Origin of the sequence: Yersinia sp. 2545 StPb PI (assembly GCF_052217125.1) — a bacterium.
GTDB lineage: Bacteria > Pseudomonadota > Gammaproteobacteria > Enterobacterales > Enterobacteriaceae > Yersinia > Yersinia enterocolitica_E.
In genome coordinates this window covers 1787819-2710564 of sequence record NZ_JAZGPY010000001.1, presented here as the reverse complement: position 1 = coordinate 2710564, position 922746 = coordinate 1787819, and the positions used below count along the sequence as shown (strand labels likewise).

The window sequence follows — 922746 nt, the reverse complement described above, 5'->3', positions numbered from 1 at the left end:
GGCGCAAGCTTAACGCGGGTATGGCGACCAAAAAACCACGTTGACCGGTACGGTCCGATAAATAAGCAACATTGAGCAATGTTAATCCACTTATAAAAATAAACAGGGCCGTTATGTCCCCAATCAGGAGGTCTCCCGATGAGCAAATTTCTTGACCGATTTCGTTATTTTAAACAACTTGCCGAGCCTTTTGCACAAGGCCATGGCCAGACACTGGACACCAATCGTGATTGGGAAGATGGCTATCGTAGCCGCTGGCAGCATGACAAAGTGGTACGTTCAACTCATGGTGTGAATTGTACGGGTTCATGTAGCTGGAAGATTTATGTCAAAAATGGGTTGGTCACTTGGGAAACCCAGCAAACTGACTACCCGCGTACCCGCCCGGATTTACCTAATCATGAACCCCGTGGTTGCCCTCGTGGGGCCAGCTATTCCTGGTATTTGTACAGTGCTAATCGGCTGAAGTACCCGATGATGCGCAAGCATCTGTTGCAATTGTGGCGTGCTGCCAAAGTGCTGCACAGTGATCCGGTGGAGGCATGGGCTTCAATTGTTGGCGATAGCGTACAATCAAAGGATTATAAACAGGCTCGTGGCCGGGGGGGCTTTGTCCGTTCGACCTGGCAGGAAGTGAATGAACTGATTGCCGCCGCTAACGTCTATACCGCCAAACAGTATGGGCCGGATCGGATTATCGGTTTTTCACCGATTCCAGCGATGTCGATGGTTTCCTACGCGGCGGGCGCGCGCTATCTATCACTGATAGGCGGCGTTTGCCTCAGTTTCTATGACTGGTATTGCGATTTGCCTCCGGCATCACCGATGACCTGGGGTGAGCAAACTGACGTGCCAGAATCCGCTGACTGGTACAACTCATCCTACATTATTGCCTGGGGTTCAAATGTTCCGCAGACCCGTACACCCGACGCCCACTTCTTTACCGAAGTCCGTTACAAAGGGACCAAAACTGTAGCGGTGACGCCGGATTATGCAGAGGTCGCTAAACTGTGTGACCAATGGCTGAATCCGAAACAAGGAACAGACAGTGCCATGGCTATGGCAATGGGGCATGTGATCCTCAATGAATTCCATCTACAACGACAAAGCAGCTACTTTGTTGAATACATGCGTCAGTACACCGACATGCCGATGCTGGTATTACTTGAACCTCGTCATAGCGGCGATTATGCCGCCGGGCGGTTACTGCGCGCCGCCGATCTGGTGGATAATCTGGGAGAGGAGAATAACCCAGAATGGAAGACCATTGCCATTGACGCTAACAGCGGGCAGTTGGTAGCGCCGCAAGGGTCTATCGGTTATCGCTGGTGTGAAAAGGGTAAATGGAACCTTGAGCAGCGCGAGGGCAAAACGCAGCAGGAAGTCTCATTACAACTCAGTTTATTGGGTCAACATGATGCTATTGTTAATGTCGGATTTCCCTACTTTGGTGGCGAAATCAGTGAGAATTTTCAAAGTGTTGCGCTAGAGGAAATACTGCAACACAAGTTGCCAGTAAAACGGTTGCCATTAGCCGATGGCAGTGAAGCACTGGTGACCAGTGTTTATGACCTGATGATGGCAAACTATGGCCTGGATCGTGGTTTGGCTGATGACAACTGCGCCAGCAGTTATGACGATATAAAAGCTTACACTCCTGCCTGGGCTGAAAAAATTACTGGCGTTGCACGTCAGGATATTATCCGCATTGCGCGTGAATTTGCAGATAACGCCGAGAAAACCCATGGCCGTTCGATGATTATCGTCGGGGCCGGTATTAATCACTGGTATCACATGGATATGACCTACCGTGCACTGATTAATATGCTGATTTTCTGCGGCTGTGTCGGGCAAAGTGGCGGCGGTTGGGCGCACTATGTGGGGCAGGAAAAACTGCGACCACAAACCGGCTGGTTACCTTTGGCATTTGGCCTCGATTGGCAACGTCCACCGCGCCATATGAACAGTACGTCATTTTTCTATAATCACTCCAGTCAGTGGCGTTATGAGACCGTCAGCACCACCCAATTACTCTCTCCCTTGGCCGACAGTTCGCGCTTTAGCCCAAGTCTGATTGATCTTAATGTGCGCGCTGAACGTATGGGGTGGCTGCCTTCGGCCCCGCAACTGAATTGCAATCCATTGACCCTTGCCGCCAGCGCACAACAAGCCGGTCAAACACCGGTAGAATATACCGTCGATAGCCTTAAAAACGGGTCACTGAGATTTGCCGCTGAACAGCCAGATGATCCACAAAACTTCCCGCGAAACTTGTTTGTCTGGCGTTCCAACCTACTGGGTTCTTCCGGCAAAGGGCATGAATATATGCTCAAGTATTTGTTGGGTACGGAAAATGGTATTCAGGGTAAAGATTTGGGCCAGCAAGGTGGGGTGATGCCGGAAGAGGTTGAATGGCAGGAACAGGGAGGCGAAGGCAAGCTGGATTTAGTCGTGACATTGGATTTCCGCATGTCTAGTACGTGTCTCTATTCAGACATCATTTTACCCACCGCAACCTGGTACGAAAAAGACGACATGAATACCTCGGATATGCATCCGTTTATTCACCCGCTGTCTGCGGCGGTAGATCCTGCCTGGGAGTCTAAAAGCGACTGGGATATCTACAAAGATATTGCCGAAACCTTCTCTCGAGTTTGCGTCGGCCATTTAGGTCAGGAAACCGATGTAGTGACCTTACCCATCCAACATGATTCGCCAGCCGAACTGGCACAGCCATATGGTGTAAAGGACTGGAAAAAAGGTGAATGTGAACTGATACCGGGCCAAACCGCGCCGCACATTGTGGTGGTCGAGCGCGATTACCCAGCAACCTATGCTCGCTTTACTGCCTTGGGTCCCCTATTGGATAAATTAGGTAATGGCGGCAAAGGGATTAACTGGAATACCCAGACTGAAATTGATTTCCTCAAAAAACTTAACCATACCCAGCCTGACGGCCCTGCCGCCGGACGACCAAGAATTGATACTGCTATTGATGCCGCAGAGGTGATTTTATCCTTGGCCCCTGAAACCAACGGTCAGGTGGCGGTAAAAGCCTGGCAGGCTTTGGAACAACTTACCGGTCGCCAACATGCTCACTTAGCTCTGAATAAAGAAGATGAAAAAATTCGTTTTCGCGATATTCAGGCGCAACCACGCAAAATCATTTCCAGTCCAATCTGGTCCGGCTTGGAAGATGAGCATGTTTCCTATAATGCTTGTTACACCAACGTTCATGAGTTGATCCCGTGGCGCACCCTTTCAGGCCGGCAACAACTTTATCAGGATCATGAATGGATGCGTGCTTTTGGTGAGAGTTTGTTGTGCTATCGCCCGCCAATAGATACTCGTGCCGCCCAACCTTTGCTTAATAAGAAGCCGAACGGTAACCCAGAGAAAGCACTTAACTTCCTGACACCCCATCAGAAGTGGGGCATTCACTCAACCTACAGTGACAACCTGTTGATGCTGACACTGTCGAGAGGGGGGCCTATCGTTTGGTTGAGTGAAGATGATGCCAAAGATCTGCTGATAGAAGATAACGACTGGATTGAGGCGTTTAACAGTAATGGCGCATTAACTGCTCGTGCCGTCGTCAGCCAGCGAATTCCGTCAGGCATGACCATGATGTACCACGCACAGGAGCGCATTATTAATATCCCCGGTTCTGAAATTACCGGCCAACGTGGCGGTATTCATAACTCAGTCACCCGTATCAGTCCAAAACCAACCCATATGATTGGCGGATATGCGCAATTAGCCTACGGCTTTAACTACTACGGCACGGTAGGGTCCAATCGCGATGAGTTCGTGGTGGTGCGCAAGATGAATAAGATTGATTGGCTGGATGACGAACAGCAAAACCAGAGCAAAACCGGGGGCAAACTATGAAAATCCGTTCACAAGTCGGCATGGTTCTGAATCTGGACAAATGTATTGGCTGTCATACCTGCTCAGTAACCTGCAAAAATGTTTGGACCAGCCGCGAGGGTATGGAATATGCCTGGTTTAACAACGTGGAAAGCAAACCGGGGCTGGGTTATCCGCACGATTGGGAGAATCAGGATAAATGGAAGGGGGGCTGGATCCGCAAGATTAATGGCAAATTGACCCCCCGTATGGGGAGCCGAGTCGGGGTCCTCGCCAAGATATTTGCTAACCCTGATGTACCAGCATTAGATGATTATTACGAACCCTTCGATTTTGATTACCAGCACTTGCACAACGCACCGGCTGGAAAACATCAGCCGGTAGCTCGCCCACGTTCGCTGATTACCGGTCAACGAATGGAGAAAATCGAGAACGGCCCTAACTGGGAAGAGATTCTGGGCGGTGAGTTTTCTAAGCGATCTAAAGACCAGAACTTCGCCCATATTCAGAAAGAGATGTATGGGCAATTTGAACATACCTTCATGATGTATTTGCCACGTTTATGTGAACACTGCCTTAACCCCGCCTGTGTCGCAACTTGCCCCAGTGGGGCAATTTATAAACGGGCTGAAGACGGTATTGTGCTGATTGATCAGGATAAATGCCGGGGCTGGCGTATGTGTCTGACCGGTTGCCCGTATAAAAAAATCTATTTCAACTGGAAAAGCGGCAAGTCGGAGAAGTGTATTTTCTGCTATCCACGCATTGAGTCCGGTGAACCGACCGTTTGTTCAGAAACCTGTGTGGGGCGCATTCGTTATCTGGGGGTACTACTGTATGACGCGGATGGCATTGAACAAGCCGCGGCTACTACTGATGAGAAAAACCTCTACCAACGGCAAATGGATATTTTCCTCGATCCCCATGATCCGCTGGTGATTGCCGAAGCGCAGAAACAGGGGATTCCCTTAAGTGTCATTGAGGCCGCCCAACGCTCCCCGGTTTACAAAATGGCAGTGGAATGGAAATTGGCACTGCCGTTGCACCCCGAATACCGGACCTTGCCGATGGTATGGTATGTCCCGCCGTTGTCACCGATTCAGTCTGCGGCAGACTCTGGCGCGCTGCCCCACAGCGGGGTGCTACCGGATGTGGAAAGCCTGCGTATCCCGGTTCAGTATTTAGCCAACTTACTGACTGCTGGTGATACTCAACCGGTATTAATGGCACTGAAACGGATGCTGGCAATGCGCCACTATAAACGGGCTGAAACCGTTGAGGGTAAAACTGATCTCAGTGCACTGGAGGCCGTGGGGCTAACAGAGGCGCAAGCGCAAGAGATGTACCGCTATCTGGCGATTGCTAATTATGAAGATCGCTTTGTCATTCCATCCAGCCACCGTGAAATAGCCCGTGACGCTTTCCCGGAAAGTAAGGGGTGCGGCTTCAGTTTCGGCGATGGTTGCCATGGCAGTGACAGTCGTTTCAATTTGTTCAATAGCCGCCGCATTGATGCCGTTGATGTCACACGTAAGACTGACCAGGGGGCCATTCATGATTAGTTTGAGAATCATTTCACGTTTGCTGGAATACCCAGATATTGATCTGTGGCAAAACCGGCAAGAAGTTGTTGAGGCGCTCGACAGCGCCGACGAACTCACGACGGAACAGGTTCATCGGCTCAGGCAATTTATCAATACATTATGTCAGAGCGAATTGCTTGAGTGTCAGGCTAGCTATTGTGGCTTATTTGACCGGGGGCGAGCCACCTCACTGTTGCTATTTGAACATGTGCATGGTGAGTCGCGCGATCGTGGTCAGGCCATGGTGGACCTCATGGCACAGTATCAACGTGCGGGGTTAGTGCTTGACTGTAAAGAGTTGCCTGATTTCCTGCCACTTTATCTTGAGTATCTGGCTAACCAGCCAGTGCAGGATATCACCTTGGGTTTGCAGGATATTGCACCCATTTTGGCGCTGCTGGGGGCACGTTTACATCAGCGGGATAGCGACTATGCCCAGTTGTTTGATCTGCTGTTAGTGCTGTCTGGCAGTGCTATTCGCAGTGAAAATCTTGGCGATAAAGTGGCGGGTGAAAGCCGGGATGACACCGCCAAAGCACTGGATGCGGTATGGGAAGAGGAGCAAGTGAAATTCCTCGGCACGCAGGGGTGTGCATCAGCTCAGCAGGGGATGCCCCCCAAACACCTTGCCGATGCCGTACTACCACAATATCTCAGTATTCAGTCTGCCTCAGAGGGCAAAAAAGTCGTTCAGTCCCATGTGGTGACGGACCGTAAAGGAGCCATCTTATGAGCTTTTTGAATAAATTCTTTTTTGATATTTATCCTTACATGGCAATGGTGATTTTCTTTGTGGGCAGTTGGTTGCGTTACGACTATGGGCAATATAGCTGGCGAGCAGGTTCCAGTCAGATGTTAGATAAGAAAGGTGTATGGCTGGCATCTAATTTATTCCACATCGGTATTCTGGGGATATTCTTCGGCCATGTGCTGGGTATGCTGACGCCACATTGGATGTATGAATCGTTCTTACCGATAGAGATAAAACAAAAAATGGCGATGATTGCTGGCGGTGCCTGCGGTCTGATGATGTTAGTCGGTGGTGTCATGCTGCTACACCGCCGCTTGACTAATTCGAGGATCAGAGCAACCAGTACCCGGGTAGATATCCTGATTCTGATATTGCTGGTGGTACAAGTTAGCTTGGGGCTAGTGAGTATTCCGTTTTCTGCTCAACATATGGATGGTAGCGAGATGATGAAATTGGTCGGTTGGGCGCAGTCAATTGCGACTTTCCGCACCGGAGCATCGGCCTATCTGATAGATGTAGCCTTGATTTTCAAGTTGCATATTGTCTTGGGATTGACCCTTTTTGTTTTATTCCCGTTCTCACGCTTGGTACATATCTGGAGCGTACCCATCGAATATTTAACGCGCCGTTATCAACTGGTGCGTAACCGCCACTAAGCGTGTCGATTCAGCCCGTAGGTCTCTCTATCAACCGACGGGCTAACGATGGGCTTTAACCGGTGGAGTTTTGTTCGCGTAACTTAGCCAGAGCCACTTCTGAAGCGTTTATATCTTCCCGCGGGCGCTGTTTGGGCATTGTATCTACCGGTGCGGCAGCTACCTCAGTGGCGCGCTTACGTAAACTAAACCAACCGGCAACCAATAACATGGCCACTACCGGCAATGTGGCGATAGTCCAGGTTCCATTCGGATAGTCGAAAGCCATCATCACTAAAACACCTGCCAGGAAAAACAGCGTCAGCCAGGATGTGACCGGCGCACCGGGCATTTTAAAGGATACGGGTTTTGCTGTTCCCTGCTTTATTGCCTGACGTAATTTCATCTGACAGATAATGATGAATGCCCATGAGCTGATAATACCCAAAGAGGCAATATTAAGAACGATTTCAAATACCTGTGATGGTACCAGATAGTTAAGTAGCACGCCGAAGACATAAATACCCACGGTAACCAATATGCCGGCGTAGGGAACAGATTGTGGGCTCATTTTGGACATGAATTTAGGTGCTGAGCCACCCATGGATAATGAGCGCAGAATACGACCTGTCGAGTAAAGGCCAGAGTTCAAACTGGAAAGTGCGGCAGAAAGTACCACGATATTCATGATGGTCCCGATATAGGGGACGCCTAAGTTACTAAAGAAGGTGACAAAAGGGCTTTGGCCGGCCTGATAGGCATTCCATGGCAGCAGACACACCAGTAGCACCACAGAACCGACGTAGAATAGGCCAATCCGCCAAATCACACTATTAATTGCCTTTGGCAGCATCTTTTCCGGGTCTTTACATTCACCGGCCGCCGTACCAATTAATTCAATACCGGCAAAGGCGAATATCACCCCTTGAACCAATATCAACGCGGGTAACAACCCGTGGGGGAACAATCCGCCATTATCGGTTATCAGGTGTATACCGGTGGGATGCCCGGCAACACTTTGCCCTGTGCCGAGAAAGATCACACCCACGACCAGAAAGATAGCAATGGCTGCGACTTTGATCAGTGCAAACCAAAATTCCATTTCAGCAAACCATTTAACGCCAATCATATTCATGGTGGCAACAATTGAGAGCGCACCCAGTGCAAATAACCACTGCGGAACATCAGAGAACGTCCCCCAATAGTGCATATAAAGGGCCACCGCAGTGATATCGACAATCCCGGTCATGGCCCAATTAAGGAAATACATCCATCCGGCAACATAGGATGCTTTCTCACCGAGGAATTCGCGGGCATAAGAAACAAAGCTGCCACTGGTTGGGCGGTGCATAACTAATTCACCGAGCGCTCTAAGAATAAAAAACGAGAAAATCCCACACACCAGATACACCAAGGCCAGTGCGGGGCCAGCCATTTGCAAGCGGGCGCCGGTGCCTAAAAATAACCCCGTACCAATAGAGCCACCGATAGCGATCATCTGGATATGACGTCGGCCCATACTTTTGTGGTAGCCAGTATCATGAGAGTCTAGCCAGCGTTTTTTGGCGGCGTGATGGGTCTTTGCAGTGTGTTTTCCTGACATCATAGCTTTCCCTATTTTCCTGTCTGTCGTGCAATCATCGTGAATGTATTACAGCAACTGATTGCTAAAGGTTAATGCATAAATAGCGTCTTAGCGCCTTCGATTATTATGGTTTCTATTGCTGCCACTGGATTCTGGGAGGGCATGCTATCGTTTCTATCGTGATGAGGCAAAAAAAATATTCACTTATAAATTATTTTTTTGTTCTATTACCGGAATCAGTAATTGCAAATGAAAGGTTAAATTATATACAGGAAAAATGTTTTTATGGTAATGTATTACTTATGCTTATAGGGCGAAATATCAGTATTTCTTAACTCATTGTTACATTTATGAAAGTAGAATTTTTTTGGATCGGAGTTATAGATTGGCTGTATATTATTCAACGATAAACCCTTCTTAGATTGAGTGTATTTATTAAGATTATTGCTTCACATAAAATTGCAATTTATCTTATTATAGATAAAAATAATATATTGTTTTTCTAAGTGTTAATTTTAAAATTTATAATTTATTTTTGTGTAGCGCAGTTAATATTTACGATGATATTTATCAAGCAATTAGATTGTTGTATTAACGTGACTTAATCTAATAGGTAAGTTGCAGAAACTCTTATTCGAATAGCCTCGACTTAGTGCTGTGCATAAAGCGTACTGCGTAAGATGCAATATGAGATCTAACACACAGTTTTCCGAGAATGATATTGCATTTTCTCACCTTCAATGATGATACTAATAACGCAATAGTTATATTTATTGCCATAATTTTATTGAGGCGTGTTACTGGTAAAGCAGGCAAGACCAAAATAAAAGTGTCCCCCGTCCGCGGGTGCATTTTTGTTTTGGTCTTTTTTTTTGTTTTTTTTAAGTGATAAATTCAGGGGAATAGCGATGGATTACCAGCAGTTAGGATTGAAGATCTTAGCGTTGATCGGGGGGAAGCGTAATGTCAGTAAGTTAACACATTGCGCCACCCGCTTGCGTTTTGAGTTTAACGATGACACTAAAGTTGATGCTAAACAGATTGAAAAACTGGAGGGTGTGATCAGTGTGGTCGAGCGAGGAGGCCAGTTTCAAATAGTTGTCGGCAACAACGTGCAGCAAACCTATCGGACGATATTGAAAGAGATTGGCAGTGTGCCAACAGCAGAGAAGCAGGGCAATAAAAATAAAACCAAAAATGGTATTTTCAGCCAGATAATCAGTGTGATTTCTACCACCTTTACTCCTGTCATTCCGGCTATTACCGGAGCCGGGATGATTAAGGCGTTGCTGGCAATTTTGAAACTCACCGGTGTGATTACAGCTAGCAGTACCACTTATCAGTTGCTCGATACCATTGCGGATGCGGCATTCTTTTTCCTGCCGGTTCTGCTGGCATATGGTGCCGCGATTAAGTTTGAATGTAATCCTATTTTGGCAATGACGATTGCCGGGGCACTGTTACACCCTAATTTGGCACAAATGTTGGTAAAAGGTGACGCGGTTAGTTTTATCGGTATTCAGGTTAGATTGGCTGATTATGCCGGTTCGGTATTACCGATTATCTTTACCGTTTGGTTGATGTCTTATGTCGAGCGCTTTGCCGAGCGAATTTCGCCCTCGATGATTAAATTTTTTACCAAGCCAATGATTATATTATTGATTACTGCTCCTTTGGCATTAGTCGTGATCGGGCCATTTGGTATCTTTCTTAATGATATGGTGGGCAGTGGTGCTGCCATTATAAACACGAAAGCCAGTTGGCTTATTCCCATGTTAATGGGGGCGCTGCAACCCTTCTTGGTTATTACGGGCACGGCGTGGGCCATGACCCCGATTGCAACCATGCAATTGACTAAGCAAGGCTATGAGATGATCAATGGCCCCGGTATGTTGGCATCCAATATTGCTCAGGGGGCGGCGACACTCTGTGTCGCCTTCAAAACAAAGAATAAGAACTTGAAACAACTGGCATCTTCAGCAGGCTTCACTGCACTTTTGGGGATAACCGAGCCGTCATTATATGGTGTGACCCTGAAGCTGAAACGCCCGCTGGTGGCGGCAATGATCGGCGGGGGCTGCGCTGGTGTTTATGCGGGGTTAAGTGGTGTGGTGCGTTACGCCTTTGTATCACCAGGGCTTGCTGCATTACCGGCGTTTATTGGCGAAAACCCAATGAACATTGTGCACGCATTAATAACCTGCGTTATTGCTATTGTGGTCACTTTCGCCCTGACCTGGGTATTGGGCTTTGAAGACCCGGTAGATGAACAATCGCAAGTTGATGAAAGTGATAACGTTCCCTTGTCTGCCTCTGTGGCGAGAACTACGGGGACAGCGGCTCAGGCAGCAGTCATAAGTAGTCCATTAAGCGGAAAATTAATCCCATTAGGCCAGGTTAACGATGATGTGTTTTCTCTGGGATTGTTGGGGCAGGGGGTGGCTATTATCCCTGATGTGGGTGAAATGCGCGCCCCAGTAACAGGTGAAATTATGACGTTCTTACCCAGTAAACATGCCGTCGGAATTAAATCAGACGACGGGGCTGAGGTTTTGATTCATATCGGTATTGATACCGTCAACTTAAATGGTCAGCACTTCAGTTCGACGCTGCAAGTGGGGGATCGTGTCATGGTGGGCGACCTACTGGTGAGTTTTGATATCACCGCCATTACTCAGGCAGGCTACGATATCGTCACACCGGTATTGATTGTAAACAGTGATGCGTATTCGCAGGTTAGCAGTGTAGCTTGCGGGCCAACTCAGTTTGGTGAGCCGATTATTACTCTGGGTGCACGTGGTTAGGGGGCGGTTATGATTTATCAACAATTACAGAACTTCCCAGCAGGATTTCTCTGGGGCGGTTCCACCTCTGCCTATCAGGTTGAAGGTGCTTGGGATGAAGACGGTAAAAGTCCATCGATCATTGATATGTGCCAGCATCCAGCAGGGACGGCAGATTTTAAAATCGCCAGTGACCACTACCATCACTATAAAGAAGACGTTAAGTTATTTGCCGAATTAGGCTTAAAGGCATACCGATTTTCTGTCGCCTGGACCCGCATTATCCCTGATGGTTCGGGGGCGGTTAATCCTGCGGGGATCGCGTTTTATCAGAATTTGATTGATGAACTTAATCATTACGGCATAGAGCCAGTTGTCACACTTTACCATTTTGATTTGCCCTATTGTCTGGAGCAGCAGGGTGGTTGGGGGCATCGCGCCACGATTGATGCCTTTGTTGAATACGCCAAAGTGCTCTTTAGCCATTTTGGTAGCAAAGTAAAATATTGGCTGACGATTAATGAGCAGAACACCATGATCCTCCATCCTGGGGCAATTGGTACTCCGCCCAATGGTCAATTACCGGATAAAAAATCCTTATATCAGCAGAGTCACCATATGATGTTGGCACAGGCGCAGGTGATGGCGTTGTGTCATCAAATGTGCCCGGAAGGTAAAATTGGTCCGGCGATAAATACCACATCGATGTATCAGGAAACCTGTGCACCACAAGATGCTATCGCAGCCCATAACTGGGAAACATTACGCTGCTGGAGTTTTCTCGATGTGGCGGTGTATGGTCGTTACAATGCGTTGGCGTGGCGTTATTTGCAGGATCGTGGATTAGCGCCCACGGTGGAAAGTGGCGACAGTGAAATCCTGTCACAAGGGCGGCCAGATTTTGTCGCGATTAACTATTATTCGACGGCGACTATTGCTGCCAGCCGGGGCGATGCCTCAGATATCACGGCCCGTGCCGGAGATCAGCAGATCATGTTGGGTGAACCGGGAGTGTATCGCGCAGCAGAAAATCCGTTTGTGGATAAAACCCGCTATGGCTGGGTGGTCGACCCCATTGGTTTACGTCTCACGTTACGTAAGACGTATGAGCGCTACCATCTGCCCATCCTGATTAGCGAAAATGGTATTGGCGCACCGGATTCGCTGCAAAGCGACGATCAGGTTAACGATGACTATCGTATTGATTTTCTGCGTAAACATATAGAGCAAATGCAGTTGGCTATCAGTGATGGCGTAGAGCTAATGGGATACTGCCCGTGGTCTGTTATTGATGTTGTCAGCACGCATCAGGGCTATGGTAAGCGCTATGGCTTTATTTATGTCAATCGGACTGAACATGATTTACTCGACCTAAGGCGTATAAAAAAAGCCAGTTTTACCTGGTATCAACAAGTCATTGCCTCAAATGGTCAGTATCTTTGACCGTAGTTTGATATTCTGGGCGGTAGAGAACCGCCCATGGCACATGAACAGTTGGCATACTAGACAGCCCGGTAGACCGGGCTAATCATGATATAAAGTCATTGCGGCGCAAAGACAGGGGTGGCTAGAAAAATGGATGTCATTAAAGTATTGAATAACAGCCTGGTCTTATCTGTCGATGCCAACAATAATGAAGTTATTGTTATGGGGAAAGGTATTGGATTTAATAGCAAAATTGGTGATGCGATTGATGCTGGGAAAATAGAAAAAGTCTATGTGGTACAAAACACTCAAACCAGTAGAGAATATGTTAGGTTGATCGAAAATACGCCAGAAGAGTATATATCTTTGGTGCAGAATATTATGAGTGACGCCAATGCCAGCCTGAAGGGAAAGCTTAGTGAACAGCTATTTTTTACTCTAACGGACCATATTACCTTTGCCATCGAACGTTTTCACAAAGGGATTTCAATCCAAAATAGATTGTTATACGAAGTAAAAAGATTTTATCCGCATGAATTTTCCATTGCGCAACAAGCAGTTAAATATTTAAATGAGAAACTCAATATTCAGTTACCTGAAGAGGAAGCGGGAAATATAGCTTTCCACTTGGTTAATGGTCAAACTGATATTCAGAGTATGGAAAGTACACTGCTCTCAGTTAAGATGTTGAAAGACATATTTAATATTATCAAATACCATTTTAATGTCGTAATTGATCAAGACTCGCTAAATTACCAACGCTTTTTGACGCATATGCAATTTTTTATCCAGCGAATGATTGAACGTAACCAGATAGAAACCAAAGATGACTTTATTTTTGAACAAATGATCCGCGAGTACCCTGGTGAGTACCGTTGCAGTATGTTAATCGGTGAATACATCAAAAATCTGCTCAGTATTACTCTCTCAAATGACGAAATGTTGTACTTAATCATTCATTTAGTTCGTATTGCAGGCTCGTCAATAGATGAAGAGTAGCACCAAATAACAACAGGTGGTATTTCAGTATAGGTTTGTCTGTCAGCGACAAAAAAGTATAACAGACAAATCTCACATCCTTCAGATTATTTAATTACAAAACACCAAGTTAAGTTAATTAAAATAAACTTGACGATAGCCTCGCAATTACAATACATCGTTGCACCTTAACTGTTCTTTTATTTTAAATAGAGTGGTAGTTTGCCATTCTATATTCACATTTGAATTTTTTTGTGTTGTTTTTAACATCAATAATAATTTTTAAGTGCCAGGTTGGTCGATGCCTCATTGAGATACATCAGTCAAAAAAATATCAAATCACTATAACCGGCTAAAGCATTAGATCCGTTACCTCCCGTTCCTTAGGTGCTACCCAATAGTAGGTCTAAAATGAAAAAAATAAATCAGGATGTCGTGCTTACCCCCGTCGAACAGATTGACATGTCGGGGAAATCTGCAATCAAGAGAGTTATTGCACACTTAAATCAGATGAACATAAATACTATGCCAATGGCATTATTTATGACTATTTCAGCTATTGTATTCATTTCGGCTTATGCCAGTTATTTACCCAAAAATATGATTGGCGGGCTGGCTGTAATCATGACGATGGGTTTTGTTTTATCACATATCGGCCGCCACATACCGGTGTTGAAAGATATCGGTGGGCCAGCAATTTTGTGTTTAATGGTACCCTCGGTTTTGGTTTATTTTGGTATTTTCCAAACCAACACCTTGGATACTGTCCACTTGCTGATGAAAGAGGCGAACTTACTCTATTTTGTTATCGCCAGTCTGGTGGTCGGCAGTATTCTTGGGATGAACCGCGTGGTGCTTATTCAGGGAATGACCCGGATGTTTGTCCCGTTAGTGGTGGGAACCATTACGGCGGTGGTTACGGGGTTGCTGGTGGGTAAATTATTTGGTTTTACTCTTTATCACACCTTCTTCTTTATTATTGTACCTATCATCGGTGGCGGTATTGGTGAGGGCATCTTGCCATTGTCGTTGGCTTACTCGGCTATCCTTGGTCAGGCTCCTGATGTGTATGTGGCCCAACTGGCACCGGCTGCGGTGGTGGGGAATATTTTCGCTATTATTTGTGCCGGGGTGCTGGCTCGTATTGGTCTGCGTCGCAAGGATCTCAATGGCGAGGGGATGTTAATTCGCTCGGCACAAGATAATGCGGTATTTACCGCCCAGGAAGGGCCAAAGCAAGCCGATTTCCAACTGATGGGCGGTGGGTTATTAATGACCTGTGCTTTCTTTATTGTCGGGGGCTTATTTGAAAAGATTGTCCACATTCCCGGCCCGGTGCTAATGATTTTGATTGCGGTGATGTGTAAATATGCGCAGGTTATTCCGTCGAAAATGGAACAAGGTGCGCACAGTTGGTATAAATTCGTCTCCACCACACTGGTATGTCCGCTGATGATTGGATTGGGGATGCTGTATGTTCCACTGGAAAGTGTCGTCGCCGTATTCTCTGTCGGTTATGTGGTGGTGTGTGGTGCGGTGGTGTTGTCGATGGCCGCGGTCAGTTTTATTATCGCACCCTATCTGAATATGTATCCGGTTGAAGCGTCGATCGTCACCAGTTGCCACAGCGGGCTAGGTGGCACCGGTGATGTTGCTATTCTCTCTGCCTCGAACCGAATGTCACTGATGCCATTTGCCCAGATAGCAACCCGTATCGGCGGTGCGTCCACCGTCATTGGGGCTACGTTACTGTTGGGTTGGATTATGTAAATAACTGCCCGATAAGACTGAGGTCATCAGCGGCATCCCTGAGCGGATGCTGCTGGTTTTTTATCAGGACAGTTTTTGTGCGTGCTGGTTGATAAAAACAGCTTCGAGGCAGTGCGGCTCATTACTGGCAATACTGCTTTAAGACTTCTTGCTGGCTGGGTAGCAACTTGTAGAGATAAACTGGCCGACCGGTCGCACCGTAAAGTACCTTAGTGCTTAAAACGTCGGTATCAGAAAGGTAAATCAAATATTTGCGACAAGAAACCCGTGAAATACCAATGGCGTTCGCCATTTGTTCGGTTGAAAATTCCCCATCCTGCATTTCCTGAATCCATTCACACACCGTGCGCAGTGTTTGTGCTGTCAGCCCCTTGGGTAGCTTCTTGCGCTCAGTTGGCGTCGCATTGCTACGCCGCAGTAATGAGTCGACATCTTCCTGAGCACAATATTCACGTTGCCCCAGCAAACTCTGTTTTTCCCGGTAAGTGGAGAGTGCCTCTTCGAAACGCGAAAACTGGAAGGGTTTAATTAAATAGTCCACTACACCGTATTGCAGCGCTTTCTTAATGGTATTCACATCGGTGGCAGATGAAATAACAATCACGTCAGTATGTTCGCTGAATTCACGCAACACTGGCAGCAAATCCAAGCCATTGTCTTGGCGCATAAAAACATCTAATAACACCAGGTCAATGGGGTGTTCTGTTGTCATCAAATGCTCTCTGGCTTGCTGTAAACTGGACACTGTACCGCAGCAGTTAAAGCCTGCCACTTGGCTCAGATAGCACTTGTTCAGCTCAGCTACCATTGCATCATCATCTACTATCAATACATTAATCATGATTTACCGCGCTGATGTTGTTTGAAGGAATGTCATTCGGTGTGATGTCGTAAGGAAGGCTGATAAAGAACTGGGTAAAAACGCCCGCTTCAGAATCAAATTCTATATTGCCACCAATACTCTCTAAACTCTGACGCACCAGGCTCAAACCGATACCGTGCTCATTTCCTTTAGTGGAAAAACCATTATCAAAAATACGGCTTTGCAATTCTGATGCGATACCCGGCCCATCATCGCTGACAACACAATGTAGCCGGCCATTTTGATAGTGGAAGCTGACATTGATCTCCCGTTGACTCAGGCTACCAATGGCGTCCATGGCATTCTCGATTAGATTACCCAACACCGTAATCAAAGTGGTGGTCACTTGCTCATTATCGGTATCGGGGAGCAGGCTTTCGTCACTGATGGATAGGGTTATCCCCAAATCGCGCGCACGGTTAATTTTCCCCAACAGGAAACCGGCTATCACCGGCGATTTTACTTTACGCAACAGCGATCCAATTTCTGCCTGATAATTATTGGAGGTTTTAACGATGTAATCTTCAAGTTGCTGATAATACTTCATATGCAACAGACCCAAAATGACATGAAGTTTATTCATAAATTCATGTGACTGCGCCCGTAACGCGTCGGCATAGTGCACCATACCGGTCAAGCGTTGCATCAGTTGGCTCACTTCAGTTTTATCGCGGAAGGTGGCAATAGCACCGATAATATCGCCTTTTACTATTACCGGCACGGTGTTGGTCAGTAATATGCTGCCATTAAAGTTTATCTCTTCATCACGGCGAGCGATGCCCGTTTCCAATACTTGCTGTAAGTACAAGCGCACCGGCCAATATTTGCTGGCATTACTTAATAATAAGTTCTCCATCGGCCCACTTTGTTTAAATAAGCGCTTTGCTTCATGGTTAACGACGGTAATGCGTGAGTTGGCATCAACCGCAATGACGCCTTCCTTAATGGATTGCAACATGGCGTTACGCTGTTCGAATAAATTAGATATTTCATACGGCTCGAAACCTAGCATAATTCGTTTAAGCGCTTTGACTAAAAACCAGGTGCCCAAGGAGCCAATCAAAGCTCCGAATAATATGGTCCAGGGAATGGTCCAGCGAGTTTCGCTCACTACCGAATCGATACTGGTCAGTGAGATACCAATGGCGACCACCCCTAACTGTTTGCCGTGCGGCTCATAGACCGGAATAAAAATACGTAATGCTTGCTCAAGGACGCCACGGTTTATCGCACTGTTCTCTTTCCCCTCAAGCGCAGGTTGCAGATCATTACCGATAAAGTGTTGACCGATCATTTCAGGATTAGGGTGTGAATAACGGATGCCTTTCATATCGGTAACCACGATGAACAACAGACCATTGGCTTTCTGAACTTCACTGGCATAAGCCTGAATCTGCCGTCCGGCAGCCGGGTCACTCAATCCGTTAATAATCGTGGGCGAGAACGATAATGTACGTGCTACGGCAACGGCCTTGTCTTGCAAACTATCCTGTGCCATTTGACTGAGCTGAATAAAGAACAGAGTGTGAACCACCAACAGCACCGAGACAATGACCCCAGAAACCATCAAGGTAATCGTGGTGCTGAGCCGTAACGGCACTTTTTGCTTTGCTGCCGTTGTTGCGTTGTTCATGTCATGCTCCAGAGACACTGACCAGTGTGATGCATCGACCGCTAGATTGAGGTAATAGGGGTGGGTGAATCAGCGGTAAGCTAAATAAACGGGTAAACTCAATTACCCTATAGTTTACGCCGTTTATTTATTAGGATGCTAAGACTTAGAATTACTTTAACTACATAACGATTTATATAATTATTCAAACTGAATGCTGTCAGGCGGTTGTCCCATTTGCCGCGCAAGGAACCGCTACAAGCGGTTTTATCATCAATTTGCCAAGCGCGGGACGGAGGCGATGATCAATTCAATCTCTTTATCGGCCAACTCGTCATGGGCCGCTGCCGATAAACTGCTATCAGTGATAACCACATCAAAATCAGTTAATGGTAATGCCAGATAGGTGGCTATTTTGCCGTATTTTGACGCATCAGCCAGTAGCACGCGCTTACTGCTGACTTCACAGACTGCCCGTTTGACCACCACCTTATCTTCGTCTGGCGTAGAGATACCCCGCAATCCCCAGCAGGACGCGGAAATAAAAGCGATATCAATGGACAAGTTTCGTAGGGCGCGGGCTGCTGCCTCACCGACACATGAGCGGTTTTCACGACACAGTGTGCCGCCGGAGTGAATCATTCTGCATTGGCAGGATTCAATCAGAAAGTTGGCGATCACAAAGTCATTAGTCACCACCAATAAATCATCTCTGGCTTCCAATTGGCGCGCCAATGCCAGTGTCGTTGTTCCCGCATCAAGATAAATACAGCTATTACGTGGAATATGCAGTGCGGCTGACATGCCAATGGCATTTTTCTGGCTGCTATACATCAGTGTCTTATCCAGATGCGAGGGTTCTGCGGCCAGCCGCTCGGTGGAACGCACCCCACCTGACACTGATAGCACTGTGCCTTGCTCTTCCAGCTTCTGCACGTCACGGCGAATAGTCATGTGTGATACGCCTAAACGATCAGTCAGTTCAGCAATGCTAACCACTCCACGTTCGGCAACCAGTGCCAGTATCTGTTGGTGACGTTCAACCGGTATCACGTTAACTCCTCGCCAAATTCACCCACTTGCGGGCTATAGGATGGTAATTAATGTGATTATACGTCAAGAGTGAAAATTTCTTTCTCATTTTTTAACGTAAATGTTACGCACCGCGGTGAAATGGGTGATGTTACGGGTAAAAAAAGGCGGTAAAAATAGCTAATCGATTAATTTTGCTGCTGAATGCAGGGGTGAGCTACTGAATGGGTAAATGTGAAATGATGTGATTTAATGATTTTTGGTGTTAATTATTGTGATTTCACTCACGATAACAGCCCTTACCTCCGGCTATGCTTAACATAAGAAATCAAATTATCACCAAAATTAACACGGAGAGAATATGACTCACGCAGAAACACTATCAGTATGCGTTATCGGGCTAGGCTCTATGGGAATGGGGGCCGCACAGTCTTGTATTAAAGCCGGGCTACAGACCTACGGCGTTGATCTTAATCCGCTGGCACTGGAAACCTTACGAAAAAATGGCGCGATAAGTGCCCAAGTCAGCGCGGATGATTTTGCCAAAAAATTGGATGCCGTTGTGGTGCTGGTGGTGAATGCTGCCCAAGTAAAACAGATTCTATTGGGCGAGCAGGGGTTGGCGGCCAAATTAAGGCCCGGCACTGCCGTTATGGTGTCGTCAACTATCTCAGCCCAGGATGCCAAATTGATCGAGCAAGGGCTGTTGGCACATAACCTCATTATGTTGGATGCGCCAGTATCGGGCGGCGCAGTTAAAGCTGCTGCGGGTGAAATGACGGTAATGGCCTCCGGTAGTCGTGCTGCTTTCGAAAAGTTACAGCCAGTATTAGACGCGGTAGCCGGGCAGGTTTATCGCATCGGTGATGAAATTGGCCTGGGCGCAACCGTGAAAATTATCCACCAGTTGTTAGCCGGGGTCCATATTGCTGCCGGTGCCGAAGCGATGGCTCTGGCCGCGCGCGCGGGGATCCCGTTGGATACGATGTATGAAGTTGTCACCCATGCTGCGGGTAACTCGTGGATGTTTGAAAACCGTATGCGCCATGTCGTAGATGGTGATTATTCGCCCAAATCGGCGGTAGATATTTTTGTAAAAGATTTAGGGCTGGTGACCGATACCGCCAAAGCGCTGCACTTTCCTCTGCCATTGGCATCAACTGCCTTCAACATGTTTACTTCAGCCAGTAACGCCGGTTTTGGTCAGCAGGATGACAGCGCGGTAATCAAGATTTTCAGTGGTATTACCTTGCCGGAAAAACAGGAGAATATCTGATGCGACTCGGTGTAATTGCGGATGATTTTACTGGTGCGACCGATATCGCCAGTTTTCTGGTGGAAAATGGCATGTCGACGGTGCAAATCAATGGTGTGCCTGATGCCGATTATCATGTGAATGCCGATGCGGCAGTGGTCAGCCTGAAATCACGATCTTGCCCAACGGCAACTGCGGTGGCGGACTCACTGGCGGCCCTGGCATGGTTACAAGCGCAGGGCTGCCAACAATTCTACTTCAAATACTGCTCAACCTTCGACAGCACCGCGCAAGGCAATATTGGCCCGGTCACTGATGCATTACTGGATGCACTGGGTCAGCAACAAACCATCATCTCTCCGGCGCTACCGGTGAATGGAAGGACGGTATATCAGGGCTACCTGTTTGTGATGGGGCAACTGCTGGCGGAGTCGGGAATGCGTAATCACCCAGTGACGCCGATGACAGACAGCAATCTCTTGCGGCTGATGGACGCACAAGCGCGCGGTCGCAGTGGATTAATCAACAGTACAGTGATGGACCAAGGGGTTCAGGCGGTGAGATCACAGCTCGCTCACCTAAAGGAAGAGGGCATACGTTATGTGGTGCTGGATAGTTTAAACGAGAGTCACTTGCTCACGCAGGGTGAAGCAGTACGCGACATGGTACTGGTGACCGGGGGATCCGGCTTGGCCATCGGTCTGGCACGGCAATGGGCTGGTGATGAGTCCCATCAGCCGCAAGCCACATCTGCTGGTGCACCACAAGGCAAACTGTGTGTGGTGCTGTCGGGGTCATGCTCGGCGATGACCAACCGTCAAGTGGCTCGTTATGCACAACAAGCGCCTAGCCAATCGGTAGATATCGCCCGTTGCCTAAATGAACCTGAATCTTATGCTGAAGAGTTATGCGCGTGGGTAATGGAAAATGCGGGCGGTCCGTTGGCACCGTTACTGTATGCCACCGCTGAACCCGAGGTGTTACAAAAAATTCAGCAGCAGTGGGGAGCGGCTGCCAGTAGTGAGGCGGTAGAGCGGCTGTTCGGTACCATTGCACACCGTTTACAACAACTTGGCTTCCAGCGTTTTATCGTGGCTGGTGGCGAAACCTCAGGGATTGTTGCGCAGTCACTGGGTATTCAAGCTTTCCATATCGGCCCGGCAATCTCACCGGGAGTACCTTGGGTAAAATCCACAGATCATCCGGTTTCACTGGCGTTGAAGTCAGGTAATTTTGGTGACGAAAACTTTTTTGCCAGAGCACAAACGGAGTTCGCAGTATGAATGAGCAGCAAGCGCGGGAAGAGATGGTTAAGTTAGGCGCGTCCTTTTTCCAACGGGGCTACGCCACTGGCTCTGCGGGAAATCTGTCAATGAAACTGGCTGATGGCACATTATTGGCCACACCAACAGGTTCCTGTCTGGGTGAACTGCATGCGGAACGGTTATCAAAAGTCAGTTTGGAAGGTGAATGGATCTCAGGTGATAAACCGTCAAAAGAGGTCAGTTTTCATCGCGCAATCTATCTTAATAACCCTGCGTGTGAAGCGGTTGTTCACCTCCATTGCCTCTATCTGACAGCGCTTTCCTGCTTACAAGGGCTGGATAGCCGTAATGCCATCAAGCCCTTTACACCTTATGTGGTGATGCGGGTCGGCGATGTCCCGGTGGTGCCATATTATCGTCCAGGTGACACACGGTTGGGTGAAGAGTTGGCAAAGCTGGCACCCCATTATCGTGCTTTCCTGCTGGCAAATCATGGCCCGGTTGTGGTGGGTAAAAGCCTACGGGAAGCCGCTGATAATATGGAGGAGCTAGAGGAAACCGCTCGTCTGATATTTACGCTGGGTGACCGACCTATTCGCTATTTGACTGATGACGAAATTGCAGAGTTAAGGAGTTAAAGATGCCTAAGTTTGCGGCTAATTTATCAATGATGTTTACCGAGGTTCCTTTCCTGGATCGCTTTAAGGCGGCCAAAGATGCCGGTTTCAGTGCGGTGGAATTTCTATTCCCTTACGACTATCCGGCGGCACTTCTTGCACAGACACTGGCAGAAAACAGTTTGCAGCAAGTGCTGTTTAATACCGCACCTGGAAATACCAGTAGCGGTGAATGGGGGCTGACGGCACTACCTGGCCGGGAGCAAGAGGCGCGCCGCGATATAGATTTGGCGTTGGAATATGCATTAGTGCTGGGGTGCCCGTCAGTCCATGTGATGGCCGGTGTGGTGCCGGTGGGGGCTGATCGTGCAGTTTATCAGCAGACATTTGTTGAAAATATTCGCTATGCGGCTGACCGCTTTGCCGAACATAATATTAAGGTAATGATTGAGGCGTTAAACCCGAAAATAAAACCTAATTATCTTTTTTCCAGTCAGTATCAAACCTTGGAACTGGCTAATGTTATTGACCGCCCTAATGTATTTACCCAATTGGATCTCTTCCATGCGCAAATAGTGGATGGCAACCTCAGTCAGTTAATTACCTCTTTAGCTGGGCGCTATGGCCATATTCAAATTGCCTCGGTACCGAATCGTCATGAGCCAGATGAAGGGGAGATTAACTACCCGTACTTATTCGATCTACTCGATAGTATTAACTATAGCGGCTGGATTGGTTGCGAGTATCAACCACGGGCTAATACGATGGCAGGCTTAGGCTGGATAAAAACTTACCAATCATAGCTGCTGTCATCGAACACTTCACCGGGTTGTTTGAATCACAGAAATAATAATTACAGAGTCGAGAAAACATCGTGATGTCGTTTGGCGGCCGCGCGCTATTTCTTCGTTACTCGCATTAGGCGGGTGTGGCTCAGAATAAGATTAATAGAAAAGTGCCAATAAGCACATAACAAACAACCTATGTAATATTTTTTGTTATCGAGGTTTAAATAATGTCTACCTCCCTACTGCTGACTATTGCTGTTGCCAGCGTTTTACTTTTATTAATATTAGTCATTAAAGCCAAGGTCCATCCCTTTGTTGCGTTATTGGTTGTCAGTCTGTTGGTTGCAATAGCAACAGGTATTCCGGTCAGTAATATCATGAAAGTGATTATGTCCGGTATGGGCGGATTGCTTGGTTCGATAACCATAATTATTGTGCTTGGGTCAATGCTGGGAGGGCTGATTGAAGCCTCCGGTGGTGCGGAATCTCTGGCTCAACGATTTACTGGCTCATTGGGGATCAAGCGCACGGTCATGGCATTAACCCTGACTGCCTTTATTTTGGGGATCCCGGTATTTTTTGAAGTTGGCTTTATCATTGTTATCCCGCTTATTTATGGTTTCGCTAAAGTTGCTAAAGTATCACCCATTAAATTTGGCCTACCTATGGCCGGGGTCATGCTAACAGTACATGTGGCCTTGCCAACTCATCCGGGAGCAGCGGCGGCGGCTGGGCTATTGGGTGCGGATATGGGGCGGCTAATGATGATTGGCATCCTTATCTCTATTCCAGTCGGGCTGATAGGGTATTGGGTCGCGAAGAGTATGAATCGGCGTAACTATGCGCTTTCAATTGACGTTTTGGAGCAGTTGCAGTTGGCAAAACCTGAAACCGGGATTGCTGCTGAACCGGCGAAGGATATTCGTGACCAAATCCCGGGGGCGGGTTTAATTGCTTCACTTATCATTATTCCCATCGCCTTGATCATGCTAGGTTCGTTGGCTGCTACCGAGTTGCCTGAAGAGAGCTTGCTGCGGGAGGTTATTGTGCTTATCGGTACGCCCGCCATTGCATTGTTAATTGCTCTGGGGTTAGCAACCTATCTGTTGGGTATTCGCCGTGGCTGGGGCAAGGACAAAATAGAACAGATTATGGGGGATGCTATTCCAACGTCGGCGGCGGTCATTATGGTTGCTGGCGCTGGTGGCGCTTTTGGTAAGGTTCTGGTTGAGTCTGGTGTTGGCAAAGCATTGGCGGTTTCACTGGAAGCTATCCACTTGCCTTTAATTCCCGCGGCTTTTCTGCTCTCGCTGGCATTACGTGCTTCTCAAGGCTCGGCTACCGTGGCAATCCTGACTACCAGTGGTTTGCTGACCCAAGCGGTTACCGGGCTTGATAGCATGCAGTTAGTATTGGTGACCCTTTCGGCGTGTTTTGGTGGCTTGGGGTTATCCCATGTTAATGATGCTGGATTTTGGGTGGTAACACGTTATCTGGGGCTTTCCGTCGCTGATGGATTAAAAACCTGGACAGTATTGACGACGCTGATGGGGCTAACCGGATTTGCTTTGGTATGGTTGGCATGGGTCTTGGTATAAAGAACAGCAGTCGATAGGAATAAACTAATAATAAGAGTCCGCAGGCCAGGCGGATTCTTATTACATTCACTTTCCCTGTGGCGATTATTCCCCAACACTTTGCCAGTAATCACTCACTATTATGCTAATTTAATGTCAGCTTACCTACTAATCTACTACCGCTAATTAAATCATTCCTACGTCGTTACGCCTATCACATATCGCTAATGTCATGATACTGCAATAGTATCGTTGTTCTCTCGTCTGACCAAAAATAATCAATCTTATTGAAAACAACTGATATACAGCTTTCTAAACCTAAGCTATCTTAGCTTAAGAATTTCATGATTAATTGATAAAACCAAAGGTGAAAGAAGCCAAGATTCATTATTACCATTTTATATAAATTAAAATGTGAAAGTATTACTGTCGCCTAAAATAAGTGGTAGAGGCAAAAAAAAGACAGAAAAATAAACAAAAGGTAAACGGGAGATAGCGAATATGCCTACAGATGATAGCAAGAATGGAATTATCGACTACGTATCCACCGGGCATCTACCTGACCCAGACACTGTGGTTAAATTGGTGCAAGAAGCTCATAAACGTTTTGGTGCAGATACCGAAGGTGTAGTTTCTAGCGTTTATCCTGCATTGGAACGCGTTTCGCCGAATCTGTTTGGCGTCTGCATGGTTGGCACCAACGGTAAAGTGCATTCTGCCGGTGATGTAGATGTTGAGTTTACCATCATGAGTGTCTCCAAACCCTTTGTGTTTGCGCTGGTTTGTCAGGCTATCGGAGCCAAAGTTGCACGTGAAAAACTGGGCGTGAACAGCACCGGTATGGCATTTAACTCCGTTACTGCGATTGAACGCACGCCAGATGGCCGCACTAACCCGATGGTGAACTCCGGTGCGATTGCCACCACCAGTCTGGTACCTGGATCAACCAGTGATGAGCAGTGGAAATTTATCTATGACGGATTGTGCCGTTTTGCCGGACGCAAGCTGACACTAAACGAAGAAGTGTATCAATCTGCTTGTGAAACCAACTTCCGCAACCGTGGTATCGCTAATGTGCTGCATGGTTATGGCCGTCTGGGGTGCGATCCTCTTATTGCTACCGACTTATATACCCGCCAATGTTCGCTGAATGTCAGCGCCAAAGATCTTGCGGTGATGGGCGCGACACTGGCTGATGGTGGGGTTAACCCACTGACTCGCGAGCGGGTGGTGGACAACGATGTATGCCATTACGCATTAGCGGTAATGGTAACAGCAGGGTTGTACGAAACGTCTGGTGACTGGCTTTATGACATTGGTCTGCCGGGCAAAAGCGGTATTGGTGGTGGAATTGTGACGGTGTCACCTGGAAAGGGGGGGTTAGGGACGTTTGCACCGCTACTCGACAGTGCGGGTAACAGCGTTAAAGGGCAACTGGCTGCCCGGTTCTTATCACGTAGTCTTGGGATGGACATGTTTGTTTCTGAGCCTTACACCGAAAAGAGTTGAGTTACACGATCTGAGCATTGCGCTGACAGTCATATTGTTTCGTGTGCAAGGTTGATTTAAGAACGAGAGTACTTGGTAGACGAAATTATCTCGCAAGCCAAAGGGCTCGAAAACAAGAATACATGTCAAAAGGACAGAGAATTTATGGCGAATCAATCAACTCACCGCGCTGGCGCGGAAGTTAAAGAATCCTGGGTGCCGATGATAACCATCGCATTAGCCCAGATTCTGATGTCATTCAACGTTGCTTCCCTACCGGTCGCATTGGGTGGGATGGTAAAAAGTTTTAATGTGCCACCCACCACGATCGCCACCGCGATTGTTATGTACTCATTATCTGTTGCGGGCTTCGTGATGTTGGGCGCCAAACTCAACCAACGTTTTGGGCCGCTGGTGGTATTTCGCAGCACAGTACTGCTGTTTGGTATCGCGCAGGTCATGATGACATTCAGCCCGAATGTTACTGTAATGATCAGTGCGCAAGCATTAAGTGGCTTGGCGGGGGCGGCTTTGGTGCCAGCTCTGGTCGCTTTGATTGCTGAAAACTACCGTGGTACACAACAGGCGACGGCGCTCGGTGCTTTAGGCTCAGCTCGAGCCGGTGCGGGTGTCGCGGCGTTTCTGATTGGTGGTGTCCTGGGTACCTATATCGGCTGGCGTCCAGCGTTCGGTATTTTGATTGTGTTATCGGCCGTGATCTTTGTGCTGAGTTTCCGATTGAAATCTGATAACGGTCGTCCTGAAGTGGGCATCGATGTGTTTGGGGTGGTACTGGCGGCATCGGCGATTATTCTGCTGTCGTTTGGTTTTAATAACCTGAACCGCTGGGGCTTCGGTCTGGTGCGTGATGGTGCGCCCTTTGATTTGTTAGGCTTCTCACCCGCGCCCTTCATGATTGTATTGGGTATTGTGCTGGGTCAGGCGTTTGTGGTTTGGACCCGTCGCCGTCAGGAACAAGGTAAAACACCGTTACTGGCACTGGAAGTGATTACCTCATCTACGGAAAAAGCGGCAGTATTCGCTATGTTTGCTGTGGTCGCACTGGAAGCGATGTTGAACTTCTCAGTGCCGTTGTATATCCAGATAGTGCAGGGCAGTACCCCGATGGCCACAGCGATTGCCATGATGCCATTTAACTTGTCAGTGTTCTTCTCCGCGATGCTGATAGTTCGTTTCTACAAGAAATTGACACCACGCAAAATTGGCCGTTATGGTTTTATCACCTGTACCATCGCCCTGTTGTGGTTGGCATTCGTGGTGCGCAATAACTGGAGTGAGTTCGCGGTACTGTTCGGTCTGGTGGTATTCGGTCTGGCACAGGGCGCATTGGTGACCTTACTGTTTAACGTATTAGTCAGTGCATCACCGAAAGAGTTGGCAGGCGATGTTGGTTCGTTGCGTGGTACGACTAACAACCTGGCAAATGCTATCGGTACTGCGGTTGCCGGTGCTTTGTTGGTCGGTTTGCTCAGTGCTAACGTGCTGCGTGGTGTGGCTGAAACGCCAATTCTGACGCCAGAAATTCAGGCTCAGATCAATATGGACAGCATCAACTTCGTCAGCAATGACCGCCTACAAGGTGTGTTAGCTCAGACGACGGCGACACCGGAACAAGTTGCCGAAGCGGTGCGAGTCAATGAAGAGGCGCGTTTACGAGCGCTGAAATTTGGCTTACTGATTATGGCGTTGCTATCACTGCTGGCTATCTTCCCAGCAGGCCGCTTGCCTGATTACTTACCGGGTGAATTGCCTGCGGATAATCTGGATCCTAAAGCCCGCAAATAACATGCTGTATTGATAGAAGAAAACGCTAAAAAGAACCTGGCAGTGTGCTGCGAAAACAGCCACTGTCAGTGTTCAACCCGCTTTAAATCCCATCAGCTATAATCTCATCGACAGTGCGCCTTGTGGCGGCGCTGATGACTGATGCTCGTTTTACAACTTCAATATCGTAATCGCCGCGAACTGCAAGTGATGCATAAACTCACGCAGGATCAGCAGGCGTGCGGCAAACACATTATCTGCCGGTATCCCTTCAGAGGCTGCGGGTCTACCCATCATTACCGCCGCCAGCCTGTCAAACACCCGCTCTACCGCCTCAAGTGATAAGTGCATTTCGCTCTGTAAAGGCAAACCCGCGAGCAGAGCTATCTCGGCTATCTCGCTATCGGTGGTGACTAATTGCGAGGTTTTATTCAGCGCAGGGCTAATACGGATAACTTCATCTTCAACCACCATAATGGCGGTTTCCATCTCATCAGCCGTTGGCGGATTGTGGCGGAAATAGCGCTGAGCTGTATGGGTATCACCCACGGTAAGTGGCCATTGAGCACCAGTCGGATCAATAATTACCGTGCTTGCATCACGACCAATATGCAGCAGGGTGATGACCTGCGCGCTATTACTGAGAGATGCGCGGATAGTTTCATATTCGGTCTGAATGCTATGCATTATCTACCACCTAAAGGGCTAGCGTTACTCAATTAATCCATGTGGAACAACCAAATTACCCCGGAAAACCTGCGGATTTACATGTTTACCCGCGCGGGCATCAATTAAGTCGACCACCTTTCTCGCCAATGTTTCTAATGAATACTCGATTGCTGGCACTGCTGGGATACCGGGTAATTGCACTGAACCATCCAGGCTGAAAACCATCACTTTATCAGGAACGGTATGCTTGAAGACATGCAATAGCGAGATGGCCTTTTGCGCTTCGATTTCATCCATTACCAACAGCGCATTAAATTGTGCACCGTTATTCAATAGTGTCTGCAACGCCTCTGAAGAGGAGTGAACGTTACCCATCACTAAACTGCGGTTATAGGGAATCAGGTAATTCTCCAACGCCCGTTGATAACCCAGTAGCGTCTGTTCCGCCACCGTGCCAGAGGCATGATTTAACAGCGCAATATGTCGGCGGCCCTGACTGACCAAATAGTGACAGGCAGTTTCTGCTGCGAATGAGTGGTCGAATAAAATACTGTTAGGGGTAGAGGACTCAAGACAATCAATCATGATGATATTTTCATCATGAGATGGCAGCGCAAAGCGTGCGCCGATGATGATAATGGCATCACACAAACCATTGGCGAGCTCAGCGACAGCATTTGCTACCCCGATGCTATTGTCGGCAAAACGCAGTAATAAATGCTTTTGATGCTGGCTAAACTGTTTTTCCAAGGCAAACAGATAACTGGTTGTTTGCTGAATGTGTTCAGTAGCGCAAATCACACCGACACACCCGGTTGACTGTGCAGTCAGAAACTGGGCGATGACATTCGGTTTATAATTCAGAGTCTCAACGGCCTTCATCACCGCCAGACGGCTCTCTTCCTTGACGCCGCGTGTACCGCTTAACACCCGGGACACTGTAGCTTTAGATACGTTGGCTAACCGCGATACATCATTAATAGTCGACATAACTTCACTCCACTTTATCTGATCAATGGCCAGAGGGCCTGGTCAGTTCCCTATTTCCTTGGTTCCAGTCTTACTGCATCTATTCTATACCGCGATCATCATAACGGAAACCGTTGTTACCAAGGAGTATCCAATAAAACAGCTCCCAGTGCTTAGCTTTTTGTGACGTCTTTCACAACTGCATATCTTTCAGTGGTTAAATATTTGAGCGCGCTCTCATATCTATTCTGTTTGCATGGAAACCGGTTTCCATTTTGTTTCCAATGAGGCTCAATATGACAAAATTACTCTGAGGCGATACGTAATGAAAAAGATAATGTTGTGCTGCTCCGCCGGGATGTCTACCAGCATGTTAGTGAAAAAAATGTTGGCTGAGGCAGCAACGCGCGGACTTGAGGTTCAGATTGATGCTTTCGGTGCCAGTGAATTCAATGAACAGTTCAGCCGCTATCAGGTTGTGCTATTGGGACCACAGGTGAAATATATGCAACGTGATTTGGCGGCAATCGCTGAGCCTTTAGGGATCCCGGTGATGACTATCGACATGATGGATTACGGTATGCAACGCGGTGATAAGGTGCTCGACTTCGCCTTATCTCTTATTAATGCAGTGAAATAAAAGGTATCTGCCATGAGTTCTCTTTACCAAGCAATGGTTGGAATGATAGAGCAAACCATTACGCCACTGGCTGGGCGGCTGGGGCAACAAAAGTACATAATCGCCATTCGTGACGGGTTTACCTCGGCACTGCCGTTTATGATTATTGGTTCATTTATGCTGGTGTTCATTTTTCCGCCGTTTTCTGCGGACACCACATGGGGTTTTGCCCGTGGTTGGTTAAACTTCTCAAGTACCTATCGCGAGCAATTGATGCTGCCTTTCAATCTCAGCATGGGGGTGATGACCTTCTTTATCTCGGTGGGGATTGGTGCCAGCCTTGGGCGGCAATATAAGTTGGACCCAATCATGACCGGTCTGCTGGCATTGATGTCCTTTTTGCTGGTAGCAGCACCTTATGCTGATGGGCACATTTCAACCCAATATTTCTCAGGACAAGGGATTTTCACCGCCATCGTGACCGCGGTGTATTCCACGGAGTTGTATGCATTCCTCAAACGCCACAATATTACTATCCGCCTGCCGAAAGAAGTGCCGACCGGGGTTGCACGATCTTTTGAAATTCTGATCCCCGTAGTGGCAGTGGTTGCGACATTGCATCCACTGAATTTATTTATCGAATCCTCCACAGGAATGATTATTCCAGAAGCGATTATGCACCTGTTGGCACCTTTAGTTTCTGCCTCAGATTCGCTACCTGCCATTTTGTTGTCGGTTCTGTTATGCCAAATTTTGTGGTTTGCCGGTATCCATGGCGCATTGATTGTGACCGGTATCATGAACCCGTTCTGGATGACCAATTTGGCGCTAAATCAAGCGGCTTTAGCTGCCGGAGCGCCGTTACCTCATATCTATTTGCAAGGTTTCTGGGATCACTACCTATTGATCGGTGGTGTGGGTTCGACTTTACCGCTGGCCTTCCTGCTATTACGCAGCAAAGCCATTCATCTGCGTACTATTGGCAAAATGGGGATAGTCCCAAGCTTCTTTAATATTAATGAACCGATTCTGTTTGGTGCCCCCATCATCATGAACCCGGTGTTCTTCCTGCCTTTTATCTTCGTTCCGATGATCAACGCTACATTGGCCTATATCGCGACCAAATTGGGGTGGATTGCGCAAGTTGTGTCATTAACCCCGTGGACGACGCCTGCGCCAATTGGTGCTTCCTGGGCTGCCAATTGGGCGTTTAGTCCAGTAGTTATGTGTCTGTTATGTATGGTGTTCTCGGCGGTGATGTACTACCCATTCCTCAAAGCTTATGAGCGCAGCCTGCTGAAAGCCGACCAGGAAAAAGAGCAACAACTGAGTTTTGCTGAGTCAGCCGAAACCCGCTAAGTCGTGATTAGATTAATCTTTATGGAGAGTATGATGAAGTATCAATTTCCACATGATTTTTGGTGGGGCAGTGCCAGTTCAGCCCCGCAAACCGAAGGTGAAAGCTTGAGTGGTGGTAAAAGTGCCACTGTCTGGGACACTTGGTTTGACAAGCAACCGGGGCGTTTTCATCAGCAGATTGGGCCGCAACAGACATCAACGTTTTATCAACATTGGCAGCAAGATATTGCTTTATTGAAACAGTTAAATCACAACAGTTTCCGTACCTCCATCTCATGGGCGCGACTGATCCCCAACGGACGAGGTGAAGTGAATCCGCAGGCAGTGGATTTTTACAATGGTGTCATTGACGAACTGCTGGCACAGGGGATAACCCCATTTATCAATCTGTTTCATTTTGATATGCCAACAGTCATGCAGGAGTTGGGGGGGTGGGAAAGCCGCTATGTAGTGGACGCCTATGCTGAATATGCCGATACCTGTTTTCGTTTATTTGGTGACCGGGTACAACATTGGTTTACCTTCAACGAACCAATCGTGCCAGTCGAAGGTGGCTATCTCTACGATTTCCATTATCCGAATGTAGTGGATTTCAAACGGGCGGCCACGGTGGCTTATCACACCGTGCTGGCTCATGCTTTGGCGGTGAAAAAATATCGCCAACGTGAGTTAGGTGGTGAGATTGGCATTATTTTAAATCTCACGCCGTCGTATCCGCGTTCTGAAAATCCTGCGGATGTAAAAGCGGCTAATATCGCCGACTTACTTTTTAATCGCAGTTTCCTCGATCCAGTATTACGCGGCGAGTATCCGGCTGAGCTGACGGCATTACTGAAAGATTATGATCAGCTGCCTGCCTGCCAACCTGGAGACAGTGAATTAATTGTTGAGGGTAAAGTAGATTTACTCGGTATCAATTATTATCAGCCACGTAGAATTAAATGCCGCGATAGCCGGGTTAATCCAGAAGCCCCCTTCATGCCAGAATGGCTGTTCGATTATTATCAGATGCCAGGTTGCAAAATGAACCCGCACCGGGGTTGGGAAATTTATGAACCCGGTATTTACGATATCCTAACCAACTTACGAAAAAACTACGGCAATCCGCGCTGTTTTATTTCAGAAAATGGTATGGGTGTCGAAAATGAACAGCGATTCAGCCACAACGGTCAGATAGATGATAGTTATCGTATTGAGTTTGTTTCCGAGCATTTAAAATGGGTTCACCGTGCTTTGGCGCAAGGGAGCCATTGCCTTGGTTATCATATGTGGACGTTTATTGATAACTGGTCATGGTGTAATGCCTATAAGAATCGTTATGGCTTTGTTCAGTTAGATTTGAAAACGCAGCAACGTATCGTGAAAAAAAGTGGCGAATGGTTTGCGGCAACGGCAAATAATCAAGGTTTTGATGAGGTAGAGCGAAATGATTGATTTGGAAGAGGCCGTAATGGAGATTATCGTCAATGCCGGTCAGGCCAGAAGTCTTTGTTTTGAGGCATTGCGAGCCGCCCGTGAAGGTGATTTTGTTCAAGCGCATGCACTGTTATCAGAATCGGATGGCTTTACCAAGGCCGCACATCGGATGCAAACCAAGCTTATCGAACAAGATGCCGGGGAAGCCAAAACACCGATGACACTGATTATGGTCCATGCTCAAGATCATTTAATGACATCGTTATTAGCCCGTGAATTAACCAATGAATTAGTATTATTATATCAGCGAGGATAAATCGCCTTGGGTAAATGAAATTCATTGTGTAAGTCAAAGAAATATTTAAATTAACTATTGCACTGAGGTCAAATATGAATATTTAACCATGGCTGGTTATTTGCCAAAAAGATACTTCTGGGTATAAAAATAAATAAATCATTAACTCTTTAAAAATGGGTGAGCTGAGTATCGCCTTTATTTTGAGAGCCTAATACTTTACTTCACATTATCCTAAATAGAGATGGTTATTATGAATAAGTTTATACTGGTTGGACTTACCAGTCTTTTATCATTGCCTGTATTCGCTGAAGTGTCCTGGGAGACCCCACAAGGGAATCTGAAATTATACGGTGATGTTGAGATTAATATGGATGCTGCCAGTAAAAGTGGGCAGCTCACTTCTCTACGCACCAGTGCAAATAAAGACTGGAAAGCGGGGAGTAGAGAGCAATGGGATATTAATGGCAGAATACTGATCGGTCTGGATGGTTATCGGCGTATGAATAATGGCAATTTCGCAGGTTTCACTGTACAGCCACTGGCTGATATTGGTGGTCATATGAACCTCGATGATGCAGCCTTCTTCTTTGGTCATGAGAAAGATTGGAAGGTGAAAGTCGGTCGCTTTGAAGCCTATGATATGTTCCCACTGAATCAGGATACGTTTGTCCAACACTCAGGTAATACTGCGAATGATCTTTACAGTGATGGCTATGGTTACATCTATATGATGAAAGAAGGCCGTGGGCGCAGCAACAATGGGGGTAACTTCCTGGTCAGTAAAACTCTGGGTAACTGGTATTTTGAAGTTAACACCATTCTAAAAGACGGAACCACGTTATTTGCCAATAATACTTATCATGGTAATACGCTGGAAAATGAAAAAAATGTGGCGTATGTTCGTCCGGTGATTTCGTGGAAACAAGATAGCCTTTCTGCGGCTATAGCAATGGAAAGTAACGTTATCAGTAATGCCTATGGTTATCGTGATGATCAGGGCCAGTTTCAGGACCAATCGAAACGTAATGGCTATGGGGCAACATTCACTTGGAATAATCAGGATAAAGATCCTGACAATGGTATTGTCGCTAATCTGAGCTCAGCTTATATGGATGCAACCAATGAGAAGAACTTCAGTGCCGGGGCTAATATCTTATGGCGAAACTTTGAAATTGGTTATATTTACGCACACAATGATATCGAATATTTCAACAGTGCAAATGCAGGGATAGTTACCTCGGGGATATTAACCTCGCCTGATAAATATGATGTTCACACGATCCACACCTCCTATAAAATTGCCAATATCATGGATATGAATAACTTTAATTTATATATTGGTGCTTACTGGTCTAAATTGGAAGTGTCACCTGACAATAAAGTGGTTAATGCTGAAAGCGATGACCGCTACGGTGTACGTGCCAGATTTAAATATTTCTTCTAATAGATTACTGGCGACCACATGAATTAAATTAGTTATTTAATATTTTACTCAGATTAAATTTCACTTAAATAAATGCCTGTCTGCGGAATTAGGTTATGCACGCCTGTGGTATTTCCGCAGCAGGCCAGGTTGTTTTCTACTCTTGTCCCTCTCAGAACCAGCGAATAAAAAACCTTCTATTTGAATTATTTTTGCACTTTCCTAAGAAGAAATTGCGTAGTGCGCCGCATTTTTAAACAAAAATTCAAGAAACTAAATATTTTTTGATGCGGATCAAGACACATTTCCTTTGTTTAGTGTTAATGTTAATAAATCTCATTATCAACTTCATGTGCGTTACTCATATTATGCGAACTTGGCACAAACTCTTTCTGCTTTGCTGCTGTTGGTGGCTATCAGCCTCATTAGCCTGGGCTGCGACGGATTACCCGCAGTTGGTTAATGATATCCAATCCCGTCTCGATAAAACGTCTCAGTTGTACCAACAACAGAACAATGATGAAGCCCGTACTACGGTGCAGATGGCGTACTTTGAAGTTTTCGAAAACCTCGAAGGCCCGATTCGTATCAATATCTCTGCCCAGAAGAGTTATCAGATGGAAGCCGCTTTTGGTGAAATCCGGCGCATGATTGGGGAGGGCAAGCCGCAAGCAGAAGTTGATAATAAAATTAATTGGCTTAAAAGTGAACTCACTGCGGTACTGCCTATACTGACCGATGGGCATAAACTTAATGCAGAACAGCAACATGCAGCTTATGAAAACAGTGAAATTGCACTGTACTGGCAGCAGAGTTTCAAGATCATTGATGACTTACTGGCACAAGCCATAAGCGAATATCAAGAAGGGAAGTTCGCCGCGGCCAGCGAAAGCGTGCAACAGGCTCATTATCAGGGTTTTAAAAACTCTGAAATGGAAATGTCAGTGCGGGGCAATCGTTCCGCACAAGCAGCAGCGGCAATTAACCAACAATTTACCGCATTAATCGATCTCACTCGCAAGCCAGACCAAATAACGGAAGTTGCCTATCGTGTCACCGGTTTACTACAAACTATCGAAGACACCCTTCCAGGCTTACCCACAACGCGTGAACAGCAACCCGTCACCGCAGATCAAGCCAACGTTGGGCAATCTTCGGCATCGGCTGCTAGTTCTGACGGACAAGCTAATGCCGATTGGGCGGCTGTTTCCAGTAAGATAAATCAGGCCATCAGCGATGCTATTAGTCAGTACCAAAAGGGGCAGACTACACCGGCAATGATGGCTGTGCAGGATACCTACTTTGATTTGTTCGAAGCCAGTGGCATGGAGAATAAAGTTGGTTCACGTGATGCTGCATTTAAATCAACGTTAGAGGGGCATTTCACTCGTTTAGTCAGCCTGATGAAAGCCGGTCAGCCAGTCGAACAGTTACAAGCCGAAGCCGTCGCGTTGCAAAAGGATTTGGCCAGTGCTGTAGAGATGCTCGGTGGGGGGGATGAAACCAACTGGAGTCTGTTCATCTACAGCCTGCTGATTATTGTGCGTGAAGGGCTGGAAGCTTTACTGATTGTTGCCGCGATAGTGGCTTATCTGGTGAAAAACAACCATCAGGATAAATTACCGCTCATTCGTCAATCCGTTGTAGTGGCCTTAATCGCCAGCGTGCTAACCGCTTTCGTCTTCCAGTGGTTATTTGCTAATTCAGGGCAAAGTCGTGAGTTATTAGAAGGTTTCACCATGATGATTGCCGTGGTGATGCTGTTCTCAATGAGTTACTGGTTATTGTCGAAGACTGAAGCACGGCAATGGAAAGCTTATCTCGAAGGGAAATTTTCTAAATCACTCAGTAGTGGATCGATGGTCGGGTTATGGCTGACAAGCTTCCTGGCGGTGTATCGCGAAGGTGCTGAAACTGTACTGTTCTATCTGGCCCTGATGGGCGATGCCAGTACCACTAGCGGCCACTTGTCGATTCTGGCAGGTTTTGGCGTTGGCTGTGTATTCTTGCTGGCAGCTTATCTGGTCATGCGCTTTACCGTAGTCAAATTGCCACTCAAACCCTTCTTTATGTTTACCGGTGGCTTTATGTACCTAATGGCGTTTGTATTTGCCGGTAAGAGTGTTCTTGAACTAATTGAAGGTAAATTGTTTGAGCCGACATTGCTACCGGGCGTACCTGAAATCAGTTGGTTGGGGATCTATCCATATCTGGAAACATTGATTCCTCAAGGGATATTACTGATTGCTGCGCTGGTTGCTCTTTGGGTAATGCAACGGCGTGGTCGTACTGTCTCAGCGTAATGGTCCGGCATGATGCCGGTGTGAATAACGACAATGTAATTATCATTTGATACCAGAGGGTGTGCTACATGACCATGAAGAAAACGATTATTGCCAGCAGCATTATCGCCAGCATTTTTGCAGCGCCTGCTGCTTTCGCCTTTAAAGAGTATCCGGCTGGCGAGCCTATCAAGATCAACGATATGGAAATTGCTGCAGTTTACTTGCAGCCAATCGATATGGAACCGCGTGGCATGGGTTTGCCTGCCGCGAAAGCTGACATTCATCTGGAGGCAGATATCCATGCCACCGAAGGCAATAAGAATGGATTTGGTGCCGGTGAGTGGATGCCGTACCTGACTATCGCTTATACCTTGGTGAATACGGATACTGGTACCAAACAAGAAGGCACATTCATGCCGATGGTTGCCAGTGACGGTCCACACTACGGTGCCAATATTAAAATGATGGGTGTAGGTAACTATAAAGTTACTTACCATATCAGTGAGCCATCTAAAGCCGGATTACATCGCCATACTGATAGCGAAACGGGTGTTGGCCGCTGGTGGAAACCGTTTGATGTGAGCTATGACTTTAAATATACCGGTTTGAATTGATAACAATGGCCGCGATGACTAAAACAGTTATCGCGGCTTTTTCTTAATGCTGGATGGTCAGCGCGTTTTTATCCGCGCGATGTAAAAGCTGATCAGTGATAACTGGCAGGTGTTGTGATTATCTTGCCCAAGGTGTGTGCTAATGAGTTATTTTTTTGTTTCCGTGCTACAAGCCTTTTTACCGGTAGCGTTGTTATTGGGGTTAAGTTGGGCATTCAGGCCAGCTCCTGCATTGAACCGGGTGGTATGGATAACGATACTCATGGCTATCTTGGGTATTTGGGCCGGTACCCATTACCCAAAATCGCAGCAATTGCAGTTAGTTCTGGCGGGGGGGCAACTTCTCGCACTGCTGTTATTCTTGTTGAGTCAATTTACGCTCCGCCGATCGTTAGGTTATGTCTGGCAAGCCCTGTTGGTATTGGGCGCGGCATTCAATTGGGGTAATAACCCGAATCTCGGTGCCTTTACCAATACCCATGTCATCAACACCGATTTACTGCTTAATTTGGCGGCTATTGTCGTGGCATTTGGCTGGGTGATTTTCAGTGCCGTATTATTGCTGATGATGGTCAGGCAATTGCCTCGTTGTCGTTGGCCACTATTGATACTGATAACGGTATTACTGATTTTGCCACTCAGTGGCGACGGCATTCTGTTATTAATGAAGTTACAGGTTGTGCCACTGACCAAATCACTACTCAGTTATGTCGCTTTAGTTACCAATGGGCATGCCTGGTTGAGTTACATTTGTGCGCTGCTTCTGGCATTTACGACGCTGTGTTACTTGATACCGTTACGGAATTCCCGCCGGATCGTCGGTGAAAATTCAGACCCGATTGCTCACCGTAAAGCATTAGCTGATTACCGTAATGTACGCCGAATCTTTGTTTTTTCCTTGCTGGCATGGGTAATAGCCGCAGGTGCTCAACTCTACTGGGATAAAGTCGCTTCTCAACCGCCCCAGTTGTCCGAGGCTTTACCCGTGACACTCTCGGCTGATGGTTTAGTCCGTATTCCAGTAGAGCAGGTACGTGATGGTAAGTTGCATCGTTTTGTCTGGGTCGCCGATGATGGTAAAGCAGTACGTTTCTTTATTATTAACCGTTATCCCGATCGTCTGCGCCTGAGTGTGGTTTTCGATGCCTGCTTGTTGTGTGGTGATCAAGGGTATGTCATGGAAGGCAATCAGGTCATTTGCGTTGCCTGCGCCGTGCATATTTTCATTCCGTCGATCGGTAAAGCAGGGGGCTGTAACCCGATACCGTTGGAGGGGTGGAAAAGTGACGATAAAGAGTTAGTCATTCCCAAAGCCTCTTTGGAGGCGGGTGTCAATTACTTCACCACGGTAGTAACGCTTGATGTAATTGATCCGGTTGATAAAACTCGCCTCACCAATCAAAAGGCCGAATATAAGTACAGTTATGGCGAGAAGACCTATTTCTTCTCATCTGAGGCGAATTACAACCGTTTCCGTGAACACCCGGAGCAGTTTGTGACGCCGGTTGCCAGCAGTGAAGACAGTGACACGCAGGAGAATCCATAATTATGTTATGGCGCATGCTCAAGCAGTCTTGGTTCAGGAATGTCCGGCGTAAATCCCTGGCGGTATTTACGGTCTTCCTTGCTGCCGGACTCATCTCGTCATTGTTGGCGGTATCGATAGATATTGGCGATAAAATGTCACGTGAGTTGAAGTCTTATGGTGCCAATATTTTGATTGAACCTGCTGGGCAGGTGGCACTGCCGTCATTATTCGGCGAGCAGAGTAACCCACTTACCGGGCAGGATTTCCTCGATCAAGCTGAGTTACCCAATATCAAAGATATTTTTTGGCGTAACAATATTGTCGGTTTTGCGCCATTACTGAGCGGCGAAACTGATGTTAAGGGGCAAATTATTCCGCTGCTGGGGACCTATTTTAATCAGCCGGTTGATGTACCCGATGAAGAGGACTATCACACTGGTCAGCAAATTATCAGCCCGTATTGGCAGGTTAGTGGTAACTGGCCGCAGGAGCCAGTTAAAGCCGATGCGACAACGGCTGAGGCATTGTTAGGTAAACAACTGGCACAGCAAACTGGTTGGAAAGTCGGTGATGAGTTGCACCTCAACGGTGCCTCTGGCCCACTAACGGTGAAGATAAGTGGGGTGCTGAGTAGTGGTGGTGAAGAAGAGAGCCGCCTGGTATTACCCCTAAGCGCAGTGCAATCACTCCTCGGCTTGCCAGGAAAAATCCAGGCAGTGCGGGTTTCAGCATTGACTGTGCCAGAAAATGAGTTGTCGCGTAAAGCGCGCGAAAACCTTGAAGCCCTTAATGCCGAAGAATATGACCTGTGGTATTGCACTGCTTATGTTTCTTCAATTGCACACCAATTGGAAGAGGCTATTTCTGGCTCCGTAGTGCGGCCAATTTGGCAAGTTGCTGCATCTGAAGGGGTGGTGATTGAAAAGATACAACTGCTGTTGGCGGTGGTTACGCTGGCGGCGTTGATTGCTGCGGCAATGGGGATTGCATCGCTGATGACCAGCACGATTATGGAACGCGCGAAAGAGATTGGTTTGATGAAAGCATTGGGGGCGCGTCAGTGGCAAATTTTGATGCTGTTTTATCTTGAAGCAGCAATCAGTGGCTTGATTGGTGGTCTGGCAGGCTGTTTGGCTGGCTGGGGCTTGGCAAAAACCATTGGCCTGATGTTGTTTGGCGCTCCACTCAGTTTTGCCTGGATGGTGGTGCCCTGTGTGCTGGTGATATCCGTGTTGATTGCCGTCATAGGTACCTGGTTCCCTGCCCGGCGTATTGCCAGTCTCTATCCGGTGGAGGTGCTTTATGGCCGTTAATCATCGGGCAATTCAGCATAAAGGCAGTAATAGTATGTTCTGGCGATTAGTATTACGTGCACTGCGCCTGCGGATGCAACGGGTCAGTGTGGTATTTGCCGCACTCACTGTTGGTGCAGCGATTGTCACCGCAATGTCAGCAGTTTATTTCGATATTAATGCCAAAATGAGTCAGGAGTTACGAACCTTTGGTGCCAATTTCTATATCGGCCCAGGGCATGGTAACTCTTTTGAACAACAGCGATTTCAGCCAATTATAGATGCGGCACCCAAAGGGCTTATCAATGCTTCCAGCCCCTATATTTATGGTATGGCCCGCACCGAATTGGAAAAAGTGGTGCTGATGGGGGTATGGTTTGAATCCCTACAACAGCTCGTTCCCTACTGGCAAGTCACCGGCAACTGGATCGGCGTCAGTTTTGATGATCGCAATGCCATGATTGGTGTCAAACTTGCCGAACGCTTGCACGTCAAAGTAGGCGATACCATTACATTGGTGAATGGAGCGACTCGCCAGCGTCTTCAGGTCAAAGGTATTGTTGAAGCGGGTGACGCCACGGATAACATGTTAATCGTCAATCTTGAACTGGCACAAAAATGGCTCAATCAACCGGGGCATATCAGCAATGCGCTCCTTAGTGTCAGTAATGATGTGGGGCAGGTTGAAACATTTGCCAGCCGCCTGCGTGAGCAATATCCCGATCTTGAAATTCGGCCAATCCGTAAGGTTTCGGCTTCTGAAGGACAAGTGCTTGATAAAATAAAAGGGCTGATGGGGCTGGTCTCGGTGGTGATCCTCATTTTGTCATCACTGTGCGTTAACACCACCTTAATGGCGATAGTGGGTGAGCGTTCAAAAGAGTTCGCCTTGCAAAAAGCATTGGGTGCCAGTGGTGCCGATATTATTCGTCAGATGCTGACTGAAACACTGATTATATCGCTGGCTGCCGCAGTCTGTGGTGCTTTGCTTGGGTATGTGTTGGCGCAAGTATTGGGCCAGACGGTGTTCAGTGCGGCAATCGCTTTGCGAGCACCAGTACTGCCATTGACCCTGATATTGTCATTGTTAGTCGCCGCCGTGGCGGCCATTGTTCCCACCCGTCGGGCTATTCATATCGAACCCGCTAAAGTCCTGAAAGGAGAGTAGCAAATGACATCGCCATTAACACGGGTGAAACCTGAATACACCGCGGATGCCGTCATTGAAACCCGACATTTATATAAGCGTTTTGGTCAAGTTACAGCGCTGGAAGACATTAATATTCGCATTAATCGTGGTGAGTTTGTCGCGATTATGGGGGCGTCCGGCTCAGGTAAAACAACATTAATGAATATCCTGACCTGTCTGGATACCGTTAGCGAAGGACAGGTGTTACTTGACGGTATTGATGCCGCAGGCTTAGACGAAGAAGGCCGCAGGCAGTTTCGGGCTGACAAGATAGGGCTGGTTTTTCAACAATTTCACCTGATTCCTTACCTGACTGCGTTAGAGAACATTATGTTAGCGCAGCATTATCACAGTGTGGTTGATGAAGACGCCGCGCGGCAGGTTTTAGAACAGGTCGGGATGACACCACGTATGGGGCATCTGCCTAGCCAACTCTCTGGTGGTGAGCAACAGCGAGTGTGTATTGCACGTGCGCTTGTTAATCAGCCCCCTATCATTTTTGCTGATGAACCGACCGGCAACCTTGATGAAGAGAATGAACAGCGGGTGCTGGATCTGCTAAACCATATTCATCGTCAGGGTAGAACCATTGTCATGGTTACCCACAATCCAGATTTAGGGTGTGTTGCTGATCGGATAATCCGGCTCCAGCACGGTAAATATCTTAATGAAGAGAGCCGTCATCATGTGGCGTAATCGGTTAAAAGTTATCGGCATGTGTGGTGTGTTATTGCTACTTAGCGCGTGCAAACAAGAAGAGTTGGTGGTGGGTGAAGCGGCCCCGCAATTGGCAGCTTATGACCTAAAAGGCAAGCCGGTGGCACTTGATCAATGGAAAGGTAAGCAGGTGTACCTCAATTTCTGGTCAGCTAGCTGTGGCGGTTGTCTGGCTGAAATGGCGGCACTGGATAAACTGAGTCAGGAATATCGGGATGATATCGTGGTTGTGGCGATTAACACCGATCCTGAACAGGTGGATATCAATCCGGTGTTGGCACAGCGGAATATTAGTTATCCGGTTATTCGTGATCAATTAGGTATCACACAAGAACGCTACCAGGTTATTGGCACCCCGACTTCTTTTCTGATTGACCGCAGTGGTAAAGTGACGCAATTGCATCAGGGCGCGCGTAATGAGCAGGCGCTGGTTACGTTGTTCCAACAATGGGCGGCGGGTGCATAATGAAAGCAGTGCTGTTGTTAAGCGTGGGTGCCCTGCTGCTCAGTGTCACGGCTCAGGCAGCCACTGACGGTGAGCATATTTATAAACAAACCTGTTCAAGTTGCCATGGGCGTTCGGCTGATCGCAAAGGCTTGGATAAGGCACCGCCACTGATATCGTTATCGCGTGATGAAATTGTTGATGGTCTAACTGCTCGCCGCGATGGCAAGATTGTTGGCCGGGGCAATAAGGCCAAAGCACATCTGACGGATGACGATATTCAAAAACTGGCCGACCATATCGAAAACTTAAAAACGATTAAACACACAATGCCTTGATGTAATATTGTCTTTTATTTCAATTTTTTGATTGATTTAAATAAACCAAATCTCGTGCCGAATTTGTTTGTTCCGACGGCTTCATTTGATAATGTTAATGCTGTATTATATGTTGCATATTAAATACATCTTTAAGTTATCTGAGGAATATCAGTATGGGAAATGCATCAGCACTGCTGTGTTATAAAGAGTTACCTGTCTGGAATAGTACCGCTGTACCGGCGATGTTCCGGGAAAAACACAATACCAAGGCAGGTACTTGGGCCAAACTGACCATTCTAAACGGGGAGATGGATTTTCTGATCCTCGATGAAGCGGGGAATACTTTGGCGAGGCATAGCTTCTCTTGTGAGCAGCAGCCGCCCTTTATAGAACCCCAAGTCTGGCACCGTATTGCCGCATGTTCAGATGACCTGCAATGCCAACTCAGTTTCTATTGCACGGCAGAAGATTTTTATCATAAAAAATACAATTTAACCCCGACGCACTCTGAAGTCATTGAAGCCGTGAAAATGGTTAAACCGGGTAAAGCATTAGATTTAGGTTGTGGTTCTGGTCGTAATTCTTTGTATTTGAATTTATTGGGTTTTGATGTCACGGCGGTAGACAAAAATAGCGATAGTATCCATAATTTACAGCAGATTATAGTACAGGAAAATCTGCAAAATATTACCGCCAGCACTTACAATATTAATGAAGCCAGTGTGGACAACCGCTATGATTTTATTTTATCGACTGTGGTCCTGATGTTCCTACAACCGGAAAGAATTCCCTCTATTATTAATAATATGCAGGAGTGTACCTTGTCCGGTGGTTATAATTTGATTATCTCTGCCATGTCTACGGATGACTTCCCTTGTACTGTGCTGTTCTCCTTTACATTAAAGTCGGGTGAGTTAAGCCATTACTATAAAGATTGGGATATTATTAAGTACAACGAAGATGTTGGGCAATTACATAAGACCGACGCCGAAGGTAATCGGATAAAACTGCGCTTTGCGACACTATTGGCGAAAAAACGGTAATTGCACCGTAGGTACCTAACCTGCGACTTAGTTGGGTTTAATACAGCATATTAAATCGCGGGTAATTTAACCGCCGCGGGGGGTAAGTTGGGTTCTTTACGCAAACAACTGACAATATAATCAATAAATACGCGCAGCTTGGGGGGTAAATAGCGGGTTGGCGGGTAGAGTAACCATAAGCCACCGCTGTACGAACTGATAAAGCGCCATTCTGGTAATACCGGTACTATCAGTCCCTGTTGCAATGCTGTTCTGGCCGTAAAATAAGGTAGGCTGCCGATACCTATATGCTGCAAGACAGCATCTAGCCTGACACCGGTATGGTTAGCTGCGTAGCGGCCCCGTACCGCGACAGTTACCGCTTTGCTACCTTGACGGAATTTCCAGCGGGCGTCTCCCGGCGTCTCTCCGAGATAAATACAGCTATGGTGCGCTAAATCATGAGGATGCAGGGGAACCTCATGGGCGGCGAGATATTCGGGTGTGGCGCACAACAAATGTTCGATAGTCATCAATTGCCGGCCAATCATTCCAGCAGGGGGTTGGTCAGTAATACGAATTGCCAAATCGATATTTTCATCAATTAAATCAACGTAGCGGTCATCTAAGATCAGTTGTACATCTATTTTACTGTGGCGGCGCAAGAATTCAGGGATATGCGGGTGAACGACAAAACGGCCAACCGCTTTTGGTACACTGATACGAATAAGCCCTTCCGGTTCCAGATTGTACTGGCCACTGACTTCCATCACTGAATTGGCTGCACTAAGCATCGCATGACAGCGTTTAAAAACCTCTTCGCCACTTTCGCTCAATCGCAATTTACGCGTAGTTCGTTGCAATAAGCGCGTAGCCAGCGCTTTTTCGAGTCGGCTGACGCTACGGCTGATTGCTGAAGGTGAAACGCCTAACTGGCGTGCAACTGCCGAGAAACTGCCGGTTTCTACCACTTTAACGAAAATAGCCATTTCGCTTAGCAGAGTCAGAGGCGTATTTATGCTCACAGCGCAACAGTCCTTTGAGGTTATGACGGATTATCACGATAGACTGACATTAATATAATCATAATGGAAATGATAAAAGGATAATGATTGTGACTACTCGTCTATTTTTTGATAACGATACGCTGGCTACGGATGTAAATGTCCTGAGTTGTACTCCTGATGGTGAGCGATTTGCTTTAATATTGCAGGCTACTATTTTCCATCCGCAAGGCGGTGGACAACCTTGCGATACCGGTACGATTGGCGGCAGCCCGGTATTACATGTGGTGCAGCAGCAACATCAATTAGTTCATTATGTGGCGCTGCCCGTTGCATTAGGGATACAACCTGCGTGTATCGACAGTGACCGGCGTTTTCTGAATGCACGCATGCATTCCGCTGGGCATATCATTGGCAATATTGGCGAAAGTTATGGCTGGTTGCCAATAAAGGCACATCACTGGCCGGGCGAGGGTCGAGTCTCATTTAAACGAACTGAAAATCCGCATCCAATTGATATTAATACTGTTCAGATAGCTTTAGAGCAGTTTATTCATCAGGATTTAGCCCGACAGACGTTGATCCAGGGTGATTTTCGCGAAATCGGATTTGGTGAATTGCCCGCGTATGCCTGTGGCGGAACACATGTTAGTTCGCTGCGCGATGTGGGAAAGGTTGTTGTTCAGTCCATTTCGGAGAAAAAAGGAGTGATGTCGGTGAATTACACGATTGATTAGTCGGTAATAAATTGTCCTGGCTCTGCACCTGCAACTTCAATGACTTTAGGTATATTATTCAGATCACAGATAAAATAAGCCTTGAAGGAAAGTTTGGTGAATAAAGAAAAGATTGCGCATTTAGACGCGGTAAGCCGCAAAGCCCGTACGGTAATGGAGCGAGAAGGGCTTGATGCTCTGGTGGTCACCGTCTGTGATAATTTCTACTATCTCACTGGGTTCGCCAGCTTCTTTATGTATACCTTCCGCCACACTGGTGCGGCGGTGGCGATTATGTTCCGTGATGCAGCAATTCCTTCGCAAATCATCATGAATGAGTTTGAGGCAGCCAGTGCCCACTTTGATATGCCGAATATGGTGCTAAAAACCTTTCCGGTGTGGGTCGATGTCGACTCTCCACGCAATCCCCTTAATCATCAGACCAAGCGTGAGCGGCCGATTGGCCCGCCAGTTGAAGCTGTTTTTAGTTTAGTCAAAGCAGCGCTTGAGGACGCCGGGGTGCTGGGTAAGACCATTGCCATTGAATTACATGCCATGTCTAACGGGGGAAAAGGTGTTCTGGACAAAGTAGCGCCAGGGCTGAAATTGGTTGATTCAACGCCGTTATTTAATGAAATCAGGATGATCAAAAGCCCGTGGGAGATTGAACATCTGCGCAAAAGTGCTGAGATAACCGAGTTTGGTATTGCCCGTGCAGCGAAAGAAATTCGCGTCGGTTGTACTGCGGCACAATTGACGGCGGCATACAAAGCCGCAGTAATGACGTTCCCGGAAACGAACTTCTCCCGTTTCAATCTTATTTCGGTTGGCGATAACTTCTCGCCTAAAATGCTGGCGGATGACACCCCAGCTAAGCCGGGAGACTTAATTAAGTTTGACTGCGGTGTGGATGTTGCAGGTTATGGTGCCGATCTGGCGCGAACTTTTGTTCTGGGGGAGCCGGACCCACTAGCAAAGCAGATATATGACACCATTAGAATCGGTCATGAACATATGCTCTCAAGGGTGGCACCGGGGGTTAAATTAAAAGATGTTTTTGATTCCACCATGGACGTCATTAAAAAATCGGGCTTGCCACATTATAATCGTGGTCATCTAGGGCACGGTGATGGTGTATTTTTGGGATTAGAAGAAGCACCTTTCATCAGTACATTAGCGACTGAAACGTTCCAGCCTGGGATGGTGTTAAGCCTTGAAACACCCTATTACGGTATTGGGATCGGTTCGATTATGTTAGAGGATATGATTCTCATTACTGATAATGGTTATGAGTTTTTAACTAAACTCGATCGCGGCTTACAACGTTGTGACTAATCTGCGCTGAACATCTCACTTTATGTGAATTAAATTCATCTTGGAAAATAGACTCTAGCTATTTTAGCTGAGCCTATTTTTCTTAGGTCAAAATCGTATATGACAAACATTCAAATAGTTATAAAAATTATTCATATAAAATAATGAGTTAAATTGTAGAAGTGTTTTAATAGTTTGGTTACGGGCATTTTGGCAGTAAGACCTGATTTTCAATCAGTTCATTCTTAATGATAACGGTAGTGATAATATACTATTGCTAATAATAGCGGACTTATTTTCTAGTTATAAGATAAATAATATTTTAGATATTAAAATTAAAAGTAGTAAAAAAAAACAGGCTAAAACAGCCCGAAAATCAAATCGTGCTACCCTTTTGCAGACGACTGTATCGCAGGATTCCCTTAGTGAAAATATTTCGTCGCTAAATTTTGCCTTTTTAAAGAATTTTCTTCTAAGATTAATCTTAATTTCATTAAAACTAACCGCTATAACACATTTTCACCTCTATTAATCGCTGGAATAACAATATTCTATAATAATTCGACAACAGTATTTTCTTTCAACTATCCTATTTAACATGCTGTAATACATTCTAAGGACTTCATTTCATCATAATTCCATAATGAAAAATGGATGTTCGTGAAGTAGCTTTCCTTGATCATCAAACAAGTTGCTGGCTTAAGGGTTATATAATGTATAACGCATTTACAACACTACTGCGCCCGTTGCACCGGCACAGAATAACTTTATTAGCGCTATTAATTTCCGGCCTTTCAGTTAATCCAGTTTTGGCAGATACACAGTATGATTCGTTAATCATCCAAGCCAGATCAGGAGATACCGCGCCGGTCCTTGACTACTTACAAAAAGAATCCAAATCTGGCCCTCTCAATAGTGGGCAGGTAGACGACTGGCTACAAATAGCCGGTTGGGCAGGGCGTGATCAAGAGGTCATTGACGTTTACGAAAGATACCACTCTTCAATGAATCTCTCTTCGCGGGGCTTAGCGTCAGCAGCGCGTGCATATCGCAATGAAAAACGTTGGGATCAGGCGTTGGCATTGTGGCAAAGCAGTTTAAAGAAAGACCCAACCAACCCAGATCTTATCACTGGCATGATAATGACTCAGGCGGATTCCGGGCGCGGTGGTGAAGCTTTACAGCAAGCGAAAGACCTGGCTGCGCGTGACCCTTCTGCAAAAAACTATATGACCCTCTCTTATCTTAATCGGGCAACCAACCGCAATTACGATGCTTTACAGGCCTCGAGTGAGGCGGTACGACTGGCACCGGAATCTGAGGAAGTATTAAAAAATCACCTCGAGATTCTGCAAAGAAACCGTATTGCCGATCCTGCGTTGCAGCTTGCCAAAGAGAATCCAAAATTAGTGACCGCAGAGCAATATCGGCAACTTGAGCGAGATGCTGCAGCGGAACAAGTCCGTATGGCGGTACTACCAACACGCAGCGAGACGGAGCGATTTTATATTGCTGATCAAGCGTTGGCTGATTATCAGGATTTGTTAGCCCGCTGGAGCAAAGATCCCGAAGCGCAGGCCGATTATCAACGTGCTCGTATCGATAGATTAGGCGCGTTATTGGTTCGCCGTAATACCGAACAACTCATTAAAGAATATGAAGGCATGGAAGCCGAAGGCTACAAGATGCCGGATTATGCACGTCGCTGGGCGGCATCTGCTTATATCGATCGCCGGATGCCAGAAAAAGCAGCGCCCATCTTGACCAGTTTGTATTACGCCGATGGCAAAACATTCCGTAATAGCGATGATTTACTTGATGCAGATGATCTCTATTATTCGTTGAATGAAAGTGAACAATTGGATAAAGCACATCAATTCGCTAAAAACTATAGCGAGCAAACGCCGTATCAGGTTGGCGTTTATGGTCTGCCAGGTAAAGAGCCGAATGATGACTGGATGGAAGGGCAGACTCTGCTGGTTCAATCCCTGGTAGCACTCAATGATCTGCCTGCGGCGCAGAAAAAACTGGAAACGCTATCCAGTACTGCTCCTGCTAACCAGAATTTACGTATTGCTCTGGCCGGTATCTATTTGGCAAAAGATTTACCACGTAAATCTGAACAAGAATTGAAAGCAGTAGAGTCATTGGCGCCACGCAGTCTTATTCTGGAACGTGCACAAGCTGAAACTGCGATGGATTTGCAGGAATGGCATCAGATGGAGTTACTCACTGATGATGTGATTACCCGTTCTCCTGAAGATGTTCCCTCTCAGGAGCTCGATCGTCAGCGCAAAGTGCATAACATGTATGAATTGCGTGTAACCGGGAATCGAACTATTTCTTCCAACAGCCCAATCAGTGGTAACAAGGATTTTGGCGTTGAAACCTTGCTGTATAGCCCCCCGATAGCTGAAAACTGGCGGGTATTCGGTGGTGGCAGCTACGACAATGCGCAATTTGAAGAAGGAAAAGGCATTAATCGTGCGACACGGCTAGGGGGCGAGTGGACATCCCGTGACCATTGGGTTGAGGCTGAAGTGAATAATCAGAATTACGGTTTTGGTAACAAAACCGGTGCTCGGTTATCGACTTGGTACGATTTTAATGATCACTGGCGCGTTGGCGGGCAGGTTGAGAGACTGGCCAAAGATACCCCATTGCGGGCATTAAAAAATAATATATCCGCTAACAGTGCGTCAGCATATGTGTTCTGGAAAGCAGATGATCGGCGTGATGCTGAAATTAGCGTGACACCGTCACGTTTCTCTGACGGCAACAACCGTTGGGAATACGAGTTCAACGGACGCCAGCGTGTCTGGACGGGCCCTTACCTGACGGCAGATCTTAGCTTAGGGTTAGCGTCGAGCCATAACACCAAAGAGGATGTGATTTACTATAACCCGAAAAGTGATTTCACTTACGTCCCTGCCATTACCCTAAACCACATTATGTATCGCCACTATAAAACCGTCTGGAGCCAACAAATTCAGCTCGGTGTTGGCGGTTATTGGGAGAAAAACTTCGGTAATGGTCTGGTAACCACGGCAGGTTATGGGCAACGCATTCAATGGAATGATGTCGTGGATACTGGGATAGCAGTGACCTACGATAAGCGCCCCTATGATGGTGTCCGTGAGCACGATCTCTCGCTCGCTTTCGATTTGAATTACCGTTTCTAAGGGATCAGCGCCATGGCGAAGATACTATTTTTTATACGAATACTTGTAGTAGGAATGATAACGGTGCTGGCCTCGGTGTGTTATGCAGAGAAACCGGTATTCGTTCCACCCGCTGAGCGGGCATTGCCGCTAAGTGAAAGGCCGTGGCAAAAAAATACCTTTGTGGTTATTGCTTATCACGACGTTGAAGATGAATCCGCAGACCAACGCTATCTGTCAGTAAGAAGCAGCGCATTAAGTGAACAATTGGCCTGGCTAAAGGATAATCGTTACAACGTGGTGTCTGTTGATCAGATTTTAGCGGCCCGTAATGGTGGCGCACCGCTGCCTAATAAAGCCATTTTACTGACCTTTGACGATGGGTACAGTAGTTTTTATAACCGTGTTTACCCATTGTTAGAAGCCAATAATTTGAGTGCAGTACTGGCTCCAGTGGGGACTTGGATCGATACGCCACCGAATAAGAAGGTGGATTTCGGTGGTTTAAGTACTGATCGCGATCGTTTTCTTACCTGGAAACAGATCAGCGAAATGGCTAAATCAAAACTGATTGAAATCGGTGCACATACTTACGCTTCCCATTACGGCGTGATAGCAAACCCGCAGGGGAATACCGAACCGGCAGCAGCCAACTTGATTTATGACCCTAAAACGAAAAAATATGAAACTGAAGCGGCTTTCAAGCAGCGGATGGAAAAAGACGTTACCTTGATAACTCAGCGTCTTATTCAGGCAACGGGCAAGCAACCGAGAGTCTGGGTTTGGCCATACGGTGCAGCCAATGGAACCGTGTTAAATATCTTACGCCAACACGGTTACCAGATGGCTATGACACTGGAGCCCGGTATTGGTAACGTCAATGATCTGATGAATATACCGCGTATCTTGATCAGTAATAATCCGTCGTTGAAAGACTTTGCCCAGTTGGTTACCTCTGTGCAGGAAAAAGACATCATGCGGGTGGCGCATGTTGACTTGGATTATCTCTACGATCCAGACCCGGTACAGGAAAAGGAAAATCTCGACAAACTGGTACAACGGATTTCTGATTTACGCGTCACCACGGTGTTCCTGCAAGCATTTTCTGATCCGAAAGGGGATGGCAATATTCGTCAGGTATACTTCCCTAACCGTTGGATACCAATGCGCCAGGACTTGTTTAACCGCGTTGCCTGGCAACTAGCATCACGCCCTGATGTGGATGTTTATGCCTGGATGCCGGTGTTGGCATTTGAGATGGACCCGTCGTTACCACGGATTAAGCGTATTGACCCAAAAACAGGGAAAACCAGTATCGATCCGGATCAATATCGTCGCCTATCGCCATTTAACCCGGAAGTCAGACAGCGCATCATCGATATTTATCGCGATATGGCCTATAGCGCACCGATTGACGGGATTCTCTATCATGACGACGCGGTAATGTCTGATTTTGAAGATGCATCGCCGGATGCTATCCGTGCATATGAGAAAGCCGGTTTCCCAGGTTCGATTGCTACCATACGCCAAGACCCGGAAACCATGGCCCGCTGGACGCGATATAAGAGTAAATATCTGGTTGATTTTACTAATGAGTTAACACGTCAGGTGCGTGATATCCGTGGTCCACAAGTAAAATCTGCCCGTAATATATTTGCTATGCCGATCTTAGAACCGGAAAGTGAAGCATGGTTTGCGCAGAATCTTGATGATTTCCTGGCTAACTATGATTGGGTTGCCCCGATGGCAATGCCGCTAATGGAGAAGGTGCCGTTATCAGAGTCTAATGAGTGGCTATCGCAATTAGTTAATAAAGTTGCAGAGCGCCCTGGGGCCCTGAATAAAACCGTATTTGAACTGCAATCGAAGGACTGGACCAAGCCTGAGGGCAGCAATGCCATCAGCGGCCCGATACTGGCGGGATGGATGCGCCAGTTGCAGTTAAATGGCGCGCAAAATTTTGGTTACTATCCGGATAACTTTATCACTGGCGAACCACCGCTAAAAGATGTCCGCCCTGTGCTATCTTCTGCCTGGTACCCTTTATATGATCGATAGAATTATTGCGTTACTCATCCTATGCCTAGTACTGAGTATACCTGCGGGTATGATCCTGCTCTTTACTGGTGATGTGTTGCTGAATTTTGTTTTCTTCTATCCGCTCTTTATGTCCGGTATTTGGATAACCGGTGGTGTCTATTTTTGGCTACGCCGAGAAAGACACTGGCCGTGGGGCGATGATGTGCCCGCACCGGAGCTAAAAGGTAATCCGTTAGTGTCTATTTTAATCCCTTGTTTTAATGAGGGAGAGAATGCGCGGGAAACCATTCACGCGGCATTGGCACAGACTTACACCAATATTGAAGTGATCGCCATTAACGATGGCTCCAGTGATGATACTGCACAAGTGCTGGATGGCCTGTTGGCTGAGGACTCGCGGTTGCGTGTTATTCATCTGGCTCATAATCAGGGTAAAGCTATTGCTCTGCGTATGGGAGCAGCAGCGGCACGTAGTGAATATCTGGTATGTATTGATGGTGATGCCCTACTGGACAGCAAAGCGGTGCCTTATTTGGTCGCGCCGCTGATTGCGAATCCACGCACGGGTGCTGTTACCGGTAACCCGCGAATCCGTACGCGCTCAACGTTGGTTGGCCGTGTGCAGGTTGGTGAGTTCTCTTCTATCATCGGGCTGATTAAACGGACACAACGTGTCTATGGTCAAGTTTTCACCGTCTCTGGTGTGGTTGCTGCGTTCCGTCGCCGAGCACTGGCGGATGTGGGCTACTGGAGCCCGGACATGATCACGGAAGACATCGATATCAGTTGGAAATTACAAATTAGGCACTGGTCAGTATTCTTTGAGCCTCGTGGTTTGTGCTGGATTTTGATGCCGGAAACCTTACGTGGTTTATGGAAGCAACGTTTGCGTTGGGCGCAGGGCGGGGCTGAAGTTTTCCTGAAAAATATGTTTAAGCTGTGGCGCTGGCGTAATCGCCGTATGTGGTTACTGTTTCTTGAATATTCACTGTCGATAACCTGGGCGTTCACTTACCTGTTCAGTATTATCCTGTTCCTACTGGGATTGGTTATTACTTTACCGCCAGGTATCCATGTACAAACAGTCTTCCCACCGGCCTTTACCGGGATGGTACTGGCGTTGACTTGCTTGATGCAGTTTGCGATAAGCTTGGTCATTGAACGGCGCTATGAGCCTAAACTGGGTAGTTCACTGTTTTGGATTATCTGGTATCCCATGGTCTACTGGATGCTGAGCTTGTTCACCACAGTGGTTTCGTTCCCCAAAGTCATGCTCAATACCAAGCGTAAACGTGCGCGTTGGGTTAGCCCTGACCGTGGGATCGGGAGGGTTAAACCATGAGTGCACCTCTTATTCACACTGAACAGCGGCTGATACCGCGCTGGATCGACATTATTATCACGGCATTGGCCTGGATAGGTTTTATCTTTCTGTTCGTGAAAGGTTTTCTCGACATGATTGGTAGAGCGCCGAATATGGGGCCGATTCCGTTCAGAATGTATATTATTAGCGGCCTGACAACCTTGGCATTGTATGCGGCGATTGCGGCATTCAATGCCGTGGTAATCATCGTCTGGGCTAAATACAATCAGGTGCGTTTTCAGGTAGAACGTCGTGGGCATCGACCACATCTGAATGATGATGAGTTGGCTAGCAGTATGGAACTTTCAGCGGAGGTGGTGGCTCAGCTTCAAGCGGGTTCCTGTCTCACGTTATATAATGATGAACATGGGCAATTACTGGACGTCAAAGAAGGACTACAGCTTCCCACCGTTGCACCGGTAGTTAATCTACGCCGGGGGTGATGGGCCATCATCTCTGAATACCTGATAGTAAGTTATTCTGTACTTATATCGGGTATTCAGACCCTGCTTGCTATTATTTCAGCTATTTCCCGCCAAAAAACGTCACTTTGTTTTGCCATTCTTGCCTTATATATTGCTATGATTTGGCAGGAATTACCGCGCGTGAAATCATTGAGTATCGTAATAATTGATATTCCTCTGCCAGTTGTGTTTAAAAGGAGCATACAGTGAAGCAAAACCATTTTGGGCAAACTATCGGCACTGAATTACCGCATTGGCAATCAGCGCAGCAACCTCAGCGTGAGATTTTACCCGGCCATTTTTGCTATCTCGCGCCAGTGAATGCAGACAAGCATGAAGCGTCGTTATATCAGGCGTATCACATGGCGAAAGAGGCCGATGACTGGACTTATTTTTATTGTGAACGACCTGAAAATGAAGCTGATTTTCATCTCTATCTGCAAACCCTGATCAATGCACCGGGGGCTGTCCACTATACGGTTATTGATGCACAGACGGGCCTTGCATTGGGGACGGTAGGCTTACAGCGAATTGATGAGAATAATGGTGTTATCGAGATAGGTTCAGTGAATTGGTCGCCACGTTTAAAACGTAACTCGGCAGGGACAGAGGCAATATATTTACTATTACATTATGTCTTCGATAAATTAGGCTATCGGCGCTGTGAGTGGAAATGCGATTCATTGAATGAACCCTCAAACTCTGCTGCGTCTCGTTTTGGTTTTCAGTATGAGGGCCAATTTCGTCAGGCGATTGTGACTAAAGGGCGCAATAGAGACACCAATTGGTATTCCATAACTGATCGTGAATGGCCATTAATTAAGCAGGCATTTAGTGATTGGCTGGCTCTGGAGAACTTTGATAGTGAAGGCCGACAAATAGCACGTTTACAGGATTTAAGAATCAGCCGTTAGAGAGGATCTGGTTAATTACATTTGAGTTTATTCTATTGTATTAATGATGTTTTTTTATTTTCGTCTTTACTTATAACCCAAATAAAAAAGGTAAAGGCGAAATTACAAAGCTCGTTTGATGCAGGGAGTAAAACAGGGCTTAATAGTATAGCGCGATGCAAAAAATAATCAGAGCAAAAAATGAGCAAATAAAAAAATTATATTTTTTTACATTTTGAGATCGCGAAACTTAAGAGTGTCATTATACTGTAATCATCTGGCGGTATTTTTCACACGGTGCATAGCTTAGGCTGTTGTTTATCACTGCGGGGATCGCTAATGCTAGAGTCCATGATTGGGCTGTTAAGACAAGACCACTGTTTTACCCAAGCAACTCGTTGTTACGAGGGCTCCCCCTCCGACTCTCATTTTCCAGCAGTACTGTCATTATCTATCCCTGATATATTTTTGTCTCCAGCGTTATTGTTTCAAGTATTCATGTCACGTAATAACTCCCTTGCGATATCGTTCTCACCCCAGACCTGTTTTTACCCAAGTCATTTTGGGGCCTGGGTGTTGACGCTACTCGCATTTTTCATTGGCTATTATTGGCTGCGAAGGAAGCCAAAAACCTCATCCGTATGTGAAACATATACCCAAAGTAATTCGAGTTGCAGGAAGTCAACACACATGCAGCTTGAAGTATGACGGATATAATCGCGCAGGCAACCGCTGCTGCGGTAGGTGAAACAAACTGTAAGGTGCCACTATGGGAAGACAGAAAGCAGTGATCAAAGCTCGTCGTGAAGCGAAACGCGTAATTAGACGTGATTCACGTAGCCATAGTCAACGTGAGGAAGAAAACGTGACATCGTTAGTGCAAATGGGCGGTGTTGAATCAATAGGTATGGCACGGGATAGCCGTGATACCTCCGTTATTCAGGCGCGTACGGAAGCTCAAGGTCATTACTTATCAGCCATAGACAATAAACTGCTCATCTTTGCGACCGGCGAAGCTGGGTGTGGTAAAACCTTTATCAGCGCGGCTAAGGCCGCAGAAGCACTGATTCACAAAGAAGTTGATCGGATAATTGTGACGCGACCTGTACTACAGGCTGATGAGGATCTGGGGTTCTTACCTGGTGATATCTCTGAGAAGTTCGCGCCTTACTTCCGCCCGGTGTATGACATTCTGCTGCGCCGGCTCGGCTCGTCTTTCATGCAATACTGCCTGCGCCCAGAAATCGGCAAAGTGGAAATTGCGCCTTTCGCCTATATGCGCGGGCGTACCTTTGAGAATGCGGTAGTGATCCTCGATGAGGCACAAAATGTAACCGCCAGCCAAATGAAGATGTTCCTAACCCGTCTCGGTGAAAATGTTACGGTCATCGTTAATGGCGATATCACCCAATGCGACCTTCCGCGTGGTGTGAAATCAGGTCTCAGTGACGCGCTGGAGCGTTTTGCTGAGGATGAAATGATTGGTATCATCCGCTTTGATAAACAGGACTGTGTCCGCTCTGCACTCTGCCAACACACTCTAAATGCCTATTCATAACTCAGTGTTATGAATGGATGACCCGATAAAAAAGGGCAAGCGCGATAAACGCTTGCCCTTTGCTTATCCCTTGGCGGGCATGAAGTTACAGCATGATAGTCATCATATAAGCGGCAAATAGCGCCAGATGGGCGGTACCATTAAGTACGTTGGTTCTGCCGGTGGAAAATGATATTTGCGACAAAATCAACACGCTGACCATCACCACGATATGTGGCGCTTCCAGACCAAAGTTCAACTCTTGCCCGGTGATTACCGCAATCAAGGTAACCGCAGGAACGGTCAGTGAAATGGTTGCCAGCACTGAGCCGAAGAACAGGTTCATCGCACGCTGTACCTGATTAGCCAGCACCGCTTTTAACGCCCCTAATCCTTCAGGGGAGAGGATTAGCAGAGCAATCAGGAAACCGGTAAATTTAGCCGGTGCATTTAACTCAGTAAGCAGTGCTTCTAATGGATTGGCATCAAATTTGGTAACGGCTATTACTGCTATTAAATGAATTAACAACCAAAATGTGTGCCACAAGCTACTGTGTGAGGATGGCTTACCATGGTGAGGGTCACTCGGGTCGTCACCTTCATCCTCATGTTCATACACAAATAGACTTTGGTGCGTTTTGGTTTGAATCAGCAGAAAAACACCGTACATCGCGGCTGAAATTGCTGCAACAACCAGTGATTGAGCCACGCTAAAGTTGCCGCCGGGCAGGGTACTCGGTAGCACCAACACAATGATAGCCAGCGGGAATATAGCCATCAGATACTGTTTAATGCCTACCAGATTGACATGCTGGGTAGCAAATTTTCGACCGCCGAGCAGCAAGGAAACACCGACCAATCCACCAATCACAATCATGATGATTGAATAGAGCGTATCGCGCATCAGGGCGGGTGCGGCATCACCTGTTGCCATCATGGCTGAGATCAAACTGACCTCAAGCACAACAACCGACAGACTGAGGATTAAAGAGCCATAGGGTTCTCCCAGGCGGTGTGCTAATACGTCGGCATGGCGCACTACGCTAAAAGCACTGCTCAGGATACCCACAAGTGCGATCAGGTTGATAACAATAACAGCAGCAAAATTGCTGGTATCACCCCAGATATTAAGAATGACCAATGCAATGATCGGCAGGATGAGGGAGTATTCGTGATGGCGAGATTTAGATCGGCCAGGATCATTTTGCGACTTCATTTCGAGAGCGCTCCTAATAACTTTACTGCATTAAACGGGCATTAGAGCCATTTAATGATAATTAAGTGCCATATTGTAGGCTAAGTAGCTTTAAGACTAACAAATAACAGGGAATTGTCGCAGAAAATTTACAAGGTTTTAACTGGAAAGGGTAAAAAAATAGCTATGAAAACGGACACTACAGGGTAATGTCCATTGATTTTACAGATATTAATTAATCTTACTCGTCAATATTGTCCATAACTTCATGGCGCTTATGGTGATAATCTTCTTCATTCAGGCCTTCGCGCCAGTAGGGTACAGCATAAAGTTGCTGCCGCTCACACCCTTTTTCTCGGCGCAGATAACGGCGCAATTGCACCACCATGCTATCTTCTCCCGCCAGCCAGAATGTTGACTCTTCCATCAGCAGATTCAGCGCACAGAATTGGGTTATCACATCACCTGTTTTTTCCGTACCCCCAATGACCCAACTCAGTTCCAACCCGGCAGGTTTAATCAGATTCAATACATCTTGCGGGCTATCTACACGGATGATGGCATGGCCTTCGGCATTTGCAGGCAGGGTTTCCAGTAAGGCGGCAATAGCGGGCAGTGAGGCGGGGTCACCCACTAGATAGCTGTATGCCGCTGCTGGCAACATAGTTTCCGGTCCACCAGGATTGGTAATCCCTAACCAATCACCGACTTTGGCATTGCGGGCAAAATCGACCGCCGGACCACGGTGATCATGAATAGCAAACTCAATATCCAGCTCACTCAGTTCTGGGCGAGAAGCACGAACAGAATAGGTTCGAACAATCGGACGGACCTCGGCGGCAGGCCAGATTGGACCTTTTTCACCAAGTACTGGCAGTTCCGGCTGAGTTTGGCTCGCCAAAGGTAGGAAGATTTTCAAATGAGCGCCCGCGCAATCAGACGGGTAATTCTGCAATGTCGGGCTATGGAAGGTGATTCGACGTAAATGCGGTGAGGTATCCACTATCTTTTTCACCTGAACCAGACGCGGTGGAACTGGGCGATGTGTGGGTTTTGCTGCGGTTGATCCTGTGGTCACAGTTTATCCTTCTTATCCTATGATGTTTTATTCTTGGTCATCAGCCAGCAGAGGTTGTGGCTTATAAAGGGATAAACTATAACATCAACCAATGTTAATGATAATTATTTGCATAAAAAGAGTGCGATAGGCTGCAACGGCGCATTTGCCCCACAGATATGTAGGGCAAGATGAATTGATTGCTTAATTGATGGGTTTTACAATTGCCGTTCGACGGAAATGCAATCTTAAACGCAACATAGTGACCAGTGCGATAACCATCACGACCATTGCAGCCAGCGGAAGTTGCTGTAATTGCAGACCAAAAGCCAGCAAGGTGCCACCGAACCAGGCGCCCAATGCATTACCTAAATTGAACGCGCTTTGGTTAAAGGTTGATGCCAGATTAGGGGCGTCACGGGCCTGATCCACTACTAATAGTTGTAACATTGGGCACAAGGCAAAAGCCACAATACTCCAGATAAACAATGTCAGTAGTGCCGGTAAATAGAAACCAATGGTGTAATGCAGCGCCAGCAGGATAGCTATCAGTATGGCGATTAGTCGGGTCATGGATCCCACCAGGTTTTTGTCGCCTAAACGACCTCCCATCACGCTGCCGATGGACAACCCAACCCCAAGAATCAATAACACCACAGTAACGCCATGTTCAGAAACTCGCGTCACCTCACGCAATAATGGTGCAATATAAGTGAAAACAGTAAACAGGCTGGCATTGGTTAATACTGATAGCAGTAAGGCGGTTTGCACTTTTTTCTGCATCAGGGTTTTGAATTCCAGCTTAGGACTGATTCTCTTCATCGGAATATTATTCGGTAACCAGGCGATTACCGCGATGATAGCTACAATACCAATAGCACTGACACCCCAGAAAGCGGCTCGCCAACCAAAAGCTTGTCCAACTGCTGTACCTAATGGCACACCAAGTACATTTGCCAGTGTGACACCCATAAAGACTAATGCTATTGCCCGCGCCCGGCGGTTAGGTTGGACCAAATCAGTGGCGACCACCGATGCCAAACCAAAGAAAGTGCCATGGCAGAGCGCTGCAATAATACGGGCAGCCATCAATAAGTTATAGGTTTGTGCCAATGCACACAGGACATTGCCAATAATAAACAGGACAATTAAACCCAAAAGTGTGGATTTACGCGGGATTCGCGCCGTTGCAATAGCCAATAAAGGTGCGCCGATTACCACACCCATGGCATAAACAGAAACCAACATCCCGGTTTTAGGGATACTGACCCCCAAGTCATGGGCAACTTCCGGCAATAACCCCATAATTACAAACTCGCTGGTACCAATGCCAAAGGTAGCAATGGTGAGTGCGATAATAGCCAATGGCATGAGTAACTCCTGAACAGCCTTACATACATAAAAGGCTGAATAACATCAATGTCAACTCACTCCCTGGCATGAATATGAAGGAGATAAAGTCTTGGCAGATGAATTTTATTAAGCGATTTTAGCACCGAGCCAAAAGGGCGTCTAACGGCAAAGTACGATCCTCTGGGTAACTGACGCATCAGTAGGGGAGTCGGCGCTCTACCGGCAATACCAATAGCTCTGGGTATATTAAAAAGTAATTAAATATAGCTGATTTTAATTTCTCCCCCAAAATTAGAAGCCCCTCTATTTCCCCTATCTTTTTGATAATTTGGGTTATTTCAATTTTTACCACCATAGTATAGTGATTTACGTATGCCATAAGCTTTACTTAGCACAAAAAAACATAAGCAACGGTTTTTTTGTATTTGTTGGTGGCCATTTTCCCCCGTAAATCTATCTACCAAATAGAGTGAAATCAAAAGGGGCTAAATGTGAATTTCCAGCAGCTTAAAATTATTCGGGAATCAGCCCGTTGCAACTATAACCTGACCGAAGTGGCTAATACTTTATTTACCTCACAATCGGGTGTTAGCCGGCATATTCGCGAACTAGAAGAAGAATTGGGTATTGAGATCTTCGTTCGACGAGGAAAACGGTTGCTCGGGATGACTGAACCGGGCAAGGAGTTGCTGACAGTAGCCGAACGCATGCTGAATGATGCTAATCAAATCCGCCGTCTGGCTGATGTATTCAGCAATAATGATAGTGGACAGTTGCATATTGCTACCACACACACTCAAGCTCGCTACAGTTTGCCTCGGGTGATTAAAGAATTCCGCCTGTTATACCCGCAAGTTAAGTTAGTTATTAGCCAGGGGAACCCGCAAGAGATTGCAGCCATGCTGCATTCCGGTGAAGCGGATATTGGTATTGCTACTGAACTATTAATGAGTGACGAGTCTGTCGCCACGTTTCCTTATTATCGCTGGCACCACGCTATTGTCGTGCCGGATAATCACCCGCTAACACAAGACCCTAATATCACCCTTGAAACGCTGAGTACGTTGCCATTGATTACCTATCGTCAGGGGATTACTGGCCGCTCACGTTTGGACAATGCCTTCAAAAATGCTGGACTGACACCCGATATTGCACTCAGTGCACAAGATTCTGATGTAATTAAGACCTATGTTGAACTCGGCATGGGAGTCGGCATTCTGGCGGATATGTCCTACGAGGCACATCGTGATAAAGGGTTAGTACGACTAAATGCCGAACACTTGTTTGATGCTAATACTGTTTGGCTAGGGCTAAAACGAGGTCAGTTACAACGTAACTTCATTTGGTTCTTTATACAGCTCTGTAATCCAACACTTTCTTTGCATGATATTAAAGAGAAAGTGTTGGCAGAGGCAGCAGATGAGGTGGTGATTGATTACCAAATCTAGCCACGAAGCGGTAGAGATAGGCCATCTGGACAGAAAGCATCAGTCAAGAGAGTCATTATCTGGAGCAAATCGCACCTGAACTTCTGTTCCGCCACCGTCCCGTTGGCGGATGTTACAGTCACCATTCAGGCTATTTGCCCGATCCTGCATAATGATCAAACCGTAATGATTAGGCCGCTCGCTGGCCTGTCCAATCCCACAGCCGTTATCGCGGATGGACATGATGACATCACATTGCTCAACAGTAACCCTGACTGTGGCCATACTGGCGTGAGCATGCTTATAAATGTTGTTCAGTGCTTCACGGGCAATGTTAACCATATGAATGGCTTGATGGTCGGGGACACAGTCTGACGGCAAGTTAAACTCGAGGGTAATGGGTAAACTGGCTCGTTCGCTGAATTCATTTACCAAAGTCTGAAGTGCCGCTTGTAATGTTGCCTCATTTAGCTTCAGGCGGAAGGTCGTCAGTAATTCACGTAGCTGGCGGTAGGCGATGTTAAGTTCATCGCGCATTTGCTGTACTAAAAGTTTACTGGGTTCCGGCATGTCGGGCGCTTGCATCTGCAAACAACTGATTTGAATTTTGAGGCAGGAAAGCGACTGGGCGATGGAGTCATGCAGTTCCCGGGCAATGGCTGAACGCTCTTCCATCAATAATAATTGCTGCTGATGCCGGGCTTGGCTTTCCAGTGCCAATGTACTGCTCAGTTGTTCCACCAGCATATTGATCAGTTGCTGCTGATCTGAATTGAGTGATTTATCAGTGGGTAGTTTTGCCAGTAGCAACCCATATTGGCCAAGCTTATCACTCAGACTCCAACTCAAAGATTCCCGCAAAACAGCACTACTCACTCCGCCAGATGAGCTGCTAATAGTGAGTTGTGCTGGGCTGTTTTGGGGCGGCAGATATTCGCCATCGGCGTTATCAGCGAGATGATCGCGATAAAGATGATTTTCATATAAACAGATCTGCACATTTTCCAATGGTGTCAGTGTTTGTAGCTGCTCGATAATTGGAACTAAGCGCTCGCTTAATGGTTGGTGGGTATGTAATTGACGGCTACTATGATATAGAAAGGCTAATACTTGATTTTTTTGTTGTAAATCAGCGGTTTTTTGAGTAACTCGTTGCTCCAAGTCACTGTATATCAAAGAAAGTTCCTGCGACATTCGATTCAATGCGGTACCCAGCATTCCCATTTCATCTCGTTGATAAGACAGCGTATAGCGTTTGCTGAAATCACCGCGACCAATCGCATTCGCCATGGAGATTAATTGCAGCCATGGACGCAGTATGCGGCGGCGCAAATAATAGATAGTGGCCAATAGTAAACTCATTGTCAGAACAATGAACACCAGTTGAATCATGGTAACCAATAACAAGCGTTGTTCAGTTTTATGGTCAATGGCTAATACCAGAGCATCTAGCTGGTGGACAAAGTCTGCCACGTTGACGGCAACGTCATCGGGATGTTTAGCTTGTAGCAACTGTGGTTTTAGCGTGGTTTGCCAGTAACGCTCTATTTGTTGATATTGGCTGGTTAACCCTTCTCGCTGTAACGCATGTTGTAAGTCGCTACTGGTTTTATCCTGCTCGAGTGCAACCAGGTAGGGCAAATCACCATTATTTAACGGTACCATTGAAAGCAGCCGGTAGCTTTGCATGCGTAGCGAGCCTGCTTTGTTGATGGCATGCGCGTTACCCTGAATACTTTGCGCCATCCATGACGAGATAGTCATACCGGCAAGGCCCAGTAAACCCAGTAGCATCATCAGTAAAGCTATCTGATTAACCAAGGGGATGAGGTAACGTTTCATAACATAATATTCCTTTGACCAATAAACGTGGCAACCTTACCGTATGTTCATCGTGTCATGTAAGCGTTAATGGGACTTCATGCCGGCCGCAGTCATCATCATACGAAACAACATAGAAACTGCGAATAAAGTCAGTACGCTACCGCACCAAATAAGTAACATCCAGCCGATCTTCTTCCACCAAGGCGATTTTAGCTGTTCAGTTGGCTGAAGGGCTGTTTGTGATTTTATCGTTTTATTTTCAGACATATAAGTCTCATGCATACAAATTCTAATATTCACTATAAGAACATATCAGGGCCAGCGAACTAGCCCATGATTGTCATTATCCACTTGGTACTTAGTGGTAACCTTGATCGTGATGGATTTTCCCTCGGAATACGTAGTAGCTCCAGAAGGTGTAAACCAAAATAATAGGAATAATAAAGAGTGCGCCGACCAGCATAAAACCCAGACTTTGCGGCGGAGCTGCCGCTTGCCACAAAGTAATGGATGGCGGAATAAGATAAGGCCAAATGCTAATACCCAAACCGCTATAGCCAAGGAACACCAGTAATAACGTCAATAGGAAGGGGGCATAATGCCCACCCCGTTTAACTGAGCGCAGTAATACCCAACTAGCCAGGACTACCAATAATGGCACCGGTAAGAACAAAAAAAGATTGGGTAGCGTAAACCAGCGTGCCGCAATTTGTGGATGTGCAAGCGGTGTCCACAGGCTAATGATGGCAATAACGAGCAGCATTACACATGTCAGTGGTGTGGCTAGCTTATGCATGACCTGTTGCACATGTCCTTCGGTTTTCATAATGAGCCAGGTACAGCCGAGTAGTGCATAGGCTATAACCAGACCGAAGCCACAAAACAGAGCAAAAGGTGTCAACCAGTCAAATGGGCCGCCACTATAACTCCGCCCCGTTACCGGGAAGCCGTGAATAAAAGCACCGACCACTATGCCCTGAGTAAAGGTGGCAATCAATGACCCACCGATAAAGGCTTTATCCCAGATATGCTGTTTTTCAGCGCTGGCTTTAAAGCGAAATTCGAAGGCTACGCCACGGAAGATCAAACCCAATAACATTAGGGTAAGAGGAATTGCCAGTGCATCCAGAATAACTGCATATGCCAACGGGAAAGCACCTAATAAGGCCGCCCCTCCAAGAACCAGCCAGGTTTCGTTACCATCCCACACGGGGGCGACGCTGTTCATCATCAAGTCCCGATCACGGCTGTGTTTTACCAGTGGAAACAGGATCCCGATACCCAAATCAAAACCATCCATCACTACATACATCATGGTACTGAAAACGATAATGACAAACCAAATCAGTGGAAGATCGATACCCATAATTAGCTCCTGCTTTGGTGGTTGTCAGAACTAAATGACTCACTTACTGCCGACAGTGGCCGTGATGGCGTATTCGGCTGACCGGGTCCGCCGGGTTGTTGCTGGGTACCTTCATGCGCTTTTGGCCCTTTACGGATAAGCCGCATCATGTAAGCGTAACCAACCCCAAATACCGAACCATAAACCACAATAAAGACCAGCAGGCTGATACTCATATGCATTTCGCCATGAGATGAAACCGCATCACTGGTGCGTTGCAAACCATAGACTATCCACGGTTGGCGGCCGACTTCGGTGGTGAACCAACCGGCCAGAATAGCAATTAAACCCGACGGTCCCATCCACAGCACAAAATAGAGGAAAGGGCGCGATTGGTATAAGCTGCCACGCCAGCGTAGCCATAAACTCCAGATACCGGCCAAGATCATCAACATGCCTAATCCGACCATAATACGGAAGGACCAGAAGACAATGGTTGAGTTCGGACGATCTTCCACTGGGAAAGATTTCAATGCTGGGATCTGTTTTTCTAAGCTGTGAGTGAGGATCAAGCTGCCTAAATAAGGAATTTCCAGCGCAAAATGGGTTTTCTCCTGCTTCATGTCTGGCCAACCAAAAAGAATGAGTGGCGTGGGTTCTCCGGGCTTGTTTTCCCAGTGCCCTTCAATCGCCGCAATCTTAGCCGGTTGATATTCCAGTGTATTCAAGCCATGGGCATCGCCAATAACCGCCTGTAGTGGGGCAACGATCAACGCCATCCACATTGCCATTGACAGCATTTTCCGCATCGCGGGTGTATCCCGTTTACGCAGTAAATGCCAGGCGGCAGAGGCGCCGACAAAGAATGCCGATGCAAGGAAAGCAGCCGTGGACATATGCAGTAACCGATAGGGGAAGGATGGATTGAATATCACTTTCAACCAATCGACAGGCACCACTTGCCCATTAATAACTTCAAAGCCTTGGGGGGTTTGCATCCAGCTATTGGAGGCGAGTATCCAGAAGGTAGACATCAACGTGCCTAATGCCACCATGCAGGTTGCAAAGAAATGCAAACCCGGCCCAACGCGGTTCCAACCAAAAAGCATCACCCCAAGGAAACCGGCTTCAAGGAAGAACGCGGTCAGTACTTCATATGTCAGCAACGGGCCGGTGATACTGCCGGCAAATTCTGAAAAAAAGCTCCAGTTAGTGCCGAATTGATAGGCCATGACCAAACCAGATACCACACCCATACCAAAGTTAACGGCAAATATTTTTGACCAGAAATGATAGAGGTCGCGGTAATCTTCATTTTTGGTTTTTAACCATAAACCTTCTAACACCGCAAGAAAACTGGCCAACCCAATAGTGATGGCTGGAAAGATGATATGGAATGAGATGGTAAAAGCGAATTGGATTCTGGCCAACTCTAGAGCGGTTAAGCCAAACATAGTGACCTCGCTGCAAACATGGTGCTGCCTCATTAATCTATAAAATGAATCACGCCGGTATTAGTTATCCCGATAACAGGTAGTGACAACAGGCGATTATTTGGCGGAGTAAACTTGGCAGTTAGTTAACCATAAGTTAAAGTGGCTATAATAGTGACAATTAATTCAATCTTACCTATAACAGTTGGCTTATGACTCGATATGAACAGTTAGCTCAGCAAATCCGGGCACAAATACAATCCAAGGTCTGGCAGGCGGGTGACAAGCTGCCTTCGTTGCGGGAAAGTTGTAAACAATCAGGATTAAGTCTGATGACTGTAGTGCAGTCCTATCAGCTATTAGAAAGCCAAGGTTGGATCGTGGCCCGGCCGCAGTCGGGATATTATGTTGCTTCACGGCCGACACAATTACCCCAGCCACAGCGAGGGAAAAAACTGCATCTGGATGAACAGGTAGACATTAATGCCTTTATTTTTGATGTACTACAGGCAGGGAAAGACCCAGCAATAATGCCATTTGGCTCGGCATTTCCCGATCCGAGTTTATTGTTACAACCCCGATTATCACGGGCGCTGGCCAGCGTCGCACGTAAGATATCACCACAAAGCTCTGTGACTAACTTACCACCGGGTAACGAAAGTTTGCGGCGCAATATAGCTCAGCGTTATGCCGCCAGTGGAATGAATGTCTCCCCTGAAGAAATTGTTATCACTGCGGGTGCGATGGAATCTCTAAGTCTGAGCTTACAAGCGGTTACGCAGCCCGGAGATTGGGTAGTGATTGAGTCACCCGCATTTTATGGTGCATTACAGGCGATCGAGCGTTTGCGGCTAAAAGCGATTGCCATTACAACCCACCCACAACAGGGTATGGACCTCGATGCGCTCGAACAGGTGATCAACCAATACCCGATCAAAGCTTGTTGGCTGATGACACATTTTCAAAATCCATTGGGTTGCACGATGTCCTGGCCGCAGAAAGAACGGCTCGTAGCCCTGCTACAGCAGAATAATATCTCGTTGATTGAAGATGATGTTTATGGTGAGTTGTACTTTGGTGCGGAGCGGCCGTTGCCAGCCAAAGCACTCGATCAGCATCGGCAAATTCTGCATTGCTCATCGTTTTCTAAATGCCTGGCGCCGGGATTCCGTGTCGGTTGGGTCGCAGCAGGGGAACATGCGCAGCGAATTCAGCACTTACAACTGATGAGTACGGTTTCGGCCAGTGTGCCGACTCAGTTAGCGATTGCAGATTATCTCAGTCAGGGGGGATATGACATTCATCTGCGCCGCCTGCGCCGCTTAATGGAACAGCGGCTCAATACGCTGCATCAGGCGGTTATTGAGCATTTTCCTAAAAATGTCAAAATCAGCCATCCTGCGGGGGGATATTTCCTTTGGCTGGAGTTGGAACCGCCGTTTAATGCCAGTGAGTTATATCGGCGGGCGTTGGCGCAGGGGGTTAGCATCGCGCCGGGGAGAATGTTTACCACGGGCAGTCAGTTTGATCACTGTTTTCGCCTGAATGCTTCGTTTGCCTGGTCGGAACAGAGCGAACAAGCCATCCGCATACTGGCGCAACTGATTAATCAACTCACCAGCGTCATAGATAATAGCCGCTCGCGTCGATAACCATCTAATTTCCGCTATGAGTATATTTACCTGGCTCCAGAAAATGGAGCTATAACAGCATTATCTTCTGCCGCTATTTCTGCAATATCCCTCATTCCATTATGCATAAACGGAGTAAATCCTTTCGTATCACCGGCCTTGTCAGCAGGAGAAATGCACTTAATTGATGCATTCACTGCCCATTTATAGGGCGTTGGAAAGCTTAATTGTTATTTTTGTGTTGCTGTAATGTGATCTGACAGAGCAAAAATCAAAATTGATGTCAAATGCATATAATTTCTACTCAAACCCACGAAAATGGCTTTTCTCTTCGCTAAAGTTCAGTATGAATGCGAGTGTTTTGCATAACTATGCAATTTAAATTATTGTTTTAATGGAATTTGTACATTTTATTCACATTGTGACTGGTGTGGCATGAAAGCTGCTGTACACTTTATATCAGGTGAATATATTTCATTCTTTATTGTTAACAGAATAAGAGATTTTTGTTGGGGTATGGTGACCTCAAACGATGAGTCTCTCAACCCCATATTTACGCTGATCAAAGAGGCCACTATGGAACACCCAATCCCCGTTACCCGACAGTCTTTTGATGAATGGATCGTGCCAACCTATGCACCAGCAGATTTTATTATCGTGCGAGGGGAAGGCGCGACACTGTGGGATCAGCAGGGCAAATCTTATATCGATTTTGCTGGTGGTATCGCCGTAAATGCCTTGGGACATGGGCATCCGGCAGTAAAAGCAGCACTGATTGAGCAGGCAGAAAAAGTATGGCACTTGGGTAACGGCTATACCAATGAACCGGTACTGCGCCTGGCAAAACAATTGATTGATGCCACTTTCGCCGAGAAAGTTTTCTTTTGTAACTCTGGGGCTGAAGCCAATGAAGCGGCACTGAAACTGGCCCGTAAATATGCGTTGAATAATTTCGGTAATAAGCCAGGGCTTGCCGGCGAAAAGAACCAGATTGTGGCATTCAGGAATGCATTTCATGGCCGGACGCTGTTTACCGTTTCTGCGGGCGGGCAGCCGAAATATTCGCAAGACTTTGCTCCGCTACCGGGGGGGATCAGCCACGGTATTTTCAATGATATCGCCTCAGCGGAGGAACTGATTAATGACCGAACCTGTGCTGTCATTGTGGAACCGATTCAGGGGGAAGGTGGTGTGCTACCCGCTGATAGCGAGTTCTTACATGGCTTGCGAGCTTTGTGTGATCGTCATAACGCATTACTTATTTTTGATGAAGTACAAACCGGGGTTGGCCGTACCGGAGAACTTTATGCCTACATGCATTACGGTGTAACGCCTGATGTGCTGACCAGTGCCAAAGCACTTGGGGGCGGCTTCCCGATTGCGGCAATGTTAACGACGACCAAATATGCCAGCGCACTTAATGTCGGCAGTCATGGTACTACCTACGGCGGTAATCCACTGGCTTGTGCCGTGGCGGGTACTGTTTTGTCTCTTATCAACACACCAGAACTCCTCGCAGGCGTAAAAGAGAGGCATCAGTGGTTCTTGGCTGGATTGGCTGAAATAAACGCCCGCCACAAAGTCTTTTCTGAAATCCGTGGGCGCGGGTTGCTGATTGGCTGTGTGCTTCACAAGGATTATGACGAGAAGGCCAAAGAGATTGTTCAGGCTGCCGCACAGTACGGGCTTATTGCTTTGATTGCGGGTCCGAATGTGGTGCGTTTTGCTCCGTCCCTGATTATTTCTCAACAGGATATTAAAGAGGGCTTAGCCCGGCTTGCCATGGGTATTGAACAGGTTTGTCGACAGGTTAAGTCATAACATTGATGCAGTAAGCAAGGGACCTTGACTATGATGATAGTTCGCCCGGTAGAACGCCGTGATCTGGCCGATATCCTTGAATTGGCAGGTAAAACTGGCGTTGGCATGACTTCACTGCCACAAAATGAAGAACACCTCGCCGCTCGAATTGAGCGCGCGTTAAATACCTGGCAAGGTTCTTTGGCTGCGGGTGAACAGGGCTATCTGTTTGTTCTGGAAGACAGTGAGCGAGAAAAAGTGGTGGGCGTTAGTGCTATTGAGGTGGCTGTTGGTTTGCATGACCCTTGGTATAACTTCCGTGTCGGCACGTTGGTTCATGCATCCAAAACACTCAATGTGTACAAATCGGTACCGACCCTGTTTTTAAGCAATGATCACACTGGGTATAGCGAACTCTGTACCTTGTTTCTCGATCCTGAATACCGTAAAGATAAAAATGGCCCCTTCTTATCAAAAGTACGTTTTCTCTTCATTGCCGCATTCCGCCAGTATTTCTCCCGCAAAGTGATTGCGGAAATGCGTGGCTATACCGATGAACAGGGGCGTTCGCCATTTTGGGAAAATGTGGGGCGGCACTTCTTTGCCATTGAATTTGCTAAAGCTGATTATCTCAGTGGTACTGGGCAGAAAGCGTTTATTGCTGAATTAATGCCAAAACACCCGTTATATGTGGATTTTCTGGCAGAAGAGGCGCGGGCCGTCATCGGGCAGGTCCATCCACATACGGCTCCCGCACGTGCAGTGCTGGAAACCGAAGGCCTGCAATATCAGGGATATGTGGATATCTTTGATGGCGGTCCAACACTGGAGGCCAACACAGATGAAGTGCGGGCGGTGCGCGACAGCAGTAAGCGAATCGTGGTTATTGATGACATCGATATTGACCCGAGTGGCTCTGCCTATTTAGTGGCTAATGACAGCTATCAATATTTTCGCTCAATATTGATTACTACTCATCTTTCAGACGAGCTACTGCATTTAACGACTAAAAATGCGGCAGCGCTGGGTGTCGTAGCCGGTGATACGGTTCGGATAGTCAGCCTTTTTGCCCCGGAGATTAAAAAATGACTCACCCAGCACTGTTTATTCAAGGGGAATGGCGCACCGGTAACGGCGCGCATTTCGACAAACTTGACCCCATAGATAGGCAATTATTGTGGCAGGCGCGTGCCGCAGACAGCCATGATGTCGCAATGGCTTGTCGTGCGGCACGGCAGGCTTTCCCTGCTTGGGCGCGTACATCGCTGGAACAGCGGGTCGTGGTGATACAGCGTTTTGCTGCATTACTTGAGCAGTATAAACAGCAACTGGCCTGCACTATCAGTTTGGAAACCAGTAAGCCACTCTGGGAAACACTGACAGAGGTGCAAGCAATGATTGGCAAAGTGGCTATCTCGTTGCAAGCCTATCAAAGCCGAACCGGGAGTAGCCAAACACCGATGGCTGATGGTATGTCCGTGTTACGACACCGTCCCCATGGTGTATTAGCAGTATTTGGCCCTTACAACTTCCCAGGGCATCTCCCTAATGGGCATATCGTTCCTGCATTGCTGGCCGGTAACACGGTGGTATTTAAACCCAGTGAGCTAACACCAAAGACGGCAGAAGAAACCGTCAAATTGTGGCAGCAGGCAGGTATGCCTGACGGGGTATTAAACTTAGTACAAGGTGGGCGTGAAACAGGCGAAGCCCTTGCTGCGCAACATGATATTGATGGTTTGTTGTTTACCGGCAGCGCCCATACCGGTTATCACTTGCATCGCCAACTGGCCGGCCAACCGGAAAAAATCCTGGCACTGGAAATGGGTGGCAATAATGCATTGATTGTTGAGCAGATAGCAGACTGTGATGCGGCAGTAAATCTTGCTATTCAGTCGGCTTTTATCTCAGCCGGTCAACGCTGCACTTGTTCGCGCCGTCTACTGGTTAAATCTGGCGCTGAAGGCGATGCATTTTTACAGCGTTTTGTCGCTATTGCCAAAGCCCTGCGTATCGGGCGCTGGGATATGCAGCCAGCACCCTTTATGGGAGCGGTGATTTCATCACAAGCAGCAGAAAAAATGCTGGCAGCGCAACAACATTTGCTGGATTTAGGTGGCAAGCCATTATTAGCCATGACCCGCCCAGATAGCCAAAGTGCAGTGCTGACGCCGGGGATCATTGATATTACTGGTATCAATGTCCCTGACGAAGAGTATTTCGGCCCACTGGTCAGCGTTATTCGCTATGGCGATTTTACGCAAGCATTACACATTGCTAATCAAACCAGGTTCGGTTTGGCGATAGGTCTAGTTTCTGAGGACCGGCAACAATTTGAACAACTGTTATTGGAAGCCCGAGCCGGTATTGTTAACTGGAACAAACCGTTGACCGGCGCATCAAGTGCTGCACCCTTTGGCGGGGTTGGGGCATCAGGTAATCATCGACCAAGTGCCTTCTATGCTGCCGACTATTGTGCCTGGCCAATGGCATCACTCGAAAGCGAAAGTTTGACGCTACCAGCAACATTGTCACCGGGTATCTCTTTCGATTTGCCCGATAGCCATTGAGCCATGAATGGAGAATACGATGACAGGATATGAGGTTAATTTTGATGGATTGGTTGGGCTGACACATCACTATGCTGGATTGTCATTTGGTAATGAAGCCTCTACTGCGCATCAAAACAGTATTTCCAACCCTCGCCTGGCTGCGCGGCAGGGGTTGCTGAAAATGAAAGCATTAGCCGATTTAGGTTATAAACAAGGTATTTTGCCACCACAGGAGCGACCAGCCATAGGCGTTTTGCGTCAGTTGGGCTTTAGTGGTTCAGATGAACAAGTATTGAGTGAAGTGGCACGTAAATCTCCACGTCTATTATCTGCGGTAAGTTCCGCATCATCAATGTGGACGGCGAATTCGGCGACGGTCTCACCTTCTGCGGATAGCGCGGATGGGCGAGTGCATTTTACTGTGGCCAATTTAAATAACAAATTTCACCGTGCAATTGAGGCCGAAACCACGTCGGCTTTACTCAAAGGCGTTTTTAATAACCATCGTCACTTTGTTCATCACGATGCACTACCTGCTGTGGAATTGTTTGGTGATGAAGGTGCGGCTAATCATAATCGTCTGGGGGGAGAATATGGCTTGCCAGCGGTTCAGGTCTTTGTTTATGGCCGCAACGCACTGGAAAACGGAGTAAATCCTAGCCGATACCCTGCTCGCCAAACGCGAGAGGCCAGCGAAGCAGTGGCTCGACTGCATCAACTGGCACCAGACCGAACTGTTTTTGTGCAACAGAACCCCGCAGTGATCGACCAAGGGGTTTTTCACAATGATGTCATCGCTGTCAGCAATCAGAATGTGTTATTCCATCATCAGCATGCATTCATTCCTGGCATTCAAGCTATGGATGAGATTCGCCGTAAAATGGGTAGCATTGAACAACAGTTGATCAGTATAGAGGTCCCTGACGCGCAGGTGTCGGTTGCTGATGCAGTATCAAGCTATCTGTTTAACAGCCAGTTATTGAGTAAACCGGATGGTAAAATGTTGTTGGTTATTCCGCAGGAGGCACAAGAAAACCCGTTCGTGTGGCGATATCTGTCGGAATTAATCAATAGCGGTGGTCCGATTGACAGTGTCAAAGTATTCGATTTACGCGAGAGCATGCGTAATGGGGGGGGGCCTGCTTGCTTACGCTTGCGTGTTGGCTTGACCGATACAGAGTTACAAGCTGTTAATAGTCGAGTAATGATGACACCGGCGCTGTTTGTGACGCTGAATAATTGGGTCGACCAACATTATCGTGATCATTTGCAATTTAAAGACTTGGCTGATCCGCAGTTATTACAAGAAGGGCGGCAGGCATTGGATGAATTGACACGGATACTTAATATTGGCTCGGTATATCCGTTCCAGCAGAATTAGAAGGAACGATGATGCTAGATTTCCTGGCGATAACACTCTCGGGCCATCCGCCAGAACAGACCCGTGGCGCGACGCTGAGTATCGAGTGGCAATGGCTCGATGACGGGATACTGATGTTGACACCTTCTGGCAATTACACCCAGTCAGTGGTGTTATCTGCCGGTATCCACGGAAATGAAACGGCCCCGATTGAGATTTTGAATCAATTGGTGTCAGATTTGTTAGCAGGTGAATTAACGCTGGCCGTCCGTTTGTTAGTCATATTTGGCAATCCAGCGGCGATAAGCGCCGGCAAACGTTTCCTCTCAGCAGATATCAACCGTATGTTTGGCGGGCGGCACCGGCGTTATCCTTCCAGTAATGAAACCCGACGGGTTGAAATTATTGAGCAAGCTGTGTCGGCGTTTTTCCGAGCAGAGAGTCAACTGACGCGCCAGCATTACGATTTACACACGGCAATTCGTGAATCTCATCATACTCGATTTGGATTGTTGCCTTATCAAACAACACCCTATAGCGCAGTAATGCTACGGTGGTTACAAGATATTCAACTGGATGCATTAGTGATGCATACCTCGGCAGGGGGGACCTTTGCTCATTTTAGTAGTGAGCACTGCCAGGCCGCAAGTTGTACGCTTGAGTTGGGAAAAGCGCTACCATTTGGCGAAAATCAGTTGGCTGAATTTACGCATATAGTCGGGGGATTACGTTCATTAGTTAGTGGGGAACCATTGCCTGTACAACCCTCAGGAGGAATGGTGTTTTATCGCGTGGTGAAATCACTGCTAAAACAACATCCTGATTTTAAACTGTGGGTTGACAATGATACGGTTAATTTTACTCGTTTTAAGCAAGGTACACTGCTGGCGGAGCAATCCGGTGAGTATTACCGTGTTAAACATGAAGATGAGTGGATCTTGTTTCCAAACCCTCAGGTAGCCCTTGGATTACGTGCAGGGATTATGTTGGTACGAATGGATAAGAGTGAGATACCAACGGTATAAATAAGGCCGTGTTACCAATACTGCCATAGATAGTTACTTGAGGTAATATCACCACCAGAACTACAACTTAAGCCAAATTTTAAGTGGTATATTGTTTCTAACCTATAGGAAATGAGCTTTTAGCTATGGAAGTTCATTTTTTATGCATTAAATTAAAGTTTTTCTTATTGCGATTTTTATAAAAAATACACTTCCAATGAAAATACCGATAATTAATAACCAAACAAAGTCATACTTTCTATAACCCTATTAACGTCCCTAATGTTTAATTTTTATGTTATTGCACCAAAGGTGACATGACATTACTCTCTATTTGTACTTTAAATAGTCATCTAATTACTTTAGATATATAAAAAATCGCATTGGAACTGTGATATTCGATCCATTTCACAAATATGATATCCGAATAGAACAAAAAAGAAACAAACTGAAATGTTTTCGCACCATTTTGGTGCTTATGCACTATTTTGGTTATATCTAATTACCTAAAAATAAATATAATCAATCAGTTACGGAAAGTTCCATTAAACACATTTTGTTACAATTGATTACCTGTTTATACCTATGTTTCTACAAGTTTACCGTTTTAACTTTTTGTGCTTAATGCTAATGTCTCTTCGCTTTACAAGACAGGTAACTATAAAAAATTAAAAACTAACTTTTATGAGGCTGAAAATTTAATTCAGCCCGATGGGTTTGTTTTATTAAAATTTAAAGGAAAATTAATGATGAAGCGCAGTTTACTGGCCTTGGCGGTCACCTTGAGTATCGTTCCTACTCTTTCAAATGCAGCAGAGATTTATAATAAAGACGGCAATAAGCTGGATCTTTATGGCCGCGTAGCCGCTAAATATCTTTTCTCAAACCATAATAACGCTGACGATACCTATGTGCGTTTCGGTTTTAAGGGTGAGACACAGATTAATAGCCAATTGACCGGTTTCGGCCAGTGGGAATATAACGTAGCCGCTAAAAATGCAGAATCACAGGGCGACAAAGGCAATAAAACCCGCTTGGGTTTTGCTGGTCTAAAATTTGCTGAGTTTGGCTCTTTCGATTACGGCCGTAACTATGGTGTAGTTTATGATGCGCTGGCCTATACCGATATGCTGCCAGAGTTCGGTGGCGACTCAATCGCTTATACCGACAACTACATGACAGGTCGTTCTACTGGTTTGGCAACTTACCGTAACTCTGACTTCTTCGGCCTGGTTAAAGGTTTGAATGTTGCAGCTCAGTATCAAGGTCGTAATGACGATGGAGATACCACTAAGAATGAGCGCGCAATCCAGAAGGCTAATGGCGACGGTTTTGGTTTGTCTGTTGATTACCAAGACATCGAAGGCAGCGGTATCGGCTTTGCGGGTGCATACTCTTCTTCCAATCGGACCTTAGGCCAAAAAACATTGGCTGACAGTGCGACAGGGGATAAAGCTCAGGCTTGGGCTACTGCACTGAAATATGATGCAAACCAAGTTTACATCGCAGCAATGTACGGCGAAACGCTGAACATGACGCCATACAAAGCACTGATTGCGAATAAAACCCAGAACGTTGAATTGGTCGCTCAATACCAGTTCGAAAATGGCATTCGCCCGTCCATCGCTTATGTCCAGTCTAAAGGTAAAGAACTGGCAGTTGTTGGCGATGCAGATTTGCTGAAATATGCTGAAATCGGTGTGACTTACTATATTAACAAAAACATGTTTGCCTATGTTGACTACCAGATTAACTTACTGGATGAAGACAACAATCCACTGGGCCTGGGCACTGATGATACTGTTGCAGTTAACTTGACTTACCGTTTCTAAGTTAACTTAGCAGTAATTATTACCCTTTTCTGTGTCGGAAATAGGTGAATTAAAAAGGCGGGATTAACCCCGCCTTTTTTGCATTTATTACCGACTGAAAACTCAGTGAGTGGAATGTTACGTTTCAGCGTTGATAGTGCTGTTCACCCCATGACAACATGATATGAATTAACTGTTCGAGTAACTGCTGCAAATGCGTGGCTCGCTCAGGTCGGTAGTGATAAGGCTCAGTTTCAGACATATAGTTTAACTGGGATAATTCCAGTTGCACGGCGTGTTGCTGATTCTGGGGCAGACCATATGCCCGAGTTATATGACCACCTTTAAAGCGCCCATTCAATATATGGCTGAAGGTGGATTGATGTTGACAACATTCAATTAATTGCTTGCTTAATGATGGGTCACAACTGACACCACTATTGGTACCAAAATTCAAATCGGGTAATTGTCCTTCAAATAATCTCGGAATAACTGATGCAATTGAATGTGCATCTAACAGCAATGCATAGCCAAACTGTGCTTTAAGCCGGTCCAATTCGGATTGAAGTTGCTGATGATAAGGACGCCAGATATGTAACAGGTAAGATTGACGCTCCTGCGGCGACGGTGTTTTGTCTGAGATAAAACAAGGTCGCCCATCGAACAACGTTTCGGGGAATAAGCCAGTTGTTGCTGTGGTATACAGTGGTTGATCGTCCTCTGGGCGATTAAGGTCAACGACTAAGCGAGAGTAATTACCTATTAGTAAGCTGGCCCCCATATTTCGGGCAAAATCATAGAGACGAGGAATATGCCAATCAGTATCTGATAAAGGGCGTGCGGCAGCTGTTAGGCCAGCCTCCACCACGGGGGTTAGTCGGGTGCCGGCATGAGGAATGCTGATTAATAAAGGCAGTTTACCGGAGTGAAAACTTAACGGGTCAGTTAGATTCATGGGCGAACCTCTCCTTGGAAAACGACAGTCGCAGATAATTGGCCACCTAGCCAGTAAGCTAATTCGGCCGGGCGGGATAGTGGCCAATGGACCCAATTTGCCAGTTTGCCAATTTCCAATGTGCCTTGAGTCTCTTGCAGACCAAGTGCCTGAGCGGCATAGCATGTGACACCCGCCAACGCTTCTTCCGGTGTCATACGGAATAAGGTGCAAGCCATATTGAGCATCAAACGCAAAGAGAGTGCAGGGGAGGTTCCTGGGTTGGCATCGCTGGCCAAGGCCATTGGCACACCATACTGGCGAAACAGTTCAATGGGGGGGCATTGTGTTTCACGTAGCAAGTAATAAGCACCTGGTAGCAATACCGCCACAGTACCCGCATGGCACATGGCTTGAACATCTGACTTCGTGGCATATTCAAGATGATCGGCCGACAATGCATTAAATTTTGCTGCAAGAGTACTGCCACCAAGTGCCGACAGTTGCTCGGCATGCAGTTTGACCGGCAAACCGACTTTCTGGGCGGCCAAGAATATGCGCTCGACCTGTGCCGGTGAAAATGCCAAGTGTTCACAAAATGCGTCAACGGCATCGGCCAACCCCTCTTCAGCTACCCGAGGAATGACGGTATTACAAACGAAATCAATGTAGTCGTCTGCTCTGCCGGCAAACTCAGGTGGTAAAGCATGTGCTGCCAAACAGGTTGTTTTAACTGTAATGGGGAGTAATTCACCCAAACGGCGGGCAACCCGCAGCATTTTTATTTCACTTTCAAGACTAAGGCCATAACCGGATTTTATCTCTATGCAAGTCACGCCCTCGGCAAGAAGAGGTTTCAGCCGAAATAAAGCTTGTTCGAGCAATTGTTCTTCACTGGTATTCCGTGTTGCCCTAACCGTCGAGATAATCCCACCACCATTAGCGGCAATCTCTGCATAGCTGACCCCATTAAGGCGTTGCTCAAATTCAGCACTGCGATCACCGCCAAAGACGAGATGTGTATGGCAATCAATTAAACCAGGGGTAATCAGGCCACCTTGAAAGACGATCTCACGTGAGGCATGGAGTGCTGGTAACTCTTTATGTGGCCCAATCCAGACTATTTTACCGCCTGTGACCGCTATTGCTCCTTGCGGTATCAGATGATATTCCCCTCCACACATGGTCACGATATCGGCACCGTACCACAAACTGTCACAGTGAATTACTGACACCATCTCACTCCTTCAAGCTATACCCTTTATACCCGACGCCACAGCGCTATTCACTGATTGAATCACTGGCGTAAGTCAGTGCTCCGAAATTGATTTGTTGCTATAGCGTTAATGATGGCGAGTACACAGCGAAATTAAGTTGTATATACAATCATGGACAACCTAGCGCATAAAGTCACTATCAGCAAGATAGAGATTTAAACAATTGCGTAACACTTCGCAGTTCTCACAGAGAAATAAAATTGATCAGGACGTCACGGTGCCTTGTGGGGTAAAACGACCATAGAGTTGATAGCGTGAGCCTGGATACAGTAATTGCGCCGCAGTGACGACGACTTTTCCATACCAGGTTCTTCGGCGAATCAACAGACAAGGCTCATGCTCATCCAATTGCAGCAGTTGTCGCTCAGTCTGGCTCGGGATCACGGCTTCAACAATATGTTCACCTTCAGTCAGAGGCGCGGCTTGTGTGAGATAGCTGTAAGGAGTTATGTGATTGAAATCCTGCTTCATATAGTCGGGGGCCGTGCTTGGGTTAACACAGCGATTTTCGACTTGAACAGGGAAGTCATTCTCATAATGCACAATTTGCGAGTAGAACAACTGTTGACCGGGCAGGATCCCCAACGCTACCGCTTCTTCAGGGGTTGCCGGGCGAGCTTCTAGTTGCAGAATTTTACTGCTGTGGCGATGACCTCGAGCGGTTATCTCGTCAGCAATGTTATGAACTTCAAGTAAGGCACTGTGCGCTTTTGCTTCAGCAACAAAAGTTCCCACGCCTTGCATACGAATAAGGAAACCTTCATTGGTTAATTCACGTAACGCACGATTGATGGTCATACGGCTGACCCCCAGCTCAGCAACGAGCTCGCTTTCTGAGGGAACGCGTTGATGGGGCTGCCAGACCTCGCTTCTGATCTGGTGGATAATGGCCAACTTAACCCGTTGATAAATTGGCGCAGGAGTATCGTCCATTGCGGCACTTAATTGTAAGACTTTTTGTTGTTCCGCCACGGCGTTAACCTCGTCAAATAAAAAGTTTATATGCTAAGTCTACGGTTGAATTTAGCGTATGTATATGTATATACAAGTGAGTGGTTTAATTAATTGACGCCGCTGCTGCTTAGCGCGTTTGACTCTGAACAAAATATTGGGATATCGCTATGCCAGTTTATTTTACCGAGCGTGCTTTCTTACCGAGTGGATGGGCAGATAACGTACAAATTACTGTTGACGAACTGGGGTATATTCAGCGCATTGTGACCGGCAGCAGTGGTACTGGTTGTCAGGTTTTATCCGGCCCAATAGTACCAGGCATGCCGAATCTTCACTCCCATGCCTTTCAGCGCATGATGTCTGGATTAGCCGAAATCGCCGGTAACCCACAGGATAGCTTCTGGACTTGGCGAGATCTGATGTATCGACTGGTACAGCAATTAACACCGGAAGATGTTGGTGTGATTGCCCGTCAACTGTATATCGAGATGCTGAAAGGTGGCTATACGCAAGTCGCAGAGTTTCATTATTTACACCACGATCCCGACGGTAATCCATACAATTGCCCAGGTGAAATGACCGCTCAACTGAGTCAGGCCGCGCAAGAGGCGGGTATCGGGATGACATTGTTACCCGTATTGTACAGCTACGCGGGGTTTGGTGCTCAGCCTGCTCAGCAGGGGCAGCGCCGTTTTATTCAGAGCACCGATAGCTATCTCAAACAGCAGCAGGTTATTAGTAAACAATTGGTTAATCAGCCATTACAAAACCAAGGTTTATGTTTTCATTCTTTGCGCGCCGTAGAACTCAGCCAAATGCAGGAGATCCTACAAGCTTCGGATAATCAATTACCGGTACATATTCATATTGCTGAGCAGCAAAAGGAGGTCAACGACTGTCTGGATTGGAGTGGGCAGCGCCCCGTTGCATGGTTGTATAACCATTTGTCAGTCGACAGCCGCTGGTGTCTGATTCATGCGACACATCTGGATAAATCCGAGCTTGTTCGTTTGGCAGAAAGTCAGGCTGTGGCAGGATTATGCCCGACTACCGAGGCTAACCTTGGTGATGGTATTTTCCCTGGGGTCGATTATCTGCATTATCAGGGGCGCTGGGGTATCGGCTCAGATAGCCATGTTTCATTGGATGTAGTGGAAGAATTACGTTGGTTAGAATATGGTCAGCGCCTGCGTGATCAACGCCGCAATCGTCTGACGAGTGAGCAATATCCTGCCGTGGCTGATTTGCTTTATAGCCAAGCTTTAGCGGGAGGACGACAGGCTTGTGCCAGCAAAATTAGTCAGTTAACCGAAGGCTACCGCGCTGACTGGTTAGTATTGGATGGCGATGATCCTTATATTGCTGGTACAAAATCGGCATCTTTGTTGAATCGGTGGTTATTTGCGGGGGGCAAATCGCAAATTCGCGATGTTTATGTGGCAGGCAAAGCGGTAATAGTGGATAGATATCATCCAATGCAACAGCAATCTGCACAGGATTTTCTGACGGTATTGAAAGCCTGTCAACAGGAGGTCTGATGAGCTTTACCCTTTTTGATTTTGCCAGCTTACCCGTTAGCCGTTGGCGAAATGGCGGCGGCGAAACCCGTGAAATAGCATGTTGGCCCGTTGGTGGAGATGATTTTGCCTGGCGTGCCAGCATTGCTACAATCGAACAGGATGGCCCGTTTTCAATGTTTTCGGATATCGATCGGTCAATTACGCTGCTATCAGGTGAAGGGGTTGAACTATCCAGCCCAGGCTGGGAGGCACATACTCTTTCCAAGCCGTTGCAGCCGTTTGCTTTCCCCGGTGATATCCCTATTCATGCGCGTTTATTAGGGGGGAGTAGTCAAGACTTTAATATTATGACGCGGCGCGGTTGCTGGCAGGCATCGGTATCGTCGGTGAGTTCGGCACAAAAACTCCCTGTTTCCCATAGTGGATTGATCTACGTTGTGAAGGGAAACTGGCTTGTTTGCCATACCGAAACACACCAACTTACTGCTTCGCAAGGCTGTTGGTGGTTGCCTGCAATTAAGGGAGGGCAATTACAGCCTCTTACTGCGGATAGCCATTTGCTATGGGTTGATTTATTTCCTTGGCGGTAAAAGGGAATGTTTTTTGTAATTTTCATTACAAACCAAAGTGATGCAATTCTTTGGGGTTACTTTTTCACATGCAAGACTGCTATAACTGATGCTCACATAGATACTGTGGGCATCACCGCTATACCTGTTACAATTTCCCTCTGCCACACAAACTGCAACTAAGAAGATTTCCTCATTGCCAAGGCATGCGCTTGGTTACTCGATAGTGTTCAAATTACCAGCATTTGTTAGATCCATGTCATAGTTTTGTTATTTGCTCTGCGCAAAACACACATTTCGGTTGTTTGGTGTTAAAAATTTCAATAATCTTAATTATGAAATAAATATTTAAAAAAAGAGGTGATAGATGGAAGAATAGATAATAAAAAACTAACCAATTGTTTTATATTGATTATTTGTGAATTTCAAGCCGGGAATGGGGCGTTTGCATTCACGGAAGTGCATTGAAGTGCCTAAAATAACTATTTTTATCTTCTGCGAGTCATGCAGTTATAAAAAAATATTTTCAATAAGCAGGCGCTGAGATGTTAATGCATTCCACTTTTGAAGGGTATAGTTCATGAAGCTGAAAAAAATCATTATCGCCTCACTCGCTATTTGTCTGTTGCCATTGGGTGCTTATGCTAAAGATCTTAAAATTGGCGTTTCCATGGCTTACTTCGATGATAACTTCCTAACAATATTACGTCAGGCTATGCAAAACAAAATGAAAGAAGAAGGGAATGTCACTGGGCAATTCGAGGATGCAAAAGGGGATATTGCCCAACAAATTCAGCAGGTAGAGAATTTTGTCAGTCAAGGGGTCGATGCCATTATTCTGAATCCGGTAGATACTCAAGGTGTAAAGCCAATGATCAAATTAGCTGAACAGGCGAAGATACCATTGGTTTTTGTGAATCGCCGTCCTGAAATAACGTTACCAGCTGGTATGGCCTATGTGGGATCAGATTCTGAGCTTGCAGGTCGTCTACAGATGGAGGAATTAGCGAAGCTGATGGGGGGGAAAGGTAACGTAATGATCCTGATGGGGGAACTCTCGAGTGAGGCTACTCGTGATAGAACTCGGGGAGTAGAGAAAGTTGCAGCTCAGTATCCAGATATTCATATCATTGATAAGCAAACTGCAAAATTTTTCCGCAAAGAAGCGGTAGACGTTACCACTGATTGGGTTTTGTCTGGGCAACAAATAGATGCCATTGCATCAAATAATGATGAAATGGCCATTGGGGCTATTTTAGCCTTAAAACAAGCGAAGAAAAATGGCGTAGTAATTGGTGGCATTGATGGCACACCCGATGCGCTTGAGTTTATTAAGAAAGGCGATTTGAATGTCAGTATTTTCCAAGATGCTAAAGGTCAAGGAGAAGGCGCTGTAGAAACTGCGATTAAATTAGCCTCCGGCCAGAAAGTTGAAAGCAGTGTTATGATTCCTTATCAACTCATCACTAAAGATAATTACCAAGACTTTGCTAATAAAAATAAAAAGTGAAAACAACCTTTTCCCCTGGCTAATAGTTAATTATAAAAACACAGAAATAAGTTAACTTTTCAAGTCAAATTTTTATACATGAAAAATCAAATATTCATTAAATATATTTTAATGGATAGGTGGTGCCGTATTTATTGTTATCACTTTTTTGATAAGTACGGCGCTTACCCACTGAGCGTATTATGATGACCAAGGAGATGATGATATGTATCCTTACATTCTCGAGGCTGAAGGCATCAGTAAGCAATTCCCTGGTGTCAAGGCATTGAATAAAGTGGGCATTAAAATAAAAGCAGGAAGTGTCCATGCATTAATGGGAGAGAATGGCGCAGGAAAATCGACCCTGATGAAATGTTTGATAGGAATATATCATCCTGATGAAGGCTCAATAAAAGTAAAGGGCGAAACGGTTAGCTTCAGTGATACATTAGATGCACTCCATGCTGGTATTGCAATGATTCATCAAGAGCTAAATTTAGTCCCGCATATGACGGTGGCAGAAAATATTTGGTTGGGGCGAGAGCCCGTTCATTATGGTTTTGTTAACCACGATTTGCTCAATAGCAAAACCAAGGATTTATTAAAGCATTTAAATATAAAATTGAAACCAGATATGCTGGTTGGTGAATTGAATATTGCTAGCCAACAAATGGTAGAGATTGCTAAGGCTGTTTCTTATGATGCAGATGTTTTAATAATGGATGAACCGACATCAGCGCTGACCGAAGGTGAGGTTTTTCATCTGTTTGCGATTATTACTGAGTTAAAAGAACAAGGGAAAGGCATTATCTATATCAGCCATAAAATGGATGAAATATTCGAAATTACTGATGAGGTAAGTGTTTTCCGCGATGGCATGTTTGTTGCCACAGATAAAACGGAAAACCTGACAAAACAATCATTAATCACCATGATGGTCGGTCGTGAACTTACTCATATGTTCCCAAAATTTAATAATAATATTGGTGAAGAAGTTTTGCGAGTTAATGAGTTACGGCGAGATGGGTTATTTCGCAATATCTCATTTTCCGTAAAACGAGGCGAGATATTGGGTGTTGCTGGTTTGGTTGGCGCAGGTCGTAGTGAGGTTATGGAAAGCTTATTTGGTATGCATCCTGCGGACAGTGGTGAAATTTTTATCGATGGTCTGCCAGTCAATATCGACTCCCCATCAAAGGCTATTGAACAAGGATTGGCTTTTCTTACCGAAGACCGAAAGAAGTCAGGGTTATTCTTAGTCTTGTCTGTGGTTGAGAATATGAGCATCGTAAATCTTTCTGAGTACATTAATACAAAAGGTTTTGTCAGTCATGGACAAATGGCTCAAGACTGCATGGAGCAGATTAAAAAATTAAACATCAAAACACCTACGATGGATCAAATAATTAATAATTTAAGTGGCGGTAATCAACAAAAGGTGCTCATAGCACGCTGGTTATTAGCTCAACCCAAAATACTTATTCTGGATGAACCCACTCGAGGTATTGATGTTGGGGCAAAATCAGAAATTTATCGTTTAATTAGTGAACTGGCGAACCGTGGTGTAGCCATTATTTTAGTTTCCTCTGAGCTACCTGAAATTCTTGGTATGAGTGATAGAGTTATGGTCATGCACAGCGGACACATCACTGGAATATTAGACAAACAAGATGCTAGTCAAGAAAAGATAATGGCCCTGGCCTCAGAATAATTACTGGAAGGTAACGATAATGAGTAATGTTAAATTTGCTAAATCATTAACGGTTGAGTCAACAAAAACACATTCATTCATGTCTGGATTTAAAGGGAAATTACCTAAAGATACCGGTATTTTTATTGTCATGATCGGTATTGCATTGATTTTTGAGTTCCTTGGCTGGTTTATTCGCGACCAATCATTTTTATTGAATCCTAATCGGCTATTATTGATCGTTCTGCAAGTGGCTATTATAGGTATCATTGCCGTCGGAGTGACACAAGTTATTATCACTACCGGCATTGATCTCTCATCCGGCTCTTTAATTGCATTAACGGCTGTTGTCGCGGCGAGTCTGGCACAGACATCAGAAAGTATTTCACCTATGTATCCGCACTTATTGGATTTACCCGCGGCTATCCCTATTATTGCAGGCATAGGGGTCGGGATACTGTGTGGATTTATTAATGGTTTCTTGATAACCCGTACAGGTATTCCTCCCTTTATCGCTACATTAGGAATGATGGTTTCTGCCAGAGGACTTGCCCAATATTACACTAAAGGCAATCCGGTAAGTTTTCTCTCCGATGATTTTACCGCGGTTGGGCAAGGTGCTATGCCCGTTATCATTTTTTTGGTTATTGCGGTGATATTCCATATTGCACTGAAACACACCCGTTATGGTAAATACGTCTATGCCATCGGCGGGAATATGATTTCAGCAAAAGTATCAGGCATTAACGTTAATAAATATCTGGTAACGGTTTATACCATTGCCGGGGGATTAGCTGGCTTGGCGGGCGTGGTTTTGGCCGCCCGGGTGAGTAGCGGGCAATCAAGCATGGGCCAATCTTATGAATTGGATGCGATTGCGGCTGCCGTTATTGGTGGTAGCAGCTTGATGGGTGGGGTCGGTCGTATCACCGGTACAGTAATTGGCGCCGTAATCTTAGGACTGATTAAGAGTGGTTTTACTTTTATTGGTGTGGACTCCTACATTCAGGACATTATCAAAGGCATCATTATTGTCAGTGCCGTCGCCATAGATATGCATCGTAACCGCAAGAAGCGCTAACCGCAGTCGGCGCGATTAAACCAGTAGCACTAACAGCCTATCATTCTGCTGTTGAGTGCTACTGGGGTTTGAGGCCAAATCACGCAGAAAACACACTAATATCGGAGTTATTTTTTATTTCAGATAATTTTTTATAGGATGATGTATCAGTTTTTACTAATGCATTGGCTTACAGATAGTCACCGTTTAGCGAAAATAATCCAATAAATCAATTAACTCTGTTCTAGAGTATTACAATTCCATTTGTCACTCACGGTGTTGCTTTACTGTCATAAATACGCCTCCACACCCAGCTTAGCATCTTGGCGGTATCACCCGACTCAGGCAATTGGGTAATTTCTGGTGCTGCTGCCCAGTGGCCACTTTCATCTATGCCAGCAATGTCATAGCGGAAAAAATAATCGGGCTCTAACCCCATTCGCAGATCTGCAAGGGTCAGCCGAAGCTCGCCATCCTCACGTCGCTGAGCGTGAGCGGCGATAAACCCATGTGTGAACCACAATAGACGTTTCAACTGCGGTACGGATGTCAACTGCGCCAACGCCTGGTTGTCGCTTTCGTGAAAAGTAAATTGCATCGCTCCCCGATCCGCGACAAGGGATCGGTCACCGAGCCAGTAGCCATCCGGTACCATCACAATCACCCGCCAAGCCAGCGTGTTGAACGGAAGCGGTGTAGAAAAACGCGGGGCATTCTGCAAGTTCAGAACAGCCAGGCTTTGCGAGGCTACCCGGTCAACCAGAGATTTGGCGGCAACACTCCAAGCCAGGTAGGCCGAGCTGACGAGCAAGCCTGCTACCAACCAATTGCGTGCCGCCCTGTCTCGGCCTGAGCCACTCGTTTGCTGCGTAGTTTTATATGGTGAAAGCTGCCAGGCAGCCATAACCCCTATCAACAACGGCACTGTATACAACGGATCAATGACGAAGATTGTCGCCCACATGACGGGTGGGGTCTTCATGGGCCATAGCACCTGCGTACCGTAGGCGGTAAAGGCATCCAGCAACGGATGTGTTATCAGGGCTAGCCAGATCGCCAACAGCCACCGCAATGGGGCACCTCGAACCAGCGAACTGCGAGACTTGAGCAAGAGCCAAAGCAGCAATCCCAACAACGTTAGCATCAAGAGTGAATGCGATGGACCACGGTGCCAGGTCACTTCTGTAACCACATCACTGCTGAATACTTTGAACCAGAGCACGTCCAGATCGGGCAAAGTACCGAGTACTCCACCCGCCAGTATTGCCTGGCGTCGATGATGTTGGGGGACAACAAGTGCGGCGACACTGCTGCCAAGAACAATCTGAGTTAATGAGTCCATGGCAGATTCCAACGGCTTGGTTTACTGATCTGTTGGGCATCTTGTGCTTTTATCCATCGGTCATGCAGCCATTGTTCCGTTTTGCGGCGAGCGAGCAGGGTTGCCCATTCCAGATCGCGCTCGAACAGCATCGGTTTCTCATCGCTACCGATGATGACCCAGAACCAACGCCCATCAGCCAGATTGCGTGCCTTGAATTTTAAACCGGTGAGTTGGACAGTCTCGTTACGGCCTGGGTGTGATAAGCGAATAGGTTCATCATGGAGAGTAACAGACGCTCTCCCTAGGCTGGTCAGCAAGTCGGGCGCAGCCTTACGCAAGAACTCTGCCGCAATCTGCTCAGCGCGCTCACGAGACGGTAACGGTTTTCCTACTAGGTCGAGCGAGATGTTGGCAAAACCCTTGAGTGTGCCATCGGCGGCGATCACCGTACTAAAGTGTTCTCCCTCCAGGAAGGCATTGCGCTCATCGCGCCTCTCGTAACGGCTGAGTGCGGCGGGTTGACCATCCAGAGTGACCGAACGCTGACTGGTTTGATGATGAGTATCTGGGATGCTGATCGGGTTATCTCCAACCGCACCGGAGGCTGTTTGCAACGCGAAAGCAGACAGAGCAGCGGTAAGCCCTAGACTGATGCGGAACACCAGGATCCAACGGCAGGAAGTCAGAATTGAAGAGAGCGAAGAACGGATAGAATTCATGATTTCCTCGTGGATGAAGCAAGCGATGCACTGCCCGCAACGCAGACAGTGGCCAGTAAAAGTGCCACCGCAAGCCCCACCAATAGCGGGACGAAACCGGGCACCCAGGACACGATAAATGGACCGATGCTGGCTCCGATAAACAGGACAAAACCATTGAGGGCCATGCCCGCTGCGCGGTTAGGTACCGCCAGATCACCAAACTGGGTGATCATTGCCGGAATAGCGAGAGCGACGCCGACCACGAAGACCAGACTCCCAATGGCAATACCGGTCAGCGATTGCGCTAACACAGCCTCTAGGGCCAAGCCCACGGCCGCAACCAGATAACCTGCACCCGCAACGCCCGGCATCCCGATCCGAGCAGCAAGCGGCCCGACCAGCAAGGCGATGAACATCCCTGGCAATCCAACCAAGCGCAGTGCAATGACTGTGGCAGGAGAAAGGTTCAAGCCCGCCAGATGCGGCCCCAACGCCGTATACATCGCAACGAAAGACAGGAGAAGTGTGATGTGTGCAAATGACAGCAGCAGAATGGCAGGCCGCACGGCAATTTTGCCCAATGCTACGAAACGATGGCCCAGATGACCCTCAACGATAGTGCGTGCCGGTTCCTTTATCATCAACGCAATTAATGGAAGCATGACCACAAGACCGCCTCCCGTGGTCAGAAATACCCAGAACCAATCCCATCGTAACGCCACCCAGGCCGCGAATACTTGCCCAAGGATGCCGGCCACGAGGAAAGACGTAGACATGGCCCCGATGGCGGTTGCTCGGTGACGTATCCGCACCGCTTCAGCAAGATAGGCCAGTGCTACCGGGGCAAAACTGGACGCTGCCAGCCCCTGTAACATCCGAAGTCCCGCCAACCATGGCAACGAAGGCACGAAGGCGCAGGCAAGTGTGGCAATCGACAGGGCGCTCAGCCCCATCAGCATCACTGGCCGACGACCATACTGATCCGATAACGGCCCCCAGAGCAGGAACCCGCCAGCATAGGCCAGGCTGAAACAAGTGGCCAGCGCGAACGAGACGGCCCCCGGTGTTGCCGGGCTGAAAGAGTGACCGACGTACGTCAGCAAAGGGATTGCCAGGTAAAGCTGGGTCAGCACCAACAGGGCGACCGCGACCAGTAGCGTGACACCTGGCCCACTCGCGTAATGAGCTGGTCTGAGGTGAGGGGGCTTGCTGAAGGTCTCATCAGCCAAGCCTGAGAATTGCGTATTTTCAGCCATGGAACTCTGCTTCCGATATCGGTACAGCACCCCCAACGATGACGGAATGTACCTGACGTGCAGTATGCAGTTCCCAGAATTGGTCAGCGATGTCCATTGGTGCGACGGTATCACTTTTACCCACACCGCCCGGTGTTCCCTCAACGAAGCCGTTGACGATCACCTCACCGACATGAATGTCATGTGACGCGAGGGTATGCGCCAGAATATGGGTAGTTTTACGTTGAGCTGCAACGCTGATGGCAATCGCAGCATAATCGATGGCGAACGCATTGATTTGTGGGTCATCGAGCGCCATGACGCCGCTGGTAACCAGTACGGTACCTTTTGATGCCGCAAGGTCGTTCCTGCTCTCTTGTACGGCGGTGATGTAGCCAACAACGCGAAGATCGAAACTCTTGCTCAGATCTGCGGGCTGAGTGGACAGCAGGTCACCTTCGATATCGAGAAAAACGTTCCAGTGCAGGATACCTATAGGCCCCATTATCTCATGTACGTCCGTGACGGCATGTCGAATCGCTTTAACATCGCTAAGGTCGGCTGGGAAAGCGCGAGCCTGGATGCCTTCGGCGGTCAATTCCGTTACCGCATCAGCGAGACGCTGAGCATTGCGCGCAATCAAGGCTACGGGATGACCCGCCTTACCAAAACGGCGAGCGACTGCATGGGAAATACCCGGGCCATATCCACAGATGAGGATGGTGTTTTTCATAGTTCAGACTCCGATTATAAAGTAAAATTACAACTCCAACGTTTTAGTTGGAAATAACTATAGTATGATTACGTGACAGCAACAACCCATAAATGAGAGAGAAGAAAAATGGCTTGGGATACTGAAGGGACGAAACGCAAAATTCTGGATGCGGCGATGACCGAATTCGCCCGACTCGGACCCGATGGCACTACCCTTGAGCGGGTTGCCAAGTTGGCCGGGGTAAACAAGGAGCGTGTTTATAATTACTTTGGCGATAAGCGAGCGCTGTTCTCAGCCGTATTACGTAGTGAGTTGGCCAAGGTGGCATCGGCGTTGCCCATTACATCCTTTGCGGTTGAAGATATTAGCGATTACGCTGGCCGTGCCTACGATTATCACCTCGACAATCCTGAACTGAGTCGGCTCATGCGCTGGGAAGGGTTGATATTCAGTGATGAGGTGCCGGACGAAGAACAGCGACGCGAATACTATGGATACAAGATTCAGGCCGTGAGCGATGGGCAGCGCGAGGGAATTGTTACCCAAGCCATTGGAGCAGATCATCTGGCTTTTTTGGTGTTAGCTTTGGCCGGATGGTGGTCTGCCGTTCCACAGGTCGCGCGCATGTTAACGGGACCAGATAGCGCAGAAGAATATGCCAGACGGAGATCCTCTGTCATAGAAGCTGCCCGACGTCTGGCGTCTGCCCCATAAAGTTATTCGAACGCTAGCTTTTGCGTACTGTGGACGAACTCAGAAAGAACTAGAGGCAATGTAAGCCTAAATAGCGGCCTTAACTTTCCTCTCTAAACGGAAATCAGGGGTTCTCGACATCCCGGTTTTGCCATAACCCGCTTTTTTGTTAATAAGAATACTAGCCATGTCTGATTTCATTCGTGGTTTTCGCCCTGACTTAATTTTGGTAGCCATTGCGGCGGCACAACGGCCATTTGCTCTCTCCAGGATACGTCGATGCTCGGCCTCAGCGACGGCAGCTAATATCTGGTGGCCTACTGTACAAGCGCCTATTGATTAGCATATATGTAATAGTATAACATTACATTCGTGCTATCCAACAAGGAGCTATAGATGTCTAAAAAATATAACTGCCTATCCATAATTGCATTGAGTGTTTGTGTTTCATTGATCAGTTTTAAATCATTTGCGCATGGTAAACATAGCCACTCACATGAGCACCATCAATCGGATGCTGCACGCACAGCAAGTGAAGGCATCTTTGTAGACAAAGATGTTAAGGATAGGGGGCTGAGTGATTGGGATGGGGTCTGGCAATCGGTTAATCCCTATCTGTTAAAAGGGGATCTGGATTCGGTACTCGTTAATAAAGCGAAAAAAAATAAAGATAGAACGGTTACAGAATACCGAGAGTATTACCGCCGGGGCTATCATACTGATATCATTATGATTGGCATAGAGAATAACACTATTGATTTTCACACCTCAGATGCCGTTAATTCATGTAAGTATAGCTACTCTGGCTTTAAAATAATGCACTATGACTCAGGGAAGAAGGGAGTACGCTATTTATTCGAATGTAAAGATGCTAACTCAAAAGCACCAAAATTTGTCCAATTCAGTGACCATATAATAGAACCACAAAAATCCCATCATTTTCATATTTACACGAGCAATGAGTCGCATGAAGCATTGTTTAAAGAAATGGATAACTGGCCAACGTTTTATCCAATCACATTAGGCAAAGATGAAATAGTTCACGAGATGTTGCATCACTAAAGTTAGTGTTGTCGATTATTTCCAGTAAGAGAAGACCATGTATCCACATGGTCTTTTTGTATGTTATTCAAGCGAGCATTTGGGTCGATAGGCCAAACATTGACCGATTTGATTTTATATTCGTCGCAGATGAGTGACGCACACAGCCACATACACCCGCTATTCTCATGGTTATCCGGTAGGATGCATGGCGACTAAATCTCAAAATGTGACATTTATAAAACATCTTTTCATTAAAATTGAAATTTTGTTTTTAGAGTGCTATGTTCTGCACAGTCAAGTCTAACTATCACACCCAATGGGCCACAGCTCATTGGCGCAAAGGAGAGAACATAATGAAAATTGCACTGATGATGGAAAACAGTCAGGCAACTAAAAACGCCATCATTCTGAAAGAGCTGAATGCTGTAGCCTCGGAAAAAGCGTACCCGGTATACAACGTGGGCATGAGTGATGAAAACGACCATCACCTGACTTATATTCATCTGGGGATCATGGCCAGCATTCTGCTCAATTCTAAAGCAGTGGATTTTGTGGTTACTGGCTGTGGTACAGGCCAAGGCGCAATGATGTCGTTAAACATCCATCCAGGTGTTGTATGTGGATATTGCATCGATCCTGCTGACGCTTTCCTGTTTGCTCAGATCAATAACGGTAATGCATTGTCACTGCCATTCGCCAAAGGTTTTGGCTGGGGTGCTGAATTAAATGTGCGTTATATCTTTGAAAAAGCGTTTACTGGCGTGAAGGGGGAAGGTTACCCGCTGGATCGTAAAGAGCCGCAGGTACGTAATGCGGGTATTTTGAACCAAGTGAAAGCTGCGGTAGTGAAAGAAAACTATCTCGATACACTGCGCTCTATTGACCGTGAATTAGTGAAAACCGCAGTAAGCGGTGCACGTTTCCAGCAGTGCTTCTTTGATAACTGCCAAGTTGAAGAGATTAAAGCTTTCGTGAAAGAAGTACTGGCGTAACGATAGCCTCGAGTGTTGAAGAATAAAACAAGGCTCCTGAACAGGAGCCTTTTGCTTATTTGATTCCGCTAAAACACTTAACGACTACTTACACCGCGGTCTGCTAACACTTAGGCGCTGCCCCTTGTGGTGGCAGATAGCGTAGTGGATCAAGTGCGGTTGCTCGGTAACGGATTTGGAAATGCAACATTATCGTGTCTGTTCCGGTGCTGCCCATCGTGGCTATTTTTTGTCCCGCTTTCACATCTTGAGCATTGTTCACTAGCATGGTGTCGTTATGGGCATAAGCGGTGATGAAATCCTCACCGTGTTTAATCATTATCAGGTTGCCATAACCACGTAACTGATTCCCGACATACACGACTCGCCCTTTGGCCGACGCGTAGATTGGCTGCCCACGTTTAGCCGTAATATCAATGCCTTTATTACCACCGTCGGCGTTGGAGTAGCGCGATATTATTTGGCCACTGGTCGGCCAGCGCCAGCATCGATTAGCACCCGGTGGTGGTGTCGATGCAGCGAGTACAGTATTTGAGGATTTACGCTTCGTTGATGCCAGTCGCCCGGACGCCGCAGAACTGCTGAGCTGAAGTTTTTGCCCAACCTCAAGTCTATAGGGGGGGCGGAGCCTGTTGATGCGGGCAAGGTCACTCACTTCGCTATCACTGATCCATGCAATAAAATAAAGTGTGTCACCTGACTTAACGGTATACGATTTATCGTTATAACTGCCTTTTGGCAGTTTGGTGTAGTCACGATTGGATTTGTTTGAGCACCCAGCCAATAGCAAGACAACCATTGCGTATACCGCCAACCATGGCCACAACTGCATTCTACTTTTAGTGTTCAAAACTTTTCCTTTATCGCCGTGATATCAAACTCCCTCAGCCAACTATATTAACATTTGAACTATAAGGTTCAAAAGCCTGTGTAAGATTATCGTTTAGGATTGGTGGTAATTGGCAGGCTAAAATGGCTCACAATTTCTTGTGAGACGGGGGAAACCCATAGAATTGTGTAGATTAGTGGTTTCTTACGTATTACCGCTTTCCAATGGAGTGCAGCACTCTGGCAGAGAGTCGCCTTTGCTGCTTACGGTTTACTAGCCATGATAATGATGGGCTGAAAGGCATGTAATATTTATAACTATTAATATACCTAAGCCTACTTATGTCTTTGCTATGAATTATCTGTTTGTTATTAAATTAACTTTATTCAATAAGTATTAATATATCTATAAATCAAAGTGTTTTTTAATTGGCTTTTATTAAACTACATTTTTTAAATGTTGACGATCAATGCGAGAAATATACTGACTTTCTGTGTTGCTTGTCTGGCATGTTTATTCTAGATTTAAACTGAAAACAATATAAGACATGGTGGTTGATTTATATTTAATTATTAGCTGACTTGTTTTTATTCTTTGTGAAAACTATGGTGCTAAATTTAAACTAAATAAATAGGGTGTTTATTATGTCAGATAATATGGATTGTTTGTTTTTAGATTCTCGTTTTGGAACATTACAAGTGAGTTACTCAATTGATAAAAAACAAATTCCGCTTCAATCACATCTAATAGATTGTTTTTAATTATCTTTTAATAATCTAATTATGAGGTGAGTTTATGCAGAACAATAACGTATCAACCAAACGCAGCCCGTCAATAAAAAAACTGGGCATTATGACACTAGTGGTAATGAATATTGTGGCAGTGGTCAGTCTAAGAGGGTTACCTACCGAAGCGGAGTATGGATTAAGTTCTATTTTTTACTATCTGTTTGCTGCTGTATTCTTCTTGATCCCGGTCTGTTTGGTGGCGGCTGAATTGGCAACCGGTTGGCCGGAAAAAGGCGGAGTATTTCGCTGGGTAGGCGAGGCTTTTGGCCCGCGCTGGGCATTTTTAGCCATGTTTATGCTGTGGACTGAGGTGACGGTATGGTTCCCTACTGTCCTGACGTTTGGTGCGGTTTCATTAGCTTTTATTGGCCCCGACCAGACATGGGATCAAGCACTCGCGGCCAATAAATTCTTTGTGCTCGGGATTGTGTTGTGTATTTATTGGTTTGCGACCTTTATTGCCTTTAAGGGGGTGGAAACCTTTGCCAAGGTCTCTAAATGGGGGGGATTGATAGGCACCATCATTCCGGTAATTATCCTGATCATATTAGGTTTTTCATATTTGATTGGTGGAGGTACCTCGCAAATAGAGTTGTCATGGGATAACGTTGTTCCTGACTTTTCTAATTTCGATAATGTGGTTTTAGCCGCCAGTATCTTCCTGTTTTATGCTGGGATGGAGATGAATGCCATCCATGTCAAAGATGTAGAGAACCCGCAGAGAAACTATCCCATCGCTATTATGTTGGCTGCTTTAGGGACTGTACTTATTTTTGTCTTGGGCACGTTAGCCATAGCTTTTGTGATCCCCGAGTCTGATATCTATCTGACGCAAAGTTTGTTAGTGACTTATTACGACCTGTTCAAGTGGGCTGGTATCGAATGGCTAGGGCCGATAGTGGCATGCTGTCTGGCTGTGGGGGTATTAGCAGGTGTAGTGACATGGGTTGCCGGGCCTTCATCCGGGTTATTGGAAGTGGCTAAGGCCGGATACTTACCGCGCTGGTGGCAGAGTATCAATAAAAATGGCATGGCGACGCATATCCTATGTGTTCAAGCACTTATTGTTACCTTGCTATCTATCTTGTTCGTGGTACTTCCCTCAGTTCAATCGGCCTACCAGATATTGAGCCAATTGACCGTCATCCTGTATCTCATTATGTACATGTTGATGTTCAGTGCGGCTATCTACCTGCGCTTTAGTCAACCAAACCGACCACGGCCTTATTGTATACCTGGCGGTAATGCAGGGATGTGGATTATTGGTGGTACAGGGCTACTGAGTTCGTGTATTGCTTTCATCTTTAGCTTCATTCCACCTAGCCAAATTGTGGTGGGTAGCCCCAAGGAGTATGTCGCTATTTTGATCGCATTAGCCTTGTTCTTCTGCATGGTACCTTTGGTGATTTATGCACTGCGCAAACCTCATTGGCGTGATGAAAACTGTGATTTTGCCCCTTTTACCTGGGAGCGAGACCGTGGGCATCCCGGAATCCCGACCACCAGTGCAATTCATACCAGCGATGCAGTAGCAAACAGGTAATACCCATAAATTGGCTATCGGCATTATCAATCAAAATCATAGATCCGTCATATGTCAGTGAGCTTTTCAAAAAAAACATTATGACTGCAATGCCTAACAGGCTAACGTCTTCTATTTATATCAACACCCGCTTTTGGCTGTGAATTCACTGGATGGATGCAACACATTGGTTAAATCGCTTTGCGTTTTCCATGAATTGGCTGAGCATAAAATCTTAATGAAAAGCCCTGAGGGGCTTTTCATACATAAGCATCTGCAAACTGTTAATTACCACATCAAATCATCGGGCACTTTGAAATCGGCATACGGATCTTCTCCATCTTGCTCTTCCTGACTAAGCGCACTATTTAATACAATACTGTTCGCATCTCGCTGCGCAATTTTATCGGCTACGCTCGCGGGGATAATAGCGTATTCACTCTCGCCACTGTTCTCAACAACCAGACGAGCAATGGCGAGACGACCACTAATCAGCTGAGCTTGAGTGAGCTTATCCACAACTATTTTTTTAATTAAATTATTATCTGTGAAGTTAAAACCAATATTGCCTTTTGAAATATCGATTCTGTTCATTTCAATGAGCTGTTTCACCTGAGCTTTATACTCTTTAGATAAAGCCGCTTGTTTTTGTTGTTCGCTTAGTTGTTTATCACGCTCAAGTTGTTCTTTTTTATTTTCATCCACAGCCTCTCTTGCCTCACGAGCCTGAGCTCGTGATTTCTTAGCTGTTCTTTGAACTTTGGCCATTTTTTTGCTGGTCACTAATCCAGCTTTTAGCATCTGCTCTTGTAAGGTGAGTTTTGTCATCTTCGTTCCTAAACCAGTTGAATAATTTGTGGGATTATACCTGTAATTTTTGAGTCTGTTCCAGATTGCAGGACCTGATCACGGTATTACTTGAGTTTGGAGGGGGTTATCAGAGGCTGGTGGGACCTGCTCTCAGGATTCGCCAGTCGGTTTAAAATTCGGTATCATCCGCTCCCACTCTTCATCCGGGTAGCCTGATGTCTAAGATAATCGATACCTTTATTGCCCCGCCGTGTCATGACAAGATAGAGACTCTCTATCAGGACGATCACCTGGTTCTTATCAATAAACCTGCTGGGCTGCTTAGCCTCTCGGGGAAAAATCCGCAAAATCTGGATTCGGTGCATCATCGGTTAGTACAGATATTCCCCGGCTGTACCCTGGTTCATCGCCTGGATTTTGGCACTTCCGGGCTGATGGTGATTGCCCGCAATAAGGCTATAAATGCCGCCCTCTGTCGACAGTTCAGCCAGCGCACCGTGACCAAAGTGTACAGCGCACTGCTCTGCGGACATCTGGATGACAACGAAGGGATGATAGACGCAGCGATTGCCAAAGACCCGGCACTGTTCCCGCTGATGTCGATTTGCCCAATCCACGGCAAGCCGGCTCGCTCCTACTATCGGGTCGTGGAGCGCTTTTATCATGAGTTGGAAGATGGGACGTTACTGCCATTAACGCGGGTACAGCTAACCCCGGAAACCGGGCGTACTCATCAACTCCGCATCCACTGTCAGCAGTTGGGCCATCCCATTTTGGGCTGTGACCTGTATGGCGGTCGCCTGCTGCCAGGTACCGAACGGACTCCACGGCTGATGCTGCACGCCAGTGAGTTGCATTTTGTTCATCCCATCAGTGAAGAGTGGGTCAAAGCCCATAATTCCAGCCCGTTCTGAAAGCGAAAGTTTCTATTACGATGCCACCCGGAGTATCTCCCCCATCTTATTTAAACGGGTATTACCTGTTGTTCTGGTCACATGTGTGCTGAAAGTACCGCTCCAGCCGAGGCTTTTGCGTCGTTGACGCAACGAGTGCAATGTCATTGGGCCGCATGGATTATCACGACCCGGAAATAGGTGCAGCCGATATCCTGTCAAACTATGGCGCGTTCTGAGCATTTTGACGGTTTGAAAGGGAAGGGGAATAGCATGTTATCTGCGGATTGTTATCCACATACTTATTTTAAACTGCGCTTTCACGAGACAAGATGAGACATTATGAAATGAAAAATCCACGCAAATGCGTGGATTTAATGGTATTTGTTATTTTTCATGAGACTCAGTGAATCCTCATGAAACAACAAAAATGATTTAGACGTTGAACAAGAAGTTCATCACGTCGCCATCTTTTACGATGTAATCTTTACCTTCTGAACGCATTTTGCCGGCTTCTTTCGCGCCTTGCTCACCCTTGTAGGTGATAAAGTCCTCGAAAGCGATAGTTTGTGCGCGGATAAAGCCTTTCTCGAAGTCGGTGTGAATTTTACCGGCAGCTTGTGGTGCAGTTGCACCTATCGGGATGGTCCAGGCACGCACTTCTTTTACACCGGCAGTAAAATAGGTTTGCAGGTTCAGCAATTCATAACCGGCACGGATCACACGGTTCAGACCGGGTTCTTCAATACCTAACTCAGCCATAAATTCAGCGCGGTCTGCATCTTCCAACTCAGCAATATCAGACTCAACTGCGGCACAAACGGCAACTACCACAGAACCTTCCGCCGCAGCGATGGCACGCACCTGATCCAAATATGGATTGTTTTCAAATCCATCTTCATTGACGTTAGCAATGTACATGGTTGGCTTCAGGGTGAGGAAGCTCAGATAACGGATGGCGGCTTTATCTTCAGCACTCAGGTTCAACGCACGCAGCATGCCAGCATTTTCTAAATGTGGCAGACATTTTTCCAGCGCTTCCAGTTCCGCTTTAGCGTCTTTATCACCGCCTTTAGCTTTCTTCTGAACACGATGCATTGCGCGTTCACAGGTTTCCAGATCGGAAAGTGCCAGTTCAGTGTTGATGGTATCAATGTCATCAACGGGATCAACTTTACCGGCAACATGGATGATGTTGTCATTTTCAAAACAACGTACCACATGACCAATTGCTTCAGTTTCACGGATATTGGTCAGGAACTGGTTACCCAGGCCTTCGCCTTTGGATGCACCCTTAACCAGGCCCGCGATATCGACGAATTCCATCGTCGTTGGCAAAATACGCTGAGGTTTAACAATCTCGGCCAGTTGGTCCAGACGCGGGTCCGGCATTGGCACCACACCCGTGTTGGGTTCAATGGTGCAGAACGGGAAATTAGCTGCTTCGATACCCGCTTGTGTCAACGCGTTGAACAGGGTGGATTTACCAACGTTAGGCAGGCCCACAATACCGCATTTGAATCCCATGTTTTATATCACCTTAAATAACTTAAAAATCAACTCGTTAGGGTTAACGTGCTGATGTAATCAAAATTTATGTCGCCATTATACACATTCTGACGATTTATCTCGATCATGCTGTTTCGTCGCCGCAATGGAACATGCTGTGAGAGCGAGTAGGTGATTGATTTTTCTAACTCTGTGTCCGAGATCACGCTTATGCCATCTTAAGTTTCCTGATAAATGTCCGATAACTAGTTATTACAGTCCGCATACTGAATTTGGGTAATTCCAATGGAAATGAGTATCTATAAATGGCTGATCGTCATCTTGTTCGGGGGGATGGCGGGTATTGTGGGAATGCGTTTTCTTACCGCAGATGTTGAGCCTGCCGCCCCCTCCTTTGCCGAGTTGGTTGATCAATATGGGGTGGAAATTGAAAGTCACTCGGGCAAGAGCGTTAGATATGTGGGGTACAAAAAAAATACCCTTTATGAAGATTTCGACAGCATCCAGTTGAAATTTACCGCAGTAACCGACAAGTTTGAACGCAGCCACGACTTATCGCGCAACAAAGGAAAGGCATCAGATTGGGATTCGCTTTTTTGTAGCGATAAATTGAGTGATATTGCGGGCGAATATGATGGTAAAAGCAACAATTTTCTCGGGCGGGTGAGGGTGATATTTTCAGGTGTGGTATTGACCGGTGAGGGACAACAGGGGATTAATGCGCTGTGCAACAAAAATGAATAACAACTAATACAGGCACCCCGGCTTATGTTCGTTAGCCGGGGAACCGGGCCAGTATTATACGCCGGCCTTAAAGGAATGCAGGCGATTCATTGCCTTAGTGATGTCTTCTTTTAGCAGTATTTCAGTACAGCGGATAGATTCATCAATGGCCTCGTCAATTAAGGTTTGTTCACTGATTGGTGGCTTACCCAAAACAAAACCGGTGACTTTACTTTTATCACCCGGATGGCCGATGCCGATGCGCAAACGATAGAAGTTAGGGTTATTCCCCAACCTGCTCTGAATATCTTTCAGGCCGTTATGGCCACCGTTACCGCCACCTAGCTTTAATTTAGCCACGCCCGGCGGGATATCCAACTCATCGTGTGCGACTAAAATCTCTTCCGGCAGAATACGGTAAAACCCAGCCATTGCGGCTACGGCCTTGCCACTGAGATTCATAAAGGTAGAGGGTACCAACAAGCGAACGTCTTGGCCTGCCAGATTTAGCCTTGCAGTGTAGCCGAAGAATTTACCCTCTTCTTTCAGTGGTTGATTATGGCGCTGCGCCAATAAATCCACATACCAAGCACCTGCATTGTGGCGAGTTTGGGCATATTCAGCGCCCGGATTTGCCAGCCCAACGATTAATTTAATACTGCTCACGTCGCCATTCGCTATAACTAAAGGAATTAAAGTGCCATAGTTTACCTGTCATAGCGCGTAATAACAAAACTGCTAGCATGAATTTATTTAGAGTGAATAGTTCAAGATGTGAATAGTTGCCTGTATGTATAATTCAAATTCAGTGCCAAATGTCTGGATTATGTAAAGATTTGTTGGAATATATTTGCCAGTTGTGATCACAAGCGCAATACCTTCCTCGCAAGCCTGACTATACTTAGTTATTAAGTGGACATGAATAATCGCATTAAGCAAGCAGTTTTAGCGCTCGGCTCAGTGGTTATTTATTGGCAACCTAGGTGGAGGTGGCATATGAAACGTAAAAGCGCAGCAAGGGTCGGTAATGTGCTGATGGGATTAGGTTTGGTTACCATGGTCGTAGGGGTAGGTTACTCAATCCTGACAGAGGTATCCCAACTGGGTCTACCGCAATTCTTTGCCCATGGTGCCGTGATGAGTATTTTTGTCGGCGCACTGTTGTGGTTAGTTGGCGCGCGTATCGGTGGGCGTGAGGAAGTTGCGGATCGTTATTGGTGGATTAAGCACTTTGACAAGCGTTGTAATCGCAACCAGCGTCACTCCTAGCGAGCAAGGCATCATTAGCGACTAATTACAGCGAAGCGGCAAACATAGACCTGTTTTCTTGGCTTTTTAATTGAGCTGATGTGCAGGAGGGGTAAATGACGGCTCAACGAGCGATAAGACAAACACCTATTGATCAAGAACTCAGCGATCGAGAGTAGAAAACCCGTTGTCGCATCTGCTTCAACGGGTTTTTCTTTATCTGCTTCAATTTATGCATTGCATAGTATCAATTCGTTATGAACCCCATTCGTGATGCCCACCAAGTGACCTATCGCGAAAATAGCTTAATGGCTAACTGCGGCCAGATAGCACCGCAGGGATATCCACAACCTAATACTGATTAATGCTCAAACATCGCAGAGATGGACTCTTCATTGCTGATACGGCGGATGGCTTCAGCCAACATGCCTGACAGGGTCAGAGTACGCACATTTTTTAATGCCTTGATTTCAGCTGACAACGGAATCGTGTCACAAACAATCACTTCATCGATAACAGAATGTTTGATGTTTTCAACCGCATTACCAGAGAAGATCGGATGAGTCGCGTAAGCAAATACACGCTTGGCACCACGTTCTTTCAGGGCTTCCGCTGCTTTACACAATGTGCCACCGGTATCGATCATATCGTCAACTAACACGCAGTCACGGCCAGCAACGTCACCGATGATGTGCATCACCTGAGAAACGTTAGCACGTGGGCGGCGTTTGTCGATAATCGCCATATCAGTATCGTTCAGCAGTTTTGCAATGGCTCTGGCGCGAACAACGCCGCCGATGTCTGGAGAGACAACAATTGGGTTTTCCAGATTCTGCTGCAACATATCTTCCAGCAGGATTGGGCTACCAAATACGTTATCAACCGGAACATCAAAAAAGCCTTGGATCTGTTCAGCATGTAGATCCACTGTCAATACGCGGTCAACCCCAACACTTGAGAGAAAATCGGCAACAACTTTGGCAGTGATCGGTACACGGGCAGAACGCACACGGCGATCCTGACGAGCGTAACCGAAGTAAGGAATAACAGCAGTAATACGTCCTGCGGAGGCGCGACGCAGGGCATCAACCATGACAACCAGTTCCATCAGGTTATCGTTCGTGGGTGCGCAGGTGGACTGGATGATGAAAATATCACCACCGCGTACATTTTCGTTGATTTGCACGCTCACTTCGCCGTCGCTAAAACGACCTACAGCGGCGTCACCAAGACTGGTGTACAAACGGTTGGCAATACGTTGTGCTAGTTCCGGGGTGGCGTTACCAGCAAAAAGCTTCATATCAGGCACGAGAAGAACCTCAGGCATGCGTCCAGAGAAGATATTGTCATATCAGTAATCAGGGGCGATTATTCATACTGATTGCAATATACATACGGGTATTTAAAGCCAAAACACGGTGAATAACCGTCATCATTCAAATTACAGGTGTGTCGACTGTTCTCGTTCACCCGCATCACTTACTCATGTAAGGTTATCGGGATTCGCTCGTTTGCCGCTTTCCTGCATCTTGAAATCTATTGGGTACAAAACAGCATTATGAACCGGCTTTCAATCAAATGAGACAGGTATTTTCAGAACCCAAGGTTAGTAGAGCCATTACATCGACCTTACATAACGCTGTAAATCGTTATCTGCACTCACAACTTTCAATTTTCCCAGAGCGCGCACGATGCAGTGGCGAAACATTTACACCACGAGCAACAAAACCATGCAACCACTCCGGGGCAATACTTAACACCTGTCGGGCCGATGCCTCAGTGTCGAATTCTGCAAACACACAAGCACCGGTTCCGGTAAGGCGTGACGGAGCGTATTCTAACAGCCATGAAAGAGCCTGTTCAACCTCGCGAAAACGTTTTCTTGCGATCGGTTCGCAATCATTTGCGTACGGAGTGCTTAAAAGCGCCGCCAGTGGGCGAACTGGCGTATTTCTTTTTAATTCAGGATCAGAAAAAATAATTGGTGTTGGGATGCTTACACCGGGGTGTACCACCAAATACCACTTCTCTAAAGGCTCCGCAGGTTGCAATTTTTCGCCAATTCCCTCAGCAAAGGCAGCATGTCCACGAACGAACACCGGCACATCGGCACCTAATGTTAGGCCAAGAGTGGCCAATTTCTCATCAGAGAAACCACATTGCCACAGTAAATTGAGTGCAACCAGTACCGTGGCGGCATTAGATGAACCACCACCCAGTCCTCCCCCCATTGGTAGGCGTTTATCAATACTGATATCTGCCCCACGAGGTACTTTTACCGTGCCGGGCTGTTGTTGTGGCAATTGTTGTTGTAGAAATTGTTGTTGTAGCAATCGCGCCGCGCGAATTATCAAGTTCTGTTCGTTTTCTACGCCTGCAACTGGCGTTAATAAGCGAATCTGATTGTCATCTCGCGGCACAATAGTTAGCTGGTCGCCATAATCGAGAAACTGAAACAGGGTTTGTAAGTCATGATAACCATCGGCCCGTTGCCCGGTGATATAAAGAAACAGGTTTAATTTGGCCGGTGAGGGCCAGACATGTTGCTGCGTGCTAACCATGTTATTTGACAGTCCAATTATCCATTTTTAGCTTAATTCGCTGCCCGCCCTGGCTCAGTTCCATGCGGCTCGGCAATGCTGGCGTCACTTGAGTGTTGTATTCCTGATAATCAACCACCCACGTCATACCATTTTGTTTATAAGTCACTTGCTTCAAACGGTACTTATCATCAAGGATGAAATCAGTGGTATCACCGGGTAACCCTAAAATCCACTGACGTAAGCTTTCCAATGGAATGGACATCCCCGTCAACTTTTGAATCATTTCCTGTGGGTCATCACTGACATAGCGTTTGCCTTGATTATCGGTCAACTGGGTAACGCCTGGTTGTACCACCAATTCCAGTTCTGTGCTGCCCAATGGGTTGGTCAGCAGTAGGCGATAGCGCTCAGGTGTAGTTTGTTGCCAGAAAAAGCGCGCATAGACTTTTTGTTTTTCAGAAATATACGCAAAGGCACCCCGGGTCTGGAATTGGCTCAATTGCTGTAATTGTTGCTCATGTTGACGCCACTGTGGCGATGTCGGACTGGTCGCCGGACCGGTCGGTGGCGTGGTGCTACAGGCTGCTAGCAACAGCGTTGCTAAAGGGAGCAGGCGATAAAAACTGATTTTATACATCGACATATGGCTATAAATCCTATCGGTCGCACGGATATCATTGGCGACGCGTCTTTGATGAGGTCATGTTACCGATAAATAATAATTTTTGATAAAACAAATTATTTGATACCTAGCTAATTGGTATCTGAGGTGCTCACGCTAACGGGCTGAAGGCTGAGCGTCAATATCTTGTTCTATTTTGTACAGGGTTTACGCAATATTGTTGTACAGCAGATAACCAATTTCTGATCATAATTTATGATAATACTTAGGATATTGCACTGTGACTTTTATTGAACCCGCGCATCAAGTAGAATGCGGTTCAGACGAGAATCCATACTAACATCAGTATTACTCGAAGCCGTTCTCATGACTCTGCTTGCATTAGGCATTAATCACAAAACTGCGCCTGTATCTTTACGTGAACGAGTGAACTTTTCACCGGAATCTATCGACCAGGCGCTTGTCAGCTTGCTCCAACAGCCGTTGGTGCAGGGCGGTGTCGTATTGTCTACGTGTAACCGAACTGAGTTGTATCTCAGCGTAGAGCAGCAAGATAATCTGCATGAACAACTTATTGCCTGGCTTTGTACCTATCACAAACTCAGCCCGGACGAAGTGAAAAAAAGCCTGTATTGGCATCATGGTAATGATGCCGTCAGTCATTTGATGCGTGTTGCCAGCGGGTTAGACTCACTGGTATTAGGCGAACCCCAAATTTTGGGGCAGGTGAAAAAGGCCTTTGCTGAATCTCAGCGTGGTCAATCGCTGTCTGGCGAGTTGGAGCGGTTGTTCCAGAAATCTTTCTCGGTTGCCAAACGGGTTCGGACAGAAACAGATATTGGAGCCAGTGCCGTTTCGGTTGCTTTTGCTGCCTGTACTCTGGCACGTCAGATATTTGAGTCGCTTTCTGAACTGAATGTGCTGTTGGTGGGGGCTGGGGAAACCATTGAGCTGGTGGCTCGTCATCTGCGTGAGCATCAAGTCAAGCATATGATTATCGCTAACCGTACCCGTGAGCGAGCTCAAGTGCTGGCGACAGAAGTGGGGGCCGAAGTGATTACTTTGCCGGAAATTGATGCTCGATTGGCCGATGCCGATATTATTATCAGTTCAACGGCCAGCCCATTGCCTATTATTGGTAAGGGAATGGTCGAACGTGCTCTGAAAAGCCGCCGCAATCAGCCAATGCTGTTTGTCGATATCGCCGTACCACGGGATATTGAGCCAGAAGTGGGTAAACTGTCTAATGCCTATTTATACAGTGTTGATGATCTGCACGCGATTATTCAGCACAATATGGCACAGCGTCAGGCCGCTGCGGTGCAGGCCGAATCAATAGTACAGCAGGAAAGCATGAATTTTATGGCCTGGCTACGTGCGCAGGGGGCGGTTGAAACCATTCGTGATTATCGTTCTCAGGCCGAACAGGTTCGTAGTGAGATGACCGCTAAAGCATTGGCCGCCATTGAGCAGGGTGCCAATGTAGAACAAGTGTTGAATGAGTTGGCCCATAAGCTCACTAACCGCCTGATTCATGCTCCTACCAAATCCCTCCAGCAAGCCGCCAGCGATGGCGATATGGAGCGGTTGCAATTATTACGCGACAGCCTTGGGCTGGATCAGCATTAGTTTCCTCTAATTACAGGGTTTAAAACCACGGATGAAGTCTTCTATTGTTGCCAAACTGGAAGCGTTACAAGAGCGTCACGAAGAAGTGCTGGCGTATCTTGGCGATGCCAGCGTTATTGCCGATCAAGACCGTTTCCGCGCGTTGTCACGTGAATATGCGCAATTAACGGATGTCACCCGCTGTTTTAAAGAATGGCGCAGCGTGCAAGATGATCTCGAAGCCGCAGAAATGATGCTGGAAGATCTTGAAATGCGCGAAATGGCTCAGGAAGAACTGAAAGAAGCAAAAGCGCGCAGTGAAGAGCTGGAACAGCAGTTGCAAGTGTTGTTGCTCCCTAAAGACCCTGATGATGAGCGTGATTGTTTTCTCGAGATTCGTGCCGGGACCGGTGGTGATGAAGCGGCTATTTTTGCTGGTGACATGTTCCGTATGTACAGCCGTTATGCCGAAGCACGCCGCTGGAAAGTTGAAATCATGAGCGCCAGTGAGGGCGAGCATGGTGGCTATAAAGAAGTGATTGCCAAGGTCTCTGGTGATGGGGTGTTTGGTCAGTTAAAATTCGAGTCAGGTGGTCACCGTGTGCAACGTGTACCCGAAACCGAATCACAAGGCCGTATTCATACCTCTGCCTGTACCGTCGCGGTAATGCCTGCCATTCCTGAAGCTGAGATGCCGGAAATCAATGCCGGTGATTTGCGTATTGATACTTTCCGCTCGTCTGGTGCCGGTGGTCAGCACGTTAACACCACCGATTCGGCAATCCGTATCACCCATATTCCAACGGGCTTGGTGGTGGAGTGTCAGGATGAGCGCTCACAACATAAGAACAAAGCCAAGGCGATGTCGGTGTTGGGTGCACGTATCCGTGCCGCAGAAATGCAAAAGCGCCAATTGGCAGAAGCTTCCGAGCGCCGTAATCTGCTTGGTTCAGGTGATCGCTCTGATCGTAATCGTACCTATAACTTCCCACAGGGCCGAGTGACCGATCATCGCATTAACCTGACCCTCTATCGCCTAGATGAAGTGATGGAAGGCAAACTGGATATGCTGATTCAGCCGATTGTGCAGGAATATCAAGCCGACCAGCTCTCTGCGTTGTCAGAGCAAGATTAATGGACTATCAGCAGTGGCTGTCGTTAACGGCAGCCCGTTTCAGTCAGAGTGACAGTCCAAAGCGCGATGCCGAGATTCTATTGAGTTTTGTCACTGCAAAGGCGCGTACCTATGTGTTGGCTTTCGGTGAAACTAAGCTGACAGCCGATCAGTTACAGCGATTGGAACAACTGGCAACCCGGCGTGAGCAGGGGGAACCTATTGCTTATCTGGTTGGGGAGCGCGAATTCTGGTCATTGCCACTCAGTGTTTCCTCCGCCACTCTTATTCCACGCCCTGACACCGAATGTTTGGTTGAACAGGCGTTGGCACATCTGCCAGCCACTCCTTGCCATATTTTGGATTTGGGTACCGGTACCGGTGCTATTGCTTTGGCGTTAGCCAGTGAGCGGCCAGATTGTGCTGTGGTGGGTGTGGACATCCAAGCCGACGCTGTTGCACTGGCTCGCCATAATGCAGAAAAGCTGGCCATAGATAATGTACATTTCCTGCAAAGTAGCTGGTTTGACGCGGTCGACGGACAATTTACGCTGATTGTTAGCAATCCTCCTTATATTGATGCCGATGACCCGCATCTGAACGAAGGTGATGTCCGCTTTGAGCCTCACAGTGCGCTTGTCGCACCTGCCGAAGGGATGGCTTCACTGGACGAGATTATCCGTCGTGCGCCGGCTTATTTAGAGGCGGGAGGCTGGTTAATGTTGGAGCATGGCTGGCAGCAAGCCGATGCAGTACAGAAATTACTTAAAAACGCCGGATTTAGTGCTGTAATGACGTATAAAGATTATGGTAATAATGATCGTGTTACTTTGGGGCAATGGATCGGCTAATCAAGAAAAATCTGATTTTGTGCGGCATTTATTCGGCAACAAATAAAAAAAACGATAAATATTTAACATAGATAAGGAAGCGAGAGTCATGTGGGTTGATTATATCGCCATGAAGTATTTACATTTACTCACAGTAGTTATCAGTATTACGCTGTTTGTATTACGTTTCTTTTGGAAATGTCGCGGTTCGGCTATGATGGATAAGCGCTGGGTAAAAATAACGCCACATATCAATGATACGTTGCTATTTGTCAGCGGTATTGTACTGATTTTTATCACCGGATTTTACCCTTTCAGTCCGCAAGGAACATGGCTGACTGAAAAGCTGTTTGGCGTTATTATCTATATCCTGCTTGGCTATGTCGCATTAGGTAAGCGAACCCGCAGCCAGAATCGTCGCTGGCTTGCTTTCATACTCGCATTGGGTTGCCTGTATTTGATTGTCAAACTGGCAACAACTAAATTACCACTGCTGATGGGATATCTATGAGTAGCATTGCTGATTTCGAATTTAACAACGCGTCCCTGTGTGATGGGGTGTTATTGGTTACCCAGGAGATTCGACAGAATTTTCCACTGGTTGATGTACGCAACCAATTACAACAGCTCGTTGATGATGCCCGGGCTGCGATGCCCGCCAATCTCAATCAGGATCAGCAATTAGAAGTGCTTATTGATCTGTTTTACCGTAAATGGAAATTTGGCGGTGCTGGTGGCGTTTATCGCCTGTCAGACGCTATCTGGCTTGATAAAGTGTTGGATAAACGTCAAGGGACGCCAGTATCGCTGGGCGTCATTTTCCTGCACATCGCCCATCAACTGGATCTACCTTTGATGCCAGTTATCTTTCCAACTCAATTAATTCTTCGGGCTGATTGGTTAGATGAAGAAATGTGGCTGATTAATCCGTTAAACGGTGAAACGCTTAATGAACATATGCTAGAAGTGTGGATTAAGGGCAACCTGGGTTTGAGCGCCGAACTGGAAGATGAAGATCTGGAAGAAGCGGAAAACACCCTGATTGTTCGTAAAATGCTTGATACATTGAAAGCGGCATTAATGGAAGAGAAGCAGATGGAGTTGGCATTGCGCGCCAGTGAAGCGGTATTGGCTTTTGACCCCGATGACCCCTATGAAATCCGCGACCGTGGCTTGATTTATGCCCAACTGGATTGCAACCATATTGCTATCTCTGATTTAAGCTATTTTGTTGAACAGTGCCCGGAAGACCCGATTGCTGAAATGATAAAAATGCAGATCCACTCCATTGAGCAACAGCGGGTGACATTGCACTGATCTCTTTTATACCGCGGTTGTATGGTAGCCATGTCTTGCGGCATAACCGTGGTAATTAATCTCGATTTACCCTTTATAAAGGTATTAGTATGAAACAGAAAGTGGTTAGCATTGGCGATATCAACGTAGCGAACGACCTACCTTTCGTGCTGTTCGGCGGCATGAATGTGCTTGAGTCGCGCGACCTGGCAATGCGCATTTGTGAACATTATGTCACGGTGACCCAAAAGTTGGGCATTCCTTATGTGTTTAAAGCCTCGTTCGACAAAGCCAACCGTTCTTCAATTCATTCTTACCGTGGTCCCGGTTTGGAAGAGGGGATGAAAATCTTCCAAGAGCTGAAACAGCAGTTTGGTGTCAAAATCATTACCGATGTGCATGAAGCCAGCCAGGCAAAACCAGTGTCCGAAGTGGTTGATGTTATTCAATTACCGGCATTTTTGGCGCGTCAAACTGATTTGGTTGAAGCTATGGCCCGCACTGGCGCGGTTATCAACGTGAAAAAACCGCAGTTTGTCAGTCCTGGGCAGATGGGCAATATTGTCGATAAATTTAAAGAAGCCGGTAATGATCAAGTGATCTTGTGTGATCGCGGCAGTAACTTCGGTTATGACAATCTGGTGGTTGATATGTTAGGTATCAACGTTATGGTCCAGGCGACTGGCGGTCATCCAGTTATTTTCGATGTGACTCACGCATTACAATGCCGTGACCCGTTTGGCGCAGCCTCCGGTGGCCGTCGTGCTCAAGTAGCTGAACTGGCGCGTGCTGGCATGGCCGTTGGTTTGGCAGGGTTGTTTATCGAAGCGCACCCAGAGCCGAACAGCGCCAAGTGTGATGGTCCGTCAGCTTTGCCATTAGACAAACTAGAACCGTTCCTGGTGCAGATGAAAGCTATCGATGATTTAGTGAAGAGTTTCCCGGTGCTGGATACCAGCAAGTAAAAAGTGTTCGCCGGTGATATTTGAATAAAGAAAAGGCAGTGTAGGTAACTACACTGCCTTTTTTGAAAACCGTAATACTCATTCAAAGGGACTAACCTCTTACGCGTAAAGCCTCCAGCGCTTCTGGCAGTGACCCATAAAAACTCAACTTGCCTTCAATGGGCTGCACTCTGGCTCTTGCCAGCGTCTTCAGCGGCTGGAAAGGAATATCCGTGATAACGAGCTGTTGTTGCTCGCCCAGCGCCTCTGTGAAGCGTAGGAACGCATTTAGGCCACCGGCATCCAGAACCGGTACTGCATCCCACTGCAAAATAATGGTTTGATAATTCTCACAACGGCTGAGTAACTCATTAAATATCCGCTCTGCGGCAGCGAAAAACAGTGGCCCGTTCACTCGCAATACCAGCGTATGCTCATCAACAGCCGCGGGTATCTCACTCAGGCGCGTCATGCGCGCAATACGCCGCATAAACAGCAGTGAGGCCAACACAATACCCACTGTGATTGCAATCACCATGTCAAATAATACCGTTAGGCTCATGCACAACAACATCACAATAATGTCATCTTTAGGCGCTCGGCGCAGGAGGTCAACGACTTTATGTGCCTCACTCATGTTCCAGGCCACAATCAGTAGCAGAGACGCCATCGCAGCTAAAGGCAGATAAGACAACATCGGTGCCAGTACCAGTAACGCCAGTAAGACCAACAGTGCGTGGATGATGGCTGACACTGGTGAGGTTGCACCTGCGCGAACATTAGCCGCAGAACGAGCAATGGCGGCAGTCGCAGTGATCCCGCCAAAGAATGGCGCAATGATATTCCCCAGTCCCTGACCGACTAACTCACTGTTGGAGTGATGCTTTTGTCCTGTCATACCATCAAGTACGACGGCGCAGAGCAATGACTCAATTGCGCCCAGCATTGCCATAGAAAAGGCTGCGGGCAGTAATGCAGAGAAGGTTGCCCAGTTCAATACAAATGGCTGACTATTGGCGGCAGGTAAATTCCACGGCAAGACAAATTGCGGCAGGATGGGGGGAATACCGTGGCCTTGGGTGCCATCGGCCAGTAAATAGCCAAAGCGCGAGCCGATAGTCGCCACTTGATGATCAAATAGCGATAACACCGCCATGACGGCAGTACCCGCAACCAATGCCGGTAAGTGACCCGGTAACTTTAATTTTAACCGTGGCCAGAGTATTAATACCAGCAGAGTGACGGTTGCAATTAGCGTATCACTGAGGTTGATGGTTGGCATTGCTTGAGCCAACGCGGCAACTTTACCAGCATAATTTTCCGGCACTTCTGTCAGGTGCAGGCCAAAGAAATCTTTCACCTGCATGGTGGCAATGGTGATACCAATACCTGAGGTAAAACCGAGGGTGACGGACAGCGGGATATATTCAATCAATCGGCCAAGTCGCCCTAGGCCCATAAATAATAAAAATATACCGGAGATCAGTGTAGCCAGCAGCAAACCCGCTAAACCAAACTGCTGTGATACCGGATAGAGAATAACCACAAAAGCGGCAGTGGGGCCGGATACGCTATAGCGGGAGCCGCCGGTGACCGCAATAACAATACCGGCAATAGCGGAGGTATATAAGCCGTATTGTGGTGGGACACCACTGGCAATAGCCAGTGCCATCGCCAGTGGGATAGCAATGATACCGACAGTGACACCGGCAATTATATCTTTGAGAAGTCTTTGAAGTGTATAGGTTTCTCGCCAGCAAGCGTCAATAAGCGCGCTGAACGGCCTAATGCCGTTAATTCCGTGCGTTTTCATCTAAGGTGCAAACCAAATAAAGAAAAGACAAAATAAATGGCGGGCCAGTAAGGGTCCGTCTCGAGTAGCAGAACACAACGATACGCCAATTAGGTGACTAAGATCTAGATGTATATCAATCTCAGTCGGAAAATTAGATAACTGCCGGTTTTATAAAGAGGGTTAAATGAACGGATTCATGGTGGACCAGTGCATTCCTCCCCTGAATAAATGAAAAGTGGTTATTATCCCCACTAGCGCCTTCTTTTAGACCCAAGTATCGGAAATTGAAAAATAAGCATCCAAACTAGGGCTGCATCCTGTGTGCGAAATCGAAAGGGGGGTGATTAGGCGACATCTTGTTACATGAATTGAGGGATTGGTCCCATAGTGAAATTATTCAGGAATAAAACCTGTCTCACAGCTAAGATTTGAGTTAGAAACTATGGCTATTAACCATGCTTAATGTTTAGGATTTCCAATGAATATATTCGACGTAAAACGTTACTTAATGTTAGTTGGCAATAAGACAAACCAATGTCAGCCAAAATCCTCGCTGAGAATTCAAAGGATTAATGCTACGCCATGAGCGAATTAGAATCTCTATCGACACTATACCGAGATGCTTGTGTCACCTATGCGACGCTCTCAATCAGTTATTTTGCCTTAAGTAAGAACAGTGCTTTTTCTTACAATGGGGACGTCTGGAAACGTATTCTATTTGGTGTCGCATCGGGACTGGTTTCACTTTATCTGAATCAGGACCAGTGGGTGATTTCAGGTGCGTTTTTCTATAGTTTCGAGTTGATTCCGATTATTTTGGTCACTTTCTATGGTGGTTGGTTAAGTAGCTTGACGGCATTGCTGATTAATTTTGCTTTCACAGGCTGGTTTACCCTCGACAATATTCTTATAACAATAATATTTATTCCGCTCATACTGTCACGAGTCTGGGAGCGAAAAAGCAATCGTATTTTTTATACCGCAATCCTCGCTATTGCGATTTATCGTATGGTCGTTGCTGTATTAGTTGCCCCGCATATTTTGACCTGGGCCCAGGTGATAGTATATCAACTGATTTCCGCGCTCTGTTTGGCTATTTGCTACCATGCACTGAATTTTAAAGAGCGTCATATCTCCGCCTATTTTTCGATGAAAAACCGGGCGAATATTGACAAATTAACCCAGCTAAATAACCGGGCAAGTATTGATTATCGATTAACGGCAATTCACAACAGCCGTCAGGCGTGTGGTTTAATGATTCTGGATCTGGACCATTTTAAGTCGGTGAATGACAGCTATGGTCATGACGGTGGTGATTTACTTCTAACAGAAGTGGGGAAGCTGCTGACGTCAATCATTCGCGATGAGGACTTTGTTGGCCGTTATGGCGGTGAAGAGTTTATTGTTATAACCCGCCGCCACGAACCACAAACGATTAAAGCGGTTGCCGAGCGAATTCTCCAACAAGTTGAGAATCTCGCGGTGGTTTTACCTGACGGACGTAAAATAAAGGCCACCATCTCGATTGGTGCGTCTCTTTATTTGCCTGGAATGTCGATGCTAAAAGCATTAAAAATGACGGATGAAGCACTTTATCAGGCGAAGAAACAAGGGCGCAATCAAGTGGTTTACAGCCGATTAATGCCATTTTCCCCATTGGGAGACCGCATAGATAAAGAGGGGCGCCGCCGTAAGTTGTAGAAACACCTTGGTGGGAATCACGAAAAAGGCTCTGACTTTCGTCAGAGCCTTTTGCTCGAATATGGCGGTGAGAGAGGGGTTCGAACCCTCGATACACTTACGCGTATACACACTTTCCAGGCGTGCTCCTTCAGCCACTCAGACACCTCACCGTTTGTTACCGCGCTAAGCACGGCAACGGGGCGGTACTATAGGGACCAGCAGGCAGATGGTCAAGCAGTATTTACCCGTTGCCATTCATCTGGTTATTCTGCATGCATATAGCGTAAATCACCGGCAAATTATAAGCAATCAACGCCAATTTTTCGCCTGCAGTGGTGAATCAACCATCACATAATCGGCACCGAGATCTTTAGCTAGCTGATAATCTTTTGCAGAGTTTATGCCAATCAGCAAAATTTTTGCATCTTCGCTCTGCTTGAAACAGTCCATTGCCTGTTGATTCCAAACCAATTGGGTCCGGGTTGTTCCTTTACCCAGGGTGAATTTCTCGACGACCTTTACCTCACGTCTTAATTCAAAGGCATAATGTCTATTCTGGTTGCTAATGAATGAATTACCCTTGTTTTTGGCTATTATACATTCATCTGCCATCACCGCAGTAGCTAAAATTTTACGGGTTTTATTACGTGTCTCGAATTTACTTATATAATCAGGTAGCGCATCAAGATATTTTTTCTCAGTAGAATAGAAAACAATGCGGTCAGGTGAGAGAATGCTTTCTCTCATTTCTATTATGGCATTCGCTATTATTTTTGGATCTGCATCAGGAGACTTAATATCTATAGTGAATCTTGCTTTTGGGAACGATAATAAAATATGATGTAATGAGGGGATCTTTACCCCCCATCCGCGGAATGTATACTGATCGTCACTTTTAAAGTGATAGGCCGCATCTAATAACTGTAATTCTTGCCAAGAGTGGTCAGAGACCAGGCCGCTGCCGTTAGTCAATTCGCTCAAATCTTTGGGCCGATATAGTACTAAAACACCATCTTTACTAAGTTGAACCGAGACCCAAATAATATCAGCATTATTTGATAACGCTTTACTGATGGCATGTCGAGTGTTCTCTGGGAAATCGGCTGTTCCTGCACGATGAGCAACGATTAACGGCGAGGCTGATAGGGGGTTAACACACAGGGTGAATAATAAAGAAATAAAATAAAATCGCTTATTTTTCATTTGATACCTCGATATGGGTTATTTCGGATTTATAATATTCCTTATCTTGTAACATGTAATATTGAACTGGAAATAAACCAATTAGTAATAGAGGCATTTAATAAAGTGATTATGTTTATACCCGTCATACTTCAAGCTGCATGTGCGTTGGCTACGCTCAATAATCTGAATCACTTACAAATGTAAGCCCATCGGGATTAATGAGCCTCATCCTTGAGGCTCACCCTACGGGCTAGCATAAATACTGTTCAAATCGGTTTCCGACCGATTTGTATTTCGTTTGCCGTCTTCCTGCAACTCGAATTATTTTGGGTATATATGTCTGAAACGATATTTGGCAGGAAATAAAGCTATCTAAAGGCGAAAAAAAACTGCAATCGGGTTAACAGGTTCAGGTATGAAACCAGACATGTTATCGATTGCCGCTTCGTTTGTCGTAGAAACCAAGGTTCATCTACAGACTAAATATGGCGGTGAGGGAGGGGTTCGAACCCTCGATACGCTTACACGTATACACACTTTCCAGGCGTGCTCCTTCAGCCACTCAGACACCTCACCGTGTTACAGCTATCAACTACGCTAAACGCTGTCGACCGGCGTAATGTAGGCAAAAGTGTGCCCAGCGTCAACCCTCTTATATTGGCTTTGTTACTGTTTAGCTAAAGTTACAGCAGTTTGCTGATTTCATCGTCATTTCTTGCGGGTAACACTTGCATCTGACCGTTAATCGCGGAAATCTATCAGGTACTTTCGCAAGGAGTTGGCAAATAATGAATATTATTTTTTATCACCCGTTTTTTGAAGCAAAACAGTGGTTGTCAGGCATACAATCTCGCTTGCCCACGGCGAAAATCAGGCAGTGGCGACGTGGTGATACACAACCAGCGGATTATGCTCTCGTCTGGCAGCCACCACAGGAAATGCTCGCCAGACGTGTTGAACTGAAAGGCATTTTTGCTTTAGGGGCGGGGGTCGATGCTATTTTGGATCAAGAGCGCCGCTCTCCGGGCACATTGCCAACCGGAGTGCCGCTGGTACGATTAGAAGACTCTGGTATGTCATTGCAAATGCAGGAGTATGTGGTAGCCGGTGTATTGCGATATTTCCGCCGAATGGATGAGTATCAACTGCAACAACAGCAGAAAGTGTGGCAACCGCTGGAGCCGCATCAGCATGATAAATTTACCATAGGTATTCTCGGGGCGGGGGTATTAGGTAAAAGCGTGGCCCACAAATTGGCTGAGTTTGGTTTTACCGTGCGTTGTTGGAGCCGTACACCAAAACAGATTGAGGGTATAACCAGTTTTGCCGGCAAAGAGAAACTATCGATTTTCCTGCAAGGGACACAATTATTGATTAATTTGCTGCCCAATACGCCCGAAACTGTCGGTATCTTGAACCAATCACTGTTTTCACAATTGAATGCTAACGCTTATGTGATCAATATTGCGCGTGGTGCACATTTATTGGAGCGTGATCTATTAACTGCAATGAGTGTTGGGAGCGTTGCAGCGGCGACATTGGATGTATTTGCTGAGGAACCCTTACCGTCAATGCATCCTTTCTGGAGTCACCCACGCATCACTATTACACCGCATATTGCAGCGATAACCCTGCCGGAGATAGCGATGGATCAGGTAGTTGCCAATATTCAAGCCATCGAAGCGGGGAGAGTGCCAGCGGGCCTGGTCGATGTGGTACGAGGTTACTGATTTACATACTGACTCGGTTCGATGAGATATAGCGATAGCCCTGCAAGTAAGGGCTTTTAGCGCTGTTGATGAGAAGAATTCCTGCTATCATTAGCAGTCTATGCTTTACCTGCAAAAAAGCCATCCTGCCTTAAAAGACTTTGTGGAGTAGTCATGTATCCTGTTGATTTACATATGCATACCATCGCCAGCACCCATGCTTACAGCACCCTGCACGATTACATTGCCGAAGCTAAGTTAAAAAATATTAAGCTGTTTGCCATTACTGACCATGGCCCGGATATGGCTGATGCCCCGCATTACTGGCACTTTATGAACATGCGTGTCTGGCCACGGTTGGTAGATGGTGTGGGTATTTTGCGCGGTATTGAGGCTAATATTAAGAATTTGGACGGTGATATCGATTGTACCGGCCCGATGCTTGATGCCATCGACCTGCTAATTGCCGGCTTCCATGAGCCTGTATTCCCGCCTCAAGACAAAGCTGCCAATACTCAGGCAATGATTGCGGCCATGGCACAGGGGAATGTGCACATCATCAGTCATCCCGGTAATCCTAAATATCCTGTTGATATTCCAGCTATTGCTGAGGCAGCGGCAAAATACAATGTGGCGTTGGAGTTGAATAACTCGTCCTTTACGCATTCACGCAAGGGCAGCGAAGCGAACTGCCGGGCGATTGCTGAAGCGGTCCGTGATGCCGGTGGCTGGTTGGCATTAGGTTCTGACTCCCATATTGCCTATTCATTGGGGACTTTCGAACATTGTGAGCGGATTATTGCTGAGGTGAATTTCCCGCCAGACCGTATTTTGAATGTTAGCCCGCGCCGCTTACTGAATTACCTTGAGCAGCGTGGCCGCCCGGTAATCCCTGAGTTGGCTGATTTATAATATAAAGTATGTGACATTGTCACTTGTGGTTTAAATATTCATAAGAAACAGGAAGATGTAAATGAATGATTTCTCTCTGGTGTGCCGGGTTCTTGGGTCACTATTTTATCGCCAACCACAAGATCCGCTACTGGCCCCCCTTTTTGCGCTGATAAGTCAGGGCAAATTAGAGCAGCACTGGCCACTGGAACAAGGTGAGCTGCTGGCGCGTTTGCAACAAGAGTATCAGCCACCGGCGGTGGTCGCTGATTATAACGCGTTGTTCGTCGGCGATGATCGTAGCGTGTCACCTTATGGCAGCGATTATGAGGATGCTTGCCCAGAAGCTGAGGTCAGAGCGTTTTTGCAACAACGAGGGATGCCGCTGGGCGATGGCCCAACTGATCATTTTGGTGGGTTATTATTGGCAGCCTCTTGGTTGGAAGACCAAGCCGCAGAGGATGAGATTGCGGCTCAAACCGCACTGTTTAACGACTATTTACTGCCCTGGTGTGGTCGCTTTCTCGGCAAAGTAGAGGCCCACGCTAACACCGGCTTTTATCGGACGTTGGCTCAGTTGAGCCGCGAAGCGTTACAGGCGATGTGGGATGAGTTGTCTGAAGATACTTTGCCGAATTAAGTAACCCTCTTTGGATTAATGAGCCTCATTCTTTGAGGCTCACCCTGCGAGCCAGCATAAATACGGTTCAAACCGGTTCCCGACCGATTTGTCATTCGTTTACTGCAACGGCAATGACATTTGGTATCAGTGACGATGCAGCAAACGATAGCCTGTAAACCTCGCAGTGCAGCTAGTCAGTCAGTGGGATGACTAACTGGCCTGGTTTCACTTCTAAACCTTTTGCCAGCTTTTTCGCCATCCCTTCAGCTTTACTCTTTTCACTGTCCAACACATAGACCGGTTGCTGATTAAAGTAGGATTTCAACGACTGATTCAGATAAGGGGTCAGTGCTTTCATCACTGAATCCATTTTTTCTGGCTTAACGGTATAATCAGTCAATTCCATATCTTTTAGGAAGATAGCGCCTTTCTCACGATCGAATGTCGGTTGCGCTTTTAGTGTCAGCGTCATATCCGCACTTTGTGGGCCAAGGATCGAGGTAATGTCTACTTTGGCATTACCGGTTAAGGTCACTTTACCAGGCTCAGTACGGCCAATTTGGCTTTGCAATTGCGTCAAGATAATGTGGGCGTCAACCAGACCGGGTATGCCAATCTGCTTTTCATAGTTATTGTGTTTTTGCAGATATTCATTGATTTCCTGTTCGCTCAATGTGTATTGAGTTAATTGGTTACAGCCGACCAGTGTCGTGGTCACAATCAGCGCAGCAGCGCCCCACATTAATGTCTTCATCAAAACCTCATAGCAATATTTACTAAACAAACAAGATGGCGCGTCACATCAAACCAGACAAACAGGCCAATAGTAACCGGTTAATCCACTGTTTTGTATTATTAACCATATTTGTTCAACCAAGGTTCAGTATTGCGGACAATAATGCGGCGGTGGGGGGCATCTGCCAATCGGATAACCCCGAATCAACGTTGGTTTGAAAAGAGAATAAAAAGATGCCAGAGAGGCTTGGCGACTCTGGCGCTAGTGCTAACGACAGAATAGTGCTAACTGCCGCTTAGCATGGCAGACTCGATACGGCGCTGATTAAACTGCCAGTAAAGCCCGGCCAGCGTAATTACCCCAATAACGCCCAGCAGGAACCAGGGTAACTCCGGCATTTCCAGCGTTCGGCCAGTATCGTACATCCAGCCGCCACCGGTATAGCCTAATGCTCCTCCCAACGCCAGCCCCAGACGGCTAAAGCCCATATAGCTGCCACGTGCGCGCGAGTCGGCCAGCGAAGCCCCCAGGGTTTCACGTGCGGGTTCAGCGATAATTGAACCTGTATAGAAGAAGCAAATGAACATAAACAGTGTTTGCAGGTGGGAAATCAAACCGATCGGAAACAGGCTTAATGTCATGATTAATAGCCCAAACATGAGGCGCTGTTCGAGGCGAAAACGTTTCTCGCTCCAGCGAGCAAGTGGGTAAAGCAATGTCAAAGAAAGCGCGGCCTCAATGGCGTACATCCATTTAACGGCAGCAGGAGACCCCGCAATCTCATTTACCACGATCGGCAGCATGAGCATCACCTGTACCGACAGCATGTAATAGCCTGTTAGCGTCAGGACATAAGTCACAAAGCGGCGATCACGTAGCACCCGCATTAAACCTTCTTTCATTGGCGCACGCACGGTGGAAATGCGATAGGCGGGCAGCAACCAAAGGTTCCAGCCTGCCGCCAAAATGAAGATTACCGCGCCAGTCCAACAGACAAAATGGAAGTCGTATTGCAGCAACCAACTGCCGATTAATGCGCCGATCACCGCACCTGCACTGTCTTGCATCATCAGCAGGGAGTAAAAACGGCCACGTTCATGGGGGCGGGTTAATTTGATAACCAAAGCGGTACGCGGCGGATCAAATAGGGTGCCACCTAAGCCAGATAGCGCACAAGCCAGCAGGAGTATCCAAGGTTCATCGGCCATTGCCATAAATGCAAAGCCAGCAGCCCGCATTAGCATGCCGGTAACAATCATTGGCTTGGCACCAAAACGGTCGGCAATGGCACCACCAAAGATGCCTAACCCTTGTTGGACAAGTTGCCTTAGCCCCAAGGCCAGGCCAACGAGCACCGCAGCCCAACCCAGTTGATCGACAAATCGGATAGAGATGAGTGGGAAGACAACGAAAAAACCCAACACAACTAATAAGTTATCAAGCAATAAAAAATACTTACCCAAGCTCCGAGCTTGCGATACCAAGGCCATGCTTCACCGTCAGAAATTAAATAAGGAGGGAATAAAAAACACGCTTATAGTTTGTACCCAAATTGCTAGAAACGATAGAGGGTAGATTGATAATATTTTTTTATCGTCAATACGTTACCTCATCGATTATTCATAATAAAATGCTTATTCACCGCTTTAACTACGTGATTTCATTGTGTCCTCGTGTGCAAAGTTTGCAAGGGCGGTTTTACGCAGGGTATGGGCAACAGGTATATTGAAGTAAAAGATTGTCGCTAAATTAAGTATAGAGTGCAGCCCAAGGGGAGCAGATGTTCGGCTATCATTCAGCAACACCTAAAATACGCCTGACGACGGACCGCATGTCATTGCGGTTGGTTCATGAACGTGATGCCTACCGCATGGCTGAGTATTATGCTGAAAATCAGGTATTTCTCAAACCATGGGAACCCGTGCGCGATCAAAGTCATTGCATGCCTTCCGGTTGGCAGGCGCGGCTGGGTATGATCATGGAGCTACAAAAGCAGGGGAGCGCCTACTACTTTATTCTGCTGGACCCCGAAGAGAAAGAAGTGCGCGGAGTGGCTAACTTTAGCAATGTACTGCGAGGTTCGTTCCATGCCTGTTTTCTGGGTTATTCATTAGGTGAGCGCTGGCAGGGTCAGGGTTTAATGTTTGAAGCGTTGCAGCCGCTGATTCGCTATATGCAGCGGCAGGAACGGATGCACCGTATCATGGCTAATTATATGCCGCACAATCATCGCAGTGGCAACTTACTGGCACGCCTTGGATTTGAGCGTGAAGGTTACGCCAAGGATTATTTACTGATTGATGGTCAGTGGCGCGACCATGTGCTGACTGCTTTGACTAATAAAGAATGGACGCCAACTCGCTGAGGTCAGGATGAAACACAGTTTAAATGCACAGGAAGCCAGAGTTATTGGCTGTTTGCTAGAAAAACAAGTGACAACACCGGAGCAATATCCGATGTCGCTCAATGGCGTGACCGTCGCCTGTAACCAGAAAACCAACCGTGAACCGGTGATGGAGTTATCCGATTCGGAAGTCCAGCAGACACTGGATTTCTTGCTGAAAAAACACCTTATTCGCACCCAGAGCGGTAACCGAGTAATGAAGTACGAGCACCGTTTTTGCAACTCGGAATTTGGCAACCTAAAGTTCTCACCTGCTGAGTTGGCGGTGATTACCACGCTATTATTGCGTGGTGCACAAACACCAGGAGAGCTGCGTACTCGCACTAACCGGATGTATGAGTTTGCCGATGTTACTGAAACAGAAGAGGTATTGAACCAACTGGCAATCCGCGAAGATGGGCCATTTGTGGTGCGTTTAGCCCGTGAACCGGGTAAACGTGAAAGCCGCTTTATGCATCTTTTTAGTGGTGAGGTGGCCCCGGCCTTGGCAATAGCAGAGAGTGCTGAAGGAGAAAGCAGCGCCCTTGAGGAGAGAGTTGCCCAACTTGAACGGCAAGTGGTCGCACTGACACGTCGGTTGGATGAAGTATTGATTCAGTTGGATGATTAATAAGGATCCTATGAAAAAGCTACGTATTGGTATTGTCGGTTTGGGCGGTATTGCACAAAAGGCCTATTTACCTATTTTGACTCAAGCACGGGACTGGCAACTGGTTGGTGCGTTCTCCCCCAATCAAATCAAAGCACAACCTGTGTGTGACAGCTATCGGATGCGCTATTTTTCTCGATTAGATACGTTAGCTGCTGAATGCGATGCTATTTTTGTTCACAGCAGTACTGCCAGCCATTTTAAGGTGGTCAGTGAACTGTTGCAGGCAGGGATTCATGTTTATGTCGATAAGCCGCTGGCCGAAACACTGGAGCAATCCGAACAATTGATAGCACTGGCCGCGAAACGGCACTTGGCACTGATGGTCGGGTTTAACCGACGTTTTGCTCCGCTATACCAACAACTGAAACAACAAGTCATTCACCCGGCATCGCTGCGGATGGAGAAACATCGCCAGAACAGTGTGGGGCCGAATGATCTGCGCTTTACCTTGCTTGATGATTATCTGCATGTGGTGGATACCGCTCTGTGGCTTGGTGGCGAAGCGGCAAAGCTGCTGAGTGGAACGCTTCAGACAAATGCGTTGGGACAGATGCTGTATGCAGAACACCATTTTCAAGCGGGCAATGGTCTGATAACTACCAGTATGCACCGCCACGCAGGGACCCAGCGGGAAAGCGTGCAAGCCGTCAGTACGGCTGCCTGTTATCAGGTTAGTAATATGAGCCACTGGCAGCAGGAGTCGGATGGGCAGGTGATAAGTTTGCCGGTAGCCAGTTGGCAAACCACCTTAGACCTGCGAGGCTTTACCGGTGCAGTGCATCATTTTATTGATGCAGTAAGCAACCAAACGGCACCACAAGTTTCGGGTGATGAAGCTATTTATGCGCAGCGAATGATAGAGCAAATTTTACAGCAGGATACTGTTCAATAAGTCGATAATGCAAAGCAAAATGGCGCAAAAAGCGGGCTAAGTCAGTAATTTGTTACACCTTGCGATGGATATTCATCGCCGGATACGTAGACTGGCGGCTGTGTTCAAACCGTTTCAGGGGCACCTTAATTTTGGCACCTCAACAATTGGGTAGAAGCAACGCCTGCTAATGCAGGCGTTGATATTTACGACGTATTAAAAAATAGATCGGAAAACAGATCAGAACCCCATATCAGACAACCTATGAATCTACTGAAATCACTGGCAGCCGTCAGTTCCATGACCATGTTTTCCCGCGTATTAGGCTTTGCCCGTGATGCGATAGTGGCGCGGGTTTTTGGTGCCGGGATGGCAACGGATGCCTTCTTTGTGGCATTTAAATTGCCTAATCTATTGCGGCGAATATTCGCGGAAGGGGCATTCTCACAGGCTTTTGTCCCCATACTGGCCGAATATAAAAGTCAACAGGGCGAGGAGGCAACACGCACTTTCATTGCTTACGTCTCTGGTCTGTTAACCCTGATACTGGCAGTAGTGACTGTTTTGGGGATGTTGGCCGCGCCTTGGGTGATTTTTATTACGGCTCCCGGCTTTACTGATACACCTGATAAGTTTGCGTTAACCTCCGCGCTGCTGCGAGTGACTTTCCCTTATATTCTGCTAATTTCGCTGGCCTCCTTAGTGGGGGCGATCCTTAATACCTGGAATCGTTTTTCTATTCCTGCTTTTGCGCCCACTTTCCTTAATATCAGCATGATAGGTTTTGCGCTGTTTGCCGCACCCTATTTCAATCCACCAGTCATGGCGCTGGCCTGGGCGGTGGTGGTTGGCGGGGTGCTGCAATTAGGCTATCAACTCCCTCATCTGAAGAAGATTGGCATGTTGGTGCTGCCACGGTTATCACTGCGAGATGCTGGCGTCTGGCGAGTTATGCGCCAAATGGGGCCGGCGATCCTTGGTGTGTCAGTCAGCCAAATCTCTTTGATTATTAATACCATTTTTGCTTCATTCTTGGTGTCAGGTTCCGTTTCCTGGATGTATTACGCTGACCGTTTGATGGAGTTTCCGTCGGGGGTGCTGGGCGTGGCGCTTGGCACGATTTTATTGCCCTCACTGGCAAAAAGTTTCTCCAGTGGCAATCATGATGAATATTCCCGACTAATGGATTGGGGACTAAGGTTATGTTTCCTATTGGCGTTGCCAAGTGCTGTTGCATTAGGGATTTTAGCTAAACCGTTGGTGGTGTCATTATTCCAATACGGTAAATTCAGTGCTTTTGATGCGGCAATGACGCAACGGGCGTTAGTGGCCTATTCCATTGGTTTAATGGGGCTGATTGTAGTGAAAGTGTTGGCACCCGGTTTTTACTCGCGTCAGAATATTAAAACGCCGGTGAAAATTGCCATTATCACACTGATATTGACCCAAGTAATGAACCTGATATTCATCGGGCCGCTCAAGCATGCTGGGTTATCACTCTCTATTGGGTTGGGGGCCTGCCTTAATGCCAGCTTGCTATATTGGCAACTGCGTAAACAGAAAATATTCCAGCCACAACCGGGTTGGGCCGTATTTCTAACCAAGCTGGTTATCGGTGTTGTGGTGATGTCGGCCGTGTTACTGGGGCTGCTCTGGGTGATGCCTGCGTGGGATGTGGGGGGGATGGCCTATCGCTTGTTACGGTTGTCTGCTGTCGTTGCCGCAGGGGTGATTGCCTATTTTGCCGCGCTGGCATTACTCGGATTTAAAATTCGGGATTTTGCCCGCAGAACATCCTGAGTCAATCAATCCAAATATAATTATAGATTAAATAAATAATCTAACCAAAGCCCCGATATTTCTCGGGGCTTTTTTTATCTTTTAACGACGCTGTTTTATTGGTTTACATAATAAAAATTTTATTTCTATTAAATAAATGCATCTAAATCGACTAATTATATTACTAATCATTAAAAAGCATCTCATTAGCTTATCATGTACTTTATTGGGCTTGGGTATTATGTATTTTGAATGGGTGTTGATATGCACATCAATTTAAATAAATTCGTTCATATTGACCTTTCACAGTATGTGATTCAATTCGTCTTTATGTTTATGAAATATTTAAAATGTACACTCAAGGTATTTGATAAATGCTTATTATACGGCTATCTATTTTAATCGATTTTTTCATTTGTAATATTGCCCAGGCAGATAAGACTGACTTGATCGAAAATGATAAAAGAAAACAGTGCCTGGCAATGTCAGGAATTTTTGTTCAAGGGAATACACTTATTTCATTAAAGGATATAGAACGACTCATTAATATCGAAAATGACTGTATTACAAATAATGATATTAACACTCTGGCTAAAGACATTACCAAAGAGTATATAAAAAAAGGCTATATTGCTGCTCGCGTCAAATTTATACCTATAAATGCGCAGGGACAGCTTGGGCTGCGTGTGACTGAAGGTATTGTTGAAAGAATTGCCGGTGGGGATAAACGAACAGATCACTAAATGCTATTTCCTGGCGTGGTGGGTAAACCACTCCAGGTAGCACAGCTTGATCAAGCCATCGATCAGGCCAATAAATTGCAATCTAACCAAGTCACTCTGGATATATTACCGGGCAGTAACGAAAATGGCTCAATTATTCTGATAAAAAACAAACCGTCTACGTCATGGCACTTATCAGGTTCAGTCGATAATTATGGTTATAAAAATATTGACGAGTGGAAGAAAAAAATATCTTTTACCCTGGATAGCCCACTCGGACTGTCAGATATGATCAGCATTAGCCTGAATAGAACATTAGACAGCCAAAGAGTGCGTTATAAAAATGAAACTACACTATTTTATTCAATCCCTTATGGTGCTTTTACATTTAGTGCTTTTATCAACCAAATGCAGTATAGGCGCTATGAAACACTGACTTACAATAGGGTTAAACTTCATGGGGATGTAAGAGACATTAATTTTCGCTCTGAATATACATTTGATCGCAGTAAAAACAAGATAAACACACTCAGTGTGCAGTTAAAAAACAAGAGAATAAATACCCGTTTTAATGATAAGAAAATCGAGGTAAGTAGTTACCAATTGACTACGCTGCAACTTGGTTTAAATCAATTATTCATTATGCCCACAAGTGCAATTAATATTAATTCTTATATAGAAAGAGGTGTGCCATGGTTCGCTAATGATAAAGTTCGTGGTCATAAAAAGGTGTTTAAAATAGATAATAGACTCACAAAAGGAGGTGTCAGTTTTAATTTAAATTACGGCTTTCTGGTCCTTAATTCACGGTATCAACTAAACAGTATTTTATCCGGACAATATAGTCATGGTCAATTGCCTGGCTCGGAGGAATTCAACATAACAGAACGTAATGCTATTCGCGGATTTAGCCGGGGAGCGAGTAAAGGGCAATTAGGTTGGTATACAAAAAATACACTTTCACGACATGTATCGAGGGCCAATTTAACCTTTATACCTCGCGTGGGTATAGATGTTGGGCGGGTATTGCAACGTGATAATAAACAAGGCTGGCAAAGCAACGCCGGTTTGAGTGCCGGAGTCACGCTTTACTACAAGAAGGTAAATCTTGATGTCGAGGTAAGTCGTGGTTGGCTGTTATCAGATAGTTCCGGCCGTAAAGAACCTGTCCAGATATTAGGTCGGCTAAGCTACGCATTTTAATATTAATACAATATTGATTAAAAAATTAATAAGGGTAATAACTCATGAGAAAAAAAGAATTTAAACTTTCACCAGCAGGAAAATTAACCGTTCTATTGGCGATGATGCTAACGCCAATATCTGTTATTCACGCAGCGGAGTCGAGTCTGGCAGCGACAGCAGGGGCGCATGGCCCTGATATCCATGTTGCTACCAATGGGGTGCCAGTGATTAATATCGCCCCACCTTCGGCATCGGGAATGTCTCACAATCAGTATGAGGCGTTCAATGTAGGCCGTGAAGGAGTGGTATTTAATAATTCCTTGGAAAGTGTTAATTCAAATGCGGGGCAACTCGGTGCCAACCCCAATCTGCAAGGCAACGCAGCCAGTTTGATTCTAAATGAAGTGGTTGGTCGTAATGCCTCGCTGTTATTGGGGCGGCAGCAAGTTGTTGGTATGGCCGCTGACTACGTTCTGGCAAATCCGAATGGTATTAGCTGTGATGGGTGTAGCTTTGATCCTAATTTCAATCAGGTAACCCTGGTGGTGGGTCAGTCGGTGGTAAATAACGGGGCATTACAGCAATTTGATGCTGCAAACAACACACAAAGAATGACAATAAAGAACACCGCTGCTACCGATCTGGCTAATGTATTGACGTTAATTACCCCGACTATCGATGCTGACAGTGCTATTCGGGCGGCTAAGGATGTTAATGTTATTGTTGGGCAAAACAGGGTTTCTAGCCAAAATGAAGTACTCCAGTCTGATACTACAGAAGCCCACGAGACTATGATTGACGGATATTTCCTTGGCAGCATTGCGGCAAATCGTATTCAACTCATCGATACCCGTAAAGAGAGTGGTTTGACATTCGTGGGGGATATCACTGCCCAAGAGGAACTAAATATCAATGCAGCGGGCACCATCTGGCTACAAAGCGATGTTGTAAAGGGAGAATCTATTGATCTACAAGCCAAGAATATAATCATGGCTAAAGACCCTGTATCCACAAAAGGATCGAATAAAACAGACGAACTTATTTTTGTGGACAGCAGTAATATTAACATTACCGCAAGCGAAAATAACCAATTAACCGGTGTTACATTTAGGGCACATGATGTATTAGTCAAAGGCTCTACCGTAATCATTGAGGGTTTGGCGCGTGAAAAGAAAACCATTATAGATTCAGATAAACAGGGTGATGGCATTGGTGATAAAATTACCGAATATACTCAAAGTGTGAAGAAATTCGACGAGAGTTTAATACTCGGTATCGATAGTTTAAATATTGAGGCTACTGATGGAGATTTGGTTATAAAAGGCACGAATCTAAAAAGTGGCGGTGACACAAAATTGGATGCAAGTCGTGATTTGCTTCTCAGCGGGCATATTGGCAAGGAAACGACTGATAAATTAGTTGTAATGAACGATCTGGGGGGGGATCTAAAAAATGGCAATACAAGAGAATTAATTACATTTGAGACGTTAGGTAAAACAAATATATATGCTAATGGAAATGCTGAGTTGAAGGCTGGGCGGAACATCAATATTGCTGGCGTGAAAGTTAATGTAGATGGCTATCTTAAATTAAATAGTGGTAATAATATTAGCGTAAATCCACAAAAAATTGAAAATTCCAAAGTGAGTTATACGGGCTTTACTCAATGGGACGCGTTAGGAGGCAGTGAAAGAGATTCAGATAAAAAATATACTTATATCAATGAACCGTCAGAGTTATCTAGCAACAAGGTTTATATCAACGCCAATGAAAATATTTCTATTATTGCTAGTAAAGTTAATGCGTTAAATGATACATCGATTAAAGCGTCAGGCGATCTGATTTTGGCAGGGGTACTTAATAAAACAAGCGAACGCTCTAGCAAAGAAACAGGTGTTGCATTTAATATTATCATAGATTCTAACAACAAGAAGAACAGCAATGAGCGTTTTATTGATACTGAGATAACATCAGGGAACGGCGTTGCTTTAGATTCAAATAATGTCTTTATTGATGGTGCATTGGTTAATACTCGCGGTAAATTAGACATCGATGCCAAGGGTAACTTCGTTGTCACGGCAGCTCGCCAACAACAACAAAGTGATGAACAAGACAGTCGTCTTAGTTGGGAATGGTTCGCTAAGAAACAGAAAGATAAGCAATACCGGGCAGGGTTTGAAATTAAACATGTTAATAACAAAGAAAAAAACAGTAAAACAAAGAGTCATTTTGCCACATTAATGGGAAAGACAATCAATATTAATGCGGATAAAGACATTAGGTTTTACGGTACTGCGATAAAAACAAATCAGGGGGACTTGGCGTTATCGGCTAAAGAAGGGATCCAGTTCCTGGCTGCAATTGATTCCAATATGACGGATAAAGAGCGTACCATTTACTCCGGTGGTGCACATTATGATGGCGGAATAGATAAATTTGGTAGTGGTGTTGAAGGTAAATATAGTAATAATAAGAGCCATGAGCTAACTAATACCAGTATTGGCGCAAAGACTGATATAAATGGAAATATGACGATTACTGCTGGAGAGGATATCACTCATCAGGGCGCTCAGCATCAGGTTAGTGGGAAATATTATGAAAGAGCGAAAAATATCTATCATATGGCCAGCAATGATAAAACTATCAGTAACAGCACTGAAAAAGAAATTAAAGCAGGGCTAGGTTTTAATATTAATTACAGTAAATATACCCGGCAAATAGAAAAAGTCATAAAGGACCCTGCGAATGTACTTCATCATTTAGGCGGCACAGGGAGTATCAAAGGAATTTCAGATCCTAACGTTGGTGTGGATATCTATGCCAGTGGTGGTAAGACGACTAAATCAGGTCTCAGCTCATTGGCTTCAGTAACAGAAATAGCCGCCGCAGATATTACTTTGCTTGCCAGAGAAAATATCATTGATGATGGCACACAGTATCACGCCAAGGGTATTAATAAGCAAGGCGGACTGTTTAGTTTGGACGCAGGCCATCATTTCAGTCATGCAGCAATAAACTCCAGTCAAAATAATATTGAAAATGAGAAGGGGGAAGGTGCGATTCGGGTCTCAACCATGACAGGTAAAGACATAAAAGTAGCATTATCAGCCGCAGGCGAGACGTCTGAAAAAGATAGCGCGAGCAGCGTGTTGTTACCCTCATCTATTAAGGCGGGTAGTAATGTGCTGATTAACACAATTGGCAATGCCTATTATCAAGCGACGGAAATCTCTTCTGAGCAAGGGGGGATTCATATTAAATCTGGTGGGGATATACATTTTGATCAGGTCATTGATAACCGCAGTAATAACGCCACAGGCACTCATGGGAAAGGTAAATTAGCCGTAGGCGGTGGTGTGGGGTCTAAAGAGTTGCGCCTTGAATTGGGAGGAGGTTACCAAAAGAGTCATGGACATGAGTCAAATGCTAAAGTGGGTCAAATAAAGGCACGGCATGCTGTCACTTTAGATGCGAGTAACATTACTCTCATTGGGACTAAAATAGGTAATGAAAAAGCCAAGGTTGGCAATGTTCAGATGATGGCAGGTCAAAAATTAATATTAGGAGCCTCGCGGTCAGACAGCGCTAATAATGGTCTTAAAGCCGGTGGGAATATCAGAGTCGGAGGTAAGGTCGCCGCTTCTGAGACTGATAGCAGCAAAATGGGTTTCATTGGCGGTGATGGCAATGCAGATAAAGTCAATGAATCCAAAGTGGTCCGTAAAGGAATGAATATATACAGTGCCGGGGTGGTTTCATTGCAGGCGCACAGTGATGATAATCAGGCGATTTATACTCAAGGGCTACAGGTTGATGCAAAAAAAATGGATATCAATACCAATCAAGGGGGCATATTGATGGAGTCTGCGCTAACTGTGTTGCCAAAAGATAATTGGAACTTTGATATTAATGCCGACTTAGTGCTAACCGGTAAGTTTAATAAAGACAGCAATGGTCTTGTTGATAAAAATAGTAGCAGTAAAAGTCATTATACTGGTGCAGGAATAAAAGTGGCTGTCGATAAGCAAGATGTCGTTGAGCACCAAAACACCCATATAAAGACGGGCACTTTCACACTCAAAAGTCATAAAGATACCCGCATGTTGGGTGCTGATGTCTCGGCAGATATCGCACTCGTTGATGTCGGTGGTGATCTCAATATAGAAAGCCGGAAAGATAAACAAGATATCACGGAGGTATTGGTCAATTTTGCCCTGAGTCATACAAATGATAAAAATAGCAGTGTGATCAGCAATCTATCGAAAATTGGCACCAAGCGCTTTGAGGGGGAAATTAAGAATGTGTTAACCAAGGGTATTAATAAAATGGGTACCGCATACAATAAAAAATTTCCGGCCAAAGATACCATGGGAGGTGTTAGTTTTAGCAAAGATAAGCAAACTGTAGCATTGCCGCCACTATCAAACAAAACTCACTCACGAAACCTCGCAGATAAGACGGCCCGTTTTCTTGGCGATAAATTTAAAACAGGATTAACCGGTCCTGCTGGATTCGCAGGCCATGCTAATTTAGATGTCAATATAGTTAAAAATGATACCGTCGATCATCTGTCAGGTATTTTTGCGCAAAAAATAGCTGATATTAAGGTGTTAGGAAAAACGACATTGATCGCCGCTCAAATAAATAACGCGGAGAGTAAAGTTATTGCTAATATCAAAGAACTGCACGTGGGGAATATAAGTAATAGCTATCATCAGGGTGGTGGTGGTTTTAATCTTGCATCTACTATCCTGGGTGTCGCCCGTGGCACCCTCGCTGATGCAGATTCAGGGAAAAAGTTACTGATACGCGCACCCTATAATACTAACAAGAATAACAATATTCAGGGCGGAATTTTTAATTATTCAAGCGGAGAGTTTATTATGCCTGACGTCCCTGAGAGTAATTAGCGGTCGGTGATTTAATCTGCTGGCTCGTATTATAACAAAGGCACCTAAAGGTGCCTTTTCACTGATATACCCGCCGCCCTGTATTTTGCCGGGCGACGAGAATCGAGAATATAGATGTAGCTACCAATTACATCCGTTCTACCGTCTGAATACCTAAAGTATCCAGACCTTGCTTCAGTGTTTTTGCTGTCAGCATCGCCAGTTTTAGGCGGCTTTGGCGGATCTCTTCACTTTCTGCATTCAGGATCTGGCAGTGTTCGTAGAAGCTGGAGAACAAGCCTGCTAAATCATACAGGTATGAACACATCACATGTGGTGTGCCTTCACGGGCCACCGTGGTGATGACCTCTTCAAACTGCAACAGGCGGGTAGCCAGTGCTGCTTCACGGTCTTCAGTGATAACCAATGGCAATGTCAGGTTGCTTTCATCAATACCGGCACGTTTAAATACTGAAACCACGCGGGTATAGGCATATTGCATATAAGGCGCCGTGTTACCGTCCAGTGCCAGCATGTTATCCCAGTCGAAGATATAGTCAGTGGTGCGGCTCTTAGACAAGTCGGCATATTTCACCGCACCAATACCAACGGCGTCCACCACCTGCTTCAGTTCATCTGCGGGCATATCGGGATTTTTCTCGGCAATCAATTTGCCGGCACGCTCGATAGCTTCATCCAATAAATCGGCAAGCTTCACTGTACCGCCGGAGCGCGTCTTAAACGGTTTACCGTCTTTACCCAGCATCATGCCAAACATATGGTGCTCAAGGGGTACTGACTCAGGAACATAACCGGCTTTACGAACGATAGTCCAGGCCTGCATCAGATGCTGGTGCTGACGGGTATCGATGTAATACAGCACGCGGTCTGCGCCCAAGGTTTCATAGCGATATTTGGCACAAGCGATATCAGTAGTGGTGTAGAGGTAACCGCCATCCTTTTTCTGAATGATGACGCCCATTGGCTCACCATCTTTATTTTTATACTCATCCAGATACACCACGGTTGCGCCTTCGCTTTCCACCGCCAGCCCTTTGGCTTTCAGATCAGCAACAATACCCGGCAACATGGCGTTATACAGGCTTTCACCCATTACATCATCTTTGGTCAGTGTGACATTTAACCGATCGTAGGCAATCTGGTTTTGCGCCATGGTGATATCCACCAACTTGCGCCACATCTGACGGCAATACTCGTCACCGCCTTGCAGTTTCACTACATAAGCGCGGGCGCGTTGGGCAAACGCTTCATCTTCGTCATAGGTTTTCTTGGCTTGCTGATAGAAAAGCTCCAGATCCGATAAGCCCATATCACTGGCATTTTCGTTCTGCATCTTTTCCAAATAGGCAATCAACATGCCGAACTGGGTTCCCCAGTCACCCACGTGGTTAGCGCGAATAACATTGTGGCCCAGAAACTCTAAAGTGCGCACCGCTGCATCGCCGATGATGGTTGAACGCAGGTGGCCGACATGCATCTGTTTAGCCACGTTGGGTGCCGAGTAGTCAACCACGATAGTTTGCGGTTCTACCGGTGCAACACCGAGTTTCGGTGCCGTCAGCGCATGTTCTACTTTTTCTGCAACCCATTGGCGGTCCAGAAAAATATTGATAAAACCGGGGCCGGCAATCTCAACTTTGCTGGCAATGCCTGAAAGATCAAGCAGCTCGATGACTTTTTCTGCCAGTTGCCTTGGTTGCATGCCAAGTTTTTTGGCAACGGCCATTACACCATTAGCTTGATAATCGCCAAATTGAGCTTTAGCAGATTGGCGAACCTGAGCTTCGCTATCTGCTGGAGCACCTGCTGCAATCAGCGCCTGGCTGACTTTATCTGAGAGAAGAGCCTGAATATTCACCGGGTTACCTTAATTACGCACAAAAGACAGATTAATGATGCACAAGAAAATCTCTGTGCCAGTTAATTCAAACAAGGCCAAAGCCTTTCACCACAAAAATGATGGGCGGCAGAGCCGTCTGGCAGAGGGTTAGTCACAAGATGGCAGGATTTATACCATATTTGACCCTCGGCGTCAGCATCAGGCCAGTGGTTGTCGCTAATCTCATGGCTAAATAGATTAACCGGTTATTTTATTAGCAATGGCGAATGCGAAAGAACAAAACGATTAGATTAAATATGGCTGATTAGCGGTAATAACGGTAGATTATGGCCGCGTTACTGCCCGCAATAACAATTCAAAAGGAGAGCCGGATGCGTAGCCTGAAAGATATTGCCGAATTACAGGACTTATTTACTGACTTACCATGCTTTGAGCAAAAACTGGCTCGCTTCGCCACGCGATTGAATTTGGATTTAATGCAATTTAGCGCTGATCATATTTCGTTACGTTGCCACCAAGTCGAAACCGCGCAACGTTGGCGCAGTGGGTTAGCGCAGTGCGGTGATTTGATGTCCGAGACACTGATTAATGGTCGGGTGATTTACCTGTTCGACTTGGCTCAACCTCTGGTGGTCGGGCCATGGCTGATCGATTGCGTGGAATTACCCTATCCGGGGAAAACGCATTACCCCCATCAGGGATGGGAGCATATCGAGCTAGTCTTGCCAGGGGACCCGCATACCTTGAGGTCACGTGCTCGTGCTTTATTGCCAGCCACATTACCGGAGGGTATCAGCGAGAAATTCAGTTCTCCACAAGGGGAACATGAGCGCTTAGCCAACCCGACACTGGCGGTGAGTGATGGTGAGATAACCATTAAGTTCCATCCCTATACTTTGCGGCAAATTATAGCCAGTGAGCGCAATATTTAACGTTAATGGGTTATTTATTTTGATAGCGACTTTCACTTATGGTTATCACTGTGACTGACATCTACTCATAGATTTAAAATGAGTGCCATAGTAAACGCTTAAGTATGTTTTATTAGTTTCTGTTTTTACTTGAGAGCGATCTTCGCTATTTATTCAACAGGTAAATTATTTAGTTCTTATTTATATGCCCGTAAGTAAGCGGGTATAAATACTGTCGCAGTGGCGTTCGTCAAACGGGAGAGAGAATGACTATATTGGAAATTTGTTGCTATAGCGTTGATTGCGCGCAGATAGCAGAAAAGGCAGGAGCCGACCGGATTGAATTGTGCTGCGGTCAGTCCGAAGGGGGCTTAACACCCAGCGTTGGTACATTAATGCAAGCCAATGAAACTGTTACTATTCCGGTGCATCCTATCGTAAGGCCTCGAGGTGGTGATTTTTGTTATAGCAATAATGATTTTGCAATCATCAAAAATGATATCGCGCGAATCCGTGATATGGGATTTGCGGGCGTAGTGGTTGGTGTACTGGATACCGACGGCCACATTGATATGCCACGGATGCGGGAGATAATGTCCATCAGTGGCCCATTGGCGGTCACTTTCCACCGGGCATTTGATATGTGCCAGAACCCAATGATTGCCTTACAGCAATTAACTGACCTGAATGTGGCGCGGATTTTAACCTCGGGCCAGCAGCCAAATGCTGAGCTGGGGTTGGCGTTATTAAAAGATTTGCTTGCTGCAACTCAGGATAAAGGGCCGGTTATCATGGCGGGCGCTGGGGTTCGTTTGACGAATATGCAAAAGTTTATTGATGCCGGTATCCGTGAGCTGCACAGCTCTGCCGGGCGGGCGGTCCCATCGACGATGAAATATCGCAAAGCGGGCGTCACTATGTGTGCTGACAGTGATGTTGATGAGTTTGCCCATTATTGTGTTGATGGTGATGTCGTTGAGGCAATGAAGAGTTTATTAGTGATGGGCCGCCCTCTTTCACAAAGTGCCTAGCTCTTTCAAGCGTGCTGCCAACCGTTGTACACTGCCCCGGCCAATTACGCCGGGGCTGCCTTATTATGGCTTACGCGCGATTAATACCGCTCGGAGGGGAGCAGGGTAGCCTTCTACCGTTTTACTCGGGTCATGTGGGTCAAGAAACTCGGCTAACGATTCGCTGGTCATCCAGTCAGTACGGCGTTGTTCATCGGTGGTGGTCAGCGCCATATCAGCGATCCTGACATCGACAAACCCACACTTTTCCAACCAGGCTTTCAATGCCGGTGCCGATGGAATGAAATATACGTTGCGCATCTGAGCGTAACGGTCACCCGGGACTAACACCTGTTGGCTATCGCCTGCAACGACTAAGGTTTCAAGTACCAGTTCACCGTCGCTGACCAACTGATTTTTGAGCTGATAAAGGTGGTCCAAAGGTGAGCGACGATGATACAGCACCCCCATCGAGAATACGGTATCAAAGGCTGCAAGTTCCGGCAGCTGTTCGATACCCAGTGGCAACACATGCGCTCGCTGATCCCCCCCTAGCAGTTTACGAATAGCTTCAAATTGGCATAAAAACAGCTGCATTGGGTCGATACCGACGGCCAGATGGGCACCTTCGCCAATCATGCGCCACAAATGATATCCACTACCACAACCGACATCCAAAATGCTACGGCCAGCCAGTGGGCTAATATGCGGTAACACCCGTTGCCATTTCCAGTCAGAACGCCATTCAGTATCAATATCCAGCCCATATAGCGAGAATGGGCCTTTGCGCCACGGCATCAGCGCACGCAACATATTCTCCATCCCTTCCCGCTGACCGGCAGAGATCGGGGGGGACATTTCGGCCCGTACACCGTCACGCAAATCCAAGGTGGTCGGTGTAAGTAACGGCAAATGCTCTACCGCATTAAACCAGGTTTTAAACTTGCCGTGTAACGACTCACGCTGCCAGGCACTGAGCTGAGCGGGCAGGGTATCTAACCATGGGCTTAACGGGCCTTTGGCAATCAGCCGGTAAAAATCGCCAAATTCAATCATTGCGCCTCTCCTGCTTTCAGGGCGATCAGAGAACCAAAGTTAAAGCATTGAAACCAGACTTCTGCGTGTTCAAAACCCGCCTGATGCAAGCGTTGTTTATGGGTTTCAACCGAGTCGGTTAACATGACGTTCTCCAGCATGCTGCGTTTCTGACTGATTTCCAGTTCGCTATAGCCATTAGCGCGCTTAAAATCGAGGTGCATATTGAACAGTAATTCGCCAATATCGTTATCTTCAAAATTGAATTTTTCGGATAACACCAGAGCACCTCCCGGGCGTAACCCTTGGTACACTTGGTTAAGTAGCCGCTGGCGATCTGCCGGTTCAAGGAATTGTAGGGTGAAGTTAAGCACCACCATGGAGGCATTTTCCAGCCGAATATCCAGAATATCGGACTCGACAACCTCCACCGGCGTTTCCGCCCGGAAAGCATCAAGATGGCGGCGACAACGTTCGACCATTGCCGGCGAGTTATCCACGGCAATAATTTTGCAACCTTCAGCCTTAATATTACGGCGCATTGACAGGGTGGCCGCACCCAGCGAGCAGCCGAGATCATAAATCTGGCTGTGAGGCTGCACAAAACGTTCCGCCAACATGCCTATCATCGAAATAATATTGGAGTAACCAGGGACCGATCGCTGGATCATATCGGGGAACACTTCAGCAACTTTTTCGTCGAAGGTCCAGTCACCTAACTTGGCAATAGGGGCAGCAAATAGGCTGTCACGCAGTGGCTCGATAGCCCCAGCCGGATGGCGTTGTGCGTCGTTTTGAGATTGAGTGTCGCGATTTGGCATGACTGTCATTGGCATTAACAAGAAATTTAAGGCGCATATTATAACAGAAAACCAAACGCATTAGCGTGATAATGCGTGAGAAGAGGGCTGATAGACACAGATGAGCGTGAAGGCGGTAGTCAGCCGCCCAAACTAATAGAACTCCGGCGATGGGGACCTCGCAACGGAACAAGCGATAAGCCTATCAGGTCAGACTGAAAATCTGATCCCAAGGCAAGTAGTAAATATTAGCTATAACCATTAATACCAAAGAAACATAGGTGGCACTCATCCCGGAGCGACGCCAGCGAATTTCGCGATGGCGTAAACCATAATAATGTAGCAGGCGGCCAACTATCAGCATTAATCCACAGATATGGATCATCCACGTTTCAGCACCGTTCATCTCCATCATAATGAGCAAAATGACAGCAATAGGGATATATTCTACGGCGTTCCCATGTACCCGGATAGCGGTTTGTAATTCATAAAAACCGCCGTCGCCATAAGCTACCCGGTACTGGTTTCTCAATTTAACCACATCAAATGAAAGCTTTATCAATAACAGTGCGCCCAACACGACATAAAGCGAGCTAACCATTTTCAACTCCATTGCCCAACCATAGACTGGCGGAATAATGATAACCGCCTGTTGGGTCACTGTCGCTAGAAAAATCGATGGATTGTCATTTCTTGAGGTTCAGTTTAGTGTTTGGAAAGATGAGCTTAAAACAACGTCACTTGTTCAGGCCAGTCAGGTGCGGTTGCTAGCGTCGGTATGCGTGCTGCCAACTGTTGCCATAGCTTTTGTGCTTGCTGCGGCGAGTCACTGTTATCTGGTGTGTGAATGAATAAATAAGGTTGATATTGCTGTTCCCACTGTGGCAGCCTTTGTAACCATGGCGAAAATAGAGCCAAATTATCATCTATTTGGTCGCCACCAATAAATCGCACCAAGGGGTGACTGCCAGTGACGACGGCATGAACAGGGAGGCGGGGTTTCTTGCTTTGTGCATCCCGTACGGCCGCAGTTGCCGGTTTGGCGGCATGAATAGCGCGGCTATCTAATATTACCCGATTGATTGACCGTTGGTGCAAACCTTGATTGAGCGCCAACTCAGCAGCACCTTTGGCAAAAAACTCAGGATGACGCACTTCGACCCCATAATTGAAGCCTGCGGGCAATTTATCGAGAAATTGCCACAAATGGTTCAACGCATTAGGCCCAAATGCTGCGGGCAACTGTAACCACAACTGGCCAATGCGTTCATGCAGTGGAGCCAAACAGTGATAAAAAGCCTGTAGATCTTGCTCACATTCGCGCAAAGCCGCCTGATGGCTAATCGTCGAGGGGAATTTAAAGCAAAAGCGGAAACTGTTCGGCGTCATATCACGCCAGCGCTGTACTATTTCCAGCCGTGGCAATGCATAAAACGTGGTATTCCCTTCAACACAATTAAAGTAGCGGCTATAGTCAGCTAAATCCTTGATACCCAGCCGGTTCCAGGTTGGATGTTGCCATTGCGGCAGTCCGATATACATATTTTACCCTTCTTACTTGGCGCTACAGCGTTGTTAGCTGCACTCATTCACCCGAATCACTGACTAATGTCAGCTCATCGGGATTAATGAGCCTCATACTGAGGCTCACCCTGCGGGCTAGCATAAATGCTGTTCAAATCGATTCCCGACCGATTTGTCATTCATTTGCTGCCTAGCTGTAACACCAATTAATTTGGGTAAACTTTTATCACTTGGCGCTACAGCGTTGTTAGCTGCGCTGACGTTATAGCGTTACGCGTTAAGGGCCGCAAGAATTTCGCTACTGCTGCGCACGCGGGATATCCGCGGGAAAATATGGGTAAATGCGAACTGCTGCATCTCGCTGCTCGCCGTACTGCAACCATCTTCGGCAATCACCAACTCATAACCGTGCTCCCAAGCGGCACGAGCTGTTGATTCCACACCAATATTGGTGGCAATCCCCGCCAATACGATGGTCTTTATGCCGCGTCGGCGTAATTGTAAATCCAAATCTGTGCCGTAAAATGCGCCCCACTGGTGTTTAGTAATTTTGATATCTTGATCAGCCACCGCGAGTTGTTCTGGGAACGTCCACCATGAGTCTGGCAACCCACCCTCGGGGGCAGGGCTTGGCTGATCTACGGGCTGTTTTAGTGCCTCGGCGAAGGAGTCAGACCAACCCACTCGCACTAAAACCACCGGAGCACCTAGCAGGCGAAACTGCTTTGCCAATTGTGCGTTGGTGGCGATGACCTGTTCAGCCGTATAGGGGCCTTTGGCAAAAGGTAAGATCCCTTGTTGTAGGTCAATCAGTACCAGTGCGGTGGTTTTTGCATCAAGTTTCATTCTGTTACGCCTCAATATCATTATGCGAAAGTCTGGATGAGCGGTTCCACCTGCTGACCCGTTGTTGCTAGCATATGTTATCGGGCGGTCCTTGTGAGGGGATAAATTTGTTAAATGATGTGTTAAAACATCGCTGAAAGGGATTTTGTCATGCCTGAGCTGTGCGTTCGCTCTTATCTATACCATGAAATTCCTTTATAATGGCCCCCATTTTTCAAGACTCTTTAATCCAAAACACCTAAGAAAACAGTCGCACGGACAGTGCATAACGCGTGTGGCATCGGCTGAGTAAAAGGATATTGTATGCGTACTGAGTATTGCGGGCAGTTGAATCTGTCCCATGTGGGCCAAAGCGTTACACTTTGTGGTTGGGTTAACCGTCGTCGTGACCTCGGTGGTCTGATTTTTATTGATATGCGTGATCGCGAAGGCATCGTTCAGGTATTTTTCGATCCAGACCATAAAGCCGCTTTTGAACAGGCTTCAGAGTTGCGTAATGAGTTCTGTATCCAGATTACCGGCACCGTGCGTGCGCGCCCAGATAGCCAAATCAATAAAGATATGTCGACGGGGGAAGTGGAAATCTTTGCCAATGCGCTGAATATCATCAACCGTTCTGAGCCGTTGCCACTGGACTCTAATCAGACCAACACTGAAGAACAGCGTCTGAAGTATCGCTATTTGGATTTGCGTCGCCCGGAAATGGCCGACCGCCTGAAAACCCGTGCAAAAATCACCAGCTTTGTCCGTCGCTTTATGGACAGCCATGGTTTCCTTGATATTGAAACCCCAATGCTGACCAAGGCAACGCCAGAAGGTGCGCGTGACTATCTGGTGCCAAGCCGGGTACACAAAGGCAAGTTCTATGCATTGCCACAATCACCACAACTGTTTAAACAGTTGCTGATGATGTCTGGCTTTGACCGTTATTATCAGATCGTAAAATGCTTCCGTGATGAAGATTTGCGTGCTGACCGCCAGCCTGAATTCACCCAAATCGATGTTGAAACCTCTTTCATGACCGCCGATCAAGTGCGCGAAGTGATGGAGAAACTAGTGCGTGAATTGTGGCAGGAAACCAACGGTGTCGAGCTGGGTGATTTCCCGGTGATGACTTTTGCTGAAGCTATGCGTCGTTTCGGTTCTGATAAACCAGACCTGCGTAACCCAATGGAATTGGTGGATGTTGCGGATCTGGTTAAAGAGGTTGAGTTTAAAGTCTTCTCTGGCCCGGCAAATGATGTCAAAGGTCGTGTCGCTGCACTGCGTGTTCCCGGTGGCGCACAGGTTACCCGTAAGCAAATTGATGAGTACGGCCAGTTTGTCAACATCTATGGCGCGAAAGGCTTGGCATGGTTGAAAGTCAATGACCGTGCAGCCGGCGTTGAGGGTGTACAAAGCCCCATTGCGAAATTCCTCACTGCAGAGGTGCTGGAAGCCATTCTGGCTCGCACTCAGGCTGAAAGCGGCGATATCCTGTTCTTTGGTGCCGATAGCAACAAAATCGTCACTGACGCGATGGGTGCATTGCGTCTGAAAGTAGGTCGTGATCTGGAACTGACCAAACTGGGAACATGGGCGCCGCTGTGGGTGGTTGACTTCCCGATGTTTGAAGATGATAGCGAAGGCGGCCTAACGGCGATGCATCATCCGTTTACTGCACCAAAAGAGATGAGCCCAGAGCAATTGGCTGCGGCACCGACTACGGCTATCGCCAATGCGTACGATATGGTGATTAACGGTTATGAAGTAGGTGGCGGTTCCGTGCGTATTCACCGTACCGAAATGCAGCAACAGGTGTTTGGTATTCTGGGTATCAATGAACACGAGCAGCGTGAGAAATTTGGCTTCCTGCTGGACGCATTGAAATATGGCACACCACCACACGCAGGTCTGGCTTTCGGTCTGGATCGTCTGGTGATGCTGCTGACCGGTACTGATAACATTCGTGATGTCATTGCTTTCCCGAAAACCACTGCTGCGGCTTGTCTGATGACCGATGCGCCAAGCTTTGCTAATCCTGCTTCTCTGCAAGAGCTGTCAATCAGCGTAGTGGCGAAGAAAGGGGCAACAGACGTAGCGGAAGAAGAGAAGAAGTAATGAATTATATATACCCAATAGATTTCAAGATGCAGGAAGGCGGCAAGCAAGAGAATCCCGGTGAGCTTACACCGGTAAGTGATTCGGATGATTGAGCGAAGCCAACACACTTGCAGTTTGAAAGATGACGGGTATAAGCGCCCAGAATCAATACTGGCGGTGATCTACGCCAGATCCAGTGGTCGGGTGTTGATGTTGCAACGGCGTGATGATCCTGATTTTTGGCAGTCGGTGACCGGCAGTCTGGAAGAGGGGGAAGCGCCGCGGCAAACCGCACAGCGCGAAGTAAAGGAAGAAGTCGGCATTGATATACTGGGTGAAAACCTTGATCTACTCGACTGCCTGCGTTGTGTGGAATTTGAACTCTTTGTGCATTTGCGCCGTCGCTATGCGCCGGGTGTTACGCGGAATAAAGAACATTGGTTCTGTCTGGCGTTACCCGAAGAGCGGGATGTGGTTATCACCGAACATCTTGCCTACCAGTGGTTAGATGCTGCAGATGCCGCAGCATTAACTAAATCCTGGAGTAATCAGCAAGCGATTGAAGAGTATGTTCTTTATTCAAGCTAGTATTTTTGGAGATACTTATTTATGGCAGGTCATAGTAAATGGGCCAACACAAAACACCGCAAAGCGGCACAGGATGCTAAGCGCGGTAAGATTTTCACTAAAATTATCCGTGAGCTGGTGACTGCGGCACGTCTGGGTGGTGGTGATCCCGGTGCAAACCCACGTTTACGTGCGGCCATCGATAAAGCGTTATCGAATAATATGACGCGTGACACCCTGAACCGCGCAATTGCCCGTGGTGTTGGTGGTGACGAAGATAACAATATGGAAACCATTATTTACGAAGGCTACGGACCTGGCGGCACTGCCGTGATGGTTGAATGTCTGAGTGATAACCGTAACCGTACCGTATCTGAAGTCCGCCATGCATTCACTAAGACCGGCGGTAATTTGGGAACCGATGGTTCTGTTTCCTATCTGTTTACCAAAAAAGGCGTCATTTCTTACGCACCAGGTCTGGCTGAAGATACCGTGATGGATGCGGCATTGGAAGCGGGTGCCGATGATATCGTGGTATATGATGACGGTGCTATTGATGTGTTCACTGCTTGGGAGTCATTGGGCGCGGTGAAAGATGCTTTGGATGCAGCGGGTCTGGTGGCTGAAGGTGCTGAAGTTGCGTTGATTCCATCAACCAAAGCGGATTTGGATGCAGAAACCGCACCAAAACTGCTGCGTTTGATCGATATGCTGGAAGACTCTGATGATGTGCAAGAGGTTTACCATAATGGTGAAATCTCTGATGAAGTGGCGGCAACATTGTAAAACAGCGTCATCTCATCCGGTTGTTCAATGAGTTATGTCATTCTCACTGGCCGCATTCTGTGGCCAGTGTTTTTAGAGGCACCCCCGGTATTGCACAGGTACGGTGCCTTTGCTCATTAATGTTACTCAACATAATATTAATGAGAAGCAATGCAGCGAATAAGGTAAAAAACTGGTATGGCGATCGTATTAGGCATCGATCCCGGTTCTCGTGTCACCGGTTATGGCGTTATTCGCCAGCAAGGCCGTCAGCTCACTTATCTGGGCAGCGGTTGTATCCGCACTGTTGTTGACGATATGCCTACTCGTCTGAAGCTAATTTATGCTGGTGTGACTGAAATTATCACTCAGTTCCAACCTGATTTTTTTGCTATTGAACAAGTGTTTATGGCGAAAAACCCGGATTCGGCATTAAAGCTGGGGCAAGCACGCGGCGCTGCAATTGTTGCTGCGGTAAACCTGAATTTACCGGTTTCTGAATATGCCGCCCGCCAGGTAAAGCAAACTGTGGTGGGAACCGGGGCGGCAGAAAAAAGTCAGGTTCAACATATGGTGCGTTCACTGTTAAAACTGCCAGCGAATCCCCAGGCCGATGCGGCTGATGCATTAGCTATTGCGATAACCCATTGCCATCTTAGTCAAAATACCTTGCGATTGGGGAATGACCAAATGACATTGGCGCGTGGCAGAATTCGCTAACCCATTACCAGACGCGAACAGGTTAACAGTTATTGTTGGCTGGATATCCATCCAGCCTTTTTTGTGCTATAAACAGCCATTATGTTTATACCCGACCGCGGGTAAACGAGGAGAGAGTCAACGTGATAGGGCGCCTCAGAGGTATCATTCTGGAAAAACAGCCACCGTTGGTGCTGTTGGAAACAAACGGTGTTGGCTATGAAGTCCAATTACCAATGACCTGCTTTTATGAGCTGCCGGACTTGGGGCAGGAAGCCATTATCTTTACCCAATTTATCGTGCGTGAAGATGCTCAGCTTTTGTATGGCTTTAATGATAAGCAGGAGCGGGCGCTGTTTCGCGAACTGATTAAAGTTAACGGTGTTGGTCCTAAACTGGCGCTGGCCATTCTCTCCGGCATGTCTGCGCAGCAATTTGTGGCCGCGGTTGAACGGGAAGACATTACCACTTTGGTTAAATTACCCGGTGTCGGCAAGAAGACGGCCGAACGGCTGGTGGTGGAAATGAAAGACCGCTTTAAAGGTCTGAATGGCGATCTGTTCAATAATACCGGCGATATTCAGTTGCCCGCCAGTTCATCGCAAACATCGGATGCCGATATTGAGGCGGAAGCTGCTTCGGCACTGGTTGCTTTGGGCTATAAACCACAGGAAGCCAGCCGTTTGGTGAGCAAAATTGCTAAACCGGGTGCTGACTGTGAAACCCTGATCCGCGACGCTCTGCGTTCCGCATTATAGAGTGAGTCATACAGGATGATTGAAGCAGACCGCCTGATATCGGCAGGTATTATCAGTGATGAAGAGAGCATTGATCGGGCTATCCGACCAAAGCTATTGGCAGAATATGTCGGGCAGCCCCACGTCCGCGAGCAAATGGAAATCTTCATTCAGGCGGCAAAACAGCGTGGCGACGCGCTTGATCATGTCCTGATTTTCGGCCCGCCAGGGCTGGGTAAAACCACATTGGCAAATATTGTTGCTAATGAGATGGGGGTGAACCTGCGAACTACCTCCGGCCCGGTCTTGGAAAAGGCCGGTGACTTAGCGGCGATGCTGACCAATCTTGAACCACACGATGTCCTGTTTATTGATGAAATCCATCGATTATCGCCGGTTGTAGAGGAGATCCTCTATCCGGCAATGGAAGATTATCAATTGGATATCATGATTGGTGAAGGCCCCGCCGCCCGTTCAATCAAACTTGATCTGCCGCCATTTACCCTGATTGGTGCCACCACTCGCGCCGGTTCATTGACCTCTCCACTGCGTGACAGGTTTGGTATTGTGCAACGCCTGGAATTTTATCAGGTGGCAGATTTAGAACATATTGTCGCGCGCAGTGCCAAGTGTATGGGGTTGGAACTGACGCCAGAAGGGGCTCATCAACTGGCGCGTCGTTCAAGAGGGACGCCACGTATCACTAACCGTCTGCTGCGCCGGGTGCGAGATTTTGCTGAGGTCAGAGCCGATGGCGCGATTAACGGCGATGTGGCGATGAAAGCGCTAGATATGCTTAATGTCGATGCCGAAGGGTTTGACTTTATGGACCGTAAGCTGTTGCTCGCCGTGATTGACAAGTTTATGGGCGGTCCGGTAGGGCTGGATAACTTGGCCGCCGCGATTGGCGAAGAGCGGGAAACGATTGAAGACGTACTGGAACCTTATTTGATCCAACAAGGTTTTATTCAACGCACACCACGTGGGCGAATTGCCACCAATCATGCTTACAAACATTTTGGGATTACCCGCGAAGAGTAAATTTTTTGATGCAGGGCTGAGCCAATGCCAGCCCTGATGGAGTGATAGTCAGGCGGTTGCTTGTTCGCCGACAGGTATGTTAATCATTCGATTAAGCCATGGAATGAGTAGCGCCATAACCAGTGCAATGGCCAGTGTGGCGATGCCAATTTTGCCAAAAACATCGGTATAGATAGGCAGTGTTTCGAGTGGGTCTGTTATCCCTTCTGGTGTCGCGGTAAAGGTGGCAACATAACCGCCAATCAGGAACGATGCGGCTTGCGTCAGGAACCACATCCCCAGAATAAAGCCCATCAGATATTGCGGTACCAGTGCCGCCACCATCGCTAAACCTAAAGCACTGATCATCAATTCCCCCAGGCTCTGGAATAAGTAAACCAGAACGATAAACCAAGGTGATGTCAGACCTTGTGCATCAGCAAACCACATCCCCGCGGCGGCCGCTGTCAGAAAACCCAGTGAACATAAAAACATACCTAAAGTAAATTTGGCCGGCATCGATAAATCACGGTTTTTACTGCCCAGGCGGGTATAAATTGAGGCTAAAATCGGGCTGGCCACCACTACCCAGAATGGATTTAGTGCCTGGAAACTCACCGGATTGATAGTGAAACCAAGAATTTCATGATGAACATTATTGATGGCGAAGAAGTTGAGTGACGTCGGCATCTGTGCATACAGCACGTAGAAGACGATAGCTTCAATCATCAGAATAAAAGCGACATACATTTTATTGCGGCCTAATTTATCCTGCTTAAATGCTTCTTTGAAAAAGATAAATACCACAATCAACGATAAAACGATTAGCACCAGATTGGCAATCACCACATGGTTCATTAACCAAGCACAGAGACATATCATCACTGCACTGCCAGCCAGTACCAGTAGCAAGTTTCGCCAATTTAACGGTTTAGCATCAGGCTCGGAACCGATATAACTCACCATATGGCGGCAGCAGAAATAGACCAACAAAGCAAAAATCAAACCAATACCGCACAAATAATAGGTCACGGTATAACCGAAGCGTTCGGCAATAACCGGAGCCAATGACAGTGAAATTAGGGAGCCGATATTGATCGACATGTAAAACAAGGTGAAGGCCCCATCAAGGCGTGGATCTTTGGGGAGATAGCATTTTGACAATAGGCTAGCCGGATTAGCTTTAAACAAACCATTACCGACAGCAATGGTCCCCAAAGCAAAGAAGATTAGATTTGGGTTATATAGTGATAAACCGGTAGCAAAGTATCCGAGAGCCAGCACGATAGCGCCTAATACCATGGTGCGTTTAGTGCCTAATAAATGGTCGCCGACATATCCACCAATCGAAATCAGGCCATAAACCAAAGCGGCAAAAGCCCCAAAAGTGACAAACGCTTGTTCCTGTGAAAACCCTAACTGCTTTACGAAGAAAACAGCAAGAATACCTTGAACACCGTAATAACCGAACCTCTCCCATAGTTCGACAAAGAAAATCATGAAGAATGGTTTGGGTTGCTGAAGTAAACCAGTGGGTGTGGATCTATCCATGAGAACCGCCTCTGCGGAATAATCATTCTGCGTAAATTGGGAGCATACAAGCCCATGCAGAAATGAAAGAGGTATCTGCATAACCATTATATTGCTCATTGATTTGAGTGATAGGCAGGGTATTACACTGCAATTTTATTGTATTTGTGGTTGATCACACTAATTAAAATATAAAATACAGAATTGATGATTGTTGGAATATTTAGCAATAGACGCTAATCGTGAACGAGGTTATTGCTATTAGTGGCGGGAGTTAATGGTTTGAGAACATTAATGGTAAGGGTGGATAGGGGGTTTATTACTCTAACCCCCCCCCTTTAATCGAGCAATTATCCACGCGCCTTTTGTGACAGGCTGAGTACAAACATGACCGCCGCACAAAGTACCACTGAAGGCCCAGCGGGGGTGTCATAGAAAGCAGAGAATGTCAGACCACCGGTCACGGCAACAATACCGATACCGATGGCAATTCCAGCCATCTGTTCGGGGGTTCGGGCAAAACGACGAGCTGCCGCAGCAGGAATGATTAGCAGTGAGGTGATAATCAGCGCGCCAACAAACTTCATCGACAGCCCGATAGTCAGTGCGGTGACCAGCATTAGCAACATCCGTACCCGTTCTAGGTTGACCCCATCAACATGAGCCAGCTCCGGGCTAACCGTCATTGACAGCAGTGCCCGCCATTGCCAGCACAGCACCGCTAACACCACAATAACACCTACGGCAATCAACCAGATATCACTCAGTGTTACGGAAAGTAGATCACCAAACAGATAGGCCATTAAATCGACCCGGACATTATGCATCAGACTCACGACCACCAGGCCCAGTGATAATGCGCTGTGAGCCATGATCCCCAGTAGCGTATCGACTGCTAACTGTGGGCGGCGTTCTAACCACACCAAAATCACGGCTAATACCATGGTCATTACAATCACGGCATAAAACGGATTCACATTTAGCAGTAAACCAAAAGCAACACCCAGTAAGGAGGCATGGGCCAGAGTATCACCAAAATAGGACATTCGACGCCAAACGACGAACGACCCCAGCGGGCCGGCCGCTGTTGCCAATAATACTCCTGCTAACCAGCCAGGTAGCAATAATTCAATCATGCCTCACGACTCCCGCTGTTCTTCAAAATAATCTTTCCGTGCAAATCGTGTCGATGATTATGGTGGTGGCGATAAACCGCTAGCTGCTCAGCGCCACGATTGCCAAACATGGCAATAAATTCAGGATGAGTGGAAACAACCTCTGGTGCACCAGAACAGCAGATATGTTGGTTAAGGCATAATACTTCATCAGTTTTGGCCATCACTAAATGCAAGTCATGGGAAACCATCATAACAGCACAGCCTAACTCTTTACGCAGTTGCTCGATTAAGTCGTATAGCGCTAATTGCCCATTAACATCAACACCTTGCGTTGGCTCATCCAGTACCAGTAACTGCGGTTTGTTCAGTAATGCACGGGCTAACAGCACGCGTTGGTTCTCACCGCCAGACAGTCTTTGCATGGGTTGGTCTAATAAATGTGCTGCATGCACACGCTTGAGTGCCGGCAGGATATCCGCCTTTTTGACACCCGGTTTCAAACGCATAAAACGGCTTACAGTGAGCGGTAATGTGGCATCCAAATGAAGTTTTTGCGGAACATAACCGATGCGTAAGCCCGGCTGACGGACAAGCGTGCCGCTGGTGGGAGGAATCAGCCCCAGAACCACGCGAACCAGCGTCGATTTACCGGCACCATTTGGCCCAAGCAGGGTGAGAATTCTTCCCGGTCGCAGTGAAAGGGAGATATCGTTCAGTACCCGCCGGCTACCAAAAGTGACGGATATATTATGTAGAGTTACCAATGTGGACATTATGATTACGTTTGCAGAACCGAGTGAATGTTATAATATTACGCTTTACCCAACAAAACGTCGAGAATTCGTATTATGTTACATAAAAAAAAATGGCTAAAGCGGGCAATGCTAGCCAGCGCAATTTTAATTGCCAACCCATTTAATATTGCCTCAGCGGCGGTCGTTACATCAGTACGGCCATTAGGTTTTATTGCCTCTGCCATTGCCGATGGGGTGTTACCAACGGAAGTATTATTGCCCGATGGTGCATCGCCACACGATTATGCGCTTCGTCCGTCGGATGTCCAGCGGTTACGCAGTGCCGAGCTGGTTATTTGGGTCGGACCAGAAATGGAAGCATTTTTAACAAAACCATTGACACAAGTTGCTGATAATAAAAAGATTGCACTGGCTGAGTTACCTTCAGTTACACCTTTATTGATCAAAGGTGACGAACATGATGAACATGAAGGTGAAACCGCAGGGCATGACCATGATCATGCTGAAGATAATCACAGTGACGAGCACCATCATGGCGAGAACAACATGCATATTTGGTTGTCGCCAACGATTGCGAAACAATCTGCAATCGCTATTCACGACAGATTATTGGAACTTATGCCACAAAATAAGGACAAATTAGATGCAAACCTGCGCCGATTCGAGGATCAACTAGCGCAAAACGAAAAAAATATTGCTACTATGTTGAAGCCTGCCCAAGGTAAGGGATATTTCGTCTTTCATGATGCCTATGGCTACTTTGAAAAACACTTTGGCTTGAGCCCGTTAGGGTATTTTACAGTCAATCCCGAAATACAGCCTGGTGCGCAGCGTTTACATCAAATTCGAACACAGTTGGTTGAGCATAAAGCGGTATGCGTTTTTGCTGAGCCACAATTCAGGCCGGCCGTCATTAATGCCGTTGCTAAAGGAACAAATGTGCGTTCAGGCACCTTGGATCCCTTGGGCAGCGGTATCGTATTAGGCAAGGACAGCTATGTGAACTTTTTGTCTCAGTTGTCGAACCAATACGTGAGCTGCCTGAAGTAAGATTAAAAGGATACTCATAAGTGCAGCAGATAGTCCGAACTATCACCTTGGCGTATAACAATCTCCCTCGACCCCACCGTATTATGCTGGGGTCGTTGACTGTAATGACACTGGCCGTAGCTGTTTGGCGGCCTTTTGTTTATCACCCCGAGCATGAACCTGTCGCTAAGAGCGTGGTATTAGATACCAGCCAAACCCGCATTTTATTACCTGAAGCCAGCGAACCCATCGATCAGCCCACGCCTGATGATGAAATTCCACAAGATGAGCTAGATGCCAAAGATGTTAGTGAAACCGGTGTTCATGAGTATGTGGTTTCAACTGGGGATACCCTGAGCAGCATTCTTACCCAGTACGGCATTGATATCTCTGATGTGTCGCTGTTGGCGACGCAAAACCGTGATCTGCGTAATCTGAAGATCGGGCAGCAAATCTCTTGGACCGTCAATGATACCGGTGATTTACAGAGCTTGACTTGGGAAGTTTCTCGTCGTGAAACGCGGACTTATGACCGTGTTGGCAATAATTTCAAAGAGACCAAAGAGCTACAAAAAGGTGAGTGGAGCAACAAGGTTCTGACGGGTCGCCTTGATGGCAGCTTTGTCACCAGCGCCAGGAAGGCAGGCTTGACGGCTTCCGAGATTCGCGCGGTCACTAAAGCATTACAGTGGCAGCTTGACTTCGCCAAACTGCGTAAAGGTGATCAATTCTCGGTTTTGATGTCACGTGAAATTCTTGATGGCCGCAGTGAGCAAAGCCAACTGGTCGGGGTGCGAATGCGTTCCGGTGGTAAGGATTACTACGCTATCCGTGCCGATGACGGTAAATTTTATGACCGGCTTGGTTCTGGCCTGGCCCGTGGTTTCATGCGTTTCCCTACCATGAAGCAATTCCGGGTGTCGTCAAACTTTAACCCACGCCGCCTAAACCCGGTAACCGGGCGTATTGCCCCGCATAAAGGTGTGGATTTCTCTATGCCTGTCGGGACGCCAGTGCTCGCCGTCGGTGATGGTGAAGTCGTGATCGCAAAACGCAGTGGGGCGGCGGGTAACTATGTTGCTATCCGCCATGGTCGCCAATACACCACCCGTTATATGCATCTGAAAAAGTTGTTGGTCAAGCCAGGTCAAAAAGTAAAACGTGGTGATCGTATCGCATTGTCAGGTAATACTGGCCGCTCTACTGGTCCTCATTTGCACTATGAATTCTGGATGAATCAGCAAGCCGTTAATCCATTAACCGCTAAATTACCGCGCTCAGAAGGCTTGAGTGGTAAAGACCGCAGTGAATATCTGGCTATCGCCAAGCAGGTCATTCCGCAGTTACAACTGGATTAACCGCTATCCAGTAACCACTATCTACCGGAGTGTTATACCCAGACAGTGGAGTTGCAGGGGGCAGCAAACCTACGAATCCCAATGAACTTAGGTTAAGTGATTCGGGTGAGTGGGAGTAGCTAGCAACCCTGCGGCTTCAAGGATGAAGGGTATACTATTATTAGCCCACAGAATTCCAAGAGTTCCCCCATGCATAAAGATAAACATGACGCCGCTGGCTTTATTCCGGTATTTAAGAAATCTTTCCTCCACCCACGGTTTTGGGGGGTATGGTTGGGGGCCGGTTCTATGGCCGCGATGGCTTATGTGCCACCGAAATTCCGCGATCCTTTGTTAGCAGGGATTGGCCGTCTGGCGGGCAAGTTTGCCAAGAGCGCCCGTCGTCGCGCGCGGATTAATCTTCTTTATTGTATGCCAGAGCTGCCGGAAGCTGAGCGCGAACATATCATTGACCAGATGTTTGCCACTGCGGCGCAACCGTTGATGATGATGGCAGAACTGTGCTTTCGTGAACCGAAGAAAGTACTCTCTCGGGTTCATTGGCACGGTTTGGAGATTCTTGACGAGTTGCAGCAGCAGCAGCGTAATGTCATTTTGTTGGTGCCACATGCCTGGTCGATCGATATACCGGCAATGCTGCTCGCAGAACAGGGCAAACCAGTTGCTGGTATGTTCCATCATCAGCGCAATCCGCTAGTTGATTATTTATGGAATAGTGCCCGTTTGCGGTTTGGTGGGCGAATTCATGCGCGTGAAAGTGGCATCAAGCCATTTATCAGTTCAGTGCGCCAGGGGTTCTGGGGCTACTATTTGCCGGATGAAGATTATGGCCCTGAGCAAAGTGAATTTGTTGATTTCTTTGCCACCTATAAGGCGACCTTGCCAGCAGTAGGGCGTTTGATGAAAGTATGTCGTGCGGCAATCGTACCGATGTTCCCAGTCTATAATTATCGCGAACACCGCCTTGATATCTATATTCGTCCACCGATGGATGATTTGGCTGATGCTGATGACGCCTATATTGCCCGCCGTATGAATGAAGAAGTTGAGTTGTTGGTCAAACCCAACCCGGAGCAATATACCTGGATTCTTAAGTTGTTGAAAACCCGTAAAGAGGGTGAGATAGAGCCTTATGTTCGTAAGGATATTTAACAGTCGCTATCGTGATTAAACATAAAAAAGCCCGCACATTTTAGTCGCGGGCTTTTGCATTTATTGGCTACAGCAAACTACTCAACACGTAGGATGCGGCTGGTATTGGTCGTACCAATAGTCCCCATCACATCGCCCTGCGTTACAATAACCAGATCACCTGAGACTAGGAAACCTTTATCTTTCAGTCGGCTGACAGCTTCACTGGCCGCCAGAACACCATCAGTATGGGTATCACAATAAACTGGCGTGACACCACGGTAGATTGCCGTCAGATTTAAAGTATGGTCATGACGCGACATCGCAAAGATAGGCAAACCGGAGCTGATACGGGACATCATCAGTGCCGTACGGCCAGATTCGGTCATGGCGATAATGGCCGTGATACCTTTCAGGTGGTTTGCTGCATACATGGTCGACATCGCGATAGCTTCTTCGACATTGTCGAATTGCACATCAAGGCGGTGTTTAGACACATTGATACTTGGGATCTTCTCCGCACCCAGACAAACTCGTGCCATAGCAGCAACAGTTTCTGCTGGATACTGACCGGCAGCGGTTTCTGCTGACAACATAACAGCGTCAGTACCATCTAGCACGGCGTTAGCTACGTCCATAACTTCCGCACGGGTTGGCATCGGGTTGGTTATCATTGACTCCATCATTTGAGTCGCGGTGATAACCGCACGGTTAAGCTGACGAGCACGGCGGATCAGTTTCTTCTGAATTCCCACCAGCTCTGGGTCACCAATTTCTACCCCCAAATCACCACGGGCAACCATCACTACATCAGAGGCCAGGATGATATCATCCATAGCTTCATCGGTTGCAACCGCTTCAGCACGCTCAACTTTTGCCACGATTTGTGCATTACAGCCAGCATCACGCGCCAAACGGCGGGCATAATGCAAATCTTCGCCAGTCCGTGGGAACGAAACAGCCAGGAAGTCCACCCCGATTTTAGCGGCGGTAATAATATCGGCTTTGTCTTTTTCTGTCAGCGCTTCTGCCGACAGACCGCCACCGAGCTTATTAATGCCCTTATTATTGGAGAGTGGGCCACCGACAGTAACTTCGGTGAACACTTTCATGCCCTGGACTTCAATGACTTTTAATTGTACCCGGCCATCATCCAGCAGCAAAATATCACCAGGAACCACATCAGCGGGTAGGCCTTTGTAATCGATACCGACTTTGTCTTTATCACCTTCGCCTTTTGCCATATTGGCATCGAGCAAGAATTTATCATGTACGTTAAGGAATACTTTGCCTTCCTTAAAAGTAGATACCCGGATTTTAGGACCTTGCAAATCGCCAAGAATAGCAACATGGCGCCCTAATCTTGCAGCGATCTCACGGACTTTATTGGCCCGCAACTCATGATCTTCGGCGCTACCATGGGAAAAATTCAGGCGGACTACGTTAGCACCAGCAGCAATAATCTTTTCCAGATTATTGTCGCGGTCGGTAGCCGGCCCCAGTGTAGTAACAATCTTGGTCCTTCTGAGCCGTCTGGACATCTCTTACTCCGTTGACTGATGAAGCATAGTGTTGTTAAAACAGCGGATAATGAATCCGATAGTAAAATGTAATTAAGATCAAATTTTACGACGACATGCGATACGATAACCCTGTTTTACCACACAGCGCCATGCATGTTATCCGCTTGCGGATGTAAAACGATTGATGCATAAATGGCCCCATCCGAGCACCACCAATACATCAATGACAACATTACAAAAGCGAGCTATTTACCCCTTATCGGTTTTGGTAACGTTTACCGCCGCCATACAAGGACTATTTTCCAATAATACGTCAAATTATTACTCCAGAAGATGCGCTAACACAAAACAAAGCGACTTCTGCCCTTGACGTTATTCACCGCTGTTGACGCGCGGCGAACCTTTATCAAAGCGCGATTCTTTCAAGGCGTCTTTCACACGTTTCAGGTTATCCCTGAATTTTGCTCCACGCCGTAGGGTAAACCCGGTTGCCAGCACATCAATTAATGTCAATTGAGCAATGCGGGAGACCATCGGCATGTACATATCAGTATCTTCCGGCACATCCAGCAGCAGTGATAGTGTTGCTTCATTTGCCAGCGGTGTATCACGCGAGGTGATAGCAATCACTGTGGCATCGTTTTCACGGGCTAAGTGGGCCAACTCGACCAGGTTTTTCGTCCGGCCAGTGTGAGAGATCAATACCACTACATCACCCTCACTGGAATTCATACAACTCATACGTTGCATAACGATGTCATCGAAATAAATTACCGGAATATTGAAACGGAAAAATTTATTCATCGCATCGTGAGCAACCGCGGCAGAGGCGCCAAGGCCAAAGAACGAAATTTTCTTCGCCTGAGTCAGTAAATCTACTGCCCGATTAATGGCCGCAATATCTAAATTGTTTTTCGCCATATCCAAGCTGGCCATGGTCGATTCGAAAATTTTTGTCGTGTAAGCAGCTACACTATCATCTTCTTCGACATTGCGGTTCACATAAGGTGTGCCATTTGCCAGACTTTGCGCCAAATGCAGTTTAAAATCAGGGAAACCTTTGGTGTCCAGTCGGCGGCAAAAACGGTTAACCGTCGGTTCGCTAACGTTCGCCATTTTGGCTAGTGTCGCGATACTTGAATGGATGGCAGTTTGTGGAGAGGCGAGGATCACCTCGGCGACTTTCCTTTCTGATTTGCTCAGGAGGTCCAGACTATTTTGGATATTTTCCAGCGTATTCATATATCGAGAGTCACCCATGGGTTTTACCGATTTCATTTAAAGGAGAAATCTATGCCGGTTTAATGAAAATATACTACGAGCTGGGACCCGTTGGCAGTGGCATAGGGTGGGAAGTAAGGTTTTTTCACCAGAATATGACCTGTGTCTAATTTTCATAATGGTAAATAGTTGTCAAAAACGTCATAAAATTACATTTTAAAGTTGCACGGCCTGATTTGGCGCGGCTTGGCACCCTGATGGATGTTTTTTAACCTTTTTTGCTCTGCTTTTATCTGGGTTTACTGGCTATAGTCAAAGAGAGTACATTAGTAATGTAAGAAAATTACAAATATCCTGCAACGAGGAGAATAACATGGCGGTAACTAATACAGCCCAGGCAGCCCAGGCGTGTGATCTGGTGATTTTCGGCGCTAAGGGAGACTTGGCTCGCCGGAAACTGCTGCCTTCCCTTTACCAATTAGAGAAAGCGGGTCACATCCACCCAGATACTCGCATCATCGGCGTAGGCCGTGCCGAGTGGGACAAAGACGCGTACACAGCCGTGGTAAAGGAAGCCCTCGATACCTTTATGAAAGAGAAGATGGATGATGAATTGTGGCAAAAGCTCAGTTCTCGTCTCGACTTCTGTAATTTGGATGTCAATGACAGCAAACACTTTGCCAAATTGGGCAAGATGCTGGATCAAAAAAATCGTACCACCATTAACTACTTTGCCATGCCGCCCGATACGTTTGGTGCAATTTGTAAAGGATTGGGCGAAGCAGGGCTGAATAAAGAGCCTGCTCGTGTGGTAATGGAAAAACCGTTAGGGAAGGATTTGGTCTCTTCTCGGGTGATTAACGATCAAGTGGCAGAATATTTCAACGAGTGTCAGGTTTACCGTATCGACCACTATTTAGGTAAAGAGACAGTACTGAACCTGTTGGCTCTGCGTTTTGCTAACTCACTGTTTGCTTCTAACTGGGATAATCGCACTATTGACCATGTGCAGATCACGGTTGCCGAAGAGGTCGGGATTGAAGGGCGCTGGGGCTATTTTGATCAGGCCGGCCAGATGCGTGACATGATCCAGAACCATCTACTGCAAATCCTGACCATGATTGCCATGTCACCGCCAGCAGATCTCAGTACTGACCGAATTCGTGATGAAAAAGTGAAAGTACTGCGATCATTGCGCCGTATCGACCACACCAATGTGCGGGAAACCACAGTACGTGGTCAGTATACCGCCGGTTTTGTCCAGGGTAATAAAGTACCCGGCTATCTGGAAGAGGAAGGGGCGAATAAGAACAGCAACACTGAAACGTTTGTTTCTATCCGTGTCGATATTGATGACTGGCGTTGGGCTGGGGTGCCGTTCTATTTGAGAACCGGCAAACGCCTGCCAACAAAATGTTCTGAAGTGGTGGTTTACTTTAAAAATCCGGCACTGAATCTGTTCCGCGAGTCTTATCAGCAATTGCCTCAAAACAAGCTGACGATCCGCTTGCAACCGGATGAAGGTATCGAGATTGAAGTGCTGAATAAAGTGCCAGGTCTGGAGCATAAACACCGTCTGCAAACCACCAAGCTGGACCTCAGCTTCTCCAAAACCTTTAACGAGCAGCATATTGCTGATGCCTACGAACGTCTGTTGCTGGAGACCATGCGTGGTATTCAGGCACTGTTTGTGCGCCGTGATGAGGTTGAGGAAGCGTGGAAATGGGTCGATTCCATTATGGATGCATGGGCGGCTGATAATGACGCACCTAAGCCATATCAATCTGGAACCTGGGGGCCGGTGGCATCCGTTGCCATGATTACCCGCGACGGTCGTTCATGGAATGAGTTCGAATAAATATTTAGGTTATGACTATACCCTAAATAATTCGAGTTGCAGGAAGGCGGCAAGCGAGAGACAAATCGGTCGGGAAGCGATTTGAACAGTATTTATGCTAGCCCGTAGGATGAGGCTCATTAACCCCGATGAGCTTACATCAGTAAGTGATTCGGGTTATTGAGCGTAGCCAACGTACATGCAGCTTGAAGTATGACGGGTATATTCCCGATAACAGCGCCTCACCTAGGCGCAATAATAAAGAGTCGTTAGCTGGCTCGCATTGTGATTCTTTATGGCAGACAGAAGCAGGAATACATGTGCTGCCTGCCATATTTCAACTGGCACCCTCGGGTGAGTACATGCCAATCGGCATAAGTGGAGATAACAACTGATGAAAAGCTGGAAAACGAGCGCAGAACAGATCATGACCGCAGGCCCCGTGGTCCCGGTGATTGTGATTAATAAGCTCGAGCAGGCGGTACCGTTGGCAAAAGCCCTGGTGGCTGGCGGTGTTCGGGTGCTGGAAGTGACGTTGCGCACCCCTTGTGCTGTTGAGGCTATCCGTGCTATCGCAAAAGAAGTTCCTGAGGCGATTGTCGGCGCAGGTACTGTGCTCAATCCACAGCAGTTGGCTGATGTGGTTGAGGCTGGCGCGCAATTTGCTATCAGCCCAGGGCTGACTGATGAATTACTTAAGGCAGCCACTGCAGGCTCAATCCCATTAATTCCTGGGATCAGCACCGTTTCAGAACTGATGCTGGGTATGAGTTATGGCCTGCGTGAGTTTAAATTCTTCCCGGCAGAAGCTAACGGTGGTGTTAAAGCATTGCAAGCCATCGGCGGCCCATTCTCGCAAGTGCGTTTCTGCCCAACCGGCGGCATTACCCCGAATAACTACCGTGATTACCTGGCGCTGAAAAGCGTATTGTGTATTGGCGGTTCATGGTTGGTTCCGGCAGATGCGCTGGAAAAAGGGGACTACGCTCGTATTACTGAATTAGCCAAACAAGCCGTGGCGGGTGCAACAGCATAAGCTGTTCTAACCTCCTGAACTGACGAGATAATTCGCATAATCTCGTCAAACTATAAACCTCTGCCATGCAGGGGTTTTGTTTTTTTAGAACCACTAACTTATTATTTTATAATCTCTTTTTTTAAACTATTTATAAAATTGATGGTTTGCTTTATAAAATTGGCTGTGGTAAAAATACAGCAGTGAATTATTCCATTTTGATGAGGGTTTTAGGCGTATCACACTAGGTTTGGCAAACAAGTATGTAGCTAAAGCATGTGTGGCTAAAAAAAAGAGATATATTATGATTAAAACTAATGGAATTACTTTCAAACCTTCTACCTGTCAACTTTTCCTGTCAGCCATTCTGGCCAGTGAGCATCACTGGTGTAGCGAGCTGTAGCGTCTTTATTCTTCCATCTTAAATACCCGTCATACTTCATGCTGCATGTGCGTTGGCTGCGTTCAATCACCCGAATCACTTACTGATGTAAGCTCATCGGGGGTCTCTTGCTTAGCGCCTTCCGGCAATTCGAATTATTTAGGGTATAAAAAAGTTTATACGCCAAGTGAGTTTCTATTTCTTACGGCCTGCGCATGTCTATTCCTTGTGAATAGGGCATCAAATTAGGATAACCGTAACAAATAGACCTTAGCGTGCGTTTTACCCGTTACTTTTCAAATAGCAGGGATGTTGGCCACTTATTACTCGGCCGTCCATGGGCCTCGCCTCTTTGAGGTCGCTGCTTGCACTTTGAAATCGATAGGGTAGCTGTGTTAGGAGAAGAATGATGATTTATTGGATATTTTTAGGTTTAGCGATTGTCGCAGAAATTATCGGCACGTTATCAATGAAATATGCCAGTGTCAGTGGTGAAATGACCGGGCATATCGTGATGTATTTTATGATAACCGGTTCATACATTTTACTGGCTCTGGCAGTGAAGAAAGTCGCGCTAGGCGTGGCCTATGCCCTGTGGGAAGGGATTGGCATCCTGATTATTACTGTGTTTAGCGTGCTGTGGTTTGATGAAAGCTTATCACCACTGAAAATTGCCGGTTTAGTGACCTTGATCGGCGGCATAATGTTAGTGAAGTCAGGGACGCGTAAGCCGAAGAAACCAAGCAGTCCGCACAACAATTCAGGTGAGCAGCATGCAACAGCTTGAGTTTTACCATATTGCGTTTCTGATTTTGGCGGTCATCCTGGAAATCATTGCCAATATCTTGCTGAAAATGTCAGATGGTTTTCGCCGAGTATGGTTAGGCATATTATCACTGCTGTCAGTGTTAGGGGCATTCAGTGCTTTGGCACAAGCAGTGAAAGGCATTGAATTATCAGTGGCTTATGCCTTGTGGGGCGGATTCGGTATTGCCGCCACCGTGGCCGCAGGTTGGATTTTGTTTAATCAGCGACTGAACTATAAAGGCTGGATCGGCCTGATTTTGCTACTGGCCGGCATGGTGATGATTAAGCTATCCTGATATCCCCTTTGTACTTGAAGCTGCAGGGGTGTTGGCTGCGCGCGCAAACCCGAATCACTTACCGGTGTAAGCTCATCGGGATTTGTTTGCTGGCAGCCTACCTGCAACTCCAATTACTTTGGGTATATCGAGTGACAGTTTTTAATCGAAGCTGATAAGCGGGGAAATGTACTGAATGGGTCCTTATTTGTTTAAAATACAAGGGGCGCGAGCCGTCAGAGTGCCCATCAGTGCAGTCGCCCCGCAGATCGCAAAATCAAATAGCCGCAATAATTTTGATTTCAACTTTGTACTTCGGATTCATCAATTTGGCTTCGACGGTACAACGCACTGGCGCATTGCCATCAACCACCCAGGCATCCCACGCCGCATTCATCGCCGCGAAGTCCGCACTGTCTGCCAGAAAAATGGTGGCATCCAAAATACGGCTTTTATCTGAACCGAGCTGATTCAACATCATATCTATTGCTGCCAGTGTGTTGGCAGTTTGCGCCGTGGCGTCTGCATCCAGATTTTCCGGTACGCTGGTGTAATAGATAGTGTTGTTAAATACCACAGCATCTGACCAACGTTTTTCTGGATTAATTCGTTCAATACTCATTTTCACTCCCTTGTGTGAATGTCAATGTCAGTTATCAGTAGTAGGGTAGCATAGCTTATGATGAGAATGTGTGGTCGCGGGGCGATAGGCTTGGCATAATCACCGCTGATTTCGCCCGGAAGAGAACGCGTGACAGACGATTTTGCAACAGACGGCGCATTAGCGCAGGCCATTACAGGTTTTAACCCCCGAGAGTCTCAGCGCCGAATGGCGGCGGCCATCAGTGAATCTATTGATGCCAAACAACAATTGGTGGTAGAGGCAGGTACCGGTACTGGTAAAACATTTGCCTATTTGGCGCCCGCACTGCGTGCTGATTGCAAAGTGATTATCTCCACAGGTTCGAAAGCGTTACAAGATCAGCTCTATTCGCGTGACTTACCCACGGTAGCGACTGCTCTCAAATACAAAGGGAAGCTGGCCTTATTAAAGGGGCGCTCAAACTATCTTTGTCTGGAACGACTTGAACAGCAATCATTGGCCGGGGGTGAATTAGCCAGTGAGACATTGGTTGATTTGGTTCGTTTGCGTGGCTGGTCAGCCGAAACCATCGATGGTGATATCAGTACCTGTGGCCAGGTGGCTGAGGATAGCTTTGTCTGGCCGTTGGTCACCAGTACCAATGATAACTGTCTGGGTAGTGATTGCCCGCTGTATAAAGATTGTTTTGTGGTCAAAGCCCGCCGTAAGGCGATGGATGCAGATATAGTGGTGGTGAACCACCATCTGTTCTTGGCGGATATGGTGGTGAAAGAGAGCGGTTTTGCCGAACTGATCCCCACCGCAGATGTGATGATTTTCGATGAAGCCCACCAGATCCCCGATATTGCCAGCCAATACTTTGGTCAGCAACTGACCAGTAGACAACTAATGGATTTGGCAAAAGATATTATTATTGCCTATCGCACCGAAGTGCGTGACTCCGCTCAATTGCAAAAAAGCGCCGACCGTCTGACGCAAAGCACGCAAGATTTCCGTCTGGTGCTCGGCGACCCGGGATATCGCGGCAATTTACGTGATGTACTGGAACAACCGGCGATTCAGCGGGCGTTGCTGTTGCTCGATGATGCGCTGGAGTTGTGTTATGACGTGATGAAGCTTTCCCTTGGCCGTTCAGCCATGCTGGATGCTGCTTTTGAACGTGCAACGGTGTATCGCAACCGCCTTAAGCGTTTAAAAGATGTCACTACACCCGGCTACAGCTATTGGTATGAGTGTAATTCACGCCATTTCGTACTGGCGTTGACACCGTTGTCGGTTTCTGATCGTTTTCGTGAGCTGATAGAAGAAAAACCGGGAAGCTGGATTTTTACCTCTGCCACACTGTCGGTTAATGATCAGTTATCACATTTCACCTCAAGGTTGGGGCTAACGAACGCCAAAACGCTACTCCTGCCCAGTCCGTTTGATTACGCCAATCAGGCATTACTCTGTGTGCCACGCAATTTGCCTTCGGCAAATGAACCTGGGGCTGCCCGTAAACTGGCGGTGATGCTAAAGCCACTGATTGATGCCAATAAAGGGCGTTGCTTCTTTTTGTGTACCTCACACCAGATGATGCGTGGTTTAGCCGAAGAGTTCCGCGCCAGCATGACGCTACCTGTTTTGGTGCAAGGCGAAACCAGCAAGGGGCAGTTGCTGGCACAGTTTGTAGCAGCAGGCAATGCACTGCTGGTGGCGACCAGCAGTTTCTGGGAAGGGGTGGATGTGCGGGGCGACGCGTTATCTTGTGTCATCATCGACAAATTGCCGTTTACCTCACCGGATGACCCTTTGTTGAAAGCCCGCATCGAAGATTGCCGTCTACGTGGTGGTGACCCGTTCAATGATGTGCAATTGCCTGATGCCGTTATTACCTTGAAACAAGGTGTGGGGCGTTTGATTCGTGACATCGACGATCGCGGCGTGCTGGTTATCTGTGATAATCGCCTGGTGATGCGCCCTTATGGCGCGATGTTCCTTAATAGTCTCCCGCCAGCACCCCGCACCCGTGATTTGGCGAAAGCCATCGCTTTTCTCAAGCAACGCGATTAAGGGAAAAGCGAGGAGGGGTGTGCTATCATGCGCGCCCTGTATTGAATTCATACTCTTTTCCTGCCGAGGTTGGCATGTCCACGCGAATTTTAGCGATCGATACCGCAACAGAAGCATGTTCTGTTGCATTGTGGAATAACGGCGAAGTTCAGGCGTTGTTTGAGCTTTGTCCACGGGAACACACCCAACGAATATTACCGATGGTGCAGCAAGTACTGGCTGAATCAGGTTTATCACTGACGCAACTCGATGCATTGGCCTTTGGCCGTGGCCCTGGTAGCTTTACCGGTGTCCGTATTGGTATCGGTATTGGTCAGGGATTGGCTCTGGGCGCAGACTTACCAATGATAGGTATTTCCACCTTACAGACCATGGCTCAGGGGGCATTCCGTCTGACAGGCGCGTCTCGCGTATTGGCTGCGATTGATGCCCGCATGGGGGAAGTCTATTGGGGTGAGTTTGAGCGTGACGCACAAGGCGATTGGCTTGGTGAACAGACTGAGGCAGTAATGACGCCGGCACAAGTCTTGGCACACGCGCCATCACTGAGCGGCCATTGGGCCACAGTAGGCACTGGCTGGCAGACGTATCCTGATCTGGTTAGCAGCGATAACGTGGTGCTGGCTGACGGGCAGATGCTACTGCCGCAGGCAGAGGATATGTTGCCACTGGCATTATCATCATGGGCGAACGGGCGGATGGTGAGTGTGGAAAATGCCGAGCCAGTGTATCTGAGAAATGAAGTGACCTGGAAAAAACTGCCAGGCCGTTAGAACTGAACTGCGCCACGGAAATGTGAAAAATTAACGATATAGCAACTTGTCATCCTGTTTAGAGTCTAAAATATTCAGATAGCTATAGATATGATAAGGAGCAGCACACTATGGCGATAAATACGTCAGCAACTCAATCTATAAAGAATAGAAGCCGTAAATGGACGTGTGGCTGGCTAGGATTGGGCGTTTTGCTTCTGTCCGGCTGTGTTACTGTCCCGCCTGCTATTCAGGGTACCACTGCGACGCCGCAGCAAAATCTTAATTTGGTTCGAACCGATCCGAAGGTCTTTATAGGCCAGGAGGCGCGTTTTGGTGGGACCGTCATCAATGTGGCCAACGAAGCGCATCGCACCCGGCTCGAAATTGCCAGCGTACCCTTAGACTCGGGTGCCAGACCTATTTTGGGGGAGCCGTCACAAGGGCGAGTGATAGCCTATGTTAATGGTTTCCTTGAGCCAGTTGATTTTCGTGGTCACCTGGTGACCGTGGTTGGGCCGATTACCGGTGTTGAAGCCGGTAAAATTGGGATGACGCCGTATGACTTTGTGGTGATAAATGCCACAGGTTACAAACGTTGGAATCTTGCACAACAAGTGATGATGCCACCGGCAATGGGCCCGTGGGGTTACCACAACCCTGGGATGTGGGGGCCGGGATGGGGTGGTTGGTACAACCCGGGACCAGCACAGATTCAAACTATTGTTACGGAGTAGGTAGTCTGACCGGTTTCAATTGCTGCCAGATGTTAGGGTGTAATGGCATGAAGGGCGCTGAATTCAGCGCCTTTTTTACGTCGATAAAATATAAAAGATTATATAATCAAAGAGTTATGGTTTTAAATGCTAAAAATCGCCTGTAATATTTTGATTTTATTGAATTTTAATGGGCGGCATTGGCTGCCTTAGTTATTTTTGAGATCTCGGCGCCAGAAAATAGTGACGTATATCCCAACCTCAAAATTGTTTGAAAGCAAACTGGTAAGCTGAGTTAAAATATTGTTAAAGTTCTGGTGTGAATTTGCGTCTTACTCTGGCGATCAATAATAATTTCAGGAGTGCTACCTTGGAAAAAGTATGGCTAAAGCGTTATCCGGCAGATGTCCCCGCAGAGATTGACCCGGATCGCTATTCTTCTTTGGTGGAAATGTTTGAGAACGCCGCACTGCGTTATGCGGACCAACCTGCGTTCATCAATATGGGGGAGGTGATGACCTTCCGTAAGTTGGAAGAGCGTAGCCGTGCTTTCGCCGCCTATCTACAGCAAGGTTTAGGGTTACAAAAAGGTGACCGTGTCGCCTTGATGATGCCCAACTTGCTGCAATATCCCATAGCTTTGTTTGGTATTTTGCGTGCGGGTATGGTGGTGGTGAATGTTAACCCGCTGTATACCCCGCGAGAGTTAGAGCATCAACTGAATGACAGCGGAGCTGTGGCAATCGTTATTGTCTCCAACTTCGCTCACACGCTGGAAAAGATCGTTTTTAAAACCCAAGTCAAACATGTCATCTTAACTCGCATGGGTGATCAGTTGTCGACGGCCAAAGGGACGCTGGTTAATTTCGTGGTGAAATACATCAAGCGACTGGTACCGAAATATTATCTACCCGATGCTATTTCGTTTCGCACTGCGCTACAAAAAGGTCGCCGTCTGCAATATGTTAAACCGGATATTATCAATACTGACCTGGCATTTTTGCAATATACCGGAGGTACGACGGGGGTGGCGAAAGGCGCAATGCTGACACACCGCAATATGCAGTCGAACCTGGAGCAGGCGAAAGCGGCTTATGCACCTTTGCTGCAACCCGGCCACGAGCTGGTGGTCACGGCACTCCCCCTCTATCACATATTTGCTTTAACCATGAACTGCCTGCTGTTTATTGAGTTAGGTGGGCGCAGTTTATTGATAACCAATCCGCGTGATATTTCGGGAATGGTAAAAGAGCTAAGTCGTTATCCATTCACCGCCATGACGGGTGTAAATACGTTATTTAATGCTTTGTTGAATAATGAAGAGTTCACCAAGTTAGATTTCTCCACACTGCGCCTTTCTGTGGGTGGCGGCATGCCAGTGCAGAAAGCGGTTGCTGAACGATGGGAAAAACTGACTGGGAAACATCTGCTGGAAGGTTATGGTTTGACCGAGTGCTCGCCGTTAGTGACGGGTAATCCTTATGATTTGAAACACTACAGTGGCAGTATTGGTCTGCCTGTCCCTTCTACCGATGTTCGGCTGGTGGATGATGAGGGTAACGAAGTTGGATTGGGCGAACCGGGTGAACTATGGGTGCGTGGTCCGCAAGTTATGTTAGGCTATTGGCAGCGGCCAGAAGCGACGGATGAAGTGCTGAAAGACGGTTGGCTGGCAACTGGCGATATCGCAACCCTTGATGAACAAGGTTTTTTACGTATCGTTGATCGTAAAAAAGATATGATTCTGGTCTCTGGTTTCAACGTCTACCCCAATGAGATTGAAGATGTGGTAGCGTTACATCCGAAAGTGCTGGAATCTGCTGCGGTTGGCGTGCCTAATGAGGTCTCTGGCGAGACGGTAAAACTGTTTGTCGTGAAAAAAGATGCCTCACTGACACCTGAAGAGCTGCTAACCCATTGCCGCCGCTACCTTACAGGGTATAAAGTACCGAAAATAGTAGAGTTCCGCGACGAGTTGCCGAAATCGAATGTCGGCAAAATTTTACGTAGGGAACTGCGTGACGAACAAGTTAAGGCTAAAGGTAGCAACCAAGACGCAGCCTAACTTAACAGCGTCACTCAATCATCATCAACAACGCCGGTCATCGCCGGCGTTGTTGTGTTTGTCATAGACTAACGACCAAGAGAATCACGTTTTGAATTATCAGTTGATCACGACCAATAGTGCGTTGCAGCAGGTCTGCGAACAAGCCCGGACACATGCTCATGTCGCGCTGGATACGGAATTTGTCAGAACGCGCACCTACTATCCTCAGTTGGGCCTGATTCAACTGTATGACGGTGAACAACTTTCACTCATAGACCCCTTGCCCATCACTGAATGGCAACCTTTCAGTGAGCTACTGCAAGATTTGAATGTGGTGAAATATCTGCATGCTGGTAGCGAAGATCTCGAGGTGTTCTTAAATGCCTTTAGCCGGATGCCAACGCCGATGATTGATACTCAGGTATTGGCGGCATTTTCTGGCCGAACCCTGTCTTGCGGTTTTGCCATGCTGGTAAATGAGTTTGAAGGTGTTGAGCTAGATAAAAGTGAATCACGTACCGACTGGATTGCCCGTCCACTCAGTGAAAAACAGTGTGATTATGCCGCCGCTGATGTTTTCTATCTGTTACCTTTGGCAGCTAAATTAGTGGAAGCCACCGAAGCTGCTGGGCGAATGGATGCAGCGATAGATGAATGCCAACTACTGTGTCGCCGTCGCAGTGAAACACTTGACCCTGAGCTGGCCTACCGTGAGATAACCAATGCCTGGCAGTTACGTGGCCATCAGTTGGCATGTTTGCAGAAGCTGGCGGCATGGCGCTTGCGTCAGGCGCGTGAGCGTGATCTGGCGGTTAACTTTGTCGTGCGTGAAGAGAATCTGTGGCAAGTCGCCCGTTATCAGCCAACCTCGCTGGGTGAGTTAGATTCCCTTGGCCTGAGTGGGCAGGAGATTCGCTATCATGGGCGTACCTTGTTGGCGCTGGTGGCTGAGGGGAATGCTGTAACGGAAGAGCAGCTGCCGCAACCGGTAGCTAACCTGATCGACCAACCCGGCTACAAGAAAGTCTTTAAAGATATTAAAGCGTTGATCCAGTCAGTCAGTGAACGTAGTGGACTGAGTAGTGAGTTACTGGCGTCACGTCGTCAAATAAACCAATTACTCAGTTGGCATTGGAAACTAAAATCAACTGACACTCAGCCTGAATTATTAAGTGGCTGGCGGGGCGATTTGTTGTCTACGGAATTGGCTGAGATTTTGAAACAGTATTAATCGATATTCAGAGTGGGGTGGGCTTCACTCTGGGTGTTTCAATTTTAATTCATAAGTACTTTATGACTAATTGAAATAGAGATTAAGATTTTTCTTGTTTCAGTGACAGATATATTGAATAGCACAGTGGGCTGGATATATATACAGTTAACTAAATGAAAGTACCCCCTGTAAATAAATACAGGGGGTAGTTATTGCGAAGAAATCATTTAGGCGTTTCTTCCGTTTCCGGTAATGTCACGTTAAGTTCAAGTACCGAAATATCATCCCCTTTCTGCTCGAATTGCACATGCAGCATCTCAGGATCGATCTGTATATATTTACAAATAACCGCCAAAATATCGCGTTTCAAGTCAGGCAAATAATGGGGCTCACTGTCCCCACGACGACGCTCAGCGACGATAATTTGCAGCCGTTCCTTGGCTATATTGGCTGTCGGTTTTTTGCGGGACAGAAAAAAGTCTAACAAAGCCATGGTTTATCCCCCAAAAAGGCGTTTCAGGAAGCCCTTCTTCTCTTCTTCGATGAAGCGGAAGGGGCGTTCTTCTCCTAGCAAACGGTCAACGGTATCGTCATAAGCTTTACCGGCATCTGACTCTTTGTCCAGAATCACTGGCTCGCCTTGGTTCGAGGCGCGCAATACAGATTGATCTTCTGGAATAACGCCAACCAGTGGGATCCTCAGAATATCGAGGACATCTTCCATGCTAAGCATATCGCCGCGATTAACACGCCCAGGATTGTAGCGGGTCAACAGCAGATGTTCTTTAATTGGATCCTGGCCATTCTCTGCGCGGCGCGACTTGGAGGACAGTATCCCGAGGATGCGGTCAGAGTCACGAACCGAGGAGACTTCAGGGTTAGTGGTAATAACGGCTTCGTCAGCAAAATAGAGCGCCATCAAAGCGCCGCTTTCGATACCCGCAGGGGAGTCGCATACCACAAACTCGAAATTCATATCGCCAAGATCGTTTAAAATCTTTTCAACACCCTCTTTGGTCAGGGCGTCTTTATCGCGCGTCTGAGAAGCCGGTAAAATGTACAGATTATCTGTACGCTTATCTTTTATTAATGCTTGGTTCAAAGTGGCATCACCTTGAATCACATTAACAAAATCATAAACTACCCGGCGTTCACATCCCATGATCAAGTCTAGATTCCGTAGGCCGATATCGAAATCGATAACGACGGTTTTTTTACCTTTTTGGGCCAAGCCGGTTGCGATAGCCGCGCTTGATGTGGTCTTGCCAACGCCCCCTTTACCCGATGTAACAACAATAATGCGTGCCATGAAATGGATTCCTTGTCAAAAGGGCTTAATTTAAAGGTTGTATAGTTAATGCGTTATCCAGCAGATGCAGACGTGCGGCCTGACCAAAATACTCACGCGGGATCTGGTCACTTAACCAGTACTGCCCCGCGATAGAGACGAGCTCAGCGCCTAAATGTGTGCAAAAAATCTGGCATTGGGCATCCCCGGATGCACCTGCTAGCGCACGGCCTCGCATCATTCCATAGATATGAATATTGCCATCGGCAATTAATTCAGCACCGGCACTGACACTGCTGATAACAATCAAATCGCAATTACGGGCATAAATCTGTTGGCCGGAACGGACAGGTGTGTTGATGATACGTGTCTTGGTCGGCGCGTTTTCCGGCGGGCTGATAACGGTCTCGGGTGCCATTTTCTGGCCTTTACCCTCACTCAATAACGGCAAACCTGCACGTGCTATCGCCCGTTTTTGACGCTCATCCTGACAACCACTGATGCCAACAATACGCAGACCTGCTGAAGTGACAGCCTGTTGGAGATCTTTCCAGTTAGCACCGTTTGGTAACGTTGCAACGTTAATCACAACAGGGGCGTTTTTCAGGAAAGCGGGGGCTTGATCCACCTTTTCCTGCAATGCCTGACGGATTACCTCCGGTCGTGAATCGTGTAAATGAACGACCGATAGGGTAAAACTACTGCCTTTTAACTCAATTGGCGATTGTGACATCTATCCTGACTCAGTTTCAGCTACGTTTAATCCCCAAAATACCACTCGGGGTACAATATTCTGATGTTCCCAAGCATGTTATAGGTAATATAAAGATAAATCTATCCGTATCAATATATTGAAATATTAAGGTCATAATGACTTCAATCTGACAAGAAATTACAGCATAACTTCCGCTTATTCGCTAGCCCTGACCTGCCTATATTTGGCGGTTATCACTCCCACCGTTAAATTGTGTATTTTTTCAACAAGCAAACATGCTGATGGCGGGTTTGACGTCGCCCATAAAAGTGACCATTTTTAATCAGAGATGAGTCATTTTTTTATCAGATGAAGTTGTTTTTTATAAAATAGAGTAATGACTCACCATTATTATCACTTTCAAGATGATGAAATAGAGATATTGAGTGTGGTTATTATCGACTTAGTGAAATACCTCACACTATTATTTCAGAGAAATCTCACCCAGTAATCTGTGTATCACCACATTGCCGCTGGCATGGGTAATTAAAGCTGAGTGATAAATGGCACTAATCAGTGCTATTTTTAATGATTCTATATTGAGAATGATAATCATTTTGTGATATTTTGCGGTTTCTGCATCAATCTATCTGAGGAACATCAACGATGAAAAGGAATTTCATCCCACTATCATTTATCTGTGTTATGGCTTTACCTGTTGCATTTACTGCATGGGCTGACTTTGGCTACCACGCCGAAATCCCAAAAGACAGTAAGGTTCCCACCGATTATCTTGAAAAACGTAAGGCGCTTGGATCGGTGGCGCCAAGTGCTGAGTCATGGCAAAAGCAATTGGATGAGGAGAAAGCGCGGATAGATGCCGAAGCGGCAAAACGGGAAAACGAAAAGCAGGCTAAATGCCAACAGCAAGAACATTACCCAGCTCGGCGCGCCGAAAATGATAAACGTCAATATGCTGTATCTGATCCCTGTGCTAGCAGTATAGGCATCAATATCTATTGATATCCCAGGCATCTGAGCCAGGCTAGCGTGTTATAATACTATGCTAACTATACCCGTAATACTTCAAGCTGCATGTGCGTTGGCCGCCTTCTTGTAACTCGAATGATTTAGGGTATATACAGTCTCATTATTGAATTCATCAAATAGAGTCCAAACATGCTGTGTGCTATCTATAGAAGCCCGAAACGGGATCAAACCTACCTATATATTGAAAAGAAAGATGATTTTTCCAGGGTGCCGGCTGAATTACTTACCAGTTTTGGCAAGCCGCAATTTGCGATGCTGCTTTCATTAAATGAACGCAAAACGTTGGCGACAGCGGATGTCGAGAAGGTAAAAAGTGCACTCATTGAGCAGGGTTTTTATCTGCAAGTCCCACCGCCACTCGAAAGTTTGTTGAAAATGCACTTGGGCGATACTACCGTATAACGTTGATTTTCATCAAAATTACCTACCGTGATGGCATCCATCACAACCCTAAGGTGGATGTCCATGTATCAGCCCCGGTTGATTTTATATTTCCAGCTTCCTCTCTGGTTGTTGTTTTACACAGGAATGCGTCGATGAAATTGTCAATGATTGCAGTTGCTCTGGTGACGCTCATCTCAGTGGGATGTGCCAATAAAAATGCTGCGGCCCCGATTGCGGCACCAACACCAGCAACCGCGCCACCAACCATGCTGGATTCACCACCGGCTGCGGCCAAGAACAGTACTAAAATGACATTATCCCAGCAAGGGCGTGATCCGGCGCAGTTTCCTGCTTATGTCGAACAATTAAAGGCCCAAGCTCGTGCAAAGGGGATCAGCGAGGCTACGCTTGATAAAGCGTTTGCCAATATTCATTTTGTTGACCGAGTCATTCAGTCAGACCGCAATCAGTTAGAAAAGAAAGTCACACTGGATGATTACCTGACCAGAGTTCTGACAGAGGCGAAAGTCGCGCAAGGTAAAGAGATTTATCAGCGCTATCAGCCTCAGTTATCACAAGTTACTGCGCGCTATGGTGTGCCTGAGCGTTACATCGTGGCGCTGTGGGGCATGGAAAGTGGGTTTGGCAAGTTTCAAGGTAAAGAGGATGTCATCTCTGCCTTATCCACCATGGCATTTGAAGGGCGGCGTGAGGCATTCTTCACTAAAGAGCTGATAGCTGCATTGCAAATCATTCAGCAAGGCAAAGTTGATGACCCCGAGTTGAAAGGATCATGGGCTGGTGCGATGGGGCAGAGTCAATTTATGCCTAGCTCTTTCCTGACCTATGGCGCTGACGGGGATGGCGATGGGAAAATTGATATTTGGAATAATATCGATGATGTCTTTGCTTCGACAGCTAACTATCTGTCTACTGAAGGTTGGAAACCGGGTGTTGATTGGGGCCAGGAAGCGACGCTGCCCGAAGGATTTGATATTAAGCTGGCGGGCTTAAAAGACAGCCAAGCCAAAAGCGTCGCCCAATGGCAGCAACTCGGGGTAATGGCGATACCCGGCGGTAACTTTGCCAACTCAGATCTCCGGGCTTGGGTCATCGTACCTGATGATGTGCAAGGGCGGGCGTTTCTGGTTTATGATAATTTTCGTACCATTATGCACTGGAACCGTTCTTACTATTTCGCTATTAGTATTGGTATGATGGCAGATAGCGTAAGTCAATAATGTCTGCGAACACCTAATCGTGGTATGACTTGGTTGTGTCGCTGCGGCAAGAGCCAATCAAGATGTAAATTCAGACAGGATGTTAATTCAGGAGAGGCAGTATGTATCAACATAGAGACTGGCAAGGGGCTTTGCTGGATTTTCCAGTGAGTAAAGTGGTTTGCGTTGGCAGTAACTATGCCGAACATATTAAAGAGATGGGGAGTACTGTGTCAGTTGAACCGGTGCTGTTTATTAAACCTGAAACAGCGCTATGTGATATTCGCCAGCCGGTATCGATCCCGAAAGAGTTCGGTGAGGTTCATCATGAAGTAGAATTAGCCGTTTTGATCGGTACTCCGTTAAAACAAGCCAGTGAAGACCGAGTGGCACGCGCAATCGCCGGTTACGGTGTCGCATTGGATTTGACACTGCGTGAGCTGCAATCTGGCTTGAAAAAGGCTGGTCAGCCGTGGGAGAAATCGAAAGCATTTGACGGTTCTTGCCCGATTTCCGGTTTTATACCGGTGGCGGAGTTTGGTGATGCGCAACAGGCTGACTTATCGCTTATCATTAACGATGAGGTCCGTCAGCAAGGCAACACGCGTGATATGATCACCCCCATCATTCCGCTAATCAGTTACATCAGCCGTTTCTTTACTTTGCGTGCTGGCGATATCATTCTGACGGGCACTCCACAGGGCGTCGGGCCGATGAAATCAGGCGATATGCTGAAAGTTATGCTAAATGGTAAAACGTTGAGTACCCGCATAATCTAAGAGCATCGCTGCCGCTTATGCCATCAGGCTGGGCGGCAACACTTGCATCTGACCGCCAAAGCGTCTATAACGACCCGCTCATTTATTCACACCGGATACCGATATGTCACAACTTCCTTTTTGGCAACAAAAAACACTCGCTGAAATGTCAGATAGTGAATGGGAATCACTGTGCGACGGATGCGGCCAATGTTGCTTGAATAAACTGATTGATGAGGACACGGATGAAATCTATTTCACCAATGTGGCCTGTGATCAGCTCAATCTCAAAACCTGCCAGTGCCGTAATTATGAGCGCCGCTTTGAATTAGAAGAAGACTGCATCAAGTTAACCCGAGAGAATTTGGTAACGTTTGAGTGGTTGCCACCCACCTGTGCTTATCGGATGGTGGGCGAGGGGCGTGGCCTGGCGAGTTGGCATCCACTGTTAGCCGGTTCAAAATCTGCGATGCACGGTGAGCGGATCTCGGTACGCCATATTGCCGTACGTGAGAGCGAGGTTATCGACTGGCAAGACCACATTTTGAATAAACCGCAGTGGGCCAGATAACCATTGATATATATGTAATTTATATTGAAGCCTCTCAGACAACAGATGCCTATTCAGACGCCAGATATGGCATACTAACGCCGAAATTTAACCAAGAAACTTAATAAAATGAAATATTCAACGTTGGCCGCTGTTATCATCGGCATATCTGCTACTTTAGGTAGCATTTCGCACCAGGTTCAGGCCGCTGGGGCCTCATTGATAAATCTTGATTGTAAATTGAAAGAGGGAGGCAGCCTGACCGCAGTGTTAGACGGCCCGAATCAGCAATTGACCATTGATAAATCAGTGTTCCAGTTTGTAAAAGTTAATCCAGAAGGTCAGGGCGAGGCGTTAATATTCCAAAATGCCAACAGCCAGGAGCAAGTTATTGCTTCTCTCAATATTTCGGCGCTGCCAATCCGTTTGGCGGTGGTTGATGGTGAGCAGGCTAATCAGTACATTTGTACCCATACCACAGCTTAACTAGTTTATAATCGAATTAAAATGAGGCTGCCTTATGGTGGCCTTTTTTCGTTGTATGACCATTTATGGCTGTAAATTTGATTAAACCACTGGATGGATTAGTCCTTAGTCGACGCTGAAGTTACCCACAAAGTAGTAATGTGAGTCCTCCATCTGGAGAGTTAAATAGCTTGATTGATAACACCGCGATAGTTTCTGCTTCTGCAATTATTGAGAAGGGTGCGGTGATTGGTGCGAATGTACAGATTGGTCACTTTTGTTACATTGGTTCTCAAGTCACTATTGGTTCCGGCACGGTGCTTAAATCGCATATTGTAATTAATGGTATTACCGAGCTTGGATGTGACAATAATATTGGACAATTCTCCTCTATTGGAGAGGTTAATCAGGATCTTAAGTACCAGGGGGAGCCTACCCAGGTTATCATTGGCGACCGCAATTTGATTCAGCAAAATGTCACGATACACCGTGGCACGGTTCAAGGACACGGTATAACACGTATCGGTAATGACAATAGTCTGATGAATCATGTGCATATTGGCCATGACTGCATTATCGGTAACCACTGCTTATTGGCGTCGAATGTAGGATTAGCCGGACATGTAGAGGTCGATAATTTCGCCATTATCTGCGCGGCCAGTGCTGTGCACCAGTTTTGTGTTATTGGCACCCATGCCTTGGTCAATGAAAGCGCCTGCGTGGTGCAGGATATCCCCCCTTATGTGATTGCGGGGGGTAATCGTGCCGTGCCGGTGGGTATCCGAGCAGCAGGAATGGGGGACGACTGGTTGAACAGTGATGATTGCCAAGCGGTTCAAAACGCCTATCAGCTTATTTACCATACCGGTAAGTTGGTGGCGGATGTCAGTCAGGACATTGAGGTTTTGGCCAGAGAATGGCAAATACTTCAGTCTTATAAATCTTTTTTCTCTCGCTCAGCGCGCGGGATCATCCGTTAATGCACTGTCATCCAAAAGAAATGGCACCCTGAGGTGCCATTGTCAGATAAAGATATGTTTGAAATTATCGACTAAACAGGTCACGTCTTTTCGGTTTAACGAATTGGCTGATCAGCACCAATACGCCAATCAATAAGTATGCAGCAAAGATACCGACCAACCATTGCGGCATTTCTAATGACATAAATGCCCATTGTTTTACCGAGCAATCACCACTGGCAACAAAAATAGCGGGCAGCCATTTGTCTAGTGGCAGCCATGACGGGAAGCTGACAAAGAAATCACAGGTCGTGAACGGTGAAGGATGGAGTTGCAGCATAGTGTGTACCCAGGCTAGCTGAACACCGCGCCATGCGCTGTAGATCCAGATAAAGATTGCCAGGTAGCGCAAGGGCGATTTAGGTGCAATGGCACCCAACAACGATGCACCGAGAATACCGAATAACGCAGCACGTTCGTAAATACACATTACACAAGGCTGTAACAACATCACGTGTTGAAAATAGAGTGCGACCAATTCTAGTGCAAGTGCAGTCAGGGCCATTAAAAGCCAAGCACCGCGCCCTTTAGAGCAGCGGTTAAGGAATTGCAACATATCTTTATTTTCCATGCAGTAAGCAATTGTACCGGCAGTGTAAACCAATTCATCTTTGCTGCCAGCCACCCAAAGGTAAAATTAGGCAAAAATCAGCTCTTTCTCGCGCGTGACAAGTTATCACAAGCCTGAATTTTACTTTGGGTGAGATATTTGGTTTGTTTTGCCAGCCCATAATCCCTCGAAGCTAATAACAGCCCCCGCGGCGACCAAAAGTGTAGGGCTGGCAGATACTATAATGCAAGCGATCAATGTGTGATGCTAGCTCCGGCTGCCAGATGAGGCAAACTTATCCAGCCACTTTGCATCATCCATTCGGTTATTGGCACTAATAAGTACTCCACGCCTAACAGACCGACGAGGGTCATCACAATAGTATAGGGGAGTGCCATATATACCATGCGCCCATAAGAAAGACGAATTAAAGGGGCCAGCGCGGAGGTTAGCAGGAACAGAAAAGCGGCTTGACCGTTCGGTGTGGCAACTGAGGGGAGGTTAGTCCCGGTATTGATGGCAACAGCCAATAACTCAAATTGCTGAAGCGAAATAATACCGTGCTCAAATGCAGTGCGCGCCTCATTGATATAAACCGTACCGACAAATACATTGTCGGATACCGAAGAGAGTAAGCCATTAAACAGATAAAACAGTGATAACTGTGCTGATGGTGAAGATTGTAAAACAAACTGAATAATCGGTGAGAAGAGGCTCTGCTCAATAATGACGGCAACCACGGCAAAAAACACCGTGAGTAGGGCAGTAAAAGGCAATGCCTCCTGAAATGCCTTACCCAGTGCATGTTCATTGGTAATTCCGCAGAGGGAGGTGGCGAGTATAATCACCGATAATCCGACCAAGCCTACCTCGGCTAAATGCAGGGCCAATGCGAGCACCAACCAAACACCGATCAAGGCCTGAATCAGAAGCTTCACTTTCTCTTGCTTGCTCCGTTTCGCACTGGCTTGTTGATCATAGTCAGTCAAAACCTGACGAACGCGCTCGGGAAGCTGTGCACCATAACCAAACAGTTTAAAACGTTCTACCAGCAGACAAACCAATAATCCGCAACACAGGACGGGTAACGTCACGGGCAGCATGCGAATAAAGAAGTCGGTAAAGTTCCAACCGGCACTCTTAGCGATAATCAGGTTCTGCGGCTCGCCAACCATGGTCATTACGCCACCCAGCGCAGTACCCACACCCGCATGCATCATCAGGCTACGCAAGAAAGCGCGGAATTGCTCCAACGTTTTACGGTTTTCCTGATTATCGATCCAACTGTCGTCGGTGATATCTTTATCGGTATGGTTTGATGCAACATGATGATAGATAGTATAAAAACCAACAGAAACACTGATAACCACGGCGATTACAGTTAAGGCATCAAGGAATGCCGAAAGGAAGGCAGAGGCGACACAGAAGGCTAATGAAAGAACGATTTTTGAGCGAATGTTCAGCAGCAGTTTGGTAAATACAAACAGTAATAACTGCTTCATGAAATAGATACCTGCCACCATAAACACCAACAACAGCAGCACTTCCAGATTATTAGCAATTTCTTCTGCCACCTGATGTGGGCTGGTCATACCGATGGCAACGGCTTGAATGGCCAATAAACCCCCCGGTTGCAGTGGGTAACATTTTAGCGCCATAGCCAGTGTAAAGATAAATTCGACCACCAACATCCAGCCAGCAATAAATGGGCTGACAAAAAAGAATACCAGTGGGTTAATAATGAGAAACCCGATAATTGCCAGCTTGTACCAATCAGGTGAATTCCCCAGAAAATTCTTGAGTACAGCTTGTCTAATGGTCATATCCATTGTGAGTTACAGTCTCCTTATTAAAATTATTATGGTGCAATTACTGCCTAAAGTTACATTTTACCTTACGTCATTGCTCTAAAAGCAATACGTATAATCTGTACATCATTCCATCTGCGCAATTTTTGCAACTTTATGACTACTTTCACCATTTGTTCGGTCCTGATGCTATGTCACGATAGCGTCGTCTGGTATGATGAGCGCACTAAATTGCTGATATGTATCGCTACGGAACGTCAAAAATATGGTTATAAAGGCGCAAAGTCCTGCCGGTTTCGCGGAAGAGTATATTATTGAAAGTATTTGGAATAATCGCTTCCCTCCAGGCACTATTTTGCCCGCGGAGCGTGAACTTTCAGAGCTGATTGGAGTGACTCGCACTACATTGCGTGAAGTGTTACAACGCTTAGCCCGCGATGGCTGGCTCACTATTCAGCATGGTAAACCGACGAAAGTAAACAATTTTTGGGAAACGTCTGGTCTTAATATTCTGGAAACACTGGCGCGGCTTGACCACGACAGCGTGCCACAATTGATAGACAACTTACTGGCAGTCAGAACAAATATCGCTACCATCTTCGTTCGCACGGCAATCCGTAATCATCCAGAGAAAGCACAGGAAATCCTGGCACAAGCTCAAACAGTTGATGATCACGCCGAGGCTTTCACCGCACTGGATTACGGTATTTTCCGTGGTTTGGCTTTTGCTTCGGGTAACCCTATTTATGGGTTGATCCTAAATGGCATGAAAGGGCTTTATACCCGGGTTGGGCGTTACTATTTCTCGAATCCTGAAGCCCGTAAGCTGGCACTGACTTTCTACAGCAAACTGTCAACGCTGTGTGATGAAAAAGCCCATGATCAGGTGTCAGAGTGCCTGAGAGCATACGGTAAAGAGAGTGGTGCTATTTGGCACAGCATGCAGGGCACGATGCCAAGTGATTTGGCCGAAGCACGCCGTTAGGCGAATATCGCGTAAAATTGCAACGCAAAAGGGGCATTAAATGCCCCTTTTTCATGGCAAGATGTAGCGCAATAGCTCGCGCGGTTATCCACCTCGTCTGCCCTGTGCTAGAGCTTATTGGCTCTTGGCGGCACGCTGTCGAGTAGCTCAATCGAGCCATCGTCATTCAGTTGTTCCATATGAATATCAAACCCCCATAGCCGGTGAATATGTTTCATCACTTGCTGACGGCTCTTATCCAGTGGTGCCCGATCATGAGGAATATAGCGCAGGGTCAGGGAGCGGTCTCCGCGCAGATCAACGTTCCATACCTGAATGTTTGGTTCGTGATTACTCAAGTTATATTGAGCAGACAATTCATTACGTATAGCCCGATAACCTTCTTCATTATGAATGGCTGAAATCTCCAGATAGTTATGCTTATCATCATCCAGCACGGTGAATAGCCGGAAGTCACGCATTACTTTCGGTGATAAGAACTGGCTGATGAAGCTTTCATCCTTAAAGTCGCGCATGGCAAAATGCAACGTATCCAACCAATCTTTACCGGCGATATCCGGGAACCAATAATAGTCCTCCTCCGTCGGTGATTGGCAAATACGCTTGATATCTTGGAACATGGCAAAGCCAAGGGCATACGGGTTAATACCGTTGTAATAAGGGCTGTTATACGGCGGTTGATACACAACGTTGGTGTGGCTGTGCAAGAACTCCATCATAAAGCGGTCAGTGACCTTACCCTCATCGTACAGATGGTTAAGAATGGTGTAATGCCAGAAGGTGGCCCAACCTTCATTCATCACTTGTGTCTGTTTTTGTGGATAAAAATATTGGCTGACTTTGCGGACTATTCGCAGCACTTCGCGTTGCCATGACTCCAACAGCGGAGCATTTTTCTCCATGAAATAGAGCAGGTTCTCCTGCGGTTCACTGGGATAGCGTTGAGCCTGGGCTTGGACTTCCCCTCGATCCTTGCGCGGTAGGGTTTTCCACAACGAGTTGACCTGACTTTGCAGATACTCCTCGCGGCTTTTCTGCCGGGCGGTTTCCTCCACTAAAGAGATCTTTTGCGGACGTTTATAGCGGTCCACCCCATAATTCATCAGGGCATGACAGGAGTCGAGTAGCCGCTCTACTTCTTCCACCCCATAACGTTCCTCGCATTCACTGATGTAATGACGAGCAAACAACAAATAATCCACTATCGAACTGGCATCGGTCCAGGCTCGAAATAAGTAATTATTCTTAAAGAAAGAGTTATGTCCATAGCAGGCGTGAGCCATGACTAAGGCTTGCATGGTAATAGTATTTTCTTCCATTAAATAAGCGATGCAAGGATTGGAGTTAATCACAATCTCGTACGCTAATCCTTGCTGACCGTGCTTATATTTTTGCTCTGTTTCGATAAATTTCTTACCAAAAGACCAATGGGTATAGTTGATAGGCATACCGATACTTGAATAGGCATCCATCATCTGTTCGGAGGTAATAACCTCTATCTGGTGGGGGTAAGTATCTAGCCGGTAATGTTTTGCCACCCGGTCTATTTGGTCCAGATAGACCTGCAACAATTCAAATGTCCAGTCTGGGCCGTCAGTCAGGCGCTTATCTTGCGCGGTTTGTTTCGGTGTTGAAGTTGTCATAGCGCATCCTCACGGTTTTATAACCCTGCAAAATACTGGTCACTTCAATAATCCTAGCTCAAGATTAACAAGTTGAGGCATGGCAAGACCTTATGTCAATGAATATCCGCCATCTTTCAAACAACAGGTAGGTTGACTGCCGGTTCGTACCAGAATCATTGCTGTCGTATCAGTCTGTACGATTAATTGTATTTTATAGATTATTATTCTGATTTATTGGTCTAATTGTGGAATATAAAACTAGTAAAAGAGTCTTGCGCAACATGCCAATTATTCATGCTGCTAATTGTGGGTATTATGGCGCTTTCTCTCCTTTTAGACGTTTAATTGGGCAAAAATAGCATCTTATCGCTATTTTCCTAACGCTATTGAACTGAAAAGTAATTGCATTGTAAATTAATTGTGAATTAAGTCACGACCTGGCATTAATATGTTGGCTAGATTTTTCTGCTGAGTTAATTTTCTGTCAACAGAATATTATGCTTTAGGTGTTGTTTGGGGGGAGGAAGGTATGCGCATTGTCATTTTAGGAAGCGGTGTGGTGGGGGTAGCCAGTGCCTGGTACTTAGCCAAAGACGGGCATGATGTTACGGTGATTGACCGTCAGCAGGGGCCCGCGCAGGAAACCAGTGCCGGTAACGCAGGTCAGATATCGCCGGGATATGCGGCACCTTGGGCTGCGCCTGGGGTTCCTCTGAAAGCCATTAAATGGATGTTCCAACGCCATGCGCCGTTGGCAATCCACCTTGACGGCAGCAGCTTCCAGCTACGCTGGATGTGGCAGATGCTGAGAAACTGCGACACTTCCCACTACATGCTCAACAAAAGCCGTATGGTGCGTCTGGCAGAATACAGTCGCGACTGTTTAAAAGAGCTGCGTGAAGACACCGGTATTCAGTATGAAGGCCGTCAGGGGGGAACACTGCAACTGTTCCGTACCGAACAGCAATTTGATAACGCCGCCAAGGATATTGCGGTGTTAGATGATGCGGGGGTGCCATATTCACTGCTAACGGCTGATCAACTGGCAACAGTGGAACCGGCATTGGCGAAAGTAGCACATAAACTGACCGGTGGTTTACGTTTACCTAATGATGAAACCGGCGACTGCAAACTGTTTACTGAACGCTTAGCCCAAATGGCCGAGCGGGCTGGGGTTAAGTTTGTGTTCAATCGCTCGGTGGATAAATTGCTGGTGGACGGTGACCAAATCGCCGGTGTGCTGTGTGGCGACGATATTATTAACGCTGATGCCTATGTAGTGGCCTTCGGCGCTTACTCTACGGAGCTGTTAGCCGGGCTGGTCTCGATTCCTGTTTATCCACTAAAAGGTTATTCACTCACTATTCCTATTACAGATCCGGCCTCGGCACCTTTCTCCACCGTGCTGGATGAGACCTACAAGATTGCCATTACGCGCTTTGATGACAGGATTCGGGTTGGGGGGATGGCGGAAATCGTTGGATTTAATACTCAATTGGCACCAGCACGTCGTGAGACGCTGGAAATGGTGGTGGGTGATTTGTACCCTCATGGGGGCAATATCAGTCAGGCCACGTTCTGGACCGGGCTGCGCCCGATGACACCTGATGGTACGCCCATTGTCGGGCGAACCTCGCTTAAGAATCTCTATCTGAATACCGGCCATGGCACCTTGGGCTGGACCATGGCCTGTGGGTCGGGTCAATTATTGGCTGATATTATGTATGGGCGTCGCCCAGCGATTCTGGCGGATGATTTATCTGTCGCGCGTTATAGCGCGGGCTTTCGGCCACTGAATATCACGCCTTTACACGACATTCACCCTGTGCGCTAAAAGGCGCCGATTGATCATTACAGCCCACTGGCGGGCTGTAAATAATTGAATACCGCCCAAGAAGGAAAAAGCATGCCTCGCCCGATATCCGCTACGCTTCATTTATCTGCCTTACGCCATAACCTCAGTATTGTTCGCCGTCTTGCCGGGGCCGCTAAAATTTGGTCAGTGGTAAAAGCCAATGCCTACGGCCATGGTCTGGCCCGCATTTGGCAAGGGCTGGATGCAACCGATGGTTTTGCGTTATTGGATTTAAATGAAGCGATAATGTTGCGTGAACAGGGCTGGCAAGGGCCAATTTTGCTGCTTGAGGGGTTCTTTCGTGCGCAAGATATAGTCCTGATCGACCACTACCGGTTAACCACCGTGGTACACAGTGACTGGCAGCTTGACGCCATCAAAGCGGCGCGGCTGAGCACACCACTCGATATTTATTTAAAACTTAATAGCGGCATGAATCGCTTAGGTTTTCCCATCGGGCAGGCAGAGGCCATCTGGCAATGGGCTAACAGTATAAATAACATCGGCAAGGTGACGCTAATGAGCCACTTTGCCAATGCAGATAACCATATTGGTGCCAGCGAGCAATTCACGCAGATTCAGCAGGCCAGTGGGCATCTGGTGGCTGCGCGCAGCTTTGCCAACTCGGCGGCAATATTGCGCAATCCTGAAACCCACTTTGATTGGGTGCGGCCAGGTATTATCCTCTATGGCGCGTCACCCAGTGGTGATGTAAGCGATATCGCTGGCATTGGATTGCGCCCGGTAATGGAGCTGCACAGCGAAATTATCGCCATACAGACGCTCTCAGCAGGGCACAGTGTTGGCTATGGCAGCCGCTACAGTGCCACAGGCACACAGCGCATCGGTGTCGTCGCCTGCGGTTATGCTGATGGTTATCCACGGCTGGCTCCCAGCGGCACGCCCATCAGGGTGGATGGCATACTGACTCATACGGTGGGGTCGATTTCAATGGATATGCTAACCGTAGATTTGACACCCTGTCCGCAGGCGCAAATGGGGAGTAAAGTTGAGATCTGGGGGGATAATCTTCCTATCGATGATGTGGCGGCGGCGGCAGGCACCGTGGGGTATGAGTTGATGTGTGCACTGGCGAGTCGCGTTAGCGTCATCACCGAGCGCACTTAGGTTGTTTTTAGTTTATTTTCTGCAAGTTACCACGGACATGCTTACTGGCACGGCGTGCCTGCCAAGCCAGTAGACACCCTGCCAGCATTACGATGGCGAGTGATAATTTAGGCTCAATTGGTAAGGACATTGCCAGCAAGCCTAATCCAGCTCCCCCGGCCATTTGCACAAAACCCACCAGCGCGGAGGCGACACCGGCTTCATTGGCATAGGGCTCCAATGCATAACTGGTGGCTGGCCCCATCATAAAGGCTAAACCGGCACAGGCACTGGCAACGGGTAACATATACACCAGCCAGTGTTGCTGTATTTCTGCCGACAGTTGCGTCAGACCAAATAATAACCCTAGACACCCCAGCGCCATCAACAGGCTGCCGGTCATCAGGCAGGTAGGGCGGCCGATTTTTTGGATAATACGGTTAGCAATAAAACTGACCGCCATGATCCAAAAGCCATTGGCACCGAACACCAGTGAGAACTGTAATGGACTGAGTCCTGCGCCCACCATCAATACGTTGGGTGCCAGCGAGACATAAGTTAAGGCCATGCCCATAGCGCCCGCGTTCACCAGTGCGAAAATCAGAAAACGGTCATCACGTAAGATGCGCAGATAGTTCTTTATCGGCAAGCCCTTAACGGCTTGGGTACCCGCTGGCCGTGTTTCTGGCAGGAAGATAATTATCAGAATTAATACCAGCAAGCCATATAACGCCAGGAACCAGAATGGGGCGCGCCAGCCAAAGGCTTCCGCCAATAAACCACCGAGCAAGGGGGCCAATGCGGGTACGATATTTAACGTCCCATTAAGGAAACCAAAAGCGCGCGCGGCCTCATTACCGTTGAGGCGGTCACGCACCCCACTGAATGCCACCACCGCAGTACAGCAAACAGCGACACCTTGTAACAGGCGAGAACTGACAAACATCAGCGGGCTGACTGCCAGTGCAGCCATCGCGGCCCCCAGCATGTAGAGAATAATACCGATGATGGCTATGGGTTTACGCCCATACTTATCGACTAATGGCCCAGCAATCAGCTGACCAATACCCAGTACCAGAATAAACAAGGCAATAGTGGATTGAATCAGCGACTCGCTACTGTTTAGCCCCTTGGCTATCGCGGGAATCGTGGGTAAGTAGAGGTCGATGCCCAATGGGCCGAGCAGAATCAGGCTTAACAGCAGAAAAAGAAATTTTTGCATAACAAAAAAACAACATCCAGATTGCAAAGGCGACAAGAATAAAGAATTTATCGACGAATGAAAAGGTTAGCCATAGCCAACCAAACGATAGTGACAATGTCACCTATTGGTGTTCTAAATCGACTAATAGGGTACTACAACTAATAATTAATCTCTTGTTATTGATTAGCTACTGCTACTAGTCGTGCGATGCTCTAACCACTGTTCTAGTTTCACGGCAGGTAATGCCTCGGAAAAAAGAAAACCTTGGCCTATTTGATAACCTTGGCGGCTCAATAATGTACGTTGCGCCTCGTTTTCTACCCCTTCGACAATCACTGATAGTTGCAAACTTTCACCAATACGGATCACCGCCTCACTTAACGTTCGGCTGGTTTCGTCATGCTCAAGATCATGGACAAAACTTTTATCCAGTTTGATTTCATCAAGATCCAAATGGCGCAGATAACTCAGACTGGAATAGCCGGTACCAAAGTCATCCATTGATAAACGCACGCCCAGTCGATGAATTTTTTCTATAGTGGCAAAAATCGCCGGATTATTTGCAATTAATATGTCTTCGGTGATTTCCAGCGTGAGATCCTGCGGCGGCAAGTGGTAATGCTGCAAGATATGTAAAATCATGTCCGGCAAGCCTGGATTATGGAAATTGGTCGGCGATAAGTTCACTGAAACCGAGGGCACATCAATACTCCGTAAACGCCAGTCCGCCAACTGTTGACAAGCCGTCTCAATCGCCCACAGAGCCAGTTCGTTGATCAGCCCGCACTCTTCAGCAATAGGAATAAAACGCTGTGGAGGAATGTTCCCCAGTATGGGGTGAACCCAGCGACTAAGGGCTTCCACACCATATAGGTGCCCATCTTTTAACATCACTTGTGGTTGATAAAATAACTCAAGAGACCCGATATGAAATGCATGACGCAGAGCATCTTCCATATCCTGACGCTGTTGATTGAGATTATTCATCTCTGCACTGAAGAAATTGAAATGACCATGTCCCATATTCTTGGCTTTATGCATGGCAATGTCGGCGTGATTCATCAGCGCATCCATTTCTAAACCATTCTCAGGATACAAACTGATCCCGACACTGGCCGAAGGAATAATATTGACGTTGGCTATCTGACAGGGCTGAGACAGCAGACTGAGCATTTTCTCAACTTTCACGGTAGCCTGCTGCATGGTGCAGGGGGCTAAAATGATAATAAACTCGTCGCCCGATAAGCGGCCGATAATGTCACTTTTTGGCATGTCGTTGCGCAACCGTTGGGCAATCAAGGCAAGTAATTCATCACCGGCGGCCAGGCCGAGTGAATCATTAACTTGTTTAAAACGGTCCAGATTAATGATTAATACTGCCAGTGTGTAATCCATTTCAGCGGCAAGGGCGATAGCTTGTTTGGCATAAACCAGAAACTGAGTGCGGTTAGGCAAGCCAGTCAGGGAATCATAAAAAGCCAAATGCTGAATTTGCTGACGTGATTGCTCCCGTTCCATCGCCAATGAGCACAAATTTGCGATTAATTTGACCAACTGATGGTGGAACTCGCTGGGGCCTTGCACTTCTTTGTAGTAAAAGGCAAATGTGCCCAGAACATCCCCCTGGCTTGACAGAATAGGCGTCGACCAACAAGCTAACAAACCATGGGGTAGAATTAGGTGCCGATAGTTCTCCCATAATGGGTCAGTGGCAATATCATGGACTTCAACCGGTTCTTTACGAAATGCGGCGGTGCCACATGAGCCAGATACCGGGCCAATAGGCACACAGGCCAGCGCCGCAGTATAAATCAGGGGTAGGTTGGGTGCTGCGAGATGGCTGAGGTAGTTGTGCCCGCTGGCTTGCAAAATACTGGCGGTCACCTCGGGGGCAATCCGCTCAACTTCGCGGCACAGCAAAGACATCACTTCTTCCAGTGGCAGCTCTTTAACCAGTGCTTCCAGCACCTTATATTGCAACACTTCATACATTTTGGTCAGCGTGATATCAGTCAACACACCAATGCTATAACTCGGTTTACCCTGCTCATCAACTAGCGAGTTGATAATGGCGGAACACCAATGCGGCTGTTTGTCTTTGCTGTAGAATAACTCTTTGGGTAGTAATTGCTGATGTGAATTTGGCGAAGTGGAATCAATTAACCCCAGTTGTTCAGGATGTGCACTCTGGAGTAAATCGACCATGCTCTGGCCCAGAGCCTGTTCGGGTGTATAACCGAATAACTTAGTAAAACCTTGATTAATATAAACTGCTTGTTGCCCGTGATCACTATTAGCGGCAATAAACATTGCGCTGTCGCTGCGATCAGTTAATTGGGTTAAAAGTTCTACCCACTCTTGAGTGGCTTTTTGTTGCTCAATTAAAAAAGTAATGTCCTTAGCAATTTTCACCATCCGGGTAACGCTACCCCCTGGGCCTGGTACCGGTTGATAGATGGCGGCCAGCCAGACCGTGGATCCGTCTTTGTGCAATCGTTCAAAACGGCCCTCAACGGACTTCCCCGCCAGTAAAGATTTCTTCAGTGTCTGATACTCGTCGCTACTGGCATATTGTGGATGGCAAAACATAAGATGATGTTGACCAATGACTTCATCACGTTGATAGCCAAAATAATCAAGGTAGTTTTGATTAACCGCAATTATGCGACTGTTGAGATCAAACTCAATGATGGCTAATGAGCGGTCCAATGCACTTAATAACGCACTACTTTCGTCGTATTCAGACTGCGTGGCATCCTGCGATGCTGCTGTTTTTTTGGGCTTCATGATGAATTCCTATGTAAAAGAAGCGCTTGGCAGTCGTATTACGTAAATGAATTACCACTGTAACCATTGGATAGCACTATTTTTAAATAAATAAAATAGGATAAATGACAAATATTCCAATACGAATTAATAGCATCAAGATTAAAAAAATACGGCCGTCTTATTTAAGCTGGTGGTATTTCAATACATCGCTCTGTGTCCACACCATGAACATCATTGTGTTAATCAGCCAGTGATAAATAGAGGAATAAGTAATATTAAGTTTAGTCGATATCCAGATAGCTAAATGTGGGATTGATTGCTGGCACGTGACAGCAATCAATCTATTTCCGACTAAGGTCTATTTTTAAACGGTGGGATGCTTTGCTGGAAGGTAACCGGCCATTACCTGACAAAAACCTCGTCAGGCAATGGCGGATAGATAAAGGGTTATGAGTGGGTATCCATTGAGCCAAAACGACCACCGTTAAAATCAGCGATGGCCTCGATTATCTGCTGCTGAGTGTTCATCACAAATGGCCCGTGACCGATAATAGGTTCATCAATCGGCTCACCACTCAGTAGCAACAGCACTGCATCATTATTGGCCTCAATAGTTACATTGCTGCCAGCCGCATCCAGTAATACCATTTCGGCATCGCGGGCAACGGCATCGCCATTGACCAATACGGTACCACGCAACACAATTAATGCCGTGTTCCAGCCAATAGGCAGTGAAAATTCCGTACTTTTACCCTGATTCAGCCGTATATCCCAGACGTTTAGTGGTGAGAATGTCTGAGCAGGGCCATTTTTACCTGCATACTCACCGGCTATCACCCGCAGGCTGCCAGCATCTTCAGCTAGCACTACCTGAGGAATAGTTTCACTGCGAATGGCCTGATAACCAGGATCTGCCATTTTGTTTTTTGCGGGCAGATTGACCCACAATTGCACCATTTCAAAGGCACCGCCACGTTGTGCGAACATATCTGAATGAAACTCTTCATGCAGAATCCCGCCACCTGCCGTCATCCACTGCACGTCACCAGGGCCAATAACGCCGCCTTTGCCGGTGGAGTCCCGATGTTCAACTTCGCCGTGATAAACGATGGTGACAGTTTCAAAACCACGATGCGGGTGTTGCCCGACCCCCCGGCGATGTTTGGTCGGGGTAAAATCCATCGGCCCGGCATAGTCCAGCAGCAGGAACGGGCTGAGCTGTTTACCATGGCTTTGATATGAAAACAGTGAGCGAACCGGAAAACCATCTCCCACCCAATGCTGGCGAGGTGCGCGATAAATACCTTGAACTTTTTTCATCGTAAACTCCTTACAAACATCATCAATGAGGTATTGCAGCCCGGCATAACCTCTGGCCGGGCTTCATGTTGGATAAAGTATATAATTAGGATAATTTAAGCAGTAGATAGCAAAATTAGTTATCACTGTTCTATTATCAGAACAATGATGACGTTATCTTTGGCAAGTAATACAGAGGCAGGTTATGCAAGATCTTAATGATCTCTACTATTACGCAGAAGTGGTGGAACACGGTGGATTCAGTGCTGCCGCGCGGGTATTGGGTTTGCCAAAATCAAAACTGAGCCGACGGCTGGCATTGTTGGAAGAGCGATTGGGCGTGCGTTTAATTCAGCGTTCAACCCGCCGTTTTGCGGTTACCGAGGTGGGGCGTACCTACTACGAACACTGTAAAGCGATGCTGGAAGAGGCCAACGCCGCTCAGGAATCAATTGACTTAACACGGGCAGAACCCCGTGGTGTGGTGCGCATCACCTGCCCAGTGGCGCTATTACAGGCCACAGTTAGCACCATGCTGGCGGATTTCATGGTCAGTTGTCCTTTGGTGACGATTTATCTTGAATCGACCAATCGACAAGTGGACCCGATTGCTGAAGCCATTGATATTGCCATTCGGGTTCGGCCACCGCCGTTGCAAGACAGTGATTTGGTGTTGAAGGTGTTGGGTAACCGTTGTCAGTGTCTGGTGGCCAGCCCGGATTTGGTGGCACGACAAGGTATCGTCAATGTTCCGGCAGATCTGACTAGCTGGCCAAGTCTTGGCTTGGGCCGCGCGCCCCAAGAATTTATCTGGCATTTAGCCGGACCAGAGGGCGCGCATGCCGCGATTTATCACCAGCCCAGATTGGTGACGGCCGACATGACAACGCTTCGTAGCGCAGCACTGAGTGGTGTCGGGGCAGTACAGCTCCCGGTTATGATGGTGGCAGATCAACTGATGGCCGGAACGCTGATTCGCTTATTACCGGATTGGGTATTACGCCATGAGATTATTCATGCGGTATATCCATCACGGCGGGGATTACTGCCGTCTGTTCGCAGTGTGCTTGATCATCTGGCGTTGCGGTTTAGCCAACTCGAAGACCAATAGCCAAGCCTTTGCATAGCTGAGCCGCGGGTAACGCGGCAAGTTATACCGACTCAATGCTTGTGGCGGTGATGTGAATCCGGGTAATGCGGGTGAGAGTGTGCCAGTGGCTGATGTTGATGGCGATGCTTATGCACCACACCGACTGTCACAGGGAAATCATGTGCATGTTGATGATGTGCGTCATGGTGATGTTCATGTTCATGCAGCAATTCATCATGGATATGCTGATGGGCATGCTGTTCAGTGAGATGCAATGCGATCCCTACAGCCATCAGGAGACCCGCCACGACGAGTGGTATAGTGACAGTGTCACCCATAATAACGGCCAATACAGCCCCTAAAAATGGGGCAATAGAGAAATAAGCACCAGTGCGAGCAGTACCAAGATGGCGCAGGCCGATAACAAAGAGTGCCAAACTCACGCCATAGGCAAAAAATCCCAGCAGAAGGGCACCGGCCAGATTTGTCAGTGGTGGCAATGTTGCGCCGAGGACAAAAGCCAGCCCGAGATTGACGATACCGGCAACCAGTCCTTTGACTGACGCAATCCAGGTGGCATCCGTCAATGAAACCTTACGGGTCAGATTGTTATCAATCCCCCAGGCAAAGCAAGCACCCAGAATTGCCAGTGTTGGCCACCATCCGGCAAAACGCGCTTCACCCGGCCAACTTAAAATAGCTGCACCGGCCACAATCACTATCATGCCAAGGGCGATGCGACGGTCAAAATTCTCTTTAAACGCGAACCAGGCCAGTAGGGCGGTAAATACCCCTTCGGCATTAAGCAATAATGATGCGCCAGATGCAGGCATACCCGTTAGCCCTATCATCAGCAGAACCGGGGCAACAATCCCTCCAGCCGTAATGGCACCAATAAACCACCGCCGTTCGTTGCGAGGTAGGCTCACGGCTGCTGCTTGGGTGAGCAGACGATAGAGCGCCAGACCGGCACCTGAGCCAAAATAGAGCAGGCCCGCCAGTAGCCATGGACTGACCGTATTGAGTAACTGTTTTGCCAGCGGGGTTCCAGCACCAAACAGCACCGCAGCACTTAATGCGGCTAATACACCGGGCTGTCGTAATCCATCATGCCATTTCATCGATTCAACTCTGAAAATAAGGTCGTAGTGGCAATTTTAGCCCATGAAAAAGCCGGGAAACCATTCCTGTCATGGAAAAAGTTGACCGGCTAATTTTAGTATTAATTATCAACGGTTTGTTTGTGGAACAACTCACGGAATACCGGGTAGATATCTTCAGGTTCTCGGATGTGTTGCATGGCAAAGTTGTCAAATTTTGCCTGTAAGTCTTCATATTCCCGCCACAGAGTCTGGTGTGCGCGCCGGGTTATCTCGATGTAGCTATAGTAACGCACCATTGGCAGGAGCTTTTGGGCCAGTAACTCATGACACAGTGGTGAATCATCGGCCCAGTTATCGCCGTCTGAGGCTTGGGCTGCATAGATATTCCACTGCGTTGGGTCGTAACGTTCCTGAACCACTTCTTCCATCAATTTCAGGGCACTGGAGACAATTGTTCCGCCGGTTTCCTGCGAATAGAAGAATTCTTGCTCATCAACTTCTTTCGCTTGAGTATGGTGACGGATATACACGACATCAACGTTTTTATAGGTACGGCTCAGGAACAGATAAAGCAGGATGTAGAAGCGCTTTGCCATGTCCTTGGTGGCCTGATCCATCGAACCTGACACATCCATCAGGCAGAACATCACCGCCTGGCTGGATGGCTCAGGACGCCGTTCATAGTTCTTATAACGTAAATCGAAGGTATCGATAAACGGAACCCGCGCGATTTTTTGCTTTAATTCAGCAATGGCTTTACGTACACGTTCTTCTTCCAGCAATTGTGCTGGTTCCGTGTTTTCCAGTACGTTCAGCGTTTCTTCCAATTCGCGTAACTCACGGCGCTTACTGGCTGTCATGGCGGTACGACGCGCCAGTGAGTTTTGCAGTGAGCGCACCACGCTGATATTGGCGGGCACGCCATTCGAGGTATAACCCGCACGATGGGTTTTGAATTCGGTCAACTGCTTATACTGATTTTTCTTCAGATTGGGCAGCGCAAGGTCTTCAAACAGTAAGTCGAGGTATTCATCTTTGGAAATCTGAAAGACAAACTCATCCTCGCCTTCACCGTCCTGACCGGCATTACCCTGACCACTGCCGCCGCCTCCACCGCCACCTTGAGGGCGCTCCACTCGGTCATTGGTGACAAAATGGTCATTGCCAGGATGTACCCGGTGGCGTAACCCACCACGGCCCTGATGGAACATCGGCTCATTGATATCATCAATAGGTATCGAAACTGACTCGCCGCTCTCAATATCAGTAACTGATCTTTTATTGATGGCATCGGCAATCGACTGTTTAATTTGCGACTTATAGCGGCGCAAAAAGCGCTGGCGATTGACCATGCTCTTATTCTTGCCGTTAAGTCGTCTGTCAATAAAGTAGCCCATATATCCCCCAAACGACTTTGTCACTGTCCCTGCATCTTTCACGCGGTAGCTGTGTTGGCTGCCATCACTCACCCCAGTCACTTAGTAGACTAAGCTCCTGGGGCTTCGTTCAGTTGCCGCCTTGCTACAACGTGAAATCTATTGGGTCTATACCTACGATTCCGTAGTGAATCGGTAAATGGGTTATGACGATTTTCTCACCCGCAGATACCATTCACACAGCAAACGAACTTGCTTACGGGTATAGCCTTTCTCCATCATCCGATCGACAAAATCATCATGTTTTTTCTGCTCATCCGTTGAGGTCTTGGCATTAAAGGAGATAACCGGCAGTAACTCTTCGGTGTTAGAGAACATTTTCTTCTCGATAACCGTGCGCAGCTTCTCGTAACTGGTCCAGTTTGGATTACGGCCATTGTTATTGGCTCTGGCACGCAACACAAAATTGACGATTTCATTACGGAAATCTTTCGGGTTGCTGATACCCGCTGGCTTTTCAATTTTCTCCAGTTCAGCATTCAGTGATTCACGGTCAAACAGTTGCCCGGTGTCAGGATCACGGTACTCTTGATCCTGAATCCAGAAATCGGCGTAGATAACATAACGGTCAAAAATATTCTGACCATACTCAGAGTAAGACTCCAGATAGGCGGTTTGAATCTCTTTACCAATAAATTCAGCATATTTCGGGATTAAATAGCCTTTCAGGTGTTCGAGATATTTCTCCGCAACATCTTGTTGGAATTGTTCGCGTTCGATCTGCTGTTCCAGTACGTAGAACAGGTGCACCGGGTTAGCAGCCACCTCAGCGTGGTCGAAGTTAAATACTCTGGAGAGGATTTTAAAGGCAAAACGAGTAGAAAGGCCGTTCATACCTTCATCAACCCCAGCGTAGTCGCGATATTCCTGATAAGACTTGGCTTTAGGATCGGTATCTTTCAGGCTCTCACCGTCATACACCCGCATCTTAGAGTAAATACTGGAGTTTTCTGGCTCTTTCATCCTTGAGAGAATCGAGAAGCGTGCCAGTGTTTCCAGCGTGCCAGGTGCACAAGGCGCATGGGTCAACTCACTGTGATTTAACAGTTTGTCGTAAATCTTGATCTCTTCTGATACCCGCAGGCAATAAGGCACTTTGACAATATAAACACGGTCAAGGAATGCCTCATTATTCTTGTTATTACGGAATGTTACCCACTCGGATTCGTTAGAGTGCGCGAGAATTATACCGCTGAATGGCAGGGCGGATATCCCCTCGGTTCCGTTATAGTTCCCTTCTTGTGTCGCGGTCAGTAGTGGGTGCAGCACCTTAATTGGGGCTTTGAACATCTCGACGAATTCCATGATCCCCTGGTTAGCACGGCATAAAGCACCGGAATAACCATAAGCATCGGGATCGTTTTGGGCGTGATTTTCAAGTTTACGGATATCAACTTTACCGACCAGTGCCGAGATATCCTGGTTGTTTTCATCACCGGGTTCGGTTTTCGCTATCGCAATTTGTTCAAGGATAGAAGGCCAGACCTTGATAACTTTGAACTTGGTAATATCACCGCCAAAATCGTGCAGGCGTTTTGCCGCCCATGGCGACATAATCGTACCGAGATAGCGGCTTGGGATACTGTATTCTTTGGCCAGAATCGCCGCATCTTCCTGCGGATTGAACAGACATAACGGGTGGTCATTGACCGGGCTACGTTCACCGTTAGCACTTAAAATATAGATAGGCACCCGTTGCATCAGGGCTTTCAGTCGTTCAGCCAATGATGACTTACCACCACCCACGGGACCCAGCAAATACAGGATCTGTTTCTTCTCTTCCAGCCCTTGGGCGGCGTGTTTGAGATAGGAAACGATCTGCTCTATGGCTTCCTCCATGCCATAAAACTCTTCAAAAGCAGGGTAGCGAGCGATAACCCGATTAGAGAACAGTCGAGACATGCGGGACTCAAGCGCGGTATCGACCATGACTGGCTCACCAATAGCCATCAGCAGACGCTCAGCCGCATTAGCATACGCGCTGCGATCTTGCTGGCAGATTGTGAGGAACTCCTGGAGTGTGAACTCTTCGTCCTTGGCCGCCTCATAGCGCTGGCGATAGTGATCAAATATGTTCATAGCGATGCCCGTCCTGTTTGAATGGTTGGGAACATAAAATAGTAGTAGCGCTTTATTGGGTTAAAATTTTGAAACTACTACCTTATTGTTATGGCCGTGTCTCCTCCAAAGGTCAAGTTAAGCCAGACCACAGATTTGCCACCCCTCAAACAATAAATAACCATTATTTGGTAATTAAATCTATTTATTATTAGATTGGTAGTGTTTTGTATATGATTGCTTGAACTTATCTATTTGAATATCTCGATATTTTATTGTAATCAAATCTACGTAAATTTTTAGGTTGTCAGCCTCTTGGTTATCGGCGATAAGTTATACAAGCAATATCGATATCTGGCTGACATGTGTAAAGATTTCGCCACGGGCAACCAATTGATTTACACTAAGTTAACTAATTATTTTGTTACCAATGGGATTTAATCCGTGAAAAAACATTCTTTAAAAGCCAAGCAAATAAAAACACTGGCTGCTTTAGCAGTCGCTACGGCCGTTTGCATGCCGACGGCAATGGCAGGGACCTGGTCTTTGGGGGCTTCTGCGTTAGTCAGCCCAGACCCTTATCGGGGTAAGAATGACCGTGTCTATCCGGTACCTATCATTTCTTATGAAAGCGATAATTTCTACTTCCGTACCTTAGCTGCGGGTTATTACCTGTGGAAAGATGACAATAATCGCTTATCAATCGATGCTTATTACTTACCGCTGCACTTTACGCCAGGTGACAGTGATGATCAGCAGATGAAGCAGTTGGATAAACGCCGCAGTACCATGATGGCGGGGATGTCATATTCTCATATTGAGGATTGGGGGACGTTGCGCGCTATGTTCTCTGGCGATGTGCTGGATAATAGTGGTGGTTTTATCGGCGATTTGGCTTACCTTTACCGCTTTAACGTCGATAGCTGGACGCTGACGCCGGGGGTAGGTTTTAACTGGAACAGTGGTGATCAAAACAGTTATTACTATGGCGTGAGCGGTGCTGAATCTGCCCGTAGTGGCTTGGCGCAATACAACCCAAGTGATAGCTGGTCGCCATATCTTGAGTTGTCGGTGAACTACAACATCAATCCGAATTGGAATGCGTTCTTTACCGGCCGCTATGTGCGCCTGGCCAGTGAAGTGAAAAATAGCCCAATGGTTGATGCATCTTACAGCGGCGTGTTGTGGACCGGCGTGACCTATACTTTCCGCTAATTAATGACGCGGTAATGTTGAGCCATAAAAAATGGGGCATAGCGCCCCATTTTTGTGCCTAACGACATCTGGAACGTTAGCTATTTTTACGGCTACGGATGGTCATGGCAAGACGCGCCGGGGCGTCAAGTGTTGCCACCAACGGCTTATTCACTCGCGCTGTTTCCACGCAAACCATGGTTTTAAAACCCTCGTTTGGCATATCAACCATGCTACTAGACAACTCTGCACCTGGATTCCATGCCACTACATCACTTTGGTGATGATGATGTACTTCAATGGTGCGTTTGAGCGCCGCATCTTTGATCAAGCTATAGGCTTCGGGTTGTGTGTAGATACGGTCAGTCTGGCCGTTGAACACTAAATCGCCTTGTTGTGTGGCATCGGCAATTTTTAGCACTTTATCGAAGTATTTCTCACCCAGGCCACTGACTTTAATCTGGTCGATGTCGCCAATCTGGAAGTAAGTATGTAGCGCGGCTACTGCCTGATAATCACCGTGTGATTCCAGCTCCATTTCGCACTCATCACCTAGCTTGAAGCGGGCAATCAATGTGAAGGCATGCGGCCAGTATTTACGGGATTCATCACTGTCTTCCAGTGTGAAGGTCAGGATAACTCCATTCTCGTTTTCATCATGGGCACTGAGAGTCCATGGTAGTAGACGGGCAAAACCATGAGAAGGTTGTGCTGATGGACCAAACCAAGGCCAACAGATTGGCACGCCACCACGAATAGCGACGCCATCTTTAAACGGCGTGTTATTGCTCAGCCAAATGATAGGTTGCTCACCGCTAGGTTGATAGGCCAGCAAATGAGCGCCTTGTAGGCTTACTGCGGCACGCACCTTCGGATGAGAAACCACCACTACCGGCAATTCATCCAGTTGGCGTTGGCTGATGTAAGACGAAATTTGTTCAACAACAGGTAGGGTGAATACTTTCTCGTTCATTCGTTTGGCCTTATGGGAAAGGGAGCAGGGATCCTTTGAATTTCAGACTCTCGATAATATCACAGGCTGTAAATCTTGTAGCAAATGGACGACACCGTAGTGGTGAATCATTGATATTGCGCAATTTATTATAGCTACAAATAAAAAAGCCACCCGAAGGTGGCTTTTGGCAGAAATCTACATCAATCCATTATTACTTGGAGATGTGAGAGATCAGGTCCAGAACTTTGTTTGAGTAGCCAGTTTCGTTATCGTACCAAGAAACCAGTTTCACAAAGTTGTCGTTCAGCGCGATACCGGCTTTAGCATCGAATACTGAAGTCAGTTTTTCGCCGTTGAAATCGGTAGAAACAACGTCGTCTTCGGTGTAGCCCAGAACGCCTTTCAGCTCGCCTTCTGAAGCCGCTTTGATAGCAGCACAGATTTCTTTGTAAGAAGCTGGTTTTTCCAGACGTGCAGTCAGGTCAACAACTGAAACGTTAGGAGTAGGAACGCGGAACGCCATACCTGTCAGTTTGCCGTTCAGTGCTGGGATAACTTTACCAACTGCTTTAGCGGCACCAGTAGAAGAAGGGATGATGTTCTGGGATGCGCCACGACCGCCGCGCCAGTCTTTATGAGACGGGCCATCAACAGTTTTCTGCGTTGCAGTAGTTGCATGCACAGTGGTCATCAACGCTTCAACGATACCGAACTTGTCGTTGATAACTTTAGCCAGTGGAGCCAGGCAGTTAGTGGTGCAAGAAGCGTTAGAAACGATTTCCTGACCCGCGTATTCTTTGTGGTTGACGCCCATAACAAACATAGGGGTGTCATCTTTAGAAGGACCAGTCAGAACCACTTTCTTAGCACCGGCAGCGATGTGCTTACGTGCTGTTTCGTCGGTCAGGAACAGGCCAGTTGCTTCAGCAACAACGTCAACGTTAACTTCGTTCCACTTCAGGTTAGCCGGATCTCTCTCTGCGGTAACACGGATGGTTTTACCGTTAACAACCAAGTGGCCGTCTTTTACTTCTACAGTACCGTCGAAACGACCGTGGGTAGAGTCGTATTTCAGCATGTACGCCATGTATTCAGCGTCCAACAGGTCGTTGATTGCAACGATTTCGATGTCAGAACGTTCCTGAGCAGCACGGAAAACAATGCGACCGATACGGCCAAAACCGTTGATACCTACTTTGATAGTCATATATTCCACCAGCTATTTGTTAGTGAATAAAAGGTTGGTTGTAAAATTACAAAAACCTTGCCGAGCGTCAAGCGGAATCGTGTCAATTATTGCTACAAATCAAACCAACGACGTTAGATCGAACATTAATCACGCGTTTCCAGATACGATTAGCCTCATTTTTATATTGGGGCGAATTATTCAGTTTAAAGTGAGAATCGGTAATATTTGCGATTTTTATCGCATTTATACCCAAAATGATTGGCGTTGCAGGTAGGCAGCTAGCGAACGAATCCCGATGAGCTTACATTAGTAAGTGATTCGGGTGAATGAGCGTAGCTAACAACCCTGCCGCGTCAAGTATAAAGGGTATATGCGGTTGTCACTTTGATGGCATACAGTTTAGGACAATTTTAACTGCTTTGTTGTTAATTTTTTGTTATTATTAAACGTTGTTTTCGTTGACTTTATTCCCTGCCAGAGAACCGCACAAATGGCTAAAGAACTGAACTCTACACCCGATATTGAGAAACTGTCCGATATTCAGCGTCATGTCACCCAGCAGCGCGGGACAGAAGCCCCGTTTAGTGGCAAATTGCTGCATAACAAACGCGATGGCATCTATGAGTGTCTGTGTTGTCATCAACCTTTGTTTATCTCAGAGTCGAAATTTGACTCTGGCTGTGGTTGGCCGAGTTTTTACCAACCTATCAAAGATGACTCTATCCGCTATATTGATGATAATTCACACAATATGATTCGAGTTGAAATTCGTTGTGGTAATTGTGATGCTCACTTAGGCCATGTTTTCCCCGATGGGCCGCAGCCTACGGGCGAGCGCTATTGCGTGAACTCGGCGTCATTGAATTTTGTTGATGACCAGAATGGCGAGCAGATTGCCGGTTGATACTCAACGATTATGCATGTTGAAAAATCGATTCAGCTTATTATTCGTTTTGCTAAGGATACTTTGATGGAGCTTGAAGACCTGATTTCAGTGATGACACCTGAAATTTATCAACGTTTGATGCAAGCGGTTGAGTTGGGTAAATGGCCGGATGGTGTGGCACTGACACCTGAGCAGAAAGAGAATAGCCTGCAAATGGTAATGCTATGGCAAGCCCGTCACAATGAGGATGCTCAGCATATGAGTATTGGCACTGATGGCCAAATTGTGATGAAAACCAAGCAAGAATTGAAACAGCAATTCAGCCAGCCAACATTGGTAAAACTGAAGCCAGAATAGGGCTGTTACCCACAAGATTTATCAAAATCAGCGGAGCCGAGTGAGGCTCCGTTGGTGCTATTTTTATTGCCAGTTATTTGCTTGCTGAATCCATTTCAGCTAGCCACTGTGCCAGTGTTTGTAAGCTTGCCCCTGCTTTATGCATCGTATTTAGGGCGTGTTGACTGTCATGCGGTTGTAGGTTGACCCCGCGACAACCGTCACTGATGACCGTTGTTTGATAACCCAGAGCTAATGCATCCAAGACGCTATATTTCACACAATAATCAGTTGCCAGCCCCATAATGAACAAACGATCTATCCCTTGCTGCCGTAACCACTCATCCAAAGGGGTTTTTGCTCGCCGACCATTGTCAAAAAAAGCGCTGTAGCTATCAATATCAGGATCTTGGCCTTTGCGGAACGTGGCATCAATTGCGTGTTGTTTCAATTGCAGATGTAAGGCGGCCCCTGGCTCATTTTGCACACAATGCACTGGCCACCAAACTTGTGGTAACCCATCCAGCTCACCTACGGTACCCGATTCCGCATTTGAATTGACGGCAAAGCTGCGGTGCCCGGCAGGGTGCCAATCCTGGCTGGCAATAATAGGTATCTTTTTGCTAAGGCAGGCATCAATAGCTTGATTGGCAATGGCAATAACCTGATCACCCTCAGTAACAGCCAGCGCCCCTCCCGGACAAAAGTCATTTTGTAAATCAATTAAAAGCAGTGCCGCATTCATTGATATTCCACCGGATCAGTTAGTGTCAGTGAGTTCACCACGCAGGTTTTGTTGCATTAACCGGCGAATGTCTTCAGGGGTTAAAGATTGACTCAATAAATAATGTAGTTTTGTCAGTGCGGCCTCGACCGTCATATCAAAGCCACTGATAACACCGGCGTGGGCCAATGCATTACCGGTTGCATAGCCTTCCATATTGACTCTACCGGAAATACATTGTGTCAAATTGACTACCACAATACCTCGCTCGCTGGCATTTTTTAACTCATCCAGTAACTCGGCTTTTTGTGGTGCGTTTCCCACACCATAAGAACGTAAAATCAGGGCTTTAACGGGCTGCAACAGGAAGTTGCGCACCACCGCGCCGGATATCCCAGGATAAATAGTCACCACACCGATCGGTTGAGGGGTGATGTTATGGACAATCAATGGCCCATTATTGGCTGGTGACTCGACCGACACCATACGCCGAATATGAATACCAGCCTCAAGCAGTACTGACAGATTCGGGGAGGCAAAAGCATCAAAACCATCAGCATGGGCTTTAGTGGTGCGATTGCCACGGAATAATTTGTTGTTAAAGAACAGACTGACTTCATTCACTGGGTGGTTCGCGGCCAGATAGAGGGCGTTAAGCAAGTTGGTTTGCCCATCAGAGCGTAACTCTGCCAACGGGATCTGAGAGCCGGTAACAATCACTGGCTTGGCCAGATTTTCTAACATGAATGACAGGGCCGAGGCTGTAAATGCCATGGTGTCTGTGCCATGTAAAATAACAAAGCCGTCGTATAAGTCGTAGTTTTGCTCAATATCGTTGGCAATATGCTGCCAGTCCTCGGGTGTCATATCTGAGGAGTCAATTAATGGCGCATATTCATGGATAGTGAAATCAGGCATTTCGGGACGATGGAACTCAGGCATCAGCGCAAGTTGGCGTTGCAGATGGCCGGATACGGGGATGTATCCATGTTCCGAGCGCTGCATACCGATGGTACCGCCAGTATAGGCAACATAAATAGATTTCTTCTGCATAAGCATGAGGGCCTGAAAAGTAGTACTGAATAAGATGAGTGAATTATAGGGAGACTGACGAGGAAAAAAAGCCCGGCGGGTGCCGGGCGGAGTATTTTGATTAATTTTCTAGCGGACATCACCACAGGTTAGGCATAACGCATAGCGATTCTGCGGGTCATTCAATGTACTGAGTAAACTTGGCTGCTCTTTCACGGCTTGCGCCATAGCAGATAGCGGGGCAGGTATCCAAGCCTGAATGGCGGCGGGTAACATGGCCTGTACCGATGCGCTCATTTGGCCGAAAATCAAGTCACTAAGACTCGGCTCATCAACAAACCAATTCAACTGCCAGGTTTTCAGTTGTGCCAGCTCCGCGACCTTCTTCACCGCGTCATCAAAGTCACCTAACTGATCCACCAGACCGTTACTTTTAGCATCAATCCCAAGCCACACATGGCCCTGTGCGATTTGATCCACTTGTTCAGGGGTTTTATGACGTGAAGTTGCGACCAGGTCAATAAAGGTCTTGTAGCCATTTTCGATATTAATTTGCATCATCTGCGAAAACTCAGGCGGCAAGTTTTTAGTAATCGAAATATCGGCTAATGGCGACGTGGCTACGCCGTCAGTATGAACACCAATACTTTCCAGTGAATTTTGGAAGGTATTAATCACGCCGAAAATACCAATCGAGCCGGTAAGGGTGCTCGGGCTGGCAACGATATAGTTAGCGGGTGTGGAGATCCAATACCCACCCGATGCCGCCATTCCCCCCATCGATACCACCAAGGGTTTATTGGCTGCGCGTAACGCCGCTAATTCTGAACGAATCAACTCAGAGGCGCTGACACTGCCCCCAGGGCTATTTACTCGCAGAATTACGGCTTTAATTTTTGGATCTAAACGCGCCTGGCGAATCTGTGCTGCCAGCGAGTCGCCACCCACGTTGCCCGGAGTTTGCGGACCATCAATGATGGCGCCGTTAGCAAAAATAACCGCTATCTGCTCGCCCTGCTGTGGTGTAGGTACCGGTTGATAGTCATAAATACTGACGTAATTAAAGTCGTTATTCTTTTTATCCCAACCAAAGGTTTTAACCAACTCGGTTTCTACCTCAGGGCGTGACGCTAATGTATCCACCAGTTTATTGTCCAGCGCATATTTTGCCGGAGAACCGCCAGCGGCTTGCAACCCACTGATAATACCCGCGGCACCTGGGAACAGTTGCTCTGGCGTTAACTGCCGGTTGGCAGCAACAGCAGTAAGATAATTTTGCCATAACCCACCAATCCAGCGGCTGTCTGCTTCACGTGCAGCCGGTGACATATCATCACGAATCATCGGTTCAACCGCGGACTTGTAGGTGCCAACCCGGAAGATATTAGTGGTGACTTTAAGTTTTTCCAGCAACGATTTGTAATAGAGGTTATTACTGGCGAAACCATGCAGATCGACCGCCCCTTGTGGCGATAGATAGATTTTATTAGCAAAGCTGGCTAAATAGTATTGGGTTTGATTATAGCTATCGCCAATTGCATAGATTGGCTTACCGCTGTCACGGAATTCCCGCAGCGCTTTACCTATATATTGCAATGAAGGTTGGTCGGCACCGGTAAAATCACTCAGTGACAGCACCAAACCGGTAATATTTTTATCGGTTTTTGCCAGACGAATAGTTTCGACAATATCAAACAGCGAGTTTTCCTGTAGGCGATTACTGGATGCCCCTAAGAACTCACGCCCCAATTGACGTAATTTATTGTTTACCGCGGGCTGATCAACCACCACGCCACTTAAATTTACCAGCAGCGCGCCTTTAACCGGTTCTGCTGGTTTACTTTGGAACTGAAGGTAAATACCCACACCGACTAAAATTAACAGTATTAAGAACAGATTAAGAATAAATTCCCTGACGAAATTAAGCAGACGCCAGGTCCACTTGAAAAAGCCAGCAATAATTCGCCACAAAGTGCGCATGTTATCTCCAACAAAACCGGGCAAGTACGGTTATCCTAATGACCTGACGAACAAATGTCAGCTTTAAATCACTGTTAAGCCTAGCCGAAAGGTCAACACTGGCAACAAAACGACAACTTATGCTACCGTGCTGAAAATGAAAATCGTTATCAGGAGAGAATGATGGATGCGTTAGAACTGTTACTTAACCGCCGTTCGGCGTCCCGTTTGACCACCCCAGCCCCAACGGGTGAGGCATTGGATCATATTATCCATGCGGGCATGCGGGCACCTGACCATGGCACATTGCAGCCATGGCGCTTTATTTTGATTGAAAATGAGGGGCTAGAACGTTTTAGTCAATTGTTACAACAAGCAGTGCAACATGATGGTGCTGATGACGCCGTATTGGAAAAAGCAAAACAAGCGCCGTTTCGTGCGCCGCTGATTATTACCGTTATTGCTCATGTCACTGAAAACCCCAAAGTGCCCAATTGGGAACAAGTGGTTTCCGCCGGTTGTGCGGTACAAGCGATGCAAATGGCCTCACTGGCTCAAGGCTTTAATGGTATCTGGCGTACCGGCTCCTGGACCCATCATCACGTGGTTCGTCAGGGGTTTGCCTGCCGTGAACAAGATGAAATAGTCGGCTTCCTTTATCTCGGCACACCACAACTGAAATCAGCGACGAAAGTGACCCCACTGGATTACACCACTTTTGTGAGCTATTTCTGATAGTTATATGGTCTATAATCAATAGGTTTCAAGGCGCCAGCGAAGCAACAAATCGCTTGGGGCCGTCTTGAACATCACAGATTATGCACTTTTATAGGAACTAAGCTGTGTTTTCGTCTGCTTTGTGACCAACCTATCTGCCCGACAGCGGCCTCTACTTACCAAGCCACGCCATAGGCGCTACCATAGGCAGTCTGGATACTAGGCCTACGAGCATAATTCCTCAATAAACTGCTTATTACTGACCATCACACGGGAGAGTGTTATGACACCGCCAGCGATACGTCTTACCCAATACAGCCACGGAGCGGGGTGCGGTTGCAAAATTTCGCCCAAAGTTTTGGATAAGATATTGCATACCGATCAGCAGAAGTTTCTTGACCCCCGGCTGTTGGTGGGGAATGAAACGCGTGATGATGCAGCAGTTTATGATATTGGCGGCGGTGTTGGCATCATCAGCACTACCGACTTTTTTATGCCGATCGTTGACGATCCCTTTGATTTTGGCCGAATTGCAGCCACCAATGCTATCAGTGATATCTATGCGATGGGGGGTAAACCCATTATGGCGATTGCCATCCTGGGCTGGCCGATAGATAAACTGACACCTGAAGTTGCCCAACAGGTTATCGAGGGCGGGCGCTATGTTTGCCAGCAGGCCGGTATTTCTCTGGCAGGGGGGCATTCCATTGATGCGCCTGAGCCGATTTTCGGTCTGGCGGTCACCGGAATTGTCAGCACTGAGCAGGTTAAGAAAAACAGTGCCGCACAGGCTGGTTGTAAGCTATTTCTGACCAAACCGCTGGGTATTGGTATTCTGACGACGGCAGAAAAGAAAAGTAAGTTGCGACCTGAACATCAAGGGGTAGCAACAGAAACCATGTGTCAGTTGAATAAATCAGGGGCGGGCTTTGCCAGTATTGCCGGTGTCACTGCCATGACCGATGTTACCGGGTTCGGCCTGTTAGGGCATTTAAGCGAGATTTGTCAAGGGTCTGGTGTTCAGGCCAAATTACATTTCTCGGCTATACCGCGATTACCGGCGGTTGAAGAGTATATTGCTGTGGGTTGTGTGCCGGGGGGAACTGGGCGTAATTTTGACAGTTATGGCCATCTGATCGGCGAGATGACCGAGTTACAGAAAACGTTATTGTGTGACCCACAGACTTCCGGTGGTTTGTTGTTAGCCGTATTGCCTGAAGCGGAGGCTCAGGTGCAGGCTATTGCGGCTCAGCACGGTATGACGCTCAGTTCTATTGGCGAGTTGAGCTCTGTGGATAACTGCCGGGCGTTGATTGAGATTACAGAATGACCTTTTCTTTGATGCATTTTTGCGGTGAATGATGCGACTTTTTATTGCTGAAAAACCCAGTTTGGCGCGGGCGATTGCCGATATTTTGCCAAAGCCGCATCGTCGAGGCGATGGATTTATTGCCTGTGGCAGTGATCAAATGGTGACTTGGTGTGTGGGTCACTTGCTGGAACAGGCCCAACCTGATGCTTATGACAGCCGCTATGCACGTTGGTCGTTAGCTGATTTACCTATTATTCCTGAAAAATGGCAACTACAGCCTCGGCCCTCGGTCAGTAAGCAATTGAATGTTATCAAACAACTTTTGCAACAGGCCGACGAAGTGGTGCATGCCGGTGACCCAGACCGCGAAGGGCAACTGTTGGTTGATGAAGTATTGGATTACCTCGATTTGGTGGCAGAGAAGCGGCAAAATGTCCGCCGTTGCCTGATTAACGATCTCAACCCGCAGGCAGTGGAGCGTGCGGTGGAGCGTTTGCGTTATAACCGCGAGTTTATCCCGTTATGTGTTTCGGCATTGGCCCGCGCCAGAGCCGATTGGCTATATGGCATCAATATGACCCGTGCCTATACTATTCTTGGGCGTAATGCAGGTTATGATGGTGTTTTGTCAGTAGGGCGGGTACAAACGCCGGTATTAGGCTTGGTTGTCCGCCGTGACGAAGAAATTGAAGATTTTATTCCCAAAGACTTTTTCGAAGTTAAAGCCCATATTGTCACGCCTGCGGATGAGCGTTTTATTGCCCTATGGCAGCCGAGTGATTCTTGCGAGTCATATCAGGATGAAGAAGGGCGCTTGTTGCATCGGCCACTGGCTGAACATGTGGTTAATCGCATCACGGGTCAGCCTGCATTTGTAACTTCCTATAATGATAAACGGGAATCAGAAACCGCACCGTTACCCTTTTCCCTTTCGACATTGCAGATTGAAGCTGCTAAACGCTTCGGTTTGAGCGCTCAACAAGTTCTGGATATTTGTCAGCGTTTATATGAAACGCACAAATTGATTACGTATCCGCGTTCAGATTGCCGATACCTACCAGAAGAGCATTTCGCTGGGCGTCATTCGGTATTGAATGCCATCAGCATTCATCAGGCTGACTTATTGCCGTTGGAGGTAATGGACAGTGATCGGCGTAATCGCTGCTGGGATGACAAAAAAGTCGATGCCCACCACGCCATTATCCCAACAGCACGGGCCAGTAAGGTGAATCTAACCACTGATGAAGGCAAAGTTTACCGATTGGTAGCACAGCAGTATCTGATGCAATTTTGTCCAGATGCACAATTTCGTAAATGTGTCATTGAGCTCGATATTGCTGGCGGCAAGTTTGTCGCTAAGGCCCGTTTTCTGGCGGAGGCGGGGTGGCGTACCTTGCTTGGTAGCAAAGAGCGCGATGAAGAAAATGAAGGCTCGCCGTTGCCGGTGGTGGAGAAAGGTGCTGAATTATTGTGTGAGCGGGGTGAGGTTGTTGAACGGCAAACTCAGCCGCCACGACCATTTACCGATGCCAGTTTATTATCAGCGATGACCGGAATCGCGCGGTTTGTGCAGGATAAAGAGCTGAAAAAAGTGTTACGTGCAACGGATGGGTTGGGGACTGAGGCAACACGAGCTGGGATTATTGAGCTACTTTTCAAACGTACTTTTTTATTCAAAAAAGGGCGTTATATTCATGCAAGCCCTGCGGGAAGAGCATTGATTCACGCGCTGCCTGATATTGCTGCACGGCCCGATATGACGGCCCATTGGGAATCGACACTGACACAAATCAGTGAGAAAAATTGTCGTTATCAGGATTTCATGCAGCCACTGGTGGCAACATTGCAAGATTTAATCAGTCAGGCAAAACAAAATCGTTCACCTCAGGTTTTTCGCGGGTTGCCAGCAGCACCGTCTGGGGCGATAAAGAAACGTAAAAAAGCACCGTCCAAAACCAAGGATAATAAGTCATGAGAATATTGTTATTGCTAGGTTGTATTGGTTTTGCCTCGCTTATTTCTGCAGCGGCGATGGCCAATCGTAACAATGTCGATGTTGTTGTTCCTTTGCCACCTGAAATATGGAATAACTCATCAAATCGCAACACGAATAATAATCCGTGCACTCGCTGTTGTGTCTATCAAAATCAGAATTATTCTGAAGGTGCTGTATTGCGAGTTGAAGGTGAAGTGTTGCAGTGTGTGCGTGATAGCAGTGTGATCGGTACCAATCCATTGATTTGGAAGCGGTTGACCAGATAACAGGCTAACGTTTCTGGGCAATAAAAGCATCTAAAAGCGGAACATCGGCGGGTGCCAGAGGGTAACGGTAAGCCTCCTCTGGTGCCAACCAGACCACTGCGGAGTGACAATGCAATGCTAGCTTGCCGCTGAAACTCTCAACGAGCCAGGCATGCAATCTGATGGTCTGTTTATCTGAATCCCATTGATTGGTGGCGATATATCGGGTCACTGATGCCTCAATATTTAACTCTTCGGCCAGTTCACGTATCAGAGCCTGAGGTTGGTTCTCTCCCGCCTCAACTTTCCCTCCAGGAAACTCCCACAAACCGGCCTGATCACGGCATGAGTCCCGCTGAGCCAGCAGAATCTTACCATTTTGTTCAATAATGGCGGCGACAACATCAATCATTTTTTGTTTACCCAGCTTTGGTCGCGTATTGGTAAGTGGTAGGCCCATTTTGATAGGGCCTCCACTTATGTCATCAGAGCGCGAATTCAGACCATACTGGCGCGTGGTCTGAGGGTTTTTCCATGCCGCGAATTGCATAATCAATTCCTGTCGCAACGCAGCGGGTAGCCAGTGGCTGACTTGCCAACAATAAATCTATACGCAGGCCTCTATTCTCATCAAAACCACGGGAGCGATAATCAAACCACGAAAATTGATTGTTACACTCAGGATTAGCTGCACGGAATGTATCAACCAGCCCCCAGTTTTGTAAACGCTCCAGCCAGGCACGCTCTTCAGGCAGAAATGAACACTTACCTGTGCGCAGCCAACGTTTACGGCTCTCTTCGCCAATACCAATATCCAGGTCAGTTGGACTAATATTTAAATCCCCCATAATCAGTACCTGAGCATCTGCTGAAAGTTGTTGTTCCAGATATTGTTGTAAGTCAGCATAAAAACGCTCTTTTGCTGGAAATTTTATGGGGTGATCACGGCTTTCTCCTTGGGGGAAATAGCCATTAATAACAGTGAGAGGACCATTTGGCGTTGCAATATCAGCCATTATAATACGACGTTGAGCATCTTCTTCATCAGTAGGGAAGCCACGACGAACAGCCAATGGTTCATTTTTGGTTAACAGCGCCACACCATAATGACCTTTTTGCCCATGATAAAAAACGTGGTAACCATGCTGACTGACATCCTCAAGGGGAAACATATCATCATGTACTTTCGTTTCCTGAAGGCCGATAACCTCTGGTTGATGTTGCTCGATTATCGCCGCTAGTTGATGTGGTCGAGCACGTAGGCCATTGATATTAAAAGAGACAAACTTCATGGTTAGCACCGTTTATTCGATAAAAATGATTTCAGATATTAGCAGATACTGAATAAAAATGTAACGCACAGGTAAAGAATAAAGAAATTGGATAATACCGATTGATAACGAAAGTGAAATAAAATAATACCAATGAATTTAGTTGGTAAGTCTATTTGCCATTTATAGCTATTAAAATTTAAGTCGCCATTCAGATATCTATTTATGCTTTAAATTAATTATCTGGAAGTGACCACTATTAAAATAAAACGTGAACGGTGGTTTTGTATTTGTAAATATCAATTGTAAATTCAAATTATATATTTTTTGTGAATGTAGTGCAGGGTTATTAGCGGTGTAACCACCTTGAAAGTTAAAGGGTGAAAATATCGTTTTTTTATTCTTTGCAATGGAGTTATTCATTTTAACTACCAGAGCTATCCGATTCCAGCTACGTATGTTAACTGATTTTGTAACGGGGTGGATAAAAAATAGTTATTAAATATCATAGAACTACGAATGGTTGTCTGTTAGAACTATGTGTAATGTTGAGATGCTAATAGACAGAGTCTTACAGTTTTTTCGTAAAAAACGACATCAAAGTATTAATTTCTACGCAGTAATAAATTTTTATAATTTACCTTTCAATTATTTTAAATGCAATTTATATAATAAACTTATTTAATGTTGAATGTTATCTACAGCTAGCCTTGTGCATGTTGACATGCCTGTCATTTTTTCTGATAAATTTTTACGCAAAGGATTAGTGAATTATGTTTCTATCTCGAAAGCTAGAGGCTTTTATGGCCGTAGTCGAAAATGGCTCGCTGAGTAAGGCCGCAAGGGTGATGAACAGGACTACACCTCCGGTAGCAAAGTCGATCAAAGACTTTGAAAATATAATAGGAAAAAAACTTTTTAAAAGAGAGAAATTTGGTATGAGTTTAACAAGGGATGGTGAGATTTTATATAATGATCTAAAAGATTTATATCAGCAAGAAAAAGAAATCACAAAAAAACACCTTACTGGGCACGTATCGAATGTCATCAATATTTACTACGATTGGGGTAAAAGTGAGAACTTGACAAAACTCTATCGGGAGGCAGAAAAGAATAACATTCAAGCTAATATAATTAAATTTTACTATGAAAATATTGATGAAATTGGAGACTATGATGGAAATTCACTTATCCTGTCATCAGAAAAAATCTCTAGCGAAAGATTTACGTTGTTAAACGAAGTGCCAGACAGTGGTTTCGGTATCTATGGACGCAAAGATATAATAAATGAAAGTCAAGATATTATAAATATTCTCCACAAGAATGTTTGGTTGTGCAACCCGACACTATATAGAAGTGACTTTGTTAAGAATCTTGAAGAATCAGTTAAAAAACAACATGATAAAGTTAGTGTTAGGCAGGTGGATAACCTGGCTTGCTGCCTAAACTTTATTTACTCTGGTCGCTATATATGTATTACAGATTCAATAATGGATGATTTCAATGGTGATTCTAAACTGGATTTTATAAATTTAGCCAGTTTTGAAAGTGAGAATAAGTTATATTTTTATAAATCACGCTCACATTCAAGTGTATTAAATAGACTTATTGAGTACATTCATACGATGGTATAAAACTATCTAGACTATTAGCCGGTTGTATCGCTACCCTCGGCGACCTTCCCTGATGGCAATATCTTTGATTTTTATTGTTTTTATTGGATTGGAATAACTCTAGGAGATGGTGGTGGGGGAAGGATTATTCGTCACTGCGTTCCTCACCCTTCGGGCCGCCGCTGCGCGTCGTTGTCTCGCTACGCTCGGTGCGAACCTTGTCGAAGGTTCTTACCTTCCCTGATGGTAATATCTTTGATTTTTATTGTTTTTATTGGGTTGGAATAACTCTAGGAGATGGTGGTGGGGGAAGGATTCGAACCTTCGAAGTCGATGACGGCAGATTTACAGTCTGCTCCCTTTGGCCGCTCGGGAACCCCACCACTGAATTTGTGGTTTTTATTACTAAGATACTTGGCCGTATCTGTGATGCTACCTTGTCGAAGGTTCTTACCTTCCCCTTAAATGCTCATCTCGATTTATTAATTTGCGGATAAGTTTAAAGTTCAAGGTAAAAATGGTGGTGGGGGAAGGATTCGAACCTTCGAAGTCGATGACGGCAGATTTACAGTCTGCTCCCTTTGGCCGCTCGGGAACCCCACCACTGGCCTAACTGCTTATCAATACTGTCTTGGTAAGCGGGGCGCATCATATCAAATGAAGCGCCCCTGTAAAGACTTGAAATGAAAAAAATAAGTTGTTCGGTGCTTTTTTGTTCTTGAAGATGTTTATCTGGGCAAAAAACATCTGTTTATTGCGCGCTTACAGGATAACGGTGCGGTTACCGTAAACAAAAACACGTTGTGCTAAAACACGATACAGAGCACGACTCAGAACGTTTTTTTCCACATCTCGCCCGGCTCGCATCATATCTTCAGCCGTGTACGAATGATCGACGTGAATAACATCTTGCATGATGATTGGGCCTTCATCCAGGCTATCGTTTACATAGTGAGCCGTGGCACCAATAATTTTCACCCCCCGCTCATAAGCCTGGTGATAAGGGCGAGCACCGATAAATGCAGGCAAGAATGAGTGGTGGATATTAATAATCTGGTAAGGGAAGCGTTGAACAAAGGCTGGTGTTAGCACCCGCATATATTTGGCCAGAACCACGTAGTCTGGTTGGTATTGTTCAATTTGCTCAATCAGACGTTGGTCATGTTGATCACGAGTCAAACCTTCGTGGCTGATGAGATGGAAAGGGATATCAAAGCGCTCCACTAAATTCTGTAGTGCATCATGATTGCCAATCACCGCCGCAATTTCAACATCCAGACCACCATAGGCACTCTTCATTAATAAGTCGCCGAGGCAATGTGCTTCTTTGGTGACCATAATGACAATACGGCGACGCCCTGCGGTATGTAATTCGCGGTTGGTGCCTTCGGGTAAAGCATCATCTAAGTCTGCCAGCAGGGTAGTATCGTTAAAAATACCTTCAAGCTCTGTACGCATGAAAAAGCGGCCAGTCAGATGATCAACAAATTCATTATTCTGCACGATATTCAACTGGTGCTTGTAACAAATATTGGTAATTTTTGCGATTAAGCCTTTAGCGTCAGGGCATATAGTGCGTAACACTTTCTTTTGTACATTCTGGTGTGGCATAAGGTGGTAAATCCTGTCTTAACAGTACTTGATGTTATGTAAATGTTTGATGCTACGGTCCGTAATGAAACGATTTTACTGTTAATGCCCGCAGCATTTCTTATATTTTTTCCCTGAACCGCAAGGACAGATATCATTTCTACCCACCGACGGCCGGACTCCGTCGATATAGTACCAGTGTTCTTTTATTCGAAGGAAGCGGGAACGTTCATGCATTGTGCTTATCTGCATATTATTTGGATCAGTAAAGCGGGCAATGAACTCAACAAAGGCTTCGTCATCATGACTGCCAGTAGTTTCTGCAATAACTGTTAATCCGTGCCATACAGTATTGGTGAAGCTTTGAATTATTCCATCTCGCCATTCTTGTGCCTTGCAGTCTGGATGCCAGGTTTTAATCAGATAGTCCGCATCCTTTTTTACATAGGCGCTATAGCGTGAGCGCATCAGTATTACAGGTTTGGCCGCAACTTGCGTGTTAAGGATATAAGGCGCACAGCATCGTTGATATTCAAAGCTGCTGCCACATGGGCACTGTTCTGACAAAATTTCTCCGAAAAACCAATAATGCCATCTTATCTGCGAATGAATGGTCAGCAACAGAAGAAGGCGGGCAATCAAATAGGGGCAAATAGGGCCTTATCTTACCTAATCACGGGATGAGGTTCAAAGTTGATAATTTTGCGCGGGATATGGGGTGAACTTAAGTTTTGTGATGTTGCTCACAAAAATAGTTGACCGGCGTTTCATTATGGAGTAACTTAATAACTGTGATGTGTATCACATAAAAATAATGATATTTACAGGAGCAACCCATGAAACTGATCAATAAAGTTATCGCTATGTTCGAAAAAATGACTGTCTCATTTGGTACTATTAACGGTTAATTATTTCCTAAATAATCCGTAAGAATTCATAATATTCTGAGAAAGGTCGAGTTATAGTTAATAACACTATAGCCCACGAGAGCTAACGGTGAAATGACAGCATGTAACGCGATTATCTATTTATTGAATCTTATATTACTAGATAATATTAAATCTTTTAATTTGTCTTAACTCCGAATATTTACTCTGAATAGCCACTACTATAGTGGCTATTTTGCTGTGTTATGTCGAGTGTCAAAGCAATAAAGTCAAAAATAGCAACGGTTACTGAATGAACTGAGTGCTACCTCTCTGTTTTATCTTTTACTTAGTGACAACTAGCCACTGTTTTTACCATATAGAAACTAAGTGGGTCGTATTGATAACAACCAAATTCAGACGTAAATTCAAAGCCTAATCGCTGGTACAGTTTTACCGCTTCAGGTTGATGAATCCCTGTCTCCAAATAAACATATTTTAAATTCAAAGAGATAGATTTTTCGAGCAGTGCTGTAACTAGCATTGACGCAATGCCATGACCTCGGCAGTCAGGGATGACAAAAACGCGCTTAATCTCAGGATATGTACTTTCGGGTTGGAAAAGAATGGCGCATCCCACAGCGCGACCTTGTCGTGTTGCAATATAAACGAATGTTTTTTTCTGAGCCATACTCTCAATCGACTCTGTATGATTACTTTCAGCCGGATAGAGTGCTTCTTGATACGCATCTAATTGAGCAATTAATGCAATAAGATCTGGATTAAATAGATCGGTTTGGCATATTTCAATATTCACAGTATATCCTTCCACTTACAGCCTATATCTTAGTAATGAAATGTAAACTATTTGTATCAATTTACCAGAAGGATAAATGTTAACTATAGTTCAATCAGTAGGGTTATAGCACTGGCGAGTAAATATGGATTTTTCCTCTGAGTGAGCGCTAAGTTGTTGCGTGCTAGCGTTAAGAGCCAAGCGGCAGTGTCGATAACAAAATCAGAGTCTGATTTATTTAGTTGAGCGGTAAAGTGCCAAATTGATCGAAAATGGACGAAATAAAAATGAGAAAAATTAAGATTGGACTGGCACTTGGCGCGGGTGCCGCGAAGGGATGGGCACATATCGGGGTCATTAACGCGCTAGGAAGAATGGGCGTCAAAGTTGATGTTGTTGCCGGTTGTTCGGTTGGTGCCTTGGTTGGTGCAGCGTATGCCAGTGATCACCTGAATGTGATGGAACGCTGGGTTCGTTCGTTTAAATATTGGGATGTTATTCGATTGATGGATTTCTCCTGGCGTCGTGGCGGATTACTGCGGGGTGAGCGGGTTTTTAATGCTGTAAACCAAATAATTGAAGTGCAGGACATTACTGAATGTAAATTGCCCTTTGGGTCTGTTGTAACCAACTTAACGACGGGCCGTGAGTTATGGCTTACTGAGGGGGATATTAAACAGGCAATTAGGGCTTCATGCAGCATGCCTGGATTGCTTTCTCCTGTCCGCTTCGGTAGCTATTGGTTGGTTGATGGTGCAGTAGTCAATCCTGTTCCTATTTCTTTGGCAAGAGCAATGGGCGCTGACATTGTGATTGCCGTTGATTTGCAACATGATGCACATCTGATTCGGCAAGATCTGTTTTCCTCACAATCATCTCCTGAAGGTAAACCCCCGGAGATGCCAGCAAGTTGGCATCTGCGCTTAAAAGCACGAATAACCAATATGTCAGGTAATCCAACGATGGCCGTTCCCAGCGCCATGGAGATAATGTCTACCTCAATACAGGTATTGGAGAACAGATTAAAACGTAACCGTATGGCAGGAGATCCTCCCGATGTGTTGATCCAGCCCTACTGCCCACAAATATCAATGCTGGATTTCCATCGGGCGGATGAAGCCATTGCCGCTGGACAATTGGCTGTGGAGAAAAATATAGAGCAGTTACGTCCTTTGGTAGGGGGCTGATGAGTAACAAATGTGTGTGAGTAAAGCAGTACGTAACAATTTCAGACAAGCACAAACAGCCATTTTGGGCCACTATTACGTTTAAGGTTAGCAAGAGAAGCAGTACATGGAAAAACCATTAGCAGGTAAAAATATTTTAGTCGTCGAGGACGAAACGGTCTTCCGTACTGTAATCACTGAGTTTCTAAGGGCACTCGGTGCGGCAGTCCAGCAGGCAGAAAATGGCCTGGAGGCGTTAGAGCAGATTAAGGTCCAATCACCTGACCTGATACTCTGCGATCTCGCTATGCCTAAGATGGGAGGGATCGAGTTTGTTGAGCGTTTACTCATGCAAGGAGTAAAGATCCCTATTTTAGTTATATCGGCTACTGATAAGATGACTGACATTGCTAAAGTCATGCGTATGGGCGTGAAAGACGTACTGTTGAAACCGATCGTGGATTTAAATCGGTTACGTGAAGCGGTGCTGGCATGCCTTTATCCCATACTGTTTACCTCTCATGCAATTGAAGAGACAGAACTTATCCAGGATTGGGATGCATTACGTAAGAATCCTCATGATGCAGCGCAGTTACTTAAGCAATTGCAACCACCGGCACAGCAAACCATTGCACACTGTCGGGTAAATTACCGGCAGTTAACGATGGTCGAGAAACCGGGATTAGTCCTTGATATCGCTGCATTATCAGATAAGGACCTGGCATTTTATTGTCTGGATGTCACCCGCGCCGGGGATAACGGAATTTTAGCCGCACTATTATTACGCGTGTTATTTAACGGGATTCTTCAAGAGCATTTGGCACATCAACAACAGCGTTTACCGCAGATGTCAACGTTACTTAAACAAGTTAACCAGTTACTAAGACGTACTCATTTGGATGGGCAGTTTCCTTTGCTCGTTGGTTATTATCATGTGGAATATAAAAATTTAATTCTGGTTTCGGCTGGTCTTCACGCGAATGTTAGTGCGGGTAAAAATCAGATTCAACTTAGTAATGGTGTGCCTTTAGGTACGTTAAAAACAGCACATTTAAATCAAATTAGTCAGCGTTGTGAAGCATGGCAATGCCAGGTATGGGGAGGAGGGAGTCGATTGAGGTTGATGCTTTCAGCCGATGAATAGTTTATATTTTGAAAGTATTACTCAATAAATAGTTCACGTAATTTATGTATCTTGCTCACTTATTCACTGCTATGACCCTCCAAGTCTCAATGGTTCTATAACGAATCTACGAAATAAACCTCATTTGTTTCAATCAATGAGTATGCCCGAGATGTAAGAAATATCGGTTGATATACTTTCCTCCTTACTTGTGGCTGAAAATTTTCAGTTAACTTTTATTATTCGCTGGCAATAAGGTTGGCTACCTCAGGCTAAATTAAGGTTAGGTCTTGATAATGGTCGGCGGTGTGTCTCTTATCGAATTCCAACTTGAGGATTGATTGCATGAAAGTGACGGTTTTTGGTATCGGTTATGTAGGACTGGTTCAGGCAGCAGTACTTGCCGAAGTTGGTCATGATGTCCTGTGTATCGATATCGATGCAAACAAAGTTTCCGACCTACAAAAAGGCCGTGTCGCTATTTTTGAACCAGGATTAGCGCCATTGGTAAAAGAAAACTACGACGAGGGCCGGCTTCGATTTTCAACAGATGCCGAAGCCGGTGTTGCTCATAGCACGATTCAGTTTATTGCGGTTGGTACTCCTCCTGATGAGGATGGTGCGGCTGACCTTAAATATGTGTTAGACGTTGCCAGCACTATTGCGAAATATATGGATGCGCCTAAAGTTATTATCGATAAATCAACTGTGCCAGTGGGTACCGCGGAACAAGTGCAGCAAAGGATTAAAGCGATTTTACAGCAACGTGGACAAGATATAGCTTTCAATGTGGTATCGAACCCTGAATTCTTAAAAGAAGGCGCTGCTGTTGCTGACTGTAAGCGGCCTGAGCGTATCGTTATCGGAATTGATACTGATGATAATGGTGTGATTGATTTAATTAGCGAACTATACGAGCCATTCAACAGAAATCATGACCGCATGTTAATTATGGATGTCCGCAGTGCAGAACTGACCAAATATGCAGCAAACGGTATGTTGGCGACAAAAATCAGTTTCATGAATGAGATCGCTAATATCGCAGAGCGGCTCGGTGCAGATATCGAAAAAGTACGCCAAGGTATTGGCTCAGATTCTCGCATTGGCTACCATTTTATTTATTCTGGTTGTGGTTATGGTGGTTCCTGTTTTCCAAAAGATATCCAAGCATTAATTCGTACTGCAGAAAATTGTGGCTATCAGCCGCAACTGTTGCGTGCAGTGGAGAGAATCAATAACGAACAAAAGTGTAAGTTAACTGAATTTATTCAATACCATTTTGATTCGCAGCTTGCAGGGAAAACATTTGCACTCTGGGGATTAGCATTCAAACCCAATACAGATGATATGCGAGAGGCCCCCAGTCGGATTTTGATGGAGGCTTTATGGCGCGCTGGCGCTATTATTCAAGCTTATGATCCAGAGGCAATGGATGAAGCTCAGCGTATTTATGGTGCAAGGGATGACCTAAAGTTAATGGGGACAAAAGAATCAGCGCTACAAGGGGCGGATGCTCTGATTATTTGTACTGAGTGGCAGAATTTTAGAGCACCTGATTTTGATATGATCAAGCTCCGATTAAAACAGCCGGTTATCTTTGATGGGCGTAATTTGTACGATCCAGAACGGTTAAATAGCCGAGGTTTTACCTATTATGGGATTGGTCGGGGTACATCGATTAATCGAGCGTAATAAGTTCTAAAGATGATTTTATGTGTTGGGTACAAAACTTAATTAGTTTCTGTTTTGTGCTCAATCTTCATGCCGTAGGGCGGGGGTGACACAACTCTTTCACTCCAAGATTCTCATATATCACAATATTATGGGAAATTTAGTCAGTTATATCGATTATTGTATTGTTATAAATTAGCAGAGCATTCTTATAGATTTACAAGCACAGTGATAACTAAGGGGTATTTATCGAATGCGATATGTTTAGGTTAGGTGCTCCTTGGCAATTGTATGTTAATTCAACAGCCGTATTGATAAGGATTTCAACTATGATTGCAGGGCAAGAGGGAGGTAAAAAAATACCCCCCGTATAATAGGAGGGTACTTTTATCATAATAGTAAATTAACTAATACTATTACAGCAGGAAATCATCCAGTGATTTACCTTCGTCTTCAATGGCTTTCTTAATCACTGCTGGAGTACGGCCTTGGCCTGTCCAGGTTTTAGTTTCGCCATTCTCGTCTACATACTTATATTTAGCTGGGCGTGCAGCACGCTTAGCTTTAGTTGTAGCTTTAGTTGCACTCATAGTTTGCAGCAGTTCATTTGGATCAATACCGTCTGCAATAAGCATTTCACGGTATTGGCTCAATTTACGTGTGCGTTCTTCAATTTCAGCTTGTACTTGAGAATCTTCTTCGCGGCGTTCGTTAACGACCACTTCAAGCTTCTCCAGCATTTCTTCTAAAGTTTCAAGAGTGCATTCACGCGCTTGTGCACGCAGAGTACGGATGTTGTTAAGAATCTTTAACGCTTCGCTCATTGTCCTGGTCTCAAATTATAATTGGTGGGGGGGCGTCTGGATAATAATAGAGTGCTATTTTAATTTCTGCAATAGACAATTTGATTAGCATCCTCGAATTTACGTATTTTATTAGCGAAAAGTTGCTGCTTGCTACTAATAAGCGATGGCGGTTTGTTATTCTCCGTAGTGTTTTTAACGTAAAAGTTCATTTTGCTCGCTAATGACCCTACGCGAAAACATGATTTTCTCACTAAGTTATAAGTTTGCTTTATATCAATAAAGCAAAAATAGACGACTTATCGTGCTAGCGTGTGCAATAACTGATCATGCAAAAAGTGCGATATTGATATAGCTATGATGAAAGATTGAGTAAGGGAAAAAGCATGCTGTATTGGTTTTGTCAGGTTCTGACAATATTTGTTATCACTATTTTACCAATTAACCATGGTAATACATTACTTGTATCATTAATGAACCAATCGCGGTACATCCTATCCGACCCTATTGCTATCCCACTCACCTAATCTGGTTAATGTTCAAGCAGCATACGTTCGCTGTATCAATATTGTGAGATTGGTCATGTAATGTACCTAATAATAGCAAGGTGCTTCAAATGAAAGTCTCGGCAGCTACATTAACGCTACCATTACTTAATATAGAAAACAGTAATATAGAGAAGTAGTCTGCTCCTCGTTAAGTCTGAATTTATGATAAACTTGATACTCGTTGTCATTGTGACCATTTATTATACCACTGGAGTTACGGGCCCATGGCTCAACTTTATTTTTATTACTCTGCGATGAATGCAGGGAAATCCACCGCGCTGTTGCAGTCTTCTTATAACTACCAAGAGCGGGGCATGCGTACCTTGGTGTTTACAGCAGAGATAGATAATCGCTTTGGTGTCGGGACTGTCAGTTCGCGTATTGGCCTGTCCTCACAGGCGCTGCTTTATAATAGTGGAACTTCACTATTATCCATTATTGCCACTGAGCATCAGGAAAAGCCTGTTCATTGTATCTTGCTAGATGAATGCCAATTTTTGACCAAAGAGCAAGTTCAGCAATTGTGTCAGGTGGTGGATGAACTGCATATCCCGGTATTGTGTTACGGTTTGCGTACCGATTTTCTCGGCGAACTATTTCCCGGTAGCAAATATTTGTTGTCGTGGGCTGACAAATTGGTTGAACTGAAAACAATTTGTCATTGTGGCCGCAAAGCAAACATGGTGCTGCGGTTAGACGAACAAGGCAGAGCTGTGCATGACGGCGAACAAGTCGTTATTGGTGGTAACGAAAGCTACGTTTCTGTTTGTCGCCGCCATTATAAAGAGGCGATTAAAGCGGCTTCTCTCCAAAATCCTTCCTAGATACTCATTGTCCACCAAGGATGCCTCACGGGATTTCTTATTGAAGCTGTGGGGTAACCAACCTTTTGCTGAGTTTACGCCATATGAAGCCATACAGCTTTATCCCTCGTATTTATGCGGGGTGAAAAGCCTTGGTTTAACGTTATATCCTGGACTGGGTCATTATTTTGGCTTTATCGCCACATTTTCTACAATCTTACAAAATTAATAAAAGACACGGTGTTGATCCTAATATCTCCTTAATCAATAGCCGATTCGGGGGATGACGTTATAACGCATTAGCTTGGGTATAGCAGGGGTTGGTGGCGATGTGGCAAGCCGTATTGAGATTAGTCAGGGGATTAGATGCGTGGTCCGTAGGAACGGACTATGGTGATTTGAGCGGTTATATACCAAATGTTTTTAAGTGTGCTTATAAAAAGAAACCCCCAACAGCAATGGCAATTGGGGGCTATATCTTCTGTTGTGTAACCCCCAGCTATAAATGGGGGTTACACATTAAGATTACTATTATTTCTTGGCTTTCTTTTCAGCTTTTGGTGCAGGAGCTGCTGTAACAGCAACTTCTTCACGGTCAAGTTCTTCGCTAAATTCGCGGCCGTAATAAGTATCCATCAAAATCTGTTTCAACTCAGAGATCAGCGGGTAACGTGGGTTAGCACCGGTACACTGGTCATCAAATGCATCTTCAGACAGTTTGTCTACTTTAGCTAAGAAATCAGCTTCTTGAACGCCAGCTTCACGAATTGATGCTGGGATACCCAACTCTGCTTTGATTTCATCTAACCAAGTCAGCAGTTTCTGAATTTTCTGTGCAGTACGGTCGCCCGGAGCACTCAGACCCAGATGATCTGCAACTTCAGCATAACGACGGCGCGCTTGTGGGCGGTCATATTGGCTGAAAGCAGTCTGCTTAGTTGGGTTGTCATTCGCGTTATAGCGAATAACGTTAGAAATCAACATGGCGTTGGCTAAGCCATGCGGGATATGGAACTCAGAACCCAGTTTATGGGCCATTGAGTGGCAGACACCCAAGAAGGCGTTAGCAAAAGCGATACCCGCGATGGTTGCGGCATTATGTACACGCTCACGAGCCACTGGGTTTTTAGCACCTTCATTGTAGCTGGCTGGCAGGAATTCTTTCAGCAGTTTCAGCGCTTGCAGAGCCTGGCCGTCAGAATATTCATTCGCCAATACAGAAACATAAGCTTCCAGAGCATGAGTTACTGCGTCCAGACCACCGAAGGCACATAAAGACTTAGGCATATTCATGACTAGGTTGGCATCAACGATTGCCATGTCTGGAGTCAATGCGTAGTCAGCTAATGGGTATTTCTGGCCTGTTGCATCGTCGGTAACTACCGCAAATGGTGTCACTTCTGAACCGGTACCTGATGTGGTGGTTACCGCGATCATTTTCGCTTTCACACCCATTTTCGGGAACTTGTAAATACGTTTACGGATATCCATAAAGCGTAATGCCAATTCTTCGAAGTGGGTTTCAGGGTGTTCGTACATGACCCACATGATTTTGGCTGCATCCATCGGTGAACCACCACCCAGCGCAATGATCACGTCTGGTTTGAAGGAGTTCATCTGCTCGGCACCTTTGCGCACGATGCTCAGGGTAGGGTCCGCTTCTACTTCGAAGAAGACTTCAGTCTCGATACCGTGAGATTTCAGCACGCTGGTGATTTGATCGGCATAACCGTTGTTGAACAGATAGCGGTCAGTCACGATGAAGGCACGTTTTGCACCGTCAGTTGCCACTTCTTCCAACGCGATAGGCAGAGAGCCACGACGGAAGTAAATAGATTTCGGTAGTTTATGCCACAACATGTTTTCTGCTCGCTTAGCCACAGTTTTCTTGTTGATCAAGTGTTTCGGCCCAACGTTTTCAGAGATGGAGTTACCACCCCATGAACCACAACCTAGCGTCAGAGATGGCGCCACTTTGAAGTTGTACAGGTCACCGATACCACCATGAGAGGCAGGGGTGTTGATTAGAATTCGGGCGGTTTTCATTTTATCGCCGAAATACTTAACGCGTGCAGGTTGGTTATCCTGGTCGGTATACAGGCAAGATGTATGGCCGATACCCCCCATTTCTACCAGTTTTTCCGCTTTATCAACTGCGTCTTCAAAATTCTTCGCACGATACATCGCTAAAGTAGGCGACAGTTTTTCGTGAGCAAATGGTTCTGACTCGTCAACAACCTTAACTTCACCGATAAGAATTTTGGTGTTGCTAGGAACTTTAATGCCAGCCATTTCAGCAATTTTAGTTGCTGGCTGACCAACGATAGCGGCGTTTAAACCACCATTTTTCAGAATGATATCCTGAACTGCTTTCAGCTCTTTACCTTGTAACAGGTAGCCACCATGGGAAGAGAAGCGCTCGCGAACTGCGTCGTAAGCTGAATCAACCACGATGATAGATTGTTCAGAGGCACAAATCACACCATTATCAAAGGTTTTTGACATCAAGATAGATGCAACAACACGTTTAATATCAGCGGTTTCGTCAACCACAACAGGAGTGTTACCTGCACCAACACCGATAGCCGGTTTACCTGAGCTATAAGCTGCTTTAACCATGCCTGGGCCACCGGTTGCCAGAATCAGGTTAATGTCAGGGTGGTGCATCAGTTGGTTAGACAACTCAACTGTTGGCGCATCAATCCAACCAATAATATCTGCTGGCGCACCTGCGGCAATAGCGGCTTGAAGCACGATATCTGCAGCTTTATTGGTTGCGTCTTTAGCACGTGGATGTGGAGAGAATACGATACCGTTACGCGTTTTAAGGCTAATTAATGCCTTGAAAATAGCGGTAGAAGTCGGGTTAGTTGTTGGCACGATACCGCAGATTAAACCAATAGGTTCAGCGATAGTAATTGTACCGAAGGTTTTATCTTCTTCTAAAATGCCACAAGTTTTTTCATCTTTGTAGGCATTGTAGATGTATTCAGAAGCAAAGTGATTCTTGATCACTTTATCTTCAACAATACCCATACCTGATTCCTCTACCGCCAGCTTGGCCAGGGGAATACGGGCATCCGCTGCAGCTAGAGCTGCGGCACGGAAGATTTTATCAACCTGCTCTTGAGTAAAGTTGGCATACTCGCGCTGGGCTTTCTTGACGCGTGCTACTAGCTCGTTAAGTTCAGCGACATTCGTTACAGCCATAATGCTCTCCTGATAATGTTAAACTCTTTTAGTAAATGAGCTGTTGAAGCAACTAGTATAGTCAGGCTCTAGTATGCCGTAAGGTCAAATAGAGCTAGTTTTATAGCTTACTTTCCCATTTTTTACCGCTGATTTACTGAAAGAGCTTTTGTTCCACTAAGAATAAGATGAGGGGGAAAATATCATTTTCAACCTTTATACTCTGTTTCTCAGTGAACTTACTCTCTACCACTGCTCAGAGCTTAACTATTCTTAGGTATGTTTTTCGTGATTTAAATCACAAAATCGTCAAGCTGACACCATTCAGCAATTATTTGTTGAGAGTAATTATCATTAACATGAATAAATTGATAATTCATGACGTTAAAGCTTCATTAACACCACAGGACATTAACAAGAGTTATCATTTTAAACGGTAAAAATTTACCTTGTATAAATGCTGTTTTATTACATAGATTCCTATGACTAATTCCATTACATTAGCGCGCACATCTGTAGAAGAGCGCCCTAAGGGTGATTTTTAGTGAAAAGAACTGTGGTCAGAGGCTTGAATAATGCAGGTGCCATTCTGCATGGTTGCGACATTATTTTTGTCGCGAATTTTCCAGGCACGGGCTATAAGGTGTGTTGTCTTGGGGCATTAAATTATAATGGCCTGTTATCTGTGACGTTTTTATCAGCTATTGCGCGGAGTGATGTGTGAGTCAATCATTGTTGGACCTTTCAGGTTACATCAAGTTTTTTGTTGGCTTATTTGCACTGGTAAACCCGGTAGGTATATTGCCGGTATTTATCAGTATGACCAGCTATCAGGCAGCGGCTGGGCGGGATAAAACTAACCTGACAGCTAACCTGTCAGTGGCGATTATCTTGTGGATATCCTTGTTCTTGGGGGATGCCATTCTGAAAATTTTTGGTATTTCCATCGACTCATTCCGTATTGCCGGTGGGATTCTGGTCGTCAGCATTGCGATGTCGATGATCAGCGGCAAACTCGGTGAGGATAAGCAGAACAAGCAGGAAAAAACCGAAACGGCGGTCCGTGAAAGTATCGGTGTTGTGCCACTCGCATTGCCCCTGATGGCAGGGCCAGGTGCCATCAGTTCAACAATTGTTTGGAGTTCCCGCTATCACAGCTGGCAGAATTTGTTAGGCTTGACGGTGGCTGTGGCCTTGTTTGCGTTCTGTTGCTGGTTGCTATTCCGGGCGGCTCCGCTGCTGGTTCGGCTGTTAGGGCAAACCGGTATTAACGTTATAACGCGTATTATGGGGTTGTTGCTGATGGCATTAGGCATCGAGTTTATTGTCACCGGTATCAAAGCGATTTTCCCCGGATTACTTTAATCTATCCCCATATCCCACGGTATGTAGGTCACCGGTATTATTACGGGTGACCTTTGCTGTTTTTCAGCCTGGTATTTAAATATCTAAGCATTATTTTAGTGCAGAATATGTATGTAATTTAATCTATTGCACTTAAATGCTGCAATAATGCTATCTCTATAAAGATAATTTGGCTTAAGGCTTATTTACTCATCTTTAATAAATCATTCAGTGACCCTCAGAGTAAACTAAATACGCTATTTGTTGTTAAAATGCTCACATCATTCTGTAGGGCTTGTGCGGAATTTATCTAGGTGTTATTAGTGATTACTCTGTAATCAGTAGGTGTTTATTCTGGTATTAGTGCTAATGTTAACTTTATGTTTCTAGAACGGCTTTTTTGACATTTTTTTTGCTGTGAATTTAAATTTTAAATGATTTTTTTTGAGCTAAATCATATAGATGATTATTTCTTAGGCGACTAATTAAGATAGGTAATATCGTTAGTTACTCTGTAGAAAAGAGAATTGCTTAACATTTCTGTAAAATTTATTGGCGTCAGATTTCGGGTTCTGTTAGTTTTCGGACAACTTCCCGACAAGAGATTTCTTGTTTTTTAATGAAACTAAACCGAATTTTGATTTTTGGAATAGTTATTGCTAGTCGTTGTGGGCAGCAGATTGACGTAAACCTTGAGAAAAACATCACGAAATCTCGTAAAAGGGCGGTTTGAAATGCAAATAAAGTTTAAGCAACCACCACTGGCAATAATTGGCGCTATTCTGGGTTTGTCATTTTCGGCTGTATCAATGGCGGCGGCAGTTCCGGCCAGTGTGGCATTAGTGATAGATCAGAGTATTACCATTAATAATGGTTCCGAGGTTGCCTCATTAGACCCGCATAAGGTTGAAGGCATTCCTGAAACCAATATTATTCTGAATTTATTAGAAGGTCTGGTGAGCAATGATGCTAATGGGCATATAATTCCGGCAGTTGCCATACGCTGGGATAATGACGGTTATAAAGTCTGGACCTTCCATTTGCGAGATAACGCCGTGTGGAGTGATGGAACTCCGGTCACTGCTCAGGATTTTGTCTATAGTTGGCAGCGTTTGGCTAGCCCTAAAGTGGGTTCACCTTATGCCAGTTATTTGCAGTATGCCCAAATTGAGAATGTTGACGAGGTATTGAAAGGGACCAAAAAACCGGATGAATTAGGTGTTAAGGCATTAGATAGCAAAACCTTGCAAGTGACGCTAACGGAACCGGTTCCTTATTTTATCAGCATGTTATCTCACACCTCGATGAAGCCGGTTAAGCGTGAGGCTGTTGAAAAGTATGGTGATAAATGGACTCTACCACAAAATTTTATCGGTAATGGCGCTTTTCAGTTAAAAGAATGGGTGGTTAATGAGCGGATTGTGCTGGAGCGTAGCCCGACTTACTGGAATAACAACGAAACGGTCATCAATAAGGTGACTTTTTTACCGACAACGTCAGAAGTCAGTGATATTAATCGCTATCGCAGCGGCGAAATCGATATGACTAACAGTGCCATTCCCCCGAATTTATTTGCCAAAATGAAAAAGGATCTGCCATCGCAGGTTCATATCAGCCCATACCTCTGTACTTTCTATTACGAAATTAATAATAAAAAAGCACCATTCACTGACGTCAGAGTGAGAACGGCAATTAAATTAACGCTGGATCGCGACATTATTGCGACTAAAATTATGGGGCAAGGGCAGATCCCTGCCTATGGCTTTACCCCGACATTTACCGCAGGGGGTAATTTCGCATTGCCAGAATGGGCCAACTGGACTCAAGAACAACGCAATGCAGAGGCGAAAAGAGTGCTTGCCGAGGCCGGTTTCAATGCCCAAAATCCATTAAAGTTTACGTTGCTTTATAACACCTCAGATCAAAATAAGCAGCAGGCGATTGCCGCTGCCTCTATGTGGCAGAAAAACTTGGGTGCTACCGTTACCTTGCAGAATCAAGAATGGAAAACCTCTCTAGAAAGCCGCCATCAAGGGCAATTTGATGTTGCCAGAGCAACATGGTGTGGTGACTACAATGAGCCGACCGCTTTTCTGAATATGCTGCTATCGGATAGCAGCAATAATACTTTCTTCTATAAAAATCCAGCATTCGATGCGCTGTTAGCTAAAACGCTGACGACTTCGAGTGTCGAGGCGCGCGCTGCTTTATATCAACAGGCAGAGAACTTATTGGATAAAGATTCTGCAATGGTGCCGGTCTATTATCGAGTCAGTGTTCGACTTATTCGGCCAACTGTCGGCGGATTTACCGGTAAAGACCCACAAGATTTAGTGGATTTAAAAAATCTTTATATGCGTAAGTTGCAGTAAATATTAAGTTATAAAAGTTTATCGCAGCAAAACAGACTTATATGTCAATTGTTCACAAGCGAAAATCGCGGTGGCATGACAGCAAATAAGAGACAGACAAGGTAATAGGGATGTATAGCACAGTACCGATTTTAGTCTGATGCTAATACATATAGGGCATTACATGGCCGGGTTCGTTCCCCGCGCAATGTGATTTAAAGATACCTTTTAAAGGTGAAGCTTGCTCAGTCTCTGAGCGACGCAATAATAAAATCTGGAGTAGATATCAGCATGACCAACATCACAAAGAAAACTTTCCTGGCCGCAGGTATCGCTGCTGCTATGGGTATGATGGCTGTGGGAACTGCCTTTGCCGCCAATGTGCCGGCAGGTGTACAACTGGCCGAGAAACAGGTTTTAGTTCGCAATAATGGTTCCGAACCTCAGTCACTGGATCCGCATAAAATTGAAGGTGTGCCTGAATCCAATATTTCGCGCGATTTATTGGAAGGGTTGGTTATTAACGATCCAAACGGCAAGATTCTGCCTGGTGTCGCTGAAAGTTGGGATAACAAAGACTTTAAAGTTTGGACTTTCCATCTGCGTAAAGATGCTAAATGGTCAAATGGTGACCCTGTAACAGCACATGATTTCGTTTATAGCTGGCAACGTCTGGCGGACCCTAAAACAGTTTCTCCGTATGCGAGTTATGTACAATATGCCCATATCGCGAATATCGACGATATTATTACCGGCAAAAAATCACCTGATACCTTGGGTGTAAAAGCGTTAGATGACCATACTTTGGAAGTCACGTTGACCGAACCTGTTCCTTATTTAGATAAACTGTTAGCTCATCCATCCATGTCTCCAGTTAATAAAACTGTGGTTGAGAAGTTTGGTGAGAAGTGGACTCAGCCACAGAATTTTGTCGGTAATGGTGCCTATAAGTTAAAAGATTGGACCGTTAACGAACGTATTGTGTTAGAACGCAGCCCAACCTATTGGGATAATGCGAAAACAGTTATCAATCAGGTTACTTACCTGCCAATCTCTTCTGAAGTGACTGATGTTAACCGCTACCGCAGCGGCGAGATCGACATGACCTATAACAACATGCCGATTGAATTATTCCAGAAACTTAAAAAAGAGATCCCACAAGAAGTTCATGTTGACCCGTATCTGTGCACCTATTATTACGAAATCAATAACCAAAAAGCGCCATTCACCGATGCACGCGTTCGTGAAGCACTGAAACTGGGTATGGATCGCGATATCATCGTGAACAAAGTGAAAAACCAAGGTGATTTACCTGCCTATGGCTTTACGCCTCCGTACACCAGCGGTGCAGAATTGACCCCACCAGAATGGTTTGGCTGGACCCAGGAAAAACGTAATGAAGTGGCTAAGAAGTTGCTGGCTGAAGCTGGCTACACACAAGATAAACCACTGAAATTTAACCTGTTGTATAACACATCTGATCTACACAAAAAATTGGCTATTGCGGCAGCATCTATTTGGAAGAAAAATCTGGGTGTTGACGTTAAGCTGGAAAATCAGGAATGGAAAACCTTCCTTGATACCCGCCATCAAGGCACTTTCGATGTAGCGCGTGCTGGCTGGTGTGCTGACTATAACGAACCGTCGTCATTCCTGAACATGATGCTATCTGACAGCAGCAATAACACGGTGCATTATAAGAGCCCAGCCTTTGATAAGTTGATCCAAGATACGCTGAAAGTAAAATCTGAAAAAGAGCGTGCCGGTTTGTATCAACAAGCTGAGGTATTGCTGGATAAAGATTCTGCTATTGTGCCGTTGTTCTACTATGTGAATGCCCGCTTAGTGAAACCTTATGTCGGTGGATATACCGGTAAAGACCCACTGGATAATATGCACGTAAAAGATCTTTATATTATCAAGCACTAATATATTAAGGGCAGCAGCTGAATTAGCGTGCTGCCCTTATTGCGTTGATAATATAAAGTCGCAGTAAGAGGCTAAAGGTACAGGCAATGTTAAAATTTATTCTACGCCGCTGTCTGGAAGCGATTCCGACACTTTTTATTTTGATAACCATTTCATTTTTTATGATGCGTCTCGCCCCAGGAAGTCCGTTTACTGGCGAGCGTAATCTTCCTCCTGAAGTTATGGCCAATATTGAGGCAAAATATCACCTCAACGACCCGGTTTATAAACAGTATTTCAACTACTTGGGTCAACTTGCGCATGGCGATCTTGGGCCTTCGTTTAAATATAAAGATTACACTGTGAACGATCTGGTGTCTGCATCGTTTCCCGTCTCTGCGAAGCTTGGTTTTGCAGCATTTTTACTCGCAGTAGTATTAGGAGTTAGTGCTGGGGTCATTGCGGCACTGAATCAAAATACCAAATGGGATTATACGGTAATGGGCTTTGCCATGACTGGGGTGGTCATCCCGAGTTTTGTGGTCGCCCCCTTATTAGTGTTGGTTTTTGCCATTATATTGAAATGGTTACCGGGTGGTGGTTGGAATGGCGGAGCGCCGAAGTTTATCATTTTGCCGATGGTCGCGCTGTCGTTGGCTTATATCGCCAGCATTGCACGTATTACCCGTGGCTCAATGATTGAGGTTCTTCACTCTAACTTTATCCGTACGGCGCGAGCGAAGGGATTACCACTGCGGACCATCGTATTACGCCATGCATTAAAACCGGCGTTGTTGCCTGTTTTATCCTATATGGGACCTGCGTTTGTAGGGATTATCACCGGTTCGATGGTTATTGAGACCATCTTTGGTTTGCCGGGCATTGGTCAGTTGTTTGTCAACGGAGCGTTAAACCGCGATTACTCTTTGGTGCTGAGTTTGACCATTTTAGTCGGCGCTTTGACTATTTTATTCAATGCGATTGTTGACGTGCTGTATGCCGTTATCGATCCTAAAATCCGTTACTAGCACTGGAGCACGCCAATTATGTTGAGCAATAAAAATAGCGAAGCTCTGGAAGTTTTCAGTGAAAAACTGGAAGTTGAAGGGCGCAGCCTTTGGCAGGATGCCCGCCGTCGTTTTGTTCATAACCGCGCGGCGATCACCAGTTTGGTGATCCTAATGTTAATTACCCTATTTGTTATTTTGGCGCCGATGTTAGCGCAGTTTACTTATTCAGACACGGACTGGGGCATGATGTCAGCCGCCCCGAATATTGAGTCTGGGCACTACTTCGGTACTGACTCTTCTGGTCGGGATCTGTTGGTTCGTGTTGCTATTGGTGGTCGGATCTCATTGATGGTGGGGGTGGCTGCGGCGTTGGTTGCTGTGGTTGTCGGCACCTTGTATGGCTCTTTATCGGGCTATCTCGGCGGGAAAGTCGATTCACTGATGATGCGCCTGTTGGAGATTCTTAACTCATTCCCCTTCATGTTCTTCGTTATTCTGTTAGTGACCTTCTTTGGCCAGAATATTCTATTGATATTTGTGGCGATCGGTATGGTGTCCTGGCTGGATATGGCGCGTATTGTTCGTGGACAAACATTAAGTTTGAAACGGAAAGAGTTTATTGAGGCCGCATTGGTGGGCGGTGTTTCCACACGTAATATCGTATTGCGTCATATTGTTCCGAACGTGTTGGGTGTGGTGGTGGTGTACGCTTCTTTACTGGTTCCCAGTATGATTTTGTTTGAATCTTTCCTGAGTTTCCTCGGCTTAGGCACCCAAGAACCCTTGAGTAGTTGGGGCGCATTGCTAAGTGATGGCGCCAACTCCATGGAAGTGTCGCCATGGTTGCTGATGTTCCCTGCCGGTTTTCTGGTAGTGACCTTGTTCTGTTTCAACTTTATCGGCGATGGCTTGCGTGATGCCCTCGATCCGAAAGATCGCTGAGAAGTAGCACTATGACGACTATTGATAATCGGTCTGCTGTTCAGCAATCGGCATTGTTGGAACAAAATAGACAGTTGGAACAAAATATCCTGCTGGATGTAAAAGATTTAACCGTGACTTTTGGTACGCCAGATGGTGATGTAACGGCAGTTAACGCCCTTAATTTTGATCTGCGTGCGGGTGAAACATTAGGCATTGTAGGTGAGTCAGGCTCAGGGAAATCGCAAACAGCTTTTGCTTTGATGGGGTTGCTGGCCAGTAATGGCCGGATAGGGGGGTCTGCAAAGTTTAATGGCCGCGAAATCTTAAATCTGCCGGAAAAACAGTTAAACCGTTTGCGGGCTGAGGAAATCTCGATGATATTCCAAGACCCAATGACCTCGTTGAATCCTTATATGCGTGTTGGTGAGCAGCTAATGGAAGTGCTGCAACTGCATAAAAAGATGAGTAAAAGCGAAGCATTTGAAGAGTCAATTCGTATGCTTGATGCGGTAAAAATGCCAGAAGCACGTAAGCGCATGCGCATGTATCCCCATGAGTTCTCTGGTGGTATGCGTCAGCGGGTAATGATTGCAATGGCGCTGTTGTGCCGCCCTAAATTATTGATTGCCGATGAGCCAACAACGGCACTTGATGTCACCGTTCAAGCACAAATCATGACGTTGCTGAATGAGCTAAAGCATGAATTCAATACCGCGATTATCATGATCACCCATGACCTTGGCGTCGTTGCCGGAATCTGCAATAAAGTTCTGGTGATGTATGCAGGGCGAACGATGGAGTATGGTCAGGCCCGCGATGTGTTTTATCACCCAAGTCACCCTTATTCTATTGGTCTACTGAATGCGGTTCCTCGTCTTGATGCTGAAGGCGAATCTCTTATGACGATACCGGGTAATCCGCCGAATTTATTGCGCTTGCCGAAAGGTTGCCCATTCCAACCGCGTTGCCAATATGCCATGGATCGCTGTGGCGTGGCCCCGCCATTGGAGCATTTTGGTGATGGCCGTTTACGTGCCTGTTATAAGCCAGTAGGGGAACTAGTATGAATGCCATGACTGAGAAGAAAGTATTGCTAGAAGTGGCTGATCTAAAAGTCCATTTTGATATTCAGGATGGCAAACAATGGTTCTGGCAGCCATCAAAAACACTAAAAGCTGTTGATGGTGTAACATTGCGCTTGTATGAAGGCGAAACCTTAGGTGTGGTTGGCGAATCTGGCTGTGGCAAATCAACATTCGCCCGTGCCATTATTGGTTTGGTGAAAGCGACCAGTGGCAGTGTTTCATGGTTAGGTAAAGATTTGCTTAGCCTGAGTGATGCACAATGGCGCGCGACCCGTAGTGATATTCAGATGATATTCCAGGATCCACTGGCTTCACTAAACCCGCGTATGACCATCGGTGAAATCATCGCTGAGCCGCTGCGAACTTATCATCCCAAAATGTCGCGTCAAGAAATTAAAGATAAAGTTAAAGCAATGATGCTTAAGGTCGGCTTGTTGCCTAACTTGATCAACCGATATCCCCATGAATTTTCGGGGGGGCAGTGTCAACGTATTGGTATTGCTCGTGCATTGATTCTTGAACCGAAGCTGGTTATCTGTGATGAACCGGTCTCCGCGCTTGATGTGTCAATTCAGGCGCAAGTGGTGAACCTGTTACAGCAATTACAGCGCGAAATGGGCTTGTCACTAATATTCATCGCCCATGATTTAGCGGTGGTGAAGCATATTTCTGATCGGGTTCTGGTGATGTATTTAGGCCACGCAGTGGAGCTGGGGACCTACGATGAGGTTTATCATAATCCACAGCATCCCTATACCAAGGCGCTCATGTCGGCGGTACCTATCCCTGATCCTGACAAAGAAAGGGCGAAAGTGATTCAGCTACTGGAGGGGGAACTGCCTTCACCGATTAATCCGCCATCAGGCTGTGTATTTCGCACTCGTTGTCCGATTGCCGGGCCTGAGTGTGCGAAAACCCGCCCACTGTTAGAGGGTAGCTTCCGCCACGCGGTATCTTGTCTGAAAGTCGATCCGCTATAACATTCTGATAGTGATTGTCCAAAAGCAAAACCCTCGTCAGAGAAATGACGGGGGTTGTTATGATTACGGTATTAGCAGCCATGGGGGAAGGGACGTGTAACGATCACTCTTTCCACAAAATATGGCAAAGTTTATGGTCTTTTTCGCGGCACAGAAGAACTCGCGCAAATACATCATTAATCTCTTCACCATCACTATCAGCAAGGCCGATAACAACTTCGGCGAAAAAATCAGGGTTTAAATCAAAATCGACATGTTCTTGCCAATCTTCGGCTGGATCAAATAACTCCGCACCGCCACGCTCTTCAAACTGAAGGTTAAACAATAAAATATCTGCCGGATCGAGATTGTCCCCCGCCAGCTCCAGAAAGATATCGTAAGCCTGTTCCAGTGTTTCATCTTCAGTCAGGCGGTTATTGAGATCCATTAAGCTTGGCTCTTGTCTATTCTGGTCCATTTGCCGATTCCCATTTGTTATTTGCAGATTGCGCTCATTAAAACATTCTCTATGCCGCTTTTACAATTATTATGCTATCTGAAGTCAATAACTCAGAGAATCTACAATAGGCATACCACCAGCCGCCTCAGTTATTACAGTAACGGGCTGAAAAAGTAGAATAATCGTTCAGTAACGCGATGCCAGAGAGGGCGTTTATTCCACAATTCACCGTCTAACAGTACCGAGCGGGCAATGTAGTCGTCCTGAACTTGCGCCAAATCTGCACCAAAACCATCATCATCAATGACCAGCGTGATTTCAAAGTTCAACCATAAGCTGCGCATATCCAGATTGACCGTACCAACCAAACTTAGTTGACCGTCGACCAGCACACTTTTGCTGTGCAATAGGCCACCTTCAAACTGATAAACTTTAACGCCCGCTTCCAACAATTCTGAGAAGAATGCCCGGCTAGCCCAACGGACCATCATCGAGTCGTTGTCTCGAGGAACAATAATGCTGACATCAACACCACGTTGTGCTGCGGTACAGATGGCATGCAGCAGGTCATCGCTAGGTACGAAATATGGCGTCGTCATGATTAACTGCTCACGGGCTGCATACACCGCCATTAATAATGCCTGATGAATCATTTCCTCAGGGAATCCAGGGCCAGAGGCAATAACCTGAATGGTATGACCGCTCTCTTCTTCAAACGGCATGATATTAGTATCAGGCGGCGGGGGTAGAATACGTTTGCCGGTTTCAATCTCCCAGTCGCAGGCATATACGATACCTATGGTGGTGGCTACCGGGCCTTCCATCCGTGCCATCATATCGATCCATTGACCTACGCCGGCATCTTGCTTGAAAAACCGAGGATCAACCATATTCATGCTACCGGTGTAAGCAACATAATTATCAATCAACACAATTTTACGGTGTTGACGCAAATCCATTCGGCGCAGAAAGACCCGGAACACATTGACTTTGAGTGCTTCGACCACCTCAATCCCAGCATTGCGCATCATCGCCGGATAGGGGGTGCGAAAGAATTGTTGGCTACCGGCGGAGTCCAGCATCAATCGGCAATGAACACCTCGGCGCGCTGCCGCCATTAACGATTCGGCAACTTGATCAACCAAGCCACCAGGCTGCCAGATATAGAACACCATCTCGATATTGTGACGGGCCAGTTCAATGTCACGTACCAGTGCTTTTAATGTGTCATCGGTGGTGGTCAATAACTGTAATTGATTACCTTTAACGCCGCTGATGCCTTGGCGGCGTTCACATAATTGGAATAATGGGGTAGCGACTTCGCTATTTGAAGTGGCAAAAATGTGTTGGCAGTCTTTCAGTTCACTTAACCAGCGAGCAGTGGATGGCCACATCGCTTTTGCTCGCTCAGCACGGCGCTTGCCGAGATGAAGTTCACCAAATGAGAGATACGCAATTATCCCAACTAACGGCAGAATATAAATAACCAGCAGCCATGCCATAGCCGAAGGAACGGCTCTGCGTTTCATCAGAATACGCAATGTTACCCCGGCAATAAGCAACCAATAGCCAAAAATCGAGAGCCAACTGATTACGGTATAAAATGTTGTCATAAGGGCGGAAGTCCTGTTCACAAACGGTCACTAAAGAGTGTACGCACAGTATTGCAAAGGCGAAACCTTTAATCAGATATATTACTGGATAAAATCTTTTAAGCTAAAGGACTTGCAACGGGTAATTAAATATTTAACGGGATTTTTTTAATCTTCCCACGCTGAGCTAAATAAGCTATTTGGACTAAACCCACGATTTCGCCGTGCAGCGGCTTGGCTCACAAGATGAAAGGTTTATAATAGCCCAGTTCTCAGCTTTGGAAGAATTGTTTCATGAGACGAAGTAAGAATGAGGTGGGCCGTTGGCGTATGCTGCGGCAAAATCAGCGCCGAAGAAATCGCTGGCTTGAAGGTCAATCACGGCGCTATCGCCATATCTATTGTGTCAGGCAGCTCCACGAGCATCAGCATCGTCGGGCGCTATTGTTCACTGTAGCTTATGAATGGTAGTCCGCTGTGGTAGTAATAAAAACAGTCTCTTTATGAGGCTGTTTTTGTTTTAATCAGAGTAAACACTGAGCTTTTATTAACTTCCCACCACAAAATATCTCATATTATACTTGCCGGAACTGAGCTGTTGCAGATGAACTTGTCAATAGTTTGTTGCTGGCGTTAAATTCTGGAATGATATTTTCTACTTTAAATAGTGTTTTTCTTCGCAGAAAAATCACTCCTATCCTAAATTATCAAAATGCGATAATTCTGATGTTACTACTAATAATAAAAGGTGCAGAATAGTCATTTATAAGTTTATTTCACATCAGAATGACATCGCGCTACCATATATATTAGGTCGCTTCGTTCTAATCATTCAGTTTCAGGGGTGTTACTGTTTGGTTGTTCGAAGCGACCATTCTCCTATGAAATAAATGATTATGAAATAATAACATTGATAATCATCATGATTAAATAATACTTTCTTATCTATCAATGGGTTGATCAGAGTGGTTGCTACTTTTGGGAATCTCTTATATCGTTTTTAGTGATAAATAATAAAAAATTGATCAATTTTATCAATTGATCAATACTGCTGTTCTAATCAAATGAAAGGGTTTTACTGTGGATAGCAGGCTAAACATTGCAGTTGATTGCACTTTTATCTGTGAACCAGTTTACTGGCAGAATGGTAAGTTATTTGCTGTGGAGTTATTGAGTCGGTTCACAACGGCCTCTTTTAAATCGCCTATTTATACTGAGCGCTTCCTTCATCAACTTAATGCTCAAATGAAGGCTAAGCTGCTGTTTGACCAATTATGTGCGGTAAAATCACAGCAGAAATGGTTTATTGACCAACAAATAATACTCTCAATTAATATAGATTTTGATATGGCTCAGACGGTGCTGTATGACGAAGATGTCATATCATTATTAGCTATGATGCCCTTTATCCGGCTAGAAATAATGGAGAGTTTTCCCAATCTCAGCGATGGGCCGAAGAACACACTATTAAGTAAGCTGGCTGAACGATATTCATTATGGTTGGACGATTTTGGTAGCGGTAATGCTCACCTGGCGGCCGTTGCCAGTGGGTTCTTTGAATGTGTCAAAATTGATAAGCACTTTTACTGGCAATGGGGGGGAAGTGCCACGTTCGATAACCTGCTGACACGACTTCGTGAGCACTGCCAGTGCGTGATAGTTGAGGGGGTAGAAACTCATCAACAGCTTACTCAGTTATCTGATCTCGGGGTGGATGCCATGCAAGGTTATCTATTTAGTTCATTTCCGTTGATTGAGGTGGAGAAGTTGTCGCTCGAATAAAGCTAAATTTTTCCGATAGGACATCAACTTAGGGTACTTTTTGTAGTGGATATCACAGTTATATCTGGCTGATGAGTGGATGATAGAGTCCCTATTTCGGTAAAGGCTATAGTTCATGTCTCAATATAAATTAGCTAAAACAGTATTCTTCGGGGATTTAAAAGTTAGCACCGCACTTTATAAGTACGAGATTTATTGTGAAGAATCTGAGCTGGTATACCATGCTGCTATTTATTCTGAGCAAGTCATTGCTGCTGGCAAACACACTTATCCGGTTTGGGTAAGAAAAGACCATATGATTTTAAAAGCACCGGCGCATATGCTGGATAAAGCAGTTGAGGCATGCGAAGAGCATTGGCTGAAGCACTACAAAGCTTAAGGCGGCGTTAACGTCTTTGTTCTGGCTGGTAGTATAAAATCAAATACGCCTGTATTCAGGCGTATGATCAAGTTGACTATTGTTTACCACCACAGCGCAAAACAATCTGTGTGGTTAATCAAATAACTCTGAGAGGAAACTTTTCTTTTTGTAGTGTTTAGGCTTTGCATATCCGTGATTATCGCGTTCACGTTCTCTGGTGTCAGAGTATGGCGCTGATGTTGATGTCGGTGTACTTTCAGCCGATTTTTCAATGATTTTATCCAGTTCTCCGCGATCCAGCCATACACCACGGCAGTTAGGGCAATAATCGATCTCAATGCTCTTACGTTCAGACATCACCAGTTGGGTATCTTTGCATACTGGACACTGCATAGTCTTCATCTCCGCATTTAACAAAATGACTCAACGTCACGATAGAAAAATCGATATCTGATTAGACAATGATTCTCAGTAATTATAAGTAAAGATAATTAAATACATGTAATCGCCTGACGAGATGGCTAAATGCAACCGACTTTGCCTATGGCCGGATAGATGTCAGACATCTGTAGTGATTCAGAATACCCGTTTATAGGGTTTTACAATAACCGACTGATACACACCAGCCGCGCTATAAGGGTCTTGTTCCGCCCAGTATTCAGCCTCTTGTTGCGAGGCAAATTCGGCGATAACAGTCGATCCAGCAGCACCGGGGTCTGCGCTATCAATGGCTGGGTTCGGGCCTGCTGTCAGTAGGCGACCTTGATCCTGCAATACTTGCAGGCGGGCCAGATGTGCAGGGCGAACGGATAAGCGCTTATCAAGTGAATCAGGGACATCCGTTGCAAAGATTATATAAAGCATGTTTCACCTTTAAAATTATCATACCCGTCATACCCGTCATACTGCAAGCTGCATTGGCTGCCTTCCTGCAACTCGAATTATTTAGGGTATATACCTCAATATGATGATTTGTATTCGTTGCGCCATAACACCATGTTCTATCCATAAATTCAATAAGGTGCAGAAAGGGCGGCATCTAAAATTCTCAGATGAATACACCGGTAGTTAATAATGAAATAAAATGATAACTAAGCGTAACGAGAAAGTATTATTTGGTTGATATTGCCGTTTAAAGCATCATTTAAGGCTGTTGAGGAAGATTGTTTGCGGTTGCTTATTGAATATGATTGCTATTTGCATTTACACTTAGCTGCATTAGAGGACATTGAATTATTATGCAGCTAAATAAATTTTTCCTGGGTCGACGGCTTACATGGCCAATCGTATTTTCAGTTGGTTTACATGGCAGCGTAGTTGCGGCATTACTGTACGTTTCTGTCGAGCAAATGAAGGTACAACCTGAAATAGAGGATGCACCGCTGGCCGTTACGATGGTCAATATAGCGACCTTTGCCGCACCACAACCAGCGGCGGCGGAGCCACAGGCCGAACCGGAACCCGTTGAAGAAACACCGCCAGAGCCTGAGGTGTTGCCAGAACCTGTTCCTGTACCGATTCCTGAACCGGTGAAGCCGAAACCAAAGCCCAAGCCTAAACCGGTGAAAAAAGAAGTTAAAAAGCCGGTAGTGAAAAAGACCGAAGCACCACCGGATGACAAGCCGTTTAAATCTGATGAGCCAGCACTGGTTGCCAATAATGCGCCGGTAAAAGCCGCGCCGAAAGCGTCAGTCCCGGGGGCATCAACCACGGCTGGGCCAAGAGCCTTGAGTAAGGCGAAGCCAACTTATCCGGCAAGGGCACTGGCTTTGGGGGTCGAAGGGCAGGTTAAGGTCCAATACGATATTGACGAAAATGGTCGTGTCACTAATGTGCGCGTTTTGGAAGCGACGCCGCGTAATACCTTTGAGCGTGAGGTGAAGCAAGTGATGCGTAAATGGCGATTTGAAGCGGTTGCGGCTAAAGATTATGTCACCACCATTGTGTTCAAGATCGGCGGCAATATGGAAATGAACTAAGGTTATTATGATATTACTCAGTCTGCTATTGAGTAATCAGCAAATATCATAATAAGAAAAGGGTCGCTGTTATACAGGGCGACCCTTTTTTTGCGTCAGGACAAACTTGGCCAACGGTTATTGCGTTGCGCCAACCTCGAAATTCCCTCTGCCGTTAGGTAGCGCACGGGCTTTACCGGCATCATCCACCGCTACATAGGTAAATACCGCTTCAGTGGCACGATAGCGCTGCCCGATTGGCTCAGAAGAGACCTTTTTCACCCAGACTTCAATATTGATGGTAATTGAGCTACGGCCGGTTTTAATACAGCGGGCATAGCAACAAACCACATCGCCCACAGCGACTGGCTTGAGGAAGGTCATCCCATCCACCCGAACAGTGACAACTCGCCCTTGAGCTATCTCTTTGGCCTGAATGGCTCCGCCAATATCCATTTGTGACATTAACCAACCGCCAAATATATCACCATTAGCATTAGTGTCTGCGGGCATTGCAAGGGTACGAAGTACCAATTCACCATTAGGTAATGATTGCTCACCGCGAGGTGATAATTGTTCCTGAGTCATCTCTGCCTACTTCTAAAAGTAAATCTATTCACCTGGAATGGCTCACTGAAATTTCAATAAGCGCAAATATACCAACGTCATTGAGGCCGCAGGGCGATGCCTGTCTGCAGTCTCAATGACGTTGGGAGCTATTATTTAAGATTATGACTTTTTCTGTTCTTCCGGCATATGCCGGTAAATATAAACGCCACTGATCAATGTGAATATCAGGGTGAGTGCGGTTAAACCAAAGACTTTAAAGTTTACCCAAATATCTTGCGGTAACCAGAACGCGACATAAATGTTCAGCAGGCCACAAGCTAAGAAGAACAGCGCCCATGACATATTCAGTGTTGACCATACCGCATCTGGTAGCGTTAGCTCTTTACCCAGCATGCGCTGAATCAATGGTTTTTTCATAACCCATTGGCTTATTAACAAAGCAACAGCAAACAGTGCATATAACACCGTCACTTTCCATTTAATGAATAAGTCGCTGTGGAATGTGAGCGTCAAGGTCCCGAATACCAGCACCATAACAGCGGTAACTAATGTCATCTTTTCTACTTTACGGTACTTAACCCAGGTAAAGGCTAACGCGAGTAGTGTCGCGACAATCAGCGCCCCTGAGGCGACAAAAATGTCATACATCTTGTAGAAAACGAAAAATACGACCAGCGGGAGAAAATCTAAAAGTTGCTTCATGAATCAATCCATCATTTGTACACAGCCCGACTATACCGGATTCAGTGGTGTGAGGGTACCAGCGGTAAAATACTATTATCCTTAATTATCCGTCGGAATGCGCGCTCTGCCAGTGGAATTTGCAGAAACTTACGATAAACAAGTAACAGATTTTGTCAGCATATTGCCAGTAGTGCGTTAACCCAGCATGATGAGTAATAATTATTGGGTTAGGTGTTGTGGAGTAAATATGCAGAGAAGATCACTTCGGTACTGGATGCCGGGTTTGACCCAATTGATGGCGTATGAACGTGAATGGCTCAAACCCGATGTCAGGGCGGGTCTATCCGTGGCCGCAGTCGCATTACCTATTGCTATTGCTTATGCTGAATTGACGGGGGTTAGTGCCGCTGTTGGTTTGTACTCCTGTATTTTGCCGATGATTGCCTACGCTTTCTTTGGTTCATCGCGACAATTAATCGTCGGACCTGATGCGGCAACTTGTGCGGTGATTGCCGCTGTGGTCGCGCCACTGGCTGCGGGGAGCAGTGAGGTGCATTGGCAGCTCACCATCATGATGACATTGATGATGGGCACATGGTGTCTGGTGGCCAGTCGTTTCAAACTGGGGGCTTTGGCTGATCTATTATCCCGGCCAATATTGACCGGGTTACTTAATGGGGTGGCAATTACCATTATTGTCGATCAGCTCGGTAAGGTTTTTGGTTTTATGACCCGCCCCCCACAACTGATTGAGCGGGTACTGGCATTACCCCATAATTTAATTAATAGCCATTTGCCCACCGTCGCCATTTCACTACTGACTTTTGTGGTGCTGTATGGTGTTAAGTGGTTACGACCAAACTGGCCTGCACCGCTGTTGGCGATCGTCATGGCGACCTTTGTTTCCTGGGCTGCCAATATGCAGCAATTTGGTGTGGCGGTGGTCGGCGGGTTCGATGGTGGCTTGCCAATGGTGCATTGGCCTGATTTCCAACCCGGCCTGCTGCGCGATATGGTTATCCCGGCACTTAACCTGGCCGTGGTCAGTTTTGTTAGCATGATGCTGACCGCGCGTAGTTTTGCCGCCAAAAATGGTTATGAGGTGGATGCCGATGTAGAACTGCGCGCCTTGGGTATTACCAACATTGTTTCAGCGCTATCACAAGGTTTTGCTATCAGTGGGGCCAGTACCCGTACAGCCGTAAATGACGCCAATAATGGCAAAAGCCAGTTGGTTTCTATTATTGCTGCGTTGATGATTGCGATGGTGTTGCTGTTTTTAACCCGACCGTTGCAATTTATCCCGATCGCAGCGCTGGGCGTGGTGCTGATTTATGCTGCCTGGTCACTGCTGGGATTCAGGAGTTTATGGCAATTACGTAAACGTAATACTCAGGCTTTCTATTTAGCGATATTTACTTTTGTCAGCGTAGTATTGGTCGGCGTGATTAGTGGTATTGGATTGGCGGTACTATTGGGGCTATTGCAGTTCCTGCGCACGGTATTCCGCCCAACAGAACAGTTATTAGGGGTTAATGCTGATGGTATGATCCATTCAATGCGTAGCGGCAATGGGATCAAACCTGTACCCGGCGTGATGATTTATCGTTTTAATTCACCTCTGACCTATTTTAACGTGGCGTACTTTAAGCGGCGGATTTTGAATTTGGTTGACAGCACCCCCCATCAGGCAGATTGGGTGGTTATTGATGCGGTTGCCAGTTTTACCTATGCCGATATCAGTGTTCTATCGGCGATTGATGAGCTTAAACGTGACCTGAAGCAACGCAATATTAAGTTGATACTGGCGGGAAGACGTACCGAACTAACACGCTGGTTTAGAGTTAATAAATTGAAAAGTCAGGATAATGACCTAATTCTGGTACCGGATCTCTATCTGGCACTAAAACTGATTCAAAGTAAGCAGCGGGTGGCAGAGAAACAAGAACCAGAGATAGGTGCCGAGCCTGAAGTTAGTGCATAGGTATCAATCATTGATGAACAAAAAGGGCCGTAATGGCCCTTTTTGCTTTTACTTGGCGGGGTACTTACTCCGCTGGAGTGGCAGGGCGCAACAACATATATAAACGGAACAAATACACCAGCAATAATGCAGAAACCAGATTGCTAAGCGCACTTAAAATAATAGTCGCAATCGGTGTTGGCAAAATAGTCAGGTGGCTTACCAGATACAACAGAATCAATTTGGCCGCTATCCACAGCATCATCGCAGGGATGATTAACCGCACATTGGCAAATGCCAATTTAATACTGACTCTTATGGCCGAGAAAACACCTACTTTCTCTGTGGTCACGATGATCGGTGAGAGTGATAACGCGACAGCAATGACCACACCAGGCACGATAAATATTGTTAATCCTAACTGAATCAACAAAGTACCGATAAACATCAGCAGCAGTAAGCGAGGCAAGATCGGTACTGAAATACCAATAGCTTGCAATGCACTGACCCGACGGCCCATCGATACCATAGAAATCAGGGTTAGCATTCCACCGACTAATAACACGTTACCGACTAAGGCAGAAAAGGTGGCCGCCGCAGAGACTTTAAGCAGCACCATCTGCTGCTCCGGTGTCATCTGCGATACTATCTCACTGATACTGACACTTGCTGATGACGCAATATCACTGTCCGCAGCACTTAAAATACCCAGTTGTTCAGCATCAGGGATAAATGCCTGATTCAGCATGACGGTAATGAACGCAGTCAGTAAAGCCAGCAGCAGGATTGCCGGCAGTTGATTACGTAAAAAGTTAAAACTGTCACGGTATAAACTGTTAGCCGTGATAGGCATGAAAGCTCCTTGGGATCGAAAAAATAGCGCTAGCCGATGATTATACCTTGTTATGAGGCGCTGTGGGATCCTGTCATTAATCTAGCAGTGATTTCTTCTAATCTGATTACCTCGACGTTATCAATAGCTAACGGTGGTAACCCATAGTGCGCACGGGCGCGGTCACAGTGCGGATTATGAATTCCGGCATCCCCTGAGCGTTCAAATTCATAACAGGGTGGTGGGCGGTCGCCATAAATTGTACAGGAAACAGTGTGACCGACTTCACCTTGAAGTGCACTGCAACGGGGGGATTTACAGTTAGTACCGGACATACAGCTTATAAAGGGTGTGACTTGTTCGGTCATGGCGTTGGGCACTGTACCGCCTCCCTCTTTGGCTTCAGCCCAATAGAACGACACTCTAAAATAGGCGCAACACGCACCACAGTTCTGACACGGATTAATTTCAGCGTTCATCTTGAATCTACTGCTCCTTACAAAGTAAACAGCCAACCGATCGCGATTTCACACATACAATATCCAAGCATAGCAGCATGACAACAGTTCCATTTTTCATCAATGACTGTCAGCACAATTTGCGGCCAAATGGTTTTTATGATCCAGATCAATTTCAATATTATTAAGGAATTAAATAACCTTACATAAAATAGGATTTATTTAATTTGTTACCAAAGATGTGATCTCGATTGGATCATGAATACTCATTTATGGGTATATTTTGCTCGCGAATATACCTACAAATGGAATGGATAATGAAAAAAGTCACTTTGGCATTGTTAGCTGTAGCAGCTCTGGCTCCCATTGCGGCAAGCGCGCATCAAGCAGGCGATTATATTTTCCGGGCAGGGACAGCAACAGTCAGACCAAATGCCGGGTCTGATGATGTATTAGGTTACGGTTCCTTCAAAGCGGATAACAATACTCAGTTAGGGCTGACCTTCAGCTATCTGATTACTGATAACATCGGTGTAGAATTGCTGGCTGCTACGCCGTTCCGCCATAAAATTGGTCTGGAGGCAACCGGTACCATTGCTGAAGTTAAGCAATTGCCGCCAACCTTAATGGCGCAATACTATTTCCGCGATAAACAAGACAAACTGCGCCCGTATCTGGGTATCGGCCTGAACTACACCACCTTCTTTGATGAGAAATTTAATAACACAGGGCAAGGTGCCGGTTTGACGGATTTAAGTGTTAAAGATTCGTGGGGTATTGCTGGGCAAGCGGGTATGGACTACATGGTCAGTGAAAACTGGATGCTGAATATGTCGGTCTGGTGGATGAATATCGAAACTGACGTGAAATTCAAAGCCGGGGGTGAAGAGCAAAGTATTCATACCCGTCTTGATCCATGGGTGTTTATGTTTGGCGCGGGCTATCGTTTCTAATTACCCTTCGCTCTTGCCGCTGCAGGGGGGTTAGCTGCACTCACTTACCCGAATCTCTGACCTTAGTCAGTTCATCGGGATGCGTTTGCTGGCCGCCTACCTGCAACGGCAATAACTTTGGGTAATAGCCTTCGCTCTTGCCGCTGCAGGGGGGGGCGCTGCACTCACTTACCCGAATCACTGACCTGAGTCAGCTCATCGGGATGCGTTTGCTGGCCGCCTACCTGCAACGGCAATAACTTTGAGGAATCTCTGATGTGATTGCGGGGGCCTACAAAGGAGGCGCGAAGAGCGCCTCCGAACAGGGGATTATTTGATTTGCATTCTATCACTAACAGATTTCACCCCAGGTACGGTACGGGTGATCTGTACTGCACGGTTTGCATCCTGACGCGAACTAACAAAGCCGCTTAACTGGACCCGTCCTTTAAAGGTCTCAACACTGATTTCAGTAGATTTAAGATTCTTCTCACCCAGTAACGCCGATTTTACCTTGGTGGTCACCACAGTATCATCCAGATATCCACCTGTGCCTTCAGATTTAGGTGTTGGTGCACAGGCTGCTACTGCCATTGCCATGATTACTACAATACATAAGGCTGAAAGGGTCTTAAAAAGCTTCATAAATTACTCTCCATGTTTGCCAATAATTTAACAGGACATTACGAAAAAAATAACTTGTTGAAAGCGTTATTAACACATATTGACGTCGTGCTACTGATCACTCATCGCATCCAAAATGTAAAGAAATGCTTAGGGCGTTACATAATTATTGGTTATGAATAGTGTTAATTCAAATTTGCAGCAGATATATAGCGTGGCAGGCGAGAAGTTCGAGCGAATATAGCGCCTGATCGGAACCGACAATCAGGCGCTGGTGGTGAGATTAACCGCGAGTTGCCGCTTTCATTTCAGTCACAAAACGCGACAACTGGGCTAACATCTCAGCGGGCTGTGAGACATTATTTTCAATGATTTTTACAATCGCGGAGCCTGAAATCGCACCGGCCGCACCGGCTGCCAGACTGGTCTTCACTTGTGCTGGCTCTGAAATACCAAAACCTTGTAGTGCTGGGGCGGCATTATATTCACGCAGTTTATCAATCAGATGATTCAGCGCAAGCTGACCGTGATTCTCAGCACCGGTGACACCCGCACGTGACAATAGATAGGTGTAACCACGGCCATGAGAAGCTATCTCGCGCAGTAAATCATCGTCCGCATTGGGTGGGCAGATAAAGATAGGCGCAATCCCATGGCGCAGTGCCGCTGCGCGGAACGGGGCTGACTCTTCAAAAGGGACGTCAGCAATGAGCACTGAATCGACACCGACAGCAGCACAACGCTGGTAGAAACTATCAATTCCATTGTGGAATACCAGATTTGCATACATCAGTAGGCCAATGGGAATAGCGGGGTGTTTTTTACGGATTTCCGCCAGCATTTCAAAGCAGATACCGGGTGTCACGCCAGCGGCAAAAGCCCGCAATGCTGCATTTTGAATGGTTGGGCCATCTGCAAGTGGATCAGAGAATGGTATACCCAGCTCCAACGCATCGGCACCTGCGGCAATTAATGTATCAATAATCTCTAAAGATAGAGCCGGTGTTGGATCCCCTAGCTGTACGAAAGGAACAAATGCCCCTTCTTTTTTGGCTGCCAACTGATTGAAAAGTTGCTGATAACGCTCCATTAAATCTCTCCCCGTGCTTTCAGAATATCGTGAACGGTGAAAATGTCTTTATCACCACGCCCGGACAGATTCACTACCAATATCTGTTCTTTTTCCGGCGACGCTTTAATCATTTTTAAGGCATGGGCCAAGGCATGGGAGGATTCCAGTGCTGGAATAATCCCCTCTTTGCATGACAGCGCTTTAAAGGCATCGAGTGCTTCGTCATCGGTAACGGAAACATAATCAGCACGACCAATGCTATTTAAATAAGCATGCTGTGGCCCTACGGATGGGAAGTCTAACCCCGCAGAAATTGAGTAAGATTCTTCGATTTGGCCGTCACTGGTCTGCATCATCGGCGATTTCATACCGAAATAGATGCCTACTTTACCGTGTTTGAGTGGTGCACCGTGCTGGCCGGTTTCAATACCCAGCCCTGCCGGCTCAACACCAATCAGAGCAACACCTGGCTCATCGATAAAATCAGCAAACATACCAATCGCATTCGAGCCGCCACCGACGCATGCCAGCACCACATCCGGCAGACGGCCTTCCCGGGCTAACATCTGCGCTTTGGTTTCTTCGCCAATCATCCGTTGGAATTCACGCACGATAGTCGGGTAAGGGTGTGGGCCTGCTGCGGTTCCCAACATATAGTGGGCGGTTTCGTAGCTGCCAGACCAATCGCGCAGTGCTTCATTACAGGCATCTTTCAAGGTGGAAGAACCGCTGTGCACTGGGATCACTTCAGCCCCCATCAGGCGCATACGGAACACGTTGGGTGACTGGCGCTCAATATCTTTGGCACCCATGTAAATACGGCATTTCAGGCCGAGCAGGGCGCAAGCCAGTGCTGACGCTACCCCATGTTGACCTGCGCCGGTTTCCGCAATGATTTCGGTTTTACCCATGCGTTTGGCCAATAAGGCCTGACCCAAAACCTGATTGGTTTTGTGCGCGCCGCCGTGCAGCAGGTCTTCACGTTTCAGGTATAACTTGGTTTTTGTCCCAGCGGTCAAATTCTGACACAGGGTTAGCGCGGTCGGGCGACCAGCATAGTTCTTTAACAGATCCTGAAATGCTGCCTGGAACTCAGGGTCCAGTTGAGCACTGACAAAAGCCTCTTCCAGTTGCTTCAATGCTGGCATCAAAATCTGCGGCACATACATGCCACCGAACTCGCCAAAATAAGGATTAAGTGTGGTCATTTTTCTGTCCTATGGGGTTACTAAAGTGTGTCCATGAATCATGAATAAAGTTAGCCAGCAAAATTATCCATCAGTAAGCGCGTAACGTCTGGAATACAGCGGCGATCAGTTGTGGATCTTTGATGCCGGGGGCACTTTCTACACCGGAATTGAAATCAAGACCGGCACAACCCAGTTGGGCTGCTGCACAACAGTTGTCAGCGCTTAGCCCACCCGCCAGCAGCACATTATCCAGCGGTTGACCGGCCAGTAATGACCAGTCAAAGCGTTGACCGGTGCCACCGTTGCCGTGGTCCAGAACATAACGCTCGACATGCTGTGAGTTGCGTTGCGGTACACTATCGTCAACACGCAACGCCTGCCAAATTTGGCAACTGGCAGGCAGTATCGCCCGCAGTTGATTGATATAGCTCTGATCTTCTTGCCCGTGCAACTGCACTGCCACCAGCGACAGGCGCTCGGCTGTTTGCTGCACAGTTTCAATTTTGGCATCACGGAATACGCCAACATACTTCAATGGTGCGCCGCTAATCACAGTCCGTGCTTTGGCGATATCCACATAACGCGGTGAACTGCCAACAAAGATTAAACCACCATAGACGGCACCTGCTTGATAAGCTGCAGCGGCATCTTGAGCGCGGGTCAGGCCGCAGACTTTATTTTCACCGAGTAACACACGGCGCACCGCAGCATTGAGATCGGGTTCAGACATCAACGCGCTGCCAATCAGGAACCCGTTGGCAAAGTGACTCAGTTCGCGCACCTGTTGGTAATTATTAATACCTGACTCGCTAATAACCGTGACACCTTTTGGCAGCCGTGGGGCCAGTTCGCGGGTGCGATCAAGGCTTATCGACAAGTCACGCAGATCCCGGTTATTAATACCGACCACTTTGGCACCCAATGCTATTGCCCGATCCAGTTCTTCAGCATTACTGGCCTCGGTCAACACCCCCATATTTAGGCTGTGTGCTACGGCGGCCAGTTGGCGATAGCTGTCATCATCGAGCACCGATAGCATCAGTAAAATGGCGTCAGCCTGATAAAAACGCGCCAATTGAATCTGATAGGCGTCGATAATAAAGTCTTTACACAGCACCGGCTGAGTGACGGCAGCACTGACGAGTGGTAAGAAATCAAAGTTGCCCTGGAAGTACTTTTCATCGGTTAATACCGAGATGGCCGATGCATAATTTTTATAAACTGCTGCAATGTCTGCCGGATTAAAGTTCTCGCGGATAACCCCCTTAGACGGGGATGCCTTCTTACATTCCAGAATAAAAACGGTCTTACTGCCTTGCAGCGCGTGATAAAAGTCGCGCTGGCTCAGGGTAATATCGTTTTGAAAGCTAGCCAGAGGCTGTTGCAATTTCCGAGCGGCAACCCAGATTTCCTTATCGTGCACAATGTGGTGGAGCACGGTTTTATTAAGCCCAGTTTCCTGCATGATTTATCCTCTCGCCGCCAGAGCGGTAACACGATCAAAAGCCTGACCGCTGTGAATCATTTCCAATGCCTGCTGTGCGTTATGGCGCAGGTTTTCCTGACCGTGCAACTTCAGCAATAACGCCACGTTAGCCGCAACGGCTGCGGCGTGTGCCGGTTCACCTTTACCTTGTAACAACCGTGCTAAAATGTCACGGTTTTCTTCCGGTGCGCCGCCTTGTAACGCGCCCAGTGAATAACGGTTCAGACCAAAATCTTCCGGTGCTAATTCATAGCTTTCGATGCTGCCGTTATTCAGCTCAGCAACCTGAGTCGGTGCATGAATCGCCACTTCATCCATTCCCCCACCATGTACCACCGCAGCACGCTGGTAACCCAACACTTGTAGGGTTTGCGCGATGGGTAATACCAACTCAGGGCTGTAAACACCAATCAGCGCCAACGGCGGGCGAGCCGGATTGATTAATGGCCCCAACACATTAAACAGGGTGCGGGTCTTCAACTGCTGGCGAACCGGCATCGCGTGGCGAAAGCCAGTGTGATACTGCGGCGCAAACAGGAAACAAACCCCTAACTCATCCAAGGCTAATCTGGATTGTTCCGCGCTCATGTCCAGGCGAATACCAAATGCGGCCAGCAAGTCTGATGAACCGGAACGGCTGGAAACACTGCGATTGCCATGTTTGGCCACTTTTACGCCACAACTGGCGGCAACAAAGGCGCTGGCGGTAGATATATTGATACTGTTAGTGCCGTCACCCCCGGTACCAACGATATCGGCGAACAGGTAATCCGGGCGCGGGAAGGGCTGTGCATCCGCCAATAAGGCTTGCGCGGCACCCGCTATTTCGGCAGGTGTTTCACCGCGTACTTTCATACTGATTAACGCCGCCGCCAATTGGCTCGCTTCCAGTTCACCTCGCACGATAGAGCTAAACAGGATTTGGCTTTCCGCTTGGGTCAGGAATTTAGCCTGAAACAGTTTTTCCAATAATAATTCTTTTGATAATAATAAGTTTTGCATCTTATAGTCCTTAATTACACCCTACCCAAAGAACATGGTGTTACAGGTGACAGCATGCGAGTAACGAATGTAGCTAACACCGCTACAGCTTCATGTGTGGAGGGCATAATGCCCAGTCCAGCGTCTGCTCAAGCAAACGGGCACCATGGGTGGTTAAAATAGATTCCGGGTGGAATTGGTAGCCACACACCCGATGTGCGTCATGGCGCACCGCCATGACCATCTCACCAAAACGGGCGTTAACGGTTAATTCTGTTGGGATATTGCTGCCCACTAATGAGTGGTAGCGGGCTACTGGCAGCGGATTCGGCATGCCTGCAAACATAGCTTGTCCATCGTGTTCAATGGCCGAGGCTTTGCCGTGCAGTATCTCTCCGGCCTGTCCTACATGGCCGCCATAAGCTTCGACAATGGCCTGGTGGCCAAGGCAAATACCGATAATCGGTAACTGGCCGCGTAGACGTTGCAATAATTCGGGCATACACCCCGCCTGTGCCGGTGTGCCAGGGCCGGGTGAGAGCATCAGCACCGGTTGTTCGAGTTGTTGCAAGCGGGCGATAATGGTATCGGCGGCGATTTGGTTACGGTAAATCACCACCCGATGGCCACTGGAGCGTAATTGGTCCACCAGGTTGTAAGTAAAGGAGTCAATATTATCGAGCAGCAAGATATCAGCCATTAGAAGATCTCCCTGGCATGGTGTGCGCTAGCAATTGCCCGTAGAACCGCACGTGCTTTATTGCGAGTTTCATCGGCTTCGGCCTGTGGAATGGAGTCAATCACCACACCGGCCCCCGCTTGAACCGTGGCGACACCGTCTTCGACATAAGCTGAGCGGATAACAATGCAGGTATCCAAATCGCCGTGTGCGGTAAAGTAACCCACCGCGCCACCGTAACTGCCCCGACGTGCGCCCTCACTGCCAGCAATCAATTGCATAGCGCGGACTTTCGGTGCGCCGCTCAGGGTGCCCATATTCATACAGGCTTGATAAGCATGCAGTACATCCAGATCCTGACGCAGCGTGCCCACTACGCGCGAGACCAAATGCATCACAAAGGAATAGCGGTCAACTTTAGTTAAATCGGCCACATAGCGGCTACCCGGCTCGCAGATGCGGGCTAAATCATTACGGGCTAAATCCACCAGCATCAGATGTTCAGCCAATTCTTTATGGTCAGTGCGCATCTCCAGCTCAATACGGCTGTCTAAATCACGATCCAATTCACCATTGGCACGGCGGCCACGCGGGCGCGTACCGGCAATCGGGTAAATCTCAATCTGGCGGTTGGTGGCGTCATATTTCAGCGCACTTTCCGGTGAAGCACCAAACAGGGAGAATTCGTTATCCTGCATAAAGAACATATACGGGCTGGGATTATGGTCTTTCAATGTTTGGTATGCCGCCAGTGGTGAGGGGCAAGGCAGTGAGAAACGGCGCGAAGGAACAACCTGGAAAATTTCGCCTTCTCGGATTGCTATCTGCAATTGGGCCACCACTGCACCGTACTCTGCGTCTGATTGGTTACACTGTAACGCCATCTCAGGCACTGACTGGGCAGGGATCGGTTGTGGTGCTTGCTGTAGCTGGTGGCTAACTTGTTCTAACCGCTGGGTCAGACGCAAATGTTCGCTAGCGTCGGCGGTAAACAAACTGGCTTGCAACTGCGTCGAGCGATGCTGATGATCCAATATCAACAAGGTTTCGGCTAAATAGAAGCAGAAATCTGGGCAACGTTGGTCCTGGCGCAGCGGGGGTAAATTTTCAAAACCCGCCACCAAATCGTAAGCGAATAGACCACCAATGAATACGGCCTCCCGCTCAGCTTCGGGTGCATCGACCAGTTTTAGTAGCAAACGTAGCGCATCAAAAACCGACAATGACTGTAAACGAGAGTCTTCATCTTGCACTTCGTTAATGATAGGGAAGGTTAATTCACGGCCATTCGGGCGCACTTGAATCTCTACTTGTGGCGGTAACGCAGCATCTAACAGCGGTAATAACGACGCGCCATTGCGACTGAGTGCTTCAATCGTGACTTTCTGCTCAAGGGCGGTAATACGTAAAGCGCTATCAATAATCAGCAGGCTTTTTAAGTTCTGTTTACTGGTCACTTCTGCGGATTCAAGCAGCAGAGTGGCTGGTCGTGCGCCGCAGAGCTGGTGAAACAGCGCGGTTGGGTCATCGCGGTAACACGCCGGGGTGCTCAGTAACTGTAATGTGGGGCGCGAAGTTTGCATCATTTATCTTTCCTGAAAAGTGATTACGCCGAAATCTAACCATAAAAAAGCCCGCTATTAGCGGGCTGAAGCAATCTGCATTGTCTGGTGACTGATATGCGTGATTACATCGCCCGAGAGAGGGAGATGTGCCACCAACGCAGTAAGGAAATCAGGGAAGTTTTCATTATCAGTCACTACTCTCTATGATTGCATTCAGTTTATTCCCCTTGCCCTTGACGCCGTAGGGGGTTAGCTACGTTCACTTGCTGTTTACTCAGACGTTTAAGTGCCCTGTGAACTTGTGTACTAGTTAACTGGTTCATGAGGTAAATGTCAACCCTTGATTGATTGTTTTCTAACAAAGTCTGTGCGGTTATCTATTTCACTTTAATTTCGATACGGTGGCAGAGCACGACTAAGTTTGATTAACGTTAGTGTGTTATTAACAGGTATGATAGCCCGCCACGCTTTTTCGGATTTTTGTTTTGGTTAATAAGACCATTTTGATAAATAAACCTGTTTTGACTGATAACACCACCTTATCTGATAGGGCCGATGCCACCATATCAACGGCCTTTACACTTTATGATTTGCATAGCCATACCACTGCGTCGGACGGCTTGTTAACCCCTTCGGCACTGGTAATAAGAGCAGCGCAGATGCGGGTAGGTGTTTTGGCTATTACCGATCACGATACCACCGCAGGGTTGGCTGAAGCCGCCGCCACCATTGCCCAGCAACAATTGGCACTACGGCTTATCCCTGGGGTGGAAATTTCTACATTATGGGAAAACCACGAGATCCATATTGTGGGATTAGGTATTGATACCCAGCATGCCAGTATTGGCAAATTATTGAGTGAGCAGTCCAACTATCGCTATATTCGGGCGCAGGAAATAAGCGCGCGACTGGAAAAAGCGCGTATTCCCGGTGCCTGGGACGGAGCTAACCGCTTGGCGGGGGGCGGACAGGTAACCCGTGGGCATTTTGCCCGCTATCTGGTGGAGTTGGGGTTGGCGAGTAACGTTGGGCAGGTTTTTAAAAAGTATTTAGCCAAAGGCAAGACCGGTTATGTCCCCGCACAATGGTGTACAATAGAACAAGCTATTGAAGCAATTAAGCAATCTGGTGGGCAAGCGGTACTGGCGCATCCGGGTCGTTACGATTTAACCGCCAAATGGTTGAAACGTTTATTAGCCCATTTTGCCGAGCATGGCGGTGATGCCATGGAAGTTGCCCAGTGCCAACAAGCCCCCCATGAACGAGCGCAGCTTGCACAGTATGCGCGCGACTATAATTTACTGGCATCCCAGGGATCTGATTTCCATCAGCCTTGCGCCTGGATTGAATTGGGCCGCAAATTGTGGCTGCCCGCAGGGGTGGAACCAGTATGGCGTGATTGGCCTGTAGAGCCAGCTAACGCGAACGTTGAATGATGAGGTAGTGTCATGAGTCAATTTTTTTATATACACCCGGAAAACCCTCAGCCGCGACTGATCAACCAAAGTGTTGATGTGTTACGCAAGGGCGGGGTGGTGGTTTATCCGACAGATTCTGGTTATGCCCTTGGCTGCCGTTTAGAAGATAAAGCGGCAATGGAACGTATTTGCCGTATCCGTCAATTAGATGGTAATCATAACTTCACACTGGTGTGCCGTGATTTGTCGGAGTTATCGACTTATGCATATGTTGATAATTCAGCGTTTCGACTTATCAAAAATAATACCCCGGGTAATTACACCTTTATATTGAAGGCGACGAAAGAAGTTCCTCGGCGTTTGATGAATGACAAACGTAAAACTATTGGTTTACGTGTGCCTTCTAACCCTATTGCGCTGGCGTTGCTGGATGTATTAGGCGAGCCTTTGATGTCGACGACATTGATGCTACCGGGTAATGACTTTGCTGAATCCGACCCGGAAGAGATCAAAGACCATCTCGGTAAGCAAGTGGATTTAATCATCCATGGCGGTTCATTAGGGCAGCAACCCACTACAGTTATTGATCTGACTGATTCCTCTCCTGAAGTTATTCGTGAAGGAGCGGGGGACGCCACGCCGTTCCGCTAAATATCTTTAATATCTGGGGTGTTGGATACGGCATAACCGAAAGGTACCGGTATCCAACCCAGATGACATGCTCAATCACGGGTGTTAGAAGGCATATTTCACACTAAGCCCGCCAGCTACACCTTCGCGTTTTCCGCTGTAACCTGACAGTTTCAGGTCCATAGACAGATTCTTTTCTTTAGTCGGTGTGATACGAATGCCCACTTCACCAATGCCCGTGCTCCCTTTAATGCCCGCAGAATCGATATTATCCCCATCGATAGTCCCCTTGGCTTTACCATCAAACTCATATTCATAGGCAACCCCGCCGATAACATCCAGTTTAGGTGTGGCATGATAGGTAACAGTAACGCCGGTATTCACACGCTGTGAGTTCAACGCCGAAAACGTCAGCTTCTCACCCTGGGAATTGGTGACACTGTCACTGCCCACTCGAGTCGACAGGATACTGGCATGGGTGTCTAGTTTCACCGCCGGCGTCATGGCATAGCGATAGCCGGTTTTCAGCTGCCCGCTGACATAAGGTGACGCGCTGTCATAATGGCTCGCAACCCCGCCATTCACACCGAAATCAGCAGAAGAAAAGTCGCTAGATACCCGCCCTGCACGCAGAGAACTGTTGAGGTAAATAGCGTCAGTGAATGCATAGTTGGCAATAATACCTGCACCTTTATAGTCGACATTTCCGTTACTTTTTACACTGGCCAATCCGCTAAAATCATTATAGGCGTCATAGCTACCCCAGCCGGCTTTAAACAGGCCACCGAGGGTGAGTTGCCCCAGATTCTTGGTGATACCGGTGGTCAAAGCGAAGCTATCCATATCAATGTGGGAACCGGTGTTGTAACGGCTCTTGCTGCCGGAGGTAAGACCAAACAGTGCCACCCCATTATCATCACGGTAAAGTTGTGCTATATCCAACCCGGCAAGCAGGTCGCTGCCTTGATTGATTAAAAACATGCCTGGCAGACGGCCTTCCAAATAGGCTTTAGTCTGTGGGTTTGCGTCAAAACCGGTGGTCGGGCCGTTTTCCCGGCTTAATTGGGTTACGCTATCTAACGACGCTTTTACTGCATCATTTTCCCGATACACTCTGATATCCGCCAGTTTTGCCGTACCAATTGTGACTTTTTGCGTGTTATTTAACGTCGGCTCACCCCCGGTGACATTTGAGATAAGCGTAATAGCATCACCCTTGACCAGGTTGCTGTCCTTACTGATACCGGTCACTGCAATAGCCGCATTGTCGATATTAGCCGCGTTAGTCAGTGCAATCAAAACATCATTATTTTTAATATTGTTGTTCAGATAGAAATTATAAAAGGCAAAATTACCGATCTTATTCAGAGTGATAGGGTTGGCGGAAAAATTAAAAGTATTGCCGGTGAAAGCATCACCATATGAGGTTGCGATACCGTCGAACATATCCGCATATCCCCCCATATTTCACTACTATTAGCGTTAAATACCGGAGCGCCTGACAGCGTAATGGTGTTATTGATTGCAGTGGCATTCTCGGGGGTTGGTGCGCCACCAAAGCTTGAGGCATAACCGCCATAAATAAGGCCACTGAATACACCGCCATTCAGCGTAAGAGTGTTGGCATTACTTTTCACACTGATACTGCTACTTTCTCCTGGGGTTATTTGGTCAATCATGGTGATAGCTTCTGCGTAGCCACCATAAATAGAACCAATAAAGGAACCATCATTAATAACAATTGTATTGCCACTGCTTGAGGCGCTGGCGTTCGCCTGAGTTTTATCTACGCTGTTAGCGCCATAGGCAAAAGCAAACACATTGGTATAGGCATATCCACCATGCACAGGGCCACTAAACGAACCGCCATTAATCGTAATGTTATTGGTATCACTGGTGGCGCGCGCATCAGCCAAACTTCTGGCGATGCTGCCAGTACCGTAGGCGTTTGCCAAAGCATTGCCATTGCTAACAGAATAACCGCCGTAAATATCACCCTTGAACACACCATTGTTAATAATGATCGTATTCATATTACTGCTGGCGTTTGCATAGGCATCACTTTCGGCAATGTGACTTATCGCCATAGCGCTTACCATGGCATCGCTATTGGCATCGGCACTGGCATAACCGCCATAAATATCGCCGTTAAATAAACCATTATTGACGACAACCGTATTATTATTACTTGCCCCATTAGCATCAGCACGGCTCATAACCGCATCAGTATTACTTACGTTAGACGTTGATGCGACAGCATCAGCAGACCCGCCAAGAATAGATTGCAATGTGGCGGATGCGGGCGTATCGACAGTAACAGTATACCCGGAGGCATCGGTGCTCTCTGAACCCTGCGCCAATACGCCGATAATATCAGTACTTGAGGCTGTAGTGACCGTGCAGGCACTATCAGCCGATGTTCTGGCGGGGTCGTTACACTCAATAGCATAAGCACTGGAGGCCGCACCAGTCATTAACGTTGCCATCAGGCAGCGGGTAATAATATTTAATTTTTGGATTGTAATAGGTTTCATATAGATGAATACATCCTGGTGATAATAATGATTACAAGAAAGATAAAATCGAAATAAGAAAACGAAATAGAAATAAGAAAACGAAATAGAAATAAGAAAACGAAATAGAAATAAGAAGTGAGAAATTGAGAAAAGAAAGGCTTGGTTTTTAATCGGGTTTAAACTCGCCTTATCGAGTTGGAATTAGCACTGCAGATGGCAGTTGATGGAGTACATCTTAAATTGATTTAGATCACAAAATAATCAGACAGGCATCCAATCGGTGTAGGATTATTCTTGTATTGCACGATTTTTATCCATTTTGGCCATGGCACTGTGGATCTCTGGGTAAGTGAAAAGGGTGGTCAGACACTTTTTGAATCCTTGAGTGTGAAATTAGTGTAATATGTCGGGTCACGAACCAGTGTGTGAGGCCGCCTGCACCCTTTTTAGTGCGCCATGCTGTGTTCTAAAATGTATTACATTCAGTGAGTTTCGCTTGATTGCGAGCTTAACTTGTTGATTACAATATATAATTCGACGCCTGTGAAGGCGACATTAGAGGTTGCTCAATGAGCGAGAAGTCAGAAAACCAAAAATTACCAAACTCAAAGCCACAAAGCCCTAAACCGCAGGGCGATAAAATTGTGGGTGAAAAATTACAGAAAGTCTTGGCACGTGCCGGTCATGGTTCGCGTCGGGAAATCGAAACTATTATCCAACAAGGCCGTGTCAGCGTTGATGGTAAAATATCAACGCTGGGTGATCGTGTTGAAGTCACTCAGGCCACCAAAATTCGCCTCGATGGTCATCTTCTTTCTATTAAAGAATCTGAAGAGGCTGTTTGCCGTGTTCTGGCGTATTACAAGCCGGAAGGTGAACTCTGTACCCGTAATGATCCCGAAGGTCGCCCAACAGTATTCGATCGTTTACCTAAACTGCGCGGTTCGCGCTGGGTGGCGGTAGGCCGTCTGGATGTTAATACGTCAGGGTTATTATTGTTCACCACTGACGGTGAACTTGCCAACCGTCTGATGCATCCAAGCCGTGAAGTTGAACGCGAATATGCCGTGCGGGTGTTTGGTCAAATCGATGACGAAAAAATCAAACAACTTAGCCGTGGCGTGCAGTTGGAAGATGGTCCAGCGGCTTTCCGCACCATTAGCTTCCAAGGCGGAGAGGGGATTAACCAGTGGTATAACGTTACGTTGACCGAAGGGCGCAACCGTGAAGTTCGCCGCTTGTGGGAAGCTGTTGGCGTGCAGGTTAGCCGCCTGATTCGTGTGCGTTATGGCGATATTAATTTGCCGAAGGGCCTGCCACGAGGTGGCTGGACCGAATTGGATCTGAAGGCAACCAACTACTTGCGTGAGTTGGTCGAATTGGATTCTGAAACTGTCAGTAAACTGCCTGTTGAGAAAGACCGACGCCGGGTTAAAGCCAATCAAATCCGTCGTGCGGTTAAACGCCACACTGAAGTCGCTGGCCGTCAGGTCGCGGGTCGTCAAGGTTCTGCTCGTAAAAGTTCTACTCGTCAAAATACGGGTAATGCAGCGCCAGCAGCAACGACTGCTCGACGCGGATCTAACAAGCGCGGGTAATTTGTCTAATGGGGAGGGATCATTTTCTCCCCATCATTGATTTTAAGCATTCACATCCCTCCGTCAGCTATTGTGTTTCTTCCTGAAGTATAAAAAACCACCATCCATCTATTGGATAGTATAATATTTCTATAATAAATGTTTTTACCACATATACACACCGTCAACCACGATAAGATACCGCTAGTCTCTAAATATTCGGCGTGACTATATTGCTCTTGGGGAATACCCCTCGGATTTAAAATCTCAGGAGCATTAATATGAAAAAGTCTCTGTTAACGACCAGCGCGGCTATTTTATTTGTCGTCGGCACCGGATTCTCATCTGTAACTTATGCTTGTGCTGGGCCTCACTCTTACTCTCACTATGGTGACAATTGCCAAAACACGTGTGGTTCGCTCCCTAAACCATTGAAAAAAATCTGCTATTTTGACAGCACACAACACCAAGCGCAGTCGTCAAGCCAAGTGGTCCCTGGGATGGCAACACTAACTCCCGCCATTGGGACATTGACCCCGTCAAAAATACCCATGATCCCTCTAGAGAAGTAATTTGGAAAACTGAGTTTGCCAAAAGGGGCCGTAAGTTTAGATCTCATTATATATAGCGAAAAATGCCGCAGATATTGCCTCTGCGGCATTTCATTGGTTTGCATGAATACTGCGAATTACCAGTCAATACCTTGTTGTGCTTTAATTCCGGCATCAAAAGCATGTTTGACCGGGCGTAATTCACTGACGGTATCGGCCATTTCCAACAAATCGCGGTGGCAGCCACGGCCAGTAATAATCACGGTTTGATGGGCAGGGCGCTGTTTGAGGGCGGTGATGACCTCATCAAGTGGCAGATAGTCATAGGCGACCATATAAGTCAGCTCATCGAGCACCACTAAATCCAGGCTTGGGTCTGCCAACATGCGCAAACCGTGCTGCCAAACACCTTGGCAGGCGGCAGTGTCAGTTTCTCTATTCTGAGTATTCCAGGTAAAACCGGTCGCCATAACCTGAAATTCGACCCCATGCTGTTGCAGCAGGTTTTTCTCACCGTTAGGCCATTCACCTTTAATAAACTGAATCACCCCCGCTTTCAGACCATGCCCGACTGCCCGGGTCACAGTGCCAAATGCTGCAGTGGTCTTACCTTTACCGTTACCGGTAAAAATAATCATGATACCGCGTGTTTCTTGTGCTGCCGCAACCCGTGATTCAACCTTTTCTTTTATTTTTTGTTGGCGCTGCTGGTGGCGTTCTTCAGACATAACATGTTCCTTTATTCTGCGGGGCCGGCTTTACGGCCGGGTTGTGCATCGAAACTGATGCCGGTTTTTCTACGGCTATCATCGCTCATGAGATAAAGATATAGCGGCATAATATCAGCAGGTGTTTTTAATTTAGTTGTATCTTCGTCAGGGAAGGCGGATGCCCGCATCTGAGTTCGGGTGCCGCCCGGGTTAATACAATTCACCCGCAAATTGCTGTGTTTATATTCTTCTGCAAGCACTTGCATCATGCCTTCAGTGGCGAATTTGGATACGGCATAAGCGCCCCAGCCGGAACGACCCTGGCGACCCACGCTAGAACTGGTGAATACCAGCGAGGCGCTGTGAGATTTCAATAGTAGCGGTAAAAGTGCTTGGGTAAGCATAAATGTCGCATTTACATTCACTTGCATCACGTCCTGCCAGACGGCTATATTTTGCTGCGCCATCGGAACTATATCACCTAATAAACCGGCATTATGCAACACACCATCCAGATGTGAAACATGCTGACTTAGGGTGTCTGCCAGCTGCTGGCAATCTTGTTCCGATGCATGTAATAGGTCAAGTGGCAGTGTTACAGCGGGCAACCCTTGAGCCTCAGCTATCTGTTGTTGTACCGCCATTAATTTACTTTCAGTCCGGCCAACTAACACCAGACGAGCACCAAAACGGGCATAGGTCAGTGCCGCTTCGCGACCAATACCATCGCCTGCTCCCGTCACCAGTATAGTGCGGTTATTGAGCAGATCGTCTTTAGGTTGATAATGCATAGTTATTCCTCTTACTGGCGGCGGATATTTTATTCAGGCATGCCGCGATATCTCTTACATTCTTATATTTAAGCGAAACCAATGCAATTTTTCATTTGCGCAAGACGGCAGCTTACGGGTTCGCTAGAATGCAGATATCTCTCTAATAGCAGATGAATAAAGGCGGTATTTGTGGAGTTAATTTCTCTGTACGGACTGTTTCTAGCCAAAGTAGTGACGATTGTGGTCGCCATTGGTGCGGTAGTGTTACTGGTTGTCAGCCAAGGGATGAGAAAACAAGGGCAACGGGGTGAATTGAATCTGGTTGATTTGGGTGAGCAATATAAGGAAATTCAGCGGGAAATGCGGCTGGCGCGCATGAGCCATGCAGAACAAAAAAACTGGAGCAAAGAGTTTAAGAAGCAGCAAAAAGCGGATCAAAAGCTGAAGAAACAGCGCGCCAAAGCCGGTGCGGTGGCAGCGGTAAAACCCTGCCTATATGTAATTGATTTTAAAGGTAGCATTGATGCACATGAAGTGACGTCATTGCGAGAAGAGATTTCTGCGGTTCTGGCGGTTGCTAGCGCGCAAGATGAAGTGCTGCTGCGACTCGAAAGCCCTGGTGGCGTAGTGCATGGTTATGGTTTAGCCGCCTCGCAATTGGAGCGCTTGCGCCATAAAGGGATTCGCCTGACGGTGGCGGTCGATAAAGTAGCTGCCAGTGGGGGATATATGATGGCCTGTGTGGCTGATCGTATTATTAGTGCGCCATTCGCCATTATTGGTTCTATCGGTGTTGTGGCCCAAATCCCGAACTTCCACCGCTTGCTGAAAAAGAACGATATTGATGTAGAACTGCATACTGCTGGTGAGTTTAAACGCACACTGACATTATTTGGTGAGAATACTGAACAAGGGCGCGAGAAATTCCGTGAAGATCTGAATGAAACGCACCTGTTATTCAAACAGTTCGTACAGCAACAGCGGCCCTCTTTGGACATTGATGCGGTTGCGACCGGTGAACACTGGTTTGGCACCCAAGCGAAAGAAAAAGGGTTGGTTGATGCCATTGGTACCAGTGATGATTTATTGATTGCTGAAATGGATAATCATGAAGTTATCGGTGTGCGTTATTCGCGACGCAAACGTCTGATGGATCGTTTTACCGGCAGCGCGGCAGAAAGCGCTGACCGTCTATTATTACGCTGGTGGCAGCGCGGCGAAAAACCCCTTTTATAATCTGAGAGCATAGGGTTTTTAGTGAAGGAAGGCAGGGGGCTTAGCCCCCTGTTATTTGTGGCTCAATGGCGAAATTAGCCATGTAATAATGGGAGGAGTCACCGGCAATTAATCGATTAAATGGTATTTAGCTGACAAAACATGAGCCAAATGTTTAAACATATTAAATACTGCGGTTGTTTTCGCTGTCGGTAAACCGTCTGCATCCAAGAAAAACTCGCCGCGAAATACCAATACTGGCCCTTTTTGCTCAACCTCAGTTGCCTGCATCCCATGCATATAATCTTCGTGCTGGCGAATAATCTCATTAGCCTCTGCTAATAATTTATTACGCTCAATCGGTGCTGTGTTTCCGTGCATTATATCTCCTTACTACAATGTAATTTCTCTCACTATTGTACTGCGGGTTAGCATTTGTTCGCAAACCGGCTAAGGTTTATTCGAGCCTCTGGCTGTTTTGTAGCCGTGATTGGATAAATTCATATTCCTCGCTAATTAGGTTGCGTAGCGCTTTTTATCAGGTACAGTGTGGGATTTTATACTATTAGGTGGAAGGTTTTGTTGACGCCATGAGGCAGAATTCGCTGCTGTAGTGCTGGGTGTAGGCAAAAATTTTTAGGGATCGAGGGGTCGTCAGGTAAGACTCGGCAGGCGCATTTATGGCTCCGATCAAAAAAACAGGTTGATCTCCTGAGAAAGTACCGCAATATAAAAAAGAGATTCAGAATGCCGCGGTACGGCAAGATAAAAACCTTCTTTTAGAAGAAATAATTTAGGTAAAGGTCATTATGGGTAAAGCCCTCGTAATAGTTGAGTCCCCGGCAAAAGCCAAAACTATTAATAAATACTTAGGGAATAACTACGTGGTTAAGTCCAGTGTCGGTCACATTCGTGATTTGCCGACCAGTGGATCAGCCAGTAAGAAGAGCGCTAACTCAACTGAAGATAAAGCCAAGAAAACCGACAAGCCCAAGACTAAAGTAAAGAAAGACGAAAAGGTTGCGTTAGTGAACCGTATGGGCGTCGATCCTTATCATGGCTGGAAAGCGCAGTACGAAATTTTGCCCGGCAAAGAAAAAGTGGTTGCCGAGCTGAAAGCATTAGCCGAAAACGCTGACCACATCTATCTCGCAACCGACCTTGACCGCGAAGGAGAGGCAATTGCCTGGCATTTGCGGGAAGTGATTGGTGGTGATGATAAGCGCTTTAGCCGTGTGGTTTTCAACGAAATCACCAAAAATGCCATCCAGCAGGCGTTTAATCAACCGGGTGAATTGAATATCAACCGGGTTAATGCCCAGCAAGCTCGTCGCTTTATGGATCGGGTTGTGGGTTATATGGTCTCCCCGCTGCTCTGGAAAAAAATTGCCCGTGGCCTGTCTGCCGGTCGAGTGCAATCAGTGGCAGTGCGCTTAGTTGTTGAGCGTGAACGGGATATCAAAGCATTCGTTCCCGAAGAGTACTGGGAGCTGCATGCTGACTTGCTGGCGAAAGGTGAAGTTCCGATTCAAATGGAAGTCACCCATGCCCATGACAAGCCGTTTAAACCGGTAAATCGCGAACAGACGCATGCTGCACTGAAATTACTGGAAAATGCGCGCTATAAGGTGCTGGATCGTGAAGATAAACCGACCAGTAGCAAGCCCGGCGCGCCGTTTATTACCTCCACCTTGCAGCAGGCTGCCAGTACCCGTCTGAGTTTTGGTGTGAAAAAAACCATGATGATGGCGCAGCGCTTGTATGAAGCAGGTCATATCACCTATATGCGTACTGACTCCACCAATTTAAGTCAGGATGCGCTGACCATGGTGCGTGATTATATTGGCGACAATTTCGGTGATAAGTATCTGCCATCTGCGCCTAATCAGTACAGCAGCAAAGAAAATTCGCAAGAAGCGCATGAAGCTATTCGCCCTTCAGATGTGAGTGTGATTGCTGAGCAGTTAAAAGATATGGAAGCCGACGCCCAGAAGCTGTACCAACTGATTTGGCGTCAGTTTGTGGCTTGCCAGATGACACCAGCTAAGTATGACTCCACCACGTTGACCGTTCAGGCTGGCGATTTCCAACTGCGGGCGAAAGGGCGTACTCTGCGCTTTGATGGTTGGACTAAGGTGATGCCTGCGCTACGTAAAGGCGATGAAGACCGCACTTTACCGGTAATTGAAGTGGGCAGTGATCTGGATTTGCAAAAACTTATCCCAAGCCAACACTTCACCAAGCCGCCAGCACGTTACAGCGAAGCATCACTGGTAAAAGAGTTGGAAAAACGGGGTATTGGCCGTCCATCCACATATGCATCAATCATTTCGACCATTCAAGATCGTGGTTATGTGCGGGTAGAAAACCGCCGTTTCTATGCCGAGAAAATGGGTGAAATCGTTACTGACCGGTTAGAAGAAAACTTCCGCGAATTGATGAATTACGATTTTACCGCGCGCATGGAAAGTGGCCTGGATCAGGTTGCCAACGATCAGGCCGAGTGGAAAGCTGTACTGGATGGTTTCTTTGCCGAATTCAGCGAACAGCTTGAAAAAGCAGAGAAAGACCCTGAAGAGGGCGGTATGCGCCCGAATCAGATGGTGATGACCAGCATCGACTGCCCAACCTGTGGCCGTCAGATGGGGATTCGTACCGCCAGTACCGGTGTGTTCCTTGGGTGTTCTGGTTATGCATTGCCACCTAAAGAGCGCTGCAAAACCACGATCAATCTGGTACCCGAAGCTGAGATTCTCAATATCCTTGAGGGTGATGATGCGGAAACTAACGCATTACGCGCCCGCCGCCGTTGCCAGAAATGTGGTACGGCAATGGATAGCTATCTCATCGATAACCAACGTAAATTGCATGTTTGCGGTAATAACCCTGCGTGTGATGGTTATGAGATAGAAGAGGGCGAGTTCCGTATCAAAGGGTATGAAGGCCCGATTGTTGAGTGCGAAAAATGTGGTTCTGAAATGCATCTGAAAATGGGGCGTTTTGGCAAGTACATGGGCTGCACCAATGACGAGTGTAAGAATACCCGTAAAATCTTGCGCAGTGGTGAAGTCGCGCCACCTAAAGAAGATCCGGTACCGTTGCCAGAACTGCCTTGTGAGAAGTCAGATGCCTATTTCGTGTTGCGAGACGGTGCTGCAGGCGTGTTCCTGGCTGCGAACACCTTCCCTAAGTCGCGCGAAACCCGTGCGCCGTTAGTCGAAGAGTTAGTTCGCTTCAAAGATCGTTTACCTGAAAAATTACGTTATCTGGCTGATGCGCCTGTGGCGGATAAAGAAGGTAATAAAACCATGGTACGTTTTAGCCGTAAAACCAAACAGCAGTATGTTTCATCCGAGAAAGATGGCAAAGCCACGGGTTGGTCTGCTTTCTATATCGATGGAAAATGGGTTGAAGCGAAAAAATAAGTGGTTAAACCGATCGGAGTACACTTAAGCCTATAGTGCGGTACTCCGGTACCAACAAAAAACCAGCCTCAATGGCTGGTTTTTTTATTGGGCTAATCTACTCAAGTGCTTTATAGTCTTAGTTAATCCGCTAAAGTTATTACACTTTGGCTACTGTCTGCATTTATCAAAAAATACTATTATTTTTAGGCTGATGTACTGTAATACCAAGTAAGAAGGGTATATACAGTTAGCGATGAAATGATATAGTAGTTATATAAAATATTTTCTTATCACCTAATGTTATTACAAGGTCAATACTGACCAGCTTCGCACCATGCAGTTTACGGGTTTTAGTTAATAACTTCTCGGCATACCGGGTGATACCGATATACCAAACTGTGGCGTTCCCACAGTGTTCAACCTAGGATGGTATCGATATGAAATTGCAGCAGCTCCGTTATATTGTTGAGGTGGTCAATCACAACCTTAACGTATCGTCCACCGCAGAAGGACTGTATACCTCGCAGCCGGGGATCAGTAAGCAGGTCCGAATGCTGGAAGATGAGCTGGGTATCCAAATTTTTGCCCGCAGTGGCAAACATCTCACGCAGGTGACCCCCGCAGGGCTGGAAATCATCCGTATTGCCCGTGAAGTATTGTCCAAAGTAGATGCTATCAAAGCCGTTGCCGGTGAACATACCTATCCTGATAAAGGTTCGCTGTATGTAGCCACTACCCATACTCAGGCGCGTTATGCATTGCCGAATGTGATTAAAGGTTTTATCGAGCGCTACCCGCGTGTGTCGCTCCATATGCATCAAGGCTCGCCGACCCAAATAGCCGAAGCGGTTTCTAAAGGGAGCGCTGATTTTGCTATCGCCACTGAGGCGCTGCATTTATATGACGACCTGATTATGTTGCCGTGCTATCACTGGAACCGTGCTGTGGTAGTCAAGCCTGATCATCCTTTAGCAGGTAAAACCCACGTCAGCATTGAAGAGCTGGCAGCATACCCGATTGTGACTTATACCTTTGGTTTTACTGGCCGTTCTGAGCTGGATACTGCGTTTAATCGTGCTGGTCTGACACCGCGCATTGTGTTTACCGCGACAGATGCCGATGTGATTAAAACCTATGTGCGATTAGGGTTGGGTGTGGGGGTTATCGCCAGTATGGCAGTTGATCCGATCCAAGATCCTGATCTGGTGATAGTTGATGCCCGTGATATCTTTACCTACAGCACCACGAAAATTGGTTTCCGCCGCAGCACTTTCCTGCGCAGTTATATGTATGACTTTATTCTGCGTTTCGCCCCACATCTGACCCGTGATGTGGTGGATAAAGCGGTTGCCTTGCGTTCTAATGATGATATCGAGGCGATGTTTAAAGACATTAAATTGCCGACTAAGTAATTTATAAAGAAATAAAAGCCATCTCTTTTTCGTGATGGCTTTTCCATAACAGAACTAATAAGTAAAAATTCAAAAGCCAATAGTCACCTCTCCTGTTAATTTGTTTATGAAAATAATGGTGTTATTTTTATAAATACTTTCAGGGGAATATATGTCTTCAACATCTTGTCCATTATTAAGTAATACATTAACTAATGTGTTTTCATTTCATGATGATGTCTATGCCGGAAGTGAAATTTTTAATATAAAAATGGGTGAAGAACAGTTTTTTTTAGAAAAAAAGAATGGAATTAATAAAGTATTAGATGAGTTATGTAAACATGGGTGGGTTAATCCATCTGCAAATTATCATGACACAAACCTGCACAATTTACTGAGTTCGTTGGTTGAGACCCCACTGGCAGAAACGATGATAGGTTTCGATAACGCACTGAAATGTGGTTTGCCGCCTGGTTATAACCCAACTTTCTGCTTTGAGAGAAATGGTCAATCTGGTGTGAAGATGCATTATGAGGTGATCCACAGTAAAGAGAGCTGTAATCTTTTTAAATTGACGGGTGAGTTTCTGTTTGATAAAGATTGTCAATTAAGTCATGAAAAACCTTCAATTTCTATTGAATTTTTCCCTCAATGCCCTACGGTGTTAGAAGAGGCTCTGGACTCCAGAACGGTAATAAAGAAATTTTTAGATTGGCTAATGAATTTATTCAATTTAAATGGTTTTGTGTTGGCAAATACTCAATCTGATGTAGATATGGCAAAAAATATTGCGGTGAGCTTTTCAAATATAAATAAGGATGATAGTAATTATTGCGTAATGGAAAATAGATTGAATGAAGAACGAGCAGCGCGTGAAGAACAAGCAGATGATTTTAATAAATCATTGCAATCCATTATTAAAGGGTTTGATGAAATAACTCATTATATAAACAATGAATTAGCTGAGTGTAGTGATAATAAAATTGAACAAATGATAACAAACCTTTCTGGCGTTCTTAAAAATGAGATAGAGAATGATGAGAAAGGTCTTAAACAACTAGAAAGTTATTCAGTTAAATTAACTCAAGATCCTGAAGAGATAGAAGAGATAGAAGAGATAGAAGAGATAGAAGAGATAAATGATGGATTAGTGTCTCAGCAGGAAGATGATTATGAATGGGACGATTATGGTTTCAATAATGTAAATAACCCTGTCCATAAATCTGAGTAATTGACACAGATTGGCCATCACCATCGTTTACACCTATCGCTGCCAGTAATCGCCATTGTTGCCAAAATGTTAATGTTTCTTTGTGTTATATTTAATTCAGACCTCATAATTACAAGGGAATAGCCTTGTTGGGATGAATGCTGTTTTAGAGCACTTATAAGAAACAATGGAGGCGCTATGTCGTTAGATTTGCGAAAAACGAGTATGGCCAAATTGGTCGCCCTTAATCATGAATATCACTACTACAGCCTGCCGCAACTGGCGGCAGAGCTTGGGGATATTGACCGACTGCCGAAATCACTGAAAGTGTTGCTGGAGAATCTACTGCGTCATCTGGATGGCGAACAGGTTCAAGAGGAGGATTTAAAAGCCATTGTCGATTGGCAGCTCACCGGGCATGCCAGCCGGGAGATTGCTTACCGGCCCGCGCGGGTATTAATGCAGGATTTCACCGGGGTACCGGCGGTAGTGGACTTGGCTGCGATGCGTGAAGCAGTCAAACGGCTGGGGGGCGATGTGGCGCAGGTTAACCCATTGTCACCGGTAGATTTGGTTATCGACCATTCCGTCACTGTTGACGAGTTTGGCGATAAAGCCGCTTTTGGCGAGAACGTCCGGCTCGAAATGGAACGTAACCACGAGCGCTATATCTTCCTGCGTTGGGGGCAGAAAGCCTTTAGCCGTTTCCGTGTGGTACCGCCGGGTACCGGGATCTGCCATCAGGTTAACCTTGAGTATTTGGGGCAGACGGTCTGGCATGAACAGCAGGATGGGCGGGAGGTCGCTTACCCCGATACGCTAGTGGGTACCGATTCCCACACCACCATGATCAATGGCTTGGGGATACTCGGTTGGGGCGTCGGTGGGATTGAAGCGGAAGCCGCAATGCTGGGCCAACCTGTCTCAATGCTGATTCCCGATGTGGTCGGCTTCAAAATGACCGGTAAGATGCGTGAAGGGATCACTGCCACGGACTTGGTGCTTACCGTAACGCAAATGCTGCGAAAACATGGGGTAGTAGGCAAATTCGTTGAGTTTTATGGTGATGGTCTGGCGGATTTGCCACTGGCAGATCGCGCGACTATAGCCAATATGTCGCCTGAGTTTGGTGCTACCTGTGGTTTCTTCCCGGTGGATGACGTGACGCTGGGGTATATGCGCTTAAGTGGCCGCAGTGATGAACAGATAGCCTTGGTTGAGGGCTACAGTAAAGCACAAGGGTTGTGGCGTCATCCTGGTGACGAGCCAATTTTCACCAGTCAGCTCTCATTGGATTTGAGCACAGTGGAAGCGAGTATGGCTGGGCCGAAGCGGCCACAAGACCGGGTCGCTTTACCCAAAGTGCCCTTAGCCTTTAAAGCGTTTGAAGAACTGGAAATTAATAGCAAAAAAGATAAAGTTGACCATGTTAGCTTCACGCTGGAAGGAAAAACGCACGAGTTGGCATCTGGCGCGGTGGTGATTGCCGCGATCACCTCATGCACTAATACTTCGAATCCCAGCGTACTGATGGCAGCCGGTCTGTTAGCTAAAAAAGCGGCAGAAAAGGGGCTAAAAACCAAACCATGGGTGAAAACTTCACTGGCACCAGGCTCTAAAGTGGTGACTGAGTATCTCAATGCCGCCGGATTAACCGCTTATCTGGATAATTTGGGCTTTAATCTGGTGGGTTATGGTTGTACTACCTGTATTGGTAACTCTGGCCCATTGCCTGATCCAATAGAAAATGCCATCAAAGTCGGGGATTTGACCGTCGGTGCGGTGCTGTCCGGTAACCGAAACTTTGAAGGGCGCATTCATCCTTTAGTAAAAACCAACTGGCTGGCTTCGCCGCCGCTGGTGGTGGCTTATGCTCTGGCCGGTAATTTGAATGTCAACTTGGCACAAGAGGCGCTCGGTAACGACCCTGACGGCAAGCCGGTTTATCTAAAGGATATCTGGCCTAGCGGATTTGAAATCGCTAAAGCTGTCGAAGAGGTTAAAACTGAGATGTTCCGTAAGGAATATGCCGCCGTATTTGATGGCGATGAAGAGTGGCAGTCGATTCAGGTTAATAGCACACCAACCTATGATTGGCAGAGCGATTCCACCTACATCCGTTTGCCTCCTTTCTTTAGTGATATGAAAGCGTTGCCTGATCCGGTTGAGGATATTCACCATGCACGTATTTTGGCGATTTTGGCTGATTCTGTCACCACCGACCATATTTCTCCCGCCGGTAATATCAAGCTTGATAGCCCTGCGGGCCGCTATTTACGTGATCGTGGGGTCGAGATTAAAGAGTTTAACTCCTACGGTTCCCGTCGTGGTAATCATGAAGTGATGATGCGTGGGACGTTTGCCAATATCCGTATCCGTAATGAGATGGTCCCGGGGGTTGAAGGGGGTGTCACTCGTCATATTCCGTCACAAAATGAGATGGCTATCTATGATGCTGCTATGCGCTATCAGCAGGAGAATGTGCCATTGGCGGTGATTGCCGGTAAGGAGTATGGATCCGGTTCGAGTCGTGACTGGGCAGCTAAAGGTCCAAGATTACTGGGGGTGCGGGTAGTGATTGCTGAGTCATTTGAGCGTATTCATCGCTCCAATCTGATTGGGATGGGTATTTTGCCCCTCGAGTTCCCAGCAGGGGTTAATCGCAAAACTTTGGGGCTGACGGGTGATGAATCCATTAGCGTCAGTGGGTTACAAAAACTGTCCCCAGGGCAGAAGGTGGCGGTGACGATAACCTATGCTGACGGGCGGCAACAAACGGTAGATACCCACTGCCGTATAGATACAGGTAATGAATTGGTTTATTTCGAAAATGGCGGCATTTTGCATTATGTTATCCGCAAAATGCTGTAGTTATTAGAATGTTGTCGTTATTAGAATGGCACAGCCATTAGTGACAGTGTCACTACGGTGCTTGTTCGATAAAAAGGGTGGTTGAGAAACCACCCTTTATTGTTCTTGAACGCGGCTAATTATTTGGTCAGCAGATGGCCCATTTTGGCCGCTTTGGTGGCCATATACTGTTCATTCTTGGGATTTTGCCCGACAATCAATGGCACCCGCTCAACGATATTAATCCCCGCCTCGGAGAGAATCTCAACCTTCTTCGGGTTATTGGTTAGCAAGCGCACGGCTTTGACGCCCAGTAATTTATATATATCTGAGCATAAGGTGAAGTCACGTTCATCGGCGGCAAATCCGAGTTGATGGTTAGCTTCCACAGTATCAAAGCCCTTATCCTGTAACGCGTAAGCGCGAATCTTATTCAGCAAACCAATATTACGGCCTTCCTGACGATGATAAATCAACACACCGCGCCCCTCTTCGGCAATGTGCGCCAATGCGGCTTCTAACTGAAAACCACAGTCACAACGCAGGCTAAACAAAGCATCACCTGTCAGGCACTCAGAATGAATACGGGAGAGCACTGGTTTATCACCACTGATATCACCAAATATTAAGGCCAGATGATCATGGCCAGAGGCTAACTCTTCAAAACCGACCATCAAAAAATCACCCCAAGGCGTCGGTAACTTGGCTTCTGCTACACGTTTAAGCTGCATCTTACTGTTCATATTATAACTTCAGACCTTAAGGATGTTATCGCGCATCCTGATGTGGATACCCGCTTTAACCCGTTATATCCCTTCATCTTAGGGCATAGGGTTAAATAAAAAGTTTCTCTGCGATCATTATTAGCTATATTGCCATAACTTTTGGCTCACTGCTGTTCAACAAAGCAGCGAAAAGGAAAGAGAAAATGTCTGACGAGAACATATTTGGGTAATAACATAATTTTGTTTATGTTATCAATGATTAATGGGACTTATACTGTGTGGTTATAGCCGCTGTACAATTTGTGCTATCACCATGGAAAAGACGATATAGACATCATGTGTAACCAAGGGCCCCAGATGTGGAATATAGCGAAACGAATCACTGTCGGAACACTTATCTTACTCTTACCCACCCTTGTTATCTGGCTTTCTGGTTGGCAGTGGCAACCCGGCAGTAATAATGTTTGGTTGAAAAGTGTGTTCTGGGTGACTGAAACGGTCACTGCGCCATGGGGAATCTTGACCAGTGCGTTGCTCAGTTGCTGGTTTTTATGGTGCCTACGGTTTCGGATTAAGCCCGCGATGGGGTTGTTGGTCCTGATGGGTGGCGTAATTCTTGTCGGTCAGGGTATAAAATCACTGATTAAAGAGCAGGTACAAGAACCTCGTCCATTTGTCGTCTGGCTTGAGGCAGAACATCATATTGATAATCGCTTTTTCTATTCGCTTCCCCGTGCTGAACGCAGTGAGTTGGTCAAACAGCAACTACAGAGCCAAACCATTATTCCGCCATGGTTGAGCAGTCATTGGCAGTTTGAAACTGGCTTTGCTTTCCCCTCAGGTCACACGGTTTTTGCTGCCAGTTGGGCATTGTTGGCGGTAGGCATATTGTGGCCACGGCGACATTATAAAACCGTCATTTTGCTAATGATATGGGCGCAAGGTGTCATGATGAGCCGGTTGGTATTAGGCATGCATTGGCCACGGGATCTGGTAGCCGCAGCACTTATCAGCGGGTTATTGGTCGCCATTGTGTGTAGCTTAGTACAACGTTGGTTCGGCTCGTTAGCCATTTTGCCACAAGAACAGCGCGAGATAGAAAAACGTGAGCATGAGGAAAATTGAGTGATTAGTTATTATTCTCAGCCCAGTCGCTTAAAATAATATCAATTAGGTGCCCAATCGGCGCTTTATCTTGGTGCAGGGTTTCTTTGCTGGGTAAGGAAGTGCTAATTTATCAAGTAAGGGCGCCACATTTTTGGCATAATTCATCAGGTTGATTCGGCCTTTAGGAAAAAACGTGAAATATTTGCTGATTTTTTTGTTAGTACTGGTGATTTTCGTGATTTCAGTCACGTTAGGGGCAAATAACGATCAAGTCGTTACCTTTAACTATTTATTGGCTCAGGGCGAATATCGGGTATCTACGTTATTGGCAACGCTTTTTGCGGCGGGCTTGGTACTTGGGTGGGTTATTTGTGGGCTTTTTTATCTGCGAGTTCGAATTTTACTGGGGCGCGCAGAGCGGAAAATTAAACGTCTTGAGTCACAGCAAGAGCAGCCTATTGAATCCAGTGCGGCTGTTTCCACACCTGCTGTCAGCAAGGAATAATTTTCTATGTTAGAAATGCTGTTTCTGCTGTTGCCCGTCGCTGCCGCCTATGGCTGGTATATGGGGCGTAGAAGCGCTCAGCAGGATAAGCAACAGGATGCTAACCGCCTGTCTCGTGAATATGTGGCAGGGGTTAACTTCCTTCTCTCTAATCAGCAGGACAAAGCGGTTGATCTGTTTCTTGAGATGTTGAAAGAAGACAGTTCGACCGTTGAAGCGCATCTGACATTAGGGAATTTGTTCCGTTCTCGTGGTGAAGTTGACCGCGCTATCCGCATTCATCAGGCGTTGATGGAAAGTGCTTCTCTGACCTTTGAACAACGATTGCTGGCAATTCAGCAACTTGGTCGTGATTATATGGCCGCGGGTTTATATGATCGGGCAGAGGATATGTTCAATCAATTGGTTGAAGAGCAAGATTTCCGGCTCGGGGCACTACAGCAGTTATTGGTTATTCATCAGGCCACCAGTGATTGGAACAACGCGATTGAAGTGGCGGAAAAACTGGTCAAGATGGGCAAAGATAATCAGCGGCTGGAGATAGCACATTTTTATTGCGAACTGGCGCTGCAAGCCATGGGGAGTGATGATTTAGAGAAAGCAATGGGGTTGCTGAAGAAAGCGGCTATTGCGGATAAGCAGTGCGCCCGTGTCTCCATCATGCAAGGTCGGGTGCATATTGCCAAGGGTGAATATGCCAAAGGCGTAGAGGCGCTGGAGCGTGTGCTGGAGCAGGATAAGGAAGTGGTCAGCGAGGCATTACCTATGTTGAGCGATTGCTACCAACATCTACAACAGCCCGAGGCGTGGGCGAATTTCCTCAAACGCTGCGTTGAAGATAATACGGGTGCTACGGCTGAACTAATGCTGGCCGAAATACTGGAACAGCATGAAGGCCGTGATGTGGCACAAACCTATATCAACCGCCAGTTACAACGCCATCCCACCATGCGTGTTTTCTATCGATTAATGGATTATCACCTGGCAGATGCAGAACAAGGGCGAGCGAAAGAGAGCTTGCTGTTGCTGCGAGACATGGTAGGAGAACAGATTCGGACCAAACCCCGTTATCGCTGTCATAAATGTGGTTTTACCGCGCACTCTCTGTACTGGCACTGTCCATCATGCCGAGCCTGGGCTTCGGTTAAGCCGATCCGGGGATTGGATGGGCAGTAAACGTTTCTATTGTCAGAGGTATCGCGACAGTCATCGGGTGACCTGAGCCACCCGATAGTTTTTGATGAAGTATTGTGGTGTTATCTTTATTTTTTCTTCTGAGGCGCTTTCACACCGTCTTTCAATAATTGTCGCAGTTTCTTCAACTCTTTTTGGCTTAACGGCTGCTCTGAAATCTCTTCTACACCTTGGCTATCAATCTCACCTTGATGCAACTTGGCATCTTTGCGGCTGGCTTTACTACTTTTAACATCAACCTCAAAGCTCTTTTCTAATCTTTCGCACACTTCGGTACTCAGGGAAAACTGTTTTTCTAAGGCAGCAGCCTTGATTTTCTCTTTTAATTCCAGAGGGATTTTAATGGTTAAGGTAGATATTTCGCTCATCATATAACCTTTAACTTAGGAGGAAATACCAAGCTAAGCGAGGGAAGCGAAACTGTCTAGGGGATAACACAACTGTCACAAAAAATTCACATTAGCCACGGCAAAAAGAGCGCAAATGCGCTCTTAGAAAGAGATAAAGCGTTAACCGGAGAGACGGGTATTAACGATAGATAATGGCGGTACCGTGCATTTTGTTATTGCCGGTCGCAGAGGTTATCAGGAAAGATTTTGCACCGGCAGCTTTGGCTTGCTGCGCCAATGCATTTTCTAACTCGGTCAAGGTAGTTGCATTACTGGCAGAAATCACGCCAGCTTCATTCAATCCTGCTGATTGATTAGTTTGTATTTGAGTGGCGGCGACGCTAGCAAATGATGCGAGAGACAGAATTAATGCCGGGGCGATGAATTTAATGCTTTTCATGTGAAACTCCAGTTTCTAGTTTATTATATTGAATAATTGATATTTTTTACTTATTCAGTAGACAATTACTGTCTGGCGATGGAGTGAATGATACAGCATTAATATTGAATGAGAATCACAAACAACTGAGCATCTAAATCAAAATATTTGATTGATAATTTACGTTTCTTGAAGCAGATTTACTTAATGGCAGGTAAGCACAATCTCACTGCTTGACGTAAATTGACCCTCTGCGGCAATTACGCCCCATAAACAGCAAGTATTGGTGTCGCTCGATAGCTGTAATTTCAGTAGAGCAGCCTGTAGAATATGAGCGTTATCATTACTTATTGACTGAAAAGGGCTTAAAAATGACGTCTGCAACTAAAACTAATAACAGTGGCCCGATATCTTCTCCGATCATTGTCGCGTTGGACTATGCCAATAAAGACGCTGCGTTAGCCTTTGCTGATCGTGTTAATCCGCAAGATTGCCGGTTAAAAGTGGGCAAGGAGATGTTTACCTTATATGGCCCTCAGTTGGTCCGTGATCTGCATGCGCGTGGTTTTGAGGTTTTCCTTGATCTGAAATTTCACGACATTCCCAACACCACCGCTAAGGCGGTGAGTGCGGCAGCTGAGCTTGGGGTGTGGATGGTCAATGTCCACGCCAGTGGTGGTGCACGCATGATGACTGCCGCCAAAGAAGCTTTATTGCCTTATGGGCACCAGGCACCCCTATTGATTGCTGTTACGGTGCTCACCAGCATGGATGGCGAAGATTTACGTGATATCGGTATTAACATCAGCCCGGCAGAACATGCCGAACGGTTAGCGAAACTGACATGGGATTGCGGTTTAGAGGGGGTGGTGTGCTCCGCCCATGAAGCTGTGCGCCTCAAGCAGGTTTGTGGCGCTGATTTTAAACTGGTTACCCCAGGTATTCGCCCGCAGGGCAGTGAGGCCGGTGATCAGCGCCGTATCATGACTCCTGAGCAAGCCGTCTCTGCTGGGGTGGATTATATGGTTATTGGGCGTCCGATCACCCAATCTCCTGACCCAGAAAAAACACTGAGTGAGATTCTGGCATCATTGAGCAAGGTGGCATAATGACGAATTATAATAGCCGTTTGGTGTATTCAACTGACTCGGGGCGTATCAGTGAGCCTGAGCTAAAACCCGCGCGGCCAAAAGGGGATGGTATTGTTCGTATTCAGCGCCAAACCAGTGGTCGTAAAGGAAAGGGCGTGTGCCTGATTACCGGTGTTGATGGCAGTGATGAGGTGCTGGATAAACTGGCAGCAGAATTGAAGAAGAAGTGCGGTTGCGGTGGCTCGATTAAAGACGGCATTATTGAAATTCAAGGAGATAAACGCGATCTTCTTAAGCAACTGCTCGAAGCCAAAGGGATGAAAGTCAAACTGGCGGGTGGCTGAGAATAATTTACAGTTTCATTTATCAGTTTTCCCCTAATTAATTGACGTTGCAGGTAGGCAGCAAGCAAACGAATCCCGATGAGCTTACACAGGTAAGTGAGCGTAGCTAACACCCTGCAACGTCAAATCATACCGATAACATTATTTGCTGACTTGGTGCCCGATAACCCCACCAACCGCCGCGCCACCTAATGTCCCCAGCGTACTGCCGGTCAACACCGCACCACCTACAGCACCAGCACCGGCACCGATTGCGGTATTGCGGTCACGTTTGGACATATTAGAACAAGCAGACAGGGACAAGGCCAGTGTTAGCGCCAAGGCGGCAGTGGCAAATCGTTTATTGATTATCATCATCATAATTCTCCTGACGTTGGCTAAGTACGGATAGATCAGGTCATATAGTTTGAATCTATCTATCCTGATGTATCCGTGCAAAATTGAAATTACCTAACTAAGTATAGGCGTTGTAGCAATTTTAGCCGAAGTCTCATTTTGTTAGTGTTTAGAATAAAAATCGTCGTTTAGATTTAAATTCAGAATTAATGCTAAAAACTCGTTTTGTCACCAATAGAAACTAGTATAAATATCCGCGAATCATTTAATAGGTAAATAGTCCTAATTTGATCTGACAAGGCGGGGAATTAGGGATTGTCTGAGACTAAAGGCACGATTAACCCATTGTCAGTGCTAAATAAAATATGACGTTCTGCTATGTGTACCTCGCAGACTGTACTTTCCAGCCGATCTGCACGCAGTTTATAGCCATTTATCCCATACCGGTTCTTACCTGTGGCGCTGAAAATGAGAGAAATTCAGTCATTCAGGATACGACGATGCTCAACGAACTGAAGCAACAGGTACTGGCCGCCAATCTGGCGTTACCTCGCCACAATTTGGTCACATTCACTTGGGGCAATGTCAGTGCTGTCGATAGACAACATGGGTTACTGGTGATTAAGCCTTCCGGTGTGGAATATGACGTGATGACACTGGACGATATGGTGGTGGTAGAGCTGGAAACCGGCAAAGTGGTGGAGGGCAGTAAGAAGCCCTCATCGGATACTGATACTCACCGGGTGCTTTATCTTAATTTCCCGCAAATTGGCGGCATCGTTCATACCCATTCACGCCATGCAACCATTTGGGCCCAGGCTGGGCTAGATTTGCCTGCGTGGGGTACCACTCACGCAGATTACTTCTACGGCACCATTCCCTGTACCCGGTTGATGACGCAAGAAGAGATTGCTGGCCGCTATGAATGGGAAACCGGCAATGTCATCGTTGAGACATTCCATCAACGGGGCATTAAACCAGAAGATGTGCCTGCGGTTTTAGTCAATTCACACGGTCCGTTTGCCTGGGGGACCAGTGCGGATAATGCCGTACACAACGCGGTTGTGTTAGAGGAGTTGGCTTATATGGGGATTTTCTCACGCCAATTGAACCCGCAACTCGATGATATGCAACCGCAATTATTGGATAAACACTATTTACGCAAACACGGTAAAAATGCCTATTACGGACAATAATCGCTGTTTGGGCCTGCTGTTGAGAAGCCGACAATATGGCCCGTGTTCAGTCTTGCACGGGTTTCTCCAGCCATAGCACGGAGTCAGTGATATCGAGCATTTTTGCTTCGACCTGTGCAATGGCATCATTGATACCTTGATTGTAATAATGCGCGCCCAGCTCACGACTGATGAATTCCAGTAAAAATTCCGCATCAAAATCTTCCAGCTCAATACTCAGGTTCTGCTCCAGATAATCCTGAATTTTACGTGCCATCCGTTGAGTCTGTTCACGCGTGAAGGTGATGTCCGCCATTATTGCTGTTACTCCGTTATGAATGTTGTTCCTCTTATTCGCTGAGGATATCGACTTGAATGCCTTGTGCCGTTAATTGCTGCTGATAACCTGCGGGCAGGCGGTTATCGGTAATGACCCGGTTGATGGACGATAATGGCATCAGTGAGTTCTGATGCACCTGACCAAATTTTGATGCATCGGCCAGAATGATATTTTCAGCGCCTTTGGCTAACACACTATTAATCACATCGGCGCGTAACATATCGCGCCCGGTAAAACCGGTATCTGCCTGATAACCGTCGATACCGATAAACGCCTTGCTGAAATGCACATGGCGCAAACAAAGTTGCGTCAATGGGCCAACCATACTGTCACTTTTTTTCTGATAAATTCCGCCTAGAAGAATCACTTCACAGGAAGACTCTTTCAATTGTCTGGCGATATAACCACTCACCGTCACCAAGGTGATACCAGGGCGTTGTGCCAAATGATGCGCCAACAGGGCGTTGCTACTGCCGCTTTCGATAAATACCGTCTCACCTTCATTGACCAGTGAAGCGGCGTGATTAGCCAATTTTTGCTTCATGGCAAAGTGAGTCATCATGCGAACATCGACATCGTCACTCTCAAGAGCGACGGCTGAACCATGCACTCGTTTGAGCAAACCTCTCGTCTCTAGCTGATTGAGATCCTGACGGATTGTCACCTCAGAGACCTGCGTTTCCTGCGCCAATTCACTGACACTGACTCGTTGCCGGTCGTTTACCAACTGTAAAATTATTTGCTGTCTTGGGTTCATGGCATTCCCGATAATAAAGTGTGCTGAAAATTGAACCAGCCAACGTGGTGGTAAAAGTTCGCCGGTTCACAACAACATCATAATGATAAATAATACCTTAAATAGTAGGGATAACACCCTGTGTTACTAAGGGAAAAGTGAGGCAAGCCACAACTCTGTCTTACAACGCTATCATCGCATTTTTTGCAGTATGCAAAATACATTACTTTTGATTGAAGTTTAATTTGCTTTCGAATGAAAGTATTTTGATAAAGATCACATTATCGATTCATGATTGGTCTATGATTGCGGCTGATGATTGGTGGTAAATCCATTTGCTTAACTGGCTTATTTGTTTAACCAGTCTGGCTGCTTACATAATCCAAACCGGAGGTTCTTATGGAGCTTTATCTTGATACCGCAGATGTAGCTGCAGTAAAACGCCTGGCGCGCGTACTGCCATTACAAGGTGTCACTACCAACCCGACTATTTTGGCCAAAGCGGGCAAGCCTATCTGGGAGGTGTTACCTGCGCTGCGCGATGCTCTGGGCGGTACCGGTAAACTTTTCGCACAAGTGCTGGCCAGTGACAGCGAACTGATGGTGTCTGAGGCAATCATGCTATCAAAGCGCGTCCCCGGTTTGGTTATCAAAATCCCCGCCACCGCAGAAGGATTGGCGGCTATTAAGCAATTGAAAGGGATGTCTATTCCGACATTAGGTACCGCCGTATATGGTGCCGGGCAAGGGCTGCTGTCTGCATTGGCGGGGGCTGAATATGTCGCACCCTATGTTAACCGACTGGATGCACAAGGCGGTGATGGCATTGCGATGGTCCGTGAGTTACAGCAATTGTTAACCTTACATGCACCGGGCGCGAAAGTATTGGCGGCCAGTTTCCGTACGCCACGTCAAGTAGTAGATTGCCTGTTGGCGGGCTGTCAGTCGGTCACCATTCCGGTGGATGTAGCAGAGCAACTTATCAGCGCGCCTGCGGTAAAAGCGGCAGTAGAACAATTTGAACAAGATTGGCAGGGCGCATTTGGCTCGCCAATCTTGAGCTAGTTGGTGGTGCCTGCTGTTCAAACGGAAAATAAAAACGCCCTGTGAAACATCAACAGGGCGTGACAATGTCACTTTATGATTCAGCTTGCTAGTTTAACAAGGGCATTTCCCCAGTTTGCCGGCCTCACTGGGGAAGCGGGCATTCAGACAATAACGGTGGAATTCCCGTTCGGTCATCGGTGTGGTGTCAGGATGATGTCGGCGCATATGATTAACATAATTGCCGTAATCCTGTACTCCCACCATCAGTCGAAAGCTTTGTGCCACGCGGTGTGCGATAAGGCACAACCAAGCCCGTAGATGAGTCGGGCGGACAGCCACAGGAACCAACGGTACACAACGCGTAATCTGGCGCGGCGTGGTTGCTAACCCTGTTCGGGTACGAAACGGTATACCTGCATTAGCCACGGGCAACCTCCTCACGGAAGACAATTTCAGTCTCATGGGTGGTCGGTTTGCTGGATTTCAGCGCACGACGGACCACAAAGAAAGATGAAATCAGCATGGTCACTGCCACCAGCATAAAGAAGGCACATAAGGCGGCATTGATCTGGTTATTGAACACAATAGTTTCCATGTCTTTAATGCTCTTGGCGGGAGCAATCAGAACGCCTTGCTCAACACCGGCAGAGAATTTCTTCGCTTGAGCCAGGAAACCAATACTCGGTTTTTCATGGAAAATCTTCTGCCAGCCCGCGGTCATTGAGGTAATAAACAGCCAAATTGTTGGCAGGATGGTTACCCAAGCATAGCGTTGCTTCTTCATTTTAAACAGGACGACAGTCCCTAAAATCAGCGCCATCGATGCCAGCATCTGGTTACCGATACCGAACAGTGGCCACAAGGTATTGATCCCCCCTAATGGGTCAACCACACCTTGATAAACAAAGAAGCCCCAGCAGGCGACCGCCACTGTGGTGCCGGACAAGTTACCCAACCATGAGCGGTTATTTGCCAGGCTCGGCACTACGACACCCACCAAATCCTGCACCATAAAGCGACAGGCTCGGGTACCGGCATCCACGGCGGTCAGAATAAACATGGCTTCAAATAGAATGGCAAAGTGATACCAGAAGGCCATCATATTGCGGCTATTAAATATCTCACTGATAATATGCGCCATCCCAACGGCGAAAGTGGGGGCACCACCCGCACGGGATAAAATGGAGTTCTCGCCAACATCTTTGGCAATCATGGCCAGGGTTTCTGGTGTGACTACAAATCCCCAACTGCTAATGGCCAGAGAGGCGCTTTCTACTGTGGTGCCAATCAACGCTGCCGGAGAGTTCATGGCGAAATAGACACCGGGATCGATAACCGAGGCACAAATTAGCGCCATGATGGCGACAAAGGATTCCATCAGCATCGCGCCATAGCCGATAAAGCGGGTGTGACTTTCACGCTCAATCAGTTTTGGTGTAGTGCCACTGGCAACCAAGGCGTGGAAGCCCGAAATGGCCCCGCAAGCGATGGTAATAAACAGGAACGGGAACAGGCTACCGGAGAATACCGGGCCGCTACCATCAATAAAACGTGTGACGGCAGGCATTTTCATTTCAGGCATGGCAAAGACAATACCAACGGCCAAACCAATAATGACGCCGATCTTCAGGAAGGTCGACAGATAGTCCCTTGGCGCCAACAACAACCACACCGGTAGCACTGAGGCGATAAAACCATAAATAACCAGCACCCAGGTCAGGGTGGTGCCGTGTAAGGTAAAGAATGGTCCCCAATAAGGGTGAGCCGCGATATTGCCGCCGTAAATAATTGCGGACATCATCAGTACGAAACCAATTAAGGATACTTCCGCGATTTTCCCCGGGCGGATAAAGCGCATATAAACGCCCATAAACAGTGCTATCGGGATAGTCGCTGCAATGGTGAACAGGCCCCATGGGCTGTCAGCCAAGGCTTTAACCACCACTAATGCTAGCGCGGACAAGATGATAATCATCACCCCCAGCGCGCCCAGCATAGTGATAACCCCGGCAAAAGCACCCAACTCTTGTTTTGCCATCTCCCCCAGAGAGCGACCATCGCGACGGGTAGAGATAAACAGGATCAAGAAGTCCTGTACTGCACCGGCCATCATTACCCCGACCAAAATCCAGATAGTCCCCGGCAAGAAGCCCATCTGTGCGGCCAGAATTGGCCCAACCAATGGCCCGGCACCAGCAATCGCCGCAAAGTGGTGACCGAATAGTACCCATTTATTGGTCGGGACATAATCCAAGCCGTCATTGCGCCGCTCAGCAGGTGTTAGGCGCCGGTCATCCAACTCAAACACATTCTTGGCAATGAATAGGCTGTAAAAGCGGTAAGCGATGCTGTAACACGCCACTGAGGCGATCACCAACCAGATGGCATTGACATGCTCACCGCGGCTGAGTGCCAGCATAGCAAAGGCAAATGCACCAATTAACGCCACGGTCAGCCATATGACGACAGTCTTGACGTTCTTCATGGGTAACGACTCCTTGTTATGAGGAAAATTTAACAGTTATCAGCATCGGTTTTGGAAAAAAGATACAAACCGTTAGTTAACATAGGAGCTTTAATGTGAAAGAAAAGGTGCGAAAGTGAAAAGTGTGATCAATAAATTATTTTAACGTAATATTCAGTAGTATTTGCTTACATTTTGTGACGCTGACAGCGCTAAACTGGAGGGAATATCAAGTGGGATTGACGGGGGGCAATTGAAAAAGCCGTGGGATGTTGTGTATCACCACGGCTTAATGTGTTTTTTCTAAATATCAAACCACTGGGCGGGCCACCACATTGCGAGTTTCCATGCGAACCTCGGCAATGCGCACTTCGATTTTATCGCTTTGGCTATAAACCGTTTCACCTTTAATTTGCACGGTACCTGTTTCCTGACTGCATACCATCTCATCACGTACTGCATGAATAAACGGTGCAGGGATAAAGGCCACGGCGCCATTATCCAGCAAACGAACACGCAGACCACCACGGGTTACATCAATAATTTCCGCAGGGAAACGGGTATCAGTACCCGCTTGAGGCTGTAGATAACGGGCATACAACCAGTCACCGACATCGCGTTCGGCCATGCGATTCAGACGACGACGCTCAGCCAATTGAATCGTTATCTCGTCTTGTGGTTTCTCCGCTTGCTGGCCGGTAATAATGGCTTTGAGCAGGCGATGATTGACCATATCACCGTATTTACGAATAGGTGAAGTCCAGGTGGCATACGCCTCTAGCCCCAAACCAAAGTGTGGGCCAGGAACGGTACTGATTTCAGCAAAGGTCTGGAAGCGGCGGATACGGCTGTCGAGGAACTGGGTTGGCAATGCATCAAGATGACGGCGCAACTCACAGAAGCCTGGTAGGGTCAGTAGAGCCTGTGGGTCAGCCTCGACACCATTGGCCTGCAACACGGTCGCTGCCTGTTCAACCAATGCCGGATCAAAACCGGTATGTACGTTATAAATGCCAAAGCCCAAATTATCGCGCAAAGCAATAGCAGCGCAGACGTTGGCGGCAATCATGCACTCTTCAACAATACGGTTAGCAATACGGCGGTGCTCAACAATGATATCCAGCACCTCGCCTTTTTCACCCAATTGGAAGCGGTAATCTGGACGGTCTTTAAACACCAGGGCATGTTCTTGACGCCAGTTGCTACGCGCCTCGCATACCCGTTTCAGCAATAGAATTTGCTCGGCAATATCCGCATCCGGTGGCTGCCAACCTGTGTTGCCGTCCAGCCAGTCAGAAACCTCGTCATAAACCAGTTTGGCTTTGGACTCGACCCAGGCGGCAGAGAAACGAATATCATCACTCAGCGCGCCATCAGCGGCGATAGTCACACGGCACACTAATACCGGGCGGCGCTCATTTGGCCGCAAAGAGCAGAGGTTGTCAGACAAGTGGCGTGGCAGCATCGGAATGTTGAAGCCAGGCAGATAGTTAGTAAATGCACGTTTACGGGCGATTAAATCCAACTCACTGTTTTCATCGACATAGGCGGTTGGATCAGCAATGGCAATGGTCAACAACAGGGAACCGTCACCGTTGTCTTCCACATACAGCGCATCATCCATATCTTCGGTGCTGTTGCTGTCGATAGTAACAAAATGGAGCGCCGTCAGGTCTTCGCGTACTAAGGCGCTATCATGTAAGGTAGATTCAACCATAACCGGGGCTTCACGCTCCAGATTATGGCGAGCTAATGTTACCCACCACGGCACGAAATGATCTTCACCATTGGTAATAAATGCCGTCAAATCAGCATTAAAAGCACGATCGCCTTTTAATGGGTGACGGCGCATTTCAGCCACCGCCCAATCACCGTTCTGGAAGTCGTGGGTTAACTCACGGGCTGGACGACATTGGATGGCATCACGCAGCAGCGGGTGGTCAGGCACGATAGACAGACGATCATCTTTTCGTTGGACGCGACCGACAAAGCGGGATAAAAACGGCTCGACCAATGTTTCTGGCTCAGCAATTTCACGATCTTTATCCGTGTGCAAGGTGGCAATAATCCGATCGCCGTGCATGACTTTCTTCATCTGTGGCGGCGGAATAAAATAACTTTTCTGCCCATCTACCTCAAGAAAGCCAAAGCCTTTCTCAGTACCTTTAACCACGCCTTCAACGCGCGGGGTCTGAGTGTGAAGTTGCTGTTTTAGCTGCGCCAGCAGCGGGTTATCTTGAAACATATCGTCCAGTAAATGGTGTAGTGAGTGGGTTTAATCCGGCTGACAGTTTTACGCGAATCAGCCCCATCGGGCAAGCGGCATATCACGTTGGAGGGGAATTCCTTGTTAAAGGTATGGGCATATCCGTTGCCCATGATTGCCAGCCCTGGCAACAGCCAGAGGGCCGGCTTTAGCTAACAAACTCAGGCAATGCGCTGTGACAATGGTGGTTGCCAGCGTCGAATGGTCACTGGCACTGATTTTGACGTTGGGGTGTGGGTTTGATCACCAAAGCTGGATAAGGGCACCAGTGGGTTGGTTTCAGGATAGTATGCGGCGAGATTACCGCGCGGGATATCATAGCTCACTAACTTGAATCCACTGACTTTACGAGTAATCCCATCATTCCATAAGGTTTCTATTTCCACTAGCACGCCATCTTCTAAAGCTAACGCGGCCAAATCTTGTGGATTAATGAACAAAACTTCTCGCTGACCATAGACACCCCGGTAGCGATCGTCGAGACCATAAATGGTGGTGTTATATTGATCATGAGAGCGCAATGTTTGTAACACAAACGGGGCCGCCCCCCCTGCAATCGGCGGGAATAGACTCTCTGGCAGGGGCGTTGCGCAAAATTCAGCTTTACCACTTGGGGTAGCAAAACGCATTTCAGCGGCGGCACTACCCAGATAGAAACCACCGGGTTGATCACAACGCGTGTTGAAATTATCAAAGCCCGGTATGGTGGCGGCAATATGATCACGGATCAGATTGTAGTCAGCGGCCAATGCCAGCCAGTCCAGCTTTGCACCATTAACCTTTTTGTTAGCGAAAACCGCATTGGCGATGCCACAAACAATGGCGGTTTCGGCGTGCTGGGTATCCGCCAGCGGCTTCCCGACACCTTCAGATGCGTGCACCATACTGAAAGAATCTTCTACCGTAATGAATTGTGAACCACTGGCTTGCATATCGCGCTCGGTGCGGCCCAGTGTCGGCAAAATCAAGGCATCAGTGCCGGTTATCAGGTGACTACGATTTAGCTTGGTACTGATATGAACGGTCAATTCACAACTGCGTAATGCTTGTGCGGTGCGCTCAGTATCCGGTGCCGCCGCCGCCAAATTCCCGCCAAGGGCAATCAGCACTTTTACTTCACCGCGCAACATCGCCTCGAGAGCTTCCACGGTGTTATGACCCGCACTTTGTGGTGGGGTGAAACCAAAATGGTCGGCCAAACGATCCAGCATGGCTTTTGCGGGGTTTTCATCAATGCCCATCGTGCGATTACCTTGCACGTTACTGTGACCACGTACCGGACATAACCCCGCGCCGGGTTTGCCTAACTGACCAAACAACAGTTGGAGATTAGCCAGTTCCCGCACCGTTATCACTGAATGTTTATGCTGAGTGATCCCCATCGCCCAGGTGATGATAATGCGCTCGGCATGTTGATAAATATCAGCGGCATGGCGAATTTGCTCTTCACTCAGGCCCGACTGTTGGGTGATCTGCGCCCAAGAGGTGTTATCAACGGCCGCCAGATACGCCGCTATACCTTGTGTATGTACCGCAATAAAGGCTTGATCAAACAAACCTGATTCCCCTTGCGCCAATTGATAGCGATGGGTTTCCAATAAGGCTTTTACCATGCCGCGCACCGCCGCCATATCACCACCCAAATTAGGTTGAAAATAAGCAGAACTAATAGGGGAGGATTTTGGTGTCAGCATCTCAAGAGGATTTTGCGGATCGGCGAAACGCTCCAAACCGCGTTCACGCAAGGTATTGAAGCTAACAATACGTGCACCGCGATCTTTGGCATGACGAAGGCTGTGTAGCATGCGGGGGTGGTTAGTCCCCGGGTTTTGTCCGAAAACAAAAATAGCATCGGCCAGTTCGAAGTCCTGCATCTGAATGGTACCTTTACCAACGCCGATACTCTGCTTTAATCCGGTACCACTGGCTTCATGGCACATGTTTGAGCAGTCCGGGAAGTTATTGGTCCCCAACATGCGGCCAAATAACTGATAAAGGTAAGAGGCTTCATTGCTGGCCCGCCCGGAGGTATACAGCTCCAGCTGATCGGGGTTATCCAATCCATTAATATGCTGAGCGATCAACGCCAAAGCATCTTCCCAACTGATGGGTTGGTAGCGGTCAGTTTGTGGGTTATAACGCATCGGATGGGTGAGTCGCCCCTGGTACTCAAGGAAGTAGTCACTCTGCTGGCGCAATGTGGTCAGACTGTGTTCGGCAAAGAATTGGGGTTCCACCGCTTTGCGGGTTGCTTCCCAACTGACCGCTTTAGCGCCATTTTCGCAAAAACTGAAGGTGCTGTGATTATCGTCGCCCCAGGCACAACCGGGGCAGTCAAAACCTTTTACCTGATTGACCCGCAACAAATTGCGAATATTTTTCAACGCTTGCTTGCTGTCCAGGACAAAGCGGGTGGTTGCTTCGAGAGAACCCCAGCCACCAGCTGCGCCGGTATAGGGTTTTATTGCTGATTTAAATTTCATAATGATACGCCGCAGGTGTCTTTTTTGTTTCAAGCAGGTAACAAAATCATTAACTGTTTGAGTCTGTTTTGTCACAAGTTTAGTGGCGCGGCGGTATGGCGTCTAATCGAATACCGCAATCGCGGCATAGAGGGGGTTTATCGTGGTTGATAACATGCGGTGAGACGCGCCAGAAGTGTATCGCGCTCCCTGCATAGAGTGGCAGCGTGATGTATCAGCATTCTTATCGTCGGCCGGTGCTCACCGCCACAGGTATTTACTGAGCGTGGTCAGTGGATTAATGCTCGGGGTAGACCTTCTCTTTAAACTCACACAAGTCTTCAATAATGCACGAACCACAGCGCGGTTTACGGGCAATACAGGTATAGCGGCCATGCAGGATCAACCAGTGGTGGCAATCAAGCTTAAATTCAGCCGGAACCACCTTGAGTAGCTTGGCTTCAACCTGATCTACATTGCTACCGGGAGCAAAGCCAGTGCGATTACAGACACGGAATATATGGGTATCTACCGCGATTGTGGGCCAACCAAAGGCGGTGTTCAACACCACATTGGCCGTTTTACGCCCCACACCGGGCAGCGCTTCGAGTGCTGCTCTGTCTTCAGGCACCTCGCCATTATGTTTTTCCAGCAAAATACGGCAGGTTTTAATCACATTTTCAGCTTTGGTATTAAACAAGCCGATGGTCTTGATGTATGCCTTCAGGCCATCGACACCCAGGTCAAGCAGGGCTTGCGGGGTATTAGCCACCGGATAAAGTTTGGCAGTGGCTTTATTGACGCTGACATCGGTGGCTTGTGCCGAGAGCAATACCGAAATAAGCAGTTCAAAAGGTGAGGTGTAGACCAGTTCAGTGGTTGGATGTGGATTGTTGTCCCGCAGACGGGTCAGAATCGCGACACGTTTTTCTTTATTCATAAGGCTTTCCCGGCATCTCCATCCTGAAGTTGCGGCGCAGTTGCTACTACTTGTGCTTTGCGCGCTTTTATTTTTTCGTCAATGACATATTTACCGGCCAGCAGTAATCCCAAACCAATAAAGGCACCTGGCGGCAGCATTGCCAGCAGAAAAGGGCTATCCAGATGCAGAATTTCGATACGCAGCACTTTTGCCCAGTTACCTAACAGCATATCCGCGCCATCAAACAACGTACCGTTACCCAGGATTTCACGCAGTGATCCCAGTACAAATAACGAGCTGGTTGCCCCTAGCCCCATAGCCAAGCCATCGAGTGCCGATAACCCCACCGGATTCTTGGCCGCGTAAGCTTCCGCCCGGCCAATCACAATGCAGTTAGTAACAATCAATGGAATAAATATCCCGAGGGATTGATATAACCCAAAGGCATAAGCGTTAATCAGCATTTGCACGGTACTGACCACGGAAGCAATGATCATCACATAGATTGGAATACGAATTTCATTTGGCACCCAGCGGCGCAAAGCCGATACCGCGGTATTGGTACATACCAATACCAGCGTGGTAGCTAATCCCAAACCGAGGGCATTGGTGGCGGTAGAGGAGACCGCCAACAACGGACATAGTCCCAGTAGCTGCACTAGCGCTGAGTTATTCTTCCATAACCCCTGCGCTAACAGATTTTTTGCTTCACTCATTGCCGTTCTCCACAGACTGGCAGGCTATCAAGCCTTGCTGGCAAGGTTTCCAAATACAGCGTGGTGCTTTTCACCGCCCGCACCACTGCTCTTGGTGTAATGGTGGCGCCGGTAAATTGATCAAAGGTACCGCCATCTTTTTTTACGGCCCAGCGTTTATCTTGTTCACTTGCTACATGTTGGCCGCTGAAATGGCTAATCCAGTCAGAGATTCTAATATCAATTTTATCACCGAGACCGGGGGTTTCGTGATGTTCTATCACCCGACTGCCCAGCACATTACCGTGGAAATCTGCACCGACTAACAGTTGGATAGCGCCGGAATAACCATCGGGAGCGGTGGTTTCAATCGCGGCAGCCACGGGTTTATTCGCCAACCGGGCCAGATACAAGCGATGAGGCGACAGGTTACCCAACGCGGCATCAGTGACAACGTAACATTCTGCTTGCATATCGTTGTCATAATTTTCAGCCGGGACAACCTGATCCAGCAACGCTTTTTGTTGCAAAGCGGCTTGATGGGCGATGGTTGACTCTGTCAGTGAGTTAACCACCGCCGTCAATCCGGTAGCACCGGCGGCAAACAGCGCCAAAGTAATGCCGTGACGCTTCATGGTTTTTAGCATAACGGCTCCTTATTTACCGGCACGGTTGTGACCATAAACCCGAGGCTGGGTATAGTGGTCAATCAGTGGAACAGTAATATTGGCCAGCAGTACGGCAAAGGCAACCCCGTCAGGATAGCCACCATACACCCGAATTAACCACACCAGAATACCGATTAATGCGCCGAAAATCAGCCGGCCACGGGGCGTGGTGGAGGCACTGACCGGATCGGTGGCAATAAAGAACGCCCCCAACATGGTGGCACCGGAAAACAGGTGCAACATCGGCGGGGCAAAACTTTGCGGGGCAACTATCCAACTAATTGCGGCACAGCCAGCCAGTGCCAACAAGAAACTGACCGGAATGTGCCAATGAATCGCTTTACGCCATAGCAGCAATAAGCCGCCCGCCAGAAAACCGAGATTGATCCATTGCCAGCCTACCCCCGCCAGCGTTGCGGCAAAAATGGGCTGTTGCAGAATTTGATCTACGGGTTGTGAGCGTAGGGCGGTTTTAAAGCTATCAAGCGGTGTGGCCTGACTGACACCGTCATAACTCATCTGGAGTTGATGAATATCAGCGCCACTGTGGGTATATCCGGTAAAGATAATTAAAAGAGAGTCATAAAACCCCACCGGTGCAGCTTGTAATGGCAGCGGCGGTAACCAACTGGTCATTTGTACCGGGAATGAAATAAGCAGAACAACATAACCCACCATGGCCGGGTTGAACGGATTTTGTCCCAAACCACCATACAGTTGTTTAGCGATGACGATAGCAAACAGCGTACCCAACACAATCATCCACCAAGGGGCCAATGGGGGCAGGCTTATCCCCAGCAGTAAGCCGGTGAGCAGGGCGGAGTTATCTTGTAACCGCATCAATACGGGCTGTTTGCGTAACTGCAAAACGGCCCCTTCGGCTAGCATGGCGGTAACCATTGCCAGTGCTACCTGAATCAGGTTGCCATAACCAAAGAAGTAGGTCTGAGCAATAATGCCCGGAATGCAGGCCAGAATCACCAGCAGCATGATGCTACGGGTACTACGTTGATTGTGCGTAAAAGGGGAACTGGCTATTTGCAACCCTTTGTTCTGGGTCGATGCTGCTGGCCTGAATTTCATGAAATTACAACCATATGTCGAATGCTTAACAGAGTTCTTAAACGCAGTTATCGCGCTGGCAAGTCAATACTTGCGGGCATCGATACACTCAGCCGTCAGGGGGATAATATTTGTGCCGCATTCTACCCTATTCAGACAAAGTGTAATACGCCTTAATCATAGGGTTATTATCCATAATGTGTTGAAATATTAAGTAAGCTGTAGCATTTAATAAATCAGGCTAATCTAAAAATTTAACTTGCAATTTATATCGCGATGGTAACAAACATATAGCAAGAACGGGTTTTTGTGCGGCTTGTGGGTATTAGGCTTTGGTCTCAGATAAATAGATTTAACTCTTTGTTTTAATGGGTTTGTTTTTGTTTTATCTGTAGCTAATCAACTGTAAGTTAACGATTTATTAACTTGTGAAATTAGATTTGAGAAAAGCGTTGGCATAATGATAGATTAATGTAGTATGCACTGTAATTATATATTTAAAGAACAATAAGATGATAAACGAAGACATATTGTTTATAGAGGAATTAATTGAGTGGATTGAAATCAATTTAGAAAAGAGGCCCACACTGGACGATGTGGCGAAGATTTCTGGATATTCAAAATGGCATCTACAACGGAAATTTAAAAGTATTGTGGGGGTACAATTAGCCTCCTATATACGTGGCCGGGTACTGACTCGCGCAGCGGTTGCATTGCGCATTTCACGCCGTCCTATCATTGAAATCTCTGATGAGTTGGGTTTCGATTCGCAGCAAACCTTTACCCGTACATTTAAGAAGCGTTTTGGTGTTACCCCAAATAGTTTTCGTCAAATGGAACACTGGGATGTGCAAGGGATGATTCCCCGTTTCGGTTTTTGTGAAAATTACACCCCAGAAATCAAACGGATATTTTTACCACCGCGAGAATTGGTGGGCTTTACACGGCGGCTGGATTTTGACGAACACAACCATTGTAGTGGTCAACACTCCTCCTGTATGGCGATGAAAGATGAAATTCTGCTCGATTTCTTTAAGGAAGTTAATTTCTCATGCCAACGGGTGTACTCGCTGTTTTCTGCCAAAGAGTGTCAACAAGGGCAAAACAGTGTGAATTATTCGACTGCGATTGATAAAGACAAGCGGCATGAAATCCAGGGGCTGCGTGAGGTTGATCATATCTCTATTCCGGCGGGGGAGTTTCTCTCCATATCCCACCAAGGTAGTGCCAAAGAGTGTGTGAAATTCTCAATTTATTTGTTTAATGAAGTGCTGCCAAAATTACGCGAAGAGTTTGGTGGTGGTATCGAAATGGAAGTTATTGAGATAGACAGTTGTCACGCCGAATCAAAAATGCGTGATATCTCGGTGGTTTATAACTATCAGATGTTGACGAACTGATGTACTGCCGCAGTGGCAGTGCGTCAGTTCAGTGTGTTACCTCTTAATCTGGGTTAGCAGTTTGTGCGGCTTTCTTGGCTTTGACCCGGGCAATGGCGGCAGCTACAGCGGCTTTGCGTGGATCTACTTCTGATTCTTCATGTTCATGCGTCACAACCGCGGGCTCAAGCTGTGTTTGTGCGGCTTTCTTGGCTTTGACCCGGGCAATGGCGGCAGCTACAGCGGCTTTGCGTGGATCTACTTCTGATTCTTCATGTTCATGCGTCACAACCGCGGGCTCAAGCTGTGCTTGTGCGGCTTTCTTAGCTTTGACCCGGGCAATGGCGGCAGCTACAGCGGCTTGGCGTGGATCTTCTTCTGATTCTTCATGTTCATGCGTCGCAACCGCGGACTCAAGCTGTGCTTGTGCGGCTTTCTTGGCTTTGACCCGGGCAATGGCAGCAGCTACAGCGGCTTGGCGCGGATCAACCGACGACGGTGTTGACTCATCGGAGGCGACAGTCAGCTGTTTTTCTGCCTGACGTGCTCTGGCCTGTGCTTTACGTGCTTCTCGAGCGGCAATAACGGCACTGTTATCCGGTGCTTGCCCTGCGATCACGCTGATAACCGCGTCGGCATTCTTATCCTGGCGAGCTAATCGACTGACAGCGGCTTCAACCTTTTGCTGGTCAGCATCAGTCAGCTTGACCGCGGCTTGTTTATGGCGCAGTTCACGCGCATGCTTTTCTCGTTCCAACCGCGCTTGTTTGGCCTCAAAACGTGCTTTGGCTTCCGCTGCTCGGGCATGTTCCTGATCGAGGGCGCGGATTTCTGCTTTTTCCTGACGGTAATACTGTACTAATGGGATATTGCTCGGGCATACATAGGCGCAAGCACCACATTCAATACAATCGAATAAGTTATGATTGCGCGCTTTCTCGTGTTCTTCACCTCGACTGAACCAATAGAGCTGTTGGGGCAATAAACCTGCTGGACAGGCATCAACACATAAGCCACAGCGAATACAAGCTTGTTCCGGTTCAGATAGCCCCATTTCGGCTTCGGTCGGCGCTAAAATACAGTTACTGATCTTAACGATCGGTACATCCAAACTTGGCAAGGTAAAGCCCATCAGCGGGCCACCCATAATCACCATCGGTTGGTGCTGAGGCTGAAATCCGGCCAGTTTCAACAAGTGCAATACCGGTGTCCCAATTCTGGCCCAGAAATTGCCTGGGTTTGCTAATGCATCACCAGTGAGTGTCACGACTCGTTCAATTAATGGCTCATCGTCGATAATCGCTCGCTTAATGGCGACTACTGTACCCACGTTTTGCATCAATACCCCAATGGATGAGGAGTGCTTGCCGAAAGGCACCTCTTTACCAGTCAGGATTTTGGTGAGCTGCTTGGCACCCCCGGACGGATATTTAGTCGGTACAACCCGCAACTGGATCTCGTCATGGCCCTGTAATACATGTTGTAAAGCCGCAATTGCGGCGGGCTTATTATCTTCAATGCCAATCAACACCTGCTGTGGTTGCAGCAAATGTCTTAGAATATCAATACCGGCGACCAGTTCCTGCGCGTGCTCCTGCATTAACCGATCATCGGCAGTGATATAAGGCTCGCATTCAGCCGCATTGATAATCAGGGTGGTAACACTGTTCACGCCACCTTGTAATTTACTGGCGGTCGGAAAGCCTGCGCCGCCCAAACCGGCGATACCCGCTTGATGAATACGATCCAGTAACGCTGCGGTATCTCGCTGTAAATAGTCGGCCCACGGCTGTTGCTCACGCCAACGGTCTTCACCATCCGGGGTAATATGTACACACAACTCAGCCAACCCGGAGGGATGTGCAGTGGTATGCGGGGCAATAGCCGTAATAGTGCCAGAGGTGGGGGCATGTACTGGAACTGTGCGGCCACGGCCCACGGTCAGTGGCTGGCCCTTTAATACTTGTTCACCGGTTCTGACGCGCAGTTCACCTTCTGGCCCCAGATGTTGTTGCAACGGAATGATCATTTGCTCAGGCAAGGATGCGATGCGCATTGGCACCGTGCTGGATTGCAACTTCATTTCCGGTGGATGGATACCCCCGTCAAAATCCCAGATATTGTCGTGTTGGCGGGCAGTAAACAGCTTAAACATGTTGCTCCACATCTATCATTTTCACTGGAATCATCTGTGAGGCCACTAACTGGCTGGGAAGATTTTTGACCGGAATAGTGCTCAGATCCCACTTCCAGTTAGCGGTGGTGGTGGCAACCGGAATCATTTCAATACAGTCTGTCGGGCAAGGGGCAACACAAAGGTCGCAGCCGGTACACAGGTCTGGCAATACGGTATGCATAGCTCGGGTGGCACCCACAATGGCATCGACAGGGCAGGCCTGAATACATTTTGTGCACCCAATACAATTGGCTTCATCAATAAAGGCCACTTTACGCTGTGGATGAGCCGCCGCTTCGTCACCCTCTAGAGGTTGTGGTTCAACCGCCAGCAGTTCAGCCAGCTTAAGCATCACTTGTTCGCCACCCGGTGCGCACTTATTGATTTTCTCCCCCTGAGAGGATACAGCTTCTGCATAGGGCCGACAGCCAGGGTAGCCACATTGACCGCACTGGCTTTGCGGCAAGATTGCTTCTACTTGCTCAACCACGGGGTCTTGATCAACCTGAAAACGGCGAGCAGCAAAACCAAGCACCACGCCTGATATCAGCGCCAATGTACTTAATGCACCTACGGCAATCCATAACGACATCATTAGAACTTCACCAACCCGGTAAAGCCCATAAAGGCCAATGACATCAAACCTGCTGTAATCAGGGCGATAGAAGACCCGCGGAATGGCGCAGGAACGTCAGCCACCGCCAACCGTTCGCGAATAGCAGCGAATAACACCATTACCAGAGAGAAACCAGCTGCGGCACTGAAGCCATAAACCGCCGATTGCATAAAATTATGAGATTGATTGACATTAAGCAACGCGACACCCAACACAGCACAGTTAGTGGTGATCAGTGGCAGAAATATCCCCAGCAAACGATAAAGTGCCGGGCTGGTTTTGCGTACCACCAATTCGGTAAATTGCACCACGACGGCGATGACTAAAATAAAAGCCAATGTGCGTAAATACACCAAACCAAGCGGCAGCAAGATAAAGCTGTTTACCATCCAAGCGCAAACAGAGGCCAATGTTAGTACAAAGGTAGTTGCCAGCCCCATACCAATAGCGGTCTCCAGTTTTTTGGAGACCCCCATAAACGGGCACAGGCCAAGAAATTTGACCAGCACAAAGTTGTTTACCAATACAGTACCGACAAACAGGAGCAGGTATTCAGTCATTACGAAGCCTAAAAAAATAAAAGCCGCCTATTATCCAAAATTGGCGGCCTGACGACAACAGATGAAGTGCAGGGTTATTACGATTTACTGGCTATTTTAGGGGGAAAAGGTGCGCAATCCCATTAAAGTTCGGTAAAAGTATGCTTCACGCGTTGAGAACGTTTGATGTAAGGCACAAAAACAGCAGCGGCCAGCAAGGGCCATCCCAGAGTGCGTAAGGCAATATCATCACTGATCGGCGAGAAAGCAAAGGCCTTTAGTGCCAGTAGCACGGTTAACAATAACCAAAGAATAAACCATTTCGGTAGACGACGTGAGCGGCTGCAAAACAACCAGATGACCCATAATGTATAGGCCCACATCACCAAGGTTGTTATCACCGAGAAATACCATTGTAGGGTAAATGCCTGTGAGTTGGTCACCAGATACTCTCGTGACTCTGGGGTGAAGATGGCCATGGCATACAGTACTAGCATCAGGCTGGCGCTGAGCAGTGTGACGATCAAATAAGCCAGTGGGGCCAATAACCAGCCGCCAATGCGCTGATATTCCTGCGGTTGAGACATAGTGAACCTTAGTAATCTATTAATAAGGAGTGATAACCATCTGTCGCTATCACTTCTTTGTATGATACTAGCTTAACCCGCAAATGTGTCCTTCGTCATCTATATCAATATGGTAATACGCCGGTTGGGTACCCAACCCTGGCATGGTCATGATATTTCCAGTGTAGATACGAACAAATCCGGCACCTGCCGACACGGCACAGGCCGTTACAGGCAATACAAAATCATGTGGGACGTTCTTCAGGCTGGCATCGGCACTGATAGACAGGGGTGTTTTGGCGATGCACAGCGGCAAATGGCCGAAACCTGCTGCGGTTATCTCATCAAGTTGTTGGCGCGCTTGAGGCGTAAATGTCACATCGTGGGCGCCATAACGCTGTGCCATAACCTGTAACTTGCTCTCCAGTGTGGCGCTGTCTGGATAGGGTAACGTCGGCTCAGCGCCCTGAGCGCAGGCAGTTATCACTTGTTGAGCCAGTGCGGTGGTCCCGGCACCTCCCAGGGCAAAAGCGTCACTGATTTCACAAGCAAGTGCGCCGGCAGATAAAGCATAGTCGGCTAAAAATCTCAATTCTTCGGGGCTGTCGTCGGGGAAGCGATTAACCGCAACCACCACCGGCAAACCGTAACTTTTCGCGTTATTGATGTGCCATTTCAGATTGGCGCAACCTTGATTGAGCAAGGGAATATTGCTATTGAGGATCTCGGCAGGTAGTGGCTGACCCGGCTTAATATCATACGCGCCACTATTGGCTTTCAGGCTACGCAGTGTCGCCACCAAAACCACACAAGCGGGGGCAATACCGGATTGGCGATACTTAATATTAAAGAATTTTTCCATCCCCATATCGGAACCAAAACCCGCTTCGGTTACCACATAATCCGCTAATTGTAAGCCCAACCGGTCTGCCAGAACCGATGAGTTGCCGTGGGCGATATTGGCAAAAGGGCCTGCATGGATCAGTACTGGGGTGTGTTCACTGGTTTGCATTAATGTTGGATGAATAGTCTCTTTCATTAGCACGGTCATGGCACCGGCGACGCCCAAATCTGTTGTGGTTATCGGTTCGCCGTGGGTGGAGTGAGCCAAAATAATCCGGCCAATGCGTTGTCGCATATCTTGCAGATTTTCTGATAAGGCCAAGATAGCCATCAATTCAGATGCAGCGGCTATTTCTACATGGTCTGCCCGCTCCACACCGTGGGTACTTTCGCCGATCCCCACACGAATATGGCGTAGCGCCCGGTCGTTGTGATCAACCACGCGTGGCCAGAGGATCCGCTGCGGGTCAATATTCAGTAACGGTAATCCGGTTTGTTGACTAAACGCCAGCCCCAAGCGTTGCTCATGGTACAACCGCGCATCCAAAGCGGCGGCGGCCAGATTATGTGCAGCACTGATGGCATGGATATCACCTGTGAGATGCAGGTTCAGTTTCTCCATCGGTTGCACCTGTGAAGCACCGCCACCCGCAGCACCCCCTTTCACACCAAAGACCGGGCCAAGACTGGGTTGACGGATACAGGCAACACAACGGTGACCTAATCGGTTGATCCCCTGACTTAAGCCAATCGTTGTTACGGTTTTCCCTTCGCCTAACGGCGTTGGGGTGATACTGGAAACTAAAATCAGTTTGCCTTGCGCACGACCAGGCTGGATCGCCCGGATATCAACTTTTGCCATATGATGCCCATAAGGGATGACATCATCGGTGCTAACACCTAATTGCTGAGCAATATGCATGATTGGCAACATTGCTGGGTGACGAATAAAATCTGAATGAGGGGGGAGGTCATCGGCAGTCGAAGGCATTGTCGGTGTCATGGCGAGAAAAAGTCCTGTTATCAGTGATAAAACGGCGGCAGCCAACCACTATGGCTATAAATCACCGCAAAATTATCACATAAAGCGATGAATAATTGACGATACAAATCAATAAATGTGAAGTGACCGAGGTTAAGTGTCCTACCATAGATATTCTTAATATTGGCGGCCTAATATGTCTAATTTATATCGCTCCATTGTGAATTAAAATTCACAAACATAACGAAACTAAGGTGTTTTGAGTTATCAAAAGTTATAAATCCTTACGCGATATGAACGATATATAAAAACCATTCTATGATACCGGCGTTATATGTTTTTAGACTTGTTTTGGCGATTATCTGTTTCTTATGTTAACAGATGTTCCTAATAATTTAGGTAATCTACTCTATGGAAAACCACGTTCATTCCTCATTGGTCTGCGCTGCTCGATTACTCCGTCTGGCGGGGTTGAATTCAGACACTGTTGAGGATTTTAGCCACAAAAATGCTATCGGTTGTTGGACCATGGCCACACGTGCATCATTGCAGCGCTATTTAGCGCAATTTTCACATACCACAGCAGCTCGCTTCAAAATCATAAAAAAGTCATTAAATAATATTAAACCAGAACAATTGCCACTTGCCTTTCGCGATATGCAAGGCAAATTTATCTTATTGGCACGTATTAATGAAAAGCAGGTGCTACTGCAACATGCAGATAGCGGGAAGCCAGAAATAATAACTTATCAAGAGCTTACGTCGATTTGGAGTGGTGTCATCATTTGTTGTAGCCATTCGCGTTTCAATATTCGCTGGTTTGTTCCCGTATTACTGCGCCACCGTAAATCATTGATTCAGGTATTAGTATTATCAATGTTATTACAGTTTCTGGCCTTGATTTCTCCTCTTTTCTTTCAGGTTATTATGGATAAAGTGCTGGTCCATAATGCACTCACAACACTTGATGTGTTAATTATTGTGCTATTAGTCGTAGGCATATATGAAGTCGTATTAAAATTACTGCGAGAATATATTTTCACTCACACGACCACTCGGGTTGATATTTTATTGGGCGGCAAGCTATTTAACCACCTAATCAAATTACCACTAAGTTATTTTAAGCAACGCCATGTGGGCAATATTGTCGCTCGAGTGAAGGAGCTGGACAATATTAGAGAATTTATTACGGGATCCGCACTGACGCTATGTGTTGATGTGGTTTTTACCCTGGTGTTGTTTATTGTCATGTGGTGCATTTCACCACTACTGACGCTCATCATTTTAGGCACATTGCCGTTATATCTGTTATTAGCGGCGCTGACCACCCGGCCATTACAACAGAAAGTTGAAGTCCTGTGCGGTTGTGCCGCACAAAATGGGGCATTTTTAACTGAAACTGTCTCTGGTGTGGAAACGGTAAAAAGTCTGGCGCTGGAACCCCAAATGCATCAACGCTGGGAAACCCAAACACGTGATTATGCTGAAGCGAATTTTCAGGTACAAAACCTGCAAAATCTCAGTAGTCAGGCGGCTCAGTTATTGCAAAAACTGGCTGGTGCAGTGGTGATTGTGGTGGGTGCTTATCAAGTGATGTCGGTGCAGCTCAGTATCGGGCAACTGATCGCCTTTAACATGTTGGCGGTGCAGGCATTGATGCCAATGAGTAAGTTGGTTGATTTGTGGCAACAGAGCATCCGGGCCCAAGTGGGGCTAATGCTGATCTCTGACATTTTGAGCTTACCTGCGGAGCAGTCGGTGAGGGCGGTGCCACTTGACCACCCGATTCGAGGAGATATCACGTTGCAACAGGTGATTTTCCGTTATCGCGTCGATTTAAACCCGGTACTACAGGATTTTTCCTTATCTCTGCGTGCTGGCGAACATATCGGGCTGGTGGGGCCATCAGGCTCCGGTAAAAGTACCGTTGCCCGACTATTACAACGCCTCTATATCGCTGAGCAGGGTGTAATCAATATTGATGGCATCCCAATTGGAAATTTATCCCTCGACATGTTGCGGCGTCAGATAGGGGTTGTGATGCAGGAGAGTTATCTGTTTAACCGTACGGTACGGGAGAACATCGCCCATTCACGACCCACGGCATCATTGGATGAGGTGGCCAAGGCTGCATGTCTGGCGGGAGCCAACGCTTTTATACTCGCCTTGCCACTAGGTTATGACACCGTGCTGTCAGAGGGCGGTGCCTCGCTTTCTGGTGGTCAGCGTCAGCGTATTGCCATTGCCCGTACATTGCTGGCTAATCCCCGTATTTTGATTTTTGATGAAGCAACCAGTGCGTTAGATGACGAGTCGCAAGCGGAAGTACAGAAAAATATGGCCCGCATTATCGCCAATCGTACTGTCATCACTATTGCCCATCGCCTCTCGACGGTGCGACATTGCCATCGCATCGGTGTCATGACACAAGGCCGCATTACTGAGTTGGCTAACCATGATCAACTACTGGCGCTAAATGGCGTTTATGCCCGATTGTGGCAGCAACAGGCTGACTTCAGCCATGAGGAATCAAAATGAAGTTGATGCAATATTGGTATAGAACAGCATGGTTCAATGCCATAAAGAACCGTTGGCAACGCCATTTCTCGCCTCAGCGCACCCGTGATGAATATGATTTCCTGCCTGCCTATCTGGATATTGTGGAACGGCCAGTGGCACCACTGGCACGGCGCACTGCATGGTTTCTGGCGCTGACACTGCTGCTGGCATTGGTATGGTCGATTGTTGGAAGGCTTGATATTCACGCGTCAGCTAAGGGCAAAGTGATTGTTTCTGAACATTCGAAAGTGATCCAACCGCTAGAACCGGGGGTGGTGGTCGCAATTAAGGTGCGCGATGGTGACAAAGTTGAAGCCGGCCAGGTGTTGATTGAGTTAAATCCAATCGGCATTGATGCCGAGCTAGGTAATATCAATCAGCAATTAATGCATCGCTTACTGGAAGCTGCCCGTATGGCGGCGCTGCTGACAGTGAACCCCGCCGCGATGTTTACTCCTCCTGAAAGTAGCCCTGATGATTTGAACATCACCGCCAGGGCACTTTTGCACAAAGAAGTAAACGAGGTCAATGCAGAGTTATCGCGCCAGGAGAGTGAACAGGCGGTTAACCAGGCCCATATTCAAGCGGGTATGACTAATATTACGCACCAGAAAGTGTTAATGAAAAACATTCATCAACGGTTGCAGGCGTTACGAACACTCGCTAAATCCAAGTCAATCGCCGACGTGGAGTTATTGCTACAAGAGCGGGAATGGCTAAATGCCACGGCTGAAAGTAGCCGTTTGGACAATGAACAGGCTATCTTGCAGGCGAAAGCACACCACCTGTCACAAACCCGACTGCACTATTTAGCTGAAAAGAGGCGGAGCTACCAGGAACGATTAAATCAAGCTCATGAAGTTATCAACCAATTGCGACAAGAGCAGATCAAATTGCTAGAAAAGCAGCGCCAACAGACCTTACGTGCACCGGTTACCGGCGTGATTCAACAATTGGCGATTCATACTCTGGGCGGCGTGGTCACCACGGCTCAACCGTTAATGGTATTGGTGCCGGAAAGTCATCAGTTAGAACTCGATGTCATGATCCTCAATAAGGATGTGGGTTTTGTGCTGCCAGGGCAGGCGGTGGAGGTGAAAGTTGATAGCTTTCCTTATACCCGATTTGGCACGTTGTCGGGTGAAGTAAAGCATATTTCTCGTGATGCGATGGAGGACCAACAACAAGGCTTAGTGTTTCCGGCCCGGATCCGTCTGGACAGCGACAGGCTGAGCGTTGAAGGGAAGTCGGTGCGTTTATCCGCAGGTATGGCGGTCAGTGTAGAGATTAAAACCGGCCGGCGGCGGGTTATCGATTACTTACTCAGCCCATTACAAGAATACCAATCCGAAGCCATGAGGGAGCGTTGAGATGAAGAATTCAACATCAACGCAGGTCATCCAGCCATTGGCAGCACTGGCTCGGGCTGCTGCATGTTTTGATCTGGCGGTTGAGCCTGCGCAGTTGGCGCATCAACTCGGATTAGCGCCGGAAAAAATAGATTACATTGCGCTGTGTCGTGGTGCCGGTTGGATTGGTTTGCGGGCCAGAAAAGTCAGTCAGTCATATGACCGTTTGAAACATCTGGCGCTGCCTATCTTATTCAGTGATGAGAATCAGTGGTATGTACTACTGGCGCTGAATGATCAGGGTGCGGTGGTTTATTTTGCCGCCACGGGACAGCAGCAGCAAATAAGCCAGCAAGCACTGGCCTGCTTGTGGCGTGGTGACGCTATTTTATTGGCGAAAGCAGAGTTACAGGGACCGAAAAAAGCCTCTTTTGGCTTTGGTTGGTTTATTCCGGTTATTACTAAATATCGCCATCAATTACGTAATATCGTTTTAGTGTCACTGTTATTACAGGCTATTTTGCTGGTGACGCCAATGCTATTTGAAACGGTGATCGACAAAGTCTTAGTGAGCCGCGGCGTCGGGAGCTTAATGGTATTGGGCTGCGCCATGATAGCATTGGCAATTGCCGAACCCTGTTACACCTTCTTGCGTGGCTGGCTGTTCTCACATCTCTCCAGCCGAGTTGGTGCCGAACTTAACACCCGCCTTTATCGCCATTTACTGGGGTTGCCCCTGGCTTATTTTGGCGCACAGCAGACAGGGCAAACTATCGCCAAAGTACAAGAAATGGAGCAGATTCGCAGTTTTCTGACGGGGTCTGCATTAACCATGTTATTGGACCTGATCTTTGTTGGTACATTTATAATTGTGATGTTTTGTTATAGCAGCCAACTGACATGGATAGTTCTGTTCTCTCTGATCTGTTACCTCTTGTTTTGGTGGGCCATTGGCGGTGTTTTACGTCAGCGGGTTGAGCGTCAATATGAAGCCAGTGCAGATAATACGTCGTTTTTAACTGAAGCAATTAGCGGGTTGGAAACGATAAAAACCACTGCCACCGAAAGCCAGTTTAATCGTAGCTGGCAGCAGTCATTAGCCCGTTATGTGCGGGCATCATTTGCTGGCATGAGGATGGCAAATATTGCTGAGCAAGGTATTACACTTATCAATAAAGTCACCTCAGCCATAGTGTTGTGGTTTGGCGTTAAATTGGTACTGGCAGGGGGGTTAAGCCCAGGTCAATTCATTGCTTTTTCAATGTTTTCGGGTTACGTAACTCAACCCATTTTACGTTTGGCTCAGATATGGCAAGATTTCCACCATACGCAAGTCGCTCTGAAACGGATTGGTACCATTTTGGATTATCCAACCGAGCCGGGCTGCACCGGATTATCATCAAGTCATGGGTGCACCGGGCGGTTGACATTTAAACAGGTGCGTTTTCGCTATCGATCAGATACCACCGAAGTTTTACAAAATCTCAATTTAGATATTGCTGGTGGCGAGTTTATTGGCATTACCGGGCCATCCGGCTGTGGCAAATCAACGCTAACGAAGTTACTACAGCGGTTATATATTCCTCAACATGGGCAAATTCTGATAGATGGGCAGGACTTGGCGATTACAGATGCCACGGCATTACGTCGCCAAATGAGTGTGGTACTGCAAGATAGCATCTTGTTCTCTGGTAGCCTGCGGGACAACATCTGCCAGTGCCAGCCTAATGCTGATGATACCCTGGTTGAGTCGATTGCCCGGCAGGCGGGGGCGCATGATTTTATTATGGCTCTACCGCAGGGCTATCAAACCCAGGTGGGGGAAAAAGGGAGTATGCTGTCTGGCGGGCAGCGACAGCGAGTTGCTCTGGCGAGGGCGCTAATGGCGGATCCTAAAATACTGATTCTTGATGAAGCCACCAGTGCTCTGGATTATGAGTCTGAGGCGGCAATTATGCGCCAGTTACCAGAAATTATCCGTAATCGCACCGTCATCTGCATTGCCCATCGATTGAATACATTGCGCCAATGTCATCGTATTTTGGTATTAGGAAACGGGCAAGTATTGGAACAAGGCAGTCATCAGGCGCTACTTGCTCAGGAAGGAGCCTATGCACGGTTGTGGCGGTTACAAACTGAGTAATGCACCGCGCAGTGGGTTATTAATCTCGCTTAAAATAACGCTGGGTGAGAATCTCTCACCCAGCTATCACCAGCCATACAGTGCGTGATTACAACTTGTCACCGTTGGTTTTAATCACCCCTTGATACCAGAAGAAGCTTTTTTTACGCTGACGTGCCAGTTGTTTCTGATGGTCGACATAAACAAAACCATATTGCTTCTGGAAGCCATTCAACCAACTGAGTAGATCGATAAATGACCACGGATAGTAACCACGGACATCTGCACCTTGCTTGATGGCATCTTCAATTGCCACAATATGCTGACGCAGGTAATCAATCCGGTCATCATCAACCACTTCGCCCTCAATGATTGGGTCTTTAGCACCCAAGCCATTTTCAGTGATATAGATAGGGATGTCACCATAGCGCGCCTTGATATTCATGATACCTTCGGTAAGGCCCTGCGGGTAAATCTCCCAATCCCAGTCGGTATAAATCCCGTTAGGATTGCGGACAAATTTAAACAAATCTTTGAAGCCGAACTCATTCCCTTGTTGATGACCGGAACCTTTTTCACCTGAGGTGTTCATGGTCAGATGCGTTTCTTGGTTATTGGCAGCAATAGTTTCACGCTTATAGTAGTTCAACCCAATAAAGTCACAGATATTGTTACGTAACAGAGCATCATCATCGGGGGCGAATTGTGGAACACCCCAAATGGCCTGGGTCTGTGCCAGCAATTCAGCTGGATACTCACCTTTTAACACTGGATCATATAACCAATGGGTAAAGATCCCTTCAGCTAAGCGAAATGCGGCGATATCTTCGGCGGAATCACTCAGTGGCGTGTTGGTTTGCAGGACATTCACAAAACCTATTGTCCCGTCGATACCGCTGGCACGAAATGCTGCAACCGCTTTGGCGTGAGCGACAAAAACGTGATGGCAGGCTTGGATAGCACGGGCAGGATTCTGGACGCCCGGCGGATGACCGCCAGTAATATAGCCAAAACCAATAAAACAGATGGTCTCGTTGAACGTTGACCAGAGCTTGACCCGATCACCATAGTGCTGATAACACAAACGTGCATATTCTTCAAAAGCATCGGTGGTGCTGCGGGTTTCCCAACCCCCTTCATCTTGCAAGGCTTGTGGCAAATCCCAGTGATAGAGCGTAATCATCGGCTCGATGTTGTGTTCCAGCAATGCATCGATCAATTCACTGTAGAATTTAACTCCCGCGGCGTTCACCTCCCCACGGCCTGTTGGCAACAAACGCGGCCATGAAATTGAAAAACGATAACTTTTCATGCCCATCTCCGCCATCAGAGCTACATCTTCGCGGAAACGATGATAGTGGTCGACAGCAACATCACCATTGGTTCCCTGATAGGTGGTTCCGGCCAGATGTGCAAAAGTGTCCCAGATAGAAGGACCTTTACCATCAGTATCATAGGCACCTTCAACTTGATAAGCGGCGCTGGCGGCACCCCACAGGAAATTTTTCGGGAAAGCAGACATAAAATCACTCTCATGTAATGGATAAAAAGGGTGTTTGATAAAATCTCTATCCTCAGTGTATTAGGGAAAACGTTATTTATGCAACCGGTTTCTGTAACCGGTTTCTGCGATGCTAAATTGAGTGATTGAACGGCAATAAAACGACAGCGATATACAAGACACCAATCACAAAACCGTAAACAGTGCCTAAACGAGGTGAAGACAAGATGGGTCATTGAATACCACTGTGTATATAATCAGTATTTCGCAAATTAAGATTTTTTGTTGAAGAAGGAAGAATGATGATCACTCGGCTTGCTATCTCTGGCTACCGTTCGTTACGCGATGTGGTACTTGAATTGGGGCAATTGAATGTCATTACCGGCGCGAATGGCAGTGGCAAGTCCAGTCTTTATCGAGCGCTCCGGTTGCTGTCAGATATTGGTCAGGGGCAGGTTATCCAATCATTGGCGGCGGAGGGCGGTTTACAATCAACCCTCTGGGCGGGGCCCGCGTCGTTTTCCCAGTCGATGAAATCAGGAGAACAACCGATTGAAGGTACCACTCGCCATCATCCCGTGAGCCTCAAATTGGGCTTTGCTGGTGCGGACTATGGTTATGCTATCGATCTGGGTCTCCCCACACCGCGCAGGTCATTTTTTGCATTGGATCCTGAAATCAAGCTTGAAAGCCTGTGGTGTGGCGATACCCTGAACAATAATGCGCTTTTTGCTGAGCGGCGAGGCCCGCGGGTTCGCATCCGTGATGAGCGCGGAATTTGGCGCGAGTCATATCACGGGTTAGCGGCCTATGACAGTATGATGACCCACAGCACAGACCCCCGTGATGCCCCAGAGATTCTGCTTATGCGCGAACGGATGCGGGCCTGGCGTTTTTATGACAATCTGCGTACCGACCGTCATGCGCCAGCTCGCCAGCTTCAAGTGGGGACTTATACACCGGTACTGGCCAGCGATGGTGCGGACTTGGCCGCAGCGTTACAAACGATCAGAGAGATCGGGGATACCGATGCACTCACGCATACCATTACAGATGCTTTTCCCGGAACTACGTTGGCTATTGAACCCAATTTTGAGTTGCTGTTGTCACAGCAAGGTTTGTTAAGGCCACTCAAGGTCGCAGAGCTATCAGACGGTACCTTACGTTATTTATTGCTGGTGGCGGCATTGCTATCGCCACGACCTCCCGAAATGATGATCCTGAACGAACCCGAAATCAGCCTGCATGTTGATCTGTTAAAACCATTAGCGCGGTTGATTGGGCAGGCGGCACAACATACCCAGGTGATTGTGGTGTCCCATGCTGCTGAGCTGGTGGCGGCGCTACAGCAGGAAAGCCACTGTCGCCATATCTTGTTGGATAAACAGTTAAGTGAGACAACGATACAACAAGAGGCCACACCTCATTGGTTATGGGCAGCACGTTAGCGGCAGTGACGGCGATGTTGAAAACATATAGGGCTGTTAAGCTCCTCAGACTGCTGACAAACTTCGACGACACGAGCTCTGGTGGGGAGAATAGGCAGAAGATATTGTATCCGTGGCAAGGATGGTGCGGTTCGAGCCTAAATAGGTGCTTATTATGCGCGGGGAAAATGACGTCTTTACGATCTGCTGGTTTTTCACCGTGGCGGACAGGTTGTCATTAAACTCAGGGGCCGTTAAGCCCCTGGATAGCATGTTTAAATCAATTGATTTATTTAAATCACTAAGTCTATTTAAATTACCAGGTCTATTTAAATCAACAAATTAAATAGCTGTATTAGCCTTAACTCAGCGATTTAGATGGTAATACACTTCGTTCCAGCGGATTTCATTTTTAAATGCAGGAAGTGTCGTATCATTGTCGATCAACAGGAATTCAATACCGTGCATCTCGGCATACAGGCGCAATTCATCCACCCCGACGGCTTGAGAGAATACCGTGTGGTGCGCGCCACCGGCGATAATCCAAGCTTCAGCAGCCGTTGCCAGCGACGGCTGAGCTTGCCAGATAGCACGGGCTACCGGCAGTTTAGGTAAGGGGTGCGGCTGTTCGACAGTATCGACGACGTTGACCAATAAGCGGAAACGGTTCCCCATGTCAATTAAACTGGCATTCAGTGCCGGGCCTGCCGGTGTAGAGAAGATCAAGCGCGCCGGATCGGCTTTACCACCGATACCTAAGTGTTGTACATCCAGCAACGGTTTCTCTTCTTTGGCGATAGAGGGACACACTTCCAGCATATGAGAGCCAACCACTAAATCATTGCCTGGTTGGAAGTTATAGGTGTAATCCTCCATAAACGAGGTGCCACCTTTCAGGCCAGTGCCCATTACTTTCAGAATGCGCAGCAACGCGGCAGTCTTCCAGTCACCTTCACCGCCAAAACCGTAACCTTGTTGCATCAGTCGTTGCACTGCCAGCCCCGGTAACTGCTTCAGGCCATACAGATTTTCAAAGTTAGTGGTAAAGGCTTTAAAACCGCCTTGTTCTAGAAAACGCTTCATGCCTAATTCAATACGGGCCGCATCCAGCAAATTTTCACGTTTATTGCCGTTCAGTTTTACCGCATCAGTGAAGCGGTAAGTGGCTTCATACTCTTCAACCAAGGTATCAATATCACCTTTGCTAACGGCATCCACCACCGTGACTAAATCACCGATCCCATAGGCATTAACTGAGTAACCAAACTGGATTTGAGCAGCCACTTTATCACCGTCGGTTACTGCCACTTCGCGCATGTTGTCGCCAAAACGTGCCACTTTAAGCTGTTGGCTTTCTTGTTTGGCTGCCGCTACTCGCATCCATTGACCAATACGTTGATGCGCTGCTTTATCCTGCCAATGACCGGTTATCACGCTGTGTTGTTGGCGCATCCGCGCGCCGATAAAGCCAAACTCGCGGCCACCATGGGCGGTTTGGTTCAGGTTCATAAAGTCCATATCCATGGTTTCCCACGGGATCTGCGCATTAAACTGAGTGTGGAATTGCAATAAAGGTTTATTCAGAATACTCAAACCACCAATCCACATTTTGGCGGGAGAGAAGGTGTGTAACCACGTCATTACCCCGATACAGGCGGTATCATAGTTCGCCTCACGGCACAGTGCAGTTATCTCATCCGGTGTGGTCACCAACGGTTTTAGTACCAGTTTTATTGGCAAGCCCGCTTCACTATTCAGGCTGTTAACCACCTGATGGGCATTATCCATAACTTGTTGCAGGGTTTTCGGGCCATACAGGTTCTGGCTACCAATGACAAACCACACTTCTGATTGCTTGAATACGTCCATCTGATACTCCGTTTAATAAATTGTTATAAAAAATATATTTATAAATCAGTTTGATCGCCAAGATCAGTGTGTCGTCTCGGTCATTGGCTCAGGTGTATCGGTTACTGGCATATAGTGTGGTTCTGCTGACAGACACCACTGTTGATAGCGCTGATAAAGTTGCTGATAGCGAGCAACCTGGCTGGCGTCAGGTGTCAGAGTGCGCTCAATCTTACAGGCCATCTGACGCTGCGCAGCAGGGACATCGCGATATATTCCTGCGGCCACGGCGGCAAAAATTGCCGCTCCCAGCGCGCAACATTGATCAGAGGCAACAATTTGCAGTGGTCGATTCATCACGTCGGCACAAACTTGCATGATAACCGGTGATTTACGCGCAATACCGCCCAATGCCAACACGTTCTCAACCGGAATATCCTGCTGTTCAAAACACTCCATGATAGCGCGCGCACCAAAAGCGGTTGCTGCGATAAAACCACCAAATAGAGTAGGGGCATCGGTTCCCAAATTCAGATCGGTAATAACCCCTTTTAAACGTTGATTAGCATTCGGCGTACGGCGACCATTAAACCAATCCAATACCACTGGCAAGTGATCCAGTGAAGGGTTCTTTGCCCATTCAGCGGTGAGTGACGCGAGGAGGGTAGATTCAATCTGCTTTAACTGGGGTTGCAATTCGGGTTGTGCCAAGGCGGCCTGACGTAATGGCCAACTCAGTAAACGACTGAACCAGGCATACATGTCACCAAAAGCTGACTGACCTGCCTCCATACCAATCCAGCCGGGTACCACACTGCCTTCAACCTGACCGCAAATACCGGCAATGGCGCGCTCACCCACCAACTTGTCATCGGCAATCAGAATATCGCAAGTGGAGGTACCAATAACTTTGACCAAGGTATAAGGTTGAGCACCTGCGCCCACGGCACCCATATGGCAATCAAACGCGCCACCAGAGAGCACAACACCGGTCGGTAGCCCCAAACGCTCAGCCCATGCGGTAGTAATTAAACCCACCGGCCGTTCAGCCGTGTAGGTATCAGTAAACATAGGGTATGTAAGGTCGTCTACCAGACGGGTATCCAGTGCCGCCAGGAATTCACGCGGTGGCAATCCCCCCCATGATGGGTGCCATAAGCTTTTATGGCCCGCGCTGCATCGCCCCCGTTGAATATCCTGTGGGGCGGTGGTGCCGGATAACAGTGCCGGTACCCAATCACACAACTCAATCCACGACACCGCTGCATCACGCACGGCGGCATCGGCGCGTGTCACGTGCAGGATTTTTGCCCAGAACCATTCAGAAGAGTAGACACCGCCAATATAGCGGGAATAGTCGGCAAATTCGCCACTGCGACATAAGCGATTAATCTCTTCCGCTTCTTCTATAGCCGTATGGTCTTTCCACAGCACAAACATCGCATTGGGATTATCTGCAAATTCAGGGCGCAGTGCCAATACCTGTCCTTGCTCATCAATCGGCGCGGGTGTTGAGCCCGTGGAGTCAACACCAATCCCGACGATTTGCAGGCGCTGCTCTTCTGACAGGCGGCTGACGACCTGACGGATCGCCTGTTCCATGGCTTCGATATAGTCCAGTGGATGATGGCGAAACTGATTTTGTGCGGCCTGACAATAAAGGCCCTGCTGCCAGCGAGGGTAGTAGACAACTTCGGTATCGATCTCGGTGCCATGTTGACAATCTACCGCCAATACCCGGACGGAATCGCTGCCAAAATCTAATCCGAGCGCTATAGCTTTATTGGTTAATAAAGGACGGTCCGCCGATACAACGCTGGTTGTCATAGTGGTTGCTCCTAACATTTGCAGAAAACAGGAATTCATTGCCAATAACCATAGGAGTGAGTGACAGCAAGATGTGAGGAGCCGATGGCTGGAAGTATGTACTTTTCTGCTTCCTACAGTGTTTTTGTGATGTCAGTCAAAAGTTAGAGAGAGGTTAAATTTGCTGAATATATGGATAAATAAACTGTAATCCCTGGATGTGATAGCGCTCTACATTCTAAAGCATAATTAACGTTAAAACTGTCAGCGTCTTACCGGGTGTGGTGAGGTTAAGTGGCTTTCAATAAAGCATTCAACCGCACTAAAACTGAAAAATAACATTGATAACGTTTCCACTAAAAATCAGATGATTTGGGTGGTTGACGATTAAATAAACAAAAATCATCTCTTCCTACAAAAATAGTTCGGAGAACACTATGCATAAATTAACTAAGGCGCTGGCAGTCGTTGGGTTAGCGGCAGTTATGTCACATTCAGCTATTGCCGAAAGCATGAAGTTGGGTTTTCTGGTAAAGCAGCCTGAAGAACCTTGGTTCCAGACCGAATGGAAGTTTGCAGATAAAGCAGGGAAAGATTTAGGTTTTGAAGTGATAAAAATTGCAGTGCCCGATGGTGAGAAAACCTTGAATGCTATCGATAGCCTTGCCGCCAGTGGTGCGAAAGGCTTTGTTATCTGTACACCAGACCCGAAACTGGGGCCGGCCATCGAGGCGAAGGCGCGCAGTTATAACCTGAAAGTGATCGCAGTAGACGACCAATTTGTGAATGCCAAAGGCAAACCGATGGAAAGTGTTCCATTAGTCATGATGGCGGCGACCAAAATTGGTGAGCGTCAAGGACAGGAACTGTGGAAAGAGATGAGTAAACGCGGCTGGCAACCGGGTGAAACGGCGGTAATGGCGATCACTTCTGATGAACTGGACACGGCTCGCCGACGTACCAGTGGGTCAATGGACGCGCTGAAAGCCGCAGGGTTCCCAGAAAAGCAAATCTATAAAGTACCGACCAAATCCAATGATATCCCTGGGGCATTTGATGCCGCCAACTCCATGTTAGTCCAGCATCCTGAAGTAAAAAACTGGCTGATTGTCGGCATGAATGACAACACCGTGTTGGGTGGTGTCCGGGCGACAGAAGGTCAGGGCTTTAAAGCACCCAATGTGATTGGCATTGGTATCAATGGCGTTGATGCAGTCAGTGAACTGTCCAAAGGCCAGGCTACCGGTTTCTATGGTTCTCTGTTACCAAGCCCGGATATTCATGGTTATAAGAGTATCCAGATGCTGAATGACTGGGTGACCAAAGGTGTTGAACCACCGAAATTTACTGAAGTGACTGATGTGGTGCTGATCACCCGGGATAACTTCAAAGTCGAGTTAGAGAAGAAAGGCTTGATGTAATTCCGTTATACCCAACGTCATGGGCGTGGCGGCTAACCCTCTGGCCGCGTCAAATTCGAAGGGTATACACGCTATGGCGCACGGGGGCAGGCTACGGCTTGCCCCAATGGACCACACAGACGGGTGGTACCGTGCGACCCAAACTTTATAAGGAAGCCATCATGTCAGCACTCCATTCTGCGTTACAAGCCGAGCTGGAAGCCGAACAGTCACCTTATCTGGCTTTTTGTGGCATTGGAAAAAGTTTCCCCAGTGTTCAAGCGCTGGATGATATCAGTTTTACCTGTCAGGCCGGTCAAATCCATGCCCTGATGGGAGAGAATGGCGCGGGGAAATCAACCTTGTTGAAAATTCTCAGCGGTAACTACTCACCGACTCAGGGTGAAATTCACATTAAGGGCAAAGTGGTTAATTTTGCCAATACCACCGATGCGCTTGATGCCGGTGTCGCGATCATTTATCAGGAACTGCATTTGGTGCCGGAAATGACGGTGGCAGAAAATATCTATCTGGGCCAATTACCTACCAAGATGGGCATGGTTGATCGCAAATTATTGCGCTATGAATCCAGTTTGCAGCTCTCACATTTGGGGCTGGACATCTCCCCCGATACCCCACTGAAATATCTCTCCATCGGCCAATGGCAGATGGTCGAAATTGCCAAAGCGCTGGCCCGTAATGCCAAAATCATTGCTTTTGATGAGCCGACCAGTTCGCTCTCTGCCAGAGAGATAGAACAACTGTTCCGGGTGATCCGTGAATTACGCGCCGAAGGGCGGGTCATTTTGTATGTATCACACCGGATGGAAGAAATCTTTGCACTGAGTGATGCCATTACGGTGTTTAAAGATGGCCGGTATGTGCGCACGTTTGACGATATGACCCAGGTGAATAACGACTCGCTGGTACAAGCCATGGTTGGGCGCAATTTGGGTGATATTTATGGTTATCAGCCGCGTGAAATAGGGCCAGAGCGTCTTACATTGCAAGAGGTGAAGGCGATTGGGGTGAAATCGCCAATAAGTCTGACCGTCCATCAAGGGGAGATTGTTGGCCTGTTTGGTTTGGTGGGGGCGGGGCGCAGTGAATTACTGAAAGGGTTGTTTGGTGGCACCAGGCTTAGCAGTGGTCAGGTTTTGCTGGATGGCAAGCCACTGACGATTCGTTCACCCATCGATGCCATCACCGCCGGGATCATGTTATGCCCGGAAGACCGTAAAGCAGATGGCATTATTCCGGTTCATTCGGTACAGGACAATATCAATATCAGTGCACGGCGCAAAACACTGACGGCTGGCTGTTTGATCAACAACCGCTGGGAGCAGGAGAATGCGGCACTGCGTATTCAGTCTTTGAATATCAAAACACCCAGCCCTCAACAACTGATTATGAATTTGTCCGGCGGCAACCAGCAGAAAGCCATTTTGGGCCGTTGGTTATCCGAAGATATGAAAGTGATCCTGTTGGATGAGCCAACTCGAGGTATCGACGTTGGGGCTAAACATGAAATCTATAACGTGATTTATCAACTGGCAAAACAGGGTATTGCGGTGCTGTTTGCGTCCAGTGATTTGCCAGAAGTTCTTGGGCTGGCTGACCGAATCGTGGTGATGCGGGAAGGGGCAATCTCTGGTGAGTTAGACCACGGTTCTGCCACTGAAGAACAGGCGTTAAGTCTGGCGATGCTACGCACCCCGAATATTGCTACTGATGCCGCGCCTGCGGTTGCTTGATTGTGAAGGAGTTATCCATGTCCAGCGTTACTTTGAGTTCTGATAAGAAGAACCCGGCATCAACTGAGTTAAAAGGTGGAGCACACAATAGTCAGTCGCAACCACCACAAGATACACCCGCTAAAAGTGGACTAGGACTATCCCGTATTTGGGATAGCTATGGGATGTTGGTAGTTTTCGCGGTGGTATTTATTGGTTGTGTGATATTTGTGCCTAACTTTGGCTCCTTTATCAATATGAAAGGGTTGGGGTTGGCTATCTCGATGTCGGGGATGGTGGCCTGTGGCATGCTGTTTTGTCTGGCATCCGGCGATTTTGACTTATCCGTCGCCTCAGTCATTGCCTGTGCGGGGGTAACGACGGCAGTTGTTATCAATATGACCGAAAATATGTGGCTGGGGGTAGGCGCCGGTTTGTTACTGGGCGCGCTATGCGGGCTGATCAATGGTTTTGTGATTGCCAGATTGAAAATTAACGCCTTGATCACCACGTTGGCGACGATGCAGATTGTTCGCGGCCTGGCCTATATCATCTCTGATGGTAAAGCGGTGGGTATCGAGGATGAGCGTTTCTTCGCATTGGGTTACACCAATTGGCTCGGTTTGCCAGCTCCTATCTGGATTACTATTGCCTGTCTGGCCTTGTTTGGCTTCTTGTTAAACAAAACTACCTTTGGCCGCAATACCCTGGCTATCGGGGGCAACGAAGATGCGGCGCGCCTGGCGGGGGTGCCGGTAGTTCGCACTAAAATCATCATTTTTGTCTTATCGGGTTTGGTATCGGCGGCGGCTGGGATCATTTTGGCATCACGGATGACCAGTGGTCAGCCAATGACGTCGATTGGTTATGAGCTGATTGTTATCTCGGCCTGTGTGCTGGGGGGCGTGTCACTGAAAGGTGGGATTGGTAAGATTTCCTATGTTATCGCTGGTATCTTGATTCTGGGGACAGTGGAAAATGCCATGAACCTACTCAATATCTCTCCGTTCTCCCAATATGTGGTCCGTGGTTTGATCCTGCTGGCAGCGGTTATCTTCGACCGTTACAAACAGTTGGCTAAACGGACGGTATAAGTTGCACGGTGACAGAAAAGTCCATAAAAAGCCTATCTGGCTCACAGTTCTGTAATCACTATCGGGCAGCGTGAATTCTGCCCGATAAACTGAAATAAGCACATGTGTTTGCACGCCAATCAGATCAGGACTCCAAGGAGGCTAAATGTACCATCGAATGGTTCAGGAACCGCAACCCAATCCCTTGTTACCGGGCTATACCTTTAATGCCTATCTGGTAGCAGGATTAACCCCGATTCTGGCCGATGGACCACTCGATTTTTTTATCGATAGGCCAGGCGGCATGAAGGGCTATATCCTGAATCTGACCATTAAGGGGCAAGGTAAGATTTTTGACGGTGAGAATACCTTTTACAGCAATCCAGGTGATTTGCTGCTCTTTCCCCCTAAGGCATCACACTATTATGGTCGCTCACCGAACAGTGATTGTTGGTATCACCGTTGGGTCTATTTCCGGCCACGGGCATACTGGGCGGACTGGTTGGAGTGGCATAGCAAAACGCATGAAGTTGGGCGGTTATCTTTGCCTAACAACAACTTATTACTGGAATTTGATCGCCTGTTTGCCAATATTGAACAGACGCAAAAATCAGGACGGCGTTTTGGCGAAGAGTTGGGTATGAATCTACTTGAGCGCTTACTGCTGCGCGCAATGGAAGAAGATCCTCTTAGTCCACAACGCATTATGGACCCTCGAGTGATTGAAGCGTGCCAGTTTATTACCGGCAATTTGGCCGGTGAGCTGCGCATTGACGAAGTTGCACGTCATGTTTGCCTGTCTCCGTCACGTCTGGCACATCTGTTTCGTGAACAAGTTGGTATCAATATATTGCGTTGGCGTGAAGACCAGCGGGTTATTCGGGCTAAGTTATTACTGCAAACCACGCAAGAACCGATTGCCACTATTGGTCGCGTGGTGGGTTACGACGATCAACTCTATTTCTCCCGCGTTTTTCGTAAGCGTGTTGGTGTTAGCCCCAGTGATTTCAGGCGTCGTAGCATTGAAACCAACTACCCGCAACGCAGCCTCCGACAGCCAGAATGGCGGGATAATGCTGAGGCCATAGTGCGAATTTAATCTCGCCACTGACATTCAGCCAAAAATTACCTCTTGTCGCGGGAATCATCATGGTGTCAAATCGATTGATCGACTGATATCAATTGGCAAATATGCTGCGCGAGAGGAAATATAATGGCTGAAAAAATCAAAGTGGGTTTACTGGGCTATGGTTATGCCAGCAAAACGTTCCATGCGCCGCTGATTATGGGCACTCCGGGGCTAGAGCTGGCAGGGGTTTCCAGTAGTGATGCCAGTAAAGTACATGCTGACTGGCCGACAATGACGGTGGTTTCTGACCCCAAAACGTTATTTGATGATCCTTCAATCGATCTTATCGTGATTCCAACCCCGAATGACACTCACTTCCCGCTGGCTCAGCAAGCACTAGCTGCCGGTAAACATGTGGTGGTGGATAAACCGTTTACCGTGACACTGTCACAAGCAAATGAATTGAAGAAACAAGCAGATGAGGCCCACTTATTGCTTTCAGTGTTCCATAATCGCCGTTGGGACAGTGATTTCCTGACGCTGAAAACACTGCTGGCTGAAGGCTCACTGGGGAATGTTGTCTATTTCGAATCTCATTTTGACCGCTATCGCCCGGAGATCCGCCAGCGTTGGCGTGAACAAGCCGGCGCGGGCAGTGGCATTTGGTACGATTTAGGCCCACATCTGTTGGATCAGGCGCTACAACTGTTTGGTTTGCCACAGACGCTAAATGTTGATTTAGGGATGCTGCGCCCCGGTGCGCAATCTGTTGATTATTTCCACGCGGTTCTTAGCTATCCGGGGCAACGGGTAGTGTTACACGGTACGGTGTTAGCCGCAGCAGAAACTGCTCGTTATATCGTGCACGGCATGCAGGGGAGTTACATTAAATTTGGTCTGGACCCACAAGAGGACAGGCTGAAAGCGGGTGAACGTTTGCCACAGGCAGATTGGGGCTACGATATGCGCGATGGAGTAGTGACACTGTCACATGATGGCATCCTCGCTGAGAAACCACTACTGACGTTGCCGGGTAATTATCCTGCTTATTATGCGGGGATCCGTGATGCCATTTTAGGTACTGCTGCCAACCCAGTACCCGCCTCGGAAGCGATAAAAGTAATGGAATTAATTGAACTGGGCATTGCCTCTGATCAACAGAAAAAAACGCTGCCGGTATCGCCAGCAAGTTGATTTTGCAGCCAAATACGCTTATTTGATAGAAACGATAGCCAAAGTCACTGGCGTTGTAGGTAAGCTGCCAGCAGATTTGAACACTGCTGGCAGCGGTCTCACCGAGGCAAGGCCTAAGGATGGGCTGCACAACGCAAACAGCTACCCCCTCTGCAACGTCAAGAACCAAGGTTATATTGAAGGAATACAGTGGCATGTCATGGTTACAACGCTTACGGATAGATAAATTTTTATTAGTGCTGATTCTGGTCGTTATTATTGCTTCTATTTTCCCTTGTGAAGGGGAAGTTAAGGTGTGGTTCGAACACCTGACGACCGCGGCCATTGCACTATTATTCTTTATGCACGGTGCCAAGTTATCCCGCGCCGCCATAGTTTCAGGCATGGGGCATTGGAAACTGCATCTGGTGGTGTTTCTCAGCACCTTTGCCTTATTCCCGCTGTTAGGGTTGGGAATGAATGTGTTGGTACCCGGCGTGTTAACACCAACACTGTATCTGGGTTTCCTCTATTTGTGCGCGTTACCTGCCACGGTTCAGTCAGCTATTGCCTATACCTCCGTCGCGGGAGGTAACGTGGCGGCGGCAATTTGTAGCGCCTCGGCATCCAGTATTTTGGGGGTTTTCCTGTCACCGCTGCTGGTGGGCATGTTGATGCATACCCAAGGGGGTGATACCGACACGTTGCATGCGATAGGTTCTATTATCATGCAACTGATGGTGCCATTCATTGTTGGGCATTTATCGCGCCCACTGATAGCTAAATGGGTTGAGCGCCATAAAAAACTGGTTAATATCACTGACCGGTCATCCATTCTATTAGTGGTGTATGTCGCGTTCAGTGAAGCCGTGGTGCAGGGGATTTGGCATCAAATTGATGGTTGGTCACTGCTGGCAATTCTGGTCTGTTCGATGGTGCTATTGACACTGGTATTAGTCATTAACACCATGGCAGCCCGCTGGCTGGGCTTCAATACTGCCGATGAAATCACCATTGTGTTTTGCGGATCGAAGAAGAGCCTCGCCAATGGTATCCCGATGGCTAACGTGTTGTTTCCCGCCTCAGTAGTCGGTGTGATGGTATTACCCTTGATGATATTCCATCAGGTTCAATTGATGGTATGTGCCGTCCTGGCACAGCGTTACGCGAAACGCGTCGCCAGAGAGCATGCCGAGGCGACTGAATCTTTGGCGACGGCGGCGCGGGCAGAAACTAAGTAGCCGGTTGCGATCTGCAATAAAAAACGCCGCTACTTCTATGAAATACCGGCGTTTTTAGTTAATTCCTGACCGATTTAGCCACGGATTTTATCGCGCAGTGCCTGTTTTTCCTGCTCGGTGATAAATGCCATCGTCAGGCCATTTTGTTGTGCCTGGCGGATTTCTTGCGCTGTTAGGCCAGCAGCAGGTGCGGCAATGTGATATTCATTAGCAATTTCAATCCCTTGTACCGCAGGGTCATCGGTGTTGATCGATGCCATTACGCCATGGCGCAGAAAGGTTGCCAGCGGGTGAGTGGCTAACGAAGAGACGGTACTGGTCTGAATATTAGAGGTCAGGCAGGATTCGATCCCAATGTTGTGTTCAGCCAAATAATCCATCAATTTGCTATCTTCAATGGCTTTCACACCGTGACCAATACGTTCAGCACCTAACTCACGGATAGCTTGCCAGATACTTTCTGGGCCAGCGGCTTCACCGGCATGGACGGTAATACGCAGGCCCGCATCGCGTGCGCGATTAAAGTGACTGCGGAACAAACCGCCAGGGAAGCCCAGTTCGTCACCGGCCAGATCCAACGCAGTAATCCCCTCGCGATGTGCCAGTAAACCATCAAGTTCTTGCAAACAAGCTTGTTCACCGAAAGTGCGGCTGAGGATCCCAATCAGGCGGATATCAATATCAAAATCACGACAACCGGACTGCACCCCATCAATGACGGCCTCGACCACACCGGCGACCGGCAATTGGTGTTTCATTGCCATATAGAAGGGTGAAAAGCGCAGTTCGGCATAATGCAAACCGGCATTAGCGGCATCTTCGACATTCTCGTAGGCCACACGGCGGCAAGCATCAAGTGAGGCCAACACCGCAACCCCCCAATCCAGCTTTTGCAGGAAGCTGACTAGATCTGGCTCAGTTTTAGTGATTTGCACATGCGGGCGCAGTTCGGCTAGTTCATCAGCCGGCAGGGCCAGATTAAATTGGCGACCCAGGTCCAAAATAGTTTGCGCACGGATATTGCCATCAAGGTGGCGGTGAATGTCGGTCAGGGGGAGGCGGGGATCAATCATGCTGTGCACTCACTTTTTATCAGAAGTAGATTCTTGTAGGTAAAGTGCAGAACATTATAAAAACAAATGAATGAAAATATCCACTGCGTTGCATAAAAAAGTGACATAAATCACAAATTGACATGGGCGGACAATATCGCCCGCCCATGACGCCGGCTTTAATTTCAACTATTTATTGCGATTCAACTGCGACCAATCTTTTTTCAGTGCGCACTACCAGCAGATAAGTGAGGATAAATGACAGGCCGAGCGACAAGGTGACACCCAATAGGATGTAGATAAAGTAAGGGCCAATATAGGCCGGTAAGCTGAATATACTTGATAAAATATAGCCGTACAGCCTTACGCCGAAAAAGGCGATAAATGCAGAGGCAATCGAGCTGCTTATCGTCGTGGCAATAAAGGCTTTTTTGTATTTGGTTAGCACACCAAACAGTGCGGGTTCTGTAATGCCCAATAAGCCAGAAACGGCGGCAGACAGCACCACGGTTTTTTCTTGCCGGGTTTTGACATGGAAATAGATAGCAAATGTTGAACCCGCAATGGCCATGTTTGCCATAAACATCATTGGCATTAACATATCAAAACCTTTGTCGGTAAAGTTTTGCAATGCAATGGGGGTCATGGCGTGATGCATTCCGGTAAGAATAGCAATCGGGCGAATGGCACCGACGATAAAACCAGCAAATACCGATGAGATATCAAATAATCCCTGAATACCGAATGCCAGCAGTTTGCCTAAATAAATGCCGGCCGGGCCGATAAACGTCAATGAAACCAATGCGGTGATAAAAAGGGTTAGTGTCGGGGTAAATACTGTTTTCAGCACATCGGGCATAATTTTATCGACCCAACGGTGAATATAACTCAGCGCCAGAATTGAGAAAATAACGGGGATAACACTGGCAGAATAGTTAAATACCGATACCGGCACGATATCCATAAAATAGATGACACTCACCGCGCCCGGGGTATGAGTGGCCAGCGCTTTGGCGGCATCAATGAGTGTGGGATACATCAGGCAGGCTGCCACCGCCGCTGCCAGATATTCATTAGTTTTAAATATCTTAGCCGCAGAAACGGCAAGGAAGAACGGCAGGAAATAGAATACCCCGCTGGCAATTAAATCGATAATCATCACGGTGTCGCTTTTGGCTGAGATGATTTTTAAGGCGATCAACCCTGCCAGTAAACCTTTAATCATCCCCGCCCCGGCAATCGCCGGAACGATAGGGCCGAATACCCCAGAAACGGTATCCATAAACAGTGAAACCAGACTTTTCCGTGCTTTAGGTGTTATTGCCGTAGTCGCGCTTGAGGGAACATTCTCATCAGGTGACATATTATCAACAATATCTTGATACCAGGCATTTACCTGTGGGCCGATAATGATCTGTACTTGATCACTTTGATTTTGCGCACCTAATACACCGGGTAATTGTTTGATTTTCTGCCATTCGACTTTACTATCATCAATTAAATCAAAACGCAGCCGTGTCATACAATGCCAGACTTTATTTATATTATCCTGACCACCGACCAGTTTAATTATTAACTGACATACCTCAGTCCTTCCCATAAAACCCTCGCACCTGAGCCATTATTTTTATTCACTGTGAATGATAATAAGTTTACTGAAAGTTAAAAACAAACCAATAAATCATGGGTTACATCACATTATTCGATGGTTAGGGTGTTCTTAGATGCTTTTTCTATTAATTGGTATGGTTTTTTGCGGTAATTTGCGTAATTCACGAACCAAAAAAAACATTTAAATTTTAGGTTTACAAGCTCAGTGTAAATAAGGTGAAATTAGCGAATACGTCATACGAATTTATTTATTCATGCATCATTGGTTGCCACGTTGAAGAGTCGCAATCTGAGTGTTGTAAAGGAGCATTGCATGCAACCCACGTTGATAACTGGCATTGAATGTCAGATAACCCGGCCCGATCGCCATAATTTAGTTGTGGTTAAGATTGAAACTAATAAAGGGATTGTTGGCCTGGGTTGCGCCACATTTCAGCAGCGCCCCCTTGCCGTTAAAGTGATGGTGGATGAATATCTCCGGCCACTATTACTGGGGCGTGACGCTAATAATATTGAAGATTTGTGGCAGATGATGATGGTCAATGCCTATTGGCGAAATGGGCCGGTGATCAATAACGCGATTGCCGGGATTGATATGGCATTATGGGATATTAAAGGCAAGCTGGCGGATATGCCGCTCTACCAACTGTTTGGTGGCAAATCTAAAGATGCCATTGCCACCTATAGTCATGCCGCCAGTGACTCACTGGATGGGTTGTATGTTGAGGTGGATAACTTGCTGGCGCAAGGTTATCGGCATATCCGCTGCCAGTTGGGGTTCTATGGGGGGAATGCTCAGGATCTGCATGCGACCCGCCAGCCAACAATCGGCGCATACTACGATCAAGACCAATATATGGATAACACGTTGGCGATGTTTAAAGCGCTACGCGAAAAATACGGCAATCAATTCCATATTTTACATGATGTGCATGAGCGCTTATTCCCACAACAAGCGGTTCAATTCGCCAAGCAGTTAGAAGCTTATCGCCCTTATTATATTGAAGATATTTTGCCGCCGAATCAGAACGAATGGCTGGAACAGATCCGTAATCAAACCGCGGTACCACTTGCTACGGGTGAATTATTTAACAATCCGGCAGAGTGGAAAGACTTGATAATCAATCGCCGGATCGACTTCCTGCGTTGTCATGTATCACAGATTGGCGGAATTACCCCGGCATTAAAACTTGGCAGCTTCTGTCAGAGTTTTGGGGTTCGCCTGGCATGGCATTGCCCGCCAGATATGACACCGATTGGTGCTGCGGTTAACACCCATTTAAATATCTATTTGCACAATGCAGCAATTCAGGAGTTCGTGGCCTATCCGGCGAATACCCTGAGTGTATTTCCGGGCGCCGTTCAGCCGACAGAAGGCTATTTGTATCCAATTGAACAGGCGGGGATAGGTGTTGATTTTGATACTCGTTTAGCCGATGAATTCCCGGTTGTTTATCGGCCTCATGAATGGACACAAAGCCGTTTGCCTAACGGAACAATTCATACACCATAGTGGGTCTGAGCTGATTCAGCTCTGGCGGAACTTCAGGTTATCCTGATTAAACGGAATAATATAGGTGCAGGAATAGTCGATATCCACGATATCACTGAATGTGTATACGCGACCATCCTGCAAAATGCCTCGGTTCAGGATATGCATGGCGGCAATACCTTTTTTGCATCCAAGCAGTTCAGCTTGTTCTTTATTGATATTAATCGCCTGATAATGGGTTAATGCATGGGACAGGCGATAGCCTTTGCTGAGAATATATTGCTGTATCGAGCTTTCAATGACTTTTTGGTTCAAATCAGGGAAAGCGGAGACTGGCATGCGCGAATTTTCGATTTGAACCTTACGATTATCAATGTAACGCAAACGTGAGAATGCCCAGATAAAATCATCCGCGCTAAGGTTAAAGATCTGTTGTTCTTCATTATCAGGGCGGCGTTTATGCAGATTAATTAAACGAAAACTGATTTGGTTAAATTTCTTTTCGGTAATTGAATTGTATACCAGTGGGTTATTACCCACGCCGGGATTAATGAAGATCCCTGCACCTTGCACCTTGCACCATATGCACGGCACCAATGGCTGCCAGCTTCTCTAACGCTTTGCGTATGGTAAAACGTGACACGCCATATTCCTCTGCTAACTGGCGTTCCGGCGGCAATTTCTCAGGTAATTTCTCGCCAGACTGATACATTTTACTCAGCAAGTCCTGAGCAATAAATTCTTTCTTTTTCATTTGGTTGTCCAGCACAGATAAACCTAGCCGCGTGATAGTAGTATATCGATTATTGACGTTATCGGCAGCGGGAAAGATGAGATGGGGAGGGAGAGAAACGCCACTCAAGGCATCAAGTGGCGTAATACACGATGCTGTTTTACTTAACTGCCGTTATTGCCCTGCAAAAAACGAATAGCGTTAATCAGCTTATCCATACCGGCTTCGACCTTGCTGCGGGAACAGCCTACATTCAGACGTAAAAAGCCACGCCCCTCTTCGCCATAGGTAAAACCGGGCATAATGGCGACTTTCTCTTTCTCAATCAGCACCTCTTGCAACTGATGGTCATCAATGTTCAAGGGGCGTAGGTCTATCCATGCCAGATAGGTTGCTTGCGGTGGCTGCCAGTTTAATGCCGGGAACGCCACATTAAGGCGCTGTGCCACATAAACCAGATTGGCTTGCAAATAACTGCGTAGCTCATCCAACCATGGTTGCGCCTGCTGGTAAGCCGCAATGTGCGCCACAATGGCCAGTACCGCCGGAGAGGATAGTCCATCACGGCCTTTCAACATTTGAGTGTAGATATCACGGGTTTCACTGTCACTGATAAAACCGTATGCACCGGTTAAGGCGGGGATATTGAATGTTTTGGAACCCGAGGTCAGCAGCGCCCACGGAGTCTGACCTACCTCACTCCAAGGGGTATGCACCTGATTGTCCCAGGTCATATCCATATGGATCTCATCGCTGATAACGCGGACCTGATGGCGTTCACACAGTTCGGCCATTTGCGCCAGCTCCTGTGGTGTCCAGACTTTCCCTGTTGGATTATGCGGACTACACAACAGCAGCACTTTCGTCTGTGGCCGCGCCAACAGTGCCTCCAGATGTGCCATATCACATTGCCACTGGTTATCTACTTTGTGCAGCGGGCAGCTAAGTAGCTGGCGCTGATTACCGAGAATGACTTTATAGAAGGCGTCATAGGCAGGGGTGTGGGTAACGACGAAATCACCGGGCGCAGACCAACAGCGGATTAGCTGAGCGACCATATAGATAACTGACGGGCCGTAGACCGCCATTGAGGTATCGATATGGCAATGAAACCGTTGCAGATACCAATGACGAATTGCACCAAGGAAATCTTCATGCTGCCAGCGGCTATAGCCCAACACACCGTGGGCTATCCGCTGATTCAGCGCTTGCAGAATCACCGGTGCGGTAGGGAAGTCCATATCAGAAATGGTAAAAGGCAACAGGTCAGCAGCACCAAAACGGTCGGCAATATAATCCCATTGGGTACACCAAGTGCCGTGACGATCGACAGGCGTGGAGAAATCAAACATCAGCATCTCGCTTATCAAATATACCCTTGGTCCTTGAAGTTGCGGGGAGTTTCGGCACCTGTTACTCGGCCCATCCCTGGGACCTCAGGCGAGGCCGCTGCAAATCACGCTCAAATCGATTCCCGACCGATTTTTCATTTGCTGTGGCCTACCTGCAACGCCAATAACCTTGGGTATAATTTTTCATGTAACTGGTATTTAGGTAACGGCGCTTAGCGAATTACCGTCCTAAGGCGTCGCAAACTGAGTACTGCTTATCAGTGAGTCTAATTCATCTTTCACCGATTGCACTTGTGGACCAATAACAACTTGCAGATTATGGTCATTCAGTTGAATAACGCCAATGGCGCGGTTGGCTTTTAACGCCTCTTTATCCACCAAACTCATATCTTTAACTGACATCCGCAAACGGGTAATACAGTTATCCAGCGAGACAATGTTATCTGCACCACCCAGCGCATGAAGAATAGCAGGGGAGTTATAACCGGATTTACCGGTTGCAGCGCCATAAGTGGCTTTTTCTGCATTGCTGCTAGCGGTGGTTTCGCTTTCGCGGCCTGGTGTTTTGATATTGAAGTGCTGAATAGCAAAACGGAAAATCATGTAGTACGCCACGAACCAGATCCCGGCAACCACTGGCACCCAATACCATTTAGTCGCAGTGCCATGCAGAATACCAAATACCACGAAATCAATGATATTACCGTCGGTATTACCAATGGTGACACCCAGCAACGCCATCACAGTAAAGCCCAAACCGGTCAGGATCGCATGGATCAAATACAGGAACGGTGCTACAAACAGGAACAGGAATTCAATCGGTTCGGTGGTACCGCCAATCACACAAGCCACAACACCGGAAATCAACAACCCTTTAATTTTATGTCGATTTTCAGGCTTGGCACAGTGATACATGGCTAGCGCAGCACCCGGCAGGCCACCGAGGAAGGCGGGCATTTTGCCTTGAGATAGGAAGCGAGTCGCACTTTCTGAGAAGCCGGTGGTGGTTGGACAAGATAACTGAGCCTGGAATATTGTCAGTGCACCACTCACGCTGTGACCACAAACATCCATGGTTCCGCCCGCTTCAGTAAAGCGGATCAATGCCACCAAAATATGGTGCAGGCCAAACGGCAGCAATAGACGTTCGCCACTGCCGAAAATCATCGGCCCGAACATGCCGGCACCGTTAATCAGGCGACCCAGACCGGTGATGCCGGCGGCGAAAAATGGCCAGATCAGCGGGATCAACAACCCCACCAGCCCGAGCACTACCGTCGTCACTATCGGCACAAAGCGAGTACCGCCAAAGAAGGCTAATGCATCAGGTAAGCGAATGGTGTTGAAGCGTTCATGCAGTAAATAAACAATGACCCCGACAATCACCGCCCCCAGAATCCCGGTGTCGATCGACTGAATACCTAAAATATTTTGAATATTATGGGTTTTCAGGACTAATGGATCGGTGGTTGGCAACACACCGCTGGTGGTGAGGTAAAAGTTGGTCGCCAGATTCAGCACGGCAAAGCCGACGAAACCAGAGAAGGCGGCTACACCCTTATTTTCGCGCGCCATACCCAGCGGGATAGCAATGGCAAACATTACGGGCAGGAAACTAAAGGCAAATGAACCCACCTTGCTCATCCAGGTAAATAGTAGCTGGAAGGCAGGATGACCAATTACCGGTAATAGGGTGATGACATCTTTACTGCTGAGTGAACTGCCGATACCCAGCATGATCCCACAGAAGGAGAGCAAGGCGACCGGCAGCATGAAGGTTTTCCCTAAACTCTGGAAAAACTCCCACAGCGTAATTTTTTGTTTTTTTACCGCTGACATAGTGACTCCTGTTTTTCAAAACGCCTGATGTTAAAAATGTCTGCTCTAACCACCGCGCTTCTTAATACGGTGTGTTTATCGATAAATGGCGACTATTTCGCCTCCCTGTCTGGAGGTTAAACAAGATAAAACGTTTAACCCAGATAATATGAGTGATATGTCACAATTACTGATCCTACTTCTGTATTAGAGTAAATCATTAGATTAAACGTTTAACTTGGCTTGTTTATCCGCGGGTATGACCATTAAAAAAATCACAATTACCGATGTGGCTAAGTTTGCCGGCGTCTCAGTGGCGACAGTTTCATTAGCTATAAGTGGCAAAGGGCGTATCTCTGTGGCAACCGCTGACCGGGTCAATCAGGCAATCGAACAGTTAGGTTATGTGCGTAACCGCCAGGCGGCACAATTACGCGGTGGTGAGTCCGGCGTGATTGGCTTGATTGTGCGCGATATCGGCGATCCGTTTTATGCCGCAATGACAGCGGGTTTAAGTGAAGCAATTGAAGCTGAAGGAAAATTGCTGTTTCTGACGCAAAGTGGTCGTGAGGGCAAGGGGTTATTACGTTGCTTCGATACACTTATTGATCAAGGTGTTGACGGCTTGGTGCTGGGGGGCGGCGCCAAACGTGAGATGGGATTGCAGGAGAAGGCGGCAGAGCATGATATCCCATTGATTTGCGCGGCACGGTCGAATGTGTTGGAAGGTGTGGATGTCGTGCGCCCTGATAATATGCAGGCGGCTAAAATGGCCACTGAGTTTTTGATTGGCCGTGGTCACCGGCAAATTGCCTACCTTGGCGGACACTCGCATTCATTGACGCGGGCAGAGCGCTTGGGAGGCTTCTGCGCCACCTTGGTTCAATATGGCCTGCCATTTCGTTCTGAATGGGTGGTTGAATGTGACGGGCAACAGCAGGCGGCGGCAGATGCGGCAGAAGAGCTGTTACGTTATCACCCCAATGTCAGTGCCATCATTTGTCATCAGGCATCAGTGGCATTGGGGGCTTACTTTGGTATCTTACGCACCGGTCGGACTATTGGTAGTGCTGGTGTAGACACCTATCTGGATCAACAAGTGGCACTGATTGGTTTTGGTGACGTGCCGGCAGCCGAATTAACCGAACCACCACTCACCTTTATCACCAGTTCCGCCAGAGAAATTGGTTACAGTGCCGGGCAGCGGTTACTCCAGCGTATTGCCGGTGTTGACCTGCAACTGCAAAATGTCATATTACCGCCGGTGTTGATCCGCCGAGGGTCTGCTTGATCATGCCTGATCTTGGGGGTTATTCATTAACGCCAAAGCATCGACATCGCCCGCGGTAATCAGATGCAGGTTGCGGCTGATATCTTCTATCGGCCAGTCCCACCAAGCAATAGCCTCGAGTTTAGCTATCGTTACTGGTGGGAAGCGGCTCTTAATCACGGTTGCCGGGTTGCCCCCCACAATGCTATAAGCCGGTACATCACGCGTCACTACCGCTCGTGATGAAATGATGGCACCATTGCCGATGGTCACACCTGGCATGATAAGTACGTCATAACCAATCCAAACATCATTTCCAACGCAGGTATCGCCTTTATAGGGCAGTTCATCCATTGATGGCGTGACGCGCTCCCAACCATTGCCAAAAATATTGAAAGGATAAGTCGAAATACCTGAAATTTTATGATTGGCGCCATTCATGATGAATTGAACCCCGCGTGCCAGCGCGCAGAATTTGCCAATAATCAGTTTGTCACCAATAAACGGGTAGTGATAGAGCACGTTGCGCTCAAAGTTTTCCGAATCTTGTGGATCGTCGTAATAGGTATAATCCCCGATAATAATATTCGGGTTGTTCGTTGTATTTTTGATAAAGCAAACCTGCGGAAAGCCTAGCATAGGGTGCTTGCAGTCGGGGTTGGGGCCGGTCATAAGTTTATCTGTCATTGCAACCTCCTGCGTACTGTTTGGATCCAGAGATAAAAAAACGGAGCCATCAGGCTCCGTTCTATGTGTTATTACTGCGACTTATTGCAACAACTATTGTGCCGGAACCGCAGGTTCTGCTGGGGTTGCTGGCATCTCTTCTGGTGCGCTGCCGGTGTCTTCTTCAGCAGGTGCCCCGCCAAACATACCAAACAGGCCAACAAACTCTTGCAGTGACATTTTCTGGCCATTCAAATTGACCTGATTATCAGCAAAATGGAAGCTGCTGCTGATAACATCATCTTTGGTGGTGGTCAGTTTAAACATCTGGCCCATAGCGGCAATGCCTTGAACCTGTTGTTGTGCCAGCTTCTGAGCTTCTTCCGGGCTGTAGCCTTGCAGGCGTGCGGCCTGGGTCGTCAACTCAGTTGCCATTGGCATCGGGATAGTCAGGGTTGCGTCAACTTTCTTCACTGACTGTGCTAACAGGGGTTCTGCACTTGCTTTAGTCTGCGCCGGATCAACCAAGTCGATATTCAGGGTAAAGGTACTTTCCCCTTTAGCGTTTTTCCAGCTCAGTGGCGTAATGCTCACAGTTGGATTGCCTTTTAACAGCCCTGGAAGATTGGCAATTAACATCTCAGTCATTTGCTCTTGATAGGCAACAGGATCGAGATTTTCACCAGCCTGAACGGCTTTCAGCACTTGTTGATTATACGCGCTGGTGAACTGCTTCAGGTTTTGGCCATCAAGCTTGTCAAAGGCAAAGGCTAATTTACCGGAACCGAAATCATTACCCTGAATTTTTAATGCATCGAGGGTGTAGCTCAGTTTGCCGTTCAGGTCTTTATCCGTTTCACCCAATTGGGTATTAAGGTTAAAGCCAACCAGTGTTGCCATCTCTTTGCCATCAAGACTGAAACCAATTTGCTTGATAGCGACTTGCTGATCACCAATGCTGAGATCAAATTTACCCATTTTGCTGTCACTTTTCAGCGTCAGGCCCTGCACGCTGAATTGTTCCAGTTGGTCCCACTGATTTTTGCTGGTGAAGACGATATTCTCGCTGCTACCACTCATCTTCACATTACGCATATCGCGCGAAACATCGGCATCAATGGTAGCACCAGAGAATTTCATGCTGGTGGTATTTTGCTGATAGTCGATAGGAATAAAGGTAATGGCGGAAGAGGTATCACCGCTGTATGAAATGCGTGAATCCGCAGTAAACGGTGATTGGCCCTTGGTAACATCAAATAGCTTTTTCAATGCAGGGGTATTGGCAAGTTCGGTATGTACCGATGCCATGCTCGGGATCAAATTGAATTTCTTCAACTGCGCGAACGGGAATGGGCCGTGATCGATAGTTTCGATAAAAGCGATTTCATCACCGTCTTTTAACGCTTTTTCACCCACTACACTGCTATCTGCTTGCAGCACATAGCGAACCTGGCTACGGAACAAACCACGTTGGTAATCTGTATAGGCGAGTTTGACACCGGCTTTAGGCAGCAATGTTCTGATCTGCCCGTTTGCGGTGTTAACCAGCTCGCCCATCCGTTGTTCAATCAGTTTGCCGGTATACCATGAGGCTCCAGTCCATGCTGCGCCAAGTACGACAATGACGCTGACAGCCACTAACGATTTTTTCATTGTTCTGTTCATCCTTTTCTAATACACCAAATTCACTATGTTGAACGCGGTAATGAGTTGCTGGTGAAAAACCACCCAAGAGAATGCCTGAAAAACAGTATTCACCAAATTAATATAGGCATAGATTAACCGGACACAAATATTATTGCGACGATAACTATCCTGAAACGGCAAGCGCGAGTTCTGCGTAATAACAAAACCCCGTCATTGCGACTATGGAATCTATCTATCACGACAGCAAAAAGCCAGTTATTGACAACAAAATGAGTGACTTCGTTCAGTCTGCGTTGTAAACACGCGCAATAGAGCCAATTCCTTGCACTGTAACCGGTGATTCATTCGCCGGGATAAAACAGGATTCGCCTGGTTGTAGTGTTATTTCCTGCTGCTGTTTTTTCAATACCGCCTGACCCTGAATACAAAACACAATTGCCGCACTAGGTTGTGCCAACACTTGAGTCTCGGCCGTTACTGTATGCAGTGAAAAAGCAAAATCCTCAACAGGGATAGGGAAGGCCAGTTCATTGCCTTGCTGTTTTGGCGTGGTCAGCAGAGTATCAGCCGGTTTGGGGATAAATTGCAGATTGGCCATCAGTTCGGGAATATCGATAAACTTGGGTGTCAGGCCCGCGCGTAATACGTTATCGGAGTTTGCCATCACCTCTAGTGCCACGCCGTGGAGGTAGGCGTGCGGTGTTTCAGCATACAGGAACATGGCTTCACCCGGTTGCAGGGTCACGACATTTAGCAATAAGGGGGAGAACAAGCCGCTGTCATCAGGGTAAAAACGCGAGATACTGCGGATGGTATCCCAAGGTTCACCTAACTGGTTATTTAAGGCTGCTTTCAAAATTCCCAGCGCGAGCGTTTTTGGGTCACCAGCCAAACTCAGCAAACTGGCAAACAGAGCCGCTAAGTGTTCAGTATCCGGTTCGCGCAGGAATGCGGCGATATCGGGATGCGCTGCCGCCAAGGGGTGGAGTAATGCCTGAATATCTTCCAGTGTACGGAAACCATTCATAGCCTGAAAGGGTGTTAGCGCATAGACCAGCTCCGGCTTATGGTTGGCATCTTTATAATTTCTTTCGCCGGCATCCAGTGGGATACCCGCCTGATTCTCTTTGGCAAAACCAATTTCGGCGGCGGTTTTACTGGGATGAACCTGAATCGATAACGGTTGTGCCGCACAAAGTACTTTGAACAGGAATGGTAGCTCACCAAAACGGTTGAAAACATCATGGCCCAGATTAGCATCGGGATCTTGTTCGATCACATCACGCAATGAATGCCACTGGCCGTTAGCATCTGCCACCTGTGAGCTGCTCTTCGGATGCGCGCCCATCCACAGTTCAGCCATCGGTTTCCCCTGTGGATTTGCTATGCCATAAAGCTGAGTGAGGGCGTCAGTACTGCCCCAAGCGTAGTTTTGCACTGCATTCTTCATCTTTTGCATATTTACGTTCTGCCGTTTGTTAAGGGCCAAATTAAGGGTTACACACAAATCAGTTATTTTATATGACTAATCGCGCCTGGCCCTGCCGCCCAATAAAATTGTCCCTTAGTAAACAATGGCGCTACGGGGGTTGCAAGTAGTAATCGGAGGGTGGGGGGGCCAATTGAACGAAAACGGGCACTACTGCCGTTTAATGTCGCGAAGAGGGCGTAACATCGACGCCCTTATTTAGGAAAGTGAGAAAACCGCTAAGGTAAATACGGCGAAAATCACCGAGCAAAAGATAGCGCTTGCCCTTGCCATCCAGTGGTACGCAGGAATTGTTCCCAGGTTAAACTGGCCGGATTTACTTGTCGGCTCCAAAGCAGATCTCGCTCTTTACGGAAGTAACCGTACTCTACCGTATACTCAGCCATACCGATTACCTCATCCACTAATCCCCCAATGCTGGAAAATGTGGGGAAGTGTTGACATAGCTCCTCACGTGTAAACGCCGAGCTGTAGCGGGCTTTTTTCCCCGTGACACGGCTAAACGTTTCAACCATCTCTTTGGGTGAAATGATCTCCCCGATAACAGGCAAAGATTGGCTCGCGTACAGGTCCTTATCATCAAAAATCGCTAACACCGCTGGGCCGGTCGCTGTCAATGGGTCGACAAAAGGTGCGCAAAAATCTTCAGGTAGATAGAGAGGAAAGACTAAAGTATCTCCTTCCATTCGTGGCTGATAGAACTCAAGTAGATTAGTGTAAAAAAACGCCATGTAGATAAATGAACTGGTGACGGGCAGTGTACGAATGTAGCTCTCAACCCGGCTCTTATCGGTAAAGTGTGGCACCCACTTTTTCCCTTCGGTAATCTTTTCTACGTTTTCCAGACTAGAGAATACAATATGTTTTACCCCCGCTTCGACGGCGGCATCTGCTATTTGTTTACCTAACGCTGTTTCGTGTGTTTCCGCGTGGCTTGCCTGCGGCGTGATAGCGGGCGTCATCAGAAACGCGCCATATGCCCCTTTAAATGCTTGAACAAACGTCTCTTTATGGCCCAACTCTAGCGGCACTGCCATGAGTTCTGCACCCTGAAGCGCCAGCTCTTGCGCTTCAGGGGAATCTACCCGCCGCGTTAACGCGCGTACTCGGTAGCGCTGACTCTCTAGTAGCGTGCGCACCACACTACGCCCTTGTTTACTCAATGCTCCCACCACTGTGATGAGTGGTTTGCTATTCGATAACATCAACTGTCTCCTGATCATCCCTACAACATGAACTTGCATTATGATGACGGCTGAGGGATAAGAGAAATCGATTGTTTTATATTAAGGAATCCACCAAATGGATACCACACGGATAGACCTAAACCTGTTGGTCACCCTGGAAGCTTTGCTTGCTGAACAGAATGTAACGAAGGCCGCAGCGCGACTTAATCTCAGCCAGCCCGCAGTTAGTGCGCAACTGAATCGCTTGAGAGAGGTATTTGACGACCCTTTGCTGGTTCCTGCGCGACGGGGGATGACGCCGACTGCAAAAGCGCTGGAGTTACTTACTCCGCTGCGTGCGTCTTTGGACCAACTGCGCCGCACGCTGCAATCGCACAAGGATTTTTATCCCGAGCGGGCTCAACTGACGGTCACCATTGCTGGTACTGACTACATACAGGCTGCGGTCGTCATGCCGCTGGTTTTGGCCTTACGGCAAAGATCACCGGGGGTCCGCATTGCCGTTCGTCACTATAATCCGAGCCAGTTGGAACAACAGTTGGCCAGTGGCGAGGTTGATATAGCGGTTATTACACAAGGTGCCTATCATGCGCGTCTAAGAGCACGCCATTTGTTCGATGAAACTTATGTACTCATCGGGCGGAAGGACCACCCGGGGCTTAGAGACAAGTTAACAATGGCAGATTTTAGCCAACTAGAGCATGTCATTGTTTCACCTTCTGGGGGCAGCTTCACCACACCAATAGACGATGCTCTGGCGGCATTCGGATTTCAACGTAATGTTGTTATGTCGGCAGCGTCATTCCTTTTTGTTCCTGAGATAGTCGCCACTAGCGACCTTGTTGCTTTAATTCCACGGCGATTGTGGCAAGTGCAGGGGCAGCCGGATCGATTCACGATGGTTGAGGTTGGCTGGCTTGCGGAGCAATTTGATGTCAGCTTAGTTTGGCATGAGCGCAGTCATAGTCATGCTGGCCATGGTTGGATCCGAGATTTGATGGTTGAACTGAGTGGTCACAAGGATGAGTGTGCTAATTAGCGGTGTGTTTTAGCCGCAGGCTCGTTATGAGAATATTGATCACAAAATGATATAAATGCGAATCAATCGCATAAAGATGACAGCAAATGTGCCATGATAGTTGTCATGTCGCCAGTGAGACTGGTATGACAATACCTCAACCGTTCAGTTCTACATGCTAAGGAGACCGTGATGGCGACCACCCGCAGTGAAAAAGACTCTATGGGGCCTATCGATGTACCAGCAAATCAATTATGGGGCGCACAAACCCAGCGTTCACTGGAACATTTCCGTATCTCGCAAGAAAAAATGCCGACGGCACTGATCCATGCTCTGGCACTGACCAAACGGGCAGCGGCGCAGGTCAACATGGATTTAGGGCTACTACCAGCCGAACGGGCAAAAGCCATCATGCGCGCCGCAGATGAAGTTCTGGAAGAGTGTCATCCGAGTGAGTTTCCACTGTCTATCTGGCAAACCGGGTCTGGTACCCAGACCAACATGAATATGAATGAGGTTTTGGCGAACCGTGCCAGTGAGTTGTTAGGTGGCGAGCGCGGAAACAATCGGTTAGTACATCCTAATGATGATGTAAATAAAAGCCAAAGTTCAAATGATGTCTTCCCAACGGCGATGCATGTTGCTGCGGTTATCGGGTTGCGGCAACATTTGTTACCGGAACTCAAAACATTGCAGGAGACTCTGGCACACAAAGCGGACGCCTTTCGCGATATCGTGAAGATTGGACGGACGCATTTGCAAGATGCTACGCCATTGACCTTAGGGCAGGAGATATCAGGCTGGGTGGCGATGCTATCTCACAGCGTGCAGCATATTGAAGCGACTATTCCTCATCTGTGTGAGTTGGCGTTAGGGGGGACGGCGGTAGGAACCGGGCTGAATACCCATCCAGAATATGCCGTGCGAGTAGCCAAAGAGATTGCGGCGCTTACCCATCAACCATTTATCACTGCGCCTAATAAGTTTGAGTCATTAGCGGCTTGTGATGCATTAGTTCATGGTCATGGGGCTTTAAAAGGACTTGCGGCTTCATTGATGAAAATTGCCAACGATGTGCGCTGGTTGTCCTCCGGCCCTCGCTGTGGCATTGGTGAAATCGCGATTCCTGAGAATGAACCGGGCAGTTCAATCATGCCTGGCAAAGTGAATCCGACACAGTGTGAAGCCATGACGATGTTATGCGCACAGGTTATGGGTAACGACGTGGCCATCAATATTGGTGGAGCATCCGGTAATTTTGAGTTGAACGTCTTCCGCCCGTTGGTGATTCATAACTTCCTGCAATCAATTCGTTTGCTGGCCGATGGTATGCGCGGTTTTAATGAACATTGCGCGGTGGGTATTGAGCCAAATCGTGACCGTATAACGCAGTTACTGAATGAGTCTTTGATGTTAGTTACCGCGTTGAATACCCATATTGGTTATGACAAAGCTGCCGAGATTGCCAAAAAGGCCCATAAAGAAGGGCTTACACTCAAAGCTGCCGCCTTGAAATTAGGCTATCTGACCGGAGAACAGTTTGATGAATGGGTCAAGCCGGAAGATATGGTTGGCAGTATGAAATAACGGCCAGCCAAACAAACGATTAACGCCGGTCCTTATGACTGGCGTTTTTTACGGATAAAAAACCGGTGTTATCAACCGTCAAACTCAGATCTCCGTTTTCTATACGGCAGCTACTATCAGCAATACAACTTGTCTAAAGGAAACATCGATGGATGAGAACCATAAAGAATTCAGCAGGGAAAGTTTTATCGTTACGACAGACAAATCTCGCTTCGATATTCATGCTATGCACGCATTTTTAACATGCTCTTCCTGGGCTCCAGGAATTGATCTGGAAACGGTCAGACTTTCCGTTAAAAATAGCCTTTGTTTTGGACTGTTTGATGGAAAAAGACAGATTGGGTTTGCCCGTCTGGTCACTGATTATGCCACTTTTGGCTATTTATGTGATGTGTATGTGCTTGAAGAGTACCAGGGATTAGGTTTAGCAAAGTGGCTGGTCGAATGCAGTCAGGCTCATCCGGTTACAACCAGCCTTAGACGGATTATGCTCGTTACGGACACTGCCGCTTTCCTTTATAAAAAGACTGGTTTTCAGGCGATCAATCGTCACGACTTTGTATGGCAGATAAACCGTCCAGATATCTATCTTAAAAAATGTATATGAATTCGTTATGGTTATTGCCCGTACTGGAATTGATCTTGGCAACGCATTATTTATTCAACGTCGATATACAGATGCAGCCTTGGCACCAGTAACCGCAGAGGTTTGGCATCCGGCTTATATTTATGCTTAATTTGGTTGATATCGTAGTCTATTAACTCACCTAACTTAGGCAATTCCGCCGCTGATTGTACCTGGCAAAAAGCAATTAACGGCATAGGGCAGGGGTGCTGCACTTGCTTTTGCTGTTCCTGATACCAAACTCGTGCGATAGGCTGCACTTTTACTGGCCGCTTAATCTTCAGGCGGGTATTTTCAGGTAAACGTTTTACATCATTAATTTCCAAGCTAATTAATTCCATCCACTGTTCGCGGCTAAAAGGCGGCACCGCGCGCCCGGCATTAAGGCTTTTATTCAGTTGAACTAAGATCTCTTCACGGGTGACATTCTTAATTATATGTTTGTTGGCCCAGCCGAAACGCACAGAACTAGGATTGATGAGTGGAGTAATGGTGCGGTAAGTATTTAAGGTAATCAGACCATGCAAATGGGTATGCACAAACTCGAAACGTTGCTCACTCGGTAAGCCAGACTCGACGGTTATGATATGTTCCAACTCATTTTTCAACTGATTAATCTGAGCAATAGTATTTTCACATTCCCCCAGTTGCTTATCACTCACGCTGAAACACAGTACCCCGGGTAAGCGCAGGGCCGCTTTACTGCTCGCATTTTGCCCCTGATGATGAATAAACAACCGCTGGTAATGTTGTAACCCCAGTTCTTTTGCTTTATTACCGACTTTTGCAGTAACGCTGATTTTCTCAATAGGTTGATGTTCGGTACCTTTTTCAATTTCAGGCAGCGAAAATACACGGGCTGCGAGTAGGGGGAGCGCATTAAGTTGCTGGTGGAGATGATCTAATGCAATTTCCAGTGCAGCAAAACTGCCATTCATTCGCTCAATCAAATCATACTTAGCCATTATCTTTTCCAATTAAGCTGATTTTAGTTACAACATACATTGTGTCATATCAGTAAAAACAGCACCATGAAAGCCTGTTGTTAACTTTAATAAAGGGGATATCTATACGTAATGGTAAAAGATTCGCTAGATAGTGGGGCATTAATTAATATAATGCCCATACTGATAATCAGGTTAAGTGCGCCAAGACAATTTTAGTGGCCGATGCTAATACATCCCGGCGTGGTTCTGCTTCTTTCTTAAGCTGCGTAAAGTAAACCACTAATACCAGTGGCGCACCTTTCGCCGGCCATAACACCGCGACGTCATTTGTCGTACCATAATCACCACTGCCAGTTTTATCCCCGACAATCCAATCGGTAGGGACGCCCGCACGAATACTGGCCCCGCCGGTAGTATTGCCCTTAAGCCATTGTGTGAGTTGTTCCCGCTGTGGGGTTGCAAGCGCATCACCTAATACCAGTTTGTTTACACTGGCTGCCATAGCCGCAGGTGTTGTGGTATCTCGAGGATCATTTGGCAAAGCAGTATTTAACTCAGGTTCCCAACGATCCAGTCTGAATGTCTGATCACCAATACTACGGGCAAACTGGTTAACCGCCTCGAGTCCCCCCAACTGTTTGATTAACAAATTGGCTGCCGTGTTATCACTATACTGAATAGTCGCTGTGCACAGTTCTGCAACCGTCATCCCTTGTGCTAAATGTTTGCGCGTAATCGGTGCATAATCGAGTAAGTCACTTTCACGATAAATAATGTGTTTACTGAGTAGATTTGGCTGAGATTGGCTATGACCCAACACTGCGGCGGCCAACATTAATTTGAAGGTACTACAGAATGGAAAGCGCTGGCCGCCACGATAGTGAACTTTGGTGCCCTTGTCGGTATTGATTAACGCCAATCCTAAACGGCCATTTGACGATTTTTCAAGTTCAGCGAGTTGATTATCTAATGACATTTTCGCCCCAGCCGCCCAAGATGGTAGTGTAAAATTGAGCAATGGCACGGTGAGACCGGCTAATAATAGCGAACGCCGCAACGGTGAATGTTTCATTCCTGAATCTCGCAAGTGGGAAGAAAAATTTGCCTCTAAACATATGGCGCAGATAGGCAAATTGTTAAGAATTTTCATCAGGCAGTTTACAGTAAGTTATATCAAATAGGGGAAGGGAAAAATTTAAACAATGCCGCATATCGAGGAAATTGATGCCGTGTTACATGCCGCAGGCCGCGATAAACAAGGCTAAATGCCATTCAAAGTGACATATTAGCCTTGTTGGGGGCAGGTAGCTCAAATATTAAGCCAATGCTTTAGCTTTCAATTGCTGGTATTCGCTTTCAGTTATCGTGCCTTCATCCAATAATTTCTTGGCATCAGAAATCTGTTCTGCTGGTGATTTCCCCGCAACCTGGCGGATATAATCATTGGTATCAGATACCGACTTCTGTACCGTAGCGCGATAACGCTGCGCCATGCCTTTCCCTCGGGTAATGAGATACAAAAGAGACGTGAGGAGCGGGATGAAAAGCAGAAATACAATCCAGATTGCTTTATAAAAACCGCCTAACTCATGATCACGGAAGAGGTCAGAAATGACTTGAAATAGAATCAGTAAGTAAGCAATAAAGAAGAAAATTGAAAACGTTGTTACCAGTATGTCCCAAAGCGTAAGAAAGTGACTTGCCATATGTTCTCCTGAAAAAAATAAATTAAGGAAATATTTTTCGTAAAATCCCTAAATACGTTAGATACTTAATTTACACGCTAACTAGCAGTAATCCTGTATTAAGTTTCATATTAATAATAGATACATAGGCGACAGGACGTCAAATTATAGTTTGGCGCCGAATAGATCTTATCTCGATAATTAAAGATTAAATTCGTGCGGCTTCTGGCAATTTACGTAATCGCTGCCCGACATACAGTGCTAGCAGTAGCAGCGTCGCAATAAACCCCACCACCCCAGTCCAGCCTAAGTTAAGCCAGAAAATGCCCCCCAATGTTCCCGCTACGCTAGAACCGGCATAATAGCAAAATAGGTAGAGTGATGAGGCTTGAGCTTTAGCGCGACGAGCGCGGCGCCCAATCCAACTACTGGCAACCGAGTGAGCAGCAAAGAAACCGGCTGTAAATATCATCATGCCGAAAAGAATCGTAATCACCGAGGGGAAACTGGTAATAATAACACCGGCCAGCATCATACTTATTGCGGCTAATAATACCGGCCCACGACCATATCGGCTGGTGAGCGAACCTGCTTTCGGTGAACTATAAGAACCCGTCAGATACACTATCGATAATAATCCCACCACTGCTTGACTCATATAATAAGGCTGAGCCAACAAGCGGTATCCAATGTAATTAAATAAGGTGACAAAGCTGCCCATTATCAGAAAACCTTCGGCAAACAGCAGTGGTAAGCCTGGGTCACGCCAGTGCAGCTTGAAATTAATCACCAGTGTTCTAGGGCGTAACGACGTTGGGCGGAAATGTTTAGACGGCGGGAGAATTCGCCAAAACATGCAAGCGGCAGCTAAAGCAAACAACCCAATAACCGCCAGTGCAATACGCCAGGAAAAGAAGTCACTCAACACCCCCGTCACCAGGCGGCCACTCATCCCTCCAATGGAATTGCCGCTGATATACAAGCCCATGGAGAGTGCGACAAAACTTGGATGAATCTCCTCACTGAGGTAGGTCATGGCCACAGCAGCAACGCCGCTTAAGGACAGACCAATCAATGCCCGCATCAACAAAATCCCTTGCCAACTGGTCATAAAGGCACAAATTAAAGTACAGATAGCCGCCAGCATTAGCGCAACGACCATGACCGACTTACGTCCAATGGCATCGGAAAGTGGACCGGTAAACATCAGGCCAAACGCTAACATGCCGGTGGCGGCTGAAAGCGATAAGCTGCTGCCCGCAGGTGAGATATTAAAGTCTTGAGATAACAGTGGCAGGATGGGTTGTACACAATAGAGCAGGGCGAATGTAGCTAATCCTGCTGAAAAGAAAGCCAGTGTCACACGGATAAATTCTGGTGTACCACGTTGAATATATGGCCGTTTAGTTAAACGTGTAACCTCGGGAAGCGGAACTAACGAAGTTGCACCATCGTGTGCTGCGGATGTCGGCGCTACGGTGGTCGTAGTGCGCAAAGAGGTGGTCACGGTATTTCCTTATCAATAACCCAATTAAAGACTGTCTGTTTCGATTTAGCCACTATTTAGCTTAATGAGAAGAGCATAGAAATAGCTGAGTTTTTTGTCTAATATATTAATTATTATAAATGAGACTTTAAACATATCAATGGAGCGCAATGAGTATTGAACTCAGACATTTACGTTATTTCATTGCCGTAGCAGAAGAATTGCACTTTGGTAGGGCGGCAGAGCGCTTGCGCATTTCTCAGCCACCACTCAGCCAGCAAATTCAGAGTTTGGAAGAGCAAATTGGTGCCCGACTCTTGGCGCGTAACAACCGTAATGTCAGCCTGACCCAAGCCGGCTCCTTGTTTTTAAAGGAGTCTTACCAAATTTTAGCCCAAGTGCATTCGGCAGCGGAAAAAGCGGGGCGTTTGCATCGCGGAGAATCCGGCGAACTGACTATCGGTTTTACTTCATCGGCACCTTTTATTAGCACGGTATCTAAAAATTTACAGGCATTCCGGCAACTGCATCCTCAAGTGCATATCAAAATGCGGGAAGTTAACAGTAGACAGCAAATTGAACCTTTACTGGATGGGCGGCTTGATCTTGGCGTAATGCGCAATACACGATTGCCGGAGGCACTGCAATATCGTCTGTTGTTACGTGAACCTTTGGTTGCCGTTGTCCACGAAAAAAGCCCCTTAGCGGCTTTACCTTCGGGGAGTGTTAAATTTAGCTCACTGGCAGAACAACCCTTTGTTTTCTTTTCGCGTGAAGTGGGTACTGCCCTGTATGATGAAATCCTCGCACTATTAACCCGCGCGGGTATCACGCCTTATATTACGCAAGAAGTAGGAGAGGCGATGACCATCGTCGGTTTGGTGTCCTCTGGTTTGGGCGTGTCGATACTGCCTGCCTCATTTACCCGAGTAAAAGTGGATGGGGTGAAATATTTACCTTTGGCTGAACCTGATGCCACCACCGAAGTGTGGTTGGTTAATCATAAACATCGGCCAGTAACCGCCCCAGCAGAAGCGTTGATTCGCTTGATGGTTAAGGATACTCAAGCGACGCCAGCCAACTGACTCCGTATAAATAACCAGCAGTAAAGCCAGGAAAACCGGTGATTATGTGCAGTAAATCACATAACTAATCAAATAGTTGACGGCATATACTAAAAGCCCCAACATAGCCGATAATCTTTATTTAGAAGCGCGAAAAATACTCGGTTGGCAGAGAAGGAGCCGGTTCAGTGATAACGGATGGACAGCCTGGGCACATTGATCAAATCAAGCAGACCAATGCAGGAGCCGTTTATCGGCTGATTGATTTGTTCGGCCCAATATCCCGTATTGAACTGTCTAAACGGGCGCAACTGGCCCCGGCCAGTATCACGAAGATTGTGCGGGAACTGGTTGAGGCTCATCTGGTCAAAGAGACCGAATATCAAGATATTGGCAGCCGTGGGCGGCCTGCCATTGGTTTAGTTCTTGATACCGAAGCTTGGCATTATGTCTCTGGGCGTATCAGTCGCGGTTCTATTACTCTCGCCTTGCGTGATCTCAGCAGTAAACTGGTGGTTGAGGATCAAATTCCGTTACCGGATAGTCATCCTGAACCGCTACTTAATCGTATTCTCAATGAAGTTGATCAATTCTTTATTCGGCATCAAGACAAGCTTGAGCGGTTAACTGCGATTGCAATTACTATGCCTGGCATCATTGATGCCCCGGCGGGTATTGTGCATAAAATGCCGTTTTATGATGTTGATGAGATGCTGCTTGGCCCAGCACTGGAACAGCGCACGGGATTACCTGTCTATCTACAACACGATATTTGCGCCTGGACGATGGCCGAAGCACTGTATGGTGCTTCACGTGGCTGTCAGAATGTCATCCAAGTGGTGATTGATCATAACGTCGGTGCTGGTGTTATCACTGCCGGAAGGGTATTGCACGCAGGTAGTCGTAGCGTAGTGGAGATTGGTCATACTCAGGTGGATCCCTACGGCAAGCGCTGTTATTGCGGTAATCATGGCTGCCTTGAGACAGTTGCCAGTATCGAGAATATGTTGGAAATTGCCCAGCAACGATTAAATGGTTCAATGAGTTCGCTATTACACAGTTCTCCACTGAATGTTGAATCTTTATGTGATGCGGCGCTGGCGGGCGATCAGTTAGCTAAAGATATTATTCTGGGCGTTGGCCACAGTGTTGGCCGAATTATTGCCATTATGGTCAATTTATTTAACCCGGAAAAAATTCTGGTCGGTTCCCCATTAAATAAAGCCGCATCTATTCTACATCCGGCAATTGCGTCATGTATTCGTCAACAAGCACTACCTGCTTACAGTGAGAATATTCTGGTTGAACCTACAGCATTTTTTAATCAGGGCACAATGCCAGGAGCTGCATTAGTAAAAGAAGCGTTATATAACGGTTCATTATTGGTGAAGTTGCTGCAAGGGTAAGGTATTAACACTAATAATTATGGGTTAATTATTAGTGGGTATGTACGATGTATTCCTCCTATTATTTGGTGTTATCCGTTAAAAACCTCTCTCAGTTCGGCAAAACCTTGCGCTAACGCAAGCTGTCTGTTGTCGGCATCGCCTAGACTTTTATCCATGTTGCCAATTTCGCTAATGTTAGGCGGAAAGACTTGAGTCTAAGTGGCCAGATTGCGGAGTATTGTTATGTTAACGCGTGTATTTGTGACGGGTACCGACACTGCTGTCGGTAAAACCGTGGTGTCACGGGCCTTACTTCAGGCCTTAAGCCAAAATGGCAGAACAGCGGTAGGCTATAAGCCGGTAGCGACAGAAAGTAAAGAGACACCTGAAGGGTTGCGTAATCAGGATGCACTTATTTTGCAGGCTTCATCCTCTATAAAGTTGGATTATCAGGAAGTTAATCCATTCCCGCTGCAAGGGGATGTTATCCATGCCTGCACGGATACGCTGATTAATTACGGTGCAATGACCGAAGGATTACAACGTTTATCCGCCAAAGCCGATACGGTTGTGGTCGAAGGTTGTGGTGGCTGGAAAGTTATGATGAATGACCAGCGTTTCTATTCTGATTGGGTGATACAGGAACAATTGCCGGTTATTTTAGTCGTCGGAATTAAATTAGGTTGCATCAATCATGCATTATTAACAGCACAAGCCATTATCAACGATGGATTACCCTTATTGGGATGGGTCGCAAATCGAATTAATCCCGGATTAGCTCATTACGCCGAAACAATTGCTATGCTACGCGAACGGTTACCTGCGCCACAATTAGGGCAATTACCTTATCTTCCTCATCCAGAAGAGAAGCCGCTGGCGAAATATTTAGATTTGACGGCGATCGGCTGATCATCTATTTATCCCTTTGGGCTGATTAAATTAATAGTGGCTATCCACTATTGCATTAGTTGCCTATTTTAGCGTGAATGATATACCGAAATCGGACGCAACCATCGGGCTATTGTTGTTGAAATAACACAGGATAATAGTAATCCTGGGAGTAGGGTGTATTCGCCCGTCATTTCGCAAACCATTAATGCCGCCATGATAGGGGCATGAGTGGTCGCAGCCAATAGAGTCGCCATACCGGTCAGTGCCATCAACAACGCAATATTGTCACCAAGAGCTGGCCACCAGGCAAACATCTGCCCACATAACATGCCTAACGCGGCCCCAACAAACAAGGTCGGGGTGAATACCCCGCCCGGAGCACCTGAACCGCTACTGGCTAATACAGCCAACAATTTGCATATCAATATACCTGCAATCAATAAAACCCCTGGCGGAGCTGTCAACAGTGACTGCACCACACTGTAGCCATTGCCCCAGACCTCAGGGAAAATCAGCGATAATAGCCCGACAATTATCCCCCCCAGCGCAAGCTGTAATGGGGGAGAAAGATTCAGCGAGCGGAAAGCATCGCCACTGGCGGCCATCCCTTTTAAAAACAAGGGGCCACAGAAGCCAGCCAGCAAGCCTAATAGTGCCATCAGTAAATATTGTATTGGCCACGGTGATGGTAGCGCTTGCACTTGATAAAGGGTTTCCTGGCCACCGTGCAGCAGGTTGGTGGTGAGCAATGCACTGACGGCAGCGATCACTACTGGCCCAAGTGAGGCCAGCATCAACGTACCAAACAGAATTTCCGCAATAAATAGACTGCCCGCCAGCGGCGCATGATAGGCGCTGGCCATCCCGGCGGCGGCACCACAGGCAACCCAAAGCTTCCATTCGTTAGGTTTGGCATAGCGCTGAGCAAAAACGGACGCAAACAAAGCGGCCAACAGCACCATTGCCCCTTCGCGACCAATCGCACTGCCGCTGGAGACCACGAGTAATGAAGCGAGAGACTTGACCAGACTGGCGGAAACATCTAACCGGCCATCACCGATCTCGATGGCCTCCATATAATCAGTTGGCGCACTGGGCTTTTGTTTTCGGTAACGCTGGTATCCCCATAAAAGAGCACCGGCGGCCAAACCACCTAATGCGGGGGTTAATGCGCGTCGCCAGCCAGTAATAGAAGAGGCAGCGGCTACCAGACTGCCATCAGTTCGGGCAAATAACAGCCACTCCAAGCCCAACATTGCTTGATGGAATAACCAAACAATCAAGGCTGCCATCATACCCAGCATGATCGAAATCAGTAGTCGACGCAGCATGGCGCGATAGTAATACAGGTGGGCAGGCCGTTTCATGCAACGCTACTGACTGACATAGTGAGGTAAACCCCATACTTTGGTGATTGATAGGTAAGTTGACGGAGAGTGTGTTACTTGTCATCGATTGTTACTTGCCATCAAATGAATGACCAGTAAAAATTGAGAAATGCAGAAATAAATTATTGATAAAACAAAAGGGTGCACCGAAAGGCACACCCAGACCGGTGACGGCGAAATTACTCGCTGTCGGTTATGCGGGTATAAACAATTTTCTGGCTATCATTTTCGCAATGTCCAACCACCTGACCGCCAGCTTGCTGAACTTGATCATTAGGAACGATATCCAGTTTAAAGCCGGACTCAGGCACCCCATTATTGATAATCTTCTGCGTGATATCTGCTTTCACACTTTCACAAGATGCCAGAGCAGCCAAAGGGGCCAGCGATAACAACAATGTACTGATAATAAGCGTTTTTTTCATCATAAAATCCTTATGTGGATGAATAGCTTGCCTAACATATTGATTCTTAAACTGTGCCTAAAGGATAGTCCAGATTCTCATAACCTCAAGTAAATCTGAGCCATAGCCACCCATTACGGATTAATCTGGCGACCTGATAGCCGATCCAGACAGCGTTGCGTGTTAGGCTCCCAATAGGCGTTCAAATTTTCACTGCGGTCGCAGTTGTCTTTCGCATCTTCAGCCCGATCAAACTTATCAAAGTTCTTTTCAACCCGGGTATTAACTTTATTGCGCAGGCGATGAGTATCATCCCATTGCTGTTGGCTTTGGCGAGCCTGTTCTTTGGACATCGAATCATTACTACCACCAACAGAAACACAAGTGCTGCCTTGGGTGCAATTGGTCGCCTGTGCCAGGGCCGGTGTTTGCCAGGCAAGCATAACCAAAGCTAGCGGTAGAAACGCACGCGTCAGGCGTGGCAGGCTAGTTATTTTCATCGTCTTAAGTCCTTTATTAGTCGGTGATGTTAAATCATCATGTGGTTTACTGGCACGCTATCAGCGGATAAAAAATTATATCATTGCTTTCGGTATATAAACCAGTCAGCGACAGGTTTGTCAGGAATATGTAGAGTAACCTAATGTTAATTTTAAACATTTTCCTCAGAGGTAAGATGTTGCTGGCAATATCAAGAGATCAGAACATGTTAAAGACGTCGTTACTGTTTTTTGTTACCGCACTGGCTGAGATAATTGGCTGTTTCTTGCCCTATTTGTGGTTACGTAAAGGAGGCCCTCTCTGGTTATTACTGCCCGCGGCGGCCAGTCTGGCAATGTTTGTCTGGTTATTGACACTGCATCCCGCTGCCAGTGGGCGTGTTTATGCGGCATACGGTGGGGTTTATGTCGCGACAGCGCTAATTTGGTTACGGGTAGTGGATGGCGTGAAACTTTCACTGTTCGATTGGGTCGGCGCAGGGGTCGCTCTGATTGGGATGCTGATTATTGTTGCGGGCTGGCGAGTAAATTAAGGGTGGGGCGGTGATAGCCCCCTCGTTTTCTTTATTGTACTAAATGTGATTATGATGATATTAATTAAAACTGACAAGCAGCCATTGAGATTATATATAATAAATTTTCGACTATATTTTTAGTTGATTTGTCTTTTGGTATGCATATGGATAAAATGCCTAAACGGAAAAATTTTTATTACAGTGATTTCGTTAAAACCATCACTTCAATATGATAGCATCCATCAAGCTTCATGCGGCAATGAATATTTAAATTTATTATAATGGGTTTATTTATAATTATTTTCCTAAATAACATTAGGGCAGGATTAATTCACTTAAGATTAATAAATAGTAGATAACTAAAGTGCCTTCGAGACCATCTTGATATCGCGGATTCTGTTGAGTATACTTTATAGGGTTGCACTCAATGGTCACATTCTTTTTTATTAAAAATAACTTGAGAGGCTGAACTGATCATGGATGAAAAAAATAAGCCATCGGATTCAAAAAATTTAGTCGTAAAATCCTTAAATTCACTGCCGCTGATTTCCATTATGGAACACAGCCATGAACCGTGGGTTGTGAGAGATTGCCAATCGCGTTACGTGTACGTAAATCAAGCCGGTCTGGATTTTTTAAATTTACCTGCTGGTTTTGATATCGAGGGACGGTTAGATAACGAATGTCCGGCTGATTGGGCGGAGTTTGCTGAACAATATCAAGCGAATGATAGAAAAGCGGAAAAAAGTGGAAAACGTGTGGCTATTATTTCAACCAATTTTTATGGCCGAGATAGAATACTAGAACCCTACTATTTACCCAGGTTTCCTATTTACAATAAAATCGGTGAATGTATAGGAACATTAACAAATGCCAGCAAATTAAATTTTATTTCTCTTTCTCAATATATAGACCGCCGTACACCTTCAGTATTAACACTTACCCCGCCAACAGATCTGTTTAGTGAAAAAGAACTTGAGATAATCTTTTTCATATTACAACCTATGACTACTAAGATGGTAGCGAAAAGGCTTTCTTTATCAAACAGAACAATAGAAAATAGATTAGGTATAATGTACGAAAAATGCGGTGTTGGTTCTATAAATATGTTTAGAGAGTATTGTGGGAACTTAGGTTTTGATTTATATATCCCCCCTAAGTTTGTAAGACCCAATGTTCAAAATCAGAGTTAATTTTATATTAAAAACACCCAACGCCAAGCATGCTGATAATTGTTGCGGACTGGCGGATAAATTAAGGGTGGGGCGGTGATAGCCCCAGCCCAATTTTACCCAATAACGCCTGATATTAACCTTCGCGATGAATACTCAACCCAGCAAAAGATTGACTGACCGGCATCATCTCCAGTGAGTTAATATTGACCCGTGCTGGCAGCGTAGCAACCCAATAGACGGCTTCAGCGATATCCTCAGGTATCAGTGGATTAGCGCCATCGTAGGTTTTATTGACTTTATCGCCATCGCCTTTAAAGCGAACTGCTGAGAATTCAGTGCCACCGACCATACCAGGCTCAATATCCGTCACACGAATATGTGTACCGTGCAAGTCAGCACGCAGACCCAGACTAAATTGTTTCACAAACGCTTTCGTGGCTCCGTAAACATTACCACCGGCATACGGCCAGTTGGCGGCAGTAGAGCCGATGTTAATCACGTGACCAACATTACGTGCCACCATTGCGGGCAATAATGCACGAGTCATATTCACCAAACCTTTGGTGTTGGTGTCAATCATCGTATCCCAGTCTTCAACATTAGCTTTATGTGCAGGTTCCAACCCCAATGCCAAACCGGCATTGTTAACTAACAGATCGATATCTTTTAGTTCGGTAGGTAGCTCATCGATAACTTGCTGAATAGCCGCCCGATTCCGTACATCTAAACGTACGATATGTAACTGCTCACCCAATTCGTCCTTCAATTCTTCCAAACGCTCCTGACGACGACCTGTCGCGATAACCTGATGACCGTGGCTAATAAACTTTCGAGCGATTGCCTCACCAAACCCTGAGGTTGCACCAGTGACGAAAACGATCATACACATTCCTTATTTTTAGTTGCTAAAAATATAATTGATATGATTAACATACTCTTAACTACAGAAGGAAGCTATTCCGGCATAGTCCACTACACATTTTAGCGTCGTGATGGTTTCTTACGTACTTCATCGCCCGCATCACCGCTAAGGGTTAATGTATCTACTAACGATAGTAATGCGACCAGCGCGATAACCACAAATGCTATCTGGAAATTCTCCAATGGGATCACACCTGCGCGATGGGGGTGAAACCACTCAGCTATCCGCAGCGCTAAGGCTCCGATGGCGATGCCGAGGCCAATTGCCATCTGTTGCGCCATATTAGATAGCGTATTGGCACCGGCCATTTTCGGACCAGGCACTTCAGAAAAAGCCAGCGTATTGAAAGCAGTAAACTGCATTGAACGCGTCAATCCGCTGATAAATAACAACACAATAATCAGCGTTGTTGGTGTTTCTGGCGTGATAAACGCACAGGCAAAGATAGTCGCGGCATTGAGTAAACCATTAACCAATAGTGTAGGGCGGAAATGAAAGCGATAGAGGATAGCAGAGGTAAAAGGTTTCATTACCAGGTTACCAGCAAACACCGCCAACACTAACAAACCGGCATTAAAAGCGCTCAGGCCAAAACCTATCTGAAATAGCAACGGCAGCAAGAAGGGAACAGCACCAATAGCCATTCGGAATAAACCGCCACCCCAGATAGTGACGCTGTAACTTTTTATTTGCAAAGCCCACAAATCAACCAATGGGAATGCCTGATGTTTTGCATGATACACCGCCAGTGAACCTAGTATCAGGCTGCCTGCAATACAGAATAGTGGGATTAAACGTGACAAGTTTTGATGATTAAATAATTCCAGACCAAACATCAGGCTAAAACAAGCAGCGCCGGTTAACAGAAAACCAAGGGTATCAAAAGGCGTTTCTTTCTGTGGCGACTCCTGCGGTATTAACCGCCATGCAAGCCATAACCCAATGATCCCCAATGGAACATTTAATATAAATATCCAGTGCCAAGAAGCATAGGTAGTAATAAAGCCCCCCACAGGAGGTCCGAGTATCGGGGCTACCAATCCGGGCCAGGTAATGGTGGCGATGGCTTTGATCAGATCAGGTTTGGCCGTATTACGTAATACAATGAGCCTACCGACCGGGACCATCATCGCACCGCCAAAACCCTGCAAAATTCTTGCGGCAGTAAATGTCATCAAATCAGTGCTTAATGCACACAGCACTGATGCTAATGTGAAAATAATCATTGCGGCAGCAAAGATATTACGAGCGCCACAGCGATTGGCAATCCAACCACTGGCAGGAATAAAAACCGTCAGTGTCAGAATGTAAGCAGAAATACCAATATTCATATCAATGGGATGTACTGCAAATGCCGTCGCCATCTGCGGCATGGCGGTGACAATAACTGTCCCATCGAGATTTTCCATAAAGAAAGCGCCAGCAACCAATAATGGCAGAGCGGAATTGCGCACTATCGATTGGCTCATCATTCGCACCAGTGGGAGTTGTGGTAATTTACTGATTTATATTGGAATAGATAATTTAAGTTGGCTACTGGAATCACGTTTCAGATCCACAAGATTTTCTGACATATTTCGAGCATACCGGATCTAGATAGGATTAAAAAGGGGGGTTATTGGTGACGGTGTAACAAAAAAACAGGCAATCAGGGAGATTTGCCATCTAATAAAATGGGCTGTCACTTCACAGCCCATTCTGATATTACCGAGCAAACTATCATGGTTATTTTTTCTTATAAACATCAGCAGTAGCATGAATTTTTGTGTTGGTATTTGCTGATGTTACAACAAAATAATCCCCACCAAGCTCATCAGCCTTTTTAGACAATTCTTCCTTAGCATCACTTGGCGCTAACTCGCCAGCAGTAACAATATTGCCGATTTTTTCGTATTGACCTGGGCTTTTACTCAGTTCATCTTTAGTTAACAATTCGGCGGCGATGGCACCGGAAGAGAATGCCCCTAAAAGAACTAATGTTGTCATTGCTTTAAATAATTTCATAGTATCCTCTCATCAATAATATTTACGGTTATGTGAAGCCTTATTCCAGTGGAAAGGTAAGTATTGTTCTCATTGCGGGTTTTATCCAGTGGATCGGCTGCTTTTAGGATTTTTGCACATTCGGGCAAGGATCATCGCCCGATTGAACATATAAGATAATTTGCTTAAAATAGATAAAAAGGTGATCGTGATGAATATGAATTTTTACCTCTGTCCGCTGTTGCTCCATCCCCGAATAACTGAATGCAGTGATTATTTGAACGTGTAGTCACTGCCACGAAATTAAAATGTTCCGTGGCTTTCTTTTTGAAAGGGAAAAGTCATGAAAGAGAAACATTGGTCAAGAGTGGAATATCTCCATCTCACTGTTAAAAATCCAAATATTGAAATCAAAGGCCAACATAGCTGCTACAGCGATAGCTGGGATCAGGGATTTGAAAGATCTGTCGTTCGATACCTGCATGGGGATACCATCAGTCAGGAATGGGAGCCGCTTGGGCATACAGACAGGCTTATCATCGGAGATTATGTCTGTATTGCGGCTGAAACAGTTATCTTGATGGGAGGTAATAACAATCATTGTACTGATTTTATTAGCCTTTATCCATTTATGAGCATGATAAAAAACTCATATCAGCACCGGGGGGACACAGTGCTGAACGATGGCTGTTGGCTCGGTATGCGTTGCATGATTATGCCTGGAATTACGGTCGGTGAGGGTGCCGTTATCGCGGCTGGGAGTGTTGTTACAAAAGACATTCCGCCATACGCTATTGTTGGTGGCAATCCGGCACGCGTTATTAAATTTCGTTTTACACAAGATGTCGTAACACGAATTCTAAATTTAAGTATTTACGACAAATCTGAAGACGAATTAGCCCGGTTAATTCCCATACTCAGCTCTGATGATATTTCCGCATTGGAAGTCGCGTTAGCAAAGTGAAGTGCCTTAATATCGTATTTGAACAATGATCCAACCACAGCACTGGAAGACGATTCCAGTGCTGTTTTTAGTAGAACGTAGATAACTCAAAAGGCCCAGCCAAGGATAGTTGAGTAATTAATGACGGACCGTAAAATATGAAGCGTGAACTACGCCAGCGCAATGGTACAAGATGTTCGTGAGTACGGAACAACTGCCAGGAGCTTGGCAAGTACACTGGATTGAAGATTGAATAGTACAACCTGAGCAGGCAAGTTTCCCCTGAGCTGGCGTACCAACGAAGAGATTTAAATAATCAACAACCACATACATGATAAAGCCTAAACCCTCAGATTCTACCTAACACCACCTTGGTGCGCATAATGTATATTATGTTAAATTGATTGGAGCAACCCATAACTTCATGGTTATCTGTGCCACCATCACAAATCCGTCAGTTACCTTTGATGATGCCCCTCTCTATTTTGTTATGATCTTCATTGTTCATTGCAGATTTTGATGAATGTTCGTTATGTTGTCAGGAGTGATTTCTCATGTATTCACTCCCCAACCTCTGTCGACATTATCAGTTTCAGGAAATAATTCTTTACTGCCTCATCACCATCTTTAATGGTTTGCGAACCTAAAATTATTTATGTCATTATCCCAAGGTTATTATTTATTAACTAACTCGCCATAATGCACCGCTAACCAGATAGTCGGTCCATTCGGATCGGTCCATGCAACCCGATGCCGGCACTGGGCTGGAATATTAACAAAATCCCCGGCGTGTAGTTCACGAACGCTCGATTCATCTGCAAAATGCAAACATGCGGATCCCTGTACAACCATCACCCACTCACTTTGTGGCTGACAATACCAGAAATCTGGCGGACTCGATTGCCCGGTTGATATTATGCGTTCAATACGGACATTTGGTTGAGATATCAACTCTTCAAAAGTTTCTGATGCCGCCTGTCTCGCCGCGTCTGGGAAGTTAGTAAATATATTTTCCGTCATATAAAATAATTCCTCTATTCGTTAGCTGAAGATCCGCGCAGGTCTGTGTGACTATGGGAACGATGTGCGAGTATCCACAGCAATGAGTAAAATCAAATTTCATGTATTTGGATACAAGAATCGGATGATTTGAATATAATTCTGCTCGAAGGAATAATAAATAAGGCACCATTGAATACTGACTCAGATATTAAGTACAATCCCTGTTAGCGTTAGTTAAGGCTCAACTGGTCTGTTTAGCTCCGGTTTATGCCTTTTAACACCATAAACAGTAAGATAAAGAAGAAGTTATCAATAGAAGAATTAAATAAAACAATTGAAAACTTAAACAAACAGAGGACAAAAATGTCCGTATTGTCTATTTTTGCCACTGATGACCATAGCCGCTGCTTGCACTTTAGCAGAGGATAGTCGGTTTCTTTGCCAGGCAATTACCAAAAACTGGAGAGTATTATCGCCTGTTCTCATCGCTTTCACTCTGTAACTAAAGTTACACCGCGGGGTGCACTTCTCGCTTGTACTCTTTTACTTGCCAGTTGCTCCTCCGAACCGCCGAGGTCGCTCGTCACCCCGCTACCTTCGGTGGCTAAAGTTCAGCAGAGTCAGGAGCCGGTGCGCGGTGTCTGGCTGGCGACTGTTTCCCGCCTCGACTGGCCACCGGTAGCGTCAGTCAATGCCAGCAGCTCTGCTATCCGCATCAGCCAGCAGCAGCAAGCACTGACCGATAAGTTAGATAAGCTAAAAACTCTCGGTATCAACACCGTGTTCTTCCAGATTAAGCCTGATGGAACTGCACTGTGGGCATCAAAAATTTTGCCATGGTCAGATATGCTGACGGGCAATATTGGTGAGGATCCTGGATACGATCCCCTGCAGTTTATGCTGGATGAGGCGCACAAACGTGGCATGAAAGTCCATGCTTGGTTCAATCCCTATCGGGTATCTGTCAATACCAAGCCGGCTACTGTTACAGAACTGAACCGTACATTGTCGCTACATCCGGCCAGCGTATTTGTGCTACATCGCGACTGGGTCCGCACCGCAAACGAGCGTTTTGTCCTCGACCCAGGTATCCCTGAGGTACGGGACTGGATCACCAGTATCGTGGCCGAAGTCGTTGCACGTTATCCTATTGACGGTGTGCAATTTGATGATTATTTTTATGCCGAGTCAGCAGATTCAGCCCTGAACGACAGCCAGACATTCAAAGAGTATGGTCAATTATTTGAATCAAAAGCGGACTGGAGACGGCACAACACTCTGCAACTTATTCAACAAGTTTCACGCACTATCAAGCAATTGAAACCCAACGTTGAATTCGGCGTCAGCCCTTCTGGTGTCTGGCGTAACCGTTCACACGACCCAGCAGGTTCCGACACGCGAGGAGCGGCGGCATATGATGAAGCTTATGCAGATACCCGCCTCTGGGTACAACTGGGATTACTGGATTACATTGCTCCGCAGCTTTATTGGCCCTTCTCACGCCAAGTAGCCCGTTATGATGTGCTAGCCAAATGGTGGGTTAGCGTGGTGAAACCCACAAAAACGCGGCTCTATATTGGTATTGCCCTGTACAAAGTGGGTGAACCTTCAAAAAATGAGCCTGAATGGTCGAATAATGGGGGCGTGCCAGAGCTGAAAAAGCAGCTCGATTGGAACGAGTCAGTACCACAAATCACCGGAACGATTCTGTTTAGAGAGAATAACCTCAACCAACCACAGACCCAAGAAGCAGTCAGTTACCTTCGAAGCCGCTGGGGTGGTTAACTAAACTATTTAGGCAATTATTTGGCTCAGCCGCTGTATCCCTGCTACGATTTCCGCAGGTGAATGAGCGGCAAAACCTAATAAAATAGCCTGTTCTGGCGAATTTGTTTGGCAATAACGAGAAAGTGGTTGTGCCCCTAGCCCAATTTTACGACATTTATCGATAATATCTTGCTCTTTTAGATTGTCTAATAACCAGCAGACAATATGAATACCTGAATCAGCAGGTTCAATCTTAAAACTATTTGGCAGATATCGTTGTATGGCATCTATTATTACTTTTTTACGTTCGTAGCAGGCTTTTCTGACCCGTCTCACGTGGCGGGCGTAATGACCATCAGAAATAAACGTGGCCAGTGTAGCTTGTTCTAAATAAGATGTACGCGTATCTGCATAGTATTTAGCGAGCTTAAATGACTCAATGAGATTATTCGGTATCACCAGGAAACCTAAGCGAAATTCGGGGAACATCATTTTTGAAAAGGTTCCGGCATAAATTACTCGTTGTTGTTTATCCAACCCCTGAAGAGCTTGTATCGGCGGAGCGGTATAGCGGAATTCGCTATTATAGTCATCCTCAAAAATCCACGTTTTATTTTCAGCCGCCCAGTCAAGTAAAGCCATCCTCCTCGATAAACTCAATGTTCCGCCCAGCGGAAATTGATGTGAAGGAGAAGTGAAAATCATTTTGGCATTTGGCCAGCGCCTGATGCCATAGGAAATATCCATACCGTCTTTATCACTGATTACAGGACAAATTTTGGCACCCATGGCAGTAAATGCACCTAAAGCACCATCATATCCTGGCTCATCCAGCCAAACTTCATCGCCCCTTTGCAACAGAACTTGTGCCGCCAAATTCATCGCCTGTTGAGTCCCATTAACAATGAGTATTTGGTCTTCATTACAATTTAAACCACGTGTGGTTCGAACATAATCAGATATTGCCATCCTTAATGGCTGAAATCCTAAAGGTTCATTTAATTGCCCAATCTGTTGGCGAAACTGCCGCCACGCTCGCCCTAATAACCGCCCCCAAAGTTCATGGGGAAATAAATCTGTACACCCTATTCCAATACTAAAAATTCGATTTTGTCCGGTATAAGGTGAGGATTTATCCCAAATTGAGGACATTATTTTCATTTGCGGATTAATATTGAGTTCGATGTTTTTATCATCAGCACATTGGTGTTGGGAAGTAGCTTGTATATGAATCATTTCATCAGGAATAATGGATGAAACATAAGTACCCGCGCCCTTCTTGGTAATTAGATAACCTTCATCAATCAAGCGTTCGAAACCCGAAATAACCGAATTCCTGGAAATTGACATCATTTCGGAAAGCGTTCTGCTGGAAGGAAGTTTAGTTCCCGACCTTAATTGCCCATTGAGGATCAATTCTTTTAGCGCATGATGAAACTGCTCTTTAATTACGCCTTTCTTAAGCAATAAACTGGGGAAGTTGGCATCGTTCTTTTTCATTGTAAAGTGGATCCATTAAAAATGAAGAAAGTGTACCTTATGTAAGACCACTATAAAAACTATGATTCAATCTCTAAAGGCTTATATTTCTATTTATGAATACAAGAGGTTGATATGATTGATAATACGCATACTATTTCAGTGAGCCCAGTACAAGCAGATGATTACGCTAAATGGCTGCCCTATTGGTTGGACTACCAGCAATTTTATAACGTTGAGTTGCCGGAAGAGACAACGCTTGTAACATGGAAGCGTTTCTTTGACGCAGAGATCCCGATGTATTGTGCAGTTGCGCGAGAAGGTTCGAAAATTCTTGGCTTCGTTCACTATGTTTTTCACGGTTCAACTTGGGCTATCAATGATTTTTGTTACTTAGAAGACCTGTTTGTTGCTTCTGCGTCTCGAGGGAAACATATTGGTAAGCAGCTTATTGAATATGTGAAACAGCAAGCCGAGGGACGCCAATGTGCCCGATTATACTGGCATACTCAGGAGCGTAATTTGACGGCTCAAAAACTGTATAACTGGATTGCTGAGAAACCCGGCGTCATTGAATATAGAATGCCCGTTTAAATAGCGAATGCTGAACATTTCAACCTTATATAATTGATGCAATAACAGATAGTCAGGCGGAGTTTAAAGCATCGAGCAGGTTAATCGTCGATGCTTTTCTTTCTAATCGATAGGCTTTCGACCCCACTCACTCGGATGGTAATAGTAAAGAGTCGTATGGCACAAATGAGCGAGCATTATTTCATTTATTAAAAATGTGACTATATGGCTTAATTTATTTAACTTTTTTATTGTATTTAACTAGCGTCAGTGATTAATGGTTTTTTTATGGTGGTGCTGGACCCTCTCTATATGCCCTAAAGCATAATATGCCCGTAGAAGACCATGGTAGCAGTGACCTATAAACACTTTTCTAAACGGTACTATAGGGCGCGGTAAATCCTCAAATTAATAAATATACCAACCGTTTAACTTTCATTTATATTTAAAATGTTAAATATCGTAGTGACATTATCATTTAAAGTTCCGTGATATTTTGTCGTTTACTTCTTCATCTGAAGATCCTTATTGTTTACTTATAGCGTAAAGAAAATCATGTTTTCTAAAGAAGAAAGTATTAAGTTACGTAAGAGATTACACGGGATTAGCGGAGGGAGTGATATCATTCTCGCGAAGTTAGAGAGTATGGGTTACCACTCATTAAAACAGCTCTCCGACGTTAGTGTTACTGATATTGTCTCTATCGAATACATGCGTTCTGGAGCGCCAAATTGGACAGAAAAACCAGGATTCAGGACATTACTTCGCTCAATATTAGATATTGCAAAACAATCGAAATATCCTATATAAGCTATTTAGAAGGTCTGTTTGTTGCACAGAATCCCAAGATAAACAGCTTATTGAATATGTGAAGTAACAGGCTAATTTGCTCGATTATATTGGCATACTTAATCGAGCAAATTGACAGTTCAGACGCAATTAACGCGATTGCTGAGAAACCCAGCGTCATTCAATAGAGAATGCCCGCTGAATGCCTGATTATTCAGCTACACGTCTGCCCTGCTCATCTACCAACCGTTCACCATCTTCCTTGGTGAACGAACCACGTTGCGCATCGGGCAAAATCTCCAACACCACCTCAGAAGGTCGACACAGCCGGGTACCCAGTGGCGTGACAACAATCGGGCGGTTGATCAGGATGGGATGCTGCAGCATAAAATCAACCAGTTGGTCATCGCTGAAGGTGTTTTCTGCCAGACCTAATTGCTCATAAGGCTCGACGTTTTTACGTAATAACGCCCGAACCGTGATCCCCATATCGGCGATCAATTTTACCAACACCTCACGACTTGGTGGTGTCTCCAGATACCGAATAAGCGTGGGCTCAGTGCCACTGTTGCGAATTAACTCCAGCGTGTTACGCGATGTGCCGCAGGCCGGATTATGATAAATAGTCACATTGCTCATTTGGGTGATCTCTCATTAAAACCCCAGCCGGCATTGCCTTCTGGAGGGTAAATAATAGTTATTGCATCATTGATAATCGCAGCGCCAATGCTGCCAGCGTGACCAACAGCACCGGGATCGTCATGACAATGCCCACCCGGAAATAATAGCCCCAGGTAATGGTCATATTCTTTTGTGACAGTACATGCAGCCACAATAAGGTCGCCAGGCTACCTATCGGGGTGATTTTTGGCCCCAGATCACTGCCGATAACGTTGGCATAAATCATCGCTTCCTTGATCACGCCGGTGGCAGAGCTGCCATCAATCGATAGCGCCCCCACTAACACGGTCGGCATATTATTCATGATGGAAGACAGGAACGCCGTCAGGAACCCGGTACCGAGCGTAGCCACCCATAATCCCTGCTCCCCCAGTTGATTCAACAAGGCGGAAAGGTAATGAGTCAGTCCCGCATTCCGCAGGCCATAGACTACCAGGTACATACCCAGTGAGAATATAACGATTTGCCATGGCGCACCACGTAGCACCTTGCCGGTGTTGATGGCATGTCCTTTCTTCGCTACGGCAAACAATATCAGCGCCCCCACGGCGGCGACCAAACTGACGGGCACACCAAGTGGCTCCAGGCCAAAGAAACCCAACAGCAGCAGCACCAGCACCAACCACCCGGTTTTAAAGGTGTTGATATCGCGGATGGCCTCTTTTGGTGCCTTCAACAGCGACAGGTCGTAAACGGCAGGAATATCTTGGCGAAAAAACAGATGCAGCATGACCAGCGTCGCCGCAATGGCGGCCAGGTTAACCGGCACCATCACTGCCGCGTATTCAGTGAATCCAAGATTAAAGAAATCAGCTGAGACAATATTGACCAAATTCGAGACGATAAGTGGCAAGCTGGCTGTATCGGCAATGAATCCGGCTGCCATCACAAAAGCCAACGTAGCACCACGGCTGAAGCCCAGCGCCAACAGCATCGCAATCACAATCGGTGTCAGGATCAGCGCGGCACCATCATTAGCGAACAGTGCTGCCACTGCTGCACCTAATAAGATGATGTAAGTAAACAGCAAACGGCCACGGCCATTGCCCCAGCGGGCCACATGCAGTGCGGCCCATTCAAAGAAACCGGATTCATCCAACAGCAGACTGATGATGATCACGGCAATAAAAGTCGCGGTCGCATTCCAGACAATCTGCCACACCACAGCAATATCACCCATGTGAACCACACCGGTCAGTAACGCCAGTCCCGCACCGAGCAGCGCACTCCAGCCAATTCCCAACCCTCTGGGTTGCCAGATAACCAGCACAATAGTCAGGACAAAAATAGCACCTGCCAACAACATACCGCCCCCGAAAGGCAAGAGTTCTCTCCTGCCCGGTAAATTTTAATGGATTAAACATCAACGGCCAGATGAGCTAGACCATCCTTCCTGCTATCTGCTTTCTCTTCCAATCAAATATGTAAATTCATATATGATTAGGCAAATTTTTACTGTATTAGCGGCAAATTGCCTTACCGCCCGAGGCTACATTACCGCTCGCCAGCAAAACGATTTTATCTCGTTGGCTAAGATAGGCCTGCTCAATCACCGTGGCCGCCCAAGCTGGGATATGTGGTGACAGACGATAGTGAATCCACTTCCCTGCACGGCGATCGAGTAAAAGTCCAGATTCTCTCAGCATTGCTAAGTGTCTGGAGATCTTGGGTTGAGACTCATCCAATGTGTCACAAAGCTCGCAAACACATAGCTCGCCCGACTCTCGCAACAGCAGGATGATATTCAGACGTGTTTCGTCGGACAGATTTTTGAAAAGCTGTAATGGCGTGAGTGTAATCATGGGATCTCCAAGACTGAATACTGAGGTTATCTTAGAAGTCTTGGCGTTAAAGTCAATTATATATTCGTTTTACCATATCTGTCTTCATCGTCACCGATTACAATTTTTGTGTTGAAAGTCATGTCCCCTGGCCGCTCATTGGGTCTGGATGATAAGAAAGTCACTTTTATGGCATGAAACGGGCCATTCTAATGAGAAAATTCTTATTAATCTGGAACAATTTGCACCTGTTGTTTAGTATGTCGCTATCCTGTCTACGCTATCAGCAAATCCAATATTTATGAAAAAACTCATTAAACGGCTGGAGATCATTAAAAGTGCTATTGAGCTTGAAGATGAGGATATTATCCGACAACAACTGCCTTATCTTAAAAGCGAATCCCAGGACGCGGTGCTGGCTTTTATTGCCATGGAAATTGAACAAGGGAAATTTACGCATGCGCTAGACGCAATTGCAGCCTGGCTGGCGAGTAAACAAGCGGTTACCCAGTGGCAAGACCTTGAATTGGCCGCCTGTAAAATGGAGCTAAAAGCACTGGAGGAACAGTTACGCGAGTTAATCGATAAACGTAACGAGCGGGTTCAGTTGCTGGATGACTTTAATGATCTCTATCTGGTGCGCCTTGGCCCATTGATGAATAAAATCCTCCAGTTACGTAAACAGTTGGCGGAATGTACTCTGCGTAAAGCAGAGGCCGAAGCCCGGCGCAGGGAACGCGATTATCGCAACTGCCAGCAGTATATATCTCAAGCCATTGATGAACTTGCCGCGTTAAAACAGCGCTGGTTAGCGCTCTCTGCTATGTCGAGTGAAACCATTGAGATACGACAACAGATTCAGCAGCAAACGGATTTAATCGCCGCACTGCTGGCGGAAATTAAAGAGCTGGAAAAGGGTTTTTGTACCCGCAATACTGAGTCAACCCGTAAAGCTCGGGAAGAAGCGAAAGAGAAGTACGAGAGCTATCAGGAGCAGCAAAAAGATGCCGAACAGCGGCATAGTAATGAACAAAAACTCTCAGTTGATCAGCGCCAAGAGCTAAAACGCCTGTGGCGGCAAGCCAGTCGACTCTGCCATCCAGATTTAGTCGCCGATGAGTTTAAAGAGAAAGCACATCAACTGATGGTCCAGCTCAATCAAGCCCGCCAACGGGGAGATTTCCCCGCAATTAACGCGTTACTCGAGAGTTTAAAACGTGGGTTTGAACCGCTAATGGCAAGTGATTGTATTGACGATCTTGAACGGCTGCGCAGAAAAATTAAGCAGGTCAGAGATCAAATTGACGTGATGTTGCGTGAACTGGAAGCATTAGAGGATGAAGACTCTTGGCAGCTTGTCACCTCTTTGTCCGATAAAGATAACTGGTTCAAAGAACAAGAAAACGTATTATCAAAAACGCTAAAACTGCTGGAGCGGCAAGTTGAAGAAGCATCAAAGGTACTGTATGAAATTTGAGTGACCTCATGCTTACTGGTAATGCTCTTTTGGCCTACTGCCAACTGTGCCCGGTCCATGCCTGCCGCTTAACAACAAATATTATCCCTGTTATCTTTTATTATTGATGCATAATCACTATGCGTATTATTAAGTTCGTATTCATTCTGAAATAAGGTAATCAATGATGAAAGATAACGAATACCAGCCTCCAAAGGTCTGGACGGAAAATAACGAGAGTGGCGGTGTATGGTCCAAAATCAACCGCCCAACGGCAGGTGCACGTCATGAAGCGGTCCTGCCTGTTGGCAAACATCCGTTACAGCTTTACTCCATGGCGACACCCAACGGCCAGAAGGTCACTATTCTGCTGGAGGAGTTATTGGCGCTGGGCGAGAAAGGCGCAGAGTACGATGCCCACTTGATTCGAATAAGTGAAGGCGACCAGTTCTCAAGTGGTTTTGTCGCAGTGAATCCTAATTCAAAAATCCCCGCGCTGATGGATCACTCAACGCCGACTCCGGTGAGAGTTTTTGAGTCCGGTGCTATTTTGCTTTATCTGGCGGATAAGTTCGGCCATTTCCTGCCAAAAGATCACGCACAGAGAACGGAAGCACTGAACTGGTTATTCTGGCTACAGGGCGCGGCACCTTATTTAGGCGGGGGTTTTGGTCATTTTTATCATTACGCACCGGTAAAAATCGAATACGCAATTGACCGTTTTACCATGGAAGCTAAACGCCAGCTTGATTTGCTCAATACTCAGCTCAAAACACATGAGTATATTGCAGGGGATGAATATTCGATTGCCGATATCGCCATCTGGCCGTGGTATGGCAATTTGGTTTTAGGCTTGCAATATGAAGCCGGGGAATTCCTGGATGTTAAATCCTATACCCACTTGATACGTTGGACGGAGAATATTGCGAAACGACCAGCCGTGCAACGGGGGCGTATCGTCAATCGGACCTGGGGAGAACCAAATGAGCAGTTGCCTGAGCGCCACGACGCATCAGATTTCGATCACTTATAGCTCATAAGTGATAAAGTCAATTCGACTAGAAAAAGGCGATAAACTCTGTTTACGCCTTTTTCTAACTCGAGTGACTACAGCTACTGTACCCCATCAAAATGGAGAAACAATAGAGCCAATACGCTGGCAGAAATCATCGTAAGCATCGCCCAGTTTTTCAAACAATTTACTGATGTCATTTAAGTGTTTCATTGGCTGTTCCTCTGAGAGCGTTGAGATTTATTTGTGTGATCTGCATCACTAAACAAAGTTTACTATTTTTAAAACAGCATTTCAATATTTTTGTGATTTGAGTCACAAAAATAGTAACTCTGCATAATGCTCATGATTATTGAGCGACACCTTCCCCGCCCGCAAGCCACAGAAACTCTTCTAGCGAGATTCAGATATAGATATTTATTCATAAAAAATGCGTTTTTTTTCATACAACCCACCAGATCGTGATCGTGATCTCATTTTAAACACAGCAAGAGGATTATAAAGAAACGCAAGATTGATAAATATGAAACATTGTTTCATTTAAATGAAGGGATGCAAATGGAAAAGAAAATAACCATCAGGCACACGGTTGCATACGGCAGTGCAAACCTGTTGGGCAGTGGTGCATTGGCGATCAGTGGCGCGTGGCTTATGTATTTCTATACCACGTTTTGTGGGCTTTCTGTCGTTGAGGCTGCCGCCATATTCTCTCTAGCCAGCATTCTTGATGCCATCAGTAACCCTATCATGGGCTACATCACCGATAACTTTTATAACACCCGCCTTGGCCGCATGTTTGGACGTCGTCGCTTCTTTATCCTCATCGGTATTCCGCTGGTCTTGTTCTATCCCCTACTTTGGGTGAGTGGTTTTGGCTTTTGGTACTACTTGATAACCTATGCCATGTTTGAATTGATCTACACCTCGATCATGGTGCCATACGAAACGCTAGCCACAGAGATGACAACCGATTTTGCTAAGCGCTCCAAGTTGACGGGATCAAAAGCGATATTCGGAAAAGTTGCCAACTTTATGGCGGCCTTTATTCCAGGGCAATTTATTGCGCTCTATGGCAAGGATTCTCCGGCCCCCTTCCTTTATACCGGCATCGCATATGGAGCTATCATGTGTTGTGCCATGATCTTCCTGTACGTTTCTTCTTGGGAGCGCCCGGCCAGTGAAGTGGTCAAAGAGACCACCAGTAGTTTGTTTCAGGCGCTGAAAAAAATGTGTATTGATATGGCGTCAACATTTCGGCTCCGTATTTTCCGTAAACATTTAGGGATGTATCTATTTGGATTTGGTGCCGAGTGGTTATTCGCTTCCTCATTCACCTACTTTATCATTTTCGGTTTACGCCAAAGTGCTGTTCTGGTGTCGCAACTCAATAGCTTCAGTTCGATTATGCAACTGATCTCGACCGCATTCTTTATCGGCATCTGTGTGAAAATGGGCTTTGCCCGTCCTTTCCGTATTGCATTGCAGGTGGTGATTGTCAGTGTTTTTGCCTATGCCGCGCTCTATTTTACCGGTTGGTCTGACACGACCACTGTCATTGTATTATTCGCAATCACCGTTGTTTTTGGTCTGAGTACCGGCGGTATTTATTATATTCCCTGGACCGTTTATACCTTCCTCGCTGATGTAGATGAAGTTCTCACGGGGCGTCGGCGTGAGGGTCTATATGCGGGTGCAATGACATTCGCTGGCAAAATGGTTCGTTCGGTTATTGTGTTTGCGATGGGCTGGACACTCAGCAGATTTGGCTTTGTCTCTGGTCAGTCGGTGCAGCCAGAAACCGCGGTTCAGGCGATTGTTGGCGTCTTTGCCATCGGCGTAACCGCGCTGGCATTAGTGGCAATTTTTTATACCACACAGATGAAACTCGACAGAAAGAGTCATATGGTTCTGTTGGCAGAGATTGCCCGGATTAAGGCCGGTGGTACGATAGCTGACATTGCTGCTGGCCCCCGCGCAACGATTGAAGAACTGACGGGTTGGAAATATGAACAATGTTGGGGTAATAACCCGCTTGGTCAAAAGAAACCGACAGAAAAATTGACTGAACTGACATCAGAGGACTGATGGCTACTGTAGATTCAGGGACCGTATCATGAAAACGCTCGTGGGGAAGTGGCAGGTATCGCTTCTGAGGAAGAGGGAATTGTCATATTTGAAGATGCATAATCACAAAAGGGGAAAAATCGTATTCTGGATATTCCACCAGAGTAATTACATCAACGAGTCCCCTTCTTTGTCGGCACCTATTCGATGGTTGAGGATGCCGAACGTTTCATTGCCGAAAATCCTGATTCCTTATCCGGTTAATGCTCATTTACCCAGGCACGTCACTAACCGTTGGATAAAATGGACTATTGGTGACGGCGGCCTCCTATCGTTTTATGCCGAGCCGTTTGGCAAGACGATGGAGGTTGCCTGCGTCAAGGTTTAGCGCACGAGCAGATGCCGACCAATTCATCCCATGCTCCTGAAGAACCTGCATGATAACCTGCCGCTGAAAATCACGGGTCGCCGCTTGCAGGTCTACAGGCGCGCTACCTTGGTCCTCACTGACTGATATCGGTGAAATACCCGGTATAGTGGTGACTGTAATATTAAATAAGTCAGCATGCAGTTGCGCAGATTCTGTCGCCGGTTGTGAGGCACGCGCTAATACCGCAGCACGATAAATAGCATGTTCCAATTCACGCACATTTCCGGGCCAACTGTAATTCTCTAGCAAGGTTAGTGTGGTTGCCGGGATGCCCAACTGCTGAAGCCCCAGTTTCTTTCTTATCCGCTCCACAAAAAATCCTGCTAACAGGACAATATCCCCTTTCCGTTCCCGTAACGGTGGAACATGTAACGGGAATACACTCAAACGGTGAAACAGATCAACGCGAAAGTGCCCTTCGATAACTGCTTGTTTAAGATCACAATTGGTAGCAGCAATAATACGCACATTCACCCGCTTGGTACTGTCGTCACCGACGCGCTGTAAGTCGCCGTACTGAATAACACGGAGTAATTTGGCCTGAAGTACCAAAGAAAGCTCGCCTATCTCATCAAGAAATAGTGTGCCATTGTCGGCAATTTCGAACTTACCGGTTCGGTCATGTATTGCACCGGTGAAAGCCCCCTTCACATGGCCAAATAATTCGCTCTCCGCCACATTCTCGGGCAAGGCGGCACAGTTTAAATAGATTAATGCCTTCGCAGCTCTGGGTGATAAATGATGAATTGCCTGAGCAACCAACTCTTTACCTACCCCCGTCTCTCCGGTGATTAGCACATTCAGTTCTGAACCTGCTACCACCCCTATCTCATGTTTTAGTTGCAGTATCAACGGTGACAGGCCAATCATCTCGTCTTCCGAGCTTGGTGTGGCTTGTTTTTGGATGCTTAATGAACTAACCGTAGGGAGCGCTTGCTTCTCCAACACATCGACTAAAAGTGCATTATTCAATGCCGAGGCCGCTAATACGCCAATCAGTTTAAGCTCTTCATCACTGAATCCATCAAATTGCAGCGGGTTCATACTGTCGAAAGTTAATGCACCAATAAGTGTTTGATCAGCAAACAAGGGCAGACCAATACAGGCATGGACTTTTAGCTCATCATGGCCCGGGATCAGGCCGTCATAGGGATCAGGCAGATGGCTGTCAGTCGGGAAACGGACCACATTCCCTGCCCGGGCAATGGCCTCTAATCGCGGATGGGATGACAACGAAAAACGCCGCCCCAACACATCAGGCGATAAACCATCAATGGCCAAGGGGCGGAACAATTGATGTTCATAACGTAAAAGTGCCGAGGCATCGCATTGCAGTAATTGCCGCAAGCTACTGACTAACGTCTGAAAACGATCTTGCCCTGATAAGCCGCCCTGTAGCTCAATGGCTATTTTGGCCAGTGACTGAATGGATAAACTCATATTTTGTCATTCCGACATAGTGTTAGTCATTATGACAATGACACATCAATGTCATAATGACTAACTTTAATTTTTATATGATTAAAATCAATACTATAAATCATGGCACGCTATTTGCTCTCTAAGGTGAGGTAAATCATTTATTTTAGTTGAGGAACGGTTCATGGCGATTCAAGTTAAGAATAATATCAAATGGGTTGGGCAACGTGATTGGGAAGTGCGTGATTTCCATGGTACTGAGTACAAAACCCTGAAAGGGACCAGTTACAACAGCTATTTAATCTGCGAAGAAAAGAACATTCTGATCGATACAGTTGATCAGAAATTTGATCGAGATTTTGTTGCCAATTTAGCACGGGAGATCGACTTAAATGCGCTCGACTATATTGTTATCAATCATGCAGAAGAAGACCATGCCGGCGCATTAACCGAGTTAATGGCGCGTATCCCCAACACTCCGATTTATTGCACCGCCAATGCTATCGACTCAATCAACGGACATCATCATCATCCTGAATGGAATTTCATTACAGTTAAAACAGGCGATACCTTAGATATCGGCAACGGTAAGCAATTGATCTTTGTTGAAACGCCGATGCTGCACTGGCCTGACAGCATGATGACTTACATCACGGGTGATGCCGTGTTGTTCAGTAATGATGCTTTCGGTCAGCACTACTGTGATGAGCATCTGTTTAATGACGAGGTCGATCAGACCGAACTTTATGAACAGTGCGCTCGCTATTATGCCAACATTTTGACCCCTTTCAGCCGCTTGGTAACACCAAAAATCAATGAAATTCTTGGTTTCAATCTGCCAGTATCAATGATTGCCACCTCCCATGGCGTGGTATGGCGCGATAATCCAACCCAAATTGTCACGCAATATCTGGCTTGGGCGGCAGATTATCAGGAAGACCGGATAACCATTTTCTATGACACCATGTCAAATAATACCCGCATGATGGCCGATGCTATTGCTCAGGGTATTCACGATACCGACCCCGGTGTGGCAGTGAAGATCTACAACATTGCCCGCCATGACAAAAATGAAATCCTCACCCAGGTCTTCCGTTCTAAAGGCGTTTTAGTGGGTTCTTCCACCATGAACAACGTCATGATGCCAAAAATCGCCGGGATGCTCGAAGAACTGGCCGGATTACGTTTCCGTAACAAAAAAGCTGCGGCATTTGGCAGCTTTGGCTGGACTGGCGGTGCGGTTGACCGCATTCAAACTCGCCTGATGGATGCCGGGTTTGATATCTCCCTCTCCTTAAAAATGAAATGGCGGCCTGATACTGATGCTTTAGCAGAGTGCCGTGAACATGGGCGTAAAATTGCCCGTGAATGGGCACTTCATCCATTGGAGACCCCCCATTTATCTGAGGTTGACGACGTTATCGCCCTCACTCAAGAAAAGGCCCGCGCCGAGAAACAGAATCTGGGTATTTCAATGCAATGCAGTGTTTGCCAGTGGATATATGACCCAGCACTGGGTGAGCCTCTTCAAGAGGTTAAGCCGGGAACCTGTTGGGAAAATGTCCCCGACTTCTTCCTCTGCCCAGAGTGTGGCTTGGGCAAATCTGTGTTCGATCCACTGTAATGGAGCATGTTATGACAGATAACATTATTATTGTGGGTTCAGGTTTTGCCGCCCGCCAAGTGGTTAAAAACATCCGTAAACTTAACCCACAAGTGCCAATCCAGATGATCGCCGCTGACAGTGGCGTGGATTATAATAAACCTGATTTAAGTCATGTATTTAGTCTTCAGCAGAGCGCTGACGATCTCACCCGGTTGTCGGCCGAGAAGTTTGCAGAAGAGAATAATCTTACTTTGCATACAGCGATGTTGGTCACCGCCATTGAGCGGCACACTAAACGCGTTTTTTGTGGTGATCGGGGATTTAATTACCATAAATTAGTGCTGGCTACCGGGGCGTCTGCACTGGTTCCGACCGTGCCCGGTAGCGAGATGATCGTTACATTTAATAGCCAAAATGAATACCGGCAACATCAAGATAGGTTGCAAAAGGCATCGCGTGTTTTAGTGCTGGGCGGCGGGTTAATCGGGACGGAGTTGGCAATGGACCTACAGCGTTCTGGTAAGCAGGTGATTCTGGTGGATAAGGCACACAGTTTGCTAGCCTCTGTGATACCAGTGGAGATCAGTAGCCGCTTACAACAGCGCCTCAGCCAAAGTGGTGTTACTTTGGTGTTTAATAATGAATTGCTCAGTGTGACAAAAGTCACCAACGGCTTGCGAGTAGAACTTCGCGCGGGTCAAACGTATACCGTTGATGCTGTTATTGCCGCGATTGGTTTAAAGCCGGAAACTGCCCTCGCCGCTGCCGCAGGTCTCGATATTGGGCGTGGTATTAAGGTCAATAATCAGTTGCAAACGGTTGATCCAGATATCTTTGCCGTGGGTGATTGTGCCGAGGTCGAGGGGAAAGTACTGCCATTTTTGCAGCCCATATTAGTGGGAGCCATGACACTGGCAAAAAATATTCTAGGGGGAGCCGCGTGTCTCACCCTGCCGCCGATGTTAGTTAAAGTCAAAACACCTGATCTACCGCTCTATTTCGCTGGCGAAACCAACCGCGAGGATCTCCACTGGGAAATATGCCTGACAGCGCAGGGGATAGTGGCGCGTGGCACTGATAACTCACAGCAATTACGCGCGTTCGTCGTCAGCGAACAACAGACCCAACAGGCTTTCCCCCTGTTACGTGAACTGAGTGTGTAACATTAATCGTGCTGCGCTATAACATCACAACGCTAACCCCCCGCCACCTGCGTAGGGGGTTTTGCCTGCAATTTTCATCACTTCTGCCCCCAACGTGACAAAAGGTGCCCGCCGACTGGCGTAGATAATGCCGCCAGCCTGAGCGCGAACCGCTTTTACCGTATCGGTGAGCGGATCAATAATTTCAGCTACCACTTCATCTTTCCCAACCCATTCACCCGGCTGGCGTAATAACAGCAGAATGCCACTGGCAGGTGCTGTCACTATCTCACCCGCCGTAAACGGCAACAGGGTGACTTCCCGCTGCGGAATAACCAAAGGTTGCCCTTTGACTGCGCCACGGTACTGCAAATAGTGATAAAGACGCTCGGCATCAGCACTGGCCAACGCGTGGCTAACATCCTGTTGACCCCGTAATTCTAGCGTCACCGCCATGCAGCCCGGTTCAAGCTTTAACGCCGGATAGTGCGCCGCTAACCGGTGCCATGGCAAGCCGCAAGCCTCATCAAAGGATCCACCACCGCTATCTTGCGACAGTAATACGGTGCCAATATCTAAGAACCGTGCCAAGGTTTCGGCGGGTTCACGCCAGGCAGGATCAGCGTACATGTGCAAAATAGCGTGATCATCACAATGCAGATCCAGCACCAGGTCCGCATCACAAGCCAGTCTTAATAAGTGTTGGCGCAGCGCTGCAACTTCACTGCTGGCAGGCAAATCCTGCAATGCCTCAACCATGGCAACTCGCACTTGTTGCTGTATACCAACACTATCAGTGAGCGGCCGCGATGCCAGCCGCGTTTGTACCCCTTGCGCCAGATCAGGGAAGTCACGGTTGAAATTGCGGCCACTGCCCAGATCAAAACGGCCGATACCACTATTAAGGAGCACTTGCGCAATACCTACCGGGTTGGCAAGCGGCACAATAATTATTTCGCTCTGAATTTCACCGCGCCGTTCCGCCTGACTCAGTAATCTTTTAAGATAATGTAATACCAGCATGCCGGGCAGTTCATCAGCATGCAGGCCAGCTTGTAGATAGATTTTCTCACCAAAACCTTGCTGGCCGAAATGAAAGCTGGTTAATTGACGCTGCCCACCCAGGGCATGTTCAGGTAACTTATGATTATTGATTTTCATTGGACGTCCTATCTGTGGAAAAGAAAGCCCGGCTTGACCGAATTGACAAAAAAATCCTTGAAATACTGAGCCAGGATGGTCGCATCTCTTATCAAAAGCTCTCTGAACAGGTAAACCTTACCGCTCGCCCTTGTCTGGAGCGCGTGCGGCTACTGGAGCGTGCCGGTATTATCCGCGGTTACAGCGCGATTATTGAGTTGCCGGAACCTGCACATGCTTTTGTTATACAAGCACAAATTGCACTGGCCGACCATGGGCACTCGCAGGCGGCATTCGAACAGGAAGTATGCAAAACGCCGGAGGTGCTGGACTGTTGGTTGGTCGGTGGCAGCTTCGACTTCCTGGTGCGCATTGGCTGTCGTAACATGGAACACTACCGGTTACTGGCTGATAGTTGGCTGACCAGTAAAAAATTCCGGGTCGATAAAATTGTCACCCTGACGGAATTACAAACCATCAAACGCACTTAAATCCGCAGTGCCCGCACGGAATACTTAATCGTGACGGGCAAAAGCCAGCCAGCGCCGTTCTGCACGTGAAAATAGGTAAATCAGCATAAAAGTGCATAACAGATAGAGCGCCGCCGCCATCAGGAACGGGATGAACGGGGAATAGGTTGCCGCATAGAACGAGCGCGCCACGCCGGTAATATCCAATAGCGTTACGGTACTGGCAAGCGAGGTGGCGTGTAGCAGGAATACCATCTCGTTATTCAGCGCTGGGATACCGCGCCGCAATGTTGCGGGCAGTACCAACCGGCGAATAATCTGCCACTGGCTCATGCCAAAAGCTTCGCCAGCCACCCACTCCTGACGTGGAAACGTCACCATCATTCCCGCCAATAATTCTGCCACATAAGCACTGGTATTCAGCACCAGCGCGAGCGTGGCACAGAAAGTGGCATCACGGAACAGCAGCCAGAACGGTTGGTCGTCCTGCCAACCCAACTGCACGATGTCAAACTGTGACAAACCGTAGTAGATCAGCATTAATTGCAGATAGAGCGGCGTGCTACGGAAAAAATAAGTTACGCTGCGGATGAACCAAGAGAGCGGCCGTGGGCCAAAAGCTTGCCCAACTGCCATCAGTAGTGCCAACAATAAACCCGGCACCACGGACAGTAAAAACAGCTTAGCGGTCATGGCCAACCCGGTAACATCCGACCCGTCGCTATACAAAAATGCCGGTGCAGCCTCCAGCATGGTTTGCAGATTCATCCTTGCCTCGCTGCACTAGAGGTTGACAGCGCATAGCGCCGTGAAAGCAGACTGAATCCCCAACTAGAAAGCGCGGTGATGACCATGTAAATCATCGCCACCAGGAAGTAAAACAAGAACGGTTTTTGTGTCGCCCGCCCTGCCTGTTCAGCCAGCCACACCATATCTTCCAAGCCCAGAATGGATATCAACGCCGACGCTTTCATTAAACCAAGCCAGTTGTTATTGATCCCCGGAATGGCAAAACTGAGCATCTGTGGCAACATAATGCGCCGGAATACCTGAGCAGGACTCATACCGTAAGCTATTGCGGCCTCCAACTGACCACGATCAACGGTTTGAAATGCGCCCCGGAAGGTTTCAGTGTAGTAAGCGCCGAATACAATACCAATGGCCAACACGCCAGAGATAAAAGTGTTGAAGCGAACCGGCCCCACGCCCAATAAACTGAGGAACCCATTCACCAGCATTTCGCCACCGAAAAATAGCAGCAACATAATCACCAGTTCAGGAATCCCTCGCACCAACGTGGTGTATCCGGTTGATATCCAGCGCAACCAGCGCGGACCAAACAGTTTGATAACCGCATTGATCAACCCAAGTACCAGTGCCACCGCGAGTGACAGCAGCATCACACACAGTGACAACCCCGCCCCCTGTGCCAGTAAAGGCAAATATTCGGCTACCATTATTGGCCCCCTGTCGCTGAAAAACCGGTGCCGGGCGCGTTAGTCATCGGCCCGGCGGGTTTACATCACAAAAAATGGTGGAGCACTCAGTTGCCGTAAATATCGAAACTGAAATATTTTTTCTGAATGGCGTCATAAGTACCGTCAGCACGGATCGCCTTAATTGCTCCATTCAATGCATCGCGTAACGCTGGATTATCTTTACCGACGGCGATACCCACATCAGATGAGATAGTTTCGTCTTGGATAACTGGCCCGGCAAAAGCAAATTTCTGCCCACGCGGGGTATCAATAAAGCTACTGGCAGCCTGAATGTTATCTTGTAGCGAGGCGTTGATGCGCCCAGACAGCAGATCCAGATAGACATTGTCCTGATTAGCATAAGAGACGATTTTCACCCCTTGTCCACCCCAGTGTTTTTTCGCATAGGTCTCATGGATTGAGCCGGTTTGCACACCCACGGTTTTGCCTTTCAAGCTGGCGGTGTCCGGTAACAGCGGACTGCCTTTGCGCGCCACCAATTGTGCGGCACTGCGATAGTATCGATCCGTGAAATCCACTTCTTTTTTGCGCTCTTCAGTAATGGTCAGCGACGCAATAATTGCATCGAACTTACGGGCATTAAGTGCCGCGATCATGCTTTCAAACGGTTGTTTAACGAATACACACTTCGCATGCAGGTTTTCACACAAGGCATTCGCGATATCGATATCAAAGCCGGTGATCTCGCCACTGGGAGAAAGAACATCAAAAGGTGGATAACCCCCGTCTACACCAAAGCTAATAGTGTCAATGGTCTGAGCCGCCACGGGCGCGGAAAGTATCAGGCCGGTCAATATTGCAGCTAATGTCTTTTTCATGGTTAAGATCCCAATGTTGGCAAGTAATAGAAACCGCAAAGATTAGAAACGAAGCGAGAGGCAGGTCAAGCCGCCATCCATTTTTTTAAATTCACTGGTATCAAGTAGAATAATTGGCATTCCCAGCTTTTCAATTTGCGCCAACGTGTAAGGATACCCTTGCGGTGTAATCAACGTATCATTGATCCACAAAGTATTACCGGCGTAAGACTCATCTTCAGGAATAACAATGGTATTAAACCGAGAAAACGCAGGATGGTGCTGATAATCCTCGGTCAGCAACAAGGTGTTACGCCCAACATAGTTAACAATCGACTTCAGGTGTAACCCCGCACTCACTGCTATTGGCGTTACCCGATAGCCATAGCGCGCGACCGCGGCGGTAAACTCGCTGATCCCGACTTCATCAGTGCGTGAAGTCAGGCCGATAAAAAATTGTTTATCCACCAACAGCACATCACCCCCATCAAGATGGCCTTGCTCGCTCATTCGAAAGACCGGGCGGTCGGTAAATAGCGGCTCGATAGTCGCCACTTCGCCTTGGCGGCTGGGTGCCCCAGGGTGGGTTATCACCGCCAGTTCCGGCATGACGACGGCAGTATCCTCAACAAAGTGCGCATCAGGGAATGCCGGTGCTGCCGGTAAAATAGTCACTTTCAGGCCAAGACGGAGCAAGGTATCAACGTAGGCCAAAAATTGGTGACCCGTCACAGCAATATCTGGGGCGCCCAATTGGGACGTGGTCTGGCCGCTACCACAGGTAGCCGCCGGCAGTCTGGCAATGGCTTGAGTAAAGTGCATAGGCGAGTCTCTTGATTGAGTGTTGCAAAAGTGTTGATCTGATTATTAAACAGATACTGTTACCAATCAGGTTGAATCAGCTATCACTGCCATACATTTACGCTGTATATGACTCTCTCTGCGACCTATTCAGTTGTCAGATGAAAACCATAGACAACCCGCTTTAGCTATATACTATTTGATATAACTTATCGGGCAGTATCCGAGACAGGCAAGCTACCCTTCCTGTCTCTGCGCGCGTAGCGTGCTAGCGAACCTAAGGAAACCGAATGAAAAAGTTAATCATGGTGATGATTACACTATTGCTGATTGCCTGTGCAAATACCGGTCATGTCGGCGTGAGTGGGGGTTCGGGCGGAGTATCGAGTATCAGCATTGGCACCGGCATTCGCCGGTAATACAGGCAGGTGTTTTCAGTCCCTGCCTTACCAGTATTGACTGTAAAATTGGCTGTCAGCTATCTGTTTTTCAGGACTGGAGCATCCTCGGAAAAACGTGCTGAAATAGCATCCCGTTCATAACCTTGCCGCTCAGTCAAAATGGTATATAACTCAGGGCGGCGACCATAGATCCAGCGCCGTCCAGTACTGAGTGGGATCAAGGAGAGATCCAGCTCAGCGCACACCATCATGTCGGCGGCCTCCCAGGTTTCATTGATGATGCGACCATACGGGTCCAGTATCATCGCATTACCGGTGCGCACTTCATCATCATCGGCCCCAATACCATTACTGAACAGAATAAATAAACCATTATCATGTGCCCGGGCTGGTAACCAGCGCATCAGCCATTCCCGGCCATTGATGCCACGAATTGCCGCGGTTATTTCTTCTTTTCGTTCAACACGTTGTTGCCACAGTTCGAGTGGAATGGGCTTCATGCCATAAGGGCTACGGGAGTGAGTTCCACCGGTTTGGTGTGGTGCCAATAATATATCCGCGCCCAGTAAGGTGGTAGCGCGAACATTCTCCACCAAATTGTTATCCCAGCAGATAAGTATGCCCACTTTGACCCCCCAAGGGGTGTCAAACACGGTGTAAGAATCGCCGCTGCTAATGGTTGGATGCTCAAAAGCATGCAATTTGCGATGAGTGTGCCAGGTGCCATCAGGCATGCAAGCAACATAGGCGTTATAGAGTCGCCCGTCATCTGCCCGCTCAATCAGACCCACACCAATAAGCATTTGATATTTAACTGCTAACGCACGAACCAAGGCGATTGATGGACTGTTTCCTATCGATTCCGCCAGTGCATTGACTTGCACCGCAGTCAACTTAGGGACATGCCAGTATCCAGTGATACACATCTCTGGAAAGGCTAATATTTTGATGTTTTGCAGGGCTGCCTGCTCGATAAACTTCTCAATAACCAACAGATTATATTGTTTGTTATTGGCCTGATGCTGGAACTGCACTGTTGCTGCTGTTATCAATGGTAATTCAGTCACATTATCCTCCTAGGGCATCTATCGCTGATTTTTATCATTGGCATTACAGCAGCCGTATTGATAACTTTATAATGAATGATTTTCCTTTATCGATTACCAATTGGAATGAAATAGTGAATATTAAGTTGCTAAAAGCCTTTGTTATGCTGGCACAGAAAAGCAATTACAATGAAGCTGCACAGGCGCTTTGTATCACGCAACCGGCCCTGTCTAAGCAGATTAACTTATTGGAATCGATGCTAAATCTTCATCTGTTCTCACGCGGGCGTCATGGTGCGCTACTGACCCCTGGCGGCCAACAGTTGCTGGCAGAGGCGGAGAAAGTGATTAATCAGTCTAATTTTTTTCTACAACATGCCGCCAGAGTGGCCAAGGGCATTGAAGGGTTTATATCGATAGGTTTTGGATTGTCGACTTTCTATACTGCTCCGCACTGTATCGCCAAATTCAGAGAGCAGTTCCCTGGCATTGCCATTACGTTGGAGGATATCCCCTCGGCACAGCAATATGCATTATTAACCCACGGTGAACTGCAAATAGGATTTGTTCGAGTGCCGCCCAAGGCGCCGTTACATTATCATCCCTTATTTGACGATCGCCTGGTGCTGGTAACCCCGCAAGATAAGGCACTAACACTCGACGAATGGTTAAAACATCTGCCGTTACTGCGTTTATATACCGAGCGTGGGCGCGGGCTAAATGCACAAATTGACCTGTTCTTACAGTCAAATCAACTCTACGTGCCAGCGATGCAAGAAGTTGAGGATATTCAAACCATACTCGCACTGGTGATTGCCGGTCTCGGCGTGGCATTACTGCCGCAGAGTGTGGTGCATATCGCGCCCCCGACGATGAATATTATTGCGCTCAGCGGAGACACCCTCAGTTGGCAAGTGGGTATCGCTTGGAATAATACTATTCCTGATTTGGTGCGGGACAATTTTATTAAGATGGTCATCGAGCATAACCGGCAAAACATCGATTGATACTTTGCCGGTTTATGGCGTGATGAGATTAGCGGAACGGCGGCTCGTTAAAGGTGCGCAGTTTGCGTGAATGCAGTTGATCACCCTCCGCGCGCAATAAATCTATTGCCCGAATACCAATCTGCAAATGCTCAGAAATAGCACCTTCATAGAAATGGTTAGCTTGCCCCGGCAACTTGATTTCGCCATGTAACGGTTTATCTGAAACACAGAGCAATGTGCCATAAGGCACTCGGAAACGATAACCTTGAGCTGCAATGGTGGCACTTTCCATATCGACGGCAACTGCGCGGCTTAAGCTAAAACGCAGTGCTGACGCAGAAAAACGCAACTCCCAGTTACGGTCATCAGAAGTGACTACCGTCCCGGTGCGCAACCGCTGTTTGACTTCAACGCCTGGCATGCCACTCACCGCTTTGGTGGCGTCGTACAATGCCCGCTGTACCTCAGCAATACTTGGGATCGGGATATCTGGTGGCAACACCGCATCCAACACATGATCATCACGCAGATAGGCATGAGCCAGCACATAATCGCCGATGGCCTGACTTTCACGCAATCCACCACAGTGCCCAATCATCAACCATGCATGAGGCCGCAGTACCGCCAGATGATCACAAATAGTTTTGGCATTGGATGGGCCGACGCCAATATTCACCAAAGTAATGCCATGCCCCCCTTCTGCAATTAAGTGATAGGCCGGCATCTGATGTTTTTTCCATGCCAGATCAGAGGTGGTCTTTTCAGGATCAGCATTTTCAGCCGTTATGTAGCTGCCACCGGCACAGGATAAGGCTTTATAAGGGCTGGCGGGGTCGAGAATCTGCTCACAAGCCCAACTGACAAACTCATCAACATAGCGGCTGTAGTTAGTGAAAAGGATATAAGGCTGAATATGTTCTGCGGGGGTGCCGGTGTAATGTTTTAGCCGCGCCAGTGAAAAATCAGTCCGCAAGGCATCGAAATGCGATAAGGGAAAATCAGCGGTGGCAGTATCAATACCATCAGTAATGCCATCACCGATTTTTGCCAAATCCGTGGTTGGGAAGTGCTGAGCAAGGCCCGCCGTCATTGACCGGTCGAGAATGAGGTCAGAACCGTCGATCACAAAAGGATATGGCATTTCTTGTTGTGACGGTGTCACTTCAAACACCGCGCCGTACTCACTTTCAAGCAAGGTGAGTTGCTCTGTCAGATAGTCCCGAAACAATGTCGGCCGAGTAACCGTGGTACTGTATTGCCCGGTCCGGGAGAAACGACCATAAGCACGGGTACGCTGGTGGTCGCGGAATCTTCCGTCCCAACTGACACTGAGCTGTGGATATGAAAACAAGCCCTTAGCCCTTTCACCAACATCCGGCAGAGCGCCATCGCGAATAAAAGCGCTAATAGCATCACGTAATGCCGCAAGTGCTGACTCGTATAGCGTCTCAAGCCTATCAATCGCTTCGCTGGCTGATAGGTGAATGGTATTTTGTGATTGATTCAAGATATCTCCTTTCAATACGCGTAAAGGCGGTGCTTAGCTTACTCAATTAACCGACGCAGAAACATAGTAAAAAACACGGTTTTACTGTCCATCGACGTAATGTGCCCTGTAATGAACATTTTGCCGTTACAGGTCAAATATCCAAACACGCGTTACACCAAAAACCTCCATTCATTGAAAACAAGAAGACATTTTGCCACTTATTCCGTCGTTTGATTCCCCTTCACCAACACTAAAGTATAGGTTGTCGCAGATAACACATTATTTTCTGCCTTGGGCAACACTATAAAGGTCTCTTTTGCGTGGCAAAATCATTTTTACGCAGTGGTAGTTTGGACGACATTCTGGCGTTAGGCGAAAACGGGCAACCGGTTTATGCCTCTGCACGGCAGATAAGAGAGGCATTACGCCTTAAAAAACAGCAACATATTGCTGACTGTCTGGCCATACCTCAACTTAATGAACGCGGCGACCGCATAGATTGGTATGCCCCCATTGAAGGTAAAGTGACCTCATGGCTGGCAGCCAGCAGTGTTGAGCGCAAGGCAGCGGTTAAGCAGTTGTCAGCCTGTCTGGCAAGTGCCAATGACTTGTGTCAGCGGGCGCAAAAATCAGATAACGCCGCACAGCAGCTATTTGGCGTACTGTTGGCCAAAACAATGCAATTCCCCGATCAAAATCACGTTTATTTAGTGGCAGGCAAGCCAGTACTGACCTTTTGGGGATTTGTCAGCCCGGATAAAAAAACACGCACTGACCCACTCGATTGTCTGCGCCAGACCACCGAAGTTTACGAGTCGATTGAACCTATTATCGCTACCATTACGGCCCCAATGCCCACGCCGCCTGCCGCTGCTGTCATTGAGTTAGCACCTCAGGCCGAAACTACGTTGCTGCCCCCCCTGCCGGAGCCTGTCGCAGAGGTCACCCCGCTATCAAAAGCAGTAAAAAAACCAACACGTTGGCTACGATTTAGCTGGATGTTACCGGTGTTGGCGCTAATCATCGCCTTGATAGTGCAATTCAGTGGTGGAATGCCGGAAAATGCCGCTGCCGCCCCGGATGTTAAGCCCACTGTCCTCGAAGATAAATCAGCCACTGAAGATAGAATCCTGTCAGTTAAAGACCTTGCACCGGTAACCACTGCACCTGTTGCTCAAATTATCCAGCCCACAATTGCATCACAACTGCCGTTGAATAATGCCACCGTCGTGCCTGCATCAGCTATCGCGGAACCGACCGCCGTCGCATTGCCGACCACCGTTGAGAGCAAAAGTGCGCTGATACTCCCTTCGGATGCCGTCAAAGTGGGATCGACTACATTCCTTAATGGAAACTGGCGGGTCAGCCCGGATATTAAAACCGCCCAAACCGGTAAAGCACCCAGCCTGAAGTATCAAATTAAAAACGGTAAAGGTACGGTGAAAATCACCCACGGGGATAACGTGACTTGCCGCGCAAATATCACTGCTGGTGTAATGAAGTCAGGCAATTTGGTAATCAATAGCCGCTATAGGGCGCAGTGCAGTGATGGTTCAAAATATCAAATGCCTGAGATCGTCTGCAAACAAGGCGTGAGCGGGATTGCAGATTGCAAAGGCCGTTACGATGCCAATACGACCCTTCCAATGACGATGAAGCGTGAGACTAAATAATATTATGCTGGCAACGATCACGGATTTAAAACAGAAAATTACGCTTATTCAGGACAGCGGCATTCAGTTTCTGGACTTCGCTTTAAAGCCCCAATTAGATACTGAGCTGCCAAATAAATTCGTCCGCAAAAGCGCTAATGGCCCACTATTACGCCTGAATTACCATCCACATAACGGTAAATATTCGCTAATGGTACCCGGCTCAGCCCCAGAGATTGTTAAACCTGAATTTAGTATTCCATTGGAACAATCGCTAAAACTGCTGAACAAGATTTGGTTGCCGCTGCCCTTCTTGCGTTTTAATCCGCCGCGCACCTTCGTTAATGGGCCTGATAACTGGGCCAGAGTACAGATTTTAGTGCTAGATTCGCCAGATCAAGATGGCAATACTTTACGTGTCACCATGGCATTTGATACCAAAGTCTATCCTGAAGGTGATGCTAATGAGTATTTGGCACCTAATGAAAATGATGTCAAAACCGGATTAAGTTTCGCCCTGGCCTACCACAATGAAGAATTGGCAGAATTCCTTGATTTAACCTGGGTTGACGGTTGGTTGCGGGAAGTTTTTGTTCAACAGGCATCAGAGCAGGAAGAACGCACCGAAAGGCATATCAGTGTGTCGCTGCGCGAATTCGAATATCAGGCGCACTATCTTAATTTGCTGGAGTTACTTGGCAGCCAAATTGGTGTGCCAGAAATAAAAATCAATACCAGCACCTTACAAGAACCTACCGTTAATGTTGATTTGATCCTCGATGTCGGCAACTCGCATACCTGCGGCATTTTGGTGGAAGACCATGCCGATGAAAGTAATGGCCTGAAACAGACTTACGAATTACAAATTCGTGATTTAAGCGAGCCACACTATCTGTATAACGAACTGTTTGAAAGCCGGATTGAATTTGCGCAAGCGAAGTTCGGCAAACAGAATTTTTCGGTGGAAAGTGGCCGTGACGATGCCTTTATCTGGCCTGCGATTACCCGTGTTGGTCGTGAAGCCAGCCGTATGGCACAACACCGTTTAGGCACCGAAGGGTCTACCGGCATTTCCAGCCCCCGCCGCTATCTGTGGGATGAAGAGACCTATACTGCGGGCTGGCGCTTCAACGAGACCCAAACCACGCTAATACATGAACCGCTGGCGACGGCGTTGCCGCTGACCAATCTGGTCAATGATGACGGCCAACCGCTCTATACGATGCCAGTAGATGAACGGCTCCCGGTATTTTCACCACATTATAGCCGTAGTTCATTGATGACATTTATGTTGTCGGAACTATTGGCGCAAGCGCTGATGCAAATCAACAGCGCGGCACAACGTTTAAAAATGACCCATGCCAATGCGCCACGGCAATTACGCGCCATTATCTTAACGCTGCCGTCCGCCATGCCAAAACCGGAGCGCGAGATATTCCGCCGCCGGATGAATGAAGCCATTGCCTTAGTTTGGAAATCTATGGGTTGGCATCCGGCAGATGATAACTTTGCATCCACCCAAGGCCGCGCCAAAAGCCAGGTTCCAGTACCAGATGTACAGATGGAATGGGATGAAGCGACCTGCGGTCAGATGGTTTATCTGTATAACGAAACTCAAGTTAATTTCGGTGGCCGTACCGCAGCCTTTTTTGCCAGTATGGCACGACCCGATAAACAGCCGGAAGCTGGGGATGTTGCCGGGAAAACCTTACGTATCGCCTCTATCGATATTGGCGGTGGCACCACCGACCTGGCAATTACGCAATATTGGCTGGATGATGGTATTGGCAATAATGTCAAAATCAGCCCGCGCCTGTTATTCCGTGAAGGGTTTAAAGTGGCCGGTGATGATATTTTGCTGGATGTTATTCAGCTCTATCTTCTACCTGCCCTCCAGGCTCGCCTTAAGAAAGCTGGCGTCACCAATACTGATGCCTTGCTGGATAAATTATTCGGCAATGATGGCCGCATGGATGGGCAATCAGCCCTGCGTCAGCAAGCCACATTGCAGATATTTATGCCCGCAGGCCGGGCTATTCTGGAAGCCTACGAGAACTTTGATCCCCTGGATGCCAGTGCAGAAATAGACGCTAATTTTGGCGAGCTATTGCCCCAATTACCGACGCAGAAAGTCCTTGATTACATTAACAGCGAAGTTCAGCGTGAACTAGCAACAGATGCTGGCGGGTTTGATATTTTGCAGGTTCCGTTAGTATTAAAGCTAAGCAAGTTGCACGGTGAGTTTTTATCTAACCGAATGAGTATTACGCAAAACCTGCGTTCACTGTCTGAAGTGGTATCACTCTATTCTTGTGATGTGCTGTTATTGACTGGCCGCCCTTCCCGCTTCCCCGGCATTCAGGCACTATTTCGCCATCTGCAACCTCTGCCCAACAATCGTATTCTCTCGCTGGATGGATATCACACCAGCGATTGGTATCCGTTTAACAAGCATGGTCGCATTGATAACCCAAAATCGACTGCCGCAGTGGGGGCAATGCTATGTTTACTGGCACTGGACTTACGGCTGGCCGGTTTTTACTTTAAAGCCGGTGATTTCCAACCTTATTCGACCATACGCTACCTCGGGATGTTAGACAGCAGCGACGCACTGACAGAAGAGAATGTCTACTATCGCGATATCGATCTGGATAGCAGCAATTTTGCCTTGCCATCCGACGCTCATTTTCAGGTTAGAGGGTCGTTGTGCCTTGGCTTTCGCCAGCTCGATAATGACCGTTGGCCTGCCTCGCCGCTTTATACCTTATCCATTGTTGATCAGGAACTGGCGCGCAAAGTCGCGGGTGACAGCGTATTGCATGTCAGACTGAGATTAGCAAAGGGCGACAAGCAGAATGACGATGGTCAGGAGCGCTTTGAGATAGCGGATGCCGTATTGCAAGATGGGAGCCGTGTGCCATCCCACCACCTGCGCCTCAAGCTCAACACATTAGCCAGCAACGGTTCAGGATCAACCCATTATTGGATTGATAGTGGGAGTGTATTTAGAAAATGAAATCATTAATCACCCAACAGCTCAATAACCAGCTTGAGCAAGTCACACAAGGTATTGATCAAACAATTAATTGGATTAACAATGTGCGCCAACACGCCATTCGATTGGATATTGAAGCCGATCTTCTCACCATCAAACTGCGTCGCCATCGCAATAAAGCACGTCAACTAACGGAAACATCCTTAACCGGCATGAGCATTGGCTTTTTTGGTCAGTCATCTGCCGGGAAACAGCACCTTATTTCAGCGCTGGCGGCGGATGAAAATGGCCGCTTGGAAACCACCCTTGGCGGGAAAACTCTCGACTTTTGGCAACAAATAAAACCGGGCTATCAGGCCAGCGGGCTGGCAACACGTTTTAGCCAGCAAGCCGTTAGTCATTCCGAAAGCCATCCGGTACGGCTTTCTCTTCTCAGTGAAGTGGATATTGCTAAAATAGTTGTGGGTGCTTTTCTACTGGATAATCCTCAAGGCCCCCGTCATCAGGATGGACGAGAGCATTCGCTGGATGAACAGCATATTACTGACCATCTGCAACAGCTCGTTATGCGCAGACAACCGATCGCCAACGCAGGTATCAGCAGTGATGATGTCATTGGGCTGTGGGATTATCTGGTTCGTCATGACGCCCCGCGCCAGAGAAAACTGGAAACTCATTTCTGGCCGGTGGCCATTGAACTGGCTCCTTATCTGAGCATTGATGATCGTGCCCTTTTGTTCTCATTACTGTGGACAGAATTACAGCCATTGACCGATGCTTACCGCCATTTTGCCTATACTTTGCAACATCTGGGCGGCGCGACTCAAGTACTGTCACCACTAAGCGTATTAGTGGACGATACCCTACTGCCCGCCAATGGCGTTATGAATGTTGCGACACTCTATTCTCTGAACACACCCGCGGATAGCCACATTCAAGTTATACCCTTAGTTGATGACAATGCGACTGATTTAGTGACATTGTCACTTGCTGAGCTAACTTTTTTAGCTGCCGAGTTACATATCCCGCTGACCACATCTACCCGTAAAAATGTATTTGAATCCATTGACTTGCTAGATTTCCCTGATTTTACTGAGCCATTCGATACACCAGAATACCTTGAACATCCTCCTTATCCGCAGGCCGTTTTGCTATCTCAAGCTAAAAATGCCTATTTGCTTGACCGCTACACGGATAAACAGCAGATAAACCTGCTATTAGTCTGTAATGCGGCGGGTAAACGCTCAGAAGTCAAAACTGTCAGTAAGGCACTGGATTATTGGGTTAAGCAAACACAGGGGGAAAATGTGCAGGTGCGTTCCCGTCGCAATCCTGGGTTAATCTGGGCATTAACACCTTTTGATCAACGGGTTACTGCGGACCCACAGTTGGCTGGTGCGAAAAATTATGACGAAGCGGTACAACGTCATGTGGGTAATCCTGGTGATAGCTGGGGCTCCATGCTGGCATTGGACACTCGTGGTGTTGAACGAATGGTCACTTATCTGACCCAAGAGATCCGTCGTGATATCAAAACAGAACGGATAACCGAACAACTTCATGAGTTACAACGAGAATTGACCGATAATCTGCTTGCAGGCTGGTATCAGCCAGCAAACAGCGAATTGCAACAGAAACAACGTATTGCTGAAACCTTACTCAAAGCCTTACAAACGCGAACCGGCTTACACGGCGAGTTATTAGAGCGACTGCTGCCCTCTCGTGATGAGTTACGCGGTTTATATCTACAACAGCAAAACCGTGCGGCTGAATTGATCACCCCAGCGACCCATAGCGAACCTTTTAGTATCGGTATCGATATCGACTTATTCAGTGATCAGCCCGAATCCGCGGCATTTCAAACCACGGTAACACCTGCGATAAGCCATGATTATGAAACAGCCTATGCCGCAAGTGTGCAGCGTTATTGGATAAATCACCTGCGACAACTGCCCGATAACGGCCCATTGATTGAACTGCTCGGTATTGCCAAACCCACCATTGAATTGCTGGTTGCAGAACTGATTACCGCCAGTATCCGACTGGATATCGCCGGGCAGTTAATCACGATACTGGCAGACAGTGAGCAAGTTGGTCTGCACCGTGAAACCAAAGCCGATCGTCAGGTATCGCGTGCGTTGACGGTATTGGGCGATTTTGTTGCCTGGCTTGGTTTCTTACAAATAGAGGAAAACCAGCGCCCTGATAGCCGTATTAATCGGGGAAATAAGATTTTTGCCCAACCACCTAAATCAGTATCGCCGTTGGGGGCATCACAGCGATTGACCAAATTGGCATTGACCCCAACCAATAATACTGCATTTTATATTTATGATTGGCTGGTTGGCTTAGGTGAAATGATTATTCACAACCAGGGTTATTCTGCCAGCAGCGAAATAAACTTGCAGAATCGTGAACAATTAGCGGCAATATTCTTGCTGATTAATCCGCAATTCAGGCCGTAAACCATCAGTAATATATCCGTTATTCCCCGTTGAGTCGGGGGAGTAACGGATACCACCATACTGAACTCAACCCATTGGTTCTAAATCACTATCTCCGACCGGCAATGCCCTAAGTACCACAATGCCTGGGGTTTTCTTCACATATTCCAAGAAAGGTGAGTCGACAACTTTATTGTTCCCTTTCATTGATGATGCATTACGGAACATCGCGCCTTTTGCTGTCCTGATAAATATTCCTGTATGGGTGACATCCAGACCTAAAATAGGGGTGTAAATGCCGATATAATCCCCATTTTTTAACTCCGCGACTACCGCATCATTAATAAACTCAGCCGGAATATAAACAATATTACGCTCAATAGCACTCAGCCCGGGGATAAACTCGCCACCCTCTTTTTTCTGATTCAGATTTTTGAGAACAGTGTGGGTATGAGTACTTATTTGTGCAGTAACATCTTGTGCGTTTAAAGGGGATCGCTGTGACCAGTCAGTAAAGAAATGTTTTCGGTGCAAGTAGCTGACATCAGCATCAACATATCTTGTTCTGATAACTTGCTGCACAAACTCCGCCTTGCTTCCTGATTTTCGCAAGGCTTCAACATAATCCAGGTAGGTGAAGCAGTCCAATCCACGGAAATCGACCACTAACTGTTCCGGTTGCGTTAGCGAACCAATGAGTACATTTGCCTCATAAGGTGTACCTAAAAACTCAGCAGATATATTCGCAATAGCATCACCCTTATTGCTATAAGGTGCTGTTTCTAATTTAGCTTCTATAATACTGGTGATACGATTTGCGGTGTAATTATCAATGCTGACCGTTTCGGGAGGGGGTTGTTTCGCACCACATCCTGCGATAATAGCAATGAGAACCAAAGATAACGATTTATGCATAAGTCCCTTCTATGCCTTATCAAGCGGCTATTCCATACACTCCAAGAGTTTTACTTTAATGTTTAAATTTTAAACAAGGTATCAACAAGAGCAGATTAGCCTGTGTTGATAGGCTATCTGAGTGCTGACACCTCATGCTATATGATAAAAAACCTTATCTTGCTAAATCGCTAACCAAACATCTATTAATTACTTTAATTTTCAAATAATTAAACAAAAAAATATTTAACTACCGCGTCCAGCCACACCAGTAACGTTGTGATCCGCCTCAGATTTTTGCATTGTTATCATTCTGATTGCTTGTGCCTTTTGGCGAATCGTGTTTATCTTTTAAGGCTTATTACACTTATTGATGAGATACCTCGTGAACTATTCCACTGCCACCTTCAGTCTACAAAATACTGCGTATGTTAACGCAGTGGTAGTCGTACGCGTGCTAGTGGTGGTGGTCGGCAGCGCGCCGTAACGGGTACCGAATCCAGAAAGATTCCCAAACCCCGCCGGCGCCAGCCGAGCGGGGTTTCTTTTTAGCCCCACTCTGTTAACCGCCGGCCCTGATGAAGGATATAACCATGCGTTATACAGGCGCCCAACTAATAGTTCGCTTGCTCGAGCAGCAAGGTATTACCACGGTCGCAGGCATTCCCGGCGGCGCAGCGTTACCGTTGTATGATGCTCTAGGGCAAAGCCGTATTATTCGCCATGTGCTGGCACGACACGAACAAGGTGCTGGCTTTATGGCTCAAGGCATGGCCCGCGCCACCGGCCAAACCGCAGTCTGCTTAGCCTCCAGCGGCCCTGGGGCAACCAATCTGGTCACGGCAATTGCCGATGCCAAACTCGACTCTATTCCACTCGTGTGTATTACAGGTCAGGTTTCCTCCTCAATGATTGGCACCGATGCTTTTCAAGAGGTTGATACCTATGGCATATCGATACCTATCACCAAACATAATTATTTGGTTCGCGATATCAGTGAATTGTCCCGGGTGATCCCGGCGGCATTTCGCATTGCCCAGTCTGGGCGGCCCGGTCCGGTATGGATTGATATTCCCAAAGATGTGCAAACAGCAGAAATTGAGCTTGAGAGTTTGCCGCTACCAGGAGTTGCCGATGAACCTTGCCCAATAGACCCACAAGCTATCGCGCACGCCGCTCAAATGATCAACCGTGCGGCACGGCCTGTGCTCTATCTGGGGGGAGGAATCGTTAGTTCGCAGGCACACCAACAAGCAATACAACTGGCTGAACAGGCTGGACTGCCAACTACCATGACATTAATGGCACTGGGTACCATGCCCGTTGACCACCCATTATCCTTGGGAATGTTGGGAATGCATGCAGCACGCTCAACCAATCTGATCATGCAACAAGCTGATTTATTGATCGTACTTGGGGCGAGATTTGATGATCGTGCTATCGGAAAAGCAGAACAATTCTGCCCTGATGCTAGCATCATTCATATTGATATTGACCCGGCTGAATTAGGCAAAATCCGCCGACCACACCTGGCGATGAATGCCGACATTAAGCAGGTATTAACCCACCTGTTGCCTTTAGTTGAAACTCGTTCACGCAGCGAATGGCGCTCAACCGTCAGTGATATGCAGCGCGAATTTCCGTTCAATCAACCCAACAGCACCAACCCACTGTGCCACTATGGTTTGATTCGTGCGGCGGCCGAAGCGCTGGATGATGACACCATCATTACCACTGATGTGGGACAACACCAAATGTGGGTAGCGCAGGCTTATCCGTTGCATCGCCCGCGACAGTGGTTAACGTCTGGCGGACTGGGCACCATGGGATTTGGTCTGCCCGCTGCCATTGGTGCAGCACTGGCGAAACCAGAGGCAAAAGTAGTGTGTTTTTCTGGTGATGGTAGCCTGATGATGAATATTCAGGAAATGGCGACCGCCGCTGAAGAGCAGCTGAACGTTAAGATTATTTTGATGAATAACCAATCATTGGGTTTAGTCCATCAGCAACAGGAACTGTTCTTTGGTAAACGTATTTTTGCAGCCGATTACCCGTATCGCACAAACTTCATCCATATCGCAGAAGGGTTTGGTTTCTCCACATGTGACCTCAACACAGCCAGCGACCCTTATGCTGCCTTGCATGAAGCCTTAAACCGCCCAGGCCCAGTATTGATCCACGCACTGATTGATGTAGATGAAAAAGTGTATCCGATGGTGCCACCGGGTGCTGCAAATATCGATATGATTGGAGGGGAGTAATATGACGACTCAACAAATGGCAGGACAACCAGCACCAAACCTATCGACATCTGCGCAGGTGACACTGTTACTCACAGTACGCAATCACCCCGGGGTGATGTCTCATATTTGCGGGCTATTTGCCCGGCGCGCATTTAACGTCGAGGGAATTTTGTGTATGCCGTTGGCTGGCGGTGACGAAAGTCGCATTTGGCTGCAAGTCTTGGATGATCAGCGATTACTGCAAATGATAAGCCAGTTGGAGAAACTGGAAGATGTGCTCCAGGTGCGCCGCTTCGGGCCTGAAATGCCTATTTTTGACCAAGTAGAAGACTTAATTGCCAATCAGCGGTGACGTTGTCACTAGCATTGAATTACGTTGGATGGCAGACCTTAGTTGTAAACCCGCACTTCCGCTTACTGGCGGCTGTGCGGGCTAGCTCAATTTTAGGCTGGATTAATAGCAAATAGCGTTTCTATCTCAATATTTATCTCAGGTGAGAATAAACCTTTAACTTCAACCAAAGAACTGGCTGGCAAGTTTGCACCATAAAATTTATACATAACATCACGTAAGGTACTTAGCTGCGAAATGTCCGTCACAAAAATCGTTATCTTAATAAGATCAGCAAAACTGCTATTTTCAGCCTGCACAATACTAGCGATTTGATGAAAAATCTCTGTAGCTTGTTCGGCCATACCTCTCCCTTGTGCAATGGTACCGAACGCTGTCATACCTGAAATATAAAGCAATCCATTGTGCTGCACGCTATGAACGTAAGCCCCCGCAGGGTTAGCAAGATGAGGATAGTTTTTACGAAGTAACGTCATATTTAAAATTCCTCTTTAAATCTATTGAAAATAAAATCTTGCACTCACCCCGTGGCTACGGGCATTCCTTCAGAATTAATATAATCAAGATTTGCAACTAATATACGAGCATAGATAACCGGCTGTTATCGATAATATACCGTTAACAGCCTTTTAAAATTAGATAGGAGGTTAATTAGGCCAAGAGTAATTTCTGTAACTCTGCCAGCGAACTGACTTGGTAACGAGGCGCAATATTATCATCCGGTACACTGCCGTGCATATTAAGCCAGCAAGTATCTATCCCTGCATTAATACCACCCTGAATATCAGAATGCAGATTATCGCCCACCATTAGAATATGCTCTTTGGCCGGGTTATTCATTAAATTGAAAGCATGCTCAAATATAGCCACATCCGGTTTGGCCACCCCGACTTGTTCAGAAATGATCAGCGGAGAAAAGACATTTTTCAGACCAGTACGTTCCAAACGTATCGTTTGTAGCTCGGTAAAACCATTGGTAATAATACCCATATTCACTTTACCACTCAAGGCATCAACCAACTCACGGGCACCCGGTAGGAGTGAACAGATATCCGCCATGGCGACTAAAAACTCACTGTTCAACCGAGTAGCTGCCACCCCCAGTTTCTCTGCCCACATCTCAAAACGGGTGTTTTGTAATTCGCTGGCGGATATTTTCCCATCTTGATAATCAACCCACAGCGGTTTATTAACCAATTGATAATAATCGAAATCCTGCACGGAAAAATCCACATTAAAGCGAGAAAACATCAGCTTTAACCCTTGATATGCATCAAAGTGAAATAGTGTCTCATCCGCATCGAACAGTATCCATTGGTATTTCATCACGACTATCTCTCTGACATTATTAGGCGCGCTATGGTAGCGATTATTAGCATTCAGCTCAAGTTACACCGCGGCGATACCTGGCTAATCATATTAATAGTGCTGCCGATATATCACGGTTTATTGCGATAACTTCTTCACCGGTTACCAAGGGGGCATCAAACGCCGATAATACTTTGCGGTTGATTTCAATCAGCGCGTCGTCAATTTTGATTTCCATATCTAACGCGATATCTGCTAATTTTTCTCTTTCCCAAGAGTCGCGGGAAATCAATAATTTCAAGAAAGTCACGATGCTATCGGGCAAATTAGCACTAATTGCTGCTATTGATTGTGGATTAATATCTTCCTGAGTCGATACCTCAGTATTTTCAGTAACAAACAGACTCTCCAGCAACACCACTAATTCCTGGCTTTCATTTTTTAACAGATTAATACGGTCTGTATCATTAATAACTTCAGCGGCTTGAGACGGCAGACTCAGTGTCATCGGGGTTGCACGGCTATCAAGAACGCTATAAACCAATTTGCTGTCTAAGGCAAAACGCTTATATACCCGCTCAAGAAATTTCACTTCTGGTGGCGTAATGGTTCCCTCTACCTGAATCAAATGTGCCAAAAAGCGAGCAATGGCCCGACGGTTCTCCAGTGAGAGCGGCTCAAGATTATTTTTCAGGGCCAGCAGGGTATTATTTTTCCTGATACCGGGTTGGAGATAAGCTTTCAACCGCATACGCTGACCGGGGCTAAGATAACTCCAGGCATCAATATGTCGGGTCAATATCATAGATTCTGGCTCACCGATACGCCCATCGATCATCACCGCTGCGCAAGCCAACTCCACCGCAAGCATGGTCACGCGGTATGCGGCAAAGGTGGCAGATTCAGCCACCATTGACTCAATAGGGAACAGTGCCACAGTATCTTGCAAAACAGGTGTGCGGTTATCTGCTCTGACATCAGGTTCAATACCCACTTGCAGTGATGCTAATGCAAAGGTTAATGCCATAACCTGACTGCGGGATAAACGCTCTAATGGCTTGGTGTCGCACGCCGTACTGAGCCGAAGAAAAAGCTCATCCAGCGTTACCATCAACAAACCATAACCCACTCTCGCTTTGATACTTTCTAACTCTGTTTTTAATGCTGCTGACCACAACGGCATCGGTAATAATAGTTGCCCTTCCAGTGACATTTTTTTCTTTGGATTAACACTGGCAAAACGGTTATAGATATCCAGGTCATGCTGGCAAGATTCAAATATTGGCCTCAGTTTATCCCTATGCGCTTTACACACAGCCACATTCGGCAGTTCCCCCATCTGCTGAAAGAACTCTTGCCCCATTAATCCCGCAGATGCAGGGCGATAAAATATCAGTAACTTGGTTTTATTTATGGGTAATAAAAATCCGTCTCCATACTGCTCACGATAACGCTGCTGAAAAAGTGAGGAGAAAATATCAGCACAATGTGCCATTGAGATATTCTGATTTATCGCCGGATCAGCCTCGCCCCAGGCGAGCGCCCAGGTGGCAGGCAAAGGTTGCTGGTCGACAGCCAACTGCCCTAAACCAACCAGTAGCGCCAACGGAAGTTCTGTTGATGCCTCGCGGGTTAATGGGGGTGGAGATAGATAGAGTTTCTCTTCTATATTCACTCGAGATATATAAACCAACAAGTTCTGCGCATAATGATTAAATGCGTTATTTTTCCCATAAATATTTAGCAGGCGATTAATTTCTTCTTCAAGAACAGGAAGTTCTTTTTTCGCTACCGGATCAATCGCAGCATCGATTAAAATCCGATGTTCCAAACCATAGAAGAATAGGAAGACGTAACCAATATGCGCAGTAGGTGATTTACGCCCATCTGCAAGCCATTGTAAATAAGCTCTTCTCGCTTGCGGCGAACATGTCGAGTAATCAGGCGCATTATCAATCCGCGGCAAGGAGATATCTATTTCTTGTTCTGCCACATCCATCGATGGGTTAATAAATGCAGGTTCCGCACCAGTGCGATTACTTTTGTATTTATTACCAATGTAAATCATGCCATCGGGTAAATTTATTCCAGCCACAACCGCCAACTCTCCAGGACGTAACCAGGAAGCGCGGGCTAAAGATCCTCGCGAGGTCTCGGGTTTTTTAGTCGCGGGTTTCTTGATTTCATCAACTGATGGGGTCTGATTTGCGCTGCTACCTTCAATGCTATTTTCGGGTTCAAGCTGTGAAGGGGTAATAGGATAATCGCCAAGATCAGGTATCGCTGCAGTTTTCTGCATGTCCGCGCTAATAGATGAGGCGACAGACCGCTTAGTCCCTTTAAGATTTTGCCAGACAAAATACATGCATAAGATAGCCGCACTCAGTGCAATCCACACTTCTCTTGGGATACCTGTAATCAGCCCTAAAACGACTATTAGTAGGATAACCCAGCCGGTACCGGTAGATTTTCTCTTCGCCACGATGGTTTATATGCCCCTATCTTAAAATAGTAATTTTTATTCTGCCTTTAATGGCGATTTTTAATAAATAACTCTTTTCACACACGGTTTTTACACAAATAAACCACGGCAAAAAGCCGTAGAGAAAACCTGTAAATTTAACTTAAGTGCAATTTACAGGTTAAATAATAAGTCAGTGTTTTAATTTAATGCATCTGCCCACCATAACAACAGGCCAGAATGCACAATAAATCAATTATGCCAGTTGATTATGCATTCAGCTAGCAAAGACTATGCAACCATTGGATAAACTCCACCGCTCTTGGTTTGTCCAGGGTTCGCTTGGGGTAAATTAGATAATAAGGTTTTGTAACGGGTAATTTATGTTCAGACAACTGAATTAAACACCCTTCATCTAATTCTTTTTTAATCAAATGTTGTTGGCCCAGTAAAATACCGTTCCCCGCCACGGCCGAATCAATTGCCATGGAGGTTAAGTTGTAGATTGGCCCTCGGTTGGGAACACACTCATCTAGTTTTGCTGACAGCAGCCATTCATGCCAATCAGGTAAGAACTGCCCTTCTTTGCCCCAATCAACATGTATCATCGGGTAGATAATGTTGTGTTTGCCATCAAGCCAAGGGGTAGTTAATAGCAGTGGGCTTGCAACCGGAAAAACCCAATCCTGAAATAGCATTTCTTTCTCTTGTTGGGGATAATGTTCATCACCAAAAGCCAGGTAAAAATCTGCCGCAGTACGGTTGAAATCAACCACCCCGTGAGTAGCATGAATCCGAATATCCACATCGGGATATTGGGCTAACCACTGTTTGAGATGCGGATTAAGCCATCGACTCGCCAGGGCGGGCAGTGCTGAGATATTTAATGATATATTGCCTTTATCCCGCGCCATACTCTGTTGGGCCATCCGTAATGTTTCAAATGCCTGCTGTACATAAGCTAAATAGGCACTGCCCTTCGAGGTCAGTTCAACGCCTGATTTCGAACGGGCAAATAATTGAATCCCCAGATGTTGCTCTAACTGACGTATTTGCTGGCTAACCGCCGCTGGCGTTAATGATAACCGGGCCGCCGCACTGGCCAGACTGCCGGTATTAGCGGCTGTCTCGAATGCTAAAATGGCGGTTAACTTTGGCAAACGAACAGCCTTCAAACTATTCATAACAGCCCCCCTTATCCATAACGCATTATATTGATACCGATAGCCAAACTTAACCTAACAGTAACGTTTTATTGTTATTCCAGTTACAACTAATCCTATACAGTTAGGAACAGAAACCAAGCAACATTTAGCATTACTGGGAGGATATATGCAGCAGCTCAGCGAAATTATTAATATGGAAGCCAACCCAATCAACGATGTCATGTTCATCACACAGTGCAAGAACACGTTAGAAACATACGGCGCCTTGGTACTATCAGGCTTCTTGCAGCCCCGCGCACTGAGTAGTATTAAACAAGAAGGCGTCAGTCATAAGCATCGAGCTTACTATGCCGCTAATCAGCATAATGTTTATCTGACCAAAACCGATCCCGCCTTCCCTGCTGGTCATCCCCGTAATCGGTTGGTTACTTCATCAAAAGGCTGTATTACTGACGAAGAAATCCCTACCGATTCCGCATTACGAACGCTGTACAATGCGCAAGATTTCCAAGACTTCTTGTGTGCCGTATTAGATGAAAAACAACTCTACCCTTACGCCGATTCACTTTCTTCAATTAACTTGCACTACGCCAGTCAAGGCCAAGAGTTAGGTTGGCATTTTGACAATTCATCATTCGCCATCACCTTATTAGTACAAAAACCGCAAGCGGGTGGCGTCTTTGAATATATTGAAGAGATGCGCGATGCCGATAAAGGAGAGATGAATTACTCAGGAGTGGAACAACTGTTAAACCAACAGGTCACACCTAAAACATTGCAAATTGAACCGGGGGACTTAGTGCTATTTCGTGGAAGAAATGCGATTCACCGGGTCACGCCGACCCAAGGGAATATCACACGAATGCTGGTAGTGTTAGCCTATAATGCTCAACCCGATATTGCGCTATCCGAGACAGCCAGAATGACTTTTTACGGTCGTATTTAGTTTTCAGTGGTTTGGCATTTACTTAACGGCTCTGCGGGCGTCCTTGCCCGCTAATAACATAGCTATTCTCTGCCAGCATACAACATTAAACCACTCCGGTGGTCACGCTGAAATGGCGGCTCTCTCCTGGGGATAGCATTATTAACGTCCCCTTTTCTTTCGCCGCCAAATACCCTTCCGGGCGACAGGTTGCAGGTAAAATAAATGCAGCCACTTTTTGATCGCCATTATGTAAAATCCAACGAGTAGCATAATTAAACTGCGCGGTGGAAAAACGAGTCACAAAACGATGCCCTTGCGGGGACAACATAAAGAATTCTGCATTATCAACATATTGTGCAAGATTATCGGCAAAAAATACAATTTCTGGATCGTAAAACTCCGATTCATTTAAATCGGTTAATCCCTGAGTTCTTTCCCGTAATTGTTGGGTGTAGTGCAACCATTGCGGGGTTGGGTGTACATGTGCCGGTACTGTCTCACGCAATTTCAGTGCTGAACCGGGTAAGTTTTGACGGAAAGTGGCCCCAGGAATATAGGTGTAATTCATATGACACATATATTGCAGAGGCATCGGCATACTGGATAAGTTAGTCACCTTCATCTCAATATCGAACTGCGCACTACCGGCCCTGAGCCTAACCAGCGGTTGCGCGCAATAATGATCACCGAACCCTTTCACATATTCCACACTGCCCGTGACGGCAAGTGTGTCGCCGTCAATAAGGAGCCAAGCGTAGTCCATTTCAGCACAAGGCATCTCGCCGTGTAATACATGGTCGTCCTCAGGCGATGGACAACCATTACGGCGCAAACCCGAATGGAAAGCAAAACAACCGTAGGTATCAACAATGTTCTCTCCACGCTTAGGTCGAGAGAACATATTTTCCATTTTCAGGTTATGCCCATCAAATTCCGCATCCCAAATCATTTGGCCGTAATAAGGTAAAACGGTCAGGTACCCACGAGAATTAACAATCTTCAGAGCTTCAATACCTGAGGCATATTTAAAACTGATAACAGTAAAATCACTACTGCTATAGATCTCTTGCTCCTGAAGACTGAACTGTTCACGGATTAGCGTTATTTTGGCGGTCATTTATTGTTACTCCCGGTTCAATTAAGACTCATTATTTGCCAATGTTGCCGCACTTGTCCGTTGTTTATTGCGCAGTTCACCCCAAAAATAGAAACCAACATAGGCGAAACACAATAATGAGACAAAAAATGCATGTTGCATTGAACCAAGATGGTCAGAGACAAACCCTTGTAATGCTGGTACCACTGCAGCCCCCACTATCGACATCACAATAATGGCCCCGGCCACTTCGGTATATTTGTTGTCTACTGTATCCAGGGTGCCTGCATAGATAGTCGCCCAGCAGGGCCCAAACAAGACGCTAACAAATACGGCTGCATATACCGCCGTAAAGTTGGGTACGGTTACGACATAAAGCAACGTTAATGCACCTAAAATAGAATAGGCAATTAACACTTTTTCGGCTTTAAATCGTGTCATCAGGAAGTTGGCCACAAACTTACCAATGAAGAAGCAAATAAAACTGTAAATCATAAAGTTCGAGGCATCTCGTTCATTAGATGCGCCCAGGTTTAAGGCCAGGCGAATCGTAAAGGACCATACTGCGACTTGCATACCCACATAGAGGAACTGCGCCGCAATGCCTTTTTTAAAACGACTGTTCCCAGCTAAATATTTCAAGGTTTCTTTTAATGACGGTGAAACCACTTTTTTACCGCTATCACCTTGTGGTTTGCAATGAGGATAACGAGTAATAACAAATAACAGCATAACCAGCAGCAGAACGAAAATCAGATATTTATAAGGCTCCAATGTATGTTCTAACATCGTAAGACGAAAAGCATGAATCTGATCTGGCGTCATCGCGGCCATTTGGTTGTGTAAACTATCACCTTCCTGAAATACCAAGTATTTACCGAGTACTATCCCCATCAATGCACCGATCGGGTAGAAAGTTTGGCTGATATTAAGCCGTAAAGTGGCATAGTCTTTATGACCAATCATGGAGCTGTAGGTATTAGCAGCAGTTTCAAGGAAACTTAAACCAATAGCGATGGCAAAAATAGCGGCCAGAAACATAGTATATGTTGCCATATGGGAAGCAGGATAAAACAACATACATCCGATAATATAAAGTGTTAACCCAGTTAATATAGCAACTTTGTAGCTGCTTTTTTTGATGACCAAAGAGGCAGGAATAGCAATCAGAAAATAACCGCCATAAAAGGCACTTTGTACCAGTGCACTGGCAAAATCACTGAGTGCAAATACGCTTTTAAATTGAGTAATTAAAATATCATTCAGACTGGCTGCACATCCCCAGAGCGGGAATAAGCAGGAAAGCAAAATAAATTGGAATAACGGTGTTTTATTTAAATAGCCATCTGGCAGTTGAACGGTATTAAGGCGCATTTTATTTTCCTTGGTGTAGGGTCTTTAAAAAATCAATAAATTGCGACGCATCAGGATAAGAACGTTGGGTTCCCTTTCCTGTGACACTGTAGGCTGCAAAAGCAGAAGCCATTTCCATCGCTTTTAATATATTGCCGTGCTGGACATATTCATGAGCAAAACAACCAATGAAAGCATCACCTGCGCCGCTGGTGTCGATGGCGTGGACACTAACCGGTGGCACATGGTCAATGTGTTCACCGTGCATCCATAATGAGCCGCGATGCCCCAAAGTAATGATCAGGTTATGTAACCCTTTATCCAATAAGCTGCGCCCTGCACGGTAAATGTTATCCAGACTATCAACTGGCATTCCGGTCAGAATCGCGAGCTCAGTTTCATTTGGCATAAAGAACTCGCACTGACATGCATAGCCGATATCCAATGCTTTAGATGCGGGGGCTGGATTAAGAATGACTTTAATCTGGTGCTGGCGGGCAAAGTCGATAGCGGCGTAGACCGTTTCCAGCGGAATTTCGAGTTGTAGAATAATCAATTGGCAAGCTTTGAGCGCATCAGCAGCAGCATCGATATCCGCGGGTAACAAATGATTGTTAGCGCCTTTGATAATCAAAATTCGATTTTGTGATGATTTATCGACGAAAATCGGAGCCACACCACTCGAGGCCCCTGTAACTGCTTTTACATACTGGGTATCAACCCCAGCTTTTTGTAGATTCCTTATGGTATTTTCCGCAAATAGATCATCACCAACCCGAGTGATCATCATCACATTGGCACCTAACTTGGCAGCGGCAACCGCCTGATTGGCCCCTTTACCGCCGCACCCAATTTCAAAATTCGGTGCCTCCAATGTTTCCCCGACTTGCGGCATTTCATCAATATAAGTGATCAGATCAACCATGTTGGAACCAATTACTGCAATATCCATTGTTAACCCCTTTATTCTAATTTTTACCACGCAATGTTATTGCAATAACATTATCAGCTGACAAATGTTATGTGTGTGACAAAGATCGCAGCAATTGAAGTACACAGCATGGGAGAGACAGGAGTTTGGCATGAATTAAAATGTTATTATTATAACAATTGGTAAGAAATGATAATGTAAATCAGTGATATTTAGAGGATGGATATAATCGTAGCTAACAGAAACTAAAAATCCCGGCCATTATTGCACCGGGATTATTCAGCGAATTGTGCTGTAACAGGTGTATCGTGACTTATTTAATCGCCATAGCATCACGCATGGTAAAGAACAGGTCGGTTTGGTCTGTTAGACCAACCACATTTGCCGCATGTGGTCCGTAAGCTGCTATGCGCAATTGGGTACCCGTGTGCCCTTGAGAATCATCTTCAGAGTTGCCATAGCTTATCGCCATAACTGCGCCATCTTTCGTGGTTAACGCTTGTGTTAAGCCAGGAGCTTTTGCATCTGCTTCAATAATTTGACTGGAATGCGCGTGATCTGCCGTCACAATAACCAAGGTATTACCTTCTGCACGCGCAAACTCCAGTGCTTTTTGTACTGCTTCATCCAAATCGACAGTTTCACCGAACTGACCACAAGGATTCGCCGCATGGTCTTGTTTATCAATGGATGCCCCTTCAACCTGTAAGAAGAATCCTTTTTCGTTATGTTTCAGCAGGTCAATTGCTTTTTCAGTCATCACTGCCAAGGTTGGAATATCTTTAGTACGCTCGGCATTGTTTTCACAAACTACCGGCGGCTTATCTAAATTGCCATGATAAGACGCTTTCGGCCCCTGCCAACGTACTGGCATGTTACCTGGGCTAAATAACCCTAATAGCGGTTTTTGTTGGTCTGCCTGCTTTATTGCATTCAGATCGTCAAGATTTTCGACAATAACATAACCTCGAGCCAAGGCTTGTTCACGCAGAGATTTATCTTTCCATTCACCGGCTTTAGCGACTTGGCTGAATGATTTAGCGCCACCACCCAATGTGACATCCGCGCGCCCGGCAATCATCTGCTCAGTAATTGAACCGCGCCCACCCTTTTCCAGCGCATTGCTACTGCACTTCTCGCTTGTTTCCTCCGGGCCATAGCATTTTCGCCCAGTTACGTGAGCAAACTGTGCCGCAGGAGTGGCATCTTGCAGTTCAGCAGTTGAAACGTTACCAGTTGCTTTACCGGCTTTCTTCGCTAACTCCAACAAGGTGACGTGATCTTTTCCGAACACATCAACACCCAGCGCGCCGTTATACGTTTTTACACCTGAGGACCAAGCTGTTGCGGAGGCAGCTGAGTCAGTCACGTAATCCGGTTTTTGCGTTTTCTTATCTAATGAGTAGTGCGTGTATTGCCCTGTCAGTGGTAACGCATCAATTCCTTTAAAGAAACCACCGGCCCCCATAGCATAGTTACGTGCTGAGGTGATTTCTGAATCGCCCATACCATCGCCAATCAGTAAAATGACATTCTTTACGGTTTTATTGGAAAGCGAATCACGAAGAGCCTGTGTCTGATCACCGGTCAAACGTCGTGCCCCGCCAAATTGAGTGACATCTCCCTTGGCGCTACGGTCATATAAGCCAGTGGCGGAAGCAACAGCATTCGGTGTAAACAATGAACTGGTGAGTATCAGACTGGATAACGCTATGCCGGACAAAGTGGATACGCGGTTCTGCATCGGTATAATTCCTTGTTGTAAAACAGTAATACAATTTGTATTGATTGGTTACAACGGATACTAGAACAAGCGAATGACGCTTTTATGACAGTCGCGATTAATTGTTATCTCTGACAATGCAGGCTCCCCTGACCTTTCCACGCGTTCACCACAGGCTAAATCAGGCCACCGTTGGCGCGTAAAACTTGCCCATTAATCCAGCCACCGTCTTTTCCAACCAGAAAAGCCACGGCTGCTGCAATATCCTCTGGCGTTCCTAATCTTTCTAGTGGCGCCATTTTCGCCATTTTTTCAATTAATTCGGGTGATTTACCATCAAGGAAGAGCGAGGTTGCCGTCGGCCCAGGAGCCACAGCATTAACGGTGATATTACGCCCCCGCAACTCTTTCGCCAGAATAGCTGTCATGGTTTCAACCGCCGCTTTGGTTGCAGCATAAACACCGTATTTTTCCAGTTTCAGCCCGACAACACTGGTTGAAAAGTTTACGATGCGGCCGCCATCTTTCAAACGCTTTGCCGCTTCACGCATCCCGTTAAAGCTCCCTTTCAGGTTAATGGCGATCTGGCGGTCAAAGTGTTCATCATCACTGTCTGCAATGGCACTGAGAGATAGAATTCCAGCATTGTTGACCAAGACATCAACCCCGCCAAACGCAGCTTCTGCTTGAGAAAATAACTGTGCAACCGCTGCGGCATCACTGATATCCCCCTTCGCACTCACTGCATTTCCGCCCGCTTGTTGAATTTTGCGCACCAGTGTTTCCGCCTCAATGTCACTCCGGGCATAATTGATCAGAACGGTATACCCCTCCTGAGCCAAACGCTCAGCAATTGCTGCGCCAATACCACGTGATGCTCCGGTTACAATGGCAACCTGCCCGGTTGTATTCACCATGATTTTCTCCTCGATGTGTATTTTATCGTTTGTGACGATGCATTGATTGCTATCCAGCAAGTGGAGCATGCTATGTTTAACCGCCCGCAAACAGAGAATGCCACTTTTATCGTTTCGGATAATCATCTATTATTCGTTAACACTATCCGAATAAAGCGAACAATCACGTGGACCGAATTGATGCAATGCGGGTATTTATCAGGGTAGTGGAACAACGCAGTTTTACCCAAACCTCCCAAGATTTAAATCTACCGCGATCTACAGTGACAGATGCCATTAAACAGCTCGAAAAGCGTTTAAATGTGCGCTTATTGCAGCGAACTACCCGACATGTTAGCCCTACTCTGGATGGTGGAGCTTACTACCAGCGCTGTCTGCGTATTATTGCTGATATTGAAGATGCTGAAATGGCCTTTGCCAATGCCAAGCCACGAGGTTTGTTACGAATTGATGTACAGGGCACGTTAGCCCGCCATTTCGTCTTGCCACAATTACCTGATTTTATTGCTCAATATCCTGACATTGAGTTATTTATCAGTGAAGGTGACCGCTTGGTCGACCTTATTCGAGAAGGTATTGACGGGGTGCTACGTGTAGGTAATTTACAAGACAGCGATATGGTCGCCCGCCGAGTGGCGTTGTTGCCACAAGTCACCTGTGCTGCACCGCAATATTTACAACGACAGGGTACCCCACTCCGGTTGGACCAATTATCAGGTCATCAGATGGTAGGTTTTCGTTCTAGCGCAACCGGTAGCCTGATGCCACTGGAATTTGGCACTGACAGCACCCTTAGCCCCGATAAAACAACAGGTTATAATAAAGCAGCGTCCTCCAGGGTAATAACAGAAAGCGCATATCTACCCTCTGCTTCGTCATCATCTACTAAAACGCAGCAAGTAAAATTACCGACTGTTCTATCAGTCAGTGGTGCAGAAAGCTTTGTAGCAGCCGCACGTCTTGGATTGGGTATTATTCAAGTGCCTCGTTACCATATCGAATCTGACTTAATCGCTGGCACCTTGGTTGAGATACTACCAAAATACGCACCACCCCCGATGCCAGTCTCGTTCCTGTATCCTCACAACCGCCAGCTTTCCCCTCGAGTACGTATTTTTAGTGACTGGTTGAGCCAGTTATTTCTTGCCACCGAGATAAAGTGATAATACGCCGGTACGCCTATCCTGAATCAATGTTGCCACGATAGGCAGCCGCACCAACCGGCACAGCCGCCACTCATTATTGTGCTTTTTCAACCGATTGACAGATATCGATATCAAAATAACCATCAGTTATGCCGTCATTGAGGTAAACCTCATAACACGCACCTTCTACCGAACGATAACCACTTTGTGGCAGATGCTGGTTATACAACTCGCTCCAGGCTTTGGCATAATCATCATCCGTTACCCTGGTGTGATACACCGCATACAACCCCCCGGGAATCACTTGTAGTTGTAGTTGATCACTGAGTTCTGCGGGCAACACATAATCGTCAGCCACAGACAAGGATATGTCAGCCCGTAGCTCAGCAGGAGGATTAGTCTCAGGATTGTCCCAGTAAAGAGCCAACCACTCTTTCCCAGGGATTTGGTACTGAGTATAGAGTGAAGAAAGTTGGTTAAAGCCTTGCGGGATAGTCTCGTGATAAGGGCCGACCAGCCGAATACTGACTATTTGCTGCGGTTGCTTTTCTACTATCTTAAATGTCATATCGCTACCTCGACTTAATGGTTTCAAGAAAGATGAAGTGACCAAAAATGCGACTTTACGCCACAACTGTACATTTATACAGTATAGCGAGATTTTATGACACTCGGTTAATTTTCAACCTTGACTTGTGAAGAACTTCGCAAAAAATCATCCGCCTGTTTAAGCTGATGATGGCTGAAAACGGTTATTCCGTGGCGGCGCAATAACGCCGTGGTGACTCCCTGTCCTGTGCGCTGGGTGCCGCTAAAATGACCATCATAGATGCGGCTGCTCCCACAAGATGGACTCCCTTCGGTCAAAATTGCTACTGTGCAGCTGTGCTTTTGCGCCAACTCCAGAGCCTGATAAGCCCCTTGCAAAAACTCCCGGCTAACATCATTGCCCCACTGCTCGGTCACCCGCGCCAGCCCTTGCAACACCGCCTCGCCGTTACCTTGCTGAATTTCGGCAGGCGGACGCGGTACCGGCATACCTGCGGATAATTCAGGGCAAATAAGGACCAGTCGCCCCTCATCCTGCCAGCGTTGAATAATTTCATCGCTAACAGACAGGGCACTGCCGTTATAACGTACCGGTTTTCCCATTAAACAGGCACTGATCAGAATGCGCGCAGGTTTTGGTTCCACGTAATTATCAACCTTAATATTATGCAGCGAATAAAAAATGATGATTATGCTGATAATAACCAATTAATGGCTGTTGGTCATGAGCGTGCGTTGATAATTGTTGCAGAACAGATAATTTTCATGTCAATAAATGGCATTGTTGCTTATTTTGCATAATTCAATGCCGCTAACACCTGCGGCAACAGTCGCGCCAAACGGCTCGCCCAGAGCGCCTGACCTGCTTGATGCGTAATAAGATCCTGACGAATCTCAATACCCACATAAGGTAACTGCCGCTGTTCTGCGTGGAAGGGTAACGTGAAATCTGTTGCATCCGTCATGGCATAAGGTTCGTTAATCCCGACGTGCAGGTCACCTTCTTGCTGTAACAATGAAACCAGTTGCAAAGCAAACTCAGGATTACGATGAAACAAGGTACCAATCTGCCAGGGGCGCGCGATGTTTTTAAACGACGGTGTAAAACTGTGCATGGAGAGGATCACGCTCATCTGGCCGCTATCACGACGTTGATTCAGCGTTTGTGTAATCAAATCATGATAAGGCTGGAATACCTCAACCCGGCGCGCTTCAGCCTCTGCTACGGTGACACCAATATTGCGCGGGATCCGTGTGTGCTCGGAAATTTCAGGGATCGAACTGGCGATTCCCGGCGTGCGATTGCAATCAATCACCAATCGCGAATACTGCTGATGAATCAAGGTTGCATCCAGATACTGGCTAAGTAACCGCGCCATTGCCAATGAACCTATATCCCAACCGATGTGGCGGTCAATTTCTCCTGAGGGTAACCCCAAATCACCAAGTTGAACCGGTATCCGTTGACCGGCATGGTCGGCCAGTAAGATAAATGGTGATTGGCTGTGCGGGCGCTCGATAACAACTGACTGAGGATCGCCATCACGTAATAAAGGAGACAAAATGATATTTGACATGGAGTTAGTACCTGGCATGAAGTGGCAATCGTAAGTATCAGTCGTCACAACAGTTAATACTCACAAACAAGGGCTTTCGTAATCAATAAGCTATCATCCTAGCCGCTAATGTTGGGTTCGCCCACCCCGAATTTATACCTAAATTTTCTTGGTTATGCGATTATCGCCACAGTAGGTATCTTTTGATGCCATATTTCAGGCAATCATTATCGGCAAAACTGTCTACAACCAACAGCAGCATAGCGGAGACTTATGGAAACGTTTTTTATTGATCGGATGGCAACTCCACAAGGTGAACTGTTACTGATCGCAGACCAAGAAAACCGGCTACGTGCCATCGATTGGACTGACCACTACGAGCGTCTGATGAAGTTGCTAGGCAACCATTACGGCCAGGGCGCGTTTACATTGGTTGAAGAACGCAATCCCGGTGGGCTAAGTGACAGTATGCAACGCTATTTTGCTGGTGACCTGAGCATTATTGATAATTTACCGGTTAAAACCGCTGGGACTGATTTTCAGCGTCAAGTCTGGCAGGAGCTGCGAAAAATCCCCTGTGGCGAAACGATTACTTATGGCGAGTTAGCAAAACGAATCAACCGCCCTACCGCTTCGCGGGCTGTCGGGATGGCGAATGGATTGAACCCTATTTCAATTGTTGTCCCTTGTCATCGGGTCATTGGGCAACAAGGTGCATTGACAGGATATGCCGGTGGAGTGGAGAGAAAACGCTGGTTATTAATGCATGAGGGTTATCTTTTAGCACGCTAACTATTGTTGCTCTTATCAGACGCAAGAAAAGATGTTAAAATTGACGCATATCAATATTAATGGGAATACCCTATGATCCCGGAAAAACGCGTAATCCGACGTATCCAGTCTGGTGGTTGTGCAATTCACTGTCAGGATTGCAGTATTAGCCAGCTCTGTATTCCGTTTACCTTAAATGAAAACGAGCTGGATCAGCTCGACAATATCATTGAAAGGAAGAAACCTATTCAGAAAGGACAGGCGCTGTTTAAAGCGGGTGATGAACTCAAATCCCTGTATGCCATCCGTTCCGGGACCATTAAAAGCTACACCATTACCGAAGAAGGTGATGAGCAAATCACCGGTTTCCATCTGGCGGGTGATTTAGTCGGTTTTGACGCTATCAGCAATTTGCAGCATCCGAGCTTCGCACAAGCTCTGGAAACATCCATGGTTTGTGAAATCCCGTTTGATACGTTGGACGATTTATCCGGCAAAATGCCAAATCTGCGCCAGCAGATGATGCGCCTGATGAGTGGTGAGATCAAAGGTGACCAAGATATGATTTTGCTACTTTCCAAAAAGAATGCAGAAGAGCGTCTGGCGGCCTTTATCTATAATCTGTCTCGCCGTTTTGCTCAACGTGGTTTCTCTCCACGTGAGTTCCGCCTGACGATGACCCGTGGTGATATTGGTAACTATTTAGGTCTGACGGTAGAAACCATCAGCCGTTTACTGGGCCGTTTCCAGAAAAGCGATATTCTGAGTGTGAAAGGTAAGTACATTACTATCGAGAATACCGAAGCTCTGGCCAAACTGGCGGGTAATCCAAGACCAAGTCTGTAACCTGATCAAAACCAGAATAATAAATACCTGATAGATTTCAAGTTGCAGGACGGCGGTAAGTAACGGCCTCGTAGAGACCAGGTCTGAGGATCGACCGAGTAACACAAGCCGTCAGCAAATCTGCAACTTGAAAATTTATTGGTCTGCTTCCCCCAGCCACCTATCCTGTTTCCCTTTCATGGTTTACTCTTTAACTAACATACTGTTAATTCACGTTTGTAAGGAGACTCTATGGCAAAGTATCAGAATATTCTGGTTGCTATTGACCCCAATCAGGATGATCAACCTGCACTAAGACGTGCAGTTTACCTTGTGCAGCGCAATGGCGGCACAATCAAAGCATTTTTGGCTATTTATGATCTGTCATATGATATGACCACCCTGCTGTCGCCTGATGAGCGTACCGCAATGCGTAAAGGGGTTATCAGCCAACGTTCCGCATGGATAAGCGAGCAATGCCGCTTTTATCTTGATGCCGGTATTCCAATTGAAATCAAAGTGGTATGGCATAATCGGCCCTATGAGGCCATTATTCAGGAAATCCTGAACGCCAAGCACGATTTGTTGTTAAAAATGGCGCATCAACACGACCGCCTGGAGTCGATTATCTTTACCCCAACCGACTGGCATTTATTGCGTAAGTGCCCATGCCCAGTCTGGATGGTGAAAGACCAACCTTGGCCGGAAGGCGCCACAGCGCTGGTGGCCGTTAACCTCTCAAGTGAAGATCCACTCCATGACCCACTAAATCTCCGTTTGGTCAAAGAGACCAGAGAGTTAGCCGAACATGTCAATCAAACGCCAGTGCATCTGATCAGCGCCTACCCGGTAACCCCGATTAATATCGCCATTGAATTGCCTGATTTTGACCCGAGCGTCTATAACGATGCCATTCGTGGTCAGCATTTGGTTGCGATGAAAGCATTACGCCAGCAATTTGGCATTGATGAAAAATTCACCCATGTTGAAAAAGGTCTCCCTGAAGAGGTTATCCCTGATTTGGCTGAACACTTGCGGGCTGGGGTGGTTGTTCTGGGTACCTTGGGGCGTACTGGGCTATCTGCCGCCTTTATTGGGAATACTACCGAACATGTGATCGACCATCTTAAGTGTGACTTACTGGCAATTAAACCCGAAGGATTTACCTGTCCGATAGAAGGCCATGAAGATCTGGAAGAGATTGAATAACCCTTGTCTGACATCACCCATTGATTAAATCAAAAAGAAGGGCCACCAAATAGGTGGCCCTTGATCTGCGATTCGTAATAACGAATTACAATGCGCGTAAAATTGCTTCTACGCTGTCTTTAGCATCGCCAAACAACATTTGGGTATTTTCTTTAAAGAACAATGGGTTTTGCACGCCAGCATAACCGGTATTCATTGAACGTTTAAAGGCAATAACACTTTGCGCTTTCCATACTTCCAACACCGGCATGCCGGCAATCGGACTACGCGGGTCTTCAAGTGCTGCTGGGTTAACCGTATCGTTGGCACCAATCACCAACACGACATCAGTACTTGGGAAATCATCATTGATTTCATCCATTTCCAGCACTACGTCATAAGGGACCTTGGCTTCAGCCAATAACACGTTCATATGACCTGGCAAACGCCCAGCTACCGGGTGAATACCAAAGCGGACTTTGATGCCCCGCGCTTGTAGTTTTGCAGTAATCTCAGCGACGGGGTATTGTGCCTGTGCCACTGCCATGCCATAACCCGGAGTGATGATAACTGAGCTAGCATTTTTCAGCAGGTCAGCCACTTCTTCAGCCGTGGTTTCACGGTATTCACCCATTTCTTCAGCATTACCGGTTGAAGAACCATCAGTACCAAAGCCACCGGCGATCACACTGATAAATGAGCGATTCATCGCTTTACACATGATGTAAGACAGAATAGCACCGGAAGAACCGACCAAGGCACCCGTTACAATCAACAGGTCATTGCTCAACATGAAACCTGCCGCAGCCGCAGCCCAACCGGAGTAGGAGTTCAGCATTGAGACCACAACCGGCATGTCAGCACCACCGATAGATGCCACCAAGTGCCAGCCAAAGCCCAAAGCAATCACCGTCATCAATAACAACGCGACCACTTGTAAGCTAACGCTGTCGGTTTTGACGAACAGAATCATCAGCAGGAATGACACAACCAGTGCCACCAGATTCAACTTATGGCGTTGTGGCAACATCAGTGGTTTGGATGAGATAATCCCGCGTAACTTACCAAAGGCAACAATAGAACCGGTGAATGTTACTGCCCCGATAAAAATACCTAAGAAGACTTCAGTCAGATGGATATTAACCATCACCGCGTCCATCACCACCGGGCCGTGATCCAGATAGCTGTTAAAGCCAACCAGAACGGCTGCCAGACCGACGAAACTGTGCAAAATGGCAACCAGTTCTGGCATTTCAGTCATTTCGACTTTCTTCGCCAGATAGATACCAATTGCGCCACCAATCACCATGGCAATGATGATCCAGGCAACATTACCTGAATCCGGCCCAAGGATGGTGGCGATAAGCGCGATGGCCATACCGGTCACACCGAAAGTGTTACCTTGTTTGGATGTTTCGTGGCGCGACAGCCCAGCCAAACTGAAAATAAATAAAATCGCAGCAACTATGTACGCAGCTGTAACGAGACCACTAGACATCAGTTACCCCTATATTTTTGTGTGACATTATTTTTATACCCACCGAGTTTTATACCACTCAGTTTTTACGGAACATTTTCAGCATGCGCTGGGTGACCGTAAAGCCACCAAAAATGTTGATACTGGCAATCAGTACGGCAATAAAGGATAAGAAGCTTACCCAACCGCCATGGCCAATCTGCAATAATGCACCGACGACAATAATGCCTGAAATGGCGTTAGTGACTGACATTAAAGGTGTATGTAGTGCATGGCTGACGTTCCACACCACGTAATAACCCACTACGCACGCCAGTGCAAAGACCGTAAAGTGAGATAAAAACTCTTTCGGAGCAACATTTGCTAACCAGCCAAACAACACAACGACCAGTGCCATAATGATGTATTTCGGCCATGGCGAGCTAGGCTTGGCGTCTTCTTTCACAATAGGTTCAGCTTTAGCCGCCTGAGGCTGTGCTGATACCTGAATAGGCGGCGCTGGCCACGTTATTTCACCGGTTTTGACCACGGTTACACCGCGAATCACGGTATCTTCGAAATCAATATCTATCTCACCATTTTTCTCTTTACAGAGTAATTTCAGCAAGTTAACCAAGTTGGTTCCGTAAAGTTGCGATGACTGCGTGGGTAAACGGCTAGGCAGATCGGTATAGCCGATAATTTTTACGCCATTGTCTGTCACTGTCACTTTATCGGCGACGGTCAGTTCACAGTTACCACCGGTTTGCGCGGCCAGGTCAACAATCACACTGCCCGACTTCATGGATGCCACCATCTCTTTGGTGATCAACCGAGGAGCAGGTTTACCCGGAATCAGTGCAGTGGTAACAATGATGTCCACTTCAGCAGCTTGAGCGGCAAACAGTGCCATCTCGGCTTTGATAAAAGCGTCAGACATCACTTTGGCGTAACCATCACCACTGCCCGCTTCTTCCTCAAAGTCCAGCTCAAGGAATTCAGCACCCATACTCTGAACTTGTTCTTTTACTTCTGGGCGGGTGTCGAATGCACGCACGATAGCACCCATACTCCCTGCCGCCCCGATGGCTGCCAAACCTGCAACCCCAGCCCCGATAATTACCACTTTCGCCGGTGGAACTTTACCCGCGGCCGTAATTTGCCCAGTGAAGAAGCGACCAAATTCATGGGCAGCTTCAACAATGGCACGATAGCCGGCTATATTGGCCATTGAACTGAGCGCATCCATCGATTGCGCGCGAGATATGCGCGGCACTGAATCCATGGCCAATACGGTTACCTGACGCTCCGCTAACTTTTGCAGTAATTCCGGGTTTTGAGCTGGCCAGATAAAACTGGCTAACGTACTCCCAGCACGCATCAGGCTAATTTCTTCCTCAAGGGGCGCATTCACTTTGAGGATAAGGTCGGATTGCCACACATCGGTGGTATCCGTAATGGTGGCACCCGCTTCCTGGTACGCCGCATCGTCGAAGCTGGCTAAGTGACCAGCTCCACTTTCAATCGCCACGGTGAAGCCTAATTTCAGCAGTTGTTCCACCGTTTTCGGCGTTGCTGCAACACGGGCTTCATTGGCCAACCGCTCTTTTGGTACACCAATACGCATAATGTTCCCTTTTTACCTGTCTTTGATGATGAGTATTGCCATATCCATCTTACTCGGCGTTGCTGGGACGTTAGCGACTTACACTCACCCGAACCACTGACGTCGGATTCGTTTGCTTGCAGCCTACCGGCAACACCCACTAATTTGGGTATGCTTCAGTTCTATTTGGTTACTGATAAACCTGCTTTGCTACAGCTCCCTATAACCTACTGAAAATGTGACTGATGATCCATATCTGTATGTGCTTCTGGTGCAGTTTTTGCACTAAAACTGGCAGGCGGAAAGAACTCTCTATAATTCACTACAAAAATAATATTTACTAGCGGCTTGTCCTGCAACTTTGCACCAAAATAACAAGCCGGACAATAATGAGGCAGCCCAGTAATGGCGCGGCATCAGGTTAGCAAATGTAAATAATCAGCACTTATGACGTTAAAGCAATTATTCGTAAAGCTTATCCCTATTATTGCTGTAAAGTACCGGCGGGCTAATCTTCAGAATTGATATACTAAGTCATATAAATTGCTGAGACACCCGCCATTATTACATGTAATAATCATCTGCTATTCTGTTACACATCAATTGTTCCGCACGTATCAACGTTAATGCGCAAGGCGAAAGGATTTTTTATGAAGCTGAAATACACGATCATCGCATCGGCATTGCTATCACTCACCGCGCTTTCTGCTGCACAAGCGGCAAAAGAACTCGCGCCTGAGCAAGCAGCAGCCATTAAGCCATTTGATCGCATTACTATTACTGGCCGATTTAATGCAATAAATGAAGCAGCGGATGCGGTATCCCGCCGTGCTGACAAATTGGGTGCAGACTCCTTCTATATTCAGGATATCAACAGCAACAATAATGGCGGCAACTGGCGTGTAACGGCCGATGTTTATCATAACGATGCCGCGGAAGTGAGCAAAGAAACCCAGTATCGCGTCTTTAATGATGTGAAAGAATTGCCAAAAGCAGAAGCCTACGCGCTTCAGCCTTATGATACCGTTTCTGTTAGTGGCTTCTTCCGCAGCCAGCCTGATATCAACGATGCCATTTCAAAAGCGGCAAAAGAGAAAGGGGCTTACTCCTTCTTTATCGTACGTCAGGTTGATGCAAACCAAGGCGGCAACCAGTTTGTTACGGCATATGTTTATAAAGCAGATGCGGCAAAACGTGTTGTCCAGAGCCCAGATGTTATTCCTGCCGATTCTGATGCTGGTCGTGCGGCACTGGCTGCCGGTGGCGCAGCTGCTGCCAACGTTGAAATCCCAGGTGTTGCCTCTTCAGGTACGCCAAGTGCTGATGTGGGCCGTTTCTTCGAAACGCAATCATCAACCGGTAAACGTTACACTGTCACCCTGAATGATGGTACTCAAATTCAGGAGCTGAATAACACGACAGCCGCACAGATGGTGCCGTTTGATTCTATTACCTTTAGCGGTCACTACAACAGCATGACTGACGTATCTCATGAAGTGGCTAAACGTGCTGCGGCAAAAGGTGCGAAGTATTACCATGTGACTCGCCAGTGGCAGAACCAAAGTGGTGGTAACCTGAGTGTTAGCGCTGACTTGTTCAAATAAGTTTGCTTAAATCGTTACTGTAAGGGCAGCTCCGTGCTGCCTTTTTTTATGTGTCTGCTGTTGTCCTGCTTCTTATTGGTACGGACTGAATAATTTTTTGCCCAAATCGCATAACCAATCATTGCATGATCGCGTTCCACTCCGTAAAATCTCCCAAAAAATTTGGGGCTATTATCTGTCAATTATCGATAATCTTTCCTCATATAATGCTGCTTACAAGTCAGTAACCATTCATTAATACTTTCAAAACCAGGATCCATAATTGGAAAAAAAACTCGGCCTGACTGCGCTAACCGCGCTGGTCCTTAGCTCAATGCTGGGAGCGGGTGTCTTCAGCTTACCGCAAAATATGGCAGAAGTTGCCAGCCCTGCGGCACTGCTTATCGGCTGGAGTATTACCGGCGTGGGGATCATCTTCCTGGCGTTTGCCATGCTGTTACTGACGCGTTTGCGCCCTGATCTCGATGGCGGAATATTCACCTATGCCAAAGAAGGCTTTGGTGATCTTATCGGTTTTTTCTCAGCCTGGGGTTACTGGCTATGCGCCGTTATTGCTAATGTCTCTTACTTAGTAATTGTTTTTGCTGCATTAAGCTTCTTTACTGATAAATCGGGTCACATTATCTTCGGTGAAGGGAATACTTGGCAGGCATTGCTGGGAGCCTCCTTCCTGCTATGGTTGGTGCATGCACTGGTTCTGCGCGGTGTCCAAACCGCCGCCAGTATTAACCTGGCCGCCACCTTGGCAAAACTGCTGCCTATCGGTGGTTTTATTGTGTTGGCGGGACTTGCATTCAGCCTTGATACTTTCAGTTTTGATTTTAGTGGTGTCGCGCTGCATACCCCGGTCTGGCAGCAGGTTAAGGACACCATGCTAATAACGCTCTGGGTCTTTATTGGTGTGGAAGGCGCAGTCGTTGTTTCGGCCCGCGCACGCAATAAAAAAGATGTGGGTCGGGCAACCATGTTAGCCGTACTTTCTGCCCTGTGCGTTTATTTGCTCATTACCCTATTGTCTCTTGGCGTAGTGCCGCGGGCTGAGTTAGCAGGCATGCGTAATCCGTCGATGGCTGGAATTATGGTCGAGATGATTGGCCCTTGGGGGGAAGTCATCATTGCCACTGGGCTCATTATTTCTGTGTGTGGCGCTTATCTTAGCTGGACCATTATGGCTGCTGAAGTGCCGATGGTTGCAGCTAAGCACGGGGCTTTTCCCAAAATGTTCCGCCATCAGAATAAAAACAATGCACCGGCACAATCTTTGTGGTTAACCAACTGCGCAGTACAGGTGGCTCTGATTCTGATTTGGCTGACGGGTAGCAACTACAATACCTTACTAACAATTGCGTCAGAAATGATTCTGGTACCCTATTTCCTCGTGGGAGCCTTCTTATTTAAAGTCGCCTTAAAGCGTCATGACTGGCGTTTGATTGTTGCTGCCAGTGGCGCGTGCTTGTATGGTTTGTGGTTAATTTATGCTGCCGGATTAGTGTACCTGCTGTTGTCCGTTCTGTTATATGCCCCAGGATTATTGGTATTTATTTATGCGCGCAAAGGGCATGAAGGGCTGAAATTACTCAATACCGTGGAGCGAGCGGCTATCTGCCTGGTGTTGATTGCAACTATTCCAGCAACCTGGCTCGCGATGCATTAAGCCCGAATAAAAGCGGCGAAAAATAAGATCTCAAATGGGCTGACCGCGTTACCTCAGTTTGCCCGTTTGAGTATCGTCTGTTAACTAATGATTAGCTGCTCCCGCCAAATCCACCGATAAACACTCCCCCTGCTGGTTTAATTTTATCGATTCCGGCAATTTTTGTTTAATCTCACCGAGTTGATCAGTATCCAAAGGGTAAGGCAACTGGATATCCAACACCGTAATGCCCTGTTGTTCGGCTAGCCGAATCAAGCGAACAATATTGGTTTGGTCATTAAGCTGGGTAGATAATACCTGTAAGGCCAATGCTTTAAGCCGCTCTTGCGGTGTTTTTTCCGATTCAGTCTGCGATTTTACTACCATGCCAAATATCGGCATAACACCATAAATCGCATCGATAAAACTCCACCGTTTTTTGCATGATGCGGCTAAAAATTCCGTGTAATTGAAACAAACCTTTTCACTGTGCGCTGGCGCACCAATGTGTTCGCCACTCATCCCTCAGTCCTCAGCTGATCGATACAGCTATTCATTAATCGTAAGTATTGATATATAAACGATAGGCGCAACAAAATAGAGATGACGATATAATCACTTTTATTAATATAATGAAATGATTTACCTGTTGTCTAGCAATCACTCATCAGCATTAATGATAAGCGGAATAAATAACATGCATAGTATTGCTGTCAACTGCGCGCTATGCTGAATTCTGGCACCTTTATAAACTGAAAAACATGACCAAAATTGTTTTTGTGGAAGACGACCCGGAAGTCGGAAAATTGATTGCTGCCTATCTGGGTAAGCATGACATTGATGTGTTTGTAGAACCCCGTGGCGATACGGCCCAGGCGGTGATTGAACAACAACAACCGGACTTGGTATTGCTTGATATCATGTTGCCAGGAAAAGATGGCATGACGCTGTGTCGTGATTTGCGGCCGGTTTATGAGGGGCCGATTGTGCTACTGACCTCGCTTGACAGTGATATGAACCATATTCTGTCGCTTGAAATGGGCGCAAATGACTATATTCTCAAAACCACACCACCCGCAGTACTGCTAGCACGCCTACGGCTACATCTTCGCCAGCATAATCAGCAACAAAGCAAAGAGATCATTAGTCCGCCATTTACCGGTCATAATGCGATTCATTTCGGCTTACTCTGTATCGATCCGGTAAACCGCCAAGTTAATCTTAATGATGAAGAGATAACATTATCCACGTCTGATTTTGATTTGTTATGGGAGTTAGCTACCCATGCAGGAATAATAATGGACCGTGAAGCGCTACTGAAAAATTTACGCGGCGTCAGCTACGACGGCATGGACCGCAGTATAGACGTTGCCATCTCGCGTTTGCGGCGCAAACTCTATGACAATGCTTTCGAGCCATTTCGCATAAAAACCGTGCGTAATAAAGGCTATTTATTCGCCCCCAATGCCTGGGAGTCCGTGCAACAATGAGGAAGCTATTTATTCAGTTTTTCTTATTGCTGTTCGTCTGTTTTATGGTGATGGCGATGCTGGTTGGCTTGGTTTACAAAGTCACCGCAGAGCGTGCTGGCAGGCAGTCATTAGATGACCTGATGAAAAGTTCACTTTCGTTGATGCGCAGTGAATTGCGGGAAATTCCCCTGAAGGATTGGAATAAAACCATTGCTACACTGGACTTAAATCTTTCCTTTCAGTTGCATATAGAACCTCTCGATAAACGGGATCTCGGCGAGCGTTTGAATAAACGCCTGCGCGCCGGTGAAATTATTGCGTTAGATGATGAATATACTTTCCTGCAACGTATCCCACGCAGTCACTACGTTCTTGCTGTCGGCCCAGTCCCCTATTTATTTTATTTGCATCAAATGCGCCTGCTCGACTTGGCCTTATTAATCCTGATTGGTATGTCCTTAGCGCTGCCAGTATTCTTGTGGATGCGCCCGCACTGGAAAGACCTACTGAAACTGGAGAATGCGGCTCAGCGACTGGGGGCTGGCTATCTTGACGAGCGAACCCATTTTGATCCTACGTCCAGTTTAAACCGCTTAGGCGTAGCGTTTAATCAAATGGCTGACAATATCAATACTCTGATTGTTAGCAAGAAATTACTCATTGATGGTATTGCTCATGAACTCCGCACACCGCTCGTGCGTTTACGCTATCGTTTAGCGATGAGTGACAACCTGACAGAAAGTGAACAATTGGCTTTAAATCATGATATTGGCCAGTTAGAAGCACTGATTGATGAGTTACTGACCTACGCTCGATTGGACCGCCCGCAGGTTTCCCTTAATCTGGAACCCATCGACCTACCCGCCTGGTTAACAGCAAAAGTCGTGGATATGCGCTTAATCCATAGTGATCGGGAAATCGAACTCGATATACCCCATCGCGGTGACTTTGGTGCTGTTGACCTGCGTCTGATGGAGCGCGTATTAGATAATCTGGTTAATAACGCGCTACGCTATTCCACTCAACGACTGCGTATCGGATTATGGTTTGATGGTGACAACGCCTGCTTGCAAGTTGAAGATGATGGGCCTGGTATCCCTTTGGAAGAGCGCGCACGCGTTTTTGAGCCTTTTGTTCGCCTCGATCCCAGCCGCGACCGGGCAACGGGAGGCTGTGGCTTGGGCTTGGCGATTGTTCACTCCATCGCACTGGCTTATCAAGGCAGTATCTCCGTCGATGCCAGTTCATTAGGCGGTGCCAGTTTCCGTTTCTGTTGGCCGGTAAAAAGCCTTTACTCACTGTCCGTTGCTCAAGATTAAGCACTAACTTTTACTTTGGAGTGTTTTATGACTACCGCTTACCACCACCTGCGTACAACCTTTACCCGGCTTGCACGTTTCGAACACCTGTCGGCTATTGCCGGATGTGATATGCAGACTATGATGCCAGTGAAAGGTAACCTTGCCCGTTCAGAAGCGATGGCGGAGCTGAATGTCTTACAACACCAGATATTAACGGCCAACCAGGTTGGTGAATGGTTAAAACAAGCTGAGCAAGAAACACTTGATGATATTGAGCAGGCAAATTTATGCGAAATGCGTCGCCATTATGACAATGCAGTCCTGCTGCCAGAAGCACTGGTAGAAGCTAAATCACTGGCAGGGGCGCGATGTGAGCATGCATGGCGGCAACAGCGTATCGCTAATGATTGGCATGGTTTTGCAAAGAACTTGCGGGAAGTGGTCAAACTCAGCCGTGAAGAAGCCTCGATACGTTCTCAGGCGGCTGGTATCTCGGGTTATGACGCATTACTTAATCTCTATGAACCAGGGACTAACAGTGCCGATTTAGACCGTATATTTGGTGATCTTAAGCAATGGCTACCTGACCTATTACAAAAAGTGACGGCTAAACAAGCCAATGAAAACTGCCTGATACCACAGGGCCCTTTTGACGTGGAAAAACAGCGTCAGCTTGGGTTACAAGTGATGAAAGTACTCGGTTTTGACTTTGACGGCGGGCGGGTCGATGTTAGTGTACATCCGTTCTGCGGTGGTGTTCCTCAAGACGTACGCATTACAACTCGTTATAACGAACAAGAATTTCTCAGTTCATTAATGGGTATTGTGCATGAAACAGGCCATGCCCGTTATGAGCAAAATCTACCACGTGAATGGTTAGGGCAACCCATTTCCCATGCACGGTCAACCGCCATCCATGAGTCCCAAAGCTTACTGTTTGAGATGCAATTAGCACGCAGTAATGAATTCTTACAAGTGATCCGCCCACTGGTAGCAAACCAATTTGGGGATCAACCCGCTTTTGCGCAACAGAACTTCATAGCTCTCAATCAACGGGTTAAAACGGGTTTTATTCGAGTTGATGCCGATGAAGTGAGCTATCCTGCCCATGTTATATTGCGGTATGAAATCGAAAAAGCGTTGATCAGTGGTGAAATCGAAGTAGATGATATCCCTATGCTGTGGAATGAGAAAATGCAGCAATACCTCGGTATTAATACTGAGGGTAATTACCGTAACGGATGTATGCAAGATATCCATTGGACCGATGGTGCTTTTGGCTATTTCCCAACGTATACATTGGGTGCAATGTATGCAGCGCAACTGTTCCAAACTGCCCGTGATGCTATGCCGGGGCTGGATAAAAGTATCGCTAGTGGCGATCTCAGCGCCCTATTCACCTGGTTACAACAGAATATCTGGCAGCATGGCAGTCGTTACTCAACCGCAGAATTAATTACCAAGGCTACCGGTGAAACACTTAACCCTCGCTATTTCCGCCAACATTTAGAGCGGCGCTATTTGTAATTTATTGCGTGTTAGTCTGCGCCTAACCTCTCATTAGGGTTGGGCGCCTTCTCCCTGCATAACTCAAATTACATCCCCACTATCAAGCGACGTTGATGTTACATAAGACGATAAGTTTATTAAAAGGCTCTATGTATGTTGTAACTAAAATAAGTGATTTAGTCGGTTATTTATCTGGTTTATTGCCGTTGTACAATCGGTTACAAGCCGAAACCAATGACTCACGGAAGCCAGTATATATTTCCTCTACTCTCTTTATAACGACCCAACGGGGCCGATATACAAACAGAACACTGAGGAATAAATTATGAAAACAGTATTAGCTCTGATTGTTGCTGCAACCTTGGGTGTATCATCTATAGCAATAGCCGCCGACACCGTTGCACCACCGGCAGCACCCGTTGTTACAGCACCTGTAGCTCATAGTGCACCGGCTAAAACCATGCACCACAAGAAAGCTAAAAAATCTGATTCGATGAAAAAAATGGATAAAGCAGCCCCGGTGCAAAAAGCACAGGCAGCCAAAAAACACCATAAAAAAGCGACACACAGTAAGTCAGCTCCAACCGCAGTGCCAGTGACCAAATAGCGGCAGCATTTAACTTGTGAAAGCTACAACAGGCTCTCACGATTGACCTGCAACAGCGATTCACTCGACACCCGGTTTACCGGGTGTTTTTTATTAGGAGTGCTGATAATGCTGCGCCATTATTTATTTGAAATCACTTTAGCCATATTAGTTATTTGCGGTCTGATCACATTATTCTTTTATTTATAGTACCAACAGCCGATAGCGCTCTAAAATTATCGAAAAATCAATTACTGACAACATATGACACAACTTATTATGTCTATAGTTAGCGCTAGTAGAGCCGTGATTGGTCGTCTAATCAGCAGGTCTCAGGTGTGTTAATGGATAACCTTTGGTCAGTAAATAAAGGCAAGGCTAATTATTTATGCGTTTATCTTCATTATTACTATTGAGTCTGTTGCCACTTTCCATCTCTATGGCTTTAGCCCTTCCCCCCACTGACAAGCCGAATGATGAAAGCAGCATTGCGGATCAAACCACGTTGTTCTTCGGGAAAGATGACCGTACAGCGATAACAAATAGTACGGAGTGGCCGTGGCAAGCCATTGGGCAAGTTGAAACAACCAGTGGCAACCTTTGCACAGCAACGTTAATCTCCCCTCGTCTGGCGCTCACCGCAGGCCATTGCGTTCTTACCCCACCGGGGAAAATTGATCGCGCTGTTGCCTTACGTTTTATTTCTCATGATGGTCATTGGAAGTACCAGATTACCCGACTGGAAACGCTGGTTGATGCCAAATTAGGTAAAAAACTTAAACCTGATGGCGATGGTTGGATAGTTCCACCCGCCGCCGCCGCTTATGATTTTGCACTTATTCGGTTAACTAACACAAAGCCTATCCCGATTAAGCCGTTACCGCTTTGGGATGGAACCTCAAGTGAGCTGACACAAGCGCTTAAATTGGTTAATCGTAAAATAACTCAAGCGGGTTATCCCCTTGATCATCTTGAAACTTTATACAGCCATGAAGACTGTCTGGTTACCGGGTGGGCACAACAGGGCGTACTTTCACACCAATGCGATACCTTGCCAGGTGACAGTGGTTCCCCACTATTACTAAAAAATGGCGACGCGTGGTCTTTAATTGCGATTCAAAGTTCTGCACCGGCCGCCAAAGACCGCTATCTTGCGGATAACCGCGCCCTAGCGGTAACGGCGATTAGAGAACGGTTAAAAACGCTCGCTAAAAATGCAGCAAAGTGACCACTTTATTCAGTGATACACAGAGTGAGGGATATCCCCTATTTCTTACTGACACAATGGGGCTTTTGGTTGAATTTGAAAACAAAAGTCCCACCTAATGCTGCTGCGTAACGGCTCAACGTGGTGAGGTTGGGAGAAATGATACCTTTCTCCATACGGCTGATATTTTGTTTTTTCAGCCCTGCTCGTTGCGCCACTTCCTCTTGTGTTAAATTACATTGCTGACGGGCAGCTTTCAGCTCAGTCATCATGGCGTCGCGAATCTGCAAGTCTGTGTAAGCTTCTTTGACCTGAGGATGATTTAAAGCATCTGTTTTAACCTCAGCAAAAGAAATAATGTCAAAGTCATCTTGTTTTTTCATGGTTGCAATCTCCGTTTGATTTCCTTCATCCGCTGATAAGCCAACATCAGTGTTCGTCTTGGGGTCTTTTGCGTCTTCTTTTGTAAGATATGAATGATGTAAACCTGCCAACCCAGGTGGTAAAAGAAAAAACCACGCCCGCCCCCCTCTCTAGCACTAACCCGCAATTCCTTTAGCCCGCGCCCAATATCCCGCACCTCTGGCTCCCGCAACTCATGACCATAAGCCTCTAACTCATCCATAGCTTTAATCAGAGCCGCCTGAATGCCTACAGGTAATTTAAACAACTCGCGCTGTGCCAACCTCAACAAACTAATTTGATACATAAGCAATCCCTGCACTGGAAAAACTCTATCAAACTCACCATAGGTAATCAAATATGGTGACCCTAAATCAGACAAACTTTAACCCAATGGTCTGATTTATCAGTACCCATATAGCGGGAGTTCAAGATAGGAGGCAATAACGCCGCGGCCATGCAGCCCAGTTAATTTACAATTCTCGACAGGCTTCGCATCAACATCAGCAAGTTTCATCTATTACATAGTTGACATGCAGATAAAAATAGACGAATCATAAAGATAGTGAATTTTATAGCGGTATATTAGGAAGGAATTTAGTCAGTAAGAGACTCCGCGTCTAAATCAATGATACTTAGAACGCGGAGTGATATTAATCGCTAATCAGGCAGAAAGCTGTTCGATAGTTTGTAGAATACGCTTGTCAGAAATAGGGTAAGCTGTCCCCAATTGCTGGGCAAATAAGCTCACACGCAGTTCTTCAATCATCCAGCGAACTTCTTTAACATCTTCATCTTGCTGGCGTTTTGGCGGCAATTTATGCAGCCATTGCTGCCACATCTGTTGCACATGTTCTACGCGTAGCATTTGGGCACGATCACGATGAGGGTCCATAGCCAGCTTTTCCAATCGGCGCTCAATCGCTTGCAGATAACGCAGTGTATCCGGCAGACGTTTCCAACCATTATTGGTCACGAAACCACGATAAATAAGCCCCCCTAGCTGGGCTTTGATATCAGAGAGAGCCAATGCCATTGAGATATCTATCCGGCCTTTCAGTCGCTTATTAATACTGAATACCGTCGTCAGAATTTGTTCAACTTGCTTGGCAATCTCAACCACCGTGTCATTCAGCTCAGCACGAACCTTTTCCTGTAGTCGAGCGAACTCCGCCTCTTGCCATGCGGGGCCACCATACTGCGCAACTAACTTATCCACACCACAAGCAATGCAGTCATCAATCAGGTCCAACACTTTGCCATAAGGATTGAAATAGAGCCCGAGCTTGGATTTGTTCGGCAATTTCTCATGTAAATACTTTATAGGGGATGGGATATTCAATAATAGTAAACGTCTTGTCCCCTGCCACATAGCTTGTTGTTGCTGAGATTCTGTATCAAACAAGCGAATAGCGACACTGTCTTTTTCATCCACCAGTGCCGGGTATGCCTTGACTTCATAGCCACCACGACGCTGCTCATAGCACAGCGGTAGATCACCGAAACTCCAGATATGTAAGTCAGTTTGTTCAATACCATCGTCGGCAACGGCGGACAATGTTTCCTGCACTTTCTCTTGTAACTGTAGCTTCAAGGCAGCAAGGTCTTTACCTTCACGCAAAATACGATTTTTATCATCGAGCACACGGAAGGTTATTTTAAGATGATCTGGAACTTGGTCCCATTGCCAACTATCACGTGACACTGTCACACCCGTCATGCGCCGCAGTTCACGCTCTAATGCATCGAGCAGCCCCACCTCCATCGGGGTAACGCGGGCCAGAAACGCCTCAGCATAATTGGGCGCGGGGACAAAATTGCGCCGCACCGGTTTAGGCAAAGACTTGATCAGTGCAATCACTAATTCACGCCGAATCCCCGGTATCTGCCAATCAAAACCCTGCTCTTGGATCTGATTAAGGATGGGCAACGGAATATGTACGGTTACCCCATCAGCGTCAGTACCGGGTTCAAATTGGTAGGAAAGCCGTAACTTAAGCGACCCCTGATACCAAAAATTGGGATAGTCGAGCGGGTTAACTTTGTTCGCGCCATCTTTGATAAGCATGGTTTTTTCAAAGTTCAATAACTCTGGCTGTGTCTGGCTGGTTTTCTTCCACCAGCTATCAAAATGACGGGCTGAAATAACCTCGCGACCAATTCGCTGGTCATAGAAGTTAAACAGTGTCTCATCATCCACCAGAATATCGCGCCGACGTGATTTGTGTTCCAACTCTTCAACTTCAGCCAATAGTTTGAGATTGGCGCGGAAAAAAGCGTGACGCGTTTGCCAATCCCCCTCCACCAAGCCATGACGAATAAACAACTCACGGCATAGCGGTGGGTCAATCGGGCCGTAATTGATTTTGCGCTCAGCAACTATGGGTAAACCGAATAGGGTGACTTTCTCACTGGCCATCACCGCACCCTGTGCTTTCTCCCAATGCGGATCACTATAATGGTGTTTCACCAAATGCTGCGCCAAAGGTTCGATCCATTCCGGCTCGATGCGGGCAGCAATGCGGCCCCATAAGCGACTGGTTTCGACCAGCTCAGCCACCATGCTCCATTTCGGCGGTTTTTTAAATAAACCGGAACCGGGGAAGATAGCAAACCTTGCGTTACGAGCACCGGTATACTCTTGCTTTTCAACATCTTTTTGGCCGATATGAGATAACAAACCGGTCAATATCGCGGTATGCACGCTACGGTAGTCGGCTGCAACACTATTCACCGGAATACCCAGTTCTTTCACCACCTGGCGCAGTTGCGTGTAGATATCCTGCCATTCGCGCACCCGCAAATAGTTGAGAAAGTCACTACGGCACAGTTTACGGAACTGCGCTGATGACAACTCTTTTTGCTGCTCTTTCAGGTAATCCCATAAGTTAACAAACGCCAGGAAATCAGAATCCTTATCCGCAAAGCGACGATGTTTTTCATCAGAAGCCTGCTGCTTATCCATTGGCCGTTCACGCGGGTCCTGAATCGACAACGCCGAGGTAATGATCATCAGTTCACGGACACTGCCACTTTTCTGTGCTTCCAGCACCATCCGTGCCAGACGAGGGTCGACGGGCAATTGCGCTAATTGTCGCCCCAGCGGGGTCAGTTGTTGATGACCATTATCAGCGGTTTGTATCGCACCCAGCTCTTCCAGTAACCGAACACCATCTTGGATATTGCGTTTATCGGGGGCTTCCACAAACGGGAATGCCGCAATATCACCCAGACCGAGTGACGTCATTTGCAAAATGACGGAGGCCAGGTTGGTTCGTAGAATTTCCGGGTCGGTAAACTCTGGGCGAGAGAGGAAGTCCTGCTCAGAATAAAGACGGATACAGATACCGTCTGACACACGGCCACAGCGGCCTTTACGCTGATTAGCTGACGCCTGAGACACCGGCTCGATAGGCAACCGCTGCACCTTAGTACGGAAGCTATAACGGCTGATGCGAGCTGTACCGGGGTCAATCACGTACTTAATCCCAGGTACGGTGAGCGAGGTTTCAGCCACGTTGGTCGCCAATACAATTCGCCGCCCATGATGCGACTGGAACACCCGATTCTGCTCACTGTTTGATAAGCGGGCATAGAGTGGTAGTACTTCCGTATGGGGCAGATTTTGCTTCATCAATGCATCAGCGGTATCACGAATCTCACGCTCACCACTCATAAAGATCAGAATATCGCCGGGACTTTCATGGCCTAACTCATCAACCGCATCAAAAATAGCCTGTAGTTGGTCACGTTCAACATCATCGGCATCATCCACAATGGGGCGATAACGTACTTCGACCGGATAGGTGCGGCCAGAAACCTCGATAATAGGGGCATTATTGAAATGCTGGGAGAAACGCTGCGGATCAATGGTCGCCGAAGTGATAATTACTTTTAGATCTGGGCGTTTGGGTAATAATTCACGCAAATAGCCCAAGATGAAATCAATGTTCAGGCTACGTTCATGGGCTTCATCGATAATCAACGTATCATATTGCATCAACAGACGATCTTGCTGAATTTCAGCTAACAAAATCCCGTCGGTCATCAACTTAACCAGCGTGTTTTCACCCACTTGATCGTTAAAACGCACTTTATAACCGACACAACCGCCAAGGGAGGTATCCAGTTCATCCGCAATACGGTTTGCGACGGTGCGCGCAGCCAGACGACGTGGTTGAGTATGGCCGATCACCCCTTGCACGCCCCGCCCCAATTCCAGGCAAATTTTCGGCAACTGGGTGGTTTTACCGGAACCGGTTTCACCGGCGACGATCACCACCTGATGGTCACGAATAGCATGGTAGATATCTTGCTTTTTCTGGCTGACCGGCAAGTTTTCAGGATAAGTTATCGCCGGACAAGCAGCTCGACGACGAATAACCCGCTGCATGGCGGTTGCTATATCAGCCTCAAGCTCGAGGGTAATCGCCTCTACGGCCTGTGGATTATTAATTTTTCGTGCGCCTTGCAGCCGACGCCGCAGGCGTTGTTGGTCACGGAGCATCAACTCACCGAGTTGGGTGGATAATGCTGCGAGCGAAGATTTCACGTTCTGTGTTCCTTGTTACGATGCGGCTGCAACCTACGGTATCAGCCCAATGATTTTATGCTATGAGTTTGATTGGCAGATATTTTTTATTAATCGGTATCAATTTTTAACCTGCCAATACCCCCATTTTCGACGCCAAATAGATGAGTGACCCATAGCTTTTATTAGATAAACCCTTACCTGATATGGTAACACAGCCTCGGATTACGCTGTAACCCGGCGGAGATTTCCTATCTGATTATCATCGTTCAATTAAATCGAACAAAGAACGCAAAATATTGCGCTATCACTAATAGAAAAATATTAATAAAGTGTATCTCATTGAAAGGGCGAACCGCCTAAGTCTCTGTTACCTGTTAAGGAATTACGATGAGCAAAGTACTGGTCCTGAAATCAAGCATTCTGGCAACTTATTCACAGTCCAACCAATTAGCTGACTTTTTTGTCGAACAATGGCAAGCAGCCCATGCTGACGACGAAATCACCGTACGTGACTTGGCCGCTCAACCGGTTCCGGTGTTAGATGGTGAACTGGTGGGTGCTCTGCGCCCTTCAGATGCCGCGCTAACACCGCGCCAACAAGAGGCTTTGGCACTGTCTGATGAGCTGATTGCGGAACTGCAAGCCAATGACGTGATAGTTATGGCAGCACCAATGTACAACTTCAATATCCCGACGCAGTTGAAAAACTATTTTGACCTGATTGCCCGTGCTGGCGTGACTTTCCGCTACACAGAAAAAGGTCCAGAAGGCTTGGTAACCGGTAAACGTGCCATTATTCTGACCAGCCGTGGGGGCATTCATAAAGACACCCCAACTGATCTGGTGGTGCCTTACCTGCGTCTGTTCCTGGGCTTTATCGGCATTACCGATGTTGAATTTGTGTTTGCAGAAGGCATTGCTTATGGTCCTGAAGTGGCGACCAAAGCACAAGCTGATGCCAAACAGTTACTGGCTCAGGTTGTCAGTGCTTAATTGATAACTTTCGCGCAGAAGTGGGTGTCTCCGTCAATGCGCGACTGAAAATGACCTTGTATTACCCTCGTGTTACCCAGTAGTGTCATTGGTTAATTGCGCGCCTTTCGGCGCGCTTTTTTCTCTGTGATTATGCCAGTAACGCCATCGCACTCTCTTCATCCGTAACCAAACCATTCACCCAATGCCCCCTGAGCGCCGCTTTAATAGCCTGATGTTTCTCCTTACCACCTGCGATAGCAATCACCGGTTTTTCTGGCTGAATACGTAAGCTGGCACTGGTTAAACGCTGATCCAATTCATAGGCGACGCGCTGACCATCGATATCAATGAAATTACCCAGCATTTCTGCCACAACATTCGCGGCCATGAGCACATCGACATCTTGTGCAGAAATAAAGCCATCTTTATGCAATGGACAATGATACCCCATTGAGCCAATACCGATAAACGTAACATCAGCCTGAGCTGCTTTCTCAGTGACAGTGCGGTAAATCCGGTGATTACACCACAGGTCACGATCCGCCGCGCTGTCAGCAAACAAAGGCGCGGGCAAAATAAAGTAGCGTCCTTGTGTTTTCTCGGCCATCCACAGCGGGACGTCATAGCGTGTACAGGAACCATCAGCAGCAATAGCGCCGATAAGTGAGACACAACTGTGCTGAGGACGTTCGAAATCAGGTAACTCATCAATGGCGGCTTTCAAACTGCGACCAGAGCCGACACCAATGACCAGTGGCTGTTCTTGACGCAGAAATTGCGACATCACTTCAGCCCCCACCACAGCAATGGCTCGTTGGATACCCGCGCTGTCCATCCCCAAGCTGGGGACCACCTGACACTGATGCAAGCCATACTGCTTTTGCACCTGTTCGGCCAGCGCCATACAGCGGCCAACCGGGTGAGCAATGCTGACACTGACCAGCCCGTTATCAATAGCACACGCCACCAGCCGCTGGGCCACCTGACGCGAAACCCCCAGGGCATCAGCAATTTCATGTTGCGTCTGCCCGGCAACGTAATACATCCAGGCCGCTCTGGCCGCTTGATCCAGCTTCTTATCACTCTTCTGCATGAGTTATCTGCGCAATATTATTTGAAATAGAGATAGGGGGTGAAACCACAATGGTCATCATCTTACGCCTCTATTTGACAGATTTTTATCTCTACTTACGGTTATGTGAGCCAAAGCCCACCTTTCGGGCAAAAGTTACATTACCCTAACGCCATTAGAGCAAATGCCCTACATTAGAGCTTATGCTCAAATTATAACGCCAACACTTACCGTGATTGTGGAGATAATTTATGAACAGTTTTCTGAATACCACCCATGCAGTGTGGTTGCACATTGGTGCAGGCTCCTTCCACCGTGCTCACCAAGCCTGGTATCTACACCGGTTACGGGCCATAGGCGATAATCGTTGGTCTATTGCTCTGGCTAATATTCGGGATGACGCGACCCCGTTGCTCAATGCATTACAAGCCCAAAACGGCGAATACACCTTGGAAACCGTGACACCAGGGGGGGAGCGTCAATATGAAAAAATCACATCAATCCGCAAAATTATCCCTTGGGATAAAGAACTGAGCCAATTGGTAGCACAAGGTAGTCTGCCAGAAACGCGCGTTATCTCCTTTACCGTGACCGAGGGCGGTTACTACCTGGATAACCAATTTAACCTGCAACAGGATAATGCGGATATCCAGGCTGACCTCAAAGGTGATTGCCGCACAATATACGGTGCTATCAGCCGTATCTTGCTGCAACGCCAACAGATGCAGAGCGGGCCAGTGACCTTGCTGAACTGCGATAATTTGCGTCATAACGGTGAGCGTTTCCGCCATTGCCTGCTTGAGTTCCTCGCACTTCGCGACCAGCAAAGCTTGCTCAGTTGGGTGACAAGTCAAACCCGTAGTCCCAATACCATGGTTGACCGCATTACCCCGCGCCCCGCTGATGACATCGCACCACGGGTGCTGGAACAAACCGGTTTCGCTGATCTGGCACCGGTTATGGGGGAATCATTCATCCAGTGGGTTATTGAGGACGATTTTATTGCCGGACGCCCAGCATTGGAGAATGTGGGTGTAGAGATGGTGGAATCAGTTCTGCCGTATGAAGAGGCAAAAATCCGCATTCTCAATGCCAGTCACAGTTGTATTGCCTGGGCTGGCACCTTGCTTGGGCGAAGTTACATTCATGAAAGTACCCAGACTGACGCTATTCGCCAGATGGCCTATGACTATGTGACTCAGGATGTCATCCCATCACTGTCTCCAAGCCCACTGGATCTTGCCAATTACCGTGATGTGGTGCTGGACCGTTTCAGTAATCCGTATATTCGTGACACCAACCAACGGGTGGCGGCAGATGGCTTTTCCAAAATTCCCGGATTTATTACACCCACATTGATGGAGTGCTACCAACGAGGTGATACCCCAGCAGCAACCGCGATACTACCCGCATTATTCTTCGTATTTATGGAAAGTTGGCATCAGGGCACCCTGCCGTATGAATACCAGGACGGAATACTGGACGCCGCGGCCGTCCATGCCATGTTCCAATCAACTGACCCGGTAGGTCTGTTCGCTCGCGACAGCAAGCTATTTGGGCCACTAGCCAGTGACAACCAGTTTGAACAGCTGCTGCGCCAATCGATTGACCGGGTAAATACCTGGCTCGTTGCTAACCGTTAATCATCGACAAGGAATTGCTATGTATCTTGGACTTGATTTAGGGACGTCAGAAATTAAAGCCGTGGTGATTGATGACCGGGGCCAGATTCTGGCCAGTGAAGGCGAACCCTTGACCGTGCAGCGCCCGCATCCTTTATGGTCGGAGCAAAATCCCACTGACTGGTGGCAGGCGACACAACGGGTTATTGGCCGCCTGCGCCATAAAATACCCCAGCGCTGGGGTGAGATCCTCGCGATTGGTCTTTCGGGTCAAATGCATGGCGCTGTGCTGTTGAGCCGCGAGGATCGTATCTTGCGACCGGCTATTTTGTGGAATGATGCGCGCTGTGCCGAAGAGTGTGATGAGTTGACCCGCAATGCCCCACAATTGCATCAGATTGCCGGAAATCTGGCGATGCCAGGCTTTACTGCACCGAAACTGTTGTGGGTTGCTCGCCATGAGCCGGAGGTGTTCGCACAACTGGCGACGGTACTGCTACCTAAAGATTATCTGCGCTGGATGATGAGTGGCGATAAGGTCAGTGATATGTCTGATGCCGCCGGAACGTTATGGTTGGATGTCGCCAGGCGCGACTGGTCGGACTCTCTCCTGGCTGCCTGCGGATTATCCCGCGATATGATGCCGCGCTTGATTGAAGGTAATGAACCCAGTGGTTACCTGAAAGCAGATATTGCGCGCGAGTGGGGCTTAGCCGATAAAGTGATTATTGCTGGCGGTGGTGGCGATAACGCAGCCAGTGCTGTTGGGATTGGTGCCATCAATCCTGGTGATGGCTTCATCTCTCTGGGCACGTCCGGTGTATTGTTTGCCATTAATGATTGCTACCGGCCCAATCCACAATCTGCCGTTCATGCCTTTTGCCATGCTTTGCCGCATCGCTGGCATCAGATGAGTGTCATGCTGACCGCAGCCAGCGCCATGCGCTGGTTGTGCCAATTGCTGGGAACCAATGAAACCACCCTTCTATCCGAGGTTGCGCAACTCAGTCGCTCAGAGCAGCGGCTGGCACCAATTTTCCTGCCTTACCTTTCAGGCGAACGCACCCCCCATAACGATCCGCTGGCAACCGGTGCGTTTCATGGCATGACTCATGCGACAGACCGTGCGGCGCTGGGATATGCCGTGCTGGAGGGGGTGACTTTCGGTATTGCTGATGGCCTAGCGGTGTTACAGCAGGCCGGTACCCAACTGAGCCAATCATCGTTGATTGGTGGTGGTGCACGCAGTGTGTGGTGGGGGCAATTGATGGCTGACACCCTTAACCTGCCAATTGTCACCCACAGCGGTGGGGAGGCTGGTGGGGCTTTAGGTGCCGCACGTTTAGGGTGGCTTGCCAGCGGCGGTGATGAGCAGGAGGTGTGCAGCAAACCACAAATCGACCAACGCTTCATCCCCGATGTTAACCGGCAAGATGCCTTGTTTGCCCGCCTTGAACGCTATCGACTGCTCTATCAACAGCAGCGGCAGTTACGCCAACAACAGCCGCAATAACCATCTAAAAAATAAAGATATAACAAGCCCGGGCGAGCCTATCGCCCTTTTCTCTGTCCCTATAACCGTTGCTCCTACCAGCAACTCAACCAGCCGGCGCTCAAGCGCCAGAGGAACTTACTATGCAAAAAAAACCTACCCACTGGTTTGGTTTGCCAATGAATTTGTTCTGGGGTTACATTGCCATTGCCATTTTTATGAGCGGCGATGGATTTGAAATGGCCTTCTTATCCAAACATATTACTGATATGGGCTTTTCTCCGGCACAATCAGCCTTTGTGTTTACACTCTATGGCTTAGCTGCTGCCATTGCCGCCTGGAGCTCTGGTGTGGTTGCAGAGATCATCACGCCACAACGCGCCATGCGGATTGGTTTTGTGCTGTGGGTGGTCATGCACTGCTTATTTATGGTATTCGGTTTAGGCATTAAAAGTTATCCACTAATGTTGCTGTTCTATGGTATTCGTGGGTTGGCCTATCCGTTATTTATCTATTCATTTGTTATGTTAATTGTTCAAAATGTCCCTAAACAGCAACTCTCTTCTGCCATGGGTTGGTTTTGGGCGATGTATTCCGTCGGTATCGGTGTCATAGGGAGCTATTTGCCCAGTTTCACCATTCCGGTGATTGGTGAAACCGGTACGTTGTGGTTTGCCATTGTCTGGGTCATGGCCGGCGGTATGATGGCGTTGATATTACTGCGCAATGTTGGCACTGCCAGCCCTAAAGCATCACTCTCAAATAAAGAAAAAATCAAAGAGTTGTCACGGGCCGTCACTATTCTGTTTACCAATAAAAACATCTTCTTATCCTGTTTAATCCGCATCATCAACACCCTGTCATTATTTGGTTTTGCCGTTATTATGCCGCTCCTGTTCGTTGGCCGACTTGGTTTTACCATGTCTGAATGGCTGCAAATCTGGGCGGTGTTCTTCTTCGTGACAATTTTCACCAATATTATGTGGGGGATCTTGGGCGAAAAAATTGGTTGGATGCGGCAGGTGCGTTGGTTTGGCTGTATCGGTTGTGCCCTTTCTAGTCTGGCGTTCTACTATATTCCGGTTCATTTCGGCCATAATTTCTGGGCGGCCCTGATCCCGGCAGTAATGTTGGGGATAACCGTAGCCGCTTTCGTTCCGATGACCGCAGTATTCCCGGTATTGGAACCGGAACACAAAGGTGCAGCCATCTCGATTTATAACTTGTCTGCGGGTCTGAGTAACTTTGTTGCCCCGGCGATTGCCTCGCTGGTGTTACCTTTCTTCGATATTGTTGGCGTGGTGTGGGTTTATACTGCGCTGTATCTGATTGCTGCTGTGCTGACCCTGATTGTTAAAGTTGAGCAACCAGGGCATGCAGATACCTATTATCGCAAAGAATCACTCGATAGCCTCGCTGGGCATCCTGCTACGGCCAGTTTACACCCTGAGCGCTAGCGGGTTATTTTTTAAGCTAAGGCCAATACCGTCGAAATCAATATTTCAGCAACCCGAAGTTTAGACATAAAAAACGCCCGTGCTGAGACGGGCGTTTTCCATAGCGTCATTGATACCATCATCGCAACAATTAGCGCTGCATCCACTGGCCATTAATACCGCGCACATATTCACCGGCAGCCGCACGGTTAACTAACTTTTGCCCTGCCAGCTTGGCAACATCTTCAGTTGAAATATGGTTTTTCTGCGCCACTTCCTGATATTTCTCTGTTCTGGCAATATTGATTTGCTCTACCAACGCCAGTGTCTCAGGATCTTTTTTGACCGGAGCCAAATAACCACTTAGGGTTTCGCCAACCCGCCCTTGCTGCTTTGCCTGTTCCACGGTCAGGGCGAAAGCCATGGCGCTGAACAGCAAACTGCCACTCAATATCGTCCACCCCAACATCACTCGAATCAGCCTTAGCCTGCCACCAATCCAGCCTGAATTTTGCTTTTTCATCGTGGCTCCTTAAAATAGATTGGATTGATTTTTAAGCAAGTTTTCCACATCTTTATCAACTTTTATCTGGATTTCATGCTCAATCTTGACGTTCATATTGATAGTGATCGGTTTTTCCGGTGTCGCTACCTCAAGGCGTAAACAGCCACTGAGCATCAAAACACCCAAAGCTATTGCCACATGTTCCCCTGTCAAGATCTTCATTCCTTCGTCCTCGCCGGTATCACTGTTGGTTGTAAAGAAAGCGTCTGTTGTAGCCACTCTTGTAAATTGTCACCAAAACGCAGGCTACGCCAGAGTTGGAACACATTTTCCTGATGCTGATAATTCAATACTATCTCACGCTTTGAGTTTTTTTGCGTATTCACACCATGAATCTTCGAGCGTAATGTCAATTGCCCCAAATTATCCAGATCCACTTTGGCATAAGATTGATAAATCTCCATATAGCGTAACCAATCAATCGCAGCACCGGCGACAAAGTTACTATCACCGATTGAATTGGCCAGATCTTGATCGAGGCGCAATGTCACCCTGCCATCGTTAGCAATCCAACCATTACGCACCAACCACTGTGGGTTATTGAGATAAAGAGGCAATTCCCCGTTGACCTTCCCCGACATCGCAAACTGTTTCGGTTGTAGCACGGTAAATAGCTCACTCAAGTCAATGGCGGTTAATTTCAGCACGGCGGCGTCGTGTTGCGGTAAGCGTAACGCGGACAAACTCAGATGGCCGTTAAGAATGTCCATACCGACGTTACTCAAAGTTAACGGTGCATCATCAGAATAGGGATAAGTACCTTGTAAATCAGCAGTTATATTCTGCATTTCAAACAAGTTGCTTATTGAGGCGATACGCAACATCACCGGGTCTTTCGCGCCCAACTGCCAGTGGTGATTCTGCAAGCGATACGACATGACAAAATCTAACCCGCTCATTTCTCCGTCTTTCAGCCACATCCCGCCATTCTTCACCACCCAGTGACCACCGGCGGTAAAGCCTTGTTCTCGGGCTGCCGAAAAGGCCGCCTGAGCATACAGCTCTCCATCACGCAGTTTGATGCCTAACTCGGATGCGATAAGCGGCTGGAATACGGTTAACGATTGTTTCGGCCACCAGCCCTCACCCCGTAACCGCTCGCCATCCCAGCGGCCGCGCAGTGGGATCGGCCCGATAGGCTGCGCCTGCAATTGCCCCTGCCACAGAAAGCTGTTTGGTTCCCGACCATTGAGTTGCAAAGATAATTCAGCGGGAGGTAGATAACCGCCCCCGTCGCTGAACGACACTTTTTTCGCCCCTAACGCAAAACCGGCAATAAAGGCTGGGTGATGGTTATCGCGCTGCCAGGTGAGTGGTTTCACCAATGTCAGTCTTGGCGCCTCAACCTTAACCAGGCCATATTGCAACCGATCAAAACCGGTCGAGAGCTGGTCAACGGTGATTAATGTATCGCGCCAACTCCCCTTGCCCGCCATATCCCAGCGAGCAGCCAGTGGCGGCAGGTGACCATTGCCCCAGTAACGCCACTGCCAATAACCTTTATCCGGCCAAAACTCTTGCGCCTGACCATCCAAATGCAGGTTGAAATTACCCCAATAGCTGTCTTGTGCATCAACGATGGCTTGTAGACGCCCGCTAACCCCGGCAGCCGTGACCTTGACACCAGCCAATGGCCAGCGAGCATCTCTTATCCGCAATTCAGGCGTCACATTGCCATGCGCGCGCAGTAACGCCCCCGGGTGCAGCACCCACGTTGGGTTCAACACCGAACCACTGAGCAGCCCTGGAATGGTGGCATTAAGCACCATTTTCTCCAGATTAGCCTGACCACTGAGTTGGAATTTTAAATCGCTGTTTATCATGCTCAGATTACCCGGCCCGAGGGTCAATACGGCATTACCCTTACCACTCTGCCCAGAGGTAATCACATTAATTCGCGCGTCAACTGAGGTCTGATCCAACCCTTGGTCCCAGTCATGTAACGTCAGGTTAATACCGCCACTTAATGGTTGCTGCGCGTATGGCCATTGCCACTGTCCGTTAACTAGCTGAATTTGGTTTACCGCAACACGCCATGGCAACCGTGCGAGCGGCACATCATCGCCACGCTCAGTGAGCGTCAGCACACCTTGCTGCTGTTGCCAGCTCAAGTTTAGAAGCAGTGGTTTAGACAGATAACCGGTGGTTAGCATCCCCTGTAATTCACCCTGTTCCGGCCAATCATCCAGTGACAAAGGAATCTTTATTTTTCCACTGAGTTCGAAAGGCTGCGGGGTACCAGGAACCGCAATAGAGAATTGATGCAAACTCAGTTGTTGATCCTGATCAAGGGTCGCGGCAAAGCTCAGTTGCGGCCCCTGATAACGTAACTCTTGAATCAATTTAAGCTTATCGGGCGAGGTGAGGGTCAGTTTACCGGCATATTGCTGCCAGGGCGTAATCTGCAAATTGCTGATATCCAGATCCAATACCGATAACTGCTGTTGCCAGTAAGCTAAATTCAGTGGTGCGCTGTCGCCATTAGTCGGTAATTTACTCAAACAAGCAGTATCCAACGCAACATTACCGGCCGCAAGTTGCCAGCGCCCCTGATGGTAGCCGACACTCAATTGATTCATATTTGCGAGGGTGCAGTCTTGTATCGAATAGCGCAATTGCTTGATACGCAGTGCGCCGTCACGCCATACCGGTGGCGTAGCCAGCGTTATCTGACTCCCCACGGGTAACCAATAATGTGCCACTTTGGGTAACCACTGTGGCAGGGTTTTCCATAATGCCATCAGAGAAATTGCGCTGATTAATAACAACCAACCCACTATTTTTGCGCATTTAGCCATGACTCGCCTTGTTTTATCCCCAACCAGACTTACGGTGTGCTTTAATCAAATCACTGCAAGATACCATAATAGATAACGCTACCCTTGCAACTCAGACAAAACTGTTGCCATTGAAAGTTGGAATAAAAACCTTATCTCTTTGGCATGAAAAAGTTACAAGTGCTCTATTTAACTTATTATTGTGGCAAATTGTATGATTTATTCAAATCTGTTAGATTGATCACAATATTTTAGCGGAGATATCGCGATGAAATTAGCCGTTTACAGTACTAAACAGTATGACCGTAAATACCTCGAATTGGTCAACAAAGATTTTGGCTTTGAATTAGAGTTTTTCGATTTTCTGTTAACGCCAAAAACAGCAAAAATGGCTGCTGGCTGTGATGCGGTCTGTCTTTTCGTCAACGATGATGGTTGTCGTGCGACATTGGAAGAACTGAAAAGTGTCGGCGTCGAGATTCTAGCGTTGCGTTGCGCTGGTTTCAATAATGTGGATCTGGAAGCCGCGAAAGAACTGGGAATTCAGGTAGTTCGTGTCCCTGCCTATTCACCTGAGGCGGTCGCTGAACATGCTGTGGGTATGATGATGAGCCTTAACCGCCGAATTCATCGTGCTTATCAGCGCACCCGTGATGCCAACTTCTCGCTGGAAGGACTGATCGGCTTCAATATGCATAACCGCACTGCCGGGATTATCGGTACCGGTAAAATTGGTGTGGCAACCATGCGCATTCTGAAGGGTTTTGGTATGCGTCTGCTCGCTTTTGACCCCTATCCAAGTGCGCAAGCTCTGGAACTGGGTGCTGAATATGTCGATCTCAAAACGCTATATGCTGAATCTGACGTTATTTCCTTGCATTGCCCGATGACACCGGAAAACCATCATCTGCTTAATAAACAATCATTTGATCAAATGAAAAACGGTGTAATGATCATCAACACCAGTAGAGGTGGTCTGATTGACTCTACCGCAGCCATTGATGCCCTAAAACAGCAAAAAATAGGTTCGCTCGGCATGGATGTGTATGAAAATGAACGTGACCTGTTCTTTGAAGACAAATCCAACGATGTGATTCAGGATGATGTTTTCCGCCGTTTATCTTCTTGTCATAACGTGTTATTTACCGGGCATCAGGCGTTTCTGACCGAAGAGGCGCTGACCAGTATTTCGGCCACCACAATGCAGAATATTGCCCAGTTGAAAAAGGGTGAACCCTGCCCGAATATTATTACCGCCTGATTATTTATACGTTATAACAAGCGGCAGCATGGGATACCCAATAGATTTCGAGCACAGGCAGGCGGCAAACAGAAGTAGCCAATACACCTGAGACTTGAAAGATGGCGGGTATCAACGTGCCGGACAAGCGCCGCGCATTAACGCCCATTCTTCACAACGTTTACCATCGGGTAACTGACACATCCCTACGCTGCCACCATTGAGTTGTTTGGCAATGGTTAATACACCACCGGCATTGGCACAATTGACTGCCGCCGGATTGGCCATATTAATATTATGGTGGACACTGGCGCTGGTGGCTTGTTGCACGGGTTCATAGGCATCAACATTATTTAAAGCTGTATCCGTTGGGTCATTGCTGCTACAGGCGGCTAAAAAGAACACAGCGCCACCCACAAACATTGATAATACTTTCATTCTTCTGCTCCGGCATGAGAAAGGCATAAATCTATTGTTTAATGCAATTTCGTCTACGCTAATTGGCTTATATAATATCTGTTATAATTAAAACACAACATAAATAAGCGCAAATTCGATAATTAAACTTAACCTGTAACAAGGTGAATAGCCGAATTATCAAGGTAGTTTGCTGTTAAAAATTTGGCGAAATAACCAAACCGAGACTAATTAGATAGAGAATCAGTTACCTACGATTTGGATAAAAATAAAACGGGAATAACTATGATCACTGATTTACTGCTACGAATAGCCCTTGCCGGATTGCTGGGTGGGTTAATAGGTATTGAACGTCAATTGCGGTCAAAAGAAGCAGGATTGCGTACTCATATCCTGGTTGGTATCGGCAGTGCCATGTTTATGATTGTTTCAAAATACGGTTTCGAGGACTTACTGACACTGGAACACGTCAGTTTTGACCCTAGTCGAGTCGCAGCACAGGTTGTCAGCGGCATGGGGTTCCTGGGAGCCGGGACGATTATGATTCAAAAGCAGATGGTTAAAGGCCTAACAACCGCAGCCGGTATGTGGGTAACAGCGGCTATCGGCCTGGTGATTGGTAGCGGCCTGTATGAAATTGGCATCTATGGCACGCTAATGACACTGGTGGTACTGGAGATCTTCCGCCAATTGAGTAATCGCCTGCTTGGCCAGCACCATTATGTCTCGATCAAACTGTTACCCGAAAGTGTGCCACTTATTCTGGTCGCATTGCAAAAACTGCGACTGCGACCAATTAACCTGTCAGTGGTACAAAAACGTGAAGAGAAGGATACCGATTGTGAACTGACCATGGAAGTGACTTTGTCACCTAGAAAAAGTCTCGATCAGTTTTATGAGACGTTATTGTCTATTGATGGCATACATCAATTAGACATTAAATAGTTGAAAAGGACGTTATCCTACCTTTCAGTGACACCGACCATCACTCATTAGCGTGTTATCCCGCCCCACCACGATAACGCGCTAATAGATGAGTTCCGCCTGTATCCTACAGGCGTGATTAATGCATGGGTGTCTTAGACAGCAGATTAATCACCATAACCCCCGCAATGATTAGCGTCATCCCGGCAATGGCTGCCCAATCAAGCTTTTGTTGGTACATAAAGGTAGCGGCGATCGACACCAAAACAATACCCAACCCTGACCAGATGGCATAAGCGATACCTAATGGCATGGTTTTAACCACCTGCGAAAGCCCCCAAAATGCAATGCCGTAGCCAATAACCACCACAATTGAGGGTACCAATCGGGTAAACCCATCAGATGCTTTCAGCATCGTAGTAGCCACCACTTCGGCAACAATTGCCATCATTAAATACATGAAACCGCTCATCATCATTTTCTCATTTCAGTATTGGGTCAACATTATGCCCGTCCCATATTAAATGTTCATTAAATCTAATTCAGTTTCACAATTATTTTACAAAAGCACCCATAGGTATTGCTTCGCCAAGCGATATCTGAGCAGTGCAATAAATAGTTTTCTAATTGTAATAATTATTATCCGAATAACATCTATATAAGCTTTGCCTGCGCTACTGGCTTATTTTCTGCATTTTAACTGAAAGCATTTAGCCCCCCAGCCACACAAATTCGATAACTGACAAAAATGCACTCTGCTAGAATTTCAGTATTAGTTCAAATAATTCGTTAACCGTCAGAGGCACCCATTACTACTTTGGTCTCTGCGTGACAAGCAATGTGAAGGTATAAATTAATGATTACTACTGACGGTAACAGTGCAGTAGCTTCTGTGGCCTATCGCGCCAGCGAAGTTATTGCTATCTACCCTATTACACCCAGTTCTACCATGGCAGAGCTTGCTGATGCATGGTCAGGTGATGGTAAAGTCAATATTTGGGGAGACGTTCCCCGCGTGGTTGAAATGCAGTCAGAAGGCGGCGCCATTGCCACTGTGCATGGCGCACTACAAACTGGCGCGCTGTCGACCTCCTTTACCTCTTCGCAGGGATTGCTGTTGATGATCCCCACGTTGTATAAGTTAGCGGGTGAACTGACCCCTTTCGTACTGCATGTTGCAGCCCGAACCATTGCGACTCATGCCTTATCCATCTTTGGTGATCACTCCGATGTTATGGCCGTGCGCCAGACCGGTTGTGCCATGCTGTGCGCCAGCAGCGTGCAAGAAGCGCAGGATTTCGCCCTGATTTCACAGGTAGCGACGCTCAATAGTCGCATTCCATTTATTCATTTCTTTGATGGTTTCCGCACCTCACATGAAATCAATAAAATTGTGCCACTCGATGATGACACGCTACGCCAATTATTGCCGCAAAAAGGGATAGATGGCCACCGCAGCCGAGCGCTGTCACCGGAGAGTCCGGTTGTGCGCGGTACCTCTGCCAACCCTGATACCTATTTCCAGTCGCGTGAAGCGACCAACCCTTGGTATAACAACACCTATCAGCATGTTGCTGATGCCATGGCCGCTTTTGCCGAGGCCACTGGGCGCGAATATAAACCATTTGAATATTACGGCCACCCACAGGCGGAGCGTGTCATTATCTTAATGGGTTCCGCTATCGGCACCTGCGAAGAAGTGATCGATACTTTGTTGACGCGCGGCGAAAAAGTCGGCGTGCTTAAAGTGCGTCTATTCCGCCCTTTCTCTGCGGCGCAGCTGTTGAGTGTCTTACCCCAATCAGTAATAAAAGTGGCCGTGTTGGATCGCACCAAAGAACCGGGTGCACTGGCCGAGCCACTCTATCTTGATGTGATGACCGCATTGGCTGAAGCCTATAGCCGTGGCGAACGCGCCACATTACCGAAAGTGATTGGTGGTCGTTATGGTTTGTCTTCCAAGGAGTTTGGCCCTGATTGTGCTCTCGCCATTTTCAAAGAGTTGACATTGGATTTGCCTCGTCCACGTTTCACCGTAGGGATTTTTGATGATGTTACTGGTCTGTCATTGCCATTGACTGACGAAAAGATAGAACAACGCGCCACACTGGAGGCGCTGTTCTATGGCCTGGGCAGTGATGGTTCGGTCTCTGCCACTAAAAACAACATCAAGATAATCGGCAACAGTACCTCACTGTATGCACAGGGTTATTTTGTTTATGACTCGAAAAAAGCGGGTGGCCTGACGGTCTCGCACTTGCGCGTCAGTGAAACTCCGATCAATTCCGCCTATTTGGTCAGCCACGCCGATTTTGTCGGTTGCCACCAGTTGCAGTTTATTGATATCTACCAAATGGCCGAACGGCTGAAACCGGGTGGTATCTTCCTGATTAATACCCCATTCAGTGCAGACGAAATGTGGTCTCGCCTACCACAAGAAGTGCAGGCCGTATTGCACCAGCGCAATGCACGGCTGTTTGTGATCAATGCAGCCAAAATTGCCCGTGAATGCAAACTGGGCGCTCGTATTAATACCGTGATGCAGATGGCGTTCTTCCATCTGACACAGATTTTACCCACTGCGATGGCGCAACAGCAGTTGCGGGCCGCAATTGATCGTAGCTACAGTAATAAAGGGCCAGAAATTGTCACGCGCAACTGGCAGGCACTGGATGCGACCCTTGATGCACTGATTGAAATCCCGCTACAACCGATTAATGAAAATAGCCCGATGCGGCCACCGATCGTCTCCGATCAAGCACCTGATTTCGTCAAAACAGTTACCGCAACCATGTTGGCTGGTTTGGGGGACGCACTGCCAGTATCAGCCTTCCCGCCTGATGGAACCTGGCCGGTGGGTACGACCCAGTGGGAAAAACGCAATATTGCAGAAAATATTCCTATCTGGCAGCCCGACCTCTGTACCCAGTGCAACCACTGCGTTGCCGCCTGCCCACACTCAGCAATCCGTGCCAAAGTGGTACCGCCAGAGGCTATGTCTGGTGCACCTGACAGCTTGCAGTCACTCGATGTCAAAGCCCGTGATATGCGTGGGCAGAAGTATGTGTTACAAGTTGCGCCGGAAGATTGCACCGGATGTAACCTGTGCTATGAAGTCTGTCCGGCCAAAGATCGCCAGAATCCTGAAATCAAAGCCATCAACATGCAACCACGGCTGGAGCACCTGGTGGAAGAAAAAACACACTATGACTTCTTCCTCAAATTGCCGGAAATCGATAAAACCCAAATGGAACGTATTGATATCCGTACGTCACAATTGATTTCCCCGCTGTTTGAATACTCTGGAGCCTGTTCGGGTTGTGGCGAAACACCGTATATTAAGCTGTTGACCCAGTTATATGGCGATCGTCTGTTAATTGCCAACGCCACCGGTTGCTCATCAATCTATGGCGGCAATCTACCTACCACGCCTTATACCACCAACGCCGATGGCCGTGGTCCGGCATGGGCTAACTCACTGTTCGAAGATAATGCCGAGTTCGGTCTGGGCTTCCGCCTCACCGTCGATCAGCATCGTCAGCGGGTAACTCGCCTAATCAACCAACTGGCACCACAGTTACCGCAAGAGCTGGTCGATCAGTTAATTCTTCAGGATGCCACGCCAGAAGTACGCCGTGAGCAAGTCTCTCAATTGCGTCAGCTATTGCGTGACATCCCAGGCAATGATGCTCAACAATTGGCAACCGATGCGGATTATTTAGTCGATAAATCCATCTGGTTGATTGGTGGCGATGGCTGGGCATATGACATTGGTTTTGGTGGACTTGACCATGTATTGAGCCTAACAGAAAACGTCAATGTGCTGGTGCTCGATACCCAGTGTTACTCCAACACCGGCGGCCAGCAATCTAAAGCGACCCCGCTCGGGGCGGTCACTAAATTTGGTGAGCATGGCAAACGTAAGGCGCGCAAAGACTTAGGCGTCAGTATGATGATGTATGGCCATGTCTATGTTGCCCAGATTTCGCTGGGAGCGCAGCTCAATCAGACGGTAAAAGCCATTCAAGAAGCGGAAGCTTATCCTGGCCCATCGCTGATTATCGCTTACAGTCCGTGTGAGGAGCATGGTTATGATTTGGCCTACAGCCATGATCAGATGAAGCAATTAACCGCCACCGGTTTCTGGCCGCTATACCGCTTTGACCCACGCCGCACTGACGAAGGCAAAGCGGCCTTGGCATTGGACTCCCGCCCACCAAGCAGTGACCTGACCACCACACTGCTGAATGAGCAACGTTTCCGCCGACTCAATACCCAAGAGCCGGAGGTGGCGGCACAGTTGTACGCGGCGGCGGAGAAAGACTTGAAAAAACGCTACGACTTCCTGAGCTTACTGGCAGGGAAAACAGAAAAAACCGCCTCTGAGGGATAAGTCCACTCAGTATCAACATCGTTTATCAGCAGGATAACAACGCCTCATTCGGGGCGTTGTACTGCGGGTTTTGATTCTGGGGGCACCCTATTCTATTGTTTTTCTCGTACTGAGTATTCCCCCATAAATCAATGGGGGAATAGCAGAATGGGTCAAAGGTGATATTACCGCGTTAACTTAATAGATAAATAAAATCAGAGATTGGTTACATCTATATACAGGGCGTTATTGATATTGGTAGAAGAAACCGTTGCTTCACTAAACGCGTACTCTTCCCTATCCCCGTCACGATCTAACGGCAGGTTGACGAAATCAAAAAGGTTACGGTCAGCTAACTGGCTTGGGCTTACGTTTTGTATTGACTTAAATACACTCTCAACCCGTCCCGGATCTTTTTTATCCCATTCGCCTAGCATGGTTTTAATCGCCTGGCGTTGCAAATTCTCCTGCGAACCACACAGGTTACATGGAATTATTGGAAAAGTTTTATACTCAGAATACTTAATCAGGTCTTTCTCGCGGCAATATGCCAGCGGCCTGATAACAATATTACGTCCATCGTCAGAACGTAATTTTGGCGGCATCGCTTTCATGCGTGCACCATGGAAAATATTCAAAAATAGCGTTTCAACAATGTCATCCATATGGTGACCGAGCGCGATTTTTGTAGCGCCAATCTTCTCCGCAAATGAATACAATGTTCCTCTGCGTAGACGAGAACATAGCCCGCAGGTTGTTTTACCTTCAGGTATTTTCTCTTTAACAACCGAATAAGTATCTTTATCCACAATATAATAAGGGATATTAAGGCTTTCAAGATACTCAGGCAGAATATGCTCAGGAAAACCGGGCTGTTTTTGGTCTAAATTTACCGCAATAACATCGAACTTGATCGGCGCAACCTTTTGTAGGCCGAGCAGGATGTCCAACATTGCAAACGAGTCCTTCCCACCACTCATGCATGCCATTACAACGTCATTATCTTCGATCATGTTGTAATCGGTGATAGCGTTGCCGACATTTCTCCGAATGCGCTTCTGGAGTTTATTGAACTCAAGGGTTTCTTTTCTTGTATCTTCTTGATTCATAAATACTTATCAGGTCTCTAATAACGTTCAGAGCGACTAATTCCGAGTGAAAAAGTAAAGCGTTATTATACGTAAGTTTATGCATCCATGAAACAGTAGAAATTGCAGCAACCCTGAGCAGGTTGAAAGGAATTAAATATCTTGCTAAAAATGCATAAAAAAAATGCCGATGTTGAGACAACATCGGCATCGTAACAATTATGTGCTATGCAGTAATTCAAAATAAAAGTATTACAAATATGGAGCGCAACGCCCATCGCTTGACGTTGCATTCACCTGCACAGTGATAATGCCTGAGTCATTACCATCAAATCTTGATGTGGCTCAATTTTGCAGTGATTAACCCTATCTCTGGCACACTCTTTTACGCGCCTACCGCTTCATTATTAGAGCCATTTACTGCGCTTTAACCACCAGGCAACACCTAACACCAAAGCCACCAACATCATGCAAAAAGTCGCAAAACCAAAAGAGTCGGTATTACCGGGGATCCCACCAAGGTTGACCCCAAACAAACCGGTCAAAAAGGTCGTCGGTAAAAAGACCATTGCCAAAAGCGACATGGTATAGGTCCGCCGGTTCATCGCATCAGCCATTAATGAACTAATTTCATCAGACAGCACTGCCGTGCGGGCGATGCTTGAATCTAAATCCTCTAATCCACGGCCCAGCCGTTCTGAGATTTCCTGCATTCGACGCCGATCATCATCATTCATCCAGGGCAAACGCTCGCTGGCCAATCGAGAAAATACATCGCGTTGTGGTGCCATATAGCGGCGTAACACAATTAGCTGCTTGCGTAATAATGCCATTTGCCCACGCTGGGGGATTTTTTGCTCCAGTAAATCATCTTCAAGATCGATAATTTTGTCGTGTAAGTCTTCGATAAACTCACTGGTATGGTCGGTCAGGCCATCGACAATCTCCACCAGCCAATTACCACTGTCTGTCGGGCCAGTGCCGCTTTGCAGGTCATTTAGTACATCATCGATGGAGTAAACCTTACGATGGCGAGTTGAGACGATTAATTTGTCTGTGATATAGACCCTAATCGTCACTAACTGATCGGGACGGGCATCGGTGTTAAAGTTAATACCACGCAAGGTTATCATCGTGCCATCACCCAGCCGGGTGACCTTAGGACGCACACTCTCCCCCGCCAGACCATCACGCACCACCTCTGGCAGTAAGGGTGTATTTTGCAACCAGGCTGCACTTTGCGGATAGGTATAATCCAGATGCAACCAGCAAGGCTGCTCCGCTGTGGCGACCGCATCAACACTTATTGACGTCACCCCCCCTTTACCATCGAGTTGATAGGCATAAACCGCATCAGAGACTTGAAGTGCTTTCCCTTCGACTACATCCACAACAACATCCTCTATTTCGGAATTTATCATGCAATTAGCTCAGTGTAGCGCTAGCCACCCGATCTTTAAAGGTGATGAACCAGGATAGCTCGCCGCAGCCATAACAGAACCGTCTGACACTAAGAAAACGCAATGTTAAATGTAGTAAAATGATCTAAACATAAAGTGACCAGATAGATTTAATTATCTCATCACCACTGAGAGAAAATTAAAAAAATAGAAAAAGCCGCCAATTAATACTGGCGGCCTAACTGTCAGAAATACACCAGCTTTAGTGCTTGATGATATACATCGTCTGACTGTATGCCACATCCTCAGGGTTAGTGATTGGATAACCTTTCACCCACGGCTTAATTAAACGGCCATTGGTAAATTGATATATAGGTGCGATAGGTACTTGCTCGGCAATAATCTGTTCAGCTTTATTATAATCATCACTCAGTGCTTTAGCATTGGTCTGTTTACCCGCTTCATTGAGTAACTTATCATAATCTACACTATTAAATTTCGCGATATTTCCGCTGTGTGTGGATGTCAGCAGTGACAGGAAGGTAGACGGCTCATTATAGTCACCGACCCATGACGCACGAACCACATCAAAATTACCGGTGTTACGGCTGTCAATATATGTCTTCCATTCCTGGTTAATCATTTTGACATCCACACCCAATGTTTTCTTCCACATAGAAGCAATGGCAATGGCTAATTTCTGATTATTATCAGAGGTATTATACAAGAGGGATAATGTTAACGGCTTATCAGGGCCATAGCCCGCAGCATGCAGCAATGCTTTGGCTTGTGCGTTCAATTCATCCTGATCTTGCTGCTGCAATAAATTTGCAACCGGATGGTAGCCGGCAGTAACATCAGGCGTAAAGTGATAAGCTGGCTTCTCTCCAGTACCTAATACTTTTTCAGCAATGATTTTACGATCTATCGCATAAGATAATGCTTTACGTACGCGAATATCATTGGTTGGTGCACGTTGCGTATTAAAGGCGTAATAATAGGTTCCTAGCTGATCAGGCGTATAAACCTGGTCAGGAATATCTTTTAGCAACTTCTGATATAAATTTTTCGGGAATGATTCTGTAATATCAATATCACCCGCACGATAACGTTTAGTGGCATTTGCTTCCTGATTAATTGGAATAAACGTTACTTTGGTCAGCACCGTATGCGCATGGTCCCAATAATGTTCATTCGGTACTAAGACCAATTTCTCATTGACGACTCTATCTTGTAATTTAAATGCGCCATTGCCTACCAGATTACCGACTTTGGTCCAATCATTACCATATTGTTCAACAACAGACTGGGGTACCGGGAATAAACTGAAATTTGCTGTCAGACTTGGGAAATAAGGTACTGGTTTACTGAGTTTGACTTTTAAGGTGTGATTATTAATAGCACTCACCCCTAGCGTGTCGGGTGACATTTTCCCTGAAATAATTTGCTGTGCATTCTCCATCCCCGCTAATTCAGCGAACCAGGCAAAAGGAGATAAACTTTTAGGGTCAACTAATCGACGCCAGCTGTAAACAAAGTCCTGTGCAGTGACCGGTGAGCCGTTAGACCATTTAGCGTCTTTACGTAAAGTAAATATATAGGTTTGGTTATCTGTTGTTTGCCAGCTTAATGCCACTCCGGGAATTATTTGGCCCTGAGCATCCTGATTCACTAAGCCTTCAAACAGGTCACGCGCGACCTGAGCCTCAATGAGCCCCACGGCTTTCATCGGATCAAGGGAGGCTGGCTCATCTTTAATATGACGAACGATTTCTTGTTTTTCTGCCAATACGGTACCCGCAGGAACATCAGCAGCATTTGCTGCGCCCAACGCGGTGCCCACTAATGCGGCACACAATGCATAACGGAAATAGCGCATAATCGATAACCTTATCGTTGTTGTCCATGTCAGCGAAAGCAGCCCCTGACTGCTCATAACGTTAACTACTCACAGCGCGTACCAACATATTCTATGTAGGTAATATTCAGCCATGACCTTGGGGTTACTGTGTGTGTAAATTTAACGCATCATTATTTCTAGATCTATTTATTTAAAGTAAATCAAACAGTAAAGCTTCAACATCAACTCAACACGTTGTCGATATAAACTAGCAGATTAAACCCTATACTGACGATGATAAAATATAGCTCACCACGGCAACATCAAAAGTAAACTGCATTCAACAATACAATCAGCGACTGACGTTAGCCTTTATGGTTCTCTGAACCATTGCCATCAGCATCAAAAATAACTAATTGATTCAAAGAAATAATATTAAATGCTATGTTGAAAGTATTATAAATATGTTCAGGATAACAGAGAACATTATGACTCAATATCGACCTCGTTCAGCACGAGGAAATTTGTTCACCTTAGGCCAACACTACGGCCAATCGCTGCTGGGGGCACCGCTGCTTTACTTCCCTGCCCCCACGTCATCTGTGAACACCGGGTTGATTATCGCCGGCACCCATGGCGATGAAAGTGCGGCCATTGTTGCCCTTTCCTGCGCGTTACGCACTATTGCCCCGGAACAACAGCGCCATCATGTGGTATTAGCAGTGAACCCGGATGGTTGCCAATTAGGGTTACGTGCTAATGCCAATGGTGTTGATCTTAATCGCAATTTCCCGGCAAAAAACTGGCAACCAGGCGAGACGGTTTATCGCTGGAACAGTGCCGCTGATGCACGTGATGTCCGGTTATTGACGGGCGAACACGCAGGTTCAGAGCCAGAAACACAAGCTTTATGCGCCTTGATTGAGCAACTTGCTCCCCGCTGGGTCGTCTCATTCCATGAGCCGTTGGCCTGCATTGAAGACCCTGATAGCTCTGTGCTAGGGGCTCGGTTGGCAGCCAATTTCGCATTACCGCTCGTTAACAGTGTCGGTTACGCCACACCGGGGTCATTTGGTAGCTGGTGCGCTGATCGCAATTTGCCGTGTATCACCGCAGAATTACCGCCAATTTCCGCCGATGCGGCCAGTGAATGTTATCTGGCTGCATTGGTGGATTTACTCACGTTGGCGGATTAAACCGACAAATCGATCGCCCCTGTTGAGAAGTGCAACCCACCCTCAATGTCCTGTTCCAACCATGTCGGGCCGTCGAGATCAACAAACCGCGCGCCCAGTGCCAGTGGCAAGGCCGCTCGTATGGCGCGGGAAGTACACAACATGCAACCGAGCATAATGGCAAATCCCTGTGATTTTGCCTGCTCGGCTAGCAATAACGCTTCGGTTAACCCGCCACTTTTGTCCAGTTTAATGTTTACCATGTCATAGCGGCCAACCAGTCCGGCTAAATCCGCCCGCGTATGGCAGCTTTCGTCAGCACAAATCGGCAACGGATGAATAAAATTCTGCAAGCTATCATCTTCACCGGCCGGTAGCGGCTGTTCCAGCATCGCCACACCTAAATCTGCCAGTAACTGGCAACGGGCAACCAGCCCTTCGGTTTGCCAGGATTCATTGGCATCCACGATTAAGGTCACTTCTGGCGCAGCACTGCGGATCGCCACTAAACGCTCAGCAATAAGATGGTCATCAAGTTTTATTTTCAACAATCTGGCGCCAAGATGTGCCAATGCACTGGCACTGTACGCCATCGCTTCTGGCGTGCCGATACTGACTGTTTGAGCCATTGAAATATGGGGAATAGCCGTTGTCTGGCTCATATGCCACAAACTTTGCTGGCTCTGTAAACATTCCAACTGCCACAGTGCACAATCCACCGCATTCCTGGCGGCCCCTGCGGATAATAGCGGCTGTAAATCCTGCCGTGAAATGCCACCTTCTATGGCATTAACAACCAAGGCGAGCTGTGCCATGACCGATGATTCACTTTCACCATAATGTGGATATGGCGTACATTCGCCGCAAGCCAGGATGCCGTCCTCTTCAATCTCGACGACCACCACTTTGGCTTCTGTGCGGCTACCACGGGAAATAACAAACGCAGAATGTAAAGGCCATGCCTCAGGGTAGAAACGCATTGTTCTCAATTATGGCTCCTTGGCAAAATTCGGGTTTGAGTATCAGACGTTAGAACCTAACGTAAGCGAAATCTCAATTATTTAGCAAATTTCTCATATCCAAGCCGCCATTGTTACCTTAAACTGAACTTCGTGTTACACATCTGTAAAAGGGATCAAATAATGACACAGACCGTACATTTTCAAGGCAATCCAGTGACTGTTGCAGGTCAACTGCCACAAGCTGGCGATAAAGCAAAAGACTTTACTTTGGTTGCGAAAGATTTATCTGATGTTGCCCTGAGCAGCTTCATTGGCAAACGTAAAGTCCTGAATATCTTCCCAAGTATTGATACCGGCGTTTGTGCGGCATCGGTACGTAAATTCAATCAATTGGCTGGCGAACTTGAGAACACTGTCGTTCTTTGTATCTCCTCTGACCTGCCATTCGCTCAATCACGCTTTTGCGGTGCTGAAGGCCTGAGCAACGTAACGACCTTATCAACGCTGCGTGGCGCCGATTTCAAACAAGCTTATGGTGTGGCCATTACCGAAGGCCCATTGGCTGGTTTGACTGCGCGTGCTGTGGTGGTTCTGGATGGGCAAGATAACGTTATCTACAGTGAACTGGTTAACGAAATCACCACTGAACCAAACTATGATGCCGCCCTGGCAGCATTGAAGTAACTGGTTAACTTGGGTTTAACTAATCCGGAGCATTAACTCAAAACGGCTGGCCCATCTGGGTACAGCCGTTTTTTAATACAATCCGTTTTTAATACAATCCGTTTTTAATACAATCCATTTATAGCAACGTATTGCTCTGTTGCTTACTCTTCTTCGCTGTTATCACTGACTGGCCGCTTACTGCTTAAACCATATTCGCGCAACTTGTTGGCAATCGCGGTATGCGAGACGCCAAGGCGCTTGGCCAATTTACGTGTACTGGGATAATTACGATAAAGACGGGTCAGCACTGAGCGTTCAAAGCGTTTGCTGATGTCATCAAGCGAACCATCAAGCACTTCGTCCCCCAGTACGGCTTCAACTTCGAACTCCGGCAAGATAATGTCCTGGGGCCGTAGTTCGAAACCGTCCAATTGGGTCAGAGCGCGATAAATGGCATTTTTCAACTGCCGTACATTGCCGGGCCAACCATAATTAGTCAGAAAACTGCTCAGTTCAGGAGCCAACTTCGGCCGTGGCACGCCTTGTTCGTCCGAAAAGCGGGCAACGAACAATTCGGTCAGTGGCATGATATCAGCCTGACGCTCACGCAATGGTGGCAAGGTGATAGTCAGCACATTAAGGCGATAATAGAGATCTTCACGAAACTCACCACGCTGAACCAACTCCACCAGGTTCTTTTGCGTGGCGCAAATAACCCGAACATCGACATGCACTTCATGTTCTTCCCCGACACGGCGGAAGGTACCATCGTTTAGGAATCGCAACAGTTTGATTTGCATGCGCGGCGACATTTCGCCGATTTCATCCAGTAGCACCGAGCCACCATTCGCCTGCTCAAAGAAGCCTTTTTTACCTTCGATGGCATTCGGGTAAGCCCCGGCTGCATAGCCGAATAGCTCGCTTTCTACCACATCGTCCGGCATTGAAGCACAATTAAGGCCAAGGAAAGGCATTTTCCCGCGCGGGCTACGCAAGTGACAGGCGTGAGCCAAGAGATCTTTACCAGTACCGGTATCACCGACCAATAGCAAGGGGGCATCCAGCATCGCCAATTTACGGGCTTGCTCAAGCACTTGGCGCATCTTAACGCTGGTGGCAACAATCTGTTTAAATTCAGTATCATCGTTAACTGATAAGATTTGTAACTGTTTACCCATGCGCGCCGTGGATTTTAACATCACCACTGCACCCACTGTTTGGTTCTGCTGATGCTCGTCTTCAAGCTCGATGGGGGTTATCTCCATCAGGTAATCCTGATTGTTGATCAACACCCGTTCGGTATGAGGCGCGGTTTCCCCCCCTTCAAACCAACGGGCAAAGTTATATCCCCCGAGCAGGCTGCCGGCAGTTTTGTGGCGAATACGCTCCTCATGAAGGGAGAAAAGCTCACGGGCCGCAGGGTTCGCTAACTCAAGATTACCTCTTAAATCAATGGAGAATACCGGTTCTGGCATCGATTCAAGTAACGCTCGCAGCGCGCGGTGTTCACGTTCTGATGGCATAAAGGAGACGGTTCGAACGTCTGTTACCCCCTCGATACGTCGAATATCCATCATTAAAGCACTGAATACACTGAAATCCAGTTGAGAAAAGTTCAGGTAAATACGCCCTATCGGATCAATTTCGATCCCCCGTAAATCAATGCTGCGTAAAACCAAGAGATCAAGTAACTCTCTGGTGAGACCGAGTCGGTCTTCACAAAAAACTTCCAAGCGCATCAGTATCGACCTTATATAGTGCAGGTGCGGAGTCTCTGCTTATGATAATACCCTGTCCCCCCTTGCTGATGAAGCAGTCTGTCAGCAAAAGTTGACAGGAATCGGGTTTTTGCTGATTTTTTCCCCGACCAATACTAGCAAGGTAAGATTTTCAGCGCCTGTGCGCTATACATCTAGCGAGTTATTAGTTTTTATAAGAATAATTCAGAATAATATAATGCCTGACTGTATCAGTCCCTTCGTCAAGGTGAGGTGACACTTTGCATTCCATCGGCCAACTGGCTATAGTAGAGGTAGCCATATGACCGAGGAGGTTACATGAGAGCTTATCAGCCTACCCCCACAACCAAGGCAGGGGCGCTCTGGCGTGAAATTGGTTTGCCGGCCAGTCGTGGCACGGTATTGGTGGATAGCATCAAATTGGGTTTTTCTGTCGATGTCATCGATAGCATCCATCTCTGGGCGTCCATACCTAAATCTGAAGTATTGCGTGCTACCGGTATTCCCAGCCGTAGTCTAACCCGCAGACGCACCCATGATGGCCGTTTCACACCGGAAGAGAGCGAGCGAATTGCGCGTTTCGTGCGAGTAATGGATGCCGCCGTTGATCTATTTGGTGGTGATAAAGGCAAAGCCATCGTCTGGATGTCGACGCCAATTAAGGGGCTTGGGCATCGCAGCCCTGACTCACTGCTGGAGACCGAAACCGGCGCGCTAGAAATCTGTGATTTAATTGGCCGGCTGGAACACGGTGTATTTTCATAGCTGAGTGCCAGGAAGGATAAAAGTTGTATAGGGAAGATGACATGGATAAGTTCACAATTACTAGCAACCCGACGGGGCAATACTTATGATGCTCTATCGCATTGTGATGCGCCGTTATCTTGCTTCAACCTGGACCGGCTATGGCGCTGAAATCTATGGCGGCCGCTGGAATCATAAAGGCCACGCTGCCATCTATTTAGCCAGTAGTGTGTCACTGGCAATGCTGGAAACACTGGTGCATATTCAAGACAGCTCAACACTCAGTGAGTTTGAATTATTTCAAATTGAGATTGATGATAGCAATATCATGCTGTTACAGCCACAGGATTGGCCCATTGACTGGCGTAACGACCCCGCACCTGTCGCTACGATGGATATCGGCACCGAGTGGTTGGCATCAGAATCATCAATTGGATTACTGGTCCCGTCCACACTGGTGCCATCAGAACACAATATGCTGGTCAACCCACGCCACAAAGATTTTCAGGCCTGTTTGAGTACCGCTAAAACACTCTCCTTCGCCTTCGATCCGCGATTGAAATAGCCAACCGGCTATGGCTTAGCTTGGTCTTTTTTCGGCAGCGTATTTTTCAATTGGCTAATCAACTGGCGGCGAAAATCTCCCAGTTTAGGTTTATCACCATCCAGCCATGGCAACGGGCGACATAGCTCCATCGCTTTGATACCCAGTCGGGCGGTCAGTAGCCCCGCCCCGATCCCTTGCGCCGCACGAGCCGATAAACGCGCGGCCAAATCCTGTGACAACCAGTCCATACCCACTTCTCGTACCAATTCGGAAGCCCCGGCAAAAGCAATGTTCAGTAACACTAAGCGGAATAACCGAATTCGGCTGAAATATCCCAATTCGATACCATACAAAGCAGCAATACGATTAATCAGACGAATATTACGCCAGGCGATAAAGGCCATATCCACGAACGCCAGAGGACTGACCGCAATCATTAATGCTGATTCAGCAGCGTAGCGGCTAATTTCTGCCCGTGCCTGATTATCCAGTGCTGGCTGTACCAGTTTGGCATATAACTCAACCACTTCTCGATCGTTATGCGTCTCATGCAAGGACGCCTGCCAACGTTGCAGTGCCGGATGCCCTTGATCCAGTCCGGCCTGACGCGCCAGTTTTTCACAAAAGGTGCGCCCTTGCCCGATACCGTGACTCACCAAGAGTTCACGGGCGATATCTCGCTCTTGTGCCCGCTGGCGTAAACGGTATAAGCGCCGCCACTCGGTCAACACCGAACCAACTCCGGCCACCACAATCAGCCCACCGGCAGTCGTTGCCCCCAGTGCTATCCAATCCTGCTGCTGCCAAGCCTGATTAACCCATTGCACTGACTGGGCAATTACACTGACACCAAAGAGTGCCAGTCCGGCCGTCACCATTTTGCGCCACAGACTGCGTTTGGGTTTCAGCGCAGCATTCACCAACCCTTCCACCCGCCCTTCTTCATCTTCAGCGTCTAGTTCAGGTGCCGCAGGGTAGAAGTTCTCCGCGGTTTGTTGATCAAAAGCCTGTGCTGCTTTTAATACTGGCCCATCAAGAGGCTGCAAAGGCTGTTCAAAATCTATCCGTGGTTTCAACGGCTCACTCATCGCAACTTATCTCCCAATAAGAACTCCATCACTGCATCCAGCCGAATATGGGGCAATGGGCTATCAACATTCACCGCTTGTGGACGAAATTCATCAAAATGAAAACCCTGTTGCTGCCAGAATGCCGGACCAGGCAAACGCGCCGGGACATCCCCCGGGAATACCGTCAGCGGTACACCATCCAGTAGGCGATGGCCACGCAATGCAGGGATTTTTTGCCCCTGATGTTCGACTATGCCACTTTCTGTCGCCTGTACCGATGCTAGCCCAACACAATCCATACTGATCCCTTCGAAAGCAGCATTTTGCCAGGCTTCCTGCACCAATTGCTGGAGTAACGATACTAGATTCGCGTGTTGATCCGCCGTCACGTGATCCGCTTTAGTCGCCGCAAACATCAGCTTATCGATACACGGCGAGAATAAGCGACGGAATAACGTTCGTTTTCCGTAATGGAAACTCTGCATTAATTGTGTCAGAGCCAGGCGCATATCGTTGAATGCCTGCGGCCCGCTGTTCAAAGGTTGCAAACAATCCACCAGCACAATTTGTCGATCAAATCGGACAAAATGTTCTTTATAAAAACCTTTCACCACTGAGTTGCAGTAATAGCTAAAACGGGTGCGTAACATACCCAAATTGGAATGTTTATCCGCCTGCGCCAGCCGTGATTCACTCAGTTCATTCACCTCCGGCCACGGGAAAAACTGTAGTGCAGGCGCACCAGCCATATCACCAGGCAGGACAAACCGCCCGGGTTGAATGAAATGCAGGCCTTCATTCTTGCAGCGAATAAGATAATCGGTATAGGCCTGTGCAATGGCCGCTAGCTGGTTTTCGTCTGCCGGTGCTAACGGATCACACTGCTGACACAATGTTAGCCAAGGTTTGGCCCACTGTGCGCGATCCCCTTGTAGTAGACCAGCCATCTGGCGGGACCAGCTTAAATAGTCCTGTTCCAACATAGGCAGGTCCAGTAACCATTCACCGGGGTAATCGACAATCTCCAAATAAAGTGTCGATGTCTCTTTAAAGTGGCGCAAAAGCGAATCACCAGAACGAAAGCGCAATGCTAAGCGAATTTCACTGACGCCACGGGTTGGGGTTGGCCAGTTTGGCGGTGTGCCATATAAAGACGCCAATCCTTCATCATAGGTAAAACGTTGAATACCCAAATCACGCTGCGGTACCCGTTTTACACCCAGTAGCCGCTCTTCGCGCACAGCCGAAAACAGCGGTAAACGTGCACCGCTGTGGACATGAAGTAATTGATTCACTAACGAAGTAATAAAGGCAGTTTTCCCGCTGCGGCTCAAGCCGGTTACCGCTAATCGCAGATGGCGATCCATCCCACGATTAACCAAAGACGTAATCTCATTTTGCAGTCGTTTCATGCTTCTCCTTGGCAAATTGGCCAGCAGCTGCCTGCATTGCGCGTTTTAACATTGGCTCGAGCAGCATCAGCAGCAACCAACGCAGGGGCTTGCGGCTCACACTCTTTACTATCAAGCCAGCCGCACTGGCTGGGCCATAGGCCAATGCAACAGTAAAGATAATTTTAACCAGTGACGTTAATACTACACCTGCACGTGAACGGGCGGGATTATTGTTCATCTTTTGCCCTCCGGCAGGCTGTATGGATAGGTAAGTAACATCTATGGGCAACATTCCCGGCTGCAATAATTGGTAACACTACAACTGGCGAAAACGGCTCTGGACACCAAAAGTCTCAGAGGTGACATAGCGCTCTACCTGGCGCAAACGCTGTTCCCCGGCGCCCAACTCAAACTCTAGTTGATCCAGCAGCTGACGAGGCGTTGCTTCATGCTGCCCATTAAAACTGGCTGCGGGGACCGGTTCCAGTATAAAAGTCAGTACGATATAGGCCGCGATAGTGAAAACAAACAAACCAAAGAACAGGGATAACACCACCATCACCCGAATCAATCGTACTGGAATATCAAAATAGTGGGCCAGACCAGCACACACCCCTTTGATCATGCCCTCTTCTGGCACCCGGTACAGTTTTTTGCCACTTAACATATTATTTTTAAAAACATCGCCCATTATGACTGCCTCCAGTTCGGATGTTGCGCATCAAGAATTTCTTCTAATGTTTGAATCCGTTCCCGCATCCGGCGAGCATCATCAGTTAACTGTGATAGGCGCTGCATATCCTGATGACTAAGCTGAGCGCCACTTTGCTGGCGATTGCTGTAATGCAGCCATAACCAAATAGGTGCGACAAACAGCACAAAAATGGTCAGTGGTATGGCAAGAAACAGGATACTCATTCGTTCCCCTTAATCATCTGGCGCGGGTATCCGCATTTTAATTATGGCAGGCCGCTTTATTGCTTACGGCCCGCCCGATATATTTTCGCCCCTAAAGCGATAAAACAGAGCAAAAGATAGGGCTTACGCAAATGGGTCAAGACCATTACTCAGCCGAATTCATTTTCGCTTTCAGTGCGGCCAACTGGTTACTGATTTCATCATCTGCTTTCAGTTCAGCAAACTGGCTTTCCAGCGACTTTTGTTTGCCGACCCCCACAGTTTCAGCCTCAGCTTCCATATGGTCAATACGCCGCTCGAATTGCTCAAAACGTGCCATAGCTTCGTCGAGTTTCCCACTATCGAGCTGGCGGCGCACATCGCGAGATGACGCAGCAGCCTGATGGCGCAGGGTCAGCGCCTGTTGTCTGGCGCGGGTTTCAGTTAGCTTACTTTCCAACTCGCTAATTTCATGTTTCATGCGGCTCAGTGTTTCTTCTACTGTGGCCACTTCGCGGGTCAGTGTATCAATCAATGCAGCAACTTTTTGTTTTTCAATCAGTGCCGCGCGGGCTAAATCTTCTTTATCTTTACGCAGAGCCAGCTCGGCTTTTTCCTGCCACTCTTGCTGCTGACTTTCGCTGTGATCGATGCGACGCAACAACTGTTTTTTCTCAGCTAATGCGCGGGCAGATGTTGAACGAATTTCGACTAGTGTATCTTCCATTTCCTGAATCATCAGGCGTACTAACTTTTGTGGATCTTCCGCTTTATCCAGCAATGTATTGATGTTGGCATTCACGATATCGGCAAAGCGTGAAAAAATACCCATAATGTATGTCCTCTTTGACTTAATGGCTTTCTGAAATAGCGGCGTCTGGTTGCATCCATTCGCCTAACTCTTGTGGAATAACTATTATCAAGAGTCGTGCCAACTTTTCATTAGTTTTAATAACTTGAAAAATAACAAAAAAATATTTTCTGCTTAAATTAAGATAGAATGTAAAGTGAGTGTTTTAACCAACTATTGGCGAATTTCATCATGAGCGAGCAATTAGAAAACCTGTTAGGCGAAGCAAACTCTTTTGTTGAAGTGCTGGAGCAAGTTTCCGGGCTGGCAAAGTTGAATAAGCCGGTGTTGGTGATTGGTGAACGAGGCACCGGTAAAGAGCTGATTGCGCACCGGTTACATTATTTATCAAACCGTTGGCAGGGGCCATTCATCTCACTTAACTGTGCCGCATTGAATGAAAACTTACTTGACTCAGAATTATTTGGTCATGAAGCTGGGGCGTTTACCGGTGCGCAGAAGCGCCATCTGGGGCGTTTTGAACGAGCAGATGGGGGGACGCTCTTTTTAGACGAACTGGCCACAGCGCCTATGTTAGTGCAGGAAAAATTACTGCGTGTGATTGAGTATGGTCATCTGGAGCGCGTTGGCGGCAGTCAGCCGTTGCAAGTGGATGTCCGGCTGGTTTGTGCTACCAATGACAATTTACCCGCTTTAGCGCAGGCAGGTAAATTCCGCGCCGACCTGCTGGACCGGCTCGCCTTTGATGTAGTGCAACTACCACCGTTACGTGAACGTCAGCAAGATATCATGTTACTCGCTGAACACTTTGCCATCCAGATGTGTAGAGAGTTAGGTCTGCCGCTATTTCCCGGTTTTACGCCACAAGCTAAACAGCAACTACTGGATTATGACTGGCCGGGTAATGTGCGGGAGTTGAAAAATGTGGTGGAACGTTCAGTTTATCGCCACGGGAATAGTGACCAATCACTGGATAATATCATTATTAATCCTTTCGCACCCCGACAGCCTCGTGAAAACAAAGCGCCGCAAATGGCAGACGTTCACGTTTCTGAACTTCCTCAATTGCCTCTCGACCTAAAGCAGTGGTTGCAAAACAGTGAACAGCAAATGTTGAAACACGCTTTGGAACAGGCGCGGTTCAATCAACGCAAAGCGGCGAGTTTACTCGGGCTAACCTACCATCAGTTACGTGGCATGTTAAAGAAACATGCTATTTTAAGCGGTGATATCGGTCAGTAGAAAAGAATTAGCTTCTCATTTCGTTCAGTGCAGAGGATAATAACCGGCTGATCTGAGCGAAAAGCTAATGAACCCCCTCCAGCCCCCGTAGATATTTACCTTTAACACAGACATCGACAGGGAGATTAATTAAGTAAGCGGCTTGTGCAAAACTGGATAGCCCTTTCGCTCCATTACCATTAACTTTATCTTCTGCTATAGTTCCATACCATTTATCATCTATTTTAATATTAATCGCATTAAGCGACATATCATCCGGTCGCCACATAATAGTCGCATTATATTTTTTAATTATCTGATTATAAATCATCATGCCGTTATCAGCATCACATTGTGATTTTAAATCTCCAGGTTTAGTCGCCAGTACCGAACTACAACAGAATACAACGGCCCCATAAATAACCACTTTCATAATATAACCTCTACATATTAGAAATATTAATTTTATAAAATAACGATTAACTTAAACATTCTGCTATGATCTTGATAAATTGAATCCATACTCCGCTTGTGCTTCGTTGACTCCATACTGCCAAAACACGCCCTGATCATCGGCCGTATTCCCATCCTTAATATCCATGTTCGCATCATGTTTAAAACTGGAGGTACAATAAAAGCGTTATGATAAGGATTCGCACTGGCACTCGATCGTGTTTGCCGATACAAAGGGTTAGGCATAAACTCATTAGCGATAACTTTGCCCTGACGCAACAGGTATGAAGTTGCTGACATAATTTGTTCTCCTAAAATTCTGCTATGCGCCATCCATTCCGATAAGAACGGCGAATAGCGAAAAATATGGTGAAGCTCCTGTTGCATACCACTCGCCCCCATGCGTAATATAAAATCCAATGTATAATCTGCACTATACATATTACTATCAGCCCTTATCTGATAAAGATAAACCAGTGCATCACTGCCCATTGTCGTTTGTATTTTTTTCAAAACTCGCTCTAAATAATTATAAGCAAAGCTTTTATCGGCTGTAGTAGAAATAAATATACTATCCGCTGATGTGGCATGGTCACCACGGCAACTTCTGCCACTAAGGTGTTCTACTACAGAATCATTATCACCTAAAGAGTGAAAACCCTGGCTGAATATCTCTTGATAATCGCGGGTATCAACACGCCAAACGATATCCGGTGGTTTAGCCCAACCACTCATAGTTATTATATAATAAATAAACAATAAAACCATTAATTGACATCGTTTCATAACGCCACCAGACTATATAAATACAGTTTCAGCACTAATATTTTTCATTTATTAATATAGCAATGGATGTATTGATTTCATAATACAAAAAAACTGAGTGCACACAGGATAAATATCATTATCATTTATAATTAAATCGTGATCGAACGTCAGTACACATAACATATGAAAGGACCAGCCGACGACAGGCAAAAAAAAAGCCAGCACCCGAGCTGGCTTAAAAAACACTGGAAGCAATGTGAGCAATGTCGTGCTTTCCTGTCTAAAACCAGAAGCTACTGGCCTTATCTCGAAGAGCAAAATGATGATAATGGTTATCAATAGCACTTGCAAACACTTTGTTGAGAATTTTTCTCATTCCCGCACTGATTATGATGGAATTATACTCAATTACAGCATCGAACACCGCCGCCGCCGCCCATTGCTCTCACTACATCCTCGCGTATAAACAACAATTTGCTGTTTATTCACCTCGATTGCTGCAACAACCAGCAGACAGTGCAGTTGTTTTACTCAATGGATTGGGGGGAGTGTCAGATTACGGTACACTAAGAGTATTGCTTACTTACTGCGAAGCGTTTATGCGTGCTTTACTTATTTGCTTGCTGTCGTTGTCTTGCCTTGCGACATCAGCGCTGGCGCAACCCGCCCCGGCCCCTCAACCCGCTCAACCGCTGCCGGATATCCGCCAACGTGGCTTCGTCTATTGTGTCAGCGGGATACTCAATACCTTTAATCCGCAGATGGCCAGTAGCGGATTGACCATCGATACCCTGGCAGCACAACTTTACGACCGCCTGCTGGACGTTGACCCGTATACCTACCGTTTAATCCCTGAACTAGCTGAAAGTTGGCAAGTGCTGGATAACGGCGCGACATATCGTTTTCATTTACGTAAAGACGTCCCCTTCCAGACCACCGATTGGTTTACCCCAACCCGGATGATGAACGCAGATGATGTGATATTCAGCTTTCAGCGGGTATTTGACTCACAACACCCCTACCACCATGTCAATGGTGGCGAGTATCCTTACTTCGACAGTTTACAATTTGCCGACGCAGTGCAAAGTGTCAAAAAACTGGATGATTATACGGTTGAATTTAAGCTGAAGGCTCCAGATGCCTCCTTCCTTTGGCATCTGGCTACCCATTATGCACCAGTACTCTCTGCCGAGTACGCCGACGTGTTGACCCAAAAAGGCCGACAAGAGCAGATCGATCGTGAGCCTGTGGGGACCGGTCCCTTCTTGTTGAACGAATATCGCTCCGGGCAATACATTCGTCTGTTCCGTAACAGTGATTATTGGAAAGGTTTACCGCGCATGCCGCAGGTGGTTATCGATCTGGGTGCGGGTGGTACTGGCCGCTTATCCAAACTACTGACCGGCGAGTGTGATGTGTTGGCCTATCCAGCAGCCAGCCAATTATCCATTTTACGAGATGACCCTCGCCTGCGTCTGACACTGCGCCCAGGGATGAATGTAGCTTATTTGGCATTCAACACCCGTAAGCCACCACTCAACGATCAGCGGGTGCGGCAGGCGATCGCATTATCGATTAACAACCAGCGATTAATGCAGTCAATCTATTACGGTACCGCTGAGACCGCAGCGTCTATTTTACCTCGTGCATCATGGGCATATGACAATCAGGCCCAGGTAACCGAATATAATCCAGAAAAAGCTAAAGAGATTCTAAAACAGCTTGGATTGACTAATTTACAATTCAATCTATGGGTGCCGACCGCCTCGCAATCTTATAATCCCAGCCCATTAAAAACGGCGGAACTGATTCAGGCTGATTTGGCTCAGGTGGGGATTACGGTCAATATAGTGCCGGTCGAAGGCCGATTCCAAGAGGCGCGGCTGATGGAGATGAATCACGACCTGACGCTGACGGGGTGGTCGACAGACAGTAATGACCCAGACAGTTTCTTCCGCCCGCTATTAAGCTGTGCGGCAATTCGTTCGCAAACAAACTATGCTCATTGGTGTGATCCGGCGTTTGATGAATTGCTACAAAAAGCATTACGTTCCCAGCAATTATCCGCGCGTATTGAATATTATCAGCAAGCTCAGCGTATTTTGGAGCAACAATTGCCACTGTTGCCATTAGCATCTTCATTACGGTTACAGGCATACCGTTATGATATTAAAGGTTTGGTATTAAGCCCGTTTGGCAATTCTTCTTTTGCTGGCGTGTTCCGTGAGAGCAATGAGGGCAAAAAACCATGATTATCTTCACCTTACGCCGCTTATTACTATTAGTGATAACGTTGTTTATGTTGTCACTGGTCAGTTTTAGCCTGAGCTACTTTACCCCTCATGCGCCGTTAAATGGCGCATCCTTAATGGATGCTTACCGCTTCTATTTCAATAGCCTGTTTCAGTGGGACTTCGGGGTTTCTAGCATCAATGGTCAACCTATTAGCGAGCAATTGCGTGAAGCCTTCCCCGCCACCATGGAATTATGTGTACTGGCCTTTACACTGGCCCTATTTGTTGGTATTCCGCTGGGGATTATTGCCGGTGTGATGCGCGGGAAATGGGCTGATATCGCCATCAGTTCTGTCGCATTACTTGGTTTCTCAATTCCTGTATTCTGGTTGGCGCTGCTGTTGATGTTGTTCTTTTCACTGCATTTAGGTTGGCTGCCGGTTTCTGGCCGGTTTGACCTGTTATATCAAGTGAAACCGGTCACTGGTTTGGCTCTGGTCGATGCATGGCTATCACCTTCGCCGTATCGCAAAGAGATGATGCTCAGCGCTGTGCAGCATATGATCCTGCCAATCACCGCACTGGCGGTGGCCCCAACGACCGAAGTCATTCGCCTTATGCGCACCAGTACCGATGATGTTATTGGGCAAAACTACATTAAAGCCGCCGCCACTCGCGGCCTATCACGCTTTACCATTATTCGCCGCCATGTGCTGCATAATGCATTGCCGCCCATCATTCCAAAACTGGGGTTACAGTTTTCCACCATGCTGACGTTAGCGATGATAACCGAAGTGGTGTTTAACTGGCCGGGATTGGGCCGTTGGTTGATAAACGCCATTCGCCAGCAGGATTACGCCGCCATTTCTGCAGGGGTAATGGTGGTCGGGTCGTTGGTTATCGTCATTAACGTCCTGTCAGATATTCTGGGTGCAATGATGACACCGCTAAAGCATAAGGAATGGTATGCCCTTCGATAATGTCTACCGTGAGAAGAAAATGCCCAGCCCGTTGCTGTATACCTGGCGGCTTTTTTATGGCGATGCCTTGGCAATGGTGGGCTTCTACGGCGTACTCGCCCTCTTGGTGCTTTGTGTGTTGGGCAATACACTGGCACCCTATGCCCTTGACCAACAGTTTTTGGGCTACCAACTGCTCCCGCCTTCCTGGTCGCGCTATGGCAACGTTTCGTTCTTCCTTGGCACTGATGATCTCGGCCGCGATATTTTAAGCCGATTATTGGCAGGAACCGCATCGACTTATGGCTCGGCACTGTTAGTCACACTGGCTGCGGCGCTGTGTGGCGTGATCCTTGGTGTATTTGCCGGTATCACTCACGGCTTTCGCTCCGCTATTCTTAATCATGTACTGGATACCCTGCTCTCTATTCCGTCGCTGCTGCTGGCCATCATTGTGGTCGCCTTTGTCGGGCCGAGTTTAGAACATGCCATGTTCGCGGTTTGGCTGGCACTGCTACCCCGAATGGTGCGAACCATTTATAGCGCCGTACATGATGAGTTAGATAAAGAGTATGTTATTGCCGCCCGTTTGGACGGTGCTTCCACCCCTCATATTCTGGCTTATGCTATTTTCCCCAATATTGCCGCTATTTTGGTCACTGAATTTACCCGGGCACTATCAATGGCAATTTTGGATATTGCTGCGTTGGGTTTTTTGGATTTAGGCGCACAATTGCCCTCACCGGAATGGGGAGCGATGCTGGGGGACTCACTTGATTTAGTCTATGTCGCCCCGTGGACCGTGATGTTGCCGGGTGGCGCGATTTTAGTCAGCGTACTGCTAGTTAACCTGTTGGGTGACGGCATGCGCCGGGCAATTAATGCGGGGGTGGAATAATGCCGTTACTTGATATTCGTAACCTCACCATTGAATTTATGACCTCTGAAGGGATGGTCAAAGCGGTTGATCGCATCAGTATTACCCTGACTGAGGGTGAAGTTCGTGGTCTGGTGGGTGAATCCGGTTCAGGTAAAAGTTTAATCGCCAAAGCTATCTGTGGGGTCAGTAAAGATAACTGGCGCATTACCGCTGACCGTTTTCGCTTTGACGACATCGATCTGTTGCAATTGACCCCACGCGAACGACGCAAGGTGATCGGCCATAATATCTCGATGATTTTTCAGGAACCGCAATCCTGTCTGGATCCCTCAGAAAATATTGGTCAGCAATTGATACAAGCGATACCGGGCTGGACCTATAAAGGTCGCTGGTGGCAACGTTTTCATTGGCGCAAACGGCGGGCAATTGAGTTGCTGCACCGTGTAGGGATTAAAGACCACACAGATATTATGCGCAGTTATCCCTATGAGCTGACTGAAGGTGAATGCCAAAAGGTGATGATTGCCATTGCACTGGCTAATCAACCTCGGCTGCTTATCGCCGATGAACCTACCAATGCCATGGAACCCACCACTCAGGCACAAATTTTCCGTCTGCTGGCGCGACTTAATCAGAATAACAACACCACTATTTTGCTGATAAGCCATGACTTGCAGATGATGAGTAAATGGGCGAATCGGGTTAACGTGCTGTATTGCGGCCAAACTGTGGAAAGTGCCGTTTGCGAAGACCTGCTGGCCGCCCCCCACCACCCTTATACTCAGGCGCTGATCCGTGCCATGCCCGATTTTGGCCGCTCCCTGCCACATAAAAGTCGCTTAAATACCTTGCCTGGGGCTATTCCATCACTGGAGCATTTGCCCGTTGGCTGTCGTCTTGGGCCTCGCTGCCCTTATGCGCAAAAAACCTGTATTGAAACACCGCGCTTGCGGCTGGTAAAAAACCACGCCTTTGCCTGCCACTTCCCCTTAAATCTGGAGGAGCAATAATGGCAGAGACTCTGCTCGAAGTCCGTAATCTGAGCAAAACCTTCCGCTACCGCACCGGGTTATTTCGTCGTCAGCATGTGGAAGCAGTCAAATCGGTCAGTTTTACTTTACGCGAAGGCCAAACCCTGGCGGTGATTGGTGAGAACGGTTCCGGTAAATCCACCTTGGCAAAAATGCTGTCGGGCATGATTGAACCAACGGATGGTGAATTACTGATTGACGATCATCGCCTGTCCTACGGTGATTATGCTTACCGCAGCCAACGTATCCGTATGATTTTTCAGGATCCGAGCACCTCACTTAACCCGCGTCAGCGCATCGGCCAGTTGTTGGATGCGCCACTGAAATTGAACACTGATTTAGACGCGGTGGCTCGTGAGCAACGAATCTATCAGACCTTGCGGCAAGTGGGATTACTGCCCGATCACGCTAACTATTATCCGCATATGTTGGCGTCCGGCCAGAAGCAGCGTATCGCACTGGCACGGGCACTTATCCTGCAACCTAAAGTGATTGTTGCCGATGAAGCACTGGCGTCTTTGGATATGTCCATGCGCTCACAGATTATTAATCTGATGCTGGAATTACAGGAAAAACATGGCATATCTTATATTTATGTCACCCAGCACTTAGGCATGATGAAACATATCAGCGATCAGGTGATTGTGATGCATGAAGGAGAAGTGGTGGAGCGTGGTAGCACGGCCGAGGTGCTGGCATCCCCGCTGCACGATCTGACTAAGCGGCTGATTTCCAGCCACTTTGGTGAAGCTTTAACCGCCGATGCCTGGCGGCGGGACTCAGGCCATTTTTAGGCGGGTTTTCTGCCCTGCCATTTACCTCCACGATCACCCATTCCGCGCTCACCTCAGCGCGGATTTTTTCCTGCTTCTTTAGTCATTTATTCGCTAACGTAACAACATTTTTGTTATATATAATAATATGTTATTACTTTTAGTTATGGATTATGGTTTAACATTATTTTATCTCGCAAACTCAATCAGTAATGATATCCACTGTGTTCATTCCATAAAACAACAGGATATCTTGCCGATGTTGATACCGACTACTTTGCTATGCTCCCGGTCCGATACCGCACTACCTACCCTTGTCACTGATTCGCTCTCGGTTTATAGCCAAACGGTGCTTACAACCTCTTTATCGTTAACCTGGGCGCGTTGCTGTCCCTAACGGAGGTCATCATGGTGCAATTTCGACAACAGGATAATGCCCATTGGTATCATGAAACTCAACGCAGCGGTAACCCGGAGATCTACGCCGCCCCCGTCACCGAGGAGAGTTACAGTGCTAATAGTTGTAATGGCGATAATCTGCTGACAAATGAGAACAGCATTGAACAGGGTATCTTTTTGCTTGGCTTAGCCGATACTATTCCCGCCCGATTAGATGACCCGTTACGCCAGCATGCGGCGATTTTGTCTGCCTCAGATGCAATGTATCAGGCACTTTTCCCGCTCACTGTCGAGCTGAACCGAGACCACACCTTTTCACTGTATGACCGCTTAAGTACCGCACTGACGGTGGCACAAGTTACCGGGGTTCAACGGTTGTGCAGCCATTATGCCGCCCGCCTGACGCCACTTTCCAGCCCGGACGCATCGCGGGAAAGTAATATGCGATTGACACAGATAACCCAATATGCCCGTCAACTGGCCAGTCAGCCGACATTAATTGATAAGCATGCTTTGCAACAACTCGCTGATGTAGGTTTAACCGCTACAGATATTATTGTTTTATCGCAGATTATTGGTTTTGTTAGTTATCAAGCCAGAGTAGTGGCAGCCCTTTGTGCACTCGCTGGATATCCTACGGTAATATTGCCCGGTTTTCCGCGCATGGAAGATGCTCCCGCAGGCTTGATAGCGTCATCTGTAGCGCAATGGCAAGGTTGGTTACCCTCAAAGACAATCAATGAGGTCATTTCATCTGAGCCATCGTCAGATGACGCAGAGATAACCCTCAGTGAGTTGCTACAACACCATCAGCAAAGTCTGCTCGCGTACCGCACCATTATCACCCGCCAACATTATCCTCCGTTGCTGCCACCTGATTGGCTGGCATTGGTGGCGTTGGTGACTGCGCGCATCAATGGCAGTCGCTACTGTCTGGCTATCCATAAACACCAATTGCACCAATTAACCCCTAACACCACATTGATAACGGCACTTGACGCGGGGATTGATAACGCTTTGGCGACTCAATCTGATGAGCAGATTATCCACTGGCTTATCTATGCCGCAGCCGAGTTGACTCGCGCACCAGAACGCTTTAGCCATCAACATATCAGTCCATTGTTAGCTCTGGGTGTCAGTAATCAGCAACTGGTGAGTATCATCTTCGACACCGCCGCAGTCGGATGGACCAACCGGTTAAGACAAACGCTGGGGCAAGCTGTTTGATACTCGCCCGCAATTGCGGATTGCAGTGTTTTAGTCGGTAGCCAACCACGTTTTAGCGACATCAAAAAAGTGCTGGGCCAGCGGTGTAACTCGCCCTGGTTCAGCCACCACGACAGCAGCATGCCGACTCATTTTCAAAATATCCACCGGCCGCCGTTGCAGGTCGGGTGACATATCCTCAAGTAGACTACCCTGCGGGAACAGGCCACAGCCTAAACCGACAAAGATGCCTTGTAACAACTGAAAGATAGAAGTACTTTCCAGCCGCACATGCAGCGGCAGACCGGCATCACGAAAACTGTTATCCAGATAGCGGCGGAAGTAACGGCTGGGTTCAGCCAGGCAGAGCGGCAGTTGTGCTACCTGGGCCAGTGCCAGCGGCTCAGTCCCCATCAAATCAGGGAAATGTCCGGGGTGAAACACCAGGTCAATGCCCCCGTCAACTAGCGGTTGTACCTGAAAATGCAGCTCATTCAAGGTGGTCAATTCAAAAAAACCAATGCCCACATCGACCGAGTGACCGGTTAAAGCTTCCAGTAATTGGTCAGCACTTAACACTGAAACACGGTAATCCAGATGGGGATAGCGTTCACTGGCACTTTTAAGTAATAGTGCCAACGAGATACTGCATTGTGGTACTACACCAATACGCAGCGTGCCGTTTAAACCATGTTTAAGGGACTCCACCTCTAACTTTAGCCCTTGATAGACAGAGACAATCTCTCTGGCCCAGGCTAATACGCGCTCACCTTCGGCGGTAAATCCTTCGAAATTATTACCCCGGTTTATCAGTGCCACCCCCAGTTCCCGCTCCAGGTTTTTCAGACGCATCGACAATGTTGGCTGGCTGACAAAGCTGGCCTCAGCCGCACGACCAAAATGGCGCTCGCGCTCCAGATTACAGAGATAGACCAGTTGCTTGATATCCATACAGATACTCAGATTTTCATGATTCTATCCAGTATACCATCGTCCCTTGGTGGCATGTTTTGCCGTGCTGGCCTTTTTCGTGCGAAAAATTTACACAGCTATCTGATCCAGATCCCATTTCATCTTTCAACTCAGGCATTTTACTGATTAACATTTGAACGAAATTTGGATAATTTCAGATTATTCACAATAACCACAATATTGAATTGTTTATTCACTAACATCTGACCATATAAACCACTAACCAATCAAATAGCAGAATATACCACCAAATAAAATCAGTTCAGCTTTTAATCAAAACAAAAAATCGTCAAACAGCTAAAACATAAACGTTAATACTGCATAACATTTGTAACATGGTCGCATAGCCCTGCCTGAGATATATGTAACAGAATATTGCAAAAGCCTTGTCTCGTTGACAAAGATAGTGAACATTAACCGCCGCTAAACATCTTATAACAATGCAAAAGGATGCCGGTTCGCGCATTCACTTTTGTCTCTCCCACCATTTGTGGTCGGTAGTGAAAAACAGAGGTCCCCGTGTCAACAGCAAACAACAGTCAACAGCCACCCAACAGTGAGCAACCCGAAAGCATCAGTATGAATGCTTTCAAACAACCAAAAGCATTTTACCTGATCTTCTCTATCGAGCTTTGGGAGCGCTTTGGTTATTACGGCCTGCAAGGGATCATGGCCGTCTATCTGGTAAAAATGCTCGGGATGAGCGAAGCCGACTCTATCACTTTGTTCTCATCCTTCAGTGCACTGGTCTATGGCTTTGTGGCCATCGGTGGCTGGTTAGGCGATAAGGTGCTCGGTGCCAAACGTGTCATCGTGCTTGGTGCATTAACGCTGGCAGTCGGTTATGCCATGATTGCCTACTCCGGCCATGACATTTTCTGGGTTTATCTGGGTATGGCGACCATTGCGGTTGGTAATGGTTTGTTCAAAGCCAACCCATCCTCTCTGCTGTCAACATGCTATAACAAAGATGATCCGCGTTTAGACGGCGCATTCACCATGTACTACATGTCCGTCAATATCGGTTCATTCTTCTCTATGCTGGCCACCCCATGGTTAGCGGCGAAGTATGGCTGGAGCGTCGCATTCTCACTGAGCGTAGTAGGTATGTTGATCACCTTGGTAAACTTCTGGTTCTGCCGTAAATGGGTAAAAAATCAAGGTTCAAAACCTGACTTTGCACCACTACAGATTAAAAAGTTACTGATGGTATTGGTGGGTGTGGTTGCACTGGTCACGCTGTCAAGCTGGTTGCTGCATAACCAAATAGTGGCACGTTGGGCGTTGGCATTAGTATCTCTGGGCATCATCTGTATCTTTGCCAAAGAGACCTTCTCTCTGCATGGCACTGCCCGCCGCCGAATGATTGTGGCATTCTTACTGATGCTGGAAGCGGTGGTGTTCTTTGTGCTGTATAGCCAAATGCCAACGTCGCTGAACTTCTTTGCTATTCATAACGTTGAGCATTCAATCTTTGGTATTACCTTCGAACCAGAACAGTATCAGGCGCTGAACCCGTTCTGGATCATGGTAGCCAGCCCAATACTGGCGGCTATCTATAATAAGATGGGTGACCGACTGCCAATGCCACACAAGTTTGCTTTCGGTATGGTGCTCTGCTCTGCGGCCTTCCTGGTTCTACCATGGGGTGCCAGCTTCGCCAACGAACATGGCATTGTGTCCGTTAACTGGTTGATCCTGAGCTACGCATTGCAAAGTATCGGGGAACTGATGATTTCGGGCCTCGGCCTGGCGATGGTTGCGCAGTTGGTACCTCAGCGCTTGATGGGCTTCATCATGGGTTCATGGTTCCTGACGACAGCAGCAGCAGCCCTGATCGCCGGTAAAGTTGCAGCATTAACTGCGGTGCCAAGTGATATTACTGATGCCCATGCATCACTGGCAATCTATAGCCATGTATTTATGCAGATTGGTATTGTCACTGCCATTATCGCAGTATTGATGATGCTCACTGCACCAAAACTGTATCGCATGACTCTCGCACCAACAGAGAGTAATAAAGCGACCCCAGTAACCGCCGCATAATTGCCCGGCAGGATAAAGCACGCGTGCTAAGCACTTTATCCTGCCAACTCCCACGTAAAACTCAGACAGCCTGTCGTTTGGCGAGAATAAGTCCTAAATTCAATACTTATTTATCAGACCATACCGCCAACTGATAGCCATCCGGGTCGGTAAAGTGGAAACGACGCCCGCCGGGGAAAGTAAATATCGCCAGCACAATAGAGGCTCCCGCTTCTTCCAACCGTTTTTGCGTCTGTTCAAGATCATCAGCATACAAAATGATTAACGGCCCACCGTTGGGCTGAACGTCACTCAGGGTGGTGAAGCCACCGGTCAGTCGGCCATCGGTAAACTCACAATATCCTGGGCCATAGTCAGTAAAGCGCCAATTGAATACCTTGCCATAGAAATCCTTCGAGCGAGCAATATCACCGACGGCAAACTCTATGTTGTCAATTCGACTATCATTTCCCTGAATACCCATAAACGGCTCCTGATTAAAATACCTGATTAATTCACTGATTCATCCTAAACATTTACTGAGATGATGAATATCACTCGCCTTATCAATGATAACTTCATCACATTATTTGTGCGCAAAAAATAAACTATACTGATAACAGACCGCACAGCGTTAACCCCATTTTGAGCGATATCAGAATGAAACCCGTCTGTTATTTGCGGTCAATAACCGGCAAGGAGGTGATTTATGATAAACCATGTATGGGGGCTTCTGACCCGTCCTAGTCAGGAATTGCAGCAAATTAAACGCGAGGGGGAAAGTGTCCGCCACCTGTATGCCCATCACGTCCTTTTAATGGCTGCCATTCCCGTGATTTGCGCGTTTATCGGCACCACACAAGTGGGCTGGAACTTTGGTGATGGTCAGATAATAAAACTGGCTCCCCTTACCGCACTCTATTTTGCCATTATTTTCTATGTTTTGATTTTGGCGGCGGTAGCTCTCATGGGACGAGTAATTTATTGGATGGCCCGCCGCTATGAGAGCCGGCCTAGTTGGCAAAGCTGTACCTTATTCGCCGGTTATGCTGCAACGCCCATGTTTTTAGGTGGCGTGGTTGCCCTCTACCCGATTATCTGGTTGTGCTTATTGGTTGGCATCATTGCACTCTGCTATGCAGGCTACCTGATGTATTTGGGCATCCCCACCTTCCTGAATATAGACCGACAAGAAGGTTTTATCTTCTCCGGTTCCACATTTGCTATCGGCGTGCTGGTATTAGAGTTACTCCTTGGTCTGACTGTATTGCTGTGGGGTTACGGTTCACGGCTATTATGACCTCCAAACCTTCCCTTCGTTAACACCGCTCCTGATAACATTTACAGAGAGCGGTGGCTGTTACTCCGTTGGTTCTCGCTTTATTAGCTTTGACTGGGGCTAATATCAGGCTTTTATGGTGATTAATGTCGCCCAGATCGCAATCTCTTACATCCACACGCAGGATAAGGTTGTACACTGAGTAAGACTGATGCAAACAAGGCGAAAAAAATGAAAAGGCTAACATTAAAAGAAATGACCGAAAGTGAGCAACGTGACGTCAAAACGCAACTCGATAGAGCCAGAATAAATTTAGGAAGGGCTTTAACCAATTCAGAACAGAATAAAGTAAGAGAAGAAGCAATAGATAAAATCATGAACGCTCGGGAACAAGTCGCCAAGTTAACCCGCGTAGAAAGAAAAACCAAAAAAACCGCACCAAGTACCACCACTTTTAGCTGGTCCGCATCGATCAGCACTCGCCCACCACGGTAACTGATTTCCACTGCCTGATAATAACAGACAGGGATTACCTACAGCGGTGGATACTCACTGCTGTAGGACAACACTTTATTTCTGCGACTAATTTTATTTCCCGCACAATTATATTACACCGCTAGCAGCATTTTTCCCCCGCCTGCCTTAGGATTAAGGAAGCTTTTTTCTTTCAGTGATCGATTAAGGAGTTTGTGATGAAATTGTTCTATAAACCCGGTGCCTGCTCTCTGTCTCCACATATTGTATTACGTGAAGCAGGGTTAGATTTTAGTATTGAGAGTGTCGATCTGGTGGCCAAAATAACTGAAACGGGTGAAGACTATTTAAGCATCAGTCCAAAAGGACAGGTACCCGCCTTGGTACTGGATGATGGTAGCCTGCTCACTGAGGGTGTTGCTATCGTGCAATATCTGGCAGATATGGTGCCAGACCGCCACCTGATTGCCCCATCAGGGACCCTTTCCCGCTATCATGCCATTGAGTGGCTAAACTTCATTGCGACTGAATTACATAAAGGTTTCAGCCCACTGTTTAACCCGAAAACACCAGATGACTATAAAACGATCGCACGTGAGCGGCTGAATAAACAATTCAGTTATGTAGACAGCGTATTAGCACAACACGATTATCTGTTAGGCAAAAAATTCAGCGTGGCTGACGCCTATTTATTTACTGTCACTCGTTGGGCGAGTGCGCTGAAACTTGATATTACCCAGCGCAGTAATTTGGATAAATATATGGGCCGTGTAGCAGAACGCCCAGCCGTTAAAGCCGCATTAGCCGCAGAAGACGTTAAGAAATAAGTCCTTTGATTAATTAGAGTGCCCCTCCATTAAGGGGCACTGTATAGCTGGGATTATAACTTGATGGCAGAGAATTTACTGACGGGATTAACAATTCCATCCTGAGCGGCGACAACCTGAAGTTCATACTCACCCATCTCCTGAGTTTTCAGCATCACTTCATATACAGCGGCAGTAACATGCTCCAGTGCCTTATCCAGTGCTTCACCTTTCAGCAAGTTCACCAGCAATAAACCACTGGTCAAATCACCCACACCGACCGGTTGGCGGGCACCAAAGTCCACCAGCGGACGGCTGATATGCCATGCCTCATCGGCCGTGACTAATAACATTTCAAAGCAGTCAGCATGATAACCGGCGCGGCTTAGGTGCTTAACTAACACAACTTTTGGCCCTTGGGCGCAGAGATCACGAGCAACCTTAACGGCCTGTTCGACACTTTCAACCCGCACACCACTAAGTTGCTCCAGTTCAAGCAGGTTCGGTGCAATGATATCGCTGGCAGGCAAGGCCTCTTTACAGAAGAACTCTGCCACCCCTGGCGCGACGATACAGCCCTTCTCTGGATGCCCCATGACCGGATCACAAAAATACCAGGCATTCGGATTGGCTTGTTTTACGCGTGCAACCGCAGCCAGAATATGATCGCCCTGCTCGGGTGAACCGATATAACCACTTAATACCGCATCACAATCTTTCAGCCGATCAATATCGGCAATGCCTTGTACTATCTCAGTCAAATGGCTGGCGGGCATCACACAACCGGTCCAGTGACCATATTGCGTATGGTTGGAAAACTGGACGGTATTCAGCGGCCAAACATTGACCCCCATTCGGCGCATAGGAAATTCAGCAGCACTATTACCCGCATGGCCAAAAACAACGTGAGACTGAATCGAAAGTATATTTTTCATTGGAACGGCCTAAAGTTAAGGGCACCCATGCCCACTTTGTAATACAGCGCTGACTGGAATAAAACATCAGCTAACAAAACATTAGCCAAAAAATAAGGGGCATTTCAGCCCCTTATCTTATTTCATTCTTATAGCCAGCTAATCAGGCAATAATGTTTTTTGCCACGACGCAATAAGGTATAGCGCCCAAACAGACGATCAGCATCGGTAAAGATGTATTCTGGGTCTGCCTGCTTTTCACCATTAATGGCGACAGCATTAGAACCAATCATAGTACGCGCCTGCCCACGAGAAGGGACCAACTCAGCATTAACCAATGCCTGTTGTAAATCAGCATCGCGGCTCAGTTCAATTGTCGGCATGCCATCTTGTGCTAACTGAGCGAAGTCGGCTTCGGTCAGCTCATTTAAATCACCGGAGAATAAGCTCGCGGTAATACGTTTGGCGGCAGCAAGGCCTTCTGCACCATGGACCATACCGGTGACATTTTCGGCCAGAACATACTGCGCACGTGGCGCTTTGCCGCTGTTTTTATCTTCTTCTTCCAGCGCGTTAATTTCTTCCATACTCATGAAAGTAAAGAACTTCAGGAAACGATAAACATCGGCATCTGCGGTGTTAATCCAGAACTGGTAGAATTTGTAAGGACTGGTCTTCTTCGGATCAAGCCATACCGCACCACCTTCGGTTTTACCAAATTTAGTGCCGTCAGCTTTAGTAATTAATGGCACGGTCAGGCCATAAACTTGCTGCTGATGGAGGCGACGCGTCAAATCAATACCAGAGGTAATATTACCCCACTGATCAGAGCCGCCGATTTGCAGCGCCACACCGTGAGCTTTATTCAGGCAAGCGAAATCATAAGCTTGTAACAGGTTATAGGAAAACTCAGTAAACGAAATCCCACTGTCATCGCGATTCAGGCGTTGCTTAACCGCTTCCTTATTGATCATCTGATTAACAGAGAAGTGCTTGCCAATATCACGCAGGAAGGTCAGCACATTCATGCCACCAAACCAATCGTAGTTATTGGCCGCAATAGCACTGTTTTCACCGCAATCAAAATCCAGGAATGGCGAAACCTGACGGCGGATTTTCTCCACCCATTCGTTAACCGTATCTTCCGTATTCAGTTTGCGTTCGCTAGCCTTGAAACTTGGATCACCAATCATACCGGTAGCGCCACCGACCAGCGCCACGGGACGATGCCCAGCCAGTTGGAAACGCTTTAGGCACAACAACGGAACCAGATGACCCAAATGCAAGCTGTCTGCGGTAGGATCGAAACCGCAATACAGTGAAATTGGCCCTTGCGCCAGTCTCTCTGCTAACGCGTCTTCATCCGTAACCTGGGCAACGAGGCCCCGCTCTTGCAATTGTTTAATCAGGTTGCTGCTGGTCATCAACGACTCCATTGTTTTTCACAAAAAATTGTCTTTTACAAAAATTATCTTTTACCAGGAAAAGAGGATTTATACCCAAAAAACTTGGCGTTGCAGCCAGGCAGCAAGCAAATAAATCCCACTGGGCTTACTCAAATAAGAAATAAGCGATTAGGGTGACAAATTTGCTTGCCGTGGCCTCGCAGAGGCGAGACTCAGGGGTGGGCCGAGTAACGAACGTAAAAACCCCCTGCGGCTTCAAGTACGAAGGGTATAGAATAAAGCGCCCGTCACACGAGCGCTAGGCTTAACCACAATTATTTCATCGTTCTCAAGGGGCTAAACGGTCAATTTTCCATGCATCTGCTTGCCGTTGATAAATAAAACGGTCATGCAAGCGATGCTCACCGCCCTGCCAAAACTCCACAGAGTCAAACTTAACGCGGAACCCGCCCCAAAAACTGGGCAACGGCACGTCACCATGCTGGAATTTTTGCTTTAACTCGAGGAACTTACTTTCCAATACACCACGAGCAGAAATACGTGATGATTGTTGGGAAACCCAGGCACCAATCTGGCTATCTTTCGGGCGGGAACTGAAGTACTTCAGCACTTCAAGGGTTGAAAGCCGTTCTGCGGTACCGAGGAAGATGACTTGCCGGTCTAACATATGCCAAGGGAACAACAGACTAATATGTGGATTTTCAGCCAGTTGCTGCGCTTTGCGGCTGCCCAAATTGGTATAGAACACCATACCCTGATCATCATAATGCTTCAGCAGCACGATGCGCTGATAAGGTTGACCATCGGCAGCTACCGTAGCCACACACATAGCTGTTGGATCAGGCAAACGCGCTTCACAGGCCTGTTTTAACCAACGTTCAAATAAGTCCAGTGGGTTTTCGGTTAAATCACTGCGACGCAAACCGCCGCGAATATATTCACGACGTAAATCTGCAACATCAAATTCATTCTTGTCAGTCATATAAGCTCTGTAACGCGCAGGAAAGCAGTGACTATTATTCTGCCCTTGCAGAGCAAGAATCACAATCACTCAGAGCAGACAACGGCCTGATTACTTGATCAAAACACAGTCATTGATAATGACTTTTCCATCACGCTCAACAAAAGCACTATTTCCTTTCGACCAGAAGCTATAGTGGCCGTTGCTATATTTAGTGCCGGAAGCTGCACGCACCTGAGGTAAGGTCAACTGTTCACCATCTAACACCAAATTGACTTTATCTTGGCGGTTGTCCTGAGCAACGGTCAGCCGGGTTGTGCCACACTGATAATGCAACGTTTCACTTTTAGGTTGAACCAGACTGCATCCTGCCAACATCAATACTGCTGTTACGCCAAATACTGAAGTTGCAACAAATAAGTGTTTCATTATGTCGTCCTCGTTGATGGAATAAGGCACCGTACCCTATGGCAGCTTAACACCCTCAGCGTGACGATACAGGATAGACTGCTCCTAAAATGGTTTCGCAACTGGCTCCGGTCACCGAGGGCAAATTACCCGATTTACCGGACAAGGTCCGAAATGCCAGCCAGGCGAACGCCAGAGCCTCCATATCGTCGCCACTCACACCAAAATTGTCAGTTACGCACACCTCCGTCCCCGGTAACAAGGTTGACATCCGTGACATCAGCAACGGGTTACGCGCCCCGCCGCCACACACCAACAGCCGCTCACAGCCTCCCGCCAACTGCACCTGTTCGGCGATTGATAGCGCGGTTAACTCTGCCAACGTTGCTTGAATATCTTCCGGTTTCAGCCCCGGCACCTTCGCCAATTGCTTATCCAACCACCCGGCATTGAAATATTCACGCCCGGTACTTTTTGGAGCAGGCTTGGCAAAATAGGGATCACTGAACATCAGCTCAAGCAGCGGTTGATTAACTTGCCCCGACAGTGCCCAGCACGCATCTTTATCATAGGGTAAGGCACGATTACGCCAGATCCAGGCATCCATCAACATATTGCCAGGCCCGGTATCAAACCCCCGCACCGGCAAATCGGGTAATAGCATAGATAAATTAGCAATACCGCCAATGTTCAGTATCATGCGCCGCTCGGTGGCATGGGCTAGTAACGCATGGTGGAAAGCGGGTACCAAAGGTGCACCTTGCCCGCCATAAGCCATATCACGGCGGCGGAAATCCCCAACAGTAGCAATGTTTGTCAACGCAGCAATACGATTATTATCACCTAATTGTATTGTAAACGCCGGTTCACCAAGCGGTTCATGCCACACCGTTTGCCCATGACAGCCAATGGCGGTAATGTCCTGTGCGCTAAGGCCTTCTTTTGCCAGTAAGCCCTGCACCGCTTGCGCAAACAAGATACCCAGTTGGGCATCAAGCTTACCCACTGCGGACAAGGTCGTAGACTGGCCCTGACACATGCCGAGGATATCTTTTTTCAGCTGTAGCGGCATTGGATGACTATAGCTGGCCTGCTGGGCCACCATACGCTCATCAATGGCAGCTAACACCACATCAATCCCATCCAAACTGGTTCCTGACATCACTCCAATAAAACGGCCTGATTTCATAGCAATGACCTTATTCCCTCATTCAGGGACAAAATAGCAATAAGACTTTCCACAAGCCAAGTCAGAATAATAAAATTAACACCCTGAAAAGATATACTTTTTAAAGTGTATACCGCTATAGGAGCCTGTCCTAAACGCTACTTTTTATTTGTAGGAAAGGTCACATAAAAGTCACTCTTACTGACATTTTCATTTATCGCAGTGATATTTCTTACTTTAAGAAAGTTAAACTGCCGTTTAATATTCGTTGAAGTATAAACCGCTAAGCTGCGTACCCATCGATGGTGGTCGAAAAATTAAGCAGAAAGTTAAAATAAGTAAGTAGTGAAATAAACATTTGGGTAAGCCATACTTTGTGCAAATATCGGCCCTGCGCAAATACTGGGCCATCAATAGACTGGATTTGGATATCCCTAGCATACTGAACCGTAATACGGTTGTGCATTTTTAATAGGAGTTTTTATGATCAAGCCACTAATCGCCGTTGCTATCGCTGCGGTTACTCTGACCGGTTGTGCCAATAATAGCACCCTGTCCGGTGATGTCTTCAGCGCATCCGAAGCCCGACAAGTACAAACTGTGACTTACGGTACCCTACTATCCGTACGCCCAGTCACTATTCAGGGTGGCGATGAAAACAATGTTATGGGTGCCATTGGCGGTGCAGTCTTGGGTGGTTTCCTTGGCAATACTGTTGGTGGTGGTACTGGTCGTAGCCTGGCAACTGCAGCAGGTGCTGTTGCGGGTGGTATGGCAGGGCAAGGTGTTCAGGGCGCAATGAACCGCACCGACGGCGTGCAACTTGAAGTCCGTAAAGATGACGGCACAACCATTCTGGTGGTGCAAAAACAAGGCCCAACTCGCTTTAGCGTCGGTCAGCGCGTGATGCTAGCGAGCAGTGGTAGCACCGTTACCGTTAGCCCACGCTAATAACTCTGCTATTACTGTCTTCAGGTAAAAGCCAGAGTTCGTAATGAACTCTGGCTTGTTTTACTAAAATATTTCTTTCTGCTGTGAATAGAGTCGTAAATCTTTATTATTACTTGCTTTGTAATTGGTTAATATTGCTCTCAAGCTTATTAATCAGACCAGATAGCAATTCAATCTCATCTGTTGAAATCCCCCCAAGAATTTCTTTACGGGTGGAACATATGACTCCATCAACCGTATCGATTATCGGTGAAGACTGCTCCGTCAGTTTTATCCTCTTCGCACGGCGATCATTTGCGCAGGTATGCCGTGTGATTAAACCTTTCTCCTCCAGTTGATCTAAGGTTCTAACCAATGATGGTTGTTCGATACCAATCGCTTTTGCCAGTTGAATTTGTGACTGTTCAGGCGGTAAACGATTAATGTTATGCAAGGTAACCCAATGCGTTTGAGTTAACTCCAGCGGCTTCAACCGATGGTCGATAAGCGCGCGCCAAGCGCGAACTAATCGTGCTAAATCAGATCCTAATGTCGATTCCAATTGCCCCTCCTTTTAATTAGCGTGCTAGCATAACTCCCAGAGTCCCGTCTATTTTGGGTAATTAACATTAAAAACACAAATGTATATATACCGTCGATGCTAGGGTAATAGCAATAAATACGGCGAATCCTTTAGAAAAAATGATGTTTTAGCTAAAAATACCTATTAAGGATTAACCTTATGTATGTATCAGTGTTACCCATAAACGCACCTCTTACAGACTTGGTTATAGGTGCCTCAATCTATTTCCCGCCGATGTTTAAGGCGGTTATGCTAGGTTTGGTGTTTTGGCTATTGATCCATCATGTCCTACGGAATTGGATCTACTCTGGTGACATCTGGCATCCAATATTAATGGATCTGTCAATTTTTGTCATTGCGGTCAGCGTTTCTTTATGGATATTAGCCAGTTGGTAAATTGATATGAATCATCAGTCTCTTAAATATTTCTCCTCTGTCATTGTCTTCGCTCTCGCACTTTGTGCGGGTTGGTGGATGTGGAACTACTACATGCAATCACCCTGGACTCGCGATGGTAAAGTCCGGGCTGAATTGGTCAGCATCACCCCGGAAGTGTCGGGCCGGCTGGTTAAAATAGTAGCTCATGATAACCAGTTGGTAAGCTCGGGTAGCTTATTATTTGTGATTGACCCACAACCCTACCAACTGGCACTGGATAACGCACAAGCCGCTTTAGTGAAGGCGCAAGCTGACCTGGCTAAAGCGAATCATGAAGCAGAACGTCGGCGAAATTTACCGAAAAATATCATTTCTGGTGAAGATCTCGACATTGCCAACTTAACCGCCGATAGCATGAAAGCGGCCTATCAGGGCGCAGTGGCGAATGTCGAACAAGCGAAATGGAATCTCAGCAAAACCCGTATTTATGCGCCGACCGATGGTTATATAACCAACTTGCAAACACGGGTGGGTAACTATGCTACCGCCGGCATACCATTAGTCGCGCTAATCGATACCAATTCATTCTATGTGATGGGCTATTTCGAAGAAACCAAGTTGAAACATATTAGAGAAGGTAATAAAGCCAAGATTGTTTTGTATAATGGCAACATTCCTTTACGCGGCGTAGTCGAAAGTATTGGTCGTGCTATTTATGACCAAAGTGTTGATAGCAGCGGTGACTTATTGGTAGATGTAAAACCTAATGTTCCTTGGGTACGGCTGGCCCAACGGGTTCCGGTAAGAATCAAACTGCTGGATGTCCCAGCCGATGTCACCCTTATTGCCGGCACCACCTGCACTATTTCACTGGTTGACTAAACGATGCGTATCTCCTTCCCCCTGTGGCACCAGACCCCATGGGGTAAAGCCAATACCGGTCAGTGGCGTTATGCATTGCGTAATTCATTGGCAATGTGCTTATCACTGTGGATTGCCTTTGCGCTGAATTTAGATGAGCCTTACTGGGCAATGACCTCCGCTGCGGTGGTGAGTTTCCCCACCGTCGGCGGGGTCATCAGCAAGAGTATTGGTCGCATCATCGGCAGCTTACTGGGGGCGGCCGCATCCGTGGTAATTGCCGGCCATTGCCTAAATGACCCCTGGCTGTTTACCTTTGCAATTGCAGCCTGGATTGCCCTTTGTACTTTTGTCTCCAATCACTATCAAAATAATGTTTCTTATGCGTTTGCGTTAGCCGGTTATACCACCGCGATTATTGCCTTTTCTACGGTCAACACCGCTGGCACCCAGCAAATTTTTGATATCGCGCAAGCCCGAGTGTGTGAAGTAATTACCGGTATTCTTTGTGGTGGCCTGATGATGATGCTGATGCCGAGCACCTCCGACGGCGAAGCATTACTGACCTCACTGCGCCGCATGCAATCTCGCTTACTGGAACATGCCGAGTTATTGTGGCAAACCGATCATAACCCCCAGCTACGTGCCTCACATGAAGGGGTAATTGGCCAGATCCTGACCATGAATGTACTGCGGATCCAAGCCTTTTGGAGCCATTACCGCTTGCGGCGGCAAAATAACGTCTTGAATTTTATTTTGCATCGTCAATTACGTATAACCAGTGTAATTACCAGTTTACGACGCATGTTGCTTAACTGGCCAACGCCACCGGAGAACCTGACACCAGTTCTGTCACAGTTGCTACAAACACTACAGCGACCCGATTGCGATAAATATCAATTGGCCAAAATACTGCAACAAATCGCCCCGCATGATGAGTTCGACTATCGACACCGCGCCTTCTGGTTACGATTACAGCATTTTTGTTGGTTATATTTGCAAGTGAATCGTTGGCTGACACAGTTGGATAAAGAATCTGCCAGCGACCTGCCACAACCGCCACCAGTAACCGCGCTGGCTCGCCATACCGATACCTATGAGGCCGCCTATAATGGGCTGCGAACCTTCGTGTGTATTGTTATTGGTTGTGCATTTTGGATAAATACGCAGTGGAGTTCGGGCAGTGCTGCACTGGCATTGGCCGCGGTAAGTTGCGTGCTCTACTCCGCAACCCCGTCGCCAACCGACAGTATTGCTACACTATTGAAAGCCATTGTTCTGCTTTCTATCGGCTGTTTTATTCTTAAGTTTGGTGTGATGGTACAGATTGATGATTTCTGGCAATTTGCTGCCGTACTGTTCCCCATTTTAATCACCATGCAGATGATGAAACTACAGCATCCTGCCTATGCTTCATTGTGGGGACAATTGATTGTCTTTATGGGTTCTTTCCTAAGTGTAACCAACCCGCCGAGCTATGATTATCAAGAGTTCCTTAATGATAATATTGGTAAATTAGTCGGCGTAATGTTAGCTGGTGTTGCTTTTCAGCTATTGCGCCCCAGTTCTGATAAACGCAAAAGTCGACGTATCATTCGGATGCTCCGCCGCGATTTCATTGATCAAATCAGTAGCCATCCACAACAGAGCCAGAATCAATTCGAATCACTGATTTACCATCGAATTAACCAACTCAATCTCAGTAAAGATCAGTCAGCTCGCCTGTGGCTGCTGCGTTGGGGGATGGTATTGCTCAATTGTAGCCATGTGGTCTGGCAATTACGTGATTGGCAAACCACCTCTGCACCCTTGTCAGCAGTACGGGACGTTTGTATTCACTGCCTGAAGGGGTGTATGACCGAAAAAGGTGTGCAACCCAGTTCGTTACTCGCAACATTGCAGGAGTTACAACGAATGAGTGCTATTTTGGCTCAATACCCCGATGCCTCTGGGCGGGAACTGGCGGGGCTGATTTGGCGATTATATTGCTCACTGACACAACTGCAACTGGCCCCTCCTGCTGAGGAAAGCAAAACTGCGCCAGCCTGAGGCTTACTGGCGCAGAAAAGAAGCTTAAGGCACGTCATAACCCAGTGCAGCACGACGAATGCGGAACCACTGCTGGCGCGTCATCGTCAAGGAGAGTGATGCCCATGCGGCTTTAACCCGCTCTATCTTGCCAGAACCAATAATCGGCAGCGGCGCTGACGGCAAACGTAGCACCCAGGCATAAACCACTTGCTCAATGCTTGCTGCACCGATTTCGTCAGCTACCGCCTGTAACTCATCACGTAATGCCTGGTACTCCGGGTCACTGAACAACCTACCACCACCAAGACAAGACCATGCCATGGGTTTGATACGCAGTTGCTGGCAAGCATCGAGCGTACCATCCACAATAGCAGGCTGATGTAGCGGGGAAATCTCTACCTGATTCGTTACCAGCGAGAATGGCAGGCGTGATTGCAGTAAATTGAATTGCGCAGGGGTAAAGTTTGACACACCGAAATGTTTTACTTTGCCGCTTTTGTGCAGTTGGGTGAAGGCTTCTGCCACCTCATCGGCATCCATCAACGGGTCCGGGCGGTGAATCAGCAGTAAATCAAGATAATCAGTGTGCAAATGGGCCAATGATTGCTCAGCACTTGCAATGATATGTGAACTATCCGTAATGTAGTGCCCCAACGCATGTTCCGGTTTAGCCGTGGTGGCAATGCCACATTTACTCACCAGCTCCAGTTGGTCACGCAAGGACGGTTTAAGCCGTAAGGCTTGGCCAAATGCTTGTTCACACTGATAACCGCCGTAAATATCAGCATGATCCGCCGTAGTAATACCCAACTCAATGTGTTGCTCGATAAAAACCAACAACTGCTCAGGCGTCATGCCCCATTCCATCAGCCGCCAATAACCGCAAATCATACGTGAAAATTCAGGTCCAAGCGGAGCCAGTTGGCTACGTGTATCCATTATTAGCTACCTCATCTGTTTATCTACCTATAAGCATACACAACCGGCGGTAAGGTTAAATCCTCCCTGAACCATCAATTAAAGGTCAAACGGGGGCTTAGCGGTAAAATAGCCAGAAATGGTAAAGTTTAAGACCGATTAAGCGCGAATTAGAATAAGGAAGGTTGTTCTGGTAACGGCTCATCGACTTGTTTGTTACCACGCTGCAAGCGCATTAGGCGTTGGCGGCATAAACGCAATACATCCCGTTTCTGCGGGTCACTCATTTTCATCCAATTAAAGCGCTCATCCCTGCTACGCAGACAACCACGACAAAAGCCACGGTCATCTGATTGGCAGATGCCACGGCACGGACTGGGAATGTCGAAAAACTCAAGTTGCTGAGACACGCTGCCTCCTGCGGCTGATACCTTAATTGAAGACTGCTTCACCGCGGCTGGCAAGTCCAATTTGTTTACGGTTGTAAAAATCCGCTATCAGCGCCGAGGCGCGGCCCTTAACCGCTAAGGTTATCTTAAGTTTCATTCGATACCATTCAGGTAATTAGTGAACTGTAGGATTCCATTTTCACAATGAATGTTCGATATAAGTTACGGTGTAACAGCCTGAGTTTTATCCTGGCCAGTGCACTCTTTTTCACTCTGGGTCATAACGCACTGTTTATTGCGAAAGCCTGGTCGCTGATCCATTTTGACAGCAGTGACAGTTACTTCTTCGCCGCGACAATTCCGGTGGTGATATTTTGTGCACTGAACATCATATTTAGCCTGTTAGCTGTGCCCTTTCTGCATAAGCCAATCATTATTCTATTGCTGTTGGGCAGCGCGGCGGCAAACTATTTTATGTTTAGTTATGGTGCCGTCATTGACGCCAATATGATGCAAAATGCCTTTGAAACCAACTCACAAGAGGCGGCCGCTCTTTTCACTCCCCGTATGGCCCTATGGCTACTGGTGGCAGGTATTATTCCTGCGACCCTGGTCTGCTTTGCCCGTATTCGGGTCAGCCGCCCATGGTGGTATATGTTGGGGCTGCGCGCAGCAAATATTTTGATATCAGCAGTGATTATTCTGTTGGTTGCTGCCCTGTTTTATAAAGATTATGCATCGTTGATTCGTAATAATAAAAACATCGTTAAAATGTTAACTCCATCCAACTTTGTCAGTGGCAGTTTTCAATTCACTAAACACAAATATTTCACCCGTAATCTGCCACTGGTAACACTCGGTGAAGATGCCCATAAAGGCCCATTGATTAGTGGACAACAAAAGAAAACGCTGGTCATTCTCGTGGTCGGTGAAACTGCCCGTGCAGAGAATTTCTCCTTGGGCGGTTATGAGCGAGAAACCAACCCGAACCTGAAAAAACAAGATGTTACCTATTTCAGCAAAGCATCATCCTGCGGGACTGAAACTGCGGTGTCGGTACCTTGTATGTTCTCGAATATGGCGCGCAAAAATTATGATGCCACCCTCGCCAGTCATCAGGAGGGCTTAATGGATATTCTTGCCCACGCTGGCTTGAATGTCTTATGGCGCGAAAATGACGGGGGTTGTAAAGGTGCCTGCGATCGCATCCCACATCAGGATGTTACCCAATTGCAGCTCACCACCGATTGCGAGAACGGGGTCTGTTTAGATAACGCATTACTGTATAAATTAGATAATTATATTAATGGGCTACAAGGTGACGGTGTCATTGTCTTACACCAAATGGGCAGCCACGGGCCGGCTTATTATCGCCGTTCAACCCCAGAAATTCGCCAGTTTTCCCCTACCTGTGATAGCAACCAAATTCAGGATTGCACCCCACAGGAATTGGTAAACACCTACGATAACTCTATTCTTTATACCGATGCGATGTTGGGTAACACCATTAAGTTATTGCAACAACACAATAATAACTTTAACACTGCGCTGGTCTATCTCTCTGATCACGGTGAATCATTAGGCGAAAATGGCATGTATTTGCACGGTACCCCTTATATGTTCGCCCCAAGTCAGCAGACACATATACCATTTCTAATGTGGCTATCACCTGAATATACAAAAAACTATGGCATTGACCGTCAGTGCTTATCCTCCAGTGCACAACATGATGAAATATCACAAGATAATCTGTTTCATACCTTATTGGGCATGATGAATATTCAAACCACTGAATACCAATCAGAACTAGATTTACTACAGAAATGCCGAACTCAGGGCGAAAGAATTAGTCAAAAAAGTCCGTAAAGAGTTAATACCTGATAGTGAGCTTGATGCCAGTGTTTCCCTCCGCTGGCATTTTTTTCTTGACCTAGACCGATTGGTCTATTACGCTCTGCGACATGAACAAAATACAGCACACACACATAGACACCCGTGAACATCTGTTAGCAACCGGTGAGAGCCTTAGCCTGCGTCTTGGCTTTAATGGTATGGGTCTCAGCCTGTTACTGACCACGGCAGGCATACCGAAAGGCTCGTTTTATCACTATTTCCGTTCTAAGGAAGTTTTTGGTGAAGCGATGCTACAGCGTTATTTTGATCGTTACGACGCTGAAATGGAAAGCCTGCTCACCCATTCACAAGGTGATATGCGCCACCATTTGTTGCACTATTTTGCTCAAGCTATTGCTAACTATTGTGGCAGTGAATGCCACAATGCTTGTCTGGCGGTTAAACTATCAGCAGAGGTAAGTGACTTATCCGAACCTATGCGTCATGCATTGGATATCGGCACTGCCCGTGTGATTGGTCGGTTGCAAGATGCCATTGAAGCCGGTATTGCTGAGGGCTCGCTGCGCATTACGCTCTCACCGGCGGCAACCGCTGAAACACTGTATGCCTTGTGGCTCGGTGCTTCACTGCGGGCTAAAGTGAAACGATCGGTTGCTCCGCTGACCTGTGCGCTAGAAAGTATCGAACTGATTCTACAACCAACCCCATAATCCAATGATTCTGAAGCTAACACTTTTGTTTTTCAGAATTCACCCAGTTACTAGTTGACTGGTCTATTAATATAGGACGCACCATGAAGACTGCTAAACTGTTCTCCCCTTTGAAAGTTGGCGCGCTCACATTGCCAAACCGCGTATTTATGGCTCCGCTAACGCGCTTGCGCAGCATTGAGCCAGGTGATATTCCAACTCCTCTGATGGCTGAATATTACCGTCAACGGGCCAGCGCCGGTTTGATTATTACCGAAGCCACCCAGATTTCTTTCCAGGCGAAAGGCTATGCGGGTGCTCCAGGGTTACACACTCAGGAACAGTTAAACGCCTGGAAAAAAATCACGCAGGCGGTGCATGAAGACGGTGGACATATTGCTGTACAGTTATGGCATGTCGGCCGTATCTCGCACTACAGTTTGCAGCCAGGTCAGCAAGCGCCGGTAGCACCTTCAGCCATTGCCGCGGATACCCGCACCACCGTGCGCGATGAAACGGGAGCCTGGGTACGCGTTCCCTGCTCCACCCCACGCGCCCTGGAAACAGAAGAGATCCCTGGCATCATTAATGATTTCCGTCAGGCAACAGCGAATGCCCGTGAAGCTGGCTTTGACTATATTGAATTGCATGCAGCCCACGGCTACCTGCTGCATCAATTTATGTCTCCGGCATCCAATCAACGTACCGACCAATACGGCGGTAGTATTGAAAACCGTACCCGTCTGACATTGGAAGTGGTTGATGCAACAGTAGCCGAATGGGGCGCTGAACATATTGGTATTCGTATTTCACCATTGGGGCCATTCAACGGCTTGGATAATGGCGAGGATCAGGAAGAGGCTGCGTTGTACCTCATTGACGAGTTGAACAAACGTCATATTGCTTATCTGCACATGTCGGAACCCGACTGGGCGGGTGGTAAGCCTTACTCCGACGCATTCCGTGATGCCGTCCGCGCCAAATTCAAAGGTGTGATTGTGGGTGCCGGTGCATACACGGCTGAAAAAGCTGAAGAGCTCATTGATAAAGGGTTTATTGATGCCGTCGCCTTTGGCCGTAGCTATATTTCTAACCCGGATCTGGTAACCCGCCTGCAACAACAGGCTCCGTTGAATGAACCAGATGGTGATACCTTCTATGGCGGTGGCGCAAAAGGTTATACCGACTACCCAACTCTGTGATTAGTCCGTAAATTAAATCATTGAATAACAGCCAGTTAGATTAACCCTCTGACTGGCTGTTTTGTTTATGGCTACAGGTGAGATAACACAAAAAATGGCGCAATTCCCCCCACTACGGATGATGTAATACAACCCCCGCTATCGACTTAGGTATTTAGTGATTCATTTCGAATTCTTTGGAAACAAGATAAAGCTATTGATTTTGTAAAAAATGACGAGTAGAAACAGAGGAATACTTACAGGGAGGATAAAATGGACAGCACTATTATTTCTGTTTTAACCATCAGTGGAGTAATAGCTTTAGGGGCTATGTCTCCAGGGCCGAGTTTCATCCTTGTTGCGCGAACGGCAATGTCATCCTCACTTAAAAATGGTTTAGCCGTTGCTTTAGGCATGGGCACCGGGTGTGCATTCTTTGCCTTGGTCGCTCTGCTTGGTTTGCAATCTTTGCTACTCACCGTACCTTGGCTATATATGTCACTTAAAATCGGCGGCGGTTTTTATCTCATTTATTTAGCCTTTAAAATGTTTTTCGCGCCTAAAAAAGCAATAAAATTTGAACCCGAGGTTGGCGGACAAACAAGTCTGTCTCGTTCGTTTTATATCGGGCTTATTACACAAATTAGTAATCCCAATACAGCATTGGTTTTTGGCGGCATATTTGCCGCAATCCTTACTCAGAATATCGTGGGCTGGATGTATATTGTGTTACCTGTTCTGGCATTCTTGATTGACCTCATTTGGTACGCAATCGTCGCTTGTGTCCTGTCAGCCCCGGTACCAAGAAACTATTATATGCGTTTCAAAATATATTTTGACAGTATTGGTGGTTTGGTCATGGCGCTGCTAGGCATCAAACTGATATTTCAGAAGTGACGGTACTCAACTATAAATTAACAGATTGTTTTTTAATGATATTACTTAACATGCAGATGATTAACCACAAGAACGCATAGCGGGAGAGTCGATTAAATTGATCTTCACATGATGGCAAAAAACACGATAATACCCGCAATAGCCCTCAATACGCCTACTGTGATTAATCTACGTATCCATTTAGCACCCTAGGTTAAAGAATAAATTGCTTCAACCACGAAGAGTATTATCGAAAATAAAAAAGAAAATAGGCTTACCAATAAATTAAATAAAGCTTCTGCTATCGCTACAACTAAAGAGTCCATTTAATGATTCATCCATAAGAATAGTACCCATAAAATTCCTACGACTAGCCACGGGATAATACCGATATTTTACTGAATCAGAATAGTGTACTGACATAATGTCACAAAAAAAGTCAATTTATTCCCCCCTTTCCAGGGACAATCCCGCCATAATGATAACCAAATATCAGAAGAGTCATGGTAGAGAGCGGGATGATATTACTATATGATTATGAATCAGTTTTGATTTATAATGATTTTAAGACTTTAAACTGTTGATTATAAAGAGGTATTATGAAGCGCTTACTCCATACCATGATCCGCGTTGGTGACCTGCAACGCTCTATCGATTTTTACACCAAGGTATTAGGGATGCGTTTATTGCGTACCAGCGAAAACACGGAGTATAAATACTCGCTGGCTTTCGTCGGTTATAGCGATGAAAGTGAAGGTTCAGTGATTGAACTGACCTATAACTGGGACGTGAACAGTTACGACATGGGGACTGCATTTGGTCACCTGGCGCTGGGCGTGGATGATGTTGCCGCTACCTGCGATCAAATTCGTCAGGCGGGTGGGAATGTGACCCGTGAAGCCGGCCCGGTAAAAGGCGGTAATACTATTATTGCTTTTGTCGAAGATCCCGACGGTTACAAAATCGAGTTAATCGAGAATAAGAGCGCCGGACACGGCCTTGGCAACTGATTAGCGCAAAGGCACCTAAGGTGCCTTTTTTCTCATCGCGATATCCCCCTGCATCCCGCGCTAAAATTTGACATAATGCGCGCTGAATTCGATGAAGATAAGAAACTGATGGTAGATAAAAGTGACCTTAACGCCCTAAGTGGCCGTTTTCGTGGGTATTACCCCGTTGTAATTGATGTGGAAACCGCCGGTTTTAATGCGCAAACCGATGCATTATTAGAAATTGCTGCCGTAACCTTGCAGATGAACAAGGATGGTTGGTTATTACCCGATGAAACGCTGCATTTCCATGTAGAACCATTTGAGGGTGCCAATCTGCAACCAGAAGCACTGGCATTTAATGGCATTGACCCAACCAACCCTTTGCGTGGTGCTGTGAGTGAATACGATGCTTTGCACGCCATCTTTAAAGCCGTGCGTAAAGGGCTGAAAGATCAAGGCTGTAACCGAGCTATTATCGTGGCACACAACGCCAATTTTGATCACAGCTTCGTGATGGCTGCTGCTGAACGCGCCAGTTTGAAACGTAACCCGTTCCACCCATTTGCAACCTTTGATACTGCGGCGCTCAGTGGGCTGGTGCTGGGGCAAACTGTGCTGGCGAAAGCCTGCCTGACGGCAGGTATTCCGTTTGATAGTAGTCAGGCGCACTCCGCATTGTATGACACCATGCAAACGGCAAAATTATTCTGTGAACTGGTCAACCGCTGGAAAAAACTGGGTGGCTGGCCTATACCAGCGGGGGAATCCGAATAGCGCAGTGTTCACGAAATAAGATTGTTCATGAGAGAAGACGCAACAATTTTACGTTCAAAAAAGGTGGCCCAAAGGCCACCTTTTTATTTTTGTCACAGAAAACACACATGCCCTATTCTGCGGCAGGCTTTTCTTCTTGTGCACGGTATTTGTCAGCGGTTTCTTTCAACAACTGTTGTAGTTCGCCACGCTGATACATTTCCATCAAAATGTCGCAACCGCCGACCAATTCACCATCAACCCACAATTGTGGGAAGGTTGGCCAGTTAGCATATTTTGGCAGTTCCGCACGAATATCCGGGTTTTGCAGGATATCAACATAAGCAAAGCGTTCGCCACAGGCAGACAGCGCCTGCACAGCCTGAGCCGAGAAACCGCAGTTTGGCAGCTTAGGTGAACCCTTCATATAAAGCAGGATTGGGTTTTCTGCTATCTGGCGCTGGATTTTATCAATCGTCGTCATTTCTTGCTTCCTCAAGCCATATAGTGGCTACAATACTTAGAACCTATCCATTAGGGCTGTTTTATTATTGCGTCCGGCCTATTGTAGCGACTGTTACCACTGGAATAAAACGCCATCTTTTGCAGGGGCTTTACTCCGTGGACGAATGGTTATATTGTCAGCTACAAATATGTGCATTTAGAATAACATTTTTGATCCCATCACTTCACTATTATCTTCTTTATGGGATTCCCCCTGCGGCTTCAAGTAGGAAAGAGATAACTCGTTGACGTATGGTTGATTTAAGTCCATTAGACGTGTGAAAAAGCGACAATATCTAAGCCATTAATGTTTTCTCACAATATCGATTAAGATCCTGTCGCTCTCTGCTTTTTTATATCGTGAGTTTCGGCAATACTGTGACTCTTCATATTCATCTCAGGGCAAGGTTGGTAGCGTTATTATGCGTTTAATATTTACGCTGTTTGTGCTGCTGTTTACCCAGCTATTTTTAAATCTGGCGCATGCGTCGCCGCAGGCTCATGTGTCTGCTGAGCAGAAGAAAGGACAGGTCAGCCAGGCCAGCCCTGATGATCGTAAAAAACGTAAAGCAGATAAAAGTACCAAAAAAGTAAAAGTAGCCAGCAATAAAACCCCTACCAGCAAAGTGACTACCAATAAAACAGCAACCAGCAGCGATAAAAAGAAAATTGCCGCCGGCACGACTAAAACCATTAAAAAGAAAACGCAGGAAGTCAGTAAAATCGCTACAAAAAAAACCAGCAATACGAAAAAAACCAATATTAAAACTGCAGCCAATAAAAAAGTGACTGCAGGTAAAAAAACAGAAAGAGTCGCTTATGGCCGACACAGAAATAAAACCCAAGGCAAAGCGGCTACCGAATTAGTCGCCAATAGTAAAATCAAGCTCAGTCCAGCGCATAAAAAACGCTATCAACACGCCAAACAGACCGCGATGAGCAAACTGATGAAGCAAGTTGGTAAACCTTATCGTTGGGGTGGCACCTCTCCTAATACCGGATTTGATTGCAGCGGGCTTATCTATTACGCCTATAAAGACGTGATCAGAATAAAAATGCCGCGTACCGCGAACGAGATGTATCACTTGCGTGACGCCGCCCCCGTCAAACGTGCTGAGCTGGAGAGCGGGGATTTAGTGTTCTTCAATATTGCCAACCGTGGCGTCGCCGACCATGTAGGCGTCTATCTGGGTAACGGTAAGTTCATTCAGTCCCCACGCACTGGTGAAGAAATTCGTATCAGTATGCTGGACAATGACTACTGGCAGGATCATTACGTTGGCGCACGCCGTGTGGTCACACCGAAAACCATCCGCTAAGACTTCAGTTTGCACCCGGTTGTCCTACCGGGTGCTGATGGCACAATAACGCCCCTGCACTTGTTATCCCCATGGCATAACGTTGATACAATAACCCATCAAATAGTATGGTTATATCTGTCATTCCTGTTGAAAGTTGTTAAGATTAATACCCACAACAAAAATACAACAATTAAGCTTTAACCGCTCTTCGCCACCTCACTGCCCGTGGCAATTGATGTGATTTGAGGAGCAAACACCCTGAGCAACCCCGAAAGGAGAGAGCGATGTCTTTTGAATTACCGGCATTACCCTATGCGCAAAATGCGCTAGAGCCCCACATCTCAGCTGAAACGCTGGAATACCACTACGGCAAGCATCACAACACCTATGTGGTTAATCTCAATAACTTGATTAAAGATACTGAGTTTGCGGGTAAGACGCTGGAAGAGATTGTAAAAACCTCTAATGGCGGGATCTTTAATAATGCGGCCCAAGTCTGGAACCACTCCTTCTACTGGCACTGCCTGTCACCTAACGGCGGCGGCGAACCTACGGACAAAGTTGCCGATGCCATTAATCAATCATTTGGTTCTTTTGCTGAATTTAAAGCACAATTTACTGATGCGGCAGTAAAAAACTTTGGTGCGGGCTGGACCTGGCTGGTTAAAAAAGCAGATGGCACACTGGCGATTGTCAGTACGTCTAATGCAGCAACTCCACTGACCACCAACGATAAACCAGTGTTAACCGTAGATGTGTGGGAACATGCTTACTATATTGATTACCGCAATGCGCGGCCAAAATACCTGGAAAACTTCTGGGCACTGGTTAACTGGTCTTTCGTTGAGAAAAATTTAGCCTGATACGGCAAGAAGAGTGACAACCCATCGTCGCATTACGCGTAAAAATAATTAAGGGCGGGATTAACCCGCCCTACTTATCACTTCACACCGGCAAGCGGTTTAATTAATTCATTACCGCCACGAAGCTAAAGACAATAATCATCGCCAGCGCACCAACAGTCGTAATCAGCGACATTTTCAGATTGGTATCCATAAAAACTCCTTAGCCGGTTAGTTTGTAGTAGGGAAAAGGCACATAGTTAGTGTGTTAAATTATTTTCCCACAGTTCAGAAAAAAAATCTTGTGCTCATTACGCACTTTATAACTTTGATTACCCCTTTCACTTTTCCTCCAGATCAGCCAAAATTCGCAGTTCATAACTGCATACCGACTAATAACGTCCAATAAATACTCTCAGACAATCAGCTGATTTAACTTCCCAGCCTAATATCGTGTTTTTGTCTGAGCGGTTTTCGGGTTATGCAGGCAAACGATTAACATAATACTTACCCTACTGTAACCGGTAAGCTTAGGAGTCATTCTTTTTATGGCAACGATTAAAGATGTGGCCAAACACGCGGGTGTGTCCACCACCACCGTTTCGCACGTTATCAACAAAACTCGTTTCGTCGCCGAGAATACCAAGGCTGCGGTGTGGGCTGCCATTAAAGAACTGCATTATTCACCCAGCGCTGTAGCCCGCAGTTTGAAAGTTAATCACACTAAATCAATTGGTTTACTGGCAACATCCAGCGAAGCGCCCTATTTTGCCGAAGTGATCGAAGCGGTCGAAAATAGTTGTTATAGCAAAGGTTATACCCTGATTTTATGTAATTCTCATAATAATCTGGACAAGCAAAAAGCTTATCTGGCGATGTTGGCACAAAAACGTGTCGATGGGTTGCTGGTGATGTGTTCAGAATATCCTGAGCAGCTACTCGGGATGTTGGAAGAATATCGCAATATCCCAATGGTCGTCATGGATTGGGGAACCGCACGGGGTGATTTTACTGACTCGATTATTGATAACGCTTTTGAAGGCGGCTATTTGGCGGGCCGTTACCTGATTGAGCGCGGTCATCGTGACATTGGGGCTATCCCCGGCCAGTTAGCCCGTAATACCGGTGGTGGCCGCCACCAGGGCTTCCTGAAAGCACTGGAAGAAGCAAATATTACCCTGCGTGATGAGTGGGTGGTCCAAGGGGATTTTGAACCGGAATCCGGTTATAAAGCGATGCATCAAATCCTGACACAAAAACATCGCCCAACGGCGGTGTTCTGTGGCGGCGATATTATGGCCATGGGCGCGATATGTGCTGCTGATGAGTTGGGCCTACGGGTACCACAAGATATTTCGGTGATCGGGTATGATAATGTGCGTAATGCGCGCTATTTCTCGCCGGCGCTAACCACTATTCACCAGCCCAAAGAGCGCTTGGGCGAAACGGCCTTTGCCATGTTACTTGACCGTATTGTCAGCAAACGTGAAGATTCGCAGACCATTGAGGTACACCCTAAACTGATTGAGCGCCGTTCTGTCGCTGATGGCCCGTTCCTCGATTATCGCCGTTAATCCTCTCCTGCCGGTAGTGTTTAGCTCTACCGGCGGCTAATCTTGCCTCATTAATCCTCAGTCATTGATTGATAACTCACTGTCATCTTTCAACCATTCGGTATTAAGTGTGACACTGTCACCTAGATATTCCAGCAGCCAGGCCAATGCTGGTGAATGGTTGTTCTGCTCCCAGGTCAAGCAACATGGACTATCGGGCAACGGTTCAGCCAGCGTCAGTGCCGCTAGCTTCCCTTGCTCAATCAACGGCGATACCATGTGTGCCGGCACCATCCCGATGCACAATCCTGCACACAGGCAATCGATTCCCGTTGCCCAGTCCGGGGCGACCAATCGCTGCTGGTTTGCTAAAGTCCAGGTGTCACGTTTAGGTAAATTACGGGCGGTATCTTCCAGGCAAAGTGAGGGATAAGGCCGTAACTGATTATCGCTAAGTGGCTCGGTTAATTGGGCTAAAGGATGATCGACACTCACCACACAATGCCAGCTTAAAAAGCCCATATCGCGAAAGATGAACCGCCCACCGACCGGGATCGCGCGGGTCGCACCAATGGCCATTTCCGCCTGCCCATCCACCAGCGCATCCCACACACCGTTGAATACTTCATAGCGTACCCGCAGTTCAATATCAGGAAAATGTCGGTAAAAATCCAACACTAAACGGCGACTACGCTGTGGTTTAACAATTTTATCTATTACTATATTTAACTGCCCACGCCAACCATTCGCCACCTGTTGACACTGACGGCGTGTGTCATTCATTTTTTTGATAACATCTCGCGCATCTTTAATAAAAACCACGCCAGCTTCGGTTAATTCCACATCGCGATGACGTCGTTCAAACAACGGAACGGCCAACCACTCTTCCAACTGGCGCACCGTATAACTAATCGCAGACGGTACGCGGTGCAATTCTTGAGCAGCAGCACTGAAACTCCCAGTACGGGCTACTGCGTCCACCACATCCAGTGAATATTCAGACCACATAGTTTTTCACCTTTTTACATCACCAATTTGCTATCAAATTTTTTAATAGCATGGTGCAAATATTACCGTTTCACAACAGAATATCGCAGCGGATAGAATGCCCTCCGCAATTAATTTTCTATAACAGAAGTTTTGCCTGCAAAAAATTATAATTTAGCCAACGTCATTGGAGCCGCTGCTAACACCTCTGCGGTTTCAAGGACCAAGGATATAAAGAGAAATAAAGAGAAATAAAGAATGAAAACGTCGTCTGGTTTTATGTTCTATCTGGCCGGTCTGAGTATGTTGGGCTATTTGGCCACTGACATGTATCTACCCGCTTTTGGCGCAATGCAACAAGAGCTTCAAACGTCTGCCGGCGCCATCAGTGCCAGCTTAAGTATCTTCCTCGCCGGTTTTGCTATCGCTCAGCTTATCTGGGGACCCGTATCGGATAAGTTAGGCCGTAAACCGGTACTGTTAGCCGGTTTGGCGTTATTTGCCATCGGTTGTCTGGGGATTTTATGGGTTGAAAATGCGACACAATTATTGGTACTCCGCTTTATTCAGGCGGTAGGGGTGTGTTCTGCTGCTGTAAGTTGGCAGGCGTTAGTGGTAGACCGTTATCGCGATGGCAAGGCCAATCGCGTGTTTGCCACCATTATGCCGCTCGTAGCACTCTCTCCAGCGTTAGCTCCGCTACTGGGTGCCTGGTTATTAAACCACTTCAGTTGGCGTTCAATTTTTGTAGTGCTACTGGCCGTTACGTTGCTGCTATTGATCCCAACGGCGCGGTTGAACGAACGCAAAAAAACCGCACAAGATAATGCTGCACGCATTAGCACCAACATCAGTTTCTGGCAGTTGCTTAAGTCGGCAACATTCAGTGGCAACGTGATGATGTTTGCTGCCTGTAGTGCCGGTTTCTTTGCCTGGTTAACCGGTTCACCTTTTATTCTGGGTGATATGGGTTATAGCCCGAATGTCATCGGATTAAGTTATGTCCCCCAGACCCTGGCCTTCCTGTTAGGTGGATTTGGTTGTCGCAGTGCTCTTTCCCGAATCAAGGGTAATACCTTGCTGCCGTGGCTGTTGGCGGGATATGCAATCAGCATGATTGCACTTTATCTGATAGCAACGTTAACCACGCCGACGCTACTGACCTTACTTATTCCATTCTGCATAATGGCGCTGGTGAATGGTGCCTGCTACCCTATTATCGTAGCGAATGCATTAATGCCTTTTCCAGCTAACACCGGTAAAGCAGCCGCGCTGCAAAATACGCTTCAGCTCGGGTTATGTTTTGTTGCCAGTATGTTGGTATCGGCCTATATCAGCCAGCCATTGCTGGCAACAGTGACCGTGATGCTGTCGACCGTGGTGCTGGCGTTTTTAGGATATGGCATTCATTGCTACGCATTGCGAAAAGAAAAAAATGATACTAATCCGATGCCCAACGTCATCGGTGTTACAGCAAAGCAACAAACGAATGAACCACGGTGAGCCTGGATAAGGAATGATTCGGGTCGGAAATCGATTTGAACGCTGCAAGCGGCAGCCTGATAGAGGCGAGACCCAAGGATGGGCTAAGTAACGAGAGCCGCTAACACCGCGGTAGCGTCAAGGACGAAGTGAATTAATTTCCAATAGAAATAGTCACTAAGGAACACGTGAGCCGGGTGTGATTTATTATTGAGAAAGCCTCTCGGCAAGCCTATACTCGATTTAACCAATTACGATATCATTAAAAAAAAGCATTATCTTAAGTACTTTCTGTGCGCGTGGATTGCGTCACATTTACGCTTATGGATGAGTTACCCTAAATCAATCTTTATTAGGGTTTCTTCTTAATCTTCCTCTGTCCGTTATGGATATTAGACACCAAGGTCACGACAACCTTATTGGTATGAATCTGCATATATCGCGGGTCATAAGTCAGAAGAAAGTGATGGAGAAGCTATGAGTTCATCCTGTATAGAAGACCAGAGTATTCAAGAAACCCCTTGGTTTCGCATTGTACAAGAAATGCTGAATCGGGCTGATATTGAAATCAATGGCTCACGCCCTTTCGACATTCGAATCAATAACCCAGACTTTTTCAAACGAATACTTCAAGAAGGATCTTTGGCATTAGGTGAGAGTTATATGGACGGCTGGTGGGAATGTGACCGCTTGGATATCTTTTTCCAACGGGTTCTCAGGGCTGGCCTGGAAAATCAACTTCCACACCATCTCAAAGATACTTTACGCATTGCTGCTGCGCGTATTATTAATTTGCAATCAAAGAAAAGAGCCTGGATTGTTGGCAAAGAACATTACGATCTGGGTAATGATCTGTTTAGCCTAATGCTCGATTCGAATATGCAATACTCATGCGCTTACTGGAAAGATGCCACGACCCTTGAGCAAGCGCAGGAAAATAAACTGCGGATGATCTGCGAAAAACTTCAATTGGCTCCGGGCATGACATTGCTCGATATCGGTTGTGGCTGGGGAGGCCTCGCAGCCTATGCTGCCCGGCATTACGGCGTCGCCGTTTCCGGTGTGACCATTTCGGCTGAACAACAAAAACTGGCACAAAAACGCTGTGAAGGTTTAGACGTCACTATTTTATTGCAAGACTATCGTGATCTGAACGAACAGTTCGATCGTATCGTTTCTGTCGGTATGTTCGAGCATGTCGGGCCAAAGAACTATCACACCTATTTTGATGTGGTAAACCGCAATTTGAAGCCAGATGGCTTGTTCTTACTGCACACTATCGGTGCTAATCGTACTGATCTGAGTATCGATCCGTGGATTAATAAATATATCTTCCCTAATGGCTGCCTGCCGTCAGTAAAACATATTGCTAACGCCAGTGAGCCTTATTTTATTATGGAAGATTGGCACAATTTTGGCGCTGATTATGATCGCACCCTGATGGCGTGGTATGAACGTTTTCAAGCCGCGTGGCCGAGCCTGGCTGCGAATTACTCGTCGCGATTTGAGCGGATGTTTAGCTATTATCTCAATGCCTGTGCGGGTGCTTTCCGCGCCAGAGACATCCAACTGTGGCAAGTATTATTCAGCCCTAACGGGGTCGAGGGTGGGATTCGCGTGCCGCGTTAATACTTAAAAGAGGACAGGTGGACTGCCTGTCCTATCCTATTTACGTTAAGCCCACATTTATCCGCGAGTGGCCTTATCAACTACCGGCGTAGCGAGCACAGTTTCCCGCTGAGCCAATACCCGCTCAACCGTGTCCACCACCGCCTGGGTTTGTGGATCGATCTCGATATTTACCCGATGTCCCAAACGCTTTTTACCTAATGTGGTCCGCGACAGTGTTTCTGGTATCAGATGTACACAGAAGCGGTTCCCCACAACCTCACCAATAGTTAGGCTGATACCATCAATACCGATAAAACCTTTGTGTAACACATACTTCATTAAATCAAAGCTGGGCATACGAAACCAGATCTGACGATTATTTTCTGATGTGTATATCTTGGCAATCTCAGCAGTACAAATAATATGACCGGACATGAGATGCCCACCGATTTCATCGCTGAATTTAGCCGCACGTTCCAAATTAACGGTATCACCAACCTTAATATCGCCCAAATTGGTAATACGCAGTGTCTCCTTCATTAAATCAAAGCTAACCCGATTACCCTCAACGGCGGTGACTGTCAGACAGCAACCATTGTGGGCAACAGAAGCGCCTAACGCTAATTCAGGCAACATCTCCGCTGGCATGTCTACTACATGGGTGCGGAAATTTGATTTTTCTTCGATGGCAACCACCGGCGCGGTGCCTTGAACAATACCGGTAAACATACGCCATGCCTCTTATCTGTAGAAAGAAAGTTTCTTTGCCTTGATTTTGCCTCAGAAGATAAGGAAAACCAAACCACTTACACTAAAAAAACAGATAAGAGGTATTTAGCTGATAATTAGCAACAAAGATTGCTTAAGCGCGATGAGCAGGTACAATCCTTCATTGTTTTTCCGCTATTTTATTTATCGCCCATGGCGCGATAAATAGTCGTTATTGAAATCATAACTAGGTTATACCCAAGTTACTTCGAGATACAGGTAGGCGGCAACCGCGTGAACCTCCAGGAGCTTAGATAACTAAGTGTCTGGAGTGAGCAAGGGCAGCCAACACCCCTGTATATTGAAGGGCGACGGGTAGAGAAAGGTGCATACGTGCAGAAGTATATCGTCGAAGCGCGTAGCTTATTGGCTCTCGCTATTCCCGTTGTCATCGCGCAATTATCTCAAACCGCCATGGGCGTGGTTGACACCATTATGGCCGGTTCTGTCAGTGCTACTGATATGGCTGCCGTGGCGGTAGGTACTTCTATCTGGTTACCGGCTATTTTATTTGGCCATGGTTTGTTGTTGGCACTAACCCCGACAGTTGCACAGCTCAACGGTTCCGGGCGTCGCAATCAAATTGCCCATCAAGTCAGGCAAGGGTTTTGGCTGGCGTTTTGCGTTTCACTGCTAATTATGTTTGTTCTATATAATAGCGACCACGTTATTATGCAAATGCATAATATTGACCCCGTGCTAGCAGATAAAGCCGTGGGCTTCCTGCATGCCATTATGTGGGGTGCGCCGGGCTATCTCTTCTTCCAGGTGCTACGTAATCAATGTGAAGGATTATCCAAAACCAAGCCGGGGATGGTTATCGGCTTTATTGGTTTGCTCGTGAATATTCCGGTTAACTATATTTTCATCTACGGGAAATTCGGTGCTCCGGCATTGGGTGGCGTCGGGTGCGGGGTGGCAACAGGCACAGTCTACTGGGTGATGTTCCTGATGATGCGCTGGTATGTCACCCGCGCTCGTTCACAGCAAGATATCAAACTGGAGAAAGGGTTCGCCGCACCGGACTGGCAAGTAATGAAACGCTTGGGTGGCCTAGGCCTGCCGGTTGCTCTGGCACTCTTCTTTGAAGTGACGCTGTTCGCGGTTGTCGCCTTACTGGTTTCACCCCTGGGCATTGTCGCTGTTGCCGGGCACCAAATTGCGCTCAACTTTAGTTCATTAATGTTTATGTTACCGATGTCGCTGAGCGTAGCAGCCACCATTCGTGTTGGTTTCCGCCTCGGTCAAGGCTCGGTAGAACAAGCGAGAGTGGCCGCTTATACCAGTATTGCCGTGGGTTTAATGCTGGCCTGTGTCACTGCGGTATTTACCGTTATTTTCCGCGAGCACATTGCCTTGCTGTACAACAAAACACCGGCAGTGGTAATGATGGCCTCGCACTTGATGTTGCTGGCCGCTATTTACCAGCTATCGGATGCGATTCAAGTAATCGGTAGCGGTGTGCTACGTGGTTATAAGGATACACGTTCGATCTTCTTTATTACCTTTACTGCCTATTGGTTACTGGGGTTACCGAGTGGTTACGTGCTGGGGCTGACCGATTATATCGTGCCCGCCATGGGGCCAAGTGGTTTCTGGATTGGGTTCGTTATTGGCTTAACTTCTGCGGCGATTTTAATGGCACTGCGCATCCGCTGGTTACAAAAACAGCCAGCAGCATTTATCCTGCAAAAGGCGGCGCATTAGTACCGATAGTCTCTGGCGTGACAGGCAGAATTCATATTGGCAAGTCGCGACTGCGTAAAACACCGAGGTGGAGAAAAAAACAGCGCAATGGGCAAAAGCGCAGCAATTACGTGAGTTTGCGGTGAATATTGTGTTTTTCCCCTTGCCAGCAGACGGGCAGCTCGTTAATATTCGTCCCCGCTGTCAGCATTGATGGTGAGTAATAAAAGAGGATGCGTCCGTAGCTCAGTTGGTTAGAGCACCACCTTGACATGGTGGGGGTCGATGGTTCGAGTCCATTCGGACGCACCAAATTTATTGCAGGTAGATAGCGTTAAATATTTTGTTAGTTCAGTCGCTAAGGTAGTAGTCGTTGCAGTTGGTAACACTGTAGCGTCAAGTCAGTAGGGTAATGTGCGTCCGTAGCTCAGTTGGTTAGAGCACCACCTTGACATGGTGGGGGTCGATGGTTCGAGTCCATTCGGACGCACCACTCTGGCAACAGGTTTATCATCTTTAGATGCGTTCTTAGCTCAGTTGGTTAGAGCACCACCTTGACATGGTGGGGGTCGATGGTTCGAGTCCATTAGAACGCACCACTCTGCATTTGCGGTTTACTCTCTGTTTTCTTAATCTTCCCAATACTCTTTTACCCCCTATTCCCTGCAATATATAACCGAGATAAAGCAATAAATATCAACCAATCGCCCTGCCACCTCCTGCTTGTTTTTCAACCCTGGATTGGCTAAAAATGTTAAACATCACACCAGTTGCGCAACAAAATAAGAAATATTCGCAATACTTGCGCGACTAATTCCCCCTTTTTATAAAAAACGGCAATGAGTTTCTGTTTTCTATTTCATTTCCCGTTAGTTACCGCTTATAATACGAACCGTCGTTTCAGTTGAATGGTTTCAGCATCTTGATCTGCCGATACGCTAAAAAAATACAACTCACATTTACGCCATCGTATACCGATCATGCGGTTAGCCTCGTGCTAAAGTTTTCCGCTCAACTTCCGCAACTGTCATCTATCCTTAGTAATGTTTTGCTTCTTTGTAACGTTTCGCTACACCAGACACTAATCAGATCCCACTCCGTTGATCTCATTAACGGAACTTTCGTTTTTAATCCATCACAACTTGTAGAAAAATCCTCATGAACATGAACGACAAAAAGACTAAAATTGTTTGTACTATCGGTCCCAAAACCGAATCTGAAGAAATGCTGACAAAACTGCTTGATGCCGGCATGAACGTTATGCGTTTGAACTTTTCTCATGGTGACTATGAAGAACATGGTCAACGTATCAAGAATATTCGTGCTGTCATGGCAAAAACCGGCCACAAAGCTGGCATCCTGCTGGACACCAAAGGCCCTGAAATCCGTACCATGAAACTGGAAGGCGGCAAAGATGCAGCCCTGGTTGCCGGTCAAACTTTCACCTTTACCACGGATCAAAGTGTTATCGGTAACGACAACATCGTTGCTGTGACTTATCCCGGTTTTGCTGCTGACCTGAAAATTGGTAATACCGTGCTGGTTGACGATGGTCTGATCGGCATGGAAGTGACTGAAGTCACTGAAAGTACCGTGGTATGTAAAGTACTGAACAACGGTGACCTGGGTGAAAACAAAGGCGTTAACCTGCCAGGCGTTTCTATCCAGCTACCTGCATTGGCTGAAAAAGATAAAGCTGACCTGATCTTTGGTTGTGAGCAAGGTGTGGACTTCGTTGCAGCCTCGTTTATCCGTAAACGTTCAGACGTGCTGGAAATTCGCGAACACCTGAAAGCGCACGGTGGCGAGCATATCCAAATCATCTCTAAAATCGAAAACCAGGAAGGTCTGAATAACTTCGACGAAATCCTGGAAGCATCTGACGGTATCATGGTTGCCCGTGGTGACCTGGGTGTTGAGATCCCGGTTGAAGAAGTTATCTTCGCGCAGAAGATGATGATTGAGAAATGTAACCGCGCTCGCAAAGTTGTTATCACTGCAACGCAAATGCTCGATTCAATGATCAAAAACCCACGCCCTACCCGTGCAGAAGCTGGCGACGTTGCTAACGCCATTCTGGATGGTACAGACGCCGTGATGCTGTCGGGTGAAAGCGCCAAGGGTAAGTACCCATTAGAGTCTGTCACCATCATGGCGACCATCTGTGAGCGTACAGACCGAATTATGCCTAGCCGCATTGATACGCTGAATGATAATCGTAAAATGCGAATCACCGAAGCCGTTTGCCGTGGCGCGGTAGAAACAGCAGAAAAGCTGGAAGCAAAACTGATTATCGTTGCCACTGGTGGCGGTAAATCAGCAAAATCAGTGCGTAAATACTTCCCTACCGCCACCATTCTGGCATTGACCACCAATGAAACCACCGCACGTCAGCTTATTCTGACTAAAGGCGTGGTGACTCAACTGGTCGATAAGATTGCTTCAACTGATGATTTCTACCGCATCGGTAAGGAAGCTGCTTTGGCCAGCGGTCTGGCACAGAAAGGCGAAGTTGTGGTTATGGTTTCTGGTGCTCTGGTAGCAAGTGGCACCACCAATACTGCTTCGGTGCACGTGTTATAATCCCAACACGTCCTCTCGGATGATAATTAAAAACGCCGCTTTCAATAGCGGCGTTTCCTTTTTTAAACCATCCAAATAAACTTTCTGAAAAATCTGCTTTATCCCAACTGCGTTAAAGCCATTTTTTCAAATAAGACTTATCCCATAGAATCCGGCTGTTTTGCCTCGTTTTTTTAACTTTTTTTTAAAACAAGGTGCTTCTTTGAGCGAACGATCAAAATAAACCCCTCTAACACTAAAAATTTATTCTCTTTCGAAAAAACTTTGTGTAATACTTGTAACGCTACATGGAGATTAACTTAATCTAGAGGGTGTTAATAATGAATCGTACTAAACTTGTACTGGGCGCGGTAATCCTAGCTTCAACTATGCTGGCTGGTTGTTCAAGCAATGCTAAAATCGACCAACTGTCTTCTGACGTTCAAACTCTGAACGCTAAAGTTGACCAACTGAGCAACGACGTGAACGCAATCCGTTCTGACGTTCAAGCAGCTAAAGACGATGCAGCACGTGCTAACCAACGTCTGGACAACCAAGCTCACGCTTACAAGAAGTAATATTACTTCCTGAAAATGAAAAATGGCGCACATTGTGCGCCATTTTTTTACCCCGCTAAAATGAATCCCTGACGTTACCTTCCTTGATATCGACCTTCCTTTGCTACTGACTCGCCATGCCATCCTGCGGTTACTGCTACACGCTTTGCCACGACGGATAAGTTGCCATGGCAAAGGTGCATCTAAAACTTAATTAGCGGCGGAGTAGACCGGACCTGGCTGAACCAGCTTAGGTGCGGCTTCATCAGCCGGTTGCTGCTCTTCTGTCTGCGGTTGTGCCTGTTGCTCGCCCTGAGGCGCTACAGCGGCCGGAGCCTCTACAGGGGCAGTCTCACCTACCGTTACGATGACGGGCATGCCAGCGCGGCGTACAATCGCATCCTGGACCACTTGAGCATCAGTCTGGCTGTCACTCATAAACTTCAGTAGGCTGCTGCTAATCGCAATTGGCATCGTTTGTGGGTCATCACTGTCTACACGGGACAACGGCTGATGAACTTCCACATAACGTTTACCATCAGGTTCTACGGAATATTTAACCGGTTCGTTGACTATCTGTACGCGAGTACCTTTAGGTACTGAGCTGAACAGTGCCTTGATATCATCAGGACGTAAACGGATACACCCGGAGCTGACACGCATACCGATACCAAAGTTGGCATTAGTACCGTGGATCAAGTACTCACCGCCGCCGGCTGACAGACGCATAGCAAACAGGCCCATTGGGTTTTCCGGCCCTGCTGGAACAACTGATGGCAAGGTAACGCCTTGTGCCAGGTAGTGCTTACGGATGTTCGCAGTCGGTGTCCAAGTCGGATTCGGGATCTTCTGGCTAACAGACGTCGTCATCGTCGGAGTATTACGCCCTAACTGGCCGATACCGATAGGATATACGATGACCTTGTTCTGGCCTTTAGGGTAGTAATAAAGACGCAGCTCAGCCAGGTTGATGACGATACCTTCACGTGGGGTATCAGGCAGCAACATCTGGGTCGGGATAGTTAATACTGAACCCGGTAACGGCAAATACGGGTCAGCACCTGGGTTGGCTTCGAGCATCCCCAGCAAACCGATTTTATAATCGGCAGCAATAGCCTCAAGCGGACGGCCATCGTTTGGAACGGTATAGGTAGTATTTTCACCAATCAGACGGCTATTGGCTGGCGGCAGAGGATACTCGGTCGCATTGGCAGCGGTGATACTTCCCGCCATACAAGTTGCGAATAACATACCAATCAAAGTTAATGCACGTTTCATGCTTAGTTCCTACATCACTTCTTCAAATTCGGTTTACACGGCTATACCCGATAGATTTCAAGTTGCAGGAAGGCGGCAAACAAATGAATCCCGCTGAGCTTACGCAAGTAAGTGATTCGGGGGGATGAGAGCAGCCAACACACCAGCAGTTTGAAAGATGACGGGTATATCTACGTTAATTCTAGCAGCCAATTATAAGGCCAACATATAGTAACAGCCATTATTATAAAGGCAATTTATATCTCTAGAAATCAAGGTGTTACAAAGTAATTTATTATGCTTTATCCAGCAAGAAAGCCGATTTAACCTGCTGAAATTCCACCATTTTAAGACTGTGACCCATGACGCAAAAATGGTCAACCGCCGAGGAATAAAGCACAAAATGTTGGCATGAATTAGTGAGTTTTTAAACTTGCCGCTTTAATACGAATAGCACGGATCATCGCTTCCAGACCTTGCGAACGCGATGGTGTCAGGTGCTGACTCAGGGCTAAGTCGGCAAAAAATGGCCGAACATCCAATTCGATTATCTGTTGTGGCGTTAAACCTTGATAAAGGATAAACACCACCGCGACCAACCCTTTAACGATAGCCGCATCACTGTCACCGGCAAAAACCACCTGGCCCTCATCAGAGGTTGTCATGGCAATCCACACTTGGCTTTGGCAACCGGAAATAAGATTCTCCGGCTGGCGCTGCTGTTCCGTTAACGCTGCCAACTGCCCACCCAACTCGATCACATACAGATACTTTTCTTCCCAATTCAAACAACGGGAAAAGTTACGAATCAATTTATCTTTATCTGGCAAAACAGCCATAGCGTGCTTCCTGATACCCTTTGTACTTGATGCCGCAGGAGATTAAGGCCCCACTGCCCCGCCAAATTACACGAACGCGTAAGCTCATTGGCATTAATGAGCTTCATCCTGCGGCATCAATAATGTGGTAGTAGTTGATTTTAGGTACGGCGCTTATTAATAGCACTCAACCTAGCAATTTTTCAATGCGCTGTAGCCCTGCCACCAAGCGATCTACTTCCTCACGGGTATTATAAAGTGCTAATGAGGCACGACACATACTCGGAACCTGGTAGAACGCCATCAGAGGCATGGCACAATGATGACCAGTACGAATCGCGATACCGTATTGGTCAAGGAAACTGCCAACATCATACGCGTGGTGCACCCCTAAATTAAACGCGATAACCCCGGCACGGGCTTGCGGGCCATAAAGTGTCAGGCTGTTTACCTGACCCAGTTGCTCCAAGGCATACTGCATCAGCGACTGCTCATAGTGCTGGATCTGCGCAAGTCCAACATCAGTAACATAACTGATTGCCGCACCCAGCCCCATAATGCCTGCGGTATTGGGTGAACCAGCCTCGAAACGCCATGGCGCATCAGCAAAAGTGGTACCTTGCGTCAGGCTAACGGTTTTGATCATCGAACCGCCCCCTTCCCATGGCGGCATGTGTTGTAGCAGTTCACTCTTGCCGTATAAAATACCAATGCCTGACGGCCCATAAAGTTTATGGCCGGAGAAGACATAAAAATCACAATCCAATGCCTGCACATCTATCGATTGATGCATGATAGCCTGCGCACCATCCACCAGCACCACCAGACCAGCAGCTTTAGCCTGAGCAACAATCTGCTGTATGGGATTCACGGTCCCCAATACATTGGAAACCTGAGTAATCGCCAACAACCGGGTGGTATCATCAATCAAGCCCGCCAATGCCGCCAACTCAAGTTCCCCGGTCGCCGTCAGCGGCCAGATACGAATTTCAACACCCAAGTCAGTTGCTAACATCTGCCACGGCACAATATTGGCGTGATGCTCCATCTCAGTGATGATGATGCTGTCACCGGCGCTCAGGAAATGACGGCCATAACTGTTAGCCACCAGGTTGATGGCCTCGGTAGTCCCTTTAACGAAAACAATCTCTTCAGCCGAGGCGGCATTAATAAAACCCGCAACCTGGCTGCGCACCGCTTCCATCTGTTGGGTCGCTTCGCTACTTAGGGTATGGATACCACGATGGACTGCGGCATAACCCTCACGATAAAAGTTAAGCTCCCTGTCGATGACCACTTGTGGCTTCTGTGCGCTGGCGGCGCTGTCCAGATAGGCCAGCGGCTGGCCGTTAACCTGACGGCTCAGCAGTGGAAAGTCAGCTCTGACCTGTTCGATAGGGAAACTCATAGCGATTCTCCGGCTAAGCGCTCAGCAATCCGCGCCAGCACCACTTTGCGAATGGCATCGCTGTGAATGGCTTCCGTCAATTCGGCTGCAAAGGCAAAAATAATCATCTGTTGCGCATCAGCCTGATTAATCCCGCGCGATTGCAGATAAAAAAGCTGTTCCGCATCAATGCGCCCAACCGTCGCACCATGACTGCATTTCACATCATCAGCATAAATCTCTAACTGTGGCTTGGTATCAACTTCAGCCAATTTACTCAACAGTAAATTATTGTTGGTCATCTGGCCGTCAGTTTTTAATGCATGTTGAGCCACTTTAATCATGCCGTTAAAGATAGCTTTACCCCGTTCACGCACAATGGTTTTGTGTAACTGGCGGCTTTCACAATAACCTTTGTTGTGCTCCAGATAGCTGCGGGTATCGCAGATTTCGCGCCCTATCGGGAGCAGCAAGCTATTAATGGATAACGTAGCACCTTCGCCGTTCAGCTGGGCGCTGGTATTATGACGGGTCAACCCGGCACCCAGCAGGAAACTATAACTACGCGCCCGCGCATCACGACTTAATACCAGATCATTATGGGCAAAGTGATAGCTGTGAGGGGTTTCAAATGCCAACTTACAATGGCGTAGTTCAGCATTATCACCTACCTCAATGGTAAGCCGTGCGCCGGTAAAGTGAGGCTGCTCACTCAGACTGACGAAATGTTCAATCACTTCAGCCTGTGCATTAGCTTCAATCACCAGATGGTGTCGGTAGTGACTGGTATTCACAACGTCAGAATCATTGCCTGAGCTGATATGCAGCAGATAGAGCGGCTTCTCACTGTGTTTCCCCACCGGCAATCGGATATGCAGACTTTCCTGCGCCAGACTTTCCGTCAGATGCAAAAACACCTCAGACTGGATCGCCGGAGGAAACTGCGTATTTCCACTCAGGTTGGTCAGTTGATAAGGGCCACACTCAATATCACTGAGTTCAGGTGCATATCGGCCATCAATAAAGACTAAACGATGAGCATCTTGCACCAACGACAGTTCATCGCGTTGGCTAGCCGTCACCTGCGCAGGGCTGGCGAAACTGAAATTATTGACCAGCAAACGTTCCAGTGGCGTGTATTTCCAGTCTTCATGTTTAAAGCTCGGGAAACCCAACTGTAACACCTGTTGCCAGTGCGCACTGGCCTGTGTTGAATGGCCATGCTGGCGCAGATTAAACAGTTGACCGAATTGTTTCAGTGCATCACTGCGCTGTTTTTGTTGCAGATGCTGCTGTTCCAGCATTTTACTGTTGGTCGGTAAGCCAGCCATAGCCTTGCTCCTCCAACTGTTTTACCAATGTGAAATCACCTGACTTAATGATCCGCCCCTGATACAGCACATGCACAAAGTCGGGTTTTACATAATCAAGGATACGCTGATAGTGAGTCACAATAATAAATGCACGGTTTTCGTTACGTAGCGAGTTAACCCCGTTAGCGACAATTTTCAGCGCATCAATATCCAGCCCAGAGTCGGTTTCATCCAGAATACATAACGAGGGTTCCAGTGCCGCCATTTGCAGAATATCGTTACGTTTCTTTTCGCCGCCGGAGAAGCCCACATTAACCGAACGGGTCAGCAAGTCAGCCGGCATTTTCAGTAACTCAATTTTTTCTTCAATGAAATCAGCGAAATCAAAACGGTCCAATGGCTCTTGCTGGCGATATTTACGCACCGCATTGACGGCAGTTTGCAAGAAGAAATGGTTACTGACACCCGGAATTTCCACTGGGTACTGAAAAGCCAAAAATACGCCTTCACCCGCGCGATCCTCTGGGTCCAACTCCAGCAGGTCTTTCCCTTTAAAGGTTATATGCCCCTCGGTCACCTCATACTCTTCACGCCCCGCCAACGCGGCAGATAATGTACTTTTCCCTGAGCCGTTTGGCCCCATGATGGCGTGCACTTCACCGGGTTTGATCTCCAGATCCAAACCTTTGAGGATTTCATTACCTTCAACACTGACTTTTAAATTCTTAATGCTTAACATAGGGTTCCTTGGTGCGCCAGAGCGCAAAACTCTGCGAATGCGTGTTTCAACTCACACTTAACCGACACTGTGTTCCAGACTGATGGCTAACAGTTTCTGTGCTTCGACGGCAAACTCCAGCGGCAGTTCGGAGAACACATCTTTACAGAATCCGTTAACAATCATTGAGATGGCATCATCTTCACTGATACCACGCTGCAAGCAATAAAACAGTTGGTCATCGCCAATTTTTGATGTTGTCGCTTCGTGTTCCAATTGGGCTGAGTTATTGCGCACTTCCACATACGGGAAGGTATGCGCACCGGAGTCCGGCCCAATCAACATCGAATCACATTGCGTGAAGTTACGTGCGTTATCCGCACCGGGCAGGATTTTCACCAAACCACGGTAGGTGTTCTGGCTATGCCCAGCAGAGATCCCTTTGGCAATAATTGTTGATTTGGTGTTTTTGCCAATATGAATCATCTTGGTACCGGTATCGGCTTGCTGGTGGCCATTCGTTAGTGCCACCGAGAAGAACTCACCGATTGAGTTATCACCCTGTAAAATAACGCTTGGATATTTCCAAGTAATAGCGGAGCCAGTCTCAGATTGAGTCCATGACATTTTTGAACCCGCACCTTCACACAACGCACGTTTGGTCACAAAGTTAAGGATCCCGCCGGTGCTATCGGCACCTGCAAACCAGTTCTGCACCGTTGAATATTTCACTTCCGCATTTTTGTGCAAAATGACTTCAACGACCGCAGCGTGTAACTGGTAGCTGTCTCGCACTGGCGCTGAGCACCCTTCGATATAGCTGACATAACTGTCTTCGTCAGCAATCAGAATGGTGCGTTCAAACTGCCCTGTTTTAGCCGCATTAATACGGAAATAGGTGGATAACTCCATCGGACAGCGCACACCTTTTGGCACATAAACAAAAGTGCCATCAGAAGCCACCGCCGCATTTAGCGCGGCAAAAAAGTTATCTTTAGCCGGTACCACCGACCCCAGATATTTACGTACCAAATCCGGGTATTCCTGAATAGCTTCGCTAAATGAGCAGAAAATAATCCCTTGTTCGGCTAATTTCCCACGGTAGGTGGTCGCAACCGAAACTGAGTCAAAAATAGCGTCTACTGCTACTTCGGCCCCTTCGCGCACCGGAACCCCTAGCTGAGCAAAGGCAGATTCAACCTCTGCGGTGAGGTACTCATTCATCGCCTGTTCAGACAGATCACGTGGTGCCGCACTGTCCGCAGACGATTGCTGCACTGCACCGGGTTGCGAATCACAACTGTCATCACAACTGCCACAGGATGGCGCGGAGTAATAACTGTAGTCCTGATAATCCAGACTTTTATAATTGGCTTTCAGCCAGTGAGGCTCTTCCATTTCGAGCCAACTGCGATAAGCACCAAGACGAAACTCCAGCATCCATTCAGGCTCATTACGTTTCGCTGAAATGGCGCGAATGACATCTTCACTAAGGCCTTTCGCTAACTGATCAGTCGCAAGCTGGGTAAAAAAGCCTTCTTTGTAACGACCATCGCTGACCCAAGCCTGCACATCATCTGGAACCTCTACATTGCTTCGTGTCATTTCGTTTACATCGCTCAAACGCCAAAACTCTCGCCACACCCGCAGGAATGCTGAGCTTTAGGATTATTAAATTTAAAAATCTGGTTTAGCCCTTCGCGGACATAATCCACCTCGGTGCCATCGATAAACGGCATCGCTTTTAACGGTACGTAGAGTTTGGCACTGCCCTGTTCGAAAACCAGAGCGTCGCTGGCGGGCTCTTTAGCCATATCCATTACATAAGCAAACCCCGCACAACCGGATTGTTTCACGCCAAGCTGCAATCCTTTAATTTGCGGATCTTGCTGCATGAGTCGTGTAATTTGTGCGGCAGCGCTCTCTGTTATCGTCACGCCCTGCCAGACATTCTCGTCGAGTGAAAATGTCCCGACTGATTCCTGTTGCATATGCCCTACCTTATATTTCGCAATCACCCATTAGGTTGATCTTTTCAGGTTAACAATTTGCTGGCTGATTATTGGAGAATCAACACAGATTATTTACAATGGTAGTGATAATAATTATCACTTCAACCGTTTGTTTTGCAGGGATATTAAGAAAAGTGCCGTTTAAACCTCGAATGAGGCGGCAACGAGTAAGCATGCTGCGATGGCCGAAGAGGTCTGGAGGAAAAAGTGCACTTTTATCACCCTGAAATAAATGAATAAATTCCTCGGTGACGCTCGAATTCCTTACTATATCAAGGGCTAATCGCAGTCAGCCGCTGAGTATTTAAAACATTCATAAAAAATACCTATTTCTATTTTAACTTTAGCTGAAAACTCTCACAGGGGAAACCTATCATAGAGATTCGCCGCATTTATCGGCTAAATGAAACTGTCTGAAGGGAGCCGCAGCAAGTGCCATGAGCTGCTGACGTCACTCAGGGCCATTGGTGGCCCTGAGTCAGGTAATCACGTGTAATTTGGTGGGGGAATGACCTTATCGGGACAACACGGCGACGGTTAAACGCGAGGTACAACACAGATGGTCTTCTTCATCAAACACCTCAATCTGCCACACCTGATGGCTGCGGCCGATATGAATGGCCCGACAGCAACCCCGAACTTTCCCGGAACGTACTGCTTTCAGGTGGTTAGCATTAATCTCCAACCCCACGACTTGCTGGCCTTCGGTGGTACACAGATATCCGGCCATCGAACCGAGCGACTCCGCCAGCACCACCGACGCACCACCATGAAGTAAACCGAAAGGTTGAGTCGTCCGCTGGTCTACTGGCATCGTGGCTTCTATTTCGTTATCAGAGAGGCGGGTAAACTCAATGCCCAAATGCCCAACCATACAGCCCTGGCATTGCTGGTTTAACTGTTCCAGCGTTGCGGTGCGTTTCCACAGCATCTTTTCCCCTTGGTTGTTGAAATTACAGCAGCAATAGCTGTTCTGATTACTCAGCCCATCCTTGGGCTTTGCCTCTGCGAGGCGGCGGCAAGTAGCACGAAGTAAATAGCATAGTCAGCTCGTAGGTTAAACCAGCTCAAGCAAAGCTTGTAACGGATGTCTCAGTCCATTGCCTTCAATACGTTTAACCTGACTCCGGCAAGAGTAACCTGTGGCTAAACAGCGTTTACCCGGTAACTTTTGTAACGCCTGTTGCCAGGATAACGCGTAAATACCCAACGAGTTATCGATGTTCCTCGCTTCATGACCATAAGTTCCGGCCATGCCACAACACCCGACACTGACGTTTTCCAGTTTGGCACCATAACGGGAGAATATTGCTGCCCAGTGCTGGCTGCTGGCAGGTAGTGCCGTGGTTTCGGTGCAATGCCCAAACAGGTACCAGGATTCGCCACTCATCTGCTGCTCTGGCAGGTCAGCCAGGGCCATCTGTAGCCACTCGTGCACCAATTGCACCGTAAAGTCACCGCGCGCATCACCAAGAATCTCTTTATATTCATCGCGATAACAAAGAACCAGCGCCGGATCAACCCCAACCATTGGTATCCCCAGTAACGAAATGCGATTAAGAAAATCTGCCGTCTTACGGGCCGTTTTAGCAAAACGTTGCAGGAAACCTTTAATGTGCTGCGCTTTACCGTTGGGTGAGAATGGCAACAGCACGGGATTGAAGCCCAGTTTTTCGACCAAGTGAACAAAATCCGCCACCACCTGAGCGTCGTAGTAACTGGTGAAGGGATCCTGCACGATCAGCACATGCTGGTGGCGTTCTGACTCAGACAGTTTCTCCAACTGCTCAAGGGTCATAGTACTGGCATAATGGCCGGATAATGATTGCTTCAACGTTGGGCTAGAAAGCATCGGTAAGTCCACCATACCAATACTTTTCCGGCTTAGCTCCCTGACCCACGGCTGTTTGAGGAAAAAGTTAAACACTTTTGGGGTTTTGGCCATTAACGGCGCATAACTCTCTACTCCAGCCACCACATAGTCACGCAGTGGGCGATGATAACGGGTGTGATACAACTGTAGGAAGCGGGAACGGAAGCCCGGTACATCAATTTTTATCGGGCACTGCGTCGAGCAAGCTTTGCATGCCAGACAACCTGACATCGCCTCTTTGACTTCATGAGAGAAATCATAATCCCCCTGACTGGCAGCCCAGGTATTACGGGTTTTCTCAATCAAACCACGCAGGCTGGGGCGTTTGGTCGCCAGCCCTTTCTCTAGTGCAATGGGGTCAACCCCTTGCTCAGATAGCAGCCGTAACCATTCTCGCACCAGCGTTGCCCGGCCTTTTGGTGAATGAATACGGTCACCGGTAATCTTCATCGACGGGCACATCGGGCTACGTGTATCAAAGTTAAAGCACAGACCGTTACCATTACATTCCATCGCACCTCGGAATGAGGTTCTTACTGCTAACGGAATACGCCGGTCCAAGGTACCGCGTTTATCTGAGGTATCCACTTTCATCATTGGCGCATCACTGCCCAACGGTGAGCATATTTTCCCCGGATTTAAGCGATTATCCGGGTCGAAAACGGATTTAATGCGCCGCAACTCGTGGTAAAGCACTTCACCAAAGAAGTCAGGGCTGTATTCTGCACGGAAACCCTTACCGTGCTCGCCCCATAGCAAGCCGCCATAGCGCGCCGTCAGTTGCACCACTTGGTCAGATATCTGTTTCATCAGCATTTCTTGCTGTGGATCGCACATATCCAGCGCTGGGCGTACATGTAATACCCCCGCATCCACGTGACCAAACATGCCGTAGCTCAAATTGTGGCTATCAAGCAGTTGGCGGAACTCGACAATATAATCGGCCAAATGTTGTGGTGGCACACAGGTATCTTCCGCAAACGGAATGGGCTTAGCCTGGCCTTTACTGTTGCCTAACAAACCAACCGCTTTTTTGCGCATACCATAGATGCGCTCAATACCCGCTAACTCACTGCAAATCTGGTAACCAATAACGCCGCCTTGCTGAGCAGACATCAGGTCATCCAAGCGCTGACAAAGTGCCTCCATTTGACTATCGATCAGTGCCTTATCATCACCGGCAAACTCAACGATATTCAACCCCAGCATCTCTTTATCAGGGATATCGGTAATCAGCTCTTTTACTGAGTGCCAGACAATATCTTCTTTGGCCAGATTAAGAACTTTAGAGTCCACAGTTTCCACTGACAGTGCTTTGGCTTCCACCATAAACGGGGCATTACGCAGAGCGGAATCGAAGGAGTCATACTTTACATTCACCAGACGGCGAACTTTAGGCAGCGGTGTTATATCCAGTGTCGCTTCAGTAATGAAGGCCAGCGTGCCCTCTGCACCGGTTAAAATTCGGGTCAGGTCAAAGGTTTGCAGGTCATCACTAAACACGTGGCGCAAGTCATATCCGGTCAGGAAACGGTTTAATTGGGGGAATTTCTCCAGAATCAGCGCGCGCTGCTCACGGCAGTGATGCAGCACCGTATGATAAATACGGCCGGTTACAGAGTCCTCCTGCGCAATCGTTTGTGCCAATGCCGTCGGCATGGCGCGGGTATCGAGCAGGGTTCCACCCAGCAATATGGCACGTAGCCCCAACACATGGTCGGACGTTTTGCCATACACTAGCGACCCCTGCCCAGAGGCATCGGTATTGATCATTCCACCCAATGTGGCGCGGTTACTGGTCGATAACTCGGGCGAAAAGAAGTAGCCGAATGGCCGCAGATATTGATTGAGCTGATCTTTAATCACCCCCGCTTCAACCCGCACCCAACCCTGTTCGGGATTAATCTCCAGAATACGGTTCATATGGCGCGACATATCCACCACAATGCCACTGTTCAGTGCCTGGCCATTGGTGCCGGTCCCGCCGCCGCGAGGCGTAAATACCAGGGATTTAAAACTCTCCAGGCCAGCCAGACGGCCAATCAAGGCAACATCTGCAGTCGAACGAGGAAAAACCACGGCGTCGGGTAGCAGTTGGTAAATACTGTTGTCCGTCGCCATAGTCAGGCGATCGGCATAATTAGTGGCGGTATCGCCGGTGAATCCGTTTTGCTTCAAAGCATCCAAAAAATCTAGCACCAACTGGATGACACCCGGTGCCTGAGAAATCTGTGGGATCATTAGTGTGACCCTATCTAATAGGTATGTTTGTGGTTCCGCCAAGAGATTATCTGCTAGCAATCCTCTTTGTCGAATAATTTATGTCAATTCAGAATGATGAGAAAGTGATGCGTATCTGCCGAGGATAAATGAGGCAATAAATCATTAAGTATCAAAATTATATATTGTATAAATAATAGTCGCACCACGCCGAAAGAACATTGTTTCAGCACCTTGGTTGCGGTCGGTGTTTTTGTTATGTCCAAGCTAATGCTATTTTTTAACAAATCACAGCAGTAAAATCCGGCGTTGTCTGTTAAAACATTAAAAAATACACCATGATTAGTACAGATGCTTAATTAGTTCAAAATCTAATGAGTGCCTAAAAAACAGTGCGATGGCCACCTTGCCATGACTTTCGATGTGAGAACCCATTGATGAATTACCCGCAGCAGCGCCGTTTCGATTTACCTAAACTGATGTTTGGGGTGATATTCATTATGATAATGATTATCGCCAGTTTCTGGGTGGTACAGCCTTTTATTATGGGTTTTGCCTGGGCGGGCATGGTAGTCATTGCGACCTGGCCACTGTTGATTAGGCTGCAAAGGCTACTTTGGGGTAAGCGCTGGCTGGCTGCTATTGTCATGACTCTGCTGCTGGTGTTGTTGTTTGTCATCCCGATAGCCCTACTGGTCAGCAGCCTGGTGGAAAACAGCGGCCCGCTTATCCAGTGGGCATCCAGCCCGTCTAATGTGCGCATGCCGGATATGACCTGGTTGCAATCGATCCCAATGGTGGGGAACAAACTCTATAGTAGTTGGCATACATTGGTTGCCGGTGGTGGCAATGCGATGATCGCCAAAGTTCAACCCTATATTGGTGCGGCCGCGACCTGGCTGGTAGCTCAAGCCGCCCATGTCGGTTATTTTTTGATTCATCTGGCGCTGATGGTGCTGTTCAGTGTTTTACTCTATTTCCATGGTGAGCAAGTCGGGCTGGGTATCCGCCATTTTGCGGTGCGCGCTGCCGATAAACGTGGTGATGCCGTCGTGGTGCTGGCCGCTAAAGCTATCCGGGCCGTCGCATTGGGGGTCGTGGTCACCGCACTCGTACAAGCAGTGCTGGGCGGGATTGGGCTGGCGATTGCGGGCATTCAATACGCCACACTGTTTACCGTATTAATGTTTATCTGCTGCGTAGCTCAGCTTGGGCCACTGTTGATACTGGTCCCGGCAATTATCTGGTTGTATTGGACCGGTGATACCACCTGGGGCACGGCACTGCTGGTTTGGAGCTGTATCGTTGGTACCATGGATAACGTTTTACGCCCCTACCTTATCCGTATGGAAGCTGATATGCCGATGATTCTCATCCTGTCCGGGGTGATTGGTGGCTTGTTGTCATTCGGCATGATTGGCTTGTTTATTGGGCCGGTGGTGTTAGCCATCTCCTACCGCCTGACTTCTGCCTGGGTCAATGAAGCGCCGGAACCTGAAGAGAGTATGAAGGAAGTTGCCAAGCATTTAGAAGAGCTTTAGCTCTTACCGGGGGTTTGGTAGTTATGCTGCCGAACCCCTATTATCCAGCGACATTCGCTATTAACAATTAAGAACAACCGTTTTAATTCCTCTATTTCTATTCTCAACCTGTATTTCATTAGTTATTAAATAGAATGATTATTAATAACCATATGAAATTAATCCTATAAAAACATTTATTTAACCTATTATATTCAGAAGATTCTTAATGACTAAGCCACGGAATTTACTTAATATTATTATTAGAAAGTGCTTTCCCCAAGGCATTTAAATAATTCATCTTCAAATGACTTATTTAAATATCTGTAATCGAATACACGTATTGCTGTGTGTAGTCTTTGCCTGTCATCTTAGACGGGCTTTTTTTTTTACTTATTATTGCAAAAAATCCGCAACCTAAGCTGCGGATAATTAAATGTCTCTCTATCGGTATAACCCGAGTCCAATCAATGCTTAGTATGTTGCGCCAAACTGACCCACGTTTGTACTACGGTGTCTGGGTTAAGGGACAAACTGTCAATCCCCTGATCCATCAGCCATAAAGCAAAATCCTCATGGTCTGACGGACCCTGACCACAAATCCCCACATACTTGCCTTGACGTTTCGCCGCCTGAATGGCCATCGACAGCAACGCCTTAACGGCTTCATTGCGCTCATCAAACAGTTCAGAAACCACACCGGAGTCGCGATCCAGCCCCAATGTTAACTGAGTCATATCATTGGAGCCGATAGAGAAGCCATCAAAATGCTCAAGGAATTGATCCGCCAGCAATGCATTGGACGGGATTTCGCACATCATAATAAGCTTCAGGCCATTCTCACCACGTTTCAGTCCTTGTCTTGCCAGTTCTGCCACCACCGCCTCTGCCTGAGCCACTGTACGTACGAAAGGCACCATGACTTCGACGTTAGTCAACCCCATCACATTCCGCACCCGCTTAACCGCCTCACACTCCAGTGCGAAACAATCACGGAAGCTGTCTGCGACATAACGCCCCGCCCCACGGAAACCTAACATCGGATTCTCTTCATGTGGCTCATAAGCTTCTCCGCCAACCAGATTGGCGTATTCGTTAGATTTAAAATCCGACAAGCGCACAATCACACGTTTCGGCCAGAAAGCGGCACCCAAGGTAGAGATCCCTTCGGTCAAGCGACCAACGTAAAACTCGACCGGATCGTCATAACCCTTCATCAAGGCTTTGATTTCTGCCTGAATTGCAGGCTCCTGGCTATCGAATTCCAGCAATGCTTTAGGATGCACACCAATCATGCGGTTGATGATAAATTCCAGACGCGCCAAGCCAACGCCGTCATTTGGGAGACGGGCAAAGTCGAAGGCTCGGTCTGGATTGCCAACATTCATCATTATTTTCAACGGCAAATCAGGCAGTTCAGTAACTTGTGAGCTCTGAATCGAGAAATCGAGCAACTCTTGATAAACATAGCCCGTATCCCCTTCGGCGCAAGAAACCGTAACCTTCTGCCCTTCTCTCAGAATATCAGTGGCATTACCACAACCCACAACGGCTGGGATCCCCAGCTCACGAGCGATGATTGCCGCATGGCAGGTACGCCCGCCACGGTTGGTCACAATCGCTGATGCTTTTTTCATGATCGGTTCCCAGTCAGGGTCCGTCATGTCTGTTACCAGTACATCACCCGCCTGAATACGGTCCATCTCGCTGATATCATTAATCACCTTAACCGGCCCCGCACCAATACGATGACCAATGGCGCGCCCCTCCACCAGCACCTCACTTTGGGCATTCAGCAGATAACGCTCCATAACTTGCTCGTTGGAACGTACTGTTTCTGGGCGAGCTTGCACGATAAACAGCTTACCGGTATGGCCATCTTTGGCCCACTCAATGTCCATCGGGCGGCCATAATGCTTTTCGATTGATAGTGCCTGATGCGCCAGCACTTGTACCTCTTCATCACTGAGAGCGAAACGATTGCGTTGTACTTCTGGCACATCTTCAATCTGTACCTGTTTGCCATGTTCCTGGCTTTCGGCATAGATCATGCGAATTTTTTTCGAACCCATAGTGCGGCGTACTATCGCGGGTTTGCCATTACGCAATGTTGGCTTATGGACATAAAACTCATCCGGGTTCACCGCCCCTTGCACCACCATTTCGCCTAAACCATAAGCTGCGGTGATAAAAACCACCTGATCGAAGCCTGATTCAGTATCAATAGTAAACATCACGCCCGCCGAGGCGAGATCAGAGCGCACCATCCGTTGTACACCAGCAGATAGCGCCACCCCACGGTGGTCGTAGCCTTGATGCACACGATAGGAAATAGCGCGATCATTGAACAGTGAGGCAAATACGTGCTTGATAGCAACCATCACCGCATCAATCCCCTGCACATTCAAGAAGGTTTCCTGCTGGCCGGCAAAGGAGGCATCTGGCATATCTTCGGCAGTAGCCGATGAGCGCACAGCAAAAGAAGCCTCAGGCTCACCGTCAGCTAATTGTTGGTAGGCTTCATGAATAGCCTGTTCAAACTCGGGATGGAACGGCGTCTCAACCACCCATTGACGAATCTGCGCGCCCGCTTTGGCTAATGCCGCAATATCATCAACATTGGTCTGATCCAACAATTGATAAATGCGTTGGTTAACACCGCTTTGCTCCAGAAATTCGTTAAATGCTTGAGCTGTGGTAGCAAAACCATTAGGTACCGAAACACCCAGGTCTGAAAGATTGGTTATCATTTCACCCAGGGAGGCATTCTTGCCGCCTACCCGCTCAACATCGTTCATGCCAAGCTGATTGTACCAAAGCACATTGCACAGATTTAGGCCATTGTTGGACATCGAAACAATCCTTTTTACATTGTCTATTAATTATGGACGGTCAGTAGGGTACAGACGGAGGTATCACGGCTGACGAATCAGCTATTTCAGACTAGCACAATGATCCATAGTCCATGGACAGGTGAATCGATCAACCCAACAAGAAAAGTTATTTTCAGGCGATTCTGACAGCAAACGCTTTACCGATAGGCCGAATCAGGCACACTGATTAGGCTAAACTTGTCACCAGATGCTTATTTATCAGTGTGGTCAATCCGACCAGAAAAATACTCAGGAGTCAGCGTGGAGAGAAGTGTGTTTTATATTTCGGATGGTACCGCCATCACTGCAGAAGTACTCGGTCATGCTGTTTTGTCGCAGTTCCCTGTTAAAGCCACTACCTTTACGCTGCCGTTTGTCGAAAGTGCTGCGCGTGCGCAAGAGGTTTGCCAGAAGATTAATCAGATATATCAAGACACTGGCGTTAGACCGCTGGTTTTCTATTCGATAATCAGTGCGGAAGTGCGTGAACTCATTCAGCACAGTGAGGGATTTTGTCAGGATATTGTGCAAGCACTGGTTGCCCCACTACAGGGCGAACTGGGGGTTGCCCCACAACCGGTGCTCAACCGAACCCACGGTCTTACTGAAAGCAATTTGGGCAAATACGATGCGCGGATTGCGGCTATCGACTACGCCCTGGCCCATGATGACGGTATTTCTCTGCGTAATCTGGATCAAGCACAGGTGATTCTATTGGGGGTTTCCCGTTGCGGTAAAACCCCAACCAGCCTCTATTTAGCCATGCAATTTGGGATTCGTGCTGCAAACTACCCATTTATCGCCGATGATATGGACAATTTGCAACTTCCCGCCGCGCTGAAACCTTTTCAGCAAAAACTGTTTGGTTTGACAATTAACCCTGAACGGCTGGCGGCAATCCGTGAAGAACGACGTGAAAATAGCCGTTATGCCTCGCTGCACCAATGCCGAATAGAGGTGGGTGAAGTAGAAGCGCTATTTCGCAAGAATCAGATTCGCTATCTGAACTCCACTAACTACTCCGTTGAGGAAATCTCCACCAAAATCCTGGATATTTTAGGCATGAGTCGCCGCATGTTCTAATGGAATATTTGCCTGAGATATTATTTACAGTTTATTTCATCACAAATTGTATGAATCAAGGCCGTGGCGGTTGAATTCATTTAGTTTTGGTTTATTGTGATCGCCATCACTTCCCGGTATTCCTGCCGCAGAGAAGAACAGATTTAGAGAATTTCCATGCACAAAACAGATGAACTGCGGACTGCGCGCATCGATAGCTTAATCACGCCACAACAACTGGCGGAAAAATTACCGATTTCTGCCAGCATTGCCGATAACGTGACAGCGTCACGTAAACGAATTGAAAAGATCCTCACCGGCGAAGACTCCCGCTTGCTAGTGGTTGTCGGTCCCTGCTCGATTCACGACCTTGATGCCGCCATTGATTACGCCACCCGACTGAATGTATTACGCGAGCGCTATCAGGATCGCCTGGAAGTCGTCATGCGCACCTATTTCGAGAAACCGCGCACCGTCGTGGGTTGGAAGGGGTTAATTTCTGACCCGGCGTTGGATGGCTCATGTCAGGTCAATCGAGGGATTGAGATGGCGCGCAAACTGCTATTGGCAGTTAATGAGTTAGGTCTACCTACTGCCACCGAATTCCTTGATATGGTGACAGGTCAGTACATTGCCGACCTGATCAGTTGGGGGGCCATTGGCGCACGTACCACGGAAAGCCAGATTCATCGAGAAATGGCATCGGCCCTCTCCTGCCCGGTGGGTTTCAAAAATGGCACTGACGGCAATACCCGCATTGCAATTGATGCTATCCGTGCCGCGCAAGCCAGCCATATGTTTTTATCCCCGGATAAAAACGGCCAGATGACGATTTACCAAACCAGCGGCAACCCGCATGGGCACATTATTATGCGTGGCGGTCGGCAGCCTAATTATGGTGCATCTGATATTGCCACAGCCTGTGACAGCCTGCGTGAATTCGATTTACCGGAACATCTGGTGGTCGATTTTAGCCATGGTAATTGTCAGAAAATGCACCGCCGCCAGTTGGAAGTTGCCGCTGATATCGGGCAGCAAATCCGTAACGGTTCTAGCGCTATTGTCGGTGTGATGGCTGAAAGCTTCCTGATTGAGGGCTCGCAGAAAATTGTTGCGGGTCAGCCCTTGATCTATGGACAATCCATTACCGACCCTTGCCTGAATTGGGCCGATACTGAACAGTTATTGAACTTATTGGCCATTGCTGTCAGCAGCCGGTTTTAATTAACACACAGTGATAGAATGGGTTAACACGCCACATTGACTCTGTTCTATCACTGGATTAAATGGTCCACGCCCCCTCATTCCGCTCAAGCTCCCTTTTTACAAATCAATTCTAAACTATCTATCCAAAATATTAATTACTAAGAAAAATAAAGGAATTAACATAAAAAGTAATAGAGATTGTTATTGAAACCATCCACAGATGAAGATGATAATGATTATCACTTAACTGGATACTCTAAAGAATACTTCTTATGCGCAAGGGCACCTATCCTAATCAAGCCGTAAATTGCACACCAACCCCATCTCCTGCGGTGTTGCAATTATCCTGTATTAATAGCGGACAACTGCTTGGTCAACATGATGTCGTGGTGATCAATCACCAAGGGCAGTTCTATTATTTGCGCCAAACCAAAGCAGGAAAACTAATACTGACTAAATAATTTTTAGTCACTCGATCCTATTTGCAAAAAATATCCACTACGCCAGCCACCTTATATTGAATACTCAGGCAGCCAGCAACTTATTGATTATGTTTAATAACATAGGGAGAGTTGCTTATGCTTCGTTTTTTTCGTTTGTCTTTATGCAGTCTGGCAATAACCGTGGCGTTATCCCCGCTGGCAACAGCTCATTCGGCACCTGCCAGTAAGAATCACACCCTTATTGTTACCGGAACTCAACCGGCGACTGACAGTTTCAACACCCCCGGCACAGTCACCGTCATTGATGCTGCATTACCAGACAAACAAACTGCTACCACCGCCGCAGAAATGCTGCAAAACGTACCCGGTGTGAGTGTTAGCGGTGTTGGGCGCACCAATGGACAGAACGTTAATATCAGAGGCTATGATCAGTATGGTGTGCTGGTGCTCATTGATGGTATTCGTCAGGGCATCACGGGGGCCAATATCAGTGGTACTTTCCTTGATCCGGCCCTGATAAAGCAGGTCAGCATCATTCGTAGCCCATCAACATCAAGGTTTGGCAGTGGTGCCATGGGCGGGGTGATTGCTTACCAGACCGTTGATGCGGCCGACTTGCTGGCTGAGGGCCAAAATCTTGGTTTCCGAGTCAGTGGCTTTGGCGCCACGGGTTATCACAGTATCGGCTCTGGGGTGTCCATGTTTGGCCGTACAGAGAGTCTTGATGGCATTATCGCGCTAAGTAAACGTAAGGTCGGCAATATTTACCACGGCAACGGTAATGAAGCGCCGAATGATGAAACGATTAACAGCTTGATGTTTAAGGGCACCGCCTATCTTTCTGACAGCCAATCGTTAACCACCGCCCTGCGTTATTACAATAACCAAGCACTAGAACCGCGCATGGCTAATCTTAGTACGCCTGACTTAAAATTTAATAAAAATCCAATGATGAATCGTTCCACCCTTCAACGTGATGCCGAGTTAACCTACCGCCTGCAACCACAACACCTTGATTGGTTGGATGCCACCAGCCAACTCTACTATTCCGAGATCAATATTAGCGATGACGTCAATCGCGAAGGCTCAGGCCGCCGAAAACAGATCACCCGTGGTTTAAAGCTGGAAAATAGCAGCCTGCTATTTACTCACAGCCCGGCTGCAAATTTATTCACTTATGGCATTGAAACCTACCATCAAGAGCAAGTTCCAGTCGGTGTTATTCGTAGTTTCCCCCCGTCTGAAATCAAATTTTCCTCCGGTTGGTTGCAAGATGAAGTTACGCTGCGTGATTTACCCGTTACCTTGCTGCTAGGCAGCCGTTTTGATCGTTATCACAACAGCCGCGCCGGTTTTGCTGATAGAGAAGCTAAAAACGGGTCAACTCGAGGTGCCGTTACCCTCAAGCCCACCGATTGGCTGATGTTGTTTAGTGCCTACAGCCAAGCGTTCCGTACCCCAACGCTGACTGAGCTTTATAATGATTCGATTCATTTCTCTATGGGGCCTTTTACCAATCGCTGGCGACCCAATCCAAACCTAAAACCCGAAAGCAACGTCACTCGTGAGGCTGGTTTTGGTTTGAACTTTGAACAATTATTGTCCAATGATGATTTGATTGAATTCAAAGCCAGCTACTTTAATATTGATGCCAAAAACCGCATCACCAGTGAAGTCCACACCGAATTTTTTGGTAAAAATTACTCCGGCTACATCAATATCCCGCGCAGTAAAAGCTGGGGTTGGGATGTGTCATTGGATTACCAGAATCAATGGATTGACTGGGCGCTGGCCTATAACCGCACTCGTGCTATTAATCTCGACACCCGCCAATTTATTAACAGTATCAATCCAGATACCGTCACCAGCAGGCTTAATATCCCTATTGTCAACAGTGGTTTTAGCACTGGCTGGATCCTGACAATGGCAGAAAACACCAAGTTTATGAAAAATAACGATGCCAAAACGTCGTCACGCCGTTCCTATGCGCCGCAAGCTGGTTATGCGGTCCATGACTTTTACCTAAGCTACCGTGGGGCTGGCAGCTTGAATGGCCTCACCACCACCGCAGTATTGGGTAATGCGTTTAATAAGGAGTACTACTCACCGCAAGCAATCCCGCGGGATGGGCGTAATGCCAAACTGTTAATCAGCTATCAGTGGTAATCACAAGGAAGCGACTCATGGAAATGTCACATTACCAACACTATCTCAACATTCGGCAGCAACACCCCAGCAAGCCTCTACACGATATTGCCCTCATGATGAATATCAGTGAAGCCGAGCTATTTTATGCGCGGGTAGGACAGGATGCAGAACGCCAGGATATCAGTGCCGATAGACTGCTGACTGAGTTAGCCAGTCTCGGTGTCACTAAATCGATCACCCGTAACGATTATGCAATACATGAGCATTGGGGTGAGTACCAGAATTTACGCTTGCACGGTCACCTGGGCTTGGTTCTTAATCCACGCGCGCTGGATTTAAGGCTGTTTTTCCGCCAATGGGACAGCATTTTTAGCCTGAGTGAGGAGACACCACAGGGTAAGCAACTGAGCATTCACTGCTGTAATCTGCAAGGCAAGGCAATCCATCAAATCTACTGTACCGAAGAAACAGACCTTAACGCATGGCAGCAGTTGGTAGAAAAGTATCGCTGTGAAACCAATGCGCGATTGGTGTTCTCCCCCGCAGAAAAGGCGTTAACTCAAGAGACAGCCATTGATAACGCTGCGATAGATAATGAATGGCGCAAGATGAACGATATCCATCAGTTCTTTATGCTACTCAAACGCAATAAAATCACCCGCCGGCAAGCCTTCCGGTCTGTCGGTGATGATCTGGCTTATCCGGTTGATAATAAAGCATTAAGGCAAATTTTATATGCGGCACAGGCTTGCCAGAATGAAGTGATGATCTTTGTCGGTAACACCGGGTGTATGCAGATCTTCACTGGCGTGATAGAACAATTTATTGCCTGTCAGGGGAAGCAAACACCGCCGCCTCATTGGATGAGTGTGCTTAACCGCCGTTTTGCTTTGCACCTGCATGAGAATGCCATTGCAGAAAGTTGGGTAACACGCAAACCGACCAAAGAGGGTTACATCTCAAGTCTGGAGCTGCTGGATACTCAAGGTAATCATATTCTGCAATTATTTGGGCAACGTAGCGAAGGCCAACCAGAGCAGCACCACTGGCATCAGCAACTGGCCGAATTGACTGCCATAGGCTCCGCTGATGAATAAATGGCTAATATTTATTGCCCTTATAATTCCAATCAGTGGCATTGCCAGCCAACGCATTATCACACTCGGTAGTGATATCTCTGAAATCACCTACGCATTAGGCGTAGGTGCCAACATGGTGGCCAGGGATAGTGCCAGCCAGCACCCCAGTGAATTGAAAACCTTACCCGACGTGGGTTACTTGCGACAACTCAATGCCGAAGGCATTCTCGCGTTACAACCTACGTTGGTGTTATGTCGTAAGCAGGCTTCAGCGTCACGAGCGCTGAAGCAAATCACTGACTATGGGGTAAAGGTCATACTTATTCCCGCGGACAGCTCGCCACAAACAGTGGTAACTAAAATTCAGTTGATTGCCACCGCAGTTAATCAGCAACAGAAAGGCCGACAACTGATCAATCACTACCAGCAACAGCTAGCAATGATAGATTCCACACCATTGTCGGTAAAGGTTCTATTTATCCTAAGCCACGCGGGGTTACCGCCGCTGGCTGCGGGTAAAAATACTGCTGCGGATAGCTTATTTCGCCTTTCAGGCCTGAACAACACCATGCAAAAATTCAGCGGCTATCGCCCTTTATCACAAGAAGGGATTATCGCCAGTGCTCCTGACCTGCTGATTGTTACGTCATATAGCGTTAAATCACTGGGTGGCATTGATAATATATGGCGCTTACCGGGAGTAGCTCTGACTCCTGCGGGTAAAAAACAACGATTACTGGTCATTGATGATAGAGCATTACTGAGTTTTGGCCTGCAAACACCCCAAGTTCTACAACAGTTGCGGAGTGCCGGGGAGTCCAGCCGGTAAAACGTCTTCTGTTAGCGACGAGTAGGAGTGATTGAAATACCTTTCATCCTTGAAGCCACCGCTAAGTTAGCGGTTGTTACTCACCCGAGTCACTGAATACGTTGGATATGCAACCAACTAACTGGAACAGGAGATTTCCAGATGTTTCCCCCAGTCAGGAGGTAATGCCGCCAAGTCATCAAATTCAGGTTGCTCTGCGAAAGGATGTTGTAATGCCTGATGCAACCGCTGTAGAGGTTGAATATCATCCTTTTCAGCGTGATCAATCACTTGCTGTGCCAGGTAGTTACGCAATATATATTTCGGGTTAACCGCTTTCATCAATTGCTGACGCTGAACATCGTCAATCAGCTCTTGTTGCAAACGTGTACGATAACGGTGGTACCAACTGTCAAAACCGGCTCTATCGATAAAATCATCACGTAGTGGCGATTGCGCCGAATGCATTTCAACCTGGCTCAACAAGCGGAATGTACGGGTATAATCTCGCCCCTCTTGAATCATCAAACTCAATAATCCTGTCAGTAACTCGTTATCCTGGCTGCTGTTTTCGACAAAACCTAGTTTAGCGCGCATCTGTTGGCCATAAGCTGCCATTAACTCTGGCTCATAAGCCTCTAGTGCCAACTGTAGCTGCTCCACCGACATTAAGCCGGACAACGCCTGCCCCAACCGATGCAGATTCCATAGTGCGACCGCTGGCTGATTATCGAAAGCATAACGCCCCTGATGATCAGAGTGATTGCAAATATATCCCGGTACATAGTCATCAAGAAAACCAAATGGACCATAGTCCATGGTAATACCAAGAATCGACATATTATCGGTATTCATCACACCATGAGCAAAACCGACCGTTTGCCAATGAGCGATTAAACGTGCCGTGCGTTTTACCACATCAGTAAACCACAACAGGTAACTTTCCGGTTGACCGGCCCATTGCGGCCAGTGACGAGCAATAACATAATCAGCCAACTGTCTGACCTGTGCAGGCTGCTGTCGATAATAGAAGTGTTCGAAATGGCCAAAACGAACATGACTTTCAGCCACGCGTAATAACATCGCCCCACGCTCTGGTTGCTCACGATAAACAGGATGTTCGCCGGTAACAATGGTCAGTGCACGGCTGGTAGGTATTCCTAGATGGTGCAATGCTTCGGAGGCTAAAAACTCCCGGACGACTGAGCGCAAAACGGCCCGCCCATCTCCCATGCGGGAATAAGGGGTTAACCCTGCGCCTTTCAAATGCCAATCCATACTGCGGCCGTCACTGAGTTGTTGTTCCCCGAGCAAAATCCCACGGCCATCCCCGAGTTGCCCTGCCCATACGCCGAACTGGTGGCCACTATATACTTGTGCCAGCGGCTCCATACCTGGTAGCAAAGCCTCTCCTGCCCATACGCTGGCTTTCGGCAAACTAAACCAACTCTCATCCAGCCCAAGCTCCAGCGCTAACGGGGAACTGTGGTACAGCAAGCGTGCCCCCTTTAACGGCGTTGGTTGCAAGTGAGTATAAAAACCGCTCAATTGCTGCCCGTAGCTATTATTAAATTGAGGCGTATTCTCAGATTTTGAAGCGCTATCTGATTGAATGAAGTTAAAAGGGGTCATCAGCGTAATACCTCAGCCAGCCAGTGACTAACTTGCAACAGCTCAGCATGTGACTCAGGAAAATCATCGCTTAATTGCTGACAAACAACGTTAATAGCCTCGGGACGATACACCGTCCCTTGTAGCCGCTCAGCCAAAGCTTCCAGCGGAGCAGGATTCAAACTATCCGTAAAGATTTGGCAGCGAGCGATGGCACCCTGTAATACATCAAAATGCAGTTCAATTCCGCCCCAAATAAAACGGGTATCGACTAAGTGGCTAAAGGCGGGGGCCTGACCGAAATTCCATTCCCAGCTACTCTGTTTCGCAAATTGTTCGGTAAAACCAGGTAGGTCGGGCAATGCTTGTGGGGAGATTCTTTCCGCCAGCACCTTTTCATTATAATAATCGAAAAAAGCCTGCTCAATGGCGACACAAATCTGTTGATGCTCAATTCCCGGTAATAGCTCCACCAGATTGGTGACTCGGGAGCGCACTGATGTAATCCCTTTGGCCTGCAATTTTTTCGGATCAGGATTAAGGTAATCGGCCAAACGACTCAGATCCGCACTCAATAACAATGTGCCATGATGAAAACCACGATCTTTGGTCTCTTTATACGCCGAGCCCGAAACTTTGCGCTCATCATCACCGTTCTTAACCACCAAATCATTACGACCTGAAGCGGTGGCCTGAATTCCGAGCGAGGCTAACGCAGTAAGAATAATTTGAGTGGAGACCGTTTTATCATATTCAGGTTTACCCGCCATAAAGGTGAAACAGGTATTGCCCAAATCATGAAATACCGCCCCGCCGCCGCTGCTGCGCCGAGCCAGCTTCACGCCATCTTGCTCCATTTGGCGCGTATTACACTCTTTCCATGGATTCTGAGCACGGCCTATCACCACGGTGTCAGCATTACGCCACAAAAATAGCACTCGCTGATCCGGGGACATCTGACGGAAAATGCACTCTTCTACCGCCAGATTAAACCAGGGGTCATAAGAATCAGAAATGAGTAAGCGAAGGGATGACATAAACGCGGCTCCGAACCAAAATAAGCAGCTATTAAGATAACATAACCAACGCCGATATCTTTAGGTTCGAGGATTCATTCTGTATTGATTAAGAACTATATCGAAAATGCATCAAATGCGACGCGCTTGCCAGTACACACGTTTCCAGTAAACATTTTCCAACGATGAACGGATCACACCTTTACTCGTTGAGGCATGAATAAATTCATCATTAGTATCGTAAATACCGACATGCAGCCCATTTTGTCCACTGCCAGTTTTGAAAAACACCAAGTCGCCAGGCATGAGTTCATCACGAGAGACTTTAGTGCCTAAGGTGGTCTGCGCTGCTGTTGTTCGGGGTAATTGCATATCAAAACGATCACGGAATGTGCGGTAAACAAACCCTGAACAATCAACACCACTTTGATCCAGCCCACCATTACGGTATGGCGTTCCTTCCCATTGACGCAGTTGTTCATTCAGTTTAGCGACTACCACAATAGAATCTGATAAGTGACCACTCGGTGTTGGAGCATGGCTGCTACAACCAGCAAGAATCATACTGACCAAAAAGATCCAGAAACGCATCCGCATCGAGATATCACCAGAGTAAGGCTTAGCCAATCCACCGCACAGCAAGCTATTCGGCGCTATATCTGGCCAGCGAGAGGTACCAGTAGAGCTAATTTAGCTATCGAGTCTGGAAAAAACAAGTTATATGAATGAGATAATAGATTTAATCACTTTTTATGGGTTTGGTGTGAATCAGCCATATCCCCAGTAGGATAAACCCCGCCCCTAACGTTTTTAGTAACGTCGCCGACTCATTGAACCAGGGTAGCAATACAGCGGCTAAATAGACCAGCGCATAACTAAGACTCAGTAATGGATAGGCTCGATTGAGTGGCAAATACCTTAAGGCAAAAAACCAGCACAACATGGATACTGCATAGCCGACTAGCCCGAAAGTTACCGCCATTAATTGTGTCAGATGATGTGCTAAAAACTGACCATTAATATCTGCCAACGATATTAATGGAGTGTGCATCATCCCCCACTTCAACATGAGTTGGGCCATGGTCACCAACACCACACTGCCTATTCCCCACAGGTAACCTTTCATAAATGCCAACTAATCAAAAGGATGCCAAACATAATGGCAGCAACACCCAACCAATGGCGAGAAGTTGTCTTTTCTCCATAAAACAACTGCGCGGCCAAGGTCACCAGCACAAAGTTAAAGCTTAATAGCGGATAAGCCACACTCAAAGGCAGATGTTGCAATAAACGCAACCACAGCACCATTCCTAAGCCCAGCAATATCACTGCGATAGCAAGCCAACGCAGTGTGGGCGCAAGCCGTTTTTCACCAGATTGCCCCCAACATTGTACAGCTTGCTTCTGACACAGTTGCCCCGCACAGGTCAATAAACTGACAACTATCAATAGCAAATAATTTGTCATGGTGTCTTTTGGTACCACAAAAGTGCCAAACGATTCATTAAATTAACCTTGTCGGCTACCGGATAATGGGTAGAGATGTCCTCACCGCGAGATAATTGCACAACTAACGACACGTCACCTTGCTGCCTTGCATGAGCCAACCATTCACTAAAATCTTTATTGCTAATGTATTTATCTTTGCTGTCAGCATAGTTCAGCCCATAAGACAGCTCGCCCTTTTCGCTGAACATCAGTATATCGCTACGTTTCAGTTGCCAGGCTAACCCTGCCGCTACACCCACACTGTCGGTAAGCACATAGCGGCTGCTGCTCAACGCATCAAAATTATTCTGAATAAAATTTTGCGGCTGTTTGGAATCAATAACCTGTTGAGGAATCAGGTAACCCACCAGCAAAACCAACAATAATGGACAGGCGGCAGCCCAACGCCAATAACGGGCGTTATTATACAATGTAATCAGCCCCACCAACCCCCATCCAGTAAAGGCGACTATCCCCAACACTACTTTCTGCTGCTCTTGTGGCCCATAGGCGACCAAGTGCCCTACCAAATTCAAACCAATAACTAACACCGCCGGCGCGCAAACTAATCCAAAAATAAGATTTATTGCACCATTTATTTTCAGCGCGCGCATACGCATGTTACTGGTGCAATCTGTTGCATATGCCGCCATCAGTAAAGATAGTGGAGCCATACATGGCAAGATATACGTTGGGAGTTTTCCTTTAGCCACACTGAAGAATAACAACGGCATGACGACCCAACTGAGCAAAAAGAACAGCTCTGGTTTTGCCACCCGTTCACGCCACCCTTTAAGTAACGCTCCCGGTAATAACCCCAACCACGGCAATACACCGATGCAAAGAATAGGCAGGTAATACCAAATGGGGGCTTTATGTTGAGCATCTTTTTCAGCGAATCTCTGAATATGTTCAACCCAAAAGAAGTAATGCCAGAAATCGGGTTCACGTTGCGCGATGGCCAATGCCCACGGCAAGCTCAAGATTACCGCACCCAATATCGCTATCGGGCCAAAAATGATGAGTTCTTTTATTCGCTTTTGCTGTATGACAATAGGCAATACCGAAATAACCGGCACGGCCAACGCCAGAAAACCTTTAGTCATAAAGCCCATGCCACAGGCAAGGCCGAGCAAAAGGTAAGCCCCAACCTTCTGCGCCAAAGTTTCGGCCCGCAATGTGAGATAAAAACAGACCATTGAAGCGGTTAGCCATAATGAAATCATCGGATCCAATACCGCATAGGAGCCGATACTAAATACCAACAACATGGAGAGATAAATTAATGTCGCCAGTACCGATGTAGAGCGGTTACGCCACAATAAAGTCGCTAACCAATAGACTAATATTGCACTCAGCGCGGTACTAAAAATGGAACCAAATCGGACGGCAAAATTAGTGTCACCAAATATCCACTGGCTAATATTATTAAACCAATATCCAGCGATAGGCTTTTCGAAATAGCGGATCCCCAGAAAATGCGGCACAACCCAATCACCACGTTGCAACATTTCCCGACTAATCTCAGCGTAGCGAGTTTCGTCAGGTTGCCACAGTAAACGACTATTGATTGGCAATAGGTATAGCAAAACAAAAAACAACGCCAACAGTGCTGCCCCGCCTCCTTTTAACAGTTTCATCCGACATCCTTAATTTTTGTCTGACACCCTAACCAACCCTCTCGGCCAGGAAAGGTGGTACGCTCGACTGTCCCTATCGGCAATAAATCTAAATCATCGGGTAATAACTCTCGAAGCGGGCAAAACTGGATACCTTGCTTTTTGGCCTGGACTAATAATTGCTCAAACATTACTGCCTGAGACATCCCTTCAACTTCAGCATGAATGGTATAAACCGAGACACCTCTATCACGCAAAATAGCTTCAATGATGAAATTATTAAAATCCTCAGCCCGCACTTCACTCCCTACGACTTCATCGTATGTTGGCAACGTAACAGGAATTTGTACACTGCCAAGACTGCCATCAGGTAATAGGGGGCGGAAAGGGTGAGTACCACGACAATCACTGTTATAACGAAAAGCGAACGGTTGCTTGATGGCTAACACCCGCGAGTCTGCACGCCAGCCAGCAGCGGCGGAACAAGTTACTGGCTGCCCAATGCTGTTCTGTAATTCATCCACACCCCATTGAACCTGCTCAGTTAGCTGTTGTGTTGACCACGATGCAACCTTAGCTTGCCAGCCTTGATGATCCCATGCATGCAAACCAACCTCATGCCCTGCTTGTAGCGTGGCTTTCATTAATGAGCCAAGGTCTTTACCGATTTTTTTACCCGGCCAAGCGGTTCCGGCCAGTAAGATATCCCAGCCATAAAGCGAAGCGGCATTAGAACGCAACATCTTCCACAAGAAACGAGGTCGGAAAAGGCGCCACAAGTGACGCCCCATATTATCTGGACCAACACTGAAGAAAAAGCTGGCGCTGATATCATACTGTTCCAATACAGCAAGTAATGATGGCACACCTTCTTTTGTTCCACGGTAGGTATCCACATCAATTCTTAGTCCAACTTGCTTCATAGATAATGCTCATCCTTTTGGGTTTCACCCAGTTCGAGTACAGCACCACGAAGGAAGAAATCCAAGGTTTCGCTGACAGTTTGCTGCAAAGCGATTTCTGGCTGCCAATGTAAAATACGTCGCGCATTCGTGATGCTGGGGGTGCGATATTCGACATCTTGGTAGCCTTTACCATAATAGGCACTGCTTTCGATATCTTTAAAGCCAGCAAATGGTGGGAAGTGACCACGTAATTGATGTTTTTCAAAACTACTCAGCAGCATTTGCGCTAATTCGCGAATACTAGCCTCATTCGTCGGGTTACCAATATTGATTATCTGACCATCACAGCAGCCATCATTGTTCTCAATAATGCGAAATAGCGCTTCAATGCCATCATGAATATCAGTAAAACAGCGTTTTTGCGCGCCGCCATCAACCAGTTGAATAGGAGAGCCTTCAACCAGATTTAATATCAATTGTGTAATGGCGCGGGAACTGCCAATACGAGCAGCGTCAAGGTTATCCAGACGTGGCCCCATCCAGTTAAATGGGCGGAACAATGTGAATCTGAGATTTTCTTTCGCACCATAAGCCCAGATAACACGATCCAATAATTGTTTGGATACCGAATATATCCAGCGCTGTTTGTTAATTGGCCCAACAATCAGTCGCGAACTGTCCTCGTCAAACTCTTTGTCATCACACATACCATAAACTTCAGAAGTGGATGGGAAGACAATACGTTTATTGTATTTAACGCAATCGCGAACAATCTTTAAATTTTCTTCAAAATCTAATTCGAAAACACGCAGTGGATTGCGGGTATATTCAATTGGCGTCGCAATAGCCACCAGCGGCAAAATGACATCACATTTTTTAATATGATATTCGATCCATTCGGAATGAATACTGATGTCGCCTTCCACGAAATGGAAGAAAGGGTTATCCAAGAAACGACTAATAGCATCAGAACCAATATCCAGACCATAGACTTCGTAACGGTCATCACGCAACAAGCGTTCGGTTAAGTGATTACCAATGAAGCCGTTCACACCAAGGATCAGTACACGGGTACGTCTTTTCAAAGCATTGCTTGGTCTATTAGCTAAACGCACATCCGTGACAATGCCCATTTCTTGGGCTAATCGACTGCCCTGAACATACAAACCAGCGTCTCCCTGACCAGTAACAATCTCCAGCGCACCTTCACCGCAGGCGACAACTAAAGGTGAAATTGAGAGTATGGTGCCGGGTAACTTTCCGTGTGCCATCTTCAGCGGTCGCGCACGCCAGATGATGAGTTTACGCTGTCCAAGATAGCTGAATGCACCGGGATAAGGCTCCGTCACGGCACGAACTAAATTATTGATATCTGATGCTGACTTTTGCCAATTGACCTCTCCATCAGCAGCAGTTCGACGGCCAAAATAGCTGGCATCAGCTTCTTTTTGTGGTGTCAGATGCAGTGAAGAACGCTTCATTTTTGGCAATAAATCACGTAACAACTCTTGCGACGCTTCACGCATTTTTGCATGTAATGTCAATGCAGTATCTGTATCGCTGATGGTAACTTTGTGCTGACCCACAATTGGGCCTGCATCAGCTTTTTTTACCATTTGGTGCAAGGTTACACCTGTTTCGGTCTCCCCATTAACCAGCGCCCAGTTAATCGGAGCACGTCCTCGGTATTTCGGCAACAAGGAGCCGTGTAAATTGAATCCTCCTTGCGGTGCTAACGACAAAATTTCATCACACAGCATATTGCGATAATAGAAAGAGAAAATAATATCCGGCTGTAATTGCTTAATGCGCTCAACCCATAACGGATGATTGGCATCATCCGGTGCAAATACAGGAAGTTCTAAATCAGCAGCAACCCGGGCCACTGAAGAGAAAAAACGATTCTCATTAGGATCGTCAGTATGGGTAAATACTGCCTGAATATCGTAACCAGCTTCTACTAGTGCTTTTAGACCTACACAGCCAATATCATGATAGGCAAATACAATCGCTTTCATTTTTCTACTTCCTGATTATTGTCGGTATGCTCTGCCCCGACCACTTTCTGTATGAAATAACGTGGGCGCGCGCGCACATCGTTATAAATTCGACCGATGTATTCACCGAGTAGCCCCATACCAACGAATTGGGCACCGATGAACATGAACAACACGGCAAAGAGCGTAAAGACACCGCCGCCCGCCCATTCCGGGCCAAATACCAAACGCAAAACCACTAACAGCACAGCAAGAGTAAAACCAGAAAGTGCAATGACACTGCCCACCAGGCTTAACAGACGTAATGGGGTCGTTGTCAGGCAAGTTATCAAGTCATACATAAGATTAATGAGCTTCATCAGGCTGTATTTTGAGTCACCGAATTCGCGCTCAGCATGATGAACTGTAATTTCAGTGGTACGGCGGGCAAAGCTGTTTGCCAGAATGGGAATAAAGGTACTGCGTTCGTGACAGTGTAACATTGCTTCTACGATATGACGGCGGTAGGCTCGTAACATGCAGCCATAGTCACCCATAGATTTACCTGTAGCACGTTGAATCATCAGATTAATCAAACGGGAGGCTGTTTTACGAAACAGCGAATCTTGCCGATTAGCGCGCACAGTCCCGACGACGTCGTAGCCCTCTTCTGCCACACCGACCAGCCGTGGGATTTCCTCCGGCGGGTTTTGCAGATCAGCATCAAGTGTAATGATCAAATCACCACTAACCTGATTGAATCCAGCCATAATGGCTGAATGTTGGCCATAATTACGATTTAGCAAAACTGCGATTATGTGGTTTTCAGGTAGGTTCGCCGCTGTTGTCAAAATTTCAGCAGAACTATCACTACTCCCGTCATCAACCAGAATAATTTCATAAGGTTGGGTGAGTAACTTACAGGCAGCCGACGTCCTCTCTATTAATGCCGGCAAGCTCTCTTGCTCGTTATAAACAGGGATAACTATTGATACTTTTTTGATTTGCTCATTTTGTAACACGGTGCGGCCCTATAATAGTTGCCAATGCATCAACTACCCGGTCAACATCACTGTCTAGCATGTCGGGGAAAAGGGGCAATGTGCATAATCTGGCGGAATTCCACTCGGTATTGGGTAAGTGCAACTGTGGATAGCGTTCGCGATAATACTTTTGAGTATGGGCGGCACGAAAATGCAGACCAGTACCAATTCCTGACTCTTTCAACCGCTCCATCAGTGAGTCGCGACTAATTCCGCAGCGACCTTCATCAACACGCACCATAAACAGATGCCAAGCATGGAGATGGGCATAGTCGGGAACCGCCAGGGGTTGCAAGGGGGAATCGTTCAATGCTTTATAGTAGCGGGCAACTAATTCTTGGCGACGAGCATTGATTTCAGGTAAACGCCTGAGTTGCACTACCGCAATCGCTGCGTGAATATCAGATAAGTTATATTTATAACCAGGCACTATAACTTCGGCCTGTGGGCTACGCCCTTGTAGCTGTCGATCAAAGGCATCCACACCCAAGCCATGAAACTTAAGTTGCCGTACTTTGTCGGCTAGCTCATCATCATCAGTGGCAATTAAGCCGCCTTCAGCACAAGTCATGTTTTTAATGGCATGGAAAGAGAAAATAGCGGTGCCCTTCTCGCCAATCCATTGATTACCATAGCGGGTGCCAGCAGCATGGGCCGCATCTTCAATCAATGGGATACCTTGATGCTGAGCAATTAAACGCAAAGCATCAAGATCACAGGGAGCGCCGGCATAATGCACCGGGATAATGGCTTTGGTTTTTGCGGTGATAGCTGCTGCAACATCCGCAGCATTTACCATTAAAGTGTCGCGATCAACATCAATCATTACCGGCTCAGCGCCCAACAACACAATCATATTAAGAGTAGAAACCCACGTTTGAGACGGGGTAATAACTTCATCCCCTGGGCCAATACCCAAGGCCATCAAGGTGATATGCATTCCCGCAGTGGCCGAACTGACAGCAATAGCATGCTTGCAACCCAATGCCTTACAAAAATCAGTTTCTAACTGTTGATTCTGTGGGCCAGTAGTTATCCAACCTGACCCTAATACATTTATGACCGCATTAATTTCGTCCGTACCGATTGACGGACGTGAAAATGGCAAAAAATTCTGCATTGAATAATCCCTTAGGACACCAGAGCTGTCGGCAACTATATGCTCACTTAAGTTAACGAAAACTAAACGCCCATCAGATAAACCTGTGGTCTGCTAGGGTCAACTCTAGTCCATTAACCTTAAATAAACCTTAAGATAGCGTTTTTTTGCTGATATATTCAGAAAGGGTATTTCACGAAGAAAGGAATTGTTTTTCATAGTAAAATCAATCAATTAACATAAAACACTGTGGGATATTTCATCGCAATGATTTAATTGATTTCTTCTGTGGAGAAAAAGAAAAATAAGCACCATAATAAATATTAATGCAAATTATAGATGCAGGTTATTAATTTTATACTCCCAATAAAACTTAGTAGCTAAATGTAAGTATCATATGCTTTTTGTAATAATCCAATTCTGGCCATCAAAACTATGTATTTGAAATTCCACTTCGAACACATCAGATAAAATATCTGCCTCCATTACCTGTTTAGCCCCACCCTGTGCAAGCACGTCCCCTTTAGACATTAACCAAACCTGATCAGCCTGTTGCAAGGTGTGGTTAAGGTCATGAGCACTAATGATAGCACTGCGCCCAGCCGCACAAAACTCAGCAAGCAGACTATCAAGTGCCACTTTTTGCGCCACATCAAGCCCGGTATAGGGTTCATCAAGCAATAACAGCTTGCTGTCAGCGTTGATATCCGGCCAAACTTGCAAGAATACTGCCGCGAGCCGAACACGCTGCCACTCGCCGCCTGAAAGTTGCGATAACATTCTTGGCAATTTATCGGTTAATCGTAATTTTTTACAGAGATAACCAATCGTTGCCGCTACAGCATCCAAAGCGGCACCGGCTGGCTGATAGAGAGCCAGATATTGGAAAACCGGCATTAGAGTCAGAGCCGATTGCTGTTGACTTAGATAGGCTCGTGAACGGGCCAAGTCGTGCCCTGCATAGATAGGCAGTGGTTGCCCGGCCAGTAAAATATAACCACGAGCAGGCAACAAGCCTGCCAGAGCGGCCAACAGGGTACTTTTCCCTGCACCATTTGGACCTATCAAATGAATTTGCAACCCAGCAGCCACCTGGGCAGAAAAAGGCGCAAGGCGGGTTTCGACATGGACATTGCTGAGTTGCAAAAGCATCAAAATAAACCTGTTGTCGGTAAATTATTTGGTGGCTAACGCTTGAGTAATTGCACTGATTAGAATCGAATCTTCTGGTGCCATATCGGGAGCAAAACGCTCAAGAACTTCGCCATCACGACTAACCAGGAATTTCTCAAAATTCCACAGAATATCACCCGGTTGCTTTGGCTCACGCCCCTTACTGGCTAACCGTTGATAAAATTCGCTCCCTTCCGGTTTTATTGCAACAGACTTAGCCGCAATCAATTGCTGGTACAAAGGGTGCCGTTGCGGGCCATTGACCTCAATTTTACTAAACATCGGAAATTCAACCCCAAATGTGCCACGGCAGAAAGCTTGGATCTCTTCATCACTGCCAGGCTCCTGCCCCGCAAACTCATTACTCGGAAAACCTAAGACTTCAAAACCTTGCTGATGATATGTTTTATAGAGGTTTTCAAGCCCTTCATACTGCTTAGTCAGACCACACTGAGAAGCCACATTAACCACCAACAGCACTGAGCCTTTATACTTTTCCAGCAGAATAGATTCACTTTCAATGGTTTTAACAGGAATGGAATAAATTGGATTACTCATCAGGAAGGATCCTTATTCAGCGATGATATACAGATGAACTTACAAGAGTATCAATAGGTGTAAGGCAGATCACTTTACACTTTTCACTCGTGTCAGCAACCAGATAAATAATGGCGAACCCAACGTTGCGGTTACCACACCAATGGGCAGCTCAGCCGAAAATAGAGCGATACGTGCGATAACATCCGCAAACAACAGTATTCCAGCGCCAGCTAGTGCACATCCGCTTAGTAGATGGCGTTGGTCAGTTAAACCGGTCAATCGCAAGATATGGGGAATAACCAGGCCAATAAAGCTGATAACACCAGCCAGAGCAACACTAATACCTACCAGCAATCCTATAGCCAGTACTAATAAATTCCGCCATAAATGGAGTGGGATCCCCAACTGCCTGGCTTGCTGCTCACCCAATGACATAAAGTTGAGCACTCGCCCCTGGCAACAAAGCCATACCACGATCGGCACCAATGCTACGACCAATCCCTGCTGTCGCCAATCTATACCGCTGAATCCCCCCATCATCCAATACATCAACTGGCGTAAATCCAAGCTGGTACTGAAATAAACAGCCCATGTCATCACCGCGCTGCAAACGATCCCCAATGCAACACCAACCAGTAACAGACGAGCGTTAGTCAACAAACGCCGGCGAGCGAAACCTAACAGCAGAACCGTCATAAGTAAGGCTCCAGCAATAGCACAGCCACTTAAAAACCAGATCGGTAATAACCCGTGCCCTAGCAAGACCGCCATAACTAATGCAACACCTGCACCATTCGCCACCCCCAGCAGACCGGGTTCGGCTAATGGATTTTCAAACAATGCCTGCATTACAGCACCCGCAACCGCAAGACTTGCACCAACCATCATTACGGCTAAGGCTCGGGGCAAACGCAACTGCCAGACGAATAATTGCCCGCTTTCACCAAACCACTGAGTGGGCCAAATCCACGCATCTCCAGCACACAAGCTGACTACCAGCGCAAAAAAAAGTATCACCACCAATCCCTTGAGGTAACGGTGATCACGTTGTTGTTGCCGCTGTTGAAGCGCAGTAAATAACTGACTGGTCTGCATTACATCCTCGGTCGCTGCCTCAGGATTAACCTGAAGATGTCTCATAAATATTAGGGGCTGATACCCATAGCTAGGCTACAGATAGTAGGGGGTTAACGCGATAAGGGGAAGTTTTGCATGAAGAATAAGACTTTTTTATGGTAAGAGAACGCAAACTCTGTCGATGATTTTAGCGACAAAGCCTGCATTCATCGGTTACTTACTGTCAACGATGGCCCTTATTTTGCGATGGATAGAGTGGCTGACCATTATGATTATCGTTATTATTTGGCCCGCCTTGCTTAGCACCACTACCCTGTCGGCTATTATTCACTGGCTGGCCGCGTCCATTATTATCACTGCCATTATTGTGCTGTGGCGAATTACCGTAATCGCTGCGTTCATTATGGCGTTGACTACCTTGCTGCCCACGGAACGGGTTATGGCCATCCTGCGGTTGTGGATGTTGCCAACGCCCCCCGTCCCAATAATAGCCACGGTCATTGCGGTCACCAATATGGCCACCACGATGTTCATGCCACCACTGTGGCGGACGCCAATCATAACCATCCCAGTAATAGCCACGGTTGTCCTGATCACCTAGATGTAAGCTGACTCCGGGTATATTGATGTCAAGTGATACGTCTGCCTGTGCAAACGATGGCATTAATGCCAACACCCCAAGTAATAGCAGATATTTTTTCATATACATCCGAATGTATTATTTAACAGTTATTAAATTTATATCAGCGAAAATAAAAACCATCTATCAGACAATCCGCTCTTTTCATTTTCATTTCATCTTGCTTACGCAATACATACAGTTCTTACAAGTCGGACATTTTCATTTACTACCACTCCTAACATATCTTAACGTTTATCTGACAGTGACATTTATTGTATTGAATTATAATCCAAGCATTGCCGGATAATAAAAGATGAGACAAATAAAATGCAACGTATAACGTTAATGACAATAGTACTCTTATTAAGCACTACATTATCAGCTTGCTGTATATTCCCACCGCATGGCGGTGGCGGTGGCGGTGGCGGTGGCGGTGGCGGTGGCGGTGGCGGTGGCGGCCCAAGGATGCATTATGATAACCATCAGTTGCGTTAGATTACATCCTAAAAAATAAGTATAAAACTGGCATTCAATAAGAATAGTCTAATTTATTTAGAATAAAATATTGAGTGCTAACTTAAGTACTTCATGAAAATATAATCTCAGCCAATCTAATTTGGATGCAAAAATTAATTATCACGTAATGATTAATATAGTCTTTACAATTTAATTAAAAAAAATGTTATAGAATGAATGGTGCCACTCCACCGAACATTAGCAGAAACATGACAAATCCTACTCTAGATTAATGCTTTTGCAACGGTTGTAGACTAGACAAACTAAATGCTGAAAATTCCATTTCCAATCAACCCCCACTGGTTTCTGTGACCCCACCTTAAGGCTAAGCTAGAAATACAAATAAAGGGAAATGGCCCCAACCTGCGGTCATGATGTGGGCACTTATAAAATAAAATCGATGTTTCTCAATGAGGTGCAGGCAAGAAAAAGGCCGCTTGCGCGGCCTTTTGTTTGGGGAAATACTTACTCTTTTGGAGTAGCACTCTCTACCCGGCTTTTTAGCTTTTGCCCTGGACGGAAAGTCACCACACGGCGCGCCGTAATAGGAATGTCCTCACCCGTCTTCGGATTACGGCCCGGACGTTGGTTCTTGTCTCGCAGATCAAAATTGCCAAAGCCAGACAGTTTGACCTGTTCGCCATTCTCGAGAGCACGACGTACTTCCTCAAAGAATAACTCAACCAGATCTTTGGCATCACGTTTGCTAAGCCCTAGCTTTTCAAACAGATGTTCTGACATTTCAGCTTTAGTAAGCGCCATAGGTTCAATCCCTCAAGGATGCTTGGAATCGCTGTTTTAACGCCTCTACACATCTTGCAACGGTAGCGGCGATCTCCTCTTCTTCCAGTGTACGTGCGGTATCCTGCAACACCAGACTAATAGCCAGACTCTTATAGCCCTCTGCTACGCCCTTGCCACGGTACACATCAAACAAGTTTACGCCAACTACCTGATTTGCGCCAACTTTCTTACACTCCGCCAAAATATCTTCTGCGGGGACGTTTTCGGCCACCACAACGGCGATGTCACGACGGTTTGCTGGGAAGCGTGAAATCTCGCTGGCCTGAGGCACAGCGCGGTCTGCGAGCTTGTTCCACTGCACTTCGAACACCACAGTCCGACCATTTAGACTCAGCTTACGCTCCAACTCAGGGTGAACTACACCAATGAAACCAATGTGTTCCCCTGCTAAATAAATTGCAGCACTCTGCCCTGGATGCAGTGCAGGATGTGCTTGTGCACGGAACTGAACATCAGATAATTTGCCGGTAAGTTCCAGAATTGCTTCCAGATCACCTTTCAAATCATAGAAGTCGATTGGCTGACGCGCCAGATCCCAATGCTCTTCAAAACGGTGGCCAGCAATGACACCGGCTAGCATTACATCCTGTCTAACCCCGAGATCTGCTGTATTATCAGGTACAAAGCGTAACCCACTTTCAAATAAACGCAAGCGAGATTGCTGGCGATTCTGGTTATAAACCACTGCTGACAGTAAACCTGTCAACAATGATAAGCGCATCGCAGACATCTCAATCGAGATAGGGCTTGGCAAAATTAATGCGTCTTGCTGTGGGTGCAGAAGTGCTTGTACTTTCGGGTCAACAAAACTGTAAGTAATTGCTTCCTGATAGCCGCGATCGACTAAAGCGGTTTTTACACGCTTCAATGATAAATCAGCTTCGCGGTGTTTGGTCATCACCAAATCAGCTTTGATAGGCACATCCGGGATATTGTTATAACCGTAGATGCGGGCAACTTCCTCCACCAGATCTTCTTCGATTTCCATATCGAAACGCCAGCTTGGCGCCACTGCCCGCCAATCAGAACCGAGTTCAGTCACCTGACAACCGAGCCGGCGCAGAATGTCACTCACCTGCTGTGAAGGGACATGATGACCAATCAACCGATCCAATTTCTCACGGTGTAGCGTGATGGTGGCGCATTTTGGTAATTCTGCGGTCGCGGTCACGTCTATTACCGGCCCCGCTTCACCACCACAGATATCAATGAGCAGACGTGTCGCACGCTCAATCGCTTTATGCTGTAACGCAGGGTCGACACCACGCTCATAGCGATGAGATGCATCGGTATGCAAACCGTGGCGACGCGCACGACCAGTAATTGATAATGGATTGAAGAAAGCGGATTCCAGCAAGACATTGCGGGTTTCTTCGTTAACACCTGAATGTTCACCACCAAAGATACCGGCCATCGCCAACGGCTTATGCTGATCAGCAATGACCAGCGTATCTGCATTCAATTTGGCTTTTGTGCCATCCAGCAGTGTTAATTCTTCACCTTCAGCCGCCAGGCGAACAATAATCCCGCCTTCAATACGGTCCAGGTCAAACGCATGCATTGGCTGGCCTAACTCCAGCAACACAAAGTTAGTAACGTCTACCACCGGATCAATCGAACGAATACCACAGCGGCGCAGTTTCTCTCGCATCCACAATGGTGTCGCAGCCTTAACGTTAATCCCTTTAACTACTCGGCCCAGATAGCGCGGACAAGCCTGCGGAGCTTCTACATGGATTGGGAATGTATCCGTAATGGAAGCCGCAACAGGACTCATATCCGGTTCGATTAATGGCAATTGATTCACAACCGCCACATCGCGCGCGACACCAATAATGCCCAAGCAATCGGCACGGTTTGGTGTCACACTGATTTCAATGGTTTTATCGTCCAGATACAGATATTCACGCAGATCGACACCAATAGGCGCATCAGCAGGCAGTTCAATAATACCGTCACTATCTTCTGAAATAGCCAGCTCAGAGAAAGAACACAGCATGCCTTCTGATGGTTCACCACGCAGTTTGGCCGCTTTGATTTTGAAATCGCCCGGCAGCACAGCACCAACAGTCGCAACAGCGACTTTCAAGCCCTGACGACAGTTCGGTGCACCACACACGATATCCAATAAGCGGTCACCGCCTACATCAATTTTGGTCACCCGCAGTTTATCGGCGTTGGGATGTTGGCCACATTCGACAACATGACCGACAACGACACCATTGAATTCGCCCGCAACCGCATCTACACCATCAACTTCTAAACCGGCCATAGTGATTTGATGGGCCAGGTCATCACTACTAATGGCTGGGTTTACCCATTCGCGTAACCAAAGTTCACTGAATTTCATGAGATATCCCGCCTTACTTAAACTGTTTGAGGAAACGCAGATCATTTTCGAAGAATGCCCGCAAATCGGTGACGCCGTAACGCAACATAGTTAAGCGTTCCATCCCCATACCGAATGCAAAACCTGAATAAATATCAGGATCAATACCGACGTTTCGCAATACATTTGGATGCACCATGCCGCAACCAAGCACTTCAAGCCATTTACCATTTTTACCCATCACATCCACTTCAGCGGACGGTTCGGTAAACGGAAAATAGGAAGGGCGGAAACGAATTTGCAAATCTTCTTCGAAGAAATTACGCAAGAAGTCATGCAAGGTGCCTTTCAAATTGGTGAAACTGATATCACGGTCAACAATCAGCCCTTCCATTTGATGGAACATTGGAGTGTGCGTTTGGTCGTAATCATTACGATACACACGGCCCGGCACAATAATTCGAATCGGTGGCTGCTGGGTTTTCATGGTGCGAATTTGCACGCCCGAAGTCTGGGTGCGCAGCAACCGGGTAGCATCAAACCAGAAGGTGTCGTGGTCAGCACGCGCTGGGTGATGAGCCGGAATATTCAATGCATCAAAGTTATGATAGTCATCTTCAATTTCCGGGCCAGACTCAACGGAAAAGCCCAACTCACCAAAGAACGTTTCGATACGATCGATAGTGCGGGTAACCGGATGCAACCCACCATTTTCCATACGACGCCCCGGTAGAGAGACATCAATGGTTTCGGCTGCCAATCGGGCATTCATGACCGCTGATTCCAGCTTGTCCTTACGTGCATTAAGCGCTTCTTGTACTTCCTGCTTGGCCTGATTAATAACGGCCCCCGCTGCCGGGCGCTCTTCAGCTGGCAGCTCGCGCAGTGATGTCATTTGAAGGGTCAAATGGCCTTTTTTACCTAGATATTCGACGCGTACCAAATCCAACGCGGCAACATCTTGGGCATCTTCTACGGCTGCTTTAGCTTTGGCAACCAGCTCTGCGAGATGTGGCATTGTTCTCTCTTCCTCTGGCCAGTATGGCCCACTTGTAGTTATATCCTTTGTTCTTGAAGCTGCTGGGTTGTTAGCTACGCTCACTCACCCGAATCACTTACCTATGTAAGCTCATCGGGATTTACTCGCTTGCTGCCTACCAGCAACTCCAATAACGTTGGATATAGATAATGAGTTAAAATCCGATAAGTAAACTAAACTTTTCATACAAAATCAATAAGGTACCACATCCGCGATACCCTTACTCCAGTCGCCATAAATGCTATAGAGCAAAAACAAAAAAGCCTCCACGATGGGAGGCTTAGGCGTTATTTTTCGTTTCTATTCTTACGCGCAAGCCTCCTGAAATCAGGCGCTAAAGTAAAAAAAGAAGCGAAAAGTAACTGCATGCATCATAAAAGTGACCTTCTTACCAAGAAGATAAAGATTAAAAGAGGGAGACAAGCTCCCTCTTCAATTCTGACTTACGCCAGAGCTACTTTCGCTTTTTCGACCAGTGCAGAGAATGCCACTTTATCGAATACTGCGATGTCAGCCAGGATCTTACGGTCAATCTCAACAGAAGCCTTTTTCAGACCATTGATGAAACGGCTGTAAGACAGACCATTCTGACGAGCAGCTGCGTTGATACGTGCAATCCACAGTTGGCGGAATTGACGCTTCCGTTGACGGCGGTCACGGTAGGCGTATTGGCCTGCCTTGATTACTGCCTGGAAAGCAACACGATAAACGCGCGAACGGGCACCGTAGTAACCTTTCGCCTGCTTTAATATTTTTTTGTGACGTGCACGAGCTACCACACCACGTTTTACGCGAGCCATTTACTTCTCCTATCGTCTTAATTCAAACCAAAATTACTTATGCGTATGGCAGACATGCTACGACCAAACCTAGATCGTTCTTAGATACCATGCCTTTTGGACGTAAATGACGTTTACGCTTAGTAGCTTTTTTGGTCAAAATATGACGCAGGTTGGCATGCTTACGCTTAAAACCACCGGCACCGGTTTTTTTAAAGCGCTTAGCGGCGCCGCGTACTGTCTTAATTTTTGGCATTGAATATATCCACTTCGCATTGTTGATTACAACGAGCTAGCTAGGCGAACAGACCCCTACTCTGCAAGCAGAAAGAGGCCTATTACTTGAGTGCCTTACTGTCTCTTCTTAGGTGCGAGCACCATGATCATCTGACGGCCTTCGATACGAGTCGGGAAAGACTCCACGACAGCCAAATCAGAATCTTCAGTCAGATCTTTTTTGACACGGTTAAGGACTTCCATGCCGATCTGCTGGTGCGCCATTTCACGCCCACGGAATCGCAGGGTGATTTTGGCTTTATCGCCATCTTCCAGAAAGCGAATCAGGTTGCGTAGTTTGACCTGATAGTCGCCATCATCGGTACCAGGACGGAATTTGATTTCCTTGACCTGTATGACTTTTTGCTTCTTCTTCTGTTCTTTTGTCGACTTGCTCTTCTCATAGAGGAATTTGCCGTAATCCATGATTCGGCAAACCGGCGGCTCGGCATTCGGACTGATTTCTACTAAATCAACACCAGCTTCCTCAGCTTTTTCAAGAGCTTCATTCAGACTGACAATGCCAATCTGCTCACCATCGACGCCTGTTAAGCGAACTTCTGTGGCGCGAATCTCTTTGTTGATGCGATTAGGACGCGCCGGTTGAACTCGTTTTCCGCCTTTAATACTTTATTCCTCCAGTTGATGAAGACTACGGCTGCGAATTTCTGCTAGCAGCTGGTCTACGACCACGTTGACGTCCAAGCTTCCTAAGTCTTTACCACGGCGGGTACGAACGGCAATTTTGCCTGATTCGACCTCTTTATCGCCACAGACCAACATATATGGAACCCGACGCAACGTATGTTCACGAATTTTAAAGCCAATCTTCTCATTTCTCAAGTCCGCTTTTGCCCTAATCCCTGCATCTTGCAGTTTTTTGGTCACTTGTTGGACATAATCAGACTGACTATCGGTGATATTCATCACCACGACTTGTACCGGAGCTAACCACGTTGGGAAGAAGCCTGCATACTCTTCGGTTAAAATACCGATAAAGCGCTCCATTGACCCCAAAATAGCCCGGTGAATCATTACTGGCACCTGACGATCGTTATTTTCGCCGATGTAAGACGCACTTAAGCGGCCCGGTAATGAGAAATCGAGCTGTACGGTACCACACTGCCACGCGCGATCCAAACAATCATGCAAGGTAAACTCAATTTTCGGACCGTAAAACGCTCCCTCACCCGGCTGATAATCAAATGGAATACCATTTTCAGTCAGCGCAGCGGCCAAATCATCTTCGGCACGTGTCCACAGATCATCACTCCCAATCCGTTTTTCAGGGCGGGTAGACAGCTTAACCACAATTTTCTCGAAGCCAAAAGTGCTGTACATGTCGTACACCATCTTGATACAGCTATTCACTTCATCGCGAACCTGCTCTTCGGTACAGAAAATGTGTGCATCATCCTGAGTGAAACCACGGACGCGCATTAAACCATGCAGTGCGCCTGAAGGCTCATTACGGTGGCAGCTACCGAACTCAGCCATACGCAATGGCAAGTCACGGTATGATTTCAACCCTTGGTTGAAAATCTGCACGTGCCCTGGGCAGTTCATTGGCTTGATGCAATACTCGCGGTTTTCAGACGATGTGGTGAACATATGCTCAGCATAGTTTTCCCAATGTCCGGTTTTTTCCCACAGTACGCGGTCCATCATAAACGGCCCTTTCACTTCCTGATACTGGTACTCTTTGAGCTTGGTCCGCACAAAAGTTTCCAGTTCACGGAAGATAGTCCAACCGTCGTTATGCCAGAACACCATACCTGGTGCTTCTTCCTGCATGTGGTAAAGGTCCAATTGCTTACCAATCTTACGATGGTCGCGTTTGCCCGCTTCTTCCAGACGTTGCAGATAAGCATTTAGTTGCTTCTTATCACCCCAAGCCGTGCCATAAATACGTTGCAGCATTTTATTTTTGCTATCGCCACGCCAATAAGCACCGGATGTTTTCTGCAATTTAAAGTGATGGCAGAAACGCATATTCGGTACGTGCGGGCCACGGCACATATCAACGTATTCTTCATGGTGATACAAACCAGGATGATCATCGCGACTAATATTCTCATCGAGAATCGCCACTTTATAATCTTCACCACGAGCAGCAAAAGTGTCGCGGGCTTCTTGCCAACTGACTTTCTTCTTAATTACATCGTAATCTTTATCGGCAAGTTCATGCATCCGCTTCTCCAGCAGATCCAGATCTTCCTGCGTCAAGGTGCGGTCGATATCTACATCGTAATAGAAACCGTTGTCGATAACCGGGCCGATGGCCATTTTGGTATCAGGCCAAAGTTGCTTGATTGCGTGCCCCAATAAGTGTGCACAAGAGTGGCGGAGAATCTCCAGACCTTCAGCATCTTTGGTGGTGATAATAGCCAGTTGGGCATCAGATTCGATCAAGTCTCTGGCATCGACCAGTTCGCCATTAACTCGACCAGCAATACAGGCTTTTGCCAAACCAGGGCCGATATCCAAAGCAACATCGAGAGCAGAAACGGCGTGATCGAAATGACGCTGACTGCCGTCAGGAAGGGTAATAACGGGCATTCTAATTCCTTATCTACAGTGGTGACCCACACGACAGATCACATGCAAAATTCTAATACTATTTAAAATCAATATGTTATAAACGCTATCCGACTTTACTTTGCCTGATATATACACTCATATGTACACAACTTGTTTGCACATAGGGTGTGACGCTATAACGGACGAACCATACTAACATCCTCATTATTGGTTTATCCACTCAGAATGATTTCTTTATCAGGCATCCCTGCCCCGTTAAAGAGTGATAATTATCTGATAATTGGTCACTTCACTCAGCGATGTTACTGTCGACGTTACCCTCGGCGAATTTGCCATATTGCGACTAATGAACTGATTAGAGCATGACAAAAACGCGTAGACTACATCGAATCGGGGAACGACCAGCCACACTAGCAACGGCTATCACAATTAAGGGCAACATCATGCTACGTATCGAAGTGACAATAGATAAGCTAAATATCAATAAATTCCCGGCAGGATACACCGACGCACTCACTGAGGAGTTGGATAAGCGGCTTGGGAGGAAATTTGACCATATTGATGTGAAAGTAAGGTTTGCGGGCGCTGATGGTCTATCAGTTCTAGGTGGTGCGCCAGATGATAAGAAAGCGGTAGAAGAAATTTTACAAGAAACATGGGAAAGTGCTGATGATTGGTTTCAGCCTTAGAATAGACTGGGCAATTACGCCCGGTTTTTGTATTTAGAATGGCAGTACAATCCGCTCCTGGCATGATCGACCCAATGCCAATAAAGAGGATGTATCTCCGCAATCGGTCGTCACGGATAGAATAATACCTAGCGAATAATCTATTAATACTACAGCCAAACGGTGATAATGATCACCGACAAAGTTATCAAGCTCAAACTGCTCTACGATCACTATAATATCAATACCGTACAACTGAGGGTCAACTAGTGCAGCGACAACCTGTTACATCTTCCAGAATTCTGTCGATTGGTTATGATCCTGAAAATCGCATGCTGGAGATACAATTTCGCGAACAAGGGATTTATCAATATCTTGGCGTCCCGGAGCGCGTTCATCAGAATTTTATGTCCGTGGTTTCGAAAGGTCGTTTTTTTGATGGCGTGATTAAGGGTAAGTTTTTGTGCCGGAAAATTGGCTAATTAGAAAAATAACCAATTAAAACAGTCAACTAAATAAATCTGAAACGGTCGCTTCAATGATAAATCTGTGCAGAGAAGCCTACCGTTTTAGAAATCATCTTTCCGCTCCACAGATTATCCCATCAAGTAGCGCCATAAATAGGATATGGGTACCACAAACAATAGCGCGGGCAGGAAATTCACCACCGCGAATATTTTAATTTGTGCAATACGTAACCCCACTGCAATCATAATAATCCCACCGCAGGCGGAAAAATCAGCAAAGGCAATATCATCCATATACGGCATGATCAGTTTAGCCAACAAAACCAATGCAATTTGGATCAACAATTGCGGCACAGCAATAGCCACCAGCGCGATACCGAGCGAGATGGAGAATATCAGCGCGGTGAAGAAGTCCATTAACGCTTTGACAAATAGCAGTTGAAAATCACCAGTAATGCCTTCAGTCAACGAACCAACAACTCCCAGTCCACTAGCACAAAACAGCACAATCATCGCGGTGAAACTCTGCGCAAACTCCTGCGGCGGCAATGTACTGCGTGATGGAATAACTCGTTCCAACATTATACGGGTTTTATTTGCCCCCCATTTTACCCCCTGCTCAAGGGATAATAACTCCCCCACGGCGGTCCCTATAATCAACGCCAAAATAACCGCTGGCATAAAATGTACTTTTACCACCATCACAATACCGATGGAGATAGAAGCTAGCGCAAACGTAGCCGGTAACCCTTCCTGTAAACGCTTAGGGACATGACGCGCTAGTAATACGCCAACTATCCCCCCCAGGATAATGCCTGCACTGTTAATAAATGGGCCAACCATACCGTGCTCCCAATGGCTAAAACGCGTTCTGCTGATAAAAAATGTGTCTGTTTTAGAATTAGGAATTTCGATAATAGCTAAAGACAAACAACTGATATGAGGTATCCCGACCACTGGAATCCCCCATACAGACAAATTATATGTTACGGTGTCACAAACCCCAATTCCTGCGAAATACGCTGGGCCGTAGCCAGAATAGGTTTAATTAGGGTTTTTACCCCCACCTGTTGCAGTTTGGCTGTGGGCAGGGAAACTGAAACGGAGTACGGTACCCGTTGCTGAATATCAAAAACAGGAGCCGCCACACAAGATACACCTAGCTCATTCTCTTCACGATCCATCGCCAGCCCCGCTTGACGAATATCTGCCAGTTCCTGGTACATTTTGGGTAATTCGGTGATGGTATTGTGCGTCAGCGGCTGAATCTCATGCTGATGGCTCTGCCAATAATCATCTGGATAGTCACTTTTACCGTACGCCATAAATATCTTACCCATCGCCGAGCAGTACAGTGGCATATGCTGCCCGATATAAGCGCGGGTGCGCATCATGCCAGTGGTAGGTTCTAACTTATAAATCAGGATAACGTGGTCATCTTCGCGGGTTGAAAAATTGACTGTCTCACCAAGCTCAAGATTGAGTTGTTCTAAATGTGGGGCCGCGACATGGATAATATTCAGTGATGACAGTGCTTTTTGGCCAATTGAGATGAACTTGGTTGTCAGCCGATAACTGCCTGGAGAAGGCGCCTGAGTGACATAGCCACAGGTATGTAGCCCTTGCAATAACCGATGAACGGTACTTTTGTTCATCCCGGCCAATTCAGATAGATGCGCCAATGGGCAGCCATTAGGGTAATTACTTAATATCTCAATCAGTTGCAGCCCGCGGAACAGACTTTGGCTGCCTAACGGCTTATCTTTCTTGTCATCTGTGAGTATAAGGGCCATAGACGATATCCTTGTTGTTTAGCATGAAATGGTACTCCAAAGCCGCAGTCTGTGTGAAGCACGAAACAGTGTTTCGTTATCATCCCTGGCGCTGTATCTCGCAACATTTATCCAACATAAGAAGTGCGTAGTTCGTCACATTTCCACAAACAAATAAATAAGTACTTGTTTTTTATAGCAACTTAATTCATCACTTCTTTTGCTTTAGCGAAGATATCAGCATATTATTTTTGAAATCAGATTTCGTATATTGAAATATAAAGTCTAGTTTATGCTCGATAACCACTAAATCGCGAATGCTTTCACTCAAGACATTCACCGGATAAGGGGCGTCACACTGATGAATACCACTGAATTGGGCCAACCCATTCTCTCGATGCGCCATATCATCAAAGGATTTGGCGGCAATATTGCGGTCAACGATGTCAGTCTTGATGTTATGCCAGGCGAAGTACTGGCATTGCTCGGCGAAAACGGCGCAGGAAAATCCACTCTAATCAAAGTATTGGCGGGCGTCTACCCACGGGACAGTGGCGATATTCTGTTCCAGGGAAATAACATACGTTCTGCCGCAGAAATTAAAAGTGATACTCGTCAGCCTATTGCTTTTATCCATCAGGATTTAGGGCTAATTGACTGGATGACCGTTGCCGAAAATATGGCGTTGGTGATGGGGTTTCCGCGTCGATTCGGTCTGATTAATTGGTCAGCTATTCGCCTGCAAGCCAGTCGGGCTTTACAGGATATCGGCATTGACCTCTCACCTGATGCGCGCGTGTTTGAACTGTCGCGCACTGAAAAGTCATTATTGGCCATTGCCCGCGCCGTTGCGGTTAATGCCGAACTATTGGTGTTGGATGAGCCGACCGCCTCTCTACCCGCCAACGATGTCCGCCATTTATTTGAAGTGATTAACCGCCTGAGGGATAAACATGTTGGCATGATTTATGTCACTCATCGTTTGGATGAAGTGATTGAAATTGCCGACCGGGTGTGTGTGATGCGGGATGGACGCTATGTTGCGGGTGGGAATACCGCCGATTACTCATTGCGTGATCTGGTGCAAATGATTGTTGGTGAAGCCATGGGCGACTCCCAGCGTGAACCGTTACCTGAAGCCAGTAAACCTGTATTACAGCTTAACGCGGTGGTGGTAGGTGAGATTGGCCCGGTTACTTTCAGCCTACAACCAGGCGAAATGCTGGCACTAGCGGGGCTAAGAGGAGCGGGCCAAGAAGAGTTAGGCCGCCTGCTATTTGGTTTACGCCATTGTGATCAGGGTGAAATTATTTTCCGCGACCGCCCCTATACCGCCGCCTCACCGCAGCAAGCTATGGCAGCAGGTGTTTCCCTAGTGGCCGGTGACCGCACCGGTGAAAGTCTGGTGATGTCGATGTCGGTGCGCGAAAACCTATTCATTAACCCAATTGCCAGCGGTCACAAATTACTTTCCCGTTATAGCACCCGCAGCGAAATGGGGGAAAGTTGGTGGAAAGTGCAGTTATTCGATGTCCGACCTAAAGACGTCAATATTGATATCAGTGCCCTTTCCGGCGGTAACCAACAAAAAGTGGTCATGGCACGCTGGATGCACCTGGGCGCGCCATTACTGATCCTTGAAGATCCAACTGCTGGCGTGGATGTTGGCGCACGTGCTGAAATTTATCACTTATTAAACAAATCATTAGCAGAAGGTGTGGCGGTTTTGGTGATTTCCAATGATTTAGAGGAGATCGCACATATCTGTAATCGGGCATTGGTGTTTAACCGTGGCGAAGTGGTTGGTGAACTGCGTAACCAGCAGGTCTCGTTCGCTAATTTATTGGAGTTGGCGTCCGCCAGCACCGGGGAAGTTACATCCGTTTAAAACAGCGACCTGTGCTAATGGTTACATCGCCCCTCGCGGTGTCATTGTGGTGCTCAGGTTTCGGAGAGTGTTATGTCTAAAACATCCATAAAATCGACAGCGCTTGAACAACGAGTCAGCCTGAGTGAACACGGTTTCGGTGCCTGGTCCATGCAGGCCATGACGCGCTACGGCTTACTATTATTGTGTATTTTATTGGTGCTGGTGTTCTCACTGACCACCCCGTCGTTTGCTTCCATGCTCACTTTGCAGGCCATTTTGTCCAGTAAATCAAAAATTGCTTTGCTGGCACTGGCCGCCACTATTCCGATGATTGTCGGCAAGATCGATTTAAACGTCGGTTTCGGTATTGTGCTCTGGCACATTCTGGCGATAACCCTGCAAGTGCAATACGGTTTTTCTTGGCAGGCTGCCGTCATAACCGTATTGATAATTTCGGCACTTTACGGGCTATTAAACGGCATATTGGTAGCATTAGCCGACATTGATAGCTTTGTGGCGACCTTAGGCTCCGGCACCGTGCTTTACGCCATCGCGTTATGGCACTCAGGTGGCCGTCAGATAGTCGGTGATCTTCCTGATGCTTTTATTGCACTGCACCATACCGAGATATTCGGCATTCCTATTGTTGCATTCTATGTATTGATTATCGCCGTGGTGCTGTGGCTCATTACCGAACATACCCCGCTTGGCCGCTGTATGTATGCCGTGGGTGGGAATCCCGCAGCCGCCCGGCTTAACGGAATTTCGGTCAACCGTTTTACTGTCGGTGCATTTATCACCTCCAGCGTGTTGACCGGATTCAGTGGTGTGCTCATCGCCTCGGAGCAAGGGGTTGGCCAGGCCAGTGTCGGTATGGACTATCTGTTACCAGCACTGGTCGGTGCCTTCCTCGGTAGTACCACCATCCGCCCAGGCCGGGTCAATGTATGGGGAACGGTAGTAGGGATTGCGATTCTGGCAATTGGTATTGCAGGTATTCAGCAATTCGGTGGCGAGTTCTGGGTTGAACCCTTGTTTAACGGTGCCACATTGCTGCTTTCCATCACCTTAGCCGGTTATGCCCAACAGCGCAGATTATTGAATCAAAAAGCCGTCAAGCCCAGCCAAACGCCGGGCAACACTAAAAAAGCTACAAATTCTTAACCTCACCAAGGAACAGAATATGAATCGCAATTTGATACTACAGGGCTTAGTTTTTACCACGCTATTTACCACAGCATTACCCGGCTGGGCTGACAGCTATCTTGATGAAGCCAAGGCCGCAGTCAGTAAGGCCACATCAACGGTGACTGAATGGGATGGCCCCACCAGTGGCCCAGCACTGCAACCCAATAAGCATATTATTTTTATTGCTTCTGATATGAAAAACGGCGGCGTGCAAGGAGTACAAGAAGGCTTATCACAAGCGGCCAAAGCCGCTGGCTGGAAGCTGGAAACACTTGATGGCGGAGGCTCGGTTAAAGATCAGTTATCATCATTAAATCAGGCGATTGCACAAAAACCTGACGGTATTGTTATCGGTGGTTGGAATCCCAATGTCGCGAAAATACCACTCAAAAAAGCCATTGCACAAGGTATTGTGCTGACCGCCTGGCATACCGTCCCAGAGCCGGGTCCGGTGAAGAATTACAATATTTTTTATAATGTTACCTCCGACTCCAATGATGTAGCCCGTATTGCTGCACTGTATGCCGTAGCAAAATCAGAAGGTCAGGCCAAGGTACTGATTTTCACTGATTCGCTGTATCAAATCGCGTTGGACAAAGCCAATGTGATGAAACAAACCATTGAGAAATGCACCGGATGCCAGGTGATTGAATTTATTGATACCCCGTTGGCAGATACCGCCAACCGTATGCCAGCAATGACTTTCAGCCTGTTACAAAAATACGGTGATAACTTCCAATACGCTTTAGCAATTAACGACCTCTACTTTGATTTTATGGCCCCTGCCCTGAAAACGGCTGGTAAAGGTGGCAAGAACGCGCCTTACAATATTTCGGCGGGGGATGGCTCTATTTCTGCCTATCAACGCATCCGCTCTGGCGACAGCCAGTCAGCTACGGTGCCGGAGCCGTTGAAGCTGCATGGCTGGCAACTACTGGATGAATTTAACCGTGCATTCGCCAAACAGCCTCCCTCTGGCTACGTGACTCCTGCTCATTTGGTTACCCGCGACAACATAAGCAGCGACGGGGGTGATAAACAGATGTTTGACCCACAGAACGATTATCAGAGTCACTATAAAGCTATTTGGGGCGTGAAATAAGTCAGGCGTAAATACGCCGTCGGAGGCAGCAACCATGACCACGTTAACGCTGGCTGAGACAGGTATTGGTGAATTATCGGCGGTGTTGGCCGCCGATAGCCCACTGGAATGTTTATGCTCCCCAGCTATCTGGGCGGAAGGGCCGGTCTGGTTACCACAAGAAAATGCGGTGGTATTCAGTGATGTAAAAGGGAACCGGATGTTTCGCTGGTGTCGCGACGGCGAACTCAGCCTCTACCGGTCACCGTCCAACTTTGCTAATGGTAATGCCCGTATGGCTAATGGCTCGATTGTCAGTTGTGAGCATGGCCGACGCGGTATCAGCCAGACTGATATACAAGGCAATATCACGCTATTAGTTGATCGTATCGACGGCAAGCGTTTTAACTCGCCCAACGACATTGTAGTGAAATCAGACGGTACCTTATGGTTTACCGATCCGCCTTATGGCATTACCGGCGACGACGAGGGCTATAAATCAGAAAGTCAGGTTATTGGCTGCTACTTGTACTGTTTCGATCCTAAAGATAGCTCACTACGTATCGCCGCTTGTGACTTACAGCGACCAAACGGGCTGGCTTTTTCGCCAGATGAACAACTGCTGTATGTGGCGGATATGTCAATTGTCGATTTCCCCACCCTCGGCCGGCGGCAGTTGCGGGTTTACCCCGTAATTGGGTTACAACTGGGTGATGGCCGTGTTTTTGCAGAAATATCACTGGGCTTCCCTGATGGATTCTGTGTCGATCATGCGGGCAATCTATTTTGCAGTTGTGCGGATGGTGTGCTGGTTTTTACCCCACAAGCAACATTACTGGGTAAGATTTCAGTTCCTGAGCGGGTATCAAATTGCACTTTTGGCGGACCGAACGGTGATGAACTTTATATCACTGCCGGTACTTCACTGTATCGCATCAGAGTGAATACTTATGGCTGAGAAAAACCCATAACCCAGCCCCCTATCCATGCCGGACTCATCCGGCATTCACCCTCGTAACCCCATAATAAAACAGGATTATCCTGCGTACAGCCACGTCGTGTCTGTGCGCCACACTGCCTAAATAATCAACAAAACGAGGTGGTGATCACATTTTGACTAAAAACAATATAACTGATTGTTTTTAAAAAACATTTAACTACGGCGCTGCTTTGACTTCACTTATGTGGAGGTATAGCATTAATTTGAAATGTGATTTCGTATATTGAAATTTAGCGCATCAAAAAAATACACTTCAATTTTTAAATTATTCAGGGGAGCGCGCAATGAGAGTCAGTTACCAGCAGTTAAAGGCAGAGTTTAAACGGGTACTATTGGCGCGAAAAGTGAGTGAAGTTACCGCTGATGCTTGTGCCGAGATGTTTGCGCAATCCACTGAATACGGTGTTTATTCCCACGGCGTAAATCGATTCCCACGTTTTATTCAACAATTGGAAGCCGGTGATATCGTGCCTGATGCTATTCCAACGAAGGCATTAGCACTCGGGGCTATCGAGCAATGGGATGCTCATCAGGCTATTGGCAATTTAACCGCCAAACAAATGATGGATCGTGCCATGGTATTAGCGGATCAGCATGGTATTGGGGTGGTTGCCTTGCGCAATGCTAACCATTGGATGCGCGGTGGTGCCTACGGCTGGCAAGCGGCAGAACAAGGTTATATTGGCATCTGCTGGACAAACTCAATTGCTGTAATGCCGCCGTGGGGAGCCAAAGAGTGCCGTATCGGCACCAATCCTCTGATCATTGCCGTTCCCGGTGAAACCATCACTATGGTCGATATGTCTATGTCGATGTTCTCTTATGGCATGCTGGAAGTTAACCGATTGGCGGGCAATACATTGCCCGTGGATGGTGGTTTCGATAATGACGGCAATCTCACGCGGGATCCGGCCATTGTTGAGAAAAACCGGCGCATCCTGCCAATGGGTTATTGGAAAGGTTCTGGTTTATCCATTGTGCTGGATATGATTGCCACCCTGCTCTCTGGCGGTTTATCCGTTGCCGAAGTCACGCAAGACAAATCAGATGAATTCTGTATCTCACAAGTGTTTATTGCCATTGAAATCGACCGTCTGATTGATGGCAAAACTCGCGATGAAAAATTAAAACGCATTTGTGATTATGTCACTCAAGCTGAGCGCGATAACCCTGATGTCGCTATTCGTCTACCAGGGCATAAATTCCCACGCGTTAAAGCGGAAAATCAGCGCGATGGTATTCCCATTAATGACCAGGTTTGGAAAAAAATCTTAGAAATGTAATTAAAATCAATAAAATTCAGCAGGATACTTATTTTCATCTTGAAGGAGAATTAAGAGCAGTGAGTCCTTAAAATATTTAGCCAATGGATTAACCTCGAGAGTTTAAATAAATATCCAGCGGAATAATCTCGGATGAAAAATTAATCATCCTTAAATTTAAACATTAATAATAAATAGGAAAGGCGTCTTTTTATATAAATATACTTGATATTTATATCACTAGCTGTCGCCTCCTTATTGGCACTGTTGCTGCCCAAAATAGACAAAAAAGCTGACCGGAGGCTGAAATGGAATATTGGTTGGGTATCGATTGTGGCGGCACCTTTATTAAAGCGGGTCTGTATGACCGAGACGGTAACGAATGCGGGATCGCGCGGCAAAATTTAGCCATTATCAGCCCCCAGCCGGGATGGGCTGAGCGCGATATGACTGTGCTATGGCAGGCAATGAGTGCGGTGATTCGCCAACTGTTAGCCCGCCACACGATTCCCCCCAGCAGTATTCAGGGCGTGGGCATTTCTGCTCAAGGTAAGGGACTGTTTTTACTTGATAAAAAAGGTGAGCCATTAGGCAATGCCATATTATCCTCTGACCAACGGGCGCTGTCATTGGTTAAACAGTGGCAACGAGATGGCATCCCACAAATGCTCTATCCAATCACCCGCCAAACATTGTGGACCGGGCACCCGGTATCCTTGCTGCGCTGGTTGAAAGAACATCAACCCAGCCGTTATGAGCAGATTGGCAGCATTCTGATGGCCCACGACTATTTGCGTTACTGCCTGACCGACCAATTAGGTTGCGAAGAGACCAATATATCAGAATCTAATCTCTATCCGATGGCCGAAGGTGGCTATCAACCCGCACTGGCACAACTGTTAGGTATCCCTGAAGTTATGGCAGCCCTGCCACCGATTGTGGGTTCGGCACAAATTGTCGGCACCATCACTCAGGCTGCCGCCAATGCCACCGGTCTGCCGGTTGGCCTCCCCGTTGTCGGCGGTTTGTTTGATGTGGTCTCTACCGCCCTCTGTGCTGGCCTGAAGGATGAAAGCCGATTAAATGCAGTGATGGGGACCTGGTCGGTGACCTCGGGAATCACCGACCAGCTTAAAGCTGATGTTGAATATCCCTTTGTTTATGGCCGTTATGCCGAAGCAGGTAAATACATCGTGCATGAAGCCAGCCCGACCTCTGCGGCCAATCTGGAATGGTTTACCCACCAATGGTTTGGTGCTGAGGGCGGGAAAACAGACTACCAACAGCTTAATCAATGGGTAGCACAGTTACCCAAAGCAGGTAGCCAGCTACTGTTTGTGCCGTTTTTATATGGCTCCAACGCTGGATTAGGAATGTGTGCCGGATTTTATGGCATGCAATCTTTCCACCAGCGCCAACATCTGGTGCAAGCCATCTACGAAGGGGTGGTATTCAGCCATATGACCCACCTCAACCGAATGCTGAAACGCTTTTCGGCCGTCAGCGCACTACGGATTACCGGCGGACCGGCTCAATCACTGCAATGGATGCAGATGTTTGCCGACATCAGCGGGTTACCGGTAGAGCTGCCGCAAGTTGAGGAGACGGGTTGCCTGGGCGCATCACTGGCGGCAATGGTTGGCACGGGGCGCTTTGTCGATTTCAGTGATGCTCAGCAGGCCTTAACCCCGCAACTGCACACTCTGCAACCCGATCAGCACGCCCGACAAGCATATCAGGAGAAATATCTCCGCTATCAGGCACTGGTTGCTGCTCTTGGCACTTTGCAATGAGCTTCTATTGCTCAGGCAAGGTTGCGGCACCGACTCTATTTAGGACATTGATACTATGACAACTCAGCACCTCAGGCCGCAATTACAACTCGCACTGGACCATACCCGGCTTGATGCCGCACTGGCGACCACCGCGTTGCTGCACCGCCATGTCGATATCATCGAGGCCGGTACCATCCTGTGTATCAGTGAAGGTATTCAGGCGGTCAAAACTCTACGTCAACGGTATCCACAACATACGCTGGTCGCTGATTTTAAAGTGGCTGACGCGGGCGCCACACTGGCGCAACAAGCATTTTCTGCCGGCGCAAACTGGATGACGGTGATTTGCGCAGCCCCTCTCGCCACCATGGCAGCCGCATTGGAGGTGGCAAAGCAACATGATGGCGATATCCAGATAGAACTGTTTGGCCACTGGACGCTAAATGACGCTAAAAACTGGCGTGACTTAGGGTTAACTCAAGCCATTTATCATCGTGGCCGCGATGCTCAAGCCAGCGGACAAAGCTGGAGTCAGGCTGATCTAGACAGGATGCAGACACTGTCCGACTTAGGAATCGAACTGTCGGTTACCGGCGGTATCACTCCTGCTGATTTACCCCTCTTCCACACCATTGCGGTACGTGCCTTTATTGTCGGCCGTGCACTGTCTGAAGCCGAACATCCCGTAGCCACCGCCACCGCGTTCCACCATGCCATTGACGCTATTTGGGGGAAATAATATGCGCCAACATCCATTAGGTATTTATGAAAAAGCATTGCCTAAACACTTGAGCTGGCCTGAGCGTTTAGCCTTAGCCAAAGCATGTGGTTTTGATTTTGTTGAAATGTCTATCGATGAAACAGATGAAAGGTTAGCGCGGCTCAGTTGGAGCAAAGCACAGCGTTTATCTCTGGTTGATGCCATGTTAGAAACCGGGATTGCAATCCCTTCCATGTGCTTGTCGGCTCATCGCCGCTTCCCTTTTGGCAGCCATGATGACGAGTTGAGAAAGCAGGCCTACCTTTTGATGCAACAAGCGATTCAATTGGCGAAAGACGTGGGTATCCGCACCATTCAGTTGGCGGGCTATGATGTCTATTACGAAGAGCAGGATGCTGGCACTCTAAAGCGCTTTACCGAAGGGCTGCAATGGGCAGTACAACAGGCAGCCGCCGCGCAGGTTATGTTGGCGGTCGAAATAATGGACACGCCGTTTATCAATTCGATCAGTAAATGGAAGGTCTGGGATAACTGCCTCGCTTCACCGTGGTTCACGGTTTATCCTGATGTCGGCAACCTGAGTGCCTGGGGTAATGATGTCAGTAATGAGTTATCGATAGGAATTGACCGTATTGCAGCCATTCATCTGAAAGATACTTATCCAGTCACTGACCAGTCACCAGGGCAATTTCGTGATGTGCCTTTTGGTGAAGGATGCGTGGATTTCGTCAATGTTTTTAAGACACTCAATCAACTCAATTATCGCGGCGCATTCCTGATTGAAATGTGGACGGAGAAAGCAGAGGAACCGGTGGCGGAAATTGTTCAGGCTCGCCGCTGGATTGAACAACGAATGCAACAAGGGGGACTCACCCCCTAATTTAACGTTGGCTGCATTACGGTATTGGCAAAGAAACGAATTGGGAACAAAAAACCTACAGAGACGGCTGACATTGGTTGTGTAAAGGTGTTTATCACCACCAACAATGATTTACATTATGATCTATTGCTTTTGAGTAGCGCTGGGTGTATTGCTATTTCTACAGGATGTGCTCATAATCAATTTCCGTTTCCGTGTAGCAATGGTTACTGGAACGCCGCCCCGATTGTTCATGCAATCGGGGCGTTTTATTTGGTCGCTATCCACCATTTCTCGCGCCAAAAACGCGCAACCGCCCCCCTACCGTGCATCTCTCACTATTTAGCTTTTGCCCTGACAATGATAAATACGGAACAAAATAATACTTTCCATCCGTTTTTCTTCCGTATTTTGTTGCCTATGATTTGTTCACCGGTCAACGAGGGGAGAAATATAATGCAAAAGATTACAGACGATCTGTCGGATCTCGAACGCTACTTCCAACAAACACACCAGCAATGCACCGCCAAAACACCTTGGTTTACGCGTTGGCTATATCTTCCGGTAGCAGAAAGAATGCAAATACTGGATGACTTACTGCTGCCATATTCAGAGAAGCCCCAGCAGAAGCAATAAGCGCTGTGAGTGAATGCAGATAGTTGACCTCATGAAGAGAGGCCCAGACGGGAGGTGGCTGCAACGGGCTCACTCAGATGTGTGCGTTTTAGCCAACTCTATGGCAGCTTGAATCGCTGAGCGCGCTTGCGGGCTATTCTTCCAACAAGTAGAACCCACCATGGCCGCCGCACTGGTGACAATTTCACCCATATCCGCCTGACTGAGTTGCGCAAGGGAGGTAAAACCGAGTTGTTCCAGGCGGGTGACTACCGTTGGCCCGACCCCTTTGACGGCTAACAGCGCATTGCGTTCATCGGCGTTAAAGGCCATATCAGCTTACTCCACATTTAACTATTAGAGCCGTTTTCTGGCCGCATTCTCCGCACTGAAGAACCAGAGTTCTGGCATACGGTTAGGATAAAAACGAATTTCGTAAGTATCTTTCAGGGGGGCTAAACGCCAACGCGGCCGGGCTTCACGCTTAGGTTTTAAAAAACGTAACCGACCACGCGCACGCGCGGCCTGCGTATCTAACACCCATGCAGCAGAAGCCGATAGTGGCTGACGAGTATATTCGTCTTCAACGCTGATATCACAAATGCACAAAACCGTATTCCTTGCAGAAATTAATGCTGACATGATTATTCTGGATCTACCCTATTGAACCAACTGTTGCTCGCCAGAGATTTGATCTATATCACATATAAGTTACCGTAGCGTTAGCAGCATTTATTCACTCAACCCGCTCACTTACCAGTGATTCATCAGCTATGAGTTAATCCCCGATAGCCTTTTGCCTGACGTATCGCGTAGAGTGGCAAAGTAGGGAATAATGCACTGTTGCAATATATTTACCCAATGTACGACTAATTGCCTGATATGCTTTACTTTCATCGGGGCGTTTGATGTTATTTTCGGAGTAAGACTGATGCAAGATATTTTCGAATTATGTAAAGCCATTGGTTTAGGCTTGGTATTACTGCTGCCACTGGCAAACCCGTTGACAACGGTAGCCCTATTACTTGGGTTATCTGGCAACATGACCAGCGAGGAGCGCAATCAGCAATCGAAGATGGCATCAATCTATGTCTTCTTTATTATGACCATCGCTTATTATGCCGGCCAGGTTGTGATGAATACCTTCGGTATTTCTATTCCCGGTTTGCGGATTGCCGGTGGGCTAATTGTGGCGTTTATTGGTTTTCGTATGCTTTTTCCGCAGCAATCAGCTGAAGATACGCAATTAGAAGCAAAATCGCAGGATTTAAAGAAGCGAAAATCTATTAATATCGCCTTTGTGCCACTGGCGATGCCAAGTACCGCTGGGCCAGGTACTATTGCCATGATAATCAGTTCTGCCGCATCAATGAAAGGCCATGCTGTATTCAGCCCATGGGTCGTTACGGTTGCCCCAGTGCTGATTTTTCTTTGTGTTTCATTGATTTTATGGGGTTCACTGCTCAGTTCCGGGGCCATTATGCGCTGGGTGGGCAAAAGCGGCATTGAAGCTATTTCACGCTTGATGGGGTTCTTGCTGGTGTGTATGGGCGTACAATTTATTATAAACGGCATCCTGGACATTATTGCCAACTACCATCCAGCACTTGCATAACCAAGAGTGAGATTGGAGAGGGAAACGCTAGCCGATGTTTATACTGATAACAGTTACGGCGCCTATAAGACTACATCGGTTAGCGTTTTAATATTACTCTGACATTGCCCGGTACGCGGTATCTACTTTCCACAAATAGCGTGGTGCTTGTGCGGCCGGATGTTTCTTTTGTATATGCTGATAAAACTCGTTCGGGCTAAGACTATTTATTTTATTTACTGCCAGACGTTTATCTGATGAAAAAGTCCGTAGCATCGCCCCCGCACCATTGGCATAAGAAACGATGGTGGCATAACGCAATGTTTGCGGATCACTTATCCCCGCTAACTGCTGGTTTTGCAAAATATTGATATACGCCGCGCCAATATCAATATTCTTCACCGGATCTTTTAATTCACCTGAACTCGGTTGACCATCGCGCCCTTTCATCCGGTAGGCATCTCGACCAGCGGTAGAGGCTTTAATCTGCATCAAACCCACAGCATTCGAGGTGCTCACCACATCAGGATTGTAACCAGACTCCACCTGAATAATGGCTTTAATCAAGGTTTCATCAACGCCGTAATGGCTGGCTGCTTGTTTAATTACATCGCTATAGGCAACTGTACTTGAACCGCCGCTGCTTTTCGGTCCGTTAAGTAAACCACCCTGTGGCGCGGTCTTCAGCCACCCGTTATTTGCTTGTGGTGACGGAGTTTGTTTAGCACACCCCGCCAGCAATAAAATTGCCATTAGGCAACCGACTTTTGGATTCACAGTATTCCCCGTGCTGATAAGCCGTTTTGTAGCATATACAAGTTGTCACCTCGTCCAAATAGATTTTTTGGCCTAGCTTGACCATTATCAACATAATGATCAGGCTATATTCAGTAACTATCGGTAAGTTTTAGTTTATTGTATGGCAAGGCTTGACTTCATCGCTAATGATATTGATAATCATTTTCATTTAAAGAAAGGGAACATCGCCATGTTTATTAAGCAAAAAATACCCTACCTGCACTCAATTAGCCGTATTACACCCCGTTTTTTACCTGCCATTACCCTATTGGCTCTTGTTGCATTCTCCTCGATGATCAGCAACTCAGCCTTGGCAGAAAATAAACCCAGCGACTCTGATAAAAAATTCAAAATTGTGACTACATTCACAATTATTCAAGATATTGCGCAGAATGTCGCCGGTGATGCTGCCATTGTTGAGTCAATCACCAAACCCGGCGCAGAAATTCACGACTATCAGCCCACGCCACGAGATATCGTGAAGGCACAATCAGCAGACTTGATTCTCTGGAATGGGATGAACCTGGAGCGCTGGTTTGAGCGTTTCTTTGAAAATATTAAAGATGTCCCTTCGGCTGTGGTTACAGATGGCATCACCCCCCTGCCTATCCGTGAAGGGCCATATAAAGGTATTCCGAATCCACATGCCTGGATGTCACCATCAAACGCTTTAATCTATATTGAGAATATTCGTAAAGCACTGGTGGAGCACGATCCCACCCATGCTGAAACCTATAATCGTAATGCCAAAGCTTATGCTGAAAAAATTGCCGCCTTGGATGCCCCGTTGCGTGAGCGTTTATCTCGCATCCCCGCACAGCAACGGTGGCTGGTGACCAGTGAAGGTGCCTTCAGTTATCTGGCAAAAGATTATGGTTTTAAAGAAGTTTACTTGTGGCCAATTAATGCGGAAGAGCAAGGTTCCCCGCAACAAGTGCGCCACGTGATTGATACCATGCGCGCAAATAAAATCCCGGTGATATTCAGTGAAAGTACTATTTCCGATAAACCGGCGAAACAAGTTAGCAAAGAAACCGGTGCACAATATGGTGGTGTGTTATATGTAGATTCTCTGTCGAATGAAAAGGGGCCGGTCCCAACTTATATCGATCTGATTAACGCCACTGTACAAACTATCGCGAAAGGATTTGGTCAATGAGCCATGCTGTTTTTGTCCGCCCGGAGCTGGTAGTGGATAATGTCACTGTCACTTATAACAACGGGCATACTGCTATCTATGACGCCAGTTTCTCACTGACCGGTGGCACAATTTGCGCCTTGGTCGGTGTGAATGGTAGCGGTAAGTCGACACTGTTTAAAAGTATTATGGGGTTAGTTAAACCCAGTGTCGGGAAAGTAGAGCTGAGTCATAAACCCATCAGCCATGCCTTAAAACAAAATACCATCGCTTACGTGCCGCAGACCGAAGATGTCGACTGGAATTTCCCAGTGTTGGTGGAAGACGTGGTCATGATGGGCCGTTATGGCAAAATGAATTTTCTGCGCATCCCGAGCCGGGAAGATAAAACCATTGTCGATAAAGCCATTGAGAGAGTCGGCTTGACGGCATTACGGTCACGTCAGATCGGTGAGCTATCGGGGGGGCAAAAGAAACGGGTGTTTCTGGCCCGCGCGTTGGCACAGCAAGGCTCAGTCTTGTTATTGGACGAGCCGTTCACCGGCGTTGACGTCAAAACAGAAAATGCCATTATTGATTTATTGCGGGCACTGCGCGATGAAGGCCATCTGATTCTGGTTTCCACGCATAACCTCGGTAGCGTGCCAGAATTTTGTGACCACGTGATTCTGATTAACCAAACCGTGCTAGCCGCCGGGCCGACCGAAACCACCTTTACCCAAAAGAATCTCGAAATGACTTTTGGTGGTGTTCTGCGCCATATCAATCTCTCCGGTACCGCACTGCACGATGATAATGACCCACGCACCGTCACGGTCATTACCGATGATGAACGTCCTGCGGTATTTTATGGTCACACCAAGAATGACCCGCCGGCACAGAGTCAGTCAAAGGAGAATAACCCCTGATGCTGGAACTGTTACTGCAACCGTTTAACTACAATTACATGGTCAAGGCTATCTGGGTCAGTGCGATTGTTGGTGCCGTCTGCGCATTCTTATCGGCATATCTGATGCTGAAAGGTTGGTCGCTGATGGGGGATGCGCTATCGCACTCCGTCGTTCCGGGAGTTGCTGGCGCTTATGCTCTTGGGCTGCCTTATGCCGCTGGTGCATTCTTTACCGGCATGCTCGCCGCATTGGCGATGACATTAGTGCGCCATATCACTCGTCTGCGTGAAGATGCCATCATTGGTTTCATCTTCTCGACCTTTTTTGCTGTTGGTTTATTAATTGTTTCGCTCAACCCTACCTCGGTCAATGTCCAGTCGATCATTTTCGGTAATATTCTGGGGATAGCAGACGAAGATGTATTGCAGGTAGAGATCATAATTTTGGTTTCGTTTGTGATTCTATGTCTGATCTGGAAAGACTTGCTGGCGGTGTTTTTCGATGAAAGCCACGCTATGTCGATAGGACTATCACCCCTGCGCCTGAAAATTTTGTTCTTCACCCTGTTAAGTGCCTGTACTGTCGCGGCTTTACAGACTGTTGGCGCGATCTTAGTCATTGCCATGGTGGTGACCCCCGGGGCGACGGCTTACCTACTCACGGACCGTTTCAGCCGCTTACTGATGATAGCGATTGCCATTGGTGCCTTTACCAGTGCCTTTGGTGCATATCTCAGCTTCTATCTGGACGGCGCAACAGGCGGGGTCATTGTGACCTTACAAACACTGGTCTTCCTCTTAGCCTTTTTCTTCGCGCCGAAACACGGATTACTGGCGACCCGTTTTCGTTCGCGGCAAAAACGCCGTCACCCACTACCCCACCTGCCAGAGGATAATGTATGAATACATTGTTTAGTCTGGTCAGCGAACCCTTCGCCTACCCCTTTATGCAACGGGCGATAGTGGCCGCGATTATTACCGGTGTGGTGTGTGCAGTCTTGTCTTGTTATCTGGTGTTAAAAGGCTGGTCATTAATGGGGGATGCTATCTCTCATGCCGTGCTACCAGGCATTGTGCTGGCCTTTTGGCTCGGTATTCCGCTGGTTATCGGTGCCTTTGTCTCAGGTATATTCTGCGCGATTGCCACCGGTTATTTAAAAGATAATAGCCGGGTCAAAGAAGATACCGTTATGGGGATTGTGTTCTCCGGTATGTTCGCATTTGGCCTGGTGCTATTTTCCCGCATGGATACAGACCAGCACCTCAGCCATATTTTATTCGGCAATATGCTGGGTATTTCATTAGCGGAACTGAAACAGACATTGTGGATTGCCGGCTTCACTCTGTTGGTGGTGCTATTAAAGCGTAAAGATTTCATGCTCTACTGCTTTGATCCAAACCATGCCAGGGTGATTGGGCTGCCGGTCAAATTGCTGCACTATGGCTTACTTTGCCTGCTGGCATTGACCATCGTGGCATCATTGCAGGCGGTTGGGGTTATTCTGGTTATCGCCATGTTAATCGCCCCCGGTATTATCGCCTTTATGGTTTGCCGTAGTTTTGATCAAATGCTGATTGTTGCCACACTGGTGTCAGTGGTGGCCTGTGTGCTGGGCACCTTAATCAGTTTCCATATTGATGGTGCCACGGGTCCCTGTATTGTCATTATTCAGGCACTGTTCTTTGTGGTCGCCCTGATTTATAGCCATATAAAACCCGTAAAGGGCCGAAAAATATCCCCTCAGGCCAAAGCTGCTAGCGCTAAAAACCTGCCGAAAGGTAACCTGCTATAATCAATTAAGTCCCAATAAATATGCCGGATGGCCATTACGCTGTACGGCATATTTATTATTCAGATTCAGCCAGCAGCAAGTTTTTTACCATGCCATTTTTGTCGTAATATGAGCAAAACAGCGAAACGACTAACACTTTACCAGTAGAATCAGTCTTTTGTTTGATCCGGCACGGGTATCCCTGTGCGCCAGCTCTTGTTCTTCGCAGCATAAAGACGCTAACCTAATGATCTGTAGCCAGAGTCATTGGACTTGCAGGTAGCAGCGAATGTCAAATCGGCCGGGAGTCGATTTAAATAGCATTAATGCTAGCCCGCAGGATGAGCCTTATGGATTAGGCTCATTAATCCTGATGCGCTAATAATGTAGTCGAGTGATTAGGATAAGTTAACGTCGCTAACAACCCTGTAATTTCAAGTTCACAGGGTTTAACTGGCAGCTAATAGGGGGTGAATCATGTGGCAAGCAGTGAATCGTCTGTTAGGTGAATATCTCGGTCCCGCCGAAATTCGGGAAAGGACTGAATTACCGGGCGGAGATATTCATGAAGCCTGGCGTCTCAGTTATGGTGAGACTGAGGTTTTCGTAAAATGCGATACCCGTGAGATGTTACCCATATTTACCGCCGAAGCTGATCAACTCGCTTTATTATCCCGCAGCAAAACAGTCCAAGTCCCTGAAGTCTACGGCGTGGGCAGCGATCGCGATTACAGTTTTCTGTTACTAGAGTATCTCCCCCTAAAGCCACTCGATGCGCATAACGCCTATTGTCTGGGCCAGCAATTAGCCCATCTGCATCAATGGAGCGAACAACTGCAATTCGGGCTGGATTTTGATAATGATCTGGCCACCACACCGCAGCCTAATAGCTGGCAGCGCCGCTGGGGGCAATTCTTTGCTGAGCAGCGTATCGGTTGGCAATTGCAATTAGCGGCGGAAAAAGGCATGTCTTTTGGTGATATCGACCAGATAACTGACTTAGTTCACGCACGTTTACAAGGCCACCAGCCACAGCCCTCACTCCTACACGGTGATTTATGGCCAGCTAACTGTGCTGCCAGTGCCCAAGGGCCAGTAATTTTTGATCCCGCCTGTTATTGGGGAGATCGCGAGTGCGACCTTGCGATGTTACCGCTCTACCCTGCCTTACCCGCCCAAATTTATGATGGTTATCAGCGTGTTTGGCCGCTGCCTGCCGATTTTATTGAGCGCCAACCTATTTATCAGCTTTATTATTTATTGAACCGCAGTAATTTATTTGGTGGACAACACTGGATTAACGCGCAGAAAGCCGTTGAGCATTTGCTGCACCCCGAACGTTTTTAGTGAGATACCCGCTCGCTGGTTAGCACGAATAACCCGCCTATTATAAATAGCACCCCCAATTATTGGCTAGCCAACCAATAAGGGTGCTTTTTTTATGACCAACATCTCATAACGAAAGACGCCTTTCCTAAAAAAACATGAACAAAACCACAGATTAGATGCATTTCCACTGACTAATAATGACGTGACACCCTGTTCTTTTTTGCCAGCGACAACCCACGGCAAAAAGCGCTTACTTAAATAAAATCAAAAGCCTTCGTCGAGGAATATCTCATAACCTTCGATAGGCATTCTATTGCCAGTAATTGGGAGCAAGACAAATGGTGGATATGCGTGAGTGGGAAAACCTCGCTAATAAAGAATTAAGCAAACGAGGAAAAAAAATAGAAGATTTGATCAGCAAGACGCCCGAAGGTATTGCGGTAAAAGCACTTTATACCGCCAGTGACCTTGATGGATTAGAGGTTACTGGCTCATTCCCCGGTCTTGCACCCTACGTCAGGGGGCCAAGAGCCACAATGTATGCCGCTCAGCCCTGGACAATTCGCCAATATGCTGGTTTTTCAACCGCTAAAGAATCAAATGCCTTTTATCGCAAAAACCTGGCTGCGGGGCAAAAAGGTCTTTCTGTAGCATTTGATCTTGCCACTCATCGTGGTTATGACTCAGATAACCCACGCGTTTCTGGTGATGTGGGTAAAGCAGGTGTGGCAATTGATAGCGTTGAGGATATGAAGGTTCTGTTCGACCAAATACCACTCGATAAAATGTCTGTTTCGATGACGATGAATGGTGCGGTGCTGCCCATTCTGGCGTTTTATATCGTCGCGGCCGAAGAGCAAGGGGTAGAGCCTGCGCTACTGACCGGCACTATTCAGAACGATATTCTGAAAGAATATCTGTGCCGCAACACCTATATTTACCCACCCAAACCCTCCATGCGCATTATTTCCGACATCATCGCCTGGAGTTCGCAAAATATGCCGCGCTTCAACACTATCAGCATCAGTGGCTACCATATGGGAGAAGCCGGCGCTAACTGCGTGCAGCAAGTGGCTTTTACTATTGCTGATGGTATTGAATATATCAAAGCGGCCTTAAATGCCGGTTTAAATATTGATGACTTCGCCCCACGCCTCTCATTCTTCTTCGGCATTGGCATGGATCTGTTTATGAACATCGCCATGTTACGCGCCGCACGCTACCTCTGGAGTGAGGCGGTCAGTGGATTTGGCGCAACCGACCCTAAATCATTAGCGCTACGAACCCACTGCCAAACTTCAGGGTGGAGCCTGACCGAGCAAGACCCCTACAACAATATTATTCGTACTACCATCGAAGCTCTGGGCGCAACACTCGGCGGCACACAGTCTTTGCATACCAATGCTTTTGATGAGGCTCTCGGCCTACCGACTGATTTCTCAGCACGCATTGCGCGTAATACACAAATAATCATTCAGGAAGAATCGGCGATTTGCCGCACCATTGACCCGCTGGCAGGCTCTTATTTTGTCGAGTCATTAACCGATCAAATGGTGAAACAAGCCAGAACCATTATCAAACAGATCGATGATGTGGGCGGCATGGCCAAAGCCATTGAGGTTGGGCTACCCAAACGGATGATTGAAGAGGCGTCCGCCATTCAGCAATCACTTATCGATCAGGGAAAACGCGTTATTGTCGGGGTGAATAAATATAAGTTAGAGACAGAAGCTGAAACTCAGGTGTTGGATATTGACAACGTTAAAGTGCGCAATGAACAAATTGCACAACTTAAACGTATTCGCGCCGAGCGAGATAACAGCGCGGTTCAACAAGCATTGCTAAACCTGCGTCATGCGGCGGAAAACCATGAAAATCTACTGGAAGCCGCAGTTCAAGCTGCACGACTGCGGGCAACACTGGGTGAAATCTCAGATGCAATGGAGAGGGTGTTTGACCGCTACCTGGTACCAAGCGAATGCGTTACCGGTGTCATTGCGCGCAGCTATCACCAGAGCGAGAAAGACGCTCAGGAATTTGATCAAATAGTGGCGCAGACCCAAACGTTCTTCAGTGAGAATGGGCGCAGACCCAGAATTCTGATTGCCAAAATGGGCCAGGATGGCCACGACCGGGGGGCTAAGGTTATTGCCAGCGCTTACTCTGACCTCGGTTTTGATGTCGATCTTAGCCCGATGTTCTCAACACCGGATGAAATCGCCCGTCTGGCGGTGGAGAATGACGTTCACGTCATCGGTGCTTCTTCCCTTGCCGCCGGCCACAAAACATTGATCCCCGAGTTGATTGAAGCGCTGCGTCAATATGCACGGCCAGATATTCTGGTGGTGGCTGGGGGGGTTATTCCGCCACAGGACTACGCCTTCTTGCGTGAACAGGGTGTGGCAGCAATTTATGGGCCGGGTACACCAATGCTCGTTAGCGTGCGTGACGTTCTACAACTCATCAGCCGCCGCCATGATTGATATCGACAATATGGCGGACTACGTTCACCGTTTACGCCAGGGAGACCGAGCCGCATTAGCGCAAGCCATGACCCTGGCAGAAAGCCGCCTCCCCCGACATCAGGCATTAACCGCTCGGCTGTTAGACCGCATTATGCCTTATACCGGTCAGGCTAAACGGCTAGGCGTTACTGGCACACCCGGTGCGGGGAAAAGCACCTTTCTTGAGGCGCTAGGCGAAGAGTTATTGGCACAAGGGCATAAGGTCGCGGTGATTGCCGTTGACCCCAGCAGCCCGATCAGTGGCGGCAGCATTTTGGGCGACAAAACCCGCATGCTGAATCTCTCACGCGCTGAGCATGCGTTTGTGCGCCCGGTGCCGTCAGGGGGCCACCTCGGTGGGATAAGCCAGAGTACCCGCGAGTTGATCTTGCTCTGTGAGGCCGCAGGCTACGACGTCATCATCGTTGAAACCGTCGGCGTTGGGCAGTCTGAAACCGAAGTGGCTGAAATGGTGGACTGCTTTATCTCTTTGCAAATCGCCGGTGCGGGCGATGACCTACAAGGCATTAAGAAAGGCATTATGGAAATGGCCGATTTTATTGTGATTAACAAAGATGACGGCGACAACCATAGCAATGTTGAAATCGCCCGCCATATGTATCACAGCGCACTGCATATCATTCGTCGTAAATATCCCGCATGGCAGCCACGGGTTCTCACCTGTAGCGCGTTGGAAAAACGCGGTATCCGCGAAGTGTGGCAAGCAGTACAAAGTTTTTGGCCGGTCATGACGCAAAGTGGGCAGCTCACCACCTTGCGCCAACAACAAAATCTTGGTTGGGTGCGTCATCAGGTAGAGGCAAATGCACTTGCAATGCTGTTTTCTCACCCCGAGGTCCGCCAGCACTATCAGCAAATTGAAGATCTGTTACGTCAAAATCAAATCTCGCCGCGAGCCGGTATTAATGACGTAACCCATTTTATTACACAAAAAATTATCAATTAAAGGGAACAACCATGTCTTATCAGTATGTCAAAGTGTTGATTGCCAATCGGGTGGGTATTATTGAGTTCAACCACACACGCAAACTCAATGCCTTAAGTAAGGTGTTTATTGATGATTTGATGCAAGCGCTGCATGACCTCAATCATACCGATATCCGCTGCATTATTCTCCGCGCGCCCGAAGGTTCAAAAGTGTTCTCCGCCGGCCATGATATTCACGAATTACCCACTGGCCGACGGGACCCACTGTCATATGATGACCCACTGCGCCAAATCACCCGAACTATCCAAAAATATCCTAAACCGATCATTTCGATGGTCGAAGGTAGCGTTTGGGGTGGTGCATTCGAGATGATCATGAGCTCAGATATTATTGTGGCTTGTAACACCTCAACCTTTTCGATGACACCGGTGAATCTGGGCGTTCCCTACAATTTGGTGGGTATCCACAACCTTATTCGCGATGCTGGCTTCCATATCGTGAAAGAGTTGATTTTCACTGCCGCGCCAATAACCGCGCAGCGTGCACTTTCGGTTGGTATTCTCAATCATGTGGTTGACCCCGCTGAACTGGAGGATTTCACACTGAAATTAGCCCACGTCATTTCTGAAAAAGCACCACTGGCGATAGCCGTTATTAAAGAAGAACTACGGGTTTTAGGCGAAGCCCACACCATGAATTCAGATGAGTTTGAGCGCATTCAAGGTTTGCGGCGTGCCGTCTACGATAGTGAGGATTATCTCGAGGGTATGAGTGCATTTATGGAGAAGCGTAAGCCTACCTTTTTGGGGCATTAAACCTTCTCAACCAGAGGATTTCTTTATGAAACGGTCATATTGCATAATGAGCGCGGATGAAGCCGCTGAATGTATTGAACATGGTCATATGGTGGTGTTCAGTGGTTTTACCCCAGCCGGAGCGCCTAAGGCGCTTCCTGCCGCTATAGCCCGGCGCGCTATAGCACATCATCAGCAGCAAAAAGATTTTCAGATTCGTTTACTGACCGGCGCGTCCATTAGTGCTAAAGCTGATGATGAAATGGCTGAGGCTGACGCTATCGCCTGGCGCGCGCCCTATCAGACCGCATCATTATTGCGGGAAAAAATCAACTTGGGTGCGGTCAGTTTTGTCGACCTGCATCTGAGTGAAGTGGCGCAAATGGTTAACTATGGCTTCTTTGGCGACATTGATGTCGCGGTTATTGAAGCCTCGGCGATCACCGCTGATGGCAAGGTGTATCTTAGCAGCGGCATTGGTAATGCCCCGGTTTTTTTACATAAAGCCAAGAAAATCATCATAGAACTCAATCATTATCACAGCCCACGGGTCGCTGAACTGGCTGATATCATCATGCTCGGTGCCCCACCACGGCGTAATACCCTGCCTATCTACCATACGTTGGATAAAGTCGGCCAGCCCTATGTACAGGTGGATCCGAGTAAAATTTTTGCCATCGTTGAAACCGAACTGCCGGATGCCGGTAATAGTCTGGATCGCGAAAACCCACTATGTGAAAAAATAGCCGACAATGTGGTGAGTTTCCTGCTTAATGAACTCAAATTGGGCCGTATTCCACCAGAGTTTCTCCCGCTGCAAAGCGGCGTCGGTAATATCAATAATGCCGTGATGAAACGTCTGGGAGAAAACCCAGATATTCCGCCGTTTATGATGTATTCGGAGGTGCTGCAAGAGTCGGTGGTTCAATTATTAGAAACCGAAAAAGTGATGGGGGTAAGTGCCTCCAGCTTGACCGTTTCCCCCGCCTCATTGAAGAAAATCTATGACAATATGGATTTCTTCTACCCGCATTGTATTGCGGCCACAGGAGATTTCTAACAACCCAGAGATCATTCGTCGGTTAGGGGTTATTGCCCTTAACGTCGGGCTTGAATTTGATATCTACGGCCATGCCAACTCGACCCACGTTGCCGGTACGGAATTGGTCAACGGTATTGGCGGCAGTGCAGATTTTGAGCGTAACGCCTATTTGTCGATCTTTATGGCCCCCTCCATCGTCAAAGGTGGAAAGGTCTCCACCATTGTGCCGATGTGTACCCATGTTGATCATAGTGAGCACAGCGTAAAAGTTATCGTTACAGAACAAGGCGTGGCTGACTTACGCGGGCTATCACCCATGCAGCGTGCCACCACGATTATCAATAACTGTGCACATCCGATGTATCGTGACTACCTGCATCGCTATCTGGCACAGGCCAAAGGCGGACATTTGCATCACAATCTGGCGCAAGCATTCCAGTTGCACCAAAATCTGTTCGAATTTGGCTCAATGTTGGCACCTTAATCACCCTCTCGGTCTGAATGTATATAGCCCATGACTTTTTCGATGTGATGATTATTCTTGAGCGAATATAGGTACTCTCGCATATACATGGGCTGATTCGGTGCATCAAAATATTTCAGCTTGGCGGGGTTAACTAACCGATAAGCAAACTGAGGCACTACCGTCAGAAACTGCCCTTGCTCAACAGCACTGATTTTTGCCATAAAGCTGTAGGGGCGATAGATAATAGTGGGGTTAATGCCAATCGCACGGAAATGCGCATCCAGTAGAGCCTCAAAATTTGCCCTATTTTGGAAGCGCATTTGCAACCAAGGCAATGTATTCAACAACTCTAGAGCCTGGATATTCTCAAAGCGACGTGACACTAAAAAACCGAGCCGTAAAGAGGGAAGCTCCGTGGCTTGCAGGGTATCAATATGGGTGACACGTTGTGACGCTTGCTGCGGGGAGATAATAAAATCTACACGGCGATCGAGTAAGTCATCAATCACACTGTTTTCGTTAAACTCAAAAGGCTGAGCGGTAATCCCGTCGTATTTATCGCTGAGACTGAACAATTGATCAAAAATGATGGTTGGGTAAGTGTTATCAATTCCTATCACAATATTCTTCTGACGCTGTGATATAGCCACAATGCTGTTATCTATAGCTGAAAGTCGTTGATAAATAGGAAATAGCTCCTGATAAAGCTCTTGTCCTGCTTTATTGAGGCTGATACTTTTCTCATTACGAGTAAATAAGGAATAACCGACCAATTCTTCCAGCGCCATAATACTTTTGCCGAAAGGAGATGCCGTCATGTGTAATTTTTCAGCCGCCTTCGCCATGCTATTTGTTTGGGCTAACACAATAAAATTACGCATTTTCTTGGAAATGAAAACGTTCATTACTTTACTGATATGACAGAGGAGAGAGTGCTACAGCATAAGGGAATCACATCAGAAATAGTGTGAGTGCAAGAAGAGTATCACTACCATTTTCTGGTAAAATTCTTTCAATACGTTAATTTATTTATATATCAATAAAATAGACAATAAAAAGGCCAGAATGCTGTGTCACACACTGGCTTGTTTCTATACATCTCTATCACTCAGCAAGGCTTTCTTACAACAGAATCACCCTTGAGCCATCAATCCCAACAATTTAAGAACAAAATACCCCACCACAGCAATCACTAACGGCAAGATATATAAGGTAAAGAACTGCAAGAAGATGGTGTGATGCGGTAAAACCACCTTCTCTTCTAGCTGTTCACGGCTGCGCCCTTCGCTACCTTTGGCTTGTTCCAAAATCAATTGATCTTCAATACCCTCACGAATGTGCCGCACCTGCCGCGACATACGAGCACCAGATGCCTGTAGTGACAAACCGACAAAAATCAGCATATAGATGATAAAGAACATAATATTCGCGGCGGTTAAGCCCTGCTGAAGATCAGGTACTGGCGAGTTGAACCAGAAAACATCCAGAAAAGTGGTATTGAAGCGAATCATATCGGTCATTACATGGATAAAATCCAACATGACCGCATTAATCCCGCTGCTTTTTTGACTATATTGATAGGCAAAATTGATAATTGAGATCAATGTTGACAGCAGTGCTGGAATAAAAACGAGCCACCCTGCAATCCGTTTGATAACAGCGACGCGCCCAGCCTGTTGATAGGTCATGACTTCTCCTTGTAAATACCACAACTTATGTAGCTCTAGTTTACCCGCTACATTCGCTCTTTGTGCAAAATTTTTGCTATAACTCTCACCCTTAACACAAATTCAAGCCTAGCTCATTCGGCGCTTTATCATTAAGTTAATGATAAAGTATTCAGCCCGTAGCTAAAAAAACCACAGGAGTGATGATAAATGGCAACCCCTCACCCGATTAAAGCGGCAATTTTCGATATGGATGGCTTGCTGATAGATTCGGAACCATTATGGCTACAGGCCGAACTCGATATTTTCACCAATCTTGGGCTGGATACATCCTCACGGGATTCATTACCCGATACCTTGGGTTTACGTATCGATTTAGTGGTAAAGCTTTGGTTCCAAGCCATGCCATGGCAGGGTCCTAGTCAGGCGGAAGTGTGCAAACGGATTATTGTTCGGGCGATAGAACTGGTAGAAGAGACCCGCCCGGTGCTGCCAGGCGTTGAGTACGCACTGGACCTTTGCCGCCAACAAGGGCTGAAAATCGGCCTGGCATCAGCATCCCCTCTCCATATGCAAGAGCGTGTGCTGGACATGTTAGGTGTTAGAAATCAGTTCGACTGTCTGGTTTCAGCCGAATACCTGCCCTACAGTAAACCGCACCCTGAGGTGTATCTGAATGCTGCGGCTGATCTCGGTATCGACCCGCTACAATGCGTCACGCTGGAAGATTCGGTAAACGGTATGATTGCGACTAAAGCAGCACGAATGCGCTCTATCGTGATCCCATCGCCTGAATACCGCGCAGACCCACGCTGGGTATTGGCTGATCTTAAGTTGGAATCATTAGAGCAATTGAATAAAAAAGATATAACGTAATATTACCGTATTGATGATAGAGGGCGGTGGAGCCAATGACTCAACCGCCCAAATACCCTTTAGAGGAAATCATCTCGCTTAGGGTTAAAGGTGTCGATTAAAATACTGTTATCTTCCAGTGATACCGCGCCGTGCATCTCATTTTTCACGGCACGATACGCATCACCCGCTTTCAATATGCGTTTCTGCCCTTCAATTTCCACTTCAAAGCTGCCTGCGGCAACATAAGCAATCTGGTCATGAATGTCATGTTTGTGTGCAGTACCAATGGCACCTTTGTCAAAGTGAACGCAGACCATCATCAGATCATCGCTCCAAGTCATTACTTTGCGTTTAATGCCATTTCCTAACCTTCCCATGGCGTTTCATCATTAATAAAGAACATCTTCATTGTCTCACCTCATTATGCAGAATAAGTTTCTGATGTAGCGTAGTCACAGTTTCACGCTGAATTCTGCCCATTCTACGGGCAAAATTGGCAGATAAGCCATAAATAATCCAAAAATCATGACATCCCTCAAAAAATAATAAAACATCATTTCATTTTTATTGAATTAACTTCCCGCAAACACTATCATCATCAGCATTACAAGAAACACTCGGTCAGACATCAGACCAGTACAGGTTGTCAGCAACAATTGTCGACATCATGCGCTTGTTTGAGCCGGTCTTGCTTTCTGAGTTGGGTTTTACCCACCAAGATACTGTTCTGTAAAAGAGGTACTGACATGCAAGTTCGCCAAAGCATCCATAGCGACCACGCGAAACAGCTTGATACTGCCGGTTTGCGCCGTGAATTTTTGATCGAAAATATATTCACCGCAGATGAGTACACCCTGACCTATAGCCACATTGACCGCATCATCGTCGGGGGTATTTTGCCCGTCAGTAAAGCAGTCAGCATTGGTGATGATGTAGGTAAACAACTGGGTGTCAGTTACTTTCTGGAACGCCGCGAATTGGGCGTTATCAACATCGGTGGCTCAGGACTTATCGTTGTTGATGGTCAGCGTTATGAAATTAACAATGAAGAAGCATTGTATGTGGGTAAAGGTGCGAAAGAGGTGCAGTTCAGCAGTATCGACAGCACAAAACCTGCCAAGTTTTACTACAACAGCGCGCCAGCACACACCACTTACCCGAACAAAAAAATCACGTTGGCAGAGGCCGCACCGCAAACATTGGGTGATGATGCCACCAGCAACCGTCGCACTATCAATAAATACATCGTGCCTGATGTGTTGCCAACCTGCCAACTGACCATGGGTTTAACCAAACTGGCTCCCGGCAATCTGTGGAATACCATGCCTTGTCATACCCATGAACGTCGTATGGAAGTCTATTTCTACTTTGATATGGACGAAGAAACAGCGGTGTTCCACATGATGGGCCAGGCACAGGAAACACGTCATTTGTTAGTCCACAACGAACAAGCTGTGATTTCACCAAGTTGGTCTATTCATTCTGGCGTGGGCACTAAGCGTTATACCTTCATCTGGGGCATGGTCGGTGAAAACCAAGTCTTCAGTGATATGGACCACATCGCTGTTAGCGAATTGCGTTAAGCGTCACCAACCGAATCCGTCCTTTGGGCGGTTTTCTCCCCAATATTGAAATCGCGGCAATCTTTGACCGCCTTGAGAGAGATGTTAGCTATGATTTTAGATTCCTTTGAATTGAAAGGTAAAGTTGCACTGGTTACTGGCTGTGATACAGGTTTGGGCCAAGGCATGGCGATCGGTTTAGCCGAAGCCGGTTGTGATATCGTGGGTATCAACATTGTTGAGCCACGTGAAACTATTGATAAAGTGACTGCACTAGGCCGCCGTTTCCTTAGTCTGACGGCTGACCTGAGCAAAATTGAGCACATTCCTGCCCTGTTAGAACAAGCTGTCGCTGAATTTGGTCAAATCGATATTCTGGTCAATAACGCCGGTATCATTCGCCGTGAAGATGCGATCAACTTCAGCGAGAAGGACTGGGACGATGTCATGAACGTTAACATCAAAACCGTGTTCTTTATGTCTCAAGCGGTTGCTAAACAGTTCATCAAACAAGGCCATGGCGGCAAGATTATCAACGTGGCATCAATGCTGTCTTATCAAGGTGGTATCCGTGTGCCATCTTACACCGCATCGAAAAGCGCAGTCATGGGTGTGACTCGTCTGTTAGCTAACGAGTGGGCTAAACATGGCATCAACGTGAACGCAGTGGCACCGGGTTACATGGCAACCAACAATACCCAACAGTTGCGTAAAGATGAAGAACGCAGCAAAGAGATCCTTGACCGTATCCCTGCTGGTCGTTGGGGCTTGCCTGATGATCTGAAAGGTCCAGTGGTCTTCCTGGCATCTAAAGCATCTGATTATATCAGCGGTTACACCATCGCGGTTGATGGCGGTTGGTTGGCTCGCTAAGCCGATAATCATGACTAATTTGAGTTAAGGTCTATCTGGCGGAGTTATTCGCAATATTTTGACTCAAAAACGCCTCAAGGCACAACTTCTGTTGTGCCTTTTTTATTACTTATTTATCAAATAGTTAACAAATAAATCTACCGGTAAATTTCTGCCAAAAGCGCAAAAATAAAAAATTCAAAACAACGTTCCGACTCCGATCACACTTTTGTCATTCGCTCAATGACTCGTCAGTAAATACAAATATAATAGATTGTGAAACGACGTTTCTATTTATAAGGAACCTTAAACCGGTTCTATCCTGATGTTCGATGATGGGGTTATGGCAATGGATTTTATAGGCAACATTAAAGGCAGCGACGCAATGATGATTAACTGGCTCAGCGCTATTCGCAGCTATGTTGATCTGGTCCAGTCTATTGGCCATAGCAACCAAAACCCTACCCCCCTGCTAGCTGATGGCTTTGATGTGCTGACACATCAACCGGTCGTATGGGAATTTCCTGATGACCACAATACACCAATATCTAATTTTGCCAGTCAGCAAAACTGGTTGCGGACATTGGATGCCCTCAGTCTGGTGACTCAGGATCCGCAATATCACCAACAAGCACGAGTGCAAAGCAGCTATTTTATGCACCTTGGCGTTCATGAGCAAAGCGGGTTGTTTTACTGGGGCGGCCATCGTTTCCTCAATCTGGATACATTAACGACCGAAGGGCCAGAATCAAAAGCGCAAGTACATGAACTGAAACATCATCTGCCCTATTACGATTTTCTGGTCACTGTTGACCGGGAAAAAACACTTAATTTTTTACAGGGTTTTTGGCACGCCCATGTAGAGGATTGGCAAACGCTGGATCTGGGCCGCCACGGTAGCTACGACAAGTTACGCGACCCACATGTGTTTACCCATGCTCGCCGCGATGTGGTTAATCCTACTGACTTACCGCGCCTTCCTGAAACCAAAGGCCTGACCTTTGTGAATGCGGGTACTGACCTGATTTATGCCGCATATAAATATGCTGAATATACCGGTGATATCGCTGCTGCTGCCTGGGGGAAACATCTCTATCGTCAATATGTATTAGCCCGTAACCCAGAAACCGGTTTACCGGTTTATCAGTTCAGTTCGCCACAACAGCGTCGCCCTATCCCGGCGGACGATAATCAGACCCAATCTTGGTATGGCGATCGTGCCAAACGTCAGTTTGGTCCAGAATTTGGTGACATTGCTCGCGAAGCTAATGTGCTGTTTCGCGATATGCGCCCGCTACTGATTGATAACCCATTGGCGATGTTAGATATTCTGCGCCAACAACCCGACGAACAAGTCTTGCAATGGGTTATTGATGGCTTAAAGAACTACTATCGTTTCGCTTATAACGTTGAGAGTAATACATTGCGCCCGTTATGGAACGATGGACAAGACATGAGCGGCTATGTATTGCAGCGGGATGGTTACTATGGCGCCAAAGGTACGGTTATTTCGCCATTCCCATTAGATGTTGATTATTTGCTGCCATTAGTTCGCGCCTGGCGCTTGAGTGAAGATGAAGAGCTGCTGGATCTGATTGGTGTGTTACTGCACCGCTGGCAGTTTGCTGAATTGAACAAACAAAAACGCCGAGCATCATTGATGGTGGGTAAAAAACCTGCTGCCACTGCACACCTATTGTTGGCCTTAGTTGAACTGGCAGAACACTGCCAATGTAGCCGATTATTTGAATTAGCCTGGCAAGTTGGCGATGAACTATTTAAACAACATTACCATCGCGGCCTGTTTGTTGAATCGGCTCAACACCGTTATTTCCGTATCGACAATCCAATTGCATTAGCAATATTGGCCTTAATTGCAGCAAAACAAAATAAGTCTGCTGCTATGCCTCAATTTATTACCAATGGTGGTTACATTCATGGAGATTATCGGGTGAACGGGGAAAACCGTACTCTGTATGATATTGATTTTATTTATCCGACGCTTTTGAATCAGTAATTTTATTTATCTTTCATGTTATTAAAAATAGGTAAGCATTATGAATGAAAACAGAATGCTGGGGTTAGCCTATTTATCGCCTTATATACTCGGGTTGATAATATTTACGGCTTTCCCCTTTGTATCATCCTTCTTTCTCAGTTTTACTGAGTATGACTTAATGAACCCTCCCGTATTTAACGGGATCGAGAATTATCGTCATATGATTCTTGAAGATGATTTATTCTGGAAATCCATGGGCGTTACATTCGCTTATGTTTTTCTGACTATTCCTTTAAAACTGGCATTTGCTCTAGGGATCGCTTTTGTACTGAACTTTAAATTACGCGGTATTGGCCTGTTCCGTACTGCTTTCTATATTCCATCAATCCTCGGCAGCAGCGTTGCAATTGCCGTGTTATGGCGTGCCCTGTTTGCCATTGATGGCCTGTTAAACAGCTTTATTGGCGTGTTCGGGTTTGATGCCATCAACTGGTTGGGAGAACCAGCGCTGGCGCTGACATCCGTGACATTACTGCGTGTCTGGCAGTTCGGTTCCGCCATGGTTATCTTCTTGGCTGCATTGCAGAACGTACCGCAGTCACAATATGAAGCAGCCATGATTGATGGTGCCTCTAAATGGCAAATGTTTATGAAAGTTACCGTGCCACTGATCACGCCGGTTATTTTCTTTAACTTTATTATGCAAACCACGCAGGCGTTCCAAGAGTTTACCGCGCCGTACGTTATTACCGACGGTGGACCAACTCACTATACGTATTTATTCTCGCTCTATATCTATGATACCGCGTTTAAATACTTTGATATGGGATACGGTGCTGCACTGGCCTGGGTATTATTCCTGGTAGTCGCCCTCTTCGCCTCAATTGCATTTAAATCATCTAAATATTGGGTCTTCTACTCCGCCGATAAAGGAGGAAAAAATGACTGACGTACAACAAACTTCCAACCAGAAGAAATTAGATCTGGCGCAGGAAATTGCTAATGCGGAAATTAGCCGCACAGAACGCAAAGCAAAAGTCAGTGCTGCTTTCCGCTACATCATTTTGATTATTGTCGGTCTGATGATGCTTTATCCGCTGCTGTGGATGTTCTCTGCGGCGTTTAAACCCAATAATGAAATTTTCACCACATTAGGATTATGGCCAGAAAACGCAACCAGTGATGGTTTCGTTAATGGTTGGAAAACCGGTACTGAATATAACTTCGGTCACTACATGCTTAACACCTTTAAGTTTGTAATCCCGAAAGTCATTCTGACTATTATCTCTTCCACTATCGTGGCATATGGTTTCGCACGCTTTGAGATCCCATGGAAGAAATTCTGGTTTGCAACATTGATTACCACCATGTTGCTGCCAAGTACTGTGTTATTGATTCCGCAATACATCATGTTCCGTGAAATGGGCATGCTGAATAGCTACTTACCACTTTATTTGCCGACGGCCTTCGCCACCCAAGGGTTCTTCGTCTTCATGCTGATTCAGTTCCTGCGTGGTGTACCACGTGATATGGAAGAAGCGGCACAGATCGACGGTTGTAACTCGCTACAGGTGTTGTGGTATGTGGTTGTGCCAATCTTGAAGCCGGCCATTATCTCTGTCGCACTGTTCCAGTTTATGTGGTCAATGAACGACTTTATCGGCCCACTGATTTATGTCTACAGCGTAGATAAGTACCCGATAGCGCTGGCTCTGAAGATGTCAATTGACGTCACCGAAGGCGCACCGTGGAACGAAATTCTGGCAATGGCAAGCATCTCCATTCTGCCGTCCATCATTGTTTTCTTCCTGGCTCAACGCTACTTCGTGCAAGGCGTAACCAGCAGCGGAATTAAAGGTTAATAGAGGATTTATCATGGCTGAAGTCATTTTCAATAAATTAGGCAAAGTTTACTCCAACGGTTTCCGCGCGGTTCATGGCATTGATCTGAAAATCCATGATGGCGAGTTTATGGTTATTGTTGGTCCATCAGGCTGTGCTAAATCCACCACTCTGCGCATGCTGGCAGGTCTGGAAACCATCAGTGATGGCGAAGTTCGAATTGGTGATCGGGTGGTCAATAATCTGGCACCTAAATCACGTGGTATTGCCATGGTGTTCCAGAACTATGCGTTATATCCGCACATGACAGTGAAAGAGAATCTGGCCTTTGGCCTGAAACTGAGCAAGCTGCCAAAAGATCAGATTGAAGCGCAAGTCGCAGAAGCGGCCAAAATCCTGGAGCTGGAAGACCTGCTGGACAGACTGCCGCGCCAGTTGTCAGGTGGCCAGGCACAACGTGTGGCAGTAGGCCGGGCGATTGTGAAAAAACCTGATGTTTTCTTGTTTGATGAACCGTTGTCGAACCTCGATGCCAAGTTGCGTGCCTCAATGCGTATCCGCATCTCAGATTTGCATAAGCAATTGAAAAAAAGCGGCAAAGCAGCAACAACTGTTTATGTTACCCATGACCAGACCGAAGCCATGACCATGGGTGACAGAATCTGTGTAATGAAACTGGGCCACATCATGCAAGTTGATACCCCGGATAATCTCTACCACTTCCCTACCAACATGTTTGTTGCAGGTTTTATTGGCGCACCGGAAATGAACATCAAACCGAGTACGCTGGTAGAAAAAGAGGGGCAGATTGGCCTGACAGTTGGCCAATACACTCTGGTATTGAGTGAAAAACAGCAAGCCAAAGTGGCCGCCCATGCCGGAGAAAAAGTGTTCTTTGGTGTACGTCCAGAATTTATTCGCATGTCACAACAACCCTTTGCCAATAACCATTCGCAAGGTGAATTAGTTCGTGTGGAAAACATGGGGCATGAATTCTTCTTATACATCAAGGTTGACGACTTTGAATTGACTTGTCGCTTACCGTCTGATGAAGCACGGCCAATTATTGAAAGTGGCCTGCATCGCACCGTGTACTTCCAATTTGATATGGATAAATGCCATATCTTTGATGCAAAAACAGAAAAAAATATCTCTCTTTAACAGGAGCAGTACCCAATGAAAAAAGCGATCCTACACACGCTGATAGCATCCACTCTGGCTTTATTATCACATCAGGCTTTTGCACAGGATGACGTTAACCTACGCATGTCATGGTGGGGGGGCAATGGGCGTCATCAAATGACACTTAAGGCTCTGGAAGAGTTCCACAAGCAGCACCCCAATATTAATGTTAAAGCAGAATACACTGGCTGGGACGGTCATCTTTCTCGTCTGACGACGCAAATTGCGGGTGGAACTGAACCTGACGTTATGCAAACAAACTGGAACTGGTTGCCCATCTTCTCCAAAGACGGCACTGGCTTCTATGACTTAAATAAAGTGTCAGAGCAGTTGGATTTGGCTCAATTCGATCCGAAAGAACTGCAACAGACTACCGTTAATGGCAAATTAAACGGTATCCCGATTTCAGTGACAGCGCGTATTTTCTATTTTAATGACGCGACCTGGGCTAAGTCTGGTTTAGAGTATCCTAAAACGTGGGACGAATTACTTAAAGCAGGTTTAGTATTTAAAGAAAAACTGGGTGACCAATATTACCCTGTGGTATTAGAGCACCAGGATACTCTGGCATTAATTCGCTCTTACATGACACAAAAATACAACACCCCGACTATTGATGAAGCTAATAAAAAGTTTGCTTATACACCAGAACAGTGGGTTGAGTTCTTTACTATGTATAAGAAAATGGTTGATAACCATGTAATGCCATCCACTAAATACTATGCATCATTCGGCAAAAGTAATATGTACGAAATGAAGCCGTGGATTAATGGTGAATGGGGTGGTACTTATATGTGGAACTCCACCATTACTAAGTATTCCGATAACCTGACTAAACCAGCAAAATTGATACTTGGCCCTTATCCGATGTTGCCAGAGGCAAAAGATGCAGGTCTGTTCTTTAAACCTGCTCAAATGCTCTCTATTGGTAAATCGACTAAGTATCCTAAAGAAAGTGCCATGCTCATCAACTTCCTGCTTAACAGCAAAGAAGGTGTTGATGCTATGGGCTTAGAGCGTGGTGTACCACTGAGTAAAACTGCGGTAACTCAACTGCGTGCCAGCGGTGTAATTAAAGATGAAGACCCATCTGTTGCTGGTTTAAATATGGCATTAGAACTGCCACATGAAATGAAAACGTCACCATACTTTGATGACCCGCAAATCGTTTCATTGTTCCGAGATGCAATCCAATATATCGATTATGGTCAGAAATCTGTTGAAGAATCTGCGGAATACTTTAATAAACAAGGTGACCGTATCCTGAAACGCGCCATGAGATAATCTGTAAATCTATTTAACTTAAGTGGTTATTAAACCCTGCCATTGATTTGGCGGGGTTGTTTTGTTTTATAAATAAAAAATAATAATAGCCAATTAGATCGCCATCACAAATTAATATCTGATTAAAAAATTAATCTCTAAGAAAGATCTGGATCACACAAATAATTATCCATATAAATAGAATATGAATCCACATAAAGTGAAACATTGTTTCTTTGATTGTGGAATTGTTTTTTAGTCGTATGTTGATTTTTATAAACTTGTTAATGATTGTTGTTTTAAATAACCATAACCCTGGGATTATATAAAAAATGAAATTTAAATTACTTACTTTGGCAGTGGCATCTGTTATCAGTTTTAGTTCTGTTGCAACAACAATTGACTATCGGCATGAAATGAAAGATACCAGTAAATCTGATCATAAAGACCGTTTACTGATCTCCAACCGTTTTGCCAATGGTTTTGGTTTATCTTTAGAAGGGAAATGGGGCCAGCACAGCTCTGATACTACGCCTAATAAACCATTTAATGAGCAAGTCAGTAATGGTACCGAAGTGGTTGCCAGCTACGTCTATCAATTCAACAAAACATTCCAGATTGAGCCTGGTTTCTCATTAGAGTCATCATCTGACTCGAACAACTATCGCCCTTACCTGCGCGGTAAAGTGTCCTTTACTGATGATTTCTCTACCTCACTGCGTTATCGCCCATATTACAAGCGTAACCAGCCAGCTCAGACCAAAGCAACAGAGAAAGGCCATGAGTTCACCATGCTGTTTGCTTATAGTTTCTTGAAAGACTATTCAGCAGAATACGAATTAAACTACAAGAAATCTGAAGATGAAATTCTGGCAAATAAAGAAAAAGAAGAATGGAGTCATGATCTGAAAATTGCTTACAAATGGGATAAAAACTGGAAGCCATATGTTGCTATCGGCAACGTAGCAGGTAGCAAAACGACTGACGAGCGTCAAACTCGCTACCGTGTCGGTGTGCAGTACAGCTTCTAATTATTATGTTGTTATGAGTACCCTCATCATTATTTGTTAAATTATGCCCATACCCGTATTACTTTGGGGAAAAGTCGACTCCCGGTCACTTTTCCCCTTTTTTTATCAATGTAACTTCATTTCAGCCCAAGACCTGATATTTCCCCCCTGAATACTCACGTTAAACTCCCTGCTCTCAGCCAGAGAAAAATGAGACATTTAGTTACAGCGTAACGGCTATCCACGCCAAGATAAATCTCATATACTGGATAAATCAACAGCTACAGACTCGGAATTCAAGTATGACAGGGGAAGGACACCTTATTTTTTCTGTCGCCTGCGCTATCTTTGCCAAAAAAGTCGGTCTTACACCGGAACTGGCACAGGGTGACTGGTGGCATATTATCCCTGGCGCCCTGCTAACTTCCCTGCTACCCGATATTGATCACCCAAAGTCAATCCTTGGCCAGCGGTTAAAGTGGCTCTCCACCCCCATTGCTCGTGCATTTGGCCATCGTGGGTTTACCCATAGCCTATTGGCCGTTATTGGTGGTGTGGCACTATTTCAAATGGACATCTCACGCGATTGGATTATTCCCGCAGATGCGTTCCATGCAATGATTATTGGCTATTTCAGTCATTTGCTAGCGGATATGCTCACACCTGCTGGCGTACCGCTGTTATGGCCTTGCCGCTGGCGATTCTGTATCCCGCTATTACGCCCACAAAAAGGCAATCAATTAGAACGCGTATTCTGTGTTCTATTAGTTTGTTTTTCCGTCTATTGGCAAACTGATACCACCATTCCCTTGCTATCCTATATGGAACAATTGAAAAACTTTCGACTGTGATCACATTTTAATGGGTTAATAATCACCAATTTGAATGTATTCCATACAAATCAGGGTAAAAATTTATATAAAATTCCTTTTGGATATAAGTGAGCCTGAAGAGGAACTGCTACCATATGCGGCTAATTGCACCATGACGGTGCTTGGCTCTGTTCTAGATAAAAATAGTAATAGAATATGTGCCAGTATTTAAAATAATAATTTGGAGATATGGGGATGAACCTTCCGCTTGTGATTAACGTGCTGGTATTTGTAGCACTGCTATTACTATTGGCACAAACCCGGCATAAACAATGGAGTCTGGCCAAGAAAGTTTTGGTTGGCTTAGCACTGGGTGTGCTGTTTGGTCTGAGCTTGCAATGGGTATACGGTGCTGATAACCCGGTACTGAAAGAGTCCATCACCTGGTTTAATATTGTCGGAAATGGTTATGTGCAATTATTGCAGATGATTGTTATGCCGCTGGTATTCGCCTCAATCTTGAGTGCTGTCGCTAAACTGCATAATGCCTCTTCGCTAGGTAAAATTAGCGTACTGACAATCGGTACGTTGCTTTTCACCACCTTAATTGCTGCTCTGGTTGGCGTGCTGGTTACCAATCTGTTTGGCTTAACCGCTGAAGGCTTGGTACAAGGTACGCAAGAGACAGCACGTTTGAGTGCCATTGAAAGCAACTACTTAAGCAAAGTGACGGATTTGACAGTGCCGCAGTTGATCCTGTCGTTTATTCCGAAAAACCCGTTTGCCGATTTGACCGGGGCCAGTCCGACCTCAATTATCAGCGTGGTGATTTTCGCGACGTTCCTCGGTATTGCCTCACTGCAATTGCTGAAAGATGATGTCGAGAAAGGACAACGCGTATTAGTTGCTATTGATACGCTGCAAGCTTGGGTGATGAAACTGGTACGTCTGGTGATGAAACTGACCCCCTACGGCGTATTGGCACTAATGACCAAGGTTGTCGCTGGCTCTAATATTCAAGATATTATCAAGCTGGGGAGCTTTGTCGTTGCCTCCTACCTTGGTCTGGCGATTATGTTTGTGGTCCACGCCGTGTTGCTGTCATTCACTGGCATCAATCCGTTGAAGTTCTTCCGCAAAGTCTGGCCGGTGCTGACCTTCGCCTTTACCAGCCGCTCCAGCGCCGCCAGTATTCCGCTGAATGTGGAAGCTCAAACCCGCCGCTTGGGTATCCCGGAGTCCATCGCCAGCTTCTCTGCTTCCTTTGGTGCCACCATTGGGCAAAATGGCTGTGCTGGCCTCTATCCGGCGATGCTGGCCGTAATGGTCGCACCAACGGTGGGAATCAACCCTCTGGACCCAGTATGGATTGCCACACTGGTTGGGATTGTAACCATCAGTTCTGCCGGTGTTGCCGGTGTGGGCGGTGGTGCAACCTTCGCCGCGCTGATTGTTTTGCCGGCATTGGGCTTGCCAGTTACATTGGTTGCTTTATTGATCTCGGTTGAGCCATTGATTGATATGGGCCGGACCGCGCTGAACGTCAGCGGTTCAATGACCGCCGGTACCATTACCAGCCAATTGATGAAACAGACCGATAAAGAGATTCTCAACAGTGACGACGATGGCGATTTAGCGCATCAATAAACAACGCTAATTAGCCACTCTAGATTGTCAGATTGTCATTATTCAGAAAGCCAGTCAGTAAAATGACTGGCTTTCTGCTTTTAAAGTGCTTATTGCCGCTAATTAATTGGCGACGTCAACTACCCTATGGGTGATATTTCTCGACCAACGCCAGAGCAATGGCTTCAGTTTCTATATCAGGTACGCCGCGAATATTCTGCGCCCTGAAATGCATCTGAAAAGCCTTAATAACCTGAATGGTTTCATTATCCAGCACGCCGCTTTGTGGGATTTGATAACCATAACGGGCCAGTGCCTGCTGAATAACAGTAACTGAGCCGATATCATACTTATTTCGACCATCAATATACTTAGCGACTGTTGCGTCATCTGGCCAGGCGCCTATGCCTTGCTGCGCCAAACGCTGCCATGGGAATAGCGGACCGGGATCAGATTTTCGCTGTGGAGCAATATCGCTGTGAGCTACGACATTCATCGGAGCAATATTATAACGCTCGACAATATCTCTGGTAAGGCGCTCAATCAATTCAATCTGAGACTCATTGTAAGGATACCACCTTCTACCCAACATCCTCTCAGTGAAGCCCTTATTGACGATTTCGATACCGATAGAGGTATCATTGAGACTGGTGCGCCCTTCCCAGTAACTCACCCCGGCATGCCAAGCTCTTTGGCTTTCAGGCACCAATTGCAAAACAACCGGTTTGCCCTCAACATTTTGGGGATGTGTTTTTACCAAATAATGGGCACTGACATTACCCTGAGTCAGTATTCGCAGTGATTCAGCATCATCTGTTGCAGTATAATGAAGCACTAAAAAACGCACTCGTTCATTTTGAGCCACTGATGGATGATTAGTATCGATTTTATAATCATCACGGTCGATCAGTTTATGCGGCCGGTCACTGTGAGGGCTACTACAACCCGCCAATAGCAGTAACAAACCCGCGCTTAATAACTTCCTCATCATTTTTCTCCCTATAATATGATTAAGCACGGTTATAGTGACCCAACCGAATTAAATGGACTGTCAACAATACATTTAATTAACAAATCACAAGACCGAATAATACCAAACACAATAAATAGTATTAGATTGATAATTATACATAGAAATTAATTGCTGTTATGGCTGTTTTAACAACCCAGCTTACCGTCATATCACTGATTTTGGTACGTCGGGCCGCTTACACCTTGGCGCGGGGGATTTACCAATAAAAAACGGCTCCTGGTTAAAGGAGCCGTCCGGCATCGCTGGGAAGGAATAAATAGTTATAATTAACAGCTGATTAAAAATATCCAATAATTATAAAGTATTTACCCTATTTCGCTTTATCCTCAGAAAGGATAATCACGGTAACCCATTTGCTCTGAGATGTTACGTGCTGCGCGATGCAAAGATTTAACTATGTCACTCTTGCTGTCTTCAGAAAAACGCAGCGTCGGGTATGAAATACTTAAGCCCGCGATCACCACACCGAAACGGTCGAAAACAGGTACAGCGATACAACGCAAACCTTCTTCTTGCTCCTCGACATCTTCACCAAAGCCCTGCTCACGCACCAGATCCAGCACTGGCAATAATGCAGCCGCGCTATCCAGGGTGTGTTTAGTGCTACGGGTGAACTCGATATGAGACAAGATTTCCTCTACTTCACCACGGTCACGCCACGCCAATAACACTTTACCAATTGCGGTACTGTGCAGTGGGTTACGACGACCAATACGGGAATGCATCCGCAGGTTATACATAGAATCAATTTTATGAATATAAACAATGCTGTCTTCATCCAATGCACCCAAGTGAATAGTTTCACGAGTTTCATTAGATAATTCACGCATCTGTATATCTGCGCTACGAATCAAATCAACATTTTGTAGCGCTTTAGCCCCCAGCTCAAATAACTTCAGCGTAAGGGAGTATTTCTCTGATTCGCCTTCCTGGGCAACATACCCCAGGGATTTCATGGTCTGGAGAAAGCGGTAAACCGTACTTTTTGGCATCATTACACGTTGGGAAAGCTCGGTAATACCAATTTCCCGTTCTTCACCCAATGCTTGTAAGATGCCAAAAACCTTCAGAACCGACGACACAGAGTCGGGCTGTTTATCTAGATCTGCAATAGCCATTTCTTGGTTACCCTACTCAGTTTTCTGTGTTTCATAAAACAATATGTTTTAAAAAAAATAGAACAGTGGTTTTATTATAAAGGGAAGTTGCGAGACTGTGCAATAAACCAATGTGAATAATAAGATATTAACCTTGCAGACAGCAAATTAGCCTCTTTCCATGAAAGAGGCTAGTGCAAAATTTAACTATTGCCAGACTGATTCAGGCAAAGTAGCCAAATAAAGTGCAGGTTTGCCATGAACATCAGATGTGAACAGAACTTGTTTATCATCAGGGGTAAAGGAAGGATGTGGATGCGTCACCTGCCGATCACCTTCAAACACCTGCCATGAGGTATCGTGGCGAGCAACACGATGCTGGCTGCCATTTTTCATGTTGAATACATACAGGAAAGGATCGTTTTCGATCTTATAGCCGCTATCGTCTTGTACATCTACCGGTGCATCTGAACCATCGCCGACCATCAACGTACCGTCATAGTTACTCATCAGATGGGAACACGCCGGCATAGAGGTCAATTGGCGATTTTCCAATGTCTGTGGGTCAGCACTGTAGATAAAGCGATCCGGGCTGCCTTTCAAATAGGAGACATACACCAGCGCCGAACCATCGGGTACCCAGAACTCATGGGTGCAGCTTTCGCCTTCAGCATGAGTTTTCACTTTACGCATGTTGCTGCCATCTTCATTGATTAGCCACATACGTGCATCAACCAGATCGTGTGGACCTTCATGGCAGAATGCGACCGTACTGTCATCATAAGGGCGATAGATTGGGTGACCTAGCCATTGATTCTCTTGCAAAATCACCGCCGACTCACCGGTTTTCAAGTCAACACGCATCAAACGGCAACAAGGCTTAGTGAAATAGAACTCGTGGAATTTTTTCCAATCGGTCAAGGGGACCCAGTCTTCGCGTTTAATTTCAATACCGACCAACTTGGTACAATCTGAATTGGCGACCCAGGTACCGTAACCCACCCACTCTTCAGGCACCTGATAAACCACGCTCTCTTCCAGTGTGGCAAGACAGACTCGCATCAGGTTACGCCCATCTTTGACATAAAACAGTGCATCATCTTCAGGTGACAAGAAACCACCAAAGGTATTGTCGCCACGCCCTTCTGTCAGTTGTGTTGCCACTTGCGTGTTGAGATCCAACAAGTAGTAGTTCCACGGACCATCAAAAGCGCCGCCGAACAATAACTTACTGCCATCACGGGTGAAACATTTTTGATAGAAATAGTTACGGTGGCAAGTGACATCAGGCGGCGTTAACCGTGTAACTTGTGCACCGGTAGAGGCATCCTGATATGTGTGAAATGTCAGGGGGATTTGTTTACCTTTGGCCATCAGGAAAGTCCTTAAAATCATCAGAGAATTAAAATTTGCCCGCAGAGGAACCTGTCAGGCTATTACTATCTCACATTATAGAAACGATGTTTCATTTTTCCGTGATCGCGGTTCCATTTTCACTGATTTAGCCAAATTACTGTGCTTATCAGCCTGTTAATCTGATTGCGATAACTGTACAACATCGCTATTTACAAATAAGCCGGCTGGCAAGGATGCATTCAAGCACAATACTGGTTAGCATATAAACACTTACCTACATCATTATTTTTACAGATAAAACCTATGATCCCATCATCAAACGATGGCATGCCGGTTCCTCAGCGCTATGCTGCAATATTGGTTATTGCACTCGGTATTACCATAGCGGTGTTGGATGGCACTATCGCCAACGTAGCTTTGCCAACCATCGCTCGTGACCTCAATGCCAGCCCAGCCACGTCTATTTGGGTCGTGAATGCTTACCAGTTAGCTATCACCGTGTCGTTGCTCTCAATGGCATCGCTGGGCGATATCATCGGTTATCGGCGGGTTTATCAGGCAGGTTTACTGGTGTTTAGTGTGACATCGCTGTTCTGTGCTCTGTCTGACTCCTTATGGACGCTAACATTTGCCCGTGTGCTGCAAGGGCTTGGCGCAGCAGCCTTAATGAGTGTTAATACTGCATTGATTCGGATTATTTATCCACGAGCACAACTGGGCCGTGGTATCGGTATTAATTCATTGATTGTGGCCGTTTCCGCCGCCGCCGGTCCCACCATTGCCGCGGCGGTGCTATCGGTTGCTTCATGGCAGTGGCTATTTGCCATTAATGTCCCCATCGGCTTGTTGGCATGGTTGTTAGGTATGAAGTATTTGCCTGCCAATAATATGAAAAGTAACGGTAACCGTTTCGATTTTACCAGTTGTGTGATGAATGCTCTGACCTTTGGTTTACTGATAACCGCTATCAGTGGCTTTGCTCAGGGACAAAGCCCAACCCTGATAGCGGCTGAAATTATCGCATTGCTGCTAATTGGTTTCTTCTTTGTACGCCGTCAACTTAGTCAGTCTTTCCCGCTGCTTCCGGTTGATTTACTGCGTATTCCTATTTTTGCATTATCAATCGGCACTTCTATTTGCTCTTTTGCCGCACAAATGCTGGCAATGGTGTCACTGCCCTTCTTTTTACAAACTGTTCTGGGCCGTGATGAAGTGGCAACCGGACTGCTGTTAACCCCATGGCCGTTGGCAACCATGGTGGTAGCCCCGATAGCCGGGCGATTAGTCGAACGTTATCATGCAGGATTATTAGGCGGGATAGGTTTGGCGGTGTTTGCCAGTGGTTTGTTCCTGCTAGCATTGCTGCCAGCCAACCCGAGTGATGTGGATATTATCTGGCGGATGGTGCTATGTGGTGCCGGTTTTGGCCTGTTTCAGTCGCCGAATAACCACACCATTATTTCTGCTGCACCGCAACATCGTAGCGGTGGGGCCAGCGGCATGCTAGGCACCGCCCGTTTACTGGGGCAAACCTCTGGGGCGGCATTAGTGGCATTAATGTTCAATCTGTTTTCAACCAGTGGCACTCATGCTTCTCTGGTGCTGGCTGGCTGCTTTGCCAGTATCGCCGCATTGGTGAGTGTGCTGCGCATAAGCCAGAAACGTGGCTAGACTCGGGTTGCAATAAAAAAACCCCGCTGGCGGGCGGGGTTTTTAATCAGAAGAGTTGGTGGTGGCTACTTCAGATACTGGCCTGAACGTAGCGCTTCAATACGTTTGTCCAGCGGCGGATGTGACATAAACAGCTCGCTGAAGGTTTTGGACTTACCATTAATGCAGAAAGCCATCATGTTGCCTGCTTCCTGTGGCTCATAGCTGGTTTTCAGCCGTTGCAGAGCCGCTATCATCTTCTCACGCCCTACCAGTTTCGCTGAGCCGGCATCAGCGTGGAATTCGCGATGGCGCGAGAACCACATGGTGATAATGCTGGCCAGAATACCAAAGACCAATTCCAAGACCATTGATACGGCAAAGTAGACCATCGGGTTACCAGCGCTACTGCTTTCATTATCACGGTCCCCTGATAGGAAACCGGCCGCGACTTGCGCAATCAGGCGTGAAATGAAAATTACAAAGGTATTCACAATCCCCTGAATCAAGGTCATGGTGACCATATCGCCGTTAGCAACGTGGCTAATTTCATGAGCAATAACGGCTTCTGCTTCATCACGGCTCATGTTCTGCAATAGACCTGTACTCACTGCCACTAAAGAGGCATCACGACGAGCCCCGGTCGCAAAGGCGTTAATATCCGGTGCCTGATAAATAGCAACTTGTGGCATAGCAATACCGGCTTGCTGAGATTGGCGACGTACCGTATCCAGCAACCAGCGCTCAGTTTCATTGCGCGGTTGTTCGATAACCTCACCACCCACTGAACGCAAAGCCATCCATTTGGACATCAGCAACGAAACAAATGCGCCGCCGAAACCGAACAGACCAGCCATGATCATCAGCCCTTGTACACTGCTGGACTGAATACCTGTCAGGCTTAGTACCAACCCGAACACCAACATGACTGCCAGGTTGGTGAGAAGGAACAGAGCGATACGCATCATAAAAATTTATTTCCTTATTGTTTTAAGTCGACACTGTGTTGAGTCACATGGGTCTTAAGTCAAAATTGGCATAATCCTGGATGATGACTTAGCCAAATTACTACTGAGATACGCTGATCGTATGGGCATCTGATAAATTTTCAAGGCTTGTTAAGTTCTAACAGAGTAAATCAACATAACTTTACAAATTTGGATACTTTTCATTACATATTTTGCTATTTTTTCGCCAATTGATAAATTCGGCGATGAAAAAAACGTAAAAAAAATCCGGGCTCTTTTTAAGGCCCGGATCCTTCATATTATCTGCTGACTTATTTTGCCGCAGGTGCTGCCGCTGGTGGTGATTCAACTTGCGGCTGCGCTTTTTCTTTATGAGCCAAATCCAAAGCAATATGAACAGTCTCATCCAGATAAGGGTCTGGCTCCTGATAGTCTTTTGGCAAATCCTCCAATGACTTCAGTGGCTTTTTACCTTCACGTTTGAAACGCTCATTCAAGCGATTCAGTCGCGTGGCATCATCATCATGGTTCTCTTTTTCACGCTGAGCGTAATTGAGAGAGACGATGTTGCGTTTTTCTTTCGACGCTTTATAACGCTCAATATCTTGCTGAATATGCTGGAATTCAGGATCAGCGGCAATCCGCGCTGTATGTGCTTTCAGTAACTCCGGCTCCAGTGGCTTCAGATCACCACTCTTGACGTAACTGGCCGCATTGATACTGTCCCAAGGCAAGGCATTGTCTTCGAAACTCTCACCCGTTTCCGCCGGATCAACACCGGTTGGCATCACGATATCCGGGGTTACCCCTTTACGCTGAGTACTGCCACCGTCTACCCGATAGAATTTCTGGATAGTGTATTGCAGTGAACCTAACGCAGGCCATTCCGGGCGCAACATTTGATCATAAATACGATTTAACGACCGATACTGTTGAACAGTACCTTTACCAAAGGTTGGTTCACCGACAATTAATGCACGACCATAGTCCTGCATGGCAGCAGCAAAGATTTCGGAAGCGGATGCACTGTAGCGGTCCACCAATACCACGAGCGGGCCTTTGTAGTACACCACGCCATCAGTATCACTGTCTTCACGCACTTTGCCGTTGTTATCCCGCACTTGAACCACCGGCCCACTCGGAATAAACAAACCGGACAGCGACACAGCCTCGGTCAGAGCACCACCACCATTACTGCGCAAGTCAATAATAATGCTACTGACATTCTCTTTCTCCAGCTTCTGCAATTGCACCTTAACGTCTTCGGTCAGGCCAACATAGAAACCAGGGATATCCAGTACACCGACACGCTCTTTGCCGATAGTTTTCACCGACATTTTCACTGCGCGATCTTCAAGACGAATGCGTTCACGGGTCAAGGTTACAGTGCGCGGTTTAGTACCTTTACCGGCCGGTAAAATCTCCAGCCGCACTTTACTGCCCTTCGGCCCTTTAATGAGTGCCACGACATCATCAAGACGCCATCCAATCACATCCACCATCGGCTTACCGGTTTGACCCACACCGATCACCCGATCACCTACGGCGATAGTTTTACTTTTCGCCGCGGGGCCACCTGGAACCATAGAGTTGATTAAGGTGTAATCATCATCCATTTGCAAGACAGCGCCAATACCTTCCAGAGACAAGCTCATTTCAGTATTGAACTGTTCGGTATTACGTGGCGACAGATAGTTGGTATGCGGGTCAATTTCATGCGCAAACGCATTCATAATTAGCTGGAACACATCTTCGCTATTACTTTGCGTCAAACGCTTAATGGCCGCCTGATAGCGTTTTGTCAGCGTCTCTTTGATTTCTTTATCCGTTTTACCGGTTAATTTCAAATTAAGCTGATCGTACTTAACTTTTGCGTCCCAAAGCTTATTCAGCTCAGCTTCGCTGGTAGGCCAAGGTGCTTTACCACGGTCAATATCAATGGTGTCATTACCGGTAAAGACCATTGGCCGGTCCAGTACTGACAATGCATATTGATAGCGCTCAAAGCGACGTTTTTGCGCCAAATTGAATAAAGCGAAAGGCGTGTCCAACTGGCCTGATTTTAACTCATCATCCAGCGACTGCTTTTTATCCGCAAACTGTGCCACATCTGATGCCAACAACACGTTATGGCTGTAATCCAGCATGTTGAGGAATCTATCAAATATTTTGGCGGAAAACTGATCGTCCAGTGTAAATTGACGATAGTGAGAGCGAGTGAAGCGCGATGTTACGCGCTCACTCACGGTTGCATGCTCGGGTTCCTGACGCAGTTGAGGTAGCTGATCGATGCGATAGGTGGTATCCGCTGCGTAACTCGCCCCCGCCAGTAACAAGCCTGCGATTGCTGTTAGTCTGACAAATTTGTTCATGCCTAGGTTGGCCTCCGTATCAGAACTGCAAGTGTTCTGCGCGCACAATCATCGCCAGACCGGAAGATAGCTGCACCCGTACGCCATCTTTAGCGATTTCTAATACGGTTGCATCCATCGCGCTCTTACCTGCTCTGACTTTGATTTCTTGACCAATTTGCAGTTTAGAGATATCTGTGACCGGCACAGGGCGTGGCTGGTTTTCCTCGGCCTGTGGCCGAGGTGGCCGAGCCTGTGGTGGGCGAGGTGACTGACGAGGCTTGCGGTTTTCCGAAGCCACACCCGCTTCACGACGCGGCGCAGGTTTTTTACCTGCCGGACGTGGGCGACGTGGCTCTGGGGTTTCACCCGCAGCAATGGCAGCTTCGCGCTTTTTAGCTTGTTGTTCAGCACGTTGTGCCTGAACACGGGCTTTCGCCTCTTCTAGCTGTTTGCGGGCATGTTCTACATGTTGCTCTTCCAGCACACCACAAGGGTTGCCGTCTAAATCAACACGTTCAGCACCGACTTTGACCCCATAAAGATAACGCCAGCTTGAGGTATAGAGACGCAGCGCAGAACGCAATTGCGTTTTGCTTAAATTCTCTTCCCCCTGAACACGTTCGACCAGATCTTGAAAAATACCGATCTTCAGTGGACGTGCTTCGCCTTCGGCGGTGAAGCAAAGCGGGAACCGCTCAGCCAAAAAGGCTATGACTTCTTTACTACTGTTCAACTTAGGTTGATTTTCCATGAAATTTCCTGATTACAACGGGTTTGCCAACCAGCGCAGGCATGAACAGGCGTCATTATAATGACGCCATCAGCAATTGCCACGTTATCCGTATATCAACTTGCAGTCTGTGTGACATATTTCTCACTGTCACACAGGTCAAGATGCTCGCAAAGCCCCGCCACAACTGAGATTAAACCCAATTCATCAGCGTCATCAAAGCGATCATAAACAATGCTGTCGATATCCAAAACGCCGATAATTTTACCCTTCACAGTGATTGGCAGCACAATTTCAGCATTACTTGCGGCGTCACAGGCAATATGTCCGGGGAATGCATGCACATCCGCCACTCGCTGAACGCGGTTTTCTGCCACGGCAGTTCCACATACGCCTTTGCCGATTGGAATACGGACACAGGCGATTTTCCCTTGAAAAGGACCCAGCACTAATTGTTTGCCGTCGATCAAGTAAAAACCGGCCCAATTCAACCCATCAAGACGCTCATAAAGTAAAGCGCTGGCATTAGCCAAAGTAGCAATGAAATTCGTTTCACCTGCAATCAGGGCACTTAAGTCACGTTTTAATTCCGCGTAGAATTCTGCTTTTTTCATGTAATGACCGTTAGAAACCTAAGAATAGCCAGAGGCGATAGTTATGCTTAGCTTATATAAAGTAATCATTAAATACCCTTGGCTACAAGGTTATTCCGCTATAACGAAGTAAAAGAGTTATCGCCATCGGGGGTTTGGCCCGTTTTGCCCCTTGTTTTGACCGATTGCTCTGCTACCATCCGCGCTATTCTTTATAAACCGGTGTCAGCATCAGGGTTTTATAATATGAAGGTACATGCCATTCAACGGCCACTCTCCACTGCAAGGGTTCAGCGTTGCTGCCAGTGCGATGCGCTATTTACCCTGCCGCCGCTCAATGGTACACAAACAGCCTATTGCCCACGATGCAGCGCAAAAATTGCCAGTGGGCGCGATTGGTCCCTTACCCGCCTGACCGCCATGGCGGTTGCCATGTTACTGCTGATGCCATTTGCTTTTACCGAACCGCTGATTACCATTCGCCTGCTCGGCACGCGGATTGATGCCAGTCTGTTAGAGGGTATCTGGCAAATGAGTCGTCAGGGTGGCCCGATTACAGCCAGTATGGTGGCATTTTGTATTATTGGCGCTCCCGTTACACTCACCGCATCGATTCTGTATCTGCGTATCGGCAGCCGGATTGGCATGAACCTGCGCCCGGTGTTATTGATGCTGGAGCGGCTAAAAGAATGGGTCATGCTAGATATCTATCTTATCGGTATGGCGGTGGCCTGTATTAAGGTCAAAGAGTATGCGGACGTTATGCCCGGTGGCGGGTTGATAGCGTTTCTGGCTCTGACGTTACTCAGTATTCTGACGCTGGTGCATTTGAATCTGGAGCAGTTGTGGGAGCGATTTTATCCCCAGGAGCAGCCCCCCGGCCCCCGGGAAACATTGCGCATTTGCCTGTCATGCCATTATACCGGACACTGCGATGCACACGGCCGCTGCCCACGCTGCCATACCCCTTTGCGCCATCGCCGCCGCCATAGCATCCAAAAAACCTGGGCGGCGTTAATTGCCTCGATAGTCCTGCTGTTGCCTGCTAATCTTTTACCGATATCAATTGTTTATGCCAATGGCTCCCGCATGGAAGATACTATTTTCTCCGGCGTGGTCTCTTTGGCCTCATCGGGTAACCTGCCCATCGCCGCGGTGGTGTTTATCGCCAGTGTGTTGGTGCCGTTTACCAAGGTGATTGTGTTGCTAACATTGTTGCTCAGCATTCATCTAAAGACGCAACATAGCCTTAAAACGCGCATGCGATTACTGCGACTGATTACCTGGATTGGCCGTTGGTCGATGCTAGACCTCTTTGTTATTGCGTTAATGATGTCGCTGATTAATCGTGATCAGCTCCTTTCCTTCACTATGGGACCGGCAGCCTTCTATTTTGGGTCTGCGGTCATTTTGACTATCCTTGCTGTTGAATGGCTCGATAGCCGATTGATTTGGGATGCACATGCAACAGGAAACGCCGAGTACACCGACTGAGGCACAGATTAAACATAAACGCCGGATATCGCCTTTCTGGTTGCTGCCTTTTATTGCCCTGCTGATTGCCGGTTGGCTGATTTATAACAACTGGCAGGACCGCGGTACCGAAGTCACTATTGATTTCCAGTCTGCCGCCGGTATTGTGGCGGGCCGAACCCCGATTCGCTATCAGGGCGTTGAAGTCGGGATGGTGCAATCCATCAGTCTGGATGATGACCTGCGCAATATAAAAGTCACCGCCAGTATCAAAAATGATATGGAAGACTCATTGCGAGAAGGGACACAGTTCTGGCTAGTGACGCCCAAGGCCTCTTTGGCCGGGGTCTCTGGCTTGGATGCGCTAGTCGGTGGTAACTATATCGGGATGATGCCAGGCGAGGGCAAACCGCAGAGCCACTTTACCGCATTGGATACCCAGCCTAAGTTCCGCCTGAATACCGGCGAATTGATGGTTCACCTCCATGCCCCCGATTTGGCCTCACTCAATAACGGCTCTCTGGTTTACTACCGTAAAATCCCGGTGGGTAAAGTCTATGACTACAATATCGCGCCTGATAATAATGGCGTTGTCATTGATGTACTGATTGATCGGCGCTTCGCCAAATTGGTAAAAAACGATACCCGCTTCTGGAATGTGTCTGGTTTTAAAGGTGACTTCAGTCTCAGTGGCGCGTCGGTTCAAATGGAAAGTCTGGCTGCCTTGGTCAATGGTGCCATTGCCTTTGACTCACCCAAAAACAGCCCAGATGCGAAACCGGACCAACCCTTTCAGCTCTACCCCGATTTAGCACATAGCCAACGTGGTGTGGCAATTACGCTGGATTTACCCAGTGGGAGTAGTTTAAGCGAGGGGAGAACACCGCTGATTTATCAAGGGTTACAGGTAGGCACCCTGACCAAAATGACACTTCAACCGGACAGTAAGGTGACCGGTGAACTGACCATTGACCCTTCAGTGGTCGATTTGATGCGTGCAGGCAGCCGCATTGAAATGAACAGCCCCCGAATCAGTCTTAATGATGCCAAACTGAGTGAACTCTTGACTGGCAATACATTAGAGTTAATCCCGGGTGAAGGGGCACCACAAAAACACTTTACCGTGTTACCAAGCAGTAAAAGTCTGTTGCAGCAGCCCAATGTGCTCGAATTGCAATTAACTGCACCGCAAAGTTATGGCATTGATATCGGCCAGCCGATCTCGCTACATGGAATTAAAATTGGCCAAGTCTTGACCCGTGAGCTATCAGCCGACGGTGTTACCTTCACGGCAGCAATTGAAGCCAAATACCGTGATTTGGTGCATAAAGACAGCAAGTTTGTGGTGAACAGTCGGCTGGAGGTAAAACTCGGGATTGATGGCATTGATATTCAGGGTGCCAGTGCGCAGGAGTGGATTGATGGCGGTATTCTGATACTGCCGGGCAGTAAAGGTGCAGCCCTGAATAAGTATCCGCTGTATAGCAGTGTCGCCAAAGCTACCGATGGCATTTTAGGCAACGCCCCCGCCACAACACTAAGTTTAACTGCTGCCAGCTTGCCCGATGTGCAAACCGGTTCTGTGGTGTTATATCGCAAGTTTCAGGTAGGTGAAATTACCCATATCAGGCCAAAAGCCAATGAGTTTGAAGTAGATGTCTATATTCAGCCCGAATATCGCAATTTACTCACTGATAAGAGCATTTTCTGGGCCGAAGGTGGGGCGAAAGTCCAGTTGAACGGCAGTGGGCTAACTGTGCAGGCATCTCCATTGAATCGCGCTCTAAAAGGAGCTATCAGCTTTGATAATCTGGAAGGTGTGACACTGGATAAGGGGGCCAAACGCACCTTGTATGGTAATGAAACCGCCGCCCGTGCTGTCGGTAGTCAAATCATCTTGCGCACCTTTGATGCCAGCAAACTGGCAACCGGCATGCCGATTCGTTATTTGGGTATCAATATTGGCCAAGTCGAATCGCTGAAACTGGCACCAGAGCGCAACGAAGTGTTAGCCAAAGCCGTGCTTTATCCAGAATATGTGCAGAACTTTACCCGGGCCGGTACCCGCTTTTCTATTGTCTCGCCGGAGATATCAGCCGCAGGGGTCAATAATCTGGACACCTTGTTCCAACCTTATATTAATGTAGAGCCGGGTAAAGGTGGCACATTACGTACTTTTGAGTTGCAAACCGCCACTATTACCGACTCCCGTTATCTTGATGGGCTGAGCCTTATTCTGGATACCGCTGAGGCAGGATCATTGCAAGTTGGCACACCGGTCCTCTTCCGTGGGCTTGAAGTAGGTACTGTTACCGGGTTTAACCTTGGTGCGATGTCTGATCGCGTGCAAGTATCGATACGGATCAGCCAGAAATTCCAGCAGTTGGTGCGGCAAAATAGCGTGTTCTGGCTGGCATCAGGGTACAACCTTGAATTCGGTCTAACCGGTGGTGTGGTGAAAAGCGGCACCTTCCAGCAATTTATACGCGGCGGCATTGCTTTCGCGACCCCACCAACTACGCCACTGGCCCCTAAGGCCAGCATAAATCAGCACTTCTTGCTTAACCCAGAAGAGCCGAAAGATTGGCGCAATTGGGGTACAGCAATCCCCCGCTTTTAGGTGCTCATCAGGGTAGCTCACACTGGGCTGCCCTGATAATTCCCCAACATTATTTCTGCGTAAAGATTAATCTTCGTGTGCAACCTGCTGCTCACTCGGTGTCACCACCACATCCAGCACACATTGTCGCAACCAACGATGCGCCGGATCAGCATCCATGCGCGGATGCCACAACATCGAAACCGTAATAGTCGGTAAGGTTAAAGGAAGCGGAAAACTGTACATCCCTCGGCGCAGATTCTGGCTATGCCGTTCGGGAACCGTCGCCACCAAGTCCGTCCCTCTCACCAGCGCCAATGCGGTGGATATAGAATCAACCGAGGCGATAATATTCCGTTCAATCCCAAGTAATTGTAGTGCCTCATCAATCGGTCCTTTATGGCCCTGACGCCGTGAAACCACAATATGCCCCTGAGTTGCATAACGCACGGGGGTGATGTCCTCCCCACATAGCGGATGACCATCACGCACTACGCCCATAAAGCGATCGCGGAAAAGTGCCCGTGTTCGTAATTCAGGGCTGGCAGTCGGGCCCACCACCCCCGTTTCCAGATCCACCATGCCATCACGTAACAATGCGCTGTCTTTATTCAATTTTTGCATGAAATGCAGTTACACATTGGGGGCTTGTTGATGAATCCGAGTCAGCAATGCGCCGCCAAAGTTTTCGACAAAGCCATCGCTGGTACGCAAAGTGAAGGTACGCATCAACTGTGCCAGGTCCAGTTTTGCCGCAGGCCGCAGCGCCGATGTGGCTTCTTGTACTAATTGGCTGACCTGTTCACGCAGTTCAAGTGCTCTTGGTGTAGGTACCAAGGCGCGCCCTGCCCTGACCAGCAAGGGATCACCGGTTGTTTTACGCAATCTTGCCAACGCCCGGCTCATCGCCGATGGGCTAAGCCCTAATCGCTGGGCAGCACGCGCTACGCTCCCCTCGGCCAGCAGAACATTGAGTGTGATTAATAAATTGAGATCAGGTTTTGTCATGTACTGACTCTAGCACAACCTCATGCTGACATGGCGTTTTATGCATGGATAAACTGCATTCCATGCGCCTTCCGCCTTATGATGTAATGCCCTAGTCTCTCCTGAACAGGTCATTCAGGAGTTAATCTATTAATGAAAATCAATACCGAAAACATCAATAGTGACATCATCGCCAACAGTGCGCTAAGCAGAATAGTTATCAGCCTCTCCCTGCCGATGCTGCTTTCTTCATTAGCAACCAGTATCGCCAATGTGGGCTTACCCACGTTAACACTCACTTTCAGTGCCTCTTTTCAAGCGGCGCAGTGGGTCGTTTTAGCCTATTTACTGGCGATTACCACCTCGGCCATCAGCATTGGCCGTTTGGGGGATATCACTAACAAACGCCGATTGTTGAATGCGGGGATTGGTTTATTCACAGTGGCCTCTCTGGGTTGCGCGTTAGCCCCTGACATCGGAGTGTTAATTGCTGCCCGTGTGTTACAGGGATTAGGGGCCGCCACCATGATGACACTGACTCTGGCGCTGGTCGGTGAGGCGATTAGTAAAGAAAAAATCGGGCGGGCGATGGGCATGCTCGGCAGCATCTCGGCTATCGGCACGGCACTTGGGCCATCAGTGGGCGGCATGTTAATCAGCGGATTCGGTTGGGCAGCGATGTTCCTGATTAACATCCCTTTTGGGTTATTAGCCCTATTTTTGCTATCACGCTATTTACCCATCTCCGACTCATTCCCTAGCACTAACAACGAATTACAACAGGCCCATGGTGGTTTTGATCCTCTTGGGATGCTATTGCTGGGCCTGACTCTGGCACTGTATGCCCTTGCCATGACGCTGGGCCATGGCACCTTCGGCACACTTAATTTAGTGTTATTACTCGCTGCGGTAATCGGCATCGGATTATTCATCTGGGCGGAAAAGAACACCCCATACCCATTAATTCAAACCGCTATGTGGCGCCACTCACAACTGCGTAGTGCATTGATAGTCAGTGCATTGGTCACCACTATCATGATGGCAACATTAGTCGTTGGGCCATTCTATCTTTCACGGGCTTTTGCCATGAGTACACCATGGGTTGGATTGTCGATGTCCGCCGGCCCGATAGTCGCGGCACTCATCGGGGTTCCTGCGGGTTATCTGGTCGACAGATTCGGTGCTCAAATGATGGTGATTACAGGATTAACGGCGATCACTACCGGGGCAATTGCACTGTCGATGATCGGGCCAATTGCCGGCCTGCCCGGCTATATTTTGCCGGTCTGCCTGATTACAGCTGGCTATGCTATTTTCCAGGCTGCGAATAATACGCTGGTGATTAAATCTGTTGGCGCGCAACAACGAGGCATTGCATCCGGCCTGCTGAATCTTTCGCGCAATCTCGGGCTGATTACTGGCGCCGCTGTCATGGGGGCTATTTTCGCCTTTGCCTGCGCCCAGCAAAACATTCAATTAGCAACCGTAGATCATATCACCCAGGGAATGCAGTTTACTTACCGCATAGCCGCCCTATTGGGCGGTACTGCTTTAGCTATTTCTGCAATATATTCAAAAAATAAATCTAATCAATAGCCAGGATCTTTGATATGGATCTCAGCATATCCTTATTTGGCTGAATGGATTCATGCCAGTAAACCCCCGATATAAAAACATCAATTTATCTTGAATAAAATAGCTAACCCATTTTTAAATTTTTGCCAGTACAAATAGGAATAAATGATGTAAATGAGATGGATAAAGATTTTTTAATTAATTTTAAACACTTTCTAAATCTTGCTGCTATTAATTAAATATCTAAATTTTTAATGATTTGTTACATAAACATTAGTTTCGCTACGTTATTGGCGCAACTCTGTTCTCGCTTACCTGGCTGCAAATTAGATGATTAAGGAAGCAATAATGAAGAGAATCTTACTTATTTTAGGTGCGGTGATGGTACTACAGACAGCGCCAGTGCAAGGTGCAGGTACCGCCAGTGGAACACTAAACGCAACACTCAACATCATCGCCGGTTGTTACATCGATAATGGTCTCGGGAGTGGCAACTTAAGTAATCTGGGCACTGTAAATTTCGGCACAGTGAGCGACCTAACCGCACCTCTTAGCGTGACATTCAGTGGCACGACCAACGATTCACTTAAATTGCATTGCAGCAATAATACCGCTTATTCCATCGCAATAGATAATGGGCTGCATGACAACTCTGGGCAACGCCGACTGGCTGGCGGAACATCAGAATTCGTCAATTATAACCTTTACAGAGACAACGGTTTTCTTCAGCCATGGAATGCGACGCCAGTATCCGGCACGGTTGATGGAACGGGCACTGGGTTGGCCACCGCGATCCCACTGACTATTTATGCCCGCGTCCCTGTTCAAGCGACACCCAGTGTCGGCACCTATCTCGATACTGTTACCGTCACTGTTACCTGGTAATGGCAGGCCGCTTGTTTGCTCTGACCGCCACTTGCAGCTTGTTACTGCTGCCACTTTTTCCCGTTGGGGCTATAACGAAAAATGCCAATATCACCGTCCGTGCCACGCTATTGCCCACTTGTACTGCGGGCACCATTGTTAATGGCGCAACCAGTTTTGGTACCCTGAATTTCGGCACTGTGGTAGCGCTAACTACTCCGATTGCCGTCGCCGGTCAGGGAAATAACGGTGCCATTTCCGTCCAATGCAGTAAGGGGACCAGTTTTAATGTGCTACTCAGTGGCGGGCAGAGTGGTAGCACTGCCAGCCGTTATTTGGCCGGCGGCCCGTCAGGCCAGCATGTTAATTACAACCTGTATACCGATGCGGCACATAGCAAAGTTTGGGATAACCTGACTGGCATTTCCCAGATTGCTACCGGATCAGTGGTGGTCATTCCGGTTTATGGTCTGGTTTTTGCCCAACCGACACCGGCGGTAGGGACTTATACCGACACCGTTCAGGTCACGGTGAATTGGTAAATATTATGGAGGATGCTGACAATGAAATATGCTTTATCTCAGTATAACCTCACCCGCGCCCTACTTATTTTAGTACTCAGCATAGCCGTTACCCATGCTGCCACCTCACCGGTATCTAAAAGTTTCACTGTCAATGCAATAGTGCAAACCGGCTGTAGCCTTGGGGGCGGAGCCACCGATACCAGCAACTTTGGCACATTGGATTTCGGCACCGTCTCTTCATTGGCAAACGCCACTAACGCAATATCTGGACTCAACTCAGGCAGTATCGTCCTCCAGTGCAGTGGTAATCCCACGGTCACACTGGCGCTTAATTCCGGGGCCAATACCTCAGGTAACATTTCTGCCGGCAGGCGCTTACTCAACAGCACAACGGGCGAATATTTGCTGTATCAAATATATCAAAACCCTGCCCGAACCCAGATCTGGGGGGATGGTGCCAATGGGGGATCGACACGTTTAGTGACCACCGATGGCACCCAGCAACAAGTCATTTTATATGCACAACTATTTGCCAGTAGTATGCAACCCAGCGCTGGCGTCTACACAGATACTTTATTAGTTACAGTTACTTATTGATTACTGGCACGATGCCGCAGGAGATTTCACTATGACGCCATTTAACCTACTATCTCGGGTAATATTGCTTTCGGCCACACTGACCAGTAGCCAACTGTATGCTGCGGCCTCCGTTCTGATCTGGCCCATTGACCCGATAATTTCAGACAATGATAAAGCCACTGCATTGTGGTTGGAAAATAAAGATAGTCAGCCTATCTATATGCAGATTCGGGTATTAGGTTGGCAGCAGGTCAACACCCAAGACGATTACACCCCGCAATCAAGAATCATCGCCAGCCCACCGGTTGCAACTATTCAACCCGGTAAGCGTCAACTGATTCGTTTAGTCAAAAACGCCCCCGTTCCCGCTGGGCAAGAACAAGCCTACCGCATATTAATTGATGAAATACCTTATAAGGACCCAAACGATAAAACCGCCCCCGCTGCCACTCAGTTAGGGCTGAAATTCCAAATGCGCTATTCCGTTCCCTTGTTTGTTTACGGCAGTGGTGTGCTGGCGGCATCTGATACCACGCCAGCCCCCGGTGTTATGCCGACGAAACTCAGTTATAGCGTGCATTCACAAGGCGAGAAACAATGGTTGAATATCACTAATCAGGGCGCTGTTCATGCACGGATTTCGCGGGTGACCCTGCAAGAGAAAGACATTAATAAAGGTTTACTCGGTTATGTGTTAGCCGGTGCAAAAATGAGTTTCCCGCTCAGCCCAACAGCCAGAACAGGAGAGTTAAGCGCCATTATCAATAACAGCACCAAACCCATAGTCATCCCACACCAATAAGGTGTTCGCATACAGCAGATAAGGTGTGTTTAATAATAACCTAGGGTTGGGAATGACTATCAGATTCAAGCTGTCACCATTATTAATATTGATGTATGGCTCAGTGTTGTTGCCTCCACTCATCCCCTGGGAAGTTTGGGGGGATAATCTGCCGCCACCTATGGCAGCAATGCCCGACAGTACCTTATATCTTGAGTTAGTGGTCAATGACCGTAACTTTGGTGATGCTGTGCCAGTCATCTATCGCGGGGGACATTACTATCTTTCACCAGCACAGTTAAAAACCATCGGATTACCCTCTAGTGCTGAGGTTGCGGTTGATAAGATGGATAAGGTGGCCGTGAAATATGATGGAGAAAACCAACGGCTATTAATTGATGTTCCCAGCGAGTGGTTACCGAAACAGCAAATTAACTCTGCCGCAACCGATGATTTTAATCTTGCACAAAGTAGCCTGGGATTTTTATTAAATTATGATTTTTATGTCAGCCAGAACAGTGGTAACCCACAGTCAGGTAATGCCTCAGCCTGGAGCGAGCAACGTATTTTTGACCGTTTTGGTTTAATCAGTAATACCGGCGTTTATCGTACTAACTTTTCAGGTAATAACGGCGACACGGATAATAACGGCTATATTCGGTTTGATACCCAATGGCAGAGGAATGATGAAAAAAACCTGCTACGTTATACCGCAGGTGACCTGATCACTGGAGCCTTGCCCTGGAGTAGCGCGGTGCGCCTGGGTGGTGTTCAAATCGCGCGTAATTTTGCTATTCGCCCCGACCTTATTACCTATCCGATGCCGCAATTTGCCGGTCAAGCTGCGGTACCTAGCACTGTCGAACTGTATATTGATAACTTCAGAACACAATCAGCCAATATTAACCTCGGCCCTTTTGTTATCGATAATGCCCCTCGTATTAATGGTGCTGGCCAAGCGACTATTATTACAACCGATGCCCTCGGTAGACAAATCAGCACCTCAGTGCCATTTTATGTTGCCAGTTCACTGCTAAAACCCGGCATGTGGGATTTTAGCCTGTCAGCCGGTGCTTTACGCCGCAATTATGCCATCCGTTCTGCCGATTATGCTGATCCTGTCGCCAGTGGCGTGGTTCGTTATGGCACAACGTCTTGGTTGACACTAGAAGGCCGAGGGGATGCTGCCAAAGGCATGAATGTGGTAGGTGGCGGAGCCGGATTTCGACTGGGCCTATTTGGGGTACTGAATGGTGCCTACAGCATGAGTAGTACCTCTGCCGATGCATTTAGTGATGTCATCAGTCAACCAGCCACTGATATCAACAATTCAACCATTAATACCTCACAGGTTGCCATTAATACCCGTGGTGGTATCGGTAACCAGCGTTCATTAGGTTATACCTACAGTAATTCCTACTTTAATCTGAATGCTCAGCGCATTAGCCGCAGCGATAATTATGGCGATCTGGCTAATTACAAAAGCGACTTTCGTCTGAGCCGACGTACCGACCAGATAACCGGCAGTATCAGCCTTGGAAACTTAGGGACACTTGGATCTGGTTATTTCGATGTCAGGGATGCGCTCGGTGAGCGAACCCGGTTGGTCAATATCAGCTATAGCACCTCAATATTCCGTAATACCAGTATTTACCTCTCCCTCAATCGTGAGTTGGGGACCAAAGGTTACAACGCACAACTGATCTGGAGTATCCCGCTGGGTGAATGGGGATCAGCCAGCGCCAGCACCAGCCGTGATGTTGATAACCAGTGGTCCCAACGCGTGAATTATAGCCGGGCAGCTCCTTCTAATGGCGGACTGGGTTGGAATCTCGCTTATGCCAACGGCAACAGTGAAAATAGCAGTTACCAACAAGCAGATGTTATTTGGCGCACTCGGATAATGGAAAGTCGCGCCGGTGTTTATGGCAATAGTGATAACTATAATAGTTGGGGTGAATTAAGTGGCTCGCTGGTTATGATGAATGGCGGCGTTTATGCCAGTAATATGATTAACGATGCATTTGCCTTGGTATCAACCAATGGTTTTAGCAATATTCCGGTCAGTTACGAAAACCAACTGATTGGTACTACGAACAACAACGGATATATCTTAATTCCGACAGTTTCTTCATATTATCAGGCCAAATTCCAGATTGACCCCATGAATTTACCTGCCGATGTCATATTGCCAACAGTAGAGCGAAATTTAGCGATCAGCGAACGCAGTGGCTATTTAATTGATTTCCCCATAACACAGATTACCGCCGCAAATATCAGACTTACCGATAAATCCGGTCAAGACTTACCGAAAGGCAGCGCGATATATACCACGGGCGACACACCTAGCGGTTATGTCGGTTGGGATGGTATGGCTTATATTGAGCAAGCCACCCAGTTGAATAAACTCACCATAGTGCGGGCTGATAATGGCACCCGCTGCTACAGCCAATTCCAATTGAAAAATACTAAAGGGATACAAGATGCTGGTACAGCCATATGCCAATAATTGCCGTACCTGGCTATCGGCAACTTTATTTAAGGAGCAGCTAATGATATCGCTCACGACGCGAATTACCAGCAAGATACCTCGGCCATACAGGCTACCTTATTGGTTGGTTCTGTCTGTACTGTGGCTATTGTCTGTCAGCAGTGCCACCGCGTGCACTTTTGCTGCCGCAGAAGTAAAGCTGCCACAAAATTCATCGTTTAATGTCAATACCCTCCCCGAAAGTGCCAGTGGTATAACGGCACTTGGCTGTGATGGAACAGCGCTGAGCGTATTATCCACTCCCGTATTGAACAGCACCATCACCAGCACTGCTAATAATCTTAATCTTAAGAATGCCGCCGGCGACTTAATTCCTTATTCAATCTATTCTGACCCAGGCTACAACAATCCCATTATAGTCGGGGGGAATATTAACTATGCTAACAGCAATTTACTCACCATCGTGCTGGGGAAAATAAAAGCCAATTTACCTATCTATATCCGTACTGGCAGTAATAATGCCATTAACGTCAATATCAGTGCCGGCACTTATACCGATACTATCTCTTTGAACTGGAATTATGATTTATGCTCTGCCGTTATTGGCGTCTGTATCGGTGGCACATTCAAAGGAACGGCTTCATCAACAGTCACTGTCACATTGGTGGTCAACAACGATTGTGTCATAAACGCCGCGCCCAATGTCGATTTTGGTAGCTACGCGTTAATGTCACAATTTATTCCTGTAAATCAATTTATCACCGCTACCTGTACCAAGAACGCCACCTTCACTACCTACATAACAAATGGCGATAATTTCTCTGCCCCTTGGCCCCAAATGAAATTGCTCCCAGGGAGTGTTATACCTGCCCCCCCTACCGACTATTTACAGTATCAACTGTATCAGGGCTCGGGGTCGATTCCCTGGAATATAACCAACAAAAGATCAGATACCGCGACAGGCTCAGCTCAACAGATTCCTTATAAAGCGATGATCAATGCACAACAAACGCAAAGAACCGTTGGCACCTATCAGGACAATGTCAGTGTAGTGCTGGAATACTAGTGTGGTGCCGGAATACAGAGCAGGAGAAGCCATTAACTCGTTGTGTTTTATGCACTATTGGTCTTTTAACCTTTTATTTTTTTATGATTGAAATTTTTAGTTATTGTTTATTTATAAGAAAAATCCGATTGGACTGTACTAAATCTGTCCCTGTTATACAATCTGCGGGCTTAAATAATAGCCGACATATTTCTATCTAAGGAAAGCCGAGATTAAACAGGAGTGGACATCATGACTGACTACGATAATCGGGAAGAATCAGCTGACATTGGTCTGTTAAAAGAAATGAACAGCTTACGGGACATCATCGAGAATAATTCAGACTGGATCTGGGAAGTTGATGCTTCCGGCCGTTATACGTTTTCATCTGCAAAATCCATTGAGCTTCTTGGTCGCCTACCCCATGAGGTGGTCGGTAAAACGCCGTTTGACTTTATGCCTCAGGATGAAGCCAGCCGGGTAGGAAAGATATTTGCAGAGATTGCGGCTGCACGTATCCCTTTTGCCGGTTTGCAAAACCGTAATATTCGCGCTGATGGCAGCGAAGTCTTAGTTGAAACCAGTGGTATCCCACTGTTCGATGATAACGGCGAATTCAAAGGTTATCGAGGAATTGATCGAAACCTGAGCAATTTACCTTATGATGCGGGTAAACGCTTATTTGAGTTGGAATCGATTTATTCCAGTGCTCCGGCTGGTCTGTGCTTTATCGATACAACCCTGCGCTATGTTACTGTAAATGATTATCTGGCTGAACTTCTGGGTAAAAATACAGTAGAGATTAATGGGCGCAAAATTGCAGACTTCCTACCTGGCATTATTCCTATTTTGCAGAGTGCTCTGCTGAAAGCCTATTGCAATGACAGTATCCCCGATGCTGAGTTTCAGATGCCGGATAAAGCACGGGTGTTCTTTATGCGGATAAATGCCGCCAGATATCCCAGTGGTCAAGTGAGTGGGCTGTCCGTCGCGATGATCGATATTACGTCATTAAAAGAGATGGAAGAAAAGCTGCGCAGCAGTAAACAGCATTACCGCAATATGGTGGAGCTGAATCCGCAAATTCCCTGGACTGCATCCCCGGATGGCATGATTACCGATGTCAGTTCTCGCTTTGAAAAAATTACGGGATTAACCCGCGAAGAGGCGCTGGCAGATAAATGGCTGCGTACCATCCATTTAGATGATCGCCACCCCACCTTAATCAGTTGGGAACACTCCTTACAAACACAGCAGCCACTGGATGTTGAAATCCGCTTTTGTCATGTTGAAAAGGGATGGAACTGGATGCGAATCCGAGCAGTTCCCAGCGTAGATGACAATGGCGATGTGTTGTGTTGGTATGGAACCGCAGAAGATATCCATGAACGAAAATTGCTGGAACTTAAGCTGGTTAAAGCAAATCGACGTCTGGAAATTCAGGCCAGAACAGACTCACTGACTAAATTGCCTAATCGCCGGGCGTTCAAAAAAGTGCTGGCCCATGAATTTATGCGGGCAAAACGCTCAGACTCTCCGCTAGCAGTTTTAATGATTGATATTGATTACTTTAAGAACTTCAATGACTGCTATGGTCATATCTCTGGTGATGCCTGCTTACGGTTGGTCGCCAGGGCATTACGCAAATCACTAAAACGCAGCACCGATATTGTTGCTCGCTATGGTGGAGAAGAGTTTGCTGCTATTCTGCCAGATACCGATCAACAGGGCGCCAGCCTGGTGGCCGAGCATATATTGCAATCTATCCGTGCTATGGGAATTAAACACAATGACAGTAAATTCCGTAAAGTCACCATCAGCCTTGGTGTCACTGTTTATCAAGCCCATCAGCATAGTGGTATTACAGATCAAGCGGATTTAATGCTCGCGGCAGATCAAGCACTTTATTACTCGAAAAAGAATGGTCGTAACCAATTTAATTTGGCTGAACTCCCCTGCGAATGCAGCCATTAGGCTACTCTGACTAAACATACTCGGTATTAAATAATTAACACCCATCAGATTCGATGCGGATAGAATTTACGCCGAGGCGGTATTTTTTAGATGCGGCCTCTGGCACTTTTTTCTGACTCAGCTATTCTCAATAAGGCGACCAATCTGGTCATACCTCATACCACTTGGTAGGTAAGGAGTCTTTATGGGAAAAACCCTAGTAAAAATCAGAGATTTTGAAGTTGATGACGCAGAGTTATCTGCACCACTGACAAAAGGCGAAAACACCCTCAGTATCCCCTGTAAATCGGATCCTGAATTGTGCATGCAGCTAGATGGGTGGGATGAACATACCAGCATTCCCGCAACGTTAGATGGGAAAGACCGGTTGCTTTTTAAGCAACATTACGATCGACATCAGGATGCTTGGGTAATGAGGGTAACGTGATTGTTGCAATAAGAAGATCCGTCAACCCATAGCTACAATTTATGAGTGACGGTTTCTTCTGTTGCGACTCGATAATATCTGTAGTGCAAAATCAATCAAATTACTGACCACTAGAAGCCAGCTATCAGAATTTTTCCAATACTTTGAACTGCATACAAATCAGCATCATTTCTGGGGAGAACATCTCGTACTCCTCAAAAAAGCGCTGTTGCGTTTTACGCCAAAACGTCAGCGTTCGATCGCCCTCACCTTCAGCGACAGCATGAGCTTCATCAACCTGATCAAACGTTTTCAATTCTACGTCGGTCAACTCTATCGCACAAACCGGTTCATTGCGGCCATTGACCACAACAAAGATATCCCCCGCCTGCGGCACGCCATCTTCATCCAATGCCGCACAGGTCGCTGTTTTCGTACCGTTCAGTACTAATGCCAATACATCATCTGCCACTTGTTCAGTATCACCAAATGCCCAACGCTCGGCATCTTGATATTTTTGTGGGACTGTAGCCATAGTTTCATTATTCCTATTCGTCATCTTATTGATGCAGCGCATATTACACTTTATCTTAACTGGTACGAACTGACTAACTCTCGCATCAGCATAAATTTTCGCTACTATACCTAAAGTAACCAGCGTCGCAGTAAACAAATGAATTCCGCAGAGCTGACCCCGTCAGACATAATACTAAATTGAATAAGGACCCTATGGTGACCAAACGCTTGCATACGAAACATTGGAAAATGTTTGTGGTGTTACTCTGTATCTGTGGCGCATTAATGCTGCTGCGGTGGGCGTCGATGATTTTTGGCTGATATGACTACCGCTAGCGTTTGTCTTTAGGTAAAAATAAGCAACCACACTTTGGGCAAACCAAGGCCGTATTTTTGTGCACTTTTTCTGAGCTCTGCTCAGAGACTGCGCCACAATCTGGGCACTTGATCTTCACTTTTACACTGCTAACCAATCTTTTGACGCTATCAAGAAATGACATATGCTCGCCTCTCAGTTGTACAACCTCGTTAGATTACGTTAACCAACGGCAATAAACCGTGGAGTGGTCAGCGTTTACTCAGATTATCTGTACCGGGCCAGATTTTTGTTCACGAAAATAGCCGGTTTTGCAGGAGACAACGGAAAAAAAACAAGCGGAAAATGGAAAGTACGGGGAAATCATTCACCACGCAGCATGACTTGCATGCTTGGCGTAGTGATGTGGTAGACGGGTTATTGGAAACCTTTGGTCTGGGGTCAGTGATTCCATAATTCTTGGATCAACCCTCTGACCCGAACCTTGGAAGCACCAGCAACCAAACTGATAACACGGTTAGCACTCAACGTAGAAACGTCGGTATTCCATTCATCAAAAGAATGTTCTGCGTAACTATCGTTGAAAACTTTTTTTATCGAGGATTCAGCTTCGGACATCTCACTGAAACTCTTAGCGTTTATTAAGCACTGAGCAATGATTGAGACTTTTTTCATGTTTTATCCTTGATTATCGGTCGCATAGTGTAGCACAATTACACTCTCTCTGATCACATGCTGCTTAAATTGTTTTCAATTGAAGATAACGTTTTGATATTACAGCATATTCAACCAAGACTGACAGGCAAGATCTGGTCCTAACCTCATTGTTCAGTCACTCTAAAACCCTACTACGCGCTCAGAACTTACTTGAAAAGCATTCATCATTCTAAATCCACCCCAGCAGATTCATTATTTATTCACTATCAGTGCGTTTTTTAGTCAGCTCACATGCTATATTGTAGTGGCTTTGTCATGACAAAGACCTTATCTGTGTGAGTAATTGAGGTGCCGAATGATCAGCAATTTCTTTCTCTATTCACTATTTATTATCTATATCACCGCGGCGCTTATTGATGGCTCACTCCCACTGCTTGACCTAATGTAACCCAAGTACCAGCCTGACAATGGCATCAACGCCAAAGCGCCCCCTCTAGTTACTGTGCATGGCAGCAGCATCTTGTAGTAAGGAGTTCATCTCAATGGTACCTGGTGGCCGTAGTGACCATTTTGGCCCCTGTAACGCCTCTGCATAACCCGCCTGATACAAACGCTCCATCTTGATGGGATCAAAAATCTCTGCGCCATTGGTATCAACATTTGATGGAATCGTTATCCAGTGGAATCCTGAATTTTCAGCCAAAGAGAATGCATAAATACGATACAAATCCCCGACCAATGCCGCTTTGCTGGTTGAGTCAAGAGTACGCATAGCGATATTACGCACCAACCGTGGGGTCGGTTCTGGTTGTGGGCCAAGCTGTCCATTATGGATGATATAAATATCTTCTTTACTGTCTGCCAGGCCCGCTCTGGTACGTACGACTTTTGAACTGTACACACCACCATTATAGAAGACCCGCGCCGCCACACCGCCGTCAACATGCATTTCATCGTAATGCTTACCCTGAGCCACTACATCAAAAAATACCGGTGAGAACGCGACAGGGACTGAAGAGGAAGCCAGCATCACCTTACGAAATAGCATTAAAGCTTCAGGAGTCCCTTTCATCGCAATCAGCCCCATGTTCCAGACAATAAATCTTTGCGAATCGAGATCCACCGTACCCATATACAACCGCCGACCATGCCGATGTGCCTGGGCGATTTCACTCATTAACTCAGGAGTAATATGCCCATCAATCAATTTAGACAACGGGCTGGTATCCGCTAATGACTCGCGGAAAAAGAGGCGAAATAATAGATTATCCAGATGGAAAATATCACGGGTGGTGGTGGTGGTATAAAAGTCATGTAATGCCTGGTCGTGATCACTCCCTAAAAAGGCGAAAGGTGCGATCAACGCGCCAGTGGAAACCCCACTGACCACCTTAAACACGGGGCGCTTACCTGTTTTCGTCCAGCCGTTCAAAAAACCAGCACCGAAGGCGCCATTTGGGCCACCACCAGATAATGCCAGATGGGGATAAACCAATGTTCCATCCGCGGCTCGGAACATCTCTTTCGATTCATCTTTATAAGATTGCAGTAAATCCGCTTCAAATATCGGGCTAATGTGCCCTGCGCCGGCACGGATATCCGGCATTCCAGGGATTTCGGCCGCTGGCATTAACTCCACTGGCACTGGATTTCTAGGTAATTGGCTACAGGCCACCAATAGAGAAACTCCGGTTAGCAACGCCATGGAACGAACTAATTTCCAGCTTATTATCATTATATGTCCTAGCAGATGCGGCCAAATATTACTGACTAAACGTAGACTAATTTGATGATAGTCTCACAAAATCATCCTGTCTGTTATGCCATTGTTGATGAGAAAGATGATACCAACAGTGTTGGCTTAACTTACTGTCAGGGCTGACAATTGGATGGGGAAAATGGTCTGGCGCGCGCACCATGCCGATTCGTTCCATCAATGCTTGTGAACGCAGGTTAATTAAAGCAGTAAATGAAACAATTTCAGCCAGTTTTAATTGATCGAAACCTACCGTCAATACTGCCAATGCAGCTTCCGTTGCCAGCCCTTGCCCCCAAAATGGAAAAGCAAAACGCCAGCCTATCTCGACACAAGGTGAAAAAGGTAATTTAACGGTAGGAATATGTAACCCCAATGCGCCGACAAACTGCCCGCTAGCTTTCAGCTCAACAGCCCACAACCCCCAGCCACACTGTGCTATCAATAATTGACAACGTGAAGCCATCATATCGCTTGCTTCACGTGTTAGAGGGGCTGGGAAAAATGCCATAACGCGAGGATCTGCGTTAAGCGCTGCAAAAGGTGCCCGGTCTGACGGGAGCCACTGCCGTAGCTGTAAACGCTCAGTTTCAAACTCAATAACGTTTTTCATTCTATCGAAGCTAATCCTACTTTGGTACAAGGTGAAGGATTGCCCCACCCTCAATTTTTCTTACCTCTATTTCTGCGATAATGCTCGCCATTGCTGCACAGAAGGCCGCTGCCATTGGTAATTTGCATACTGACGAAGATACTCAGGTAAGTTGTCGCCATTCAGAACTAACCGGTTAAGCATCAGTGCCAAATCAGTATCTGCGATACACCATTCACTGAATAAATATCTTCTGCCATCCGACAGCAAACGCTCCAACCCCGAAATAAGTTTATTCGCCGCTTGTTGCGCGCTATCAGACAAAGGAGGCAGCCTTAACCCAGCAAAGACCACTTCAGTTGGCCGTTCAGTGCGGACCGGCATAAAATCACTGCGCAGCCATGCCTGTATTTCACGCGCTCTGGCACGCTCTTGCCTATCTTGCGGATACAGCCGAGCGTAATCTGGCGCCGGGAAACGCTCGTCCAAATATTCAGCAATAGCTGAAGACTCAGAGAGTTGAAAATCATCGATAACCAGTGTCGGCACCCGACGTGTCGCCGACAGACGGGCATAAGCCTGTTGCAGATTCTCCCCAGCAGACAAATTAATGACGCTTAATGAGAAAGGCAGTGCTTTTTCTGTCAATGATACGAATACCGACATCACATAAGGACTAAAAAAATCTGAATCAGTATACAACGTAATAGTTTGCTGGCTCATCGAAACCCCGACTGATTATCACTAAGTAGATTGACGTTAATCGGTTTTAGCCAGATTGAATAGCAGCTTCTGCAAAAAAATATTATCGCTAATAACGCCCTATTTTCTGTTTCAAAAACCGCAGATGATCTTTATATAGCAACATTGCACAGACGAAAGCCAAAGTAATGAAATCTAATCCGCAGGTTGTTGGTCATCTAAAATTGTCAGCAGAATATCCGCATCCGGGGTTGTTATATGCTTCCCTTCGAGAAAACCAGCGAGTTTAGCCTCTGCATCATGTTCATACACTTCATAACCTGTGATTCGATAGCCCGGTACGCCATCCTGGCGGCGAATATACTCATCACCATCAATGTAGTACTCAACAACACCACTGGCATCTTCAATCTCATAACGTTTATCAAAAGGGAACTGTTTCATTACTCATCCTAAAAAAACAACATAGCTCTATGATGCCAATTTATAGCTGTTTTAGGAAGTGTTCGGCGTACCGTCTTCCCCACTAGCGCTCAACAACGTTGCTTTAGCAATGAGAAAGGTTGCCCTGTTAATCAGACAACCTTTATTACTTTTTATCTATTTTTTTAGACTTAAAATAACTGAATTAACTAATAATGGTCACTTCTTAAACTTTAAAGAAAGCAGTGCATTCTTGCCAACATCCATATATTTGTCAGCTAAAGCTTCAGTCGTGTTAAACGTAGCAATAACTAGTTTCCCATCAATCGTAGTGAGCAACATCACATTCTTGATGGTTCCATCAGCAGCCGGGGTATCCATAGTGATGATATAAGCTTTACGCCCATCAACATCCTTCTCTTCCAGAGTCGGCTTGAATGGCGCAAATTGTTTCTTCATCATATTAACAACTTCAGCGAGCTTGCCATCGGGTATGGCACTATTGCTATCGCTGAATGCGAAGGACACACTGCCCTGTTCAACGGAATAGGCTTCTTGTGGTGCATTCTGCTGAGGGTATTTAGTTGCCAGCATTTCTTTAGACATTAAAGTGAATTCAGCTGGCATCTCAATGTAAGCTTTGCCACCAAAAACTTTAGTGCCTGTTGGTTCAGGTTCAGAACAACCGGCAAGAACAACGACCATAGCAAATAATAGGAAAACACTTTTTTTTAACAAAATAGACACCCCAGAATAAAATGAATGTAGACTCTGGCTAATAATAGCCAGACCCTGTTTTTGATAATAATTTATTGCCGTTTAATTATATCCACTGGTATTCTTTTTAGTCCATTTAGATCATCCAAGATATGTCCTAATTAATTATTCCCTTTTATCATAAATAAAATTAGAAACACGATTACTATCAATGATAAGGAAAAAGCAACGAATATCATATGCAATAAACACCCCCATTTACTTAATCAGAGCAATGTCACCTTGGCGTAATCCACCCTTATTTATTGCTTAAGAAAGTAAATAAGATGATACAGATGTTGTTAGTTAGTTATATTTACTCTTGCAATAAATCGGGACATTGAGCTCATTTTTTCATCTTCTCCCTCACTAAGAATCAGCTAGCTGGAACAATTTTTACGTGTTACAGACGTGAAAATAAATGCAATTAAGGTAAACTGAGACGCCTAAGTAAGGGGATAGAATGAGTAGTGAAATATTTCTTGCGGTGCTGGGCGCGGCACTGTTACATGCTTGCTGGAACGCTCTTGTTAAATTTGGCAATGATCGTTTTGTCGCTATCTCTTTGATGGCAATTTTCTCCGGAGTGATTTCACTGTTCGGTATTTTTTTTGTGGCGTTACCCTCGCTGAGCGCGCTTCCTTGGTTACTGTTGTCGGTTGCTTTTCACACAGGTTATTGCCTGTTTCTGAGTAAAGCTTATGAACAAGCCGAGTTTGGTCAAATCTATCCTATCGCACGTGGCGTTGCCCTCCTGTTAAGTGCTCTGCTCTCTTGGTTAATCTTGTCGGAAATCCCCAGGTCATTAGCCTTAGTAGGGGCGGCTATTTTAGTCTCCGGTGTCATCATGATGACATTTGATGGCCGACGTGGCCCTGACAAAGTCAATGGCAGGGCTATTATCTATGCCTTAATTACTGCGACTTTTACTGCCTGTTACACCCTATCTGATGGGGCTGGTAGCCGCGCCAGCATTGAACCACTTAGTTATATTTTTTGGTTGTTTATGTGCAACGGCATAGCCATGTTTGCATTACTTTGGATAATGCACCGCAATGTGGTTTTTCGTCAAATACGCCAGCACTGGCGACACGGCGTGATTGGTGGTGCGATGCAATTACTGGCTTATGGCATTGTCATTTGGGCCATGAAAAGCACGCCAATCGCCCTCGTTGCCGCTCTACGTGAAACCAGTGTCTTGTTCGCCATGATAATCTCAATCTGGATGCTAAAAGAGAAACCATCGATGTTACGACTCATCGCCAGTGCAATTATTCTGATGGGGGTAGCAGTAACTAAACTTGGCTAATACTTAACCAAAAAATGCAAACTCCATTTCTTAGAAAAGGAGAGCACTACTTCTTCAGCAAACGCGCTATACTCATATAAATCCTATAAATAAGGAGAATATATGCTCATAGGATTTGTTTTATTGGTTAGCACCTGCGGTATGGATGCTTGCGAGGCACTGCCCGTGACCGATGATGTGTATACAACACGCCACGAATGCATGGCTGTAGCTACTCGTCTTCATGAACGCAGACCTGATGTAGTTTTGATTTGCGGTGAAGTATACCGCCAGCCTGACAGCGATCAATCTCATTGAGGGTTTCACTGTATTAATTCGATCTGCTGAACATCTGTTCCGATATTATTTTTAATATTAGAGGATGTGCTTTATTTCCTACATTTAATCTGTAAGAAATTGGGAAGTTAACAAAAAAACAACCAAGGCGACGTTAACCACATTCGCCAATCATTAATGCTAATCACCAAAATAAAGTGTTAAATGGCCTGCTGAGTTAAATGTAATATCACAGAAAACCAGTGATAAACACACTGCTGATATTAGTTTCCTGACTAAACTACCGAACCAATGATATAAAATATTAACATACTAGATATCACCACAACCACGACATTGTTAATGAACAAAGCAAACATCACACTGAATAGTGCGCCCCATAAATAGGGATTATCCGAGAATGAGCATAGTGCACCATCCTGAAATAGATAATTGCCCCACAAATTGTGGTTAATAAACAGGGTGTGGCGTACTTAAGTGCCTGGGCGAACTTCCCTCAATAGCACAGAGGGACGATTGACCATCGGAACAACAATTGAAGCGAAGGTGGCAATAATGGAGAAATCTAGCTGCAAGCGGGCAAGATCAGGCATCATTGTGCCACTACAGGCTATTGTTTTCTCTTACCCGAACAATTAGAGCACATTTTATCGGAACAGTAATAAATATCAGGCAAGCTACCACCAGCCCGATCCCCACCCACCCCGTAATAGGCAGTCTTTCTCCCACGATAATCACTGCCAATATGGCAGCAATAACAGGCTCGATGAGGGTAATAGTCGTCGCCATACTTGCTGTTATACGAGCCAGCCCATATCCATAGCAAATATAGCCAAGAAACATCGGGACCAACGCCATATAGGCACCCACTGCCGCATTACTCCAAGATTCCAGCAGCGGGGCTCCAGTCATAAGGAGTACTGGCATTAGTAAAATGCCGCCAAGACCAAAAATCGCCCCCATCGCGGTGCGAGAAGGAAGTCCTCGCTGCATCAAACGGCGAGCAGCCCACGAATACAGCGCATAAGTAAAACCAGCAAGAAGGCCTAGAATTACTCCTATCGTGACATTGGGTGACTGAACCAGAGTGCCGTGCCCCCCACTTTCAGCCATACAAAGCAACACCATGCCTGCAATGCCAAGAGCAGCCCCCAACATCCAGCGAGTCGTCAGCCGCTCGCCCTCCAAGACATATTCAATCAGAGCAGATAACAGAGGGGCAGAACCAATAGAAATGACAGTCCCGACAGTGACACCCGCTAAATGCATAGAGGCATAGAATGCCAGCGGATAGATGGCAACAGCAATGACCCCTATCAGCAGTAAACGCCACTGTTGAAGGAGTTTATCTACATAACTAATGATACTCCCAGCGGCTATCATCGCCTGGAGTAGCCCCCCTAGCCCCATCGCAACAGCGCCTATGGCAACAGCACTAACCGCAGGAGCAAATGTTGCCGCCGTTCCTGTGGTTCCCCACAAGATGGCCGCAATCAATACTCCCACCCTGCCCATCATGCGATCTCTTGGCGTGACAGTCATAGCGACTCCATCATTTCGGCGGCCATTGTCATTGCCTGACGAACGCACTCACCATTCCCTTCCAAGCCTGCGCGAGACATACTCCCCTCGAGTAAAAATGAAAAGTGCCTGGCCATCCGTATGGCACGTTGTTCATCACCAGAGAGAAGCACACAAAGATGTTCAGTCAGAATCGACTCTACCTGCTCCTTGTGCCCGCGCACTGCCTGTCTGCCCGGTGCGCCCGCGGGCAGTTCAGCCGCGGCATTCAATAGTCCGCACCCTCTGAATCCACGTTCATAGGCAAATTCAGCATGGTCTGCATAAGCAAGAAAAACAGCCATCACGCTCTCTTTTGGACTCGCCGTTTGTTGCAGACGATTAGCGTACAGTGCGAGCCACTCTTCATGACGAATCTGTAAGTAAGTAGCAACAAGTTCTGCTTTGGACTCAAAGTTGTTGTAGAGACTTTTCTTGGCAACACCAGCCCTTTTAACAATGGCATCAATACCCGTTGCCGCAATGCCATCGTTATAGAACAACACCCTTGCAGCACTCAGCAGCCGATCTCGGGCACTTTCTGATAATTCGCGTGAGGACATGGCCAATTTCTTCCTGCTTTGGATAATTATAGGTATACCAGTCTACCTACTATTATTGTGACGTCAATACGAGCAAGAAAGTATGCTCTATATTAAATATTGGGAACTAATGCCGTACTCAGGCCATAGCGTCAGGTTTGACAGGACATGAGGAAAAAGACTGATGATTGGTTTCACACCGGGTGTTTCATCAATATAAACTCGGCTATTGCCGAGTTTATATGCTTGAGTACTGAGACCGATGATAATTATGTGAGCTTAGCGCCCTTTCTTCTTACGTCCGGGTTGGGTAAAGCGCTTGCGGGAAGCTGAGTTACCATCGGGTTTTTCGGCCTTTTTCGCCCCACTAACACTCGGTTTTTTATCTGCCACGGGCTTAGCCTTGGCTTTTTTCACCGGTTTTTCGTCAGATGATGAGTTTTCAATCAGCTTAAATAACTCGATTAGCTCATCATCAGTCAAATCTCGCCACTCACCCATTGGCAGTCCTTTCAGGGTGACGTTCATGATACGAGTGCGCTCAAGCTTGGTGACTTCATAGCCAAAATGTTTACACATACGGCGAATTTGACGGTTAAGCCCTTGCACCAGCGTGATATTAAATACAAAGGTCGCGACTTTATTCACTTTGCATTTTTTGGTCACGGTTCCCATCATCGGTACACCAGCACCCAGACCGAGAATAAACTCGTCAGTCACCGGTTTGTTGACCGTAACCACGTACTCTTTTTCGTGGTCGTTCCCGGCGCGCAGGATTTTGTTAACCAAATCACCGTGATTCGTCAAAAAAATCAACCCCTGCGAGTCTTTGTCCAAACGTCCGATAGGGAAGACTCGTTTACTGTGATTAACGAAATCAACGATGTTATCGTTTTCCCCCTCTTCGGTGGTGCTTATGATGCCAACCGGTTTATTCAGTGCGATCAGCACCAAGTCGTTTTCGTCACGCGGTTCGATAAGCTGACCGTTAACTTTGACTACATCCCCGCCATATACTTGATCGCCAACAGCGGCCCGTTTGCCATTAATAAAAACATGTCCTTGTTCAATATAACGATCGGCATCACGACGAGAACAGATACCGCTCTCGCTAATATATTTGTTAAGACGAGTGGATGAGTTGGTCAGCATAAATCTTCCGTAAAAATAAGATTATATCACGTTAGGCTATGAAGCCGGCAGAGCAGCTTAGCAGAGAGAATGCAAAGTCATAAAGACGATTTCGAAGGATATGATGGCCGGTGGCAATATCATCGTGCTGCAACACATCCTCGGCCATTCAGATATTCGGGTCACCATGCGCTACTCTCACGTCGCGGCAGACCACCTGCAAGACGCTATTCACTCAACCCATTAGCCCGATTTAAGCATGGCGACAAAGTGGCGATAGGGATGAAATAACAAGTAACGAGGGGTGATGGTAGTCCTATTAAGCAATTGATATCATCTCAAAAAACACCTTCCATTACCTTACTTCCCTAGTCTTTAAATTCATATAGTTAACTGCTAATTCGGAACCATTCGTAAAAATTTCGATACGTTTAATGCGTTCGGGTTGTGTTCTGTAGCAAGGTACGAACAAGCCTGACTGTCAGCTATGAGCGAGAAGCGGACATTCACGGCCATCAATCTAGCTACTTAATAGCTGTGATATATGGTCAAACTTGCGGAGATTGTTCTTGGTGGTTATCCTCTTTCACCGATTTAAACTTCAGTTGCTATCACTCCTGCATCTTAACGACCACTTTTCCTTTCGCATGTCCCTGAGCAAGATAGGCAAGAGCCTCCTTCGCCTCTGCAAAGGGAAACACCTTATCGATCAGAGGATTGAGTTGTTCAGCTTCTATGAGTTTGCCAATTTGGGTAAGCTGATCGCCATCAGGACGGACAAAAAGAAATGAATAGCTCAGGCCCCGTTTTTTCGTAAGACGCATAATCTTGCGGCTCATCAGCCCGAAAACTAAACGCAGGAGGAAGTTTAATCCCCGCGCCTGGGCGAACGCGGCATCTAACGGGCCGATGAGAGAAACAATCTTTCCCCCAGACTTAAGAATTTGGGTGGATTTTTCAATTAAATCGCCTCTTACAGTGCCGAGAACAATATCGTAGCCGCTCAACACCTTTTCAAATTCTTGTTTCTTATAATCAACCACTTCGTCTGCGCCAAGACGACTCACCCACTCGACGTTGCCTGAACTCGTTGTCGTTCCCACCTTTGCGCCAAGGTGCTTCGCCAGTTGGATAGCAAAACTGCCAATGCCCCCGGAACCTGCCGGGATGAAAACCTTCTGACCAGGCCGCAACTTAGCCCGCTCTGTCAGCGCTTGCCAGGATGTAAGGCTCACCATCGGCAAAGAAGCAGCCTGAACGAAATCCAGATTTGAGGGTTTCATTGCTGCGGCGCTTTCAGGCACCACTGCAAATTCGGCAAGAGATCCCGTTCCCCTGTCGAAAATACTGGCAAAGATTTCGTCACCTGGAGTGAAACGCGTCACACGACTCCCCACGGCAACAACAACCCCGGACAAGTCGCTGCCCAATGTGGCGGGAAGCTTAAAATGCAAAACCGGCTTAAATATTCCGGTTGGGATCATGTTATCTATCGGGTTCAGACCAGCCGCGTAAACTTTAACCAGGATTTCATCAGCATTAATTGCAGGATAACCGACGTCATCCAATCCTGATTCAGGGGATTTACCATAGTGTTTAAATGTAAATGCTTTCATCGTCTTAGTCTTCATTTGTCGTTTACCCTGTCGCGTTTGTGAGTGAAATTTTTCTTAGCGGATCTGTTGCTGAGTAAAAAGGCAATCCCCAGGAATAGCTCGATAAACACGGCAAAAAGGATCTGCCCGTTAACGTGTCCTTCGCGCCATTCAACTATGCCCATTACGGCTAAAATAATAGATATCGTGCTGATACCGGCGGCCAGCGCGTAGCGGGTCAGTGACGGCTCTGCATTTCTGGCGAATAAACACATCACCCCTATTCCCGCAAAAAATGCGGCAGAGCGACGACTCACGACTCCTGTACCACTCGTAGATTCAATTCCCCATTGAGTTAAGAGCTGTTCCGGGAAAAACATCCATACTGTGGCCAGGATGAAAAATAACACTGAGGTCAGAATAGCCAGTTGAGAAAATTTCATTTTTATTCTTTCGCATCAAGCTGAAGACTTTTGCGTACCACCTTATCCAGGAATGATGCAGGCGCGAATCTGAGAATAAAATTCAATTTTCCTGCCAGCGCTCCCGCCGTGTAGCGTACCTTCGGATGTAAAGTCTGAGCCGCTTTAACAACCACATCAGCCACAACCTCCGGACTTTCCGCTTCGGCCATTGCCTTGCTCACCACTTTCGCCAGCTTAGCCCGGATCAGGTCATAATCTTCAAGCTTGGCATCCGGTTCTAAGTTATTGGCTTCAAACTGCGTTTTCGTATAGGCAGGTTCGATGACGGAAACTCTGATGCCCTGCGTGCGCAGTTCATGATCCAGTGCCCCCGTATATCCTTCGACCGCATGCTTACTGGCCGCATAAAGTGCCACATACGGCAACGGAACAATCCCCAGTATCGAACCGATGTTAATGATGCGCCCACTGCCCTGACGACGCATATGAGGGATCACTGCCCGCGTCAACCTGACTATGCCCAGAAAGTTGGTGTCGAAAATACGCCTGGCCTGTTCGATAGAACTTTCTTCCGCAGCCGCCGGAGCGACCCCGAAGCCCGCATTGTTCACCAGAATATCGATCCGCCCCTCCAGACGCAGCAACTCCTCAATAGCAGCCTCGACAGAGGTATCGTCCGTCACATCAAGCGTCAATAACGGAAACGGATGCATACCCGCCAGAGGTCCACGTCGGCTTGTCCCATATACCGTATAACCGGCTGCTAAGAGTTTATAAGCAGACGCTTCACCAATACCTGAGGAAGCGCCGGTAACCAGTGCTACACGTTTTTTTGTCATGCTGAATAAGGCCTTCATGATTTTTTTGATGTTTCTCATCACTGATGAGACGACAGGTTGTAAGGGATTTATGTCGGATTTACCTCTGTGCAGAACAGCCGGAAGACCGTTCTGCACAGTGCACCTCATTGATTACAGTGCTTTATATCGTTCGGCGGCTTCATCTTGTTTGATGTCTGAAAGCAGAGCCTGACGTGAAGCATCGAGGGTGTCCCAGCGGGCGGCATTATGTAAAGGCGGGATGGTGACCAGTTCACGGCGATCAAAGCCCACCAGTGCGGCATCCACTAACTCGCCCACTTCCATGAATTTTGCCGAATTACTGATGTCGATACCCGCACGATCCCAAATTTCCGTGTAAGTGCCGGCAGGGAGCACCGCCTGGATATAAATGCCCTTAGATGACAGCTCTACATTCATTCCCTGAGACAGGAAAAGAACAAAGGCTTTGGTTGCGCCGTAAACCGTCATGGCAAATTCAGGAGCGAGTCCGACGATGGAACTGATATTGACGATCGAGCCTTCTCCGGCTTTTACAAATCGTGGAGCCACCGCACTGGCAAGTCTCGTCAGTGCGGTGACGTTAAGCGCGATAAGGCTTTCTACCGAATCTGGCGTTTGCTCTGTAAAACTGCCGGACTGCGCGATACCCGCGTTATTGATAAGAATGCCAATCTGCGCGTCTTCACGCAGGCGGGCTTCGACCACGGCTAAATCACTCGTTTGCGTAAGGTCGGCAGGCAGAACATCGACAGAAATATCATTTTCTTGTCGCAGACGCTCGGCAAGTGTCTCTAACTTTGCTTTGTCGCGCGCGACCAGAACCAGGTCGTGGCCCCGGCGGGCAAACCGTTCAGCGTAAACAGCACCAATACCCGTGGATGCGCCTGTAATGAGAACTGAAGCTTTAGTCATAAGTTGATCTTCTTTGTTAATATGTAAACAGAATTCGCAATGTGCGACCCAGGTAGAACCGTGACACCGATGCTTTACTTGCTAGCCTCAGCAAGCGAGGGGTAATCGGTATATCCCGCTGCGCCACCGCCATAAAGTGTGTCAGGGTTGAGTGAGGCCAGAGGGGCGCCCGTATTGAGCCTTTCGACCAGATCCGGGTTGGAGATGAACGGGCGACCAAACGCGAACAGATCGGCTTTGCCCTGCGCAAGTTGAGTGGACGCCAACGCCAGGTCATAGCCATTGTTGCCGATGTAGGTGTTTTTAAAGCGCCGGCGCAGGGAGTCGTAATCGAACGGTGATACATCACGCGGGCCGCCCGTAGCACCTTCAACCACATGGATGTACACGATACCTAATGCATCGAGTTGTTCAGCGAGGTAATCATATTGTGGCTGCGGATCACTGCACGCAATCGCATTAGCAGGTGAAACCGGTGAAATGCGCACGCCGGTACGATCAGCACCAATCTCCTCTTTTACGGCCGCCGTGACTTCTAACAGCAGGCGCGCACGATTTTCGACAGAGCCGCCGTATTCATCAGTACGCTGATTTGCACCATCTTTGAGGAACTGTTCCAGTAGATAGCCATTAGCGCCGTGGATCTCTACGCCGTCAAATCCGGCGGCAATGGCATTGGCCGATGCCTTTCTGAAATCGTCGATAATCCCCGGTATTTCCTGCAACTCCAGCGCACGTGGCTCAGAGACGTCAGCAAAACCGTTGTTCACAAAGGTTTTAGTCTCAGCACGAATGGTAGACGGTGCGACCGGTGCAGCGCCATCAGGCTGTAAATCGACATGCGAGATCCGTCCTACGTGCCATAGCTGTACAAATATGCGCCCACCTCTGGAATGAACCGCGTCAGTCACTTTGCGCCAACCTTCGATTTGAGCCTGCGTGTAGATCCCCGGCGTATCCTGATAGCCCTGCGCCTGAGCTGAGATCTGCGTGGCTTCGGTAATCAACAATCCTGCTGTGGCACGTTGGGCGTAGTAGGTCGCCGCCAGTTCGCCGGGTACCAAGCCTGCTCCTGCTCGGTTACGCGTCAGTGGTGCCATTACGATATGGTTGGCAAGTGTTATTGTCCCAAGATCATAGGGTTGAAATAAGGTCTGGTTCGTCATGTTTATTCGCCTGCTAAGTGGTTGGTAGAGACATTAATATAATGATGATGATCATAATCTATAAAGTCAATTGGTTTGATTATGATCATCATCAATGTATACTTAAACCCTACTTTTGAGAGGGGCAGGAAAGCATGAAAGTGTCGAAAGAGCAGGTTCGGGAAAACCGAATCCGCATTGTTGAAACGGCCTCAGAACTTTTTCGTGAGCGCGGTTACGATGGCGTGGGCGTCGCGGAACTGATGTCAGCGGCAGGCTTAACCCACGGTGGGTTCTACAAGCACTTTGGCTCTAAGGCTGATCTGATGGCGGAGGCAATGAGCTGCGGTTTTACGCGATCCGCCGAAAGCACGGCAGGTGTAAACCGGGAAAAATTTGTTGAATACTATCTCTCCCGACAACATCGCGATGACATGGGAAAGGGGTGTGTGATGTCGGCACTGGGCACCGATACAGCCCGTCAATCTGAGTCAATCAAGGCGACATATGCGGCCGGAATTGAACGTCAGCTGGCCGTTTTAGGAAATGAAAATAATGGGGAAGGCGGAACGCGTGCTGAACTCATCGACACCATTGCACATCTTGTTGGTGCCTTGGTGCTGTCCCGTGCCTGCCCAGATGATTCCGCTCTGGCAGATGAGATTCTGGATGTGTGCCGCACACGTCTTCTCAGTCAGGATGCACGTAAGGATTGAATTTGCAGGGCAACAGGGAATTTTTTCTGAGCAGTGCATATTAATAAAGTATCCACGTCCGCTTCTGGCACAGAGCAGCCGAAGCAACATCAGGGGACTGCTATGAGCGAGGAGCGGAAGTTGGCCTTACACCGCATTGATGTATAACTGTGTTTGTAAGTGCGCTGTAGTAGCGACTATCTACGCTTTTCAAGGCTGTCCATGAAAATCCCAGCGCGATGACCCCATTACGTCGTAGACGTGCTGATCCGTAAATGGTGGGAATAATGTACGTTTAGAAGCTTCCACTAAAGCATGACAATAACCTTCATCGCCGCTCTTTATGATGAAATTTTGTAGGGTACCATCAATTTTGAAATCGAGGTGTGCATCACATCTTTTACCACCCCAAGCATGGGGCTCAATGAGGGCTGCATCAAGTGCTTTTTTGATACCCAAGGCCTGGTAACCAAAAAGGTCTTTATCTGATACCTTCCCAGAACGGTTGTAGGTGCAAGAGTTAAGTGCGCTATTTTTATGACAATCCTTAGGAGTTAGTGGTGCGCATCCTGTAACAGTTGCCGCCAGTATCATCAACATCAATATTTTAGTCATGCCTAAATCCGTCCATGGTGATTTGCATTAAGTTGTGCTTGCAAATAGTAGTTTGGGTTATTATACCATTCAATCTAGTCCGTGACCTGCCCCCTAATTTTTAACGCAACGCGATGTTAGCGACGTCCATATGTACTCTTTCAAAACTGGTTACGTCAGCTTCTGGCACCAATGGGACGACCAGAGACGAAAGTCAGTACATTATGCCAGGAACTGGGGATAACCAGGCAAACGCTATACAGGCATATATTTCCTGATGGTCAGCTGCGTTCTGACGGAATAAAACCTCTCAACCGGAGTTAGACCAGTTAATTAATTCTTTTTATTGAAGGTATTATATGATTATGAATGGTAAAAATGGTCATTTATATTATCGAACAAAAGGTAATGGTCCTCTTGTAGTACTATTACATGGCTTACTGATGGATGGAAATTCATGGCTCACTAATGGGTTGGTTGAGGCTCTCAGCCACAAATTTTGTGTCGCATATCCTGACATGTTAGGGCATGGAATGAGTGATAAGCCAGTTGAAATTGGTCTTTATGAGCAGGAAAAACAGGCATTAAATATAAAATTATTAATCAATGCATTAGGGTGCCAACAGGCTCATGTAATAGGCTATTCTTCGGGGGCTTGGCTGGCTGCAGGATTAGTAAAATACCATCCAAAAGCCCTGTCTTCACTGGTTATTGGGGGATGGGATGTTGAAAATGGCCTTCCTGAAGGCCCAAATGGAAAACTGGATTTTGATACATTTTTTGCGTACGCAAAAATTACTGCCCCTGAATTAACCGACTGGATAACACCAGCTACAGAACCAGCAGTACGTGCATATTTCAATGCAATCAGCTCGTACGATGGTTTTTATGATTCGGTACAGCTTACTCAGATCAACACTCCTAAATTATTTTGGGCTGGACTGGAAGATGTTTACTACCGACGACTAAATTACTGGACCGAAGCGAACAAATTTGCGTTCATTTCGGCAACGGGAGATCATGTAAGCGCAATACTCAAGCCTGAACCTGCCATCATCAGTGAAATTTGTAAATTTGTTACACAAGCGGAATATCAAACCTCAGTATAGTTTTAACCGCAGGAAAAATCTGAGATTCCGGCGTAAAACCCTGATCTGTGAAATACGCTCTAACGTTTTATTTTTGCTCATGGCTGCTTAAAGTCTTTGCTACGGCAGCTTCGAGCGAGGTGCGGAAGTTAGAACTGAAAAATACATTCCTGGTATCAGCGGATCGAATGTTTCAGAATAGAACGTGGAGATTTAGTCAATCCAGGCTGGGTGAAATTTTTATTTCAGTGATAATCAAAACCCGGACAGCGTTGTCACACAGGAGCAATACGGGCAGTATGGATGCGATCTGAAACAATAATAAATAAGGGATTTTAATGTTCCGAAAATCGACTCTGATAACTTTACCCCTGCTGATGACGTCTATCTTCCTGCTGACAGGATGCCCCCCAGCACCGGATCTAACACAGTGGCAACGTCCTGATACGGATATCGACGGCGTGCGCGTCGCGATGGGTAAATGCGGCGTGCAACTCCCCGGCTCCGATATTCCCAAAACGGATAATGAGTCAGTTCTGTATTACCAATGCATGGAGAATATGGGGTTTACCCGTAAAGACGGATTCAAAATTTGCAGCGTTCGTGTTTACCATGATACACCAGCCTGCCTCAAGCAAGAGCAGGGGTATCCCTTGAGTCAGAGTCAGCTAGAAGCGCTGCCTTTTGTTGCAGACAGAGGGTTTCATCCGATTAAGCCGGATTCCGGCGTGAGCAAGTTTTCCTTGATTACCTGGCGTAAAGTGGGAGCCTCGCTGCATTTTTCTCATGAAGTTGAAAACGACAAGCAAGCACTGGCGGTGATGTATCAATGCGGTTATCCGCAACCGTTGGGTTCGACGCCTTACGTGCCGACGCTGCGCAAAGCCGCTAATATTCAACGATGCATGCTGGATAAAGGTTTCGAGCCGAAAAACAAACTCAATCTAGTATGTCGCAATTACCCGCAGGTCACTGACTGCCCAAAACATCACTCCTCCCCCTGAACTAGTCCTGAAGAAGCTGTATAGGCACTGTCGTTATCTCCCCCATATATGATCTCTGAGGAAGTTTTTTTGGCCGATGATGGGATTTTCCACGACGACATATTCATAATCAAACCTCCTCCAATGATTATGTTGGTCTCTCGAGAGCGAGGATCAGACATAATTGATCTGCCCCAATCCAGATAAGGGTACCGTTATTTTCTCTTAGGTTCCCAGACACATGTGATGCCGCAAACCTTTTCGATGAACGCACAAAGAGCTGCCGCACCTTCTTCAATCGTGTTGTAAGGCTCCGAACCGTAAATTTCGTTTTTCCCGTTGAACCAACTACGATGTTCTGGCCGTATATCAACTGAAGTGAAGCGTTTCAGACAATCTGGACTGGTACGAATCCGAAAACCACCATTTTTGTCGCGCTGAAGCATATGTACACCAGTGGTATTGTTACCTTTAGTGTTAGCAAGATTGACCATTTTCGATTCCTATTTGTATTAAGATGATTCTGAGGATAAACACACCACTAATCGTTGTATTTGCTCAACAGGGACCCGAATTTAACGATATTTAGATAATTTTTATAACCCATCGAGTCGAGAGTTACCAGATAACAGGTTGGTGAATTTTAGCAAAACCAGCACCGCTATAACGAATTACATCACGTGGCCACCAGTTGGGTATATATCCCCGGCCATTGGTCGGGTTCGTATGCTGTTGAGTAGGTAATAGCTCCCGTCGTAGTCACTCGGAGATATGAGGGTGTTTTCAGTAATTGACTGTTTTGACGGGCGCTAAATAAAAAAGGCCACCAAATTGGCAGCCTTAAAATTATTCTGTAGTGATCGGGATGTTCTCTGGCTATATCAGTTTTAATCTATAGATATTAATAACGAGCTAATTATATAAAACACATTTATAAATAATCTATTTTAATTCAATTAATTGAACTTATATATTCATTGACGGGAACGATCCCTTCGGTAAAATGAAATCAACATAACTTTCCCTGGTGTTGGCCGAATTGGCATCCCTTACCAAATAAGATAGAGGTAAGGGCTTTTTTTTTTGCGCCTAATAATCATATTGGATTGGTCGATGAAATATAATGCAGTGATAGCTAACTACCACGGGTAGGACGACTGAGCCACAATCATCAAAAAGCAACTGTCACGGCAAGTTATAATTTACACTAGCAACATAAACAATTAGTAAATATCGCTCATTTTTATTGAGCTCCTCGCCCCCCCCCAAAAAAAATGAATAAAAAAATCACCGAAGTGAGCCTTAAAAATTGTCGTGAATTGATCGCTTAGCGTTGCATAAAACTAGTGACTAAAATTAAATCTATTACACTATAAAAGCACTCGGTGTAGCCCTGACTATAGCAGTTTCAATTAGCTAAACGTGACAGAGCTCGCAAGCACTCTTATCCGAAAGTTATAACCCTTTCGATGTTAAACGTGCCACGTGCTCGACAAATAGTTGAACAGGGTTGGTACTGCTGGTAACAACCCCCGCAGTTTGATTGATAGCATCCAGGTGATCCATTGAATAATCAGAGCGGATAACTTTGCCGAGATGCATACTATAGCGCCCAACCAACCCATCATTCTGTAAACGTTCTTTTGTGAACAGAAATGAGAGGGCAACCATTGAAATATGCAGCGGATCAAAATTATTGAGTCCCTGCTCAATCGGGTTGTAATTAATCACCCCACCCCAAGAATAATAATAAACGCCATTCTCATATTCTTTACCTTCGCCTCCCCAATTGCTTGGCAAACCCTGCGGATATTTGGCATTGAATTTAGCGACGCCTTCGCTGGTGAGCGAGTTAAGCGCTGCGACACTGTCTTGTGGCAGCGAGGGACGACCAGTCATAATGGAAAGGAATGAGCCAAAAACGTTCATCACTGCGCCCGCAATCGCTTCTGGAAGGGAGCCTGGTTTCATCGCCAAACGGACCAGATCGGCAATTTCCGAGCCAAAGTTTGCCCCATTAACGGAGGTAACAGACGCAACCAGTTCGGGATGAATGGCGGCGACGTAGCGGCAGGCCAAAGGGCCTTGGCTGTGACCAATCAGGTTGACCTTGTGGGCTCCGGTTAATTGGGTGACTTGTTTTACAAAACTGAGTAATTGTTCACCACGAGCTTCATTACTGTTTTCTGCCGATATAGAGGCAGTGAATACAGTAGCTCCGGCTTTTTCCAGTGCTTGCTGAATACCGAAAAAGTAAGGATAGATTCCAGCAATCTTATCGAAACCACTGAAACCGTGAACGAGAATAATGGGATATTTTAATGAATTAGACATGATGAATACCTTTTAGGATTATTTGTCCATGTGGTCGAAATAAATAGTAAATCAAGGTGATGACTCCAATCCGTCATTACTGTTGTGTGGCGAGTAATACAAAGAATGCGTAATGGTGACGCTGTTGAACATTAATAGGACATGTGCTTTTCAATGAAGGTATCCGCCCATTCCACAAACCAAAAAGCCCTGACTTATGTCGGGGCTTATCATTTTTGAAGTCGGTTACGGTTCCGGCGTCAACACCTAACGATGTGCTGACCACATACCTTTAAATGTACTTCTGTGGTGGCGGGGAATTCGCCGATGTCGTTTCACTGCTGTTCCACTTGTATCCCCACATATCGGTGCCGGCTTTCTCCACATTCGGCTGGATACTGTTTCACAACGATTGGATTAACCAATCCAGTACCCATGCGAATGTAGAAATGAAAAAAAGCCAAAATTAAATAGCACAATAATCATTTCATCATTAACTAGTATACGATTCATCAATGATCCATGTATTTATTTTGACACTCATTAAATGTTTCAAGTATATGGACGTGAGCATATAAAAACTCACCTGCAAATTTGGAGAAATCATTATGTTTAAAATTATAAAGTTTGGAGCGGTGGCGTTGTTGTTTACAATAGCAATCCCTACGTTTGCTTGTGTCTCTATGGGTGTTAGTCACACGTGTAATAAAGATTGTAATTCTTGGTCAGAGCCTTGGTACGCACTTTGTATATATGGTGGAGAACAACATCGATAGCTAATAAAAAGCCCCTGAGCAATTAACTCAAGGGCTGGAAAGTTGCCTGTTTTTCCCAACCGTTACTTCACATCAGTAAGGTACACTTAGCTTATTTTGGAAAGTCGATAGTGTGGATCTGCCCAGCGCTCATGCGAACGAGCCCTCCAGTAATTACAGCTCCCACCAATAATTCAACGGCATTGCTGAGAGATACTATCCGTCCCGCGAGGGCATATCTCTGAAGAACTTGGGTACGGCATTGGTATCCAACTCCAAGAACAAGCAGACAATGGTAAACACAAAATAACAGCAATTAACATTCTCATAAATCACATCCCTATCATTTGTTAAGGGAATATATCAAAATATTAATAACCCATTTTTAAACGAACAGTGATTTACTTAAAATAAAAAGCCCCGGCGATTAACCGAGGCTTTGAGTTTGGTGCTGTGATAGCTGACCCTGTAACCGTACCAATGATAATGCAATCCTTGCACCAAGGTAACTATCACAGCACTATATAATATACAGTGCAATTATAAACAAACATTAAACATGACCAGTTTTATAGTGGGCATGACTCACAAAACAGCCCCCCTATAACTATTAACTCATGGGCTGGAATAGTTGCCAATATCTCATAGATATGATTACCAACAGAGAGGCGCACCGGGCAATTTTCCGTAGGGGCCTACGCATCAATTTATAAGCACGCCATCAGCAAGGTTACTTTTCAGATAATTCAGTCTACTAATGCAAACTCCAGAAAAGACAAAACCCCGCACAAAGGCGAGGTTTATTTGACTGAATAAGCGCTACTTCATAACCAACTCTTATCATACTAATACACTTTTTGCGGCCGCACCAACACTTTCATCATAAATTTCTGACTTCATTGTTGCAGGGTCCATTTCTAGGCAAACGTCTATCATCGACAAGCAACCATCAACAAATCCTTCGGCCATCTGCATGCTCACCCTGACGGCTCTTTCATCCCGTTTCTGCTGCTGAGCAATGGCCCGTTTTGACTGATTCAACACATAATGCCGTATAATCAGTTCGTACTCATCAGGTCGATATTGATTTAGTCAGGCAACCCGCTAACTGGAAAGGAATTATCTCTCGGCAAAATTGCCTGGCGAGACGCCATATCCCAAGCCATTGAAGCCAATAATTTCATTGAACAAAATTACACTCCTGTCGCGCTTCTAGAAAAGCTCAAAGGCACGCAGGAGTACACACTGGCAGCATGGCTAAAACGGTATGACGTCATCTATAAGCGCCGGGAATTGGCCGAAAACACCTATAAAGTTCGCAAGGGACAAATAGCCATGATCAGCGAAAAGATGGGCAACAGGGTGTTAGCTAAAATCAGTACGCGCCATATTGCCGAGTTTTTAGAGTTTTGGGTGGCACAGGACAAAAAAACTATGGCCGCTACTATGCATTCAGTGTTGTCTGATATTTTCCGAGAGGCGATTGTCGAGGGCCATATAGAGAATAATCCGGTGGCACCGACACGCTCAGCTAAATCTGTGGTGAAACGTGAGCGCCTGGAACTGGATCAGTATCTCGCTATTCGTGAGGTCGCTGACACATTACCGGCGTGGTTTGGGCTATCAATGGATCTGGCGCTAGTCACTGGCCAACGACGTGAGGATTTATCTCTGATGCGCTTTGACCAGATTGTTGATGGCAGATTACAGATAGACCAAGGCAAAACCGGAGCCATGATCTCCCAGCCCTTAGATCTTGAACTTAAAGCCGTTGGCCTACGCCTTAGCACCGTGATTGAACAATGTAGATTAGCCAGTAAAACAGATTTTATGATAAGTGCTGACATCAGAAAAAATAGCCCTGATGGATCACTACATCCAGATAGCCTGACAAAGAAATTCGTAACGGCGAGAAAAGGAACAGATTTTCGTTTTGATGAGAGTCCGCCAACTTTTCATGAGATCAGAAGCCTAGCCGGACGATTGTATGAAAAGGAAAAAGGTAAGGAATTTGCGATGAAACTGCTGGGGCATAAATCGGAAAAAATGACGAACAAGTATCTTGATACGAGGGGGAAAGAATACGTAATGTTATAAAAAGGCCGAATATCAAATTTCGATAAACCCAAAAATTCACCTTTAAAATCAATAAGTTAAAAAAAGACCGAATACGATTCCTCTTTTAGATTTAAAAGAATTTTTATTTTTAAAATCAAGCAATTAAATCAATATCATCGTAAAAAACACCTTCCATTACCTTACTTACCTAGTCTTTAAATTCATATAGTTAACTGCTAATTCGGAACCATTCGTAAAAATTTCGATACGTTTAATGCGTTCGGCTTGTGTTTTGTAGCAAGGTACGATTAAGTCTGACTGGCAGCTATGAGCGAGGAGCGGACATTACCCTAGACGTCTGTTCCTCCAAATTTTGACAATTCATAGACAGAGTGCCTGGTTTTATTGGTTATTCTTGAGCCAATAACTGTAATACGTTATAAAGTAATACAAAATTCAAACTGTTCAGGAATACCATGCACTACTTCGCATACGGATCGAATATGTCAGCTTCTCGGCTACGGGAACGAGTCCCAAGTGCAGAGGCTCTGGGTTGTTTTGCGCTCAACGGACACGACTTAAGGTTCCACAAGTCTAGCAAAGATGGTTCTGGAAAATGTGACGCTTATTTGACCCAATATGCTGGCAACATCATATACGGCGTCTTGTACAAAATTGATCCAATGGAGAAATCGGCTTTAGATAAGGCAGAGGGGCTTGGGCATGGTTACGATCAAAAAGAAATAACAGTTACAACTTCTGATGGATCTTCAGTAGCCGCAATAACATACGTGGCTACGAATATAGATGGGAGCCTAAAACCGTATTCTTGGTATTTAAATCACGTATTAGTTGGTGCTAAGGAGGCGTCCCTTCCATCAGAGTACGTTGAGGAAAAAATAAAATCAATTGAGTCGGTCAAAGATAGCGACAAAGTAAGGGACGCGAAACAACGTGCCATACATAATTAACAAGACCTGTCACGGCGAAGGTTTTCCCTTTAGGCTTCGCGTTCACAGGTTATCCCTTAGTTGGGTATGATTAGACTTGGCTGTAATTAAAGAGCTAAGATCGTATTTTAATAAACGTCTTAACATAGTAGAAATTAAAAAAACTGATGGGAGGTTTGTTAAACTTTAGCCCCCCTAATATTATCCGCTAAATCTAATGCTAGTTGGACATAAGAACGAGCATCACTTTCACTAAGATTCAAATCCTTTGCATGCGCAACCTTGTTACGTAGATGCCGTAACTTATTGAAAATATCTAATTGCGCTCGATCAATGACTTTACATTGCAACAGATACTCACCAAGTTTTGGCGTATTCTTTAAGGCGTCATTTGCCGATTGCCCCCAAAATGAACTTGCTGTACTTACCGCGGCTGTAACGGTCTGTAACGGTCAACTAAAACCGGACACGGATTTAGGCACATTGCTGTAGTCGGCGTTCATATTCATCCGGCGATATATTTCCCAGCCGATAATGCCGCCTTTTCAGATTATAAAAACTGTCAATATAATCGATAACATCAGCGATACCCTGACTTCGGGTTTCATAACGACGATAGTTAACCCTCTCAGCTTTCAGGCTGCGGAAAAACCTTTCCGTAACAGCATTATCCAGGCAGTTACCTTTTCGGCTCATGCTACCTGTAACATCCAGCTCCTGCTGGCAGCATTGGAACTGCGCGCTGGTATATTGCGACCCTTGATCGCTATGGAACACCACAGACCCTGTGGGTCGTCGTTTATTGACCGCCAGCCTTAAGGCCCGGACAGTCAAGTCGCTGTCCGGTTTATCTGAGAAGGCCCAACTCACTATTTTTCTTGAACATAAGTCCATCACGATAGCCAGATATAACCAGCCCTGAGCGGTACGCAGATAGGTAATATCACCTGACCACCAGGTATTCAATGTCTCTGGATTAAACTGCCGGTTCAACAGATTAGCGGCCACGACAGCGGGTTTTCCACCGCGTGGATAGCGATGACGCCCGGGCCGTTTAGCTACCAGTAATAAGTTTTTCATTATCTGCCGAACGCGGTATCTGCCCACGTTAAAACCTTGTTCCCGTAACTCGATGCACATGCGCCGGCTGCCATATGTGGCATCCATTTCAGCGTGAACATGCTTAGCCGCCGCGTGCAACATCAGAACATCGGGCTTGATCATTAGCCGACGACTACGGGCATAAAATACGCTGCGCGTGAGCGATAAGCAGCGGCATACCTGTTGGATATTTGCACCGACCTTCTTCAGTTTCACCGCGACTTTTTGTCGTTGTTCATTTCCATGGCGAAGAAGGCCGAAGCCTTTTTTAACAGGTCATTGTCGCTCTGCAACTGCCGTACCTGCTTTTCAAGTTCTTGTATTCGCCGTTGTTCCGGTGTTATAGCACTGGCTATCGGTGTATTTCCGCGGATCTCTCCGCGATACTGCCTTAGCCAGCGTTGTAAGGTTGAAAGGCCAATATTCATTGTTTCAGCGGCCTGAGTCACCGGGTACTTATGTTGAAGAACCAGATTGATGCACTCTTGTTTAAACTCATGAGTAAATGATTTTTTTCGCATTCTCACCTCGTTAGTGTTGCTCATTATATCTCTAACAAAGTGTCCGGAATGATTAGACCACTACAAGCAGATCTATCCAACGCTTGAGATTCTCTTGAACCCAGTCGAGAGACTCTAGTGATATCTCTACACTTGGGCTTATTCTCCGAACTGCCGGCACGTCCTCAAGAAGTTGGACTTCACACGAGTTGGCTTGAAGAGCAGGGAATACATCCCAAGATGCGCTTGCTACTGCAGGAACAAGTATATCGGTGAGTGTGCGGCATCGGAGCGCGGATATGATCCACCATCCGATAGTCAGGTCTGATTGAGAAAATTTCGACTCGCTGCTTTGCAACGCAAGCTCATGCGTAACTGCGGGCATATGACGAGCAACAGCGCTGAGTAGCGACTTGTTCTTAAGCGCTTTGGCTAACTCTATCTCTCCTGGTGGATTAAGTACCTCCCTTAATTCACCTACATCTTGGAAAACATAAGGCCCGTTTCGAAACGTCAATCCTGACAAAGCGAAACAGATCTCATTCTGACTGGATAAACTAGATATTCGAGTTGCAGCGTATTTCTTGCGAGACTCGAAGTAGTTAAGTAAACCTGACAATTTCTCTTTGTTGATTTCCATATTCCCTAGCTTAGAATTTTCGCTATTGAGTACCGCATGTTACACAATAGCTTAGTTAGGGTGTAGGCGTCCGCTTTTGGCACAGATCCGACTGTCAGACCTAGCAAAGATGTCTGATTAAGTATGAGTCGCTACAGATGATTGGTCTCAATTTTAAGTCACCGGCCAAGAATGCAATGAATAGAGCGAGCGATTAAACTCAGAGCTTCTTGATAGCGCTTCGCTGCTGCAAGCTAGCTAGCTAGCTAGCTAGCTAGCTAGCTTAACTCTTTTCTTCCTCCTCACCGAAAAATTACATAACCATGACAGTCTATTGATCAATCGACACAACTGTTAGAATAGCGTCATTCAAACATGGATGTTTTTTGAAAAATTTAACAGCAGGCAGTCATCTTAATGTTAGCAACAACTCCAACGCAAAAAATAGCATCAAATAAATTTCGTAATGATATCAATGGACTTAGAGCATGGGCGGTCATTGCCGTTGTTCTGTACCATTTTGGTGTACCAGGGTTCTCGGGTGGGTTTGTCGGCGTTGATATCTTCTTTGTTATCTCCGGCTTTTTAATGACCCGGATCATCGTTTCTGGCATGGAGTCAGGCAATTTTTCATTCTTACAGTTTTATCTGGCCAGAGCGCGAAGAATTATTCCCATGCTTTTGGTGCTATGTTTTGCGCTATTAATTTTTGGTTGGTTCTGGCTGCCTGAACAGAATTATAAATTGCTAGCAACCCATGTGGTAAATACACTCTTTTTTATATCGAATATTAAATTTTGGCGTGAATCGGGTTATTTCGATGCGTCCTCACATGAAAAGTGGTTGTTACATACCTGGTCACTTTCTGTAGAGTGGCAGTTTTATATTATTCTGCCTATTATCATTTTTGTGCTGTGGAAGTTCATCAATTACAAGGCGGTTAAATTTGCCTTATTCGCACTAGGATTTCTATCACTGTGCCTTTCTATCTATGCTTCACAGCGCTGGCCGTCAGCGGCGTTTTACCTTCTGCCAACCAGAATGTGGGAAATGCTGGCTGGGGGGATGGCTTGGTGGGTAACACGTAGAAAGGCCATGCCGGAGACTCTGGCGCGATATACAGAAGTTATCGGTATAGTATTTATCTCTGCGTCAATTGTGCTATTTAACTCATCAATTGTTTGGCCCGGTTCAAATGCGCTATTACCGGTAGCCGGTGCAGTGTTGGTACTGATTTCTGAGCGGCAAAAATCAATTTTCACCGCTAATATTATCGCTCAAAAGTTGGGGGCCAGTTCCTATTCTATCTATTTATGGCATTGGCCTATTGTCGTCGCATTAACTTATTTAAGTTTACTCAGTAACTATAAATGGGTGCTGCTGGCTTTAGTTGCTACCGTGATATTAGGTGAATTATCTCTTAAGTTGGTGGAAAATCCATCACAGAAAGTTTTCGCCAAATTATCCACCACCTCTAACCTGGTCTATATATCACTGTGTACACTGGTCGTTGGTGTGCTGGCACTGACAGTTAGGCACAGTACGCTCGATCGCGGCATTATGGCAGATAAAGAAACCGTTGAACTTTATGCAAAAATACAATCATTTCATGTAATGCCAAACCGAGATAATGGTTATTGTTTTTATAATGTTGACGGTGAGTCCGACCCCATCATCTCAATGGAAAAATCAGTGTGCAAGCTGGGGATTAAGTCATTGAAGCCAAAAGGTCTGCTTTTTGGTGACTCTTTTGCCGGGCATTATGAACCCTTCGTCGATGAAGTCGCGAAGAAACTCGGTATATCAGTAGATTCCGTCACCACTAACTGGTGTTTCCCAAGTTTAACGGATTCCACCAATGGCACTAAAACACGAGTGGCCTATAAGCAGTGCCTGTTAAATAGAGAATATCTAAAAGATAATATTTCAAAATATGATTTCGTTATATTTTCTGGCATCTGGTTTGATTTATATCGCAAAGGTTATCAAAATGAAATTGTTGATGTGATTAAATATGCCAAATCTAAAGGGGTGAAAGTGTATGTAATGGCATCCCCAACACAATACGACATCAATGTTTTTGCTAATTTTATCGCTGCGGGAGTCAATGATTTACCGTTTAGATTAAAAGGTAATTCCAATAAAAAAGATGATGACACCCAAAAGATGGATATTATCTTCTCGCAATTAGAAAAAGATGGGTATATAAAATTCATCAAAAAAGATGACATATTTGATGAAAGTGACTCATACCATTACAACGGAATAGAGATCCCCTACTCTCTTGACGGTGCTCATATCTCAGTCGACAGTTCATTGATGGCTGCCAAACGATTTATTGAAACTGGTGCCTATAAAAAATACTTTTCAGATGTAAAGTAAATATACAATTAGCCGGGCGATAGCGCCCGGCATTGGTTACTCTGGTACCACCGGCCAGATAATATCAGGCGATTGCGCTATATCAATTCTCATTAAGAGAACCCGATATTTCTTCCATGCGGTAATCAATTCTTTTTCGCTATCCGTTGCTATTGCCAGATCAACTGCGTCCTGAAGCGGTGCAATAGCCTCTGCGGCTAACGTTAATAAATTGGCTTTCTTGTATTCATCTGCCTCTTGCTCCAGTTCTGCATGGGTTCTTGCCAGCACCCAGCCGGAGCAATCCCATTCATAATAATTGCCGTCATCGGGACAGACTGATACAACACCATAATCCCCGGCTAAAGCTCGCTGGTAGATCTCAACACAATACGCCATAGAATCTACTGGCGCGGCACTGAAATTAAAGGTTCCACCGGCGATATTGTCAGTGATCGTAACATCAATATAGTGCTCGATATTTCGTGAGCGGGGCGCGGTGGCAGTAATTTTATCTATATCATTAATCATGAGATACGCATCCATAATGTGTTTCGGGTAAGACCATCATTAACCGCCGCAAAACCTTGGCAACGCCATGTCCCGGTTAATAGTGTTTGTCCGTTATTGTAGTTTGCAACGTTATTCCACTTTAATTCACTGCCCGCTTTCACATCCCCCGGATTAACGGCATTTCCGACATTGGTAGAATTGATCGCGAAAGCATAGGAGCCAATACCGTAAGTGTCTGGAACTCTGGCTTGCGCTATTACATTGGCAATATAAGTGCTTAAATAGCCGCCCCATACCGTGCCATACACATTGCCGTCACCTGGCAACCATGCAGCACCGTTCCCAGCGGTCACATTACCCACCGCGTTAATTGCTGCCCCCTTTAGCGCGCCCGCTGTGGTCAGGCTGCCGGGTAAATTGATTGCTGTATTGGATGACTGAAGCGCATTAACAATACGTGAGTCATTGCCCGCAGCTACGGTGTTAGCGATAGTCCCTACATCCAGCACTGCCGCCCCTTTAAGCCCTAAATTAGTCCGTGCGACGGTTTTATCTGCTACATCGTTGAGGTTTTTGCTTTTCTGTAATGCATTGGTGGCAATGGCTGCGGTATCCGTTAAGCCAAGGTTATCAATGGCAGCAGCTATTGCTTCTGGCCCCGCCGCCGCGATTTCAGCGAGGTTATTAGCAGTCTGCAAATATGCACCTAGTTCCTCTTTACGCCACACACCAATATCTAATGTGCCAGTGGGTTCTACGCCGGTGTTTTCTGACAATGCAATATAGCTATTGCCGCCGTGACTCACTCTCGCCCCAGCCTGATAGGGGGCATCGGCAAACCAAATTAGCTGCCCAAGGTTTTGCAATTCCTGTAAGGCTAAATCGACCCGGTTATGCCACCAGTTTTCCCACTTGGCCTCGGGTGGTTCTTCTGATGCCCCCCCTGCCCAACCACGCGCAATCAGGCCGTCGCCGGGGCGTTCAAATTGTGCAGGCACACTGGCCCACGGCTGATTAAAGCTGTCATTTCTTGCCATATAGTGGCTCCAATTAGATATAAGCGCCCATGCCGTAAGGCTGAGCGTCGAATGTGCCTTTATAGGCAAAGGGATGATGGTTAACGCGGATCAGGCTGGCTTTGACGCCTTGCGGTCGGGGGATTAAATCAAATAGCTGAATGAGCACTAAGACATTAGCGGGGATCGGTTTATCGACCCAGATAGTTTTCATGGTCATATCCTGCCCATCGATGATGGCGGAATTAACATCCAGAATGTAATCAACGGCAGTTTTGATTTCATCCAACGTGGCGTTGGTGTTGTTTTTCTGGATCTTGGCTTTGATTAATATGCGATAGAGATAATCCGACACCGGAACTTTGCCGATTTGTTCATGCGGGGCTTTATACGGCGCGACATTATAGGGCTGTGCGCCGCCGGTACCGTTATAAGCAAATATCGATAAGTAATCGCTGCGGATGAGTGGCCGCTCAGTAAATCCGGCAATGCGACCACAGATATCCAGTTGATCGCCCTCGGCATTATCAATATCCAACAGGTTATTGATTTTAGTGATCTGCTCTTCCAGTGAAGATTGGTTGATGTCCGGTAAAATACTGATCCATTCAACTAATTTCGGCGCGTTTTTATATTGCAGGTAAATCCGTGACAGCGCTTTTTTACGGTGGTTATACATAGGCCACCTCGATATTCTCAGTACTGAACACCCCGAGCTGGTTAAAGGCTATTCTCACTGCACTCTCATTGGCCTGTTCGACAGCAGTACCAACGGTAATCGTATTCACAAAGCCATTACCGGCCACCAGATAATTGACTGGGGTAAATAAACGGCCCGCGCCAATACTTTCACCAATTTTAAAGCCCAACTTAGAAAAGCCATTGGTCTGATCAAAACCGGTAATGCTGTAATCGACAATCGCCTGTTTTATCTCTTCGTCGATAAATTCGCTATTACTGGCGATCTCTACCCGTACATAAACCGGTATCAATTGGGGGCGAAAAAAGGTTACGGTGATCGGGTTACCTTTTGGGGTAACAGTATCCAACGAAATTTTATTCGGGAAAGTGTTATAACGGTTTAACCCACAACCGGGGCTTTTATTAATGGCAATGCTGTTAATAACGTCCTCGATGCTGCCACCATCAACAAATATCGCCATTGAGTGACCGAGCACCCCATTCTCATCGGATTGATCCTCAAAATTTTCATAAATCCGCGCCCGTTTAACATCATCAATATTGACCAGCGCCGCATAAATATTATCAATCTGATTGGAGCCAGGTAGCGCCACTGATTCATTGCGCCGGATGCGAAATGCGTTATTAGTTTCTTTATCCAACCCCATTGACGCAGCAGTGTTATTTGTCACCGCCGTAATGCCGCCGATCGGTGTGGCAATAATGGTCAGATTATGACTATTGGCCTCCTGCGCACCTGCCAGCGTACAAGTGACATTCACCGTCGCATTCCCTACCGCGTCAGTTACAACATCACCATCGGTCGCCCATAAGGTATTAGTCGCCCTATTTCTGATTAATGTCCCGGCATTAATTGGAGTAAAAGCGATACCGTGAAAATTAACGGTGGCGGTTGAATAGGTCGCACTTTTGCGTTTGATTCCAGCGAACGCAGCAATGCGGTCTAATTGTTGGTCAATCGCTGAGTTGGGATCAGCGGCGTGATAAGCATTAATTACCGCTTCATCCAGATTGGCTAATGCCTCACACCAGACCGCTATTGCCAGACCATCTGGTGATTCAGGATTAATATTCCAGCCGTCATCAATAGCAAGATAGCGCTGGCGCATAGTATCCAGATATTCACTCAGCGTGGTGCCGCTGGCCCCGTCACGATTTATGGTTGCCATTAGATAAGATCCTCAGTGAACAGGAAATCAAATGCGTCGTTATTAATATCAATCACCGCGGCAAATATCGTTATTTTGCGATTTTTCATATCGAGATCCATTTCAAAGCGGTTAATAGTCAGCACGCCTTTGGCCGCCAATAAGCGCTGTTTAATATTGGCTTCGGCAATGTCGCGTGAAGTTTTGCCCAATATGCTTTGAAACCACGGCGTTCCCTCGGTGGCATCAAGAAAATACTCGCCAAGAAATAACCGCAGGCAGCAGATCATGGCTTGCCGGGTTTCTTCTTTGCCGCTAGCAAACTGGCTACCGTGGGTAACAATGTCACCATCTTGGAAATTGCGGATCACAGTACCTCCGGAAACAAAAAGCCCCGGCATAAGCCAGGGCGATAATAGGTAGGATTCAATCAGGGTAATGAGCTATTGCGGCCCATCAGTGCGATCATTGCCGTGTTGCACGCCGCCGTGGTCGTGGTCGCCAACTTCCAGTTCGCCAACCGCCAATCCACCTTGAGTGACCTCAGTACGACCATTAAGGGTGGTTTGCCCATTATTGGTAAATTCAGGGCCGCTATAACTCATGCCAGATTCGGTAAGCGCCAATGAGGTACCGCCAGCCATCAAAGTCATTCCACTGTCAGTGAGATGAATGCACACCCCGCCACTTTTGTTACTTAAACCAATACCCTCGGTCGGCAAGCCCGCAATCGCAGTTTGCTGTGATCGGTAACCGGGGGCAAAGAAAGCATCGGACGGATTAAACATCCGTGCATCCAGTGGTGCTACCGCCCCCCCCTGACTGAGCCAATTGTCGATAGAACGTTGGCTGAAATGAATATAGCCCTCGGTACCCGGCGGCAACTCATGAAAAAATATCCATTCGGCGCTGCCAGAAAATTGCACCGGTACATGTTCGATAACGGGTAGTGTCTTAAATTGACCGTCACCGATATGACGTTGAATGCCGCACTCCACCACTGCGCGTTGCAGATCTGCGTTATAACTAATGACTTTACCAGGCATGCCGACCATCAGGTCACGCACCATATCGCGCTTGAGCAGCATCATGGTGGTATACAGCGGGTTGCTCTCAATCATCATCACCTCAGGGCATACGCCATTGACTGATCAGCGTAGTTTTCCACGTATCACCCCATAAGGTGCCTTCGTGGTAGGTACGCAGCACATTAAACTGGCCGGTCTGCTGCTGAATATTCGCCAGATTATTGAGGTCGGTGTTATACATGCCGCTGAAATTGATCGTCCAAAAACTTGAAGTGACATTAATTACATCGGCCGGCTGAATTTGATGATTCATTTTGACGTCAATTTCCATGGTACTGAGATACCAACGTGGGACACTTTCCATACCATTTTTAGCAGTGATCTCATGGGTAGCCCATTTTCTGGCGGCCCCCTCTCTGGCTAATAGCACCCTTGATGGCGTGATCATCCAGTAATATTTCCAGTCATCTTTTACGCTATCGAGAATGTCGCGACACAAGCGGCCACCGGAATTATAGGAAGTGGCAAAACGCGGTAAGTCGGAAAAGTCACCAATCACTTCAACATCAAGCCCAAAAGCCGCTGCGACATCTTTGAGCATTTCAATGGCAGGCGTATTCGCGCCCCAGGTTTTAAATATCGTGGTATTCCATGCCAGCCCAATCGTGCGACAATATAACCGCAGGCAGGTATTTACCCCCTCTTTGACTACTTCGACATTGTGAATCCGTCCGCTGAATATCGTGCCGATGTTGTCGCCATAACCAGCTTTTAATACCAGGTTGCCATAACGTTTTTCTTTATCGTCATAGCGCTGGATCAAGGCGCGGGTGCGCGCTGAAATGCCGTATAGGGTGATTCTGGCAGTAGCATCGACATTCTGCGGGGTATTATCGACAGCAAAACGGATCTCTAATGGCGGCTGATAGGTAAGTTCATCACCACTCACCGGGGTAATGGTCAGTAAGTAATTGCGGCCAAAATAGCTACTCATTATCGGGATACCATGTCAGGCAATTATTAATACCAAGATTGGCGATAGTCGGGGTCTCCCCAGCTAATATCAACGGGCCAATATCGGTATTGAGTCCCGCCAATAAATTAACGCCAATATGCAAGGCTCGCCCCAAAGCTACCGGTTCGCCCTGCTCATAGATATCGACGCAGAAATAATTAAAACGGGTGAGCCAGTGCAAACGAAATACCAGATAGTGATTATTTAATTGCACTCGGAAACGCTGCACCGCGTAACCATTGTTTAATGGGATAATCTTCATTACGTGGCCTCAACAAAAACTTCACCAAATGAGTATTCACGTTGCCCCTGAGTGGCAGCACTATCGCCATAAGGTAAGTTGTCATTGGTTTCAGCAACGGTGTCGTAAATAATATTGAGCTGCAACAGTTCAACTACAATCTCCAACCCACCCTCATTCTCTTTTTTCAATTGGGTGCGGGTATTGGTGATCAGACAGTTTTTATAGGCGGCCCCACGGCTGGCCACTAATTCGAACGGCGTATGTGAACGCTGCAATTCACGCAATTGCTCGAGTAAATTTTGCGAACGGGTTGAGCGCGATTGTGATCCCAAGCTGCCGGAATACAGACTGGTGCCAACCGAAGCAGCCACTCCTGCCAGCGCCGCCGCCCGGCCAGAAAGCAAACTGGCCGCCATACCAGTAGTGATACTGGCTCCGGCCCCCAGTAGTCCGGCAATGCTGCTATCTTGCTGGGCCAGCAGTTCACGAAACCAGTTATCGGATACACCGATAATCATGGTTAGCGCCAGCGCGCGGGTAACCGCGTTATCGTGGGCAGTATTGGCATCTTCCAGCGGGAACTCACTGACATCAGTACGCAGCTCGCTCGACTCTTCCAGTAATGCATCAAAATAGAGATTGCCGATTTTCGGTCGGTTACGGGTAAATAGTCCGGTAATAGCCATCAGTAGTGCTCCGTATGCATCATGTCGCGCGCTTGCTGGGCCAGTTGAGTAGTGGCCTGTAGCACCCCATCACGGATGGATTCGCTATCACCGCCCACGGTACCCACATTAATAATATTGTGTTGCTCCAGCCTGACATCACCACGGGCCGCGGATGCGGCAACTGATTGCATGGGGGTGGTTTGGCGGTCGCTGTAGCCCTGAATCTCTTCCCATGAACGTTTTGGCTGAGCGTAATTTGATGATGGCAGTGAGGCCCACACACCGCCAAGTCCGTTGGTGGCATCGGCAAAATTCCCGTTCGTTACATTTTCTAACTGACCGGCACGTTGAATCAGAAACAGCGCGGCGAGATCCTGACTGCGTGGTGAAAAGTCGGTCAGATTAAGCGCTTTGGCGGCATCATCCCAAGAGCCGCTGGTGAACTGATAACGACCGGCAGCCGAGGTTTTATTTTTAGTGCCGTCTGTTTGCGTGAAATCTTTTAATTGCCGTGGGTGGTCACTGCTGTCATAGAATTGGTCGCCGCCAAACATCGTGTTATAGCCAGAATTGGCATAACTGGCGGTTCCCTCGGCTTTGGATAGCACATCCAGATACTGGCGAACGTTGGGATCATCAACCAGATTATTAAGGTCGCTGGTATCACTAGGGTAAGGCACGCTGGGGTTATTTTTAGCCCAGTTCTGGCGTTTAAGCGCTTCGGGATTACTCATGGCTTTGGCATCGTCGGCGCTGGTAAAAATATTGCCGGGCGTTAATGCCGCAGCCGCGCCGATGGTAACCGGATTGACCAGCAAGCGTGACAACCAGCCGCGCCCACCAGCAGCACCTGCGGGTGGCTTCCCGCCGCCGGGCAACATGCCGCCGACAAACTTTACTGCACCGGCAGTACCGGCCAGACCGGCAGCAGTCAAAATTGCTTTTGAAACTTCGGGGTTTTCTTTAATAAACTGATTAATACTTTCTAATAACGCATTGATGATTGGCAGTAAGTCGCCCCCCATCGAACGGGCCAGATTGTCAAAGTTAGTCGCCAAATCCGCCATCTCTTTATTAAACTCGTTGGCTGAATCAATAAGTTTGGGATCAAGCGGTTTATATAACTCTTCAAAATTTTTCAGTGAGGCATTAAGCCCCTTGCTGCCTCCCTCCAATAAACGGGTAAAAGGATCATTATCACCGCTGCCAATTCCGCTGCGCAGATTTAGCCGCTGGTCATTATCCATTTTGCCGTAAGCATCAATAAGATACTTGAGCGAGTCCATGCCGGTTTTATTGGCAAACTCTGTCGGGTTAAAGGCGCCATTCCAATAGGCCTTATCGCCTAATTCTCCTTGTCTGGCCCGTTGTTGCAGGTCAGGGATTTTTTGCACAATCTGATTAGCCGCATCCGGGCTGAGGCCAAGACTGCGCATAGCATAACGTAGGCCGTCAATCTGCTTGACGGTAAAGTTGGTAATCTTACTCAGCCTGTCCATTTCTAATACTGAGGCAGACAAATCCGCAGTCAGGGCTTTTAACCCAACACCGGTACCTGCTGCTGCGGCCAGTTGCAATATGCCGTCTTTAATCCCTTTGACGGCATCATTGGCTGTTTGAAAGCTCTTTGCATCTGTTTCCAGGCCAAGGGAAACCAATAGAGAATCAATTGTCTCTGACATGGAAACCTCATATTTTAGGTATAAAAAAACCCGCGCGATGGCGGGTTTGATATGGCTCAAAGGTAACTATTAGTTATATTTTATCATTTTACTTATTGGGTTATTGCCCCTATAAAATCACATTAGATCATCTCAGGAAATTCTTCTTCGACTCTAGACGTAACAGTCTCTGATTTTATCTTTTCGTTAGCTCTAGCCGCAATAATAGCTTGAGATTCCCTGTACTCTGGAGCCCTAGCAAACTCATCAAATGATGCATCATAACCGAGTTCGCGAACTTTACTTTCAATATCAGATAACGGAACGCGGAAGAACTCTTTTCGATTATTAACCAAGTTAATACGCCGTTTCGAAAACTGTTGGTGAAGACTGGTCTCGAGAGAAGGGGCATCAACAGAGTAAATTAGTGCGTGTATGTCATATTTAAATGGAACAGAAGCCGAACCAAGTTCATTTACACGATCTTCTGGTTCTAATCTGCGAGTTAAGCCGATTTTATAAATATCCTCCCCAAAAGCTCCAATATTTGAAATTACATATACGTGCCCACTTCTAGTTAATTGTGCCTGTGATTTAGCTCGTTCAGACAAAGCACGAGCCTCTTCGAGTTGAGACTCTAGTTCAGAAATTCTAGCTTCAATCTGTTCTTTCTGCTCTTGGTTGGCTTTATCTAACTCTTTACGCGCCCGTTCCATTGCTTTTTCGAAGTCCCGTTCGGCTTTCAATTCTTCTTTTATCGCTTTGTCATATTCACGCTGGGCCTTTTCTTCCTCTCGTTGAAGCTCTCGATCCTCCCTCAAAATCTCCCTTTCTTTTTGTAGCTTAAGCTCTTTCTCATGACATAGAGTAAGCTCTTCCAGTCGAAGATTAAGATAGTTGCGAGTTATACTGATATTCATAGAATGACCGAACTTATTCAACGCATCGAAAGCAGTTTCAATTCTCTTATGTAACTGAGCAATATTTCCAGATTTTACCTTAGCTATAGCTGCATCACATTCGCTGTTAAACGCTCTTGTCAGCAATTTGACATAGCGTTTAATCATTTTTCCGCCTTCAGCCTTACTTCCATTCACCGTCCAATTAGTATCAGAGTCACAAGCTGCATCTTGACGTATAAGTGCCTTTTGGCGCTCTTTATTGCGTGTTATTGCTTCTTGGAAGGCTACCGAGTCATGGTAATCGAAACGAGGTTTATAAATGCCAAACTCAACCATATCAGCATCATCACTAACCTGAGAAAGTTTTTCTGTTAACTCTAAAAGCCGTGCTCTTTTTTCTCTATACTCTTCTTTTAACAAAATAAGTTCGCGCCGTTGTTCAGAAAGCTGCCGCTCTGATTCGTTTTCCTTTCTTTCGATTTCATTTAGTTTTTCTTTTACTTCATTATCGATAGATTCTTTCGCGGTTTTTTCTTCTAGCTCTAGAGTTTTTCTGCGTTCTTTTTCTTCACTATCAAGTTCTTTTCGCAATCTCTCAGCCTCTTTTTCTATATCAACTATTTTGCTATATCTTTCGATATTTGCTCCATATTGCTTTTTTTCCTTATTTCTAACGTATAAAAGTATCAATACAACAATGGATAAAACGGCACAGACAGCAACCAATCCCCAAATCATCGGGTCCATTCCATCAAATAAAAAGATACAAGAATTGTATCAAAATATATCTAATAGTTCATCGGTTACTATTAAGCTAAACCCTCATAGCGTTGATTGTTTATGCTTTTCCCCTTTCCACCACCGCCGCAATCTCATCCAGCACATCATGCATCAGTTGCACATCATCAATGGTGTAAGTGCCATCCAACATATCAGACCACCTTGCCAGTGGCGGGCAGTGTTGCCCGGCACCGGCGCAAGGTCGCCATAAAAACCAGTCTACGCGGGAGGGTGCTGCGGATTGTTTTCCGCGCTTTTTCCCTCGCCGCTGAGTTGCCAAAAAGGGCCGATATTTTCCCTCAGTACCTGTCCCAGCAATACCAGGTAATTATGGGCCTCATCTTGGAACAGGTTTTCGCCCACCGGGATGTTATCGGATTGGCGAACGATGCTACCGCTGTTAAAACACAGCTCTTTCAAGCGGTTTAAGCTCATCATATCGACAGAAGCCAAACTGGCGGCCATCCCCATTGCCGTAACATTGGGATTGATCGCTGGTAACAAACCAGACTTAGCGGCAATTTGCAGCATTTCCACCTGATCTCTGGCCGGTGATGTTGCCCCGCGAAAAAGGGTGTCACCGATCACAACTTCAATTTGACGCCCCATAATTAGGTTTCCTCTGAGTCAGCAAATTCAAAAATAAATTGTTCATCAGACACGCCGCTTTTTCCGGCTCGAGTAGCTGAGCCACGGTTAGTCATGATGCCGTCGAACCCGGCAAAGCGTTCATCGGTGCCGGTCTGTGAAAAGGTAAAGGTGGCATCAATACCGGATTTTTCCAGCGCCAATAACTGGCGCGCCTGCACCGAGCCAGGGATCAGGTTGATGGTCAACCGTTTGGCGCGGGTTTTATTGTCCAGCCGTACTGACGTGCCGCCGATACCGCGTTTTAGCGCGGCGCGGGGTTCTAAATCTTCAATGGTGATCGGTGGGTCGGTATCACCAAAATCATCAATCGGGATACCAAAGACGGTGAGATTAGAGCCATCAGCGCCGTATCTGTGCATGGTCATAAGGGATTACTCCACGGTGGCATTGATTTCAGCGATATGACCGGCACGGCCTAAAATCACTAACAGGGTGGTTAACGGGTAAACGCGCTTTTTGCGTTGGTCTGAGGTCAGCGCAAGGACATCCTCAGGACGCGAACGAATGACAAAACCAAAATCAGCCACTTTCGTGACGCCATCGTCAGGATCAACATAAGAGCCGGTACCGAGCACCCCGTTATTGAAAAAGCGTTTGCAGGTAGTGGCAACCGTAGACAGTAACCCGTCATAGTCGCGTGGTGTCAGTGCGCGCTTGGTGCCGACATTGGCAATGTAGTTGTAGCCATCCACCTGAATATGGTTTTTCAACACATCCAGATTGACCACATCATCGATAAACTCGCCATAAGACGACATTGATTTACTGTTGATCACCCGGCTGTTATCAATTTGCCCGGCTAGTTCAATTTTGGTAAAAAACACCGCGTTTTTGGCTTTTAAGGCATTGTAAGCACTGGTAGCCATATCATCGCCCATCACACCCGGTAACACCTGATACTCGCCGGTAATGGCGGTATTTAGCCCTGTTGGCCTGAACTTATGGAACGCCGCCGCCAGTTGCACCATGGCATAGGCTTGGGTCGGGTCAGTAGTGACGGATTCAGCGGTTTTATAGCCTGCAAATACATGGCGGTTACCTTTACTTTTCAGCAGTGACACCACATCCTCCATCTTGTTCTGGTCAGCAATGTCGTTAGCGCTAAATGTCCACCAGACCGGATGGCTATTAGCATCAGACCAATCGGCCAGCTGGAGAATAATGTCATTGCTGGTTAAATCGCTGGCTTTAAAGAAGTAGTGATAACGCCAAATACGATCAGTGGCGCTATTCACAATTTCCAACAGTGAATTTTCTTCGTTTTTCATCCAGACGGTAATTTGTGGCGGCTTGGGAATTTGCGCAAAGTAGCGGGTGGCAATGTAATAAATCGAACTGTCAGTTTGGAAATCAGCGCCAAGTTCTGGCAATGATGCATAGTCACGGAATGAATCTGCAGCAAACTCGCCCCCATCAACTAAATCTGACGGATCAGCAAAAGTGAGTGCACTGGAAAAATCACCGTAGCCCAACCCTGCCGCCGTCAGAATAAGATTGACGGGGATAATATTATCAACCGGATAAGCCATAAGAGCAGTCTCTTTCTCTAATTTGAATGTCAAACCCTGCGGCACGTAATAGCGCGTAGGATGCGGTTTTTTCGATGAATAGATGGATGTCAGCCTGATAGCGCGGCTGTAGTCCGGCTTGTAACAATCCGGTAAGATTTCGGAAATTGCTGGAGAAACGCCAGGCGATTTTATGGCGGAACAGATAGTCACTGACTGGCGTCACGAAATTGGCGTTAGCTAAATGCATAGCGGCGGTTGCCGCCCCGCTATTGAGCAAATTCACCGACAGCAAAAACTCCATTGATGTACAGGCTGTTTCTTGCAAGTCTTGCCACTCCTCCCCTAGCGCCGGATCAGTTTCAGCAATGGCCGGGATAAATTCGCGCTTGCGCCGCGTTTGCCCATAGGCCCGAATCGGCACCGGGTTATAAGTGGCATATAAGCTATTACCGATTGGTGGGTTACGGCCTTGATCGGCTAATACAACACGTTCGAGGGGGACTGCAGCGGCGAGTGAAATGAGTTGCTGAAATACCGGATACATCTCTTCAATGGTTTCCATCAGCCCGCACCTCGATAACGTTCAACCAATGCACGGCAAAAGCTACGCCAAGGCCGGTTATCGCAAGCCACCACCCGCCATTGTCGCATTGCCAGCCCGTCGCTGAATTCCAGTAAATCGCTAAATTTCCCCTCATCATCGGGCCAAAGATAATGCACACCATCGTTGATGTGTACCACTCGCAGATCCTGCGGGTTAGCCGTGCCGCCCATGCCGATCAGCATTTGAATATCTTTCCATTTTGCTGACTGCACATTCACCTTCTGCAATTCGGTAACCTGCGGTTCTCCTTGCTGCCAAATACCACCGCGGCCGCTATAGTCACCGGCAGTCGGTCGAATCAACCGAATACCGCCTTCAATAGGCGAATTAAAGGTGGTATCAATATGCCCATGCATATCCAGACCATTACCGAACATGATTAATCCTCCACGACGTGAGTGATTGCGCCTTTTAGCGTACCGTGGTTAACCAGCGGGGTTGCGGAACCTTTAGCGGCAATTGTGGCATCCGCATTACCTGGTTGAATACCGGCTTCTATCGCCTCCTGGCAATAACCCACCGCACGCAGACCAATCTGATCCAGCATTTGAAATGCCGTGATTTCGCCGCGGGTGACCTGTGCCGTCAGCACACGAAAGGCTTTTTTGATGTTGTCCTGATTTTGTCGCAACGGAACGCGCAGAAATGAGCGCTCAGGAATACGCCCATCCGCAGAGCCAAATTCCTGTACTGCCCCAATTACCACGATAGGTGCACCATCTTCATACACCCCAGCCCCCTCGGGCAGCCCCACCAGCACCCGACGTTTGGCAGTTACCCGTTGATGGATCTGGCGCAATTTCTGCGCCAGTTTTGTCCCGCCCCGTACTTCGACCCGAAGTTTCATACCATCATGGCCCCGGTACCGGCTCGGCGGCGCAAGCGCAGGAACTCCACCCCGTAGGTGGTCAGTGGTAAATCACCATTGATATTGAGATCGTCAGCAGTCACCGCCGGAACCGCAAAAGAGGTGGATTCATCACCGACCGATTTTGATGAGATGGCATAAGCCGCCCCAACATCACCACTGATAGCCCTTTTACGCATCACCAACCGGTGGGCAGCAAAGGCAAACAGGCCACGTTTTTTGATTGATGCCGGGCGGGCATGATATTTCAGCCAACGTTGGCCGGTTTCCGAGTCGCCCTCCTCCAATGCCTGAATCACTTCGCGCTCAGCCCATAAGGTGGTATCGCTGAACTCCGAGTAATACTCGCGAAAGTCAGCCACAATTTGCGCAGTAATATCCACATTGCCCCCTAAAGCAAAAACCCGTCACGCGGACGGGTTATCAATGTTATCGGTATCATCCGCTGGGGTTTCCGGCTCGGTGGTATCGCTCTGCCCCAACTCGGCTTTTTTGCTATCAATCGCCTTTTGCAAGGTTGGCGCTTTAGCTGCCGAGGGGGCTTTTTTACCAAACAAGGCTTCATATTCATCACGCACCGCGGTGATATCCAGCCCATTATCATCACCATGCTCATTAAGTGGCTCATCGAATTGTTCGGCGCGCATCATGCCTGCCTGAGTAAATAAGTGACGGGTAAAATCGCCATTCACCACCGCAGAATGGCCGACAGCAATCGTGATGCGTTGGTCGGTTTTATCATCAGTGACCGTCAGCGGTGAAGTATGCAAGTTAGTTAATTCAAACATGATTAAACCCCATCTACATAGTGAGCCGCTTTAGGAATACGCCATTCCGTACCGCCAGTGCGTAAAATGGCTGGTACTTTGAAATTAACGTTGTCTGGTGTGGCTGGTGCGAGGAAGCGCAATGGCATCACATCGTGGCCTTTCACCACTCGCATATCTTTTTTGTACACCATCAGGCGATCTTTCTTCGCTGCACCGGCTCCAGCCAGCAAGACATCATCATCAAAATCCATATCTTTGAAGTTGGTCCGCAGGAATTCCAGCAAGGTGACATTTGAAGCGTTATGGGTGGAGAGCAAGGTGCGCATCAATAATTGATGTTGTTCCGATGGCAGAACAAAACCATTAGGGCGGTGAACCGTGACGGTATTCTTCAGGTACACCTGGTTATAAGCAGCACCAAAGAAATCAATGATCGGTTGGGTACCCTTGGTAGGGATAGCAGCCACCAACTCGGCTAAGGTCGCCGGAGCCGCCTCAACACCCACATTGGAACTGGTATATAGCCCCTCGCCAATATCACTGTGACCGAGCAAGTAAATCTTATTCAGACCTTGTTCAACCACATCTCGCACCGCCTGACCGCGCTCCGCATCCAAATTGACGTTATTGAGCATGGCAAAACCGATTTCCTCAATGGAATAGGTGTAACCCAGTGCGGCGGTTTTGATCTCATGGAAGCCCTGATTCATGGCGATATCCACCGTCGGCACGTCAGTCGAGTTCGGGCCAAATATCTGTAACTCACCACGGGCATCAATCGAGCGGAACGCCACCACTTTTACCCAGTCTGGCGCACTGTTATCCAGTGGTAGCAATGTGCTGTACTTAAACTGCGGATATTCCAGTCGGTAAATTTCCGATTCAATATGCGCAGCTTGTTGCACCAGAAAAGAGAGCGCCGATACTGGGCTGACGTCAAATACACTTCGTTTCATGAATATGTTCCTTTAATTTTACTCGCCGCCAGCAGCTGCAGGTGTAGATGCCAGAATGCCATCAACGCGAATTTCACCCACTTCACCGGCCACTACATCATCAACCCAGCGGACAAAATCTAATTCAACTCCGGTACCGCCTGCGGTTAACCGGCCCTGATTCACCCCTACGGCTGTAATGACTGTTACGGTTTCGCCTGCGCTGGCACCATCGACACACAAGGCAAACATCGGCCCACGACGCAGTAACGACGCCACATGATCGACCTCATAACCCACTTCATAATCTGGGGGATTAGTGGGCACGCTATTGCTGAATACCGCCATCGAACGCACGGTAAAACCGATAATCTGTGCGGCGGTAGTGGTCTGCGTGACAGGTGCACAAGAACGCGCGCCCACCCCACGGATCACTGCCCGACCAAAGGACACCATTTTGGTTTCCACTCGACGTGAGACCACTTCACAGACATCCGTGGTTGAAATTTGGCCCTCGTAGGCTTTACCGCGCCATTTGGTGAATTCACTCTGAGCAATCGCCATTATTTATTCTCCGTTTGTTTGCCATAACGTTTGTCCAGCCAGCTTTGGCGCACGCTATCACGGGTAGTCTGTGCATCGCCGGTTTTGACTTTCTTCATATCGCGGCCCAAATTGATGATGGAGTCATTAACCTCGTTTTTATCATCAGGGTCATCGTCATCCTCGTTTTCTCGGCGCTCTTCTTCTGCGTCGAAATAAGCGGATACATAAGCATCTGGCGCTTTATCCCAAGAGGGGTATTTGCGGCATTTGATTCCGGCACTGTCCAGCGCAGCACGTTTGATTTTTAGCGGGTCTACCGCGTCACAGCTAAATTCTGCACCGGCAATTTTGATAGCAGAGTCACGCGCTGCCACCACATCAGCTAGCCGCTTCGAAATCGCATCCTCAGACGATTTTTCTTTTAATGCCTCGATTTCTTCATCTTTGGCATCGGCTTTGGCTTCGGCCTCCTCTTTTTTCTGTTCAGCTTCATCCTTAGCGGCTTCGGCTTTTTCCTGCCCTTCCTCTGCGTCGCTGACACGTTTTTTTAGCGCATCCATCGATGATTGGATCAGCTGCTGGGTCGCTTCGTCAGCCACCTCTACGCGCGCGCCGGAATCCAGCACAACTTTATACATGGGGGTTACTCCCTTGGGGTTACGGTCAAATAACCGCGCCAGGTGTCCGGCTCTGGCCTGATCACACAGCGCGATATGGTTGATGGTGATGGTGCATTGAATAAATTCGTAGGCAGTACCACAGGGCGCGATACCGGGGGCATAACGGTATTCAGAGGTGTAACCGGCTGACAATTCCTCTTTATTTTGGTTGATGGCATCAATGGCGTACTGATCTTTAATCAGCAGATCGACCACCACATAATCAGGGTCATCAACATCTTGTCGCCCCGGCGAAATGGCATGCCCTGCGGTAACCTGCTTAAAAGTTTGGGCATTCACCAAATCATCAGGGTGATCAATGGTGACGTCTTTATTGTCATAACTGGCCAGACTGACTGGATCAAACACCTCAGTCGGTGGCCGGTACACATTGACGATTTGACCGGGTGACCTGTCTTTTAATCCCAGTTCAGAGGCGAGATATTGCTGCACACCGACGCGAGCAACCCGCCCGGGGACTTTTAAATAGCCCTCAGGGGTAATTTCTCGTTGGGAATTAATGGGAAAGGACACGCGGTCACGAACGGTGATCCGCATAATATATCCTGTTAGTAATCAAGCCCCTTGATTTGGGGAATGGCATGGCAGCGGCAACCAATATGGGCTCTGCCGGGGAATAGTCCGCTTTCACCGTTATAAGTCGCCCCCCGCGACCAAAGATAAATCCCCGCGCCATAACCCACATCGCTACGGGAAATTTCAAAGCATTTGATTTTGGCTCGAGGGTACTTACCGGCGGGATTACCGGAGACACGTACATCTTGCGAGGTAGACCAACGAAAACGGTTAATTCCCGCGCCTACCTGCCGAGTGTGAGTAATATCACTGCGGATTTTGGCGGTTTGGTCGCGGGAAATAAGATGCGCACGCTGATAGCTGGCTCCGGTCACTTGCTGGATATTTCTGACCATCGTCGTGAGTGAGTCACCTCGCATGATGCTGTCCATCACTTCCCGCTGAATATCATCGAAATAATCTGAGGACAGTGATTTTATCAATGCGACATTACTTTCGACCGAGGCATCGAAATAATCCACTAATGACTCATTGACCATAAGTGAGGTCATATCGATACCGATAGCGCGATTAATTTGTTCAACGAATGCCGCAGAACTTTCAGATTCTGCGCGACTCACCACTCGCTGGGCTAATCGGTCTGCCTGACCTCCCATCACAGTGCGATTAAACTTGTCGGCGGCCTGTCTGATTGACTCTTTGATGATATCGACCAGATAACTGTCGGCGGTGTAATTACGGCGTAGAACCGGTGTTAATACTTCATCTATCGACTGCGCCATCAACCGAACCATTTCACGTAACTGAGCACGATAATAACGTTCGGTTTCATCTGTCTGTTTAACTGGCCTGAGTTGTGCCCTCCGGCGCGTCGGCTGGTTTTTTATCATCGCCTGGAGTGTTGCCAAGCCGGAATTGATAATCACCTTGCCGTTCGGCTGATTCGTCATCTTCAAGTCGGGTGATGTCATCTTCTTGAATACCATAAACCCCTTGCTCCATCAGCTTACGGGCCACCTGCGACGGCAATACTACTTTTTGCTGAAGGCGAATATCATCGGCCTGTGCATCTGCCAGTCGTTGGGCAGAAATCTCGCTATCGGTCGGTTGCGACAGTGGCGCAAAGGTAAAATCCAACCCATCGGGCATGGTACCCAGCGTCGAACGCACCAGCACCTCATCCAGCTTTTTCAAAAATGGGCGGTATTTCGCTTCCTGATCCCCCTTGATGGTGCTGAAATAATTGTTCTGGTCGCCTTGCCCGGAATCCCCTAATCCTTTGGCCTGCACGCCGAATATGCGTGTCATCGGAATACCGGATGCGCCCGCCGTCCACTCCATTAGTACCGCCAACACTTCTCCCAAGCCGCCGAATGAGATTTGCTTGCGATCAAAGCTCTCTTTGGAATCCAGCAGCGCCAGCCGAAATAGCGATTTCATCATGCCAAAAGTGTTGTAGCGTTTGGCTATGGCTTCATCCATATCGCCAGATGCTAAGTCAGTGGCTAAATTTTCTTTGCTGATGATGTCGATATTGGCTTCCAGAATTAGCGAAGAAATCCCCCCTTTGGCGGCGACGGCATCTTTCACATCCTCAAGACAGCGCCTCAAACGGCTATCATCCCAACCACCGTTAATCATGCGTAACCGCATCGGCAAGGCAGCTCCGGGCGCACGAACAAAATGGCTGAAATGGATTTTCTGCTGACCGCCGTTTACCAGGTAGTAATCCGGCTGCATAAAGTTCTCAGCCAGTGGGTTAGAAACGTTGTATTGCTGCCCATTGATCAGCATGCGGTCCAGTACCAGCAAGCGCTTAAGTGAGCCTTTTTTAATATTCTTTAATTCCAATTCATGAGACAGGTCTTGGTCGGTCAGCATCAATACCCCCGCCCCGCCATACAATCCGGCCCATTTAAAGGACTCTTGGGTGACCCCTTGAATATTGAACTGGTTTTCAGCATTGCGTAGTGCGGTAGCATCATCTGACGGAAATGAGCGCCATTCGCGAGTGGCATCATCAACCGGAATATCAATAATCGAACGGGCAATCCAGTTTTCGGTATAAGCTGCCTCCAACTCGGCAAAATCTTGCATCGCGCCATACACAAAGCGGCTATACATACGCCGGTCACGGTCGGTACCCATGCCCGTCATTACATTCGACAAACCATCAGCAGTCAGGCGAATGCGGGGTTTACCGCCAAAATCCAGTGTTTCACTCATCGTTAAACCCACTTGTCATAACTGATGCTGCCACCAGCAATTAATTCGATCTCTATCGAATCCATGATTGTATCGAGGATGTCGTCGTTTTTATGGCTGTCATCCGCTGAGAAATCAGCGCATTCCGTCAGTGCAGGTATCACCCAATCAGTCGATGCAGCCACCGCGCCATCCCAGTAATAAACCTGCGGAATTTTTTGACCGTCGTCAGTCATCAGTGCAGGAAGATAGACACAGCCGGTTTTCATTTGCGGAATGGTATTCAGGCAGCGGATCAGCTTGTTTTGGCCCGAACCGCGGGGAATAGTTAAAATGGGAATACTTTTACGTTTGACTAGTGTGGTAATCAGACCTTGCCCAGCTTGCTTATCCTCAATCCCCATATGGCGTAATGGCCCGGGGCGTTTCGGGTTATAAGGCCGCCATTTCTCCCATAAGTCTTGGGCGGTGGTCAGTAAGTCCTCCGGGTCCCAGCGGCCACGCACACTGTCAATAATGTAGAGATTGCCATCAACCCCCATCCCCACCAGGGTAAAGACGGTGTAATCGTTATAATCTTCAATTTTGCCGGAGTTGGTATCAACATAAACGGCGCGGTGAGTCAGCGGGGGTAAATGGGTGTAGCGTTTAAACCAATCAGTATCGATTAACCCACCGGTCAGTGCGCGTGGGCGCTGCATATATTGCGACATGAAAGTGTATTCGTCGCTTTCCCACAGACGCAACAAATCACCGACATACTCGTTTACCGGCCAGTAAGACCAATAACGAACACCGCCGACCACCACACTTTCGCTATTTTTAACCGAGAACCAGCATTGTGAGCGCCACGGCTCAGGCAATGCATCGATGTATTCTTCACTGACCAACGCCGGAATGGTGATGTGATGAAAATCCACCCCCATCTTACCGGACAACATAAATCCGGTGGCGTCGTCGGTATGAAGTCGCTGCTGGATAGAAACAAACGGGGTTGGATGCTCTTTGCTCTTATCACCGCGCCGTGAGCGGATGGTGTTCACTAAGATACGGTTCGCACTGGCCCGTTTGGTGGCCGAAAACATATCTTCGGGTTTGTTGTAATCATCCAACCCAACAAAACCGGAAAAATCAGGGCCGGGGAAACCCGCACGACCACCGGTTAATTGCCCACCGCTGGAGCGTGAAACCGTCTGCCCCACCATCCGGCCCCGACTATTAACGATTTCCCACTCTTCCGCCTGATTAATACCAAAGCGACAAGGCCACAGTGATTGATACTCAGGACTGGCAATAATATCGCGGGTGCGGCGGCTATTGCGTTTTACCAATGTGTCAGCAAACGACACATTGAGATTACGAAAGCGCCTTAACTGCCCTGTCTGCACCAACATATTTATATAGGCTGGCAGATGTACCGAAATAAACTCAGTTTTAGTCCCGCCTGGCGGCACGTTCACAATCAGGTTGCGCGGTTGCAGCCGGTTATTGACCAAATCATCCAGCTTGGAAGCCATCATTTTATGATGCCAGTTCACCAGTAATCGATCGCTCTGCAGCAGCTCAAACCAAATGCGAGTGAAATTAAGAAATGATTTTTCCGATCTGGATTTCAGGGCGACACGCGACGGGAAATCCAGATTTTCCCATTCGAGAATATCGCTCATGTGGTGATCCTGCGGGTTGGTTTTATTTCGCCAATTTGTGAACTGATTAACACAATGACTGAGTCTCAAGGAAAAGACGTCAGCTTAATGTAATAATCTCACTTTCTAGTCATGCTTAAATATCCTCTTTTCTGGACAAAGATGTGCCAGACCTTGGGTTCTTCTCTTTCTCTTGGTCATTCTATACTTGAGATTCGCCGACAATTCTACTGTATGCAAATTAACCTTCTGTTTGGACGCATTTCTATCTTAAGCAATATGTTAACTTTCATATAAATCATAATTTATTGTAATTAAAAGGAAAGTATGATGGATGTTGAGATTAATTACTGTAATAACATTGATAAAGCAAAAATACTCATTTCAGAAGGTAAGTTAAATATTAAATTTGCGCCCAATGGCACAGGGAAAAGCACTATTGCTAGGGCAATACAATATAGCCAAACTCAAAATCAACAATCCTTACAACTGTTACTACCCTTCAAATTTCGAACCAACAATCCTGATAATATACAACCTTTAGTGACCGGTACTGAAGCCCTGTCTCAGGTAATGTGCTTCAATGAAGAATACGTGAGCCAGTTTACATTTCAACCTGATGAACTAGTCAGCAATAGCTTTGATATCTTGATAAAAAATGATGCATACAGAGAGACAGAACGCGAAATAGAAGAAATAATTATCACTATCAGGCAAGTATTCACTGATAATCCTGACCTTGAAACCCTATTATCAAATCTTCAAGTACTTGCTGACGCGTTCAAACTGACAAAAGCGGGACTTTCCAAATCTACAACTGGCATGAAAGGCCTATCATCCGGTAACAAAATAAAACATATACCTCTTGGATTGGAGTCTTACAAACCATTTATTCAAAGTGATAAAAGTGTTGACTGGATTTCGTGGCAGACAAAGGGACACGAAGATTTTAGCGCATTGTCCGACAATTGTTGTCCATTCTGCACTTCAGATGCTAGTGTGAAGAAAGAGCAAATTCAGAAAGTCAGTCAAGAATATGACAAAGCTGTCATTAAAAATCTGATTGGAATTATCAATGTTGTTAAAAGCCTAGGTGAGTATTTCTCTGAAGCTGCAAGAGAGAATCTTGCAACAATTACCAACCTTGAAAATGGACTAGAGAACCAGCATGAAACTTATATTATCACTATCAAGTCACAAACAGATGACCTTATCAAAAAGTTAAACACACTGAAAATGTTATCAGGCTTCCACTTTGAGGAAGGAGAAAACGTTGCAGAAAAATTGGCATCCTACATCCTAGACCTTAATTTTTTCACAGAGCTTCAGTCTACTAAAACCCAAGAAACCGTTGATAAAATTAATAGTTCTCTGACTGGGCTTATAGTTCATGCTGGTAAACTTCAAGGGAAAATTAATCAACAAAGAAGTAAGATAAAAAAACTAATTGAGAAACATAAGAAAGATATTAACAACTTTCTATCTTATGCTGGATATCGATATAGAGTACAAATTATCGGTGACAGTATGCAGTCATGGCTAAAACTTCAGCATGTCGATCATGATGAATTCGTCAGTGGTGGAAGCCAACATTTGAGCTATGGTGAAAGAAACGCATTTGCAATCGTTTTATTTATGTATGAGTGTCTTGCAAAAAATCCTGGCCTTATAATATTGGATGACCCTATCTCCTCCTTTGATAAAAATAAGAAATTCGCGATACTAGAAATGTTATTTCGCCGTGATTCGAAAGACTGTCTCAAAGGTAAAACTGTATTAATGCTAACCCATGACGTTGAACCAATTATTGACACATTAAAATCAGTCAAAAATCAGTTCAGCAATCAAGTATCAGCATCCTACCTACGACTCGATAATGATCAAATTTGTGAGCAGAAGATTAGTGAAAACGACATTAAGACTTTCGCCCAAATCTGCCAGTCGGTTACCGATTCAGAATATAATGATATTATTAAACTTATTTATCTAAGAAGACATTATGAAATTTTGGATGACAAAGGTGACGCCTATCAAGTTTTATCAAATATCCTCCATAAAAGAGAAAAACCTACCGATAGCCGGGAACCTCAGGATGAGAACCGCCAGCATCCAGAAATGGATAGTCTACGGGTAATTAAAGGCTGCGGCGAAATAAGCGAACGGATCAACACATTTAATTATACTCGCATTCATGCCGAATTATCCGATGATGAAAATATTAGAGCCTTATACCGGAGTTGCCAAAGTGGATATGAAAAACTTCAGGTTTTCAGATTGTTCGATATGGATGTTAAAAATTCCGTTATCCAAAAGTTTATCAACGAAACCTACCACATTGAAAATGAATTTATCTGTCAATTAGACCCTACTCATTTTGACTTCATACCGGCATATGTGATCAAGGAATGTGATAAAATCGTTTTCTCAGAATCAACTGAGCCTGTCCTATAGAAGCAGTAATTTTACGGTTTTTTTATTCTTGTACTTTTATTTACAGTAACTCCCAGCCAGAAAAAATTGTGGGTGGGAGTTTATTAATCAGCCCCAAAAATCTGAGTTTCAATTTTTCTTACTCTTAGTGACTTCAATCCAACCCCGGCAATTTACCCTCTAACATCTGCTGCGCTTTCACATAATCTTCTGGCGTGTAATTCACCTGGTTAATGGCACCACCATCAGGGCCGCTAATTTCAGTTTTATTTTTCAGCATACCCAAATGCTGACCGACCATTTTTAGCGCGTCGTCCTGATTACGGGTAATGACCTCTAAGCCAAACTTACCTTGCTTAACACCAGCATAAAGGCGGCGTGCCGAAATAGATAAATCCCGCGAATCATGAAAATGCGCCCTGCCTTGCCCCTCACCATTACAACGTGGGCAATCTGGATTGGGATCGAGTGTGCTGTCAAAACCGTAACCGCCATCATCCAATGGTGCAGGTTTGCCGTTATTGGTTCTTTTCTCTGACTCTTCCTGATATTCCAGCTCGTTAATCCACTGGTATTTATTTTCAATCCCCCAGCAGTGACGGCAACATAAACGGCGAAACTCTGAAATTTCGTTGGCGTTGGCCGTGGCAATATCCCACCACCAATTTAAAACGGCATCCTGCGTGATATGCGTCCGTTTTTCTCTGGCTTCCATAGCATCGCGGATGGCCTTGTTTACCGATACATGGCGATACAACCGACGGGCAGCGGCAGCACCGGTTAATCCCTCGCATTTATATCCGGCCCGTTTATATGCCGCCGTCTTGTCCAAATCAATTAAATACTCACTGACAAATTTCGCCTGCATATCGTTAAGCCCGTATCTACTGGCGATAGAGCGGCTTTCTTCAATTTGATTTTCAATTTCAGGCAATTCGATATTTTCAATTTTCGAAATTGATTTTTTATCTTTGGTTCGCAGGTTCGCACCGGAATGATGCGAACCTGTTTTGCGAACCTTTTCGGGCTTAGGCCAAGTATCAGCTTTAGCCCTCTTCCGTACTGCGGTATCACTGACACCGTACTTTTCAGCTAATGCGCGAATTGAAAGTTGTCCGGCACAGTATTCGCGCTTTATCGCCTCCCAATCCGGCTTTTTCATTTTTTACTCACATTTGGGTTTTAAATGCTCCAGCAAGAAAATCATGGCTCGCGTGTCGCCTTTCTTGGCTTTGATAAACAGAGAATTGGATATATCCGCTATCCCTTTAGCTTTTCCCCGGCGAACAGCCAGCCGGTAAAGTGAGATTGCTGATTTATCTCTTCTTAAATTATCAATGTCGATTTCCAGTGTGTCGGCTATCTGCTGTTCCGTTAATCCACGCCCTGCCAATGCCTCCACCTTATCTAGCGTCGGCTTATCCATCATCAGGCCCTCTTGGGATAGGGTTTATGACGGGATATCAGGATTTTTTTCATTTTCTTGTCGAGAGGCATCAGGTATTTATGCTTTCCTGATGTTTTAAACTCTTGGGCGTTGGGATCTAAATGCTGGCGAATTGATTCAAGATTTTGTTTTACCCCCTTGGCAGAAACACTGCGCGGATGGGTTTTCTTACCCTTGATAATGAATGCACCCACCGTTCCGGCCCCAAATAACCCCTCATATATCCAATTGGTGGCCTGATAAATTCCGCCATGATGATTTTGGTCTTTATCTGCATAGGAGACGATTAACCGCAGACCCGGACAGACATCAGCAAGAAATTTAATCGCTTTAGCCAATATCTGACTAACTGGCGATATATGCTGGCGTAACGCTACGCGGGTAAGTTCGCAAACTTGATCCTGCTGTAAACTGTATGGCTGCCCGATATGGTTATTAGCGCCGCGGCTAAAAATAACGACACCAATAAACTTCCCATCTTCCCACGCGCCCACTTTTACCAATTTTCCCACTGGTACCGCTTTGGCATAATGCCAGTTAAGGCAGGCAAAGCTGGCCGCTTGATGAGTCGCCCAATCCACCGTGAGTGCAGTCATAGGACACCCCCACAGTGTGGGCAGAGTTTGGCGTCCAGGTGATCGAGCTTTCCCTGATCATCTTCGTTACCAGGCAGGAAATCGAGATTCAACATTTTATCGATTTCATCAGACGAAAATCCGGTTAGACCAAGGTCAAAATTTTCTGCCAATAAATCACTTAATTCCAAAGTTAAGAGATCCTGATCCCATCCAGCATTCAGTGGTAATTTATTGTCAGCAAGACGATAGGCTTTTTTCTCAGACTCCGTTAACCCAGATAGTGTGATGGTAGGAACTTGTTCCATACCCAACTGTTCCGCTGCCAATAAACGACCATGACCCGCAATTACCTCACCCCGCTCATCAATAAGAATTGGATTTGTCCAACCGAACTGTTTAATACTCGCCGCAACTTCATCTACTTGCTCCGCTTAGTGTGTCCTGGCATTTTTTGCGTAAACAATCAACGAACTGAGTGATTTATAGGCTATCTCTAATTTATTCTGATTTTTTACTATGGTCATTTTGCATGTTCCAACTATTATGACCCTGCTCTCGAGAGCAAGTGGGCCTTGGTTCGTACTCATGACCTAACCTGTGGGTATGAATGGCCGTTAGTAGCTCCAACTACTCGCGGTCGCCCACCTTCCTAAATAAAAAAACCACCAGCAAATAACGGTTAAGGTAACCAGGCAGGATATGCAGGTAGCTTTGCTTGCGCATTTCACAACAGCCTCGTAAAACTGCTGTGAAATAAACATGATTATTGATATTAAAAGTTTTTTAACAATAAGTTAAGGTTGAGCTTTGTTAACCGAATTTTTACACCATTTCATTAATAATGAGGTTTTTTCATGAACGTAAAGATGCTCAAAGATTTTTTTAAAGGATCTGATTTCGCTGACGGGATAATCGCTGTGTCAGAAACAGATGATAATTTGGGCAGCGTCTTACGAGTGCATCTACTAAGCGAAATGTTTTTAGAGGCCTTCATATGTAGCAGCGTTGGTAATAAAGAACTGTTTGATCCGAAACCACTGGATAAAGTCAGATTCAATCTAACCTATTCAAATAAATTAAAATTGGCGCTTAAGCTAGGGCTTCCCACTCCTATTTTTAAAGCAATGGATACATTAAATGATCTTAGAAATGGTTTTGCTCATAATTTAGGGCAGAGTGAAATCAAAGATAGTTACCTTGAAAGTATGATCTCACACATCAATAAAATAGAAGGTACTGGGGATTTGCCTCTTTCAGAACAAGGAGCACAATTCTTCAACAAGGACGGAACTGTCAGGGCAAGATACTCTCTTGAATCCGATGAAACACCAAATAGAGTGAAGCTTTTGATCCTTTATGCTGCATTAGTACGAAGAGCATATACAACTTTTACAAAAGCTTAGTTACCAGAATATGTTAGCCCGTCAATACATACGGCCTAAATTAATTATGTTATTTCTTTTCGTTACGTTGCCGCCAATTAATCACTTCATCGAGCCGCCCCTTACAGATCCGCAGCTCACGTTTCAACACCAGCGCATATAACCCACTATCGCCCCAAGTGGTACCGACGAACTCCGGCACCTCGCATTCAGTTAATGCTGATTCTGGCGGTAGCAATACGGGACAGCTAGAGGGTGGACGTGAAGCCGCCTTATTCGCGCAAGATGTTAATGCTAGCGTCAGGCATGCGCTGAATAGCACACTTATCATCTGACGCCGCTGCCAGAAACCGCTTAAGCTGGTCTTCACTTTCATTGCGTAGTTTCCTTTCGTTCTCTAACTGGCGGGTTGTGGCTGCTCGGTTGGCGGCTTCATTCACCTGGTTTGCATCAATAATGTTTCCCAGTGCCGTGTTTGTTGCTTGCTCGGCCACCAGCTCCGCTTCCGTTTTTTCGACCTTATTTGAGAGCCGATAACTGTTAAAGAACAGAGCCAACACAATAACCACCAACACGGCAATAACTATCCCAATGGCTTTATTCATCCAGCCCCCAGCAGGTCAGCTCGCTTTCTTGTGCGCGGCGTTCTATCTGCCCGTAACAGTTATTTGAGCGAATATTGCAATCCTTACCACCATCGCGAACCCAACGTTTGATTTCAGCGCATGCACCTCTACGGTCGCCAGCATTGAGTTTTCGATAGAACGTAGAAGTGAAACATTTGCTCGGGCCGATGTTATAGGGGCAAAACGAAGCGATACCGGCAATCTGTGGTTCAGTCAGCGGTACCCGGACATTTTTCTTTACCCAATTGATAGCCTTGTCAGCCTCCAGCTTATTTACCGCGGCGCATTTCTCCGCTGACAGCTTCATCCCTTTCACTACCGGTTTGCCATCGACTTGAGTCGCACCACGGCAAACAGTCCAAATCCCCTTTCCATCTGGATAAGCTACAAGCCGGTTACCCTCTTTCTCATCCAAAAGCTGATCAAGAATTATGGTTGCCGGTGCTGCAACCATAATCAGAGCCAGGACAGTCGCGCTCAATTTGCTTTTTGTCGAGGCCATCACTCACCATCCGGTTTATAGCCGTGGCGTCTGTCCCAAATTTTCACGCCAGCATTAAGCAAAAATGTCAGGGCCATAAAAAACAAAGAGCCAAGTACGCCGATAACTGTCCACTCATCAGGTGTGAATCCAGCAATTAGCTCTTTAACCCAAAAAATGAAACTACCACCCGACACGGTATAGGAGACCGCTGTTGTTATATTGCTCATTTTCATAGTCTCCCCCTCCCTGATGGGTTGGGTGTTTTTAAAAATAAAAAGGCCACGCAAAATAGCGCAGCCCCACAATTATTGGCTTGTCATTTTTCTATATCTGTTGTTGATGTTAATATCCCATTTCTCATATTTAAAAAAGGAATACATCATGCGTAACACTGTAATTAATGCTCTTGAATGTTGGGCATCTAGACCGACGTGGTTCAGTTCTCATCCAAGTGACGCTATCGAGTTAAGAAAAGCAATTTCAAACCTAAAGAAAATATCCCCACCGCCAACTATCAGCGAGCTAATTGAAGCTATCACCCATCATGTTGAAGATGCACCAACCATGCCTGGCACACCGAAAAACATCGACACCGCAGTTAATGAGTTCGCACATAAAATTGTTTCAAAGTTATAGGAATCAATTTTAGTCAAATTGATTCCATATATATAAATAAAGGAAGGTGATTAATGAAAATAGAAGGACTCTCTGCTCTGTATCAGAATATGCGCACTCAGAGCATCAAACGTACTACCTTCCAATACCGTCACAATAATGTGTATTTTGATGTAATGTTTATTATAGATAGCAAACCATTCAAACTTCTTTTTGGCGCTATTGGTCATGATTGTGGGTTCTATGTAAACGTCAACCCGGGTTTTGACATCTCACCAATGATCCAGCCAAGTTCAGCATATTATGATTTATGTAAAGCTTTAGGACTAACCAAAGATTCCAGCAATCCCTTTAGCACTAAAAAATTTTTCGAGCATTTTGCGGCAAAAATACCGACAAGCTGCAGTAAGGAAAACATATCACCAATTCCTTCATCTATTACTCCAAATATTGATTCCGTAGATAAGACATTTTTTAGTCACTGGAAAAATAACAGTGAGAAAAGTGGTAATGTTACAGATCAAAATCTTGCAAAAACACTTAAAGCATTTGGTTCAATCATTAAGGACTTCTGCAAAGAGATGAATATCAGTAGCTGTTGGTCTGTTATTGATAAAAATAAGAAAACCCGCGAGTAGCGGGTTAATTATAATTATGACAACATATCTAATTAACGTTAAATATGCGCCTTTTTGTTCGGTTTTGCAATATCTAGTCGCTAACTTCGTCAATAATAGGATCTGGACGACGATTTAAGACCAGTTGTAGCGCTTCTGCATCCAGTTCCTCAAAAGCCTGTTTCAGTCGTACCCAATGCGGTGCATATACCTCACACCACGTTGAACGAGAAATACTCATAAGAGTGGCTAGCGCACTACCCGCATATTCTTTGTAAGTCTCATTGTTATTTTTTGCAGCAACGTCTTGTGCGGCAAGCCAAACGAGCGAAATAAGGCGTTTCTTTACCTTGGTTTGTACCGGATTATCAGATAGGTGCTTCTGGTATATCTCCCAAATATGTTTGCAAAATAACACTTGGTACTCAAATTTTAAATTAAAGCCATAGCAGTAATTCAGCCACGCATTTTGAAATTCATTAAGGGTGTTCACCGCTCGCCGCCATGAACACAAAGAAAACTCAAATTCATTCATTGGTGGCATTGGGCGTTTACGGCTCCGAGTTTCAAGAGCATAAGTGGGTGTCGTTAGCATGCAAACCTCCCGCCCCCCTTCGAGCTGAACTTTATGGATTTTCAAGCGAGGGTAATGGTCTTTATCTGCTGGTGGATTTTCACTAAAAGCCTCAAGCTGGCCTTTGGTTCCGCCAGATATATCCACCAACGCCTTGGTTAATTCAGTGCGCGCATACTCAAGTTGCTGTGCGTTCATCAAATGAACCCCTCTTTCTTCCAAATAGCTTGTGTCCGAAAAACACCCTCGGCATGCAAAAGCCGTAACTCATCGCGGGTGTAATCTGATTTTTTTCTTCCGTCGATCGCGTCGTGGCAATCGCTGCACCCAATTGCAGCCTGTAGATCATGCGGCTTTATACCCGTTCCACAGGTACCGGCCATGCGGTAATGTGCCAATACGCTAGTTTCAGCATTACCGTTACATATTCCGACGATACGAATCTGGCACTCACGGCCTCTTGCCTCTTTGCGTAAATTAGCCATAAATCCCCCTATGCATAACTTAATAGCTGGCTGGCGGCATTTTCTGCGGCAGCAGGTGTACTAAAGGTTTTGTTCAAAATGAATTGCCAAAGCACATCAAGAGTGGCTTTGTAGAGTTCGGAGAATTCGGTATCGTCCATCGATGCAAACGAAATGGATTTAGGTTCTTTAAATTGGGAGCCGTCCGGCATTTGAATAATGGCAAAGTAACCGGCTTGAATGGTTGTCCAGCGTCGGAATGCATCAAAGGATTTAAGGAGGGTTACACGGTCTGCTCGCTGCTCTGCCAACGTATCGAGATATTGACGGGCTAATTCTTCCAACGTGTCACTATGACCGGCGTATTCAGCCAAATAGTTTACATAACCACGCACCAGCTTCTTTTCTTCGGGCGATATGGTGCCACCGGAGGGTGTCCAGTAATCAAAACCCAGATTCAATAAAGAGAAGTATTTACGGTGAAACTTTGGATTGCGGACTTGCTTAAAATCAGCGGTGAGAATAGCCCCCAGCTTGACTTTATAATGCAGAAAATCTCTAACATCGGGTGTGGCCGGTGTCAGTGTCTCATTGCCAGATTTGATAAATGAAAGTTGTGCCATCTTGCCCCCAAGGGTGATAACACAACAACAACTTAGGTTGTCAGTTGTTCAGGCTGACTTGGTTATTATACCGTTAAATATCAGGGATTGTAATGATATACCCCGCTCTTTCTGCCATCTCGATAAAGGCTGGCAACGTTGCTATAAACTGATCCGGCCTTAATTGTTCAATACTTATTATGTTACCTTTTTCACTATGAATTACAGTTCGACCATCCGTTGGTAAGTGTTGAATCAAGTTTTCTATAGTAATCATTAAGCTAATACCTTTATGATCTCAATAACCCCATACAGGGGACCTGGTTCAACCGATTTCATGTGAATGTCAGTTAAGTAAAGTTTCATATTCTAAATAGCGGATATAACCACATAAAAAGTATGAATATCAGCAATTTCTTGTTGATTATGCCGCCATCCTCCAGATACACAGCTCTGGCATATTGGCCCTTACCAATGCCTCGGCAAAGGGTGGCGGCACTGCATTGCCACATCTTGCCACCTGTTCAGATTTGGGCCAGAGGGTGCCATCAATATCGCGGTCAATAATGTAATCCGGTGGGAACCCGCTGGCATTGTAGAGTTCACGGGCAATCAACATGCGCATACAAATATCAACGATGATGTATTCGCCCACCGATAGATATTGTGGTCGTGGTGCGAGGAATAAAGGCCAGTCGTCCGGTGAATCGCTGAAATGATCCACCAGCCGCGCACAGTTCCAGGCGTTATAGCGTTGCTCGTCGGTCAGAGGTTCAACATCAAAATTGTTTTCCACCAAGCCAAAGCGCTCTTTGGTCGTCACCGCGTGTATTGGTTCTGAGAGATCTACTGAGCCACCGGTACCGTAATACTTGGTCAGAAAGGCGTTTATTATCCCGACATGATTACCGCCGGCGGTTAAGGTCGGTACCGGTTCAGTGATCGGTTTACCATCGCGGCATGTGCCGCGCAATTGAACCAGGTGAGATGTACAAAGCGCGTGGTGATCAACCGTGGTGATGGTGTGCAATGGCTGGTTAATATTGATGCCTGCACCGGTATAATTGCCGCCATAATGCTTGGCAAGATAAGCGCAGGTTAACTGGCTTTTACCGCCCCCACCCGCCGTCACGGTACCCAAAGGCGTATTGATATCATTTGCCGTACTGTTACCGAACTGACGCACAACTACCGGCGCAGCGATTGCGAAACCGTGAGTTCTGGTGATGGTCTGTAACGGATCACGTAATGACTGCCCACGGAAGCAATCATATTTGGATTTGGTGCTGGTGTGGTTGCACTTCACCGCATACGGCTCTAGCAACAAATGCTCGGCCTTGCTGGTGATGGTGGTTAGCGGTTGGTCTAGCGGATACTGCAGGCGGTCGCCACCGAAACCGGTTTGGCCCAACCGCACAATAAACGGATCAGGGTTATCAATAACAAAGCGTTGCAGCCCTTTGACGATGCGCCGCAAGGTATTATCAGCCAAATCTTTCTTGCGACCGAAAATAGAGCGTGTTGGCTGGCTCCAATCGATACACTCCGCCGCCGTTCGCCAGGGTTGCAGCATGCCAGAAAGTACACTCGCTGAGTTTGGCTCGCCGTGGCTTGGCTCTGGCCATACAACCGGCTCACCGTCACAACGCCCAACCACAAACAACCGCTTCCTGATGGTAGGTGTGCCGTAATCACAGGCTTTTAGCTCCCGATGATCCACGTTATAACCCAGCCCTGAAACCAACTTTGCCGCCTCAGGGCCATTGATATCTATCTTCAAAAACTCACACACTTCGGTCAGCGCTGGATGATTGCCATCAATACCGGTACCCAGCATGTCAATAAATGCCTTGAACGTTTCCCCTTTACGGGCTGGATCTGGTCGGTGATTACCCTGGCTATCCGTCAATAATGGCCCCCAGCCACGAAACTCTTCGACGTTCTCGAGCATCAGAAAACGTGGGCGCACTGCCAACGCCCAACGCAACACCACCCAGGCTAAACCACGAATTTCTTTCTTAACCGGCGTGCCGCCCTTGGCTTTGGAGAAGTGGCGGCAATCAGGACTGAACCAACCCAGCAATACCGGCAAACCACCCGTTGAGATAAGCGGATCAACACTGAAAATATCCTCAGGGTAATGCAGTGTTCGCGGGTGATTGATGGCATGCATAGCCATCGCCACTGGGTTATGGTTCATGGCAATATGTGGCTCATAGCCCAATGCTTGCTTAATGCCCTCGCAGCTCCCACCGCCACCAGCGAACCCCACAACCACCAAACCATCCTGCAAATCAGGCCGCGCTACCGTGATTTCTTTACGTCGCGCCCATGCATGAGCCGCTGTTTGGATATGCTGCGGATTATCTCGATTTAAAAACATCTGGTTCATTTGGAGCAAAAGCTGTTGCTGGTGGTCGGGACTCAACGCATGTACCGGTATAACCGATGAGGCACATTGATTTACTTCCGTAGGCCAGATCATTGAGCACCCCCGCCTTTTGTTTTGGCCCTGAGTATCGAATCCGCATAAAAACGCTCACTGACATTGTGCAAGGTAAATTCCGCTACCGGTTTTTCATCGCGGGTAATATCAACATGTGGCGATTTCATCAAGCCAATCATACGCATCTGCAACATGCGCAGCGTAATGCCGTGATCCGGATAGGATTTATCAAGCGCGGCAAGAATGCCGGTATAGGTCAATGTTTTACCCAGCATCACTGCCACCAGCTCACTGGCTTTTAGCCGCAGTGCTGATGATGTGTTAGATTTTTTAGCCGCTTTAGACTTCTCTGATTTCGTTGCTGCCGATGTAGGAATTACCACCTTTTTCGGCTTGACCGGCGGCGTATAAGGCGCTCGGCATCTGGCGCGAGCCGCCATTCCCCAGGCATCAATGATGCAGGATGAATGATCACATTTGTCGTCAATCACTGGCCGATTATCATTGATAAAATTATTACAGTTATTAATTTCCATTGGTCATACCTCGCTTATTTAACGTATCGGTTTCCTGCGGCTAGTTGCTGTGCCGGGGTTAATCCTGATGGTCGGTCAGGTGTTTTCAATTGGCGGCGAATTGGGGGGATTGGTACACCACTGGCGGCGCGTTTTTCCCACTTGGCTAACTCGATACCTGCCTGTGTTTCTAGTCCGGTATCAGTGAGTCTTTTTTCGATTCCAAGGCGCTTAAGGTCTACGCAAATCTGATATAAAACCGGGTGACGCCAGTTGAATTCCTCAGCACAACTGTATTTATAAAATTCATTCCGGTAGCGCTTAAGCTCGGCGAGAACATCCACCACAGTTAAACCCAAATGGCCACCACCATGCTCCGCCACAAGAGAAACAAACTCGGCAAAATCTGGCGGCCAAGAGTTACCAGATTCACAGCGTTTCATGCATGCGGTGCAAACTCGCTGGAGTTGGTCACCGGTCATTGTGCTAATCTGACGTTCCCACAGTTCTGACGGGCGATTGCCATTCTTCGCAGTCCAGCGGTTCGCGTAGATTTTGATCATGAGATCCCATAGGTTCCATGCCTGTGACCCGCTGTTGTTCCCAACTGAGGTATTGCTCAGAGTACGGTCGTGGGTCGCTCTGGTTGAATCTGAATTCCACATGATTTTCTCCTGTGCTTACTTGCCACTCATCGTCGAAATGCTGCGACGGGCCAAAAAATGTTTTTGCCTGCTTGATAAATTCCGTGCCAGTTTTTCCCGTCGCTTTGACGAACGCCGCATAGCGCCTTACCCCTTCCAACATCACATCAGCCGCTACGCCATCTCGCAGTCTGGCATTCCAAGCCTTGAGAGCGCCGTGTTTGTCAGGACTCCCCGGCCGACGGGGATATATCAACCAAGCCGCCTCGAATTCTGGCGGATATTCATGCCGTTTATTTTTGCCCTCGCCCTCCTGGGGTTCCAGCTCGCGACTCGAAGGCAAATTATTTTCATTCGGCCCTGTGGCGTTTTTTTCGCCATGGGACAATAGGGTTTTATCTTTTAGTTCTTTCTCTTCCTCTAACTCTTCCTCTGGTAACGCTTTTTGATCCGGTGGTGTAACGCCGCCAGCGTTACCTTTGTTGTTACCTTTTGATTTCGAATCTCTGAATTCTGTAACGCGCCGACTGGTAACTGCCCGTTTTTTAGAGCCTTTTCCGTTATGGCGTTCAAAATGTGGGAAATACATTTTTGTGCCATCATGTTTTAACCATCCAACGGAAAGCAGTGCGTCAGCGAAGCCCGACATAAAAGTGATACGGTCAATGCCAATTCGGGTAACGCTAACGGCGTTACAATCTGCGTTACCGTCGATGGTCTGCTGATCAGCCCAGACCCAAACACGGATTAACTTTCCGAGTACGGTATCCGGGTCAACATTCAGGATTTCAGCCAGTTGGAAGATCTCCGGTTTATCTGGAGTAATCACTTCGACTTTTATCCAACTTGATGCCATACCTACCCCGATTCAGTGCTGCTCTGTAACGCTGATAACGTTACATTTGGCGTGACTAGTATTAAAAAGAGCGTTAAATGCTCTCCGTTGCCCATGCATGGCTTCACGGGTAAATTGCCGTAAAATCACCCGCGCCATATTTGCTGTAATTGGCATATTTCCGTAACGGTAACCATTGCGATAAGTCAGTTTTTTAGCCATGTGACACCCGCCACGGCTTTTTAGCTTTAACGACTTTCGCTACCGGTTTATCCCGCATCCGCTTATAGGGTTTGGCATAGGTCTTAGCCCAAGCCAATGCACTGGCAAATGTAGAGTTCGGCGTATCGGTGGAATGCTTACCGCCTTGAATAGCCGCCGATCTGGCGACTGTCTCGCTAAAACCGACACGTTGCAGTTCATCTCGTAATTGTTGCTCGACTTGTTCTCTGGAAAATCTGGCCATTGGTCATACCTCGTTATGCAATCAACTGCTGTGTCACCGGAATAAGTGCATGTATTGCCTCAGTTGCTTTAATTAATTTCTGTGACATATCAGAGCAGCCCAACAACACCGCACTCATCGCCAGCGAGAAATCGCGCAATGCTTGTGCCGCCAAATAATTCACTGAATTGGGGTTTTCCAATCTGGCACGCCGCTCTCCTGGCAATGCCTGAAGTATGGCTGGAGTAAGTTCGGCGATTTTTGCTCTGGCCTTGTCAGTGTCACTATCAACCCAGCGGAACAAGCGCTGTTTGTTGTTGTGGGTGGCGTGTTCATCCTCAATGGGCGTGAGTGGAAGCTCATCACCACCGAGATCGAAATAAGCCTGTGCTACTTCTGCCGCGACAATTTCTTGTTTGGTTTCTGCTGCCCAGCTCCGCAATTCTGCGCAGATGGCATCATGTTTTAATTTCACAGTGACCTCCTTATGAAAGCTGATTTTTAAAAATCAGCGTTTACTGTGCTGGTGCTATAGGCTTGTCATAGTCAATAGGGTCGTAATGCAATTCGGCATTAGAGGCTTTCTCTAATCGAACGGCCCTTTTCTCTGGGACTAAATCACCCCAAGCAGAAACCGATGGCGGCTTAACCCCCGCAGCTTTTGCCAGAGCACTCTTGGTGCCGAAATATTGAATGGCATCTTTTTTTAACACGTCGCCTCTCCTGTTGTTAGATTTAGTTAACAAGTTATTTGTTCAGGAAATTTAAGTCAAGAGAATTTAGAATTACCTAACTATGAAAAATCCCGGTGAACGCATCAGAGAGCGGCGAAATGAGCTGCAACTAACCCAACGCAGCCTTGCAAAGGCGGTGAAAGTGTCCCATGTCACCATTTCACAATGGGAAAGCAACGACAGTTCACCTTCTGGCAAAAATCTATTTGCCCTGAGTACCGCATTACAGTGCTCACCAACGTGGATTTTATACGGGGATACAGATCAATCCCCCTCACCCGCAGTAAAGATCCCACCTGAACTTGATGAGAGAGAAGCTGAACTAATTCAATTGTTTGCGTCTCTTCCTGAATCAGAAAAAGAGCGGCACTTAACAGACCTTCGGCTTAAAGTTGATGAGTTAAACCGACTTTTTGAAGAGCTGTTACAAACCAGAAAAAAACTCGCCAAATAAATATTCATACTTTTCAAATTCTTACCGCTAATTTCGCCCTTATTGTTAAGTTTATTTAAATTTACGATTGAATTTATTGTTAGTTTAAATTAACTTTAGCCCATCAACGGCACAACAGCCGCTTAGGTAAGCAAGTTCTGACAATCTGAAAGCAGATAAAAAGGGATAGACAATGGGAAAGCTATTGGATGACCACAGTAAATATGTTGCACAAGCTAAAGCCAAGGGGGTGAATTTCATCACTCTTCGCTGCCCAATATGTAATAAAGAAATTGAAACACGCAGAGGAATAGATAACGCAGTTTGGGATTCACTAGCGACTTGCCCTCATTGCGAATCGATTTATCTAAAAATTACTGATGGTGGGAAAGCAACTGCCGAGATAATTTAACCCTTAATATTCAGGAAATTTATGGAGCAACTATTATTCGCTTTAGTTGTATCGGTATGCCCTGCTCATGAAATTTGTAGAGATATTGTCTATGAAGTTTATGACACCCAACAAGAATGTGAAAAAGTCATTTTCGAAAATAGGTTATTCAACGGCAACTGCTACCCAGTCGATGCCATTATTCATCAACAATAACGAGGTATGACCAATGAAATTTAAAGAAATTAAATTATCTATTAAACCACTTCATAATGACGTTGCTCAGTTATCCGCAGAAAATGAAGTAATCGGCTATGCCGTTAAAAATAAAGAGGCTAATTTACCGCTGGCTTCTATTGTTTTGCCTAGTGGTGAAACTTTAGGGGATTATCACTGTATGGGCTGTGCAATTAAAGCCGCCGCTCAGCATTATATTGGTATTGGCGAAGATGAAGTCATTGAGGCCAATTTCAGCTTCGGTAATAACAACGTCCGTAACTTATTATTAGCTGCTTTGTTATCAAGTGTTGTTGATGATTTAACCACTCAATCCAGACATTAATAATTGCAGCCAACACCAGTGAAACGGTCGTAAAACTCAGCTCATTAAAGTGGATATATCGACGCCGAAAACGTAACCGGCATTAAAACAGACGTAAAAAAGCCCACACAAGGTGGGCAATCTTACCGGCTTAACGTCCCGGTGACGGCAGAGTCAGCGACCAAACCGACTCTAGCGAGGTATGACCAATGGCTTCCACCACTGGACGCCGAAATTATAGCGAGATCTCTATGCAAAAGACAACACTTAGAATCCTGGCTGATTCTATCGTCATCGCTAATGCTGCTAAATCCCCCGCATTAGTCGAAGTTGGAGCGAGTCCAGACGCAATAATGGGCACTGTTTCAGATCTAATAGAATCCGGCATTGTAGATGTACGTGATTTAATTTCTCTGGCTTTAGAAAAAATTAAAAAATGTGACTCTACGTCGTTAGATCATGTATTACCCACAGATGAATTAATAGCACTGACCGATTGTTATTATCAGATTAAAAATAATTAGCGAGGAATGACCAATGAGCTTATTTGTATGTGGGTTTCTACCCAAAAAATCAGCTATGGCAAATGGTGCTGTAGCCATGGCGATTACTGTTGATGCCAAAAATCAAAAAATGGCAACAATGAAATCCACCATGTTATTAGAAGGGGAATTCCCCGGATCAAGTAGTAATTTCTTTGCCCCTAAAGTTTTTGCTGATCGTGTGGGTTCCCCTCGCCCTCCGGTACATGATGATGCTGAAGATAATGCCATATTCAGCACTGAATGGATGGAACATAATCAATGGAATGATGAAACTAAAGAATTTGAACCTATCGTCGTTGATAATACTGATGAAATTGACAATGTTAAAAACATCTTCGATTTACCAATTAACGTAAGAATTGCATATGTTTTATTATATGGCGTAGAGCCTGAAATTGTTGATAGCCATCTATTATCTAATGCATACGATTTAATTAATGATGATGAATCAGAGCCGTTATATCGTGCAGTTATTGATGGCTTGCCACGCTTACCACAAGTTAAGCACATGTACATCACTACATTGGCACAACTCATTGATGATGTTCAGGCCCACACTCCGGTATTTAAATCATGGCCGGACGTTAACAAGTTTGCTGAAAAGTGGATCAACTCCCGTCCAGATGAGCGGGAACACCCTGGCCATCAAGCGAATGAACAAGCCAATTCATCGCCTACGCCAGCGGGTCATCGTGAACGCGATTATAAGCATGATTACGCCTCTCTCGATCTTGAAGTCGCCTGCGCCCTGTTCCCCAGTGATTATGATGTTTGGGAAGTGCCATCATCCATTTATCGTGGCGCTAAAGAAAAAGTAGAGAAAGGTGATGAGGCTTGGCGGCGCTGGTCAACAGCTTTACGGATTATCCCTGCCATTTTAGCGGTTTCCCGTGATGATCTGTTTGCAATGATCCGCAGTGCTGAATTGGATGTTCATAAAGACCCAGCCAAGCTGAAAGTCTATATCAATCAGTGTTTACAGCTTGATGTAATCAAAGCCGATGATGTGAAAGTAGCAAACCTTGGCGATGGCAAATTTAGTGTTGATGGCTTGACCAGCGCAGCCAACGATTCACCGGCGAATACCAGCACAATCGAAAAACCAAAAACTGATACAAAAGTGCCAAAAGGTGCAACAGAACAGCCCAATCATGTATCAAACATTGCAAATAGCGCCATTAATGATGAAACGGCGACCATTAACGCCGAGACCCATACCAATAAGCAGATAGAACCTGAATCACCGCATCCTACCGCAGATGAGTTCCAACAGCGGGCATCACAGATCGATCAGGATATATCTAAGTTACCCAAAGAGTCTCAGGATAATTTAAGTATCTGGAAATCAGTACAGCGCACCGATCCCGCGCGTACCAAGCGCAAAGATACGACCAAAAATGGCAAAGTCATTCGCTCTGTGACCAGCATCAATCCTACCTATCAGACAATGAGAGCCACGGAAATCTTTGGCCCCTTTGGTAGCGGCTGGGGCGTGGATATTATCAGTGAGGAATTTATACCCGGCATCCCATTTATGGAGTCGATTCTGGATAGCAACAATCGAGAGATCGGGCGTAAACCCATGCGTGATGGGGATGGCACCATTCTACGGACCTCCAACCACACTATGCGGATTGAACTGTGGTACCAATACGCAGGAGGTCGGGGCCGCTTCCCTGCTTTTGGTCATACCAAACATATTTATCAGAGTACAAATGGTTTCATTTGTGACGATGAAGTCAGCAAAAAAAGCCTAACGGACGCCACGACCAAAGCATTAGCACAGCTTGGTTTCAGCGCTGATGTATTTATGGGGCTGTTTGATGATGCTGAATACACCGCCGACAATAATATTGAGTTTGGTATTAAAAATGCCAGCACTAAAGCTGATGATGTGGTTCGTCTGCGTAAAGAGTTAGACGACAAATTCAAAGCCAATACCGAGACGATGAAAACAGCAGTCACGGCGAATGAAGTGACAAAAATCAGCACCTCACTAACACGCACCATCGGGGTTCATCTCAAAAATGCCGAATCATCCCATGATGATGAGCACGTCAAATATCTGACCGGACGCCTAACCCGTTTGAATCAAATCAAAGATGAGTGCTTGGCAAAATTTGTCACTGAGGGAGAAAAAGCATGAGCACAAGCGCCATATCATTAGCCACTGATTACCGCAAATTGCAGGAAATGGCCGATAGCGGTGATGAACTCACCCCCGAAATGGTCGCTGACACTCTCTCTGGCATTGAGGGCATGCTGGAAGATAAGTTCGATGCCTTGATGGCACTGGTACGTAACACGCTGGGTCAGGCAGAAATATGTGCCAACGAAGCCAAACGGATGAGTGCACGCAAGAAAAGTTTTGATAATCAGGCTGAAATCTACCGTAAATATATATTGGAATGCATGATTCAGGCCGGTAAAGACTCGATCAAAACGGCGTCCAATACCTTCACTGCCCGAAAAGGGACAAAAAAACTCGTCATCACCGATGTGAATTTGTTGCCTGATGAATATGTCGACTCCGTTTCTCAGGTGCAAATTATCACCACCCCAAAAGCCGATGAAATCAAAGCTGCCTTAAATGAGGGCCTATTGATTGCCGGTGCCAAGTTTGAAACTGGCGAACGTTCGTTAGCCGTCCGCTAACTGATTTTTAAAAATCAAAACTGAACCGGTCAGCACGTTACTATGCTGGCCGGTCATATGAACAGTAGCCCGCCTACGGCGGGAGCTAAGACTCTGTTAGAGAATGTGTTTCTTCAGGCATCGTAGCTCGCTATAATTCCGTGTATGCACATACCTCGACCGGCAAAACTCCTCTTCCAGATTGATGATGGTTGGGGCCAGTTACTCACTAAACACGGTAACGTCGTCCCAGAATGGACCAAACTCGTCATCGAACGGATGCTTGCTTGCGGTACCGGGGCAATGGGCGTTCGCCGATATTGTTGTGCTTCCGCCCACTGTTCTCACACCAAATACTTCTGCCAAAGTTGCAAAAGCAAAGGGTGCAGCGCCTGTGGCATGAAGGCCACCGAGCAATGGATTGCTGAGCAACAGCATGTTCTCCCCGACTGTGAATGGCAGCACATTACCTTCACTATGCCCGATAAACTCTGGCCTGCCTTTGCCAACAACTGGCCTCTACTCAACAAACTCTTCGCCTGCGCCGCCAATACTCTGCTCAAATGGGCCAAAAAACTTGGTATCGAAATAGGCCTGTTTGTGGCCCTGCATACCTACGGTCGCCAGCTTAATCAGCATCCCCACATTCATCTGTCCGTCACCCGCGGGGGACTGTGTCTCAAACACGGTGTCTGGCGACCGGTTTACTTCAAAAAGAAAATCGTTGAACGTTACTGGCGTCAGGCCGTCATCGCCCTGTTGCGGGAAAGCTATGCAGAGCTGGACTTACCCGCTGCCGGCTATGAACACGTTCGGGATTATCGCGAGTGGTGCCAGTTTCTTGAGGTGCAGTTCCAGCGGCGCTGGAAAATCCACTTTGCCAAAAAGACAAAGCACGCCCGGCAAAACGTCAACTACCTGGGCCGTTATCTGAAACGGCCGCCCATTGCCGCCTCAAAGTTGCGCCATTACAACGGCGGAGCCGTTGTTCATCATTACTATGACCACCGGACTCAGCGGCACCGCACACAACGACTTAGCCAGGAAGAGATGCTGTGGCGCTATATCAGCCATATCCCGTCACGCCATTTTAAGATGGTCAGGTATTACGGTTTTCTGGCCAACCGCAAACGGGGTGAGTTATTGCCTAAGGTCTACACCGCCCTGGGGATTGAAATGAAGAAAAAACCGCAGAAACCGGGCTTTGCGTCGCTGATGAAACAATTTACCAATGTGGATCCTTACCAGTGCGTGTTGTGTGGTAGTCGGATGGTTTTTAACAGTGCGGAAGCCGGTATCCGTGCAGAAGAGTTATTGGCGCGACGTCGGCAGGAGTTCAAAACAGAGCGATGGTTGCGGCAGGCGGCATAGGGAAGATCTGCCTGAAATTTGGATTGGGCATCAAAATGGGGGTTATTTTAACCAATCGTCAACGTCGCGCTGCATGAGCTGACGAAACTCATGGCCCTATCACCCTATCTTGCCTCTAACCTAAGGGAAAAAAAGGGATCCAACTTCCTAACCATCGAGGTATGACCAATGGCTAAATTAATGACATTAACCGAATGGTGTGATGAAACGTATACGACTGACAAGCCGACGATTCAAACACTCCAACGCTGGGCCAGAAACGGTAACTTTTACCCTGCAGCAGAAAAACACGGCAGACAATATCGCGTGCGGCCCGGTGCCATTTATATACAGCCCAAAAGCTACAGAATGGCGAAAGCGCTGAACATTTCACATTCTACGATACCGCCAATATTGGAGAAGATGGGTTATGGCAAAAAGGCCGGGAAAGTATGACGCTAATTTGCCCAAAAACCTCACCTTTAGGCGTGTTCAACTAACTTTCTATTGGCGCAACCCGCTAACTGGAAAGGAGTTATCTCTCGGCAAAATTGCCCGGCGAGACGCCATATCCCAAGCCATTGAAGCCAATAATTTCATTGAACAAAACTACACTCCTGTCGCACTACTAGAAAAGCTCAAAGGCACGCAGGAGTTCACACTGGCAGCATGGCTAAAACGATATGACGTCATCTATAAGCGCCGGGAATTGGCCGAAAACACCTATAAAGTTCGCAAGGGACAAATAGCCATGATCAGCGAAAAAATGGGCAACAGGGTGTTAGCTAAAATCAGCACGCGCCATATTGCCGAGTTTTTAGAGTTTTGGGTGGCACAGGACAAAAAAACTATGGCCGCTACTATCCGGTCAGTGTTGTCTGATATTTTCCGAGAAGCGATTGTCGAGGGCCATATAGATAATAATCCAGTGACACCGACACGCTCAGCTAAACCGGTGGTGAAACGTGAGCGCCTGGAACTGGATCAGTATCTCGCTATTCGTGAGGTCGCTGTCACATTACCGGCGTGGTTTGGGCTATCAATGGATCTGGCGCTAGTCACTGGCCAACGACGTGAGGATTTATCTCTGATGCGCTTTGACCAGATTGTTGATGGCAGATTACAGATAGACCAAGGCAAAACCGGAGCCATGATCTCCCTGCCCTTAGATCTTGAACTTAAAGCCGTTGGCCTACGCCTTAGCACCGTGATTGAACAATGTAGATTAGCCAGTAAAACAGATTTTATGATAAGTGCTGGCATCAGAAAAAATAGCCCTGATGGATCACTACATCCAGACAGCCTGACAAAGAAATTCGTAACGGCGAGAAAAGGAACAGATTTTCGTTTTGATGAGAGCCCACCAACTTTTCACGAGATCAGAAGTCTCGCTGGGCGATTGTATGAAAAGGAAAAAGGTAAAGAATTTGCGATGAAACTGCTGGGGCATAAATCGGAGAAGATGACGAACAAGTATCTGGATACGAGGGGTAAAGAATACGTAATGCTATAAAAGACCGAATATCAGATTTCGATAAAATTTCGATAAATTTCGATAAACAACAAAATTCACCTTTAAAATCAACAACTTAAAAAGAGACCGAATACGATTCCTATATTCGGTCTAGGGAAATGGCTCTTGGGAGAGAGCCGTGCGCTAAAAGTTGGCATTAACGTAGGCTTATTCAGCCGTACTCCTTAAGCGTAGTCGAGTACATGTGTTTCGCCAACTTGGCAATAGAACTAATTAATTACGGTTGTAAACTAATCTGAATGGCGAAAACTCAAACCTATTACTAGTAATAGTAATCATTTGAAAAATACGGGTTAATATTGGTGAGTCTCACAATTTCAGGTTTAATTTTGACACAATGACATTGCACGCTGCTGGAAAGGCGCCAAGCTCATCTTCTGCCCAGGGTTGTTACTGTCATCTAACAACAAAATATCTAACGGCTTCGCTAATACAAGGCCAGATTTCATCTGCTCGGTAGCAATATCATTGAGGGGATATTGCGCTAACGTACTCGGGTTAATCACAAATAAAGCATTACCTGGGCGGCATTCCAGCATCACTTCTTCTCGGGTAAATGCCCATTGCTTACCAAATTCAAATTTACTGACCGTCACTATCTTTCCAGCAGCAATAGCGTTAATTGATAGCATCAGCAACGATAACGTCAGCACAAAACCTTTCATCTTAATTATCCTCAATTAATTGATTGCTTAGATTTTCTCGCATCCAAAGGCTCCAATGCAAGCTCAGTAGCAATATCTGTTACTTATAGCTTTACCCTATACCGGTGCCATAGTGGCAAAAACACTGACTAAGAGTAATACCGCTACACCGAGGATAATTTCCACACAACTATTTACCACTAGCCAATAGTGAGCTTTAGCGGGTAATTGCTTAAGCAATGGAACGATGAGATAACGATTAATCAGTGCAACAATAATCATAAACATCACCAATATCACTTTGCAGAGCAGAAGTATCTGATAAGTAGATGTCAGCGTCAGCGCGGTATCGCCCAGTATAATGATGCTGTTAATAACACCACTCGCCAGTACCAATGCTACGGCCAGATGTCCCCAGCTTGAGAATCGAATCAACGTAGTGATGGCTTCACGTTTGACATCATTATTGCGGGTATAAACGAGGCAAATCAGCAGCGCTGGCAAGCAACCCAGCCAGTAACCCGCACTGAGCAGATGTATGATTTGATTAGTTTGGTGAATCCATCCCACTACTCCAGCATGCATCGCCGCATGCCCGGTAAAAGCAAGACTCGCGAGTAACAGCGTTGAGCAGCCCGCTATCAGTCGATAGTTGCTACGAGTTGAACCCAGCAACACTATCCACATAATCAAAATGGATAAACCCATATGCCATTGCCACACCTGACCGAAGCGTGTACCAAATACTGACCACCAAACGGTCAATCGATAAGTATCAGCCCAACCATCACCCATCATTCCAGCCTGAACGGCTAAAAGCCCCACGGCAGAGATAAGCCCCAGAAAAGTACTGAAGATAAGTAGAGGTGACAAACGGGTTTTGAGTATTGAAGAGAATCGATCTGGTGCTAATACAGCGGTGAATATACTGATGCCAAACATCAGCATCACCGCCAGAAAATGCAAGAAGCGACACAGAACGAATAGAGCCGCCAGAGACATATTATTTCACAGTGAAGCTGTATGTGCCTTTGGTTTTATGACCATCGACAGACACCACGTGCCATGAAACATTATATTTCCCTGCTGTTAATGCATGATCAATAGGCAAAATCAACTGTGTGTTATTCACCGGATCCAATTTTAACGCACCAGTTTTCACTACATTGTTATCAGGGCCGGTAACTTTCACACCACTGAAATTGAGTTCAATACCTTCAGAGAAACCCAGCGTCACTGCTTCTGGTGCTGAACCGATAGTGGTATCGGCAGCTGGCGACTCTATTTTCAGGTGTGCGTGAGCCAGAGCTTGCTGGCTAGATAGCCCAACAAACAACACAATAAGCGCCGAAAGCATGCGGCAAGAAGAACGGACTTTGCGAATAAACATAGTATCCCTTAATCAATGGGGAAAAGAATCAATCTGCTACCAACCATATCCTATATTGGCAGCGCGAACCCCTATCACTTCCAGTCAATTGCACTACCTGTGAGATAGCACACAAAACAAAACGCCAAATTCTGAGTGGTGATTGAAATATCACCAATAATTGGGCAGCAATTCAACTCACTGCCTTGTCGTTATTGCAAATGATAACGATTTGAATATAGCAAGTCGAGAAACCATAGCTAAACAATATGCAATTAGCACGAAAACAATAAGATGGAGGGAGTTGTGTAGCTAAGTTAGCGGGGAAAAACGAAAATCGCAGTTCCTGATTCTGTTGATCGAGAATCAAAAACTGCGTCAATCACTCTAACAATACAGATTAAGCTTGAACGTGGCTTTGGGCCGCCATTGTTTTCAGATCTTTATCAACGAAGAACAATGAATTACCGCTGTTACCCACCAAGGCCAGTTTATCAAGAATGGATTTGAACAGTTTTTCTTCTTCATGCTGCTCAGCCACATACCATTGCAGGAAATTGAACGTGGAATAATCGTGGTTTTCCATTGCTGCATGAGCGAGTTCATTAATTTGAGTAGTAATAAGCTGCTCATGCTCGTAAGTCTGCTTGAATACATCAGCCAGAGAAGCAAAATCAATTGGTGGGGCGCTGATCGTACCCAAAACCGGCATAGAGCCTGTCCCGCTGAGATATTCGAACAAACGCTGCATGTGCTGCATCTCTTCTTGAGAATGCTCTTTTAAAAATGCCGCAGCACCTTCAAAACCTTTATCGCTGCACCAGGCACTCATTTGCAGGTAAAGATTCGCAGAGTAAAACTCCAGATTAAGCTGCTCATTGAGCTTTTTTGCCATTTCTGTTTTCAACATAATAATTCCCTTATTTTTATAATGCAGGTAAGCGATGATTATTTTTCGTATTATGCCAAGATAAATACAAAATAAGAACACCCCATTTACAATAAAAACATTAAAAAGATAAAGACAACTCAACCACTTGATTTAAATAATAAAATAATAAACCCCACAAATTACCGTAATTATTATAAGAATCATTCACATTACCGGCAAAATACTAAAAGGAATGATTATTATTTGATTTTCACCTTAAAATAATAATTAATTACAGTGGGTATTAATATTATCCCAATACAGATAACCGATTAATGTGATGGTTTGGTCACATCCGCTACTTGCCAATCCACGTTACCTGCATTACCTTTTGCGCCATACCCCCACAGCCTAAGAAGGAGAAAACGATGGGATATAATCTGACGGAGCTTTCTGACGAAGAAACGGCAAAAATGAATGTTGATTTAGCCGCTTCAGGTGTGGCGTTTAAAGAGCGTTACAATATGCCAGTGATTGCTGAAATGATCGCCCGGGAACAGCCGGAAGAACTGCGTGAGTATTTTTTACAACGCTTAGCTCACTACCGTGCTGAATCAATTAAATTCTCACGCTTACCGTATGAGCCCAAGATAAAGTAAGCGACTAAAAACTCCCGCAGGTATCAAGTTGCGGGAGTGGACCGAATAAGACAATTATGACTTACGCGCAAATCTATCTGTAGCCAGAATCAACTGGTGCAGAATTCCTGGCTCATCAAAGGAATGCCCCGCACCTTCGACAATATGCAATTCAGCCTCTGGCCAGGCTTGTGCTAAATCCCAGGCATTCTGTGGCTGGCACGCCATATCATATCGACCATGAATAATAACTGCTGGAATATGACGAATACGTGTCACGTTATCCAACAATTGGTTATCACTGTCTAAAAAACCTAGATGGGTAAAATAGTGATTTTCAATACGGGCAAAGGCCAGAGCAAAATCATCTTCGCCAAAGGAAGCAGAGCTTTTGGTCGGTAATAATGTAACAGTTTCACCTTCCCATAAACTCCAAATTTTGGCAGCCTCCAGTTGTACCGCCTTGTCAGGTGATGTCAGCCGCTTACGGTAAGCAGCAGTAATATCACTCCGTTCTTCTGGCGATAAAATGGAAAGTATACGTTGCCATTTATCTGGGAAAAAACGAGAGGCCCCATCCTGGTAGTACCAATTCAACTCTTTTTTGCGTAGTGTGAAAATTCCACGCAGAACCATCTCACTGACCCGTTCGGGGTGTGTTTCACCATAAGCCAATGCGAGTGTTGAGCCCCATGAACCACCAAAGATCAGCCACTTATCTACATCCGCCATTTTGCGTAGCCGTTCGATATCATCGACCAAATGCCAGGTTGTATTATTGTCCAGACTGGCGTGGGGTTTTGAACGACCACATCCACGTTGATCAAACAGCAGCACTTTATATTTTTTAGGGTTAAAAAGTTGCCGGTGATAAGGTGCAATACCCCCTCCCGGTCCACCATGTATAAATACAGCTGGTTTACCTTCTGGGTTGCCACAGAGTTCCCAATAAATCTGATGCCCATCGCCGGTGTCTAATAAACCACTGTCGTAGGGTTCATACGCTGGATAAAGCCCACGTAATTGTTCCATTATTTTTCCATGTTTGTTATTAGACATTAAAGTTATCAAAGCCTATACAGCACGCAGGGTCAACGATAAAACATCACATTTACGCCAATCAGCCAATTAATTCCTCCAACTGGCGATAATTACGCCATATCTCAATGCATTCTGCGCAGTTATATCCTCGGGATAACACGATTTAAACGGTAACAAGATAAATTAAGATTTAATAATACTGTTGTTAAACAATAGATTAATTGCATTGATGCTTTATCTCCTTGCAACTTACCCTCATAAGGTGGTTAATAGGTGGGCGTACCAACCTAACCGAAGGTAAAGAGAGGCAAGCCATGAGTAAGGGAATGGACAGCAAAAAGAACGCGAAGAAAAAGCCACTAAAAACTCCAGCTGAGAAAAAAGCGGAGAAACGCGCCAAGAAGTCATCTTCTACCAGCGCAGAATAAACGGGCTTTTCGTCTCGTCAGTCAACCCGCCATATTAGGCGGGTTTTTTGTTGCTATTATTTAGCAATAGTCGGTGGGAGATAGAAATGTATTTTCGTGTTATCGATACCGAAACCTGTGGTTTAGCCGGTGGGATTGTTGAGGTTGCTTCTATTGATTTAGTTGATGGAGCATTGGCTAACCCTATGAGTGATCTGATTAGTCCAGACCGACCAATCAGCATTGATGCGATGGTAATCCACCATATCACTGAAGAAATGGTAGAAGGCAAACCACGAATTGCTGTGGCGATTAGAAGATATCAAGGCAGCCCATATTATGTTGCCCATAATGCGCCTTTTGATCGTGGGGTATTACCGGAGATGGGCGGCCAATGGATTTGTACGCTTAAGCTGGCACGAATGCTCTATCCTGACATTAAGCACAGTAATCAATATCTGCGTTACGCTTTGCGACTGAATGTTTCAGTACCGGATAATCTATACCCGCATCGTGCTTTATACGACTGCTATGTCACTGCGGCGCTATTACAGCGCATTATGCAAGACTCTGGTTGGAACGCCGAACAAATGGCCGAGATAACACAGCAGCCGCTGTTATTACAGACATTTAAATTTGGGAAATACCGGGGCAAAAGCATTGAACAGATAGCCCGGCAAGACCCGGACTATCTGCGTTGGATGTTAGCTTCAATAACTGACCTTACGCCAGATATGCGCCATACCCTGACCTATTACCTGACGTAATATTCCTGACTAGATTAAGCCAAAGCCAGTATGAATGCATATTCCAAAGCGATGTCTTCATACGCTTTGAAACGGCCTGATTTACCGCCATGACCTGAATCCATATCGGTGTAGAGCAATAATTGGTGGTCATCCGTTTTCATTTCACGCAGCTTGGCGACCCACTTTGCCGGTTCCCAGTATTGAACCTGTGAATCATGTAAGCCGGTAGTCACCAGCATGTGCGGATAATCCTGAGCCTTTACCTGATCATAAGGACTGTATTGCTTAATATAGTCGTAATACGCCTTATCGTTCGGGTTGCCCCATTCATCATACTCGCCAGTGGTGAGAGGAATCGATTCATCCAACATGGTGGTTACCACATCAACAAACGGCACCTGTGCCACTACGCCTTTATATAACCCGGGTTCCTGATTGATGACCGTCCCCATCAACAAGCCACCAGCACTGCCTCCCATGGCAAATACACGGTTAGCATCACCATAACCCTCAGTTATCAATGCTTTGGTAACATCGATAAAATCGTTGAAAGTATTTAACTTGTTGAGCAATTTACCGTCTTCATACCACTGCTGTCCCAATTCTCCGCCGCCCCGAATATGAGCCAGAGCGAAGACAAAACCACGATCCAATAGGCTTAATCGGCTACCACTGAATGCGGGATCCATACTGCTGCCATATGAGCCATAGCCATAAACCAACAGTGGATTACTACCTGAAACAAAGTGATCTTGGTGATAAACCAATGAAACCGGCACTTTTACGCCGTCGGTTGCAGTGACCCATATCCGCTCGCTACGATACTTTTCCGGGGTGAAATTCTTCACTTCTTGCTGTTTCAGTAGCTGGCGCGTACCTGTATCCATATTAAGTTCAAACATTGAACTTGGTGTGGTCATAGAGGAGTAGCCATAGCGCAGAAATTCTGTTTCTGGCTCGGGGTTATAAGCCAGCCAGGTAACATAGGTTGGGTCATCAAAAGTAATGTATTTCTCTTCGTCAGTGGCCCAGTGAATCTGTCGTAAATGCGTCAGCCCTTCACTACGCTCTTCCACTACCAACCAATCACGGAATAGGCTGAAGCCCTCCAACATAACATCAGTTGTTGGCGCGATTAATGACACCCATTGAGATTCATCGGCAAAATCACGTTGTTCCTTACCTTCTTCGGCTATTTTGTACAAACCGAAATTCTTGCCATCTTTATTTGAGCGTAAATAAAAATGTTGCTTATAGTGGTCCAACCCGTATTCATGGTCTTTACGGCGCGGTGCAAACATCTGTGGTGCGGATTCAGGCTTATCAGCATCCAGCAACAAGATTTCAGATGTAGTGGTACTGCTCAGATTAATAACAATGAAACGTTCAGATGTGGTTTTTTCCAGCCCAACATAAAATGTATCGTCAGTTTCCTGATAAATAAGTTGGTCCAATTGAGGGTCGGTTCCTACTACATGGCGATACACTTGATAAGGCAGTAATGTTTTTTCATGTTTGCGCACGTAATAGAGCGTTTTTGAATCATTGGCCCACTCAAAACTACCTGAGGTATTGCTGATAACTTCTTCGTGCCAAACATCACTTTGCAAATGTTTCACCCGAATATCATATTGGCGACGCGATAAGAAATCCTCTGCAACCGCTAATAGATGATTATCTGGGCTAACATCCAACCCACCCAAGGTATAAAACTCACTGTCCGCTGCCCGTTGGTTGCCATCCAATAACGTTTCCCAACTGCTATCAGCCCAAACCGGTTGACGCACGTAAATAGCATATTCATTACCCGGCTCAAAACGCGTCTGATAGCGATAGCCATTGCGGATATAGGGGACTGATTCTTCCTGTGGCGGAATTCGCGAAACCATCTCTTGATACAGGGTTTCTCGCAAAGGTTGTTGTGGCTGCAACACTGCGTTGGTGAAATCATTTTCAGCTTGCAAGTAGTTCAGAACATCGGCGTCAGTACGCTCGTCATCACGTAGCCAATAATAGTCATCTACACGGGTATCGCCGTGCATAGTTATTGGATAAGGGCGTTTATCGGCCTTTGGAGGTATGGTCATTGATTGAGTTATCCATCTGTGTTCGTTAACGCGAGAGTGACACGATTACCTGTGGATGCCAAGCACCAGCATATGCTTATAATTTAGCTGAAGGGAGCTAATTAAATGATAAATATGATTATAAAAGAGACCTGAGAGAGTATCCGCCGTGAGGGGGGATAAACAGGTACCAGATACGTTTCCTCCAGCACCTGTTTGGCAGCTATTAACTTTATGCAGACGTTATTCTACCCAGACCTATTTGAGTCAATTACTAATGAGAGGTATACCTATTTAGGGCCATTATAGGTAATGCTGCCAGCTTTGCAGTCAAGTACCACTTGGTAGGTTTTGTCACCCTTGTTACCACGAACAGTCATTGGAACCTGCCAGACATCATCCTGGCCTGTAATGTCTACCGCGCTAATCCAAACCACTGGGCTATCAGTACCCAATTGTTTCTTATCCGCTTCCCAACGCGTAATTCTGTTTTGCAGAAAATCTCGCTTAACCTGCGTTGCTACCTGAGATTGGTTTAAACCGGGGCAAGCAGGTAATTTCGCTACTCGCGGCTCTTGGGCCTGTACACCACTGGTGATACCCGCCAATGCAGTGATCAATACCAAGGCTAATCCTGTCTTTCTCATCATTCCTCCAAATATTATTATTTCTATCCTATGGTAGGAACGATGATTGAAAGGTAGGTTACAGAGTGAACAGCGTTGCAGGGTAATAATGATAACGCCGTTTAATTAACACCGCGTAAATTCAATCACATAAAACTGTTCCAGCCCAGGATAGATCTCCTTAATCACCTTTTTCAGCTCATCCAATGACATATTTTCTTGCTCCGCATGACGGTCAGACAGTGCCTCCAGCATGATTGGCGTGACTGATTTGACCATAATGTGGCAGAAGAATACGCCATCTTCATTGCGACATACGCGCAAGGTTTCCCCTGGGCGGAAATCGGATTCACTGCTATCCCGGATGGTGATCGTCTTACGATCTGCCAGAATATCCGCCTCAAATCGGCTAAAGAAGGTGATTTCACGATTCATTTTAGATCCCTTTTTCACTTTCTGCTGAAAGTTGGCAAATTAAGCGGCTTGATTTTCTTCAGATTTGTTTTTTTTCTCTGGTACATTCTTTTCCGCTTTCACTTTTGCTTGCCCATCGACAGGAGTCGCAGGGTTAGCACCTCGAAGAATTTGCCCCAAAGCCTCTTTATTTTCTGCCAGGAAGAAACTCAGCGCCTCGCGTTGATCTTCTTCAAGGGTTAAGGGAGCCTGTGACAGCCACTCAGACAAATTGTCAGCCAAATCCAGCATTTTATCGTAAGCATCGGCTTCTTTTTTGGTTGTGAAAGTCATTTTTTCCTCACCCTGTCTTACCACGACGAATTTTATTTCAACGGCCATTGCTGTATGTCCTTTTCATGTCTTTCACGCCCACAAGTAACTGTACATATAAACAGTATAGTGTGAGTTGTCGGGGGGATGCAACAGTCATCTCCCCTTCGTGTAATTATTTCAATAAACGGGCTTTGCAGTTTTTGCCTTTAATCTTGCCTTGTTGTAATTGCTGTAAGGCACGTTTGGCACTGGCTTTACGGATTGCAACATAGGCATGGACTGGGAACATATCAATCTTACCGACGTCAGCAGCGGTCAGACCGGCCTCACCGGTTAAAGCACCCAAAATATCACCTGGGCGAATTTTTGCTTTGCGCCCACCATCAATGCATAACGTGACCATTTCAGGCTCTAGCATCGTGTTAGCACTACGGCTCACCTGTTCCGCCGGGGTCCATTTCAGTTTTATTTGCAGATAATCTTCAATGGCATGCGCGCGGGACATCTCTTGTGGTGTACACAAGCTAACCGCCAGACCACTCATCCCTGCCCGACCAGTACGACCAATACGGTGCACGTGAACCTCTGGGTCAAAGGCCAGCTCAAAGTTAACCACCAGCGCCAGATCTTTAATGTCCAGGCCTCGGGCTGCTACATCGGTTGCCACCAGCACACGACAACTGCGGTTGGCAAAACGCACCAGCACCTGATCACGGTCACGTTGTTCTAAGTCACCATGCAAAGCCAGCACACTGATTCCACGAGATTCCAATGCTTCATAGACACTTTGGCAATCTTTCTTGGTGTTACAGAAAACCACACAAGAACTCGGCTGATAATGACTGAGAACTGATATCAGTAGCGGCAAACGTTTTTCGCGGGTGGTTTCAAAGAACACCTGCTCAATGGCAGGAACTTCATCGCCATCATCAACTTCAACATTGATTGGTTGGCGTTGAACTCGCGCACTGATTCGTTCGATACCGACCGGATAGGTAGCTGAGAACAGTAGGGTTTGGCGCTGTGGCGGGGTATAGGCAATGACATCGTCGATGGCATCGGTAAAACCCATATCCAGCATGCGATCAGCCTCATCCAATACCAGAATCTTAAGATCTTCCAGTACCAGTGTTTTCTTGCGCAAATGCTCCTGAATACGCCCCGGCGTGCCCACAACAATGTGTGGCGCATGTACCAGTGAATCCAATTGATGCCCCATCGGTTGGCCACCGCACAAGGTCAGGATTTTAATGTTTTGCGTGAAACGGGCCAAGCGGCGCAACTCTTTGCTGACCTGATCAGCCAATTCACGGGTCGGGCACAGTACCAATGCCTGGGTAACAAACTCACCGACCGCAATTTTATCGAGTAAACCAATACCGAATGCCGCAGTTTTGCCACTGCCGGTTTTGGCTTTCGCCCGGACATCCTGCCCGTTGAGGATTGCCGGTAAAGCCGCAGCCTGTACCGGTGTCATCTCGGTATAGCCAAGTTCATTAAGATTGGACAACTGCTCAGCAGGCAGCGTCAGGGAAGAAAAGGAAGTTGTGCTCACGGCAGTAACTCTTATAACTGGATGGAATGGCAGCGACAGCCTGAAGGCAAGCGCAAGATTTTGGCGCGATAATACCAGAAATGGGGGCATTGCCGGAGTTAAACCGCAAAAAACAAACCAAATACGCAATGCGCTGCGCATATATTGATATCGACTCACTGCCATTCGCCAGATACGCAATCGTTTTCGTTGCCATTTTGCCGTATACTGGCGCCCGTAAAATTGATCGCGCGACAAATAAATGTGCAACTATCCCACTGATGTAGGTACCTAACTATGCTAACTATTGGAACCGCTCTGCGCCCAGGCGCTACCCGTGTCATGTTGCTTGGCTCTGGCGAGTTGGGTAAAGAAGTGGCTATCGAATGCCAAAGACTGGGGCTGGAAGTGATTGCCGTGGATCGCTATGCAGATGCACCCGCCATGCATGTTGCCCATCGCAGCCATGTCATTAATATGCTGGATGGCTCGGCGCTGAAACAGTTGGTCGAACAGGAAAAACCGCACTATATCGTGCCAGAAATAGAAGCTATCGCCACCGATATGCTGGTTGAACTCGAGATGATGGGCCAACGGGTCGTGCCTTGTGCCGAGGCAACCCGGCTGACGATGAACCGTGAAGGCATTCGCCGTTTAGCGGCAGAAACCCTGCAATTGCCAACCTCTAGCTACCGTTTCGCCGACACTGATAGCGCATTCCGTCAGGCCGTTAGTGAAGTGGGTTATCCCTGTATCGTTAAGCCAGTAATGAGTTCTTCCGGTAAAGGCCAAAGTCTGATCCGCAATGCAGGTCAACTGCAAACCGCCTGGGATTATGCCCAACAAGGTGGCCGCGCCGGGGGTGGCAGAGTGATTGTTGAAGGCTTGGTTCGTTTTGATTTTGAAATTACCCTGCTGACAATCAATGCTGTTGATGGCATCCATTTTTGTGCGCCTATTGGCCACCGTCAGGAAGATGGCGACTACCGTGAGTCCTGGCAGCCACAGGTGATGAGTGAGACCGCCTTGGCGCGCGCAAAAGCGATCGCGTCTCAGGTGGTGAAAGCTCTCGGCGGTTATGGCTTATTTGGCGTGGAATTATTTGTTTGTGGCGATGAAGTGATTTTCAGTGAAGTGTCACCGCGCCCGCACGATACCGGCATGGTGACGTTAATTTCACAAAATATGTCTGAGTTCGCATTACATGTCCGGGCATTTCTTGGTTTCCCGATTGGCACTATCCGTCAATATGGCGCGGCCGCTTCAGCGGTTATTTTACCTGAATTGACCAGCCAGAATATTGCTTATCATGGCTTAGAAACTGCGTTGACTGGCGATACGCAAATTCGCTTATTTGGTAAACCTGACATTGCCGGCAAACGGCGTTTAGGGGTGGCGCTGGCCGTCGCTGATGATATCACTACCGCCATCGAAGTAGCGAAACGAGCCGCAGCGGCTGTCGTGGTCAGTGGGTAACCCTCAGCCCGTTCATCTGGTTATCCCATAAAAAACCCGCCAATTAACGGCGGGTTTAATCAGTTGCTATCCCGAGCTTATCCCTCGTACGGATCCTCAATGTCATCCGCATCTTGCTCATTATCACGGCGATAATCAGATTCATCATGATCATCAAAATCAGTATCTTCAAAGATAGCCATGGCTTGTGGATCATCTTGGTGCCGCTCACGGATTTCTGCGGCCACCAGTGCGATCGCTTCACCACTGCTCATACCTTCTGACATGAATTTGTGAATACGTTCGACAGCTTCTTGCTGTTCCTCATGGGAAAGTGAAGGCATACCCGCTAGCATTGATTCATCTCCAACATATAATTGATTAAGTATACCTGTTTATTCGGGTCTGCGGTGAATTGACTGCCCCAGACGACCCGCCCGCCAATTTATGCTAATCTTCCCTGCGGCGCGCTGCGAACTGCGTCATCGCGCCCCCAATATGTCCATCCGAAAGAAAAGAATAGTGACTCATGAGTGTGAAATCCCTGACCATCAAAACCTTGCCTTATCAGCCTGACGCCCTGCTCCAACAATTTGCTCCACTCGCCAATCAAAGCTGGGCAATGCTGCTGCATTCGGGATTCGCAGAACATGCTCATAATCGTTTTGATATATTGGTCGCTGACCCGCAGGTAACACTCACCACTCGGGGCCTGCAAACGGAGATAATCAGCGCGCAAGGCCGAGTCTGCTCCCCGGCAGATCCCTTCTGTTTATTACAGCAGCAGCTCGATAAATTCGCCTTGCCACTGCCATCACACCCTGACCTGCCATTTCTGGGCGGTGCATTGGGGTTATTTGGTTATGACCTGGGCCGTCGAGTTGAGAAGTTGCCGACACTGGCCGAACAAGATATCGCATTACCGGATATGGCGGTCGGCTTGTATGATTGGGCGCTGATTGCCGACCATCATTTGCAGAAGCTGACGCTGGTGTGTCATGGGGATGCCGAGCAGCGCCTACTCTGGCTACAGCAGCAACAGAGTCCTAAAGCTCCCCAGTCATTCACACTGACCAGCCCATGGCAGGCCAATATGTCGCGGGCGGAATATGGCGAAAAATTCCGCCAGATTCAAGAGTACCTGCACAGTGGTGACTGCTATCAAATTAATCTGGCACAGAGATTCAGTGCTGAATATCAAGGTGATGAATGGCAAGCCTTTCTGTCGTTGAGTCGCAGTAATCGCGCACCGTTTTCGGCCTTTATCCGCTTGCCACACAACGCCATACTGAGTGTCTCGCCGGAGCGCTTTTTATGGCTGGAAAACCATCAAATTCAAACCCGCCCGATCAAGGGCACACTGCCACGTTTGGAGCTCCCCGAGCAGGACCGCTTGCAGGCTGAACGGTTAGCTAACTCACCGAAAGATCGGGCTGAAAATCTGATGATAGTGGACCTGCTGCGCAACGATATTGGCCGTGTGGCACAACCAGGTAGCGTGCGGGTGCCTGAGTTATTTGTTGTTGAGCCTTTCCCGGCAGTGCACCATTTAGTTAGCACCATTACCGCGACCCTGCCTGCTGAATGCCCGGCGACGGCGCTGCTTCGAGCCTGCTTCCCCGGTGGTTCAATAACCGGAGCACCGAAGATTCGTGCCATGGAGATCATCGAACAACTGGAGCCACAGCGGCGCAATGCCTATTGCGGTAACATTGGCTATATTAGTTGCTGTGGTACGATGGATACCAACATCACCATCCGCACGCTGTTGACCGAAAACGGCAAAATCTATTGTTCTGCCGGTGGAGGAATTGTGGCTGATAGCCAGGAGCAGGCTGAATATCAGGAAACATTTGATAAAATCGCCCGCATTTTGCCGCAACTGGAAATGCCTGGCGTTGAAAAAGACAGCTTATAAGCGAGCCATTCTGTGAGTGAATTATTTATCGGGCAAACTTTGTCTGAATTTATCAGCCGGTTTCAACTGCAACTGCCCCAAGCTGGCAGCTTTACGGCCAATAGCCACCATGCCGCGGTTTTAATTCCGATAATTTGTCGACCAGAGCCTACTTTACTGCTGACACGGCGCTCTGATCATCTGCGTAAACATGCCGGTCAGGTCGCCTTCCCCGGCGGCAAAGCAGACAGGGAAGACAGTTCACTGATTGATACCGCACTGCGTGAAGCGCAAGAAGAGGTCGCTATTCCTGCTTCGGCGGTACATGTCCTCGGGCAACTGGTGCCATTAGACAGTTCCAGTGGTTATCAGGTCACCCCGATTGTTGGTTTGATCCCCGCTAATATTGCCTTTCATGCTAATGAAGAAGAGGTGGCTGGTCTGTTTGAAATGCCCTTACACGAGGCGCTTAGCCTTTCACGCTACTATTCTCTGGATATCCATCGTGGAGGTGTCAATCACCGGGTCTATCTTTCTTGGTATGAGAGCCAGTTTGTCTGGGGCTTGACGGCGGCAATTATCCGGCGGCTGGCACAACAGGTGAGTATTTAATCTAAAACCATCACTCAAGCATGGGTAATGAGTGACACACCTCACAGCGTTGCCGCTAAAAAAGCTGAATTACAGCATAAAGCGATCCCTATCACCCCATCACATCGATTTTTACTCTACTTTCCTTGCACAACCATTTTAAAAAAACTGTAAACTGGCCTGTCAGCGTTATGAAATATCTGTAAAATAACATTCATCACTATAAACCACTAAAAATGTAAGGTTAAAACCTGATAGTGAGCGCCACTGATGTCATCCTAAGCTGCTCTCGATTTAGTTCGTGGGTGATAACACAGGCAGACACCATATGTAGTTAATTTCATATGGTTTTTGATCGTTTTTTAGCCCTAAATTGATCGTGATATGTAACTGTTGCGGCATCAAATCGATGCGGCTAACACCAGTAGGACCCAAATAAACAAGGGTCTGTGATGGCAATACTTCATGTATAAATATTTATCATGCGAAGTAACCTGCTGCTATCCACAGAACTCTTATACTTAATATAGATATTCTCAGTCACATTCATATGCACTGGGAATAACAAAATGCGTTGTTAAGGAGTTATAGCGTGATTAGCGTTTTTGACATGTTTAAGATTGGTATCGGCCCATCCAGCTCTCATACTGTTGGGCCAATGAAAGCTGGCAAGGAGTTTGCTGATTTGCTGGTGACTCAGGGCTTGATGCCATCTGTCACGCGTGTTGCCGTTGATGTTTACGGCTCACTCTCATTGACAGGGAAAGGTCATCACACCGATATCGCCATTATTATGGGGTTAGCCGGCAATATGCCTGACACCGTGGATATCGACAGCATCCCAGCCTTTATCCGTGATGTGGGATTAAGCCAGAAATTGATGCTTGCCAATGGGTTGCGTGAAGTTGATTTCCCACGGGAAGGCGGAATGGTGTTCCGCAGCGATAATCTGCCACTGCACGAAAATGGCATGCAAATCCACGCCTTTGCCGGTGATGAGAAAGTGCTGAGCAAAACTTATTATTCAATCGGTGGGGGTTTCATCGTTGATGAAGAGCATTTCGGCAAAGCTGCGGTAAATGCCGTCAGCGTGCCCTATCCATTTAATTCTGCTGAAGAAATTCTGGCAAACTGCAAGCAAACCGGCATGTCTATCTCCGGTATGGTGATGCAGAATGAGCTGGCGATGCACAGCAAAGAAGAGATTGAAGCCTATTTCACCGCTATCTGGCAGACCATGCGCGCCTGTATTGATCGCGGTCTGAACACCGAGGGCGTATTACCGGGTCCTCTGCGTGTACCGCGCCGTGCCTCCGCATTGCGCCGCCTGCTAGTCTCTTCCGATAGCCTGTCCAGTGATCCAATGAACGTTATTGATTGGGTCAATATGTTTGCACTGGCAGTTAATGAAGAAAATGCGGCTGGCGGGCGTGTTGTTACCGCGCCAACCAACGGCGCTTGCGGTATCGTCCCCGCAGTGCTGGCATATTACGACCACTTTATTGAGCCGGTCACCCCGGAAATCTTTATCCGCTATTTCCTGTCATCAGGTGCTGTCGGTATTTTGTACAAGATGAATGCCTCTATTTCTGGCGCTGAAGTAGGCTGTCAAGGTGAAGTGGGCGTTGCCTGCTCAATGGCAGCCGCAGGTCTGGCTGAATTACTGGGTGCCAGCCCAGAAAAGGTCTGTATTGCCGCTGAAATTGGCATGGAACACAATTTGGGGCTGACCTGTGACCCGGTTGCCGGCCAGGTACAAGTGCCTTGTATTGAACGTAATGCCATCGCATCAGTAAAAGCCATTAACTCTGCACGTATGGCGATGCGCCGCACCAGTGATCCACGCGTCTCCCTCGATAAAGTTATCGAAACCATGTTTGAGACCGGTAAAGATATGAATGCCAAATATCGCGAAACATCCCGTGGCGGTCTGGCTATCAAAGTGCAATGTAATTAATTTATTACATTGAAAAAATCGTGTTCATCAAGGGGATGCCGGTGCGCCCCTTGATGCACAGTAAAAGATTAAAAATAACTGTTATGCCTAGCAACCAAAACATGCGGGAATGCAACATATCTCACAACACACAGACCAATCAATATCTCCTTGAGGTATTTGAGGCTGAGTATCGCACGCTTTTTTATTTACCTCAGCGGCGATGGGTGTCGATAATGCATCACTAAGCGCCCTTGACGCCGTCTCCTGGCCGAATGTACCAAATGAAGACAGCATTAATACAAGAACAAAAACTATCTTTCTCATAGAACCTCCATCACGAGCGGGTAGAATGGTGAAAATATAGGTTATACGGCATCAAAAACAGAAAGTTAATTTCTATTCTGGCATTTTAAAATAGATTAAAACCAATATTTTAAACTGTTTTTAATGCCTACTTAAATTCTGTTTAAATACCCATATAACTGCTTTGAGCATTGACTTGCTTAAGTGATTTTAAGCATAGTATATATCAATTTATTTGGCGTTATTATTTTAATTAATTATTACTTGTTTCCATTCACACGCAAAATAAAAATAACTTGTTGATTGTGAACAACTTAATGAGCAATTGTTTATTTTAATAGTCATCAGTATTTACTGGGGTTTTAGTATTATTGCTTTCGTTATTATATATATCAGTTTTATTTAAATTGCAGGCCTGGAAATTAACAATAAAAAACATAGTTAACTATAATTGTTTCGTCTATTAAAAAACAATTAATAGTGTGATGAGTATTATTTATCAGTCTGATAACTTAAACGAACTAAAAAGCGCTGAAATATCCATTAAAAAATGCGGGTCACCTTAAGATGACCCGCATTAGCCGAAACTCTTTTCGTTGTTAGAGTGTTACTCTTCCAGTTCGTTATTCAGTTTGGTGATTCGCACTAACTCGATACGGTAATCCGAAACCTCCATAATCTCAAAACGCAGGTTATGCAGTTCAACCACATCCCCGGCGGTTGGCATATGGCCTGAGTGAGACAGCAGCATCCCGGCGAGTGAGGCATAATCGGCGGTCGGACTTACCAGTTCGTGACAGTCCAGAGCCTGTTCCAGAGAGTGTAAATCCGCGCCTCCTTTCACCAACCAGCCATCACCGTCAGTGATAATGTCTGGTGTTTCATCTTCATCCGGGAACTCACCGGCAATGGCTTCCAACACATCAAGTGGTGTTACCAGACCCTGTACCACACCAAATTCGTCATTGACCACCACTAAGCGGCCTTTTGCTTTGCGTAATACACCCAACAGATTAATCACGTCCATGGTATCGGGTACCACAATCGGTGGCGTTGTCGCCGCAAACTCACAAATAGAGTCACCTCGCTCAATGGCAACTAACAGATCTTTGGCGCGAACCACGCCGATTATCTGATCCAATGAATCACGACAAACCGGGAACAAACTGTGTGGTGTATCTAAGAGCTGCTCACGGATCTCCTCTTGTGAGCGATTACAATCGACCCAGGATATCTCTGTCCGTGGTGTCATCACACTACGCATCGAGCGGGATGCCAATGTCAACACACCACTTATCATATAGCGCTCTTCTTGTGCAAATGCCTCGGTAGGTATCATCTGTTGCGAGTCACCATTTTGTGGTTCCTGCTGCTGACGCCCCCCCATCAAACGAATGATGGCTTCAGCCGTGCGCTGGCGTCTTGGCAAACGTGACTCATGCTTAATGAAGTTACGGCGCGCAATCTGGTTAAACAGCTCAATCAGAATAGAGAAGCCAATGGCTGCGTACAGATAGCCTTTCGGAATGTGGAAACCAAAGCCTTCAGCAATCAGACTCAGGCCAATCATCAGCAAGAAGCTCAGACACAGCACCACCACCGTAGGGTGGGCATTGACAAATCGGGTCAGTGTTTTCGATGCCAACAACATCACGCCCATGGCGATGACAACCGCAGTCATCATAATCGCCAAGTCATTCACCATCCCCACCGCAGTAATCACTGCATCGAGTGAGAATACAGCATCCAGCACCACAATCTGTGCCACTACTGCCCAGAAGCTGGCATAGCCTCGATTGGCACTGTCATCGTGCTGGTTACCCTCCAGCCGTTCATGTAGCTCGGTGGTGGCTTTAAATAGCAAAAACAGCCCCCCCACCAGCAAAATAAGGTCGCGTCCCGAGAAACTAAAACTGCCGACACTAAACAGTGGTGTCGTCAGCGTGACCATCCAGGAGATGACCGACAACAGCCCCAGGCGCATGATCAGCGCAAGCGACAGCCCGATGATTCGCGCTTTGTCTCTTTGTTTGGGGGGGAGTTTATCAGCCAGAATGGCAATAAAGACCAGGTTATCAATACCCAGAACAATTTCCAGCACCACCAGTGTCAATAACCCTGCCCAGATTGAGGGGTCCATTAGAAATTCCATGTCAGACTCCGAAAATAAGAACACGATTTAGATGATGTGCGCACTGCAACAGATACAGCAAAACGCCGTAGCACGGTTGTCAGTATAGATACGCAGAAAGATTGGGTGAGATTATACGCAGCAAAGGTGCGTGATTGAGTAACCAGATTTAAACCCACTGGTTGGGTATTAACGCTAAATAAACAGTAACTTCGGTGACAGTCCATAGGGAGAGCTGAGGCCCTTAACTCCTGACAATTAATAGAGCCGTTAACTTTATCAGGATTTTTTTTATCAGCATAGGGGGATTTATTACCTGACCCACGATAAACAGTCATCTCATCACCTTAAGGTTCATCATTAGCCGCGATTCTATTTTTCTATACCTGAAATTTATCCCTCACCGAAAAGTGGTTATGAATCAATTTTTATACCGATTACACAAATAGTTAACACAAAAAGTCTAATATGACGCTAGCAGCCCAACTGAATACATCAATGTCGTTTATATAACTGTCGATTAATTACCCAAGTAAGCTAAATCATTCATAACATGTCCGAATAAATGAACAGCGTCACATAATTTATTTTTTCACTGACTAAAATAAATCACATCCAACAACATTAAGCGGCCTACTTGAATCGATTCATTTGTGTTGCGAATAAATCATCAGCAGTACGCTGATATTGTGACTATCATAATAGATTCAATGTATACCGAAATGCTGTGGGTGATTACTGGATTTTCTGTTACGTGCTAGGACTCAATTCTGAGTTAACAGAGGGGGTAGCGAGTGAGTATAGCTATTATCATCGGCACACATGGGGCTGCGGCAGAACAACTGCTGAAAACAGCTGAAATGATTTTAGGCGAACAAGCTAACGTCGCTTATATCGATTTCGTCCCCGGTGAAAATGCCGAAACGTTGATTGAGAAATACAACGGTAAATTGACCGGGCTTGATACCAGCAGTGGTGTTCTATTCCTGGTTGATACCTGGGGTGGTAGCCCGTTTAACGCTGCCAGTCGTATTGTTACTGATAAAGAAAATTATGAGGTCGTTGCCGGGGTTAATATCCCGATGCTGGTTGAAACCTTTATGGCTCGTGATGATAACCCATCATTTGCTGAATTGGTTAAAATCGCGGTGCAAACCGGTCGTGAGGGAGTTAAAGCATTAAAAACCGTCGAACCTGATGTGGCTACCACTCAACCGCAACCCCCTGCCGCTGCACGTAAAGTCGCGGCCCCAGCCGTCGCTTTAGGCCCCAATGATCATATGAAGATTGGGTTGGTGCGTATTGATGACCGCTTAATACATGGTCAGGTTGCCACCCGCTGGACCAAAGAAACTAACGTAAATCGTATTATTGTCGTCAGCGACGAAGTTGCTGCTGACAAAATGCGCAGTACGTTGCTAAAGCAAGTTGCTCCTCCCGGCGTCACCGCGCACGTCGTTGATGTTGAAAAAGCGATTCGCGTCTATGACAACCCGAAATATGCCAAAGACAGGGTCATGCTGTTATTTACTAACCCAACTGACGTCGTCCGTGTGGTTGAGGGTGGTGTAGACATCAAGTCAGTCAATATCGGTGGTATGGCATTCCGTCAGGGTAAAACCCAGGTGAATAATGCGGTCTCCGTTGATGAAAAAGATATTGAAGCTTTTAATAAATTAAATGCCCGTGGTATTGAGCTGGAAGTTCGGAAAGTCTCTTCGGATAGCCGACTCAAGATGATGGATTTAATCAGCAAACTTAATAAATAGCTTTATTAAAAACTACGTAGAAAGGTAATGCCCTGTTCTGTTTGGAACACGGTTATTTTTACTCAGCTTTTTTGGTCATAGGAGAAGTACAATGGAGATCACAACTCTTCAGATTGTGCTGATATTCATAGTTGCATGTATCGCCGGGATGGGTTCCATTCTGGATGAGTTCCAATTTCACCGTCCCCTGGTCGCCTGTACTCTGGTAGGTCTGGTTTTAGGTGATATGAAAACCGGTATTATTATCGGTGGTACTTTAGAGATGATCGCTCTCGGCTGGATGAACATCGGGGCCGCAGTAGCGCCTGATGCCGCGTTAGCCTCGATTATCTCTACTATTCTGGTTATTGCAGGTGGCCAAGACATCGGTGCAGGTATCGCACTGGCTATTCCGCTAGCAGCAGCCGGTCAGGTATTAACCATTATCGTCCGTACCATTACTGTGGCCTTCCAGCACGCCGCCGACGGAGCCGCCGAACGTGGCAGCCTACGAGCGATAACCTGGATCCACATTTCAGCCCTGTTCTTGCAGGCGATGCGTATCGCTATCCCTGCCCTGATCGTTGCCCTGTCTGTTGGGACATCTGAAGTTCAGATGCTGCTCAGTTCGATTCCTGATGTGGTTACCAGTGGCCTGAATATCGCCGGTGGTATGATCGTCGTAGTAGGTTACGCCATGGTTATCAACATGATGCGTGCCGGCTACCTGATGCCATTCTTCTACTTAGGTTTTGTGACCGCCGCATTTACCAACTTCAACCTGGTGGCATTGGGTGTTATTGGTGTGGTTATGGCCCTTCTTTATATCCAGCTCAGTCCTAAATACAACAAGTCTCAGGTTGTACAGTCTGGCCCGTCCAATAATGACCTTGATAACGAATTAGACTAGGAAAAGGTGAGAGAAATGGTTGATACAACAACTGTGCTTGATAAAACCACAGCGACTGGTGAAAAGAAACTCACGCCTGCTGATATTCGCGGGGTGTTTATCCGCTCTAACCTTTTCCAAGGGTCGTGGAACTTCGAACGTATGCAGGCGCTGGGGTTCTGCTTCTCAATGGTGCCGGCGATCCGTCGTTTATACCCTGAGAACTCGGAAGAGCGTAAGCAGGCAATCAAACGTCATTTGGAATTCTTCAACACCCAACCTTTCGTTGCCGCGCCAATTCTGGGCGTAACGCTGGCGATGGAAGAGCAGAAAGCCAATGGTGCCGAGATTGACGATGCGGCAATTAACGGGATAAAAGTCGGTCTGATGGGGCCGCTGGCAGGTGTCGGTGACCCAATATTCTGGGGTACTGTGCGCCCGGTGTTGGCAGCTCTTGGTGCCGGTATCGCAATGAGCGGCAGTTTACTTGGCCCATTACTGTTCTTTGTACTGTTTAACCTGGTACGTTTGCTGACCCGTTATTACGGTGTGGCCTATGGCTATAAAAAAGGCGTCAATATCGTCAGCGATATGGACGGTGGCCTGCTGCAAAAACTGACTGAAGGGGCGTCTATCCTCGGCCTGTTTGTTATGGGGGCCTTGGTTAACAAGTGGACCCACGTCAACATACCGGTGGTGGTATCCAAGATAACCAATCAGAATGGTCAGACCACAGTAACTACGGTGCAAACCATTCTTGACCAGTTGATGCCAGGTTTGGTGCCATTACTGTTAACGTTCGGCTGTATGTGGCTATTACGTCGTAAAGTTAACGCGTTGTGGATTATTATGGGCTTCTTCGCCATCGGTATCTTCGGTTACTGGATTGGCTTCCTGGCACCTTAATGTTCTGATTAGATTTGGTAAAAACCGGGGGTTTACTCCCGGTTTTTTTTAGGATAGATACCAATACCCAATAGATTTCAAAGTGCAGGAAGGTGGCAGCAACACACCTGTGGTTTGAAAGATGATGGGGATGTATCTCTTGGGAGTTGTTGCATGTCGGTTACTGATCTCGTTTTAATTGTTTTTATCGCCCTACTGCTCGCTTATGCTATTTATGATGAATTCATCATGAACATGATGAAAGGGAAGACCCGGCTGCAAGTTCACTTAAAACGTAAAAGCAAAATCGACTGCGCCATCTTTGTCGGACTGATAGCTATCCTCATTTACAATAATGTCATGGCGAATGGTGCACCGTTAACCACCTATTTATTAGTGGGTTTAGCGCTCATTGCGGTTTATATCTCTTATATCCGTTGGCCCAAATTATTGTTTAAAAATACCGGTTTCTTCTACGCTAATGCTTTTATTGAATATAGCCGAATAAAAAGTATGAATTTATCTGAAGATGGAATCTTAGTCATTGATTTAGAGCAGCGCAGATTATTAATCCAGGTTAAACAATTAGATGACCTAGAGAAAATCTATAATTTTTTCCTTGAAAATCAATAACAAAACAACATCCTTGGGAAATAGGTCTATTGAGTGCCTACTCAACTGATTAATTTCCCAGCAAGACTCTTGTCTCTTATCCTGCTTATTCCCACATTGTTATCGATGTTTATATGTACTATTTCGCACAAAAATCTCGATAATGAAAATCATTATCAGTAATAGTAATTTGTCTTATTATCTTTGGGGTTGTCGATATAATAATTTATATGTTAAGGTTGCGCCGTTCATGGGGAGTAGCCGGTTTCTGTGCAATTGTACCTAACGTAATTGAAGGGTATTTATTGATAAGCAGAAACGCCCGTATCAACATACTCGTTTCATCTATTGAAACGTGGTACGGGTAGCCAGGTAAGGTTGGCGAGACCATAGACACGTAGCTCCGTCGTTAGGTTGGGGGTGGGTTACGTGTATATGGAGCCGCCCGGCCGAGTTTATTGCTATGAATCTATCTGCAACTCTTATCCTTGCTTTTGCTATGTCTATGGATGCATTTGCTGCATCTATTGGTAAAGGCGCCAGTCTACACAAACCCCGTTTTCGAGAAGCACTACGTACTGGCCTTATTTTTGGCGTAATAGAAGCTATCACCCCACTCATAGGTTGGTGTATCGGCCTGTTCGCCAGTCAATATATTCTGGAATGGGATCACTGGATTGCTTTCAGTCTGCTGTTTATTCTTGGTTGCCGCATGATTTTTGAGGGTGCGAAACAACAAGTTGCAGAGACTGAAAAAATGCGCAGCCACAGCTTCTGGGTTTTGGTCATGACCGCAATTGCTACCAGCCTTGATGCTATGGCAATTGGTGTCGGTTTAGCCTTCTTACAAGTGAATATTGTCCACACCGCCATGGCGATCGGTCTGGCGACCATGATTATGGCTACCTTAGGTATGCTGATTGGCCGTTATATTGGCCCATTATTGGGTAAGCGTGCCGAAATCATTGGTGGGATAGTCTTGATAGCGATCGGCTTTAATATTCTGTATGAGCACATCTATCGGGTCGCTTAATGGCTAAAACGCGTCTATTCTGCCGATAAAATCATTGGGCAAAAAAAAACCCCGCATTCAAAGAATCGCGGGGTTTTTTATGGTTCAGATGCCGCTTAGCAAACGGGCATCAACCTCGGATTAGAAGTCCATGGAAACAGACAGTTTTAGCTCACGCGGATTACCTTGATACATATAAGTACCGGTATCTTCAACCGACTCCCAGTAACGTTCGTTGGTCACGTTCTCGAGATTCGCACGCCAGATCAGATTGGTCTCTTTCAGCGGCATGGTGTAACGCATGCCCAGATCCAGACGGGTCCATGGTTTTAGTTTTAAGGTGTTTTCTTGGTTAGCATACTGCGAACCAGAACGTGTGACAGTACCAGTAGCCGTCAAACCTTCTACTGCTTTAATATCGTACTCACCGCCAAACACTAACTGATAGCGAGCCACACCCACAGCATAATTACCATTATTTTGGCTGCTTTGCGCTTCGGTCAGTATCGGGTCCAACCACACGGCACTACCTAACAGACGAGTACCAAATACCGGTTCACCGAATACGTTCAGTTCAACGCCGCGGTTACGCTGTTCACCACCCAAGGCGTAGATATTGGTTGTTGCATCAATGGCACCGGCAGGTCTGGTGATTTCAAACAGAGCCAAGGTACCGCCATAGCGCTTGTTATCGAATTTCACACCAACTTCATTCTGTTTAGCATGAATAATACCGGTAACATTACCCGCATTGGCGGTATACCAAGGCGCGACCTTCCCCGGCGATAATGCTTCAATGTGGTTAGCATACAGGGAAACATTTTCCCACGGTTTAACCAGCAAGCCATATACCGGTGTCACTTTCATGGCATCTTGCACGTTTTTACTGTCTGGTACACCACTGTCAAAATTGCGAATAACCACTTCCTGACGGCGCAGCCCCAGCATCAACTGCACTTTATCATCCATTGCCGACAGGGTATCCGACACCGAGATGCTACTGGCCCGAACCTGACTGTTTAGTGTTGGGTCTTGATTAGGGCTAGCAAAAGCAGTTGGGGGGAATGGGATTACCCCTGGGTTATAGATATTGGTGTCTACTGGTCCTGACATATTCCAGGCAGATTTAGCCGTTCGGTAGTTAGCGGCATAACCGAGATTCATCTTATGGGTTACTGGGCCGGTTTCAAAATGACCACGAATCCCCCCTAAACCAGCAATAGAGTCCGAAACATAAGGCACATACAGACGGCTGATGGTGGCGTTGCCATTATTATCAGTCAGCGTTGGTGAGCCATATTGCCCGGTTTCGTCATTGTGGCTGGCACCGAGGGTACCGTATACCGTCCAGTTCTGGCTTAAATCATACTCACTACGCAGCATACCGAAGGTGGTTGCCATATCGGTATAGACCCACTGCTGACCATAGTTTAAGGTGGCTGCCGGTGGTTCTGGAATCACCGTCGCACTACCAATGGCAACATCAGTACGCATACCGTGAACGGTTTGTTTTTGATATCCAATATCTAAAGAAGTACGGGCGCGGTCACCACGGTAATCTAAACCGGTTGAGAGTGCGGTCGTGCGCTCGTTCTGATCATGAATCGCCGTTTCGCCTTCGCGGTGCAGCACATTAACCCGCACACCGAATTGGTCATTGTCACCAAAGCGGCGACCGACATCCAACGCACCACCAACCTTGGCAGAAGAAGTATAATCCACACTAACACGCGTCAATGGAGTATCACCGGCACGTTTAGGCTCCAGGTTAATCATCCCTCCCACACCGCTGCCGCTCGGCGAAATACCGTTTACAAATACGTTCGGGCCTTTAAACACTTCAACTCGCTCGACCATACTGGTATCAACCACCTGACGTGGCAGTACGCCGAACAGACCGCCGAACGAGATATCATCCCCATCGAGATTAAAACCACGAATACGGAAGTTCTGTGAAGCATTACCGTAGCCGCGCACGTTCTGTACTGAAGCATCGTTTTTGACCACATCAGCCAGTGTCCGCGCTTGCTGGTCTTCTACCAATTTAGATGTGTAGCCAATCACGTTAAAAGGTACGTTGCGCGCATCTTGCTGCCCCAGGAAGCCAATACGCCCACCGTTAGCTACCTGACCGTCCAGATAGGTTGGAATAAGATCATTACCACCGGCACGGAAGGTCTCTTGCGTCCCTACCACGGTAATAGTATCCGTTGTTTTGCTGCTATCAACCTGAGTGGCATCAGCTGTTGTGCTAGCCTTTTTGCTGCTTTCAGCCGTATTGTCTGTGGCTGTTGCTGCCCATACAGATGCAGACAAAGTCCCTAATGCCGCACCGATCATCACGCACAAAAGACGTGGTGCAAGCCGCTTCTGATTTGCGCGGGTAGAGATAGTTTGATTCATCGTGTTGATGCCCCTGAAGTTTGCAATTTTGTTAATAATGAGAATGCTTATTATAAGGATTCAGAATTATCCTGATAACAGTTGCCGATGCAAGCATTTCTGCACTTCTGCGGGGTTATTTTTTGTATCGTGAAAAAATTAGATCAGTTATGTAATGAACATGATCTCGGTCGGTAATCTTATGGCCCCAAATGAGGGGAAATGATTGCGTAAATTACTTTTATATACGACCAGACTAATTTCCCCTTCCCTACTTAAGTCAATTTTTATGGGTTATTCACGCCACCCCCTATTATTAATAAGGCGATTTATTCTTTCTCCCTGTTATATTGACATCAGTTCCTTACCTGAAGTCCCGTAGTGACAGGCTTGATAAGCGTAACCCTCATATCCATTACAATTCTTATCGTGTATTTATTTCTGGTAAGAAAATTCTCATTACCTAATTTCATCTGTTAGCGATAGACTGCTACATTACTTTTACCGCAATAACAGATTAACCCTTCTGGCTCTCGATCCGCTCAGCCAAAGGTGGCTGAATATTAATTCAAGGAAATACAGGAATGGCTTTGCATCCAGCATCATTTGACGATCATATTTTCCGGCTCTTGATTGAAGCCGTTGATGACTACGCCATATACATCATTGATGCTCAAGGACATATCCTCACTTGGAACAGTGGCGCAGAACGCAATGCCGGTTACGCTAGCGAAGAAGTTATTGGTCAATCTTTTGAACTGTTTTATACCCCAGAGGATTTGGCGAACAAATTACCGACCAAAGGGCTGCAACATGCCAATCAGTTTGGCCACTATGAAACCCAGGGCTGGCGGGTGCGTAAGAATGGTAAACGTTTTTGGGGTAATATTACGCTGAGTGCGCTGCATGATTCAGACCATATTTTGCAGGGATTCGTCCATGTCACCCGCGACTTGACGGATAAATGGCAGCGCGAAAATGCGCTGCGAAAGAGTGAGGAACAGTTTCGTCATCTGATCAGTGAAGTTGAAGACTATGCTATTTACATGATCGATACTCATGGCCGAATTCTCACCTGGAATAAAGGTGGAGAACGGAATGAAGGCTATACCAGCGATGAAATAATCGGTGAACATTTTGCGTTGCTGTTCACACAGGAGGATATTTCTGCTGGGGTGCCGGAGAAATCACTCGCCAAAGCCACCGCAGAAGGTAATTACCAGAGCGAAGGCTGGCATGTGCGCAAAAACGGTATTCGCTATTGGGCCAGTGTAGCAATTAACCCAATGCATGATGACAGTAGCAAACTGTTGGGATTTACCAAAATTGTCCGTGATCTCACCGAGCGTCGTCAACGAGAAGAAGCACTGCGCATCAGTGAAGAGCGTTTTCGCTTAATGGTTGATACTGTTGAGGATTACGCTATTTTAATGCTTGACCCTTGGGGCCGGGTCAGTACCTGGAACCACGGTGCTGAACGGAATATTGGCTATGCCAGTAATGAGATAATTGGTCAGCATTTCGGTTGTTTCTTTTTACCCGAGGATATTGCCGCCGGGTTACCGGAGAAGTTGCTGAAGACCGCAGCATCGACGAGTCGAATGGAGCGTGAGGGCTGGCTGGTTCGCAAAGATATGACGCGCTACTGGGCAGTGACAGTCATAACAGTAGTCCATGACAATAATGGGAAACTTCTCGGTTATGCCGAAATAATCCGTGATATGAGTGAGCGCAAACAACGCGAAGATGCACTGCGCGCCAGTGAGGTCGCGCGTTATGAAGAGCGCGAGCAACTGCATCGGGTGTTGTCATCTATCCAGGAGGGGATTATCTCCCTCGACACAGAAGGCCGTGTGGTACTGATGAACCCCAAAGCCGAAGAGATGACCGTGCGTAGCCAAAATGAATCCTGCGGTTTGCCTATTGAAGACGTTTTTATTTTGTGGTCTCCGTTGCAAGATAAAAATCAGTTACTTGCCTTCAATCAGTGTTTGGCCGAGGGGCGCAATACCTTATTACCAGAAGGCAGCCAGTTATTATCAAGCCAAGGAGAACGGCAAGAGATTCGCTGTTCTGCCTCGCCGATCCGCGATCGTGACAATATACTCACTGGCGCGGTCGTGGTATTTCAGGATGTGACTCGCGCCCGCCATGCACAGCGCGAACTGCAATATCAGGCCAATCATGACATGCTAACTGGCCTGATTAATCGGCGTCGACTGGAAGAGCGGCTCACCCAGTCAATCAGCCAATTGGGGGATAACGAGCAGCATATCCTCTGTTATGTCGATTTAGACTATTTCAAAGATGTTAACGATACCGCAGGTCATGAAGCTGGGGATATGGTGCTGAGAATGGTGGCACAAACCATGCAACAAGCCGTTCGTGAAAATGACATTGTTGCCCGTTTAGGTGGCGATGAGTTTGCTATCGTGTTGTTTAATTGTCAAAACAAGCCTGCAACAGACATTCTGGAATCTGTGGTTGCCGATATTGCCGCCATCCAATTTCATTGGCACGGTCAATCGTATACATTTACCGCAAGTCTGGGCGCCGTCCCGCTAACTCGCCAAACTGAGAATGCCGCACAAGCCATGCGTCAGGCAGATATCGCCTGCTATGCAGCAAAACACGCAGGCCGTAACCGGCTATCACTCTCACTCTAAACCCTTCTTGTCTGGGTGGCGATGACTGCCACCCACTCATCAAATTGACCAATCATCAGAAGCGCATTAACTCAATCGCCCTTAATGACACAATTTTATCAGGGTTATTGGTTTGTATGTCGCGCAATTAGACTTTGGTCAAAATATCGCTGTCAGTGCTGTGCTATATAAAGATAATCATCTTATAGCTTGGAACAAATAGATATGCCGTACTTTACGGTTAGTGTTGTTTTGCATAATGCAGTGGAAGGCGATTACGAGTCACTTAATAAGAAAATGATTGATGCCGGCTTTACCCGCCTTATTGGTCGGGAAAAAGTCTATAAATTGCCTGAAGGGGAATTCAATTATGGCAGTGGCACACTAAACAAACAAGAGGTCGCTGATTTAGCACTAAAAATTGCCGAGGAGGTACGGTTCATACCCTCTATACTGGTGACTGAATCCGGTGGTCGAACCTGGCGAAACTTAGATCTTAAATAAACCACTTCAGTAAAATATAAAAAAACCATGAATTTGACTTAAGTTAATTAATGATTCTACACCAGGGAATGTCACACTATAAATATATTAAAATAATAATGAGAGTTTACCTTAGGGGAGTTAGCTAATATTAAGGTATTGGTGATTTTTAAAAATCAAATCTGGATTGATATAATTTATATAAGACTCGTGGCCCGAACACTGTCAGGCCAACGCTAACAGCATAGACTATTGGTCACTGCTCACGGCTGCAATTTCAGCCGTAGGCTCTTCTCTGCGGCGGTGCAACGCAATGACAAAGTCAGTTTCACAGATAAATGCCTGCCGCGCAGCCAACTCCTGCCCCATTTCGATTGATGCCCGCCAGGCAAAAGGGGTCATCTGCAATAAATTAAAACTCTGCTTACCCGGAAGTTTCATTTCATAAGCCAGTTTTTCGCAACTCAGCAAGTCAAACCCCTCAAGGTGCTCTTGTGCATCACCGTGGAGTTGTACTTCTGGGTAGATCAGTGCTTTTAACTGATAGAGATGACGCGGCCCAGGGGCAACAGTAACCACAATCCCGCCAGGTTTCACGGTACGTGATAACTCCGCCGCTTTGCACGGTGCATAAATCCTTAATACCGCATCAAGCGAGTTATGAGCAAAAGGTAAGCGATGGCTGGAAGCTACACAGAAGCTCACCTGTTGATAGCGCTTTGCGCCATACCTTACGGCGACTTTTGCCACATCTAAACCGAAAACAGCCATTTGACGCCGCCGATTTAACCTATCTGCCACAGCGCCGGTGTAATAACCTTCACCACAACCGATATCCAGCAACATGGTGGCATCCAGTGGTAACGCTGCATCCAGAAGCTCGCAGACCCTCTGCTGCAAGGGCTGATAATATCCCGCATCAAGAAATGCCCGCCGGGCCTGCATCATCTCCGGGCTATCTCCTGGTTGTTTCGATCCCTTGTGCTGCACTGGCATCAAATTGACGTAACCCTCTTTGGCGCAATCGAACTGATGATTATTGCTGCAACGCCACTGCTGCACGCTAAGCTGCAAAGCCTGATGACAAAGGGGGCACTGATAAGACATGGTTGATTTCCAGATGACAGACAAATAACCGCCAGAATCGCGGACAGACACGACGTTAGTCTAAAGAAGCACTTCCACCGTTGCAAGCCACTGTTTAACGCCATAAATCGGTCGAATATCAGCTATGGTGTACCATCCCTGCCGGGATAGCGTCAGGTTCAACATTCATGGTGCGCAAAATTTGCCCCATAATATCGCTAAATACCGGGGCAGAAACCGCGCCGCCATAGTATTTGCCGCCTTGCGGATTGTTTATCACGACCACCAATGCAAAACGGGGTTGGCTGGCAGGCGCGACACCCGCGGTATAAGCCACATATTTATCAATATACTGGCCATTTGGCCCAATCTTCTTAGCAGTCCCCGTCTTAACGGCAACCCGGTATCCCCTGACGGCCGCTTTCATTCCGCCACCGCCGGGCAGCGCCACACTTTCCATCATATGTTCCACTTGCCGCACCAGATCCTCGGGGAATACCCGTAGCCCTAACACCGGAGGATCGACCTTAGTAATCGATAATGGCCGATAAATACCGAAGCTGCCGATGGTGGCATAGACTCGAGCCAGTTGCAGCGGTGTCACCATCAAGCCGTAACCGAAAGAAAAGGTAGCACGATCCAGATCACTCCAGCGTTGCCGCTGTGGCATTAACCCACTACTTACACCGGTAAGGCCTAACTGAGTCGGTTTTCCCAAACCAAACAACGCATAGGTTTCCATTAATGCCGAAGACGGCATTGCCAACGCCAGACGAGAGACGCCAACATCACTTGATTTCTGCAATACGCCGGTCAACGATAGCGCGGGATAAAAACCCACATCTTTAATTTGGTGCCCACTCAGCACATAAGGATGGGTATCCAGTACGCTGTCTGGCTTTACCAGATGATGTTGTAATGCAGTCATTACCACCATCGGTTTGACTGTCGAACCCGGCTCAAAAATATCGCTGATAGCCCGATTACGAAAATTCTCTTCCGCCGTGGCTGCGTGGTTATTCGGATTAAAGGTGGGATAGTTGGCCATCGCCAAGACTTCGCCAGTATTAATATCAATAACCACTGCGGAGCCAGAATCAGCCTTATTAAACATGACAGCATTGGTCAGCGCATGGGATGTTTCAGCCTGCAAACGCTCATCAATACTGAGTTCAACATTCTGTCCCGGGTGGCTATCAGTAGAAGAGATATCCTCAACCACTCGGCCAAAGCGATCTTTACGTACCACTCTACTGCCAGCGGTGCCACTTAATAGCGAGTTAAAGCTCTTTTCTACGCCTTCAATACCCTGGTCATCTATATTAGTGAAACCAATTAAATTGGCCGCCACATCACCGGACGGATAAAAACGCCGTGACTCCGCTTTGGTCGCGATACCGGGCAGTTTCAAGCGTTGAATGTACTCAGCAACATTAGGTTCAACTTGTCGGGCAAGATAGATAAAACGGGCATTGGGGTTTTGATTGATACGGTTGATTAATTGACCTATTGGCATATTGAGTTCCTGTGCCAATGCCTGCCAGCGTTCGGTAGTACCTACCCCGCCTTTTTCCAGTACCGTTTTGGCATCAGCCCAAATGGCCTCGACCGGGACACTGACCGCCAACGGATGCCCGCCACGATCAGTTATCATACCGCGTGTATTGGGTGTTGCCACCACACGCACTGAACGCATGTCCTCTTCTTTTACCAGCGGATCCGGTTCAATAACTTGCAGCCAGGCAACCCGTGCCAGCAGGCCAAAAAGTGACATTAAAATACAACTACACAACAAGCCAAAGCGCCAACGAATAAAGTTATTACTGTCAGTTTTTGGTTTAGGAATCATTAAGATCAACCCTGGAGAATAGCGAGCATCATAGCTGCCATTAAACCCTATCCCAGACACTAACGGGTGCCAAAACAGTGATACAAGATGCATTCTTTTGCAACAATTCACTAACGGCGATTTAAAAGAAAAGGTGACTGGTCAATAACTTAAAAATCGGCTTACACTGAGTGGCGTTCTTTTTCTTCATTAGGTAGGTTCTATGACTGATTTTTCACCACAACTTAGCCGGATCACCACCCTCTGCCATGGTTTTGGCAATAAATCGGCCCTGCTACCTTCCTGCCTCTTGCCATATCAGGCTTCACAAGCCATTAAAAAGCAGGTTCATGGCACTACGATTATCGATGTGACCGCCCCGGGACAAGAGTGTGGTGAAGCCGATGGTTTCTATACCACTCAAGCAGGCATTTTATTGACCGTTCTGACGGCTGATTGTCTGCCAATCATTTTTAGCCAACAACAAGGGAGAGCCATTGCGGTGGTTCATGCTGGTTGGCGGGGCTTATTTGATGGTATTATCTTAAAGATGGTTGAGCGTATTGCGCGCGATGATGACCCTGTAAATTGGGTTGCAGCCATCGGGCCTGCCGCACAGTCTTGCTGCTATGAAGTCAATGAGGAGTTGGTCGAAAGGTTTACTAATAAATTACCACTGGCTAAAAATATCATTTCACCCCGTTTTCGCCACCTCAACTTAGCGGCCATTGCTGAACACCAATTACGAAGTGCAGGTATTCATCAAGTCGATCATGTGGGCAGTTGTACTATTTGTACGACTATTCAACATGATGATAATAATAAAAGTCACTTCAAATATACCAGTTTCCGCCGAACCAGCCAGCAGCAAGCGATTGACCCAACCCATCCAGGGATTAAAGGCCGTAATCAACATTCCGGCTTAATTATTTTGCCTTAACGGATAGATAATATTTATCGCACCCTGAATACGAAAAAACCCGCACAAAGGCGGGTTTTTACAGCAAAAGAGCTGATTAGATTGCAGTAACGTTTACTGCAGACGGACCTTTCTGACCGTCTTGGATTTCGAACTCTACGTTCTGGCCTTCAGCCAGGGTTTTGAAACCATTACCCTGGATTGCAGAGAAGTGTACGAACACATCTTTGCTGCCGTCAGCTGGAGTGATGAAACCGAAACCTTTAGACTCGTTGAACCACTTAACTTGACCTTTGATCTTTGCCATCTTGAGTATTTCCTTTGGATTGTTTAACTCGCCCGTAGGCGTTTACATAGACAAACTAGAGTCGTTACTGCTTGAGGCACTAAGATAAGGATCGGCAGAGAAGCGGTATTCAACGCTAACGTCTTTACTCAGAACTTCTTTACTGAAAATGCCACACATATACAGAACTGTACCTCGTTTTACCCATATGCGTTATCACATACTCTGTATTCGATGGCAAGCCATTTTTAATCAAGGGTGAACCTGTCGCACATATTTGAAACGCTTGCTCATAAAGAATGCGTAAATATGCTGAAATTTGTTGAAGGTCATCGTATTTTCTGCTCTATTTTTTTATACTGGCCTATCGCGCTTTCTTACTGGTTTTTAACATTTCAGCTAACACTTTTTATAATACTGCTTACGTGGATATTTACTGTTTTCCATCCCCAGCATCGAACCGAAAATCACAGTGGTATAAATTTTATTAGCATTAAATATATAATAATTGAATATATCCCTCCCCAGCGCTGACGGCTCACTCTCTTCATCTAGTGACTGTCACAGGGGCAAGCTTGCTAGCTAACCCCTTACTTAATATCAGGTTATAGTTTGAATCTTATCTTTGCTCAAAAATCAGAAATAATTTATTGGCGACTTTGTTATGAAGCACAATTGCACAACCTACCCCCAACAGTAAGGAGAGCCCCTTGTTATATAAAAATATAAACTCAAATGCCAAATTTAATACTAAAAGATTGGCTCTCCATATGAACTGGTATTGTGCTATATAGGTGCAATACACAAGAAAAATTAGCTGCATCGCACCAACAAGGTGCGATAGCACTTTATTTAATCTGCATGAATATCGCCTAAAGTACGCATTATTAGTTAATTCACCAGGGTGAAATGTAGCCTAATCCACCTACATTTAGTGTGAGAAATTCCTCTTGATATATTCTTAACTTTTCTGAAACAGAATTTAATAGCACTGATGTACAGTTGAAAACTCTAAATTACTTTATCGTTATAGTGTGGTTTAGGTTCGAGATTATAAGCTCCACGCAATTATAAATAATCTATTAATCACTCTTATTTTGATAAGTACAAAGATTATCTGATGCACAGATATCTTATTTCGCCTTATGGGCATCAGAGAGCCATGTTATGAATTGTAAATATATTATCAACACCTGTATTCTCAGTAGCTTATGGTGGGGTCAGGCCGCTACTGTATTGGCGGAGGAAGACTATCAGCCAACACCGACATCTATAGGGCAGCATAACCCGCAAACCAGCAATGAAAGCTTGTGGCAACGCCTGACGAGCAACATCTCGCTTACCTGGGATTCACCAAACCAGGAGCTGTATATCCCGCTGAATACCTGGCACAACCGCTGGACCTACGATGATGACAAGATAGAGTCATACAATGAGCGGCCATGGGGTATCGGCTATGGCAAGTATCGCTATGATGAGGATAACAACTGGCACTCTGTGTATGCGATGGCATTTATGGATTCGCACAACCAAATTGAACCCATTATAGGTTATGGCTATCAAAAAATGTGGATACCGGGAGCGATGGACGGCTGGCGTTTTGGCGTAGGCTTTACCGCCAGCATTACCGCACGTCATGAATATTATTACATTCCTGTCCCATTGCCTTTGCCACTTATTTCTATTGAATATAATAAGTTTTCACTACAAAGCACCTATATTCCCGGCACTTATAATAATGGTAATGTTTTGTTTACCTGGATGCGCTGGCAATTCTAATGGACTCTATTATTTAACTATTTAAACCATGCAATTAAAGTGGTTATAGGCGACTATTAAGAATTAATCTCAATTAGCGTTAATTGATCCAAAAAAATACGATAGTTCTCATCAATTAAAACTATGCTGAGTATCCGCTTAGTTTATTGCTGATTATTTAAACACAACAAATAGCGTCTTAGGTGATAACAGCCGGGCTTGATTTTTCATACAGTTAATCGCCCGGCACTTTTATGCTAACACTTCAATCAGGCTGCATCTGAGTCATTTACATTCAGTTTATGCCGCTTATGTTTACGCCGAGTGAGTATAAAACCGCACCACAATAGCGCAACCCAAACTGGCATCATTAGCACTGAGATCTGAATACCATCAGTGAGATACATAATGACCAGAATCAACGACAGAAACACCAGGCACAGATAATTACCGTATGGGTACCATAGCGCCTTAAACCGCGGTTCTACGCCTTCTTGCACCTTCGCAGCCCGGAATTTGAGGTGAGCTAAACAAATCATCACCCAGTTAATGACCAATGTTGAAACAACCAGCGCCATAAGCAGTTCAAACGCTTTGCCCGGCATAACATAGTTAATAACAACACCGGCTGAGGTGGCCAACGCCGAAAGTGCGATTGACAGAATAGGCACGCCACGTTTATTAACTCGGGTCAACAACTTAGGCGCATTCCCCTGCGATGCCAAGCCAAATAACATGCGGCTATTACAATAAACACCGCTGTTGTAAACCGATAGCGCGGCGGTCAAAACCACTACATTCAAGATTGTTGCAACCCAATTGCTATCTAACGCATGGAAAATCATCACAAAGGGGCTACCGCCTTCAACCACTTTGCCCCACGGATATAGGGAAAGCAGTACCGCCAATGAACCGATGTAAAAAATGAGGATGCGATAGACAACCTGATTGGTTGCTTTAGGGATACTGTGATGGGGATCTTCAGCTTCAGCGGCCGTAATGCCAACCATCTCCAAGCCACCAAAAGAAAACATAATCACCGCCATCGCCATCACTAATCCGCTCAAGCCATGGGGCATAAACCCACCTTGTGCCCAGAGGTTAGTAACCGATGCCTCAGGCCCACCAGTACCGGAAGCCAGCAGATATGCACCGAACACAATCATACCGATAATGGCAACAACCTTGATGATTGCGAACCAGAATTCAGTTTCACCATACATTCGTACGTTAATAAGATTGATGGCATTTATTAAGACAAAAAATACAGCAGCGGAAACCCAGGTGGGAATCTCTGGCCACCAGTATTGAATATAAATACCGACGGCGGTCAATTCAGCCATACCAACCAGTATAAACATCGCCCAGTAGTTCCAACCAGATAAGAAGCCAGCGAAATCGCCCCAATATTTATACGCAAAATGACTAAATGAACCTGCAACTGGCTCTTCGACAACCATCTCACCGAGCTGACGCATAATGAGAAAAGCGATAAAACCACCGATGGCGTAGCCGAGTATCACTGAAGGGCCAGCCATCTTAATCGTCTGAGCTATCCCTAAAAATAATCCGGTCCCAATCGTACCACCCAAGGCAATCAGTTGAATATGTCGATTTTTTAAACCGCGTTTTAGTGTTGAATCCTGCAACTGCTGTTCCATCCTATCCTCTGCCGCACCTATTACGCACTAACGTGCTAAACAGCGCTTTCATAAATGAATCTGCGGCGGTTTTTTAACACTTAAACCTAATTGCAGCAAGAATAAAGGTGGTTAGCTGACTATCGGAGAAGGATCAATCAGCCGATGTTTACATGGGAAGGATTTGATTAGAGGACAATGATGCTTTGCCTGTTTAGGGTTGTAACGCAGATATGCCACATAACTTACTCAGATTCCTGGCCCCAATCATCAATGTCGCGACATAAGATTGACGCTGGGTGACAACTTCAACCGCCACGCGATTATTTTTATAGCGGATAAGATAAGTTGAAGGCCAGCCTTGGCGCCGCTCACCATAAGACTTTTGATGGTGGTCAATCGCCGCATGGGCAATGACCAGGTGAGATAAATTTGAATCCCCTTTAATAATACGTTTCATCATCAGCTCCAAGAAGTCAGTCAGAGAATCGCTTACCGTTGGTCACGCCACGCGCTCAGCATATGGGTATCCACGCGGTCGAAAATCATCAATATTTACTCAAATATCTTGGCTGAGCAGGTAACAAATCATCGCGGCACGAAGTGGACTTTGGCTATAGGCTTGCCACTCACCTTGCGGATTGGTAATCCTAGCATTCCACTGATTATTATCATTAACTTCAGGGGAATAGAGGCCAATTTTATTGGCATAGATGATAGGCCAGGCATCAGAAGGGTTTTTGCAGTAGTCCTTACCTTTAACTCCACCGTATGGATACCACTTATCGGGATCTTCCCCTGTCAGCAGTGCAATATTTCGGTTCACTTCAGTGTCACTTTCTTCATACCATTTAATCATTAGAATCACCGTTGTCTTGAAAAGTTCTGGCTACATTACGGCGAAAATAAGACAAATTTATGACAATCAGCGCAGTATATTGGGCTAAATAAAGGGGCAAACTCACATCGCGCAAAAAGATAATGCCGGCTATGCAGGAGAAACCATAACTCTAGCTACGACGATATTCTGATACCGCCTGGTGACAGCATCAGAATCGGGGGGATTTATCGCTCTGGAATAAACCCTTTGAAGTCGAGAGGCGAAACAATATCACTATCGTCTTGCTCATGCCTGACACCCGTAGCATTTTCCAGTAAAGCATTGAGCAATTCGGTTTGCCGTTTTTGTTGTTCGGCAATTTCGTGTAACAAACGGATTTGTTCATTTGCTCGTACACTGGCACGGCTCAAAAAGAACCAGACTATCAAGAAGAAAATGACAGTAAGCAGCGATAAAGCAATTGGGATGACACCCAGTGCCCCCATATTTGTATCTAACATTGACTACCCTATGACATACGTGGCTAAGGCGCTATCTTATCACTCTGCCCACCACAAAGGGGATCTGAATAAGTGATTCATACTTAATAACGATAACTAATAGTAATAGTTATCTATCGTTATTATAGCTAAGCATAATAGGCTATCCTTACCATGGAATAATCGAAGTGATAGCACAAATACCGGTAGAAAAAGTCCCCCCCTGATCGCAATAACTATCAAGGGCTAATAGATAAAACAAGCAGCAAACGGCAATGATCCCTACCGTTGCGACAAGTTTCTTAATGTTCAAATCGGGCACCTTCTGTAATGTTTTTTTTAATTATACTGTATTAAACATCAACCATTTATAGCCAAAATGTAATTACTGATGTGCACTATAGCTCTGTAACATCATTTTTTATAAGAATTTACTGTTTAGTCTTATAAATCAATATGATTTAGGATTTTTACTATTAACTAACTTATCATTACTCGTTAAACTGTTAAATATTTATCCTAAAAAATAAGTAAAACTAATTACATGGAGTGACTACATGAGTTTATTCAGACTGGTTTTGGTGGTAGCAATCATATACTTGGGCCTTCTCTTTTCAGGCTATGGCGTGCTTATTGGCAGTGAGAAAAACGCCGCAGGCATTGGTTTGCAGTGTAAATATCTGACGGCAAGAACTGTTACAACCGCTCAATTTATAAACGGTGAAAATGGTGTCATTGGTGTCAGTAACTGCCCATTAGTGAAAAAGATCGGCAATAACGTTTTTGAATAATTGAACTGCGGGTTTGCTATTCATAACCCGCAGTGCATTTCCCCCACGGCCGCTAGCCTGATACTACCGCCCTACTTGCAGACAGCCTTAAACGGTAGCTGTTATTTTTGGCTAAATTTCATATCAATTAATGCAATGGCTTTCTCAATCGCTCGCTTAGTCACTGGGTCCGCCCCTGCCGGGTGTGTAGAGAAATCAATAGCTTTAAGTTGATGGGACATTTTATCTCGCACCTCCACCGGAGCAATGATATCAATCACATCAAGGATTTGCTTAATCACCAGTTGGCAGGCAACCAAGTCTGACACCAGCTCTTGGTCATTAGTAAACATTTCAGACATGCATAATTCCTTCTCAGTAATATCGTAAAAGGATATCACGCTTGCTGAAATATTTCTTTAACCTGCACTGCTCTTGTCGACTCGAGAGACTAACATTATCCTTGGCTAATGAAATACCTACAACCGATGTCGATGATGTGCTTAATCAATTGCCCCCTCTTTTTGAAAGAAAGAAGCAGATATGAGATGGCAAGAAAGCTAACGTCAGTACGAAGAGGATATAAAAAAACCAGGCATGAAATTATCAATCACCTGGTTCTAGAGGAAACTCATTAGATGTAGATCGATCACAATATTCCTAATCTCACAGTTCATCACCTCCTGCGCCTTTACCTTTATGCAGGACCATTACTGGCATCTTTAAAAAAACGGTTACGCCGACAACCGCTATCAGAGTCATAATCACCGTTATTAACATGCGATCACCTCATCATTTTTAATTTCTATTTTTCCAAACTCAACCCTTTATCCTCGGGATAGACCCCTTCCTGATGACACTACCCTTTTACTATGGCACCAGAAAAATCTTTTGCAAACACTGTCTGAAAAGTCTTTATGGTCTATTTTGTTCAATCGGGAGCAATTTGGTGTTTTGTGTTGTTCGATTCAACTTGTGTATACTGCTCTACTCCTATCCAGAAAAAACAGACTAAATAATGTCACAAGAAAATCATCTCGCGTTAGTCTGCGCCCTCAGTAAATGGGTCGAAACCCATCTAGGGCGGGTCATCTACCTTGAAGAGTTAGCCGTGTATTCAGGCTATTCGCTTTGGCATATGCAGAAAATATTTAAAGAAGTGACCGGGGTATCGCTGGGTAAATACATTCGGGAAAGACGCTTAGCGGGCGCGGTTTATCAACTAAGAAGTAGTGATAGTACGATTTTTGATATCGCATTGGACTTTGGCTTTGGCTCACAGTCACATTTTACTTACATGTTCAGAAAACGTTACGGTATCACTCCGTATGATTTCAGGCAAAATACTGATATTGACCTGAATATCGCGTTGCCCTTGCATGCTATTCATCAGAAGCTGGCATAACACTCCGCAATGCCCACGATTCGCCTGAATGCTTACCACTGCTTTCCGGCGAATAACGCTTTTCAGTTCTTTTTATAGCAATTCTGTACATCAATAGGTTGTGCTTCGTTACGTTGGCGATCCGCCATATAGGTCATCGCAAACATGACACTGACGACAATGAGTGCCGCCAACAGTAAACCGATCAATGCGATGACTTTGTTGTCATCAAACAAGCTCTTATCCATACACTCCCCCTAATTTCTATGGCGTATCATTAGATTAACCATAGGATCGCAATCAATGTTATTGCAATCAGCAAACATGATGTTGTAAGTAAAACCACGAGCGCAAATTGCGCATCGCCAATTCCCGCAGAATAATCACTATTCGGGGTAATATTTTGTTGTTTTTTCAAAGCAATACCTACTGATTGGCGCACACCAATCCTAACTCTATATAAGAAAAATCGCATTTTATAATGGATACATTTCTATCGGATATCAACCTAATCATTAGTTATTCCAACGCGATCCTGTCGTACTCTATGTTATAGATCAAGCCCATCCATTGTAAAGTTAGGGATAGGCGCAAAATACATTAGCTTTGATTAAGTGTTTGTGGCGATAATATAATGTCATCTCTGTTCAGTGGACAATTACTGTATCACCGACGTTATTATACCGTAATTACCCCTGTGGCGAGGCTATACAGAGCGGCTAAAGCGGTAATCATGGCCACGGCAAAAAGACATTTTTCAATCGGCGCGAATATTGCTCTCTTTTGCTCACGCTTCGCGATGATAAACAGCACAGTTCCCGGACCATATATCACTGCTGACAGTAATATGTATTTCAACCCGCCCGCGTAGACCATTAATATGGCATATAGTGTTGCTATCAAAGCAAAAATAAAATCTTTCTTCAGCTCGACCGAACCTACCGAATAGGTTTCTCGGGTCCAGGCCAATTTCAGCCCATAAGCCGCAACCAGCAAATAGGGGATCAAAACTAATGAGCTGGTGAGTTCCAGTGCCAACTGGAACGCATACTCAGTGAAGAGAGTAACAATTAAGAATAATTGGATAAAAATATTCGACATCCAAACCGCTGCCGATGGCACCCCGCGCTTATTCTCCGTTGCAAATATCTGCGGCATGATATTACTTTTTGCTGCGGAATAGAGTGCTTCAGCCGCCAATAGGGTCCATGACAGATACGCACCCATAACGGAGATAATCAGCCCGATGCTGATAAATATAGCGCCCCATCGACCCACTATATGTTCTAACACCCCAGCCATTGAGGGTTGCCGTAAAGCAGCAAGATCAGGACGAAGCAGCACGCCATAGGAAAGCATTGTCACTAATACCAGTAAACATAAAACACCAATAAAACCGAGAACAGTAGCAATACCAACATGCTTTCTTTCTTTAGCGTAACGGGAATAAACACTCGCCCCTTCAATACCCACAAAAACAAATACGGTGACCAACATAGTACTGCGCACTTGAGCAAATAGTGTCTCTGATGTTGCACCAATATCTAATGCCGCATGACCGGTATAACCATAGTCATCCAAATGGGAGAGATCACCGACACCAGACAAAGATTGGGAACCCCAGAAGTTTAATGCAAACGTATCTGTATGAAATGCAAATGCCAGCACAATAACAAAAATAAATATCGGAATAACTTTAGCAAAGGTGGCAATAGTATTGATTGCTGCGGCTTCTTTGATGCCGCGCAACACCATAAAATGAAAACTCCACAAGATTAATGACGCAATTAAGACAGCGGATAACGTATTACCATCACCAAATAGTGGGAAGAAGGCTCCCAATGTTGATTTGATCAAAACAAAATAGGAAACACTTCCGATACAGGCGCCAGCCCAAAAACCAATGGCTGAGGCAAAACCGGCATAATCACCAAACCCAGTTTTAGCATAAATATAAACACCGGAATCCAAATCTGGCTTACGTTGTGCCAAAGTCTGAAAAACAAAGGCCAGAGTTAACATTCCGCCACCAGCAATAATCCACGCGATGATGGCACCCAATCCTCCGGTTGCTCGGCCGAATGTAGCAGGTAAAGAGAAAATACCAGCACCTATCATTGAACCCACGACCAGCGAGGTTAATGACCACAGCGAGAGCTTTTTATTTGATGAAGCCGCCATATTCATTTCCATTTACATTTACATTAACTAATCCAATGTAAAACAGAATAACCTAATAGAAGACCCACGCCTATAGATGCAATTCAGAGAAAATGTGAGCCTCCTTTAAAAGCTGAATATTCACTGTTGAGTGGGCGTGACACTAATATTAAGGCGTATATACACTCACAGCGGTAGCCTCTTTATGTATCAGTGACAAAATAGACCTATTAGACATAGGTCTTGATACCATTTGAATTTAAACTGCGCATAGTCGGTTTGTGCTGCCAAACTAGTTAATCAGATTTTTAGTCAAATAATAACGGTGGTACTCACCCAGTACATTTTCTAGCGTCATTTTCAATTGATAACCCTGTTTTTCATAGAACGGGCGAGCCTGGAAGCTGAATGTATCTACTTGGGCAAACTTGCATCCCCGCTGTATTGCTTCCTGTTCGGCTGCGTTCATCAAGTTAGTACCAGCCCCTGAGTGACGTAATGCATCCGATACCCATAACAATTCAATACTCAGGCAATTACCTAATGTATATCCGGTAATCCCTCCCAACTTTTCGCCATCTTCTCCTGTGATAAATACGGCTAATGGTTTACGACCATTATCACCAACAAATTTACGGTTAAAAGCCTTCAACCCCTCAATGATTTCTGCAATATCTTCAGTCGTTGGGGCATCTGTCATGGTCAAATTCATTGCTACTGCTCCTCGCTATTATCTGACTAACAATACTCGATATAATCTTGGCTTCAATGCATATTCTCACAGATAAGAATTCTATTATCGGATAATAAATAGCAAAATAAATGCTATTAAGAACCATTTACATTTATAATGCAGCGAACAGCTTTTCCGACATTTGTACCGATTTCTCCTCTGTAATTGTAAGGATACCCCAATGCTCCGCCGTTTCTTTTCTTATTATGCCCCGTACAAAGGGCTTTTTTATCTGGACTTTGGCTGTGCCATTTTGGCCGGGCTGCTGGAGCTGAGTTTCCCGATGGCGGTAAAACTGTTCATTGATAAATTACTTCCCAATCAAGATTGGGTGTTGATCGTTTGGGCGGCAACTGGCCTGTTGATGATTTATCTGCTCAATACTGCGCTAATGGCGATTGTTAACTACTGGGGGCACGCATTGGGTGTGGGTATCGAAACCGACATGCGTCGCCAGGCTTTTAGCCATCTGCAAAAATTATCATTTAGCTATTACGACAATATGAAGACCGGCCATATTATCACCCACGTCACCAAAGACCTTGAAGAGGTTGGAGAAATTGCCCACCACGGTCCTGAAGATCTTTTTATTGCCATTATGACCTTTATCGGTGCATTCATTTTGATGGCATCCGTCCATTTACCACTGGCGATGCTCACCATCATCATCGTACCCTTTATGACCTATCTGGTCAGCCGCTACGGTTCACAGATGACCGAAACCTGGCGCAAACTGTTTGGTCAAGTTGGCAATTTTAATGCCCGCATTGAGGAAAGTATCGGCGGTATTCGTGTCGTCAAAGCTTTCGCTAATGAATCTCATGAAAAGAAATTGTTCGCCGCAGATAACGAAAGCTACCGCACCACCAAATTGCGGGCTTACCGCATCATGACCACCAGTATGACTATGAGCTACCTCAGTACCCGTCTGGTGCAGTTAATTGTGATGGTTGCCGGTACCTGGTACGTCGTGCATGACCAGTTGAGTTACGGCGGTTTTGTCGGATTTCTGTTATTAGTTGAAGTGTTTTTTCGCCCGGTGGCGAAAATAACCTCAGTCCTGGAAAGTTATCCGAAAGGAATTGCCGGTTTTAAGCGATTCACTCAATTGATAGATACACTGCCTGATATTGTTGACCGACCAAACGCTCGCCCTGTTGGCCATTTGCATGGCGATATTTGTTATCACAATGTCAGTTTCGGTTATTCACCGCAGAATAAAATTTTCACCCATTTGAACCTGCAAATCCGGGCTGGCGAAACCGTGGCATTCGTCGGGCCATCGGGGGCGGGTAAAACCACGTTATGCTCACTGCTGCCCCGCTTTTATGAACTCGATGAGGGGGCAATCACGATTGATGGTATTGATATCCGTGATATGACTCAGCAATCATTGCGTAATAATATCGGTATTGTTCAGCAGGACGTTTTCTTATTCGGCGGATCTATCCGTGAGAATATTGCTTACGGTAAACTCGATGCCAGCGACGATGAAATAATGGTTGCAGCACAACAAGCCCGGCTAGATGAGTTGATTGAAAGCTTGCCTGATGGACTGGATACCGTTGTTGGTGAGCGCGGAGTGAAATTATCCGGTGGGCAGAAACAGCGCTTGTCAATTGCACGTATTTTCCTGAAAAATCCACCGATTTTGATTCTGGATGAAGCCACCTCCGCGCTTGATACTGCCACTGAACAAGCCATCCAGCTTGCGCTAACGGAATTATCACAAGGCAGAACGACGTTGGTGATTGCCCATCGCTTAGCCACAATTCAAAATGCCGATCGTATCATTGTGGTCGATAAGGAAGGGATTGTGGAACAGGGCGACCATTATGAATTGCTGGCCCGTAAAGGTGCCTATGCAAAATTGCATAATGCCCAGTTCAGTGCTGCCTGATACTCAGTAAAAACCCACCCGCTGATGGGCGCGAATGGTAAACTGAAGGAAAATTCAGCCAAAGCCATTCCATCGCGGGCTTAAATAGGGTACAAGGACGCCATGAAAATTCCAAAACGAATCCAACCGCTGGTTGATGACGGCTTGGTTGACGAAGTCATCCGTCGTTTGAAAAGTGGCAAAGAAGCTGATGTATACGTTGTCCGTTGTGGGCAGGATATCCGCTGCGCTAAAGTCTATAAAGAAGCTGAAAACCGCAGTTTCAAACAGGCTGTTCAGTATCAGGAAGGGCGTAAGGTTCGTAATAGTCGTGACGCGCGAGCCATGGCCAAAGGTTCTAAATTTGGCCGCAAGCAACAGGAAGAGACCTGGCAAACTGCCGAGGTGGATGCCTTGTACCTGCTCGCCAATGCCGGTGTTCGGGTACCTCAACCTTATGCATGCCTTGATGGTGTTTTATTGATGGAACTGGTCACCGATGCAGATGGCCTTGCCGCCCCCCGCCTGAGTGATGTGCCATTTAGCAGAGAACAAGCGCTGATTGACCATGCGTTGATGATCCAATATGTGGTACGGATGCTTTGCGCCGGTCTGGTTCATGGCGATTTATCAGAGTTTAATGTCTTAATTGATAAAGAGGGCCCGGTCATTATCGATTTACCGCAAGCCGTCAATGCTGCGGCGAACAATCATGCTAAAGCCATGCTGGAGCGGGATGTCGCAAACATGACACACTATTATGGCCAATACGCACCAGAACTGCTTAATCGTAAGTATGCCAAAGAGATGTGGGCACTTTATGAGGATGGTAAACTGCATCCAGAAACGCAACTGACTGGTGAGTTTGCAGAAAGCACCGAAGCGGCTGATGTTGAGGGTGTACTGGAGGAAATCAAAGCGGTTATAGCTGAAGAGCAAGAACGCCTGCGTGAAGCTCAGGATCACGACAACTAGACATTGTAGTGGTCTAATCATTCCGGACACTTTGTTAGAGATATAATGAGCAACACTAACGAGGTGAGAATGCGAAAAAAATCATTTACTCATGAGTTTAAACAAGAGTGCATCAATCTGGTTCTTCAACATAAGTACCCGGTGACTCAGGCCGCTGAAACAATGAATATTGGCCTTTCAACCTTACAACGCTGGCTAAGGCAGTATCGCGGAGAGATCCGCGGAAATACACCGATAGCCAGTGCTATAACACCGGAACAACGGCGAATACAAGAACTTGAAAAGCAGGTACGGCAGTTGCAGAGCGACAATGACCTGTTAAAAAAGGCTTCGGCCTTCTTCGCCATGGAAATGAACAACGACAAAAAGTCGCGGTGAAACTGAAGAAGGTCGGTGCAAATATCCAACAGGTATGCCGCTGCTTATCGCTCACGCGCAGCGTATTTTATGCCCGTAGTCGTCGGCTAATGATCAAGCCCGATGTTCTGATGTTGCACGCGGCGGCTAAGCATGTTCACGCTGAAATGGATGCCACATATGGCAGCCGGCGCATGTGCATCGAGTTACGGGAACAAGGTTTTAACGTGGGCAGATACCGCGTTCGGCAGATAATGAAAAACTTATTACTGGTAGCTAAACGGCCCGGGCGTCATCGCTATCCACGCGGTGGAAAACCCGCTGTCGTGGCCGCTAATCTGTTGAACCGGCAGTTTAATCCAGAGACATTGAATACCTGGTGGTCAGGTGATATTACCTATCTGCGTACCGCTCAGGGCTGGTTATATCTGGCTATCGTGATGGACTTATGTTCAAGAAAAATAGTGAGTTGGGCCTTCTCAGATAAACCGGACAGCGACTTGACTGTCCGGGCCTTAAGGCTGGCGGTCAATAAACGACGACCCACAGGGTCTGTGGTGTTCCATAGCGATCAAGGGTCGCAATATACCAGCGCGCAGTTCCAATGCTGCCAGCAGGAGCTGGATGTTACAGGTAGCATGAGCCGAAAAGGTAACTGCCTGGATAATGCTGTTACGGAAAGGTTTTTCCGCAGCCTGAAAGCTGAGAGGGTTAACTATCGTCGTTATGAAACCCGAAGTCAGGGTATCGCTGATGTTATCGATTATATTGACAGTTTTTATAATCTGAAAAGGCGGCATTATCGGCTGGGAAATATATCGCCGGATGAATATGAACGCCGACTACAGCAATGTGCCTAAATCCGTGTCCGGTTTTAGTTGACCGTTACAACATTAACTATCCTAAATCGACTCTCTGTGGGGCAGTAATGACTCTCTTCCCTGCCCCACACGCTCTTTACGTATCAGTTCAGCACCACCGCTTCCACGCGGTTTTTCCCCGTGGTTTTCGCCCGATATAACGCTTTATCCGCAGCATCCGACAAGTCTGTCGCCGAAATAGACTCACCCGGCGCGGATACCGAAGCCACACCAATGCTGATGGTCACCCGCCCCTCTGGCGATATCCCATGGGGAATATCTAACTCCTCAATGGAGTGACGCATGCGCTCGGCAACCGCTTTCGCATCCGCCAGGGTACTGGGTGCTAGCAATACAATAAACTCCTCGCCGCCATAGCGCGCCAAAATGTCTGAACCACCACGAATAGATTTTGACAAAGTTTCGACAATGGATTTCAAACAAACATCCCCCATTGCATGACCATAAAGGTCGTTAAAGCTTTTGAAATTATCAAAATCGATCATCAACACAGACAGAGAACCGCCTTCGATCTGGTTTTTTTGCCAGATGTGCTGATAGATATCATCAAAGTGGCGACGATTGGCTACCCCAGTTAATACATCGGTTTGTGACAACGCCTTGAGGATCGATTCTGACTGTTTAAGTTCAGTAATATCGAAAAACGAGCCATACCAAATAACAGCCCCATCATCCTGAAGCGTCGGGAAAGACTCACCATGGAGCCAGTGTGTACCTTTGCCCGGCAACACCACGCGAAAATCGCAGCGCCAGACAGATAGATTCTGTTGAGAGATGGCTACCGCCTGTTTTAGCATATCCATATCGTCAGTATGCACGCGGCTAAACAGAGGGTTTTCCTCTCTGGGCACATACAAAACATCAGCCGGTGACAGAGCAAATATTTTTCTGACACCCTCGCTACAATATTTAAAATAAGATTTACCCTCTGCATCTAAATAATAAGCATAAATCATTGCTGGTAAATTCTTAGTTAAACGATCCATCATCTGCTTACTTTCTTCCAGCTTCATCAGCAGGAATTTTCTTTCCGAAACATCAGCAATCACACTAATATAACCCACGGTCTGGTTATTATCGGCAGTTATTTCATGGACACTAAGTGCTCCCCAGAAACGTTTCCCATCTTGGCGCTGATAACACCACTCGCTGGCATCACGCCGATTAAGCAATAAATAATCCAGCTCAGCTTGATCCTTACCAAACTCTGGAATGTGCAGTATATCCGAAATAGGGCTTCCCAAGACTTCATCTTTAGAATAGCCAAACATTCGCTCCGCACCCACATTAAATATGGTGATCCGACTCTCTAAGTCGGTGGTAATAATCGCGACCTGTTTTTCCGCATTCAACAGTACATCCAGTTGAAGATTAGATAATTTATCTTTCCCATTCTCTCTCTTCACTGGTTCACCTTTACGGTGCTGACCAAATACTTTCCCAGTCAAAGCATTCAGGCAGTTATGATAAAAAGAAAATAAAGACATAAAGTAAATCACCTATAATTTAGAACAAGAAAAAATGAAATTATAACCAGTCTACTGATGGCGCTAATAATAACACTGTGAACTATAACATACACCAATGAATCAGTGTAGGTTTGGAATGATGATACTCTCTAATAGATAACTACAGACACTCAACTTGATAATATCATTACAAATCTCGCCAAGAAAACTGAAAGAACAATCCATTATGGTAATGATGTATTCCTATTGAATAACTGGAGCGAGAATGAAGAAGTTACTGATGTTTTGTGGTGTATCAATGTTGCTATTGAATGCAGCCTCTAGCTTTGCCACACAACCTATTAATAAAGAAGCACAAAAACAATCGGGGGTGAGATGTAAACGCCCACCTGAACCGCCGAAAGACAAGAGTGGCCGCCCGTTGCCGCCAGCGAAAGAACATCATGATAGCCAACCAGCAAAAAACCAGCCGCAACATGATGGCAAGTATCCATGCCCTCCACCGCTATCAGATAAAAACCACAAAGTTTAAAATGTTATATTTATTAGTATCGCTAATAGTATTGTAGCAACAGATAAATTGAAAGCAGGCATATTTTGTTGCTCTGCTTTTTATTTCAAAATAAATAGCCATGTCATAGTTAATAAAGAAACAAAAAATATAAACAATTACTATTGATAGCTACGTTTACCAATCTTATATAAATCGCTATTAAATCTCTTTCATGCAAATCAGACACATAAGAGGAACGCTAGCAGAAAATAATAATCCGTCTTATCCCTCATCCCGATAATTTAAGCTTGGCGCTGGCAAGATATACCTTTATAGCTCATGCTAAATAACGAGATATAACTCTCATCCATGTAACAATAATATCAGTTGAAATTTAATATATAGATAAGGAAATAGTCATGTTCTATAAATCACTGCTTAAGAGTGTCATTGTGACACTCATGCTCGTAACCGTTAACACAGTATTCGCAGCATCATCACCCACCACCCCAACAGAAATGACCTGCAAAGAATTCCTTGATCTTAATCCGAAAAGTATGACCCCCGTCGCTTTCTGGATCCTAAACCGGGATATCCAGTATAAAAAAGGCGATAGCGTAGATTTCCAGGAAATAGACCCGGTCTACACACCAAAAGTGATTGATGTTTGTAAAAAATCACCGAACAAAAAAATTACTGAGATGAAAAAAGAGATTGAGTGGGCACCTAAGAAACCAATGTAATATAATTCTGAGCCTCACATTATTCAATGTGGGGCTAACATTATCTTTTGACTATTATTTGGGAAAAATAATCATGTTAAAGAAGATCATATTGATATCGCTACTGGCATTACCCGTCGACCAAGCATTGGCACTTGACTGCCAGAACGCACTGACACAACTGGATATAAACCAGTGCGCAAATTTAGATTATAAGAAAGCCGATACCGAACTAAACCGTATTTATAAACAAGTTTTGGCCAAAACCCCAGTTGCCCAAAGAGCATTATTAAAGAGTGCGCAACTTACTTGGATAAAATACCGTGACGCAGATTGTACCTTCCAATCCTCAGCCACCGAAGGCGGTTCAGTGCATCCTATGATTATCTCGGCTTGTTTGACCCACAAAACTGAAGCTCGCTCGGCAGAACTACAGTCATTCCTTGATTGTGCTGAAGGTGACCTAAGTTGCCCCTTATAGCGTGCTGTGATTAGCGTTGCCGAATAGTCGAGGGCGTTAGGCCATAGGCCACTTTAAAACAGTTACTGAAGTGGCTGGCAGAGCTGAAACCACACTCCAGGGCAATGTGAATAAGCGGCATCATGCTATGTCTCAATAGCTGGTCTGCGCGAGATAACCGCGCTTTCAACACAAATTGATGTGGTGACAGCCCAGTGCTCTGCTTAAACATCCGTGCGAAATGGAACTCACTCAACCCTGCCTGTTCAGCAAGATCTGACAACAGCAACGGCTGTGAAAGATGTTCGTCAATATACTCTTTCACCCGTTTTAACACTGCCGGAGACAACCCACCGCGAATTACGGGGATCGCCCACTGCAACTGGGTGTAATTTTTTAATAAATGGGTCATCAACAAGGTAGCAGCACTACTGAGGGCTAAATGATTGGCCTGTTCTTGCCAGTTACAATTCAGTAAAAATTGGCGATATAACAACGTTATTTGCGGATCTTCTGCGAAAATTCGTTCATCAACCTGAATTGACTGGGGGCTGCGCTCCCAAATTTGTTCAGCTAGCTGGCGCAGATGCTTATCGGTGCAATACAAATGTACAAATGACAGGTCATCCCGCACATCCCAACTGGATAAGCTGCCCTTTGGCATAATACAAAAACGATCCGGTCCACCGCCATTTTTCCAGCCAGCGCGCGTTTTGTGATAGCACTCATAGCCATCTGCAACATACAGGCTCAAGGTGTGGTGATCAGGGCTTTCTTGTGTAATACAGTCATCACGGTTAGACCAGGCTGCCAATTGAATACCCGAGCCGAGTTGCACACAATCATGCAAGCACGCTTTGTGTTCTTTTAGGGTTTCAAAGGCTTGATACCGTTCCAACATTGCGCTGACTTCCTTTCGGTACGCGGATGCAACCAGTTTAATGGCTTGCCAGACGGCAGACTATATTTTCCAGCGATTTATCGTAAAAATGCGCAAGATTTTGCAATTTAAAGCAAGCCGCTGAAAGCGCCTCTCCTTCCTATACCGGATACTGCTGTTTTCTAGCTGTGATGAGAAATAACGATGAACGCGCTGCTATATTTGTTAGTTGTACTGATCTGGGGAACGACCTGGATTGCCATTACCCTACAACAGCAAGGTGATGTTGCTATTACTGTGTCCATTTTTTATCGGTTTGTGCTGGCGGCCGGTGTCATGATGCTCGTTTTACTGCTCGCCCGCCGACTGCACCAGCTCACGGTGCGTGACCACCTTTTTTGTCTGGCACAAGGGGTTTGTGTCTTTGCTTTTAATTTTTACTGTTTTTATCATGCTGCGGCTTATATCAGTAGCGGCCTGGAATCGGTTATTTTCTCAATGGCGGTACTGTTTAATGCCATCAATGGCATGCTTTTCTTTCGCCAACGCCTTAGCCCTAACCTGCTGCCAGCCAGTATCCTCGGCATGATAGGTATTGTTGCTTTGTTCTGGCAAGATCTGACCGCCACACAAATAGCCCCGGAATTACTTAAAGGTATTGGCTTAAGTTTGCTGGGTACCTATGGTTTTTCTCTGGGTAATATGATCAGTAGCCGCCACCAACGCAAGGGATTGGATATTCTGTCAACCAATGCTTATGCCATGACTTATGGTGCGGCAGTGATGGGACTTTTCAGTATGATTCAACAACACTCTTTTACTCTCGAACTCACGCCACGTTACCTTGGCTCATTGTTGTATCTGGCTATCTTCGGTTCCGTGATTGCATTTGCCGCCTATTTCAGCTTGATTGGACGAATCGGAGCCAGTGGTGCGGCTTATAGTACCTTGTTATTTCCGCTGGTGGCCCTAACCATATCAACCTTCTATGAAGGCTATCACTGGCACCTGAATGCCATTATTGGTTTACTGCTCATCCTATTGGGTAATTTAGTGATGTTCTCACGCCCAGGCATGATGCAATCCTGGTTTAAGCGCCGCCATCATTGCCAGCCACAAAGATAACCAAGAAAGGCCGATCGTTATCTCATCGAGAGTTCTGATCGGCCTTGCTCATTTTATTTTGCGGTATCTAAAATGGGTTCACGTACAATGAATATGTAAGACAGAGCCCCGAGGACAGTAACGCAAGAACAGATGGTTAATGCCAGGCTAAATGAGTGAGTGGTATCAACTATCCAACCCGTTATCACCGGTGCAAATGATGCAAATATGAAACTGGCAAAATTCTGTATGCTGCCAACCGATGCAGTCATACGAGAAGAGACCGCGACATGTATAAGCCCCCAGCATGATGTCCCAGCGAAGTGAATACAGAACAGTGCCATGCCTATTAATATAACCGCACTCCCGGTAGTGTCAGCACGGACGACGACAGAGGTAAATGCCGCTGACAGCAACATACCGACCGCAATGCATATTTTGCGGCTTTTTAAAGGAGCCATACCCTGGCGGACCAGAAAATCGGTAACGAATCCATTACATAACATGCCTGCCGCGCCGAAAATAAAGGGAATAGAAGCAAACATGCCAGTGCTAGCAAGATTTAAATGATACGTTGTCTGCAAATAGCCCGGCAGCCATGCCAGATAGAGCCATGCAGTATAATTGACGCCACTGAAGCCCAGCATCATGCCCCACATAGTGCGATTACGGAATAAGCCACGCCATTCTTTAAAATTCATAGGCTTACGACTTACATTAACACTGCCTGCATCAAGATATTTTTGTTCTGCTTCGGTTAAATTGATACTGTCACGATTACGGTAAAGCAGATACCAACCGATAGAAAGTACGATCCCCAAAAGACCAATGGTAATAAACATCCCACGCCAACCGATAACCATCATCATGGCGGCCAGAATAGGTGGACTGATGGCTAAACCGATTGTCGACGCAGAATTAAATATCCCCATAGGCAGGCCACGTTCTTTAATATTGAACCAGTCATTTATCACCTTCACACCGCAAGGATTCATGGGTGCCTCACCGATACCTAACCCAATACGTACCAGAATAAATTGCGTAAAGGTATGAACAGCCCCGGATAGCGCCTGAAAGAATGACCATACAAACATGCCTAGCCCTAACATAATGCGCGGGCCTTTACGGTCTAACAACGGGCCACACGGCAGTTGAGCAATACCGTATGCCAGAGAAAATGCGGAAAGCAGAAAACCAATCTCCGTGGCACTTAGCCCTAGCTCTTCACGAATGGTTAAATTCGCTACAGATAAAGAACTACGGTCAAGAAAGTTAATGACTGCGGCCAAGAATAATAAAACCATCGATACGGTTTGAATTCTTTTAATACGACTAGAACGCTCTGTATGTAGTATAGCCTTGGGGGTTTCATCTGATGTTGGGTTTAATACACCCGCATCATTATTTATCACGACATTATTTTTTTCCACGCCCAGCCCCTGAACTTTATAATATATTCACATTGCGATTCATAAAAAAACCTGTCCGATATGAATCTATTAGGAAATAAAAATCTCAAGAAAAAAGACTTATTACAGCGTCAACTATAGAGAGAAAAGTTAACTGAAATTCAGATTAGTGTGGGCATTCTATATACAGCATATCTTTGTGATGAATACGTGAGATGATTAATAGTTTGCTGGATTTTATCTGTCCTTAATGGTTTTTTATGCGGTTTTTTATCCAGTTTTTTATCTTAGTATGCGCTTTCAGCAATACTCTCTAGGTGGTTAATCATTCGCTGTATTGCGTGATCGAGCGAATCATTGATTGCTTAGCAGTATCCAGATGACGCCGTAACTCGCGCACCGCATCCAAATCATTGCGAAAGATTAACGCACTTAAAATCGCCATATGCTCTTCTATCGCCACGATATTGCGCTGCTTTAAATCGCTCTCATCCCATTGATAATGGAAGTGGAAAATAACTGAAATAATCTCCAGAGATTGATTAAAAAATGGGTTATTAGCGGCAGAAAGTATCAGGGTATGAAAATCACGATCTAACTGTGAAAACATGCGATAGCTGCTGCCAATGGTATCCCGCAATTGCCGATGGCGAGCCAATAGCTCTTTGGCTTGCAGCCAACGTTCATCACTATGTGCAAGATTTAAAAAGCGATTTAGCGCATGCGTTTCCAACATTTCACGTAACTCAAATAATTTTTCAGCATAGTTTTGATCAAATTTTTTCATGCTCCACTGACCACGGCGGATATTAACAATGAGGTCATAACGACAAAAACGCAGTAAGAACTCACGAACCACCACGGCGCTGACATTGGCGGCACGAGCAAGTTGTAACTCTGAAAATGAATCTCCTGCACGAAGCTGACGTTGATTAATCATCTGAAAAAAAGCACGTTCAAATACGTCGGCCTGAGCGTCTGGTGACTGACTGATACAATCAAAACCGTCCTCTGATTGGGGTGTTCTGACAATAATGTAGTAGTCGCCGACCTTCTCCAACACGCCACAGTGATCTAAATGACTCAGGGTATTACGCACAGTTGTCCGGCTGATACTGTACATTTCCGCTAGGGAAGCTTGAGAAGGAAGTGGTGATGTAATATGCCCTTTGGCAATAGCGTCGATCATCTGATTGATGACATTGTGACGAAGATTTTGTGTTCTGCTCATGATTATCCTTAGCTGTTTTTTATTCATTTAAAACCAATTTAAAACAGAATAATTCGTCATCCCTCACAAATATCACATTCGATTTAAACCTGGTTGTGATTTTTAATGAATATCAAACCTCACCTTTTGGAGGAATAGTCATGACCACGATGAATACTTTAGTTTGCCTTGAACCAACCAAACTTATTTATCAAAAACGAACTCAACCGTTACCGAGAATTAATGAAGCCTTAATAAAGGTTTTAAATGTTGGTATTTGTGGCACAGATATACATGCCTGGGCAGGTAATCAACCGTTCTTTAGTTATCCCCGAGTATTGGGTCATGAAATTTGTGGCGAAATAATAGCGCTAGGGGATAACGTCAATAATATGCATGCCGGGCAACGCGTTGCCGTTATTCCTTATGTTGCTTGCCAGCACTGTAATTCCTGTCTCAGCGGTAAAACCAATTGCTGCGAAAACATTTCTGTTATTGGCGTCCATCAAGACGGGGGTTTCAGTGAGTATTTATCCGTCCCAGTCAGTAATTTATTGGTGGTCGACGATGTAGATCCCGTCTCGGCTGCATTGATTGAACCTTTTGCCATCAGCGCCCATGCTGTGCGCCGTGCCGATGTTCATCCTGATGAGCATGTTTTGGTGGTCGGTGCTGGCCCAATTGGCTTGGGTGTGGCCGCCATTGCGCAAGCCGATGGTGCCTATGTAGTGATGGCCGACACCAGTGCACAACGCCGTGAACATGTAGAAAACCTGTTGGATATCCGGACATTAGATCCCAGTGATGCCGGATTTGAGCAAAATTTACGCCAGCAATTTGCTGGCATGTTGCCACTAAAAGTTATTGATGCCACAGGTAACCAACGAGCAATGAATAACACCCTCAACTTTATCCGTCACGGGGGCAGCATTGTATTTGTGGGCTTATTCAAAGGTGATCTCAGTTTCCCTGATCCTGACTTCCATAAGAAAGAGACCACCATGATGGGCAGCAGAAATGCCACCTTTGAGGATTTTGACAAAGTGGGGAAATTAATGGCCGCTGGCAAATTATCGGCGGACATGATCCTGACACATCGTTTTGAATTCAATACCTTGGCAGATATTTATGAACAGCAGGTCGTGAAGAATAAAGATCTTATCAAAGGCGTTATTCAATTCTGATCTCACTCATTTTAAGGATATAACACCATGCTAACGTTAAACCGCGAAAACTTTCCTGGCCGTACTCACCCAGATAAAGTGATTCAATTTGGTGAAGGAAACTTCCTGCGCGCCTTTGTCGATTGGCAATTGGACCGACTAAATGAACATACCGACCTTAATGCCGGTGTCGTAGTGGTCCGCCCGATTAACAGTGATTTCCCCCCATCACTTAATACTCAGGATGGCTTATACACCACAATTATTCGCGGTTTAAACGAACAAGGTGAGAAAGTCAGTGATGCACGCATCATTCGCTCGGTTAACCGCGAAATCAATATTTATCAGGACTTTGACAGCTACCTCGCCCTCGCCCGTAATGAAGATATTCGCTGGGTGTTCTCCAATACTACGGAGGCTGGGATAAGTTATCTGGAAGATGATAAGTTTAGTGATACGCCTCCCGCCAGTTATCCTGCGAAATTAACGCGGCTCATGTTTGAGCGCTTTCAACATTTTTCCGGGGCAGCCGATAAGGGGTGGGTGCTATTGCCATGTGAGTTGATCGATTATAACGGCGAAGCATTGCTGGAGTTAGTCCTACGCTATGCGCAGTGCTGGAATTTAGGCGAAGGTTTCAGTCAATGGTTATTACAGCACAATACGTTTTGCTCTACATTGGTCGATCGTATCGTGACCGGCTATCCCCGTGATGAAGCTGTCGCCCTGGAAAACCACCTGGGTTATCACGATGCATTCCTCGATACCGCAGAACACTTTTACCTGTTGGTGATCCAAGGACCGCAATCATTAGCGCAGGAACTACGTCTGAATCAATACCCACTAAACATTCGAATCGTCGATGATATTAAGCCCTATAAAGAACGCAAAGTGGCAATTCTCAATGGGGCTCATACCGCATTGGTGCCGGTCGCATTTCTGGCGGGTTTAAATACAGTCGGCGAGGCCATGGCCGACACGCAAATCAGTCAATTCGTCGCACAACTGATCAGCGAAGAGATTATTCCAGTCTTGGATTTACCCGCGGATGAGCTACAAACCTTTGCTCAAGCCGTGTTGAGCCGTTTTCGTAACCCGTTTATTCAGCACCAACTGCTGTCTATTGCCCTCAATAGCATGACCAAATTCCGTACCCGTATTTTGCCTCAGTTGCTCTCCAGCCAGCAAAATAACGGGCAGTTACCGCCACGACTCACCTTTGCCTTTGCCGCCTTACTGATGTTTTATCGAGGAAAACGTGACGATGAATGTTTTGCATTACAGGATGATGCCCACTGGCTAAATTGTTTCGCCTCTATGTGGCACGACGTTGACGCCGGTTCACTGCCGATGGAGGGATTAGTGCAATTGGTATTAGCCGACGCCACTCATTGGGGGCAAGACCTCAATCACATCCCGCAGCTCACCAATAGCATTACTGAACAGTTGCAAACAATTAAACGTGTGGGGATGCGAGCTGCTTTAGCCGCTTACCGTTAAATATGTTTATCCGGGCAGATGATTTTATTTTCTGCCCGCCATCTAGTGCAGTCACCGTGCGGTTTAAGCACCATCGTGATGGATAAACTCAATACCATACAACCCACCAATAGCATTGATGGTTTCTAATAGATGCGCACCATCCGCTTGATGCGGGACGGTATCGCTCGCGGCTGAATGCGCTGACCACCACAGGGGAAGCCCGATAAACCATGCTGTAATCTTAGCCATTGCTACCTCTGCGTTATTTATCTAGCGGGATGAAACTGATGCTTTAAGGGTAGATGCTGCCGCGCGCAAAGGTGAAATAACGATTATGGCTTTGGATATGCCAAATTTATCTATGAAGGCCAAAACTTAAGATAAAAATTAATAATTATGCATTTTAAAGATGCCAGCCATCAGCCAACGCGTTATCTTAATTAGACATTCGCCCTGAAGGAGTTTCGCATGTTTGTTGTCAGTCTGACTTACCATCAACCTATCGATGTGGTCGAAGCACTCACTGAAAGTCATAAAGAGTGGTTGAAAAAGTACTATACACAAGGTGTTTTTATCGCATCAGGCCGTAAAGTGCCGCGTACCGGTGGCATTATTTTGGCCAAAAGTATTGCCCGTGAAGAGCTGGATAAGATATTGGCCGAAGATCCGTTTAATGCGGTTGCCGATTATAGCGTGACCGAGTTTATCGCCTCCATGGCTATCGAGTCGGTGGAAGCGTTGAAAACTCTGTGATGCTTTTATGCGATAAATCCTAACAGCAGCTATGGTTGATGCCATGGCTGCTGTTACAACGTATTGGTAGTTAATTCTGCCCGCTGTTGTCGTTGCGCCATAATACGGTGCAGATTGGCCTCAAGCCATACAGTCAGCCCTTCCACCTGCTCCTGAATCTCTTTCCCCAACGGCGTTAATTTATATTCCACATGAGGTGGTACTACCGGATAAGCAATACGCTCAACAAAACCATCTTCTTCAAGGTGTTGCAGAGTTTGTGCCAGCATCTTTTCACTAACACCGCCAATCTTTCTGCGCAACGCACTGAAACGCAGAGTCTCATTGCTTAACGCAATCAAGGCTAACACCCCCCAACGGCTGGTTACGCGCTTGAGCACTTCTCTTGAGGGACAATCAGCATTGAGTAATTCACCCCGCCGAACTTGTTCGGGAAACGAAACAGTGTGACTCAAATTTTGCGGCTCTATTATTTTCATACTAACCTTTTGGTGCGTACTTACGTAAAGTTAGTATATTGCATATGATGAACTTAAGGGCAACTTTCTGGCCAATTATGCGGTTTTATTCTTTGCCAACTGTCTGTCATCTTTCTCATAACATCAAATCTGGAGTGTCATTATGATCGCAGTAACCGGTGCCACAGGCCAATTGGGCCGCCTTGTTATCAATGCATTACTTAAAAAAGTGCCAGCCAGTGAGATTATTGCTGCGGTACGTACCCCGGACAAAGCCCACGAGCTGGCGGCGTTAGGTGTTCAAATCCGCAAAGCTGACTATAGCCAGCCAGCCACGCTGGATACCGCCTTTCAAGGTGTTGATAAACTACTGTTAATTTCATCGAGTGAAGTGGGTCAGCGTATTGCCCAACATAGCGCCGTGATCGCGGCGGCCAAGCGTGCAGGTGTTAAATTGTTGGCATATACCAGTTTGTTACATGCGGATAAAAGCCCACTGGGGTTAGGCGAAGAACACCGGGCCACCGAAGCACTATTACGTGAATCAGGTCTGCCCGTGGTGTTATTGCGTAACGGCTGGTATACCGAGAACTATGCAGCAAGTATCGCGCCAGCCCTGGCACACGGCGCATTTATCGGCGCAGTAGCTGAGGGGCGTATCGCCTCTGCCGCACGTGAAGACTATGCCGAAGCGGCCGCTGTGGTGCTAACGCAGGGAAACCAGGCGGGTAAAGTTTACGAATTAGCCGGTGACGATATCTATACACTGGCTGAATTCTCGGCAGAAATTGCCCGCCAGTCAGGTAAAGCTGTGGTGTACCACGATTTGTCTGAAGCCGATTTCAAGCAAGCATTGCTCGATGCCGGTTTACCTGATGTTTTCGCCAGCCTATTAGCAGATTCTGATGCTGGCGCAGCTAAAGGGGGGCTGTTTGATGACAGTCATACATTGAGCAAACTGATTGGCCGACCGACAACGCCTTATGCAGATGTCATTGCTGCAACGCTAGCGACACGTTAAATCTATTCAAATATTCTCGGCCGGTTCCCCTTAAGTTACCGGCCGTTCTCCATTAGAACTTATAATAATGCCGGACTAAGACTTGGCAGCATCCAGTGCCTGAGCAAGATCATTGAGAATGTCATCAATATGCTCAATACCAATCGATAGACGCACCATATCCCGTGGTACGCCCGCCTTGATCAGCTCTTCATCGTTAAGCTGACGGTGGGTGGTTGACGCTGGGTGGCAAGCCAGTGATTTGGCATCACCAATATTCACTAAGCGCACGATCAAATTCAGCGCATCTATAAAACGCCCGCCCGCCTCCTGGCCGCCATGAATACCAAATGACAATATTGAGGCTGGTTTGCCACCTAAATAGCGCTGGGCCAGTTCATGCTCAGGATGATCAGGTAAGCCTGCGTATTTAACCCAACTGACTTGTGGATGGTTTTGCAAATAGTGCGCGACTTTCAGCGCATTTTCAGTATGACGCTCCATACGCAAAGCCAATGTTTCCAGCCCCTGCAAAATCAGGAAAGCATTGAACGGCGATAACGCAGCGCCAGTATTGCGCAATGGCACCACCCGGCAACGACCAATATAGGCAGCCGCGCCGAATTGCTCGGTATAGGTCACGCCATGATATGACGGATCAGGGGTATTTAATTGAGCAAAACGCTCAGGGTATTGCGTCCAAGGGAACTTACCCGAATCCACCACGATACCGCCAATACTGGAACCATGACCGCCGATATATTTGGTCAATGAATGAACCACAATATCCGCACCGTGTTCAAATGGTCGACACAAGATTGGTGTTGCGACAGTATTATCGACAATCAATGGCACACCATGGCGATGAGCCGCATCAGCCAATTTTTTCAAATCAACAATATTCCCAGCAGGATTACCAATTGATTCACAGAAAACTGCTTTAGTTCGGTCATCGATTAAGGCTTCCAATGCGGCGATATCATCATGATCGGCAAAACGGGTTTCTATCCCATAACGCGGTAACGTATGCGCCAGCAGATTGTAAGTCCCGCCGTACAACTTGGCCACCGACACAATATTATCCCCCACTTCGGCAATGGTTTGGATAGCATAAGTAATCGCCGCCATACCGGAAGCCACGGCCAGAGCGGCAATCCCCCCTTCGAGAGCGGCAACCCGTTTCTCCAGTACATCATTGGTGGGGTTCATGATGCGCGAGTAAATATTGCCGGCGACTTTTAAATCAAACAAATCAGCGCCATGCTGGGTATCGTCAAAAGCAAAGGAGGAAGTCTGGTAAATAGGTACCGCAACGGCTTTGGTGGTGGGGTCCGGTGAATAACCTGCATGAATAGATAATGTTTCTAATTTCATTCTTTATCCCTTGTTATATGACAATAGCCAGCGCCGCTGCCAACACGATGATATAACGTGACTAGTCATATTCTTAACTGGCGACGGAGGTGATGAAGAGAATAACAATAGAGGAATTAATGAGCAGCACCTACCTACAAAAGTAATTATTTAGCTATTAATTATAATTAAACGATATCGACATCCTCTCAGCCGCCATTCAGCCAGGTAGCGCTACGTTTCATCTATTCCATCCTGATAGATAACTTTCTCTTCTTATAAATCAATATACTGAATAAAAATATCTCTTCAGGGCTTTTCTGTCCACACCTCGCCGCATATACTGTATGCATAACCAGTTATTTTGTAAATCAGTCGTTTTTTTGTTATCACGCTCTCCCCTTAGATAACGCATTTGGAGGCTTTATGGGTGCATTCGGCAATGCTGCACAGGACTATATTGAAAAGAGAATCGACCTTAATGAACACTGCATTGAGCACCCAGCCGCCACCTTTTTCATGACCGCCAAGGGTGACGCCCTGAGTGATGCAGGTATTAACAACGGCGCACTGCTGGTGATAGATCGCAGTTTGCAGGCACAGCACGGCGATATTGTCGTTGCAACCATCGGGGGTGAGTTCAATATTAAGCGGCTTTATTTACGACCGGTTCCCCGCCTTGAGGCGCTGAATGCAGCCACTCCCCCACTCATATTATGTGAAGGGGATGAAGAGTGGGTTATCTTTGGCGTCATTGTATTTAGCATCAATAAGTTACGATAATGTTTGCTCTCGTTGACGTGAACTCATTTTATGCCAGTTGTGAAACGGTATTCAGGCCTGATTTGTATGGTCGCCCTGTGGTGGTGTTATCCAATAACGATGGCTGCGTGATTGCCCGTAGCCGAGAGGCTAAGGTCGTGGGTATTCCAATGGGGGCACCCTATTTCAAGATACAGCAAGTTATCCATCAGCATCGTGTTGTCGCGTTTAGCAGTAATTACGCACTCTACAGTGATATGTCTGCGCGGGTCATGACTATTCTTGAACAACTGGCCCCAGGGATTGAAATTTACTCAATCGATGAGGCATTTCTCAATCTTAATGGTGTACAGCATTGCATTACACTAGAAGAGTTTGGTCAGGGCGTGCGTGATAAAGTACGCAAATTGACTGGCCTAAATGTCGGTGTAGGCATCGCCCCAAGCAAGACTCTCGCCAAGCTGGCAAACCATGCTGCTAAGTTATGGCATAAAACGGGCGGTGTAGTCGATTTGTCCAATCCCATACGTCAACGCAAATTGCTGGCGCTGATGCCAGCGGCACAGGTATGGGGCGTGGGCCAGCGTACCGCAAAAAAGCTGGCAGTGATGGGGATAACCACCGCCCTTCAATTATCAGAGGCCAGCCCCGCGCTTATTCGCAAAAACTTTAGCGTCGTACTGGAACGGACAGTGCGAGAATTGCGCGGAGAAGCTTGTCTGGCGGTGGCTGAGTTCGCACCTACAAAACAACAAATAATCTGTTCGCGCTCATTTAGTAAACGCATTACAGAATATCAAAGTATGCATGAAGCCGTTTGTAGCTATGCCGAGAAAGCAGCAGAAAAGCTACGCAAGGAGCACCAATACTGTTGCCATGTATCAACCTTTATCAAAACCAGCCCTTTTGCCCGTAACGAGGTCTATTACAGTAACCTCGCCAGCACTCGCCTCAACTTTCCGACCTTGGATTCAAGGGATATTATTGCCGCAGCTCTCAAATGCCTAGCGGCAATTTGGCGACCCGGTCACCATTACCTGAAAGCAGGTATTATGTTGGGAGATTTTTCAAATCAGGGTATCGCGCAATTGGGTCTATTTGATGAGAGCAAACCGTACATTAACAGTGAATCATTGATGGCGGCTATCGACAAAATTAATCAATCCGGTAAAAGTAAAATTGCGTTTATCGGGCAAGGAGTTAATCAAGAATGGCAGATGAAACGTGAAATGTTATCACCTGCATATACTACCCGAATTCAAGATTGTCCTATCGCGGTTATCCGGTAACATAACTTAACGAATACCTCGGTGTACTGCTTATAGATGAATGTCACGTGAAAACGTTGATGGTTGGCAACAGAGGCTTAGTCCGCCCCGCATATAGAAAGGAATATTATGGGTGAATTTACCGGTTTTACTCAACATGGGCTGACATTCTTACAGCACATTGCTCACAACAATAACAAAGAATGGTTCGAGGAACATCGCGATATCTATGATCAGCATCTACTACAGCCAGTGCGAAAACTGGTTACCGACCTGAGTTCAGATATGCTGACTATTGATGAACTGTTTGAAGTTCGTCCGGCGATTGGCAAGACAATTTCTCGCATGAATCGCGATACCCGTTTCTCTCATGATAAGTCACTCTATCGCAGCAATATTTGGTTAACATTTAAAAGATCACGTAAAAATTGGACGGATGCTCCAACTTACTTTTTCGAATTTGGCCCAGACTGGTGGCGTTATGGGTTGGGGTATTACAGCGCCTCGCGAGAAACAATGGATCTTTTCAGACAACAACTGCTCCGTGCTCCGGCTGATTTTCTCACCATAGCTGACTGTATTTATCCCAATTTCTCGATTGAGGGAGAGAGTTACAAGCGCCCTTTGATTAAAGATCTACCACCGGCATTGGCGGTCTGGTACAACAAGAAGTCGTGGGCATTAATTAGCCACCGCAGAGATATGGATTTATTATTTTCCAGACAACTGGTTGACCGGTTGAGTAAAGACTTTCTCCGTCTTTCACCTATCTATGATTTTTTGATGAAAATTGAAAGCTTGAAGAAAAGTCATAATCACTTTAGTTAGGCGAGAAGATTTACCCTATCCACGGTGCAAAAGTACGATACTCAGATGGGTTTAATCCATTTACAAGCATCAAAACCTTGCAAGCTGCACAGATGAAACATTAGATTTAGAGCAGCTTGCTATTAAACGTCCATACGGTCTTATTCATCTTTTACCCCTGCCTTTCAGGGGTTTTACCTTTGATAGCGACTCAACTAATACCCCCACTACTGTAACAAATAGTTATTCATATATTCATAATCAATGGTCAGTTGTAAATAAAAAACTCATGAACATCATCTTTTGCAACATTTAAACAGATTTGAACTATGTTTTATCTAAATAATAGACAAACAACTAGATGCAAGAGAACTCATTCACTCTTTTCATCAATTATATTTAATGCAGCCCTACAGTAAAAACCCCATCCAGTTGTTTTTTATGTATTTTTATATAACTTACATCACTTTAAATAATAGAATTATAATTGAATAAAAAAATAAATTTAAATATATTAATCATTTAATAAATACAATCTTGCCCCAGAAAAGTGCAATAGCATGAATAATCAGCACCATTATGGGGAATCAATAATTTAATTAATAAAAGTATAAAGTTTTATCTTATGAGGCCGATTACCGTCTGTAGTTATTGTATTCACCTGTTATCAGGGAACTCCCCCATTTACTGAGGTTATTATGAGAGTGAACAAGCCTGTCAGTCGGCAGGAGTATCCCATTGATCGCGATACCACCTTGCAATCCACCACCGATATTCACGGCAATATCGCCTATGCCAATGCCGCCTTTGTTCGCGCCAGTGGTTTTGAATATCAGGACTTACTGAGTCAACCGCACAATGTTGTTCGGCACCCAGATATGCCACCCGCGGCATTTGCTGACATGTGGCAAACCCTGAATGCTGGCTTATCCTGGTCATCACTGGTTAAGAATCGCCGTAAAAATGGTGACTACTATTGGGTACGCGCTAATGCTACGCCATTACGTCATGATGGCCGTCTGACCGGTTATATTTCGGTACGCATTGCCCCCACTCGCGAAGAAGTTAAACAAGCGGAAGCACTGTATGTCGATTTTAATTCGGGTAAGGCCAGGCAGCGCCGCATAGCACTATATCGAGGGTTAGTTGTTCGTACCGGTTGGTTGTCTTTATTGTCGTTGTTCCAAAAATTACCATTACGCTGGCGCTTGCGCGGGGCATTATTGGGGGCAGCTTTACTCCCTACTGTGGCCGCCGGAGTGATAGGGATAACCGGTTTGCCATTATTCGTTTTGGCCGCAGTTAGCGTTGCCAGCAGCGTGGTGACCTCCTGGTGGTTAGAACGTCAGGTTGCCCACCCTATCGCCGCAATTTTGCAACAAGCGCAAGATGTCTCTTCTGGGCAAGCTGGTGATTACGTACAGCTAAATCGCGTTGATGAAATTGGTTACTTGATGCGGAGTGTCAATCAATTAGGGCTGAATCTCCGTTCTCTGACGGATGACGTTAGCGGCCAGGTTGATGGTATTAACACTGCCAGCAGTGAAATTGCCGCAGGGAATCGTGAGTTAAAAGTTAGAACTGAACAGGCTACCGCCAACTTGCAGCATATCGTCAGCGCCACAGAACAATTAGTGGCCACAGTACAGCACAGTGCTAATAGTGCCAATGAAACCACATCGTTGGCCGCGATGAGCAGCCATGCTGCAGAACAAGGCAGCGAGTTGATGCATCAAGTCATTGAAACTATGGGCACGATTAATGCCTCCAGTCATCGTATTGTAGATATTATCAGTGTCATTGAAGGAATCGCCTTTCAGACCAACATTCTGGCGCTCAATGCGGCGGTTGAAGCGGCACGTGCTGGCGAACAAGGTCGAGGGTTTGCGGTAGTTGCCAGCGAGGTACGCCATCTGGCTCAGCGCTCTTCAACCGCGGCCAAAGAAATAAAACAATTAATTGAAACCAGTGTGGAGCGGGTTCGTGACGGTAGCGCCTTAGTGCAAAATGCTGGGGCCACCATGGATAATATCGTCAAACAAGCGGGTCAAGTTTCTACCCTAATCAGTGAAATCAGCATCTCAACCCATGAACAGACACAGGCACTTGGTCAAATTAACCAATCGATCGGTCAGTTAGATCAAATGACACACCAGAATGCGGCCATGGTTGAACAGTATGCCGGAGCGGCAGAAGAATTGGCGCATCGCACCCTGCGCCTAACAGCGGCTGTTCGAATTTACCGCCCAGTAAAATGAGATAGGTTGTTAGATGACATAACGCTGAAATAGTGCCAGCACTGATACTCCAACGCCCTACTTCGGTAGGCTTTGGTGAGGTGTTTAAGAACAGCATCCAGTAATGTTCATATTAAAATTAACGGAGAGTGTCGCAAGATATTCTCCGCTAATGTCAGATAAGATATGACCCGTCATGACTTAAGGCTATTGGCCTGACATCTCAGATGTAATCCTTTATTTTCAGCATAATATAATATGCCCAGTAGCCATAATACTGCCGCGTTTAACGTCGCCAGAAGGCTGAGTATCATTTTTTAAAAATATCACTTCGCTTTAATAAATAAACATAATTACAACGTTCCATCGTGGGATGAAAATTAATCGCCCCCTAAAAAATGATAATAATCAAAATGATGACCAATCCTTAACTCAGCCATGTTCGGTAACTGTGTTAAATATAATAGCAGTGAAGATATACATAATTTACTCATAGAGTAACAATTAAAGGATTTGATAAATGAATTATCACACCACATACTTATAAAAAAATTAAACACAAAATAATATATTAAACGATAATTCCCCACAAAAACACAATGTCATTATGCGCACCAAACTTGGCATTAACGATATTTATCACAAACAAATTAATAATAAGTTTGATAATTAAATAAACAGTAGAATAAGGTTATTTACAAAATATCAAACTGCAATATTACCAATTAATACTTATATATTGTTGCATAAAAATCTAAACAAACACTTAACTATCGAGGTAAAAATCATGAGTAACAATAAATTACAACTTCGGCATGGCCGGGTCACTGATCCTCAAACACGAGGCTTGGTAGCAACTGATTTAGGATTGATTGCTGAATGGGAAAATAATGAAATGGAAGGAGGAAAAAACTTCCCTGATTTGACAGGCGGTTCTTTCGCCCCCCCTTACGAAATGGATAGTTGGAGCAACCCACCACCTCCTGATGGCCTTATTCTCAGTGGTGGTCACCGCGGTAATCGAGAGGTGGTGAATTTCACCGATAAAGAAATGCAACACAAGCTACGGTCTATCGGTCACCCTAATGATAACTTTACCTGGCCAACTATCGTGGTTAACCCAGGCAGTGACCTTGATATATATTGGGCCTACACTGTTGCTCATGTTACTCGTGGTTATCGTTGGTTTATTACCAAAGATGATTGGAACCCAGCAGAACGTATTACACGGGCTCAATTAGAGCCAGCACCGTTTTATGAGGATATCTATCCTTATGTTCCTTATTACTCGCACAACGATAAGTTAGTGGCTAAAATCGAGCACAAGGTTCATTTACCTAAAGGTAAAAAAGGCCATCACGTCATTATTCTGGCATGGATTGTTGCAGACTCAGGCAATGCGTTTTATCAAGCATGTGATGTCGACTTTGGTCAATAAATAATTAGGCTTTATCTAATTTAGCCAATCTCACTATGCAGGTGGATAAATTTCACCTGTATTTTTATACGATAGCAATAAATAAAAATCCCGCTATAGTAGTCAGGTAGTTACTCAATTATTAAATAAGGAGTTTTATGTCATCACTTAATCAAACATCTGTCCGCGCTCACAAAGGTGAAACTGATGCAAACTTACCTGGTGAAGATCATCTGATCGCCCATGAAGCTTTGCTTGTCGCGTTAATGGTTGAATGTGCTAATGAGTCAGATAACGATCAGTTCCTGGCCAGTGTCCGAGAGACGCTTAGCGGCATCTTACACTCAGCACGTTATCTGGATGCCAGCAAAATAGCCAAAGGCCTGCTCGATGAGGCTGATGATAAAGCCAACCGTTAGTCTATAGCCCTCATCATTGAGGGCTTTTTATTGGTTCATCCTCAGGGTCGTGCCGGTTGTTCAACAATGGCAATAACATGATAATCAACCAATTAAAACGACAACATGATCCATTAAGGTCACACGGTGGTATCGCGTCAGGCGATTAACCTGATTACCCGCATATACAGCAGCACTGTCGTCCTTACTACTGATATCTCCCATCTGAACACCGTATTTTCTGCATCATTGGCTGAAGTATCTACTGGAACATCGCTATCGTGGCGGCTGTACAGGCCTGTGCTAAGGCAAAGGTGAAGGAAATAATAATTGGGTGATCTAGTGACTAAAAAGTCATTTTCGCTCACTCTGTCCATGATTTTTATATGGTTTTACGTTATCGTTATTGTACTTTGCGTATTCGACCTAAAAGATCAATTCGGCAAGGTTTATGAAGCCAAAAAATACAAGGAGGAAAAGTGCTGCTGGATAAATTCTTGCTAGTTGCCATTATGGTTTTATTATCACTTTTTACCTGGTTGTTTTTCTCACCATACCATATGTATTCAATAGTTTATGAGTTTTTAGAGGTATTTGGTTTTAAAGAGGGATACAACAGTTTAGGCATCACTTCAGCCACGGCAACACCGGAATAAACAGATAAATAACAGGTGCCACATCGGGCACCTGTCTTATTTATTTCACAGCCAACTTTATTGACTACTGATTTCATTTTGCTCTTTCGGCGGCAGAACTGAATAACTGGCAACTATCGCCGTAAGAATAATAAACAGATGCCCTTCTGAAGAGTCGAGTAAGAAGGAATTAAACAAGTGGCAAGCCAAATAGGCACCAAGTAATGCAATCAGCACATTTCTAACCTGAGCAGATAAACGCCATGCGGAGCGGAAATAACACCACATCCATCCCAGGAATAAGGCTAACCCGACCAATCCCGACTGAACTGTCTGCATCAGATATTCATTATGTGGATTGATGCTATACGCACTTTGCGAGAAAGAATACCAAAAACCCCCAGCCCCATGACCCAATATCGGCGCATCCTCAATCAACTTCACTGAGGCGAGCATAAATGCGGTACGTAGCCCCATCGAGCTATCACAGGAAACATTAGCATCACCATTCGAGACGGCCAGACAGGTTTTAACCTCAGTCACGCCCTGCTGCAACCGATCTACCGCCCGGTTAGGCACCATAAGTACAATGGCCGCGACGATAAATGCGCAAACGACCATCGCCAAGCGCTGGCGGATTGACAGTGACAGTAACCCCCACAGGCCAAATGCCGCGGCCAATGCAACATAGCCGGTGCGGCCTTGCACCATAAACACAATGTTATAGATAGCCAAACACATCAACAGACCATAACCCCAACGCTTCCATCCTTGGCTTCTAAAAGCCAGAGCAAGCCAGATAACGGCGGCCAGTGCCATAAAGAAATTATGCGTAATTTGCAGTTTAAACACAGAGGGATTCAGTGGATCGATATGCCCCAACGGCAGATGGAGAAGGCCAACCCACAGGCTGGCTGCCAGGATAACGGCATTTGCCAGTAAAAAACCTTTGGCAAAATAGCCAGCCAATGAACGTGACAGCACAAAGAACATCGCTAACGGTAAGATATACAGTAATTTGGAGTACTTGCTGACCATCACTTTGCCGTATAGGTTATGCTGCCAGAGCAACGACAGTGCCAGCAGCATGAACATAATGGCAGGCAACCAAATCAACGGATTCTTTGCCAACGTTTTCACATAGCGAGTATCGCGGTTCAGCAGCAAACAGATGACAGCTAACACCATCGACAAATTCATTATGAAATTAGAAGTGGGTAGACCAATACCTAACAGGAATGCCGTAGCACAGGAAAACATGCCAACATATCGATGCACTGGCGCTGAGCCGGGCAAAGAAGTAGAAACCGGAGAAATCATAAGTCACTCACTTCGAATTGATAATCAGTTGAGGCTATCAGATACCTTTTCGCAAAGGATAGCAGCCCCAATTTACGCCATAACCAACCATCAGATAACCACTAGCTATGGCAATATTTTGTGGCGAGTGCCGTTATGCTGCCAGTGATCTAAACAAGTAACGGAACCACCATAATGGTCGCCACCAAAGCTTGCGTTCAGGCACCGTCGGCACACGTGAATGCACTTTTTTAATTTCCCAGTTAAAGTTAAGAAATATCCGGCTATGGCCATATTCTGCACCAAACCGTGCAATTTCACTCTTCTTCCGGTCATCAATCGGGGCGTTGTGAGTCAAATCACGATCCAGAGAATGGTAGCTTTTCTTCCTATCTACATTACGCTCAATGCATCGGTACTGCTTAGGCAGATAACGTGGTGTGCTACCATGATCTTTATGGAACTTCACAAACCGATAATCCTCCGAGCCATAATGGCCAGCGAACTCTTCATCATACCCATACAACCTAAAGAACCGTGCTCTGGACATGAAGAACAGGTTAGGATGGCCACGATAGGCTTTACCTGTTTTTTCATCTGTGCGGTAGATACGATATAGGGAACGGCCAGGGTTACGGGCATTCACCAAATAACGCAGGGTGTCTGCCGGTAGCAAGCAATCTAAATCAGTAATGATAATCTTATCTGACTTCGCGTATGTCACCCCCAGATTCCGAGAGCCGGCCTGATTCCACTGAATATCAGTGGTTATTCTTAACCACGTGAAATTCAAATCATAATCCTTTACGTCATACTCTAATGGCGAGCAATCATCGACGATGACAAACTCCACTGCATCTTTAATATCATCAGGGTAAGTTTCATATTCCTTCAACAAAGATTCAACAGAATCCATATTTCCCTGATTACAGTAAAAATGAGTTACATAAGTCAGTTTGATATGCTGCTTATCTAACGGATGCCGTGCTTTAACAATTTCTACATCCTTTGTCACAATGTAAACCTCTGTTTTAAGAGAGAAAATAAAGAATAAGATTTTTATAATATCTTGAAAACTGCGAGCTAAATAAGCTCAGTACAATTCGCCAGCAGCTATATGCCAAATAACTTGCGGTAAAGGATAAAGAGTTACCATAATCAGTCAAATATTTTCTTCATATATTCCTACCGCAAGAACAGTTTGAGAGGTGAATAACAATTTAATAACAAATAAGAGATAAATCTGTACTAGTAGATATTTAAGCAACCAACTTCGTCCCTTCTTGGGATAAAAAAAGCCTCACGGTAGCTTAAACTCCCGCGAGGCTTTGTTCTGCTCAACAATTTACATGTTGTCGATGATATCTTGACCAAACTCGCTACATTTGCGCAGTTTAGCGCCATCCATCAGGCGTTCGAAATCATAAGTCACGGTCTTGGCCTGAATTGCGCCTTCGGTGCCTTTGATAATCAAGTCAGCCGCTTCGAACCAACCCATATGACGTAGCATCATTTCTGCGGACAGAATGATTGAGCCTGGGTTCACTTTATCCTGACCAGCATATTTTGGTGCAGTGCCGTGAGTGGCCTCAAACAAAGCACAATCATCACCAATGTTGGCACCCGGAGCAATACCGATACCGCCAACCTGAGCAGCCAAGGCGTCAGAGATGTAATCACCATTCAGGTTCATACAGGCGATAACATCATATTCAGCAGGACGCAGCAGAATTTGTTGCAGGAAGGCATCAGCAATCACATCTTTGATAATGATCTCTTTGCCATTATTGGGGTTCTTGATTTTAACCCAAGGACCGCCATCGATCAGCTCACCACCAAATTCCTCACGTGCTAACTGGTAACCCCAGTCTTTAAAGGCACCTTCGGTGAATTTCATAATGTTGCCTTTATGAACCAGAGTTACTGATTCACGATCGTTGGTAATTGCATACTCAATTGCCGCACGAACCAAGCGCTTAGTCCCTTCTTCTGAGCAAGGTTTGATACCAATACCGCATTGTTCAGGGAAACGGATTTTCTTCACACCCATCTCTTCACGCAGGAACTTAATCACTTTTTCAGCTTCTGGTGAACCGGCTTTCCATTCGATTCCAGCATAGATATCTTCCGCGTTTTCGCGGAAAATCACCATGTTGGTCAATTCAGGGTGTTTTACCGGGCTTGGGGTCCCTTCGTAATAACGCACCGGACGCAGGCACACATACAGATCAAGTTGTTGGCGCAAAGCAACGTTCAACGAACGAATACCGCCACCGACCGGGGTAGTCAATGGGCCTTTAATCGCCACGCGGTACTCACGAATCAGATCCAATGTTTCTTCTGGCAGCCAAACATCTTTGCCATAAACATGCGTTGACTTCTCACCGGTGTAGATTTCCATCCAGGAGATTTTACGCTCACCTTTATAGGCTTTCTTAACCGCGGCATCTACCACGTGGATCATGGCAGGGGTCACATCAACGCCGATACCATCACCTTCAATAAATGGAATGATCGGATTATGCGGAACAACCAGTTTACCCTGAGCATCGACAGTAATTTTCTTACCTTCTGCCGGAACAACTACTTTGCTTTCCATCAACCTTCTCCTTCAGCGCAATTTTGTTAATGCCTTGTAAGATTCGTGTCAATACTACTTGAATATTCGTTCCACGCCAATCCGAAACGGATTGAGGTATAATGCGCTAATCATTCGGAATCGCAATAAACATGAATAAATTCTCTGTTAAAAATCACAAAGTTAACCGATTCAGCACCAAGACGCCGGCCAAACGGGTAAAGCCTGTCGGCCCAAGGAGAGTGTTGTTATTCAACAAACCTTTCGATGTCTTGCCACAATTTACCGATGAGTCTGGCCGTAGCACATTGAAGGAATTTATCCCCTTTAACGACGTTTATGCCGCAGGCAGACTCGATCGCGACAGTGAAGGTTTACTGGTATTAACCAATGATGGCAAGTTGCAAGCCAAACTCACCCAACCGGGCGAGAAAACAGGTAAAATCTATTTTGTACAAGTAGAAGGAATACCTGGCGATGATGCTCTCGGCCAATTACGCCGTGGTGTCACCTTAAAAGATGGCCCTACCTTACCCGCAGGGGCTGAGTTGGTTAATGAACCTGAGTGGCTATGGCCGCGGGTGCCCCCGATCAGAGAGCGCAAAAATAGTCCTACCTGCTGGCTACAGATCACACTTTACGAAGGTCGTAATCGGCAAGTGCGCAGAATGACGGCCCATATTGGCTTCCCTACCCTGCGTCTGATACGGTTTAGTGTAGGAAATTTAAGCCTTGCCGACCTACAGCCCGGCGAATGGAAGGAGATTAACTATGTTTAAGCCCCATGTAACTGTCGCTTGTGTTGTGCACGCACAAGGGAAATTCTTAGTTGTCGAAGAGACGATTAATGGCAAAAAACTATGGAATCAACCGGCTGGACATTTGGAAGCCAATGAAACTCTGTTGCAAGCCGCAGAGAGAGAGTTGTGGGAAGAGACCGGAATTCGCGCCACACCGCAATCTTTTCTGCGAATGCATCAATGGATAGCCCCGGACAAGACCCCATTTTTGCGCTTCGCTTTCGTTATTGAACTGCTGGCCCCCTTACCCACCCATCCTCATGATAGTGATATTGATTGCTGTCGGTGGCTCTTGGCTGATGAAATACTGCAATCAGCCAATTTACGTTCACCATTAGTGGCCGAGAGTATCCGCTGTTACCAACAACCCGAACGTTATTCCCTTGATCTGGTTGGTTCTTTTAACTGGCCTTTATAAAAAGTAGCGTTGATTTACTCAGGTAATTTCGTCGAGAGCGCGAATCTAGAATGCAGTCGAGCGGTCAACGTGATAAAATCCGGCGCTTGTTTTTATAATGCCTTGTCCGTGGCGATAAAGTGTTCGGATAGTGCTATCCGCCTTGGTCTCTATCAGAAGCTTAGGTATTTACGTTAGTGAGACTCCCATGTCAGATAATAGCCAGAAAAAAGTAATCGTCGGTATGTCCGGCGGTGTCGACTCTTCCGTTTCCGCCTACCTGCTTCAGCAACAGGGTTACCAAGTTGCCGGTTTGTTCATGAAGAATTGGGAAGAGGATGATGGCGAAGAGTATTGCTCAGCAGCGACCGATTTGGCCGATGCGCAAGCAGTATGCGACAAACTGGGCGTGGAGTTGCACACCGTCAATTTTGCCGCAGAATATTGGGATAACGTGTTCGAATTGTTCCTGGAAGAATATAAAGCCGGGCGCACACCTAACCCTGATATTCTGTGTAATAAAGAGATCAAGTTTAAAGCTTTCCTTGAGTTTGCCGCCGAAGACTTAGGGGCTGACTATATTGCCACTGGCCACTATGTTCGCCGCCAGGATGTCGATGGCAAAAGCCGTTTACTACGTGGTCTGGATGGCAATAAAGATCAAAGTTACTTCCTCTATACATTAAGCCACGAACAACTGGCCCAAAGCCTATTCCCGGTCGGCGAACTGGAAAAACCCGAAGTGCGCCGTATCGCCGAGCAACTTGATCTGGTCACCGCCAAGAAAAAAGACTCCACCGGCATCTGCTTTATCGGTGAGCGCAAATTCCGTGATTTCCTGGGGCGTTATCTGCCCGCACAACCCGGCCCTATCATGACTGTTGACGGTCAGCATATGGGCGAGCATCAGGGATTGATGTATCACACCTTGGGGCAACGTAAAGGGCTGGGTATCGGTGGCACCAAACATGGCGGTGATGACCCATGGTATGTGGTAGATAAAGATGTCGCCAATAATATCTTGCTTGTGGCGCAAGGACATGAACATCCACGGTTAATGTCAGTCGGTCTGATAGCCCAACAGTTGCATTGGGTTGACCGTCAACCGATAACCGCCGCTTTTCAGTGTGTGGTGAAAACACGCTACCGTCAGCAGGATATTCCCTGCACCGTCACCCCGCTGGATGATGAGCGTATCGAGGTCAGATTCGATAGCCCGGTTGCCGCAGTAACCCCGGGTCAGTCCGCTGTATTTTATCAAGGTGAAGTCTGCCTTGGCGGCGGTATCATTGAAGAGTGTTATCCACTGACTGACGTAGTAACAAACTAAATCAGCCCAGCAATGAACCAGAACGTTTACAGGAGTGACCGTGGCGAAGAATTATTATGACATTACGCTGGCACTGGCAGGGATCTGCCAGTCCGCTCGCTTGGTTCAGCAACTGGCTCATGAAGGCCAGTGCGATAATGAGGCATTGAACACCATCTTGGGCGGGCTACTACAGACCGACCCACCGTCAACACTTGCGGTGTACGGCGGTAATGAGCAATCGCTGAAAATGGGATTGGAGACGCTGCAAACGGTCTTAAATGCCAATCGTCAGGGGCCAGCAGCAGAATTGACCCGCTATACCCTCAGCTTAATGGTGTTAGAACGCAAGCTCAATGGCAATAAGCCTGCCATGAATACATTGGGTGACCGAATCAATCAGCTTGATCGCCAACTGGCACATTTCGATCTTGAATCAGAAACAATGATGAGTTCACTGGCATCCATTTATACTGATGTCATCAGCCCTCTCGGCCCACGCATTCAGGTTACCGGTTCACCCGCTATTTTACAAAGCACGTTGGTGCAGGCAAAAGTTCGTGCCGCCCTGCTGGCGGGTATTCGCTCAGCCGTGCTTTGGCAACAAGTCGGTGGAAGCCGCTTGCAGTTAATGTTTTCGCGAAATCGTCTTTTTAAACAGGCACAGAGTATTCTTGCTCATAATTGAACCATACCAAAGTAATTGGAGTTGCCACCGATGGAATTATCCTCACTGACCGCCGTTTCACCTATTGATGGTCGCTACGGCGACAAAGTCAGCGCACTGCGCCCAATCTTTAGCGAATTCGGTTTGCTGAAATTCCGCGTGCAGGTCGAAGTACGTTGGCTGCAAAAACTGGCCGCCTGCGCAGAGATCAAAGAAGTTCCGGCTTTTGATGCCGACGCAAACGCTTACCTTGACAAGATCGTGCAACAGTTCAACGAACAAGATGCACAGCGCATCAAAACCATTGAGCGCACGACTAATCATGATGTGAAAGCTGTTGAGTATTTCCTGAAAGAAAAAGTAGCGAGTGTTCCGGCGTTGCACGCAGTGTCAGAATTTATTCACTTTGCTTGTACTTCAGAAGATATCAATAACTTATCCCACGCCTTAATGTTGCAAACCGCCCGTCAGGATGTGGTATTGCCAATGTGGCGGCAGATTATTGATTCAATTAAAGCGCTGGCCCACCAGTACCGTGATTTGCCACTGCTGTCCCGTACCCATGGTCAGCCAGCCACACCTTCAACCATCGGTAAAGAACTGGCTAACGTTGCTTACCGTATGGAGCGCCAGTTCCGTCAACTGTCACAAGTGGAAATTCTGGGTAAAATCAACGGTGCAGTAGGTAACTATAATGCTCACATCGTTGCTTATCCTGAAGTGGACTGGCATCAGTTCAGCGAAAGTTTTGTCACGTCGCTGGGGATCAACTGGAACCCATACACTACGCAAATTGAACCTCATGATTACATTGCCGAACTGTTTGATTGTGTTGCCCGTTTCAATACTATCCTGATCGATTTTGACCGTGATATTTGGGGTTACGTTGCCCTAAATCATTTCAAACAAAAAACTATCGCCGGTGAAATCGGTTCAAGCACCATGCCCCATAAAGTGAACCCCATTGATTTCGAAAACTCCGAAGGCAATTTGGGCATGTCCAATGCGGTGCTCGGACATCTGGCCAGTAAATTACCGGTTTCCCGCTGGCAGCGCGACCTGACTGACTCCACAGTGCTCCGTAATTTAGGTGTTGGTTTGGGCTATGCGTTAATAGCCTATCAGGCGACAATGAAAGGCATTAGCAAGTTGGAAGTCAACGAAACGCACCTACTGGATGAGCTTGATCACAACTGGGAAGTTCTGGCTGAGCCGATCCAAACCGTAATGCGCCGTTATGGCATTGAAAAACCGTATGAAAAACTCAAAGAACTCACCCGTGGCAAGCGGGTAGATGCCGCAGGCATGCAGGCATTTATCGATGGCCTTGCCTTACCGGAAGAAGAAAAAACCCGGTTGAAAGCAATGACGCCCGCTAATTATATTGGCCGGGCAGCCACTATGGTCGATGAATTAAAGTAATTTTTTAATCCCTAATACAGGTGGTAGCCCTATGCCACCTGTATTATCCTCCTGATTTCTCTTATTTTCCTGCGTACTCTCCCCTCCTGTTTAGCAACGGTTTAGCCGTTATCATCGATAATATCCGCGATGCCAAAAGGACGTTACAATTGCAGGAGCTATTATTATATGTTGAAGCAAACCTTATTATCTCTCGCCCTGATGGGTACCTGTACAGCCGCAATAGCAGGTGATTACACTTATGTAGCGGGTGGCTTGCAATACGGTGCCATCAGCAATAAGGCCCGTTTTGATAAACAGTTTGACCAAAAAAAGTACAGCCAGACTGGTAATCGCGAGATGGGCGGCATTTATCTGAATGGTGGCTATGGATTTGATAATGATCTCTTTATTGATGCCCGCCTGAACAGTATTGCCAATAACGATCGCGGCCTTGCACAAGCAGTGCTCGGCTTGGGGTACCACTTTGCTTTTTCACCTAATATCGATTTTTATAGCTTAGTGGGTGGCAGCCGCCATGCGATGGTATTTGATGCCAGCAAAGACGGTAAAAAAACCAATACCTACAATAGCGCTACCGGTGAAATCGGTATTAAGAGCAAACTCACGCAAAGTATCGGTATGGATGTTGCCTATCGCCTGGCAAATTATGACCACCGGGCATTCCATGAAGCGCGAATTACGACGAGCTACGCCTTAACACAGAGCCTTGCAGCGGAAGTAGGTTACACCTACCATAACTGGAAAGTGAGTGATCAAGCAATGCAAGCAGGTTTACGTTACAACTTCTAATTCATTGATTTTAATTATTTACTTGCCGGGTAATATTGAGTTGCCCGGTTAAGTCTTATCGAGGAATGTGGTATGCGGGTTCTGGTTGTGGAAGATAATGCTTTATTGCGTCACCATCTTACCGTGCAAATGCGTGAAATGGGCCATCAGGTTGATGCAGCGGAAGATGCTAAAGAAGCAGACTATTTCTTGCAAGAGCATGCCCCGGATATCGCGATTATTGATCTCGGCCTTCCCGGGGAAGATGGCTTAAGTCTTATTCGTCGCTGGCGCAGTCATCAAACAAACTTACCTATTCTGGTGCTCACAGCACGGGAAAGCTGGCAAGATAAAGTCGCCGTGCTGGAAGCGGGTGCCGATGATTACGTGACTAAGCCCTTTCATCTTGAAGAAGTCATCGCACGGATGCAGGCGTTGATGCGCCGCAATATTGGTTTAGCATCTCAGGTAATTGAATTCCCTCCGTTTCAGATTGACCTCTCGCGCCGAGAGTTGTGTGTCAATCAGCAACAGATTAAACTGACGGCCTTTGAATACACTATCATCGAAACCCTTATTCGTAATGCCGGTAAAGTGGTCAGCAAAGATACGCTCATGCTGCAACTCTATCCTGATGCAGAACTACGTGAGAGCCACACCATCGATGTATTAATGGGCCGTTTGCGTAAAAAGCTACTGGCAGAACATGAAGGCGAAGTGATTACGACCATCCGAGGTCAGGGATACCGTTTTGACGCCAGCTAGACACTATGTTCAGGAAAAATAGCAAACCGTTCTCTCTTCGTGCGCGTTTTCTTATGGCGACAGCAGGTGTCATTTTAGCGCTGTCGTTATCTTATGGCATGGTTGCCGTGGTTGGGTACATTGTCAGCTTTGATAAAAATACCTTCAGTGCCCATCGCGGTGAAAGTAACTTATTTTTCAGTTTGGCTCAGTGGCATGATAATAAACTGAGTATTTCGGTTCCCCCTGAACTTGAACTGAACATCCCAACGTTAGTGCTGATTTATGACAAAGACGGCAATATTTTGTGGCGTCAGCGCCATGTGCCCGAGCTTGAATCGCATATCGAAAAAAGTTGGTTACAAAAACCCGGCTTCTACGAACTGGATACCGGGACACACATCAGTAGCATGATGTTGGGTGATAACCCCAAAGCCCAAGACCAGCTAAAAAAATATGACGATACTGATAACAGCGCCCTAACGCACTCAATCTCCGTCAATACTTATCCTGCGACCTCACGCTTACCACAGCTCACCATTGTGGTCGTAGATACCATCCCGCAGGAGTTACAACGTTCTGACTTGGTGTGGAACTGGTTTAGCTATGTGTTACTGGCTAATTTGCTGTTGGTGGTTCCCTTACTGTGGCTGGCGGCCTACTGGAGCCTGCGGCCAATTAAAGCACTGGTCAGTCAAATCAGTCAGTTGGAAAAAGGTGAACGCGAACAACTGGATGAAAATCCACCGCGTGAATTACAGAGCTTGGTTCGAAACCTCAATATTTTGCTCACCAATGAGCGTCAACGTTACACCAAGTATCGCACAACCTTGTCGGATCTCACCCACAGCCTTAAGACCCCACTGGCGGTATTACAGACCACCCTGCGTTCTTTACGTACCGGCAAGCAGACGACCATCGAAGAGGTCGAACCTATCATGCTAGAGCAGATAAGCCGTATCTCTCAGCAAATTGGCTATTACCTGCACCGCGCCAGTATGCGTTCCGAACAGAATGTACTGGTCCGGGAAATCCACTCGGTACCGGCGCTGTTAGACAGCTTGTGCAGCGCACTGAATAAAGTCTATCAGCGTAAAGGGGTAGTACTCACGCTGGATATCTCACCTGAAGTCACCTTCCTTGGTGATAAAAATGACTTTATGGAAGTGATGGGCAACGTACTGGATAACGCTTGCAAGTATTGTCTTGAATTCGTTGAGATTACCGCCCTACACTCTGAAAAACAGCTAACTATTGTGGTAGATGATGATGGACCGGGTATTCCTGAAAATAAGCGGTTGCTGATTTTCCAGCGCGGCCAGCGAGTTGACACTTTGCGCCCTGGACAAGGGCTGGGGCTATCCGTGGCCGCCGAAATTATTGAACAGTATCAAGGTGAGATTTCCATCACTGAAAGCCCGTTAGGTGGAGCCAAAATGATGGTGACTTTTGGCCAGCAACATGATTATCACGATGATTAACAAAATTTGCCTGCCAGCCCCTGATACTAAAGGCTGGCTTCCGTTATAATCACAAGCAAATTCCCTCCTATTCTGGAATAAACATGGATTACCAACTCTGTCTCGATTGGCCTGACTTTCTGCAACGTTACTGGCAGAAACGCCCCGTTATCCTCAAACGCGGTTTTAAAAACTTTATAGACCCGCTCTCGCCGGATGAACTTGCTGGGCTAGCGATGGAAAATGAAGTCGACAGCCGCTTGGTAAGCCATGAAGATGGTCGTTGGCAAGTGAGCCACGGCCCGTTTGAGAGTTTTGATCACTTAGGTGAAACCAACTGGTCGCTGCTGGTTCAAGCTGTTGACCATTGGCATGAGCCTGCCGCTGCATTAATGCGCCCCTTCCGCCAGCTATCTGACTGGCGTATGGATGATTTGATGATCTCCTTCTCCGTACCCGGTGGCGGTGTTGGCCCACATTTTGATCAATATGATGTCTTTATCATTCAGGGGACTGGCCGCCGCCGCTGGCGAGTGGGTGAAAAAACTGAAATGAAGCAGCATTGCCCACACCCTGACTTGCTACAAGTCGCTCCCTTTGATGCCATCATTGATGAGGAAATGGAGCCGGGCGATATTCTCTACATTCCACCGGGTTTCCCCCATGAAGGCTATGCACTTGAAAATGCATTGAATTATTCAGTCGGTTTCCGCGCGCCAAATGGCCGTGAATTAGTCAGTGGTTTTGCCGATTATATCCTTTCGCGTGAATTGGGGAGCTACCGTTACAGTGATCCTGATTTGCAACTGCGTGACCAGCCAGCAGATATTTTGCCACATGAAGTCGATAAGCTGCGGGCAATGATGTTGGATTTACTCCAGCAACCCGAGCATTTCCAAAACTGGTTTGGTGAGTTTACTTCTCAATCACGTCATGAGCTGGATGTTGCGCCACCTGAACCACCTTATCAGGCCAGTGAGATCTATGATTTGCTACAACAAGGTGAAGCATTACGCCGCCTTAGTGGCCTGCGCGCTTTACGTATTGGTGATAGCTGCTTTGTTAACGGTGAACTGATTGATACGCCGCATATGAGTGCTGCCAATGCTTTGTGTCAACATTTCAGTGTGGATGCTCAACAACTTGGTGATGCATTGGAAGACCCAGCGTTCCTGGCACTGCTGGCGGAACTGGTTAATAGCGGTTATTGGTATTTCAACGACTAATCTCTGTGATATATGATACCAAACGCCCCATTTACGGGGCGTTTGGTATAGGCGGTTAAGCAGGTAGCAGGCAATTTATGACGCTTTAGCTCGTGCTGCTGTCAGTTCAGAAATCCGCATGATTACTGCAACCGCCTTCTCCATCCCTTCCAGCGTAATAAATTCATGTTTACCATGATAATTATAACCACCAGTAAAGATATTGGGACAAGGTAATCCGAGGAAAGATAACTGCGCGCCATCAGTGCCTCCCCGTATCGGCTTCATGACGGGCGTGATATCGCAATCACGCATCGCCTGTTGTGCTAACTCGATGATATGCGGGTGCTTGATTATATGTTCACGCATATTGTAATAACTGTCATCCATAACGATTTCGATGTAGCAGTCACGATGCAAACCTTTACCAACCCGCTTAGCAATATCCACCATATTCTTCTTACGGGCTTCAAAACCATCACGGTTGAAATCACGTACTATATAGTGCATTTCTGCCCGCTCAACAGTGCCTTTAATACTTTGCAGATGATAGAAACCCTCGTAACCATCTGTACATTCAGGAGTTTCACTTGCAGGAAGTTCCTGATGGAAACGGGTCGCCAGTGATAATGCATTTACCATTACCCCTTTGGCACTGCCGGGATGGACATTATTACCAACAACCTTGATCGTTACTGACGCCGCATTAAAGTTTTCAAACTCTAACTCGCCAACACCACCACCATCAACGGTATAAGCCCACTGGGCATCAAACTCGTCCACATTAAAGAAGCGTGCACCTTTGCCAACCTCTTCATCGGGAGTGAATGCAATGCGGATATCGCCGTGAGGCACATTACTGTGCTTTAACCGCACCATTGCAGTAATAATTTCGGCAATACCGGCTTTATCATCGGCCCCCAGCAAGGTTTTACCATCAGTGGTAATTAATGTGTGGCCGAGTAGCTGGTGTAATACCGGGAACATGACCGGTGACAACACCTCGTCGCCTATCCCCAAGGCAATATCCCCACCACGGTAACTTTCTACAATCTGTGGATTAACATTTTTGCCCGAAAAATCAGGTGACGTATCGAGATGTGCAATAAAACCAATAGTGGGGACCGGCCAAGAGACATTTGCAGGTAATGTTGCCATTACACAACTGTGATCACTCAAGGTAACCAGAGAAAAACCCAGCGCCTGCAACTCATGCTGTAATGCCAGCGCAAGCTTGTGCTGCCCCTCAGTGCTCGGCACGGATTTTACATTGGCTTTTGCTTGTGTATCAAAAGAGACATAGTTGAAAAAGCGGTCGAGTAATTTGTCCATGGTTCCCACCCTCATAATAGTGAATATCATTATGGGGAAGTGATCGTGATCAAATATTGCGTCAAGTCAGCTTTAGGCAAACTTAAGCCAGAATAATAAGGTGGGATGCTAAAACCCTGCTGGGTGATTTATTCATCAACCCGCAGGGACTATCGTTTATTTATACGCCATTTTGGCTAATTACTGCTATCACCCTGACGATTCTCGCCCCGGGTAGTCAAAAACTCACGCACATATTCCGGTACTACTTTACTGGCCAAACCATAATGTTTTTCATCAAACTGGCTTTCTACCTGACTGGGTTCCAGATTCAATTCAACGGTATGAGCACCGTGCAAACGTGACTCATGGACAAACCCAGCCGCTGGATAGACGTGGCCTGAAGTTCCTATCGAGATAAAGAAATCAGCCTCAGCCAGCGCCTGATAGATATCATCCATCCCCATCGGCATTTCACCAAACCACACAATATGAGGTCGCAAAGGGGATGGGAACTGGCAGCAATGACAACGCTCGTCAGCCGAGAGATCCCCCGGCCAATCTAATACCTGACCAGACTGCGTGCAACGCACCTTCAGCAATTCACCGTGCATATGGATAACACGCTTACTGCCTGCCCTTTCATGCAAATTATCAATATTCTGGGTAATCAGAACAAAGTTATCACCCAGCACCGCTTCCAAATCTGCCAGCGCCTGATGCGCCGCATTGGGTGCAATTTCTGGCTGCTGCAATTGACGGCGACGAGCATTATAAAAAGCTTGAACTAACTCAGGGTCGCGACGATACCCTTCCGGCGTTGCAACATCTTCCACCTGATGCTCTTCCCATAGGCCATCTGCGGCACGGAAAGTACGGATGCCTGACTCAGCAGAAATCCCCGCACCAGTAAGCACCACCACAAACGGTTTCTTCATTTCTGCTGTAGCAGCACTGTCCCGATGAAAGATACGGGAGCGAAAACGTTGATGCCGCAAATGCTTATTCTTGCGAAACCGACATAGCCGATGGCGAATACGCATAACTTTTGCCTCTATATTGGATATCGTTATTGTTTGTGACGACTCTATAGCTTGTGACGACTATTATTCACTCAAATGCAGAAACGCAGCGCCACGAACGCCGCCCGCATCACCATAACGCGCTTTTTCAATGCGTGGCAATCGGGCCACTCGCAATAAATGCTGGGGTAAGCGTTTTGGTAGTTCCTGATAAATCTTGTCAAAATTAGATAGCCCGCCACCAATGACAACCAGATGTGGATCAAGCATCGTCAATAGATTACCCAAACATACCGCCAGCACATCCATAAAGCGCTCAATATGGGCTACTGCTTTGGGCTCGCCAGTATTATAGTTGGCGATAATCTCAGTGGCGGGCAGCGATTGTTGGTTAAAGTGCTTATACATCCATTCAAAACCACGCCCTGAGATATAATTCTCTATGCAACCGTTATGGCCGCAACCACAGGGTACGCGCGGAATATCTGCGCCTAAAATATCCAACGCATCTACCGGTAACCGAAAGTGGCCGAATTCGCCGGTAATATGATTCCGCCCGCTAACAATACTGCCATTAACAATCAGGCCACCGCCAACACCGGTGCCAAGAATTAGCCCCAGAACTGTTGGATAAGTGCGAAATTCAGGATCCCACGCTTCGGACAGCGCAAAACAGTTAGCATCGTTATCGATTCGAACTTCACGCTCAATCAGGCGGGAAAGATCACCCTGCAATAATTGCCCCATGGCCGATGGCACATTGGCCGTAAATACTGTGCCATCATCGGCATTGGGTAAACCAGGAATACCAATACCCACACTGCCTTTAACACCACAATATGCATCAGCTTCCAGCGTTAAATCACGCAAAGTTTGCAGTAACTGCTGATAATCTTCACGGGGCGTTGGGACTCGTTTATGCCAGATTCGTTGCAGATTGGCATCAAAAACGCCTAACTCAATCTTGGTGCCGCCCATATCAAAACCGTAATACATAGAATTGTCCTTATATACCCTAAATAATTCGAGCGGTAGGAAGACGGCAACTGAGTAAGTCCCCAGGCGCTTACTGAAGCAAGTGACTGGGGGTAAACGAAAGCAGCCAACGCAGATGCGGCTTGAAGTATAACGGGGGGAATTATTGCCCGCTTAATACCCGAGCCGGATCAATACGACTTGCGCGACGTGCAGGATACCAACTGGCAATTAAACTCAGCACCAGCGCGGTGGCTAATACGCAGGCTACATCAAACCAGTGCAATTCTGACGGCAGGAAATCAATGAAATAGATATCGCCAGACAAGAATTGATGGCCAATCAGCCGCTCCAGCCCACGGATAATGTTGGTCAATTGCATTGAGACAATTACCCCCACTATCACCCCGCTGATACTGCCGATAAGTCCGGCTAATAAGCCATACCAGATAAAGATTGCACGGATCAGACCATCTTTGGCCCCTAATGTGCGTAACACGGCTATATCGCTACTTTTATCTTTAACAGCCATAACCAGGGTGGACACAATATTAAAACTGGCAACACCTATCACCAGCACCATGGCCAAATACATGATGGTACGAATCATCTGGATATCGCGGTACATATAGCCATAAGTGCCAATCCAACTGCTGATATAAACATATGCATTGCTCACTTCACCGGCACTTCGCACCAGTTTGTTGGCGTTGTATACATCATTGACCTTGATGGCTATACCAGTGACACTGTCACCCATTTCCAAGTATTGCTGGGCATCAGCTAAAGGGACCAGTGCCAGACTGTGATCCAACTGACCACTGAGTTGAAAAACACCGGCGACCTGTAAGCGAATACGCTTAGGTTGCAGCAGTTTCATTTCAGGATCACTATTCGGGATCATTACTGTCAGCCATGACCCCTGCTTCACACCTAATGCGTCAGCCAGACCTTTACCTAAAATAATCTGCTGCTGACCCGCTTTGAAATTATCCCAAGCATGGTCAAGCACAAAGCTGGGTAATGCGCTAAGACGCTGTTCTGCCTGCGGATCAACACCTTTAACCTGTACTGCACGCAGTTGTGTGGCATTTTCAATCAGACCGGTGAAATTGATATAGGGGGCGGCCGCTACGATACCAGGCACTTTTTCAATACGTTGCAGGGTTTGCGGCCAGCCACTGAACGGCTGATTAACCACCGCAATTTCGCCGTGTGGTACCACGGCCAAAATGCGATCTTTCAGCTCACGTTCGAAGCCATTCATCGCACTTAGACCCACGATCAATACTGCAACACCCAAGGCGATACCCAAGGTAGATATCACTGAAATTAATGACACCATACCGCCACGACGGCGGCCACGGCTAAACCGTAAGCCGATTAAAAGTGAAAGTGGCGACACACCCATTACTCAGCCCCCACCAGTGTCAAGTGCTGCTGTAGCTGGCCATCGCGCATTTCCAACTGGCGGCTCATACGTTTTGCTAACTGCAAATCGTGGGTTACCACTAAAAATGCCGTCCCCTGGCGAACATTCAATTCACCTAACAGATTAAAGATGCTGTCAGCATTACGTTGGTCCAGGTTACCGGTCGGTTCATCTGCCAAAACCAGTGACGGGTTGTTCACCAGCGAACGGGCAATCGCCACCCGCTGACGCTCACCACCAGACAACTCAGACGGCCGATGTTTGCTCCGTTTTTCCAACCCTACCGCGGTCAACATCGCCCGGGCTTTATCCTGCGCCTCTGCGGGTTTGGCTCCACCGATTAACAGTGGCATTGCGACATTCTCCAATGCGGTAAAATCAGGCAGTAAATGGTGGAATTGATAGATAAAACCTAACTCTCGGTTACGTAATTCCGCTTTCGCGGTGGAAGAGAGCTGATTCAGTGAACGGCCCTGATAAATAACCTCGCCGGAGGTTGGGGAATCCAGACCACCCAACAGATGCAATAAGGTACTTTTACCTGAACCGGAACTGCCGACAATCGCCATCAGCTCACCAGCTTCGATAGTGAACGACACATTACGCAATACCTCAGTGTGCAATTGCCCTTCCTGATAGCGTTTGCACAAATCTAAACACTGTAATAATGGATGGTTACTCATAGCGTAAAGCCTCGGCAGGTTGTGCGGCGGCAGCGCGCCAGGAAGGATAAAGCGTGGACAACAAGGCAATCGCCATCGCCAACAGAGCAATCACGGTGACCTGTACCGGGTTAATCTCCACCGGCAAGGTGGCACCATCAATCAATAAACCGAGAATCGGGATAATCGTGTTCAATTGGCTGGCGAGCAAAATACCCAGCCCGGCACCAAGTAATGCGCCAATTACCCCGGCGGTAGCCCCCTGCACCATAAAGACCAGCATGATTTGGCGGCGGCTCAAGCCTTGAGTTTGCAAAATCGCCACTTCACCCTGCTTCTCCATCACTAACAGGCCCAACGAGGTAATTATATTAAAGGCTGCGACGGCAATAATCAGGCTAAGTAGCAACCCCATCATATTTTTTTCCATACGCACCGCCTGGAACAATTCGCCTTTACGCTCCCGCCAATCTTTCCATACCGTGCCTTCAGGCAACGCCTGTTGGCTCAGGCTATCAACAGACAAAGGTTGTGCAAGGAATAGACGCCAGCCGGTAATATTGCCAGCCGGATAACGCATCAGACGTGATGCATCCTGCTGATTAACCAGCATTTGATAGCCATCAACCTCACTGTCTGCGGCGAATGTTCCAATGATATTAAACAGCCGCTGGCTAGGAATGCGCCCCATTGGCGTGAACTGACTGGCGCTAGGGACCATCAAACGCAATGTTTCACCACGTTTAACACCCAACTGGCCCGCCAGTTTTTCGCCCAGGATAATATTGTAGCTCCCCGGCTGTAAATCCTTCAGGTGCACGTTAACCAAATAATCAGCCAGTGGTTCATGACGCTCGGGATCAACACCCAGCATCACACCAGCCGCCAGATTGCGGGCACTCTGCAACACCACATCCGCAGTGGTTAGCGGCACAATATCAGTAACGCCAGTCAACGATTTAAGTGCAGAGGCAGGGATCTTATTCGGGTCAAGAGAGCCTTGTGGCGTGGTAATCAGCGCCTGCGGCATCAGCCCCAAAATATTATTCTGCAAATCACGCTCAAAACCATTCATCACCGACAGTACCGTGATCAGCGCCATCACGCCAAGCGTGATGCCAATAGTAGAAAGCCATGAGACGAACCGACCGAAGCGGTCAGATGCACGCCCGCGCATATAACGCAGGCCAATAAATAGTGCGACAGGTTGATACATGAAATCTGTTTAGATCCTGTTGCTAAAGCAAAGTGATCGAGGATAATAAAGGGTACTACGCCTTTATGGAACCATTAACCGCCTATATCCTTCATATTTCAAGTTACAGGTGTGTTGGCCGCGCTCGTTTACCCGAATCACTTACTTTAGTAAGCTCATCGGGATTTTCTCGCTTGCCGCCTTCCTGCACCTTGAGATCTATTGGATATATCTCTGGCTTTTATTCCAAATCAGGGTGCCAGTCTGTGGCTATGCCCCCTCACGTGCTAGGATAGCCGCCGAGATAATTTGTCATCTGTTGTGCTGATACTGTCCTGCTGAACGGCAACATGGGTTAACGCTATCCCTGTTACTTGGTCATGCCGGTAGGCAGCACCCAAGTAAAAAGTCGGTAAGCAACTGATTTTGATATCATTTATGCTAGCCCATAGGGTGAAGGCTCATTAATACTCAAGCGCTTAGATAACTAAGTGATTGGGGTGAGCAAGGGCAGCCAACACCTCTGCCTCTTGAAGGGCGGCGGGTATACAAACTAAGAGACTGTTTAACTGCTTATGTCCCAACAATATCGTTATTCATTGCCGCAGCGGCCTGGTGATACCCGTCAATTAGGTCAGTTGACTGGCTCAGCCTGCGCGGTGGAATGTGCGGAAATCATTGAGCGCCATGATGGCCCGGTAATGTTAATTACCCCTGACATGCAAACGGCCCTGCGCTTGCGTGATGAGGTGCAACAATTCTCACTCCGCCCAGTAAGTACCCTATCCGATTGGGAAACACTGCCTTACGACAGTTTCTCGCCGCATCAGGATATTATTTCAGCGCGCCTTTCGTGTTTGTATCATCTGCCCGCGATGGATCGCGGTGTTATTATTCTCCCGATTAATACACTGATGCAACGCGTATGCCCGCATGAATTCCTACACGGCCATGCGCTGGTGATGAAAAAAGGCCAGCATCTGTCGCGTGATAAACTACGCGCACAACTTGAGCAGGCAGGATACCGCAGTGTTGATCAGGTAATGGAACATGGTGAGTTTGCGACCCGTGGGGCATTGCTTGATTTGTATCCGATGGGCAGTGAAGAGCCGTATCGAATTGATTTCTTTGATGATGACATTGACAGTCTGCGCGTGTTTGATGTTGATTCGCAGCGCACGCTGTCTGAAGTTGAACAGATAAACCTCCTGCCTGCGCATGAATTTCCGATAGACAAAACCGCAATCGAGTTATTCCGTAGCCAATGGCGTGAACAATTTGAAGTTCGCCGCGACGCTGAACACATCTATCAGCAAGTCAGTAAAGGCATCTGGCCTGCGGGTATCGAATATTGGCAACCCTTGTTCTTTAGCCAACCGTTGCCCTCACTGTTCAGTTATTTACCTGAAAATACCTTATTGGTAAATACCGGCGATCTGGAAGGTTCTGCTGAGCGTTTCTGGCTAGATGTGAATCAGCGCTTTGAAAGCCGCCGTGTTGACCCAATGCGCCCATTGCTGGCACCCGATACGCTCTGGTTACGGGTTGATTCGCTGTTCACTGAGCTAAAAAAGTGGCCTCGGCTGCAGTTCAAGACAGACCCACTGCCGACTAAAGCTGCCAATACCAATTTGCACTATCAGCCCCTGCCTGATGTGGCTGTGCAAGCACAGCAAAAAGCGCCACTGGATAACCTGCGCCGCTTTATCGAAACATTCAGTGGCAGCATCGTGTTTTCAGTCGAAAGCGAAGGCCGACGAGAAACGCTACAAGACCTGTTGGCCCGGATAAAAATCAGTCCGAGCCTGATTACAGCGTTACCACAAGCGGCGGCTCCCGGTCATTATCTGATGATCGGCGCCAGTGAACGCGGCTTCCTCGATACCGATAAACAATTAGCGCTGATTTGTGAAAGTGACCTACTTGGCGAGCGCGTCAGCCGCCGTCGGCAGGATAATCGGCGTACCATCAATACCGATACCCTAATCCGCAATCTGGCCGAGCTGCGCCCCGGTCAGCCAGTGGTTCATCTGGAACATGGTGTCGGCCGCTATCTGGGCTTAACCACGCTCGAAGCTGGCGGCATCAAAGCTGAATACCTGATACTGACCTACGCCGGTGAAGATAAGTTGTATGTGCCAGTCTCATCTTTGCATCTGATTAGCCGTTATTCCGGCGGTGCTGATGAAAATGCGCCACTGCATAAACTGGGCGGAGAAGCCTGGGGTCGGGCACGACAAAAAGCGGCCGAGAAAGTGCGAGACGTGGCAGCCGAACTGCTGGATATCTATGCCCAGCGCGCCGCCAAGTCTGGTTTTAAATTCAAACATGACCGCGAGCAATACCAGTTATTTTGCCAAAGCTTCCCGTTTGAAACCACGCCAGATCAGGAACAGGCCATTAATGCGGTTCTCAGCGATATGTGTCGGCCGCTGGCGATGGATCGCCTGGTATGTGGCGATGTTGGTTTCGGTAAAACCGAAGTGGCAATGCGTGCTGCGTTCCTCGCAGTTGCCAATAATAAGCAAGTAGCCGTATTGGTCCCCACTACACTACTTGCCCAACAGCATTTCGATAACTTCCGTGATCGCTTCGCCACTTGGCCGGTCAGGATAGAAATGATGTCCCGTTTCCGCAGTGCCAAAGAGCAGCAAGTGATTCTGGAGCAAGCCGCTGAAGGTAAAGTCGATATCATTATCGGCACCCATAAGTTGCTGCAAAGTGACCTGCGCTGGCAAGATCTCGGCCTGCTGATTGTCGATGAAGAGCATCGCTTCGGTGTTCGTCATAAAGAGCGGATCAAAGCGATGCGTGCCGATGTGGATATTCTGACCCTAACAGCCACACCGATTCCGCGTACCTTGAATATGGCGATGAGCGGCATGCGCGACTTGTCGATTATTGCCACCCCACCGGCGCGGCGCCTGGCAGTGAAAACCTTTGTACGGGAGTACGACAGCCTGGTTATTCGCGAAGCCATCCTGCGTGAGGTTCTGCGCGGTGGGCAGGTTTATTACCTGTACAACGACGTGGAAAACATTGAGAAGGCCACACAACGTCTGGCGGAGCTGGTTCCTGAGGCGCGTATCGCTATCGGTCACGGCCAGATGCGTGAACGGGATCTGGAGCGGGTGATGAATGATTTCCATCATCAGCGCTTCAACGTTTTGGTCTGTACCACCATTATCGAAACAGGTATTGATATTCCTAGCGCCAATACCATTATCATCGAGCGCGCGGATCACTTTGGCCTGGCGCAGCTACACCAATTGCGCGGCCGGGTTGGGCGTTCACATCATCAAGCTTATGCTTACCTACTGACGCCGAATCCGAAAGCGATGACCACGGACGCTAAAAAGCGGCTGGAAGCGATTGCCTCACTGGAAGATCTTGGTGCCGGCTTTGCGCTGGCAACCCATGATCTGGAGATTCGCGGCGCGGGTGAACTGTTAGGTGAAGACCAAAGCGGCCAGATGACCACCATTGGCTTCTCACTCTATATGGAGCTGCTGGAAAGCGCGGTTGATGCTTTGAAAGAAGGCAGAGAGCCATCTCTGGAAGATTTGACCAGCAATCAGACTGAAATTGAATTGCGCATGCCGGTGCTGCTGCCAGAAGATTTCATTCCAGATGTGAATGTTCGACTTTCATTCTATAAGCGTATCGCCAGTGCCCGCAATGAGACGGAACTTGATGAGCTAAAAGTGGAGTTAATCGATCGTTTTGGCAAACTGCCCGACCCAGCACGTTATCTGTTGCACACCGCAGAGTTACGCCAGCAGGCACAAAAATTGGGCATCAAACGAATTGAAGGTAATGAGCGCGGTGGCTTTATTGAATTTAGTGATAAGAACAAAGTCGATCCTGTCTATCTGATTGGGCTATTACAGCGCCAGCCACAGATATACCGCCTGGAAGGGCCAACCAAGCTGAAGTTTATGCAAGATTTAACTGATCGTTCACAGCGACTGAAATTTATCAGTGAGTTGTTGGCCGCCTTTGCGCAGCATCGGGTAGGTTAATCAGCGAGTTAATGCGGGTTTCTCAGCAATGAGAGACCCGCGTTAATGCTAATGCCACTCGCTTAAATTTTTTGCCGGGTTTGCGGCAAAAATATGTTCTGTTTAAACGATCAGAATTAGCACTAAATCGCGGGTTCTTGGTACCAGGTCTTGGACAACAGATTTTGTATTATGCTCGGTCGTTCAGTATTAGTTGACCATTTTTATCGATCGGGATCTGCGTACCTGGATCACGATCCATACGAATTTTTCCCTGCTGATCACCAATTTTGTAGGTTACGTCATATCCCAGCATTTTTTGTGACTTGTCATAGACAGTCTGGCAACGCTGTTGAGTGGTGGTATAGGTATCACCTTCCTGCATATTACTTTGCACGCGGTTACCGGCATATCCGCCAGCCAACGCACCGGCAACAGTAGCGATATCCTTCCCTCGCCCGCCCCCTACCTGATGTCCCAGAACCCCACCAGCAACCGCACCCAACACTGAGCCAGCAATCTGATTCTCGTCTTGTACGGGTTTACGGTGAGTAACCGTGACATTACGACATTCCTGCCGAGGCGTTTTGACCGTTTCTTTAATCGGTGTCGCCGCAATAACTTGTGCATATTGCGGCGCGCCAGAGAAAACATTCATACTCGCAACTGCGGCAATTCCCAGAGCGGCCGCAATACCGATACCCACGCCTGCTAACATTGATTTGTTCACAGGAAATCCTCCTGAAAGTGTTACCACGCATCTTCTGCCCCAGAATTCCAGCGTAAAAACAGAAAATCTGACAGTTTCCGACACCAAAGGCTGTCTCTGATTAGCGGAATACGGCGTGCGTGACTCGCCGTCTGTAAACACCATGGAGTCTGCACAAAGTCGTTTGAGCTAGCAATAAGACAAATGGACTAAAAACCCAGATAATAGGTGTAAATGAATATGTTTAGGAGGAATCCGACTGTGGGTATTTGCGACCGCGAAATTTTATGCTGCAAATTTCACATTACGGGCGAACATTTTTAACGTTAAGTGCCTGAGATTGAGCAAAAAAAAACCGCCACCTTTGACTAACGGCAGCGGTTTGTTTAAGTGAGAAGACGATTAGTGCAACTTCAAGCGCGGGCGAATAACCCGATTAATCCCACCCACCAGCATCATCAGGCCAGTCTTGGTATAGCCATGTAATGCCACCTGGTGCATACGATACAGTGAGATATACACCACACGAGCAACACGCCCTTCGACCATCATTGAACCGCGCATCAGGTTGCCCATTAGGCTACCCACAGTGCTGAACTTCGACAGAGAAACCAGTGAACCGTGGTCTTTATAGATATACGGCTTCAACGGTTGCTCATTAAGCAACGCCAGAATATTGCTGTAGCAACGGCTGGCCATCTGGTGAGCCGACTGCGCGCGCGGGGGAACAAAACCGCCACTTGCCTGCGGGCAAGAAGCACAGTCACCAATAGCAAAGATATTCGCATCACGCGTCGTTTGCAGCGTTGGTTCCACCACTAACTGATTAATACGGTTGGTTTCCAGCCCAGCGATATCTTTCATAAAGTCCGGTGCTTTGATCCCCGCCGCCCACACCATCAGGTCAGCGTTAATGAACTCACCCTCTTTGGTGTTCAGGCCTTTTTCGTCCGCACTGGTCACCATGGTTTTGGTCAGCACGCGCACGCCGAGTTTAATCAATTCCTGATGCGCGGCCGCTGAAATGCGCGGGGGTAATGCGGGTAGAATCCGCTCGCCAGCTTCCACCAGCGTCACATTCAGTGCTTGATTGTCCAAGCCCTCAAAACCGTAGCTATGCAGTTGTTTCACCGCATTGTGCAGTTCCGCAGAGAGTTCCACACCGGTAGCCCCCCCACCGACGATCGCAATGTTAACTTTCCCTTTTTCACCCGGTTGCGCTGAATATTTCAGGAACAGGTTCAGCATTTCATTATGGAAACGGTGTGCCTGATGCGGGTTATCAAGGAAAATGCAGTTCTCTTTTACGCCTGGCGTACCAAAATCGTTAGAGGTACTGCCTAAGGCCATGACCAGAATGTCATAGGTCAATTCACGTTGGGTCACCAGCACATCACCGTGTTCATCGCAAATCTCAGCCAAACTGAGTGTTTTGGTTTCACGGTTAATGTCAGTTAAGGAACCTAACTGGAAGTTAAAGTGATGGTTACGCGCATGAGCCAGATAGCTCAATGCATCGACGCCATCATCAAGAGAACCAGTGGCTACTTCGTGTAACAGTGGTTTCCACAGATGACTGTGATTGCGATCAACCAGAACGATGTCCGCTTTCTTGCTGCGGCCCAGCTTATGGCCCAGACTCGTCGCCAGCTCAAGACCGCCGGCACCACCACCAATAATAACGATTTTCTTCTTCGGCGTTGTCAAAATGACCCCCTAAATGTGAACCAATTGTTAGCTAAGGGTAAAAGAATAATATCCTTAGATAACATAGGGTTCGCTGATGCTAAATCAATAATCTGTAGCCAGAATATCATGCAGGGTTATTTGGTCATACCAAAATTGATATATATCAACTTTTTTTGATTAAAGTGGCAGCATAGGGAATCTTTCTGGAATAGGATTCAAATAGTTAGCGTTTAGTCACAGTTTAGAATTTTTCTATTTGCAGCGAGGAAAAATCTTATTTTGCCGTTTTTAAGCAACAAAACGGCCTGGATAAAGGATTTAAACTCCCTTCCCCAAACCGGTTAGCAGAACGTTATAAGCTTTACAATTAACCAATCTTTAACAAACCGACAGTTTTAGGCTCAGCAGTCACTTTACGCTAGCCAAGAGTTTTAAAGGCTTTAATGCGCTGAAGGTGGGGTGAAAGATCCTTAAACTTGTGGTTTTGTTTCTCGTCCCAAACAATTTCATAATAAGGATGTAGGTCACCCGCAGTTCGCTGGCTATCAAGCATTTCATCATGACGAGACAACACCACCAGGCAACGATCGCGATTTTTCTCGCGAAAGTCATTAATACACTTGCTGGCGATATCAACATACTCTTCTGGGCGGTCGATTTTACCGCCCATATTGTCCTGCGGATACAGATTCGGGTTGAAAGCAACCTGTCGAATACCGCACAGGAAACCAATGCGCTCGGCCCAAAACCCGCCTAAACCAACACCACAAATCAGTGGTTTGACATCACCGCCCTGCTGAATGGCTTTATCCACTTCTTTCAGTAAATGCTGCATATCATGTCGAGGATGCAAGGTGCTGTAACTGATAAAACGCACATCTGGATCGATAAATTGCAGTTGCAGGACTTTCTCGTGATTACCGGGGCTATTGGAATCAAAACCATGTAAATAGACAATCATATTTATCCTCGCGACTTATACTTGTCATACGTCAAGCTGCATGTGCGTTAGCTACACTCAACTACTCGGCCCATCCGTGAGCCTCACCTCGTTGAGGCCGCTGCAACTCGAATTATTTAGAGTATATAACTTATTTCAATTGGCTCTTATGTGCATCCCAACGTGCGCTGAGTGCAGTTAATGCCTTATTCGCCTGTTGCCAGCGTGATGACCCCATCAATGATTGACGCTCAAACTGCCCAGAATGATACAAGCGCGCAACCTGATCCGCTTTGACCGGAGACAGGTTATCTAGCACGCTGATGGCACCCTGGCGGTTATTACACACCAAAATCATATCGCAACCGGCATCCAGCGAAGCCTGCCCGCGCTCGGCGTAACTGCCCATTATCGCAGCACCTTCCATCGATAAATCATCTGAGAAGATAATGCCATCAAAACCTAATTCCTGACGCAATATCTGCTGGAGCCAATACGCCGAGCCGCTGGCCGGGCGCGCATCAGCTTCAGTATAAATCACGTGAGCAGGCATGATGGCATCCAGCAGTCGCCGCTCGATCAACTCGCGAAATATAACCATATCATGAGTACGGATTTCTGCCAGTGGTCGATTATCATGTGGCGTCTCCTTATGGGAATCGGCGGTGACCGCACCATGACCGGGGAAATGCTTACCGGTGGTCTTCATCCCGGCACTATGCATTCCTCGGATAAAGCATTCCGCCATTGCCAGAGCCTGTTGTGGCTCGCTGTGGAAAGAGCGCTCACCAATAGCGGCGCTAACATGGCCGATATCCAGTACTGGCGCAAAACTGATATCGATATCCATCGCTATCATCTCTGCCGCCATCAGCCAACCGGCCTCTTGCGCCAGCTTAGCTGCCGTAGCTGCATCATTAATAGCGGCAAACGACTGGGCCGCAGGCAGGCGAGTAAAGCCATCACGAAAACGCTGCACCCGGCCCCCTTCCTGGTCAACGGCCACCACCAGACGCTCACGAGAGGCCGCCCTGATTTGACGAACTAGCTCACGCAACTGCTCCGCATCATGAAAGTTACGGCTGAACAAAATCAGACCGCCCACCAGTGGGTGTTTTAAAATCTCACGCTCTTCAGCATCCAGCTCATAGCTGGCGACGTCTAACATTACTGGTCCCACAACAACCTCACTTCATTCAATAAAATACCCCTCGGACGGGGCCGCCACAGGGGGTCGATTTGCCTGGCTGCTACGCCAATTTCTTTGGGTAACGCTACGAATTAAAACGATAAATTAAACCGCTGGCGCAGTGGCGACGCCCATTGTAAAAATGTCTCATCACCCGTTTGCTGCCAGCGCACCTCAAACCACATCAGCATCAGGTAATCAATCCACGGTAACCAGCGCTGTATCTGCTGTGATAAGCGTTTGATGTCAGGGTATCCCTGCTCACTCGCGCAGTAGTGCTGTAAAAAGGCATGTTGTTGTGGCAATAACCAGTTATTGCCGCGAAACAGCGCCGCAATATCCAATGCGATATCCCCATCGGCAGCATATTCCCAATCAATCAGTTTCAGCCCGGTTGGGGTCATTAACACATTGCCGGGATGGACATCCATATGCAACGGCGCCAACTTAATAGGCTGCGGTAGCGGGCGGCGCAGAAAGTCATGTTGGCGGCGCAACCAGGCAGGTGAGCGGCGCGTTGAGTCAATCAATTGCCCATAGCGGGTTAACTGACGGCGCAAGTCGAAACGGTAGCCGCTGATGGGCAGATGATGCAGACGGGCCAATAACTGTGGCAACTGCCCATTATCTGATAATTCAATAAATTGCTCATTAGTGACAACGTCACCTTCAAGCCAATTAACCACTAACCAGTACTGATCGGCGGCAATAATGGCCGGTGAGAAATGCTGATTGGCCACGTGTCGTAACAGTTTTCGTTCCCGCCGCCGGTTCACCCCCAACTGACGTTTGGCTAGTGATTGTTGACGTGCCAACCAGTCAATATTGGGTGCTGTAATACGCCAGCTTTCACCGGTTAGCCCCGCGACCGGACTAAAGTGATAATCGGCGATTTTCATCGCCGGATTTATGCTGTCAATGAATGCATACAGAGAGGGATCAGCGCTGAACCGGGCCATTACCAGACCAAATGATTTCGCCTGATTGCGCCTGCATCAATTGCATTTCAATGGTTGGCGACTTCACATCACCACTCACATCGCTGTACAGCACATATTGAGCGCCGACATAGCGGGCCAAACCAATCGCTTTGCTGCGCGACCCCAGGCTATCTTCTTCCGAAAGCCCCAGCGTTTGCTTAGCAACGGCTAATTGTTGCGGCGAGATCAAAACAAACTTTTTATTCGACGCTAGCACTTGATGTAATGCGGCGGTGGCTTTCGCCGTTTGCAATGCACCATTGGTGTTGTTTTTAACGCTATCCAATAGCAGAATGCTGCCATTCGCCACTTCGTTGTTATTCACCATTTTCGCCACCAACGGCTCGACACTGATAGCCCAATCGATAGATTGCACTTTCGGTGGCTGCGGCACGGTGTCTACCGGCGGAGGTGTCTCAACGACAGGGGGGGTTACCGGTTCAATGGTGACGGGCGGTGTCGTTGGTGCAACAGGCGTCCGGGACGGACAACCGGTCAGCACTAGCGCTGCTAAAACCACAAATAAATACCTTTTCATTGCCCTACTCCAATGGTGAAAATCAATCGGTTATAAAAATAAATGAAGGCGTGCACTGCGCGCATTAAAATTATTATTAACTGACTGAATAGTGACATCGTCCCCTGGTGCTATCATCATAAAACGCGGCGCTTCCAGCGGCGGCACATCTAAGCCCTGGGTATCATACCAATAAAAACGGTAGTTGATTCTTACCGGCTTATTCTGGCTATTCGTGATAACTGAACGCGCAACATTATTGCCAGAAGAGAGTGATACTGTGGGTTGAGAAGCCAAAATACCTGCCGTCAGAACCGACGAATCCATTACCACGGTTTGCTGTTTATTTACTGCAATCCCTTTCGGGTTGCTGCACCCCAATAATGTCGCGATACACGCCGACACCATCACCGGTAATAAAAACGCCTTAACACGGCGCATAGGCTTACCTCATTTAGACTCAATCATTATGCCGCTATTGATGCAGCATCATTATTTATGTGACAACAATGAACCCAGATAGCGACCACCAACCAGGTGCATATGAATATGATAGACCACTTGCCCGGCATGTTGGTTGCAGTTGATGATCAGGCGATAACCCTCTTCGGCAATGCCTTCTTGTTGTGCAAGTTTAGCCGCCACGGTAATCATACGACCCAGTGTGGCTTCATGTTCTGCCGTGACATCATTCACAGTTGGAATAAGAATGTTGGGAATGATTAAGATATGGGTGGGTGCCTGTGGGGCAATATCACGAAACGCCGTCACCAGCTCATCCTGGTAGACCACGTCGGCAGGAATTTCACGGCGGATAATTTTGCTGAAAATCGTTTCTTCGGCCATTACGCATTTCCTTTATCATTATAAAACGGAGAATGCGTAGTATGAGCGACAAATTCTATTGATTTCAACCTCAATAATCAGCCTCTGGCATAAGCCGCCGCTTTTTCAAACAAAGCGGGCTCTGGGCGAATCCCCGTATACAGCACAAATTGCTCAACCGCCTGAATAGCAAATACTTCTGCGCCAGTAATAACGGTTTTCTGCTGTGCTTTGGCGTAACGGATAAGTGGGGTGACTGCCGGCAGTGCCACCACATCAAAAATGATATCCGCACTATCTATTTCACCCTGAGTAAATGCCAGAGCATCGGCATCCTTCCCCCCCGACATCCCCACCGGCGTAGCATTAATCAACACATTAGCCCGAACATCCTGCATATCAGGGCGATAAATATAACCTGATTGATCCGCTAACTGCTTACCTGTCACTTCATTTGTCGCAATGATATAACCCTGCTTAAAACCTGCATTTTTTAATGCAAAAGCCACTGCTTTTGCCATGCCACCACTGCCACGTAAAGCAAAAACCTGCTTTGATGACACCTGATATGTCGCAAGCAACATGGCGATGGCGATATAGTCGGTGTTGTACGCCTTAAGGTAGCCTGCGGTATTGACCAGAGTATTTACTGAGTTAATGGCTTTAGCTGATGGGTCCATCTCATCCACCAGCGGAATCACCGTCTCTTTAAAGGGCATTGAGATGGCACAACCACGAAATCCCAGCGCCCGCACACCACCGATGGCGGCAACAAGATCAGTGGTGGTAAAAGCCTTATACAGATAATCGAGGTCTAAGGCATCGTACAAAAAGTTGTGAAAACGGGTACCAAAGTTACTGGGCCTGGCCGCCAGAGAAATACACACTTGGGTGTCTTTATTTAAATACCGGGTCATCTTCTCACCTTAAATAGTCATTACGCCCTGCCCGTACAAGCTTTTCATACCGAAGGACGGTGGGCGATAAGCCCTTGCTGTACTAAAAATTATCGGCTAAAAAGGTGATATTAAAAACTGCTGAGATTCATTCAATAGAGATCCTCTTTTATGGTCAGTCGACGTCTTGAGCAACAATATTTACGCTTATTGGGCGTGGTTGGGGTGCAACAGGTTACGATTACACTGCAAGAATTAGCCGACAAGCTTAGCTGCACTAAGCGCCATATGCGGACATTGCTGGTTAAAATGCAACAGGCTGGCTGGTTAATATGGCAGTCAGAAGCTGGCCGTGGTCGCCGTTCACATTTACAACTATTGCGGAACACTCATCAACTATTGATTGAAAAAGCGGAACAGTTATTGGATTCAGGCGATTTCAACGAGGCCATTGCGCTACTGGGAGAAGATAAGCAGCTTATTACCCCGTTGCTCCGAACCAAGTTGGGGTACCGGATACGTGATGACTATCAAGCCTTGCGAATTCCCTACTACCGCGCCATGGCTAACCTTTATCCTGGAACCCCACTGCGCCGATCTGAATTACATTTAGTTCGGCAGATCTTTAATGGTCTGACGCGGATAAATGAGGAAAACGGCCAAGTTGCCACCGATTTAGCCCATCAATGGCGCATGTTGGACCCATTACACTGGCGCTTTTACTTACGCCCTGGCGTACAGTTTCATGATGGTCGCGAGCTTTCCAGCCATGATGTGGTCAACTCATTGATGCGTTGTACTGACTTGCCGCTATTTTCACATATTCAATACGTCAGCGCATATGGGCCACTGAGTGTCATTATCGAACTGAATCAACCCGACCCGCAGCTTGCGCTATTGCTGACTCACCACGCAGCACTGATTTTGCCGAGCGACCACGCCTCACGACCCGATTTTGCGTCTTATCCGGTAGGCACCGGCCCTTATCGGGTCGCCGAAAATGATGATTGGCATTTGCAGATAAAATCCTTTGACCACTATTTTGGTTTTCGTGGCCTGCTGGATGAAGTTGAAGTCCTTATCTTCCCTGATCTGGCCCGTCAGCATACGCAAACGCCAACTGTACTCGCTGAGCAACTGAGTATTGATCATATTCAGAGTGCAACGTGGCTAAGCTCCAGTATCAGTGATATTGATTATGTCGCTGGATTCGCTGCCAGCCTGACGGGTAAACCTTCAGATTCAACCCAAGAGATGTTTTTGGAACGGGGTGGATATTTTCTGTTATGTGACAGCCGCTCACCCCATTGGCACCACATAGAGCAACGCCGTTGGCTGCGAGAGGTACTCAATCCATATAACGTTACCCAACGGTTGATTGAACCAATTCGCCCGTTCTGGGTACCCGCCAGCAGTGTTTTACCGACATGGTTCCACTCAATGCATTCAGGAGATAAAAGTTCTCCTTTCGCCGCGACGACAATGGCTGATGACAGCCCGGTGTTAACCTTGGCCTATCATGCCCAACACCCAGAATATACGATGCTGGTTACGGAAATGTCGCATATTTTGGCAGCACAGGGGATTAGGCTAGTGGTATCAGAGCTTGATTACGCCACCTGGGCCAAGGGCGATGCCGATGTTGATTTGTGGCTGGGGACGGTGAATTTTGCAGTTCCAGAAGAGTGGAATATCGGGGCATGGTTACTGGGTATGCCGCTATTGCGCCAATCTATTGTAGGTGGTGATGAGATGCGTTTGCAGACATACCTGCACAACTGGCGTAACCAGTCCCTCAGTACCGAGCAATTAGTCAGAGAGGTTATAGCTGACGGCTGGTTACAGCCATTATTCCATCACTGGATGCGCCTGAAAGCCCCACCGCAGGCTCAGGGCGCACATCTGAATAACCTTGGTTGGTTTGATTTCCAGACGACATGGTTATAACCACAGTAACGTTTTTCCAACAAAAAAAGGGAGGCTTTCGCCTCCCCTTTGCACTCCCCAAACCTGAATTAATGGTTACGAATATACTCGTCCATATCTGTTTTCAGGTTATCTGATTTAGTCCCGAAGATAGCCTGAACACCAGACCCTGCCACCACTACACCCGCAGCACCCAGTCGCTTCAGACCAGGTTGGTCAACCTTGGAGACATCCGCCACGCTGACACGCAGACGGGTAATACAAGCATCCAGGTTAGTGATGTTCTCTTTACCACCAAACGCATTTACCAGTGCCGCTGACATTTCTGTGCCGCCCTGGACAGTTTGCTCAGTGGTTGTCTCTTCACGACCCGGTGTTTTCAGGTCCAGTTTGGTAATCAGCACACGGAAGATGGTGTAGTACACCAGACCGTAGCAAATACCCACCAGAGGGAACAGCCAGATACGGCTACTGTTACCACTGAGAACAATGAAGTCAATCAAACCATGGGAGAAGCTGGTACCGTCACGCATTCCAAGCAGAATACAGATTGGGAACGCCAGACCAGCCAAAATTGCATGGATAACATACAAAATTGGTGCCACGAACATGAAGGAGAATTCAATTGGTTCGGTGATACCCGTCAGGAATGAGGTCAGTGCTGCGGAGATCATGATCCCGCCCACTTTAGCGCGGTTTTCCGGCTTGGCTGAATGCCAAATCGCAATCGCAGCGGCTGGCAGACCGTACATTTTGAACAGGAAGCCACCAGACAGTTTACCGGCAGTTGGGTCACCCGCCATGTAACGTGGAATGTCACCGTGGAACACCTGACCTGCTGCGTTGGTGTATTCACCAATTTGCATTTGGAATGGTACGTTCCAGATATGGTGCAGACCGAATGGTACCAGCGCACGTTCAACTACGCCGTAGATACCAAAAGCAACGACTGAGTTCTGGTAAGCCGCCCATTGGGAGAAGGTCTGGATCGCAGTACCGATAGGTGGCCATACGAAGGACAGGATCACACCAACGAAAATAGCGGTGAAACCAGAAATAATCGGAACAAAGCGTTTGCCCGCAAAGAAACCGAGATATTCAGGTAACTGAATACGGTAGAAGCGGTTGAACATGTAGGCGGCTATAGCACCTGCAATAATCCCGCCCAGTACCCCAGTATCGGCTAAATGTTTGGCCGCAATTTCTTCTGCTGGCAGATGCAAGACCAGAGGCGCTACCACAGCCATGGTTTTCACCATGATGCCGTAAGCAACAACTGCCGCCAACGCGGATACACCGTCGTTATTGGTAAAGCCGAGTGCAACGCCAATAGCAAAGATTAATGCCATGTTAGCAAAGACGGAACCGCCCGCTTCTGCCATTACGTGAGAGACTACTGTTGGTAGCCAGCTAAAATTCGCGGAACCGACACCCAGCAGAATACCTGCGATGGGTAAGACGGATACCGGTAGCATTAGCGATTTACCTACCTTTTGCAGGTTTGCAAATGCGTTCTTAAACATAGTTGAGTGTGCTCCTGAGTAATAGTGCTTTTCTGCTGTTTCTAGCGTTTATTGGCATTACAAAGGGGGGAGTAAGCCTTTGCGAATAAGGGTGTCTAAAGCACCCTTTTAATTTTTACGAAGAGTAAAATAAATAGCCTGCTTAATGTTTGATGGCAGTCACGTTTCTTTCAAGAAAGCGCTTAATTTGCATCAAATCGCGCATTTTTTGTAAAAAAACGTCAACAAGACCTGCCCTCACCCAATAAATCGGGTGAGAACATTACTCGTTCCGGGGATTAATTACGAGCTTAAAAAAAAGTATTATGAAGGAGGCTAACTATTTTCACTGGCGAGCCGGGAAGGGTCCAGATGAAATAACCGGCAGAAGTTGTCAGTCGTCGCCTGCGCCAGTGATTCAAGACTCACGCCTTTCAGCACTGCCATATACTCTGCAACATCACGGACATAGGCTGGTTGATTCTCTTTGCCACGGTGGGGAACCGGGGCCAGATAAGGTGAATCGGTTTCTACTAATATCCGATCCAGCGGAACATAACGGGCCACATCACGCAGTTGTTCCGCATTACGAAAAGTGAGAATCCCCGAGAATGAGATATAAAAACCGAGGTCTAATAGCGTTGCTGCCGTGGCTTTGTCTTCTGTAAAGCAATGTAAAACACCACCACACTCCTGCGCCTGCTCTTCCTGCAAAATTGCGAGTGTATCTTCACGCGCATCGCGGGTATGCACAATCACCGGTTTGTTTAATTCGCGACCAATACGAATATGTTCACGGAAAGAGGCTTGTTGCAGCGGGATATTATCTTGCTGATAAAAATAATCCAGCCCGGTCTCGCCCATCGCCACCACATTATCTGCCGCAGCCAGGCTTCTGAGTTGCTGAAAATCATAGCCACCATCGAGATTCAACGGATGAACACCACATGAAAATGCCACATTTTGGCGTTCGCCAATAAGGGATGTCATGGCAGAAAAGCTCGGTAACGTAGTGGCTACCGCCAGGACGAAACCGACATCTCGCGCATTTGCTTTGGCTAATACATCATCGACGCTGCTGTGCAACGTCTGGTAATCAAGGCTATCAAGATGGCAGTGTGAATCTACTAACAACATAATATTAAACTCTTCCATACTTTTCATAATTGAAGCCGCAGGGGCGCTCGCTATATTCGTTACTCGGCCCATCCTTCGGCCAGCCGCTGCAACGCCAATTACGTTGAGTGTACAATCAAGGTGAGGTGGAATAGGTGCCGGTGGATAACGCGGTTTCCCAGTTAAGTAACAACTCAGTGAGTAACAATTCACGGTTGACACCGACGACAGATAGTAATTGATGACGGCATTTTGCCAGTTGTTGCGTTGACTGAAGCAACACCAGTGTGGTGGCTACGCGTGCCAACTGTTGTACCAGCGGCAATTGATCCTGATTAACAGCAAACTCGCCAGCACCTTGTTGCCATTTCAAAGCATCCAGCAGCAGCGAAGAGAGCCATTGGAGGCGTTCAGCTGCATCATCATGGTTCAACTGCACTAACAATGACAGTAGATCCGAACTGTTCAATGCACTACTGAGCGCGCTACACAGCGCAGTTCGTAGAGTCCAGCGCTCCGGTTGCAACAACCGCTCGGCTGCCAAGGGTGCGCCCTCACTCAATTTAAGCGCGGCCAGTGCCGTCACCGGTTCTGCTTGAGTCTGGCGTTGCAGCCATTGCAAACTGAGTGCGGTATCTGGGCAGGCTAAATACCAGTAAAAACAGCGGCTACGCAGCGTAGCTAACAAACTGGCGGGTTGATGGCAGTCCAGCAGGAAATAGGTTTTCTCCGGTGGCTCTTCCAAGGTTTTCAATAAGGCATTTGCCGCCGCATCGGTCAACAGTTCGGCGTGTGGCAACCACACCACCTTAGCCCCACCTTGTTGTGCATGGGAATAGAGCTTATCTATCTGCTGACGCACCAATTCGACCCCAATACTGCTTTTACCTTTTTCCGGTGCCAGTACATACCAGTCCGGGTGGTTACCCGCCAGCATTAAACGGCAGCTATGGCATTCACCACAACTTTTCTCACCTTGCCGCTGCTGGCACATTAGCCAGCGACTGAGGCCATAAATCAACGCCTCTTCGCCATTACCGGGCAAGGAGTGGAGTAATAACGCGTGGTGCCCGCGCCCGGCAGTATGCTGCCCTATCAACTGGCGATAAGGGGCCGTAAGCCACGGATACCATTTCATTATGCGGTTTCCCAGCTGGCCAGCCATTGAGTCAGTACCCGGCTGATTGATGTGCTCACTTGCTCAAGAGATTGGGAGGCATCGATGGTTTTTATGCTGCTATCAGCGGCGGCCAGTTCGAGATAGCGTGCCCGCGTGCGTTCAAAAAAGGCCAGCGACTCTTGTTCAATACGATCCAACTCGCCACGGGCACGAGCGCGTGCTAAACCGACCACAGGCGGCAGATCAAGATACAGCGTTAGATCAGGGCGGAATTCACCCAATACGGTATCACGCAGTGACGTCATCAGTTGGCTATCAATGCCACGCCCTCCTCCCTGATACGCCTGAGATGAGAGATCATGGCGATCACCCACCACCCAACTGCCTCGAGCCAGCGCCGGTTTAATTACATTCTCAACTAATTGTACTCGCGCGGCATACAGCATCAGCACTTCGGCTTTATCTGTCAGGACTTCACCATCAATACCTTGTTTAATCAAATCACGCAGTTTTTCTGCCAATGGTGTCCCACCCGGCTCTCGGGTAAAAACAATATCGTTAATCCCTTGGGCGCGCAGCGTGGCAACCACGGTGTCTCTGGCGGTGGTTTTCCCTGCCCCTTCCAGCCCTTCAATAACGATAAATTTACTGTTCATTTTTATCCTTAAGCGATTGACGATAGACCCGTACCGCTTGGTTATGACTGGCTAAATTGGTGGTAAATGTATGCCCGCCCTTACCATCTGCCACAAAGTAGAGATAGGCGGTTTTGGCCGGATGCGCGGCAGCCGTCAGTGATGCCAGCCCCGGCATGGCTATTGGGGTGGGCGGCAAACCAGAAATCACATAGGTATTATAAGGTGTTGGTGTATCTAAGTCTTTACGACTAATGTTGCCATTATACTTGTCACCCATACCATAAATGACTGTAGGGTCAGTTTGCAGGCGCATACCAATCCGCAGACGGTTAATAAACACCGATGCGACTTTAGTGCGTTCTTCATTTACTGCGGTTTCTTTTTCGATGATAGATGCCATGGTGACCAGCTCACCCGGTGTCTTATAGGGTAAAGATTCCTCTCGCCCTTGCCAAATTTCATCAACCGTCTTTTCCATCTTCGCATGGGCACGTTTGAGTAAGGCCAGATCAGTCGTCCCGGCGGTATAGGAGTAGGTATCAGGATAGAGCCAACCCTCAGGGTGATCACTGTCTTTTAACCCCAGTAACACCGCAATCTCACTATCACTTTTGCCGGCCAAAACATGTTTTACGTATTTCGACTGCTGCAACTCATCCAGCCAGTCACGTAGCCGCTTGCCCTCAATAAAGCGCACGGTAAATTGTGCTTCTTTACCACTGGCGAGTAATTCCAGCATGCCGCGCACCGTCATGCCAGGGGTAAAACGGTAAGTCCCCGCCTTAAATTTTGCCAACTCAGGCTCTATACGTAACAGCCAGGGGAACAAACGGGTGTTTTTAATCACGTGGTCACGTTGCAGTAAATTCTCCAATGCGACCCGCCCCGTACCGGCGGGGAGTTTAAAGATGGTTTCTTGCTGGATAGCCAGCGGCTGGTCCGCAAAGTGTTGTATTTTCTGATAACCCAACAGCACTAATCCCAAACAGATAGCGGCAAAAAGGATTACAACTCGGGTGCTTTTTATTTTCATCGGGTGGCCATCTTCAAATTAAAGGTAGTCATCTACGCTATACATTAAAACCAACATGCTGCTGAGACCATCAGTTATGCATCGCAACAATACTGATTCAGGAAATCAAACAACTGACGCGAGTGATAAAGCCATTTATCGGCGCGGTTCACAGACAGTAGCGGCATCAGCGCGTTGCACACGATAATTTCATCCGCATCAGCCAGTGCCTCCAGTGGCTGCGCCACAATCGCTACCTGCTGCCCATGCCCGGCCAGACAGGTAATAATCATCTGGCGCATGATGCCATCAACACCCGACTGGCTTAAGTCCGGGGTAAATATTGCACCACCTTTACGCCAGAATAAATTAGCCGCACAGCATTCCACCAGCAGGCCCGCAGTGTCAAGCACCAGTGCCTCATCAGCCTCTGTCTGCTCAAGATGCGCACGAATCAACACTTGCTCAAGGCGATTCAGGTGCTTAACACCCGCCAGCAATGGGCTGCGAGCTAATGTCACCGGGCTTAATGCCAATGAAATACCCCGCTCACGCCAACTATGATAATGCGCCGGATAATCACTAAGCGAAATAATGCGCGTAGGGTGCTGACAAGCAGTACCGCTGTAGCCGCGCCCACCGCTACCCCGGCTAATAATCACTTTCAGTACCCCATCTTCAGTATGGTTTGCCGCCTTGACCATTTCCTTAGTCAAGGCATTCCAGTTTACTGTCGGCATCAACAAGCGTTCGGTTGCCTGTTGCAGGCGCAGTATATGTTTATCAAGCCACACTACCCGACCATGAGATACCCTTGCCGTCGTAAAGCAGCCATCACCAAACTGCACTGAGCGGTCTGACGCTGAAATCAAATTTTGCTCTATACCATTAATCCAGAACATTCAGACTCTCTTTAAATGGGAGGGGTATTGTTTGCCATACATTCAGTTGCTAAATATACCTTGCCAGTAAATATATACTGTACATAAATAAAAATTGTACATGGCGACAGTAGCAGATTTAGTCAATGGCTGTTTTCAGATTTATCTCTTATTAAGACAGTGATTATGGCGGGATGTTATCTCTTTCTTACTTGGCACTGTGGCGCGACGTTAGCGGTGACAGCACTCACGTTGAGCCATTAAGTGATGCGGGGTTAACCTAATAAAAGACCCGGAAAACCGGGCCTTTTTAGCAGCAGAAGCTTAACAGCAGAAGTTAGACCTTGCGGAAAACTAAAGAACCGTTAGTGCCACCGAAGCCGAAGGAGTTACACAAGGTGTACTCCATATCTTTTACCTGACGGGCTTCATGCGGAACAAAATCCAAATCACAACCTTCATCCGGGTTATCCAGATTAATGGTTGGCGGAATAGCTTGATCACGCAACGCCAGCACAGTGAAGATAGACTCAACCGCACCGGCTGCACCTAACAAGTGCCCAGTCATGGATTTGGTGGAACTGACCATCACTTTGCGGGCATCTTCACCAAATACAGACTTAACTGCCTGCGTTTCGGCTTTGTCGCCAGCAGGAGTCGATGTGCCATGGGCATTGATATAGCCGATTTGAGATGCGGTCACACCCGCATCACGTAATGCATTCACCATTGCCAGCGCTGCTCCTGAACCGTCTTCCGGTGGAGAGGTCATGTGATAGGCATCGCTGCTCATCCCAAACCCAACAACTTCAGCATAGATTCTTGCACCACGTTTCTTCGCGTGCTCGTACTCTTCCAGCACCATCATGCCTGCGCCGTCACCCAGAACGAAACCATCACGGTCTTTATCCCACGGGCGGCTTGCGGCTTGCGGATTATCGTTACGAGTAGACAATGCACGAGCGGCACCAAAACCACCGACACCCAGTGGAGTACTGGCTTTTTCAGCGCCACCTGCCAGCATGACATCCGCATCATTGTAAGCAATGATACGTGCCGCTTGACCGATGTTATGCACACCAGAAGTACAGGCAGTCGCGATAGAAATACTTGGCCCACGCATACCACACATAATGGTCAGATGGCCGGCAATCATGTTAACAATGGTTGATGGCACGAAGAACGGGCTAATTTTACGTGGCCCACCATTCACCAGCGCGGTGTGGTTCTCTTCAATCAGACCCAACCCACCAATACCAGAACCAATAGCGGCACCGATACGAGGAGCATTGGCTTCGGTTATTTCAAGCCCTGAGTCTTGCATGGCTTGCATGCCAGCAACAATGCCGTACTGTATGAATGCATCCATTTTGCGTGCATCTTTACGCGAAATGAACTCTTCACAATTAAAATCTTTTACTAAGCCAGCAAATTTCGTTGCATAGGCACTAGTATCGAAATGGTCGATCAGGCTGATGCCACTCTGCCCGGCAAGAACAGCGTTCCATGTGGATTCTACTGTATTACCGACAGGAGACAACATGCCCAGTCCAGTCACAACAACTCGACGCTTAGACACGGTTGTCCTCCAAGGAGGGAAAATAACACTTAGGACAAAAAAAACTTAGGCGGTCGAGTGACCGCCTAACTATCTAAACTTAAAGCATGTTCGCTTACTGCTGGTTAGCGTTGATAAAATCAATAGCTGCCTGAACAGTAGTGATTTTCTCTGCTTCTTCGTCTGGAATCTCAGTATCAAATTCTTCTTCCAGAGCCATTACCAGCTCAACGGTGTCCAGAGAATCCGCGCCAAGATCTTCAACGAAAGAAGCACTGTTCTTCACTTCGTCTTCTTTAACACCCAGTTGTTCAACGATGATTTTCTTAACGCGTTCTTCGATAGTGCTCATACTCTTAAATTTCCTATCAAAACTCGCTTTCGCGATGGTTTTCGTAGTGTATAAAATGTTGAAAAAGATGCAACTAAATCTCGGCTGGTCAAACCACGATTTTACGCTATTTTGCGGTTTTCACCTCAAATAATGCAAATACTTTCGTGATTTTTAAATCATATACATGCCGCCATTGACATGTAACGTTTCACCAGAGATGTAGCTGGCCTCGTCAGAGGCTAAAAATGCAACAGCGCTGGCGATTTCTTTAGCTTGCCCAAGCCGGTTAGCTGGTACTTGGGCTAAAATGCCTGCGCGTTGTTCATCTGTCAACGCCGTCGTCATGTCCGTCTCAATAAAGCCAGGTGCCACAACGTTGACAGTAATGCCACGTGAAGCAACCTCACGCGCCAAAGACTTGCTAAAACCGATCAGACCCGCTTTAGCTGCCGCGTAGTTAACCTGCCCCGCATTGCCCATTGTCCCAACCACAGACCCGATGGTGATGATACGCCCAAACCGCTTTTTCATCATAGCGCGCATTACCGCTTTTGACAGGCGGAATACAGAAGTCAGATCGGTGTCAATAATATCTTGCCACTCTTCATCCTTCATACGCATCAGCAGGTTATCACGCGTAATACCTGCATTATTCACTAAAATATCAACTTCGCCAAATTCCGCACGAATCGCTGTCAAAACAGCATCGATTGACGCGGGTTCCACGACGTTCAACATATAGCCTTTGCCATTGCTACCCAGATAGGCACTAATCGCTTCTGCACCCTTCTCACTGGTCGCAGTGCCAATAATCCGGGCACCACGTTCGACCAATAATTCTGCAATCGCACGGCCAATCCCACGGCTCGCGCCGGTTACCAGCGCAATTTTTCCTTCGAAGCTCATGTTATCCTCTTTCTTAGTTTTCAAGCGCACTGGTCAATGTAGCAACATCGTTTACCGGTGCTGCGGTTAAAGTATCCACGATACGCTTGGTCAAGCCAGTCAAGACTTTACCTGGCCCAACTTCTAACAGCAGCTCAATACCTTCTGCTGCCATAAATTCAACACTCTCAGTCCAACGTACCGGGTTGTAGAGTTGGCGCACCAGCGCACTACGGATAGCGTCTGGTGAAACTTCCGTTTTCACATCAACATTATTGACAACCGGGAACAATGGCGCCTGGAATTCAATGTTTTCCAGTGCTTCGGCTAACTTATCAGCCGCCGGCTTCATTAACGCACAATGAGATGGCACACTGACCGGTAAAGGCAAGGCGCGCTTGGCTCCGGCCGCTTTACAAGCAACCCCTGCGCGTTCTACTGCTTCTTTGTTGCCGGCAATCACGACCTGGCCTGGCGAGTTAAAATTGACAGGCGAAACAACCTGACCTTGTGCTGATTCTTCACAGGCTTTAGCAATGGATTCATTATCCAGACCTATGATGGCGTACATTGCGCCGGTGCCTGCTGGTACCGCTTCTTGCATCAGTTTGCCGCGCAATTCAACCAGAGTGATCGCCTGTTTGAAATCAATCACACCCGCGCAAACCAGCGCTGAGTATTCACCCAAGCTATGACCTGCCATCATTGTCGGCAGCTTGCCGCCTTGATGTTGCCAGACACGCCAAATTGCAACAGATGCCGCCAGCAATGCCGGTTGTGTCTGCCACGTTTTATTCAATTCGTCTGCCGGGCCTTGCTGCACTAGCTGCCAAAGGGAGTAACCCAGTACCGACGACGCTTCACTGAAAGTCGCTTCAACTATCGGAAATTGTGCCGCCAAATCGGCCAGCATGCCAAGGGATTGAGAACCCTGGCCTGGAAATACCATTGCAAATTTCGACATTCTGCTTTCCTGTTAAATCAAAAAAGGTACTGTTAAATCAAAAGCGAACCAGCGCAGAGCCCCAGGTAAAGCCACCGCCAAACGCTTCCAGCAGCACTAACTGCCCACGTTGAATACGCCCATCTCGCACCGCTTCATCCAGCGCCGCAGGGACAGATGCCGCAGAGGTGTTGCCATGACGATCAAGAGTTATCACCACTCTATCCATCCCCATGCCTAACTTCTTCGCCGTTGCGGTAATAATACGCAGGTTAGCCTGATGCGGCACTAACCAATCCAGCGCACTGCGCTCCAGATTGTTGGCCTGCAATGTCTCATCCACAATGTGGGCAAGCTCAGTCACCGCGACTTTAAATACTTCATTACCGGCCATGGTGACATAGGCTGGTTGCTCTTGTTTTTGGCGATCTTGGTACGGCAGTGCCAGCAACTGACCATAGCTGCCGTCGGCATGCAAATGGGTTGACAGTATGCCAGGCTGTTCAGATGCGCCTAAAACCACAGCACCTGCACCATCACCAAACAGAATAATCGTACCGCGGTCTTCTGGGTCCAGCGCGCGCGATAACATATCGGAGCCAATCACGATGGCATGCTTAACCGCACCACTTTTCACATATTGGTCAGCCACACTCAGCGCATAGGTAAAGCCCGCACAGGCTGCTGCCAAATCGAAAGAGGCTGCATCTTTAATACCCAGCATTTGCTGTACCTGACAGGCCGAGCTTGGGAAAGCATGGCTTGAAGAGGTGGTAGCAACAATAATCAGCCCAATCTGGTCCTTACTAACGCCAGACATCTCCAGTGCTTTTTCAGCCGCATGGAAACCCATGGTTGCGACTGTTTCATCCAGGCCGGCAATACGCCGCTCACGAATACCTGTACGGGTGACAATCCACTCGTCCGAAGTATCCACCATTTTTTCTAAATCAGCATTGCTGCGCACTTGTACGGGCAGATAACTCCCCGTACCGAGAATCTTAGTATACATGTACGATCAGTCACTCTTGGGTAATACCGCTTCAAGGCGCGCGGCTATCCGTTGAGGGACTTGCCGCTGCACCGCCTGCACCGCCTGTTCGATTGCGACTGCGAATGCACGTTGATTCGCCGCGCCATGACTCTTGATTACAATGCCCCGCAATCCTAACAGACATGCACCATTATACTGGTCGGGGTTCAAATGACCGAACCGTTTTGCCACACGTTTTTGCAGCCAGCGCCCAATGAGTTTAAGCCACCAGGACTGTTTACTGCCTTCGCCCGATGATTTGAGCAGTGACAAGAACATTCTTATCACACCTTCCATGGTCTTTAGAGTGACGTTACCCACGAAGCCGTCACAAACCATCACATCGGTCTTACCCGTAAGCAAATCATTGCCTTCCAGATAACCAATATAGTTGATCGCCGGTGTATTTCTTAATACTGCGGCGGCTTCGCGGATATTATCTAACCCCTTGGTTTCTTCTTCGCCGATATTGAGCAAAGCAACACGCGGGTTGGTAATACCGACAACTTCTTCTGCCATCACCGAACCCATGACAGCAAACTGCACCAACATTGTACTATCACATTCAACGTTAGCCCCTAAATCCAGCACCACCGTCTTGCTGCGTTGCTGGTTTGGGATGACAGTCATTAACGCCGGGCGCTCTATTCCATCTAATGGCTTAATCATCATCTTCGCCAGCCCCATCAAGGCTCCTGTATTCCCTGCACTCACACAGGCTGCCGCGTCCCCGTTTTTGACCAACTCCAGCGCTATGCGCATCGAGGTACCACGACTGGCACGAATAGCTTGTGAGGGTTTAGCATCGCTGGCAATAACATGCTCAGCAGGGATGACCTGTAACCTCACCAGCAACAAAGGATCGGCATTAACAAGTAACGGAGTGATGGTGTCGGGATTCCCGACCAGCAGGAGTTTAAGCCGTGGATTAGAGGCCAGTGCCTGCAATGAAGCAGGCACTGTGACGTGGGGACCGAAATCCCCACCCATTGCATCTAACGCTAGGGTTAGACAAGTCAAGGTATCGCCTTGCTAAAGATTAGCAAGTACTACTCAGCCGATAACCTTGCGGCCACGGTAGAAACCGTCGGCTGTGATGTGGTGACGCAGGTGAGTTTCACCGGAAGTTTTGTCCACAGACAGAGTGGCAGTGGTCAGCGCATCGTGTGAACGGCGCATGCCACGTTTGGAACGAGTTGGTTTGTTCTGTTGTACGGCCATTGACCTTACTCCTTAATTACTTTCTTTAAACTGGCTAATACGGCAAATGGATTCGGTTTCTCCACCTCTTCAGGCAGTTTACCAAATACCATGTCCGCCTCGGACACTTCACAGTGTTCAGAATCATGTACCGGAACGACAGGCAGTGAAAGAATAATTTCGTCTTCAATCATAGCCAGCAGATCAACTTCGCCAAATTCGTCGACTTCGATCGGCTCGTACGCTTCCGGTAATGCTTCAGCCTGCTCATCATTGACGACCGGGCTAAAACAATACGTTGTATGAACATGTTGTGCAAACGTGTTACTACAGCGCTGACACATCAATGTTACATCGACGTCCGCGTGACCTGTAATAACCGCCAGGCGCTGATTATCGATATTAAACGATAATGAGGCCACGACATCGCTGTCCACACTTACCACTGAATCGGCTACACGTGTAACCTGCTCAGGAGAATAGATACCTGCGTAATCTAAACGTTTCTGAGCGGTACGAACCGCATCAATGGTCAGGGGTAATTTTACCTTTTGCATAGGGCGCGCATATTAACTTTGTAACGACATAGAGTCAAAGAAAAAGGCCTTTTTACTGCACCTTTCACCAATATTCGCTTCCGAAGCGGCAGACAGTTTAAAATGCCTGATTAAATTACGCTACGGTTTATGGAAAATATTATGCTGCAACTGGTTCTTGCTTCAACCTCATCATATCGTCGGACTTTGCTGGAAAAGCTGCAATTACCTTTTGTTACTGCGGCACCACAGACCGATGAAAGCCCACAGGCAGGTGAAGAAGCCAGCGCGCTAGTGCAGCGGTTGGCGAGTGCAAAAGCACAGGCACTGGCGGGGAGTTTTCCACAACATCTGATAATCGGCTCTGATCAGGTCTGTGTCATTGACGGATTAATCGTCGGGAAACCCCACAATTATGCAAACGCAATGAAGCAATTGCAGCAGGCCAGTGGACAATGTGTCACTTTTTATACCGGTCTGGCCCTATTGAATACAGCAACCAACAGCATTAACTGCCTGTGCGAAACTTTTGACGTTTATTTCCGAACGCTAAGTGAAGCAGAAATAGACGGTTATTTGACGCGAGAGCAACCATGGGATTGTGCCGGCAGTTTTAAAAGTGAGGGATTGGGTATTACCCTATTTGATAGATTATCAGGCCGCGACCCAAATACACTTATCGGTCTGCCGTTAATCGCCCTCACCGAGATGCTGATTGAGCAAGGAGTAAATCCGCTCCTGTAAATACTGTATAACAAAACAGGGCGCAATTGATACTTGCACCCTGTTACTTCAATTATTTATTACGGCAATTTATTTTTCTGCTGCTTTCTTTCGTAATATCAACAAACAGTGGCGTAACTGATTATCCAGTGGCGCTTCAATGCGCATGGTTTCACCGCTATTGGGATGCTCAAAACGTAATGCCGCAGCATGCAAGAATAAACGATGCAGCCCGGTTCCTTGCAATTGTTGATCAAATTCACGGTCGCCATAGCGATCATCAAAAGCAATTGGGTGACCCGCATGGAGCGCATGTACGCGGATCTGGTGAGTACGACCAGTAATCGGGCTGGCCTTGACCAAGGTTGCATGCTCAAAGCGCTCTTCAACTTTAAAACGCGTTTCTGACGGTTTGCCCTCGCTGCTGACTTTCACCACTCGCTCGCCACTTTGTATAATATTCTTCAACAAAGGTGCCTGCACCGCTTTACAGTGAGATTGCCATTGACCACGAACCAATGCCAAATAGTCTTTCTGCATCCCTTTTAACCGCAGTTGCTCATGCAAAGAACGCAGCGCAGAGCGTTTTTTCGCTACCAATAAGACACCGGAGGTATCACGGTCAAGGCGATGAACCAATTCAAGGAAGCGGGCTTCGGGGCGCAATGCACGCAAGGCTTCAATAACACCAAAACTCAAACCACTGCCACCATGAACCGCCGTGCCAGAAGGCTTGTTCAACACCAACAGATAGTCATCTTCAAATAAAATACAGTCGGCCAACGCCGCAACTTTATCAAGTTTGGCAGAGACCTGAACCTCTTCGCGCTCAGCGACGCGCACTGGCGGTATCCGGACCACATCCCCGTCAACCAGTTTATATTCTGGCTTAATGCGCCCTTTATTAACGCGAACCTCACCTTTGCGCACGATGCGGTAGATCATACTCTTTGGCACACCTTTCAATTTAGTGAGCAAAAAGTTATCGATCCGCTGACCGGCTTCGTCGGCAGAAATGGTGATTAATTGTACTACTGGATTATTCGTTTTCATGGTGCGCGATTCTAAATACACCGAGGAATTAGCGCCACCCCTTTTTCTGTGCTTAACTGTCAGTCTGGCTATTTAAAGATAACGTTTGCGCGCATTTATTGTTTAATAAGACAACGATAGCCGCCAACGCTGTGAAAACAGTAAAAGAATCTTTACGTAGACAGGTAAAGTCATCTTGCTATATCAGTGTCAGCAATGGAATAATGTCACTAATTCTGCGTTGATTCTCGTTAGACCAAGAGACTTGTGGAATAATAAACTTTGCCTGATCACACAAAAACGCAGCAATGGCGTAAGACGTAATGTGAAATCAAGCAATTAGCGGGCTGCGGGTTGCAGCTTGGCCGGCAAGTGGGTCTGCTCTGTTGTCTTATATTCAGAAGCGCCCCTTTATATAAAAGCGCTGTTTTTCAGAAAGAAACACAGGCTTACCGAAATAATGCGCCCCTATGCAGGCGACAACCGTGAGGTTGACGGCTTTGCTAGAAGACTCGGGGTCATCGGTTTACCCGGCCATAGAGGTTATTTTGCCCGCAGTTCTAACGCCAATGTAAAAATAACGAGTAAGTTAAAGATGAAAAGAATGTTGATTAACGCAACTCAGCAAGAAGAGTTGCGTGTTGCCCTTGTAGATGGACAGCGGCTGTATGATTTGGATATTGAAAGCCCAGGTCATGAACAGAAAAAAGCGAATATTTACAAAGGCAAAATCACCCGAATAGAACCCAGTCTGGAAGCCGCTTTTGTTGATTACGGCGCTGAACGTCATGGTTTCCTCCCACTAAAAGAAATTTCTCGCGAATATTTCCCTAGTAATTATTCCTCTCATGGCCGCCCAAACATCAAAGATGTGCTGCGCGAAGGCCAAGAAGTTATCGTTCAGGTTGATAAAGAAGAACGTGGCAATAAAGGTGCCGCACTAACAACTTTCATCAGCCTGGCTGGCAGTTATTTGGTTCTGATGCCGAACAACCCACGTGCCGGTGGTATCTCCCGTCGCATTGAGGGTGATGACCGCACCGAACTGAAAGAAGCCCTATCCTCCCTGCAATTGCCTGATGGCATGGGTCTGATTGTCCGTACTGCCGGTGTTGGCAAATCTGCTGATGCACTGCAATGGGACTTGTCATTCCGCCTCAAGCATTGGGATGCGATTAAAAAAGCCGCTGAAGGTCGCCCTGCGCCATTCTTAATCCATCAGGAAAGTAACGTAATTGTCCGCGCTTTCCGTGATTATTTGCGCCCGGATATCGGCGAGATCCTGATCGATAACCCTAAAGTTCTCGAACTGGCAAAAGAGCATATCGCCGCTCTGGGTCGCCCGGATTTCAGTAGCAAAATCAAATTGTATAGTGGTGAAATCCCCTTATTCAGCCACTACCAAATTGAGTCTCAGATTGAGTCAGCGTTCCAGCGTGAAGTACGTCTGCCTTCCGGCGGTTCTATCGTTATTGATACCACCGAAGCCCTGACGGCAATTGATATCAACTCCGCGCGTGCAACACGTGGTGGCGATATCGAAGAAACCGCGTTTAACACCAACCTTGAAGCCGCTGATGAAATTGCCCGCCAGTTACGTTTACGTGACCTCGGTGGCCTGATTGTTATCGACTTCATCGATATGACACCAGTGCGCCATCAGCGTGAAGTTGAAAACCGCCTGCGTGATGCCGTTCGCCAAGACCGTGCCCGCATCCAGATTGGCCGAATCTCTCGCTTCGGCTTGCTGGAGATGTCCCGTCAGCGTCTTAGCCCGTCACTGGGTGAGTCAAGCCACCACGTGTGCCCACGCTGTAGCGGTACCGGTACCGTTCGTGACAACGAATCACTGTCACTTTCTATTCTGCGTCTGATTGAAGAAGAAGCGCTGAAAGAAAATACCCATGAAGTTCACGCCATTGTACCGGTACAGATTGCGTCGTATCTGCTTAACGAAAAACGTGAATCCGTCAATGCCATTGAAAAACGTCAAGGTGGTGTACGTGCGGTGATCGTGCCAAACGATCAGATGCAAACACCGCACTACTCTGTTCTTCGGGTACGTAAAGGCGAAGAGGTTCCTTCTCTCAGCTACCTGCTACCACAACTGCATGAAGCAGAAATGGCGCAGCCGTTAGAAGAAGCAACAATTGAGCGTAAACGCCCAGAACAACCAGCGTTGGCGACTTTCTCTCTGCCAACCGAAGTACCACCGGAAGCCGCACCTGCTAGCGTCAGTGCTAAACCAAGCGTTGCGCCACAAGTAACCGCATCTGCTGCTACCTCAGAACAGCCTGGCTTCTTTAGCCGTTTGTTCAGTGGCCTAAAAGGTATATTCGGCACATCAGCAGAAGAAGTTAAACCGGTAGAGGTCGAGAAAACCGAAACCACCGAAAACCGCCGTAATGATCGTCGTAATCCTCGTCGCCAGAACAATGGCCGCAAAGAGAGAGGCGACCGTACACCACGTGAAGGCCGTGATAACAGCACACGTGACAACAGTGGCCGTGATAGCAATAGCCGTGACAACAGTGGTCGTGACAATGCGAACCGCGAAGGTCGTGAAGATCAGCGTCGCAACAAGCGTCCAGTGGCGCAAACTACTGCGCCGCAAGCACAAACTGACGTTGTTGAAACGGATAAAGCGCCACGTGACGAGCAGCAACCACAGCGTCGCGGTGATCGTCAGCGCCGTCGTCAGGAAGATAAACGTCAGGCACCACAGGAAGTCAAAGCAGAAGTAGAAGTGGCAGCAGTCAGTGTGGTCGAAGAGGTGCAACCTGAGCAAGAAGAACGTCAACAGGTTATGCAGCGTCGTCAACGCCGCCAATTGAATCAGAAAGTCCGTATTCAATCTGCCAATGATGAGCTGAATGTGCTGGAAAATGCAGCCCAGGAAAATCCTGTTAGTGCACCGCTAGCAAGCATTGCAGCGCCAGTTGTGCAGGAAGAAGTGAAATTACTGCCACAAACGACTGTTCAAGCGGATGATGAAGCTACTCACGATCGCAATGCCAATAATGAAAATGGTATGCCACGTCGTTCACGCCGCTCACCTCGTCATCTGCGCGTCAGTGGCCAGCGTCGTCGTCGCTATCGTGATGAGCGTTACCCGACACAATCTGCTATGCCACTGGCCGGCGCTTTCGCCTCACCAGAAATGGCTTCAGGCAAAGTGTGGGTCCGTTATCCAGTAGCTCAAACAGTTGAACCTGCTTTTGTAGAAAACCCGGTTGAACAACCATTGCCAATAGCAGTTGCAGCAGTAGAGACCCCGGTTAATATTCCGGCCGTGATTGTAGCAGCCCCAGTCGTTGCCGCACCTGTCGTCGTCGCCGTGACTGAAACTGTCACTCCGACACCTGCTGCGCAACATAAACCAGGTGGTTCTTCATCTTCAGCCGCAGCCGTTCCTGGCCGTGCTCCTGTTGTCGTGCCAGTGGTTGTAGAACCTGTTGCCGTTGAGCCAACTGCTGTAGAACCAACCGTTGAAGCTGTCGCTGAGGTGGTGCAAGCTGAAACTACCGCAGCGGTTGAAGCAGTATCCGACGTTGAAGAAACTGGCGTTGCGGAAGCTACCGCTGAACCTGTGGTTCAGGAAACGGTAATTGAGGATACAACTGCTGAAGAAGCGGTGGTGGAAGAAACCATTGTTGCTGAAACTGCTGTTGTTGAAACAACTATTATTGAAACAACTATTGTTGAAACACCGGCGGAAGATGCGGTTGTAGCTGAAACTGTGGTGGAAGACGCTGTAGCTGTAGCTGAAGCACAGGCAGTGACCGAAGTCGTTGTTGAAACATCGACAATTGAAGAACCGCTAATTGAAGAAACCGCTGTCGAAGCCAGTGTCAGTGACACGGTTGTGGTTGAGGCTCCTGTTGCTGTTGTGCCACAACAGTCGACTATCGCTCACCCTGAAGGTGTGGTGTTCAAACATTACGCTTCAGCACCGATGACCAAAGCACCGGCACCGGATTACGCGCCAGAGTCACCGACTAAAGGTCAGTGGGAACGTCCAGCCTTTGATTTTGCAGGTAAAGGTTCTGCTGGTGGCCATGCGGCGGCAACTCAGGCAACCGCGCCGGCAACAAAACCGCAATCTGTCGAATAAATGTAATATTATTCCGACCAGACATTGCAAAGACAAAACCCGCCATCAGGCGGGTTTTTTTATATTGGTGATATCTTTAACCAGAGATCACTCTCAGGCTATCTGTTTCAGTTTCTTTATTTCGAGGTTTTCCAGTTTGCCTTCAATAGCTTTGACAAACGCTTTGAAGTGCTCGGTTTTATTATGTTTTTCCAATGCATCATCAGATGCCCAGCGTTCGAAAAACACAAAAGAACCTTTCTGGTCGCTTTCGGCATGGAGATCATATTGCAGATTCCCCTTCTCCTCACGACTCGGTTCTATTACCAAATGAACCGCTTCTTTTACTGCATCAATAAATTCAGGTTTTGCCACTAAACTGGCGATGACACGGACTTCCATAGTTATTCTCCCATGCTGTACATTCAATTAGCGTATTTTACTGCTAATCAATAGCTCACCCTAACGGGCAATTTTATCCCGAGCCCCTCTATAAGATGCCCTTTTTGCCTTGTTTTCAACTTAACCCTAACAATCAGATGCATCCTGCGCACTTTCCGCTTATCCTTAGACCCCGCCGGAAACAGTATAAAAACCCCAATATCTCATCATGACTGCGGAGCTAGTTGAATGACTGCACAACCCCAAACCCTGAAAATTCGCCGCCCGGATGACTGGCATATTCACTTACGTGATGACGAAATGCTCAGTACCGTGCTGCCCTATACCTCCGAGGTGTTCGCCCGGGCCATTGTCATGCCCAATCTGGCTCCACCAATTACGACTGTTGCCAGTGCTATCGCTTATCGGGAACGAATTTTAGCCGCAGTACCTGCCGGGCATAACTTCACGCCGTTGATGACCTGTTATCTGACCAATACACTTGATGTCAAAGAACTGACCACCGGCTTTGAACAAGGTGTATTTACTGCGGCAAAACTGTATCCAGCGAATGCTACGACCAACTCAAATCATGGTGTATCCGATATCCCGGCGATATACCCGTTGTTTGAGCAAATGCAAAAGATAGGTATGCCGCTGCTGATCCACGGTGAAGTAACAGAAGCTGCCGTTGATATTTTTGATCGCGAAGCGCGCTTTATTGAACAGATTCTGGAACCGATACGTCGCCAATTCCCTGAATTGAAAATTGTCTTCGAGCACATAACCACCAAAGATGCGGCCGATTACGTGCTGGCAGGCAATCGTTTCCTTGGTGCAACTATCACCCCACAGCATCTGATGTTTAACCGCAATCACATGCTGGTCGGTGGTATTCGCCCCCACTTGTTCTGTCTGCCAATATTGAAACGCAGCACGCATCAAGAAGCATTGCGCCAGGCCGTTGCTAGTGGTTCAGACCGTTTCTTCCTCGGAACCGATTCCGCTCCCCATACCAAACATCGTAAGGAGTCATCCTGTGGCTGTGCTGGCGTGTTCAACGCACCATCAGCGCTGCCAGCTTATGCTACTGTGTTTGAAGAGATGAATGCGCTACAGCATCTTGAAGCATTCTGTTCATTAAATGGTCCACGCTTCTATGGCTTGCCGATTAACGAAGAGGTTGTTGAATTGGTTAAGGCCCCCTTCCAACAACCAGAAGAGATCCCATTAGGGGATGAATCTGTGATTCCTTTCCTGGCCGGTCAGACTATCAATTGGTCAGTTAAAAGCTGATAACCGCCGCTGTAGGGGCTAACCCTTTACAGCGACGATTTTTATATCAGTCACTTGCAACCTGAATATTTGTACTGTATAAATAACCAGTATAAATATTCGGAGGGCCAAATATGCGTGTTGAAGTGAGTATTGATAAAAAAAACCCGTTACCCGCAGGTGCTATCGAAGCACTAACCCATGAATTGAGTAAAAGACTCAACACCAAATTCCCGGACACCACCACCGCAGTACAAATACGTTATGCCGGAGCAAATAATCTTTCCGTTTTAGGTGGTGCCAAAACAGATAAAGATTTGATCTCTGAAATATTACAAGAAATATGGGAAAGCGCTGACGACTGGTTCGACGCGGAGTAACCCAATGTAATGCTGTTTTGCCGGGGAGTCGCTCCTCGGCTTTTTTATATAAGCGTCTAAACTTCCTTTACTCACCGACTTCTTTTAACCCATTTATTGTTGATTAAGAAATCATCATAAAATAAATAATTTGTAAAGATCTTGCGATAATCTCCAAATTTATCGGCGGTTGCGTATACTGAAAAAGCTCACTTGATAATGAGCCGCATTGATCCTCATTAGTCACTCCAGTCAGTAACTACTATATAAGGGGTCTTTATGGACAGAAATGATGAAGTTATTCAGACTCACCCGCTTGTAGGCTGGGATATCAGCACTGTAGATGTATACGACGCTATGATGATACGTCTTCATTACCTGTCTTCCATGGATCAACCGCCAGAAGATGCGCTGGTTGATAGAACGCTCTGGTTAACCACCGATGTTGCACGCCAATTAATAAATATCTTAGAAGCAGGCATTGCTAAAATTGAGTCATCGGAATATCAAGATCGCGATCACCGTAAACATTAATTTTTTTCCACCAGAAAACGAGTTTAATGTTCGCCAAAAAAGGCACGAGTGAATATCACTTAGTGCCTTTTTATTAACCATTCCCACCACTCTATGGCTAACAGCGCTTTTTCTCCTCTCAGTCCCGTGCTATTACTATCGTTTTAATTTTTATCAGCACTGTTGCTACCTTTAATTCAAATCGTTCGGGTTATTGCCGCGATAAATACACATTGCTAGCACAAACCCTATTGAAAAAGCCAGGTGGCGATATTCCCCGGGATGCAAAATATGGATTATGATCTAATTGTCATTGGTAGCGGTTCGGTCGGCTCTGCCGCAGGCTACTATGCGTCACAAGCTGGTTTAAACGTACTGATGATTGACAGTGCCATGCCGCCTCATCAAGCAGGCAGTCACCATGGTGATACACGGATCATTCGCCATGCCTATGGCGAAGGTGAGAAATATGTTCCCTTAGTTTTGCGTGCCCAAACATTGTGGGACCAGTTATCAGCTCAAACAGGTGAATCATTATTTCAGGCCAGTGGCGTGCTTAATCTTGGGCCAGATGACTCTATTTTCCTGCAAAATGTGCAGCACAGCGCTCAACAATATAACTTGCCGGTTGAAACCTTAAACGCGGCCCAGATCCGTGAAAAGTGGCCGGTATTTACCGTACCAGATAATTATATTGGTGTGTTCGAACCACAATCAGGTTATCTACGTTCTGAATTGGCGATTAAAACGCTGATTAAAGCCGTCACAGAAGCAGGCTGCGGTATTTTATTCAATTGTCCGGTTACCGCTATCGAACCGCTGGATGGTGGTGTAGATGTCGTGACTATAGATGGTACCTACAGTGCTAAGAAAGTGATTGTCACTGCCGGAACCTGGGTCAAAGAGCTGTTACCCGAATTACCGGTGACCGCCATACGTAAAGTGTTTTCATGGCACCATGCCGATGGACGCTATAGCGAAGGAAATCATTTCCCGGCATTCACCGTCGAGACACCGGATAATATCCATTATTACGGCTTCCCCTCGCAAAATGACGAGTTAAAACTAGGCAAACATAATGGTGGTCAGCCTATTGAAACAGCGGCACAACGTAAGCCCTTTGGCAGTTATGCCGAGGATGGAACCGAAGTATTTGGTTTTTTACGTAACTTCTTACCGGGAGTGGGTGTCTGTCTGCACGGCGCGGCATGCAGTTATGACATGAGCCCTGATGAAGATTTTATCATCGATACATTACCCGATAACAAAAATATCATGGTGGTAACAGGCTTAAGCGGCCATGGATTTAAGTTTGCAACTGCATTGGGGGAAGTCGCTGCACTCTTCGCACAAGATAAACCCTCACCTATTGATATTTCAGCCTTTTCGCTATCCCGCTTCGCCAAATCGTAATGCTGTAACCCGCGAGTTCAGCACTTGATTGCTACCGATGACTGTTTCTTTTTATTTCAGTCATCGGTATATCTCGCTCTCATTTTTACCTCATTATTAATATAAAACGCCGCAAATTTAATAATTAGCAGAGTCTTATATTCGTAAAAGCCGCTAAAAACAATCGTGAATCCCGAATTGACGTTTTAGGCATCAGGGGATTACTTTATCCTTGTATGCGGCCAGGTATGGTTGCTGTTAGACAAGGATGTATGCCACATGAAAATATTAATTATCGATGAATGTTTTTATACCCGATCAGGGGTAAATACTTATTTAAATAACGCTTCATATCTCGATTTAATGGATGTTCCTACGGTGGAACAGGCTACATTAGCTGTTCATGAGTTTGATCCTGAGGTAATTATTGTTAACCTTACCCAATATTGTCGCTATGGTGGACATTGCCCGTTATTAGCACAATTTTTGAGTTGTTGCCTGCGGGCTAAAGTTTATATTTATCTGGATGCGTCATATCCGTTTAGTGAAACGCCGATACCCCTGACAGATTCTGTCTCTATTTTGGCTAAAAAACGCTTACCGGAGTTGTTACAAAGACTATCGGACTTTTCAAGTGAGGGTATCGGTAAGCCACATCCCCCCTGTCCAGCATCCCTATTCAGTCCACAAGAGCATAAAGTCATGTGCTACTGGATGATGGAGATGCCCAATTACCGCATTGCCAGGAAGTTAAATATCAGTGACAGTACAGTTTATTCGCATAAACGGCATATTACCGAAAAAATAAAAGTCAGAAACCGTTTGGAATTATGCTTTATTTACAATGTATTTAAATATTTATACTAAGGCGTTGGTGTATAGAGAGTCGCAATAAAGGGAGCATTCCCTTTCAGTAAATTTTCTGTATATGTGATTTTTGTTCTTAACAAATAATGTAACCGGATTAATATAGTGAGTTATCGCTTGCAGTTAAAGAATCGGTTACATTTCACTTAATATCACCAATACATATCAATCTTTTCCATTCGTACCACAATGCCCATATTATCCAAAGAAATGACTTATTTCATCATGCTGTAACTCAGGAATTTAGCCTGCCAGCTTATTGTTTATAAAAGTAAAAATCCTTATAATGGGCGATAATTCTAGCCTCAGGCACCCTGCATGTTAAATAAATTGCTATCGATGGTTATCAATAATGTACGGGAACATCTACTGCTCTATATCTGCTTGTGGCTGATTCTGTTAGCACTGGATATTTATTTCTTTTTCTATTAACGCGTTTTCTCTACCTTTTCTAGCCGGGCCACCAGATAGCTTCCCACCTGTGGCCCAGCAATAAATACGATATCCGCAGTTTGCACTACTCTACCTTGGCCGGTTTGCCATCACTCAATAACACGGCGATTTTATAACCGGCTGGTGTTAACTCTAATACTATTTTGGCAATAATGGTTAACGGAACGGAAAGCAGCATACCAATTGGCCCGAGTAGCCACCCCCAAAAAATCAAGGATAAGAACACCACCAAGGTTGATAGACCCAAACCACGCCCCATCATCCGTGGATCAATAATATTGCCACCAATCAGGTTAATCAAAATATACCCGCAGGTAACGGCAAAAGCATCAGCAAAACCATTAAACAACAGTGCCTGAACGATGGGTGGGATAGCCGCCAATACGGAGCCGATATTAGGAATGTAATTGAGGACGAAAGCCAGTAGCCCCCAAAGGAAAGCGAATCTGACCCCCATCGCTGCCAGGAATAACCAAATAACAATCCCCGTCGCAATGCTAATAATCGTCTTGATCACCAGATAATGAGTTACACCATTTAATGCACGCTTGAGAATCGCATTCCCTTGCTCTGGGTTATCAAACATCAACTGCATTTTATAAGGCAGTCGTTCCACTTCAAACAACATAAAGACCACCGTCATCAGCAGCAAGAACATACTAGCCATGGCACCAGAAAGGTGGCTCAGGAGACGGGTCACAAAGTTCATCGCGGTGCTAGGATCGACATGCTTCATAATGTCATCCACCGAGAACTCAATATTAAAGCGCATTGCAAACTCTTGCAGGTCGCGCATTTTTTCCAGCATCATGCCACGATATTGCGGCAACGAGCGGGCAAACTCATTTAATGAAGAACCCAGGCGGCCAAAGAGCAATGCCATGAGTAAAATAATAATGCTAACCAATAAGACAATAGCTAAGGTGCGGGGAATTCTTATTTTCTCCAACAGTTTCACTAAAGGATTTAATACGATAGCAAGAAATATAGCCAACAAGAATGGAACCACGATCGGCGATGCCGCTTTAATTCCCGCCATAATCACCACCAGCATAGCCAGCATCGTGACTAACCGTAGCCCTTGGCTACTCACTCCAGGTATTGTCATTATCAATCCTTGTATTGGAATCGCCATTGCTCTAAAAATGGCATAAAAAAGACGCTATCGAATAAAATAACCGACAACGTCTAACTTTAATAGTACATCCAGTAGGTTAACCCTACGACTATTTTTTATCTGTGCTCTTTTCTGGCATCGGAATGTGCATGGTAGTTTGCAACAATCCTTTCGATTTATTAAAAATCTTGATGCCGTTTTCGCGCCCAGCACGCCGGGAGCGTTGCTCTTCCTGCGGCAACTTCAGCTCTTCCTGACAGATATCACTACAGCAACCAGCAAACTTTGCCGCACAGGTCGGACACTGAATAAATAGTAAGTGGCAGCCATCATTCTTACAGTTGGTATGCGTGTCGCAAGGTGTACCGCACTGATGGCAGTGGGCTATCACATCATCAGAGATCCGCTCCCCCATCCGCTCATCAAAAACAAAGTTTTTACCGATAAATTTCAGCGGCAACCCCTGTTCTTTTGCTTTACGGGCATATTCGATAATACCGCCCTCAACGTGATAAACGTTTTTGAAGCCATTGTGCAGCATATAGGCGCTGGCTTTCTCACAGCGAATCCCACCAGTGCAATACATAACAATATTTTTCTCTTTGTCATGTTGCAGCATATCAACCGCCATTGGCAATTGCTCACGGAAAGTATCAGAAGGGACTTCAATGGCATTTTCGAAATGGCCTACTTCGTACTCATAGTGATTGCGCATATCAACAAACAAAGTATCGGGATCATCAATCATCTGATTAACCTGATCGGCCTTCAGATAATGCCCTATATTACTGGGATCGAAACTCTCGTCATCAATACCGTCCGCCACAATGCGTTCGCGAACTTTCATGCGCAGCACCCAGAATGACTTCCCATCATCTTCATGAGCCACATTCAGCCGCACCTGATCTAGTGCAGAATGTGCGGCAAACAACACGGTTTTGAACTCATCATAACGATTAGCGGGCACACTGATTTGTGCATTGATCCCCTCTTTAGCCACATAAACCCGACCAAACACGCCGAGTTTAACAAATTGACTATAGAGGTCGTCACGGAAGGTTTTGGCATCTTCCAGAGTGAAATATTTATAAAAAGAAACTGTGGTGCGCGGTTCGGTTTCAGCCAACATGCGCGCTTTAAGTTCCTCATTAGAAATTCGGTTATGTAACACTGGCATGGTGTACGTTCCTGTCTTTCGAAGAGGTTACTGATAAAAATTTAATTATTGCTCAATGGGTTAGGTAATTCATTAGACGGCTAATCACGTTAATTCATTGTACAATAGAACTGATGTTTCACCACGGGACAGCCGTGCGGCGCATATAATACCTGAAACATTACTGCGGAACATCTTTAGCGGTAATCACTATCAGTAAAAGCGGAAAGAACGATCCCAGTGAGTAAGGCAATTCCGGCAGCAATCAGCAAAGAGAGGGTTTGCCAGTAAGCCCCCATATAACCCAATATGCCACCGACGACCAATAAACCCGCACTGAGTCTTGCTACTGCCATCGACGGCTCTCCGATAAGAATGAATGAAACTCATTTATACATCGGGAATATCATAACGTAGAAATAAAAATCCCTCTTCAATTGAGAGGGATTTAAGTCAAAATTGATAGCCTGCTAGCTAATCACTTCCAATCTGGCTGGTAGCCCTTGCCGAACCGCGGCACCACTGACCCAATCCAGCCAGGTATTGGGGACTTCTCGCGTTGGATCAGTAAACCCCAAGTCATTCAGATTGCTCCCCTGACCGATACGCGGGTCTGACGCCATGATCACACCATCCAACGAATGTGTTCTGGCACCCATCTCGCGATGTCCATAACCATGTTCAATAGCAACCACACCAGGCATAACACCATCCAATAAACTTACCTGTACCTTCATCTGACCACCGGGGGTCATCAGGCGTACACTGTCACCGTGCTGTATCCCGTAGCGCTGAGCATCGGTTGGATTAATCGCCACCAAATTGGTGGGTTTGACCGCGCGTAAGCGCTCAATCATCGCAGTAGAACTGCTCATGAGATGAGACTTGAAGGACATCAAGCGCAAAGGCCAGTCAGTTGCCGGATAATGGGTAAAGACATCGGAACCATCGGCCAGACGAGGTGGATACCAAGTCGGACAGCCGCTATAACGCTCGCCGGTTATCGCATGGTGATGTTGCGCGACATTTTCGTTCCAGATTTGCAGTGGCTTTTTCCACTGCGGCCCGGTGGCATCGCCATTCCAACTTTTCTCATAAGGCGCAAAACGCCCACCACGCGCCAACAGGTAAGCCACTCGGCGCTGCTCATCAATATGCAGACTGCGTTGTAAGTCGGGCCATAAGCGATCGACGCCGGTTAATTTCAGTTCTTCATCCGAGGCTGGTGGCAGTGGTTTTTCACCGCCATAAGCAATATTGGCCGCGGCCCGTAAATAGTAATCCTCGGCCCGCTCCAGCGACAAATTGTTTCCCTGGCTGTCCTGCATCGCATTGGCACCGAACCCCGGTAATTGCAATGCCTTGGCCACTGCAATCAGGAAGCTCTCCATGGCCACAGGCTCGCCTTGAGCCGTGCGGACAGTACGTGATGTCACCACGGGCCAGCGGGCAGTGCTGGCTTTGACCAGTACCCCGGCCCAGGGCGCACTGAATCCCCAACTCTCAAAATTATGGGTATCCGGTACGATATAATCCGCCAATGCGGTGGTTTCATTCATAAAAGCATCAATGGCAATAAACAGCGGCAATTGACGTGGATCTTGTAGTTTCGCCTCAATCAAGTTGCGCAGCCCCGCGACCCCGTACAGCGGATTAGTCATATGGCTAATCCATGCCTTAAGCGGATAGGGATAACCCGCCAATGCCGGTGCCAATTGTTCGGTCAATTGCCCACCGACAAAGGGATACCATGGGCCACGGGCCGGATAGCCAGGCTGACCCTGCTGAATCTTTTGCTGATACTCTTGCGATTGTTCATAGGGCTGCTTGCTGCGCGATAGCGGTAAGCCTTTTGGTTTTATCATTCCAGCGAAAGTAGCTAACTGATAGCGAGAACCATCAGCAAAACCATCAAACTTCCCCCCCCAACCGAAACTCCACCCTTAAGATTCAAATTACCAATCAGGGCATTGAGCATCATGACCGCCCAGGTGGTATAAAAACCGTTACCCCCCATCATGCCACCATGGGAGATAACCGCAGCCTGACGCTGGTAAGCCGTAAACTCTTTCGCCAAACCAACCATCGTCTCTGCTGGGACGCCGCATTGCTGGCTGTATTCTTCCAGAGTAAAACGCTCTGCCGCTTGCCGCAAACACGCCATACCTGATTGCACCTGCACAATTTGACCATCATGTAAGGTGACCTCGCGCGTGACAAACAATTGAGCGTGTAATGCTAATGCAGCAGGCTGCAATGTACCGTCAACCCCTTGCACTAATACCGGTCTCTCTTCAGCTTCGGCCACTGACTCACCACTTAGCTGGCTGGCACGTAGGAACTGGCCTGCCAAGGGATGGGTTTCAGTGGTTATCACCAGATGGCTGGCATTGGTCCAACTGCGCTCACCCGCCGCTTGCATGGCAACCTCACCAGGAACGGACAAATAAGCGTGGTTAAAACGATTCTGTTCGATAATCCAACGAATCATCCCCATTGCCAGTGCCGCATCCGTCCCCGGCAACACCGGAACCCAGCGGTTATGCTGATTAGCCAATGTGGTTGTCAGTGGCAGCGCGGGGGCGACCACCACATAATTGAAATCATCACGCTGGCGAGCATTGGCTAGCTGACGCCCTTGCCGCTTAAATGGGTTGCCAGATTGCGCAGGCGACGTCCCCAAAAATAGGGCAAAACGGACGTTATCCCAATCAGGCTTAACATGGGCATTTTTATCTAAATCCCCCATCAACGCACCTGAACCGGCACGATACGCCAAACCACAATATGCCCCGTGGCTACCGAGATTTTTAGTGCCGAACGCTTGATGAGCAAAACGTCGGATAAAAGCATCGCGCCCATCATCACCGGCGTTAGTCACTAGTAACTGATTGGCTTTCGGCCCCAATGAGGGCTGCTGAGTATCAATGGGGGTAATCAGGTCACGGATAGCCCGCAACCCTTCAACCGGCCCCTCGCCAAAGAGATCACCGCCTTCGGTCACTTCCGCCACCAATTGCTCAAAGCTGATACGCTGCCATTTGCCACTGCCCCGTGGCCCGGTGCGCTTCATTGGCTCGGTAATACGATAAGGGCTATCGACCCCTTCTAATAGCGTCGCGCCGCGCGCGCAAGCCGTTGAACGCCCGGCCATGCCTGACTCTCCACCTAAACGTTGCAGCGCTTCACTTAGTGGTAACTGATACGGAAAATGGTGGTCATGAGACAACGGATGATAAGGGTTACCGGCGATGCGCAGGATTTTATTGTGCTGGGTATCGACTCGCACCCGTAAGCCACACAAGGTCCAACAACCAAAACATTGTGTCATTGAAACCGCTTGTTGCGGATTGGCCTGCCACTGCTGCCCAATACGTCCTTCTGGTGCTAATGCGTTGGCACTAACAGGATCGAGTGTAAGCTTTCCGGCACTACCATCAATCAGGCCAGCCAATGTTTTGCGTGCCACAGCATGATAACTGGCAGCAAATGCAACCACGCCCCCCAAGGCTAAACTGCCTTTTAACCATTGACGCCGTGTAGACTTAGCCATGATGCATTTCTCCTTTCACTGTTTTCTCGCCTGAAACTGTTTTTTCACTTGAGACTATTTTTTCACTTGAGAATTGTTGTTCAAGCCATCTGACACCTTCACGGATAGCAATAATCACCGCTATCCATAATCCGCATGTACCCACCACGGCCAGCAATCCTTCACTCCCCAGCGGCAACGAATAGGGATTGGTTAACACATTGTATTTAGGCAACGTTTGAGTATGCATCAGCAATAGCCAACGTACCGACCAACACAACGTCAGGGCTGCCAGTGCCTGAGCCACTACCATCCCGCTTGATAAGGTTTTTTTCCTGTTGAACAGCGCCATTGCCAAAAGCAATAGCCACAGCACCACAGGAAATGCTGCCAAAGTCTGGGCATGCATAGCCCAGTAGCGCAGAGCCTGTGCCGAGGCATTATCACCACTGGCCCACAGCACAGTAACCAACGCCAGCATCATTAAATTGATGGGTTGCCAGCGCGCCAATGACACCTGATAGTGCGGCTCACGCCATAGCTAGGTAGCCAGTAAAGGCGGGATCGTCTGCCAGGCAGTCAGGAAGATAAACAGTGGCAACCATAAACTAAACCACAGGGGTTGGGCGCGCAGGATTGACACCTCGCGGCCGGTATAGAGCAAAATAGTGATAGCAGAAAACGCACAGAGTCCGGCTAATCCTGTCAATAATCGCGCTAATGGTTTTGCCCGCAATCGGCTGTAGGTCAGCGCCAGAAAATAGGACAACACCAGCAGGGTAAACAAGGGTAAGAAAAGAGACCCCCATGACATCCACGACCACGGCGTAAAGTGGGCATAGAAGTGCCAGACGCGGGCCGGTTGATGTAGGTCCGCATTGAGCGCCAATGGCGCAACCACCACCGCAGTCACCGCCAACATCAGTGCAGCAAACTCCAATGGATTCTGCTGATGGCGAGAGAACATCCGTTGCCAGCAGGCAAACAACACGCCACTACAAGCCAGCCCGATAAAAAAGAAATACTGCACCGCCCAAGGCAACCAGGCGATATCTTGTGGGCGAGCTAAAATTTCACGGATCATGGGTGTACCTCCTGCCAGAGCGCGGGTTGGCCCTGCAATGGTCGGGTGAAAATGTCATTTAGCCCGAGGTAAAACACTTGAGGGTGAGTGCCTTGCTCCGGTTTCAGCACTTTAATGTCAGCGGCATGTTCTAGTAGCATTTGGCGCAATATACTGTTGCCATCGCGTAAATCACCGATAATCCGCGCCCCGCCGACACAAGACTCCACACAGGCAGGCAGCAATCCAACATCCAGACGATGAACACAAAAAGTACACTTGTCCGCAGTTTGGGTACTGTGATTGATAAAACGAGCTTCATACGGGCAGGCCTGAACACAGTATGCACAACCAACACAACGGGTATTATCGACCACCACAATGCCATCTTGACGCTGATAAGTGGCCTGTACCGGACAGACTGGCACGCAAGGCGGGTTATCGCAGTGGTTACACAGGCGGGGTAGCAATACATTGGTGACACTTTCTGCCCCAGACAGGGCAATTTGATACTGATTAACTGTGGTACGGAACTGGCCTTGTGGCAGTTGGTTTTCAATCGCGCAACTGACAGTACATGCCTGGCAACCAATACAGCGGCGCAAATCAATCAACATGGCGTAGCGCCGTTTGATATCACCTTGTTTGCGTGCCGGTTCCATCCGCCAGCCCGCATCCGCCAATGGTACCAATGCTGCGCCAGCAGTTAAGCCCCCGAGCCGCTGTAGAAATGCTCTTTTTCCTTGATCCATTTTTCTTCTCATCTGCTTAATAACAATGCTCTTAATTCAAGGATTGTAGAAATCGACGAGCAGAAGCCCTATTGTGGTTTTCCACATTCCCTTTAAGGACTTGATCCAGGACAATTGCGCACTGCGACGGGGATCATAAAAAGGAACATGCATGAGTTTCAGAGGGCTGGTGATAGTGCTGTTTTGGTGGTTTTCAACCGCCCATGCCAATGATTGGACCATTGGCGTGCTGGCATTACGCGGTGATGCTCAGGCGCAAGCACATTGGCAACCGTTGGCCGATCGCCTTAATCAGCACTTGCCTGGGCAGCACTTTCAGTTATTACCCTTGGATTTAAATGCGATGAAAAGTGCGGTGCAGCAGAACCGAGTTGATTTTCTGCTGACCAATCCAGCGCAATATGTGCAAATTGATAACCACTATCCTCTGCGTTGGTTGGTCTCTTTGCGTTCCAATCATGAGCCAGACAGCACCAGCCGCAATGTGATCGGTAGTGTTATTCTGGTACGCGCTGACAGTGATATCCATAATCCCCAAGGGTTGATTGGCAAACGCGTTGGTGCCGTCTCTCCCGATGCCTTTGGCGGTTACTTGTTGGGATACAAAGTGCTACGCGATGCGGGGCTGCAACCAGAACGGGATTTTCAATTGCATTTTTCTGGCTTCCCGGTGGATGCGTTAATTTATCTACTGCGTGATCGCGCTATCTCCGCGGCTATTGTGCCCACCTGCCTGCTGGAAGATATGCAGGCAGAAGGATTAGCGCATACCGCTGACTTTAAGCCGCTATTGGCGAAGAGAACCGCCATTCCATGCCTGAGCAGCAGCGAGTTATACCCGAATTGGTCGTTTGCCGCGTTATCACAGGTACCGGATGAATTAGCCGATAATGTTACGCGGATTTTGCTCAGCCCCGATGGGGACAAAACACCACAATGGGGTGCCCCCTCCTCCACCAGTCAGGTCGAAAGTTTATTACGTTCAATTAATCAACATCCCCAACAGCCGCAGTTCTGGCAACAGACTCTTGAGTGGGCACAACAACATCGGCTGTTGATCGTCGCCATCGCGGTGATTCTGTTATTGCTCGCGGCCAATCATATCTGGGTGGCGTTTCTGGTGCGTCGTCGCAGCCAGCAATTGGAGCAACTTCACCAGCAACTTAGGGCTAGGGAAAGTGCGTTGGAACAAGCTCAGCGCCTGAGTATTCTCGGTGAGATGGCCGCGGGATTCGCTCATGAACTAAATCAGCCGCTCAGCGCTATTCAGCATTACGCCGATGGCTGCGCTATTCGCCTGCACCGGGAACAGGCTGATCACTCATTACTGCCCATTTTGAGTCAAATCAGTCATCAGGCCCAACGCGGGGCTGATACCATTGCTAACTTACGGCTGTGGGCAGGAAAACAGCCGGCCATGAACAGCTCTGCCGCCTGCCAACCATTACCTGCCTTGGTTAATCACCTCTGGCAGTTACTGGCAGCCACCAATCCAGCGCCGTGTTGCACGTTGCATACTGATATCGAGGCATCATTAGCGCTGCATTTACCGCCCACGCTGCTCGATCAGGTCTTGTGTAATCTGATCACTAACAGTTTGCAGGCCGGTGCCCACCAGTTATGGTTCAGTGCTTATCAGCAAGCCGATGTGGCAATATTAATTTTGCAAGATGATGCCGGTGGCCTGACGGCCGAACAGCTCAACCAGCCTTTGACCCCATTCCGTTCCACCAAAAGTGATGGCCTCGGTCTCGGCCTGGTCATTTGCCAGCGATTAATCTGTCGCCAGGGCGGAAATCTGGCACTACTTAACCACATGGCCGCCAATGATAAGATTGGACTACGCGTTACCCTGACACTGCCACTTAACCCAAGCGAGGAGCTTACTCTTGTCACTGATTCATCTACTTGATGACGATATTGCCGTCACCGACGCTTGCCGTTTTTTGCTGGAAAGCTTGGATTACAAAGTGAAGGTATGGCATGACGGTGAGCGTTTCCTGGCCCAGGCTGATTTATATCAATCTGGTGTATTACTGCTCGATATTCGTATGCCGCTGCTAGATGGTACGCAAGTCTATAACCAGATGCGCCAGCGAGGCAGCACGCTGGCCGTCATATTCCTTACCGCCCATGGAGAAGTGCCGCAGGCGGTTGAGCAGATGAAACTGGGGGCGGTTGATTTCTTACAAAAACCAGTCGCGACTGCGCCGCTGATTACCGCCTTACAACAGGGCTTCCAGCACACAGAGCAGTTGACAGCCCGCCGACAGGTACAACTGCGTTATGCCTCGCTGACGCCACGGGAACAGATGATTGCGCAATGGGTTATGCAGGGTTTGATTAATCGGGATATCGCCGACAAAGCTTGTGTGTCTGTCAGAACCGTAGAAGTGCATCGGGCTAAAGTGATGGAAAAGATGGCAGTTAACAGTCTGGCTGAGTTAGTCAGCTTACTGAATCCGTTCAAATAGCCAAATTCAATCATGGTTATTTAACCATCAGATAGGTGATTTAATCGGCGGGATCTTCAACCAAAAGGCATAAAAATGGCTTTTTGGTGCGGTCTGTTTTCCTGTAAGCCACTAAAAATGTCACAATAGGCTACCTTAAATGACAGATGAATACGTTGGTATGGATGACCGGCAACTGCCTATTGAGGTTCGCTAAAGAACCACATATCCGCTATCAAGAGTAAATAGTTAACTGTCCGACTGAATTACAATAACGCAGAGAACAGATATGCAAGTTCCTTCTTTTGAACGCTCACTGCTACACCCTCGTTATTGGCTGACCTGGCTTGGCCTCGGTATCCTCTACCTATTGGTGTTGCTCCCCTACCCAGTTATCTATGTCCTGGGCACCTCCCTTGGTCGCTTTTCTATGCGTTTTCTCAAACGGCGTAAACGGATAACACAGCGTAATCTCGAGTTGTGCTTTCCTGATATGCCACAGGCTGAACGCGATGAACTGCTGGTTAAGAACTTTGAATCAGTAGGGATGGGGTTATTTGAAACAGGCATGGCTTGGTTTTGGCCGAACTGGCGCATTGAGCGCTGGTGTAGCGTTAGTGGTCTAGAACACATTCAACAAGCACGAGAGGAAGGCAAAGGGGTTTTATTGATCGGCTTGCATTTTCTTACGCTGGAACTGGGTGCCCGCATCTTCGGTATCTACAATCCGGGCATCGGTGTCTATCGCCCGCATGATAATAAAGCCATGGACTGGATGCAGACTTGGGGCCGGATGCGTTCAAATAAAGCCATGTTAGACCGCAAAGATCTGAAAGGAATGATCCGCAGCCTAAAACAAGGCGAAATTATCTGGTATGCGCCGGATCATGATTACGGTCCGCGCAGCAGCGTATTTGTGCCCTTGTTCGCTGTCGAACAAGCGGCAACCACCACTGGGACTTACCTGCTGGTACGTATGGGTAAACCGGCAATTATTCCTTTCACGCCGCGTCGTTTACCTAATGGCAAAGGTTATCAACTGCTGTTGCAACCCGCGGTAGAGAACTTCCCGTTAGATAATGAAGTGGCGGCGGCCGCGTTTATGAATAAAGTGGTCGAAAAAGAGATTGCCCAAGCCACAGACCAATATATGTGGCTACACCGGCGTTTTAAGACCCGGCCAGAAGGCGCGCCTTCATTGTATGAATAGCATGACTTATTCAGAAATAGAATATTGCTAATGGTAATGAGAATTAATTTATATCAATTTTTTTGATACACTTCGTCAGATTTATCCGCTAGGCAAATAAGATTTATCTGACGATACTGAGAGTAATTAATCTTAGTTATTATCCGGTTATTTTCTTTTTTAATAAGGATATATATGCTCGCAACACTTAATCTCTGGTTCACTCGATTAACAGACCATCCTAACGGCGGCAAACTATTATTACGCCTAACGTTCGGTGTCTTGATGTTATTTCATGGTGTCGCCAAAATTCAGCATGGCACAAGTTGGATAGCCGCGTCTTTACAGGCGCAAGGCATCCCCAGTTTTGTCGCCTATGGCGTTTACATCGGCGAAATTGTCACCCCGATCCTGATTATTCTTGGTCTGTTTACCCGCCCTGCGGCGTTCGTTTACGCCGTTAACCTGCTGGTTGCAGTATTAATGGTCGGTACGGGGAAATTCTTTACCCTGACCCAAGTCGGTGCTTGGGGTTTGGAAAACGAAGCTATGTATTTCCTCGGTGGTGTCGCTATCATGCTACTGGGTAGTGGCCGTTATTCCGTGACTAAAAATGAAGCTTACCGCTAATCACTGGCGCTAAATAACAAATATCAGACTAACCACTTCGCCTTTGGCGGGGTGGTTTTTCCTGTTTTCTGTGCCAGCTGTAACATCATGCTAATGCCACAACTTCTGTGTTATTACCAAATAGAATAAGCATATCCATCCATTTCAAACCACCTTTCCATTTTATAAAAACTAATATTTATCTCATTGATGTCGCTGCACTATGAGCGCATACTTATCAGGCTAAGTATCTGCTTCTCGTGCTTTGCCGCCCCTTCAAACGCCCTACTGACGAATAAAGAGACGCAAAGCAATCACTTGCTTAATCGGTAATTTATGACCTCGGCGCCACAACCTGTTAACTGGAAAAGAAACCTATTTGTCACCTGGTTAGGCTGTTTTCTAACCGGTGCTGCATTTAGTTTGATCATGCCATTCTTGCCATTGTATGTGGAGGAGTTAGGCGTGAGCGGTCACCAGTCATTGAATATGTGGTCCGGTCTGGTATTCAGTATTACTTTTCTGTTTTCTGCCATTGCCGCCCCCTTCTGGGGGAGCCTGGCTGATCGTAAAGGGCGGAAAATCATGCTATTACGCTCAGCGTTAGGCATGGGGATCGTGATGGTTTTAATGGGTATGGCACAGAATATCTGGCAGTTTCTGGCATTACGTGCACTGCTGGGACTACTGGGTGGTTTTATTCCAAATGCCAATGCACTGATCGCCACTCAAGTACCGCGCAACAAGAGTGGCTGGGCTTTGGGGACGCTCTCAACCGGTGGAGTGAGCGGTGCATTAATCGGGCCACTGATCGGCGGGTTGTTAGCGGATAACTATGGCCTGAGACCGGTATTCTTTATTACCGCGGCGGTGTTGTTGCTCTGTTTTGCTCTAACCTGGCTGTATGTCAGGGAGCAGTTTGCACCGGTACTGAAAAAAGACATGCTTAACGGGCGGCAAGTATTTAACTCCCTGAAGAACCCAAAGTTAATCCTGAGCCTGTTTGTCACCACCATGATAATCCAGATTGCTACTGGCTCAATTGCGCCGATCTTGACGCTGTATGTGCGCGAACTGGCCGGTGATATTCATAATTTGGCTTTCGTCAGCGGCATGATTGCGTCAGTCCCAGGGGTTGCTGCATTGATGAGCGCGCCGAGATTAGGAAAACTGGGTGATAGAATCGGCCCAGAGCGCATTCTGATTGCCATGCTGGCTCTGTCAGTGCTTATCCTGATCCCGATGGCTTTCGTGCAGACTCCATTGCAATTGGGTATTTTGCGCTTCTTGTTGGGGGCAACGGATGGTGCATTGCTCCCTGCGGTACAGACGTTACTGATTTATAACTGCACCAATCAAGTGGCTGGCCGGATTTTCAGTTATAACCAATCGTTTCGTGATGTCGGTAATGTCAGCGGCCCGCTACTCGGGGCTGCGGTTTCTGCCAGCTATGGTTTCCGCGCTGTATTCTGTGTAACTGCTTTGGTGGTGCTATTTAACGCGATCTATTCTTACTGGTGTTTACAGCGCCAGCCCTTAAAAGCACGGCAACGTGAGGTTCAACAACAGCAAGATAGCTAAAGATTAGAGGGGTAACCCAACCGCCGGATACCAGCATAAACCATCCTAAGTCCCTAAACAAAAGCACGTATATTCCTGCTCTTTTCTGCCCGAATCCTCCTGAGATGCACTGACAAAGACCCCATCAAACGTTAATCCCTCGCCAAGTTGCTGTTTATTGTGTTTTTATGCGAAAATTTTTTATTTCAGCACTCTCTCATGTCAAAATAGCCATAACCTATTGATTTAACTTATTGATAAATAATATTAATAATAAGATTAAATAATGAAACTTAGTCCCTATCTTTTGTAGTGAAATGCACTCAAAGTCAGAAAGATAACCCTGATAAATGCGATGTGTATCGACTTTTCATCTAAAAATACGATATAACCCCGATAGGCAGCAAAAAATGACGTTATTATTGCGTTAAATTCTACTGTAACGAGTGTTAACCCTGATAACTGGCCGTAGTGCCAAAGGGGTGAACATTCGATGATGGCTTATTCGCCCGACTTTAACGGCGATTCTATGGGAAGACTTTATGCAAACCTCTGTTAACTCCGAAGGCGGCCGCACGTTCTTTGGCCATCCTTATCCGCTCAGCGGCCTGTTTCTTTCTGAAATGTGGGAGCGTTTCTCGTTCTACGGCATCCGCCCACTGTTAATTCTGTTTATGGCCGCCACTGTATTTGACGGTGGTATGGGCCTGCCTCGTGAGCAAGCCTCCGCTATCGTCGGGATTTTTGCCGGTAGCATGTATCTGGCAGCATTACCCGGTGGCTGGCTGGCTGATAACTGGCTCGGCCAGCAACGTGCAGTCTGGTATGGTTCTATCCTGATTGCACTGGGTCATCTGTCGATTGCGCTATCAGCGTTCTTCGGCAATGACATGTTCTTTATCGGTTTAGTGTTTATCGTGCTGGGTACCGGTCTGTTCAAGACCTGTATCTCAGTCATGGTCGGCACCCTGTATAAGCCAGGTGATGCCCGCCGCGACGGTGGTTTCTCTCTGTTCTATATGGGTATCAATATGGGGTCATTTATCGCGCCGCTACTGTCAGGTTGGTTGCTGCGATCCCACGGCTGGCACTGGGGTTTTGGTATCGGCGGTATTGGTATGCTGGTCGCACTGGTTATTTTCCGTGGTTTTGCTATCCCAGCGATGAAACGCTATGACGCAGAGGTCGGGCTAGACTCAAGCTGGAATAAACCGACCAATCAGCGTCAAGGGGTTGGCAAGTGGGTTGCAGGTATTATGGTGCTAGTGGCGGTGCTGATTACCCTGATATCACAAGGGGTTATCCCGATAAACCCAGTATTGATTGCCAGCTTATTGGTCTATGTTATTGCGGCCTCAGTAACACTCTATTTCGTTTATCTGTTTGCCTTTGCCAATATGAGCCGTAAAGATCGCGCTCGCCTATTGGTGTGCTTCATTCTGTTAGTGTCTGCGGCGTTCTTCTGGTCAGCCTTCGAGCAGAAACCAACTTCATTCAACCTGTTTGCTAATGACTATACCAACCGTATGTTTATGGGCTTTGAGATCCCAACGGTCTGGTTCCAGTCAATCAATGCGCTGTTTATTATTCTGTTGGCGCCGGTATTCAGTTGGGGCTGGCCTGCATTGGCGAAGAAGAAAATTCAGCCCAGCAGTATCACTAAATTTGTCATCGGTATTTTATGCGCGGCGGCCGGTTTCGCTGTGATGATGTATGCCGCTCAGCATGTGCTTAGCAGTGGTGGTGCCGGTGTTTCACCGCTGTGGCTGGTGATGAGTATACTACTGCTGACACTGGGTGAATTGTGCCTTAGCCCGATCGGTTTGGCCACCATGACCCTACTTGCACCAGACAGAATGCGCGGCCAGGTGATGGGCTTGTGGTTCTGCGCCAGTTCTCTGGGTAATCTGGCAGCAGGCCTGATTGGCGGACATGTTAAAGCTGACCAGCTTGATATGCTGCCGACACTGTTCGCCCGTTGCTCAATTGCATTGGTTATCTGTGCGGCAGTGTTAATATTGCTTATCGTACCGATTCGCCGGCTGATGAATAATACTCAGGGCCAACAAGCCGCCTGATGCATGCACTGCAACCTCGGTTCACACAAACCCGCCCTGGGGGCGGGTTTTGTTCTACAACAGCCATTCCTGTTGCTGTAATACCACACGATAACCATCACTATCTTCGAATGTTTTGCCACTGACATCCCAGTAAGGATTATAAGCAGTGACCTTACGAAAACCTGCCGCCGCCATCTGCTGGCACTGCACAACCCATTGCGCTTGATCCGGTATATAAAATACTAATAAGTTGTCCTGCGTCGGTGCCGCCCCTACCCGAACACCGCGATGATGAGTAAACTCTAAATGGTAAGTGTGATGTGGATGTCCGAGAATAACACCATCAAATCCCTGATGATCAGCAAAATGGCCCAGTTGGCTAAAGCCTAGCCCACGGCAGTACATCTCACTGATTAATTTAAGATTATCTGTGGGTCTGGCAACACGCATTATCGAGGTTTTCGGTAATACTGACGGCGGTTTACTTACGTGGGTATCGGGTAACCTCACTGCTTTTGATGGCATCGACTCTCTCCTGATAACACATTTGAACCTAGAGATTAAACATGAAAATAAGACCTGCGCAACCTGCAGACTACCCGGCCATCTTACAATTGCAGCGACAAAATACCCCAGAAAATTTAAGCCCGGAGCAGCGCAAACAGGGTTTTATTGTGTCACAAATGGATGAAAAGCAACTGGATTCAATTAACCAAGATTTGGGGATTCTGGTTGCAGTTGATGATGGGCAAGTCGCGGGTTTTGTCTGTCTGGCCCACACGGATAAACAACCACGGCCACCGGTGGTTGATGCCATGCTGGAAGCCATAAGCCATCAACAGTATCAAGGCCAACCATTAGCACAATTGCGGGTATTTCTTTACGGGCCGGTGTGTATCGATAGCCGCTGGCGCGGCAAAGGGGTGCTTAAACAGCTGTTTAGCGCCGTTAAAAACCATACCTGTCATCAATTTGATGTAGGGGCCGCGTTTGTTAACAACAATAATCCACACTCATTGGCAGCCCATGTCAAAGGGTTACATATGACACCGATCAGTGAATTCGTTTGTCAGCAACAACACTACCAACTGCTGATTTTTGCTACCAACGAATGATGTTACTCATAAGGACCATGACGAGCATCGATTGGCAGCATAAAAGTATCAACTATCATTGACAGCGGAACGTCTATCACCGTGACATATTTCCATGGTCCCTCACGCATATCCCATTGCACGCCAGGATAGTATTGATGCCCATGGCCCTGCCCCGGCACCGTGCGGCTGATAATGCTGCCACAGCCGGACAACAACATAATACCGATCACCAGCATAACAATGCGGGCCATGCTGCTAGGGCAATGGGTCAGTTTAACGATGGGATTCACACAGTTACTCTTCAGGTTTAGCGCGATACACAGCTTATCATAGCGCCATGTAAACAACGGTTAAGACTCAATCTGGCTAATGTAAAACATAGAAAGTGTTAAAGCGTTAGTCCGTATTCACTAATACGCTATCACCGCTCAGACCGAATTATCACTAATAAAAAAACGGGCTATACATAATGTACGCCCGTTTTTACTCAATATTACCGTTACTTCATATCAGCGTTACTTCGCTGCTGGAAACGCCTTTATATTATGCGCGAGTTGGCGATAATACCCGTTCCAAATCTGATACTGCTCCGGCTGCTGCCAGACTTGCTGGTGCAAACGCGAAATCAATACCGGGTCGCTGAGTAATTCCAGACGCTGTAATTTAGCCAATTTATCCGGCCCAGCCTCCAGCGCGAGTGTCAGCCGCTCGCCACGCACCTGCTCGATAATCGCACGGGTATGGTGGCGAGCTGTCGCCATCGCACTGGCCAGCGCGTTATACGATGGGTTCATCACCGCATGCAAGAAACCATTACTGAGCGCCCGCTGATGGTTAAGCTTCAGGTACTCTTCCGTCGCCAGCAATTCTCGTGGTGGATTATACTCTTCCGGGATCAAAAATAATTTAGCCCGTTTACTGGCCATCCCCAATGTCCGACGGCTGGAAACCACAGAGACTAGCGGTGACAGAATCAACGAAAATACAATCGGCGATAACCACCACAAGAAGCGCAGATCCAGCCAGGCCACGCCACCGGCCCAAACCAGACCCAGTAACAATTGCGAGCCGTGACGAACCATAGCTTCACTCCACGGCGTGGCATCATCATCACGTTGTGGTGAGTTCCACTGCACAGACCAACCGAGGAAGGCGCTGACCACAAACACGGTATGGAACAGCATGCGCACAGGGGCCAGTAACACGGAGAACAACATTTCAGCCAGCATCGACAGCAATAGACGCAGCGCCCCACCGTACTCTTTCGCCCCTTTTGCCCAGATCAAAATGATGCTGAGTAATTTTGGCAAGAACAGTAATACCAAAGTGGTGGAGAACAAGCCAATTGCCAGCTCGGGCCGCCACTGGGGCCAGACTGGGAACAGTTGACGCGGTTGCAGGAAATACTGCGGTTCCATCAAGGTATGCACCGCTTGCAAAGCAGTACACAGCACCAGGAACATAAACCACAACGGCGCAGACAGATATGACATCACACCGGTGAGGAACACAGCCCGGTGAACCGGATGCATGCCCTTAACCAGGAACAACCTGAAATTCATCAGATTACCGTGGCACCAACGGCGGTCTCGTTTTAGTTCATCAAGCAAATTAGGTGGCAGTTCTTCATAGCTACCCGGCAAATCATAAGCAATCCACACTCCCCAGCCGGCACGACGCATTAATGCCGCTTCCACAAAGTCATGCGACAAAATGGAACCTGCGAACGAACCTTCACCCGGTAATGGTGCCAGTGCACAATGCTCGATAAAAGGCTTAACCCGAATAATGGCATTGTGGCCCCAGTAATGGGATTCGCCTAACTGCCAGTAATGTAAACCAGCCGTAAACAGCGGACCATAGACTCGCGTGGCAAATTGCTGGATACGGGCATACAGCGTGTCCATACCTGAGGCTTTCGGCGCAGATTGGATAATCCCGGCATTTGGATTGGCTTCCATCAGCCGCACCAGCCCGGTCAAACACTCACCGCTCATCACGCTATCGGCATCCAGAATCACCATATAGCTGTACTGACTGCCCCAACGGCGGCAGAAGTCATCGATATTACCGCTTTTGCGTTTAACCCGGCGGCGGCGGCGGCGGTAGAAAATGCGCCCATGCCCATCGACATCACGACACAGCTCCAGCCAGGCTTTCTGCTCTGCCACACAGATATCGGGGTCATAACTGTCACTCAGCACATAAATATCGAAGTGCTCAAGCTGACCCGTGGCGGCGACTGACTCATAAGTAGCACGTAGCCCCGCAAATACCCGCTCCACGTCCTCATTACAAATTGGCATAATCAGCGCGGTCCGGTGAGCTGGATTGAGCGCCTCATCTCCTTTGATAGTAGAGGATATGCTGTATTTATCTTTGCCAATCAGCAATTGCAGGAAGCCCATCAGCGCGGTCCAGAATCCGGCAGAGACCCAACAAAACAGCACGGCAAACAGAATCAGGATGCCGGTTTGTAGCAGGTAAGGCAGCAATTGCATTACCGAAACCTGCCAGTTTTGTTGCCAGATCTCAAAAGGATCGATTAACGCCCACCCCTGGTAGGGCAGAATGGTCTTCATATAACTGGTCGCAATGGTAGTTTGCAACACAATGAGTATCAGCAAAATATAGCGGCGCAGAGAACCTACACTACGCCATTTCTTCTCGGCGATGGCCTGCTCATGGGTTTGTGCCCGTGACACCGGGTTACGACCCAATAATGAATCCCAAAAACGCCCCACCGGATTGGTCCGCCATGCCTGCGGTGCCATACTGGTGCGTTTGATGGGCGGCATCGCATTAATGATCGTGCGCCCTTCGCAATCTGACTCCAGTTGTTTCCCTTGCGCCAAGGCCTCCGGCCACGCCGCACGCAGACGGGCATTGACTGATGCTAACGCACTGTCTTCCTGGCTAAAAACTCCCGTTGGTGGCGCACTGGCCGCCAGTTGCTGATGCAAATGCTGCATCGCTTCAGGGGGGCTATCGAGTAATACATCTTCAGGTAGAGCATCACGCAGCGCCCCTTGCTGCTGAGCAGTCAGGGGCAAGTCCGCAATATAATCCTGTACAGGAGATTGATTTGACTTATTCATCGGCAGGTAGCTGATAGCTCCAGGTTTCAGTCAGGGTTTTATCACCGTTAACCAGCGCAGCACGCATTTCTATCGGTTTTTTTGCGTCCTTAACTTTCAGCCGCAATGTTAAACGCCAGCCCTTAGTAACCGGGTTGTAGCGCACACTGTTCTCGATCAATTCACCGTTGTCGTCGATACTGACCTGTGAAGCTAGCGGTGTATTTTCATCAAGTGATTTCAACACTGGACCGACAAAATCAACCAGGAATGCCACACTGCCATCAGGCTGACGAATCAGATTCGACTGTTTCACATCACCGGTTGAACGTAAGGTCTGTTTGACATAGGCCACGTCCGGCGAATGCAATTTCTCTTCATCGCGCGTGAAGTGCAGGCGGTAATTCAGATCAAGTGATGTTTTTGCATCCGGCAACACGTCTGGTGACCAGAAGGCCACGATATTGTCGTTGGTTTCATCCGCCGTTGGAATTTCCACCAGCTCAACTTTACCTTTGCCCCAATCACCACGCGGTTCAACCCAGGCACTCGGACGCAAATCGTAGCGGTCGTCTAAATCTTCATACTGCGAGAATTCACGACCCCGTTGTAGCAAACCAAACCCTTTTGGATTTTCCACCGTATAGGTGCTGACCGACAGGTGTTTTGGATTATTCAGTGGTCGCCAAATCCATTCACCATTACCCGCATGAATAGAAAGACCATTGGAATCATGTAATGCCGGACGATAGTTCAACACTGCTGACGGCTGGCTTGGCCCAAACAGGAACATGCTGGTTAATGGTGCAATACCCAGCTTCTCAACCTTGTCGCGCAGGAAGACTTTGGCCTGTACATCAATAGTGGTGTCGCGCCCCGGATAAATGACGAAACGGTAAGCACCGGTGGCACGAGGTGAGTCCAGCAGAGCATAGATAACCAGATGTTTGTCATTTGGTTTAGGCCGCTCAATCCAGAACTCACGAAAACGTGGGAACTCCTCGCCAGAGGCCAATGCAGTATCAATGGCCAGCCCGCGTGCAGAAAGGCCATAAACCTGACCTTTACCAATCACACGAAAATAGCTGGCACCAAGCATACTTACGATTTCGTCTTTCTTATCCGCTTTATTGATCGGATAAAGCACTTTAAAACCAGCAAAACCTAAGTTCTTCACTGACTCGGCATCATGCTTGACCGAACCAAAGTTAAAATAGTCAGGGCTATAATTGATGGGTTTAACACTGGTCGCAGTAACTTCGTTGATCTGCACTGGTGTGTCGAAGTACATGCCTTGGTGATAGAACTCTAACTTAAATGGCGTATCCAGTTTGGTCCAATACGATTTGTCATGGTTAAACTGAATCTGCTGATAGTCGGCAAATTTCATTTCGCGAAATTGCGATGGAAGGTTACTTTTTGGTGCCTCGAAGCTTTTACCCGCCAATGTCTGTGCCTGTTTAGCCACATCATCTAACGAGAAAGCCATTGCCTGAGAAGTGAATAATGACAGCAAGAGAGTTACCCCCAGCCATCTGACGCTGTTCGCGCGTGACCCTTTAGACATTCTATTAACGTTTGAAAAAATATTAACTCGCACATCTCCCCCTGTTCGGGTGCTTAAATCATCACAGCCAAATTATTGACGGTTTATCCCACATACCGTACAGATAAATTCAGGTTAGCGTAAATGCCTGAGTTATGCTGACGGTTGATTGTTTAAACCCGTGGCTAAGCCACAAGACTATCTTGCCCAGCTAAAATACGCTATGGAAAATTATTAGCCCTTATAGTAGTGTTTCTCGCCTTACTGATCCATTGAATAACGTATATTGTTATCAATAAACGTTTACTATAAAAACAACTCCGTGGGTAAAACCGGCGCGTTATTCTAATTCCGATAACAAATAGTGAATAAGTATGAAAAAAAATACTAACCAACGGGAGTACTTTCTAGACGCTATCCGCGCCTATTTGATGTTACTCGGCATTCCTTTTCATCTTTCTCTTATATACTCCAACCATCATTGGGCAGTGAATAGTACGCATCCTTCACATCTATTTACCTTACTAAACGATTTCATTCACGCCTTTCGCATGCAGGTATTCTTTGTTATTTCCGGCTATTTTTCGTTCATGTTATATCAACGCTATGAGCGCCAGCGCTGGCTTAAGGTCCGCCTGGAGCGGGTGGTTATTCCGTTACTCACCGCCATCCCATTAATAACATTGCCACAATTTTACCTCCTTAAAAATTACACCACCAAATTACAAGATTGGAATTCATTTACAATTTATCAAAAAATAAATATTGCTATTTGGGAAATGGTTTCACACTTATGGTTTTTGTTAACCCTCGCATTGCTGACGACAATCTGTTTTTATCTGTTCAAAAAAATCAAGAATAACCAACAGTCATTTCCAGTGTTGATAAAGGAAATGAATAATATAGGAAAAATCTCACTATCATTGTTTGGCTTTGTATTAATCTACGCGGTCATTCGTAGAATAATATTTCTTCTTAACCCGGAAATACTCTTTAATAGTGTCTTCAATTTCTTTGTTATGGAGACTTTGTTTTATCTACCGTTCTTTCTATTGGGTGCTTACAGCTTTATCTATCCGCCACTCAAACGGGTATTTCTTACCTTTTCACCTGGTGCATTTTTGGCCTCAGTGTTGTTATTCATCGCCTATTCGATAAACCAACATATTAATACTGCTGAGTTTTTTGCCTTTGAGCTGGATCTTATCATCAAGGCATTGATGGGCGTGACCATGACCAATGTGGTCTACTCTATTGGGTACCGGTTATTAAACTACCCCTCACCACGTATCACCTATCTGGTTAATGCCTCACTTTTCATCTACCTGGTGCATCATCCGCTAACCTTGATTTATGGTGCCTTTATTACACCGCTAATTGACAATAATGGCCTTGGCTTTGTAGTGGGCATGGCCTTTGTTTGCCTGATTTCATTCATGTTATATGAGATTCATCGCCGTATTCCATTGCTGAAATTCTTATTTTCTGGCAAGCCGCAGCAGCAAACGGTGTAATCAAATTATTATTCAAACGAATAATGTTATTGCTAAGTGATATGAATATCGGCATACCGCTTAAGCGATAAAACGGCTACACTGTGAAACCATCATGTAGATGGCGGGATGGCTAATGCCTCACTGCTTGCTCTGCTTTCAGAGCAACTATCCTGTTGATTCCTTATCAGGATTTGTTTCACTTGCAGTGACAACAAAAAGAGGAATTGTGATGAAAAAGCAAGAATCTACTGAGAATAATCCCAAGTCTGATGCTGTTGCAGTCACCGAGTTCGCTACCCTGTTTGCCTTGGTTAGCCGCCTTAGCGGAGCGCTGGACAGCGCAATCACCGGAAAAGATCGCAGCGTATTAGTTAACGAACTGTCACAGCTTTCTGTCGATAATCTTCCTGAACAGGAAAAAGCACCGACAGCAGAAGCACTGAGAAGAGCGCTGGTAACACTCAAACGCGACTAGTTCTACTATCCAACGCTCACCCTTGATTCCCCGCTGGGCAATTAAAGGTGAGCGACCCCTCTTTTATCCTCATAATTTTAATCATTATATAGACTTAACGTCTTTTACATTTCAGCAAAGCTGCAAATGATTCCATTCCAAAGAACTGACAAAATCAGTGGTTCAAGTGAGTAAGTACCACAACGCTATGAACTAAAGAAATGCTGATTTAACACATTGAATTAGGTCATCTCTTCGCATTAGATGAGGTAAATCTGTGTATAATAATTTTTTATAACTTTGGCCTGTTATTCATTTATTTTCGCCTTAAATCAGGAGAACTCCCACCTTGGACGCCATCGCAATTAATAGCCTCTTTTTGATCGGCGCAGTGCTGGTGGGAGCCAGTATTTTACTGAGTTCACTCTCTTCCCGGCTGGGTATTCCGATTCTGGTTATCTTTCTGGCCATCGGTATGCTGGCAGGCGGCGACGGTATTGGCGGGATTGCTTTCGATAACTACCCAGTGGCGTATCTGGTCAGTAACCTTGCGTTGGCGGTTATCCTGCTAGATGGCGGGATGCGCACTAGAGCCTCATCATTCCGTGTTGCCCTGTGGCCTGCGCTCTCTTTAGCAACCGTCGGTGTGGTGATTACTGCCGGTCTGACGGGCCTGGCTGCGGCCTGGCTGTTCGATTTAGATATTATTCAAGGGCTGCTCATTGGTGCGATTATTGGCTCGACCGATGCCGCTGCGGTATTCTCACTGCTTGGGGGTAAAGGCCTCAACGAGCGCGTCAGTGCCACTTTAGAGATAGAATCAGGCAGCAATGACCCCATGGCGGTGTTTTTAACCGTTACCTTGATTGCCATGATCTCCGCAGGTGAAACCAGCCTCAGTTGGATGTTCCTGGTGCACTTAATCCAACAGTTTGGTCTGGGAATTATCATCGGGTTAGGCGGTGGCGGTTTACTGCTGCTCTTTATAAACCGAATAGAGCTAGCGAATGGTTTATATCCCCTGCTGGCAGTTAGTGGTGGGATTCTGGTTTTCTCATTGGCAACGGCCATGAACGGCAGTGGTATTCTGGCAGTATATCTCTGCGGGCTATTACTGGGTAACCGCCCTATCCGTAACCGCTCCGGTATATTACAAACTTTCGATGGGCTGGCATGGCTGAGTCAGATCGGGATGTTCCTGGTGTTGGGGCTGTTGCTTAATCCAAGTGACCTATTGCCGATAGCGATCCCAGCGCTGCTCCTCTCATTGTGGATGATTTTGTTCGCCCGACCACTGTCGGTGTTCATTGGTTTACTGCCGTTCCCAAGCTTTAATCTGCGTGAACGGATCTTTATTTCCTGGGTGGGTTTACGCGGTGCAGTGCCGGTTATTCTAGCCGTATTCCCGATGATGGCCGGCATTCCCAACGCGAATTTATTTTTCAATGTGGCCTTTTTTGTCGTGCTGGTATCACTGCTGCTACAGGGTACCAGCCTGTCATTTGCCGCACGTAAAACTAAATTGGTGGTGCCTCCAGCACTAGCACCGGTCTCGCGCATTGGGTTAGATATTGATATGAATAACCAATGGGAACAGTTCATTTACCAGTTGAGTTGTGACAAGTGGTGTATCGGTGCTGCGCTGCGCGATTTGAAAATGCCTAAAGGGACACGTATTGCGGCGCTGTTTCGTGGTAAAGACTTATTGCACCCCACCGGCAGTACCCGTCTGAAAGAAGGTGACATCTTGTGTGTTATCGGTCAGGAACACGACCTGCCAGCATTGGGAAAACTGTTTAGTCAGTCGCCCAATATCCAACTGGATGAACGCTTCTTTGGTGACTTTATTCTTGATGCCGATGCCAAGCTCCACGATATCTCTCAGATTTATGGCCTTAATCTGGAACCCGGAATCGATAAACAGCAAACATTGGGCCAATTCGTCCTCTATTTATTTGGTGGAGAGCCGGTTATTGGCGATCAGATTGAGTGGGATGGCTTGACCTGGACGATTGCCGAAATGGAATCGGATCGGGTAAGTCGGGTCGGGGTGAAAATCGTTACCGATAAAGCCTGATGTTATGATGAATAAGTGATAGGGATACCGTACAGGGGAACGCAATGAAATTGTCTATTTATGACCATCTGACAGTATCAATTTTATGAACCTACCTCCTGCTGATTGGGATAACCAGCGTACATTTCTGGCCATTATGCGTGAAGGCAGTTTATCTGCCGCCGCACGGAGTCTGAATGTTTCGCAACCGACAGCCCGCCGGCACATTGAGTCGCTGGAACAATGTCTTGGGCAAAAATTGTTTAACCGCACGTCCACTGGATTAATCCCAACGGAAACAGCGCGGGCACTGTTACCCCATGCCTTGGAAATGGCCACCGCTGCCGACGCTTTTGTACGAGCCGCCTGCGCCGATATTGGGTCAGCTAAAGATACCGTGCGCATTGCCACCAGTGAGTTACTTGGCGTTGAAATCCTGCCGCAACGCTTAGAACCTCTGCGCTTACACTATCCTGAGCTGGTGCTGGAATTAAGTCTGGGTAGCAAGATAGAGGGGTTAACCCGCCAGGAAGCCGATATTGCAGTAAGAACCTTACGCCCCAAAGCGTTGCCAGTTATTGCGCAACGGGCGGGTTATTGCGAAGTTGGGCTGTTTGCTACTGAAGATTACATTGAGCGCCATGGTATGCCGCAGAGTCTCGGAGCATTAGCGTTTCACGCGTTAATCGGTCCGGATCGTAACACCTACGATGTCCAGGTTCTGCGTGAACAGGGAATCGATTTTAAACCGCACCAATACCGCCTACGTACTGATAGCCATTTGGCACAGTTGGCGGCAATACGCAGCGGTTTGGGCATTGGTGCCTGCCATGAACCCATAGCTCGTCAATCTGGGTTAGTGCGGGTGTTAGCACAAGAATTCTCGTATCCACTGGAGTTTTGGCTGGTGATGCATGAAGATCTACGCAATACCCAGCGAGTCCGCGTGGTATTCGATCATTTACTCAATACACTGCGCCAATATCTGGCTGAATAAGCGCTAAGTGCAACAGGGCCTATGCGACCCTGTTGATTAATTAAGACAATTTAAAGTGGATAACGCAATATAGCGCTCAACTGCTTACCGGCTAAATCGCTTTCCCGCACCGCCAAAACTCGAGCTCCGGTTGCCAATGCACGTCTGGCAATCTCATCGATAACCCCATATGTCAGAGCATCATCTTCTGACGCAAAAGTAATAATACCCTGATCATTGATAGTTCCTGGGACTTGGCTTTCAATATCAACCAGTAATAAATCAATAGCACCGAACGTTGCCGCCCGTGCCGCATCCGACAAATCATGAGTGACTCGACGTTCTCCTGCGCGCTGTTCAAATAACGGCTTCAGCCCCTCTATTTGCGCCCGATAGAAATTATCCAATACCGGGCGCGCTAATGTGGCAAGTTCCGAAATATTAAGATGTTCTGCATTGGTAGATAACGTTTCATCCACCAGATTTGATAATGAATTTGTCGCCCGATAAATTGACGTCAAAGGTTCAGTACTGACTAAAATAAGCGGATAGTTATGACGGGCAAATAATGGCCGCAGGGCATTATCTATTTGCCGGGTATATTGTGCGAGCCTTACTTTTTCATGTACGCCATCATACTTACGTGCATTTAATGAAGCTTTACCTACTGCATTTAACACATTGTCAGGTAGGTTGGGAACAGAAACGATAGCGGGTGGTGCATCGGCAAAAAACTCAATCAAACGCACTTCATTTTCTGATAATGCCAGAATATAAGCGGAGTGTGGAAATGTCAGTGCGCGTAATAACGGTTTGAGGTGGAAACGCTCACTGATCTCTACTTGGTCTTGCAGTTTATTAGCCAAACGGTAGGTTCGCAAAGTATCAGGCGTCGCAAGTATTGCGAGGCTGTAAGCATGCAGATCCCAGAATGACTCATCCTCTAATACGGAATATAACTCTTCTTCCAATAAAGCCAGACGCCGTTTATCAAAGTTTACGGCCTCAAGCTGTTGTAATGCCTCTTTTATTAAGTTCCCCAGCTGGATTTTACTGCCAGCTAACTGTTGATGTAACGGTGATGTTTCAAGATAGATGGAAACGCAGGCATCGGAGCGTACATCAGAAAGACTAAGAAATTCTTCACGACTTGGAATGTCAACATGTAGCATAGGTCACCTTCAAGAAATAATGGACACGATACTTATATCTTTATCAAGTGCATGTTTATTATAGCCAACCAATGCCACTTTGCTTTCTATCGACATCGAAAAAATCGTTGCACGCTAAAATTGTTAAAATACATTTAACTGCTGGTATTAGCCCTAATATCTCAAATTCAATTAAGGCTAGTACATCCCCCACATTGATAACTTTGCACTATTTATTCTTTATTCGTTATTCTGTCTTATTCTGTCTTATTCTGTTTTATTCGATTAACCAAAATGATCCCCGCACAAACCAATACCAGCGCAAGGGCATTCTTCCATTCTAAAATGCTTTCATTGAGGAAAATGGCGGACAGAACCGCACCTGAAACCGGGATGAGAAAATTGAACGGTGCAACCATCCCTACCCGATTATATTTGAGTAGCAAGCTCCAGAGTGCAAAAGCGGCCGATGACAACAGCACCAGGTAGGCCAATAACAATAAAGCCCGCCAGCCAATGTCACTCAAATGGCCACCAAAGAGATAACCGCCAAGCGTCAACACCAACCCTCCGATGGCAAGTTGGTAGCCTGTCATCACCGTGGTATCCATGGTTTGTGAAATACGTTTGCCGTAAATACTGGCGGCAGAAAGGATGAAAGCAGCCAGTACCACACTTCCCTCACCTAACAGTGAAAAATTAAAATCCATCAAATCGGCGCCAAAATTCACCACCATCACGCCAGCAAAACCCAGTGCGCAGCCAATGATTTTATTAAATGATAATCGATCATTTTTATAAATATAATGCGCCAACAAGACACTGAAGAATGTCCCCGTTGCATTCATGATGGAACCTTTCACCCCGGTAGTATATGCCAGCCCAATATAGAAAAAGACATACTGTAACGTGGTCTGTGTTAGACCTAAAATGGCAATCTGCCTATATTGGCCCTTGTTAAGTCGGCCAATAGCTTTACCACTGGCAACAGCAAAAATGAGTAGCACTAACCCGGCCAATAAAAAGCGATAACCCGCAAACACCATCTTGCTCGGAATGTCATCTGGGGCGATATGAAACAGTGCATAACCATTTTTAATCGCAGGGTAGGCACTGCCCCAAAGAAGGCAACAGAAGGTTGCCACGAGGAAAACAAATTTTTTATTGGTAAAAAGCGCAGGACTGCGGTCCACGTGAACATCCTTTTCAATCAAAAAATGAAATGATGTTTCGTTATAACTATTTCCTGTTGAAAAGTCCCGTCTGATGTCACTTTTTTCTTAAAAAGATCCATCAACTCTCCGAGTACCGCACCTATAGCACGTGGCCATCAAAAATAGATTGTCTGTCTTTTTGCTATTTGTAGAATAATTGAACGACGATGCTGACATTCATTAGTTATTCATGGCGTTGTCTAACCTCGTTCAATGTTTGCACTAACGGACAGAGATCGTGTACGATGCTGGTTTAATTAAATAACTTTGGTTTTCATCATGTTAAAACTATTTAACGTAAACTTTAACAGTATGCCTGAAAGAAAGTTAGACGAGATCTTCACACTTAGAAAAATAACATTTAAAGATCGCTTAGATTGGAAAGTAACCTGTACTGATGGCAGAGAAAGCGACCAATATGATGATGAGAATACAAACTATATATTAGGAATAATAGAGGACACTATTGTTTGCAGTGTCAGATTTATTGAAATGAAATATCCTACAATGGTGGCAGGGCCATTCGCACCTTATTTTTCCGACATTGACCTTCCGGTCGATGGTTTTATAGAATCCAGCCGTTTCTTTGTTGAAAAAAAACTAGCAAGAGATATGGTAGGCAATAATAGTGCACTCAGCGTATTACTTTTTTTAGCAATGGTTAATTATGCCAGAAGCCGTAATTATAAAGGTATACTGACTGTTGTCAGCCGAGGGATGTATGTATTACTGAAGCGTTCCGGCTGGAATATTACAGTTTTAAACCAAGGTGAGTCAGAGAAAAATGAGGTTATTTATCTTTTACATCTGGGTGTCGACATTGATAGCCAACAACAATTAATAAAGAAGATACGCAGAACGCATCACGTTGAACCTCATATACTTGAAACCTGGCCATTAGCGGTGCCAGATATAGTTAAATAGGTTTAATTAACTTTAACTCTATGCCAAGTCTTATCGCATGCTTGGCATTTAAAACACCAAGTTTTCTGACAACATTACCAATATGAAACTTAACTGTACTTCTTTTTATTCCCAATATTATGGAGATTTCCGAGTATGTTTTGCCGACACTAGCCCAATATAAAATTTCGTTCTCTCTAGGCGAAAAGATTTCCCTTTCGTCACCGGCACCATTCAACTTATTGTTTTTACTGTTATTTTTGTGGTAAAGACCCAACATTTTATCATGAGTCAGAATAAGCAGCATTTGAATTTTCTCTTTATTGGTCTCAATGCTCTCATCAAAAGAAATGCTATCATCACTTCCATTAGAAATATTCAGCGTTGCCATATTATGATTATTATCATGAAGAACAAATGTATAACCATTAATGATATTATATTCTCTGGCAAGGTTAAATACGGCTGAGTCGGTTGACTTTATATTAATCACCGAATTGTCGTCCCAAGCAAACGGAGCAACTTTGTCTTTTGCCGTCAAAATAACAGGATCGATAAGGTGGTAGTTATTTTTTTTATATGTTTGTATCCAATCCATTGGATAGTTTGAAATAATAGTCGGGTGTAAGGGTGTTTTCTTATTCATTACCAAATAGGAATAACGCAGATCACCATAAGCTTTTATTCTTCTTTGAATATAGTTCTTTATATCTTCATTAATACTTTCATTGTCAAAATAATCAATTATCATAACAGACCAAGTTTACTATATATGTTGAGCAACGATACAATTTTATGACATTGTTTTCAATAGAAATCAGTGTATAAAATAGACTTACAGAGTTTCCTCACAAACGCCCGGCTAACATTATATGAACAAACAACCTAGACTAAAGGATAGTTTTCCAAACTAGACTTAAGGCTAGCTATTATTATAGCCCTATGTTTATTAGACTGTTTTTGCTTTAAATAATTAGTTTTAGATATTATAGAACTAATATATTAGCGCACAGACGCTAAGAAAGTTAGTCAAAAAAGAATATATTTTCGCCAACACCAGGGGACTTTTAGTCCCACAAGACCTGCTCTGCCTAGCCATCTGGATGCATTTACATTCAGATGGCCATAATATCGCCCCGCCCCCTTCTCATCGTTTAAAAATCATACAAATAATCAATGTGTGCAGTAAATCCATGCTCCTTGCGATTAATAAATGATTCCTAATACATATAAACATTAACCTTATTTATATAATTTTGATAAACTTGACTTAAGTCATATCACTAACCCGAATTAATTGTATGATTAATAAACGGTTATAATGTTTTCCCTGGTGTTGGCCGAATTGGCATCCCTTACCAAATGAGATTGGTAAGGGTTTTTTTTGTCTATCATTCAGCCTGCTGCATCACCCGAGCTAATGTAATAGCACGGATAATCACCGCACGATCAACCTGTGGGTTACCACTTTCCAATAACTGCTGCCAAATAGCGATGGCCTGCGCGTATCTATCATGGGTAAAGTTATCAGCGGCTTGCAGCATTAGCGCAGTATATTGCATGGGATCTTTAGTCAAAGCCTGCTGTAACCAGTACGTCACATCACCCGTCATTTTTTGCCCTGACCGGTAATAGAACACCGTCGCTCGTGCAGCATCAAAGCGGGCACTGGCCCCCTGCAAACGTTCAGCCTGCTGCAAGGCGATCAATGCATCCTCAAATTCGTTACGATATAAATAATGTTGAGCTAAACTGTACCATCCATCCCCCTTATCGGGAGCCAAACGAATACGTTGTTGTAACCGAGATAGCGTGGGATCACTGCTCTGCTTATCGAGCATATTATTCAACCGCTGGGCTTCCTGTAGCCGCAAAGCCTCTTGCTGCACGGCGGTATAATGGCCCAGTTGCCGGTATCCCAACATAATTAGAATCAGCACCACCAGGCTGAAGCCCAGTGGCCAGCGCCAGCTCAACCGACCATATTGCACCAGCCACGGCCACCACAAACTCACTACCACCAACAGCACCAGTATCGCCAGCCCTATCGATAGCACCATTATCGCGGCCCTCTCACACCTGAGACAGATTGCCGGCGTATCCTAAAAATCAACCCACCTAACACGCAGACCAGCAACACCCCAGGCCCAAACCATAGCACCAGTGTGGCACTGCGCAACGGAGGACGATACAGAACAAAGTCCCCATAGCGCTGGGTCATTACGGCCATTATCTCCTGAGAGCTGTGTCCTGCTTCTACCAACTGATAGACCTCTAATCGCAAGTCTTGCGCTATCGGCGAGGTCGACTCCAGCAAGTTCTGATTTTGGCATTGGGGACAACGCAGCTCCTGCGCCAATGCCAATGCTTGTTGCTGATGTTGCGGCGAACTAAAATGATAGGTATCCACCACATCAGCCGCAACACCAGATGAAAAAACCAGTGATAACATCAGGAATAAAACTTTCATGGGGTTCCCACCCTCGCCCATTGCGCCAGTAGCGGCATAAACTGTTGTTGCCATATCTCTGTCGTCATTTCACCAGCATAGCGCTGGCGAATAATGCCATTTGCATCAATTAGCCAGGTCTCAGGTGTACCATATACCCCCATCGCCAGTGCTAATGTGCCATGCGGGTCATAAAGGTTCTTCTGATAAGGATTGCTGTAGCGCCGCAGAGTATTTAACGCCGCCTGACGGTCATCGCGGTAATTCAGACCATAGAACTGCACACCATGCAGCGTCCCGGCTATCTGCCCCAGTAGGGCGAGCTCTTGCTTACAACTGGCACACCAACTGGCCCATACATTAATCACCGTCACCTTACCCAACAGTTGCTCTCGCGTTATGTTCTGCCCGGGCTGTTGCAATTCGGATAAAGAAAAAGCGGGAAACGGCAGGTCTTGCTCGGCCAACTCGATACGATGCGGATCCCGCGTTAAGCCGCTATAAAGCAAGCAGCCCAGCAGTAAGGCAACCAGAGGGACAATCAACCAAGGCCAACGTTGTTTCATTTATCCCCCGCGAGGTCGCTAACAGGGTGGACTCTGCGCCATAGCGCCAATAAACCACCAACTACCATCATCAGTGCGCCCCCCCAAATCCAGCTGACCATCGGTTTATGGGACAAACGTACGCTATACTCCCCCGCACCCAAACTATCCCCCAGAACCACATAAAAGTCGGCCAGGGGGCTACTGGCTATCGCCGGCTCTATCATCAACATTCCCCGCGCTGTATAGTGCCGCCGCTCCGGTAACAATGTGGTTAACGCTTGCCCATTCTGGCTGACCACAATATGCGCCTGCTCACTGGTATAGTTTGGGCCGATCACTAATTCAGTTTGACGATAGGTAAACTGATAACCCGCCAGCGTGACCTGACTGCCTGGTGCCATACGTCGCCCCTGCTCGACGGTGTAATATGAAGCAAACAGCATTCCCAGCAGGCTGACCGCAACGCCACCGTGTATCAACCATAAATAGCCACGTATCTTTGGCGCAAATAATGGCGCGAACAACGTCCAGAGGGCCAGAGTGACACCTATCAGCATCCCCACCTGCCACGGTGATTCGAATAGACCTAAACTGAGCACCCCACCGGAGATAGCTAATACAGCAGGTACGACAAGACGCCAGCCATTGATTTTGCGGCTTTGCCGCCAATCGGCAAACGGCGTTATGCCCATCAGCAATAGCAACAGCAGCACAAAAGGTGTCAGGGTTTGATTAAAATAGGGCGCACCAACAGACAGTGATCCTAACCCCAGCACACTGACAATTAATGGATACAATGTGCCAATCAATACGGTTACCGCAGCAATGCTTAGCAGCACCATTGCCGCCAGCAGTAATGACTCCAGTGAGAAGAGGTTGAAAGCAGCAGAGCGATTGTTGCCCCGCACCCGCAGGGCAAATAGCGTCAATGAACTCAACGTCACCATGCCAAACAGCGCCAGTAAAGCCTCACCGCGCGCCGTATCAACAGCAAAAGCGTGAACTGAGGTCAACACCCCAGAGCGCACGATAAAAGTGCCTAACAAGCAGAGTTGAAATGTCACCAGCGACAGCAAAATGCCCCAATGATGATATAAGCCCCGTTTCTCAATAACAGCCAGAACATGTAACAGTGCAGTTGCGGTGAGCCATGGCAGTAATGACGCATTTTCAACCGGGTCCCAGAACCACCAGCCGCCCCACCCCAATTCGCTGTATGCCCACCATGCCCCCAACAAAATGCCAAACGTGAGAAAACTCCAGGCAGCCAATACCCAGGGACGGCAGTAGTGCACACTATTGTTGCCATTGCGGCCTGCAAGCAACGCCGAAACGGCAAAAGCAAAACTAACGGCAAAACCGCTATACCCCAGATACAACAAGGGTGGATGAAATATCAGCGCCAGATCCTGCAACATTGGATTTAAATCACGCCCCTGCGCCAACGTCGGGAACAATCGCTCAAAAGGATTGGAGAAAAAGAGGATAAAAACGCTCAGGATAAGCAGTAGCCCCCCCATCACTGCCAACGCGCGAGCAAAAAAACGCAGCGGAAAATGACGGCGAAAAAGCGTCAACGCGGAACTCCACAGGCTCAGAGCAAACAGCATAAACAACAAGGAGCCTTCATGCCCGCCCCAGATTGCCGCAACCTTATAAAATAGAGGGAGCTGGCTATTACCGTGTTGTGCTACATAAAGCAGAGAAAAATCATCGCTAACAAAGCACCAACCCAGTAACAACAGTGCCAATGTAATGAATAAGGTCACGGCGTAACTGAACGACGGTAACCAATACAACAAAGCCAATCGCCGCCCATGGAGAGCAATAATAGGCACACCAGTGAGCAGCAGCGCCAATGACGCAGCCACCAACAGTGACAACAGCCCCAACTCACCTACCATACATTTTCACCCATCACCGGTTCGCCTCCTCACACAACCGTCATCTGACCGGCATAAAGAATAAAGAAACGTAAAACCAATACGCCAAACAAACTCAAGCCGGATACCGTCACTAGAAATGAAACCCGATGGCGCATTCCATGGCTACAAAAACGGTTTAAAACTAATGGCAGCACCATGCCGCAACCGATAACCCAGAACCAAAACATCGCGGCCCAAAAACCACCGCCCAACGCGACAGCGACCGCGACTTCTTTCTGACCACCGCCGAACCACAGCCCGGTGAAGAATGCTAGCAGCAGAAATAGCTCCAACCACACCACCGGTTTTTCCAGCCGATGAACAAATGCCAGTGCCGGGCTATCTATGGGTTCTTTAAAAAAGGTCACTGCGCACAACACCATGGCGGCAATACCCGAAGAAACGCCGGAGAACAGAAATAACACCGGCAATACCGGATTATTCAACAAGGGGTAACTCTTCAGGGCCGATAACAGGAAGCCGGTATATGCCCCCAACGCCACAGCCAGAAACATCATCAATGGTTCCAACTTGCGTTCAATCGGTGCCAGTTTATGCAGTACCGTGCCAACCCAATTCAATTTGCGGTAAGGCTGTAATAACGCCGTCAGCCCGTGGCGAAATATCACCGCCAGCCAGACCAACAGCACCACCATATAAATTTGAAACAGCATGACACCCAATGACATCACCGAGCTGGTACTGTAGAAAAACATCAGCTTCCAGAAAGTCCACGGCCGGGTAAGGTGCAGTATCAAAATAAACAACCCCATAATCACCGCTAAGGGCGCCATCATAGCGGTCGATTTAACTAACCCACTGCGCGCCGCCTCACCGCCCAGAACCCGTTGCTTAACCAATAGGCTAACTACCACCATGCCCGCCGATACTCCTATCAAAAACAGATAGATGGCTATCGGCCAATCCCACACTAACGAGGCAAAGTGAAACGGGGTATTCAGTTCAGGATTCATCCGGTTATCTCCCCATACTGAAAGGGAACACGATACAATTTCGGTTGTGTCCCAAGATGTAACTTGGCGCGATACACAGTGCGCTGATGCAATAATTTCACCAGTTCACTGTTAGGGTCGTCCAAATTGCCAAAGGTGAGTGCCTTGGTTGGGCACGACAAGACACAGGCGGGCTGTTTACCCTGCTTTAGATTAGTTTTCCGACAAAAATCGCATTTATCGGCAGTTTTCGTCACCGGATGGATAAAGCGCACCCGGTACGGACAGGCGGCGATACAGTACTGGCACCCTACGCAGAGGTCGGGATCGACATCAACAATCCCAGTCCCGCTATCGCGATACGAGGCTCCGGTTGGGCACACATCGACACAGGGCGCCTTATCGCAATGCTGGCAGGAGTGACGATAGAACTGATATTTTACAGCAGGAAACTCACCGATCGGTTGGCTACGGATGATGTTTAACCGTGAGACCCCAGCGGGTACATGATTAACCTCACGGCAAGCATCCATACAGGCCGTGCAACCAATACAACGGGTTTCATCATGTAGCATCCCGTAACGAATGCCATCAACAGTGCCGCTGAGTGCCAGTGAACGTCCAGCAGAACCGGTCAGGAAAATCAGCGCCCCCATACTGGCGATAAAGTGACGACGGTTCGTATTCATGGTGTTTCCTTCGATATCAGCTCCTGCTGACGGCGATGACAGTCAACACAGAGTTTGACCCGCCCTTTATCGTCAAGGCCATGCATCGGGTCGGTTTTAGGATGCAACTGATGACAACTGACACAAGAAAGCTTCAACATGTGCACATCATGGGGCCAGAACGCCTCGCGTAATTTCTCCGGCAGATGGCAGCTCATGCAGACACTGTTTTGTTGTGAGACGCTGTACATCGCTTTATCGGCATTAAACATATCGCGGTTAAAACGCATCACATCTTTAATACCATTACGGTGCAGCACCGATGCCTGCCCATGGCAGTTGGTACAGGTTAAGGCCAACTGCGTATTCGGATTTACCACGCCAGCATGTTTGCCATGCAACTCATCTTTTTGTTCTTTATGACATTGGATGCAAGCAGCATCCGGGTTGCGCTGCGGCTCAACAATATGGCGCAACGCGGGCATTTTCGCCGTCGTGTTCGGTGTTGTGGCGAGAGTGGGCAGCGTGCACAGAATCAACACTACCAGCAGCGCGGCTGAACCGAATGAACGTAAAACGCGCATAGTTATTCCACCTTTGCTATGGCCCCAATCTGGGGCCGTTTGTCTCTGGAATAGATCCGGTGAGCGTATTGTCACACCGGAACGCCTCTTACTGGCTCAACCGGCCCGCTTTTCTGGCTTGATCATCCCAGGCTGGTACCACTTGTTGCAGAAACTCCTGCTTCTCGCGGTTCAGCTTATCCATATCCATTCCCAGCGCTTTCTGGGCATTGAGTTTGGTCGAAATATCCGGCAGCGGAATTTCGTGGCTAATCCCTTTTGTCGCCAGCAGACGTGCAAGTTTGGTGCGGGCATCGGCAGCTTTATTCAACGCGCCCCCCAATACACGCAGACCAACATCCGGTGCATGCATATGAATACCGTGGGAAGCAATGGCATAATCCCAGCGCCATTGGGCATGGCGGATATCTTGCAGAATAGGTTGCATTTCTTGTTCGGTTGCCCCGGCATTCCAAGCAGCTTTTGCCTCGTAATGCGCGTGAACCAGTTGTTTCTCAACATTCAGTTTTAACTCCTGAATGCTGGCTTTGCGTTCAGCAACAATATCTTGCAAGGTTTTTTTATCCTGGGTATGGCAGTTAACACAGGTAGTTTCAAAGCTATCAAACGGGTTGCGGATCTGGTGGTCGGTATACACCTTACCTGCCGCATTTTGGATTTTCGGCATATGGCAATCGATACAACTGACATTGTTTTTACCGTGGATCCCCGCACGCCAGGTTTCATACTCAGGATGTTGGGCTTTCAACATCGGGGTTTTTGACAGCGGATGAACCCAATCGGAGAAAGCGATTTCATCGTAATACTTCTCCATTGACGCCACATCAGTGCCTTGATCCCATGGGAATTTCACCGCTTTATCTTTACCGGCGAAGTGGTACTCAACATGGCACTGGCTGCACACCATGGATTGTTGATCCAAGCGGCTGGCATGTTCGAAAGGTTTATTGATAGATTGCAAAGCACGCTCAGCATAGGGCCGGGAGAGGACTAAAGCTGGCTTCCCGGCAGCAAAATCAGCAGAAGCGGTATTATGGCAATCGGCACACCCCAACTGATTGACGACTTCCGGGCCACCTCTGGCCCAAGTCCCTTTGAAATACCCTTCTTCACCTTGTTCATTGATCAAGCGGGCAACATCCGGGCTTTTACAGCTCCAGCAGGCCATCGGCAAGGGGCCATCCTCTGCGGTCTTCGGTGCTGCGGTACGTAAGGTTTCCCGCACATCAGTGACAGCATAATAGTGCCCACGAGGTTTGTTATAATCTTTGGCAAACGGATATCCGGCCCAAAGGATCACCAAATTGGGGTCATCCGCCAGCGCATCTTCTCGTGGCCCACTCTCTTTGGTTTTCAGCCATGAGGTGAATTGGTCAACATGCTGTTCAGCGAATTTATCGTTGCGGGCCTCAATCGGCGGCGTAGGTGCCGCCGACAAAGAAAATACCGCGCCTATTGCCAAAAGAGCCATTATCCCTACCAACACCTGTCTTATAAATTTGCTCACAATATTTACTCCAGTGTGTTTTTCCATACCGGACGCTATCAGTGCCCGCACCAGATGGTTTTTTTATTTTTAAACCCGCAATCAGGTGAGAAATAGCGAGCCAGGAGGCGAAGCATGACTGATATCACCCTGTGGGTTAGGCAGATAGTAAGGAGGATTTGCAGCAAATGATTTGTAGTAGTAAGAATGCTTGTTTTAGATCAAACAATTTTTGTGTGGGTATTCGCTTTTATGAACCAGCTCAAAAAAAAAGCATCTCATCGATCAATTTTTACATAAAAGTCAATCATATACCTCTTTGTAGGTATACTAAGACCATTAGAGCTCCTCGCTACGTAAATATAAGGGCTACCAGTTTCACAACTCACTTCAACCGCCAAGATATAGGTAACCAGCAACCACAACACAATCAGGCAAGCGAGTATCACTTGCATCATAACTTTCGATTTATTTCGAATTGCTATTTTATTTGCTATCGATCTCAAATGCCGGATCGCTATCCGGGCTGCAAAAATGGTGCAACCTGGGGATTCCATCATTCTCGACAGTGGCAGTACCACATTAAATGTTGCGCAAGAGCCGGCAAAACAAGATGGAATAACGGTACTGACCAATAATCTGCCGGCTGCCTGGGCACTTTCCAGCAATAAAGAGATTACGTTAGTGATATGTGGTGGTACTTTTCGCCATAAAACCCGTTCATTCCACGGTTCCCATACTGAATCTGAGTTGATGGTTAATCAGTATTCTCGCTAATGGGGCGATTCACACGGGATACGGCATACCAGACGGCATACTGAATAATTTTGTTTGGGATAAGTAACTGGGGGAAAAACAAGAGGATAAAGAGAAATGATGGCGGAGGAGGAGAGATTCGAACTCTCGAACGGTTACCCGTCGACGGTTTTCAAGACCGTTGCCTTCAGCCACTCGGCCACCCCTCCGCAACGAGCCGAACTATAAACAGAGCTCTGCCGCTTGTAAAGCCTGTTTGTGCTTAATTGACCAAAAAATCCGCTAGCTGATTGTCGAGTGCTGAATTTATCGTCATCCCTTATGCTAACTGGCCATTAGGCGTACAGCAGCCGGTTTATTTACTCTCGCACAGATGGCACCTCACCAAATAACAGCAGAGACTTCTTTGGGGTAGTGGCAAATATTTGCTAAATTAGCGGCCGTTTCATTGATTGAATTACCGAGGTTGTATGTTGGAGTTTAAAGGCCAGGTTATTGATACCGATGCACAGGGTTATCTGAAAAATAGCACGGACTGGAGCGAGGCTTTAGCGCCCATACTGGCTGAACAGGAAGGGATTATACTCACTGAACCACATTGGGAAGTGGTGCGCTTTGTGCGTGCATTTTATCAAGAATTCAATACATCACCTGCAATCCGCATGCTGGTAAAGGCCATGGCACAAAAGTATGGTGAAGAGAAAGGTAATAGCCGATATCTGTATCGTTTATTCCCCAAAGGGCCAGCAAAGCAAGCAACCAAAATTGCAGGATTACCCAAACCCGTTAAGTGTATTTAACGACAGATAACAGTATTTAACGACGGATAGCTGTGCTCTGGTACCGCTCGTGAGTTAATAGCGGATGTTAAATTTTTCAAACGCGGTGCTCGGATAAGGTTCCGTCAGCAGGCGATCCACCCGCGCACCGCGTGGCCCCCCCTGCTTAATCCACTCCAGCAGGTGTTCAACCGCATGTTGCTCGCCGTAAGCCACCACTTCCACACTGCCATCATCACAATTTTTAGCGTAACCCGTCACACCCAGCGCTTGTGCCTGACGTTGCGTGCTATAGCGGAAACCCACGCCCTGAACAACGCCATAAACATAGGCGGCAGTGCATACTTTTGGCATATAGACTCCTCATCTACGTGATAATTTGCATTTTCCGGCTCATACTCCGACAATACTGCTCTTTTTTACCTAGCTGGCAGCAACTTAATTATGACCGTAAGCCTGATTCTTGCCAAAGGACGTGAAAAGTCCTTACTTCGTCGCCATCCGTGGATCTTCTCTGGGGCCGTTCAACGCCTTGAGGGGAGTGCCCTGCCCGGTGAAACCCTCGATATCCTTGATAGCCAGGGTAAATGGCTGGCCCGTGCCGCCTACTCTCCTGAATCACAAATTTTGGCACGAGTCTGGACGTTCCAACAAGATGAAGTTATTGACCGCGAGTTCTTCATCCGCCGTCTACAGCAAGCGCAGAGCTGGCGTGATTGGCTGGCAAAGCGTGATGGTTTGAACGGCTATCGCCTGATCGCCGGTGAGTCTGATGGCCTGCCGGGTATCACCATAGACCGCTTCCAGAACTTTCTGGTATTGCAGTTACTGTCGGCCGGCGCTGAATATCAGCGGGAAACGCTGGTTAGTGCCTTACAACATTGTTACCCAGAATGCTCTATTTATGACCGCTCCGATGTTTCCGTACGTAAAAAAGAAGGCTTACCTCTGACGCAAGGTACAATCAGTGGTGAAATGCCGCCTGACCTGCTGCCAATAACCGAAAACGGCATGCAACTGTTGGTTGATATTCAGCACGGCCATAAAACAGGATTTTATTTAGATCAGCGCGATAGCCGCCTGGCGGCGCGTAACTACGCCGATGGTCGCCGTGTTCTGAACTGTTTCTCTTATACCGGTGCCTTTGCTGTCGCAGCGCTGATGGGAAATTGTAAGCAAGTTATCAGCGTTGATACGTCACAAGCTGTACTGGATATAGCCAAACAAAACATTGAACTCAACCAGTTGGATTTGAGCAAAACCGAATTCATTCGGGATGATGTGTTCCAATTGCTGCGTAACTACCGCACGCAAGGGGAAAAGTTTGACATGATCATTATGGACCCACCGAAGTTTGTGGAGAACAAAAGTCAGTTGGCAAGTGCGTGTCGTGGCTACAAAGATATTAATATGTTAGCGATACAATTATTGCGCCCAGGCGGGATCTTGTTAAGTTTCTCCTGCTCTGGTTTGATGCCAACAGATTTATTCCAGAAAATTTTGGCCGATGCTGCGTTAGATGCAGGGCATGATATACAATTTATAGAACAGTTCCGTCAGGCAGCGGATCACCCGGTTATCGCGACATATCCAGAAGGTCTGTACCTGAAAGGGTTCGCGTGCCGGATAGTATGACTTGAAATGCCCTACACTGCCCTCATATAGAAGGCAGAGTAATGTTTCTCAGGAGGTTATCATGATTGCCAGCAAATTTGGTATTGGGCAGCAGGTCCGCCACAGCCTACACGGCTATTTGGGTGTAGTGATTGATATCGATCCTGAATATTCTCTCGAGCCACCGGAACCTGATGAGGTTGCAAACAACGCTATGTTGCGTTCGTCACCTTGGTATCACGTGGTTATTGAGGATGATGAGGGGCAACCGATACACACCTATCTAGCTGAAGCGCAACTAACCTATGAAGATATGGATGCTCACCCAGAGCAACCTTCATTGGATGAACTGGCGGCGTCCATCCGCCATCAGCTACAGGCTCCGCGTCTACGCAACTAAATCTTGAGATTTATCGATAAAACCCGGCGCTTAGTACCGGGTTTTTTATCGCCAAAATTAGCAACGTCGCGTATCACTGTTTTTCTAATCCCAGGCGCGGTATTTCAATCTTCGGACAACGGTCCATCACCACCTTTATTCCCGCATCTGCCGCCAAGGTAGCCGCCAACTCATTAATAACACCAATTTGTAACCACAGAACCTTGGCGCCGATAGCAATAGCATCTTGCGCAACGCCGTATGCAGCCTCGGCATTACGGAAAACATCCACCATATCGATAGCATGAGGAATATCCGCCAGTTCTGCATATGCCTGCTGGCCCAATAATGATTTCCCCGCCAATTTAGGGCTAACAGGCGTGACTTGATACCCCTGCTGTAGCAGATAAGCCATAACACCATAACTTGGCCGCGATGGGTTATCACTCGCCCCGACTAATGCAATTGTTTTTACCTGTTGGAGAATGTCAGCAATATCTTTATCGTGCATTTTTCAGTTCCTCTGATGCGCTAAAAGAATATCCCAATCCATGTGCACCCGGAGGGATACTACCAATATTAGGCGATCCTCTAAGTGTACATCATGGGGAAAATGGATCATAAATGCGGTCAGATTGATTTGGTTTAAGAGATGTCGCAGTAATTACTGTTAGATTGCCGGCTTTATCCTTATAATTCATCAGGATAAAAACGTTATATTTATACTGATCATTTCAAAAAGTAAATAAATGTGGGCGAACGGAAAGACTTTGACACATAATCTAGCCTGTCTGACAATGTACGCGGATATCACCCTCAGGAGCAGCACATGAAATTTGGTCTGGTGGTCGTAGGGATTTTGGCCGTTTGCTGTAGTGCTTCAGCTATCGCCACGACCTTAAAACTCGCGCCGGAAATTGACCTGTTGGTGGTCGATGGGAAAAATATGTCAGGATCCTTGCTAAAAGGAGCCGATAGCTTGGAATTAAACAGCGGTCAGCATCAAATTCTGTTCAAAGTGGCTAAACCACTGCCAGCCGATCCGAAAGTGTTGTATGCCTCTCCGCCATTAGTGGTGGTGTTTAATACCCGCAATGTTCGTTCAGTCGCCATAAAATTACCGGTCATTGATACCGAACGAGATGGGCATAAGTTTTCTAAAAACCCGGTATATCAGCTTATTGGAGATAATGGCCGCCCATTATCTGTGCGCCACGATGTATTACATCAGGACAATCTCAACACTGCCAGCACACTTGAAACTGCAATGGCCAGTTATAATGTTGGCCAATTTAGTGCTTCAGTTCCCTCTTTTGCCACCATTCCACCGTCAACTGTGAGTGCGGTGCCGGGGACCACTATTGCCGTGGCAGGGACAAATACCGCGCAGAATACCACCAGCCTGCAAGGGGAAAATGTTGCCGAACAGATGCTGCAATATTGGTTCCTGCAAGCCAACGCCGAAACTCAACAACGCTTCCTACTCTGGGCTAAAAAGCAACCGGGCAAATGATCCGTTTACGATAAGGCGGTTCTTAAACATCAGGTTATGCTTGTTTCCTCGCATTTCTTTGCGTTACCGCTATGCACAAAATCTCTGTTTCAGTAATCTGTTAGCAAACCGCTAGCATTTATTGAAGGATATCTTGATGGAACTGACTACCCGCACTATTGCGGTACGCAAGCATATTGCCCTTGTTTCCCACGATCACTGCAAAAAATCGCTGCTCGAATGGGTTATGGAAAATAAACAACTGCTGTCCCAGCACGAACTTTATGCCACAGGTACCACCGGAAACCTGGTACAAAAAGCCACCGGCATTGACGTTAACTGTTTACTAAGTGGTCCGATGGGGGGAGATCAAGAAGTGGGTGCGCTGATATCAGAGAAAAAAATCGATATTTTGATTTTCTTCTGGGACCCACTGAATGCTGTGCCGCATGATCCCGATGTGAAAGCCCTACTACGTCTGGCAACAGTCTGGAATATACCTGTCGCCACCAACCGCTCGACCGCAGACTTCTTAATTGGTTCTAACTTGTTTAGCAGCGAAGTTACCATCGCAATCCCTGATTATGATCATTACTTAAAACAGCGACTGCAATAAGCATTACGCCCGGTGCCACAACCACCGGGCGTAATGTATGCGATAGCTCCGTTAAGGTTTACGCTGAACAGGAACACCTAACTCGCTAAGTTGCTTAACAAAAATAGAGGGTTTTGCTGTATCTTGCAGTAACCAGACCTGGTGCTTCGCACGAGTCATTGCGACATATAATAAACGCCGCTCCTCCGCATCTGGGAAATCTTCCGGTGCCGGTAACAGCACATCTTCCACAATTGATTCCCGCGCTACTGCCGGAAAACCATCATTACCTTCATGCAGCCCTGCAATAATCACATAGCCGGCTTGCTGCCCTTTACTGGCATGAATAGTCATAAAATCAATCGTCAGTTTTGGCCAGCGAGTTGCCGCTTTTTGCAAAATCTCAGGCCGTAAATGGTGATAGCGGGCCAAAATCAAAATGCGCTCATCATCCTTAACAAAACCGCTTAATTTATCCAGCAAGGTGTCAAGCTGTTGGTCCGGTAAAATGATGACTGACTTTTTGTTACCTTTACTCAAGCTGTTAAGTGGCTTTTTCAATTGATGTGGGTTTTGCTGAATAAACCGGTTCGCAATTTCACCGATCCTATCATTAAAGCGGTAAGTGGTATCCAAGGCACATTCAGCCCCTTCACCGAAGTACTGGCTAAAAGCTGTAGTGAGCGAGAGCTGCGCGCCACTAAACCGATAAATCGCCTGCCAATCATCACCCACCGCAAATAAACAGGTTTGCTTATTTTGTTTGCGCAGTGCTGCCAGCAGCATAGCGCGTTGCGGTGAGATATCCTGAAACTCATCCACCAAAATATGCTTCCACGGACTAACAAAACGCCCTTTACCCAGTAAGTTAACTGCCTGATGAATCAAGCCGGAGAAATCAACCGCACCTTCTTCTTTCAACGCCGTTTTCCACGCTTTCAATAACGGTGCCATTAACCGTATACGTTTCTGGAAGAGATCACGCACTTCTTCATCGGCCTGCTCAATCATTTCGGCTTGACTACCACCGTGCATTCGCATCAGCCCTACCCAACGCTCCAGCCGCCCCGCCAATCTGGCTGCTAAACGTTTATCTTGCCAAAACTCACCCTCATCAACCTCCCACTCAAGCTCATCAGTTAGCCATTCACGCCACCCTTTTGCCTGCGCTTTTTTCTCACTACACTGCTGTTGCCAATTCTTAATCAATAACGACCTTCTGGCCTGGCTGTCTGATTCTAATTTACTGATTAGTGGTGTTTTACGGCTGCCTTGCTGGATAATCTGCAATGCCAGTGCATGGAAGGTTTTAGCCTGAATATCATCCACAGCTAACCGTTGCTTAATGCGATGATTCATCTCATCAGCCGCCTGACGGCCAAATGCGAGCAGTAAAATCTGCTCCGGTAATGCTTCATTACGGCGTAACAACCAACCGGCACGGGCTACCAGCACTGATGTTTTACCACTGCCGGCACCTGCCAGAACTAATACCGAGTCTTCGCCATTAACCACCGCCCGGCTTTGCGATTCATTCAGAGGGGAGGTTTCTACACTTTGGAAGAAATCTTGATGCTCTTCCAACATTCGGTTGGTCCATTGCTGATTCCGGCGTTCTACACTGCGACTACCTTGCTGCAACCAGCGCAAACAGATCTCATAATCTGCACGACAGGTCTCAAATTCGCTCAACCGCTGCACCGGTATTGGCAATGAGGCGAAAGCCTCGCGAATAGAGTGCTGCACCTGTCCTAACTCACTGCGTTTAAACCATTTATCCTGTTGCTCAATCCGCTTGATTGATTCCACTTGTTTATGTAAAACCTCAACACAAACCAAGCTCATCTCTTCACTCCATTGCTGCCAGATGCCCAGTAAATGTTGATAGAAACGTTGAGTTTCCTGCCATTCGGTGCCATGTAAACGGACAACTTGTTGGTCTGGCAATTCAAATTCCAGTTCGCCCCAGACAATACCGCGCTTACATTCAATGTTAACCAACTGGTTAAAAGGAATTAGGTACTGATGTTTATCACCGCATACTTCGATGCCAGCATTGAGCAAGCGCACCCGGTTGTAAGGGTGCTGAGCCAAATGCTTGCCAAAAGATGTCGCTTTAAGTTCCATATCTGCGCGCCATTACTCGTATTAAGTGAATTGAAATAACACAATGGAGTGTAAATAAAATAATTGAGTTTAAACAACAGGTATCCGATAGTTGACAACGGAAACTAACCCGCCCTATTCATATAGAATGGTTAGCGTTTGTTATCACTCATCCGCGTTGCGGTTTTTTTATTCAGCTAGGCAGATAAATCACTATGCGTACTGTACTGAATATTCTTAATTTTGTTTTAGGTGGTTTCTTCACCACACTGGGCTGGCTATTCGCCACAGTCGTCAGTGTCGTTCTGATTTTTACCTTACCATTAACGCGCTCTTGCTGGGAAATTACCAAATTATCATTTCTTCCTTATGGCAATGAGGCGATCCATGTCAATGAATTATACCCAGAAAAAAGTAATGCTCTGATAACTGCAGGCGGCTCGTTACTGAATATTGTCTGGTTCATTTTATTTGGTTGGTGGCTGTGTTTATCCCATATCGCCACAGGGATTGTGCAATGCATAACCATCATTGGTATCCCGGTCGGTATTGCCAATTTTAAAATTGCTGCTATTGCTTTGTGGCCCGTGGGCCGCCGTGTCGTTTCAGTCGAAATGGCACAGCAAGCGAGAATGGCTAACGCTCAACGCCAATATCAGCAACGCTGAATTTTCAGTTTTAGAGGTTTTTTGTGCTCACTTTCGTCACTGGTTTACGCCGTTATGTCTACAATAGTAGCCTGCTTTATCATGCCCGTATTTTTATCGCGTTGGCGGGAGTAACGGCGGTTCCGTGGTGGATTGGTCAGCCCAAACTGACAATTCCGTTAACACTCGGTGTCGTCGCGGCAGCACTTACTGATCTTGATGACCGCCTGACAGGGCGATTACGCAATTTATTCATTACGCTGATCTGTTTTTTTGTCGCCTCCGCATCGATAGAGTTGTTATTTCCTTATCCCTGGTTTTTTGCCCTCGGTCTGACCTTTTCAACCTGTGGTTTTATTCTGCTGGGGGCTTTGGGGCAACGCTATGCAACCATTGCCTTTGGCGCATTGCTAATTGCTATCTACACCATGTTGGGTACCTCGATGTACCATATCTGGTACCAACAGCCGCTACTGCTGCTGCTCGGAGCTGTTTGGTATAACGTACTGACCTTGTGCGGACACCTTATTTTCCCTATCCGCCCCTTGCAGGATAATCTAGCTCGTTGCTACCAGCAGCTTGCTCACTATTTGGAAGCAAAAGCTAATCTCTTCGATCCTGATATCGAATCTGATGTCGACCAGCCTCTTATTGATGTGGCGATGGCCAACGGCACACTGGTATCAACCTTAAATCAGGCCAAAGCCTCACTGGTGACTCGCTTGAAAGGTGATCGGGGCCAGCGTGGGACCAGACGGACACTTCACTACTATTTTGTCGCACAAGATATTCATGAACGCGCCAGCTCGTCACATGTCCAATATCAGGTTCTACGAGAGAAATTCCGTTACAGCGACGTGCTATTCCGCTTTCAGCGCTTACTGAGTATGCAAGCCAGAGCCTGCCTGCAACTTTCGCAATCCATTCTGATGAGACAAAAGTATCAGCATGATCCTCGCTTCGAGCGAGCCTTTACGTTTTTAGATGCGGCACTGGCCAGAGAACTCGCGCAAAACGAGAATATCCCGCAAGTTAAAGCCCTTTCCCACTTACTGAGAAATTTACGGGCTATTGATGCCCAATTGGCGGGAATTGAATCCGAACAAGTATTAGCCGAAGGCCCTCAGCCCGAGAGCCGTTTGTCTGACGACCACATTACCGGATGGAGTGATATCAAGCTGCGTATCAGCCGCCATCTCACCCCACAATCTGCACTATTTCGCCACGCAGTTCGCATGTCAGTGGTGCTATGTCTCGGTTATGCGTTTATTCAACTAACAGGCATGCGCCACGGCTATTGGATCCTACTGACCAGTCTTTTTGTCTGCCAACCTAACTACAATGCGACGCGCCGCCGCCTTGCATTGCGTATAATTGGCACGCTAGCGGGTATTCTTATTGGTTTGCCTATCCTGTATTTTGTGCCTTCCATTGAGGGGCAACTCATCCTTATTGTCATTACCGGGGTACTATTTTTTGCTTTCCGTAATGTTCAGTATGCTCATGCAACGATGTTTATTACCCTGCTGGTTTTGCTCTGTTTTAACCTATTAGGGGAAGGATTTGAGGTTGCCGCACCTCGGGTATTTGATACCCTGCTAGGCTGTGCAATCGCCTGGGTAGCGGTGAGTTTTATCTGGCCGGATTGGAAGTTCCGCCACCTCCCTGCGGTGGTTCATAAAACGCTGAATGCCAACTGCCGCTATTTGGATGCAATTCTGGTGCAATACTATCAAGGCAAAGATAATAGCCTGCCCTACCGTATAGCCCGCCGTGATGCACATAATTGCGACGCGGAGTTAGCCTCAGTGATCTCAAATATGTCTGCCGAACCCAAAAATGACAAAGAAACTCAGGAGGCAGCATTCCGATTGCTCTGTCTGAACCACACGATGCTGAGCTATATATCCGCGCTGGGTGCTCATCGAGAGAAACTGAGCAACACCGCCACCCTGAATCTGCTTAATGATGCGATTTGTTATGTCGAGGGTACACTTGAGCAAGAGCAGCCTGACAGCGCGAAAATGGCCCAGGTGCTAGCCAGCTTATCTACCCGGCTACAGAACTGTAATCCTGAGCCGGAGAGCAAAGACCAATTGGTTTTACAACAAATAGGTTTATTGCTTGAACTGTTACCTGAACTCAGTGAACTGAATAGGCACATCAGCCAGACTAATTAAGATTGGGGCCATTCCCGATGGCCCCGCTATGCTGTTTCAAACTGCGTAATGTTGGGCGAACGGATGTGTATCTCAAACCATTCAATAAGTTCACTACGCATCAATAAAGGCAGCACAGCATAATGGTGGCCACTTATCGCCCCAGCAAGCGCCAATAATACATTAACCCCGAGTGAGCGCCTTAATGCACGTAACTTCAGATAACAGCATTTGGCCCCTTCACGCCGCAGTTCCGCCGCATTCTTGATGCCGGCTTTCCACAATAGTCGTTCAAGGCTGGCACTGAGATTCGGCAAATCTTTCAGACGAACTGTTGACCCTTTTTTGCTTAAAATCTCAGCTTTCGCCCCTTGATAAGCGCGTGTAGCAAAATGACTCAGTGTGCACTCATCACTCCATAATGCAGAGTCTACCCAATAATAACGCAGCAATACCGGTAACCCGCGTTTAGCGTAGACAAAGTTACTCATCCCCCGACTGCGGAATAGCGTTTCTATCTTATTATTAGCGCGTAAATACAGTTCGCCGTCCGAAATCACCGCAAACATAATGCCGTTCGCCAATAGGCCATAGCCACCAAATTGCGAACGAACTGTGATCTTGCCTAAAAAATCGAAACGATCCTGTGCTTGCATGATTTTGTTTTCTGATGCGTTTTCCATAACTACTCCTTTAGTAAAAATCCAATCCAACGTCCCTATCCAGTTGCAATAAGTGTAAGAGGAACAACCAATTAAAAAATACGCAATATGGATTACCTAGCCAAACACAAAATGAATTTGCACGGATTTACATCACAATTATGCGAAGCGTCTTGTAAAAATTTAGTTGATCTTCGAACAAACAGTGACTACTGTATATGCATACAGCACACTACAGGCGAGGTTCATAATGCGTACTCAATCACTAAAACCTTATAATGCTAATTATCATTCTCTTATTAGCCGTGAAACACCGGAAAGAGTTGATGCTCCAACAGATAGTGGCCTTATCAGTGAACTTGTGTACAGTGAAAACCAGCCTGCGGTAACTCAGTTATTGCTTCCTTTATTGCAACAACTTGGTAAGCAGTCTCGGTGGCTTTTATGGCTGGCCCCACAACAGAAATTAAGTCGTTTATGGTTACAGCATTCAGGCTTACCAATAGATAAAGTCGTTCAGTTACGGCAAATCAATCCATTGTCGACTGTTGATGCAATGGAGAAGGCATTATTGACGGGAAATTACAGTGTCGTTCTTGGTTGGCTACCGGAGTTGTCAGAAAATGATCGAATCAGATTACGTTTGGCAGCAAAGTTAGGGAATGCTTATGGGTTTGTTATGCGTCCGTTGAATGACATAAAACTGAACCAAGGACAGTGCGCAACGTTAAAAATTCATTCTTCTTTGTATCATTAAGTAAATTTAGGATTTATCCCATGAATTATTACAATATTTAGCGCTTACTCCTGTAAAACCGGCATAAAGCGAGTCGGAATGCGGCTTGCAGCAGAAAATAACGTCTAGAAAACGCGGGTTTTTACCGCTAAATCGTTAAAGATAATGCACTATTTCGCTTTTTTTTCAGGCGGTTTATCACATCACACTTGTAACTTTCTCGCCACGTTGTAGACTTTACATCGCCAAGGTTGCTCTAAAACGCCAAATTATACTGGCAGCGTGATTAACGGGAGCGTTAAAACCTTGGCGAAGAATTTTAACCAAGGGCTTAGCTTTTTAAAGCTCATTGCCTATTTGGATGATAACGAGGCGTAAAATGAAAAAGACAGCTATCGCATTAGCAGTGGCACTGGCTGGTTTCGCTACAGTAGCGCAAGCCGCACCGAAAGATAACACCTGGTACACCGGTGGTAAACTGGGTTGGTCCCAGTATCAAGATACTGGCACTGGCGGTATCTATGGCAACGTTGGCAACGACGGTCCTACCCATAAAGACCAACTGGGTGCTGGTGCGTTCTTGGGTTACCAAGCAAACCAATACCTGGGCTTTGAAATGGGATACGACTGGCTTGGCCGTATGCCTTACAAAGGCGACGTAAATAACGGCGCATTCAAAGCACAAGGCGTACAGCTGGCTGCTAAACTGAGCTACCCAATTGCTCAGGACTTGGACCTGTACACCCGTCTGGGTGGTCTGGTTTGGCGCGTAGATTCTAGCGCTTACGATGCTCCTACTGATAGCCGTGCTAGCAACCATGACACCGGTGTTTCTCCACTGGTAGCGCTGGGTGCAGAATATGCATGGACCAAAAACTGGGCAACCCGTATGGAATACCAATGGGTTAGCAACATCGGTGATAAAGCTACCGTTGGTGCTCGTCCAGACAATGGCATGCTGAGCCTGGGTGTTTCTTACCGTTTCGGTCAGGAAGATGCAGTAGCGCCAGTAGTTGCTCCAGCACCAGCTCCAGCTCCAGTTGTTGACACTAAGCGTTTCACACTGAAATCTGACGTGCTGTTCGCTTTCAACAAAGCAACTCTGAAACCAGAAGGCCAGCAAGCTCTGGACCAACTGTATGCACAACTGAGCTCTATCGATCCTAAAGACGGTTCTGTAGTTGTTCTGGGCTTCGCTGACCGTATCGGTCAACCAGCACCGAACTTAGTTCTGTCTCAGCGTCGTGCTGACAGCGTGCGTGATTACCTGGTTTCTAAAGGTATCCCTGCTGACAAAATCACCGCTCGCGGTGAAGGTCAAGCAAACCCAGTTACTGGTAACACCTGTGACAACGTGAAACCACGTGCTGCTCTGATCAATTGCCTGGCACCAGATCGTCGCGTAGAGATCGAAGTTAAAGGCTACAAAGAAGTTGTAACTCAGCCACAGGCTTAAGTTTACTCCTTTCGTAAAAAACCCCGCATTGCGGGGTTTTTTTTATCATCAATGATAACAAACCAAGCCACATCTCTTTTCTTAATGGCTCTATATCAATATCAACTTTTATCTAATTCATACCAAGACAGGTTAAATCTCTTTACCGAGAATATCCTGTAAGTCCTGTTTCAAAGATGACATCTGGTTGGCATATTTCTCTTTACGCTCAGCATCTTCAATTAACTGCACCACTGTATCTGACAGAGTATTGCCACGGCGCCGGGCTAGAGCTGCCAAACGCTGCCAAACCAGAAATTCCAGATCGATCGACTTTTTGCGCGTATGCTGATGCTCAGCATTAAAATGGCGCTTACGTCTGGCGCGGATAGTCTGCTTCATCCGCGTCGCCAGTTGTACGTTCATATGAGTGTCAATCCACTCCAGCACCTTTACTGGTTCACTTTCCAGTTTCATCAATTGCTCTACTGCGTCTGTAGCTGCACTGTTTTCAATGTGGCGGGTAATGGCTTCACCTTCACGGTGTTTTTTTACCAAATACGCCCATTTCCAACCACTTTCCAGATTTTCCAGTTGTTGATATTTCATCGTGAGCTCTTTAGTGACCGTGTAACTTAAGTCAAGCATAACAGTTTTACGCAGAATTTCACCCTACTAAAAGCCTATGATTAGTTTGTTTTTTGTACGGAATACTGCCGATGTCTTACTCCTTGCTACCAACTGCCACTCTACGTATATGCAGCCTGCTTTATTCTTGTATAATCGCCCTTTCCCTTTTTGACGATTGCATCTATTACTTTGACCAATAACCGACTTGAATGGCAGTCAATGCTGCCGAACGCAACGCCCTATGAAGCGTTATTTACTACTGCCTCCCAGTTGGAGCCGGTTTCTTTCTCGGCGATTCAGCCCCGGTTAGAGAATGGCATGACGCTATTTTGTCATCCACAATCTCAACCGCGTTTTATGCTGATTAAAGCACAGGAGAGTACTGAGTATCTGGCATTGATCGCGCAGGCAGTTAAAGAGCTGCAACCTGAAGCCTCTGCCGTGTTTGGTGGCGATTATCAGATTGATACCAATCTAGTGACCTGGCAGCCGGCACAACGTGGTGACGAGCCTTTTGCGGCACATTCACGCTGTCTCTATCAGGAATGGATAGAACCAGAACAACTGTTTGGTTGTGTTAGATGGCATAAAGATCAAATCAGTCTGCAACCCGGCTTGGTTCATCAGGCTAATGGCGGCATATTGATCCTGTCAGTACGGGCATTACAAGCTCAACCACTGATGTGGCTGCGTCTGAAACAGATGATTGTCCAGCAGCGCTTCGATTGGTTGTCACCTGATGAAACTCGCCCTCTGCCAGTACACATTCCCTCTATGCCACTGGATCTGCGCCTGATTCTCGTTGGCGACCGTCTGGGCCTTGGCGATTTCCACGATATGGAACCCGAGTTAGGTGAATTGGCTATCTATGGCGAGTTCGAAGTCGAGCTGCCGCTGGTCGATATCGATGGCATGACCCTATGGTGTGGCTATATCAATGCGTTATTGCAGGAAAAGCAGTTGCCATCTTTATCTGCCGATGCCTGGCCAGTTCTGTTTCGTCAGGCAGTGCGCTACAGCGGTGATCAGGGCAGTCTGCCGCTGTGCCCAGTATGGCTAACTGGCCAGTTGGCAGAAGCAGCGCTGTATGCTGAAGAAGGGTCAATTACAGCCAATGCGCTGGACATTGCCTTGAATGCCCGTGATTGGCGTAATAGTTATCTTGCTGAGCGGATGCAAGATGAGATTGAACTAGGGCAAATTTTGGTTGATACCGAAGGGTTAGTCGTCGGTCAGATTAATGGTTTGTCGGTACTGGAATACCCAGGTCACCCTTATGCTTTTGGCGAACCTGCACGTATCAGTTGTGTGGTTCACTTGGGTGATGGCGAGTTTGTTGACGTTGAACGTAAAGCGGAACTGGGCGGTAATCTACATGCTAAAGGCATGATGATTATGCAAGCATTCTTGATCTCAGAATTGGAACTTGATCAGCCGCTACCCTTCTCGGCTTCGATTGTTTTTGAGCAATCCTATGGTGAGGTCGATGGTGATAGCGCATCACTGGCCGAGCTTTGCGCCTTGATCAGTGCCCTTTCGCAGCAGCCTATCAACCAGCAAATTGCGGTCACAGGCTCTGTTGATCAGTTTGGTAATGTGCAGCCTATTGGCGGCGTAAATGAAAAGATCGAAGGCTTCTTCGAAGCTTGTCAGCGTCGCGGGTTGACGGGCACTCAAGGGGTGATTCTACCGACGACCAATGTCCGTCATTTATGCCTGAATCAGGCAGTGATTGAGGCGGTACAAAATGGTCAGTTCCATCTCTGGGCGGTTGATAGCGCCGCTGAAGCACTGCCGTTATTGACAGGCATGGTGTATGCCGACGAGCAGCAACCAAGCCTGTTAGGTATAATTCAAGAGCGAATCTCACAGGTTAATCCGCAGGACAGACACCGTTGGCCTTGGCCATTACGCTGGCTAAACTGGTTCAACCAGGGCTGATCGGACTTGCTCAGCGTACAGGTGTACGCTATTCTGCGCACTTCACTAAAATAAGGCTTACTGAGAACATGGTAGATAAACGCGAATCCTATACAAAAGAAGACCTTGAAGCATCAGGCCGTGGCGAACTGTTTGGCGCTGGCGGACCACCATTGCCAGCAGGCAATATGTTAATGATGGACCGTGTCGTCAAGATGACAGAAGACGGCGGTACCTATGGCAAAGGTTATGTGGAAGCGGAACTGGATATCAATCCAGATCTATGGTTCTTCGGTTGCCACTTTATCGGTGATCCTGTAATGCCAGGCTGCCTGGGCCTTGATGCTATGTGGCAATTGGTTGGGTTCTATCTTGGCTGGTTAGGTGGCGAAGGCAAAGGTCGCGCGCTGGGTGTCGGTGAAGTTAAATTCACCGGTCAGGTACTGCCTGAAGCCAAGAAAGTAACATATCGTATTAATTTTAAACGCGTTATTATGCGTAAATTAATTATGGGTGTCGCGGACGGTGAAGTTTTGGTTGATGGCAAAGTGATTTACACTGCCACCGACTTGAAAGTCGGTCTGTTTAAAGACACCAATACTTTCTAATATCTGTTATCCCTGTGCAGGGGCAGTTACTCCCCTGCACCATAATAATGATGCCACGAGGCATTTTTTTTAACCCAAGTGACTACAATAAATGTAGTCACCTGTTGAATGTTAATTTTCAGCCCACGCTCAGCCAAAGCCACAATAATGATGTGAGGAATGGAATGCAAAGAACCCGCCTTGAAGACATGCCTTGCCCGGTTGCCCGCTCTCTTGAACGCGTCGGCGAATGGTGGAGCATATTAATCATCCGCGATGCCTTTCAGGGGTTAACGCGGTTTGATGAATTTCAGCAAAGTTTGCAGCTATCACCCACTATCCTCACCCGCCGCCTAAAGTATCTGGTGGAAAGTGGAATCCTTGAAAAGCGGCTCTATAATCCGCGTCCTGCCCGCTATGAGTATTTACTGACTGAGCGTGGCAATGATTTTTTCCCAGTGATGGCGGCACTATTCCAGTGGGGTAATCAGCATTTTGCACCACTTGGTCCTGCGGTAGTTCTCGCAGATCGCCGTACAGGTAATCCGGTAGAAACTATCTTACTGGACAGAAATACCGGGCAACCTATTTGTGCACAAGATGTCACTCTTGCGGCAGGCTCCGTCAAGAGCGATATAATTAATAAACGGTTGGCACTGATGCATGGCAAACAGTCAATAGATACCAGGTAACAGTCTCACTCAATTAAGTCTCAAAAGGAAAAACAATGAATACGCGCCGTGTAGTAATTACAGGTATGGGTGTGGTTTCCCCGTTAGGCTGTGGTAGCGAAACTGTTTGGCAACGTTTGCTGGCAGGGCAATCCGGCATCCGTATTCTGCCGGATGAGATTGTCGGTGATTTGTCAGCTAAGATTGGTGGGCAAGTGCCTACACTTGATGCAGACTCAGAAGCAGGCTTTGATCCTGATAAAGCTGTTGCGCCAAAAGATCAGAAGAAAATGGATCGTTTCATTGCGTTTGCGATGGCGGCGGCAGATGAAGCTATTACCCAAGCCGACTGGCATGCTGACGATGTAGAAAAACAGGAACGTACCGCTACCGTGATTGGTTCTGGTATTGGCGGTTTCCCTGCAATTGCCCATGCCGTACGCACCACCGACACTCGCGGGCCAAAACGCCTCTCCCCTTTCACAATACCTTCATTTTTGGTGAATTTGGCTGCGGGTCATGTTTCTATTAAACATCATTTTAAAGGGCCAATTGGCGCGCCCGTCACCGCTTGTGCGGCGGGAGTGCAAGCTATTGGTGATGCGGTGCGGATGATCCGCAACGATGAAGCGGATGTTGCCTTATGTGGTGGCGCTGAAGCCGCGATTGATAAGGTCAGTTTGGCTGGTTTTGCTGCAGCTCGTGCTCTATCAACCGGTTTTAATAGCACACCTGAGAAAGCCTCCCGTCCCTTCGACAGTGCTCGCGATGGTTTTGTGATGGGGGAAGGTGCCGGTTTACTGATTATTGAAGAATTGGAACATGCTCTCGCCCGTGGCGCACAACCGTTAGCTGAGATTGTCGGCTACGGTACCAGTGCTGATGCCTACCATATGACCTCTGGAGCTGAAGATGGTGATGGCGCATATCGCGCAATGAAGATCGCATTGCGTCAGGCTAAAATTAAGCCAGAACAAGTTCAGCATCTTAATGCGCATGCAACCTCAACTCCGGTGGGGGATCTTGGCGAAATCAATGCGATTAAACACTTATTTGGTGAAGGTAATACCTTAGCCATTACCTCAACCAAGTCAGCCACCGGGCATTTGCTGGGGGCGGCTGGCGGATTGGAAACCATCTTCACGGTACTGGCACTGCGTGATCAAATCGTGCCTGCCACTCTGAATTTGGAGAATCTGGATGCCGCGGCCAAGGGGTTGAATATTGTGGCAGGTAAAGCTCTCCCCCATGAGATAACCTATGCACTGTCAAATGGCTTCGGTTTTGGCGGGGTTAACGCGAGTATCTTGCTAAAACGCTGGGCTGAATAATTTGGTCAGACCTCGATGAGTTGACGCCAGTCAATGATTCGGGTGAGCGAATTCAGACAACAATGCTGCAGCGACAAGTACCACCGGTATTACTCAAAGTAATTGGTGTTGCAGCTAGGCGGCAAATGAGTGAATCCCGATGAGTTGGACACTAGTCAATGATTCGGGTGAGTGAATGCAGCCAACAATGCTGCAGCGACAAGTACCACCTGTATTACTCAAAGTAATTGGTGTTGCAGCTAGGCGGCAAATGAGTGAATCCCCATGAGTTGACACTAGTCAATGATTCGGGTGAGCGAATGCAGCCAACAATGCTGCAGCGACAAGTACCACCTGTATTACTCAAAGTAATTGGTGTTGCAGCTAGGCGGCAAATGAGTGAATCCCGATGAGTTGACACTAGTCAATGATTCGGGTGAGCGAATGCAGCCAACAACGCTGCGGCACCAAGTACGAAGAGTAAAAATGAAAACCTCCGCAATATGCGCATAAAGCGGAGGTGATCCCTTAGTCTGACAGAGAGCCGCTTAAGCGGTCACAGCCCTGTCCTCCATGGCTTGTCGCCAACCTCCTAACCAATGCGATCTGGCGTCTAAAGCTTGATAGGGACAAATTTCCCTTGAACGCCCTGAAATACCTGCTTGATACCCGCGTGACAACGCCCTTTCCAGGCGATCTCTTTTCTGTCTCTTCATGCCTCGTTTCCCTCATCTTTCGGTCTGGTGGAAAGAAAACAGTGACCACTTTATGTGCAGTCACAATTAAGTGATAGACCTTAGGAAACAGAAAAGCAATGCGCAAAATTCACGCCAATGTCATATTTGTGAGCTATGTCCGCTGAATTTGCTAAGTGATTGATTTGGGATAACTGAAAGCAATATATTGATATTAAACAAAAAACCCTCTTTCGCAGTAATTTTTCATTAGCAACGAAAGAGGGTTTGACTGATATTAGACTAAATTAGAACAAAATATTACTTAACGTTTTGTAACTGAGCAGCAATAACCTTGGCTTCCTGCTGCCAGCCCTGCGCCAAGGTTCGGATCAGAGCATCGTAGCCGTCTTCACTCTGTTTAAGCTCGAGATCGAATGGCTGCTTAATCAACTGTCCCTGATGTTTCAGTATCCACACACCACGAATGACGGCGCGACCATCATAGCGGCCATGGAAGCCGGTTACAGTCACATTGAGGACATCCTGATCGCTATCCAGTGGTTGTGAAGAGACCAACCAACCCGGCAGCGCATTACTCAGATTGGTTACCAAGGTTTGCTGCAACTGTTGATCCAGTGGACTGGCCCACAAGTTGTTGCTGGCAATGACATACTGTACATCATTGGTTTGGTATACCACTCCCGTCGCAGCCAGATAATCAGCAACACCAACATGTTCAATCCATAATTGCCTTGAAGCAACACTACTACTGACCGTAGCAGGTGCGCTGAGTGCCGGTAACTGATAGTAGGTTTTGCCGGGTTCGCTACTGCAAGCGCTAAGTAACAGCGCTGCGAGAACTGCCATCCATTTCATCATTTTTTGGCCTTCTTAGGCTGAGGATCCTGACTTCCTGCCGCTTCAAATACCAGCGCGTTACTCTTCTCATTCAGCGTACGCAATACTGGCTGTAATTCACGCAAGACCTGATCTAACCGTTGCATATCACTCACCATCTTGTTGTAGGCCGGTGAACCTGGCTGGAAGCCTTTCATGCTGCGATTCAACTCATTCAGGGTTTTTTGCAGATCTTTGGGGAGATCCTGCATCGCCGGGCTTGAGGTGATTGCAGTCAATGCCGCCAAGGTTTTCTGAGTTTCACGCATCGTTTTCTGACTTTCAGCCAGTGTCTTCGTGACTTCATTCACCATTGGATCCAGAGGTAGACTATTAATCTTATCCAGTGTTTGCATCAATTTCTGCTGAATTTGCGCTAAACCACCACTGACTGTGGGCAGCAATGGATAGCCCGCCACTTCCAACGGCCCTTTCCACGGTTTGGCATCTGGGTAGAAATCCAGATCAATAAACAGCGCCCCCGTCAGCAAGTTACCTGATTTCAATGAGGCACGTAGCCCGCGTTCTTTGGCTGTTTTCAATATTTGCGCAAAGTTGGTATCCGAGCCTAAATCATCGCGGAAACGGCCTGGCTCAATGCGAATAAGCACCGGAATACGGAAATCATTATCAACTCGCTGCCTCATACCTTCGGTGAAGAACGGCACATCGGCCACAGTACCCACACGAATACCACGGAACTCTACCGGCGCACCAGACTGCAAACCACGTACAGAGTCGGAGAAGAACAACAAGAAATCTTCATGTTCAGTGAACAGAGAATTTTGAATGCTGCTGCGATTATCAAACAGTTTGAATTCAGCTTTATCTGCCGTGACCGGTTTGCCCAGATCCAAACCATCAGGCACATCGAAACTTACGCCACCACTGAAAAGGGTTGCCAGCGATGCCATTTCAACTCGCATTCCTTGTGATGATAGATCGACCGCTACACCACTGTCCTTCCAGAAACGGACATTACTGGTGACCAGACTGTCATAAGGCGCACCAATAAATAACTGATAACGCATTAAGCGTGACTTGGCATCGAAGGTACTGGTTTCTACCGATCCGACCCGGTAGCCACGGAACAATACCGGGTCGCCAGCATTCAACTGCCCAGCCTGTTCGCTGTCCAGAATGATACGCACCCCTTTAGCATCAGGTGAGGCCAGCGGTGGGGAATCCAATAAGGTGAATTCACTTAATGATTTACCTTTGCTACCCGGTTGCAGCTCAATGTAAGCACCGGAAAGTAGTGTTCCCAGGCCAGATACACCCTCACGGCCAATCTGCGGCTTCACCACCCAGAAGACGGTATCGCCATGTAACAGGGTATTCATGCCTGAGCTGAGCCGTGCCTGCACGATAACATGGTTCAGATCCTCACTCAGCGTGACCTGCTCTACGATACCGACATCCACACTACGACTTTTTATTTTTGTTTTACCTGCTTCAATACCTTCGGCATTCAGTGTGGTCAATACCACCTGTGGCCCCTGGTGGCTGAAATGATAAAACAAAATCCATGCGCCAATCAGCACAGTGACAATCGGGATGATCCACACCGGCGACCATCGCTTGATTTTTTCAATTTCCGCCACATTCTGGCTGGGATTATTGTCCGTCACCTTGCGGCTCCTTTTGGGTTGATTCACTGATTCGATCCCAGGTTAAACGAGGATCAAAGGTTAATGCAGCAAACATTGTCAGAACCACTACCATGGCAAATAGCAGTGCACCAATCGCTGGATAAATACTCATCAGTTGCCCAATACGGACTAATGAAGAGAGCACAGCAATAACAAAGACATCGATCATTGACCAACGGCCAACAAATTCTACGATTTCATAGATGAAATGCATCCGTTCAGTATCGCTATTACCTTTACCTTTTGCATCCCAACACAGCCAGGCAATCGCTAACATTTTTAACGATGGCACCATGATACTGGCGATAAAAATCACCATCGCCACCGGATAAGAACCTTCGCTCCACAAGAAAATGACCCCCGCCATAATGGTAGAACCCATTTGACTCCCCAGACTTTCGGTAATCATAATCGGCATCAAATTAGCCGGAATATAGAGCAGAATCGAGGTGATCAATAGGGCCATTGTCCACTGCAAGCTATGGCGACGACGAACATAGCCATGAGTATGGCAGCGCGGGCATTGCACCTGGGATTGCGGCAAAATTGCGGTACAACAAGAACAGGATCGCAACCCCTGACGCAAACCAGTACGGCCCGCAACCAACGGGAGCTTCAGTTCAGGAGCCGGGGCAATATCCTGCCACATCCAATGACGATCGACACATTGGAAGGCGCGGACTTGTAACAGACAAAATAGGCAATAGGGGATAAAACTGCTGCCAATACCGATGTCGCCATACGCCATCAGTTTGACAAAGCTCACCAGCACACCGGCGAGGAAGATCTCAACCATGCACCAGCTTTTAAATTGGAATAACGCTTTCGCTATTGCGGCTTTCAAGTGGGCTGGCATCCGCACCCGCAGGCAAAGCAGGATGATGGCTACCATACAGAATGCCGGTATCAACTGAACCAGTACCATAAATAACGTTGCCATGCTGGCATAGTTATCTGACACCATGACTCTGGGTATTTGGAGTAAGGTAATTTCGCTGGTGATCCCGGCCACACGCATGTTGACGAACGGAAACATATTAGCCAGTAATAGCATAAATAATGCGCTAACCGCGTACCCCACAGGGCGCTTGCGTGGCTCATCCCACCTGGTAGTCAGTGTGGTTTTGCAACGCGGACATACCGCTTTAGTGCCATAAGGCAGGGAGGGTAAGGCCACTGACATGTCGCACTGCCGGCACAGGATGACATTCCCTGACTGCCCGCCGTGTTTAGGCTCAATAACAGAATACAATATCTATGTCCTTACGGCTGGCCTGTATATCCCTTCATCTTTCAACATGCAGATGGTTGGCTGTTCCGTTACTCCGCCATCCATGGTTCTCGCCTCTATCAGGCCGCTGCAAGCTACCTTCCTGCACGTTGAAATCTATTGGGTATTGTTGAACACCGTTCTATCAAGAGACTTACTATAACAATAGACATAATATCGTATTGCACGTCATCTGGTAGAACGGCGGTTACACATTTTTAACCGTTTTTCTGAGCTTCCAGCTCTTCCCAACGACCAAATGCTACTTCTAACGCCTGTTCAGCATCAGCTAATGCTTTCAAGACCTGTTGTGTCTCTTCATGCGGGCGGGAGAAGAAATCTGCGTGACCAACTTCAGCCTGTAACTCACTGATTTTATTTTCCAGTTTTTCTAGCTGTTGCGGTAACTGATCCAACTCACGTTGTAAGTTATAGCTCAACTTACCCGGGCGCTTAGCGGCGGGAGCATTACTCTTAACCGGTGTCGCAGTTTTGGTTTCTTCAACTTTAGCCGCTACCTGACGGATAGGTTTTGCCTCAGCACGTTGCTGATGCGCGTCATAATAGCCGCCAACAAAACTATTGATCTGGCCATTACCTTCAAAGATCCAACATTCAGTCACTGAGTTATCAACGAATTGACGGTCATGGCTTACCAACAGCACTGTGCCCTGATAGCTATCAACCATCTCTTCCAACAACTCCAGTGTTTCCACATCCAGATCGTTGGTCGGTTCATCGAGAATCAGCAAGTTGCTAGGCTTAAGGAATAATTTAGCCAATAACAGGCGATTACGCTCACCACCAGACAGCGCTTTCACCGGTGTCATTGCGCGTTTAGGGTGGAACAAGAAGTCTTGCAGGTAACCGAGTACATGGCGCGAGCGGCCATTTACCATCACTTCTTGCTTACCTTCTGCCAGGTTATCCATCACCGTACGTTCGGGATCAAGTTCTGCCCGATGCTGGTCAAAATAAGCCACTTCCAACTTGGTGCCACAATGTACTTTGCCGCTGTCCGCTTTAAGCTGACCGAGCATCAGTTTCAGTAATGTCGTTTTACCGCAACCATTTGGGCCCACCAGCGCGATTTTATCGCCACGCTGTACTTGTGCGGTAAAATCTTTCACTAATACTTTGCCATCAATCTGATAGTTAACATTCTCCAGATCAAAGACAATTTTGCCTGAACGCACAGTCTCTTCGACTTGCATCTTGGCTGTGCCCATCACTTCACGGCGTTCAGAACGCTCCATGCGCAGCGCTTTCAGCGCGCGCACACGGCCCTCGTTACGGGTGCGGCGCGCTTTGATACCTTGGCGTATCCACACTTCTTCCTGCGCCAGTTTGCGGTCAAATTCAGCGTTTTGCAGCTCTTCAACCCGCAGTGCTTCTTCTTTGCTGGCAAGATACAGTTCGTAATTCCCTGGCCATGACACCAATTTGCCACGATCAAGGTCGACAATACGGGTCGCCATCGCGCGGATAAAGGAACGGTCATGAGAGATAAACACGATGCTGCCCTGGAATTCTTTCAGGAAGCCTTCCAGCCAATTAATGGTTTCGATGTCCAAATGGTTGGTCGGTTCATCCAGCAGCAGCACTTTCGGCGAGCTTACCAGCGCACGGCCTAGTGCTGCTTTACGCAACCAACCACCTGACAGTGATGAAAGTTCGGCATCAGCAGATAAACCAAGTTGAACCAGCACTTCCTGAATGCGGCTGTCTAATTGCCACAAACCTTGATGGTCCAGAATCTCCTGCAATGCCGCCAGACGATTGAGGTTCTTCTCACTTGGGTCTAACTCAACCTGATGCAAGCTTGCGTGGTAGGCTTTTAAATGTTCAGCCTGTTCTTGCACGCCTTCAGCCACAAAGTCAAACACGGTACCGGCCACATTGCGTGGTGGGTCTTGTTGCAGACGCGCCACAATCAAATCTTGCTCATAAATGATGCGGCCATCATCCAGTGCGACTTCTTTGCTCAAAATTTTCAATAAGGTGGATTTACCTGCGCCATTACGGCCCACCAGACAAACGCGCTCGTTTGCCTCAATATGCAATTCAGTATTATCCAATAAAGGTGCATCGCTGAACGACAGCCAGGCACCGGACATGCTAATTAACGACATAGTTTCTACTTTTCCTCGTGGCTGTGGGTGACCAGCCAACAGTTGTGGATTTGACGATTACGGGCAAAGTCTTCTGATTGTGTCTGAGCTGTTATCTCTTTCGCTTCCAGCCCTAACGCCTTTATCCCGTCCAAATCCATCTGGAAACCGCGCTTATTGTTCGAGAACATGATTGTTCCCTTACGGCGCAGTAACCGTTTAAGTTCTTTCATCAGCACTAAGTGATCGCGCTGAACATCAAAGGTGGTCTCCATACGCTTGGAGTTGGAGAAAGTCGGTGGATCAATGAAGATCACATCGAACTGCTCATCGGTGTTACTGAGCCATGAAAGGCAATCAGCCTGAATCAAGCGGTGTTGTTGGCCAGTTAAGCCATTCACCCGCAAATTCTTCTCGGCCCACTCCAGATAGGTACGCGACATATCAACCGTCGTGGTACTGCGCGCACCACCCAAGCCGGCATGAACACTGGCCGTACCGGTATAGGCAAACAGGTTAAGGAAGTCTTTACCCTGGCTCATTTTACCTAGCATCTGGCGAGCGATACGGTGATCAAGGAACAGACCGGTATCGAGGTAATCGGTCAGGTTAACCCATAGCTTGGCGTTATATTCACTCACCAGCAGGAATTCACCTTTTTGCGCCAGCTTTTCGTATTGGTTTTTGCCCTTCTGGCGCTCACGGGTTTTTAATACCAATTGATTGGATGGGAGATCCAGTACCGCAAGGGTGGCATTAATCACATCAAATAAGCGCTGGCGGGCCTTTTGCGCATCAATCGTTTTCGGCGGCGCATATTCCTGTACCACCACTTTGCTGCCGTAACGATCGACGGCCACATTATAATCAGGCAAATCGGCATCATACAGACGGTAGCATTCGATACCCTGCTGTTTGGCCCACTTATCCAGCTTTTTCACGTTTTTACGTAGACGGTTGGCATAATCTTCTGCCACCTGAACACCCGCAGCACCCTGTGGATTCGCCGCTAACTGATAGTTTTTCTGCACGCAATCCAGCGGGCCATTTTTCGCTTTAAATTCACGTTCCGCCCGCAGTTGCAGGCAACTCAGCAATTCCGGTGATGCACTGAACAGCGATAAACGCCAGCCACCAAATGCCGATTTCATGATGCGACCGAGCATATTATGCAATGCAATCAATGCCGGCTCGCTTTCCAACCGCTCACCGTAAGGCGGGTTACTGATAACCGTGCCTACCGGCCCTTCCGGCAGGGGGTTCACTAACTTACTGACATCATTGGCATTGAAGCTAATCAGCTCTGATACCCCAGCGCGGCGGGCATTAGCACGCGCCATTTCGATAACTCGTCTGTCGATGTCTGAACCGAAGAAGCGAGAAGTGGTTTCCTGCAAACCATTGCGGGCACGCACTTGCGCCTCGGTGGTCAATTCACGCCATAGCACTTCGTTGAAGGCACTCCAGGCGGTAAAGCCCCAATGGGCGCGATGCAAACCAGGGGCGCGATCAGAGGCTATCATTGCCGCTTCAATCAGCAATGTACCGGAACCACACATCGGATCGACCATCGGTGTACCTGACTGCCAGCCAGAACGCTGGATAATTGCCGCTGCCAGGTTTTCTTTCAGGGGAGCCTGACCGGTCAGATCACGGTAGCCGCGCTGATGCAGCCCTTCACCACTGAGATCCAATGCCACACTGGCCATATCCCGTTGTAGGAAAACATTCACCCGAATATCCGGTTGCTGCTTGGCAACCGTTGGGCGCTGCTCCAACTTACGGGTAAAGCTGTCAACAATGGCATCTTTTACTTTCAATGCACCGTACTGGCTGTTGCGGATTTCATCATTCACGCCGCTAAAGTGCACAGCAAAGGTTTTATCCACACCAAAAATTGACGGCCAGTCGATCGCCTGCACCCCGAGGTACAAGTCCAAATCGCTGTAAACTTTAAATTCGTTAAGCGGTAACAAGATGCGCGAAGCCAGGCGGCTCCACAGCAGGCTTTGGTACATGAGTCGATCGTCACCCTGAAAATGTACCCCACCCTGTACTATTTTACAGTCGTGAGCGCCCAGCGCTTCGAGTTCGCTTTTTAACAGTTCTTCCAGTCCACGCGCCGTGCTGGCAAACAGAGAGTTCATATCGCACTATCACCAAAAAGAAAATTGTTGCGCATTATAGCTAATCCCAGCAGCTTGTCATAAAGTTGCTCCTTCTTATTTAATACTCGCACGGAGGCAATGGTGATTACCCTCTCCCGACTCTACGTTCATCCGGTGAAATCCATGCGCGGCTTGCAGCTTTCTCATGCTCAAGTCAGCAGCAGTGGGCTGGCCTTTGACCGCGTATTTATGATTACCGAACCGGATGGCACTTTTATTACTGCGCGCCAAAATCCGCAGATGGTGTTGTTCACCCCGGCATTAATGCCGGACGGTTTATATCTCACGGCGCCCGATGGCGAGAGTGCCAGTATCCGCTTTAATGATTTTTTAGCCAATGCTGAACCGACGGAAGTCTGGGGAAATCATTTTACGGCGCTAATTGCCCCTGAGACCATCAACAACTGGCTCAGTGGCTATTTTCAGCGTGAAGTGCAATTACGCTGGCTCGGTGCACAGTTAACCCGCAGGGTGAAGCCGATGCCAGAGATTCCACTGTCTTTTGCTGATGGCTTCCCTTACCTGCTCGTTAACGAAGCATCATTTAAAGAACTACAGCAACGCTGCCCTGGCAGTATTAAATTAGAACAGTTTCGCCCGAATTTAGTCGTAACCGGTGCCAGTGCATTTGCCGAAGACAGTTGGCAGGTGATTCGCGTTGGAGATATCACCTTTGATTTGGTTAAGCCATGCAGCCGTTGTGTATTAACCACCGTCAGCGTAGAACGCGGGCGGAAACACCCAGCCGGTGAGCCATTACGAACACTACAGACATTCCGAACTGCGGAAAATGGCGATATCGATTTTGGCCAGAATATGGTGGCCAGGAACAGCGGTATTATTCGGATAGGTGATGAAGTAGAAATTCTGTCAACCAAACCACCTCGGCCATACAGTGCAGGTGCCATAGTTGAAAGCCTGGCGGCACCACTTGATCAATCCAAAGCGGTATCGATTGAATATAACGGCATTCGCTTTAATGGTAATAATCAGCAGGTATTGCTGGAACAATTGGAACAACAAAATATCCGCATTCCTTATTCATGCCGGGCTGGGATATGTGGCAGTTGTAGAATTACATTAGTGAATGGCGATGTTGCACCTTTAAAACAGAGTGCCATTGGCAACGACGGAACTATTCTTTGTTGTAGCTGTATTCCCACAGGGGATATTACCCTCAGCGGTAAATAAGATAATCCCGATAAACTTACTCTCTGCGCGCAGCTAACCACTTTACTGCGGTAGAAGGGGAATTATACCGCTCGGTCGAAAGCTGGGGCGGTATAAACCTCTGCAATGATAAGGGGCAACAAACGGTCATTCATTATCTTAATGGCATCACCTAATACCATCTGCCGTCCAGCTAATACCACTTGTGATTGTGCTAATAAACACAAACTTGCCGAATCACCCGACTCAACCACTAACAAGCGAACATCTTCACCACTATCCAATACTTTAACTAACGCCAACTCACCATTTTTTGGCATCAGCGCTTTAGGGTATTGTACAAAATACCAACTTTTGGGCATTAGTGGTTTTAGGAAACGAAATGCGACCAATGCATTTAACACTAATTCTGAACGTTGTTCATGGCTCAATTTAATTTGGCGACATTGATCTTCGAATTCAAAATAGAGAGCGGCATCGTCGACACAGAATGCGGATTCATCGAAAGCATCTGGGGTTAGCATTTTAGACGGGAAACGCGAGCGAAATATCATACCATTAGCTAAATCCAACATCAGTCGGTCGTGTTCGGTATCAAAATACCAACGCCATTTATCATCTGGTTTAATTCGCATATTTTTCCTTCCCGCCATGCTGCTAACATCATTGACTCAATAACTGAGTTCTTCGCCCATCAAATGGGATTAATTTCATATATCCGCATCATACTTCAAACAGCATGTGCGTTGGCGGCTCTCGTTACTCAGCCCATCCATGGAGCTCGCCTCTACGAGACCACTATAAGTCGCGTTCAAATCAGTTCACGACCACTTTGTTATTCGATTACCGGCTACCTGCAACTCACATTATTTAGGTATAGGGCTTTCGCTGTATATTTAATCTACCGGAGTAAAATATAGACGAGCCGGAGGAAGAAATAAACCCCCCGGCCAGTAATGAAGTTAAATAATTAGATATGAGTGATGATATTCTTAATCAAACCAGGCCCACGGAAGATAAAGCCGGAATAAATTTGAATCAATGAAGCACCTGCCGCCATTTTTTCGCGAGCGGCAGTAACCGAATCAATTCCACCTACCCCGATAATTGGCAGACGCCCTTGCAGCTCTTGTGATAAGCGACGAATGACTTCCGTGCTGCGTAATTGTAATGGTCGGCCACTTAAACCACCGGCTTGTTCGCAATAATTTAATCCCTGAATGAGAGAGCGATCTAACGTTGTATTAGTGGCAATAACGCCATCTATATTATGGCGAACTAAACTGTCAGCTATTTGGATCAACTCTTCCTCGGTAAGATCCGGCGCGATCTTTACTGCCACAGGAACATATTTATGATGGCGCTGATGTAATTCAGTTTGTTTATTTTTAATTGCTGCCAACAAATCATCTAACGCTTCACCATACTGCAAAGATCGTAACCCTGGGGTATTAGGTGAGGAGATATTAATCGCAATATATCCCGCGTAAGGATAAATTTTATCCATACAAATCAAGTAATCTTCTTTACCTTGCTCTACCGGGGTGTCTTTATTTTTCCCGATATTAATACCTAATATTCCGCCAAAATGTGATTTTTTGACATTTTCAATTAAGTTATCAACTCCGTGATTATTAAATCCCATCCGGTTGATCAAGCCTTCAGCTTCAACGATCCTAAACAACCTTGGCTTATCATTACCTGACTGTGGCCGGGGTGTCACCGTACCCACTTCGATAAAACCGAACCCCATCGCGCCCAGCGCATCAATACACTCACCGTCTTTATCCAGCCCCGCCGCCAAACCTAATGGATTTTTGAATGACAATCCCATACAGCTCACTGGTTTGGTTGGTACCGACTGGCGAACCAGGAATTCGAGTGGTGTGCCAGTAACACGTTTTAACTGCCGGAAAGTGAATTCATGGGCACGTTCTGGATCAAGCTGAAATAGTGCTTTTTTGACGAGTGGGTAGTACATGTGATCTCCTGACCGGCTTTCAACCTATGGATAGACGCGGGAATGGTAAATTTATCTATCAGGAAAGTAAACGATTGCTCAGTAAAGCCACGCAAAGAATCTCTTTGTTTAACTATATTGATAACAAGGTGTTAACTATTTGTAGGTCAAGAACCATAAAAAAGAGGGCATTGCTGCCCTCTGTGCTGTGAAGGTAACGTTAGTAGGCAGCGCTATTGGCTGATTCAGCCATTATGCGGCCAGTGCTTTAGTTATCTTCTCGTATAAATCACCGGACAGATTATCTAGCGTTTTAAGTTGCTCCAGCGCCTGGCGCATTAGAGCCTGACGGCCAGCATCATAACGTTTCAAGCGAATCAACGGCTCAATCAGCCGTGCAGCCACCTGCGGGTTACGGGTATTCAAATCACTGAGAATTTCGACTAGGAATTGATAACCACTGCCATCGCTGGCATGGAATGCCGCCGGATTACCCGAAGCAAAACTACCGACTAACGCACGAGTGCGATTTGGATTGCTCAAACTGAATGCCGGATGCTTAAGCAAAGCCCGCACCTGTGTCAAAACATCAGCCGCCGGACTCGTCGCTTGCAGTGCAAACCATTTATCCATAACCAAACCATCATGATTCCAACGCATATCGAAGGCTGTAAGCAACTCATCACGGCAAGGTAATTGTGCAGAGACTGCCGCCGCCAATGCGGCCAGCGAATCAGTCATATTATCCGCCTGGTGGTATTGTGACGAGACCAGCTTGTTAGCAAAATCTTCATCAGCAAAAGCCAGATAATTCAGGCAGGTATTACGCAATGCACGCTTGGCAATATCACTGTGTTCAATACGATACACAGGTGTCATATTCGCAACATATACGGCTAACAGTTCATCAGACAATGCCTGAGCCAAACAACGAGTAATAGCCTCATGAACCGCACTGATCGCCAGCGGATCAATGGTAGTAAACAGCTCTGCTATTTCATTTTCTGACGGTAAGGTCAAGATCTGCGCTGCCAGAGCCGGATCAAGATTTTCATCGAGTAATACTGCCCGGAAAGCATCCGCAACGTGAGTGGGTAAACTCAGCGGCTGTTTCTGCTGATACTTGGCAACATTAAGTTTGATATAGGTTGCCAGCAAGCTCTGGGCAGCATCCCAACGAGAGAATTCATTACGCGCATGCTGCATCAGGAAAGTGAGCTGCTGATCACTGTAGGTATAATCCAGTTTGACTGGGGCGGAGAATTCGCGCAGCAAAGAGGGGATCGGCGTATGTTCAACATTATCAAAGGTAAATGTCTGCTCAGACTCCGTCACATTCAGGACATGATGGACGGGCAAGCCGTTTTTCTGTAGCGCAATCACATTACCGTTACTGTCATATAGTTCAATATCTAATGGAATATGCAGCGGCAGTTTTTCCGGCTGGTCAGCGGTTGGTAAGGTTTTCTGGCTGACGTGCAGATGGTACTGCTGCTTCTCAGCATCATAGTCATCACGAATGGTCAGAATCGGAGTGCCGGACTGGCTATACCAGCGACGGAATAAAGAGAGATCGACATTCGATGCATCTTCCATTGCTTGTACAAAATCATCGCACGTTGCGGCACTACCATCATGGCGTTCAAAATAGAGCTGCATACCGGCCTGGAATTGTTGTTCACCCAGTAGGGTATGCATCATGCGGATAACTTCTGAACCCTTCTCATACACGGTAAGGGTGTAAAAGTTGTTCATCTCGATAACTTTGTCTGGTCGAATAGCATGGGCCATTGGGCTGGCATCTTCGGCAAACTGTGCGGCACGCATTACGCGTACGTTCTCAATTCGATTAACTGAACGTGAACCTAAATCAGAGCTGAACTCTTGATCACGGAATACCGTCAAGCCCTCTTTCAGGCTTAACTGGAACCAATCACGGCACGTGACTCGATTACCTGTCCAATTATGAAAATATTCATGTCCGATAACCGCTTCAATGTTCAGATAATCTTTATCTGTTGCTGTTTCAGCTTTTGCCAGAACATATTTAGAGTTGAATACATTCAGGCCTTTATTTTCCATCGCACCCATATTGAAGAAATCAACCGCGACAATCATATAGATGTCGAGATCGTATTCCAGACCAAAACGAGTCTCATCCCATTTCATGGAGTTCTTCAACGACGTCATCGCCCAGTCGGCACGATCTAAATTACCGCGGTCAACAAAAAGCTCTAATGCGACTTCACGCCCGGAGCGGGTAATGAACTTATCGCGCAAGACATCAAAATCACCGGCAACCAGAGCAAACAGATAACAAGGCTTAGGGAATGGATCTTGCCATTTTATCCAATGACGACCATCTTCCAGTGCCCCCTGCCCCACAGGGTTACCATTGGAAAGCAAATAAGGATAACGAGATTTGTCAGCCACGATGCGGGTCGTAAAGCGGGCCAAAACATCAGGACGGTCTAAATAGTAAGTAATATGGCGGAAACCTTCAGCTTCACACTGGGTGCACAGCGCGTCACCGGAAAGATATAATCCCTCAAGTGCACTGTTGGTCGCAGGATGAATATCATTGACGATTGTCAGTGTGAAATGTGCGGGTAATTGCTCAATGACCAGCGAGTTATCCTGTAGCTGATAATGAGGCCAAACTTGCCCATCAACACTGATACTGACGAGCGTGAGATCCTCACCATTTAGAATCAACGGCGTCACATCTGCTACCTGACGTTTTACTTTACTGACCGCCGTTACCGTCGTTTTTTGCGCATCCAGTGCGAAGTCCAAATCGATATCGGTAATGGTGTAATCCGGCGATTTATAATCGTGACGGTATTTAGCTTGCAGCTGTTGTGTCATAGGAACCCTTTTGACGTCATCAGTGAATATGATTATCAGGTCTGTATTAATAGTCGTATAAGGCCAGTATCACGGCGACCAGAACATTGCTGTCAGCCCATTAGCCTCAGACTCAGATAGCTTTTTAATGTATCACAATTGTAAAAAAAACCTAGGTGAGAGCGAGTGCTATTACGGCAGATAACGCATTGAATGTGCTTTTTTCGAGCCGCCTCGCAGCTCATTTTCCTTCTTGCATTTGGTGAGCAAAATATCCGTTGATTTGCTCGGTATCGTCATTTCTGACAGCAAAATATGCCAATACCATCAGACGAAACCCGACATCATGCACATTGGCCTTCATACATTAATAAGATTGAACATAGATTCAGATCTTTTTGTCGTTGCCCCCTAACTCATCGTTTTCTTTAACGCAAAATAGCCATCCATTCCATATAACAATAAAAAATAAGCTCAACACACTGAAGATTCAACACTTCATAATACATATTATCGATTTAACAAAAACAATAGAGACGTCGTTTTATTTAAAATAAAATTATGTTCTATTTCAATGGAGGATTGTTAAGATATTCAAATGTAACAGGAGTTATTATGACCAGCAGAATCAATTCACGTGTCATTCATCAAGCTGCAAGAAACATTTCTCCTGTCGGAGGCTGGGCCGCTGAAGCCGGAGGAACTACCGGAGGCAGCGAAGCCACCAGTGATGATATTTATCTGGTTTTTTCGGTATCAGAACTTAGACGGGCATTATCGGAATCAGGAGAGCGGCCGAAGATAATTTAAGTATATGGTCTGATTGATGTGAGTGAAGGTCTTCCTTATCAGGACCAAGCAGACCAGAAACAGCGTGGTATTGTTTATCTCAATGCCAATACCACGTTAATTGGTGTCACCGAGAATGCGAAATTTATCGAAGGTTCAATCATTATCCAAGATGCCAGTAATGTTATCGTTCATAACATCTATATTGAGAACCCAGTAGATGTCGATCCCCAGTTTGAAGAAGGTGATGGGTGGAATGCTGAATGGGATGGTTTAAATATCATTAATTCACACCATGTCTGGATCGACCATGTCACGTTTAGTGATGGCCGTTTTACGATTGATCAATACACCGAGAAGGATGGCTGGAAGTTTGTTCAGCATGATGGCGCGTTAGATATTAAACGCGGCTCTGACTATGTCACGATTTCTCACTGCCGTTTTGAATTACATGACAAAACTATTTTGATTGGTCATAGCGATAGTAATGCTGAGCAAGATGCAGGAACCATGCACGTTACATTCTTTAATAATTACTTTACGCGGATAATCCAGCGTACTCCGCGAGTTCGTTTCGGCAGCATACATCTCTATAATAATTTATTTGAGCAAGATAAATCAGATCCTATATATCCCTACGAATACAGCTATGGCTTGGGTTATCAGTCTAGTATTTTATCAGAGAAAAATATATTTTTGGTTAATGACCTTACGGCTGAATGTCGGGTAATGAAGGCGTTTAATGGCGGCGATAAAGTTAATGATGACAGCTCGACTTTTAACCATAGCCTTGCTGAACTCAACAATTGTGGGTTTGACGCTGATATCGGCTGGGTCCCACCCTATGCCTATGATGTTGTAGCGCTTAGCCAAGAATTCACCGACCATATCCGCAATCAAGCGGGATCGGGTCTACCCTACGGCCATCTTCCCTGATCGTACTTATCTAAGTCGATGTCTAAACATATAGTATGATGTTTGCTATTTCCCCACATTACTCTGCGTTGATTGTGATATCTCAATGATGGGGAAATACCCGCACCAGGCTGCCAAGGTGACCTCTGATAACTAACAGGAAACAAAGATTTACCTTTTGTTGCCCGGTAGTGCAATTTAATAACCCTATATTTTATAAGTCAATTTATCCTTTATTCGCTAAACAGCTAAAAATCTGACCTTCAGGGCCAACACCACTAAAGAAAATAACCGTTTCACTGATAATGGCACGTTTAATCCTAGACCTGTGATTAGCATTTATGGTGTGATGAGGCTTCAATAACAGGATAATACCGGTATACTCCTGCGACTTTATAGATTATGTCCAAAGTAATTGGTGTTGCCGGTCGGCGGCCAGTGAACGCATTACGATGAGCTTACATAAGTAGGTAATTCGGGTGAGTGAACGAAGCAGCCCTGACAACTTCAAGTACCAAGGGTATATGCTGACTGCGGAAAATGCTCCTACGAGGATGCTGTATAGCGCCATGACCCAAGACGCCTCACCGATTTTGACTTCACTGCTTGATACGGATGCTTATAAGCTCCATATGCAACAAGCCGTGTTCCATCGCTATCGCCATATTACCGTTGCCGCTGAATTCCGCTGCCGTGGTGATGAGTTGCTGGGCGAATATGCCGATGAAATCCGCCATCAGATAGCGCTAATGAAACAATTAGCGTTAACCGATGATGAGTTTACCTACCTCTCGGGGTTACCCTTCTTTCAAGATGATTACCTCAATTGGTTGCGGGATTTTCGTTTTAACCCTGAGCAGGTCACCGTATCCAATAATGACGGTAAATTAGATATTCGGATTGCCGGTTTATGGTGCGAAACGATTTTATGGGAAGTCCCTTTGCTGGCGGTGATCAGTGAAATCGTTCATCGGCGCCGGTCAGTCGGTGTCACAACAGCCGAGGCCGTCACGCAACTGCGCAACAAACTTCAGCAGTTTAAGATTCTCAGCGCGGATATCGATATTAGTCATTTCAAGCTAATGGATTTTGGCACCCGTCGCCGTTTTTCACGCGATATACAGCATGCTATTGTCAGTAGCTTAAAAGATGAGTTCCCCTATATTGTAGGTACCAGCAACTATGATTTAGCCCGCAACCTGGCATTAGCTCCGGTCGGTACTCAAGCCCATGAATGGTTCCAGGCTCATCAGCAGATAAGTCCGATACTGGCCAATAGTCAGCGCGTGGCACTTCAAGTCTGGTTAGATGAGTACCCAAATCAACTTGGTGTCGCACTGACTGACTGTATTACCATGGATGCCTTCTTGCGCGATTTTGATGAGACATTCGCCAATCGCTATCAAGGATTGCGCCATGACTCAGGTGACCCGGTAGAATGGGGTGAAAAAGCTATCGCCCATTATGAAAAGCTGGGTATTGACCCAATGAGTAAAACATTGGTGTTCTCAGATAATTTAGATCTGGAAAAAGCGTTGTCACTCTATCGCCATTTCTATCAACGAATTAAATTGGTGTTCGGTATCGGTACCCGTTTAACTTGTGATATTCCCGGCGTTCAACCGCTCAACATTGTCATTAAACTGGTTGAATGCAACAACAAGCCGGTCGCAAAGCTCTCGGATAGTCCGGGTAAAACTATCTGTCAGGACCCGGCTTTTGTTGATGAGTTACGCGAAGCATTCGCCCTGCCGTTAGTCAAAAAGGCCAGTTAGTATCGGCCTGCATAATGAGGGTTCGTCGGGGCGTTAATATAGCCCGGCGAGCCACTTCACTTAGCCGTTTTCCCCTCACAACCACTTCCCAATTAAACCCAGCTCTGATTTGTGCCGCCTTTATTAAGGATAACGACAGAAATGTTGCACTGATCTGGTGATTTCTACTTGTGTCCTGCACTGCCGCAAGTAACATAGCAACATCCCCATTTGGTTGGGTTGTTAACTATTTCTATATCAAAACTATTAAAGAGAGAAATCTATGAGCGTAGTGCCTGTAGTCGACGTACTGCAAGGCCGTGCTGCGGTTGACAGTGAAGTCACCGTACGCGGTTGGGTGCGTACCCGGAGAGATTCTAAAGCGGGTATCTCCTTCGTTGCCGTTTATGACGGTTCCTGCTTTGACCCGTTACAGGCCGTCGTGAATAATGCTTTGCCTAATTATCAGGATGAAGTACTGCATCTGACTACCGGCTGCTCAGTAGAAGTCACTGGAACAGTGGTGGCATCACCAGGTGAAGGCCAGAGCTTTGAAATTCAGGCAACTGCTATCAAAGTGGTCGGCTGGGTTGATGATCCCGATACCTATCCGATGGCGGCAAAACGTCACAGCATCGAATACTTGCGCGAAGTGGCTCACTTACGCCCACGTACAAACCTGATTGGTGCTGTTGCCCGTGTCCGCCATACCTTAGCGCAGGCAATTCACCGTTTCTTCGATGAAAACGGCTACTTCTGGGTTTCTACCCCACTGATCACCGCTTCAGACACCGAAGGTGCTGGTGAAATGTTCCGTGTGTCGACGCTGGATCTGGAAAACTTGCCACGCACGGATACTGGAGCTGTCGATTTCAGCGAGGATTTCTTCGGTAAAGAAGCATTCCTGACGGTATCCGGTCAGTTGAATGGAGAAACCTACGCCAGTGCATTGTCCAAAGTTTACACTTTCGGCCCCACTTTCCGGGCAGAAAACTCCAACACTAGCCGTCATTTGGCGGAGTTCTGGATGGTTGAACCTGAAGTCGCATTTGCTTCTTTAGATGACGTCGCCGCATTAGCCGAGAAAATGCTGAAATATGTTTTCCAGGCTGTGCTCAATGAACGTGCTGATGACATGAAGTTCTTTGCTGAGCGGGTAGATAAAGACGCGGTAGATCGCCTACAACGTTTTGTCACCTCTGATTTTGCTCAGGTTGATTACACCGACGCTATCGAGATTTTGCTAGCATCGGGCCAGAAATTTGAAAATGACGTGTCATGGGGCATAGATTTGTCTTCTGAACATGAGCGTTATTTGGCTGAGAAACACTTTAAGGCACCGGTAGTGGTTAAAAACTACCCGAAAGACATTAAAGCTTTCTATATGCGGATGAACGAAGATGGCAAAACCGTTGCAGCGATGGATGTATTAGCGCCGGGAATTGGTGAAATCATCGGGGGTTCACAACGTGAAGAGCGCTTAGATGTGTTGGACGCACGTCTGGAAGAGATGGGCCTCAATAAAGAAGATTATTGGTGGTATCGTGATCTGCGTCGCTACGGTACGGTACCGCATTCAGGATTTGGCCTTGGATTTGAACGATTGATCTCCTATGTAACAGGGGTGCAAAACGTTCGGGATGTCATCCCATTCCCACGCACGCCGAGAAATGCCAGCTTCTAAGTTCGTCATTTCGAAAAAAAATGTTTATTTGTATAAATAAAAGCCAGCTCAGCTGGCTTTTGTCATTTTTTAAAGTTCGATCTAAGTCACAAAGTTCCCCAATATTTACATTTAGTAACACATAGTATCTCAATGAAACACATTCAGGTAATTGGTAGCATTTTCGGTGTGGATTATCAGGTCTGTGAATGGAACACTGCGTTCAGACACAGACGACACCAAACTCTCAACAATAGTTCCAAAAAAATTATTGGCGGCAGTGGCAGGTGTCCGAATAACACCAATGAGGGTAATAATAATGATGAAGCGCAATATTCTTGCAGTAGTAATCCCAGCATTGTTAGTTGCTGGCGCAGCTAATGCAGCAGAAATCTACAACAAAGACGGCAACAAACTTGATCTGTACGGTAAAGTTGATGCGCGTCACCAGTTCTCTGACAACGCTGGCCAAGACGGCGACGAAACTTATGTTCGTTTCGGCTTCAAAGGTGAAACCCAAATTACTGACCAACTGACCGGTTACGGCCAGTGGGAATACAACGTTCAGGCTAACCACGCTGAATCTCAAGGCGACAAAGGCAACAAAACCCGTCTGGGCTTTGCTGGTCTGAAATTTGCTGAGTTCGGTTCATTGGACTACGGCCGTAACTACGGCGTAATCTATGACGTCAACGCATGGACTGACATGCTGCCAGTGTTCGGTGGCGACTCTATCTCTAACTCTGATAACTACATGACTGGTCGTTCTACTGGTCTGGCTACTTATCGTAACACCAACTTCTTCGGTCTGGTTGATGGCCTGAACTTTGCTCTGCAATATCAAGGCAAAAACCAGAATGACCGTGCTGGTTCTATTGATCCAGTTACCGGTGTTTACACTGGTGCTAACCTGAAAGATCAGAATGGCGACGGTTTCGGTATCTCTTCAACTTATGATATCGGTTACGGTGTGAACTTTGGTGCTGGTTTCTCTTCTGCAAACCGCACTAACGAGCAAAAAGCATTCAGCACAGCTAACGGTGAAAAAGCTCAGGCATGGAACGTTGGTGCTAAATACGATGCTAACAACGTATACTTGGCTGTAATGTATGCTGAAACTCAGAACCTGACTCCATACGGTGATTTTAGCAATACTATTGCTAACAAAACTCGTGATATTGAAATCACTGCACAGTATCAGTTTGATTTCGGTCTGCGTCCTTCTTTAGGCTACGTACAGTCTAAAGGTAAAGACCTGGATTACGTAAACTACAACAACCACGACCTGGTTAAATATGTTTCTGTTGGTACTTACTACGCATTCAACAAAAACATGACTACCTATGTAGATTACAAAATCAACTTGCTGGATGAAGACAACTTCACCCGTGATAACAAGCTGAACACTGATGACGTTGTTGGTGTTGGCTTGGTATACCAGTTCTAAGTTAAACTTAATCACGCAGTTTATCTGCTGACATAAGTTGAAAAAAGACAGGGCTTCGGCTCTGTCTTTTTGTTTTTATCCTTAGTCAATAGAGGGATATTACGCTGTCGAATGCACTATTTTGCCGATTTTTCACCCTGAATTCCCCCGCCTCACAACATTCATTTCTTTTTATCGCAAACGGTTGGCAAAGGCTGCAACTGGCGCTACCCTGATAGTTCTGTTTGCTTAACGCTAAGCCATGGAAGCCTCTGACATGTTTGAAAAAATCACTGCTGCACCTGCTGACCCGATTTTGGGCCTGACCGATATTTTCCGCGCGGATGACCGCCCTCATAAAATCAATCTGGGGATTGGTGTCTACAAAGACGAAACCGGTAAAACGCCGGTGCTGACCAGCGTGAAGAAAGCTGAGCAGTATTTGCTGGAAAACGAAGTTACTAAAAACTATCTGGGTATTGATGGCCTGCCGGTTTTCGCCAGTTGCACGCAAGAACTGTTGTTCGGTGCCGACAGCGCTATTATTGCCGATAAGCGTGCGCGTACCGCTCAAACCCCAGGTGGTACCGGTGGGTTACGTATTGCTGCTGATTTTATCGCCCATCAGACCAGCGCTAAACGTGTCTGGGTCAGTAATCCTAGCTGGCCGAACCATAAAAATATCTTCGCCGCTGCCGGGCTTGAAGTGGTTGAGTATGCCTATTATGACGCTGCGAACCATTCACTGGACTTCGATGGGCTATTAAAAAGCCTCTCAGAAGCTCAGGCTGGCGACGTAGTGCTATTCCATGGCTGCTGCCATAACCCTACCGGTATCGACCCAACCGAAGCCCAATGGAGCCAATTAGCTGAGCTGTCAGTTGCCAAAGGTTGGCTGCCACTGTTTGACTTCGCCTACCAAGGTTTTGCCAAAGGTTTGGAGGAAGATGCTCAGGGGCTGCGTATTTTCGCTGCTAAACATCAGGAACTGATCGTTTGTAGCTCTTATTCGAAAAACTTTGGTTTGTATAATGAGCGTGTCGGGGCTTGCACCATTGTTGCCGCTAGCAGCGACGTGGCCGATATCGCCTTCAGCCAGGTTAAAGCCGTTATCCGTGCTAACTATTCCAACCCACCAGCCCATGGGGCGTCAGTGGTTGCCACCATCCTGAGCAACGCGACATTGCGCGCCATTTGGGAACAAGAACTGACCGATATGCGCCAGCGCATTCATCGTATGCGTCAGTTGTTTGTGAATACATTGCAGGAAAAAGGTGCGAAGCAGGACTTCAGCTTTATCATTAACCAGAATGGGATGTTTTCATTCAGTGGCCTGACTAAAGAGCAGGTTCTGCGCCTACGCAATGAGTTTGCTGTTTATGCTGTCAACTCTGGCCGAGTAAACGTTGCAGGTATGACACCTGATAACATGGCTCCGCTGTGTGAAGCTATCGTTGCTGTGCTGTGATTAGGCATCAATGACCTACCGTAAAAAGGGTGCATATGCACCCTTTTTATTTTGTTTCAAATGTCAGAATATGAGTCTTAATGGAACATATATTTGGCAAATTCGCTCATCGGCATGGGCCGCCCATACATATAGCCTTGCAGATAGTCGACGTTATGGGCCTGTAAATAGCGCATTTGAGTGTCGTTTTCGACTCCCTCTGCAATGGTCTGCAACCCCAGTCGGGTCGCGAGATCGATAACATTCCCGACAATGTGGCTCGACAATGCATCGGAACCAATCATGCCAACAAAACTTTGGTCAATTTTCAGAAAATCCACTTTAAAGTTCTGCAAATAAGTCAGACTTGAATGCCCGGTACCAAAATCGTCGATAGCAATAAATACCCCCAAAGCATGCAACTCGGCAAATAATCGGTCAGTAATCTCATCGGCAACGATTAATTTCCGTTCGGTTAATTCCAATGTGATATTGATTTTATTACCACCAAAGGCCTGAATAAAACGGCGGCAATCATCTACCAGACTCAGATCACGGCAATGGTTAGCACTGATATTAAAACCAAAGTGAAAACCTTCCGGTAACTGATTTACGTAAGGTGCAAAAGTGGTACTAACTTGCTGCATGATAGCGCGAGTCATCGGAACAATAAGTTCACTGTCCTCGGCCATCGGAATAAATTTATTCGGCTGAATTAAACCATTAACAGGATGCTGCCAACGCATTAGAACTTCACAACCCACCCAGCATTGCTCTTTGCCTGATACTATCGGCTGCATATAAGCAACAAACTCGTTGTTTTCTAACGCCTGTTTTAATACCTGTGTGGGTGATGCCGCCCTACCCGATAACCAGAAAACCAGCGCGGCTGAACCGATGCTCATTAAGATGAAAAATATCAGGCTACCTTGATTATATTGCCAGGCATAGGCCAAATATTGCTGGTTAGAGAGCGTCGTATTTAATGAATAAGCAAACTTGTCTGAGGCCAGATATAACGGTTCGCTTCCCTCGGGGGGGTGGCCTGGATGTACCATACCCACCGCATCCATCCATTTATCACCCACCCTCAGATACAACTGTATATCACCACTTAATAAGTTAAGGATGCTGCGCAGATAATAGCCATCGACCGCAACCAGTATGCTGTAATCACCTCGCGCCAGCCGATACACCATCAAAGCACGATCTGGAGTGACATCATTACCCTGCATTAGCTCCAGTTGACCATCAACGAACACATCTAGATCAAACGGCGTGGAAAGTGGGCCATATATCGAGGAACAATAGATGGTCGTCCCCTTAGCTAAAGAGACTGAACGCACATCCGGTATAATGACAACTTGATCCCGCAGATTTTGAACAACTTGCATGCAAGGTTTGCCTAATCCGGTTTCTACCTGAAGCGCCGCATGCTGCAAATTATTAAATATCTGCTCGAATCGAGCCCTACCTTGTAATAACTTAGCTTCAGCATCCTGATGCATATTGGCTTTGGTTTGCGCATAAATCACTGCCGCCCCTAACAACAGAAATAAGAATAATACCATGAAAGAAAAACTTAGCCGGGACAGGAATTTATTCAGTCTGAAACGACGAAACGGCATAGTGGCTTCCATTGAAAGGCGCTCGTAATATTACGAACTCAAAACGGCAGCAGAAACAGTGCCGGGTCAATAAACGTGACGACTGTTTGTTGGTCAGGCTTTATCCATCTCGCAAAGATAATATAAGCACCGACCGCTATCATCATTATGATCACAGCACCAATAGATAAATAACTATTGCTTCAAAAAATATGTAAATCACTTATTCAATATAACGTAAAAAGGCACCAGACGGTGCCTTCTTTGAAATTCTAGCTGTTTATGATGTCGACATCACCAAATAGCCGGTTCTTCACGTATAAACGGGTTAGTCTGCCGTTCATGGCCTAACGTAGACATTGGACCATGACCGGGAATAAACGTTATGTCATCACCTAAAGGCAACAATTTAGTCCGAATGGAGTTAATCAGTTGTTGGTGATCACCGCGTGGGAAATCACTACGCCCAACACCACCGTTAAAGATAACATCACCGACCAGTGCCAGACGCCCCTGTTGGTCAATGAAGACAATGTGACCTGGCGTATGCCCAGGGCAATGCAATACCGATAACTCCACTTCACCAACAGTGATTTTGTCACCCTCGGTCAACCAACGGGTTGGGGTAAAAGCTTCACATTCGCTCAAACCAAACATTCTGCTCTGCGCCGGTAGCCCTTCCAACCAGAACGTATCTTCTTTTTCAGGGCCATAAATCGGGATATCAAAATGAGCGGCTAACTCAGCAGCAGCACCCACATGATCCAGATGGCCGTGAGTCAACAAAATCTGGCTGACCTTTACCCCCTGACGTGCAACTTCAGCAATGATCTTGGCTGCATCACCACCAGGGTCTACCAATGCGGCCTGCTTTGTGGCTTCACACCAGATTAAAGTGCAGTTCTGGCTAAAGGCCGTCACCGGAATAATTTGATATTTCATAAAACTCCACCCCAAATGCAACTGGCAATATACCTATCATCTTTCAACCATACATCTGTATGGGCTGCGGTCGTTTACCCGAATCACTGATAGCATCAGTTTATCGAGCCAGGACTTTGAGGCTCGTCCTGTGGTTGGCATAAGTGCTATTCAAACCCACTCTGACCGATTTGGCACTTGCTTGCCACCGCCCTACAATTTGAAATCTGTTAGGTATGATTCAATGCATTGGCATAAAAATGTCTGCTACCAGGTTCTTGTCGGCCCAGTATCAATATGTACAAAGTTACTGCGAGGGTAATATCCTACACCACCTGCACGCATTTTTAATGCTGCTTTGCGGATATTACTCAATTGAATACCTTCAATATGAAAATCCATTGCCCGCCCTTGCGTGTGGAAACTGTGTTTGGCCACACCACGGCTGCGTTCGCGCAGTTCATTATTGGTATCAAGTGAGCGGTAACCGGAAATAAGCTGCACCGGTTTAGTTGTGCCAAGAAGCCCTTGTAGGCGGTATAGTTGATCAAACAGGCGTGGGTCGATAGTTTTTACCTTATTGGCCCGATAATCGCGAAAGAGATGGTTTAAGCGGGAAAGTTCATCTTTGTTATAGCCCCGACCATCAAAAAATTCGGCTTTTATGGACTCGCCTGTATTGAGGTTATTCAGGGTCAAGATCCGTGGGCGAGGAGTAGAAAGGGTGGCAAATGCCTGCCCTGGAAGCAGCGATATACCCAGCGCTGCCCCGCCTAACGTTAGCCATTTACGGCGATAATTATCAATTTTATCCATGATCTCTGTTAATACCCGGCAAGAATGTCAAAAGAAAGCACTAACCAAATGTGCCGTCCCGAACCATAACCGCCTACGGAAAACCAGTCAACCCGCATTCGGCCCGCACCCGCTGTGCGTTTAAGTTCGGTTATAGAGAACCCCAATTTGGGGCCCCCTACGACAACCCGATATTAAGACCATTAGTTATTGAGTTTTACTGCATTTATTGCATTAAAAGTTCAGCCTGAGGTGAGATTTGTGCACCGGATCTCACCGTCTTATCATAATTGTAAATATCTGTTCTAAATTGTGGCCTACCGTCATCCGCTACCCATGCTGTCAGGTAATACAATTGCACCGGGACACGTTGGCGAATATTCACGTAGGTGGTATCGCCTTGTTTTAACGTTGAGGAAACCCGCGCATCATTCCAGCCAGCATCTTGCAATAACATATTTGCCAGATCCGAAGCTTTATTGACGCGGACACAGCCGGAACTTAATGCACGGATATCTTTCTGGAACAGACCATGGTTCGGCGTGTCATGTAAGTAGATAGCATCAGAGCTTGGCATATTGAATTTGAAGCGCCCTAATGAATTGCTGGCACCTGGTGCCTGACGCAGACGGTACGGGAAGTTATTAGGCGAAATCATGCTCCAATCGATCATCGATGGATCAACAACTTCAGCCTCATTACTCCAACCAGACAGAACGGTATAACCATGACGCTGGAAATAGCCGGCGTCATAGCGTGCTTTGGGTACGATATCCTGGCGCACCAGAGACGTTGGTACATTCCACGGCGGATTGACCACCACATTATTTAACGCACTGCTCATCAACGGTGTCTTGCGGCTTGGACGGCCAACAATCACCCGCGATGAGAGAACCTCAGCACCATTCTTATAATAATTAAGCGAATAGTTTGGGATATTAACCATAATGCCGTTATCGACGTGTCCCGGTAAAATACGCAACCGCTGAATATTCAATGCCAATAATGTTGCCCGCGTTTGTGGTGAGACATTCAACCATTCACGAGTTCGGACACCAATAACACCATCATCACTTAGCCCATGCCACTGTTGAAAACGTTTAACGGCTTCCACCAACTCAGGCGTATAAACATTGTCGGTTATAGTTGTGGTGAGCGGCGCTGATGGCGACGCTACAACCCCACCGGTAACAGGAACGTCGGCCACGGGTGCCGCTGAAGGGCTAACCACTAAACTGTGAGCCTGAGCACGGCTCTTTTCTTCATCAACCGAGAGATCATCATTGACCACGGCTACTGCTGGATTATCCACCGGGATAACCTCTGGGGCTTTGGCCGGTTCAGATGCAATGGGGTGTAGCATGCCCGTTCTGTCTAGGATTTCCCGTAGCGCTGGAATATCGTCACTTAACTGACCTGGGCGCAGGCTGGGGCCATTAGACATCTGTGGCCATGGCTGGCGGTCTGCCAGCATCAGTTTCAATGCCTGATGCATTTTGTCGTATTGAGGATGTTGGGGGGCCAGCGATGCCAGATAGGGTGCGGTGGTCCCTTCATGCACCGCTTGCTGCCAACGATTTAAAATAGTAACTGGCGGCATCGCCATTTTGTATGGCACATTGCTGTATAACCAGACACTACCGTTAGCGCCAACACCTGAAATAAAGTGCAAGTATCCCAGCATGGCATCTGACAAAATAACATCGCGAGCTTGACCGGTAATGTCAGGGTCACTCAGCCATTTTACCCACTGCATAAATTGCGGCTGGAGACCGGAGAGTGCCACTTCAGCTAATTGCTGCTGAAAATGCTGCACCGCAGTTCTATCCTGCCACATCGGTTGCATACGGTTGGCGGCATAAAGCAATGCCAACTCAGAAGCATAGAAAGGTGTCACCGTTTTAGGCAGCACTGATAATAACTGTGAGCGGCTTTGTGCGACCGACATTGTCGTACCACTCATAGGCAGCGCTGAGGATGAGTCTAACGGCATGACAGGTGCCGTGGCTGATGCTGTAAATATCGGCATCAGGCTATAAATTAAAGCGCAGTATAATGCTAATGCGCGTTGCGGATTTCGTTTCCCTATCGACATTCTATGCCCCCGGTATGCTTATCTAAGTACGTCATAGTCTGTCGTTACCCTTCTTCCCTGAAGCCGCAGCATTGTTGCTGCTCTGGCACCCGAATCCCTGAGCGTCGATCAGTTCAACGAGATTTGTTCGTTGGCTACCACTTCAATAGTTTCGGGTTTTCATCATTATTATACAAACAGAACTGCCCCTTGCGTGGTCAACGATATAAATTTAACCATTTACGTTACGCTAACAGATTTCCAGTGGTTATAAAATATAACCCTAAGGTGTGGAAGAAATAAAAATGGCCGCTAGTTAGCGACCATTTAATCGGATTAATTATTGCCGCCTTCTTTCTGAACAATAATTAACCGCCGGGTTGTATCTCGGCAGGTATCGGCGGCAATGTTGGTATTTCATTGGCAAAACCTCGTAAGCCAACCACATGTACATGCTCATGATTTTGGAAGACTTTTCGTACCAACTTATAGGTTGTCCCTTTTTCCGGGCTGATATTTTCTGGTGCTGCAATTATTAATTGCATTTCCAGCCGCTCGCACAGTTCAAATAATGTCGCGATAGATTTGGCATCCAAACGCGCCGCTTCATCGAGGAACAGCAAACGGCAAGGGGAAATATCTTTGCCGCGCAGACGACGTGACTCTTCTTCCCAACTCTGTACCACCATGACCAGTATTGACATACCGGTACCAATAGCCTCACCGGTTGACAATGCGCCGCTTTCTGCCCGCAGCCAGCCATCTGAACCGCGATAAACTTCGACTTCCAGTTCCAGATAGTTACGGTAATCAAGCAGTTCTTCACCGATGGTCTGCGGCAAGCGCTGCCCCATATCCATTTGTGGGTTCAACCGCTGGTACAGTTTTGCCAATGCTTCGGAGAAGGTCAGACGATTGCTATTAAACAGATCCTGATGCTGCTCTTGCTGCTCGGATAGCACATCGAGCAAGGTCGCGTGAGCTTCACGTACATTCACATTCAGCCGCACGCTCTTGACCTGACCAAATGACACCGCTTGCAAACCCTGATTCAGCATACGGATGCGGTTCTGTTCGCGCTGAATAGTTTTACGGATAATATTCGATACACTTTTGGAACTGATTGCCAGCTTCTGTTCGCGAGCGGTTAATTCTTCGGTCAAACGGCCCAGTTCAATCTCCATCTGTTCAATGGCTTCAACCGGATCATCAGTGCGAATAATATCCTGACGAATACGTTCACGCAGATGTTGGTAGACCGCGATATAGAACTGAATCTTACGCTCAGGCCGTTTCGGATCTTCAGACAAACGCAGCACATCGCGCAGATGTTCATTATCAGCCACCGCCAGACGCAGAGCACCCAAGGCTTTATCCGACATAGAACGCAGCTCGTCACCGTCCATATAGGCCAGTTCGCGGCGATGCAAACGACGCTCAACGCCATTATCTTTCACCATCCGCATCACCGCACACCAACCCGCTTTGGCATTGACGACTTGTTCACGGATCTGATGATAATCTCGTTCCAGCTTGCGCAGTTTCTTCTGGAGGCTATCCATCTCAGCTTCACAGAAGGTTAGCTGTTTTTCCAACTGATTACGGCGTGAACGGTTAGTACTTAATGCCGCATGCAACTCGTCACGGCGGGTACGAGCACGGGCTTCTGCATTAGCATCAGCCTGAACACCGATATCCACCAGTTCCTGACTTAACTCTTTCAGCATGTCACGCTTGGCGTCATAAGAACTTTTTAACGACGCTAGCACCTGATTATACTGGGTAAATTGCGCTTGATACTGACGTAACTGCTCACGAGCGCGAGTGCGTTCTGCTTCCGCCTGCTCCAAACGCTGGCGCAGTTTATCGTTGAGATCAGAGTTCTCCGTCAACATGCCCGCAGAATCGGTATAGCTAAAGTGCGCACGACGCTGAACAACTTCAGTCAGTGCAAAAGCTTGCTGTTTAGCCTGACGCTGGCTGTTTTGCGCCAATACATAGTTTTCCTGCAACTGTTCGTGTTGTTGCGGGTCACTTTGTAATACCGCTAACAGCGGTTCAAGTTTAGTCAGGGAAGAGCCATGCTTCTGAATATGGCGAGCCGCCTCTTGCGCTTGCGCCGATTCTTCAGTTATCTCTTCGACACGGTCAGTCAACGTATCATCAAGTAGCAATGAAATCAGTGGGATCAAGCGGTTAAGGGCTGAAATCCCCTCTTTAGCCTGTTCGAATTGCTGGCGCTGCTGCTGGTTGCTTTCTTCGTGTGCACTCAGAGCTCGCTCTATTTCACCACGACGGGTATTGAGTAAACGAATTTCAGCTTCAGGATCTGCATCAAATGCCACGGCCAGATGAGAACCGATAAAACGGCTGAATGCTTGATGCAAGCGTTGCGTTTTTTGCACATCAAATGACAGCGTGGCATAACGTTCAGCCAGGCTGTCACGCTCTTGATACAGTGCTTCTAGCCGGTTCTCACGGGCAGCGCGGCCAAACAGCGGCAGTTCTGGATAACGGGAGTAACGCCACTGGCGATCCGCAATTTTAACCACTACTGCTTTTTCATGCTCTTCAACGGCAAATACACTGTCATCAAATGATTGTGGGTCACCCTCGATAAGATAGAGGTCTTCCGGGCAGTCTTCTAAACCCTGTAGTTGATCCCGCACTAGTGACAAGTCCGGTACCACGATACCGTGGCGCGATGGGCCATACAGCGCGGAGAAGTATGGCGCATCATCGATGGTGACATCGTCATAAATCTCGGAGAGCAACACACCACCGAAGCGTTCGGCCAAAGCAATCATCCGCGCATCTTCAGCACCACTTGGCTGACTTAACCGCTCAATCTGCGTATCAACAGCACGTTTGCTTGCGGCAACTTCATCGCGCTCCACCGTGGTTTCGCGTTCACGCTCCAGCAGTTGCTGCATGTGTTCGGTAACCTGACGGCTATCCTCCAGCGCCTCACCGCTCTGTTCGCTGAGTTGACTCAGCGCATCTTGTGCCGCCAACCAGACTGGCGCACGCGCCGTCAGCTCTTGAATTTTGAGCTTAATTTGCTCGAGTTCCTGACGCATTTCCATGCGCCGCTCACCAGCATCACTGACGTTGAGAGAGAGCTCTTCAACCTGTGACTCCAGCTCACGCTGCAACTCTTCCAACTCCTCCGGCTGGTATACTTGCCCCTGACGTTTACAGAACTCTTGCAGCAAGCGCTCTGCGTCTTGCTGAGCACGTAAACGCTGTTCCAGCTCTGACAAACGCATCCGCAATGGTTGCACACGTTCAGCCAAATGTTGTTGAGACGGCCAGTCACGCAACAATTCCCGCGCAGTTTGCCAGGCTTCACTGCGACTGACCTCGCCGGCGATAGCCACCACTAACTGATAAGCTTGCTCAAATTGGCTGTGCGCAGCATCAGCAACACTCAGTTTTTGCTCAAGTTGTAATAAAGATTCAGTCGCTTCCTGCTCTTTGGCATGGAAGGTTTCTAGCCACTCTTCGGCATTATCGGCAGTTAATTCTGGCAACTGACACAGTGCGCGCGCGCGTTCCAAAGCCTGTAAGGCTTGCTGATATTGGATAGCACGGGTCTGTTGAACGTCCAGCGCTTGCTGGTAATCGGCCAACTGACTTTTCAGTTCGTCCACCTCCAACTCAGCAGCTTCAGCACGGGCTTCGTTATCGGCCTGCTGCTCGCTGGCCTCGGCGACAACTTCATTTTGCTCTTCCAGCCGGTAAGTCAACTCTTCCAAATCACTCTGGTAGCGCTCGATCTTTTCCTGCTGGCGCATGGCGGTCTGCACCAGACTCAGGTGGTCACTGGCCGCCTGATAATCTGTTTCCAGATCCGATTCCGCACTGCTTTGCTCGGCTAACTCTCGCGACATTTCCACATGACGATACTGCTCAGTCACCAATTGCTTGCGGCTGGTCAGCAAGTCACGGCGCAATACCAATGCGCCATCAAGATGGATCCGCCGCTCATTGGCATGACGCATATAGTCAGCAGCAACGTAGGACGTTGCCTCTGAAATCAGATGCTTAAACAGATCACGATCAGATTGAGTGACACGAATAGCCTCAAGGGTCATACGGTTTTCACGCAATGCCGCTTCCATATCCTGGAAGGCTTTCCGCACGCCGCTGTTTTCTGGCAATAAGTAATCACGCAGTGAGCGGGTAATCGCGCTGGAAATACCACCGTACAACGATGCTTCTATCAAACGGTAAAATTTGCTGCGATCGGCAGAAGAGCGTAAACGCTTTGGAATCACACCCAAATCAAACATCAGCGAGTGGTAGTCAGTGATGGAGTTAAATTGCTTGAACTGCACCCCTTCCATCGCTTCGACGCGCTCTTTCAGCTCTTGTAATGACAGGACGCGCGCCTGACGCTCACCCACCACCTCTGTAAGAATCTGGGTAGGTTGGATAGCCGTCGGCAGCCCCTGAATGGTGAAAGGCTTAATATCAACCTTGCGGTCACGCCCTGCCACTTGTTGCAACCGCACCCCGACAACCACACGTTGGTGGCGGGAGTTGACGACATCCAGCGTTGAATAACAGACCCCGGCCCGCAATTTGCCGTGCAGACCTTTATCACGAGAACCACTGGTGGCACCGGCTTCGGTGGTGTTACGAAAGTGCAGCAGTGTCAGGTCAGGAATCAGTGCTGTAACGAAAGCGGCCATAGTGGTGGATTTACCCGCACCATTGCCGCCAGATAAAGTGGTTACCAGCTCATCAAGATCGAATGTCCGGGCAAAAAAACCATTCCAGTTAACCAAGGTCAGCGAGCGAAATTTACCGCGTTCAATCATTCCTGTTCATCCTCTGCACTGTCCGCTGCATTACCCATGGTGATGTCAGTTTCATCGCTTTCATCATGGAGTGACAGACTGTTTTCCACCGCCATGGCCTCGCCATCACGGATCATGCGTAACTGGGCTTCCCGTGGGTCATCGCCGCTACGCACATCAGCACCAAAGCGGAATACCGCTTCAGTGATACGAAACTTGCTGCTGTCATTGCCCATAAAGTAGATCATCCCCAACCGACGCAGCCGGTTAAGTGAGGTTCGTACTTTTTCCTGCAACTTCTGTTTATCCAAATCCGACCCGGTTGAGCGCTGGTTAACAAACTTCAGCAATTTGCTCTCATCGGCCAGACTTAGCAGCTCTTCGTATAATTCGTGCTGCGCGAAAATGCCTTCATGGGCCAAACGTTCAGGGCTGAGATACAGATAACAAAGGATCTTGCCAACCATCATATCCAGCTCAGATAGCACCGAGCGTGGAATCAGCGTGGTAGAACGGGGACGCAGATAGAAGAAACCTTCCGGTGCACGGATTAACTCCACATTATAACGGGTATAAAACTCTTCCAGTTGCTCCTGAAAATCCATCAGGAAAGCATGATTATCCAGTTCATCAATCCCGATATGACGACCGGCACGTAACTGGCTGTCAAGTGCTGGAAACAGTGAGTTGGCCAATGCCTGAGCCAGTTTAACGGGCATTACTACTTCAATATTTGTTGATGACATGTGCCTGCACCTTGGCTCCGTAATCATTGATTGCCAACCATTCTGCTGGTAACCCTGAGAAATCGGCTTCGGCCACACCAAGGCGAACTGCCTGGTCGACCAGGATACGAGCCACGTCGAAATGACGAGCACGCGGATATTGCGCGAGGTAGTCGCGCATCACTTCCCCCAGATTAAGTGGCATCTTTTGTTGCTGGTATACCAACAACGCCTGCTCAATCAGGGCGGCTAATTGCTCACGGATCTCATTAAATTCTTCAAATTCCAGATCCGGTGGCAGCTCCCCGGTAACTTCCTCACTGCGCAACGCCAGTTCTTCATCGCGCATATCCAGCAAGCGATCAGCGTTGGCATAGGTGAGAGTCCATGGGCTATCAAAATAATTCTGAACTGACTGGCGCAAGCGTTGGGCGAAGACACGGTTTTTATCCATATCAATCGCAGTACGGATAAACTTATGCACGTGGCGGTCATAGCCGATCCACAGGTCAATCGCCTGCTGACCCCAACTGATAATGCGGTCAAGTTTACTTTGTAAATCAAAGACCAACTTATCCACCAGATCCAGACCCGCATTGCCGATAGTGGCTTCTTGAATACGTAACAGGTTAGCCTGAAGTTTATCACCTGCCGCTTCCAGCGTATCTTGTAATTCACGCAGTGTGCCGGATGTTTCTGACAACAGCATTTCACAACTGGCAATAGCCGCCCGCCAATCCTGATTCAGCAACGCGGCGATATCTTCCTTCACACTATGTTGCTGCTCGTCCATCAAGCGTTGCGTCATATCAATGCTGTCGAAAATTTCAGCAACTGAATATTTTAGCGGGGCAAAAACATTACGATGCCAGTGGAATTCATCCCCCCCCTCTTCGGCTGCTTCTGCCGCCCGTTGTAGCTCTTGTGCGACAATCGATAACTGCATTGACAGGCGCAGGGTGGAGAATTCGCGCTGCCGGATATAGTAGTCAGTGATACCAATGCCTAACGGCGTCAGGCGGTAAATCGCATTACCATCGGCAATTTCACTGGTAAAGCGGTTGAGTAACCGCTGGCGCACCATGTCATTGATAGCATTATTCGCGCGCACGGCCACGGTTTCATGGGTCTGCTCAAAACCTTTGCAGACGTGGCGAAATGCATCAACTAACTCCCCTTCACTCATTTCGCCATCCAGCCGCTCACCGTTTAACGTGGCAATAGCTAAAAGAAAGGCCAAACGATCGGTGGGCAGAGTAATCGAAAAGTCATTTTTCCGCGCCCAGGCGACCAGTTCGGGTACTGTCTGGGAAAAGTCACTCATAATGGGTCCTTCAGATTTGGCTTAAACGCCATGACATGCACGTAGCGCCCCAGGCTGATAAAGGGCTCCTGCCGGCAATAGCGCTGTTCCAACGCCAATAATTCAGCAAACTCATCAACTTGTTGCTGTTTATTTTTCATGTAATCGTGAAACACCCGTACTCCCGTCTTACCGCTAATGGATAAACCCATTTGCTCAAGCCAACCATATACCGTTGGTGGATCTAAAGGGTATTGCGGCGATAGCGAACGCTGCCTACGCCTTTTTACACCCGGTAACGCCAACTGAAAGTTACCCAATACCGCATTACGCATCACCAATCCATTGGCATTGAAAAACATCAATGAGAGCGCGCCGCCGGGAGTCAACGCATTAAAGAGTATTTGCAGAACGTGTTGAGGCTCTGCAATCCATTCTAAAACCGCATGGAACAATATCAGATCAACCGGCTGTTCTAAATGTTGGGTGATGTCCTGAGCCGCACTTTGTACAAATTGCATGTTGTGGCTCACACCTTTTTCCAAGGCAGCGGCCTTCGCGCGCTGGATCATCTCCGCTGACAGGTCACATAATAGGACCTGATGGCCTAATGCCGCCAGTTGGCAAGCCATATGCCCTTCGCCACCACCTGCATCTAAAATCCGCAACGGGCGTGGTGGTAACTGCGCTAACAGCCCGCTGATATCTTGCCAAACCACCGCCTGGCGAATCATTCCCTTCGTCGTACCATAGATATTGCGGGAAAACTTCTCAGCAATGTCATCGAAATTGCGATCCTGCATGAACAACTGCTCCGCTATAACTATTGATTTAACGGCTTTGATAGATAATGGTAAATCAATAGCCACAGTAAAAAGAATGCCTACCAACCTGCTATTTTGGCACAGCCTGACTTAGAATAAATCCTCTTGGCCTGTAATCAGCGCCAAATGCCGGTTTTTCAGCCAAAAGGGCCCTATTTTTATGCTTTTCACCTTAAAAAAGTTTGTTGGCGGCTTATTAATGCCCCTGCCCTTGTTACTCATCATCATGGGGCTGGCACTAATTTTATTGTGGTTTACCCGCTGGCAGAAAAGTGGCAAAACACTTTTTGCGTTGAGTTGGCTGGTATTATTGCTTATTAGCCTGCAACCTGTCGCTGACCGCCTGCTATTGCCACTGGAAAAGTCATACCCGACTTATCAGGGAAACGACCCAGTAGATTACATTGTTGTGCTCGGCGGCGGCTACACGTTTAATCCGAATTGGGCACCAAGCGCCAATTTATTCGCAAATAGCCTGCCAAGAGTCACTGAGGGTGTCAGGCTGTATCGTGCACATCCTAACGCAAAAATGGTTTTTACTGGCAGTGCGGGTCCGAACAACCAAAGCAGTGCAACAACAGCAGCTCAGGTGGCAGAAAGCTTAGGTGTTCCGGTGGCGAATATTATTGCGTTAGAGCAACCGAAAGATACCGTTGAAGAAGCCGCGGCGGTGGCCACTCTGGTGGGTAATAAACCATTTTTGCTGGTCACCTCGGCAAATCATCTGCCCCGAGCGATTAAATTCTTTACCGCCATTGGGTTACATCCAATCCCCGCGCCTGCAAATCAGTTAGCCATCACCACGCCACTGCATAGCTGGGAGCGTGCTATTCCAGCAGCGGCTTATTTAGGCCACACCGAGCGTGCCTGGTATGAAACATTGGGGCTGTTGTGGCAAAAATTAAGCGGGGATAGCAAGGATGAATAATTTTGCTATTAATAACTCATTGTCACCCGTCAATATCCAATAGATTTCGAAATGCAGGAAGGCGGCAAGGGAAAAAATCCCGATGAGCTTACTTATTTTTTAAGATCAAGACCAGTAAGTGATTCGGGTTATTGAGCGCAGCCAACACACCAGCAACTTGAAAGATGAAGGATATTAATCTAGCCAAGGGAGAAGTTGCCTGGCGGCATTATCAAATACAGCACGATCCAGATTCCCGGTATGGATGAAGCGGGCCACCAGTTCCCAAAGGGTATAGAGCCATCGGCGGGCAACAAAGGATTCAGAGACCGGTGCTTTATTGAGATAACGATAGAATAGCTGACTAGGCATGCCCTCTTCGCTGAGGCGGAACAAGTCATACTCTCGTGGAGCCCACAACATCGGACCAGGATTAAGCATCGCTAGCAACTGATCGCTGCGCGCATCTTTTAACATGCTGCGGAGAGTCAGGTTGCCGTGCACCAGCACTGAGCTGTCATCAAAACCGGCAAAAAGTGCCGTTAATGACGCCTTCGCACGGTAAAGTATTGCACGGTCTTCCAATGTCATAACCGGTGAATTCATATTAGACAAGGTCGCCCACAACACTTCAACTCGTTGCTGATACCAACTGAACCAATCATTTTCCTGGGTGCTATCAACATTACCCACACAACCGTGGCTATCAATGCGGTGCCATGCCAGCACACCTTCAACTATCTGATCCATCAAAGCATCCCAGCGCTCCCCCGTCCGAGTCGGTGCCTCCACCGAAACACCACGTAAACGCTCCATCAACAGAATTTCTTTATACGGGGATTGGTGGGTCATCACCAGTCCGTACACTGTGGGTAACCGGATATCACCTTCCCGAGCCAGCATGGAAAGTTTATACGCCTCTTGCTGTGCAATCCCCTGACAAACATAGCTCTTCGCCAGTAATGGGATTGCCTGCCCCTGCTGGTTATACATCGCGTACAGGTGGGCATAGGGCTGCTCGCTGATACGTTCGAGGCGGGTGATAGATTCCCCGAGCACCACACTTAATTCAGCTTTCAGTTGTTCCATTATGCTCAGTCCAATTATCTGGCGAAATTGATGGTTCATAATGGGATGACGGGCGGGAGATTTCCAGAATGCAGATCAACTATTATTGATAATAAAAATCAAACTATCGGATACAAAGTAAAAACGCCAGGCCCAATTGGACCTAGCGCAAACAGTTCGGTGCCCGTAATGGTTACTGATGAAGCATGATAGCGCGCACCCGATCCAGATCAGCCTGAGTATCAACCCCAACCGTGGGTATCGCTTTTGCTACCGCGACGTGGATCTTTTCGCCATACCACAGTACTCGAAGTTGCTCTAATAGCTCGATTTGTTCGAGTTTGCTCGGCGCCCAATTAACATAACGGCGGATAAAACCTGCACGATAAGCATAGATACCAATATGGCGTAAGAAACAATCACCGATAGTCTCTTTTGACTGAGCAAAACGCTCTCTTTCCCATGGGATCGCCGCGCGGGAGAAATAGAGCGCGTAGCCTTGCTCATCCATCACCACTTTAACCGCATTAGGGTTAAATGCTTCTTCGCTACTTTCAATCGGCACCGCTAATGTTGCCATGCCAGCACGACAAGCGGCCAGATTATCAGCCACCTGACAGATAATTACCGGGGGTATCAGAGGTTCATCCCCTTGGACATTTACGATAATATCATCATCGGCAAAACCATATAGTTCAATAACTTCGGCTAAGCGCTCGGTGCCAGATTGATGATCGGCACGGGTCATACAGACCTCACCACCGGCAGCCTCAACGGCTCTCACCACCTCAGGATGATCTGTTGCCACAATCACCCGTGACGCGCCCGACGCCTTTGCTCGTTCCATCACATGAACTACCATCGGTTTGCCCGCAATATCAGCCAATGGCTTGCCGGGTAACCGGGTTGAAGCATATCGAGCGGGAATTATAGCGATGAAACTCATGCGTGCTTCTCATCAATTGACAGTGGGCGGGCTTCATTCTCCAACAATACCGGAATACCATCGCGCACCGGGTAAGCCAGATTGTCAGCTTTACATACCAATTCAAGGTTTTCTTTATTGAAATACAACTTGCCGTTGCAAACCGGACAGGCAACGATCTCGAGTAAACGGTGGTCCATACATCCTCCAGAATGGAGTTTAGCCAGCAGGAAAGTGCTCGAGGATACCATATCTGCTGAGGCAGGTTAACTGTACCGATGCTGCCTGCGCTATCAGCGATTAATAACAAGGAGTTATGTTAATTAGCAACTACATAAGTAAATATAGATAGCTATCTCGTGGGATAAATGCTGGTTTTGTTATTGATATGTTGAATAGCGAAGAGTAGAATTTTGTGATTCACATCACATAAATAGGCATATTGAGTAAGAGATGAAAGTATTCCATAAAATTATTGCGCTGTTTGCTAACTTCAGCAACTAAGCCGCATAAAGACAAATAGAAGCACCTGCAAAAGCTGCCCGGCGACAAAGCAACCTGTCGAATAGAGGCCAAAAATACCCAAGGGTATAAATACAAACGGCTACCAAAAGGTAGCCGTTTGCTTAGAAAACGAGTTGATCGTCGTCGTTTACTTAGAAAGCGATCACATCTGCTGCTGACGGCCCGTGAATACTACGATAAGTAGAGAATTCAACGTCCTGCCCTTCACTGAGTGATTTATTTTTGGTGTTGGCGATAGCCGTCTTGCTGACATACACATCCAAACTACCATCGTGTGGCGAGATGAAACCGTAACCTTCTGATTGGTTGAACCATTTCACGCGACCCATTTTTAACGTCATAATAAATTTCCTTTTACTGGGCATCCTAACAACTCATTTTTATTTATTGTTTAGATGCAGTTGCCCATCCTAAAGTTTTCTGATTAAACCTCTATGAGCTTGATTTTATGAAAAAACCCGCATAAGTGCGGGCTTTAGAATTTTGCTATCCAGATCGATGATTAGCACATCGGCATCATCACTTTCTAAGATAATCTAAACATTATTTCTCTTAAATTACAGAGCAACAACGTTTGCAGCAGCCGGCCCGCGCGGGCTGTCTTGGATGGTATACTCAACACGCTGGCCTTCAGCCAAGGTTTTGAAACCATCAGTTGCGATCGCGGAGAAGTGAACAAACACATCTTTACCGCCATCATGCTGTTCAATAAAACCAAAACCTTTGCTTTCGTTGAACCACTTAACCTGACCTGTCTTCTTAGACATAAACTTCACCTTCAACTTCTTCTTTCAAATAACATTAAATCTGCCATAAGGCACTCGCGCTATGAGTAATAGCGGGCCTGCATCAGAACATTACTTATGGGAGTTACTATCAGAGATACTGGAAGGTTCGTCTTTGGATCGGCATCAACAAGATAACGTCTGGGAGGAACTGCTTTACTTTAGTCTCGAACACTCTTACACATAAATAGGTCTGTAGCACAGGCCAGCGGCTATTAACTCATAAAATACCATGCCGCGCAACTATTTTATCTGGGAAGGTAGTTCAGTAAGTAGCATCAATGGGATGCCACGCATAAAAAACCAATATTCTCCACTGCTTACCCCATTAATTATCGATATCAATCTAGACTAAAAACTGAATAAGCATGAAGGAGCTATCCGATTATGACTCACCCACTGTTTGTCCACCCCGATGAGATTCGCGCCAGATTCTCCAGTGCCATGTCGGATATGTATCAGGATGAAGTGCCGCTATACGGAGCCTTGTTACAACTGGTTGCTGATATCAACAACCAAACTATGGGTCAGCAACCGGAACTTACCCGCCATTTACGCCGGACCGGAGAGATTGAGCGCCTGAACATGGAACGACACGGTGCTATCCGAGTGGGAACCGCCGCTGAACTTGCGACCCTGCGCCGCCTGTTTGCGGTGATGGGTATGCTGCCTGTTGGTTATTATGACCTGGCCCCGGCTGGGGTTCCGGTTCACTCGACGGCATTCCGCGCTGTCCATGAAGCTTCGCTGCAAACTTGCCCATTTAGAATTTTCACCTCATTATTGCGCCTTGAATTAATTGAACAACCAGAGCTGCGGCAACAAGCTGCCGATATTCTGGCAAAAAGAGTGATATTTACTCCACGGGCTATCGAATTAATTACTCAGCATGAAATTTCCGGCGGGCTGACCAGCAATGAAGCCGATGACTTTATTGCTCAGTCATTAGAGACATTTCGCTGGCATAATCAAGCGACAGTAAGTGCTGATGTTTACCAACAACTGCACGATCAGCATCGTTTAATTGCCGATGTGGTGGCTTTCAAAGGACCCCATATTAACCACCTAACGCCACGAACGTTGCATATCGATGCCGTACAAATTGCGATGCCAGAACATCAGATTACCCCCAAAGCGGTGATCGAGGGGCCACCTCCGCGCCGCTGTCCAATATTATTACGGCAAACCAGTTTTAAAGCCCTTGAGGAACAGGTTTCGTTTGTCGCAACAGATGGTCGACTCACTCGAGGGCATCACACCGCCCGTTTTGGTGAAATAGAACAACGGGGGGCAGCGCTGACAGCGAAGGGGCGTAATCTCTATGACTGCCTGCTACAGGCGGCACAAGATCAACTACAGGTTCCCGTAAATGAAAAAAAAGCCCTGCAATACATGGCGATTCTCAAGGAGAAATTTAGCCAGTTCCCAGATGACTACCCGACAATGCGCGCTGAACAGCTCGCTTTCTTTCGCTATTTCCCTACCGAGAGAGGGCTAAGTACCCTTACTGAATCAATGCAAAACCTGACATTAGACCAATTGATTGACGGGGAATTTATCCAATATGAGCCGTTAGTTTATGAGGATTTTCTCCCCGTCAGCGCAGCAGGTATTTTTCAATCAAATTTAGGGGACAGTGGTCACAGCCAGTTTGCGGGGCACTCCAGCAAGCAGGATTTCCAGCGGGCGCTGGGAGCCACGGTAATTGATGAACTACAGCTATATGAAGAAACCCAGCAGCGCTCAATTGTGGCATGCGCGGCATCCCTCAAGCTAACACTGCTGAGTCTATAAAGTGGGCTACTTGGTGTGGCGTGATAATGCCTGAATGTTCAACAGCAATTGTTCAGCCTGATCCGGCGGTAACTGTGCATCTACCGGCAGGTACCACCAATTAGGCTGAGCAAAAGCCCGGCACTTGACTGCATCTTTTTCAGTCATCAATAATATTTGCGGGCCACTCGTTAGCGGACTAAGTTGTGCTAATGAATAATCCTGATGGTCAGCAAAAGCATGCTTACTCTTAGGCTCAATACCCAGTAAATTCAGGGTAGTAAAGAACCGAGGAGGATGACCAATACCCGCCATTGCAACGACATGCTGGAGTTGCTGTGCGGGTAACCGCTCACCGCTAACCAGATTGACGGCCTGCCGCGCCACCAACTGCATCGGTATTTCTCCGCTGGCGGCAATACCACCATTGGTAATTACCGCATCCACTGAGTGCAAACGCCCCGCCCGTTCACGCATCGGGCCTGCCGGTAACCACCAACCATTACCGAAACGACGCACACCATCGATCACCACCAGCTCAAAATCACGCTGTAGCGCATAATGTTGCAATCCATCGTCGGTGATGATGAAGTCCAAAGTGTGAGCTTTTAGTAACGCTTTGATGGCATCTGAGCGCTTTGGTGAGACAGCGACCGGTGCCTGAGTACGTTGATATATCAGAACCGGCTCATCACCTGCCTGCACCGTGGATGTCTCATTGGATAGCAGTAGCGGATACACCGTAGATTTGCCCCCGTAGCCACGAGACACCACCCCAACACGGTAACCCCGTAGTTTTAGCTGTTCCACTAACCAGATTACGACCGGTGTCTTACCATTTCCGCCAGCAGTAAGGTTGCCGACAATAACCACCGGGACCGGTGAGCGCCAAGCAGAACGCCAGCCAAGAGAGTAACTGGCCCGGATAAGTGCTGTGACCGCACCGTATAACCAAGATAGTGGCAGCAGTAGCAGATACAGCCGAGACCGCCCAGACCAGATACGCTCAATCATTGGCCAAACTGCATACGATTAAGTTGGGCATAGGCACCATGTTGCGCCAACAACTCTGCATGTACACCACGCTCGACAATGCGCCCCTCTTCAATGACCAAAATTTCATCGGCTTTTTCAATCGTAGATAAGCGATGGGCAATAACCAATGAAGTACGGTTTTTCTGCAACTCATCCAATGCGGACTGAATCGCCCGTTCAGATTCAGTATCCAGCGCTGAGGTAGCTTCATCCAGAATCAATATCGGGCAATCTCGCAATAACGCACGAGCGATAGCGATACGCTGACGTTGCCCACCTGAGAGCATCACACCGTTCTCACCAATAACAGTATCAAGGCCAAATTCCATTTTATTGATAAAATCCATGGCATATGCCATTCGGGCGGCTTCTTCGATTTCAGCGCGGCTATAGTGCTCGTCACGGGCATAAGCGATATTATTGGCAACCGTATCATTGAACAGATGAACATTTTGCGACACCAAGGCGACTTGGTTTCGCAAGGCACCAAGCCGATAATCACGCAAATCGTGCCCATCCATCAAGATACTGCCTTCGCTGACATCATAGAACCGGGTCAGTAAATTGGCGATAGTTGACTTACCTGAGCCTGAACGCCCTACCAATGCCACGGTCTTACCCGCTTCAATGTGCATATTGATATCATTCAGTGCTGGGGTGTCTTTGCCTGGGTAGTAGAAAGTGACATGGCGGAATTCTATTTCGCCTTTAGCCCGCTCAACTTCCAGTTTCCCCTCGTCTTTTTCCTGTTCCATATCCAGAATAGCAAATAGCGTCTGACAAGCTGCCATCCCGCGCTGGAACTGTGCATTCACATTGGTAAGGGACTTCAACGGGCGCATCAGAGCAATCATTGCCGAGAACACCACAGTGATGGTACCCGCTGTCAGAGTTTCCATCACACTAGGGAAACTTGCCGCATACAGCACAAACGCCAACGCAAATGAAGCAATCAACTGAATGATGGGATCAGAAATGGAAGAAGCAGAAACCAGCTTCATCCCCTGCTGACGCATGCGATTACTGACGGTATCAAAACGCTCGGTTTCAACTTTCTGGCCACCAAAGATCAACACTTCTTTGTGCCCTTTCAGCATTTGCTCTGCACTGGTGGTCACTTCTCCCATGGTGCTTTGCATATTTTTACTGATATTACGAAAACGCTTAGAGACTAACCGGATAGAAACAGAAACAATCGGTGCAATGACGATTAAAATCAGCGACAACTGCCAGCTGTAATAAAACATCATGATAAACAAACCGATAATAGAGGCCCCTTCACGCACCACTGTAACCAATGCGCCAGAAGACGATGCCGCTACCTGCTCAGAATCATAGGTAATACGGGACAACAACGTGCCAGTCGATTGCTGGTCAAAGAAGGATACCGGCATCCCCATCATATGGCTAAATAAGCGGCGACGGATGAACATCACGACTTGACCAGAGACCCATGAGATACAATAGCTAGAAATAAAGCCGGTTATTCCACGAACCACCATCAAACCGATAACAGCCAACGGCATCCATTTTAAAATTGAGCTATTCGCTTTACCAAAACCATCATCGAGCAAAGGTTTCAGTAACGACAGCATAAACGTGTCACTGGCGGCATTAAGGATTAATGCTATCGCCGCGACAACAAGACCGGTCTTATAAGGAGAGATCATTGGCCAGAGGCGACGGAACGTCTGCCATGTGGATAGATCTTTATCATTCATCATGCAAATACCAGCACCAGAAGAAATAGCGGCCCATTCTACTCATTATGGCCTCCAACGCCAAACCGCTGGTGATACCAACGTGGCATTATTTGTTCCCGATAGCCCCTAATTTGCCAACTATCGCTGTAAAAATACACAGTTAGCTGTCCGGATACCGAGGTATCACGCCAAATAATGCTATTTTTTTGATAGCGTTTAATCACTTTTTTAGCTGGCAGGTGCCATTGGTTATAGCGTGCAGCGGAAGCAAAAGCCAATTCTGGCTTCACTGCCCGCAAAAATGGGCCGGTTGAAGAGGTATTGCTGCCATGGTGGGGAACTTGCAGCAATGTTGAGGCTAGCTTAGCACGATAATTTTTAACTAACTGCCGCTCTCCCCGTGTTTCAAGGTCGCCCGTCAATAACAGACTGTGTTTGCCATCATCAATGCGAATAACACATGAGTCATCATTTTGGGCGTTAATCACATGAGTTCTTGGCCATAAAACCTCAAAATTTAAATTTTGCCATTGCCATTTCACGCCTTGCTGACAGGGCAAACCCGCTATCGGGCCAGTTAAGGAGAAAGGTGCACGGATTTTCGCCTGCGGGAATGCCGCCTTTAACTCAGCTAGCCCTCCGGTGTGATCAAGATGATCATGGCTAAGGATAATTTGCTCAACCACAATGCCCCGCCAACGTAAATAAGGGAGAATAACCGCAGCTGCCATGCTACTGGTGTGCCAACGATTGCCCGTATCAAAGATAATTGCTTTCCCTGCGCGTTCTATCACTATTGCCAGACCGTGCCCAATATCCAACATATCAACACGCCAGCGATAATCATCACGCCGCTGAGTGAATAACACCAAATTGACACACAGGACTACCACCCCAATTGGATAGCTGCGCCACCACTGAAAACGCCAAATAAGTATTACCAGCCACCCCGCATAAGCCACGGCAACGGATGCTAACCCAGTATGCAACCAACCGGTTTTTAGATGATTGAGTGGCCAGAGTACCGCGCAAAGCGATATATCGGCCAAGAACCAAAACAGGCCAGCTACGGTAGGCAATGGTATGCAGGCCAAGGCCAACAATACGCAAGGCACAGTAAGCAGGGATATGATAGGCACTGCCCACAAATTTGCAGGGATAGAAAACAAGCTGACGCCATGAAATAGGCCTATCTGCAGTGGCATCAATAGTAGCATCATACCAAATTGTAAATGGAACCAGCGGATAGTCAGCCCAAGCCATCCGCCCCTAAAACGCTGAGTAATTGGCACCCAATAGAACCAACATATCAGACTGAATACCGCCAGACAGGAGAGCCAAAAACTGTCTGATAGTACCGCCAGTGGTTCACTAAGTAATATTAACGCCAACACCCAGAGCCAGAGCCACACTTGCCAGGCGCTGCATAAAATACCGAACAACCTCAGCAGTAACCATAGGGTTAATGCTATAGCCGCCCTCATCGCGGGTGGATTCGCACCCGCCAACCAAACATAAACCATTGCCACAAACCAGCCAATCAGCAGCGGGAACACGGGCCCTACCCAACTAACGGGTAGAAAGAACTGGATCCCACGAGCCAGTATCCCGCCAAACAACGCCGCTAGCCCGATGTGCAAACCCGATATCGCCATCAGGTGCGCCGTTCCGGTATTACGAAAAAGTGCCCACTGACGTGTGTTCAACTGTTCTCTTTCACCAAAAGCTAAAGCTAGCAGTATCTGCCGCTGGTCATACTGCTGTAGCTGCTGTTCAATAACACTGATGGCCCGCTGGCGGAGATTACAATGAGCATCACGCAATTCAGCCTTAATCACTCGCCCTTGCAATAGACGCTGGTTGGCTATAGCCCAGCGTTGGCTATCAACCCCCCCTTCATTGAGTAAGCTATGCACCGCCCGCATTCGTAGCCTCAACACCCATTGCTGCCCAGCACAATAGCGCTCAAGCTTCTCCGGCCACTTTACTGATACTTGTAACGGTCAACTAAAACCGGACACGGATTTAGGCACATTGCTGTAGTCGGCGTTCATATTCATCCGGCGATATATTTCCCAGCCGATAATGCCGCCTTTTCAGATTATAAAAACTGTCAATATAATCGATAACATCAGCGATACCCTGACTTCGGGTTTCATAACGACGATAGTTAACCCTCTCAGCTTTCAGGCTGCGGAAAAACCTTTCCGTAACAGCATTATCCAGGCAGTTACCTTTTCGGCTCATGCTACCTGTAACATCCAGCTCCTGCTGGCAGCATTGGAACTGCGCGCTGGTATATTGCGACCCTTGATCGCTATGGAACACCACAGACCCTGTGGGTCGTCGTTTATTGACCGCCAGCCTTAAGGCCCGGACAGTCAAGTCGCTGTCCGGTTTATCTGAGAAGGCCCAACTCACTATTTTTCTTGAACATAAGTCCATCACGATAGCCAGATATAACCAGCCCTGAGCGGTACGCAGATAGGTAATATCACCTGACCACCAGGTATTCAATGTCTCTGGATTAAACTGCCGGTTCAACAGATTAGCGGCCACGACAGCGGGTTTTCCACCGCGTGGATAGCGATGACGCCCGGGCCGTTTAGCTACCAGTAATAAGTTTTTCATTATCTGCCGAACGCGGTATCTGCCCACGTTAAAACCTTGTTCCCGTAACTCGATGCACATGCGCCGGCTGCCATATGTGGCATCCATTTCAGCGTGAACATGCTTAGCCGCCGCGTGCAACATCAGAACATCGGGCTTGATCATTAGCCGACGACTACGGGCATAAAATACGCTGCGCGTGAGCGATAAGCAGCGGCATACCTGTTGGATATTTGCACCGACCTTCTTCAGTTTCACCGCGACTTTTTGTCGTTGTTCATTTCCATGGCGAAGAAGGCCGAAGCCTTTTTTAACAGGTCATTGTCGCTCTGCAACTGCCGTACCTGCTTTTCAAGTTCTTGTATTCGCCGTTGTTCCGGTGTTATAGCACTGGCTATCGGTGTATTTCCGCGGATCTCTCCGCGATACTGCCTTAGCCAGCGTTGTAAGGTTGAAAGGCCAATATTCATTGTTTCAGCGGCCTGAGTCACCGGGTACTTATGTTGAAGAACCAGATTGATGCACTCTTGTTTAAACTCATGAGTAAATGATTTTTTTCGCATTCTCACCTCGTTAGTGTTGCTCATTATATCTCTAACAAAGTGTCCGGAATGATTAGACCACTACAACTGCAATCGGCGGAAATACTCTTTGCCCATTAACTTGCTGAATGCCCAGCAGGACCTTATTCCCTTCTCCCCATGTCAGATAGGCATTCTTTATAGTGGCGATAACTTGCTGCTCACCTTGAGTTAACGCCTCAATTTGCATTAATACCCTATTTCCGTGCCAACTTCCCCACGCAAAACTGATGATGACTAATGCCACGCATTGCCAGTATATGCGCCCACTTAACCATACCAGTCCCCCCAACACTAGCAGCCCCACAATGATGAGAGTTCCTGGCAACTGAGGTAGAAAAATAAGAGGTAAGAAGCCAATGGCAATAGCGGCCGCAGCATGATCGATTGATAAAGTGATAAGAAGCCATCCCTTGTATTACTGCCAGATAGCCTCATTGCCATCCGCTTGCCTCATCGTGAATATGTTGATTTTCTCTGTTGATGGATGATGCAGCCAGTACAAAAAGTGGAAGTTCAGAGCGGCTTCGCGGATAGTTTAATCTTGTTACATAGCTAACAACGCCTATGCGGAATGTATCGAAAATAAAGCTGAGCTTATTACAGGTAAAAGGGAGATAGAGATAGAGATAGAGATAGAGATAGAGATAGATGAGGGTATTTGAATAAGTGAATAAACAATATTTAATCTATTCGTTATAAGGTTTTAATATATATTCAGCTAATTTTAGCGCGTGACATTAGAAAGAAAAAAAGAAAAACGGTGCCATTAGGCACCGTTTCTTATCAGCGTTTATACCTTTTATAATCAGCGTCATAGCAGTATTAGCTATGACACCAATGATTTAGGTATAGATAATAACGCGGTAAGTTGTAACCAACTTAACCGTAGATATTAGCGCGATCACGCAATTCTTTACCTGGCTTAAAGTGTGGAACGTACTTACCTTCCAATTCAACTTTAGCGCCAGTCTTTGGATTACGGCCAACACGCGGAGCACGGTAGTGAAGAGAAAAACTGCCAAATCCTCGGATCTCAATGCGCTCACCTTCAGCTAGTGTTCCAGCCATATGTTCAAGCATTTCTTTCACTGCATCCTCAACGGCTTTAGCCGGTACATGAGATTGCTGGCCAGCAAGTCTTTCAATAAGTTCAGACTTGGTCATATTACCTCCAAGCTTTGCAGCTAAACTACCGTATAGGGGCGGAAAAACCGCCCCCCGTTATTACTCGCCTTTTGCAGCTTTGAACGCTTCTGCCATTGCGCTAGAGAAGTTACCTTCTTCTGGCTTGTTGTTAACTGTAGCAATAGCATCTTTCTCATCAGCTTCGTCTTTAGCACGAACAGACAGGCTGATTACGCGGTTTTTACGGTCAACGCCAGTATATTTGGCTTCAACTTCATCACCGACGTTCAGAACCAGCGTCGCATCTTCAACGCGGTCGCGAGTTGCTTCGGAAGCACGCAGATAACCTTCTACGCCGCCTGCCAATTCAACTGTAGCACCTTTAGCGTCAACTGCAGTTACTTTACCAGTAACAATAGCACCTTTCTTGTTAACAGACAGGTAGTTATTGAACGGGTCTTCTGCCAGTTGTTTCACGCCCAGGGAGATGCGCTCACGTTCTGCGTCAACTTGCAGAACCACAGCTGCGATTTCGTCGCCTTTCTTATATTCACGAACTGCTTCTTCGCCTGCAACGTTCCAGGAGATGTCAGACAGGTGAACCAGGCCGTCGATGCCGCCGTCCAAGCCGATGAAGATACCGAAGTCAGTGATAGACTTGATTTTACCTTCAACGCGGTCGTTTTTGTTGTGAGTTTCTGCAAACAGCTGCCATGGGTTAGATTTGCACTGTTTCAGGCCCAGAGAAATACGACGACGTTCTTCATCGATGTCCAGAACCATAACTTCCACTACGTCGCCAACGTTAACAACTTTAGACGGGTGAATGTTTTTGTTGGTCCAATCCATTTCTGAAACGTGTACCAAACCTTCAACGCCTTCTTCGATTTCTACGAAGCAGCCGTAATCAGTCAGGTTAGTTACACGACCAGTCAGCTTGGTGCTTTCTGGGTAACGTTTAGCGATAGCAACCCATGGATCTTCGCCAAGCTGTTTCAAGCCCAGGGATACACGAGTACGTTCGCGGTCGAATTTCAGAACTTTAACAGTGATTTCGTCGCCCACATTGACGATTTCGCTTGGGTGTTTAACACGTTTCCAAGCCATGTCAGTAATGTGCAGCAAGCCATCAACGCCACCCAGATCAACGAATGCACCGTAGTCAGTCAGGTTCTTAACGATACCCTTAACTTCCATGCCTTCTTGCAGGTTTTCCAGCAATTGATCACGCTCAGCGCTGTTCTCAGATTCGATAACTGCACGACGAGAAACAACTACGTTGTTGCGTTTCTGATCAAGCTTGATGACTTTGAACTCAAGCTCTTTGCCTTCCAGATGCAGAGTATCGCGAACTGGGCGCACATCAACCAGTGAACCAGGCAGGAACGCACGGATACCGTTCAGTTCGACTGTAAAGCCGCCCTTCACTTTGCCGTTGATCACACCAGTAACGGTTGCAGCTTCTTCGTAAGCTTTTTCCAGCATCAGCCATGCTTCGTGACGCTTAGCTTTTTCACGGGACAGCAGAGTTTCACCGAAGCCGTCTTCAACAGCGTCCAGAGCAACGTCAACTTCGTCACCAACTTGAATTTCCAGTTCGCCTTGCGCGTTCTTGAACTGTTCTGCTGGAATTGCTGACTCAGATTTCAGACCGGCGTCAACCAGTACGATATCTTTATCGATAGAAACAACAACACCACGGACGATAGAGCCCGGACGTGTTTCAATTGTTTTCAGGGATTCTTCAAAGAGTTGAGCAAAAGATTCTGTCATGTTAATAATCTTCAGGATTCTTAAGTTTAACGTCCATCTAGCATCCCGCCGGATGGGGTTGTTTCACATGCCTCGCCACAGATCCTTGCAGCAAGGTTAAAGTGCTCATCAAAAATAATTTTAATTAAAAAATAAATCGTTGAGAGCTCAGAACTGACCGCATTGTCGTTATTTTTTCAACGGCAACGCTAAAATTCGTTGGGCATAAGCCAGCGCCTGTTCGATCACCTGCTCGATGGACATACTGGTTGAATCCAGTACCAACGCATCCGCCGCAGGGACTAAAGGTGCAATAGACCGGTTACGATCACGAGAGTCTCGCTCCTGTATCTCAGCCAAAAGACGTTCAAAGTTAACATTAAACCCCTTTTCCTGCAACTGTAGCATACGTCGGTGTGCGCGTTCTTGCGAACTTGCATCAAGAAATATTTTCACCGGCGCATCAGGGAAGACCACCGTCCCCATATCGCGACCATCGGCAATTAGGCCCGGAGCTTCACGAAATGCTCGCTGGCGGCGTAGTAATGCCTCACGGACTCGCGGGAAAGCCGCCGCCTGAGATGCAGTATTCCCTACAGTTTCGGTGCGGATTTCATTGCTGACATCCTCACCTTCTAAAATCACTTTTAACTGCCCATTCTGTGAGACAAAACGAACATCGAGATGTGCGGCAAGTGGAACCAATGCCTCTTCGGTGCTGATATCAACCTGATGATGCAGGGCTGCTAACGCCAAAACCCGGTAAATCGCACCCGAATCCAGCAAGCGCCAGTTCAACGATTCAGCCAAAGCTTTGCAAAGCGTACCTTTACCTGCACCACTTGGTCCATCAACGGTTATCACCGGGGCTATCGCCGTCATTTCTCTCTCCTTTCGGTAGGCAAAACCTCTTGTCTACCCAGCAGGGCAAACACAGGAGCAGCATTATACGCCGCATCGATGTGAACTGTTACCCTCGCGTGGTTCAGTTGCTGAAAATAAAACCATAAGCCGTGGCTGGAGTGTAGAAGAGATGTGAAAGATAGCCAGAAAAAACATTTATTCTTATTTGCCAATAAAGAAAAGTGCTATCCGTCTATAAAATAGGGAATGGGTACCGACTGGTACCCATTAGAGGTCAATAAATTCGGCGCAAAAAGGTCAGGCTGTCTGGCTCAGATTGGCCAATTGTTCAAAGTAGTCAGGGAAGGTTTTAGCGGTGCATTGAGGGTCAAGAATCGTCACCGGAGTATCAGATAACGCCACCAGTGAGAAGCACATCGCCATACGGTGGTCATTGTAAGTCCCTATTTCAGCGGCAATTAATTGCACGGGTGGCACCACACGAATATAGTCTTCACCTTCTTCAACTTCCGCACCCACTTTTCTCAGCTCAGTGGCCATCGCAGATAAGCGGTCAGTCTCTTTTACCCGCCAGTTATAGATATTACGAATAACCGTCGGGCCATTGGCAAACAGTGCGGTGGTAGCAATGGTCATGGCCGCATCAGGAATGTGATTCATATCCATATCGATACCCTGTAATTCGCCACGGCTACATTCTATATAGTCATCACCCCAGCTAATTTTTGCGCCCATTTTTTCCAGCACATCAGCAAATTTGGTATCACCCTGCACGCTTTTTTTACCGATACCCGTAACACGCACGGTGCCACCTTTAATTGCCGCGGCGGCTAAGAAATAGGACGCAGAAGACGCATCGCCCTCAACCAAATAAGTACCCGGAGTGCGATATGTCTGGCCGCTTTTTATATGAAACAGTTGATAGTTCTCATGCACCACATCAACACCGAAGGCTTTCATCAGATGCAGGGTAATATCGATGTATGGCTTAGAGACCAGAGTGCCTTGAATCTGAATGTCGGTATCTTGCTCAGCCAAGGGGGCAGTCATCAGCAATGCTGTCAGAAATTGGCTGGAGACACTACCATCAACGGTCAGTTTTCCACCACGGAAACCACCACGTAAGCGCAACGGCGGGTAGCTCTCTTGCTCCAGATAATCAATCTGCGCCCCGCCCTGACGCAAGGTATCAACCAGATGACCAATTGGCCGCTCTTTCATTCGCGGTTCACCGGTCAATACGATATCGCTGTTACCTAAGCAAAGTGCCGCAGCCAATGGGCGCATTGCCGTGCCCGCATTACCTAAGAACAGTTCCAAGGGTTGGGCGGCAACCAGCTTGCCGCCCACGCCATCTACTTCACATTGGGTACGATCAGCAGAAAGACGGAAATTCACCCCCAATGCCTGTAACGCATTGAGCATATGGCGAATATCGTCACTGTCTAACAAGTTATTCAACTGGGTTGTCCCTTCGGCCAACGCTGCCAGAAGAAGTGCACGGTTAGAAACACTTTTAGAACCAGGTAAGTTAACGGTGCCATTGATCAGGGCAATGGGTTGTAAAGTCAGGGATTCCAACATGGGAAAAGCACTCTCCAGTCTTCTGTGTGCAAATAAATATATTTTAAATAAAGGTGATAACTCCGTCTGAGCAGACAAACATCCGCCCAGAGCAATCAACCGTGGCGGCGTTCAAAGTCAGCCATAAAATCTGTTAAGGCTTTAACGCCTTCAATTGGCATCGCATTATAAATCGAAGCCCGCATTCCGCCAGCAACACGATGGCCTTTCAATGCTTGCAAACCCTGCTCTTGTGCCTCGCTAAGGAACACTTTATCCAAGGAGGCATCCTTCATTTGGAAGGGTACGTTCATCCAAGAGCGGTTGGCGTGAGCCACCTGATTGCGATAGAAGCCGGTCTTGTCGATCGCACCATACAAGAGTTCAGCTTTCGCCTGGTTACGTTTCTCCATTTCAGCCAAACCGCCCTGCTCTTTCAGCCATTTAAACACCAGGCCAGAGAGATACCAGGCAAAGGTTGGCGGCGTATTGAACATAGAGTCGTTATCAGCCAGCACCTTATAATCAAGGATCGATGGTAATTCAGTGCGAGCTTTACCTAACAAGTCGTCGCGCACGATAACCACTGTCAGGCCCGCTGGGCCGATATTTTTCTGTGCGCCAGCATAAATAACGCCATAACGACTGACATCAATCGGGCGAGAAAGAATAGATGAGGAGTAATCGGCAACGACAATTTTGTCGCCAAAATCCGGCTCTTCATTGATAGCCAACCCATCAATGGTTTCATTTGGGCAATAATGTACATAAGCAGCATTATCACTCAGCTGCCATTGTTTCATCGGCAAAATACCCGTTAGACCATTATCGTGGGTTGTCACATCGATAACGTGAGGAACACAGTATTTTTGTGCTTCGTTGATTGCACTGTGTGCCCAATAGCCGCCGTCAATATAATCAGCACTGTTGTTGGCGCCGAGCAAATTTAGTGGCACTGCGGCAAACTGCGCGCGCGCGCCACCATGGCAAAATAACACTTTATAATTGGCCGGGATTTGTAGCAGATCGCGCAGATCTTTTTCTGCTTCTTCAGCAACCTGAATAAATTCCTTACTACGGTGACTGATTTCCATCACCGACGTCCCCAAGCCATGCCAGTTACGTAATTCCTGTTCCGCACGACGTAAAACTTCAACCGGTAACATCGCAGGCCCTGCGCTAAAATTATAAACTTGTGTCATTTCCCCTCACCACACTCAACTGAGATTGCCATCGTTATCATTACTCGGTTTTATCATTCGAGTCCGCCTGCTGCAACGGTTATTCACTGGCAAGGGAGAAACTCTCACCCCCTGCGATAGCAGGCTGTGCGTTATCCTGTCATTAATTTGGAATTATTCACCAAAAGCTACCGAACCAAGGTGTTAGCGCACGATAGATGACTCATTTTGCTCGTTGATGGTCCAAAGCTTCAACCCAGTGGTGGTGACCACAACGTTGGCAGGTTTTCTCTGCACCGCTGGATAACGCCACTATCAGGCTGCACTGGCTACAGGCATACTCCGCAGGTTTTTCAATGGTGACCAAGGGGTTAACACAGCATTTAGGTAATACCGGCAAACCGGGTTTGACATGTTCTTGCGCGAAGAAAAACACACTGATTGCACCATTGACTTCCAGGATGGCCAGCCGTACCTGACCAAGATGCTCGACGCCTTGTTGGCGCAACTCCATAAAAAACTCATCATGGGTAATATTTTCCTGCTGCATGGTTTCCCAAACAAATATCCCATCACTGATGATGATCAACGGCTTCCCTTCCATCCACTGCTGTATTTTTTCGCTGCGTGACATCAAGAAAGTAGAGAGGCGGTACAAAATCATAATGCAGATAAATACCATTACGACTGGCAACATCGGCACATCTTCATAAAAAGTGACATCACCCGCAGCGGATCCCAATGTCAAAATGATCACGACTTCAAATAGCGACATCTGCCGCACGCCACGGCGACCACTCAGTTTGAGGAATAAAAAAACCAAGACAAAGGTGAATAAACAGCGCATGCCCACTTCGGCCAAGAATTCGATGGGGAATTTATCCAGTGCCATTCGTTTGAGATCAAATGTTTGCATTTATAGTTGCCCAATAACTTTTTGATTCATTAAAGATAGTCGCCGGACGGCATGGGTGGGTTTATTTCAGATTAGTGGTAATAAAGCAGATACGGAGGCCGAAGCCCCCGTCAAAGACTTATTGAATCAATATGCGTGGAATAGCTTTTGGATCTCTTGCGGTTTTTGCGTTTGGGTTAATGCCAATTGCAGCAACACACGTGCTTTTTGTGGATTGAGTGAGCCGGATGCAACAAATCCATATTTGGTGTCATCAACTTCTGCATCTTCCGTGGTAGAACCAGTAGGCACACGGGATGAACGCACAACAGCAACCCCACTGTGTGCTGCCGTTGCCAGCGTGTCAAAAACAGAATGATAGAGGTTACCGTTACCAACACCGGCACTGACAATCCCTTTATAGCCATCAGCAATCAGCGCTTTAGCCGGTAAATCAGAGGCATTGGCATAGTTATAAATAATGCCAACTTTTGGTAATTCACTCAGTTTGCTGATATCGAAAGCGGGTTGTCTTGGCGCGGGTTGGTGCAGATAATTCACTTTACCGTCATAAATAGACCCCAAGGATCCGGTATTCGGTGACTGGAATGTCTGCACCGAGGTGGTATTGGTTTTCATCACATCACGGCCACTTAGCACTTGGTCATTCATCGCTACCAGCACACCACGTTTAGCTGAATTGGCGTCACTGGCGACGACCACTGCATTATAGAGATTCAGCGGACCATCTGCACCCAGGGCAGTTGCCGGGCGCATCGCCCCAACCATCACCACGGGTTTATCGCAATTCACCGTTAAATCAAGAAAATAGGCAGTTTCTTCCAGAGTGTCAGTGCCATGCGTAATCACGAATCCGTCTGTTTTGGCGCAATCGGCATTAATTTTTTTCGCCAACTTCAGCCAGACCTCGTCATTCATATCTTGAGAACCGATATTAACCACTTGCTCGCCCTGAATATTGGCGATTTTTTTCATTTCCGGCACCGCGTTTACCAGGGCATCAACCCCCAATTTACCGGCTTTATAGTTAGATTTAGTGGCTGAATCTCCGCCACCGGCGATAGTTCCCCCGGTTGCCAATAGGGTGATATTGGGTAGAGCAAAGGCCGAACCGCTGATCCCTGCTAAGATTCCGGCTAAAACAGTTAGCTTTATAGATTTCACATTATGACTCCGTTATTTATAAGCTAGTGAATTATGCGGAATATCCATACTGAAACTGTGACATTTGCTGCGCTTTAGGAATACATGGAGCTATTAACTAAAACCCCGTATGATTGCGCGTTTTTAGTACCGCCAAAAAGTGACGACAATGACCCAAACCTTTATTCTCGGCAAAGACGCCGCGCTGGAAGACTCAATCTCTCGCTTTCAGCAAAAGCTGAGTGACCTCGGTTTTAATATTGAAGAAGCCTCTTGGCTTAACCCGGTTCCTCACGTTTGGTCGGTACATATCCGCGACCGTGATTGCCCGTTGTGCTTTACCAACGGCAAAGGTGCCAGCAAGAAAGCGGCACTAGCTTCGGCTTTAGGTGAATATTTCGAACGCTTATCCACCAACTATTTCTTCGCTGACTTCTATCTGGGCAAAGCCATTGCCGAAGGTGATTTCGTTCATTATCCCAACGAGAAGTGGTTCCCGATCCCAGCAGATAACTTGCTGCCAGAAGGCATTCTCGATGAGCGCCTGCTGGCGTTTTACGATCCAGAGCAGGAATTGGTCGCCAGTGACCTGGTGGATTTGCAATCAGGTAACGCCAAACGCGGGATCTGTTCATTGCCCTTTACCCGCCAGTCAGATTTAGAAACCGTCTATATTCCAATGAATATTATCGGCAATCTGTATGTCTCAAACGGCATGTCTGCGGGCAATACTGCCAATGAAGCTCGGGTACAAGCCCTGTCCGAAGTCTTTGAACGTAAAGTTAAAAACCGTATTATCGCAGAATCTATCAGCTTGCCGGAGATCCCTGCTGCGGTGTTAAACCGCTATCCAGGTGTGGTAGAAGCCATTGCCAAGCTGGAAGAAGAAGGTTTCCCAATTCTCTCTTACGATGCCTCTCTAGGTGGCGCTTATCCGGTTATTTGCGTAGTACTGTTTAACCCGTCAAATGGCACCTGTTTTGCCTCATTCGGTGCACATCCTGACTTTGGTGTCGCGCTGGAACGCACCGTGACTGAGCTATTGCAGGGCCGTAGCCTGAAAGACCTGGACGTCTTTACCGCGCCGACCTTCGATGACGAAGAGGTGGCAGAGCACACCAATCTGGAAACCCACTTTATCGATTCAAGTGGCTTGATCAGTTGGGATATGTTCAAAGACAAGGCCGACTATCCATTTGTGGACTGGAGCTTTAAAGGCAGCACAGAAGAAGAATTCGCTACCCTGATGGCTATCTTCAAGCAAGAAAACGCCGAAGTGTATATCGCTGATTATGAGCATTTAAGTGTCTATGCCTGCCGGATTTTGGTACCAGGCTGGTCTGATATCTATCCTGCCGAAGATTTGCTGATGGCGAACAACACCATGGGTGTGCATCTGCGAGACAGCTTGCTGGCCCTGCCCGGCAGTGACTGGCAACCTGGGGAATATCTGGCGCTCATTCAGCAGTTGGATGATGAAGGGTTGGATGATTTCGCCCGCGTACGTGAATTGCTGGGTATCGCCTCGGGTAAAGATAACGGCTGGTATACCCTGCGTGTCGGTGAGCTGAAATCCATGCTGGCATTGGCTGGCGGTGATTTGGAGCAAGCACTGATTTGGGTTGAATGGACGCAAGATTTTAACTCTTCAGTCTTTACGGCAAAACAAGCGAACTATTACCGTTGCCTGCAAACCCTATTGTTACTGACTCAGGAGCCGGATCGTGAAGCGGCACAATATTACACTGCCTTTGTGAAAATGTATGGTCAGGAGGCGGTAGATGCAGCCTCAGCAGCCTTGGTGGGTGAGGCGCGCTTCAATGGCCTGTTCAGTGTTGATGAGGATCTAAAAGCCTTACCAGCTCATCAGGCACTACTAGGTGCTTATGAGAAGTTGCAAACTGCCAAACGCCGCTATTGGGCTAAAAGCGAGTAAACATTTTCTGCCAGCAAATAGCTAAATGCTAATCAGCAGAAAACGACCCACGGCGTTGTCTTTTGGCAGCGCCGTTTAATTTAGGACTGCAATTAATCCTGACGAAAATAAATACAAATCGCCGCGCTCAACAATTGTTTTTGTCATAAAAAAACGTTATTTTCTGACGCCGTAATAGCACCTTTAGACAAACATTATTTAGCGACCAGATAAAATAGATAAATAGGTGAATGAATAGTTAATTTTTAATGACTGATAATAATAAAAATAACTACAAATACTCCTTTTAGTTAACCTTCTCAACGGCTTCAAAACAGTCCAATCAAAATTATTTGCAAATCTTAAAATATTTTTTTCAATTGATAATCAATAAGTTAATCGCATTACCCCTATATTTTATGGTGTTTCACAGCTAACTAAACTCGCGCAATATGATCCATATCAATTTTCACGCTATACTGCTTTGCTAGTATCTCGTTGTGCTTTATTAACCCTTAAGAGAGAGTTAGTGTGAAAGCTGACAACCCCTTCGATGCATTATTACCTGCGGCAATGGCTAAAGTAGCCGAAGATGCCGGTGTCTATAAAGCCACCAAGCATCCGCTAAAAACCTTTTATTTAGCGATTACTGCTGGTGTGTTTATTTCAATTGCGTTTGTTTTTTATATTACAGCGACTACCGGTACTGCTGGCGTGCCTTTCGGCTTTGCCAAGTTGGTTGGTGGTATTTGTTTCTCCCTGGGGCTAATGTTAGTGGTGGTGTGTGGGGGTGATCTTTTCACATCGACCGTACTCACAACT

General features: G+C 46.9%; 837 protein-coding genes, 8 tRNA genes, 2 other RNA genes, 15 pseudogenes, 1 riboswitch and 2 other annotated features (2 of these 865 only partly in view). Of the genes and pseudogenes, 411 read left to right on the top strand and 451 right to left on the bottom strand.

The window, feature by feature from the left end; translation table 11 throughout:
• The 5 genes from V1955_RS12500 to narI form a co-directional block, all read left to right on the top strand.
• Positions 1-44, top strand: the 3' portion of a protein-coding gene (locus tag V1955_RS12500) for a NarK family nitrate/nitrite MFS transporter (RefSeq protein WP_227746592.1). 1405 nt of this gene lie to the left of the window's left edge; 44 of the gene's 1449 nt are visible here — the last part of the coding sequence; the start codon falls outside the window, past its left edge; its stop codon occupies positions 42-44.
• Positions 45-138: 94 nt separating this feature from the next.
• On the top strand, positions 139-3891 hold the full coding sequence (locus V1955_RS12495; RefSeq protein ID WP_442820954.1) for a nitrate reductase subunit alpha: 3753 nt from the start codon (positions 139-141) through the stop codon (positions 3889-3891).
• Positions 3888-5432: a nitrate reductase subunit beta gene (gene narH, locus V1955_RS12490; RefSeq protein WP_372569085.1), complete on the top strand. Its 1545-nt coding sequence runs from the start codon at positions 3888-3890 to the stop codon at positions 5430-5432. The genes V1955_RS12495 and narH overlap by 4 nt, the downstream gene beginning before the upstream one ends.
• Positions 5425-6186: a nitrate reductase molybdenum cofactor assembly chaperone gene (gene narJ / locus V1955_RS12485; RefSeq protein WP_083159098.1), complete on the top strand. Its 762-nt coding sequence runs from the start codon at positions 5425-5427 to the stop codon at positions 6184-6186. The genes narH and narJ overlap by 8 nt, the downstream gene beginning before the upstream one ends.
• Entirely contained in the window at positions 6183-6860 is a 678-nt protein-coding gene (narI, locus tag V1955_RS12480; protein ID WP_442820953.1) for a respiratory nitrate reductase subunit gamma, read from the top strand. Before narJ ends, narI begins: the two co-directional genes overlap by 4 nt.
• A gap of 55 nt (positions 6861-6915) precedes the next feature.
• On the opposite strand, the gene ansP is transcribed toward narI, so the two are convergent.
• Complete coding sequence (gene ansP / locus V1955_RS12475) at positions 6916-8445, bottom strand: L-asparagine permease (protein WP_442820952.1); 1530 nt, start codon at positions 8443-8445, stop codon at positions 6916-6918.
• A gap of 887 nt (positions 8446-9332) precedes the next feature.
• On the opposite strand from ansP, the gene V1955_RS12470 reads away from it, so the two are divergent.
• The 4 genes from V1955_RS12470 to V1955_RS12455 all read left to right on the top strand — a co-directional run bounded on the left by V1955_RS12470 (position 9333) and on the right by V1955_RS12455 (position 15380).
• Positions 9333-11228 (top strand): beta-glucoside-specific PTS transporter subunit IIABC, encoded by a 1896-nt coding sequence (locus V1955_RS12470; RefSeq protein WP_372569088.1) that lies wholly within the window; start codon positions 9333-9335, stop codon positions 11226-11228.
• Between the two features lie 9 nt (positions 11229-11237).
• Positions 11238-12650, top strand: a complete 1413-nt coding sequence (locus tag V1955_RS12465) for a glycoside hydrolase family 1 protein (protein ID WP_083159095.1) — start codon at positions 11238-11240, stop codon at positions 12648-12650.
• A 132-nt stretch (positions 12651-12782) separates the two neighbouring features.
• Positions 12783-13631 carry a BglG family transcription antiterminator LicT gene (gene licT, locus V1955_RS12460; RefSeq protein ID WP_083159094.1) on the top strand — a complete coding sequence of 283 codons (849 nt, stop codon included), beginning with the start codon at positions 12783-12785 and terminating at the stop codon, positions 13629-13631.
• Between the two features lie 390 nt (positions 13632-14021).
• Positions 14022-15380: a 2-hydroxycarboxylate transporter family protein gene (locus V1955_RS12455; protein ID WP_442820951.1), complete on the top strand. Its 1359-nt coding sequence runs from the start codon at positions 14022-14024 to the stop codon at positions 15378-15380.
• A gap of 121 nt (positions 15381-15501) precedes the next feature.
• On the opposite strand, the gene dcuR is transcribed toward V1955_RS12455, so the two are convergent.
• From dcuR to ygbI, 3 genes are all read right to left on the bottom strand, one after another.
• Positions 15502-16221, bottom strand: a complete 720-nt coding sequence (dcuR, locus tag V1955_RS12450; RefSeq protein WP_083159092.1) for a two-component system response regulator DcuR — start codon at positions 16219-16221, stop codon at positions 15502-15504.
• Positions 16214-17875 carry a sensor histidine kinase gene (locus V1955_RS12445; RefSeq protein WP_083159091.1) on the bottom strand — a complete coding sequence of 554 codons (1662 nt, stop codon included), beginning with the start codon at positions 17873-17875 and terminating at the stop codon, positions 16214-16216. Before V1955_RS12445 ends, dcuR begins: the two co-directional genes overlap by 8 nt.
• Before the next feature lie 252 nt (positions 17876-18127).
• Complete coding sequence (gene ygbI, locus V1955_RS12440) at positions 18128-18907, bottom strand: DNA-binding transcriptional repressor YgbI (RefSeq protein ID WP_442820950.1); 780 nt, start codon at positions 18905-18907, stop codon at positions 18128-18130.
• A 340-nt stretch (positions 18908-19247) separates the two neighbouring features.
• Here ygbI and ltnD point away from each other — a divergent pair, with 340 nt between their 5' ends.
• The 7 genes from ltnD to V1955_RS12405 all read left to right on the top strand — a co-directional run bounded on the left by ltnD (position 19248) and on the right by V1955_RS12405 (position 27682).
• Positions 19248-20162 carry an L-threonate dehydrogenase gene (ltnD, locus tag V1955_RS12435; RefSeq protein WP_083159089.1) on the top strand — a complete coding sequence of 305 codons (915 nt, stop codon included), beginning with the start codon at positions 19248-19250 and terminating at the stop codon, positions 20160-20162.
• Positions 20162-21424: a 3-oxo-tetronate kinase gene (gene otnK, locus V1955_RS12430; RefSeq protein WP_083159088.1), complete on the top strand. Its 1263-nt coding sequence runs from the start codon at positions 20162-20164 to the stop codon at positions 21422-21424. Before ltnD ends, otnK begins: the two co-directional genes overlap by 1 nt.
• The gene (gene otnC / locus V1955_RS12425; protein WP_372569093.1) at positions 21421-22044 is read left to right on the top strand and encodes a 3-oxo-tetronate 4-phosphate decarboxylase; all 624 of its coding nucleotides are present in this window, start codon (positions 21421-21423) and stop codon (positions 22042-22044) included. The genes otnK and otnC overlap by 4 nt, the downstream gene beginning before the upstream one ends.
• 2 nt (positions 22045-22046) lie before the next feature.
• Positions 22047-22826, top strand: a complete 780-nt coding sequence (otnI, locus tag V1955_RS12420) for a 2-oxo-tetronate isomerase (protein ID WP_442820949.1) — start codon at positions 22047-22049, stop codon at positions 22824-22826.
• Between the two features lie 212 nt (positions 22827-23038).
• On the top strand, positions 23039-24409 hold the full coding sequence (locus V1955_RS12415) for a GntP family transporter (RefSeq protein WP_442820948.1): 1371 nt from the start codon (positions 23039-23041) through the stop codon (positions 24407-24409).
• A gap of 480 nt (positions 24410-24889) precedes the next feature.
• Positions 24890-25897: a glutaminase A gene (gene glsA / locus V1955_RS12410; RefSeq protein WP_083159084.1), complete on the top strand. Its 1008-nt coding sequence runs from the start codon at positions 24890-24892 to the stop codon at positions 25895-25897.
• 144 nt (positions 25898-26041) lie between these two features.
• On the top strand, positions 26042-27682 hold the full coding sequence (locus V1955_RS12405; RefSeq protein WP_083159083.1) for an MFS transporter: 1641 nt from the start codon (positions 26042-26044) through the stop codon (positions 27680-27682).
• Positions 27683-27832: 150 nt separating this feature from the next.
• On the opposite strand, the gene V1955_RS12400 is transcribed toward V1955_RS12405, so the two are convergent.
• Both V1955_RS12400 and V1955_RS12395 read right to left on the bottom strand, forming a co-directional pair.
• Positions 27833-28348 (bottom strand): hypothetical protein, encoded by a 516-nt coding sequence (locus V1955_RS12400; protein WP_083159082.1) that lies wholly within the window; start codon positions 28346-28348, stop codon positions 27833-27835.
• Positions 28349-28372: 24 nt separating this feature from the next.
• On the bottom strand, positions 28373-29320 hold the full coding sequence (locus tag V1955_RS12395) for a LacI family DNA-binding transcriptional regulator (RefSeq protein WP_083159081.1): 948 nt from the start codon (positions 29318-29320) through the stop codon (positions 28373-28375).
• Positions 29321-29624: 304 nt separating this feature from the next.
• Between V1955_RS12395 and V1955_RS12390 the strand changes: the two genes are divergently transcribed.
• From V1955_RS12390 to tehB, 14 genes are all read left to right on the top strand, one after another.
• Positions 29625-29939: a PTS sugar transporter subunit IIB gene (locus V1955_RS12390; protein ID WP_042569652.1), complete on the top strand. Its 315-nt coding sequence runs from the start codon at positions 29625-29627 to the stop codon at positions 29937-29939.
• A 12-nt stretch (positions 29940-29951) separates the two neighbouring features.
• Positions 29952-31277 (top strand): PTS sugar transporter subunit IIC, encoded by a 1326-nt coding sequence (locus tag V1955_RS12385; RefSeq protein ID WP_083159080.1) that lies wholly within the window; start codon positions 29952-29954, stop codon positions 31275-31277.
• 33 nt (positions 31278-31310) lie between these two features.
• A complete protein-coding gene (locus V1955_RS12380) occupies positions 31311-32711 on the top strand; it encodes a glycoside hydrolase family 1 protein (protein WP_420073727.1) in 1401 nt (466 codons plus the stop codon).
• Positions 32704-33009, top strand: a complete 306-nt coding sequence (locus tag V1955_RS12375) for a PTS lactose/cellobiose transporter subunit IIA (RefSeq protein WP_083159078.1) — start codon at positions 32704-32706, stop codon at positions 33007-33009. The genes V1955_RS12380 and V1955_RS12375 overlap by 8 nt, the downstream gene beginning before the upstream one ends.
• A gap of 223 nt (positions 33010-33232) precedes the next feature.
• Positions 33233-34435: a carbohydrate porin gene (locus V1955_RS12370; RefSeq protein ID WP_442820947.1), complete on the top strand. Its 1203-nt coding sequence runs from the start codon at positions 33233-33235 to the stop codon at positions 34433-34435.
• Between the two features lie 347 nt (positions 34436-34782).
• Positions 34783-36717, top strand: a complete 1935-nt coding sequence (locus tag V1955_RS12365) for an FTR1 family iron permease (protein WP_420073618.1) — start codon at positions 34783-34785, stop codon at positions 36715-36717.
• A gap of 68 nt (positions 36718-36785) precedes the next feature.
• Positions 36786-37313, top strand: a complete 528-nt coding sequence (locus V1955_RS12360) for an iron transporter (RefSeq protein ID WP_083159075.1) — start codon at positions 36786-36788, stop codon at positions 37311-37313.
• A 142-nt stretch (positions 37314-37455) separates the two neighbouring features.
• Positions 37456-38859, top strand: coding sequence for a Fe-S-containing protein (locus V1955_RS12355; RefSeq protein WP_442820946.1), 1404 nt, complete (start codon positions 37456-37458; stop codon positions 38857-38859).
• A 2-nt stretch (positions 38860-38861) separates the two neighbouring features.
• Complete coding sequence (locus V1955_RS12350) at positions 38862-40154, top strand: ABC transporter permease (protein WP_083159073.1); 1293 nt, start codon at positions 38862-38864, stop codon at positions 40152-40154.
• A 34-nt stretch (positions 40155-40188) separates the two neighbouring features.
• Positions 40189-41301, top strand: a complete 1113-nt coding sequence (locus V1955_RS12345; protein ID WP_193784820.1) for an ABC transporter permease — start codon at positions 40189-40191, stop codon at positions 41299-41301.
• Positions 41302-41304: 3 nt separating this feature from the next.
• On the top strand, positions 41305-42018 hold the full coding sequence (locus V1955_RS12340) for an ABC transporter ATP-binding protein (protein WP_083159071.1): 714 nt from the start codon (positions 41305-41307) through the stop codon (positions 42016-42018).
• A gap of 19 nt (positions 42019-42037) precedes the next feature.
• The gene (locus tag V1955_RS12335; RefSeq protein ID WP_193784819.1) at positions 42038-42505 is read left to right on the top strand and encodes a TlpA family protein disulfide reductase; all 468 of its coding nucleotides are present in this window, start codon (positions 42038-42040) and stop codon (positions 42503-42505) included.
• Positions 42505-42822 (top strand): c-type cytochrome, encoded by a 318-nt coding sequence (locus tag V1955_RS12330; RefSeq protein WP_372569098.1) that lies wholly within the window; start codon positions 42505-42507, stop codon positions 42820-42822. The genes V1955_RS12335 and V1955_RS12330 overlap by 1 nt, the downstream gene beginning before the upstream one ends.
• Positions 42823-42977: 155 nt before the next feature.
• Entirely contained in the window at positions 42978-43847 is an 870-nt protein-coding gene (gene tehB / locus V1955_RS12325; protein ID WP_442820945.1) for an SAM-dependent methyltransferase TehB, read from the top strand.
• A gap of 50 nt (positions 43848-43897) precedes the next feature.
• Here tehB and V1955_RS12320 read toward each other — a convergent pair whose 3' ends face one another.
• Positions 43898-44851: a LysR family transcriptional regulator gene (locus tag V1955_RS12320; RefSeq protein WP_372569100.1), complete on the bottom strand. Its 954-nt coding sequence runs from the start codon at positions 44849-44851 to the stop codon at positions 43898-43900.
• An 89-nt stretch (positions 44852-44940) separates the two neighbouring features.
• Here V1955_RS12320 and V1955_RS12315 point away from each other — a divergent pair, with 89 nt between their 5' ends.
• From V1955_RS12315 to phoH, 9 genes and pseudogenes are all read left to right on the top strand, one after another.
• Positions 44941-45567 carry an alanyl-tRNA editing protein gene (locus V1955_RS12315; RefSeq protein WP_420073614.1) on the top strand — a complete coding sequence of 209 codons (627 nt, stop codon included), beginning with the start codon at positions 44941-44943 and terminating at the stop codon, positions 45565-45567.
• A 96-nt stretch (positions 45568-45663) separates the two neighbouring features.
• Positions 45664-46881, top strand: coding sequence for a M24 family metallopeptidase (locus V1955_RS12310; protein WP_420073613.1), 1218 nt, complete (start codon positions 45664-45666; stop codon positions 46879-46881).
• Positions 46882-47573: 692 nt separating this feature from the next.
• Positions 47574-50042, top strand: a complete 2469-nt coding sequence (gene pgaA / locus V1955_RS12305) for a poly-beta-1,6 N-acetyl-D-glucosamine export porin PgaA (RefSeq protein ID WP_083159065.1) — start codon at positions 47574-47576, stop codon at positions 50040-50042.
• Positions 50043-50054: 12 nt separating this feature from the next.
• Entirely contained in the window at positions 50055-52079 is a 2025-nt protein-coding gene (gene pgaB, locus V1955_RS12300) for a poly-beta-1,6-N-acetyl-D-glucosamine N-deacetylase PgaB (RefSeq protein ID WP_372569103.1), read from the top strand.
• Positions 52069-53403: a poly-beta-1,6-N-acetyl-D-glucosamine synthase gene (pgaC, locus tag V1955_RS12295; protein ID WP_083159063.1), complete on the top strand. Its 1335-nt coding sequence runs from the start codon at positions 52069-52071 to the stop codon at positions 53401-53403. The genes pgaB and pgaC overlap by 11 nt, the downstream gene beginning before the upstream one ends.
• On the top strand, positions 53400-53867 hold the full coding sequence (gene pgaD / locus V1955_RS12290) for a poly-beta-1,6-N-acetyl-D-glucosamine biosynthesis protein PgaD (RefSeq protein WP_083159062.1): 468 nt from the start codon (positions 53400-53402) through the stop codon (positions 53865-53867). The genes pgaC and pgaD overlap by 4 nt, the downstream gene beginning before the upstream one ends.
• A 227-nt stretch (positions 53868-54094) precedes the next feature.
• A complete protein-coding gene (locus tag V1955_RS12285; RefSeq protein ID WP_442820944.1) occupies positions 54095-54802 on the top strand; it encodes a GNAT family N-acetyltransferase in 708 nt (235 codons plus the stop codon).
• Between the two features lie 318 nt (positions 54803-55120).
• A pseudogene (locus tag V1955_RS12280) lies at positions 55121-55428 on the top strand (hypothetical protein).
• Positions 55429-55550: 122 nt separating this feature from the next.
• Positions 55551-56339: a phosphate starvation-inducible protein PhoH gene (gene phoH, locus V1955_RS12275; RefSeq protein ID WP_442820943.1), complete on the top strand. Its 789-nt coding sequence runs from the start codon at positions 55551-55553 to the stop codon at positions 56337-56339.
• A gap of 85 nt (positions 56340-56424) precedes the next feature.
• Here phoH and chaA read toward each other — a convergent pair whose 3' ends face one another.
• The 3 genes from chaA to V1955_RS12260 all read right to left on the bottom strand — a co-directional run bounded on the left by chaA (position 56425) and on the right by V1955_RS12260 (position 59941).
• Entirely contained in the window at positions 56425-57534 is a 1110-nt protein-coding gene (chaA, locus tag V1955_RS12270) for a sodium-potassium/proton antiporter ChaA (protein ID WP_083159060.1), read from the bottom strand.
• Positions 57535-57754: 220 nt separating this feature from the next.
• Positions 57755-58591, bottom strand: coding sequence for a siderophore-interacting protein (locus V1955_RS12265; RefSeq protein WP_442820942.1), 837 nt, complete (start codon positions 58589-58591; stop codon positions 57755-57757).
• A 183-nt stretch (positions 58592-58774) separates the two neighbouring features.
• Positions 58775-59941, bottom strand: coding sequence for an MFS transporter (locus V1955_RS12260; protein WP_083159058.1), 1167 nt, complete (start codon positions 59939-59941; stop codon positions 58775-58777).
• Between the two features lie 473 nt (positions 59942-60414).
• Between V1955_RS12260 and cbl the strand changes: the two genes are divergently transcribed.
• Positions 60415-61371 (top strand): HTH-type transcriptional regulator Cbl, encoded by a 957-nt coding sequence (gene cbl, locus V1955_RS12255; protein ID WP_083159056.1) that lies wholly within the window; start codon positions 60415-60417, stop codon positions 61369-61371.
• Positions 61372-61410: 39 nt separating this feature from the next.
• Here cbl and narX read toward each other — a convergent pair whose 3' ends face one another.
• The 4 genes from narX to V1955_RS12235 all read right to left on the bottom strand — a co-directional run bounded on the left by narX (position 61411) and on the right by V1955_RS12235 (position 65973).
• Positions 61411-63192, bottom strand: coding sequence for a nitrate/nitrite two-component system sensor histidine kinase NarX (narX, locus tag V1955_RS12250; RefSeq protein WP_442820941.1), 1782 nt, complete (start codon positions 63190-63192; stop codon positions 61411-61413).
• A gap of 66 nt (positions 63193-63258) precedes the next feature.
• Positions 63259-63441 (bottom strand): DUF2474 domain-containing protein, encoded by a 183-nt coding sequence (locus tag V1955_RS12245; protein WP_227746537.1) that lies wholly within the window; start codon positions 63439-63441, stop codon positions 63259-63261.
• A gap of 91 nt (positions 63442-63532) precedes the next feature.
• Positions 63533-64540 (bottom strand): cytochrome d ubiquinol oxidase subunit II, encoded by a 1008-nt coding sequence (cydB, locus tag V1955_RS12240; protein ID WP_442820940.1) that lies wholly within the window; start codon positions 64538-64540, stop codon positions 63533-63535.
• A 2-nt stretch (positions 64541-64542) separates the two neighbouring features.
• Positions 64543-65973: a cytochrome ubiquinol oxidase subunit I gene (locus tag V1955_RS12235; protein WP_083159052.1), complete on the bottom strand. Its 1431-nt coding sequence runs from the start codon at positions 65971-65973 to the stop codon at positions 64543-64545.
• A gap of 191 nt (positions 65974-66164) precedes the next feature.
• Between V1955_RS12235 and V1955_RS12230 the strand changes: the two genes are divergently transcribed.
• The 7 genes from V1955_RS12230 (at position 66165) to V1955_RS12200 (ending at position 76131) form a co-directional block, all read left to right on the top strand.
• Positions 66165-67604 (top strand): aminotransferase-like domain-containing protein, encoded by a 1440-nt coding sequence (locus V1955_RS12230; RefSeq protein ID WP_083159051.1) that lies wholly within the window; start codon positions 66165-66167, stop codon positions 67602-67604.
• A 555-nt stretch (positions 67605-68159) separates the two neighbouring features.
• A complete protein-coding gene (locus V1955_RS12225) occupies positions 68160-69404 on the top strand; it encodes an aspartate aminotransferase family protein (protein ID WP_102970427.1) in 1245 nt (414 codons plus the stop codon).
• 30 nt (positions 69405-69434) lie between these two features.
• Positions 69435-70472 (top strand): arginine N-succinyltransferase, encoded by a 1038-nt coding sequence (astA, locus tag V1955_RS12220; protein WP_442820939.1) that lies wholly within the window; start codon positions 69435-69437, stop codon positions 70470-70472.
• Positions 70469-71953 (top strand): succinylglutamate-semialdehyde dehydrogenase, encoded by a 1485-nt coding sequence (gene astD, locus V1955_RS12215; RefSeq protein WP_372569107.1) that lies wholly within the window; start codon positions 70469-70471, stop codon positions 71951-71953. The genes astA and astD overlap by 4 nt, the downstream gene beginning before the upstream one ends.
• 19 nt (positions 71954-71972) lie before the next feature.
• Positions 71973-73316 carry an N-succinylarginine dihydrolase gene (gene astB, locus V1955_RS12210; protein WP_442820938.1) on the top strand — a complete coding sequence of 448 codons (1344 nt, stop codon included), beginning with the start codon at positions 71973-71975 and terminating at the stop codon, positions 73314-73316.
• 11 nt (positions 73317-73327) lie between these two features.
• A complete protein-coding gene (gene astE / locus V1955_RS12205; protein WP_442821440.1) occupies positions 73328-74320 on the top strand; it encodes a succinylglutamate desuccinylase in 993 nt (330 codons plus the stop codon).
• A gap of 725 nt (positions 74321-75045) precedes the next feature.
• Positions 75046-76131 carry a porin gene (locus tag V1955_RS12200; protein ID WP_083159048.1) on the top strand — a complete coding sequence of 362 codons (1086 nt, stop codon included), beginning with the start codon at positions 75046-75048 and terminating at the stop codon, positions 76129-76131.
• A 124-nt stretch (positions 76132-76255) separates the two neighbouring features.
• On the opposite strand, the gene hutG is transcribed toward V1955_RS12200, so the two are convergent.
• The 3 genes from hutG to hutC form a co-directional block, all read right to left on the bottom strand.
• Positions 76256-77065: an N-formylglutamate deformylase gene (gene hutG / locus V1955_RS12195; RefSeq protein WP_083159047.1), complete on the bottom strand. Its 810-nt coding sequence runs from the start codon at positions 77063-77065 to the stop codon at positions 76256-76258.
• Complete coding sequence (gene hutI / locus V1955_RS12190; protein ID WP_372569110.1) at positions 77062-78282, bottom strand: imidazolonepropionase; 1221 nt, start codon at positions 78280-78282, stop codon at positions 77062-77064. The genes hutG and hutI overlap by 4 nt, the downstream gene beginning before the upstream one ends.
• Positions 78283-78525: 243 nt before the next feature.
• The gene (gene hutC, locus V1955_RS12185; RefSeq protein ID WP_083159045.1) at positions 78526-79293 is read right to left on the bottom strand and encodes a histidine utilization repressor; all 768 of its coding nucleotides are present in this window, start codon (positions 79291-79293) and stop codon (positions 78526-78528) included.
• A 149-nt stretch (positions 79294-79442) separates the two neighbouring features.
• Between hutC and V1955_RS12180 the strand changes: the two genes are divergently transcribed.
• The 5 genes from V1955_RS12180 to V1955_RS12160 all read left to right on the top strand — a co-directional run bounded on the left by V1955_RS12180 (position 79443) and on the right by V1955_RS12160 (position 85624).
• On the top strand, positions 79443-80813 hold the full coding sequence (locus tag V1955_RS12180; RefSeq protein ID WP_442820937.1) for a formimidoylglutamate deiminase: 1371 nt from the start codon (positions 79443-79445) through the stop codon (positions 80811-80813).
• Positions 80813-81385 (top strand): HutD/Ves family protein, encoded by a 573-nt coding sequence (locus V1955_RS12175; RefSeq protein WP_083159043.1) that lies wholly within the window; start codon positions 80813-80815, stop codon positions 81383-81385. Before V1955_RS12180 ends, V1955_RS12175 begins: the two co-directional genes overlap by 1 nt.
• 559 nt (positions 81386-81944) lie before the next feature.
• Positions 81945-82874, top strand: a complete 930-nt coding sequence (locus V1955_RS12170) for a sugar ABC transporter substrate-binding protein (protein ID WP_083159042.1) — start codon at positions 81945-81947, stop codon at positions 82872-82874.
• A 205-nt stretch (positions 82875-83079) separates the two neighbouring features.
• Positions 83080-84564, top strand: a complete 1485-nt coding sequence (locus V1955_RS12165) for a sugar ABC transporter ATP-binding protein (protein WP_083159041.1) — start codon at positions 83080-83082, stop codon at positions 84562-84564.
• Between the two features lie 19 nt (positions 84565-84583).
• Positions 84584-85624, top strand: a complete 1041-nt coding sequence (locus V1955_RS12160; protein WP_083159040.1) for an ABC transporter permease — start codon at positions 84584-84586, stop codon at positions 85622-85624.
• 250 nt (positions 85625-85874) lie between these two features.
• Here V1955_RS12160 and V1955_RS12155 read toward each other — a convergent pair whose 3' ends face one another.
• From V1955_RS12155 to V1955_RS12140, 4 genes are read right to left on the bottom strand one after another with little or no spacing between them, the layout of a single operon-like run.
• The gene (locus tag V1955_RS12155; protein WP_442820936.1) at positions 85875-86945 is read right to left on the bottom strand and encodes a metal-dependent hydrolase; all 1071 of its coding nucleotides are present in this window, start codon (positions 86943-86945) and stop codon (positions 85875-85877) included.
• Entirely contained in the window at positions 86933-87646 is a 714-nt protein-coding gene (locus V1955_RS12150; protein ID WP_442820935.1) for a hypothetical protein, read from the bottom strand. The genes V1955_RS12155 and V1955_RS12150 overlap by 13 nt, the downstream gene beginning before the upstream one ends.
• The gene (locus V1955_RS12145; protein WP_372569114.1) at positions 87643-88884 is read right to left on the bottom strand and encodes an MFS transporter; all 1242 of its coding nucleotides are present in this window, start codon (positions 88882-88884) and stop codon (positions 87643-87645) included. Before V1955_RS12145 ends, V1955_RS12150 begins: the two co-directional genes overlap by 4 nt.
• Complete coding sequence (locus V1955_RS12140) at positions 88877-89596, bottom strand: SDR family NAD(P)-dependent oxidoreductase (RefSeq protein ID WP_083159037.1); 720 nt, start codon at positions 89594-89596, stop codon at positions 88877-88879. The genes V1955_RS12145 and V1955_RS12140 overlap by 8 nt, the downstream gene beginning before the upstream one ends.
• 108 nt (positions 89597-89704) lie before the next feature.
• On the opposite strand from V1955_RS12140, the gene V1955_RS12135 reads away from it, so the two are divergent.
• The 4 genes from V1955_RS12135 (at position 89705) to V1955_RS12120 (ending at position 92307) form a co-directional block, all read left to right on the top strand.
• A complete protein-coding gene (locus tag V1955_RS12135; RefSeq protein ID WP_442820934.1) occupies positions 89705-90292 on the top strand; it encodes a TetR family transcriptional regulator in 588 nt (195 codons plus the stop codon).
• Positions 90293-90458: 166 nt separating this feature from the next.
• Entirely contained in the window at positions 90459-90614 is a 156-nt protein-coding gene (locus V1955_RS12130) for a hypothetical protein (RefSeq protein ID WP_442820933.1), read from the top strand.
• A 53-nt stretch (positions 90615-90667) separates the two neighbouring features.
• Positions 90668-91333 carry a metal-binding protein ZinT gene (gene zinT, locus V1955_RS12125; RefSeq protein WP_442820932.1) on the top strand — a complete coding sequence of 222 codons (666 nt, stop codon included), beginning with the start codon at positions 90668-90670 and terminating at the stop codon, positions 91331-91333.
• A 335-nt stretch (positions 91334-91668) separates the two neighbouring features.
• Complete coding sequence (locus V1955_RS12120; protein ID WP_005185124.1) at positions 91669-92307, top strand: RpiB/LacA/LacB family sugar-phosphate isomerase; 639 nt, start codon at positions 91669-91671, stop codon at positions 92305-92307.
• Positions 92308-92410: 103 nt separating this feature from the next.
• On the opposite strand, the gene actS is transcribed toward V1955_RS12120, so the two are convergent.
• Positions 92411-93139, bottom strand: a complete 729-nt coding sequence (actS, locus tag V1955_RS12115) for an amidase activator ActS (RefSeq protein ID WP_193784817.1) — start codon at positions 93137-93139, stop codon at positions 92411-92413.
• A gap of 792 nt (positions 93140-93931) precedes the next feature.
• Between actS and gadC the strand changes: the two genes are divergently transcribed.
• The gene (gadC, locus tag V1955_RS12110) at positions 93932-95467 is read left to right on the top strand and encodes a putative glutamine/gamma-aminobutyrate antiporter GadC (protein ID WP_442820931.1); all 1536 of its coding nucleotides are present in this window, start codon (positions 93932-93934) and stop codon (positions 95465-95467) included.
• 267 nt (positions 95468-95734) lie between these two features.
• On the opposite strand, the gene V1955_RS12105 is transcribed toward gadC, so the two are convergent.
• Positions 95735-96274 carry a DUF2058 domain-containing protein gene (locus V1955_RS12105; protein ID WP_083159033.1) on the bottom strand — a complete coding sequence of 180 codons (540 nt, stop codon included), beginning with the start codon at positions 96272-96274 and terminating at the stop codon, positions 95735-95737.
• 197 nt (positions 96275-96471) lie between these two features.
• Between V1955_RS12105 and V1955_RS12100 the strand changes: the two genes are divergently transcribed.
• On the top strand, positions 96472-97170 hold the full coding sequence (locus V1955_RS12100; RefSeq protein WP_442820930.1) for an RluA family pseudouridine synthase: 699 nt from the start codon (positions 96472-96474) through the stop codon (positions 97168-97170).
• Positions 97171-97209: 39 nt separating this feature from the next.
• On the opposite strand, the pseudogene V1955_RS12095 reads toward V1955_RS12100, so the two are convergent.
• Positions 97210-97425 (bottom strand): annotated as a pseudogene (locus V1955_RS12095) (tyrosine-type recombinase/integrase); the annotation flags it as partial.
• A 159-nt stretch (positions 97426-97584) separates the two neighbouring features.
• Entirely contained in the window at positions 97585-98676 is a 1092-nt protein-coding gene (gene ychF, locus V1955_RS12090; RefSeq protein WP_083159031.1) for a redox-regulated ATPase YchF, read from the bottom strand.
• 267 nt (positions 98677-98943) lie between these two features.
• On the opposite strand from ychF, the gene V1955_RS12085 reads away from it, so the two are divergent.
• A complete protein-coding gene (locus V1955_RS12085; protein ID WP_102970422.1) occupies positions 98944-99402 on the top strand; it encodes a hypothetical protein in 459 nt (152 codons plus the stop codon).
• 54 nt (positions 99403-99456) lie between these two features.
• Here the strand turns inward: V1955_RS12085 and pth are convergent, their stop codons facing one another.
• Complete coding sequence (gene pth / locus V1955_RS12080; protein ID WP_372569118.1) at positions 99457-100047, bottom strand: aminoacyl-tRNA hydrolase; 591 nt, start codon at positions 100045-100047, stop codon at positions 99457-99459.
• 330 nt (positions 100048-100377) lie between these two features.
• Between pth and ychH the strand changes: the two genes are divergently transcribed.
• Complete coding sequence (gene ychH, locus V1955_RS12075; RefSeq protein WP_083159029.1) at positions 100378-100650, top strand: stress-induced protein YchH; 273 nt, start codon at positions 100378-100380, stop codon at positions 100648-100650.
• A 340-nt stretch (positions 100651-100990) separates the two neighbouring features.
• Here the strand turns inward: ychH and prs are convergent, their stop codons facing one another.
• The 3 genes from prs to lolB all read right to left on the bottom strand — a co-directional run bounded on the left by prs (position 100991) and on the right by lolB (position 103815).
• Positions 100991-101938 (bottom strand): ribose-phosphate diphosphokinase, encoded by a 948-nt coding sequence (prs, locus tag V1955_RS12070; protein ID WP_004390739.1) that lies wholly within the window; start codon positions 101936-101938, stop codon positions 100991-100993.
• Between the two features lie 340 nt (positions 101939-102278).
• Positions 102279-103190, bottom strand: a complete 912-nt coding sequence (gene ispE, locus V1955_RS12065) for a 4-(cytidine 5'-diphospho)-2-C-methyl-D-erythritol kinase (protein ID WP_372569120.1) — start codon at positions 103188-103190, stop codon at positions 102279-102281.
• Position 103191: 1 nt separating this feature from the next.
• Entirely contained in the window at positions 103192-103815 is a 624-nt protein-coding gene (lolB, locus tag V1955_RS12060; protein ID WP_083159027.1) for a lipoprotein insertase outer membrane protein LolB, read from the bottom strand.
• A 345-nt stretch (positions 103816-104160) separates the two neighbouring features.
• On the opposite strand from lolB, the gene hemA reads away from it, so the two are divergent.
• The 6 genes from hemA (at position 104161) to kdsA (ending at position 109607) form a co-directional block, all read left to right on the top strand.
• Positions 104161-105423: a glutamyl-tRNA reductase gene (gene hemA / locus V1955_RS12055; RefSeq protein ID WP_083159026.1), complete on the top strand. Its 1263-nt coding sequence runs from the start codon at positions 104161-104163 to the stop codon at positions 105421-105423.
• A gap of 31 nt (positions 105424-105454) precedes the next feature.
• The gene (gene prfA, locus V1955_RS12050) at positions 105455-106537 is read left to right on the top strand and encodes a peptide chain release factor 1 (protein WP_005185162.1); all 1083 of its coding nucleotides are present in this window, start codon (positions 105455-105457) and stop codon (positions 106535-106537) included.
• The gene (gene prmC, locus V1955_RS12045) at positions 106537-107367 is read left to right on the top strand and encodes a peptide chain release factor N(5)-glutamine methyltransferase (RefSeq protein WP_083159025.1); all 831 of its coding nucleotides are present in this window, start codon (positions 106537-106539) and stop codon (positions 107365-107367) included. The genes prfA and prmC overlap by 1 nt, the downstream gene beginning before the upstream one ends.
• An 88-nt stretch (positions 107368-107455) precedes the next feature.
• Complete coding sequence (locus V1955_RS12040; RefSeq protein ID WP_005185164.1) at positions 107456-107857, top strand: SirB2 family protein; 402 nt, start codon at positions 107456-107458, stop codon at positions 107855-107857.
• Positions 107854-108663 carry an invasion regulator SirB1 gene (gene sirB1 / locus V1955_RS12035; RefSeq protein ID WP_083159024.1) on the top strand — a complete coding sequence of 270 codons (810 nt, stop codon included), beginning with the start codon at positions 107854-107856 and terminating at the stop codon, positions 108661-108663. Before V1955_RS12040 ends, sirB1 begins: the two co-directional genes overlap by 4 nt.
• 89 nt (positions 108664-108752) lie before the next feature.
• A complete protein-coding gene (gene kdsA, locus V1955_RS12030) occupies positions 108753-109607 on the top strand; it encodes a 3-deoxy-8-phosphooctulonate synthase (RefSeq protein WP_005185168.1) in 855 nt (284 codons plus the stop codon).
• A 91-nt stretch (positions 109608-109698) separates the two neighbouring features.
• Here kdsA and dauA read toward each other — a convergent pair whose 3' ends face one another.
• Positions 109699-111399 (bottom strand): C4-dicarboxylic acid transporter DauA, encoded by a 1701-nt coding sequence (gene dauA, locus V1955_RS12025; RefSeq protein WP_083159023.1) that lies wholly within the window; start codon positions 111397-111399, stop codon positions 109699-109701.
• A 564-nt stretch (positions 111400-111963) separates the two neighbouring features.
• Here dauA and V1955_RS12020 point away from each other — a divergent pair.
• Positions 111964-113082, top strand: a complete 1119-nt coding sequence (locus V1955_RS12020; protein ID WP_083159022.1) for a GGDEF domain-containing protein — start codon at positions 111964-111966, stop codon at positions 113080-113082.
• A gap of 62 nt (positions 113083-113144) precedes the next feature.
• On the opposite strand, the gene V1955_RS12015 is transcribed toward V1955_RS12020, so the two are convergent.
• The 3 genes from V1955_RS12015 to V1955_RS12005 form a co-directional block, all read right to left on the bottom strand.
• Positions 113145-113234 (bottom strand) — tRNA-Ser (locus V1955_RS12015).
• Between the two features lie 139 nt (positions 113235-113373).
• Positions 113374-114267 carry a glycerophosphodiester phosphodiesterase family protein gene (locus tag V1955_RS12010; RefSeq protein WP_442820929.1) on the bottom strand — a complete coding sequence of 298 codons (894 nt, stop codon included), beginning with the start codon at positions 114265-114267 and terminating at the stop codon, positions 113374-113376.
• Between the two features lie 468 nt (positions 114268-114735).
• Positions 114736-114825: transfer RNA gene (locus V1955_RS12005), tRNA-Ser, on the bottom strand.
• 212 nt (positions 114826-115037) lie between these two features.
• On the opposite strand from V1955_RS12005, the gene ghrA reads away from it, so the two are divergent.
• The 3 genes from ghrA (at position 115038) to V1955_RS11990 (ending at position 117489) form a co-directional block, all read left to right on the top strand.
• Positions 115038-115979 carry a glyoxylate/hydroxypyruvate reductase GhrA gene (gene ghrA, locus V1955_RS12000; RefSeq protein ID WP_420073112.1) on the top strand — a complete coding sequence of 314 codons (942 nt, stop codon included), beginning with the start codon at positions 115038-115040 and terminating at the stop codon, positions 115977-115979.
• Between the two features lie 153 nt (positions 115980-116132).
• On the top strand, positions 116133-116870 hold the full coding sequence (locus V1955_RS11995; RefSeq protein ID WP_083159019.1) for a phosphatase: 738 nt from the start codon (positions 116133-116135) through the stop codon (positions 116868-116870).
• A gap of 61 nt (positions 116871-116931) precedes the next feature.
• Positions 116932-117489 (top strand): TorD/DmsD family molecular chaperone, encoded by a 558-nt coding sequence (locus tag V1955_RS11990; protein ID WP_083159018.1) that lies wholly within the window; start codon positions 116932-116934, stop codon positions 117487-117489.
• Positions 117490-117661: 172 nt separating this feature from the next.
• On the opposite strand, the gene V1955_RS11985 is transcribed toward V1955_RS11990, so the two are convergent.
• On the bottom strand, positions 117662-118225 hold the full coding sequence (locus tag V1955_RS11985; RefSeq protein WP_083159017.1) for a lipoprotein: 564 nt from the start codon (positions 118223-118225) through the stop codon (positions 117662-117664).
• Positions 118226-118491: 266 nt separating this feature from the next.
• On the bottom strand, positions 118492-119697 hold the full coding sequence (gene mdtH / locus V1955_RS11980; protein ID WP_083159016.1) for a multidrug efflux MFS transporter MdtH: 1206 nt from the start codon (positions 119695-119697) through the stop codon (positions 118492-118494).
• A 290-nt stretch (positions 119698-119987) separates the two neighbouring features.
• Here mdtH and rimJ point away from each other — a divergent pair, with 290 nt between their 5' ends.
• The 7 genes from rimJ (at position 119988) to V1955_RS11945 (ending at position 130730) form a co-directional block, all read left to right on the top strand.
• Entirely contained in the window at positions 119988-120572 is a 585-nt protein-coding gene (gene rimJ / locus V1955_RS11975; protein ID WP_372569124.1) for a ribosomal protein S5-alanine N-acetyltransferase, read from the top strand.
• A 7-nt stretch (positions 120573-120579) separates the two neighbouring features.
• A complete protein-coding gene (locus V1955_RS11970; RefSeq protein WP_083159014.1) occupies positions 120580-121221 on the top strand; it encodes a YceH family protein in 642 nt (213 codons plus the stop codon).
• Positions 121214-122155 (top strand): Gfo/Idh/MocA family protein, encoded by a 942-nt coding sequence (locus V1955_RS11965; RefSeq protein ID WP_372558911.1) that lies wholly within the window; start codon positions 121214-121216, stop codon positions 122153-122155. Before V1955_RS11970 ends, V1955_RS11965 begins: the two co-directional genes overlap by 8 nt.
• A 243-nt stretch (positions 122156-122398) precedes the next feature.
• Positions 122399-123934, top strand: coding sequence for a murein biosynthesis integral membrane protein MurJ (gene murJ, locus V1955_RS11960; RefSeq protein ID WP_005185199.1), 1536 nt, complete (start codon positions 122399-122401; stop codon positions 123932-123934).
• 353 nt (positions 123935-124287) lie between these two features.
• The gene (locus tag V1955_RS11955) at positions 124288-124656 is read left to right on the top strand and encodes a POTRA domain-containing protein (protein ID WP_442820928.1); all 369 of its coding nucleotides are present in this window, start codon (positions 124288-124290) and stop codon (positions 124654-124656) included.
• Positions 124657-125838 carry a ShlB/FhaC/HecB family hemolysin secretion/activation protein gene (locus V1955_RS11950; RefSeq protein WP_442820927.1) on the top strand — a complete coding sequence of 394 codons (1182 nt, stop codon included), beginning with the start codon at positions 124657-124659 and terminating at the stop codon, positions 125836-125838.
• A 44-nt stretch (positions 125839-125882) separates the two neighbouring features.
• The gene (locus V1955_RS11945) at positions 125883-130730 is read left to right on the top strand and encodes a hemagglutinin repeat-containing protein (RefSeq protein ID WP_442820926.1); all 4848 of its coding nucleotides are present in this window, start codon (positions 125883-125885) and stop codon (positions 130728-130730) included.
• Positions 130731-130857: 127 nt separating this feature from the next.
• Here V1955_RS11945 and argS read toward each other — a convergent pair whose 3' ends face one another.
• On the bottom strand, positions 130858-132588 hold the full coding sequence (gene argS, locus V1955_RS11940; RefSeq protein ID WP_083159009.1) for an arginine--tRNA ligase: 1731 nt from the start codon (positions 132586-132588) through the stop codon (positions 130858-130860).
• Positions 132589-132941: 353 nt separating this feature from the next.
• On the opposite strand from argS, the gene V1955_RS11935 reads away from it, so the two are divergent.
• Both V1955_RS11935 and cutC read left to right on the top strand, forming a co-directional pair.
• Entirely contained in the window at positions 132942-133502 is a 561-nt protein-coding gene (locus V1955_RS11935; protein WP_083159008.1) for a VOC family protein, read from the top strand.
• A gap of 245 nt (positions 133503-133747) precedes the next feature.
• Entirely contained in the window at positions 133748-134512 is a 765-nt protein-coding gene (gene cutC / locus V1955_RS11930; RefSeq protein ID WP_083159007.1) for a copper homeostasis protein CutC, read from the top strand.
• Between the two features lie 63 nt (positions 134513-134575).
• Here the strand turns inward: cutC and cmoB are convergent, their stop codons facing one another.
• The 5 genes from cmoB to V1955_RS11905 all read right to left on the bottom strand — a co-directional run bounded on the left by cmoB (position 134576) and on the right by V1955_RS11905 (position 138696).
• The gene (gene cmoB, locus V1955_RS11925; RefSeq protein WP_420073092.1) at positions 134576-135547 is read right to left on the bottom strand and encodes a tRNA 5-methoxyuridine(34)/uridine 5-oxyacetic acid(34) synthase CmoB; all 972 of its coding nucleotides are present in this window, start codon (positions 135545-135547) and stop codon (positions 134576-134578) included.
• Positions 135544-136347: a carboxy-S-adenosyl-L-methionine synthase CmoA gene (cmoA, locus tag V1955_RS11920; protein ID WP_102970419.1), complete on the bottom strand. Its 804-nt coding sequence runs from the start codon at positions 136345-136347 to the stop codon at positions 135544-135546. The genes cmoB and cmoA overlap by 4 nt, the downstream gene beginning before the upstream one ends.
• Before the next feature lie 184 nt (positions 136348-136531).
• The gene (locus V1955_RS11915) at positions 136532-136927 is read right to left on the bottom strand and encodes an MAPEG family protein (protein ID WP_083163679.1); all 396 of its coding nucleotides are present in this window, start codon (positions 136925-136927) and stop codon (positions 136532-136534) included.
• 125 nt (positions 136928-137052) lie between these two features.
• On the bottom strand, positions 137053-137868 hold the full coding sequence (locus tag V1955_RS11910) for a DUF72 domain-containing protein (protein WP_442820925.1): 816 nt from the start codon (positions 137866-137868) through the stop codon (positions 137053-137055).
• Between the two features lie 252 nt (positions 137869-138120).
• Positions 138121-138696 carry a hydrolase gene (locus tag V1955_RS11905; protein WP_372558917.1) on the bottom strand — a complete coding sequence of 192 codons (576 nt, stop codon included), beginning with the start codon at positions 138694-138696 and terminating at the stop codon, positions 138121-138123.
• Between the two features lie 303 nt (positions 138697-138999).
• Here V1955_RS11905 and aspS point away from each other — a divergent pair, with 303 nt between their 5' ends.
• From aspS to ruvB, 6 genes are all read left to right on the top strand, one after another.
• Positions 139000-140796 carry an aspartate--tRNA ligase gene (aspS, locus tag V1955_RS11900; protein ID WP_442820924.1) on the top strand — a complete coding sequence of 599 codons (1797 nt, stop codon included), beginning with the start codon at positions 139000-139002 and terminating at the stop codon, positions 140794-140796.
• 87 nt (positions 140797-140883) lie between these two features.
• Positions 140884-141366, top strand: a complete 483-nt coding sequence (gene nudB / locus V1955_RS11895) for a dihydroneopterin triphosphate diphosphatase (protein ID WP_102970418.1) — start codon at positions 140884-140886, stop codon at positions 141364-141366.
• Between the two features lie 21 nt (positions 141367-141387).
• Positions 141388-142131 (top strand): YebC/PmpR family DNA-binding transcriptional regulator, encoded by a 744-nt coding sequence (locus V1955_RS11890; protein ID WP_083159003.1) that lies wholly within the window; start codon positions 141388-141390, stop codon positions 142129-142131.
• A 177-nt stretch (positions 142132-142308) separates the two neighbouring features.
• Complete coding sequence (ruvC, locus tag V1955_RS11885) at positions 142309-142830, top strand: crossover junction endodeoxyribonuclease RuvC (protein ID WP_005185237.1); 522 nt, start codon at positions 142309-142311, stop codon at positions 142828-142830.
• Between the two features lie 122 nt (positions 142831-142952).
• The gene (gene ruvA, locus V1955_RS11880; RefSeq protein ID WP_083159002.1) at positions 142953-143567 is read left to right on the top strand and encodes a Holliday junction branch migration protein RuvA; all 615 of its coding nucleotides are present in this window, start codon (positions 142953-142955) and stop codon (positions 143565-143567) included.
• Positions 143568-143582: 15 nt separating this feature from the next.
• Entirely contained in the window at positions 143583-144587 is a 1005-nt protein-coding gene (gene ruvB / locus V1955_RS11875) for a Holliday junction branch migration DNA helicase RuvB (protein WP_083159001.1), read from the top strand.
• Positions 144588-144635: 48 nt separating this feature from the next.
• Here the strand turns inward: ruvB and dtpB are convergent, their stop codons facing one another.
• The 3 genes from dtpB to znuC form a co-directional block, all read right to left on the bottom strand.
• Complete coding sequence (gene dtpB, locus V1955_RS11870) at positions 144636-146117, bottom strand: dipeptide/tripeptide permease DtpB (RefSeq protein ID WP_442820923.1); 1482 nt, start codon at positions 146115-146117, stop codon at positions 144636-144638.
• A 329-nt stretch (positions 146118-146446) separates the two neighbouring features.
• Positions 146447-147232 (bottom strand): zinc ABC transporter permease subunit ZnuB, encoded by a 786-nt coding sequence (gene znuB, locus V1955_RS11865; RefSeq protein ID WP_083158999.1) that lies wholly within the window; start codon positions 147230-147232, stop codon positions 146447-146449.
• Positions 147229-147987: a zinc ABC transporter ATP-binding protein ZnuC gene (gene znuC, locus V1955_RS11860; RefSeq protein WP_083158998.1), complete on the bottom strand. Its 759-nt coding sequence runs from the start codon at positions 147985-147987 to the stop codon at positions 147229-147231. The genes znuB and znuC overlap by 4 nt, the downstream gene beginning before the upstream one ends.
• 75 nt (positions 147988-148062) lie before the next feature.
• Between znuC and znuA the strand changes: the two genes are divergently transcribed.
• The 3 genes from znuA to lpxM all read left to right on the top strand — a co-directional run bounded on the left by znuA (position 148063) and on the right by lpxM (position 151508).
• Positions 148063-149019, top strand: coding sequence for a zinc ABC transporter substrate-binding protein ZnuA (gene znuA, locus V1955_RS11855; RefSeq protein ID WP_083158997.1), 957 nt, complete (start codon positions 148063-148065; stop codon positions 149017-149019).
• A 20-nt stretch (positions 149020-149039) separates the two neighbouring features.
• Positions 149040-150356 carry a murein DD-endopeptidase MepM gene (mepM, locus tag V1955_RS11850; protein ID WP_102970417.1) on the top strand — a complete coding sequence of 439 codons (1317 nt, stop codon included), beginning with the start codon at positions 149040-149042 and terminating at the stop codon, positions 150354-150356.
• 189 nt (positions 150357-150545) lie between these two features.
• On the top strand, positions 150546-151508 hold the full coding sequence (gene lpxM / locus V1955_RS11845; protein ID WP_083158996.1) for a lauroyl-Kdo(2)-lipid IV(A) myristoyltransferase: 963 nt from the start codon (positions 150546-150548) through the stop codon (positions 151506-151508).
• Positions 151509-151585: 77 nt separating this feature from the next.
• Here lpxM and pyk read toward each other — a convergent pair whose 3' ends face one another.
• Together pyk and V1955_RS11835 are read right to left on the bottom strand one after the other, a co-directional pair.
• Complete coding sequence (pyk, locus tag V1955_RS11840; protein WP_083158995.1) at positions 151586-153028, bottom strand: pyruvate kinase; 1443 nt, start codon at positions 153026-153028, stop codon at positions 151586-151588.
• A gap of 354 nt (positions 153029-153382) precedes the next feature.
• Complete coding sequence (locus V1955_RS11835; RefSeq protein ID WP_372558924.1) at positions 153383-154270, bottom strand: MurR/RpiR family transcriptional regulator; 888 nt, start codon at positions 154268-154270, stop codon at positions 153383-153385.
• Positions 154271-154604: 334 nt separating this feature from the next.
• On the opposite strand from V1955_RS11835, the gene zwf reads away from it, so the two are divergent.
• The 4 genes from zwf to mdtI all read left to right on the top strand — a co-directional run bounded on the left by zwf (position 154605) and on the right by mdtI (position 158568).
• Positions 154605-156089: a glucose-6-phosphate dehydrogenase gene (gene zwf / locus V1955_RS11830; RefSeq protein ID WP_442820922.1), complete on the top strand. Its 1485-nt coding sequence runs from the start codon at positions 154605-154607 to the stop codon at positions 156087-156089.
• 373 nt (positions 156090-156462) lie between these two features.
• Complete coding sequence (locus V1955_RS11825) at positions 156463-157104, top strand: bifunctional 4-hydroxy-2-oxoglutarate aldolase/2-dehydro-3-deoxy-phosphogluconate aldolase (RefSeq protein WP_083158992.1); 642 nt, start codon at positions 156463-156465, stop codon at positions 157102-157104.
• A gap of 770 nt (positions 157105-157874) precedes the next feature.
• On the top strand, positions 157875-158252 hold the full coding sequence (gene mdtJ / locus V1955_RS11820; RefSeq protein ID WP_193784816.1) for a multidrug/spermidine efflux SMR transporter subunit MdtJ: 378 nt from the start codon (positions 157875-157877) through the stop codon (positions 158250-158252).
• On the top strand, positions 158239-158568 hold the full coding sequence (gene mdtI / locus V1955_RS11815) for a multidrug/spermidine efflux SMR transporter subunit MdtI (RefSeq protein WP_005163022.1): 330 nt from the start codon (positions 158239-158241) through the stop codon (positions 158566-158568). The genes mdtJ and mdtI overlap by 14 nt, the downstream gene beginning before the upstream one ends.
• 256 nt (positions 158569-158824) lie before the next feature.
• Here the strand turns inward: mdtI and V1955_RS11810 are convergent, their stop codons facing one another.
• A complete protein-coding gene (locus tag V1955_RS11810) occupies positions 158825-159169 on the bottom strand; it encodes a RidA family protein (RefSeq protein WP_083158990.1) in 345 nt (114 codons plus the stop codon).
• A gap of 129 nt (positions 159170-159298) precedes the next feature.
• Here V1955_RS11810 and V1955_RS11805 point away from each other — a divergent pair, with 129 nt between their 5' ends.
• From V1955_RS11805 to rnd, 5 genes are all read left to right on the top strand, one after another.
• A complete protein-coding gene (locus V1955_RS11805; RefSeq protein WP_102970416.1) occupies positions 159299-161203 on the top strand; it encodes an ATP-dependent DNA helicase in 1905 nt (634 codons plus the stop codon).
• A 74-nt stretch (positions 161204-161277) separates the two neighbouring features.
• Positions 161278-161976, top strand: a complete 699-nt coding sequence (gene tsaB / locus V1955_RS11800) for a tRNA (adenosine(37)-N6)-threonylcarbamoyltransferase complex dimerization subunit type 1 TsaB (protein ID WP_083163669.1) — start codon at positions 161278-161280, stop codon at positions 161974-161976.
• A 110-nt stretch (positions 161977-162086) separates the two neighbouring features.
• A complete protein-coding gene (locus V1955_RS11795) occupies positions 162087-162692 on the top strand; it encodes a Slp family lipoprotein (RefSeq protein ID WP_083158989.1) in 606 nt (201 codons plus the stop codon).
• A 349-nt stretch (positions 162693-163041) separates the two neighbouring features.
• On the top strand, positions 163042-164736 hold the full coding sequence (fadD, locus tag V1955_RS11790) for a long-chain-fatty-acid--CoA ligase FadD (protein WP_083158988.1): 1695 nt from the start codon (positions 163042-163044) through the stop codon (positions 164734-164736).
• Between the two features lie 91 nt (positions 164737-164827).
• The gene (rnd, locus tag V1955_RS11785) at positions 164828-165949 is read left to right on the top strand and encodes a ribonuclease D (RefSeq protein ID WP_083158987.1); all 1122 of its coding nucleotides are present in this window, start codon (positions 164828-164830) and stop codon (positions 165947-165949) included.
• Between the two features lie 205 nt (positions 165950-166154).
• Here the strand turns inward: rnd and minE are convergent, their stop codons facing one another.
• From minE to minC, 3 genes are read right to left on the bottom strand one after another with little or no spacing between them, the layout of a single operon-like run.
• The gene (minE, locus tag V1955_RS11780) at positions 166155-166424 is read right to left on the bottom strand and encodes a cell division topological specificity factor MinE (protein ID WP_002211180.1); all 270 of its coding nucleotides are present in this window, start codon (positions 166422-166424) and stop codon (positions 166155-166157) included.
• A 3-nt stretch (positions 166425-166427) separates the two neighbouring features.
• Positions 166428-167240 carry a septum site-determining protein MinD gene (gene minD, locus V1955_RS11775; protein ID WP_005190923.1) on the bottom strand — a complete coding sequence of 271 codons (813 nt, stop codon included), beginning with the start codon at positions 167238-167240 and terminating at the stop codon, positions 166428-166430.
• Between the two features lie 25 nt (positions 167241-167265).
• Positions 167266-167952 carry a septum site-determining protein MinC gene (gene minC, locus V1955_RS11770; RefSeq protein ID WP_442820921.1) on the bottom strand — a complete coding sequence of 229 codons (687 nt, stop codon included), beginning with the start codon at positions 167950-167952 and terminating at the stop codon, positions 167266-167268.
• 627 nt (positions 167953-168579) lie between these two features.
• On the opposite strand from minC, the gene V1955_RS11765 reads away from it, so the two are divergent.
• From V1955_RS11765 to lpxA, 7 genes are all read left to right on the top strand, one after another.
• Positions 168580-168936, top strand: a complete 357-nt coding sequence (locus V1955_RS11765) for a hypothetical protein (protein ID WP_372569133.1) — start codon at positions 168580-168582, stop codon at positions 168934-168936.
• Positions 168937-169092: 156 nt separating this feature from the next.
• Positions 169093-169365: a YcgL domain-containing protein gene (locus tag V1955_RS11760; RefSeq protein WP_083158984.1), complete on the top strand. Its 273-nt coding sequence runs from the start codon at positions 169093-169095 to the stop codon at positions 169363-169365.
• Between the two features lie 134 nt (positions 169366-169499).
• Positions 169500-170588, top strand: coding sequence for a lytic murein transglycosylase (locus tag V1955_RS11755; RefSeq protein ID WP_193784667.1), 1089 nt, complete (start codon positions 169500-169502; stop codon positions 170586-170588).
• A 101-nt stretch (positions 170589-170689) separates the two neighbouring features.
• Positions 170690-171346, top strand: coding sequence for a fumarylacetoacetate hydrolase family protein (locus V1955_RS11750; RefSeq protein ID WP_083158983.1), 657 nt, complete (start codon positions 170690-170692; stop codon positions 171344-171346).
• 103 nt (positions 171347-171449) lie between these two features.
• A complete protein-coding gene (locus tag V1955_RS11745) occupies positions 171450-171896 on the top strand; it encodes a YcgN family cysteine cluster protein (protein WP_005190942.1) in 447 nt (148 codons plus the stop codon).
• 108 nt (positions 171897-172004) lie between these two features.
• Entirely contained in the window at positions 172005-172361 is a 357-nt protein-coding gene (locus tag V1955_RS11740) for a hypothetical protein (protein WP_083158982.1), read from the top strand.
• Between the two features lie 170 nt (positions 172362-172531).
• Positions 172532-173320, top strand: coding sequence for an acyl-ACP--UDP-N-acetylglucosamine O-acyltransferase (lpxA, locus tag V1955_RS11735; protein ID WP_372569880.1), 789 nt, complete (start codon positions 172532-172534; stop codon positions 173318-173320).
• A 64-nt stretch (positions 173321-173384) separates the two neighbouring features.
• On the opposite strand, the gene dsbB is transcribed toward lpxA, so the two are convergent.
• Positions 173385-173915 carry a disulfide bond formation protein DsbB gene (gene dsbB, locus V1955_RS11730; RefSeq protein ID WP_032907594.1) on the bottom strand — a complete coding sequence of 177 codons (531 nt, stop codon included), beginning with the start codon at positions 173913-173915 and terminating at the stop codon, positions 173385-173387.
• 248 nt (positions 173916-174163) lie between these two features.
• Entirely contained in the window at positions 174164-175738 is a 1575-nt protein-coding gene (nhaB, locus tag V1955_RS11725) for a sodium/proton antiporter NhaB (RefSeq protein ID WP_083158980.1), read from the bottom strand.
• Positions 175739-175982: 244 nt separating this feature from the next.
• Here nhaB and fadR point away from each other — a divergent pair, with 244 nt between their 5' ends.
• Entirely contained in the window at positions 175983-176702 is a 720-nt protein-coding gene (gene fadR / locus V1955_RS11720) for a fatty acid metabolism transcriptional regulator FadR (protein WP_083158979.1), read from the top strand.
• 107 nt (positions 176703-176809) lie between these two features.
• On the opposite strand, the gene V1955_RS11715 is transcribed toward fadR, so the two are convergent.
• Positions 176810-178345, bottom strand: coding sequence for a SpoVR family protein (locus V1955_RS11715; protein ID WP_083158978.1), 1536 nt, complete (start codon positions 178343-178345; stop codon positions 176810-176812).
• Positions 178346-178856: 511 nt separating this feature from the next.
• On the opposite strand from V1955_RS11715, the gene V1955_RS11710 reads away from it, so the two are divergent.
• Both V1955_RS11710 and dadX read left to right on the top strand, forming a co-directional pair.
• Positions 178857-180161, top strand: a complete 1305-nt coding sequence (locus tag V1955_RS11710; protein WP_083158977.1) for a D-amino acid dehydrogenase — start codon at positions 178857-178859, stop codon at positions 180159-180161.
• Between the two features lie 72 nt (positions 180162-180233).
• Positions 180234-181310, top strand: a complete 1077-nt coding sequence (dadX, locus tag V1955_RS11705) for a catabolic alanine racemase DadX (RefSeq protein ID WP_372569135.1) — start codon at positions 180234-180236, stop codon at positions 181308-181310.
• Positions 181311-181317: 7 nt separating this feature from the next.
• Here dadX and V1955_RS11700 read toward each other — a convergent pair whose 3' ends face one another.
• From V1955_RS11700 to V1955_RS11690, 3 genes are all read right to left on the bottom strand, one after another.
• The gene (locus V1955_RS11700) at positions 181318-182511 is read right to left on the bottom strand and encodes a Bcr/CflA family efflux MFS transporter (RefSeq protein ID WP_083158975.1); all 1194 of its coding nucleotides are present in this window, start codon (positions 182509-182511) and stop codon (positions 181318-181320) included.
• A gap of 165 nt (positions 182512-182676) precedes the next feature.
• Positions 182677-185280, bottom strand: coding sequence for a bifunctional diguanylate cyclase/phosphodiesterase (locus tag V1955_RS11695; protein WP_083158974.1), 2604 nt, complete (start codon positions 185278-185280; stop codon positions 182677-182679).
• 429 nt (positions 185281-185709) lie between these two features.
• Complete coding sequence (locus tag V1955_RS11690; protein ID WP_083158973.1) at positions 185710-186582, bottom strand: pirin family protein; 873 nt, start codon at positions 186580-186582, stop codon at positions 185710-185712.
• A gap of 184 nt (positions 186583-186766) precedes the next feature.
• Here V1955_RS11690 and V1955_RS11685 point away from each other — a divergent pair, with 184 nt between their 5' ends.
• Positions 186767-187672 (top strand): LysR family transcriptional regulator, encoded by a 906-nt coding sequence (locus V1955_RS11685; RefSeq protein WP_372569137.1) that lies wholly within the window; start codon positions 186767-186769, stop codon positions 187670-187672.
• Between the two features lie 50 nt (positions 187673-187722).
• On the opposite strand, the gene V1955_RS11680 is transcribed toward V1955_RS11685, so the two are convergent.
• The 3 genes from V1955_RS11680 to yeaG all read right to left on the bottom strand — a co-directional run bounded on the left by V1955_RS11680 (position 187723) and on the right by yeaG (position 192269).
• On the bottom strand, positions 187723-188772 hold the full coding sequence (locus V1955_RS11680; protein ID WP_442820920.1) for a DMT family transporter: 1050 nt from the start codon (positions 188770-188772) through the stop codon (positions 187723-187725).
• Between the two features lie 101 nt (positions 188773-188873).
• Positions 188874-190151 carry a YeaH/YhbH family protein gene (locus V1955_RS11675; protein ID WP_083163664.1) on the bottom strand — a complete coding sequence of 426 codons (1278 nt, stop codon included), beginning with the start codon at positions 190149-190151 and terminating at the stop codon, positions 188874-188876.
• Positions 190152-190334: 183 nt separating this feature from the next.
• A complete protein-coding gene (yeaG, locus tag V1955_RS11670; RefSeq protein ID WP_083158970.1) occupies positions 190335-192269 on the bottom strand; it encodes a protein kinase YeaG in 1935 nt (644 codons plus the stop codon).
• Between the two features lie 423 nt (positions 192270-192692).
• On the opposite strand from yeaG, the gene V1955_RS11665 reads away from it, so the two are divergent.
• Complete coding sequence (locus tag V1955_RS11665; protein WP_372558945.1) at positions 192693-193463, top strand: MipA/OmpV family protein; 771 nt, start codon at positions 192693-192695, stop codon at positions 193461-193463.
• A 76-nt stretch (positions 193464-193539) separates the two neighbouring features.
• On the opposite strand, the gene V1955_RS11660 is transcribed toward V1955_RS11665, so the two are convergent.
• Together V1955_RS11660 and gapA are read right to left on the bottom strand one after the other, a co-directional pair.
• Positions 193540-194415 (bottom strand): D-hexose-6-phosphate mutarotase, encoded by an 876-nt coding sequence (locus V1955_RS11660; protein ID WP_442820919.1) that lies wholly within the window; start codon positions 194413-194415, stop codon positions 193540-193542.
• 193 nt (positions 194416-194608) lie between these two features.
• Complete coding sequence (gene gapA / locus V1955_RS11655; RefSeq protein WP_032819960.1) at positions 194609-195604, bottom strand: glyceraldehyde-3-phosphate dehydrogenase; 996 nt, start codon at positions 195602-195604, stop codon at positions 194609-194611.
• 472 nt (positions 195605-196076) lie between these two features.
• Between gapA and msrB the strand changes: the two genes are divergently transcribed.
• The gene (gene msrB, locus V1955_RS11650; RefSeq protein WP_083158967.1) at positions 196077-196490 is read left to right on the top strand and encodes a peptide-methionine (R)-S-oxide reductase MsrB; all 414 of its coding nucleotides are present in this window, start codon (positions 196077-196079) and stop codon (positions 196488-196490) included.
• Between the two features lie 66 nt (positions 196491-196556).
• Positions 196557-196829: a YeaC family protein gene (locus V1955_RS11645; protein ID WP_083163662.1), complete on the top strand. Its 273-nt coding sequence runs from the start codon at positions 196557-196559 to the stop codon at positions 196827-196829.
• Positions 196830-196902: 73 nt separating this feature from the next.
• Here the strand turns inward: V1955_RS11645 and pncA are convergent, their stop codons facing one another.
• The 3 genes from pncA to sppA all read right to left on the bottom strand — a co-directional run bounded on the left by pncA (position 196903) and on the right by sppA (position 200544).
• Positions 196903-197553 carry a bifunctional nicotinamidase/pyrazinamidase gene (gene pncA, locus V1955_RS11640; protein WP_442820918.1) on the bottom strand — a complete coding sequence of 217 codons (651 nt, stop codon included), beginning with the start codon at positions 197551-197553 and terminating at the stop codon, positions 196903-196905.
• A 15-nt stretch (positions 197554-197568) separates the two neighbouring features.
• A complete protein-coding gene (gene ansA / locus V1955_RS11635) occupies positions 197569-198585 on the bottom strand; it encodes an asparaginase (RefSeq protein ID WP_083158965.1) in 1017 nt (338 codons plus the stop codon).
• A gap of 108 nt (positions 198586-198693) precedes the next feature.
• The gene (gene sppA / locus V1955_RS11630; RefSeq protein ID WP_442820917.1) at positions 198694-200544 is read right to left on the bottom strand and encodes a signal peptide peptidase SppA; all 1851 of its coding nucleotides are present in this window, start codon (positions 200542-200544) and stop codon (positions 198694-198696) included.
• A gap of 162 nt (positions 200545-200706) precedes the next feature.
• Between sppA and V1955_RS11625 the strand changes: the two genes are divergently transcribed.
• The 4 genes from V1955_RS11625 to V1955_RS11610 all read left to right on the top strand — a co-directional run bounded on the left by V1955_RS11625 (position 200707) and on the right by V1955_RS11610 (position 204814).
• Positions 200707-201258, top strand: a complete 552-nt coding sequence (locus tag V1955_RS11625; RefSeq protein ID WP_442821439.1) for an NAD(P)H nitroreductase — start codon at positions 200707-200709, stop codon at positions 201256-201258.
• Positions 201259-201523: 265 nt separating this feature from the next.
• A complete protein-coding gene (selD, locus tag V1955_RS11620) occupies positions 201524-202570 on the top strand; it encodes a selenide, water dikinase SelD (protein ID WP_442820916.1) in 1047 nt (348 codons plus the stop codon).
• A 31-nt stretch (positions 202571-202601) separates the two neighbouring features.
• On the top strand, positions 202602-204527 hold the full coding sequence (locus V1955_RS11615; protein ID WP_193784666.1) for a DNA topoisomerase III: 1926 nt from the start codon (positions 202602-202604) through the stop codon (positions 204525-204527).
• The gene (locus V1955_RS11610) at positions 204524-204814 is read left to right on the top strand and encodes a DUF1496 domain-containing protein (protein ID WP_083158960.1); all 291 of its coding nucleotides are present in this window, start codon (positions 204524-204526) and stop codon (positions 204812-204814) included. The genes V1955_RS11615 and V1955_RS11610 overlap by 4 nt, the downstream gene beginning before the upstream one ends.
• A gap of 4 nt (positions 204815-204818) precedes the next feature.
• Here V1955_RS11610 and V1955_RS11605 read toward each other — a convergent pair whose 3' ends face one another.
• Entirely contained in the window at positions 204819-205205 is a 387-nt protein-coding gene (locus tag V1955_RS11605) for a pyrimidine (deoxy)nucleoside triphosphate diphosphatase (protein ID WP_083163659.1), read from the bottom strand.
• Between the two features lie 73 nt (positions 205206-205278).
• Positions 205279-206085 (bottom strand): exodeoxyribonuclease III, encoded by an 807-nt coding sequence (xthA, locus tag V1955_RS11600; RefSeq protein ID WP_083158959.1) that lies wholly within the window; start codon positions 206083-206085, stop codon positions 205279-205281.
• A 752-nt stretch (positions 206086-206837) separates the two neighbouring features.
• On the opposite strand from xthA, the gene V1955_RS11595 reads away from it, so the two are divergent.
• The gene (locus tag V1955_RS11595; RefSeq protein WP_083158958.1) at positions 206838-207698 is read left to right on the top strand and encodes a LysR family transcriptional regulator; all 861 of its coding nucleotides are present in this window, start codon (positions 206838-206840) and stop codon (positions 207696-207698) included.
• Between the two features lie 107 nt (positions 207699-207805).
• Here the strand turns inward: V1955_RS11595 and V1955_RS11590 are convergent.
• The 6 genes from V1955_RS11590 to V1955_RS11565 all read right to left on the bottom strand — a co-directional run bounded on the left by V1955_RS11590 (position 207806) and on the right by V1955_RS11565 (position 210950).
• A non-coding RNA gene (locus tag V1955_RS11590) (RtT sRNA) lies at positions 207806-207932 on the bottom strand.
• A 43-nt stretch (positions 207933-207975) separates the two neighbouring features.
• A tRNA-Tyr gene (locus tag V1955_RS11585) sits at positions 207976-208060 on the bottom strand.
• A 135-nt stretch (positions 208061-208195) separates the two neighbouring features.
• Positions 208196-208280: transfer RNA gene (locus V1955_RS11580), tRNA-Tyr, on the bottom strand.
• A 159-nt stretch (positions 208281-208439) separates the two neighbouring features.
• Positions 208440-209288 (bottom strand): formyltetrahydrofolate deformylase, encoded by an 849-nt coding sequence (gene purU / locus V1955_RS11575; RefSeq protein WP_025378136.1) that lies wholly within the window; start codon positions 209286-209288, stop codon positions 208440-208442.
• Positions 209289-209369: 81 nt separating this feature from the next.
• Positions 209370-209834, bottom strand: a complete 465-nt coding sequence (locus tag V1955_RS11570; RefSeq protein ID WP_083158956.1) for a YchJ family protein — start codon at positions 209832-209834, stop codon at positions 209370-209372.
• A gap of 648 nt (positions 209835-210482) precedes the next feature.
• Positions 210483-210950, bottom strand: a complete 468-nt coding sequence (locus V1955_RS11565; protein WP_420073316.1) for a GNAT family N-acetyltransferase — start codon at positions 210948-210950, stop codon at positions 210483-210485.
• 266 nt (positions 210951-211216) lie between these two features.
• Between V1955_RS11565 and rssA the strand changes: the two genes are divergently transcribed.
• The 3 genes from rssA to V1955_RS11550 all read left to right on the top strand — a co-directional run bounded on the left by rssA (position 211217) and on the right by V1955_RS11550 (position 214910).
• Positions 211217-212116, top strand: coding sequence for a patatin-like phospholipase RssA (gene rssA / locus V1955_RS11560; RefSeq protein WP_442820915.1), 900 nt, complete (start codon positions 211217-211219; stop codon positions 212114-212116).
• A gap of 106 nt (positions 212117-212222) precedes the next feature.
• Positions 212223-213239, top strand: a complete 1017-nt coding sequence (gene rssB, locus V1955_RS11555) for a two-component system response regulator RssB (protein WP_083158953.1) — start codon at positions 212223-212225, stop codon at positions 213237-213239.
• 324 nt (positions 213240-213563) lie between these two features.
• A complete protein-coding gene (locus tag V1955_RS11550; protein ID WP_442820914.1) occupies positions 213564-214910 on the top strand; it encodes a UDP-glucose dehydrogenase family protein in 1347 nt (448 codons plus the stop codon).
• Between the two features lie 395 nt (positions 214911-215305).
• Here V1955_RS11550 and hns read toward each other — a convergent pair whose 3' ends face one another.
• On the bottom strand, positions 215306-215713 hold the full coding sequence (gene hns / locus V1955_RS11545) for a histone-like nucleoid-structuring protein H-NS (protein ID WP_083158951.1): 408 nt from the start codon (positions 215711-215713) through the stop codon (positions 215306-215308).
• 751 nt (positions 215714-216464) lie between these two features.
• Here hns and V1955_RS11540 point away from each other — a divergent pair.
• Positions 216465-217064, top strand: coding sequence for a thymidine kinase (locus V1955_RS11540; protein ID WP_372558957.1), 600 nt, complete (start codon positions 216465-216467; stop codon positions 217062-217064).
• A gap of 510 nt (positions 217065-217574) precedes the next feature.
• Here the strand turns inward: V1955_RS11540 and adhE are convergent.
• Entirely contained in the window at positions 217575-220253 is a 2679-nt protein-coding gene (adhE, locus tag V1955_RS11535; RefSeq protein ID WP_420073318.1) for a bifunctional acetaldehyde-CoA/alcohol dehydrogenase, read from the bottom strand.
• Between the two features lie 699 nt (positions 220254-220952).
• Between adhE and V1955_RS11530 the strand changes: the two genes are divergently transcribed.
• The 7 genes from V1955_RS11530 (at position 220953) to oppF (ending at position 229834) form a co-directional block, all read left to right on the top strand.
• Entirely contained in the window at positions 220953-221597 is a 645-nt protein-coding gene (locus V1955_RS11530) for a YchE family NAAT transporter (RefSeq protein WP_050101351.1), read from the top strand.
• A 713-nt stretch (positions 221598-222310) separates the two neighbouring features.
• A complete protein-coding gene (locus V1955_RS11525; protein ID WP_442820913.1) occupies positions 222311-223948 on the top strand; it encodes an ABC transporter substrate-binding protein in 1638 nt (545 codons plus the stop codon).
• A 270-nt stretch (positions 223949-224218) separates the two neighbouring features.
• Entirely contained in the window at positions 224219-225856 is a 1638-nt protein-coding gene (gene oppA / locus V1955_RS11520) for an oligopeptide ABC transporter substrate-binding protein OppA (RefSeq protein WP_372558960.1), read from the top strand.
• An 86-nt stretch (positions 225857-225942) separates the two neighbouring features.
• Positions 225943-226863, top strand: a complete 921-nt coding sequence (oppB, locus tag V1955_RS11515; protein ID WP_083158944.1) for an oligopeptide ABC transporter permease OppB — start codon at positions 225943-225945, stop codon at positions 226861-226863.
• A 15-nt stretch (positions 226864-226878) separates the two neighbouring features.
• Positions 226879-227787, top strand: a complete 909-nt coding sequence (gene oppC / locus V1955_RS11510; RefSeq protein WP_083158943.1) for an oligopeptide ABC transporter permease OppC — start codon at positions 226879-226881, stop codon at positions 227785-227787.
• A gap of 11 nt (positions 227788-227798) precedes the next feature.
• Positions 227799-228836, top strand: coding sequence for an ABC transporter ATP-binding protein (locus tag V1955_RS11505; protein WP_083158942.1), 1038 nt, complete (start codon positions 227799-227801; stop codon positions 228834-228836).
• Positions 228833-229834, top strand: coding sequence for a murein tripeptide/oligopeptide ABC transporter ATP binding protein OppF (gene oppF / locus V1955_RS11500; protein WP_372558962.1), 1002 nt, complete (start codon positions 228833-228835; stop codon positions 229832-229834). The genes V1955_RS11505 and oppF overlap by 4 nt, the downstream gene beginning before the upstream one ends.
• 103 nt (positions 229835-229937) lie before the next feature.
• On the opposite strand, the gene V1955_RS11495 is transcribed toward oppF, so the two are convergent.
• Both V1955_RS11495 and cls read right to left on the bottom strand, forming a co-directional pair.
• Entirely contained in the window at positions 229938-230261 is a 324-nt protein-coding gene (locus V1955_RS11495; RefSeq protein ID WP_032819973.1) for an HI1450 family dsDNA-mimic protein, read from the bottom strand.
• Positions 230262-230425: 164 nt separating this feature from the next.
• Entirely contained in the window at positions 230426-231886 is a 1461-nt protein-coding gene (gene cls, locus V1955_RS11490) for a cardiolipin synthase (protein WP_420073321.1), read from the bottom strand.
• Positions 231887-232159: 273 nt separating this feature from the next.
• Between cls and V1955_RS11485 the strand changes: the two genes are divergently transcribed.
• The 3 genes from V1955_RS11485 to V1955_RS11475 all read left to right on the top strand — a co-directional run bounded on the left by V1955_RS11485 (position 232160) and on the right by V1955_RS11475 (position 234026).
• A complete protein-coding gene (locus V1955_RS11485) occupies positions 232160-232336 on the top strand; it encodes a YciY family protein (RefSeq protein ID WP_071843552.1) in 177 nt (58 codons plus the stop codon).
• A 609-nt stretch (positions 232337-232945) separates the two neighbouring features.
• A complete protein-coding gene (locus V1955_RS11480; protein WP_083158939.1) occupies positions 232946-233647 on the top strand; it encodes an EAL domain-containing protein in 702 nt (233 codons plus the stop codon).
• 115 nt (positions 233648-233762) lie between these two features.
• The gene (locus V1955_RS11475; protein ID WP_083158938.1) at positions 233763-234026 is read left to right on the top strand and encodes a hypothetical protein; all 264 of its coding nucleotides are present in this window, start codon (positions 233763-233765) and stop codon (positions 234024-234026) included.
• 114 nt (positions 234027-234140) lie between these two features.
• On the opposite strand, the gene V1955_RS11470 is transcribed toward V1955_RS11475, so the two are convergent.
• Both V1955_RS11470 and V1955_RS11465 read right to left on the bottom strand, forming a co-directional pair.
• Positions 234141-234401, bottom strand: coding sequence for a TFIIB-type zinc ribbon-containing protein (locus V1955_RS11470; protein WP_083158937.1), 261 nt, complete (start codon positions 234399-234401; stop codon positions 234141-234143).
• Between the two features lie 183 nt (positions 234402-234584).
• Entirely contained in the window at positions 234585-234872 is a 288-nt protein-coding gene (locus V1955_RS11465) for a YciI family protein (protein ID WP_442820912.1), read from the bottom strand.
• A gap of 374 nt (positions 234873-235246) precedes the next feature.
• Here V1955_RS11465 and tonB point away from each other — a divergent pair, with 374 nt between their 5' ends.
• Positions 235247-235987, top strand: a complete 741-nt coding sequence (gene tonB / locus V1955_RS11460; protein ID WP_372569143.1) for a TonB system transport protein TonB — start codon at positions 235247-235249, stop codon at positions 235985-235987.
• Positions 235988-236104: 117 nt separating this feature from the next.
• Here the strand turns inward: tonB and yciA are convergent, their stop codons facing one another.
• Positions 236105-236554, bottom strand: a complete 450-nt coding sequence (gene yciA, locus V1955_RS11455; RefSeq protein ID WP_050110472.1) for an acyl-CoA thioester hydrolase YciA — start codon at positions 236552-236554, stop codon at positions 236105-236107.
• Between the two features lie 141 nt (positions 236555-236695).
• The gene (locus tag V1955_RS11450) at positions 236696-237238 is read right to left on the bottom strand and encodes a septation protein A (protein ID WP_083158934.1); all 543 of its coding nucleotides are present in this window, start codon (positions 237236-237238) and stop codon (positions 236696-236698) included.
• Between the two features lie 229 nt (positions 237239-237467).
• Between V1955_RS11450 and V1955_RS11445 the strand changes: the two genes are divergently transcribed.
• Entirely contained in the window at positions 237468-239204 is a 1737-nt protein-coding gene (locus V1955_RS11445) for a SulP family inorganic anion transporter (RefSeq protein WP_083158933.1), read from the top strand.
• A gap of 64 nt (positions 239205-239268) precedes the next feature.
• On the opposite strand, the gene V1955_RS11440 is transcribed toward V1955_RS11445, so the two are convergent.
• Together V1955_RS11440 and V1955_RS11435 are read right to left on the bottom strand one after the other, a co-directional pair.
• Entirely contained in the window at positions 239269-240036 is a 768-nt protein-coding gene (locus tag V1955_RS11440) for a YciC family protein (RefSeq protein ID WP_083158932.1), read from the bottom strand.
• A gap of 50 nt (positions 240037-240086) precedes the next feature.
• On the bottom strand, positions 240087-240494 hold the full coding sequence (locus V1955_RS11435) for a YkgJ family cysteine cluster protein (RefSeq protein WP_193784665.1): 408 nt from the start codon (positions 240492-240494) through the stop codon (positions 240087-240089).
• A gap of 296 nt (positions 240495-240790) precedes the next feature.
• Between V1955_RS11435 and ompW the strand changes: the two genes are divergently transcribed.
• Complete coding sequence (gene ompW / locus V1955_RS11430; RefSeq protein ID WP_083158930.1) at positions 240791-241426, top strand: outer membrane protein OmpW; 636 nt, start codon at positions 240791-240793, stop codon at positions 241424-241426.
• Positions 241427-241735: 309 nt separating this feature from the next.
• Here the strand turns inward: ompW and V1955_RS11425 are convergent, their stop codons facing one another.
• The 8 genes from V1955_RS11425 to trpL all read right to left on the bottom strand — a co-directional run bounded on the left by V1955_RS11425 (position 241736) and on the right by trpL (position 249187).
• Positions 241736-242050 carry a BON domain-containing protein gene (locus V1955_RS11425; protein ID WP_083158929.1) on the bottom strand — a complete coding sequence of 105 codons (315 nt, stop codon included), beginning with the start codon at positions 242048-242050 and terminating at the stop codon, positions 241736-241738.
• 262 nt (positions 242051-242312) lie between these two features.
• A complete protein-coding gene (gene trpA / locus V1955_RS11420) occupies positions 242313-243119 on the bottom strand; it encodes a tryptophan synthase subunit alpha (RefSeq protein ID WP_083158928.1) in 807 nt (268 codons plus the stop codon).
• On the bottom strand, positions 243119-244309 hold the full coding sequence (gene trpB / locus V1955_RS11415; RefSeq protein WP_083158927.1) for a tryptophan synthase subunit beta: 1191 nt from the start codon (positions 244307-244309) through the stop codon (positions 243119-243121). The genes trpA and trpB overlap by 1 nt, the downstream gene beginning before the upstream one ends.
• Positions 244310-244379: 70 nt before the next feature.
• Positions 244380-245756, bottom strand: coding sequence for a bifunctional indole-3-glycerol-phosphate synthase TrpC/phosphoribosylanthranilate isomerase TrpF (trpCF, locus tag V1955_RS11410; RefSeq protein ID WP_083158926.1), 1377 nt, complete (start codon positions 245754-245756; stop codon positions 244380-244382).
• A 3-nt stretch (positions 245757-245759) separates the two neighbouring features.
• Entirely contained in the window at positions 245760-246779 is a 1020-nt protein-coding gene (gene trpD, locus V1955_RS11405; protein ID WP_442820911.1) for an anthranilate phosphoribosyltransferase, read from the bottom strand.
• An 82-nt stretch (positions 246780-246861) separates the two neighbouring features.
• Positions 246862-247458, bottom strand: coding sequence for a glutamine amidotransferase-related protein (locus V1955_RS11400; RefSeq protein WP_083158925.1), 597 nt, complete (start codon positions 247456-247458; stop codon positions 246862-246864).
• A complete protein-coding gene (locus tag V1955_RS11395) occupies positions 247458-249020 on the bottom strand; it encodes an anthranilate synthase component 1 (RefSeq protein WP_083158924.1) in 1563 nt (520 codons plus the stop codon). The genes V1955_RS11400 and V1955_RS11395 overlap by 1 nt, the downstream gene beginning before the upstream one ends.
• A 41-nt stretch (positions 249021-249061) precedes the next feature.
• Positions 249062-249163, bottom strand: a sequence feature (Trp leader region).
• A complete protein-coding gene (trpL, locus tag V1955_RS11390; protein WP_002227930.1) occupies positions 249125-249187 on the bottom strand; it encodes a trp operon leader peptide in 63 nt (20 codons plus the stop codon). It overlaps the preceding feature by 39 nt.
• Before the next feature lie 300 nt (positions 249188-249487).
• Between trpL and rnm the strand changes: the two genes are divergently transcribed.
• Both rnm and V1955_RS11380 read left to right on the top strand, forming a co-directional pair.
• Positions 249488-250438, top strand: a complete 951-nt coding sequence (rnm, locus tag V1955_RS11385) for an RNase RNM (RefSeq protein ID WP_442820910.1) — start codon at positions 249488-249490, stop codon at positions 250436-250438.
• A gap of 12 nt (positions 250439-250450) precedes the next feature.
• Positions 250451-251071: an L-threonylcarbamoyladenylate synthase gene (locus V1955_RS11380; protein WP_005191561.1), complete on the top strand. Its 621-nt coding sequence runs from the start codon at positions 250451-250453 to the stop codon at positions 251069-251071.
• Between the two features lie 84 nt (positions 251072-251155).
• On the opposite strand, the gene V1955_RS11375 is transcribed toward V1955_RS11380, so the two are convergent.
• Entirely contained in the window at positions 251156-252496 is a 1341-nt protein-coding gene (locus V1955_RS11375; protein WP_442820909.1) for an autotransporter domain-containing protein, read from the bottom strand.
• Entirely contained in the window at positions 252415-253584 is a 1170-nt protein-coding gene (locus V1955_RS11370; protein ID WP_442820908.1) for a hypothetical protein, read from the bottom strand. Before V1955_RS11370 ends, V1955_RS11375 begins: the two co-directional genes overlap by 82 nt.
• 551 nt (positions 253585-254135) lie before the next feature.
• On the opposite strand from V1955_RS11370, the gene rluB reads away from it, so the two are divergent.
• Positions 254136-255164 (top strand): 23S rRNA pseudouridine(2605) synthase RluB, encoded by a 1029-nt coding sequence (gene rluB, locus V1955_RS11365; protein WP_102970413.1) that lies wholly within the window; start codon positions 254136-254138, stop codon positions 255162-255164.
• 667 nt (positions 255165-255831) lie between these two features.
• Here rluB and cobO read toward each other — a convergent pair.
• On the bottom strand, positions 255832-256422 hold the full coding sequence (gene cobO, locus V1955_RS11360; protein WP_083158920.1) for a cob(I)yrinic acid a,c-diamide adenosyltransferase: 591 nt from the start codon (positions 256420-256422) through the stop codon (positions 255832-255834).
• Between the two features lie 11 nt (positions 256423-256433).
• Positions 256434-257195, bottom strand: coding sequence for a YciK family oxidoreductase (locus V1955_RS11355; RefSeq protein ID WP_083158919.1), 762 nt, complete (start codon positions 257193-257195; stop codon positions 256434-256436).
• Positions 257196-257366: 171 nt separating this feature from the next.
• Here V1955_RS11355 and sohB point away from each other — a divergent pair, with 171 nt between their 5' ends.
• Entirely contained in the window at positions 257367-258413 is a 1047-nt protein-coding gene (gene sohB / locus V1955_RS11350) for a protease SohB (protein ID WP_083158918.1), read from the top strand.
• 108 nt (positions 258414-258521) lie between these two features.
• Here the strand turns inward: sohB and V1955_RS11345 are convergent, their stop codons facing one another.
• Positions 258522-258773, bottom strand: a complete 252-nt coding sequence (locus tag V1955_RS11345; protein ID WP_083158917.1) for a YciN family protein — start codon at positions 258771-258773, stop codon at positions 258522-258524.
• A gap of 428 nt (positions 258774-259201) precedes the next feature.
• Here V1955_RS11345 and topA point away from each other — a divergent pair, with 428 nt between their 5' ends.
• The 4 genes from topA (at position 259202) to acnA (ending at position 267271) form a co-directional block, all read left to right on the top strand.
• On the top strand, positions 259202-261817 hold the full coding sequence (topA, locus tag V1955_RS11340; protein ID WP_083158916.1) for a type I DNA topoisomerase: 2616 nt from the start codon (positions 259202-259204) through the stop codon (positions 261815-261817).
• Positions 261818-262236: 419 nt separating this feature from the next.
• Positions 262237-263211 (top strand): HTH-type transcriptional regulator CysB, encoded by a 975-nt coding sequence (gene cysB / locus V1955_RS11335; RefSeq protein ID WP_005191584.1) that lies wholly within the window; start codon positions 262237-262239, stop codon positions 263209-263211.
• 151 nt (positions 263212-263362) lie between these two features.
• Positions 263363-264421 (top strand): hypothetical protein, encoded by a 1059-nt coding sequence (locus V1955_RS11330; RefSeq protein WP_442820907.1) that lies wholly within the window; start codon positions 263363-263365, stop codon positions 264419-264421.
• 177 nt (positions 264422-264598) lie between these two features.
• Positions 264599-267271, top strand: coding sequence for an aconitate hydratase AcnA (gene acnA / locus V1955_RS11325; protein WP_442820906.1), 2673 nt, complete (start codon positions 264599-264601; stop codon positions 267269-267271).
• Positions 267272-267390: 119 nt separating this feature from the next.
• On the opposite strand, the gene ribA is transcribed toward acnA, so the two are convergent.
• The gene (gene ribA / locus V1955_RS11320) at positions 267391-267981 is read right to left on the bottom strand and encodes a GTP cyclohydrolase II (protein ID WP_442821438.1); all 591 of its coding nucleotides are present in this window, start codon (positions 267979-267981) and stop codon (positions 267391-267393) included.
• A 351-nt stretch (positions 267982-268332) separates the two neighbouring features.
• Between ribA and pgpB the strand changes: the two genes are divergently transcribed.
• The 3 genes from pgpB to lapB all read left to right on the top strand — a co-directional run bounded on the left by pgpB (position 268333) and on the right by lapB (position 270763).
• Positions 268333-269100 carry a phosphatidylglycerophosphatase B gene (gene pgpB, locus V1955_RS11315; RefSeq protein ID WP_372558981.1) on the top strand — a complete coding sequence of 256 codons (768 nt, stop codon included), beginning with the start codon at positions 268333-268335 and terminating at the stop codon, positions 269098-269100.
• Between the two features lie 175 nt (positions 269101-269275).
• A complete protein-coding gene (locus V1955_RS11310) occupies positions 269276-269587 on the top strand; it encodes a LapA family protein (protein WP_005191595.1) in 312 nt (103 codons plus the stop codon).
• A 6-nt stretch (positions 269588-269593) separates the two neighbouring features.
• On the top strand, positions 269594-270763 hold the full coding sequence (gene lapB / locus V1955_RS11305; RefSeq protein WP_442820905.1) for a lipopolysaccharide assembly protein LapB: 1170 nt from the start codon (positions 269594-269596) through the stop codon (positions 270761-270763).
• An 86-nt stretch (positions 270764-270849) separates the two neighbouring features.
• Here lapB and V1955_RS11300 read toward each other — a convergent pair whose 3' ends face one another.
• Both V1955_RS11300 and bhsA read right to left on the bottom strand, forming a co-directional pair.
• Positions 270850-271149 carry a hypothetical protein gene (locus V1955_RS11300; protein ID WP_193784662.1) on the bottom strand — a complete coding sequence of 100 codons (300 nt, stop codon included), beginning with the start codon at positions 271147-271149 and terminating at the stop codon, positions 270850-270852.
• Positions 271150-271309: 160 nt separating this feature from the next.
• Entirely contained in the window at positions 271310-271570 is a 261-nt protein-coding gene (gene bhsA / locus V1955_RS11295; protein WP_083158897.1) for a multiple stress resistance protein BhsA, read from the bottom strand.
• 350 nt (positions 271571-271920) lie between these two features.
• On the opposite strand from bhsA, the gene pyrF reads away from it, so the two are divergent.
• Together pyrF and yciH are read left to right on the top strand one after the other, a co-directional pair.
• Entirely contained in the window at positions 271921-272658 is a 738-nt protein-coding gene (pyrF, locus tag V1955_RS11290; protein ID WP_083158896.1) for an orotidine-5'-phosphate decarboxylase, read from the top strand.
• Positions 272658-272984, top strand: a complete 327-nt coding sequence (gene yciH, locus V1955_RS11285) for a stress response translation initiation inhibitor YciH (protein WP_083158895.1) — start codon at positions 272658-272660, stop codon at positions 272982-272984. Before pyrF ends, yciH begins: the two co-directional genes overlap by 1 nt.
• A 141-nt stretch (positions 272985-273125) precedes the next feature.
• Here yciH and osmB read toward each other — a convergent pair whose 3' ends face one another.
• Positions 273126-273341 carry an osmotically-inducible lipoprotein OsmB gene (gene osmB, locus V1955_RS11280; RefSeq protein WP_083158894.1) on the bottom strand — a complete coding sequence of 72 codons (216 nt, stop codon included), beginning with the start codon at positions 273339-273341 and terminating at the stop codon, positions 273126-273128.
• 479 nt (positions 273342-273820) lie between these two features.
• On the opposite strand from osmB, the gene araD reads away from it, so the two are divergent.
• Complete coding sequence (gene araD, locus V1955_RS11275; RefSeq protein WP_442820904.1) at positions 273821-274516, top strand: L-ribulose-5-phosphate 4-epimerase; 696 nt, start codon at positions 273821-273823, stop codon at positions 274514-274516.
• 46 nt (positions 274517-274562) lie between these two features.
• Here araD and V1955_RS11270 read toward each other — a convergent pair whose 3' ends face one another.
• Both V1955_RS11270 and V1955_RS11265 read right to left on the bottom strand, forming a co-directional pair.
• Complete coding sequence (locus V1955_RS11270) at positions 274563-274811, bottom strand: DUF2164 domain-containing protein (protein ID WP_005191610.1); 249 nt, start codon at positions 274809-274811, stop codon at positions 274563-274565.
• 34 nt (positions 274812-274845) lie between these two features.
• Positions 274846-275592: a DeoR/GlpR family DNA-binding transcription regulator gene (locus V1955_RS11265; RefSeq protein ID WP_083158892.1), complete on the bottom strand. Its 747-nt coding sequence runs from the start codon at positions 275590-275592 to the stop codon at positions 274846-274848.
• A 378-nt stretch (positions 275593-275970) separates the two neighbouring features.
• On the opposite strand from V1955_RS11265, the gene fsa reads away from it, so the two are divergent.
• Complete coding sequence (gene fsa, locus V1955_RS11260; protein ID WP_083158891.1) at positions 275971-276636, top strand: fructose-6-phosphate aldolase; 666 nt, start codon at positions 275971-275973, stop codon at positions 276634-276636.
• A gap of 93 nt (positions 276637-276729) precedes the next feature.
• On the opposite strand, the gene V1955_RS11255 is transcribed toward fsa, so the two are convergent.
• The 8 genes from V1955_RS11255 to rsxD all read right to left on the bottom strand — a co-directional run bounded on the left by V1955_RS11255 (position 276730) and on the right by rsxD (position 287178).
• Entirely contained in the window at positions 276730-277044 is a 315-nt protein-coding gene (locus V1955_RS11255; protein ID WP_372569163.1) for a YbdD/YjiX family protein, read from the bottom strand.
• On the bottom strand, positions 277037-279103 hold the full coding sequence (locus V1955_RS11250; protein ID WP_083158889.1) for a carbon starvation CstA family protein: 2067 nt from the start codon (positions 279101-279103) through the stop codon (positions 277037-277039). The genes V1955_RS11255 and V1955_RS11250 overlap by 8 nt, the downstream gene beginning before the upstream one ends.
• A gap of 289 nt (positions 279104-279392) precedes the next feature.
• Positions 279393-281327: an exoribonuclease II gene (locus V1955_RS11245; RefSeq protein WP_372569164.1), complete on the bottom strand. Its 1935-nt coding sequence runs from the start codon at positions 281325-281327 to the stop codon at positions 279393-279395.
• A gap of 182 nt (positions 281328-281509) precedes the next feature.
• Positions 281510-283831 (bottom strand): FdhF/YdeP family oxidoreductase, encoded by a 2322-nt coding sequence (locus V1955_RS11240; protein ID WP_372569165.1) that lies wholly within the window; start codon positions 283829-283831, stop codon positions 281510-281512.
• Positions 283832-284108: 277 nt separating this feature from the next.
• Positions 284109-284750, bottom strand: coding sequence for an endonuclease III (gene nth / locus V1955_RS11235; RefSeq protein WP_372558991.1), 642 nt, complete (start codon positions 284748-284750; stop codon positions 284109-284111).
• Entirely contained in the window at positions 284747-285448 is a 702-nt protein-coding gene (locus V1955_RS11230; RefSeq protein WP_442820903.1) for an electron transport complex subunit E, read from the bottom strand. Before V1955_RS11230 ends, nth begins: the two co-directional genes overlap by 4 nt.
• Positions 285445-286074, bottom strand: coding sequence for an electron transport complex subunit RsxG (gene rsxG / locus V1955_RS11225; RefSeq protein WP_372569166.1), 630 nt, complete (start codon positions 286072-286074; stop codon positions 285445-285447). The genes V1955_RS11230 and rsxG overlap by 4 nt, the downstream gene beginning before the upstream one ends.
• Positions 286075-286083: 9 nt before the next feature.
• Positions 286084-287178, bottom strand: a complete 1095-nt coding sequence (gene rsxD, locus V1955_RS11220; protein ID WP_193784661.1) for an electron transport complex subunit RsxD — start codon at positions 287176-287178, stop codon at positions 286084-286086.
• 491 nt (positions 287179-287669) lie between these two features.
• Between rsxD and V1955_RS11215 the strand changes: the two genes are divergently transcribed.
• On the top strand, positions 287670-288557 hold the full coding sequence (locus tag V1955_RS11215; protein WP_442820902.1) for a helix-turn-helix domain-containing protein: 888 nt from the start codon (positions 287670-287672) through the stop codon (positions 288555-288557).
• Between the two features lie 43 nt (positions 288558-288600).
• Here the strand turns inward: V1955_RS11215 and rsxC are convergent, their stop codons facing one another.
• From rsxC to V1955_RS11190, 5 genes are all read right to left on the bottom strand, one after another.
• The gene (gene rsxC, locus V1955_RS11210) at positions 288601-290691 is read right to left on the bottom strand and encodes an electron transport complex subunit RsxC (RefSeq protein ID WP_442820901.1); all 2091 of its coding nucleotides are present in this window, start codon (positions 290689-290691) and stop codon (positions 288601-288603) included.
• Positions 290684-291307, bottom strand: coding sequence for an electron transport complex subunit RsxB (rsxB, locus tag V1955_RS11205; protein ID WP_083158881.1), 624 nt, complete (start codon positions 291305-291307; stop codon positions 290684-290686). The genes rsxC and rsxB overlap by 8 nt, the downstream gene beginning before the upstream one ends.
• The gene (rsxA, locus tag V1955_RS11200; RefSeq protein WP_013649928.1) at positions 291307-291888 is read right to left on the bottom strand and encodes an electron transport complex subunit RsxA; all 582 of its coding nucleotides are present in this window, start codon (positions 291886-291888) and stop codon (positions 291307-291309) included. The genes rsxB and rsxA overlap by 1 nt, the downstream gene beginning before the upstream one ends.
• 122 nt (positions 291889-292010) lie before the next feature.
• Complete coding sequence (locus tag V1955_RS11195) at positions 292011-292454, bottom strand: DUF2569 domain-containing protein (RefSeq protein ID WP_372558995.1); 444 nt, start codon at positions 292452-292454, stop codon at positions 292011-292013.
• A 67-nt stretch (positions 292455-292521) separates the two neighbouring features.
• Complete coding sequence (locus tag V1955_RS11190) at positions 292522-294279, bottom strand: formate--tetrahydrofolate ligase (protein ID WP_442820900.1); 1758 nt, start codon at positions 294277-294279, stop codon at positions 292522-292524.
• A gap of 390 nt (positions 294280-294669) precedes the next feature.
• Between V1955_RS11190 and V1955_RS11185 the strand changes: the two genes are divergently transcribed.
• From V1955_RS11185 to V1955_RS11175, 3 genes are read left to right on the top strand one after another with little or no spacing between them, the layout of a single operon-like run.
• Positions 294670-296796, top strand: a complete 2127-nt coding sequence (locus tag V1955_RS11185; protein WP_420073439.1) for a peptidase domain-containing ABC transporter — start codon at positions 294670-294672, stop codon at positions 296794-296796.
• Complete coding sequence (locus V1955_RS11180; protein WP_420073438.1) at positions 296793-298187, top strand: HlyD family type I secretion periplasmic adaptor subunit; 1395 nt, start codon at positions 296793-296795, stop codon at positions 298185-298187. The genes V1955_RS11185 and V1955_RS11180 overlap by 4 nt, the downstream gene beginning before the upstream one ends.
• Before the next feature lies 1 nt (position 298188).
• Positions 298189-300309, top strand: coding sequence for a type I secretion system permease/ATPase (locus tag V1955_RS11175; protein ID WP_083158876.1), 2121 nt, complete (start codon positions 298189-298191; stop codon positions 300307-300309).
• An 88-nt stretch (positions 300310-300397) separates the two neighbouring features.
• Here the strand turns inward: V1955_RS11175 and V1955_RS11170 are convergent, their stop codons facing one another.
• Positions 300398-301810 carry a GH1 family beta-glucosidase gene (locus V1955_RS11170; protein WP_442820899.1) on the bottom strand — a complete coding sequence of 471 codons (1413 nt, stop codon included), beginning with the start codon at positions 301808-301810 and terminating at the stop codon, positions 300398-300400.
• A 281-nt stretch (positions 301811-302091) separates the two neighbouring features.
• Here V1955_RS11170 and V1955_RS11165 point away from each other — a divergent pair, with 281 nt between their 5' ends.
• Positions 302092-303237, top strand: coding sequence for an AAA family ATPase (locus V1955_RS11165; protein WP_083158874.1), 1146 nt, complete (start codon positions 302092-302094; stop codon positions 303235-303237).
• A gap of 345 nt (positions 303238-303582) precedes the next feature.
• Here the strand turns inward: V1955_RS11165 and araA are convergent, their stop codons facing one another.
• Both araA and V1955_RS11155 read right to left on the bottom strand, forming a co-directional pair.
• Positions 303583-305085, bottom strand: coding sequence for an L-arabinose isomerase (gene araA / locus V1955_RS11160; protein WP_083158873.1), 1503 nt, complete (start codon positions 305083-305085; stop codon positions 303583-303585).
• A gap of 63 nt (positions 305086-305148) precedes the next feature.
• Complete coding sequence (locus tag V1955_RS11155; protein WP_442820898.1) at positions 305149-306891, bottom strand: ribulokinase; 1743 nt, start codon at positions 306889-306891, stop codon at positions 305149-305151.
• Positions 306892-307307: 416 nt separating this feature from the next.
• Between V1955_RS11155 and V1955_RS11150 the strand changes: the two genes are divergently transcribed.
• The 6 genes from V1955_RS11150 (at position 307308) to V1955_RS11125 (ending at position 314559) form a co-directional block, all read left to right on the top strand.
• Complete coding sequence (locus V1955_RS11150) at positions 307308-308291, top strand: arabinose ABC transporter substrate-binding protein (RefSeq protein WP_083158872.1); 984 nt, start codon at positions 307308-307310, stop codon at positions 308289-308291.
• Between the two features lie 161 nt (positions 308292-308452).
• The gene (gene araG, locus V1955_RS11145; protein WP_442820897.1) at positions 308453-310024 is read left to right on the top strand and encodes an L-arabinose ABC transporter ATP-binding protein AraG; all 1572 of its coding nucleotides are present in this window, start codon (positions 308453-308455) and stop codon (positions 310022-310024) included.
• A gap of 17 nt (positions 310025-310041) precedes the next feature.
• Positions 310042-311097 carry an L-arabinose ABC transporter permease AraH gene (gene araH, locus V1955_RS11140; RefSeq protein ID WP_102970410.1) on the top strand — a complete coding sequence of 352 codons (1056 nt, stop codon included), beginning with the start codon at positions 310042-310044 and terminating at the stop codon, positions 311095-311097.
• A gap of 145 nt (positions 311098-311242) precedes the next feature.
• Entirely contained in the window at positions 311243-312175 is a 933-nt protein-coding gene (araC, locus tag V1955_RS11135) for an arabinose operon transcriptional regulator AraC (protein ID WP_083158871.1), read from the top strand.
• Positions 312176-312289: 114 nt separating this feature from the next.
• Complete coding sequence (locus tag V1955_RS11130; RefSeq protein ID WP_083158870.1) at positions 312290-313339, top strand: oxidoreductase; 1050 nt, start codon at positions 312290-312292, stop codon at positions 313337-313339.
• 194 nt (positions 313340-313533) lie between these two features.
• Entirely contained in the window at positions 313534-314559 is a 1026-nt protein-coding gene (locus tag V1955_RS11125) for a bile acid:sodium symporter family protein (RefSeq protein WP_083158869.1), read from the top strand.
• 74 nt (positions 314560-314633) lie between these two features.
• On the opposite strand, the gene add is transcribed toward V1955_RS11125, so the two are convergent.
• Positions 314634-315632 carry an adenosine deaminase gene (gene add / locus V1955_RS11120; RefSeq protein WP_083158868.1) on the bottom strand — a complete coding sequence of 333 codons (999 nt, stop codon included), beginning with the start codon at positions 315630-315632 and terminating at the stop codon, positions 314634-314636.
• Positions 315633-315804: 172 nt separating this feature from the next.
• Positions 315805-317211 carry a PTS transporter subunit EIIC gene (locus tag V1955_RS11115; RefSeq protein ID WP_083158867.1) on the bottom strand — a complete coding sequence of 469 codons (1407 nt, stop codon included), beginning with the start codon at positions 317209-317211 and terminating at the stop codon, positions 315805-315807.
• Between the two features lie 324 nt (positions 317212-317535).
• On the opposite strand from V1955_RS11115, the gene V1955_RS11110 reads away from it, so the two are divergent.
• Complete coding sequence (locus V1955_RS11110; protein WP_083158866.1) at positions 317536-318735, top strand: enolase C-terminal domain-like protein; 1200 nt, start codon at positions 317536-317538, stop codon at positions 318733-318735.
• 15 nt (positions 318736-318750) lie between these two features.
• On the opposite strand, the pseudogene V1955_RS11105 reads toward V1955_RS11110, so the two are convergent.
• The 3 genes and pseudogenes from V1955_RS11105 to malX form a co-directional block, all read right to left on the bottom strand.
• Positions 318751-319468 (bottom strand): annotated as a pseudogene (locus V1955_RS11105) (GntR family transcriptional regulator).
• A 143-nt stretch (positions 319469-319611) separates the two neighbouring features.
• Complete coding sequence (locus V1955_RS11100; RefSeq protein ID WP_442820896.1) at positions 319612-320799, bottom strand: MalY/PatB family protein; 1188 nt, start codon at positions 320797-320799, stop codon at positions 319612-319614.
• A gap of 228 nt (positions 320800-321027) precedes the next feature.
• Positions 321028-322638 (bottom strand): maltose/glucose-specific PTS transporter subunit IIBC, encoded by a 1611-nt coding sequence (malX, locus tag V1955_RS11095; protein WP_083158863.1) that lies wholly within the window; start codon positions 322636-322638, stop codon positions 321028-321030.
• 238 nt (positions 322639-322876) lie between these two features.
• On the opposite strand from malX, the gene malI reads away from it, so the two are divergent.
• Positions 322877-323908 (top strand): Mal regulon transcriptional regulator MalI, encoded by a 1032-nt coding sequence (malI, locus tag V1955_RS11090; RefSeq protein WP_442820895.1) that lies wholly within the window; start codon positions 322877-322879, stop codon positions 323906-323908.
• On the opposite strand, the gene vat(F) is transcribed toward malI, so the two are convergent.
• The 4 genes from vat(F) to V1955_RS11070 all read right to left on the bottom strand — a co-directional run bounded on the left by vat(F) (position 323909) and on the right by V1955_RS11070 (position 328894).
• The gene (vat(F), locus tag V1955_RS11085; protein ID WP_083158861.1) at positions 323909-324574 is read right to left on the bottom strand and encodes a streptogramin A O-acetyltransferase Vat(F); all 666 of its coding nucleotides are present in this window, start codon (positions 324572-324574) and stop codon (positions 323909-323911) included. It abuts the gene before it with no gap.
• Between the two features lie 93 nt (positions 324575-324667).
• Complete coding sequence (locus tag V1955_RS11080) at positions 324668-326206, bottom strand: YdgA family protein (RefSeq protein WP_420073078.1); 1539 nt, start codon at positions 326204-326206, stop codon at positions 324668-324670.
• A 277-nt stretch (positions 326207-326483) separates the two neighbouring features.
• On the bottom strand, positions 326484-327659 hold the full coding sequence (manA, locus tag V1955_RS11075; RefSeq protein ID WP_442820894.1) for a mannose-6-phosphate isomerase: 1176 nt from the start codon (positions 327657-327659) through the stop codon (positions 326484-326486).
• Positions 327660-327928: 269 nt separating this feature from the next.
• On the bottom strand, positions 327929-328894 hold the full coding sequence (locus V1955_RS11070; protein ID WP_442820893.1) for an NmrA/HSCARG family protein: 966 nt from the start codon (positions 328892-328894) through the stop codon (positions 327929-327931).
• 97 nt (positions 328895-328991) lie between these two features.
• On the opposite strand from V1955_RS11070, the gene V1955_RS11065 reads away from it, so the two are divergent.
• The 3 genes from V1955_RS11065 to V1955_RS11055 all read left to right on the top strand — a co-directional run bounded on the left by V1955_RS11065 (position 328992) and on the right by V1955_RS11055 (position 332088).
• On the top strand, positions 328992-329915 hold the full coding sequence (locus V1955_RS11065) for a LysR family transcriptional regulator (protein ID WP_083158857.1): 924 nt from the start codon (positions 328992-328994) through the stop codon (positions 329913-329915).
• A gap of 171 nt (positions 329916-330086) precedes the next feature.
• Positions 330087-331481 carry a class II fumarate hydratase gene (gene fumC / locus V1955_RS11060; protein ID WP_372569178.1) on the top strand — a complete coding sequence of 465 codons (1395 nt, stop codon included), beginning with the start codon at positions 330087-330089 and terminating at the stop codon, positions 331479-331481.
• A 148-nt stretch (positions 331482-331629) separates the two neighbouring features.
• Positions 331630-332088, top strand: a complete 459-nt coding sequence (locus V1955_RS11055; protein ID WP_083158855.1) for a GNAT family N-acetyltransferase — start codon at positions 331630-331632, stop codon at positions 332086-332088.
• Between the two features lie 50 nt (positions 332089-332138).
• Here the strand turns inward: V1955_RS11055 and tus are convergent, their stop codons facing one another.
• From tus to V1955_RS11035, 4 genes are all read right to left on the bottom strand, one after another.
• Positions 332139-333071 (bottom strand): DNA replication terminus site-binding protein, encoded by a 933-nt coding sequence (gene tus / locus V1955_RS11050; protein ID WP_083158854.1) that lies wholly within the window; start codon positions 333069-333071, stop codon positions 332139-332141.
• A gap of 169 nt (positions 333072-333240) precedes the next feature.
• On the bottom strand, positions 333241-334125 hold the full coding sequence (bla, locus tag V1955_RS11045; RefSeq protein WP_442820892.1) for a class A beta-lactamase: 885 nt from the start codon (positions 334123-334125) through the stop codon (positions 333241-333243).
• 244 nt (positions 334126-334369) lie between these two features.
• Positions 334370-334759, bottom strand: a complete 390-nt coding sequence (locus tag V1955_RS11040; RefSeq protein WP_083158851.1) for an SHOCT domain-containing protein — start codon at positions 334757-334759, stop codon at positions 334370-334372.
• A 187-nt stretch (positions 334760-334946) separates the two neighbouring features.
• On the bottom strand, positions 334947-336245 hold the full coding sequence (locus V1955_RS11035; RefSeq protein ID WP_442820891.1) for an MFS transporter: 1299 nt from the start codon (positions 336243-336245) through the stop codon (positions 334947-334949).
• A 149-nt stretch (positions 336246-336394) separates the two neighbouring features.
• Between V1955_RS11035 and V1955_RS11030 the strand changes: the two genes are divergently transcribed.
• The 3 genes from V1955_RS11030 to bioD all read left to right on the top strand — a co-directional run bounded on the left by V1955_RS11030 (position 336395) and on the right by bioD (position 339585).
• Positions 336395-337309 (top strand): LysR family transcriptional regulator, encoded by a 915-nt coding sequence (locus tag V1955_RS11030; RefSeq protein ID WP_083158849.1) that lies wholly within the window; start codon positions 336395-336397, stop codon positions 337307-337309.
• A gap of 167 nt (positions 337310-337476) precedes the next feature.
• Positions 337477-338694 (top strand): sugar metabolism global transcriptional regulator Mlc, encoded by a 1218-nt coding sequence (mlc, locus tag V1955_RS11025; protein WP_083158848.1) that lies wholly within the window; start codon positions 337477-337479, stop codon positions 338692-338694.
• A 225-nt stretch (positions 338695-338919) separates the two neighbouring features.
• On the top strand, positions 338920-339585 hold the full coding sequence (bioD, locus tag V1955_RS11020) for a dethiobiotin synthase (protein ID WP_372559022.1): 666 nt from the start codon (positions 338920-338922) through the stop codon (positions 339583-339585).
• 68 nt (positions 339586-339653) lie between these two features.
• Here the strand turns inward: bioD and clcB are convergent, their stop codons facing one another.
• The 3 genes from clcB to V1955_RS11005 all read right to left on the bottom strand — a co-directional run bounded on the left by clcB (position 339654) and on the right by V1955_RS11005 (position 341859).
• Positions 339654-340934: a voltage-gated ClC-type chloride channel ClcB gene (gene clcB / locus V1955_RS11015; protein WP_083158846.1), complete on the bottom strand. Its 1281-nt coding sequence runs from the start codon at positions 340932-340934 to the stop codon at positions 339654-339656.
• A 200-nt stretch (positions 340935-341134) separates the two neighbouring features.
• Positions 341135-341380, bottom strand: a complete 246-nt coding sequence (locus tag V1955_RS11010) for a DUF1161 domain-containing protein (protein ID WP_083158845.1) — start codon at positions 341378-341380, stop codon at positions 341135-341137.
• Between the two features lie 113 nt (positions 341381-341493).
• A complete protein-coding gene (locus V1955_RS11005) occupies positions 341494-341859 on the bottom strand; it encodes a DUF1283 family protein (RefSeq protein WP_083158844.1) in 366 nt (121 codons plus the stop codon).
• A gap of 206 nt (positions 341860-342065) precedes the next feature.
• On the opposite strand from V1955_RS11005, the gene V1955_RS11000 reads away from it, so the two are divergent.
• Together V1955_RS11000 and V1955_RS10995 are read left to right on the top strand one after the other, a co-directional pair.
• Positions 342066-342392 carry a YnfA family protein gene (locus V1955_RS11000; RefSeq protein ID WP_083158843.1) on the top strand — a complete coding sequence of 109 codons (327 nt, stop codon included), beginning with the start codon at positions 342066-342068 and terminating at the stop codon, positions 342390-342392.
• 458 nt (positions 342393-342850) lie between these two features.
• Positions 342851-343567, top strand: coding sequence for a helix-turn-helix transcriptional regulator (locus V1955_RS10995; protein WP_083158842.1), 717 nt, complete (start codon positions 342851-342853; stop codon positions 343565-343567).
• A gap of 115 nt (positions 343568-343682) precedes the next feature.
• Here the strand turns inward: V1955_RS10995 and ydfG are convergent, their stop codons facing one another.
• The 3 genes from ydfG to yahO all read right to left on the bottom strand — a co-directional run bounded on the left by ydfG (position 343683) and on the right by yahO (position 346475).
• Positions 343683-344432 (bottom strand): bifunctional NADP-dependent 3-hydroxy acid dehydrogenase/3-hydroxypropionate dehydrogenase YdfG, encoded by a 750-nt coding sequence (gene ydfG / locus V1955_RS10990; RefSeq protein WP_050085366.1) that lies wholly within the window; start codon positions 344430-344432, stop codon positions 343683-343685.
• 98 nt (positions 344433-344530) lie between these two features.
• Positions 344531-345940, bottom strand: a complete 1410-nt coding sequence (locus tag V1955_RS10985; protein WP_102970409.1) for an MFS transporter — start codon at positions 345938-345940, stop codon at positions 344531-344533.
• Positions 345941-346196: 256 nt separating this feature from the next.
• Positions 346197-346475 carry a DUF1471 family periplasmic protein YahO gene (gene yahO, locus V1955_RS10980; RefSeq protein ID WP_083158840.1) on the bottom strand — a complete coding sequence of 93 codons (279 nt, stop codon included), beginning with the start codon at positions 346473-346475 and terminating at the stop codon, positions 346197-346199.
• A 322-nt stretch (positions 346476-346797) separates the two neighbouring features.
• Here yahO and V1955_RS10975 point away from each other — a divergent pair, with 322 nt between their 5' ends.
• A complete protein-coding gene (locus tag V1955_RS10975; RefSeq protein ID WP_442820890.1) occupies positions 346798-347418 on the top strand; it encodes a CatB-related O-acetyltransferase in 621 nt (206 codons plus the stop codon).
• A gap of 654 nt (positions 347419-348072) precedes the next feature.
• Here the strand turns inward: V1955_RS10975 and V1955_RS10970 are convergent.
• A complete protein-coding gene (locus V1955_RS10970) occupies positions 348073-348417 on the bottom strand; it encodes a cupin domain-containing protein (RefSeq protein WP_083158838.1) in 345 nt (114 codons plus the stop codon).
• Between the two features lie 453 nt (positions 348418-348870).
• On the opposite strand from V1955_RS10970, the gene V1955_RS10965 reads away from it, so the two are divergent.
• Entirely contained in the window at positions 348871-350184 is a 1314-nt protein-coding gene (locus tag V1955_RS10965) for a glycoside hydrolase family 10 protein (RefSeq protein ID WP_442821437.1), read from the top strand.
• Positions 350185-350193: 9 nt separating this feature from the next.
• Here V1955_RS10965 and pdxR read toward each other — a convergent pair whose 3' ends face one another.
• Positions 350194-351666, bottom strand: coding sequence for a MocR-like pyridoxine biosynthesis transcription factor PdxR (gene pdxR, locus V1955_RS10960; protein WP_420073739.1), 1473 nt, complete (start codon positions 351664-351666; stop codon positions 350194-350196).
• Between the two features lie 114 nt (positions 351667-351780).
• On the opposite strand from pdxR, the gene V1955_RS10955 reads away from it, so the two are divergent.
• Entirely contained in the window at positions 351781-352239 is a 459-nt protein-coding gene (locus tag V1955_RS10955; RefSeq protein WP_372569188.1) for a GNAT family N-acetyltransferase, read from the top strand.
• A 978-nt stretch (positions 352240-353217) separates the two neighbouring features.
• Here V1955_RS10955 and arsC read toward each other — a convergent pair.
• The 3 genes from arsC to V1955_RS10940 form a co-directional block, all read right to left on the bottom strand.
• Positions 353218-353646, bottom strand: coding sequence for a glutaredoxin-dependent arsenate reductase (gene arsC, locus V1955_RS10950; RefSeq protein WP_442820889.1), 429 nt, complete (start codon positions 353644-353646; stop codon positions 353218-353220).
• 58 nt (positions 353647-353704) lie between these two features.
• On the bottom strand, positions 353705-354994 hold the full coding sequence (locus V1955_RS10945) for an arsenic transporter (RefSeq protein WP_083163637.1): 1290 nt from the start codon (positions 354992-354994) through the stop codon (positions 353705-353707).
• A gap of 154 nt (positions 354995-355148) precedes the next feature.
• Positions 355149-355490 (bottom strand): metalloregulator ArsR/SmtB family transcription factor, encoded by a 342-nt coding sequence (locus tag V1955_RS10940; protein WP_102970408.1) that lies wholly within the window; start codon positions 355488-355490, stop codon positions 355149-355151.
• A 280-nt stretch (positions 355491-355770) separates the two neighbouring features.
• On the opposite strand from V1955_RS10940, the gene V1955_RS10935 reads away from it, so the two are divergent.
• From V1955_RS10935 to V1955_RS10920, 4 genes and pseudogenes are all read left to right on the top strand, one after another.
• The gene (locus tag V1955_RS10935; RefSeq protein ID WP_083158832.1) at positions 355771-356946 is read left to right on the top strand and encodes a DNA repair protein; all 1176 of its coding nucleotides are present in this window, start codon (positions 355771-355773) and stop codon (positions 356944-356946) included.
• Between the two features lie 166 nt (positions 356947-357112).
• Complete coding sequence (gene yghU / locus V1955_RS10930) at positions 357113-357958, top strand: glutathione-dependent disulfide-bond oxidoreductase (protein ID WP_083158831.1); 846 nt, start codon at positions 357113-357115, stop codon at positions 357956-357958.
• 537 nt (positions 357959-358495) lie between these two features.
• Complete coding sequence (locus tag V1955_RS10925) at positions 358496-360022, top strand: MFS transporter (protein ID WP_372569192.1); 1527 nt, start codon at positions 358496-358498, stop codon at positions 360020-360022.
• A gap of 111 nt (positions 360023-360133) precedes the next feature.
• Positions 360134-360265: pseudogene (locus V1955_RS10920) on the top strand (class 1 fructose-bisphosphatase); the annotation flags it as partial.
• 64 nt (positions 360266-360329) lie between these two features.
• Here the strand turns inward: V1955_RS10920 and norR are convergent.
• Entirely contained in the window at positions 360330-361871 is a 1542-nt protein-coding gene (gene norR, locus V1955_RS10915) for a nitric oxide reductase transcriptional regulator NorR (protein ID WP_372569193.1), read from the bottom strand.
• Positions 361872-362034: 163 nt separating this feature from the next.
• Between norR and norV the strand changes: the two genes are divergently transcribed.
• Together norV and norW are read left to right on the top strand one after the other, a co-directional pair.
• Positions 362035-363474: an anaerobic nitric oxide reductase flavorubredoxin gene (gene norV / locus V1955_RS10910; RefSeq protein WP_083158828.1), complete on the top strand. Its 1440-nt coding sequence runs from the start codon at positions 362035-362037 to the stop codon at positions 363472-363474.
• An 11-nt stretch (positions 363475-363485) separates the two neighbouring features.
• Entirely contained in the window at positions 363486-364619 is a 1134-nt protein-coding gene (norW, locus tag V1955_RS10905) for an NADH:flavorubredoxin reductase NorW (protein ID WP_442820888.1), read from the top strand.
• Positions 364620-364643: 24 nt separating this feature from the next.
• On the opposite strand, the gene V1955_RS10900 is transcribed toward norW, so the two are convergent.
• Positions 364644-365759 carry a succinylglutamate desuccinylase/aspartoacylase family protein gene (locus tag V1955_RS10900; protein ID WP_372569195.1) on the bottom strand — a complete coding sequence of 372 codons (1116 nt, stop codon included), beginning with the start codon at positions 365757-365759 and terminating at the stop codon, positions 364644-364646.
• 14 nt (positions 365760-365773) lie between these two features.
• On the opposite strand from V1955_RS10900, the gene V1955_RS10895 reads away from it, so the two are divergent.
• Positions 365774-366229 carry an Lrp/AsnC family transcriptional regulator gene (locus V1955_RS10895; protein ID WP_005184236.1) on the top strand — a complete coding sequence of 152 codons (456 nt, stop codon included), beginning with the start codon at positions 365774-365776 and terminating at the stop codon, positions 366227-366229.
• A 24-nt stretch (positions 366230-366253) separates the two neighbouring features.
• Here V1955_RS10895 and V1955_RS10890 read toward each other — a convergent pair whose 3' ends face one another.
• The 4 genes from V1955_RS10890 to V1955_RS10875 all read right to left on the bottom strand — a co-directional run bounded on the left by V1955_RS10890 (position 366254) and on the right by V1955_RS10875 (position 369326).
• Positions 366254-366976, bottom strand: coding sequence for an ABC transporter permease (locus V1955_RS10890; protein ID WP_442820887.1), 723 nt, complete (start codon positions 366974-366976; stop codon positions 366254-366256).
• Positions 366973-367665 (bottom strand): ABC transporter permease, encoded by a 693-nt coding sequence (locus tag V1955_RS10885; protein ID WP_005184240.1) that lies wholly within the window; start codon positions 367663-367665, stop codon positions 366973-366975. Before V1955_RS10885 ends, V1955_RS10890 begins: the two co-directional genes overlap by 4 nt.
• Positions 367666-367751: 86 nt before the next feature.
• Positions 367752-368525 carry an ABC transporter substrate-binding protein gene (locus V1955_RS10880; RefSeq protein ID WP_083158824.1) on the bottom strand — a complete coding sequence of 258 codons (774 nt, stop codon included), beginning with the start codon at positions 368523-368525 and terminating at the stop codon, positions 367752-367754.
• A gap of 42 nt (positions 368526-368567) precedes the next feature.
• Positions 368568-369326, bottom strand: a complete 759-nt coding sequence (locus V1955_RS10875) for a dimethylarginine dimethylaminohydrolase family protein (protein ID WP_083158823.1) — start codon at positions 369324-369326, stop codon at positions 368568-368570.
• A gap of 269 nt (positions 369327-369595) precedes the next feature.
• Between V1955_RS10875 and V1955_RS10870 the strand changes: the two genes are divergently transcribed.
• Entirely contained in the window at positions 369596-369724 is a 129-nt protein-coding gene (locus tag V1955_RS10870) for a hypothetical protein (protein ID WP_265331623.1), read from the top strand.
• Between the two features lie 59 nt (positions 369725-369783).
• On the opposite strand, the gene V1955_RS10865 is transcribed toward V1955_RS10870, so the two are convergent.
• Positions 369784-370773 (bottom strand): nitrilase family protein, encoded by a 990-nt coding sequence (locus tag V1955_RS10865; RefSeq protein WP_083158822.1) that lies wholly within the window; start codon positions 370771-370773, stop codon positions 369784-369786.
• Positions 370774-370886: 113 nt separating this feature from the next.
• On the opposite strand from V1955_RS10865, the gene V1955_RS10860 reads away from it, so the two are divergent.
• A complete protein-coding gene (locus V1955_RS10860) occupies positions 370887-371759 on the top strand; it encodes a LysR family transcriptional regulator (protein ID WP_083163631.1) in 873 nt (290 codons plus the stop codon).
• 28 nt (positions 371760-371787) lie between these two features.
• Here the strand turns inward: V1955_RS10860 and V1955_RS10855 are convergent, their stop codons facing one another.
• A complete protein-coding gene (locus tag V1955_RS10855) occupies positions 371788-373248 on the bottom strand; it encodes an AMP nucleosidase (RefSeq protein WP_420073401.1) in 1461 nt (486 codons plus the stop codon).
• Positions 373249-373550: 302 nt separating this feature from the next.
• Here V1955_RS10855 and V1955_RS10850 point away from each other — a divergent pair, with 302 nt between their 5' ends.
• Genes V1955_RS10850 through V1955_RS10840 form a run of 3 tightly spaced genes read left to right on the top strand, consistent with a single transcriptional unit; the run spans position 373551 to position 380342 of the window.
• A complete protein-coding gene (locus V1955_RS10850) occupies positions 373551-374903 on the top strand; it encodes an SrfA family protein (protein ID WP_442820886.1) in 1353 nt (450 codons plus the stop codon).
• Between the two features lie 4 nt (positions 374904-374907).
• Positions 374908-377898 (top strand): virulence factor SrfB, encoded by a 2991-nt coding sequence (locus V1955_RS10845; protein WP_442821436.1) that lies wholly within the window; start codon positions 374908-374910, stop codon positions 377896-377898.
• A complete protein-coding gene (locus tag V1955_RS10840; protein WP_442820885.1) occupies positions 377895-380342 on the top strand; it encodes a putative virulence factor in 2448 nt (815 codons plus the stop codon). Before V1955_RS10845 ends, V1955_RS10840 begins: the two co-directional genes overlap by 4 nt.
• A gap of 66 nt (positions 380343-380408) precedes the next feature.
• Here V1955_RS10840 and V1955_RS10835 read toward each other — a convergent pair whose 3' ends face one another.
• Complete coding sequence (locus V1955_RS10835) at positions 380409-381236, bottom strand: DUF1460 domain-containing protein (protein ID WP_442820884.1); 828 nt, start codon at positions 381234-381236, stop codon at positions 380409-380411.
• 364 nt (positions 381237-381600) lie between these two features.
• Between V1955_RS10835 and V1955_RS10830 the strand changes: the two genes are divergently transcribed.
• From V1955_RS10830 to ilvN, 3 genes are all read left to right on the top strand, one after another.
• Complete coding sequence (locus tag V1955_RS10830; RefSeq protein ID WP_227746532.1) at positions 381601-381702, top strand: ilvB operon leader peptide IvbL; 102 nt, start codon at positions 381601-381603, stop codon at positions 381700-381702.
• Between the two features lie 106 nt (positions 381703-381808).
• The gene (ilvB, locus tag V1955_RS10825; protein WP_442820883.1) at positions 381809-383476 is read left to right on the top strand and encodes an acetolactate synthase large subunit; all 1668 of its coding nucleotides are present in this window, start codon (positions 381809-381811) and stop codon (positions 383474-383476) included.
• Position 383477: 1 nt separating this feature from the next.
• Positions 383478-383810 (top strand): acetolactate synthase small subunit, encoded by a 333-nt coding sequence (gene ilvN / locus V1955_RS10820; RefSeq protein WP_193784658.1) that lies wholly within the window; start codon positions 383478-383480, stop codon positions 383808-383810.
• Positions 383811-383902: 92 nt separating this feature from the next.
• Here the strand turns inward: ilvN and V1955_RS10815 are convergent, their stop codons facing one another.
• The 4 genes from V1955_RS10815 to V1955_RS10800 form a co-directional block, all read right to left on the bottom strand.
• Positions 383903-384286, bottom strand: a complete 384-nt coding sequence (locus tag V1955_RS10815; protein WP_442820882.1) for a RidA family protein — start codon at positions 384284-384286, stop codon at positions 383903-383905.
• 175 nt (positions 384287-384461) lie between these two features.
• Entirely contained in the window at positions 384462-385136 is a 675-nt protein-coding gene (gene yjjG / locus V1955_RS10810) for a pyrimidine 5'-nucleotidase (RefSeq protein ID WP_083158814.1), read from the bottom strand.
• 88 nt (positions 385137-385224) lie between these two features.
• A complete protein-coding gene (locus V1955_RS10805; RefSeq protein WP_442820881.1) occupies positions 385225-387600 on the bottom strand; it encodes a TerB N-terminal domain-containing protein in 2376 nt (791 codons plus the stop codon).
• Between the two features lie 260 nt (positions 387601-387860).
• The gene (locus tag V1955_RS10800) at positions 387861-388763 is read right to left on the bottom strand and encodes a LysR substrate-binding domain-containing protein (protein ID WP_442820880.1); all 903 of its coding nucleotides are present in this window, start codon (positions 388761-388763) and stop codon (positions 387861-387863) included.
• 148 nt (positions 388764-388911) lie between these two features.
• On the opposite strand from V1955_RS10800, the gene V1955_RS10795 reads away from it, so the two are divergent.
• Positions 388912-389691: a HalD/BesD family halogenase gene (locus tag V1955_RS10795; protein WP_083158811.1), complete on the top strand. Its 780-nt coding sequence runs from the start codon at positions 388912-388914 to the stop codon at positions 389689-389691.
• 85 nt (positions 389692-389776) lie between these two features.
• Here the strand turns inward: V1955_RS10795 and V1955_RS10790 are convergent, their stop codons facing one another.
• The 5 genes from V1955_RS10790 to V1955_RS10770 form a co-directional block, all read right to left on the bottom strand.
• The gene (locus V1955_RS10790) at positions 389777-390790 is read right to left on the bottom strand and encodes an aldose 1-epimerase family protein (RefSeq protein ID WP_442820879.1); all 1014 of its coding nucleotides are present in this window, start codon (positions 390788-390790) and stop codon (positions 389777-389779) included.
• 21 nt (positions 390791-390811) lie between these two features.
• Positions 390812-392143: an L-fucose:H+ symporter permease gene (gene fucP, locus V1955_RS10785; protein WP_372569205.1), complete on the bottom strand. Its 1332-nt coding sequence runs from the start codon at positions 392141-392143 to the stop codon at positions 390812-390814.
• Between the two features lies 1 nt (position 392144).
• Positions 392145-393074, bottom strand: a complete 930-nt coding sequence (gene rbsK / locus V1955_RS10780) for a ribokinase (RefSeq protein ID WP_442820878.1) — start codon at positions 393072-393074, stop codon at positions 392145-392147.
• A gap of 292 nt (positions 393075-393366) precedes the next feature.
• Entirely contained in the window at positions 393367-394797 is a 1431-nt protein-coding gene (gene phoA, locus V1955_RS10775; protein WP_442820877.1) for an alkaline phosphatase, read from the bottom strand.
• 155 nt (positions 394798-394952) lie between these two features.
• Positions 394953-395693, bottom strand: coding sequence for an SDR family oxidoreductase (locus V1955_RS10770; RefSeq protein ID WP_372559059.1), 741 nt, complete (start codon positions 395691-395693; stop codon positions 394953-394955).
• Positions 395694-395860: 167 nt separating this feature from the next.
• On the opposite strand from V1955_RS10770, the gene V1955_RS10765 reads away from it, so the two are divergent.
• A complete protein-coding gene (locus tag V1955_RS10765; RefSeq protein ID WP_442820876.1) occupies positions 395861-396856 on the top strand; it encodes a LysR family transcriptional regulator in 996 nt (331 codons plus the stop codon).
• Positions 396857-396932: 76 nt separating this feature from the next.
• Here the strand turns inward: V1955_RS10765 and sbmC are convergent, their stop codons facing one another.
• From sbmC to V1955_RS10750, 3 genes are all read right to left on the bottom strand, one after another.
• Complete coding sequence (sbmC, locus tag V1955_RS10760) at positions 396933-397406, bottom strand: DNA gyrase inhibitor SbmC (RefSeq protein WP_102970405.1); 474 nt, start codon at positions 397404-397406, stop codon at positions 396933-396935.
• Between the two features lie 107 nt (positions 397407-397513).
• On the bottom strand, positions 397514-398032 hold the full coding sequence (locus V1955_RS10755; RefSeq protein ID WP_372569208.1) for a DUF523 domain-containing protein: 519 nt from the start codon (positions 398030-398032) through the stop codon (positions 397514-397516).
• 143 nt (positions 398033-398175) lie between these two features.
• Positions 398176-398964, bottom strand: a complete 789-nt coding sequence (locus V1955_RS10750; RefSeq protein WP_442820875.1) for an N-formylglutamate amidohydrolase — start codon at positions 398962-398964, stop codon at positions 398176-398178.
• Between the two features lie 252 nt (positions 398965-399216).
• Between V1955_RS10750 and ogt the strand changes: the two genes are divergently transcribed.
• The 3 genes from ogt to uspE all read left to right on the top strand — a co-directional run bounded on the left by ogt (position 399217) and on the right by uspE (position 401748).
• The gene (gene ogt / locus V1955_RS10745; protein ID WP_083158803.1) at positions 399217-399735 is read left to right on the top strand and encodes a methylated-DNA--[protein]-cysteine S-methyltransferase; all 519 of its coding nucleotides are present in this window, start codon (positions 399217-399219) and stop codon (positions 399733-399735) included.
• A 72-nt stretch (positions 399736-399807) separates the two neighbouring features.
• The gene (locus V1955_RS10740; RefSeq protein ID WP_004390269.1) at positions 399808-400560 is read left to right on the top strand and encodes an FNR family transcription factor; all 753 of its coding nucleotides are present in this window, start codon (positions 399808-399810) and stop codon (positions 400558-400560) included.
• 231 nt (positions 400561-400791) lie between these two features.
• Complete coding sequence (uspE, locus tag V1955_RS10735) at positions 400792-401748, top strand: universal stress protein UspE (protein WP_083158802.1); 957 nt, start codon at positions 400792-400794, stop codon at positions 401746-401748.
• An 85-nt stretch (positions 401749-401833) separates the two neighbouring features.
• Here uspE and pntB read toward each other — a convergent pair whose 3' ends face one another.
• The 3 genes from pntB to V1955_RS10720 form a co-directional block, all read right to left on the bottom strand.
• Positions 401834-403225 (bottom strand): Re/Si-specific NAD(P)(+) transhydrogenase subunit beta, encoded by a 1392-nt coding sequence (pntB, locus tag V1955_RS10730; protein ID WP_083158801.1) that lies wholly within the window; start codon positions 403223-403225, stop codon positions 401834-401836.
• A gap of 58 nt (positions 403226-403283) precedes the next feature.
• Positions 403284-404810, bottom strand: coding sequence for a Re/Si-specific NAD(P)(+) transhydrogenase subunit alpha (gene pntA / locus V1955_RS10725; RefSeq protein ID WP_083158800.1), 1527 nt, complete (start codon positions 404808-404810; stop codon positions 403284-403286).
• Between the two features lie 206 nt (positions 404811-405016).
• The gene (locus V1955_RS10720; RefSeq protein WP_083158799.1) at positions 405017-405196 is read right to left on the bottom strand and encodes a hypothetical protein; all 180 of its coding nucleotides are present in this window, start codon (positions 405194-405196) and stop codon (positions 405017-405019) included.
• Between the two features lie 243 nt (positions 405197-405439).
• On the opposite strand from V1955_RS10720, the gene ydgH reads away from it, so the two are divergent.
• Positions 405440-406393, top strand: a complete 954-nt coding sequence (ydgH, locus tag V1955_RS10715) for a DUF1471 family protein YdgH (RefSeq protein ID WP_083158798.1) — start codon at positions 405440-405442, stop codon at positions 406391-406393.
• Between the two features lie 262 nt (positions 406394-406655).
• Complete coding sequence (locus V1955_RS10710) at positions 406656-408047, top strand: amino acid permease (RefSeq protein WP_083158797.1); 1392 nt, start codon at positions 406656-406658, stop codon at positions 408045-408047.
• An 84-nt stretch (positions 408048-408131) separates the two neighbouring features.
• Here V1955_RS10710 and V1955_RS10705 read toward each other — a convergent pair whose 3' ends face one another.
• Positions 408132-408548: a hypothetical protein gene (locus V1955_RS10705; protein ID WP_083158796.1), complete on the bottom strand. Its 417-nt coding sequence runs from the start codon at positions 408546-408548 to the stop codon at positions 408132-408134.
• A 239-nt stretch (positions 408549-408787) separates the two neighbouring features.
• Between V1955_RS10705 and rstA the strand changes: the two genes are divergently transcribed.
• From rstA to V1955_RS10680, 5 genes are all read left to right on the top strand, one after another.
• Positions 408788-409516, top strand: a complete 729-nt coding sequence (gene rstA, locus V1955_RS10700; protein ID WP_083163624.1) for a two-component system response regulator RstA — start codon at positions 408788-408790, stop codon at positions 409514-409516.
• Positions 409513-410817 carry a two-component system sensor histidine kinase RstB gene (gene rstB / locus V1955_RS10695; RefSeq protein ID WP_083158795.1) on the top strand — a complete coding sequence of 435 codons (1305 nt, stop codon included), beginning with the start codon at positions 409513-409515 and terminating at the stop codon, positions 410815-410817. The genes rstA and rstB overlap by 4 nt, the downstream gene beginning before the upstream one ends.
• Before the next feature lie 27 nt (positions 410818-410844).
• Positions 410845-412326, top strand: a complete 1482-nt coding sequence (locus V1955_RS10690; protein ID WP_442820874.1) for a carboxypeptidase M32 — start codon at positions 410845-410847, stop codon at positions 412324-412326.
• A 307-nt stretch (positions 412327-412633) separates the two neighbouring features.
• A complete protein-coding gene (asr, locus tag V1955_RS10685; RefSeq protein ID WP_083158793.1) occupies positions 412634-412915 on the top strand; it encodes an acid resistance repetitive basic protein Asr in 282 nt (93 codons plus the stop codon).
• Positions 412916-413282: 367 nt separating this feature from the next.
• Positions 413283-414122 (top strand): trypsin-like serine peptidase, encoded by an 840-nt coding sequence (locus V1955_RS10680; protein WP_083158792.1) that lies wholly within the window; start codon positions 413283-413285, stop codon positions 414120-414122.
• 38 nt (positions 414123-414160) lie between these two features.
• Here the strand turns inward: V1955_RS10680 and V1955_RS10675 are convergent, their stop codons facing one another.
• From V1955_RS10675 to hrpA, 3 genes are all read right to left on the bottom strand, one after another.
• Positions 414161-414484 (bottom strand): helix-turn-helix domain-containing protein, encoded by a 324-nt coding sequence (locus V1955_RS10675; protein WP_083158791.1) that lies wholly within the window; start codon positions 414482-414484, stop codon positions 414161-414163.
• Positions 414481-414810 carry a type II toxin-antitoxin system RelE/ParE family toxin gene (locus V1955_RS10670; RefSeq protein WP_193784656.1) on the bottom strand — a complete coding sequence of 110 codons (330 nt, stop codon included), beginning with the start codon at positions 414808-414810 and terminating at the stop codon, positions 414481-414483. The genes V1955_RS10675 and V1955_RS10670 overlap by 4 nt, the downstream gene beginning before the upstream one ends.
• 357 nt (positions 414811-415167) lie before the next feature.
• Positions 415168-419055, bottom strand: a complete 3888-nt coding sequence (gene hrpA, locus V1955_RS10665) for an ATP-dependent RNA helicase HrpA (protein ID WP_442820873.1) — start codon at positions 419053-419055, stop codon at positions 415168-415170.
• Positions 419056-419424: 369 nt separating this feature from the next.
• Between hrpA and azoR the strand changes: the two genes are divergently transcribed.
• On the top strand, positions 419425-420030 hold the full coding sequence (azoR, locus tag V1955_RS10660; RefSeq protein ID WP_083158789.1) for an FMN-dependent NADH-azoreductase: 606 nt from the start codon (positions 419425-419427) through the stop codon (positions 420028-420030).
• Positions 420031-420160: 130 nt separating this feature from the next.
• Here azoR and V1955_RS10655 read toward each other — a convergent pair whose 3' ends face one another.
• Positions 420161-421105, bottom strand: a complete 945-nt coding sequence (locus V1955_RS10655) for a sugar-binding transcriptional regulator (protein WP_083158788.1) — start codon at positions 421103-421105, stop codon at positions 420161-420163.
• A 230-nt stretch (positions 421106-421335) separates the two neighbouring features.
• Here V1955_RS10655 and dalD point away from each other — a divergent pair, with 230 nt between their 5' ends.
• The 3 genes from dalD (at position 421336) to V1955_RS10640 (ending at position 425655) form a co-directional block, all read left to right on the top strand.
• Entirely contained in the window at positions 421336-422727 is a 1392-nt protein-coding gene (gene dalD, locus V1955_RS10650) for a D-arabinitol 4-dehydrogenase (RefSeq protein ID WP_442820872.1), read from the top strand.
• 19 nt (positions 422728-422746) lie between these two features.
• On the top strand, positions 422747-424219 hold the full coding sequence (xylB, locus tag V1955_RS10645; RefSeq protein WP_442820871.1) for a xylulokinase: 1473 nt from the start codon (positions 422747-422749) through the stop codon (positions 424217-424219).
• A 122-nt stretch (positions 424220-424341) separates the two neighbouring features.
• On the top strand, positions 424342-425655 hold the full coding sequence (locus V1955_RS10640) for an MFS transporter (protein ID WP_050085290.1): 1314 nt from the start codon (positions 424342-424344) through the stop codon (positions 425653-425655).
• A 130-nt stretch (positions 425656-425785) separates the two neighbouring features.
• Here the strand turns inward: V1955_RS10640 and V1955_RS10635 are convergent, their stop codons facing one another.
• The 3 genes from V1955_RS10635 to V1955_RS10625 are packed head-to-tail and all read right to left on the bottom strand — an operon-like array spanning position 425786 to position 428997.
• Positions 425786-426157, bottom strand: a complete 372-nt coding sequence (locus tag V1955_RS10635; RefSeq protein WP_083158786.1) for a YdbL family protein — start codon at positions 426155-426157, stop codon at positions 425786-425788.
• A gap of 9 nt (positions 426158-426166) precedes the next feature.
• On the bottom strand, positions 426167-426361 hold the full coding sequence (locus tag V1955_RS10630; protein WP_193784655.1) for a YnbE family lipoprotein: 195 nt from the start codon (positions 426359-426361) through the stop codon (positions 426167-426169).
• Positions 426358-428997: a YdbH family protein gene (locus V1955_RS10625; protein ID WP_083158785.1), complete on the bottom strand. Its 2640-nt coding sequence runs from the start codon at positions 428995-428997 to the stop codon at positions 426358-426360. The genes V1955_RS10630 and V1955_RS10625 overlap by 4 nt, the downstream gene beginning before the upstream one ends.
• Positions 428998-429244: 247 nt before the next feature.
• Between V1955_RS10625 and V1955_RS10620 the strand changes: the two genes are divergently transcribed.
• Complete coding sequence (locus V1955_RS10620; protein WP_083158784.1) at positions 429245-430237, top strand: 2-hydroxyacid dehydrogenase; 993 nt, start codon at positions 429245-429247, stop codon at positions 430235-430237.
• A 111-nt stretch (positions 430238-430348) separates the two neighbouring features.
• On the opposite strand, the gene V1955_RS10615 is transcribed toward V1955_RS10620, so the two are convergent.
• A complete protein-coding gene (locus V1955_RS10615; RefSeq protein WP_083158783.1) occupies positions 430349-430654 on the bottom strand; it encodes a putative hemolysin in 306 nt (101 codons plus the stop codon).
• Between the two features lie 264 nt (positions 430655-430918).
• On the opposite strand from V1955_RS10615, the gene V1955_RS10610 reads away from it, so the two are divergent.
• A complete protein-coding gene (locus V1955_RS10610) occupies positions 430919-431578 on the top strand; it encodes an MgtC/SapB family protein (RefSeq protein WP_083158782.1) in 660 nt (219 codons plus the stop codon).
• Positions 431579-431696: 118 nt separating this feature from the next.
• Here the strand turns inward: V1955_RS10610 and V1955_RS10605 are convergent, their stop codons facing one another.
• Positions 431697-432029: a DMT family transporter gene (locus V1955_RS10605; protein WP_083163615.1), complete on the bottom strand. Its 333-nt coding sequence runs from the start codon at positions 432027-432029 to the stop codon at positions 431697-431699.
• 384 nt (positions 432030-432413) lie between these two features.
• On the opposite strand from V1955_RS10605, the gene nifJ reads away from it, so the two are divergent.
• On the top strand, positions 432414-435950 hold the full coding sequence (gene nifJ, locus V1955_RS10600) for a pyruvate:ferredoxin (flavodoxin) oxidoreductase (RefSeq protein WP_442820870.1): 3537 nt from the start codon (positions 432414-432416) through the stop codon (positions 435948-435950).
• A 194-nt stretch (positions 435951-436144) separates the two neighbouring features.
• On the opposite strand, the gene ttcA is transcribed toward nifJ, so the two are convergent.
• The 3 genes from ttcA to V1955_RS10585 form a co-directional block, all read right to left on the bottom strand.
• A complete protein-coding gene (gene ttcA / locus V1955_RS10595) occupies positions 436145-437038 on the bottom strand; it encodes a tRNA 2-thiocytidine(32) synthetase TtcA (protein ID WP_083158780.1) in 894 nt (297 codons plus the stop codon).
• A gap of 386 nt (positions 437039-437424) precedes the next feature.
• Positions 437425-438408 (bottom strand): zinc transporter ZntB, encoded by a 984-nt coding sequence (zntB, locus tag V1955_RS10590; protein WP_083158779.1) that lies wholly within the window; start codon positions 438406-438408, stop codon positions 437425-437427.
• A 271-nt stretch (positions 438409-438679) separates the two neighbouring features.
• Positions 438680-440296: a peptide ABC transporter substrate-binding protein gene (locus V1955_RS10585; protein WP_083158778.1), complete on the bottom strand. Its 1617-nt coding sequence runs from the start codon at positions 440294-440296 to the stop codon at positions 438680-438682.
• 449 nt (positions 440297-440745) lie between these two features.
• Here V1955_RS10585 and mpaA point away from each other — a divergent pair, with 449 nt between their 5' ends.
• Positions 440746-441453, top strand: a complete 708-nt coding sequence (mpaA, locus tag V1955_RS10580; RefSeq protein WP_083158777.1) for a murein tripeptide amidase MpaA — start codon at positions 440746-440748, stop codon at positions 441451-441453.
• Here the strand turns inward: mpaA and ycjG are convergent.
• Positions 441450-442421, bottom strand: a complete 972-nt coding sequence (ycjG, locus tag V1955_RS10575) for an L-Ala-D/L-Glu epimerase (protein WP_442820869.1) — start codon at positions 442419-442421, stop codon at positions 441450-441452. The genes mpaA and ycjG overlap by 4 nt on opposite strands.
• A gap of 153 nt (positions 442422-442574) precedes the next feature.
• Between ycjG and tpx the strand changes: the two genes are divergently transcribed.
• Positions 442575-443078 (top strand): thiol peroxidase, encoded by a 504-nt coding sequence (gene tpx, locus V1955_RS10570; RefSeq protein WP_083158775.1) that lies wholly within the window; start codon positions 442575-442577, stop codon positions 443076-443078.
• Between the two features lie 143 nt (positions 443079-443221).
• Here the strand turns inward: tpx and tyrR are convergent, their stop codons facing one another.
• Positions 443222-444799 (bottom strand): transcriptional regulator TyrR, encoded by a 1578-nt coding sequence (gene tyrR / locus V1955_RS10565; protein ID WP_083158774.1) that lies wholly within the window; start codon positions 444797-444799, stop codon positions 443222-443224.
• Positions 444800-445117: 318 nt separating this feature from the next.
• Between tyrR and V1955_RS10560 the strand changes: the two genes are divergently transcribed.
• Entirely contained in the window at positions 445118-445564 is a 447-nt protein-coding gene (locus tag V1955_RS10560; protein ID WP_083158773.1) for a DUF2384 domain-containing protein, read from the top strand.
• An 85-nt stretch (positions 445565-445649) separates the two neighbouring features.
• The gene (locus V1955_RS10555; protein ID WP_372569216.1) at positions 445650-446108 is read left to right on the top strand and encodes an RES family NAD+ phosphorylase; all 459 of its coding nucleotides are present in this window, start codon (positions 445650-445652) and stop codon (positions 446106-446108) included.
• Positions 446109-446116: 8 nt separating this feature from the next.
• Here V1955_RS10555 and V1955_RS10550 read toward each other — a convergent pair whose 3' ends face one another.
• The 6 genes from V1955_RS10550 to pspA all read right to left on the bottom strand — a co-directional run bounded on the left by V1955_RS10550 (position 446117) and on the right by pspA (position 450283).
• Positions 446117-447178: a TIGR01620 family protein gene (locus tag V1955_RS10550; protein WP_442820868.1), complete on the bottom strand. Its 1062-nt coding sequence runs from the start codon at positions 447176-447178 to the stop codon at positions 446117-446119.
• A complete protein-coding gene (locus V1955_RS10545; RefSeq protein WP_083158770.1) occupies positions 447175-448572 on the bottom strand; it encodes a YcjX family protein in 1398 nt (465 codons plus the stop codon). The genes V1955_RS10550 and V1955_RS10545 overlap by 4 nt, the downstream gene beginning before the upstream one ends.
• Positions 448553-448792, bottom strand: coding sequence for a phage shock protein PspD (gene pspD, locus V1955_RS10540; protein WP_083158769.1), 240 nt, complete (start codon positions 448790-448792; stop codon positions 448553-448555). The genes V1955_RS10545 and pspD overlap by 20 nt, the downstream gene beginning before the upstream one ends.
• 78 nt (positions 448793-448870) lie before the next feature.
• Positions 448871-449245 (bottom strand): envelope stress response membrane protein PspC, encoded by a 375-nt coding sequence (gene pspC, locus V1955_RS10535; RefSeq protein ID WP_193784654.1) that lies wholly within the window; start codon positions 449243-449245, stop codon positions 448871-448873.
• On the bottom strand, positions 449245-449472 hold the full coding sequence (gene pspB / locus V1955_RS10530) for an envelope stress response membrane protein PspB (protein WP_032906081.1): 228 nt from the start codon (positions 449470-449472) through the stop codon (positions 449245-449247). Before pspB ends, pspC begins: the two co-directional genes overlap by 1 nt.
• Positions 449473-449617: 145 nt before the next feature.
• Positions 449618-450283 (bottom strand): phage shock protein PspA, encoded by a 666-nt coding sequence (gene pspA, locus V1955_RS10525; protein WP_083158768.1) that lies wholly within the window; start codon positions 450281-450283, stop codon positions 449618-449620.
• Between the two features lie 210 nt (positions 450284-450493).
• On the opposite strand from pspA, the gene pspF reads away from it, so the two are divergent.
• Positions 450494-451504, top strand: coding sequence for a phage shock protein operon transcriptional activator (pspF, locus tag V1955_RS10520; RefSeq protein ID WP_372569218.1), 1011 nt, complete (start codon positions 450494-450496; stop codon positions 451502-451504).
• A gap of 64 nt (positions 451505-451568) precedes the next feature.
• Here the strand turns inward: pspF and ytxB are convergent, their stop codons facing one another.
• On the bottom strand, positions 451569-451916 hold the full coding sequence (gene ytxB, locus V1955_RS10515; protein WP_442820867.1) for a putative AB5 enterotoxin binding subunit YtxB: 348 nt from the start codon (positions 451914-451916) through the stop codon (positions 451569-451571).
• A gap of 32 nt (positions 451917-451948) precedes the next feature.
• Positions 451949-452722 (bottom strand): putative AB5 enterotoxin ADP-ribosylating subunit YtxA, encoded by a 774-nt coding sequence (gene ytxA / locus V1955_RS10510; protein ID WP_442820866.1) that lies wholly within the window; start codon positions 452720-452722, stop codon positions 451949-451951.
• 581 nt (positions 452723-453303) lie between these two features.
• Between ytxA and sapA the strand changes: the two genes are divergently transcribed.
• The 6 genes from sapA (at position 453304) to V1955_RS10480 (ending at position 460207) form a co-directional block, all read left to right on the top strand.
• On the top strand, positions 453304-454956 hold the full coding sequence (gene sapA, locus V1955_RS10505) for an ABC transporter substrate-binding protein SapA (protein ID WP_372569884.1): 1653 nt from the start codon (positions 453304-453306) through the stop codon (positions 454954-454956).
• A complete protein-coding gene (gene sapB, locus V1955_RS10500) occupies positions 454953-455918 on the top strand; it encodes a putrescine export ABC transporter permease SapB (protein ID WP_083158764.1) in 966 nt (321 codons plus the stop codon). The genes sapA and sapB overlap by 4 nt, the downstream gene beginning before the upstream one ends.
• A complete protein-coding gene (gene sapC / locus V1955_RS10495; protein ID WP_083158763.1) occupies positions 455905-456795 on the top strand; it encodes a putrescine export ABC transporter permease SapC in 891 nt (296 codons plus the stop codon). The genes sapB and sapC overlap by 14 nt, the downstream gene beginning before the upstream one ends.
• The gene (gene sapD / locus V1955_RS10490) at positions 456795-457787 is read left to right on the top strand and encodes a putrescine export ABC transporter ATP-binding protein SapD (protein WP_083158762.1); all 993 of its coding nucleotides are present in this window, start codon (positions 456795-456797) and stop codon (positions 457785-457787) included. The genes sapC and sapD overlap by 1 nt, the downstream gene beginning before the upstream one ends.
• On the top strand, positions 457787-458602 hold the full coding sequence (gene sapF / locus V1955_RS10485; RefSeq protein WP_032906086.1) for a putrescine export ABC transporter ATP-binding protein SapF: 816 nt from the start codon (positions 457787-457789) through the stop codon (positions 458600-458602). Before sapD ends, sapF begins: the two co-directional genes overlap by 1 nt.
• Before the next feature lie 387 nt (positions 458603-458989).
• Complete coding sequence (locus V1955_RS10480; protein ID WP_442820865.1) at positions 458990-460207, top strand: CMD domain-containing protein; 1218 nt, start codon at positions 458990-458992, stop codon at positions 460205-460207.
• 30 nt (positions 460208-460237) lie between these two features.
• Here the strand turns inward: V1955_RS10480 and V1955_RS10475 are convergent, their stop codons facing one another.
• Positions 460238-461137: a LysR family transcriptional regulator gene (locus V1955_RS10475; RefSeq protein WP_083158759.1), complete on the bottom strand. Its 900-nt coding sequence runs from the start codon at positions 461135-461137 to the stop codon at positions 460238-460240.
• A 540-nt stretch (positions 461138-461677) separates the two neighbouring features.
• Between V1955_RS10475 and dtpA the strand changes: the two genes are divergently transcribed.
• A complete protein-coding gene (gene dtpA / locus V1955_RS10470; protein ID WP_372569223.1) occupies positions 461678-463204 on the top strand; it encodes a dipeptide/tripeptide permease DtpA in 1527 nt (508 codons plus the stop codon).
• 106 nt (positions 463205-463310) lie between these two features.
• On the opposite strand, the gene V1955_RS10465 is transcribed toward dtpA, so the two are convergent.
• Positions 463311-463667, bottom strand: coding sequence for a VOC family protein (locus V1955_RS10465; protein WP_083158757.1), 357 nt, complete (start codon positions 463665-463667; stop codon positions 463311-463313).
• A gap of 225 nt (positions 463668-463892) precedes the next feature.
• Between V1955_RS10465 and V1955_RS10460 the strand changes: the two genes are divergently transcribed.
• From V1955_RS10460 to gstA, 3 genes are all read left to right on the top strand, one after another.
• Positions 463893-464483 carry a Yip1 family protein gene (locus V1955_RS10460; protein WP_083158756.1) on the top strand — a complete coding sequence of 197 codons (591 nt, stop codon included), beginning with the start codon at positions 463893-463895 and terminating at the stop codon, positions 464481-464483.
• 210 nt (positions 464484-464693) lie between these two features.
• Positions 464694-464957 (top strand): DUF3811 domain-containing protein, encoded by a 264-nt coding sequence (locus V1955_RS10455; protein ID WP_005184457.1) that lies wholly within the window; start codon positions 464694-464696, stop codon positions 464955-464957.
• A 197-nt stretch (positions 464958-465154) separates the two neighbouring features.
• Positions 465155-465763: a glutathione transferase GstA gene (gene gstA / locus V1955_RS10450; protein WP_083158755.1), complete on the top strand. Its 609-nt coding sequence runs from the start codon at positions 465155-465157 to the stop codon at positions 465761-465763.
• 53 nt (positions 465764-465816) lie between these two features.
• Here the strand turns inward: gstA and pdxY are convergent, their stop codons facing one another.
• From pdxY to anmK, 5 genes are all read right to left on the bottom strand, one after another.
• The gene (pdxY, locus tag V1955_RS10445) at positions 465817-466677 is read right to left on the bottom strand and encodes a pyridoxal kinase PdxY (protein WP_083158754.1); all 861 of its coding nucleotides are present in this window, start codon (positions 466675-466677) and stop codon (positions 465817-465819) included.
• Positions 466678-466805: 128 nt separating this feature from the next.
• Positions 466806-468080 carry a tyrosine--tRNA ligase gene (tyrS, locus tag V1955_RS10440; RefSeq protein ID WP_372569225.1) on the bottom strand — a complete coding sequence of 425 codons (1275 nt, stop codon included), beginning with the start codon at positions 468078-468080 and terminating at the stop codon, positions 466806-466808.
• Positions 468081-468390: 310 nt separating this feature from the next.
• Positions 468391-469044: a pyridoxamine 5'-phosphate oxidase gene (gene pdxH, locus V1955_RS10435; protein ID WP_372559107.1), complete on the bottom strand. Its 654-nt coding sequence runs from the start codon at positions 469042-469044 to the stop codon at positions 468391-468393.
• Between the two features lie 90 nt (positions 469045-469134).
• Positions 469135-469452, bottom strand: coding sequence for an MliC family protein (locus V1955_RS10430; RefSeq protein ID WP_083158751.1), 318 nt, complete (start codon positions 469450-469452; stop codon positions 469135-469137).
• Positions 469453-469507: 55 nt separating this feature from the next.
• Positions 469508-470620 (bottom strand): anhydro-N-acetylmuramic acid kinase, encoded by a 1113-nt coding sequence (anmK, locus tag V1955_RS10425; protein WP_083158750.1) that lies wholly within the window; start codon positions 470618-470620, stop codon positions 469508-469510.
• A 462-nt stretch (positions 470621-471082) separates the two neighbouring features.
• On the opposite strand from anmK, the gene V1955_RS10420 reads away from it, so the two are divergent.
• Positions 471083-471550 carry a glycine zipper 2TM domain-containing protein gene (locus V1955_RS10420; protein ID WP_083158749.1) on the top strand — a complete coding sequence of 156 codons (468 nt, stop codon included), beginning with the start codon at positions 471083-471085 and terminating at the stop codon, positions 471548-471550.
• Between the two features lie 109 nt (positions 471551-471659).
• Here V1955_RS10420 and slyA read toward each other — a convergent pair whose 3' ends face one another.
• Positions 471660-472091, bottom strand: coding sequence for a transcriptional regulator SlyA (gene slyA / locus V1955_RS10415; RefSeq protein WP_083158748.1), 432 nt, complete (start codon positions 472089-472091; stop codon positions 471660-471662).
• A 180-nt stretch (positions 472092-472271) separates the two neighbouring features.
• On the opposite strand from slyA, the gene V1955_RS10410 reads away from it, so the two are divergent.
• Genes V1955_RS10410 through V1955_RS10400 form a run of 3 tightly spaced genes read left to right on the top strand, consistent with a single transcriptional unit; the run spans position 472272 to position 475400 of the window.
• On the top strand, positions 472272-472508 hold the full coding sequence (locus V1955_RS10410) for a DUF1656 domain-containing protein (RefSeq protein ID WP_083158747.1): 237 nt from the start codon (positions 472272-472274) through the stop codon (positions 472506-472508).
• 6 nt (positions 472509-472514) lie between these two features.
• Positions 472515-473372, top strand: coding sequence for an efflux RND transporter periplasmic adaptor subunit (locus tag V1955_RS10405; protein ID WP_083158746.1), 858 nt, complete (start codon positions 472515-472517; stop codon positions 473370-473372).
• A gap of 3 nt (positions 473373-473375) precedes the next feature.
• Complete coding sequence (locus tag V1955_RS10400) at positions 473376-475400, top strand: FUSC family protein (RefSeq protein ID WP_420073295.1); 2025 nt, start codon at positions 473376-473378, stop codon at positions 475398-475400.
• Between the two features lie 24 nt (positions 475401-475424).
• Here V1955_RS10400 and V1955_RS10395 read toward each other — a convergent pair whose 3' ends face one another.
• Both V1955_RS10395 and V1955_RS10390 read right to left on the bottom strand, forming a co-directional pair.
• Entirely contained in the window at positions 475425-476321 is an 897-nt protein-coding gene (locus V1955_RS10395) for an aldo/keto reductase (RefSeq protein WP_083158744.1), read from the bottom strand.
• A 149-nt stretch (positions 476322-476470) separates the two neighbouring features.
• Positions 476471-476710, bottom strand: a complete 240-nt coding sequence (locus V1955_RS10390) for a DUF1289 domain-containing protein (RefSeq protein WP_083158743.1) — start codon at positions 476708-476710, stop codon at positions 476471-476473.
• Between the two features lie 183 nt (positions 476711-476893).
• Here V1955_RS10390 and eptA point away from each other — a divergent pair, with 183 nt between their 5' ends.
• The 6 genes from eptA (at position 476894) to rnt (ending at position 483055) form a co-directional block, all read left to right on the top strand.
• Positions 476894-478555 (top strand): phosphoethanolamine transferase EptA, encoded by a 1662-nt coding sequence (eptA, locus tag V1955_RS10385; protein ID WP_442820864.1) that lies wholly within the window; start codon positions 476894-476896, stop codon positions 478553-478555.
• A 95-nt stretch (positions 478556-478650) separates the two neighbouring features.
• Complete coding sequence (locus tag V1955_RS10380; RefSeq protein ID WP_083158741.1) at positions 478651-479253, top strand: TetR/AcrR family transcriptional regulator; 603 nt, start codon at positions 478651-478653, stop codon at positions 479251-479253.
• Positions 479254-479336: 83 nt separating this feature from the next.
• The gene (locus V1955_RS10375; RefSeq protein ID WP_442820863.1) at positions 479337-480434 is read left to right on the top strand and encodes an alkene reductase; all 1098 of its coding nucleotides are present in this window, start codon (positions 479337-479339) and stop codon (positions 480432-480434) included.
• A 252-nt stretch (positions 480435-480686) separates the two neighbouring features.
• Positions 480687-481310: a LysE family translocator gene (locus V1955_RS10370; protein ID WP_442820862.1), complete on the top strand. Its 624-nt coding sequence runs from the start codon at positions 480687-480689 to the stop codon at positions 481308-481310.
• 578 nt (positions 481311-481888) lie between these two features.
• On the top strand, positions 481889-482299 hold the full coding sequence (gene gloA, locus V1955_RS10365) for a lactoylglutathione lyase (RefSeq protein ID WP_005184478.1): 411 nt from the start codon (positions 481889-481891) through the stop codon (positions 482297-482299).
• 75 nt (positions 482300-482374) lie between these two features.
• A complete protein-coding gene (rnt, locus tag V1955_RS10360) occupies positions 482375-483055 on the top strand; it encodes a ribonuclease T (protein WP_442820861.1) in 681 nt (226 codons plus the stop codon).
• 112 nt (positions 483056-483167) lie between these two features.
• On the opposite strand, the gene V1955_RS10355 is transcribed toward rnt, so the two are convergent.
• Positions 483168-483518, bottom strand: coding sequence for a Grx4 family monothiol glutaredoxin (locus V1955_RS10355; RefSeq protein WP_083158738.1), 351 nt, complete (start codon positions 483516-483518; stop codon positions 483168-483170).
• A 442-nt stretch (positions 483519-483960) separates the two neighbouring features.
• Between V1955_RS10355 and V1955_RS10350 the strand changes: the two genes are divergently transcribed.
• Together V1955_RS10350 and sodB are read left to right on the top strand one after the other, a co-directional pair.
• Entirely contained in the window at positions 483961-484857 is an 897-nt protein-coding gene (locus tag V1955_RS10350; protein ID WP_083158737.1) for a C40 family peptidase, read from the top strand.
• 266 nt (positions 484858-485123) lie between these two features.
• Positions 485124-485702 carry a superoxide dismutase [Fe] gene (gene sodB, locus V1955_RS10345; protein WP_442820860.1) on the top strand — a complete coding sequence of 193 codons (579 nt, stop codon included), beginning with the start codon at positions 485124-485126 and terminating at the stop codon, positions 485700-485702.
• A gap of 103 nt (positions 485703-485805) precedes the next feature.
• On the opposite strand, the gene cydH is transcribed toward sodB, so the two are convergent.
• On the bottom strand, positions 485806-485895 hold the full coding sequence (gene cydH / locus V1955_RS10340; protein ID WP_019079325.1) for a cytochrome bd-I oxidase subunit CydH: 90 nt from the start codon (positions 485893-485895) through the stop codon (positions 485806-485808).
• A gap of 334 nt (positions 485896-486229) precedes the next feature.
• Between cydH and purR the strand changes: the two genes are divergently transcribed.
• On the top strand, positions 486230-487255 hold the full coding sequence (purR, locus tag V1955_RS10335) for an HTH-type transcriptional repressor PurR (protein ID WP_083158735.1): 1026 nt from the start codon (positions 486230-486232) through the stop codon (positions 487253-487255).
• Positions 487256-487312: 57 nt separating this feature from the next.
• Here the strand turns inward: purR and punR are convergent, their stop codons facing one another.
• The gene (gene punR / locus V1955_RS10330) at positions 487313-488242 is read right to left on the bottom strand and encodes a DNA-binding transcriptional activator PunR (protein WP_083158734.1); all 930 of its coding nucleotides are present in this window, start codon (positions 488240-488242) and stop codon (positions 487313-487315) included.
• 237 nt (positions 488243-488479) lie between these two features.
• On the opposite strand from punR, the gene punC reads away from it, so the two are divergent.
• Positions 488480-489724, top strand: a complete 1245-nt coding sequence (gene punC, locus V1955_RS10325; RefSeq protein WP_083158733.1) for a purine nucleoside transporter PunC — start codon at positions 488480-488482, stop codon at positions 489722-489724.
• Between the two features lie 456 nt (positions 489725-490180).
• Positions 490181-491332 (top strand): cyclopropane fatty acyl phospholipid synthase, encoded by a 1152-nt coding sequence (gene cfa, locus V1955_RS10320; protein WP_083158732.1) that lies wholly within the window; start codon positions 490181-490183, stop codon positions 491330-491332.
• Between the two features lie 57 nt (positions 491333-491389).
• Here cfa and V1955_RS10315 read toward each other — a convergent pair whose 3' ends face one another.
• Positions 491390-492043, bottom strand: a complete 654-nt coding sequence (locus V1955_RS10315) for a riboflavin synthase subunit alpha (RefSeq protein WP_083158731.1) — start codon at positions 492041-492043, stop codon at positions 491390-491392.
• A 372-nt stretch (positions 492044-492415) separates the two neighbouring features.
• Here V1955_RS10315 and V1955_RS10310 point away from each other — a divergent pair, with 372 nt between their 5' ends.
• The 6 genes from V1955_RS10310 (at position 492416) to V1955_RS10285 (ending at position 496908) form a co-directional block, all read left to right on the top strand.
• The gene (locus tag V1955_RS10310) at positions 492416-493789 is read left to right on the top strand and encodes an MATE family efflux transporter (protein ID WP_083158730.1); all 1374 of its coding nucleotides are present in this window, start codon (positions 492416-492418) and stop codon (positions 493787-493789) included.
• A gap of 214 nt (positions 493790-494003) precedes the next feature.
• Positions 494004-494080: transfer RNA gene (locus V1955_RS10305), tRNA-Val, on the top strand.
• A 104-nt stretch (positions 494081-494184) separates the two neighbouring features.
• Positions 494185-494261, top strand: a tRNA-Val gene (locus V1955_RS10300).
• 29 nt (positions 494262-494290) lie between these two features.
• A tRNA-Val gene (locus tag V1955_RS10295) sits at positions 494291-494367 on the top strand.
• Between the two features lie 565 nt (positions 494368-494932).
• On the top strand, positions 494933-496351 hold the full coding sequence (gene pykF / locus V1955_RS10290) for a pyruvate kinase PykF (RefSeq protein ID WP_372569885.1): 1419 nt from the start codon (positions 494933-494935) through the stop codon (positions 496349-496351).
• 320 nt (positions 496352-496671) lie between these two features.
• Positions 496672-496908, top strand: coding sequence for a major outer membrane lipoprotein (locus tag V1955_RS10285; RefSeq protein ID WP_005165631.1), 237 nt, complete (start codon positions 496672-496674; stop codon positions 496906-496908).
• A gap of 189 nt (positions 496909-497097) precedes the next feature.
• Here V1955_RS10285 and V1955_RS10280 read toward each other — a convergent pair whose 3' ends face one another.
• The 9 genes from V1955_RS10280 to ydiJ form a co-directional block, all read right to left on the bottom strand.
• On the bottom strand, positions 497098-498165 hold the full coding sequence (locus V1955_RS10280) for a L,D-transpeptidase family protein (protein WP_083158729.1): 1068 nt from the start codon (positions 498163-498165) through the stop codon (positions 497098-497100).
• A gap of 395 nt (positions 498166-498560) precedes the next feature.
• Positions 498561-498983, bottom strand: a complete 423-nt coding sequence (gene sufE, locus V1955_RS10275; protein WP_083158728.1) for a cysteine desulfuration protein SufE — start codon at positions 498981-498983, stop codon at positions 498561-498563.
• Between the two features lie 166 nt (positions 498984-499149).
• Positions 499150-500370: a cysteine desulfurase SufS gene (sufS, locus tag V1955_RS10270; protein ID WP_420073173.1), complete on the bottom strand. Its 1221-nt coding sequence runs from the start codon at positions 500368-500370 to the stop codon at positions 499150-499152.
• Complete coding sequence (gene sufD / locus V1955_RS10265) at positions 500367-501680, bottom strand: Fe-S cluster assembly protein SufD (protein ID WP_083158726.1); 1314 nt, start codon at positions 501678-501680, stop codon at positions 500367-500369. Before sufD ends, sufS begins: the two co-directional genes overlap by 4 nt.
• Positions 501655-502401 (bottom strand): Fe-S cluster assembly ATPase SufC, encoded by a 747-nt coding sequence (gene sufC, locus V1955_RS10260; RefSeq protein WP_083158725.1) that lies wholly within the window; start codon positions 502399-502401, stop codon positions 501655-501657. Before sufC ends, sufD begins: the two co-directional genes overlap by 26 nt.
• A gap of 57 nt (positions 502402-502458) precedes the next feature.
• The gene (gene sufB / locus V1955_RS10255; RefSeq protein WP_372559127.1) at positions 502459-503985 is read right to left on the bottom strand and encodes a Fe-S cluster assembly protein SufB; all 1527 of its coding nucleotides are present in this window, start codon (positions 503983-503985) and stop codon (positions 502459-502461) included.
• Between the two features lie 14 nt (positions 503986-503999).
• The gene (gene sufA, locus V1955_RS10250) at positions 504000-504371 is read right to left on the bottom strand and encodes a Fe-S cluster assembly scaffold SufA (protein WP_083158723.1); all 372 of its coding nucleotides are present in this window, start codon (positions 504369-504371) and stop codon (positions 504000-504002) included.
• Positions 504372-504906: 535 nt separating this feature from the next.
• Entirely contained in the window at positions 504907-505323 is a 417-nt protein-coding gene (locus V1955_RS10245) for a hotdog fold thioesterase (protein ID WP_083158721.1), read from the bottom strand.
• 126 nt (positions 505324-505449) lie between these two features.
• Positions 505450-508506 carry a D-2-hydroxyglutarate dehydrogenase YdiJ gene (gene ydiJ / locus V1955_RS10240; RefSeq protein WP_442820859.1) on the bottom strand — a complete coding sequence of 1019 codons (3057 nt, stop codon included), beginning with the start codon at positions 508504-508506 and terminating at the stop codon, positions 505450-505452.
• Positions 508507-508922: 416 nt separating this feature from the next.
• Between ydiJ and ydiK the strand changes: the two genes are divergently transcribed.
• Positions 508923-510026 carry an AI-2E family transporter YdiK gene (ydiK, locus tag V1955_RS10235; protein WP_083158718.1) on the top strand — a complete coding sequence of 368 codons (1104 nt, stop codon included), beginning with the start codon at positions 508923-508925 and terminating at the stop codon, positions 510024-510026.
• A gap of 265 nt (positions 510027-510291) precedes the next feature.
• Positions 510292-510396: antisense sRNA RprA (gene rprA / locus V1955_RS10230), an RNA gene on the top strand.
• Between the two features lie 76 nt (positions 510397-510472).
• Here rprA and ppsA read toward each other — a convergent pair.
• Positions 510473-512857: a phosphoenolpyruvate synthase gene (gene ppsA, locus V1955_RS10225; RefSeq protein ID WP_083158717.1), complete on the bottom strand. Its 2385-nt coding sequence runs from the start codon at positions 512855-512857 to the stop codon at positions 510473-510475.
• A 282-nt stretch (positions 512858-513139) separates the two neighbouring features.
• On the opposite strand from ppsA, the gene ppsR reads away from it, so the two are divergent.
• The 6 genes from ppsR (at position 513140) to V1955_RS10195 (ending at position 519645) form a co-directional block, all read left to right on the top strand.
• Positions 513140-513961: a posphoenolpyruvate synthetase regulatory kinase/phosphorylase PpsR gene (gene ppsR, locus V1955_RS10220; protein WP_083158716.1), complete on the top strand. Its 822-nt coding sequence runs from the start codon at positions 513140-513142 to the stop codon at positions 513959-513961.
• A gap of 156 nt (positions 513962-514117) precedes the next feature.
• The gene (locus tag V1955_RS10215) at positions 514118-515164 is read left to right on the top strand and encodes a 3-deoxy-7-phosphoheptulonate synthase (RefSeq protein WP_083158715.1); all 1047 of its coding nucleotides are present in this window, start codon (positions 514118-514120) and stop codon (positions 515162-515164) included.
• 254 nt (positions 515165-515418) lie between these two features.
• Positions 515419-515607 (top strand): hemin uptake protein HemP, encoded by a 189-nt coding sequence (gene hemP / locus V1955_RS10210; RefSeq protein WP_083158714.1) that lies wholly within the window; start codon positions 515419-515421, stop codon positions 515605-515607.
• A 117-nt stretch (positions 515608-515724) separates the two neighbouring features.
• Positions 515725-517755, top strand: a complete 2031-nt coding sequence (locus V1955_RS10205; protein WP_442820858.1) for a TonB-dependent hemoglobin/transferrin/lactoferrin family receptor — start codon at positions 515725-515727, stop codon at positions 517753-517755.
• Between the two features lie 17 nt (positions 517756-517772).
• Entirely contained in the window at positions 517773-518834 is a 1062-nt protein-coding gene (locus V1955_RS10200; RefSeq protein ID WP_442820857.1) for a hemin-degrading factor, read from the top strand.
• Positions 518827-519645, top strand: a complete 819-nt coding sequence (locus V1955_RS10195; protein WP_083158711.1) for a heme/hemin ABC transporter substrate-binding protein — start codon at positions 518827-518829, stop codon at positions 519643-519645. The genes V1955_RS10200 and V1955_RS10195 overlap by 8 nt, the downstream gene beginning before the upstream one ends.
• Before the next feature lie 117 nt (positions 519646-519762).
• Here V1955_RS10195 and V1955_RS10190 read toward each other — a convergent pair whose 3' ends face one another.
• The 14 genes from V1955_RS10190 to V1955_RS10125 all read right to left on the bottom strand — a co-directional run bounded on the left by V1955_RS10190 (position 519763) and on the right by V1955_RS10125 (position 533874).
• Positions 519763-521256, bottom strand: coding sequence for a protein adenylyltransferase SelO (locus V1955_RS10190; RefSeq protein ID WP_442820856.1), 1494 nt, complete (start codon positions 521254-521256; stop codon positions 519763-519765).
• Entirely contained in the window at positions 521256-522272 is a 1017-nt protein-coding gene (locus V1955_RS10185; protein WP_372569235.1) for a lipoate--protein ligase A, read from the bottom strand. Before V1955_RS10185 ends, V1955_RS10190 begins: the two co-directional genes overlap by 1 nt.
• Before the next feature lie 111 nt (positions 522273-522383).
• Positions 522384-522848, bottom strand: coding sequence for an NlpC/P60 family protein (locus tag V1955_RS10180; protein ID WP_083158708.1), 465 nt, complete (start codon positions 522846-522848; stop codon positions 522384-522386).
• Between the two features lie 142 nt (positions 522849-522990).
• Positions 522991-523377, bottom strand: coding sequence for a 4-amino-4-deoxy-L-arabinose-phosphoundecaprenol flippase subunit ArnF (gene arnF / locus V1955_RS10175; RefSeq protein WP_083158707.1), 387 nt, complete (start codon positions 523375-523377; stop codon positions 522991-522993).
• Positions 523374-523718 (bottom strand): 4-amino-4-deoxy-L-arabinose-phosphoundecaprenol flippase subunit ArnE, encoded by a 345-nt coding sequence (arnE, locus tag V1955_RS10170; protein ID WP_442820855.1) that lies wholly within the window; start codon positions 523716-523718, stop codon positions 523374-523376. Before arnE ends, arnF begins: the two co-directional genes overlap by 4 nt.
• The gene (arnT, locus tag V1955_RS10165) at positions 523715-525379 is read right to left on the bottom strand and encodes a lipid IV(A) 4-amino-4-deoxy-L-arabinosyltransferase (protein WP_442820854.1); all 1665 of its coding nucleotides are present in this window, start codon (positions 525377-525379) and stop codon (positions 523715-523717) included. The genes arnE and arnT overlap by 4 nt, the downstream gene beginning before the upstream one ends.
• Positions 525376-526281, bottom strand: coding sequence for a 4-deoxy-4-formamido-L-arabinose-phosphoundecaprenol deformylase (arnD, locus tag V1955_RS10160; RefSeq protein ID WP_083158705.1), 906 nt, complete (start codon positions 526279-526281; stop codon positions 525376-525378). Before arnD ends, arnT begins: the two co-directional genes overlap by 4 nt.
• Positions 526278-528281, bottom strand: coding sequence for a bifunctional UDP-4-amino-4-deoxy-L-arabinose formyltransferase/UDP-glucuronic acid oxidase ArnA (arnA, locus tag V1955_RS10155; protein WP_083158704.1), 2004 nt, complete (start codon positions 528279-528281; stop codon positions 526278-526280). The genes arnD and arnA overlap by 4 nt, the downstream gene beginning before the upstream one ends.
• On the bottom strand, positions 528278-529261 hold the full coding sequence (arnC, locus tag V1955_RS10150; RefSeq protein WP_083158703.1) for an undecaprenyl-phosphate 4-deoxy-4-formamido-L-arabinose transferase: 984 nt from the start codon (positions 529259-529261) through the stop codon (positions 528278-528280). Before arnC ends, arnA begins: the two co-directional genes overlap by 4 nt.
• Entirely contained in the window at positions 529248-530402 is a 1155-nt protein-coding gene (arnB, locus tag V1955_RS10145; protein ID WP_083158702.1) for a UDP-4-amino-4-deoxy-L-arabinose aminotransferase, read from the bottom strand. The genes arnC and arnB overlap by 14 nt, the downstream gene beginning before the upstream one ends.
• Positions 530403-530774: 372 nt before the next feature.
• Complete coding sequence (btuD, locus tag V1955_RS10140) at positions 530775-531533, bottom strand: vitamin B12 ABC transporter ATP-binding protein BtuD (protein ID WP_442820853.1); 759 nt, start codon at positions 531531-531533, stop codon at positions 530775-530777.
• Positions 531534-531557: 24 nt separating this feature from the next.
• Positions 531558-532112 (bottom strand): glutathione peroxidase, encoded by a 555-nt coding sequence (locus tag V1955_RS10135; protein ID WP_083158700.1) that lies wholly within the window; start codon positions 532110-532112, stop codon positions 531558-531560.
• A 69-nt stretch (positions 532113-532181) separates the two neighbouring features.
• Positions 532182-533189, bottom strand: a complete 1008-nt coding sequence (gene btuC / locus V1955_RS10130; RefSeq protein ID WP_083158699.1) for a vitamin B12 ABC transporter permease BtuC — start codon at positions 533187-533189, stop codon at positions 532182-532184.
• A gap of 205 nt (positions 533190-533394) precedes the next feature.
• Positions 533395-533874 carry a DUF2502 domain-containing protein gene (locus V1955_RS10125; RefSeq protein WP_420073407.1) on the bottom strand — a complete coding sequence of 160 codons (480 nt, stop codon included), beginning with the start codon at positions 533872-533874 and terminating at the stop codon, positions 533395-533397.
• Between the two features lie 246 nt (positions 533875-534120).
• Between V1955_RS10125 and V1955_RS10120 the strand changes: the two genes are divergently transcribed.
• Positions 534121-534288, top strand: a complete 168-nt coding sequence (locus V1955_RS10120; RefSeq protein WP_442820852.1) for a hypothetical protein — start codon at positions 534121-534123, stop codon at positions 534286-534288.
• 486 nt (positions 534289-534774) lie between these two features.
• Here V1955_RS10120 and ihfA read toward each other — a convergent pair whose 3' ends face one another.
• The 8 genes from ihfA to thrS all read right to left on the bottom strand — a co-directional run bounded on the left by ihfA (position 534775) and on the right by thrS (position 542095).
• Positions 534775-535071 (bottom strand): integration host factor subunit alpha, encoded by a 297-nt coding sequence (gene ihfA, locus V1955_RS10115; protein WP_002211830.1) that lies wholly within the window; start codon positions 535069-535071, stop codon positions 534775-534777.
• A 4-nt stretch (positions 535072-535075) separates the two neighbouring features.
• Entirely contained in the window at positions 535076-537463 is a 2388-nt protein-coding gene (gene pheT / locus V1955_RS10110) for a phenylalanine--tRNA ligase subunit beta (protein WP_083158697.1), read from the bottom strand.
• 13 nt (positions 537464-537476) lie between these two features.
• Positions 537477-538460, bottom strand: coding sequence for a phenylalanine--tRNA ligase subunit alpha (gene pheS / locus V1955_RS10105; RefSeq protein ID WP_083158696.1), 984 nt, complete (start codon positions 538458-538460; stop codon positions 537477-537479).
• A gap of 274 nt (positions 538461-538734) precedes the next feature.
• Positions 538735-538857, bottom strand: a sequence feature (Phe leader region).
• Positions 538809-538853 carry a pheST operon leader peptide PheM gene (gene pheM / locus V1955_RS10100; RefSeq protein ID WP_223300610.1) on the bottom strand — a complete coding sequence of 15 codons (45 nt, stop codon included), beginning with the start codon at positions 538851-538853 and terminating at the stop codon, positions 538809-538811. It overlaps the preceding feature by 45 nt.
• A gap of 67 nt (positions 538858-538924) precedes the next feature.
• Positions 538925-539281, bottom strand: a complete 357-nt coding sequence (gene rplT / locus V1955_RS10095) for a 50S ribosomal protein L20 (RefSeq protein ID WP_004706556.1) — start codon at positions 539279-539281, stop codon at positions 538925-538927.
• Between the two features lie 37 nt (positions 539282-539318).
• On the bottom strand, positions 539319-539516 hold the full coding sequence (rpmI, locus tag V1955_RS10090) for a 50S ribosomal protein L35 (protein ID WP_004713020.1): 198 nt from the start codon (positions 539514-539516) through the stop codon (positions 539319-539321).
• Positions 539517-539611: 95 nt separating this feature from the next.
• Complete coding sequence (infC, locus tag V1955_RS10085; RefSeq protein WP_011816226.1) at positions 539612-540163, bottom strand: translation initiation factor IF-3; 552 nt, start codon at positions 540161-540163, stop codon at positions 539612-539614.
• A 3-nt stretch (positions 540164-540166) separates the two neighbouring features.
• Entirely contained in the window at positions 540167-542095 is a 1929-nt protein-coding gene (gene thrS, locus V1955_RS10080) for a threonine--tRNA ligase (RefSeq protein ID WP_083158695.1), read from the bottom strand.
• 425 nt (positions 542096-542520) lie between these two features.
• Here thrS and V1955_RS10075 point away from each other — a divergent pair, with 425 nt between their 5' ends.
• On the top strand, positions 542521-542766 hold the full coding sequence (locus V1955_RS10075; protein ID WP_083163607.1) for a DinI-like family protein: 246 nt from the start codon (positions 542521-542523) through the stop codon (positions 542764-542766).
• Positions 542767-543014: 248 nt separating this feature from the next.
• On the top strand, positions 543015-543227 hold the full coding sequence (locus tag V1955_RS10070; protein ID WP_005161573.1) for a KTSC domain-containing protein: 213 nt from the start codon (positions 543015-543017) through the stop codon (positions 543225-543227).
• 114 nt (positions 543228-543341) lie between these two features.
• Here V1955_RS10070 and V1955_RS10065 read toward each other — a convergent pair whose 3' ends face one another.
• A complete protein-coding gene (locus V1955_RS10065; protein WP_083163605.1) occupies positions 543342-544055 on the bottom strand; it encodes a DUF554 domain-containing protein in 714 nt (237 codons plus the stop codon).
• 143 nt (positions 544056-544198) lie between these two features.
• Positions 544199-545005, bottom strand: a complete 807-nt coding sequence (locus V1955_RS10060; RefSeq protein ID WP_102970400.1) for an IclR family transcriptional regulator — start codon at positions 545003-545005, stop codon at positions 544199-544201.
• A 340-nt stretch (positions 545006-545345) separates the two neighbouring features.
• Between V1955_RS10060 and V1955_RS10055 the strand changes: the two genes are divergently transcribed.
• From V1955_RS10055 to V1955_RS10015, 9 genes are all read left to right on the top strand, one after another.
• Positions 545346-546872, top strand: coding sequence for a sugar ABC transporter ATP-binding protein (locus V1955_RS10055; RefSeq protein ID WP_083158692.1), 1527 nt, complete (start codon positions 545346-545348; stop codon positions 546870-546872).
• A gap of 72 nt (positions 546873-546944) precedes the next feature.
• Complete coding sequence (locus V1955_RS10050) at positions 546945-548018, top strand: ABC transporter permease (protein WP_442820851.1); 1074 nt, start codon at positions 546945-546947, stop codon at positions 548016-548018.
• Between the two features lie 19 nt (positions 548019-548037).
• Positions 548038-549144 (top strand): ABC transporter substrate-binding protein, encoded by a 1107-nt coding sequence (locus tag V1955_RS10045; RefSeq protein ID WP_442820850.1) that lies wholly within the window; start codon positions 548038-548040, stop codon positions 549142-549144.
• Between the two features lie 34 nt (positions 549145-549178).
• Complete coding sequence (locus V1955_RS10040) at positions 549179-550081, top strand: SMP-30/gluconolactonase/LRE family protein (RefSeq protein ID WP_442820849.1); 903 nt, start codon at positions 549179-549181, stop codon at positions 550079-550081.
• A 326-nt stretch (positions 550082-550407) separates the two neighbouring features.
• Complete coding sequence (gene yiaK / locus V1955_RS10035) at positions 550408-551406, top strand: 3-dehydro-L-gulonate 2-dehydrogenase (RefSeq protein ID WP_083158689.1); 999 nt, start codon at positions 550408-550410, stop codon at positions 551404-551406.
• Between the two features lie 287 nt (positions 551407-551693).
• On the top strand, positions 551694-553178 hold the full coding sequence (locus V1955_RS10030; RefSeq protein ID WP_372569240.1) for an FGGY-family carbohydrate kinase: 1485 nt from the start codon (positions 551694-551696) through the stop codon (positions 553176-553178).
• A gap of 55 nt (positions 553179-553233) precedes the next feature.
• Positions 553234-553899 (top strand): 3-keto-L-gulonate-6-phosphate decarboxylase UlaD, encoded by a 666-nt coding sequence (ulaD, locus tag V1955_RS10025; protein WP_442820848.1) that lies wholly within the window; start codon positions 553234-553236, stop codon positions 553897-553899.
• Position 553900: 1 nt separating this feature from the next.
• Positions 553901-554761, top strand: a complete 861-nt coding sequence (locus V1955_RS10020; protein WP_083158686.1) for an L-ribulose-5-phosphate 3-epimerase — start codon at positions 553901-553903, stop codon at positions 554759-554761.
• Positions 554762-555196: 435 nt separating this feature from the next.
• The gene (locus V1955_RS10015; protein ID WP_083163601.1) at positions 555197-555376 is read left to right on the top strand and encodes a hypothetical protein; all 180 of its coding nucleotides are present in this window, start codon (positions 555197-555199) and stop codon (positions 555374-555376) included.
• A 69-nt stretch (positions 555377-555445) separates the two neighbouring features.
• Here V1955_RS10015 and V1955_RS10010 read toward each other — a convergent pair whose 3' ends face one another.
• Positions 555446-555688 (bottom strand): Pathogenicity locus, encoded by a 243-nt coding sequence (locus tag V1955_RS10010; protein WP_083158685.1) that lies wholly within the window; start codon positions 555686-555688, stop codon positions 555446-555448.
• 24 nt (positions 555689-555712) lie between these two features.
• Positions 555713-555964 carry a hypothetical protein gene (locus tag V1955_RS10005; protein ID WP_193784813.1) on the bottom strand — a complete coding sequence of 84 codons (252 nt, stop codon included), beginning with the start codon at positions 555962-555964 and terminating at the stop codon, positions 555713-555715.
• Positions 555965-556286: 322 nt separating this feature from the next.
• Between V1955_RS10005 and V1955_RS10000 the strand changes: the two genes are divergently transcribed.
• The gene (locus tag V1955_RS10000; protein WP_083158683.1) at positions 556287-556970 is read left to right on the top strand and encodes a MarC family NAAT transporter; all 684 of its coding nucleotides are present in this window, start codon (positions 556287-556289) and stop codon (positions 556968-556970) included.
• 93 nt (positions 556971-557063) lie between these two features.
• Here the strand turns inward: V1955_RS10000 and V1955_RS09995 are convergent, their stop codons facing one another.
• Entirely contained in the window at positions 557064-557726 is a 663-nt protein-coding gene (locus V1955_RS09995; protein WP_442820847.1) for a transglycosylase SLT domain-containing protein, read from the bottom strand.
• A gap of 211 nt (positions 557727-557937) precedes the next feature.
• Here V1955_RS09995 and yfeA point away from each other — a divergent pair, with 211 nt between their 5' ends.
• The 9 genes and pseudogenes from yfeA (at position 557938) to V1955_RS09950 (ending at position 568648) form a co-directional block, all read left to right on the top strand.
• Positions 557938-558906: an iron/manganese ABC transporter substrate-binding protein YfeA gene (gene yfeA, locus V1955_RS09990; RefSeq protein WP_083158681.1), complete on the top strand. Its 969-nt coding sequence runs from the start codon at positions 557938-557940 to the stop codon at positions 558904-558906.
• Entirely contained in the window at positions 558903-559793 is an 891-nt protein-coding gene (gene yfeB / locus V1955_RS09985; protein WP_083158680.1) for an iron/manganese ABC transporter ATP-binding protein YfeB, read from the top strand. Before yfeA ends, yfeB begins: the two co-directional genes overlap by 4 nt.
• Complete coding sequence (yfeC, locus tag V1955_RS09980; protein ID WP_083158679.1) at positions 559793-560677, top strand: iron/manganese ABC transporter permease subunit YfeC; 885 nt, start codon at positions 559793-559795, stop codon at positions 560675-560677. Before yfeB ends, yfeC begins: the two co-directional genes overlap by 1 nt.
• Complete coding sequence (yfeD, locus tag V1955_RS09975) at positions 560674-561567, top strand: iron/manganese ABC transporter permease subunit YfeD (protein WP_083158678.1); 894 nt, start codon at positions 560674-560676, stop codon at positions 561565-561567. The genes yfeC and yfeD overlap by 4 nt, the downstream gene beginning before the upstream one ends.
• A gap of 456 nt (positions 561568-562023) precedes the next feature.
• Positions 562024-562893 (top strand): fructosamine kinase family protein, encoded by an 870-nt coding sequence (locus V1955_RS09970; RefSeq protein WP_083158677.1) that lies wholly within the window; start codon positions 562024-562026, stop codon positions 562891-562893.
• Between the two features lie 320 nt (positions 562894-563213).
• Complete coding sequence (gene scpA, locus V1955_RS09965; protein ID WP_442820846.1) at positions 563214-565358, top strand: methylmalonyl-CoA mutase; 2145 nt, start codon at positions 563214-563216, stop codon at positions 565356-565358.
• Positions 565351-566346: a methylmalonyl Co-A mutase-associated GTPase MeaB gene (gene meaB, locus V1955_RS09960; protein WP_442820845.1), complete on the top strand. Its 996-nt coding sequence runs from the start codon at positions 565351-565353 to the stop codon at positions 566344-566346. Before scpA ends, meaB begins: the two co-directional genes overlap by 8 nt.
• An 11-nt stretch (positions 566347-566357) precedes the next feature.
• Positions 566358-567143, top strand: coding sequence for a methylmalonyl-CoA decarboxylase (gene scpB / locus V1955_RS09955; RefSeq protein ID WP_083158674.1), 786 nt, complete (start codon positions 566358-566360; stop codon positions 567141-567143).
• 25 nt (positions 567144-567168) lie between these two features.
• Positions 567169-568648 (top strand): annotated as a pseudogene (locus V1955_RS09950) (succinate CoA transferase).
• Here the strand turns inward: V1955_RS09950 and srsR are convergent.
• On the bottom strand, positions 568645-569535 hold the full coding sequence (gene srsR / locus V1955_RS09945; protein ID WP_083158672.1) for a LysR family transcriptional regulator SrsR: 891 nt from the start codon (positions 569533-569535) through the stop codon (positions 568645-568647). The pseudogene V1955_RS09950 and the gene srsR sit on opposite strands and share 4 nt — an antisense overlap.
• Positions 569536-569763: 228 nt before the next feature.
• Positions 569764-570318, bottom strand: a complete 555-nt coding sequence (locus V1955_RS09940) for a YniB family protein (protein ID WP_083158671.1) — start codon at positions 570316-570318, stop codon at positions 569764-569766.
• 189 nt (positions 570319-570507) lie between these two features.
• On the opposite strand from V1955_RS09940, the gene hxpB reads away from it, so the two are divergent.
• The gene (hxpB, locus tag V1955_RS09935; RefSeq protein WP_372569243.1) at positions 570508-571173 is read left to right on the top strand and encodes a hexitol phosphatase HxpB; all 666 of its coding nucleotides are present in this window, start codon (positions 570508-570510) and stop codon (positions 571171-571173) included.
• Between the two features lie 59 nt (positions 571174-571232).
• On the opposite strand, the pseudogene V1955_RS09930 reads toward hxpB, so the two are convergent.
• Positions 571233-571564: pseudogene (locus tag V1955_RS09930) on the bottom strand (cupin domain-containing protein).
• Between the two features lie 337 nt (positions 571565-571901).
• Between V1955_RS09930 and kduI the strand changes: the two are divergent.
• The 10 genes from kduI to V1955_RS09880 all read left to right on the top strand — a co-directional run bounded on the left by kduI (position 571902) and on the right by V1955_RS09880 (position 583324).
• A complete protein-coding gene (kduI, locus tag V1955_RS09925; RefSeq protein WP_083158669.1) occupies positions 571902-572738 on the top strand; it encodes a 5-dehydro-4-deoxy-D-glucuronate isomerase in 837 nt (278 codons plus the stop codon).
• Between the two features lie 90 nt (positions 572739-572828).
• Positions 572829-573590: a 2-dehydro-3-deoxy-D-gluconate 5-dehydrogenase KduD gene (kduD, locus tag V1955_RS09920; RefSeq protein ID WP_005182925.1), complete on the top strand. Its 762-nt coding sequence runs from the start codon at positions 572829-572831 to the stop codon at positions 573588-573590.
• Between the two features lie 328 nt (positions 573591-573918).
• Complete coding sequence (locus tag V1955_RS09915; RefSeq protein WP_442820844.1) at positions 573919-575586, top strand: pectate lyase; 1668 nt, start codon at positions 573919-573921, stop codon at positions 575584-575586.
• 40 nt (positions 575587-575626) lie between these two features.
• Positions 575627-576517 (top strand): carbohydrate ABC transporter permease, encoded by an 891-nt coding sequence (locus V1955_RS09910; RefSeq protein ID WP_083158668.1) that lies wholly within the window; start codon positions 575627-575629, stop codon positions 576515-576517.
• Entirely contained in the window at positions 576510-577430 is a 921-nt protein-coding gene (locus tag V1955_RS09905) for a carbohydrate ABC transporter permease (protein WP_083158667.1), read from the top strand. The genes V1955_RS09910 and V1955_RS09905 overlap by 8 nt, the downstream gene beginning before the upstream one ends.
• A 13-nt stretch (positions 577431-577443) precedes the next feature.
• On the top strand, positions 577444-578571 hold the full coding sequence (locus tag V1955_RS09900; protein WP_083158666.1) for an ABC transporter ATP-binding protein: 1128 nt from the start codon (positions 577444-577446) through the stop codon (positions 578569-578571).
• 15 nt (positions 578572-578586) lie between these two features.
• Entirely contained in the window at positions 578587-579876 is a 1290-nt protein-coding gene (locus V1955_RS09895) for an ABC transporter substrate-binding protein (protein ID WP_083158665.1), read from the top strand.
• A 311-nt stretch (positions 579877-580187) separates the two neighbouring features.
• Positions 580188-580886: an oligogalacturonate-specific porin KdgM family protein gene (locus tag V1955_RS09890; RefSeq protein ID WP_083158664.1), complete on the top strand. Its 699-nt coding sequence runs from the start codon at positions 580188-580190 to the stop codon at positions 580884-580886.
• Between the two features lie 281 nt (positions 580887-581167).
• A complete protein-coding gene (locus V1955_RS09885; RefSeq protein ID WP_005182936.1) occupies positions 581168-581716 on the top strand; it encodes a metal-dependent hydrolase in 549 nt (182 codons plus the stop codon).
• A 216-nt stretch (positions 581717-581932) separates the two neighbouring features.
• Positions 581933-583324 (top strand): L-cystine transporter, encoded by a 1392-nt coding sequence (locus V1955_RS09880; RefSeq protein WP_372569244.1) that lies wholly within the window; start codon positions 581933-581935, stop codon positions 583322-583324.
• A 124-nt stretch (positions 583325-583448) separates the two neighbouring features.
• Here V1955_RS09880 and V1955_RS09875 read toward each other — a convergent pair whose 3' ends face one another.
• The 3 genes from V1955_RS09875 to ogl all read right to left on the bottom strand — a co-directional run bounded on the left by V1955_RS09875 (position 583449) and on the right by ogl (position 586807).
• Positions 583449-584291: an N-acetylmuramoyl-L-alanine amidase gene (locus V1955_RS09875; protein WP_083158662.1), complete on the bottom strand. Its 843-nt coding sequence runs from the start codon at positions 584289-584291 to the stop codon at positions 583449-583451.
• Between the two features lie 371 nt (positions 584292-584662).
• Positions 584663-585454 carry a DNA-binding transcriptional regulator KdgR gene (gene kdgR / locus V1955_RS09870; RefSeq protein ID WP_050077553.1) on the bottom strand — a complete coding sequence of 264 codons (792 nt, stop codon included), beginning with the start codon at positions 585452-585454 and terminating at the stop codon, positions 584663-584665.
• Positions 585455-585640: 186 nt separating this feature from the next.
• Positions 585641-586807 carry an oligogalacturonate lyase gene (gene ogl / locus V1955_RS09865; protein WP_083158661.1) on the bottom strand — a complete coding sequence of 389 codons (1167 nt, stop codon included), beginning with the start codon at positions 586805-586807 and terminating at the stop codon, positions 585641-585643.
• A 285-nt stretch (positions 586808-587092) separates the two neighbouring features.
• Here ogl and V1955_RS09860 point away from each other — a divergent pair, with 285 nt between their 5' ends.
• Positions 587093-588460: an MFS transporter gene (locus V1955_RS09860; protein ID WP_083158660.1), complete on the top strand. Its 1368-nt coding sequence runs from the start codon at positions 587093-587095 to the stop codon at positions 588458-588460.
• A 65-nt stretch (positions 588461-588525) separates the two neighbouring features.
• On the opposite strand, the gene htpX is transcribed toward V1955_RS09860, so the two are convergent.
• From htpX to V1955_RS09840, 4 genes are all read right to left on the bottom strand, one after another.
• Positions 588526-589407, bottom strand: coding sequence for a protease HtpX (gene htpX / locus V1955_RS09855; RefSeq protein WP_005182949.1), 882 nt, complete (start codon positions 589405-589407; stop codon positions 588526-588528).
• Positions 589408-589718: 311 nt separating this feature from the next.
• On the bottom strand, positions 589719-591779 hold the full coding sequence (prc, locus tag V1955_RS09850; RefSeq protein WP_442820843.1) for a carboxy terminal-processing peptidase: 2061 nt from the start codon (positions 591777-591779) through the stop codon (positions 589719-589721).
• A 19-nt stretch (positions 591780-591798) separates the two neighbouring features.
• Positions 591799-592512, bottom strand: coding sequence for an RNA chaperone ProQ (proQ, locus tag V1955_RS09845; RefSeq protein WP_005182952.1), 714 nt, complete (start codon positions 592510-592512; stop codon positions 591799-591801).
• A 95-nt stretch (positions 592513-592607) separates the two neighbouring features.
• Entirely contained in the window at positions 592608-593105 is a 498-nt protein-coding gene (locus V1955_RS09840; protein WP_083158658.1) for a GAF domain-containing protein, read from the bottom strand.
• 225 nt (positions 593106-593330) lie between these two features.
• On the opposite strand from V1955_RS09840, the gene yebS reads away from it, so the two are divergent.
• Together yebS and V1955_RS09830 are read left to right on the top strand one after the other, a co-directional pair.
• On the top strand, positions 593331-594578 hold the full coding sequence (yebS, locus tag V1955_RS09835; protein WP_083158657.1) for a membrane integrity lipid transport subunit YebS: 1248 nt from the start codon (positions 593331-593333) through the stop codon (positions 594576-594578).
• Positions 594547-597177 (top strand): PqiB family protein, encoded by a 2631-nt coding sequence (locus V1955_RS09830; RefSeq protein WP_083158656.1) that lies wholly within the window; start codon positions 594547-594549, stop codon positions 597175-597177. Before yebS ends, V1955_RS09830 begins: the two co-directional genes overlap by 32 nt.
• A 66-nt stretch (positions 597178-597243) precedes the next feature.
• Here V1955_RS09830 and V1955_RS09825 read toward each other — a convergent pair.
• Positions 597244-598164 (bottom strand): annotated as a pseudogene (locus V1955_RS09825) (LysR family transcriptional regulator).
• A 132-nt stretch (positions 598165-598296) separates the two neighbouring features.
• On the opposite strand from V1955_RS09825, the gene V1955_RS09820 reads away from it, so the two are divergent.
• The 9 genes from V1955_RS09820 (at position 598297) to V1955_RS09780 (ending at position 608403) form a co-directional block, all read left to right on the top strand.
• Complete coding sequence (locus V1955_RS09820) at positions 598297-599739, top strand: MFS transporter (RefSeq protein ID WP_442820842.1); 1443 nt, start codon at positions 598297-598299, stop codon at positions 599737-599739.
• Positions 599740-600066: 327 nt separating this feature from the next.
• A complete protein-coding gene (locus V1955_RS09815) occupies positions 600067-600603 on the top strand; it encodes a Csu type fimbrial protein (RefSeq protein WP_372569248.1) in 537 nt (178 codons plus the stop codon).
• A complete protein-coding gene (locus V1955_RS09810) occupies positions 600603-601124 on the top strand; it encodes a Csu type fimbrial protein (protein ID WP_442820841.1) in 522 nt (173 codons plus the stop codon). Before V1955_RS09815 ends, V1955_RS09810 begins: the two co-directional genes overlap by 1 nt.
• Before the next feature lie 21 nt (positions 601125-601145).
• The gene (locus V1955_RS09805; RefSeq protein WP_083158651.1) at positions 601146-601703 is read left to right on the top strand and encodes a Csu type fimbrial protein; all 558 of its coding nucleotides are present in this window, start codon (positions 601146-601148) and stop codon (positions 601701-601703) included.
• A gap of 31 nt (positions 601704-601734) precedes the next feature.
• Positions 601735-602487 carry a fimbrial biogenesis chaperone gene (locus V1955_RS09800; protein ID WP_083158650.1) on the top strand — a complete coding sequence of 251 codons (753 nt, stop codon included), beginning with the start codon at positions 601735-601737 and terminating at the stop codon, positions 602485-602487.
• Between the two features lie 52 nt (positions 602488-602539).
• Complete coding sequence (locus V1955_RS09795; protein WP_442820840.1) at positions 602540-604975, top strand: fimbria/pilus outer membrane usher protein; 2436 nt, start codon at positions 602540-602542, stop codon at positions 604973-604975.
• 43 nt (positions 604976-605018) lie between these two features.
• The gene (locus V1955_RS09790; RefSeq protein ID WP_372569886.1) at positions 605019-606023 is read left to right on the top strand and encodes a Csu type fimbrial protein; all 1005 of its coding nucleotides are present in this window, start codon (positions 605019-605021) and stop codon (positions 606021-606023) included.
• A 231-nt stretch (positions 606024-606254) separates the two neighbouring features.
• Positions 606255-607976, top strand: coding sequence for a sensor domain-containing diguanylate cyclase (locus tag V1955_RS09785; protein WP_083158648.1), 1722 nt, complete (start codon positions 606255-606257; stop codon positions 607974-607976).
• A 184-nt stretch (positions 607977-608160) separates the two neighbouring features.
• On the top strand, positions 608161-608403 hold the full coding sequence (locus V1955_RS09780; protein ID WP_083158647.1) for a DUF1480 family protein: 243 nt from the start codon (positions 608161-608163) through the stop codon (positions 608401-608403).
• A gap of 124 nt (positions 608404-608527) precedes the next feature.
• Here V1955_RS09780 and V1955_RS09775 read toward each other — a convergent pair whose 3' ends face one another.
• Entirely contained in the window at positions 608528-608917 is a 390-nt protein-coding gene (locus V1955_RS09775; protein ID WP_083158646.1) for an ASCH domain-containing protein, read from the bottom strand.
• Between the two features lie 194 nt (positions 608918-609111).
• Between V1955_RS09775 and yniD the strand changes: the two genes are divergently transcribed.
• Positions 609112-609219: a small membrane protein YniD gene (gene yniD, locus V1955_RS09770; protein ID WP_086018937.1), complete on the top strand. Its 108-nt coding sequence runs from the start codon at positions 609112-609114 to the stop codon at positions 609217-609219.
• An 11-nt stretch (positions 609220-609230) separates the two neighbouring features.
• Here the strand turns inward: yniD and V1955_RS09765 are convergent, their stop codons facing one another.
• The 7 genes from V1955_RS09765 to V1955_RS09735 all read right to left on the bottom strand — a co-directional run bounded on the left by V1955_RS09765 (position 609231) and on the right by V1955_RS09735 (position 614082).
• Entirely contained in the window at positions 609231-609398 is a 168-nt protein-coding gene (locus V1955_RS09765) for a YnfU family zinc-binding protein (RefSeq protein WP_227746530.1), read from the bottom strand.
• Positions 609399-609655: 257 nt separating this feature from the next.
• The gene (locus tag V1955_RS09760) at positions 609656-609889 is read right to left on the bottom strand and encodes a hypothetical protein (protein WP_005182969.1); all 234 of its coding nucleotides are present in this window, start codon (positions 609887-609889) and stop codon (positions 609656-609658) included.
• Positions 609890-610364: 475 nt separating this feature from the next.
• Positions 610365-611606 (bottom strand): patatin-like phospholipase family protein, encoded by a 1242-nt coding sequence (locus tag V1955_RS09755; protein WP_083158645.1) that lies wholly within the window; start codon positions 611604-611606, stop codon positions 610365-610367.
• A gap of 46 nt (positions 611607-611652) precedes the next feature.
• The gene (locus V1955_RS09750) at positions 611653-612240 is read right to left on the bottom strand and encodes a GNAT family N-acetyltransferase (RefSeq protein WP_083158644.1); all 588 of its coding nucleotides are present in this window, start codon (positions 612238-612240) and stop codon (positions 611653-611655) included.
• 66 nt (positions 612241-612306) lie between these two features.
• On the bottom strand, positions 612307-612942 hold the full coding sequence (gene yfcF, locus V1955_RS09745) for a glutathione transferase (RefSeq protein WP_083158643.1): 636 nt from the start codon (positions 612940-612942) through the stop codon (positions 612307-612309).
• Between the two features lie 174 nt (positions 612943-613116).
• On the bottom strand, positions 613117-613365 hold the full coding sequence (locus V1955_RS09740) for a hypothetical protein (RefSeq protein WP_083158642.1): 249 nt from the start codon (positions 613363-613365) through the stop codon (positions 613117-613119).
• Positions 613366-613563: 198 nt separating this feature from the next.
• Positions 613564-614082 (bottom strand): hypothetical protein, encoded by a 519-nt coding sequence (locus V1955_RS09735; RefSeq protein WP_083158641.1) that lies wholly within the window; start codon positions 614080-614082, stop codon positions 613564-613566.
• A gap of 481 nt (positions 614083-614563) precedes the next feature.
• On the opposite strand from V1955_RS09735, the gene V1955_RS09730 reads away from it, so the two are divergent.
• Positions 614564-615409 (top strand): EamA family transporter, encoded by an 846-nt coding sequence (locus V1955_RS09730; RefSeq protein ID WP_442820839.1) that lies wholly within the window; start codon positions 614564-614566, stop codon positions 615407-615409.
• A gap of 102 nt (positions 615410-615511) precedes the next feature.
• Complete coding sequence (locus V1955_RS09725) at positions 615512-615706, top strand: hypothetical protein (RefSeq protein WP_083158639.1); 195 nt, start codon at positions 615512-615514, stop codon at positions 615704-615706.
• 254 nt (positions 615707-615960) lie between these two features.
• On the opposite strand, the gene V1955_RS09720 is transcribed toward V1955_RS09725, so the two are convergent.
• The 4 genes from V1955_RS09720 to rluF form a co-directional block, all read right to left on the bottom strand.
• Positions 615961-616128 (bottom strand): AzlD domain-containing protein, encoded by a 168-nt coding sequence (locus tag V1955_RS09720; RefSeq protein WP_193784650.1) that lies wholly within the window; start codon positions 616126-616128, stop codon positions 615961-615963.
• Between the two features lie 160 nt (positions 616129-616288).
• Entirely contained in the window at positions 616289-617227 is a 939-nt protein-coding gene (locus V1955_RS09715; protein ID WP_372569253.1) for a DMT family transporter, read from the bottom strand.
• Positions 617224-617808 (bottom strand): TetR/AcrR family transcriptional regulator, encoded by a 585-nt coding sequence (locus V1955_RS09710; RefSeq protein WP_083158637.1) that lies wholly within the window; start codon positions 617806-617808, stop codon positions 617224-617226. The genes V1955_RS09715 and V1955_RS09710 overlap by 4 nt, the downstream gene beginning before the upstream one ends.
• Positions 617809-618066: 258 nt before the next feature.
• The gene (gene rluF / locus V1955_RS09705; protein ID WP_083158636.1) at positions 618067-618939 is read right to left on the bottom strand and encodes a 23S rRNA pseudouridine(2604) synthase RluF; all 873 of its coding nucleotides are present in this window, start codon (positions 618937-618939) and stop codon (positions 618067-618069) included.
• Positions 618940-619039: 100 nt separating this feature from the next.
• Between rluF and V1955_RS09700 the strand changes: the two are divergent.
• Positions 619040-619209, top strand: a pseudogene (locus tag V1955_RS09700) (site-specific integrase); the annotation flags it as partial.
• A 320-nt stretch (positions 619210-619529) separates the two neighbouring features.
• Here the strand turns inward: V1955_RS09700 and V1955_RS09695 are convergent.
• From V1955_RS09695 to V1955_RS09675, 5 genes are all read right to left on the bottom strand, one after another.
• Positions 619530-620549: an NADP-dependent oxidoreductase gene (locus V1955_RS09695; RefSeq protein WP_372569254.1), complete on the bottom strand. Its 1020-nt coding sequence runs from the start codon at positions 620547-620549 to the stop codon at positions 619530-619532.
• On the bottom strand, positions 620546-620956 hold the full coding sequence (locus V1955_RS09690; protein WP_372569255.1) for a hypothetical protein: 411 nt from the start codon (positions 620954-620956) through the stop codon (positions 620546-620548). Before V1955_RS09690 ends, V1955_RS09695 begins: the two co-directional genes overlap by 4 nt.
• A 2-nt stretch (positions 620957-620958) precedes the next feature.
• Positions 620959-621777 carry an oxidoreductase gene (locus V1955_RS09685; protein ID WP_057621284.1) on the bottom strand — a complete coding sequence of 273 codons (819 nt, stop codon included), beginning with the start codon at positions 621775-621777 and terminating at the stop codon, positions 620959-620961.
• Between the two features lie 132 nt (positions 621778-621909).
• Positions 621910-622692, bottom strand: coding sequence for an SDR family NAD(P)-dependent oxidoreductase (locus tag V1955_RS09680; protein WP_057621277.1), 783 nt, complete (start codon positions 622690-622692; stop codon positions 621910-621912).
• A 74-nt stretch (positions 622693-622766) separates the two neighbouring features.
• Positions 622767-623858 carry an alkene reductase gene (locus V1955_RS09675; RefSeq protein WP_442820838.1) on the bottom strand — a complete coding sequence of 364 codons (1092 nt, stop codon included), beginning with the start codon at positions 623856-623858 and terminating at the stop codon, positions 622767-622769.
• Between the two features lie 134 nt (positions 623859-623992).
• Here V1955_RS09675 and V1955_RS09670 point away from each other — a divergent pair, with 134 nt between their 5' ends.
• A complete protein-coding gene (locus V1955_RS09670) occupies positions 623993-624553 on the top strand; it encodes a TetR/AcrR family transcriptional regulator (protein WP_420073567.1) in 561 nt (186 codons plus the stop codon).
• A gap of 189 nt (positions 624554-624742) precedes the next feature.
• Here the strand turns inward: V1955_RS09670 and V1955_RS09665 are convergent, their stop codons facing one another.
• Positions 624743-625147, bottom strand: a complete 405-nt coding sequence (locus tag V1955_RS09665) for a cell envelope integrity TolA C-terminal domain-containing protein (RefSeq protein ID WP_083158633.1) — start codon at positions 625145-625147, stop codon at positions 624743-624745.
• Between the two features lie 344 nt (positions 625148-625491).
• Here V1955_RS09665 and V1955_RS09660 point away from each other — a divergent pair, with 344 nt between their 5' ends.
• Both V1955_RS09660 and V1955_RS09655 read left to right on the top strand, forming a co-directional pair.
• Positions 625492-626235, top strand: coding sequence for an alpha/beta fold hydrolase (locus V1955_RS09660; RefSeq protein WP_442820837.1), 744 nt, complete (start codon positions 625492-625494; stop codon positions 626233-626235).
• A gap of 317 nt (positions 626236-626552) precedes the next feature.
• On the top strand, positions 626553-627218 hold the full coding sequence (locus V1955_RS09655) for a hypothetical protein (RefSeq protein WP_442820836.1): 666 nt from the start codon (positions 626553-626555) through the stop codon (positions 627216-627218).
• 194 nt (positions 627219-627412) lie between these two features.
• Here the strand turns inward: V1955_RS09655 and V1955_RS09650 are convergent, their stop codons facing one another.
• The 3 genes and pseudogenes from V1955_RS09650 to V1955_RS09640 form a co-directional block, all read right to left on the bottom strand.
• Positions 627413-627691, bottom strand: coding sequence for a hypothetical protein (locus V1955_RS09650; protein ID WP_083158630.1), 279 nt, complete (start codon positions 627689-627691; stop codon positions 627413-627415).
• A 961-nt stretch (positions 627692-628652) separates the two neighbouring features.
• Positions 628653-629531 (bottom strand): lipase family alpha/beta hydrolase, encoded by an 879-nt coding sequence (locus V1955_RS09645; protein ID WP_083158629.1) that lies wholly within the window; start codon positions 629529-629531, stop codon positions 628653-628655.
• A gap of 1574 nt (positions 629532-631105) precedes the next feature.
• Positions 631106-631357: pseudogene (locus V1955_RS09640) on the bottom strand (antiterminator Q family protein); the annotation flags it as partial.
• Positions 631358-631363: 6 nt separating this feature from the next.
• Between V1955_RS09640 and V1955_RS09635 the strand changes: the two are divergent.
• Together V1955_RS09635 and V1955_RS09630 are read left to right on the top strand one after the other, a co-directional pair.
• Positions 631364-632362 (top strand): annotated as a pseudogene (locus V1955_RS09635) (tyrosine-type recombinase/integrase); the annotation flags it as partial.
• A 437-nt stretch (positions 632363-632799) separates the two neighbouring features.
• Positions 632800-633294: a gamma-glutamylcyclotransferase family protein gene (locus V1955_RS09630; RefSeq protein WP_442820835.1), complete on the top strand. Its 495-nt coding sequence runs from the start codon at positions 632800-632802 to the stop codon at positions 633292-633294.
• A gap of 453 nt (positions 633295-633747) precedes the next feature.
• Here V1955_RS09630 and V1955_RS09625 read toward each other — a convergent pair whose 3' ends face one another.
• Genes V1955_RS09625 through V1955_RS09615 form a run of 3 tightly spaced genes read right to left on the bottom strand, consistent with a single transcriptional unit; the run spans position 633748 to position 635514 of the window.
• Positions 633748-634590: an IS3 family transposase gene (locus tag V1955_RS09625; protein ID WP_342222724.1), complete on the bottom strand. Its 843-nt coding sequence runs from the start codon at positions 634588-634590 to the stop codon at positions 633748-633750.
• Positions 634587-634895, bottom strand: a complete 309-nt coding sequence (locus tag V1955_RS09620) for a transposase (RefSeq protein WP_050136220.1) — start codon at positions 634893-634895, stop codon at positions 634587-634589. Before V1955_RS09620 ends, V1955_RS09625 begins: the two co-directional genes overlap by 4 nt.
• Before the next feature lie 52 nt (positions 634896-634947).
• Complete coding sequence (locus V1955_RS09615) at positions 634948-635514, bottom strand: hypothetical protein (protein WP_442820834.1); 567 nt, start codon at positions 635512-635514, stop codon at positions 634948-634950.
• A 396-nt stretch (positions 635515-635910) separates the two neighbouring features.
• Here V1955_RS09615 and V1955_RS09610 point away from each other — a divergent pair, with 396 nt between their 5' ends.
• Positions 635911-637875 (top strand): acyltransferase family protein, encoded by a 1965-nt coding sequence (locus tag V1955_RS09610; protein WP_442820833.1) that lies wholly within the window; start codon positions 635911-635913, stop codon positions 637873-637875.
• Positions 637876-637911: 36 nt separating this feature from the next.
• Here the strand turns inward: V1955_RS09610 and V1955_RS09605 are convergent, their stop codons facing one another.
• The 25 genes from V1955_RS09605 to terL form a co-directional block, all read right to left on the bottom strand.
• Entirely contained in the window at positions 637912-638385 is a 474-nt protein-coding gene (locus V1955_RS09605) for a tail fiber assembly protein (protein ID WP_442820832.1), read from the bottom strand.
• Positions 638382-639404, bottom strand: coding sequence for a hypothetical protein (locus V1955_RS09600; protein ID WP_442820831.1), 1023 nt, complete (start codon positions 639402-639404; stop codon positions 638382-638384). Before V1955_RS09600 ends, V1955_RS09605 begins: the two co-directional genes overlap by 4 nt.
• Before the next feature lie 13 nt (positions 639405-639417).
• Positions 639418-640062, bottom strand: a complete 645-nt coding sequence (locus tag V1955_RS09595; RefSeq protein WP_145554101.1) for a DUF2612 domain-containing protein — start codon at positions 640060-640062, stop codon at positions 639418-639420.
• Entirely contained in the window at positions 640055-641254 is a 1200-nt protein-coding gene (locus V1955_RS09590; protein ID WP_145554103.1) for a baseplate J/gp47 family protein, read from the bottom strand. The genes V1955_RS09595 and V1955_RS09590 overlap by 8 nt, the downstream gene beginning before the upstream one ends.
• Complete coding sequence (locus V1955_RS09585) at positions 641254-641604, bottom strand: hypothetical protein (RefSeq protein WP_050535633.1); 351 nt, start codon at positions 641602-641604, stop codon at positions 641254-641256. Before V1955_RS09585 ends, V1955_RS09590 begins: the two co-directional genes overlap by 1 nt.
• Positions 641605-641676: 72 nt before the next feature.
• Positions 641677-642357 carry a Gp138 family membrane-puncturing spike protein gene (locus tag V1955_RS09580; RefSeq protein WP_259275263.1) on the bottom strand — a complete coding sequence of 227 codons (681 nt, stop codon included), beginning with the start codon at positions 642355-642357 and terminating at the stop codon, positions 641677-641679.
• A 4-nt stretch (positions 642358-642361) separates the two neighbouring features.
• Complete coding sequence (locus V1955_RS09575; protein ID WP_050535631.1) at positions 642362-643255, bottom strand: baseplate hub protein; 894 nt, start codon at positions 643253-643255, stop codon at positions 642362-642364.
• Positions 643248-643538 (bottom strand): phage baseplate plug family protein, encoded by a 291-nt coding sequence (locus tag V1955_RS09570; RefSeq protein ID WP_442820830.1) that lies wholly within the window; start codon positions 643536-643538, stop codon positions 643248-643250. The genes V1955_RS09575 and V1955_RS09570 overlap by 8 nt, the downstream gene beginning before the upstream one ends.
• The gene (locus V1955_RS09565) at positions 643538-644206 is read right to left on the bottom strand and encodes a phage baseplate protein (RefSeq protein WP_019079697.1); all 669 of its coding nucleotides are present in this window, start codon (positions 644204-644206) and stop codon (positions 643538-643540) included. The genes V1955_RS09570 and V1955_RS09565 overlap by 1 nt, the downstream gene beginning before the upstream one ends.
• Positions 644206-645870 (bottom strand): lysozyme, encoded by a 1665-nt coding sequence (locus tag V1955_RS09560; protein WP_442820829.1) that lies wholly within the window; start codon positions 645868-645870, stop codon positions 644206-644208. The genes V1955_RS09565 and V1955_RS09560 overlap by 1 nt, the downstream gene beginning before the upstream one ends.
• A gap of 122 nt (positions 645871-645992) precedes the next feature.
• On the bottom strand, positions 645993-647489 hold the full coding sequence (locus V1955_RS09555) for a DUF4041 domain-containing protein (protein WP_050135352.1): 1497 nt from the start codon (positions 647487-647489) through the stop codon (positions 645993-645995).
• A 261-nt stretch (positions 647490-647750) separates the two neighbouring features.
• Entirely contained in the window at positions 647751-648140 is a 390-nt protein-coding gene (locus V1955_RS09550) for a hypothetical protein (RefSeq protein ID WP_050291215.1), read from the bottom strand.
• A gap of 2 nt (positions 648141-648142) precedes the next feature.
• A complete protein-coding gene (locus V1955_RS09545) occupies positions 648143-648547 on the bottom strand; it encodes a hypothetical protein (protein WP_050321619.1) in 405 nt (134 codons plus the stop codon).
• 6 nt (positions 648548-648553) lie between these two features.
• Positions 648554-649711 (bottom strand): DUF3383 family protein, encoded by a 1158-nt coding sequence (locus V1955_RS09540; protein ID WP_442820828.1) that lies wholly within the window; start codon positions 649709-649711, stop codon positions 648554-648556.
• Complete coding sequence (locus tag V1955_RS09535) at positions 649695-650255, bottom strand: phage neck terminator protein (protein ID WP_025378481.1); 561 nt, start codon at positions 650253-650255, stop codon at positions 649695-649697. Before V1955_RS09535 ends, V1955_RS09540 begins: the two co-directional genes overlap by 17 nt.
• Entirely contained in the window at positions 650255-650674 is a 420-nt protein-coding gene (locus V1955_RS09530) for a hypothetical protein (protein WP_025378482.1), read from the bottom strand. Before V1955_RS09530 ends, V1955_RS09535 begins: the two co-directional genes overlap by 1 nt.
• 2 nt (positions 650675-650676) lie before the next feature.
• The gene (locus V1955_RS09525) at positions 650677-651144 is read right to left on the bottom strand and encodes a hypothetical protein (RefSeq protein ID WP_442820827.1); all 468 of its coding nucleotides are present in this window, start codon (positions 651142-651144) and stop codon (positions 650677-650679) included.
• The gene (locus V1955_RS09520; RefSeq protein WP_408567864.1) at positions 651141-651548 is read right to left on the bottom strand and encodes a DUF4054 domain-containing protein; all 408 of its coding nucleotides are present in this window, start codon (positions 651546-651548) and stop codon (positions 651141-651143) included. The genes V1955_RS09525 and V1955_RS09520 overlap by 4 nt, the downstream gene beginning before the upstream one ends.
• Before the next feature lie 24 nt (positions 651549-651572).
• Positions 651573-651953, bottom strand: a complete 381-nt coding sequence (locus tag V1955_RS09515; protein WP_442820826.1) for a hypothetical protein — start codon at positions 651951-651953, stop codon at positions 651573-651575.
• Between the two features lie 2 nt (positions 651954-651955).
• A complete protein-coding gene (locus V1955_RS09510) occupies positions 651956-652891 on the bottom strand; it encodes a DUF2184 domain-containing protein (RefSeq protein WP_050094899.1) in 936 nt (311 codons plus the stop codon).
• An 18-nt stretch (positions 652892-652909) separates the two neighbouring features.
• Positions 652910-653434, bottom strand: a complete 525-nt coding sequence (locus V1955_RS09505) for a structural cement protein Gp24 (protein WP_025378623.1) — start codon at positions 653432-653434, stop codon at positions 652910-652912.
• Entirely contained in the window at positions 653434-654633 is a 1200-nt protein-coding gene (locus V1955_RS09500; RefSeq protein ID WP_050883102.1) for a DUF2213 domain-containing protein, read from the bottom strand. The genes V1955_RS09505 and V1955_RS09500 overlap by 1 nt, the downstream gene beginning before the upstream one ends.
• A gap of 11 nt (positions 654634-654644) precedes the next feature.
• Positions 654645-655394, bottom strand: coding sequence for a phage minor head protein (locus V1955_RS09495; RefSeq protein ID WP_050883109.1), 750 nt, complete (start codon positions 655392-655394; stop codon positions 654645-654647).
• A 58-nt stretch (positions 655395-655452) separates the two neighbouring features.
• Positions 655453-656838 (bottom strand): DUF1073 domain-containing protein, encoded by a 1386-nt coding sequence (locus tag V1955_RS09490; protein WP_050127484.1) that lies wholly within the window; start codon positions 656836-656838, stop codon positions 655453-655455.
• Positions 656839-656840: 2 nt separating this feature from the next.
• Positions 656841-658484: a phage terminase large subunit gene (terL, locus tag V1955_RS09485; RefSeq protein ID WP_442820825.1), complete on the bottom strand. Its 1644-nt coding sequence runs from the start codon at positions 658482-658484 to the stop codon at positions 656841-656843.
• A gap of 309 nt (positions 658485-658793) precedes the next feature.
• Between terL and V1955_RS09480 the strand changes: the two genes are divergently transcribed.
• Positions 658794-660914, top strand: a complete 2121-nt coding sequence (locus V1955_RS09480) for an AAA family ATPase (RefSeq protein ID WP_050941909.1) — start codon at positions 658794-658796, stop codon at positions 660912-660914.
• A gap of 133 nt (positions 660915-661047) precedes the next feature.
• Here V1955_RS09480 and V1955_RS09475 read toward each other — a convergent pair whose 3' ends face one another.
• From V1955_RS09475 to V1955_RS09460, 4 genes and pseudogenes are all read right to left on the bottom strand, one after another.
• Positions 661048-662055: a terminase small subunit gene (locus V1955_RS09475; protein WP_050941908.1), complete on the bottom strand. Its 1008-nt coding sequence runs from the start codon at positions 662053-662055 to the stop codon at positions 661048-661050.
• A gap of 3 nt (positions 662056-662058) precedes the next feature.
• Positions 662059-662322, bottom strand: coding sequence for a hypothetical protein (locus tag V1955_RS09470; RefSeq protein WP_253276662.1), 264 nt, complete (start codon positions 662320-662322; stop codon positions 662059-662061).
• The gene (locus V1955_RS09465) at positions 662322-662936 is read right to left on the bottom strand and encodes a Mom family adenine methylcarbamoylation protein (protein ID WP_050535615.1); all 615 of its coding nucleotides are present in this window, start codon (positions 662934-662936) and stop codon (positions 662322-662324) included. Before V1955_RS09465 ends, V1955_RS09470 begins: the two co-directional genes overlap by 1 nt.
• 53 nt (positions 662937-662989) lie before the next feature.
• A pseudogene (locus V1955_RS09460) lies at positions 662990-663442 on the bottom strand (ParB/Srx family N-terminal domain-containing protein); the annotation flags it as partial.
• A 330-nt stretch (positions 663443-663772) separates the two neighbouring features.
• On the opposite strand from V1955_RS09460, the gene V1955_RS09455 reads away from it, so the two are divergent.
• Complete coding sequence (locus tag V1955_RS09455) at positions 663773-664321, top strand: hypothetical protein (RefSeq protein ID WP_050916796.1); 549 nt, start codon at positions 663773-663775, stop codon at positions 664319-664321.
• A gap of 49 nt (positions 664322-664370) precedes the next feature.
• Here V1955_RS09455 and lysC read toward each other — a convergent pair whose 3' ends face one another.
• The 4 genes from lysC to V1955_RS09435 are packed head-to-tail and all read right to left on the bottom strand — an operon-like array spanning position 664371 to position 665643.
• A complete protein-coding gene (lysC, locus tag V1955_RS09450) occupies positions 664371-664631 on the bottom strand; it encodes an Rz1-like lysis system protein LysC (RefSeq protein WP_442820824.1) in 261 nt (86 codons plus the stop codon).
• A complete protein-coding gene (locus tag V1955_RS09445; RefSeq protein ID WP_439318232.1) occupies positions 664573-664905 on the bottom strand; it encodes a DUF2570 domain-containing protein in 333 nt (110 codons plus the stop codon). The genes lysC and V1955_RS09445 overlap by 59 nt, the downstream gene beginning before the upstream one ends.
• The gene (locus V1955_RS09440) at positions 664898-665428 is read right to left on the bottom strand and encodes a lysozyme (protein WP_442820823.1); all 531 of its coding nucleotides are present in this window, start codon (positions 665426-665428) and stop codon (positions 664898-664900) included. The genes V1955_RS09445 and V1955_RS09440 overlap by 8 nt, the downstream gene beginning before the upstream one ends.
• Complete coding sequence (locus V1955_RS09435; RefSeq protein WP_019082932.1) at positions 665428-665643, bottom strand: phage holin; 216 nt, start codon at positions 665641-665643, stop codon at positions 665428-665430. The genes V1955_RS09440 and V1955_RS09435 overlap by 1 nt, the downstream gene beginning before the upstream one ends.
• A gap of 148 nt (positions 665644-665791) precedes the next feature.
• On the opposite strand from V1955_RS09435, the gene V1955_RS09430 reads away from it, so the two are divergent.
• Both V1955_RS09430 and V1955_RS09425 read left to right on the top strand, forming a co-directional pair.
• A complete protein-coding gene (locus V1955_RS09430) occupies positions 665792-666046 on the top strand; it encodes a hypothetical protein (protein WP_050916794.1) in 255 nt (84 codons plus the stop codon).
• Positions 666047-666099: 53 nt separating this feature from the next.
• On the top strand, positions 666100-666663 hold the full coding sequence (locus V1955_RS09425; RefSeq protein ID WP_050916793.1) for a DUF6037 family protein: 564 nt from the start codon (positions 666100-666102) through the stop codon (positions 666661-666663).
• Between the two features lie 73 nt (positions 666664-666736).
• Here the strand turns inward: V1955_RS09425 and V1955_RS09420 are convergent, their stop codons facing one another.
• The 12 genes from V1955_RS09420 to V1955_RS09365 form a co-directional block, all read right to left on the bottom strand.
• Positions 666737-667414, bottom strand: a complete 678-nt coding sequence (locus V1955_RS09420) for a bacteriophage antitermination protein Q (protein ID WP_442820822.1) — start codon at positions 667412-667414, stop codon at positions 666737-666739.
• On the bottom strand, positions 667414-667701 hold the full coding sequence (locus V1955_RS09415) for a DUF1364 domain-containing protein (RefSeq protein ID WP_042546146.1): 288 nt from the start codon (positions 667699-667701) through the stop codon (positions 667414-667416). Before V1955_RS09415 ends, V1955_RS09420 begins: the two co-directional genes overlap by 1 nt.
• A gap of 8 nt (positions 667702-667709) precedes the next feature.
• A complete protein-coding gene (locus V1955_RS09410; protein ID WP_042546147.1) occupies positions 667710-668303 on the bottom strand; it encodes a DUF1367 family protein in 594 nt (197 codons plus the stop codon).
• A gap of 73 nt (positions 668304-668376) precedes the next feature.
• Positions 668377-668559, bottom strand: coding sequence for a hypothetical protein (locus V1955_RS09405; protein WP_025378507.1), 183 nt, complete (start codon positions 668557-668559; stop codon positions 668377-668379).
• A gap of 147 nt (positions 668560-668706) precedes the next feature.
• Positions 668707-670767 carry a DNA cytosine methyltransferase gene (locus V1955_RS09400; protein WP_442820821.1) on the bottom strand — a complete coding sequence of 687 codons (2061 nt, stop codon included), beginning with the start codon at positions 670765-670767 and terminating at the stop codon, positions 668707-668709.
• Positions 670764-671264, bottom strand: coding sequence for a hypothetical protein (locus V1955_RS09395; protein ID WP_025378509.1), 501 nt, complete (start codon positions 671262-671264; stop codon positions 670764-670766). Before V1955_RS09395 ends, V1955_RS09400 begins: the two co-directional genes overlap by 4 nt.
• 14 nt (positions 671265-671278) lie before the next feature.
• Positions 671279-671806, bottom strand: coding sequence for a replication protein P (locus tag V1955_RS09390; protein ID WP_227478924.1), 528 nt, complete (start codon positions 671804-671806; stop codon positions 671279-671281).
• Positions 671730-672743: a hypothetical protein gene (locus V1955_RS09385; protein WP_025378511.1), complete on the bottom strand. Its 1014-nt coding sequence runs from the start codon at positions 672741-672743 to the stop codon at positions 671730-671732. Before V1955_RS09385 ends, V1955_RS09390 begins: the two co-directional genes overlap by 77 nt.
• A 12-nt stretch (positions 672744-672755) precedes the next feature.
• A complete protein-coding gene (locus V1955_RS09380; protein WP_025378512.1) occupies positions 672756-672944 on the bottom strand; it encodes a hypothetical protein in 189 nt (62 codons plus the stop codon).
• Positions 672937-673188: a cell envelope biogenesis protein OmpA gene (locus tag V1955_RS09375; protein ID WP_442820820.1), complete on the bottom strand. Its 252-nt coding sequence runs from the start codon at positions 673186-673188 to the stop codon at positions 672937-672939. Before V1955_RS09375 ends, V1955_RS09380 begins: the two co-directional genes overlap by 8 nt.
• Before the next feature lie 13 nt (positions 673189-673201).
• Complete coding sequence (locus V1955_RS09370) at positions 673202-673642, bottom strand: toxin YdaT family protein (protein ID WP_025378514.1); 441 nt, start codon at positions 673640-673642, stop codon at positions 673202-673204.
• Positions 673643-673682: 40 nt separating this feature from the next.
• Entirely contained in the window at positions 673683-673880 is a 198-nt protein-coding gene (locus tag V1955_RS09365; RefSeq protein WP_442820819.1) for a Cro/CI family transcriptional regulator, read from the bottom strand.
• Between the two features lie 82 nt (positions 673881-673962).
• On the opposite strand from V1955_RS09365, the gene V1955_RS09360 reads away from it, so the two are divergent.
• The 10 genes from V1955_RS09360 (at position 673963) to V1955_RS09315 (ending at position 681308) form a co-directional block, all read left to right on the top strand.
• A complete protein-coding gene (locus V1955_RS09360; protein WP_042546154.1) occupies positions 673963-674355 on the top strand; it encodes a helix-turn-helix domain-containing protein in 393 nt (130 codons plus the stop codon).
• Between the two features lie 172 nt (positions 674356-674527).
• Positions 674528-674746: a hypothetical protein gene (locus tag V1955_RS09355; RefSeq protein WP_025378516.1), complete on the top strand. Its 219-nt coding sequence runs from the start codon at positions 674528-674530 to the stop codon at positions 674744-674746.
• Positions 674747-674767: 21 nt separating this feature from the next.
• On the top strand, positions 674768-674941 hold the full coding sequence (locus V1955_RS09350) for a DUF1482 family protein (RefSeq protein WP_100273932.1): 174 nt from the start codon (positions 674768-674770) through the stop codon (positions 674939-674941).
• A 13-nt stretch (positions 674942-674954) separates the two neighbouring features.
• Positions 674955-675287, top strand: coding sequence for a hypothetical protein (locus V1955_RS09345; RefSeq protein ID WP_025378517.1), 333 nt, complete (start codon positions 674955-674957; stop codon positions 675285-675287).
• A 188-nt stretch (positions 675288-675475) separates the two neighbouring features.
• A complete protein-coding gene (locus V1955_RS09340; RefSeq protein ID WP_050941904.1) occupies positions 675476-675790 on the top strand; it encodes a hypothetical protein in 315 nt (104 codons plus the stop codon).
• Between the two features lie 13 nt (positions 675791-675803).
• Complete coding sequence (locus V1955_RS09335) at positions 675804-677957, top strand: hypothetical protein (RefSeq protein WP_442820818.1); 2154 nt, start codon at positions 675804-675806, stop codon at positions 677955-677957.
• Complete coding sequence (locus V1955_RS09330) at positions 677954-678466, top strand: siphovirus Gp157 family protein (RefSeq protein ID WP_025378520.1); 513 nt, start codon at positions 677954-677956, stop codon at positions 678464-678466. The genes V1955_RS09335 and V1955_RS09330 overlap by 4 nt, the downstream gene beginning before the upstream one ends.
• Positions 678467-678610: 144 nt before the next feature.
• On the top strand, positions 678611-679816 hold the full coding sequence (locus V1955_RS09325) for an IS91 family transposase (protein WP_420073887.1): 1206 nt from the start codon (positions 678611-678613) through the stop codon (positions 679814-679816).
• Between the two features lie 168 nt (positions 679817-679984).
• Positions 679985-680251, top strand: coding sequence for an excisionase (locus tag V1955_RS09320; protein ID WP_025378521.1), 267 nt, complete (start codon positions 679985-679987; stop codon positions 680249-680251).
• Positions 680226-681308 (top strand): tyrosine-type recombinase/integrase, encoded by a 1083-nt coding sequence (locus tag V1955_RS09315; RefSeq protein WP_442820817.1) that lies wholly within the window; start codon positions 680226-680228, stop codon positions 681306-681308. Before V1955_RS09320 ends, V1955_RS09315 begins: the two co-directional genes overlap by 26 nt.
• A 344-nt stretch (positions 681309-681652) precedes the next feature.
• Here V1955_RS09315 and V1955_RS09310 read toward each other — a convergent pair whose 3' ends face one another.
• The 4 genes from V1955_RS09310 to ftnA all read right to left on the bottom strand — a co-directional run bounded on the left by V1955_RS09310 (position 681653) and on the right by ftnA (position 684252).
• Positions 681653-681994: a YebY family protein gene (locus tag V1955_RS09310; RefSeq protein ID WP_193784646.1), complete on the bottom strand. Its 342-nt coding sequence runs from the start codon at positions 681992-681994 to the stop codon at positions 681653-681655.
• A gap of 96 nt (positions 681995-682090) precedes the next feature.
• A complete protein-coding gene (gene copD / locus V1955_RS09305) occupies positions 682091-682975 on the bottom strand; it encodes a copper homeostasis membrane protein CopD (RefSeq protein ID WP_083158611.1) in 885 nt (294 codons plus the stop codon).
• A gap of 1 nt (position 682976) precedes the next feature.
• Entirely contained in the window at positions 682977-683363 is a 387-nt protein-coding gene (yobA, locus tag V1955_RS09300) for a CopC domain-containing protein YobA (RefSeq protein WP_083158610.1), read from the bottom strand.
• A 379-nt stretch (positions 683364-683742) separates the two neighbouring features.
• A complete protein-coding gene (gene ftnA, locus V1955_RS09295) occupies positions 683743-684252 on the bottom strand; it encodes a non-heme ferritin (RefSeq protein WP_083158609.1) in 510 nt (169 codons plus the stop codon).
• Between the two features lie 389 nt (positions 684253-684641).
• On the opposite strand from ftnA, the gene V1955_RS09290 reads away from it, so the two are divergent.
• Entirely contained in the window at positions 684642-684872 is a 231-nt protein-coding gene (locus V1955_RS09290) for a DNA polymerase III subunit theta (protein ID WP_083158608.1), read from the top strand.
• Positions 684873-684926: 54 nt separating this feature from the next.
• Here the strand turns inward: V1955_RS09290 and pip are convergent, their stop codons facing one another.
• On the bottom strand, positions 684927-685883 hold the full coding sequence (gene pip / locus V1955_RS09285; RefSeq protein WP_083158607.1) for a prolyl aminopeptidase: 957 nt from the start codon (positions 685881-685883) through the stop codon (positions 684927-684929).
• A 523-nt stretch (positions 685884-686406) separates the two neighbouring features.
• Between pip and exoX the strand changes: the two genes are divergently transcribed.
• The gene (gene exoX / locus V1955_RS09280) at positions 686407-687066 is read left to right on the top strand and encodes an exodeoxyribonuclease X (protein ID WP_083158606.1); all 660 of its coding nucleotides are present in this window, start codon (positions 686407-686409) and stop codon (positions 687064-687066) included.
• 14 nt (positions 687067-687080) lie between these two features.
• Here exoX and V1955_RS09275 read toward each other — a convergent pair whose 3' ends face one another.
• From V1955_RS09275 to dbpA, 5 genes are all read right to left on the bottom strand, one after another.
• The gene (locus V1955_RS09275) at positions 687081-689135 is read right to left on the bottom strand and encodes a S9 family peptidase (protein ID WP_420073561.1); all 2055 of its coding nucleotides are present in this window, start codon (positions 689133-689135) and stop codon (positions 687081-687083) included.
• A 269-nt stretch (positions 689136-689404) separates the two neighbouring features.
• Positions 689405-689761, bottom strand: coding sequence for a protein YebF (gene yebF / locus V1955_RS09270; protein WP_265331620.1), 357 nt, complete (start codon positions 689759-689761; stop codon positions 689405-689407).
• Between the two features lie 105 nt (positions 689762-689866).
• Positions 689867-690175, bottom strand: coding sequence for a N(4)-acetylcytidine aminohydrolase (yqfB, locus tag V1955_RS09265; protein ID WP_372569262.1), 309 nt, complete (start codon positions 690173-690175; stop codon positions 689867-689869).
• Positions 690176-690214: 39 nt separating this feature from the next.
• Positions 690215-690535: a YebG family protein gene (locus tag V1955_RS09260; protein WP_083158602.1), complete on the bottom strand. Its 321-nt coding sequence runs from the start codon at positions 690533-690535 to the stop codon at positions 690215-690217.
• 106 nt (positions 690536-690641) lie between these two features.
• The gene (gene dbpA / locus V1955_RS09255; protein WP_083158601.1) at positions 690642-692024 is read right to left on the bottom strand and encodes an ATP-dependent RNA helicase DbpA; all 1383 of its coding nucleotides are present in this window, start codon (positions 692022-692024) and stop codon (positions 690642-690644) included.
• A 276-nt stretch (positions 692025-692300) separates the two neighbouring features.
• On the opposite strand from dbpA, the gene purT reads away from it, so the two are divergent.
• Positions 692301-693479 (top strand): formate-dependent phosphoribosylglycinamide formyltransferase, encoded by a 1179-nt coding sequence (gene purT / locus V1955_RS09250; RefSeq protein ID WP_083158599.1) that lies wholly within the window; start codon positions 692301-692303, stop codon positions 693477-693479.
• Positions 693480-693556: 77 nt separating this feature from the next.
• Here purT and V1955_RS09245 read toward each other — a convergent pair whose 3' ends face one another.
• Positions 693557-693814 (bottom strand): YoaH family protein, encoded by a 258-nt coding sequence (locus V1955_RS09245; RefSeq protein WP_083158598.1) that lies wholly within the window; start codon positions 693812-693814, stop codon positions 693557-693559.
• Between the two features lie 173 nt (positions 693815-693987).
• Between V1955_RS09245 and pabB the strand changes: the two genes are divergently transcribed.
• The 3 genes from pabB to V1955_RS09230 all read left to right on the top strand — a co-directional run bounded on the left by pabB (position 693988) and on the right by V1955_RS09230 (position 697903).
• Entirely contained in the window at positions 693988-695376 is a 1389-nt protein-coding gene (pabB, locus tag V1955_RS09240; RefSeq protein ID WP_442820816.1) for an aminodeoxychorismate synthase component 1, read from the top strand.
• 12 nt (positions 695377-695388) lie between these two features.
• Entirely contained in the window at positions 695389-695967 is a 579-nt protein-coding gene (locus V1955_RS09235; protein WP_442820815.1) for a CoA pyrophosphatase, read from the top strand.
• Positions 695968-696538: 571 nt separating this feature from the next.
• Complete coding sequence (locus V1955_RS09230; protein ID WP_083158595.1) at positions 696539-697903, top strand: L-serine ammonia-lyase; 1365 nt, start codon at positions 696539-696541, stop codon at positions 697901-697903.
• A gap of 87 nt (positions 697904-697990) precedes the next feature.
• On the opposite strand, the gene V1955_RS09225 is transcribed toward V1955_RS09230, so the two are convergent.
• Both V1955_RS09225 and V1955_RS09220 read right to left on the bottom strand, forming a co-directional pair.
• On the bottom strand, positions 697991-698179 hold the full coding sequence (locus tag V1955_RS09225) for an ST-I family heat-stable enterotoxin (protein WP_280512713.1): 189 nt from the start codon (positions 698177-698179) through the stop codon (positions 697991-697993).
• Between the two features lie 616 nt (positions 698180-698795).
• Positions 698796-700340 carry a TerC family protein gene (locus tag V1955_RS09220; protein ID WP_083158594.1) on the bottom strand — a complete coding sequence of 515 codons (1545 nt, stop codon included), beginning with the start codon at positions 700338-700340 and terminating at the stop codon, positions 698796-698798.
• A 773-nt stretch (positions 700341-701113) separates the two neighbouring features.
• On the opposite strand from V1955_RS09220, the gene manX reads away from it, so the two are divergent.
• From manX to mntP, 5 genes are all read left to right on the top strand, one after another.
• A complete protein-coding gene (gene manX / locus V1955_RS09215) occupies positions 701114-702088 on the top strand; it encodes a PTS mannose transporter subunit IIAB (protein ID WP_083158593.1) in 975 nt (324 codons plus the stop codon).
• Positions 702089-702179: 91 nt separating this feature from the next.
• Positions 702180-702977: a PTS mannose/fructose/sorbose transporter subunit IIC gene (locus V1955_RS09210; protein ID WP_004701713.1), complete on the top strand. Its 798-nt coding sequence runs from the start codon at positions 702180-702182 to the stop codon at positions 702975-702977.
• 15 nt (positions 702978-702992) lie between these two features.
• Positions 702993-703862 (top strand): PTS mannose transporter subunit IID, encoded by an 870-nt coding sequence (locus V1955_RS09205; protein WP_083158592.1) that lies wholly within the window; start codon positions 702993-702995, stop codon positions 703860-703862.
• A gap of 153 nt (positions 703863-704015) precedes the next feature.
• A complete protein-coding gene (locus V1955_RS09200; RefSeq protein ID WP_083158591.1) occupies positions 704016-704474 on the top strand; it encodes a DUF986 family protein in 459 nt (152 codons plus the stop codon).
• Positions 704475-704693: 219 nt separating this feature from the next.
• Positions 704694-704906: riboswitch (yybP-ykoY riboswitch) on the top strand.
• Positions 704907-704916: 10 nt separating this feature from the next.
• Positions 704917-705486, top strand: coding sequence for a manganese efflux pump MntP (gene mntP, locus V1955_RS09195; RefSeq protein WP_083158590.1), 570 nt, complete (start codon positions 704917-704919; stop codon positions 705484-705486).
• Positions 705487-705606: 120 nt separating this feature from the next.
• Here mntP and V1955_RS09190 read toward each other — a convergent pair whose 3' ends face one another.
• On the bottom strand, positions 705607-707868 hold the full coding sequence (locus V1955_RS09190) for a TonB-dependent receptor (protein WP_193784645.1): 2262 nt from the start codon (positions 707866-707868) through the stop codon (positions 705607-705609).
• Between the two features lie 563 nt (positions 707869-708431).
• On the opposite strand from V1955_RS09190, the gene V1955_RS09185 reads away from it, so the two are divergent.
• Together V1955_RS09185 and V1955_RS09180 are read left to right on the top strand one after the other, a co-directional pair.
• Positions 708432-710513 carry a PAS domain S-box protein gene (locus V1955_RS09185; RefSeq protein WP_442820814.1) on the top strand — a complete coding sequence of 694 codons (2082 nt, stop codon included), beginning with the start codon at positions 708432-708434 and terminating at the stop codon, positions 710511-710513.
• A gap of 204 nt (positions 710514-710717) precedes the next feature.
• On the top strand, positions 710718-710996 hold the full coding sequence (locus V1955_RS09180; protein ID WP_083158588.1) for a hypothetical protein: 279 nt from the start codon (positions 710718-710720) through the stop codon (positions 710994-710996).
• A gap of 228 nt (positions 710997-711224) precedes the next feature.
• Here the strand turns inward: V1955_RS09180 and rlmA are convergent, their stop codons facing one another.
• Complete coding sequence (rlmA, locus tag V1955_RS09175) at positions 711225-712082, bottom strand: 23S rRNA (guanine(745)-N(1))-methyltransferase (RefSeq protein WP_083158587.1); 858 nt, start codon at positions 712080-712082, stop codon at positions 711225-711227.
• Positions 712083-712200: 118 nt separating this feature from the next.
• On the bottom strand, positions 712201-713910 hold the full coding sequence (ftsI, locus tag V1955_RS09170) for a peptidoglycan glycosyltransferase FtsI (protein ID WP_442820813.1): 1710 nt from the start codon (positions 713908-713910) through the stop codon (positions 712201-712203).
• 202 nt (positions 713911-714112) lie between these two features.
• Between ftsI and pgeF the strand changes: the two genes are divergently transcribed.
• A complete protein-coding gene (pgeF, locus tag V1955_RS09165) occupies positions 714113-714829 on the top strand; it encodes a peptidoglycan editing factor PgeF (RefSeq protein WP_083158585.1) in 717 nt (238 codons plus the stop codon).
• A 76-nt stretch (positions 714830-714905) separates the two neighbouring features.
• On the opposite strand, the gene cspE (V1955_RS09160) is transcribed toward pgeF, so the two are convergent.
• A complete protein-coding gene (gene cspE, locus V1955_RS09160; protein WP_002221949.1) occupies positions 714906-715115 on the bottom strand; it encodes a transcription antiterminator/RNA stability regulator CspE in 210 nt (69 codons plus the stop codon).
• Positions 715116-715157: 42 nt separating this feature from the next.
• Positions 715158-715274 carry a DUF2627 domain-containing protein gene (locus V1955_RS09155; protein ID WP_002211058.1) on the bottom strand — a complete coding sequence of 39 codons (117 nt, stop codon included), beginning with the start codon at positions 715272-715274 and terminating at the stop codon, positions 715158-715160.
• 987 nt (positions 715275-716261) lie between these two features.
• Here V1955_RS09155 and pagP point away from each other — a divergent pair.
• Positions 716262-716873, top strand: coding sequence for a lipid IV(A) palmitoyltransferase PagP (gene pagP / locus V1955_RS09150; RefSeq protein WP_083158584.1), 612 nt, complete (start codon positions 716262-716264; stop codon positions 716871-716873).
• Positions 716874-717121: 248 nt separating this feature from the next.
• Here pagP and V1955_RS09145 read toward each other — a convergent pair whose 3' ends face one another.
• The 5 genes from V1955_RS09145 to V1955_RS09125 all read right to left on the bottom strand — a co-directional run bounded on the left by V1955_RS09145 (position 717122) and on the right by V1955_RS09125 (position 720125).
• Entirely contained in the window at positions 717122-718513 is a 1392-nt protein-coding gene (locus V1955_RS09145) for an amino acid permease (RefSeq protein ID WP_442820812.1), read from the bottom strand.
• A 193-nt stretch (positions 718514-718706) separates the two neighbouring features.
• Positions 718707-718955 carry a DUF4060 family protein gene (locus V1955_RS09140; protein WP_442820811.1) on the bottom strand — a complete coding sequence of 83 codons (249 nt, stop codon included), beginning with the start codon at positions 718953-718955 and terminating at the stop codon, positions 718707-718709.
• Between the two features lie 96 nt (positions 718956-719051).
• A complete protein-coding gene (locus V1955_RS09135) occupies positions 719052-719351 on the bottom strand; it encodes a phage protein NinX family protein (protein WP_083158581.1) in 300 nt (99 codons plus the stop codon).
• A 206-nt stretch (positions 719352-719557) separates the two neighbouring features.
• Positions 719558-719833 (bottom strand): YebO family protein, encoded by a 276-nt coding sequence (locus V1955_RS09130; protein ID WP_083158580.1) that lies wholly within the window; start codon positions 719831-719833, stop codon positions 719558-719560.
• Between the two features lie 148 nt (positions 719834-719981).
• Positions 719982-720125: a PhoP/PhoQ regulator MgrB gene (locus tag V1955_RS09125; RefSeq protein ID WP_072081862.1), complete on the bottom strand. Its 144-nt coding sequence runs from the start codon at positions 720123-720125 to the stop codon at positions 719982-719984.
• 244 nt (positions 720126-720369) lie between these two features.
• Here V1955_RS09125 and V1955_RS09120 point away from each other — a divergent pair, with 244 nt between their 5' ends.
• Complete coding sequence (locus tag V1955_RS09120) at positions 720370-720603, top strand: YobH family protein (RefSeq protein WP_442820810.1); 234 nt, start codon at positions 720370-720372, stop codon at positions 720601-720603.
• 101 nt (positions 720604-720704) lie between these two features.
• Here V1955_RS09120 and V1955_RS09115 read toward each other — a convergent pair whose 3' ends face one another.
• On the bottom strand, positions 720705-720944 hold the full coding sequence (locus tag V1955_RS09115) for a DUF2766 family protein (protein WP_083158579.1): 240 nt from the start codon (positions 720942-720944) through the stop codon (positions 720705-720707).
• A 656-nt stretch (positions 720945-721600) separates the two neighbouring features.
• Here V1955_RS09115 and V1955_RS09110 point away from each other — a divergent pair.
• Entirely contained in the window at positions 721601-721987 is a 387-nt protein-coding gene (locus V1955_RS09110; RefSeq protein WP_038632374.1) for a helix-turn-helix domain-containing protein, read from the top strand.
• 62 nt (positions 721988-722049) lie between these two features.
• Here V1955_RS09110 and V1955_RS09105 read toward each other — a convergent pair whose 3' ends face one another.
• The 4 genes from V1955_RS09105 to V1955_RS09090 all read right to left on the bottom strand — a co-directional run bounded on the left by V1955_RS09105 (position 722050) and on the right by V1955_RS09090 (position 724838).
• On the bottom strand, positions 722050-722214 hold the full coding sequence (locus V1955_RS09105; protein WP_083158578.1) for a hypothetical protein: 165 nt from the start codon (positions 722212-722214) through the stop codon (positions 722050-722052).
• A 29-nt stretch (positions 722215-722243) separates the two neighbouring features.
• Positions 722244-722441, bottom strand: coding sequence for a hypothetical protein (locus tag V1955_RS09100; RefSeq protein ID WP_083158577.1), 198 nt, complete (start codon positions 722439-722441; stop codon positions 722244-722246).
• A gap of 203 nt (positions 722442-722644) precedes the next feature.
• A complete protein-coding gene (locus tag V1955_RS09095; RefSeq protein ID WP_083158576.1) occupies positions 722645-724147 on the bottom strand; it encodes a basic amino acid/polyamine antiporter in 1503 nt (500 codons plus the stop codon).
• Positions 724148-724418: 271 nt separating this feature from the next.
• Entirely contained in the window at positions 724419-724838 is a 420-nt protein-coding gene (locus V1955_RS09090) for a GNAT family N-acetyltransferase (protein ID WP_420073734.1), read from the bottom strand.
• A 202-nt stretch (positions 724839-725040) separates the two neighbouring features.
• Here V1955_RS09090 and V1955_RS09085 point away from each other — a divergent pair, with 202 nt between their 5' ends.
• The 4 genes from V1955_RS09085 to V1955_RS09070 all read left to right on the top strand — a co-directional run bounded on the left by V1955_RS09085 (position 725041) and on the right by V1955_RS09070 (position 728930).
• Positions 725041-726759 (top strand): ABC transporter ATP-binding protein, encoded by a 1719-nt coding sequence (locus V1955_RS09085; RefSeq protein ID WP_442820809.1) that lies wholly within the window; start codon positions 725041-725043, stop codon positions 726757-726759.
• A 102-nt stretch (positions 726760-726861) separates the two neighbouring features.
• Entirely contained in the window at positions 726862-727713 is an 852-nt protein-coding gene (locus V1955_RS09080) for a PA4780 family RIO1-like protein kinase (RefSeq protein WP_083158573.1), read from the top strand.
• 69 nt (positions 727714-727782) lie between these two features.
• Positions 727783-728091: a transposase gene (locus tag V1955_RS09075; protein WP_050136220.1), complete on the top strand. Its 309-nt coding sequence runs from the start codon at positions 727783-727785 to the stop codon at positions 728089-728091.
• Complete coding sequence (locus V1955_RS09070; RefSeq protein WP_342222724.1) at positions 728088-728930, top strand: IS3 family transposase; 843 nt, start codon at positions 728088-728090, stop codon at positions 728928-728930. The genes V1955_RS09075 and V1955_RS09070 overlap by 4 nt, the downstream gene beginning before the upstream one ends.
• Positions 728931-729034: 104 nt before the next feature.
• Here V1955_RS09070 and V1955_RS09065 read toward each other — a convergent pair whose 3' ends face one another.
• A complete protein-coding gene (locus tag V1955_RS09065) occupies positions 729035-730438 on the bottom strand; it encodes a sensor domain-containing diguanylate cyclase (protein ID WP_442820808.1) in 1404 nt (467 codons plus the stop codon).
• 247 nt (positions 730439-730685) lie between these two features.
• Here V1955_RS09065 and V1955_RS09060 point away from each other — a divergent pair, with 247 nt between their 5' ends.
• The 3 genes from V1955_RS09060 (at position 730686) to V1955_RS09050 (ending at position 732116) form a co-directional block, all read left to right on the top strand.
• The gene (locus tag V1955_RS09060; RefSeq protein WP_083158572.1) at positions 730686-730952 is read left to right on the top strand and encodes a hypothetical protein; all 267 of its coding nucleotides are present in this window, start codon (positions 730686-730688) and stop codon (positions 730950-730952) included.
• 380 nt (positions 730953-731332) lie between these two features.
• Positions 731333-731656, top strand: coding sequence for an acid-activated periplasmic chaperone HdeB (hdeB, locus tag V1955_RS09055; protein ID WP_442820807.1), 324 nt, complete (start codon positions 731333-731335; stop codon positions 731654-731656).
• A gap of 73 nt (positions 731657-731729) precedes the next feature.
• On the top strand, positions 731730-732116 hold the full coding sequence (locus V1955_RS09050; RefSeq protein ID WP_372569271.1) for a lysozyme inhibitor LprI family protein: 387 nt from the start codon (positions 731730-731732) through the stop codon (positions 732114-732116).
• Between the two features lie 10 nt (positions 732117-732126).
• Here V1955_RS09050 and V1955_RS09045 read toward each other — a convergent pair whose 3' ends face one another.
• On the bottom strand, positions 732127-732996 hold the full coding sequence (locus tag V1955_RS09045) for a helix-turn-helix domain-containing protein (RefSeq protein WP_083158569.1): 870 nt from the start codon (positions 732994-732996) through the stop codon (positions 732127-732129).
• Positions 732997-733179: 183 nt separating this feature from the next.
• Here V1955_RS09045 and V1955_RS09040 point away from each other — a divergent pair, with 183 nt between their 5' ends.
• Positions 733180-734100: a DMT family transporter gene (locus V1955_RS09040; protein ID WP_083158568.1), complete on the top strand. Its 921-nt coding sequence runs from the start codon at positions 733180-733182 to the stop codon at positions 734098-734100.
• A 53-nt stretch (positions 734101-734153) separates the two neighbouring features.
• On the opposite strand, the gene V1955_RS09035 is transcribed toward V1955_RS09040, so the two are convergent.
• Both V1955_RS09035 and V1955_RS09030 read right to left on the bottom strand, forming a co-directional pair.
• Positions 734154-735383 (bottom strand): MFS transporter, encoded by a 1230-nt coding sequence (locus V1955_RS09035; protein WP_372569887.1) that lies wholly within the window; start codon positions 735381-735383, stop codon positions 734154-734156.
• A 430-nt stretch (positions 735384-735813) separates the two neighbouring features.
• Positions 735814-736719: a GntR family transcriptional regulator gene (locus tag V1955_RS09030; RefSeq protein WP_083158567.1), complete on the bottom strand. Its 906-nt coding sequence runs from the start codon at positions 736717-736719 to the stop codon at positions 735814-735816.
• Positions 736720-736859: 140 nt separating this feature from the next.
• Between V1955_RS09030 and V1955_RS09025 the strand changes: the two genes are divergently transcribed.
• Both V1955_RS09025 and V1955_RS09020 read left to right on the top strand, forming a co-directional pair.
• Positions 736860-737882, top strand: coding sequence for a zinc-binding alcohol dehydrogenase family protein (locus V1955_RS09025; RefSeq protein ID WP_083158566.1), 1023 nt, complete (start codon positions 736860-736862; stop codon positions 737880-737882).
• Positions 737883-737909: 27 nt separating this feature from the next.
• A complete protein-coding gene (locus V1955_RS09020) occupies positions 737910-739361 on the top strand; it encodes a tagaturonate reductase (RefSeq protein WP_372569275.1) in 1452 nt (483 codons plus the stop codon).
• A gap of 63 nt (positions 739362-739424) precedes the next feature.
• Here V1955_RS09020 and V1955_RS09015 read toward each other — a convergent pair whose 3' ends face one another.
• Positions 739425-739592 (bottom strand): hypothetical protein, encoded by a 168-nt coding sequence (locus tag V1955_RS09015; protein WP_420073627.1) that lies wholly within the window; start codon positions 739590-739592, stop codon positions 739425-739427.
• 219 nt (positions 739593-739811) lie between these two features.
• Here V1955_RS09015 and V1955_RS09010 point away from each other — a divergent pair, with 219 nt between their 5' ends.
• Positions 739812-740096: a YciI family protein gene (locus V1955_RS09010; protein WP_083158564.1), complete on the top strand. Its 285-nt coding sequence runs from the start codon at positions 739812-739814 to the stop codon at positions 740094-740096.
• A 53-nt stretch (positions 740097-740149) separates the two neighbouring features.
• Here the strand turns inward: V1955_RS09010 and V1955_RS09005 are convergent, their stop codons facing one another.
• Positions 740150-740575 carry a winged helix-turn-helix transcriptional regulator gene (locus tag V1955_RS09005; protein WP_083158563.1) on the bottom strand — a complete coding sequence of 142 codons (426 nt, stop codon included), beginning with the start codon at positions 740573-740575 and terminating at the stop codon, positions 740150-740152.
• 142 nt (positions 740576-740717) lie between these two features.
• Here V1955_RS09005 and V1955_RS09000 point away from each other — a divergent pair, with 142 nt between their 5' ends.
• Positions 740718-741575, top strand: a complete 858-nt coding sequence (locus V1955_RS09000) for an SDR family oxidoreductase (protein ID WP_372569276.1) — start codon at positions 740718-740720, stop codon at positions 741573-741575.
• A gap of 75 nt (positions 741576-741650) precedes the next feature.
• Here V1955_RS09000 and V1955_RS08995 read toward each other — a convergent pair whose 3' ends face one another.
• Complete coding sequence (locus tag V1955_RS08995; protein WP_372559236.1) at positions 741651-742928, bottom strand: bifunctional O-acetylhomoserine aminocarboxypropyltransferase/cysteine synthase; 1278 nt, start codon at positions 742926-742928, stop codon at positions 741651-741653.
• Between the two features lie 405 nt (positions 742929-743333).
• On the opposite strand from V1955_RS08995, the gene umuD reads away from it, so the two are divergent.
• The 4 genes from umuD to V1955_RS08975 all read left to right on the top strand — a co-directional run bounded on the left by umuD (position 743334) and on the right by V1955_RS08975 (position 748002).
• The gene (umuD, locus tag V1955_RS08990) at positions 743334-743690 is read left to right on the top strand and encodes a translesion error-prone DNA polymerase V autoproteolytic subunit (protein ID WP_032905840.1); all 357 of its coding nucleotides are present in this window, start codon (positions 743334-743336) and stop codon (positions 743688-743690) included.
• Positions 743690-744958, top strand: coding sequence for a translesion error-prone DNA polymerase V subunit UmuC (umuC, locus tag V1955_RS08985; protein WP_083158560.1), 1269 nt, complete (start codon positions 743690-743692; stop codon positions 744956-744958). The genes umuD and umuC overlap by 1 nt, the downstream gene beginning before the upstream one ends.
• A gap of 108 nt (positions 744959-745066) precedes the next feature.
• The gene (locus V1955_RS08980; protein WP_083158559.1) at positions 745067-745765 is read left to right on the top strand and encodes a DUF2461 domain-containing protein; all 699 of its coding nucleotides are present in this window, start codon (positions 745067-745069) and stop codon (positions 745763-745765) included.
• Between the two features lie 677 nt (positions 745766-746442).
• The gene (locus V1955_RS08975; RefSeq protein WP_442820806.1) at positions 746443-748002 is read left to right on the top strand and encodes a methyl-accepting chemotaxis protein; all 1560 of its coding nucleotides are present in this window, start codon (positions 746443-746445) and stop codon (positions 748000-748002) included.
• A gap of 44 nt (positions 748003-748046) precedes the next feature.
• Here V1955_RS08975 and V1955_RS08970 read toward each other — a convergent pair.
• A pseudogene (locus V1955_RS08970) lies at positions 748047-748295 on the bottom strand (IS4 family transposase); the annotation flags it as partial.
• Positions 748296-748768: 473 nt separating this feature from the next.
• Here V1955_RS08970 and V1955_RS08965 point away from each other — a divergent pair.
• The 3 genes from V1955_RS08965 (at position 748769) to V1955_RS08955 (ending at position 750452) form a co-directional block, all read left to right on the top strand.
• Positions 748769-749419, top strand: a complete 651-nt coding sequence (locus tag V1955_RS08965; RefSeq protein WP_372559239.1) for a lytic polysaccharide monooxygenase auxiliary activity family 9 protein — start codon at positions 748769-748771, stop codon at positions 749417-749419.
• Between the two features lie 137 nt (positions 749420-749556).
• A complete protein-coding gene (locus tag V1955_RS08960; RefSeq protein ID WP_083158556.1) occupies positions 749557-749817 on the top strand; it encodes a hypothetical protein in 261 nt (86 codons plus the stop codon).
• Positions 749818-750275: 458 nt separating this feature from the next.
• Positions 750276-750452, top strand: coding sequence for a hypothetical protein (locus V1955_RS08955; RefSeq protein ID WP_193784641.1), 177 nt, complete (start codon positions 750276-750278; stop codon positions 750450-750452).
• A gap of 57 nt (positions 750453-750509) precedes the next feature.
• On the opposite strand, the gene V1955_RS08950 is transcribed toward V1955_RS08955, so the two are convergent.
• From V1955_RS08950 to icd, 3 genes are all read right to left on the bottom strand, one after another.
• Positions 750510-751751 (bottom strand): O-antigen ligase family protein, encoded by a 1242-nt coding sequence (locus tag V1955_RS08950; RefSeq protein WP_372569279.1) that lies wholly within the window; start codon positions 751749-751751, stop codon positions 750510-750512.
• A 133-nt stretch (positions 751752-751884) separates the two neighbouring features.
• Entirely contained in the window at positions 751885-752745 is an 861-nt protein-coding gene (locus V1955_RS08945; protein ID WP_083158555.1) for a glycosyltransferase family A protein, read from the bottom strand.
• 330 nt (positions 752746-753075) lie between these two features.
• Positions 753076-754329, bottom strand: a complete 1254-nt coding sequence (gene icd / locus V1955_RS08940) for an NADP-dependent isocitrate dehydrogenase (protein WP_005183101.1) — start codon at positions 754327-754329, stop codon at positions 753076-753078.
• 131 nt (positions 754330-754460) lie between these two features.
• Here icd and rluE point away from each other — a divergent pair, with 131 nt between their 5' ends.
• The 9 genes from rluE (at position 754461) to V1955_RS08895 (ending at position 763104) form a co-directional block, all read left to right on the top strand.
• Positions 754461-755087, top strand: a complete 627-nt coding sequence (gene rluE / locus V1955_RS08935) for a 23S rRNA pseudouridine(2457) synthase RluE (protein ID WP_083158554.1) — start codon at positions 754461-754463, stop codon at positions 755085-755087.
• A complete protein-coding gene (locus tag V1955_RS08930; protein WP_083158553.1) occupies positions 755080-755526 on the top strand; it encodes an NUDIX hydrolase in 447 nt (148 codons plus the stop codon). The genes rluE and V1955_RS08930 overlap by 8 nt, the downstream gene beginning before the upstream one ends.
• A 187-nt stretch (positions 755527-755713) precedes the next feature.
• Positions 755714-756835 (top strand): tRNA 2-thiouridine(34) synthase MnmA, encoded by a 1122-nt coding sequence (gene mnmA / locus V1955_RS08925; RefSeq protein WP_442820805.1) that lies wholly within the window; start codon positions 755714-755716, stop codon positions 756833-756835.
• Positions 756836-756875: 40 nt separating this feature from the next.
• A complete protein-coding gene (hflD, locus tag V1955_RS08920) occupies positions 756876-757502 on the top strand; it encodes a high frequency lysogenization protein HflD (RefSeq protein WP_083158551.1) in 627 nt (208 codons plus the stop codon).
• A gap of 30 nt (positions 757503-757532) precedes the next feature.
• The gene (purB, locus tag V1955_RS08915; protein ID WP_083158550.1) at positions 757533-758903 is read left to right on the top strand and encodes an adenylosuccinate lyase; all 1371 of its coding nucleotides are present in this window, start codon (positions 757533-757535) and stop codon (positions 758901-758903) included.
• A 168-nt stretch (positions 758904-759071) separates the two neighbouring features.
• On the top strand, positions 759072-759695 hold the full coding sequence (locus tag V1955_RS08910) for a YPO1635 family putative outer membrane beta-barrel protein (RefSeq protein WP_083158549.1): 624 nt from the start codon (positions 759072-759074) through the stop codon (positions 759693-759695).
• Between the two features lie 72 nt (positions 759696-759767).
• A complete protein-coding gene (phoP, locus tag V1955_RS08905) occupies positions 759768-760439 on the top strand; it encodes a two-component system response regulator PhoP (protein WP_042569971.1) in 672 nt (223 codons plus the stop codon).
• A gap of 5 nt (positions 760440-760444) precedes the next feature.
• Positions 760445-761899 carry a two-component system sensor histidine kinase PhoQ gene (gene phoQ / locus V1955_RS08900; protein ID WP_083158547.1) on the top strand — a complete coding sequence of 485 codons (1455 nt, stop codon included), beginning with the start codon at positions 760445-760447 and terminating at the stop codon, positions 761897-761899.
• An 83-nt stretch (positions 761900-761982) separates the two neighbouring features.
• Entirely contained in the window at positions 761983-763104 is a 1122-nt protein-coding gene (locus tag V1955_RS08895) for a ribosomal protein uL16 3-hydroxylase (RefSeq protein ID WP_372569282.1), read from the top strand.
• Positions 763105-763179: 75 nt separating this feature from the next.
• Here the strand turns inward: V1955_RS08895 and pepT are convergent, their stop codons facing one another.
• The 6 genes from pepT to lolC all read right to left on the bottom strand — a co-directional run bounded on the left by pepT (position 763180) and on the right by lolC (position 769701).
• Positions 763180-764415, bottom strand: coding sequence for a peptidase T (pepT, locus tag V1955_RS08890; RefSeq protein WP_442820804.1), 1236 nt, complete (start codon positions 764413-764415; stop codon positions 763180-763182).
• A gap of 176 nt (positions 764416-764591) precedes the next feature.
• On the bottom strand, positions 764592-765437 hold the full coding sequence (gene cobB / locus V1955_RS08885; protein ID WP_372569283.1) for a Sir2 family NAD+-dependent deacetylase: 846 nt from the start codon (positions 765435-765437) through the stop codon (positions 764592-764594).
• Between the two features lie 63 nt (positions 765438-765500).
• The gene (nagK, locus tag V1955_RS08880) at positions 765501-766412 is read right to left on the bottom strand and encodes an N-acetylglucosamine kinase (protein ID WP_083158543.1); all 912 of its coding nucleotides are present in this window, start codon (positions 766410-766412) and stop codon (positions 765501-765503) included.
• Positions 766413-766554: 142 nt separating this feature from the next.
• On the bottom strand, positions 766555-767802 hold the full coding sequence (gene lolE, locus V1955_RS08875; RefSeq protein WP_372559254.1) for a lipoprotein-releasing ABC transporter permease subunit LolE: 1248 nt from the start codon (positions 767800-767802) through the stop codon (positions 766555-766557).
• Positions 767802-768506 (bottom strand): lipoprotein-releasing ABC transporter ATP-binding protein LolD, encoded by a 705-nt coding sequence (lolD, locus tag V1955_RS08870; protein ID WP_442820803.1) that lies wholly within the window; start codon positions 768504-768506, stop codon positions 767802-767804. Before lolD ends, lolE begins: the two co-directional genes overlap by 1 nt.
• On the bottom strand, positions 768499-769701 hold the full coding sequence (gene lolC, locus V1955_RS08865; protein ID WP_420072955.1) for a lipoprotein-releasing ABC transporter permease subunit LolC: 1203 nt from the start codon (positions 769699-769701) through the stop codon (positions 768499-768501). The genes lolD and lolC overlap by 8 nt, the downstream gene beginning before the upstream one ends.
• 554 nt (positions 769702-770255) lie before the next feature.
• On the opposite strand from lolC, the gene mfd reads away from it, so the two are divergent.
• On the top strand, positions 770256-773702 hold the full coding sequence (gene mfd / locus V1955_RS08860) for a transcription-repair coupling factor (protein ID WP_083158538.1): 3447 nt from the start codon (positions 770256-770258) through the stop codon (positions 773700-773702).
• A gap of 169 nt (positions 773703-773871) precedes the next feature.
• On the opposite strand, the gene V1955_RS08855 is transcribed toward mfd, so the two are convergent.
• From V1955_RS08855 to V1955_RS08815, 9 genes are all read right to left on the bottom strand, one after another.
• A complete protein-coding gene (locus tag V1955_RS08855; RefSeq protein WP_005183154.1) occupies positions 773872-774411 on the bottom strand; it encodes a glycine zipper 2TM domain-containing protein in 540 nt (179 codons plus the stop codon).
• A 381-nt stretch (positions 774412-774792) separates the two neighbouring features.
• A complete protein-coding gene (locus V1955_RS08850; protein WP_083158537.1) occupies positions 774793-776097 on the bottom strand; it encodes an NAD(P)/FAD-dependent oxidoreductase in 1305 nt (434 codons plus the stop codon).
• A gap of 400 nt (positions 776098-776497) precedes the next feature.
• Positions 776498-777040 carry an alpha/beta hydrolase YcfP gene (ycfP, locus tag V1955_RS08845; protein ID WP_083158536.1) on the bottom strand — a complete coding sequence of 181 codons (543 nt, stop codon included), beginning with the start codon at positions 777038-777040 and terminating at the stop codon, positions 776498-776500.
• 130 nt (positions 777041-777170) lie between these two features.
• Complete coding sequence (nagZ, locus tag V1955_RS08840; RefSeq protein WP_193784640.1) at positions 777171-778187, bottom strand: beta-N-acetylhexosaminidase; 1017 nt, start codon at positions 778185-778187, stop codon at positions 777171-777173.
• A 113-nt stretch (positions 778188-778300) separates the two neighbouring features.
• Positions 778301-779107, bottom strand: coding sequence for a thiamine kinase (thiK, locus tag V1955_RS08835; RefSeq protein WP_102970553.1), 807 nt, complete (start codon positions 779105-779107; stop codon positions 778301-778303).
• Positions 779108-779147: 40 nt separating this feature from the next.
• Positions 779148-779726 (bottom strand): penicillin-binding protein activator LpoB, encoded by a 579-nt coding sequence (gene lpoB, locus V1955_RS08830; protein WP_083158533.1) that lies wholly within the window; start codon positions 779724-779726, stop codon positions 779148-779150.
• Between the two features lie 30 nt (positions 779727-779756).
• A complete protein-coding gene (locus V1955_RS08825; protein WP_083158532.1) occupies positions 779757-780146 on the bottom strand; it encodes a YcfL family protein in 390 nt (129 codons plus the stop codon).
• Between the two features lie 51 nt (positions 780147-780197).
• Positions 780198-780551: a purine nucleoside phosphoramidase gene (gene hinT / locus V1955_RS08820; RefSeq protein ID WP_083158531.1), complete on the bottom strand. Its 354-nt coding sequence runs from the start codon at positions 780549-780551 to the stop codon at positions 780198-780200.
• A 77-nt stretch (positions 780552-780628) separates the two neighbouring features.
• A complete protein-coding gene (locus V1955_RS08815) occupies positions 780629-781447 on the bottom strand; it encodes a shikimate 5-dehydrogenase (RefSeq protein WP_083158530.1) in 819 nt (272 codons plus the stop codon).
• A 150-nt stretch (positions 781448-781597) separates the two neighbouring features.
• Between V1955_RS08815 and V1955_RS08810 the strand changes: the two genes are divergently transcribed.
• Positions 781598-783373 carry an SgrR family transcriptional regulator gene (locus tag V1955_RS08810; RefSeq protein ID WP_442820802.1) on the top strand — a complete coding sequence of 592 codons (1776 nt, stop codon included), beginning with the start codon at positions 781598-781600 and terminating at the stop codon, positions 783371-783373.
• 68 nt (positions 783374-783441) lie between these two features.
• Here the strand turns inward: V1955_RS08810 and ptsG are convergent, their stop codons facing one another.
• From ptsG to yceD, 14 genes are all read right to left on the bottom strand, one after another.
• Positions 783442-784875: a PTS glucose transporter subunit IIBC gene (gene ptsG, locus V1955_RS08805; RefSeq protein ID WP_083158528.1), complete on the bottom strand. Its 1434-nt coding sequence runs from the start codon at positions 784873-784875 to the stop codon at positions 783442-783444.
• A 315-nt stretch (positions 784876-785190) separates the two neighbouring features.
• A complete protein-coding gene (locus tag V1955_RS08800; protein WP_442821435.1) occupies positions 785191-785991 on the bottom strand; it encodes a metal-dependent hydrolase in 801 nt (266 codons plus the stop codon).
• A gap of 115 nt (positions 785992-786106) precedes the next feature.
• On the bottom strand, positions 786107-787108 hold the full coding sequence (holB, locus tag V1955_RS08795; RefSeq protein ID WP_420072952.1) for a DNA polymerase III subunit delta': 1002 nt from the start codon (positions 787106-787108) through the stop codon (positions 786107-786109).
• The gene (gene tmk / locus V1955_RS08790) at positions 787108-787746 is read right to left on the bottom strand and encodes a dTMP kinase (protein ID WP_442820801.1); all 639 of its coding nucleotides are present in this window, start codon (positions 787744-787746) and stop codon (positions 787108-787110) included. Before tmk ends, holB begins: the two co-directional genes overlap by 1 nt.
• A complete protein-coding gene (gene mltG / locus V1955_RS08785) occupies positions 787736-788761 on the bottom strand; it encodes an endolytic transglycosylase MltG (RefSeq protein ID WP_083158525.1) in 1026 nt (341 codons plus the stop codon). Before mltG ends, tmk begins: the two co-directional genes overlap by 11 nt.
• A gap of 74 nt (positions 788762-788835) precedes the next feature.
• Positions 788836-789642, bottom strand: coding sequence for an aminodeoxychorismate lyase (gene pabC, locus V1955_RS08780; protein WP_442820800.1), 807 nt, complete (start codon positions 789640-789642; stop codon positions 788836-788838).
• Between the two features lie 316 nt (positions 789643-789958).
• Positions 789959-791200 carry a beta-ketoacyl-ACP synthase II gene (fabF, locus tag V1955_RS08775; protein ID WP_442820799.1) on the bottom strand — a complete coding sequence of 414 codons (1242 nt, stop codon included), beginning with the start codon at positions 791198-791200 and terminating at the stop codon, positions 789959-789961.
• Positions 791201-791294: 94 nt separating this feature from the next.
• The gene (gene acpP, locus V1955_RS08770) at positions 791295-791531 is read right to left on the bottom strand and encodes an acyl carrier protein (protein ID WP_002220787.1); all 237 of its coding nucleotides are present in this window, start codon (positions 791529-791531) and stop codon (positions 791295-791297) included.
• 153 nt (positions 791532-791684) lie between these two features.
• Positions 791685-792419, bottom strand: coding sequence for a 3-oxoacyl-ACP reductase FabG (gene fabG, locus V1955_RS08765; RefSeq protein ID WP_442820798.1), 735 nt, complete (start codon positions 792417-792419; stop codon positions 791685-791687).
• Positions 792420-792432: 13 nt separating this feature from the next.
• Positions 792433-793362, bottom strand: a complete 930-nt coding sequence (gene fabD / locus V1955_RS08760) for an ACP S-malonyltransferase (protein ID WP_083158521.1) — start codon at positions 793360-793362, stop codon at positions 792433-792435.
• Between the two features lie 37 nt (positions 793363-793399).
• Entirely contained in the window at positions 793400-794353 is a 954-nt protein-coding gene (locus V1955_RS08755; protein WP_083158520.1) for a beta-ketoacyl-ACP synthase III, read from the bottom strand.
• Between the two features lie 6 nt (positions 794354-794359).
• The gene (gene plsX / locus V1955_RS08750) at positions 794360-795394 is read right to left on the bottom strand and encodes a phosphate acyltransferase PlsX (RefSeq protein ID WP_083158519.1); all 1035 of its coding nucleotides are present in this window, start codon (positions 795392-795394) and stop codon (positions 794360-794362) included.
• Between the two features lie 33 nt (positions 795395-795427).
• On the bottom strand, positions 795428-795595 hold the full coding sequence (rpmF, locus tag V1955_RS08745) for a 50S ribosomal protein L32 (protein ID WP_002210931.1): 168 nt from the start codon (positions 795593-795595) through the stop codon (positions 795428-795430).
• Between the two features lie 5 nt (positions 795596-795600).
• On the bottom strand, positions 795601-796131 hold the full coding sequence (gene yceD / locus V1955_RS08740; protein WP_083158518.1) for a 23S rRNA accumulation protein YceD: 531 nt from the start codon (positions 796129-796131) through the stop codon (positions 795601-795603).
• A gap of 141 nt (positions 796132-796272) precedes the next feature.
• On the opposite strand from yceD, the gene V1955_RS08735 reads away from it, so the two are divergent.
• Positions 796273-796854, top strand: coding sequence for a Maf family protein (locus tag V1955_RS08735; RefSeq protein ID WP_083158517.1), 582 nt, complete (start codon positions 796273-796275; stop codon positions 796852-796854).
• A gap of 69 nt (positions 796855-796923) precedes the next feature.
• Here the strand turns inward: V1955_RS08735 and rluC are convergent, their stop codons facing one another.
• Positions 796924-797886 carry a 23S rRNA pseudouridine(955/2504/2580) synthase RluC gene (gene rluC, locus V1955_RS08730; protein ID WP_083163572.1) on the bottom strand — a complete coding sequence of 321 codons (963 nt, stop codon included), beginning with the start codon at positions 797884-797886 and terminating at the stop codon, positions 796924-796926.
• 574 nt (positions 797887-798460) lie between these two features.
• On the opposite strand from rluC, the gene rne reads away from it, so the two are divergent.
• On the top strand, positions 798461-801979 hold the full coding sequence (gene rne, locus V1955_RS08725) for a ribonuclease E (RefSeq protein ID WP_442820797.1): 3519 nt from the start codon (positions 798461-798463) through the stop codon (positions 801977-801979).
• A gap of 93 nt (positions 801980-802072) precedes the next feature.
• Here the strand turns inward: rne and V1955_RS08720 are convergent, their stop codons facing one another.
• Positions 802073-802360: a putative quinol monooxygenase gene (locus V1955_RS08720; RefSeq protein WP_083158516.1), complete on the bottom strand. Its 288-nt coding sequence runs from the start codon at positions 802358-802360 to the stop codon at positions 802073-802075.
• Positions 802361-802588: 228 nt separating this feature from the next.
• Here V1955_RS08720 and pyrC point away from each other — a divergent pair, with 228 nt between their 5' ends.
• The 6 genes from pyrC to V1955_RS08690 all read left to right on the top strand — a co-directional run bounded on the left by pyrC (position 802589) and on the right by V1955_RS08690 (position 807177).
• Positions 802589-803635, top strand: a complete 1047-nt coding sequence (gene pyrC, locus V1955_RS08715; protein WP_083158515.1) for a dihydroorotase — start codon at positions 802589-802591, stop codon at positions 803633-803635.
• Between the two features lie 113 nt (positions 803636-803748).
• Positions 803749-803994 (top strand): DNA damage-inducible protein I, encoded by a 246-nt coding sequence (gene dinI, locus V1955_RS08710; RefSeq protein WP_083158514.1) that lies wholly within the window; start codon positions 803749-803751, stop codon positions 803992-803994.
• 258 nt (positions 803995-804252) lie between these two features.
• Entirely contained in the window at positions 804253-804507 is a 255-nt protein-coding gene (bssS, locus tag V1955_RS08705) for a biofilm formation regulator BssS (protein ID WP_083158513.1), read from the top strand.
• Between the two features lie 270 nt (positions 804508-804777).
• Positions 804778-805899 (top strand): N-methyl-L-tryptophan oxidase, encoded by a 1122-nt coding sequence (gene solA, locus V1955_RS08700; protein ID WP_442820796.1) that lies wholly within the window; start codon positions 804778-804780, stop codon positions 805897-805899.
• A 258-nt stretch (positions 805900-806157) separates the two neighbouring features.
• Positions 806158-806745 carry a helix-turn-helix transcriptional regulator gene (locus V1955_RS08695; protein WP_083158512.1) on the top strand — a complete coding sequence of 196 codons (588 nt, stop codon included), beginning with the start codon at positions 806158-806160 and terminating at the stop codon, positions 806743-806745.
• 318 nt (positions 806746-807063) lie between these two features.
• Entirely contained in the window at positions 807064-807177 is a 114-nt protein-coding gene (locus V1955_RS08690) for a DUF2770 family protein (RefSeq protein ID WP_005183270.1), read from the top strand.
• 85 nt (positions 807178-807262) lie between these two features.
• Here V1955_RS08690 and V1955_RS08685 read toward each other — a convergent pair whose 3' ends face one another.
• The 6 genes and pseudogenes from V1955_RS08685 to ttrB all read right to left on the bottom strand — a co-directional run bounded on the left by V1955_RS08685 (position 807263) and on the right by ttrB (position 814818).
• Positions 807263-808306 (bottom strand): AI-2E family transporter, encoded by a 1044-nt coding sequence (locus tag V1955_RS08685; protein ID WP_083158511.1) that lies wholly within the window; start codon positions 808304-808306, stop codon positions 807263-807265.
• A gap of 118 nt (positions 808307-808424) precedes the next feature.
• Positions 808425-809492 (bottom strand): oxygen-dependent tRNA uridine(34) hydroxylase TrhO, encoded by a 1068-nt coding sequence (trhO, locus tag V1955_RS08680; RefSeq protein ID WP_442820795.1) that lies wholly within the window; start codon positions 809490-809492, stop codon positions 808425-808427.
• A gap of 176 nt (positions 809493-809668) precedes the next feature.
• Positions 809669-809827, bottom strand: a complete 159-nt coding sequence (locus V1955_RS08675; protein ID WP_193784639.1) for a hypothetical protein — start codon at positions 809825-809827, stop codon at positions 809669-809671.
• A 114-nt stretch (positions 809828-809941) separates the two neighbouring features.
• Positions 809942-813024: pseudogene (gene ttrA, locus V1955_RS08670) on the bottom strand (tetrathionate reductase subunit TtrA).
• Positions 813017-814087, bottom strand: a pseudogene (gene ttrC, locus V1955_RS08665) (tetrathionate reductase subunit TtrC). Before ttrC ends, ttrA begins: the two co-directional pseudogenes overlap by 8 nt.
• Positions 814084-814818 carry a tetrathionate reductase subunit TtrB gene (gene ttrB, locus V1955_RS08660; protein WP_083158507.1) on the bottom strand — a complete coding sequence of 245 codons (735 nt, stop codon included), beginning with the start codon at positions 814816-814818 and terminating at the stop codon, positions 814084-814086. The pseudogene ttrC and the gene ttrB overlap by 4 nt, the downstream one beginning before the upstream one ends.
• Positions 814819-814969: 151 nt before the next feature.
• Between ttrB and ttrS the strand changes: the two genes are divergently transcribed.
• The 6 genes from ttrS (at position 814970) to V1955_RS08630 (ending at position 822707) form a co-directional block, all read left to right on the top strand.
• Positions 814970-816730 carry a tetrathionate respiration histidine kinase TtrS gene (gene ttrS / locus V1955_RS08655; RefSeq protein WP_442820794.1) on the top strand — a complete coding sequence of 587 codons (1761 nt, stop codon included), beginning with the start codon at positions 814970-814972 and terminating at the stop codon, positions 816728-816730.
• Positions 816708-817292 (top strand): tetrathionate respiration response regulator TtrR, encoded by a 585-nt coding sequence (gene ttrR / locus V1955_RS08650; protein WP_083158505.1) that lies wholly within the window; start codon positions 816708-816710, stop codon positions 817290-817292. The genes ttrS and ttrR overlap by 23 nt, the downstream gene beginning before the upstream one ends.
• A gap of 268 nt (positions 817293-817560) precedes the next feature.
• The gene (locus V1955_RS08645; protein ID WP_442820793.1) at positions 817561-818481 is read left to right on the top strand and encodes a Kdo(2)-lipid IV(A) acyltransferase; all 921 of its coding nucleotides are present in this window, start codon (positions 817561-817563) and stop codon (positions 818479-818481) included.
• A gap of 174 nt (positions 818482-818655) precedes the next feature.
• Positions 818656-819090 (top strand): DoxX family protein, encoded by a 435-nt coding sequence (locus V1955_RS08640; protein ID WP_083158503.1) that lies wholly within the window; start codon positions 818656-818658, stop codon positions 819088-819090.
• Between the two features lie 315 nt (positions 819091-819405).
• The gene (mdtG, locus tag V1955_RS08635; RefSeq protein WP_083158502.1) at positions 819406-820650 is read left to right on the top strand and encodes a multidrug efflux MFS transporter MdtG; all 1245 of its coding nucleotides are present in this window, start codon (positions 819406-819408) and stop codon (positions 820648-820650) included.
• Between the two features lie 521 nt (positions 820651-821171).
• Positions 821172-822707 (top strand): peptide MFS transporter, encoded by a 1536-nt coding sequence (locus V1955_RS08630; RefSeq protein WP_420073491.1) that lies wholly within the window; start codon positions 821172-821174, stop codon positions 822705-822707.
• A gap of 54 nt (positions 822708-822761) precedes the next feature.
• On the opposite strand, the gene V1955_RS08625 is transcribed toward V1955_RS08630, so the two are convergent.
• Positions 822762-823139, bottom strand: a complete 378-nt coding sequence (locus V1955_RS08625) for a VOC family protein (RefSeq protein WP_442821434.1) — start codon at positions 823137-823139, stop codon at positions 822762-822764.
• 116 nt (positions 823140-823255) lie between these two features.
• Between V1955_RS08625 and V1955_RS08620 the strand changes: the two genes are divergently transcribed.
• Positions 823256-823804, top strand: coding sequence for a GNAT family N-acetyltransferase (locus tag V1955_RS08620; RefSeq protein ID WP_442820792.1), 549 nt, complete (start codon positions 823256-823258; stop codon positions 823802-823804).
• Between the two features lie 2 nt (positions 823805-823806).
• Here V1955_RS08620 and V1955_RS08615 read toward each other — a convergent pair whose 3' ends face one another.
• From V1955_RS08615 to V1955_RS08605, 3 genes are all read right to left on the bottom strand, one after another.
• Entirely contained in the window at positions 823807-824037 is a 231-nt protein-coding gene (locus V1955_RS08615) for a YceK/YidQ family lipoprotein (RefSeq protein WP_083163564.1), read from the bottom strand.
• A 264-nt stretch (positions 824038-824301) separates the two neighbouring features.
• On the bottom strand, positions 824302-826884 hold the full coding sequence (gene mdoH / locus V1955_RS08610) for a glucans biosynthesis glucosyltransferase MdoH (RefSeq protein WP_372569299.1): 2583 nt from the start codon (positions 826882-826884) through the stop codon (positions 824302-824304).
• Positions 826877-828430, bottom strand: a complete 1554-nt coding sequence (locus V1955_RS08605) for a glucan biosynthesis protein G (RefSeq protein ID WP_083158497.1) — start codon at positions 828428-828430, stop codon at positions 826877-826879. Before V1955_RS08605 ends, mdoH begins: the two co-directional genes overlap by 8 nt.
• 353 nt (positions 828431-828783) lie before the next feature.
• Between V1955_RS08605 and mdoC the strand changes: the two genes are divergently transcribed.
• The 4 genes from mdoC to V1955_RS08585 all read left to right on the top strand — a co-directional run bounded on the left by mdoC (position 828784) and on the right by V1955_RS08585 (position 833412).
• Positions 828784-829923 carry a glucans biosynthesis protein MdoC gene (gene mdoC, locus V1955_RS08600; protein ID WP_442820791.1) on the top strand — a complete coding sequence of 380 codons (1140 nt, stop codon included), beginning with the start codon at positions 828784-828786 and terminating at the stop codon, positions 829921-829923.
• Positions 829924-830134: 211 nt separating this feature from the next.
• Complete coding sequence (locus V1955_RS08595; protein ID WP_193784638.1) at positions 830135-830380, top strand: hypothetical protein; 246 nt, start codon at positions 830135-830137, stop codon at positions 830378-830380.
• Positions 830381-830708: 328 nt separating this feature from the next.
• Positions 830709-832436, top strand: coding sequence for a potassium/proton antiporter (locus V1955_RS08590; RefSeq protein WP_083158494.1), 1728 nt, complete (start codon positions 830709-830711; stop codon positions 832434-832436).
• 85 nt (positions 832437-832521) lie between these two features.
• The gene (locus V1955_RS08585) at positions 832522-833412 is read left to right on the top strand and encodes a LysR family transcriptional regulator (RefSeq protein ID WP_372569301.1); all 891 of its coding nucleotides are present in this window, start codon (positions 832522-832524) and stop codon (positions 833410-833412) included.
• 50 nt (positions 833413-833462) lie between these two features.
• On the opposite strand, the gene V1955_RS08580 is transcribed toward V1955_RS08585, so the two are convergent.
• Both V1955_RS08580 and V1955_RS08575 read right to left on the bottom strand, forming a co-directional pair.
• On the bottom strand, positions 833463-834563 hold the full coding sequence (locus tag V1955_RS08580; RefSeq protein ID WP_372559296.1) for a baeRF11 domain-containing protein: 1101 nt from the start codon (positions 834561-834563) through the stop codon (positions 833463-833465).
• Positions 834564-834799: 236 nt separating this feature from the next.
• Positions 834800-835735 carry a DMT family transporter gene (locus V1955_RS08575; protein ID WP_372559297.1) on the bottom strand — a complete coding sequence of 312 codons (936 nt, stop codon included), beginning with the start codon at positions 835733-835735 and terminating at the stop codon, positions 834800-834802.
• A gap of 300 nt (positions 835736-836035) precedes the next feature.
• Here V1955_RS08575 and V1955_RS08570 point away from each other — a divergent pair, with 300 nt between their 5' ends.
• Positions 836036-836680, top strand: a complete 645-nt coding sequence (locus V1955_RS08570; RefSeq protein ID WP_193784637.1) for an acyl-homoserine-lactone synthase — start codon at positions 836036-836038, stop codon at positions 836678-836680.
• Here the strand turns inward: V1955_RS08570 and V1955_RS08565 are convergent.
• From V1955_RS08565 to nrfA, 9 genes are all read right to left on the bottom strand, one after another.
• Positions 836673-837410 (bottom strand): helix-turn-helix transcriptional regulator, encoded by a 738-nt coding sequence (locus V1955_RS08565; protein WP_083158490.1) that lies wholly within the window; start codon positions 837408-837410, stop codon positions 836673-836675. The two genes, V1955_RS08570 and V1955_RS08565, sit on opposite strands and share 8 nt — an antisense overlap.
• Positions 837411-838050: 640 nt before the next feature.
• Positions 838051-838719: a TPR domain-containing protein gene (locus tag V1955_RS08560; protein WP_083158489.1), complete on the bottom strand. Its 669-nt coding sequence runs from the start codon at positions 838717-838719 to the stop codon at positions 838051-838053.
• Positions 838719-839129: a heme lyase NrfEFG subunit NrfF gene (gene nrfF, locus V1955_RS08555; protein ID WP_442820790.1), complete on the bottom strand. Its 411-nt coding sequence runs from the start codon at positions 839127-839129 to the stop codon at positions 838719-838721. The genes V1955_RS08560 and nrfF overlap by 1 nt, the downstream gene beginning before the upstream one ends.
• On the bottom strand, positions 839126-839674 hold the full coding sequence (locus V1955_RS08550; protein WP_083158487.1) for a DsbE family thiol:disulfide interchange protein: 549 nt from the start codon (positions 839672-839674) through the stop codon (positions 839126-839128). Before V1955_RS08550 ends, nrfF begins: the two co-directional genes overlap by 4 nt.
• The gene (locus V1955_RS08545; protein WP_442820789.1) at positions 839671-841560 is read right to left on the bottom strand and encodes a heme lyase CcmF/NrfE family subunit; all 1890 of its coding nucleotides are present in this window, start codon (positions 841558-841560) and stop codon (positions 839671-839673) included. The genes V1955_RS08550 and V1955_RS08545 overlap by 4 nt, the downstream gene beginning before the upstream one ends.
• Before the next feature lie 29 nt (positions 841561-841589).
• Positions 841590-842555, bottom strand: coding sequence for a cytochrome c nitrite reductase subunit NrfD (nrfD, locus tag V1955_RS08540; protein ID WP_083158486.1), 966 nt, complete (start codon positions 842553-842555; stop codon positions 841590-841592).
• Positions 842552-843223, bottom strand: coding sequence for a cytochrome c nitrite reductase Fe-S protein (gene nrfC, locus V1955_RS08535; protein WP_083158485.1), 672 nt, complete (start codon positions 843221-843223; stop codon positions 842552-842554). Before nrfC ends, nrfD begins: the two co-directional genes overlap by 4 nt.
• Positions 843220-843786, bottom strand: coding sequence for a cytochrome c nitrite reductase pentaheme subunit (gene nrfB / locus V1955_RS08530; RefSeq protein WP_420073237.1), 567 nt, complete (start codon positions 843784-843786; stop codon positions 843220-843222). The genes nrfC and nrfB overlap by 4 nt, the downstream gene beginning before the upstream one ends.
• Before the next feature lie 88 nt (positions 843787-843874).
• Entirely contained in the window at positions 843875-845257 is a 1383-nt protein-coding gene (gene nrfA / locus V1955_RS08525; protein ID WP_372569891.1) for an ammonia-forming nitrite reductase cytochrome c552 subunit, read from the bottom strand.
• A gap of 444 nt (positions 845258-845701) precedes the next feature.
• Between nrfA and V1955_RS08520 the strand changes: the two genes are divergently transcribed.
• Positions 845702-846049, top strand: coding sequence for a hypothetical protein (locus tag V1955_RS08520; RefSeq protein ID WP_442821433.1), 348 nt, complete (start codon positions 845702-845704; stop codon positions 846047-846049).
• A 100-nt stretch (positions 846050-846149) separates the two neighbouring features.
• Here the strand turns inward: V1955_RS08520 and V1955_RS08515 are convergent.
• Positions 846150-846237, bottom strand: a tRNA-Ser gene (locus V1955_RS08515).
• 261 nt (positions 846238-846498) lie between these two features.
• Here V1955_RS08515 and tusE point away from each other — a divergent pair.
• Positions 846499-846828, top strand: a complete 330-nt coding sequence (tusE, locus tag V1955_RS08510) for a sulfurtransferase TusE (RefSeq protein ID WP_083158481.1) — start codon at positions 846499-846501, stop codon at positions 846826-846828.
• Between the two features lie 54 nt (positions 846829-846882).
• Here the strand turns inward: tusE and yccX are convergent, their stop codons facing one another.
• Entirely contained in the window at positions 846883-847161 is a 279-nt protein-coding gene (gene yccX, locus V1955_RS08505) for an acylphosphatase (RefSeq protein ID WP_083158480.1), read from the bottom strand.
• Between the two features lie 90 nt (positions 847162-847251).
• Between yccX and rlmI the strand changes: the two genes are divergently transcribed.
• A complete protein-coding gene (rlmI, locus tag V1955_RS08500; RefSeq protein ID WP_083158479.1) occupies positions 847252-848442 on the top strand; it encodes a 23S rRNA (cytosine(1962)-C(5))-methyltransferase RlmI in 1191 nt (396 codons plus the stop codon).
• Between the two features lie 61 nt (positions 848443-848503).
• Positions 848504-848821 carry a heat shock protein HspQ gene (gene hspQ / locus V1955_RS08495; RefSeq protein WP_083158478.1) on the top strand — a complete coding sequence of 106 codons (318 nt, stop codon included), beginning with the start codon at positions 848504-848506 and terminating at the stop codon, positions 848819-848821.
• Positions 848822-848894: 73 nt separating this feature from the next.
• Here the strand turns inward: hspQ and V1955_RS08490 are convergent, their stop codons facing one another.
• Positions 848895-849311, bottom strand: coding sequence for a CoA-binding protein (locus V1955_RS08490; RefSeq protein WP_083158477.1), 417 nt, complete (start codon positions 849309-849311; stop codon positions 848895-848897).
• Positions 849312-849629: 318 nt separating this feature from the next.
• On the opposite strand from V1955_RS08490, the gene V1955_RS08485 reads away from it, so the two are divergent.
• Both V1955_RS08485 and V1955_RS08480 read left to right on the top strand, forming a co-directional pair.
• The gene (locus tag V1955_RS08485) at positions 849630-850313 is read left to right on the top strand and encodes a DUF2057 family protein (protein WP_193784636.1); all 684 of its coding nucleotides are present in this window, start codon (positions 849630-849632) and stop codon (positions 850311-850313) included.
• Positions 850314-850449: 136 nt separating this feature from the next.
• The gene (locus V1955_RS08480; protein WP_083158476.1) at positions 850450-850908 is read left to right on the top strand and encodes a methylglyoxal synthase; all 459 of its coding nucleotides are present in this window, start codon (positions 850450-850452) and stop codon (positions 850906-850908) included.
• Between the two features lie 51 nt (positions 850909-850959).
• Here the strand turns inward: V1955_RS08480 and helD are convergent, their stop codons facing one another.
• Entirely contained in the window at positions 850960-853014 is a 2055-nt protein-coding gene (helD, locus tag V1955_RS08475; protein ID WP_442820788.1) for a DNA helicase IV, read from the bottom strand.
• A 194-nt stretch (positions 853015-853208) separates the two neighbouring features.
• Here helD and V1955_RS08470 point away from each other — a divergent pair, with 194 nt between their 5' ends.
• Positions 853209-853661: a YccF domain-containing protein gene (locus V1955_RS08470; RefSeq protein ID WP_083158474.1), complete on the top strand. Its 453-nt coding sequence runs from the start codon at positions 853209-853211 to the stop codon at positions 853659-853661.
• 23 nt (positions 853662-853684) lie between these two features.
• Positions 853685-855820, top strand: coding sequence for a YccS family putative transporter (gene yccS / locus V1955_RS08465; protein ID WP_083158473.1), 2136 nt, complete (start codon positions 853685-853687; stop codon positions 855818-855820).
• 26 nt (positions 855821-855846) lie between these two features.
• Here yccS and V1955_RS08460 read toward each other — a convergent pair whose 3' ends face one another.
• Positions 855847-856482, bottom strand: a complete 636-nt coding sequence (locus tag V1955_RS08460) for a TfoX/Sxy family DNA transformation protein (RefSeq protein ID WP_442820787.1) — start codon at positions 856480-856482, stop codon at positions 855847-855849.
• Positions 856483-856711: 229 nt separating this feature from the next.
• Between V1955_RS08460 and sulA the strand changes: the two genes are divergently transcribed.
• The gene (gene sulA / locus V1955_RS08455; RefSeq protein ID WP_372559313.1) at positions 856712-857218 is read left to right on the top strand and encodes an SOS-induced cell division inhibitor SulA; all 507 of its coding nucleotides are present in this window, start codon (positions 856712-856714) and stop codon (positions 857216-857218) included.
• A gap of 358 nt (positions 857219-857576) precedes the next feature.
• Positions 857577-858653, top strand: coding sequence for a porin OmpA (gene ompA, locus V1955_RS08450; protein WP_083158470.1), 1077 nt, complete (start codon positions 857577-857579; stop codon positions 858651-858653).
• A 132-nt stretch (positions 858654-858785) separates the two neighbouring features.
• Here the strand turns inward: ompA and matP are convergent, their stop codons facing one another.
• Positions 858786-859241 (bottom strand): macrodomain Ter protein MatP, encoded by a 456-nt coding sequence (gene matP, locus V1955_RS08445; RefSeq protein WP_083158469.1) that lies wholly within the window; start codon positions 859239-859241, stop codon positions 858786-858788.
• 210 nt (positions 859242-859451) lie between these two features.
• Here matP and V1955_RS08440 point away from each other — a divergent pair, with 210 nt between their 5' ends.
• From V1955_RS08440 to fabF (V1955_RS08425), 4 genes are all read left to right on the top strand, one after another.
• Complete coding sequence (locus V1955_RS08440) at positions 859452-861203, top strand: AAA family ATPase (protein WP_442820786.1); 1752 nt, start codon at positions 859452-859454, stop codon at positions 861201-861203.
• 68 nt (positions 861204-861271) lie between these two features.
• Complete coding sequence (fabA, locus tag V1955_RS08435; protein ID WP_083158467.1) at positions 861272-861790, top strand: bifunctional 3-hydroxydecanoyl-ACP dehydratase/trans-2-decenoyl-ACP isomerase; 519 nt, start codon at positions 861272-861274, stop codon at positions 861788-861790.
• Positions 861791-861954: 164 nt separating this feature from the next.
• On the top strand, positions 861955-862461 hold the full coding sequence (locus tag V1955_RS08430; protein WP_083158466.1) for a winged helix-turn-helix transcriptional regulator: 507 nt from the start codon (positions 861955-861957) through the stop codon (positions 862459-862461).
• A 35-nt stretch (positions 862462-862496) separates the two neighbouring features.
• Positions 862497-863771, top strand: a complete 1275-nt coding sequence (fabF, locus tag V1955_RS08425) for a beta-ketoacyl-ACP synthase II (protein ID WP_083158465.1) — start codon at positions 862497-862499, stop codon at positions 863769-863771.
• A 527-nt stretch (positions 863772-864298) separates the two neighbouring features.
• Here fabF (V1955_RS08425) and rmf read toward each other — a convergent pair.
• From rmf to rlmKL, 6 genes are all read right to left on the bottom strand, one after another.
• Positions 864299-864466 carry a ribosome modulation factor gene (gene rmf, locus V1955_RS08420; RefSeq protein ID WP_005170911.1) on the bottom strand — a complete coding sequence of 56 codons (168 nt, stop codon included), beginning with the start codon at positions 864464-864466 and terminating at the stop codon, positions 864299-864301.
• Positions 864467-864745: 279 nt separating this feature from the next.
• Positions 864746-865306, bottom strand: a complete 561-nt coding sequence (pqiC, locus tag V1955_RS08415; RefSeq protein ID WP_083158464.1) for a membrane integrity-associated transporter subunit PqiC — start codon at positions 865304-865306, stop codon at positions 864746-864748.
• On the bottom strand, positions 865303-866955 hold the full coding sequence (gene pqiB, locus V1955_RS08410) for an intermembrane transport protein PqiB (RefSeq protein ID WP_442820785.1): 1653 nt from the start codon (positions 866953-866955) through the stop codon (positions 865303-865305). The genes pqiC and pqiB overlap by 4 nt, the downstream gene beginning before the upstream one ends.
• On the bottom strand, positions 866942-868228 hold the full coding sequence (gene pqiA, locus V1955_RS08405) for a membrane integrity-associated transporter subunit PqiA (RefSeq protein WP_420073599.1): 1287 nt from the start codon (positions 868226-868228) through the stop codon (positions 866942-866944). Before pqiA ends, pqiB begins: the two co-directional genes overlap by 14 nt.
• A gap of 236 nt (positions 868229-868464) precedes the next feature.
• On the bottom strand, positions 868465-870378 hold the full coding sequence (locus V1955_RS08400; RefSeq protein ID WP_442820784.1) for an ABC transporter ATP-binding protein: 1914 nt from the start codon (positions 870376-870378) through the stop codon (positions 868465-868467).
• Between the two features lie 5 nt (positions 870379-870383).
• A complete protein-coding gene (rlmKL, locus tag V1955_RS08395) occupies positions 870384-872504 on the bottom strand; it encodes a bifunctional 23S rRNA (guanine(2069)-N(7))-methyltransferase RlmK/23S rRNA (guanine(2445)-N(2))-methyltransferase RlmL (protein ID WP_083158461.1) in 2121 nt (706 codons plus the stop codon).
• Between the two features lie 99 nt (positions 872505-872603).
• Between rlmKL and V1955_RS08390 the strand changes: the two genes are divergently transcribed.
• On the top strand, positions 872604-873716 hold the full coding sequence (locus V1955_RS08390; protein ID WP_420073600.1) for a YcbX family protein: 1113 nt from the start codon (positions 872604-872606) through the stop codon (positions 873714-873716).
• A gap of 62 nt (positions 873717-873778) precedes the next feature.
• On the opposite strand, the gene V1955_RS08385 is transcribed toward V1955_RS08390, so the two are convergent.
• From V1955_RS08385 to pepN, 3 genes are all read right to left on the bottom strand, one after another.
• Positions 873779-874330 (bottom strand): cell division protein ZapC, encoded by a 552-nt coding sequence (locus V1955_RS08385; protein ID WP_083158459.1) that lies wholly within the window; start codon positions 874328-874330, stop codon positions 873779-873781.
• Between the two features lie 335 nt (positions 874331-874665).
• A complete protein-coding gene (pyrD, locus tag V1955_RS08380; protein WP_005184626.1) occupies positions 874666-875676 on the bottom strand; it encodes a quinone-dependent dihydroorotate dehydrogenase in 1011 nt (336 codons plus the stop codon).
• A gap of 231 nt (positions 875677-875907) precedes the next feature.
• Positions 875908-878523 carry an aminopeptidase N gene (pepN, locus tag V1955_RS08375; RefSeq protein WP_442820783.1) on the bottom strand — a complete coding sequence of 872 codons (2616 nt, stop codon included), beginning with the start codon at positions 878521-878523 and terminating at the stop codon, positions 875908-875910.
• A gap of 594 nt (positions 878524-879117) precedes the next feature.
• Between pepN and V1955_RS08370 the strand changes: the two genes are divergently transcribed.
• The 6 genes from V1955_RS08370 (at position 879118) to V1955_RS08345 (ending at position 886517) form a co-directional block, all read left to right on the top strand.
• Entirely contained in the window at positions 879118-879312 is a 195-nt protein-coding gene (locus V1955_RS08370; RefSeq protein ID WP_442820782.1) for a hypothetical protein, read from the top strand.
• Between the two features lie 18 nt (positions 879313-879330).
• Positions 879331-880227 carry a pectate lyase family protein gene (locus V1955_RS08365; protein ID WP_442820781.1) on the top strand — a complete coding sequence of 299 codons (897 nt, stop codon included), beginning with the start codon at positions 879331-879333 and terminating at the stop codon, positions 880225-880227.
• 548 nt (positions 880228-880775) lie between these two features.
• Positions 880776-881981 (top strand): nicotinate phosphoribosyltransferase, encoded by a 1206-nt coding sequence (pncB, locus tag V1955_RS08360; RefSeq protein WP_442821432.1) that lies wholly within the window; start codon positions 880776-880778, stop codon positions 881979-881981.
• A 262-nt stretch (positions 881982-882243) separates the two neighbouring features.
• A complete protein-coding gene (gene asnS, locus V1955_RS08355; protein ID WP_083158454.1) occupies positions 882244-883644 on the top strand; it encodes an asparagine--tRNA ligase in 1401 nt (466 codons plus the stop codon).
• A 301-nt stretch (positions 883645-883945) separates the two neighbouring features.
• Complete coding sequence (gene ompF / locus V1955_RS08350; RefSeq protein ID WP_372569894.1) at positions 883946-885070, top strand: porin OmpF; 1125 nt, start codon at positions 883946-883948, stop codon at positions 885068-885070.
• 256 nt (positions 885071-885326) lie between these two features.
• On the top strand, positions 885327-886517 hold the full coding sequence (locus tag V1955_RS08345; protein ID WP_420071297.1) for an amino acid aminotransferase: 1191 nt from the start codon (positions 885327-885329) through the stop codon (positions 886515-886517).
• A gap of 77 nt (positions 886518-886594) precedes the next feature.
• Here V1955_RS08345 and V1955_RS08340 read toward each other — a convergent pair whose 3' ends face one another.
• The 8 genes from V1955_RS08340 to cmoM form a co-directional block, all read right to left on the bottom strand.
• The gene (locus V1955_RS08340; protein ID WP_083158451.1) at positions 886595-888124 is read right to left on the bottom strand and encodes an EAL domain-containing protein; all 1530 of its coding nucleotides are present in this window, start codon (positions 888122-888124) and stop codon (positions 886595-886597) included.
• A 273-nt stretch (positions 888125-888397) separates the two neighbouring features.
• Positions 888398-889045, bottom strand: coding sequence for an MBL fold metallo-hydrolase (locus V1955_RS08335; protein ID WP_083158450.1), 648 nt, complete (start codon positions 889043-889045; stop codon positions 888398-888400).
• Positions 889046-889291: 246 nt separating this feature from the next.
• A complete protein-coding gene (locus V1955_RS08330; RefSeq protein ID WP_083158449.1) occupies positions 889292-889840 on the bottom strand; it encodes a YcbK family protein in 549 nt (182 codons plus the stop codon).
• 205 nt (positions 889841-890045) lie between these two features.
• Entirely contained in the window at positions 890046-891914 is a 1869-nt protein-coding gene (gene ldtD, locus V1955_RS08325; protein WP_372569313.1) for a L,D-transpeptidase, read from the bottom strand.
• Between the two features lie 347 nt (positions 891915-892261).
• A complete protein-coding gene (mukB, locus tag V1955_RS08320) occupies positions 892262-896719 on the bottom strand; it encodes a chromosome partition protein MukB (RefSeq protein ID WP_442820780.1) in 4458 nt (1485 codons plus the stop codon).
• Positions 896716-897444 carry a chromosome partition protein MukE gene (mukE, locus tag V1955_RS08315; protein WP_042568220.1) on the bottom strand — a complete coding sequence of 243 codons (729 nt, stop codon included), beginning with the start codon at positions 897442-897444 and terminating at the stop codon, positions 896716-896718. The genes mukB and mukE overlap by 4 nt, the downstream gene beginning before the upstream one ends.
• Positions 897425-898747, bottom strand: coding sequence for a chromosome partition protein MukF (mukF, locus tag V1955_RS08310; protein ID WP_102970391.1), 1323 nt, complete (start codon positions 898745-898747; stop codon positions 897425-897427). The genes mukE and mukF overlap by 20 nt, the downstream gene beginning before the upstream one ends.
• On the bottom strand, positions 898744-899529 hold the full coding sequence (gene cmoM, locus V1955_RS08305) for a tRNA uridine 5-oxyacetic acid(34) methyltransferase CmoM (protein WP_420072993.1): 786 nt from the start codon (positions 899527-899529) through the stop codon (positions 898744-898746). Before cmoM ends, mukF begins: the two co-directional genes overlap by 4 nt.
• Before the next feature lie 181 nt (positions 899530-899710).
• Here cmoM and elyC point away from each other — a divergent pair, with 181 nt between their 5' ends.
• Positions 899711-900478: an envelope biogenesis factor ElyC gene (gene elyC / locus V1955_RS08300; RefSeq protein WP_083158445.1), complete on the top strand. Its 768-nt coding sequence runs from the start codon at positions 899711-899713 to the stop codon at positions 900476-900478.
• A gap of 174 nt (positions 900479-900652) precedes the next feature.
• On the opposite strand, the gene V1955_RS08295 is transcribed toward elyC, so the two are convergent.
• From V1955_RS08295 to cspE (V1955_RS08275), 5 genes are all read right to left on the bottom strand, one after another.
• A complete protein-coding gene (locus V1955_RS08295) occupies positions 900653-901546 on the bottom strand; it encodes a YcbJ family phosphotransferase (RefSeq protein WP_083158444.1) in 894 nt (297 codons plus the stop codon).
• Between the two features lie 172 nt (positions 901547-901718).
• Positions 901719-902471, bottom strand: a complete 753-nt coding sequence (kdsB, locus tag V1955_RS08290; protein WP_372569316.1) for a 3-deoxy-manno-octulosonate cytidylyltransferase — start codon at positions 902469-902471, stop codon at positions 901719-901721.
• Positions 902468-902650, bottom strand: a complete 183-nt coding sequence (locus V1955_RS08285) for a Trm112 family protein (protein WP_004700032.1) — start codon at positions 902648-902650, stop codon at positions 902468-902470. Before V1955_RS08285 ends, kdsB begins: the two co-directional genes overlap by 4 nt.
• A gap of 456 nt (positions 902651-903106) precedes the next feature.
• Positions 903107-903316 (bottom strand): cold-shock protein, encoded by a 210-nt coding sequence (locus V1955_RS08280; protein ID WP_005159937.1) that lies wholly within the window; start codon positions 903314-903316, stop codon positions 903107-903109.
• A gap of 216 nt (positions 903317-903532) precedes the next feature.
• Positions 903533-903742 carry a transcription antiterminator/RNA stability regulator CspE gene (gene cspE / locus V1955_RS08275; protein ID WP_032906172.1) on the bottom strand — a complete coding sequence of 70 codons (210 nt, stop codon included), beginning with the start codon at positions 903740-903742 and terminating at the stop codon, positions 903533-903535.
• Between the two features lie 405 nt (positions 903743-904147).
• Between cspE (V1955_RS08275) and hglS the strand changes: the two genes are divergently transcribed.
• Complete coding sequence (gene hglS, locus V1955_RS08270; RefSeq protein WP_442820779.1) at positions 904148-905554, top strand: 2-oxoadipate dioxygenase/decarboxylase HglS; 1407 nt, start codon at positions 904148-904150, stop codon at positions 905552-905554.
• 6 nt (positions 905555-905560) lie between these two features.
• On the opposite strand, the gene lpxK is transcribed toward hglS, so the two are convergent.
• From lpxK to ansB, 13 genes and pseudogenes are all read right to left on the bottom strand, one after another.
• Complete coding sequence (lpxK, locus tag V1955_RS08265) at positions 905561-906547, bottom strand: tetraacyldisaccharide 4'-kinase (protein WP_372569318.1); 987 nt, start codon at positions 906545-906547, stop codon at positions 905561-905563.
• Positions 906544-908292, bottom strand: a complete 1749-nt coding sequence (gene msbA / locus V1955_RS08260) for a lipid A ABC transporter ATP-binding protein/permease MsbA (protein WP_083158440.1) — start codon at positions 908290-908292, stop codon at positions 906544-906546. The genes lpxK and msbA overlap by 4 nt, the downstream gene beginning before the upstream one ends.
• 35 nt (positions 908293-908327) lie before the next feature.
• Positions 908328-910274: pseudogene (locus V1955_RS08255) on the bottom strand (ComEC family protein); the annotation flags it as partial.
• A 22-nt stretch (positions 910275-910296) separates the two neighbouring features.
• Positions 910297-911139, bottom strand: a complete 843-nt coding sequence (locus V1955_RS08250) for an IS3 family transposase (protein WP_342222724.1) — start codon at positions 911137-911139, stop codon at positions 910297-910299.
• Positions 911136-911444, bottom strand: a complete 309-nt coding sequence (locus tag V1955_RS08245; protein ID WP_050136220.1) for a transposase — start codon at positions 911442-911444, stop codon at positions 911136-911138. The genes V1955_RS08250 and V1955_RS08245 overlap by 4 nt, the downstream gene beginning before the upstream one ends.
• Before the next feature lie 52 nt (positions 911445-911496).
• Positions 911497-911769 carry a hypothetical protein gene (locus tag V1955_RS08240; RefSeq protein WP_442820778.1) on the bottom strand — a complete coding sequence of 91 codons (273 nt, stop codon included), beginning with the start codon at positions 911767-911769 and terminating at the stop codon, positions 911497-911499.
• A gap of 575 nt (positions 911770-912344) precedes the next feature.
• On the bottom strand, positions 912345-912629 hold the full coding sequence (ihfB, locus tag V1955_RS08235) for an integration host factor subunit beta (protein ID WP_005184672.1): 285 nt from the start codon (positions 912627-912629) through the stop codon (positions 912345-912347).
• Positions 912630-912689: 60 nt separating this feature from the next.
• Positions 912690-914363: a 30S ribosomal protein S1 gene (gene rpsA, locus V1955_RS08230; RefSeq protein WP_004391091.1), complete on the bottom strand. Its 1674-nt coding sequence runs from the start codon at positions 914361-914363 to the stop codon at positions 912690-912692.
• Between the two features lie 168 nt (positions 914364-914531).
• Positions 914532-915224, bottom strand: a complete 693-nt coding sequence (gene cmk / locus V1955_RS08225; protein WP_050084945.1) for a (d)CMP kinase — start codon at positions 915222-915224, stop codon at positions 914532-914534.
• 279 nt (positions 915225-915503) lie between these two features.
• Positions 915504-916790: a 3-phosphoshikimate 1-carboxyvinyltransferase gene (gene aroA, locus V1955_RS08220; protein WP_442820777.1), complete on the bottom strand. Its 1287-nt coding sequence runs from the start codon at positions 916788-916790 to the stop codon at positions 915504-915506.
• Between the two features lie 95 nt (positions 916791-916885).
• Positions 916886-917971, bottom strand: a complete 1086-nt coding sequence (gene serC, locus V1955_RS08215) for a 3-phosphoserine/phosphohydroxythreonine transaminase (RefSeq protein ID WP_050084949.1) — start codon at positions 917969-917971, stop codon at positions 916886-916888.
• A 202-nt stretch (positions 917972-918173) separates the two neighbouring features.
• On the bottom strand, positions 918174-918866 hold the full coding sequence (locus tag V1955_RS08210; protein WP_083158436.1) for a DUF421 domain-containing protein: 693 nt from the start codon (positions 918864-918866) through the stop codon (positions 918174-918176).
• A 126-nt stretch (positions 918867-918992) separates the two neighbouring features.
• The gene (gene ansB / locus V1955_RS08205; RefSeq protein WP_083158435.1) at positions 918993-920030 is read right to left on the bottom strand and encodes an L-asparaginase 2; all 1038 of its coding nucleotides are present in this window, start codon (positions 920028-920030) and stop codon (positions 918993-918995) included.
• Positions 920031-920178: 148 nt separating this feature from the next.
• Between ansB and ycaO the strand changes: the two genes are divergently transcribed.
• Positions 920179-921945, top strand: coding sequence for a 30S ribosomal protein S12 methylthiotransferase accessory factor YcaO (ycaO, locus tag V1955_RS08200; RefSeq protein ID WP_442820776.1), 1767 nt, complete (start codon positions 920179-920181; stop codon positions 921943-921945).
• A gap of 510 nt (positions 921946-922455) precedes the next feature.
• A protein-coding gene (gene focA, locus V1955_RS08195) for a formate transporter FocA (RefSeq protein ID WP_050084953.1) crosses the window boundary here: on the top strand, positions 922456-922746 show its start. The gene runs 567 nt beyond the window's last position; the window shows 291 of its 858 coding nt (coding positions 1-291); its start codon is at positions 922456-922458; its stop codon lies off the right edge, out of view.

Bases quoted from the DNA above. Each gene is read 5' to 3' on its own strand.
- V1955_RS12495 (WP_442820954.1), top strand. From the start codon at position 139: ATGAGCAAATTTCTTGACCGATTTCGTTATTTTAAACAACTTGCCGAG.
- narH (WP_372569085.1), top strand. From the start codon at position 3,888: ATGAAAATCCGTTCACAAGTCGGCATGGTTCTGAATCTGGACAAATGT.
- narJ (WP_083159098.1), top strand. From the start codon at position 5,425: ATGATTAGTTTGAGAATCATTTCACGTTTGCTGGAATACCCAGATATT.
- narI (WP_442820953.1), top strand. From the start codon at position 6,183: ATGAGCTTTTTGAATAAATTCTTTTTTGATATTTATCCTTACATGGCA.
- ansP (WP_442820952.1), bottom strand. From the start codon at position 8,445: ATGATGTCAGGAAAACACACTGCAAAGACCCATCACGCCGCCAAAAAA.
- V1955_RS12470 (WP_372569088.1), top strand. From the start codon at position 9,333: ATGGATTACCAGCAGTTAGGATTGAAGATCTTAGCGTTGATCGGGGGG.
- V1955_RS12465 (WP_083159095.1), top strand. From the start codon at position 11,238: ATGATTTATCAACAATTACAGAACTTCCCAGCAGGATTTCTCTGGGGC.
- licT (WP_083159094.1), top strand. From the start codon at position 12,783: ATGGATGTCATTAAAGTATTGAATAACAGCCTGGTCTTATCTGTCGAT.
- V1955_RS12455 (WP_442820951.1), top strand. From the start codon at position 14,022: ATGAAAAAAATAAATCAGGATGTCGTGCTTACCCCCGTCGAACAGATT.
- dcuR (WP_083159092.1), bottom strand. From the start codon at position 16,221: ATGATTAATGTATTGATAGTAGATGATGATGCAATGGTAGCTGAGCTG.
- V1955_RS12445 (WP_083159091.1), bottom strand. From the start codon at position 17,875: ATGAACAACGCAACAACGGCAGCAAAGCAAAAAGTGCCGTTACGGCTC.
- ltnD (WP_083159089.1), top strand. From the start codon at position 19,248: ATGACTCACGCAGAAACACTATCAGTATGCGTTATCGGGCTAGGCTCT.
- otnK (WP_083159088.1), top strand. From the start codon at position 20,162: ATGCGACTCGGTGTAATTGCGGATGATTTTACTGGTGCGACCGATATC.
- otnC (WP_372569093.1), top strand. From the start codon at position 21,421: ATGAATGAGCAGCAAGCGCGGGAAGAGATGGTTAAGTTAGGCGCGTCC.
- otnI (WP_442820949.1), top strand. From the start codon at position 22,047: ATGCCTAAGTTTGCGGCTAATTTATCAATGATGTTTACCGAGGTTCCT.
- V1955_RS12415 (WP_442820948.1), top strand. From the start codon at position 23,039: ATGTCTACCTCCCTACTGCTGACTATTGCTGTTGCCAGCGTTTTACTT.
- glsA (WP_083159084.1), top strand. From the start codon at position 24,890: ATGCCTACAGATGATAGCAAGAATGGAATTATCGACTACGTATCCACC.
- V1955_RS12405 (WP_083159083.1), top strand. From the start codon at position 26,042: ATGGCGAATCAATCAACTCACCGCGCTGGCGCGGAAGTTAAAGAATCC.
- V1955_RS12400 (WP_083159082.1), bottom strand. From the start codon at position 28,348: ATGCATAGCATTCAGACCGAATATGAAACTATCCGCGCATCTCTCAGT.
- V1955_RS12395 (WP_083159081.1), bottom strand. From the start codon at position 29,320: ATGTCGACTATTAATGATGTATCGCGGTTAGCCAACGTATCTAAAGCT.
- V1955_RS12390 (WP_042569652.1), top strand. From the start codon at position 29,625: ATGAAAAAGATAATGTTGTGCTGCTCCGCCGGGATGTCTACCAGCATG.
- V1955_RS12385 (WP_083159080.1), top strand. From the start codon at position 29,952: ATGAGTTCTCTTTACCAAGCAATGGTTGGAATGATAGAGCAAACCATT.
- V1955_RS12380 (WP_420073727.1), top strand. From the start codon at position 31,311: ATGAAGTATCAATTTCCACATGATTTTTGGTGGGGCAGTGCCAGTTCA.
- V1955_RS12375 (WP_083159078.1), top strand. From the start codon at position 32,704: ATGATTGATTTGGAAGAGGCCGTAATGGAGATTATCGTCAATGCCGGT.
- V1955_RS12370 (WP_442820947.1), top strand. From the start codon at position 33,233: ATGGTTATTATGAATAAGTTTATACTGGTTGGACTTACCAGTCTTTTA.
- V1955_RS12365 (WP_420073618.1), top strand. From the start codon at position 34,783: ATGCGAACTTGGCACAAACTCTTTCTGCTTTGCTGCTGTTGGTGGCTA.
- V1955_RS12360 (WP_083159075.1), top strand. From the start codon at position 36,786: ATGACCATGAAGAAAACGATTATTGCCAGCAGCATTATCGCCAGCATT.
- V1955_RS12355 (WP_442820946.1), top strand. From the start codon at position 37,456: ATGAGTTATTTTTTTGTTTCCGTGCTACAAGCCTTTTTACCGGTAGCG.
- V1955_RS12350 (WP_083159073.1), top strand. From the start codon at position 38,862: ATGTTATGGCGCATGCTCAAGCAGTCTTGGTTCAGGAATGTCCGGCGT.
- V1955_RS12345 (WP_193784820.1), top strand. From the start codon at position 40,189: ATGTTCTGGCGATTAGTATTACGTGCACTGCGCCTGCGGATGCAACGG.
- V1955_RS12340 (WP_083159071.1), top strand. From the start codon at position 41,305: ATGACATCGCCATTAACACGGGTGAAACCTGAATACACCGCGGATGCC.
- V1955_RS12335 (WP_193784819.1), top strand. From the start codon at position 42,038: ATGTGTGGTGTGTTATTGCTACTTAGCGCGTGCAAACAAGAAGAGTTG.
- V1955_RS12330 (WP_372569098.1), top strand. From the start codon at position 42,505: ATGAAAGCAGTGCTGTTGTTAAGCGTGGGTGCCCTGCTGCTCAGTGTC.
- tehB (WP_442820945.1), top strand. From the start codon at position 42,978: ATGGGAAATGCATCAGCACTGCTGTGTTATAAAGAGTTACCTGTCTGG.
- pgaA (WP_083159065.1), top strand. From the start codon at position 47,574: ATGTATAACGCATTTACAACACTACTGCGCCCGTTGCACCGGCACAGA.
- pgaB (WP_372569103.1), top strand. From the start codon at position 50,055: ATGGCGAAGATACTATTTTTTATACGAATACTTGTAGTAGGAATGATA.
- pgaC (WP_083159063.1), top strand. From the start codon at position 52,069: ATGATCGATAGAATTATTGCGTTACTCATCCTATGCCTAGTACTGAGT.
- pgaD (WP_083159062.1), top strand. From the start codon at position 53,400: ATGAGTGCACCTCTTATTCACACTGAACAGCGGCTGATACCGCGCTGG.
- phoH (WP_442820943.1), top strand. From the start codon at position 55,551: ATGGGAAGACAGAAAGCAGTGATCAAAGCTCGTCGTGAAGCGAAACGC.
- chaA (WP_083159060.1), bottom strand. From the start codon at position 57,534: ATGAAGTCGCAAAATGATCCTGGCCGATCTAAATCTCGCCATCACGAA.
- V1955_RS12260 (WP_083159058.1), bottom strand. From the start codon at position 59,941: ATGCCATTGGCTATTATCGCACTCACCATTGCTACCTTTGGCATTGGT.
- narX (WP_442820941.1), bottom strand. From the start codon at position 63,192: ATGAAACGTTACCTCATCCCCTTGGTTAATCAGATAGCTTTACTGATG.
- V1955_RS12245 (WP_227746537.1), bottom strand. From the start codon at position 63,441: ATGTCTGAAAATAAAACGATAAAATCACAAACAGCCCTTCAGCCAACT.
- cydB (WP_442820940.1), bottom strand. From the start codon at position 64,540: ATGGGTATCGATCTTCCACTGATTTGGTTTGTCATTATCGTTTTCAGT.
- V1955_RS12235 (WP_083159052.1), bottom strand. From the start codon at position 65,973: ATGTTTGGCTTAACCGCTCTAGAGTTGGCCAGAATCCAATTCGCTTTT.
- V1955_RS12230 (WP_083159051.1), top strand. From the start codon at position 66,165: ATGACTCGATATGAACAGTTAGCTCAGCAAATCCGGGCACAAATACAA.
- V1955_RS12225 (WP_102970427.1), top strand. From the start codon at position 68,160: ATGGAACACCCAATCCCCGTTACCCGACAGTCTTTTGATGAATGGATC.
- astA (WP_442820939.1), top strand. From the start codon at position 69,435: ATGATGATAGTTCGCCCGGTAGAACGCCGTGATCTGGCCGATATCCTT.
- astD (WP_372569107.1), top strand. From the start codon at position 70,469: ATGACTCACCCAGCACTGTTTATTCAAGGGGAATGGCGCACCGGTAAC.
- astB (WP_442820938.1), top strand. From the start codon at position 71,973: ATGACAGGATATGAGGTTAATTTTGATGGATTGGTTGGGCTGACACAT.
- astE (WP_442821440.1), top strand. From the start codon at position 73,328: ATGCTAGATTTCCTGGCGATAACACTCTCGGGCCATCCGCCAGAACAG.
- V1955_RS12200 (WP_083159048.1), top strand. From the start codon at position 75,046: ATGATGAAGCGCAGTTTACTGGCCTTGGCGGTCACCTTGAGTATCGTT.
- hutG (WP_083159047.1), bottom strand. From the start codon at position 77,065: ATGAATCTAACTGACCCGTTAAGTTTTCACTCCGGTAAACTGCCTTTA.
- hutI (WP_372569110.1), bottom strand. From the start codon at position 78,282: ATGGTGTCAGTAATTCACTGTGACAGTTTGTGGTACGGTGCCGATATC.
- V1955_RS12180 (WP_442820937.1), top strand. From the start codon at position 79,443: ATGCCAGTTTATTTTACCGAGCGTGCTTTCTTACCGAGTGGATGGGCA.
- V1955_RS12175 (WP_083159043.1), top strand. From the start codon at position 80,813: ATGAGCTTTACCCTTTTTGATTTTGCCAGCTTACCCGTTAGCCGTTGG.
- V1955_RS12170 (WP_083159042.1), top strand. From the start codon at position 81,945: ATGAAGCTGAAAAAAATCATTATCGCCTCACTCGCTATTTGTCTGTTG.
- V1955_RS12165 (WP_083159041.1), top strand. From the start codon at position 83,080: ATGTATCCTTACATTCTCGAGGCTGAAGGCATCAGTAAGCAATTCCCT.
- V1955_RS12160 (WP_083159040.1), top strand. From the start codon at position 84,584: ATGAGTAATGTTAAATTTGCTAAATCATTAACGGTTGAGTCAACAAAA.
- V1955_RS12155 (WP_442820936.1), bottom strand. From the start codon at position 86,945: ATGGACTCATTAACTCAGATTGTTCTTGGCAGCAGTGTCGCCGCACTT.
- V1955_RS12150 (WP_442820935.1), bottom strand. From the start codon at position 87,646: ATGAATTCTATCCGTTCTTCGCTCTCTTCAATTCTGACTTCCTGCCGT.
- V1955_RS12145 (WP_372569114.1), bottom strand. From the start codon at position 88,884: ATGGCTGAAAATACGCAATTCTCAGGCTTGGCTGATGAGACCTTCAGC.
- V1955_RS12140 (WP_083159037.1), bottom strand. From the start codon at position 89,596: ATGAAAAACACCATCCTCATCTGTGGATATGGCCCGGGTATTTCCCAT.
- V1955_RS12135 (WP_442820934.1), top strand. From the start codon at position 89,705: ATGGCTTGGGATACTGAAGGGACGAAACGCAAAATTCTGGATGCGGCG.
- V1955_RS12130 (WP_442820933.1), top strand. From the start codon at position 90,459: ATGTCTGATTTCATTCGTGGTTTTCGCCCTGACTTAATTTTGGTAGCC.
- zinT (WP_442820932.1), top strand. From the start codon at position 90,668: ATGTCTAAAAAATATAACTGCCTATCCATAATTGCATTGAGTGTTTGT.
- V1955_RS12120 (WP_005185124.1), top strand. From the start codon at position 91,669: ATGAAAATTGCACTGATGATGGAAAACAGTCAGGCAACTAAAAACGCC.
- actS (WP_193784817.1), bottom strand. From the start codon at position 93,139: ATGCAGTTGTGGCCATGGTTGGCGGTATACGCAATGGTTGTCTTGCTA.
- gadC (WP_442820931.1), top strand. From the start codon at position 93,932: ATGCAGAACAATAACGTATCAACCAAACGCAGCCCGTCAATAAAAAAA.
- V1955_RS12105 (WP_083159033.1), bottom strand. From the start codon at position 96,274: ATGACAAAACTCACCTTACAAGAGCAGATGCTAAAAGCTGGATTAGTG.
- V1955_RS12100 (WP_442820930.1), top strand. From the start codon at position 96,472: ATGTCTAAGATAATCGATACCTTTATTGCCCCGCCGTGTCATGACAAG.
- ychF (WP_083159031.1), bottom strand. From the start codon at position 98,676: ATGGGATTCAAATGCGGTATTGTGGGCCTGCCTAACGTTGGTAAATCC.
- V1955_RS12085 (WP_102970422.1), top strand. From the start codon at position 98,944: ATGGAAATGAGTATCTATAAATGGCTGATCGTCATCTTGTTCGGGGGG.
- ychH (WP_083159029.1), top strand. From the start codon at position 100,378: ATGAAACGTAAAAGCGCAGCAAGGGTCGGTAATGTGCTGATGGGATTA.
- ispE (WP_372569120.1), bottom strand. From the start codon at position 103,190: ATGGTTAGCACGCAGCAACATGTCTGGCCCTCACCGGCCAAATTAAAC.
- lolB (WP_083159027.1), bottom strand. From the start codon at position 103,815: ATGTCGATGTATAAAATCAGTTTTTATCGCCTGCTCCCTTTAGCAACG.
- hemA (WP_083159026.1), top strand. From the start codon at position 104,161: ATGACTCTGCTTGCATTAGGCATTAATCACAAAACTGCGCCTGTATCT.
- prfA (WP_005185162.1), top strand. From the start codon at position 105,455: ATGAAGTCTTCTATTGTTGCCAAACTGGAAGCGTTACAAGAGCGTCAC.
- prmC (WP_083159025.1), top strand. From the start codon at position 106,537: ATGGACTATCAGCAGTGGCTGTCGTTAACGGCAGCCCGTTTCAGTCAG.
- V1955_RS12040 (WP_005185164.1), top strand. From the start codon at position 107,456: ATGTGGGTTGATTATATCGCCATGAAGTATTTACATTTACTCACAGTA.
- sirB1 (WP_083159024.1), top strand. From the start codon at position 107,854: ATGAGTAGCATTGCTGATTTCGAATTTAACAACGCGTCCCTGTGTGAT.
- kdsA (WP_005185168.1), top strand. From the start codon at position 108,753: ATGAAACAGAAAGTGGTTAGCATTGGCGATATCAACGTAGCGAACGAC.
- dauA (WP_083159023.1), bottom strand. From the start codon at position 111,399: ATGAAAACGCACGGAATTAACGGCATTAGGCCGTTCAGCGCGCTTATT.
- V1955_RS12020 (WP_083159022.1), top strand. From the start codon at position 111,964: ATGAGCGAATTAGAATCTCTATCGACACTATACCGAGATGCTTGTGTC.
- V1955_RS12010 (WP_442820929.1), bottom strand. From the start codon at position 114,267: ATGAAAAATAAGCGATTTTATTTTATTTCTTTATTATTCACCCTGTGT.
- ghrA (WP_420073112.1), top strand. From the start codon at position 115,038: ATGAATATTATTTTTTATCACCCGTTTTTTGAAGCAAAACAGTGGTTG.
- V1955_RS11995 (WP_083159019.1), top strand. From the start codon at position 116,133: ATGTATCCTGTTGATTTACATATGCATACCATCGCCAGCACCCATGCT.
- V1955_RS11990 (WP_083159018.1), top strand. From the start codon at position 116,932: ATGAATGATTTCTCTCTGGTGTGCCGGGTTCTTGGGTCACTATTTTAT.
- V1955_RS11985 (WP_083159017.1), bottom strand. From the start codon at position 118,225: ATGAAGACATTAATGTGGGGCGCTGCTGCGCTGATTGTGACCACGACA.
- mdtH (WP_083159016.1), bottom strand. From the start codon at position 119,697: ATGGCCTTGGTATCGCAAGCTCGGAGCTTGGGTAAGTATTTTTTATTG.
- rimJ (WP_372569124.1), top strand. From the start codon at position 119,988: ATGTTCGGCTATCATTCAGCAACACCTAAAATACGCCTGACGACGGAC.
- V1955_RS11970 (WP_083159014.1), top strand. From the start codon at position 120,580: ATGAAACACAGTTTAAATGCACAGGAAGCCAGAGTTATTGGCTGTTTG.
- V1955_RS11965 (WP_372558911.1), top strand. From the start codon at position 121,214: ATGATTAATAAGGATCCTATGAAAAAGCTACGTATTGGTATTGTCGGT.
- murJ (WP_005185199.1), top strand. From the start codon at position 122,399: ATGAATCTACTGAAATCACTGGCAGCCGTCAGTTCCATGACCATGTTT.
- V1955_RS11955 (WP_442820928.1), top strand. From the start codon at position 124,288: ATGCTTATTATACGGCTATCTATTTTAATCGATTTTTTCATTTGTAAT.
- V1955_RS11950 (WP_442820927.1), top strand. From the start codon at position 124,657: ATGCTATTTCCTGGCGTGGTGGGTAAACCACTCCAGGTAGCACAGCTT.
- V1955_RS11945 (WP_442820926.1), top strand. From the start codon at position 125,883: ATGAGAAAAAAAGAATTTAAACTTTCACCAGCAGGAAAATTAACCGTT.
- V1955_RS11935 (WP_083159008.1), top strand. From the start codon at position 132,942: ATGCGTAGCCTGAAAGATATTGCCGAATTACAGGACTTATTTACTGAC.
- cutC (WP_083159007.1), top strand. From the start codon at position 133,748: ATGACTATATTGGAAATTTGTTGCTATAGCGTTGATTGCGCGCAGATA.
- cmoB (WP_420073092.1), bottom strand. From the start codon at position 135,547: ATGATTGAATTTGGCGATTTTTACCGGCTGATTGCCAAAGGCCCGTTA.
- cmoA (WP_102970419.1), bottom strand. From the start codon at position 136,347: ATGCCAAATCGCGACACTCAATCTCAAAACGACGCACAACGCCATCCG.
- V1955_RS11915 (WP_083163679.1), bottom strand. From the start codon at position 136,927: ATGGTTAGCTCGCTTTATGTCGTGTTGGGCGCACTGTTATTGATAAAG.
- V1955_RS11910 (WP_442820925.1), bottom strand. From the start codon at position 137,868: ATGTATATCGGACTGCCGCAATGGCAACATCCAACCTGGAACCGGCTG.
- V1955_RS11905 (WP_372558917.1), bottom strand. From the start codon at position 138,696: ATGAAACTTGATGCAAAAACCACCGCACTGGTACTGATTGACCTACAA.
- aspS (WP_442820924.1), top strand. From the start codon at position 139,000: ATGCGTACTGAGTATTGCGGGCAGTTGAATCTGTCCCATGTGGGCCAA.
- nudB (WP_102970418.1), top strand. From the start codon at position 140,884: ATGATTGAGCGAAGCCAACACACTTGCAGTTTGAAAGATGACGGGTAT.
- V1955_RS11890 (WP_083159003.1), top strand. From the start codon at position 141,388: ATGGCAGGTCATAGTAAATGGGCCAACACAAAACACCGCAAAGCGGCA.
- ruvC (WP_005185237.1), top strand. From the start codon at position 142,309: ATGGCGATCGTATTAGGCATCGATCCCGGTTCTCGTGTCACCGGTTAT.
- ruvB (WP_083159001.1), top strand. From the start codon at position 143,583: ATGATTGAAGCAGACCGCCTGATATCGGCAGGTATTATCAGTGATGAA.
- dtpB (WP_442820923.1), bottom strand. From the start codon at position 146,117: ATGGATAGATCCACACCCACTGGTTTACTTCAGCAACCCAAACCATTC.
- znuB (WP_083158999.1), bottom strand. From the start codon at position 147,232: ATGATTGAATTATTGCTACCTGGCTGGTTAGCAGGAGTATTATTGGCA.
- znuC (WP_083158998.1), bottom strand. From the start codon at position 147,987: ATGTCCACATTGGTAACTCTACATAATATATCCGTCACTTTTGGTAGC.
- znuA (WP_083158997.1), top strand. From the start codon at position 148,063: ATGTTACATAAAAAAAAATGGCTAAAGCGGGCAATGCTAGCCAGCGCA.
- lpxM (WP_083158996.1), top strand. From the start codon at position 150,546: ATGCATAAAGATAAACATGACGCCGCTGGCTTTATTCCGGTATTTAAG.
- pyk (WP_083158995.1), bottom strand. From the start codon at position 153,028: ATGTCCAGACGGCTCAGAAGGACCAAGATTGTTACTACACTGGGGCCG.
- V1955_RS11835 (WP_372558924.1), bottom strand. From the start codon at position 154,270: ATGGGTGACTCTCGATATATGAATACGCTGGAAAATATCCAAAATAGT.
- zwf (WP_442820922.1), top strand. From the start codon at position 154,605: ATGGCGGTAACTAATACAGCCCAGGCAGCCCAGGCGTGTGATCTGGTG.
- V1955_RS11825 (WP_083158992.1), top strand. From the start codon at position 156,463: ATGAAAAGCTGGAAAACGAGCGCAGAACAGATCATGACCGCAGGCCCC.
- mdtJ (WP_193784816.1), top strand. From the start codon at position 157,875: ATGATTTATTGGATATTTTTAGGTTTAGCGATTGTCGCAGAAATTATC.
- mdtI (WP_005163022.1), top strand. From the start codon at position 158,239: ATGCAACAGCTTGAGTTTTACCATATTGCGTTTCTGATTTTGGCGGTC.
- V1955_RS11810 (WP_083158990.1), bottom strand. From the start codon at position 159,169: ATGAGTATTGAACGAATTAATCCAGAAAAACGTTGGTCAGATGCTGTG.
- tsaB (WP_083163669.1), top strand. From the start codon at position 161,278: ATGTCCACGCGAATTTTAGCGATCGATACCGCAACAGAAGCATGTTCT.
- V1955_RS11795 (WP_083158989.1), top strand. From the start codon at position 162,087: ATGGCGATAAATACGTCAGCAACTCAATCTATAAAGAATAGAAGCCGT.
- minE (WP_002211180.1), bottom strand. From the start codon at position 166,424: ATGGCTTTGTTAGACTTTTTTCTGTCCCGCAAAAAACCGACAGCCAAT.
- minD (WP_005190923.1), bottom strand. From the start codon at position 167,240: ATGGCACGCATTATTGTTGTTACATCGGGTAAAGGGGGCGTTGGCAAG.
- minC (WP_442820921.1), bottom strand. From the start codon at position 167,952: ATGTCACAATCGCCAATTGAGTTAAAAGGCAGTAGTTTTACCCTATCG.
- V1955_RS11765 (WP_372569133.1), top strand. From the start codon at position 168,580: ATGAAAAGGAATTTCATCCCACTATCATTTATCTGTGTTATGGCTTTA.
- V1955_RS11760 (WP_083158984.1), top strand. From the start codon at position 169,093: ATGCTGTGTGCTATCTATAGAAGCCCGAAACGGGATCAAACCTACCTA.
- V1955_RS11755 (WP_193784667.1), top strand. From the start codon at position 169,500: ATGAAATTGTCAATGATTGCAGTTGCTCTGGTGACGCTCATCTCAGTG.
- V1955_RS11750 (WP_083158983.1), top strand. From the start codon at position 170,690: ATGTATCAACATAGAGACTGGCAAGGGGCTTTGCTGGATTTTCCAGTG.
- V1955_RS11745 (WP_005190942.1), top strand. From the start codon at position 171,450: ATGTCACAACTTCCTTTTTGGCAACAAAAAACACTCGCTGAAATGTCA.
- V1955_RS11740 (WP_083158982.1), top strand. From the start codon at position 172,005: ATGAAATATTCAACGTTGGCCGCTGTTATCATCGGCATATCTGCTACT.
- dsbB (WP_032907594.1), bottom strand. From the start codon at position 173,915: ATGTTGCAATTCCTTAACCGCTGCTCTAAAGGGCGCGGTGCTTGGCTT.
- nhaB (WP_083158980.1), bottom strand. From the start codon at position 175,738: ATGGATATGACCATTAGACAAGCTGTACTCAAGAATTTTCTGGGGAAT.
- fadR (WP_083158979.1), top strand. From the start codon at position 175,983: ATGGTTATAAAGGCGCAAAGTCCTGCCGGTTTCGCGGAAGAGTATATT.
- V1955_RS11715 (WP_083158978.1), bottom strand. From the start codon at position 178,345: ATGACAACTTCAACACCGAAACAAACCGCGCAAGATAAGCGCCTGACT.
- V1955_RS11710 (WP_083158977.1), top strand. From the start codon at position 178,857: ATGCGCATTGTCATTTTAGGAAGCGGTGTGGTGGGGGTAGCCAGTGCC.
- dadX (WP_372569135.1), top strand. From the start codon at position 180,234: ATGCCTCGCCCGATATCCGCTACGCTTCATTTATCTGCCTTACGCCAT.
- V1955_RS11700 (WP_083158975.1), bottom strand. From the start codon at position 182,511: ATGCAAAAATTTCTTTTTCTGCTGTTAAGCCTGATTCTGCTCGGCCCA.
- V1955_RS11695 (WP_083158974.1), bottom strand. From the start codon at position 185,280: ATGAAGCCCAAAAAAACAGCAGCATCGCAGGATGCCACGCAGTCTGAA.
- V1955_RS11690 (WP_083158973.1), bottom strand. From the start codon at position 186,582: ATGAAAAAAGTTCAAGGTATTTATCGCGCACCTCGCCAGCATTGGGTG.
- V1955_RS11685 (WP_372569137.1), top strand. From the start codon at position 186,767: ATGCAAGATCTTAATGATCTCTACTATTACGCAGAAGTGGTGGAACAC.
- V1955_RS11680 (WP_442820920.1), bottom strand. From the start codon at position 188,772: ATGAAATGGCATGATGGATTACGACAGCCCGGTGTATTAGCCGCATTA.
- V1955_RS11675 (WP_083163664.1), bottom strand. From the start codon at position 190,151: ATGGGCTACTTTATTGACAGACGACTTAACGGCAAGAATAAGAGCATG.
- yeaG (WP_083158970.1), bottom strand. From the start codon at position 192,269: ATGAACATATTTGATCACTATCGCCAGCGCTATGAGGCGGCCAAGGAC.
- V1955_RS11660 (WP_442820919.1), bottom strand. From the start codon at position 194,415: ATGAACGAGAAAGTATTCACCCTACCTGTTGTTGAACAAATTTCGTCT.
- gapA (WP_032819960.1), bottom strand. From the start codon at position 195,604: ATGACTATCAAAGTAGGTATCAACGGTTTTGGCCGTATCGGTCGCATT.
- msrB (WP_083158967.1), top strand. From the start codon at position 196,077: ATGGCTAAAGAACTGAACTCTACACCCGATATTGAGAAACTGTCCGAT.
- V1955_RS11645 (WP_083163662.1), top strand. From the start codon at position 196,557: ATGGAGCTTGAAGACCTGATTTCAGTGATGACACCTGAAATTTATCAA.
- pncA (WP_442820918.1), bottom strand. From the start codon at position 197,553: ATGAATGCGGCACTGCTTTTAATTGATTTACAAAATGACTTTTGTCCG.
- ansA (WP_083158965.1), bottom strand. From the start codon at position 198,585: ATGCAGAAGAAATCTATTTATGTTGCCTATACTGGCGGTACCATCGGT.
- sppA (WP_442820917.1), bottom strand. From the start codon at position 200,544: ATGCGCACTTTGTGGCGAATTATTGCTGGCTTTTTCAAGTGGACCTGG.
- V1955_RS11625 (WP_442821439.1), top strand. From the start codon at position 200,707: ATGGATGCGTTAGAACTGTTACTTAACCGCCGTTCGGCGTCCCGTTTG.
- selD (WP_442820916.1), top strand. From the start codon at position 201,524: ATGACACCGCCAGCGATACGTCTTACCCAATACAGCCACGGAGCGGGG.
- V1955_RS11615 (WP_193784666.1), top strand. From the start codon at position 202,602: ATGCGACTTTTTATTGCTGAAAAACCCAGTTTGGCGCGGGCGATTGCC.
- V1955_RS11610 (WP_083158960.1), top strand. From the start codon at position 204,524: ATGAGAATATTGTTATTGCTAGGTTGTATTGGTTTTGCCTCGCTTATT.
- V1955_RS11605 (WP_083163659.1), bottom strand. From the start codon at position 205,205: ATGATTGATGTTGTCGCCGCCATTATTGAACAAAATGGTAAGATTCTG.
- xthA (WP_083158959.1), bottom strand. From the start codon at position 206,085: ATGAAGTTTGTCTCTTTTAATATCAATGGCCTACGTGCTCGACCACAT.
- V1955_RS11595 (WP_083158958.1), top strand. From the start codon at position 206,838: ATGTTTCTATCTCGAAAGCTAGAGGCTTTTATGGCCGTAGTCGAAAAT.
- purU (WP_025378136.1), bottom strand. From the start codon at position 209,288: ATGCCACACCAGAATGTACAAAAGAAAGTGTTACGCACTATATGCCCT.
- rssA (WP_442820915.1), top strand. From the start codon at position 211,217: ATGAGAAAAATTAAGATTGGACTGGCACTTGGCGCGGGTGCCGCGAAG.
- rssB (WP_083158953.1), top strand. From the start codon at position 212,223: ATGGAAAAACCATTAGCAGGTAAAAATATTTTAGTCGTCGAGGACGAA.
- V1955_RS11550 (WP_442820914.1), top strand. From the start codon at position 213,564: ATGAAAGTGACGGTTTTTGGTATCGGTTATGTAGGACTGGTTCAGGCA.
- hns (WP_083158951.1), bottom strand. From the start codon at position 215,713: ATGAGCGAAGCGTTAAAGATTCTTAACAACATCCGTACTCTGCGTGCA.
- V1955_RS11540 (WP_372558957.1), top strand. From the start codon at position 216,465: ATGGCTCAACTTTATTTTTATTACTCTGCGATGAATGCAGGGAAATCC.
- adhE (WP_420073318.1), bottom strand. From the start codon at position 220,253: ATGGCTGTAACGAATGTCGCTGAACTTAACGAGCTAGTAGCACGCGTC.
- V1955_RS11525 (WP_442820913.1), top strand. From the start codon at position 222,311: ATGCAAATAAAGTTTAAGCAACCACCACTGGCAATAATTGGCGCTATT.
- oppA (WP_372558960.1), top strand. From the start codon at position 224,219: ATGACCAACATCACAAAGAAAACTTTCCTGGCCGCAGGTATCGCTGCT.
- oppB (WP_083158944.1), top strand. From the start codon at position 225,943: ATGTTAAAATTTATTCTACGCCGCTGTCTGGAAGCGATTCCGACACTT.
- V1955_RS11505 (WP_083158942.1), top strand. From the start codon at position 227,799: ATGACGACTATTGATAATCGGTCTGCTGTTCAGCAATCGGCATTGTTG.
- oppF (WP_372558962.1), top strand. From the start codon at position 228,833: ATGAATGCCATGACTGAGAAGAAAGTATTGCTAGAAGTGGCTGATCTA.
- V1955_RS11495 (WP_032819973.1), bottom strand. From the start codon at position 230,261: ATGGATCTCAATAACCGCCTGACTGAAGATGAAACACTGGAACAGGCT.
- cls (WP_420073321.1), bottom strand. From the start codon at position 231,886: ATGACAACATTTTATACCGTAATCAGTTGGCTCTCGATTTTTGGCTAT.
- V1955_RS11485 (WP_071843552.1), top strand. From the start codon at position 232,160: ATGAGACGAAGTAAGAATGAGGTGGGCCGTTGGCGTATGCTGCGGCAA.
- V1955_RS11475 (WP_083158938.1), top strand. From the start codon at position 233,763: ATGTCTCAATATAAATTAGCTAAAACAGTATTCTTCGGGGATTTAAAA.
- V1955_RS11470 (WP_083158937.1), bottom strand. From the start codon at position 234,401: ATGCAGTGTCCAGTATGCAAAGATACCCAACTGGTGATGTCTGAACGT.
- V1955_RS11465 (WP_442820912.1), bottom strand. From the start codon at position 234,872: ATGCTTTATATAATCTTTGCAACGGATGTCCCTGATTCACTTGATAAG.
- tonB (WP_372569143.1), top strand. From the start codon at position 235,247: ATGCAGCTAAATAAATTTTTCCTGGGTCGACGGCTTACATGGCCAATC.
- yciA (WP_050110472.1), bottom strand. From the start codon at position 236,554: ATGACTCAGGAACAATTATCACCTCGCGGTGAGCAATCATTACCTAAT.
- V1955_RS11450 (WP_083158934.1), bottom strand. From the start codon at position 237,238: ATGAAGCAACTTTTAGATTTTCTCCCGCTGGTCGTATTTTTCGTTTTC.
- V1955_RS11445 (WP_083158933.1), top strand. From the start codon at position 237,468: ATGCAGAGAAGATCACTTCGGTACTGGATGCCGGGTTTGACCCAATTG.
- V1955_RS11440 (WP_083158932.1), bottom strand. From the start codon at position 240,036: ATGCCTATCACGGCTAACAGTTTATACCGTGACAGTTTTAACTTTTTA.
- V1955_RS11435 (WP_193784665.1), bottom strand. From the start codon at position 240,494: ATGAACGCTGAAATTAATCCGTGTCAGAACTGTGGTGCGTGTTGCGCC.
- ompW (WP_083158930.1), top strand. From the start codon at position 240,791: ATGAAAAAAGTCACTTTGGCATTGTTAGCTGTAGCAGCTCTGGCTCCC.
- V1955_RS11425 (WP_083158929.1), bottom strand. From the start codon at position 242,050: ATGAAGCTTTTTAAGACCCTTTCAGCCTTATGTATTGTAGTAATCATG.
- trpA (WP_083158928.1), bottom strand. From the start codon at position 243,119: ATGGAGCGTTATCAGCAACTTTTCAATCAGTTGGCAGCCAAAAAAGAA.
- trpB (WP_083158927.1), bottom strand. From the start codon at position 244,309: ATGACCACACTTAATCCTTATTTTGGCGAGTTCGGTGGCATGTATGTG.
- trpCF (WP_083158926.1), bottom strand. From the start codon at position 245,756: ATGCAGGAAACTGGGCTTAATAAAACCGTGCTCCACCACATTGTGCAC.
- trpD (WP_442820911.1), bottom strand. From the start codon at position 246,779: ATGCAAAACTTATTATTATCAAAAGAATTATTATTGGAAAAACTGTTT.
- V1955_RS11400 (WP_083158925.1), bottom strand. From the start codon at position 247,458: ATGGCTGATATCTTGCTGCTCGATAATATTGACTCCTTTACTTACAAC.
- V1955_RS11395 (WP_083158924.1), bottom strand. From the start codon at position 249,020: ATGCAAACTTCGCGCCCCACATTACAGTTACTGAGCACCCCGGCGTGT.
- V1955_RS11380 (WP_005191561.1), top strand. From the start codon at position 250,451: ATGAGTCAATTTTTTTATATACACCCGGAAAACCCTCAGCCGCGACTG.
- V1955_RS11375 (WP_442820909.1), bottom strand. From the start codon at position 252,496: ATGTTCGACGGTATCGCAACCTCATATGGTGATGCTTTCACCGGCAAT.
- V1955_RS11370 (WP_442820908.1), bottom strand. From the start codon at position 253,584: ATGAAACCTATTACAATCCAAAAATTAAATATTATTACCCGCTGCCTG.
- rluB (WP_102970413.1), top strand. From the start codon at position 254,136: ATGAGCGAGAAGTCAGAAAACCAAAAATTACCAAACTCAAAGCCACAA.
- cobO (WP_083158920.1), bottom strand. From the start codon at position 256,422: ATGTCTGAAGAACGCCACCAGCAGCGCCAACAAAAAATAAAAGAAAAG.
- V1955_RS11355 (WP_083158919.1), bottom strand. From the start codon at position 257,195: ATGCATTATCAACCTAAAGACGATCTGCTCAATAACCGCACTATACTG.
- V1955_RS11345 (WP_083158917.1), bottom strand. From the start codon at position 258,773: ATGCACGGAAACACAGCACCGATTGAGCGTAATAAATTATTAGCAGAG.
- topA (WP_083158916.1), top strand. From the start codon at position 259,202: ATGGGTAAAGCCCTCGTAATAGTTGAGTCCCCGGCAAAAGCCAAAACT.
- cysB (WP_005191584.1), top strand. From the start codon at position 262,237: ATGAAATTGCAGCAGCTCCGTTATATTGTTGAGGTGGTCAATCACAAC.
- V1955_RS11330 (WP_442820907.1), top strand. From the start codon at position 263,363: ATGTCTTCAACATCTTGTCCATTATTAAGTAATACATTAACTAATGTG.
- acnA (WP_442820906.1), top strand. From the start codon at position 264,599: ATGTCGTTAGATTTGCGAAAAACGAGTATGGCCAAATTGGTCGCCCTT.
- ribA (WP_442821438.1), bottom strand. From the start codon at position 267,981: ATGCAGCTTAAACGTGTAGCAGAAGCCAAGTTACCGACGCCTTGGGGT.
- pgpB (WP_372558981.1), top strand. From the start codon at position 268,333: ATGTGGAATATAGCGAAACGAATCACTGTCGGAACACTTATCTTACTC.
- lapB (WP_442820905.1), top strand. From the start codon at position 269,594: ATGTTAGAAATGCTGTTTCTGCTGTTGCCCGTCGCTGCCGCCTATGGC.
- V1955_RS11300 (WP_193784662.1), bottom strand. From the start codon at position 271,149: ATGAGCGAAATATCTACCTTAACCATTAAAATCCCTCTGGAATTAAAA.
- bhsA (WP_083158897.1), bottom strand. From the start codon at position 271,570: ATGAAAAGCATTAAATTCATCGCCCCGGCATTAATTCTGTCTCTCGCA.
- pyrF (WP_083158896.1), top strand. From the start codon at position 271,921: ATGACGTCTGCAACTAAAACTAATAACAGTGGCCCGATATCTTCTCCG.
- yciH (WP_083158895.1), top strand. From the start codon at position 272,658: ATGACGAATTATAATAGCCGTTTGGTGTATTCAACTGACTCGGGGCGT.
- osmB (WP_083158894.1), bottom strand. From the start codon at position 273,341: ATGATGATAATCAATAAACGATTTGCCACTGCCGCCTTGGCGCTAACA.
- araD (WP_442820904.1), top strand. From the start codon at position 273,821: ATGCTCAACGAACTGAAGCAACAGGTACTGGCCGCCAATCTGGCGTTA.
- V1955_RS11270 (WP_005191610.1), bottom strand. From the start codon at position 274,811: ATGGCGGACATCACCTTCACGCGTGAACAGACTCAACGGATGGCACGT.
- V1955_RS11265 (WP_083158892.1), bottom strand. From the start codon at position 275,592: ATGAACCCAAGACAGCAAATAATTTTACAGTTGGTAAACGACCGGCAA.
- fsa (WP_083158891.1), top strand. From the start codon at position 275,971: ATGGAGCTTTATCTTGATACCGCAGATGTAGCTGCAGTAAAACGCCTG.
- V1955_RS11250 (WP_083158889.1), bottom strand. From the start codon at position 279,103: ATGAAGAACGTCAAGACTGTCGTCATATGGCTGACCGTGGCGTTAATT.
- V1955_RS11245 (WP_372569164.1), bottom strand. From the start codon at position 281,327: ATGTTTCAAGATAACCCGCTGCTGGCGCAGCTAAAACAGCAACTTCAC.
- V1955_RS11240 (WP_372569165.1), bottom strand. From the start codon at position 283,831: ATGAAATTTAAATCAGCAATAAAACCCTATACCGGCGCAGCTGGTGGC.
- nth (WP_372558991.1), bottom strand. From the start codon at position 284,750: ATGAATAAAGAAAAACGTGTCGCGATTCTGACCCGTCTGCGGGACAAC.
- V1955_RS11230 (WP_442820903.1), bottom strand. From the start codon at position 285,448: ATGAGTGAAGCAAAAAATCTGTTAGCGCAGGGGTTATGGAAGAATAAC.
- rsxG (WP_372569166.1), bottom strand. From the start codon at position 286,074: ATGCTAAAAACCATGAAGCGTCACGGCATTACTTTGGCGCTGTTTGCC.
- rsxD (WP_193784661.1), bottom strand. From the start codon at position 287,178: ATGAAATTCAGGCCAGCAGCATCGACCCAGAACAAAGGGTTGCAAATA.
- V1955_RS11215 (WP_442820902.1), top strand. From the start codon at position 287,670: ATGATAAACGAAGACATATTGTTTATAGAGGAATTAATTGAGTGGATT.
- rsxC (WP_442820901.1), bottom strand. From the start codon at position 290,691: ATGTTTAAGCTGTTTACTGCCCGCCAACACGACAATATCTGGGATTTT.
- rsxB (WP_083158881.1), bottom strand. From the start codon at position 291,307: ATGATGTCGTTATGGATTGCCGTAGGTGCATTAAGTACATTGGCGCTG.
- rsxA (WP_013649928.1), bottom strand. From the start codon at position 291,888: ATGACTGAATACCTGCTCCTGTTTGTCGGTACTGTATTGGTAAACAAC.
- V1955_RS11195 (WP_372558995.1), bottom strand. From the start codon at position 292,454: ATGTCTCAACCGCAGGAATATCAGCGCATTGGCGGCTGGTTATTGGCC.
- V1955_RS11190 (WP_442820900.1), bottom strand. From the start codon at position 294,279: ATGACACCGACAATGCCTTCGACTGCCGATGACCTCCCCCCTCATTCA.
- V1955_RS11185 (WP_420073439.1), top strand. From the start codon at position 294,670: ATGGAAAACCACGTTCATTCCTCATTGGTCTGCGCTGCTCGATTACTC.
- V1955_RS11180 (WP_420073438.1), top strand. From the start codon at position 296,793: ATGAAGTTGATGCAATATTGGTATAGAACAGCATGGTTCAATGCCATA.
- V1955_RS11175 (WP_083158876.1), top strand. From the start codon at position 298,189: ATGAAGAATTCAACATCAACGCAGGTCATCCAGCCATTGGCAGCACTG.
- V1955_RS11170 (WP_442820899.1), bottom strand. From the start codon at position 301,810: ATGTCTGCTTTCCCGAAAAATTTCCTGTGGGGTGCCGCCAGCGCCGCT.
- V1955_RS11165 (WP_083158874.1), top strand. From the start codon at position 302,092: ATGATCACTCGGCTTGCTATCTCTGGCTACCGTTCGTTACGCGATGTG.
- araA (WP_083158873.1), bottom strand. From the start codon at position 305,085: ATGGACGTATTCAAGCAATCAGAAGTGTGGTTTGTCATTGGTAGCCAG.
- V1955_RS11155 (WP_442820898.1), bottom strand. From the start codon at position 306,891: ATGACAACCAGCGTTGTATCGGCGGACCGTCCTTTATTAACCAATAAA.
- V1955_RS11150 (WP_083158872.1), top strand. From the start codon at position 307,308: ATGCATAAATTAACTAAGGCGCTGGCAGTCGTTGGGTTAGCGGCAGTT.
- araG (WP_442820897.1), top strand. From the start codon at position 308,453: ATGTCAGCACTCCATTCTGCGTTACAAGCCGAGCTGGAAGCCGAACAG.
- araH (WP_102970410.1), top strand. From the start codon at position 310,042: ATGTCCAGCGTTACTTTGAGTTCTGATAAGAAGAACCCGGCATCAACT.
- araC (WP_083158871.1), top strand. From the start codon at position 311,243: ATGTACCATCGAATGGTTCAGGAACCGCAACCCAATCCCTTGTTACCG.
- V1955_RS11130 (WP_083158870.1), top strand. From the start codon at position 312,290: ATGGCTGAAAAAATCAAAGTGGGTTTACTGGGCTATGGTTATGCCAGC.
- V1955_RS11125 (WP_083158869.1), top strand. From the start codon at position 313,534: ATGTCATGGTTACAACGCTTACGGATAGATAAATTTTTATTAGTGCTG.
- add (WP_083158868.1), bottom strand. From the start codon at position 315,632: ATGATTGATCCCCGCCTCCCCCTGACCGACATTCACCGCCACCTTGAT.
- V1955_RS11115 (WP_083158867.1), bottom strand. From the start codon at position 317,211: ATGGGAAGGACTGAGGTATGTCAGTTAATAATTAAACTGGTCGGTGGT.
- V1955_RS11110 (WP_083158866.1), top strand. From the start codon at position 317,536: ATGCAACCCACGTTGATAACTGGCATTGAATGTCAGATAACCCGGCCC.
- V1955_RS11100 (WP_442820896.1), bottom strand. From the start codon at position 320,799: ATGTTTGATTTCTCCACGCCTGTCGATCGTCACGGCACTTGGTGTACC.
- malX (WP_083158863.1), bottom strand. From the start codon at position 322,638: ATGTCAGCGGTAAAAAAACAAAAAATTACGCTGTGGGAGTTTTTCCAG.
- malI (WP_442820895.1), top strand. From the start codon at position 322,877: ATGACCATTAAAAAAATCACAATTACCGATGTGGCTAAGTTTGCCGGC.
- V1955_RS11080 (WP_420073078.1), bottom strand. From the start codon at position 326,206: ATGAAAAAATCGTTAGTGGCTGTCAGCGTCATTGTCGTACTTGGCGCA.
- manA (WP_442820894.1), bottom strand. From the start codon at position 327,659: ATGCAAAAGATGAAGAATGCAGTGCAAAACTACGCTTGGGGCAGTACT.
- V1955_RS11070 (WP_442820893.1), bottom strand. From the start codon at position 328,894: ATGTTATCGAATAGCAAACCACTCATCACAGTGGTGGGAGCATTGAGT.
- V1955_RS11065 (WP_083158857.1), top strand. From the start codon at position 328,992: ATGGATACCACACGGATAGACCTAAACCTGTTGGTCACCCTGGAAGCT.
- fumC (WP_372569178.1), top strand. From the start codon at position 330,087: ATGGCGACCACCCGCAGTGAAAAAGACTCTATGGGGCCTATCGATGTA.
- V1955_RS11055 (WP_083158855.1), top strand. From the start codon at position 331,630: ATGGATGAGAACCATAAAGAATTCAGCAGGGAAAGTTTTATCGTTACG.
- tus (WP_083158854.1), bottom strand. From the start codon at position 333,071: ATGGCTAAGTATGATTTGATTGAGCGAATGAATGGCAGTTTTGCTGCA.
- bla (WP_442820892.1), bottom strand. From the start codon at position 334,125: ATGAAACATTCACCGTTGCGGCGTTCGCTATTATTAGCCGGTCTCACC.
- V1955_RS11040 (WP_083158851.1), bottom strand. From the start codon at position 334,759: ATGGCAAGTCACTTTCTTACGCTTTGGGACATACTGGTAACAACGTTT.
- V1955_RS11030 (WP_083158849.1), top strand. From the start codon at position 336,395: ATGAGTATTGAACTCAGACATTTACGTTATTTCATTGCCGTAGCAGAA.
- bioD (WP_372559022.1), top strand. From the start codon at position 338,920: ATGTTAACGCGTGTATTTGTGACGGGTACCGACACTGCTGTCGGTAAA.
- clcB (WP_083158846.1), bottom strand. From the start codon at position 340,934: ATGAAACGGCCTGCCCACCTGTATTACTATCGCGCCATGCTGCGTCGA.
- V1955_RS11010 (WP_083158845.1), bottom strand. From the start codon at position 341,380: ATGAAAAAAACGCTTATTATCAGTACATTGTTGTTATCGCTGGCCCCT.
- V1955_RS11005 (WP_083158844.1), bottom strand. From the start codon at position 341,859: ATGAAAATAACTAGCCTGCCACGCCTGACGCGTGCGTTTCTACCGCTA.
- V1955_RS11000 (WP_083158843.1), top strand. From the start codon at position 342,066: ATGTTAAAGACGTCGTTACTGTTTTTTGTTACCGCACTGGCTGAGATA.
- V1955_RS10995 (WP_083158842.1), top strand. From the start codon at position 342,851: ATGGATGAAAAAAATAAGCCATCGGATTCAAAAAATTTAGTCGTAAAA.
- ydfG (WP_050085366.1), bottom strand. From the start codon at position 344,432: ATGATCGTTTTCGTCACTGGTGCAACCTCAGGGTTTGGTGAGGCAATC.
- V1955_RS10985 (WP_102970409.1), bottom strand. From the start codon at position 345,940: ATGAGCCAATCGATAGTGCGCAATTCCGCTCTGCCATTATTGGTTGCT.
- yahO (WP_083158840.1), bottom strand. From the start codon at position 346,475: ATGAAATTATTTAAAGCAATGACAACATTAGTTCTTTTAGGGGCATTC.
- V1955_RS10975 (WP_442820890.1), top strand. From the start codon at position 346,798: ATGAAAGAGAAACATTGGTCAAGAGTGGAATATCTCCATCTCACTGTT.
- V1955_RS10970 (WP_083158838.1), bottom strand. From the start codon at position 348,417: ATGACGGAAAATATATTTACTAACTTCCCAGACGCGGCGAGACAGGCG.
- pdxR (WP_420073739.1), bottom strand. From the start codon at position 351,666: ATGAAAAAGAACGATGCCAACTTCCCCAGTTTATTGCTTAAGAAAGGC.
- V1955_RS10955 (WP_372569188.1), top strand. From the start codon at position 351,781: ATGATTGATAATACGCATACTATTTCAGTGAGCCCAGTACAAGCAGAT.
- arsC (WP_442820889.1), bottom strand. From the start codon at position 353,646: ATGAGCAATGTGACTATTTATCATAATCCGGCCTGCGGCACATCGCGT.
- V1955_RS10945 (WP_083163637.1), bottom strand. From the start codon at position 354,994: ATGTTGTTGGCAGGTGCTATTTTTGTCCTGACTATTGTGCTGGTTATC.
- V1955_RS10940 (WP_102970408.1), bottom strand. From the start codon at position 355,490: ATGATTACACTCACGCCATTACAGCTTTTCAAAAATCTGTCCGACGAA.
- V1955_RS10935 (WP_083158832.1), top strand. From the start codon at position 355,771: ATGAAAAAACTCATTAAACGGCTGGAGATCATTAAAAGTGCTATTGAG.
- yghU (WP_083158831.1), top strand. From the start codon at position 357,113: ATGAAAGATAACGAATACCAGCCTCCAAAGGTCTGGACGGAAAATAAC.
- V1955_RS10925 (WP_372569192.1), top strand. From the start codon at position 358,496: ATGGAAAAGAAAATAACCATCAGGCACACGGTTGCATACGGCAGTGCA.
- norR (WP_372569193.1), bottom strand. From the start codon at position 361,871: ATGAGTTTATCCATTCAGTCACTGGCCAAAATAGCCATTGAGCTACAG.
- norV (WP_083158828.1), top strand. From the start codon at position 362,035: ATGGCGATTCAAGTTAAGAATAATATCAAATGGGTTGGGCAACGTGAT.
- norW (WP_442820888.1), top strand. From the start codon at position 363,486: ATGACAGATAACATTATTATTGTGGGTTCAGGTTTTGCCGCCCGCCAA.
- V1955_RS10900 (WP_372569195.1), bottom strand. From the start codon at position 365,759: ATGAAAATCAATAATCATAAGTTACCTGAACATGCCCTGGGTGGGCAG.
- V1955_RS10890 (WP_442820887.1), bottom strand. From the start codon at position 366,976: ATGAATCTGCAAACCATGCTGGAGGCTGCACCGGCATTTTTGTATAGC.
- V1955_RS10885 (WP_005184240.1), bottom strand. From the start codon at position 367,665: ATGGTAGCCGAATATTTGCCTTTACTGGCACAGGGGGCGGGGTTGTCA.
- V1955_RS10880 (WP_083158824.1), bottom strand. From the start codon at position 368,525: ATGAAAAAGACATTAGCTGCAATATTGACCGGCCTGATACTTTCCGCG.
- V1955_RS10875 (WP_083158823.1), bottom strand. From the start codon at position 369,326: ATGCACTTTACTCAAGCCATTGCCAGACTGCCGGCGGCTACCTGTGGT.
- V1955_RS10870 (WP_265331623.1), top strand. From the start codon at position 369,596: ATGAAAAAGTTAATCATGGTGATGATTACACTATTGCTGATTGCCTGT.
- V1955_RS10845 (WP_442821436.1), top strand. From the start codon at position 374,908: ATGCTGGCAACGATCACGGATTTAAAACAGAAAATTACGCTTATTCAG.
- V1955_RS10840 (WP_442820885.1), top strand. From the start codon at position 377,895: ATGAAATCATTAATCACCCAACAGCTCAATAACCAGCTTGAGCAAGTC.
- V1955_RS10835 (WP_442820884.1), bottom strand. From the start codon at position 381,236: ATGCATAAATCGTTATCTTTGGTTCTCATTGCTATTATCGCAGGATGT.
- ilvB (WP_442820883.1), top strand. From the start codon at position 381,809: ATGCGTTATACAGGCGCCCAACTAATAGTTCGCTTGCTCGAGCAGCAA.
- ilvN (WP_193784658.1), top strand. From the start codon at position 383,478: ATGACGACTCAACAAATGGCAGGACAACCAGCACCAAACCTATCGACA.
- V1955_RS10815 (WP_442820882.1), bottom strand. From the start codon at position 384,286: ATGACGTTACTTCGTAAAAACTATCCTCATCTTGCTAACCCTGCGGGG.
- yjjG (WP_083158814.1), bottom strand. From the start codon at position 385,136: ATGAAATACCAATGGATACTGTTCGATGCGGATGAGACACTATTTCAC.
- V1955_RS10800 (WP_442820880.1), bottom strand. From the start codon at position 388,763: ATGAATAGTTTGAAGGCTGTTCGTTTGCCAAAGTTAACCGCCATTTTA.
- V1955_RS10795 (WP_083158811.1), top strand. From the start codon at position 388,912: ATGCAGCAGCTCAGCGAAATTATTAATATGGAAGCCAACCCAATCAAC.
- V1955_RS10790 (WP_442820879.1), bottom strand. From the start codon at position 390,790: ATGACCGCCAAAATAACGCTAATCCGTGAACAGTTCAGTCTTCAGGAG.
- fucP (WP_372569205.1), bottom strand. From the start codon at position 392,143: ATGCGCCTTAATACCGTTCAACTGCCAGATGGCTATTTAAATAAAACA.
- rbsK (WP_442820878.1), bottom strand. From the start codon at position 393,074: ATGGATATTGCAGTAATTGGTTCCAACATGGTTGATCTGATCACTTAT.
- phoA (WP_442820877.1), bottom strand. From the start codon at position 394,797: ATGCAGAACCGCGTATCCACTTTGTCCGGCATAGCGTTATCCAGTCTG.
- V1955_RS10770 (WP_372559059.1), bottom strand. From the start codon at position 395,693: ATGGTGAATACAACCGGGCAGGTTGCCATTGTAACCGGAGCATCACGT.
- sbmC (WP_102970405.1), bottom strand. From the start codon at position 397,406: ATGACATTTAAGATAGTAGAAAAGCAACCGCAGCAAATAGTCAGTATT.
- V1955_RS10750 (WP_442820875.1), bottom strand. From the start codon at position 398,964: ATGTCAAATATCATTTTGTCTCCTTTATTACGTGATGGCGATCCTCAG.
- ogt (WP_083158803.1), top strand. From the start codon at position 399,217: ATGGAAACGTTTTTTATTGATCGGATGGCAACTCCACAAGGTGAACTG.
- V1955_RS10740 (WP_004390269.1), top strand. From the start codon at position 399,808: ATGATCCCGGAAAAACGCGTAATCCGACGTATCCAGTCTGGTGGTTGT.
- uspE (WP_083158802.1), top strand. From the start codon at position 400,792: ATGGCAAAGTATCAGAATATTCTGGTTGCTATTGACCCCAATCAGGAT.
- pntB (WP_083158801.1), bottom strand. From the start codon at position 403,225: ATGTCTAGTGGTCTCGTTACAGCTGCGTACATAGTTGCTGCGATTTTA.
- pntA (WP_083158800.1), bottom strand. From the start codon at position 404,810: ATGCGTATTGGTGTACCAAAAGAGCGGTTGGCCAATGAAGCCCGTGTT.
- ydgH (WP_083158798.1), top strand. From the start codon at position 405,440: ATGAAGCTGAAATACACGATCATCGCATCGGCATTGCTATCACTCACC.
- V1955_RS10705 (WP_083158796.1), bottom strand. From the start codon at position 408,548: ATGAGTGGCGAACACATTGGTGCGCCAGCGCACAGTGAAAAGGTTTGT.
- rstA (WP_083163624.1), top strand. From the start codon at position 408,788: ATGACCAAAATTGTTTTTGTGGAAGACGACCCGGAAGTCGGAAAATTG.
- rstB (WP_083158795.1), top strand. From the start codon at position 409,513: ATGAGGAAGCTATTTATTCAGTTTTTCTTATTGCTGTTCGTCTGTTTT.
- V1955_RS10690 (WP_442820874.1), top strand. From the start codon at position 410,845: ATGACTACCGCTTACCACCACCTGCGTACAACCTTTACCCGGCTTGCA.
- asr (WP_083158793.1), top strand. From the start codon at position 412,634: ATGAAAACAGTATTAGCTCTGATTGTTGCTGCAACCTTGGGTGTATCA.
- V1955_RS10680 (WP_083158792.1), top strand. From the start codon at position 413,283: ATGCGTTTATCTTCATTATTACTATTGAGTCTGTTGCCACTTTCCATC.
- V1955_RS10675 (WP_083158791.1), bottom strand. From the start codon at position 414,484: ATGAAAAAACAAGATGACTTTGACATTATTTCTTTTGCTGAGGTTAAA.
- V1955_RS10670 (WP_193784656.1), bottom strand. From the start codon at position 414,810: ATGTATCAAATTAGTTTGTTGAGGTTGGCACAGCGCGAGTTGTTTAAA.
- azoR (WP_083158789.1), top strand. From the start codon at position 419,425: ATGAGCAAAGTACTGGTCCTGAAATCAAGCATTCTGGCAACTTATTCA.
- V1955_RS10655 (WP_083158788.1), bottom strand. From the start codon at position 421,105: ATGCAGAAGAGTGATAAGAAGCTGGATCAAGCGGCCAGAGCGGCCTGG.
- dalD (WP_442820872.1), top strand. From the start codon at position 421,336: ATGAACAGTTTTCTGAATACCACCCATGCAGTGTGGTTGCACATTGGT.
- xylB (WP_442820871.1), top strand. From the start codon at position 422,747: ATGTATCTTGGACTTGATTTAGGGACGTCAGAAATTAAAGCCGTGGTG.
- V1955_RS10640 (WP_050085290.1), top strand. From the start codon at position 424,342: ATGCAAAAAAAACCTACCCACTGGTTTGGTTTGCCAATGAATTTGTTC.
- V1955_RS10635 (WP_083158786.1), bottom strand. From the start codon at position 426,157: ATGAAAAAGCAAAATTCAGGCTGGATTGGTGGCAGGCTAAGGCTGATT.
- V1955_RS10630 (WP_193784655.1), bottom strand. From the start codon at position 426,361: ATGAAGATCTTGACAGGGGAACATGTGGCAATAGCTTTGGGTGTTTTG.
- V1955_RS10625 (WP_083158785.1), bottom strand. From the start codon at position 428,997: ATGGCTAAATGCGCAAAAATAGTGGGTTGGTTGTTATTAATCAGCGCA.
- V1955_RS10620 (WP_083158784.1), top strand. From the start codon at position 429,245: ATGAAATTAGCCGTTTACAGTACTAAACAGTATGACCGTAAATACCTC.
- V1955_RS10615 (WP_083158783.1), bottom strand. From the start codon at position 430,654: ATGAAAGTATTATCAATGTTTGTGGGTGGCGCTGTGTTCTTTTTAGCC.
- V1955_RS10610 (WP_083158782.1), top strand. From the start codon at position 430,919: ATGATCACTGATTTACTGCTACGAATAGCCCTTGCCGGATTGCTGGGT.
- V1955_RS10605 (WP_083163615.1), bottom strand. From the start codon at position 432,029: ATGAGCGGTTTCATGTATTTAATGATGGCAATTGTTGCCGAAGTGGTG.
- nifJ (WP_442820870.1), top strand. From the start codon at position 432,414: ATGATTACTACTGACGGTAACAGTGCAGTAGCTTCTGTGGCCTATCGC.
- ttcA (WP_083158780.1), bottom strand. From the start codon at position 437,038: ATGAATCAAGAAGATACAAGAAAAGAAACCCTTGAGTTCAATAAACTC.
- V1955_RS10585 (WP_083158778.1), bottom strand. From the start codon at position 440,296: ATGCGCTATTTCCGTTATGCATTGTGTGCCGCATTAGTGGGCACCGCG.
- mpaA (WP_083158777.1), top strand. From the start codon at position 440,746: ATGACTCAATATCGACCTCGTTCAGCACGAGGAAATTTGTTCACCTTA.
- tpx (WP_083158775.1), top strand. From the start codon at position 442,575: ATGACACAGACCGTACATTTTCAAGGCAATCCAGTGACTGTTGCAGGT.
- tyrR (WP_083158774.1), bottom strand. From the start codon at position 444,799: ATGCGCTTGGAAGTTTTTTGTGAAGACCGACTCGGTCTCACCAGAGAG.
- V1955_RS10560 (WP_083158773.1), top strand. From the start codon at position 445,118: ATGAGAGCTTATCAGCCTACCCCCACAACCAAGGCAGGGGCGCTCTGG.
- V1955_RS10555 (WP_372569216.1), top strand. From the start codon at position 445,650: ATGATGCTCTATCGCATTGTGATGCGCCGTTATCTTGCTTCAACCTGG.
- V1955_RS10550 (WP_442820868.1), bottom strand. From the start codon at position 447,178: ATGAGTGAGCCGTTGAAACCACGGATAGATTTTGAACAGCCTTTGCAG.
- V1955_RS10545 (WP_083158770.1), bottom strand. From the start codon at position 448,572: ATGAAACGACTGCAAAATGAGATTACGTCTTTGGTTAATCGTGGGATG.
- pspD (WP_083158769.1), bottom strand. From the start codon at position 448,792: ATGAACAATAATCCCGCCCGTTCACGTGCAGGTGTAGTATTAACGTCA.
- pspC (WP_193784654.1), bottom strand. From the start codon at position 449,245: ATGGGCGATGTTTTTAAAAATAATATGTTAAGTGGCAAAAAACTGTAC.
- pspB (WP_032906081.1), bottom strand. From the start codon at position 449,472: ATGAGTATCCTGTTTCTTGCCATACCACTGACCATTTTTGTGCTGTTT.
- pspA (WP_083158768.1), bottom strand. From the start codon at position 450,283: ATGGGTATTTTTTCACGCTTTGCCGATATCGTGAATGCCAACATCAAT.
- pspF (WP_372569218.1), top strand. From the start codon at position 450,494: ATGAGCGAGCAATTAGAAAACCTGTTAGGCGAAGCAAACTCTTTTGTT.
- ytxB (WP_442820867.1), bottom strand. From the start codon at position 451,916: ATGAAAGTGGTTATTTATGGGGCCGTTGTATTCTGTTGTAGTTCGGTA.
- ytxA (WP_442820866.1), bottom strand. From the start codon at position 452,722: ATGAAACGATGTCAATTAATGGTTTTATTGTTTATTTATTATATAATA.
- sapA (WP_372569884.1), top strand. From the start codon at position 453,304: ATGCGTGCTTTACTTATTTGCTTGCTGTCGTTGTCTTGCCTTGCGACA.
- sapB (WP_083158764.1), top strand. From the start codon at position 454,953: ATGATTATCTTCACCTTACGCCGCTTATTACTATTAGTGATAACGTTG.
- sapC (WP_083158763.1), top strand. From the start codon at position 455,905: ATGCCCTTCGATAATGTCTACCGTGAGAAGAAAATGCCCAGCCCGTTG.
- sapD (WP_083158762.1), top strand. From the start codon at position 456,795: ATGCCGTTACTTGATATTCGTAACCTCACCATTGAATTTATGACCTCT.
- sapF (WP_032906086.1), top strand. From the start codon at position 457,787: ATGGCAGAGACTCTGCTCGAAGTCCGTAATCTGAGCAAAACCTTCCGC.
- V1955_RS10480 (WP_442820865.1), top strand. From the start codon at position 458,990: ATGGTGCAATTTCGACAACAGGATAATGCCCATTGGTATCATGAAACT.
- V1955_RS10475 (WP_083158759.1), bottom strand. From the start codon at position 461,137: ATGGATATCAAGCAACTGGTCTATCTCTGTAATCTGGAGCGCGAGCGC.
- V1955_RS10465 (WP_083158757.1), bottom strand. From the start codon at position 463,667: ATGGGTATTCAGGGAAATGATAGTCGAATTGACAACATAGAGTTTGCC.
- V1955_RS10460 (WP_083158756.1), top strand. From the start codon at position 463,893: ATGATAAACCATGTATGGGGGCTTCTGACCCGTCCTAGTCAGGAATTG.
- V1955_RS10455 (WP_005184457.1), top strand. From the start codon at position 464,694: ATGAAAAGGCTAACATTAAAAGAAATGACCGAAAGTGAGCAACGTGAC.
- gstA (WP_083158755.1), top strand. From the start codon at position 465,155: ATGAAATTGTTCTATAAACCCGGTGCCTGCTCTCTGTCTCCACATATT.
- pdxY (WP_083158754.1), bottom strand. From the start codon at position 466,677: ATGAAAAATATACTTTCGATTCAGTCTCACGTTGTTTTTGGCCATGCG.
- tyrS (WP_372569225.1), bottom strand. From the start codon at position 468,080: ATGACCAGCAGCAACCTGATTAAACAATTGCAAGAGCGGGGCCTCGTT.
- pdxH (WP_372559107.1), bottom strand. From the start codon at position 469,044: ATGACTGACAAGAATGAATTTGATGTTGCAGATTTACGTCGTGAATAT.
- V1955_RS10430 (WP_083158751.1), bottom strand. From the start codon at position 469,452: ATGAAACACTTATTTGTTGCAACTTCAGTATTTGGCGTAACAGCAGTA.
- anmK (WP_083158750.1), bottom strand. From the start codon at position 470,620: ATGAAATCAGGCCGTTTTATTGGAGTGATGTCAGGAACCAGTTTGGAT.
- V1955_RS10420 (WP_083158749.1), top strand. From the start codon at position 471,083: ATGATCAAGCCACTAATCGCCGTTGCTATCGCTGCGGTTACTCTGACC.
- V1955_RS10410 (WP_083158747.1), top strand. From the start codon at position 472,272: ATGTATGTATCAGTGTTACCCATAAACGCACCTCTTACAGACTTGGTT.
- V1955_RS10405 (WP_083158746.1), top strand. From the start codon at position 472,515: ATGAATCATCAGTCTCTTAAATATTTCTCCTCTGTCATTGTCTTCGCT.
- V1955_RS10400 (WP_420073295.1), top strand. From the start codon at position 473,376: ATGCGTATCTCCTTCCCCCTGTGGCACCAGACCCCATGGGGTAAAGCC.
- V1955_RS10395 (WP_083158744.1), bottom strand. From the start codon at position 476,321: ATGGATACACGTAGCCAACTGGCTCCGCTTGGACCTGAATTTTCACGT.
- eptA (WP_442820864.1), top strand. From the start codon at position 476,894: ATGAATGTTCGATATAAGTTACGGTGTAACAGCCTGAGTTTTATCCTG.
- V1955_RS10380 (WP_083158741.1), top strand. From the start codon at position 478,651: ATGAACAAAATACAGCACACACACATAGACACCCGTGAACATCTGTTA.
- V1955_RS10375 (WP_442820863.1), top strand. From the start codon at position 479,337: ATGAAGACTGCTAAACTGTTCTCCCCTTTGAAAGTTGGCGCGCTCACA.
- V1955_RS10370 (WP_442820862.1), top strand. From the start codon at position 480,687: ATGGACAGCACTATTATTTCTGTTTTAACCATCAGTGGAGTAATAGCT.
- gloA (WP_005184478.1), top strand. From the start codon at position 481,889: ATGAAGCGCTTACTCCATACCATGATCCGCGTTGGTGACCTGCAACGC.
- rnt (WP_442820861.1), top strand. From the start codon at position 482,375: ATGCGCGCTGAATTCGATGAAGATAAGAAACTGATGGTAGATAAAAGT.
- V1955_RS10355 (WP_083158738.1), bottom strand. From the start codon at position 483,518: ATGACGACGATTGATAAAATCCAGCGCCAGATAGCAGAAAACCCAATC.
- V1955_RS10350 (WP_083158737.1), top strand. From the start codon at position 483,961: ATGCGTTTAATATTTACGCTGTTTGTGCTGCTGTTTACCCAGCTATTT.
- sodB (WP_442820860.1), top strand. From the start codon at position 485,124: ATGTCTTTTGAATTACCGGCATTACCCTATGCGCAAAATGCGCTAGAG.
- cydH (WP_019079325.1), bottom strand. From the start codon at position 485,895: ATGGATACCAATCTGAAAATGTCGCTGATTACGACTGTTGGTGCGCTG.
- purR (WP_083158735.1), top strand. From the start codon at position 486,230: ATGGCAACGATTAAAGATGTGGCCAAACACGCGGGTGTGTCCACCACC.
- punR (WP_083158734.1), bottom strand. From the start codon at position 488,242: ATGTGGTCTGAATATTCACTGGATGTGGTGGACGCAGTAGCCCGTACT.
- punC (WP_083158733.1), top strand. From the start codon at position 488,480: ATGAAAACGTCGTCTGGTTTTATGTTCTATCTGGCCGGTCTGAGTATG.
- cfa (WP_083158732.1), top strand. From the start codon at position 490,181: ATGAGTTCATCCTGTATAGAAGACCAGAGTATTCAAGAAACCCCTTGG.
- V1955_RS10315 (WP_083158731.1), bottom strand. From the start codon at position 492,043: ATGTTTACCGGTATTGTTCAAGGCACCGCGCCGGTGGTTGCCATCGAA.
- pykF (WP_372569885.1), top strand. From the start codon at position 494,933: ATGAACGACAAAAAGACTAAAATTGTTTGTACTATCGGTCCCAAAACC.
- V1955_RS10285 (WP_005165631.1), top strand. From the start codon at position 496,672: ATGAATCGTACTAAACTTGTACTGGGCGCGGTAATCCTAGCTTCAACT.
- V1955_RS10280 (WP_083158729.1), bottom strand. From the start codon at position 498,165: ATGAAACGTGCATTAACTTTGATTGGTATGTTATTCGCAACTTGTATG.
- sufE (WP_083158728.1), bottom strand. From the start codon at position 498,983: ATGGCTGTTTTGCCAGATAAAGATAAATTGATTCGTAACTTTTCCCGT.
- sufS (WP_420073173.1), bottom strand. From the start codon at position 500,370: ATGAGTTTCCCTATCGAACAGGTCAGAGCTGACTTTCCACTGCTGAGC.
- sufD (WP_083158726.1), bottom strand. From the start codon at position 501,680: ATGGCTGGCTTACCGACCAACAGTAAAATGCTGGAACAGCAGCATCTG.
- sufC (WP_083158725.1), bottom strand. From the start codon at position 502,401: ATGTTAAGCATTAAGAATTTAAAAGTCAGTGTTGAAGGTAATGAAATC.
- sufB (WP_372559127.1), bottom strand. From the start codon at position 503,985: ATGACACGAAGCAATGTAGAGGTTCCAGATGATGTGCAGGCTTGGGTC.
- sufA (WP_083158723.1), bottom strand. From the start codon at position 504,371: ATGCAACAGGAATCAGTCGGGACATTTTCACTCGACGAGAATGTCTGG.
- V1955_RS10245 (WP_083158721.1), bottom strand. From the start codon at position 505,323: ATGCTGTGGAAACGCACCGCAACGCTGGAACAGTTAAACCAGCAATGC.
- ydiJ (WP_442820859.1), bottom strand. From the start codon at position 508,506: ATGATCCCACAGATTTCTCAGGCACCGGGTGTCATCCAGTTGGTGCTA.
- ydiK (WP_083158718.1), top strand. From the start codon at position 508,923: ATGAATTACCCGCAGCAGCGCCGTTTCGATTTACCTAAACTGATGTTT.
- ppsA (WP_083158717.1), bottom strand. From the start codon at position 512,857: ATGTCCAACAATGGCCTAAATCTGTGCAATGTGCTTTGGTACAATCAG.
- V1955_RS10215 (WP_083158715.1), top strand. From the start codon at position 514,118: ATGCACAAAACAGATGAACTGCGGACTGCGCGCATCGATAGCTTAATC.
- hemP (WP_083158714.1), top strand. From the start codon at position 515,419: ATGCGCAAGGGCACCTATCCTAATCAAGCCGTAAATTGCACACCAACC.
- V1955_RS10205 (WP_442820858.1), top strand. From the start codon at position 515,725: ATGCTTCGTTTTTTTCGTTTGTCTTTATGCAGTCTGGCAATAACCGTG.
- V1955_RS10200 (WP_442820857.1), top strand. From the start codon at position 517,773: ATGGAAATGTCACATTACCAACACTATCTCAACATTCGGCAGCAACAC.
- V1955_RS10195 (WP_083158711.1), top strand. From the start codon at position 518,827: ATGAATAAATGGCTAATATTTATTGCCCTTATAATTCCAATCAGTGGC.
- V1955_RS10190 (WP_442820856.1), bottom strand. From the start codon at position 521,256: ATGACCCCTTTTAACTTCATTCAATCAGATAGCGCTTCAAAATCTGAG.
- V1955_RS10185 (WP_372569235.1), bottom strand. From the start codon at position 522,272: ATGTCATCCCTTCGCTTACTCATTTCTGATTCTTATGACCCCTGGTTT.
- V1955_RS10180 (WP_083158708.1), bottom strand. From the start codon at position 522,848: ATGCGGATGCGTTTCTGGATCTTTTTGGTCAGTATGATTCTTGCTGGT.
- arnF (WP_083158707.1), bottom strand. From the start codon at position 523,377: ATGAAAGGTTACCTGTGGGGAATAGGCAGTGTGGTGTTGGTGACCATG.
- arnE (WP_442820855.1), bottom strand. From the start codon at position 523,718: ATGACAAATTATTTGCTATTGATAGTTGTCAGTTTATTGACCTGTGCG.
- arnT (WP_442820854.1), bottom strand. From the start codon at position 525,379: ATGAAACTGTTAAAAGGAGGCGGGGCAGCACTGTTGGCGTTGTTTTTT.
- arnD (WP_083158705.1), bottom strand. From the start codon at position 526,281: ATGAAGCAAGTTGGACTAAGAATTGATGTGGATACCTACCGTGGAACA.
- arnA (WP_083158704.1), bottom strand. From the start codon at position 528,281: ATGAAAGCGATTGTATTTGCCTATCATGATATTGGCTGTGTAGGTCTA.
- arnB (WP_083158702.1), bottom strand. From the start codon at position 530,402: ATGCAGAATTTTTTGCCATTTTCACGTCCGTCAATCGGTACGGACGAA.
- btuD (WP_442820853.1), bottom strand. From the start codon at position 531,533: ATGCTTTTGCAACTCAGCAATGTCCATGTCGAAACCCGCCTTGCGCCT.
- V1955_RS10135 (WP_083158700.1), bottom strand. From the start codon at position 532,112: ATGAGTAATCCAATTTATTCCATTCCTGTTAAAACCATTGAAAGTGAA.
- btuC (WP_083158699.1), bottom strand. From the start codon at position 533,189: ATGCAGACCAGTCAGTTATTTACTGCGCTTCAACAGCGGCAACAACAA.
- V1955_RS10125 (WP_420073407.1), bottom strand. From the start codon at position 533,874: ATGAAAAAATATCTGCTATTACTTGGGGTGTTGGCATTAATGCCATCG.
- V1955_RS10120 (WP_442820852.1), top strand. From the start codon at position 534,121: ATGCAACGTATAACGTTAATGACAATAGTACTCTTATTAAGCACTACA.
- ihfA (WP_002211830.1), bottom strand. From the start codon at position 535,071: ATGGCGCTTACTAAAGCTGAAATGTCAGAACATCTGTTTGAAAAGCTA.
- pheT (WP_083158697.1), bottom strand. From the start codon at position 537,463: ATGAAATTCAGTGAACTTTGGTTACGCGAATGGGTAAACCCAGCCATT.
- pheS (WP_083158696.1), bottom strand. From the start codon at position 538,460: ATGCCACATCTCGCAGAGCTGGTTGCCAAAGCTAAAGCAGCCGTAGAA.
- rplT (WP_004706556.1), bottom strand. From the start codon at position 539,281: ATGGCTCGCGTAAAACGTGGTGTGGTAGCTCGTGCACGTCACAAAAAA.
- rpmI (WP_004713020.1), bottom strand. From the start codon at position 539,516: ATGCCAAAAATTAAGACAGTACGCGGCGCCGCTAAGCGCTTTAAAAAA.
- thrS (WP_083158695.1), bottom strand. From the start codon at position 542,095: ATGCCCGTTATTACCCTTCCTGACGGCAGTCAGCGTCATTTCGATCAC.
- V1955_RS10075 (WP_083163607.1), top strand. From the start codon at position 542,521: ATGCTACGTATCGAAGTGACAATAGATAAGCTAAATATCAATAAATTC.
- V1955_RS10065 (WP_083163605.1), bottom strand. From the start codon at position 544,055: ATGGTTGGCCCATTTATTAACAGTGCAGGCATTATCCTGGGGGGGATA.
- V1955_RS10060 (WP_102970400.1), bottom strand. From the start codon at position 545,005: ATGGCCCTTATACTCACAGATGACAAGAAAGATAAGCCGTTAGGCAGC.
- V1955_RS10055 (WP_083158692.1), top strand. From the start codon at position 545,346: ATGAATACCACTGAATTGGGCCAACCCATTCTCTCGATGCGCCATATC.
- V1955_RS10050 (WP_442820851.1), top strand. From the start codon at position 546,945: ATGTCTAAAACATCCATAAAATCGACAGCGCTTGAACAACGAGTCAGC.
- V1955_RS10045 (WP_442820850.1), top strand. From the start codon at position 548,038: ATGAATCGCAATTTGATACTACAGGGCTTAGTTTTTACCACGCTATTT.
- V1955_RS10040 (WP_442820849.1), top strand. From the start codon at position 549,179: ATGACCACGTTAACGCTGGCTGAGACAGGTATTGGTGAATTATCGGCG.
- yiaK (WP_083158689.1), top strand. From the start codon at position 550,408: ATGAGAGTCAGTTACCAGCAGTTAAAGGCAGAGTTTAAACGGGTACTA.
- V1955_RS10030 (WP_372569240.1), top strand. From the start codon at position 551,694: ATGGAATATTGGTTGGGTATCGATTGTGGCGGCACCTTTATTAAAGCG.
- ulaD (WP_442820848.1), top strand. From the start codon at position 553,234: ATGACAACTCAGCACCTCAGGCCGCAATTACAACTCGCACTGGACCAT.
- V1955_RS10020 (WP_083158686.1), top strand. From the start codon at position 553,901: ATGCGCCAACATCCATTAGGTATTTATGAAAAAGCATTGCCTAAACAC.
- V1955_RS10015 (WP_083163601.1), top strand. From the start codon at position 555,197: ATGCAAAAGATTACAGACGATCTGTCGGATCTCGAACGCTACTTCCAA.
- V1955_RS10010 (WP_083158685.1), bottom strand. From the start codon at position 555,688: ATGGCCTTTAACGCCGATGAACGCAATGCGCTGTTAGCCGTCAAAGGG.
- V1955_RS10000 (WP_083158683.1), top strand. From the start codon at position 556,287: ATGCAAGATATTTTCGAATTATGTAAAGCCATTGGTTTAGGCTTGGTA.
- yfeA (WP_083158681.1), top strand. From the start codon at position 557,938: ATGTTTATTAAGCAAAAAATACCCTACCTGCACTCAATTAGCCGTATT.
- yfeB (WP_083158680.1), top strand. From the start codon at position 558,903: ATGAGCCATGCTGTTTTTGTCCGCCCGGAGCTGGTAGTGGATAATGTC.
- yfeC (WP_083158679.1), top strand. From the start codon at position 559,793: ATGCTGGAACTGTTACTGCAACCGTTTAACTACAATTACATGGTCAAG.
- yfeD (WP_083158678.1), top strand. From the start codon at position 560,674: ATGAATACATTGTTTAGTCTGGTCAGCGAACCCTTCGCCTACCCCTTT.
- V1955_RS09970 (WP_083158677.1), top strand. From the start codon at position 562,024: ATGTGGCAAGCAGTGAATCGTCTGTTAGGTGAATATCTCGGTCCCGCC.
- scpA (WP_442820846.1), top strand. From the start codon at position 563,214: ATGGTGGATATGCGTGAGTGGGAAAACCTCGCTAATAAAGAATTAAGC.
- meaB (WP_442820845.1), top strand. From the start codon at position 565,351: ATGATTGATATCGACAATATGGCGGACTACGTTCACCGTTTACGCCAG.
- scpB (WP_083158674.1), top strand. From the start codon at position 566,358: ATGTCTTATCAGTATGTCAAAGTGTTGATTGCCAATCGGGTGGGTATT.
- srsR (WP_083158672.1), bottom strand. From the start codon at position 569,535: ATGAACGTTTTCATTTCCAAGAAAATGCGTAATTTTATTGTGTTAGCC.
- V1955_RS09940 (WP_083158671.1), bottom strand. From the start codon at position 570,318: ATGACCTATCAACAGGCTGGGCGCGTCGCTGTTATCAAACGGATTGCA.
- hxpB (WP_372569243.1), top strand. From the start codon at position 570,508: ATGGCAACCCCTCACCCGATTAAAGCGGCAATTTTCGATATGGATGGC.
- kduI (WP_083158669.1), top strand. From the start codon at position 571,902: ATGCAAGTTCGCCAAAGCATCCATAGCGACCACGCGAAACAGCTTGAT.
- kduD (WP_005182925.1), top strand. From the start codon at position 572,829: ATGATTTTAGATTCCTTTGAATTGAAAGGTAAAGTTGCACTGGTTACT.
- V1955_RS09915 (WP_442820844.1), top strand. From the start codon at position 573,919: ATGGATTTTATAGGCAACATTAAAGGCAGCGACGCAATGATGATTAAC.
- V1955_RS09910 (WP_083158668.1), top strand. From the start codon at position 575,627: ATGAATGAAAACAGAATGCTGGGGTTAGCCTATTTATCGCCTTATATA.
- V1955_RS09905 (WP_083158667.1), top strand. From the start codon at position 576,510: ATGACTGACGTACAACAAACTTCCAACCAGAAGAAATTAGATCTGGCG.
- V1955_RS09900 (WP_083158666.1), top strand. From the start codon at position 577,444: ATGGCTGAAGTCATTTTCAATAAATTAGGCAAAGTTTACTCCAACGGT.
- V1955_RS09895 (WP_083158665.1), top strand. From the start codon at position 578,587: ATGAAAAAAGCGATCCTACACACGCTGATAGCATCCACTCTGGCTTTA.
- V1955_RS09890 (WP_083158664.1), top strand. From the start codon at position 580,188: ATGAAATTTAAATTACTTACTTTGGCAGTGGCATCTGTTATCAGTTTT.
- V1955_RS09885 (WP_005182936.1), top strand. From the start codon at position 581,168: ATGACAGGGGAAGGACACCTTATTTTTTCTGTCGCCTGCGCTATCTTT.
- V1955_RS09880 (WP_372569244.1), top strand. From the start codon at position 581,933: ATGAACCTTCCGCTTGTGATTAACGTGCTGGTATTTGTAGCACTGCTA.
- V1955_RS09875 (WP_083158662.1), bottom strand. From the start codon at position 584,291: ATGAGGAAGTTATTAAGCGCGGGTTTGTTACTGCTATTGGCGGGTTGT.
- kdgR (WP_050077553.1), bottom strand. From the start codon at position 585,454: ATGGCTATTGCAGATCTAGATAAACAGCCCGACTCTGTGTCGTCGGTT.
- ogl (WP_083158661.1), bottom strand. From the start codon at position 586,807: ATGGCCAAAGGTAAACAAATCCCCCTGACATTTCACACATATCAGGAT.
- V1955_RS09860 (WP_083158660.1), top strand. From the start codon at position 587,093: ATGATCCCATCATCAAACGATGGCATGCCGGTTCCTCAGCGCTATGCT.
- htpX (WP_005182949.1), bottom strand. From the start codon at position 589,407: ATGATGCGTATCGCTCTGTTCCTTCTCACCAACCTGGCAGTCATGTTG.
- prc (WP_442820843.1), bottom strand. From the start codon at position 591,779: ATGAACAAATTTGTCAGACTAACAGCAATCGCAGGCTTGTTACTGGCG.
- proQ (WP_005182952.1), bottom strand. From the start codon at position 592,512: ATGGAAAATCAACCTAAGTTGAACAGTAGTAAAGAAGTCATAGCCTTT.
- V1955_RS09840 (WP_083158658.1), bottom strand. From the start codon at position 593,105: ATGAAAAAAGCAGAATTCTACGCGGAATTAAAACGTGACTTAAGTGCC.
- yebS (WP_083158657.1), top strand. From the start codon at position 593,331: ATGAAGGTACATGCCATTCAACGGCCACTCTCCACTGCAAGGGTTCAG.
- V1955_RS09830 (WP_083158656.1), top strand. From the start codon at position 594,547: ATGCAACAGGAAACGCCGAGTACACCGACTGAGGCACAGATTAAACAT.
- V1955_RS09820 (WP_442820842.1), top strand. From the start codon at position 598,297: ATGAAAATCAATACCGAAAACATCAATAGTGACATCATCGCCAACAGT.
- V1955_RS09815 (WP_372569248.1), top strand. From the start codon at position 600,067: ATGAAGAGAATCTTACTTATTTTAGGTGCGGTGATGGTACTACAGACA.
- V1955_RS09810 (WP_442820841.1), top strand. From the start codon at position 600,603: ATGGCAGGCCGCTTGTTTGCTCTGACCGCCACTTGCAGCTTGTTACTG.
- V1955_RS09805 (WP_083158651.1), top strand. From the start codon at position 601,146: ATGAAATATGCTTTATCTCAGTATAACCTCACCCGCGCCCTACTTATT.
- V1955_RS09800 (WP_083158650.1), top strand. From the start codon at position 601,735: ATGACGCCATTTAACCTACTATCTCGGGTAATATTGCTTTCGGCCACA.
- V1955_RS09795 (WP_442820840.1), top strand. From the start codon at position 602,540: ATGACTATCAGATTCAAGCTGTCACCATTATTAATATTGATGTATGGC.
- V1955_RS09790 (WP_372569886.1), top strand. From the start codon at position 605,019: ATGATATCGCTCACGACGCGAATTACCAGCAAGATACCTCGGCCATAC.
- V1955_RS09785 (WP_083158648.1), top strand. From the start codon at position 606,255: ATGACTGACTACGATAATCGGGAAGAATCAGCTGACATTGGTCTGTTA.
- V1955_RS09780 (WP_083158647.1), top strand. From the start codon at position 608,161: ATGGGAAAAACCCTAGTAAAAATCAGAGATTTTGAAGTTGATGACGCA.
- V1955_RS09775 (WP_083158646.1), bottom strand. From the start codon at position 608,917: ATGGCTACAGTCCCACAAAAATATCAAGATGCCGAGCGTTGGGCATTT.
- yniD (WP_086018937.1), top strand. From the start codon at position 609,112: ATGGTGACCAAACGCTTGCATACGAAACATTGGAAAATGTTTGTGGTG.
- V1955_RS09765 (WP_227746530.1), bottom strand. From the start codon at position 609,398: ATGTCATTTCTTGATAGCGTCAAAAGATTGGTTAGCAGTGTAAAAGTG.
- V1955_RS09760 (WP_005182969.1), bottom strand. From the start codon at position 609,889: ATGAAAAAAGTCTCAATCATTGCTCAGTGCTTAATAAACGCTAAGAGT.
- V1955_RS09755 (WP_083158645.1), bottom strand. From the start codon at position 611,606: ATGATAATAAGCTGGAAATTAGTTCGTTCCATGGCGTTGCTAACCGGA.
- V1955_RS09750 (WP_083158644.1), bottom strand. From the start codon at position 612,240: ATGAAAAACGTTATTGAGTTTGAAACTGAGCGTTTACAGCTACGGCAG.
- yfcF (WP_083158643.1), bottom strand. From the start codon at position 612,942: ATGAGCCAGCAAACTATTACGTTGTATACTGATTCAGATTTTTTTAGT.
- V1955_RS09740 (WP_083158642.1), bottom strand. From the start codon at position 613,365: ATGAAACAGTTCCCTTTTGATAAACGTTATGAGATTGAAGATGCCAGT.
- V1955_RS09730 (WP_442820839.1), top strand. From the start codon at position 614,564: ATGAGTAGTGAAATATTTCTTGCGGTGCTGGGCGCGGCACTGTTACAT.
- V1955_RS09725 (WP_083158639.1), top strand. From the start codon at position 615,512: ATGCTCATAGGATTTGTTTTATTGGTTAGCACCTGCGGTATGGATGCT.
- V1955_RS09715 (WP_372569253.1), bottom strand. From the start codon at position 617,227: ATGACTGTCACGCCAAGAGATCGCATGATGGGCAGGGTGGGAGTATTG.
- V1955_RS09710 (WP_083158637.1), bottom strand. From the start codon at position 617,808: ATGTCCTCACGCGAATTATCAGAAAGTGCCCGAGATCGGCTGCTGAGT.
- rluF (WP_083158636.1), bottom strand. From the start codon at position 618,939: ATGCTGACCAACTCATCCACTCGTCTTAACAAATATATTAGCGAGAGC.
- V1955_RS09695 (WP_372569254.1), bottom strand. From the start codon at position 620,549: ATGAAGACTAAGACGATGAAAGCATTTACATTTAAACACTATGGTAAA.
- V1955_RS09690 (WP_372569255.1), bottom strand. From the start codon at position 620,956: ATGAAATTTTCTCAACTGGCTATTCTGACCTCAGTGTTATTTTTCATC.
- V1955_RS09685 (WP_057621284.1), bottom strand. From the start codon at position 621,777: ATGACAAAAAAACGTGTAGCACTGGTTACCGGCGCTTCCTCAGGTATT.
- V1955_RS09680 (WP_057621277.1), bottom strand. From the start codon at position 622,692: ATGACTAAAGCTTCAGTTCTCATTACAGGCGCATCCACGGGTATTGGT.
- V1955_RS09675 (WP_442820838.1), bottom strand. From the start codon at position 623,858: ATGACGAACCAGACCTTATTTCAACCCTATGATCTTGGGACAATAACA.
- V1955_RS09670 (WP_420073567.1), top strand. From the start codon at position 623,993: ATGAAAGTGTCGAAAGAGCAGGTTCGGGAAAACCGAATCCGCATTGTT.
- V1955_RS09665 (WP_083158633.1), bottom strand. From the start codon at position 625,147: ATGACTAAAATATTGATGTTGATGATACTGGCGGCAACTGTTACAGGA.
- V1955_RS09660 (WP_442820837.1), top strand. From the start codon at position 625,492: ATGAATGGTAAAAATGGTCATTTATATTATCGAACAAAAGGTAATGGT.
- V1955_RS09655 (WP_442820836.1), top strand. From the start codon at position 626,553: ATGTTCCGAAAATCGACTCTGATAACTTTACCCCTGCTGATGACGTCT.
- V1955_RS09650 (WP_083158630.1), bottom strand. From the start codon at position 627,691: ATGGTCAATCTTGCTAACACTAAAGGTAACAATACCACTGGTGTACAT.
- V1955_RS09645 (WP_083158629.1), bottom strand. From the start codon at position 629,531: ATGTCTAATTCATTAAAATATCCCATTATTCTCGTTCACGGTTTCAGT.
- V1955_RS09630 (WP_442820835.1), top strand. From the start codon at position 632,800: ATGCACTACTTCGCATACGGATCGAATATGTCAGCTTCTCGGCTACGG.
- V1955_RS09620 (WP_050136220.1), bottom strand. From the start codon at position 634,895: ATGCGAAAAAAATCATTTACTCATGAGTTTAAACAAGAGTGCATCAAT.
- V1955_RS09615 (WP_442820834.1), bottom strand. From the start codon at position 635,514: ATGGAAATCAACAAAGAGAAATTGTCAGGTTTACTTAACTACTTCGAG.
- V1955_RS09610 (WP_442820833.1), top strand. From the start codon at position 635,911: ATGTTAGCAACAACTCCAACGCAAAAAATAGCATCAAATAAATTTCGT.
- V1955_RS09605 (WP_442820832.1), bottom strand. From the start codon at position 638,385: ATGATTAATGATATAGATAAAATTACTGCCACCGCGCCCCGCTCACGA.
- V1955_RS09600 (WP_442820831.1), bottom strand. From the start codon at position 639,404: ATGGCAAGAAATGACAGCTTTAATCAGCCGTGGGCCAGTGTGCCTGCA.
- V1955_RS09595 (WP_145554101.1), bottom strand. From the start codon at position 640,062: ATGTATAACCACCGTAAAAAAGCGCTGTCACGGATTTACCTGCAATAT.
- V1955_RS09590 (WP_145554103.1), bottom strand. From the start codon at position 641,254: ATGGCAACCATAAATCGTGACGGGGCCAGCGGCACCACGCTGAGTGAA.
- V1955_RS09580 (WP_259275263.1), bottom strand. From the start codon at position 642,357: ATGATGATTGAGAGCAACCCGCTGTATACCACCATGATGCTGCTCAAG.
- V1955_RS09575 (WP_050535631.1), bottom strand. From the start codon at position 643,255: ATGAGTAGCTATTTTGGCCGCAATTACTTACTGACCATTACCCCGGTG.
- V1955_RS09570 (WP_442820830.1), bottom strand. From the start codon at position 643,538: ATGAAGATTATCCCATTAAACAATGGTTACGCGGTGCAGCGTTTCCGA.
- V1955_RS09565 (WP_019079697.1), bottom strand. From the start codon at position 644,206: ATGGCTATTACCGGACTATTTACCCGTAACCGACCGAAAATCGGCAAT.
- V1955_RS09560 (WP_442820829.1), bottom strand. From the start codon at position 645,870: ATGTCAGAGACAATTGATTCTCTATTGGTTTCCCTTGGCCTGGAAACA.
- V1955_RS09555 (WP_050135352.1), bottom strand. From the start codon at position 647,489: ATGATTTGGGGATTGGTTGCTGTCTGTGCCGTTTTATCCATTGTTGTA.
- V1955_RS09550 (WP_050291215.1), bottom strand. From the start codon at position 648,140: ATGGGGCGTCAAATTGAAGTTGTGATCGGTGACACCCTTTTTCGCGGG.
- V1955_RS09545 (WP_050321619.1), bottom strand. From the start codon at position 648,547: ATGACCATGCACAGATACGGCGCTGATGGCTCTAATCTCACCGTCTTT.
- V1955_RS09540 (WP_442820828.1), bottom strand. From the start codon at position 649,711: ATGGCTTATCCGGTTGATAATATTATCCCCGTCAATCTTATTCTGACG.
- V1955_RS09535 (WP_025378481.1), bottom strand. From the start codon at position 650,255: ATGGAAACCATTGAAGAGATGTATCCGGTATTTCAGCAACTCATTTCA.
- V1955_RS09530 (WP_025378482.1), bottom strand. From the start codon at position 650,674: ATGTTCGGTAATGGTCTGGATATGCATGGGCATATTGATACCACCTTT.
- V1955_RS09525 (WP_442820827.1), bottom strand. From the start codon at position 651,144: ATGAAACTTCGGGTCGAAGTACGGGGCGGGACAAAACTGGCGCAGAAA.
- V1955_RS09515 (WP_442820826.1), bottom strand. From the start codon at position 651,953: ATGTTTGAATTAACTAACTTGCATACTTCACCGCTGACGGTCACTGAT.
- V1955_RS09510 (WP_050094899.1), bottom strand. From the start codon at position 652,891: ATGAAACGAAGTGTATTTGACGTCAGCCCAGTATCGGCGCTCTCTTTT.
- V1955_RS09505 (WP_025378623.1), bottom strand. From the start codon at position 653,434: ATGGCGATTGCTCAGAGTGAATTCACCAAATGGCGCGGTAAAGCCTAC.
- V1955_RS09500 (WP_050883102.1), bottom strand. From the start codon at position 654,633: ATGCGGATCACCGTTCGTGACCGCGTGTCCTTTCCCATTAATTCCCAA.
- V1955_RS09495 (WP_050883109.1), bottom strand. From the start codon at position 655,394: ATGGCGCAGTCGATAGATGAAGTATTAACACCGGTTCTACGCCGTAAT.
- V1955_RS09490 (WP_050127484.1), bottom strand. From the start codon at position 656,838: ATGAGTGAAACACTGGATTTTGGCGGTAAACCCCGCATTCGCCTGACT.
- terL (WP_442820825.1), bottom strand. From the start codon at position 658,484: ATGAGCGATATTCTCGAATGGGAAAATCTGGATTTCCCGTCGCGTGTC.
- V1955_RS09480 (WP_050941909.1), top strand. From the start codon at position 658,794: ATGGATGTTGAGATTAATTACTGTAATAACATTGATAAAGCAAAAATA.
- V1955_RS09475 (WP_050941908.1), bottom strand. From the start codon at position 662,055: ATGAAAAAGCCGGATTGGGAGGCGATAAAGCGCGAATACTGTGCCGGA.
- V1955_RS09470 (WP_253276662.1), bottom strand. From the start codon at position 662,322: ATGATGGATAAGCCGACGCTAGATAAGGTGGAGGCATTGGCAGGGCGT.
- V1955_RS09465 (WP_050535615.1), bottom strand. From the start codon at position 662,936: ATGACTGCACTCACGGTGGATTGGGCGACTCATCAAGCGGCCAGCTTT.
- V1955_RS09455 (WP_050916796.1), top strand. From the start codon at position 663,773: ATGAACGTAAAGATGCTCAAAGATTTTTTTAAAGGATCTGATTTCGCT.
- lysC (WP_442820824.1), bottom strand. From the start codon at position 664,631: ATGATAAGTGTGCTATTCAGCGCATGCCTGACGCTAGCATTAACATCT.
- V1955_RS09445 (WP_439318232.1), bottom strand. From the start codon at position 664,905: ATGAATAAAGCCATTGGGATAGTTATTGCCGTGTTGGTGGTTATTGTG.
- V1955_RS09440 (WP_442820823.1), bottom strand. From the start codon at position 665,428: ATGGCCTCGACAAAAAGCAAATTGAGCGCGACTGTCCTGGCTCTGATT.
- V1955_RS09435 (WP_019082932.1), bottom strand. From the start codon at position 665,643: ATGAAAATGAGCAATATAACAACAGCGGTCTCCTATACCGTGTCGGGT.
- V1955_RS09430 (WP_050916794.1), top strand. From the start codon at position 665,792: ATGCGTAACACTGTAATTAATGCTCTTGAATGTTGGGCATCTAGACCG.
- V1955_RS09425 (WP_050916793.1), top strand. From the start codon at position 666,100: ATGAAAATAGAAGGACTCTCTGCTCTGTATCAGAATATGCGCACTCAG.
- V1955_RS09420 (WP_442820822.1), bottom strand. From the start codon at position 667,414: ATGAACGCACAGCAACTTGAGTATGCGCGCACTGAATTAACCAAGGCG.
- V1955_RS09415 (WP_042546146.1), bottom strand. From the start codon at position 667,701: ATGGCTAATTTACGCAAAGAGGCAAGAGGCCGTGAGTGCCAGATTCGT.
- V1955_RS09410 (WP_042546147.1), bottom strand. From the start codon at position 668,303: ATGGCACAACTTTCATTTATCAAATCTGGCAATGAGACACTGACACCG.
- V1955_RS09405 (WP_025378507.1), bottom strand. From the start codon at position 668,559: ATGATTACTATAGAAAACTTGATTCAACACTTACCAACGGATGGTCGA.
- V1955_RS09400 (WP_442820821.1), bottom strand. From the start codon at position 670,767: ATGATCTGGCCTACGGAAGTAAATCAATGTGCCTCATCGGTTATACCG.
- V1955_RS09395 (WP_025378509.1), bottom strand. From the start codon at position 671,264: ATGGAAATTAATAACTGTAATAATTTTATCAATGATAATCGGCCAGTG.
- V1955_RS09390 (WP_227478924.1), bottom strand. From the start codon at position 671,806: ATGATCAAAATCTACGCGAACCGCTGGACTGCGAAGAATGGCAATCGC.
- V1955_RS09385 (WP_025378511.1), bottom strand. From the start codon at position 672,743: ATGGCATCAAGTTGGATAAAAGTCGAAGTGATTACTCCAGATAAACCG.
- V1955_RS09380 (WP_025378512.1), bottom strand. From the start codon at position 672,944: ATGGCTAAAAAACTGACTTATCGCAATGGTTACCGTTACGGAAATATG.
- V1955_RS09375 (WP_442820820.1), bottom strand. From the start codon at position 673,188: ATGGCCAGATTTTCCAGAGAACAAGTCGAGCAACAATTACGAGATGAA.
- V1955_RS09360 (WP_042546154.1), top strand. From the start codon at position 673,963: ATGAAAAATCCCGGTGAACGCATCAGAGAGCGGCGAAATGAGCTGCAA.
- V1955_RS09355 (WP_025378516.1), top strand. From the start codon at position 674,528: ATGGGAAAGCTATTGGATGACCACAGTAAATATGTTGCACAAGCTAAA.
- V1955_RS09350 (WP_100273932.1), top strand. From the start codon at position 674,768: ATGGAGCAACTATTATTCGCTTTAGTTGTATCGGTATGCCCTGCTCAT.
- V1955_RS09345 (WP_025378517.1), top strand. From the start codon at position 674,955: ATGAAATTTAAAGAAATTAAATTATCTATTAAACCACTTCATAATGAC.
- V1955_RS09340 (WP_050941904.1), top strand. From the start codon at position 675,476: ATGGCTTCCACCACTGGACGCCGAAATTATAGCGAGATCTCTATGCAA.
- V1955_RS09335 (WP_442820818.1), top strand. From the start codon at position 675,804: ATGAGCTTATTTGTATGTGGGTTTCTACCCAAAAAATCAGCTATGGCA.
- V1955_RS09330 (WP_025378520.1), top strand. From the start codon at position 677,954: ATGAGCACAAGCGCCATATCATTAGCCACTGATTACCGCAAATTGCAG.
- V1955_RS09325 (WP_420073887.1), top strand. From the start codon at position 678,611: ATGCACATACCTCGACCGGCAAAACTCCTCTTCCAGATTGATGATGGT.
- V1955_RS09320 (WP_025378521.1), top strand. From the start codon at position 679,985: ATGGCTAAATTAATGACATTAACCGAATGGTGTGATGAAACGTATACG.
- V1955_RS09315 (WP_442820817.1), top strand. From the start codon at position 680,226: ATGGCAAAAAGGCCGGGAAAGTATGACGCTAATTTGCCCAAAAACCTC.
- V1955_RS09310 (WP_193784646.1), bottom strand. From the start codon at position 681,994: ATGAAAGGTTTTGTGCTGACGTTATCGTTGCTGATGCTATCAATTAAC.
- copD (WP_083158611.1), bottom strand. From the start codon at position 682,975: ATGTCTCTGGCGGCTCTATTCGTTCTGTGTCGCTTCTTGCATTTTCTG.
- yobA (WP_083158610.1), bottom strand. From the start codon at position 683,363: ATGTTTATTCGCAAAGTCCGTTCTTCTTGCCGCATGCTTTCGGCGCTT.
- ftnA (WP_083158609.1), bottom strand. From the start codon at position 684,252: ATGTTGAAAACAGAAATGGCAAAAAAGCTCAATGAGCAGCTTAATCTG.
- V1955_RS09290 (WP_083158608.1), top strand. From the start codon at position 684,642: ATGGGATATAATCTGACGGAGCTTTCTGACGAAGAAACGGCAAAAATG.
- pip (WP_083158607.1), bottom strand. From the start codon at position 685,883: ATGGAACAATTACGTGGGCTTTATCCAGCGTATGAACCCTACGACAGT.
- exoX (WP_083158606.1), top strand. From the start codon at position 686,407: ATGTATTTTCGTGTTATCGATACCGAAACCTGTGGTTTAGCCGGTGGG.
- V1955_RS09275 (WP_420073561.1), bottom strand. From the start codon at position 689,135: ATGACCATACCTCCAAAGGCCGATAAACGCCCTTATCCAATAACTATG.
- yebF (WP_265331620.1), bottom strand. From the start codon at position 689,761: ATGAGAAAGACAGGATTAGCCTTGGTATTGATCACTGCATTGGCGGGT.
- yqfB (WP_372569262.1), bottom strand. From the start codon at position 690,175: ATGAATCGTGAAATCACCTTCTTTAGCCGATTTGAGGCGGATATTCTG.
- V1955_RS09260 (WP_083158602.1), bottom strand. From the start codon at position 690,535: ATGGCCGTTGAAATAAAATTCGTCGTGGTAAGACAGGGTGAGGAAAAA.
- purT (WP_083158599.1), top strand. From the start codon at position 692,301: ATGCTAACTATTGGAACCGCTCTGCGCCCAGGCGCTACCCGTGTCATG.
- V1955_RS09245 (WP_083158598.1), bottom strand. From the start codon at position 693,814: ATGCTAGCGGGTATGCCTTCACTTTCCCATGAGGAACAGCAAGAAGCT.
- pabB (WP_442820816.1), top strand. From the start codon at position 693,988: ATGAGTGTGAAATCCCTGACCATCAAAACCTTGCCTTATCAGCCTGAC.
- V1955_RS09225 (WP_280512713.1), bottom strand. From the start codon at position 698,179: ATGCTGTCTTCATTTGGTACATTCGGCCAGGAGACGGCGTCAAGGGCG.
- V1955_RS09220 (WP_083158594.1), bottom strand. From the start codon at position 700,340: ATGGAATTTCTAATGGACCCCTCAATCTGGGCAGGGTTATTGACACTG.
- V1955_RS09210 (WP_004701713.1), top strand. From the start codon at position 702,180: ATGGAGATCACAACTCTTCAGATTGTGCTGATATTCATAGTTGCATGT.
- V1955_RS09205 (WP_083158592.1), top strand. From the start codon at position 702,993: ATGGTTGATACAACAACTGTGCTTGATAAAACCACAGCGACTGGTGAA.
- V1955_RS09200 (WP_083158591.1), top strand. From the start codon at position 704,016: ATGTCGGTTACTGATCTCGTTTTAATTGTTTTTATCGCCCTACTGCTC.
- mntP (WP_083158590.1), top strand. From the start codon at position 704,917: ATGAATCTATCTGCAACTCTTATCCTTGCTTTTGCTATGTCTATGGAT.
- V1955_RS09190 (WP_193784645.1), bottom strand. From the start codon at position 707,868: ATGAATCAAACTATCTCTACCCGCGCAAATCAGAAGCGGCTTGCACCA.
- V1955_RS09185 (WP_442820814.1), top strand. From the start codon at position 708,432: ATGGCTTTGCATCCAGCATCATTTGACGATCATATTTTCCGGCTCTTG.
- V1955_RS09180 (WP_083158588.1), top strand. From the start codon at position 710,718: ATGCCGTACTTTACGGTTAGTGTTGTTTTGCATAATGCAGTGGAAGGC.
- rlmA (WP_083158587.1), bottom strand. From the start codon at position 712,082: ATGTCTTATCAGTGCCCCCTTTGTCATCAGGCTTTGCAGCTTAGCGTG.
- ftsI (WP_442820813.1), bottom strand. From the start codon at position 713,910: ATGATTCCTAAACCAAAAACTGACAGTAATAACTTTATTCGTTGGCGC.
- pgeF (WP_083158585.1), top strand. From the start codon at position 714,113: ATGACTGATTTTTCACCACAACTTAGCCGGATCACCACCCTCTGCCAT.
- cspE (WP_002221949.1), bottom strand. From the start codon at position 715,115: ATGGCAAAGATCAAAGGTCAAGTTAAGTGGTTCAACGAGTCTAAAGGT.
- V1955_RS09155 (WP_002211058.1), bottom strand. From the start codon at position 715,274: ATGTGTGGCATTTTCAGTAAAGAAGTTCTGAGTAAAGACGTTAGCGTT.
- pagP (WP_083158584.1), top strand. From the start codon at position 716,262: ATGAATTGTAAATATATTATCAACACCTGTATTCTCAGTAGCTTATGG.
- V1955_RS09145 (WP_442820812.1), bottom strand. From the start codon at position 718,513: ATGGAACAGCAGTTGCAGGATTCAACACTAAAACGCGGTTTAAAAAAT.
- V1955_RS09140 (WP_442820811.1), bottom strand. From the start codon at position 718,955: ATGATGAAACGTATTATTAAAGGGGATTCAAATTTATCTCACCTGGTC.
- V1955_RS09135 (WP_083158581.1), bottom strand. From the start codon at position 719,351: ATGATTAAATGGTATGAAGAAAGTGACACTGAAGTGAACCGAAATATT.
- V1955_RS09130 (WP_083158580.1), bottom strand. From the start codon at position 719,833: ATGTTAGATACAAATATGGGGGCACTGGGTGTCATCCCAATTGCTTTA.
- V1955_RS09120 (WP_442820810.1), top strand. From the start codon at position 720,370: ATGAGTTTATTCAGACTGGTTTTGGTGGTAGCAATCATATACTTGGGC.
- V1955_RS09115 (WP_083158579.1), bottom strand. From the start codon at position 720,944: ATGTCTGAAATGTTTACTAATGACCAAGAGCTGGTGTCAGACTTGGTT.
- V1955_RS09110 (WP_038632374.1), top strand. From the start codon at position 721,601: ATGTCACAAGAAAATCATCTCGCGTTAGTCTGCGCCCTCAGTAAATGG.
- V1955_RS09105 (WP_083158578.1), bottom strand. From the start codon at position 722,214: ATGGATAAGAGCTTGTTTGATGACAACAAAGTCATCGCATTGATCGGT.
- V1955_RS09100 (WP_083158577.1), bottom strand. From the start codon at position 722,441: ATGCGATTTTTCTTATATAGAGTTAGGATTGGTGTGCGCCAATCAGTA.
- V1955_RS09095 (WP_083158576.1), bottom strand. From the start codon at position 724,147: ATGGCGGCTTCATCAAATAAAAAGCTCTCGCTGTGGTCATTAACCTCG.
- V1955_RS09090 (WP_420073734.1), bottom strand. From the start codon at position 724,838: ATGAATTTGACCATGACAGATGCCCCAACGACTGAAGATATTGCAGAA.
- V1955_RS09085 (WP_442820809.1), top strand. From the start codon at position 725,041: ATGCTCCGCCGTTTCTTTTCTTATTATGCCCCGTACAAAGGGCTTTTT.
- V1955_RS09080 (WP_083158573.1), top strand. From the start codon at position 726,862: ATGAAAATTCCAAAACGAATCCAACCGCTGGTTGATGACGGCTTGGTT.
- V1955_RS09075 (WP_050136220.1), top strand. From the start codon at position 727,783: ATGCGAAAAAAATCATTTACTCATGAGTTTAAACAAGAGTGCATCAAT.
- V1955_RS09065 (WP_442820808.1), bottom strand. From the start codon at position 730,438: ATGTCTTTATTTTCTTTTTATCATAACTGCCTGAATGCTTTGACTGGG.
- V1955_RS09060 (WP_083158572.1), top strand. From the start codon at position 730,686: ATGAAGAAGTTACTGATGTTTTGTGGTGTATCAATGTTGCTATTGAAT.
- hdeB (WP_442820807.1), top strand. From the start codon at position 731,333: ATGTTCTATAAATCACTGCTTAAGAGTGTCATTGTGACACTCATGCTC.
- V1955_RS09050 (WP_372569271.1), top strand. From the start codon at position 731,730: ATGTTAAAGAAGATCATATTGATATCGCTACTGGCATTACCCGTCGAC.
- V1955_RS09045 (WP_083158569.1), bottom strand. From the start codon at position 732,996: ATGTTGGAACGGTATCAAGCCTTTGAAACCCTAAAAGAACACAAAGCG.
- V1955_RS09040 (WP_083158568.1), top strand. From the start codon at position 733,180: ATGAACGCGCTGCTATATTTGTTAGTTGTACTGATCTGGGGAACGACC.
- V1955_RS09035 (WP_372569887.1), bottom strand. From the start codon at position 735,383: ATGGTTTTATTATTCTTGGCCGCAGTCATTAACTTTCTTGACCGTAGT.
- V1955_RS09030 (WP_083158567.1), bottom strand. From the start codon at position 736,719: ATGAGCAGAACACAAAATCTTCGTCACAATGTCATCAATCAGATGATC.
- V1955_RS09025 (WP_083158566.1), top strand. From the start codon at position 736,860: ATGACCACGATGAATACTTTAGTTTGCCTTGAACCAACCAAACTTATT.
- V1955_RS09020 (WP_372569275.1), top strand. From the start codon at position 737,910: ATGCTAACGTTAAACCGCGAAAACTTTCCTGGCCGTACTCACCCAGAT.
- V1955_RS09015 (WP_420073627.1), bottom strand. From the start codon at position 739,592: ATGGCTAAGATTACAGCATGGTTTATCGGGCTTCCCCTGTGGTGGTCA.
- V1955_RS09010 (WP_083158564.1), top strand. From the start codon at position 739,812: ATGTTTGTTGTCAGTCTGACTTACCATCAACCTATCGATGTGGTCGAA.
- V1955_RS09005 (WP_083158563.1), bottom strand. From the start codon at position 740,575: ATGAAAATAATAGAGCCGCAAAATTTGAGTCACACTGTTTCGTTTCCC.
- V1955_RS09000 (WP_372569276.1), top strand. From the start codon at position 740,718: ATGATCGCAGTAACCGGTGCCACAGGCCAATTGGGCCGCCTTGTTATC.
- V1955_RS08995 (WP_372559236.1), bottom strand. From the start codon at position 742,928: ATGAAATTAGAAACATTATCTATTCATGCAGGTTATTCACCGGACCCC.
- umuD (WP_032905840.1), top strand. From the start codon at position 743,334: ATGGGTGCATTCGGCAATGCTGCACAGGACTATATTGAAAAGAGAATC.
- umuC (WP_083158560.1), top strand. From the start codon at position 743,690: ATGTTTGCTCTCGTTGACGTGAACTCATTTTATGCCAGTTGTGAAACG.
- V1955_RS08980 (WP_083158559.1), top strand. From the start codon at position 745,067: ATGGGTGAATTTACCGGTTTTACTCAACATGGGCTGACATTCTTACAG.
- V1955_RS08975 (WP_442820806.1), top strand. From the start codon at position 746,443: ATGAGAGTGAACAAGCCTGTCAGTCGGCAGGAGTATCCCATTGATCGC.
- V1955_RS08965 (WP_372559239.1), top strand. From the start codon at position 748,769: ATGAGTAACAATAAATTACAACTTCGGCATGGCCGGGTCACTGATCCT.
- V1955_RS08960 (WP_083158556.1), top strand. From the start codon at position 749,557: ATGTCATCACTTAATCAAACATCTGTCCGCGCTCACAAAGGTGAAACT.
- V1955_RS08950 (WP_372569279.1), bottom strand. From the start codon at position 751,751: ATGATTTCTCCGGTTTCTACTTCTTTGCCCGGCTCAGCGCCAGTGCAT.
- icd (WP_005183101.1), bottom strand. From the start codon at position 754,329: ATGGAAAGCAAAGTAGTTGTTCCGGCAGAAGGTAAGAAAATTACTGTC.
- rluE (WP_083158554.1), top strand. From the start codon at position 754,461: ATGAATAAATTCTCTGTTAAAAATCACAAAGTTAACCGATTCAGCACC.
- V1955_RS08930 (WP_083158553.1), top strand. From the start codon at position 755,080: ATGTTTAAGCCCCATGTAACTGTCGCTTGTGTTGTGCACGCACAAGGG.
- mnmA (WP_442820805.1), top strand. From the start codon at position 755,714: ATGTCAGATAATAGCCAGAAAAAAGTAATCGTCGGTATGTCCGGCGGT.
- purB (WP_083158550.1), top strand. From the start codon at position 757,533: ATGGAATTATCCTCACTGACCGCCGTTTCACCTATTGATGGTCGCTAC.
- V1955_RS08910 (WP_083158549.1), top strand. From the start codon at position 759,072: ATGTTGAAGCAAACCTTATTATCTCTCGCCCTGATGGGTACCTGTACA.
- phoP (WP_042569971.1), top strand. From the start codon at position 759,768: ATGCGGGTTCTGGTTGTGGAAGATAATGCTTTATTGCGTCACCATCTT.
- phoQ (WP_083158547.1), top strand. From the start codon at position 760,445: ATGTTCAGGAAAAATAGCAAACCGTTCTCTCTTCGTGCGCGTTTTCTT.
- V1955_RS08895 (WP_372569282.1), top strand. From the start codon at position 761,983: ATGGATTACCAACTCTGTCTCGATTGGCCTGACTTTCTGCAACGTTAC.
- pepT (WP_442820804.1), bottom strand. From the start codon at position 764,415: ATGGACAAATTACTCGACCGCTTTTTCAACTATGTCTCTTTTGATACA.
- cobB (WP_372569283.1), bottom strand. From the start codon at position 765,437: ATGCGTATTCGCCATCGGCTATGTCGGTTTCGCAAGAATAAGCATTTG.
- nagK (WP_083158543.1), bottom strand. From the start codon at position 766,412: ATGTATTACGGTTTTGATATGGGCGGCACCAAGATTGAGTTAGGCGTT.
- lolE (WP_372559254.1), bottom strand. From the start codon at position 767,802: ATGGGTGTGTCGCCACTTTCACTTTTAATCGGCTTACGGTTTAGCCGT.
- lolD (WP_442820803.1), bottom strand. From the start codon at position 768,506: ATGAGTAACCATCCATTATTACAGTGTTTAGATTTGTGCAAACGCTAT.
- lolC (WP_420072955.1), bottom strand. From the start codon at position 769,701: ATGTATCAACCTGTCGCACTATTTATTGGCCTGCGTTATATGCGCGGG.
- mfd (WP_083158538.1), top strand. From the start codon at position 770,256: ATGTCCCAACAATATCGTTATTCATTGCCGCAGCGGCCTGGTGATACC.
- ycfP (WP_083158536.1), bottom strand. From the start codon at position 777,040: ATGATTGTCTATTTACATGGTTTTGATTCCAATAGCCCCGGTAATCAC.
- nagZ (WP_193784640.1), bottom strand. From the start codon at position 778,187: ATGTTAGACGTCGCCAGCTATGAGCTGGATGCTGAAGAGCGTGAGATT.
- thiK (WP_102970553.1), bottom strand. From the start codon at position 779,107: ATGAAAATCGCCGATTATCACTTTAGTCCGGTCGCGGGGCTAACCGGT.
- lpoB (WP_083158533.1), bottom strand. From the start codon at position 779,726: ATGAAAAGGTATTTATTTGTGGTTTTAGCAGCGCTAGTGCTGACCGGT.
- V1955_RS08825 (WP_083158532.1), bottom strand. From the start codon at position 780,146: ATGCGCCGTGTTAAGGCGTTTTTATTACCGGTGATGGTGTCGGCGTGT.
- hinT (WP_083158531.1), bottom strand. From the start codon at position 780,551: ATGGCCGAAGAAACGATTTTCAGCAAAATTATCCGCCGTGAAATTCCT.
- V1955_RS08815 (WP_083158530.1), bottom strand. From the start codon at position 781,447: ATGACCCGGTATTTAAATAAAGACACCCAAGTGTGTATTTCTCTGGCG.
- V1955_RS08810 (WP_442820802.1), top strand. From the start codon at position 781,598: ATGGTCAGTCGACGTCTTGAGCAACAATATTTACGCTTATTGGGCGTG.
- ptsG (WP_083158528.1), bottom strand. From the start codon at position 784,875: ATGTTTAAGAACGCATTTGCAAACCTGCAAAAGGTAGGTAAATCGCTA.
- V1955_RS08800 (WP_442821435.1), bottom strand. From the start codon at position 785,991: ATGTTGTTAGTAGATTCACACTGCCATCTTGATAGCCTTGATTACCAG.
- holB (WP_420072952.1), bottom strand. From the start codon at position 787,108: ATGAAATGGTATCCGTGGCTTACGGCCCCTTATCGCCAGTTGATAGGG.
- tmk (WP_442820801.1), bottom strand. From the start codon at position 787,746: ATGAACAGTAAATTTATCGTTATTGAAGGGCTGGAAGGGGCAGGGAAA.
- mltG (WP_083158525.1), bottom strand. From the start codon at position 788,761: ATGAAAATAAAAAGCACCCGAGTTGTAATCCTTTTTGCCGCTATCTGT.
- pabC (WP_442820800.1), bottom strand. From the start codon at position 789,642: ATGTTCTGGATTAATGGTATAGAGCAAAATTTGATTTCAGCGTCAGAC.
- acpP (WP_002220787.1), bottom strand. From the start codon at position 791,531: ATGAGCACTATCGAAGAACGCGTTAAGAAAATCATCGTTGAACAACTG.
- fabG (WP_442820798.1), bottom strand. From the start codon at position 792,419: ATGAGCTTCGAAGGAAAAATTGCGCTGGTAACCGGCGCGAGCCGTGGG.
- fabD (WP_083158521.1), bottom strand. From the start codon at position 793,362: ATGTCGAAATTTGCAATGGTATTTCCAGGCCAGGGTTCTCAATCCCTT.
- V1955_RS08755 (WP_083158520.1), bottom strand. From the start codon at position 794,353: ATGTATACTAAGATTCTCGGTACGGGGAGTTATCTGCCCGTACAAGTG.
- rpmF (WP_002210931.1), bottom strand. From the start codon at position 795,595: ATGGCCGTACAACAGAACAAACCAACTCGTTCCAAACGTGGCATGCGC.
- yceD (WP_083158518.1), bottom strand. From the start codon at position 796,131: ATGCAAAAGGTAAAATTACCCCTGACCATTGATGCGGTTCGTACCGCT.
- V1955_RS08735 (WP_083158517.1), top strand. From the start codon at position 796,273: ATGCTGCAACTGGTTCTTGCTTCAACCTCATCATATCGTCGGACTTTG.
- rluC (WP_083163572.1), bottom strand. From the start codon at position 797,886: ATGAAAACGAATAATCCAGTAGTACAATTAATCACCATTTCTGCCGAC.
- rne (WP_442820797.1), top strand. From the start codon at position 798,461: ATGAAAAGAATGTTGATTAACGCAACTCAGCAAGAAGAGTTGCGTGTT.
- V1955_RS08720 (WP_083158516.1), bottom strand. From the start codon at position 802,360: ATGGAAGTCCGTGTCATCGCCAGTTTAGTGGCAAAACCTGAATTTATT.
- pyrC (WP_083158515.1), top strand. From the start codon at position 802,589: ATGACTGCACAACCCCAAACCCTGAAAATTCGCCGCCCGGATGACTGG.
- dinI (WP_083158514.1), top strand. From the start codon at position 803,749: ATGCGTGTTGAAGTGAGTATTGATAAAAAAAACCCGTTACCCGCAGGT.
- bssS (WP_083158513.1), top strand. From the start codon at position 804,253: ATGGACAGAAATGATGAAGTTATTCAGACTCACCCGCTTGTAGGCTGG.
- solA (WP_442820796.1), top strand. From the start codon at position 804,778: ATGGATTATGATCTAATTGTCATTGGTAGCGGTTCGGTCGGCTCTGCC.
- V1955_RS08695 (WP_083158512.1), top strand. From the start codon at position 806,158: ATGAAAATATTAATTATCGATGAATGTTTTTATACCCGATCAGGGGTA.
- V1955_RS08690 (WP_005183270.1), top strand. From the start codon at position 807,064: ATGTTAAATAAATTGCTATCGATGGTTATCAATAATGTACGGGAACAT.
- V1955_RS08685 (WP_083158511.1), bottom strand. From the start codon at position 808,306: ATGACAATACCTGGAGTGAGTAGCCAAGGGCTACGGTTAGTCACGATG.
- trhO (WP_442820795.1), bottom strand. From the start codon at position 809,492: ATGCCAGTGTTACATAACCGAATTTCTAATGAGGAACTTAAAGCGCGC.
- V1955_RS08675 (WP_193784639.1), bottom strand. From the start codon at position 809,827: ATGGCAGTAGCAAGACTCAGTGCGGGTTTATTGGTCGTCGGTGGCATA.
- ttrB (WP_083158507.1), bottom strand. From the start codon at position 814,818: ATGGATCAAGGAAAAAGAGCATTTCTACAGCGGCTCGGGGGCTTAACT.
- ttrS (WP_442820794.1), top strand. From the start codon at position 814,970: ATGAGTTTCAGAGGGCTGGTGATAGTGCTGTTTTGGTGGTTTTCAACC.
- V1955_RS08645 (WP_442820793.1), top strand. From the start codon at position 817,561: ATGCAAGTTCCTTCTTTTGAACGCTCACTGCTACACCCTCGTTATTGG.
- V1955_RS08640 (WP_083158503.1), top strand. From the start codon at position 818,656: ATGCTCGCAACACTTAATCTCTGGTTCACTCGATTAACAGACCATCCT.
- mdtG (WP_083158502.1), top strand. From the start codon at position 819,406: ATGACCTCGGCGCCACAACCTGTTAACTGGAAAAGAAACCTATTTGTC.
- V1955_RS08630 (WP_420073491.1), top strand. From the start codon at position 821,172: ATGCAAACCTCTGTTAACTCCGAAGGCGGCCGCACGTTCTTTGGCCAT.
- V1955_RS08625 (WP_442821434.1), bottom strand. From the start codon at position 823,139: ATGCGTGTTGCCAGACCCACAGATAATCTTAAATTAATCAGTGAGATG.
- V1955_RS08620 (WP_442820792.1), top strand. From the start codon at position 823,256: ATGAAAATAAGACCTGCGCAACCTGCAGACTACCCGGCCATCTTACAA.
- V1955_RS08615 (WP_083163564.1), bottom strand. From the start codon at position 824,037: ATGGCCCGCATTGTTATGCTGGTGATCGGTATTATGTTGTTGTCCGGC.
- mdoH (WP_372569299.1), bottom strand. From the start codon at position 826,884: ATGAATAAGTCAAATCAATCTCCTGTACAGGATTATATTGCGGACTTG.
- V1955_RS08605 (WP_083158497.1), bottom strand. From the start codon at position 828,430: ATGTCTAAAGGGTCACGCGCGAACAGCGTCAGATGGCTGGGGGTAACT.
- mdoC (WP_442820791.1), top strand. From the start codon at position 828,784: ATGAAAAAAAATACTAACCAACGGGAGTACTTTCTAGACGCTATCCGC.
- V1955_RS08595 (WP_193784638.1), top strand. From the start codon at position 830,135: ATGAAAAAGCAAGAATCTACTGAGAATAATCCCAAGTCTGATGCTGTT.
- V1955_RS08585 (WP_372569301.1), top strand. From the start codon at position 832,522: ATGAACCTACCTCCTGCTGATTGGGATAACCAGCGTACATTTCTGGCC.
- V1955_RS08580 (WP_372559296.1), bottom strand. From the start codon at position 834,563: ATGCTACATGTTGACATTCCAAGTCGTGAAGAATTTCTTAGTCTTTCT.
- V1955_RS08570 (WP_193784637.1), top strand. From the start codon at position 836,036: ATGTTAAAACTATTTAACGTAAACTTTAACAGTATGCCTGAAAGAAAG.
- V1955_RS08565 (WP_083158490.1), bottom strand. From the start codon at position 837,410: ATGATAATTGATTATTTTGACAATGAAAGTATTAATGAAGATATAAAG.
- V1955_RS08560 (WP_083158489.1), bottom strand. From the start codon at position 838,719: ATGGTGCTATCGATAGGGCTGGCGATACTGGTGCTGTTGGTGGTAGTG.
- nrfF (WP_442820790.1), bottom strand. From the start codon at position 839,129: ATGAAAGTTTTATTCCTGATGTTATCACTGGTTTTTTCATCTGGTGTT.
- V1955_RS08550 (WP_083158487.1), bottom strand. From the start codon at position 839,674: ATGAAACAACGTTGGCCTTGGTTGATTGTCCCTCTGGTTGCCTTACTG.
- V1955_RS08545 (WP_442820789.1), bottom strand. From the start codon at position 841,560: ATGGTAGGTGAGTTGGGGCTGTTGTCACTGTTGGTGGCTGCGTCATTG.
- nrfD (WP_083158486.1), bottom strand. From the start codon at position 842,555: ATGAATCCTGAACTGAATACCCCGTTTCACTTTGCCTCGTTAGTGTGG.
- nrfC (WP_083158485.1), bottom strand. From the start codon at position 843,223: ATGAATACGAACCGTCGTCACTTTATCGCCAGTATGGGGGCGCTGATT.
- nrfB (WP_420073237.1), bottom strand. From the start codon at position 843,786: ATGCGCGTTTTACGTTCATTCGGTTCAGCCGCGCTGCTGGTAGTGTTG.
- nrfA (WP_372569891.1), bottom strand. From the start codon at position 845,257: ATGGCTCTTTTGGCAATAGGCGCGGTATTTTCTTTGTCGGCGGCACCT.
- tusE (WP_083158481.1), top strand. From the start codon at position 846,499: ATGTTGGAGTTTAAAGGCCAGGTTATTGATACCGATGCACAGGGTTAT.
- yccX (WP_083158480.1), bottom strand. From the start codon at position 847,161: ATGCCAAAAGTATGCACTGCCGCCTATGTTTATGGCGTTGTTCAGGGC.
- rlmI (WP_083158479.1), top strand. From the start codon at position 847,252: ATGACCGTAAGCCTGATTCTTGCCAAAGGACGTGAAAAGTCCTTACTT.
- hspQ (WP_083158478.1), top strand. From the start codon at position 848,504: ATGATTGCCAGCAAATTTGGTATTGGGCAGCAGGTCCGCCACAGCCTA.
- V1955_RS08490 (WP_083158477.1), bottom strand. From the start codon at position 849,311: ATGCACGATAAAGATATTGCTGACATTCTCCAACAGGTAAAAACAATT.
- V1955_RS08485 (WP_193784636.1), top strand. From the start codon at position 849,630: ATGAAATTTGGTCTGGTGGTCGTAGGGATTTTGGCCGTTTGCTGTAGT.
- V1955_RS08480 (WP_083158476.1), top strand. From the start codon at position 850,450: ATGGAACTGACTACCCGCACTATTGCGGTACGCAAGCATATTGCCCTT.
- helD (WP_442820788.1), bottom strand. From the start codon at position 853,014: ATGGAACTTAAAGCGACATCTTTTGGCAAGCATTTGGCTCAGCACCCT.
- V1955_RS08470 (WP_083158474.1), top strand. From the start codon at position 853,209: ATGCGTACTGTACTGAATATTCTTAATTTTGTTTTAGGTGGTTTCTTC.
- V1955_RS08460 (WP_442820787.1), bottom strand. From the start codon at position 856,482: ATGGAAAACGCATCAGAAAACAAAATCATGCAAGCACAGGATCGTTTC.
- sulA (WP_372559313.1), top strand. From the start codon at position 856,712: ATGCGTACTCAATCACTAAAACCTTATAATGCTAATTATCATTCTCTT.
- ompA (WP_083158470.1), top strand. From the start codon at position 857,577: ATGAAAAAGACAGCTATCGCATTAGCAGTGGCACTGGCTGGTTTCGCT.
- matP (WP_083158469.1), bottom strand. From the start codon at position 859,241: ATGAAATATCAACAACTGGAAAATCTGGAAAGTGGTTGGAAATGGGCG.
- fabA (WP_083158467.1), top strand. From the start codon at position 861,272: ATGGTAGATAAACGCGAATCCTATACAAAAGAAGACCTTGAAGCATCA.
- V1955_RS08430 (WP_083158466.1), top strand. From the start codon at position 861,955: ATGCAAAGAACCCGCCTTGAAGACATGCCTTGCCCGGTTGCCCGCTCT.
- fabF (WP_083158465.1), top strand. From the start codon at position 862,497: ATGAATACGCGCCGTGTAGTAATTACAGGTATGGGTGTGGTTTCCCCG.
- rmf (WP_005170911.1), bottom strand. From the start codon at position 864,466: ATGAAGAGACAGAAAAGAGATCGCCTGGAAAGGGCGTTGTCACGCGGG.
- pqiC (WP_083158464.1), bottom strand. From the start codon at position 865,306: ATGATGAAATGGATGGCAGTTCTCGCAGCGCTGTTACTTAGCGCTTGC.
- V1955_RS08400 (WP_442820784.1), bottom strand. From the start codon at position 870,378: ATGTCGTTAATTAGCATGTCCGGTGCCTGGCTGTCGTTCAGCGATGCA.
- rlmKL (WP_083158461.1), bottom strand. From the start codon at position 872,504: ATGAACTCTCTGTTTGCCAGCACGGCGCGTGGACTGGAAGAACTGTTA.
- V1955_RS08390 (WP_420073600.1), top strand. From the start codon at position 872,604: ATGGTGATTACCCTCTCCCGACTCTACGTTCATCCGGTGAAATCCATG.
- V1955_RS08385 (WP_083158459.1), bottom strand. From the start codon at position 874,330: ATGCGAATTAAACCAGATGATAAATGGCGTTGGTATTTTGATACCGAA.
- pyrD (WP_005184626.1), bottom strand. From the start codon at position 875,676: ATGTACTACCCACTCGTCAAAAAAGCACTATTTCAGCTTGATCCAGAA.
- pepN (WP_442820783.1), bottom strand. From the start codon at position 878,523: ATGACACAACAGCTGCAAGCTAAATACCGTCACGATTATAAATCGCCG.
- V1955_RS08370 (WP_442820782.1), top strand. From the start codon at position 879,118: ATGACCAGCAGAATCAATTCACGTGTCATTCATCAAGCTGCAAGAAAC.
- pncB (WP_442821432.1), top strand. From the start codon at position 880,776: ATGACCCAAGACGCCTCACCGATTTTGACTTCACTGCTTGATACGGAT.
- asnS (WP_083158454.1), top strand. From the start codon at position 882,244: ATGAGCGTAGTGCCTGTAGTCGACGTACTGCAAGGCCGTGCTGCGGTT.
- ompF (WP_372569894.1), top strand. From the start codon at position 883,946: ATGAAGCGCAATATTCTTGCAGTAGTAATCCCAGCATTGTTAGTTGCT.
- V1955_RS08345 (WP_420071297.1), top strand. From the start codon at position 885,327: ATGTTTGAAAAAATCACTGCTGCACCTGCTGACCCGATTTTGGGCCTG.
- V1955_RS08340 (WP_083158451.1), bottom strand. From the start codon at position 888,124: ATGCCGTTTCGTCGTTTCAGACTGAATAAATTCCTGTCCCGGCTAAGT.
- V1955_RS08335 (WP_083158450.1), bottom strand. From the start codon at position 889,045: ATGAAATATCAAATTATTCCGGTGACGGCCTTTAGCCAGAACTGCACT.
- V1955_RS08330 (WP_083158449.1), bottom strand. From the start codon at position 889,840: ATGGATAAAATTGATAATTATCGCCGTAAATGGCTAACGTTAGGCGGG.
- ldtD (WP_372569313.1), bottom strand. From the start codon at position 891,914: ATGTCGATAGGGAAACGAAATCCGCAACGCGCATTAGCATTATACTGC.
- mukB (WP_442820780.1), bottom strand. From the start codon at position 896,719: ATGATTGAACGCGGTAAATTTCGCTCGCTGACCTTGGTTAACTGGAAT.
- mukE (WP_042568220.1), bottom strand. From the start codon at position 897,444: ATGTCATCAACAAATATTGAAGTAGTAATGCCCGTTAAACTGGCTCAG.
- mukF (WP_102970391.1), bottom strand. From the start codon at position 898,747: ATGAGTGACTTTTCCCAGACAGTACCCGAACTGGTCGCCTGGGCGCGG.
- cmoM (WP_420072993.1), bottom strand. From the start codon at position 899,529: ATGCAGGATCGCAATTTCGATGACATTGCTGAGAAGTTTTCCCGCAAT.
- elyC (WP_083158445.1), top strand. From the start codon at position 899,711: ATGCTTTTCACCTTAAAAAAGTTTGTTGGCGGCTTATTAATGCCCCTG.
- V1955_RS08295 (WP_083158444.1), bottom strand. From the start codon at position 901,546: ATGGAACAACTGAAAGCTGAATTAAGTGTGGTGCTCGGGGAATCTATC.
- kdsB (WP_372569316.1), bottom strand. From the start codon at position 902,471: ATGAGTTTCATCGCTATAATTCCCGCTCGATATGCTTCAACCCGGTTA.
- V1955_RS08285 (WP_004700032.1), bottom strand. From the start codon at position 902,650: ATGGACCACCGTTTACTCGAGATCGTTGCCTGTCCGGTTTGCAACGGC.
- V1955_RS08280 (WP_005159937.1), bottom strand. From the start codon at position 903,316: ATGACGTTAAAAATGGGTCGCGTGAAATGGTTCAACCAATCAGAAGGT.
- cspE (WP_032906172.1), bottom strand. From the start codon at position 903,742: ATGTCTAAGAAGACAGGTCAGGTTAAGTGGTTCAACGAAAGCAAAGGT.
- hglS (WP_442820779.1), top strand. From the start codon at position 904,148: ATGACTCACCCACTGTTTGTCCACCCCGATGAGATTCGCGCCAGATTC.
- lpxK (WP_372569318.1), bottom strand. From the start codon at position 906,547: ATGATTGAGCGTATCTGGTCTGGGCGGTCTCGGCTGTATCTGCTACTG.
- msbA (WP_083158440.1), bottom strand. From the start codon at position 908,292: ATGATGAATGATAAAGATCTATCCACATGGCAGACGTTCCGTCGCCTC.
- V1955_RS08245 (WP_050136220.1), bottom strand. From the start codon at position 911,444: ATGCGAAAAAAATCATTTACTCATGAGTTTAAACAAGAGTGCATCAAT.
- ihfB (WP_005184672.1), bottom strand. From the start codon at position 912,629: ATGACCAAGTCTGAACTTATTGAAAGACTTGCTGGCCAGCAATCTCAT.
- rpsA (WP_004391091.1), bottom strand. From the start codon at position 914,363: ATGACAGAATCTTTTGCTCAACTCTTTGAAGAATCCCTGAAAACAATT.
- cmk (WP_050084945.1), bottom strand. From the start codon at position 915,224: ATGACGGCGATAGCCCCGGTGATAACCGTTGATGGACCAAGTGGTGCA.
- aroA (WP_442820777.1), bottom strand. From the start codon at position 916,790: ATGTTGGAATCCCTGACTTTACAACCCATTGCCCTGATCAATGGCACC.
- serC (WP_050084949.1), bottom strand. From the start codon at position 917,971: ATGACACAAGTTTATAATTTTAGCGCAGGGCCTGCGATGTTACCGGTT.
- V1955_RS08210 (WP_083158436.1), bottom strand. From the start codon at position 918,866: ATGCAAACATTTGATCTCAAACGAATGGCACTGGATAAATTCCCCATC.
- ycaO (WP_442820776.1), top strand. From the start codon at position 920,179: ATGACCCAAACCTTTATTCTCGGCAAAGACGCCGCGCTGGAAGACTCA.